Origin of the sequence: Fictibacillus halophilus (assembly GCF_016401385.1) — a bacterium.
GTDB lineage: Bacteria > Bacillota > Bacilli > Bacillales > Fictibacillaceae > Fictibacillus > Fictibacillus halophilus.
This window is the reverse complement of sequence record NZ_JAEACF010000001.1, coordinates 2,127,670-3,050,415: the sequence shown is the minus strand read 5'-3', so window position 1 is coordinate 3,050,415 and position 922,746 is coordinate 2,127,670. Positions and strand designations below refer to the sequence as shown.

The 922,746-nt window shown below is 39.4% G+C and carries 880 protein-coding genes, 3 tRNA genes, 1 other RNA gene, 10 pseudogenes, 12 riboswitches and 7 other annotated features (2 of these 913 cut by a window edge); of the genes and pseudogenes, 678 read left to right on the top strand and 216 right to left on the bottom strand.

Annotated features, from left to right (window positions below):
• The 4 genes from I5J82_RS15595 to I5J82_RS15580 form a co-directional block, all read left to right on the top strand.
• Nucleotides 1-848, top strand: partial view of a DMT family transporter gene (locus I5J82_RS15595; RefSeq protein WP_198768626.1) — the 3' portion only. 115 nt of this gene lie to the left of the window's left edge; 848 of the gene's 963 nt are visible here — the last part of the coding sequence; its start codon lies beyond the left edge, outside the window; it ends in the stop codon at nucleotides 846-848.
• A 194-nt stretch (nucleotides 849-1,042) separates the two neighbouring features.
• On the top strand, nucleotides 1,043-1,912 hold the full coding sequence (locus tag I5J82_RS15590) for an AraC family transcriptional regulator (protein WP_198768625.1): 870 nt from the start codon (nucleotides 1,043-1,045) through the stop codon (nucleotides 1,910-1,912).
• 134 nt (nucleotides 1,913-2,046) lie between these two features.
• A complete protein-coding gene (locus tag I5J82_RS15585; protein WP_198768624.1) occupies nucleotides 2,047-2,382 on the top strand; it encodes a PadR family transcriptional regulator in 336 nt (111 codons plus the stop codon).
• A 2-nt stretch (nucleotides 2,383-2,384) separates the two neighbouring features.
• Nucleotides 2,385-3,260: a permease prefix domain 1-containing protein gene (locus I5J82_RS15580; protein ID WP_198768623.1), complete on the top strand. Its 876-nt coding sequence runs from the start codon at nucleotides 2,385-2,387 to the stop codon at nucleotides 3,258-3,260.
• Nucleotides 3,261-3,309: 49 nt separating this feature from the next.
• On the opposite strand, the gene I5J82_RS15575 is transcribed toward I5J82_RS15580, so the two are convergent.
• The 5 genes from I5J82_RS15575 to I5J82_RS15555 are packed head-to-tail and all read right to left on the bottom strand — an operon-like array spanning nucleotide 3,310 to nucleotide 7,897.
• A complete protein-coding gene (locus I5J82_RS15575; protein WP_198768622.1) occupies nucleotides 3,310-4,443 on the bottom strand; it encodes a hypothetical protein in 1,134 nt (377 codons plus the stop codon).
• Nucleotides 4,444-4,458: 15 nt separating this feature from the next.
• Nucleotides 4,459-5,727 carry an ABC transporter permease subunit gene (locus I5J82_RS15570; protein WP_198768621.1) on the bottom strand — a complete coding sequence of 423 codons (1,269 nt, stop codon included), beginning with the start codon at nucleotides 5,725-5,727 and terminating at the stop codon, nucleotides 4,459-4,461.
• The gene (locus I5J82_RS15565) at nucleotides 5,711-6,595 is read right to left on the bottom strand and encodes an ABC transporter ATP-binding protein (RefSeq protein WP_198768620.1); all 885 of its coding nucleotides are present in this window, start codon (nucleotides 6,593-6,595) and stop codon (nucleotides 5,711-5,713) included. The genes I5J82_RS15570 and I5J82_RS15565 overlap by 17 nt, the downstream gene beginning before the upstream one ends.
• Entirely contained in the window at nucleotides 6,596-7,351 is a 756-nt protein-coding gene (locus I5J82_RS15560) for a hypothetical protein (protein WP_198768619.1), read from the bottom strand.
• Nucleotides 7,352-7,897 carry an RNA polymerase sigma factor gene (locus I5J82_RS15555; RefSeq protein WP_198768618.1) on the bottom strand — a complete coding sequence of 182 codons (546 nt, stop codon included), beginning with the start codon at nucleotides 7,895-7,897 and terminating at the stop codon, nucleotides 7,352-7,354.
• Between the two features lie 218 nt (nucleotides 7,898-8,115).
• On the opposite strand from I5J82_RS15555, the gene I5J82_RS15550 reads away from it, so the two are divergent.
• The gene (locus tag I5J82_RS15550; RefSeq protein WP_198768617.1) at nucleotides 8,116-8,598 is read left to right on the top strand and encodes a hypothetical protein; all 483 of its coding nucleotides are present in this window, start codon (nucleotides 8,116-8,118) and stop codon (nucleotides 8,596-8,598) included.
• Between the two features lie 54 nt (nucleotides 8,599-8,652).
• Here the strand turns inward: I5J82_RS15550 and I5J82_RS15545 are convergent, their stop codons facing one another.
• Together I5J82_RS15545 and I5J82_RS15540 are read right to left on the bottom strand one after the other, a co-directional pair.
• Nucleotides 8,653-9,348 carry an OmpA/MotB family protein gene (locus tag I5J82_RS15545; protein ID WP_198768616.1) on the bottom strand — a complete coding sequence of 232 codons (696 nt, stop codon included), beginning with the start codon at nucleotides 9,346-9,348 and terminating at the stop codon, nucleotides 8,653-8,655.
• 5 nt (nucleotides 9,349-9,353) lie between these two features.
• Complete coding sequence (locus I5J82_RS15540; RefSeq protein WP_198768615.1) at nucleotides 9,354-10,976, bottom strand: hypothetical protein; 1,623 nt, start codon at nucleotides 10,974-10,976, stop codon at nucleotides 9,354-9,356.
• A 254-nt stretch (nucleotides 10,977-11,230) separates the two neighbouring features.
• Between I5J82_RS15540 and I5J82_RS15535 the strand changes: the two genes are divergently transcribed.
• The gene (locus I5J82_RS15535; RefSeq protein ID WP_198768614.1) at nucleotides 11,231-11,521 is read left to right on the top strand and encodes a DUF4183 domain-containing protein; all 291 of its coding nucleotides are present in this window, start codon (nucleotides 11,231-11,233) and stop codon (nucleotides 11,519-11,521) included.
• A 77-nt stretch (nucleotides 11,522-11,598) separates the two neighbouring features.
• Nucleotides 11,599-12,105: a DUF4183 domain-containing protein gene (locus I5J82_RS15530; RefSeq protein WP_198768613.1), complete on the top strand. Its 507-nt coding sequence runs from the start codon at nucleotides 11,599-11,601 to the stop codon at nucleotides 12,103-12,105.
• 3 nt (nucleotides 12,106-12,108) lie between these two features.
• On the opposite strand, the gene I5J82_RS15525 is transcribed toward I5J82_RS15530, so the two are convergent.
• Together I5J82_RS15525 and I5J82_RS15520 are read right to left on the bottom strand one after the other, a co-directional pair.
• On the bottom strand, nucleotides 12,109-13,272 hold the full coding sequence (locus I5J82_RS15525; protein WP_198768612.1) for a hypothetical protein: 1,164 nt from the start codon (nucleotides 13,270-13,272) through the stop codon (nucleotides 12,109-12,111).
• A gap of 104 nt (nucleotides 13,273-13,376) precedes the next feature.
• Nucleotides 13,377-14,042: a DUF975 family protein gene (locus tag I5J82_RS15520; protein ID WP_198768611.1), complete on the bottom strand. Its 666-nt coding sequence runs from the start codon at nucleotides 14,040-14,042 to the stop codon at nucleotides 13,377-13,379.
• 127 nt (nucleotides 14,043-14,169) lie between these two features.
• Between I5J82_RS15520 and I5J82_RS15515 the strand changes: the two genes are divergently transcribed.
• Both I5J82_RS15515 and I5J82_RS15510 read left to right on the top strand, forming a co-directional pair.
• On the top strand, nucleotides 14,170-14,586 hold the full coding sequence (locus I5J82_RS15515) for a thiol-disulfide oxidoreductase DCC family protein (RefSeq protein ID WP_198768610.1): 417 nt from the start codon (nucleotides 14,170-14,172) through the stop codon (nucleotides 14,584-14,586).
• Between the two features lie 76 nt (nucleotides 14,587-14,662).
• The gene (locus I5J82_RS15510) at nucleotides 14,663-15,610 is read left to right on the top strand and encodes a nucleoside hydrolase (protein WP_198768609.1); all 948 of its coding nucleotides are present in this window, start codon (nucleotides 14,663-14,665) and stop codon (nucleotides 15,608-15,610) included.
• Between the two features lie 149 nt (nucleotides 15,611-15,759).
• On the opposite strand, the gene I5J82_RS15505 is transcribed toward I5J82_RS15510, so the two are convergent.
• Complete coding sequence (locus tag I5J82_RS15505; RefSeq protein WP_198768608.1) at nucleotides 15,760-15,930, bottom strand: aspartyl-phosphate phosphatase Spo0E family protein; 171 nt, start codon at nucleotides 15,928-15,930, stop codon at nucleotides 15,760-15,762.
• A gap of 255 nt (nucleotides 15,931-16,185) precedes the next feature.
• On the opposite strand from I5J82_RS15505, the gene I5J82_RS15500 reads away from it, so the two are divergent.
• On the top strand, nucleotides 16,186-18,159 hold the full coding sequence (locus I5J82_RS15500) for a methyl-accepting chemotaxis protein (protein WP_198768607.1): 1,974 nt from the start codon (nucleotides 16,186-16,188) through the stop codon (nucleotides 18,157-18,159).
• A 138-nt stretch (nucleotides 18,160-18,297) separates the two neighbouring features.
• Here the strand turns inward: I5J82_RS15500 and I5J82_RS15495 are convergent, their stop codons facing one another.
• A complete protein-coding gene (locus I5J82_RS15495) occupies nucleotides 18,298-18,804 on the bottom strand; it encodes a transposase (RefSeq protein ID WP_198768606.1) in 507 nt (168 codons plus the stop codon).
• Between the two features lie 396 nt (nucleotides 18,805-19,200).
• Here I5J82_RS15495 and I5J82_RS15490 point away from each other — a divergent pair, with 396 nt between their 5' ends.
• The 10 genes from I5J82_RS15490 (at nucleotide 19,201) to I5J82_RS15445 (ending at nucleotide 27,841) form a co-directional block, all read left to right on the top strand.
• Entirely contained in the window at nucleotides 19,201-19,839 is a 639-nt protein-coding gene (locus I5J82_RS15490; RefSeq protein ID WP_198769042.1) for a spore coat protein, read from the top strand.
• Nucleotides 19,840-20,020: 181 nt separating this feature from the next.
• Nucleotides 20,021-20,314 carry a YhdT family protein gene (locus tag I5J82_RS15485; RefSeq protein ID WP_144697201.1) on the top strand — a complete coding sequence of 98 codons (294 nt, stop codon included), beginning with the start codon at nucleotides 20,021-20,023 and terminating at the stop codon, nucleotides 20,312-20,314.
• Nucleotides 20,311-21,750, top strand: coding sequence for a sodium/pantothenate symporter (gene panF, locus I5J82_RS15480; RefSeq protein ID WP_198768605.1), 1,440 nt, complete (start codon nucleotides 20,311-20,313; stop codon nucleotides 21,748-21,750). Before I5J82_RS15485 ends, panF begins: the two co-directional genes overlap by 4 nt.
• Before the next feature lie 169 nt (nucleotides 21,751-21,919).
• A riboswitch (cyclic di-GMP riboswitch) is annotated at nucleotides 21,920-22,002 on the top strand.
• 34 nt (nucleotides 22,003-22,036) lie between these two features.
• Complete coding sequence (locus tag I5J82_RS15475) at nucleotides 22,037-22,528, top strand: hypothetical protein (RefSeq protein ID WP_198768604.1); 492 nt, start codon at nucleotides 22,037-22,039, stop codon at nucleotides 22,526-22,528.
• Nucleotides 22,529-22,619: 91 nt separating this feature from the next.
• Complete coding sequence (locus I5J82_RS15470) at nucleotides 22,620-23,354, top strand: YdcF family protein (protein ID WP_198768603.1); 735 nt, start codon at nucleotides 22,620-22,622, stop codon at nucleotides 23,352-23,354.
• A gap of 15 nt (nucleotides 23,355-23,369) precedes the next feature.
• Entirely contained in the window at nucleotides 23,370-23,546 is a 177-nt protein-coding gene (locus I5J82_RS15465) for a hypothetical protein (RefSeq protein WP_198768602.1), read from the top strand.
• 138 nt (nucleotides 23,547-23,684) lie between these two features.
• On the top strand, nucleotides 23,685-24,017 hold the full coding sequence (locus I5J82_RS15460) for a PadR family transcriptional regulator (protein WP_198768601.1): 333 nt from the start codon (nucleotides 23,685-23,687) through the stop codon (nucleotides 24,015-24,017).
• Entirely contained in the window at nucleotides 24,014-24,784 is a 771-nt protein-coding gene (locus tag I5J82_RS15455) for an HAAS domain-containing protein (RefSeq protein WP_197221596.1), read from the top strand. Before I5J82_RS15460 ends, I5J82_RS15455 begins: the two co-directional genes overlap by 4 nt.
• Nucleotides 24,785-24,959: 175 nt before the next feature.
• Nucleotides 24,960-25,844: an ATP-binding protein gene (locus I5J82_RS15450; RefSeq protein WP_198768600.1), complete on the top strand. Its 885-nt coding sequence runs from the start codon at nucleotides 24,960-24,962 to the stop codon at nucleotides 25,842-25,844.
• A gap of 65 nt (nucleotides 25,845-25,909) precedes the next feature.
• A complete protein-coding gene (locus tag I5J82_RS15445; RefSeq protein ID WP_198768599.1) occupies nucleotides 25,910-27,841 on the top strand; it encodes a vWA domain-containing protein in 1,932 nt (643 codons plus the stop codon).
• Nucleotides 27,842-27,894: 53 nt separating this feature from the next.
• On the opposite strand, the gene I5J82_RS15440 is transcribed toward I5J82_RS15445, so the two are convergent.
• The gene (locus I5J82_RS15440) at nucleotides 27,895-28,086 is read right to left on the bottom strand and encodes a hypothetical protein (RefSeq protein ID WP_198768598.1); all 192 of its coding nucleotides are present in this window, start codon (nucleotides 28,084-28,086) and stop codon (nucleotides 27,895-27,897) included.
• Between the two features lie 179 nt (nucleotides 28,087-28,265).
• Here I5J82_RS15440 and I5J82_RS15435 point away from each other — a divergent pair, with 179 nt between their 5' ends.
• Entirely contained in the window at nucleotides 28,266-28,556 is a 291-nt protein-coding gene (locus tag I5J82_RS15435) for a hypothetical protein (RefSeq protein WP_144697228.1), read from the top strand.
• 28 nt (nucleotides 28,557-28,584) lie between these two features.
• Here the strand turns inward: I5J82_RS15435 and I5J82_RS15430 are convergent, their stop codons facing one another.
• The 3 genes from I5J82_RS15430 to I5J82_RS15420 form a co-directional block, all read right to left on the bottom strand.
• Nucleotides 28,585-29,253, bottom strand: coding sequence for a sulfite oxidase-like oxidoreductase (locus tag I5J82_RS15430; RefSeq protein ID WP_233096503.1), 669 nt, complete (start codon nucleotides 29,251-29,253; stop codon nucleotides 28,585-28,587).
• Nucleotides 29,254-29,721: 468 nt separating this feature from the next.
• Nucleotides 29,722-29,829: riboswitch (SAM riboswitch) on the bottom strand.
• A 64-nt stretch (nucleotides 29,830-29,893) separates the two neighbouring features.
• Entirely contained in the window at nucleotides 29,894-30,109 is a 216-nt protein-coding gene (locus tag I5J82_RS15425) for a hypothetical protein (protein WP_144697231.1), read from the bottom strand.
• A 127-nt stretch (nucleotides 30,110-30,236) separates the two neighbouring features.
• Nucleotides 30,237-31,412, bottom strand: coding sequence for a S8 family peptidase (locus I5J82_RS15420; protein WP_198768597.1), 1,176 nt, complete (start codon nucleotides 31,410-31,412; stop codon nucleotides 30,237-30,239).
• Between the two features lie 324 nt (nucleotides 31,413-31,736).
• On the opposite strand from I5J82_RS15420, the gene I5J82_RS15415 reads away from it, so the two are divergent.
• Both I5J82_RS15415 and I5J82_RS15410 read left to right on the top strand, forming a co-directional pair.
• Complete coding sequence (locus I5J82_RS15415; RefSeq protein ID WP_144697237.1) at nucleotides 31,737-31,916, top strand: carboxymuconolactone decarboxylase family protein; 180 nt, start codon at nucleotides 31,737-31,739, stop codon at nucleotides 31,914-31,916.
• Between the two features lie 48 nt (nucleotides 31,917-31,964).
• Complete coding sequence (locus I5J82_RS15410) at nucleotides 31,965-32,180, top strand: carboxymuconolactone decarboxylase family protein (protein WP_198768596.1); 216 nt, start codon at nucleotides 31,965-31,967, stop codon at nucleotides 32,178-32,180.
• Between the two features lie 47 nt (nucleotides 32,181-32,227).
• Here I5J82_RS15410 and I5J82_RS15405 read toward each other — a convergent pair whose 3' ends face one another.
• Nucleotides 32,228-32,599, bottom strand: a complete 372-nt coding sequence (locus I5J82_RS15405) for a VOC family protein (RefSeq protein WP_198768595.1) — start codon at nucleotides 32,597-32,599, stop codon at nucleotides 32,228-32,230.
• A gap of 128 nt (nucleotides 32,600-32,727) precedes the next feature.
• Here I5J82_RS15405 and I5J82_RS15400 point away from each other — a divergent pair, with 128 nt between their 5' ends.
• Nucleotides 32,728-33,225, top strand: a complete 498-nt coding sequence (locus I5J82_RS15400; RefSeq protein ID WP_198768594.1) for a DUF1648 domain-containing protein — start codon at nucleotides 32,728-32,730, stop codon at nucleotides 33,223-33,225.
• Between the two features lie 161 nt (nucleotides 33,226-33,386).
• Here I5J82_RS15400 and I5J82_RS15395 read toward each other — a convergent pair whose 3' ends face one another.
• Nucleotides 33,387-33,527, bottom strand: a complete 141-nt coding sequence (locus I5J82_RS15395) for a YpzI family protein (RefSeq protein ID WP_144697249.1) — start codon at nucleotides 33,525-33,527, stop codon at nucleotides 33,387-33,389.
• A 161-nt stretch (nucleotides 33,528-33,688) separates the two neighbouring features.
• Here I5J82_RS15395 and I5J82_RS15390 point away from each other — a divergent pair, with 161 nt between their 5' ends.
• Entirely contained in the window at nucleotides 33,689-34,303 is a 615-nt protein-coding gene (locus tag I5J82_RS15390) for a hypothetical protein (RefSeq protein WP_198768593.1), read from the top strand.
• An 83-nt stretch (nucleotides 34,304-34,386) separates the two neighbouring features.
• Here the strand turns inward: I5J82_RS15390 and I5J82_RS15385 are convergent, their stop codons facing one another.
• The 3 genes from I5J82_RS15385 to I5J82_RS15375 all read right to left on the bottom strand — a co-directional run bounded on the left by I5J82_RS15385 (nucleotide 34,387) and on the right by I5J82_RS15375 (nucleotide 35,402).
• Nucleotides 34,387-34,566: a DUF2187 domain-containing protein gene (locus I5J82_RS15385; protein ID WP_066398675.1), complete on the bottom strand. Its 180-nt coding sequence runs from the start codon at nucleotides 34,564-34,566 to the stop codon at nucleotides 34,387-34,389.
• 358 nt (nucleotides 34,567-34,924) lie between these two features.
• Entirely contained in the window at nucleotides 34,925-35,140 is a 216-nt protein-coding gene (locus I5J82_RS15380; RefSeq protein WP_144697255.1) for a DUF2922 domain-containing protein, read from the bottom strand.
• A gap of 43 nt (nucleotides 35,141-35,183) precedes the next feature.
• On the bottom strand, nucleotides 35,184-35,402 hold the full coding sequence (locus I5J82_RS15375; RefSeq protein WP_198768592.1) for a DUF1659 domain-containing protein: 219 nt from the start codon (nucleotides 35,400-35,402) through the stop codon (nucleotides 35,184-35,186).
• A gap of 571 nt (nucleotides 35,403-35,973) precedes the next feature.
• Here I5J82_RS15375 and I5J82_RS15370 point away from each other — a divergent pair.
• The 6 genes from I5J82_RS15370 (at nucleotide 35,974) to I5J82_RS15345 (ending at nucleotide 42,661) form a co-directional block, all read left to right on the top strand.
• Nucleotides 35,974-36,474 (top strand): sigma-70 family RNA polymerase sigma factor, encoded by a 501-nt coding sequence (locus I5J82_RS15370; protein ID WP_198768591.1) that lies wholly within the window; start codon nucleotides 35,974-35,976, stop codon nucleotides 36,472-36,474.
• 195 nt (nucleotides 36,475-36,669) lie between these two features.
• Nucleotides 36,670-38,295, top strand: a complete 1,626-nt coding sequence (locus I5J82_RS15365) for a DUF6583 family protein (protein ID WP_198768590.1) — start codon at nucleotides 36,670-36,672, stop codon at nucleotides 38,293-38,295.
• Between the two features lie 298 nt (nucleotides 38,296-38,593).
• Complete coding sequence (locus I5J82_RS15360) at nucleotides 38,594-39,823, top strand: ABC transporter permease (protein ID WP_198768589.1); 1,230 nt, start codon at nucleotides 38,594-38,596, stop codon at nucleotides 39,821-39,823.
• Nucleotides 39,793-40,956: an ABC transporter permease gene (locus I5J82_RS15355; protein WP_198768588.1), complete on the top strand. Its 1,164-nt coding sequence runs from the start codon at nucleotides 39,793-39,795 to the stop codon at nucleotides 40,954-40,956. Before I5J82_RS15360 ends, I5J82_RS15355 begins: the two co-directional genes overlap by 31 nt.
• Nucleotides 40,953-41,666 carry an ABC transporter ATP-binding protein gene (locus I5J82_RS15350; RefSeq protein ID WP_198768587.1) on the top strand — a complete coding sequence of 238 codons (714 nt, stop codon included), beginning with the start codon at nucleotides 40,953-40,955 and terminating at the stop codon, nucleotides 41,664-41,666. Before I5J82_RS15355 ends, I5J82_RS15350 begins: the two co-directional genes overlap by 4 nt.
• 341 nt (nucleotides 41,667-42,007) lie before the next feature.
• Nucleotides 42,008-42,661 carry a C40 family peptidase gene (locus I5J82_RS15345; RefSeq protein ID WP_198768586.1) on the top strand — a complete coding sequence of 218 codons (654 nt, stop codon included), beginning with the start codon at nucleotides 42,008-42,010 and terminating at the stop codon, nucleotides 42,659-42,661.
• A 41-nt stretch (nucleotides 42,662-42,702) separates the two neighbouring features.
• Here I5J82_RS15345 and I5J82_RS15340 read toward each other — a convergent pair whose 3' ends face one another.
• From I5J82_RS15340 to I5J82_RS15325, 4 genes are all read right to left on the bottom strand, one after another.
• Nucleotides 42,703-42,957, bottom strand: a complete 255-nt coding sequence (locus tag I5J82_RS15340) for a hypothetical protein (RefSeq protein ID WP_198768585.1) — start codon at nucleotides 42,955-42,957, stop codon at nucleotides 42,703-42,705.
• Between the two features lie 235 nt (nucleotides 42,958-43,192).
• Complete coding sequence (locus I5J82_RS15335; RefSeq protein ID WP_198768584.1) at nucleotides 43,193-44,236, bottom strand: STAS domain-containing protein; 1,044 nt, start codon at nucleotides 44,234-44,236, stop codon at nucleotides 43,193-43,195.
• Between the two features lie 176 nt (nucleotides 44,237-44,412).
• Nucleotides 44,413-44,736: a helix-turn-helix domain-containing protein gene (locus I5J82_RS15330; RefSeq protein ID WP_198768583.1), complete on the bottom strand. Its 324-nt coding sequence runs from the start codon at nucleotides 44,734-44,736 to the stop codon at nucleotides 44,413-44,415.
• A 76-nt stretch (nucleotides 44,737-44,812) separates the two neighbouring features.
• Nucleotides 44,813-44,971, bottom strand: coding sequence for an anti-repressor SinI family protein (locus tag I5J82_RS15325; RefSeq protein ID WP_198768582.1), 159 nt, complete (start codon nucleotides 44,969-44,971; stop codon nucleotides 44,813-44,815).
• Between the two features lie 28 nt (nucleotides 44,972-44,999).
• A riboswitch (cyclic di-GMP riboswitch) is annotated at nucleotides 45,000-45,083 on the bottom strand.
• Between the two features lie 207 nt (nucleotides 45,084-45,290).
• Between I5J82_RS15325 and I5J82_RS15320 the strand changes: the two genes are divergently transcribed.
• The 16 genes from I5J82_RS15320 to I5J82_RS15245 all read left to right on the top strand — a co-directional run bounded on the left by I5J82_RS15320 (nucleotide 45,291) and on the right by I5J82_RS15245 (nucleotide 67,272).
• Nucleotides 45,291-46,265, top strand: coding sequence for an NAD(P)H-dependent flavin oxidoreductase (locus tag I5J82_RS15320; RefSeq protein WP_269819578.1), 975 nt, complete (start codon nucleotides 45,291-45,293; stop codon nucleotides 46,263-46,265).
• A 200-nt stretch (nucleotides 46,266-46,465) separates the two neighbouring features.
• A complete protein-coding gene (locus tag I5J82_RS15315; protein WP_198768581.1) occupies nucleotides 46,466-47,482 on the top strand; it encodes an NAD-dependent epimerase/dehydratase family protein in 1,017 nt (338 codons plus the stop codon).
• Nucleotides 47,483-48,547, top strand: a complete 1,065-nt coding sequence (locus I5J82_RS15310; RefSeq protein ID WP_198768580.1) for a dihydrodipicolinate synthase family protein — start codon at nucleotides 47,483-47,485, stop codon at nucleotides 48,545-48,547. It begins immediately after the preceding gene.
• Nucleotides 48,548-48,608: 61 nt separating this feature from the next.
• Nucleotides 48,609-49,832 (top strand): hypothetical protein, encoded by a 1,224-nt coding sequence (locus I5J82_RS15305; RefSeq protein WP_198768579.1) that lies wholly within the window; start codon nucleotides 48,609-48,611, stop codon nucleotides 49,830-49,832.
• Between the two features lie 137 nt (nucleotides 49,833-49,969).
• Entirely contained in the window at nucleotides 49,970-51,244 is a 1,275-nt protein-coding gene (locus I5J82_RS15300) for an ABC transporter substrate-binding protein (protein ID WP_198768578.1), read from the top strand.
• Nucleotides 51,245-51,389: 145 nt separating this feature from the next.
• Nucleotides 51,390-52,280, top strand: a complete 891-nt coding sequence (locus I5J82_RS15295; protein WP_198769039.1) for a carbohydrate ABC transporter permease — start codon at nucleotides 51,390-51,392, stop codon at nucleotides 52,278-52,280.
• A 10-nt stretch (nucleotides 52,281-52,290) separates the two neighbouring features.
• Nucleotides 52,291-53,094, top strand: coding sequence for a carbohydrate ABC transporter permease (locus I5J82_RS15290; RefSeq protein ID WP_233096502.1), 804 nt, complete (start codon nucleotides 52,291-52,293; stop codon nucleotides 53,092-53,094).
• Between the two features lie 21 nt (nucleotides 53,095-53,115).
• On the top strand, nucleotides 53,116-54,891 hold the full coding sequence (locus I5J82_RS15285; protein ID WP_198768577.1) for a hypothetical protein: 1,776 nt from the start codon (nucleotides 53,116-53,118) through the stop codon (nucleotides 54,889-54,891).
• Entirely contained in the window at nucleotides 54,879-55,895 is a 1,017-nt protein-coding gene (locus I5J82_RS15280) for an alpha/beta hydrolase family protein (protein WP_198768576.1), read from the top strand. Before I5J82_RS15285 ends, I5J82_RS15280 begins: the two co-directional genes overlap by 13 nt.
• 18 nt (nucleotides 55,896-55,913) lie before the next feature.
• The gene (locus I5J82_RS15275; protein WP_198768575.1) at nucleotides 55,914-57,311 is read left to right on the top strand and encodes an extracellular solute-binding protein; all 1,398 of its coding nucleotides are present in this window, start codon (nucleotides 55,914-55,916) and stop codon (nucleotides 57,309-57,311) included.
• Between the two features lie 81 nt (nucleotides 57,312-57,392).
• Nucleotides 57,393-60,002: a heparinase II/III domain-containing protein gene (locus tag I5J82_RS15270; protein WP_198768574.1), complete on the top strand. Its 2,610-nt coding sequence runs from the start codon at nucleotides 57,393-57,395 to the stop codon at nucleotides 60,000-60,002.
• 13 nt (nucleotides 60,003-60,015) lie between these two features.
• On the top strand, nucleotides 60,016-62,649 hold the full coding sequence (locus tag I5J82_RS15265) for an Ig-like domain-containing protein (RefSeq protein ID WP_198768573.1): 2,634 nt from the start codon (nucleotides 60,016-60,018) through the stop codon (nucleotides 62,647-62,649).
• A 13-nt stretch (nucleotides 62,650-62,662) separates the two neighbouring features.
• Nucleotides 62,663-64,348, top strand: a complete 1,686-nt coding sequence (locus tag I5J82_RS15260; RefSeq protein ID WP_198768572.1) for a polysaccharide deacetylase family protein — start codon at nucleotides 62,663-62,665, stop codon at nucleotides 64,346-64,348.
• Nucleotides 64,349-64,351: 3 nt separating this feature from the next.
• A complete protein-coding gene (locus tag I5J82_RS15255; RefSeq protein ID WP_332873664.1) occupies nucleotides 64,352-65,614 on the top strand; it encodes a DegT/DnrJ/EryC1/StrS family aminotransferase in 1,263 nt (420 codons plus the stop codon).
• A 195-nt stretch (nucleotides 65,615-65,809) separates the two neighbouring features.
• Complete coding sequence (locus I5J82_RS15250; protein ID WP_198768571.1) at nucleotides 65,810-66,667, top strand: sugar phosphate isomerase/epimerase family protein; 858 nt, start codon at nucleotides 65,810-65,812, stop codon at nucleotides 66,665-66,667.
• A 5-nt stretch (nucleotides 66,668-66,672) separates the two neighbouring features.
• Nucleotides 66,673-67,272, top strand: coding sequence for a DUF624 domain-containing protein (locus I5J82_RS15245; RefSeq protein ID WP_198768570.1), 600 nt, complete (start codon nucleotides 66,673-66,675; stop codon nucleotides 67,270-67,272).
• Between the two features lie 50 nt (nucleotides 67,273-67,322).
• On the opposite strand, the gene I5J82_RS15240 is transcribed toward I5J82_RS15245, so the two are convergent.
• The 5 genes from I5J82_RS15240 to I5J82_RS15220 form a co-directional block, all read right to left on the bottom strand.
• Nucleotides 67,323-67,847 (bottom strand): P-loop nucleotide/nucleoside kinase family protein, encoded by a 525-nt coding sequence (locus tag I5J82_RS15240; protein WP_198768569.1) that lies wholly within the window; start codon nucleotides 67,845-67,847, stop codon nucleotides 67,323-67,325.
• Nucleotides 67,848-68,028: 181 nt separating this feature from the next.
• Nucleotides 68,029-68,985, bottom strand: a complete 957-nt coding sequence (locus I5J82_RS15235) for a hypothetical protein (protein ID WP_198768568.1) — start codon at nucleotides 68,983-68,985, stop codon at nucleotides 68,029-68,031.
• Between the two features lie 32 nt (nucleotides 68,986-69,017).
• Entirely contained in the window at nucleotides 69,018-69,455 is a 438-nt protein-coding gene (locus tag I5J82_RS15230) for a hypothetical protein (protein WP_198768567.1), read from the bottom strand.
• A gap of 94 nt (nucleotides 69,456-69,549) precedes the next feature.
• A complete protein-coding gene (locus I5J82_RS15225) occupies nucleotides 69,550-70,854 on the bottom strand; it encodes a hypothetical protein (RefSeq protein WP_198768566.1) in 1,305 nt (434 codons plus the stop codon).
• A complete protein-coding gene (locus I5J82_RS15220) occupies nucleotides 70,854-71,411 on the bottom strand; it encodes a sigma-70 family RNA polymerase sigma factor (RefSeq protein ID WP_198768565.1) in 558 nt (185 codons plus the stop codon). Before I5J82_RS15220 ends, I5J82_RS15225 begins: the two co-directional genes overlap by 1 nt.
• 668 nt (nucleotides 71,412-72,079) lie before the next feature.
• Here I5J82_RS15220 and I5J82_RS15215 point away from each other — a divergent pair.
• Together I5J82_RS15215 and I5J82_RS15210 are read left to right on the top strand one after the other, a co-directional pair.
• Entirely contained in the window at nucleotides 72,080-72,910 is an 831-nt protein-coding gene (locus tag I5J82_RS15215) for a glycoside hydrolase family 16 protein (protein WP_198768564.1), read from the top strand.
• A 3-nt stretch (nucleotides 72,911-72,913) separates the two neighbouring features.
• Nucleotides 72,914-74,260, top strand: coding sequence for a glycosyltransferase family 2 protein (locus I5J82_RS15210; protein WP_198768563.1), 1,347 nt, complete (start codon nucleotides 72,914-72,916; stop codon nucleotides 74,258-74,260).
• Nucleotides 74,261-74,298: 38 nt separating this feature from the next.
• Here the strand turns inward: I5J82_RS15210 and I5J82_RS15205 are convergent, their stop codons facing one another.
• A complete protein-coding gene (locus tag I5J82_RS15205; RefSeq protein WP_198768562.1) occupies nucleotides 74,299-75,165 on the bottom strand; it encodes an SDR family oxidoreductase in 867 nt (288 codons plus the stop codon).
• 389 nt (nucleotides 75,166-75,554) lie between these two features.
• On the opposite strand from I5J82_RS15205, the gene galU reads away from it, so the two are divergent.
• From galU to I5J82_RS15185, 4 genes are all read left to right on the top strand, one after another.
• On the top strand, nucleotides 75,555-76,439 hold the full coding sequence (gene galU, locus I5J82_RS15200) for a UTP--glucose-1-phosphate uridylyltransferase GalU (RefSeq protein ID WP_198768561.1): 885 nt from the start codon (nucleotides 75,555-75,557) through the stop codon (nucleotides 76,437-76,439).
• A gap of 177 nt (nucleotides 76,440-76,616) precedes the next feature.
• Nucleotides 76,617-76,946, top strand: a complete 330-nt coding sequence (locus I5J82_RS15195) for a helix-turn-helix domain-containing protein (RefSeq protein WP_198768560.1) — start codon at nucleotides 76,617-76,619, stop codon at nucleotides 76,944-76,946.
• Between the two features lie 165 nt (nucleotides 76,947-77,111).
• On the top strand, nucleotides 77,112-77,345 hold the full coding sequence (locus I5J82_RS15190) for a hypothetical protein (protein WP_198768559.1): 234 nt from the start codon (nucleotides 77,112-77,114) through the stop codon (nucleotides 77,343-77,345).
• A gap of 100 nt (nucleotides 77,346-77,445) precedes the next feature.
• Entirely contained in the window at nucleotides 77,446-77,877 is a 432-nt protein-coding gene (locus tag I5J82_RS15185; protein WP_198768558.1) for a hypothetical protein, read from the top strand.
• Between the two features lie 553 nt (nucleotides 77,878-78,430).
• Here I5J82_RS15185 and I5J82_RS15180 read toward each other — a convergent pair.
• Nucleotides 78,431-79,078, bottom strand: coding sequence for a hypothetical protein (locus tag I5J82_RS15180; RefSeq protein WP_198768557.1), 648 nt, complete (start codon nucleotides 79,076-79,078; stop codon nucleotides 78,431-78,433).
• A gap of 299 nt (nucleotides 79,079-79,377) precedes the next feature.
• On the opposite strand from I5J82_RS15180, the gene I5J82_RS15175 reads away from it, so the two are divergent.
• Nucleotides 79,378-80,232, top strand: a complete 855-nt coding sequence (locus I5J82_RS15175; RefSeq protein ID WP_198768556.1) for a hypothetical protein — start codon at nucleotides 79,378-79,380, stop codon at nucleotides 80,230-80,232.
• 124 nt (nucleotides 80,233-80,356) lie between these two features.
• Here I5J82_RS15175 and I5J82_RS15170 read toward each other — a convergent pair whose 3' ends face one another.
• The 5 genes from I5J82_RS15170 to I5J82_RS15150 all read right to left on the bottom strand — a co-directional run bounded on the left by I5J82_RS15170 (nucleotide 80,357) and on the right by I5J82_RS15150 (nucleotide 85,122).
• Complete coding sequence (locus I5J82_RS15170) at nucleotides 80,357-80,530, bottom strand: hypothetical protein (protein ID WP_198768555.1); 174 nt, start codon at nucleotides 80,528-80,530, stop codon at nucleotides 80,357-80,359.
• Nucleotides 80,531-80,761: 231 nt separating this feature from the next.
• Nucleotides 80,762-81,661, bottom strand: a complete 900-nt coding sequence (locus I5J82_RS15165; protein WP_198768554.1) for an LCP family glycopolymer transferase — start codon at nucleotides 81,659-81,661, stop codon at nucleotides 80,762-80,764.
• Between the two features lie 944 nt (nucleotides 81,662-82,605).
• Nucleotides 82,606-83,877 (bottom strand): S1C family serine protease, encoded by a 1,272-nt coding sequence (locus I5J82_RS15160; RefSeq protein WP_198768553.1) that lies wholly within the window; start codon nucleotides 83,875-83,877, stop codon nucleotides 82,606-82,608.
• 147 nt (nucleotides 83,878-84,024) lie between these two features.
• The gene (locus I5J82_RS15155; protein WP_198768552.1) at nucleotides 84,025-84,282 is read right to left on the bottom strand and encodes a hypothetical protein; all 258 of its coding nucleotides are present in this window, start codon (nucleotides 84,280-84,282) and stop codon (nucleotides 84,025-84,027) included.
• Nucleotides 84,283-84,300: 18 nt separating this feature from the next.
• The gene (locus tag I5J82_RS15150; RefSeq protein ID WP_198768551.1) at nucleotides 84,301-85,122 is read right to left on the bottom strand and encodes a hypothetical protein; all 822 of its coding nucleotides are present in this window, start codon (nucleotides 85,120-85,122) and stop codon (nucleotides 84,301-84,303) included.
• A gap of 65 nt (nucleotides 85,123-85,187) precedes the next feature.
• A riboswitch (cyclic di-GMP riboswitch) is annotated at nucleotides 85,188-85,273 on the bottom strand.
• 153 nt (nucleotides 85,274-85,426) lie between these two features.
• Here I5J82_RS15150 and I5J82_RS15145 point away from each other — a divergent pair.
• The 11 genes and pseudogenes from I5J82_RS15145 to I5J82_RS15095 all read left to right on the top strand — a co-directional run bounded on the left by I5J82_RS15145 (nucleotide 85,427) and on the right by I5J82_RS15095 (nucleotide 94,128).
• Nucleotides 85,427-85,603, top strand: coding sequence for a hypothetical protein (locus tag I5J82_RS15145; protein WP_198768550.1), 177 nt, complete (start codon nucleotides 85,427-85,429; stop codon nucleotides 85,601-85,603).
• Nucleotides 85,604-85,629: 26 nt separating this feature from the next.
• Nucleotides 85,630-85,980 (top strand): FxLYD domain-containing protein, encoded by a 351-nt coding sequence (locus I5J82_RS15140; protein WP_198768549.1) that lies wholly within the window; start codon nucleotides 85,630-85,632, stop codon nucleotides 85,978-85,980.
• Nucleotides 85,981-86,142: 162 nt separating this feature from the next.
• The gene (locus tag I5J82_RS15135; RefSeq protein ID WP_198768548.1) at nucleotides 86,143-87,453 is read left to right on the top strand and encodes a PD-(D/E)XK nuclease family protein; all 1,311 of its coding nucleotides are present in this window, start codon (nucleotides 86,143-86,145) and stop codon (nucleotides 87,451-87,453) included.
• 292 nt (nucleotides 87,454-87,745) lie between these two features.
• Entirely contained in the window at nucleotides 87,746-89,194 is a 1,449-nt protein-coding gene (locus I5J82_RS15130; protein ID WP_198768547.1) for an S-layer homology domain-containing protein, read from the top strand.
• Nucleotides 89,195-89,822: 628 nt separating this feature from the next.
• Nucleotides 89,823-90,047, top strand: coding sequence for a hypothetical protein (locus I5J82_RS15125; RefSeq protein ID WP_198768546.1), 225 nt, complete (start codon nucleotides 89,823-89,825; stop codon nucleotides 90,045-90,047).
• Between the two features lie 152 nt (nucleotides 90,048-90,199).
• Nucleotides 90,200-90,622: a hypothetical protein gene (locus tag I5J82_RS15120; protein ID WP_198768545.1), complete on the top strand. Its 423-nt coding sequence runs from the start codon at nucleotides 90,200-90,202 to the stop codon at nucleotides 90,620-90,622.
• A 17-nt stretch (nucleotides 90,623-90,639) separates the two neighbouring features.
• A complete protein-coding gene (locus I5J82_RS15115) occupies nucleotides 90,640-90,801 on the top strand; it encodes a hypothetical protein (RefSeq protein WP_198768544.1) in 162 nt (53 codons plus the stop codon).
• Between the two features lie 175 nt (nucleotides 90,802-90,976).
• On the top strand, nucleotides 90,977-92,281 hold the full coding sequence (locus tag I5J82_RS15110; protein ID WP_198768543.1) for an alpha/beta hydrolase: 1,305 nt from the start codon (nucleotides 90,977-90,979) through the stop codon (nucleotides 92,279-92,281).
• A gap of 154 nt (nucleotides 92,282-92,435) precedes the next feature.
• Nucleotides 92,436-92,621: pseudogene (locus tag I5J82_RS15105) on the top strand (galactokinase); the annotation flags it as partial.
• Entirely contained in the window at nucleotides 92,622-93,641 is a 1,020-nt protein-coding gene (gene galE / locus I5J82_RS15100; protein WP_198768541.1) for a UDP-glucose 4-epimerase GalE, read from the top strand.
• A 148-nt stretch (nucleotides 93,642-93,789) separates the two neighbouring features.
• Nucleotides 93,790-94,128 (top strand): hypothetical protein, encoded by a 339-nt coding sequence (locus I5J82_RS15095; RefSeq protein WP_198768540.1) that lies wholly within the window; start codon nucleotides 93,790-93,792, stop codon nucleotides 94,126-94,128.
• A 57-nt stretch (nucleotides 94,129-94,185) separates the two neighbouring features.
• On the opposite strand, the gene I5J82_RS15090 is transcribed toward I5J82_RS15095, so the two are convergent.
• Nucleotides 94,186-95,877, bottom strand: a complete 1,692-nt coding sequence (locus tag I5J82_RS15090; protein WP_233096501.1) for a bifunctional metallophosphatase/5'-nucleotidase — start codon at nucleotides 95,875-95,877, stop codon at nucleotides 94,186-94,188.
• Between the two features lie 284 nt (nucleotides 95,878-96,161).
• Here I5J82_RS15090 and I5J82_RS15085 point away from each other — a divergent pair, with 284 nt between their 5' ends.
• The gene (locus tag I5J82_RS15085; RefSeq protein WP_198768539.1) at nucleotides 96,162-96,602 is read left to right on the top strand and encodes a hypothetical protein; all 441 of its coding nucleotides are present in this window, start codon (nucleotides 96,162-96,164) and stop codon (nucleotides 96,600-96,602) included.
• Between the two features lie 27 nt (nucleotides 96,603-96,629).
• Here the strand turns inward: I5J82_RS15085 and I5J82_RS15080 are convergent, their stop codons facing one another.
• Entirely contained in the window at nucleotides 96,630-97,481 is an 852-nt protein-coding gene (locus I5J82_RS15080) for a copper amine oxidase N-terminal domain-containing protein (RefSeq protein ID WP_198768538.1), read from the bottom strand.
• 252 nt (nucleotides 97,482-97,733) lie between these two features.
• On the opposite strand from I5J82_RS15080, the gene I5J82_RS15075 reads away from it, so the two are divergent.
• The 3 genes from I5J82_RS15075 to I5J82_RS15065 all read left to right on the top strand — a co-directional run bounded on the left by I5J82_RS15075 (nucleotide 97,734) and on the right by I5J82_RS15065 (nucleotide 100,804).
• The gene (locus I5J82_RS15075) at nucleotides 97,734-99,014 is read left to right on the top strand and encodes a DUF5068 domain-containing protein (protein WP_198768537.1); all 1,281 of its coding nucleotides are present in this window, start codon (nucleotides 97,734-97,736) and stop codon (nucleotides 99,012-99,014) included.
• Between the two features lie 350 nt (nucleotides 99,015-99,364).
• Nucleotides 99,365-99,829 carry a hypothetical protein gene (locus I5J82_RS15070; protein WP_198768536.1) on the top strand — a complete coding sequence of 155 codons (465 nt, stop codon included), beginning with the start codon at nucleotides 99,365-99,367 and terminating at the stop codon, nucleotides 99,827-99,829.
• 216 nt (nucleotides 99,830-100,045) lie between these two features.
• Complete coding sequence (locus tag I5J82_RS15065) at nucleotides 100,046-100,804, top strand: TrmB family transcriptional regulator (RefSeq protein WP_198768535.1); 759 nt, start codon at nucleotides 100,046-100,048, stop codon at nucleotides 100,802-100,804.
• Nucleotides 100,805-101,056: 252 nt separating this feature from the next.
• Here I5J82_RS15065 and I5J82_RS15060 read toward each other — a convergent pair whose 3' ends face one another.
• The 3 genes from I5J82_RS15060 to I5J82_RS15050 are packed head-to-tail and all read right to left on the bottom strand — an operon-like array spanning nucleotide 101,057 to nucleotide 105,003.
• Nucleotides 101,057-101,737, bottom strand: coding sequence for a DUF1266 domain-containing protein (locus tag I5J82_RS15060; protein ID WP_198768534.1), 681 nt, complete (start codon nucleotides 101,735-101,737; stop codon nucleotides 101,057-101,059).
• A 15-nt stretch (nucleotides 101,738-101,752) separates the two neighbouring features.
• A complete protein-coding gene (locus I5J82_RS15055; protein WP_198768533.1) occupies nucleotides 101,753-103,303 on the bottom strand; it encodes a J domain-containing protein in 1,551 nt (516 codons plus the stop codon).
• Nucleotides 103,300-105,003, bottom strand: coding sequence for a molecular chaperone HscC (locus I5J82_RS15050; protein ID WP_198768532.1), 1,704 nt, complete (start codon nucleotides 105,001-105,003; stop codon nucleotides 103,300-103,302). Before I5J82_RS15050 ends, I5J82_RS15055 begins: the two co-directional genes overlap by 4 nt.
• 202 nt (nucleotides 105,004-105,205) lie before the next feature.
• On the opposite strand from I5J82_RS15050, the gene I5J82_RS15045 reads away from it, so the two are divergent.
• Nucleotides 105,206-105,769, top strand: coding sequence for a sigma-70 family RNA polymerase sigma factor (locus I5J82_RS15045; protein WP_198768531.1), 564 nt, complete (start codon nucleotides 105,206-105,208; stop codon nucleotides 105,767-105,769).
• A complete protein-coding gene (locus I5J82_RS15040) occupies nucleotides 105,759-106,601 on the top strand; it encodes a helix-turn-helix domain-containing protein (protein WP_198768530.1) in 843 nt (280 codons plus the stop codon). The genes I5J82_RS15045 and I5J82_RS15040 overlap by 11 nt, the downstream gene beginning before the upstream one ends.
• A 46-nt stretch (nucleotides 106,602-106,647) precedes the next feature.
• Here I5J82_RS15040 and deoD read toward each other — a convergent pair whose 3' ends face one another.
• Nucleotides 106,648-107,358, bottom strand: coding sequence for a purine-nucleoside phosphorylase (gene deoD / locus I5J82_RS15035; protein WP_144697518.1), 711 nt, complete (start codon nucleotides 107,356-107,358; stop codon nucleotides 106,648-106,650).
• A gap of 103 nt (nucleotides 107,359-107,461) precedes the next feature.
• A complete protein-coding gene (locus I5J82_RS15030; RefSeq protein ID WP_198768529.1) occupies nucleotides 107,462-108,634 on the bottom strand; it encodes an MFS transporter in 1,173 nt (390 codons plus the stop codon).
• A 556-nt stretch (nucleotides 108,635-109,190) separates the two neighbouring features.
• On the opposite strand from I5J82_RS15030, the gene I5J82_RS15025 reads away from it, so the two are divergent.
• From I5J82_RS15025 to I5J82_RS15000, 6 genes are all read left to right on the top strand, one after another.
• Nucleotides 109,191-110,969, top strand: a complete 1,779-nt coding sequence (locus tag I5J82_RS15025) for a cache domain-containing sensor histidine kinase (RefSeq protein ID WP_198768528.1) — start codon at nucleotides 109,191-109,193, stop codon at nucleotides 110,967-110,969.
• A 21-nt stretch (nucleotides 110,970-110,990) separates the two neighbouring features.
• Nucleotides 110,991-112,133: a response regulator gene (locus I5J82_RS15020; protein WP_198768527.1), complete on the top strand. Its 1,143-nt coding sequence runs from the start codon at nucleotides 110,991-110,993 to the stop codon at nucleotides 112,131-112,133.
• 38 nt (nucleotides 112,134-112,171) lie between these two features.
• A complete protein-coding gene (locus I5J82_RS15015) occupies nucleotides 112,172-113,446 on the top strand; it encodes an ABC transporter substrate-binding protein (protein ID WP_198768526.1) in 1,275 nt (424 codons plus the stop codon).
• A gap of 310 nt (nucleotides 113,447-113,756) precedes the next feature.
• On the top strand, nucleotides 113,757-115,214 hold the full coding sequence (locus tag I5J82_RS15010; protein WP_198768525.1) for a glycoside hydrolase family 68 protein: 1,458 nt from the start codon (nucleotides 113,757-113,759) through the stop codon (nucleotides 115,212-115,214).
• A 107-nt stretch (nucleotides 115,215-115,321) separates the two neighbouring features.
• On the top strand, nucleotides 115,322-116,866 hold the full coding sequence (locus I5J82_RS15005) for a glycoside hydrolase family 32 protein (RefSeq protein WP_198768524.1): 1,545 nt from the start codon (nucleotides 115,322-115,324) through the stop codon (nucleotides 116,864-116,866).
• 338 nt (nucleotides 116,867-117,204) lie between these two features.
• Nucleotides 117,205-117,552: a hypothetical protein gene (locus I5J82_RS15000; protein ID WP_198768523.1), complete on the top strand. Its 348-nt coding sequence runs from the start codon at nucleotides 117,205-117,207 to the stop codon at nucleotides 117,550-117,552.
• 42 nt (nucleotides 117,553-117,594) lie between these two features.
• Here I5J82_RS15000 and I5J82_RS14995 read toward each other — a convergent pair whose 3' ends face one another.
• Nucleotides 117,595-117,795 carry a hypothetical protein gene (locus tag I5J82_RS14995; RefSeq protein WP_198768522.1) on the bottom strand — a complete coding sequence of 67 codons (201 nt, stop codon included), beginning with the start codon at nucleotides 117,793-117,795 and terminating at the stop codon, nucleotides 117,595-117,597.
• A gap of 80 nt (nucleotides 117,796-117,875) precedes the next feature.
• Between I5J82_RS14995 and I5J82_RS14990 the strand changes: the two genes are divergently transcribed.
• The 5 genes from I5J82_RS14990 to I5J82_RS14970 all read left to right on the top strand — a co-directional run bounded on the left by I5J82_RS14990 (nucleotide 117,876) and on the right by I5J82_RS14970 (nucleotide 122,607).
• Nucleotides 117,876-119,006, top strand: a complete 1,131-nt coding sequence (locus I5J82_RS14990; RefSeq protein WP_198768521.1) for a spore germination protein — start codon at nucleotides 117,876-117,878, stop codon at nucleotides 119,004-119,006.
• A 164-nt stretch (nucleotides 119,007-119,170) separates the two neighbouring features.
• Nucleotides 119,171-120,010 (top strand): electron transfer flavoprotein subunit beta/FixA family protein, encoded by an 840-nt coding sequence (locus I5J82_RS14985; RefSeq protein ID WP_198768520.1) that lies wholly within the window; start codon nucleotides 119,171-119,173, stop codon nucleotides 120,008-120,010.
• Nucleotides 120,000-121,025 (top strand): electron transfer flavoprotein subunit alpha/FixB family protein, encoded by a 1,026-nt coding sequence (locus tag I5J82_RS14980; protein ID WP_198768519.1) that lies wholly within the window; start codon nucleotides 120,000-120,002, stop codon nucleotides 121,023-121,025. Before I5J82_RS14985 ends, I5J82_RS14980 begins: the two co-directional genes overlap by 11 nt.
• Complete coding sequence (locus I5J82_RS14975; RefSeq protein ID WP_198768518.1) at nucleotides 121,018-122,313, top strand: FAD-dependent oxidoreductase; 1,296 nt, start codon at nucleotides 121,018-121,020, stop codon at nucleotides 122,311-122,313. Before I5J82_RS14980 ends, I5J82_RS14975 begins: the two co-directional genes overlap by 8 nt.
• Complete coding sequence (locus I5J82_RS14970) at nucleotides 122,314-122,607, top strand: ferredoxin family protein (RefSeq protein ID WP_066398362.1); 294 nt, start codon at nucleotides 122,314-122,316, stop codon at nucleotides 122,605-122,607.
• A gap of 42 nt (nucleotides 122,608-122,649) precedes the next feature.
• Here I5J82_RS14970 and I5J82_RS14965 read toward each other — a convergent pair whose 3' ends face one another.
• Both I5J82_RS14965 and I5J82_RS14960 read right to left on the bottom strand, forming a co-directional pair.
• Nucleotides 122,650-122,937: a YesK family protein gene (locus I5J82_RS14965; RefSeq protein ID WP_198768517.1), complete on the bottom strand. Its 288-nt coding sequence runs from the start codon at nucleotides 122,935-122,937 to the stop codon at nucleotides 122,650-122,652.
• 28 nt (nucleotides 122,938-122,965) lie between these two features.
• Nucleotides 122,966-123,229: a hypothetical protein gene (locus I5J82_RS14960; RefSeq protein WP_198768516.1), complete on the bottom strand. Its 264-nt coding sequence runs from the start codon at nucleotides 123,227-123,229 to the stop codon at nucleotides 122,966-122,968.
• 225 nt (nucleotides 123,230-123,454) lie between these two features.
• Here I5J82_RS14960 and I5J82_RS14955 point away from each other — a divergent pair, with 225 nt between their 5' ends.
• On the top strand, nucleotides 123,455-125,890 hold the full coding sequence (locus I5J82_RS14955; protein WP_198768515.1) for a bifunctional diguanylate cyclase/phosphodiesterase: 2,436 nt from the start codon (nucleotides 123,455-123,457) through the stop codon (nucleotides 125,888-125,890).
• Between the two features lie 95 nt (nucleotides 125,891-125,985).
• Here the strand turns inward: I5J82_RS14955 and I5J82_RS14950 are convergent, their stop codons facing one another.
• Nucleotides 125,986-127,263 (bottom strand): helix-turn-helix transcriptional regulator, encoded by a 1,278-nt coding sequence (locus I5J82_RS14950; RefSeq protein ID WP_198768514.1) that lies wholly within the window; start codon nucleotides 127,261-127,263, stop codon nucleotides 125,986-125,988.
• Nucleotides 127,264-127,486: 223 nt separating this feature from the next.
• On the opposite strand from I5J82_RS14950, the gene I5J82_RS14945 reads away from it, so the two are divergent.
• Both I5J82_RS14945 and I5J82_RS14940 read left to right on the top strand, forming a co-directional pair.
• Nucleotides 127,487-127,645, top strand: a complete 159-nt coding sequence (locus I5J82_RS14945; RefSeq protein WP_198768513.1) for a hypothetical protein — start codon at nucleotides 127,487-127,489, stop codon at nucleotides 127,643-127,645.
• Between the two features lie 256 nt (nucleotides 127,646-127,901).
• Complete coding sequence (locus tag I5J82_RS14940; RefSeq protein WP_198768512.1) at nucleotides 127,902-129,644, top strand: ABC transporter ATP-binding protein; 1,743 nt, start codon at nucleotides 127,902-127,904, stop codon at nucleotides 129,642-129,644.
• Between the two features lie 44 nt (nucleotides 129,645-129,688).
• Here the strand turns inward: I5J82_RS14940 and I5J82_RS14935 are convergent, their stop codons facing one another.
• From I5J82_RS14935 to pssA, 3 genes are all read right to left on the bottom strand, one after another.
• A complete protein-coding gene (locus I5J82_RS14935; protein ID WP_198768511.1) occupies nucleotides 129,689-130,459 on the bottom strand; it encodes a DUF2628 domain-containing protein in 771 nt (256 codons plus the stop codon).
• 215 nt (nucleotides 130,460-130,674) lie between these two features.
• Nucleotides 130,675-131,031, bottom strand: a complete 357-nt coding sequence (locus tag I5J82_RS14930; protein WP_198768510.1) for a hypothetical protein — start codon at nucleotides 131,029-131,031, stop codon at nucleotides 130,675-130,677.
• A 144-nt stretch (nucleotides 131,032-131,175) separates the two neighbouring features.
• Entirely contained in the window at nucleotides 131,176-131,901 is a 726-nt protein-coding gene (gene pssA, locus I5J82_RS14925) for a CDP-diacylglycerol--serine O-phosphatidyltransferase (protein ID WP_198768509.1), read from the bottom strand.
• A 415-nt stretch (nucleotides 131,902-132,316) separates the two neighbouring features.
• On the opposite strand from pssA, the gene I5J82_RS14920 reads away from it, so the two are divergent.
• Nucleotides 132,317-133,459 (top strand): glycerate kinase, encoded by a 1,143-nt coding sequence (locus I5J82_RS14920; RefSeq protein ID WP_198768508.1) that lies wholly within the window; start codon nucleotides 132,317-132,319, stop codon nucleotides 133,457-133,459.
• A 116-nt stretch (nucleotides 133,460-133,575) separates the two neighbouring features.
• Here the strand turns inward: I5J82_RS14920 and I5J82_RS14915 are convergent, their stop codons facing one another.
• Complete coding sequence (locus I5J82_RS14915) at nucleotides 133,576-133,890, bottom strand: hypothetical protein (RefSeq protein WP_198768507.1); 315 nt, start codon at nucleotides 133,888-133,890, stop codon at nucleotides 133,576-133,578.
• Between the two features lie 105 nt (nucleotides 133,891-133,995).
• Between I5J82_RS14915 and I5J82_RS14910 the strand changes: the two genes are divergently transcribed.
• The 8 genes from I5J82_RS14910 (at nucleotide 133,996) to I5J82_RS14875 (ending at nucleotide 143,548) form a co-directional block, all read left to right on the top strand.
• Nucleotides 133,996-134,763 carry a LamB/YcsF family protein gene (locus I5J82_RS14910; protein WP_198768506.1) on the top strand — a complete coding sequence of 256 codons (768 nt, stop codon included), beginning with the start codon at nucleotides 133,996-133,998 and terminating at the stop codon, nucleotides 134,761-134,763.
• A 386-nt stretch (nucleotides 134,764-135,149) separates the two neighbouring features.
• The gene (locus I5J82_RS14905; protein ID WP_198768505.1) at nucleotides 135,150-136,112 is read left to right on the top strand and encodes a helix-turn-helix transcriptional regulator; all 963 of its coding nucleotides are present in this window, start codon (nucleotides 135,150-135,152) and stop codon (nucleotides 136,110-136,112) included.
• Between the two features lie 76 nt (nucleotides 136,113-136,188).
• On the top strand, nucleotides 136,189-136,818 hold the full coding sequence (locus I5J82_RS14900) for a type 1 glutamine amidotransferase family protein (RefSeq protein WP_198768504.1): 630 nt from the start codon (nucleotides 136,189-136,191) through the stop codon (nucleotides 136,816-136,818).
• A gap of 428 nt (nucleotides 136,819-137,246) precedes the next feature.
• Nucleotides 137,247-137,771 carry an NUDIX hydrolase gene (locus I5J82_RS14895; RefSeq protein ID WP_233096500.1) on the top strand — a complete coding sequence of 175 codons (525 nt, stop codon included), beginning with the start codon at nucleotides 137,247-137,249 and terminating at the stop codon, nucleotides 137,769-137,771.
• A 148-nt stretch (nucleotides 137,772-137,919) separates the two neighbouring features.
• Nucleotides 137,920-138,912, top strand: a complete 993-nt coding sequence (locus tag I5J82_RS14890) for a Gfo/Idh/MocA family protein (RefSeq protein WP_198768503.1) — start codon at nucleotides 137,920-137,922, stop codon at nucleotides 138,910-138,912.
• Between the two features lie 319 nt (nucleotides 138,913-139,231).
• The gene (locus I5J82_RS14885) at nucleotides 139,232-139,519 is read left to right on the top strand and encodes a hypothetical protein (protein ID WP_198768502.1); all 288 of its coding nucleotides are present in this window, start codon (nucleotides 139,232-139,234) and stop codon (nucleotides 139,517-139,519) included.
• Between the two features lie 404 nt (nucleotides 139,520-139,923).
• Nucleotides 139,924-142,680, top strand: a complete 2,757-nt coding sequence (locus I5J82_RS14880; RefSeq protein ID WP_198768501.1) for a response regulator — start codon at nucleotides 139,924-139,926, stop codon at nucleotides 142,678-142,680.
• A gap of 13 nt (nucleotides 142,681-142,693) precedes the next feature.
• Nucleotides 142,694-143,548, top strand: a complete 855-nt coding sequence (locus tag I5J82_RS14875; protein WP_198768500.1) for a CheR family methyltransferase — start codon at nucleotides 142,694-142,696, stop codon at nucleotides 143,546-143,548.
• 43 nt (nucleotides 143,549-143,591) lie between these two features.
• Here I5J82_RS14875 and I5J82_RS14870 read toward each other — a convergent pair whose 3' ends face one another.
• Nucleotides 143,592-144,722 carry a fused response regulator/phosphatase gene (locus I5J82_RS14870; protein WP_198768499.1) on the bottom strand — a complete coding sequence of 377 codons (1,131 nt, stop codon included), beginning with the start codon at nucleotides 144,720-144,722 and terminating at the stop codon, nucleotides 143,592-143,594.
• Nucleotides 144,723-144,972: 250 nt separating this feature from the next.
• On the opposite strand from I5J82_RS14870, the gene I5J82_RS14865 reads away from it, so the two are divergent.
• The 5 genes from I5J82_RS14865 (at nucleotide 144,973) to I5J82_RS14845 (ending at nucleotide 151,320) form a co-directional block, all read left to right on the top strand.
• Nucleotides 144,973-145,743 carry a DeoR/GlpR family DNA-binding transcription regulator gene (locus I5J82_RS14865; protein ID WP_233096499.1) on the top strand — a complete coding sequence of 257 codons (771 nt, stop codon included), beginning with the start codon at nucleotides 144,973-144,975 and terminating at the stop codon, nucleotides 145,741-145,743.
• Nucleotides 145,740-147,047 carry a four-carbon acid sugar kinase family protein gene (locus I5J82_RS14860; RefSeq protein ID WP_198768498.1) on the top strand — a complete coding sequence of 436 codons (1,308 nt, stop codon included), beginning with the start codon at nucleotides 145,740-145,742 and terminating at the stop codon, nucleotides 147,045-147,047. The genes I5J82_RS14865 and I5J82_RS14860 overlap by 4 nt, the downstream gene beginning before the upstream one ends.
• Nucleotides 147,048-147,077: 30 nt before the next feature.
• The gene (gene pdxA / locus I5J82_RS14855) at nucleotides 147,078-148,112 is read left to right on the top strand and encodes a 4-hydroxythreonine-4-phosphate dehydrogenase PdxA (protein ID WP_198768497.1); all 1,035 of its coding nucleotides are present in this window, start codon (nucleotides 147,078-147,080) and stop codon (nucleotides 148,110-148,112) included.
• Between the two features lie 87 nt (nucleotides 148,113-148,199).
• The gene (locus I5J82_RS14850; protein ID WP_198768496.1) at nucleotides 148,200-149,573 is read left to right on the top strand and encodes a GntP family permease; all 1,374 of its coding nucleotides are present in this window, start codon (nucleotides 148,200-148,202) and stop codon (nucleotides 149,571-149,573) included.
• A gap of 226 nt (nucleotides 149,574-149,799) precedes the next feature.
• Nucleotides 149,800-151,320 carry a methyl-accepting chemotaxis protein gene (locus tag I5J82_RS14845; RefSeq protein ID WP_198768495.1) on the top strand — a complete coding sequence of 507 codons (1,521 nt, stop codon included), beginning with the start codon at nucleotides 149,800-149,802 and terminating at the stop codon, nucleotides 151,318-151,320.
• A gap of 172 nt (nucleotides 151,321-151,492) precedes the next feature.
• On the opposite strand, the gene I5J82_RS14840 is transcribed toward I5J82_RS14845, so the two are convergent.
• From I5J82_RS14840 to I5J82_RS14830, 3 genes are all read right to left on the bottom strand, one after another.
• Complete coding sequence (locus tag I5J82_RS14840) at nucleotides 151,493-153,034, bottom strand: ATP-binding protein (protein WP_198768494.1); 1,542 nt, start codon at nucleotides 153,032-153,034, stop codon at nucleotides 151,493-151,495.
• 327 nt (nucleotides 153,035-153,361) lie between these two features.
• Nucleotides 153,362-153,814 carry a hypothetical protein gene (locus tag I5J82_RS14835; RefSeq protein WP_198768493.1) on the bottom strand — a complete coding sequence of 151 codons (453 nt, stop codon included), beginning with the start codon at nucleotides 153,812-153,814 and terminating at the stop codon, nucleotides 153,362-153,364.
• Nucleotides 153,815-153,945: 131 nt separating this feature from the next.
• On the bottom strand, nucleotides 153,946-155,349 hold the full coding sequence (locus I5J82_RS14830) for a DHA2 family efflux MFS transporter permease subunit (protein WP_198768492.1): 1,404 nt from the start codon (nucleotides 155,347-155,349) through the stop codon (nucleotides 153,946-153,948).
• A 134-nt stretch (nucleotides 155,350-155,483) separates the two neighbouring features.
• Between I5J82_RS14830 and I5J82_RS14825 the strand changes: the two genes are divergently transcribed.
• From I5J82_RS14825 to I5J82_RS14795, 7 genes are all read left to right on the top strand, one after another.
• On the top strand, nucleotides 155,484-155,675 hold the full coding sequence (locus I5J82_RS14825) for a hypothetical protein (RefSeq protein WP_198768491.1): 192 nt from the start codon (nucleotides 155,484-155,486) through the stop codon (nucleotides 155,673-155,675).
• Nucleotides 155,676-155,801: 126 nt separating this feature from the next.
• Nucleotides 155,802-157,094, top strand: a complete 1,293-nt coding sequence (locus I5J82_RS14820) for a hypothetical protein (RefSeq protein WP_198768490.1) — start codon at nucleotides 155,802-155,804, stop codon at nucleotides 157,092-157,094.
• A 326-nt stretch (nucleotides 157,095-157,420) separates the two neighbouring features.
• Nucleotides 157,421-158,224 carry a YihY/virulence factor BrkB family protein gene (locus I5J82_RS14815; RefSeq protein WP_198768489.1) on the top strand — a complete coding sequence of 268 codons (804 nt, stop codon included), beginning with the start codon at nucleotides 157,421-157,423 and terminating at the stop codon, nucleotides 158,222-158,224.
• A gap of 113 nt (nucleotides 158,225-158,337) precedes the next feature.
• Entirely contained in the window at nucleotides 158,338-159,321 is a 984-nt protein-coding gene (locus I5J82_RS14810) for a LacI family DNA-binding transcriptional regulator (protein WP_198768488.1), read from the top strand.
• A 165-nt stretch (nucleotides 159,322-159,486) separates the two neighbouring features.
• On the top strand, nucleotides 159,487-160,923 hold the full coding sequence (locus I5J82_RS14805; protein WP_198768487.1) for a PTS transporter subunit EIIC: 1,437 nt from the start codon (nucleotides 159,487-159,489) through the stop codon (nucleotides 160,921-160,923).
• 61 nt (nucleotides 160,924-160,984) lie between these two features.
• Complete coding sequence (locus I5J82_RS14800) at nucleotides 160,985-162,475, top strand: glycoside hydrolase family 32 protein (protein WP_198768486.1); 1,491 nt, start codon at nucleotides 160,985-160,987, stop codon at nucleotides 162,473-162,475.
• Nucleotides 162,476-162,490: 15 nt separating this feature from the next.
• The gene (locus I5J82_RS14795) at nucleotides 162,491-163,462 is read left to right on the top strand and encodes a carbohydrate kinase family protein (RefSeq protein WP_198768485.1); all 972 of its coding nucleotides are present in this window, start codon (nucleotides 162,491-162,493) and stop codon (nucleotides 163,460-163,462) included.
• Between the two features lie 244 nt (nucleotides 163,463-163,706).
• Here the strand turns inward: I5J82_RS14795 and I5J82_RS14790 are convergent, their stop codons facing one another.
• The 6 genes from I5J82_RS14790 to I5J82_RS14765 form a co-directional block, all read right to left on the bottom strand.
• Nucleotides 163,707-164,498 (bottom strand): putative hydro-lyase, encoded by a 792-nt coding sequence (locus tag I5J82_RS14790; protein ID WP_198768484.1) that lies wholly within the window; start codon nucleotides 164,496-164,498, stop codon nucleotides 163,707-163,709.
• 25 nt (nucleotides 164,499-164,523) lie between these two features.
• Nucleotides 164,524-165,714 carry an NRAMP family divalent metal transporter gene (locus I5J82_RS14785; protein ID WP_198768483.1) on the bottom strand — a complete coding sequence of 397 codons (1,191 nt, stop codon included), beginning with the start codon at nucleotides 165,712-165,714 and terminating at the stop codon, nucleotides 164,524-164,526.
• Nucleotides 165,715-165,729: 15 nt separating this feature from the next.
• Nucleotides 165,730-166,743 carry a 5-oxoprolinase subunit C family protein gene (locus I5J82_RS14780; protein WP_198768482.1) on the bottom strand — a complete coding sequence of 338 codons (1,014 nt, stop codon included), beginning with the start codon at nucleotides 166,741-166,743 and terminating at the stop codon, nucleotides 165,730-165,732.
• The gene (pxpB, locus tag I5J82_RS14775; protein WP_269819576.1) at nucleotides 166,740-167,441 is read right to left on the bottom strand and encodes a 5-oxoprolinase subunit PxpB; all 702 of its coding nucleotides are present in this window, start codon (nucleotides 167,439-167,441) and stop codon (nucleotides 166,740-166,742) included. Before pxpB ends, I5J82_RS14780 begins: the two co-directional genes overlap by 4 nt.
• 450 nt (nucleotides 167,442-167,891) lie before the next feature.
• Nucleotides 167,892-168,095, bottom strand: a complete 204-nt coding sequence (locus I5J82_RS14770) for a hypothetical protein (RefSeq protein WP_198768481.1) — start codon at nucleotides 168,093-168,095, stop codon at nucleotides 167,892-167,894.
• A 35-nt stretch (nucleotides 168,096-168,130) separates the two neighbouring features.
• A complete protein-coding gene (locus I5J82_RS14765) occupies nucleotides 168,131-168,508 on the bottom strand; it encodes a hypothetical protein (RefSeq protein WP_198768480.1) in 378 nt (125 codons plus the stop codon).
• A gap of 423 nt (nucleotides 168,509-168,931) precedes the next feature.
• Between I5J82_RS14765 and I5J82_RS14760 the strand changes: the two genes are divergently transcribed.
• The 13 genes from I5J82_RS14760 (at nucleotide 168,932) to I5J82_RS14700 (ending at nucleotide 188,546) form a co-directional block, all read left to right on the top strand.
• Nucleotides 168,932-171,322: a beta-galactosidase gene (locus I5J82_RS14760; RefSeq protein WP_198768479.1), complete on the top strand. Its 2,391-nt coding sequence runs from the start codon at nucleotides 168,932-168,934 to the stop codon at nucleotides 171,320-171,322.
• 199 nt (nucleotides 171,323-171,521) lie between these two features.
• Nucleotides 171,522-172,886 (top strand): ABC transporter substrate-binding protein, encoded by a 1,365-nt coding sequence (locus I5J82_RS14755; protein ID WP_198768478.1) that lies wholly within the window; start codon nucleotides 171,522-171,524, stop codon nucleotides 172,884-172,886.
• Between the two features lie 31 nt (nucleotides 172,887-172,917).
• The gene (locus I5J82_RS14750; RefSeq protein WP_198768477.1) at nucleotides 172,918-175,878 is read left to right on the top strand and encodes an extracellular solute-binding protein; all 2,961 of its coding nucleotides are present in this window, start codon (nucleotides 172,918-172,920) and stop codon (nucleotides 175,876-175,878) included.
• Entirely contained in the window at nucleotides 175,859-176,755 is an 897-nt protein-coding gene (locus tag I5J82_RS14745; RefSeq protein ID WP_082861496.1) for a carbohydrate ABC transporter permease, read from the top strand. Before I5J82_RS14750 ends, I5J82_RS14745 begins: the two co-directional genes overlap by 20 nt.
• A 19-nt stretch (nucleotides 176,756-176,774) precedes the next feature.
• Nucleotides 176,775-177,653, top strand: coding sequence for a carbohydrate ABC transporter permease (locus tag I5J82_RS14740; protein ID WP_198768476.1), 879 nt, complete (start codon nucleotides 176,775-176,777; stop codon nucleotides 177,651-177,653).
• A 20-nt stretch (nucleotides 177,654-177,673) separates the two neighbouring features.
• Entirely contained in the window at nucleotides 177,674-179,689 is a 2,016-nt protein-coding gene (locus I5J82_RS14735) for a YIP1 family protein (protein ID WP_198768475.1), read from the top strand.
• The gene (locus tag I5J82_RS14730) at nucleotides 179,682-181,967 is read left to right on the top strand and encodes a DUF5696 domain-containing protein (protein ID WP_198768474.1); all 2,286 of its coding nucleotides are present in this window, start codon (nucleotides 179,682-179,684) and stop codon (nucleotides 181,965-181,967) included. The genes I5J82_RS14735 and I5J82_RS14730 overlap by 8 nt, the downstream gene beginning before the upstream one ends.
• Complete coding sequence (locus tag I5J82_RS14725; RefSeq protein ID WP_198768473.1) at nucleotides 181,948-182,808, top strand: carbohydrate ABC transporter permease; 861 nt, start codon at nucleotides 181,948-181,950, stop codon at nucleotides 182,806-182,808. The genes I5J82_RS14730 and I5J82_RS14725 overlap by 20 nt, the downstream gene beginning before the upstream one ends.
• A 15-nt stretch (nucleotides 182,809-182,823) precedes the next feature.
• Nucleotides 182,824-183,774, top strand: a complete 951-nt coding sequence (locus tag I5J82_RS14720) for a carbohydrate ABC transporter permease (protein ID WP_260858293.1) — start codon at nucleotides 182,824-182,826, stop codon at nucleotides 183,772-183,774.
• Between the two features lie 404 nt (nucleotides 183,775-184,178).
• Complete coding sequence (locus tag I5J82_RS14715) at nucleotides 184,179-185,399, top strand: glucoamylase family protein (RefSeq protein WP_198768472.1); 1,221 nt, start codon at nucleotides 184,179-184,181, stop codon at nucleotides 185,397-185,399.
• The gene (locus tag I5J82_RS14710; protein WP_198768471.1) at nucleotides 185,396-187,807 is read left to right on the top strand and encodes a beta-galactosidase; all 2,412 of its coding nucleotides are present in this window, start codon (nucleotides 185,396-185,398) and stop codon (nucleotides 187,805-187,807) included. Before I5J82_RS14715 ends, I5J82_RS14710 begins: the two co-directional genes overlap by 4 nt.
• A gap of 96 nt (nucleotides 187,808-187,903) precedes the next feature.
• Nucleotides 187,904-188,116 (top strand): hypothetical protein, encoded by a 213-nt coding sequence (locus tag I5J82_RS14705; RefSeq protein ID WP_198768470.1) that lies wholly within the window; start codon nucleotides 187,904-187,906, stop codon nucleotides 188,114-188,116.
• Nucleotides 188,117-188,129: 13 nt separating this feature from the next.
• A complete protein-coding gene (locus tag I5J82_RS14700; RefSeq protein ID WP_198768469.1) occupies nucleotides 188,130-188,546 on the top strand; it encodes a hypothetical protein in 417 nt (138 codons plus the stop codon).
• 79 nt (nucleotides 188,547-188,625) lie between these two features.
• Here I5J82_RS14700 and bglX read toward each other — a convergent pair whose 3' ends face one another.
• Complete coding sequence (bglX, locus tag I5J82_RS14695; RefSeq protein ID WP_198768468.1) at nucleotides 188,626-190,797, bottom strand: beta-glucosidase BglX; 2,172 nt, start codon at nucleotides 190,795-190,797, stop codon at nucleotides 188,626-188,628.
• A 316-nt stretch (nucleotides 190,798-191,113) separates the two neighbouring features.
• On the opposite strand from bglX, the gene I5J82_RS14690 reads away from it, so the two are divergent.
• Together I5J82_RS14690 and I5J82_RS14685 are read left to right on the top strand one after the other, a co-directional pair.
• Complete coding sequence (locus tag I5J82_RS14690; protein ID WP_198768467.1) at nucleotides 191,114-191,653, top strand: sigma-70 family RNA polymerase sigma factor; 540 nt, start codon at nucleotides 191,114-191,116, stop codon at nucleotides 191,651-191,653.
• 11 nt (nucleotides 191,654-191,664) lie between these two features.
• Nucleotides 191,665-192,651, top strand: coding sequence for a DUF4179 domain-containing protein (locus I5J82_RS14685; protein WP_198768466.1), 987 nt, complete (start codon nucleotides 191,665-191,667; stop codon nucleotides 192,649-192,651).
• A gap of 51 nt (nucleotides 192,652-192,702) precedes the next feature.
• Here the strand turns inward: I5J82_RS14685 and I5J82_RS14680 are convergent, their stop codons facing one another.
• The gene (locus I5J82_RS14680; RefSeq protein ID WP_144697689.1) at nucleotides 192,703-192,930 is read right to left on the bottom strand and encodes a group-specific protein; all 228 of its coding nucleotides are present in this window, start codon (nucleotides 192,928-192,930) and stop codon (nucleotides 192,703-192,705) included.
• 130 nt (nucleotides 192,931-193,060) lie between these two features.
• Between I5J82_RS14680 and I5J82_RS14675 the strand changes: the two genes are divergently transcribed.
• Nucleotides 193,061-193,585: a type 1 glutamine amidotransferase domain-containing protein gene (locus I5J82_RS14675; RefSeq protein WP_198768465.1), complete on the top strand. Its 525-nt coding sequence runs from the start codon at nucleotides 193,061-193,063 to the stop codon at nucleotides 193,583-193,585.
• A 50-nt stretch (nucleotides 193,586-193,635) separates the two neighbouring features.
• On the opposite strand, the gene I5J82_RS14670 is transcribed toward I5J82_RS14675, so the two are convergent.
• On the bottom strand, nucleotides 193,636-194,907 hold the full coding sequence (locus I5J82_RS14670; protein WP_198768464.1) for a helix-turn-helix domain-containing protein: 1,272 nt from the start codon (nucleotides 194,905-194,907) through the stop codon (nucleotides 193,636-193,638).
• Between the two features lie 209 nt (nucleotides 194,908-195,116).
• On the opposite strand from I5J82_RS14670, the gene I5J82_RS14665 reads away from it, so the two are divergent.
• The 17 genes from I5J82_RS14665 to wecB all read left to right on the top strand — a co-directional run bounded on the left by I5J82_RS14665 (nucleotide 195,117) and on the right by wecB (nucleotide 215,360).
• Nucleotides 195,117-196,055, top strand: a complete 939-nt coding sequence (locus tag I5J82_RS14665; RefSeq protein ID WP_198768463.1) for an ABC transporter permease subunit — start codon at nucleotides 195,117-195,119, stop codon at nucleotides 196,053-196,055.
• Nucleotides 196,052-197,089, top strand: coding sequence for an ABC transporter permease subunit (locus I5J82_RS14660; protein WP_198768462.1), 1,038 nt, complete (start codon nucleotides 196,052-196,054; stop codon nucleotides 197,087-197,089). Before I5J82_RS14665 ends, I5J82_RS14660 begins: the two co-directional genes overlap by 4 nt.
• Nucleotides 197,090-197,216: 127 nt before the next feature.
• Nucleotides 197,217-198,728 (top strand): argininosuccinate lyase, encoded by a 1,512-nt coding sequence (gene argH, locus I5J82_RS14655; RefSeq protein ID WP_198768461.1) that lies wholly within the window; start codon nucleotides 197,217-197,219, stop codon nucleotides 198,726-198,728.
• Between the two features lie 104 nt (nucleotides 198,729-198,832).
• Nucleotides 198,833-200,146, top strand: coding sequence for a C40 family peptidase (locus I5J82_RS14650; protein ID WP_198768460.1), 1,314 nt, complete (start codon nucleotides 198,833-198,835; stop codon nucleotides 200,144-200,146).
• Between the two features lie 138 nt (nucleotides 200,147-200,284).
• The gene (locus tag I5J82_RS14645) at nucleotides 200,285-202,297 is read left to right on the top strand and encodes a penicillin-binding transpeptidase domain-containing protein (RefSeq protein ID WP_198768459.1); all 2,013 of its coding nucleotides are present in this window, start codon (nucleotides 200,285-200,287) and stop codon (nucleotides 202,295-202,297) included.
• 396 nt (nucleotides 202,298-202,693) lie between these two features.
• Complete coding sequence (locus I5J82_RS14640; RefSeq protein WP_198768458.1) at nucleotides 202,694-203,962, top strand: sugar ABC transporter substrate-binding protein; 1,269 nt, start codon at nucleotides 202,694-202,696, stop codon at nucleotides 203,960-203,962.
• A gap of 108 nt (nucleotides 203,963-204,070) precedes the next feature.
• A complete protein-coding gene (locus I5J82_RS14635) occupies nucleotides 204,071-204,991 on the top strand; it encodes a carbohydrate ABC transporter permease (RefSeq protein WP_198769032.1) in 921 nt (306 codons plus the stop codon).
• 12 nt (nucleotides 204,992-205,003) lie between these two features.
• Entirely contained in the window at nucleotides 205,004-205,813 is an 810-nt protein-coding gene (locus tag I5J82_RS14630) for a carbohydrate ABC transporter permease (protein ID WP_198768457.1), read from the top strand.
• Between the two features lie 27 nt (nucleotides 205,814-205,840).
• Nucleotides 205,841-207,265, top strand: coding sequence for an extracellular solute-binding protein (locus I5J82_RS14625; RefSeq protein ID WP_198768456.1), 1,425 nt, complete (start codon nucleotides 205,841-205,843; stop codon nucleotides 207,263-207,265).
• Complete coding sequence (locus I5J82_RS14620; protein ID WP_198768455.1) at nucleotides 207,262-208,296, top strand: zinc-dependent alcohol dehydrogenase; 1,035 nt, start codon at nucleotides 207,262-207,264, stop codon at nucleotides 208,294-208,296. Before I5J82_RS14625 ends, I5J82_RS14620 begins: the two co-directional genes overlap by 4 nt.
• 39 nt (nucleotides 208,297-208,335) lie before the next feature.
• Nucleotides 208,336-209,388, top strand: coding sequence for a Gfo/Idh/MocA family protein (locus I5J82_RS14615; RefSeq protein WP_198768454.1), 1,053 nt, complete (start codon nucleotides 208,336-208,338; stop codon nucleotides 209,386-209,388).
• Between the two features lie 18 nt (nucleotides 209,389-209,406).
• Nucleotides 209,407-210,252, top strand: coding sequence for a sugar phosphate isomerase/epimerase family protein (locus tag I5J82_RS14610; protein ID WP_198768453.1), 846 nt, complete (start codon nucleotides 209,407-209,409; stop codon nucleotides 210,250-210,252).
• 4 nt (nucleotides 210,253-210,256) lie between these two features.
• Complete coding sequence (locus tag I5J82_RS14605; protein WP_198768452.1) at nucleotides 210,257-210,952, top strand: hypothetical protein; 696 nt, start codon at nucleotides 210,257-210,259, stop codon at nucleotides 210,950-210,952.
• 5 nt (nucleotides 210,953-210,957) lie between these two features.
• Entirely contained in the window at nucleotides 210,958-211,935 is a 978-nt protein-coding gene (locus tag I5J82_RS14600; RefSeq protein ID WP_198768451.1) for a Gfo/Idh/MocA family protein, read from the top strand.
• A gap of 147 nt (nucleotides 211,936-212,082) precedes the next feature.
• Nucleotides 212,083-213,024, top strand: a complete 942-nt coding sequence (locus tag I5J82_RS14595) for an acetylxylan esterase (RefSeq protein ID WP_198768450.1) — start codon at nucleotides 212,083-212,085, stop codon at nucleotides 213,022-213,024.
• Nucleotides 213,025-213,172: 148 nt separating this feature from the next.
• The gene (locus I5J82_RS20550) at nucleotides 213,173-213,961 is read left to right on the top strand and encodes an SGNH/GDSL hydrolase family protein (RefSeq protein ID WP_198768449.1); all 789 of its coding nucleotides are present in this window, start codon (nucleotides 213,173-213,175) and stop codon (nucleotides 213,959-213,961) included.
• Nucleotides 213,962-214,205: 244 nt separating this feature from the next.
• Complete coding sequence (gene wecB, locus I5J82_RS14585; protein WP_198768448.1) at nucleotides 214,206-215,360, top strand: non-hydrolyzing UDP-N-acetylglucosamine 2-epimerase; 1,155 nt, start codon at nucleotides 214,206-214,208, stop codon at nucleotides 215,358-215,360.
• Between the two features lie 138 nt (nucleotides 215,361-215,498).
• Here the strand turns inward: wecB and I5J82_RS14580 are convergent, their stop codons facing one another.
• Nucleotides 215,499-216,569, bottom strand: coding sequence for a stalk domain-containing protein (locus tag I5J82_RS14580; RefSeq protein ID WP_198768447.1), 1,071 nt, complete (start codon nucleotides 216,567-216,569; stop codon nucleotides 215,499-215,501).
• 155 nt (nucleotides 216,570-216,724) lie between these two features.
• Between I5J82_RS14580 and I5J82_RS14575 the strand changes: the two genes are divergently transcribed.
• Nucleotides 216,725-217,192 carry an NUDIX hydrolase gene (locus tag I5J82_RS14575; protein WP_198768446.1) on the top strand — a complete coding sequence of 156 codons (468 nt, stop codon included), beginning with the start codon at nucleotides 216,725-216,727 and terminating at the stop codon, nucleotides 217,190-217,192.
• A 35-nt stretch (nucleotides 217,193-217,227) separates the two neighbouring features.
• Here I5J82_RS14575 and I5J82_RS14570 read toward each other — a convergent pair whose 3' ends face one another.
• Both I5J82_RS14570 and I5J82_RS14565 read right to left on the bottom strand, forming a co-directional pair.
• On the bottom strand, nucleotides 217,228-218,502 hold the full coding sequence (locus I5J82_RS14570) for an alginate O-acetyltransferase AlgX-related protein (RefSeq protein WP_198768445.1): 1,275 nt from the start codon (nucleotides 218,500-218,502) through the stop codon (nucleotides 217,228-217,230).
• A 21-nt stretch (nucleotides 218,503-218,523) separates the two neighbouring features.
• Nucleotides 218,524-219,942 (bottom strand): MBOAT family O-acyltransferase, encoded by a 1,419-nt coding sequence (locus tag I5J82_RS14565; RefSeq protein ID WP_198768444.1) that lies wholly within the window; start codon nucleotides 219,940-219,942, stop codon nucleotides 218,524-218,526.
• 266 nt (nucleotides 219,943-220,208) lie between these two features.
• Here I5J82_RS14565 and I5J82_RS14560 point away from each other — a divergent pair, with 266 nt between their 5' ends.
• Nucleotides 220,209-222,365 carry a 5'-nucleotidase C-terminal domain-containing protein gene (locus I5J82_RS14560; protein WP_198768443.1) on the top strand — a complete coding sequence of 719 codons (2,157 nt, stop codon included), beginning with the start codon at nucleotides 220,209-220,211 and terminating at the stop codon, nucleotides 222,363-222,365.
• A gap of 221 nt (nucleotides 222,366-222,586) precedes the next feature.
• Complete coding sequence (locus I5J82_RS14555; protein ID WP_198768442.1) at nucleotides 222,587-222,958, top strand: hypothetical protein; 372 nt, start codon at nucleotides 222,587-222,589, stop codon at nucleotides 222,956-222,958.
• Between the two features lie 155 nt (nucleotides 222,959-223,113).
• On the opposite strand, the gene I5J82_RS14550 is transcribed toward I5J82_RS14555, so the two are convergent.
• Nucleotides 223,114-223,623 carry a DUF2628 domain-containing protein gene (locus I5J82_RS14550; RefSeq protein WP_198768441.1) on the bottom strand — a complete coding sequence of 170 codons (510 nt, stop codon included), beginning with the start codon at nucleotides 223,621-223,623 and terminating at the stop codon, nucleotides 223,114-223,116.
• 327 nt (nucleotides 223,624-223,950) lie between these two features.
• Here I5J82_RS14550 and I5J82_RS14545 point away from each other — a divergent pair, with 327 nt between their 5' ends.
• The 3 genes from I5J82_RS14545 to I5J82_RS14535 all read left to right on the top strand — a co-directional run bounded on the left by I5J82_RS14545 (nucleotide 223,951) and on the right by I5J82_RS14535 (nucleotide 225,366).
• Nucleotides 223,951-224,376, top strand: coding sequence for a hypothetical protein (locus I5J82_RS14545; protein WP_198768440.1), 426 nt, complete (start codon nucleotides 223,951-223,953; stop codon nucleotides 224,374-224,376).
• 117 nt (nucleotides 224,377-224,493) lie between these two features.
• The gene (locus tag I5J82_RS14540) at nucleotides 224,494-224,736 is read left to right on the top strand and encodes a DUF2584 family protein (RefSeq protein WP_198768439.1); all 243 of its coding nucleotides are present in this window, start codon (nucleotides 224,494-224,496) and stop codon (nucleotides 224,734-224,736) included.
• A gap of 123 nt (nucleotides 224,737-224,859) precedes the next feature.
• Nucleotides 224,860-225,366, top strand: coding sequence for a VanZ family protein (locus I5J82_RS14535; protein WP_198768438.1), 507 nt, complete (start codon nucleotides 224,860-224,862; stop codon nucleotides 225,364-225,366).
• Between the two features lie 36 nt (nucleotides 225,367-225,402).
• Here I5J82_RS14535 and I5J82_RS14530 read toward each other — a convergent pair whose 3' ends face one another.
• The 3 genes and pseudogenes from I5J82_RS14530 to I5J82_RS14520 all read right to left on the bottom strand — a co-directional run bounded on the left by I5J82_RS14530 (nucleotide 225,403) and on the right by I5J82_RS14520 (nucleotide 227,235).
• On the bottom strand, nucleotides 225,403-225,789 hold the full coding sequence (locus I5J82_RS14530) for a hypothetical protein (protein WP_233096675.1): 387 nt from the start codon (nucleotides 225,787-225,789) through the stop codon (nucleotides 225,403-225,405).
• 87 nt (nucleotides 225,790-225,876) lie between these two features.
• Nucleotides 225,877-226,170, bottom strand: a pseudogene (locus tag I5J82_RS20395) (copper amine oxidase N-terminal domain-containing protein); the annotation flags it as partial.
• 327 nt (nucleotides 226,171-226,497) lie between these two features.
• Complete coding sequence (locus I5J82_RS14520; protein ID WP_198768436.1) at nucleotides 226,498-227,235, bottom strand: C39 family peptidase; 738 nt, start codon at nucleotides 227,233-227,235, stop codon at nucleotides 226,498-226,500.
• Between the two features lie 228 nt (nucleotides 227,236-227,463).
• On the opposite strand from I5J82_RS14520, the gene I5J82_RS14515 reads away from it, so the two are divergent.
• The 4 genes from I5J82_RS14515 to I5J82_RS14500 all read left to right on the top strand — a co-directional run bounded on the left by I5J82_RS14515 (nucleotide 227,464) and on the right by I5J82_RS14500 (nucleotide 233,851).
• Nucleotides 227,464-229,434: an LTA synthase family protein gene (locus I5J82_RS14515; RefSeq protein WP_198768435.1), complete on the top strand. Its 1,971-nt coding sequence runs from the start codon at nucleotides 227,464-227,466 to the stop codon at nucleotides 229,432-229,434.
• 239 nt (nucleotides 229,435-229,673) lie between these two features.
• Nucleotides 229,674-229,967 (top strand): hypothetical protein, encoded by a 294-nt coding sequence (locus tag I5J82_RS14510; protein WP_198768434.1) that lies wholly within the window; start codon nucleotides 229,674-229,676, stop codon nucleotides 229,965-229,967.
• Nucleotides 229,968-230,216: 249 nt separating this feature from the next.
• Nucleotides 230,217-231,665 carry an N-acetylmuramoyl-L-alanine amidase gene (locus tag I5J82_RS14505; RefSeq protein ID WP_198768433.1) on the top strand — a complete coding sequence of 483 codons (1,449 nt, stop codon included), beginning with the start codon at nucleotides 230,217-230,219 and terminating at the stop codon, nucleotides 231,663-231,665.
• Nucleotides 231,666-231,886: 221 nt separating this feature from the next.
• The gene (locus I5J82_RS14500; RefSeq protein ID WP_198768432.1) at nucleotides 231,887-233,851 is read left to right on the top strand and encodes a S8 family serine peptidase; all 1,965 of its coding nucleotides are present in this window, start codon (nucleotides 231,887-231,889) and stop codon (nucleotides 233,849-233,851) included.
• 93 nt (nucleotides 233,852-233,944) lie between these two features.
• On the opposite strand, the gene I5J82_RS14495 is transcribed toward I5J82_RS14500, so the two are convergent.
• Entirely contained in the window at nucleotides 233,945-234,964 is a 1,020-nt protein-coding gene (locus I5J82_RS14495; RefSeq protein ID WP_198768431.1) for a C40 family peptidase, read from the bottom strand.
• Nucleotides 234,965-235,520: 556 nt separating this feature from the next.
• Here I5J82_RS14495 and I5J82_RS14490 point away from each other — a divergent pair.
• The 5 genes from I5J82_RS14490 to I5J82_RS14470 all read left to right on the top strand — a co-directional run bounded on the left by I5J82_RS14490 (nucleotide 235,521) and on the right by I5J82_RS14470 (nucleotide 242,170).
• The gene (locus I5J82_RS14490) at nucleotides 235,521-238,178 is read left to right on the top strand and encodes an S-layer homology domain-containing protein (protein ID WP_198768430.1); all 2,658 of its coding nucleotides are present in this window, start codon (nucleotides 235,521-235,523) and stop codon (nucleotides 238,176-238,178) included.
• Between the two features lie 506 nt (nucleotides 238,179-238,684).
• Entirely contained in the window at nucleotides 238,685-239,572 is an 888-nt protein-coding gene (gene xerA, locus I5J82_RS14485) for a site-specific tyrosine recombinase/integron integrase (protein ID WP_198768429.1), read from the top strand.
• Between the two features lie 4 nt (nucleotides 239,573-239,576).
• Nucleotides 239,577-240,410, top strand: coding sequence for a site-specific tyrosine recombinase/integron integrase (xerA, locus tag I5J82_RS14480; RefSeq protein ID WP_198768428.1), 834 nt, complete (start codon nucleotides 239,577-239,579; stop codon nucleotides 240,408-240,410).
• 17 nt (nucleotides 240,411-240,427) lie between these two features.
• Nucleotides 240,428-241,318 (top strand): tyrosine-type recombinase/integrase, encoded by an 891-nt coding sequence (locus tag I5J82_RS14475; protein WP_198768427.1) that lies wholly within the window; start codon nucleotides 240,428-240,430, stop codon nucleotides 241,316-241,318.
• 12 nt (nucleotides 241,319-241,330) lie between these two features.
• Nucleotides 241,331-242,170: a tyrosine-type recombinase/integrase gene (locus I5J82_RS14470; RefSeq protein WP_198768426.1), complete on the top strand. Its 840-nt coding sequence runs from the start codon at nucleotides 241,331-241,333 to the stop codon at nucleotides 242,168-242,170.
• Between the two features lie 434 nt (nucleotides 242,171-242,604).
• Here the strand turns inward: I5J82_RS14470 and I5J82_RS14465 are convergent, their stop codons facing one another.
• The gene (locus I5J82_RS14465) at nucleotides 242,605-243,243 is read right to left on the bottom strand and encodes a response regulator transcription factor (protein ID WP_198768425.1); all 639 of its coding nucleotides are present in this window, start codon (nucleotides 243,241-243,243) and stop codon (nucleotides 242,605-242,607) included.
• Nucleotides 243,244-243,431: 188 nt separating this feature from the next.
• Here I5J82_RS14465 and I5J82_RS14460 point away from each other — a divergent pair, with 188 nt between their 5' ends.
• The gene (locus I5J82_RS14460) at nucleotides 243,432-244,664 is read left to right on the top strand and encodes a stalk domain-containing protein (protein WP_198768424.1); all 1,233 of its coding nucleotides are present in this window, start codon (nucleotides 243,432-243,434) and stop codon (nucleotides 244,662-244,664) included.
• 131 nt (nucleotides 244,665-244,795) lie between these two features.
• Nucleotides 244,796-248,284: a S8 family serine peptidase gene (locus I5J82_RS14455; protein WP_198768423.1), complete on the top strand. Its 3,489-nt coding sequence runs from the start codon at nucleotides 244,796-244,798 to the stop codon at nucleotides 248,282-248,284.
• Between the two features lie 156 nt (nucleotides 248,285-248,440).
• Here I5J82_RS14455 and I5J82_RS14450 read toward each other — a convergent pair whose 3' ends face one another.
• Nucleotides 248,441-249,565 (bottom strand): acyltransferase family protein, encoded by a 1,125-nt coding sequence (locus I5J82_RS14450; RefSeq protein WP_198768422.1) that lies wholly within the window; start codon nucleotides 249,563-249,565, stop codon nucleotides 248,441-248,443.
• A 296-nt stretch (nucleotides 249,566-249,861) separates the two neighbouring features.
• Between I5J82_RS14450 and I5J82_RS14445 the strand changes: the two genes are divergently transcribed.
• From I5J82_RS14445 to I5J82_RS14410, 8 genes are all read left to right on the top strand, one after another.
• Complete coding sequence (locus tag I5J82_RS14445; protein WP_198768421.1) at nucleotides 249,862-252,837, top strand: heparinase II/III domain-containing protein; 2,976 nt, start codon at nucleotides 249,862-249,864, stop codon at nucleotides 252,835-252,837.
• A 317-nt stretch (nucleotides 252,838-253,154) separates the two neighbouring features.
• Complete coding sequence (locus I5J82_RS14440) at nucleotides 253,155-254,432, top strand: glycosyltransferase (protein ID WP_233096498.1); 1,278 nt, start codon at nucleotides 253,155-253,157, stop codon at nucleotides 254,430-254,432.
• Nucleotides 254,433-254,457: 25 nt separating this feature from the next.
• The gene (locus tag I5J82_RS14435; protein WP_198768420.1) at nucleotides 254,458-255,801 is read left to right on the top strand and encodes a nucleotide sugar dehydrogenase; all 1,344 of its coding nucleotides are present in this window, start codon (nucleotides 254,458-254,460) and stop codon (nucleotides 255,799-255,801) included.
• A gap of 334 nt (nucleotides 255,802-256,135) precedes the next feature.
• Nucleotides 256,136-257,485 carry a glycosyltransferase family 2 protein gene (locus I5J82_RS14430; RefSeq protein WP_198768419.1) on the top strand — a complete coding sequence of 450 codons (1,350 nt, stop codon included), beginning with the start codon at nucleotides 256,136-256,138 and terminating at the stop codon, nucleotides 257,483-257,485.
• 154 nt (nucleotides 257,486-257,639) lie between these two features.
• Nucleotides 257,640-259,316, top strand: coding sequence for a polysaccharide deacetylase family protein (locus I5J82_RS14425; protein ID WP_198768418.1), 1,677 nt, complete (start codon nucleotides 257,640-257,642; stop codon nucleotides 259,314-259,316).
• Between the two features lie 171 nt (nucleotides 259,317-259,487).
• Nucleotides 259,488-261,455 carry an LTA synthase family protein gene (locus tag I5J82_RS14420; protein WP_198768417.1) on the top strand — a complete coding sequence of 656 codons (1,968 nt, stop codon included), beginning with the start codon at nucleotides 259,488-259,490 and terminating at the stop codon, nucleotides 261,453-261,455.
• 261 nt (nucleotides 261,456-261,716) lie between these two features.
• Nucleotides 261,717-262,865, top strand: a complete 1,149-nt coding sequence (locus tag I5J82_RS14415) for an S-layer homology domain-containing protein (RefSeq protein ID WP_198768416.1) — start codon at nucleotides 261,717-261,719, stop codon at nucleotides 262,863-262,865.
• A gap of 84 nt (nucleotides 262,866-262,949) precedes the next feature.
• Nucleotides 262,950-264,443, top strand: coding sequence for a stalk domain-containing protein (locus I5J82_RS14410; RefSeq protein WP_198768415.1), 1,494 nt, complete (start codon nucleotides 262,950-262,952; stop codon nucleotides 264,441-264,443).
• A gap of 266 nt (nucleotides 264,444-264,709) precedes the next feature.
• Here the strand turns inward: I5J82_RS14410 and I5J82_RS14405 are convergent, their stop codons facing one another.
• Nucleotides 264,710-264,961 carry a hypothetical protein gene (locus tag I5J82_RS14405; RefSeq protein WP_198768414.1) on the bottom strand — a complete coding sequence of 84 codons (252 nt, stop codon included), beginning with the start codon at nucleotides 264,959-264,961 and terminating at the stop codon, nucleotides 264,710-264,712.
• 144 nt (nucleotides 264,962-265,105) lie between these two features.
• On the opposite strand from I5J82_RS14405, the gene I5J82_RS14400 reads away from it, so the two are divergent.
• Nucleotides 265,106-266,938 carry an FAD-dependent oxidoreductase gene (locus I5J82_RS14400; protein WP_198768413.1) on the top strand — a complete coding sequence of 611 codons (1,833 nt, stop codon included), beginning with the start codon at nucleotides 265,106-265,108 and terminating at the stop codon, nucleotides 266,936-266,938.
• Between the two features lie 45 nt (nucleotides 266,939-266,983).
• Here the strand turns inward: I5J82_RS14400 and I5J82_RS14395 are convergent, their stop codons facing one another.
• Nucleotides 266,984-267,541, bottom strand: a complete 558-nt coding sequence (locus I5J82_RS14395) for a hypothetical protein (protein ID WP_198768412.1) — start codon at nucleotides 267,539-267,541, stop codon at nucleotides 266,984-266,986.
• A 302-nt stretch (nucleotides 267,542-267,843) separates the two neighbouring features.
• Between I5J82_RS14395 and I5J82_RS14390 the strand changes: the two genes are divergently transcribed.
• Nucleotides 267,844-270,372 carry an S-layer homology domain-containing protein gene (locus I5J82_RS14390; RefSeq protein ID WP_198768411.1) on the top strand — a complete coding sequence of 843 codons (2,529 nt, stop codon included), beginning with the start codon at nucleotides 267,844-267,846 and terminating at the stop codon, nucleotides 270,370-270,372.
• A gap of 256 nt (nucleotides 270,373-270,628) precedes the next feature.
• Nucleotides 270,629-272,794: a stalk domain-containing protein gene (locus tag I5J82_RS14385; RefSeq protein ID WP_198768410.1), complete on the top strand. Its 2,166-nt coding sequence runs from the start codon at nucleotides 270,629-270,631 to the stop codon at nucleotides 272,792-272,794.
• A gap of 334 nt (nucleotides 272,795-273,128) precedes the next feature.
• On the opposite strand, the gene I5J82_RS14380 is transcribed toward I5J82_RS14385, so the two are convergent.
• On the bottom strand, nucleotides 273,129-274,031 hold the full coding sequence (locus I5J82_RS14380; RefSeq protein ID WP_198768409.1) for an accessory Sec system S-layer assembly protein: 903 nt from the start codon (nucleotides 274,029-274,031) through the stop codon (nucleotides 273,129-273,131).
• A gap of 11 nt (nucleotides 274,032-274,042) precedes the next feature.
• A complete protein-coding gene (gene secA2 / locus I5J82_RS14375; protein ID WP_198768408.1) occupies nucleotides 274,043-276,406 on the bottom strand; it encodes an accessory Sec system translocase SecA2 in 2,364 nt (787 codons plus the stop codon).
• Nucleotides 276,407-276,590: 184 nt separating this feature from the next.
• Here secA2 and I5J82_RS14370 point away from each other — a divergent pair, with 184 nt between their 5' ends.
• The 7 genes from I5J82_RS14370 (at nucleotide 276,591) to csaB (ending at nucleotide 286,864) form a co-directional block, all read left to right on the top strand.
• Nucleotides 276,591-277,595 carry an acyltransferase gene (locus I5J82_RS14370; RefSeq protein WP_198768407.1) on the top strand — a complete coding sequence of 335 codons (1,005 nt, stop codon included), beginning with the start codon at nucleotides 276,591-276,593 and terminating at the stop codon, nucleotides 277,593-277,595.
• Nucleotides 277,596-277,771: 176 nt separating this feature from the next.
• Nucleotides 277,772-279,703, top strand: coding sequence for an S-layer homology domain-containing protein (locus I5J82_RS14365; protein WP_198768406.1), 1,932 nt, complete (start codon nucleotides 277,772-277,774; stop codon nucleotides 279,701-279,703).
• Between the two features lie 444 nt (nucleotides 279,704-280,147).
• The gene (locus I5J82_RS14360; RefSeq protein ID WP_233096497.1) at nucleotides 280,148-280,885 is read left to right on the top strand and encodes a WecB/TagA/CpsF family glycosyltransferase; all 738 of its coding nucleotides are present in this window, start codon (nucleotides 280,148-280,150) and stop codon (nucleotides 280,883-280,885) included.
• Complete coding sequence (locus I5J82_RS14355; RefSeq protein ID WP_198768405.1) at nucleotides 280,878-282,458, top strand: putative polysaccharide biosynthesis protein; 1,581 nt, start codon at nucleotides 280,878-280,880, stop codon at nucleotides 282,456-282,458. The genes I5J82_RS14360 and I5J82_RS14355 overlap by 8 nt, the downstream gene beginning before the upstream one ends.
• 203 nt (nucleotides 282,459-282,661) lie before the next feature.
• Complete coding sequence (locus I5J82_RS14350; RefSeq protein WP_198768404.1) at nucleotides 282,662-283,735, top strand: glycosyltransferase family 4 protein; 1,074 nt, start codon at nucleotides 282,662-282,664, stop codon at nucleotides 283,733-283,735.
• A 127-nt stretch (nucleotides 283,736-283,862) separates the two neighbouring features.
• The gene (locus tag I5J82_RS14345; protein ID WP_198768403.1) at nucleotides 283,863-285,794 is read left to right on the top strand and encodes a DUF5693 family protein; all 1,932 of its coding nucleotides are present in this window, start codon (nucleotides 283,863-283,865) and stop codon (nucleotides 285,792-285,794) included.
• Nucleotides 285,791-286,864, top strand: a complete 1,074-nt coding sequence (gene csaB / locus I5J82_RS14340; RefSeq protein ID WP_198768402.1) for a polysaccharide pyruvyl transferase CsaB — start codon at nucleotides 285,791-285,793, stop codon at nucleotides 286,862-286,864. Before I5J82_RS14345 ends, csaB begins: the two co-directional genes overlap by 4 nt.
• Before the next feature lie 214 nt (nucleotides 286,865-287,078).
• On the opposite strand, the gene I5J82_RS14335 is transcribed toward csaB, so the two are convergent.
• Nucleotides 287,079-288,965 carry an LTA synthase family protein gene (locus I5J82_RS14335; RefSeq protein WP_198768401.1) on the bottom strand — a complete coding sequence of 629 codons (1,887 nt, stop codon included), beginning with the start codon at nucleotides 288,963-288,965 and terminating at the stop codon, nucleotides 287,079-287,081.
• A gap of 189 nt (nucleotides 288,966-289,154) precedes the next feature.
• Here I5J82_RS14335 and I5J82_RS14330 point away from each other — a divergent pair, with 189 nt between their 5' ends.
• Nucleotides 289,155-291,029 carry an FAD-dependent oxidoreductase gene (locus I5J82_RS14330; RefSeq protein ID WP_198768400.1) on the top strand — a complete coding sequence of 625 codons (1,875 nt, stop codon included), beginning with the start codon at nucleotides 289,155-289,157 and terminating at the stop codon, nucleotides 291,027-291,029.
• A gap of 331 nt (nucleotides 291,030-291,360) precedes the next feature.
• Here the strand turns inward: I5J82_RS14330 and I5J82_RS14325 are convergent, their stop codons facing one another.
• From I5J82_RS14325 to I5J82_RS14315, 3 genes are all read right to left on the bottom strand, one after another.
• Nucleotides 291,361-292,530 carry an acyltransferase gene (locus I5J82_RS14325; RefSeq protein ID WP_198768399.1) on the bottom strand — a complete coding sequence of 390 codons (1,170 nt, stop codon included), beginning with the start codon at nucleotides 292,528-292,530 and terminating at the stop codon, nucleotides 291,361-291,363.
• Nucleotides 292,531-292,749: 219 nt separating this feature from the next.
• Nucleotides 292,750-293,796, bottom strand: a complete 1,047-nt coding sequence (locus I5J82_RS14320; RefSeq protein WP_198768398.1) for an LCP family protein — start codon at nucleotides 293,794-293,796, stop codon at nucleotides 292,750-292,752.
• Nucleotides 293,797-293,994: 198 nt separating this feature from the next.
• Nucleotides 293,995-294,627, bottom strand: a complete 633-nt coding sequence (locus I5J82_RS14315) for a YigZ family protein (RefSeq protein WP_198768397.1) — start codon at nucleotides 294,625-294,627, stop codon at nucleotides 293,995-293,997.
• A gap of 313 nt (nucleotides 294,628-294,940) precedes the next feature.
• Between I5J82_RS14315 and I5J82_RS14310 the strand changes: the two genes are divergently transcribed.
• Together I5J82_RS14310 and I5J82_RS14305 are read left to right on the top strand one after the other, a co-directional pair.
• Nucleotides 294,941-296,089, top strand: a complete 1,149-nt coding sequence (locus I5J82_RS14310) for a sensor histidine kinase (RefSeq protein WP_198768396.1) — start codon at nucleotides 294,941-294,943, stop codon at nucleotides 296,087-296,089.
• Between the two features lie 12 nt (nucleotides 296,090-296,101).
• Nucleotides 296,102-296,833 carry a response regulator gene (locus I5J82_RS14305; protein ID WP_066245383.1) on the top strand — a complete coding sequence of 244 codons (732 nt, stop codon included), beginning with the start codon at nucleotides 296,102-296,104 and terminating at the stop codon, nucleotides 296,831-296,833.
• A gap of 344 nt (nucleotides 296,834-297,177) precedes the next feature.
• Here I5J82_RS14305 and I5J82_RS14300 read toward each other — a convergent pair whose 3' ends face one another.
• Nucleotides 297,178-298,971, bottom strand: a complete 1,794-nt coding sequence (locus I5J82_RS14300; RefSeq protein ID WP_198768395.1) for an ATP-binding protein — start codon at nucleotides 298,969-298,971, stop codon at nucleotides 297,178-297,180.
• A gap of 155 nt (nucleotides 298,972-299,126) precedes the next feature.
• On the opposite strand from I5J82_RS14300, the gene I5J82_RS14295 reads away from it, so the two are divergent.
• The 14 genes from I5J82_RS14295 to I5J82_RS14230 all read left to right on the top strand — a co-directional run bounded on the left by I5J82_RS14295 (nucleotide 299,127) and on the right by I5J82_RS14230 (nucleotide 312,543).
• Nucleotides 299,127-300,050, top strand: coding sequence for an ROK family protein (locus I5J82_RS14295; protein WP_198768394.1), 924 nt, complete (start codon nucleotides 299,127-299,129; stop codon nucleotides 300,048-300,050).
• Nucleotides 300,051-300,179: 129 nt separating this feature from the next.
• A complete protein-coding gene (locus I5J82_RS14290) occupies nucleotides 300,180-301,028 on the top strand; it encodes a DegV family protein (protein WP_198768393.1) in 849 nt (282 codons plus the stop codon).
• 49 nt (nucleotides 301,029-301,077) lie between these two features.
• The gene (locus tag I5J82_RS14285) at nucleotides 301,078-302,574 is read left to right on the top strand and encodes an ATP-dependent helicase ComFA (RefSeq protein ID WP_198768392.1); all 1,497 of its coding nucleotides are present in this window, start codon (nucleotides 301,078-301,080) and stop codon (nucleotides 302,572-302,574) included.
• Nucleotides 302,571-303,281, top strand: coding sequence for a ComF family protein (locus tag I5J82_RS14280; RefSeq protein WP_198768391.1), 711 nt, complete (start codon nucleotides 302,571-302,573; stop codon nucleotides 303,279-303,281). Before I5J82_RS14285 ends, I5J82_RS14280 begins: the two co-directional genes overlap by 4 nt.
• Nucleotides 303,282-303,359: 78 nt before the next feature.
• A complete protein-coding gene (locus tag I5J82_RS14275) occupies nucleotides 303,360-303,755 on the top strand; it encodes a TIGR03826 family flagellar region protein (protein WP_198768390.1) in 396 nt (131 codons plus the stop codon).
• Nucleotides 303,756-303,842: 87 nt separating this feature from the next.
• The gene (flgM, locus tag I5J82_RS14270; RefSeq protein WP_198768389.1) at nucleotides 303,843-304,109 is read left to right on the top strand and encodes a flagellar biosynthesis anti-sigma factor FlgM; all 267 of its coding nucleotides are present in this window, start codon (nucleotides 303,843-303,845) and stop codon (nucleotides 304,107-304,109) included.
• Between the two features lie 9 nt (nucleotides 304,110-304,118).
• Nucleotides 304,119-304,577: a flagellar protein FlgN gene (locus I5J82_RS14265; protein WP_198768388.1), complete on the top strand. Its 459-nt coding sequence runs from the start codon at nucleotides 304,119-304,121 to the stop codon at nucleotides 304,575-304,577.
• A gap of 21 nt (nucleotides 304,578-304,598) precedes the next feature.
• Complete coding sequence (flgK, locus tag I5J82_RS14260; RefSeq protein ID WP_198768387.1) at nucleotides 304,599-305,993, top strand: flagellar hook-associated protein FlgK; 1,395 nt, start codon at nucleotides 304,599-304,601, stop codon at nucleotides 305,991-305,993.
• A gap of 9 nt (nucleotides 305,994-306,002) precedes the next feature.
• Nucleotides 306,003-306,881 carry a flagellar hook-associated protein FlgL gene (flgL, locus tag I5J82_RS14255; protein ID WP_198768386.1) on the top strand — a complete coding sequence of 293 codons (879 nt, stop codon included), beginning with the start codon at nucleotides 306,003-306,005 and terminating at the stop codon, nucleotides 306,879-306,881.
• Between the two features lie 45 nt (nucleotides 306,882-306,926).
• Nucleotides 306,927-307,502, top strand: coding sequence for a DUF6470 family protein (locus I5J82_RS14250; protein ID WP_198768385.1), 576 nt, complete (start codon nucleotides 306,927-306,929; stop codon nucleotides 307,500-307,502).
• A gap of 11 nt (nucleotides 307,503-307,513) precedes the next feature.
• Nucleotides 307,514-307,954 carry a flagellar assembly protein FliW gene (gene fliW / locus I5J82_RS14245; RefSeq protein WP_198768384.1) on the top strand — a complete coding sequence of 147 codons (441 nt, stop codon included), beginning with the start codon at nucleotides 307,514-307,516 and terminating at the stop codon, nucleotides 307,952-307,954.
• Nucleotides 307,948-308,193 carry a carbon storage regulator CsrA gene (csrA, locus tag I5J82_RS14240; protein ID WP_198768383.1) on the top strand — a complete coding sequence of 82 codons (246 nt, stop codon included), beginning with the start codon at nucleotides 307,948-307,950 and terminating at the stop codon, nucleotides 308,191-308,193. The genes fliW and csrA overlap by 7 nt, the downstream gene beginning before the upstream one ends.
• Before the next feature lie 121 nt (nucleotides 308,194-308,314).
• Nucleotides 308,315-309,175 carry a flagellin Hag gene (gene hag / locus I5J82_RS14235; protein WP_198768382.1) on the top strand — a complete coding sequence of 287 codons (861 nt, stop codon included), beginning with the start codon at nucleotides 308,315-308,317 and terminating at the stop codon, nucleotides 309,173-309,175.
• A gap of 99 nt (nucleotides 309,176-309,274) precedes the next feature.
• Nucleotides 309,275-309,351: riboswitch (cyclic di-GMP riboswitch) on the top strand.
• 48 nt (nucleotides 309,352-309,399) lie between these two features.
• The gene (locus tag I5J82_RS14230) at nucleotides 309,400-312,543 is read left to right on the top strand and encodes an IPT/TIG domain-containing protein (protein WP_198768381.1); all 3,144 of its coding nucleotides are present in this window, start codon (nucleotides 309,400-309,402) and stop codon (nucleotides 312,541-312,543) included.
• Nucleotides 312,544-312,904: 361 nt separating this feature from the next.
• Here I5J82_RS14230 and I5J82_RS14225 read toward each other — a convergent pair whose 3' ends face one another.
• The gene (locus I5J82_RS14225; RefSeq protein WP_332873661.1) at nucleotides 312,905-314,857 is read right to left on the bottom strand and encodes an acyltransferase family protein; all 1,953 of its coding nucleotides are present in this window, start codon (nucleotides 314,855-314,857) and stop codon (nucleotides 312,905-312,907) included.
• Nucleotides 314,858-315,116: 259 nt separating this feature from the next.
• Between I5J82_RS14225 and flaG the strand changes: the two genes are divergently transcribed.
• From flaG to fliT, 4 genes are read left to right on the top strand one after another with little or no spacing between them, the layout of a single operon-like run.
• Nucleotides 315,117-315,455: a flagellar protein FlaG gene (flaG, locus tag I5J82_RS14220; RefSeq protein WP_332873660.1), complete on the top strand. Its 339-nt coding sequence runs from the start codon at nucleotides 315,117-315,119 to the stop codon at nucleotides 315,453-315,455.
• 21 nt (nucleotides 315,456-315,476) lie between these two features.
• Nucleotides 315,477-316,928: a flagellar hook-associated protein 2 gene (locus I5J82_RS14215; RefSeq protein WP_198769027.1), complete on the top strand. Its 1,452-nt coding sequence runs from the start codon at nucleotides 315,477-315,479 to the stop codon at nucleotides 316,926-316,928.
• A 30-nt stretch (nucleotides 316,929-316,958) separates the two neighbouring features.
• Entirely contained in the window at nucleotides 316,959-317,360 is a 402-nt protein-coding gene (gene fliS / locus I5J82_RS14210; protein ID WP_198768379.1) for a flagellar export chaperone FliS, read from the top strand.
• Nucleotides 317,360-317,710 (top strand): flagellar protein FliT, encoded by a 351-nt coding sequence (gene fliT, locus I5J82_RS14205; protein WP_198768378.1) that lies wholly within the window; start codon nucleotides 317,360-317,362, stop codon nucleotides 317,708-317,710. The genes fliS and fliT overlap by 1 nt, the downstream gene beginning before the upstream one ends.
• Before the next feature lie 216 nt (nucleotides 317,711-317,926).
• On the opposite strand, the gene fliB is transcribed toward fliT, so the two are convergent.
• Entirely contained in the window at nucleotides 317,927-319,138 is a 1,212-nt protein-coding gene (gene fliB, locus I5J82_RS14200) for a flagellin lysine-N-methylase (RefSeq protein ID WP_198768377.1), read from the bottom strand.
• A 278-nt stretch (nucleotides 319,139-319,416) separates the two neighbouring features.
• On the opposite strand from fliB, the gene I5J82_RS20390 reads away from it, so the two are divergent.
• Nucleotides 319,417-319,581, top strand: coding sequence for a hypothetical protein (locus I5J82_RS20390; protein ID WP_233096496.1), 165 nt, complete (start codon nucleotides 319,417-319,419; stop codon nucleotides 319,579-319,581).
• The gene (locus I5J82_RS14195; protein ID WP_233096495.1) at nucleotides 319,544-319,996 is read left to right on the top strand and encodes an alpha/beta hydrolase family protein; all 453 of its coding nucleotides are present in this window, start codon (nucleotides 319,544-319,546) and stop codon (nucleotides 319,994-319,996) included. The genes I5J82_RS20390 and I5J82_RS14195 overlap by 38 nt, the downstream gene beginning before the upstream one ends.
• A 488-nt stretch (nucleotides 319,997-320,484) precedes the next feature.
• Here the strand turns inward: I5J82_RS14195 and galE (I5J82_RS14190) are convergent, their stop codons facing one another.
• Nucleotides 320,485-321,513: a UDP-glucose 4-epimerase GalE gene (gene galE, locus I5J82_RS14190; RefSeq protein ID WP_198768375.1), complete on the bottom strand. Its 1,029-nt coding sequence runs from the start codon at nucleotides 321,511-321,513 to the stop codon at nucleotides 320,485-320,487.
• Between the two features lie 258 nt (nucleotides 321,514-321,771).
• Between galE (I5J82_RS14190) and I5J82_RS14185 the strand changes: the two genes are divergently transcribed.
• The 8 genes and pseudogenes from I5J82_RS14185 to tnpA all read left to right on the top strand — a co-directional run.
• Nucleotides 321,772-321,918, top strand: coding sequence for a hypothetical protein (locus I5J82_RS14185; RefSeq protein ID WP_198768374.1), 147 nt, complete (start codon nucleotides 321,772-321,774; stop codon nucleotides 321,916-321,918).
• A complete protein-coding gene (locus I5J82_RS14180) occupies nucleotides 321,906-323,123 on the top strand; it encodes a hypothetical protein (RefSeq protein ID WP_198768373.1) in 1,218 nt (405 codons plus the stop codon). Before I5J82_RS14185 ends, I5J82_RS14180 begins: the two co-directional genes overlap by 13 nt.
• 1 nt (nucleotide 323,124) lies before the next feature.
• Nucleotides 323,125-324,009, top strand: a complete 885-nt coding sequence (locus I5J82_RS14175; protein WP_198768372.1) for a tetratricopeptide repeat protein — start codon at nucleotides 323,125-323,127, stop codon at nucleotides 324,007-324,009.
• Nucleotides 324,010-324,015: 6 nt separating this feature from the next.
• Entirely contained in the window at nucleotides 324,016-325,854 is a 1,839-nt protein-coding gene (locus I5J82_RS14170) for a DUF2194 domain-containing protein (RefSeq protein WP_198768371.1), read from the top strand.
• 1 nt (nucleotide 325,855) lies between these two features.
• Nucleotides 325,856-327,283, top strand: a complete 1,428-nt coding sequence (pelF, locus tag I5J82_RS14165; protein ID WP_198768370.1) for a GT4 family glycosyltransferase PelF — start codon at nucleotides 325,856-325,858, stop codon at nucleotides 327,281-327,283.
• The gene (gene pelG, locus I5J82_RS14160; RefSeq protein WP_198768369.1) at nucleotides 327,271-328,722 is read left to right on the top strand and encodes an exopolysaccharide Pel transporter PelG; all 1,452 of its coding nucleotides are present in this window, start codon (nucleotides 327,271-327,273) and stop codon (nucleotides 328,720-328,722) included. Before pelF ends, pelG begins: the two co-directional genes overlap by 13 nt.
• A gap of 60 nt (nucleotides 328,723-328,782) precedes the next feature.
• Nucleotides 328,783-328,873: riboswitch (cyclic di-GMP riboswitch) on the top strand.
• Nucleotides 328,874-328,908: 35 nt separating this feature from the next.
• A complete protein-coding gene (locus tag I5J82_RS14155; protein WP_198768368.1) occupies nucleotides 328,909-329,748 on the top strand; it encodes a glycoside hydrolase family 191 protein in 840 nt (279 codons plus the stop codon).
• Nucleotides 329,749-330,001: 253 nt separating this feature from the next.
• Nucleotides 330,002-330,232 (top strand): annotated as a pseudogene (gene tnpA, locus I5J82_RS20685) (IS200/IS605 family transposase); the annotation flags it as partial.
• A 62-nt stretch (nucleotides 330,233-330,294) separates the two neighbouring features.
• On the opposite strand, the gene I5J82_RS20680 reads toward tnpA, so the two are convergent.
• On the bottom strand, nucleotides 330,295-330,630 hold the full coding sequence (locus tag I5J82_RS20680; protein WP_198768367.1) for a helix-turn-helix domain-containing protein: 336 nt from the start codon (nucleotides 330,628-330,630) through the stop codon (nucleotides 330,295-330,297).
• Nucleotides 330,631-330,946: 316 nt separating this feature from the next.
• Between I5J82_RS20680 and I5J82_RS14140 the strand changes: the two genes are divergently transcribed.
• Nucleotides 330,947-331,114 carry a hypothetical protein gene (locus tag I5J82_RS14140; protein ID WP_198768366.1) on the top strand — a complete coding sequence of 56 codons (168 nt, stop codon included), beginning with the start codon at nucleotides 330,947-330,949 and terminating at the stop codon, nucleotides 331,112-331,114.
• A 371-nt stretch (nucleotides 331,115-331,485) separates the two neighbouring features.
• Here I5J82_RS14140 and I5J82_RS14135 read toward each other — a convergent pair whose 3' ends face one another.
• Nucleotides 331,486-331,800 carry a putative glycolipid-binding domain-containing protein gene (locus I5J82_RS14135; protein WP_269819598.1) on the bottom strand — a complete coding sequence of 105 codons (315 nt, stop codon included), beginning with the start codon at nucleotides 331,798-331,800 and terminating at the stop codon, nucleotides 331,486-331,488.
• 1 nt (nucleotide 331,801) lies between these two features.
• Between I5J82_RS14135 and I5J82_RS20385 the strand changes: the two are divergent.
• Nucleotides 331,802-331,894, top strand: a pseudogene (locus tag I5J82_RS20385) (carboxymuconolactone decarboxylase family protein); the annotation flags it as partial.
• A gap of 60 nt (nucleotides 331,895-331,954) precedes the next feature.
• Here the strand turns inward: I5J82_RS20385 and I5J82_RS14130 are convergent.
• Nucleotides 331,955-333,640 carry a methyl-accepting chemotaxis protein gene (locus I5J82_RS14130; RefSeq protein WP_198768364.1) on the bottom strand — a complete coding sequence of 562 codons (1,686 nt, stop codon included), beginning with the start codon at nucleotides 333,638-333,640 and terminating at the stop codon, nucleotides 331,955-331,957.
• Nucleotides 333,641-334,036: 396 nt separating this feature from the next.
• Here I5J82_RS14130 and I5J82_RS20675 point away from each other — a divergent pair, with 396 nt between their 5' ends.
• The 4 genes and pseudogenes from I5J82_RS20675 to hepT all read left to right on the top strand — a co-directional run bounded on the left by I5J82_RS20675 (nucleotide 334,037) and on the right by hepT (nucleotide 337,522).
• The gene (locus I5J82_RS20675; protein ID WP_198768363.1) at nucleotides 334,037-334,201 is read left to right on the top strand and encodes a GyrI-like domain-containing protein; all 165 of its coding nucleotides are present in this window, start codon (nucleotides 334,037-334,039) and stop codon (nucleotides 334,199-334,201) included.
• Between the two features lie 207 nt (nucleotides 334,202-334,408).
• Entirely contained in the window at nucleotides 334,409-335,875 is a 1,467-nt protein-coding gene (locus I5J82_RS14120) for a methyl-accepting chemotaxis protein (protein WP_198768362.1), read from the top strand.
• 845 nt (nucleotides 335,876-336,720) lie between these two features.
• Nucleotides 336,721-337,125: a type VII toxin-antitoxin system MntA family adenylyltransferase antitoxin gene (gene mntA, locus I5J82_RS14115; protein WP_198768361.1), complete on the top strand. Its 405-nt coding sequence runs from the start codon at nucleotides 336,721-336,723 to the stop codon at nucleotides 337,123-337,125.
• Nucleotides 337,115-337,522: pseudogene (hepT, locus tag I5J82_RS14110) on the top strand (type VII toxin-antitoxin system HepT family RNase toxin). The gene mntA and the pseudogene hepT overlap by 11 nt, the downstream one beginning before the upstream one ends.
• Before the next feature lie 612 nt (nucleotides 337,523-338,134).
• Here the strand turns inward: hepT and I5J82_RS14105 are convergent.
• Nucleotides 338,135-339,118 (bottom strand): hypothetical protein, encoded by a 984-nt coding sequence (locus I5J82_RS14105; RefSeq protein WP_198768360.1) that lies wholly within the window; start codon nucleotides 339,116-339,118, stop codon nucleotides 338,135-338,137.
• 277 nt (nucleotides 339,119-339,395) lie between these two features.
• Between I5J82_RS14105 and I5J82_RS20380 the strand changes: the two genes are divergently transcribed.
• The 4 genes and pseudogenes from I5J82_RS20380 (at nucleotide 339,396) to I5J82_RS20370 (ending at nucleotide 340,631) form a co-directional block, all read left to right on the top strand.
• The gene (locus tag I5J82_RS20380; RefSeq protein WP_233096494.1) at nucleotides 339,396-339,764 is read left to right on the top strand and encodes a DJ-1/PfpI family protein; all 369 of its coding nucleotides are present in this window, start codon (nucleotides 339,396-339,398) and stop codon (nucleotides 339,762-339,764) included.
• Between the two features lie 23 nt (nucleotides 339,765-339,787).
• Entirely contained in the window at nucleotides 339,788-339,964 is a 177-nt protein-coding gene (locus I5J82_RS20375; protein WP_233096493.1) for a hypothetical protein, read from the top strand.
• Between the two features lie 345 nt (nucleotides 339,965-340,309).
• Nucleotides 340,310-340,432 (top strand): annotated as a pseudogene (locus tag I5J82_RS20670) (hypothetical protein); the annotation flags it as partial.
• Nucleotides 340,433-340,469: 37 nt separating this feature from the next.
• Nucleotides 340,470-340,631 carry a hypothetical protein gene (locus I5J82_RS20370; protein WP_233096492.1) on the top strand — a complete coding sequence of 54 codons (162 nt, stop codon included), beginning with the start codon at nucleotides 340,470-340,472 and terminating at the stop codon, nucleotides 340,629-340,631.
• 490 nt (nucleotides 340,632-341,121) lie between these two features.
• On the opposite strand, the gene I5J82_RS14090 is transcribed toward I5J82_RS20370, so the two are convergent.
• Entirely contained in the window at nucleotides 341,122-341,406 is a 285-nt protein-coding gene (locus I5J82_RS14090; RefSeq protein ID WP_198768359.1) for a hypothetical protein, read from the bottom strand.
• 426 nt (nucleotides 341,407-341,832) lie between these two features.
• Here I5J82_RS14090 and I5J82_RS14085 point away from each other — a divergent pair, with 426 nt between their 5' ends.
• Nucleotides 341,833-341,982 carry a hypothetical protein gene (locus I5J82_RS14085; protein ID WP_198768358.1) on the top strand — a complete coding sequence of 50 codons (150 nt, stop codon included), beginning with the start codon at nucleotides 341,833-341,835 and terminating at the stop codon, nucleotides 341,980-341,982.
• Between the two features lie 361 nt (nucleotides 341,983-342,343).
• Entirely contained in the window at nucleotides 342,344-342,496 is a 153-nt protein-coding gene (locus tag I5J82_RS14080) for a hypothetical protein (protein ID WP_198768357.1), read from the top strand.
• Here I5J82_RS14080 and I5J82_RS14075 read toward each other — a convergent pair.
• The gene (locus tag I5J82_RS14075; protein ID WP_198768356.1) at nucleotides 342,486-343,592 is read right to left on the bottom strand and encodes a citrate synthase/methylcitrate synthase; all 1,107 of its coding nucleotides are present in this window, start codon (nucleotides 343,590-343,592) and stop codon (nucleotides 342,486-342,488) included. The genes I5J82_RS14080 and I5J82_RS14075 overlap by 11 nt on opposite strands.
• Before the next feature lie 114 nt (nucleotides 343,593-343,706).
• Here I5J82_RS14075 and I5J82_RS14070 point away from each other — a divergent pair, with 114 nt between their 5' ends.
• Nucleotides 343,707-344,585, top strand: coding sequence for a LysR family transcriptional regulator (locus I5J82_RS14070; RefSeq protein WP_198768355.1), 879 nt, complete (start codon nucleotides 343,707-343,709; stop codon nucleotides 344,583-344,585).
• 136 nt (nucleotides 344,586-344,721) lie between these two features.
• Here the strand turns inward: I5J82_RS14070 and I5J82_RS14065 are convergent, their stop codons facing one another.
• A complete protein-coding gene (locus I5J82_RS14065) occupies nucleotides 344,722-344,985 on the bottom strand; it encodes a YqhV family protein (RefSeq protein WP_198769025.1) in 264 nt (87 codons plus the stop codon).
• Nucleotides 344,986-345,302: 317 nt separating this feature from the next.
• Here I5J82_RS14065 and I5J82_RS14060 point away from each other — a divergent pair, with 317 nt between their 5' ends.
• From I5J82_RS14060 to I5J82_RS14045, 4 genes are all read left to right on the top strand, one after another.
• Nucleotides 345,303-345,500 (top strand): cold shock domain-containing protein, encoded by a 198-nt coding sequence (locus tag I5J82_RS14060; protein ID WP_130296881.1) that lies wholly within the window; start codon nucleotides 345,303-345,305, stop codon nucleotides 345,498-345,500.
• A 240-nt stretch (nucleotides 345,501-345,740) separates the two neighbouring features.
• Complete coding sequence (gene cspC / locus I5J82_RS14055) at nucleotides 345,741-345,941, top strand: cold shock protein CspC (protein ID WP_077359956.1); 201 nt, start codon at nucleotides 345,741-345,743, stop codon at nucleotides 345,939-345,941.
• Between the two features lie 370 nt (nucleotides 345,942-346,311).
• A complete protein-coding gene (gene hpf / locus I5J82_RS14050; protein ID WP_198768354.1) occupies nucleotides 346,312-346,866 on the top strand; it encodes a ribosome hibernation-promoting factor, HPF/YfiA family in 555 nt (184 codons plus the stop codon).
• Nucleotides 346,867-347,068: 202 nt separating this feature from the next.
• Entirely contained in the window at nucleotides 347,069-347,551 is a 483-nt protein-coding gene (locus I5J82_RS14045; RefSeq protein ID WP_233096491.1) for a DinB family protein, read from the top strand.
• Nucleotides 347,552-347,572: 21 nt separating this feature from the next.
• Here the strand turns inward: I5J82_RS14045 and I5J82_RS14040 are convergent, their stop codons facing one another.
• Complete coding sequence (locus tag I5J82_RS14040; protein WP_198768352.1) at nucleotides 347,573-349,435, bottom strand: dihydroorotate dehydrogenase; 1,863 nt, start codon at nucleotides 349,433-349,435, stop codon at nucleotides 347,573-347,575.
• A gap of 229 nt (nucleotides 349,436-349,664) precedes the next feature.
• Between I5J82_RS14040 and I5J82_RS14035 the strand changes: the two genes are divergently transcribed.
• A complete protein-coding gene (locus I5J82_RS14035) occupies nucleotides 349,665-351,290 on the top strand; it encodes a long-chain fatty acid--CoA ligase (protein ID WP_198769024.1) in 1,626 nt (541 codons plus the stop codon).
• A 142-nt stretch (nucleotides 351,291-351,432) separates the two neighbouring features.
• Here the strand turns inward: I5J82_RS14035 and I5J82_RS14030 are convergent, their stop codons facing one another.
• Entirely contained in the window at nucleotides 351,433-352,056 is a 624-nt protein-coding gene (locus I5J82_RS14030) for a hypothetical protein (RefSeq protein ID WP_198768351.1), read from the bottom strand.
• A gap of 212 nt (nucleotides 352,057-352,268) precedes the next feature.
• Here I5J82_RS14030 and secA point away from each other — a divergent pair, with 212 nt between their 5' ends.
• Together secA and prfB are read left to right on the top strand one after the other, a co-directional pair.
• On the top strand, nucleotides 352,269-354,788 hold the full coding sequence (gene secA / locus I5J82_RS14025; RefSeq protein ID WP_198768350.1) for a preprotein translocase subunit SecA: 2,520 nt from the start codon (nucleotides 352,269-352,271) through the stop codon (nucleotides 354,786-354,788).
• A 132-nt stretch (nucleotides 354,789-354,920) separates the two neighbouring features.
• Nucleotides 354,921-356,019 (top strand): peptide chain release factor 2 gene (prfB, locus tag I5J82_RS14020; protein WP_233096490.1). Its coding sequence is split into 2 segments (ribosomal slippage): nucleotides 354,921-354,983 and nucleotides 354,985-356,019, totalling 1,098 coding nucleotides; the frame shifts between segments, so codons are not numbered across the junction.
• A gap of 318 nt (nucleotides 356,020-356,337) precedes the next feature.
• Here prfB and I5J82_RS14015 read toward each other — a convergent pair.
• Nucleotides 356,338-356,490 (bottom strand): hypothetical protein, encoded by a 153-nt coding sequence (locus I5J82_RS14015; RefSeq protein ID WP_153237401.1) that lies wholly within the window; start codon nucleotides 356,488-356,490, stop codon nucleotides 356,338-356,340.
• Between the two features lie 360 nt (nucleotides 356,491-356,850).
• Between I5J82_RS14015 and I5J82_RS14010 the strand changes: the two genes are divergently transcribed.
• The 3 genes from I5J82_RS14010 (at nucleotide 356,851) to tatC (ending at nucleotide 359,759) form a co-directional block, all read left to right on the top strand.
• Nucleotides 356,851-358,482, top strand: a complete 1,632-nt coding sequence (locus I5J82_RS14010) for a PhoX family protein (protein ID WP_198768348.1) — start codon at nucleotides 356,851-356,853, stop codon at nucleotides 358,480-358,482.
• A 55-nt stretch (nucleotides 358,483-358,537) separates the two neighbouring features.
• Nucleotides 358,538-358,723, top strand: coding sequence for a twin-arginine translocase TatA/TatE family subunit (gene tatA / locus I5J82_RS14005; RefSeq protein ID WP_197129014.1), 186 nt, complete (start codon nucleotides 358,538-358,540; stop codon nucleotides 358,721-358,723).
• A 271-nt stretch (nucleotides 358,724-358,994) separates the two neighbouring features.
• The gene (gene tatC, locus I5J82_RS14000; protein ID WP_198769023.1) at nucleotides 358,995-359,759 is read left to right on the top strand and encodes a twin-arginine translocase subunit TatC; all 765 of its coding nucleotides are present in this window, start codon (nucleotides 358,995-358,997) and stop codon (nucleotides 359,757-359,759) included.
• Between the two features lie 39 nt (nucleotides 359,760-359,798).
• On the opposite strand, the gene I5J82_RS13995 is transcribed toward tatC, so the two are convergent.
• The gene (locus I5J82_RS13995) at nucleotides 359,799-361,043 is read right to left on the bottom strand and encodes a helix-turn-helix domain-containing protein (protein ID WP_198768347.1); all 1,245 of its coding nucleotides are present in this window, start codon (nucleotides 361,041-361,043) and stop codon (nucleotides 359,799-359,801) included.
• A gap of 361 nt (nucleotides 361,044-361,404) precedes the next feature.
• Here I5J82_RS13995 and I5J82_RS13990 point away from each other — a divergent pair, with 361 nt between their 5' ends.
• From I5J82_RS13990 to I5J82_RS13880, 23 genes and pseudogenes are all read left to right on the top strand, one after another.
• Nucleotides 361,405-365,478, top strand: coding sequence for a S8 family serine peptidase (locus tag I5J82_RS13990; protein WP_198768346.1), 4,074 nt, complete (start codon nucleotides 361,405-361,407; stop codon nucleotides 365,476-365,478).
• 300 nt (nucleotides 365,479-365,778) lie between these two features.
• A complete protein-coding gene (locus tag I5J82_RS13985; protein WP_198768345.1) occupies nucleotides 365,779-367,287 on the top strand; it encodes a glycine betaine uptake BCCT transporter in 1,509 nt (502 codons plus the stop codon).
• Between the two features lie 176 nt (nucleotides 367,288-367,463).
• On the top strand, nucleotides 367,464-368,324 hold the full coding sequence (locus I5J82_RS13980; RefSeq protein WP_198768344.1) for a YitT family protein: 861 nt from the start codon (nucleotides 367,464-367,466) through the stop codon (nucleotides 368,322-368,324).
• 454 nt (nucleotides 368,325-368,778) lie between these two features.
• Nucleotides 368,779-369,465: a cell division ATP-binding protein FtsE gene (gene ftsE, locus I5J82_RS13975; RefSeq protein ID WP_198768343.1), complete on the top strand. Its 687-nt coding sequence runs from the start codon at nucleotides 368,779-368,781 to the stop codon at nucleotides 369,463-369,465.
• On the top strand, nucleotides 369,455-370,348 hold the full coding sequence (gene ftsX, locus I5J82_RS13970; RefSeq protein WP_198768342.1) for a permease-like cell division protein FtsX: 894 nt from the start codon (nucleotides 369,455-369,457) through the stop codon (nucleotides 370,346-370,348). Before ftsE ends, ftsX begins: the two co-directional genes overlap by 11 nt.
• Nucleotides 370,349-370,417: 69 nt before the next feature.
• On the top strand, nucleotides 370,418-371,635 hold the full coding sequence (locus tag I5J82_RS13965) for a murein hydrolase activator EnvC family protein (protein WP_198768341.1): 1,218 nt from the start codon (nucleotides 370,418-370,420) through the stop codon (nucleotides 371,633-371,635).
• Nucleotides 371,636-371,769: 134 nt separating this feature from the next.
• Nucleotides 371,770-373,230, top strand: a complete 1,461-nt coding sequence (locus I5J82_RS13960; RefSeq protein WP_198768340.1) for a S41 family peptidase — start codon at nucleotides 371,770-371,772, stop codon at nucleotides 373,228-373,230.
• 372 nt (nucleotides 373,231-373,602) lie between these two features.
• The gene (locus tag I5J82_RS13955; protein WP_198768339.1) at nucleotides 373,603-373,782 is read left to right on the top strand and encodes a hypothetical protein; all 180 of its coding nucleotides are present in this window, start codon (nucleotides 373,603-373,605) and stop codon (nucleotides 373,780-373,782) included.
• The gene (locus I5J82_RS13950) at nucleotides 373,779-374,978 is read left to right on the top strand and encodes a PDZ domain-containing protein (RefSeq protein WP_198768338.1); all 1,200 of its coding nucleotides are present in this window, start codon (nucleotides 373,779-373,781) and stop codon (nucleotides 374,976-374,978) included. The genes I5J82_RS13955 and I5J82_RS13950 overlap by 4 nt, the downstream gene beginning before the upstream one ends.
• Before the next feature lie 282 nt (nucleotides 374,979-375,260).
• Entirely contained in the window at nucleotides 375,261-375,566 is a 306-nt protein-coding gene (locus I5J82_RS20365) for a hypothetical protein (RefSeq protein ID WP_233096489.1), read from the top strand.
• 5 nt (nucleotides 375,567-375,571) lie between these two features.
• A complete protein-coding gene (locus tag I5J82_RS20360) occupies nucleotides 375,572-375,850 on the top strand; it encodes a hypothetical protein (RefSeq protein ID WP_233096488.1) in 279 nt (92 codons plus the stop codon).
• Nucleotides 375,851-376,106: 256 nt separating this feature from the next.
• Nucleotides 376,107-376,277 carry a hypothetical protein gene (locus I5J82_RS13940; RefSeq protein WP_198768337.1) on the top strand — a complete coding sequence of 57 codons (171 nt, stop codon included), beginning with the start codon at nucleotides 376,107-376,109 and terminating at the stop codon, nucleotides 376,275-376,277.
• A 353-nt stretch (nucleotides 376,278-376,630) separates the two neighbouring features.
• A pseudogene (locus tag I5J82_RS13930) lies at nucleotides 376,631-377,461 on the top strand (sugar nucleotide-binding protein).
• 164 nt (nucleotides 377,462-377,625) lie between these two features.
• On the top strand, nucleotides 377,626-378,240 hold the full coding sequence (locus I5J82_RS13925) for an undecaprenyl-diphosphatase (RefSeq protein WP_198768335.1): 615 nt from the start codon (nucleotides 377,626-377,628) through the stop codon (nucleotides 378,238-378,240).
• Between the two features lie 105 nt (nucleotides 378,241-378,345).
• Nucleotides 378,346-378,798, top strand: coding sequence for an NUDIX hydrolase (locus tag I5J82_RS13920; protein WP_198768334.1), 453 nt, complete (start codon nucleotides 378,346-378,348; stop codon nucleotides 378,796-378,798).
• 118 nt (nucleotides 378,799-378,916) lie between these two features.
• The gene (locus tag I5J82_RS13915) at nucleotides 378,917-379,591 is read left to right on the top strand and encodes a hypothetical protein (RefSeq protein WP_198768333.1); all 675 of its coding nucleotides are present in this window, start codon (nucleotides 378,917-378,919) and stop codon (nucleotides 379,589-379,591) included.
• 80 nt (nucleotides 379,592-379,671) lie between these two features.
• Nucleotides 379,672-380,007 (top strand): DUF7668 domain-containing protein, encoded by a 336-nt coding sequence (locus I5J82_RS13910; RefSeq protein WP_198768332.1) that lies wholly within the window; start codon nucleotides 379,672-379,674, stop codon nucleotides 380,005-380,007.
• A gap of 134 nt (nucleotides 380,008-380,141) precedes the next feature.
• Entirely contained in the window at nucleotides 380,142-380,381 is a 240-nt protein-coding gene (locus tag I5J82_RS13905) for a hypothetical protein (RefSeq protein WP_198768331.1), read from the top strand.
• A gap of 88 nt (nucleotides 380,382-380,469) precedes the next feature.
• Nucleotides 380,470-380,733, top strand: a complete 264-nt coding sequence (locus I5J82_RS13900; protein ID WP_198768330.1) for a hypothetical protein — start codon at nucleotides 380,470-380,472, stop codon at nucleotides 380,731-380,733.
• A 50-nt stretch (nucleotides 380,734-380,783) separates the two neighbouring features.
• Entirely contained in the window at nucleotides 380,784-381,305 is a 522-nt protein-coding gene (locus I5J82_RS13895) for a GNAT family N-acetyltransferase (RefSeq protein ID WP_198768329.1), read from the top strand.
• 74 nt (nucleotides 381,306-381,379) lie between these two features.
• Nucleotides 381,380-381,919 (top strand): DJ-1/PfpI family protein, encoded by a 540-nt coding sequence (locus tag I5J82_RS13890; protein ID WP_198768328.1) that lies wholly within the window; start codon nucleotides 381,380-381,382, stop codon nucleotides 381,917-381,919.
• A 94-nt stretch (nucleotides 381,920-382,013) separates the two neighbouring features.
• Nucleotides 382,014-382,190, top strand: a complete 177-nt coding sequence (locus tag I5J82_RS13885) for a hypothetical protein (RefSeq protein WP_198768327.1) — start codon at nucleotides 382,014-382,016, stop codon at nucleotides 382,188-382,190.
• 148 nt (nucleotides 382,191-382,338) lie between these two features.
• Complete coding sequence (locus I5J82_RS13880; protein WP_198768326.1) at nucleotides 382,339-382,740, top strand: NUDIX hydrolase; 402 nt, start codon at nucleotides 382,339-382,341, stop codon at nucleotides 382,738-382,740.
• Nucleotides 382,741-382,840: 100 nt separating this feature from the next.
• On the opposite strand, the gene I5J82_RS13875 is transcribed toward I5J82_RS13880, so the two are convergent.
• On the bottom strand, nucleotides 382,841-383,614 hold the full coding sequence (locus I5J82_RS13875; RefSeq protein WP_198768325.1) for a hypothetical protein: 774 nt from the start codon (nucleotides 383,612-383,614) through the stop codon (nucleotides 382,841-382,843).
• A gap of 238 nt (nucleotides 383,615-383,852) precedes the next feature.
• Between I5J82_RS13875 and I5J82_RS13870 the strand changes: the two genes are divergently transcribed.
• The 12 genes and pseudogenes from I5J82_RS13870 (at nucleotide 383,853) to I5J82_RS13810 (ending at nucleotide 391,931) form a co-directional block, all read left to right on the top strand.
• Nucleotides 383,853-384,416, top strand: a complete 564-nt coding sequence (locus tag I5J82_RS13870) for a DUF6843 domain-containing protein (protein WP_198768324.1) — start codon at nucleotides 383,853-383,855, stop codon at nucleotides 384,414-384,416.
• Between the two features lie 508 nt (nucleotides 384,417-384,924).
• Nucleotides 384,925-386,463 (top strand): annotated as a pseudogene (locus I5J82_RS20355) (serine hydrolase domain-containing protein).
• Nucleotides 386,464-387,165: 702 nt separating this feature from the next.
• On the top strand, nucleotides 387,166-387,378 hold the full coding sequence (locus tag I5J82_RS13855) for a hypothetical protein (protein ID WP_198768321.1): 213 nt from the start codon (nucleotides 387,166-387,168) through the stop codon (nucleotides 387,376-387,378).
• Between the two features lie 221 nt (nucleotides 387,379-387,599).
• On the top strand, nucleotides 387,600-388,187 hold the full coding sequence (locus tag I5J82_RS13850; protein WP_198768320.1) for a histidine phosphatase family protein: 588 nt from the start codon (nucleotides 387,600-387,602) through the stop codon (nucleotides 388,185-388,187).
• Between the two features lie 18 nt (nucleotides 388,188-388,205).
• Complete coding sequence (locus I5J82_RS13845; protein WP_198768319.1) at nucleotides 388,206-388,709, top strand: NUDIX domain-containing protein; 504 nt, start codon at nucleotides 388,206-388,208, stop codon at nucleotides 388,707-388,709.
• A 178-nt stretch (nucleotides 388,710-388,887) separates the two neighbouring features.
• A complete protein-coding gene (locus I5J82_RS13840) occupies nucleotides 388,888-389,253 on the top strand; it encodes a DUF2089 domain-containing protein (protein ID WP_198768318.1) in 366 nt (121 codons plus the stop codon).
• A 12-nt stretch (nucleotides 389,254-389,265) separates the two neighbouring features.
• Nucleotides 389,266-389,667 (top strand): SHOCT-like domain-containing protein, encoded by a 402-nt coding sequence (locus I5J82_RS13835; protein ID WP_198768317.1) that lies wholly within the window; start codon nucleotides 389,266-389,268, stop codon nucleotides 389,665-389,667.
• A gap of 11 nt (nucleotides 389,668-389,678) precedes the next feature.
• The gene (locus I5J82_RS13830) at nucleotides 389,679-389,960 is read left to right on the top strand and encodes a hypothetical protein (protein WP_198768316.1); all 282 of its coding nucleotides are present in this window, start codon (nucleotides 389,679-389,681) and stop codon (nucleotides 389,958-389,960) included.
• A gap of 274 nt (nucleotides 389,961-390,234) precedes the next feature.
• Entirely contained in the window at nucleotides 390,235-390,942 is a 708-nt protein-coding gene (locus I5J82_RS13825; RefSeq protein ID WP_198768315.1) for a DNA alkylation repair protein, read from the top strand.
• A 26-nt stretch (nucleotides 390,943-390,968) separates the two neighbouring features.
• A complete protein-coding gene (locus I5J82_RS13820; RefSeq protein WP_198768314.1) occupies nucleotides 390,969-391,139 on the top strand; it encodes a hypothetical protein in 171 nt (56 codons plus the stop codon).
• 190 nt (nucleotides 391,140-391,329) lie between these two features.
• Complete coding sequence (locus I5J82_RS13815) at nucleotides 391,330-391,572, top strand: hypothetical protein (protein ID WP_198768313.1); 243 nt, start codon at nucleotides 391,330-391,332, stop codon at nucleotides 391,570-391,572.
• 29 nt (nucleotides 391,573-391,601) lie between these two features.
• Complete coding sequence (locus I5J82_RS13810; protein ID WP_144697962.1) at nucleotides 391,602-391,931, top strand: HIT domain-containing protein; 330 nt, start codon at nucleotides 391,602-391,604, stop codon at nucleotides 391,929-391,931.
• A gap of 510 nt (nucleotides 391,932-392,441) precedes the next feature.
• On the opposite strand, the gene I5J82_RS13805 is transcribed toward I5J82_RS13810, so the two are convergent.
• The 4 genes from I5J82_RS13805 to I5J82_RS13790 all read right to left on the bottom strand — a co-directional run bounded on the left by I5J82_RS13805 (nucleotide 392,442) and on the right by I5J82_RS13790 (nucleotide 396,374).
• Nucleotides 392,442-393,116, bottom strand: a complete 675-nt coding sequence (locus I5J82_RS13805) for an ABC transporter ATP-binding protein (protein ID WP_198768312.1) — start codon at nucleotides 393,114-393,116, stop codon at nucleotides 392,442-392,444.
• A gap of 3 nt (nucleotides 393,117-393,119) precedes the next feature.
• Complete coding sequence (locus I5J82_RS13800) at nucleotides 393,120-394,154, bottom strand: ABC transporter permease (protein WP_198768311.1); 1,035 nt, start codon at nucleotides 394,152-394,154, stop codon at nucleotides 393,120-393,122.
• Between the two features lie 166 nt (nucleotides 394,155-394,320).
• The gene (locus I5J82_RS13795; RefSeq protein WP_198768310.1) at nucleotides 394,321-395,700 is read right to left on the bottom strand and encodes a sensor histidine kinase; all 1,380 of its coding nucleotides are present in this window, start codon (nucleotides 395,698-395,700) and stop codon (nucleotides 394,321-394,323) included.
• Nucleotides 395,697-396,374 carry a response regulator transcription factor gene (locus tag I5J82_RS13790; protein ID WP_198768309.1) on the bottom strand — a complete coding sequence of 226 codons (678 nt, stop codon included), beginning with the start codon at nucleotides 396,372-396,374 and terminating at the stop codon, nucleotides 395,697-395,699. Before I5J82_RS13790 ends, I5J82_RS13795 begins: the two co-directional genes overlap by 4 nt.
• A 517-nt stretch (nucleotides 396,375-396,891) precedes the next feature.
• On the opposite strand from I5J82_RS13790, the gene I5J82_RS13785 reads away from it, so the two are divergent.
• The 4 genes from I5J82_RS13785 to I5J82_RS13770 all read left to right on the top strand — a co-directional run bounded on the left by I5J82_RS13785 (nucleotide 396,892) and on the right by I5J82_RS13770 (nucleotide 399,230).
• Complete coding sequence (locus tag I5J82_RS13785) at nucleotides 396,892-397,083, top strand: alpha/beta-type small acid-soluble spore protein (protein ID WP_066397779.1); 192 nt, start codon at nucleotides 396,892-396,894, stop codon at nucleotides 397,081-397,083.
• A 123-nt stretch (nucleotides 397,084-397,206) separates the two neighbouring features.
• Nucleotides 397,207-397,347, top strand: coding sequence for a hypothetical protein (locus tag I5J82_RS13780; RefSeq protein WP_198768308.1), 141 nt, complete (start codon nucleotides 397,207-397,209; stop codon nucleotides 397,345-397,347).
• Between the two features lie 227 nt (nucleotides 397,348-397,574).
• Complete coding sequence (locus tag I5J82_RS13775; RefSeq protein WP_198768307.1) at nucleotides 397,575-398,210, top strand: FMN-dependent NADH-azoreductase; 636 nt, start codon at nucleotides 397,575-397,577, stop codon at nucleotides 398,208-398,210.
• Nucleotides 398,211-398,327: 117 nt separating this feature from the next.
• A complete protein-coding gene (locus I5J82_RS13770) occupies nucleotides 398,328-399,230 on the top strand; it encodes an AEC family transporter (protein ID WP_198769021.1) in 903 nt (300 codons plus the stop codon).
• Nucleotides 399,231-399,270: 40 nt separating this feature from the next.
• Here the strand turns inward: I5J82_RS13770 and I5J82_RS13765 are convergent, their stop codons facing one another.
• From I5J82_RS13765 to I5J82_RS13745, 5 genes are all read right to left on the bottom strand, one after another.
• Entirely contained in the window at nucleotides 399,271-399,996 is a 726-nt protein-coding gene (locus I5J82_RS13765) for an alpha/beta hydrolase (RefSeq protein WP_198768306.1), read from the bottom strand.
• A 1-nt stretch (nucleotide 399,997) separates the two neighbouring features.
• On the bottom strand, nucleotides 399,998-400,654 hold the full coding sequence (locus I5J82_RS13760; RefSeq protein WP_198768305.1) for a hypothetical protein: 657 nt from the start codon (nucleotides 400,652-400,654) through the stop codon (nucleotides 399,998-400,000).
• A gap of 288 nt (nucleotides 400,655-400,942) precedes the next feature.
• On the bottom strand, nucleotides 400,943-402,085 hold the full coding sequence (locus I5J82_RS13755; protein WP_198768304.1) for a Ger(x)C family spore germination protein: 1,143 nt from the start codon (nucleotides 402,083-402,085) through the stop codon (nucleotides 400,943-400,945).
• Complete coding sequence (locus tag I5J82_RS13750; protein WP_198768303.1) at nucleotides 402,082-403,182, bottom strand: GerAB/ArcD/ProY family transporter; 1,101 nt, start codon at nucleotides 403,180-403,182, stop codon at nucleotides 402,082-402,084. Before I5J82_RS13750 ends, I5J82_RS13755 begins: the two co-directional genes overlap by 4 nt.
• A gap of 3 nt (nucleotides 403,183-403,185) precedes the next feature.
• Entirely contained in the window at nucleotides 403,186-404,679 is a 1,494-nt protein-coding gene (locus I5J82_RS13745; RefSeq protein WP_198768302.1) for a spore germination protein, read from the bottom strand.
• Between the two features lie 455 nt (nucleotides 404,680-405,134).
• Between I5J82_RS13745 and I5J82_RS13740 the strand changes: the two genes are divergently transcribed.
• Complete coding sequence (locus I5J82_RS13740) at nucleotides 405,135-405,314, top strand: aspartyl-phosphate phosphatase Spo0E family protein (protein WP_198768301.1); 180 nt, start codon at nucleotides 405,135-405,137, stop codon at nucleotides 405,312-405,314.
• A gap of 9 nt (nucleotides 405,315-405,323) precedes the next feature.
• Here the strand turns inward: I5J82_RS13740 and I5J82_RS13735 are convergent, their stop codons facing one another.
• Nucleotides 405,324-406,223: a LysR family transcriptional regulator gene (locus I5J82_RS13735; protein ID WP_198768300.1), complete on the bottom strand. Its 900-nt coding sequence runs from the start codon at nucleotides 406,221-406,223 to the stop codon at nucleotides 405,324-405,326.
• Nucleotides 406,224-406,617: 394 nt separating this feature from the next.
• On the opposite strand from I5J82_RS13735, the gene bcaP reads away from it, so the two are divergent.
• Complete coding sequence (bcaP, locus tag I5J82_RS13730) at nucleotides 406,618-408,012, top strand: branched-chain amino acid transporter BcaP (protein WP_269819575.1); 1,395 nt, start codon at nucleotides 406,618-406,620, stop codon at nucleotides 408,010-408,012.
• A gap of 265 nt (nucleotides 408,013-408,277) precedes the next feature.
• Entirely contained in the window at nucleotides 408,278-408,901 is a 624-nt protein-coding gene (locus I5J82_RS13725; protein ID WP_198768298.1) for a methanogen output domain 1-containing protein, read from the top strand.
• Nucleotides 408,902-408,923: 22 nt separating this feature from the next.
• On the opposite strand, the gene I5J82_RS13720 is transcribed toward I5J82_RS13725, so the two are convergent.
• Both I5J82_RS13720 and I5J82_RS13715 read right to left on the bottom strand, forming a co-directional pair.
• Complete coding sequence (locus I5J82_RS13720; RefSeq protein ID WP_198768297.1) at nucleotides 408,924-409,820, bottom strand: STAS domain-containing protein; 897 nt, start codon at nucleotides 409,818-409,820, stop codon at nucleotides 408,924-408,926.
• A gap of 185 nt (nucleotides 409,821-410,005) precedes the next feature.
• Nucleotides 410,006-410,206, bottom strand: coding sequence for a cold-shock protein (locus tag I5J82_RS13715; protein ID WP_066397748.1), 201 nt, complete (start codon nucleotides 410,204-410,206; stop codon nucleotides 410,006-410,008).
• Between the two features lie 375 nt (nucleotides 410,207-410,581).
• On the opposite strand from I5J82_RS13715, the gene moaA reads away from it, so the two are divergent.
• The 13 genes from moaA to I5J82_RS13650 all read left to right on the top strand — a co-directional run bounded on the left by moaA (nucleotide 410,582) and on the right by I5J82_RS13650 (nucleotide 423,150).
• On the top strand, nucleotides 410,582-411,601 hold the full coding sequence (gene moaA / locus I5J82_RS13710) for a GTP 3',8-cyclase MoaA (protein ID WP_198768296.1): 1,020 nt from the start codon (nucleotides 410,582-410,584) through the stop codon (nucleotides 411,599-411,601).
• Between the two features lie 138 nt (nucleotides 411,602-411,739).
• Nucleotides 411,740-412,600, top strand: a complete 861-nt coding sequence (locus I5J82_RS13705) for a VOC family protein (protein ID WP_198768295.1) — start codon at nucleotides 411,740-411,742, stop codon at nucleotides 412,598-412,600.
• Nucleotides 412,601-412,662: 62 nt separating this feature from the next.
• A complete protein-coding gene (locus I5J82_RS13700; RefSeq protein WP_198768294.1) occupies nucleotides 412,663-413,337 on the top strand; it encodes a TVP38/TMEM64 family protein in 675 nt (224 codons plus the stop codon).
• 187 nt (nucleotides 413,338-413,524) lie between these two features.
• A complete protein-coding gene (locus I5J82_RS13695) occupies nucleotides 413,525-414,067 on the top strand; it encodes a peroxiredoxin (protein WP_198768293.1) in 543 nt (180 codons plus the stop codon).
• Between the two features lie 225 nt (nucleotides 414,068-414,292).
• Nucleotides 414,293-414,742: a TlpA family protein disulfide reductase gene (locus tag I5J82_RS13690; RefSeq protein ID WP_066397740.1), complete on the top strand. Its 450-nt coding sequence runs from the start codon at nucleotides 414,293-414,295 to the stop codon at nucleotides 414,740-414,742.
• Between the two features lie 12 nt (nucleotides 414,743-414,754).
• On the top strand, nucleotides 414,755-415,189 hold the full coding sequence (locus tag I5J82_RS13685; protein ID WP_198768292.1) for a Dps family protein: 435 nt from the start codon (nucleotides 414,755-414,757) through the stop codon (nucleotides 415,187-415,189).
• Between the two features lie 139 nt (nucleotides 415,190-415,328).
• Entirely contained in the window at nucleotides 415,329-416,318 is a 990-nt protein-coding gene (locus I5J82_RS13680) for a TAXI family TRAP transporter solute-binding subunit (protein WP_198768291.1), read from the top strand.
• Between the two features lie 49 nt (nucleotides 416,319-416,367).
• Entirely contained in the window at nucleotides 416,368-416,871 is a 504-nt protein-coding gene (locus I5J82_RS13675) for a DUF1850 domain-containing protein (RefSeq protein ID WP_233096486.1), read from the top strand.
• Nucleotides 416,872-416,923: 52 nt separating this feature from the next.
• Nucleotides 416,924-418,849, top strand: coding sequence for a TRAP transporter permease (locus tag I5J82_RS13670; protein WP_198769020.1), 1,926 nt, complete (start codon nucleotides 416,924-416,926; stop codon nucleotides 418,847-418,849).
• A gap of 211 nt (nucleotides 418,850-419,060) precedes the next feature.
• Nucleotides 419,061-420,680 carry an ABC-F family ATP-binding cassette domain-containing protein gene (locus tag I5J82_RS13665; protein ID WP_144698019.1) on the top strand — a complete coding sequence of 540 codons (1,620 nt, stop codon included), beginning with the start codon at nucleotides 419,061-419,063 and terminating at the stop codon, nucleotides 420,678-420,680.
• A gap of 88 nt (nucleotides 420,681-420,768) precedes the next feature.
• Nucleotides 420,769-421,092, top strand: a complete 324-nt coding sequence (locus tag I5J82_RS13660; RefSeq protein ID WP_198768289.1) for an MGMT family protein — start codon at nucleotides 420,769-420,771, stop codon at nucleotides 421,090-421,092.
• Nucleotides 421,093-421,247: 155 nt separating this feature from the next.
• On the top strand, nucleotides 421,248-421,622 hold the full coding sequence (locus I5J82_RS13655; RefSeq protein ID WP_233096485.1) for a GNAT family N-acetyltransferase: 375 nt from the start codon (nucleotides 421,248-421,250) through the stop codon (nucleotides 421,620-421,622).
• 151 nt (nucleotides 421,623-421,773) lie between these two features.
• Entirely contained in the window at nucleotides 421,774-423,150 is a 1,377-nt protein-coding gene (locus tag I5J82_RS13650; protein ID WP_233096484.1) for a DUF2254 domain-containing protein, read from the top strand.
• A 21-nt stretch (nucleotides 423,151-423,171) separates the two neighbouring features.
• Here the strand turns inward: I5J82_RS13650 and I5J82_RS13645 are convergent, their stop codons facing one another.
• Complete coding sequence (locus I5J82_RS13645) at nucleotides 423,172-423,984, bottom strand: serine/threonine protein kinase (protein ID WP_198768288.1); 813 nt, start codon at nucleotides 423,982-423,984, stop codon at nucleotides 423,172-423,174.
• A 22-nt stretch (nucleotides 423,985-424,006) separates the two neighbouring features.
• A complete protein-coding gene (locus I5J82_RS13640) occupies nucleotides 424,007-424,192 on the bottom strand; it encodes a hypothetical protein (protein WP_137791648.1) in 186 nt (61 codons plus the stop codon).
• A gap of 242 nt (nucleotides 424,193-424,434) precedes the next feature.
• Between I5J82_RS13640 and I5J82_RS13635 the strand changes: the two genes are divergently transcribed.
• Entirely contained in the window at nucleotides 424,435-424,665 is a 231-nt protein-coding gene (locus I5J82_RS13635; RefSeq protein ID WP_198768287.1) for a DUF2198 family protein, read from the top strand.
• A 15-nt stretch (nucleotides 424,666-424,680) separates the two neighbouring features.
• Here I5J82_RS13635 and I5J82_RS13630 read toward each other — a convergent pair whose 3' ends face one another.
• Complete coding sequence (locus tag I5J82_RS13630) at nucleotides 424,681-425,553, bottom strand: sulfite exporter TauE/SafE family protein (RefSeq protein WP_198768286.1); 873 nt, start codon at nucleotides 425,551-425,553, stop codon at nucleotides 424,681-424,683.
• A 241-nt stretch (nucleotides 425,554-425,794) separates the two neighbouring features.
• Between I5J82_RS13630 and uvrB the strand changes: the two genes are divergently transcribed.
• Nucleotides 425,795-427,786, top strand: coding sequence for an excinuclease ABC subunit UvrB (gene uvrB / locus I5J82_RS13625; RefSeq protein WP_198768285.1), 1,992 nt, complete (start codon nucleotides 425,795-425,797; stop codon nucleotides 427,784-427,786).
• Between the two features lie 6 nt (nucleotides 427,787-427,792).
• Nucleotides 427,793-430,663: an excinuclease ABC subunit UvrA gene (gene uvrA / locus I5J82_RS13620; RefSeq protein ID WP_198768284.1), complete on the top strand. Its 2,871-nt coding sequence runs from the start codon at nucleotides 427,793-427,795 to the stop codon at nucleotides 430,661-430,663.
• Between the two features lie 281 nt (nucleotides 430,664-430,944).
• Here uvrA and I5J82_RS13615 read toward each other — a convergent pair whose 3' ends face one another.
• Nucleotides 430,945-431,148 (bottom strand): hypothetical protein, encoded by a 204-nt coding sequence (locus I5J82_RS13615; protein WP_198768283.1) that lies wholly within the window; start codon nucleotides 431,146-431,148, stop codon nucleotides 430,945-430,947.
• Between the two features lie 103 nt (nucleotides 431,149-431,251).
• Nucleotides 431,252-431,452 carry a hypothetical protein gene (locus I5J82_RS13610; RefSeq protein ID WP_198768282.1) on the bottom strand — a complete coding sequence of 67 codons (201 nt, stop codon included), beginning with the start codon at nucleotides 431,450-431,452 and terminating at the stop codon, nucleotides 431,252-431,254.
• 169 nt (nucleotides 431,453-431,621) lie between these two features.
• Here I5J82_RS13610 and I5J82_RS13605 point away from each other — a divergent pair, with 169 nt between their 5' ends.
• The 17 genes from I5J82_RS13605 (at nucleotide 431,622) to I5J82_RS13525 (ending at nucleotide 444,086) form a co-directional block, all read left to right on the top strand.
• Nucleotides 431,622-431,924, top strand: a complete 303-nt coding sequence (locus I5J82_RS13605) for a DUF4870 domain-containing protein (RefSeq protein ID WP_198768281.1) — start codon at nucleotides 431,622-431,624, stop codon at nucleotides 431,922-431,924.
• A gap of 91 nt (nucleotides 431,925-432,015) precedes the next feature.
• Nucleotides 432,016-433,095: a DUF4097 family beta strand repeat-containing protein gene (locus I5J82_RS13600; RefSeq protein ID WP_198768280.1), complete on the top strand. Its 1,080-nt coding sequence runs from the start codon at nucleotides 432,016-432,018 to the stop codon at nucleotides 433,093-433,095.
• 14 nt (nucleotides 433,096-433,109) lie between these two features.
• Nucleotides 433,110-433,298: a PspC domain-containing protein gene (locus I5J82_RS13595; RefSeq protein ID WP_198768279.1), complete on the top strand. Its 189-nt coding sequence runs from the start codon at nucleotides 433,110-433,112 to the stop codon at nucleotides 433,296-433,298.
• Nucleotide 433,299: 1 nt separating this feature from the next.
• Nucleotides 433,300-433,671, top strand: a complete 372-nt coding sequence (locus I5J82_RS13590) for a phage holin family protein (protein WP_198768278.1) — start codon at nucleotides 433,300-433,302, stop codon at nucleotides 433,669-433,671.
• Between the two features lie 804 nt (nucleotides 433,672-434,475).
• A complete protein-coding gene (locus I5J82_RS13585; RefSeq protein WP_198768277.1) occupies nucleotides 434,476-434,976 on the top strand; it encodes a DUF1062 domain-containing protein in 501 nt (166 codons plus the stop codon).
• Nucleotides 434,977-435,051: 75 nt separating this feature from the next.
• Entirely contained in the window at nucleotides 435,052-435,558 is a 507-nt protein-coding gene (locus I5J82_RS13580; protein ID WP_198768276.1) for a GNAT family N-acetyltransferase, read from the top strand.
• Nucleotides 435,559-435,633: 75 nt separating this feature from the next.
• The gene (gene hprK / locus I5J82_RS13575) at nucleotides 435,634-436,569 is read left to right on the top strand and encodes an HPr(Ser) kinase/phosphatase (RefSeq protein ID WP_137791665.1); all 936 of its coding nucleotides are present in this window, start codon (nucleotides 435,634-435,636) and stop codon (nucleotides 436,567-436,569) included.
• Between the two features lie 22 nt (nucleotides 436,570-436,591).
• Nucleotides 436,592-437,407: a prolipoprotein diacylglyceryl transferase gene (lgt, locus tag I5J82_RS13570; RefSeq protein ID WP_198768275.1), complete on the top strand. Its 816-nt coding sequence runs from the start codon at nucleotides 436,592-436,594 to the stop codon at nucleotides 437,405-437,407.
• A gap of 16 nt (nucleotides 437,408-437,423) precedes the next feature.
• Nucleotides 437,424-438,392 (top strand): nucleoside recognition domain-containing protein, encoded by a 969-nt coding sequence (locus I5J82_RS13565; RefSeq protein WP_198768274.1) that lies wholly within the window; start codon nucleotides 437,424-437,426, stop codon nucleotides 438,390-438,392.
• Nucleotides 438,367-439,008 carry a pyrophosphatase PpaX gene (ppaX, locus tag I5J82_RS13560; RefSeq protein ID WP_198768273.1) on the top strand — a complete coding sequence of 214 codons (642 nt, stop codon included), beginning with the start codon at nucleotides 438,367-438,369 and terminating at the stop codon, nucleotides 439,006-439,008. The genes I5J82_RS13565 and ppaX overlap by 26 nt, the downstream gene beginning before the upstream one ends.
• A complete protein-coding gene (locus tag I5J82_RS13555) occupies nucleotides 439,009-439,521 on the top strand; it encodes an acyltransferase (protein WP_198768272.1) in 513 nt (170 codons plus the stop codon).
• 89 nt (nucleotides 439,522-439,610) lie between these two features.
• Complete coding sequence (locus I5J82_RS13550) at nucleotides 439,611-440,201, top strand: hypothetical protein (protein WP_198768271.1); 591 nt, start codon at nucleotides 439,611-439,613, stop codon at nucleotides 440,199-440,201.
• Between the two features lie 412 nt (nucleotides 440,202-440,613).
• Nucleotides 440,614-442,083, top strand: coding sequence for a sodium/proline symporter PutP (gene putP / locus I5J82_RS13545; protein ID WP_198768270.1), 1,470 nt, complete (start codon nucleotides 440,614-440,616; stop codon nucleotides 442,081-442,083).
• Between the two features lie 96 nt (nucleotides 442,084-442,179).
• Nucleotides 442,180-442,617, top strand: coding sequence for a GNAT family N-acetyltransferase (locus tag I5J82_RS13540; RefSeq protein WP_198768269.1), 438 nt, complete (start codon nucleotides 442,180-442,182; stop codon nucleotides 442,615-442,617).
• A 57-nt stretch (nucleotides 442,618-442,674) separates the two neighbouring features.
• Nucleotides 442,675-442,986 (top strand): hypothetical protein, encoded by a 312-nt coding sequence (locus I5J82_RS13535; protein ID WP_198768268.1) that lies wholly within the window; start codon nucleotides 442,675-442,677, stop codon nucleotides 442,984-442,986.
• Between the two features lie 75 nt (nucleotides 442,987-443,061).
• A complete protein-coding gene (locus I5J82_RS13530; RefSeq protein WP_198768267.1) occupies nucleotides 443,062-443,544 on the top strand; it encodes an SRPBCC family protein in 483 nt (160 codons plus the stop codon).
• Nucleotides 443,544-444,086, top strand: a complete 543-nt coding sequence (locus I5J82_RS13525; RefSeq protein WP_198768266.1) for a histidine phosphatase family protein — start codon at nucleotides 443,544-443,546, stop codon at nucleotides 444,084-444,086. Before I5J82_RS13530 ends, I5J82_RS13525 begins: the two co-directional genes overlap by 1 nt.
• A gap of 57 nt (nucleotides 444,087-444,143) precedes the next feature.
• Here I5J82_RS13525 and I5J82_RS13520 read toward each other — a convergent pair whose 3' ends face one another.
• Nucleotides 444,144-445,166: a redoxin domain-containing protein gene (locus I5J82_RS13520; protein WP_198768265.1), complete on the bottom strand. Its 1,023-nt coding sequence runs from the start codon at nucleotides 445,164-445,166 to the stop codon at nucleotides 444,144-444,146.
• Nucleotides 445,167-445,524: 358 nt separating this feature from the next.
• Nucleotides 445,525-446,580: a calcium/proton exchanger gene (gene cax, locus I5J82_RS13515; protein ID WP_198768264.1), complete on the bottom strand. Its 1,056-nt coding sequence runs from the start codon at nucleotides 446,578-446,580 to the stop codon at nucleotides 445,525-445,527.
• Nucleotides 446,581-446,864: 284 nt separating this feature from the next.
• Between cax and I5J82_RS13510 the strand changes: the two genes are divergently transcribed.
• From I5J82_RS13510 to I5J82_RS13425, 18 genes are all read left to right on the top strand, one after another.
• Nucleotides 446,865-448,049 carry an ATP phosphoribosyltransferase regulatory subunit gene (locus tag I5J82_RS13510; protein WP_198768263.1) on the top strand — a complete coding sequence of 395 codons (1,185 nt, stop codon included), beginning with the start codon at nucleotides 446,865-446,867 and terminating at the stop codon, nucleotides 448,047-448,049.
• Nucleotides 448,046-448,690 carry an ATP phosphoribosyltransferase gene (hisG, locus tag I5J82_RS13505; protein ID WP_198768262.1) on the top strand — a complete coding sequence of 215 codons (645 nt, stop codon included), beginning with the start codon at nucleotides 448,046-448,048 and terminating at the stop codon, nucleotides 448,688-448,690. The genes I5J82_RS13510 and hisG overlap by 4 nt, the downstream gene beginning before the upstream one ends.
• The gene (hisD, locus tag I5J82_RS13500; RefSeq protein ID WP_198768261.1) at nucleotides 448,687-449,958 is read left to right on the top strand and encodes a histidinol dehydrogenase; all 1,272 of its coding nucleotides are present in this window, start codon (nucleotides 448,687-448,689) and stop codon (nucleotides 449,956-449,958) included. The genes hisG and hisD overlap by 4 nt, the downstream gene beginning before the upstream one ends.
• The gene (gene hisB / locus I5J82_RS13495; protein ID WP_269819574.1) at nucleotides 449,959-450,555 is read left to right on the top strand and encodes an imidazoleglycerol-phosphate dehydratase HisB; all 597 of its coding nucleotides are present in this window, start codon (nucleotides 449,959-449,961) and stop codon (nucleotides 450,553-450,555) included. It begins immediately after the preceding gene.
• A 2-nt stretch (nucleotides 450,556-450,557) separates the two neighbouring features.
• Nucleotides 450,558-451,199: an imidazole glycerol phosphate synthase subunit HisH gene (gene hisH, locus I5J82_RS13490; RefSeq protein ID WP_198768260.1), complete on the top strand. Its 642-nt coding sequence runs from the start codon at nucleotides 450,558-450,560 to the stop codon at nucleotides 451,197-451,199.
• The gene (hisA, locus tag I5J82_RS13485) at nucleotides 451,196-451,927 is read left to right on the top strand and encodes a 1-(5-phosphoribosyl)-5-[(5-phosphoribosylamino)methylideneamino]imidazole-4-carboxamide isomerase (protein WP_198768259.1); all 732 of its coding nucleotides are present in this window, start codon (nucleotides 451,196-451,198) and stop codon (nucleotides 451,925-451,927) included. Before hisH ends, hisA begins: the two co-directional genes overlap by 4 nt.
• Entirely contained in the window at nucleotides 451,927-452,685 is a 759-nt protein-coding gene (gene hisF, locus I5J82_RS13480) for an imidazole glycerol phosphate synthase subunit HisF (RefSeq protein ID WP_197189760.1), read from the top strand. Before hisA ends, hisF begins: the two co-directional genes overlap by 1 nt.
• Nucleotides 452,682-453,326 (top strand): bifunctional phosphoribosyl-AMP cyclohydrolase/phosphoribosyl-ATP diphosphatase HisIE, encoded by a 645-nt coding sequence (hisIE, locus tag I5J82_RS13475; RefSeq protein WP_198768258.1) that lies wholly within the window; start codon nucleotides 452,682-452,684, stop codon nucleotides 453,324-453,326. Before hisF ends, hisIE begins: the two co-directional genes overlap by 4 nt.
• A 316-nt stretch (nucleotides 453,327-453,642) precedes the next feature.
• Complete coding sequence (locus tag I5J82_RS13470; RefSeq protein WP_198768257.1) at nucleotides 453,643-455,268, top strand: tetratricopeptide repeat protein; 1,626 nt, start codon at nucleotides 453,643-453,645, stop codon at nucleotides 455,266-455,268.
• A gap of 84 nt (nucleotides 455,269-455,352) precedes the next feature.
• The gene (gene trxB, locus I5J82_RS13465) at nucleotides 455,353-456,309 is read left to right on the top strand and encodes a thioredoxin-disulfide reductase (RefSeq protein WP_198768256.1); all 957 of its coding nucleotides are present in this window, start codon (nucleotides 455,353-455,355) and stop codon (nucleotides 456,307-456,309) included.
• 499 nt (nucleotides 456,310-456,808) lie between these two features.
• Entirely contained in the window at nucleotides 456,809-457,267 is a 459-nt protein-coding gene (locus I5J82_RS13460; RefSeq protein WP_066397616.1) for an NUDIX hydrolase, read from the top strand.
• A gap of 51 nt (nucleotides 457,268-457,318) precedes the next feature.
• Complete coding sequence (gene rapZ / locus I5J82_RS13455; protein WP_198768255.1) at nucleotides 457,319-458,194, top strand: RNase adapter RapZ; 876 nt, start codon at nucleotides 457,319-457,321, stop codon at nucleotides 458,192-458,194.
• Nucleotides 458,195-459,145 (top strand): gluconeogenesis factor YvcK family protein, encoded by a 951-nt coding sequence (locus I5J82_RS13450; protein WP_198768254.1) that lies wholly within the window; start codon nucleotides 458,195-458,197, stop codon nucleotides 459,143-459,145.
• A gap of 40 nt (nucleotides 459,146-459,185) precedes the next feature.
• Nucleotides 459,186-460,127: a DNA-binding protein WhiA gene (gene whiA / locus I5J82_RS13445; RefSeq protein ID WP_066397610.1), complete on the top strand. Its 942-nt coding sequence runs from the start codon at nucleotides 459,186-459,188 to the stop codon at nucleotides 460,125-460,127.
• A 41-nt stretch (nucleotides 460,128-460,168) separates the two neighbouring features.
• Complete coding sequence (locus I5J82_RS13440; protein ID WP_197193468.1) at nucleotides 460,169-460,426, top strand: HPr family phosphocarrier protein; 258 nt, start codon at nucleotides 460,169-460,171, stop codon at nucleotides 460,424-460,426.
• A gap of 142 nt (nucleotides 460,427-460,568) precedes the next feature.
• Entirely contained in the window at nucleotides 460,569-460,868 is a 300-nt protein-coding gene (locus I5J82_RS13435) for a hypothetical protein (protein ID WP_198768253.1), read from the top strand.
• Between the two features lie 300 nt (nucleotides 460,869-461,168).
• Nucleotides 461,169-462,701, top strand: a complete 1,533-nt coding sequence (gene trpE, locus I5J82_RS13430) for an anthranilate synthase component I (RefSeq protein WP_198768252.1) — start codon at nucleotides 461,169-461,171, stop codon at nucleotides 462,699-462,701.
• Nucleotides 462,702-462,841: 140 nt separating this feature from the next.
• The gene (locus tag I5J82_RS13425; protein ID WP_198768251.1) at nucleotides 462,842-463,819 is read left to right on the top strand and encodes a zinc-binding dehydrogenase; all 978 of its coding nucleotides are present in this window, start codon (nucleotides 462,842-462,844) and stop codon (nucleotides 463,817-463,819) included.
• Between the two features lie 52 nt (nucleotides 463,820-463,871).
• Here the strand turns inward: I5J82_RS13425 and clpP are convergent, their stop codons facing one another.
• Both clpP and yvfG read right to left on the bottom strand, forming a co-directional pair.
• Nucleotides 463,872-464,474: an ATP-dependent Clp endopeptidase proteolytic subunit ClpP gene (clpP, locus tag I5J82_RS13420; protein ID WP_137791692.1), complete on the bottom strand. Its 603-nt coding sequence runs from the start codon at nucleotides 464,472-464,474 to the stop codon at nucleotides 463,872-463,874.
• 219 nt (nucleotides 464,475-464,693) lie between these two features.
• Nucleotides 464,694-464,909, bottom strand: coding sequence for a protein YvfG (yvfG, locus tag I5J82_RS13415; RefSeq protein WP_066245683.1), 216 nt, complete (start codon nucleotides 464,907-464,909; stop codon nucleotides 464,694-464,696).
• Between the two features lie 335 nt (nucleotides 464,910-465,244).
• Between yvfG and cspD the strand changes: the two genes are divergently transcribed.
• The 9 genes from cspD (at nucleotide 465,245) to eno (ending at nucleotide 475,204) form a co-directional block, all read left to right on the top strand.
• On the top strand, nucleotides 465,245-465,445 hold the full coding sequence (cspD, locus tag I5J82_RS13410) for a cold-shock protein CspD (RefSeq protein WP_066245685.1): 201 nt from the start codon (nucleotides 465,245-465,247) through the stop codon (nucleotides 465,443-465,445).
• A 218-nt stretch (nucleotides 465,446-465,663) separates the two neighbouring features.
• A complete protein-coding gene (gene rpoN, locus I5J82_RS13405; RefSeq protein WP_198768250.1) occupies nucleotides 465,664-466,989 on the top strand; it encodes an RNA polymerase factor sigma-54 in 1,326 nt (441 codons plus the stop codon).
• Nucleotides 466,990-467,365: 376 nt separating this feature from the next.
• The gene (locus tag I5J82_RS13400) at nucleotides 467,366-467,611 is read left to right on the top strand and encodes a glutaredoxin family protein (protein ID WP_198768249.1); all 246 of its coding nucleotides are present in this window, start codon (nucleotides 467,366-467,368) and stop codon (nucleotides 467,609-467,611) included.
• Between the two features lie 281 nt (nucleotides 467,612-467,892).
• Entirely contained in the window at nucleotides 467,893-468,915 is a 1,023-nt protein-coding gene (locus I5J82_RS13395; RefSeq protein WP_198768248.1) for a sugar-binding transcriptional regulator, read from the top strand.
• Between the two features lie 81 nt (nucleotides 468,916-468,996).
• Nucleotides 468,997-470,004, top strand: coding sequence for a type I glyceraldehyde-3-phosphate dehydrogenase (gene gap, locus I5J82_RS13390; protein WP_066397583.1), 1,008 nt, complete (start codon nucleotides 468,997-468,999; stop codon nucleotides 470,002-470,004).
• Between the two features lie 128 nt (nucleotides 470,005-470,132).
• Nucleotides 470,133-471,317 (top strand): phosphoglycerate kinase, encoded by a 1,185-nt coding sequence (locus I5J82_RS13385; RefSeq protein WP_066397581.1) that lies wholly within the window; start codon nucleotides 470,133-470,135, stop codon nucleotides 471,315-471,317.
• Nucleotides 471,318-471,527: 210 nt separating this feature from the next.
• Complete coding sequence (tpiA, locus tag I5J82_RS13380) at nucleotides 471,528-472,286, top strand: triose-phosphate isomerase (protein ID WP_197221925.1); 759 nt, start codon at nucleotides 471,528-471,530, stop codon at nucleotides 472,284-472,286.
• Nucleotides 472,283-473,815: a 2,3-bisphosphoglycerate-independent phosphoglycerate mutase gene (gene gpmI, locus I5J82_RS13375; protein ID WP_198768247.1), complete on the top strand. Its 1,533-nt coding sequence runs from the start codon at nucleotides 472,283-472,285 to the stop codon at nucleotides 473,813-473,815. Before tpiA ends, gpmI begins: the two co-directional genes overlap by 4 nt.
• 96 nt (nucleotides 473,816-473,911) lie before the next feature.
• Nucleotides 473,912-475,204 carry a phosphopyruvate hydratase gene (gene eno, locus I5J82_RS13370; RefSeq protein WP_066245699.1) on the top strand — a complete coding sequence of 431 codons (1,293 nt, stop codon included), beginning with the start codon at nucleotides 473,912-473,914 and terminating at the stop codon, nucleotides 475,202-475,204.
• 133 nt (nucleotides 475,205-475,337) lie between these two features.
• Here the strand turns inward: eno and I5J82_RS20665 are convergent, their stop codons facing one another.
• A complete protein-coding gene (locus I5J82_RS20665; RefSeq protein ID WP_225218726.1) occupies nucleotides 475,338-475,424 on the bottom strand; it encodes a putative holin-like toxin in 87 nt (28 codons plus the stop codon).
• Between the two features lie 450 nt (nucleotides 475,425-475,874).
• On the opposite strand from I5J82_RS20665, the gene I5J82_RS13365 reads away from it, so the two are divergent.
• The 13 genes from I5J82_RS13365 to I5J82_RS13305 all read left to right on the top strand — a co-directional run bounded on the left by I5J82_RS13365 (nucleotide 475,875) and on the right by I5J82_RS13305 (nucleotide 488,052).
• Nucleotides 475,875-476,576, top strand: coding sequence for an FHA domain-containing protein (locus I5J82_RS13365; protein WP_198768246.1), 702 nt, complete (start codon nucleotides 475,875-475,877; stop codon nucleotides 476,574-476,576).
• Between the two features lie 215 nt (nucleotides 476,577-476,791).
• Nucleotides 476,792-477,046 carry a hypothetical protein gene (locus I5J82_RS13360; protein ID WP_198768245.1) on the top strand — a complete coding sequence of 85 codons (255 nt, stop codon included), beginning with the start codon at nucleotides 476,792-476,794 and terminating at the stop codon, nucleotides 477,044-477,046.
• Between the two features lie 51 nt (nucleotides 477,047-477,097).
• Nucleotides 477,098-477,430, top strand: coding sequence for a hypothetical protein (locus tag I5J82_RS13355; RefSeq protein WP_144698119.1), 333 nt, complete (start codon nucleotides 477,098-477,100; stop codon nucleotides 477,428-477,430).
• An 89-nt stretch (nucleotides 477,431-477,519) separates the two neighbouring features.
• Complete coding sequence (gene secG, locus I5J82_RS13350; protein WP_066397553.1) at nucleotides 477,520-477,759, top strand: preprotein translocase subunit SecG; 240 nt, start codon at nucleotides 477,520-477,522, stop codon at nucleotides 477,757-477,759.
• 144 nt (nucleotides 477,760-477,903) lie between these two features.
• Nucleotides 477,904-478,593 carry an alpha/beta hydrolase gene (locus tag I5J82_RS13345; protein WP_198768244.1) on the top strand — a complete coding sequence of 230 codons (690 nt, stop codon included), beginning with the start codon at nucleotides 477,904-477,906 and terminating at the stop codon, nucleotides 478,591-478,593.
• Nucleotides 478,594-478,605: 12 nt separating this feature from the next.
• On the top strand, nucleotides 478,606-479,352 hold the full coding sequence (locus tag I5J82_RS13340; protein WP_198768243.1) for an alpha/beta hydrolase: 747 nt from the start codon (nucleotides 478,606-478,608) through the stop codon (nucleotides 479,350-479,352).
• Between the two features lie 58 nt (nucleotides 479,353-479,410).
• A complete protein-coding gene (gene rnr / locus I5J82_RS13335; protein ID WP_198769017.1) occupies nucleotides 479,411-481,702 on the top strand; it encodes a ribonuclease R in 2,292 nt (763 codons plus the stop codon).
• 103 nt (nucleotides 481,703-481,805) lie between these two features.
• Nucleotides 481,806-482,273: an SsrA-binding protein SmpB gene (smpB, locus tag I5J82_RS13330; protein WP_066239234.1), complete on the top strand. Its 468-nt coding sequence runs from the start codon at nucleotides 481,806-481,808 to the stop codon at nucleotides 482,271-482,273.
• 147 nt (nucleotides 482,274-482,420) lie between these two features.
• Nucleotides 482,421-482,758, top strand: a transfer-messenger RNA (tmRNA) gene (gene ssrA, locus I5J82_RS13325).
• A gap of 537 nt (nucleotides 482,759-483,295) precedes the next feature.
• On the top strand, nucleotides 483,296-484,276 hold the full coding sequence (locus I5J82_RS13320) for a nuclease-related domain-containing protein (RefSeq protein ID WP_198768242.1): 981 nt from the start codon (nucleotides 483,296-483,298) through the stop codon (nucleotides 484,274-484,276).
• A 77-nt stretch (nucleotides 484,277-484,353) separates the two neighbouring features.
• A complete protein-coding gene (locus I5J82_RS13315) occupies nucleotides 484,354-485,415 on the top strand; it encodes a M42 family metallopeptidase (protein ID WP_198769016.1) in 1,062 nt (353 codons plus the stop codon).
• Between the two features lie 163 nt (nucleotides 485,416-485,578).
• Nucleotides 485,579-486,415, top strand: coding sequence for an undecaprenyl-diphosphate phosphatase (locus tag I5J82_RS13310; RefSeq protein ID WP_066397542.1), 837 nt, complete (start codon nucleotides 485,579-485,581; stop codon nucleotides 486,413-486,415).
• A 206-nt stretch (nucleotides 486,416-486,621) separates the two neighbouring features.
• The gene (locus I5J82_RS13305; protein WP_198768241.1) at nucleotides 486,622-488,052 is read left to right on the top strand and encodes an LVIVD repeat-containing protein; all 1,431 of its coding nucleotides are present in this window, start codon (nucleotides 486,622-486,624) and stop codon (nucleotides 488,050-488,052) included.
• A 52-nt stretch (nucleotides 488,053-488,104) separates the two neighbouring features.
• On the opposite strand, the gene I5J82_RS13300 is transcribed toward I5J82_RS13305, so the two are convergent.
• Nucleotides 488,105-488,311 carry a CsbD family protein gene (locus tag I5J82_RS13300; RefSeq protein WP_066397538.1) on the bottom strand — a complete coding sequence of 69 codons (207 nt, stop codon included), beginning with the start codon at nucleotides 488,309-488,311 and terminating at the stop codon, nucleotides 488,105-488,107.
• A 20-nt stretch (nucleotides 488,312-488,331) separates the two neighbouring features.
• Nucleotides 488,332-488,859 (bottom strand): general stress protein, encoded by a 528-nt coding sequence (locus tag I5J82_RS13295; RefSeq protein ID WP_066397531.1) that lies wholly within the window; start codon nucleotides 488,857-488,859, stop codon nucleotides 488,332-488,334.
• Between the two features lie 207 nt (nucleotides 488,860-489,066).
• On the opposite strand from I5J82_RS13295, the gene I5J82_RS13290 reads away from it, so the two are divergent.
• The 6 genes from I5J82_RS13290 to I5J82_RS13265 all read left to right on the top strand — a co-directional run bounded on the left by I5J82_RS13290 (nucleotide 489,067) and on the right by I5J82_RS13265 (nucleotide 497,217).
• The gene (locus tag I5J82_RS13290; RefSeq protein WP_066397529.1) at nucleotides 489,067-490,290 is read left to right on the top strand and encodes an EAL and HDOD domain-containing protein; all 1,224 of its coding nucleotides are present in this window, start codon (nucleotides 489,067-489,069) and stop codon (nucleotides 490,288-490,290) included.
• Between the two features lie 116 nt (nucleotides 490,291-490,406).
• Entirely contained in the window at nucleotides 490,407-491,405 is a 999-nt protein-coding gene (locus tag I5J82_RS13285; protein ID WP_198768240.1) for an LLM class flavin-dependent oxidoreductase, read from the top strand.
• A gap of 108 nt (nucleotides 491,406-491,513) precedes the next feature.
• The gene (locus tag I5J82_RS13280; RefSeq protein WP_198768239.1) at nucleotides 491,514-492,527 is read left to right on the top strand and encodes an LLM class flavin-dependent oxidoreductase; all 1,014 of its coding nucleotides are present in this window, start codon (nucleotides 491,514-491,516) and stop codon (nucleotides 492,525-492,527) included.
• Nucleotides 492,528-492,928: 401 nt separating this feature from the next.
• Nucleotides 492,929-493,450, top strand: coding sequence for a DinB family protein (locus tag I5J82_RS13275; protein WP_198768238.1), 522 nt, complete (start codon nucleotides 492,929-492,931; stop codon nucleotides 493,448-493,450).
• A gap of 176 nt (nucleotides 493,451-493,626) precedes the next feature.
• Complete coding sequence (locus I5J82_RS13270) at nucleotides 493,627-494,079, top strand: MarR family winged helix-turn-helix transcriptional regulator (RefSeq protein ID WP_066397521.1); 453 nt, start codon at nucleotides 493,627-493,629, stop codon at nucleotides 494,077-494,079.
• Between the two features lie 15 nt (nucleotides 494,080-494,094).
• On the top strand, nucleotides 494,095-497,217 hold the full coding sequence (locus I5J82_RS13265; protein ID WP_198768237.1) for an MMPL family transporter: 3,123 nt from the start codon (nucleotides 494,095-494,097) through the stop codon (nucleotides 497,215-497,217).
• A gap of 337 nt (nucleotides 497,218-497,554) precedes the next feature.
• Here the strand turns inward: I5J82_RS13265 and I5J82_RS13260 are convergent, their stop codons facing one another.
• On the bottom strand, nucleotides 497,555-497,935 hold the full coding sequence (locus tag I5J82_RS13260; RefSeq protein WP_198768236.1) for a hypothetical protein: 381 nt from the start codon (nucleotides 497,933-497,935) through the stop codon (nucleotides 497,555-497,557).
• Between the two features lie 81 nt (nucleotides 497,936-498,016).
• A complete protein-coding gene (locus tag I5J82_RS13255; RefSeq protein ID WP_198768235.1) occupies nucleotides 498,017-500,404 on the bottom strand; it encodes an immune inhibitor A domain-containing protein in 2,388 nt (795 codons plus the stop codon).
• A 489-nt stretch (nucleotides 500,405-500,893) separates the two neighbouring features.
• Between I5J82_RS13255 and I5J82_RS13250 the strand changes: the two genes are divergently transcribed.
• The 3 genes from I5J82_RS13250 to I5J82_RS13240 all read left to right on the top strand — a co-directional run bounded on the left by I5J82_RS13250 (nucleotide 500,894) and on the right by I5J82_RS13240 (nucleotide 504,700).
• Nucleotides 500,894-501,784, top strand: a complete 891-nt coding sequence (locus I5J82_RS13250; protein WP_233096482.1) for a GAF domain-containing protein — start codon at nucleotides 500,894-500,896, stop codon at nucleotides 501,782-501,784.
• A 161-nt stretch (nucleotides 501,785-501,945) separates the two neighbouring features.
• A complete protein-coding gene (locus tag I5J82_RS13245) occupies nucleotides 501,946-503,181 on the top strand; it encodes an aminopeptidase (RefSeq protein ID WP_198768233.1) in 1,236 nt (411 codons plus the stop codon).
• A 343-nt stretch (nucleotides 503,182-503,524) separates the two neighbouring features.
• Nucleotides 503,525-504,700, top strand: a complete 1,176-nt coding sequence (locus I5J82_RS13240; RefSeq protein WP_198768232.1) for a glycosyl hydrolase family 18 protein — start codon at nucleotides 503,525-503,527, stop codon at nucleotides 504,698-504,700.
• A 91-nt stretch (nucleotides 504,701-504,791) separates the two neighbouring features.
• Here the strand turns inward: I5J82_RS13240 and thrB are convergent, their stop codons facing one another.
• Genes thrB through I5J82_RS13225 form a run of 3 tightly spaced genes read right to left on the bottom strand, consistent with a single transcriptional unit; the run spans nucleotide 504,792 to nucleotide 508,059 of the window.
• Nucleotides 504,792-505,706, bottom strand: a complete 915-nt coding sequence (gene thrB / locus I5J82_RS13235) for a homoserine kinase (protein ID WP_198768231.1) — start codon at nucleotides 505,704-505,706, stop codon at nucleotides 504,792-504,794.
• The gene (thrC, locus tag I5J82_RS13230) at nucleotides 505,707-506,765 is read right to left on the bottom strand and encodes a threonine synthase (RefSeq protein ID WP_198768230.1); all 1,059 of its coding nucleotides are present in this window, start codon (nucleotides 506,763-506,765) and stop codon (nucleotides 505,707-505,709) included.
• A 1-nt stretch (nucleotide 506,766) separates the two neighbouring features.
• Complete coding sequence (locus I5J82_RS13225) at nucleotides 506,767-508,059, bottom strand: homoserine dehydrogenase (RefSeq protein WP_198768229.1); 1,293 nt, start codon at nucleotides 508,057-508,059, stop codon at nucleotides 506,767-506,769.
• A 206-nt stretch (nucleotides 508,060-508,265) separates the two neighbouring features.
• Between I5J82_RS13225 and I5J82_RS13220 the strand changes: the two genes are divergently transcribed.
• Nucleotides 508,266-509,021 carry an STAS domain-containing protein gene (locus tag I5J82_RS13220; protein WP_198768228.1) on the top strand — a complete coding sequence of 252 codons (756 nt, stop codon included), beginning with the start codon at nucleotides 508,266-508,268 and terminating at the stop codon, nucleotides 509,019-509,021.
• 457 nt (nucleotides 509,022-509,478) lie between these two features.
• Here the strand turns inward: I5J82_RS13220 and I5J82_RS13215 are convergent, their stop codons facing one another.
• Nucleotides 509,479-510,159, bottom strand: a complete 681-nt coding sequence (locus I5J82_RS13215; protein ID WP_198768227.1) for a DNA alkylation repair protein — start codon at nucleotides 510,157-510,159, stop codon at nucleotides 509,479-509,481.
• A 232-nt stretch (nucleotides 510,160-510,391) separates the two neighbouring features.
• Here I5J82_RS13215 and I5J82_RS13210 point away from each other — a divergent pair, with 232 nt between their 5' ends.
• Nucleotides 510,392-510,925 (top strand): NfeD family protein, encoded by a 534-nt coding sequence (locus tag I5J82_RS13210; protein ID WP_198768226.1) that lies wholly within the window; start codon nucleotides 510,392-510,394, stop codon nucleotides 510,923-510,925.
• A 15-nt stretch (nucleotides 510,926-510,940) separates the two neighbouring features.
• On the top strand, nucleotides 510,941-512,506 hold the full coding sequence (gene floT, locus I5J82_RS13205; RefSeq protein WP_144698175.1) for a flotillin lipid rafts scaffold protein FloT: 1,566 nt from the start codon (nucleotides 510,941-510,943) through the stop codon (nucleotides 512,504-512,506).
• Between the two features lie 171 nt (nucleotides 512,507-512,677).
• Here floT and I5J82_RS13200 read toward each other — a convergent pair whose 3' ends face one another.
• Nucleotides 512,678-512,989, bottom strand: coding sequence for an MTH1187 family thiamine-binding protein (locus I5J82_RS13200; RefSeq protein ID WP_198768225.1), 312 nt, complete (start codon nucleotides 512,987-512,989; stop codon nucleotides 512,678-512,680).
• 72 nt (nucleotides 512,990-513,061) lie between these two features.
• Between I5J82_RS13200 and I5J82_RS13195 the strand changes: the two genes are divergently transcribed.
• From I5J82_RS13195 to brnQ, 6 genes are all read left to right on the top strand, one after another.
• Nucleotides 513,062-513,481 (top strand): GNAT family N-acetyltransferase, encoded by a 420-nt coding sequence (locus tag I5J82_RS13195; protein ID WP_233096481.1) that lies wholly within the window; start codon nucleotides 513,062-513,064, stop codon nucleotides 513,479-513,481.
• 35 nt (nucleotides 513,482-513,516) lie between these two features.
• The gene (locus tag I5J82_RS13190) at nucleotides 513,517-514,431 is read left to right on the top strand and encodes a Nif3-like dinuclear metal center hexameric protein (RefSeq protein WP_198768223.1); all 915 of its coding nucleotides are present in this window, start codon (nucleotides 513,517-513,519) and stop codon (nucleotides 514,429-514,431) included.
• Between the two features lie 40 nt (nucleotides 514,432-514,471).
• Complete coding sequence (locus tag I5J82_RS13185) at nucleotides 514,472-515,005, top strand: GNAT family N-acetyltransferase (RefSeq protein ID WP_198768222.1); 534 nt, start codon at nucleotides 514,472-514,474, stop codon at nucleotides 515,003-515,005.
• Nucleotides 515,006-515,116: 111 nt separating this feature from the next.
• Nucleotides 515,117-515,731 carry a DedA family protein gene (locus I5J82_RS13180; protein WP_186320442.1) on the top strand — a complete coding sequence of 205 codons (615 nt, stop codon included), beginning with the start codon at nucleotides 515,117-515,119 and terminating at the stop codon, nucleotides 515,729-515,731.
• Nucleotides 515,732-515,858: 127 nt separating this feature from the next.
• Nucleotides 515,859-516,401, top strand: a complete 543-nt coding sequence (locus I5J82_RS13175) for a YhcN/YlaJ family sporulation lipoprotein (RefSeq protein ID WP_144698187.1) — start codon at nucleotides 515,859-515,861, stop codon at nucleotides 516,399-516,401.
• A gap of 188 nt (nucleotides 516,402-516,589) precedes the next feature.
• On the top strand, nucleotides 516,590-517,903 hold the full coding sequence (gene brnQ / locus I5J82_RS13170; RefSeq protein ID WP_198768221.1) for a branched-chain amino acid transport system II carrier protein: 1,314 nt from the start codon (nucleotides 516,590-516,592) through the stop codon (nucleotides 517,901-517,903).
• Between the two features lie 52 nt (nucleotides 517,904-517,955).
• On the opposite strand, the gene I5J82_RS13165 is transcribed toward brnQ, so the two are convergent.
• Together I5J82_RS13165 and I5J82_RS13160 are read right to left on the bottom strand one after the other, a co-directional pair.
• Nucleotides 517,956-519,413, bottom strand: coding sequence for an NAD(P)/FAD-dependent oxidoreductase (locus I5J82_RS13165; RefSeq protein ID WP_198768220.1), 1,458 nt, complete (start codon nucleotides 519,411-519,413; stop codon nucleotides 517,956-517,958).
• Nucleotides 519,414-519,919: 506 nt separating this feature from the next.
• Entirely contained in the window at nucleotides 519,920-520,747 is an 828-nt protein-coding gene (locus I5J82_RS13160) for a hypothetical protein (RefSeq protein WP_198768219.1), read from the bottom strand.
• A gap of 129 nt (nucleotides 520,748-520,876) precedes the next feature.
• On the opposite strand from I5J82_RS13160, the gene I5J82_RS13155 reads away from it, so the two are divergent.
• The 3 genes from I5J82_RS13155 to I5J82_RS13145 all read left to right on the top strand — a co-directional run bounded on the left by I5J82_RS13155 (nucleotide 520,877) and on the right by I5J82_RS13145 (nucleotide 523,594).
• Nucleotides 520,877-521,734, top strand: a complete 858-nt coding sequence (locus tag I5J82_RS13155) for an ABC transporter permease subunit (protein ID WP_198768218.1) — start codon at nucleotides 520,877-520,879, stop codon at nucleotides 521,732-521,734.
• On the top strand, nucleotides 521,731-522,753 hold the full coding sequence (locus I5J82_RS13150; RefSeq protein WP_198768217.1) for an ABC transporter permease: 1,023 nt from the start codon (nucleotides 521,731-521,733) through the stop codon (nucleotides 522,751-522,753). Before I5J82_RS13155 ends, I5J82_RS13150 begins: the two co-directional genes overlap by 4 nt.
• Before the next feature lie 64 nt (nucleotides 522,754-522,817).
• Complete coding sequence (locus I5J82_RS13145; protein WP_144698200.1) at nucleotides 522,818-523,594, top strand: protein-glutamine gamma-glutamyltransferase; 777 nt, start codon at nucleotides 522,818-522,820, stop codon at nucleotides 523,592-523,594.
• Between the two features lie 66 nt (nucleotides 523,595-523,660).
• On the opposite strand, the gene I5J82_RS13140 is transcribed toward I5J82_RS13145, so the two are convergent.
• Nucleotides 523,661-524,980 (bottom strand): murein hydrolase activator EnvC family protein, encoded by a 1,320-nt coding sequence (locus tag I5J82_RS13140; RefSeq protein WP_233096480.1) that lies wholly within the window; start codon nucleotides 524,978-524,980, stop codon nucleotides 523,661-523,663.
• Nucleotides 524,981-525,340: 360 nt separating this feature from the next.
• Between I5J82_RS13140 and I5J82_RS13135 the strand changes: the two genes are divergently transcribed.
• From I5J82_RS13135 to I5J82_RS13125, 3 genes are all read left to right on the top strand, one after another.
• Nucleotides 525,341-525,895 carry a sigma-70 family RNA polymerase sigma factor gene (locus I5J82_RS13135; RefSeq protein WP_233096479.1) on the top strand — a complete coding sequence of 185 codons (555 nt, stop codon included), beginning with the start codon at nucleotides 525,341-525,343 and terminating at the stop codon, nucleotides 525,893-525,895.
• 4 nt (nucleotides 525,896-525,899) lie between these two features.
• Nucleotides 525,900-526,556, top strand: a complete 657-nt coding sequence (locus I5J82_RS13130) for a hypothetical protein (RefSeq protein WP_198768216.1) — start codon at nucleotides 525,900-525,902, stop codon at nucleotides 526,554-526,556.
• 71 nt (nucleotides 526,557-526,627) lie between these two features.
• The gene (locus tag I5J82_RS13125; protein ID WP_198768215.1) at nucleotides 526,628-527,392 is read left to right on the top strand and encodes a DUF4931 domain-containing protein; all 765 of its coding nucleotides are present in this window, start codon (nucleotides 526,628-526,630) and stop codon (nucleotides 527,390-527,392) included.
• 16 nt (nucleotides 527,393-527,408) lie between these two features.
• Here the strand turns inward: I5J82_RS13125 and I5J82_RS13120 are convergent, their stop codons facing one another.
• Nucleotides 527,409-529,046: a M20/M25/M40 family metallo-hydrolase gene (locus tag I5J82_RS13120; protein WP_198768214.1), complete on the bottom strand. Its 1,638-nt coding sequence runs from the start codon at nucleotides 529,044-529,046 to the stop codon at nucleotides 527,409-527,411.
• A gap of 160 nt (nucleotides 529,047-529,206) precedes the next feature.
• On the opposite strand from I5J82_RS13120, the gene I5J82_RS13115 reads away from it, so the two are divergent.
• The 4 genes from I5J82_RS13115 (at nucleotide 529,207) to I5J82_RS13100 (ending at nucleotide 532,710) form a co-directional block, all read left to right on the top strand.
• Nucleotides 529,207-529,911: an ABC transporter ATP-binding protein gene (locus tag I5J82_RS13115; protein ID WP_198768213.1), complete on the top strand. Its 705-nt coding sequence runs from the start codon at nucleotides 529,207-529,209 to the stop codon at nucleotides 529,909-529,911.
• The gene (locus tag I5J82_RS13110) at nucleotides 529,895-531,208 is read left to right on the top strand and encodes an ABC transporter permease (protein ID WP_198768212.1); all 1,314 of its coding nucleotides are present in this window, start codon (nucleotides 529,895-529,897) and stop codon (nucleotides 531,206-531,208) included. Before I5J82_RS13115 ends, I5J82_RS13110 begins: the two co-directional genes overlap by 17 nt.
• Nucleotides 531,209-531,342: 134 nt before the next feature.
• Nucleotides 531,343-532,044 (top strand): Type 1 glutamine amidotransferase-like domain-containing protein, encoded by a 702-nt coding sequence (locus tag I5J82_RS13105; RefSeq protein ID WP_198768211.1) that lies wholly within the window; start codon nucleotides 531,343-531,345, stop codon nucleotides 532,042-532,044.
• Nucleotides 532,045-532,110: 66 nt separating this feature from the next.
• Complete coding sequence (locus I5J82_RS13100) at nucleotides 532,111-532,710, top strand: superoxide dismutase family protein (protein WP_233096478.1); 600 nt, start codon at nucleotides 532,111-532,113, stop codon at nucleotides 532,708-532,710.
• A 136-nt stretch (nucleotides 532,711-532,846) separates the two neighbouring features.
• On the opposite strand, the gene I5J82_RS13095 is transcribed toward I5J82_RS13100, so the two are convergent.
• The 3 genes from I5J82_RS13095 to I5J82_RS13085 all read right to left on the bottom strand — a co-directional run bounded on the left by I5J82_RS13095 (nucleotide 532,847) and on the right by I5J82_RS13085 (nucleotide 535,454).
• On the bottom strand, nucleotides 532,847-533,569 hold the full coding sequence (locus I5J82_RS13095) for an ABC transporter permease (protein WP_233096477.1): 723 nt from the start codon (nucleotides 533,567-533,569) through the stop codon (nucleotides 532,847-532,849).
• 84 nt (nucleotides 533,570-533,653) lie between these two features.
• Entirely contained in the window at nucleotides 533,654-534,442 is a 789-nt protein-coding gene (locus tag I5J82_RS13090; RefSeq protein WP_198768209.1) for an ABC transporter permease, read from the bottom strand.
• On the bottom strand, nucleotides 534,426-535,454 hold the full coding sequence (locus I5J82_RS13085; RefSeq protein WP_198768208.1) for an ABC transporter ATP-binding protein: 1,029 nt from the start codon (nucleotides 535,452-535,454) through the stop codon (nucleotides 534,426-534,428). Before I5J82_RS13085 ends, I5J82_RS13090 begins: the two co-directional genes overlap by 17 nt.
• Nucleotides 535,455-535,987: 533 nt before the next feature.
• Here I5J82_RS13085 and I5J82_RS13080 point away from each other — a divergent pair.
• Nucleotides 535,988-537,727, top strand: coding sequence for a mechanosensitive ion channel (locus tag I5J82_RS13080; protein ID WP_198768207.1), 1,740 nt, complete (start codon nucleotides 535,988-535,990; stop codon nucleotides 537,725-537,727).
• A gap of 105 nt (nucleotides 537,728-537,832) precedes the next feature.
• A complete protein-coding gene (locus I5J82_RS13075; RefSeq protein ID WP_198768206.1) occupies nucleotides 537,833-538,561 on the top strand; it encodes a ZIP family metal transporter in 729 nt (242 codons plus the stop codon).
• Nucleotides 538,562-538,628: 67 nt separating this feature from the next.
• Here I5J82_RS13075 and I5J82_RS13070 read toward each other — a convergent pair whose 3' ends face one another.
• On the bottom strand, nucleotides 538,629-539,408 hold the full coding sequence (locus I5J82_RS13070; RefSeq protein WP_198768205.1) for a hypothetical protein: 780 nt from the start codon (nucleotides 539,406-539,408) through the stop codon (nucleotides 538,629-538,631).
• A 374-nt stretch (nucleotides 539,409-539,782) separates the two neighbouring features.
• Between I5J82_RS13070 and pyrH the strand changes: the two genes are divergently transcribed.
• From pyrH to I5J82_RS13005, 13 genes are all read left to right on the top strand, one after another.
• Nucleotides 539,783-540,517, top strand: a complete 735-nt coding sequence (gene pyrH / locus I5J82_RS13065) for a UMP kinase (RefSeq protein ID WP_137791752.1) — start codon at nucleotides 539,783-539,785, stop codon at nucleotides 540,515-540,517.
• 261 nt (nucleotides 540,518-540,778) lie between these two features.
• Nucleotides 540,779-542,302 (top strand): spore germination protein, encoded by a 1,524-nt coding sequence (locus I5J82_RS13060; RefSeq protein WP_198768204.1) that lies wholly within the window; start codon nucleotides 540,779-540,781, stop codon nucleotides 542,300-542,302.
• Nucleotides 542,299-543,387: a Ger(x)C family spore germination protein gene (locus I5J82_RS13055; protein WP_198768203.1), complete on the top strand. Its 1,089-nt coding sequence runs from the start codon at nucleotides 542,299-542,301 to the stop codon at nucleotides 543,385-543,387. The genes I5J82_RS13060 and I5J82_RS13055 overlap by 4 nt, the downstream gene beginning before the upstream one ends.
• Nucleotides 543,388-543,525: 138 nt before the next feature.
• Nucleotides 543,526-544,413, top strand: a complete 888-nt coding sequence (locus tag I5J82_RS13050; protein WP_198768202.1) for a hypothetical protein — start codon at nucleotides 543,526-543,528, stop codon at nucleotides 544,411-544,413.
• A gap of 141 nt (nucleotides 544,414-544,554) precedes the next feature.
• Nucleotides 544,555-545,640: a copper resistance D family protein gene (locus I5J82_RS13045; RefSeq protein ID WP_198768201.1), complete on the top strand. Its 1,086-nt coding sequence runs from the start codon at nucleotides 544,555-544,557 to the stop codon at nucleotides 545,638-545,640.
• Between the two features lie 31 nt (nucleotides 545,641-545,671).
• On the top strand, nucleotides 545,672-545,920 hold the full coding sequence (locus I5J82_RS13040) for a DUF2573 family protein (protein ID WP_198768200.1): 249 nt from the start codon (nucleotides 545,672-545,674) through the stop codon (nucleotides 545,918-545,920).
• A 377-nt stretch (nucleotides 545,921-546,297) separates the two neighbouring features.
• Nucleotides 546,298-547,215: a proline dehydrogenase family protein gene (locus tag I5J82_RS13035; RefSeq protein WP_198768199.1), complete on the top strand. Its 918-nt coding sequence runs from the start codon at nucleotides 546,298-546,300 to the stop codon at nucleotides 547,213-547,215.
• Nucleotides 547,216-547,683: 468 nt separating this feature from the next.
• A complete protein-coding gene (locus I5J82_RS13030) occupies nucleotides 547,684-550,080 on the top strand; it encodes a 3-hydroxyacyl-CoA dehydrogenase/enoyl-CoA hydratase family protein (RefSeq protein ID WP_198768198.1) in 2,397 nt (798 codons plus the stop codon).
• Between the two features lie 15 nt (nucleotides 550,081-550,095).
• Nucleotides 550,096-551,277, top strand: a complete 1,182-nt coding sequence (locus I5J82_RS13025) for an acetyl-CoA C-acetyltransferase (RefSeq protein WP_198768197.1) — start codon at nucleotides 550,096-550,098, stop codon at nucleotides 551,275-551,277.
• A gap of 15 nt (nucleotides 551,278-551,292) precedes the next feature.
• Entirely contained in the window at nucleotides 551,293-553,077 is a 1,785-nt protein-coding gene (locus I5J82_RS13020; protein ID WP_198768196.1) for an acyl-CoA dehydrogenase family protein, read from the top strand.
• 631 nt (nucleotides 553,078-553,708) lie between these two features.
• On the top strand, nucleotides 553,709-554,068 hold the full coding sequence (locus I5J82_RS13015; protein WP_198768195.1) for an arsenate reductase family protein: 360 nt from the start codon (nucleotides 553,709-553,711) through the stop codon (nucleotides 554,066-554,068).
• Nucleotides 554,069-554,139: 71 nt separating this feature from the next.
• Nucleotides 554,140-554,526 carry a glycine cleavage system protein GcvH gene (gcvH, locus tag I5J82_RS13010; protein WP_066397386.1) on the top strand — a complete coding sequence of 129 codons (387 nt, stop codon included), beginning with the start codon at nucleotides 554,140-554,142 and terminating at the stop codon, nucleotides 554,524-554,526.
• 62 nt (nucleotides 554,527-554,588) lie between these two features.
• Entirely contained in the window at nucleotides 554,589-554,828 is a 240-nt protein-coding gene (locus I5J82_RS13005; RefSeq protein ID WP_066397384.1) for a YusG family protein, read from the top strand.
• A gap of 60 nt (nucleotides 554,829-554,888) precedes the next feature.
• Here the strand turns inward: I5J82_RS13005 and I5J82_RS13000 are convergent, their stop codons facing one another.
• On the bottom strand, nucleotides 554,889-555,209 hold the full coding sequence (locus I5J82_RS13000; RefSeq protein WP_198768194.1) for a general stress protein: 321 nt from the start codon (nucleotides 555,207-555,209) through the stop codon (nucleotides 554,889-554,891).
• A gap of 238 nt (nucleotides 555,210-555,447) precedes the next feature.
• Between I5J82_RS13000 and I5J82_RS12995 the strand changes: the two genes are divergently transcribed.
• The 16 genes from I5J82_RS12995 to sufB all read left to right on the top strand — a co-directional run bounded on the left by I5J82_RS12995 (nucleotide 555,448) and on the right by sufB (nucleotide 569,662).
• The gene (locus I5J82_RS12995) at nucleotides 555,448-555,795 is read left to right on the top strand and encodes a toprim domain-containing protein (RefSeq protein WP_066397377.1); all 348 of its coding nucleotides are present in this window, start codon (nucleotides 555,448-555,450) and stop codon (nucleotides 555,793-555,795) included.
• A gap of 3 nt (nucleotides 555,796-555,798) precedes the next feature.
• Nucleotides 555,799-556,851 (top strand): PQQ-dependent sugar dehydrogenase, encoded by a 1,053-nt coding sequence (locus I5J82_RS12990; RefSeq protein WP_198768193.1) that lies wholly within the window; start codon nucleotides 555,799-555,801, stop codon nucleotides 556,849-556,851.
• 4 nt (nucleotides 556,852-556,855) lie between these two features.
• Nucleotides 556,856-557,203 carry a thioredoxin family protein gene (locus tag I5J82_RS12985; protein WP_198768192.1) on the top strand — a complete coding sequence of 116 codons (348 nt, stop codon included), beginning with the start codon at nucleotides 556,856-556,858 and terminating at the stop codon, nucleotides 557,201-557,203.
• 460 nt (nucleotides 557,204-557,663) lie between these two features.
• On the top strand, nucleotides 557,664-558,434 hold the full coding sequence (gene sigI / locus I5J82_RS12980; RefSeq protein ID WP_137791766.1) for an RNA polymerase sigma-I factor: 771 nt from the start codon (nucleotides 557,664-557,666) through the stop codon (nucleotides 558,432-558,434).
• A 90-nt stretch (nucleotides 558,435-558,524) separates the two neighbouring features.
• Nucleotides 558,525-559,754, top strand: coding sequence for an anti-sigma-I factor RsgI family protein (locus tag I5J82_RS12975; RefSeq protein ID WP_198768191.1), 1,230 nt, complete (start codon nucleotides 558,525-558,527; stop codon nucleotides 559,752-559,754).
• 120 nt (nucleotides 559,755-559,874) lie between these two features.
• Nucleotides 559,875-560,219: a hypothetical protein gene (locus I5J82_RS12970; RefSeq protein WP_198768190.1), complete on the top strand. Its 345-nt coding sequence runs from the start codon at nucleotides 559,875-559,877 to the stop codon at nucleotides 560,217-560,219.
• A gap of 79 nt (nucleotides 560,220-560,298) precedes the next feature.
• Nucleotides 560,299-560,429, top strand: a riboswitch (SAM riboswitch).
• A gap of 313 nt (nucleotides 560,430-560,742) precedes the next feature.
• The gene (locus I5J82_RS12965) at nucleotides 560,743-561,768 is read left to right on the top strand and encodes a methionine ABC transporter ATP-binding protein (protein WP_198768189.1); all 1,026 of its coding nucleotides are present in this window, start codon (nucleotides 560,743-560,745) and stop codon (nucleotides 561,766-561,768) included.
• Complete coding sequence (locus tag I5J82_RS12960; protein WP_198768188.1) at nucleotides 561,761-562,429, top strand: methionine ABC transporter permease; 669 nt, start codon at nucleotides 561,761-561,763, stop codon at nucleotides 562,427-562,429. Before I5J82_RS12965 ends, I5J82_RS12960 begins: the two co-directional genes overlap by 8 nt.
• A gap of 29 nt (nucleotides 562,430-562,458) precedes the next feature.
• Nucleotides 562,459-563,277, top strand: a complete 819-nt coding sequence (locus tag I5J82_RS12955) for a MetQ/NlpA family ABC transporter substrate-binding protein (protein WP_198768187.1) — start codon at nucleotides 562,459-562,461, stop codon at nucleotides 563,275-563,277.
• Nucleotides 563,278-563,412: 135 nt separating this feature from the next.
• On the top strand, nucleotides 563,413-563,793 hold the full coding sequence (locus I5J82_RS12950) for a carboxymuconolactone decarboxylase family protein (protein ID WP_066397348.1): 381 nt from the start codon (nucleotides 563,413-563,415) through the stop codon (nucleotides 563,791-563,793).
• A gap of 274 nt (nucleotides 563,794-564,067) precedes the next feature.
• A complete protein-coding gene (locus tag I5J82_RS12945) occupies nucleotides 564,068-564,208 on the top strand; it encodes a YuzK family famiily protein (protein ID WP_198769061.1) in 141 nt (46 codons plus the stop codon).
• 242 nt (nucleotides 564,209-564,450) lie between these two features.
• Nucleotides 564,451-565,236 (top strand): Fe-S cluster assembly ATPase SufC, encoded by a 786-nt coding sequence (sufC, locus tag I5J82_RS12940; protein WP_066239016.1) that lies wholly within the window; start codon nucleotides 564,451-564,453, stop codon nucleotides 565,234-565,236.
• 19 nt (nucleotides 565,237-565,255) lie between these two features.
• Entirely contained in the window at nucleotides 565,256-566,554 is a 1,299-nt protein-coding gene (gene sufD, locus I5J82_RS12935) for a Fe-S cluster assembly protein SufD (RefSeq protein ID WP_198768186.1), read from the top strand.
• On the top strand, nucleotides 566,554-567,774 hold the full coding sequence (locus I5J82_RS12930; RefSeq protein WP_198768185.1) for a cysteine desulfurase: 1,221 nt from the start codon (nucleotides 566,554-566,556) through the stop codon (nucleotides 567,772-567,774). Before sufD ends, I5J82_RS12930 begins: the two co-directional genes overlap by 1 nt.
• On the top strand, nucleotides 567,764-568,210 hold the full coding sequence (sufU, locus tag I5J82_RS12925) for a Fe-S cluster assembly sulfur transfer protein SufU (protein WP_198768184.1): 447 nt from the start codon (nucleotides 567,764-567,766) through the stop codon (nucleotides 568,208-568,210). Before I5J82_RS12930 ends, sufU begins: the two co-directional genes overlap by 11 nt.
• Nucleotides 568,211-568,264: 54 nt before the next feature.
• Entirely contained in the window at nucleotides 568,265-569,662 is a 1,398-nt protein-coding gene (gene sufB / locus I5J82_RS12920; RefSeq protein ID WP_137791777.1) for a Fe-S cluster assembly protein SufB, read from the top strand.
• 68 nt (nucleotides 569,663-569,730) lie between these two features.
• Here the strand turns inward: sufB and modA are convergent, their stop codons facing one another.
• Nucleotides 569,731-570,534 carry a molybdate ABC transporter substrate-binding protein gene (gene modA / locus I5J82_RS12915; protein WP_198768183.1) on the bottom strand — a complete coding sequence of 268 codons (804 nt, stop codon included), beginning with the start codon at nucleotides 570,532-570,534 and terminating at the stop codon, nucleotides 569,731-569,733.
• Between the two features lie 288 nt (nucleotides 570,535-570,822).
• On the opposite strand from modA, the gene nfsA reads away from it, so the two are divergent.
• Nucleotides 570,823-571,569, top strand: coding sequence for an oxygen-insensitive NADPH nitroreductase (gene nfsA / locus I5J82_RS12910; RefSeq protein ID WP_198768182.1), 747 nt, complete (start codon nucleotides 570,823-570,825; stop codon nucleotides 571,567-571,569).
• Nucleotides 571,570-571,593: 24 nt separating this feature from the next.
• A complete protein-coding gene (locus tag I5J82_RS12905; RefSeq protein WP_198768181.1) occupies nucleotides 571,594-572,436 on the top strand; it encodes a DUF72 domain-containing protein in 843 nt (280 codons plus the stop codon).
• Nucleotides 572,437-572,905: 469 nt separating this feature from the next.
• Here I5J82_RS12905 and I5J82_RS12900 read toward each other — a convergent pair whose 3' ends face one another.
• The gene (locus tag I5J82_RS12900) at nucleotides 572,906-573,208 is read right to left on the bottom strand and encodes a YunC family protein (RefSeq protein ID WP_066397323.1); all 303 of its coding nucleotides are present in this window, start codon (nucleotides 573,206-573,208) and stop codon (nucleotides 572,906-572,908) included.
• A 122-nt stretch (nucleotides 573,209-573,330) separates the two neighbouring features.
• Here I5J82_RS12900 and I5J82_RS12895 point away from each other — a divergent pair, with 122 nt between their 5' ends.
• The 3 genes from I5J82_RS12895 to yunB all read left to right on the top strand — a co-directional run bounded on the left by I5J82_RS12895 (nucleotide 573,331) and on the right by yunB (nucleotide 575,507).
• Complete coding sequence (locus I5J82_RS12895; protein WP_198768180.1) at nucleotides 573,331-574,125, top strand: thymidylate synthase; 795 nt, start codon at nucleotides 573,331-573,333, stop codon at nucleotides 574,123-574,125.
• Nucleotides 574,122-574,598, top strand: a complete 477-nt coding sequence (locus tag I5J82_RS12890) for a dihydrofolate reductase (RefSeq protein ID WP_198768179.1) — start codon at nucleotides 574,122-574,124, stop codon at nucleotides 574,596-574,598. Before I5J82_RS12895 ends, I5J82_RS12890 begins: the two co-directional genes overlap by 4 nt.
• A gap of 72 nt (nucleotides 574,599-574,670) precedes the next feature.
• The gene (yunB, locus tag I5J82_RS12885) at nucleotides 574,671-575,507 is read left to right on the top strand and encodes a sporulation protein YunB (protein ID WP_198768178.1); all 837 of its coding nucleotides are present in this window, start codon (nucleotides 574,671-574,673) and stop codon (nucleotides 575,505-575,507) included.
• Nucleotides 575,508-575,728: 221 nt separating this feature from the next.
• On the opposite strand, the gene I5J82_RS12880 is transcribed toward yunB, so the two are convergent.
• A complete protein-coding gene (locus I5J82_RS12880; protein WP_198768177.1) occupies nucleotides 575,729-576,730 on the bottom strand; it encodes a M23 family metallopeptidase in 1,002 nt (333 codons plus the stop codon).
• Between the two features lie 204 nt (nucleotides 576,731-576,934).
• On the opposite strand from I5J82_RS12880, the gene lipA reads away from it, so the two are divergent.
• Nucleotides 576,935-577,819 carry a lipoyl synthase gene (gene lipA / locus I5J82_RS12875; protein WP_198768176.1) on the top strand — a complete coding sequence of 295 codons (885 nt, stop codon included), beginning with the start codon at nucleotides 576,935-576,937 and terminating at the stop codon, nucleotides 577,817-577,819.
• 37 nt (nucleotides 577,820-577,856) lie between these two features.
• Here lipA and I5J82_RS12870 read toward each other — a convergent pair whose 3' ends face one another.
• Nucleotides 577,857-578,468: a YhcN/YlaJ family sporulation lipoprotein gene (locus I5J82_RS12870; protein ID WP_198768175.1), complete on the bottom strand. Its 612-nt coding sequence runs from the start codon at nucleotides 578,466-578,468 to the stop codon at nucleotides 577,857-577,859.
• A 121-nt stretch (nucleotides 578,469-578,589) separates the two neighbouring features.
• Between I5J82_RS12870 and I5J82_RS12865 the strand changes: the two genes are divergently transcribed.
• Nucleotides 578,590-578,865 carry a YutD family protein gene (locus I5J82_RS12865; protein WP_066397303.1) on the top strand — a complete coding sequence of 92 codons (276 nt, stop codon included), beginning with the start codon at nucleotides 578,590-578,592 and terminating at the stop codon, nucleotides 578,863-578,865.
• 54 nt (nucleotides 578,866-578,919) lie between these two features.
• On the opposite strand, the gene I5J82_RS12860 is transcribed toward I5J82_RS12865, so the two are convergent.
• Together I5J82_RS12860 and I5J82_RS12855 are read right to left on the bottom strand one after the other, a co-directional pair.
• Complete coding sequence (locus tag I5J82_RS12860) at nucleotides 578,920-579,216, bottom strand: hypothetical protein (protein ID WP_225218678.1); 297 nt, start codon at nucleotides 579,214-579,216, stop codon at nucleotides 578,920-578,922.
• A gap of 93 nt (nucleotides 579,217-579,309) precedes the next feature.
• Nucleotides 579,310-579,579 (bottom strand): DUF3055 domain-containing protein, encoded by a 270-nt coding sequence (locus tag I5J82_RS12855; RefSeq protein WP_198768174.1) that lies wholly within the window; start codon nucleotides 579,577-579,579, stop codon nucleotides 579,310-579,312.
• Nucleotides 579,580-579,682: 103 nt separating this feature from the next.
• Here I5J82_RS12855 and I5J82_RS12850 point away from each other — a divergent pair, with 103 nt between their 5' ends.
• From I5J82_RS12850 to I5J82_RS12840, 3 genes are all read left to right on the top strand, one after another.
• Entirely contained in the window at nucleotides 579,683-580,123 is a 441-nt protein-coding gene (locus I5J82_RS12850; protein WP_198768173.1) for a DUF86 domain-containing protein, read from the top strand.
• An 81-nt stretch (nucleotides 580,124-580,204) separates the two neighbouring features.
• Nucleotides 580,205-580,861 (top strand): helix-turn-helix transcriptional regulator, encoded by a 657-nt coding sequence (locus I5J82_RS12845; protein ID WP_233096638.1) that lies wholly within the window; start codon nucleotides 580,205-580,207, stop codon nucleotides 580,859-580,861.
• Between the two features lie 66 nt (nucleotides 580,862-580,927).
• Entirely contained in the window at nucleotides 580,928-581,695 is a 768-nt protein-coding gene (locus I5J82_RS12840; protein ID WP_198768171.1) for a TIGR01457 family HAD-type hydrolase, read from the top strand.
• Nucleotides 581,696-582,092: 397 nt separating this feature from the next.
• On the opposite strand, the gene I5J82_RS12835 is transcribed toward I5J82_RS12840, so the two are convergent.
• On the bottom strand, nucleotides 582,093-582,590 hold the full coding sequence (locus tag I5J82_RS12835; RefSeq protein WP_066397286.1) for a phosphatidylglycerophosphatase A family protein: 498 nt from the start codon (nucleotides 582,588-582,590) through the stop codon (nucleotides 582,093-582,095).
• A 197-nt stretch (nucleotides 582,591-582,787) separates the two neighbouring features.
• Here I5J82_RS12835 and yutH point away from each other — a divergent pair, with 197 nt between their 5' ends.
• From yutH to argF, 10 genes are all read left to right on the top strand, one after another.
• On the top strand, nucleotides 582,788-583,810 hold the full coding sequence (yutH, locus tag I5J82_RS12830) for a spore coat putative kinase YutH (RefSeq protein WP_198768170.1): 1,023 nt from the start codon (nucleotides 582,788-582,790) through the stop codon (nucleotides 583,808-583,810).
• 606 nt (nucleotides 583,811-584,416) lie between these two features.
• The gene (locus I5J82_RS12825) at nucleotides 584,417-585,382 is read left to right on the top strand and encodes a 2-hydroxyacid dehydrogenase (RefSeq protein ID WP_198768169.1); all 966 of its coding nucleotides are present in this window, start codon (nucleotides 584,417-584,419) and stop codon (nucleotides 585,380-585,382) included.
• An 11-nt stretch (nucleotides 585,383-585,393) separates the two neighbouring features.
• Nucleotides 585,394-586,170, top strand: coding sequence for an SDR family oxidoreductase (locus I5J82_RS12820; RefSeq protein ID WP_198768168.1), 777 nt, complete (start codon nucleotides 585,394-585,396; stop codon nucleotides 586,168-586,170).
• Nucleotides 586,171-586,306: 136 nt separating this feature from the next.
• Nucleotides 586,307-587,341, top strand: coding sequence for an N-acetyl-gamma-glutamyl-phosphate reductase (argC, locus tag I5J82_RS12815; RefSeq protein ID WP_198768167.1), 1,035 nt, complete (start codon nucleotides 586,307-586,309; stop codon nucleotides 587,339-587,341).
• 18 nt (nucleotides 587,342-587,359) lie between these two features.
• Nucleotides 587,360-588,586 carry a bifunctional ornithine acetyltransferase/N-acetylglutamate synthase gene (gene argJ, locus I5J82_RS12810; RefSeq protein ID WP_198768166.1) on the top strand — a complete coding sequence of 409 codons (1,227 nt, stop codon included), beginning with the start codon at nucleotides 587,360-587,362 and terminating at the stop codon, nucleotides 588,584-588,586.
• Between the two features lie 15 nt (nucleotides 588,587-588,601).
• Entirely contained in the window at nucleotides 588,602-589,345 is a 744-nt protein-coding gene (argB, locus tag I5J82_RS12805; RefSeq protein WP_198768165.1) for an acetylglutamate kinase, read from the top strand.
• Nucleotides 589,342-590,496 (top strand): acetylornithine transaminase, encoded by a 1,155-nt coding sequence (gene argD / locus I5J82_RS12800; RefSeq protein ID WP_198768164.1) that lies wholly within the window; start codon nucleotides 589,342-589,344, stop codon nucleotides 590,494-590,496. Before argB ends, argD begins: the two co-directional genes overlap by 4 nt.
• Nucleotides 590,497-590,577: 81 nt before the next feature.
• Nucleotides 590,578-591,630, top strand: coding sequence for a carbamoyl phosphate synthase small subunit (locus I5J82_RS12795; RefSeq protein WP_198768163.1), 1,053 nt, complete (start codon nucleotides 590,578-590,580; stop codon nucleotides 591,628-591,630).
• Nucleotides 591,623-594,715: a carbamoyl-phosphate synthase (glutamine-hydrolyzing) large subunit gene (gene carB, locus I5J82_RS12790; RefSeq protein ID WP_198768162.1), complete on the top strand. Its 3,093-nt coding sequence runs from the start codon at nucleotides 591,623-591,625 to the stop codon at nucleotides 594,713-594,715. Before I5J82_RS12795 ends, carB begins: the two co-directional genes overlap by 8 nt.
• Entirely contained in the window at nucleotides 594,715-595,662 is a 948-nt protein-coding gene (gene argF / locus I5J82_RS12785; protein WP_198768161.1) for an ornithine carbamoyltransferase, read from the top strand. The genes carB and argF overlap by 1 nt, the downstream gene beginning before the upstream one ends.
• A 256-nt stretch (nucleotides 595,663-595,918) precedes the next feature.
• Here the strand turns inward: argF and I5J82_RS12780 are convergent, their stop codons facing one another.
• Entirely contained in the window at nucleotides 595,919-596,164 is a 246-nt protein-coding gene (locus I5J82_RS12780) for a NifU family protein (protein WP_066238880.1), read from the bottom strand.
• Nucleotides 596,165-596,322: 158 nt separating this feature from the next.
• Between I5J82_RS12780 and I5J82_RS12775 the strand changes: the two genes are divergently transcribed.
• Entirely contained in the window at nucleotides 596,323-596,646 is a 324-nt protein-coding gene (locus I5J82_RS12775; RefSeq protein ID WP_198768160.1) for a YuzD family protein, read from the top strand.
• Between the two features lie 88 nt (nucleotides 596,647-596,734).
• The gene (locus tag I5J82_RS12770; RefSeq protein ID WP_198768159.1) at nucleotides 596,735-597,043 is read left to right on the top strand and encodes an LSM domain-containing protein; all 309 of its coding nucleotides are present in this window, start codon (nucleotides 596,735-596,737) and stop codon (nucleotides 597,041-597,043) included.
• Between the two features lie 41 nt (nucleotides 597,044-597,084).
• On the opposite strand, the gene I5J82_RS12765 is transcribed toward I5J82_RS12770, so the two are convergent.
• Nucleotides 597,085-598,149 carry an NAD(P)/FAD-dependent oxidoreductase gene (locus I5J82_RS12765; protein WP_198768158.1) on the bottom strand — a complete coding sequence of 355 codons (1,065 nt, stop codon included), beginning with the start codon at nucleotides 598,147-598,149 and terminating at the stop codon, nucleotides 597,085-597,087.
• 238 nt (nucleotides 598,150-598,387) lie between these two features.
• Between I5J82_RS12765 and I5J82_RS12760 the strand changes: the two genes are divergently transcribed.
• Complete coding sequence (locus tag I5J82_RS12760) at nucleotides 598,388-598,624, top strand: YuzB family protein (RefSeq protein WP_198768157.1); 237 nt, start codon at nucleotides 598,388-598,390, stop codon at nucleotides 598,622-598,624.
• 194 nt (nucleotides 598,625-598,818) lie between these two features.
• Nucleotides 598,819-599,994 (top strand): NupC/NupG family nucleoside CNT transporter, encoded by a 1,176-nt coding sequence (locus I5J82_RS12755; protein ID WP_198768156.1) that lies wholly within the window; start codon nucleotides 598,819-598,821, stop codon nucleotides 599,992-599,994.
• Between the two features lie 377 nt (nucleotides 599,995-600,371).
• On the opposite strand, the gene I5J82_RS12750 is transcribed toward I5J82_RS12755, so the two are convergent.
• The gene (locus tag I5J82_RS12750) at nucleotides 600,372-600,950 is read right to left on the bottom strand and encodes an ECF transporter S component (protein ID WP_231618429.1); all 579 of its coding nucleotides are present in this window, start codon (nucleotides 600,948-600,950) and stop codon (nucleotides 600,372-600,374) included.
• A gap of 188 nt (nucleotides 600,951-601,138) precedes the next feature.
• Nucleotides 601,139-601,284, bottom strand: a riboswitch (FMN riboswitch).
• Between the two features lie 99 nt (nucleotides 601,285-601,383).
• On the opposite strand from I5J82_RS12750, the gene I5J82_RS12745 reads away from it, so the two are divergent.
• Nucleotides 601,384-601,626, top strand: a complete 243-nt coding sequence (locus tag I5J82_RS12745; RefSeq protein WP_144698338.1) for a hypothetical protein — start codon at nucleotides 601,384-601,386, stop codon at nucleotides 601,624-601,626.
• 17 nt (nucleotides 601,627-601,643) lie between these two features.
• Nucleotides 601,644-602,510 carry a diaminopimelate epimerase gene (gene dapF / locus I5J82_RS12740; protein WP_198768155.1) on the top strand — a complete coding sequence of 289 codons (867 nt, stop codon included), beginning with the start codon at nucleotides 601,644-601,646 and terminating at the stop codon, nucleotides 602,508-602,510.
• Between the two features lie 58 nt (nucleotides 602,511-602,568).
• Here dapF and I5J82_RS12735 read toward each other — a convergent pair whose 3' ends face one another.
• Nucleotides 602,569-602,949 carry a winged helix-turn-helix transcriptional regulator gene (locus tag I5J82_RS12735; protein ID WP_198768154.1) on the bottom strand — a complete coding sequence of 127 codons (381 nt, stop codon included), beginning with the start codon at nucleotides 602,947-602,949 and terminating at the stop codon, nucleotides 602,569-602,571.
• Between the two features lie 150 nt (nucleotides 602,950-603,099).
• Here I5J82_RS12735 and I5J82_RS12730 point away from each other — a divergent pair, with 150 nt between their 5' ends.
• Nucleotides 603,100-603,774, top strand: a complete 675-nt coding sequence (locus I5J82_RS12730; protein ID WP_198768153.1) for an NAD(P)H-dependent oxidoreductase — start codon at nucleotides 603,100-603,102, stop codon at nucleotides 603,772-603,774.
• Nucleotides 603,775-603,815: 41 nt separating this feature from the next.
• Here the strand turns inward: I5J82_RS12730 and mqnE are convergent, their stop codons facing one another.
• Nucleotides 603,816-604,913 (bottom strand): aminofutalosine synthase MqnE, encoded by a 1,098-nt coding sequence (gene mqnE, locus I5J82_RS12725; protein WP_198768152.1) that lies wholly within the window; start codon nucleotides 604,911-604,913, stop codon nucleotides 603,816-603,818.
• Nucleotides 604,914-605,224: 311 nt separating this feature from the next.
• Between mqnE and I5J82_RS12720 the strand changes: the two genes are divergently transcribed.
• Together I5J82_RS12720 and I5J82_RS12715 are read left to right on the top strand one after the other, a co-directional pair.
• Nucleotides 605,225-605,404: an aspartyl-phosphate phosphatase Spo0E family protein gene (locus tag I5J82_RS12720; RefSeq protein WP_198768151.1), complete on the top strand. Its 180-nt coding sequence runs from the start codon at nucleotides 605,225-605,227 to the stop codon at nucleotides 605,402-605,404.
• Nucleotides 605,405-605,483: 79 nt separating this feature from the next.
• Entirely contained in the window at nucleotides 605,484-605,840 is a 357-nt protein-coding gene (locus I5J82_RS12715) for a HesB/IscA family protein (protein WP_198768150.1), read from the top strand.
• A gap of 58 nt (nucleotides 605,841-605,898) precedes the next feature.
• Here I5J82_RS12715 and I5J82_RS12710 read toward each other — a convergent pair whose 3' ends face one another.
• The 3 genes from I5J82_RS12710 to I5J82_RS12700 form a co-directional block, all read right to left on the bottom strand.
• Nucleotides 605,899-606,060, bottom strand: coding sequence for a hypothetical protein (locus I5J82_RS12710; RefSeq protein WP_198768149.1), 162 nt, complete (start codon nucleotides 606,058-606,060; stop codon nucleotides 605,899-605,901).
• Nucleotides 606,061-606,199: 139 nt separating this feature from the next.
• A complete protein-coding gene (locus I5J82_RS12705) occupies nucleotides 606,200-606,373 on the bottom strand; it encodes a hypothetical protein (RefSeq protein WP_198768148.1) in 174 nt (57 codons plus the stop codon).
• 78 nt (nucleotides 606,374-606,451) lie between these two features.
• Nucleotides 606,452-607,429, bottom strand: coding sequence for an NAD(P)/FAD-dependent oxidoreductase (locus I5J82_RS12700; RefSeq protein WP_198768147.1), 978 nt, complete (start codon nucleotides 607,427-607,429; stop codon nucleotides 606,452-606,454).
• Between the two features lie 375 nt (nucleotides 607,430-607,804).
• Between I5J82_RS12700 and I5J82_RS12695 the strand changes: the two genes are divergently transcribed.
• The 5 genes from I5J82_RS12695 to I5J82_RS12675 all read left to right on the top strand — a co-directional run bounded on the left by I5J82_RS12695 (nucleotide 607,805) and on the right by I5J82_RS12675 (nucleotide 611,144).
• Entirely contained in the window at nucleotides 607,805-609,004 is a 1,200-nt protein-coding gene (locus tag I5J82_RS12695) for an NAD(P)/FAD-dependent oxidoreductase (protein ID WP_066397232.1), read from the top strand.
• Between the two features lie 77 nt (nucleotides 609,005-609,081).
• On the top strand, nucleotides 609,082-609,564 hold the full coding sequence (locus tag I5J82_RS12690; RefSeq protein ID WP_198768146.1) for an NUDIX domain-containing protein: 483 nt from the start codon (nucleotides 609,082-609,084) through the stop codon (nucleotides 609,562-609,564).
• Nucleotides 609,565-609,815: 251 nt separating this feature from the next.
• Nucleotides 609,816-609,947 carry a YuiA family protein gene (locus I5J82_RS12685; protein WP_198768145.1) on the top strand — a complete coding sequence of 44 codons (132 nt, stop codon included), beginning with the start codon at nucleotides 609,816-609,818 and terminating at the stop codon, nucleotides 609,945-609,947.
• 81 nt (nucleotides 609,948-610,028) lie between these two features.
• On the top strand, nucleotides 610,029-610,352 hold the full coding sequence (locus tag I5J82_RS12680; protein ID WP_198768144.1) for a YuiB family protein: 324 nt from the start codon (nucleotides 610,029-610,031) through the stop codon (nucleotides 610,350-610,352).
• A 111-nt stretch (nucleotides 610,353-610,463) separates the two neighbouring features.
• The gene (locus I5J82_RS12675; protein WP_233096476.1) at nucleotides 610,464-611,144 is read left to right on the top strand and encodes a 3D domain-containing protein; all 681 of its coding nucleotides are present in this window, start codon (nucleotides 610,464-610,466) and stop codon (nucleotides 611,142-611,144) included.
• Nucleotides 611,145-611,158: 14 nt separating this feature from the next.
• On the opposite strand, the gene I5J82_RS12670 is transcribed toward I5J82_RS12675, so the two are convergent.
• Complete coding sequence (locus I5J82_RS12670) at nucleotides 611,159-611,989, bottom strand: cobalamin-binding protein (RefSeq protein WP_198768143.1); 831 nt, start codon at nucleotides 611,987-611,989, stop codon at nucleotides 611,159-611,161.
• 13 nt (nucleotides 611,990-612,002) lie between these two features.
• Nucleotides 612,003-612,485, bottom strand: a complete 483-nt coding sequence (locus I5J82_RS12665; protein ID WP_198768142.1) for a divergent PAP2 family protein — start codon at nucleotides 612,483-612,485, stop codon at nucleotides 612,003-612,005.
• 116 nt (nucleotides 612,486-612,601) lie between these two features.
• Between I5J82_RS12665 and I5J82_RS12660 the strand changes: the two genes are divergently transcribed.
• The 4 genes from I5J82_RS12660 (at nucleotide 612,602) to I5J82_RS12645 (ending at nucleotide 616,253) form a co-directional block, all read left to right on the top strand.
• Nucleotides 612,602-612,979 (top strand): DUF309 domain-containing protein, encoded by a 378-nt coding sequence (locus I5J82_RS12660; protein WP_198768141.1) that lies wholly within the window; start codon nucleotides 612,602-612,604, stop codon nucleotides 612,977-612,979.
• Between the two features lie 81 nt (nucleotides 612,980-613,060).
• Nucleotides 613,061-614,548, top strand: coding sequence for a leucyl aminopeptidase (locus I5J82_RS12655; RefSeq protein ID WP_198768140.1), 1,488 nt, complete (start codon nucleotides 613,061-613,063; stop codon nucleotides 614,546-614,548).
• A gap of 150 nt (nucleotides 614,549-614,698) precedes the next feature.
• Nucleotides 614,699-616,015 (top strand): Na+/H+ antiporter family protein, encoded by a 1,317-nt coding sequence (locus tag I5J82_RS12650; RefSeq protein WP_198768139.1) that lies wholly within the window; start codon nucleotides 614,699-614,701, stop codon nucleotides 616,013-616,015.
• Between the two features lie 88 nt (nucleotides 616,016-616,103).
• The gene (locus I5J82_RS12645) at nucleotides 616,104-616,253 is read left to right on the top strand and encodes a hypothetical protein (protein WP_198768138.1); all 150 of its coding nucleotides are present in this window, start codon (nucleotides 616,104-616,106) and stop codon (nucleotides 616,251-616,253) included.
• A 47-nt stretch (nucleotides 616,254-616,300) separates the two neighbouring features.
• On the opposite strand, the gene I5J82_RS12640 is transcribed toward I5J82_RS12645, so the two are convergent.
• Nucleotides 616,301-617,425: a CapA family protein gene (locus tag I5J82_RS12640; RefSeq protein WP_332873657.1), complete on the bottom strand. Its 1,125-nt coding sequence runs from the start codon at nucleotides 617,423-617,425 to the stop codon at nucleotides 616,301-616,303.
• A gap of 148 nt (nucleotides 617,426-617,573) precedes the next feature.
• On the opposite strand from I5J82_RS12640, the gene kynU reads away from it, so the two are divergent.
• From kynU to I5J82_RS12620, 4 genes are all read left to right on the top strand, one after another.
• Entirely contained in the window at nucleotides 617,574-618,845 is a 1,272-nt protein-coding gene (kynU, locus tag I5J82_RS12635) for a kynureninase (protein ID WP_198768136.1), read from the top strand.
• Between the two features lie 12 nt (nucleotides 618,846-618,857).
• Nucleotides 618,858-619,484, top strand: a complete 627-nt coding sequence (kynB, locus tag I5J82_RS12630; RefSeq protein WP_198768135.1) for an arylformamidase — start codon at nucleotides 618,858-618,860, stop codon at nucleotides 619,482-619,484.
• A 153-nt stretch (nucleotides 619,485-619,637) separates the two neighbouring features.
• The gene (locus tag I5J82_RS12625) at nucleotides 619,638-619,931 is read left to right on the top strand and encodes a hypothetical protein (protein WP_198768134.1); all 294 of its coding nucleotides are present in this window, start codon (nucleotides 619,638-619,640) and stop codon (nucleotides 619,929-619,931) included.
• A gap of 12 nt (nucleotides 619,932-619,943) precedes the next feature.
• Entirely contained in the window at nucleotides 619,944-621,077 is a 1,134-nt protein-coding gene (locus tag I5J82_RS12620; RefSeq protein ID WP_198768133.1) for a conserved virulence factor C family protein, read from the top strand.
• A 66-nt stretch (nucleotides 621,078-621,143) separates the two neighbouring features.
• Here I5J82_RS12620 and I5J82_RS12615 read toward each other — a convergent pair whose 3' ends face one another.
• Nucleotides 621,144-622,028, bottom strand: coding sequence for an alpha/beta fold hydrolase (locus tag I5J82_RS12615; RefSeq protein WP_198768132.1), 885 nt, complete (start codon nucleotides 622,026-622,028; stop codon nucleotides 621,144-621,146).
• Nucleotides 622,029-622,411: 383 nt separating this feature from the next.
• Between I5J82_RS12615 and I5J82_RS12610 the strand changes: the two genes are divergently transcribed.
• From I5J82_RS12610 to yugI, 4 genes are all read left to right on the top strand, one after another.
• Nucleotides 622,412-622,567, top strand: coding sequence for a sporulation protein YjcZ (locus I5J82_RS12610; RefSeq protein ID WP_198768131.1), 156 nt, complete (start codon nucleotides 622,412-622,414; stop codon nucleotides 622,565-622,567).
• 473 nt (nucleotides 622,568-623,040) lie between these two features.
• Complete coding sequence (locus I5J82_RS12605) at nucleotides 623,041-624,423, top strand: class II fumarate hydratase (protein ID WP_198768130.1); 1,383 nt, start codon at nucleotides 623,041-623,043, stop codon at nucleotides 624,421-624,423.
• Between the two features lie 230 nt (nucleotides 624,424-624,653).
• Nucleotides 624,654-626,570, top strand: a complete 1,917-nt coding sequence (gene asnB, locus I5J82_RS12600) for an asparagine synthase (glutamine-hydrolyzing) (RefSeq protein ID WP_198768129.1) — start codon at nucleotides 624,654-624,656, stop codon at nucleotides 626,568-626,570.
• Between the two features lie 80 nt (nucleotides 626,571-626,650).
• Nucleotides 626,651-627,070 (top strand): S1 domain-containing post-transcriptional regulator GSP13, encoded by a 420-nt coding sequence (gene yugI / locus I5J82_RS12595; protein WP_198768128.1) that lies wholly within the window; start codon nucleotides 626,651-626,653, stop codon nucleotides 627,068-627,070.
• A gap of 40 nt (nucleotides 627,071-627,110) precedes the next feature.
• On the opposite strand, the gene I5J82_RS12590 is transcribed toward yugI, so the two are convergent.
• Complete coding sequence (locus tag I5J82_RS12590; protein ID WP_198768127.1) at nucleotides 627,111-627,347, bottom strand: DUF378 domain-containing protein; 237 nt, start codon at nucleotides 627,345-627,347, stop codon at nucleotides 627,111-627,113.
• Between the two features lie 196 nt (nucleotides 627,348-627,543).
• Between I5J82_RS12590 and I5J82_RS12585 the strand changes: the two genes are divergently transcribed.
• The 3 genes from I5J82_RS12585 (at nucleotide 627,544) to I5J82_RS12575 (ending at nucleotide 630,799) form a co-directional block, all read left to right on the top strand.
• The gene (locus I5J82_RS12585; protein WP_198768126.1) at nucleotides 627,544-628,707 is read left to right on the top strand and encodes an iron-containing alcohol dehydrogenase; all 1,164 of its coding nucleotides are present in this window, start codon (nucleotides 627,544-627,546) and stop codon (nucleotides 628,705-628,707) included.
• Nucleotides 628,708-628,917: 210 nt separating this feature from the next.
• Nucleotides 628,918-630,267, top strand: coding sequence for a glucose-6-phosphate isomerase (locus I5J82_RS12580; RefSeq protein ID WP_198768125.1), 1,350 nt, complete (start codon nucleotides 628,918-628,920; stop codon nucleotides 630,265-630,267).
• A gap of 127 nt (nucleotides 630,268-630,394) precedes the next feature.
• A complete protein-coding gene (locus I5J82_RS12575) occupies nucleotides 630,395-630,799 on the top strand; it encodes a YugN-like family protein (RefSeq protein ID WP_198768124.1) in 405 nt (134 codons plus the stop codon).
• 33 nt (nucleotides 630,800-630,832) lie between these two features.
• Here the strand turns inward: I5J82_RS12575 and I5J82_RS12570 are convergent, their stop codons facing one another.
• The 3 genes from I5J82_RS12570 to I5J82_RS12560 all read right to left on the bottom strand — a co-directional run bounded on the left by I5J82_RS12570 (nucleotide 630,833) and on the right by I5J82_RS12560 (nucleotide 633,781).
• Nucleotides 630,833-631,600, bottom strand: a complete 768-nt coding sequence (locus I5J82_RS12570) for a potassium channel family protein (RefSeq protein WP_198768123.1) — start codon at nucleotides 631,598-631,600, stop codon at nucleotides 630,833-630,835.
• Between the two features lie 103 nt (nucleotides 631,601-631,703).
• Nucleotides 631,704-633,350, bottom strand: coding sequence for an anti-sigma-I factor RsgI family protein (locus I5J82_RS12565; protein WP_198768122.1), 1,647 nt, complete (start codon nucleotides 633,348-633,350; stop codon nucleotides 631,704-631,706).
• Entirely contained in the window at nucleotides 633,350-633,781 is a 432-nt protein-coding gene (locus tag I5J82_RS12560; RefSeq protein ID WP_198768121.1) for a hypothetical protein, read from the bottom strand. The genes I5J82_RS12565 and I5J82_RS12560 overlap by 1 nt, the downstream gene beginning before the upstream one ends.
• 165 nt (nucleotides 633,782-633,946) lie before the next feature.
• Here I5J82_RS12560 and I5J82_RS12555 point away from each other — a divergent pair, with 165 nt between their 5' ends.
• Entirely contained in the window at nucleotides 633,947-634,225 is a 279-nt protein-coding gene (locus I5J82_RS12555; RefSeq protein ID WP_198769011.1) for a hypothetical protein, read from the top strand.
• 113 nt (nucleotides 634,226-634,338) lie between these two features.
• On the opposite strand, the gene I5J82_RS12550 is transcribed toward I5J82_RS12555, so the two are convergent.
• Entirely contained in the window at nucleotides 634,339-634,689 is a 351-nt protein-coding gene (locus I5J82_RS12550) for a hypothetical protein (protein WP_198768120.1), read from the bottom strand.
• Nucleotides 634,690-634,814: 125 nt separating this feature from the next.
• Between I5J82_RS12550 and I5J82_RS12545 the strand changes: the two genes are divergently transcribed.
• The 5 genes from I5J82_RS12545 to I5J82_RS12525 all read left to right on the top strand — a co-directional run bounded on the left by I5J82_RS12545 (nucleotide 634,815) and on the right by I5J82_RS12525 (nucleotide 639,943).
• Nucleotides 634,815-635,360, top strand: a complete 546-nt coding sequence (locus I5J82_RS12545; protein ID WP_198769010.1) for a flavodoxin family protein — start codon at nucleotides 634,815-634,817, stop codon at nucleotides 635,358-635,360.
• 241 nt (nucleotides 635,361-635,601) lie between these two features.
• Complete coding sequence (locus I5J82_RS12540; RefSeq protein WP_198768119.1) at nucleotides 635,602-637,425, top strand: PAS domain-containing sensor histidine kinase; 1,824 nt, start codon at nucleotides 635,602-635,604, stop codon at nucleotides 637,423-637,425.
• A gap of 223 nt (nucleotides 637,426-637,648) precedes the next feature.
• Nucleotides 637,649-638,434: a transporter substrate-binding domain-containing protein gene (locus I5J82_RS12535; protein ID WP_198768118.1), complete on the top strand. Its 786-nt coding sequence runs from the start codon at nucleotides 637,649-637,651 to the stop codon at nucleotides 638,432-638,434.
• A 102-nt stretch (nucleotides 638,435-638,536) separates the two neighbouring features.
• Nucleotides 638,537-639,196 (top strand): amino acid ABC transporter permease, encoded by a 660-nt coding sequence (locus I5J82_RS12530; protein WP_198768117.1) that lies wholly within the window; start codon nucleotides 638,537-638,539, stop codon nucleotides 639,194-639,196.
• Between the two features lie 24 nt (nucleotides 639,197-639,220).
• Nucleotides 639,221-639,943, top strand: a complete 723-nt coding sequence (locus I5J82_RS12525) for an amino acid ABC transporter ATP-binding protein (RefSeq protein ID WP_198769009.1) — start codon at nucleotides 639,221-639,223, stop codon at nucleotides 639,941-639,943.
• Between the two features lie 44 nt (nucleotides 639,944-639,987).
• Here the strand turns inward: I5J82_RS12525 and I5J82_RS12520 are convergent, their stop codons facing one another.
• Together I5J82_RS12520 and I5J82_RS12515 are read right to left on the bottom strand one after the other, a co-directional pair.
• On the bottom strand, nucleotides 639,988-640,896 hold the full coding sequence (locus I5J82_RS12520; protein WP_198768116.1) for a DMT family transporter: 909 nt from the start codon (nucleotides 640,894-640,896) through the stop codon (nucleotides 639,988-639,990).
• Nucleotides 640,897-640,993: 97 nt separating this feature from the next.
• Nucleotides 640,994-641,890 carry a formate/nitrite transporter family protein gene (locus I5J82_RS12515; protein ID WP_233096474.1) on the bottom strand — a complete coding sequence of 299 codons (897 nt, stop codon included), beginning with the start codon at nucleotides 641,888-641,890 and terminating at the stop codon, nucleotides 640,994-640,996.
• Between the two features lie 265 nt (nucleotides 641,891-642,155).
• Here I5J82_RS12515 and I5J82_RS12510 point away from each other — a divergent pair, with 265 nt between their 5' ends.
• Nucleotides 642,156-643,346, top strand: a complete 1,191-nt coding sequence (locus tag I5J82_RS12510) for a M14 family zinc carboxypeptidase (RefSeq protein WP_198768114.1) — start codon at nucleotides 642,156-642,158, stop codon at nucleotides 643,344-643,346.
• Nucleotides 643,347-643,395: 49 nt separating this feature from the next.
• On the opposite strand, the gene I5J82_RS12505 is transcribed toward I5J82_RS12510, so the two are convergent.
• Nucleotides 643,396-644,667, bottom strand: coding sequence for an MFS transporter (locus I5J82_RS12505; RefSeq protein ID WP_198768113.1), 1,272 nt, complete (start codon nucleotides 644,665-644,667; stop codon nucleotides 643,396-643,398).
• Nucleotides 644,668-644,703: 36 nt separating this feature from the next.
• Nucleotides 644,704-646,011, bottom strand: a complete 1,308-nt coding sequence (locus tag I5J82_RS12500) for an alkaline phosphatase family protein (protein WP_198768112.1) — start codon at nucleotides 646,009-646,011, stop codon at nucleotides 644,704-644,706.
• A gap of 135 nt (nucleotides 646,012-646,146) precedes the next feature.
• On the opposite strand from I5J82_RS12500, the gene I5J82_RS12495 reads away from it, so the two are divergent.
• Nucleotides 646,147-646,593, top strand: coding sequence for a hypothetical protein (locus tag I5J82_RS12495; protein ID WP_198768111.1), 447 nt, complete (start codon nucleotides 646,147-646,149; stop codon nucleotides 646,591-646,593).
• Between the two features lie 36 nt (nucleotides 646,594-646,629).
• Here the strand turns inward: I5J82_RS12495 and I5J82_RS12490 are convergent, their stop codons facing one another.
• Nucleotides 646,630-647,400, bottom strand: coding sequence for a hypothetical protein (locus I5J82_RS12490; RefSeq protein WP_198768110.1), 771 nt, complete (start codon nucleotides 647,398-647,400; stop codon nucleotides 646,630-646,632).
• A 354-nt stretch (nucleotides 647,401-647,754) separates the two neighbouring features.
• Between I5J82_RS12490 and I5J82_RS12485 the strand changes: the two genes are divergently transcribed.
• Nucleotides 647,755-648,213, top strand: a complete 459-nt coding sequence (locus I5J82_RS12485; protein WP_198768109.1) for a YndM family protein — start codon at nucleotides 647,755-647,757, stop codon at nucleotides 648,211-648,213.
• A gap of 89 nt (nucleotides 648,214-648,302) precedes the next feature.
• On the opposite strand, the gene I5J82_RS12480 is transcribed toward I5J82_RS12485, so the two are convergent.
• Nucleotides 648,303-648,378: transfer RNA gene (locus I5J82_RS12480), tRNA-Ala, on the bottom strand.
• Between the two features lie 407 nt (nucleotides 648,379-648,785).
• On the opposite strand from I5J82_RS12480, the gene nagZ reads away from it, so the two are divergent.
• The 9 genes from nagZ to nagE all read left to right on the top strand — a co-directional run bounded on the left by nagZ (nucleotide 648,786) and on the right by nagE (nucleotide 659,698).
• Complete coding sequence (nagZ, locus tag I5J82_RS12475; RefSeq protein WP_198769008.1) at nucleotides 648,786-650,807, top strand: beta-N-acetylhexosaminidase; 2,022 nt, start codon at nucleotides 648,786-648,788, stop codon at nucleotides 650,805-650,807.
• Between the two features lie 17 nt (nucleotides 650,808-650,824).
• The gene (locus I5J82_RS12470) at nucleotides 650,825-652,078 is read left to right on the top strand and encodes an exo-beta-N-acetylmuramidase NamZ family protein (RefSeq protein WP_198768108.1); all 1,254 of its coding nucleotides are present in this window, start codon (nucleotides 650,825-650,827) and stop codon (nucleotides 652,076-652,078) included.
• Between the two features lie 121 nt (nucleotides 652,079-652,199).
• Nucleotides 652,200-653,387 carry an N-acetylglucosamine-6-phosphate deacetylase gene (gene nagA, locus I5J82_RS12465; RefSeq protein ID WP_198768107.1) on the top strand — a complete coding sequence of 396 codons (1,188 nt, stop codon included), beginning with the start codon at nucleotides 652,200-652,202 and terminating at the stop codon, nucleotides 653,385-653,387.
• On the top strand, nucleotides 653,384-654,103 hold the full coding sequence (gene nagB / locus I5J82_RS12460) for a glucosamine-6-phosphate deaminase (protein WP_198768106.1): 720 nt from the start codon (nucleotides 653,384-653,386) through the stop codon (nucleotides 654,101-654,103). The genes nagA and nagB overlap by 4 nt, the downstream gene beginning before the upstream one ends.
• An 8-nt stretch (nucleotides 654,104-654,111) precedes the next feature.
• Nucleotides 654,112-654,831: a GntR family transcriptional regulator gene (locus I5J82_RS12455; protein ID WP_198768105.1), complete on the top strand. Its 720-nt coding sequence runs from the start codon at nucleotides 654,112-654,114 to the stop codon at nucleotides 654,829-654,831.
• Nucleotides 654,832-654,883: 52 nt separating this feature from the next.
• Entirely contained in the window at nucleotides 654,884-656,257 is a 1,374-nt protein-coding gene (locus I5J82_RS12450) for a PTS transporter subunit EIIC (RefSeq protein ID WP_198768104.1), read from the top strand.
• 19 nt (nucleotides 656,258-656,276) lie between these two features.
• On the top strand, nucleotides 656,277-657,335 hold the full coding sequence (locus I5J82_RS12445) for a DUF871 domain-containing protein (protein ID WP_198768103.1): 1,059 nt from the start codon (nucleotides 656,277-656,279) through the stop codon (nucleotides 657,333-657,335).
• Between the two features lie 36 nt (nucleotides 657,336-657,371).
• Nucleotides 657,372-658,277 carry an N-acetylmuramic acid 6-phosphate etherase gene (gene murQ / locus I5J82_RS12440; RefSeq protein ID WP_198768102.1) on the top strand — a complete coding sequence of 302 codons (906 nt, stop codon included), beginning with the start codon at nucleotides 657,372-657,374 and terminating at the stop codon, nucleotides 658,275-658,277.
• A gap of 14 nt (nucleotides 658,278-658,291) precedes the next feature.
• The gene (nagE, locus tag I5J82_RS12435) at nucleotides 658,292-659,698 is read left to right on the top strand and encodes an N-acetylglucosamine-specific PTS transporter subunit IIBC (protein WP_198768101.1); all 1,407 of its coding nucleotides are present in this window, start codon (nucleotides 658,292-658,294) and stop codon (nucleotides 659,696-659,698) included.
• Between the two features lie 52 nt (nucleotides 659,699-659,750).
• On the opposite strand, the gene I5J82_RS12430 is transcribed toward nagE, so the two are convergent.
• Complete coding sequence (locus I5J82_RS12430; protein WP_198768100.1) at nucleotides 659,751-659,921, bottom strand: YjcZ family sporulation protein; 171 nt, start codon at nucleotides 659,919-659,921, stop codon at nucleotides 659,751-659,753.
• A gap of 125 nt (nucleotides 659,922-660,046) precedes the next feature.
• Complete coding sequence (locus tag I5J82_RS12425; RefSeq protein ID WP_198768099.1) at nucleotides 660,047-660,715, bottom strand: hypothetical protein; 669 nt, start codon at nucleotides 660,713-660,715, stop codon at nucleotides 660,047-660,049.
• Between the two features lie 347 nt (nucleotides 660,716-661,062).
• Between I5J82_RS12425 and I5J82_RS12420 the strand changes: the two genes are divergently transcribed.
• Entirely contained in the window at nucleotides 661,063-661,713 is a 651-nt protein-coding gene (locus I5J82_RS12420; protein WP_198768098.1) for a 3'-5' exonuclease, read from the top strand.
• A 223-nt stretch (nucleotides 661,714-661,936) separates the two neighbouring features.
• Complete coding sequence (locus I5J82_RS12415) at nucleotides 661,937-662,164, top strand: hypothetical protein (RefSeq protein ID WP_198768097.1); 228 nt, start codon at nucleotides 661,937-661,939, stop codon at nucleotides 662,162-662,164.
• Between the two features lie 126 nt (nucleotides 662,165-662,290).
• Here the strand turns inward: I5J82_RS12415 and I5J82_RS12410 are convergent, their stop codons facing one another.
• Nucleotides 662,291-662,980, bottom strand: a complete 690-nt coding sequence (locus I5J82_RS12410; protein ID WP_198768096.1) for a TrkA C-terminal domain-containing protein — start codon at nucleotides 662,978-662,980, stop codon at nucleotides 662,291-662,293.
• Nucleotides 662,981-663,113: 133 nt separating this feature from the next.
• On the opposite strand from I5J82_RS12410, the gene I5J82_RS12405 reads away from it, so the two are divergent.
• From I5J82_RS12405 to I5J82_RS12385, 5 genes are all read left to right on the top strand, one after another.
• Nucleotides 663,114-663,272 carry a hypothetical protein gene (locus I5J82_RS12405; RefSeq protein WP_198768095.1) on the top strand — a complete coding sequence of 53 codons (159 nt, stop codon included), beginning with the start codon at nucleotides 663,114-663,116 and terminating at the stop codon, nucleotides 663,270-663,272.
• Nucleotides 663,273-663,346: 74 nt separating this feature from the next.
• Complete coding sequence (locus tag I5J82_RS12400) at nucleotides 663,347-664,087, top strand: GDSL-type esterase/lipase family protein (protein WP_198768094.1); 741 nt, start codon at nucleotides 663,347-663,349, stop codon at nucleotides 664,085-664,087.
• 434 nt (nucleotides 664,088-664,521) lie between these two features.
• Nucleotides 664,522-665,604, top strand: a complete 1,083-nt coding sequence (locus tag I5J82_RS12395) for a Fe(3+) ABC transporter substrate-binding protein (protein ID WP_198768093.1) — start codon at nucleotides 664,522-664,524, stop codon at nucleotides 665,602-665,604.
• A 114-nt stretch (nucleotides 665,605-665,718) separates the two neighbouring features.
• On the top strand, nucleotides 665,719-667,341 hold the full coding sequence (locus I5J82_RS12390) for an ABC transporter permease (RefSeq protein WP_198769007.1): 1,623 nt from the start codon (nucleotides 665,719-665,721) through the stop codon (nucleotides 667,339-667,341).
• A complete protein-coding gene (locus I5J82_RS12385; RefSeq protein WP_198768092.1) occupies nucleotides 667,341-668,054 on the top strand; it encodes an ABC transporter ATP-binding protein in 714 nt (237 codons plus the stop codon). The genes I5J82_RS12390 and I5J82_RS12385 overlap by 1 nt, the downstream gene beginning before the upstream one ends.
• A gap of 25 nt (nucleotides 668,055-668,079) precedes the next feature.
• On the opposite strand, the gene I5J82_RS12380 is transcribed toward I5J82_RS12385, so the two are convergent.
• On the bottom strand, nucleotides 668,080-668,274 hold the full coding sequence (locus I5J82_RS12380; RefSeq protein ID WP_144698448.1) for a hypothetical protein: 195 nt from the start codon (nucleotides 668,272-668,274) through the stop codon (nucleotides 668,080-668,082).
• Between the two features lie 177 nt (nucleotides 668,275-668,451).
• Nucleotides 668,452-668,617: riboswitch (cyclic di-AMP (ydaO/yuaA leader) on the top strand.
• Nucleotides 668,618-668,780: 163 nt separating this feature from the next.
• On the opposite strand from I5J82_RS12380, the gene I5J82_RS12375 reads away from it, so the two are divergent.
• A complete protein-coding gene (locus tag I5J82_RS12375) occupies nucleotides 668,781-670,016 on the top strand; it encodes a dicarboxylate/amino acid:cation symporter (protein WP_198768091.1) in 1,236 nt (411 codons plus the stop codon).
• A gap of 154 nt (nucleotides 670,017-670,170) precedes the next feature.
• On the top strand, nucleotides 670,171-670,860 hold the full coding sequence (locus I5J82_RS12370) for a hypothetical protein (RefSeq protein WP_198768090.1): 690 nt from the start codon (nucleotides 670,171-670,173) through the stop codon (nucleotides 670,858-670,860).
• Here I5J82_RS12370 and I5J82_RS12365 read toward each other — a convergent pair.
• Entirely contained in the window at nucleotides 670,857-671,438 is a 582-nt protein-coding gene (locus tag I5J82_RS12365) for a DNA-3-methyladenine glycosylase (protein ID WP_198768089.1), read from the bottom strand. The genes I5J82_RS12370 and I5J82_RS12365 overlap by 4 nt on opposite strands.
• A 161-nt stretch (nucleotides 671,439-671,599) precedes the next feature.
• Here I5J82_RS12365 and I5J82_RS12360 point away from each other — a divergent pair, with 161 nt between their 5' ends.
• The 4 genes from I5J82_RS12360 to abbA all read left to right on the top strand — a co-directional run bounded on the left by I5J82_RS12360 (nucleotide 671,600) and on the right by abbA (nucleotide 672,796).
• Complete coding sequence (locus I5J82_RS12360; RefSeq protein ID WP_153237601.1) at nucleotides 671,600-671,764, top strand: hypothetical protein; 165 nt, start codon at nucleotides 671,600-671,602, stop codon at nucleotides 671,762-671,764.
• 123 nt (nucleotides 671,765-671,887) lie between these two features.
• Nucleotides 671,888-672,076 (top strand): Fur-regulated basic protein FbpA, encoded by a 189-nt coding sequence (fbpA, locus tag I5J82_RS12355; RefSeq protein ID WP_198768088.1) that lies wholly within the window; start codon nucleotides 671,888-671,890, stop codon nucleotides 672,074-672,076.
• A gap of 126 nt (nucleotides 672,077-672,202) precedes the next feature.
• Nucleotides 672,203-672,285, top strand: a riboswitch (cyclic di-GMP riboswitch).
• A gap of 44 nt (nucleotides 672,286-672,329) precedes the next feature.
• Nucleotides 672,330-672,515, top strand: coding sequence for a hypothetical protein (locus I5J82_RS12350; RefSeq protein WP_198768087.1), 186 nt, complete (start codon nucleotides 672,330-672,332; stop codon nucleotides 672,513-672,515).
• A 92-nt stretch (nucleotides 672,516-672,607) separates the two neighbouring features.
• Nucleotides 672,608-672,796 (top strand): antirepressor AbbA, encoded by a 189-nt coding sequence (abbA, locus tag I5J82_RS12345; RefSeq protein ID WP_198768086.1) that lies wholly within the window; start codon nucleotides 672,608-672,610, stop codon nucleotides 672,794-672,796.
• Between the two features lie 53 nt (nucleotides 672,797-672,849).
• On the opposite strand, the gene I5J82_RS12340 is transcribed toward abbA, so the two are convergent.
• The gene (locus tag I5J82_RS12340; protein ID WP_137788569.1) at nucleotides 672,850-673,062 is read right to left on the bottom strand and encodes a hypothetical protein; all 213 of its coding nucleotides are present in this window, start codon (nucleotides 673,060-673,062) and stop codon (nucleotides 672,850-672,852) included.
• 213 nt (nucleotides 673,063-673,275) lie between these two features.
• On the opposite strand from I5J82_RS12340, the gene I5J82_RS12335 reads away from it, so the two are divergent.
• From I5J82_RS12335 to ytkD, 3 genes are all read left to right on the top strand, one after another.
• Complete coding sequence (locus I5J82_RS12335; RefSeq protein ID WP_198768085.1) at nucleotides 673,276-673,539, top strand: holin; 264 nt, start codon at nucleotides 673,276-673,278, stop codon at nucleotides 673,537-673,539.
• Between the two features lie 116 nt (nucleotides 673,540-673,655).
• The gene (locus I5J82_RS12330; RefSeq protein ID WP_198768084.1) at nucleotides 673,656-674,195 is read left to right on the top strand and encodes a hypothetical protein; all 540 of its coding nucleotides are present in this window, start codon (nucleotides 673,656-673,658) and stop codon (nucleotides 674,193-674,195) included.
• Between the two features lie 183 nt (nucleotides 674,196-674,378).
• Nucleotides 674,379-674,858, top strand: a complete 480-nt coding sequence (ytkD, locus tag I5J82_RS12325; RefSeq protein ID WP_233096473.1) for an RNA deprotection pyrophosphohydrolase — start codon at nucleotides 674,379-674,381, stop codon at nucleotides 674,856-674,858.
• A 9-nt stretch (nucleotides 674,859-674,867) separates the two neighbouring features.
• Here the strand turns inward: ytkD and I5J82_RS12320 are convergent, their stop codons facing one another.
• The 3 genes from I5J82_RS12320 to I5J82_RS12310 form a co-directional block, all read right to left on the bottom strand.
• Nucleotides 674,868-675,674 (bottom strand): ABC transporter permease, encoded by an 807-nt coding sequence (locus I5J82_RS12320; RefSeq protein ID WP_198768083.1) that lies wholly within the window; start codon nucleotides 675,672-675,674, stop codon nucleotides 674,868-674,870.
• Nucleotides 675,652-676,431, bottom strand: a complete 780-nt coding sequence (locus I5J82_RS12315) for an ABC transporter ATP-binding protein (RefSeq protein ID WP_198768082.1) — start codon at nucleotides 676,429-676,431, stop codon at nucleotides 675,652-675,654. The genes I5J82_RS12320 and I5J82_RS12315 overlap by 23 nt, the downstream gene beginning before the upstream one ends.
• Nucleotides 676,432-676,552: 121 nt before the next feature.
• Nucleotides 676,553-677,500: an ABC transporter substrate-binding protein gene (locus I5J82_RS12310; protein WP_233096633.1), complete on the bottom strand. Its 948-nt coding sequence runs from the start codon at nucleotides 677,498-677,500 to the stop codon at nucleotides 676,553-676,555.
• Between the two features lie 160 nt (nucleotides 677,501-677,660).
• Here I5J82_RS12310 and I5J82_RS12305 point away from each other — a divergent pair, with 160 nt between their 5' ends.
• Nucleotides 677,661-678,461 (top strand): alpha/beta hydrolase family protein, encoded by an 801-nt coding sequence (locus I5J82_RS12305; RefSeq protein ID WP_198768080.1) that lies wholly within the window; start codon nucleotides 677,661-677,663, stop codon nucleotides 678,459-678,461.
• A gap of 98 nt (nucleotides 678,462-678,559) precedes the next feature.
• Here the strand turns inward: I5J82_RS12305 and pckA are convergent, their stop codons facing one another.
• Nucleotides 678,560-680,143 (bottom strand): phosphoenolpyruvate carboxykinase (ATP), encoded by a 1,584-nt coding sequence (gene pckA / locus I5J82_RS12300; RefSeq protein ID WP_198768079.1) that lies wholly within the window; start codon nucleotides 680,141-680,143, stop codon nucleotides 678,560-678,562.
• Between the two features lie 261 nt (nucleotides 680,144-680,404).
• Nucleotides 680,405-680,535, top strand: a riboswitch (SAM riboswitch).
• Nucleotides 680,536-680,697: 162 nt separating this feature from the next.
• Here pckA and metK point away from each other — a divergent pair.
• A complete protein-coding gene (gene metK / locus I5J82_RS12295) occupies nucleotides 680,698-681,903 on the top strand; it encodes a methionine adenosyltransferase (RefSeq protein WP_198768078.1) in 1,206 nt (401 codons plus the stop codon).
• A gap of 271 nt (nucleotides 681,904-682,174) precedes the next feature.
• Here the strand turns inward: metK and I5J82_RS12290 are convergent.
• Both I5J82_RS12290 and I5J82_RS12285 read right to left on the bottom strand, forming a co-directional pair.
• Nucleotides 682,175-683,334, bottom strand: a pseudogene (locus tag I5J82_RS12290) (glycosyltransferase family 4 protein).
• Nucleotides 683,335-683,349: 15 nt separating this feature from the next.
• Nucleotides 683,350-683,901, bottom strand: a complete 552-nt coding sequence (locus I5J82_RS12285) for a phosphatase PAP2 family protein (protein ID WP_198768077.1) — start codon at nucleotides 683,899-683,901, stop codon at nucleotides 683,350-683,352.
• A 199-nt stretch (nucleotides 683,902-684,100) separates the two neighbouring features.
• Between I5J82_RS12285 and I5J82_RS12280 the strand changes: the two genes are divergently transcribed.
• Nucleotides 684,101-684,472 carry a VOC family protein gene (locus tag I5J82_RS12280; RefSeq protein ID WP_198768076.1) on the top strand — a complete coding sequence of 124 codons (372 nt, stop codon included), beginning with the start codon at nucleotides 684,101-684,103 and terminating at the stop codon, nucleotides 684,470-684,472.
• Here the strand turns inward: I5J82_RS12280 and I5J82_RS12275 are convergent.
• Nucleotides 684,462-684,980, bottom strand: a complete 519-nt coding sequence (locus I5J82_RS12275) for a gamma carbonic anhydrase (protein ID WP_198768075.1) — start codon at nucleotides 684,978-684,980, stop codon at nucleotides 684,462-684,464. The two genes, I5J82_RS12280 and I5J82_RS12275, sit on opposite strands and share 11 nt — an antisense overlap.
• 84 nt (nucleotides 684,981-685,064) lie before the next feature.
• Here I5J82_RS12275 and I5J82_RS12270 point away from each other — a divergent pair, with 84 nt between their 5' ends.
• Together I5J82_RS12270 and I5J82_RS12265 are read left to right on the top strand one after the other, a co-directional pair.
• On the top strand, nucleotides 685,065-685,853 hold the full coding sequence (locus I5J82_RS12270) for an alpha/beta hydrolase (protein ID WP_198768074.1): 789 nt from the start codon (nucleotides 685,065-685,067) through the stop codon (nucleotides 685,851-685,853).
• Between the two features lie 41 nt (nucleotides 685,854-685,894).
• On the top strand, nucleotides 685,895-686,965 hold the full coding sequence (locus I5J82_RS12265) for a tetraprenyl-beta-curcumene synthase family protein (protein WP_198768073.1): 1,071 nt from the start codon (nucleotides 685,895-685,897) through the stop codon (nucleotides 686,963-686,965).
• Between the two features lie 264 nt (nucleotides 686,966-687,229).
• Here I5J82_RS12265 and mnmM read toward each other — a convergent pair whose 3' ends face one another.
• Nucleotides 687,230-687,805, bottom strand: coding sequence for a tRNA 5-(aminomethyl)-2-thiouridylate-methyltransferase MnmM (mnmM, locus tag I5J82_RS12260; protein ID WP_198768072.1), 576 nt, complete (start codon nucleotides 687,803-687,805; stop codon nucleotides 687,230-687,232).
• A complete protein-coding gene (mnmL, locus tag I5J82_RS12255; RefSeq protein ID WP_233096472.1) occupies nucleotides 687,802-688,767 on the bottom strand; it encodes a tRNA modification radical SAM protein MnmL/YtqA in 966 nt (321 codons plus the stop codon). Before mnmL ends, mnmM begins: the two co-directional genes overlap by 4 nt.
• Nucleotides 688,768-688,932: 165 nt before the next feature.
• Between mnmL and I5J82_RS12250 the strand changes: the two genes are divergently transcribed.
• Complete coding sequence (locus I5J82_RS12250; RefSeq protein ID WP_198768071.1) at nucleotides 688,933-690,129, top strand: MDR family MFS transporter; 1,197 nt, start codon at nucleotides 688,933-688,935, stop codon at nucleotides 690,127-690,129.
• A gap of 72 nt (nucleotides 690,130-690,201) precedes the next feature.
• Here I5J82_RS12250 and I5J82_RS12245 read toward each other — a convergent pair whose 3' ends face one another.
• Nucleotides 690,202-690,771, bottom strand: coding sequence for a biotin transporter BioY (locus I5J82_RS12245; RefSeq protein ID WP_198768070.1), 570 nt, complete (start codon nucleotides 690,769-690,771; stop codon nucleotides 690,202-690,204).
• A gap of 203 nt (nucleotides 690,772-690,974) precedes the next feature.
• Nucleotides 690,975-691,205, top strand: a binding site (T-box leader).
• A 61-nt stretch (nucleotides 691,206-691,266) separates the two neighbouring features.
• On the opposite strand from I5J82_RS12245, the gene leuS reads away from it, so the two are divergent.
• The 5 genes from leuS to I5J82_RS12220 all read left to right on the top strand — a co-directional run bounded on the left by leuS (nucleotide 691,267) and on the right by I5J82_RS12220 (nucleotide 697,177).
• Complete coding sequence (gene leuS / locus I5J82_RS12240; RefSeq protein ID WP_198768069.1) at nucleotides 691,267-693,687, top strand: leucine--tRNA ligase; 2,421 nt, start codon at nucleotides 691,267-691,269, stop codon at nucleotides 693,685-693,687.
• A 15-nt stretch (nucleotides 693,688-693,702) separates the two neighbouring features.
• The gene (locus tag I5J82_RS12235) at nucleotides 693,703-694,002 is read left to right on the top strand and encodes a rhodanese-like domain-containing protein (RefSeq protein WP_198768068.1); all 300 of its coding nucleotides are present in this window, start codon (nucleotides 693,703-693,705) and stop codon (nucleotides 694,000-694,002) included.
• 131 nt (nucleotides 694,003-694,133) lie between these two features.
• Nucleotides 694,134-696,053, top strand: a complete 1,920-nt coding sequence (locus tag I5J82_RS12230; RefSeq protein WP_198768067.1) for a putative bifunctional diguanylate cyclase/phosphodiesterase — start codon at nucleotides 694,134-694,136, stop codon at nucleotides 696,051-696,053.
• 194 nt (nucleotides 696,054-696,247) lie between these two features.
• Entirely contained in the window at nucleotides 696,248-696,883 is a 636-nt protein-coding gene (locus I5J82_RS12225; RefSeq protein ID WP_198768066.1) for an SDR family oxidoreductase, read from the top strand.
• A gap of 90 nt (nucleotides 696,884-696,973) precedes the next feature.
• Entirely contained in the window at nucleotides 696,974-697,177 is a 204-nt protein-coding gene (locus tag I5J82_RS12220) for a sporulation protein Cse60 (RefSeq protein WP_198768065.1), read from the top strand.
• A 57-nt stretch (nucleotides 697,178-697,234) separates the two neighbouring features.
• On the opposite strand, the gene I5J82_RS12215 is transcribed toward I5J82_RS12220, so the two are convergent.
• Nucleotides 697,235-698,497, bottom strand: a complete 1,263-nt coding sequence (locus tag I5J82_RS12215; RefSeq protein ID WP_198768064.1) for a BaiN/RdsA family NAD(P)/FAD-dependent oxidoreductase — start codon at nucleotides 698,495-698,497, stop codon at nucleotides 697,235-697,237.
• 184 nt (nucleotides 698,498-698,681) lie between these two features.
• Between I5J82_RS12215 and I5J82_RS12210 the strand changes: the two genes are divergently transcribed.
• Nucleotides 698,682-700,286, top strand: a complete 1,605-nt coding sequence (locus I5J82_RS12210) for a putative polysaccharide biosynthesis protein (RefSeq protein ID WP_198768063.1) — start codon at nucleotides 698,682-698,684, stop codon at nucleotides 700,284-700,286.
• Nucleotides 700,287-700,339: 53 nt separating this feature from the next.
• Here the strand turns inward: I5J82_RS12210 and I5J82_RS12205 are convergent, their stop codons facing one another.
• Complete coding sequence (locus I5J82_RS12205; RefSeq protein WP_198768062.1) at nucleotides 700,340-700,774, bottom strand: DUF6884 domain-containing protein; 435 nt, start codon at nucleotides 700,772-700,774, stop codon at nucleotides 700,340-700,342.
• A 102-nt stretch (nucleotides 700,775-700,876) separates the two neighbouring features.
• Here I5J82_RS12205 and I5J82_RS12200 point away from each other — a divergent pair, with 102 nt between their 5' ends.
• Together I5J82_RS12200 and I5J82_RS12195 are read left to right on the top strand one after the other, a co-directional pair.
• Entirely contained in the window at nucleotides 700,877-701,605 is a 729-nt protein-coding gene (locus I5J82_RS12200) for a pseudouridine synthase (protein ID WP_198768061.1), read from the top strand.
• A gap of 41 nt (nucleotides 701,606-701,646) precedes the next feature.
• Complete coding sequence (locus tag I5J82_RS12195) at nucleotides 701,647-702,282, top strand: PRC-barrel domain-containing protein (protein ID WP_198768060.1); 636 nt, start codon at nucleotides 701,647-701,649, stop codon at nucleotides 702,280-702,282.
• A gap of 91 nt (nucleotides 702,283-702,373) precedes the next feature.
• Here I5J82_RS12195 and I5J82_RS12190 read toward each other — a convergent pair whose 3' ends face one another.
• On the bottom strand, nucleotides 702,374-702,592 hold the full coding sequence (locus I5J82_RS12190; RefSeq protein WP_066243921.1) for a DeoR family transcriptional regulator: 219 nt from the start codon (nucleotides 702,590-702,592) through the stop codon (nucleotides 702,374-702,376).
• Between the two features lie 428 nt (nucleotides 702,593-703,020).
• Here I5J82_RS12190 and I5J82_RS12185 point away from each other — a divergent pair, with 428 nt between their 5' ends.
• From I5J82_RS12185 to I5J82_RS12175, 3 genes are read left to right on the top strand one after another with little or no spacing between them, the layout of a single operon-like run.
• Nucleotides 703,021-704,028: an ion channel gene (locus I5J82_RS12185; RefSeq protein ID WP_198768059.1), complete on the top strand. Its 1,008-nt coding sequence runs from the start codon at nucleotides 703,021-703,023 to the stop codon at nucleotides 704,026-704,028.
• A gap of 53 nt (nucleotides 704,029-704,081) precedes the next feature.
• Nucleotides 704,082-705,488 carry a dipeptidase PepV gene (pepV, locus tag I5J82_RS12180; protein ID WP_198768058.1) on the top strand — a complete coding sequence of 469 codons (1,407 nt, stop codon included), beginning with the start codon at nucleotides 704,082-704,084 and terminating at the stop codon, nucleotides 705,486-705,488.
• A 20-nt stretch (nucleotides 705,489-705,508) separates the two neighbouring features.
• Nucleotides 705,509-706,690: an MFS transporter gene (locus I5J82_RS12175; protein ID WP_198768057.1), complete on the top strand. Its 1,182-nt coding sequence runs from the start codon at nucleotides 705,509-705,511 to the stop codon at nucleotides 706,688-706,690.
• Nucleotides 706,691-706,764: 74 nt separating this feature from the next.
• Here the strand turns inward: I5J82_RS12175 and cysK are convergent, their stop codons facing one another.
• On the bottom strand, nucleotides 706,765-707,697 hold the full coding sequence (gene cysK, locus I5J82_RS12170) for a cysteine synthase A (protein ID WP_198768056.1): 933 nt from the start codon (nucleotides 707,695-707,697) through the stop codon (nucleotides 706,765-706,767).
• 111 nt (nucleotides 707,698-707,808) lie between these two features.
• On the opposite strand from cysK, the gene thpR reads away from it, so the two are divergent.
• From thpR to I5J82_RS12140, 6 genes are all read left to right on the top strand, one after another.
• The gene (thpR, locus tag I5J82_RS12165) at nucleotides 707,809-708,366 is read left to right on the top strand and encodes an RNA 2',3'-cyclic phosphodiesterase (protein ID WP_198768055.1); all 558 of its coding nucleotides are present in this window, start codon (nucleotides 707,809-707,811) and stop codon (nucleotides 708,364-708,366) included.
• Nucleotides 708,367-708,389: 23 nt separating this feature from the next.
• On the top strand, nucleotides 708,390-709,172 hold the full coding sequence (locus I5J82_RS12160) for a hypothetical protein (RefSeq protein WP_198768054.1): 783 nt from the start codon (nucleotides 708,390-708,392) through the stop codon (nucleotides 709,170-709,172).
• Between the two features lie 48 nt (nucleotides 709,173-709,220).
• On the top strand, nucleotides 709,221-710,144 hold the full coding sequence (locus I5J82_RS12155; protein WP_198768053.1) for a diacylglycerol/lipid kinase family protein: 924 nt from the start codon (nucleotides 709,221-709,223) through the stop codon (nucleotides 710,142-710,144).
• 27 nt (nucleotides 710,145-710,171) lie between these two features.
• A complete protein-coding gene (locus I5J82_RS12150) occupies nucleotides 710,172-710,375 on the top strand; it encodes a hypothetical protein (protein ID WP_198768052.1) in 204 nt (67 codons plus the stop codon).
• Nucleotides 710,376-710,534: 159 nt separating this feature from the next.
• A complete protein-coding gene (pulA, locus tag I5J82_RS12145; protein ID WP_198768051.1) occupies nucleotides 710,535-712,673 on the top strand; it encodes a type I pullulanase in 2,139 nt (712 codons plus the stop codon).
• 154 nt (nucleotides 712,674-712,827) lie between these two features.
• Nucleotides 712,828-713,610: a phosphotransferase family protein gene (locus I5J82_RS12140; protein WP_198768050.1), complete on the top strand. Its 783-nt coding sequence runs from the start codon at nucleotides 712,828-712,830 to the stop codon at nucleotides 713,608-713,610.
• 50 nt (nucleotides 713,611-713,660) lie between these two features.
• On the opposite strand, the gene I5J82_RS12135 is transcribed toward I5J82_RS12140, so the two are convergent.
• Nucleotides 713,661-713,945, bottom strand: a complete 285-nt coding sequence (locus I5J82_RS12135; protein ID WP_186320458.1) for a YtzH-like family protein — start codon at nucleotides 713,943-713,945, stop codon at nucleotides 713,661-713,663.
• 97 nt (nucleotides 713,946-714,042) lie between these two features.
• On the opposite strand from I5J82_RS12135, the gene trmB reads away from it, so the two are divergent.
• From trmB to I5J82_RS12120, 3 genes are all read left to right on the top strand, one after another.
• Nucleotides 714,043-714,684, top strand: coding sequence for a tRNA (guanosine(46)-N7)-methyltransferase TrmB (trmB, locus tag I5J82_RS12130; RefSeq protein ID WP_198768049.1), 642 nt, complete (start codon nucleotides 714,043-714,045; stop codon nucleotides 714,682-714,684).
• A gap of 96 nt (nucleotides 714,685-714,780) precedes the next feature.
• Nucleotides 714,781-715,623 (top strand): YtnP family quorum-quenching lactonase, encoded by an 843-nt coding sequence (locus I5J82_RS12125; RefSeq protein WP_198768048.1) that lies wholly within the window; start codon nucleotides 714,781-714,783, stop codon nucleotides 715,621-715,623.
• A 128-nt stretch (nucleotides 715,624-715,751) separates the two neighbouring features.
• The gene (locus I5J82_RS12120) at nucleotides 715,752-716,288 is read left to right on the top strand and encodes a hypothetical protein (protein WP_198768047.1); all 537 of its coding nucleotides are present in this window, start codon (nucleotides 715,752-715,754) and stop codon (nucleotides 716,286-716,288) included.
• A gap of 43 nt (nucleotides 716,289-716,331) precedes the next feature.
• On the opposite strand, the gene I5J82_RS12115 is transcribed toward I5J82_RS12120, so the two are convergent.
• Nucleotides 716,332-716,640 (bottom strand): PepSY domain-containing protein, encoded by a 309-nt coding sequence (locus tag I5J82_RS12115; protein WP_198768046.1) that lies wholly within the window; start codon nucleotides 716,638-716,640, stop codon nucleotides 716,332-716,334.
• A gap of 243 nt (nucleotides 716,641-716,883) precedes the next feature.
• On the opposite strand from I5J82_RS12115, the gene queD reads away from it, so the two are divergent.
• The 6 genes from queD to mltG all read left to right on the top strand — a co-directional run bounded on the left by queD (nucleotide 716,884) and on the right by mltG (nucleotide 721,604).
• Complete coding sequence (gene queD, locus I5J82_RS12110) at nucleotides 716,884-717,363, top strand: 6-carboxytetrahydropterin synthase QueD (RefSeq protein ID WP_198768045.1); 480 nt, start codon at nucleotides 716,884-716,886, stop codon at nucleotides 717,361-717,363.
• Nucleotides 717,356-718,078, top strand: a complete 723-nt coding sequence (locus tag I5J82_RS12105) for a 7-carboxy-7-deazaguanine synthase QueE (RefSeq protein ID WP_198768044.1) — start codon at nucleotides 717,356-717,358, stop codon at nucleotides 718,076-718,078. Before queD ends, I5J82_RS12105 begins: the two co-directional genes overlap by 8 nt.
• A gap of 2 nt (nucleotides 718,079-718,080) precedes the next feature.
• Nucleotides 718,081-718,752 carry a 7-cyano-7-deazaguanine synthase QueC gene (gene queC / locus I5J82_RS12100; RefSeq protein ID WP_198768043.1) on the top strand — a complete coding sequence of 224 codons (672 nt, stop codon included), beginning with the start codon at nucleotides 718,081-718,083 and terminating at the stop codon, nucleotides 718,750-718,752.
• An 84-nt stretch (nucleotides 718,753-718,836) separates the two neighbouring features.
• On the top strand, nucleotides 718,837-719,907 hold the full coding sequence (locus I5J82_RS12095; RefSeq protein ID WP_198768042.1) for a M42 family metallopeptidase: 1,071 nt from the start codon (nucleotides 718,837-718,839) through the stop codon (nucleotides 719,905-719,907).
• Between the two features lie 13 nt (nucleotides 719,908-719,920).
• Nucleotides 719,921-720,433 (top strand): DUF84 family protein, encoded by a 513-nt coding sequence (locus tag I5J82_RS12090; RefSeq protein WP_198768041.1) that lies wholly within the window; start codon nucleotides 719,921-719,923, stop codon nucleotides 720,431-720,433.
• 145 nt (nucleotides 720,434-720,578) lie between these two features.
• Nucleotides 720,579-721,604 carry an endolytic transglycosylase MltG gene (gene mltG, locus I5J82_RS12085; RefSeq protein ID WP_198768040.1) on the top strand — a complete coding sequence of 342 codons (1,026 nt, stop codon included), beginning with the start codon at nucleotides 720,579-720,581 and terminating at the stop codon, nucleotides 721,602-721,604.
• Nucleotides 721,605-721,635: 31 nt separating this feature from the next.
• Here mltG and I5J82_RS12080 read toward each other — a convergent pair whose 3' ends face one another.
• Entirely contained in the window at nucleotides 721,636-723,819 is a 2,184-nt protein-coding gene (locus I5J82_RS12080) for a methyl-accepting chemotaxis protein (RefSeq protein ID WP_198768039.1), read from the bottom strand.
• A gap of 171 nt (nucleotides 723,820-723,990) precedes the next feature.
• Here I5J82_RS12080 and I5J82_RS12075 point away from each other — a divergent pair, with 171 nt between their 5' ends.
• From I5J82_RS12075 to murC, 7 genes are all read left to right on the top strand, one after another.
• Entirely contained in the window at nucleotides 723,991-724,998 is a 1,008-nt protein-coding gene (locus tag I5J82_RS12075; RefSeq protein WP_198768038.1) for a PTS sugar transporter subunit IIC, read from the top strand.
• A gap of 13 nt (nucleotides 724,999-725,011) precedes the next feature.
• On the top strand, nucleotides 725,012-725,338 hold the full coding sequence (locus tag I5J82_RS12070; protein WP_198768037.1) for a thioredoxin family protein: 327 nt from the start codon (nucleotides 725,012-725,014) through the stop codon (nucleotides 725,336-725,338).
• Between the two features lie 60 nt (nucleotides 725,339-725,398).
• Complete coding sequence (queF, locus tag I5J82_RS12065; RefSeq protein WP_198768036.1) at nucleotides 725,399-725,824, top strand: preQ(1) synthase; 426 nt, start codon at nucleotides 725,399-725,401, stop codon at nucleotides 725,822-725,824.
• Nucleotides 725,825-725,896: 72 nt separating this feature from the next.
• Nucleotides 725,897-726,712, top strand: a complete 816-nt coding sequence (locus I5J82_RS12060; RefSeq protein ID WP_198768035.1) for a DUF1444 family protein — start codon at nucleotides 725,897-725,899, stop codon at nucleotides 726,710-726,712.
• A gap of 143 nt (nucleotides 726,713-726,855) precedes the next feature.
• Nucleotides 726,856-729,561 carry a DNA translocase FtsK gene (locus I5J82_RS12055; RefSeq protein ID WP_198768034.1) on the top strand — a complete coding sequence of 902 codons (2,706 nt, stop codon included), beginning with the start codon at nucleotides 726,856-726,858 and terminating at the stop codon, nucleotides 729,559-729,561.
• 332 nt (nucleotides 729,562-729,893) lie between these two features.
• Nucleotides 729,894-730,991, top strand: a complete 1,098-nt coding sequence (locus I5J82_RS12050; RefSeq protein WP_198768033.1) for a nicotinate phosphoribosyltransferase — start codon at nucleotides 729,894-729,896, stop codon at nucleotides 730,989-730,991.
• A gap of 217 nt (nucleotides 730,992-731,208) precedes the next feature.
• Nucleotides 731,209-732,516 (top strand): UDP-N-acetylmuramate--L-alanine ligase, encoded by a 1,308-nt coding sequence (murC, locus tag I5J82_RS12045; protein WP_198768032.1) that lies wholly within the window; start codon nucleotides 731,209-731,211, stop codon nucleotides 732,514-732,516.
• 115 nt (nucleotides 732,517-732,631) lie between these two features.
• Here the strand turns inward: murC and I5J82_RS12040 are convergent, their stop codons facing one another.
• Nucleotides 732,632-733,744: an aminopeptidase gene (locus tag I5J82_RS12040; protein ID WP_137788625.1), complete on the bottom strand. Its 1,113-nt coding sequence runs from the start codon at nucleotides 733,742-733,744 to the stop codon at nucleotides 732,632-732,634.
• A gap of 177 nt (nucleotides 733,745-733,921) precedes the next feature.
• Here I5J82_RS12040 and I5J82_RS12035 point away from each other — a divergent pair, with 177 nt between their 5' ends.
• The 3 genes from I5J82_RS12035 (at nucleotide 733,922) to ytxJ (ending at nucleotide 735,215) form a co-directional block, all read left to right on the top strand.
• Complete coding sequence (locus tag I5J82_RS12035; RefSeq protein WP_066396872.1) at nucleotides 733,922-734,377, top strand: DUF948 domain-containing protein; 456 nt, start codon at nucleotides 733,922-733,924, stop codon at nucleotides 734,375-734,377.
• Nucleotides 734,378-734,794 carry a YtxH domain-containing protein gene (locus tag I5J82_RS12030; RefSeq protein WP_191751970.1) on the top strand — a complete coding sequence of 139 codons (417 nt, stop codon included), beginning with the start codon at nucleotides 734,378-734,380 and terminating at the stop codon, nucleotides 734,792-734,794.
• 82 nt (nucleotides 734,795-734,876) lie between these two features.
• Entirely contained in the window at nucleotides 734,877-735,215 is a 339-nt protein-coding gene (gene ytxJ / locus I5J82_RS12025; protein ID WP_198768031.1) for a bacillithiol system redox-active protein YtxJ, read from the top strand.
• Between the two features lie 33 nt (nucleotides 735,216-735,248).
• Here ytxJ and I5J82_RS12020 read toward each other — a convergent pair whose 3' ends face one another.
• Nucleotides 735,249-737,399 (bottom strand): cell division protein FtsA, encoded by a 2,151-nt coding sequence (locus I5J82_RS12020; protein ID WP_198768030.1) that lies wholly within the window; start codon nucleotides 737,397-737,399, stop codon nucleotides 735,249-735,251.
• Between the two features lie 122 nt (nucleotides 737,400-737,521).
• Here I5J82_RS12020 and I5J82_RS12015 point away from each other — a divergent pair, with 122 nt between their 5' ends.
• The 3 genes from I5J82_RS12015 to I5J82_RS12005 all read left to right on the top strand — a co-directional run bounded on the left by I5J82_RS12015 (nucleotide 737,522) and on the right by I5J82_RS12005 (nucleotide 740,596).
• Nucleotides 737,522-738,610, top strand: coding sequence for a bifunctional 3-deoxy-7-phosphoheptulonate synthase/chorismate mutase (locus tag I5J82_RS12015; protein ID WP_198768029.1), 1,089 nt, complete (start codon nucleotides 737,522-737,524; stop codon nucleotides 738,608-738,610).
• Between the two features lie 261 nt (nucleotides 738,611-738,871).
• Nucleotides 738,872-739,873 carry a catabolite control protein A gene (ccpA, locus tag I5J82_RS12010; RefSeq protein ID WP_144698580.1) on the top strand — a complete coding sequence of 334 codons (1,002 nt, stop codon included), beginning with the start codon at nucleotides 738,872-738,874 and terminating at the stop codon, nucleotides 739,871-739,873.
• 21 nt (nucleotides 739,874-739,894) lie between these two features.
• Complete coding sequence (locus I5J82_RS12005) at nucleotides 739,895-740,596, top strand: 5'-methylthioadenosine/adenosylhomocysteine nucleosidase (RefSeq protein ID WP_198768028.1); 702 nt, start codon at nucleotides 739,895-739,897, stop codon at nucleotides 740,594-740,596.
• A gap of 149 nt (nucleotides 740,597-740,745) precedes the next feature.
• Here the strand turns inward: I5J82_RS12005 and I5J82_RS12000 are convergent, their stop codons facing one another.
• The 3 genes from I5J82_RS12000 to I5J82_RS11990 are packed head-to-tail and all read right to left on the bottom strand — an operon-like array spanning nucleotide 740,746 to nucleotide 743,218.
• Nucleotides 740,746-741,900, bottom strand: coding sequence for an acetoin utilization protein AcuC (locus I5J82_RS12000; protein WP_198768027.1), 1,155 nt, complete (start codon nucleotides 741,898-741,900; stop codon nucleotides 740,746-740,748).
• Nucleotides 741,890-742,540, bottom strand: coding sequence for an acetoin utilization AcuB family protein (locus I5J82_RS11995; protein WP_198768026.1), 651 nt, complete (start codon nucleotides 742,538-742,540; stop codon nucleotides 741,890-741,892). Before I5J82_RS11995 ends, I5J82_RS12000 begins: the two co-directional genes overlap by 11 nt.
• 45 nt (nucleotides 742,541-742,585) lie before the next feature.
• Nucleotides 742,586-743,218 carry a GNAT family N-acetyltransferase gene (locus I5J82_RS11990; protein ID WP_198768025.1) on the bottom strand — a complete coding sequence of 211 codons (633 nt, stop codon included), beginning with the start codon at nucleotides 743,216-743,218 and terminating at the stop codon, nucleotides 742,586-742,588.
• A gap of 159 nt (nucleotides 743,219-743,377) precedes the next feature.
• Between I5J82_RS11990 and acsA the strand changes: the two genes are divergently transcribed.
• Nucleotides 743,378-745,093 (top strand): acetate--CoA ligase, encoded by a 1,716-nt coding sequence (gene acsA, locus I5J82_RS11985; protein ID WP_198768024.1) that lies wholly within the window; start codon nucleotides 743,378-743,380, stop codon nucleotides 745,091-745,093.
• Between the two features lie 28 nt (nucleotides 745,094-745,121).
• Here acsA and I5J82_RS11980 read toward each other — a convergent pair whose 3' ends face one another.
• Complete coding sequence (locus I5J82_RS11980; RefSeq protein ID WP_233096471.1) at nucleotides 745,122-747,989, bottom strand: transglycosylase domain-containing protein; 2,868 nt, start codon at nucleotides 747,987-747,989, stop codon at nucleotides 745,122-745,124.
• Nucleotides 747,990-748,113: 124 nt separating this feature from the next.
• Nucleotides 748,114-748,335 (top strand) — a binding site (T-box leader).
• A 63-nt stretch (nucleotides 748,336-748,398) separates the two neighbouring features.
• On the opposite strand from I5J82_RS11980, the gene tyrS reads away from it, so the two are divergent.
• From tyrS to I5J82_RS11965, 3 genes are all read left to right on the top strand, one after another.
• Complete coding sequence (gene tyrS, locus I5J82_RS11975) at nucleotides 748,399-749,658, top strand: tyrosine--tRNA ligase (protein ID WP_198768023.1); 1,260 nt, start codon at nucleotides 748,399-748,401, stop codon at nucleotides 749,656-749,658.
• 79 nt (nucleotides 749,659-749,737) lie between these two features.
• On the top strand, nucleotides 749,738-750,640 hold the full coding sequence (locus I5J82_RS11970; protein ID WP_198768022.1) for an aldo/keto reductase: 903 nt from the start codon (nucleotides 749,738-749,740) through the stop codon (nucleotides 750,638-750,640).
• 148 nt (nucleotides 750,641-750,788) lie between these two features.
• Nucleotides 750,789-751,718, top strand: a complete 930-nt coding sequence (locus I5J82_RS11965) for a methyl-accepting chemotaxis protein (protein ID WP_198768021.1) — start codon at nucleotides 750,789-750,791, stop codon at nucleotides 751,716-751,718.
• 56 nt (nucleotides 751,719-751,774) lie between these two features.
• Here I5J82_RS11965 and rpsD read toward each other — a convergent pair whose 3' ends face one another.
• A complete protein-coding gene (gene rpsD, locus I5J82_RS11960; protein WP_198768020.1) occupies nucleotides 751,775-752,377 on the bottom strand; it encodes a 30S ribosomal protein S4 in 603 nt (200 codons plus the stop codon).
• 345 nt (nucleotides 752,378-752,722) lie between these two features.
• Between rpsD and megL the strand changes: the two genes are divergently transcribed.
• The gene (megL, locus tag I5J82_RS11955; protein WP_198768019.1) at nucleotides 752,723-753,901 is read left to right on the top strand and encodes a methionine gamma-lyase; all 1,179 of its coding nucleotides are present in this window, start codon (nucleotides 752,723-752,725) and stop codon (nucleotides 753,899-753,901) included.
• Nucleotides 753,902-753,957: 56 nt separating this feature from the next.
• Here the strand turns inward: megL and I5J82_RS11950 are convergent, their stop codons facing one another.
• A complete protein-coding gene (locus I5J82_RS11950) occupies nucleotides 753,958-754,443 on the bottom strand; it encodes a GAF domain-containing protein (RefSeq protein ID WP_198768018.1) in 486 nt (161 codons plus the stop codon).
• 152 nt (nucleotides 754,444-754,595) lie between these two features.
• Between I5J82_RS11950 and refZ the strand changes: the two genes are divergently transcribed.
• The gene (refZ, locus tag I5J82_RS11945; protein WP_233096470.1) at nucleotides 754,596-755,282 is read left to right on the top strand and encodes a forespore capture DNA-binding protein RefZ; all 687 of its coding nucleotides are present in this window, start codon (nucleotides 754,596-754,598) and stop codon (nucleotides 755,280-755,282) included.
• Here refZ and hisJ read toward each other — a convergent pair.
• Nucleotides 755,247-756,080 (bottom strand): histidinol-phosphatase HisJ, encoded by an 834-nt coding sequence (hisJ, locus tag I5J82_RS11940; protein ID WP_198768017.1) that lies wholly within the window; start codon nucleotides 756,078-756,080, stop codon nucleotides 755,247-755,249. The genes refZ and hisJ overlap by 36 nt on opposite strands.
• A gap of 220 nt (nucleotides 756,081-756,300) precedes the next feature.
• Here hisJ and ezrA point away from each other — a divergent pair, with 220 nt between their 5' ends.
• The 6 genes from ezrA to I5J82_RS11910 all read left to right on the top strand — a co-directional run bounded on the left by ezrA (nucleotide 756,301) and on the right by I5J82_RS11910 (nucleotide 764,646).
• Nucleotides 756,301-757,992, top strand: coding sequence for a septation ring formation regulator EzrA (ezrA, locus tag I5J82_RS11935; RefSeq protein WP_198768016.1), 1,692 nt, complete (start codon nucleotides 756,301-756,303; stop codon nucleotides 757,990-757,992).
• A gap of 172 nt (nucleotides 757,993-758,164) precedes the next feature.
• Nucleotides 758,165-759,307 (top strand): cysteine desulfurase family protein, encoded by a 1,143-nt coding sequence (locus tag I5J82_RS11930; protein WP_198768015.1) that lies wholly within the window; start codon nucleotides 758,165-758,167, stop codon nucleotides 759,305-759,307.
• A 5-nt stretch (nucleotides 759,308-759,312) separates the two neighbouring features.
• On the top strand, nucleotides 759,313-760,524 hold the full coding sequence (gene thiI / locus I5J82_RS11925) for a tRNA uracil 4-sulfurtransferase ThiI (RefSeq protein ID WP_198769002.1): 1,212 nt from the start codon (nucleotides 759,313-759,315) through the stop codon (nucleotides 760,522-760,524).
• A gap of 532 nt (nucleotides 760,525-761,056) precedes the next feature.
• Nucleotides 761,057-761,242, top strand: coding sequence for an alpha/beta-type small acid-soluble spore protein (locus tag I5J82_RS11920; protein WP_066396835.1), 186 nt, complete (start codon nucleotides 761,057-761,059; stop codon nucleotides 761,240-761,242).
• A 129-nt stretch (nucleotides 761,243-761,371) separates the two neighbouring features.
• Entirely contained in the window at nucleotides 761,372-762,946 is a 1,575-nt protein-coding gene (mbcS, locus tag I5J82_RS11915) for an acyl-CoA synthetase MbcS (RefSeq protein ID WP_233096469.1), read from the top strand.
• Nucleotides 762,947-763,041: 95 nt separating this feature from the next.
• Nucleotides 763,042-764,646, top strand: a complete 1,605-nt coding sequence (locus I5J82_RS11910; protein ID WP_198768013.1) for an amidohydrolase — start codon at nucleotides 763,042-763,044, stop codon at nucleotides 764,644-764,646.
• 56 nt (nucleotides 764,647-764,702) lie between these two features.
• Here I5J82_RS11910 and I5J82_RS11905 read toward each other — a convergent pair whose 3' ends face one another.
• On the bottom strand, nucleotides 764,703-765,500 hold the full coding sequence (locus tag I5J82_RS11905) for an NAD kinase (protein ID WP_198768012.1): 798 nt from the start codon (nucleotides 765,498-765,500) through the stop codon (nucleotides 764,703-764,705).
• A 150-nt stretch (nucleotides 765,501-765,650) separates the two neighbouring features.
• On the opposite strand from I5J82_RS11905, the gene I5J82_RS11900 reads away from it, so the two are divergent.
• From I5J82_RS11900 to I5J82_RS11865, 8 genes are all read left to right on the top strand, one after another.
• A complete protein-coding gene (locus I5J82_RS11900; protein ID WP_198768011.1) occupies nucleotides 765,651-766,319 on the top strand; it encodes a DUF2953 domain-containing protein in 669 nt (222 codons plus the stop codon).
• Between the two features lie 3 nt (nucleotides 766,320-766,322).
• A complete protein-coding gene (gene ytfJ / locus I5J82_RS11895) occupies nucleotides 766,323-766,775 on the top strand; it encodes a GerW family sporulation protein (protein WP_198768010.1) in 453 nt (150 codons plus the stop codon).
• A gap of 88 nt (nucleotides 766,776-766,863) precedes the next feature.
• On the top strand, nucleotides 766,864-767,364 hold the full coding sequence (gene tpx, locus I5J82_RS11890; RefSeq protein WP_066400246.1) for a thiol peroxidase: 501 nt from the start codon (nucleotides 766,864-766,866) through the stop codon (nucleotides 767,362-767,364).
• A 159-nt stretch (nucleotides 767,365-767,523) separates the two neighbouring features.
• Entirely contained in the window at nucleotides 767,524-768,522 is a 999-nt protein-coding gene (locus I5J82_RS11885) for a class I SAM-dependent methyltransferase (RefSeq protein WP_198768009.1), read from the top strand.
• 203 nt (nucleotides 768,523-768,725) lie between these two features.
• A complete protein-coding gene (locus tag I5J82_RS11880; RefSeq protein WP_198768008.1) occupies nucleotides 768,726-769,913 on the top strand; it encodes an acetate kinase in 1,188 nt (395 codons plus the stop codon).
• A gap of 143 nt (nucleotides 769,914-770,056) precedes the next feature.
• The gene (locus I5J82_RS11875; protein ID WP_198768007.1) at nucleotides 770,057-770,719 is read left to right on the top strand and encodes a GNAT family N-acetyltransferase; all 663 of its coding nucleotides are present in this window, start codon (nucleotides 770,057-770,059) and stop codon (nucleotides 770,717-770,719) included.
• 75 nt (nucleotides 770,720-770,794) lie between these two features.
• Nucleotides 770,795-771,625, top strand: coding sequence for an EcsC family protein (locus I5J82_RS11870; RefSeq protein ID WP_198768006.1), 831 nt, complete (start codon nucleotides 770,795-770,797; stop codon nucleotides 771,623-771,625).
• Between the two features lie 18 nt (nucleotides 771,626-771,643).
• A complete protein-coding gene (locus I5J82_RS11865; RefSeq protein WP_198768005.1) occupies nucleotides 771,644-772,150 on the top strand; it encodes a MogA/MoaB family molybdenum cofactor biosynthesis protein in 507 nt (168 codons plus the stop codon).
• Between the two features lie 95 nt (nucleotides 772,151-772,245).
• Here I5J82_RS11865 and I5J82_RS11860 read toward each other — a convergent pair whose 3' ends face one another.
• Nucleotides 772,246-772,560, bottom strand: a complete 315-nt coding sequence (locus I5J82_RS11860) for a hypothetical protein (protein ID WP_198768004.1) — start codon at nucleotides 772,558-772,560, stop codon at nucleotides 772,246-772,248.
• A gap of 212 nt (nucleotides 772,561-772,772) precedes the next feature.
• On the opposite strand from I5J82_RS11860, the gene I5J82_RS11855 reads away from it, so the two are divergent.
• From I5J82_RS11855 to I5J82_RS11825, 7 genes and pseudogenes are all read left to right on the top strand, one after another.
• Nucleotides 772,773-773,975, top strand: a complete 1,203-nt coding sequence (locus I5J82_RS11855) for an argininosuccinate synthase (RefSeq protein ID WP_198768003.1) — start codon at nucleotides 772,773-772,775, stop codon at nucleotides 773,973-773,975.
• Nucleotides 773,972-775,357: an argininosuccinate lyase gene (gene argH / locus I5J82_RS11850; RefSeq protein WP_198768002.1), complete on the top strand. Its 1,386-nt coding sequence runs from the start codon at nucleotides 773,972-773,974 to the stop codon at nucleotides 775,355-775,357. Before I5J82_RS11855 ends, argH (I5J82_RS11850) begins: the two co-directional genes overlap by 4 nt.
• A 68-nt stretch (nucleotides 775,358-775,425) precedes the next feature.
• Nucleotides 775,426-775,587 carry a hypothetical protein gene (locus tag I5J82_RS11845; RefSeq protein ID WP_197264996.1) on the top strand — a complete coding sequence of 54 codons (162 nt, stop codon included), beginning with the start codon at nucleotides 775,426-775,428 and terminating at the stop codon, nucleotides 775,585-775,587.
• 253 nt (nucleotides 775,588-775,840) lie between these two features.
• Nucleotides 775,841-776,964: pseudogene (gene ald, locus I5J82_RS11840) on the top strand (alanine dehydrogenase).
• Nucleotides 776,965-777,086: 122 nt separating this feature from the next.
• Nucleotides 777,087-777,767, top strand: a complete 681-nt coding sequence (locus tag I5J82_RS11835; protein WP_198768001.1) for a metal-dependent hydrolase — start codon at nucleotides 777,087-777,089, stop codon at nucleotides 777,765-777,767.
• A 57-nt stretch (nucleotides 777,768-777,824) separates the two neighbouring features.
• Nucleotides 777,825-778,067, top strand: coding sequence for a hypothetical protein (locus I5J82_RS11830; RefSeq protein WP_198768000.1), 243 nt, complete (start codon nucleotides 777,825-777,827; stop codon nucleotides 778,065-778,067).
• An 82-nt stretch (nucleotides 778,068-778,149) separates the two neighbouring features.
• Nucleotides 778,150-779,466 carry a DRTGG domain-containing protein gene (locus I5J82_RS11825; RefSeq protein WP_198769001.1) on the top strand — a complete coding sequence of 439 codons (1,317 nt, stop codon included), beginning with the start codon at nucleotides 778,150-778,152 and terminating at the stop codon, nucleotides 779,464-779,466.
• A gap of 39 nt (nucleotides 779,467-779,505) precedes the next feature.
• On the opposite strand, the gene I5J82_RS11820 is transcribed toward I5J82_RS11825, so the two are convergent.
• Complete coding sequence (locus tag I5J82_RS11820) at nucleotides 779,506-779,802, bottom strand: YtpI family protein (RefSeq protein ID WP_197131588.1); 297 nt, start codon at nucleotides 779,800-779,802, stop codon at nucleotides 779,506-779,508.
• Between the two features lie 85 nt (nucleotides 779,803-779,887).
• Here I5J82_RS11820 and I5J82_RS11815 point away from each other — a divergent pair, with 85 nt between their 5' ends.
• Entirely contained in the window at nucleotides 779,888-780,835 is a 948-nt protein-coding gene (locus I5J82_RS11815) for a DHH family phosphoesterase (protein ID WP_198767999.1), read from the top strand.
• A gap of 47 nt (nucleotides 780,836-780,882) precedes the next feature.
• On the opposite strand, the gene I5J82_RS11810 is transcribed toward I5J82_RS11815, so the two are convergent.
• The 3 genes from I5J82_RS11810 to I5J82_RS11800 all read right to left on the bottom strand — a co-directional run bounded on the left by I5J82_RS11810 (nucleotide 780,883) and on the right by I5J82_RS11800 (nucleotide 782,042).
• Complete coding sequence (locus I5J82_RS11810) at nucleotides 780,883-781,068, bottom strand: YtzJ family protein (protein ID WP_066396796.1); 186 nt, start codon at nucleotides 781,066-781,068, stop codon at nucleotides 780,883-780,885.
• Nucleotides 781,069-781,197: 129 nt separating this feature from the next.
• The gene (gene ytrI, locus I5J82_RS11805; RefSeq protein WP_198767998.1) at nucleotides 781,198-781,710 is read right to left on the bottom strand and encodes a sporulation membrane protein YtrI; all 513 of its coding nucleotides are present in this window, start codon (nucleotides 781,708-781,710) and stop codon (nucleotides 781,198-781,200) included.
• On the bottom strand, nucleotides 781,710-782,042 hold the full coding sequence (locus I5J82_RS11800) for a YtrH family sporulation protein (protein ID WP_066396792.1): 333 nt from the start codon (nucleotides 782,040-782,042) through the stop codon (nucleotides 781,710-781,712). The genes ytrI and I5J82_RS11800 overlap by 1 nt, the downstream gene beginning before the upstream one ends.
• A gap of 362 nt (nucleotides 782,043-782,404) precedes the next feature.
• Between I5J82_RS11800 and dnaE the strand changes: the two genes are divergently transcribed.
• From dnaE to I5J82_RS11760, 8 genes are all read left to right on the top strand, one after another.
• Nucleotides 782,405-785,788 (top strand): DNA polymerase III subunit alpha, encoded by a 3,384-nt coding sequence (gene dnaE / locus I5J82_RS11795; RefSeq protein ID WP_198767997.1) that lies wholly within the window; start codon nucleotides 782,405-782,407, stop codon nucleotides 785,786-785,788.
• A gap of 114 nt (nucleotides 785,789-785,902) precedes the next feature.
• The gene (gene ystJ, locus I5J82_RS11790) at nucleotides 785,903-787,144 is read left to right on the top strand and encodes an NADP-dependent malic enzyme (RefSeq protein WP_198767996.1); all 1,242 of its coding nucleotides are present in this window, start codon (nucleotides 785,903-785,905) and stop codon (nucleotides 787,142-787,144) included.
• Nucleotides 787,145-787,164: 20 nt separating this feature from the next.
• Nucleotides 787,165-787,815, top strand: coding sequence for a FadR/GntR family transcriptional regulator (locus I5J82_RS11785; RefSeq protein ID WP_198767995.1), 651 nt, complete (start codon nucleotides 787,165-787,167; stop codon nucleotides 787,813-787,815).
• A gap of 16 nt (nucleotides 787,816-787,831) precedes the next feature.
• Nucleotides 787,832-788,686 (top strand): acetyl-CoA carboxylase, carboxyltransferase subunit beta, encoded by an 855-nt coding sequence (gene accD, locus I5J82_RS11780; protein WP_198767994.1) that lies wholly within the window; start codon nucleotides 787,832-787,834, stop codon nucleotides 788,684-788,686.
• 3 nt (nucleotides 788,687-788,689) lie between these two features.
• Nucleotides 788,690-789,667 carry an acetyl-CoA carboxylase carboxyl transferase subunit alpha gene (gene accA / locus I5J82_RS11775; protein WP_198767993.1) on the top strand — a complete coding sequence of 326 codons (978 nt, stop codon included), beginning with the start codon at nucleotides 788,690-788,692 and terminating at the stop codon, nucleotides 789,665-789,667.
• A 118-nt stretch (nucleotides 789,668-789,785) separates the two neighbouring features.
• Nucleotides 789,786-790,745 carry a 6-phosphofructokinase gene (pfkA, locus tag I5J82_RS11770; RefSeq protein WP_137788670.1) on the top strand — a complete coding sequence of 320 codons (960 nt, stop codon included), beginning with the start codon at nucleotides 789,786-789,788 and terminating at the stop codon, nucleotides 790,743-790,745.
• A 91-nt stretch (nucleotides 790,746-790,836) separates the two neighbouring features.
• Nucleotides 790,837-792,591, top strand: coding sequence for a pyruvate kinase (pyk, locus tag I5J82_RS11765; protein ID WP_198769000.1), 1,755 nt, complete (start codon nucleotides 790,837-790,839; stop codon nucleotides 792,589-792,591).
• A gap of 107 nt (nucleotides 792,592-792,698) precedes the next feature.
• A complete protein-coding gene (locus I5J82_RS11760) occupies nucleotides 792,699-793,094 on the top strand; it encodes an FxsA family protein (protein WP_198767992.1) in 396 nt (131 codons plus the stop codon).
• 261 nt (nucleotides 793,095-793,355) lie between these two features.
• On the opposite strand, the gene ytvI is transcribed toward I5J82_RS11760, so the two are convergent.
• Nucleotides 793,356-794,474: a sporulation integral membrane protein YtvI gene (ytvI, locus tag I5J82_RS11755; protein WP_233096468.1), complete on the bottom strand. Its 1,119-nt coding sequence runs from the start codon at nucleotides 794,472-794,474 to the stop codon at nucleotides 793,356-793,358.
• Nucleotides 794,475-794,527: 53 nt separating this feature from the next.
• Between ytvI and I5J82_RS11750 the strand changes: the two genes are divergently transcribed.
• The 30 genes from I5J82_RS11750 to I5J82_RS11605 all read left to right on the top strand — a co-directional run bounded on the left by I5J82_RS11750 (nucleotide 794,528) and on the right by I5J82_RS11605 (nucleotide 824,185).
• Nucleotides 794,528-794,989 (top strand): DUF441 domain-containing protein, encoded by a 462-nt coding sequence (locus tag I5J82_RS11750; RefSeq protein ID WP_198767991.1) that lies wholly within the window; start codon nucleotides 794,528-794,530, stop codon nucleotides 794,987-794,989.
• A 249-nt stretch (nucleotides 794,990-795,238) separates the two neighbouring features.
• On the top strand, nucleotides 795,239-796,354 hold the full coding sequence (gene citZ, locus I5J82_RS11745) for a citrate synthase (RefSeq protein WP_198767990.1): 1,116 nt from the start codon (nucleotides 795,239-795,241) through the stop codon (nucleotides 796,352-796,354).
• Between the two features lie 115 nt (nucleotides 796,355-796,469).
• Nucleotides 796,470-797,738, top strand: a complete 1,269-nt coding sequence (gene icd / locus I5J82_RS11740; protein ID WP_066396762.1) for an NADP-dependent isocitrate dehydrogenase — start codon at nucleotides 796,470-796,472, stop codon at nucleotides 797,736-797,738.
• Nucleotides 797,739-797,814: 76 nt separating this feature from the next.
• Nucleotides 797,815-798,753, top strand: a complete 939-nt coding sequence (mdh, locus tag I5J82_RS11735; RefSeq protein ID WP_066396759.1) for a malate dehydrogenase — start codon at nucleotides 797,815-797,817, stop codon at nucleotides 798,751-798,753.
• A gap of 81 nt (nucleotides 798,754-798,834) precedes the next feature.
• Nucleotides 798,835-799,311: a MaoC family dehydratase gene (locus tag I5J82_RS11730; protein WP_198767989.1), complete on the top strand. Its 477-nt coding sequence runs from the start codon at nucleotides 798,835-798,837 to the stop codon at nucleotides 799,309-799,311.
• 188 nt (nucleotides 799,312-799,499) lie between these two features.
• Entirely contained in the window at nucleotides 799,500-800,210 is a 711-nt protein-coding gene (locus I5J82_RS11725; RefSeq protein ID WP_144698665.1) for a response regulator transcription factor, read from the top strand.
• On the top strand, nucleotides 800,210-801,937 hold the full coding sequence (gene pnpS, locus I5J82_RS11720) for a two-component system histidine kinase PnpS (protein WP_198767988.1): 1,728 nt from the start codon (nucleotides 800,210-800,212) through the stop codon (nucleotides 801,935-801,937). The genes I5J82_RS11725 and pnpS overlap by 1 nt, the downstream gene beginning before the upstream one ends.
• A gap of 210 nt (nucleotides 801,938-802,147) precedes the next feature.
• Nucleotides 802,148-804,790 carry a DNA polymerase I gene (gene polA, locus I5J82_RS11715; protein WP_198767987.1) on the top strand — a complete coding sequence of 881 codons (2,643 nt, stop codon included), beginning with the start codon at nucleotides 802,148-802,150 and terminating at the stop codon, nucleotides 804,788-804,790.
• A 60-nt stretch (nucleotides 804,791-804,850) separates the two neighbouring features.
• Nucleotides 804,851-805,672: a DNA-formamidopyrimidine glycosylase gene (gene mutM / locus I5J82_RS11710; RefSeq protein WP_198768998.1), complete on the top strand. Its 822-nt coding sequence runs from the start codon at nucleotides 804,851-804,853 to the stop codon at nucleotides 805,670-805,672.
• A gap of 61 nt (nucleotides 805,673-805,733) precedes the next feature.
• On the top strand, nucleotides 805,734-806,375 hold the full coding sequence (gene ytaF, locus I5J82_RS11705; RefSeq protein ID WP_198767986.1) for a sporulation membrane protein YtaF: 642 nt from the start codon (nucleotides 805,734-805,736) through the stop codon (nucleotides 806,373-806,375).
• Nucleotides 806,376-806,391: 16 nt separating this feature from the next.
• A complete protein-coding gene (coaE, locus tag I5J82_RS11700; protein WP_198767985.1) occupies nucleotides 806,392-806,988 on the top strand; it encodes a dephospho-CoA kinase in 597 nt (198 codons plus the stop codon).
• A gap of 144 nt (nucleotides 806,989-807,132) precedes the next feature.
• Nucleotides 807,133-808,173, top strand: coding sequence for a glyceraldehyde-3-phosphate dehydrogenase (locus I5J82_RS11695; protein ID WP_198767984.1), 1,041 nt, complete (start codon nucleotides 807,133-807,135; stop codon nucleotides 808,171-808,173).
• A gap of 317 nt (nucleotides 808,174-808,490) precedes the next feature.
• A complete protein-coding gene (gene speD / locus I5J82_RS11690; protein WP_066396744.1) occupies nucleotides 808,491-808,874 on the top strand; it encodes an adenosylmethionine decarboxylase in 384 nt (127 codons plus the stop codon).
• A gap of 528 nt (nucleotides 808,875-809,402) precedes the next feature.
• On the top strand, nucleotides 809,403-809,798 hold the full coding sequence (locus tag I5J82_RS11685) for a cytosolic protein (RefSeq protein ID WP_198767983.1): 396 nt from the start codon (nucleotides 809,403-809,405) through the stop codon (nucleotides 809,796-809,798).
• Nucleotides 809,799-809,870: 72 nt separating this feature from the next.
• Nucleotides 809,871-810,332: a transcriptional regulator NrdR gene (gene nrdR, locus I5J82_RS11680; RefSeq protein WP_066396742.1), complete on the top strand. Its 462-nt coding sequence runs from the start codon at nucleotides 809,871-809,873 to the stop codon at nucleotides 810,330-810,332.
• 162 nt (nucleotides 810,333-810,494) lie between these two features.
• Complete coding sequence (locus I5J82_RS11675) at nucleotides 810,495-811,883, top strand: replication initiation and membrane attachment family protein (protein ID WP_198767982.1); 1,389 nt, start codon at nucleotides 810,495-810,497, stop codon at nucleotides 811,881-811,883.
• A gap of 14 nt (nucleotides 811,884-811,897) precedes the next feature.
• Nucleotides 811,898-812,842, top strand: a complete 945-nt coding sequence (dnaI, locus tag I5J82_RS11670; RefSeq protein WP_198767981.1) for a primosomal protein DnaI — start codon at nucleotides 811,898-811,900, stop codon at nucleotides 812,840-812,842.
• Nucleotides 812,843-812,966: 124 nt separating this feature from the next.
• Nucleotides 812,967-814,073: a cyclic dehypoxanthinyl futalosine synthase gene (gene mqnC / locus I5J82_RS11665; RefSeq protein ID WP_144698682.1), complete on the top strand. Its 1,107-nt coding sequence runs from the start codon at nucleotides 812,967-812,969 to the stop codon at nucleotides 814,071-814,073.
• Between the two features lie 155 nt (nucleotides 814,074-814,228).
• On the top strand, nucleotides 814,229-814,375 hold the full coding sequence (locus I5J82_RS11660; RefSeq protein WP_198767980.1) for a cytochrome c oxidase subunit 2A: 147 nt from the start codon (nucleotides 814,229-814,231) through the stop codon (nucleotides 814,373-814,375).
• Nucleotides 814,376-814,387: 12 nt separating this feature from the next.
• Entirely contained in the window at nucleotides 814,388-814,858 is a 471-nt protein-coding gene (locus I5J82_RS11655) for a cytochrome c oxidase subunit II (protein ID WP_198767979.1), read from the top strand.
• Nucleotides 814,855-816,486: a b(o/a)3-type cytochrome-c oxidase subunit 1 gene (locus I5J82_RS11650; RefSeq protein WP_198767978.1), complete on the top strand. Its 1,632-nt coding sequence runs from the start codon at nucleotides 814,855-814,857 to the stop codon at nucleotides 816,484-816,486. Before I5J82_RS11655 ends, I5J82_RS11650 begins: the two co-directional genes overlap by 4 nt.
• Nucleotides 816,487-816,577: 91 nt before the next feature.
• The gene (locus I5J82_RS11645; protein ID WP_332873656.1) at nucleotides 816,578-817,372 is read left to right on the top strand and encodes a Crp/Fnr family transcriptional regulator; all 795 of its coding nucleotides are present in this window, start codon (nucleotides 816,578-816,580) and stop codon (nucleotides 817,370-817,372) included.
• Nucleotides 817,373-817,531: 159 nt separating this feature from the next.
• The gene (locus tag I5J82_RS11640; RefSeq protein WP_198768997.1) at nucleotides 817,532-818,317 is read left to right on the top strand and encodes a basic amino acid ABC transporter substrate-binding protein; all 786 of its coding nucleotides are present in this window, start codon (nucleotides 817,532-817,534) and stop codon (nucleotides 818,315-818,317) included.
• A gap of 18 nt (nucleotides 818,318-818,335) precedes the next feature.
• On the top strand, nucleotides 818,336-818,989 hold the full coding sequence (locus I5J82_RS11635) for an amino acid ABC transporter permease (protein ID WP_198767976.1): 654 nt from the start codon (nucleotides 818,336-818,338) through the stop codon (nucleotides 818,987-818,989).
• 103 nt (nucleotides 818,990-819,092) lie between these two features.
• Nucleotides 819,093-819,962 carry a sporulation protein YtxC gene (ytxC, locus tag I5J82_RS11630; protein ID WP_198767975.1) on the top strand — a complete coding sequence of 290 codons (870 nt, stop codon included), beginning with the start codon at nucleotides 819,093-819,095 and terminating at the stop codon, nucleotides 819,960-819,962.
• A 64-nt stretch (nucleotides 819,963-820,026) separates the two neighbouring features.
• Nucleotides 820,027-820,256: a binding site (T-box leader), on the top strand.
• Nucleotides 820,257-820,319: 63 nt separating this feature from the next.
• Nucleotides 820,320-822,230 (top strand): threonine--tRNA ligase, encoded by a 1,911-nt coding sequence (gene thrS, locus I5J82_RS11625; protein WP_066396719.1) that lies wholly within the window; start codon nucleotides 820,320-820,322, stop codon nucleotides 822,228-822,230.
• 502 nt (nucleotides 822,231-822,732) lie between these two features.
• Nucleotides 822,733-823,236: a translation initiation factor IF-3 gene (infC, locus tag I5J82_RS11620; protein WP_066396718.1), complete on the top strand. Its 504-nt coding sequence runs from the start codon at nucleotides 822,733-822,735 to the stop codon at nucleotides 823,234-823,236.
• Nucleotides 823,237-823,260: 24 nt separating this feature from the next.
• Nucleotides 823,261-823,464 carry a 50S ribosomal protein L35 gene (gene rpmI, locus I5J82_RS11615; RefSeq protein WP_066243622.1) on the top strand — a complete coding sequence of 68 codons (204 nt, stop codon included), beginning with the start codon at nucleotides 823,261-823,263 and terminating at the stop codon, nucleotides 823,462-823,464.
• 38 nt (nucleotides 823,465-823,502) lie between these two features.
• Nucleotides 823,503-823,862 carry a 50S ribosomal protein L20 gene (gene rplT, locus I5J82_RS11610; protein WP_066291543.1) on the top strand — a complete coding sequence of 120 codons (360 nt, stop codon included), beginning with the start codon at nucleotides 823,503-823,505 and terminating at the stop codon, nucleotides 823,860-823,862.
• 71 nt (nucleotides 823,863-823,933) lie between these two features.
• Nucleotides 823,934-824,185: a DUF1294 domain-containing protein gene (locus I5J82_RS11605; protein WP_260858479.1), complete on the top strand. Its 252-nt coding sequence runs from the start codon at nucleotides 823,934-823,936 to the stop codon at nucleotides 824,183-824,185.
• A 3-nt stretch (nucleotides 824,186-824,188) separates the two neighbouring features.
• Here I5J82_RS11605 and I5J82_RS11600 read toward each other — a convergent pair whose 3' ends face one another.
• Both I5J82_RS11600 and I5J82_RS11595 read right to left on the bottom strand, forming a co-directional pair.
• Nucleotides 824,189-825,214, bottom strand: a complete 1,026-nt coding sequence (locus tag I5J82_RS11600) for a cytochrome d ubiquinol oxidase subunit II (protein ID WP_198767974.1) — start codon at nucleotides 825,212-825,214, stop codon at nucleotides 824,189-824,191.
• Nucleotides 825,215-825,230: 16 nt separating this feature from the next.
• A complete protein-coding gene (locus I5J82_RS11595) occupies nucleotides 825,231-826,571 on the bottom strand; it encodes a cytochrome ubiquinol oxidase subunit I (RefSeq protein ID WP_198767973.1) in 1,341 nt (446 codons plus the stop codon).
• Between the two features lie 149 nt (nucleotides 826,572-826,720).
• Between I5J82_RS11595 and I5J82_RS11590 the strand changes: the two genes are divergently transcribed.
• Both I5J82_RS11590 and I5J82_RS11585 read left to right on the top strand, forming a co-directional pair.
• Entirely contained in the window at nucleotides 826,721-827,323 is a 603-nt protein-coding gene (locus I5J82_RS11590; RefSeq protein WP_198767972.1) for a TVP38/TMEM64 family protein, read from the top strand.
• 322 nt (nucleotides 827,324-827,645) lie between these two features.
• Nucleotides 827,646-828,146 carry a dUTP diphosphatase gene (locus I5J82_RS11585; protein ID WP_198767971.1) on the top strand — a complete coding sequence of 167 codons (501 nt, stop codon included), beginning with the start codon at nucleotides 827,646-827,648 and terminating at the stop codon, nucleotides 828,144-828,146.
• Between the two features lie 48 nt (nucleotides 828,147-828,194).
• Here the strand turns inward: I5J82_RS11585 and sspI are convergent, their stop codons facing one another.
• Nucleotides 828,195-828,401 carry a small acid-soluble spore protein SspI gene (gene sspI / locus I5J82_RS11580; protein WP_066396708.1) on the bottom strand — a complete coding sequence of 69 codons (207 nt, stop codon included), beginning with the start codon at nucleotides 828,399-828,401 and terminating at the stop codon, nucleotides 828,195-828,197.
• A 105-nt stretch (nucleotides 828,402-828,506) separates the two neighbouring features.
• On the opposite strand from sspI, the gene I5J82_RS11575 reads away from it, so the two are divergent.
• The 3 genes from I5J82_RS11575 (at nucleotide 828,507) to pheT (ending at nucleotide 833,080) form a co-directional block, all read left to right on the top strand.
• Nucleotides 828,507-829,274 carry a TrmH family RNA methyltransferase gene (locus I5J82_RS11575; RefSeq protein WP_198767970.1) on the top strand — a complete coding sequence of 256 codons (768 nt, stop codon included), beginning with the start codon at nucleotides 828,507-828,509 and terminating at the stop codon, nucleotides 829,272-829,274.
• 66 nt (nucleotides 829,275-829,340) lie between these two features.
• Nucleotides 829,341-829,562: a binding site (T-box leader), on the top strand.
• 41 nt (nucleotides 829,563-829,603) lie between these two features.
• Nucleotides 829,604-830,638: a phenylalanine--tRNA ligase subunit alpha gene (pheS, locus tag I5J82_RS11570; RefSeq protein ID WP_198767969.1), complete on the top strand. Its 1,035-nt coding sequence runs from the start codon at nucleotides 829,604-829,606 to the stop codon at nucleotides 830,636-830,638.
• An 18-nt stretch (nucleotides 830,639-830,656) separates the two neighbouring features.
• Complete coding sequence (gene pheT, locus I5J82_RS11565; RefSeq protein ID WP_198767968.1) at nucleotides 830,657-833,080, top strand: phenylalanine--tRNA ligase subunit beta; 2,424 nt, start codon at nucleotides 830,657-830,659, stop codon at nucleotides 833,078-833,080.
• Nucleotides 833,081-833,137: 57 nt separating this feature from the next.
• On the opposite strand, the gene rnhC is transcribed toward pheT, so the two are convergent.
• Nucleotides 833,138-834,082, bottom strand: coding sequence for a ribonuclease HIII (gene rnhC, locus I5J82_RS11560; RefSeq protein WP_198767967.1), 945 nt, complete (start codon nucleotides 834,080-834,082; stop codon nucleotides 833,138-833,140).
• A gap of 156 nt (nucleotides 834,083-834,238) precedes the next feature.
• On the opposite strand from rnhC, the gene zapA reads away from it, so the two are divergent.
• From zapA to I5J82_RS11490, 14 genes are all read left to right on the top strand, one after another.
• Nucleotides 834,239-834,502, top strand: a complete 264-nt coding sequence (gene zapA, locus I5J82_RS11555; protein ID WP_144698705.1) for a cell division protein ZapA — start codon at nucleotides 834,239-834,241, stop codon at nucleotides 834,500-834,502.
• Between the two features lies 1 nt (nucleotide 834,503).
• A complete protein-coding gene (locus I5J82_RS11550; RefSeq protein ID WP_198767966.1) occupies nucleotides 834,504-835,040 on the top strand; it encodes a CvpA family protein in 537 nt (178 codons plus the stop codon).
• A 269-nt stretch (nucleotides 835,041-835,309) separates the two neighbouring features.
• Nucleotides 835,310-837,025: a DNA polymerase/3'-5' exonuclease PolX gene (polX, locus tag I5J82_RS11545; protein ID WP_233096467.1), complete on the top strand. Its 1,716-nt coding sequence runs from the start codon at nucleotides 835,310-835,312 to the stop codon at nucleotides 837,023-837,025.
• Nucleotides 837,026-837,055: 30 nt separating this feature from the next.
• A complete protein-coding gene (locus tag I5J82_RS11540) occupies nucleotides 837,056-839,413 on the top strand; it encodes an endonuclease MutS2 (protein ID WP_198767965.1) in 2,358 nt (785 codons plus the stop codon).
• 43 nt (nucleotides 839,414-839,456) lie between these two features.
• Nucleotides 839,457-839,861, top strand: a complete 405-nt coding sequence (locus I5J82_RS11535; protein ID WP_066396690.1) for a DUF350 domain-containing protein — start codon at nucleotides 839,457-839,459, stop codon at nucleotides 839,859-839,861.
• A gap of 555 nt (nucleotides 839,862-840,416) precedes the next feature.
• Complete coding sequence (locus I5J82_RS11530) at nucleotides 840,417-842,108, top strand: AMP-binding protein (protein WP_198767964.1); 1,692 nt, start codon at nucleotides 840,417-840,419, stop codon at nucleotides 842,106-842,108.
• 204 nt (nucleotides 842,109-842,312) lie between these two features.
• Nucleotides 842,313-842,915, top strand: a complete 603-nt coding sequence (fadR, locus tag I5J82_RS11525) for a fatty acid metabolism transcriptional regulator FadR (RefSeq protein ID WP_144698717.1) — start codon at nucleotides 842,313-842,315, stop codon at nucleotides 842,913-842,915.
• 26 nt (nucleotides 842,916-842,941) lie between these two features.
• The gene (locus tag I5J82_RS11520; protein WP_198767963.1) at nucleotides 842,942-843,715 is read left to right on the top strand and encodes an enoyl-CoA hydratase; all 774 of its coding nucleotides are present in this window, start codon (nucleotides 842,942-842,944) and stop codon (nucleotides 843,713-843,715) included.
• 15 nt (nucleotides 843,716-843,730) lie between these two features.
• Nucleotides 843,731-844,501: an electron transfer flavoprotein subunit beta/FixA family protein gene (locus I5J82_RS11515; protein ID WP_198767962.1), complete on the top strand. Its 771-nt coding sequence runs from the start codon at nucleotides 843,731-843,733 to the stop codon at nucleotides 844,499-844,501.
• Between the two features lie 12 nt (nucleotides 844,502-844,513).
• A complete protein-coding gene (locus tag I5J82_RS11510; protein WP_198767961.1) occupies nucleotides 844,514-845,485 on the top strand; it encodes an electron transfer flavoprotein subunit alpha/FixB family protein in 972 nt (323 codons plus the stop codon).
• Between the two features lie 73 nt (nucleotides 845,486-845,558).
• Nucleotides 845,559-846,167 carry a histidine phosphatase family protein gene (locus tag I5J82_RS11505; protein ID WP_198767960.1) on the top strand — a complete coding sequence of 203 codons (609 nt, stop codon included), beginning with the start codon at nucleotides 845,559-845,561 and terminating at the stop codon, nucleotides 846,165-846,167.
• 99 nt (nucleotides 846,168-846,266) lie between these two features.
• Nucleotides 846,267-846,578, top strand: a complete 312-nt coding sequence (gene trxA, locus I5J82_RS11500) for a thioredoxin (protein ID WP_066396676.1) — start codon at nucleotides 846,267-846,269, stop codon at nucleotides 846,576-846,578.
• A 216-nt stretch (nucleotides 846,579-846,794) separates the two neighbouring features.
• Nucleotides 846,795-848,546 carry an excinuclease ABC subunit UvrC gene (gene uvrC, locus I5J82_RS11495; RefSeq protein WP_233096624.1) on the top strand — a complete coding sequence of 584 codons (1,752 nt, stop codon included), beginning with the start codon at nucleotides 846,795-846,797 and terminating at the stop codon, nucleotides 848,544-848,546.
• Between the two features lie 65 nt (nucleotides 848,547-848,611).
• Nucleotides 848,612-848,800, top strand: a riboswitch (Lysine riboswitch).
• Between the two features lie 191 nt (nucleotides 848,801-848,991).
• Entirely contained in the window at nucleotides 848,992-850,230 is a 1,239-nt protein-coding gene (locus I5J82_RS11490; RefSeq protein ID WP_198767959.1) for an aspartate kinase, read from the top strand.
• Nucleotides 850,231-850,275: 45 nt separating this feature from the next.
• On the opposite strand, the gene I5J82_RS11485 is transcribed toward I5J82_RS11490, so the two are convergent.
• Entirely contained in the window at nucleotides 850,276-850,722 is a 447-nt protein-coding gene (locus tag I5J82_RS11485) for a YslB family protein (protein ID WP_198767958.1), read from the bottom strand.
• A gap of 304 nt (nucleotides 850,723-851,026) precedes the next feature.
• On the opposite strand from I5J82_RS11485, the gene I5J82_RS11480 reads away from it, so the two are divergent.
• The 31 genes from I5J82_RS11480 (at nucleotide 851,027) to yihA (ending at nucleotide 885,959) form a co-directional block, all read left to right on the top strand.
• Complete coding sequence (locus tag I5J82_RS11480) at nucleotides 851,027-851,635, top strand: succinate dehydrogenase cytochrome b558 subunit (RefSeq protein ID WP_066396658.1); 609 nt, start codon at nucleotides 851,027-851,029, stop codon at nucleotides 851,633-851,635.
• A 15-nt stretch (nucleotides 851,636-851,650) separates the two neighbouring features.
• Nucleotides 851,651-853,411: a succinate dehydrogenase flavoprotein subunit gene (sdhA, locus tag I5J82_RS11475; protein ID WP_198767957.1), complete on the top strand. Its 1,761-nt coding sequence runs from the start codon at nucleotides 851,651-851,653 to the stop codon at nucleotides 853,409-853,411.
• Between the two features lie 2 nt (nucleotides 853,412-853,413).
• Complete coding sequence (gene sdhB / locus I5J82_RS11470) at nucleotides 853,414-854,169, top strand: succinate dehydrogenase iron-sulfur subunit (protein ID WP_198767956.1); 756 nt, start codon at nucleotides 853,414-853,416, stop codon at nucleotides 854,167-854,169.
• Between the two features lie 107 nt (nucleotides 854,170-854,276).
• Nucleotides 854,277-854,744 (top strand): acyl-CoA thioesterase, encoded by a 468-nt coding sequence (locus I5J82_RS11465; protein ID WP_198767955.1) that lies wholly within the window; start codon nucleotides 854,277-854,279, stop codon nucleotides 854,742-854,744.
• Nucleotides 854,745-854,899: 155 nt separating this feature from the next.
• Nucleotides 854,900-855,124 (top strand): helix-turn-helix domain-containing protein, encoded by a 225-nt coding sequence (locus I5J82_RS11460; protein WP_066243534.1) that lies wholly within the window; start codon nucleotides 854,900-854,902, stop codon nucleotides 855,122-855,124.
• A 148-nt stretch (nucleotides 855,125-855,272) separates the two neighbouring features.
• Complete coding sequence (gene glcT / locus I5J82_RS11455; protein ID WP_198767954.1) at nucleotides 855,273-856,127, top strand: glucose PTS transporter transcription antiterminator GlcT; 855 nt, start codon at nucleotides 855,273-855,275, stop codon at nucleotides 856,125-856,127.
• A gap of 195 nt (nucleotides 856,128-856,322) precedes the next feature.
• Nucleotides 856,323-858,395, top strand: a complete 2,073-nt coding sequence (gene ptsG / locus I5J82_RS11450; protein ID WP_198767953.1) for a glucose-specific PTS transporter subunit IIBC — start codon at nucleotides 856,323-856,325, stop codon at nucleotides 858,393-858,395.
• Between the two features lie 13 nt (nucleotides 858,396-858,408).
• On the top strand, nucleotides 858,409-858,675 hold the full coding sequence (locus I5J82_RS11445) for a phosphocarrier protein HPr (protein WP_191751888.1): 267 nt from the start codon (nucleotides 858,409-858,411) through the stop codon (nucleotides 858,673-858,675).
• Nucleotides 858,675-860,387, top strand: coding sequence for a phosphoenolpyruvate--protein phosphotransferase (ptsP, locus tag I5J82_RS11440; protein WP_198767952.1), 1,713 nt, complete (start codon nucleotides 858,675-858,677; stop codon nucleotides 860,385-860,387). Before I5J82_RS11445 ends, ptsP begins: the two co-directional genes overlap by 1 nt.
• Nucleotides 860,388-860,651: 264 nt before the next feature.
• Nucleotides 860,652-861,446, top strand: coding sequence for a glutamate racemase (racE, locus tag I5J82_RS11435; RefSeq protein ID WP_269819571.1), 795 nt, complete (start codon nucleotides 860,652-860,654; stop codon nucleotides 861,444-861,446).
• A 173-nt stretch (nucleotides 861,447-861,619) separates the two neighbouring features.
• Complete coding sequence (locus tag I5J82_RS11430) at nucleotides 861,620-862,657, top strand: GerMN domain-containing protein (protein ID WP_137790655.1); 1,038 nt, start codon at nucleotides 861,620-861,622, stop codon at nucleotides 862,655-862,657.
• Nucleotides 862,658-862,781: 124 nt separating this feature from the next.
• Nucleotides 862,782-863,390 (top strand): XTP/dITP diphosphatase, encoded by a 609-nt coding sequence (locus tag I5J82_RS11425; protein ID WP_198767950.1) that lies wholly within the window; start codon nucleotides 862,782-862,784, stop codon nucleotides 863,388-863,390.
• Nucleotides 863,375-863,905: a metallophosphoesterase family protein gene (locus I5J82_RS11420; RefSeq protein WP_198767949.1), complete on the top strand. Its 531-nt coding sequence runs from the start codon at nucleotides 863,375-863,377 to the stop codon at nucleotides 863,903-863,905. Before I5J82_RS11425 ends, I5J82_RS11420 begins: the two co-directional genes overlap by 16 nt.
• A gap of 81 nt (nucleotides 863,906-863,986) precedes the next feature.
• Nucleotides 863,987-864,060 (top strand) — tRNA-Gly (locus I5J82_RS11415).
• A gap of 189 nt (nucleotides 864,061-864,249) precedes the next feature.
• A tRNA-Arg gene (locus I5J82_RS11410) sits at nucleotides 864,250-864,326 on the top strand.
• 304 nt (nucleotides 864,327-864,630) lie between these two features.
• Entirely contained in the window at nucleotides 864,631-865,533 is a 903-nt protein-coding gene (gene ilvE, locus I5J82_RS11405) for a branched-chain-amino-acid transaminase (protein WP_198767948.1), read from the top strand.
• 24 nt (nucleotides 865,534-865,557) lie between these two features.
• Nucleotides 865,558-867,225 carry a dihydroxy-acid dehydratase gene (gene ilvD, locus I5J82_RS11400; RefSeq protein WP_198767947.1) on the top strand — a complete coding sequence of 556 codons (1,668 nt, stop codon included), beginning with the start codon at nucleotides 865,558-865,560 and terminating at the stop codon, nucleotides 867,223-867,225.
• A gap of 3 nt (nucleotides 867,226-867,228) precedes the next feature.
• Nucleotides 867,229-867,494 (top strand) — a binding site (T-box leader).
• A gap of 97 nt (nucleotides 867,495-867,591) precedes the next feature.
• Nucleotides 867,592-869,310 carry an acetolactate synthase large subunit gene (gene ilvB, locus I5J82_RS11395; RefSeq protein WP_198767946.1) on the top strand — a complete coding sequence of 573 codons (1,719 nt, stop codon included), beginning with the start codon at nucleotides 867,592-867,594 and terminating at the stop codon, nucleotides 869,308-869,310.
• Nucleotides 869,307-869,825 (top strand): acetolactate synthase small subunit, encoded by a 519-nt coding sequence (ilvN, locus tag I5J82_RS11390; protein ID WP_066396617.1) that lies wholly within the window; start codon nucleotides 869,307-869,309, stop codon nucleotides 869,823-869,825. Before ilvB ends, ilvN begins: the two co-directional genes overlap by 4 nt.
• A gap of 15 nt (nucleotides 869,826-869,840) precedes the next feature.
• Nucleotides 869,841-870,866 carry a ketol-acid reductoisomerase gene (ilvC, locus tag I5J82_RS11385; protein ID WP_198767945.1) on the top strand — a complete coding sequence of 342 codons (1,026 nt, stop codon included), beginning with the start codon at nucleotides 869,841-869,843 and terminating at the stop codon, nucleotides 870,864-870,866.
• Nucleotides 870,853-872,394, top strand: a complete 1,542-nt coding sequence (locus tag I5J82_RS11380) for a 2-isopropylmalate synthase (protein ID WP_198767944.1) — start codon at nucleotides 870,853-870,855, stop codon at nucleotides 872,392-872,394. Before ilvC ends, I5J82_RS11380 begins: the two co-directional genes overlap by 14 nt.
• Before the next feature lie 18 nt (nucleotides 872,395-872,412).
• Nucleotides 872,413-873,507 (top strand): 3-isopropylmalate dehydrogenase, encoded by a 1,095-nt coding sequence (leuB, locus tag I5J82_RS11375; RefSeq protein ID WP_198767943.1) that lies wholly within the window; start codon nucleotides 872,413-872,415, stop codon nucleotides 873,505-873,507.
• A 14-nt stretch (nucleotides 873,508-873,521) separates the two neighbouring features.
• Nucleotides 873,522-874,958, top strand: a complete 1,437-nt coding sequence (gene leuC / locus I5J82_RS11370; protein WP_198767942.1) for a 3-isopropylmalate dehydratase large subunit — start codon at nucleotides 873,522-873,524, stop codon at nucleotides 874,956-874,958.
• Nucleotides 874,945-875,538: a 3-isopropylmalate dehydratase small subunit gene (leuD, locus tag I5J82_RS11365; protein WP_198767941.1), complete on the top strand. Its 594-nt coding sequence runs from the start codon at nucleotides 874,945-874,947 to the stop codon at nucleotides 875,536-875,538. The genes leuC and leuD overlap by 14 nt, the downstream gene beginning before the upstream one ends.
• 43 nt (nucleotides 875,539-875,581) lie before the next feature.
• On the top strand, nucleotides 875,582-876,535 hold the full coding sequence (gene ilvA, locus I5J82_RS11360; RefSeq protein ID WP_198767940.1) for a threonine ammonia-lyase: 954 nt from the start codon (nucleotides 875,582-875,584) through the stop codon (nucleotides 876,533-876,535).
• Nucleotides 876,536-876,770: 235 nt separating this feature from the next.
• Nucleotides 876,771-877,790, top strand: a complete 1,020-nt coding sequence (locus tag I5J82_RS11355; protein ID WP_198767939.1) for a tetratricopeptide repeat protein — start codon at nucleotides 876,771-876,773, stop codon at nucleotides 877,788-877,790.
• A 106-nt stretch (nucleotides 877,791-877,896) separates the two neighbouring features.
• A complete protein-coding gene (gene tig / locus I5J82_RS11350) occupies nucleotides 877,897-879,189 on the top strand; it encodes a trigger factor (RefSeq protein WP_198767938.1) in 1,293 nt (430 codons plus the stop codon).
• 330 nt (nucleotides 879,190-879,519) lie between these two features.
• Nucleotides 879,520-880,794 carry an ATP-dependent protease ATP-binding subunit ClpX gene (gene clpX / locus I5J82_RS11345; RefSeq protein ID WP_191751861.1) on the top strand — a complete coding sequence of 425 codons (1,275 nt, stop codon included), beginning with the start codon at nucleotides 879,520-879,522 and terminating at the stop codon, nucleotides 880,792-880,794.
• A gap of 400 nt (nucleotides 880,795-881,194) precedes the next feature.
• A complete protein-coding gene (lonB, locus tag I5J82_RS11340; protein WP_198767937.1) occupies nucleotides 881,195-882,862 on the top strand; it encodes an ATP-dependent protease LonB in 1,668 nt (555 codons plus the stop codon).
• A gap of 194 nt (nucleotides 882,863-883,056) precedes the next feature.
• Complete coding sequence (gene lon / locus I5J82_RS11335; protein ID WP_198767936.1) at nucleotides 883,057-885,375, top strand: endopeptidase La; 2,319 nt, start codon at nucleotides 883,057-883,059, stop codon at nucleotides 885,373-885,375.
• On the top strand, nucleotides 885,372-885,959 hold the full coding sequence (gene yihA / locus I5J82_RS11330) for a ribosome biogenesis GTP-binding protein YihA/YsxC (RefSeq protein WP_198767935.1): 588 nt from the start codon (nucleotides 885,372-885,374) through the stop codon (nucleotides 885,957-885,959). Before lon ends, yihA begins: the two co-directional genes overlap by 4 nt.
• A 292-nt stretch (nucleotides 885,960-886,251) precedes the next feature.
• Here yihA and I5J82_RS11325 read toward each other — a convergent pair whose 3' ends face one another.
• Nucleotides 886,252-886,728: a LiaI-LiaF-like domain-containing protein gene (locus I5J82_RS11325; protein WP_198767934.1), complete on the bottom strand. Its 477-nt coding sequence runs from the start codon at nucleotides 886,726-886,728 to the stop codon at nucleotides 886,252-886,254.
• A 234-nt stretch (nucleotides 886,729-886,962) separates the two neighbouring features.
• On the opposite strand from I5J82_RS11325, the gene hemA reads away from it, so the two are divergent.
• The 9 genes from hemA (at nucleotide 886,963) to ysxE (ending at nucleotide 896,927) form a co-directional block, all read left to right on the top strand.
• Nucleotides 886,963-888,330 (top strand): glutamyl-tRNA reductase, encoded by a 1,368-nt coding sequence (gene hemA, locus I5J82_RS11320; RefSeq protein WP_198767933.1) that lies wholly within the window; start codon nucleotides 886,963-886,965, stop codon nucleotides 888,328-888,330.
• 38 nt (nucleotides 888,331-888,368) lie between these two features.
• On the top strand, nucleotides 888,369-889,187 hold the full coding sequence (locus I5J82_RS11315; protein WP_144698775.1) for a cytochrome C assembly family protein: 819 nt from the start codon (nucleotides 888,369-888,371) through the stop codon (nucleotides 889,185-889,187).
• A 19-nt stretch (nucleotides 889,188-889,206) separates the two neighbouring features.
• Nucleotides 889,207-890,139 (top strand): hydroxymethylbilane synthase, encoded by a 933-nt coding sequence (gene hemC / locus I5J82_RS11310; RefSeq protein WP_198767932.1) that lies wholly within the window; start codon nucleotides 889,207-889,209, stop codon nucleotides 890,137-890,139.
• Nucleotides 890,139-890,891, top strand: a complete 753-nt coding sequence (locus I5J82_RS11305) for a uroporphyrinogen-III synthase (RefSeq protein WP_198767931.1) — start codon at nucleotides 890,139-890,141, stop codon at nucleotides 890,889-890,891. The genes hemC and I5J82_RS11305 overlap by 1 nt, the downstream gene beginning before the upstream one ends.
• Nucleotide 890,892: 1 nt before the next feature.
• A complete protein-coding gene (gene hemB, locus I5J82_RS11300) occupies nucleotides 890,893-891,864 on the top strand; it encodes a porphobilinogen synthase (RefSeq protein WP_198767930.1) in 972 nt (323 codons plus the stop codon).
• Between the two features lie 16 nt (nucleotides 891,865-891,880).
• Nucleotides 891,881-893,167, top strand: coding sequence for a glutamate-1-semialdehyde 2,1-aminomutase (gene hemL / locus I5J82_RS11295; RefSeq protein WP_198767929.1), 1,287 nt, complete (start codon nucleotides 891,881-891,883; stop codon nucleotides 893,165-893,167).
• Nucleotides 893,168-893,311: 144 nt separating this feature from the next.
• Complete coding sequence (locus I5J82_RS11290; RefSeq protein WP_198767928.1) at nucleotides 893,312-894,925, top strand: LysM peptidoglycan-binding domain-containing protein; 1,614 nt, start codon at nucleotides 893,312-893,314, stop codon at nucleotides 894,923-894,925.
• A 14-nt stretch (nucleotides 894,926-894,939) separates the two neighbouring features.
• Nucleotides 894,940-895,857 (top strand): hypothetical protein, encoded by a 918-nt coding sequence (locus I5J82_RS11285; protein WP_198767927.1) that lies wholly within the window; start codon nucleotides 894,940-894,942, stop codon nucleotides 895,855-895,857.
• Nucleotides 895,854-896,927 carry a spore coat protein YsxE gene (ysxE, locus tag I5J82_RS11280; RefSeq protein WP_198767926.1) on the top strand — a complete coding sequence of 358 codons (1,074 nt, stop codon included), beginning with the start codon at nucleotides 895,854-895,856 and terminating at the stop codon, nucleotides 896,925-896,927. Before I5J82_RS11285 ends, ysxE begins: the two co-directional genes overlap by 4 nt.
• A 261-nt stretch (nucleotides 896,928-897,188) precedes the next feature.
• Here the strand turns inward: ysxE and I5J82_RS11275 are convergent, their stop codons facing one another.
• Nucleotides 897,189-897,383, bottom strand: coding sequence for a hypothetical protein (locus I5J82_RS11275; protein ID WP_066396554.1), 195 nt, complete (start codon nucleotides 897,381-897,383; stop codon nucleotides 897,189-897,191).
• Nucleotides 897,384-897,551: 168 nt separating this feature from the next.
• Nucleotides 897,552-897,774 (top strand) — a binding site (T-box leader).
• 46 nt (nucleotides 897,775-897,820) lie between these two features.
• Between I5J82_RS11275 and I5J82_RS11270 the strand changes: the two genes are divergently transcribed.
• The 20 genes from I5J82_RS11270 (at nucleotide 897,821) to I5J82_RS11175 (ending at nucleotide 918,107) form a co-directional block, all read left to right on the top strand.
• On the top strand, nucleotides 897,821-900,469 hold the full coding sequence (locus I5J82_RS11270) for a valine--tRNA ligase (RefSeq protein ID WP_198767925.1): 2,649 nt from the start codon (nucleotides 897,821-897,823) through the stop codon (nucleotides 900,467-900,469).
• Nucleotides 900,470-900,545: 76 nt separating this feature from the next.
• A complete protein-coding gene (locus I5J82_RS11265) occupies nucleotides 900,546-901,844 on the top strand; it encodes a bifunctional folylpolyglutamate synthase/dihydrofolate synthase (protein ID WP_233096466.1) in 1,299 nt (432 codons plus the stop codon).
• Between the two features lie 120 nt (nucleotides 901,845-901,964).
• On the top strand, nucleotides 901,965-903,674 hold the full coding sequence (locus I5J82_RS11260) for a GGDEF domain-containing protein (RefSeq protein ID WP_198767924.1): 1,710 nt from the start codon (nucleotides 901,965-901,967) through the stop codon (nucleotides 903,672-903,674).
• 109 nt (nucleotides 903,675-903,783) lie between these two features.
• The gene (locus I5J82_RS11255; RefSeq protein WP_198767923.1) at nucleotides 903,784-904,779 is read left to right on the top strand and encodes an SPOR domain-containing protein; all 996 of its coding nucleotides are present in this window, start codon (nucleotides 903,784-903,786) and stop codon (nucleotides 904,777-904,779) included.
• Between the two features lie 578 nt (nucleotides 904,780-905,357).
• Complete coding sequence (locus I5J82_RS11250; protein ID WP_198767922.1) at nucleotides 905,358-905,948, top strand: Maf family protein; 591 nt, start codon at nucleotides 905,358-905,360, stop codon at nucleotides 905,946-905,948.
• Between the two features lie 32 nt (nucleotides 905,949-905,980).
• Complete coding sequence (radC, locus tag I5J82_RS11245) at nucleotides 905,981-906,652, top strand: RadC family protein (RefSeq protein WP_197132108.1); 672 nt, start codon at nucleotides 905,981-905,983, stop codon at nucleotides 906,650-906,652.
• A gap of 72 nt (nucleotides 906,653-906,724) precedes the next feature.
• A complete protein-coding gene (locus tag I5J82_RS11240) occupies nucleotides 906,725-907,762 on the top strand; it encodes a rod shape-determining protein (protein WP_137788747.1) in 1,038 nt (345 codons plus the stop codon).
• 14 nt (nucleotides 907,763-907,776) lie between these two features.
• Nucleotides 907,777-908,649 carry a rod shape-determining protein MreC gene (gene mreC, locus I5J82_RS11235; RefSeq protein WP_198767921.1) on the top strand — a complete coding sequence of 291 codons (873 nt, stop codon included), beginning with the start codon at nucleotides 907,777-907,779 and terminating at the stop codon, nucleotides 908,647-908,649.
• Nucleotides 908,649-909,167, top strand: coding sequence for a rod shape-determining protein MreD (gene mreD, locus I5J82_RS11230; protein ID WP_198767920.1), 519 nt, complete (start codon nucleotides 908,649-908,651; stop codon nucleotides 909,165-909,167). The genes mreC and mreD overlap by 1 nt, the downstream gene beginning before the upstream one ends.
• Before the next feature lie 63 nt (nucleotides 909,168-909,230).
• Nucleotides 909,231-909,908 carry a septum site-determining protein MinC gene (gene minC / locus I5J82_RS11225; RefSeq protein WP_198767919.1) on the top strand — a complete coding sequence of 226 codons (678 nt, stop codon included), beginning with the start codon at nucleotides 909,231-909,233 and terminating at the stop codon, nucleotides 909,906-909,908.
• A gap of 15 nt (nucleotides 909,909-909,923) precedes the next feature.
• Nucleotides 909,924-910,718: a septum site-determining protein MinD gene (gene minD / locus I5J82_RS11220; RefSeq protein WP_198767918.1), complete on the top strand. Its 795-nt coding sequence runs from the start codon at nucleotides 909,924-909,926 to the stop codon at nucleotides 910,716-910,718.
• A 684-nt stretch (nucleotides 910,719-911,402) separates the two neighbouring features.
• Nucleotides 911,403-912,131 (top strand): M23 family metallopeptidase, encoded by a 729-nt coding sequence (locus I5J82_RS11215; protein WP_198767917.1) that lies wholly within the window; start codon nucleotides 911,403-911,405, stop codon nucleotides 912,129-912,131.
• A complete protein-coding gene (locus I5J82_RS11210; protein WP_198767916.1) occupies nucleotides 912,124-912,975 on the top strand; it encodes a site-2 protease family protein in 852 nt (283 codons plus the stop codon). Before I5J82_RS11215 ends, I5J82_RS11210 begins: the two co-directional genes overlap by 8 nt.
• A 42-nt stretch (nucleotides 912,976-913,017) precedes the next feature.
• Nucleotides 913,018-914,493 (top strand): Rne/Rng family ribonuclease, encoded by a 1,476-nt coding sequence (locus I5J82_RS11205; protein WP_198767915.1) that lies wholly within the window; start codon nucleotides 913,018-913,020, stop codon nucleotides 914,491-914,493.
• A 46-nt stretch (nucleotides 914,494-914,539) separates the two neighbouring features.
• Nucleotides 914,540-914,612: a sequence feature (ribosomal protein L21 leader region), on the top strand.
• Nucleotides 914,613-914,626: 14 nt separating this feature from the next.
• Nucleotides 914,627-914,935 (top strand): 50S ribosomal protein L21, encoded by a 309-nt coding sequence (gene rplU / locus I5J82_RS11200; protein ID WP_066396525.1) that lies wholly within the window; start codon nucleotides 914,627-914,629, stop codon nucleotides 914,933-914,935.
• Between the two features lie 5 nt (nucleotides 914,936-914,940).
• Nucleotides 914,941-915,294, top strand: coding sequence for a ribosomal-processing cysteine protease Prp (locus I5J82_RS11195; protein WP_198767914.1), 354 nt, complete (start codon nucleotides 914,941-914,943; stop codon nucleotides 915,292-915,294).
• On the top strand, nucleotides 915,287-915,577 hold the full coding sequence (gene rpmA / locus I5J82_RS11190) for a 50S ribosomal protein L27 (RefSeq protein WP_066239506.1): 291 nt from the start codon (nucleotides 915,287-915,289) through the stop codon (nucleotides 915,575-915,577). The genes I5J82_RS11195 and rpmA overlap by 8 nt, the downstream gene beginning before the upstream one ends.
• A 128-nt stretch (nucleotides 915,578-915,705) precedes the next feature.
• Nucleotides 915,706-916,242, top strand: a complete 537-nt coding sequence (locus I5J82_RS11185; protein ID WP_198767913.1) for a Spo0B domain-containing protein — start codon at nucleotides 915,706-915,708, stop codon at nucleotides 916,240-916,242.
• Nucleotides 916,243-916,260: 18 nt separating this feature from the next.
• Nucleotides 916,261-917,547 (top strand): GTPase ObgE, encoded by a 1,287-nt coding sequence (obgE, locus tag I5J82_RS11180; protein ID WP_144698812.1) that lies wholly within the window; start codon nucleotides 916,261-916,263, stop codon nucleotides 917,545-917,547.
• A gap of 113 nt (nucleotides 917,548-917,660) precedes the next feature.
• On the top strand, nucleotides 917,661-918,107 hold the full coding sequence (locus I5J82_RS11175) for an ACT domain-containing protein (protein ID WP_198767912.1): 447 nt from the start codon (nucleotides 917,661-917,663) through the stop codon (nucleotides 918,105-918,107).
• Between the two features lie 40 nt (nucleotides 918,108-918,147).
• On the opposite strand, the gene I5J82_RS11170 is transcribed toward I5J82_RS11175, so the two are convergent.
• Nucleotides 918,148-918,675: a transcription repressor NadR gene (locus I5J82_RS11170; RefSeq protein WP_198767911.1), complete on the bottom strand. Its 528-nt coding sequence runs from the start codon at nucleotides 918,673-918,675 to the stop codon at nucleotides 918,148-918,150.
• Nucleotides 918,672-919,823: an IscS subfamily cysteine desulfurase gene (locus I5J82_RS11165; protein ID WP_198767910.1), complete on the bottom strand. Its 1,152-nt coding sequence runs from the start codon at nucleotides 919,821-919,823 to the stop codon at nucleotides 918,672-918,674. Before I5J82_RS11165 ends, I5J82_RS11170 begins: the two co-directional genes overlap by 4 nt.
• A gap of 97 nt (nucleotides 919,824-919,920) precedes the next feature.
• On the opposite strand from I5J82_RS11165, the gene nadB reads away from it, so the two are divergent.
• The 3 genes in view from nadB to nadA are tightly spaced (each overlapping or abutting the next) and all read left to right on the top strand, a layout consistent with a single transcriptional unit that may run on beyond the window.
• On the top strand, nucleotides 919,921-921,501 hold the full coding sequence (gene nadB, locus I5J82_RS11160) for an L-aspartate oxidase (protein ID WP_198767909.1): 1,581 nt from the start codon (nucleotides 919,921-919,923) through the stop codon (nucleotides 921,499-921,501).
• The gene (gene nadC / locus I5J82_RS11155) at nucleotides 921,455-922,315 is read left to right on the top strand and encodes a carboxylating nicotinate-nucleotide diphosphorylase (RefSeq protein ID WP_198768993.1); all 861 of its coding nucleotides are present in this window, start codon (nucleotides 921,455-921,457) and stop codon (nucleotides 922,313-922,315) included. Before nadB ends, nadC begins: the two co-directional genes overlap by 47 nt.
• Nucleotides 922,290-922,746, top strand: partial view of a quinolinate synthase NadA gene (nadA, locus tag I5J82_RS11150; RefSeq protein WP_198767908.1) — the start only. It continues 641 nt past the right edge of the window; only the first 457 of its 1,098 coding nucleotides appear in the window; the start codon lies at nucleotides 922,290-922,292; its stop codon lies beyond the right edge, outside the window. The genes nadC and nadA overlap by 26 nt, the downstream gene beginning before the upstream one ends.

Below are 922,746 nucleotides of genomic sequence, written 5' to 3'. Positions count from 1 at the left end.
TTTTTTACATGGTTCCGTTATTGTGGATCATCGTTTGGATGCGTGGCAACGTGCGTCCTGTTTTTCAGGAACTTAGAGCACGATTTGGTACATGGTTTTTATGGAGTTCGGTAGGATTTGTGCTCTTTTATGCACCGATTACATACGCAGCAGGTTTTGGAGAGGCGTGGTTAGTCGCCGCGACGTGGCAGATTACAATCGTTGCAGGCTCTCTTCTCGTGCCCTTTTTTTATGAAGGGGACAAAGGGCATGGAGCAATACGCCAAAAGATTCCCTTTAAAGGATTAGGTTTTTCGATGATCATACTAGGAGGTGTCGCACTCGTTCAAGTGCAGGAAGCGAGTGGTGTGAACGGCTCCGCTTGGTTGAACGTTGTGCTGCCAGTTCTGATTGCGGCAATCGCTTATCCACTTGGCAATCGAAAAATGATGGTTGTAACGAACAAACGTCTCGATGCTTTTCAGCGAGCATTCGGTATGACGATCGCTTCACTTCCGTGGTGGGTTGTCCTCGCAGGAATTGGATGGGTGGAGAGTGGACCTCCAACGAACGATCAGTTGTGGCAGACGTTTTTAGTGGCCATTTCATCAGGGGTTATCGCAACCGTACTCTTTTTCCAAGCGACGGATCTTTGTGCGAACAACCCTGTGAAACTTGCAGGTGTAGAAGCCACGCAATCGGCTGAAATCATTTTTGTATTAGCAGGCGAGATGTGGCTGTTATCGATTGCAAGTCCAACGTTCCTTTCTATGATGGGCGTTCTCATTATCATGCTGGGCATGTTTTTACACAGTTATTATGGAAAGACAGAAGTTGTGCAAAAAAAATCTATGAAACTTGCAAAATGATGAATAAAAATATGTGAGCTGGGAATAGTAGTACTACCCCCCCTTTTTAAATAGTAATTTGGAACAGCCGTTGCCCGTAGCAGCGGTTGTTTTTTTGTGCGATAAAAACTTCAAATCCGTTAAACTATATACAGAGATTGTCGGATGTCATCTTCTTCCCCTTGTTATTCTTATTTTGAAAGGAGGCGTTAGTAATGGATTCGCTAAAGAGTATGAACGACGCGTTGCAATATATGGAGGATCATCTACAATATGAGATCGACTTTGCGGAAGTAGCGAAACGAGCGTATTGTTCAGAGTATCATTTTAAACGAATGTTTTCCTTTTTGGCAGGAGTTCCACTTTCAGAATACGTTCGCCGCAGAAGGCTAACTCTTGCAGCATTTGAATTGCAGAACAGCGACATAAAAGTAATTGATGTGGCAGTGAAATACGGATACTCTTCACCAGATTCTTTTACAAAAGCTTTTCAGCAGATGCATGGTATTACACCTTCAGAAGCTCGTAAAAGTGGTCATTCACTCAAAGCCTTTCCGCGCATGTCCTTTCAATTATCGGTAAAAGGAGGAAGTGAGATGAACTATCGTATTGTTGAAAAAGAGGCCTTTTCTATTGTGGGTCTCAAGAAAAGAGTTCCGCTTATTTTTGAAGGGGTAAATCCTGAGATCGCCGGGATGTGGCAAAGCCTCACACCAGAGATGATCCAGCAGCTGAAGAGTTTATCAAATATAGAGCCAAGTGGCATAATCAGCGCTTCAACGAACTTTTCGGAGAGGGCAACTGAAAACAGTGAGCTTGATCATTATATTGGGGCAGCCACTATCAACGAATGTCCCGAGAATATGTCACAACTAAAGGTGGAAGCATCCACTTGGGCAGTATTTGAAGCGGTCGGCCCTTTTCCAGAAACTTTGCAAAACGTGTGGGGACGCATCTATTCAGAATGGTTTCCATCATCGTCGTATGAACAAACAGAAGGACCAGAGATTCTTTGGAACGCGGATAAAGATACGACGTCACCTACATTTAGAAGTGAGATTTGGGTGCCTGTTAAGAAAAAATAAAGAAGTAGTGTAGGAAGTATCGGCTAAGTGGCCGGTGCTTTTTTCATGGGGAAAAGAGTTCTAATATATTTGTTTTAATAATACCTTGCATTATTAGGTATTATATTTTATATTGAATTTGGAGGTGGTTATAAATGGAAGTTAACAAAGAGGTTCTTAAAGGCCACATTGACACGTTGATTTTATCGTTATTGGTTAAAAGAGATATGTACGGTTATGAGCTGGCAAAGCTTGTTCGAGAAAAAAGTGATGATCAGTTTGAGTTAAAAGAAGGAACGCTTTATTTATCACTAAAACGATTAGAAAAGAACGAATGGATTGAATCCTACTGGGGAGACGAGCACGGGCCAGGAGGAAGGCGAAAGTATTATAGATTGACGGAGCAAGGGAAGGATGGATTTGAGCAAAAGCGAAGAGAATGGCAGTTTGTAAAACGAATCATTGATCAATTCATTGAAGGGGGAGAATAGTTTTGAAACAGATCGATAAATACATACAATCCATCTACAAAGATGTTGTAGGATCTAGAAACGAAGTGGAAGAGTTAAAAAGAGAGATGCGTTCACACCTCATTGAAGCCGTTGAAGATTTAAAAGCAGAAGGAAAAACGGAAGAAGAAGCGATCCGTATTGCGATTAACAACTTTGGCGGTAGGAATCAAATGGTCAAAGGACTTTCTGAATTCTTTACGGTTCAGAAAAAGTTTACGAACTATATCCTAACGCTTTCAGTCATTTTTCTCGTTCTAAGCGCGATCTTCTTCATCACGTCTTATTCAAAAGCAAATTCTTATAAAGAAGAACTAGATCAGCTTCAAGTAGTGGAAGAGGAAAAGGAAATCATCATGAACGATGTGTTTGACGTATTAGATGCATCAAATGAAGTAGGAGACAAGGAAAAATACGATCTGCTAGATGTCTTTAACAAGTATGATGACAAGTTAAATCTGGTTGCTGTGTTCTCTGCTAAGGACGTTGAGAGCTGGTTGCAAGACAAAAATAACCAAGCTGTGAAGGAAGGACCTGATACTTATTTTCCAATCGACTATACGAATGCCACCATTGTCATTGGAAACGATAAAGTAATAGAGGATACTGACAAAATCGTGCCGAGTGACTATGATAAAGGAACGGTAATCATGGCGAATGACAATTGGGTCGTTCAGTACGAATACAAGACTTCCTATGAAAAAACGGTTGAAAAGCATCTTCAGTATACCAACTACGGACCAAGCATCTGGAGTTTCTATCAAATTCCGATTCTGTTTGCTGCATTATTTATCGCATTTGGTGGGGTATGGCTGTTTTTGAATAGGCAGAATAAGAGATTGAGAGCAGTAATGAATTAACTTCTATACAAAAGCAGCATCTGCTGAAATAAAAAGATGCTGCTTCTTTTTATAGGATATTATTAACTTTTTCTTTTCGATAACGCCAAATAAAAAGTACCGAGGTAAGAATGAGAATCGTAACAAATGAAATAGGTACGAGGTAAGGATTTAAATAGATACTTGTTAGGTTTTGTACGAGATACGTGGTTCCTGTACCAAATAGCAAGAATGCTAGAGGAACATGCAGACCTACACTCGTCATATAATTGGGAGCGATGCTCGATATCCAAGCTCCGACCAATACTAACGCTATTCCTAACAGATAGACACAAATAACAGTAAGAACGATATATTGAAAAAAGGTTAGGTCATACCATGAAACAAAGATGTTAAAGATAGAGTTTATGGATAACGGAAAGAACATACTAGTGTCATTACCTCTATACATGAAAAAGAAAAAAGCGAGCTGGGCGGTAATAATGATTAAGGATGCAGTTAAGCCAGAAAGGAGCTTATGTGAAAAAAGGCTGCGTCCTGTTTTTGATGTATACTGCAGAAGTTGTACGTGATTTCGCTTGTCCCGAATGTATAGTGGCATCAGGATAATCATGATATTTAGAAAGATAAGAATGGCTACATATTTCATTAAAACATTGTAGTTTTCAAATACCATAAACGTAAATATCGCCTTTGTTGATCCATTTTCAACCAATTCATCCATGCGTGCATTTTGTTTTGGAGTTAGTTCATGCTCATTAAAACGTTCAGGATGCTCATATCTGTCAATGATTCCATCACGTGCCTGAATCTCCCAAAAAATATCTACAGAGTCTTCAAAAAAGATTTTGCTGTGCAGGGCAGCTAGTTTTTCGTTTTCTTGATCCATGTTGCTAAATTCCTCATACGTATCAATGCCTGCAGCGACCATTTCTTTCTGTGACTTAAGATATTCTGTCGCTTCTGCTATTCGTTGTTCTTTAATCTCTTTAAAATCTTTAAACTCCTCACTATCCATAGATTCACCATAATCAACTAGCATTTTTTGCGTAGCGCGGAAATCATCTAGTAGTGGTCTGCCGTTAGGAAAATGCTTAAATTCAAACATAATAAACTGCTGGTACACAAAAAAGCTGACTAATAGTAACAGGCAGATTATTTTTACCGAAAACAGCTTTCTTATTTCATTAACTACTATTCTCATATGTTCGCGTCCTATCTATAAATTTTCTCGGGAAAAACGGTTAATAAAGAACCAGGCTGTGAGAAGTAAAGCAACGAGCCATCCAGAAACGGTAATGATTTCATAATACTTAAACGCTTTGAAAACACCACTTTCCATCCACCATTTTTTAACATTCATGGCTAAGGTGAAAGGTGTAAAGTGAGTGTAAAGAAGCATTGTGCTGTTTTTTGGTATGATGCTTGGTAAGAGTAACCCTGCTGAAAAAATCACTCCGAAAATAACAAATACGATATAACTATTCCTAATCCACATCGAAGTGCAAAATGTAAGCAAAACAAAAAGAATTTGGCACACAACTACTAGAACACAGGTCAAAAGTAAATATTCTAAAAATGTGAGATTCCACCAGCTAATAAACGGAATTTCATTCATTTCTATTAAAAACCCTGTACTGATGGGGACGGTCCAAAGACCAGAGTAGTCAAACACAATAAAATAACCAAGCAATGTTGAAGATAGAAGAACAACAGTCATAAGGATGGAAGTAAATAGCGAAACAAATAGCTTGTCCCACACCAATTTTCTACCACGCTTTGTTGAATAGGCGACTAAAAAAGTTTTTTGTTCGAACTCATAATTAACGATAAATGCCGTAAATAAAACGATTAGAATCATAGCTTGAAAAATGACGAATCCAAATAACGTTTTAAAAAGAAAAGAATGTGTTCCAAACATTTTTCCATGAAAGAATAGATGAAGGTGTTCTTTATTTTGGATAAGCTCCTCTACACGTGGTTTTAATACCGTGTATTGCTCACGAACTTTTTCAGCTGCAGCACCTTCCAAGCCGAAAAGGCGGATGCCTTCTTCTGCATTTTCCATGACGTTTAAAGTGCTGTACTTCGTTTCAATATCCTTGATAGAGTTTTGATACGTTTCTTTTATGGCTAGATTGTTGATGTCTTGCAATTCTTTTTCTGAATAAATGTTTGATTCAATCAAACTATAGTAGATTTCTGGTTTATAAAAGTCCGCTGCGTTTTGATAGGTGTCTCCAGTTTTGCTTTGTGAGAGCTGATTCCAAGAATTTAAATCTTCTTCATAAGAGGTTTGCAGCTTTTCACGTCCCTCTTTATCCATTAACGTTCCCGTTTCTTGTACAATTGGCTGAAGTGACCTCATATCATTTCGAATGGATGATTGCTGATAGATGAGAAAGCAGTTAAACAAAAGAAAGAGTACGAACAATCCTAGAATAATAGGTGACGAGATGATTTTTTTAAATTCAAGCTGTTTGATCATCAGATAGTACTCCATCTTGATAGATATACAAAAAGACATCTTCTAAGTTTGGATGAACCTGTTTCCATTCTGCTTTAGCTGTATCTTCTGTTAAAAAACGCATGTACATGCTTCCGTTTTCTTGTTTTTCAGACAAGGTAAGGTAAGTAGAACGAAACCGCTCCGTTTCATCATAAGCAACTTTAGTCTCATAAACGAGGCCTTGAATGTTACCGCAGATGTTAGAAACGGTATCTTTGTATAACACTTCTTGATTTTTAATCATGATGATCTCGTTTGCGATCGATTCTACATCTGACACGATATGTGTGGATAAAATGACAATGCGATCGCGAGCCAGGTTCGTAAGTAGATTACGAAAACGAACTCTTTCTTTTGGATCTAAACCAGCTGTAGGCTCATCTAGAATAAGAATTTTCGGGTCATTCAACATGGCCTGAGCGATTCCAACACGCTGAATCATCCCTCCGGAAAACTTCTTCATCTTTTTGTTGGCCACATGATCCAGTGCTACGGTTTTAAGCAGTTCTTCAACTCGAGCTATCGCCGTTTTTCGGTGTATTCCTTTTAACGCTGCAAGGTAAAGGAGGTAAGAGGTAGGCGAATAATTTTTGTAATAGCCAAACTCCTGAGGAAGGTAACCGATCATCTCGCGGTATCTTTCATCCATCTTAATAATATCTTCTCCGTCATAACGAATGCTTCCACTCGTTGGGAACAACAGTGTCGTGAGCATCTTAATCAGTGTTGTCTTGCCCGCTCCGTTCGGCGCCAATAATCCATACACACCGTTATGAAACTCAAGGTTTATATTTTTTAGTGCATTGAACTGCCCGAAATTTTTTGTAACGTCTTCAACGATTAACATTTATTGAACTCCTTCTGCACCTCGAAATGAGATTAGTTTTTTTAATGTTTTTACATAGAGCACGATGCTGATGATGAGTACGATTCCGTATACATATGTAGGTACATGACTTAAAAACATGCTGTACATGTTCTGATTTAAGGTGGCCGGCAGAACATTCACTAACAGCCAGCTTGCCATCATGAAATAAGTTGGGAACGGCCCTTTTGCATGGCGTAAGGCGTACAGGTAAAGGACTGAAAATAGGCTTAATGAGCTGCATGATAACAGCAGTGCATCCAGGATTTGAATCGATTGAAACAAGAACGATAGAACGATAATCAATGCGATATTTATGAGCATCGTTAGCAGACTGAAAATTAACATACGAAAAGCGGCTAGCTGAAACACATGGTACTTACAGGTCATCTCTACTGAAAAAGTGTCTTTCATTAAAGCACGTACTAAAAATAGAGAGGATAGAGCAAAGAAAAAAATAGGAGACAGCGTAAAGATGAAAGAATATAAATCTTGCATGTCTAAAGATGATTTCAGTGAAAATATGCCGTATAGCATTACAGCTAGCGCTAAACAGGTCGTAAACAGAATTTCAGTAGCATCTCGAAATAAATAGCGAAAGCCAAGCTGTTGATACATTTCAAGAAGATAAGATAGAAACGATTTGGGTTTTGTTAGACCGGCAGATACAATAGATGAAATCTGGTTTTTTCTTTCAAAATCCGTTGGATACTCGATGTGAAACTTTTCCTTCTCCATTTATTCAGCCTCCATTCGATGTTTTATTTTCTTTATTGCAGCATAATACTTTGTTTTAATAGATGACTCAGGCATATCTAGAGAACTGGCGATTTCGATAAACGTTTGCTCGCCGAACAATTTAAGCCGTAGAACCTGTTGATCAATAATAGAGAAGTTGTTTATGAGTTGTGCCGCCTTTTTAATGTCTTCTCTCCATTCCAACTCGAGCGTGAAATCTGAAGGTGTGGCAATTTCAACACCATCCATTGAGTCTGTGGAACGATCATATGTATAGTTTTTAGATCTGAAATAATCAACGAGCTTGTAGGTTGCGATTCGGTACAGCCACGTTTTAAAAGATGCTTTTTTCTCATCAAACTGTTGAATAGAGAGAAGCATGCTTATAAAAATGTCTTGTGTTAGATCGAGTGATAGTTCTTTGTTCAACGTTTGTTTATAAACATATGCATAAATAGATTGATAGTAATGAGAGATCAGCTCGTTCGCTGCATGTTGATCGCCTCTTTTTTGAATAAGGCTGATCCATCTTTTCTGCTTCATCATGATTTTGTCTTCACTTCCAGACTAAAAAGGTTGTCTTGCTCATATATTCGTAAAGGAAAGATAAATAGTTTTACTTTTTATAAAAATATTTCCATTTTTATTATAAGTTCTTATTAAGAATCAAAGGAGAATTATGTAGCAATAGCAAATAATAGAAGATTGAAAGAAAGATAGCTCTTTTAACATAGAAATTTATTAGTAGAAAGCTAGGTGAAGATATGTTTAATTTTGATCTAGATTACTTAGTGTACTTTGAAGTAATCGTATTATTGTTATTTGTCGGAGTGGCGATTGCAGCAGTGAAGTCAAAAACTGCTTATGATGAGAAGGGGGAAGAGAAGATGTTTAGGCATTTGTACATATATTTGGTGTTGTTTACGACGCTTTCGCTAACGATAGGAGGAAGTATTAGCATATTTATGAGCGTGGCCGATATTGTGAGCCCGGATACATATCAAGCTAGTTTTGCAGAATACAAACTGGGTTTAGCGGAGACTGTATATGATGAAAACGGAAAACCGTTGCCTAATAAGAAAACGGATGAAGAGATGCGGAAAGACTATGAGATGATGATTGAAAACGAGAAGTTGCAAGAGAGAAGGAATGAGATAAATAAGATTGTAAAAAGTTCTGGGTTTATACTCATTCCACTTCCGGTCTTTTTATATTTCAGGCGTCAGTTGCGTAAAAAAGAAGCTTAATAGCAGAAGAAAACGAGCGAAGTGTTCCGCTCGTTTTTTTTTGTGCTGATTTTGCTATTGCTCCACAATTTCCTTCAGCTTGCTCTGCCACTTGTCGTCGTCCAAAATGATCTGAAACGAGATGCGGCGGTTTTTTTGCAGCGCTTCAGTTGTGTTACCTTTTGCAATCGGCTTATATTCGCTGTACCCTGTTGCCGCCAGATATTGGGCGTACTCTTTTTTAGCAAGCTTCGGGTTCGCTTTTCCTAAATAGTCCACGACTGCGACCGCACGCTGAGTGGAGAGCGACCAGTTGTCGTACGGAACGGAATCCGTATGGCCTTCGATCAGAATGATGTACAGATACTGACTCATGTCTTTTTCCTCGATGATTGCGGCGAGAGCGTCAGCGAGCGGATTCAGTACTTGCTTTCCTTTTTCCGAAATATCGGCACTTCCGGTATCAAAAAGAATATTTCCTTCTACAGAGATCGTGTTGTTCGGTCCACGGATGATTTTATCTTTTCCAACGTTTTCTTCAAGTTGTTTTTGAATGAGGTCAGAAATATGCTTCTTCACCTCTGCCACCTGACCAAGTTCGCGTTTAATCTGAGCCTGATCATACGCGTTATAGATGCTCTGCACATAAGCGAGGATCGCGATAAAAATCATGACGAGCACCATCATACTCATCATATCGGTAAAACTTGGCCAGAAGATTTCTTGCGTTTCTTGGCTGTCGTCGTTGTAGTAAGATTTTCGCGCCTTCATACTGATCACCGTCTCCTAAAATTTTGCGGCGAGACTTCTGGCATGCGTTCATCTTCGACGTATTCGGGTGCGCGAGGACTGCGTGTTTCATAGATCACTTGATTGGATGATTGGTTCATCGCAGCTTGGTAGATGCGCTGCATGAGGTGATACATGTCAGAGAGTGTGCGATTGTTGTCGGTGATGCTTCGCGTTAAGCCGTGGTGCAGGTTTTCGAGCGTTCGAGCGAGCTCGCGCATATCATCATCGCGGCTGTTTTGATTTTGTGAGTTGTTTAAGGCAGAAGCGAGCTGTCTGCTCTGACTGTCCATGATGTTTCTAACTTGGTCGGTAAAATCACGCTTGATATGCTCCACCGCAGCGTAGAATCCTTTTTCGAGCTGACCGACGCTTGAAGCAAAGTCAGCTGCCGCACGGCCGTATTCGCCTTGTTTTTCGGCATAGCGGTAATGCCATTCGTCTTGCTTTTGTGCGAGGCGGTTCTCGAGTGCGTCATGCTGATTTTGGTAGTGTTGCAGCTGTTCCTGCATGCCGCGAAGCATGGATTGCGCATGCTCTTCAGACCGACGCTGAGCTTCTTGCAGCATTTTATCAGAGCGTTGGATGAGTTGTTCAAACTTTTGCTGACCTTGTGTGTGGCGGTCGTTGCTCGTTTTTAGCTGCTGCTCGAACGAGGAGATGTTCTTGGCGAGTGCGTTGATGCTTGTGTCGACTGTTTTTTGAATGGTTCCGAGTTCTTTTGTCGTCTCGTTAAACCGTTGTCCGAACTGATCGAGCTGTGTAGCAGATGCCCCGAACCGTTCAGCGTGTTCGCGCTGTGCTTCAAAAATGCCGTTCACGTCTTCCATCGCTTTTTGAAGACCTGCTGTAAAATTGACCATTTGCGACGCGAACTCGCCGAGCGTTTTGTCAAACGACGACTCGACCCTTGACGCTAGGCGATCGAGGAGGCGTTCAACCGAATCTTGTGGCTTGTCATTGATCAGGTCACTGTTGATATTGTGATCCAGGTACACTTCACAATCGGCTAAAAGTTTGTTCTGCATATAAGAAAGTGATGTTCCTTGCGAGAAGAAGCCTGACTGAATTGAATTGAGCAGAAGTGCGGCTCCAATTCCAGCAATACTCGTATAAAAAGCAACACTCATCCCTTCGAACGGTGCGGTGAGGGAGGAGATGATCGAATTCAGCGTAAGATTTGAATCAGCAGGCTGCGTGCCGAGCGTCATGAGCGTATCTTGCATAGATAAAAGAGAGAGCGTGAGTCCGACGAACGTTCCAAGCACGCCGAGAATGATCGTGAAAGACGGAAGCTGGTTGAGCAGCTTTTGAATATTGCCGACCGGTACCCTCAAGACGCCAAGAAGCGGAATGCGTTCATTGTATAGATGTTTTTCAATCAGTGCCTGCGTGTTGAGCTGCGGTACTCCTGCTAGATGAAACTGTTTATAATCGGCTGTAACCCGTTGCAGCCAATGCGAGTACGGCTGCTGTTCTTTATTTGTCTCGAGCTGCTGAAGCTCTTTGTTCCATTTGCGAAAGTGATAGGCGGTTTGTGTATGACCCACAATCCCCATAAATACGAGAAACCCAATGACCCCGACGACGATTAAAGTAAGTTGATCCATCATGCCACCCCTTAGATGTCTTGTCTGACTGCCCTATATTGATAGATATGTCCTAGTGTTGGGAAATATTTTGGGAAATGGGGTCTGACCCCAAACAAATACAAACTCCCCTGAAATGTCCATTTAAGATGGACATTTCAGGGGAGAACTTTTTGGGTCAATTCTAGGTACATTGGCATAGAATAGTGGTGTTGTTAGGCAGCACCAACTGTAGTTGGGAAGTCTAAAATCTGAATGAAATGGGGAATACATCTATGCCAATTATTAAACCGTATATCAATGTGAACGCGAGCAGATTTGCTTCGACCATCGCAAGTGGTACTGGAACGGGTGCGACATTTGAAATCGCAGCTACTGCTTTTACAGACGACACAGGTGCACCAGCTACAGCCTTCCCTACGACATATTCGTACTATAACCTATACATTAATGGCATGATTCAGACAGATGATACATCAACCGTAACGACAGCTGAGATCACCATTCCTAACGGTGATACACTTGCCGGTCAGACGCCTGTAATCATAGAGTTTGTGACTACTTAATTAAGAACATTCATAGTGGACCAGCAGCGGTGCTGGGTGCAAGGTACTAGAGCTAGCTGTGATAGGGGGAGTTTACGTTGTTCCAAAAACCAAATCATATGTGTGGTAAAAGAAAAACCTTGTTTGACCGCTGCTGTTCACAACATCAATCAAAAAGAACTCTTTTCCAAAACGAGTCTTGCCGTTCGTCATCGTCCTGTTGTACCTGCTGCGACTGTCGATCTTGTGAAGCTGACGACTATTATTATTTCTCGTGTCCGGCACCCATCTCGTTCCCGCCATTTCCACCCGTGCCACCATCACCAACGCTACTACGTGTAGAGACGTTTCAATATACGACTCTTTCAGATGGTATCAAAAGAATATATACAAATGACGATCGATATCCCGAGTATAGAAGCACAGATATTTTAAATCCAACGACCGTCTCGTATATTAATTTATTTGTAAACGGCATGCTGCAGCCGTCCTCTTTTTATGAAGTGAAAGAAGGCAGTCTCACGCTTCTTCAATCAGCGGGTCCTGTTCCCAATCGGGGCGTTCCGCTCATCCTTCAGTTCATAAGAATCATGACCATCTCCTAACAGCTAAACAATTTCAACTTGGACAACCGTATCTGCGATCGTACTAATAAGTGCAGTAGAAACCTTTAAAGACAAGGTGTCCCCAGCCTCATAGGTCAACGAAACGTCGTCATTGATAGCGGAATTTTGTAAACCGTTCATAGAAGCAGTCAGTCCCGTGTCCGCTCCATTCTTACGGACCGTCCAATTTACTGTGGTACCTATGCCAGGGCTGACGAGTGAGCGAATGTTTAACGTTTTTACGATACACCTTTGGCTGATCCGTATGATAACCTCTGTACCTGTGAGAGACGCTGTCCCCGGACGGTAAAAGCTAGTACCGAGACCGATTACACCCGGTTGAGCCCAAAAGAAGATAGAAGGCTGCCCAAAAGTTGAGAAACCAAGGCTGTTCGCTGTTGAATTGATCAATTGTGTACTTCCAATTGTTAAAGTTCCACCACTTTGAGAGATATCGGCCGTTCCTCCCTCAAGCGTACATCCGATCAGATTGAGTGAAGCTCCCGTTCGGCTTACTTCAGCAGCGATATAAGAACCTGCCACGCCACCATTAACACTTTGAATTACAGAATTTTGACAGTTAAACGTTTGTGGATTAGAGTCCACGAGTATGCCTCTTTTGTTTCCAAGCCCTGCAGATTGAACCGTTACACTCAAGTTATTAAGATTGCTTGTTCCAATAGTCGGATTTCCTGTTCCGAATGAATGAACCCCATACACGTTTGAAGTGCCGCCAGTACCAGCTGCCGCGTTATCGACTTGAACCGTTACACTCTTTGCACTAGCAGATTGTGCGGTCGTACCCGGAAAAGCGATTCCCGTTAAATCGAGATGAGCTGAAGAAGTTAATGTCAGGGTAACATCCTCTACAGTCGTATTGTTACCCATCGTAAGTAGCGTTGTGTTGGAAGATACGTCTTTTGAAATAAGGACAGTCGAAGCACTAATCCCTTTTAGCGAGTTTCCGTCTGGCAATGTAACGACCTCATCGTATGTACCTGGATATACCAAGATCGTGATTCCTTGTGCATTTGAAGCTAGAATGGCAGAGATTGCTCCGTTAATCGTTTGAAAAGGATTCCCGCCGATCGAGGCCGTACTGTCGTTTCCTGATTTTGTTACCGTCGCCGTGTTTGCTCGAGCTAAAAGTACCTCAATAATCCCCATACGGAATCCCCCTTTAAAGCCATTCATTATAAAGTATGTGGGGGAAGATTTTTTCATGAAAGAGTAAAAAACCTCGAAGCTCTATGGCTCCGAGGTTTAAAATATTAAAGATGATCTTGCTGTTCGTTCACGCGATCGTTGTAAAACGCAGCATACGAGGCGCTCATGTATGGAGCGAGCCAAAAGAAACCAATACCAAGTGATAAAATACAAAGAATGCCCCAGCCTAGAAAGCTTAGCTGTAAAACGAAAAATTTCCACTTGTAACCGTTCATCAGCTTGCGGCTTTTCTTGATCGCAGCGTTGATGCCGATACCAGGATAATCTCTTAGAACAAAGTACGTTTGCGAATACGCGAACGCTTTAATGATTCCGGGAATTAAAAGAAGTAGAGACCACAGAATCAAGTACACCATCATCACTAAGTAGGCGCCGAGTATTTTTACATACGTGCTGATCTCAGAAAATGCTTGAAACAGGCTTGAAACATTAATTTTTTCACCTTTTCGAATGACTGATAAAAAAGTCCACAAATATCCAATATATAATGGCAATAAAACGAGTGTAATGATGAACGTGCTGGCTGCCGGTCCGTCCATTTCGTCGCTAGGCTTGTTCAACCAAGCGCTCCAACCACCACTCAAATTCACTTCAATGATCAGTGGGATGAGGTAATAGATGCTCGAGAACAACAACGTGAATAACGCCGCAGTGCCCCATTGTCCTTTGAGCTGAAGACGAGCTTGCTGTTTGATTTCTTTATTTTTCATGATGTATCACCTTTCTGAAGTTGTCCTATGATTATACTACGGTTTAAAAGGCAGAAAGATGCGTTTTCATGAAAATTAATAGTAAACTAGAGGAAAGTATGTTTGTCCTGAAAAGGGAGGTTTGGATGTGGAGAATGTTGATGATGTAAAGGGTGCTGTACTTCTTTTTGATGGAGTTTGTAATCTTTGTAATGGAAGCGTGCAATTTATCCTAAAACACGAAAAAAATTCCGAGTTAAAGTTCTCAGCTATACAGTCACAAGCCGGGCAAGAATTGCTCGCGAAGTATAACATAGACCCCGCACAAACAAATTCCGTTATCTTAATTAAAGAAGATAAGATCTATAAAGAATCAGATGCGGTAGCGGCAACCTCTCTGTTTCTAAAATTTCCATACAGCCTCGGCCAATATCTAAAGGTCGTTCCACCGCAGATTCGCAATGCTTTTTATAAAGGGGTCGCCAATAATCGTTACCGTTGGTTTGGGCAAAAAGAGAGTTGTATGCTTCCGACACCTAACCTCCGAAATAGGTTTCTGCAATAGTTTCCACCACCAAACTTCATAAGTCTCTAGGTCAACTAATAGGATAGAAGAAATGCCTAAAAAGGGGAACTGTACGATGGGACAAAAAGTTCTGTTCTTTGGTGACGCTGGAATCGACGATACGATTGCCTTAGCTTATGCATTCCTAACCGACGAAATCGATATTGTGGCCGTTGTTGCAGATTACGGAAACGTAGCAAGGGAACAAACGGTAGAGAATGTAAAATATATTGCTAAAATATTTAACTTTCCGCCTGATGTAAAGGTAATCGGTGGAGCAGAAGTTCCGATGACGGGGGAACAGCCTACCTTTTATCCAGATGTGCACGGTGTTTACGGATTAGGTCCGATCGAGCCGGGTGTATCTGAAGGGTTCATCGAAAACTTCTTTGAGATCGTGAACGTGATCGAACAGTATCAAGATGATCTGATTATCGTTAATGCTGGCCGGCTAACGTCCCTTGCTACGATGTTTATCTTGTTTCAATCACTTATGAAAAAAGTTAAAGCGTACTATATTATGGGCGGAGCGTTCTGGGTGCCAGGTAATGTAACGGCAGTGTCTGAGGCGAACTTTTATGGAGATCCAATCGCGGTCAGAATCGTTCTAACGTACGCAGAAAACGTAACAATCATCCCGTTGAATGTGACGGATCGAGCTATTGTCACTCCCGAAATGGTGAACTATATCGACTACAAAGGCAAGGTTCCAATCTTAAAACCAATGCTAGATTTTTATTACGATTTTTACAAAAGTAGAAACCCAGAAATTCTAGGAAGTCCTGTTCACGATGCGATTACGTTGATGGCATGCATAAGAGAAGATATGTTCACGTATAAGACGCTTCCGATACATATTGTGCTTCAGGATGGCGATACGGCGAGAGGGCAGAGTATTGCTGATGTTCGGCCTTATGCACAGTTTACAAATGAAGAAAAAAAACACCGAATCGCGTTTGATTTTGATTATATTTATTTTTTCAGAGATTTTATGAGCATCATGACGGGTGAGACTTTTTCATAGTGTTTGTTTAAAAGTCTGGAAGGAAGTTAGAGGTGTCAGGTTTGTTCTGATAGAAGGACGAGAGGGTAGAATCGGCGGCAAAATAAAAAACCGGTGATTCTACGAAACGTATGAACCCCGGTCGAGCTTTAAAAGATAGTTTTATGTGTTTAAGCGCAATTTTTAATTTGATCTAGTTTGTTTAACTTTTCGTCTAGTATCTGGCTCAACTGAACAAGAAGCGGATCTGCAAGACTATTAACCTTTTTACTTACCTCATACATGGTCGTGCGAATGGCGTCTATCTCTGTAGTTAAGACAAGAGTATTGCTTCGGCTCATGGTCCATTCCCCCTCTAATATAATAACCACTTCTGCACCATTAATATCGGTAAATCTTGTAAATATTATATACCATATTTTGTGTCAAGTCTATTAATTTTTTACACATATAGGGGGACAGACCCCCTACAATTACACTTTTGCGTGTTTTGTACTACTCAGGTAGACAAGTTTTGCTCTAATTCTGTAAAACTTTGTAGCTTTCTGTCGATATACTTTTTGCTGCCTAGTAAAAAGTAACTGCAGGAGGAAGAAATGATAAAAAAAAGTCTACAGAGGCAAATTCTTGTGCCTTTTTTATTGCTCATTATTATGACAGGGGTCGTGGTGAGCGGAGTTAGTTATCTGTTCAGTAAGAAAACTACCGTTGAAAATTCATCAGAGAATACATCTGAGCGTATGCATGATCTAGATGAGACGCTTAACGGTTTTTTGAGAGATAACGCAAATTTTGTATCGGCATATGCAGATTCCGCTACGATTAAGCTTCATGCAAAAGGAGATAGCCCAGACTATATCATCTCTAAGTTTGAAGACTATCATCTAGCAAATGAAGCGATCATGAACAGCTATTTTATTTCAGATGATAAGGAAGTAGTCATGTATCCGATTCCTGCATCACTGGTTGAGGATTTGACGTTAACGCCGTGGTATCAACAGGCAACAAAGGATCCTACTAAAGTGTTCTGGACAGATCCTTTCATTGATGAAGCGACAGATCGTCCGGTTGTAAAAGCTGTAAAAGCCGTTGAGTACAGCGGGAAAATCGTGGGAGTAACAGCGATTGATATCGCAGTAAATGATATCTTAACGCTGATGCAAAACGTGAAAATCGGGGACACCGGTTATGCTCTTCTCATCGATAACTCGGGGAATTATATGGTTCATCCAGATGCAAAAAAACTGGGGAAAAGCGCTACAAAGGAATCTTTTTATAAAGATATTACTAAAAAAGAAGGTACGTTAACTACAAAAATCAATGGTGAAGATAGAGTGGTCAGCTATACGAAAAATGATACAACCGGTTGGAAACTAGCCGGAACTGTCGCGCTTAGTGAGTTTGAGGAAAAGGCTTATGTGATTCTTTTACCGATCGGAATCGCTTTAATCGTCACTCTTTTAGTGGCGGCGATTATTTCGGTTTTCGTTTCAAGAAGAATTACAGTACCGGTGAACCAACTGAAGAATGCTATGCATGAGATTAGAAATGGAAATCTACAGGCGAGCGTTTCTATACAAAGAAAAGATGAGATCGGTGAACTGGCTGCAAGCTTTGATGATATGTCTAACCAGATGCGAACATTGATCAGAGAGATGGCTCAGATTACCGATCATGTAACGGACGCGTCTCAAACGGTCGTTGCGAGTGCAGAGGAAAATTCAGCATCCGCTCAAGAAGTGTCAACGACGATGCAGCAGATCGCAGCGGGCTCTTCTCATCAAGCAGAGTTGATGGATGAGAATGCGAAAGCTGCTAACGTGCTGGCTGAGCGTATCGGTACCGTTCATGCGCATGGAGAAAGAATAGAAAAAGCGACACAGCAAATGAATGAAGAATCATTGACCGGTGTAAAAAAGGTGAGCTTGTTAAAAGAGAAGTCACTGATGACAACAGAAATGACGAAAGAGATGATTTCATCAATTAAAAAACTTGATGAAACATCTGGCAGTGTTCAACAGATCGTTCTAACGATAAGCGATATAGCCAACCAAACGAATTTACTAGCGTTAAACGCGGCAATCGAGGCGGCTAGAGCAGGAGAATCTGGAAGAGGCTTTGCCGTCGTTGCGGATGAAGTAAGAAAACTTGCAGAGCAGACTGAGCTTTCCTTAAAAGATATCAGCGCATTGATCACGGATATGCAGCAAGTAACGGAAAACACTGTCGGACAAGTTCAAGAAGCTGCAGCTCTCATTCTTTCACAAAGCGAAGCGGTTGAAGAGACAGAGCGGAGCTTTACCGCAATTTCTAGTGCCGTTAAAGGGAATGCTGAAGCATTAAAAGATGTGATTCAGTCGGTGGATGAGATGACGAAGCAAAAAGATGTATTGCTTGAAAATGCGTCACATATCTTAGCGATCACACAAGAAACAGCGGCTGGAACAGAAGAGGTTTCAGCATCAGCAGAACAGCAATCAGCGTCGATGGAGCAGTTGAACCATCTAGCCGATCAGCTCGAGCAGTACGCGGAACAGATGCGTACCCACGTCCAGCGGTTTACGTTCTAGGGGTCTGACCCCAAACAAATACATGAATGCCGTTTTTGTCTTTTTGTCTTTTCCAAAAAGACAAAAACGGCTTTTTCTTTGATACGACAGACTTTTTGAAAAAGGAAAGAGTGTAATTTTACATCTGATTAAAAGGGTCTAAAGCTCTACTACAGGGGTAATCTTGCTTTCAACATAATCTCGGTATTGAGATTTCGAATGGTTAAACTGTTCTAGAAGGGTTGAGGTGTGTACGAAAGGGCACACCGATGGGGTTACATAATAGCGGTAACTGCTCCATTGATATTCTAAGGGGTACATGACCAGGTCGGCAGAAACGGGATTCAAGTGAATGTAGCGGCTAGTGTCTAACAAATGTGAGCGATCTTCAATCAATTCTGCTCCATAGCGACCTTGAAACACATGACCAGTCAGCTCATATTTCTTATTAAAAAACATAGCATACGTTTCATTTAATTCTTTCATGAAATCTCCAGGTGGGGACTTGCTGCACAAAATTTGTAAGTGAGTGTGGTTTGTCATGAGGCAATACGAGAAGAGCTCGACATCGTGCTTCTTAACACAGTGACTTAGAATCTTTAAATAGCGGTGGAAATCCAAGTGGGAATAAAAAAGAGGTTCCCTGCGATTTCCGCGAGTAGTCACATGATAAACAGCATCAGGATACCAAATACGTGGGGATCTAGGAATGTTTTTCACCTCCTTTCAATCGTACCTTAATTATACTTCTTGCAAGTGAATCTGGGAAATGGGGACTGACCCCAAAAAATTTATTTCCCTCGTTGTTTTCAAGCAAAACCTCTATAGCCGTTTTGAAATGCAATCGGTTCGAAACTTTTCTTTTAAGAAAGTTAACTTTTTTAGCGAATAATACCGCACAAAAATGTCGAACTCCGTCTCTTCATCAAACTTCTTATCATATTTCCTCGGAAATTTTTAAAGGAAACGAGAATAGAGTATTACTTTCTACATAAAATAACCCCGTATTTTTTTATAAATCGGAGGTAAAAAATGATGAATCAAGATTCTAATCAACAAAACATGAATTCTCAATCGGGGAACAACAATCCAGAATTCAACCATGTAAACATGCAGACTGGACAGGTACCTGCTCAATTAAACCATGGTGGACATGAGATGTTTGATGTTCATGAAATGCTCAGCGGCATCGTTGGAACATTGAACTTATATACATTGTGTAAAGGACATGTTCAGGATCCAGAGCTCAAATCGATGCTCAACCGACACTATCAGCACATTACAAAGGAATACAATGCGTGTGTTCAAGCTTTTCAGACAGGGAAAGATCCAGCAATGCGTACAGAATCATACAAGATGGCGCAAGATAACGATTTTGTATATGGTCTGAAACCTGCTCAGCCGGTTAAACCTATTCAAAGCGTAACAGAATTAAACGACCAATCCGTTTCATCTCTAATACTAGGAACTTTAAAATCAAACGCATCTTTAAGAGGAATGGCGACACTCGAAGTTACAAATCCTGTGCTTAGACGCGTATTAGCAGATGGAATTCCAAACTGGATCGAGATGGCATATGAATTGTCGATCTGGCAGAATAAGAATCATTATTATCAAGTTCCTCAACTGAACCAACAAGATATGACGAGCATGCTCGGCGCATATGCTCCATCCACTCAAGCACAACCACCTCTTCAATAAAAAATGACTTTAACGAGTGCCTCTAAAGGTGCTCGTTTTTACTTTTAACCATACAAAAACAGGGATATCATGAGAAGAAATAGAAAATTTCATAAATGTCAAAAGGACTCGACAATAAGAAATGAATTTGCCATAGTAATGAGTGGACTTATACGGTATTGAAACTTCAGGGGGTTAAGAAATGAAAAAAGGAACAGACTGGCGGTACCGAGTATCGAATAGAGAAGCCATCATGGGTACAGTACTCGCCATTTTGAACTTTATCTGGTGGTATGCATTCGCTTACGGCCTTGGCGGACGCCCTATCAAAGAATACACATACATATTTGGATTTCCGGCTTGGTTTTTTTATAGCTGTATTATGGGATTTGTTGTTTTTACCATTTTAGTTTGGATCATGGTGAAGTTTTTCTTTAAAGAGGTCCCGTTTGAACTTGATGAGACGAGCGATAAAGAGGAGGGAGATGCTCAATGAACTGGGATGTCATTCTTCCTTTAGCAATCTTTTTAATTTTAGTTTTTTTAGTAGGCATCTATACATCACGGCACATTAAAAGTGGACCTTCCTTTTTACAAGATTACTTCTTAGCAGGCAGAGAACTTGGTGGATTTGTTCTTGCGATGACAATGGTCGCGACATACGGAAGTGCTTCGAGTTTTATCGGTGGACCTGGTGCAGCTTATCAATTAGGCCTTGGTTGGGTGTTACTTGCGATGGCACAGCTTGTGACAGGATACTTCACACTTGCTGTACTTGGTAAAAAATTTGCGATTGTTGCACGAAAGATTAACGCAGTCACACTGATAGATTTTCTAAAAGCGCGGTATGAAAGCAAGTGGGTCGTTATTTTGTCAGCATTAAGCATTGTCGTCTTCCTGTTTTCTGCGATGGCCGCTCAATGGGTAGGCGGTGGCCGGTTGATTGAATCGTTTACGGGTGTGTCATATACGACAGCGTTATTTATTTTTTCAGCTTCTGTCCTCGTCTATGTAATTGCTGGAGGATTTCGAGCAGTCGTCATCACAGATGCGATTCAAGGTGTTGTTATGGTGATCGGAACCGTCATCATATTGGCCGGTACGATTATCGCAGGTGGTGGCATAGAGAACATCATGAGCGAATTAAGAGCGGAGAACCCGAACCTTATCACGCCTTATGGTTCTGATCTATCACTAACACCTCTTTATGTATCATCGTTTTGGATATTGGTCGGTGTTGGGGTCGTAGGCTTGCCGCAAATATCGGTGAGAGCGATGAGCTATCGAAATGCAAAAGCGATGCATCGAGCGATGATCATCGGAACGTTCGTTGTAGGGTTCATCATGTTAGGCATGCATCTCGCTGGTGTGTTCGGCAGAGTGGTGCTACCGGGAATTGAAGTACCGGATAAAGTAATGCCCCTTTTAGCACTCGAAGTATTGCCAGGCTGGTTAGCGGGTATCGTTTTGGCAGCGCCTTTAGCTGCTGTCATGTCAACGGTTGACTCGGTGCTATTACTCGTGAGTTCTGCAATTATTAAGGACGTGTACATCAATTACATCAAACCAGATGCCGAAGAGCAATTTGTAAAAAAATTGAGTTTCGGGATAACAGCAGTAGTTGGACTGAGCGTATTCGCCATGGCGATCAACCCGCCTGACTTGTTGATCTGGCTGAATCTATTCGCGTTCGGAGGGCTAGAAGCTGCTTTCATATGGCCAATCGTATTAGGGCTATATTGGAAAAGAGGAAACGCGAATGGAGCGATTGCCTCTCTGATCGTTGGGGTAGGATCCTATATGTTCCTTCATCTGAACTATCCAAATCTTTGGGGCATGCACACGGTAGTGCTGCCGATCCTGCTATCCTTGATCGCCTACATTGTGGGGAGTTTCACAAAGGGGGTCAGACCCCATACAAATACATTCTAAAAGACAATGTCCACGCTCAGTGGACATTGTCTTTTTTCGTTCCACATCTTTTTCGACCAATCTTCTTTTCTAAAATAAAATACTAAAAAAACTATTTATAGTAATATCTTACTAAATACCCATTTACAGTGAATGGGGCCGGTGGTAATTTTATAGCAGAATATAATTAGATAAGTGTGGAGCTGTGAAGGTTATTCTGTATGTGGGCGCTTGGATTAACTGAAGCTAGTAGCGCAACCGACCGCTTTCTTTATTCGTTCTCTAAATAAAGGAAGGGGTATTTATTATGGAAATATCACGTAAAGAGAAATTTAGCACAAAGAAAAAGGCAGCTAAGAAATGGCCGAAGGTTGTTTTAGCGACTACAATCGTACTTGGTATAGGTACTACGTCTGCGTATGCGGCAAATCCAAATCTTGCAAACGACTTATACAATAAGATTATGGAATATACGTACCAATCTGAGATCGAGAGTGAGTTGAACAAAGAGAAGAATGACTTGCTCAAAAATGTGAATATAGCGGTAAAAGGGATCGTTGCTGATGCCAAGAAGGATCTGGATACTAACAAAGAAAAGATCATTCAAGATAAGAAAAAAGAACTTGAAACACACTATAAACAAGAACTAGCTGAAATCACGAAAAGAAAGAATGAAGCCGTTAATAAAAAAACCGAGAACATGAGCACTGATGCGACACGTTCTTCCGAGCAAAAGAAAGCAGACATCTCTTCAGCAATTCAAAAAGAAATTCAAGAGTCTGATATAAATAAAAAATAATAACTTTTTAAAAGAGCGGAATCTTCATTCTCCGCTCTTTTCCTTTTTCTGATATCCTAGAATATAGAAAATCTATGAACGGAGACTCTTTATGAAAAAACTATTTTTAGCGCTCGGTATCCTCTTTGCTGTATACGCAACGGCCATGCTACTTCAAACGACCAACATGGATATGGGACTTGCTGTTTTTTTCTTGTTAGGTGCTCTTTTTCTCGTTCTTTTCTTCCGCTACAACACAGCTATGAAACTATTTAACACGTACAAAAAAACGACACTGACCCTCTTAATCACAACCATCCTTTTTGCAGCAACGCTAGAAACTCTTATTCTTACATCTGCCAACACCGATCCAGAGAAGGTTTCTTCCAAGATAGATACAATCCTCGTGCTTGGTGGCGGAACGAAAAATAATCGACCAGGTGCCGTACTGAAAGGTAGACTAGATCAAGCACTTGCCTATGCAAAGGAACACCCAAACGTTACGTTCATCGTAAGCGGTGGTCTTGGCTTTGGTAAAACAACGAGTGAAGGGTCTATCATGAAAAATTATCTCGTTGAGAATGGCATCGAAGCGGACCGCATTCAGATTGAGGAAAAAGCAACGAGTACATACGAAAATCTTTTATATACAAAAAAAATGATTCAACCAGACGATCAGCTGCTCATTGTAACGAGTGATTTTCATCTTTTTCGAACAAAGATGATCGCAAAGCGTGTTGGCATTGACGCGGAGGGGCTTGGTTCGCCGTTGAGAATTTCTTCTGTTCCACAAGCGCATGTTAGAGAGTATATGGCGATCATAAAAAGTTACTTTACTGATAGATAGAGGAGGGCGGCTTCTATGAAGAAAAATAAGTATCATTGCTGTGCGACGTGTATCAATTTTAAGCCTGAAAAAACAAATCAAGGGATGCGCTATTACTGTGTGCGTCTTGGATATGATACGGAACCAGACTATCAGTTCAATTGTTGGGAGCCGAAACCGCATGTGGTAGAGCTCATGAATAAGGAAAAATAAATTTTGGAACAATTTAACACAAATACCTTGCATTACAAGTTAGTGGCGCATATACTAATGATATATCTTGTTATGCAAGGGATTCTTTTTTTACCCGTAACCCTTGTAATACAAGATAGTGAAATGAGGTGTATCCATATGTCGAACACTCAGATGTTAAAAGGAATTCTTGACGGCTGTCTATTAGCAATCATCAACGAAGGTGAAGTGTATGGCTATGAGCTAGCAGAAAAGCTAGAATCGTACGGCTTTCAACAAACGAGTGAAGGAACGATCTATCCATTGCTCATACGCATGCAAAAAGAGGAACTTGTTACCACCACGTTAAAAAAATCAACGGCGGGGCCAAGACGCAAATATTATTCGCTTACGCGTAAAGGCGAGGAAGAACTTCAAGCATTTATTGAAAGATGGAACCAACTAAGCCGTTCGGTCGATCACATTTTACAAAAGAGAGGAAGCGGAAAATGAGTGCGCTAAAACATACGTTAACAGCTGAAAGCCAAGATTTCTTAGATAACCTTAGACTCTATTTATTTTCGAGTGGAAAAAAGGACGAAGAGGTGAAAGAGATCGTAGAAGAGTTGGAGGATCATTTGATAGAAGCAGAAAAGCGAGGAAAATCAGTCTCTCACATCATCGGCCATTCGCCAAAAGCTTATATGGAGCAGCTTTCAAACGAAATGTCATTCGATTTTAAATGGATCTCTTATCTCCCAATCATTGTTCTCGGTGTTTTCGCCTATATTTTGCTAGGCGATTCGATGAGAGGGGGCGTGCAATTCACGTTGCTTCAAGTGGTTGGTTATCCAGCGGTTTGTATCATACTCGTGCTTTTTTATTTAAAGATGTTCAAATTTTTAGCAAGCACAAAGCTTTCAAAAACTAAGACGATTATCACCACTTTTATCTTAGGAAGTTTGCCGATTTTGTTTTTTTTAGCTCTTCTGTTTGCAAACGATGCGTATAAAACTCCGGTTGTCATAAAGCTTGGAGCAACAGGAAACATCATTGCGGCACTCGTTGCGATCGCCATCTTTTTAGGAATCTCTTTATGGAGCAAAACCTGGTTCACAATCGTAATACCAACCATGCTTTTCCTACCAGAATTTTTAATCAGTCTAACCTCATTTGAAAAAGAAACGAAAGCCATTTTAACAATAAGTGTGCTGTTTGTAACGCTCATTATCTACAACGTATATACATTTAAAAAAGCAAAAAAAGAGAGCCGAATTTAGATGATCGGCTCTTTTCTCTGAGTAAAATGTGTTTGCTAAACAACGTACTTGCACTGAAAAAGCTTACAATGTTACATTGTGTAAGGCTTTACACAGCAAATAAGTGGAAATACTGTTGATAGATGAAGTGATTTTTAACAAAAGTGAAATCACTCATAGAGAAAGGAAATTTGATATGAATCTCCAACTTCCAATTGAAATAAAAGAAAAACTGCAGCAAGATGCAGCCAAACGATTAGAAAATCTACCAAATGAATATAAAGAATTAATTGGAAAGCAGGGATATACAGCACCTGACGCAGCATTGATTGAGGATGCGGTGATCGCACTTGCTCTCGGAAAAAATGTATTGCTGAAAGGACCGACGGGGTCAGGTAAGACAAAGCTTGCCGAACTTCTTTCAAACGTGTTCGGACAACCTCTGCATCAAGTCAACGCCTCTGTCGATCTTGATGCAGAAGCGCTTCTTGGTCATAAGACGTTAAGTTATAGCGAGGGTAAACAGGAGATCCAGTTTATTCCTGGACCAGTTACAAGAGCTGCAGCGAACGGGCATTTTCTCTATATAGATGAGATCAACATAGCAAAACCTGAAACGCTACCGATTCTAAACGGAATGCTCGATTACCGTCGTACAATCGCCAACCCATTCACAGGTGAAGTGGTAAAAGCGCAGCCTGGTTTCAATGTCATCGCAGCGATCAACGAAGGATATATCGGAACGGTGCCTTTAAACGAGGCGTTGAAAAACCGTTTTGTCGTGATCGAAGTGCCTTACATCCAAGGTGATACGTTAAAAGAAATGCTGAAGAACCAATCTCAGCAAAAAGAAGAGGATGTATTATCGAAGTTTGTTCAGTTGTCGTCTGATTTGATCGGGCAGGCGAAAGCGGGCCATCTGTCTGAGGATGCAGCATCTATCCGTGCGTTGCTTGATGCGGCCGATCTCTCTGTTTACCTGCCGGCGAAGCGTGCCATTCAGCGCGCCATCGCAGACAAGCTTGAAGATGCGCGCGAACGCGTCCTCGTTGCTAACGTTGCCGCAACCCTGTTCGCGTAAGCTGGGAAATGGGGTCAGACCCCATACAATTTATTTCCCACGACGATTTTGGAGGTTTTCCCTAGATGAAATTCCTAGTATTTGCGGATACGAAGATTGATTCTTTTGTTCACATGCAACTGATCGATCTTTCCCGCTCACTCTCAAAAGTGGATAAAATGGATGTTTCGTTCTCGTATCACTCATACCTCGAACGAAACAGCGGCGTTACACACGTTAGCCAGTTCTGGAACCCGTACCCACGCGACATTCAGCTTGAAGGATGGAAATCGGATGTTTATTTGCGCAGCTATGGAACTCAGTTTCACACGGACGACCACGTGATCTGGGGCACTTTGAAGCAGCTGAAATCTCATCCTCACCGGGAATTTCTCAAGCAGGTCCTTCTCTTTGCAGAAGACTATCGATTAGAGCAGATCTGCGTGAAGAACCGACCCGGGATGAAGCATGCTTTTAAGCTTCGAAAAGAAACGTTCCAGGTTCACTACAACCGTGAGTACCGAAAACATATTCAGCAAAAGCGTACCCTTGATGCGCTTTTTTGTCATATCATCCTTTTAGCGAACAAACGATTTGTAGCCGTGCCACAAGAAACGCAAGATGTCTATCAAGAATTGCGATCATTTCTGTCAAAACTTACAACGGCAAAATCGACTGAAGATATTGCGGCGATCATCACCGAGATGGCTGCTATCACTCAAAAACATACAAACTTTAACGATATGAAAACCGCATACCGCAGTTTTAGTGATCAGTCGCAGCAAGCGGATAATACAGGTGAAAGCGATCAAAACTTTGACGACCTCACGCGCAATAACGAAACGAAAACGAAGAAAACGATCACCAAGGATGAAGACTCAGACAAGGACAAAGACGATAAAGAAAAAGAGTCTCATTCCTCTTGGCATGATGAAACATCTGATCCACAAGATTCGTTTTTACAAATGGACCTTGATCAAGGGACCAACACGGATCTGTTAGGAGAAGGTGCGAGGGAAGCGGAGAGTGGTGACGCGGTGTTCGGATCGGTTCAAACGAGCGCCAAAAGTACAGACAACAACGACTTCGACACCCAAAACGAGCATGAAGCCGAAACCGACAACAACCAAAATGGTTCCGACTCTGCAAACCACTTCCCATACGGAGAAGTGAACAAAAATGTCACCGAGCATTTTTTGCCAGCAAAACCGGCAACACTAGACGAAATTGCTCAATATGACGAATACAACCAAGAGATCGCGCCATTCGTTTCGCAGCTGAAGCAAAACTTTTTAAAAACGATGGAGCACAAACGAACAGCACCGAGAGAAGATCTGCACTTTGGAAGACTCGGAAAGAAGCTTACAAGACTCGTAACCGATAAGAACCCAAGACTTTTCCGAAAAAAGCAAGAATCTCAACAAGAACTCGATACGACGTTCACGCTCCTCGTTGACTGCTCTGCGTCCATGTTCAACAAGATGGAAGAGACGCAAAAAGGGATCGTGCTTTTTCATGAAACGTTAAAAGCTCTTCGGATACCGCATTCGGTAGTTGGCTTTTGGGAAGATGCAGCAGATGCTTCAACGAACGATCAGCCGAACTATTTTCATGAAGTGATCTCCTATCGCAACTCTCTGCATCAATCAGGAGCACCGATCATACAGCTCGAACCGCAAGAAGATAACCGTGACGGATATTCAATCAGACGTATGGGTGAAGAACTGGCTAAACGTCCAGAGCAACAGAAAGTCTTACTTGTTTTCTCAGACGGAGAACCAGCGGCTTTTGATTATGAATCGCATGGAGTACTTGATACACACGAAGCGGTCACCCGTACACGAAAGCTTGGGATCGAGACGATCGGGATGTTTATCGCGAACGGAGAGATCACAGAGGAAGAAGAGAAGTTGATGCAGAACATCTATGGGCCGCAAAACGTAGTTGTGCCAAGTGCTTCAGAGCTTGTCGACTATCTGATGCCCGTACTTCGTAAGCTGCTTTTTAAATCGCTATAAAACGCCAAAACGCCTGGGGGCAGCAAACCCCGAGGCGTTTTTTTATGTATGTATCAATACTCCAATAGCTTCAGCCAAGCAAAGATTACTCCAACAAACCCTGTGTAGCTAAAGATTTTGACAGACCATTCTGGTAAGGCTGTTCGAAGCAGGCTTGAGAAAATGCCGACCACAATGATTGCGGCAATTAAGATGTAAATGGAAATGATATCGAACGGAATACGAAAAGACAGCCATTGTTCCATCGCCAAACCTCCCTAGTAAGGATAATATCGGTCAAAATGCCTATACATGAAGAACAATTTACGAAAAAAAGTCGAATTTTTACGTTTCGAAAATCAGAATAGGAAAGGAGGAACATCGGGCACCGCAAACAGGGCAAACGCATATAGTATTACATATTCGTGTGTTAGGAGTGAATGATGTGAATCAACGTGTAGTAGACGTCATTTTAGCAGAAGCAGAAGAAGAATATTTAGCAAATAATAAAGATGGTACCACGTTTGCTGCAGAACTCGCCTTACTCGCCTCAACGCTTGTGACCGCGGGGGATTTCTTAGCAACGTTCAGTGCAGCGATCGCTCTCAGACAAGTGTATATCGATCAAGCACAGGACCTAAAAGACCAGCAAGAACAAGAAGCTCAGATGAAAGACATCCAAGATCAAATTACGGCGTTAAAAAATGAGATTAAAATGCTGAGGGGAAGAAAGTAAACAATTTTCCCCTCTATTTCTTATGAGATCAATCATACTCTTTCTTTTTCCACTCATCCTCAGGCATCTCAAACTCATCGCTCGAAAATCGTTCTTCTTTAAACGGATCGCCATACATATGAAAGCCGTTCTGCTCCCAAAAGCCTGGCTGATCCTCTTCCAAGAACTCGAACTTGCGAATCCACTTGGCACTTTTCCAAAAATAAAGATGAGGAACAATTAGGCGAAGCGGAAATCCATGCTTGTCCGTTAAGGGCTTGCCGTCAAACGAGTGCGCAAGAATAACATCATCGCGTAACAGATCTGCAAGCGGAACATTCGTCGTATAATCGTAATCAGCGTGGACCATTACATACTTTGCTTTTGGATCCACATCAAAATGCTTTAAAAAGTCCGTAAATTTAACACCTTCAAACGCATTGTCGAACCGTGACCATCTTGTCACACAGTGAATATCACGGACTACTGTCATTTGAGGCATCTTCATGATGTCTTCAAAACTAAATTCGACACGTTTTCCTACGAGTCCTTCTACAGATAACGACCATTTTTTCATATCGTAAACAGGAACTTCTCCTTCATGAAGGATGGGGAACTTTTTTGTTTCAACCTGCCCAGGAGGCAAGCGGTCATCCAGTTTTTCATCGGCTTCTGGGACACGCATCTTTTTAATGCGGTCCGCTTTGTTAAGGTCCATACATGAACATCCTTTCTTTACTTGTGAAAAAGTTATTGCTGAATCTCAAGATGCTTTTGGATGCGGTTGATTTCCGCTCCAGGTTGCTCGCTTTCCGCGGAGTGTGCGGTGAGCCTCTTAGCGCATTGCGCTGTTAAGAGTCTCACCTGTCTAGCTACAGTGGCTAACCCCTCGAGGTCAAAAGTCAAACGGTCATAAAGGCAAACAAACGCCTTCCTAGTCCGTTCGCCTTTTGCTTGTCGGGGCTGGACGAGCCACTTTCACTTTTGGGACTGTCCCACTGATCCCGCAGGACAAGGAAGGCTTCGGCAGCGACACATCGCACGAAGAAAATTTGAAGTTCAATTTTCGAGGAGTCTCACACCTTCCGCTCCAATCAACTATCTATGAAGTTAATGATAGAGCAGCATCCAACAAAAAAACGCCCTCTTTTTTTAAAAAAAGAGGACGAATGGTTCTGTTCACATCCTCTTATCTTTCAGTCTGTAAAACTGTTAGATGTAGCACCGTGCCTAACAAAATAGGTGGTTGCCGGGCTTCATAGGGCTAATTCCCTCCGCCTGCTCGAAATAAGAGACCGATAAATCGGCTTTAAACGATATTAAAAGTTACAACTATTATACAATCCGTACATGAAAAATCAACTTAGAAAAGAATCAGCAACAAAAGACATCTCACGAGAAATACCAAGATACAGTACGACAACGCCAAAAACCGCTGTACTGATTAAGAAAAAGTAAACGATTTTTTCTTCCGCTTCTTTTTCACTCTGCCTTTTTTCTGATTCCGTCGACTCACTCTTGCCAGAGCCTTGAGACGTTTTTTTCTTTTGCTTACCCTTACCAAGACCAAACATAGCTAAAATCCTCCGCTCTTTACAGCTGTTTCTGTTTACAGTTTTTCAATAATGAGCGGATTCTAAACAAAAAAACCTCTAGAAGTCTTAAAATATAAGACTTCTAGAGGTTTTGAAATTGTAATGACTATTGCTGAACGGCTTTTGCTGCATTCACACGACCGTTTTGGAACAGCGTGCCAGTGCCTGTTACAGGATCTGCCGTATCCTCAAGTGCTGCTCGAATTTGTGAAGCGTTCTTACCTTGAGCGGCCAGAAGTCCAGCTACACCCGCAACAACCGGTGATGCCATGGAAGTTCCTGAGAAACTCGCATACTGGTTGTTTGGTGTCGTTGAATAGATGTCAACACCAGGTGCCGCGATATCTACCCACGTACCAAAGTTAGAGAAAGACGCTTTTTTATCGTTTTGATCAGTAGCGGCAACCGCAATTGCGTTTGAATAATATGCCGGATAACTCGGAAGTAAAACGCCAGAGTTACCAGCAGCAGCAATTACAAGCGATCCTTTACTAGATGCATAGTTCACCGCATCTTCAAGAGTTTGCGTACCAACAGATCCGCCAAGACTTAAGTTGATAACTTGTGCACCTTGGTCAGCTGCGTAACGGATGCCTTGTGCAACATCATCCAGTGAACCACTGCCTTCTGCGTCTAATACGCGAACAGCTAGGATTGATGCTTTAGGAGCTAGCCCTGCGATACCAACACCGTTATTCGTGTTCGCAGCTGCAATTCCTGCAACGTGAGTACCATGTTCGTTCTCATCGATCGGGTCGTTGTCATCATCAACGAAGTCAGCACCTTTAATTACTTTTCCGGCTAGATCCGGGTGATTGTAGTCAACGCCTGTGTCAATTACGGCGATTTTTACAGATGATGAACTTTGCGTTGTGTCCCAAGCTTGCTCGGCACCAACTTTTTGAGGAGCGTATTGTTGCTTATATGCAGGGTCGTTCGGAACATAACTAGCATGGAACGTAGCGTTTGGCTCAGCGTATTCCACGGATTCTAAACTCTCATATTGTTTTACTGCGTCTGCCACATTGCCATCGACTTTTACAACGGTAAAGTCTTTCGTCACATCCACAACTTTACCGCCAAACTTTGAAACCTTATTTTCAACAGAGCTTGCAGCTGAAACAGAATCTTTAAAATGTACGATAATTTCCTGTGATGCAGCTTCCTGTTTAACTGAAGGTGTAAAAGAAGCTTCCTTCGCTGGCTCAGCAGCTGAAGCTGGAAGAGCCAAAGAGACGACTAGTGGTACAGATGCGGCAACTGTCACGAAACGCTTTAACATAAAAATCACTCCTCAGATGTATTTACCAAGCGGACTTAGGCTTAGTTGGTAAGGAATTCAACAGCATTCAACAAAACCCTTTATTGTTATCTAGAAATAATGATAACTTACTATAATGCTGTCGAAGGTGAGACTTTCTATCTATGGTTAAAGCGTAACATGTAAAACTATTTTATTATCTTGAGATATGATTAAGATAGTAAACATTACTTAACAAATCTGTAAAGGAAACATAAAGACGTGATCTGAAACAGAATAATGTAAACTTTTGGAGAAGTCATGTAAGCTAAAAAATGAATAATGAACTTTGAGGAGGAGTAAAAAATGGCACGTTTACCTGAAGTAGATGTTGAAGGAACGCCCTTTAAGAAAACACTTGCGAACGCACCAGGCATTCTAGATGCTTTTCAGCAGATGGACAAAGCACTGAACAACATCCTTGAGCCAGAACTCATGGAATTGCTCCGCTTGCGAGCGGCCTCAAACAACGGCTGCGACTACTGACAAAGCATGGACTATGGGACTCTGGATGAGTCCTCTCGAAAAACCGCGATGAACGAAGGAAACACAGAACTATCAGAACGCGGGAAGCTAGCTCTCGAACTCGCTGATCACATCATGGCGTATCACGGGCAACTGCCAGATGAATTATACAACCGGCTCACGAAACATTTTTCAAAAGAAGAGATCATTGCGCTATTCTTCCAAATCGGAAGCAAAAACGGAGCTAACTGGTTTATAATCGCGATGGGAATAGTAAACGAATAAAAATAAAACGTCCAGATCGACATATGATCTGGACGTTGTTGTATGTATTATCTATGCTGATCGATCAAAATCAGGTTTCCATCTGGATCTTCAAGTGTCAAACTAGCAGGACCCTCACTTGCCTCATCCGCTTCAGTCGATAACGAAATTCCTTTTTCTTTCAACTGCTTTTGGAGTTCTCGAATGTCAGTGAAATCTTCAAGGTTTTCTGCATTTTGGTTCCAACCAGGGTTGAAGGTCAGGATGTTTTTCTCAAACATACCCTGAAACAGACCGATAACAGTATCCTCATTCTTCATGATCAACCAGTTATGCTCGATGTTGCCACCTAACGTTTCAAATCCTAAGTTTTCATAAAATGCTTTCGAACGGTGGATGTCTTTCACACTTAAACTTACAGAAAACGCACCAAGTTTCATAAGATTCTCCTTAAAATATCTGATAATTTTACTATAGATATTTTTTACGTGGATTACAATTGAATTCATGACGAAACTTATTATTGAAAAAAAAACGTATAGGATAGAGGGAGGAGGTTGAAGAAAATATGTATGAAGTTCGACCAAAACTTAAAATACCAAGAACATGGTTCGAAAACTTTTTAGATATCGCGTCAATCACCTTACTTGTAATGGGAACCGTGAGCTTGATTTCCGAATGGGCCGCTATCCCAGACACCGTACCTACCCACTTTAATGCAGCCGGAGATCCTGATGGCTGGGGAAGTAAGAGCAACCTTTGGATTTTAATCGTGATGGGAGCGGTGACGTGGTTGCTGCTTACCGTGCTAGAAAAATACCCGCACATCTACAACTACTTAAATCTAACGGAAGAAAACGTCGAGAGACAATATAAAAATGCGCGCATGATGATAAACGTAATGAAAAACGAAATCTTAATCTTCTTCGTTTACATGACTTGGGCATGTTCGGAAGTGGCAAAAGGAGTCAGCGAAGGTTTAAGCGTGTGGGTACTTCCTATTTTTATCGTAGGAATTACCGGATCGATCGCATTTTTCATCGTAAGATCAATTAAATGGAAGTAAAGAAGAGGATGAGTTGCATTTTTGAGTGCCGTCCTCTTTTTTGTTTGTCTGTTGTATCCTAGAGGACATAACAACGGGTCGGGCAAAAGGATACTGATAAACGCTTCATAATTAAATAAACGAGCAGCCCACATTTTAAATGAGCTGCTTAAGCATTTCCATTACTGATCTTGATGGTTGCGTGCGCGTGCTTCGTCAGGACCTTCCATCTTTGTAGCACCAGAATATTTTAAGTCTTGGTCACGGTCAGACTCAACGCGTTTAGACTCACGTAACTTCTTCTCCTGTCTGTCTTTTCCCATAATGAAACCCTCCAATCACAGTAGATTTTCATTAGTATGAGAACTAAGAGAAACTTTTATGTAAAAGTTGAAGATTCAAGAAAAAGCCTACCCAAACGTTTAGCTTTTAGAGAAAAGGGAATCCCCTTACTACGAAAAAAATTAATGAAGGAGGACTTAAAATGGTACAAAGTGTAAACACTACAAACGGATATGAAAACGGCATGTATCCCCAAGATGCTTACGGTACAGCGCAAAGAGAGCGAGTGGCAGATCCGCAAAAAAGCAAGCTCCTAACAGGGATCGTCATTGGCGGTATCGTTGGTGGCGCACTTGCCTTGATTGATTATAATACTCGGTCAAAAGTGAAGAACACAGCGGTAGGTTTAAAGGATAGTTCTAGCAAAATGATTACAGAGGTCAAACAAAATCCAGGTGAAGTGAAAGATCAGATGATCAGCCAGTTCAAAACGGCCAGCACCACCTTAAAAGATGCGATCAATGACGCACAAGCACTGTACGAGCGTCTTAATAAAGACGTGTTTGGAAACATTAATACACTAAAAGAAATCTCAAATGATGTGCTGTCAACAGCAAAAGAAACAAAAGGCGAGCTCGGCAATATCGGTACAAAATTAAAAGAAGCAGGATCCGAAATTGTTGAGAATCCAATCGGAAAAGATAATCTACATGATTATTCATCCAACACGTCTCAAGAAACGACATACACAAGAGAAAACGATTCAAACGTCGTCTCGGTAGGTGTGACTTCACAAAACAATCGAAAAAATTTATAAAATACGAAAAAACAGCTCTCTGTGTTGATGCAGAGAGCTGTTTTTATTTGTCAGTTTAAATTTTAGTTTCTATATAATAAGTTCTAGCTATTTATGATCTGTCTAATATCATTCAAACGAACAACTTGCTTTGCGTCTTCAAAATGCTCCGAATAGTTTTCTGTTACGGAAAAGTCCACAACAGCGGTGTTGGTCAACAATGAAGTAATTTCTCCTTTTAAGCCGTCGAACGTTTCAATAATATCACCGATTTTAAATTCCATGCCTTTTCCTCCAACGTGATTAATGTTTGTACTATTTTACCATAATTGTGACTAATTTTCCTTTTATTTTTAAAAACTTCTATTTGTTAAGTATTATAGCGAAACCCTATGAGCATTTCCATAAAAGCGCTTTTATATAGCGCTTCCAATATTCACTAAATAACGTCACTTTTTAGACTGAATAAAGGTTATCCACAACTATAAGAGATAAAGCTCCCTATAAAGTAAAGCTATCCACTTATTTATCCACATTGTCCACAATATCCACAGAAAGAAAAATCCGTCCTCTGAATAACTACATCAGAAGACGGATTTTTCGGTCGCTTTTTTATAATGATTTCTAAAATGTTTCTACTATTTACAGATCGATCTCGCTCACTTCACGATCAACAATACGCGCACCTTTTTTGCTCGTATAGTTTCCGCCCGAAGAAGTGAAGATGTTTTGTGCGATTACCGTGTCCATCGCTGCATTAACAGCTGCAGGATCAACCGGTTCGATCGGAGCATCCAGGCGGATGGTTACCGTTTTGTTCTCTTGGTTAAGAAACTGCAATTCAAGCACTTTGGCCATTGAAATCCCTCCTTTCTTCTATATTTTCCTCGTTCCTACTCGATTAAGAGTGGATCGCGAAGGAATCGTTTCGCGTAATCATCACAAGCGGATACACTTGAAGTCCTGATAATGCGTTCGCTACCGCATAAAGCTGGTCAGGTGTCGAAGAAGTCTTAACATGAGCAAAGTTCTTATACTTCACCACCGGCTTGTTGTCTGCATCCAAACCACCATCAAGCTCCAAACGCATCGCTGAATCAATCAAAGCTGCTGTCGCCATGTGCCTCACCTCCTTTCACATCATAAGTTCCAGAATGAAGTCAAAAGGAGCCATGCGGCTAAAAACTTTTTGAAGAGGCTAGAGTATTGTCCAAAACCGACTTTGCGTGGATCAAAATCATCAAAAGGAAAGAGGGTGTGTTTTCTAACTAAAGATGTTGCCCTCAAGTTTTTTAACAACATTGATAAGTTGGTTGGAGTGCAAGGGGCTCACCGCCTGCCCCGCGGAAAGCGAGCAACCTGAAACGGAAATCAACCACCTTCAAAACGACGAAGCCTAAACAAAATTCTACCCACAACACTTATCCACAATTCCTCACAATTTACTCAAAACCAACACCCAAATTCTTCAAAATCCAGCATTTTAAACAAAAAACCTATCCATTTCCGTGATTCTGCACACACATTGTGGATAACTATTCAAAAGTTAACAGGCAACTTTTGTCGTTCTGCATCATTCACCATACAACTTTTCAAGAGTTGCACTTTGTTTTACAAAACTCCCCCAATCTATAGTGAAGTTACCGCGGAATTCCCCGAATGTGCGCACATTCCAAAAAGGAACGATTTCCATGAAAAACACACCGTTTGAAGAAGTTGCTGCAATGTTTGAACCACTCATCAAATCCCAGATCAAACGTTATCACCTCACGAACCATTTCGATCAATACTATCAAGCTGGTTTACTCGGACTCTGGAAAGCTTACGAAACATACAACCCGGAAAAAGGGCAGTTCTCGTCATTTGCCTTCATCCATGTTCGCGGACGTATTTTACAAGAGTTGCGAAAAGAGCTGAAGTGGCAGGAGGCGGAGGTCACGCATGATCCGCATGAATCGTTAACCTTTCAACATCTTTCCCATCAAGATCATATTCCATTTTTAGAAGACGAAGCATTGAACCTCTACTTGATGCATCTAACAGAAAATCAGCAACGGTGGGTCGTTCATCGCGTCTTTCATATGAACTCGGAAGCAGATATTGCAAAAACGTTTGACGTCACTCTTTATGCAGTAAAATCATGGAGAAAAGCGGCAATAAAAAAGCTTCGTACAGTTTTAAATACCCAATAAAATCAAACTTTCTTACTATGTGATTTGATGGATATAATTCTAGAATTAGGGTATAGTAGAAAACTGTGGGCGAAAAAATTCCTTTTTTACCCATAATGGCCAATAGAGAAAGAAGCTGCTATTTTTTTAGAATAACAGTGTAATAAGTTGGTAGATGAAAGCTTATATATTTATTAAGAGGGGGACAACCAAACGATGGAAACACAAGTTAATCAGAGTACTGGAAACAAGAAACGACCGTTGATCATTGGGCTTGCTATTATCGCAGTGCTTGCAATCGGGGCAACTGCTTATGCGATGTTCGTTGATCTATCTCCGCGTGAATTGTATTTAAAATCCGAGATGAACACATTTAAAGCACTGAACGAATCGTTTGAAGACAGCTTTGGAGATGCGCTAGCACTTTCTGAAAAGCAGATGGAAGAAGCGTATAAGTCTGAAGCGAGCGTTGGGGTAGATGTTGACCCAGCGATGTTTGGAGCAGGTGGAATGGAAGCTGCTTTGATCGGTTCCGTATTAGAAAACAGCGAATTTAAGGTAACAACACAGCAAGATCCTAAGAAAGAAGAAGGATCTGTTAAAATGGCTTTGAGAATGAACGATGCAGACTTAATGGATGCTGAGTTTTATCAAAACAACAAACAAACGGCTGTAAACGTACCTGCAGCTTACGATAAGAACGTTTACTTCGAAAACAGCCAGTTCGGTGACGTGATGCGTAAGTTCGATCCAGCGTACCAAGGTATGGAAAAGCTTGAAAACTTCTTTAAAGCAGTAGATGGCGACCTAAGTGAAGACGCTCGTGATGAAGCGTTTGAAGAGTTTGCAAAAGTTTACGCAGACAGTGTGAAAGATGAAAACGTAAAACTAAAAGACGATGTTGATTTTAAAGGTGAGAAGCTTCGCGAGCTAACGGTTTCTCTTTCTGAAAAAGAAACAAAAGCAATGCTTGTAAACTTTGTTGAAAAGATCGAAAAAGACGATGAGATCCTAGACGCAATCGCTGAACAGTCAGCATTGCAAGGTGGACTTCAAACAGGCATGGTAGCACCAACTACCAGCATGAGCAAGGCAGATGCGAAGAAAGAGATTAAGAAACTTCTTGCTGATGCGAAAAAAGCGATCAAAGATGACTTACAGATTCCAGGTGGAATGAAGCAAGTTTTAATCATCGATGGCGATGATAAAGTAGTAAGCCGTAACGTAACGATGAAGATTGGTGCGAACGGTGAAGAAGCGGTTCCGATGAACTACAAGTCTGAGAGCTGGACGAAGGGTGACGTAACGAACTCTTCTTGGGTTCTTAACGCAGGTCCTGAAGGCGAAACATTGCTTGTTGATGTGAAGATGGAAAGCGAACCAAAAGGAAAAGGCGGCAAGAAGCGTGACATTAAAGCAAAGTTTGAGATGACTGAAAACGGTACAACAGAAGGTATTGGGTTCCAAATTAATGGTGAAGGCACAGATAAGAAGTCAAAATGGACGGCTAATCTAGTTCCTGCAGGCGATGCGCCAATGGAGCTTCCAGACATGACGCTTGAAATTGAGCACACGGGTGACCAAAACCTTGATAAAGACTTTGCAAAACACGATTACAAAGTAACTCTAACTGGTAACGACGCTACAATGGGCGATATCAACGTTGGATTAAATATCAAAACAAAAACGACGTTCGGCGATAAACTGAAATTCCCTGAGCTTTCAGAAGGAAAAGCAGTAAACGTTGCTGAGATGAGTGACGCTGAAATGATGACGATGATGTCAGAAATTCAACGCAACATCGAGCAATTTATCGGTGAAAACGCTCAAATGTTCCAATAGAATGATAATAAGAAGGACAGAGATAACTTAAGACAAAGTTGATCTTTGTCCTTTTTTCTAACCATTAGGGTATCTATAGCATGTGGGGTATGTCCGTTTTGTCGAGGATTGTAGACTCGTGGATAAAGGGACAAAACTTTAGGATTGAGTGCTAAAACTTCTGGATAAACAGGCTAAACTCGTGGATAAATAGCCAAAACTTATGGATTCAACCAGTCCAATGCCCCTATGGGTATAGGTTTTGAGCTGTTCTCAGCCCCGAACCTTCTCGAAATCTTTAAACGAAAGGAACGACACTATGAGGCAAACGCTACTCATTGCCCATCTAACGGTAAAATGCTGGCTAAAGCAGCCTTTTCCCCTGATTGCCATGATGCTGTTCCCGATACTGTTACTTGGAATCACGTATCTTGGGCTAAAACCACTTCTTGAAGAAAAGCAGTGGGTAGAGCCTTTTGCCGTAGCGATCGTAGATGAAGATAACACGTTTGAAACCAAATTGCTCATGAAGCAGTATGAAAACTCAGAAGAACTAAAAAACGTATTAACCTTTGAAAAAACAGATGCAGAAACCGCAAGTGAAAAGCTGGCTAGCAACGAGATCGCGGGTATGGTAATCGTACCGGATGGTTTTACAAAAGGAATTCGGGGCGGCAAAAATATTCCTGTAACTGTCATCGGTAACCCTGAACGGCCTTTTCAAGCCAAACTCCTTCAGCAAGTGATGGTATCGAACGCCAACTTGATCTCATCTGCTCAAAGCGGAGCGAACGCAGCATTTCATTATTTGCGAAAGATGGACTTAAGTTCAGAAGAATTCCGAGCTTACCGCGACACGGTCATCACGGACTTTACCCTGCAAGCATTAAACCGAAATAAGATTTACGAAACCGAAACACTAAGTGCATTCGGCGGAATCACAACACTCGAGTATTACAGTTTATCAGGTGTGCTGATTCTGCTACTTGTCGGTGGCTTGTTCGGCATGAGTTTAACCGCAAGAAGTGAACAAACAGCACTGCGCGAACGACTAACTCTACAAGGAGTAAGGTCTGGCGTATTCTTTTTTAGCAATGTTATTTCTGTTTTCCTACTGCTCGTCATCCAAAGCGCTGTTTTGACAGCACTATTTTATGCTTTAACTAAAACGTGGAGCATCACAGCTACATTCATACTTTTAGCATACTGCTTAGGCATCGCATCTCTTTTCGCGCTTTGTCAGGAACTTTTTGCACGTAACGGAGCAAAGTGGGGAGCGGGAATCATCCTTGCTGTTGGGCTCGTTGCTACAAGCGGAAGTCTTCTGCCGCTTTCTTATCTTCCGGAAATGTGGCGTAGTGTAAGTATGTTTAACATCTTGCATCACGCACACAGCGGACTGGTAAATACGCTATTTGTGGGAAACGAAACTTGGATGTCTGTTTTCGTCTTGCTTAGTTTTTCAATTACCATTTGGGTAGTAAGCTTGCTACTTATCACGATAAAGAAGAGGTTGCCATGGTCTGGACAATTGCCATTACACGTATAAAATTATTACTTCAAAGTCCGTGGAGCTGGCTGGGACTCATCGTTCCGGTTCTCGTGCTGATTTTTTTAGACATGTCCGTGGAAAAAACAAGTGAAGCGACCAAGATTCCTGTTGTGATTGTAGACGAAGATGAAACCGAATACTCAAAAACGGTTATAGATAGAGTGAGTAAAAATCCAGCGGTCGCTGTAAGTGTTCGTAACGAGGATGAGGCGCGAAATCAGGTCGAGACGCAAAAAGCCGCCATCGGTTTCTTTTTACCTGCAGGGTTTATGGAAAGCATACAGAAAAATGATGAAGATGGGCTTGTTACGATGTGGCTTACTTCTGGTTCGATTTCTCATGGATTAGTCCGTGAGATTTTTGCAAGTGAAGTGAAGCGGTTATCGAGTAATTCGTACGGAGCGAACACGGTGTTAAAAACTTACGGAAAAAGTGAGAAACTCGATGCCAAGGAGCAAGCAACGGTCTGGAAAGATGCTTGGGCCTATAGCGACAAACATTGGGAGCCGAAACCTCTTATGACCATTGACTATAAAGTTGGGGTAACGAGAGAATCGTCAGTAGAAGATTCGGGTGGTGTCGCTTCGATCTATGTTCCAGGGATGCTCGTACTTCTCATGTTAGTTAGTTTTTTATATAACAGCTGGCCGATTAAAGACCGTGATTCGGGTATGCGGTCGAGAGTACCCTATGCAGCAGGTCGATTCTCAGCTTACTGGTTCGGAAATGCACTAGGCGTGTTACTTTTGCAGCTAACATTGCTTGTTTTGTTATTCAGTTATGGCTGGTGGAGAAATGAGTTAACGTTGAACGTGGCAACGATTTTTGGTTTGATCGGCTACGTCTTATTTCTAAACGCACTATCGCTTCTGTTTGCTTATTTCGTACACAGCAACCGCACATGGCAAGCGATCACACTCTTCGTCGTTTTATGCACATCGCTTTTGAGCGGAACTTTTTTTCCGAGCGATGAGCTTTCAAGCATTTTACAACGCGCTGCAGAATGGACGCCGCAATATTGGATCGTATCATCGTTTAACCAAGAAACACTTATGATCCCTTTTATATTTGTTGGTCTAAGCATCATTTTATTCGTACTTACAACCATAAAGGCAGGTGACAGCGCTTGATTGCAGCAGAAAATTTGAAAAAGAAGTTTGGTAGAAAAGAAGTACTTAAAGAAATGAACTTCTTTATTGAAAAAGGAGAAACCGTCGGCGTTGTTGGCCCGAACGGTGCAGGTAAATCAACGCTACTGAAGATCCTTGCGACACTTATGAAAGGATCTGGCGGGTCGGTTCAGATCGATGGGCTTGATGTGAGGAAAGAACAAAAGAAGATTCGACAGAAAATCGGTTATGTACCGCAAGAAATTGCTGTGTATCATGAACTGACAACGCGCGAAAACTTACGATTTTTTGCCAAGTTAGCGAAAGGGTCATCAGAAGAAAGATGGATGCAGCGCTGCGAGGAATGGCGACTTGCTGAGCACCTTGATAAAAAAGTAAAGCATCTGTCGGGTGGTAACCAGAGAAAGCTGAACATCTTGATCGCGATGCTTCATGACCCGGATCTTCTGATTTTGGATGAACCGACAGTAGGTATTGATATATCTGCAAAGCAAGAGATCGTGAACGATTTGCGGCAGCTGGGGAGAGAAGGAAAGACGATCCTGTATTCTAGTCATGACGCGCAAGAGTTAGAAACACTATGTACATCATTTTTAATTCTAAAAGAAGGAGAGCTATTATTTTACGGGTCAAAGCAAAAAGTGAGACAGTTCGGTTCGGTTGCACAATCTGAAAACTTTGCGGAAACGCTTGGAGAGATTGTTGGGTGAGGTCTGCTAAGAGGGCAGGCTTCTTTTTTTATTCTGAATATTCCATTGTTAGAATCAAAGTGGTAGAATTTATGTGAAAACATTCACAAGGAGGATGAATTGTGAATGAACACTTGTTGAGAAATATGATTTTACAGCGAGAAGGGGTTGGGGATTTTGGCTATTAAATGTCAAAATTGTTTATTTCAGATAATTATTTTATCACAATACTAAAATCGACACGATTTTACAAGAAGACCAAATTCCTATTTTCCGTAACGGAAGCGTAAAACACAAGTCCTATTATTTATTGTAGGATAATAATAGATTACTTGGAAAATCAAAGGAGTTTGGGATAAATAATGAAAAAATGGATAGTTACATCAGTTTTAGGTGCAAGTTTATTATTATCGCCACTACAGGCGTTTGCAAATATTGGAGATCAAACACTACGTCCAACAATGACACACTCAGATGTGAAAACACTTCAAACAATATTGCGAGATAAAGGTTATTTTACATATAGCGGTTCAACAACGACATACTTTGGATCATATACAAAGAGTGCGGTAATGAGCTTTCAGCGTGCAAAAGGTTTAACGGCAGACGGAATTGCTGGCCGCAGTACTTTTAACAAACTAGGAGTCTATAATGTTAATAACACGTATCTAGTAGACTATGCCAAACGTTTTCAAGGAACGCCGTACAAGTGGGGTGGAACAACTACCGCTGGGTTTGACTGTTCAGGGTACATCAACTATGTTTTTAAAAACTCTCACAATATCGTACTGCCACGCACCGTGAAAGAAATGTGGAACCAAACAGGATATCGAGTATCTGGTCAAGGTGTAGGGGACCTTGTGTTCTTTTCAACGACTGATTCTGGTGCCTCACACATGGGTATCTATATTGGAAACGGGAAGTTCATCCACGCCGGGTCTTCAACAGGAGTGACCATTTCAGACATGAACAACACCTATTGGAAACCGCGTTACTTAGGGACAAAGCGTCTATAATAAAGAAAAAGGAGTCCTAGTTGGACTCCTTTTTTCGTATCCTAGAACAAGATTCTTGCCCAAGGATCGCAACAGCGATGATGTTGCTTTTTCTTAGCTTTTTTGTACTTCTTGCACTTCAACACTTCGTAGCTAGAAGATGAAGATGATGAAGAAGAGGACGAAGAAGATGAAGAGGATGAAGAAGAAGATTCTTCACAAACCCATTCTACTTTCTTGTAACACTTCTCAACTTTTTCATGCTTCTCGTGCTTTTCATGTTTGCAGTGGTCGTAGTTTCCACACTTGTTACACATTAATTGTTTCACCTCACAAATTGATACCGACTTCCAATTGGCTTCGGTTTCTGTATATCATATGTTGAGGCAGACAAGTTGCTTAGACGAACGTTGAGATTTTAAGAAAATGGGGTCTGACCCCATACAAATACAAATCCCTTCAATTTGTTCTTCTCAGAAATACATGGGAGAACAACAAGATACCTCTGAGACAAAACAAAAAATCCACGCTGCAACCGCAGCGTGGATTTTTTTACTTCGTAGGTTCTTGTATGAGCATTCCTTCTTTTGCAAAAGCAAAGTGGATGGCGTGCTTTAGGTTTCTGAAATATGTACTTTCTCCGAGAGAATATTGGTGTTTTGTTATTTCCATACTTAATTCAGGTGAGATTCCGACCAACAACGTTTCCATCCCGAACAATCGTGCTGAAGAAACAAGCTTGTTCAGCATACCTACCATTTCAGTGTCGATAGACTTAATACCGGTTAGATCCAAGATAACAAATTTAGCACGGTGTTGAGGAAGTGAAGTAAGTGTATGCTCGAGCATATCGTTTGAACGGAGCTCATTGTATTTACCGATCAAAGGGATAACCACGATATGATCGGTAACCGGAATAATGGGAGAGGAAATCTCTCTGATTAGATCGGTTAACTCTCTTGTTCGATCTTCCACCATCGCTTCTAGCTTCATAATCTCATGCTGTTCTTCCCGTTGAACGAGATCGCGTATATTATCTTTTGGAGTTATTTGTGATTCTGTGATTTTTAATACTAACGTGTTAGGTTCAGACTCGTTCTCAAGCACCTCGAACCACATGTTGGTTTGAAAGAGTCCGGTGAAAACACCAGCCCAATGACCAGGTAAGAAGCGTCCCATGCGTTCGCTGTTCTGCGCTTTTTTGATTTTTGTTTCCCAGCTGTTTGTAATCGTAATGATTGCTTCTTTTTTCTCTACATCAAGCTCTATGTATGTTTTACCCCAACCAGCTGATGCATAAATGTTAGGCAATGATTCAGCGGATATCTCAATATCTTTGATCGTTCTTATGTAAAAATCACTAACGATTAACCCTGTCCGATACCCAGCTGTTTCAAAAACGAGGTCTGCTGTTCCTTCTCCTGTAATCTCTTCAATGGATTCAAGAAACACCTTAAATGCTGAATCAATCCAAAACAACATCACATCTTCGCCTTCAAATTGAAAAATACCTTTTGCTGTGTCCCAATGAAAAGAAGAACCATTCACATCTACACTTTTTTGAGAATCCATTAGTTCGTTTGGCGACTGCTTCATTTATAATCCTCCATAGCAAAAATAGTAGACACCCTTTTCCCGTACCCTAATTTAATACTCACTAAACATTCGTGTGGGGTCTGACCCCACACAAATACAAAAACTCCATTATGTACATCCGACGAAGACAACCCATAAAAACAACAACGTAAAAACCACCTGATTTCATCAGGTGGTTAGTTTTGTTTGTTTTTCCATTTGTTAAATTCGAGAAACTCTTTAAACTGCTCTTTGCTTACACCAGAACCCATGGCTTCTTTTACAAGATTGGCCCATTCTTGGTCAAGTTCTTCGTTATTTACTTCCTCTTTGATCAGATGATCGACAGAAATATCAAGGACCTCCGCGATCTTTTCGAGAAGTTGAATGGAAGGGTTTTGCTGAATATTTCGCTCTAATGCGCTTATGTAAGATTTAGCTACTCCAGCCTTTTCAGCTAAGGAAGTCATGGAGAAGCCTTTTTCTGTGCGGTACTTTTTTAAATTTTCCCCAATTACCATTTGCATTCCCCATTTTAGAAGTCATAATAATTTAATTATATCTTCAATATTTAGGGAAGTAAATAAGTACTAGTTCTTACTTGATGACAAGCTTTTCTGGTGAAAAAGATCCATCAATTGTCATGAATTGGGGATTTTTTAAAAAATCCATAATTTCTTCCTTTGTAATGCCGTTTTCCTTAGCTTCCTTCATTAAAAGAATCCACTCGCGATCTAACGTTGTCTTTTTCTCCATTAGATTTCCCTCCAGATAAGCGTGATGTTCAGGTAGCCCGGCGATCCTAGCAGTTGCCTTAGACCCGTGGCTTTGCGCCCATATCTTTCGAAAATGTTTGCCCTTGTCTGAAGGATGAGACAAATGACCTAACTCAAATTGATTATATACAAGCTGTTCAAAAAATGTTGTCAGAAAATGACAGTAACATAAATGTAATATTTATTTTTACCTAATGCTCATCAAAATGAGAAAAAAGGATTGTTTCAAGGCTTAGCGAACATGTTAAGGTGGTGATTTTTTAATTAGTACACTTAATTAGTTGAGAGGATGATCGTACTTGAACAGCAATTTGCCATTAAGTTTGTCGAATCAACTCAGTCTACCCGTCATAAATGCACCCATGTTTTTAGTATCAAGTCCTGATATGGTCTTGGAAAGCTGCAAGAACGGAATTATTGGAACGTTCCCATTACTGAATGCACGCACCTCCGATCTATTAGAGAATTGGATGAAACATATCTCTGAAGAGCTAAGTAAAGCTAGGGAAGAAGATCCTTCTTCAAAGATAGCTCCATGGGGTGTTAACTTAATTGTTCACCGTACGAATAAACGTTTTGAAGAAGATGTAGAGCTAATAAAAAAATATGAGCCGCCAGTGGTGATTACATCTCTAGGTAATCCAAGCGATGTGGCTAAAATCGTTCACGGGTACGGTGGTCTCGTATTCTCTGACGTTATCTCGCTTGATCACGCTCGTAAGGCTGCTAAGACAGGCATCGATGGATTAATACTCGTATGCAGTGGGGCAGGTGGCCATGGTGGTACGTTAAATCCATTTGCTTTCTTAAAAGCAGTAAAAGAATTCTGGGATGGAATGACGATTCTAGCTGGGGCGATTTCAACAGGTGAAGAAATACTGGCTGCCAAGATCCTTGGAGCAGATCTCGTATACATGGGAACGCGCTTTATTGCGACTCAAGAATCTTCGGCGAGCGAAGATTACCGGCAGATGTTGATTGAATCGACTCTTGAGGATCTTGTTTATACAGACGCGATTAGTGGAATAAAAGGAAACTACCTGCTTCCATCCCTACAAAAAGCGGGATTTGATGTAGAAAACTTGATGAAAAAAGATGCCGTTGATCTCTCGTTCTCTGAATCCAAAGCGAAAGCATGGAAAGATATCTGGTCAGCAGGACAAGGTGTTGGAAGTGTAAAGAAAATAGCTACGATTCAGGAAGTAGTAGATGACCTTAAAGCTGAATATAAAAAAGCAATGAATACAAAGGAAGCTATGAGCATTATTCCTTAAAAACATTAGTCCTTTAGAACCAAATCCCCCAAATCCGCTGTTTTTAAACGCGTATTTGGGGGATTTTTATATTGTGCTACTCAGGTGGACAAAAGTAAGGGATTTGTATTTGTGTGGGGTCAGACCCCAATTTTGGTCCTATTTTAGACACTGCGAGCCGGAGTAACCTAAACACAACTCATGAAAACAGGAGGGTTTATATGAAAAACATTCAGGAGCTTGAAGACCGACTTTCGAGTCCGTCCCAACAGCTAGTAGAAGAGATCACAAAGATGGATGGAGATATTTTGATACTTGGTGTCGGGGGGAAGATGGGACCGAGCTTGGCAAAGCTTGCTAAGCGTGCCATAAATCAAGCGGGTATCTCTAAGAAGGTAATAGGCGTTTCTCGTTTTTCAAACGGAAATCTGCAAAATGAGCTAGAAAACGATGGAATAGAAACCATTGCCGCTGACTTGTTAAACGAATCGGACCTTAACAAACTTCCTAAACTACAGAATGTGATTTATATGGCAGGCAATAAGTTTGGCACTTCTAATAATGAAAGTTTCACTTGGGCGATGAATGCATACCTTCCTGGGAAAGTAGCTGAAATGTTCAGCGACTCAAATATTGTTGCCTTCTCAACAGGTAACGTTTACCCACTTACATCAGTCAATAGAGGGGGGTCTACAGAAACATCCTTAACGAATCCTATCGGAGAGTATGCGCAGTCTTGTTTGGGAAGAGAACGAATCTTTGAACACTTCTCCAAAACCAATCACACACCAACCCTCATTTTTAGATTAAATTACGCGATTGACCTTAGATATGGTGTATTGATGGATATAGCTGAATCAGTAAATCAACAAAAACCAATAAATTTAAGTATGGGGAATGCCAACGTCATTTGGCAAGGAGATGCCAATGACTGGGCAATTCGCTCGCTAAACTATTGTACGTCACCTGCCAAAATACTAAACGTAACAGGACCAGAAACCCTTTCTGTCCGCTATGCTGCTGAAGAGTTTGGAAAGTACTTTAACAAGGTTCCCGTTTTTATGAATGAAGAATCAGATCGATCCTTACTTAGCAATGCCGCTCAAGCATTTAAAATGTATGGTTATCCATCGGTAACGCTAGCCGAAATGATTGAATGGACGGCAGACTGGGTTAAGCAAGGAGGAGTGACACATAACAAACCATCTAAATTTCAAGAAAGAGAGGGAGCGTTTTAAATGACCATCTCATTACCTTTAATGATAAAAGAACGCTTAAATCAAGGTGTTGTCATTCCTGCTCATCCACTAGCTCTAAAGGAGAACCGTTCACTAGATGAAGAAAATCAGCGTCTCCTCACCCGATATTACTTAGCGAGTGGTGCTGGTGGTGTAGCGGTAGGAGTGCACACTACACAATTTGAAATCCGTATGCCTCAATATAATTTATACGAAAAAGTACTGTCATTAGCTGCTGAAGAAATCGATAACAACCAGCAACTTGACAGTTTTATAAAAATTGCAGGAATATGCGGTGAAACAAGTCAGGCGATAAAAGAAGCTCATATCGCCTTGAAACACGGCTACCACCTTGGACTCCTCAGTATGGGAGGGTTACAAAACTACACAGAAGAACAGCTTTTGGAACGGACAAAAGAAATTTCATCAATCATTCCAGTGTTCGGGTTTTATTTGCAGCCGTCAGTAGGTGGAAGGATATTAAGTTATGAGTTTTGGAAGTCGTTTTGCGAAATACCAAACGTAATGGCGATTAAGCTAGCACCGTTCAATCGTTATCAAACATTAGATGTTGTTCGTGCGGTCTGTGAGTCATCTCGGTATGATGAGATTGCTCTTTATACCGGTAATGACGACAATATCGTAGGTGACCTTCTCACATCATATCGCTTCAAAATAGGGAATGAATTTCGTGAAAAAGAGATTGTTGGTGGACTTTTAGGACACTGGGCAGTATGGACGCATCGAGCTGTTGAGCTTCTTCACCAGATTAAAGAAAGGAAGATCAGTACATCAGAACTGCTTACAAAAGGAATAGAAATAACCGATTGCAACGCAGCGTTCTTTGATGCGAATAATGGATTTAAAGGCTGTATAGCGGGTATTCATGAAGTGCTAAGAAGGCAAGGGTTGTTAAACGGAATTTGGTGTTTGAATCCCGATGAAAACTTATCCTCAGGCCAAAAAGAGGAGATTGATCGTATCTATAACATGTATCCACACCTGAACGATGATGTATTTGTTTCACAAAACATTAAATCTTGGAAGTCGCATGTAAATCATTAAAGGGTTTCTTGGAAAAGGAACGAACTCTACCAATATCATGTATGAAATTGGAGAGTTTGCTATGAATAACAATACAAAGATACCAATTGGACTGTTTGGCGATTCATACATGCTTGAGCAGATAAAATACATGCTTAAGCAATTCCCCTCTTTTCATCCTTATTATTTTAAATGTCATTCAGGCAATATTAAGAAAATCTGGGTAGCTGCAAGAGACGAGTTAGAAGCAGGATTGTTTTTCGACTATGATTCATTTTTAGAAATAAACTCTCTACCTAAACATATACCGCTTCATTTCTTACATCCATCCGTTTCAAGTCTTTATCGAACTCTATATATGAACAAAAGGATTTTACGTACAGTTGATTTAGTTTCTATAGATTCATTAAGTGAGCTGTCCGTAAAAAGACTTTTTAAAGAAATAGGGTTTTCAGGAGCTGTGAAAATTGTTTCTGTCTCTTTAAATCACAATGAGGTACTAAAGCAACACTACTCAAATATTAAAGAAGCTGAAGAGCCACTCGTGCTTACAGCAAGGAATAACGTCTACCATAGTATTGAATGTTTACAAAAAGATCTTATTTATCCAACCGATCAAGATATGATTGTTGCTCTTGAGCGTAGTCTACTTTCGACAGAATCACGTCGAAAAAAAGAACATCAGGCAGTTGTCGGCTATATTAAGATAACAAAAGGGAACCCGAAGTTAATAGAAGCTTTCTCTTCATTAGTAGAAGGTCATTTGATAGAGGTTACCTCGAGCGATTATATTCTCACGTCTAAAAGAGGAATATTTGAACGAGTGACACAAGGTTATAAATTTTTACCTTTAATCTCAGGTAATGAGGACGCTGCTATTCACATGGGGATTGGCTTTCATGCTTCAAACAAACAAGCTGGAATATATTCGAAGATAGCGTTGGAGCATGCATTAGCATTCAAGGAGAGTGCATGTTATGTGGTTAGAGAGGATCAGTCGGTTTTTGGGCCGATCGCCTTTGGTGCACCAGCGACATATCACACCATCGTCACCAATTCAGAAGCAATTAAAGAAGCGAAAGAAGTTGGGATGACAGCTGTTCATATGGATCGGCTAAAAGCGTTTCTTTCTAGAAAGGAAGCAAAGCATTTCACGGCACATGATTTTGCGAGCGTTTCTGAAATAACGTTAAGAAGTGCTCACCGCATTCTCTTAAAGTGGCAGGATGCTAATTTAGTAGTTATCGCAGGTCAGGAAAAAACAAGTTTTAAAGGAAGACCCAAAGTGATCTACAGCTTTAAATAATAGCTGAATAAATTTTCAGAATATATTGACTAAAGGAGTAGTATTTATTATTATGTATACAGGTCATATACATGTATTTAATAATCACTTCTCCATCTTGCTCAGTCAAAAACCATTAAAATTTAGGGGGAAAAGCGATGAAACGAAAGGTTATGCTTAGTTTGTTTTCAGTGCTATTATTGCTATCTGTATTTTTGGCTGGTTGCTCCGATAAAGAGTCAGCAGGTGGATCCTCAGATGAAAAGGTAACGATTAAAATTTGGACGCATCCCTTTATGGGAGGAGATGACATTGGTGGAGAAGAAAAGAAGTTTTGGGACAATGCCATTTCAGGCTTTGAAAAAGAAAATCCAAACATAAAAGTAGATCTGCAAGTATTGCCGTGGGCGAATCGTGAAGAAAAAATACTTACAGCTCTTGCCTCTAAGAATGGTCCAGATGCATTCTACTCTATACCAGATCAGCTTGCACAATATGTATCTATGAATATTATAGCTCCGATCAACGATCATGTAGACAAAAAGACATTAGAAGATTATAACGAGGCAGCACTAGATGTTGTAACGTATGATGGAAAAACATATGGGTTGCCAATGCTGAACAGTGTTATGACGTATTACTATAATCTAGATCTCATTAAAGCAGCTGGTGGAGATCCTAACAATCTGCCAGAGACGTGGGATGAGCTTGAAGCGTTAGGTCCTAAAGTGAAAGAGCAAGGTAAATTCCTGATCAATTTCTCAGGAGGAGGCACACCAAATATGAGCATCTATCCGTTTATCTGGCAGGCGGGTGGAGACGTTATTAACAAAAAAGGCGATATTATGGTAAACAGTCCAGAATCTGTGGAAGCCTATGAATATATCAACAACTTATTTAAAAAAGGATACTTGTCTAAAGATACAGCTACTGAAACAGACGGTGGTATGGCAAACTTTATGGCTGGTAAACTAGCCGTATTAATGTATCCGAATAACTTTGTACCTGCTAACCGTGATAAGGATCTAGGCTTTGAGTGGGGAGTAGGACCAATCTTAAAGAATAAGGAACAAGTAACGTATGGAACAACAGGAAGCTATGTGGTTCCAACATCAAGCAAGCATCAAAAAGAAGCTGCTAAGTTCGTTGAATACCTAACAAACACGGAGAATATGAGCGCGTTCTGTAAGATGGCGGGATATATTCCACCAAAAAAATCAGCAGCTAATATTTACGAAGGTGACGAGATGATGTCAAAGCTCGTTGAACAGGCAAAAGTAGCAAATCCAGGAGTGCTTCACCCTGTTGGAAGAAAAATTGGTCCGGATGTTCAATCTAGCTTCCAAAAAGTACTCTTAGGAGAATCTTCACCAAAAGAGTCTATTAAAGCGCTTGAAGAAAAGATTCAAACGACGATGGATCAAGAAGGATAAAGAGTCATTACATGGGTTGGCTTGGGACAGATAAACAGACGTTTTATCTGTCCCGTTTGCTAAACCTCTAGGAGGGAAAGCGTTGGCACAACCAGCAACTGATCTTAATAAACCCAATCGAAACCACCTGCAGAACAAGCCATCTATGTCCGCTCAATTTAAGAAATCATGGAAGAAGAACAAACTTGTATATATCGTTTTAATTCCCGTCTTTATCCATTTTGCAATCTTTCAAGGTCTGCCACTCATAGGAAGCCTTTTTTTAAGCTTTATGAACTGGCCGATCATAGGGGAACCAAAATTTATTGGTCTGGCGAATTGGAAAGCGGTTCTGCACGATGAGATGGCGTGGAAATCGCTATATAACACAACACTATTCACTCTGTATTATGTCGTGCCAACAATGGCGCTCGGACTCATATTAGCATCATTTCTTCATATGGGATTATGGGGCAATAAGATATTTAAAGGCATCTTCTTTTTGCCTGTTGTTACCTCGTTTGTCGTCATTGCAGGAATTTGGGCATGGCTGTTTAACGGTAACGATTATGGAGTGGTCAATTATGTACTCTCGTGGTTTGGATTTGAATCTGTAAGTTTCTTCTCAAGTAAAAAGATGGCCCTAATAACGTTAGCTTTTCTAAGCGTGTTTAAAGTGGCAGGAAGTACGATGATCTATTATCTAGCTGGATTGAATTCGATACCTCGTCATCTTTATGAATCGGCTTCGATCGATGGTGCAACAGGATGGAAGTCATTTTGGTTGATTACCTTTCCGTTGTTAAAACCAACACATTTTTATGTCGCTATCTTTACGACGATCGGTTCGTTTCAAGTCTTTGACTCTGCCTACCTACTAACAGGTGGTGGTCCTGATTACTCTACCACAACCATTGTTTACTACATGTACACGGTCGCATTTACATCACTTCGATTAGGTTACGCTAGCGTTCTTGCATACATTTTATTCATGATTATACTCGTGATCTCCTTGATACAAAGAAAGTACTTTGGTAAAGAAGTCAGCTATTACTAGGAGTGAGGTTTTGAAAAAAACAATTATCTATATTCTTGTATCTATAATAGCCATCTGTTTTTTTGCCCCTTTCGTAATCATGATTTCGGGCTCATTTAACGATCTTGACCTTTTTGTAGCAGATCCATTATTTTGGCTGCCAACAACGCCAACGATAGAAAATTACGCAAAGATCTTAATTAACGAATCCTTTCCAAGATGGTTTATGAACTCGGTCATCATTACGATCATTCCTGTAATAACGCAAGTGTTCTTTTGTACGCTGATCGGTTATATCTTTGCAAAAAAGGAGTTTAAAGGGAAAGAGTTAATCTTTTGGTCACTTCTCGCGATGGTGATGGTGCCACGTCAGCTGTTAATTATTCCAAACTATATTCTCTTTAATTATTTAAGCTGGATCGATACGTATCTCGTGTTCATCGTTCCTGAACTATGGACGATCATGGGTGTGTTTCTAATCAGACAATATCTACAATCTATTCCAAAAGAATTAGAAGAAGCGGCATGGATGGACGGAGCGACCGACCTACAGATCTTTTTCAAAGTTATCATGCCACTATCAAAGCCCGCTATGGCAACGATCGGAACCTTCGCTTTTATTGGAAACTGGAACGATCTTTTCTCTCCGTTGATCTTTACGACGTCTGAAGAGATGTATCCGTTGACAGTCGGGTTAGCCACGTTGCTTGATAAAACAGGAAACTTCGGACTTCAGATGGCAGGTGCTACTCTGTCCTTTATACCCACGTTTTTAGTATTTATCTTTTTCCAAAAGTACTTTACAGAAGGAATCTCATTGTCCGGATTAAAATAGACACTGAGGTAAGGTGATGGTATGACAGTCGTTAACACCGTTTCACTTGGTACGCCTGTAAATAGTTTAGAAAATCGAACAGCATCAATATGCATACGGAATGCTGTGCCATATTTAGTGATTGCTGCAAAAGGTCTACTCCTATCAGTAAATCTAAAAACGTATGGAGTATGTCAGTTAGATTATCCAATAGAGACAAACGGAGAATATCCATACGACTCTTGCAGCGATATGTCTGGGCTCTTTTACACATCAGCCGGAAAGCTGATCTTAGTCTATGATCCGGAAAAGAACTCCTGGTACGATGTACAGAAACACGCGATTAATAGTGAGGAGATAGCAGGGATCTGTATGACCGCATCAAACCGTGATAACAAAGTGTATTTCAGCTCATACCCCGGAACATATCTTTCTGAATATAATTCAGATACAAAGATGCTGTCTTTATTAGAGCAGCTCGACGAGAACGAGATGTACACGGGAACAATGGCGGTATGTAATAAAGGCTGGATCTATGCGGGAATTGGAACACATCGGAAAGACATCATAGCCTTTCATCGCGAAAAGAGTGAGAAGGTTTCTTTCCTTAAAGATGAGGAAAGAACATCTGGATATGGTTATGTATGCGAGACTGTAACTGGTGAAGTCTTTGGAAAAAAAGATAGGGATGATGAAGAAAATTGGTACTCTCTTATCGATGGAAGATGTAAATCTATTGATCAGCCTGTCGAATTAATACAGAGTGTACAAGGAGCAGGGTTTCATCGTATAAATCATTCAAATCGGTTTCAAGGTGAAATAACGTACAGCTTACCTGATCAAACGTGTACAATTAACGGTTCTGATATTCCGCTAAACTATCAGTCAAAAGGTGCTGATCTTTCACCGATAGCACAATGGAACGGCGCAATCATTGGCACATCCAATCATCCGCTCAGACTCTATACGTATCAAACTGATTATCGCGTTTATCCAAAAGAAATCGTTCAGTATGGTGGTGGAGGTAATATTTGCGCCTATACCGAATGGGGAGATTCTTTATATGGAGCAGCTTACGCTGGAGGTCATATTCATAAGATTTCCCAGCATGAAGAAGGACTAAAAGTGGATTATCTATCTTCCGTCCCAGAAATCTACCGCCCTCGAGCTGCTGTGACGATGAACGACAACTCTAAGCTCATATTCGGTGGATTCGGTGCTTATGGTGTCTTGGGTGGAGGTCTTGCTGTACTAGATCCAACAACCGAAGAGATGGATGTTTGGAATAACGAAGAGTTGGTAGTAGGTGAAAGCGTTGTTTCTCTAGCTTCCTATACGGAAGACCTAGTGGCTGCGGGAACGAGTATTGAGACCCCTGGTGGGGCAAAGCCGATATCACAAAATGCTCATCTCCTGGTTCTGGATATAAAGAAGAAAAAGAAGGTGGAAGTTCACTCATTTGAACGAGTACGAGAGATTAAGCAGCTAGCGATCGATAAAAAAGGGATGCTGCATCTTGTCACGGGATGTTCGCTCTATATCGTCTGGGACTTAAATAAAAAAGAAGAGATCTCTCGTACAGATTTAAAATCCTATGGTGTAATTGTAAGAGAAGGAATGGTCCAACAAGGTGATATCTTATACTTCATTTTTTCAAAAGCGCTTTTAAAGGTTAAGAATGAACAGATTGGAGTTCTGCAGCATCTGCAGCTTGAAGCCACAATGGGCGGAGCCATAATAAAGAATCAGCTTTATTATACAAGCAGAGCGGAACTTCATGCATTGCTTTTAGAAGAGGAAGTTCCATGTATAGATTGAGTGATCTAAATCAGAGTCCGCTTCCTAAGTTGATAGAGCATCATTTCACAAAGAAAGACTGGGAAGAGAAAAGGTCAAAGATCAAACAAATCTGGACTTCTTATTTAGGTAGATTGACTATTCCTAGTGGCAAAATAGGTTATGAAACAATAAAGATCTCGGAAAAACAAGGTTATATCGAACAATTACTGAGGTATCACACGATAGACGGTGATGCTGTTACAGCTCTCTTGTTGTTACCTCAAAATGGTGTTCAAACGGCACCGGCAGTTCTCGCGCTACACTCTACAGACGAAAAAGGAAAAAATGATATCGCCACAGAATATGGTAGAGAAAATCGTCAGTATGCACTTGAACTAGTAAAGCGAGGGTTTATCGTCCTTGCACCAGACACGATCACCGCAGGAGAGCGGCTGGAAAAAGGAGCAAGGCCGTACCACACAAAATCTTTTTACGAGAAGAACCCCGACCGAACCGCGGTTGGTAAAATGGTGTCTGATCATATGCATGGTATCAGCTTACTTCAACAGTTGAGTCGGAATCAGTCAAAAAGAGTAGGCGTAATTGGGCACTCGTTAGGTGGTTATAACGCTTGTTTTCTTGCAGGGTTGGATGACCGAATAAGCTGTGTGGTTTCCAGCTGTGGGTTTGCAACCTTTAAAGCAGACTTAGAAATTCACCGCTGGGGTCAAAGGGAATGGTTTTCTCACATCCCAAGACTTAGTGAGGATATAAATAAAGGGTTTGTACCGTTTGAGTTTCATGAGATTGCTTCATTAGTAGCACCGATTCCATTTTTTAATTGGATGTCGTTTAACGATCCTATCTTTCCGCATTATGAACCTGCGATGGAAGGGATGAAGCAGATTAACGATCTTTACGAATGGTTAGGTGCAAGTGATCAATTTATTCATCTATGCGGGAATGGTGGGCACGATTTTCCTGCTTCTATAAGAAGGCTGGCGTATGAATTTTTGGAAAAACATCTTAACGCCAATAATTAATGTCTGGAGAGAATCATATTGCTAAGAAAAAAAGATGATTTCCAAGAAAAATTTCAACACTTTTTAAGAAAGCTACGTAATGAAATTTTAAGTGGAAAGATTAAGCGTGGGGAGTTTATTCTGCCAGAGAACACGTTGTCTCAACAGTTTGAACTGAGCAGAGTGTCCATTCGCAAAGGATTGGCTGAGCTTGTTGAGGAAGGATTGATCGAGAAGATTCCGGGTAAGGGGAATCGTGTTGTTTTTCAAGAGAATCAGAACAAACAAAGCATTAAGTTAGCTTGGTTCTCCACATCCTATGAGATCGACGTTGTAAAAAAGATCATTAAGATGTTTGAACAAAAAAATCCTTTTGTGAAGGTAGAATTAGAGATCTATCCAAACGATAGTTACGCTAAAACCATTCTTTCAGCTATAAAAACAGGGAACGGACCGGATGTTTTTATTCTATCAGATCACCACTTTCGTGACGTTACAGAACTGAATGGTACACGTTACCTTGAAGAACACACACCTAAAAACTTTAAGACATACTCGGCAGTCTCGAGAATGTTTACACATCAAAATAAACAAAAAGCTGTACCTTTTGTGTTTTCTCCTGTTGTGATCTGTTATAACAAAGACCTTATAAAAAAATCTGAATCGAACATCAAGTCTTGGAATCAGCTGCTGCAAGTATCTAAAGACAGCACGGTTGTTAATAACGACAGCATTGTAGAAACATTTGGATTTTGTTTTTCTTCTGCCCCTAACAGATGGCCGGTATTCTTGTTGCAGAACGGAGGCGGATTTAGAAAAGATGGAGAATCCATCATGAACCAAAAAGCCAATAAAGAAGCTCTTCAATATTGTGTGGACCTCATGTATAAGCATAAAGTTTCTCCTGTTTTCACGCACGGAAGCAATCAGCTGGCGGAAGATCTTTTCATGAAAAAACGTGCGGCAATGATTCTAACGACGTATTACTTTATGAATGAGTTTAAGGATTGTGGATTTGACTGGGATGTCATGCAGCTTCCTAAGCAAAAGGAGCCCGCAACACTGCTGTTGGGCGGAGGATTAGGCATTAACTCAGATAGTGCCTATAAAGAAGTAGCAAGATCATTGGTTGATTTTATGGTAAGTGATGAAGCGCAGATGGTGATTAAGCAGAATATGTGCACCATTCCTGCTTCGTGTAGAATTGCTGCCAATGAGGATATCATGAACAAAGACAATCACCCCGAAAATTATCATGTGTTCTTGAAGTCGATGGAACATGCGGTACCCGTTAAAGATTTTGGACTTACTCAGGATGAGATCATCAGCATTCAATACGAACTCCATCTGCTATGGGCAAATATGGAAAGAGTAGATGATGTTTGCGAAAGAGTGCAAGATCTTTTAGAGAATAAGTCCGTGATGAACGTGAAATAAGGCAATGTTACCCCCTTCATTGCCTTTTTCTATACCTTTTCGTATACAAGTAAAATACACGTCTACAAGGAGGTGTGTAACATGATCAATCAACTTACAAGTCCGCGTTTATTCTTTACTGAAGCTGACCTGAACATGATTCGTGATCGTGTAGATAACACCAAACCTCATGCAGCCAACAGCCATTATAAGCAGATTGGAGATCATTTGATCCAAAGAGCGAATCTCTATAAAAACGAACAAAAAATAACGATTACATACCCGAATGCGCCTTCAATCATCACGATGAATCACCCACTGCAGATCAAGGACATCTTAAACCTGATGAATCCTCCTGGATACAAGGAGTATCCGTTTTGGACCCAAGTCTCACTTCAAATTAAATCTAGATTAGAAACATTAACAAAAGCATTCTGTCTTACCAATAGAAAATCCTACAAAGACAAAGCAAAAGAATTACTTATAGCACTTTGTAAGTTCACAAGGTGGTATGAGTTTCCTGATAAAGGTGCTCTGTGGAGTTTGAGTCTTCCTATATTCACGATGGCGGTGTCCTATTCTTATGATCTTCTTTATTCAGAGCTAACTCCAGATGAGGTGGAAATTGTAGAAGAGGCACTGATCGAAAAGGGATTACAACCATTAAAACAGCTTTTTGGGGCTGTAGATCAACACAATATTTTTGTTGCAGGAATGTCTGCTATGATGATCGCTTCCTTGACGCTTCATGGCCGTCGAGAAGAGACCGAAGTATTCCAAAAAGAATCCAGTCGTTACTTAGCCTATTACTTAGAGAGCAAGCTTGATCGCAAAGAATCAGAAGGGCTGCACTATGATACGGTTGCTCTTCAACACATCGTTTCTGCATTATACGCAAATTATCGAATAACTGGGGCTTCACTCATACAGCATCCCTATTTGACTCAAGAAATTTTAAATCAGATTATCTATTTTCAAGGGTGTGGAAACCGTGCTACTTTTGCCAATTTTTCTGATTCCTATCACAACCTAGATCTAACAAGTCTGCTGATTTTTTTATCTGAGACGTGTGATGATCCGATACTGCACGACTATGTACAGAGTTACGGCTCTTGGTCGGAAGATTTGCTTTTTCATTATAAAAAACAAGATTCATTAACGGTGTCACCAGATGAAGTGCTCGATTTTCCAACCTCAAAAGTCTTTCAATCCATTGGTTGGGCTTCTATTCGTTCGGGATGGAAAGAAAATACGCATATGCTCGGGTTCACATCGAGTCCGTCTGAACGTGACCACAACCACTTCGATCAAAATAACTTGAGTATAAATGTATCAGGTGAATGGTTGATAACTAACCCAGGTTATCAAGATTACGTACCAGGACCCAGACGTGACTTTACATTAGGGACTGTTGGACATAATGCGATGCTTGTTAATGGAAAAGGCCAGATTAAGCGAGGTCAGAGTTCAATTACGGAAGCTTTCATTTCGCCCTTCTACCAATATGTAAAAGGTACAGCCATAGACGTATATGAAAAGCATCTCGTATGGAACCGGAAAATCTTTCACATCGATCAAAGTCAATACATTGTGATTGATGACGTTGATAGTGGCGAGATTCTTGATCTAAGCTTTCTTTTTCATTCGCTAGGACATTGGACGGACCAAAAGAAGAATTCTTACAGAGTCTATGGTGATCACCATGGTCTGGATCTGCAGATATTACATCCTCAATCAGCTTCTGCTGAGTTAAAAACGTATCCAGGCGCAGAGGCGTACGGAAAATACACAGACATAACAGTGAAGAGTAATGAAGGACCAACTATCACTTGGATAAGACCGTTATATGGAACGGTAGAGGAACCGACTCACTCCTTTATTCATCTACCTGTTAGCTGTCAAACAGCGCGGCTGTTAGAAAGAAAAACAGCAGATTTCCCATACGCTTATTTTCATTCTGAAAAAATAAACGAGAGGATTGAATTTACTTTTTCTTGTGAAGAAGAAGGAGCCTATTTCGTTTATTACAGACCTTATATGAGTGCAAAGCAAGGAAAGTATGAAGTCATCGTGAACGGAAGAACAGCTGCGACCATTGACGGTTATCATGAGTTTGACGTACAAGGATCTATTCATGACCTCGGTCGCCTTTATTTGAAAAAAGGAAACAACAGCATCCTGTTTATAGTGATCGAAAAAAATGAGGCATCCAGTAATTATCACATGGCTGTTTCAGAACTTTTTATTAAAAAAGAACCCATCCATGTTGTGGATTCATTTCAAAACCATTCCCCTCAACCAAAAGTAGTTAGAACAGACGAATACGTGAGTTTGAAGTGGCAAGAAATACTACAGTCTCATTTCTTTTTTGCAAATCTATCAAATTGCTTATTAACAAGCAGCAGCGGAAGCGTAACAGATGCTCAATATCTATATGAAGATCCTATACGTTGGAGCTGTACGAACGGTAGCTATCTAATTCATAGAGAGTTTTGGCTGTTGTCCCAAGAGCAATGTTGCTTTTCGGTAGAGAAGAAGAATAGCAGTGTTACGGTTTGGATAACTTCTACTGCACAACAAGAACTTCATATCGTTGTTCACGGTGTCGTTCAATCAGTGACGGTTAATGAGAGTTTAATAGAGCATACCATGTCCTCAGAACTTAGCCTTGTGATTGATAAAGGAGAACACAAAATTCAGGTAAATCTATAGGAGGATGAAAACGATGTATTGGAAAAACCGACCTATGATCACTTTGATTGCTTTTGTACTGTTTCTATCAACACTTGCGACAACTATGCCTTTATCTGTATGGGGAGAAGAAACCACTGCAAAACATAAGAATAACTCAAAATATGAGATGAATGTTGAGTTTCCTGAAGTGGTAGATGTAGGGAGCTATCTCCAAGGGACATTAAGCCTAAAAACAACAAAGAAAAGTAAAAGCTATAAAAATGCAAAGCTAGTATTTGAAAAAGTATCAGGTCCAGGAGATATTTTGTTTCGTTATGAACGCCAAGAAGGTAAACCAGAATCCGTTCTAAATTCTGGAACAGTAGAACACTTAAACCTTCCGAAACAATTTGAGTACCAAAAGACAGGAACATTAAAGTTCTCCCAATCTGGTCAATATGTCCTTCGCTTTCAACTGGTTAGTGAAAAAGGGAAGTTGATTGCGGAAACGACCAAGAGTGTAAAAGCAGAGTCAAAAATAGAAGACCTTGGCACACAGATTTCCAACCTGACAGTCATGGAAGGATCGTTTGTTACAACACAGAATGGCGAGCATCTGATCTATACCGTAGTGGTTGGAGAGCCCGCAAAACTGCAGGTGTTAAATGCAGAGACAAAAGAATCATTAGAAGTGTATGACCTTCCAGGTGCTGCTGGTGCATGGGCAGTCACCGTGGCAGATAACGGAAAAGTATACGTTGGATCTTATTCGCAAGGCCATTTATATGAATATGATCCGGTGAAGAAAACCGTAGTAGATCTTGGTCAACCCGTTCCAGGTGAGACCGTGATCTGGGATCTGAAGCCTGGTAAGGATGGAAAGATCTATGGCGGGACGTATCCTCGCGCAAAAGCCTTTCAATATGACCCAGCGACAGGCTTTACCGATTACGGAACGATGGCAGCGGGTGAAGAATATGTAAGAAGCGTTGAATACAACGCGGATACAAACACACTGTATGCAGGTGTTGGTTCACATGCACATTTAATAAAATACAACCTGACAACAGGTGAGAAAGTAGATATTCTACCCGCAGAGTATGCTTCTTCAAAATCAGTGTATGACATGGATATTGAAGGTGGAAAGCTCTTTGCGCGTGTGGAGAACGGAACATATCCTATGCTTGTCATAGACCTTGAAACAGAAGAAGTAGAAAGCTCGTTTAGTGCCCACTCTAGAGGAGTTTCACCGCTTGCTCCAGATGGTGAGACCATCTATTACACGTACGGCGGGAAGTTATTGACCTACAATATTCAAAGTAAAGAAACGGCAGATACAGGCATCAACCTAGGTGAGAACATCGTTGGATTTGGAATCATGGCTTATGACGATCCAGAGTTTCCAGGTTACACGCTCTCTGCTCTTGCTGGAAACTACAACGGCACGTATATCAAATACAATCTTGAAACAAAAAAACTGCAGGTCACAACACTGCCTTTGCTGCGTCAACCGACCGAAATCAAGTCTATTTTTACGGGGCCAGAAGGAAGCATCTATAGCTCTGGTTTCTTATCGGGCGGAATTGCTATCTTTGATCCGCTATCAAACACAAAAGCACAGTTTTCGGGAGTTGGTCAGTCAGAAGGAATAACATCGATCGGAAACAAAATCTATTACGGTGTTTACCCTGGTGCGAAAATTTATGAACATGATACTACAAAACCTTGGAAAAAGAACGTGAATCCGTTATTGCTATTTGATCTGAAAGCAACTGAGCAAGATCGTCCATACGCGATGCTTGGTGTGGAACAAGAAGGCAAATTGTTTATCGGGACAATTCCTGACTATGGAAAACTTGGAGGAGCACTTACCGTTTATGACACCACTACAAAATCAGTAGAAACGTTTAGAAACATTGTACAGAATCAATCTGTGATCTCATTAGCGTACAGGGACGGTGTCGTTTACGGTGGAACGACGATTCGTGGCGGCTTAGGCCAAGAGCCATCTGAGAAGGAAGCAAAATTATTTTTATATGATGTCGCATCAAAACAAAAAACATTAGAATTTGTTCCTGTTTCTGGAGCACAGTCTATTACGGCGTTAAAAGAAGGACCTGACGGAAACATTTGGGGCTTTGCAGATGGGAACCTGTTTATTTTGGATACAGAAACAAATGAAGTCATTTATTCAGAAGAAAAGTTTGAGATAAACGGAGCTAGATGGGGGGATGCCCAGATGGTCTGGTCTGAAAAAGATCAGAAGATGTACGCAACGATTGACGGACATTTCTTCTTTATCGATTCTGACACAAAAGAGATTACAGAACTTCATTCAGGAGAGATCGGCGGACTTGCACAAGATCATCTTGGTAATTTTTATATGAAGGAAAAGAGTCACCTGATTCGTTACACCGTTAATGATCCAACGGTTTCAGTAACACATGTCAAGCTTTCAGAAGAAGAGGTTACCTTAAAGGTAGCAGAGTCCATTAAACTGAGCGCGCTCGTTTATCCGGAAATAGCAACGAATAAAAAAGTGTCGTGGACCTCAGACAACAGCAACGTTGCATCAGTTGATGCTGCAGGTAACGTTTTAGCTCTAAACCCAGGTACAGCCAACATCACAGTGACAACAGAAGATGGACAGTTTACAAGCATTTGTAAAATTACAGTTACAGAATAGAGGAGAAATGGACATGAGGATAGCAAGAGTAGGTGTTTTGCTAGAGACTGAAGCTGCACAGATGCTTTGGGATCGTGGAGAAAATGTGTTTCAAAGATATGTCGGAGAAATTTTAGACCATATTGGTGCACCTTTTGAATGGGTTTATACAGCTGATGAAAATCAATTATTAAAATACGATTGCGTTATTGTTGCTGCTTGTGATGAGGCAGGCGATAAGATTAAAGGTTTAAAGGCATTCATGAAGAACGGAGGTACGCTTGTGTCTTTTAGCGGGCTTAACTTTCTTGCTCATGAATTTGGCATGACTACAGATGCTCTCATTGAAAAAGGCTACGCACACGTTGAAGGTGAGGGGACAACTGAGGTTCCCCTCCGGTTCTTCAACAGCGTCCCTTGGATTGGGGAACGAGCTGTAGTGACGAGCGGTAAGGTTACAGCAGGTAATGAAAGCTCTCCACTCTATCAGTCGTTTTCTTATGAAAAAGGAAAACTGTGCAGATGGGCAGTTGATATTCCGTATACGATCGTCACCCTTCAGCAAGGAGGAAACCCCGTAACGAAGGATGGTGTTCCAGCACTAGACGGTACGGCCAACTTAGACGAAGGGATATTAAAAGCGGATGATGAATTTGCGTTAGATTGGGAACTAGATCGTGTTAAATCGCCAACGGGAATATCCTATTTTCCCCACCCTTATGCAGATCTATGGAAAGAGGTATTCTTTTCACAACTTGTTAAAGAACTTTTGCATGAAGGCTCCACTCTACCCTTTAAAGGGTATTGGCCAGAGCATATTGACCAGGTGGCGATGATCTCATTTGACAGTGACACGAATAATGATCAATCGGCATATACGACACTGGATCTTGTGAAACAGACAGATGTGCGTGCAACGTGGTGCATCATTGAACCTGGTTACTCACCGGAAATATATCCAGAGCTGATGGATGCTGGTCAAGAGATTGCTCTTCATTACAATGCCCTTGAAAAAGAGAATGGAGTTTGGTCAGAAGAAGAATTTAAGCGTCAGGCAGACTGGCTAAAAAAAGCGACTGGAAAAACAACCGTGATATCCAATAAAAATCACTATACTCGGTTTGAAGGCTGGGGAGAATTTTTTAAATGGTGTGAGGAGAATGGTATTCAAAGTGATGAAAGCCGTGGACCTAGCAAAAAAGGAAACATCGGTATGCTGTTCGGTACATGTCATCCTTATTTTCCGATTTCCTGGCATGATGAAGAAAATCGGAACTATGATGTGCTGGAGATCGGATTTTTAACGCAAGACCTTAATCATCATAGCTTAGCGGATACGTCGGTGATCAAACCCTTCTTAGCTGCAGTGAAACAGGTGAACGGTGTGGGACATTTCCTTTTTCATCAGATTCATCTCTACACACAACCAGCTGTACGAGAAGCGTTTGTCGAGTTAATCGAGACGGCCCGAAGTGAAGGTTTTACATTTTGGACGGGATGCGAGATTAACGGTTGGGAGCGGGAAAGACGTACTGTTAAAATCACAGGTCTATCAAACACACTGACACCTATTATAGAAGGTCCCAAACCGTCACAAGATCTTGTGTACTATATTCCCGTTCAAGATGGTTCAGCGATTAACGGCACGTATAAGTTTGGTCTTCAATGCGTCAAAACAACGAACGTGGTTCCAAGAAATGAAGCTTTGATGGAGGGGTGAAGGATGATGCCTGAACTCGCTATAAACGGTGGAAGGAAGACGAAGACAACACCATTTGGAACGGGCAAACGATTTGGAATAGACGAAGCCCTTCAAGTGATGGAAGCTCTCGAACAAAATACGCTGTTTTATCACTTTGGAAACAAAGTGAAGACGTTTCTTCATACCTTTAATGAAATATATGGCGTTTCGTATAGTGTAGCGACATCCTCAGGCACAGCTGCGATCCATGTGGCTCTTGGTGCAGCAGGGGTGACAGAAGGAGACGAAGTAATTACAAGTCCAATTACAGATCAAGGGACGATAATCGGGGTGCTGTATCAAAACGCAGTACCCGTATTTGCTGATGTGTGTCCAACCAGTTATAACATGACAGCACAGACGATCGAGAAGAAGATTTCGGCTCGAACAAAAGCGATCATTGTTGTTCACTTGGCTGGGAATCCGTGCGAGATGGATGAAATTATGGAGCTTGCCAAAAAACATAACCTCAAAGTGATCGAGGACTGTGCTCAAAGCTACCTCGCTACTTATAATGGAAGACTAACAGGCACACTAGGTGATTATGGCTGTTTTAGCACCAACGATTTCAAGCACATCTCAACAGGCGATGGTGGCATCGTTACAGTGAATTCTGGTGATGAAGACGACTACAAAAAAACACATGCGTTTGCAGATAAAAACTATCAGAGACTTGGAACAGATGTAGATAAAGATATCTCATTTCTAGCGCCAAACTATCGAATGACAGAGCTTCAAGGAGCGGTTGGAATTGCTCAACTGAAGAAACTGCATTGGATCTGCGAACAGAGAAACGTGTATGGCATGAAACTTCAAGCAAGATTAGAAGGCATAAAAGGTATTCTTCCAGCGCGTATTCCGAATGACAGCTACAGCACGTTTTGGTTCTACATGTTCAGAGTGGATGAAGAAGCGCTAGGCTGTACACGGGATGAGTTTTCAGAAGCTCTAGAGGCAGAAGGAATACCGAATGGCGCAGGTTATATTCCGAAAGTGATCTATCAGCTTACGATGTTTCAAGAAAAACAAGCCTATCCAGGCACACACACACCGTTTCAATATACGAGTGAGAACTATGAAGAAGGAGATTGTCCGAACGCAGAACTCGTGTTGAAAACAGCGGTTCGCTTAAATGTGAATGAATTTTATACGGAAAAGGATTTAGAAGAGACGTGCCTCGCCATCGAAAAAGTAGCGGCTTATTTTATGAACAGAAAAAGAAGTGTGAACATAGGAAGAAGTTAGTCGTGTACGGTACGTGTTTTTTATTTTGTTACACGTACGCACATGTATTAGCTTTTTACGCACACTTTTTCGTTTTACGCGCACATTTCGACTTGCGCTCCACTCTTTTCGACATGACTTACGCACACATCTCTTCATTTTACACACAAAATGGTATCTCACCATGAAAAACAAAGAAAAAAAGAGGGTGATCGTATGAAGTTTGCAGCGTCTAGTAAAATATTTTGGGATTATTCGTTAGAAAAGACGTTACAGATGGTCAAACAAATAGGTCTGGACGGCTTAGAGATCAACTGCCGACCGCCTCACTTTCAGATGGAGTGGACGGAAAAAGAGTATTGTAAGATAGCGAGCATCGCCCAGGAGTTAGAGCTTGAAATTCCTTTGCTATCAGGATATATGGGTGCAAAAAGAGGAAATGATAGTGAACAGAAAGAATTTGATCATATACTAGAAGCTGCCGTCCACTTGAATTCAACTTATATCAGGGTGCAAGTAGGTGGGCCGAATGCTTTCTTAGCGAGCGATGAAGATTATCATGAGACAGCCCGGTGGGTGAATCAGTGTGCGTATAAAGCGAAGTTAGTGAATAAGAAAATCGTGATCGAGATGAGTAACGGAACATTGGTAGAGAGTGCTGATGATGCACTTAAGTTATTAAGCTATCTCTCTATGGATAACGTAGGTTTTGTTCATGATGCAGGCAACATGTTCATCTCCTGGGTAGATTACGGAGCAGAATCTATAAAAAAACTTGGTGACCGCCTATACTATGTTCACGCAAAAGGTGAGAAGCGAACAGATAAACTAGGAGAGCCAGGCAGTTTTGCAAGCGAAACGATTAGAGGCACAGAGTATTTTGTTCAGTCTATGTTAGAGAGCGGCGAAGTGGATCATAACCTGGTCTTTCAAGCTTTGGTTGATCAGAAATATAAGGGTTGGATAACATTAGAGTGTCATGCACCATTTCCACCGTTTAAAAGAGTTCAGCAAGATTATGATTACGTAAAGAATCTATTAAGTAAGTTGGATAAAGTTTCAGCAGAGGAGTAAATGACGTGCTCTCAAGATTAATGTCATACGTATACGTTTTTGCCGATTGGTTTGTGAGATTGTTAGTACTCAATCTATTGTGGGTGGTTTTAACGGTAATTGGATTAGGGATATTTGGATGGCTACCCGCAACGTTAACAGTCATCTATATTTTGAAAAACTGGCTTTATCAAAAAACGCAAGTTCGGTCCATAAAATCTTATGGAAAGGTTTATATGGTGCATCTTAAAAAGTCTCAAGGATTGAACGCAGCGTTTCTGATCTTCGGGCTCGTGGCTTACATGGATTTTTTTTTCTTTGTGGATCAAAGTCCTATGATTGCAAGTATAGGATTAGGTTTTCTGATGAGTGTTTGCTTAGCACTACTCGTTTTATTGTTATACGTACTTCCCATTTATAGTGAACCAGACGTTGGTTTAAGGTTTGCTCTGAAGTTAGGATTGAGTATCGGAATGCAACAGTGGGGAAGAACGTTATTAACATGTTTAGGGTTGATGCTCCTTATTGGCATCTATTATGTTCGAATAGATATACTGCTCTGTTTTGGGATGAGTCTGACGCTTTTATGGGTGTTAAAGACAACAAAGATGGTGCAAAATACATGAGAAAAAAGGACATACGATGTAGTCCTTTTTTTGTTATGAATATGTAAATATTATTCACCAATATAATTGAGCACGTTCGGAACATAACTCTCTAAATGCTCTGAAGTATCCACGACTAAACATTTGAGACCCATAGGCTTTTTACTGTTTTTTATCGTATATTGAAAAGCTTCTTCAGAGGTGATCTCTTTAATTTGGCTGATCATTCGGTCACGATTCTTTAGTCTATTATTTATTTCGTTACGATTATTGAGGTAGCATTCCACATACTTATATGTAACGTGATGCTTCTTCGCTAGATGAGTTCCTTTTTCAATCATCTCGTCATATAAACAGGGACTGTCAAAAATAACAGATCTTCCTTGTGATAACAAGAAATCAATGAGAGACCAATCGATATGGTAGCCGATCGCACCAGTAGACTTTGCATCAATTGGCGTTCCCTCTACAGATTGCAATAAAGCCGATTTCACAATGTCGTGGTCAATAATGATAGCTCCTGTTTCTTTTGCGATCTCGCGCGCCAGTGTAGATTTACCTGAGCCTGGAAAACCAGACATTTGGACAAAAAACATGTTATGTATCATCCTTTTTTTTCTTGATTAGATGCAAGGATAGTATTCGACATTTTTCAGTTTTCCCCTTCTGGAAAGAAAAAAGCTGCTTAAAAAAGCAGCAAGGTTGATACTATTTTTTAAATAACCCTTTAATTAAAGCATCTGTCGTTTTATATTTGTGGCGATCTGCTTGTGTAAATCAAATAGGGTTTGGATTATCAGGTTCAAGTAGGATATATTCTACGTTAGGTTTTGGTTTCATGATATGGTCGAAAAAGAAAAAGATTGCATCTAAATCTTCTTTAAGATATAAATTACGTTGATTTAGTCCGTCTTTTTGATACGTAATAGGAACGATAATAGAAGTACATTCTCCTCTGTCATTAGTCGTTTGGCAGTTGTACCAATAGTCATCATATTTGCTTCCAAATGAAAAGCGCTCATTTTCAATCTTCTTTGCTTCTTTCTCCCATTTTTTATTGCTATAGAAACTCGCTAACTCCCAATTCATCGTTTTAAGCTGTGTAAGAAACGCTTCTCTAGATGAGATTCCTTTTAATTGATCCATTTTCATCAGAAACCTTTTACTCTCATACTTGTCACCGCCGTCATCGACTGTTACCTGCTGAATAGAAGCACCGCTGTCTTGAATGATTTGTATGAGCTTTATAAAACGATCTAGCTCTTTTTCTTCAAAAAAAGCAACATCTAAACGAGAATCCATCTGCAAAGGCAATTTTATATAGTTCTGCCATTTTCCATTCACTTGTTTACTTTCGAAACGAAGTGGATCTGGCTTAAAATCACCATTGAATCCTAGTTTCTTTATGTCAGGGATTACTGTTTTAAGTTTTTGATACTCTTGATAGGTTTGAACAGCTTGATTATAGGTATCTATTATTTCAGTCGGATCAGAATCAGGATTTACTGTCACGCTAAATCGTAAATCACTCTGATCTACCGGTGAAGCTATGTATACGATTTCTGAACTTACCATGGGAGTTTCTTCAATTTTTTCATTAATTTGAATTGTCACGCCATGTTTCTTCTTCATGTAGTCCTTAACAACATCATCGTTGCTTTCAACTTTTAAATTAAAATATAGCAACAATACACTTATTACTGCACAAGTAACAAAAATAATTGTTTTCTTCATCATGCTACATCCTCTGTTATCGTTTACTTATCTTAAAACCATTTTAACAAGTTATCAAAGAAAGCTAAAAGATGCTTAGTGAAACTTGAATCATAATACTCGTTAGCGGAACTTCCTTCAGTATCCCTCACCAAATACTCACTTTCTCTATCGGCTATTTGATACCTATCTTTTCCTACTTTAATCGCAATAGATTCATTTGTATCTATTTCTTTAATTGAATAATAGGGTGTGCCTTTTTGAAAAACGTTAGAAAAGTTACCTGGAAGTTGGTTCATATCGGAGTATGCCGTCACTTCTCCAATCTTTTCTCTTACATCGGTAATGATCTCATCTTCTAAAGTGTAAACATACCCTTCCCATACCACGAATTGATGTACCCATTTTGTAGCTAAGAGGCTATTGGAAGGGATGAAAAGTGTTAATAAAAGAACGATGATAACACTTATGGGTAAATGTCTTCTTATCATAAAAAACGCCTCCTTACTACGTAGACGTGGGGAGAAAAGGGTTAGTTACAAAAAACAAGCCAGTACCCCATATGAGAACTGGCTTGTGTGAACTTTATTCTACAGCATTTTTATATTCTTCTGGATGATCGGTCTTCCATAACCTAACATCGTAGTGTTTGAATCCCTCGTAGACCGCATCAAGACATAACATCTGTTTCGTATCTTCAAAATAGTAAAAGGTTTCTCCATACTCGGTACGATGATAAGGTTCACCTAATGTTTTTTCCCATTCCTCAACAAACGAATTATGAAGGGTAAAGAAACTGATATAGTCGACCTTTTGATTAACAGAATATGTGATTGAAAACTCAGAGGCGTTTTCAATTGAATTTTTATCGGCGGTTACCATATTCCATACTGCCCATGATTCTGTAAGTTCTTCTTCACTTTTGTATTGATCGTATGGTCCTAATATATTTAACGTTTCTTCTTTCGTCATTCCGAGTGTTATTCCATTTAAAAAGAATTGACTTGCTTGATTACGGCTTTCCACAGGTACATTTCTAAAAGGTGTCTTCTTTTTTCCGTACTTTTGTTCTAACTCTGCGAGCGTTGGTTCTTTCGGTTTGTCGTCTGTAACTGCAGTTTGTTCTTGTTTTTGATCCGCATCTACTTTAGGATTTGTAGCCGTTACAGGTTCTTTTGTTTGTTCTTCAGTAGGTTTACCGTTTGGTTTTCGTTCCTCCACAATTGTTTCTGCAGAACCTTCGTTTGGAGTATTTATGAACTCAATTTTATTTATTACAAAAGATGTTAACGTCTTATCCTTCGTATACAACTCAACCTCAAACGCATCTTTGAACGTATTTTCATCCACAATATCCATATCTAGCGTGATAACTTTACTGAAAGAGTACGATTCATCTGGGCGAAGGATATGGTTCGTTGATTCATCCTCAAGTGCTAAGGTCTTGGATTCAAGAGAATCAGCCACATCTTCTTTTAAAATCTTTACGCGTGCTTTAAACGGTTCACTGGTGTAAGGTGTAGCATTTTTAACGGTTCCTTCTAGCGTTAGCTTTTGAGTGGCAGCTTCATATGTCAGTTTACTAGATGCTTGCGTCAATTCCTGAGCATACTTAACCTCCGGCTTTTTTATCTCTGTAGCCGTATCAGGTGTTAGGTAGCTATCAATCATCGTGTAAGAGGCGAAGATGATTCCAGCAAATAGGGCAGCGGTTAGCAGGCGAGGAACAATACTGCTCTTTTTGCGTTTAAGTTGAACTACCTTATCTGGTGTTGCCTGTTTAATAGTTGCTAAAATATTGTCTTCATCTTGTTTCGTAAAGACAGGTGTTCGCGATATTTCCTTGTCCATTGTCCGGTGGAGATTTTTTGTTCGGTTCTCTAGTCCCATTATCGCTCACCCCCTAGTTCTACATATTTTTGCTGCAGCAATTTTCGCGCGCGGCTTAAGCGTGTTTTGACAGTTGATTCATTCATAGACAGAAGATCACAAATCTCACGAATGGAAAATTCTTTATAGTAGTGTAACAAGATCACTTCACGATATTTAATTTGAAGTGAAAGGACAGCTTCATAAAGCAATTTATCTTCACTCATGTTGATAAACCCATCTTCTGCAGAATAAGCAGTGTCTTTTTGATCGTTTGAAAACTTATCTGTAAAGGCGAGCTTACGGTAGCTCCAACTTTTTAGAAAGTCTTTAGAACGGTTTATTGCGATAGAATAGATCCAGCTTCTGATAGCCGAATCTCCACGAAATGTATCCAGTTTTGTATATAGCGTTACAAAAACGTCTTGTGTAATATCTTCAGCTTGCTGCCAGTTCTTTACGAATGTATAAACAAGACGCTTTATTTCTTCTCCATATCTTCTCATTAAGTAGATGATAGCATCGTCATTGCTCATACCATCAATACTTATAAATTCCCCTAACTCCTCATTCTTCACGAAAGCTAGCCCTCCTTATGATGCGCATCCGAAAGTAAGACGAAGCAATCGTAACACAGGTTTCATTATATTAGAATCCCAGTATAATTTTACCACCATAAGGGGTCAGACCCGGGTCTGACCCCTTAAAAATACACCACCCCTATTTATCCACTTCAGATGGACAATATCACCAATATTTTAATAAGGTATAAACTTTCTCCTTGAAGAACTACAAAATCTAAAGCATTATTTTCAATTTCTAAGGGCCATTCCTCACATACTTTTTTAAAAAACCTTGTTTGACAATTTACTTCAATAAATATTAAAACGTTCTATAAGATGAACGAATTGTTTAGTATAAAATACAAAATTGGGTGAAAATTAAAGAAAAAGACAGATTATTGGCTTTTTGTTCTTTAAAAAGAACGCAAATCAACTTGTATCGCATTTTTTAAAACGGACATTTAGTTCTATAATAATAACAAATATGTTCTCAGTAAAGAACAACAAATGAAATAAGACAATGTCTTGATAAGGAGGAGTTCAAAATTAAAATCAGATATTAATTTTATAAAAGACTAATATTTACACATTATTATCTATCAGACTATACACTTTCTAATTATTTCATTAAAAAACTGTCCTAGTTGTTTAAAAGTGTGAATGTATAAGAAGAGAGGTAGGGTATGAAAAGATTTTCATTTGTAACTCTAATAATCTTAATCACCACAATCCTCTATATCAAAAATTTTAATACAACGAAAGAGAGTATTCCTTCACCAGCCGTAAATAAACAGCAAACATTAATTAAAAATACAAATCAGGAATTGCTTAAGACAACTACCGGAGAATGGGAATTGATCTACATGGATGAATTCCAATCATTAAAACCCAAAATATGGAATGTTGTTGATAGAGGAAACAATTACAATAATGAACTTCAATATTATAGAAAGGAAAATGTTGAAGTTTCATCTGATTATTTACGTCTAGTAGCAAAAGAAGAGCATTACAAAAAACATAAATATACATCGGGGCAAATTAATACAAAAGACAAATTGAATATTCATTATGGAAGAATTGAAATCAGGCTGAAGTACACAGAAGGGGCAGGGTTGTTTCCTGCTATTTGGTTATTGCCATCGAATAACAAAAAAAATTTACCTGAAATAGATATTTTTGAATCGATCGGTCAGGATCCATCAAAAGTCTATATGGTTAATCATTACGGGAATCGAAATAATTATTCGAGTGATTATGAGGAGTTTATATTAAAAGATTATAAAAAATACCATACATACACCTTGGAGTGGGAAAAAAACGAGCTCAGATGGTATATCGATAATGAACTTCGATTTTCCAATAGAAACGGAGTTCCACAAGAGCCAATGTACCTTATTTTGAACTTAGCAGTTGGAGGGAATTGGCCTGGAAATCCTGATCAAAATACCCTGTTTCCTGCTAGCATGGACGTTGATTATGTAAAGATTTACAAATCTACTAATCAGGGAGATTAAATTATGATATTCTATCTTACTTTAATCGTTATTGCCTTATGTACGCTCCTACCTTTACTTCACATGTGTAATTCACTTCCATTTTTAAACAAAAGAAAAATGAATATAAATAAATTTAACTATAAGGAAAAAGGGATAAGTATTCTAATTCCTTGTTTTAACGAAGAAAGAATACTGGATTTAACGATTAGAGGGATGAACCGGATTGAATACCAAAATAAAGAAGTTATATATATCAATGACGGTTCTACAGACCTGACAATGGAAAAGCTTCATAGCCTTCTTAATTTACAGCCCATTGACATGACAGGTTCTGAAAGATTAAAGCATATGCCTATTCGATCTACTTATCAATCTTTGCTTTTTCCTAATGTTTACGTCATTGATAAATTAAACGGTGGTAAAGCAGATTCTTTAAATGCAGGTATAGAATACGCTTCAAAAGAATTGATTATTACTTTAGATGCTGACAGTATACTTGCGAATGATTCGTTAGATCTTATAAATCAAGCATTTCAAGATCAAAATGTTGTAGCAGCTGGGGGAATGGTACATATTCTTCAAGGCAGAAAAGAAAATTTTCGACTATCTTTCAGACAAAAGCATATCATCCGCTTTCAAATTTTTGAATATTTTAAGGGCTTTTACATCTATAAGTCTTCATTGGCAAAACTAAATGCGTTAGCTATTATTTCAGGTGCATTTGGTGTATTTGACAAGGAGACATTGTTTACAATCGGTGGGTATAGAAAAACCTTAGGAGAGGATATTGATATAACATTACGTCTACAATATTTTATCCAAAAAAACAGATCTAAAAAAGTATTGTTTTTGCCTGAAGCAGTTTGTTATACAGAATGTCCAGAAAACTGGTCTGACTTGTTTAAACAACGAATTCGTTGGCAAAAAGCCTTTATTGATTGTGTGTTTAAATTCGCGGGATCGCTTATAAAAAGTGTTTTCACAAAACGCCTATCTTTTTTCTTTTTAATTGAAGCATTTGTAGTAGGCACTTTAGCCACTTATTTCACAATCGTTTCGTTAGCGATGCTATGTTTCGTTAATGAAGAAAATACTATTTATTCTTTATGGAGTTACATCATAATTTCCACCATGTTAAATGGTATTTACAGTCTTACAGCTGTATATATAGCAAATCATCATGGCCAAAAATTTAGCCATTATGACAAGTTCCGGTTAGTTAATACAATAATACTAGACTTAGCGATTTTTCGATTCATTACATTCTTATTTATTATGATAGGCACAATATTATACTTTTTTAATAGACATGATTGGAATAAGGTCACTAGAACAGGAAGAGTCTATCAGATTGAGAAAGCTAGTTAAATTATAAGCCGACGCTATTACTTAGCGCCGACTTAATTTTATCCATTAACTACTTTTCCACCATTAATATGAATCATCTGACCTGAAACATACGAAGAATCGTCACTTGCTAAATAAACATATGCTGGTGCAAGTTCTTCTGGCTGACCTGGTCTGCCCATCGGAGTATCTTTACCGAATTGTTCTACTTTATCGGCAGTGAAAGTAGAAGGGATGAGTGGAGTCCAGATCGGTCCAGGTGCAATACCGTTCACACGGATTCCTTTCTTAACTAAGTTATTCGACAACGAACGAGTGAACGACACGATTGCACCTTTCGTTGACGCGTAATCAATCAACTCAGGATGACCTTGATAGGCTGTAATCGAAGCTGTATTAATGATCGAACTTCCTTGTTTCAAATGTGGAAGAGCGGCTTTCGTCAAATGGAACATGCTAAATATATTTGTACGGAATGTTTTCTCAAGCTGTTCCGCTGTAATGTCCTCAAAATTCTGTTGTGGATGTTGTTCAGCAGCGTTGTTTACGAGAACGTCTAGTCCACCGAACGAACCGACAATGTCACGAACGGCTTGTTCACAAAAAGATTCATCACCAATATCACCACGAATCAACAGGCATTTTACGCCTTCTTGCTCAATCTGACTTTTTGTTTCCTCAGCGTCGCTCGATTCTTCCAGATAGACGATGGCAACATTTGCTCCTTCTTTTGCGAAAGCGATGGCTGCAGCTTTACCGATTCCGCTGTCTCCACCAGTAATCAGTGTGGATTTTCCTTTTAGTTTTCCACTGCCTTTATAGGTAGGACTTTCCGATTGCGGCTTAGGTGTCATTTCAAATTCTACACCGGGCTGTTGGTTTTGATGCTGTGCTGGTTGACCGGTTGGATGGTTTTGATCAGACATGAATGCTTCACTCCTTATGTGAATTTATGTTCTAAAACTACCTTTCCCATCTCACCATCGAATAAACATTGAAGCTGTAAAAATAATTTTTTATTTGGAACATTCCTTTCTTATAAAAAAAATCGTTCACTATTAGGAACTAAAACGGTGATTCCTTCTTATCGGTAACAATGAAGGTGCTCGGTCATGCTGTGGGTTAGGTGGATACCAACCTTAGACGCTCGTCGTCGCTAGTGTGATGTGAGGGAGGGTTAGATGCCCAATATGACTTTAATCAGCATATTAATTGTTAATATGAAGTAAATATTTAAAAACAGGGAAGGAGTAAAGAAAAGTTTATGAAATAGAATAGAGGATAGGATTCATTACTCAAAGGAGTTTATCATCACATGAGAATAAAAAAGGCAATTATTCCGGCAGCTGGTTTAGGCACTCGTTTCTTACCTGCAACCAAGGCAATGCCTAAAGAGATGCTCCCAATTGTAGATAAGCCCACAATTCAATATATTGTGGAAGAAGCAGTGAGATCAGGAATTGAGGATATAATTATCGTAACGGGTAAGGGCAAACGAGCGATTGAAGATCATTTTGATTTTTCACATGAGCTCGAACAAAATCTATTTGAAAAAGGAAAATTCGATCTGCTCGAAGAAGTCCAAAAAGCTTCGAAACTTGTGGATATACATTATATTCGCCAAAAAGAACCACAAGGGCTAGGTCATGCGATATGGTGTGCTAGGAAGTTTATTGGCAACGAACCTTTTGCTGTCTTGCTTGGAGATGACATTGTTACTTCTGATACTCCTTGCTTAATGCAGCTCATGAATCAATTTAAGGAACGTCAATCATCCATAATCGGTGTTCAGCAAGTTCCCTTTAATGAGGTTTCAAGATACGGAATTATTGATGGTAATCAAATAAGCAATCGTCTTTATTCTGTTCTTAATCTTGTGGAAAAGCCTAAACAAGATGTATCCCCTTCAAATGTAGCCATTATGGGACGCTATATTTTAACACCTCAAATTTTTGAAATTCTTGAAAATCAAACACCAGGAGCTGGAGGTGAGGTTCAACTAACAGATGCAATTGCAGAATTGAATCAATTACAAGATGTATTTGCATATGAATTTGAAGGTACTCGGTACGATGTAGGAGAAAAGTTAGGATTTATTAAGACAACCATAGACTTTGCTCTTCAACGCGAAGACTTAAAAGGTGATTTAATTAAGTATTTAACAGAAATCGTGAATAAAGTGGATGCTCCACTAAAATGAAAACCACCGTTTTACACCTGTATGAAGGGAGTAAAGCGGTTTTTTTATGTAAAGATTCGAAAAGGGAAAAGGTAGTGCTTATACTAAGCAAGAAAAAAATACGCTAATATACGATAAATGACTGAACCAGTGCAGATCATTTAGAATGCACGACAATAAGTAAAAAGAGGTAAAAATATGATTGGAAAAAACATAGCAGAGCGTCGGAAAGCACAACGCATGACTCTTTCTGAGTTAGCAAAACGTTCAAATGTATCAAAATCATATTTAAGTAATATTGAACGTAATGTTAATCAAAATCCTTCAATTGCTGTGCTTGAAAGGATTTCAAAAGTGTTAAATGTGGAAGTTAATTTCCTCATTGGTGATAAAGAAGAAGAGAATCAAAAAAAGTGCAGCGAATGGACCGAATTTGTATTAGAACTTAAGAAAGCAGGTGTGAAGAAAGATCAAATTCATAACTATAAAGAATTGATTGAGTTCATTAAATGGAAACAGAAGAAGTAAGGATGATTTTTTTTCTGCAAGAGTTCTTTATTAAGAACTCATGTATCTCATATATTAAACAATTTCTCTTCATATAGTGTGAAGGTAGGAATCCTAGCTACAGAGATTTAAAAGATAATTACCTAATAGAACCTTTAATCGAGCGATCAGAAAGGAGGTTGTTGAGTGATCCGACTAGGCAACGGAATCTATTTGTGCAACTTAAACGGTCATCATTTAAAGATTGTATATATGGGAAACAATATCTGTACACTTTACCTTGAGAATGAATATAAAGGATCGGCACCATTTGATTATATAAAAAAGAAACTTACAGAATTTGAAAAGACGTGGAATACGTCACAAATTAAAAAATACGAATTTAAAGAATTTCTATCAACATTCGATAAAATGATTTAAAGCGGCTCTTTTTAGGGTCGTTTTTTTTTCTGTAGAATGGCTCTTTTTCTCTTCCTCCATACATTTATATGATGAATCAATGAATGGGAGGAAGAGAAAAATGAGAGCAGGAAACATCTATCAATTTAAAAAGATGAGCAAATTTCAAACCGTAGACGAATTCAACCAACATAAAGACATGTTCCTTCAGCAGCACCCGGATCTATTCACGAGATCGGAATACATAGCGTTTGAAGTATTAAGTCAGTACAGTGTTGTCGTGCCAGGTGTGGCTAACGCCAAGATTGCTACACTCGTCGCGGCGTGCTCCAAAAAGCAAGGGGGAGTGTCACGAGCAACTTTTACAAGAATGCTTAAAAAGGCAAAATCAACAGGTGGCCTAAAAGTCCACAACACATACAGAGCAAGCGGTGGACTTGCTCACAATATATTTGTTTTTCACCCAATTGACACACCATCAGAAACACAAATGATCCTAAAAGTCCTTCCCAGAGTAAGGAAGAAGTCAATATCAAGAATCCGGAATCTATAAAATTTTTCATCAAATCTAAAAAACAAAAATCAAAACATATGTCAGGAAAAGAACGTTACCACTATTACTCAACCTACATTCGATAATCCTCAACTTCATGAACTCGACCACACCTTCGTTCCAAGTAACGTTCCAACAGACTTTATCCAATCAGTGAAACCCTACTTTGACCGAGCAGACGAGATCTACACCTTTTGGCACAAAGCGATCATCGCCTACAAGAAATTTAACTTCAGAACACCAATTGAGCAGCTGACATCAACCATCATTGAAGCGTTCAAAACAACCGTCTTCCTTTTCAAAAAACGAAAGATCCAAACGAGCTTCACCCAATACTTTTATGGCACCCTCAGCGGTATGTTCAGTGCCGAAAAGAGGAGGGAGCATGCTGACTATAACCCAAGACCACACTACAACTGGCTAAATCATGAATAGACGGATTACCCCTGAAATTAGAAAGGGACTTAATACTGAATCTATTAATAAACAAAGAGCAACACTTGCTGCGTGTGACAACAAAAAAAGAACCAACAACAATTGTTGCCTCTTTTCTTTACAAACTCACCTTTCGTCCTTTCTTCATCTGCTTTTTTAACTTTTTAGGTAAAGGCACATACGTGATATTGGTTTTCATAAAGAGATATTTGTGAAAAAATTTTACTGACAAATATGCATTGAATAGTGTGAGGTACGAATACATCGTTAAAGGGATACCGATTGATAGTACGGGATTTCTTCTGGCAAAGTACCCGAAAATCATATAGCCAATACCAAAAAGAATAATTATAATAAAATCCCTTTTAGGGTGGAGTTTTTCTTCACCAAAATCATTGTAAACAGACGAGAACTTTTTAATTTGATAGCGTATTTGTTGCGCAATAAATAAAATAAAAACGATTAAAGACACAATGAAGAAAAGAGGAGATGTAAACTTACAAACAAGATAGAAGAATTTTTGAACGATGACAAAATCACATAGCGAACTTACGGCTCCTAAACAGGCTGTGAAGAGTATTGGTTCAAATAGTAGGTTTTCCGTTTTTCTAAGTAGAATCGTAATCGCCCAAACATTGATCACAGCAATAAGTGGAACGGTAATCCAAAGAGTAGGTGGGTGATAAGGCACAATTAGAAATAGCATGGACATGAAATCCAACATAATAAATGTAAAACCGAAAACACCGTATTTAATATTATTCATAAAGTTAAGATGATCCTTAAATCGCCTAGGTAAGTTTCTATATTTGATAGAACTGTCTATTTTCAATGTTATTCCTTCTTTCCTCCAGTTAAACACTTCTACAATAAACTACATTATTTCATTTATTCTTTTAAAATTCAATAATTTACCATTTTAGAAACAGCATCAAATCTCGTTTATTAGCAAATAACTCTTCTTTAACAGTTCACTAGAAATAAAAAATATGTAATTTGTAGAATGCAGTGGTAAAATTAACCTGTTAAATATTGTATGAATCTAAATTGTGAGGGAAGAGTACAATGGCTGGTAACATATCATGTAATACAAACTTTCTATTCAAAAAAAATTCAGTTGGTGTTCAATTAACAGTATTGATAAAGGATGTAAGTAAGAGGAGACAAAAATTAGTATCGGGTATGAGTCTGCATAAAAAGAGTAGGGATAATATTAGATATGCTCTATCCATTAAGCTATCTAAACAACTATTAGAACTATTGGATAGAAAGAATAAATTAACTCTTCCTAACATTAGTGTTAAAAATAGAAATAACACTTTAGAAATTCGATTTGATTACAGCAGCCCAATGAATCAACTATTGAAGCATGAAGAAGATTTATTGTTTATTTATCAAAGTGATAAATCTGGGCTTAAGTTTAAGTTCATAGGAGAATTGTATCCAGCATTGTTTAATATTTATAAAAGCCCCAAAGTGCAAACAAAAACTAAAAAACAAACATTACCTAAAGCATCTAAAGCTACCACACAACAAAATTCTTCTTCATCCTCTGTTATCCAAGAGAAAAGCAAGTATTCTAATATAAGTTCCAAAGTTAAAACATATTTTGACCCTAGTGTAATAGAAAAGAAACAGATCCAACCTAAAAAGAAAGTTCATGCTCTTCAAGAGAAAGAAAGTCAAGCCAAGTTAGATCAATCCAATATAGAAACACAACGGAAAAGGATCGAACAGGGCATAAGAGATAAAAAAGGAATCTACTTATCGAGAAGCAGGTGGAGAAATTGCGAGAACTGCCTTAGCTTACAAAAATACAACAAATGCAGTGTTTTTAAAATAGAGGTCGAAAATCATAATTGTTGTAACCGTTTTTATCCGATAACCGTTACGTTAGGCGGTGGTTTTTCTCCAAGATAGTAGTTTTACTTAAATAAGGAACAGCTTTATCTATTTAATCTTATACATAAACCAACGAACCGCAACGATTATCTGGGTTTTGTATAGAAAAAAAGAACCAGTTAATATCCACTGGTTCTCCTACTTACTTCCACTTCTTCATCTTCTCTTTCAACACATCACGTACTTCTTCAGCTTTCATGCGATCGATGCCTTCGAACTGGCCGTTTACAATTTCCTCAAATGTTTTTAGATCATTTTTAGACACGATGGATGGGCGTTGAGAGGGCTCAACCATTAATACAGAAATTGTAGACAAAGACGTTTCCCCCTCGGTATATCCTACTATATTAATGGTATCATATTCCTGTAAAATTGGTGATGGGTGTGAATTTGGATGTTTTGTCGAAATGTTCCGAAAAATATTGTTTTACTAGGAAAATATCTATTTATCACACAAACCATTTAATAATATACAATTTTCATCATAATATTACATTAAAAAAGTATAGCAAAAAACCAGGCCTTTACAAGACCTGGTTCAATTTTCCTATTGTTCCAAATATTCTTTTAAAAGGTTCTGTACACGTTCTTTTTCAGTAGAATCTACAATACCGTAATACGTGCCACCAATCATCTCACCTGAGCTCTTAATTTCAGTAGATTGGATGTTATGACGTGCACCTTTATAGTTCTTCTGAATGTCTTTCATTTCTTGGAACGTCATGTTCGTCTTTACATTCTCTCCTAAAATATCGAGGATGTTATCATATTTTGTGATAGAAGAAACACGTGCACCTTTATCAATGATAGAAGTAATGACTTGACGCTGACGGTCGTTACGGCCAAGATCTCCCTTAGGATCTTCGTATCTCATGCGTGAGTATGCTAAGGCTTTCTTTCCATCTAGTTCTTGTGTGCCAGCTGGGAATGAATACCCATCATATTCAAACGCAAGAGAATTATTAACTTCAACCCCACCGACCGCATCCACGATATCTTGAAACGATTCCATGTTCACTTTTAAATAATAGTCAATGGATGTGTCTAGGAAGTTCTCTACGGTATCCATAGCCATCTGTGTACCACCAAACGCATATGCGTGGTTAATCTTATCTTCTCTATCTTTACCTACAATCTTGGTGCGCGTGTCACGAGGAATGCTAAACATTAACATCTTCTGATTTTTGGGGTCGACGCAAATGACGATCATCGTGTCAGAACGTCCGCTATCTCCTTCGCGTTCGTCTACACCTAATAATAAGATAGAAATTGGTTTCAGTGCTCCCTGATCACCTGTAACGATAGGCTTTGGTTTTTCTGTTTCTACTTTTTCATGCATCTGGTTAACTGCGTCTTTGGCAGAATCATATAAGTAGTAAGCATATCCTCCAATGCTGACAGCTAAGCCGACGAGAAGAATAGCTAGAATCTTTAGGGATTTCTTCATTAATAGAATCTCTTCTTTCCATATAAAATGAATTTTACTACATGGAGTATACCATGAGCCTCCCCATGTTTAAATATCTTAAATTATTTAGTAATTTAAAAAAATTAGTACTTGATTCTCACTTTACTTTGAATTATAACCCATTAAGTAATTTAATAAATTGCACTCTATTGCCATACATATTGTTGAGATGAAGTATATTGTGCTTAGTTTATTTTGAATAATCCCTACTTTATAGAAAAAATTTTTCCACTTCTTTTACATACAAGATGCACCTATAATACAGTTATCTTAATCAATTATGGGAGATAAGAGATTGTCAAATAAACAATTTGAGGATTTTTCAGAGTTAGATAATTTGCTATAAAAGCAACTGGTCGAGGAATTAAATTCTTAGTTAAAAAAAGAGATTCAAAGACAATCTCAAATTATTATTGTGGCAAATCCCTTTCTGATAAAAAGGATCTTATAATACTTTCTAGAATTTTAGGAAAATCTTATGATGAGATTGTGGTATTCAAAGGGGATATAGAAGGTTACCAAAGATTAGATAAACAGGTCAAGAACAGAAAGCAAGTTATTTAATCCTTTTTCAAAGGGATATGCTAATATACGTAATTTAGAAGAAGCAGGATTTTGTTTACTATACTTATCTTCAAGATCTGAGCAGGATATTCGCAATAGAATGATGGATGAGTTGCTTTCTGGTAAGGGGATTCATAGTCCCTATATGCAACATATTTATGAATTTTACATTTGGAGTAAGTTATCAGATGAGCAGAAGCTGAATGTAAAGCACAATTTTCATATTGGCGAGGTGAAGGAGAATAGAGAATTTCAATAAGTTCATGGATGAACTTAATAAATAATGAGTAGAAGTAATCAATAGAAAGTGTCACTTAAAAAACCACACTCTATAAAAAATAGAGTGTGGCTTTTCCTTTTTAACGTGACTCTCCACTTAACAACTTAAGCACGTCATCTTCCATCCCTACAACATAACTAAGCTCATATTGTGTGGTTTGTTCAACATCATCCACGTATTCTTGAGCTTCCAATGTTAAATCTACTTGGAATGTCCCATCTCCTTTATCGTAAACATAAGGATTAATAATCGTTGTGCTTGAAGTTTGGGCATAGCCTGCTGCAAACTCCTCTAATGATGGAGAAGATAATTTCCAGTTTCCCCCGATCATGTCGTAAGCTAATTCATATTGACCTGCGTTCACATAGTCATAATATTGATAGACAACAGTCAGTGCATCATCAGGAATGTATTCGTAGTATTCTGTCTCACCTTCATAAGGTTCGGTATAAGATTTATACTCATCATATGTTTCTTCTTCTTCTTCATACTCTTTGTAATCCTCATAATCCTCATAATCCTCAGCTAAATCTCCATCATACTCTGGTACCTCATACTCATACTCTTCTTCGTAGTCTGAGAGATTCATAGGATGGTTAGACCAACTTTTTAAAGTAGATAGCACGGTATAAATCGGTATGCTGAAGCCAATATGTTCCGTTGTATGTTTTACAGAGTTAATACCTATCACAGATCCATCTGCACCACTAACGATTGGACCGCCGCTATTTCCTGGTGATATCGGTGCTGTGATCTGGTACAAGTTATCATATTGAAAAGCATCTACTTCAAAGGAGCGGTCCAAACCGCTAATAATTCCAACCGTAACGGTATTTTGCAGACCAAGTGGACTTCCCATCGCAACAACGTCATCACCAAGCTCTGCTTTTTCTTGTTTTATTTTTAGCGGAGTGCTATTTGCCAATTCAGGTACACGAACAAGAGCAATATCCGTCTCATCACTTCTGCCAATCACTTTCCCTTGATAAGTTTGCTGATCACTTGTCCTGATTGTCACATCAACTTCGTAATCCACCACATGAGCGTTTGTCACAATATCGCCTCTTTTGTTATATAGGAAACCTGAACCTAGTGATCCAGAGGAAGTCTCAATCTGAACGACTTTATTTTGTGTACTTTTAATAATCTTTTTCAAGCTGCTTTTTTCAGGAATCGTTGCAGGAACTTTAACAGGCACTTTTACTTCTTTTGTTACAATTTCTGTTTTTACTTCAGGAGTTGATCCTTTATCTTGCTTTGATTGTTCAAGTGTATACATAAAGTAGGCAAGCGACATACCTAATATAAGGACAATAGTTACGAGCAAAGAGGGGATAAGAGCTTTTTTCATAGTTTGAATGTTCACCTCGATTTATACTTTTCGTTGTTATATCGGTTTAAATTATTCGTTTATTAATGTTGTGACGACTTCAATTGCTAGATGAAGTGCCTTAAAAAAAAAACCCCAATTCATGCAAGATGAATTGAGGAGTTCAAATCAATAAGGAGAAACCATTAAGGCTGCAAATAGGGTTAGTATACCTATAAGAACAAAGACATAGAAAATAGAGGAAATAATAACTAAAAGCCACCCTAAACCTTTACGCCCCGTTTTGATAAGGAAAATCCCCAATGTAATTAAGCCAAAGAAGAATCCTAGAATCGCCCAAAGCCAGGGATTCTTGTTGTATTTCGGTGCATTAATCGCTAAATAGATCGTAATGATAATTGAAATTAAAAATCCTAAAAATTCCATGGTTATATGTTGCCCCTTTTATTTGTCTAAGTTGTTTGAAAGAATGCCATCAGGGTTTGATCTGAAGTATCCTCCGCCTTGTTCTTCAGTAAGGTTAGTAGAAGTATCGCCGTCCCCATCAACCCAGATTTGTTCGCCGTTCTCTAATATTCTCCAATGCGGTTCAACGTGATGTACATTAGAAGTGGAAGCAACAGATTCATCATGATTTGGTAGTGTAGTTTCAGAACCTGAACGGAAATAGCCTCCGCCTTCGTCTGCTGAAAGGTTATTTGTCGTATCTCCATCACCATCAACCCAAATCTGTCTGCCATCTTCTAACGTTCTCCAGTGTGGATCAACATGCTGAACATCACTATCATTAGTTGGAGTTTCTGGCAATTCACTTGCTGCCACTGCATCTGAACCATCTACCATATCAACGACACCAACGGCAAGTGTAACAACAGCAGCTGTCTTTACAAGCCCTTTAGCACCATCTTTTAATAAGGTGGTATCATTCTCTAAAATTCCTTTTACAAGAGTCCCACCATTTTCAGCAACGGTTACGATTGTTCTTCCCACACCCTTAGCTGTAGTCCCGACTGCTTTTCCAATATCGGAAAAACCATCATCGATCTTAGAATTGTCTTGTTGTATAATCCCAGAAGCTACATCTACTAGACCACTGGCAGCTTGTCCTGCTAATTCACCAGCTTGTACAGACGCATGATAAACGCCATCACCAATCTCTTGGATGAATTTATTATTTGTGGCTTCCCCGATAATTTTTACAGTGCCACCAACTACTCCGCCGGCCACTTGTCCAGCCACTTTTCCCAATCCCTTTAAGAATCCCATCTTTCTCCCCCTACATAATAAAAAACCTACTAAAAAAGCCGTAGGTTCTTAAAAAATATTTCACCTTTGGCAACCCGGTTATCATAGTACTTAAGACCTTAGACCCGTGGCTTTTCGTCCTTATTTTTTAATAAGTTTACCTTTATCTGGATTTTAATCATACTTTTATACTACCATATTTGGTAAAATATACAATATAGAAATGAAGAGCGTTTATGAAGAGGGAATAAAGATTTGGAATCTACTAATTTTAAACAAGAGGAAAGATAGTCTTAATGCAGTTGTAAATCAATGGATGGGCATCATGCTGTTACTTTCCATACCCGTAGTTAATGTTGTTTTATTATTTGTTTGTGCATTCGGCGGTGGTGAATATCCTAATCGCATTTTAAAGAACTTTTCTCGTGTTATTTTAAAATTAAGTGCGATTCTAATTGGACTTACACTTGCTATTCTTATGGAATCACCTCTGCAATTATGAGTCCAAGCACAGTCGGTACTAACTTAATGGATATTCCTTCACCTACTAATACTAATGCGGAATCAAAGATTTCATTTGATAAAATTGTTTACCAAAACGATTATGGACTGACAACCGTTTCTGGAGAAACTACAAATCATGATAATAAATCACATTCGTATTCATTTATCGTTACCTTTTATAATCAAAATCGAAATATCGTCGGGACAGCAAATGGGGTAGTTAATAATATTGAGCCAGGCCAGACCAAAACATTTGAAGCTATTAGTCAAGATAATATGGAAAACGTGACTAACTATAGAGTGAATAGCAATGGGACCGCTTTAATAAGGGATTGTCTATTTGTTGAAGTGGCTAATTGGGTTAACCATTGGTGAAATAGCGATAGTAGCGGGTGTAGAAAGTTATCTGTTATTCCATTAAAAGTCTTGTGGGATTGAAGGGCGCTCAAAACGCTAGTAAATCTGTGTTTAAATCCACATATTGTTTGCTTATTATTAAACTTTCAAACGTCTATAGAGCAAAGGAGGAGATTTTTTATGAATACAAAATTAAGTTGTCCAAAATGTAGTGCAGAGTTAATAGAGGATGCTTGGGAAAACCTGCAAGAAACAGGAGATGGCGGTCTTGTGATTGATGCTTATTCTGCCTATGTTTGTCAAAACAAATGTGGTTTTGTGAAGAGAACAGAAGACTTTCCTAGAGTGATTGCCCAACAAAGCGATAATCGGCTCCTTTTGTTATATCCTAATGATCAAGCACGCATATTAGATGTTCGAAATTTAATTCTTTGGCCACAAATGCATGTAGAATCTTTACTCAGGCGAGGATATTGGGAGGATTATAAAGGGAATCATGACATCCAGATGTTACTTGAAGATGCACGTGACAGCCAAGCGGCTCTTGTTGAGACGCCTAATCTATTTCAGTTCGCGACAAGCGAGTTATCTCAAGATGCATTTTTGTGTTGGTTGTTAGCTTGGAGCAAACAGATCTATCGTTCAGTAGATAAAGCGCTTCACGAGGCAGCGGTTCATTTTGTTTCTGAGATCTTTAATCTACAACATTATGCAGTACCTATAATTCATAAAATTGAGATTAAACGTCAGTTTAAATCTCTTGATATCTTAGTAATCATTAACGATACATATGCTATTTTAATTGAAGATAAAACATTTACAAAAGATCATTCTAATCAGCTGCTGCGCTATCGTGAAGTGGTCCAAAAAGAAATGGGGGAACTTATCCAACTCCCCGTGTACTACAAAATAGCCGACCAAAGTCATTATCGTTCAATAGAGAAAGCGGGTTATATGCCTTTCAAGCGAATTAAGATGCTTGAGGTGTTGAAAAGAGGTAAAGACAAGGGCGTACAAAATGCTATTTTCCTTGATTACTATAAACATTTACAAAAAATTGATGATTGTATTCAGGCCTTTCAGACAGAGCTTGTGTGTGAGTGGGATAGCTTTGCATGGCAAGGATTCTTTCAAGAGCTTCAAAAAGGTATCAACGGAGACTGGGGTTACGTATCAAACCCTACAGGAGGCTTTTGGGGATTTTGGTGGAAGCCAGCAAACGACAGTAACTATTATATCCAGTTGGAAGAGGAACGGCTTTGTGTAAAAATATCGGTTGCAGATGATATTGAGAATGTAAGGGATTACCGCCACAAAATTATGAACGACGTTTTGTTGGAATCTGAAAAACATAATCTTTTATTGAAAAAGCCATCTAGATTACGACTTGGAAGAACTATGACGATTGCTGAGCGGCAGCATTATATCCAAACAAAGTCTGATGGGACTGTAGATGTAAAGAGGACCATACTAGAACTACAAAAGTACTAGAAAATGCAAGACTTTCAGAAAAGAAAGTTGGATAAAATGGTCTCTTCTTCAAAATGTTAAAAACACCTATGTCAATTGACTTAGGTGTTTTGTTATTTAATATAGCAAAGATATTTTTTCAGTATGTTTGTTGAGTGGAAGTGTCCCAACGTGTTTTGTACTATGAAGTTAAATTATAAGCATGGTTACAATCATAAATAATTTGTCGAATGAAACATATTTCAAATATGTAACAATTTTAGTATAATTTTGATGTTATTAAACTATTAGTCAATGAAAAGGGGTTAAAGTATTGAAATCTTTAATTAAGATAGTGGCATTGTTTTCTGTTTTATCAGCGCTATTCTTCAATCCGTCTACAACTAACGCTCACAACGGTGCACGTGATGAGTTGGGTGGACACTTTAGAACAGCAGATTGTGTATACATGCTTCATGAACCAACTGCATTAGCTAAATCAGCTGAGAACATGGATGAATTAAAGGCGTTAATCACAACATACAACAGCAACGCGACATGCGTTAAAGAATTAAACGGAGGCATGAACTTTGAAGTAGATCTAGAAGGTTATGTGCTTCCATCAGAGAAGTTACCTTTTAATGACATCAAAGGTCACTGGGCGCAAGATGACATTTTACTGCTAAACGAACTGGGATTAGTTAGCGGTTTTCAAGATGGATCTTACGGAGTAAACAAGAAAATCAGCCGCGCTGAAGTAGCTGCAATCATGGCACGTCACATGGAACTTCCAAATGCTACACCAAATTTTAAAGATGTATCGAAAAACTTCTGGGCAGCGAATCAGATTGGTGCCGTTGCAGAAGCAAACGTGATGAATGGTTTTGTTGATAACACATTTAAGCCTACTAAGATTATTACTAGAGCGGAGATTGCTTCTCTTTTAGTAAGAGCATACGAGCTAGAAGGAACGGCAACTGAAAACTTTAAAGATGTGCCTAAGAACCACTGGGCTTATGAACCAATTAGTACTCTCGTAGAATATGGATTAGTAAGTGGGTTTAGTGACCATACGTTCAGACCAGAAAATCAATTAACACGCGCAGAATTTGCAGCATTTTTGGCTAGAGTGATAAGAGCAGGTGACATGGACCCTGAGCCAGAATTAAGTTCAATCGTAGGATTGGTCGTTGACGAAGACGGAAATCCAATTGAAGATGCTAACGTCGTTCTTGCGACTGAAGACGTCTATACTACTGAAAGTACAAGTGTAGACGGAACTTTTAATTTCACAGCACAAGCAGACAGATACACACTTACAGTTGTTAAGGAAGGCTATGAAACGTTTGCGGATAACGAACTTGTTGTAGATGAAGATACTGTTGTTGAACTGGAAATCATGTTAGCCCCAACTGATGGAGTTGGATACGATTTTCTAGAAGTGAATAAGCCATACGTATCTTCAGACAATGGATTGACCGTTCAAGTTACGAGCCTAGCTAAGGTGAGTAAAACGAATTACATGGAATATCAACTGAACTACACAGAAACAAACAATACAAAAGAGACGGTTGACCAAGGCGCGTTCAAGCTATTCTTTACAGATGGTACTGCAGATCCACAGTACGGCATCTTTACAGAGATCGCCCCAGGTGAAACTTATACAGGCAGCCACGTCTTTCAAGCACCACTCACTAAGTCACCACTTGCATTAGAGTATGGAGCAGATGTGTTGAATAACGGAAAGCCTTCAGATGATACGTTGAAGTGGGATTTTAAATAAGAAAAAAGATAGAATTAAAAATGCATTGAAAGCATCTCTATTTATGGGATGCCTTTTTTGTTACAACCAACATCGTAATATAGTAGTATATATAGGGAATTCCTCGTTAAAACTGACTAATAATATTTTTATTAAAAGTCAGGAGAAGATAAGATGGAAGAGAGTAATTTCTTTAAGGGTTTGATTTGGGGCGTGTTGTTCAGCATTCCGTTGTGGATGGCTTTCTTTGGATGGATTCATTTAATTCAACGAATGAATTGATATAGAAATTGGGAGATCTTTTACAGGCGATCCCGAAACTTTTCACCTCAATCACCGTATAAACATATATAGAAGCTTTACACCTAAAACAATGAGGTTGGTTATTATGACACGTAAAAAGAAAGTAGCAAAGGTCTTCTTTTGGGGAATCCTGTTATCCCTTCCCTTATGGCTGCTTTTCGTATTAATACTTGTTACTGTACGAATTATATATTAAATAATGATTTGGATTTAGAGCGTCATATGTGCATTTACCTATTCAAGGAAATGCACTTTTTTTATTGAAAACACACTTTATGTTTAAACAAATGTTTAAATAGGAGAGTAGAGGGATATTCAATAATTACGACTAGAGAGGAGAATATCTATGTTCTTTAAGCACAACGATAAGATTCAGCAGAGTAATGTTAACATCGCGTGCTGGTACACTTTCACCGTATGGGCAGTGCTGCTACTAATCAATTCGTTCTATGAGTTCTTCATGGATAAAGAGTTTATTGAAAGCTCTTTTACTATATTAGTTGTTGGCCTTGTCGTGTTTTTTGTGGTTGAAGCGTTTTTAACGCTCTATCAGAAGTCACGAAAGCACTGATATTATTTACATACCGGCATAGTGTCTGTTTTTAATACATTGATAAAATCTTTATATTAAACGCTCTCTGAAACTATTAAATCCATAAAAAACAATCAAAATTATGGTAAAATAGGAAGGAGTACTATAAAAATGGAAAGGGAGCGATAGACATGAGAAGCAGATTTATAAAAGGATCCATGGCCCTAGTATTGGGTTTTACTGTACTTGGCGGAGCTGGAACTATAGCACCGAAAAAGGCTGAGGCTACTTGTTACCCGGCTATTGAATGCTACGCCCCAATGCCAAAATATTATACTAAAATTTATGAGAATAAAGACCGCAGAGCTGGTGCATATACTGGCGGAATTGTAGTTGGTGGATTAGGCTTTTTTGGAGGAACAGCTGGCAGCGTATTGTCGTTTGTAGCAGGCGCCGGTATTGGTCTTAAAGAAACATGGTATGGATATAACTCATATAGGGTATATGTAAAGAAAAGTGATAAAAAAGAATACAGTAAAAAGATTTTAACTATATACTATAAAGACGTTAACTTTAAAGGGAAAACGAAGGAACGGGTTAAATACGTAAAATAACGAAAGGAGATAAATTCATGTTAAACATACTAATCTTCTTAGCGTTCATTGCCGCTCTAGGTTATAGCATCTATGCCAAAACAACTGCGGCACTCGTAATCTTGTTTGTCATCGCAGCTATTGGGATTGTATACAGAATCTACAGCGGAAGAAATAATAAAGCAAACATAAATAATTAGTGAAATCCCCGGAAACGGGGATTTTTTCTTTAAGCTAAAGTTTATAGAGTTTAAGGTACTTATACCTAAGAAAATTCAATCTAGATAAAGCCCTTCGCCTTATTGAAAGTGGTGATTTTGGTCTGTAATCTTATATTCAAATAAGGAAATATAAGGTAGAGAAGGAGGCTATACCATGTTTCGGATTGTACTTAAGAGTTTGCTTACACTTCTGTTGATCATTCCCCTTTATCCAAGTGGACAGGCTCATGCACAAGTGGAGCTGATTTCCGACACGCCGTTAAGTGAGAGACTTTACGACATTACGCTCGATAGTCCGTCCTTAGGAAAACAGACATCACTGCGAGTCATTTTGCCAAAAGGTTATGAGGAGTCAGAGCAAACATACCCTGTTCTTTACTTGTTACATGGCTGCTGTGGTGACTACAAAGCATGGACGGCTCGAACGGATATTGAAAAGATAACAGAGGATCAGCCGTTGATTGTTGTAATGCCTGATGCAGGGAGAGGTGCGAGTTATTCGGATTGGTATAACGGAGGTGCCTATGGACCGCCGCAGTGGGAGAAGTACCATATAGAAGAACTCATTCCGTGGATAGAGCAACATTATCGTGCAAAAGGAACAAGAGAAGGACGAGCGGTAGCTGGACTGTCCATGGGTGGCTTTGGTGCGATGTCTTATGCGGCAAGACATCCTGATCTTTTTGTAGCAACGGCTTCGTTTTCAGGTGTACTTGATACGAACTTAGACCCCGAGTTTTTAGAGAAGACGATATTTCAGAATCAAGAAAAAGTGCCACCAGGAACGGTTTGGGGTGATAGAGAAGCGAACGAGATTATTTGGAGAAGTCATAATCCTTGGGATTTAGCAGAAAACTTGGAAGGTGTCGATCTCGCCATACACACAGGAACAGGTGAGGCAGGTGGACCGTTGGATGGAGGTTTGGAATCTCCGGTTGAAGAGACTTGCTTTATAATGTCAACCAGTCTGCATAATCGGTTAGAAGAACTGAACATTGCACATGTGTGGGAAAGTTACGGACCAGGCTCTCATACGTGGGGATATTGGCAGCGCGATCTCCACCAAACGTTGCCACGATTCATGGACATCTTTAATGATCCTCCTAAAGCACCGATACCTTTTCAATATAAGTCGGCCGAATCATCCTTTTCTGTTTACGGCTGGGATATTGAATTTGATCGAGAGGAAATGGAGTTTGCTAGATTATCTGACGTGACGAAGAAAGGATTTAAACTTCAGGGTTCAGGAAAAGCAGAAGTTCAGACAGCACCTTGGTTCAAGCCGAACGAAAAATATCAGGTGAAGATTAAAGGTGATCGAGGTGCTAAAGTTGTGAAGACACGTGCAGATGAAGAGGGAAAATTGCGTGTTAAGTTAGATTTTAGTTCGAATCATGTAAGGGACGAGTTGTCTGTTAGTATTAAACAAATGAAACATAAAAATAGTAATAGTAAATGAGTATTCTTAAGTAATCTAATCGTAGCTAAGTACTTATTTACACGTTCTTAAGAGAAGGCTGTGTCCTTCTCTTTTTGTTTTGAAATTAGATCTTCTAAGATTGGTGCAATGATTATTATTACCTCTAAAGACTCATATGTATAACATTAAGCAATTAGGTGCACGTATGACCGGTGCTGGATTCGGTGGTTGTGCAATAGCCATTATTGAATGCGAGAGAATAGATGAATTTGTTGCAAGAGTCGAACAAGAATATCAAGAGAAAATCGGCTATGATGCAGACTTTTATGTAGCGAGTATTGGTGATGGTGCTAAGGAGATTACGAGGGAGGTCGTCTAGATGAGTATTCTTGTTCTTGGTGGTGCGGGTTACATTGGTTCCCATGCCGTATATGCGTTAATTCAACAGAAGTATAAAGTGGTTGTTGTAGATAATCTCCAAACGGGTCATAAACAGTCTTTGCATCCTGAAGCTGTTTTTTATGAAGGCGATATTCGGGATGGAGATTTTCTAAGATCTGTTTTTTCAAAAGAGGAAATTACAGGGGTTCTTCATTTTGCTGCTTATTCACTTGTTGGAGAATCCATGGAAAATCCTTTAGCCTATTTTGATAACAACGTATATGGAACTCAAAAGTTACTAGAAGTTATGGTTGAATTTGATGTGAAACACATTGTTTTTTCTTCTTCTGCCGCAACTTATGGAGATCAAGATGTTATGCCGATTACAGAAGTTATGGAAACAAATCCTTCAAGTACGTATGGCGATACCAAGTTGATCATGGAAAAGTTAATGAAATGGTGTGACACAGCTTACGGTATGAAATATGTTTCTCTTCGCTACTTTAATGTAGCGGGAGCACGTTCCACGGGTGAAATTGGAGAAGATCACAGTCCGGAAACACATTTAATCCCACTCGTTCTTCAGGTCGCTCTTGGAAAAAGAGAATCCATCTCTATTTTCGGAGATGATTATCCCACAGAGGATGGGACTTGTATCCGAGATTATATTCATGTAGAAGATTTGATTGACGCTCACATCTTAGCTCTTCAGTATCTTCAAAATGGTGGCGAAAGTAATATTTTTAACCTTGGAAGCAATAAGGGGTATTCCGTTCAACAAATTATTGAGTCTGCAAGAAAAGTAACGGGACATCCTATTCCGGAAATAGTGACACCAAGAAGAGCAGGTGACCCAGCAAGTTTAATTGCTTCTTCAGACAAAGCCGTGGAAATTTTAGGCTGGGAGCCTAAGCGCACCGACATTAATAAAATTATTGAAGATGCATGGAAATGGCAACATTCACATCCTGAAGGTTATACCTATAACCCTATAACCAGTAAGTCGTTCATTCAATGAATCGCTACGTTATAAAATGAGGTATTCAATTAACAGTAAAGTAAACGGTTAGAACAGTATTACTTTTAAAGACTTCAAACAGTTTTACCACATTACTATTAACAGCTTATAATAGTAGAAAAGCTTATAAAGTTAGGATTATTAAAACATGAAAAAAATAGTTAACTGGTTTATCGAACCATACATCATCATAACCTCTGAGTGGAAACTTCTCTCTGCACGCAATAATGAACCTATAACAGCTTCTGAAAAAAGACGAATTAAAGAACTGCAATTCTTTAACATCATGCTAGCTGCTGTGTATACCTTTTTTTTCTATATGTTTGTAGGTGACTTGTTCATGCTGATACGCGGAAACTGGGTTTCGCTGCTGGGGGTGGTATTTGGCTTCTTGATGATGGTGCTTCTAAAGAGGATACAAATCTTCCGGTATCTCAAGCGGCGTGATGCTTATATTAAAAATGACGAGACACGTATTGAAAAATAGGGCTCGCCACCACAAAAAAACAAGCTGACTCTGCTATAGAGTCAGCTTGTTTTCTGTCTACTTTTTCGCTACATCCACAATACGACCTTCCACTTTCGGATCGACCGTCTTCAATTTAGCTACATAATCACGTAAGTTCTCCCAGTCAGATAGTCCAAGATCTGTTACGCGGCCTTGCTCATAAGCGGTTTTGAATACTGTGAATCCATCTCCACCTTTTGCAGTGAACGCATTCGTTGCGATCACATATTCTTTCGCTGTGTCTATTGTTGTGTAAGAGCCATCTGGGTTCTTAACTTCCATCGAGACAACGCGGCTGCCAACAGCTTTAGTGCTGTCATAAGTAAACTTCATACCAGACACGTGTAAGAACCCGCCGCTTTCTTTTGGCGATTGACTCACGCTGTGCTCAAGAGCTGTCTTTATCTCAGCACCTGTTAATTTCATAGTTGCTAGTGTGTTACCAAACGGAAGCGTTGTTAAAACATCACCGTATGTGATCGGACCAGCATCGATTGGAGCACGGATTCCGCCACCATTTTGAAGGGCAATCTCCACATTTGGATTAAGCTCTTTTGCTTTATCTAGCATGCCATCTGTGATGAGGTTTCCGAGTTCTGTTTCGTTACTTCTCACGCTCGGTCCGTCTGTACTTGAACGCGGGTTTTCGAGCGCATTTACAGCTTCGCCGCCAGTCGGTGTATTTTTTAGCTCTTCAATTTTACTAGAATATTTTTTCAATAATTCAGTAGCTTCCGGATCATCTGTTTTTGTTTTAACTTCGATTAATTTTCCAGTTTGTCCGATGACTTGCCCTTTTTTATTGAATTGTACATCCAATGTACCTAGAAAATCACCATATTGATAGGCTTGGACAATAACCGTAGAAGCATCTTTCTGTTTGTCATTTTCATCTTTATCTACTATAACAGGCTCAGCTAATGTTGTGTGGCTGTGCCCCCCAACGATAACATCGATTCCATCAACGTGCTTGGCTAGTTCTAGATCGTTGTCATACTGAGGATTGTCATCATATCCAAGGTGAGTGATCGCTACGATCTTGTTCACGCCACGACGTTCTAATGACTTAACTGCTTTTTGTGCAGATTCAATATAGTTATTAAACTTTACGTTTTCAGGACTTGCGATGTCTGCTGTTTCCTCAGTTGTAAGACCGATGAACCCAACTCGTTCATGGTTCACGCGTTTGATCACAGCAGGATAGATGTTACTGTCCTTTGCTTTAATCGGAATTCTTTTATTTGTCAGTTCCTTCATGTTTGCGTCTTCTGAAAAGTCTACATTAGAGCTAACGAAAGGAAAATCTGCCTTTTTTACAAAGTTAGCAAGTGCTTGGTGACCTTCAGGACTCGATCCCAGGTCAAACTCATGGTTACCAAATGTCATAAGGTCATAGCCTGCTAGGTTCATAAATTCAAGATCGGCTTGTCCTTTAAACTCATTAAAATAGAGGGTGCCAGAGAATACGTCGCCAGCATCCAGCAGCAGTGCATCTGGTTTTTCGGCGCGAACTTCTTTAATAGCGGTAATACGTTTTGCCACATTGTCTAAATGTGCATGCGTGTCGTTCGTGTGCATCAAAGAGAGGTTGAACGTTCTTGGATGGTGTTTCTTTTTATGTGTTTCTTGCTGAGGTGCAGCATAGGAAGCGGTTGCAATTTGTGAAGAAAGAAGGCCAACCGCAAGTGAGGAAGCTAGTAATCTTTTAAACGATTGTTTAACGGACATAACATCACGATCCTTTCTAATTTGTCATACTATTCTAATATAGCATGATTACTAGAGAAGGGAAGTTGAAGTTTAAAATGGGGTGCTGGAAAAAATGCTTTCGAGAAGCAGGATAAGAGTTTGATTGAGTCATCCGACCAAAAAGGACTGGAGCATCAAAAGATTATCCATGAGTATCATGAAGGTATGGAAACATTTACGAAGAAATATAACTATTGATTACATCCAACACAGATGAACGAACATCTTACCAAAGGTTTGCTATCAATGTATGGAGGAACGAGATGAATCCTAAAGAACTAATAGAGATCATAACTGTTGGTGGTGCCCTTGTAACGATTGTCATTCTTTCCTCTTTTTTGAAAGGGAAATACCGTAAGATCAGCTTGAGCTTTGCCATCATACTATGGTTAGTATTCTCTGTATTTTTTGTAGTTCGCCCAATATGGATCGACGCACAAATTACTAAAAAGGTAGAATTATTAAAACCTTATTTAGAGAAGCAGTATCCTAATGAGCGTTGGACAATAACTACCGTCCCACATCGTAAAGAAGGTTTCAAACATTTAAATCCGTATGTGATCTCTGTTGTATTTGAGAATGAACCGGCTGTTACTTATTACTTTTGGGTAAAAAACAAAAACAATATCTCTCAAAAGGGCTTATCTACAAGTAAGAATAAACATTATTTGAAGCATGGAGACGTTAAAAGCACTGCGGAGTAATCTTCCGCAGTGCTTTTTTGTGCATCATTATTTCACACTAATATATTCCAGATGGTTCGAATCGATAAAGTGGAACCCCATAGAGTGCTTTGTATCATTCCAAACATAAACAGTGGTTCCTGTCTTTTGGTCGGTATACATTTTATGTGGCTTTCCTAACGTATCTCTTACTTTGTTTAATGAAAGTGCTTCAAATGCTTGAGGATACACACGAAGTTCTTTGATATATGTATTTCCATGTCTGAACATCTCATAGTATAGTCGGTAATCGCCATACGTGTAATAACGTTCCTTGTTATTTACAGCTTGTGGTGCACCTAGCATTTCAAAGTACTGATCGTCGTACTGACTAATGATACCGATAGGGAAGTTTCCTAGTTTGCCCTCTTTAAACTGAGAGAGAAGATCCTTGTTAAGCTCTTCTTTTGTAAAAGTAAGGTCAGAATATAGATTATCACCTGTAATGATGATGCTACTGATTTCTTTGACCCAGTCGACCTTCAAACCCATATGCTCACTAAGAAAGCGAAGCGGGATCATCGTTCTGCTGTTCTTCGCATAAGACGGAGCAGGCATCTTTTTTTCTACCCCATTGATATAGGCACTATCAGAACCTACTTTTGTCTTTAAAATATAATCTTTCTTTTCTCCTGTGATCTCCATCGTACTAGGTGTGTAAGTGAGTTTCACTCCTAGCAATTCAAAAACTTTTCGTAATTCAATAAATGTGACACCGTTTTGCGTTTTTACTTGATTCGTAAAACTCAGCTTTTGCCCCTTCATATAAACAAAGGGAGCGTTCATTGCTGATGCTGATCGTGGAGAGAACATACCAAACATGATCAAGAGAGCAAGTAGTAGAACACTGATTTTCTTCACTTTTCATCCGCCTTTACTATTCTTTTTCCTACAAATTCCATTATATAGTTAATTAGAAATAAATGGATAAAAATTCAGGTATTTGGTTCTTTAGACTTAAGAGTAAATATGGAATTAAGTGTATGATCAGAGAGTTGTGTTTTTTAACATAAATACATATTTTTACATATTAATAGGTTTCATATCTGTCGAATAATGGTAAATAAGACAATGTGAAGAAATTGGAAGATATATATAGAAGGAGTGGTCAGTTTGTTGAAAGCTAAGTCTAAATCTAAGTTCGTTGTTGTGGCAGGACTATCTGCTGTCCTCATGCTAAGTGGATGTGGAGATAGCGAAAAGGCATCAGGAGATAAGGAAGAGAAAGAAGTAAAAGTTGAAGAGAAAGCAAAAGCTGCTGACGAGCCGAAAAAAGAAGAGAAAAATGAAGAGAAAAAAGAGGAGCCAGCAAGCGGTGATTCGGGCGAAGTGTTGAATCCTTACATAGAAGAAGATACAGGTGGAAAAGTTGAAGTCCTGTATACGAATAGCAATCCTGGGTTCGTAAATGAAGGTAGTGGCTTTAAAGTTACAATTGATGAGTACCAACTCGTAAAAGTGACGGGTATGAACGAGTCAACAGCTGCACGTTTTGATGATTCACCAAACGGTTATATCCTCACGGCACGTATGTCTGTTGATAACCAATCTGGGAAAGACGTTTATTTTAACGGAACAACGAATATTCGTCTAACTGATAACCTAACGTACATTCCATCCAACACAAGAAATTTTATTGAAGAAGGAAAAGGACTGCGTCCGAAAACATATACAGAGGGCATCGACGGCAATACCAACATGTATAAAGCTGGTGAGAAGACGTCGGGTCTGATCACGTTCATGATCACAGAAGCGGATTACCAAACGATGACGAGTGTAAAACCAAAGTTCGTTATTGAAGCAAGCGCTGCACCAAACAAAGATTTCAGTGGTATGCAAGATTTTATGCAAGAAAAGATCTTTGATTTTGCATATAGCGGAGAACAAGCAAAGGCATCCGCAAGTGAGCAAAAGTTCTATCCAGACTTAATGTCAGCTAACAATCTAGCAGATAAGAAAATGATTTTTGAGAAAACAGGCATCGGACAAAAACAAACAGTCGGTGACATGGAAGTGACGTTAGAAGGCGTTCAGTACACAGAAGTCATCCCAACAGCAGGTAACGAGTCGCGCTTTGAAGATGCAGAGTTAGTCGCGTTAACGGTTAAAACGATGATCAAAAACAACGGTAAGAAAGAGATCGACATCTACAACGTACCTGGAAAAGTAACCATCGATAAAGACCGCGGATCAGCATTAAGCAATGCGTTCGCAGAGCCACGCGATCCGAAAAGTGTGAAGCCAGGCGAAGAGAAAGAAAAGTATACCGTATTCTTATTCCGTAAAGACGAATTCCAATTGTTCAAGTCGTTTGATTTAGAGGTTGGCCCGTTCTTTGGAGACGGAAAGTACCTGTTTGGCGAGAAAAAAGCGAAGTTTACGTTACCGAGGTAACATTTATATGGAACGGAAAGCACTCCTGATTATTGAGGAGTGCTTTTTGTATATTCAATTTTCAAAACCCTATGAGATAGCTAGACAGTGTGGATAGGGTCACAATCAGCCAAAAAACCTTTCTCCGTTTTGGGTCTGGCATTTTCACTTCTAGCAGTTTTTCCATTACCTCAAATATAATCCATACGGAAATGATGTTCCCGATGAATGTTAATAATAGATTTATTGTAGTTTCCATTTGTATTCCTCTTTTATTCTTTTCTAAATATATCGGGTGATTTCAGATGAAGTTAAAATATTCCATATCTTAAGAAGGAAGTGTATGCTCTTAACAGAATAGAGAGTTGTATTTGATTATTCGTGGAAAGTGGAAAGAAGGTAATGTTCTGAAGAATTTATTGTGTTTTTTACTTCTGTTGGTTATTAATGGTTGTACTTATGAAAGTGAAAATCCAAAGGTTCAAGGAGCAAGACAGATTGCTCTGATAGAAGAAGAAGGGAGAGCGAAAGTATTACAGGAAGGCAGACAACTTCTAAAAAAAGATGCCGACTTTATAATTGATTCCCTTTCAGCTAGGATCTGTGTTTTTGACAGAATGGAGTCTGGAATAGATAAAAGTAAAAAGATGCCGATAAAAATAGAACAAAAATTTAAGGGTTCTTTAAATAACAAAATAACTTACTATGCGTCTCAATTGCCGGTTGGAACCGAAGTGCAATTTATGTTAGAAAATGGTACGGAATGGCTGTATACAAAAGAAATGAATAAACCATCTAGCGTATATCGCTGTGACTATGTGAATGATGAGAGGTAATCTCACGAAAAACGCCAGAATTTCACGAATTTCATAATGATTCTTAAAAAAATCTCATTTAATTTCACGAAAATAAGAATATACTCGCGAGTCGACAATGTTCGACAGACCTAAAGTGATACATACTGCTAGAACGATGTGAGAAAAAATATTAAACATGCTATTATAAAGCAGATTACATTTGTTATGCATACATAACCGTTTTTAGGAGGAACCATGCTACAAAAATTCGGTTTTTCACAATACGAAAGTCAGGTGTTCGAGGTTCTTGCGTCAAGCGAGGAACCAATGGACGCGACAAATATCGTTAAATACTCGGGTGTTCCGAAATCCAAGATTTATGAAGTATTATCGCGCATGATCGAAAAAGGCATGGTGCTGGATTCGGTTTCAGAGAAGAAGAAACTGTATACCGCGCTACCGCTGTCGATCGTGATCGAGAAGCTGACGACAGAATTTCAGGAAAACGTGGAGCAGCTCAAAAATAATACGTCAAAGCGAAAATTTTACGATGAACACGTTTGGAGTCTGAAGGTGGATTCGTCGATCCGCGCGCAAACGAAGCAGCTTTTGCAAACAGCTGAAGAATCCATTCGCGTTTCTGGCTGGCAAGATGATATTCAAGAAATCCTACCAATTCTGCAGGAAAAGGAAAAGCAGGGCGTGGATGTGGAAGTGCTTGTTGTCGGTGAGTTGGAGTCTACGCTGTCCCATGTGCACACCTTGATTCCTGCACAGGAGCATCACTCGCTAGAGCGATTTCGCCTCGTTGTTGTCGATGAGACAGAAGTCATCTTTGCAGGGATGGAGAGTCAGAGTTGGCAAGCATTGAAGACCAAATCCCGGCCATTTATCAAAGTTTTCATTGAGTTCTTTTATCATGATGTGGCGCTGGCTAAAATTACGGAGAAACATTCCGAACTGATGATGAATGATGAAGAGATTAAGAGCGTATTGATGAAGTTGAGATATTAAAAGATAGGGCTGACCACATAAGAGCACTTCAAGTGATCTTTGAATGGTCAGCCCTATTCATTTTATAGTCTGATTGAGTGGTAGCCGATATCCTATGAGTCAAAGTGTTCTCTATGGGTCGTAACTAGTCACCTATGGGTCAAACGAAGACTTCTATGGGTCAAAAAGGGAAGTCTATGAGTCAAACCTCAATCTATGGGTCAAACAAGCAACACCAACCGCCTCTATCAAGCTTGTTGCACCACACAACCACTACACATTCAAATTAGTATTCCAATCTGCATTTTGTAATGGGCTGTATTTAGATGTTAGAAGCTTGGTAAAGGTGGGCTCCATGGTTTTCATGAATGCTTCTGAATCAGCAGTAGAATTTTGACGAAATTGTACCCCTACAATAAATGATGTCACATATTCATTCCAGTTTGAAAAGAGTAATTGTGCCTGCTCAGCAGCACGTTGTGAGCGCTCGTCCCGGTCTTTTCTAATCAATGACATGTGTTTGAGATTACTCCATAATAGTGTAGCTGATTTTGCAAATATTTGGTTGTTATAGATGCAATGGGATATGTCGTACGCCGCAATTCCATGTTCGTTTAAGCGGTTCATATAACGGCGAACGACGCGGTACTTATGAGCGGTCTCTGCATCTAGTGAATCAATAAGTGAGTCCTGTTCATTTTCTGTTAATTGTAATAGCTCTTTCTTAATTGAAGAAAACCTCTTTTGAAAGCCTTCCGTGAGAAGCCAATCCAATTTAGTAGGTACAATCTCTTTATCTATTTTTCCAGTTAAATAAAGAGCACCAACCCTACTGACACCGTATTTAGGATGATTCACAGCCCAATAGTACGATCCCATGCCTTTAAAGCAAAGTACAGCGAGCGAATCGATGAAAAGAGACTTTTTTTGTCGACGTTTTCGTTTTTTAAACACGTGTATTCTCCTCTCTTATCGAAGTCCTCGAAAGATTTTTTTCCACTCTCGCCAAATGAAAAAAACGGAGACGAGGAATACAATCGACCAGATGGCTGGCCAAAAAATAAAGTCGTAAAAGTCCTGATCTGATGAGATGAACAAGTTAAGGATAAACATGAACATGAGCCAGAATGGGTTTGTTTTTTCATCGATTTCACTAACCTTCTTATAGCTGATATAGGCGAGTACGAGTGGGAGTAGCAGCCTCCATCTTAACTGGCTAATCAAGAAAATAAGCATTTTTTTCTTGAGAGAATAATAGTTCATCTCTTTCTTTAATTGGCTCTTCGGTATTCGACGCTTTAGCTTTTTGCGTATTTTCCGAGTATGTAATATGCGATTGATTTCGGCTAACATGGTGATCGCTTCTCCATCGTATGGTTCTATTTCTCGAATCCGTGTGAACTGTTTCCTCGCTTCAAGCCATTTTTCTTGTTTGAAAAACGCATGACCCAGCAGACTGATTACGTCCGTGTCATCTGGCCACGATGAGACCATAGCGGAGAGTAGGGTCTCTGCTTTTTCATATTGTTCACTCTTAACGTAGACAGTCGCGAGAAGAAACTTCGCTTCTTTGGTGTCTTGATGATGGAGCAACAGATGAGCTGCCTGGTCAAAGTCTTTTCTTAAAAGGAAAATCTGCGCCAAATGAGTAATAGTTTGCTGATGAACGGGTCGCAGGGAATAAGCTTTTGAAAGAAAAATTTCCGCCTCGTCGTAGGCTTGCTGATGTGCAGCTAGCAGTCCTTGGATGAGCAACAGATCAGGATCACCTGAGAAAATTTCTTTAGCTGCTGCCGCTTCATTTTCTGCTGAATTCATGTCTCCTTCAAAAAACGCGTCGAACGCTCTTTCTCTTGCTCGGAAGAATTCGTCATGATGGATGTCTTGCGCGTTTGCTGCAAATTCATATGATAAATCGAAAGAGGGTCCTATCCGTTTTTTGTAATAAGGAAAGAATCGTTCTTTTGTTTCTGTATCAAGAATATCGAGATCCTCTTTCATCAGCTCGTACCATTGGAACTGGTTCTCGAGAAGAAGCCAAATTTTCCTTGGTAAGAGATGATGTTCGGATATAAAGTAGAGAAGTTCCTCGCTTACTTCCTGCTTGTGCTCGATGCTCCATAGCAGTTCATCGTCTAATAATTCCAACCATGCCTCTTCCGAAATTCTTGATGTGATATCGCTATAAAGACTTTCAACATTTTCTATAAATGTTTCGATGGATTTTAGCGATTCAACATCAGGCAAGATAACAGGAGTTACTCTTTTTTGTTCTTGATTGTAATGAGAAAGAGAAGGTTCGGGCCAAGACGTTTCTACAACGGCAGCTTCAGCATGTGCCGGAACTCGCTCTCTTCTTTTTAAATCTTGTTTGGCACGATCAAAAGCTTCCCGAAGTCTTTGATAGCCTTCGGGATCATCTTCTGGATGGTGAACCTTCAGTTGTTTGGAATAGGCTTTTTTGATGACTGAAAGATCGTCTGTTGGTTCGATGCCTAGAATGGCCCAGTATCCGTTCATACGGTCAGCCAGCTTTCTGCTTGGTCGAGATCTTCTTTACATTTTGCAGCTGCTCGCTTGATAATATGTTCTTGCTGTGTCGAGAGCGCGAGTTCAAACTCCTCTAAAATTCTGGCTGCTAGCATTCGTTTTTCACCGATTGATTCTTCGTATAATCGTTCCCCGCGAGCGAGGATCAGTCGGTTTTCTGTACGTTCACGTGGATGAATCTTGATGTCTTTCAGCTTTTCCATCCTTGCTTGTATTTCTTCGGGAGTCATACTCCCGTCCTTTTGCTCGATTACCATCTTTTTCACTTGTCCTGTGCTAAGGGTGGTGACCTCCACTTCGAGCAATCCGTTCACATCGTATGTAAACCGGACATCTATGGGCTCTTTGCCCGCAGGTGCAGAAGGAATCTTAACAGAAAGTTCTCCAAGTTTCAGGTTGTTTTCAACAAGTCGGCTTTCTCCTTGGTAAATATCAATCGTGAGCTTTTTTTGATAATCGTCGATCGTGGCATAACGTTCAACCCTACTGACTGGAATGGGGGTGTTTCGCTCGATGATCGGACTGTAGTGACCGATAGAATATTGGTTTTCGCCTAATTTTTTTGTCGTGTTAATGCCAAGTGAATAAGGACACACATCGGTTAAAATCATTTCGTTTACCGCTTCGTTTCGTTCTTTGAGAGCTACTTGAACAGCTGTACCCAGACCCACGGCTTCATCAGGGTGGATGGAGGTAAAGGGCAGGCGGCCGAACAGTTTGCCGATCGTTTGTTTGATCATCGGCATTCTTGTCGCTCCACCAATTAAGATCACAGTATCAACGTCATCTGGACGCATATCGGCATCACGAAGTGCACGTTCCACCGGATTTCGCAAGCGGAGGATGAGTGGCTGTATGAGCCGGTCAAATTGAGCTCGGGTCACTTCTAGGCTATGAGTCGTATCATTCACGTTCAAGGTCATTACCGAACTCTGTATGTTTCTGCCGAGATCGCGTTTACACTGCTCAGCTTGCTTGAAAAGAGCAGAATGAGCATAAGCATCCAGATCATCGGAAGAGAGATTCTTTTCGTTCATAAAAAAGTTCATTAAGGAGTCAGTAAAATCTTCGCCGCCTAAAAAGTTGTCACCAGCAATGGATTTCACCTCCATCACTCCTTCAAAAAGCTCTAGGATGGAGACGTCAAACGTTCCGCCACCAAGGTCGAAAACAAGGAATTTTGTATCATCCTCTTTTTGGTGTAAGCCGTAGGCGATCGCAGCGGCTGTTGGTTCGCTGATCAGCCGGTCAACCGTAAGTCCGGCAAGTTCAGCTGCATATTTGGTCGCTTTTCGCTGTTGATCGTTAAAGTAAGCAGGTACACTGATCACTGCGTTTGTGATAGGCGTGTTTAAATGAGCTTCTGCATCGCGCTTTAATGACTGAAGCACAAAGGAAGATAATTCTTCTGGTGTGAACTCTAAACGTCCGAGTTGGTATATTTTTTTCGTTCCCATGTGGCGTTTGAATGCTGAAGCTGTAGTATGAGGGTGGGTGATCAGCCGTTCCTTGGCGATATCACCGACTAAAAGCACTCCGTTGTCATCAACGCTGACAATGGATGGAGTTAGGTTATGGCCGAGTACATTCGGGATGATAACGGGTCCGTCCTCTCCCCAATAAGCAACAAGGCTGTTAGATGTTCCAAGATCAATTCCAATCGTGGTCATTCGATCTTCCCCTTCAATCATGGCATTTTTTGCTAACAGTATTATATAGCTCATTTTCTGGAAATTCAAACCAAATGGTAGGTGGGAAGTGGAAATAATCAGCGTTGAATCTATTCTATTTTAATAGATTAAAAATGAAGTTATAAAAAAATGGACCTATACTTAATTCGCCATCGTCTATTATAGGAAGAGGGGGAATGAGATGGAAAGCGCTGAAAGTGAATTTAATTCAAAAGGGAATATACATAGCAAGGATGAACTGATTGTTTGGCTGATGAAAGAGTATGGAAAAAGTTTAGTGAGAGTTGCTTATACGTATGTAAAACAGGAGCAACTAGCAGAAGATATTGTACAAGAGGTTTTCGTGAAGTGTTATAAAAAGCTTCATCTATTTAGGGAAGAGTCTTCCTATAAAACGTGGCTCTATAAGATTACGATAAATCAATGTAAGGATGTTAGGAAAAGTTGGAATTTCAAGAATCTTATCTTTAACAACTTTTCAAGTTTTCAATCTAAGCCGAGCAATGATAGATCCCCAGAGGAACAGATGATGGTTTATGAAGAATCAAAACACATTTCGAGGATGGTTATCTCTTTACCGATTAAATTAAGAGAAGTCATTATCTTTTATTATTATGAAGAAATGAAAATTGAACAGATCTCTGAGTTGTTAGGTATCAACCGAAATACAGTCAAATCTAGGTTGTTAAGAGGCAAGCAGCAGTTGAAAAAGAAAATAGAGAGAGGTGATCAAGTTGGAAGATAAACTCAAAAACCTCAAAGAAAAGATGAACAGTACGCTATTAAAAGATTTAAATTTTAATGATAGACGTCAGAAAAATGTTTTACGCGAAATTAAAAGTGAGAAACCACTACTTATTAAGAAATCTTCTCTGTTTAGAACAAAAACTTGGCGTTTTGCTCTTAGCACTGTTTTTACAACTTCTTTATTGCTCATATTATCTCTGTTTGTGGCGGATCAATTGGAGCAGGCAGATAAAAGTGATAGAAATACCGCAAAAACTGTAGTGAATAATAAGAGTAATGTTATTGAGAGTATAAAGGATGAGTCTAAGGTATGGAGGGATCTTTCATCCGCTGGTGATTTGAAAAATCCGGACTTTGCAACGAATGTGAGAGAATGGGTACCACAAACTCTAGAGAGATTAGAACAACCAGTTCCTAGCAGGTACCCAGGAGCTGGTATGGATGAGGGATATGATATTTATTTAAAAGCAGAGATGCTTCGAGATATGTTAGGACCGCATATTCGAGTTGAGGGTGAGGATCTAAATAAAGACTTTCAAAACATACAAACACTTATTTCATATATTGGGCACCATCAATATGTTCGAACTGCGCATATTGATTCATATGGAAATGCTAAAGAAAAAACAGAATATATGGATGAATGGAAGCCAGCAGATGATACGTTATTTCAAGCGTTTGAGAACATAAAACATTTATTACATGATATTGATGTTGCCATAAATAAGGATGGCAGAGGAAAAACGTATGGAGTTTCTCATCAATTGGATGGTGAGAAAGTGAAAGAGTTTGAAAGGTTTATGTATGGAAGCAATAAAGTAGAACAGTAGTGAAAAAGTAGGAAAAGAGACCCGAAATCGGGCCTCTTTTTGTTTATTATTCTTGAGTACTCACAACTTCCAAAGCCATTTCAATCATATCGTTGAACGTTGTTTGACGCTCTTCAGATGTTGTTTCTTCACCTGTGAAGATGTGGTCACTTACTGTTAGGATCGATAGTGCGTTCACACCGTATTTCGCTGCGATCGTGTAAAGGGCTGTTGTTTCCATTTCAACTGCTAACACACCGTTATCCGCAAGCTTTTTCACGATATCCATGCTGTCACGGTAGAACAAGTCAGCTGTTAATACGTTACCTGCTTTAATCTTCAAGCCTTTTGCCGTTCCAGCTTCATACGCTTTTCTTAAAAGATCGAAGTTCGCGCAAGGAGCGAAGTCGATGTTCGGGAATGCCAAGTGGTTCATGCGAGAATCAGTTGATGCTGTCATCGCTAGGATTACGTCACGTACTTTTACGTCTTGTTGGATCGCACCACATGTACCAACACGGATCAAGTTTTTCACGCCATATTCACGGATTAACTCGTTTGTGTAGATCCCAATCGATGGAATCCCCATGCCTGTCCCTTGAACAGATACACGTTTTCCTTTGTATGTTCCTGTGAATCCAAGCATTCCGCGAACTTCGTTGTAGCATGTTACGTCTTCTAAAAATGTTTCTGCAATATATTTTGCACGAAGCGGATCCCCTGGTAATAGGATGCTTTCTGCGATTTCACCTTGTTTTGCGCCGATATGAATACTCATTTGTTCACCATTACATCGTTACGATTGTAATGGTTTCACCTCCTCAGGAATGGATAACTTACCAAAAATTTCTCTACCTTCATCATGCCATAGTTTTCGCAACCTAGCTAATAGTATGTGCAGATTCTTCAGTGCGACGTGCTTTTTTTGTCATAGATAGCACAGCTGTTCCGAGTGCTAAGATGATCAGCAGTCCGCCGACCGTAGCGTTGTTCTCGACAGATGCGTTCTCAATCACGATTCCGCCGATCATGGACCCGAATGCGATACCGAAATGAAGAGCTGAGTTGTTCAGACTCTGTTGAATGTCGGATGTTTCAGGTGATGACTCGATCAAATAGCTCTGCATCGCCGGCGTGATCGCCCAGCTAAGCATGCTCCAGATCACCATAACCACTAAAAATAGTGGAAAAGCAAAAGTTGTATAAGGAATCACAAAGATTGAGACCGCAAAAACAATAATAACGCCTAAAATCGTAGGTTTTGTTCCGAACTTGTCAGCAAGCATACCACCAATTCCGCCGCCAAAGACCGCAGCAACACCGAATATTAAGTATACGATGCTCACCCATGTTCCGTTAAGCCCTAACGTCATTTTTAAAAACGGAGTCAGGTATCCGTATAGCGTTAGGTGACCAGCTAAGAACAGGAATGATGTGATCTGAGCAAACAAGATTCGTCTATTTTTTAATGTGCGCAGCTGTTCTCTGATCGGAATTGCCGGTTTTGGAGCTAACGTATTCATGAAGAAATGCACACCGAGAATGGAAAGAACGGTTAGTGCTGTGATTAGGATAAATGGTGCGCGCCAACCGAATGCATTTCCAAGCATTAAGCCAACCGGAATGCCGAGTACGAGCGAAGCGCTGATCCCCATGAACACCACGCCGATCGCGCGAGCTCGATATTTTTCTTCCACGATGTTAGATGCCATCGTCACACAGAGTACGACGAGCAACGAACCACTGACCGCGGATAAAATTCGAGCTATGAGCAGCATAGAATACGTCTGACTTACGATAACAAGTGCGTTTCCTATTAGGAACACAAATAAAGAGATAATCGTTAGTCGTTTTCTCTCAATGTGAGCAGTTATCGTAAGCAGGATAGGTGCCGCGATGGCGAACACAAGCGAGAAGATCGTGATGAGGAGACCGGCTTTTCCGAGACTAACGCCGAGGTCCTCTGCAATCAGGTCAAGGATGCCGCCGATGATCAACTCGACCATCCCAACCACAAACGAAACAATCGTTAACAAATAAACACGTTTGTTCATATTTATCTACCTTCTTCTAAGTTGAATAATAAAAGTTACCCCTGTAATGGTAACTTATTTTGAGTGTAGTGGCAATACCGATAATGATGTTAAAAATAGGGTTTGAGGGAGAGGTGAGTTAGGAGTGGACAGTAAAAGATGTGAAGTGGTCAGTAAAAGTGTAAAAGTGGACAGTATTTCATTGAAAGTGGACAGTAAAATTCGAAAAGTGGACAGTATTTTCATGAAAGTTTACAGTAAGTGCTTGTAGAGGTACGGGTGCACCCCGAAATTACGTCTACATCCGAGCTGATCATATGGTTGGCGACTGTAATCTGTCGGATTCGAAGGTTAATCTGTCCAATTAGCCCCACAATCTGTCCATTCTCCAACATAATCTGTCCATTTCAGCTATTAATCTGTCCAATTTAAAATACCTTGCTGAAAACCTCTCACTGCCCATCCCCACAACAAACAAATCCTCACAAAACCACCCACCACCACGAACAACTAAAACATCCAAACCTCGTTTTGATTGCACAATAATAGGAAAAACTTCATGTAAAGGAGGTCGCGCGTGAAAAGTATACATAGTCGTTTGTTGCTTATGCTGCTCGGTTTTATTATCGTGCCGTATTTTTTAACGATTTTTCTCATTTATGCTTATACGAAGAACAGTGTTGAGGAATATGAACTGAATAACAGCCAGATGCAGCTGGAGAAAAATGCGGAAGACCTCCAACAATATTTTGATGACATGGTGAACCTCCCGTATATCTTGTATCGAAATCCAGATCTGTTCCGAATTTTTACGGAGGGGTTTGAAGACTCGATCTATTTTGATCAGGATTCTGTCGAGAAGAGTATTGAGACGTTTTACTTAACGAGAAACGAGATTCGCCAGCTCCGGTTTTATTTAAATGAAGGAAAAGAGTCGTTTACCGTTTATAACGCGACTGTTAGTACACGTAAACCGCAGCCGAATCTACTGGATCAAGAACACATTAAACAATTGTTTAAAACCAATAAAAATTATGTGATCGAGCGGCCACATGTGATAAAAAACTACAACAATGCGGCGATTATTCCAGAGTCAGACCGGACGAAGGTGTTAAGCATTCATCATAAAATAAAGGAAGTGCCGTCTGACAAGTTTCTTGGAATCATGACGATGGACATTAGTTTAGGTGAGTATTCAAAAATCGTGAGTAACTTAGCGGGGGAAAACGGGTCATCTGCCTATCTGATTAATGATCAAAACGAAATCATGTATGCGACGGATGCTTCATTAATAGGTAAGCGGGTTCCATCCGAGCTAAAAAGTCGGATCCAAAAAGGAACGACAGATAAAGAAATATCGTTAACAAAGACATTAGATGGACCAGTTGAAGACTGGAAATTAGTGAAAAAGACGCCGAGTGACGTACTGTTCCGCGATGTCCGGAAGACGGCAACCATCAATATAATCGTAGGACTTGGTGTTGGCCTTTTAGGTCTTCTCATGATTAGTTTCATCTCATATAAAATTTCTCGACCGATTCGAGAACTGAGTGAGAAGGTGCGCGGGATCGAAGGGGGACATATCGAGATTCCTTTTGAGAACGATCGACAAGATGAGATTGGGCACTTGGAACGACATATTAAAGACATGACGGATCGAATCAATCTTCATATTAATCGTGAATATAAGTTGGAAATTGAGAATCGAAGAAATCAATTTCGCGCGTTGAAGTCACAAGTGAATCCACACTTTTTGTTCAATGCTCTGCAATCGATCGGAGCGGTGGCTCTTCGTTCCAAGTCTCCGCAAGTGTATGGCCTGATAACCTCTCTATCTAAAATGATGCGTTATTCCATGCAAGCGAATCAGTGGGTGAGCGTGCAGAATGAAGTGGATTATATTAAGGCCTACCTCACTCTGCAACAGGCACGATTCGGAAAAGAGCTTCAATATTCGATGGAGTTTAGTGACGAGGTGCTCGAGAGTAAGATTCCAAGTATGATTTTACAACCGCTCGTTGAAAATTTTTTCAAGCATGTGTATGAAGAGGGCTTTTACGAAGCGCAACTGACGGTTTCGGGAGAGGTGAAAGGAGATTCTCTCTACCTAGTTGTTAAAAATAATAAAGGACCTGAAATTACATCAAGCGATTTAGAGCGTTTACGAGATAACATTTACGATTCAACAGCGGAAGGTACCCCTGTAAACGAACATATCGGACTGAAGAATATATATCAGCGACTGATTCTAAACTATGGCAAGCGAGCTGATTTCCTAGTGGATCAGCTGAATGGACAAGGTTTTTCGGTGACGATTGTCATTCCAAAAGATTCTAGCGATGAGCCCAGAGTTTAGTGACAGAAAGTAGGGAAACAAATGAAAGTGTTGATAGCTGACGATGAGTTCAATGTCCGCGATGTTATTCGGTATATCGGGAAATGGGATGAACACGGGATAACGGAGCTCTTGGAAGCAGCAAACGGAAACGAAGCGAAGAAAATCATCGAGAAAGAGCAGCCGGAAATTATTTTTACCGATATTAAGATGCCTGGCATGAGTGGCTTGGATCTGATTGAATGGCTGGATTCTATCTCGTATGAAGGCAAAGTAGTACTAATAACGGGTTACGATGATTATCAGTTTATGAGAAAAGCTATTCAGCATAACAGCTTCGATTATCTATTAAAACCGGTCGAGGATGAGGCGTTTAACAACGTACTGAAAAAAGCTGTTGCCGCTTATGATGAGGAAAGAAAGTCTCGTCTGTACCAAGAGGATGCGGTCAAGATTCGATGGAGTCAGACGATGTTAGCCGCTTGTCTCGGTGAGCCGGCTGACCTTGATTTCATCGCATCAAACCTGCCACCATCTGAAAAATATGATTTTACATTATTAACGTTCTATCAGATGCATCAGCCGACACCTTATATTGAAAAACTAGCTGATGAGTTGGTAGATCAGGAAATCGGGAACGCTGTAATGCTGCCGGGTGATAGTAACCAAAGTGTGCTCATCACCTTGCCGGAAGAGTGGTTTTTGGTAGAAGAGAGTTTGAGCCGTGAGCTTGATATACCGGTGCGCCTCGTAAAGTGCGAGCTGCAGTCACTTCAGGAGATTCACGAAAAATATAACGATCTCCAAAGTGAGCTTGAAAACCAAAACTACCGATCGATCCAGCGATTGGACGAACTTGAAGCGAAACAGCGCATGAACGATATTATTTCGTATGTTGAAACATACTACATGGAAGATATGAGTTTAGAGAGACTAGCGAACCGGTTCTTTTTCAGCCGGGAGCATATCTCTCGTAAATTTAAGCAAGAAACGGGCATGACGTTGTCCAAATATATAACAAAATTGAGGATTGACCAGGCGAAACGTTGGTTGAAGGAAAGTGATGAAAGCATCTTTTCGATATCAACGATGCTCGGGTATCAAGATGAAAAATACTTTTCTAAGCTTTTTAAAAAAGAAGTGGGTATAACCCCGTTTGAATATCGAAATGGTGAAAAAGCATAAGCTGAAAATTTTTATAGAAAGGGGTGATTCCAGAAGACATGAAAAAGCAGTATGTAAGTATCGGTATGATAATGATCCTTCTCGCGGGCTGTCAGACAGAGAGTGATACGAGGCCTAAAAAAGAAGCAAAGATAGAGAAAAAGGTCGTTCTCGATATTCGTAATCCGAAAGTAGAGATCGCTTCTGAATTTGAAGAGCTCGCGAAAGTATATGAAAAAGAAAATCCTGAGATTGATATACGGATTCGTACGGTCGGAGGAGCAGCTGATGATTATTCTGACTTGAAAGCGGAGCTCGCTTCAGGAAAGGGGCCGGATATTTTTACAAACACAGGGTATGAGAATGCTGAGACGTGGCTGCCGTACCTAGAAAATTTGTCAGATGAGCGATGGGTCAAGGAAGTCTATCCAGGTACGCTTGACGCGATCAAAATGGACGGAAACGTGTACGGAATGCCTATGAATTTAGAAGGCTACGGCTTTATTTATAATAAGGAGCTGTTTCAACGTGCGGGTGTCGAGCGAGCACCAGAGACACTTTCAGAGTTGAAAAAGGCAGCGGCGATGCTAGAGAAAAAAGGAATCACCCCGTTCGCAACCGGCTATTATGAGGACTGGAAGCTCGGTGTCCACTTATTAAACGTGGCTTTTGCGAGACAGAAAGATCCTGATGCTTTTATAAAAAAGTTGAATGCAGGTGAAGTTCAAATTCCGGATAACCCCTTGTTTCATGATGTGATCGATCTGTTGGATGTTACGCTGGAATACGGAAACGCCGATCCGTTAACGACGGATTACAACATGGAAGTGAACCTCTTTGGGAAAGGGAAAGCCGCGATGATTCTTCAAGGAAACTGGATTCAGCCGATGATCGATGAACGTGCTTCTAACCTGGATGTTGGATTTATGCCGATACCGATTAACGCCGATCCGACAGATCAGCTTGTGGTGAGCGTGCCGAACTATTGGGTCGTGAACAAGCAGGCAGATTCATCAGATAAGAAAGAAGCGAAGCGCTTTTTAAACTGGATGGTGAGTTCTGAAAAAGGGCAAACATTCATCACCGAGCGCTTTAAGTTCATCCCGGTTTTTAAAAACATTAAAACGGATGACTTAGGACCGCTTGCAAAAGAGACGATAGCCGCATACAAAAAAGGCAACACACTGGATGCTAACTGGAACGGTTTTCCCGCAGGGGTGAAAGAAGAGTTTGGATCTGCCATGCAGATGTATGTAGGTAAACAACTGACACGACAGCAGCTGTTGCGCGAATTTCAGCTTTCTTGGGACAGAGCACGTGAAACACAAGAGTGATGAGACTCCTTGATAAGGGGTCTTTTTTGTTGTGAAAGTGGTGGATCTCCCTTGCAGGGAACATGCAGTGAGCCACCTCGGTGTTTAGTAATTAATATTCTTACCTGTCTTGCATCTTACACAGTAACAACTTATCAATACAATGATGCTTTTCACCAAAACCATTTACAAGATATCAATTTAAGACGAAATCCTCATCAATCTATGCCATATCTACTTGCCAAAACCTCCCCTATACTTGTACTTGCAAGTCACAACAGATTGGAACTGCTAGATCAGTCCCAACGAAAATCACATAGGAGGAATACGTATGAACTATCGTAATATGGCGAAAAAAGTAGCTGTCGTATCACTCAGTACTGCGATTTTATTAGGAGGGGGCGCAACAACATTCGCGTCAGGTCAAACCCCTTCAGATTTTAAAGAAACGTACGGAACTTCACAGATCACGCGCTACGACATGAAGCAGATGATCAATCAACATAACGATCCAAAATATACGGTGCCAAAATTTGATGCATCAACGATCAAGAACGTAGAGTCAGCTAAGAAGGTTGACGAAAACGGCAAACAGATCGACATGGATGTGTGGGATACGTGGCCACTTCAAAACGCGGACGGAACGGTTGCTGAATATAAAGGCTATCACATCGTTTTCGGTCTAGCGGGTGACCCGAAGAACCCGAACGACACGTTCATCTACATGTTCTATAAAAAAGCAGATGACCAATCCATCGATGCCTGGAAAAATGCTGGACGTGTTTTCGAGGACGATGACAAATTCAAAGCAAACGATAAATACTTAGAGCGTCAATCTGAAGAGTGGTCTGGTTCTGCAACGTTCACCTCTGAAGGCGAAGTTCGTTTGTTCTATACAAACCGTGAAGCATTCAAGCCTGATCAAGACCGTTTCGGTAAACAAACGTTAACAACCGCACAAGTAAACCTTTCTCAACCAGATAGCAAAACGCTTGAGATCGACGGTGTAGAAGATTACAAGTCTATCTTTGAAGGCGGAGACAGCAAGATGTACCAAACGGTTGAAAAAGCATTCGGTGGTGGAGACTACAACGATAACCATACGTTCAGAGATCCTCACTATATCGAAGAAGACGGCCGCAAATATTTAGTATTTGAAGCCAACACAGGTACTGAAACAGGTTACCAAGGAGAAGAATCTCTTTATAACCAAGCGTACTACGGAAAGAGCAACGCTTTCTTCCAAGATGAAAAGAAGAAGCTTTTAGCAAGCGACAAGAAAGAAACAGCTGAAAAAGCAAACGGTGCGATCGGAATCATCGAAATCAACGACGATTATTCTGTGAAAAAAGTGATGAAGCCACTGATCGTATCTAACACCGTAACAGATGAGATCGAGCGACCGAACATCTTCAAAAAAGATGGCAAATGGTACCTCTTCACAAGCAGTCGTGGTTCTAAAATGACAATTGACGGCATTGATGACAAAGACATCTACATGCTTGGATATTCTGCGAACTCTCTAGACGGTCCGTTCAAGCCGTTGAATAAAACGGGTATCGTGCTGCACCAAGACCAAGATCCGAAAGACATCACTTGGACGTATGCACACTACGCGATTCCACAAGAAAATAGCGACAATGTCGTTGTAACAAGCTACATGACAAACAGAGGCTTTTTCGAAGATCGTAAATCAACATTTGCACCAAGCTTCGAGATGAACATCAAAGGCCCACACACATCTGTTGTGAAAAACAGCATCCTTGAACAAGGACAACTAACGAAGTAATAAAGATTTTTCTATCATTCAATTTTCGACCTACCCTACAAATCAACCAAAAGGAAATGCCAGAGATGGCATTTCTTTTTATTTAGGGATCACTAGGAGGTTAACCAATGTATAAGAATGACAAATGGCCATTATTATTTATTCTAAGTTTACTGTTTGCAGGCATGTTACTAGTGAATCATTTAGTGGAGGAATCGAGTAAGCCGGTTCCGAAAAAGGAGAACGATCCATCGTACCGGGCGGATTATCATTTTACAACGCCTGATAAGTGGAAGAACGATCCGCAGAAGCCGGTCTATTATAAAGGGAAATATCACTACTACTATTTGTATAACAAAGATTTCCCAGACGAAAACGGAACAGAGTGGCGTCATGCAACGTCAGAAGACCTTGTGAACTGGAAAGATGAAGGCGTGGCGATACCGAAATTTACAAATGGCAACGGAGATGTTTGGTCAGGTTCTGTAGTAATCGATAAAGAAAATACCGCTGGGTTCGGGAAGAATGCATTTATCGCAATTCTGACACAGCCTTCAAAAGACGGCGGAAAACAAAAGCAGTTTCTCTGGTACAGTACGGATGAAGGAAAGACGTTTAAACCTCATGGCGAGGATCCGGTCTTAGATAATCCGGGAACGAAAGATTTTAGAGACCCTAAAGTCGTCAGGGATAATGAGCGAAAAAAATGGATCATGCTGATGGCAGAAGGGACGAAAATCGGATTTTATGAGTCGGAAGATGTGAAAAACTGGAGGTTTACGAGCGATTTTCAAACAAAAGATATTGGGCTAGTTGAATGTCCTGATCTCTTTTTGATGCGAGCGGACGATGGAACGTTGCAATGGGTGCTCGGTGTGAGCGCGAACGGCCTCTCGTCTGGAAAGCCTAACACGTACGCGTATTGGACAGGAGATTTTAACGGAGAGTCGTTTGCCGTTGATCATGAGGAACCAGAATGGCTGGATCACGGCTTTGATTGGTATGGCGGCGTGACGTTCGATGAAAGAGAGAAGAGTGATCCTGATGCGAAAAGATATGCGCTCGCTTGGATGAACAACTGGAGTTATCCGCACGAAACGCCGACGATGAAAGAAGATTTTAACGGTATGGATTCAGTGGTGCGTGAACTTCAGTTGAAACGAGATGCTGATGCTGATCGGTATTATTTAGCGTCACAACCCGTTGCGGCATTAGATCACTTAACGAGTTATAGGGATTCATTCCAGCAGGTTAAAGTGGATGGAGAAAAAACGCTCGATGTATCTGGAGATTCGTACGTGTTAGAAACAGATATCAGCTGGGAAGACAGCCAGAATATAGGTTTAAGACTTCGAGAGTCCGAAGATAAGAACCGCCATATTGATGTGGGGATTCATACAGAAGGGCAGTTTTCCTACGTGAACCGATCGGCTGCTAACCAACCCGATAAAAGCGGTCAACATGTAGAGAGCAAAGCGCCATTTTCTTCTGAAAAACGAAATGTTCACTTAAAAATCCTCGTGGATAAGACAAGTGTGGAAGTGTTTGTAGATGATGGAAGAGTCGCGCACTCAAGTCTTGTGTATCCGGAGCATCATGATCAGGGAATAACGCTATTTTCTGAAGGTGGAGAAGCTATTTTTGAGAATTTACAGGTTAAGCATATAGATTGAGTGTGATTTTTGTGTGTAAGAGGGTTTTGTTAAACGTGTTTATACCTGCTATCGGTGGTTATGTGTGGTTTACAGGTGGTCGTGGGGTGTCTACCAGTGGTCACAGCATCGTTTCAGGTGGTTAGCAGCCATCTACAGGTGGTCACGCACCATTTACCGGTGAACGTGTAACAAATATAAAAACACGTACCGTAAAACCACCCACAACACAAAAGTAAAGCAACTTCCTAAGCGAAGTTGCTTTTTTTATATAACAAAAAGTCTACCAACACACCTTTTCGGAAGTAAATGTAAGATTTATAATAAAATCACAGACAGAAAAAAGGGGACATGAGGGTATGACGAATATTTTATGGACACTTTATCTTGGAATTCTAGGTACTCTTGCCATCGGCTATTTCATTAAAGGCGGATACAAGACTCACTCTGCGAAACTAGATTTCGTTATTTCAATCATTACGTGGATCGGATTGTTCGGGTATGTAACGAGCAATGAGCTCTTCACACCACTTCTATGGAAAGTTGTTTTCATCGGTGGATTGGTGTGGGATCTAGCGTATGGACTTAAGAAGTTTAATGAAGACGCAAACGAGATTCCAAGAGCCGCTCGCCCAGCGGTATTCGGTATTACGGCACTAATTATGATCGGTCCTCTCTATTATGGGCTGTTTCAATACGCGTTTTAAAAAGGAGAGGAGTGATCATCGCGATCACTCCTCCTTTCCATTTTATTTACCTTTCCCAGGTCCGACCTTGTGAACCACGGTCGAGATTTTACTGTTATCTGCTTCAGAGGTAGTCGTAAAAGTTAACTCTGTTGGCTTTGGACGGTTCTTCCCATCCGGAATCTTCACATAAACAGGAATGTATATGGACTGATTCAGCAGATGATTTTGTGGTTTGTACGGGCAGAAACCCTTTGTATTCAAACCTCCTCATGTTTTCTGTATTTAGGTTTTTTAGCTTTATTCATGGGAATACTACCCTTTGAAATGAGGTGTGGTATTCATTGAGTAAAAACATAGAGAGATTGTTGGAAAAATTAATTGAACAAAATGAACAACAGAATTCGAAATTACCCGAACGTGCTTTAGAGGAAGCAACGAGCGAACGGACTGTATTCGGTCAAGAGATTGGCATGACTGAATCATTGGAAACTAACACGAAAATCCTTAAACATATGGTAAACGGGGCGCCTTTAAAAATTGTAAATTATATCATTGGCAGAGATGCAAAGACCAATGTAAAAGTGTTTTATATTGAGGGAAAAGTAGATACAACCACGTTGAAGCGTGTCATGAAAAAAATCTCTTTACTAGAAATAGACTATATGTTTAATGCAGAAGTGATAGCAGATGAATTAAAGGTTAAAGGTTCGGGATTGTTTCCTACGACGAAGTTTACAGAACGGTTTGAAACAATCGCTTCTGATCTCATGCAAGGTAAAGTAGTGATTATAGCGGACCACACCCCTTATGCATTAGTTGCACCATTACTATTTTGGGAATTGTTTCAAACGGAAAACGAGTATACGACTAGTTACGGTTCCTTTGCAAATCGTTTGATGAGAATGTTTGGGTTTTTGGTAACTGTATTTTTACCTAGTATCTATGTAGCCGTGGAAAGGTTTCATTCGGGGAGTATTGAATCCGAAGTCATTAATGGGTGGTTTCACGGTAAAGAGGTACTGGGTGCGTTTTGGGAAATGGCATTTATCTTATTTATTCTAAGGATAACGTTCGATGTTTCTTTGCATATCTATAAAAGTTTAACGATTATGATCACCGTATTAGCCACGTTGGTAGTCGGTGAACATGCATTAACCATCCATTTGATCAGCCCTGCTGGATTAGTAGTTGCGGGATTAAATCAGTTGTGTGTGTTCTTAGTCCTTGTAAAAGGCATCGTTCCGCTATCAACGACTCTTCGGTGGTTGATGTTAATCGTTGCTTACTTCCTTGGTTTTAGTGGATTAATCGTAGCTTTTACACTATTTTTTTTATGGGCAACCTATTTAAAACCTTATGGAATTCCCTATTTAACACCCATTTTACCTTTCCGTCCAAGGGAATTAAAAGACGTTTTATGGCGTGGGAATCTAAAAACAATTATTAATAGCAAGCATTCTTTTAGGGAATAAAAATTATTCAACCAAACGGGAGCATTTCTTCAGAAGGAGAAGTGCTCTTTTTAATTATGTATAGAAATCCGTCATGTATTAAACAAGCCCTCCATATAGTAGTAATAATCATCATACAAGTGGCTTCTTATGTGAGATATGCCTGTGATTAGAGGAGGGGTCGAATGCTTCATATTGTGGCTTGCATCAAGCAGGTACCGGATACGAAGATCATCAAGATGAACCCGAAGACGAATACGATGGACCGCGCAAGTGCGCCTGCGATACTCAATCCATATGACGCCCATGCGGTCGAAGAAGCGGTGCGTCTAAAAAAGAGATACGGAGGAACGGTTTCGGTGCTGACGATGGGTCCTCCACCAGCCGTAAAAGCAATCAAAAAATGCATCGAGATCGGGGCAGATGAAGGTTACATGATCTCGGACCGAGCGTTTGCCGGTGCGGATACGCTTGCGACGAGCTACGCACTCACGAAAGCAATAGAGAAAATCTCGCAAATTAAGCCGGTCGACCTGATCATCTGCGGAAAGATGACGATTGACGGAGATACGGGACAAGTTGGACCAGGAATCGCACGCCGGTTAGACATGCCTCCGCTCACTTCTGTCAACAAGGTAAAGGAGATCAACGTCGAGGAAGGGTATGCGATCGTTCACCGAAAGCTGGAGGACGGCTATGAGGTCATCCAATCGACGATGCCTTGTTTGATGTCAGTTGAAAAAGAGATCAATGAAGTTCCGTATTCGTCGATGACGAACATGCTGAAAGCGGCTCGTTATCAGCCTGTTATCTGGGCAGTTGCGGATCTAGAGGATGTGGAGAGAACGCAGCTCGGACTCAAAGGCTCGCCGACGATCGTTTCGAAAGTTTGGGCACCCACAAAACCAAGTGGCGGTGAGATGCTAGAAGGGGATGCAGCTCAGCAGACGGAACAGCTGCTGGATCTTTTATTGAAGAAGAAAGAGCTTTTTGCGGTGAAGGGAGGGTCTGGCGTTGAGCTTTGAGGATTATTCAGGCATTTGGGTTTTTATTGAGGTAAAAGACGGTGAGGTCGTTCCGGTTTCGCTTGAGTTGTTAGGCGCGGGTAAGGAACTCGCAGACAAACGTGGCACCGAGCTTGCTGGCGTATTGATCGGAGAGAACGTCACACATCTCGCCGATACGCTTTATGAATACGGAGCGGACACGGTCTATGTGTATGATGACACCATTTTTAAAAACTATCGAACCGAGTCTTATATGAAAGCACTATTGGAATGCTGTCAAAAGTATAAGCCTGAAGTCATTTTATATGGTGCGACATCGACCGGTAAAGACTTAGCGAGCGCTGTTGCGACGGACCTTCCAACAGGACTCACCGCAGACTCTACGATTTTAGATATAGAAGAAGACACAGGATTGCTGCTTGCGAGCCGACCAGCGTTTGGCGGTAACATCATGGCAACAATTCTTTGTAAGAAGTATAGACCTCAGATGGCGACGGTCCGTCCAAAAGTGATGAAAGCACTCTCGCCTGAACCTGGCCGAACAGGACAATTAATAGAAGAAACAGCTTCTATAAAAGAAGAAGACATTCGAACGAAGGTGCTCGAGATTGTTCAGTTCACGACGCAGAAGGTTCGTATTGATGAAGCGGATATTGTTGTTGCTGGTGGAAAAGGGCTAGGCAGTGAGAAGGGATTCCAGGTTGTTCATGATCTCGCTGAAACCCTAGGAGGAGCGGTTGGTGCGAGCCGTGATGTTGTTGAAGCGGGCTGGGTTGAGCACCATCACCAAGTCGGACAGACAGGATTAACGGTTACGCCAAAAATCTATTTTGCGATCGGCATTTCTGGTGCTATTCAACACATTGTAGGGATGCAGAACTCTGGACTGATCATCGCAATCAACAAGGATCCGGAAGCTCCGATCTTCCAATCGAGTCATTATGGCATTGTTGGCGATGCCTTTGAGATCGTGCCGCTTCTGATCCAACAGTTTAAACAAGCGTTTAACCAGGAGGTGGTGGATCATGTCTGAAAAGTTTGATGTAATCGTTGTTGGTGCGGGTCCTGCCGGCATTTCCTGTGCGTATGAACTGGCGAAAGCTGGCGTGAACGTATTACTCATCGAACGCGGAGAGTATCCGGGCTCAAAGAACGTTATGGGCGGTGTACTTTATCGCAAAATGATGGAGGACGTGATCCCAGAGTTCTGGAAAGAAGCGCCGCTCGAGCGACCGATCGTTGAGCAGCGATTCATGATGATGGACAAAGAATCTGCGGTAACCGTCGGATACAAGGGGATGGAATGGGGACAGGAGCCGTACAACAACTTTACGGTACTGCGGGCAAAGTTCGATCAATGGTTTGCGGGGAAAGCCGTTGAGCAGGGAGCTCTTTTGGTGAACGAAACCGTTGTTCTAGAGTGTATCGTGGAAAACGGTAAAGTAGTTGGAGTACGAACAGATCGACCTGATGGTGATCTGTATGCGGACGTTGTCGTGCTGGCAGATGGCGTGAATTCGTTGTTAGCCAAGTCACTCGGCTTCCACAAAGAGTTCAGGCCAGATGAAGTAGCGCTCGCCACAATGGAAATCATCAAGCTCGACAAAAAGACGATCGAGGACCGATTCAATCTAGAAGAGAACCAAGGAACGACGATCGAGCTGTTTGGTGATGCAACAAAAGGAATTCTCGGCACAGGATTTCTCTATACGAACAAAGACACACTGAGCTTAGGCGTCGGTTCACTTCTATCTGGCTTAATTAAGCATAAAATAAAACCATATGAGCTCTTGGAATATGTGAAGAATCATCCGATGATCCGCCCTTATATTGCGGGCGGCGAACCTGTCGAGTATTTGGCGCACATGATTCCAGAAGGTGGCTACAAATCGATGCCAAAAGTAGCCGGGAACGGGGTGCTCGTTGTTGGTGATGCCGCCCAGCTCGTGAATGCCATCCACCGGGAAGGATCAAACCTTGCCATGAAGTCCGGTCAGTTCGCAGCTGAAGCGGTTCTCCTCGCAAAAGAACGCGACGACTATTCGGAAGCTACACTCAATCATTATAAAACGCGTTTGATGAGCAGTTTTGTCGGTCAGGATATGAAAAAGTATAAAGATTCGACGCATCACTTTGATAAGTTTCCTCAGTATTTTGATAAGTACATTCCGATGGTGAACAAGGCGGCGAGCCAGATGTTTACGGTCGATGGCTCATCAAAATGGGAGAAACAGAAGAAAATTTGGCGTGATGTAGGAACGGCTGGAGAGAAATTCAAACTAGCTCGTGACGCGTACCGGGCGTGGAAGGTGATGAAGTAAATGAGCGAAAGAAAGTGTCAGAGCATCGAAGAAAAACAGTATCTCGTTCGTTTTAACGCAGACACAAAGTCACATCTCACCGTTATGGATGCCGATGTGTGTTTGAACCACTGTCCTGATAAAATCTGCACGATTTTCTGTCCGGCAGAAGTGTATAAGTGGGAAGAGATTCGGATGCACGTAGGATACGAGGGCTGTCACGAGTGCGGAAGCTGCCGAATCGGGTGTCCGCATCAAAACATCAAGTGGGAATATCCAAAAGGCGGGCATGGGATTGTGTTTCGTTTGGGGTAAAACGGCTGGAAAAGGTGAGGATGACCTGGGGTTTGAGCCAGGTTATCCTTTTTTTGTGTTTGGAATGACGGTGATTCTTTTTGTAGCAAGGAAATAAGCGGCAACTCCATAACAAAGTAAGAAAAACGCCAGGACTCCATAACCTGCTCCTTCAAAACCACGAATGAACTCTAAACTTACATAAAGAATGGCAAAGGAGCTAATCACCGTTCCTATACTAGGTAAAAGCTTGATGAACAAAGAGACGTTCTTTTTTCTTAGCCACCATGTAAGAAAGAGGACGATTACGCCTGGAACCATGCTAATAAGAAAAGGCATTCCAAAAAACATGATGAATTCCTCCTGTTACTCTACTTGTTTAAGGTTTTGACCAGAAGATATGCATGCCTAGATAAAAGAGAGCGGCAAAGCTTATGAATCCAAAAACGAGAGTTGTAGCTATCCGTTTTGATAATCCTTTTTTCGCGTAAAAAGCCAATAACAAAGATAAGACGATAAAAGTGAAAAAAATAGGAAACATATAGTCCGCAATGAATTGACTATATGCAGCCAGAATGATTGGAGATCCTGCGATTAATAAAAAAAGAATTGAAAGTATACCAGCATTTCTTTTTAACACCATAAAACCACTCCTTATAATCAAGTTTAACTTTTATTTCCAGTATCCTTTTATTATACATAATTTTCCTTTTAAAGTATGCAATAACAATCTAGAGCTACAGGGTAATCTATAGAGTTAAACAACTGTTTAAAAATATTATGATTACCTCTCTTAATACGGTAAATATTTTACCGATATAGAATAAGTAAAGTATTTTTGATTCATATACAAGGAGAGTTTCTATAAATGGACGCCGTTACTAGTACATATCATATTCCGCTTGTCTCTCTATCTATCATTATTGCAGTAATTGCTTCTTATGCTGCGCTGGATTTAGGGATACAGGTACAAAAAACAAAATCATACGCACGGTACATTTGGATGATCTCGGGAGCTTTTGCGATGGGGATGGGCATTTGGGCCATGCATTTCGTGGCGATGCTTGCTTTTCACTTATCCATCAACGTCACCTACCATGTGACGCTCGTAATCGTTTCGATCATTCCAGCAATAATTTCATCAGGAATTGCTCTCTTTATCATCAGCCGCCCTGTTATGGGGAGGAAGCAGGTATTGTTAGGAGCTCTTTTTATGGCGACGGGTATTGTTTCCATGCACTACACTGGCATGGAAGCGATGAAGATGAACGCTGAAATAGAGTACAATCCGTTTTTGTGGACGCTCTCGGCGATCATTGCGTTTGTCGCATCCGTCGTAGCACTGTACTTACTATCCTTTGTCAGCCAAAACTATAAAACAAGTAAAATATGGCTCGTGAAGTTAGGAAGTGCGGTGCTCATGGGTATCGCCATTTCCGGAATGCATTATACGGGGATGTCGGCAGCCACTTATAAAGCACATCAACATCACGCTGATCTAACAGCAACGCCATTTAACAGTACCCTTTTAGCTTATGCGATTGGAATTGTAATCCTCATATTGTTAGGGATGGTGTTCATCAGCACATTCATCGATCGAAGGTTTGAGTATCAGTCGATCCTATCAGAAAGAAAGTTTCGCTCTGTTATTGAGTCTGCCAACGATTCTATTATTCTGTCAGATCGAACAGGAACCATCATTTCGTGGAATAAAGGAGCAGAGCTGATTTTTGGTTTTACCGAAAAGGAAGCTTTAGGAAAAAATCTTGAGATCATTATACCGGACAAATTTAGAAAAGCGCATAAACAAGGAATGGAACGTTATCTTTTATCTGGAGAACCAAAAGTGATTGGCAACACGGTTGAGTTAGAAGGACTTCGAAAGGATGGAAGTGAGTTTCCGATCGAACTGTCGCTCGCAGCATGGCAGGAAGATGAAAATGTTTATTTTAGCAGCATCATCCGTGACATTACGGAGCGAAAAAGAAACGAGAAAAAAATTAATCAAATGGTCTACCGTGATCCTTTGACAGGTCTGCCGAATCGACTTCTGTTGAACGACCGTCTTTCTCAAGCGCTTGAACTGGCGGATGAAAATAAGCAGACGATCGGCATCATGTTCATCGACCTCGATCGATTCAAGTATATTAACGATACGCTTGGACATGCAGTCGGCGACCAGCTTTTGATTGAAATAGCCAAGCGCATTCAATCATGTGTAGGAAAGAACGACACCGTCTGCCGTCAGGGCGGGGACGAATTTATTGTACTCATACCAAATACAACGGCAGATGAAGTCTCAAAAATAGCACAGCAAATTGTAGATCTTTTTAGCAGTTCCGTTATGGTTAATGAGCAAGAGCTCTTTGTGACGCCGTCGATTGGAATTGCAATGTACCCAGGTGATGGACGCGATATTGAAACGTTGATTAAGAATGCGGACACAGCAATGTACCGTGTAAAGGAACAAGGGAAGAACAACTTTCAATTTTATACACCTGAGATGAATGAGGCTGTTACTAAAAAAATGAAGCTTGAGATCGGTCTCCGAAAGGCATTGGAGCGTGATGAGTTCCAAATTGTGTATCAGCCTCAAATCGATGTGGAAACAGGCGGAATCATTGGAGTTGAAGCTCTTTTACGCTGGCATCATCCGGAATGGGGTACCATCTCACCGGCTGAGTTTATTCCGATCGCCGAAGAAACAGGACTGATTCTACAGATCGGAGAATGGGTGCTTCACGGCGCTTGTCTACAAAATAAAGAATGGCAAAACGCAGGATATGCACCGTTACGGATGGCAGTCAACATTTCCTCACGTCAGTTTCAGCAGAGTGACCTGGTTGAGCGGGTGAGTAGAATCCTGAGAGAAACAGGGCTTGATGCTCAATATCTAGAGCTTGAGCTGACGGAAAGTATTATACAAGATTCGAAGTATGCTGTGGCGAAAATGCAGTTGCTGAAAGAGATGGGGATTCACTTATCAATTGATGATTTTGGAACAGGCTATTCGTCATTAAGCTATCTGAAGACATTCCCGATTCATACGTTGAAAATTGATCAAAGCTTTACACGTAATATCTATGCGGATCCGAAAGACGCATCGCTTGTAGAAACGATAATCGCGATGGCTCATAACTTGGATTTGAAGGTAATAGCTGAAGGGGTAGAGACAGAAGAACAGCTTCAGTTTCTGCAGCAAAAGCAATGTAATGAGGCGCAAGGATACTTCTTCAGCCGACCGATTTCAGCGGAGGAGTTAGTAGTTATTCTTCAGGAGCGATCGGTGAGTGAAGTGTGCTGATTAACCGGAAAAACAAACAAAAAACCCCATCTCACACAAATTGAGATGGGGTTTTTTGTTTTTTATTATTTATCGTGCATAGATACAAACACTTACTAAATGTAAGTGACACCTAAATCATACATATTTCTCATGGCTTCCATCGCAAAATTATAATACATGCTCGCCTGTTTATATTTCTGTTGATTCTCAAAGTATTTTCCAAGTAGCGGATAATATTCTGCTAAAAAGATCCATTCGTTCCTCTTTTTTAAATAAGGAATCATTTCTTTTATCATGAATTGAACGGTCGATTCTTTAAGCTCACCGTGGGTAAATAGTTCTTTGTAATAAAGAAAATGAAGTTCATAACCTTTATAAATAGGGTTATCTTTTACCTCTTTCATCCAAGTGTTTAGTAACTGTAAGCCTTTTTCTGGTTGATTCGTTTTTTCGTAACTTTTAATCAGAGCATGGATCGTCATAATTTTTGAAACAAGTGGTTCATTTTCTTTCGCTTTTAAACTTCGAGCATACTGTTCAATCGCTTTTTCCTTTTCCCCTTTATGATTAGCAATACTGCCTAAATTGTGATAAATAATTCCTTTGAGGGGTTCATCCCCAAACGAGTTAGCAATGGTTTCAGCTAGAAGTAGTTGCTTTATGGATTCGTCAAAGTTTTTAATCCTCGTATGTACGATTGAAAGTATAATCCTACAATCTGCACACCTTTTAAAGAAATACGTTTTTTCAAATATGGTAAGAGCCAATTGGGTGTATTCTAAAGCAATGATGTTTTTAAACAACTGATTTGCTGTAAGGCCAACCATATAAAGCAAATAGCCTCTTTCCCATTCCTGAAAACGGTGTTCTTCTAACAGTTTTTCAGCTTTTAACACATAATTATGAGAGTCTTCGAATTCTTCTATATAAAAACTGAGTTGTGATCGAGCTAAAAAATAGTAAAACGCCTTTTCTCCTTTAATCACATCATCAATGTAAGCAACTTCATCTAACATCTCAGGAACTCCATGTATTTCCTGGGTTGTCATCATAATGTACATGCTCTTAAATATTTTATTCAGAATATCTTCTTCAACGGATTGTGATGGTAAATCAATTAGATTATCATATTTTTGCTTTGCTGTTGGATAATCTCTCATATATAAAGAATAGAAAAGATCTACATAGTTTTGCATGATACTTTTTTCGTTTTTTGCATGTAACTTAATGCCTAACCGTTCTGCTAAATGTTGCTGTATTTCCTCTGAAGGTTCAGTGACTCCATTTTCAATCTTACTTAAATAAGGTACAGAACATATCCCGGCAGCGAGTTCTTGCTGGGATAAGTTTTTGACTCTTCGGAAATATCGAATCTTCTCCCCTAAGTTCATATTTGTTACCCCGCCTTTGTTCACGTAATAGATTTACATTTATTAGGTATAATCTCACGCTATAAATTTTCCCTTCTATAAATATACCTGAACTTTAACTGTAAGAGGAAACTAGTCTTAAATTATTGCGATCTATCGACTAAATCCCTTCATGTTTCCCAATTTTTTTACCGAAATAGTTAGGTATAATTAACTATAGAAACTAACGACTAGGGTGAAAGCTATGACTATTGAAAGAGGCGATCTTGTAACCTATCACGATGAATTGCACAAAGTACTCCACGTGTATTCTTCGGACTTCCTTGAGATCAGAAAAGTGAATGAACCTTACGTACCTCGTGTGATTTTGGTTCATAAATCAGAAGTAACTGTTCAACTATAATTTACGTTTACCTACAGATAATAAAGTCTCAGGAGTAGTACGTTGACTACCTTATGAGTCTTTTTTTGTTGATTAAATAAAGTGTCAGAATTTTTAAAAATAATTTATAATAATAGTACTAATCTTGAAGGAGGAAGGTAACATGAGAAAAATGACTACTCAAACTGTCCAAACATATAAGGGTGGAACACGTTCTTAACTTATAGACGGTGTGTCCCCTTATGTGTGCCTTGTAAAAAACACAAAGGGGTAAATCATGCATTTTCCAATCAAACGTTTTTTCTCCTATTACAGACCGTATTTGCCGTTGTTTGTAACGGTATTAATTACTGCGTTTATTGTTTCGGGTATAACGCTCGTTCTTCCGCTGCTTGTTCGGTATATAACCAAGGATGTTTTGGAAGGGGACTTGTCTGTTGCCCTTCATAAAGTTTACTGGATCGGCGGAATCATGCTCGCTTTAGTTGTTATTCAGAATCTCGGAACCTACTTTGTCGATTATAAAGGCCATGAAGTTGGTGCTCGAATGGAAAGTGATATTCGCAGTGAGTTGTTTCAGCATCTGCAAAAACTTTCTTTTAGCTTTTACGATAAAGAAAAGACGGGCCAACTCATGTCTCGGGTAACGAACGACTTATTCTTACTAGCTGAACTGTACCACCACGGTCCAGAAGATTACGTTAAATATTTCGTAAGGTTTGTAGGAGCATTTGTTATCTTGTTTTTTATTAATGTTCCTCTAACGCTTGCGGTGTTTTTGTTTCTGCCAGTCATTGGTTTTCTCTCGCTCTATTTTAACAAGAAAGAAAATGAAGCACTGCGGCGAAATAAGGAGCGAATCGCAGATATCAATGCTCAGCTTGAAGATACACTTTCAGGCATTCGTGTCGTAAAAACATTTGCGAACGAACAGGTGGAAATTCATAAGTTTAACAGAGAAAATCTCCGTTTTTTAGAAAGTCGTAGGAACACGTATAAGGTAGAAGCAACCTTTTATAACAGCATACAAATCTTAATCCAGCTTATTACGATTACCGTTGTTGTGTTCGGAAGTGCCAGTATCGTCAACCAAACGTTGGATTTAGCTGATCTGATCACATTTTTATTATATGTCGGCTATATGGTGGAGCCCATACAGCGTTTGACTCATATGAGCACACAGTTTCAAGAAGGCATTACAGGCTTTCAGCGTTTTATGGAGATCATGAACCTGAAGCCAGACGTCGAAAGTCAAAAAGATGCCGTGAAACTTTCAGAGGTCGAAGGAGAAATTTTGATTAACAAAGTTAGCTTTCGATACGAATCGCATTTGGCTCCTGTGTTTTCGAATCTTTCTCTGCATATAAAGCCAGGAGAGTACGTTGCGCTAGTGGGGCCATCTGGTGCGGGAAAGACAACACTTTGCTCGCTCATCCCTCGCTTTTATGATGTGACAGAGGGGAAAGTGCAGCTTGATGGTGTGGACATACGGAAGCTTGATTTAAACGATTTGAGAAATGAAATTGGTGTTGTTCAACAGGATGTTTATTTGTTCGCGGGAACAGTGATGGAGAATGTCCGCTACGGAAATAGTGAAGCGACAGATGAAGAAGTGGTGGCAGCTGCAAAACAGGCAAATGCTCACGATTTCATTATGGATTTACCTAATGGGTATCACTCTGACATCGGTCAACGAGGAGTCAAGCTTTCTGGTGGTCAGAAGCAACGGCTAAGTATTGCGCGCGTATTCTTGAAGAATCCGTCTATCCTGATTCTGGATGAAGCGACGAGTGCGCTGGATAATGAATCTGAGGGAGTTATAAAGGAATCACTAGAGTCTTTAGCAAAAGGAAGGACAACGATTGTAATTGCTCACCGCCTTTCAACGATTCGCAACGCTGAACGAATTATTGTCCTAACGAACGAAGGAATTGTGGAGGAAGGAACGCACGATGCATTGCTTAGCCGCAATGGAGCGTATGCGCAGCTTTACAATAAGCAGTTTGAGTTACAATATTAGATGCAACTAACAAAAGTCTCCCGATTGATAGGGAGACTTTTCGTTTACCATGAATTTTCTTCAATATATAGCTCATAATCCATTGAATCTTCTTCGTTCAGTTTTTTACCGTTAATAAAGATTTGATTCCATTCATACATATACTTGTCGAAGTAAACATAAAAGACGATTCTCACATCTTCTTTCTCGGTGTAATCGTAGCCAGTAAACTCCACAACATGGTGACGACCATCTTGTTTAATATAGTTCCACTGAGGATTGTCCGTGTAAGCTTCTAATGTATCTGCCTCTCCGTTTATTCGTACTACATTTTTTATATTCGTTTCTGTTGGTATGAAAGATAGACCGAAATCCAATGCAAAAAATAATGCAAACAAAAGGGCATGTAAACCGAGCATAATGCCAACATGCGTTCCGCCCTTAGTTTGGATATAAGATTCTTGAACGGAGTCAGGTAAAGCACTAGCTTGTTTCAATACGGTGTTCGTATGATTAAAATACCAGCGATTTCCGAAAAAACCAACGATTATGGATATAATTCCGTAAAAGAATAGGTCAAGCCATGCAGTAAGGTCTATAAAATAAAAGGGTACCGCCCAGAGCAATTGAAGACCTGCAATAATAAAGAAAGGTTTATACATCTTTCGATAAGCGAGCCAAAACGTTGAAAAGAGAAAGGCAAGCCAGTTCCAAGTGCTTTTAGTTGACGGGTTCTCAACAGATCTCCATTTTAAGTCGTAATACGCAATGTTTTTCTGAACAACTTGATGTTGTTCCTGAAATGAGGTAGTGTCCTCTTGGTGTGCTTCGTTCATCGTGATTCTCCTCTTTATATCGTCCTTGTTTCATTTCCTTATTTTTCTACTATACCTTTATTATGTAAGTCCGTCTGCACTTATTTTTGAAAAAAGACATAATAAAAATGAACTGGTTTTTGATCCACTTCATTGGTTCGTTTCTTATGTAGTTTGATTTTCTATGTACACTGTTTCACAATCTGTAGCAAAAAGAAAAGCTAGGGTGAATCGAGTCATGCTTCTCTTTGTAGGGCAGGCTTTTCAATCGTACTTAGCAGATCTTCGCGTGCTTTTTGGCTTAGCTCGTTAGAGTATTCGATCGCTTCATAGATGGATGTAAAGTGTTGCGACGCGTAATAAGGCGACTTATAACAATGTATCACCTTTGTTTGTGAAGGATAGATGAGCACCTTCCAGTGGTAAACATTTCGTTGCTTTTCACTGCCTTCCATCGCGATGAGCCAATGTGTGGAGCTTTCAAGTGCAGCGTCGTCTTCTTGAGCTTTATTCTTTAGAGCGGCCCGATCATTCTCACCGATTAAAATAGGCACCTTTTCATAAAACTCCCTAAGGTTTGGGTAGTTGTTCATACCATCTCTCCTCTCAAACATGATTTGTCCATTTCACAAAGTACATGTTTCGCTTATTGTGACATTATATGAAGGGAGAGGGGAAAAGATGATTCAAAAATAAAACCAGACGCTATGTTTTTTAGCATCTGGTAGGTAGGTTCTTTAGAAGCGTCTTCTTTTGTTCCGACGAGGTCGGCGAGGTCGTCGAATTTTGATTTCTTTTACTTTTATAAAACGAACCCCAATAAATAAGAAGTACGTGGCAAGCGCGACATAAAAGAAGATCGGTACGCTTTCGAATTTGTTCTTTGCCAGTAAGTAAAACATATAGAACAAAAATAGCGAGATAATTGTACCGTATCGCGGCATCGGTATATCCTTGAAACTCGGAATCTTAATCGTGCTCACCATTAATAAGCCGAGTCCGTAAAAAAGAAGAACAAATATCCATAGTGGAATCCATTTTACAAAAAAGACTAAGAATACAACAATTCCACCTGCTAATGGAATCGGGATCCCTTTAAAATATTTCATCGATTCTTCGGCAGCCGTAATGTTAAAACGCGCTAGGCGGTATGCGCCGAATAACGGAAACAACCCTGCAAACAGAAAGCCCCACATTCCTAGATGAGCAAAATAGGTATTCGCTACAAAATAAGCGGGTGCTACACCAAAGGAGACAACATCCGCAAGGGAATCGAGTTCCTTGCCAAGGTTTCCTGAGACCCCTAAAATCCGAGCTGCTCTTCCGTCGACCGCATCCAGCATCATCGCAATAAAAATGAGGATGGCTGCGTTTCGAATATCTCCGTTTGAAACGTAACCGATGGAAAGAAACCCACAGAATAAATTTCCTAAAGTTAATAAGTTTGGAATATGCTTTTTCATTGTTCACGTCCTTAAAAAATACTCTTCTCTATATAATAGATGATTTTATTGGAAAAAGTTATGTTTTTTTGGTTAAGTGAGTAGTTTAACATATTTTTCGGTAGTTATACGAGGTATGTATTTTTGAGAAGTCCTATCTTATCTTTTTGACAGAGTGTTTTTTAAGTATGGTTAGAAATAAAGGCCAGGTATGCGTAATTCGTGATGATGTGTGTGTATAAGACGCATACTTGTGCGGAATCTGAGTCGAATTGTGTGAGTCAAATGTCGAATTGATTGAAAACGCCCTCAATATGTGTGAACGTGTAATAAATATAAAAACACGTACCGTAAATCAAAGGAAGATGAAGGTTTAGGAATCCTCATATTGAAATGAACAGAGGTAGAAAGTTTAAATGAGAAGTAGGTGGACGCAATGAAAATTGTCATCGCTCCTGATTCATTCAAAGAGAGTATGACAGCGACTGAGGTCTGTAGAGCAGTGGAAGCTGGTTTTAAAAAGACATTTCCCCACGCAGAATATGTGAACGTGCCTGTAGGGGACGGTGGAGAAGGAACGGTTACATCGGTTGTTGATGCGACAGGGGGCGTTATGGTTGAGCTCCAGGCGACAGGTCCGCTCGGTGAAAAAGTGGATGCGTTTTACGGAGTGACAGGTGACGGGAAGACCGCAGTAATTGAGATGGCTGCCGCCTCCGGTCTGCATCTTGTGCCGAGTGAGCTGCGAAATCCATGTGTGACGACATCACGCGGGACAGGTGAACTGATTTTAGATGCGTTGGATCGCGGAATAGAACGAATCGTGCTCGGACTTGGTGGATCTGCAACAAACGACGGCGGTGCTGGAATGGCTTCTGCACTCGGTGTAAAATTTTTGAATGTGAACGGCGATGAGTTGCCTGCAGGCGGGGAAGCGCTCAGCGAGCTGTTAAGCATCGATGTATCTGGATTAGATGCTAGGCTGCAGTCGGTGAAAGTGGATGTGGCATGCGATGTGACCAATCCGCTAACAGGACCACTCGGTGCATCCGCTGTTTTTGGACCGCAAAAAGGTGCAACGCCAGAGATGGTAGGTATTTTAGATGATAGTTTAAAAAGATACGCTGAAGTGGTGGAGCGGAATCTTGGTGTAGCAGTGGATGAATTGCCTGGAGCTGGTGCTGCTGGTGGCCTTGGTGCTGGAGTCGTGGCATTTTTAGATGGAAAGCTGCAAAGCGGAATCGATCTCGTACTGGACGTAATTGGTTTTGAAGATGCGGTTCGCGGCGCGCATCTTGTGATTGTTGGAGAAGGGAGGATCGATTCTCAGACGATACATGGAAAAGCGCCTGTCGGTGTAGCGAAACGATCGAAGACTGTTGTGGAACATGTACCGGTTGTTGCTATTGCTGGAAGCATTGGTCCTGATTATGAAGCAGTGTATGATTACGGAATTGATGCTGTGTTTAGTGTTATGAATAGTGTTGTGACGTTGGAGGAAGCTTTGTTGCATGGAGCTCAAAATGTGGAAAAAACAGCGGAGAACATTGCACGATTGATATATTTGAAAATAAATTAGCCCCTTGCTCTCAAGAGGCTTTCCATTTTTTTAGGATTTGAGAATTTTGAAATTGATTTAGAAATGCACAATCGAGGACTTTTTGTGAAGTAATCTACACGACATGATATGAGGGGTTAATGCTTTTGTTTTTGCATGACTTTTAATAACCCAATTACATCATCATTTTGGCTAACGATCCGATCGACAGTTGCTTTTACATCTTTTACATCTGTTTCAAATGTATCCAGTCTAGTTACAATCTGTTGTTGGCCAGTTTCTAGATTTGTTACCTTATTATCTAAATTGTTTACCTTCTTATCTAAATTAGAAACTTTGTTATCCAAATCAGACACTTTATTATCTAAATTAAAAACTTTGTTATCTAAATCAGACACTTTGTTATCAATGCTGAGTAATTTTACTAAGATTTCATTCAGTACTTTTTCCAAATGTCTCACCTCCTTCATTAGTCTTCCTAAACATTTTACAATATATAAAACTTGTCGTACAGTTGGGTAAATTAAACACATGTTTAAAAAGTGGGAGGTCTTTTCATGAGTATTATTGATATTAACTGCGATATGGGCGAGAGTTTTGGAGCTTACCAACTTGGAACTGACGAAGAGATTTTAAAATACATAACATCAGCAAACATCGCATGCGGTTTTCATGCGGGAGATCCTGCAACGATGAGGAAAACGGTGAAACTAGCACTAGAGCATGAAGTTGGAATCGGTGTTCATCCGGGTTTGCCTGATCTGGCAGGTTTCGGCCGTAGAAACATGGACATCTCTCCTCAAGAAGCATATGAGATGGTGGTTTATCAAATCGGCTCGTTATGGGGATTCGTACAGGCTGAAGGCGGAAAAATTCAGCACGTGAAACCACATGGCGCACTTTATAACATGGCAGCGGTGAATCGTGAATTGTCTGAAGCGATTGCCGAAGCGGTTTACAAAGTGAATCCTGAGCTTATTTTATTCGGACTTGCGGGAAGCGAACTCGTTAAAGCGGGTGAAAAGGCTGGCTTGCGCACAGCATCGGAAGTTTTCGCTGACCGCACATACCAGCAAGATCGCACGCTTACTTCACGCAAGTTGCCACATGCGGTGATTACGGATGACGATCGAGCTGTTGCACAAGTGATACGCATGGCAAAAGAGGGAAAAGTGATGACGCAGCAAGATATTGATGTAGATATTCAGGCAGATACAGTCTGCATTCACGGTGACGGAGCTCATGCGCTAAGTTTTGCGAAGAAAATCAGACAAACGTTAGAGGATTCAGGGATCTCTGTTCGTAAAATCGGAGAAAGTATATAAATTAGAGTGAAGTTAGCTCAAAGGGATGTCCCTTTGGGCTTTTTTTGTGAGTGGTGGAAGTAGATTTCTTTTTTTATGAATCTACAAATTCAGAAGGAATCTATTTAGAACCTTCAGCGCTTGCTGGTTTTTATAAGCTAAAATCTTTTGTCGAATTGCGAAACAAAACGCTCATCACCTTCTCTGGGCGACTTGTGGAAGCATGGTACCTATTGAGGTTAGGAATAACAAACATCCTATCTGATAATTTGCTAGAGGAATTATATGCTTTTAAAAATGAATCATCGTAAGATTGTGTAAAAACCTCAATTAAATTACAATTTCACCCTTTTTTATGAGCTATACTAGAGTTTGGATGTATTTATACTAAGATGTGGAGTTTTTTTATGCCTAAAATAGACAATATGCTAGCCGTTTTATGGATGCTTCGGTCAGGTGAAAAAGTCACTGCTCAACAAATATCAGAGAAGTTAGAGCTTAATATTAGGACGGTGTATCGGTATATTGATACCCTTTCAACAAGTGGTGTACCTATCATTTCAGATTCTGGACATAACGGTGGATACTCTTTATTGAACCATTTTATAGAGGCTCCTCTTCTCTTTGATATTGAGGAGCAAACGTCACTGTTTCACGCAGCTGTTTTTGCAAGTGAAGCGGGCTATTATGGAGGTGAAGCACTAAATAGGGCGGTATCCAAACTAGGTAGATACTCAAATCCAGAGCAGGAAACAAAGAGAAACCAACATTTATCTAGCCTTGAAGTAATCAGTCAACTACGATCATCCTCTGTAGAATCTACGTTAAAAGAGTTGGAGACTTCAGTAGCGGAGGGGAACTCCGTAAAGATTACTTACCAAAATAATAAAGAGAACCAATCGAGTGATAGATTGATCGATCCGTACAGAATCATCTATTGGAATAGGAAATGGTATGTGATTGGCTTTTGTCATCTAAGGAAGGAAGTACGTAGTTTTAGAGTAGACCGAATTGAGAGGTTCCTCTTAACCGAAGACAGGTTTATACGGCCAAAAGATTTTTCAGCTTCTGACTTTTTTATGAAGAACCTGCTGCCAACTCATCAAGATAAAGATGAGATCACAACTTTAGTTATAAATGGAAATACAAAGACCATAAGAGACATATGTCAACATTGGTTTTTAGGACATTATTTACAGAGTCAGTCATCCAATCAAGCAACCTTTCTTTTGGAAAAGGATATCTTACATACATATGTTCCTCATTTACTTTTACCGTACGGTAGATCTATTCAAGTGATTGAGCCAGTTAGTCTAAAGAAAAGGCTGATTGAAGTACTTTCAGATCTAATAAACTTTCATCAAGTTTGATAACTTCCCTGACGTTAGCTGTCAGGGAAGTTATTTTATAATGAGCTATATTACATGTGATGAGGAGAGTTATTAGATGGAAACAAGAAGCGTTTATCTCTATGTTTTTAACACAATGTCTGACTGGGAGTATGGTTACTTGATTGCGGAACTACGTACAGGGAGGTACTTTAAAAAAGATATATCACCTTTAAACGTAGTAACTGTAGGGGCTGATAAAGAGATGATCACTACGATGGGTGGGCTGCGTATACAACCAGATATCTCAATAGATGAATGTACCATCCTGACTAATGATCTTTTACTTTTACCTGGGGGGAATACGTGGGGAGAAGTTATTCATCAACCTATCATGGAAAAAACGAGGGACGCTTTAAAGCAGGGTACGATTGTTGCTGCAATTTGTGGTGCGACAGTGGCACTTGCGAATAAGGGATACCTAGATACGAGAAAGCATACGAGTAATGACTTAGGCTACTTAAAAATGGTTTGTCCGAATTATGAAGGAGAAAATTTATATGAGGTGGGACCTGCAGTAACTGATGAGAATTTGGTTACGGCATCAGGAGTAGCTCCTCTCGAATTTGCGAGGGAAGTGATTAAAAGATTAGATGTATTTGCACCAGATACTTTACATTCATGGTACAAGCTCAATAAGACTCAAGAGCCTGAAAACTTTTTTCAGCTAATGAACTCTATGGAATAGATAAGTTTGAGAGATTACAAGGAAAGCTCAAGATTCCTCATGCCATCGCAGTTGATAACAAGGGGACTGTTTATGTGGGTTGAGCTTTTAAAAAAACGTCTGCCATTTTTAAACTAGCGGTAAGTTCAAATACTACATGCCTATAAACAGTAGAAGTCTTTATCAAATTATAAAAAAGAGCCAACTTCGTTTTGAAGTTTGCTCTTTTTTAGTGGTCTATCTTTATATACTAAAATTTTTCTGAGGTATTTTATTCATTTTGAACAGTTTGCCTTCACTACGTTAATTAGAATGTGGTTAAGTTTGCTATTGAATGCGTCAATAGATAAGCAAAAAGAATAGGTGAATTATGTTAACATATATATAGAAAAAATGGTTCACATGCTGATAGGTAGTAGCTTATTGTATTAAGATTAAGAGGTGGAAATTTGTATTTTAAGAAGACATTAGAAGATCTAAACAGTGGAAGCTTCAAGAGCAGCGTCCATAGAGAAGCAGTCAGAGCTATTATTATGAAAAACAACCATATTTTACTCGTTCAATCAAATAGAGGGGACTATAAATTTCCTGGAGGCGGAGTAGAAGAGAATGAAACCCAATCTGATGGACTGATACGTGAAGTGAGAGAAGAAACGGGTTACTCCAACTGTATAGTTAAAGATAAGGTCGGCATAGTAATTGAACGGAATATTAATGAATTTGACAGTGATGTACTTTTCCAAATGACTTCGCACTATTATCTTTGTGATTTATTAAATGAAGAAAAAGTCACTCAACAATTAGATGAGTACGAGTTCGAACTAGATTTTACTCCAAAATGGGTCTCCTTAGATGATGCAATTAATCAAAATGAAAATCTTATTAAAGAATTTGAGAAAAATAGCTGGTTGAGACGTGAAGCATTCGTTTTAAAAGAACTGAAGAATAGGTACTATCCCACAAACAGAAGATAAGATGGAATAATCATCATCTAAAGGACAAACTCAGAGAGGTATATACTCTGAGCTTTTTTAAATCGAAAGAACCGTGCAATTTGGTATACTCATAAATTGAATATGTATCCATTTAATTTAAATATGTATATAAAGAGGAGTAAGAAAAGTGAAGAAAGCAAACCTTTGTTTTATTGGCGCAGGGTTCCATGCATCGACAAATATTTATCCATCTGCTATTGAAGCCGGAGCGGAGATTCAAGCCATTTCTACAAGAGATCTTAATCGTTCGAAAGATGCACTTCGACGCTTCGGAAGCAATGGAACACCTTATGATGATTATAAAGCCATGCTCAATTCCGAAGAGTGTGATGGAGTTGTAGTAGTCGCTCAACCTGAAGATCATAGCTCATTAGTAATGGACTGTATTAGAGCTGGAAAAAATGTTTATGTAGATAAACCTCTTGGAATGAATGCTCATGAAGCGGAGGAAATCGCGAAGGCTGCTGAGGAAGCAGGGGTAATCTTAATGGTAGGATTTATGAAACGCTATGCACCCTGTTATCAGAAATTAAAAGAATTAATCATAAGTGGTAACCTTGGACAAGCTCGTTCATTTCAAGCAAGATTTGCTGTAGATAGCACCCCTTTTTGTAAAGACGATGAGCAGTTTATGAAGCTCGCTGCTATACATATTGTTGATTTAGTTCGTTTTTTGTTTGGTGAAGTTGTTCAAATATCAGGTTTTAAAAACAGTAATAGTGAACGTATCTCTCAGAGTATTTCATTAAAATTTGAAAATGGAGTCGTGGGTAGCCTTTATTTTACAGGAATGACAGCTTGGTCACGGGAAAGCGAAAATGTGGCAGTAACGTTTGATAACGGATTTGCTATTGCAGATGAAGTTCATACACTTACTGTCCATAGATCTCAGACCTTTGACCAACTACCTTGGAAATCACTAGCAGAGAATGATACAGTATTTACACCTTCTGCATCACCCATGTCTGGAGGTTACAGGGATCTTTATTTGCGTGGTTTTGTTGGAGAAATGGCTCATTTTATAGACAGTTGTAAAAATGATAGAGAAGCATGTTCGAGTGGACGTGATAATGTTCGTACTATGCTACTCTGTGATAATATATTAGCTGAATTGGGTTAGGTTGAAAGACAATGAATAAAATTCAAAGTATAGCTCTAACGGCTCATATTTACGATGACCAACAGTAAGATCAATTAAAACGAAAAAAATTATAGGATTTTTGTTAGAAAAGAAAGCCTTGCATTGAAAACGTCGTAGAGTAGAACTTGTAAAGAAGTAGGGTAAAGGTTAGAGACACTTTTTATTTAGGAGTGATATATCCACTTGAATAGGTCATTTAGTCTTTATTTTTCCTTCTATGACCTTTGATTATGATGACCCATACCCTGTTAAAGGAAATTAATGTATGATTGTTTTTAAGTATCACGGGGGTGTCATCTTGGTAATATACACAAAAAAGACCTACGAGAATAAGAAAGGGTACCTTTACATACCTGTTATCTGGAGAGAAGAGTTTAACATTCATAGTGGCTTAGAGATAGGCATTGATTGTTACCAGAATTCTATCCTTGTCATTGATAAGTCACTTACAAGAGAATATAAACAAGTGATCTCTAATAAAGGATTTCTTACTATCCCTCATGAGTTGAGGGAAAGATTGACCTGTAATACCTTTCAGATCATTATTGAACAAAAAGACGAAAGAATTATATTGGCTCCTAAATGAAACTTTAACAAACTAATAGGAAATAGGAGCTAGCGATATGACCAGAATTTTGTATTATGGAACATCAAATGGCAAAGTTGAGTTCCATCACATCAGTAAACTCATATATTCTTGCTAGTACCGCTACCGTTAGAGCTTTACCAAAAAACCTAGATACTAAATCGATATTCGTATCACGGGCCACCTAAGCCAACACCAAGGTGGACTAAAACTACTATCTGCATTTCACTATAAAAATAAACTGCAACATTCAAACTAAACGCCTAAAACTAGATCTCAGTACAAAAGATCTAGTTTTTTCTTTTTCCAGCACATTCCACGGCCTGAACAACTACCTTTATCTCACAAATAACAGTATAATTAGGCATAAAAACATTTTTTGTAAAAAGGCAGGAATATAGGGGATGAATAATTTTAGATTCGGGATTCGCCAGAAAATTATTACTGGCTATATTGTGATCATTATCTGTTTAATTGCTGCTATTCTTGCGGTGACGAATCAGTTGGACACAATGAAGGGTGAGAGGAATTTTATTATCCAGCATGATTTTGCAGTTCGAGATCTTACGAGTCAGATTGAAAAGGATCTCTTAAAGATGGAAACGAATAAGCGTGCGTTTATCATTACGGGTGATGAAAGCTACCTTCAGCTCTATAATGAAGCGAGCTCTCAATGGTCAAAAGACTATAACACGCTGAAACAACTTTTATCGGATAATCCGAGTCAGCAAAAGAGAATTGCTGAAATCAATGAAAACATTAAAGACTGGGTTGCTGTTGCGGGTGATCCGCCGATTCAAATGAAACAGCAGAATGATACTGCGGGTATTGCTGAATTTTTCAAACAAGATCCGGGAAAATCGCAGACAGAAAAAGTTCTACAGCAGTTCGATTCTTTTCGGGATACAGAGAAGAGTCTTACACAAAAACGAGCAGAAAACTTGAACGTCCAGAATCGATACTTAGAGATCGGTCTTTTTAGTTTGCTTGCGTTCGTTATTCTCGTTTCAATGGCTCTTGCGTGGGTCATTTCAGGATCGATCATTAAGACGATAAAAGAAGTCGTTGGAACGATTCGCGCCATGACTACGGGCGGGAACTTGAGTAGCCGCATTCATGTGAAATCGAATGATGAGATCCGTGACTTAGGAGAAGCGACGAACGAACTGTTGAACTCTTTTGAAGAGCGTGACTGGCTGCAACGAAGTGTAACGGATGTTGTAAGTAAGAACCAAGGCGTATCATCGCTTGAAACGCTTGCGGAAATCTTCCTTTCTGCGACTGCCCAGATCACTGAATCATCGTACGGTGCTTTTTATATCAAAGAAGGCAAAGACGGAAACGTTCGGTTTGTTAAAAAAGGAGCGTTCGCGGATTCTGCAGCAGACGTTGGACGAGCTAGCTTTAAGCTAGGTCAAGGTCTTATCGGGCAATGTGCACTAGAAAAACGAGTTCAAGTCATCGACAGAATCGATGGAGAATATATGCTCATTTCTTCTGGACTCGGAGAAACAAAACCGAACAGCATCTTGATCGCGCCGATCGTGCATGAAGATGAGATTGTAGCTGTGATTGAGCTCGCGAGCTTGACTTCATACAGCAACCAGCACATTGCATTTATTGAAAAAGTACTAGAAACGTTCGGACTAACGATCAACCGAGTAATCGATCGAATGGAGATTGCAAGACTTCTATCTGAATCACAAGCGATGACAGAAGAATTGCAGGCACAATCGGAAGAGCTGCAAACGCAATCTGAAGAATTGCAGATGCAATCCGAAGAGCTTCAAATGATCAACGAGCAACTCGAATCACGTTCACAAGACGCCGAGGAGAAATCAAAGGCACTTGAAATCGCGAAAAAAGAGCTTGAAGAAAAAGCGAAGCAGCTTGAGACAGGCTCTAAATACAAATCAGAGTTTTTAGCGAACATGTCTCATGAATTGAGAACGCCGCTTAACAGCATTTTGATTCTATCTGAGATGCTTGCTGAAAATGGCAACCAATCACTTTCAGACGAAGAGTTAGAGTTCGCCCGAGTGATTCATTCATCCGGACAGGATCTGCTGAATCTGATCAACGATATTTTAGATTTATCAAAGGTAGAAGCAGGGAAACTCGAGATCATGCTTAGTGAGGTGAACCTAAGTGAGTTCCCGAGTAACCTAGAGAGAAACTTTACGCATATCGCGGATCAAAAGAACCTGAACTTTACGATCAATATGGCTCCTGACGTACCAACACTCCTACAAACAGACGAAAAACGTTTTCAGCAGATCATCAAAAACCTGCTGTCCAACGCATTTAAGTTTACGGAAAAAGGTTCAGTATCTGTTAGCGTGAAAAAAGTACAAACCGATGTGATCTACAATGGTGTTGATTATTGGTTAGAAGTTGCGATTAAAGATACTGGAATCGGCATACCGAAAGAGAAACACGAACTCATTTTCCAAGCTTTCCAGCAAGGTGATGGTGCCACGATTCGTAAGTTTGGTGGAACAGGTCTTGGATTATCCATCAGCAGCGAGTTTGCGAAGCTGTTAGGCGGAAGACTGCAGCTACAAAGTGAAGAAGGTAAAGGAAGTACGTTTAAACTTCTGATTCCAAGTATCTCTGACGAAAGTGTATCTGCTCATACGTTCCTTGGCGCATCAGCTGAGGTGGCGACTGCACTTGAACAATCCAGCAATATGGTAGCTATTGCAGAAGCACCGATAACGGCTAAAATCGTACCTGCGGAACCTGAAGTAGAACAACCATCGATCTCTGTTGATGAAGAGAACGTATTCTACGGTAAAACGGTATTGATCACAGATGATGATAACCGAAATATTTTTGCGTTAAAAACAGCTCTTGAACAAAAAGGAATGAATATTCTGATCGCCAATAACGGCATGGAGTGTCTGGACGTTCTTGATGCGAACAAGAATATAGACCTGATTTTGATGGATATTATGATGCCTGAGATGGATGGCTATGAAACGATGCAGCGCATTCGCGGAACAGGTGAGCATAAGAACCTGCCAATCATTGCGCTAACGGCTAAAGCGATGAAGAACGACCGTGAAAAGTGTCTTGAAGCAGGAGCGTCTGATTATATCAGCAAACCGCTGAAGCTCGAGCAGCTCTTTTCTGTGATGCATGTTTGGATGACAAAGTGAGGATCGACCACTGATGAAGGATTTCTTATGGAACAACGACGACAACCAGGAAAATAACATAACGGAAACGCTTGAGATGGATCTGTTGTTAGAAGGGTTGTACCGCATATCTGGATTTGATTTTCGCCAGTATATGCGGTCCTCCATCCATAGACGTGTCCACAATCGAATGCAGCTTGAACACATTCCAACGATTACGGGTGTGCTGGAAAAAGTACTGCACGAACCTGCTTTTATGACAACGCTGCTCAATGACTTTTCGATCAACGTAACCGAGATGTTTCGGAACCCGGAGTTCTTTTCTGCGTTTCGCCAAAAGGTGATACCTGAATTGAGAGATCTACCAGAGATTCGCATTTGGCACGCGGGATGCGCGACGGGTGAAGAAGTGTATTCGATGGCGATTTTGATGGAAGAGGAAGGCTTAAGTCATAAGACGAAATTTTATGCGACAGACATGAACGAACCGGTGCTGAACAAAGCGCGTTCGGGTATTTTACCGCTGACCAAGATGAAAACGTACACGAAGAACTATATGGCGGCTGGAGGAACTCAAGCCTTTTCTGAGTACTATACGACAGACGGCCACTTTGCGTATTTGAAGCCTTCGTTGATAAAACGAATCAGCTTTCTACAGCATAACCTTGTGACGGATCATTCGTTCAATGAATTTCACGTTATTCTTTGCCGAAATGTACTGATTTACTTTACCGCTGCACTGCAAAATCAAGTGCATGAGTTGTTTTATGATAGTCTCAGCCCGAATGGTTTTCTCGGTCTAGGTGATAAAGAATCTATTCAATTTGCAGACTGCGCAGATAAGTATGCGGACTTTGCAGAACAGGTAAAAATCTATCAAAAAAAATAAAGCAGGAAGAAGGGGTGTGATGACCTCTTCTATCCTGCTTTTTTTATTTGGCTTGAATCATCATGATACACATGTCATCGCTCTGACCTTTTTGCTGTTCTTCTGGAATGACAAGATGAATCGGCGAGCGGATGTTGCTCCATTTTTCCGAAGCCACGTACTTCAGCTTCTCTAGCATCAATTCTTCGTCATCGCCAGCTTCTAGCACTCCGTCTGTAAAAAGAAGCATCTGAATGTTGTCTTCGTAATGGATAACAGACTTCTTCACTTCGATCTGTTCAAAGAAACCGACCGCATAACAGCTCCGTTCGATAGATTGAAGCGAATTATCAACGAGTGCATAGCCTTCTGGATGCCCGGCATTCACGTATTCAACTGTCTTTTTCTCTGTATCGATCAAAAGATAGATGCCTGTGAAATAGTAGTTGTAGTCATTTTTGGGGTTATGCAGAAGCGCCATATAACGGTTTAATTCTTTAATAACGAGTTCCGGATCTCTAAGTTCTTTAATGCTATCTCTCATAACAGAAGAGATGAACATGCAGACAAGTGAAGAAGAGATGCCGTGTCCCATCATATCGAGCAAGATGATGCCATATCGATGGTCATCGAACTTGTGCCAATAATACATATCGCCCGCGAGCTTAAAGGAAGGCAGGTGAGACACGTTTATCGTGATGTTGTCTTCTTTAATCGGCGGATTCAACAAGCCTTTTTGAACTTGCATCGCAAGATCAAGCTCGTTCTGAATCTTTTGTTCTTGTTCCGCGTGCCAATCTTTTTCGTACTTCAATCGCAATGCAACTCGAATTCTAGCAAGTAATTCTACTTTATTGATCGGCTTCGTCACATAGTCCATCCCGCCACAGTCCAACGCTTCTGCTAACTTCGTAGAATCTTCAAGCGCCGTGATGAAGATGATCGGAATGTCTTTGAAACGCTCGTCTTTTTGAACGCGTTGACAAGCCTCGATCCCGTCTATCTCTGGCATCATGATATCAAGGAGAATCAAGTCGATCGACTTTTTGTTCAGCTCTTTTTCGTTTTCTTCGAGGTGATCAAAAAGCTGTTGAGCAGAAGAAAGAGAGGTGCAGTCATCGTATCCTGCATTCTTCAATATTTTTTCTATTACAAATAAATTAACTGTATTGTCATCAACGATCAGAATGGACATTCAAACTTCTTCCCCTTATATGTACCATTTATTGTGTGTTTTTCTAAGATCATTCATTTCTATAACTCTAGTATACAAGTAAATGCGATATGGGACTATTTTTTAGATTATTTAGAGTGGGAAAGTGATTAGGGGAGAGTGGAGTAGAGATATTTATTGTTCGTTTTAAACAAAAATATTGACAAATGTGTTCGTTTGTAACATTATAATACATATAAAGTGTTCGAAAATAACAAAGGTGATGAAAATAATGCCTAAAGAGCGCAGAGAGCATATTCTTCAACAATTAAATACGAACGGAAAAATCGAGATTGAGGATCTGGTAAACGAATTAAATGTTTCGGCGATGACCATTCGCCGTGATCTAGCTTATCTCGAAGAAACCGACCAGATTATTCGAACGCATGGCGGAGCGATACTTAACAAGCCTTTAGTCGTGGAATCTTCTTTTCGAACTAAAGAAGGGAAGTTCAACGACCGGAAGAGAGCGATCGCCGAGAAAGCCGTGCAATTCATACAGGATCACTCGACCATTCTTTTAGATTCAGGAACAACAACATTAGAAATCGCAAAATTATTAAAAGAAAAAACAACAATCACGGTAGTTACGAATGATATCAAAATAGCAGCAGAGCTTCTCGATACAGATGTAAAAGTAATCGTTACGGGTGGAGAACTGCAAAATACGATTGGAACATTGTTCGGTCCTCTAACTGAGCAGATGTTAAGAGGGATTCACGTAGACCTCTTTTTCTTAGGAGCTCATGCAATCCACAGCAGAGCAGGTGTTACAGCGCCGACTTTTGAGAAGGCTGCAATCAAAAAACTGATGATTGCAGCGTCGGAAAAAACGTGGCTTGTGGCTGACTCTAGCAAGTTTGATCAAAAATCATTAACTAAGGTTTGTGACCTAAACCACATACACGGTTTGATTACCGATGAGCACATTTCAGATGAAACGGAAAAAATGCTGAATGAATATTTAGAAGTGATAACCGTTGAAGGTGGTGAAAAGGGATGAAAATTGGCGTTATCGCAGATGATCTAACAGGTGCCAATGCAACAGGGGTGAAACTGATCAAGCAAGGTTTTGAAGCGGCAACGATGGTATATTACGATCAGGAGCCAGCATCCGGCAGCTATAACGCAGTATGTATTGATACGGATAGCAGGTATGCAAGAAGAGATGTGTCCGAGATGCGGATTAAAAAATCCCTTAGCAACCTTCAGCGATGGGGTGCAGATGTTATTTGTAAACGAATCGACAGTACGGTAAGAGGTAACATCGGAACGGAGATCGACATGGTCTTGAACGAGCTCGGCGAACGATCAATTGCTGTTGTGGTTGCATCGTTTCCAGATTCAAGCCGTATCACATCTGGCGGTTATTTGCTCGTTGATGGTGTGCCTGTTCAGGCGACAGATGTTGCCAAAGATCCGGTCATGCCTCTGACAGAATCGTACGTTCCTTCTATTATAGGTAAACAGAGTGAGCATCTTGTATCACACATCGGACTCGAAACCGTTTTACAAGGAAAGAAAGCAATTCATCATAAGTTAAAGCGAAAAATAGACGCAGGCAATCGCATTCTTGTGATGGATGCGGTAACGGATGAAGAGATTGAAGATATCGCACATGCGATGTCATTGATCGAGGACTATCAACTCGTACCGGTAGATCCTGGACCACTAACGGCTTATTATGCAAAGGCTTACACCGCCTCACACACACAGAGTAAAAAGATACTCGTCACAGTCGGAAGCGTAACTTCTTTAAGTGGTGAGCAGCTGATGTACTTAATCGATAAAACGGATGCGAAACCGGTCTATGTTGATGCTGAAAAATTAGCAAGTCTATCAGAGAGCTGGGAAACAGAAGTTCAAAGAGCTGTCACAGCTGCTTTAGATGCTATCCATCACCAAGACATCCTGATCATTACGACCAATTCACCAGAGGCTAAACGATTAGAACTAAAAAGATTGGCTGAAGAGCAAGGTGTGAGTCAGGATCAACTCGCGAAAAGAATCGCAGATGGATTAGGAAAAATCACGCGTATTGTGATTCAGTCAACGAATTATGAGATTGGCGGCTGCTTCTCCAGTGGAGGAGATGTTACAGCTTCACTCTGTTCCGTTGGAAGAGCCGAAGGAATTAAGTTAAAAAATGAGGTGCTTCCTCTAGTCGCATACGGTGAATTTATCGGAGGTTACTTTGATGGTATACCGCTCGCTACAAAAGGGGGCATGGTCGGTGACAAAAAAGCGATTCACACGATTGTAAAGCACCTTTTAGCAAACCAAACGTCTACAAAGCAAGTTCAATAAATTTATAAAACAACTTAAGGAGGAAGTAACATGACAACGACAACGAAAACGACAACAACAGAAAAAGCGATCATCGCGATCCCGATGGGAGATCCAGCAGGTATTGGACCTGAAATTACGATGAAGTCTCTTGCGAAAAAAGAGATCTATGATGTTTGTAAGCCACTCGTGATTGGAGATGCTGCGGTACTAGAAAAAGCGATCGAGATCGTTGGTGCAGACCTTAGCATTAATGAAATAACATCACCAGCAGAAGGAAAGTACGAACTAGGAACAGTTGATGTGATCAACTTAAACAATATTGATCTGAACAAGCTTCAGTATGGTGAAGTATCTGCTCAAGGCGGACAGGGAGCGTTTGAATACATCAAAAAAGCGGTAGAGCATGCTACAGCTGGTGAGGTTAAAGCCCTTGCAACAACGCCGATCAACAAAGAATCGTTAAAAGCCGCAAATGTTCCTTATATCGGACATACGGAGATGCTTGAAGCACTCGCAGGTTCAGATGATCCTCTAACGATGTTTGAAGTAAAAGGAATGAGAATTTTCTTCTTAACACGTCACCTTTCATTAAAAGATGCGATTGCTGCTATGACGAAAGAACGCGTGCATGATTACTTAGTACGATGTGATCGAGCGCTCGCTCGTCTAGGCGTTGAAAACAGACGCTGGGCCGTTGCTGGTCTGAACCCGCATAGCGGTGAAGGCGGATTGTTTGGCTGGGAAGAAGTGGAGCAGATCAAACCGGGTATTGAGCTAGCAGTTGCAGATGGAATCAACGCGGTAGGGCCGGTTCCAGCAGACTCTGTATTTTTCCAAGCATTAAACGGAAAATATGATGCAGTGTTGTCGCTTTATCATGATCAAGGACATATCGCAGCAAAGATGACAGATTTTCATCGAACGATTTCTATCACGAACGGTCTTCCGTTCTTAAGAACTTCAGTAGATCACGGAACGGCGTTCGATATTGCAGGTAAGAACATTGCAGAGAGCACAAGTATGGAAGAGTGTATCAAACTTGCAGCTCAATATGCTCCAAAGTTTACAGCGAACAGTCTTTAGAACAGTCAGTTGAAGGTGGAGGGTACTCATACCCTTCACTATTATTTCAATAAAATAAAAGCGCTTACATTAAAGGGGGTTAATGAAATGGAAGTTTCAGGAGCACAAATGGTAGCTGGTTTAGTTCTTGGGGTTATTGCATTAATTTTTCTCGTTTTAAAAACAAAGATTCATGCGTTTCTAGCTCTTATTATCGCGGCTTCTATCGCTGGTCTTGTCGGTGGTATGGAACCAGGTAAAGTCGCTGATACCATCTCGGCTGGTTTCGGGAGCACGCTTGCTTCTATTGGGATCGTTATCGGACTCGGTGTAATGATCGGACGGATTCTCGAAGTATCAGGAGCGGCTGAAACATTAGCCTATTCACTCATTAAAGCAGTCGGTAGGAAAAAGGAAGAGTGGGCGATGGCAATTGCAGGGTATGTGGTCTCCATTCCAATCTTTGTTGACTCAGCGTTTGTTATTTTAAATCCACTCGTAAAAGCTTTGTCTAAGAAAACGGGCAAGTCAGTCGTTTCATTAGGTGTTGCTTTAGCCGTAGGTCTTGTGATCACGCACTCTTTAGTACCACCAACTCCTGGCCCGTTAGGTGTAGCAGGAATCTTTGGAGTTGATATCGGACTTATGATCGGTCTTGGTCTTTTATTTGGGATACCGATCATGATTGCAGGCGTTCTCTACGCCAAGTGGATCGGTAAACGAATCTATCAAGTGCCAGATGATTCAGAACTAGGATTCACGCGTCCTACAAAACAAGCAGCTTATCAAGAGTTTATTGAGTTAGCTAGTGCGCGAGAGGATGATCTGCCTTCCTTAGGCCGCTCACTATTGCCAATTGTCCTGCCGATTCTATTAATCTTTTTAAACACAACATTAACCGCAATGGAACTTACATCTGGATTTTATGGAATCTTGATTTTCTTAGGTAAACCGATTATCGCCGTAAGTATCGGACTAATTGTAGCCGTTTATGCTTTGGCAGGTAACTTAAGTCGATCTGAATCCCTTGATCGAATGGAAGAAGGAATTCAGACAGCAGGTATCATCCTGTTAGTTACAGGTGCAGGTGGAGCACTTGGAAACGTACTTCGTGAGAGTGGGGCGGGGAACTTTATCGCTGAAAAGATTGCAGACTTGCCACTTCCAGCAGTTTTGATTCCGTTTTTTGTCGCGACGATCGTTCGCCTTGTTCAGGGAAGTGGTACGGTAGCGATGATAACTGCAGCATCTATTTCAGCACCGATCCTTTCTCAGCTGGATGTGAACATGGCACTCGCCGCTCAAGCTGCAGCGATGGGTTCGATGATCTTCTCGTACTTTAACGACAGTTTGTTCTGGGTTGTTAACCGGATGCTAGGCATTAGAGAGGTGAAAGAACAGATCATGGTATGGTCTGTACCAACGACGATCTGCTGGTTCGTAGGTTTGGTGTCACTTTTAGTTGCGAATATGATATTTTAAACACTTGTTTAATAAGAGATTCACCACTACACATGGTGAATCTCTTTTTTGTGTCTTATTAACTATTTTTCTATCCATTCAGCTTAAATCATTAACAAAAAAATTAACGGAATTTAATAGGTATTTGTAACTATTTTTTATTAAGTCACATTGAAATGTTAAGATTTTGAAAAATTAGACGAAATAATTCAAGTACTTTAGTCTACTAATGGAAAAGAGGATTTTGATGAATCACCAGAAAAATAAATTAATGCTTATTTTATCTACAATTGGCCTTCTGTTAACTGTCGCTATTCAATGGGTAACCAGAACGTGGTCCATAAACTGGAGCGAGGAACAACTTAACGAATACTCTATGATTCTCTATATGGCGGTTCTTGTACCAACTGTAATAGTAGTGATGGCGTGGCTCATTTATGTTAAAAATAATCAACATCGTATACTGCCGCTCCTCATTACATTGGGTCTTACCTTTATTAGTAATGCCATGATCGTCAGTGGAGAAGGCGATGTGGTGTTTCACTTTTCCATCTTTTTAGTTGTAGCACTTTTAAGTTTTTATGAAGACATTAAATTAATCTTTGTTATGACGCTTATCTTTGCAATCACTCATCTATTTGCCATGTTTGTTTATACAAGTTTATATTTTGGAGATCACCATTACCATTGGTACATGTTTGTTCTTCATGCTCTTTACCTGGTGTTTACTTCTAGTGGGATATCATGGCAGATTTATACCAAGTTGAAGTATACAAAAATACTGCAACTTGAAAACGAAGAACGATCCGATGCGTTGCAGGCTGCAATTCTGCATATCCAAAACACTTCAAAGCAGCTTGTTGAAAATGTGAATCGTTTAACAAATAATACGGAAGAATCCAGCCATGCTATACATGATGTTGTAAAATCTATCAACCAGATAGCAGCAGGTTCCAGTGAACAATTCGCACGGTCTAAAGAAAGTGAAGTGCAGGTTGGTGGTTTAAATAATGGTGTCAGTATGGTCATAGCCCGAACAGAAAGAGCCACAAAATCTTCTTCATCAGCAAATGACCTGGTTGGAAAAGGAACCAACTCGATGATAAAAACGAAACAACAGATAGAGAATATCCATACAACCATTCAACATGTTTCCAAGACTGTTCATCACCTGGAGAAGCAATCTAGTGAAATTGGCGATATTCTAACCGTAATATCCGAGATTGCAGACCAAACGAACTTATTGGCATTAAACGCTGCTATTGAAGCGGCGAGAGCAGGAGATTCTGGAAGAGGGTTTGCGGTCGTAGCAGATGAGGTGAGAAAACTTGCGGCTGGTTCAAACGAGTCTGCTGGTCATATTTCCCAACGTATTCGTTCCATTCAAATGGAGATTTCAGATGTAAATAAAGTGATGAAGGATGGTCTAGAAGAAGCTCAGAAAGGGATGCGTTTGGTTAACGAAACAGAATTGATCTTCGAACAGATATACGACGCTACAAACAAAGTTACGTTAGAAGTAAAAGACATCTCGCAAATCTGTAATGAGTTAGAGAAAAATGCATCACATCTGACTGATTCTATTCAACTTATGGCGGAAACATCAAGGGAACATAACCTTACGAGCGAGGGGATGATGGTTAACTCCCAGCAACAGATGAGCGCGGTAAGTGAACTAAGTAATGTTACCGAGCAATTAGAAGGAATCTCAACAAATCTAAACAGTCTTGTGATGTCTTTAAATGCTACAAATAAACAGAACAAGTAAATGCGTAAAAGAGATGAGTCAAATGTGTACTTATCTCTTTTATTGTGTGTACTTTAGCAAAGCGGTGCTTAATCTAAGTTCAATTTTGCACAAACAGCCGTTTCGACATCCTAAATCAGCAGGTACAACAATGAAAAGAATCTACAACAAGTAGATTCTTCTCTATCAAGTATTATTTATGTACAGGATCAACAGGTGAGGATGCATGTACAGGCAATGTAATCTGAAATGAGGTGCCTTTGTTCAGTGTGCTGTCTACCAGAATTGTACCTCCATGGTTTTGAATGATTTTAAAGCAGATCATGAGTCCGAGCCCCGTTCCGTTATATTTAGTCGTGTAGAACGGCTCGCCGATTCTTTTTTGTTGCTCATCCGTCATGCCGACTCCGTTATCTTTTACCGTCAGAACGACTTGGCCGTCAAAAGGTGCAGCAAAGAGCGAAATCTCACCCCCGTCGGGCAGAGCTTCCATCGCGTTTTTAATCATGTTGATGATCACTTGTGTTAGCTGATTTCTCTCACCGTAAACAAGCGGCATATTCTCTTCCTTATCAAATGAAATGATCACATTGCGCAAATTCGCTTCAGGCTGCATAAGATCAATGACGTTCTGGATGCTTTCAACGATGTTGAACCAGCTGAAATAGACGGCGTGCGGTTTAGCAAGAACCATCAGTTCACTTACGATAAAATTGATGCGATTGATCTCAGTCAGAATGATGTCTTTAAAGAATGAGTTCTTTTCACGATCTGATTCGTTGATGAGCTGAACAAGGCCGGCGATCGATGTGAGCGGATTGCGAATCTCATGAGCGATTCCCGCGGCTAAGTCGCCAATCAATGAAACCTTTTCAGACTTCAACAGAATCTCTTCTGTTTTCTTTTTCTCGGTTACATCGTATTGGATTGAGATGTGCTGATACGCTACACCTTCTGGATCTAGAAAAGGAACAATCGTCGTATCCACCCAATAGAGAGAGCCGTCTTTTGCTTTGTTGCAAATCTCACCGTTCCAGACACGACCAGCTTTGATCTCTTGTTTAATATGATTTATGAAGCTATCTGTATGAACACCTGAATAGAAAATCTTGCCGTGATCTTGTCCGATCAACTCTTCACGAGTATATTGCGTTAACTCGCAAAAGTGATCGTTCACTTGAATGATGAGGTCGTCTTTGTCTGTGACGGAGAAGATTGTTCCTTCAAAGAGCGCTGTTCGAATGTTATTTAGCTCTAGGATGGAGATATCTAGATCTCGATTTGTATGTTGAAGCGCTTTTTTCGTATTATGCATGAACGTTGTATAGTGTGTAACGATTGAACGGGCTGCTGTATCGATTAAAAGGTTTAAGCGATTGGATGCAGTAATAGCACGATCAGCGTTAGTACTTGATGATTCAAACTCTTCTTCTAGAAGCTGTGAAACGATAACGCGGGATTCAAAGATAAAATGAAGGGCGTGATCGAGAGGGATCTCCATCTCAGACGATCGCTGGCCGAATGCGTTAGCCCATTTTTTTATCTTCTCTTCACCGATTTGAACATTTTCTGATAGTCCTTCACCTAAATAATGAAATAGGATTTCCATCCAGTGGGACACTTTGGTTTTGTAGATTAAAAAATCAGCTTCTAAGTTCTCGATCGGCGTGAGTTTGTCTACAAGTTGTTTGCTGTGTTCTATTATCTTCGTTCCTAGTTTCCTACAACTTTCCATGGGGGTTGCCTCCTCGAAGAATTTCCGAATGCATCTGTTGAAATCTTCGACATTTCGACAAACATCCCTTCTATTGGAAGACAAGGAGTGATAAAACTTTTTTACGTTACGCTATGTATGCCATTGATAGTTGTTGATTTCCGTTTGTGCCCATAGGTGTCTCACCTGTCCCTCTGATTCCCCAGGAGTCTCACACCTTACACTCCAATCCATTTTCAATGATGTCAAAAAGCAACAACCTTTGGTAGAAGAAACTAAGAATTTATGATAAATAGTGGGAGTACATAAAAAAAGACACTCTATCTATATGATCAAGTGCCGTCATCTTTAAATGGCTTCTAAGATACTCTCCATGTAGGTTTGGGTAAACACCTGAAAGCATAGATCGAGCATCTGATTTATCTCTTGAATGATAAATATTACTTCTTTTACACTCGTTTCTTCTAGTTCGGCAAGACGTTCGATCACACTTATGATCTCTTTTCGAATAAAAAGAGAGGATTGCATGGCGATATCCAGTGACTGTCCGTATTCAAGCGCATAGCGAGCAGTTTGAATGGCCCATACTTTTAGTCCATCCTCTCTTGCAGACTCCGAAAGTACGAGTGAGCTGCCTAAGAGCTGCACTAATTTCATAATATAATCGGTTGACGATTGAAGATCAAAGAGTTGTTTATCTTTTATTGGATATTTCTTAAACCGTAGTGTGAGTATGTGCTCAGCCAATGCAGGTGCCTCATCAATCAGTGCTTTGGCTAAGGTGTGCTGGATCTGATTCAAGATGGTAACCTCCTATTTTAAAAGATATGTTAAAAAAAAATGAAGTTTTATCTTTAGTATTACTTAATCAGATAAGCTTGTCACGAACAATCGAGCTAAACCATACCAAATTTACAAAGAGACAGCTGAAATCAGCTGCCTTCTGTTTCTGGTTGTTTTTCTTTTATAAAGAACGAAATCACAAGACCAATCAATGACAACACGGATACGACGATAAAGGCCATGTTCGCGCCATACATATCGGGATGTGAGATTTCAGGACGATTTGTAGCTGTTTCAGCAGTTGTTGTCATCACCGTGACTAAAATGGCTGTACCAACAGAGGCTGCGATCATTTTCATCGTATTGTCCATTGCCGCTCCGTGCGGAATTAATCGTTTCGGAAGGCGATTGAGTCCAGCAGTTGCCACAGGCATCATGACCATCGCAAGGCCAAACATTCGCACGCCATACATCACGGTTAAGAAGGTAAAAGATGTAGCTGGACTTAAAGTGGCGAACGCAAAGGATGATCCGGTAATAATCGTCAACCCGATGATCGCGAGCCAGCGCGCACCAAATTTATCAAACAGTCTGCCTGTGATTGGTGATAAAAGGCCCGTGATCAGCGCACCTGGTAAGAGTGCAAGCCCTGCTTCAAACGCGGTAAAGTCTCTCATGTTCTGCATGAATAGCGGTATGATTGTCTCCGCTCCAATCAGTCCTAAAAACGTAATCATACCGATGATGATCGTAAGCGGGAAGATGGAGTTCGCGAACACTCTGAACTCGAGCATCGGGTGTGACAAACGCAGTTGTCGTGTGATGAATAAGACGAGAGTCACGACCCCGATTGCGAGCCAGAGCAGCGTGCTTGGCGCGGTCCATCCTAAATTACCAGCGCACGTAAATCCGTAAAGCAATCCACCAAAACCGAACGATGACAAAATGATAGAGGTTACATCCACCTTTGTCTTAGATGTTTCCGTAACATTTTTTAATGCAAAAAAGGCCACGATAATATCAATGATCGCGATCGGCAAGATGATAAAAAAGAGCACGCGCCAAGAGTAGTGTGATGTTACCCAGCCTGAAAGAGCAGGACCGATGGCAGGTGCGAATGAGATCACGAGCCCGACCAATCCCATCGCCGATCCGCGTTTGTTTACTGGAAAAATCATCAGAAACACGGTCTGCATAAGAGGCAGCATCACCCCAGCTCCACTCGATTGAATGACCCTGCCGAGAAGAAGCGTCTCAAAGTTAGGTGCCAGTCCTGCAACGAGCGTTCCAACAGCAAACACACTCATCGCGGAAATGAAAAGCTGACGGGTCGTGAACCGTTCGAGCAAAAAGGCGCTGACCGGAATCATAATCCCATTTACGAGCATAAAAACGGTCGTCAGCCATTGAGCGCTGTTTGCCGTTATGTTCATTTCTTTCATGATCGGCGGGATCGCAGTGATCATGAGTGTTTGGTTTAAGATCGCGATAAACGTACCAGCGAGCAGCAAGGCTACGATCGTCGATTGTTTATAATTTTGTGAAGTTTCCATAGTCAGTCATTCCCATCTAACATTTCATGATGTGTACAGCTTACAGGATTTTTGACATAAATGACATTAAGTTGCTTTTAAGAAATAGCAACTCCTCACTCCTAACATAGACTAATCTAAAAGCGGGTGAGTGAATGGAAAAGGAACGGTTAGCACAACTGGATGAAGTCCTTCTGCTCGTTGATATCATTACGCTCCTTTTAGTAGAAGATCGTCCTGTATTAGGAATCGTTTTTATTGGACTTCTAAAGGTAATCGCAAAAGACCGCATGATCAGAATCGCATTTATTTTGTTGATCATCGTACTGAATGTGAACAGTCGATAAAAAACACTCATTTATACCTGGGTAGTAGGGTGGCCATTTTTTGTGAGATGATACAGGATTAAACAATTCATACTATTCAAATGATTTCGTCGTTATTCTACAATAAGGAACAAAAGGAGGGTTTTCGTGAGGAAATCATTTGGTAGAAGTATAGGAATGACGTGCGCTTTGTTGCTTGGAGTCGTTATTTTTGAAAGTGGTGAGACAGCAGAAGCGAAAAATGAGACAAGCTGTTTTGATAACAATGTAGCATTAACAGCAGAAGAACAAAGAATTGAAGATGGCCGGCCGATTCCACAGCAGCTATTAAAGGAAAGTGAATTCACCTCATACGTGGATCATTTTAAAAAAGATCTATGTTCTGCAAGAAGTCCAGAAAAAGCTGAAAAAGTGATTCAGAAGCATGGAACGGCATTATGGAAAACCGCTGTTGACCGTGCTCAAGGAAAAAGACCTGATCTAGGTGAGCTAGATTCATACGATGACCGACCGCTATACTGGGCAAGATTACATATGACGAGCGCTCTCAGACAATGGGATCCTACGTTTAACGTGACGAAAGAACAACGTGCGAAGCTGATGAAATCATTAGAATACACATCAAGAGGCATAACGACAATCGATTATCCGAAGAGCAAGAAAGTGAAGCGGATCCTTGTGAGTGGATTCGATCCGTATCGCCTTGAACAAGAATTCAGACGAACCAATCCATCAGGTGCAAGCGGCTTGCAGCTCGACGGACGATGGGTGTGGACCGGTGATGGACTAGCCTTGATACAAGCTGCAAATTTTCCTGTACGATGGGATGACTTTGAAGAAGGAATCGTTGAAAACACGTTCGGTCCATTTTTGAAACAAGGCTCGAACCAAGTGGACTTAATTATGACCATCAGTCAAGGAGGACCGCGTAAGATGGCGATTGAAGGCTATGCCGGACGATACCATACGGGCGCTGACAATAAGCTTGAAGAAAGAGCAGAAGTTACGCCACCTGTATCTCATTGGCCGATGCCAAAGCCGCTTCCAGAGTTTATCGAGACAACCCTTCCTTATGAAGAGATGATTGCGGCTGAAACGGGACCGTGGCCTGTTTTCAGAAATGATAAAGTATGTGAATGGCTGCCGCCGAACTTTGAGGACCCAGCGGTTTGTAATGAGGAAGGGCCAACACCGGGCCCTAAAGCGAAAGAAGGTGGAGGCGGAAGCTATCTGTCCAACGAAAGCATGTACCGGTCAAATCGCGTCCGTTTAGGTCTTGATGCGACAGACATTCCAGGCGGACATCTGCATATAGCAGCACAAGAATTTTACCCAGAAGACAAATCCGTATATATCACGGAGGAGTTTAAGGAATTTCGCCAAAATACAGTGAACCAAACAGTGAATCTCGTTGAAGCAGCAGCAAGAGCTATAGAATAGATTGGGGTAGAAAATGTCTCTCATGATTGAGAGGCATTTTTTTGTGTTTTGAGGACTCATTGAAACGAGAGAAAGACTCATAGAAAGTTTATAAAGACTCATAAGAAGTATGAGCAGACTCATTGAGTGTACGAGGACTCATCAGGTTGTGATGGACCCATATAACCGATTTTAGAGGTGAAGATCGCTTTAAGCCAACTTACACCTGAAAAATTTTTCAACATACGAAAATTTTTTTCAAAAAAGTGATCTGATTTGACTACTTTTAACGTATATATTATATTACTGTATTTATGGACTGGCTATAACTAAAGAGGTGTTGCAACATGAATATCGTTAAAGTGTTAAACCAACTAGGTGACCGATTTCTCAAATTGAGGGTGTACGATTTATCGGCACAGATGGCCTATTATTTTTTAATGTCGGTCTTTCCATTTTTGCTCGTTATCTATTCATTGCTGACATATTTACCACTGAGAGAAGAAAATATACTTGAGCTAGTCCAGCCGTATGCGCCAGAGAGCACATACAATCTAATTGATAAGACATTGTCGTATACCGTAATGAGACAAGAAGGAAACCTATTGTCGTTCAGTTTGATCGTCACATTGTGGCTTTCATCAATGGGTTTTCAAAGCATGAAGCGTATCATGAACGATGCGTACCAAGTACGAAATGACGAGAACATGCTAAAACAGATTCTAGAAAGTCTGTTGTTGACCGTCGGATTCATGATCGCTGTGCTGTTCTCCGTGTTTGTACCGTTATTTGAAAAAATCCTGCGGGTGTATCTCGAGGGCATCTTTTCGAATCTTGCTTTTCAAAAGTTATGGATCATTATCCAGTGGGGAATAGGAACCGTGTTTCTGCTGTTATTTTTTATCATGCTATATTCCTTTGCACCGAGCATCAAGCTTGGGTTTAAAAAAGTACTTCCGGGTGCGTTCTTTGCGACGATCGGCTGGCAGCTCGTTTCCATGGGCTTTGCCACGTACGTGAGTGGAAGTAACTATTCTGCTCTATACGGGCAAGTAGCAGGTCTTGTCGTATTGATGCTGTGGTTCTACCTTTCAGCGATGATCATTATCCTTGGTGGGTTGCTGAATACCGTGGTGCATCCAAGTAAATAAATAATGAAGGCTGACCTTTTGGAGGGTCAGTCTTTTTTCTTCTCCTTTAAACAACTCTATCCGTATACTATAATGGTAACCATCTAGCAGTTTTAATGAAGTAGGTGAATGACATGAATAAAACGATCAAGGATATAGCGAAGCTCGCTGGCGTTGCGAAAAGTACCGTTTCTCGGTATCTGAACGGTGGTAATGTTAGTGAAACAACGAAAGCAAAAATTCGAAAAGTGATCGAAGAAACCAACTATGAACCGAACTCTTTTGCACAAAGCCTGAAAGCGAAGAAAACAAATTTTATTGGTGTGATCGCTCCTACGTTGGATTCGTATGTAACATCTACTGTCTTGATGGCGATTGATGAAGAACTAAGAAAGCGTGAATATACGACGCTAATCATCAGCACGAGCAAGCATGTAGATCGAGAAATTGAAAGCTTGATCAATCTTTCGCGTCAAAAAGTGGACGGCATCATCCTTATTTCTACGGGTATTACAGATAAGCATTACCAAACTATTCAATCGATTTCTATTCCGGTACTCGTTGTAGCGCAGGAAGTGGATGCTTTTAATTGCATTATAAACGACGATTATCAAGCTGGTTTTGAAATGGGACAATACATCGCAAAAAAAGGCCATCAATCGATTGCCTATTTAGGCGTAACGGAAAGTGATGTTGCAGTTGGACAGAAGCGTAAGCAAGGCGTTTTGGATGGACTCACTCAAGCAGGAATTACAGATGTTCAATCATATGTCTCACAGTTCGATTTACATAACGCTTCTGAAGTCACAAAAGCCGTACTTGAAACTTCAACACCCACAGCTATCATATGTGCCACAGATACGATCGCATTTGGAGCGATGAAGACCATCTCGAAGCTCGGAAAAAAAGTTCCAGACGATTATTCGCTGGCTGGTTTTGGAGGATATAACATTTCCGAAGTCATTCATCCAACACTAACAACGATTCGTTTTAAAAATGAACAGACGGGTATTCAAGCTGCAAAAACGATCATTAACATGACAGAAGGCGAAGAAGTTGAGAAACTGCAGGTTTCCGGATTTCACTTCATAGAAGGAGAAAGTGTGAAGAAAATATAAGCTGATAACGTTTTCAGAAAAGGGTTGCAAAATGTTATCAGCTATTTTATTATAGGTTTGTGGAACCGGTTCCCATTAGTTTCTACACAATAATGGGAACAACGGAATTTTTTTATCACAAACTGGAACCGGTTCCGGACATGTGTTTAGGGGAGGAACAAAATGATGGCTGATTCTACTATAAAATCAAAATACCTGCCTACCGTTAAAGAAATGATCAGATTGATAGGCGGAAAAGAAAATATTCAAGGTGCAGCTCATTGTGCGACAAGACTGCGACTTGTACTTAAAGATAACTCGCTGGCTGATACGAAAGCTATCGGTGAACTTGATCATGTAAAAGGATCGTTTGTAGCTGGTGATCAGCTGCAGATCATCATTGGAGCAGGAACGGTCAATGACGTGTATGCCGTATTTACCGAGGAAGCTGGCATTTCTGGAATGTCACTTGGCGATGTAAAAGAACAATCTGCTCAGAAACAAAATGCGTTCCAAAGAGGAATTAAAGCACTGTCTGATGTGTTCGTCGAAATTATTCCTGGCTTGCTTGCGGCTGCACTCTTAATGGGTGTTACGGGACTGTTAAGCCAAAAAGGAATCTTTGGTTCGAAATCAGTTGTAGAGATGTATCCGGCCATTGAAGGGTTTAACCGTTTCATCTCAATCATGTCTACTGGTATTTTCACGATCTTACCGCTACTCGTTGTTTATTCAGCAACAAAACGGTTCGGTGGAAATCCCGTACTTGGTCTTGTGCTTGGAGCGATCATGCTTCATCCGGACCTTGCCAATGCCTATGCAGTTGGGAACGGGACGGTCAAACCAGAAGTAATCAGCTTATTTGGTTTAAAGGTGTCTCTTGTTGCTTTTCAAGGCGGTATTATCATCGCCCTGATGATGGGATTTGTTATTGCGAAGCTGGATAAATTCTTCAGCCGAAAAGTGCCTGATATGATTAAACTTTTCTTGGCACCGTTCTTAACGATTGTAGTATCAGGATTTCTACTGTTTTCAGCGGTGGGTCCATTAGGCCGCTTGCTGTCAGATGGGATTACAAACGGGCTGATGTGGTCTGTTGATCATCTTGGTATTGTCGGATTCATGTTGTTTGCAGGTGTTCAGCAGATCATCGTAATTACAGGTCTTCATCACGTCATTGGAGCTGTTGAAGCTCAATTGATCGCGGATACAGGCTCGAATTTCATTATGCCATTAATGTCTGTTGCCTTGATGGGGCAGGGTGGAGCTGTCCTCGGTTACACGCTAGCCATGTGGAAAAGTGATAAAGCGAGACAGATTGGTGTTTCGGCATTCGGTTCAACGCTGTTTGGGATTTCAGAGCCAGCTCTGTTCGGAGTAAACGTTAAATACAAGTTTCCTCTGATCATGGGAAGTATCGGTGGTGCTATTGGCGGTGCATACGTCTACTTATCAGGAATTAAAGCTCTTGGTTTTGGCGCTACCGCTATACCTGGATTTGCGATCATCGCTGCAAAAGATAGTGGACATCTTCACTATGTAGCGGCAAACCTTTTAGCACTCGCAGTCGGAGCGATTCTAACGATCATTTATTTAAAAGTAAGAAAACCAAACATGGACTAATCTCAAGGGTGAGAGGGAGAAATTCCTCTCATCGCTATTTTTAAGCAGGAGAGGACTCATTATGGCAAAATATACGGAACCAAAATATAGAACGATCTTGGAAGCAAAAGAAAATGAATTGGAAAGTTTAAAAGGGATGTCGGCTAATTCCCTATGGAAGCCGGCTTATCATATACACCCTCAGTTCGGATTGATTAACGACCCGAACGGTCTTGCGTATTTTAACGGCGAGTTTCATGTGTTTTACCAGTGGTATCCGTTTGATGCTATGCACGGCATGAAGCACTGGGCGTATGTGAAATCAAGCGATCTCGTAAACTGGGAGAGACAGCCCGTCGCACTTGTTCCAGTAGAGGACTACGAATCACATGGTGCGTATTCAGGAGCGTCCCTTGAAGTGAATGGAAAGCTGTACATGTATTACACAGGCAATATCAAGTATAGTGCAGAAGAGAGATCGGCTAACCAGTGCTTGGCGATCATGGAAAAAGACGGCACGATTACGAAATATGCTAACAACCCTGTGATCGAAGGAGTTCCAGAAGGGTATACGGGGCACGTTCGGGATCCGAAGGTCTTTGAAAAAGACGGAAGCTATTACATGTTATTAGGTGCACAACGCGCTGACCTTACAGGTGCAATCATTGTCTATGAATCTGAAAATGCAGTGGATTGGCATTTTAAAGGTGAACTGAAGCTAGCGTTAGATCTGCCAAATTCCGTGTATATGCTAGAGTGCCCTGATTACTTCGAGGTTAGCGGGAAAGATGTACTCATTGTCTCTCCGCAAGGCTTGAATGCTTATGGGCACAACTATCATAATCTATATAATGTAATCTCTGTTATCGGAAAGTTAGATCTTGAGAGACTTACATTCGAGGTAGAAACATATCACGAACTGGATAAAGGTTTTGACTTTTACGCACCACAATCGTTCACAGGAAAAAATAATGAACGTCTTTTATTCGCTTGGGCTGGAATGGGAGAGGTCGAGTACCCAACAGACAAAGAAAAATGGGCGCATTGCCTTTCGATTCCACGCGAGCTCGAGGTTGTAGGTGGAAAGCTTCGTCAAAAACCAGCTGATGCGTTAAAACAGTTAAGGGTACGATCGGAATCCTCTGAGATAGAGATTGTGGCGGGAGCTGTTGAGCTACAGAATTCGTCAGATCAATACGAGTTGGAGCTTGAACTTAGCGATATAGAAGCGAACCAGTTTGGCGTAGAATTGTTTACATCTGAAACGGAAGGTCTAGTCCTAACGTTTGACCGAGAAAAACAAACCGTCTCTGTGAACCGTGAAAAATTTGATGCAGCATTTGGCGGCGATTTCGGATATGTGCGAAGTTCAGAGCTTGCGATTGCTGATTCAGTTAAGATTCACGTGTTTGTTGATCACAGCATAGCAGAAATTTTTATTAATGATGGCGAAGTTGTGTTTACGACAAGAGTGTTTCCTAAAAAAGAATCAAAAGGAATCAAAGTGTTTAGTGATGATAAGTTGAGGGGTAGCTATACGAAGCACGAGCTATCTCAAGGAATCACGGTTTAAGGTAAGGGTGAGATTATGTCAAAACTATTTTCAATCGGTGAAGTATTAATCGATTTTATTCCAGAACAAAAAGGTGTTGCCTTAAAAGATGTAATTTCGTTTGAACGTGCTCCTGGTGGGGCTCCGGCCAATGTTGCTGCTGCAGTTGCGAAATTTGGACATGATGCTTCGATGATTACAAAACTTGGTCACGATGCGTTTGGTGATTTTCTTATCGAACAGCTGACAAAAGCAGGGGTAGAGACGGATAAGATCTCTCGAACAAAAGAAGCGAATACAGGGCTTGCGTTTGTTTCGTTAAAAGATAACGGTGAGCGCGATTTCTCCTTTTACCGAAAACCTTCTGCTGATCTGCTTCTGAGTAAAGAAGAGATCGATGAGAAGTGGTTTAGTGAAGGAGACATCCTTCATTTCTGTTCCGTGGACCTTGTGGAAAGTCCAATGAAAGAGACACATCGGACAGCGGTTCAGTATGTAAAGAAAAACGGCGGAATCGTGAGTTTTGACCCTAACGTGAGATTGCCTTTATGGGAGAGCGCGACAGATTGCCGGAATGCGATTCATGAGTTTTTGCCGCACGCACATATTGTGAAAGTGTCCGATGAGGAGCTGGAATTCATCACAGGAATCCATGATGTTGATGAAGCCATTCAATCAATGTTTGTAGGTGATGTGCAAGCAGTTGTGTATACGAAGGGTGCAGCAGGAGCTGACCTCTACGTCAGAGATACAAAGTGGGAATCATCAGGGTACAAGATTGAAGTTCAGGATACAACGGGTGCAGGTGATGCGTTTATCGGTGGATTTTTGTATAAACTGCTAGAGGCAGAAGCTACACTTGAGAATTTAGTAAACGTACTCCAAGAGCACCATAAAGAAATTTTGCAGTTTGCGAATGCAAGCGGTGCATTAACGGCAAGTGGAAAAGGTGCGATCTCAGCATTGCCGAATCAGGAACAAGTCTTGGAACTAACAGATAAGAGTTGATCAGGATGAAAGGCGGTCTTGAAAGTAGTGATACTTTTGGGACCGCCTTTTTTAGTGTGAAGAGTGGTTGATTTCACGGTACGCGTTTTTATATTTGTTACACGTTCGCACACTTTTTCACTTTTCACGCACAATTATTAACTCGTTGCACACATTTCGACACATGCATAGCACTTTTTACAACTTCTTAAACACAAAAAAAGAACCTACAAAAGTAGATTCTCTTCTCATTTAACAATTTTGCCTACAAAACCCCATACTTTTCATCACGAACATCGGTAATGAACATGTGTCCTGGCGCGTGTGTGATCATGATCTCAGGCTTCACATGCATCGCAACAGCTTGAGGCGTTACCCCACATGCCCAAAACACAGGAACCTCACCATCATGAATCTGAACAGGGTCACCAAAATCGGGCTGATACAGATCCTGAATCCCGATGGCTTCGGGATTTCCGATATGAACAGGTGCACCATGAACAGAAGGGAAGCGGCTCGTCACTTGCACAGCTCGAACCACATCTTTTTCAGGAACGGGACGCATACTCACCACCATGGGACCTTCAAATCGTCCAGCTTTCACACAATCCATGTTTGTTTTAAACATCGGAACATTGCATTCACGCTCGATGTGACGAACAGGGATGCCGTTATTCATCAAGGCGTGCTCAAACGTAAAGCTGCACCCGAGAAGGAAGCCGACCATATCTTCGTTCCAAAGCTTTTTGATATCCGTACACTCTTCAACGAGTTCGCCGTGACGATAGACGTTATACTTCGGAATGTCCACTCTTAAGTCAGCGTTCGGCGCAACTAACGCGGGAACGGCGGAACCAGGCTCCGTAACATCAAGCACCGGACAAGGCTTTGGGTTTCGCTGACAGAACAACAGAAACTCAAATGCCAGATCTTTCGGCAACACGACAAGATTTCCTTGTGTATAACCATTTGCGAGTCCGCTTGTTGGCTTTCTCCACTCACCGCGCCGTATCAAATCACGGGCTTCAGCGGGGCTAATACGATCCAGTGCGTTCAAAACAAGCTCCCCTTTTTAAAAAGTATTAAGCGAACAGCTTCGGAATTTCTGTATACATCGTATACACACTCATAGCAGCCATAACAAGGACGATTACAACACCGAACAACGTCATCCACATCGGGTGTTTGTAATCTCCGACGATTTTTGGCTTGTAAGCTGCGATTAGAATAACACCTAAAGAAATCGGTAAGATTAGACCGTTCAATGCACCAACTAAAATCAATATGGCAACAGGCTTTCCTACTAACGCAAAGACAATCGTAGATACGGAGATGAATCCGATCGTGAGCCATTTGCTGTATTTTTCAAACAAAGGATTCAACGTGCGGATAAATGAAACCGATGTATAAGCCGCACCAACTACAGATGTGATGGCCGCTGCCCACAAAACAATACCAAACATTTTATATCCAACGTTTCCTGCAGCTAATTTAAAAACAGAAGCTGGCGGGTTTGCTGGGTCAATCGCCAATCCTTGTGCGACGATCCCAAGAGAAGCCAAGAATAAGAAGATACGCATGATAGATGCAATACCAATCGCGGAAACTGAGCTGCGTGTTACTTCGCCTAAGCTTTCTTTTCCTTTAATTCCAGCATCGAGTAAACGGTGAGCACCAGCAAACGTGATGTATCCGCCGACTGTTCCACCGACTAGCGTAACAATGGCAAGGATATCAATCTTGTCAGGTACAAATGTTTTTACAACGGCTTCTCCAACTGGAGGCTGAGCAGTGAACATCACGTAAAGAGTTAGTGCGATCATAACGAAACCTGCCACTTGAGTGAAACGGTCCATTGCTTTTCCTGCTTCACGAACAACGAATATTAAAATAGCGATAACACCACTTAAAATAGCTCCTGTCTGATCGGAAATACCGAACAAAACATTTAAACCAAGACCAGCTCCCGCAACGTTTCCGATATTAAACGCAAGACCTCCGATTACGATTAAGATAGCTAGGAAAACACCTAGGCCCGGAAAAACAGCGTTTGCGATATCTTGCGCACGCTTTTCAGAAACGGCAATAATGCGCCATACGTTCATCTGTGCTCCAATATCAATAATAATAGATGTTAAAATGACAAAACCAAAACTTGCCGCAAGAATGGATGTGAAATGTGTCGTTTGAATTAAAAAACCTGGTCCGATGGCGGATGTTGCCATCAAAAACGCGGCTCCTAGCAGAATACTTGCTTTTGACTCTTTTTTCATAACATGCCTCCTGAATTACTTCGACTCTTGTCGTATTTTAAGTGCGATTCCTTGTTTCAACTGATGTATTTTCTTTTCGCGATCTAAATAGAGTTGTTGTGCCACTTCGTGTGAGACTTCCACAAACTGCACTTTGTCACCAGGCTTAAGCTGCGCCATGATTGAAAGATCAACCGTTGCGATCTGCCCAATCTTCGGATATCCGCCAGTAGTTTGCCGGTCGGCGAGCAGTACGATCGGATTTCCTTCTGAAGGAACTTGAATCGTCCCAAAGCTTACAGCTTCAGAGAGCATCTCTTGCTTTTCCTGTAGTATAAGTTCTGGCCCTTTTAAACGGTAACCCATACGGTCAGACTGTGATGTGACTTCAAAGTGTTCGGTAAACAACTTCATCTGGCTTTCTGTTGTGAACCAGTCGTACTGTCTGCCTTTCATAACTCGGACTTGCGGTTTAGAAGCAGAAGACGCGATAAAATCAGAAGAGATCGTCCACTGCATCTCAGCGAACTTGTTTTCATGAAGCTCTGCAGCTAAAATCTTGTAAATGCTGCGGGAAAGTTCACTCGGTTCACCCATTGATAGCTCATCGTCATTCTGCAGGGCTTTTCCGTTATGTCCGCCGATTCCAGCTCGTAAGTATGTAGATTTACTGTTCATTACTTCTGGGACACCAAAACCGCCCGCTACAGCGAGATAAGCGCGGCATCCCGTTTTACAGCCGCCGAATTTCAGCTTGCTGCCAGCAGACACCAACACCGATCGCCACAACTTCACAGGTTTCCCGTCGATAGAAGGAGACAAGTTGCCTCCGCAGATCGAGATCAGTGTGTCTTCTTGAAACTCCATATCAGGTCCAAGTAGCGTAAGTTCTAATGTCGCTTCATTCTCATCATTTCCAACTAAAGAATTTGCTATCCGATGTGCGGTTGTGTCCATGACACCACTCGTGATCACACCATATTTTTGAAATCCGTAACGGCCCAGATCTTGAACACTCGTCAGGAGGCCAGGCTTTGTAATCTTAATCATTTCGTGTCCTCCTTTATCTTTTGAAACTCTTCTTCTGAAATCGGAACAAACTTGATCTGGTCACCAGCTTGCAGTAGGGAAGGTGTATCACCTTCTGGAGTGAAAAGCTTTTCCGGTGTTTTGCCGATCAGCTGCCACCCACCTGGCGTTTCGATGGGATACACGCCTGTTTGTTTGCCAGCAATCCCTACTGAACCAGCTGGAATCTTAAGTCTCGGATTACTTCTTCTCGGTGCTGCGATTTTTTCACTCATGCCACCAATATACGGAAACCCAGGTGCGAACCCGATCATATAAACGGTGTATTCACCATTCGAATGGATATCGATCACTTCGTCAACCGTGAGTCCGTTGTGATTCGCTACTTCCTCTAGGTCTGGACCAAATTCACCGCCATAACAGACGGGAATCTCTACCACACGAGGTTCAGCGTCATCGTCAACTTCTAACTCATCTAAAAGCGGTTCCAAAAATTTGCATACTTCTTCATATGGAAGAGTCGTTGTATCGATCTTCAAAGGATCATAAAAAACAGCAACAGTCGTAAAACCAGGTACGGTCTCAATCACCCAGTCAAACCTATGCTCTTCAAAGAAAGAGGAGACTTTTTTGACTTTTTGCTGGATCTCATGGCTCATATCTTGTCCGAGTTCAATGATCATGCTGTTATCGCCTAATGGCTCAATGGTAAATTTCATCGTCAGATCTCCTGTCTTTTTATGTAAAATTAATCAGAATATTTGTATATTTATAAAGGTCTAGTATATCGGAATATGTAACAAAATCAAACCTACATTCTTAGATTCCCGATAGTAATAATTTCTAGTCTGATTTTTATAGTATCAGGTGGTTTATCTTTAAACAAACGTTTAGAATGAGAAGGATTTTCCTAAGCGGATTGTGATCAGCGGTGGTGTGATAAAACAAGAACACTTATTTCCGATTATACGAAACGCCGTGCTCCAACTGTTAAACCGCTACATTTAATACGAAAATGTACTAGACCCAATTGAAAAGTATATTGTTCCGCCTGATTTGGGAGACAATGCAGGGTTGTGTGGGCATTAGCACTAGCTAGGCAAGCGGATGCTATTAAAAAGACAAGCTAACTCTGGGAAAACAGTCAGCTTGTCTTTTGCTATACCTATTTACTTTTTTTGGGGTAAACAGCTGGCTAACGATAATAAGAGAATCATTGCTTCTGATAACGTAATGAACAGAGTGAAGTATTTTTGAGCATCGTCAGCCCAGCTCTCTTTGTTGATTAGTAATATTCCAATCATCGCTAGCAAGATTATGTTGGCTAACCAGAAAAATATAAATCCTCGTTTAAATGAAAATGTTCTTTTCATTGGCAATTCTCCTTGGGACTTCTTGTACCTTAATTTTATTCATTATACATAATTAGTAGGATCCACCAGTTAATAAGCAGCACAAAAAAGAAAAGGAGAGCCAGAAATTTGTTGATGATCCATGGTATTAGGCTAAGTACGGATTGAACAGCGTGGTTCAGACCGTAAAAAGCAAGTGTAGTGTATTTGTATATTAATGAGAGAACATCATTTTTGTTTGTAACAAAACTATTGTTATAGCGTTCAATAATGGCACGTTGTACAAAAATAGAAAAGAACGCAGTGATGGCGTTGGTTAGTAAAAGAAGCATGATTATAGTTGTTGGAAATGGGATGTCAATTCCTACAAAAATTAGTGATAAAAGAGAAATGAATAAAATGGTTAGAAGTATACTGATTAATTTGTCAGTCATAAAGAACCTAAACCTTCCTTGATGATGGAATATATAGATAATTCTAGAATAGCACAAGGTATGTAGACTACATAAAGATTAGGAAAACAAACCTTCAATTAATAAATGTAAAATTCGCCAGCGCAAAACTCTGAAGTTACTGATTAATTAGAGAACATCACAACCCCCACGTCACAATTTTTAGAAAATTATATTGTAACCGTTTTCAAGTTGATTTATAATATTGAAAAGTGAAACGTTTCTATTGGTAAAATGAGGATTTTAGGTATAAGACAATAATTCAAACGTTTATATTTACCGGAAATCCTATTTTTTTGCATAATATCGAAACGTTTCGAAACGTTATACCCAAACGCTCCACTCACATGATTTTGTCTATTTTTACTCCAGTACCCCGGTTTTCTCCGGATGAAGAGGTGATTTATGAAGAACATTGCAATAAAAGATGAGAAAGTGATCGTGGATGGTCAGGAGGTCTTCTTGTTTGGAGGAGAGCTTCACTACTTTCGAATCCCGAAGCAAGACTGGCGCGAGCGCATACAGCAAGTGAAAGAAGCGGGAGCGAACATGATCAGCACGTACGTACCATGGATTTTTCACGAGTATGAGGAAGGTGTTACGGATCTTACCGGAACATCTCGTCCAGAACGTGATCTACATACGTTTCTGCAGCTCGTAAAAGAAGAAGGGATGTACTGTCTAGTCCGTCCGGGGCCATATGTAATGGCAGAGATCGTGGATCATGGGGTTCCAACGTGGTTCATTGATAACTACCCGGAGGCGGTAGCGAAAACGAATGTTGGCGAGATTCATCCAACACGAGTCGTGAGTTACAGTCACCCAACCTTTTTAGAAAAAACAGAGCTTTGGTATGAAAAGGTTTGTGCCGTTATTAAGCCGTTTCTCGTCACAAATGGTGGTCCAGTTATCCTTTTTCAGCTTGATAACGAAGTGGGAATGTTCCACTGGGTGACGAACCAGCCGGATTTCAACACTTCCACACTGCAAGAGTTTGAACAACATCTGAGAACCAACTATACGGAGCAATCGTTTCAAGAAACATTCCGCATTCCGTTTGGTGAGATCAAGTCATTCGCGGAAAACATGACAAAAAAGCCTGAAGCGATCTACGCTCATGCGCTAAGAAACGAATTTGGACTCTTTTTACGTCAACATTACAAGCGTTTCATCGAGCATCTTAAACAGTCAGCAGAGGAAAAAGGCATCGACGTTCCGTTCGTGGTGAACATTCATGGCTTTCATGGAATCGATATCTTAAAGCGCGGTACGATGTATCCAATCGGCATTTCGCAGCTGCTCGAGACCGCCAAGATCGAGAACACACTCATGGCTGGTGATTATTATATCGGCAACATCGAGTATGACAGCTACGTTGATATCGTTTTAGCGAACGCCTTTACAAAAGCGATCCAATGGAGGGAGCAGCCGCTTTTCTCAGCTGAGTTTCAAGGTGGAAGCATTCATGACAAACCGAAGCTCCAACCGACAACGTTTGATCTGACGACGCGGTTATGTATCGCGGACGGGATGAACGGTGTGAACTATTACATGTTTGGTGCGGGCGAGAACTATGAAAACATTGGCTTGTTCGGCAGACGTCACGATTGGCAAGCGCCGCTCACAAAGTCTGGACAGAAAAATCCACACTATCCTGTGATTCAGCATATCGGAAAGATGCTTCAGACATTTGAGAGCTCCCTTCTGCAAACGAAGCCAGTCGTTGATACGCATCTCGGTTTTTATCCGGATTATTATATGACGGAGTTTCATGACGAGCATACAAAAAACATGGTCGACCAAATTCAGCGTGACCGTGAGACCTTTATGGCGAACGGAATCGCGAAGGCACTTCGCGTGAACAACATCATCTATGATGCGATCAACGTGCAGGATGATGACGATATTAATCCGAGCGTTATCCCTTCTCTTTGGATGTTTACCACAGAGTGGATGGATGAAAACATTCAGCAAAAACTCGTCACGTATCTAGAGAACGGCGGAAAGCTGATCCTGTTTCCGACGATTCCGACAAAAACGATGAAAAACGTACCGTGCACGATTTTGAAAGATTACATCAACGTAACGGTAAAAGAAACAAAGCACCGCGTGTTTGGTCAGATTGATCAGGCGGACAACGTGTTGATCGACCGGGCTGAGATTTATGAAACAACAGATGGCGCATTCGCGCATATTGAGGGCAAGCCGGATCAAGTGATCGCGTTTGAAAAACAGCTTGGAAAAGGTCAACTCTATATGTTTGGTATTGGAATGGATCACGGTTTTCATTATCAAAACGACATCATCGTGAAGCTTGCCAAACGAGCAGGGATCGAGAGTCGTTTCACATTAGAAGAAGAGCTTGATATTACCGTTAGATCTTCACCAGAAAAAGGAGACTTCTTCTTTCTTCAAAATTTTGATGAATTTAAGAAGACGACGATAATCACGTACGACGGAACAACCCTTTTCGGTGGAAAAGAAATCTCGATTCCAATGCGAAGCGGGCTCATGCTACCAGTCAACGTACCGTTACATGAAGACTTGTTCATCGAATACGGAACGGGTGAAATCTACGAAACCTTACAGCAACAAGACGAGATTTCACTCACTATAAAAATGATTCAAAAAGAAGAAGAATTCGTCTTCCGTTCCTCTTCATGGAAACCTGTAGACACCAAAGAGGTTTCAATAGAGGAAGTCCAAGAGCATACATTCAAAGTGCTCATACAAACAACAGAAGACACAGCATCCATCCGGTTTCAACCAGCGTTCGCAAACGCTATTCAACCATAAGTAAGGCTATTTCTACCTGTTGCGACTGAAGCATTTTTGACTTTTACCATCCCTGAATAAGTTGATTGAAGTGGAGGGTGCGAGACTCCTGGGGGCTCACCGCCTGCCCCGCGGAAAGCGAAGCACCCGAAACGGAAATCAACACTTACAGGAGCAACGTAGCATTAGCCCCCAAAAATTAATTAGGAGTTGATAGGTAATGAAGAAAGTATTATCACTTTTCATGATCATCGCATTGCTATTTTCAGTAGCAGCTTGTAGCTCAGATGACAAAGCAAGCTCTGACGACAAAAAAGAAAACGTAACCATTTCGTATGCTAGCTGGTCACTTGGTACTGAAAAAGAACAAAACCTCGAGCGCCTCATGATCAAAGCGTTCGAGAAAAAGTATCCGAACATCAAAGTTAAAATCGACGAGTCGATTACATCAACAGACTGGAACGGAACACTCGCTGCTGCAGCAAGTGCGGGTAAAATGCCAGACGTTTTTGCTCTTCCACAGATTCCATCGTCACTATCAAACGATTGGTTGATGGACATCACGAAAATGACGGAAAAAGATAAAGATTTTGCTAACATTCCTGAAGCGGTACGTGAATCAGCAACATACAACGATAAAGTGTATGCGGTTCCATTCGCACAGCATTTCTTAGGCTACTTAGTAAACAAAGATCTTTTTAATGAAGCGAACCTGGATTATCCTGAGTTTGGTTTTTCAATTGAAGAGTACACAAAATCCATTAAAGAAGTAACGAACATCAACAAAGGTGTAGCTGGAACGAACCACGCGTTCTCAGTAGCAGACTGGTATCCGGCTGCGGCAAATCCAGACATGGGCTGGTATACGGTTAAAGACGGACAATATTCACTTGACTCAAAAGAATTCATCGCAGGAGCTAACCTTGCAAAAGAAATTACAACAAACAACTACGCGTACGAGTCACTTCCAGATGACTTGAAAGCTAACTTTAAAGGCGAGAACCCAGAAGAAGTATGGATGAATGGACAAGTTGCTGTGAAATGGGACGGCACTTGGGGAGTACCTGCACTTGTTGAAAAAGAAACGTTTGACTTTGACTTCATCGGTCTTCCGGGTGGAAGAACGGGTGTAACGAACGACTTTGTTGGAATCTCTAAAACAAGTAAACACGCTGAAGAAGCATTCCTTTTCTCTAAGTGGATGTCTTTCGGTAAAGAAGGTTTCATGAAGCGTATGGAAATCGCTGAAAAAGAAGGAAAAGCACTAAACACACTACCAGTTAACGCAGATCCTGAAATTTTAGAAGAGTACTTTGCGATCAACGAAGTGCCTGGAATCAAGACAGCTTATGACAATTTAGACAACGCAATCGTTGAGCCGGTTAAAACCGTACCTGGCTATGTTGATGCACGTTGGGAAGCACCAACAGGCGTGAAGGTTGGAGAAGAAGCGAACGCGAAAGTAACAGTACTTTTAGATAACGTGATTAAAGGAAACCTGAAGATCGAAGACTACGCAAAACAGCTTGATCAATTAGCAGACCAAAAGAGCAAAGAAGCAAGTGAGGCTTTAAAAGATAAATAGAAAGCCTGAAGTTTAAGGGGAGGTTGATAGTATGAAGTTTAAAAGATTTCTTTGGTTAGGTTTAGCGCTGTGTCTCATTATTCCACAACCATATGCATCTGCTGAAGGCAACAGTAAGGATACTAAGCCTGCCGAACAAGTCGTGGAGGAAAACTATCATACCGTCCTTAACAGTTGGGAGAAGAAAGGGACAGATGACGCTTCAGATTTTGAAGCGTCTGTCTCTCCTTCTGATTTTAAGATCAAAGACAAAAAGAACCTTTTGTCAGAATCAGAGAGTAAGGGCTATAACGATCGTGTTTTCTATTGGCATAACCGAGAGTCCGTTTCTTATGAAGTGAATGTGGAGGAAGCAGGACTATATGAGCTAGCGTTTGATTATTATCCATTGAGCAACGAGGTTGTTCCAATAGAGGGCGCCATTCAGGTGAACGGCAACTATCCTTTTTATGAAAGCCGAAGAATCGTGTTTCCGGCCGACTGGAAAAACGAGAAAAATACCTTCGAGAAAGATCGGTTCGACAACGACATGATTCCGAAGCAGAAGCGGATCGAGCGTTGGAACACGTTAACAGCAGAAGATGCGAGTCAGCTTCAATCTGAGCCACTTCGTTACGAACTGAAAAAAGGAAGGAATACGATCCAGCTTACGAACCTATCAGGCGAGATGCTGTTAGGAAAAGCGTACGTCAAATCACCTAGCAAACTACCAAGTTATAAAGATTACGTAAAAAAGCATGAAGGCGCAAAATTGGCCGACACGCTGATCACACGTGAAGCGGAGAAGGACTACGAGAAGAACAGCTCGTACATACGTCCTTTTGCAGCAGATGATTCATCAGCGGTACCGAGCTCTCCAAAGAACCTCCTCTTAAACACGCTAGGTTCTGAATCGTGGAAAGACTCCGGACAGACGGTGAATTGGAACGTCAATGTGAAGAAAGATGGCTTTTACAAGCTAACGTTTAAAGTACTGCAGAACAAAGAGACGGGTGGTCCGGTTTTCCGAAAACTGTTGATCGACGGAAAAGTTCCGTTTCAAGAAGCTTCACCCGTTACATTCCCGTTCAATAAAAACTGGGATAACGTCACGTTGAAAGACAAAGATGGAAAAGCATATCTGTTTTATCTATCAAAAGGAAAGCATCAGATTGGTCTAGAAGCTGATGCCGCTCCTGTTGAGCCCGTTCTTCATACGACAAATAAAGTGATGCGCGAAATGGAAGAGCTCACGCTTAAGATTCGAAAGCTTACGGGAAATCAGACAGATACGTCTCGTGGCTGGAAGATCAGCGAGTATATTCCCGGAATCGATAAAAAGCTTGCTGGCTGGGCGGATGAGCTAGAGCAAGAACTGAAGTACCTCAGAAAACTCGATAACTCAAAAGAAGATTCAAAAGATATGGTTTCCCTTGAGATGGCCGTACAAAAGCTAAGAGCACTCAGCAAAAAGCCGGACCAGATTCCAAGCCGACTAACTGAGCTGTCAGAAGGATCGTCTTCAGCTGCGCAATTGCTCGGAAACATGCTCGTAACGTTGCCAGAACAGCCGTTAACGGTCGATCGCTTCTACGTGCATGGTGATGAAAAAGATGTCCCAGATGCAGAAGCTGGTTTTTGGGAAAAACTAATCGACTCGATTCAACGCTTCTTCTTATCGTTCTTCTCTGAAAATTATTCAGCGAGTGAAGCGGAAGAAGATACGTTAGAGGTTTGGGTGAACCGACCTCGTCAATATGTTGAGCTTCTACAAAATCTATCTGATCAAAACTTTACGCCAGAAACAGGAATCAAAGTAAAATTCTCGATCATGCCAGAAGAGCAAAAGCTGATTCTCGCGAGTGCGTCGAACAAACAGCCAGACATTGCACTTGGTATCTCTTCATGGTTGCCTTACGAGTTATCCATTCGTGGTGCAGCCGTTGATCTGCACCAGTTCGATGACTTTGAAAAGTTCAGCAAGCAGTTCTCACCAGGAGCCTTTCTACCGCTTATGATCGGTGATTCGGTTTATGCGATGCCAGAGACGCAAGATTTCTTTGTGCAGTTTTACCGAAAAGATATTATGCAAGCACTCGGTCTTCCGGTCCCGGATACATGGGATGACGTGAAGAGCATCTTGCCAGAGCTTCAGCGTTTTGGGATGAACTATTATACACACATTGCGGGTGCAACAGGCTTTAAGCCGTTCCAAGCAACTGCTCCGTTCGTGTATCAGTTTGATGGAGATCTATACGGAAAAGATGGCATGAAGACGGCGATTGGAACAGAAGAATCGTTAAAAGGCATACAGTTCATGGCAGAGCTGAACACGATCTACAGCATGCCGTTACAAGTGCCAAACTTTTATAACCATTTCCGATATTCAACACTTCCGATCGGGACTGCTAACTTTACGACATACACACAGCTAACAGCAGCCGCTCCAGAGATCGCAGGATGGTGGGATATTGCGCCACATCCAGGTGTGAAAAAAGAAGACGGAACGGTGGAACGCTGGGCTACAGGTTCAGGTCAGTCTGCGATGATCTTTAAAGGAACAAAGAGCAAGGAAGATTCGTGGGAGCTTTTAAAATGGTGGCTGTCAGAAGATACGCAGACCGAGTTCGCGACCAATCTTCAGATGCTGTACGGACCAGAGTACATGTGGAACACGTCCAACCTAGAAGCGTTCAAGAACCTTCCGTGGCCAGAGCAGCATAAGAAAACGATTTTGAAGCAGTGGGAGTATCTATACGAAGTACCGAAAAATCCAGGTTCGTACATGATCGAACGTGAGCTTTCGAACATCTGGAACCGCATCGTGTTTGATGGTGTGAACCCGAGATCAGCAGTTGACGACTCAGTCGTTGCGATTGACCGGGAGATCAAGAGAAAGATGGAAGAGTTTGGATATGTGAAGGACGGCAAGATGGTCAAGCCGTATCCGATTCCTACGATAGAACAAGTGAAAAGTTGGGCAGGCGATGAGAATGAAAAAGAAACCAAATAAACGAGATTATTCACCGTGGATGTTCCTTGCTCCGTATATCATCTTTTTTACAACGTTTATCATCATACCTGTTGCAGCGGCAATCCTATTGTCATTCACGTATTTTAACGCGATCGAAACACCGACGTTCATCGGTTTGAGCAACTATGTCGGTCTGATCACACAGGATGAAGTGTTCATGCAGAAAATCCTGCCGAACACGTTAACGTTCGCACTAATCGTGGGCCCTGGCGGGTATATCTTATCGTTCATACTCGCTTGGGCGCTCGCTCAAGTACCAAAGCGCATGCGAACGGTACTTGCGTTGATCATCTACTCGCCATCCATGACAGCAGGTGTTGCGATGGCCGTTGTTTGGACAATCATCTTCTCTGGAGATGAAACAGGTTACCTAAACAGCTTGCTTCTAACGATGGGTGTGCTGTTAGAGCCGATCCAATGGCTGCAATCGCCTGAATACCTCATGAAGATCATGATCTTTGTAACGCTTTGGGGCTCTATGGGTGTTGGATTCCTCGCGATGTTATCAGGTGTTCTGAACATTAACACCGAGATTTATGAAGCAGGATACATTGACGGCATCAACAACCGTTTTCAAGAGATTATCTATATTACGATTCCGTCCATGAAGCCGCAGATGTTGTTCGGCGCGGTCATGGCAGTTGTTGGAACGTTTCAAGCTGGTGCGATCGGGGTGGCGCTTTCTGGTGCTAACCCGACACCGCAATATGCGGGTCAGCTTATGGTCAACCACTTAGAAGATTATGGTTTTATCCGTTATGAGATGGGTTATGCGGCAGCGATTTCGGTCGTGCTGCTCATCGTTGTATATCTGTTCTCGAAAGTAGCCTGGAGGCTGTTTGGAGAGAAAGACTAGCGAAAAAGGAGTGATCAACATGTCAGCCTTTCAAGGGACAAGAATGAACCCGTCAAAGTTTCATAGAAGTCAGTTGAAGTTTCTCGCGTTTTTAATCCCACTGGCTATCTTTATGGCTTTGCCGATCGTCTATATATTCTTTCATGCGTTCAAACCGATCGACGAACTGTTCGCGTATCCACCGCGCTTTTTTGTAGATAACCCGACACTGCAGAACTTTGTAGACCTTTTTACAAAGACGAACGATACCGGTGTTCCGATGTCACGCTTTCTGTTCAACTCTGTTGTCGTTACGCTGATCGTTGTTGTTCTAACTGTCATCATCAGCACGATGGCAGGCTACGCGCTATCTAAGAAAAATTTTAAGATGAAAAAAGCGATCTTTGAGATCAACACGTTAGCGCTCATGTTCGTACCGGCAGCCGTTATGATCCCACGGTATCTGTTGATCGACGAACTCGGATTGATCAACACGTTTCTGGTTCATATTCTTCCGTTACTCGCGATGCCGATCGGTCTGTTTCTCGTCAAACAGTTTATCGACCAGATACCGGATGAACTGCTAGAAGCAGCGAGGCTTGATGGAGCATCTGATTTTCAGATTTTCGTACGGATCATCATTCCGCTCGTCAAACCTGCGATCGCTACGATCGCGATTTTATCGTTTCAGCTCGTTTGGAACAGCGTTGAGAGTTCGTCGCTCTATGTAAACGACGAAGGACTGAAGACGTTCTCGTTCTACATGTCGACGTTAACTTCAACGGTTGAAGGAAACAACGTAGCAGGACAAGGACTCGCAGCAGCAGCTTCCTTGATCATGTTCGTACCAAATCTAATCATCTTTATAATTCTGCAGAGCCAGGTGATGAACACGATGGCCCACTCAGGAATCAAGTAAGAAAGTAGGAGGGGGGAGAAATGAAGCGCATTGCCCAATTTGTAGCATTATTGGTATTCCTGCTTGTTCCGATCTCGTCTATCGCTTCTGCTTCTGTCCCTTATCAGACAGAAACGTTATCAGCAGACGGTCAGACGATCGAAACACAGACGGCCTACACACCGGTCGGAACATTGTTGCCAGACGTTGAGATCATGAACCCGGAAGATATTTTCTCTCATACAAAAGGAAACCTTTATATCGCGGATTCTGGTGCCAAAAAGATTCTCGTCGCCGACAAAAACGGTAAGTTTGTACGTGAAATCGGAAAAGGTGTTCTTAAATCACCAACTGGCGTCTATGTGGACGAAAACGAAAAAATCTTTGTAGCGGATTATGAAGAAGAGAAGGTATTCCGCTTTTCACAAGACGGCAAGGTCGAAGAGCAATATGGAAAGCCGGATTCACCGCTTTTTGGTAAAAGCTCTTCTTTTAAACCGCAAAAAGTAGCCGTTGACCGTCGCGGAAGCATCTATGTAATCAGTGAAGGGTCAACGAACGGAATCATTCAGCTTAGTAAGGATGGCGGGTTTCTCGGCTATTACGGAGTAAACAGTACAGAAGGATCGTTTGGCACGTTTTTGCAGAAGCTTCTCACATCAGAGAGCAAAAAAGCAAATATGTTCATGAAGACACCTCCCGCGCCAGACAACATCGCGCTTGATGATCAAGGTCTCGTCTATTCTGTGACAGAAGGAACGACGAACGAAGTGATCAAAAAGCTGAACGTTGCCGGAAAGAACATGCTGTTTGGTGATATCTCTGATGAGAAGTCACTGCAAGATATCGCGGTCGATCAAGACGGAAACATGTTCGTCGTATCAAGCACCGGTGAGATCTATGAATATGACAGCTTTGGAAATTTGCTATTCATCTTCGGCGGTAAAGACGACGGAACGAACCGTCTAGGATTGTTCAAACAGCCGACAGGCATCACGATTGATTCTGACGGCAAACTGTACGTTACAGACAAAGAACGCGGCATGATCCAAGTCTTTGAATCTACTGCTTTTTCGAAACAAGTACATGAAGGAATCGCGCTTTTTAAAGAAGGACGTTATGTAGAGAGTCAGAAATACTGGGAAGAAGTGCTGGAGATGAACTCTTTGTTCGGTCTCGCGCATTCTGCCATGGGCTCTGCTTACTACAAACAACAAGACTATGATAAGGCGCTAGAAGAGTACGAGTTTGCAAACGACGTGTACGGTTATTCAGACTCGTTCTGGGAAGTGCGACATGCGTGGATGCAAGAGAACCTGGAAACGGTGTTGTTCGCGTTCATCTTCTTCGGAATTTTGTACTATATCGTAAAAGTGATCGACAAAAAGAAAGGCATTCTGAATCAGCCGCGCAGAAGTCTCGGCGCGATTAAAAAACAGAAATTGATAGGAGAACTGCTCTTTTTGTTCAAGTTCTTCCGTCATCCGATCGACAGTTTTTATTATTTGAAAAGAAAACAATACGCATCGATCCTATCAGCGACGATTCTATATGTAATCTTAATCGTCGAGTATATTTACAGCCGCTTCTATACCGGATTTATCTTTAAAACGGTGAGCAGCGATGCTAACTTAGTCGGCGAGCTTCTCTTACTGCTCGTAACGCTCGCACTGTTCATTGTGGTGAACTATCTCGTTAGTACGATCAACGATGGTGAAGGAAGGTTCAAGGACATCTATATCGGAACGATCTATTCACTCGCTCCGTTCCTCGTGTTCAGTCCGATCCTGACCCTATTGTCGAACGTGCTGACTTATAATGAATCATTTGTTTATGTGTTCTCAATCCGCATCATCTACGCATGGTGTCTGATCATCCTTTTCATCATGCTAAAAGAGATCCATAACTACACGTTCTCAGACACGATCCGAAACATCTTCGTCACGCTGTTCGGAATGGTGATCATGCTTCTTGTTGTGTTCATCGTGTTCGTGTTAATCGATCAAGTATACGATTTTGTTTATTCCATCATAAAGGAGGCTGTTCTTCGTGTATAAAAAGATAAGTATCGCGCTTCTTACCTTGCTCGTACCGATCTCTGTATTCGCCGCGCAAGATGATAAGAAAAGTACGGAGCAGCCTCCCGTACCAACAGAGAAGAGTCAAAACGTGATGAAGTATACGTCTTCATCGTTTACGAAGCCTGAGAAAGCAGATGGTGCTACGATCAAGCAGAAAAATTCATTCCAAGGCTTTGAAAAAGCAGCTGAGAACGAAAATCTTGCTCTTTATGTGAACGAAGAAACGCTCGCGATCAAGATAGAAAACAAGAAAACGAAATACGTTTGGAACTCAGGGCTCGATAATCCTGATCAGTACCGACTGAACAAAACGTGGGAACAGATGGCTCAATCAGCGATCACCGTTGATTATATGGACCGTCGTGGAAAAGTGAAAACCGAGAGCATCACGACGAACGATTCAAGACCTCGTGTGAAGATGAACGATAAAGGGTTCACGGCCTCTCTTTACATGAACCAGTCGAAGTTAGAATTTGAACTGAACGTGGAGCTTCAAGAAAACGATCTTGTTGTTTCAATTCCTGAGAATGAGATCAAAGAAAACAAATACACGAAGCTCATTTCTATGCGTGTTTATCCGTTTTTAGGTGCGGTTAACAAGAGTGACATCAACGGGTACATGTTCATTCCGGACGGCTCAGGTGCATTGATTCGTTATGAAAAGAACGGAACAAAAGCCGATGCACCATTTACAGGATCTATTTATGATGATGATGAAGCCTTTTTGAAAACGAAAGTGAAGAAGGAAGAAGATGAAAAAGTAACACCGGTCGAGCAAATCAAGATGCCCGTATTCGGAACCGTTCATGGTGTGAAACAGAACGGATTTCTTGCCGTCATCGAAGAAGGCTATACGCATGGAGACATTTTAGCGTATCCGTCAGGTGTTTCGACCGACTTTAACTGGATCTCTTCTGAATTTCATTTTAGAAAAGAATATTACCAGCCGACGAGTAAGAACATGAAAGGTCTGAACGTGTATCAAAAAACGAAAAATCCTTTCGGTGTTAAGCTGAGATACATGTTTCTGCAAGAAGATGACGCTGATTATGTAGGGATGGCCAAAGCGTATCAAAATCATCTTTCTGAAACCAAACAGCTAGAAAAGAAAGACGACCAAACCGGTGTAAGACTTGAATTTCTAGGTGGCGAAGTAAAGGAAGGTCTGTTGTGGGACTCTGTTCTGCCGATGACGAAGGTCACAGACATTCCGAGCATGACTTCCGAGCTCAAAAAAGACATCGATGATCTGTTTGTCGTCTATAAAGGCTGGTCGAAAGGCGGTCTAACCGGCACATTGCCTCAGAAGTTTCCGTTTGAAAGTGAGCTCGGAAGCAGTGATGACGTGAAGAACACGATCGACAGTCTTAAAAAGGATAACATACCGCTTTATTTTTATAGCGATTACACAAAAGCATACGACGGAGCATCCGGCTATTCCGGCAGCAAAGATGTAGCTAAGAAAATCAGCTCTGAGACAATTTCACACAGTGAAGATAAGAAGACAATGTATTATCTATCACCAGAAAAATCTCTTGCTATCGCAAAAGAGGATGCAAAGGAATTTAAGGAACAAGGCATTTCAAACGTAGCGATCGATACGAGCGGTTACACGCTGTTCTCTGACTTTAGCGGGAAAAAATCGAGTGAGCGAAACCAGACGATCAAAACGTATCAAAAGCTGTTCGGGACATTAAATAAAGAAGTGGGGAACGTTGCTCTTTATGAGCCGAACACCTATCTTTGGAATCAAACCGATCGGTATCTTGACATTCCGATGAACGCGTCGAACTACGTGTATGAAACGGACACGGTGCCGTTTCTGCAGATCGTGCTAAAAGGCTACATGCCATACTACGCACCGTTCTCGAACTTTCAGTCAGATTCAGAAGATCAGATGCTGCGCATGATCGAGTACGGAGCATATCCATCGTATCTTTTAACGAAGGAAGCGTCACACCTTCTTGCTAAAACGGCATCGAGTGACGTTTACACATCGGAATATTCGATCTGGAAAGACAAGATTTTGTATCAATACGAAAAGATTAAGAAAAGTCTTGGTGAAGTAGAAGGCGAAGAGATCGTCAGCCGTACTGTGCCTCAAACAGGTGTTGTGGAAGTAGAATACTCCAACGGAAAAGTGATTGTCGTCAACTATACGAACGCGACTTATAAAAGTAATGGCATTGAAGTGAAACCTAAGGATTTTGCGGTAACAGAAGGGGGAGAAAGCGATGAAACGACTAGGCAATAACAGAAATCTTACAGGATTGCTGTTTGTTTCACCATGGATCATCGGCTTTCTCGTCTTTACGGCATTTCCGCTTCTATACTCGCTCTTTTTAAGCTTTCAGGAAGTGAAGATCACGACCGATGGCATTAAAACGAACTTTGTAAGCTTTGGAAACTATGAATATGCGTTTTCAGTTGACGGAACGTTCGTTGACCGCGTTCTAAAATATTTAGAAGAGATGGTTATCTCGGTTCCAATCATCATCGTCTTTTCATTGATCATCGCTCTATTGTTAAACCAAAAGATCAAGTTCCGCGGATTGTTCCGTACGATTTTCTTCCTGCCCGTTATCATCGCGAGCGGACCGGTTATCAAAGAGCTGATCGATCAAGGAATCACGACCATTCCTTCTATTGAACAGTACGCGATCTATCAAGCGTTAAATGATAATCCGGATGGTTTCTTTAACGGGATCTTACTGTATTTAATAAAAAACCTGATTGTAATCCTTTGGTATTCAGGCGTACAGATCTTAATTTTCTTAGCTGCTCTTCAAAAGATGGACAAGCAGATCTTTGAAGCGGCGAAAATCGACGGTGCGAGCAACTGGGAGTTCTTTTGGAAGATCACCCTGCCAAGTCTAAAGCCGATGATCATCGTTAACTTGATCTACACGATCGTAACGTATTCGGTATTCTCGCTGAATCCAATCATCGAACATATTCAGAAAAACATGTTTAAAGTAGACACAGGTTATGGCTATGCTTCAGCACTATCTTGGATCTACTTCCTGATCATCGCTGCAGCGCTTGCGATTGCGGTTGGTGTGATGACGGTAAAAAGAATGAAAAAATACACCTAAGAGGATGTGATCAATGTGCAAACCAAAACACAGCAAGTGAACAAGTATTACTTAAAAACGAAACGCATGTTTTTGGGCATGCAGGGGACAGATGGTCTTCTTTACAAGCTCTTGATCTACGGACTCTTGGTGGGAATTGGATTTGTGTATCTCTATCCGCTTCTCTACATGGGTGTGTACAGCTTTAAAAGTTTGGATGATCTGTTGAACCCGCTCGTAAACTGGATTCCAACGCAGTTTTATACCGGAAACTATGAGCAGGCGAACAAAGTTCTGAACTTTTTCTCAACACTGATGGAAACGTTGTACGTGACGGTTCTTCCGGCATTGGCGCAAACTGCTGTTGCAGCAGTAGTGGGATACGGACTCGCTCGATTTGAGTTTCGCGGTAAAAAGATCATGTTCGTTCTAGTGCTCGCAACGTTCATCATCCCGCCGCAGGTGACGCTCATCCCAAGATACATCTTCTTTAATGAGCTAAACATTCTTGGCAGTTTGAGTGCGTTTTTGCTTCCGGCAACGTTCGGACAAGGATTGAACAGCGCGATCTTCATCCTGATCTTTTATCAGTTTTTTAGAGCCGTGCCAAAAGCATTGGAAGAAGCAGCTCAGCTTGACGGGGCAGGACATTTTCGAATCTTCTTCACGATCGCATTACCGATGGCATTGCCTGCGATCATCATCTCATTTTTGTTCTCGTTCGTTTGGTATTGGAACGAAACGTATTTGGCGGCGATCTATTTTGGAGATGCGTTAACAACATTGCCGCTGCAGCTGCAAAAGTTCGTCGCGACGTATCAGCAGATGTTCCCAGCTGAGATGGGAGTGTCGGGGGGCAACCAGTTGAACGAAGGAATCAAGATGGCAGGGACCGTCCTGTCGATTCTGCCGCTATTGATCGTGTACTTTATCACGCAGCGCTGGTTTGTTGAAGGTGTGGACCGTTCGGGGATTACTGGGGAGTAAAAAAGCAGCATTTTCGGATGTTTTGTGGTGTATGAGGTAGGAGATTGTGCGAGGATGTCTGTTTTGTAGCGTCTGAGCGGTTGTAATATGTGAAGTGAGGGCGGTTCAGGTGGTTGTGAGAAGGTAAATCATGTGCGTAAGAGCTAGTTGTAGGCGGTTCAGGTGGTGGGAGTGACTTTTCAGGTGAAACGTGATGTTTTTCAGGTGGTCACAGACTTCTTTCAGGTGAAAACTACCTATTTAGCGGTGAAACCGACCCGTTTACCGGTGAACGCGTAACGAATATAAAAACACGTACCGTAAAACCGTACTCTCTTCACTATAAAACCAAAACTAACGGGGCAGCACACGGTAACTAGCTGTCTCGCTTTTCTAATTAAGGTAAAACGAGAGGAGATCTAACGATGGATACACAGAAACTATTGGACCTTGAAGCAAAAGGATGCTTTGATTTCTTTTGGAAAGAAGCAAACACGGATAAAAACAGCCCAGGATACGGGTTGATTCTGGATCAGTCAGCGAATAAAAAAGTAGCAAGTATCGCATCAAACGGTTTCGGATTAACGGCGATCATCATCGGGATCGAGCGCGGCTGGATCACGAAAGAAGAAGGCTACGAGCGTACGAAAGGGACGCTAGAAACATTCTTGAACAACGTGGAGCACGCGAGCGGTTTCTTTTATCATTTCTTAAACGTGCAGACAGCAAAGAAAAACGAAGAGTGGTACGACTGTGCGTCCATCATCGATACGGGAATCTTCCTATGTGGTGCCGTAACTTCTGCTGAATACTTTGGCGGAGAGATCGCGGAGCTTTTCGAGAAAATTTACGCGCGTATTGACTGGAACGTGTATTATGATGAGCCGGTGAACCAGTTCTACATGGGCTACAACCCGGAAACGGGCGGTTTCCACCATTGGGATATGTACGCGGAGCAGATGATGACGTATGTGCTTGGTGTGGCATCTCCAACACATCCAGTTCCTGCAAGAATTTATGACGGCTTCGAGCGTAGAAAAGGGACATACAAAGATTACGAGTACATTCACGCGCCAGGAAACGCGATGTTTGTTCACCAATATTCGCATGCGTTCATCGATTTTAGAGATATCGTCGACGGAGACGGAATCAACTGGTACGAGAACTCAGTAAAAGCATCTCTTGCGAACCGTGCGTTTTGTAAAGAAAAATCAAGTGAGTTCAAGACGTATCACGAGAATGCTTGGGGCTTAACGGCTTGTGCGAGTCCGACCGGCTACCGTGTTCCAGGAGCTCCTCCTTATTATGAAGGTTGTGAACCTGAACTAGAAGGTACGATCGCACCGACGGGAGCAGCGGGATCAATCGTGTTCACACCAGAAGAGTCCATCGCAGCGATGAAGTATTTTTACGAAGAGCATCCTCAGCTTTGGGGTGAGTATGGTTTCCAAGATTCTTATAACCTGGACGTAACGCCAGCTTGGTATTCAGACCATGTGATCGGAATTGACAAGGGAATCACGCTTCTTATGATCGAAAACTATCAATCAGGTCTCGTGTGGGATCTGTTCATGAAAAACAAGTTTGTGAAACAAGGTGCTGACTTGTTAGGGTGGAAAAAGACAGAAGGAAGTCCTGTTAAATGATTGAGATTAAAAACAAACAGATCATCATCGACAGTAAGCCCGTTCTGATCACGTGCGGTGAGATTCATTATTACCGTCTTGATAAAAGCGATTGGCAAGACCGTTTAGATAAACTAAAAGAAACAGGTTGTAACGCCGTGGCCACTTATGTGCCATGGCTTTGGCATGAGCCGGTGGAAGGGCAGTTTGATTTTACGGGTAAAACGCGTCCTGAAACAGACCTTGCCGGTTTCATCGACCTTTGTACAGAAAACGGCTTTTATTTCTTCGTTCGTCCTGGACCATTTATTATGGCCGAGATGAAAAACGAAGGACTGCCTTATTGGGTGTATGAAAAGCATCCTGAGATTATTCCTGTCGGCTGGGACGAGAGCGAACCAACGACACCGACTGTCGATTATCTCGCACCAGGATTTTTACAAGAAGTTCGCAAGTATTATGAAAAAGTGATGGAGATTGTTACGCCGCGCATCTATCCGAACGGCGGAAAAATCATCGCGTTTCAGCTTGATAATGAGATCGGCATGCTGTCATGGGTGAGCAACACACCAGATCTGACGGACAACGTGCTGAACGATTTATCAAATTGGTTGAGTGAACGATACGGAGATAACGTTTCTGACCGCTATCCGTTTCCGTTGGAAGAAAGTGCTGAACGAAACACTGCATTCCGCTCTCCGAAAGAAGAGTATGCCGCTCAACTGTTAAAAGATCTTGGCTATTACATGCGTTATCGATTCGCCAAATATATCGCGATTTTAAGAGAATACGCAGAAGAGTTCGGCGTGAAAGATATTCCGTTCGTCGTAAACATCCACGGAACAGGTGGAGGACGTGGGTTCACGTATCCGATCGGAATCAGTCAGCTGTATGAAACGTATAACCAAGGACCTGGATATATCTCGGGTTCTGATATTTATTTTGGCGATCTTGACATGAAAACTTTCCAGGACCTCTACATCATCAACGGTCTGATGGAAGCTGTTCATAATGAAGATCAGCCGTTAACGTCTGTCGAGTTCAACTGTGGTGACGGGAACTTTGGTGAGACACTAGGTGAGCGGTATGATCCATCAGCTGCGGATTTTAAGTTTAGAATGTGTCTTGCTCAAGGAAACCGACTCATCAACTATTATCTGTTTGCTGGCGGAAAAAATGCTAGACTCGATACGCTTGTTGACGATGGAAACGACCGAATCGCTTCAACTGGTGAACGCCATGGTTTCGCAGCACCGATCGGTCCAGAAGGGGACTACAATTACACGTTTCCGCGCATGTCTCGCGTGAACCAAAGTGTGATGACGGTAAGCGATAAGCTCGCGCGAATGAACGAAGAACGAGATGAAGTATCGTTCGCGTTCATCCCGGATTATTACATGACCGAATACCGGTATCCGAAGAGCGAAGTAATGCGTGAGATCCTCTCAAACATTGAGGCGAACCGCGGTGCTGGCGCTTGGGAGATTATGGGCCGTGCGATGTTGCTTAACGGTTATCGTTTTACAGCGGTTGATGTGCAGAACAAACCGCTGGATGTGACGAAAACGCCTGTACTCGCGTTACCGTCCGCACGCTATATGGACAGTGCGATTCAGGAGAAGCTCGTAAACTATTTGAACACGGGCGGAAAGATTCTTCTGTACGGTGAGGTTCCTCTTTTTGATATGGAAGGGAAGAATTGTACGCTGTTAGCGGAAGCGCTTGGTGTGTCGTATAAAGGAATTAGCCGTGATGGTCACGGAAACTACCTTTCTATCTATGGAGACAGCTGGGCTTCAGCTCAGCCCGAGATTCGTTCAGGCTTCGTTCAGCGCTTTGAAGTTGGACCAGATGTGACTCCGATTTTTAGAGTGTATGGATCTGATGATGTGTGTGGCTTTGAGTCTGAAGTGGGGGATGGACGGGCGATCGTGATTGCAAGCTTCTATCGCTGCGATCTGCCTTTCTTTAAAACAGCGCTTGAACGATTAGGAAGTCGTGCGAAACTAACGCATGATTGTTCGCATCACGGCATCTTCATGACATCGACAGTTGACGCAGAAGGTGAGCGTTTCCTTCATCTGTTGAATCTAGACGGATTCGATAAAGAATTCACGGTTTATGAAGATGGCGTAGCGTTGTTAGGTGGAAGGAAGCTGTTGCTGCAGAGTAAAGACGGTGTGATGCTGCCAATGAATCTAGCTGTAGGCAGTGTGAAGATTGCCTATGCGACAGCAGAAATTACAGGTGTGAGTGCAGACTATATTGATTTCCGCTTAACACAGGTTGAAGATGTGATCGCGTTTGAACGTGGAACGAAGATTTTACCGAGTGCTGATTATGTGATTGAAGAAAATAAAGAGTTAACTGTCGTTCGCAGCAAAAAACACGCGAAAGTGGATGATCAGCTGCGGGTTTTGGTGGGGTAGTTAGCGTTTATAGTAGTAAAAAGACTTTGGGAGCTGTGTTTGGAAGCTCTCAAGGGCTTTTTTTGTTAAGCGGAGCTGTTTAGTTGGTGTTTCAGCTTGTTTGGAGTGTTTACCGGTGATGAAAGTGCATTTAGCGGTGATGAGGTCCTAGTTTCAGGTGGTCACGAAGGATTTACCGGTGGAAAAACGTACTTTACAGGTGGTCACACCCCAATTACCGGTGAACGCGTAATAAATATAAAAACACGTACCGTAAAACGAAGAAAAACATTTACTCTAGTCTCTTCTGTTGGTATAAATCACCTATAGAGAGGTGGAAAGAATGAAAGTACTTAAGCATAACAGCAAGTTAAGACGGAATAGTCTTGCTATTATTGGTTTAGTTATAATCCTTACTAGTTATTTTCAAGTGGATACATGGTGGACTTATGTATTAGGCTGTTTACTATTGCTGTGTATTCTTCAATATGAATCGAGCTTGGAACAGAGACGCTTTCTAAAATCCATCTGGTTTGTATATCTTGCGTGGTTCTTTCTTCTACTCGCAGGTGGGGCAGACCGGGACATGACAATAGAAGCGTTGGGCAACGTTGCTCTAATGGCAGGATTCTTTTTCCCGATATTTCTTCCCGTTATTTCTGTCATCCCTTATTTTCAAGTAAAATGGCTCCTGCCTTATGAAGTGAGGACATTCAGTCGAACAGCCAGTTACGTCTTTTTTGGATGGATGTTTTTTTGAATTGTTATTATTGGGTTCTTTTAGCTATAAATCGCATGAAAAAAAGAGGATCACCTCAAAAGGCGTCCTCTTAACCAATTTATTTTACCAACCTAAACGGAACACTCGCCACATCATGGCTGTTTTTCCCGATAAACATTGTAAACTTACCTGCATCACTCTTGAACTCAAGGTTCTCGTGGTGATAGCGAAGCATTTCTTCTGTGATCTCGAATGTAACTTCCTCGGACGCACCTGGTTCAAGAACAATCTTTCTATAACCTTTTAACTCTTTCACCGGACGAACAACATCACCCGCAATATCGCGGATATAGAGCTGAACTAGCTCTTCACCAGTAACATCGCCTGTATTCGTAACGGTTACAGAAGCTGTAATCGCCTCATCCTCTGTCAACACATCACTAGACAACTTCACATCGTCATACTTAAACTCTGTATAGCTCAACCCGAAACCGAACGGGAATAGAGGCTCGTTCGGAATGTCCAGATAATGAGACAGATAGCGCTCTTTATTTTCTGGAGTCGGTTGTGGACGACCTGTGTTAAAGTGGTTGTAATAAACCGGAACCTGACCTACTGAATACGGAAATGACATCGATAAACGACCAGACGGATTCACATCTCCGAATAAAAGATCAGCGATCGCAGCACCGGCTTCAGTACCTGGATACCAAGCTTCTAATACTGCATCCACTTGATCTACCACACCATGCAGGTCGAGCGGACGACCGTTAAAGAGTACCGTTACAATCGGCTTACCTAACTTTTTCATCTCTTGAATCAGTTGAAGCTGAGGCTCGGGCAGACGAATGTCAGCACGGCATCCCGCTTCACCACTCATGAATGAAGCTTCTCCAAGTGCGAGCACGATCACATCCGCATCACTCGCAACACGAACCGCTTTTTCCAGCTGCTCAGTTGTTACAGACTCAACCTCACAACCATCCGCAACGGTTAATAGAGATGGATCAGCTAACTTGTTTAACAATCCTGTATCTACTTTTACCACGTCATCAAACACACCTTGCCACGACCAAGGTCCCATCAGATCACCATTTGTAGCGAATGGACCGATCAGCGCTATCTTTTGCGTTGGTTTAAGGGGAAGAACGCCACCTTCATTTTTTAAAAGTACACACGATTTCGCAGCAAGTTCACGTGCTACATCACGGTGCTCCTCACACAGAATCACTTCTTCCGCACGCTTCTCATCTGCACCACGGTACGGATCTTCAAAAAGTCCAAGCTTCTGCTTCAACGTTAAAATACGTTCTACCGATTCATCAACGAGAGATTCCGATAACTTGCCGCTTTCCACAAGCTCTTTCACATGGTCCACGTAGCACGTGGTCATCATCTCGATGTCAACACCAGCTGTCAGTGCTTTGTATGCTGCTTCAGCTTCATCTTCAGCCACACCGTGCGGAAGCTGCTCTTTTACCGCACCCCAGTCTGAGATGATCACACCGTCAAAGCCCCACTCGTCACGAAGAAGGTCGCGCATCAGCTTCTTGTTTGCTGTTGCTGGAATACCGTCAACTGTATTGAACGCCGTCATCACCATCTCACAGCCTTCATCAAGCGCGGCTTTATAAGCCGGCAGGTAAGACTCGCGAAGCTGACGCTCAGACATGTTCACCGTATTGTAATCGCGTCCGCCTTCTGGAGCACCATATGCTGCAAAGTGCTTCACGCAAGCCGCAACACGGTCTTTGTCGTTCGTTAGATCTGTTCCTTGGAAACCACGAACGAACGCACGAGCGAACTCACTGTTCAAGAAACCATCTTCACCCGTTGATTCCATCACACGCCCCCAGCGTGGGTCACGAACAAGGTCGACCATTGGCGCGAACGTTACGTGAACACCTGAAACAGATGCTTCTTTTGCTGCGATCTCTGCACTTTTTTCAGCAAGTTCCATATCCCATGAACAGCCGATCGCAAGAGGTACCGGAAAGATAGTCTTAAAGCCATGTACGATATCAGCCATCATCAATAAAGGAATGCCATGACGGTTTTCTTTTAAATGTGCGTCTTGGATGTTGCGCGTTTCACGAGCTCCTGATCCACCGAGAACAGATCCCGTATTGCGAATCACGTCATCCGTAATCCCCATTTCCTGCATAGGACCTGTGATGAAGCCTTGATCAGATGAACCTTTAAAGAAAGGAGTAGCAAGCTGAACCAACTGGCTGATCTTTTCTTCTAATGTCATGTCTTGAATTAAGTGTTGCACGTTTTGCTTAAGCATAAAGAAAACCTCCTGGATATCGTTTAATGTGTATGGTCTGACGTAATCGAAACGTTTCGATAAACCTGATAACAAAAATTATAAGCGCTTTCATTTTGAGAGTCAATGGAAAATCGAAACGATTCACTATATTTGAGTAATCGTATTTCTTTTGAACATATATAGACAATTAATAAGGAAATAAAGGTATGCTTTATAGCGTAGTGATTCTTCCAAATGCTTACTTCCTTAACAAATTTTTTGATAAGTGATAGATTTCCCCCATTCATTTCGTAATACATAGTAGGTACCAATAATCAGCAGGAGGGGTGTACGATTGAAAGTTACAGAAGAAAATGTTGTACAACAATTAATAGATAAAAATGAAAATGCGATCTCTTTCATGATCCAGCAGTACGGTGGTCTTCTCACAGCAATCATCAAGCGTCATGTGAATTACCAGCAACAAGATTATGAAGAGTGCCTTGACGATGTTTTACTTTCCGTTTGGAACAATGTTCATTCCTTTGACCCAACGAAAAATACGTTCAAACAATGGATCGCAGCTGTAGCGAAATATAAAGCAATCGATTATGGGAGAAGACAGATCTCTCTACAAAAACAACAATTTTCAGTGCCGGACTTTACCGAATCCAACTTGCTGTCACAAAAGTCACGAGAAGAAATTCTCGTTGATGAGTTGCTTCAGCAGTTACCTCCCGGTGAACGACGGATTTTTGAAAAGTACTATTTAGAAGGAAACACGTCAAGTGAGATCGCTCATGAATATAACGAGAGAGAATCCTGGGTGTACAACAAGTTATCCCGGGGACGTAAAAAACTAAAAGGGTTTTTGTTTCAAAATAATGAAGCATGAGGAGTGAAGATATGACAATCTATCGCGAATTAAACGAAATGGATATAGATTTGAAACAATATGAAGAGCAAGACCTTTCTCATTTTGAAAAAAAGCAATGGGAAAAGCGAGTACTAAAGAAAGTAAAAAAACAAAAGCCATCGCAGGTAAAGAAGTATATGGGTGTAGCAGCGGCCATGCTCGTAGCGACGGGATTATCACTAAGTACAGGCATCGTATCTATAGCTAATATGCCATTTGTAGGTGAAACAATTGAAAAATATTTGAATCAAAACGAGAATCTTGATTTTTCTTCCTATAAAACAGCGATCGGGCAAACTGCTGAAAACGAGAAGGGGAAATTGACGTTGAACGAAGTGATGATCGATGGCGGACGATTACTCATAAGTTCGACCTATGAACCAGCAGACGGGATCGACTTTCATCATAAGATGCACCCTATGCCTAAAGTGAAGATGAACGGTAAAGACTTAACGTCCAGTACAGGCGGGCAATCGATAGAATTGAACAATTCCATGTTTACGGTTTACAACGAAGTTCAGTTAAAAGAGATCCCAATCGGGGAGAAGGTCCGATTTCATATCGAGTACGATCGCTTAGATTTAGAGATGAAAATGAATCAGCCGTGGGTGTTTGATATTGAAGTTCCCACCGAAAAGTTAGCAGCGGCGAGTAAAACGATCACGCTTGATCAAAAGATAAAACTTGAGAACGGACGCTTTATAAAACTAGAAAAAATGATCGTCACACCCATTTCCACCGTGCTGTATTATGACTGGCCAGGTGAAGAGAACCACATCGCGTTTAAAATTGTAAGTGGATCTGGAACTGAGATCTTGCCGGACACGGTTTCTGTTACACCGGAAGAATCTTATAACCGATTTAGTGCAATCGATATGGATTCGGAAAAATATTATGTAGTCCCATTTGAGCATTCAGCAAATCCGAGTGCAGATAAGCCGGGCAAATTACCAGAACAATCGATTCCTATTAATTAAATGATAAAAACACTTGGAGACGATTCCAAGTGTTTTTTGCTGCCATCACTCTTATTTTACTAATTCACTCAATTTGCCGTTTCGTTTCTCTCTTTCACTTTCATCCGCAAGGTCGTACTTTTTCAAAAGATGAAACACTTCATTTAAGTAGGTCTGATCACTATCATCAGATAATGAGTCGCCAACCTCCATTACGAGTTCACGCGGCATAAAAGCGGATTGTTCGGCAAGCTTTTGCTTCACATCTTCTAACGTGTGGTCGATCGTGCATTTGCCCATCTATAATCAGTCTCCCTCTATTTTCTATTAAAAAATCGTAACATACATTTCTGTTGAAGTGGAAGAATAGTGTCTCAGCTAGGATTCATGTTACGCTATTAGGGATATAAAAATAGTGGAGGTGTTAAACATGCGTTTAAAAGGTAAAAAAGTGCTCAGTCTTGTGCATCATGATTTTGAGGATTTGGAATTGTGGTATCCGATCTTGCGATTGCGTGAAGAAGGGGCGATCGTGGAACTTGTAGGAGAGAAAGCAGGAGAGACGTACATCGGAAAATACGGTGTTCCGGCTGATGCTGATTATGCGTTTGGTGATGTGAATGCTGGAGATTACGATGCAATCTTAGTACCGGGTGGTTGGGCACCGGACAAGCTGCGCCGTTTTCCAGAGGTGATCGAGATGGTTCAGCATATGGAGAATAACAAAAAGCCGATCGGCCAGATCTGTCATGCCGGCTGGGTTCTTGTTTCAGCAAAAGTTTTGCAAGGAAAGAAAGTAACAAGTACACCAGGAATTAAGGATGACATGGAAAACGCGGGCGCAACATGGATCGATGAACCTGTCGTAGTTGACGGTCACCTCGTTTCCAGCCGCCGTCCACCGGATCTACCGGATTATATGCGTGAGTTTGTTGCGGTTTTATCTCAAAACTAAAATCAAAGGCCAAGAAGAAGGATACTCCTTCCTTTCTTGGCCCATTTATTTTATAGGTCGGATAATATTTCTTTAGCTTCTTCAAACAATTCATCTTTTATAAAGTGTTTATTAACGTGCTTTTGTAGATCAAGCCTGCGATCGACATCTTCTGTTGAGTTTAACGCTTCTTTAAAAAAGGCAACACTTTGTAGCAATTCATTACGATTTTTGTAATTCTTATAGTTTTGCAAATGAAAGATTCCTTTTAACAACAAGCGGTCATAGCTATTGGTGATTGCTGTTTCTATGTTTTTCCACAATTCGTATGCTTTTACAAAGTCATCTTCTAATAGGCAATTTTTTATGATCTGAACATCACATTTAGTTCCTAGTTCGCTATTTAATAGGGAAAGATAAATTTGCTTAGCATTCATAAAATAATCAGTCGCTTTTGCAATACTCTCCTTTTCTCTATAAAGAAGACCAAGATTAAAGTAGACAGCAGCCAACTGTTCATTTTCATGATTAATGTTAAATATCTCTTCTGCATGTAAGTAGGAGTGAATCGCAAGGTCATAACTACTAAGATTTTTATATGTTATACCTAAAGTCATTTGAATTTCTCCTAATTTAAAGAGAGAGGAATGACTTTCTGCAGCTTCTAATGCTTTTTTTAAATAAAAGGCAGCCGATTGATACTCTTTTAAGTGGGTATGATATACACCCATATTTAAATTGGTTTCTACCTTAAGATTGTAATCTGAAGGAAATTGGTGAGTGTAGTATAAAGCAGATGAAAAGGATTTAAACGATTCCTCTATTTTTTTTAACCGAAACGAAATAATCCCCAAAAAATTGTACAGTTTCCCCAACTGATTAGAATATTGGTCCTCTAAGAGATCAATGGCTTTCCGAGTAATTATTTCAGCCTCATGATAGTCACCTTCAAACCATTTTAATCGAGCTTTTACCCAAAGGTATTTGCCTTTTTCATAGGTGTTCATTCTTTCAAGCCATTCTCCAGAAAGACTCTCAAATGCTTTTTTACCCTTATCTATCAGACTTTCATTTAAATAAGATTCGATGTTATCTAATAAGCTACTAATATTTAATTGTTCAAGAGCACTGTTCCGTTCACTTTGGCCGATGAGATAAGAAATAGAACAGTCTAATCGATGAGCTAATTTTTCTAATGTTTCAATGGAAGGACTAACCATACCTTTTTCAAGCTGACTGATAAAACTTCGATTAACAATTCCTTTAGAAAGCTCTTCTTGTGTCATTTTTTGAAGAGTTCTCATTTCTTTAATCTTAAGTCCAATTTGTGTGCTAATGTTCATGTTTTGCCTCCATTGATAAACGATCTACGTAACTTAGTATAATTTAAAAGTTATAATATTCCAAAAAAGTTTGAGAATTGTAAAAAAATGCAATAAAATAGAAAGTGATTGTAAGTAACTGTAACTGTTAGTTGGAATAACAATCCTGTATTTGAAAGGTAGATAATAACTAGAACGTTAAGTAGGCGAGGAAAAGGTGGGGGAGGAACATGAAAGTCGTCAAGCTTAGTGTAAATTTTCTGTTGCTGTGTATCAGTATTCTTATGGTAGGTTCTTTACCGTTTCTAATCTATGACATTGATAGGCAGCTTAAAGTACTTAAGATGATTGAGAATAACGAAATAGAAAACACCCTTTTTCTCTATGATTCTGTTCAATTTAATGTAGGGAGCTACTTTAATCATGTTAAAGAGATGTTGGGAAACATTTTCTCTATCCAAGACTTTCAATATTATAAATTCAAAGAGTATCACCCCGTTTTCCCAGAACTGAATCAGCTATATTTGATGTCGGTAAAATATTTAATAGCAGCCCTTTGTATAGGATTGATTCTGGCTGTAATTACTAGTTTCCTCACCATGCTATTACCAACACATCAAAGAGATAAAGTTAAGAAAGTGTTATTTGTGGTTGAATCACTTCCAGATATTTTTATTATTTTCCTCTTACAGTTTTTGATTATCTGGATTTATAAAAAAACAGATATTTTGTTGTTTCAGATCGTGAACGTTTTTGGTAAACCCGCATTTTTTCTGCCAGTACTTTGTTTGAGTATTCTTCCTTCTATATATATTACAAAGTATTTATTGATCTCATTAGAAGAAGAGGAAAAGCAATCCTATGTAGAGATGGCTAAAGGAAAAGGCTTATCTATGTATTACATCATATTTGTGCATATACTACGGAATGCCATATTCACTCTTCTCTTTCACTTTAAAACTATATTCTGGTTTTCACTATCAAACCTTTTTGTGCTAGAAATTATATTTAATATTCATGGAATTATGACACATATCAAAACTTACGGAAGTATGAATCCTGACCTTGTGACGGTAAGCATATTATTAATCTTTATCCCGTATTATTGTTTGTTTCATTTGGCTTCTGCCGTTATTTCCAAAAAGATAAAAGGAGATATGAGTCTATGAACAGACTATTGAAGGAGAAGTCATTTGTTTTTGGCTTTTTATTTTTATCAACGCTATTCGTCATGAGTTATGTTTACACCTATGGAATAAAAGATCCAAATGATAAACCTCAAGCTGTTCTTTATAATGAGGAGCAAGAGGTAGTGGCTCGAGCACCGTTTCCTCCTTCAGAAGATTTCCTTTTAGGCTCTGATAAAGAAGGGAAAAGTGTTCTAACAAACTTAATCGAAGGAGCGAAGTATACAGTCGGTTTAGCTATTCTATTAAGTTTAATACGAATCGTCCTCTCATTTATCCTAGGGTATATCTTCTATACGTTACCAAAGCTATTAAAAGACAAAATAGAGGTTCTATGTGATGCGTATCATTATGCACCTACTGCCATATTTGCCTACTTGTTACTCTCGCCGGCAATAATTGCATTTTCATGGTCTTATGATGAAAAAGTGAAATTATTACTCACAATAGGAGTCATTGTAGCATTGGCAATACCGATTCTATCTGTTTTAATCATGAGAGAAATTGAGCATGTATTTAGTAAGGAGTTTATTTCAAGCTGCAGACTGATCGGTGGAAGTTCAATGCACATTTTTCTAAAACACGTAACACCCTTTTTGATACCTAAAATTATCATATTGTTTGTTCAGCAAGTGGGACAAGTGTTAACCTTGTTTGCCCATCTAGCACTGCTGGATATTTTTATTGGTGGTGGAAAACAAGTTATCATGGAAATGGATTTAGAGGGTAACTTACTTATGGAGTCTTTCTCTCTATCATCTGAATGGGGTGGCTTGATTGGAAAGAGCTGGAACAGCTTTATGTCTTATCCTTGGATGCTGTTCGGCCCTATATTAGCCTTTACTTTAACGATTTTAGCTGTGAATTTTATGGCATCAGGTTTAATAAGATGGAACCAGAGAGAATATAATGTCCCTTCTAATAAAAAGAGTAAAAGCTCACCTTCTGTAATGAAGGCACCAAATGAACACGTAATTAGTTTTGATAAAGTGAAGTTAACAGAAAAAAGCGGATAACAGATTGAAGCGCCTTGAGGTATATCATAATACTGAAGGCGCTTTTTGTATATCTGCACATCTTCACCAATATCGTTCTCTAAAAATAAACTATAAGAAATGCCATAAATCTGGAGGGGTGGAATAAATGCCATCCAAAGACAATTTTATCAAACAAGAAGGCACGGAGTTCCCCGGCAAAACATACGTGGAACACTTACTGCGCCCGGTATTCAACGACCAAAGAGACTATCTTTTTAAACATATGTTTAACATCCACCGCGCACATGTTGTGATGCTATCTGAACAACGAATCTTAGATAAAAGTGATGCCGCGAAAATACTCAGAGGTGTAGAAGCTATAGCGAAGATCGACCCACAAACACTAACCTATGATCCACAATTCGAAGATCTATTCTTCATGATCGAGCACAAAATTAGTGAAGAAATCGGACCCGATCTTGCGGGCAGTATGCATATGGCGCGAAGCCGAAACGATATGGGAATCGCCATGTACCGTCTCGTGCTCCGAGAACACATCCTCACACTCACAGAAAGCGCACTTTTACTCGCAACAGCCCTTCTAGAAAAGATCGACGAACACGCGGAAACTGTCATGACCGCCTATACCCATACCCAGCCTGCACAACCAACAACTCTCGGACACTACTTAACCGCTGTGCTAGACATCCTTTTACGAGATATCGAACGTCTTCAATCTGCGTACGAAACAGTGAACTGTTCACCAATGGGAGCGGCAGCACTCTCCACAACGAGTTTTCCAATCGACCGCCATCGAGTTTGTGAACTGCTCGGTTTCTCCAAACTAATCGAGAACTCATACGACGCTGTTGCTGGTGCGGATTATCTGATAGAAACCGCGACGGCGGTGTTAACGTTGATGACGAACAGCGGACGTTGGATTGTAGACTTCCTTCAGCTCGTTACCCGTGAACATGGCATTATAAAAGTGGCAGATCCATACGTGCAGATTAGCTCAATCATGCCACAAAAACGAAATCCGGTTTCCATTGAGCATTCGCGGGCACTTGCCAGTTCATCAGCAGGAGAAGCACTCTCGGCAATCCACATGATCCACAACACACCGTTTGGCGATATCGTGGATACAGAAGACGATCTTCAACCACATTTATATAGAAGTTACGAAAAAGCGAACCGAGTGATGCACCTCATGCATGCGGTCATTCGAACGGTCGAAGTGAACAAAGAGATAGCACTTGCTCGTGCGAAAACATCTTGTATCACGGTTACAGAGCTTGCGGACTATTTAGCGAAAGAAAAGGGCGTGCCGTTTCGAGCGGCACACAAGATAGCAAGTACGATAGCTAAAAAGTGTTCATCAGAGAAAATAGAGCTTAACGAATTATCACTTCAAACAGTTCAACATATCTTGTCATCTCATCATCAACATCTATCTCTCACTAAAAAAGAATGGGAAGAAATCATTTGTCCCATCCAATTCGTGAAAAGGCGCAGCATTCAGGGTGGACCTAATCCGAATGAGGTGAGAAGGATGGCTAAAGAACGGCGTACTATGATAAATGATCTAGTAAAGGGTGTTGAGCAAAGGAAATCGACCCAAACTGTAGCAGAAAATAAGCTTCAATGTGCAATTCGTAGTCTAATAGAAGGAAATTAAAAAAAGCCAGCAGGCTTTTTTTCGTTTTATGTCGAAAGAACACTTAAATAAATATCCATAATTGCCGATATATGTAATAAACGGTATTTTTGAAGGAGGAGAACATGGAGAACACGGTTGTAAAACGGTTAGTGATGACTTCTGCGTTTGCTGGTGCATTTTTTGCTGTTCCTCTCGTTGGTGAAGCTGCCTTAGGTGATAACACACTGAAACCGGGGACAACGCATGCTGATGTTCAGCAACTGCAATCCATTTTAAAGCAAAAAGGATACTTTAAAGATTCACAAACAACAACGTACTTTGGACCGGTTACAAAAAAGGCAGTTATGGATTTTCAGAGAGCGAACGGACTCGTTGTAGATGGGATCGTGGGGAAAAATACGTATAGCAAGCTGTTGCAGAATTCGTTTCAAGAAACGGCCCCGAAACCAGCACCAAAGCCGATAACAGCAAAGCCGGTTCCATCAAAGCCAGCTGCATCAAACCCAGCGGCTAACACTTCTTCAAATGAGATGAAGCTGAACTCTACAGGACAAGCTGTCATGAAGCTTCAGCAAGACCTAAAGTTCCTTGGTTATTTTACATATTATAAAACGACCGATTATTATGGAACGATTACAACAGAAGCGGTGCGTAAATTTCAGATCAGTCAAAAGTTAAAAGCAACAGGTGTGGCTGATGCGAAAACGCAAGAATTGATTCTGAAATCTGTTGCGGCTAAAAAAGCACCTGCAGCTCCACCTGCACCAAAACCAACGCCGACTCCATCAAAACCGGCGACACCACCAGCTCCCAAACCCCAGCCAATCACTTCTAAAGAGTTGAAGTTTGGCACAACAGGGCCGGAAGTCAAACAGTTGCAAACACGCCTGAAAAATCTAGGCTTCTTTACATACCCGATGATCACGGACTATTTTGGGACAGTAACAGAAGATAGTGTTGAAGCGTTTCAAAAGGCACACGGCTTACCCGTAACAGGAATCGTAACCAAAACCGTTTTGGACAAGATGACTGAAGTGGAGAACAAAAAGCCAGAGCCCGTTAAAACGCCGAATGAAATTACGATAAACGTAATCGCGAACGCGGCAGAACTTATGGGAACGCCATACGTTTGGGCAGGATCGACTCCGAGCGGCTTTGACTGCAGTGGTTTTATTCAATATGTGTTTGCAAAAGAAGACGTTGCACTTCCAAGGACGGTTGCTCAGATGTGGAACGCCACAACGGCTGTTTCTAAGCCAGCCGTTGGCGATCTTGTATTCTTTGAGACATATGCCACTGGTCCATCACACCTTGGCATCTATTTAGGAAATGATCAGTTCGTTCATAGCGGATCGAGCACGGGCGTGACGATCAGCAATCTTACTTATAAGTATTGGCAAGACCGATATCTCGGTGCTAAGCGTATCAACTACTAATAATCTATCACCTTGTGCGTATCCTTATCTATACGCGCAAGGTGATTTTTTTATCATGTAGTTATCACACATTTATTACCAGATATTTTGCTATAATGATTAAACAACTGTTTAATGGTAGGGAAAGGAGTTCTGTTTTTGAAGAATGTTTATAAAATCCTCGTATTAGCAGCACTTTGTTTTGTATTTTTGACGGCGTGTTCTGAACCGCCAAAGCCTAAATCGACGGTGGAGAAGTATATGGCCGCGTGGCAGAAAAAAGATTTTGAGAGTATGTATGACATGCTAGATTCAAAGTCTAAGAAAGAAATCTCGAAAAAAGAATTCGTAGATCGTTATAAGACTATTTATGGTGGCATTGAAGCTGCAGATCTTAAGGTGAAAGCTTCTGGGAAAGTGAAACAAAATGAAAAAGAGGAAAAGAAAGCTCAATCCTCGTATTCTGTAAAAATGAACACACTTGCGGGTCCAGTGGACTACACGCATAACATAAAACTAAATCTAGAAGAAAAAGAAGATACAGAGAATTGGAGAGTCGAGTGGAATCCGTCACACATCTTCCCACAGATGAAGGAAGGAGATAGAATCTCAGCTTCATCCATCGCACCAAAGCGCGGAGCAATTCTAGATCGTGAAGGAAATCCGCTAGCTTTTAACGGAACAGCTTATGAGGTATCCATTGTTCCGCAAGAATTGCCGGAAGACCAAAGCAAGACAATCGTCCCACTCGCAAAAATTTTAGGCATGACACCAGAGGAAGTTCAGAAAAAACTGGACCAGCCTTGGGTTAAACCTGAATATAGCGTGCCGATTAAAAAGATGCAGACGGATAACCCAGATATTCAAAAAGCCGTCGCACTAGAAGGTGTGCAGTCACCGAAAGCTGAAACGAGACTATATCCGCTAGGAGAAGCGGCAGCCCATCTAACAGGTTACATCGCACAAGTGAACGCAGATGACCTGAAGAAGTTAGAAGGAAAAGGATATACCGCGCAAGATTTTGTCGGTAAAGCAGGGCTTGAGAAGTTATACGAAGAACAGCTTCGCGGTCAAGCGGGCGGTGTTATCAAAGTACTTACGAGTGAAAAAGAAGAAAAAGCGGTTGTCGCAGAGAATGAGGTCGTAAACGGTAAAGACGTGAAAACGACGATTGATAGCGGTGTGCAGAAGTCTATCTATGCTCAACTCAAAGGAGATGTTGGAACATCATCTGCCATCCACCCAACAACGGGGGAAATACTCGCACTCGTAAACAGCCCAGCTTATAACCCAAATGAGTACACGCTCGGAATGACAGAAGCAGTAAGTAAAAAATGGCGGGATAACCCGAAAAACCCTTCACTAAACCGTTTCGTATACACGTATGCACCTGGTTCAGTATTGAAACCAATCACGGCTGCAATCGGGATGGAGAACGGAACACTTAATCCGAGCGATGTAATGAACGTGAGCGGCAAGTCATGGCAAAAAGATAAATCATGGGGCAAGTATACGGTTACTCGTGTTAGTGCCGTGCCAAGTGTAAACCTTGAAAAGGCACTGATTTACTCAGACAATATTTACTTTGCGCAAGTCGCGCTGAAGATGGGGGAAGAACCGTTTGTGAACGGCTTGAAAAAATTTGGATTTGGTGAGGATTTGCCACTTGCGAATCCGTCCACGATCGGCGAAGAGGGAATGACCGAAGTCCAGCTCGCAGATAGCGGGTATGGGCAAGGTAAGGTTGAAATGAGTACGCTTCATCTCGGAATCTCGTATACGCCATTTTTGAATAACGGAAATCTTTTGAAACCGCAGATTCTTCAAGATGAAGCGGCAGGTCAACCGACTGTTTTGAAGGAAAATGTTATTTCTGAAGAAACAGCAGCAATCCTTCGCGATGATATGTCGAAAGTGGTCTCAAACCCAGCTGGAACGGCGCATGACGCATATATGGCGAAGCTGCCGCTTGCCGGGAAGACCGGGACAGCTGAACTCAAAGCCAGTAAAGAAGACAAAAACGGTATGGAGTTAGGCTGGTTTGTAGCTTACAATACCGAGAATCCGTCCCTCCTCGTTACGATGATGATTGAAGATGTGAAGGGAAGAGGCGGCAGTCACTATTTGGTGCCTAAGGTGAAGAAGGTTTTTGAAGAAAATGTTTCTCAATAACAATAATCTATAAGAAAATGATCAACTGCACAAATTATGCAGTTGGTCATTTTTAGTTGTTAGAACTTAATGAAAAACCGTTTAGGTTTAAAAACTAAGATTATTTGAAATATAGAAAAATGAGATAAGTTAATTAAGAACCAGATATAACCCAGAATAGCTTATTAAAATTTAAAGCTGAAAGATTATTAATTTGGCAAATGAATGATGAAAGCTTCTATTAAATATTGCTGAGGGTATAGTACATATGAGCTTTTGCTGACCAACACAAAAGTTTTCAGAAAATAAAAATAATATTGACAATAATTGGAGTTGTTGTTTATGATTAAATTATATACCAGATATGAACCAAGGAGTGAGTTGAGAATTCAATAACTTTAAAGGGGGAATTGGTAAATGGGATTTAAGAAAATTGGATTATTGTTCATGGTTTTGATCCTTACTTTCACTATGGCTGCTTGTTCGGAAGACAGTGAATCAACGGGTGGAAAGGTGGATAAGAATTCATCTGCTACATTAACTGTTTGGGTTCATCCTTTTGTTGGAGAAGACCTGAAAGATAAACAAAAAGAAGTTTTTGACAACATGGCTGCTTCCTTTAAGAAAGAGTATCCTAATGTAAAAGTGAAATTTGAAGAGATTCCATGGGCAAATCGTGAGCAAAAACTACTTACTGCATTAGCCGCAGATCAGGGTCCTGATGTGTTCTATCTCATTCCTGACATCATGGCACAGTTTGCTGACCAAGGCGTCCTAACACCCATTACTGACCTTTTAGGAGATGACTGGGATAAAAGTGATTTTGAAGAGAGCTCGATTGAATCAGTCACATACAAGAATGAGATGTATGGATTACCAATTTTGAGAGAAGTTCAAACGTATATATATAACACGAAGATTTTAAAAGAGATTGGTGGAGATCCCAACAACCTGCCTGAAACATGGGAAGAATTTGATGAATTAGCACAAAAGGCAAAAGATAAAGGATATTTTGGACGCTCCTTTGAGGGCGGAGCAACGGCAAATGCTACTTTATATCCACTCGTTTGGCAATCTGGAGGAGACGTGATTTCTAAGGATGGAAAAGTTCTAATTAATAATAAAGATGGTCTTGAAGCATTTGAGAGAATTCAAAAATGGTACAAAGAAGATATGATTCCAAAAGATTCAATTAATACAATCGACCATTTTACACCTTTTGTTGAAGGGAAAATTATGGCTGTATGGGGAGCTGGTTTAACCGTAAGCAGTTTAAAAGAAAAAGGTTTTAAAGATTATGTGATCGGTCCACCACTTAAACAAGAAAAAATGGCGACTTTTGGTACAACAGGAATGTTTGTTGTTCCATCTAACTCTAAACATAAAGAACTTGCAGCGCAGCTTGTAGCAGAAATGACGAGCAAAGAGAGTTCTGAAGCGTTCAACAGTCTGACGAAGTTTATTCCGGCTAGAAAATCAGCGACTGCGATCTACGATGGGGACAAAGACATGGCAAAGATGACAGAGTATGTTCAATATGCTAGTCCAGGTGTCATCCATCCAGTTGCTCGAGTTGTCATGCCTACGATCCAAGCCGAATTGCAGGCGATGATGGAAGGTTCAAAGAGTCCTAAAGAAGCTGCCGATGCTGTTGCTAAGGCAATAAAAGATGAGATGGGGAAATAAAACTAAGGGGAGGAGTTATTCCTCCTTTTATCTTTTATTACGGTAAAACTCAGGTAAGGAGTTGTTTGAGTGAAAGAGTCAAAGTTAGCTTACAATACTGATGTTGGAATGCCCCCTCAGAATCACTCAAAAACCAGCTTTTCAAAAAGATTGATTCTGAATTTTAAGAAGCACGCAATTGTATATGTCTTTTTAATACCGATCCTTATCCACTTTGCTATTTTTTATCTATATCCAATAGGTTTTAGTTTATACATTACATTCATGAAATGGTCGATTATAGGAGAAGCGGAGTTCGTTGGTCTTCAAAACTGGATTAATATTTTTTCGGATGAATTAGCGTGGAAAGCCATCAGGAATACTGTACTTTTTTCTCTCTATTTTATTGTTCCAACAATGGCTTTAGGGCTTGCATTAGCGTTACTGATTAATCAAGGCAATAAAGGAAGTGCCGTTTTTAAAGGTGTTTTCTTTTTACCAGTTGTTACGTCATTTGTTGTTATTTCAGCTATATGGGCGTGGTTGTTTAGAGGGACAGAAGATGGGTTAGTAAACGTACTATTGCAGAGTGTAGGAATTGAAACGCAATTGTTTCTATCCAGCTCTGCTCAAGCGTTAATCGTATTAGCCGGACTGAGTATCTTTAAAGTCTGCGGAAGTACGATGATCTATTATTATGCGGGATTGCAGTCTATTCCTGAAGAATATTATGAAGCTGCTAGAATTGACGGTGCAAACCGCTGGAAGATATTTTGGAAGATTACGTTTCCGCTCCTACTGCCAATTCATTTTTATGTGGCAATTATTACTTCAATCGGCTCGTTTCAAATCTTTGATTCAGCGTTCCTGCTGACGAGCGGTGGTCCGAATTATTCAACGACAACGATTGTTTATTATTTGTATCACCAAGGATTTACATCTCTTCGTCTCGGTTATGCGAGTGTTCTAGCCTATGTATTGTTCTTCATCATCTTTGGTCTCTCGTTGATTCAAAAACGGTATTTTGGAAGAGAAGTAGATTACAAGTAAAGGAGGGAGAGTATGCAGAAAAGTGCTCGCTGGACGTATATTCCGTTGGTTGGAATCGCTCTTTGTTTTATCATTCCCTTTCTCATAATGGTGTTTGGATCGCTGTTAAAAATGAAAATCCCAACTGGCAATCCGTTGTTGTGGTTTTCTGAGGAAGTGACGCTAGATAACTTTGCTTACATTTTAAAGAATGCTGACTTTATTAAATGGATCTTTAATTCTACGGTTATCACCGTTATACCCGTGTTTGCACAGATGTTCTTTGCTGCTGTATTAGGCTACATCTTTGCAAAAAAAGAGTTTCCTTTCAAAAATTTAATCTTTTGGGCGATGATGGCTGTGATTATGCTTCCGAGTCAGTTGCTGATCATTCCACGCTATATCATGTTTAGTGAATTTGGCTGGATCAACACATACCTTCCGTTAATTGTTCCTGAAATTTGGGGGATTTTAGGCGTGTTCTTTGTAAAACAATATATGCAGACTCTTCCAAAGGATTTGGAAGAAGCAGCTAGAATTGATGGGGCAGGAGACTTTACGATCTTTTTTAAGATCATGCTGCCATTGTCAAAGCCTGTTATTGCAACGGTTGGGACTTTTGCTTTTATCTCGAACTGGAATGATCTATTAACACCGTTAATCTTTACAACGAGTCAAGACATGTATCCTGTTACTGTCGGGTTAGCGTCATTGCTCACAAAAGAAGGAAACTTCGGGGTTGAGATGGCTGGATCGCTTCTGTCGTTCATTCCAACTTTCTTAATATTTTTGTTTTTTCAACGATACTTTGTTAAAGGAATAGCTCTTAGTGGGCTTAAATAGATTTGCATGATAAGGATGGTTTAAAACATGAGTGAAAAAAAGAGCCGCGAAGAATTTAACCAAAAATTAGATACTTTTATTGAAGCGACGAAAAAACAAATCATGGATGGAGAGTTTCAAGTCGGTGACTATCTACCTTCTGAACTTGCTTTAGCAGAACGATTTGATCTGAGTAAAAATTCTGTGCGAAAAGGTTTGGAAGAACTGGTGAAGCAAGGATTGATCGTTAAAAAATCCCGTATAGGAAATCTTGTCGTTTCAAACAAACCGTACGACCAAGTAATCCTTCGCCTAGGATACTATCCTTCTATTAAACAAGAAGGCGCACTGTCTAAAGTGATTCAGTTATTCGAGGAAAAGTACCCATTAATCAAAGTGCAGACAATTGCTATTCCATACGACCACTTCCAGCAGACAGTATATGATTTTTTTGTAAACGATATCATTGATGTTGTTACGATCAATTACAATCATTTTTGTGGTTTTGGAAACGTCAGTGAAGAACTATTTGAACCTTTAGCAAGGGATAATAAAATATATCCGTTTCTTGAAAAAGCGTTTCAGCGAAAAGAGCAATATGTGAAGCCGTTCATCTATTCGCCTATCGTACTGTGTTATAACCAGAAGCATTTTGAGGACGCTAACCTCGCTGTTCCGGATAGTGGCTGGCAGTGGGATGATGTAATTAAAACAGCCAACAAGCTTTCAGAATGGAAGAAATCTGAAAAGCATTGCGGCTTTTATTTTCACTCTTTATCTGTAAACCGCTGGCCGATCTTTCTTTTTCAGAACGGAGTAACTTTTACTCGAGATTTTAGCGGTGCTGTTATTTTTGATAAAGAGAAATTTATGGAATGTATAAACCTTTGCAGAGAACTTTTTAAAAAGCAGGAGATGGTACAAAACCTGCTTTCTGACAGTGATCAAGATGCTGAGAATTTATTTCTTGAAGGAAAAGTATCGATGATCATGTCATCGTACTTCAGCTTAAACTTAATGAAAAAAGGCAATATACGATATGATATTGCACCTCTTCCATATTTAAAAGATGCCAGGACGCTCATGCTCATGATTGGAATGGCCATCAATAAGCAATCCACAAGACTGGAAGCGGCTAGAACATGGATGGACTTTATAACTTCTGATGAATGTCAGGAAAAGATCCGTACGGAAACATTAAGTATACCAGCTGTAAAACACATCGCTGAAACAACAGGTGGAGAACAAGTATATCAGCCGTCTCGCTTTAAATTGTTTCGTGAGACGATACCTACTTTTCGCTTGTATGACCAGCTCGGATTAAGTTTTGATGAATTAATAGAGATTACGAATGAGTTACGCCTTTATTGGTCAGGATTCATCAGTGGAGAACTGTTATGTAAGAGAATTGAAATAAAGCTCAATCAACCTTCAAAAGAAATGAATGATGTTCGTGAGGGAGGGTTTATATGAAAAGTGTTGTAGCGTTGGATGGGAAAGTGCAAATCATAAACGAAACAATTCCTGAAATTAAAGATGGATATCTGCTGATTAAAACTCATTTTTCAGTCATCAGTCCTGGTACAGAACTTGGTATGCTCGCTTTAAGCATTGATTCAAAGAGGCCACTTGGATATAGCGCGGTAGGCACTGTCATTAATTGTGGTAATGGAACGTCACCATTCTCGGAAAATGAAGTGGTTGCCTGCTATGGGGCTCCTTACGTCAAACATGCTGAATATTTGCTCGTGCCCAAAACACTTTGCAGTTCCATACCATCTTCTGTAGATCTAAAAGAGGGGGCACTTGCAGGGTTAGGAGCTATTGCCATTCATTCTCTGCGTGTAACAAATCTTCAGTTTGGTGAATCTGTAGTCGTGGTTGGTCTTGGCATACTAGGGCAGTTAATCGGACAAATAGCTTTAGCAGCAGGTTATCAAGTATTTCCTTATGATATTTCAGTTAAGCGAGCAAAGCTTTTTCAAACAATAACAGGAATTACGTCATACACAACAATGGATGATCTGAAGGAAGCCATACGTGTTAACACAAAAGGATATGGTGCTGATGCTGCCCTGCTTTGTGCGGGTGGCAAAGATTCTATGCTTACTAGCGAGAGTTTAAAATGGATTCGTGACAAAGGAAAAGTTGTTATTGTAGGAGATATTGAACCGAATTTTCCCCGTGATCTCATGTTTGGTAAAGAAGCTCAAATCTTGATTGCACGAGCGGGGGGGCCGGGAAGATATGATTCGGTTTATGAAAAAAGTGCCATTGACTATCCATATGGTTTTGTTCGTTGGACTGAAGGAAGGAACGTTGAAGAATTTATCCGTTTGCTTAGTGAAGGACGGATTAAGGTCACGCCATATATGAACGATGTTGTTCCATTAACTCATGCACCAGCTGCTTATCAGCAACTAAAAGAAAAGCAGACGCCGATCTTAACAAAAGTGATTGAGTTTGGAAATGAAACACTAATTGAACGTAATGAAACGGGATAATAAAAGGTAGAATCGCAAATAGAAAAGGAGGATTCACTCATGCTTAACGTAGGTGTGATCGGCCTGGGTTCCATTTCGGATTTTCATGTCAAACCTTACGCAGCAAATTCAGAAGCTAAGCTTTTCGCGTTTTGTGATATGAATAAGGACCGTTTGGATACAGCGGGAAAGCTTTATGATGTTCAGAGTTTGTACACCTCGTATGAAGATCTACTTGCTGACCAGAACGTAGATGCTGTTAGTATTTGTACGTGGAACGCGACACATGCGGAAATAGCCATTGCGGCATTAAAAGCGGGTAAGCATGTGCTCGTTGAAAAGCCGTTATGTACGACAGTGGAGGATGCAAAGCGGGTTGAAGATGCTGTCAAAGCAAGTGGAAAAATTCTTCAAGTCGGTTTTGTAAGAAGGTATGCCAAAAATACAAAACTCGTAAAATCTTTTTTAGATAATGGAGATTTTGGTGAGCTGTACTATGCGAAAGCCTCGTGCATCAGACGACTCGGAAACCCGGGTGGCTGGTTTTCCGATAAAGATCGATCAGGCGGTGGTCCCCTCATGGACCTTGGCGTTCATATGATCGATATCTGCTGGTATCTCATGGGCAAGCCAAAGCCCGTCTCCGTTAGCGGTCATACGTATTCAAAGCTAGGCAACCGCTCAAACATTCAAAATCTATCATTTTATAAAGCCTCAGATTTTGATGCTTCTCTTAATTCAGTTGAAGATCTTGCAACCGCGCTTATTCGATTTGAGAATGGCGCTTCTTTATATGTGGATGTTAGCTTTACATTGCATGCCGTAAAAGATGATGTGTCGGTGAAACTATACGGAGACAAAGGCGGTTTGGAGCTGGAGCCTCAGCTTATGATGACTACTGAAAGGCATGACACAATCATTAACATTACCCCTCAGATTGACCATCTTAATTTTCAGTTTGAAGAAGCGTTTCAAAGCGAGATCGATTACTTTGTTGCGAGCTGTTTAGGGAAAGCGACCACGTTAAGTCCTGTAGAAGACGGGGTAGAAGTGATAAAGATGCTTTGTGGCGCCTACGAATCTGCGAGTCTTGGAAAAGAAATACTTCTATAAAAAAGGAGCTGTTTTTTTATGAAGGTCAGCGTGAGTATGTACAGCTTGCATTCTGTCATCCAAAAAGAGAATTGGAACGTGATTGATTTCTGCCGTTTTGCAGAAACACTAAATTTAGATGGTGTGGAATTGCTCGATTTTTATTGGAAGAACAAAGAGGAAGAACTTCAAGAAGTAATTGGTTTTTTAGGTGAATCATCTTTAAAAGTATCCTGCTATGATGTGTCCAATGATTTTGTAAAAGAAACGCTAGAAGAACGAAAAAGTGAGATTCAAAAAGTGAAGGATGCTATTGATACGGCAAAACAATTGAATACGAACTGCGTAAGAGTATTTTGCGGGGATCTTAAACCGAACATGGACTATTCGATCAGCAAGGAGTGGATCATCTCATCATTAAAAGAATGTGCCAAGTATGCTGAAGCTCAAGGTGCTATTTTAGCGATTGAAAACCACGGACTCCTGGCCGGGAAAAGTGAACAAATGAAAGAGATTTTGAATGAAGTGGGAAGTCCGAATGTGAAATCTACATTTGATACGGGAAACTTTTTATTAGTAGAAGATAATCCGCTTGCTGCGTATCACAACTTAAAGAACGAGATCGCGCATGTTCACTTTAAAGATTTCCGGGTACGCACTTCAGAGGATACGAATGTGGGCTTCAAAGGACTTGGCGAAAAGTACTGGATCGGAGTCATTCCTGGTGACGGAGAAGTGGAGCTGTCAGAGATTATTTCCAATTTGAAAGGAGACGGCGTGGACGCTTGGCTATCACTAGAGTATGAAGGGTTTGACGATGCTAAGATTGCGGTGCGCGATTCAGTTAAACGAATAAGAAAGCTGCTTGCTAGTCAGGAGGTGTGACGTTTTGAGTCTAATAGCTTTATATGAAAATGAAATCGTGAGCAGTGATGGGGGAGCAGCATTTGATTCAATACAAGAAGCGATCTTAGCGAACTCCCCGCTTTATGTTAGTGCTCCTTACTATGTTGAATTGCTTGGTAAAAAGAGTGCCCTTTTGGCTCAGCTTGAGACTCGCCGTGCATCAATTCTTTTTCCTTTAAAACAGAATTCTTCCTTTATAACTTTTACAAAACTATTAAAGGAACGAAACTGGACAAACAACGGAGTGCTTCGTATGAAACGAAGTAAAACGGACGCATCCCAGAGTGAGAAAAGTCATCTTGTCTCCGATCTTTATATGATTCAGCATTCCATCTCACCTATCTCCAGAATTTCAGGTGTTAGCATCTCACATGAAACTTCAAACACATCACACAGTATTTTTACCATTCGCTTTTCAACCAATGCGATTGGGCATTATGAACACCTTTCTTCTCCTCATGTTTCAGAAGGACTTGACCTTGAATGGAGCGGAAAAGAAGGGATTCTTGAATATGAGTCAGAACACGCTCAAACTTTTAAAGAAAATAGAAATAAAAGATATATGAAAAAACGTTATCTTATCGATCGTGCCGTTGAAATTACACCATTACTAAAAGAAGAACTTCAAAAACTAACCACCTGGGTTGATCTTAACATTAAACACGAAGTTCGGAGGTGAAAGAAGTGAAAATCGGAATCATGAGTTTTGCACATATGCACGCTTATAGTTACGCTAACGGTCTTAAACAAATCCCTGATTCAGGCCTAACCGCCATATATGATACAGAAGAGGAAAGAGGCAGGGAGGCGGCAACTCGATACGGTTGCGATTTTTTTAATGAGATTGAAGAGTTTCTAGTACAAGATATGGATGCTGTCATCATTTGCAGTGAGAATGCAAAGCATTACGAGATGGTGTGTGCAGCCGCTAAAGCAGGTAAACACATTCTATGTGAAAAACCAATTGCTCTTTCGGTAGAACAAGCAGAGGAAATGATTTCGATCTGCAAAAGTTACAACGTGATTTTGCAGACCGCTTTTCCCGTCAGATTTGCAGAACCGATTCAGCGATTGAAGAGCTATGTAGACTCAGGCGGAATTGGAGAAATTCTTTCTTTCCGAACGACGAACCGTGGTCAAAACCCAGGGGGTTGGTTTGTAGAGCCGGCTCTTTCCGGCGGCGGAGCGGTTTTCGACCACACCGTTCATATGGTCGATATTATGAGGTGGCTCTCTGGTCAAGAAGTAAAAGAAGTTATAGCTGAAGTGGATACTTTCTTCCATGATGGAGAAATTGATGATGCGGGTTTGCTCACGTTAACTTTTGATGGTGGTATCATCGCTTCTCATGATGCCAGCTGGTCGCGGACGCCGAACTATCCCATTTGGGGTGACGTAACAATCGAAGTGATTGGAACAGAAGGCACCGTTTCAGTGGACGTCTTTAAAGAATATGTTCGAGTTTATAACAGAGACGGTGACAGACCTGTTGAGAATGCGTTCTTCGGAAACGATATTGATTTAGGGCTTGTTGAGGATTTTGTTGAGTCGGTAAGAGAAAAAAAAGAGCCATCTATTACAGGTTATGATGGGTTAAAAGCATTGGAAGTAGGACTCGCTGCTTACAAGGCTGCAAAACTTGGAATGAGAGTGGAAATCTAGTCGTTGGCATACGTACTCCTTCTTTATATACAGAAACGTTTCAAAGGAAAGTGCAGCAAGTCAGGATTGAAGTCAATTATAGCGGCAGCACTGGAGGTTGTACAGCTAAATTGCCTGTTATCCATGCTGTGTAAGGAGCTGAACATTATGTTTGATGAACTGTGGAAAGATTATATACCTGAAAGCACGCGTGAATTAGATTTTGATACGTTTTGGGAGGAGACGATTTCTGAATCTAAAAACCAGCCACTTGAAGTCCGGCTCTCGGAGATTTCGTATCCCATTTCACACATCACTGCACAAAAGCTCATGCTTAAAGGTTTTAACGGCACAGACCTCACAGCTTTTTATTTAAAGCCTGATTTTGTAAAAGATAATATTCCTTGTCTGCTCGTTTTACACGGCTATGGCGGCAATAAAGGATCGATTGCAAACTACGCAAAATACCTCATGATGGGGTTTGCTGTTGTTGCACTCGACATAAGAGGACACGGAGAATCCGCGAACGGGGGATATCCTGCTGGAGGAACGGGTTCCTGGGTCACACAAGGTATTCTAGATCCTCGAACGTATTATTACCGTCACGTTTATATGGATGTAATTCGTCTAATGGATGTAATAGAAACATTTCCTGAACTAGATCCTAAAAAAATAGTGGTCTATGGTGCAAGTATGGGAGGGGGTATTGCCCTTGCGGTTGCTGCTTTGGACGACCGAGCATCTATTGTGTTTGCAGACGTTCCCAATATGTGTGATCTTCCGCTCGCAATCCAGCTGAAGATGGAGGGTTCACTTGTTTCAGTAGAGCAATACCTTCGCCAATATCCAAATCACCTTAAACAAGTGTTTAGTACGTTATCTTATTTCGATAATAAAAACCTCGCAGAAAATATTAAATGTCCGGTACGACTTTCAGCAGGAGGGAAAGACCCAATCTGTCCACCGCAGACCATCTATGGTGTTTACAACCTGCTACAGACAGATAAAGACATGGTCTATTATCCTTTCTCTGGCCACGATCTCCCCGGAAGCACCAGCCATACAGATTATCTCGTTAACAGGCTTTCAGGTTATTTGAAGGAAAGATAATAAAGAAATAGTGTCCTTGTCTTATCAGCCTAGTTAATCGCCTTCCGGAACTCACTTCATCTATCCTTTTACATTTTTCAACAATTTTCTTGTAATAGAAAATTTTTCCCATTATTATAGTAATAGACTATATAAGGGGTTGGGACGGGTGAAGAAGCGTCGGTTTTTAACGGTGTTTGTTATGATTGCTTGCGTTTTTAGTGTGATTGGCGGACATTTTTATTACAACAATAAATTAGAAGAAACGGCATATGCGGCAAAACTAGAACTAGCGAAAGCTCCGAATGTGAAGACAGAAACGGAGAAAACAGCGGCTAGCGAAAAGAAAGTAGAGCATTTTGAGAATGCTCCTTCTGGGATTGCTGAACTATATAACAAGAAAAAAATTGCCGGTGAAAGCTTGAATCTTACGCTTGTCGGATCATCTTTAACGACTTCGGAAGCAGGCAATTGGGCTACACTTTTTACTGCAAAAATGAACGAGGCGTACGGTAAAGATGTGACCGTTGAAACGACGAGCTTTGGGAAATTCAATAGCTTAGAGTTAACTAGTCAAGATAGCTATGCGGAGCTAGTTAAAAAGAAAACAGATGTCGTACTTATTGAGCCTGTTTTGATGAATGATAATGAGGGCGTTACGATTGATGATACTCTCTATGTATTAGGAAAAATGATCAATGATATCAGCTATACGAATCCTGATGCAATCATCGTCATACAGCCATCCAATCCAATCTATAAACCGGTGAAGTATGCGACTCAAGTAAGTGCATTAGAGGCATATGCAAAAGAGAAAGGCATTTCGTATCTCAATCACTGGGAAGCTTGGCCAGACGTTGATTCAGAGGATCTCAAAAAATATGTGACAGATGAATTGGTTCCAAATGAAGAAGGCTATAAATTATGGTCAGAATATGTTTATAATGTGTTCAAATAATGAATGAACAAAATCTGCCTTTAAGTGAGGCAGATTTTTTATATTTGAAGGCATTTGAAAGGGAAATCTTTCAAAATCTATAGCGACCGATAGGAATAACTGCCTTATTAACGAATTATATGTAAGGCTCTTGTTTGTGAAAAGGATAACTATTGACGGGATACGTATGAAGAAGTAGCATGAAATGAGGGTAAATCGCCCATAATGGTATACATATGTCCTGATTAAAGGAGAGAATTTTTAAATGGCTGAAAAAGTTAAAGTAATGACGATCTTCGGTACAAGACCAGAAGCGATTAAGATGGCTCCACTTGTGTTGGAGTTAGAAAAATATAACGAACAGATCGAATCCATTGTTACGGTTACGGCACAACACCGTGAAATGCTTGATCAAGTTCTAGAGATCTTTGGGGTAACACCTGACCATGATCTAAACATCATGAAGGATCGTCAAACGTTAATAGACGTAACGACTCGTGCACTTCAAGGTCTAGATGAGATCATGAAAGAAGTGAAGCCTGACGTCGTTCTTGTTCATGGTGATACGACGACAACGTTTGTTGCGAGTCTTGCAGCGTTTTATAATAAAATCGCAGTCGGACACGTGGAAGCAGGCCTTCGTACGTGGAACAAATACTCTCCGTACCCAGAAGAGATGAACCGTCAATTAACGGGTGTTATTTCAGATTTAAACTTTGCTCCAACAGATACTGCAGCTAGAAACCTATTAAACGAAAACAAGTCTGGCGACAGCATCTATGTAACAGGTAATACAGCGATTGATGCATTGAAGACGACCGTAAAAGAAGATTATACACATGAAGTTCTCGATAAATTAGGAAACGATCGATTGATCTTGCTAACGGCTCACCGTCGTGAAAACTTAGGTGACCCTATGCGTAACATGTTCCGTGCGATTAAGCGTTTAGTGAACGAGCATGACGATGTACAAGTGGTATATCCGGTACATTTAAATCCAGCTGTTCGTGAAGTAGCGGATGAGATCCTTAAGGATGACAACCGTATTCACTTAATCGAACCGCTTGGAGTGGTAGATTTCCATAACTTCGCATCACGTGCGCATATCATTCTAACGGACAGTGGTGGTGTACAAGAGGAAGCACCTTCACTAGGCGTTCCTGTTCTTGTGCTTCGTGATACTACAGAACGTCCAGAAGGAATCGATGCAGGTACACTGAAGCTTGCAGGAACAGACGAAGAGACAATCTATGGACTAGCGAAGGAATTGCTAACCGATGATGCTGCTTATGAAGCAATGTCAAAAGCTTCGAACCCTTATGGCGATGGGGAAGCAAGTCGTAGAATCGCAGAAGCGATCCTGCACTACTTTGGCAAATCAACGGAGCGTCCAGACACGTTCAGAACTTTAGGGGTCTGACCCCACACAAATACAAAACGTAAAAACCCTCCACGTCAGGCGGACACATCCCCTGACATGGAGGGTTTTTACTTCCTGATTCACACTCTTGCACTCCCGTAAACTACCATATTGGTCTTCACATAAATTCACACAATATCAATCGTTAATTACAACTAAGTTCCTTGACGCATCCCACTTCACATCAGCTCCAAATGCTTCAGCGAAGAATCGCACGGGTACGACCATTCGGTTATTGATACTGATCAAAGCTGTATCTAACTGAACGCTTTCGCCATTGATCTTTCCAACATTCGAAAGGTACTTTAACTCAACCGTAGTACCATTTCGTACTGCTTTTACGGTTTCGGTTTCTGCATTCCATTCTACCTTCGCACCTAATGCTTCTCCTATGCCTCGAAACGGTGCAAGTGTACGGTTATCAACGGATACAGCAGGTTGATCAAAGGTCTGCTTCACACCGTTAATCATTACGTCCACTTCAGGTAGTTTCTCATTCCGCGCATACAAATATCCATCGACTTCAGAAGTTGGCCCCATCACCATGAGTGGTTTTTTCTTTGGATCCATCCAGCTTAACAAGGTTTTCATGTTTGTCTCTGATACGGCTACACATCCTGCTGTTGCTGAGGAAGAGCTCTTCCACATATGAAGAAAGATAGCACTTCCTTTACCTGCTACAATTGGATTTTCATTATATTTAATGACTGCTCCATACTTATATAGAGGGTGATTCATCCTTTCAAATGACTTCCATCGTTTCGTAGGATCACCACTATAATTGATCCACTTGTTGTAATCAAGAGACGTAACATCATCTACCCAATAATCGTAAGAAGTGGTGACACGATAAGGGTAATTGCTGTTAGCAGGTTTTGCTACAGAACCAAATCCTAATCCCATGCTATAGATTCCGCTCGGAGAAGCGCCGCCGCCTTCTTTCATCACTCGGGCAAAGCCGTTATAACCGATCATTGCAGGCATATCGTTGAACACTTTCGTCCAAACACCGTTTACTTTTTCGTATGTAGAAAGCTTCGCGTATTTTGTATCCCAGCCATTTGATTCTACAATCATCATCTGAGATTCGTTAAAAAACTTACTCGAGATCAGCTTCTGACGCGGAAAATCAGCTGCTATTGCTGGTTTTGCGAGTATACTCATCAACACCACCGTAACCACACCACATAATAACCATCGTTTCTTCATTCATTCACCCTCAACTTTTATGTCTATATTATTATTTCCATCGTAATATATCCCTATAAAACTTCACAGTCCGAAAAGTCACAAAACAGAAGAGGGATGATGCTTTTTTTAGAGAAGTCTAAAAAGTCTATGATGAAAAAAGGAGTGATTTATCTATGGGCTACATTCATGAACTCAGAAAAGTAGTGGGAACACGGCCGCTCATCATGGTGGGAGCTTGTGTGCTACTACTAAACGATAAGAACGAGTTGCTTTTACAATTAAGAACGGACAATCACATGTGGGGCTTAGCGGGTGGCTCAATAGAACCTGGAGAAGGGTTAGAAGAAACAGCGAAAAGAGAACTGTTTGAAGAGACCGGATTGACTGCAAATGAAATTTCTCTATTTAACATCTTTTCGGGTCCAGAATTTTATTATCAATATCCGCATGGAGATGAGGTTTATAATGTTGTATCAGCCTACGTATGTAGAAATTACGAAGGCGTTCTAATGCCTGATGAAAAGGAAACATCCGCTCTCCAATTTTTCCCCCTTCACAAACTGCCACCTAACATGAATCCGGTAGATATACCGATTGTTAATGAGTTACTGGCAACGCAAGACATCACCTCACCACTATAAATAAAGCCCTGCCAATCGGCAGGGCTTTTACGCATTTAATAGACTTGATCTTCTTTCTTTTTATTTTGCTCTTTTTCTTTTTTCTCACGCTCTGCTTTTTCAGAAAGATCGAAGTCATACATGAGAGAAAACATGTTTGCGTTGTTGTATAAAAAGATGACCGTGTCAAATTCATTTTTTTCTATGAAGTCATACACGGTACGGTCCATGTTATAACGCATATCATAAAACGTTGTTTGGTAATAATGCTGACTCACTAATTGGGTCAACGGATTAGCATAGGAATCTTTGATCACTAATGCACGCTTACCCTCTTCTTTTTTGGCAGGGTTGATAATGTTTAATTCACGCCAGTCTCCTGTAAACACTCCAGAATAATCTACCAGCTCTTCTTCTTCATTTAACGCTTTTCCATAAACTTTTTTCCAGTCTGTCTTTGTTTCTTTAGCAACAGGACCGGTGTATACTTCAAAGCTAGAAATATCGTATTCTTTTGATACCATATGACAGATTTTATCGCGGTTTAAATCGATCATTCCGTATAACTGCTTGTTGTAACCGCCCATAAACTTCTTCTCGTCGAAACACTTCATATCATATTGTTCCTCATCCACTTTGCCATCCGTAAAGTTAGACGATTCTTTGGCTAGATAGTTACGCACAAAACTATAACCTTCAAATGCACCAACTGTGTTCCAATGGTGATCGGTTACATAGAACAGCTTCTTTAATTCATTTTGATCATATTTTTCCTTGAATGATTCTGATACATCAACAACATGCATAGGTTCTATAGGCAAGTTAGATAGTACATAGTTTTTGTTCGTCTCTGCCAGGTTTGGTCCTGTATATGACGGATAAGGGATGTCCAGAATATTTTTTCGATCTGGCAGCGAAAAGTAGAACAGTTCAATATTTCGCTCAGCCGTAAATTTATTGAGATCTTTCATCGATTGAATCGTTTTATCGTAGCTTGGTTTGGCAAACTTTGAAACAGGTTCAGGGAAAACCCAGCGGTCATCTGTAATTAAGTATTTATAAATATACGTTTGATTCGTCATCTTCTGCCAGTTTAAGTACATCTTGATCCATTCATCACGATTGATAAACTGGTCGCTAAAGTAACTTTCATATTCTTTGGCAAACGTGCCATCGGCTAAATTTTGAATCTTCACTTCCGGTTCATTTGCAAGCACGCGGTTCTCATAATAAGATTCAGCGCGATCTTCTGTATACTCCATCTTGAGTGCCATACCAAACACGAATGCTAAAAAACAAACGGAAAGTACGACGTTGCTGATTGTTTTCATATTTTTTCCCTCCTCACGTCTTTAGAATCGGAAGTAGATAAATGGATTATAAGTTGAGTTCACTAGGAACATGGTTACAAATACAAGTAAAGCCATATAAACAACTGGACTCACGATCGGAACGGCCCATCTACCGATAAAACTATTTTCACGGTATAACATTTTTCTCAGCCAATCCATAACTGGCATACTGAAAAGGATACCTAAAATAAACACATAACCATAATCATTCAAATAAAGGAATGTTGAGTTATCAAGAGCTTGTGTTCCGTTCATTCCAAACAATGTTTGAATGAAGTTGAATGAGTAATCAAAGCTATCAGCACGGAAGAATACCCAACCGATCATGACGATTAAGAGTACATAAACGTGTTGAATCGGACTCCACAATTTTTCTAAAAACTTACTCAGACCGAGTCGTTCAAGACTGATAATGATTCCGTAGTAAAAGCCCCACGCCATGAAAGTCCAGCTGGCACCGTGCCAAAAGCCCGTAATCGTCCATACGATAAGCAGGTTTCGGTATGTTTTCCAAGGTCCTTTTCGGTTTCCGCCTAATGGAATATATACATAATCACGGAACCAGGAACTTAATGAAATGTGCCATCTTCTCCAGAACTCTGAAACGCTTCGTGAAATGTAAGGATAGTTAAAGTTTTCTAAGAAGTTAAAACCAAACATCTTACCGAGACCAATTGCCATGTCGCTATATCCAGAGAAATCAAAATAGATTTGGAGCGTGTAGGCGATGATTCCTAGCCAAGCCGTTCCAGAACTCATGTCTCCGGGGTTCATGGCAAAAAGGGTGTCTGCAAGTTCACCCATCGGATTTGCAATAAGTACTTTTTTAGAGAGACCGATAATAAAGCGTCGAACCCCTTCAGAAAACAGTTCAATGCTATGCACGCGTTTCTTAATTTCCTCAGCGACCGTATTGTATCGAACGATTGGACCTGCCACGAGCTGTGGAAAGAGGGCGATATAGAGAGCCAGGTCAAATACGTTAGTTTGGACAGCAGCGTCACGACGGTAAACATCAATCACATAACTCATCGCCTGGAACGTGAAAAAAGAAATTCCGATCGGCAATGGCAACGGTTCGTTGGAGATGTTTAAACCAAACACATTGTTCAAATTCTCAATGAAGAAGTTGCTGTATTTGTAGTAGCCGAGTAGACCAATATTAGCAATAACAGATAGTGCGATAACCATTTTCTTGTGTTTTAACTGGTTGCGATACTTGTGGACCATCAAACCGAACAGATAGTTCATAAGTATAGAAAAAAGCATTAGTATTACATATTTTGGCTCGCCCCACGCGTAAAAAATAAGACTAGCAAGCAACAATACAAAGTTTTTAAACATTTTTGGCAGCAGAAAATAGGCTGCTAGAACAATAGGCAAAAACATGAATAAAAAAACGAGATTACTAAAGACCATTTATTCCCCTCATTTTATAAAAGTTGGTATTTGAGCATAATTTCGACAAATATTTACTGCAAATTCGATTTTACCATAATGAGGTAGATTTAAAAGTGAAATTTAAAATATCTACTAGATGAATATAATAAAAAATCTTCCAATAATCTTATTAACTAAAATTAGTATATTAACAAATAAATTACAAAAAAAGACTTCCATTATTGTTTTGTAAATATATAATAAACTTTGGAAGTACAAAATATTGTGTCAAATGGGGGATAAGCATGGCGAAAAAATCAATTTCGAAAGTAAGCCGTACGATGTTAGCAACCACTATGGCTCTTTCAGTACTAGCAACACCTATCACTTGGAAAGACGTAGTAAGTGCAAAGGAAACGATCAAGTTTTCTGATGTTTCTGAGAAGCATTGGGCATATACAGTTATCCATGAACTAGCTAATGAAGGCCTAGTATCAGGTGTTGGCGGCAACAAGTTTGCTCCAGAACAGAAACTTACTCGTGCACAGTTTATTTCTATTATTGCGCGTGCGTTAGATCTACCTGAAGCAACGAAAAAGACACCGTTTACAGATGTACCTGCTTGGGCAGCAAACGACATTGCAGCAGCTTATGAAGCTGGTCTAGTAAAAGGAACGACTCCTACTAAACTAGAACCTACTAAAACGTTAACTCGTGAAGAAATGATCGCCATGCTTGTAAGAGCTTATGAATATGGGATGGACGTTAAATTAGAAGCAGGTGAGACTCCTGACTTTGCTGATATGGACAAAGTAAGTTCATGGGCGAAGGAAGTAGTTGCAGTCGGTGTACAAAACGGACTGATCAACGGTAAAGCTGGAAATCTATTAGCGCCACAAGACATAACAAATCGTGCTGAAGGTGCGGCGGTTATCTACAACTTACTTGATAGCTCGCTCATTTCTGCTCAATTATTAGGATTGAATGACTTCCACGGTCAGATTAACACATATAAAAAAGTTGGAGATAAAATGGCAGGTGGCGCTGAATATTTAGCTGCTTACCTAAAGAAACATGAAGCAGAGAATCCAGAGAACACATTGTTAGTTCATGCTGGTGACGCGGTTGGAGCAAGTTCTCCTGCATCTGCTCTGCTACAGGACGAGCCTACGATTGAGATCTTTAACAAACTAGGCTTTGATGTTGGAACACTAGGAAACCATGAGTTTGACGAAGGCGTAGAAGAGATGAAACGCTTAATCTTTGGTGGTAAGCATGAGGCAACAGGAGATTTTGCTGGTGCAAAATTTGATTATGTAGCGGCAAACGTAGTTGACGAGTTTACTAAAAAACCAATCTTAGATCCGTACGTAGTTAAAGAAGTTGAAGGCGTACCTGTTGGGTTCATCGGTGTAGTTACAACTGAAACGCCAAGTATTGTTATTCCAAGTGGAGTAAAAGGTGTTAAGTTTACAGATGAAACTGAAGCGATCAATAAATATGCAGCAGAGCTTAAAGAACTAGGTGTTGAAGCGATTGTTGTTCTTGCACACAAACCTGCGATCTCAAATACAGATGGAACAGGTGCATCTGGTGAGCTGATCGATATGATCGAGAAGATGGATGACGAAGTAGATATCGTTTATGCTGGACATAACCATAAGTACACGAACGCGGTAGTAGATCGTAAACTAGTTGTCCAATCGTATTCTTCAGGAACAGCATTCTCTGATGTCGACCTTCTTATCAATTGGAAAACAGGTGACATCGTTAAGAAATCTGCTGAAATTGTAAATACAGTTCATGAAGGTATCACACCAGATGCTGAGATTAAAGCGATGGTTGATGCAGCTTACAATAAAGTAAAAGATAGACTTGATGCTGTTATTGGAAAAACAACAGCTGGAATCAGCAAAGAGATGAATGAGCACGGAGAAAGCGCAATGGGTAACTTGATCGCTGACTCGATGACTGCTCAAACAGGAACACAGTTAGCATTCATGAACTCAGGTGGCGTACGTGACAGCGTAGACGCTGGTGACATCACATGGGGTGAACTATTTAACGTTCAACCATTCGGTAACGACCTTGTAACGATGGAGCTAACAGGACAACAAGTGTATGACTTATTGAATCAACAATGGTCTACAGGTGCTGCAAAGATTCTTCAAGTATCAGGTCTAACGGTTAAGTACTCTTCTAAAACAGGTACTGACGGTAAAGTGACTGGACAAGTAAAAGAAGTTAAACTTGCTGACGGTAAAGAACTTGATAAAGGAGCTACTTACACTGTAACAGTTAACAACTTTATGGCAACAGGTGGAGATGGATTCACTGTGCTAAAAGCTGGTAAAAAACCTACAGTTAATATCACAGACTTGGATGCGTTAATCAATTACGTGAAGAAAACGGGTACAGTGGATGCGAAGATCGAAGGACGCGTAACCAAAGTAGCAGAATAAAAGGGGTCTGACCCCAAACAAATACAAAACAACAATTTTGTCCACCAGGAAAGAACACGGCATCAGCCGTGTTCTTTCCATGGTGGTTTTTTGTTTTATTTAAGGAAAAAGAGGAGAATGTATCAGCAGAGAGAAATAATAAGTATTATCTTTATGGATTGAAGTCAGGTAAACTAAATGAAACATCAATAGAGTAGAACATTTTTAACGGAGGTGTAACCATGAATTTATTCTCATCGATTACCGAAGAAAGTTTTGACTATTTAATACGTGATTATGGATTTTCTGAACCGGTTGATACAGATGGGAGTTGGAAGACAACCTTCTTATACACGAATGACCAACTAGCCATTGAAATTGAACTGAACTATCGCGATATGGATACTTTTATTTACTTGAGAAGTTTAAATCAAGATACAGAAGAACAATTGCACCGTATACAACTTGAAGAAATTCTTGATATTGAACCGGTTAAAAGTAACGGAGATCAAACAACAATTGAGCAATTTGAAAAAGGAATTCTAAATAAAGCAGCATTATTAGAGACGAATCTTAATCAAATCATACACAAAAAAGAAAAGATTTTTTCGTGAATTGAATATTTTTTAATCTAACAAAAGTGTCGCAACGAATATTCGTTGCGACACTTTTGTTTATTCCTATTTTCGATATTTAACCATCAAAAACTGTAATACTGACTAAACAAAAAAGATAACTCTATATTTCAGTTATCTTTTATGTAGATAATTTATGCTAAAGTAAGTGTCAATACTAGGGTAATAGCTAAATAACCAATAAACATTAAAACAGCTAAGAAAGCACCTTTCCTACTTGTGCCGCCACGTTTGCGAAGTTCGTGCATCTTCTCCTCTTCGCTGATAGAAAGCTGATTGACTTCTTGTACTTGTTTTTCAGCGTGCTTTCTATAAAACATATTACCTGTTATCCCTAGAGCACCGGCAAGTCCATATCCTAATCCTCTACTGATCGCTGCCCCATCAATACCAAGAAATAAAATGATAATGTCAATTACTAAAAAACCAAGAAGGATGTAAATAACAGGCTTGAGCATTTTTCGATATCCTAACCAAAAAAGGGGTAAAAAGAAGGCTGCCCAGTTCCAACTATTGTCTTTCTGCCACTTACTAAAGTAAAAGTCTCTCTTTTTTTCTCCTACAAATTCACCGAGTTTAGCTTGTTCACCACTATCAAGCATCCTATCGCTAGAATAACTTGTGCCTCCCTGAGTATGATCCATTAAACTTTACTCCTTTCATCATTAAATAGTGTTTTCGAATGCGCATTTAAAAGGGCAACGTAAAACCTAACCATTATATTCCATTTATTACAAAAGAGTAAACCTAAAAATACACGCAATAAGTTATTATGTAGAATGTCTTTCTGGAATAAACAAAATTAGCAAAAGTGTAATTGTGAGGGGTCAGACCCCTAGTCTGACCCCTCACAATTATGTAAATTTTTTCAAAAGTGCACAAAAGGGTTTAAATTTTCTAAAAAATATTGTAAAATAATTTGAAAATCATGTTTCGTTTTATCGGAATTGGGGAAGGAGAGTATATTTGGGGTGAAACATATTACATCGGGTTTTGGATTTGCATTTACATTTCTGTCGGCGCTTTTTGCTTTAGGACTCTATCAAACAGTGATGGTATGGGGGAATATTAATTTGTTCTTTGAACGAATTATGGGACTGACTTCAACTTCATTTATTTCTTCCATACTTCTATTCTGGTCGATTACTAGTGCCTTTTGGATTTTAAGTTTAAAAGTTTTAGACATTGCACACAAAACAGAGCTTTATAATACGAAGAATGCAGTCTTCGGTATGTTATTCTTGTTCTTCGCTGTTCCATTCGGAATTTGTGTACAAGTTTATCATGCACTCAACATCAATTCTGGTGTGACTACCATTACAACTGCCATGTTCATCATGACGATTGTTTCCTTTATCATCGGATTTGTATTCAAATTTAGAAAAACAGCACGATAAATAGCTACCAAGCTTGGAGAGAACGAATTACTTCTCTTCAAGCTTTTTTATTTCATTAGACGAACTTCTGAACTTCTTTTAAAATAGAGGTAAGAATAAGAGGGAGAGTGTTTCAAAATGAACATGCCTTTTAACATGCATACGAGCATCTTAACGAACGGGACGGAAAAACGTTTAGAAGGAAATACGTTTAAACTAGAGCTCGAGGGATACCACTTATACGTTTTGAACAACATTCAAAACGTACAAAAAACAGAGAAGTCACAACCCTCAGGTAAAGGAAAAGTGATTGAAATCAACTGGAAAGAGAACAAAACACAGCTTACATATGAACTTGTTGATTTACACAATGTAAATTAATTACTTCTCTAAAGTGTCAGTTTAATAAACTGATGCTTTTTTTTGTGAGTTTATGGGTCTTCTTCATAAAGATCTGGTTATGCTGTATAATGAACAATTACGAAGGATAAAGGAGTTTTTGCATTGAAATTAAAATTATATCAGTGGATTCCTGTTCTATTGATTGTTATAGGTGTTTTCTATTCATCGTCTCAGCCATATCAAAAGCAAGATGTTCGACCTGAGATTGGTAAATATGTAGATTTAGAAAAAGTCGAAAAAAACTTCAGTGACGTAAAAATCCATTATGCGGGTTCTGAAGTTAGTGTTGAAGCGCGAGGAGCAGCAAGTTTTATAGAGTTTTTTATTCGTAAAGGAGCTCACTTTACCGTTTTCTTTGCACTCGGGTTTTTCTCTTTCCGTGCTTTACGCATAAGTGGAAACAGAACGTGGAAGTCAGCCGCCATCGCTTTCGTACTTGTAGCAAGCTATGCAGCGTTTGATGAAACTCATCAAAACTTCACAGAAAATCGCACGCCACATGTTGAAGATGTAGTCATTGATATTACCGGTGGGACTACAGCCATACTTCTTGCCAGTCTCATCTACCGGAATAGACCTATTAAAAAAACCAGCTATCGGAATGTATAAACATTCATGGCTGTTTTTTTTTAAATGCTTTCCTTATTAAAAGGAAGTCCATCGTTTCAAAGTAATGGATATAACTTTTTCTTTATTGTACATAAATTCATACATATTCAATCCTTCATAGTAGGCATAGATCATATTTCCTGAAACATCATGTTCGTATACGTTTTCGGCAGGACCAAGCGCGTTAATAACATCATCTATAGTAATTGTTGCACGTGTAGGCTCGACCTTAATCGCGTTAACGTTGCCATTTTTAAATACTAACCAATAATCTCCATACATCCACTCTTCAAGTTTCTCTGTCTCATGAATACCTGGTCTGAAAATCTTAGGTGCCCCAGCTTCATCTAAAAGTACACCCACCCCATCGTTTAATCCAACTGGGAAATCTGGAAATTTTCCTTCTTTAAGTGTTTCAAGCATGTTTTCCTTTAATTGTTCTTTTGTAAAAGCGCGATCCTCAACAAATTCAAGATTTTCGTGAATATGGATCAGATTAAATGTCTTATGCCAGTCAACCTTATATCCCGTCGCTTCACCTATGAAACGTAATGGGACGAATGTGTAGTTGTTTTTTGCAAAAGGTGCTGCATCTAACTGAACGGCTTTTCCGTTAATATAGGCTGTTTTATTTCAAATTTGGAGTTTAATCGTTGTTACTTCTTTTTTCCCTGTAACCGTTTGAGTGTTTTGATCCCAGTACAGCTTGATACCTGCAGTTTCAAAAATCGGTCTCATTTCTACAAAAGTACGGTTGTTTTTAATAATCGGTGATGTTTGAAAATGAAGTTTGCCTCCATCCATGTACACTTTGATGGATTTTGAAGTAGCTGCATTCGTTTTTGTTGGATGAATCATCGTAGCAATAAGTACAAATGCAAATATCATAGCTAAACATTTTTTTAACCGTATCATTCTCCTCCTCTATGTTTACTTGAAGGTAAGACGAAGGAGAGAACATAACAGTTTCAAAAAATTGTAAAAACATTTAAATGGTAAAATGGGGATAGATCATAAAAAAACCGAAGTGGCTTTTTGGCTACTTAGGTTTTTTTATTTGAACTAAATTAATTGTCCACCTCACAAATACAAATCAGCTATTTATATTTGTAGGGGGTCTGACCCCGATCGTTATTTTATCGTTATCGCCTGCGCACCCATCTGCACCCAGGCTTCCTCGAAACCACTACGAGCTGCTTTTGTTTCTACACCAAGCGGATCATTAAAGTAAATAAATTCATCATCATACCCAGTGACGACCACAGAGTGTTCATTCCAAGTAATTTCCACTTCTCCTGTCGGCGTGTTCCATTTACGGAACTCTGACTCCGGAAGTTTTTGATATTTTGCGTTTATGATGACCCACACCGGTTTTTCATCGGATAAAGGCTGTAGCACTGCTTCCTCAAAAGATTGTCCACTTAAATCACTGACCTTACCGGGCAAATACTTTTCTGCTAAATCAGCCACAGGACCATGATAGACGCCATAACCCATCTTATCAAAAGTGTAGATATCACCAACAAAACCTTCGTTCGGATTGCCGTAATAATAAGTACCGTTGTCATTTTTATAAGGTGTGTTGTCTTTTTTTATTTCTTTGGCTAGTTCCATCTTTCCAACGTCCACGCCAGCATATTGAAGCAGCATCGCTAGTGAAGTGACTTCACAGCCTCTATCTAACTCGGGTTTTTGCATAATCAACGGAACATCTGAAATGCTTACTTCATCTTTTGCTTTCGCTACTTTCATATTAATAGTGGGGAAATCGTTCTGTACATTTTGTTTTTCAGCAACTGTTTGTTCATATACTGCGTAACTAACACCAATTAAAAATGCTGCAACTAATAGTAGAGTGATTCTTTTCATTAGTTAATGATCTCCTTGTGAGTCTTTCTTGTATTAGCGTACAACAACACGTTGAATAAATGAAATCATGTCATCATTATCCCCACAAAAAGGTACAAACGTTAGAACAATTTAAGATATAGATTTGGAAAAATAGGGAATAGGATGGATAACATTGAAAAATGTGTTCAAAAATAGTAGCATTTACATAATGGTTCTATATTAAAAGTAATTGTAAAGGTGGCTAAGATGAAAAAGCAAATAAAGTCGTTAAGCATATCTCTTCTCATTTATAGTATGTTTGTTATCCTCATCGGCTGGAAATTAACATGGTTTTCTAATCAGTCTGATACCCTTTTCTCGCAATACGGAATCATTGAAATGTTTAAACGATTGTTTAACTTCTTTGTGAATGATGCTTCTTTCTCACCACTAAGAGAAGGGATTCTGCTCGTTTCATTCGGAGCGATCATATTAGCTTCATTCTGGACAATTTTTCTGAAACTCAGAAAGCAATTGATTGCCCTCATCATCGTAGATTTTATACTTTCATTCATTATCCTAGCAGATGCGATTTATTTCAGATATTTCGAGGACTTGATCTCGAGCGCCGTATTATTACAAATAAAACAGATGAGCTCACTCGGCAGTTCGGTTGGTGATCTTTTTACTTGGAAAGATTTCTTATTGTTCGGTGATGTTCTGATTTTCACAGTACTCTTAGTAGTACTTTATAAAAAAATTCCACATAACAAAAACGCAAACCCTGCTCTTCGTCTTGCAACAGGTTTAGTTGCTGGTGCTGCTGGAGCGTGGCTGTTCTTCTATCCACTTCACGATTTCGTTGAAAAGGGAGGAGCTTACCTTTTTGATAAGACGTTATCGAGCATGCGGGTATACGAAGTAACAGGATTGTTCGGTTTTCATGGATTTGATACGTATAAGTACTTAGATGAGTATGTATTAAATAAGAAGGAAGTCAGTGCGAAAGATCGCAAAGACGCTCAAGCTTGGTTCCGGGATAAAAATAAGGAACCTGCTGTTCAAACAGTTTACGAAAAAAAAGCAGCAGGGAAGAACCTAATTATGGTTCAACTGGAGGCTTACCAAAGCTATGTTATCGATAAAAAAGTAAACGGACAAGAGATTACGCCAAACTTGAATAAGTTAAAAAAAGAATCACTCTATTTTAGTGATATCCATCATCAAACAGCGAGTGGACGTACATCGGATGCGGAGTTTGCAGCGAATACATCCTTCTATCCGCTTGCAACAGGTTCAGCATATGTAAGGTTTCCCCGTAACGAGTATGATTCGCTGCCGCTCATTATGAAAGAGAACGGATATGACACAGCAGCCTATCATGCATACAAACCTGGGTTTTGGAATCGTTACATCGTCTATCCAAACCTCGGATTCAATGAGTTTCATAGTATTGAAGATTTTAAAAAGGGTGAGCAGATCGGCTGGTCTTTAGGAGATGAATCTTTCTTCACGCAATCCGTTGATATTATGAAGGAAGGCGAAGATCCATTTTATTCATTTTTAATTGCCTTGACTTCACATTATCCTTACACGATGCCAGCTCAGTATCAAAACTTGGACATTGATGATGTAGGCGATGTAAACCTTCGAAACTATCTTCAGTCTGTTCATTATGTTGATCAGGCAGTTGGAACTTTTATAGAGAAATTGAAAAAAGAAGGCTTATGGGAAAACTCAGTCGTTGTCTTTTATGGTGATCATGATAGCGGATATATGCAGGCGAATACGGGCTCAACCCTATTTGCTAACACAAAAGCAGATAAACTTGGTGAGCTTGAAGTAAAGGATGGCATACCATTGTTCATGCATGTACCAGGTGTTGATGGAAAAGAAATAAACAAAGCAGGCGGACAAGTAGATATTATGCCAACGTTGCTGCATCTTTTTGGAATGAATAAAGACAACTACCATCACATGGGCCAAAACTTGTTAGATGATCAAGAAAGCTCTGTTGTATTTCGTTATGGTTCAGTTAAAACGGATAAATACTATTACAAAGCCGCCTATGATCTAAAGTTAGAAAACGGAACATGCTATGATATTGAGTCGAGACAGTCTGTTTCTGTAGAAACGTGTAAACCACTCTATGATAAAAGTATTGAGCATCTCGGGATATCAGATGATGTGATATTCGGGAATCTCGTTGAACTTTGGCGCAATCAATCAGTTAAATAATAGAAAGCTTTGGACCTTTGGTTCAGAGCTTTTTTTGTAGGAATTTTTTATAAGGTTGCTTGAAAACTAGCGCAGATTTCTATCATGTTCACAATTGTTTTAAAAAAATGTAGTGAACGTTTAAAAGGATAGGACGATATAAGACGTATGAATAATTAACTCAAAAATCAATTATTGTGAGATAATTCTAATAATGTAATTAATATTATAATTTATTCGTAACAGGGGTGGTAGCTTACATGGACAAAATCGGAATCAAGTTTACTTATTATCGTATGGGAACATCTATCTCAAGAATGACAGCTTATGAGAACATGGAAGACGTTGTAAATCGCGAATTAGAAAATGCGGCTGATGAGAGTATTAAAGAAGTGGTAGAGGCCCTAGGACTTGATCTTAACCAACTATCATACCCGTATCCAGCTTCAAGATTTTGCTTTTTTACCGAGCTAAGTTTTGACTCTGAGTCGGAAGTAACTACCGAAAGTAAACGAATTACCGTCGTAAACGATACAGTGGCAGTTATCGTTTAATAATAACAAATATGCTGATTTAAAAAGGGCAGATTTCTGTCCTTTTATTTTTTTAGCTAAAATTAGACAAATTGTGACCGATATTAATTTTGATATAGGAAATAGTCCTCCTCCAAAATATTACATCCTTACTAATGGTTCTACTTATTTCTACAAAGAAAATGATCTATTTTAGTACAAACTAAGTATATACCCTTTTGGAAGGAACTGTTAAACTATAAATAAATTACAATATTAGGAGGAATTTGGATGATAAGCAAGAAAGGTGTCGTCGCATGGCTAATCATGCTGATGACTGTACTTTGCTTCTCATCACCTGCGTCAGTTTCTGCTGCGTCTTTTCCTGATGTGTCAAAAAGTCATCGAGCTTACGATGAAGTTATGTATTTGGCCAACAAGAAAATTCTTAGCGGTTACACGGATGGTACGTTCAAGCCTGGTAGTTACGTAACACGTTCAGAAGCGGCTTCTATGATCGGACGTGCTCTTCATTTAAAGGGAGGGTACAGACAAACGGAATATCGTGATGTTCCAAAAGGTCACTATGCTTCAGGTTACATTCAGGATATGAGCAATGATAACATTCTGTCGGGTTATGGGAATGGTTACTTTGGTGTAAGTGATAAACTTACACGCGAGCAGATGGCTTCGATTTTATCGAGAGCTTGGACTTTCAAGGAAACAAGCAACCTATCATTTACTGATGTACCAAAAAGTTCGCCTACATATGTTCCAATCAACAAACTAGCAACAGCTGGTATTGTTGGAGGATATCCGAACGGAAAATTTGGTCCAAAAGATTATATCATGCGTGCAGATTTTGCGCTTATGCTAGCTCGGGTATTAAATCCAGAGTTTAGAAGTAAGCCAGCAGAGCCTAAGCCTGAACCGCCACCACCGCCAACTACCAATCCGATCGCTCAAGCTCAAGTGACCGCAGATTTCTTGAATGTAAGAACAGGTCCTGATGCTAGCAATTCTGCAGTAGGAATGCTGCGATACGGCACAATGGTGGATGTTTATACGAAACTATCAAATGGATGGGCATATGTTAAAGGTTCGTCACTGACAGGTTACGTACATGGTGGGTATCTTAGTTATGGAACGACAACTCCTGTAGACCCTTCTAATCCTTTAAAAGGTAGGATTGTCGTCATTGATCCTGGCCATGGTGGAACAGATCCAGGTGCACTAGGTTATGGATTGAAAGAGAAGGACATTACGTTGATTACGTCAAAGTTACTTCGTGATTATCTTGAAGAAGCTGGCGCGAAAGTTGTTATGACGCGTGATACGGATATATTCCATGCGTTAGAAAAGCGTGTAACGATTGCAAATGATGCAAACGGAGAAGTTTTCCTTTCGGTTCATGCCAACGCCTTTAATGGATCGGCTAACGGAACAGAGACGTATTACAACGAAGATAACAAAAAAAGCGCAGATAATAAGAAGCTAGCTACATTTATTCAAACGCGACTACTGATTCCTGAACTGGAAATGAATAATCGTGGTGTAAAAGAAGCAAACTTCTATGTCATCAAAAATCAAAACAAGATGGCGAGTTCTTTAGTAGAACTGGGTTTCATCGATCATAAATCGGATGCTCTTAAACTGGCATCTGATACATGGAGAAAGAAAGCCGCCTACCAGATCCACCTCGGCATCAAAGATTATTTCACGTATCTACAAAACAAGTAGGGCTCTGACCCCAAACAAATACAAATCTTCATTTTGTCCACATGGAAAGGACGCGCAGCGTCCTTTCCATGTGGACTTCTTTTATTTCAATTTGACAGCTTCGACAAAACTTCTTATTTCCTGCTATTGATTTACTAGTCAAAAAAACCGATAGTTAAGAAAGGGGTCTGACCCCAAACAATTTCTACTTTGTCACCATTTACTTCTATAGGGGGATTCATATGCTCAATATCAAATGGAAAATAGGGGCTGTTTTCATATCTGCTTCCCTGATCGCACCAATTGTTTCATTACCGTGGCAAACCCATGCAGCTACCCATACCGATAAAGAAACAGCTGCATCGGTAACACAATCTGCAAAACACGCTTACATAGTAGTCTTTCAAAACGGCATTGATGAAGAGTTACTCCAATCTTACGGTGCTCCTATCAAAGGAAAACTAGAGAGCATTTCTGCAGTTTCCACAATCCTTACTGAAGAAGCTGCGTACAAGCTTTCACAATTTCCGAGCGTTCGCTTCGTTGAACAGGACAAAACTGTACAGACTGAAGAACAATACATAAATCCATATCTAGCAAAACTCAACTTTCCACCTATAACCGATCAAAACACTTCTTACTATAGTGGTAAGGGAGTAAAAGTAGGGGTTCTTGATACGGGAATTGACACCAAACATGAAGATCTAAAGATAGCGGGTGGTGCATCTTTCATACCTGGAGCATCAACTTATAATGATGATAACGGTCATGGCACACACGTAGCAGGCATAATTGCCGCACAAGACAACGATTTTGGCATTAAAGGTCTTTCACCACAAGTAGAACTCTACGCAATTAAAGTTTTAGATAAAAATGGAGTCGGTCTTCATTCACAGATCATCAACGGAATTGAATGGGCTGTACAAAATAAACTAAACATTATTAACCTAAGTCTATCTAGCGAGGAAGGATCAAAAGCTTTAAGACTTGCGGTGGATGAAGCTCATAAGAAAGGTCTGCATATTGTTGCAGCATCGGGTAACCACACGGACACGACATTTAGCGAAGATCAGGCGGTAATGTTTCCAGCAAAATATGAAAGTGTAGTAGCGGTTGGAGCGATCGATCAATATGACAAGCATCCGAATTTTTCAGGCTCAGGTCCTGAACTTGAGATCGTAGCACCAGGTGTAAACATTTACAGTACGTTCATTCAGAACAATTATGAATTCCAAACCGGAACTTCAATGGCAACGCCATACGTGACTGCCATTTACTCGCTATATAAAGAAGCGTATCCGAACCTAACTGCTCAAGAATTACGCACGAAAATCAACACACAAGCTAAAGACCTTGGAGCACCGGGGCGGGATGTGAATTATGGATATGGCTTAATTCAAGCACCAAAACGCATACAACAGCCAAAAGCACCAAAGAACTTAACCTATAAAATTCTATCAAACGGAAAAGTTCAGTTAAATTGGTCAGCAATCGCTACAAACGAAGAAATCAGGGGTTATAACATCTATAGAGACGGCGTAAAAATCTCATCCACAGTTTCTCAGCCTTCATTTAGCGAGTCTATTAAACCAGGATTCTATAAATATGAAGTGACTGCGGTTAATGATGGTGGATTAGAATCTAGTAAGTCAGCAATTGAAACAAAAGTTTACGGTGTGTTTCCTGATTTCAAATCTTCTGATTGGTACAGCAAATATGTGTATGAACTAAATGCAAATCACATTCTCTCTGGGTATCCGGACGGCAAGTTTTATCCACTAAAACCGATAACCCGTGGAGAAGCTGTATCTATGATCGGGCGTGCATTAAAATTAGATGGAACACCACGAGCGACGCGTTATCCTGATGTGAAAAGTAGCTACTTTGCTTCTGGTTATGTAGCAACGATGTCTGAAAAAGGGCTAGCAACTGGTTTCTCAGACGGCACATTCAAACCAATGCAAACCATCTCACGCGGTGAAGTCATCGCTCTACTCGATCGAGCTTACAAATTAAAAGAAACAACAGGTTCAGCAAAATCTTTCAAAGACATCAAATCAGACTTTTATGCATATAACGCTGTACAACGATTTTCTGCCGCATCTATTGCAAATGGCTATAACGATGGCACGTTCAAACCGAACCATCCTGTAACACGATCCGAAATGGCAGTGTTTCTTGCAAGAACAATTGAAGAAAGCAACTAAAAAAAGCTGTTCTCCAACTAAAGGAGAGCAGCTTTTCAAATATTATGTAAAAAAATAGAAGCCACCTGAAACTTTTTTCCAGGTGGCTTCGTCTTATTTAACGGGTACAGTAGTAATTGCTCTGTAAAGGAATGCGGAGAACTCAGCGCGTGATGTTTTGTTCAGCGGTTTGAATGTGTTGTCTGTATAACCTGACACTAAGTTGTTTGCATTCAATTGTTGAATCGCATTGTATGCCCAGTAACCTTCTTTTACATCCGCAAATGATGTGGTTGCTTCTTTATCTTTTAAAGCAAATGTCTTTGTAATTAAAGCTGCGATCTCTTCACGAGTCATTTCTTTGTTCGGTTTGAATGAACCATCTGGATAACCAGAGATAATTCCAGCTTCTTTTACTGCGTTGATCGATCCAACTGCCCAGTGAGAAGTCTTTACATCACGGAAGTGGCTCATTTTTGTTGAAGCGTCGATCTTAAGTGCGTTTGCAACCATCGCAGCTGCTTCTGCACGAGTTACCGATTGAGTTGGCTTAAATTGGCTGTATTGATAGCCGCTCATAACATTCTTTTTGCTTAAATTCGTGATAGGCGTGTAAGCCCAGTATGTATTCGGTACATCATGGTATTGTCCTTTTGGAAGAACAGCAAGTGATGCAACTTTATCTTCTTCTAAGTAACGACGTGCTCCTAGATAACGAGAACCCCAGTAATAAGGATCACTTACAGAAGAAATCATAACTCCTTTTGATGAAGAAGCATGAATGAAATTCCCATCTCCTACATATATACCTGAGTGGGATGCGCCAGAGCTTGTTGTGGCAAAGAAAACCAAGTCACCTTGCTCTAGATCCGCTTTCTTAACGGAAGTTCCACCTTTATATTGCTCAGCTGCTGTTCGAGCAAGTTTAACGTCGTATTGCTTAAATACATATGAGTTAAAACCAGAACAATCAAATCCGGTTGATGGGGAAGTTCCACCCCAAGTGTACTTTATACCTATGTATTTTTTTGCTGTGGCGATTAAGTTCTCTTTCTCGCTTGCTTTTGCTTGTCCAGGTAAAAGAGTAAGTACTAATAGAAGAGATACGATCCATGCGCCTAACTTCTTAACCATAAAACACTACCTTTCCCCAATATGTGAGCTTATAAACTAGTAATTAGTGAATTTTCTATTATTTTCTACAAAAGTTAGCTTATCACATAATAGGACTTTAGTAGTTTACAGTTATGTAACAATTGTAACAGCTCTGTTTTATATTTTTCTGGAATAACAAGAAAATATTTCAATATATTTATTTTCATTTTTTACTAAACATTACTAAAAATGTGTCGATATAGAATACTGTAAGGGCAATCACCACTAAGTTTCGACCATTAAATACAATTATTGCTATTTTATAGAATTTATTTGAAACAAAAATCTTGCAAAAAATGAAATATATTGTAAAATAGTCGTAACAAGGTAAAACTTGCCACTTGTGAGTAAAGATGGCAATACAATAATATTTTGTATCTACTGGATATTTTTGTTGACAGACTATATACTCACAAATATACTATTTATTGTTAGACTTTGTATAATTTGGTATTTACTGATCTGTGGGCCCTGGGACTCATAGCTTAGTTAAATCATATATTAATAGTTACATATTAAGGGAGGAAATAACGCTATGGCGTCTAAGAACTATCGCAAATTCATGGCAACTGGTCTTACAGCAGCAGTCGTTGCTTCAGCAGTTGCTCCAGTAGCTAGTGCAGCTACATTTACAGATGTACCAGCAGGAGCTTGGTACAAGCAAGCAGTTGATTATGTTTCAGGAAAAGGGTACATGACAGGAACATCTGCAACTACTTTTGCTCCAACAAAAGATATCACTCGTGCAGAAGCAGCTACACTTTTTGCTAACAAGCTAGACCTTTACAAAACTGGTCAAGTTGCAGGTTATGCTGATGTAAAATCAGGAGCTTGGTACCACAACGCAGTTGCAGCAGTTAAAGAAGGAAACATCATGGGAAGCACTGGAGACAACATGTTCTCTCCAGAACGTTTAATCACTCGTGGTGAAGTAGCAGCTCTTATCGTTCGTGCATACGGACTAAAAGGAACTGGTGCATCTCATCCTTTCACAGATGTTGACAACAGCATCTTCAAAAACGATATCTCTACTCTAGTTGAGTGGAAAATCGCTGACGGAAAATCAGCTACTAAATTTGCTCCGACAGATCTAGTAACTCGTGCTGAAATGGCTGCTTTCATTCAAAAAGCTGATGAAGCTACTGCTAAAGCAGAAGTTACAGCTGTAAGTGCGATTAACGCATCTGATCTTAAAGTTAATTTAAGAGGTAATGTATCTGGACTTGAAATCACTAAGGATGATTTTGCAGTTAAAGTAAATGGGGAAGCAGTTACATTTACAGCAACAAAAGTATCCGATACTGAGTACAAATTAAGCTTAGTTAAACCTTTAAAAGAAGATGATAAAGTTGAAGTAACAGGTTCTGCTGACCTTTCTGGTACTGCTGCTGTAACTTATAAAACTTTAGTAGTATCAAAACTTGAAGGTGTTAGCACAACTGTATACACAAACGATGAGGGGCAAGTTTTAAAGTTAAAGGCAAACGGTTCTGAAACTTCTGCTTCTGATTTAGCTAAGGATGGATATTCAGTTACTTTCCGTGCAACTGAAGATGTTTTTGCTAATGATGCTTCATCTACAATGACTAGCTCTACTGGATTACTTGATAAAACAAAATTAGCTACACTTGTAGCTACTAAGAATTCTTTCTCATACAATGTTTCAATCACGAAGAACAATCAAGTAGTTGCTTCAGAGTATGTTACTGTAGCAGTTTATGATAAAACTAAAACTGGTGCTGCATCGATTGAAGAAGTTAACCTTTCTACAGCTGATATTGCTAGCGTTTCAAGTAATACACTTCTAGTAGGTGAAACTGGAACAATTGACAGTGTTGTTGCCGATTTACTTGATGGACGTCAAGATGTTGAACTTACTGATGCTACACTTAGCGGTTTACTATCATTCAGCTCTTCTGATGTAACAATTGCTGATGTATCATCTGCAGGTGTTATTACTACTAAGCGTGCTGGAACTGTTGATATTACAGTAAAATCTGGTGATGCTAAAAAAGTAATTACACTTAAAGTAGCTCCAAGTTCACAAGCTCGTGAATTATCTTCAATTAGCTATACTGGTGGTACTGTTAAATTAGTAAGTGGTACTAAGTCTCAAACAGTAAACATCGTAGCAAAAGACCAATTTGGAGATACATTTAAAACTGCTGGTGCTTCTGCTATTACAGTTCAACCAGCTGTATCAGGTACTGCAGAAATCGCTACAGCTACTGTAGCAGGCGCAACTGATACTTTTGGAAGAACAACTGTAACGGTAACTTCTAATGCAACTAACACTGGATCAGGGAACATTAAACTTGTTTCTGGTTCTAAATTACTAGCTAGTATTCCTGTATCTGTAGCATCTGCTACTGCAGCTGATACTAAAGAAGTTACTTTAAATGCTGATACAATTGACTTGAACCCAGCTGTAGATACTAAAAAGTCAATTTCAGTAACTTTAAAGCAGTATTATAACGGTCACTATAATGCAGACCTCGACTTGAATACACATAAAGTAGTAGTTAAAGATGCTGATGGTACTGTTGTTTATGAAGAAACTTTAGCTAACCCTACAGCAAATGTTAGTTTCTCAAGAGCAGATTTAATCTTAGATACTAAGCAAACAGCTATTGCAAATATCAATAAACTTGACACAGCTGTAACAACTGCAGCTGCAGCTCAATTACAAAACTTTGAAACTGGTAAAGGTGTAGTTGAAGTATACAGCGGTTCTACTTTAGTTGCAGCTAAAAACTTCAATATTATTGACAGCTCTGCTACAGTTTCTTCTGCGGCATTTGCTAGCGGAATTGATTTTACTGCAATCAATCAAACAAACTTAAAGTTATCTGAACTTGTTTCTACTATTACTACATCAGCATCTGCTTATGATGGAGTATTACGTTATGAAGTAAGCGATGCAAATAACGATGAATTAATCGTTTACTACAGCAAGTCTGCTGCGCCAGCTGCTTATGATTATGATAATGGTGACGTATTAGTAGGTAAAGTTATTGCAACTCCTATTGCACCAGCAGTAACAGGTGACATTGATTTCGTTGATGGTACAGCTTCTACAATTTCAGGAGTTACTTTAACTTCAACTAATCTAGTTGCTGGAGAAAAAGTACAGTTCAACGTTTACAAACGTGGAGATGTATCTGTAGCTAAAACAATTGTAACTAAGAAGTAATTAGGTTTTCAGCTCTGTAGAGAGAAATCTCTGCAGAGCTTTTTAATTAGAAGTCTTATAACATGGGATGCCAATTGCATTCCTCCCATTTCGAGAGATACTTCATAAGTATCTCTCTTTACTTTTATTAATTAGATTGTATTAATAAAGCTATAGTTAATAGGGATACATAAAAGGTTTATATAGAATGTTTACGTAAATGTATACGTATATGTTTACAAAACTATATTTCTGTCAACAATGTCAACATAGTTAACAAAACGGTACTATGTCAACAAAATAAACAAAGAATAGAGAATGAAAATTTAATAGTTTACCCAGATTTTGATCTTTTTATAGGCTAAAAGCTCATGTTTTTTTAACATGGGCTTTTTATTTATTTCTAGGTATAAACAACAAAATATTTGAAAATCATGTGTGTAAGAAGGAGGGAGAAAAGTTGGAGTTACTTAACGGTTCATCCATTGGTGAATAGCAGTAGCTTCATTAAAAAAGGAGTTTAGTAGATGGATAATTCGCTAGATTTGGAAGGCTTTAAAAATATCAATAAAGAAACGAGGGGTATCTTAAATGATTATTTGTTAAGTTTAAACACAGCTAACAAATCAGAGGCGACAATAACCAAGTATCAGTGGATATTAGAAAAGTTTTTGAGTCAATGTGCTATTCCCATTGAAAAAATCTCTTCTAAGGATGTACTTGATTGGTTAAACGACTATTCAGAAGGTAAATCACCCAAGACGATGGATCTCGTGCTTGCTTGTCTATCTTCCTTCTTCACTTTTTGCCTAGAGGAAGAGTATATGGAGAAACAAGTGCTTAAAAAGCGATGGAGACCTAAGATACCACAGACTTTACCTCGCCATCTAACTGAAAAGGAATATGCACGAGTAAGGCTAGCAGCCGAAAGTCTATCGCTTCGTGATCGAGCGCTAATTCTATTTCTTTTCTCTTCAGGCTGTCGGCGTCAAGAAGTTTCTGACTTAAACATAGAAGATATTAATCTAGTTCAGCGGAAAGCCAAAGTGAGAGGAAAAGGAAAGAGAATACGGACGGTCCATTTCTCAGAAGAATGTGCGTTGATTTTAAAAGAATATTTAAATGAACGATCTCAAGATGAAAAAGCCCCTTTATTTCTGAATCGGAAAGGTAGTCGTCTTATGCCAACAGGAATCTATGAAGTCACTAAAAAGTTAGGTAAAAAAGCAGGTCTCAATCATTTACTACATCCCCACATCTGTCGACATACATTTGCTACAAATATGTTGGCAAGAGGAGCAGATATTCAATTCATTGCGGATGAAATGGGACATGTCAATCTGAATACGACCCGAATATATGCTCGAATTCCTACAGAAGATATGATGCTAGCTTATCAAAATAAAATGGGGTGAAACGATGGATCTTGAAATGGTGAAACAGTTTCTGAATGATAATAAAGCACGGTTTAGCCGAGAAACCACTCGTAGTTACCGAATAGCGCTTCAACAATTTTTTTCAAGTTGTGAAAAAAACTTTGTTGATGTTAATGCGATGGATGTTCGTGAATGGATGGCTGACATGCAAGAAAAAGGACTAAAGCCTCGTACCATTCACTTAAAACTCAGTGCGCTAAAATCCTTCTACCAGTATTGTATGGAAGAAAACAAGATTAAGAAGAATCCTTTGCAGAGAGTTCAGACACCAAAGAAGGATGATTCTCTTCCTTATTATCTGAGTAAACGGCAAGTCGTACTTCTTCAAGAGTTGACGAAGGATAATCCAAGGGATAGAGCCATTGTAGAGACCTTATACACGACAGGTGTGAGGGTGAGTGAACTCTTGCATATAAAACTAGAAGATATTAGATGGGAAGAACATAGAATTTGGATTCGGAATGGAAAAGGAAACAAAGAACGTTTTGTGTTTTTTACACACGAATGTGCAGAACGATTGAAAACATACATCAAACAACGCAAGCATGACAGCGTGTATTTATTTTCAAACAATAGAGGAGGACATTTAAGCCGTGTTTTTGTAGAAAAAAGGTTTCAAGCGTTCTCAGCAACTCTAGGATTTAGGATCGTCCCTCACACCATGATGCATACCTTTGCCGCACACCTTGCAGAAAAGAATATGCAACAAAGTTATATTCAAGATTTGCTAGGTCATGTCAATATCAATAGTACAAGAATCTATACCCGTTTGATGGAAACCGCTCGAAAAAAACAATACGATCGCTATCAAATCTAAACATTTGGAGGTCTAGTATGGAACGGTATTGGGAATTGACAAAAACGTTGCCCAACCAAGAGAATCAAAAAGTTGTACAGTATTTTTTGAGAAGTTTAAAAACATCCAATCGCACAGAAATAACCATTGTAGGGTACAGACGTTTTTTAGAATGGTTTTTTGGGGATATGGAAGAATCCTTTTCAACCCTTTCATCGGACCGAATTTTGGATTGGCTTCAGAAAAACAGAGGACAGATTAAAGATTCTTCTTACAGACGCCGTTTGGATATACTCTCTTCATTTTATAAATTTTGTTTACTGGACTCTCTTATTGAGCGATCACCAATAAAAAGGCGCTGGTTTCCTCGTCTCCCGAAACCTGTTCCCAAATATCTCGATAAAGGAGATATTGCCAAAGTACGGAACGAAAGCGAGAAGACAGCTCTTAGAAACCAAGCAATCGTTGAATTCATGCTCACATCAGGATGTCGGGTTGGTGAAGTGCATCAATTAAACGTTGAAGATGTTGACTTGGAAAACCGCACAGCTCGAGTGATAGGTAAAGGCAAGAAAATACGAAATGTTCATTTCTCTGAAAAGTGTGCGGTCTTACTTGAACGCTACTTAGAATATCGTCAAAAAAGTGAATCTGCTCCTCTTTTCCTCACTCTTAGAGGAGAAAAAACACGACTCAGTATACGAGGAATAAGCGAAATTATTCGTAAGCTTGGCAAGGAGGCAGGGTTATCAACTAGCTTACATCCACACCGCTTTCGTCATACGTTTGCTACCGAATTACTGGCTAAAGGAGCTGAACTTTCCTTTATCAGTGATGAGTTGGGTCATGCTGATTTAGAGACAACACTGATCTATGCCAGGCTACCCAATCATCAAATCATCTCTCAATACCGTAAATTTATGGGATAAGGAGGGGAAGTCATGCTTACCTCTGAAGCATGCATCAAACAATTTTGGAACGATCAACATTTCAGACTGGAAAAAACAACATTGGAAGGTTACGAAACGGCGATCCGACAAATGCTATCCTATTGCGAAAAACCGTATAATGAAATCACGACACTAGATCTACGGGATTGGTTGATTCATTTAGAAGAGAAGGGGTACAAAAAAGGTTCGATCAAAAAGAAAATGTTTGCTCTGCGCTTGTTCTATCACTATTGTGTGGAAGAAGACATCATGAATCATAATCCTGTAAAATCCATATCCCTTCCGAAAGATGAAGACAGACTTCCTCAATATTTAACGCCCGAACAGGTGACGCACCTCAGACATCTCTGTTACAGCAACTTAAAAAAACGAGCAGTCATTGAGATGTTCATCGCCACGGGTATACGATTAAGAGAATTGACTAGAATGAAGATAGAAGATATCAACTGGAACGAACGAATCATTACAATCCCTAAAGGGAAGGGTAAGAAAGAGCGGATCGTGCCTTTCACCCATCAATGTGAGGAACATGTTAAAGCTTATTTAGAAAGCCGAAACGATGACTTTCCTTTTGTCTTTCTAGATCGTTATGGAAAGGGAGCCATCGATCCACGTTCTATCCAACATTGGTTTGAAGCGTTTCGAAACGAAATCGGTGTCTTTATCAGCCCCCATACGCTGCGTCATACCTTTGCAACGAAACTAGCCATGAAAGGTATGCCCCTTTCGCATCTTCAAGTGCTGCTCGGACATGTGAAAACTCGTGACACCCATCTTTATGCTCGCCTTCACAGCCACGCTCAAAAACAAATGTATGATGAGTGGATGTAAGGGACGAGCAGTAAAAAAATTCGGGTAGTGCGGATAAGACACATTACCCATACTTTTATAGTAGACAAAAATCGTCGTAATCCCTTAGAGATAAAGGGTTTGAGGCGATTTTCTTTTATTTGTACTAACTGATGAAAGTGCGATTAACGCTACATCTATAAAATTTGAAGATTCTGGTCTGAAGCTCTTAAAGCTGAAGATCATACAGTTGCAGGAAACAAAGTAACTGGTTTAACTAGTACTTATGGAATAACAGCAACAGTTACATAAGAGCCACAATTTAGTTATTGTGAAATAGCACAATTTGATTACCTATTAGTAGGCGCTGAGCCTTGCAGAAACAGGTTCAAGAAATTTTATATGCATCTTTAAGTGTGTTCTTCATTCTTAAAGTAAAACTCCATTTGTATGACTAAATGAAAATTAAGTTTTTCTTAGAGTTGGAGCATAATCCACTTATTTTTTAACGCTTTAATTACAGCTGATGTTCGGTCAGGAACGTCTAATTTACGTAGAATAGAACTTACGTGATTTTTTACAGTGCTTTCAGATAAGAACAATGTTTCTGCTACTTTCTCATTATTAAAGCCCGTGGCAATTAGTTTCAAAACTTCCAATTCTCGCTTAGATAACGATGGGTTTGGTTTAATTTCACATTCTTCCTCGTAATTTATATATTCATTAAGTAGAACTGAAGCTAAGTTAGGTTGAAGGTAGGGGATATCATTCGTAATATTTTGTAAAGAGTTACTTATAACAGTATAATTTATTTCATTTAGAAAATATCCTATAAATCTTCCTTTTAAATAATATCTAATGGTAAGTTCATGATTTGATTGTAACCATGCTATAACTCTGACACCTCTATATTGAAGCATTTTCATATCAGACAAAAGTTTAAAATTTTTCTCTTCGATATTCATAATGAGAATATCTTTTTTATTAAAAACATCTATATTGCAATTTGAAAAAGAGTTGTAGCAACTAATATTTGAGAATGGTAATTTTTGAGTAATATATAAACGTAATTCATTTTGAATTATTGGTAATTGATGAATGATCACTATGTTCATAAAAAAACCTCCAAATTGATTAACATAATCAAAGTTACAGCAAATTCAAAAAAATGTCATCAGTTTTCTCTTTAACTTTTATTATTGTAAAAATATACATTTAAGTAAAAACATAGTGAAAAACATAGGTAAAATATGTATATTAGTAATATGGAGTAATTTTGTTTGTTTTTTAGGGGGATTTTTAATTGAAGTTTCATAGAGATAAAAAATTATTAGCAAAAACTATCCAAACTCTCATTGTTCTTATTATGATGATCGGTCTGTGGCTATACCCACCAGGATCTGCTACAGCAGATGATATTCAGGTATATGTGGATCAAAACAAGATTACATATGATGTTCCACCTCAAGTGAAAGATTCGCGAACACTCGTGCCAATTCGAAAAACATTTGAAAACTTAGATGCTACAGTTAAATGGAACGGAAAAGATAACAGCATAACTATCATAAAAGAACACATAACATTTAAACTGACATTAAATAAGAAAACAGTTTGGAAGAACGGTAAATCTACTACTATAGATGTTCCTGTCATCGCAAATGATAACCGCACGTTCGTACCTATTCGTTTTATTGCAGACTCACTCGGATATAACGTGAAATGGAACAACTCGACTCGCTCGGTTCTCATTAACTCAGTTGAATCTATTGATCTACCACAAGAACAGATTCCGGTCACAGTATTGATGTACCATCATTTCCAAGAAGGTCTTTCTACTAATGCAACGGTGGAACCTCATCTTTTCAAAGAGCAACTAATCGCATTAAAAGAACAGGGATATACAACAATCAACGATCATGACTTGCTCTCGTTTATGGAAGGGAAGAAAGAACTTCCTCAAAAGCCACTTTTAATTACGATGGATGATGGATATGAAAGCAACTACAATATCGCCTATCCTATTTTAAAAGAGTTAGATATGAAAGCGACCGTATATATAATAGGAAGTCGGATAGAAGATGGGCAAATTCACGAGTTTCCTAGAATGACTTGGGCACAAGCGAAGGAAATGTACGAGTCTGGTGTTTTTGAGATACAGTCTCATACGTATGACATGCATCATAAAGGAAAAACGGCCACTTATGACCGAGGCGCCATTACCACACCAATCAAGATAGATGGTAAACTTGAAACTCAACAAGCTTACGAAAAGAGAGTATTAGCCGACTTACTTCTCAACAAAAAAATTATTGAGGAAAAAGTCGGCAATAATGTTATCTCGTTCGCCTATCCGTTTGGTGACAATAGTGACAGTGCCGAGAAGTTATTGAAACAAGCTGGGATCAAGATGACTTTCACGATTAAGCCAGGCATGAACTACAAACAAAAAGGTCCTTTTAAGTTAAATCGAATTAATGTTCCGGGTGGCATGACTGGAAAAACATTAATAAAAGAACTAGAAAAATATCAAAAATAAGACTGGTTTTCGAGACGTGGATGATAATCTCCATATCTCGATTTTTTTATTCAAAAATTTGTAAGATAGTTTCGTTGGCTGATATAATAGAAATAGATATACCAAATATTTCTATAAAAGGGGTTAAGTGTATGGTTAATTGGCACAAGAAACTAGCTTCACTCACTCTGACAGCTAGTTTAGTTGGAACGGGCTTAACGACAGTCTCAGCAAAATCAGACGAGGTTAAGGTAAGTTCAATTCCAGTCTCTACTTTATTTGAACCAGGTAATACCGTAAAAGAAAACTTATTTGGTCCTACTAAACAAAAGCAAAAACAGATGAGTGATTCTGTGCTAATTGTGAAGTATGTCAAACCATTAACCGCTTCTGATCATAAGAAGGCAGGAGCATCCCTACAACGAAGAATTACTTCATTAGGCTATGACGTAGTAAAAATTGATAAAGGGAAAAAGCTTGATGCTGTAATGCAGAACTATAGCAAACTAAATTCTGTTACTTACGTTTCACCAAGTGCGCTTTTTACAAGACAAGGAACATCTGATCCAAAGACAGCCGAACAATATCATCTGTCTCTATTAAATGTAGGAAAAGCTCAAACGATGAGCGGTAAGAACAAAGTACGAGTAGCTGTAATTGATACAGGTATTGATAAAAATCATCCTGAATTAAAAAATAAATTGCTTCCATCTTATAATGCTGTAAATCCGATGAATCAAGGTTCTCCTGATTCACATGGAACGCATGTTGCAGGGATCATTGCTGGTGAAAAAGGAAACGGTATTGGCGGGTATGGAATTAACCCGAATGTGGAGATCTTACCAATCGATGTGTTTGATCGAGGTATGGGTGCTTCAGATTATGTCATTGCTGAAGCTATTCTTTATGCGGTTGAGAAGAAGGCGAAAGTGATTAACATGAGTTTAGGTGGCTACTCTAATTCTCCTCTTATTGCAGAAGCTGTGAAAAAAGCGTTAGCTGCAAACGTAACAGTAGTCGCATCTGCAGGAAATGAAGCAATCGATATGCCTTCTTATCCAGCTGCATTAGAAGGGGTTATCTCTGTTGGTTCAACAAATAAGATGAACGAACTCTCTTATTACTCGAACTACGGTCCTTCAGTGGATGTTGTTGCACCTGGTGAAGATGTCTATGCACCGCTTTATCATTATGAGAAGAAGTCAACGTTTATGAAGATGAGTGGAACATCGATGTCATCTCCAGTAGTCGCTGGGGTTGTGTCACTTTTATTATCGAAGAACCCTAATCTTACACCCAAACAGATTGAGTACATTTTAGAACATACTACGAAAGATCTGGGAGTAAAAGGATACGACACGAAGTTTGCTAACGGGCTTGTTGATCCGGTAAAAGCAATTTCGTTTAATACTTCTAAGATTCCACCTTCTGTTAATGTAAAACGTGATAAAGCGAGCTTACTAAAAGCAGCCAAGAAAATAGATCTTACGAAGAAGTTAGTAGAAAAAGGAGCGATTAAGCTTCCGTATGAAGAGAAGTTTGTTCAAGTTCCTGTAAAAGCAGGTCAGTACATTCAAACCACTCTTGTAGGATCTTCCGATTATGACTATAAGATGACTTACTATTTAATAGATAAGGATACAAAACCAAAAGAGCTTCCTGTTAACGCAGTAGCTGAAGGAAAAGCAGAAGGACACCTTTATAAAGTGGCTGAAGATGGCACACTTGTAATCGGTGTTTCAGATGCAAACGGAAACTACAACGCAGCTGGCAAGTCCTCTTATCAGTTGACTATAGAAAAATTTGATAAACTTATGGAAGATTCGAACACAAAAGAAAAGCCAGTACAAGTTAAAGATTTCCCTTACAACAATGAAAAAGAAACCGATCGTACATTTACGGCAGAAGAAAATGGAGATTCTGATTACTACACATTCAAACTATCAGGTGAAGAGCCACAACTTGTTAATGTCGACTTAAAGGGCGTAACAGGAATTGATAGTGCCATTGGCGTGTATATGGTTGAAGAATTTCCTGAAGAGGAAATGGAAGATCTGCCAGAAGAAGAGATGCCTCCAATGGAGCATCTAATGGAAGTCATCAATTACAAGCCAACAAGCGAAAGTGAAAAGTATACATTTGAAGCCATGCCTGGCGTGGAATATATTATCGAAGTGAACAACCATACACCTAGCTACTCGTTCATGATGGGCGAAGTGGGTAATGGGATGAAGGAATGGCCTTCTTCACACCTTCCTTATTCTCTTAAAGTGGATACAAAAGCGATGTCTGAAGATGAAGACGGCCTACCTTTGTACGGCCATTATGAGGAAGAGTATATGGAAGGCGGTGTTTCCATTGAAAGCTTCCTTAATAAACGTGCACAATACAAACGAAGCTTCCATGAATCTGAGAATGAAGATTGGATGGCTGAGCAAGAGGAAATGATGAACCAACTGCGCGAATCCGCATTGGAATATGATGTAGAAACAGGTGCGATGGGTCATCTTCAGTTCAGCGGTGATGAAGATTACTTCAAATTACAGCTAGATGAGAGCGGAATCTTACAGTTTGACTTTAGCTATTCAGACTCTGTACCGGTTGTTGAAATTCTAAAAATCCACGAATTCCAAGATGGTTACATGGATTTAATTCCAGTAGCATCAAACATTGAGTATGGATTTAGCGATGTTAAAACAAAGTATCAGTTATCTGCAGGGCTGCGAAAAGGGGAAGAGTATTTTATCCGCGTGATGGACTTAAACTATCAACCTAGCTTTGATCGTTATGTGATCACATCTAAGATGAAGTTTAAGAATACTGAAGATAAGCACGAGCCAAATAACGATTTTGAGAATACACCAGTAAAAGATATGGCTGGTGAGAAAATCCGTGCGAACTTTGGTTCAAATGGAGATGTTGATGCTTATTATGTAAAAGCAAAATCGAACAGCATCTATGGCGCGCACTTCCAGCCATTAGCAACATCAAAAGAGTTGAAAGCGAAATATCCAAAAGAATTGCTACAGCCTGTTGATGGCATTCTTGTAATACTAGAAGACACGAACGGCAACCGAAAGCTAGATGAAGAGGAATTCGGAAGTGCACGCGTGACGGATCGAGGATTTGCGAACGAACCTGAGCAAGGTTCATTTAAAGCAAAATCAGGGAAAGGCTACTTCATCATTATCGACCAATGGAGCTGGGAATACCCGCCTGCTAACTTGAACGAATACGAGTTAACGGTTAAACCTGTTAACACTAAAGATGAAGATGCAGGATCTGTTGTGAAAAACAATGTACCATCTAAACCAATCACACTAAAATGGAAATCAACAAATACGTGGGAAAGCACAGGCTATCTCAATGCGGGCGTTTCAAACGGCGATGCAGATTGGTACAAGTTTAACGTGAAGAGTGCAAAAACAGGTAACCTCACATTTGCAAACGCACAGATCGACGGTGTGATCAGTCTGTATGACAACAAAGGAAAGCTTGTTGCATCCTCTGATACGTATGGTTTAGGAGACGCAGAGTTCTTGAACTTCTCTGTTAAAAAAGGAACGTATCACGTGAAAGTCACAGACATTTTCGGTAACGCCTCATTAACACCGTATACGTTAAAGTTAAAACTGATTTAATGTAGGTTCAAGACAGCTCTTTTACAAGGGCTGTCTTTAACTGTAGGTAATTTATGATAGAGACTCGTTGATAATTGAATTATTACTACCTTTGGAGTATGAGACTAAGTGTTGTATCAGTTAAATGGAAATACTTTCTAAATTACGTGTTTAGTTCTATACTGTTGCATGTAAATCAATGTTTTTTTTCTTTGCCTGCTTTTTATATACTAGGATTGGCCCATATAAAATGTAAAATAAAAGAATGGGACCAACAATTGCTAATGTGAACACAACAGGAAAATACCAGGCTTCACTCCAAAACGGATTTGTTATTCCGTTCGTGTGATTATAGGATTGCAGAGCCTTATTTGATAATCGTAAGAATCCTAAATGGAACAGGTAAATAAATAAGCTGTACTTAGAAAAGTGGTGAATAAATTTGCTGTTCTTTCCGATTGAACCCTTACTTCTTGCATAGATGATGAAAAACATAGTTGAGGCTGTAAGGAAAATAAAAGGTGGTGGTCCAAATTTAAAATATTGTGCAAATGGGAAAATAAGTAACGTGCCTATAGCAATTAGTAGATAAGAAGGATTGTACTTGATTGTTAAAGCCCGAACAAACATACCGATTGTCATATAGAACATCCCCATGAACAAGCCTTCATCAGCAATTAGTTGATCGACATATTGAAGATTTGCTAATGGTTGAATATGCCCTACATAATATAATGGTCCAGCAATTAAAATCATAGCAGCTGGGTGAACACCAAAACGGAACAAGATAGCGAATAGAATAAAACTCAGAACAGCTCCCATTAAGAACCATAGGTGTACACCGCCAATTGTACCGTTAATGAAACGGTCAAGAGTAAAACGACTCATGAAAATTTCCATAGAATTATAGTTTAAATATGCCTTATCTATTTGTACGACAAAATACTCAATACCAACATAAACAGCACTAGCAAGAATATAATACTTAAAATAACGAGCAGAACGTTTCAGTGATATTGTGCTTAATTTTTTCTTAGATTCTGTTCCAAACTCTTTTGTGAAGATGAAATATCCCATTGCTGCAAAGAAAATGGGTACGGAAATATCAAAAAGTAAACGATATAAGAAAAAATTCCAAAAACCATCAAAACCATTTTCGTAATAAATTGACATTTGGTGTATGAGTACAACCATAAATGTTGCAGCAACCCTCAACGTATCTAATGTGTAATTATACTGCGTTAAAGGCTTAGTACTGTCTAAATCTTTAATCGTGTCATCTGGAATAGATTGATTACCCAAGATTTATCCTCTCCTAATATAATATTTTTTAACTTAACAAGAATATATTAACTTAAACCCCAAGTCCACCCTTTTCATTATCCAAATATAATTATTAGAATTTTTTAATAATATACATGTGCTAAAAATCCAACATTTAATGCTAATAATCATGTTTATAAATCATATATTAAGATTTTGTTAATCAAAAAAAAGTTAATATAACTGATCCTCATCTTGTTACTTTACGTCATAACAGAAATGTTTAAATTTCCCTAGATTAGACGATAAAAGGTAAAACGTATGGGGGTTTAGTTATGAGAAAAAAAATTCAAGTCAACTTAATCATTGTTTTTACATTAGTCACGTTGTTTATAACTACGACTGTTTTCTCATCAAAGGAAATTAAACTCATGGTGAATGGAAGTACAGTTCAATTGAGTAATGAGCCTGTTTGGAAAGGAAGTACTCTTTGGATGCCCATTGATGATTCCTTTCGGTCTCTAGGCTTCAGAGTAGCATGGGATACATCGAATCAGTATGCAACTATTAGCCATCGAAATGACACGTTTGTTTTAAAATTAAACTCAGACAGTGCAGTAGTAAATGGAAAAGCTATTACATTGAGTGAAAAGATTCAAAAAATAGGAAAAACCCCAATGATCTCTAAAGAAATCTTTGAAGATCTTACTCATTTGCGAATAGAATCAGATATGGAAAAGAATAAAATTACATTTCAGAGCAATGAAGTTAATTATAATTTGACTAGTACAAAACGAGTGGCTGTAGGTGACTATCTAGAATTTTTTATTCACGTAAAAAATCAAGGGACCAAAAAAAACACATATAAATTAGAAATACCTAGTGAATTTAAAGATATTCTTAAAACGGATGTACAAACCATAATCCTATTACCTGATAGTGAAGGGACATTTATTGTTTCTTCTATGCAGAAAGTAACAATGGGTCAGAATAATAAACTTTATGTTAGAGTCGCAGATTCGTCATCTAATCAATCAGATGTTTCTTTAAATTATGAAGCAGTGGATTATTCTCTTGCTAAACATAAACATCCAAACTCTTTTATCGGAAGCTCTCAACTGGAAAGAGCAAAACAGCGAATTAAAAAAGAACAGTGGGCCAACAATTACTGGAAGTATATTGAAAAAGAAGCGAATAGATGGCTGAATGCAAAAATTACGGTGCCAATGGGTTATGCAGGACATCCATCATGGTATGTTTGCAAAGATGGTTCATCCCTCACTTTTGATAAAGGGAAGCATGTTTGTAAATCTGAGAACAGTACTTATTACGGGGGAAAATTTGATGCGGGATTGAATTATTATAAACACAATGAAGCCACCCAAGCATTAAAGAATCTTTCAGTAGCGTATGCCTTGAGTGGTAATAGCAACTATGGAAGCGAAGCGATTAGGATTCTAAATGATTATGCCGATGCTTATCCTATGTATCCACTTCAAAGTCGAGGTGGAAGAATGTTTTGGCAATCGCTAGATGAGTCAGTAGCAATGGTAGATATTATTCAGTCTTATGACTTGCTCTACAATCACAGTGAATTTTCAGATGAGGCAAAAAGAAACGTAGAATTAAACCTTATTCGACCTTCAATTGAATCAATTACAAGCTACTCAGTCGGGCGATCAAACTGGCAAGCGTGGCACAATGCTGCAATTGGTATGGCAGGTGCTGTGTTAGGAGACCGTCAGCTGCTACAACAGGCGGTATATGGTAAAGAAGGTTTTGAATACTTGATGGAAAACGGAGTGGAATCGGATGGTTTTTGGTGGGAAGGCTCAATAGCCTATCATGCATATACACTTGCACCACTAAACATACTAGCCGAAACTGCAGCTAAATGGGACTATAATCTATTCTTAAATGAAAATTTCAAAAAGATGTTTGATACGCCATTGCTCTATGCTTACCCTAATCTGACCTTGCCTTCAAATAATGATGGTGGAAGCTATGGAGCCTCATTAATTAACTCCTTTTCTTCTAAGGGTTATTACGACTATGAATCAGCATATACCAATTATAAGGATTCAAAATATGCTTGGTTAATGAATGAAAAATATAAAACCTTATATAGGAGAGGGGATTTTGCTCTATTTTTTGGTGAAGATTCAATTTTACCATCCACATATAGTGGGATCAGAAGCAGTAATTTTAAGGATGTCGGACATGGGATTCTTAGGTCGGATACACCCAATAGCGTGGACCAGCTTTATACATTAATGGATTATGGACCTCATGGGGGTTCACACGGGCATCTTGATAAACTTGGCATTGATTTGTTTGGAGTAGGTAAGAATTTAGCGCCTGACTTTGGTACACCAGCATACTCCCATCCTCTTTACAGAACATGGTATAAACAAACGATTGGCCATAATACAGTCGTAGTTGACGGAAAGCCTCAGCAAGAAACTACTGGTAATATGGTTTCATTTATTGATACCAAGACATTTAAGTATATGTATGCAGAAGCTAATGAGGCTTATGATATAAAATACTCTCGAGCCATATGGATGAATAATGATTATGTTGTCGATTGGTTTCAAGTGTCAGATCCTAAGAAGAAACACTCATATGATTGGTTTTTACATGGGTTGGGTAAGCTAGCTACTGATGTTAAGACGTGGAGCGCCAATTCTAAATCGTTGTTTGGCTATAGCAGCAACGGCTACGAACATTTGAAAGATGTGAGTACTGTAAAATCTAATTCTACTTGGAATGCAACCTTCAATGATGGAGGTTCTGGACTGAGAGTTATATCAATACCCACATCAAACAATGGAAAATTGATTAGAGCTACTGGCCCAGGACCTTCAACTCAACCTAATCAATTGAGCCCAATATTAATAGAGAGACAAAACGGAAATGAAGCGAATTTCCTTAAAATTTATCAGCCATATAAAAATAACAGTTCAGCAAGTATTAAAGGCTACAAAGAAACAAGTAATAGTGTAAGAGTGGACTTGAAGAACCAGTCCCACTTCTATTATTTAAATTATCTCGACATGAAGCGTGGTCAGCTCCTCTCTGCAAGAGGTGTAATAGATCCAAAGGTTAAAGTAAACATAGAGGAAGAAATGAAATCGAAAATAAATAAAGATTCACTTCACCTGGAATTTAAAGGTATTGATAGATTCAAAACTATTGATTTACTCTTTTATGCACCTGACATTAAATCTGTTTATGTAAATGGTCAAAACACGGATTATACAAAAGAAGAAAATAATCAGGTTCTTATTACTTATTTGACAACCCAATAGAATATTTTCAATTCCTAATCATGCTGATTAGGAATTTTTTTATATAGAATTGAAAACGGTTACTATATTAATCAAACAAAAAATATTAATTTTCATTAAATTATTATTAATATTGTAAGCGTATTTATAACGAAAAATTATTCCAATAAAGCTTGTCAAATTTATGTGGGTCCTTTAATATTAAAAAATGAATCAGGAATATTGTGTAAGAGTAGGAATGGTATTCTATTATTAGTTATTTTAGTATAAAGAGGTTTGAAGAAAGATTTTAAATCTCTAGTTATATAGAAATATAGAATAATTAAGGAGGCGTTAAGTTGGAAACAAAGAAACAAAAATGGCTCATCATTACTTTGTTCACCTTTTTTGTTTTAACACTAGCATACGTTAGTTACAAAGCAAAAGGCGGGCTACATATGTCATTGGGGATATATGGATCAATTATGGTAACTTATTTAATTGGAAAAATGCTCTTATCGTTTCAATATAAGCCTGAAACAAAAGAAACTTTAGATTATAAAGTATCGGTTATCATTCCCTCATATAATGAAAAACCAGATGCGGTTATTAAGACAGTTGAAAGTATATTGGAACAGGATTATCCAATTCATGAGGTGTTCTTAATTGATGACGGAAGTAAGGATGTATCGGGATATGAAGCGGTGCTTAAGTATAAAACCGAAATGGAAAGCCGTATAAATCAAACCAATTCTTCAGGTATTCCTTTACCAAAACTGATTGTACATCGTTTAGAAAAAAATCAAGGGAAGCGACATGCTCAAATTTGGGCGTTTAAAGAGGCGACTGGAGATATCATCTTTACAGTAGATAGTGATGGCTATGTATACCCAGATGCAGTTCGAGAATTGCTGCGTCCATTCCATGATGAAGAAGTTATGGCAGTGACAGGTCACATTAATGCTAGAAACAAAGACGAAAACATTTTCACTAAGCTATTGGATATGCGTTATGATAACGCATTTCGTGTTGAGAGAGCAGCACAGTCTGTTACAGGGAATGTACTTGTTTGTTCAGGACCCATCAGCTGTTACAGAAGAGAAGTCATCTTTGATAATCTAGAAGACTATGGAAATCAAATGTTTTTAGGAGAAGCCGTTCAATACGGTGATGATCGTTGCTTGACTAATTATGCAATATTAAAAGGAAAAACGTTGTATCAGTCAACTGCTCGTTGTGATACGGATGTTCCAAGTACATTAAGGCAGTTTTTGAAACAGCAAATTCGGTGGAATAAGTCTTTCTTTAGAGAGAGCATCATCGCTCTTAAAATAGGATTAGAGAAACCTAAAACATTAATTTGGGTTATTCTAGAGCTTTCATTATGGCTAATGTTTGGATTCATTATCATAATTGCTCTAGTGTTTAAGATAAAAACCTTCGGGTACATTCTATTATTATATTACCTCGGATATTTAACATTCTCAGCTTATGCAAGAAATGTATTTTATATATTAAAGAGCCCCATTGTATTCTTAATGGCACCGTTATATGGATTAATTCATCTAGGACTGCTTTTCCCATTAAGGTTTTACGCGTTACTAACTTTAAAATCCACTGGTTGGGGAACAAGATAAAAAACGAATAATAAGGAGGGAAATCATGAGCGGCTTAGCTAGTGATTTGATTTTTACTGATAAAAAGAATTATGCTTGTGACCTTGAACAAAAATTAAAATCAAAAGAAGCAACCATTGGGGTTGTCGGTTTAGGGTATGTTGGTCTGCCTACAGCTGTAAAGAAGGCAAGAGACGGCTATAAAGTTATGGGATTTGATGTTGATAATAGAAAAATTGATTCCATAAATAAAGGAATTAATTATATTTCAGATGTAGATGATGAAGAATTGAGCAAGCTAGTATCTGGAGGACGGTTACAAGCAACTTCTCTATTTGAATTAGTTAAACATATGGATATTTTGACGATCTGTGTACCTACACCAGTAGATCAATACAAGCAGCCGAATATGTCCTATGTGACTTCTGCCATAAGCAATATTTCAAAATTTGCTCAAAAGGGCCAGCTGATTATTTTGGAAAGCACCACTTATCCTGGAACTACACAAGAGATTATCATTACTCAGCTAGAAAAATCTGGATTTACACCTGGTGAAGATATCTTTGTTGCCTATACGCCAGAACGAATAGATCCAGGTAACCGATCATTTTCTTTGAGTAATACACCTAAAGTAGTGGGTGGAATGAATGAAGAAAGTACGAATTTAGCTGCACTTTTTGTAGGAAATAATGTTCACCGCGTATCTTCTACTGAAGTAGCTGAGATGGCAAAAGTTTTTGAAAATGCATTCCGTTTTGTAAATATCGGATTTGTAAATGAAATGACAATGATCTGCGAACGTTTAGGAATTAATATGTGGGAAGTCATTGAAGCTTCAAATACAAAGCCATACGGTTTCATGCCTTTCTATCCAGGTGTAGGAATCGGTGGACATTGTATCCCTGTAGATCCTTACTACCTAACATGGAAGGCGAAAGAAAAGCATATAACCTCACGATACATCGAGCTATCAGGTCAGATTAATGATACAATGCCATCCTATATTGAGTATCGTGTTCAAAAGATGTTGAACAGCAAACGAAAAGCAATCAGTGATTCAAACATTGTTCTTTTAGGAGTATCCTACAAAAAAGATATTAATGATATGAGAGAAAGCCCTGTATTACCAGTAATTGAAAACTTGGAGAATCTAGGAGCAAACCTTACAATCTGTGATCCGCATGTAGGTACTTTTGCTGTTAACAACAAAATCTACAATACAATACCATGTACTGAAGATGTGATCAAAAATAGTGACCTAGTTATTCTAACAACAAACCATAGTGACTTTAATTATGAGATGATTGCGAAACAAGCCTCTTTACTTTTCGATACAAAGAATGCATTTCAGCATATTTCTGAATTTAAAGGGTATTATGAAATACTATAAATATAAGATCAAAAGCCTGCAGCAAACGCTGCAGGCTTTTTTTGTTTTCTTTTATCTATTCTAGGTAGACAATTTAAAAATTTATTATTGAATATACGATTATGATATTTAGATTCATTTGGCTAAATAAAATCGGTATTTCATAGTTAGCTGATGTACCAGTAAGGTGAAAAGATACGAATTCTAAAGAAATACAATGAAATATAAAGCGTTTGTTCTTTTTTGAGAACAATACGGTGCGAAACACGATTTTATTGTAAATAATCATCCCCCTATAATAGAATTAATTGTTCTTTAAATAGAACAAAATATTCATTATAAAGGCGGGACTGTTATGACCAATAGACTAAAGTATTTTTTTTGGGAAAAAAATAAGGCACTTCTATTTGTATTTTCATTATTATTACTAACGGTCTCACTTTTTATGGAGCTTCGAGAAGAGTTTTTGATATACAGCTTTACCGCTTTGCAATTAAGTGTCTTGTCTTTCTGGGGCTACTGGGTTGTAATTAGTCTATTTGGCTTTGGGAGACCCCGCCAGCAGAAACAACATGGACCAGAGAAGCGTTTTTTAATATTAATTCCAGCACACAATGAAGAAAGAGTAATTGGGAGTTTGATTCAAAATCTTAAAAAGCAGGAATACCCTGAACACCTTTATACTGTTACTGTAATTGCAGACAATTGTTCAGACTCTACAGCAAGTATTAGTCGTTCGCTTGGAGTTACTGTAATTGAACATACTTACTTACCCGGTGAAAAACGAGGTAAACCTTATGCCATTAAATATGCATTGGATTATTTCGGAAGAGATTTAACGCGCGAATTTGATGGTGTTGCTTTTTTTGATGCTGATAATCTTGTTAGTACGAACTACTTAAAGGAAATGAACGATCACTTGTGTAATGGGGATAGATTGATTCAATGTTATTTAGACACAAAAAATCCAAATGATACTTGGGTTACTCTTTCTTTTGCTACAAGCTACTATTATATGAACCGTTCGTGGCAATTGGCAAAATCAAGGTTAGGATTAGGCAACACGGTTGGTGGTACGGGTTTCTGTGTTGAAACTTATCTTATTCGTCAAATAGGTTGGACAGCTACTTCGTTAACAGAAGATTTAGAGTTTACTATGCAATGCTTATTACGAGGCGTACTTACAAAGTGGAATCACCATTCTAGAGTTTATGATGAAAAGCCAGAAGGATTTATCACTTCTTGTGTTCAGCGGTTAAGATGGGCAAGAGGACATTGGGATGTATGTTTTAAATATGCGTTGCCACTGTTATGGAAAAGTATCCGTGATTTAGATATCCGTGCCTTTGATGGATTTTTGTACTTGATTAATCCTGGAAAAATAATATTGGCTACTTTAATTGGCTTGGTAGTGTCGATAAAATGGTTGATTCCTTTATATTGGGCACAATCTTTTATCCCCATATGGATTTGGCTTATATTGGTTTCATTTAACGTGTTTTACATGATATATTCAGTAAAAATAGATGCTATGCGCAAAATTACTATGTTTAAAGCAATCCCAAGTTTTTTCTTAATCTCTTATTCTTTTATTCCATTATTTATCTGGGCAGCATTTACAACTGAAAATAAAAAGTGGGTTAGAACTGAACATACTCGTAACATTGCTATGGAAGAAGTAGCATTAGCTCTTGAAGAGAAGTAAACTGAATTTTTTTGATGTATAGCAATGATATAAGATTTAGAAGTTGACTATTGTGTTGAAATCATTTTTTACTGATATTCGGTTGATATTAAGCAATCTTAATAGATATAAACTAGTGCAGTATACAAACTATTATGTTAGAAAGGTAACCGAAATGAATAAAATTCTTTTATGTATAATTGTTTGTTGCTTTATTTTGTTTAACTTAGGGTCAGTTCAAGCTGATGAAGTAGACAGAAAAGTTTTAATTATCTATTCAAGTCATTCAAACGATCTAAATCAAATAAAAATTTTAGAAACTTTAATTGGGCATTTTTCAACAAAGGTAACTGTTTTATCTCAAAATGAAATTAATAGTTTTTCTAATTTACAGGATTACTCCTATTTAATTTATTTTGGATTATCTAAACAGAAAATATCAAGTGAACTTACAATGTTTGTTGAAGAGTTTAAAGGAAATGTTATGGCAATAGGGGAGAATATTAACTATTTCCCTCGATTTTCCTTTGTACATGTTAAAGATGAAGTAATTATTAAATCCATATCAGTTAAAGTTAAAAAAATATCAAAAGAATTACCAGAGGAACGAATTATTAATCTTATTACTGCGAATAATCCTTCAATAAAAGTGCTTTTAGAAGGAACAACTAACAATAACGAAAAAGTTCCATTGCTTGTTTCAAGCTACAGAACATATTATTTTGCTTCTAAATCACTATATAACCCCATTGGTCTCTTTCTAGGAGAATCTCTATTCAACTTTTTTCAGGAAACTGCAATTCCACTAAATTTAAAGTATATCCGCTTAGAGGATATTCATCCAAAAACAGATCCTGAAAATTTAAAAAAATTCGCTGAGTATCTTTATAGTAAAAATATACCATATATGGTCGCTGTCATTCCTGTATATACAGAAGGAAGTGAGATAATACAGCTTTCTGAAAAACCTCGCTTGGTAAAAGTATTAAAATATATGCAGGATCATGGTGGTTCGATCATCCTACATGGATATAAACATCAATATAGAGATAGCGAAACAGGCGAAGGATTTGAATTTTGGGACGTAGAGAATGATCGCCCTATACTACAGAAGAAAAATGAAAAGCCAATGTTTGAAAAAGATTTTAATTCGTTACTGGAATTCAACAACTATATTCAGGAAAAGAAAGCTTTTGAAAAGAAATATATCGAGAAAGCGGTTGAACAAGGAGTACAAGAATTAGTCGCTCACAAATTATACCCTTTAGCCTTTGAAGCTCCGCATTATGCAATGTCGAAGGAAGGATATAAAATAATTGCAAATCATTTTTCAACTTATATAGGCCAGGTGCAAATTTCAAATACAACATGGAGAACAATCTATGCTCCACTTTATAAATCACAGCCAAAATTTTTAAAAGGGATGGTATTGTTACCTGAGACAATTGGGTTTGCTAAGGAAGAAGATCCAAATGCGATTATTAAAATGGAGGAAAAGGCAGAGTTTTATAGTTTATTTTCAAATGCCTATATTTCCGGATTCTATCATCCTTACTTAGGATTAAAGGATTTTAAAAAATTAATAACTTTCCTTGAAGATATTCCTAATACTAAGTGGTTAGATTTAAAGAGTATCAGTAATTCCGTTTCCGTAAAAGGAATTACTATAATGACTGAAAATAATAAAATTATAGTTGAAAAAGATTTGATTTCTAGCGATTATGAAAAAAATCTGCTTTTAATTCAGGTAATGAAATGGATAGCAATATTTATTATAGCAGTTGTTATTTGCTCAAGTATTATTAATGACCGAAAAAAAAGAGTAAAAATTACAGTAAGTACAACTAAATAAATTAGAATAGTATTTTCATGTTTTTCCTCATTCTATTCAATTTCCAGAGTTTACATTATTCTTCTTATTTAATAGAGTTCTTTACTAAAGGGCAATCATCAATCAGGGATGATTGCCCTTTTTTATATATAAATGTAAAATGATAGAGGTACTGAAAGGGGATACACGTGAATGATTTCTAAAGGTTTTAAGCGCTGGGGATGGGACTTCTTTTTTTATGGTGCCTTTCTGATCGCTGTCTTTCTTAAACTCTACTTATTTGCTGCTTTTTCTGATACCGTTTTTGCTCAAACGGGTCTTGTGGGCTATGTAAAAGAGAGCCTTAGTAAACTTTTAAATGAAGGAACAATCATTGGATTTTACGCGGGATTAACGTTAATTAGTGCGGGCGCGCTACTTGTTGTCTCGTTCTGGACGCTTTTCTTAAAACAAAGCAAACGCTGGATCAGCTTACTTATCCTGAATGGAATTCTCACTTTTTTAATAGTGGGAGACCTGATCTACTACAGATATTTCAATGACTTGTTATCGATGACGGTGTTGTCGCAAGCTAATCAAGTTGGGGCGATTTCTGGTAGTATCCTAGATTTATTTCAAGGAAAAGATCTTATTTTTATTGCAGACCTACTCGTGTTAATTCCACTGACGATCATTCTGATCAAGCGAGGAAACGGGCAGTTGAAAGCGCGTGCCGTAACACGTGGCGCTTTGGGATTGGCAGCACTCATCATCGGATACCTCTTTATCATGAGTCCGATCAATGAATATACGAAAAAGTACGGATCGGCTCTTTTTGCGAGCAACTGGTACAACATGGCGCTTTATAGCCAAACGGGTCTATTAGGATTCCATGGTTTTGATGTTTATCGTTTTGTGAACGAAACGGTCTTTCAACAAAAGAAGATTTCGGCGAAAGAGTCAGAAGAGATCGAAGACTGGTTCGCGAATCATCAAAAAGAAATGAGTAAGGAAACGCCGTTTTATGGTGTGGCAAAAGATAAGAACGTGATCATGATTCAACTGGAAGCATTCCAAAATTTTGTGATCAATCAAAAGATTAACGGTGAGGAAATTACGCCGAATATTAATAAACTGATCAATGACAGCATGTACTTCCCGAACTTCTCTCTTCAAACGGGGCAAGGGCGTACGTCGGATGCTGAGTTTCTAGCGAACGCATCGCTTCATCCGTTATATTCGGGATCTGTTTATGTGCGATATCCGAGTAACACGTTCGATGCGCTGCCTGGTATCTTAAAACAAAAAGGATACGAAACCGCGGCGTTTCATGCTTATAAGAAGAGCTTCTGGAACCGTTATGTGGTGTATGATAATTATGGATTTGACCACTTCTTTGGTGAAGGTGATTTTAAAGACGGGGAGATTGCAGGGTGGACACTCGGTGACAAACCGTTCATGCAGCAGTCTGTTGATGAGCTTCTAAAAATGAAGCAGCCGTTTTATGGATTTATGGTAGCCCTAACAAGTCACCATCCTTATAATATCCAGTCGAGTTACCGCAAACTGGACGTTGGAGAATATGAAGGGGACATTGTTGGAGACTATCTTCATTCTGTTCATTATGTAGATGAAGCGGTTGGTATGCTAGTTGAACGTCTTAAAAAGGAAAATCTGTGGGACGAGACCGTACTACTGCTTTATGGAGATCACGACTATGGCGTTGATAACAACGAAGCGATGATGAAAATTGCCGGAGAAGAGTATACGCCATACAACATTGAAAAGACGTTCCACGAAGTTCCGCTTGTGATGCACTTGCCGAACGACGAAGGAAAAGGTGTGTATGAAAGAACGGGTGGACAGCTTGATCTTTCGCCAACAATTCTTCATGCGTTAGGGATTCCGTTTAATGATCGTTTTATGATGGGTGGAAACTTATTTGATGAGCAGAACCAGTTGGTCGTTCAGCGAGACCTATCATTTACGAATGGGGACTACACCTACAAGTCATCGGTGGATGGTTTCTTTGATAAAGGTACATGCTTTGACGGTAAGACAGGAAAGATAACGGATATTAATTTGTGTAAACCTGCTTATGATCAAGCAAAGAAAGAAATATCCATATCAGACAAAGTTATTTTTAGTGATGTATTAGAAAATATAATGAAAAAGAATTAATGAGGAGGCTCATCCATTGTGATGAGTCTTTTTGTTTTTATAAAATAACTTAACATTGTGAAGTATTGGTTTTTGCTGCAAACAATGGAGATGCTGATAGCGAATATTGTCGAACGGTGTAATAATCTATAAAACCTGTTACCACAAGCGTTTTAACTAAAATTACTTTTGAAAAATAGTACAAATGACATAGGACAAAACGTTGTAAAAATTATAAAATTTTTCCGTAATGTATAATATTTTGAAACGAGGGGAACTTTTTTGAAAAAGTTTATTGGGGGATTAGTAAGTGCGGCGATCCTAGCTGGAACAATCGCTTCACCGGTTAAAGCAGAGTATAAAGATCCGTGGGATAACTATTATCCAGATGATACGTGGGATACATGGGCAGAGACAGAAATGCTTGATTTGTTACAAGCTGATATTTTACGTGGTCAAAAAGAATATAACCGCAAGCAAGGAATTGTTTACCTTTATTTAAAACCGAACAACACGATTTCACGTGCTGAATTTGTTGCGATGATCGTTCGTGCATTGGAGTTAGAAACAACAAAAACCGGAACAGCATTTACTGATACAAAAGGTCACTGGGCTCAAAACGATATCAACACGGCGAGTGCATTAGGAGTGGTTTCTGGAAAAACAGCAACAACTTTTGATCCGAACGGCAAGATCACTCGTGCTGAAATCTCATCGATCCTTGTTAGAGCATTCGATCCAACTGTGGACTTTACGAAAGGTACGGCAAAAACGTTTGCTGACTTAAAGAGCAACCACTGGGCGTATAATCATATTCGTCAAGCCAACCAAGTTGAAATTGTAGGTGGAACGTCTCCTACGCAAGTTTCTCCTGACACAAACGCAACACGTGCAGAAGCTGCAGTTATGATTCGCAGAGCGCTTTGGAAAGAAGAAGTAGGTCTTCCTCAAGCAGGAGCACTAACGACTCTAGTTCTACAGAACGAAAAAGATGGCATGGCAGCTTTTAATGAACAAGATCTCGATAAACTGACAATGCTAAACGACAAGAATCACTATGGCCTTGTTCATGCGATGATGGGTCAATTCCTTGGATTAGGATATGAAGAAGAGATTCCAGAAGATGAAGAGCCTGTAGAAGGAGAAGAAGAATTCTTCTATGAAGAAAAACAAGAGTTGATTAGTGAACCGAAGTTAACGCTTGTCTCTTCTTCAACTCGCTTTGCAAAAGTAAATGTAGAAAACTTTATCGTGAAGTATACGATCACTTATTATGATGAAGAGTTAAAGAAAAATGTGACAGATACTTATGAAGAGGATCTTTCTAGCATGTATCATCTGATCAAGCGTGATGATTCATGGAAAGTGTATTCTACAGACTACTTAACAGGTGTCCTTTATGACACTTATTTTGAAGAGGAACAAGAGTAAAATGATTCACAGCCTTGAGGTAAGCTCAAGGCTTTTTTCTAGTTCGGCAAAGGTTTATTAAAGATGATAGAAGGAGAATTTATAATGAGACTTAGAAATCAACTTATAAGTTTAGGTATCGGACTTTCACTTACGTTATCACCTTTAACATTTTCTGAAAAAGCGGATGCGAGTAGTTCCATTTCGTTATATATGAACGGAGCAAAGCAACAATACGACCAGCAGCCTATCATTAAAGAGAACCGTGCCCTTGTTCCAATCCGAGCAGTTTCAGAGGGCCTTGGAGCTACTGTTACGTATCAATCTTCTGACCAAACTGTACGAATTAAGAAGGATAGTATCAATATTTACTTGAAGATAGGCTCGAAAACGGCCTATATCAACGGAGTGAAAAGAATACTTGATGTGCCAGCTCAAGCGGTAAACAACCGGGTTGTAGTACCACTACGTTTTGTGGGAGAGACTTTGCACGCAAAGGTCGCTTACGATTCCAGAAATAAAAGCGTACATATAACAGGAGCTGATTTTACGAAGTTTGTAGAAACAAACCAAGAAAAGGTAGTAACAATCACAAAATTGAAGCATGGTTTGCCTTATATTAATAAAGGGGCTGGTGTTGTCGTTAGTCCAAGTCTCGTTTTGACAACACAAACTGCTGTAAACCAAGCTGAAGGAGCATACATTGAGACAGTGAAAGGAGAGAAGGTTCAGGTTGAAGGTATTGTAGATATGGACCTTATCGAAAATATAGCTCTTATAAAGTTAGCATCGCCATTAACGATCAAGCCTGTAAACGTTCATTTTTCTGGTGTTTCGAAAGGGCAAAAAGCTGTTGCGATTGATGCTTCTAAAGGAACTGAAGTAAAAGTAGATGGTTTTGAGAATCGATTGAGTGAGCAGCTTTATACGAAGACTCCATATGTAAACTCATTTATCGGTACACCACTTTTTAATTATGAAGGTGACGTGATCGGGTTATCCAGCGAGCTTGATTTAGACAATACGATCGAGTACTATGAATCAACTTCAAAAGTCGAGAAATGGAAGCAATACTTCTCAATGAATCACTCTGATATCAAGACGAGTGGATTTTTCCACAAGCTACCTTTGAATAAAATGAAGACGATTACGGATGTTTTGTTAGGAATGGATGATGTTGAAGTGCAATCACTTCAAAAAGGTGACATTTATGTGGATTCAAAGTTTCCGTACCTCAGCTACAAAAATGATGACACGATTGCACCTGGAGGATATGCAAGTTTTGAATTTTTCCGTAAAGAAAGGATGCTGAATCGAATTTCATATCAATACAGCTCTGAAAAAATGACACAAAAAGAAGCAACAACGTTGTTTAATGAGATGAAAGCACGCTTGGAGAAACTGCACGGTACACCTTATAAAATTGATCAGGACTGGAACGTCAATGAGGAGAATCAATACAGGGATCTTTATGTTCATTGGCTCCCTAAATTTAATGAGGAAAAGCCAGTTGTATGGTTATCTGTGGAAGAAGATACTCTCAATGAGGCTTATAGGTTTGAGCTGTATTATTACTATGGCGGTACGTATAGAAAGTAAGCTGGTGTTGTGAGGAAGCTAAACCACTTAAGGTGGTTTAGCTTTTTTTATTGACTAGGAGGTTGCTGGTTGGTGTCGAGGGGTGTCGACTCGCGAGTATATGACTACTTTTCGTGAGATTATGGAGTTTTTTCGTGAGAATATCAATATTTTCGTGAGATTATCTTCTGTTTCTGTGAAATTACCATCACAGAAACTACTCCACTGTTCATCTGCCCCTCTAACTACAGCGGACCACCCCCACAAAACCCCATACAAACACCTCATCACTTCAAATCATACTTGTTCCAGAAGTTATATGGCTCAATAGATGATGTAATTGGTACAAATCCATATCCTTTTGAAGTTAATTTCATTGAAAATGACTTTGAAAAATCAATAGTGTCTGTACAATCATCAACAAGATAACCGGTGCGTTGCTGGATAGAAATTCCATGATCCGCTTTAACAGGTTTAACAGATACAAATAGAAATAAAGCAAAGAAAAGAGTGGAAATAGTAAGAAATCTACTCTTCATGGTAACTTTCCTTTCCATATTGCTATGATTTGTTCATATTTTGTCTAAACTTGTAAATAGAGTTTTGCTAGAATAAGAGATGTACTTCTATACATATGAATGAGGCAGTCGTTAAGACTTGTCCGGAAAAAAGTAGGGATCATGTTGAAAAAATGGATAGCTGTAATATTGGTAATGGTACTAGCAGGAGGAGCAGCTACAGGCTATTATCTGTATAAGAATGATGATGTAGTTCGAATCGACGAGAACCTTCCACTCGATACGTATGATGTAATTGTGGTTGGAGGTGAACCTGAAAGTGTAGCAGCTGCTGTTGCGTCTGCAAGAGCAGGAGCGAAGACACTCATGTTAGTAGAACGTGATGGACTAGGTGGATTGTTTACATACGGGGAGTTGAACTTCTTAGATCTTGGGATAGATAAGGACAAAAAACCAGCCAACGCAGGAATATTTAAAGAATGGCATGAGATGGTAGATAAAGAAATTTCGTTTGATCTGGATAAAGCGGAGAAAGCTTTTGATGAACTGGTAAAGAACGAAGAGAATATTACGTTGAAGCTCGAGACAAAAGTGGAAAAAGTGGAACTTACTGAAGACGAGAATGCGATCAAGCAGATTCAGACAAAAGGCTCTGACGGTGTGATGCGTTATAAAGCGAAACGATACATTGATACGACGGCACATGCTGATTTTGCGGCACTTGCAAAAGTTCCATATTTTATAGGTCAAGAGGACATCGGGAAGAAAGAAACGAGTATGTCGGTCACGCTCATGATGCATTTTAAGAACGTGGACTGGAGCAAGGTATATAAAGTTGCGAAGGATGAGACGTTTGGGGAAGCAGTCGTTCAACCACGTACGGCATATGGCTTCTGGGGTGTTGTAGAAGCGTATAAGCCTGAAAGTGAACGGACTCGATTGCGCGGACTCAACATTGCTCGCGTAACGGACGGTGACATCTATATTAACGCTCTACAGATTTTTGGTGTAGATGGATTAGACGAGAAATCTAAAAAAGAAGCGATTGAGATTGGGAAAAAAGAAACAAAGCATGTATTGAAATTTTTACGAGAGAATTTCCCTGGTTTTGAAAATGCAGAGATTGCTGATTTTCCGGATGAACTGTATGTACGTGAAACGCGACACATTAAGGCAGAGTATCAGCTTCCTATCTCTGATGTTTGGGAATACAAAGATCATTGGGACTCGATTGCGTTTGGATCTTATCCCGTAGATGTGCAAGCGACAGAACCAGACGGAGAGGATTACATTATTCTAAACCCTAAGCAGTACGCGATTCCGTTTCGTTCTCTAGTTCCAAAAAAAATTGACAACTTACTAGTAGCGAGTAAAGCATCCGGCTTTTCGTCCTTAGCAGCGGGCAGTGCTCGAATCGTTCCTACAGGAATGTCAACTGCAGAGGCAGCAGGCATCGCTTCTGTTCTTTCTTATGAAAAAGAAGTGAATTTCCGTGAGATGTCAAAGGACAAGAAGCTCATTAAAAATCTTCAAAAAGAGTTAATCGCAAAGGATGCTCACTTATATCCTTTTAAACTGAACTATTTATATGAAGGAAAGTGGTATTATCCAGCGGTAAAAGATTTGTATACAAGAGGTCTTCTATTCGCAGGTTATGAAAATGACCTGAAGCCACAGGAACCATTTACAGAGGAGCAGTTTGTGTGGATGGTGAAGAATGGTGTTGAACGAACCGACCGAGAGCTATACAAAAAGATAGACTGGCCAGAAATCTCAGGTGATCAATCATTAACTCGTGACAAAGCAGCACGTTATATCTTCGAGTGGTTTATCAAGAGTGATAAGCAACACAATAATCCATGGGCAGCCGCTGCGAAAAAAGGCTACTTGAATGGTGAGGTATTTAAGCGTGTTGATGAGAACAGACCACTTCTTAAAGAAGAAGGATATTCACTTGTTTCTAGTATCCTCAAACAAGTAGAAAAGAAAAATAAATAAACAAAAGCTCCGCAGGACTTCGTCTTGCGGAGCTTTTTATGATGTTTAGGATTGCTCGATCAAGTGCCCCTTTCTACCTCTAAAGCGGTGAGTAACCCATTTTATGAAACGGATGTTTAAATATATTAAGAAAGCCGCCGATAAAAAGGTGAGGATTAATAGCAGGTTGGATAAGAATAAGTTCGTTTCTTCATATTTAAATGCTGGAGATAGTGATTCATAGAATACAAAGAAACTTGAATCTTTACGAATTAACGTTGAAATAATCAAAGTGACCGAAAGAAATATGCTAAGAAATGAAAGTACATTTAACAGAAACACCATGTTGTCCTTCAACCGGGTGCTGAACGATATGCTCCACTTCAGAACGGTTTTTATAAAGTAAAAGTTCATGTAAACAAACGCTAGTTCAAATGCTAACAACAATAGGGATACAATTGGAAATCCTGTTTGACCTGTTTCGGGATTAAAAGAAGCAAACATGAACCACATTGGAAAAACGGCGATTCCAACGAGCGATGTTTTTCCGATGCTATAAAATAAGATACCTAAAGAAACAAGTACACATACAATTGAGATTCCAAACAATACAATTCTTCTCATAACTAAACCTCTAATTCTACTAGTGATTTTTATCTTAGAATGAATGTCACGGCGATATAGTTCGGTCCGTGCTCCATTTATATCGGTAATTCTTCGTTCCGTATTTAGGTGTCCTCACTACTAAACTCATCAAAAACTACTATATGTAACTTCATATCCGAATTCTACATTAATTTTCCTAATAAAACAATTTTAGTTCTTTTTCACTATATTTTTACATAATCTTGCAATCTATTACATTTATTATAAAATAGTAAAGGTGTTGGAAAAAATTACATTAAAAGGTATGGGGGAAGAAGAGAATGCGGGGAAGATTTTTAAAGAGGAAAACGGGGGCTGTATTAGCGCTCTTATTAGCAGGACAGACTGCTTTCGGTGCTAGTTATACATACGCTTCAGAGTTTGTTAACTCAAAAACAGTGAAAGAGATCAAACTATCAAAAAGTGCAACTTTTAAAGAGATTACATATAAAAGTGCTTCTGCGAATCAAGATATTTTTATGCTTGAAACAAAATGGGGGCAGCCTCATACAACCGTAAAGGTAGGGGTGCCGAATCCGATCAGTTCGTTAATGACGGTTTCCAAAAGAGCAAAATTAGATAATCGTCCAGGCCATTATGTCGTTGGTGCTGTAAATGCTTCATTCTTTCGCTCAAACGATAAGTATGGATATGCACCCACTGGCGTTCTTTCACAAAACAATGAAATCGTAAACTATGGAGTTGTAACAGGAGATTCAACGTCACCAATGAATGTAGCAGTCGGATTCGGAATCGGTGCTGATGGAGAGCCGATCATTGACTATACACGTCCAAGTCTATCATTTTCATTTGGTGGAAAAACGTTGCCGTTATACAGCATGAACTCTGTGCGTGAATCAGAAGCAGGCATTCTTTATACAAAGGATAACAAGCTAGCGTCTTCGGGTACGAACGAATGGGGCACAGAAGTAATTATTACAAATACGTCAAAAGATCCTGCTGAGATTGGTTTCGGTGATACGATCACAGGAACGGTTTCAGAGATTACGAGATTAAGTCAAAAAGCTGACCGTTCCATTCCTAAAGGAGGAATGATCGTTTCGTTTGCAGGTGGCGATTTTTCTAAGCAATTAGCGGGCTTAAAACCAGGAGACAAGGTGTCCGTTTCAGCGAACATCGAGCAAAAATGGAAAGATGCCGAGTTTATTTTAGGCAGCGGGCCAATGCTTGTTCGTAACGGAAAAGTCGAAATCTCAATGTCTAGTAATGACTATCTTGTAAAAGACAGAGCTCCACGTACGGTTGTAGCGTACGATAAAGATAATAAAAAGCTTTTCTTTATCGTTAATGATGGGCGTTCTTCAGCTAGTAAAGGCTCCAGTCTTCCAGCCATGGCAAACTATTTGATCTCGCTTGGTGCAGATTATGCGATGAACCTAGATGGAGGTGGATCATCAGCGATGGTTGCACGTCCGTACGGAGCTTATGAACCGGTATTAATGAATACACCATCAGATGGAGTGGAGCGAGCAGTTTCTTCTATTCTGGAAGTTGTTAATACAGCACCAGCAGGGAATACAGCAATGCTTGTTTTAGGCGAAGCGCCAGCACTTGAAGTAGGAATGAGTGGCGCTGTTCCGTTAAAATACGCGCTAGACGAGAACTATAACCGTCTCAACCTAACATCATCACAGTTAAACTGGACGGTTGAAGGTGGAGTAGGAATCATGCAAGGAAACGTCTTTTATGCGAAAAAAGAAGGAAAAGGTGCACTTGTCGCTACTCATGGTGGAGCTGTAGCAAGGATTCCCGTTACAGTTACAAATTCAGTTCCATCCCATACAAAAGTGTTGCCACTCGATTCATTTAACTCGCTAGCTAATTGGAGCACGATTGGAGCACGTTCGAAAGTAACACTATCTGGAGATTCCTATTTAGCAAGAGAAGGATCTGCAGCGAAAGTTAGCTATGATTTTACAAATAGCGGTGGAGAAACAGCAGCTGCGTATCTAGATGCTAAACAAGCGATACCTGTAAAAGGCAATCCTCATTCACTTGGAGTATGGGTGCATAATGATGGATCTGGTCACTGGCTTCGCGGTCAGATTGTCGATGCTGCAGGAAAAGCTCAAACGATTGATTTTACAGAGCAAGGTGGAATGACGTGGAAGGGTTGGAAATATGCTGACGTTAAGCTCAGTTCCGATCTTGCGTATCCGATAAAAGTGAAACAGCTATATTTTGCTGAGACAAATGCAGCTAAGCATAACAAAGGAACGATCTATTTTGATAAGCTGCAAGCGGTTTATGATGCCGGTTATGCTGAGCCACTCTTTACTGATCTCGAAAAAGCGTCTTGGGCAAAGGAGTCGATCTTAAAATTAACGGGCCAGAACATTATCAGCGGTTATCCGAATGGAAAATTTGGTCCTAATGACAAGATTACTCGTCTTCAAGCAGCAACAATGATTTCAAAACAGATGGGGCTTGAAACTAAAAATGTCGTTAACCCAGGCTTTAAAGATGTTTCACCAAGTACTTATGGATATGGAACCATTGCAGCTGTAGCAAAGGTTGGCGCGATGTCAGGATTCCCTGATGGCCGTTTTGGACCAGACGAGACCTTAAGTCGTGGTGAAATGGCGTCCATTATCCAACGAGCTTATGAGTTAAAAGGACAAACATCAAAATCGTTTACAGATGTTAAACAAAGCTTCTGGGCATACGGTTCAATTCAGACTGTATTAGCTAATGGAATAACGAGTGGGTATGAAGATGGTACGTTCCGTCCGCTTAATCCGATTACTCGTGCTGAATTTTCATCCATGTTAGATCGTTATATCAATTAATTTTTATAATCTTTTAAAAACATGCTAAACATTATCTAAATATAGCCGATAAAAGAAGTACTAAGTTACACATCCTACAAGAACCTGTCTATTTTAGGCAGGTTTTTGTCGTTATTTGAAGAATTTTATAAAGTAGCCAAAATATAGATGCTTTGTAACAATAGTTTAACAAAAGATAAGTCTATTTCACTTTGACTGCATTTCATAATACTTATAATCTACTAAAGTAGTTTATTTTTGGAAGGGGAGAATATTTTTGGGGAAGCGACAACTTCATAGTTTTATGGCTCTTTGTCTGATCGTCTCTTTGTTTTCGACGTTTAGTTTTACGGGAAACCAAACGGTGGAAGCAGCACACGATCTTGTAAATCCAAATCAATTTTATACATATGATGAGATGATTACAGACATGAAAGAACTGGCGGCGCACTATCCAGGCTTAGTCAGCTATAAAGAGATTGGACGCAGTGAATATAATCGTCCGATCTATGCGATCAAACTAGGAAAAGGCAATGCGAATGTTCTTATTAATGGTTCACATCATGCCCGTGAATGGATCTCTACGAATCTATCCATGGATATGATTGACGAATATGCTAGTGCATATACGAACGGTGATTCTTTAGGAAAGTATAACGTTCGTGATGTGTTAAACAAAACAACGATGTGGTTTGTGCCGATGGTAAATCCGGACGGTGTTACGCTGCAACAGTACGGATTGACGAAATTTCCGTCTGCAGATCAGTTTAAACTCATCAACATGAACGAAGGCAGCACAGATTTTAAACGTTGGAAAGCAAACGCTCGTGGTGTAGATCTTAACCGACAATATGCTGCAGATTGGGCGAACATCAAGAACAATAAACCAGGTCCATCCTGGAGCAATTACAAAGGTACTGCGCCTGTTAACCAAGCAGAATCAAGAGTGATGGTGAATTTCACCGCACAGGTTAATCCTGAGATGGCCATCGCCTATCATACGAGTGGCGAGATCCTGTATTGGAACTTTCATCAAACAGGAAGCTGGTATAACCGAGACCACGCCTACGCAAAAGCGATCGGAAATATGACAGGATACAGCCTGATCTATCCTGGAACAAATCCTTCGGGTGGAGGATACACAGACTGGTTCATTATTAAATACAAGCGTCCAGGATTCACACCTGAACTTGGAAACTATGCTGGCAATACGCATGTTCCCGTTTCAGAGTATCCAGCGATCTGGTCGCAGAATAAATATGTTGGGCTTTATGTAGCGCAAGAGGGCTATAAACTGTATGTGAACAGTCCACGTTACGAGCCTGAACAGAAAATTACCGTAAAAGTGAATGGCGAGCTTTTCAGCTATGATGAAGATGCATTTGCAAAAGACGGCCGCACGTATGTACCACTTCGTGGAATCTTTGAAAAGTTAGAAGCAACAGTTAATTACGATGTCTCAACTGGTGTGATAAAAGCAAGCAGATGGGACAGAACGGTAACCTTTAAGCTTGGCTCAAAAACGGCGACCGTCGTTTCGGCTAGTGGCACATCGACTGTAACGTTTGATGCTGCACCTCAAGTGATCGACAACCGAACGATGGTACCGCTTCGCTTTATTGCGAACGCCCTTGGAGCTGAAACAAAGTGGGATAACGCAACCTATACAGCTTCAATCACAGATCGTTACGTAATGGATGCGAACGTAAAAAATCCGAAACCAGTTGCCGTGACAATTGATGGGGTAAAGCAAAACTTTGATCCTGCAGCACATATTTATGGATATGACACAGTATACTTACCGCTTCGTGATCTTTTAACAGCAATGGGTGCAACGGTTACATTTGCTAACAATATTGTTACCGCAGAAAAAGACGGAATGAAAATGGTCATCAACTTAAAAGAACGCACTATTTCTGTAAATGGTAAATACATTTTCATGAGCGAGCCAGTAGTCGTTGATCAAAATACAACGATGCTGCCGATCCGTATTATTTCTGAAGCATTTGGCTTCAATGTCGTATGGTCTCAGAGTGAATGGACGGTCCATGTTTCAAATGCGGCCGCTGCGGTTGAACAGCCAGCAGAGGAAGCTCCAGCTGTAGAAACGGAAGCTGTAAATGTGGAAGAGCAGCAGCCTGAAGCAGAAGGAACAGCTCCTGCTGATCCGGATGTGGATGGAGAAACAGCACCGGGTGAGGAGACTGCTCCGGTTGAGGAAACAACGCCAGATGAAGGCACTTTACCAGGTGGAGAGCCGACTCATGAAGAAGAGGGAGCAACCGGTGAGGAAACTCCAGCAGTTGAGCAGGGTTCATCTACGGAAGAGACTACTGAAGATCACGCTGTAGAAGAAAGTTCAGTAAAAGAATCGGAAAATGGTCAGATTGAATCTCAATCTGTTCAGAATTTAGAAGAAACACCCGTGAATGAAGAAAAATAAGTGGAGAAAAACCATACCTATTGATTTAGGTATGGTTTTGTTCGTTAAAAGGAGGGCGCGGAGTTCAGTTTGTAACTTTAAGTTGAAACAATTTCGCGAAAATGGGCGATAATCTCGCGAAAATGGTTGATAATCTCACGAATTTTATCTGTAATTTCACGAATTTGCACAATATACTCGCGAGTCGACATCCCACGACAAATTTCGCAAACCCTCATCCCACCACGAACCCCTCACCACCCACTCAAATCAACCCACACCAACAAAAAAACCAACCCCACAAGAACTTATTATAAAATAAGTCCTCATGAAGTTGGCTTCATATGCTATTCTTTTAAGAATGTTGTTGCGGTGGATAAGCTTTCCACACAGATAGGTCTACATTTTCCTTCAACACGAGGTCGCTAGGGAAGATAAATGTCCATGGCTTGCTCGTGTTTGCCTTCACTTCTAAATCATCCAGCGTAAATCCGCCTTTTGCGATGACTTCTTCAGAGGCATCTGTTACTTCTAAAGGCAGCTGCTGCAACTGAATATTTTTATCCGAGCCATTTCGAATGAGCATCGTCACATGCAAATTGCCTTCGGAAGTTTGCTTCGCCTGAAGTCCCATAAAGTTCACTTCACCAGGTTTCGGTGCTTGAATTTCAGCGACCAGCTGGTGCAAGCGAGCTTTGTCCTCTTCAGGAAGGCTGTTCGCCCAGCTCTCCTCTAAATCTAGTTCATGTCTTCGTGCCGTCTTTAATTCAAAAGCAAGTTTCCAGCCGGTTTTAGGGAACTCCTCAACAGTAGCCAATTCATCTCCACTGAACGTGAAAACCCATGGCGTACTGCTTTTCGCTGGTATCTCGCCAACCTCAGCAAAGTTGAACACTTTACGACCCAACATCTCATCCTCTACACCTAAAAGTAGTAGAGGAATCTCTTGTAGTTGAATCGCCTTATCCAAACTGTTGCGAATGAAGGCTGTAACCGTCACATCTCCACCATCCTGTTTTAAATCGATCCCAGAAAGTGATACCTGGTTAGGTTTAAGTGGAGTCAGATCAAGATTTAAGAATTGATATACATATTTTAATTCCTGTGTTGGCATATAGGCAGGAGAGTAGTGAAGTGATGTTTCCACTTCTTCCTCAGCAGAAAGATTAGCACTCGTTTCATTTAATAATTCTTCAGAGGACACCGTTGTGTCTTCTCCAGTCTTGTTTAAGTTTTTCTTTTTAAAAAGAGAAAGCATGATGAACCTCCTTATGAGTTTTGCTTTTGTAATTCGAGTGTTTGCATGAACTGAGTCAGTTGATTAATGGTTGTTTTATGAATTTTATGGCGCGTTCCGATAAAAATTTGAAGGCCTTCTTTTTCATAGATTCGCATCGGATCTTCTTGACCGTAGCTGCGTAATCCAATTCCTTCTTTTAAATGACTCATCGCTTCTAAATGGTTCACCCATTCAAAATCAAGAGCCATCAAAGTACGGCCTTTTAACCACTCAGTCATCTCATCATTTAATTTTAAGAATGCTTCTAGTTCATTTAAATAGATAGAAAACTGTTCCTTTAAATGGTGTTGAAGATCAATTTCTTCTGAATAGCGATCGTTTAAAGAAATAAAGTTTCCATATAACATTCTCAAATCTGATTGAAGAGCGACTAGATCCCATTCTTCAGGTAACAGTTCTTCTGTAATATGGTCGTTGTATACTTTTTCAACGGCATCTTCGGCCATTTCTTTGACAAACGGGAACATATCTTGCTGCTCTAGCAACTGATCTCTCATTTTATAGATGATGTTACGCTGCTGATTGACTACATCATCTAACTTTAATGTGTATTCACGGCTAGAATAGTTGAAACCTTCACAAATACGCTGAACACGATCCATGAAAGCTAACGGACTTTGGTTTAAAATCAGACCAGTCGCATCCGTCTTCATTCCTTTTTCAAACTTTTCAAGCTCTACTCGTGCAAAACGCTTAACGATATCATCTTGGATGCTGACAAAAAATTGAGATTTACCTGGATCACCTTGGCGTCCAGAACGGCCTTTAAGCTGATTATCAATGCGTCGGCTCTCATGACGTTCTGTTCCAATCACATAGAGACCACCAAGTTCTTTCACACCTTCACCAAGCAAGATGTCAGTCCCACGGCCAGCCATATTTGTTGCGATCGTAATCTGCCCCTTCTGACCTGCTAAAGAAATCAGCTGTGCTTCTTGTTCTTCACTTTTTGCGTTCAGAAGTTGATAAGATAAACCTTTTTTATCAAGATAGGATGCGACTTCCTCTGATTGAGCAATTGAAGTTGTACCGATTAAGACAGGTTGCGAGGTACTATGTATACGTGCAACTTCTTCGGCCACCGCTTCATATTTATGCTCATGAGTAGCATACACACGATCTGAAAGATCTTCACGAACCTTTGGTCTGTTCGTTGGAATGGGAACAACTTGTACACCGTACACATCACGAAACTCTTTTTCTTCCGTTTTCGCTGTTCCTGTCATACCCGAAATCATCGGGTACATTCTGTAATAGTTCTGAATGGTAACAGAGGCTTGTGTTTTGTTTTCTTCTGTTACTTGAAGGCCTTCTTTCGCTTCAATCGCTTGGTGAAGACCATCACTGTATGTTCTTCCTTCTAAAATACGGCCCGTGAATTGATCGACAAGCTCAATCTTTCCATCACGAACAATATAATCAACGTCACGCTTCAACATGATGGCAGCACGTAGACCTTGAATCACATAGTGATACAGCATCTGATGATCGAGGTCATAGAGATTCTCGATACCAAAACCAGATTCGATGCGGTCGATTCCCGAGTCCGTCAGACTGACTGCTTTTGTTTCAGGGTCATACAAATAATGCTCATCTTCATTGAAACGCTTTACAAGCTGCGCACAAACGTAATGAAGCTCTTGGCTTACTTGCGTTTTACCGGCAATGATGAGCGGTGTACGAGCTTCATCAACAAGTACGCTATCAGCTTCATCTAAAATGGCAAAGTGGTAAGGGCGCTGAACTTTTTGTGAGGGATGAGATACCATGTTGTCGCGCAAATAATCAAACCCGAACTCATTACCAACACCATACGTAATATCTGCTTGATAAGCAGCTGATTTTTCCTCTGGCTTCATTAAAGGTACGTTCAATCCAACCGTCAGACCAAGGAACGTATGAATCTGCCCGATGATCTCGCAGTCACGGCGTGCGAGGTAGTCGTTTACTGTGATCACGTGAACGCCTTTGCCTTCTAACGCTCGAACATAGGATGGAAGGGAAGCGACAAGCGTCTTACCTTCACCTGTAGCCATCTCGGCAATATTTCCTTCTAATAAAACAAGTCCACCAATCAGCTGAACGTCAAAATGACGCATGCCCAGCACACGTTTAGATGCTTCACGAACAACAGCAAACGCTTCAAACTTGATGTCGTCAATTGTCTTTCCTTCTGCAAGCTGTTCTTTGAAATATGTAGTTCTAGCACGTAAGTCCTCGTCCGTATATTTTTCAACAATAGTTTCTAGTTCGTTAATATGGTCCACCATTTTGGTATATTTTTTTAACGTTCTATGCTGTTCATCTATGATGTTTTTCAAGTAGGTCAACATCTTACTCTCTCCTTATTAAATACTGAAACTAGTATATCACAGGAATTTATAAAAATATCCAAAAATAGAATGATTTTAACAAAAATGGTTAAATAACCTTTTAAAATAAAAAGAAGATATTGTCATATATAGTAGGGATTTGTATGATTAAAGAAAAATAGACAAGTGAAAGAAGGATAATCTCTTGATTCAATATGCAAATGCACTAAGAGCTTTAGCGATCATGGCCGTTGTTATGATACATGTAATCGCTAGTTTGATGGCAGTCGATATTTCAAAAACGTGGTGGCTCGCAAATATTATTGATAGTTTTGCTCGCTGGAGTGTACCGGTGTTTGTAATGGTCAGTGGTGCATTGCTGTTAGGGAAAGACGAACCCCTTTCTGTCTTCTTTAAAAAGAGAGCTTCAAAGATTATTATTCCATTTCTCTTTTGGACCATCTTCTATGAGCTTTTTACGTACCGATCGCAGTTTGATCTGTTTTCGGTAAAAGCAGCAATTGTAAACATATACAGCGGCCAAGCTTATTATCATCTCTGGTTTTTGTATATGATCGTAGGAATCTATTTTGTTACACCACTATTTCGAGCCATCGCAAAGAATACGAGCATTCTTGTTTACTTTGTGGTGATTTGGTTCTTTATGACGCTAGAAAATGTAGTTTTTTATTTTACGTCTACCCATTTAGGATTCAAGCTAGGCGTTTTCTGGGGCTTTGCAGGTTATTTCGTCCTCGGTTATCTGCTTGCCAAACATGAATTAAGTAAAAGGATGACTGGACTGGTTTACATAGGTGGGGTCATTGGAATGTTCATTACTATCTTTGGTACTTATTATATGACTTCTACAAAAGGAAAATTGGACATCTTTTGGCTAGACTACCTAGCGCCAAACACCGTGTTCGTGTCTATGGCGGTTTTCGTTCTATTTAAAAAATCTTTCAAAGCCAACATCAAATGGATTAACTCTTTTGCAGCAGCTAGCTTTGGAATCTTCCTGATCCATCCGTTCTTTTTAACCCTTTATAAGTCTAGTTTATTTCAAGATCTATTCGGCTTTGCTCTTCACAGCAGGACGTATCACGTATTATTCGGTATCCCGGTTACGTTTATTGTCGTAACCCTGTCAAGCTATATCGCTGTTGTGATCCTACAAAGGATTCCTATTGTAAAAAATATTGTTCCATAGAAAAATAACGAGCACACCTAGGACCGCAATACAAATAGTGGTCCTTTTTCTTTTAACTACTATTATTGTTAAATAAAAGATAGTCAGAAAGATACTAGAAAATAATGTAGAATATTGGTAGATTAATAGAGGTTGTGTAAAACTTAGTAAATTTTTCTAATCAGGGGGAGTAAGAGTTGAAAAAATGGTTGGCTTTGTTTTTGTTGCCATTCGTTCTGTTGTTCAGCTCGCCGGTAAACGCGGCTGACGACATTACAGATCACTATTTTGAGGAAGACATGAGAAAGCTTATTGATCTGGGATACTTAAAAGGCACGGTAAAAGATGGACAAACATTCTATGAACCAGATCGTGCAGTAACGCGAGCAGAATTTGCTGCGTTCTTAGTTCGTGTGTTAGAAGCACAGAACTTAGAAGTGATTAACCCTAAGAGCTTTTCCGATGTGAAAGAAGGGGCTTGGTATTATAACGTTGTACAACAAGCAGCTGAAATGAACATCGTTAACGGAACGCCTGATGGGAAATTTTTACCTAATGCAACAATTTCAAGAGAAGCCATGGCTTCTATGATGAATGGAGCTTTTGAATATAAGGGTATTAAACTACCAGAATCCGAGCTTACATTTAAAGATGCTTCAAAAATTCAAAGCTGGGCGTTGCTTTCTGTAAAACGAATGGTTTCTGCAAAAATTATTGCTGGATATGGAGATAATACGTTCCGTCCACAAGATGAGGCGACAAGAGGAACGACAAGTGCATTCTTAGTTCGTATGATGGGTGAACTGAAGAGCCCACCACCTCCACCTCCTGTACCAAACTTTTACCTTGCTACAGTAACAGCAGATGCTACAACAAAAGTTAAAGAGTATGAAACATATGAAGAAGCGAAGGCAGCAGCTACTCAAAGCAACCATGTTGTTTTAAAAGACAATAAGGTCGTTTATATGAAGAGTGGTATTGTTTCACCAGCTCAGATTTACCCTCATGCATCTACTCTCTATACGAGCTCAGCGTTAAGTGCAAACCATTTTAGCTTAGTTGCTGGAACGGAAACTGAATTTATCGATGCTAGCGAAACATGGGTAAAGGTAAAATATAATAATACGACGGGTTACTTTAAGATGAATCAAGCTACACTTCACCCTACAGTTACGGTGAAGGGCTATTCTTATTACAAAGCTGATAATGGGAAACTTACTCATTATACGTACAATGTGAATACGAATACTTACGGTTCCTATGAATATGGAAGCAGCGTAGGTTTGCCAAATGGTAACTACAAAAGCGCGGACGGTCATACGTTCAAGTCGGTTACTGATGGAAAAGTATATGACCAGTATCAATACTTTAATGTGATGCCTTTATACACAAAAACGAGCTATACTGCAGAACAGCTTAACGATTTTGTTATGAATAACAAACCTTCTACGGTCGGAAGCACACCTCTTGAAACATTAGGTGAAGATTTTAAGAAGGCAGAAGCAAAATATAATGTAAATGCGATGTACCTACTAGCTCATGCTATTCATGAAACTGGATGGGGAAATAGTGACCTTGCACGTAATAAAAAGAACTTGTTCGGATTAAAAGCATACGATGGTAATGCTTATGAAAATGGTGCTGAATTTCCAACGTATGAAGCAAGTATTGAAGAGTTAGTAACAGAATTTCTTTTAAAGCCAAATGAAGGGTATTTCATGGATAGCTGGAAATCTAATGGAGAAGTACTTGGCAATAAAGAACTTGGTATGAACGTACGTTACGCGTCAGATCCATACTGGGGGCAAAAGATTGCCGGCTACATGTACCGCATGGATACGTATTTCGGTAAAAAAGAACGAAATCAATTTAAGATCGCAGCAACATTAACGGACGGTGTTCGTGTACGAAGTGAAGCTACGGCATTAAAATCGAACGAACTTTACAAGGTAGCAAAAACGGGGACGCCAGTCCTTGTTCTAAATGAAGTATCTACATTAACAGGTGAAGGCACTTGGTATGATATTGCTCCTAAGAACTTAAACGGTGTAAGCAATCCGAAAGCATTTGTATACAGCCACGGTGGTTCTTATGGAACGAACATGAAGCTGTTGCCGTTAGCTAAATAATTTATAGTAGATGAGACTATTGGATTCTTTCAATAGTCTTTTTTTGTTGGTTATGGGTGCGTCAGTTTGTCGAAGTGTGTCGGCTCGCGAGTATAATGGTCGTTTTCGTGAGATTAATAAAAAATTCGTGAGATTAACAAACAAATTCGTGAAATTATCAGTGATTCTCGTGAGATTATGTATTTATAATAATCACCCATGCTCCTCAAACAACCAGTTTTGTACCAAAACTGTCCCTTATTTTCAATATTACTGGATAATCTAACCACCTCCCTCAAAAACTACAATGAGAGACGACCTATTATATGTAGGAGCTTATCGTTTAATGACTTTTTATGATATATTTATTAGTGTTTTATCTAAAAACCGGTAAACATTGCTAATTGGCCAGTCCAACTGAGCTGTAATCACATAAGATAAATAAGGAAAAAGTGGTGACATTCATTGAAAAATACAGTGCGAATTTTGGGAGTAGATTTTGTTAACTCCACACAGAGCGGCTTCTTAAATACATTAAGCGGACATCTGGAAAGAGAAGAAAAGACCTTTGTTGTAACGGCAAACCCAGAGATCGTGATGAAGGTTAGGGAAGATGCTCAATATCGAGCAGTTGTTCAAAAAGCGAACTATGTAACGGCTGATGGAATTGGTGTCGTTAAAGCAGCTGGCTTACTTGGAAAGCCTCTGCCAGAACGTGTAACAGGCTTTGAGACGTTCATCGGACTTCTGCAGATTGCTAACGAAAAAGGATATAGTGTGTACCTGTTAGGTGCAAAAGATGAAGTACTTCAACGAACAGTTGCTGAAATCATGACACAGTATCCGAACGTGAAAATTGCTGGAGCTCATCACGGTTTCTTCGATTGGAAAGATGATCATATTCCAAACGAGATCAAACGTACTAAGCCTGATCTTATCTTCACTGCACTAGGTGTACCGAGACAGGAGCTTTGGATCGGAGAAAACATGGACAAGTTTGAAAAAGGCGTGTTCATGGGAATTGGTGGTTCATTTGATGTTCTTGCTGGAGCGGTTCAGCGTGCACCTGAAATTTGGCAGAAGATGAACTTAGAATGGGCTTACAGATTAATGAAGCAGCCTTCTCGCTGGAAACGCCAGTTGAGCCTTCCGCATTTTGCGTTAAAAGTCATTCAGCAAAAGGTGACAGGCAAGCATGAGTAAGAACACATTCATACGGGGAGCCTTAATCCTAACAATCGCGACATTTTTCTCTAAATTCCTTGGTTCTGTTTTTCGAATTCCCCTACAGAACATTGCGGGTGACGACGTTCTCGGTATATTCAGTCTCGTTTACCCTGTTTATATGACCGCACTTATCTTATCTGTAGCGGGGATTCCGATTGCGATCTCGAAACTCATTTCTGAGGCACGAGCGAAGGGTGAAGATACTGAGATTCGAAACATATTTAACACGGCAGGAATCTTGGCTGTTATTTTCGGAGTACTCTCGTTCAGCTTTTTGTACGGTTTTTCGTATCAGATCGCAGACATTCTTGGAGGGCAGGAAACGAGAAGTTCACTGATCGTCGTTTCCATTACACTTTTAGTCGCACCGTACATGGCGGTTTATCGAGGATTTTTCCAAGGCTATGAAGACATGAAGCCAACTGCTTATTCTCAAGTGATCGAGCAGTTTATTCGTGTGGCTCTCGTCATCGTTGCGGCTTATTATTTTGTTTCGATTGCTGCTGATAACGAGACGATCGCAGCGGGTACGATGGCAGGTTCAGCGATTGCTGCACTTATATCATTAATTTACTTAAGAATTATTTTTCAAAAGTCGAAACTTAAACCGGGCTCGGATCGTCCATATACTATGAAGGCATTTAAATCGTCGAGTAAGAGGATATTAAAGCTATCATTGCCGATTTGTGTCGGTGCGCTTACTATGGCATTACTTAACGTGGTGGACTCGCTTACGATTCCCTCAGCGCTACAAATGGCAGGAAAGACAGCGAAAGAAACCTTCTACTTAAATGGGATTTACGCGCGTGGTACATCACTCGTGCAGATCGCAACGGTTTTCTCAACGTCGATCGTTCTGCCTTTAATCCCATTGATTACGGGTAAAATAGCCAAAAACGAGATGGATGATGCGAATAGAGTTATTAATCGCTCATTTAACTTAACTCATTTATTTTCTTGGCCGGCAGCTGTTGGTATTGCCGCTTTGACACTTCCTCTAAACATCGCTCTTTTTACGAACGATGAAGGAAGCCTGGTTGTCGCGATCGTAAGTTTTAGTTCCGTATTCACGTCACTTGCCGTTCTTGGAACAGGAATTCTACAAGGAATCAACCGTCCAACAGCCGCTGCGATTATAATCGTTGCTGCTGCAATAGGTAAAGCACTGCTAAACTTTATGCTGATCTCACAATACGGACTGCTAGGAGCAGCACTTGCAACACTGATCATTTATATCGTGATAACAGGGGCTAACGCGATAGTCATTAAACAAACGTTTAAATTACCACTCATCAATCGTTCGATTCTTACGTTTATTGTAGCCAGCTTGATCATGGGCGTTGCTATCGGTTATCCGACATTGGTGATGGACTTGACTAGCCGTCTTGCAAGCTTATTGTATGCAGGTGTTGCGATAATAATCGGTGGTGCGCTTTTTGCGGTTTTCATTTTGCTGACAAAGGGTATGTCAGTAGAAGAATTACAATCTTTACCTGTTATCGGGAAGAAATTGGCTCGATTTGGCAGGGTTTCAAAAAATAATGGTTAAATGTTTTGCGAAAGCTATAAATGAAGAAAAATCGCTTTCAAGAAATTCATAATTTGTTAATGATTTTTTAACACAAAACGAATTCATCTATGCTATAATTTTCTCTGTGTATAAAAGAAAAAGTTGATTTATGTCGAAATAAATCCAACCATATCATACATGAATATAAGCAATAAATTTCACGCCAATTGGGGAGTGTAACTATGACTTACTGGGCATTGTTAATATGTTTTATTGCGTCAGTACTCTTGACGCCTGTTGTAAAAAGGTTCGCCTTTTTCGTTGGTGCAACGGATAAGCCCAATCAGAGAAAAGTTCATCAAAAAATCATGCCGCGTTTAGGCGGTTTAGCCATCTTTCTCAGTTTCTTGATTGGAGTTCTGATCGTACAGCCGGCCAGCCAATACACGGTACCGATTGTACTCGGAGCAATCGTCATCATTATCACAGGTGTTTTTGATGACATTTTTGAACTTTCACCAAAAGTGAAACTGTTAGGGCAGATTATTGCCGCAGGTATCGTAATCTACGGTGGAGTAGAAGTTCATTTTATCAACTTACCGTTTGATTATCGTTTAAGCCTTGGAATTCTTGGAGTTCCACTAACACTTTTATGGATCATCGGAATCACGAATGCGATCAACTTAATCGATGGATTAGATGGTTTAGCAGCCGGTGTTTCTTCTACGGTATTGATTACCATCTCAGGTATGGCGGTCTATAACGGCAACGTTCTTGTTGCAGCACTTGGAATTATCTTATTAGGTAGTACGTTAGGATTCTTGGTTTACAACTGGCATCCAGCGAAGATTTTTATGGGAGACACTGGGGCGCTTTTCTTAGGATATATGATCGCTGTTCTATCTCTATTAGGATTTAAGAACATCACATTATTCTCACTCGTTGTACCAATCATCATTCTCGGTGTGCCGATCTCAGATACATTATTTGCGATCATCCGCAGATTCTTGAACAAGAAGCCATTATCTGCACCAGATAAGTCGCATTTGCATCACTGCTTATTAAATAGCGGAATGTCTCATCGTCAGACCGTGTTAGTGATCTACGCGATGAGCGCTTTATTTGGACTAGCAGCTATTCTTTTCAACTTAACAACATTATGGGGATCGTTACTAATCCTTTCTGTGTTACTGTTGATCACGCAATTTATTGCTGAACGTATCGGGCTGGTTGGTAAAGACCACGCACCGGTAAATAAGTTTTTACGAAAGATTTTCTATACACTCAAGGCAGCTAATCCGAGAGTCGGAAAATAAAAATGAAGAAGGACATCAGTCAGGCTGGTGTCCTTTATTTTATGGCCAAGACAGATGCTCTTTATAATAAAGGGGATATTAAGGTAAAATAAAAGCAATATGCGACTTCAGAAAGGAATGTTACTTGTTGAAAAAAGTTTTATTCGGTCTATTGATAGTATGTTTGCTGCTTACTTCTCCTATGATTTATGAACGTATCAAGACGGAGTCAGCAAACAATACATATGAAGTAATGGTCCCCTATACAGATATTGAAATATTAAAGAGTGAAGATGTATCAGCAAAAAAGATCTATAAAGGTCTGAAAGAAGCGAAGGTCCACTCTATTACACTGGAGCCGGAAAACTTGTCGTCTCTAGAAACACAAGGTATCGTGGCTGTTTTAAGCAAGAGCGACATCCAAAATTATTTCGCGTTAACGAACAATCCTAATATCAATAGTCTTCCTACGACTGATGGGATTTTTATTAGTTATTTAAAAGAAGGTCACAGATCTGAACCTTATTTACAGCGTGCATTTAAAGATAAGATTACTGAGATTACAGCTAATAATCAAAAGTTTTATTTTATTGAAGGAAAAGATACTGAAGATTTAAAGATGGAAGACAAATCGTTAGGATACTTTAGTGCAGATGCGTACGAAGAAATTACATCTAACGGTTTTCAAGTAGTCCCTCGAATCAAGAATGCTTTTTCTTCTGCAGAAGAGGAGGCTCATTCTAGTAACGATCAAATGGTGAACCAGTTGTTAAAGTTCCCTAAAAACGAAGTAGACAAAGTTTTGTTTATAGGGAAAGAAGTGGTTGGTTATGATGGATCATCGAAAGATAAGTTGGTCGAGTATGCTAAAAAACTCAAAGCAAATGATTATGATGTGGTAACGATCGAAGGAACTGAGCAAAAGGGAATGCAAACTTTTGCTAAAGAAATGAATTATGATGTGGAAAGACTTTACTCAGAGAACAGAACCAGTGAAAATGCTGCTTCTGAGCGATTATCTCGAGCTATTAAAGAACGTAACATTAGAACCGTGTTAGTCAAAGTTCAAAAATTAGATGATAAGTCAGCTGATGCAGAATTTAAACAAGTGATTAACGAAATCAATGATTTCCATAGGGAAGCTCCAGGATATTTTAAAACTGGCGAAGCTCAACCTTTTAAAGATCTAAAGGATTATTCTTTATTACACCTGTTCGCATTTTTAGGAAGTTCGGTATACTTAGCGCTAGCCGCAGCTTCGGTTCACAAAAAGCTTACTTGGTTAGGCTTAATTGGCGGTTTGGTCATCTCTACAGGATACCTTCTATTAGGCGCAGGAATTTTATTAAAAGGGTTGGCCTTATTAGTAGCTGTGTCCGGTCCGATATGGGCAGTACTACGAATTAAAGAATTAAAGGATATGAAGCTTGCTAAACTTATTCTTCACTATCTGATCTCAGCTGTAATTGTCTTTGCTGGTGCATGGTTGGTTGTAACGCTTATGTATGGCAATCCATATTTGTACAAGCTTGAAGAATTCAGAGGCATTAAAGTATTGCTAGCACTACCGATCTTAGTAACCGCTGTTGTTCTCGGGTTGAAGATTAATCATGCGTCTTCTATAAGAAAACTTATCAGCTACTTTAACAGCCCAGTTCGTTATTGGCATGTATTGTTGTTCGGTATGGTTGCAGTAGTTGGAGCTTATTATTTAAGCCGTTCCGGAAACGCTGGAACAGCTAGTGCCCTTGAATTGACGTTCAGAAGCAAATTAGAAGAAATCATGTTCGTTCGTCCACGTACAAAAGAATTCTTAATCGGATTCCCGTTCTTTGTATTCGGACTGTATCTATTCCGCAAGCATGCTGGAATTGCAAGTGCATTCTTAGTGGTCGGTGCTATTGGTTTCGCATCAATGATGAATACATTCACGCATTTGCACATTCCGCTTCTGTTGTCAGTGTTGCGTTCGGTTTACGCACTAGCGATCGGATTAGTAATCGGACTTATTATCATAGCGGTTTACAAAGCGTTAAGAGATAAATTGTACCCGTACGTACGTGAAAGGTGGATACAATGAAAGTAGTTTTATCAGGGTATTACGGATTTAATAACATTGGAGATGAGGCGATTCTATTATCGATCATCTCTGCACTAAGAGAACAAAAACCAGACATTGAGATCGTGGTCTTATCCAACGATCCGGAGTTTACGAAAAGAACGTATGGCGTAGATGCGATCAACCGCTGGCAGATGAAAGAAGTTTTAGCTGTGCTGAAAACGTCTGACGGCTTGATCTCAGGTGGAGGAAGTCTGCTGCAAGATAAGACGGGGATGAAGAGCATCCCTTATTACACAGGAATCATGATGCTCGCTCGCATGGCGGGAAAACCATTCTTTATTTACGCACAAGGAATGGGACCGATCGATAAGACGGTGAGTCAGATTCTAACGAAAATGATGCTTAAAAAAGCCGGAAAGATTACACTACGTGATACAGGCTCGATCCAACTTTTAAAAGAAATCGGATTACACAACGAAATGCAGTTAGTTCCAGATCCGGTCTTAGGCTTTCATTTAGAGGAAGCGAAGTCAGAGTGGTTCGTTCAGCAAGGATTCACGCAGCCTGTCCTAACGGTTTCTGTTCGTGAATGGCCGACCACTAATGATTTTAAATCAAAAGTGGCAGAAGCTTTGGATGATTTTGTTCGGAGTCGCAATGAGGTCGTGTTCATCCCGATGCATGATAAGCATGATGATGATACTTCTCGTGAGATCCTAGGAATGATGAAGGAAAAAGCATGGGTAGCACCATATGATGCTTCAATCGAAGAGAAAGTCTCCATTATCGGATTGTCTGATATGCTGCTTGCTATGAGACTGCACGCATTGATCTTTGCCGGAATCATGAACACGCCGTTTTTAGCGCTATCGTATGACCCTAAGATCGATGCCTTTTCAGAACAGGCGAATCAACCAGTTTTTGCTCATGTTGATGGTGAGTGGACCGGCGAGGAGCTCGCTTTGGCTTTAGCTAAACATTTAAAAGCGCTGCCTCAGGAAAAAGAAAAGCTGGCAGCTGCAGTTGCACCATTGACTGCAAAAGCGAAAGATACAGCGAAGCAAGCGATTGAGTTGTTTGCGAAATAGAGTTAGAGAATGTGGCCCTGGTGAGATGGTTTAATTGGCTTGCCAGGGCCTTTAGTTTGTCGAAGTGTGTCGACTCGCGAGTATATTGTACATTTTCGTGAGATTATCGATAAAACTCGTGAGATTATTAAAATTTTCGTGAGAATACAAAACAAATTCGTGAAATTACACAAAAAAGCCTCTGCCATTAATCGTGGCAGAGGTTTTCTTATGGTTATTTATCTGGAAGTGACTTCAAATATTGGTCAGATAATCCTAATAACTTTAATATTCGATCATAATCTTCTTTATATGGAGCATGTGGTACCTTTTTTGCTGTCTCAAGCATCAAAGCTTCACCATCATCAAACGATTTTTCTGGCTGGAACACCACTTCTCCATTAAAGAAAGATCCAGCGGGCATGTAATAGCGCATTCCGATCAAGTTTTCCTTATGATTTAACAAATCTTGTCCAAAATGAACATAATTGTTTAAGGAAACTCCCATCAAGTTAGCGAGTGTTGGCATCATATCTAGCTGACCTGCGAGTTGATCAGAAGTCATGCCGTTATCCGTGATACCAGGAGCTGTAATCACAAAAGGTACGTTAAATCGATCGATTTTCGTATATTCATGACCAAGAAGCTCTTTTAAAATTTCAGGGTCGTTCTCTTTAAACATCGTATGGTGCATGCCCATATGATCTCCGTAAAACGCCAATACCGAGTTTTCCCATAATCCTTCTGCTTTTAACTGATTGATGAATTTCCCTAAAACCATATCATTATAGCTAATTGCTTGAATGTACTTTCCGACAATGGACTTTTTGTACGCTTCCGGTAACTCAAAAACGTCTTTCTCAGCTGGAATTTCATAAGGATGATGACTCGTCATAGAGATGAAATGTGCATAAAAAGGTTTGTTCTTGTCTCTTAACTCAGTTAAAAGTGGCATGCCTTTCTTAAACATCACTTCATCAGATGGACCTAATCCGATCAAATCTTCTTTACCAAAAAAATCTAACTCATAATATTTATCAAATCCTAACGAAGGATAAAGTTCAACTCGGTTCCAAAATTCAACTTTATCTGCATGCAGCGTAAACGTCTCGTAGCCTTCTTTTTGTAAAAGCCTCGGCATACTTGGAAAAGCCTTACTCTCAAAAAAAGTAGAAGTAGCGACCATTCCAGCAGGGTAAAGCGAAGTGTTTGCGATGAATTCTGCATCAGATGTGTTACCTGCTCCTGTCTGCTGATAAAGATTGTTGAAATAAAAACTATTGTTTAACAACTTGTTCATGTTAGGTGTTACTTCTTTGCCATCGATTTTCAAACCGATCGGAAAATCTTGCATGGATTCAAATTGAATCAGAATGAGGTTACGACCTTTGGCGGCACCAAAGTAATTACGCTCAGATTCTGGGATTTCAGTTATCCCTTTTACTTCGTTTATCTTATCCTGTATGGTTCTTTCATTTTGGAGCTCAGCTTCTGAAAAAGCAGCAGCTTGAGGTAAGCCACCATTTGGACCGTAATACACTTGGAGTGCTTCAAAATTAAAAATCCCTTTACTTTCAGCAGCAACAGCGGAATCCGTTATGATCTCATCTTTATGAAGAAAGAAGTTAGCTAAACAAACAGCAAACGAAATGCCTAAAATGGGTGCGATCAGTTTTTTTCTTGAAAGTTTAAATTTAGATTGTAAGGGAATTTTTCTAGTTAATAGAAGAATAGCCATCACGATAAAGTCTATATAAAAAAGAAAGTATTCTGGTTGAATGAGCTGATTTACACTGTCTTTAACAGCTCCTACTTGTCCAGCTTGCATTAGGGCATAATAAGTTGGAATATTGCCGAAGTAAGAGTGGTAAACAGTGATTCCAAAGAATAAGGTTGAAAGCAGCAAGTTTAAAGAAAGATACACACTAAATTTAACCTTATTGTTAGCTATGAACTCAATCAAACAAGCAAAAAGAAGGACATAACTTAGTTCTAAAGAAATAGTATCTATAAAATTAATATCTTCAAATAATAAAAAACGAACAAAAATAGCTTTTAAAAGCATTGAAACTGTAAATGTGAAGAAAAGAGTACCAAAGAATGAAGCCTTTTTATATGGCAAATCAGCACCTCCGAAATTAAACGCACCTTTAACAAATTATAACTATTGAGCTTTTCTTTTGTAAAGAAAATATCAATATTCTGTAAATGAGAATCTCCAAAAAACGACAAAAATTGCTGTATACTGGGTAATTTTTGTCTGATATACTAATTTTATGTTAAATTTTAGTTACGAAGGATGTTGAGGGGAATGAAAAACAAAGGTTGGTTGAGATGGGCTGTATCGGGAGGATTGCTTATCGTTCTGGTAGTGGCGTTCATTTTTATAAAAAAGATATATCCATATCCTACTTCTGTTGCAAAAATGGATGTGGTTCCATATGAAGCACCAGAAATACAAGAAGAATACGATGTAATCGTCGTTGGAGGAGAGCCAGAAGGTGTGGCAGCCGCTGTTTCTGCTGCAAGAAATGGTTCTAAAACGTTGCTGATTGAACATAGAGACGGGCTAGGCGGTCTATTTACATATGGCGCACTGAATTTCCTTGATGTGAGCTATGATAAGAACGGCAAATGGGCAAATCAAGGTGTTTTCTTAGAATGGTTTAAACTCACTGGCAGCAGAATTGGATTTGACCTAGAAGATGCTGAAACTGCATTCATGCAGCTTGTACAAAAAGAAGAAAATCTGACGTTATCTTTAAATACGAAGATGGATGACGTTGTAATGAAAGACAAAGCACTCACAGGGATAGTACTTACTGATGAGAGTGGAGATCAAAAAACGGTTTCTGCAAAGCGCTTTATCGATGCAACGCAAGACGCAGATCTAGCGACGGCTGCTAATGCGCCATTCTTTAAAGGTGGAGCAGACATTGGTCTGGAAGATCGTAAAATGGCCGTTACACTCATGATTCATTTTAGCAATATCGATTGGGACAAGGTTCAGAAAGCTGCAAAAGACGGTGTTTTTGGTGGTGGGGAAGTAACGAGCAATGTGGCTTGGGGGTTCTCAGACCTTCACTATGATTATAAGCCCGTTAATCCTCAGACTCGTCTACGTGGATTGAACGTTGTACGTCAAGATGATGGATCCGTCTATATCAATGCCTTACAGGTGTTTGGGATCAATGGTTTAGATGAAGCTGATAAGAAAAAAGCAATCGAGATTGGAAAAGAAGAAACAAAACATATTTTAAAGTATCTTCAAAAAGAGTTTCCTGGCTTTGAGAAAGCAGAAATTAAAAGCTTCCCTCCAGAGTTATATGTTCGTGAGACAAGACATGTTAAAACCGAGTACCAACTGCCTATGACAGACATTTGGGAAAACAAAGATCATTGGGATTCAATCGGATTCGGAGCTTATCCTGTAGACGTACAAGCGACATCACCTGGTGATTACGGTTATGTTATTTCAAAACCTGAGCAATATGCGGTTCCGTTCCGCTCATTAATTCCGCTAGAGGTTGATAACTTACTGGTTGCAAGTAAAGCGGCGGGCTACAGCTCCATCGCAGCAGGAAGTGCACGTGTAGTTCCAACTGGAATGACATTGGGAGAAGCAGCTGGTGCTGCATCAGCAATCTCGATTAAGAATGAAACATCTTTCCGTAAGATGTCTAAGGATAAAGAATTGATCAAAACTCTTCAAGAAACATTGAAGGATAAAGGTGCTAACCTTTATGCGTATGAAGCTGATTATCCTTACAAGGGAGAATGGTTCTACGAGAACACGAAGCCACTGATTAACTACGGACTTGTTGTAGGTGGATATACGAACGAATTTCCTGTAAATAAGCCGATCAGTGAACTTTCATTCAGCAATTTGCTAACAAACGGGATCAACCGAATGGTTCCTGAACAAGCTGATCAATATAAAATGAAAAACTTGAAAAGAATCGTTGATGAAAAAGGGAAAGAAATTCTCACAGGTCAGCAAGCTGCTCACATGCTACTAACTCTTCATGGCGTTTCAGTTTCAGAAAGTGAAGCATGGGAGGTAGCAGTTGAAAAAGGCTATATCGATGATGTTTTGCAAAAGCGCGTGAAACCTGAAACACAGCTAAAAGGCAGTGAAGGTTATTATCTTGCTGGACATGTGTTGAATAAAATTAAAGAGATGTAAGTGAATGAAGCTAATGCAGGCGTTGATGTCTGTGTTGGCTTTTTTTTTGTGGGTTGGTAGCTGTGATTTGTCGAGGTGTGTCGACTCGCGAGTATATGTATGATTTTCGTGAGATTATATAAATTTTCGTGAAATTATCTGTATTTCTCGTGAGATTATTATACCTTTTCGTGAAATTCATCTCGCCCGAGAGGCCGAATTCATCACCTCATCCATTTTTTCGTGAAATTCATCACCCGAAAGGCTACATTCACCCCATTCATCCACCTTAAAACGCCGTAAACATCAAAAAAGAACTGACTCGAGTCGAGTCAGTTCCATATTCTTACCATTATGAAGCTTGAGCAGCTTCTTTTTTAGATGGTACATAAGGATTTTTCGGTTTTGGTCCGAACAATACCCAAGATTGCTTGATTCTCATAATATTTCCTACAATAATCCATGAACCAATCAACGCGAATAAGAACATCGCTGCAACGGATACATGGTAGAGAATAGGATCTCCTGTTACAAGAACTTTACGTGCGATCAATAAGAGAATCGGATGGATCAAGTAAACACCGAACGACACAACACCTAAATGAATCATAACGTTCAATACTTTTTCATGAAGATGTCTGTATAACCAATATGAAATCTGCATTAAGACAATTGCCGACGTAAATGTGTGTACGTTCCATAACAATTCATAGATCTTAGAATCAATCATCGCACCATTCGCACGAGTGACATACCATACTCCCACGTGGCCTGCAGATGCTGCGACCCAGATCACCCAAAGTGGGATCCAGACTAATGCTTTCTTAGAGAATAATTTCTCTTTTGTAACAACAAGGTAATCGTGAATCTGTTGATAATGAATACCGATAAACGCTCCAAGGAAGTAATAAGACATATAAGAGAACGAAATACTACCTTTAAGCGAATACTGCCAATAATAGTGATTTAGCAGTACGAATGTCCATTGAAGCACAAATCCAATCCAGATCGTATGTTTCGTCACTTTAGGGAACTTTTTAAGGAACATTAAGATAAACGGAAACAGTACATAAAGCTGGATAGAAATAAATACAAAGTATAAATGCGTGTACGCTTTACCTGTTAAGAAATCCATCAAGAACGCCTTTGCCATCTCACCTGTACTTGCATAACCTTGTACGCTCGCTGTCATGGCGAAATACAAGAATGAAAAAATCAAGTACGGGATGATAATGAACAATAAACGCTTCTTATAGAAGCCAGTTATACGTTCTTTCGTCAATGGTTTGTAATAGTAGTTAAAGAATAAAACAAAACTACTTAAGAAAATAAAAGTCGGTGTTCCAAACTTAAAGAAGATGTTAAGAAAGTTGTAGACACCGTAAAGCGATGAATCAGTATTGAATGATGCGACAACTCCGGAAGTGGAGTGAACCATAATTACACCGATGATCGCCAATGCGCGGACCAGGTAAATTTCACGAATTTGTTTTGGTCTCTCTTGCAATGTGTTGTTATTCATGACTTTCACCTCGATTAATAATTGCATGGTATATCTTTTTCAGAGATTAAATTTCATAACTACAACGTTCGTAAGTGTAACATGATTTATTGGGATAGTTAAACACACACTTATTTCCATATCGTTTCCAATTTAAGTTACCTCTTTAAAAAGCATACAAAAAAAGCTTCCCTGTAGATAGGGAAGCTAAACTAAGATTTTGTGAAGATATTGTAAACATTATTCTGTAGCTGTATCTTGTTCTGAATCTTCGCTTGTGTTTTCAGAGCTATTCGGATCATAGTTGTAGCCTGGTAGCTCCAAGTGAGACTTAAGCTGTTCAGAAATCTCATCAACAGAAGATTCATCAAGCTGATAGTAGTAAGCACCAGTACTTGTGTCATCTGTTCCTTCAAGTTTCAAGTTCTCAATTGTATCGATTGATTTTGCGTACTTGAACAGTGCCAAGATATTTCCGAACGTAAAGTTTGTCGCCATGTTGTCACCAACTGTGTCGATCACTGTTCCATACTTCGGAATAGATTCCATAGATGCTGACTTTTTAATGATGGCTTCTACTAATTGTTTCTGACGATCGCCACGATATATGTCAGAATCGAGCTTACGCGTTCGTGCATAAGCAAGTGCTTCCTCTGGAGATAATTCCTGTACACCAGGTTCAAGGTGGATAGCTCCTGCTTCGTCCTTACTGTTTTGTTCCGTGATTTCTTTTTCAACATTTATTTCTACGCCACCTAGAGCATCAATGATCTCAAGGAAAGCATCAAAGTTTAATTTCACATAATAATCGACTGGTACATCAAACAAGTCTTCAACAGTTTCTACAGTTAAGTCCATACCTCCATAGGAGTGAGCATGTGCGATTCGGTCTGTATTTCTGTGACCAGGAATCTCAACTTTTGAGTCACGCGGCAAACTTACCATTTTGACTGATTTATCTTCGCGGTTAAATGTTGCTAATATAAGTGCATCTGAACGAACACCTTTATAGCCCCCATTTGCACTAAACCCACGTTTTGAACTATCATCGACTCCCGCCAACAATACCGAGAAATGATCTTCGGACGGATCAACGGCTTGTTCACGTTTGTCTGATTTTTCGCCACGCCCTAATTCCTCACTTGCATTAGACGTTGCGTTCGCTAATTTATACGTAAGATACGATCCATATCCTACTGAAGCTAGAATAACTACGAGTATAGGAACAAGGATGAAGAGAATTCGACGGCGTCTTTTTCTCCTACTGCGCATTGCTTTTCTATTCATATGGAAAAAACTCCTTTAAGTTCAAGAAATGAGGGTCTATACCCATAGTATAAATCTTTCGTACCAATTATATATAATGTTGGCGTCAAAATAACCGTAATTTTTTGGCAATAGTTTAATGTTAAGAGAGGAACAGGAAAATAGCAATAAAATTTTTGTTACATTTTGTTGAAAATAGGCAAAAATGTCTAGGAATTTTCAAATGTTCTTTTCTAAATATTCTTGCTCACCAAAAACAATCTCACTTTGTGCGTTTGAAAGGTCGATAATCCATTCTTTAAATGTTTCTTTTTCTTTTATCGGAACATACATTTGAATCTCCACTTTTTCCATGTAATTCAACTCTTTGATGGGGTAGACAGAGTTGCGCAGTTCGTTCTCCATTTTTCCGAGAAGCGTATAATCGACGGTGATGTGAACGATCTGTTGAAGTTGACGTTCTACAACGCCAATGTGGTTGAGGCCTTCTGAAACAGATTTGCCGTATGCACGGATAAGTCCTCCAGCTCCTAATTTGATTCCGCCGAAGTAACGTGTGACAACAGCAACTGTGTCTTTCAATTCCCGTTTTTTGAGTACTTCTAACATCGGAACACCTGCTGTACCACTCGGTTCACCGTCATCGTTCGCTTTTTGAATATTGTCTGTTTCTCCTATCAAGTATGCTGAACAATTATGTGTAGCGCTGTTATGTTCTTTTTTGATTTTTTGGATAAACTCTTGAGCTTCTTCTTCAGTTATAGCTCGTGCGATATGAGCAATAAAACGGGATTTTTCAATCACGATCTCGTGTTGCCCTTCGTTTTTCACGGTAAGATAATTGGCAAGCATAATGGGTAAAACTCCTTTAAGTAGTGAATATTAAGAATTTGATGTCAAATTTGTCGAATAATCTTCATTCTTCCAGTGTATCGTGTTATCCTTCATTATAAGGTGATTATAAAAAGCATTCAAATTCTTAAAAAATTTTTAGCAAGAAAAGTCATAAAATTCCACATCTTGGCGAATGTAGTATATTAGAAGGATTAATGTCTTCGCAATATGATTCGTCTAGTTGGGTAGTAAGGCCTATATATAAATTAGGCAAGATGGTTCTAGAACTTCCGGGTACACTTCTTTATCGTTTTAATTGGGGGAAATTTACATGACTGCAGCTAAGTTAACGATAGATCCACATTTGTTGGACGGAATACTAAATCAGACCATCGATACAGTTACAGCAAGCCAATCGCAAATCTTCGAGATCAGTGAACATTCTCGCCAAGAGTTTCAGCAGCTGCGGCGCGAGCTTGAGTTAGTGAAGCAGCAGGTCATTGAAGTCATTCATAAATCTGACCGCACTGAGGAATACGCAAAGCTAGCACGAACTCGACTGGCAGAGGTTAGCAAGCATTTTCAAAGGTATAGTGAATCTGATATTCGAGATGCGTATGAGAATGCCAATAAGTATCAGATTGAACTATCCATCATCCGGCAAACAGAGAAGCAGCTTCGGGAGAAAAGAGATGAGCTCGAGCGGAGAATTGGCGCATTGAACGAAACGGTTCAAAAAGCTGAGTCTCTGGCAGGTCAGATTTCTGTTGTTTTAAATTATCTTAACGGTGATTTAAGAAAAATTAACGAACTCGTTCAAAACGCTCAGCAAAAACAAGAGTTTGGACTTCAAATCATAGAAGCCCAAGAAGAAGAGCGTAAACGGGTCTCACGTGAAATCCATGACGGTCCAGCTCAATTGATGGCGAATGTCCTTATTCGTTCAGAACTGTTAGAGAAAATATTTGTAGAAAAAGGAACTGAGGCAGCTCGTGTTGAAATAAAAGATTTACGGGTTATGGTCCGAAATTCCTTGAAAGAGGTACGTAGAATTATTTACGATCTGCGACCGATGGCTCTAGATGATCTTGGTATCGTTCCGACATTAGACAAATATTTACGAAATGTTAAAGAAAGTACAGGCATAGAGGTTGAGCTTCATGCGCTTGGTCAGACTCGACGGTTTCCGAATAAGATGGAGATTGCGATTTTCCGTTTGATTCAAGAGTCGGTAAGCAATGCCGTTAAACACTCTGAAGCAAATCTGATTGAGGTTAAACTTGAGTTTACTCAAAAGTTTATTTCTTTATATATCCGAGATGATGGCAAAGGATTCGATATGACACAGCCTACAAAATCAAATTCCTTTGGCATGATGGGGATGAGAGAGCGGGTCGAACTGCTCGAAGGAACTTTAAAAGTGAAATCCCGCATAAACTTCGGTACAAGTGTTTACATTCAAATTCCCATTCAAGACTAGGAGGGTTCACACATGAATAATGTTAATGTGTACGAAAATAACGCCTCAGCACCTGAGAAAACAAGAATAGCTATTATCGATGACCATCGTTTGTTCCGTGAAGGAGTTAAACGTATTCTAGATATGGAAGATCAATTCTCTGTTGTTGCTGAAGGTGACGATGGCTCTGAAGCGGAAAATATTGTCCGCGACCATAATCCGGATGTGGTGTTGATGGACATCAATATGCCAAACATTAACGGTGTTGAAGCAACCCGTCGTTTGGTTGAAAAGTCTCCTGATACGAAGGTTATTATCCTTTCAATCCACGATGATGAGACGTATGTGTCACATGCTGTTCAAACGGGTGCATCTGGTTACCTCCTAAAAGAGATGGATGCTGATTCATTGATTGAAGCCGTTCGTGTCGTTGCGGATGGTGGAGCTTATCTCCACCCGAAGATTACGTATAACCTGTTGAACGAATTTCGTCGTTTATCAACGACGAATAAAACACAGCAAAACAAAGCTGGTTTTGTTGAGGTAGAGTACCGTAAACCACTTCATATTTTAACGCGTCGTGAGTGTGAGGTTCTTCAGTTGTTGGCGGATGGACGTAGCAACCGTACGATTGGGGAAGAGCTTTATATTAGTGAGAAGACGGTTAAGAACCATGTGAGTAATATTCTTCAGAAGATGAATGTGAATGATCGTACGCAGGCTGTTGTTGAGGCGATCAAGAATGGTTGGGTAAAGGTACGTTGATTTGATTTTAGTCTTAGGAGAAAAGACCTTCGATTGTGAAGGTCTTTTTTGTTTTTTGTCTTTTTGAAGCGTGTGGGGTGGTGCGGGGATATATGTTTGAAAATCTTTGTGGGTGGTTTTAAGGTTTTCAAGGATGCTTTGAAAGTGGTTGATTTCCGCTCCAGGTTGCTCGCTTTCCGCGGGGCAGACGGTGAGCCACATTCGTACGTTTCACGTATAAGTGTCTCACCTGCCCACCTGTCCCGCAGGAGTCTCGCACCTTGCGCTCCAATCAACTTTCAGAGAGGCGTTTAAGGAACAAATCCTTCTCTTGATTATTTACAATAAGTAAAAGAAAAGGCGAATCAACTCAAGCTCATTTCGAGAACTTTTTCTTCTGTCGGAACGGTTATTGGGAATTCTAGTGAGACTTTTGTTCCGTAGCCTTCTTTTGATTCGATTCTCATCTTTCCTCCGTGGTTCTGGACGATTTGGTAGCAGATTAAGAGGCCTAGTCCAGGGTTGCCTTCTTTTGTTGTATAGAACGGCTGTCCGAGCTTTGATAGGAGGTGCTCGGGGATGCCAGGTCCATCATCTTGGATGGCGATGGTGATGCTTTCTTTCGTTTGTTTAAGCTGAAGCGAGATGTTTCCCCATGAAGGTGTCGCTTCTAACGCGTTTTTTACGATATTTAAAATGAGTTGTGCCATCAGATTTTCTTCGCATTTTAAAGTAACTGGTTGCTCTGGCAGGTCGAGGTGTAGAGAAATGGTTTCTATGTCTGTTTCTTCTTCTATAAACTTGAGTGATCGTTTTATTACTTCGTTTAAGTCATGATTACTTTTTAAGATCATATGTGGGCGAGCAAGTATCATTAGTTGGCTGATGATAAAGTTGATTCGATCTGTTTCCCGCAGCATGATACCTAAAAAGTGATGTGTTTCTTCTGTTGTGTTTTGTGATTGAAACAATTGCGCGAACCCTTTTATAGAGGTTAGAGGGTTACGGATCTCATGAGCAAGACCAGCTGCTAGTTCTCCGACATAAGTGAGTGTATTTGCTCTTTGTTTAAAGTTTTGAGCTTCATTGATGGCGGTCATATCTTTTGCGATTCCGATCACAGCGGTCATATCACTTCTTATCGAATAAGGGATGCTCGTAATATCGAGTTCTATTTCGTGTCCTTCTTTATGAATGATGGTCAGTGGATGTTTGATTGTTTCGCCTGCAATCACTCTATTTAAGTAATCTAGTGAGTTTGAGATTTCATTCTCTTTTAAAAGGTTGGTATAAGGCATAGCGTGCAGTTCTTCTAATGAATAGCCTGTAATTTGTACAAGAGAAGAATTTACTTTAATAAAGTTCAAATCTGGTCCTATAACAAAAACGCCTTCAGGATTTAATTCAAATAATGAGTTATAGCGATGCTCGGATTCAAGCAGTTGAAATTGATGCTCTACGAGTCTCTTTTGGTTTCTCTGTTCTAGAATGTATAAAATCAATACGACGGTTGTCGCACCGAATACAAGTAAAGTAGCGGTCATGTTGATATTGTTTATTGGGAAACTGCTATGCCAATCAAAAGTAGGGGTTCCAGCCATTAATCCCATCTCACCGATATAGTGCATAAAACTAACTCCTAGTGTGAATGAAAGGCTAGCGAAAACTTTTCTCGCTGAAAAACTTCTTTTGGTAAGTAAATAAAAGCCGAGCCATGAAAATAGATACGCGGAAGAAATGGAAAGAAAGATAAACATGAGATTCGGTTCCATCGGCATATGCAAGTGCATAGACAACAATCCGATCACATGAACAGACACTAAGCCGATGGTAAATAAACTAACGGGTACAAAAAGTTTATTCAGCGGCCTTTGAGAGGTAAAATGTAAGAACGATATATATGAGAAGAAAATACCTGCAGCAAGTGCTGCGGTAACGATTAAAAAATTATAGTCTACACGAACAGGACTTTGGATGGATAACATTCCCATATAGTGAGTTGCCCATACTGCAATGCCCATTGTAACAGAACCTATCAGCAAGAATTGTAGCTGCGATTTTTGCTCTTCTGTACGCCGAATGGCCCAATCGAGTGAGATTAAGGCAAACAGAAAGCAAACGAATAGAGAGAGAATTACGATATATAGATTATGATCCAATGGTCCTAGCCCTCCTTTAAAACATGTCTCACATTCTAATTTCTTCCATATCCGACAAATTCCTTCTTCGTTCGAAAAAAACTTTTTAAAAGATTAATTATTCGTGTGCTTAATAATGAACACCGGTGTTGAAAACGATTTGGAGGTGAATTAAATTGGTAAAAAAGTACGTATTAGCGGTTGATGTAGGAGGTACATCCATAGAATGTGGACTGTATGACTGGAGCGGAAATCTTCTATCGACAAGTGCGTTACAAACAGTGGAAGTGCTGCAAGGTGATGTAGCTGAACAACTTGCAGAAGAGTTAAGAAGAAAAATGGATGAGAAGAGGATTTTGTTAGAAGAAGTCTACGGATTAGGACTTGGAGTGCCAGGAATTGTTGATGTAAAAAATGGTGTTGTGATGAAAGCACCGAGCTTAAAGTGGCATCACTATCCCTTAAAAGAGAAGCTTGAGAGGTTATTAAATATACCGGTATATATAGGTAATGACGTGAACACCGGCTTGTTAGGTGAAGTTGAAGCAGGCGGTCTGCAAAATGTACAGCATGCTATTTATATGATGATCGGGACGAGTATTGGTGTGGGCCTCCTCATAAATGGTGAAGTATATGAGGGTCATCAATTCTCAGCAGGAGAAGCGGGTTACATGATAACGAATCAATCTGTCCTACATAATGGGTTCCAACCAGCTCGTGCAGGATATGGTTTTCTTAGTTCAAAAGCTGGCGGATTTGGAATGGCTCATGAATATGAGAAGAAAACAGGGAAACGCGTTTCAGCCCAGGAATTATTTTCTTTAGTGAAAAAAGGGGATGACGTGGCGAAAAAGGTAGTGGATGAAGCTATAGACCACCTTACTTCTGCACTAATTAATATGACAGTTATTCTAAATCCTGAAGTAATTCTACTGGGTGGTGGAGTGGGAAGAGAGCTATGTCCATATGATTTGAAAATGGATGAAAATCTCGAAAAATATGTCCCTCACAAACCAGAATTAAGAATTTCATCTAGGCAAAATCGCTCTGTATTGTACGGTGCTTTCTCGTTATGCAGAAAACAGGTGAAAAGGACATAAAGGATAGTTTGAGAAAAAAGAGAATACTTAGTATAAGTAAATTTGAATTTAGTGAATTACTTTTCCTGATGGTGTACACTGTTAGAGGAGAAAAAAACAAGATTTTTGGCATAAGAGAGGACTAAAATTATGAGCAAGGTAGCCGTCATTACAGACAGTACTTCCTACATACCCGAACATATCCGCAATGAAAAAAATATTGTAATGATTTCGCTCAACGTGGTTTTTGATAAAGAAACATACAAAGAAGAAGCTGAAATAAAAGCAGACGATTTTTACGACATGGTTGGTAAAGAAGGAGCCCTTCCGAAAACGTCCCAGCCCGCAATCGGTGAGCTTGTAGAACTATTAGAAGAACTTTCTCAAACCTATGATGAAGCGGTAATGATCACACTATCGAGCGGAATCAGTGGAACCTATCAAAGTGCAGTGGCAGCGGGCGAGATGGTCGAAGGAATCAAGCTTCATGTGTTTGATTCAGAGATCAGCTGTTCACCTCAAGCATTTTATGTGTTGAAAGCTGCTGAGCTAGCCAGTGAAGGTTCGAACGGTTATGACATTATGAATCACCTGTTGCAGATGAAGAACAACGGAATCCCAGCTTACTTTATGGTTGATGATTTGAACCATCTGCATCGTGGTGGTCGTTTGAACACCGCACAGCTTTTCGTAGGAAATTTACTTCAAATCAAACCAATTCTTCACTTTGAAGACAAAAAGATCGTTCCGTTTGAAAAAGTACGTACGAAGAAAAAAGCGTTAAAACGTATTTTCGATATTATGGATGAAAACGTAAAGCCGGATGACAAAGTGAAAATTAGTGTAATTCATGCTAAGCGAGAAGATGAAGCAGTAGAAATCGCAGATGAGCTACGTGAAAAGTTTGCGAACGCAGACGTATGGATTAGCTATTTCGGCCCTGTAATCGGCACGCACTTAGGTGAAGGATCACTCGGCATTACGTGGATAAAAGAATAATCATTGGAGAGATGAAAATGAAATCTCTAAAACAGGGGGAGACAACACGATGAGGTTTGTCTCCCTTCTTTTAAACAACCGTTTAACAATTACCCCTGAAACCCTTGTAAACGATCCCTCTTTGAAAGCTGTCTCTTTTAGTGAACTTTCTGTAGTAGAACAACCTCCTTTAAACCCAACATTTCAGTATGATGAGAAACTTCAACAAATCCTCTATGGTAAGAAACTTCTATTTGATGAATTATCTTTTACAGTAGATCAAATTCAAAAGCATTATGAGAATGGTTATGTGAAATATTCCACTGGTATTAGTAAAACTTCTTACGGTTATGTATGTAGCCGATGCGGAAATGAGAAGAGACGCTTGTTTGCGACATTTTCTTGTTTTTGCTGTAAGAGTGATAACTGTGCGTACTGTCGGAACTGCATCATGATGGGAAGAGTGAGCCAGTGTACTCCTTTGATTTCTTGGTATGGACCTGAAGTGAAGTGGTCACATGAAAATAATCTATTTTGGAAGGGGGAGTTGTCGAGTGGCCAGCGAGTAGCATCTCAGAAATTTGTGGAGCGAATCGGATTTGAGGGTGAACTATTGATTTGGGCTGTGTGTGGGGCGGGAAAGACTGAAGTTCTGTTTAAAGGGGTTGAAAAAGCATTGAACCTTGGCCTTCGAGTTTGCATAGCGACGCCTAGAACAGATGTTGTACTAGAGTTAGCTCCTCGTTTAAAAGCAGTTTTTCCAAAAACGATGGTAGCGAGTTATTATGGCGGCTCAGAAGAACGTGAAACACCAGCACAGCTCGTCATCTCAACCACACATCAGCTGTACCGATTTAAACAAGCGTTTAACATTATGATCGTCGATGAAGTCGATGCCTTTCCGTATTCCTACGACCAAACCCTTCAGCATGCGGTATCTATTGCCGTTACACCAAGGCACTTTCTTCTCTATTTATCTGCGACTCCTTCTAAAACAATGAAAAAAGCAGCAATGAATGAGAGACTACCCTTTGTAAAAATCCCAAAGCGGTTTCATGGATTTCCTTTACCTGTTCCAAAAATGGTTTGGGCTGGTGAGTGGAAGAAGAGCTTGGAAAGAGGGAAGCTACCTGCTCCTTTTCTTAAGTGGTTGAAAGCTCAAGCGGAAAGTGGACGCCGAGCCATGATTTTTGTTTCTTCCTTATCGGTTTTAGATAAGTTAACGAAACTTATAAGAAAGGAAGTCAATGTACCAGTTGATAGTGTTCATGCAAAAGATCCACTTCGTAAAGAAAAAGTAAGTCAGTTTAGGAATGAAGATATTCAGTTATTAATTACAACAACCATCTTAGAACGCGGAGTTACCGTTCCATTTTTAGATGTAGCAGTGTTTGGTGCTGATCACGATGTCTTCACAGAAAGTGCTCTCGTTCAAATAGCAGGAAGAGCGGGGAGAAGTAAGGATGATCATAACGGTGAGGTACTTCTTTTTCATTACGGTAAATCGCTCAGTATGATACAAGCGATTAATCATATAAAGAACATGAACAAGGAGGCTGGACTTTGAGTTATTGCCTATATTGCCATAAATCTTATTCTGAAGCTTGGTCATGGGAAGCTATGATTGGCTTTAAGCAATCACCACTATTGTGCCAGGACTGTGAAGGAAGGTTAGTGAGGATAATGGGTGAGATTTGTAGAATGTGTGGTCGTGACTTTTCAATATTTCCCGAGCAATATCGACAGGGTGATTGTTGCTTTGACTGCATTCGATGGGAGGGGAATGACGCATGGACCGGCGTTCTACAGCAAAATCGGTCACTTTATGTCTATAACGACTTTATGAAAGAAATGATAGCCAAGCTGAAATATCGAGGGGACGCTGAAGTTGTTAAAGCCTTTTATCCAGTCTTGAGTTCGGAGTTTAAAAAGATTTCCCGTGATGCAATTCTTGTTCCAATTCCATTAAGTGAGGAGCGACATTATGAAAGAGGATTTAATCAAGCTGAACTTTTGGCAAGAGGATTGAAGAAGCATACAAGCAACTTACTAAAAAGAAAAAATAATGAAGAAAAACAAAGTAAGAAGTCTCGTAATGACCGATTACAGAAAAAAGAAAATCCATTTGAGTTTGTTGATGAAATAAAAGTAATGGGTAAAAAGTTTGTATTAGTAGATGATGTTTATACTACTGGAAGCACAATCCGATATGCTGCTAAGGTTTTATTAGAGGCTGGAGCAACGGAGGTCTCTTCAATCACACTAGCAAGATAAAAAAAGAATTCCCTGTTAAAAACTCTTTAGCATTTTCCGATATAAAGGACAGATAAATGTGTTGAGGAGCGGAACGTAATGAATAATATATTGAACTGTCCGCATTGCGGAAAACTATTTGTGAAGCGAATTCGCAAATGTTGTGATACGTGTTTTTATGAGGAAGAACAACAGTATGATAAAGTTTATCGATATATTAGAAAAAGCGAGAATCGGAATGCTACGATTGTAGATGTAAGTGAAGCAACAATGGTTTCAGAGAATAAAATTATCTATTTCATTCACCAAGGAAGAATTCGTGTAAAAGGATATCCGAATTTTACTTATCCCTGTGATGGTTGTCAAAATCCAATTAAGGATGGAAGACTTTGTGCACCTTGCAAAAATAAATTAAAGTCAGAACTATCCATTGAGGACTTCATTAGTAGAAAACAAGAAGAAACATTACCTTATTACCATACAGATGACAATTAACCTATTTTATTTTCATACTTTAAAGATTTTTTTATAATTGTCGATATACTTTATATGAATAACAGTCTCCTAAAGAGGTGAGTAAATATGCGTATAAATCATTATAATTCAATTCAAAGCTATCCTTATAAAAAGCAGACAAGTGATTTGCAGCAAGAAAAGTCACAGCTGTTGTATAAGAAAGATGAAATACAAATATCTGATGAGGCTAAGAAGCTATTGTCCTCATCTAAGTTTGAACAAGACCGTGCTGAGAAAGTAAGCGAATTAAAAAGTCGAATTAAGAATGGAACCTATCAAATAGACTCATCTAAAACCGCTCAAACCATTCTTAATTTCTGGCGTGAATTTTAGGTGGTTGATATGGATTTTTCTAAATTAGTATCGCTGTTAGAACGATTACTAAGATGTCATGAAGAACTTTTGACACTGGGTGAACGAAAAACGGGTGTCTTGAAATTGGGAGATATGCAAAAACTTAATAATCTTTTAAAAGAAGAAGATTTTCAGATAAAAAAGTTGCAAACTATTGAAATGGAGAGATTAACAAAATTTGCGGATGTAAAGTTAGGAGTTGTAGTTTCAAAAGCAATTGGTGAAGAAAAGTTAGTACTAGAGAATATTCAATCCAAACTTATCAAAGCTTATGAAGCTCTTAAGAGCCGCAATTCCTTGAACCAAGAGCTGCTTATACATTCACTTCAATATGTGAATATGTCGTTAAGTTTGATTCAGCCGGTAAATGAACCAGCAACATATTCAAATTCTAGAGCAAATCCGTATAATACAAATTCAGCTACATTATTTGATTCTAAAGCTTAAAGCCGTTAGGAGGGAATTAATATGCGCTCAACTTTTCATGGGCTTGAAACAGCAAGACGTGGATTAGCCACCCAACAGACTGCTCTTCAAACAACAGGACATAATATTGCAAACGCCAATACAGTAGGTTACTCTCGGCAAAGAGTTAATTTTACTCAAACTGAACCATATCCAGCTCCTTCAATGAACCGACCACAAATTCCTGGTCAGCTTGGAACAGGTGTTGAAGCTTCATCTATTCAGAGGGTAAGAGAGGGCTATTTAGATCTTCAATACAGAGGAGAAAATTCAAAACTGGGAGATTGGGAGTCTAGAAATCAGGGATTAGGAAGATTAGAGGATTTACTAAATGAGCCTTCAGAATATGGACTTTCTAAAACACTTGATCGTTTTTGGCAGTCCCTGCAAGATCTAGCGAATAGTCCTGAAAACAATGGTGCGCGTTCCTCTGTTAGACAGAGAGGATTAGAAGTATCTAACACCTTTAATTATCTGACAGATTCAATTAAAAAGTTCCATACAGACACGGAAGCTGAAGAAAAAGCTGCAATAGATACTATAAATTATCTTGCTAGTCAAATCAATAAACTTAATGAAGAAATCGGAAATGTTGAACCTCATGGTTATCTTCCTAATGATTTATATGATCAAAGAGATGTACTAATTGATCAGTTATCTAAATTGACAGAGGTTCAGATAACAGTGGAAAAAAGCCAAGGTAATTCACTGGCTATGGCTGAAGGGAAATATACAATTGAGCTTGCTGGAGTAAATGGCTCAAAACATAAACTTGTAGACGGCGTTGATAAAACATTTAATAATCCGATTGATAATACTTTCCAAAGCAACAGTGGAAAACTTAGAGGGCTTTCAGAAGCGAAAGTTACTTATACTGACATGCTTACTGATATTCAAAAAATTTCATCTGACTTTGTTACATCGTTTAATGCATTGCATACGCAAGGTAAAGGTTTAAAAGATAGTAGCAACACTGTTCCTTCAGGAATTGAATTCTTTAAGATTGATGCAAATGGAAGAATGGACGTTACCGATAGTATCAAAGATTCAATTGATGGTTTAAATAACATCGCTGCTTCAAACGACGGATTCCCTGGGGATGGCACTTGGGCAATGTCTCTTTCAACTTCTTTAAGCAAGCCTAAGAGCGAATATGAGAAGATAATAGCATCTTTAGGTGTACGTGCACAAGAAGCAAATCGAATGGTCTATAATACAGATGTGCTTCTACAATCTGTAGAGAAAAATCGTCAATCGATTAGTGGTGTGTCTTTGGATGAAGAAATGACAAACATGATTCAATTCCAACATGCTTATAATGCTTCTGCGCGAACAATTACGGCTGTCGATGAAATGCTAGATCGTATTATAAATAACATGGGTATCGTAGGGAGGTAGGTTAGCTGTATGAGAGTGACACAAAGTATTCTAAGTGGAAACATGTTAAAGAATATCCACCAAAACTATCAAAGGTTAGGTAAAGTTCAAGAACAGCTTTCAACAGGAAAAAAAATCACCAGACCTTCGGATGATCCTGTTATCGCTGTTAAAGGGATGAACTACAGAACAAACCTCACTGAAGTTGAACAATACGAGAGAAATTTAGGAGAAGTTTACAATTGGCTCGAAAATTCTGAAGATGCTTTAGAAAAATCAAGCGATGTCCTTCAAAGAGTCCGTGAACTCGTAGTACAAGCGAGCAATGATACATACGACGAAAAGCAACGCAATTCAATAGCACAAGAAGTATCCCAGTTAAAAGAACAACTATTAAGTATTGCTAATACAAAAGTGGGTGGCAAGTATATTTTTAATGGTACAAACACACAGGAAGAAAGGATTACAAACGGTGTAATCGATTCCTCTAAAACCGGAAAAGCTGTTATGCTTGAAATTTCAAAAGGTATAAACATACAAGCGAATGTTGATCCAGACAAAGTGTTTAATGATGATTTAATTAATACATTAACTTTATTAGTTACTGATTTGCAAGATCCAAATTCAAATAATCAATCTTTTCAAGACGATTTAACTAAGTTAGATCAAACCCTAGATACATTTAATGATGAACGTTCTGAATTAGGTGCTAAATACAATCGTATCGAACTAGTAGAGTATAGATTATCAGAACAAGTTGTCAACACTAAGAAAATGATTTCCGATAATGAAGATATTGATTATGAGAAGGCTATATTGGATTTGAAAATTCAAGAAAGCATTCACCGTGCTGCTCTAGATACGGGAGCTAGAATTATACAGCCAAGTTTAGTGGACTTTCTACGTTAAATAAAAGCTATCTTAATAGATAGCTTTTTTGTTAGGGGGAAAATGATGGACTTCCCATCTTTAAAATTGGAATCAAGATTTGCAAAATTAGGATTAAATAATCTTAAGGGAGAGCAATCCATTGAGCAGCCTCCGGCGGAAATCACGATTGAACAGCCGCATGCGGAATTGTTGATGGAAACCATTAAAGGTAAACTTTCAATAGACCAATCTAAAGCTTGGGAGGATATGGACCTTAAATCAATATTCAAGAGAATTGAAGAGTTTGCTCAGAACGGCTTTCAAGATAATATGGAAGGGATTGCAAGAACGGCCCAACAAGGTGATCAATTAATGAAGATCGAAAATAAAAATAATATGATTGCTATCCAAGCTGAAAGTAACAGCCGTTCAAAAGAATTTGAATTTAACATTGGGTGGGTTCCGTCACATTTCAGTGTTAATATTGCCTACGAAGCAGCTAAGCTTAATATAGATTGGAAGCAAAACACACCTGTAATTAATGTTAAAGTCAATAGACCTAACATTGAATACTATCCTGGAAAAGTTGAAGGGGAAATGCTTCAATATCCAGAATTAAGAATTGAAGTTGTCGGCTTATATGTTAATGCTCAAAAATAGAGGTGGAAATAGTGAAGATAACAACAAAATATATCGGTGAGTTTGAAATTAATAAAGAACAGATTATTTATTTTAATAATGGTTTACCTGGGTTCACAGAAGAAAAAAAGTTTGTTCTTCTACCGTTAAGTGATGATGGAGTATTTTTGTTTTTACAATCTATAACGAACCACTCATTGGCTTTTATAACTACTAATCCGTTTCTATTGGATAAGGAATATGAATTTGAACTTAACGTTGACGATCAAGAAATGTTAAATATTAAAGATAGTAAAGATGTTTTTGTTCAAGTAATCGTTACGCTGAAAGAAACTTTAGAAGAATCTACTGCAAATCTAAAGGCTCCATTAATTATTAATGGAAAATTAGGTAAGCAAGTTATTCTTCATGGAAACTATGATCAGAAACATAAATTCTTTCATTCAGAATTTAGGAGTGAGGAATCATGCTAGTACTTACGAGAAGAAATGATGAATCTATTATAATAGGTAATGATATAGAAATAACAGTTATTGGTATTGAGGGAGATCGAGTCAGAATAGGTATTAAAGCACCATCCAATATTGATATTCATCGAAAGGAAGTCTACCTTTCTATACAAAATGAAAATCAAGAAGCGAACAATTCCATCAATCTACTAAACGAAAAAGAATTAACAAAAAAATTATCAAAAATGATTAAACAAAATTGAAAACAAGTCGATAAATTTTATGAAGGATATGAAGTATAAGGGCGATCGACTTTATACCTCATCTCCAAATTCTTAACCTAATGCAAGGATGCAGAAGGTAACATTCAAGGAGGAACTTATAATGAGAATCAACCACAATATCGCAGCTTTAAACACGCACCGCCAATTATCTTTTAACAACACGAATACTCAAAAATCTTTGGAGAAATTATCTTCAGGTCTACGTATTAACCGCGCTGGTGACGATGCAGCTGGACTTGCTATCTCTGAAAAAATGCGTGGGCAAATTCGTGGTCTTGATCAAGCTCAACGCAACGCTCAAGACGGGATTTCTTTAATTCAAACAGCTGAAGGAGCTCTTAATGAAACACATTCTATCCTTCAACGTATGCGTGAACTTTCTGTTCAAGCAGCTAACGATACAAACGACAATACTGTAGACCGTAAAGCAATTCAATCAGAGTTGGATTCATTAATTGATGAAGTACAACGTATTTCTGATGATACTCAATTTAACGGAAAAAACTTGTTAGATGGAAGTGCAGCTACATTAAAATTCCATGTTGGAGCTAATGCGACACAAAGTATCTCATTTGATATGACTGCAATTGCTTCGGATACTGGATCTTTAAAAATTGATACACTAAAAACAGGCCTAGCAGATGCCTTGGATCCAACTGCAACCGATGCTGTTAACCAAGCTAAAGCGGATGCTAACATCACATTGATTCAAACTGCAATCGATGATGTTTCTACTTTCCGCTCAGGATTAGGAGCTGTTCAAAATCGCTTAGAGCATACAATTAATAACCTAGGAACTGCTTCAGAGAACTTAACTGCTTCTGAATCTCGTATCCGTGATGTTGACATGGCTAAAGAAATGATGGAATTCACGAAGAACAACATCCTTTCTCAAGCTGCACAATCTATGCTAGCTCAAGCTAACCAACAACCACAAGGTGTTCTTCAACTTCTTCGTTAATAACAACATAGACTGACTGTTTAACTAAAAAGTGATCATCAAATTAGGTGATCACTTTTTTTGGGATTTAAATAGTTCTTTTGTAATAGGCTATACAACCTAATAAATTGGCAAACCTTTAGTGATAAAGGGACGCAAAGCCATGGGTCTATTTTAAAGATCGCCAGGTTGCATTTCAAAACAATAGTAGCCAATTGCTATTGTTTTATTTTGGAGGAAAGTATATGGAAAAATTTTTAAAATATTTACTTGCGATCTTATTAGTTCTTACTTCTGTATTACCTGTATTTGATTCTGTGAAAGCAAGTACCAATTATGTAACAGCAAACAGAACATTGGAGAAATCAATTTTAACCACGAATGAAGAGATGGAAGTAACGTTAAATATCCAAGGGACGCCTCCTTTAAATGTCGTAAAACCAAATGATGTTGTACTTGTTATTGATAAATCTGGAAGTATGACAGCAGATAATAGAATTAGTGCTGCTAAAGATGCGGCTAGAGGGTTTATTGATTTAATGGACTTAAAACAACATAAAGTAGGTATAGTGGATTTTAGTGATTCTGCTCAAAAGTACAATCTTAACACTGATGCTGCTTCAACAAAATCCTATATAAATACTATACAAGCTGGTGGAAGTACAAATACTGGGGGAGCTATTACAGAAGCAATTAACATGCTCTCCAGTCATCGTCAAGAAGCTCAACCAGTAATAGTTTTATTAACTGATGGAGCCGCAAATAGCTACGAATATGCAAAACAGCAAGCGCAAGCTGCTAAGGATGCAGGTATAGTGTTCTACACGATTGCATTGTTAGGAGCAAATGATAATCCAGACCAAAGTGGTCCTAACTCTTTACTAAAAGAGATGGCAACAACTTCTCATCATCATCATTTTGTTCTAGGTTCAGCTGGCCTAGCTGATATATATGCTAACATAGTTAAGGAAATTGGAATGGCCAGTGCTTATGATGTAGAAGTAAAAGAAACTGTTTCACCCAATTTTGAAATCGTTCCTGGATCTTATGATAATAATATTCCAAAGCCAACAGTAGTAGGTAATGTACTTACGTGGAATTTTTTAGAATTAAAAAATGACCCATTAACATTTAAATATAAAATCAGACCTAAAAAAGACGCAAAAATAGGTACCATTCCAGTTACAGAACCATTGTCCATAAAATACAAGGATTATACTGGGGCAAACAGAACATACAGTGTATTGGGGAGCTCGGTAACACTTAAACATCCTGCACCTCTTATTACTTCCGTAACAGAAAGTAAAGGGAGTATTGACGGGGGGAATAAAGTCTCAATTAAAGGAGATTTCTTCCGTACTGGTTTAACGGTAAAGTTTAATACTAATCTTGCAAGTGATGTACAGGTTATCAGCCAAAATGAAATAACTGCAACAGCTCCAAGTGGGCTTCAGGGAGCTGCTACTATTTATGTGAGAAATGATGATGGGCAAACCGCTACAAGTCCTTATCATTATTTTGCAAAACCGGTAATATCAAGTATTTCACCTGCAAGCGGACCCTTTCTTGGAGGAAATACTATTATCATAAAAGGTAACTACTTTTTAAACGGGATTAAAATTAAGATTGGTGAACAGTTTGCAACGGTTGACTATAGAAATCCTACAGAAATAAGAGCAGTAGTCCCAGCTGGAATACAAGAAGGGTCAGTAGATGTTTATTTGGAAAACCCAGATGCAACAAATGTAATTGCAGTTAATGGTTATAAGTATGATCCACCCATTAAAGACGAACTCAATATAATTAACGTATCACCAAACCAAGGACTTACAAAAGGTGGAGAATTAGTTTATATAGACGGAAAGAAATTCAAACAAGGTTTAGAAGTCTTTTTTGGAGATAAGAAAGCAAATATTTCAACATATTATTCTGATACAAGAATAAGAGTAGTTGCCCCTGAAAATATTGAGGGTATAGTTCCTATTACAATTAAGAATCCTGATGGAGAATCAGCGGTAATAGCAGATGCTTATACATACAATAAGCCACCATTGTTACCTTCTCCACAGCTTACATCTGTAACGCCTAATTCCGGTTTAGTTACTGGGGGGGATTTAATCATACTAGAAGGAAATAACTTCACTAAAGATATGAAAATTTCCTTTGGATCTTCTGAGACCGAGGTTGATTACTTCTATTCAATTAACAAAGTAAGAGTAAAAGTTCCTGCCACTGTCATACCTGGAACTGTAGATGTTTCTGTTACCTTGCCTGACAATCAAACTGTTACTTTATCAGGTGCCTATACGTATAAAGAACTACCCCCTCCACCCGCACCAGAGGTTACAAATATCAGTCCTAATTCTGGGAAATTATCAGGAGGGGAATTAGTCTATATTGACGGAAAAAACTTTGTCGATGGAGTAAAAGTTTATTTTGGTGAAAATGAAGCAAAAATGAGTGTCTTCTATGGTAGCCAAAGAATAAGGGTTATTGCGCCAGCTAACATAAACAGTGGGAATGTAGAGATTAGAATTGTTAATCCAGATAATCAAGAAGCTAGATTAGCAAATGCTTATACTTATTTAGCACCACCACCACCACCGGCTCCTGAGCTAAAGGCAGTTTCACCAAATAGTGGATTAACCAGCGGTGGAGAATTGGTCTATATTGATGGAGTAAATATAGACAGCAAAGCAACTTTTATGTTTGGCTCTAAAATTGTACCTATTCAAACTTATTATAGTACGAGCAGAGTGAGGGTAACAGCACCTAAATCTGATGGATTCATTGGTTCTGTAGATATAACAGTTACTAACTCAGATGGCCAAACATTTACTTTGCCTCAAAGTTATACGTATAAAGCTGTAGTTCCTAAGATAACAAATGTAACCCCGAATAACGGACAGCTTACAGGCGGAGAATTAGTATATATTGATGGAGAAAATTTCGATTCAAGTCTTACTGTAACAGTAGGAGGAAAAGTCATTACGGATATTACTTATTATTCAAATGCTAGGCTTAGAATAAAAATCCCTGCTGGCGACACTCCAGGGCAAGTTCCAATTATTGTAACGAATCCTGATGGTCAAATAGCAACTTCTACCTATACGTATAATGCTCCACCAGCGAAATCCGCTCCAATCATGACGAAGCTTAGTGCTACTTCAGGGTCAATAAGCGGAGGAAACTTGGTGTATATAGATGGCTCTGGTTTTGAGTTAGGTTTGAAAATTGATGTAGGTGGAATTATAATAGATCCAAATGTATTCTATAATTCCACTAGAATTAGAATTAAGATGCCAGCTTCTTCTGTAGGAATAAAAAATGTTCAAATCATAAATCCTGATGGGCAGGTATCTAATATACTAAATTACGAATACAAATAACTAAAACTTCTAAAAATGACAATGACCTCAGATTTATTCAGGGGTCATTTTTTACTTAAGGATTACTTGTTGGTATATAAGCATTATTTGAGGCTCTTTGAGTGAATGATTAAACATCCAAATGGATGGAATTTATTCCGGAAATGATATGCTCAATCGCATGGTCTTACTCTGTAAAAACACTTTGTAAAGTCCTTCTGATGGATTTTAGAACAATTTTGGATTTAAACCGCGATTTATCAAGTGATATTTCACAAAGTAAATTCACAGCCCCAAACGGAAAAAAATCCAGTTACGGGTGGAGAAGAAAAAGAAGAATAAACAAGAGCCAACTACCTTTCATGGTCGTTGGCTCTTGTTGTTATTCTATATGTTTAATTAAGAAATTTGCATACTCTCTCGCACCAGTGAGCGTTAAATGCACACCATCGCTACCAATATACTCTGGGTGAGATTCACTCTTCGTAAACCAATCCACTACTTCAACATTCTTGTACTCTTGAGCAACATCAGTAATCGTCTCATTCACTTCCCGCTGCCAAGGCTTTGGAACACGTGCAGTAATCATATAAATATCTCGATCACCAATTAACTCAATCAAGTTATGCATTCTCTTTTCAGATAGAGGCCCGTTCGCTCCAAGCTCGATCACAACAATCTCACCTAAACTGCCAGAGCTTTTCTTCTGCTGAACGAGATCTTCTGCTTCTCTAAACTGACGTCCGATTTTTGCATCCACATCAGCATTAGGAAATACTTCCTCTATATGAGGTGTTACATCAATCATAACAGAGTCGCCGATGACAGAGAGTGAGCGTGTATCTTGAACAGGTTGTTTCTCTTCATCTTCTTTATCATTAGATGTTGGTTCTTCAGATGGTTTTTCTTTAGGCTCTTCGGCCGGTTTTTCGTCCTTATCAGCACCATCAGACTTCGGTTCTGGTCTCACCGTATTCTCTGGCGGTGGCTCTTCATTTCCAACTTTGTCTTGTATAGCAGAGATAACTTTACCTTTACTTAACGCTACTGAAGTTGTGGTGAAGCCGATTGCAGATACGCACATGAAAAGACCTAAAATACAAGCTGTTAACACAAACTTACCGATAAACGACCGCTCACGTTTCCATTCTCCACGTTTCACCACTCGACAGAATCTCGATAACGCACCTTTACGGATCGGGTTCTCGATGTATTTCCAAGACAGGTTAGCTAGAACTAAGATCAGTACAATTTGAAATGTTGTTCTAAATAAGCTTGGCGCATCTGCTCCCCATTGAGGGCTCGTCAGAACAATCACAGGGAAATGCCACAGATAGATACCATACGAACGAACTCCGACCCAGCGTAACGGTTTAAAGCTCAACCACGTATTGAGTCGGCTGGATGGGTGAACCATTACGGCTACTACTAGCAAAGCGGCAACGGATATCGCGACCATTCCACCTTGGTAGAGGAAGTCTTGATATTGGTCTGTGCTCCCGAACATGTAAAAGATAAAAGCGAGTGCGAATAGTCCGACAAAGTCTAGTTTCCAACGAATTTCAGGTGGTAGAGTACTAGACAGTTTACGGCTCGGCCATATGACAGCAAGACTGGCTCCTAGTAAAAGGGAGAACACGCGCGTATCTGTCCCGTAATAGATGCGGCTCGGATCTGCACCTGGTTCGTACAAAAGTGTCATCGCTGCTGCTGAAATAAGAGCACCTGCTAGCATCATAGAAAACAGGGAACCTTCACGAACCTTCATCTTTAATAGAACGATAATGACCAATGGCCATAGGATATAAAATTGTTCTTCCACCGCTAAACTCCAAAAGTGAGTGAGTAGGGAAGGGGGTCCGAAGCTTTCGAAATACGAAAGATCTTGGAATATATACCACCAGTTGCTCACATAAAAAATCGCTGCAACGGTATCTTCTTCAAGTTTTTCAAGCATGGATGGCTCGAACAAGGTTACGTATGTGACGACGACGAGAAGCATCGTAAACATGGCTGGCAATAACCTTCGGGCTCGGCGGATCCAGAAGTTTTTAAAGTTAATAGTGTTTGTAGTTACATATTCCGTGATTAATAGATCGGTTATTAGATATCCTGATAAAACAAAAAAGACAGTAACCCCTAGTAATCCGCCTGCTGCCCATTCAAAGTTCAAATGATAGGCGATAACTGCGAGTACGGCGATGGCTCTGAGTCCATCGAGGCCGGTTATGTATCTGTTCTTATGTAGAGGTTGTTCCATGGCTTTCGTTTGCTTAACGGTTGAGTTAGGCTGTTGGCTGCGTTTTCGTTGTTGCTTCGATTGTCGGTGTTTCATTACTGCCAGAATCCTCTCGTTTTCAATTTTTCATTTTTTAGAGTATGTATTGCTATATGTAAATGCCGCAGACATTATTGGTCATTTTTCTACATTTTTTATGTTCCTAAGCAACTATTTTACAATAAATAATTAGAAGATTGAGTAGTTTCATAGAATTGTAATAAAATTTTTTTCTGAACTTCTTTCTTTACTCTTCCTCAACAATTTTTTGAAGAATCCGATATAAATTTTAGAGAAAATAAAAGGGGCGATGAAGGTGGAACTGCAATCAATTAGTTCTCCTGTATTTCAAAAGTCTGAGCCTGTGCTTAAAAGCCAAAACCAACCAGAACAAACGACTCAAGCCGAAGCTTCAGTACAGAGTAAACCAACGAAAGAATCAATAGAAAAAGTGATTGATGCGATGAACGATATGTTAAAACCGGCACACACTTCTTCAAAATTTGTACTTCACGAAAAGTTAAACGATTATTACGTTCAGGTCGTGGATGAAGTAACACAAGAGGTGCTCAAGGAGATTCCAAACAAAAAGTTCCTTGATATGTATGCGGATATGATTGATTTTATGGGTATTTTTGTAGATAAAAAAATTTAGGGACGGTGATGAACCGTGAGTATGAGAATTGGCGGATTAGCCAGCGGTATGGATATCGATACACTAGTCAAAGATTTGATGAAAGCAGAAAGAATACCTTTAGATAAACTTTCACAAAAAAAGACAACCTTAGAGTGGCAACGAGATGATTATCGTTCAATGAATAAACTATTAAGTGATCTGGATAATCTAATCTTTGAAACCATTGGAAGACCAAGTAATTTCTCTAAAAAGAGTGTAACTAGCTCTAATCCTAATGCAGTTTCTGCTAGTGCTAACGGAACAGCTATAAATACAACTATTAATATGGAAGTTATGGAAACGGCTAAGCCTGCAACATGGGTGGATACTTCTAAAAGCGTATCGAGTACTTATATTTCGAGCCAAGATAGAACTCTTTCATTTGAAATTATGAATGGAAGTGGAGTGAGTGAAGGTATTAAAACAATAAACATAAAAGCTGGTGATAATCTTACTTCTATCTCAGCTGCATTTAATAATTCAGGTCTTGGAGTTTCAGCATTTTATGACTCACAAAAACAACAATTTGTATTAACAAAAAAGGATTCTGGTTCACAATCTTCAATTAAGGTGCAAGATTCTATCACTGCTGAATTCATGGGAGAATTAGGTTTTCAAAATTCAATTGGTGAATTATCAGGTAAAACTGCAGGTTTAGATGCAAAGTTTACAATTAACGGATATGAGACTACTCGATCGACCAATACATTTTCAATAAATGGAATTAATTATAACTTACTACAAAAGGGTACTTCAAACCTTACTGTGGGAGACGATACTAATGCGACAGTAGAATCTATTAGAACCTTTGTTAATAAGTATAATGAAACTATTGATGCCATTAATAAGAAAATTGGTGAAGCAAAATACAGAGACTATACTCCACTAACTAGCGAACAAAGAAAAGACCTTTCTGAAAAAGAAGCTGAAATGTGGGACGAAAAAGCTAAGAGCGGTTTACTCAGAAATGACTCTTCACTGTCAAATGGATTAAACTCAATGCGACAAATTTTATATAATAACATTAATACAGGTGATTCAAAGTATGATCTACTTTCTGAAATTGGGATTGGTACCTCAAAAAATTATTTAAACAAGGGCAAACTTGAAATTGATGAAAATAAACTGCGAAATGCACTTTCGGAGAAACCTGAAGCAGTAATGAAGCTCTTTAATGGAAATGGTACAGAAGTGGGTATAGTCCAGAAGCTACGTGAATCGATAAAATCTACTATCGTGAAAATTGAATCTAAAGCGGGTAATGAATTTCGAAACAACAGTTCCCTGGCGCGTGAGTTAGAAGCAGTCAACAAACGAATTTTTACTTTTGAAGACCGGTTAGTTCAAGTAGAGAATCGCTATTGGCGTCAATTTCAAGCCATGGAGGCTGCGGTGCAACGTTCCAATCAGCAGGGAGCTTATTTAATGCAGCAGTTTGGCGGCGGACAGTAATTTTAAACCAAAAAGGAGTGTTACCTTTACATGTCCATACTTAACGCAAACAAGGCGTATCAAAATAACTCAGTTCAAACGGCGTCTCCCGGCGAGTTGACGCTCATGCTCTATAACGGATGTTTAAAGTTTATCGGTCTCGCGCGAACGGGGATCGAGCTTAAGAATACAGAACAAAAGAATACGAACCTATTAAAAGCGCAAAAGATCATTCAAGAGTTGATGGTCACGCTGAACATGGAGCTTGAAGTATCAAAGTCATTGATGACGATGTACGATTATATCCACCGTCGTCTGATTGAGGCAAACATTCAAAATGACGTGAAAATCTTGGATGAAGTGGAAGACTATGTGCTGGATTTCCGCAATACGTGGAAAGAAGTGATTCAGATCAACCGCCGCATGCAGCATGGCGAAACAGGGCGCGTGTAATGCCTGCGGTAAAAATTCTGCTTGAGATCACGAAGAATTTATACGATCATGTGAGCTCAGGTTTGCCTAAGGAAGAGCGCGAATCGTATATCGAGCGGTTAAATGAATTGCTCGATCAACGTCAGGCGACAATAAAGAACCTACCTGGAACGTATTCGGAAGACGAAAAGCGTATGGGGCGTTTAATCGTAAAGATTAATGAGACGATCGATCCACTGTTAGCACGACAGTTCGAAGAGATTAAGCACAATCTCTCAACAATGAAAAAAAAGAAAGAAAAAAACACCCACTATGCGAACCCGTATCAGGCAGTTTCAGTGGATGGGATGTATTTTGATAAGAAGAATTAAAGTAGTTTTGTAATTTCTGATAGTAGAAAAAAAGGTATTTAGAAGAGTCAAGAGTTAATAGCTTGCAGACATATCCGTCAGCAAGCTATTTTTTTGTACATATTCAATTAAAAAATGAAATAAACAAAATTTTTTAAGTAATAGAGTTCTTAAACACTAAATAAATATAAGTATAAAGGTATCAATAAATTTTATTTTTCACGTGAATATATACAGTTAGTTTTTAACTAGAATTGTCATATAGGGTAAATTTACATAATTATTGTTTTTAAGCATTTTAAGTATTTGTTGAAGGTATATATTATTATGTTCAACAGTTTTAGAAAATGTCTGAATAACAGCAACAATGATTTCATAATTCAATGATTTATAATATCCAGAAATACCAATCAAATGAGTTTTAATCAATGAAAAATGAACAACTAGCATAACGTACTCTTCAAAAACATTTGTATAATTACCGAATGGAAATAGATTCTTAAAAACATAATTTACTAAATAATTTTCTAGTATATATTCATTATTAGCCATAAAAGGCAAATAGTAATTATTATATATATCTTTATAATTATTTGATAACTCTTCTACACTGATACTTTCTGAGTAACCTAAACCTAACAACATCTCTCTAAAACACTTTAAATATCTCTCGCTTGATACTCCAGATGTTATCCGTTTATTTATAATTTCATAAAGAATATCTAATTGAACTGTTAAATCTGATGAAATTTCAGTAAGATTTAGTTGCTTATTTGACATTAATTCTTTAAATAGTTGTATGGTGTTTGGTATATTACTTAATTCTTTATTATCTATTATCTCATTCAATTTTTTATAAAATAGCCCAAGTATTATAAGTCTATTGGAGATGTCAAGATCTCTGTTTTGTAAGATTTCAATTGTAAATATCCTTAGATCCCAAAAATATTTTTTTGGATTTGTAACATCACTTTTTGAATCAATTTTATTATTATAACTAAGTACTTTTTCAGAATTATGTATTTCATCAAATTCTATTCCTTTTGGATTTAATAATACAAGTCTTGCAATTTCAGGACAAGAAACGGTCGCAGATTTTTCAAAAGAATCATCAACTTTATTAACAGTTCTTGGGTAGGAGGAACAAGTATGAGAAAGGAAATCCTCACCATACTTCACCTGGATTCCGCATAGCCCATCATCAGTTAAAAGTTTACATTCATTTTTCTCACCCAACTGTAACTCTGCATAAGCATGCTCAGTAATATTCTTGCGCACTCTTTTAACATTTTTTTTAATAGCCTGGTCACCTTTTATATTTTGATATTTTTTGTAAGTTTTTCGGTCTATGGTAACTCGCCAACCTGCACAACAAGTATCTTCACAGCTTCCACCAATGCATGTAAACTGACTAAAATATTGTGGCGAAAGAACTTTGTTAGAATTCACAATTATTTTCTCCTTTGAAAACTTCGTTTTTTCTAATATCGGTCGTTAATGATATTTTTATATAAGTAATTCCTACTGATATCTCTAAATTCATATAAATTGTTACTACAAATGTATTTGGAGATTTAAGGGTTTTTTTATTATTTTGTAAATTAGAAAAAATACTCTTTAAGGTAGGTGAAGAGAAAATATCTTTTTAAAATCTTCCACTAAACAGATCTTTTTTAAAATATTCATCTTCTATATAGTAAGAATTCGTCTAAGGAGGGGCAGCCAAAATGATAGCAGGCATACAACTAGTTTATAATCTTTTCAAAATCCAAAATAAATTTGAAGACTTACCGAACAACATTCAGCAAGTTGGAACAGAAGAAAAAAGGAGCAAGGGGGTCATCATCGCTGTTCTTGATACGGGTTGCTCAATTCACCATCATGATCAATAAAAAGGATATCGTCCTGGTAGGTAGCTCTATGGGAGGATTTATTGCAAACGGCATTTTTGCTCGCCAATCAAAGATATTAGGGTTAGCTAATATTAATGGCTCTGGTTCATTTGTTCTATCCGAGCGCCTTTTTAGAAAAAAGGATGATCTAGGAGATCTTCCTTTAGCATATTTGGAGGTGTTACGTGAATATGACCCCGTTGATAGAACGAATTTTAAGTCTCCTGTACTTATGCTTCACGGAGATAGTGATACAGTTATAGCCATTGAGGGTCAACAAGATTATTACCGACATCTAAAAGAGGTTGAGAAAAGAAGTAATGTAGAACTCAAGATTTATAAGAATGTAAACCATCAGTTCACTCCGGAAATGGTAAGTGACTTAAAAGCTTGGTTAGGTTTACTGCCGTATTGAATTTTCTATATCTAGCATTGTTTGCTTTCCTTATGTAAGAAAGAATAAACACATTAATCAAGAAGAAGAGCAAACTTCAGTCAGAAGATTGCTCTCTTTATAAGGTTTAATTTTTAAAATAGAAAGTTGTAAAAATTAAACTTTTTTATTAATTGGGTTTATTCATTTTGGTTTGTTGCTTTCTTGAGATTCTCCACGTATGCATCTTCTATCAAATCATCTTCGTAATAAAATACATAAAATTCTACTTTTAGGTCTTTGGAGACTACCTTTAAGTTTGTAATGCCACTCTCACCTCTTACATCGTAGGAAAGTATGTTAAATTCATATTCATATTTTTGTTCTAGATAACTTTTAACGACAGCTTTTACCCTTTTTTTCTTCTCCTTTTCCTCCATTTGTAAATAAGATCAGAACAAAAGCAATAAAAAATAACAAGATAGTAATGCCTACAGCTTTAACAAACCCATTCACCTCTCAGAGATTACCTATTTTATATAACTAGGAGAGCGAGAAATGTCCACGCGCTTCTGCTGCCAGTTCCATACATCTCGTAGCATTTCTTCTAGTCCTTTTTCGGCAAACCATCCGAGCTCTTGTCTTGCTTTTGTTGTATCTGCATAACTGACTGCAACATCTCCAGGACGACGATCGATTACTTCATACGGAATGTATACACCTGTTACTTTTTCAAATGTTCGTATGACGTCCATTACGCTAAATCCTTTGCCCGTTCCCAAGTTATAAGTATGCACACCATTATTCGTCAGCACTTTATCTAGTGCTTTTAGATGGCCGCTTGCCAAGTCTTCCACATGAATATAATCTCTTACACCTGTACCGTCACTTGTATCATAGTCGTTACCGAAAATGCGAAGTTTACTAAGTTTTCTTGCCGCAACCTGTGTGAGGTAAGGCACTAAATTGTTTGGGTGATCACTTGGTTTCTCACCGATCAACCCGCTTGGATGAGCACCGACGGGATTAAAATAACGAAGAAGAGCTACACTCCACTCATGATCAGATTCGTGTAGATCTTTTAAAACTTGTTCTAGCATTAATTTCGTCCGGCCATAAGGATTTGTTGCACCTAGTGGCGTATCTTCCATCAATGGTTTATTTTGGCCTGTTCCGTAGACCGTAGCGGATGAACTAAATACGATTTTCTTTACACCATGAAACTTCATCACTTCACATAAAATTAAGGTGCTCGTAATATTGTTATGATAATACTGAAGAGGTTTTAAAATCGATTCCCCTACCGCCTTAAGTCCTGCAAAATGAATAACGGCATCGATGTTGTTCTCACAAAAGACATTCTGAACCTTTTCTTTATCTAACAAATCTATGTTATAAAACTTGATGGATACCCCGGTAATGCTATGTAAAGAGTTCAATACTTCTGGGTCACTGTTTATAAAATTATCAATGATGATTACATCAAGGCCTGACTGAATTAATTGAACAACTGTATGACTGCCAATAAAACCCGCACCACCTGTGACTAAAATAGCCATTTCGTTCCTCCTCATGTATCTTTAAAATCTGTTTTCGTATCCCAATGTTCTAGCATTCGAAATATCAATTATTTATCTATTTTAGCATATATAGGGAATATTTAGGGCGGTTCATCATCCCTTTTTCCTAATATAATAACAACTACGACCATTTTTATTGGTACTAAATCCCATAAACGTGTTATCCTACTTAAGGAAAACTATTAACTTTGACTATATACATACGATATAAAAGTAAAAGATAAATGAGGAGTAGTAATGAAACGTGACATACGATTATTCGTGCAAGTAAGTAACATCCTATCTATATGGATTGTATTAGAAAAAATGATGAAGATGGCGATTCCTAAAAAGAGAGAGAACCGTCCCTTTGCCTTTAGGAGTAGCAGAATATGTATAAAATAAATAAAAAATGGATAAAGTGGTCGGAACTATTCGTTATATCCATCATCCTTTTCATCATAGAATTTTATGTTTTTTCGTTTGCTGAGTTATCTGGAAGTCCCTATGTGATTATCGTGCTCTTAATTGGTATAAGGTATGGGATTCTTTACGGGTTGGTCATAACAGGGGTTATATTAACTTTACATATCATGAATGTTTGGAGCAGTAACGAAGATGTTTACTCTTTTATCTTCTTTGGGAATTTCTCTATCTCTGCCATCATCTATCTATTAACCGCTTATATTAGTGGCATTTACTCTACTAGATACAGAGAGAGGTATGAGGATAAGGAGTCGGAGAGAGAAGAGCTTCAAGTGCAGCTTGAACAAGCTGTTACGACCTTATACACAGTGAACGAAACAAACGATGTTTTAGAGAAAAAAATTCTTGCTTCAGAAATGACAATGATTAACGTTTATAAGATGCTGCAAGCACTAGATCAAGATCATATTGAGATGTTCATTAATGAGGTGGCTAAAACGCTTGAGACTTATTACGGTGCAAAGACGCTCGGAATCTACCATGTCGATCAGAGTTTAAGAGCTTTGCGTATAAAGGTGAGAAAGGGATCGGGGAAACTTTTACCTCAAACGATATTTATTGATTCAGCACCAATGTTCTATGAACGATTGATTCAAGACGAAAGCATTACGGTTCGGCGTATAACAGATGAAGAGAATGCACCCTTGTTAGCAGCTCCAATAAAAATCAATAATCAAATTAGACAGATTATTGTTATACAGGAGCTAGACCTTGCTCGGTTAAGCAATGAAGGTCTTTCTATGTTACATATGTTGATAGAAATCATATCGGAACAATTAACAAAGACTTGGCATAAGTCTGAAAAACAAGAACAACAGCAATACTATCAACATACGAAAGTGTTTAAACCTTCCTCTTTTAAAGAACGAATTAAAATTGAGAAAGCGAGATTAGTGGAATTTCATGTTCCCTATTGTTATGTCTACTTTAAAACTGATCCATTAAACCTTCCTGTTCTGCAGCGTTTAGAAACAATACTAAGAAAGTATTTAAGAGAAGTTGACTTAATCTCCTATAATCCCAGATCAAGCCATTTAATTATTCTATTGCCCGGAACGTCTAAAGAAAATGTAAAGGTCATTGAGGACAGATTAAAAGAAGTGGTGTTGGGGGTTCTGAACTGATATGATGAACTATTTTTTTATCCTTTATGTGATAAACAGTCTTCTTGTTTTAATCATAAATAAGTTGCTTCAAAAAAGGAGTGACCACACAGAAAGGAACATAGAGTATTTTTGGCTGTTGGCTATTAGTTTCGTCATTCCTATACTAGGAGCATTAGGAGTTTGGTTGGTCATAAAGCTCTCAGATCGAAAGGGGAAAGAAAAACGGTATATTCATCATGAACGTTTTTATGTAAACAATTTTAACGAAATCGGGCTACTCTCGTTAAAAAGAAGAGAATCTATTCCCTTTTTTGCTGGAGTGCAAACGGTTGATGATATCGGAAAAGACTTAGTCGTCCGGTTAATGGAGAACAAAATACCTGAACAAGGACGCTATTTAAAAGCAGCGGTCGTGCAACAAAATAGAGAAACTGCTCATTATGCAGCTACTGCACTAAATCTGTTAAATAAACGATATGAAACAATCATTCATAAGATGCTCAGTGAGACTAGCAGTTTACAAGGTTACAAAAATATTTTGTATGTGTATAAAGAATACCTTACGAGTGATATTGTTTCTGATACGTTGCTGAAAGAAAAAAAGGACGTCTATGAAAACCTCTTAAGAGAGGCTATTAAGCATTATCCAAGAGAGACTTTGTTTTATGAACAATTAGCACTGTACTACTGGGAAAACAGTAAAAAAAATCAGGCTGTTTCCTTGTCTGAAAAGGTTATCTCTGACTTTCCAAATTCGACTGAATGCTACTTCATTCTGCTCAACAATTATTATGTCACTCATGAAAAGATTAAATTGAATACCGTTTTAACAAAAATCGAGAACCACTACTCAGCAAAAATTCCAGTGAGGCTACAGTCAGTAGTAGATCTAATAAAGGGATGAAAAAAGATGAAAGATACCAATAAAGTTGTTTGGTCAGTTATGCTGATCACCGTACTATGTATAATCGTTGTACAAGTTTCCAGAATCGGAGAGGTTCACTGGCTTTTTTCGCAACAAGAGATAAAGACGAAGAAACAAGAATTTCTTCCTACTGCATCGGCGGCTGGTAAAGGCGATCATCTTAACATTCTCGTGTTAGGTAACGACGAATCATTTAAGAACAATCCCTCCAAACTCCACCTCGAAAAATCACTCGAACTTGCTAAATTGTCTTACACCTACATTGATTCTTTAGAACAAGTCACGGTTTCTCCCTATACGATCGTTGTTATTCTAGACGAAAAAATAGCAATAGCAGAAGAAAATAATATTCGGAATTTTGTTAATGATGGGGGAAGGCTATTCGTAGGACTACGTTTTTTTCATCCTGGCTTAAATGATGTAATGGGGATTGAACAGGTTAACGGGTATCATAAAGATGATTTGAACGGGATTACGTTTACTAAGTCATTTGCTCCTATATATCCTAATATTGAAGATAAAGAAGGTAAGATCCCGAATAATTCTCTTGATCTTACCCTACAGAAAGACAGTGAAGTTTATGTGGAAAGCCAAGGAACACCTATACTTTGGTACCATTCCTACGGAAAAGGTAAAGTAGCGTATTGGAATGGTACAATGCTTCAAGGAAAGGGATCGAGAGGTTTGTTGTTACAATCATTGTCACTACTGCCTCCAAGGTTTGTTTCTGGCAGACTTGAAATGAGTGTCTTTTTTATTGACGATTTCCCTTCTCCATTTCCTGACGGTGATCATGAAAATATTTCTCCTATCTTTGATCGGAGTGTGAGTTCTTTTTATAAGAACATCTGGTGGCCGGATATGAAGGATTTACAGAGAAAATACGATTTAAAATATACACATGCTTTCATCGGGACGTATCGAGCTGATCAGACGATGAACACCGAACAGTTAATTAAACAAAACCAAGCAAAATTCTTATTTTACGGCCGAGATGCAATACAAAATGGAGATGAGTTAAGTCTGCATGGATATAATCATCAATCTCTCGTGACTGAGAGCGAACCAATTGATGAAGAGTTTGAATACATCCCTTGGAAAGATCAGGAACAGATGGAGAACGCAACATCACAAGTCACGAAGATGCATGAGCACTTATTTCCTAATTATACGCTTAGAACCTATGTACCTCCTTCAAATGTTATTAATACAACTGGACTTAAAGCATTGAAGAGAAGTGCACCTTCTATTGATACAATCTCTTCTTTATATCTAGGCGGTACTGAACAAGGTTCCTACATTCAAGAATTTGGTTACGATGAGAACAACTCAGGTTATTTTCATCTACCTCGTGTATCCAGTGGATATGTTCCTGATAGGTATGAGCAATTTTCATATGCAGACGCGCTAGCTAATGCTGGAATCCTATCACACTTTATTCACCCAGACGATTTGTTGGATTCCTATCGAAATAAAGGGTACAAATGGCCATACTTAAATGTTGAACTGGATCGTCATCTGAAGAAGATTTATGAAACCTATCCTTTTTTAAAAGGGGTAACAGCACAAGAAGCAAAGCAGTTATACACGGGTTATAGCCAATCTAAAATGAAGGTGAACTACCGAGAGAACCATATTCTTCTTTATGGTGAAAATTTAGTGTCACCGAGTGTTTTTCTAATCCGACTCAATGACAATGAAACATTGGAAACCGGTGCTTTTGATGGGTACAACGTTGCAAACATAAAGGGGATTAGAGGACTATATACGATTGAAACTTATAAAGGTAAAACGGTAGTCCCTATTAAAAGAGGTGAGGTATAAGGTGAAAATAGCAATCGTTGCCGAGGGTAGTTACCCCTTTGTTAGTGGAGGGGTTTCTTCGTGGATACATACTCTTATTACTAAAATGCCTGAGTTTGATTTCACCATTATCTCTATTATGCCAAGTGGATCCCGAACGACGAAAGAAGACTGGAGATACGAACTTCCTGTTAACGCAAAGTCAGTTAAAGTCTATAAGTTGGAAGTAGAAGAACAACGACCGATATGTCCCCGTTTAACGGATGAAAACAGAGAAGATCTACTTTCCTTCTTTATGTCCAAAGATACTTCCGGAAAAGCTATGCGTTTCATAGGTGATACAAGTATCATGGGCAATCCATCTGGATTTTTTAGAAGTCATGAATTCTGGGAAATTGTTCAGACCTGTTATAAAGAAGAAAAACTACAAAGTTCTTTTATTGATTATTTCTGGATGATTCGCAATAAATATGAGCCAATTCTTCATCTTCTTCAAAGCGAATTTGAGGAATATGACCTTTTGCATACAGCATCTACTGGGTATGCGGGAGTTTTGGGAGCTTATCTTTCAGCAAAACAAGAAATTCCTCTACTTGTTACTGAACATGGGATCTACTCTCGAGAACGAGAAGAGGAAATTTTAAAGTCAGATTGGATACCTATGATTTATAAAAGCAGATGGATTCAATTTTTTTATTTTCTAAGTCAACTCGCGTACCATCGTGCCGAACAGTTAATTACGCTTTTCCATAAGAATGCAAAGATTCAAGAGCGTTTGGGAGCACCGAAATCTAAGCAGCTCGTTATTGCAAACGGGGTGACTCTATCTGATTACTCATTAAAAAGGAAGCATTTTTCGGATGAAAATCCGATGCAGTTAGGGGCCATTGTAAGAGTAGTCCCGATAAAAGATATCATAACCATGATTTACGCCGCCGATATGTTACGAAAACGGAATATTCCTTTTCACTTACATATATTTGGCCCCTTAGATGAGGATAAAGAATATGTTAGCGAATGCGAAAACTTATTAAACGAACTAGGTTTAAAGCAATGTATTACATTTACAGGTAAAGTCAATGTGCAATCGAAGTTAATGGAAATGGATGTATTATTGTTAACAAGCATTTCAGAAGGGCAGCCTTTAGCCATTTTAGAAGGTTTAGCGGCTGGTATTCCATTTGTTAGTACAAATGTTGGAGATTGTGAAGAACTGATAACAGGTGGTGCCATCGATTTATTCGGACCAGCAGGTTTCATTGTTCCTCCGGTAAATCCTAGAAAAGTGGCAGAAAGTATAGAAAAGTATGTAGAAGAACCATCACTAATCGAACTTCATGGCAGAAACGGTTTCAATCGAGTCAAGCATCGATATCAGCTCAGTGAAGTCATTGAGAGATATCGTTCTCTTTATAAGGAAGTAGGTCACGAAAAACAATGGCAGGAATAGGCTTTCAACTTCATAAGATGTTTCAAGAAGATTACTTTTCAAGTAGAGCAAAGGCATATGGATTTACTATCCTATTAACTTCAGGACCTTGGTTGATCACCATTGTGATCCTCACTCTTTTGCAATGGGGGATGCAGCATTACGATATAGATCGTCGTACAAGAGAATTGTTTGTCGTGTCCATCTCCTACACGTTTATTTTTTCACAAGTGATCTATTTTTCCCTTCAACTCTTAGTTACGAGGTATATAGCAGATCTGTTCTATTCGGGAAAAATTGAAGATGTGGCTTCAACAAGTATAGGGTTGGCAAAAGTGACATGTGGTTTAGCACTATTGTTATGGCTACCCTTTGCTATGCTAAGCCCTATACCATTTTGGTACGACTGGATTGTCTTAATATTGTTTCTGATCATGAACCTCATTTGGGTACTGTTTTTATACAGCACGGCAACAAAAGAATATATGAATATTGTGTATGCCTTTTTCTTCGGAGGATCCTTAACAATCGTTGGCTTTTGGGTGTTACCCATCGGAGAGTTTGTCCGTTCTCTTCCCGTTATTAAAGGAGCGGCTGTTATGCTATTTGTTTTTACATTGGGGATGCTCGTAACACTTCTTTGGCTTCTTTATCATCTACTAACCAGCTTTCCAGACCGACCTATAGGTAACCAATGGGGATTTATCAAATATACCTACAAATACCCTGACTTACTTTTCACAGGTATCTTTTATAGTTTGGGACTTTGGGTAAGTAACTGGATAATTTGGTTTGGTGAAGGATCTGTGATTGTTCAAGAGACTTTCCGTTATCACCCTGATTATGACACAGCTCTTTTTTGGTCGTTTTTAACCATCATCCCTACGATGATGACATTTGTAATCTCGATTGAAACAAGGTTCTATAAAAAATATTGGACGTTTTATGGATTTATAAATGAAGGCGGCAATTTAGCTCAAATACAAGAGAGTAAGAAAATAATGATCAGAGTACTAAAAGAAGAAGTGATTCGCCTTATCAGAACGCAAGGGTTATTTACACTGCTTGTCCTTCTATTACTGCCGAGGTTTGTTACGTGGTTCGAATGGAAAGCGGACTTCTTTGATTTAATGCCGATTACATTAGTAGCGGTCTTTTCAATCAGTCTTGTATTAACACTTTCCCTTCTGCATCTATATTTTGATGACCGAAGAGGAGCGTATGTAACAACTTTCATATTCTTTATCGTAACCTCTATACTTACTCTTATGTTGCTGCCGCTCGGGTTTGATTGGTACGGAGTAGGAGTAGCTGTGGGAGCTGCGTGTTCTTTTACATACGGAGGACTTCGACTAATATCATATGTAGCAGAAGCTGATTTTTATATCTTTACAAAAAGAGATCCAAAACACTATCAGAATTCTTTAGAAAAAATTATTTCTAATTTTTCTAAAAATTAGACGGATAGCTATTGTTTTCTGAATTCAAAACCTATAAGATGGAAATAATTAATTTAATACTGTGGTGATGGGCAAACTTGGTGAAAGCCAAGGACGCAAAGATATGGGTCTTCGATTCTAAAAATAGGATAAAGATTGCCAGTCCGCGAAACCAACCCATCCCTCGTATAAATCGGGGGAATTTTTATGAAAAAGTGGTTATTAATCATGGCAATTTTTACTTTGGGATTTTTATCATTATCTCCTAAACACAGTTTTGCTCAAGAGGGACAAAGTACTTTGCAACAGGTTAAAAATTACAAAATTTATTACTCGGCACCAACAGATCGTATACTAAAGAAGTTAAAAGAATATGATTTAGTTGTGATTGAACCACAGTTATACAGTAAAGAGCAAGTTCAATATCTGCAAGAAAACGGTACGATCGTTCTTGGTTATATTAGCGTTATGGAAACACCAACGTGGAACGAACTAAGGTCTGAGCTTCTAGCTGAGCATGACTATTTTAAAAGAAATGGTGCTAAAGTTCATTATGAGCAATGGGATTCTTATCTGATGGATATTGCAAGTAATCACTATCACCAAGTTCTCATAGATGAAATGGAAAGACAAGTTTCTTCTAAAGGAATGGACGGCGTTTTTTTTGATACCGTTGGAAACATTGACAACGAACATTTGGAACAAAACGCAGTCATATATAAAAACCAACTAGATGGACTTCTTGCTTTCTTAGATAAAAGCCATCAAAATTTCCCGAATCTCTTAATGGTACAAAACTGGGGGATGGAGACCATTCAGCATACGCATAAATACATGGATGGTTTCATGTGGGAAGGTTTTGATTATAGTGAAGTTTCAAAAGATGAGTGGGCTCAAGTTCAGATTGAGAAGCTTAAAAAAATTCAACAATTGGGTAAAACTCAAGTCTTGACGGTTTCTACGAAAACAGAACATAAAAGTAAAAATTATGCGAAGAAATTTAACTTTTTGCATTACCATGATAAGAAGTCTTATGATGTATTTTAATTGAACAGGAAGCAAGGGGACGGTTCCCCTTGCTTCCTGTTCTTGTTATAAAATCGAAAACCCTAGGCTAGGCCTAGGGTTCCAAAAAGCTTACAGCGTGGCATTTAAAAAACTCTTCCGGGCGCTAAAATAAATTTGGTTCGCCAACCAATATTCCAGCATCGGAGGAGTTTTCATTGTCTAAAGACATCAATAGTTTAGCATACAAGAATGTAAGTATCATATCGTATTCGCACCAAAGTATAGAAGACAGGTGATATACAAGACATAGGAGAAATTTTACGGACACTGTGTGAAAGAAAAGGTGTAGAAATCATTGAAGCTACAGCATGTCGAGATCATGTACATATGTTAGTGAGCATACCCCAAACTAAGTGTATCTGCGTTTGTAGGCTACTTAAAAGGAAAAAGTAGTTTAATGATATTTGATCGGCACGCTAACCTGAAGTATCGATACGGGAACCGAAAATTTTGGTGTACCGGTTTTTATGTAGATACAGTGGGAAGAAACAAAAAAGTGATAGAAGAATACATTCGTAATCAAATTCAAGATGATGTAGTCGCAGAACAAATAAGTATGATGGAATACATTGATCCATTAATAGATAAAGAGGTAAAGAAAAACAGAGGAGGTAACCAGGAGGTCTTTGAGATCGGGCCGGTAGAAGTAGTGCCGGGCGAACCCTTCCGAAGCAACAGCGTACAGCCTACCACAGTTACAAAGTTTCGGTGAAACTGACTCAGGTTGTTGAATCCCACTTCATAACTGATGTCCCAAAGAGAGCGGTTGGTGTTGGTAAGTAGTTCTTTACTTCGCGCAATCCTCGTTCGTATCACATATTGATGAGGAGAAAGATTGGTATAGCACTTAAAGCTTCTCATAAAGTTATTTTAATGCTATGCATAGAAGTGCATTTAGATTTATAACATAAATTAATCGTAAGGATGAAATGGATTTTTTGTAAATATGTAGGTAATTGTTAAAAAATGTTTAAATTTAACATATAATTGAAATATACTTGTGAAGTATTTTTGAAAGTTACACTTTTAAATAGAAGAGGAGGTATTTTAATGAAAAATTTATTTTTTGAGGAAGTTAAGTTAGAGAACTAAATTCTAATGGGGCTAGTTTCTGGGCAGGTGTAACGATAGGAGAAGGCAAAATTGCTGCAGGTGCTGGTGTAGGAGCTGAATTAACATGAGTCTAAAAAACTTATTGCACCTTATTATTATTTTATCTTTTGTTACTTTAGGTACAAATGTTGCTATAAGAGTACAGAGTTTAATAATTATCGTACCAGTGGCAATATTATTAGTGTTAATGGCTGGCTATTTAGTTAGTATAGCTTTAAAAAGAACTCAATAAAAAACTTAAATATGAAAGGAGTAAATATTAATGAAAAATTAGAGGTTAAAGAAGTTAAAATTAAATCTTTAAATGGCTTCTTGATTCCTACTACAATTGGAGTAGCAGGATGGTTATTAACCTAGGATAACAAGAAAGGTTACCTGAACATACCGGTTATCTGGAGAGAAGTGTTTAACATTCATAGAGGTCTAGAGCTAGGAATCGATTGTTACCATGATTCTATCCTTGTCATCTATAAGACACTCATAAGAGAATTTAAACAGATCACATCTCTAATAAAGGATATCTTACCATCCCTTACGAGTTAAGGCAGAAGAAATTCACCTATAAAATCTTTCAGATCAAAATCGAACAAAAAGATGAAAGAATCATATTGGCTCCTGAATAAACAGTAACTCGCTTTCTACAGGAACAAAATTCAAGAATAGAGTAAATGAACAGAGCTTGTTGTGAAGTACAACAAACTCTTTTTTTCTATCTAAAATCTCCTTACGAATAGTTTCAGGGTATTCCAGAACAAATCCATTCTTATCGACAATAACGGGTAACTCAAATGTGGCACTTCTATAATGGAAGGTTCTTTTATTTTCTTGATGATGTTTCAGTGTATACATCTGTTTTACCTTCTTTTGCCGAAAGGTCTTTAGCGGAGATGTAAACCATGTCGAACAGTTTAGGTTCATCTTCACAGATGAAGAGATCAGTGAACTTTGTGCGTATATCACTTTTGCAACCGCTTCTCAATATTTTGGTGCGCTCATGAAACTACAGGCATAGTGAACATGAAAAAAAGAACTCGAGTGGTGTCTCGAGTTCTTCAACTTTTCTCTATCGATTCTAGATTTTAAACTTACCGATCAATTGTTGAAGTTCATTTGCTACAACAGTCAGAGACACAGCGGCACCCTTTACTTCTTCCATCGAGGCAAGTTGTTCTTGTGATGCGGCTGCAATCTCAGTCGTGTTATTTGAAGTGATACTCGCAGCGTGTTCAATTCCGCTCACGGCGTCGTGAACATTCTCAAACCCTGAACTTAACTCTTCGGTGGTAGCGGCGATCTCTTGAATCTGAGATGACACTTGGTCGATATATCGTGTGATCTCTGAAATTTCGGTTGCTGCCGTCTGAGACATTTCGATACCAGATGTGACATCTGTTTTCACATGACTTATCGTTTCTACCGTGTGTGAAGTATCTGTAAAAATCTTCTCAACAACCTTTCGGATCTGATTCGCAGACTGATTGGACCTTTCTGCTAGAATTCTTACCTCATCTGCTACAACCGCAAACCCTCTACCGTGTTCTCCTGCTCGAGCAGCTTCGATTGCTGCGTTTAAGGCAAGTAGGTTTGTCTGTTCAGCGATCTCGTTGATCAGTGTGGTGATGGTGTTGATCTGTCCAATTTCTTTTTGGAGACTATCAAATCCCACTCTTGTTATCTCCACAGACTCTTGGATCGTAGTCATCTGATCCATAACATGGTTTACACATCTTTCTCCACTTTCAGCTTTATCTTTCATTGATACGGCGATATCAGCCACTTTTGAAGAGTTTTCTGTAATTGTTTGTATGGCTGTTAAAGACTCACTCACTGACTGAAGGCTGGTCGTTGACATAGACGATTGATCAGCCGCACTGGTCGCGATCGATTGCATGGAACTTGAGATGAGTTCGGAAGTGACTTTTGTCTCTTCAGCACTCGCAGAGAACTGTTCTGATGAGCTCGCTACCTGAAGAGAGGACTCCCTAACCTGACTAAAAAGTGTACGAAGTGTCGACATGAAACGATTAAACGATACACCGAGTTCACCAAACTCGTCTTTGTTCTTGATATTGATGATCTTCGTCAGATCTCCTTCACCCTCAGCTATTTCTTTCATCTGTTGATTGATGAGTTTCAACGGTCTTAATATAGAAAATAAAAGCATAACAGAAAGAATGATACCTATTATAGACGCTACAGCTGTTATGCTCAAAATCATGATTTCATTCACTTTAGCACTCTGTTGAATATCTTTCTTTAATAGTTCTATATCTTTATTTAATGAATCCACCATTTTGTTGACTGCAGGATCAAGAACTTCTTTTCTTATTCTACGCTCTTCACCAAAATGAAGATCTTTCGCTAGTTGTGGATTCTTTTGTAGAGTGGTTACCACTTTTCTGTTCGTTTCTTTATACAACAATAGAGCTTTAGAGATTCGATTTATCTTTTCTGATTCCTCTTTTGCCGGGTTGAGTGTATTTAAGTATTGAAAGTTTTTTTCAATTTCTTCAGCTTTTTTACTCATGCCTTCAGCAAATTCCGTATCGTTTGTAATCAACAATCCTCTTTCATCGTTTGAAATCCCAGCAAGACGGTACTGCACGTTCTTGATGGTTTTCTGTATCTCCATCATGTTTTTTAACTTGTTACTCTTGTCAGTAAAAGAATTTAAGACTACCGCTGAATAGATACCCACGGTACAGATAAAAAATACGAGCAAACTGATAATGATGGGAAGTTTCCATTTGATTTTCATGATTCAACATCCTTCTGTTTAAATTGATTCTGCATAGAATATATCGGCAGAGACGATTTAACTTTCACTGTGATTCAGTAGTGAGCAAGAAAGGTTAAGAATTCAAGAATCCATCCCGCTATGATGAAGTTTACATACAAAAAGGAGGGATCAAGGATGAGATTTCAAGAAGATGTAAAAAAAGCATTTGTAATAGTCGGGTACAGTTCGGTAGGAAAATGAGATGGTGAGTTGGTCTATCCAATACCAAGTTTATGGAAGCAGGCTCAATCATTTATTGGTCAAGAGGGGTTAGAGAATATAGTAGGGGTTTGCTTATCAACTAGAAGTAACCAATACTTCTACACCTGTGGGATCGAAATCGATAATGTGGACTTTCGTAAAGTGAAGTAAGTTATGATCCTCCATACGTTTCCAGAGAATAAGTATGTGGTGTTTACTTACAGAGGACAGGCTAAGAATATCCCCACTACCTACGGAGAGATCTGGAGGGTATTCGATAGGAACGGATATAGAATTAAAGCAGTCAACTTCTTCATAACATTTTTCCTTTATATGTAGGGTTGATAGAGGATTCTACCATTACTTGCTAGATAAAAATAACATAAACGTTTATGAGAATCTTCTCTCTTTCTGTGAGTGGTATATATATTGTTCGATAAGCGTAAAGTTGAAAATATTTTAAAGTGGCTTTTATTTTCTATAAATTTTCCTTCATCTCCGTCGATATAAAATCGCATGCACATTATAGTGGAAGAGGGAAAGATTATGAGTTCAGTAGAGCAACTCAAGTTAAGTGATATCAAGAAAAAGAACATCTTGTTATTTGTTACGTTTACGATCTCCATCCTTGCGGCGGCGGGGAAAACAATCGTTTACGAAGATTACAGTCGTACTGTCTTTTATGGGTCAGAGATTCTTGCGTTCGCGGCGCTATTTGTTTCAATCACCTTTATTTTTAAACGCTATCATCTGTTTCCTCTGTCGAGCATTCTGTTGATCTATGGGTTCAGCATGTCTTCGATCTTTATATTAGGAGCTACGGTAGAGATCATCCCAGTATTATTCGTCTTATTACTGGTCTCTGCTATGCATTTTAAACTCATCGTTTTCTTGATCGGGTTTTCACTAGGATTGACTTCACTCTTCATTACGAGAGCACTGACAGATCTAACAAAAGAAGATCAGCAGTTGATGGCTACTTCTATGATCGCGTTTGTATTGATGAGCATCATCCTATTTGTCATCATTCGTTTGGTTCACAGACAGTATGAGCAATTAGAAGGTTTTATGTTGGCTGCAGAAGAAGATGCGAAGAAACAACAGGTACAAAAAGATTTCTTGGAAATGAGCGTGAAAACTATCATCGGTAACTTAGGGAGAGTGAACGAACAGGTTCAGAGTAGCCTCGCTTCACAAGAAGAGATGACGGTGGCGATCAATGAGGTATCGGCGGGTAGCCTTTCACAATCCGAACAGATCGGTGATATATCCGGAAACGCTCAGCATACCCTTCAAGCGATGGAACAGTTGTACACGGTCTCTTCAGGATTAAAAGAAGAATCAATGAACGCTTCGGTTGTAGTGGATGAAGGACAAGACAAGATGAACCACATGAACCAAGAGTTACAGAGTCTAAACGATATCATCATTCAGTTGAACGAGACGTTCAAAGAACTCACACACACGATTCAAGAGACGAACAGTTTAACGGGTACGATCAAAGAGATCACAGATCAAACGAACCTGCTAGCTCTTAATGCTTCAATTGAAGCAGCACGGGCAGGAGAGGCCGGAAGAGGTTTTGCGGTCGTTGCAGATGAAATCCGTAAACTCGCAGAGATGAGCAGTAAGACAACCGATAAGATCAACCATAACTTAGACCGATTGAATCAGAACAACACGAAGGCGCTTGAAGGAATGGATATGAGTGTAACGTTCCTTAAACAAGGACAACGTTCTTCCTTAGAAGTTACGGAAGCTTTCACAGATACAAGAGATGTATTTGAAAAGATGAACCATCATGTTCATACTCTTCTGACCGTAGCAGAAGGTGTAAGAAATCAAACAATTGGGGTTGAAGGGTCGACGAGTGAGCTTGCAGCGGTAATCGAGCAGTCAACCGCGACTCTAGAAGAGATGGCTGCAACGGTAGAAACACTAACCATGGATAACCGGTCGATTGCACAATTAATGGAAGAAACGACAAGACAATCGGAAGACATCATTAAGTAATGTTAGAAGCTTGTAGATTATACGGGTCCACAAGCTTTTATTTCGTTCTCCCCTTCTTTTTCTCCGATGAGTAAAGGGATGCTTTCCACTAACCACTTTCAAGCAAACTTTGTAAACTTTTATATAGCCAAAACTTACACAAACTTCATGTCCCTTGACTCCTCTCCTCTTTTCGTGATGACTCTGTCCTTCTAATCAAAGAAGGGAGAGCTCGAAATGAAATGGAGAATCTATGAAGTAAAGGTAAAAGATTATCAACACCTAAGTGACGAAGTGTTACTTCAACGAAGCTAGCGCAAGGTAGAACTCCCCAGATAACGAATATCGTTATTGAAGATAGATACCGCAAGGATTTTTCGGAGTCCTTCTTTTTTAATTAAATCAGGAGGGAAAACTATGACAATTTTTATACGAGAAATATTTAATTATCGAACGATATTCCGATATATAGTTTAGAAAAATTGTAATGAGGTGGTTATATTGAAACGTAAAGACATGGTTCGGAAAGTGGATAGACGAATATATGAAACTCTCTCTAATGGATTTGACTCAAACAGAAAAAGAGAAACAAGACTTCTCAGAAGTGAAAAGACAGTAGGAAGAAGTCATTATGGAAAGGTTTACGTTTAACAGCAACGAAGTAAAATTTATCAATGATCCTGATTTTATCCAAAGTTTATTTAGCGGAAAGTTAGTTAATAAATAAACCTGACATACAGAAAATTCAGGTTAGGAAAGTAAGTTGTTATGACTTATTCATGATATACTTTTTATAGAAATGAAAGAGGATAGTGAGTATAGAAGCTGTCATACACTATAACGATAGAAATTCTGGAGGTGCTGATGTGGACCGTAAAATAGAGGAACAAGTTATTACTCTTTTAACTGAAAAGTTATCTCCTTATCTGATTGTTGTTTTCGGTTCCACGGCCAAAGGAACGGACAGAGTAGACAGTGATCTAGATATCGCGTATTTGAGTGATCAAAAAATAGAGAAGTACGACCGTTTTATGATGGGTCAAGAGCTCGCTACAATGATTAATAAGGATGTTGATCTCGTTGATTTGAATCATGCCTCTACTGTATTTGCAGCTCAAATTATCCAATCTGGTAAAACGATATTCTGTAAAGATGATAAACGCAGGATGGAATTTGAGATGAAGACACTTAAAATGTATGCGAAGCTAAACGAAGAACGAGAAATCGTGATGAAAAGAATAGAAGAGAGTGGATCGGTCTATGAAAAATGATGTGATACTTAACAAGATTAGCATCATAGAAAGATGCTTAAAGCGGATTAATGAAGAGTATGATAATACTCCATTGAATTTAGAAAACTTTACGAAACAAGATTCGATCATCTTGAATATCCAACGTGCATGTGAAGCGGCGATTGATCTAGGTATGCATGTAGTAGCAGAGAAAAAGTTGGGTATCCCTCAAACCAGTCGAGAGACGTTTGATCTTCTACAGCAGAATAACATCATAACAATAGACTTATCTAAGGGACTAAAGGCAATGGTGGGCTTTAGAAATATTGCTGTTCACGATTATTAAGAAGTAAATCTTGAGATTGTACAGAAAATTATTGAAAGACATCTAATAGACTTTAAAACATACACAGAACAAATTTTGGCTTATAAATAGAATTTTAAAAAACCGTACTGTTAATTAACAATGCGTTTTTTTTAGAATGGGTTTATTTATACTCCACAATCGGGCGCTATTGTTTAATAAGTGTCGCTGTTCTTATTAAACTACCATGAAATTTTCAAGAAAAAAAAAAGACAATACTTAAGAAGACCCCTACCTAATCGTTTAAAAAAGAGGAGAGCATAAATAAGTCTATGGATTATGGTAGACTGGATTAAGGTCAGTATCAGTATTGATACTTCCTAAACATTTTCATTCTCTGTGGTGCAGCACTGATTTTGTGCTGCATGGATGGCTAACGGGTGCTTTCGTATTATAAGGTAAATCAGTTTTTACTGGTTTTTTATAGGATTTAATATTATCAGTAGCAGTAGGACGTACGGGTGCGTTGGACAATTTTCCGTGAACTAAACTGTCCACCCCCTACTTGTAGAAACATGTTTGAGGCTGCAACAACAGACAGCACGCCACTGGAACAAATCAAAATGAGTTACAAGTAGCTTAGGGTACCTGTCATCGGTTCACATATGGTGATTATTGTATTTAGAAATGCTCATTTAGACTTATTAAGTAGAATTCAATAACAACCTCTCGTTTTTTCATCAATTAGAATCCTATATACGGACTAGGCCTACTTCCAGGTTCTATTACATACTTTTCTAATAATTTTTTCATCATTTCTTGAATGCTTAAATTATCCAGTTTGATATTTTGTCGTATCGCAACACTTTTAAGCATGGTATCAAGGAAACCATTCATAGTATTTTCTGAATAACCACGTTCAACACTCCAATCAGCTAATCCCGAAAGTGCTCTAAGCATCTCTCCATAATCATGTTTTAAATATGCATTAGATGTAAGAGCAATCATTTTAATATCACTAGCTGAAAATTTCTCAACACTATCACCCTCTATTTGAGAAATATAACTATCAAATTTATTCTTTTCATCTTCAGTTTTCGGCATGGTGTTGCCCTCAAGCATATATTGCTTTGCCATTTCTCCCATGTTGATAATGCTACTCTTTAAAGTCATTGAAAATGACCGGTATGCTTGTATTTCTTCTGACCATCTTTCATCAAAACTGAAGTGTACATGACTAGAGGTCGCTCTTGATAGGGCGATAGCTTCATTATGCGATATTTTTGACATGCTTTTTTGGAAAGCATCCCCAACTTCCCATTCGATAGAATCAGCAATACTTTCAATCGCTTTATTGTAATTTTTGTCTAAAGCATTTATTAACCCTTTCAAAACATCTCCACTGTAGCCGTATATTTTTTCCCAAGCCCCTTTTACTTCAACATATTTTGCAGCTAAAGATGAAAATATATCCGAGTCATAACCACCTACTTCTTGCATTGAATGTTGAAATTTAACAGTCATACTTACAAAAACATCGCTAATTGCATTTAATTGTCTTTCTGAAAAAACCTCATTTCCAATGTCCAATATAATACCGTTTGTTGCTCTTTTTTGTGTAATGCTTTCGGTTGCTAAGTTTGATTGTGTTGGTGATGCATTTTTTGTTGTAGAGACCAAATTGTTGATTGTTTGAAGATTAAGGTTATTGATTGTTCCAATTTGCATGTCATTCCCTCCTCAAAAGTAATATTTTTGAAATGTTAGAACATATAGTTATATCGTCTTATATTGAAAAAAGTAAAATACAAACTAACATTCGTAGTTTAATTTTCGCCTTATCTCTATGGTATAACTATCTCAATTACTGGACGCTTTGTATTATAAGGATAGGTTGGGTGTTTAGATGAGGTAGACATTAAAATATTTGACTATATAAAATAAATTTTGTCGTGATCCTTATTGAACTAACGGGTGCGTTTTTATAACAACCAGTTTTTTTATTTTGCATAATTTTGAAACGAGGTATTTAATATTCAAGAAAACGGTAGTATTACTATATCCTCAATTTAGTGAGTATGAATTAATTGTAGCTATATCGATATTAATGCAATCAAATAAACCTATCATCACAGTAGGAGTTAATGATCGACCGATTAGAGGAGAATCCGGATTAACTTGTGTGCCTGATACTACTATTGATGATCTTAACGATAATGAAATAGATAGTCTCTTATTACCGGGATGCATGGATATATTTTCGCTAGATGATGAAAATAAGTTAATAGAGTTTATACAACAAATTCACAATAAAGTAACTGTGATTGCGAGTATTTCAAGTTCTTCTTATCTTCTAGCAAAAGCAGGGGTTTAAAAGGGAAAAAGTATACTATTGGTATGACTGAAGAAAACCGATTGATGACTGGTGTTTTTGAAAAAGAAAATTATTGTGATTCTCTAGTAGTACAAGATAGGAATATAATTACTCCAAAAGGAAGAGCGTTCATTAGATTTGGAACATTGTTCGGCAATACACTGAATCTTATATTTGATGAAAGCTGGTATAAAGAATAATATCTTCTGCAATCGGGTGCGTTGATCCAAGAAGGATTAACGCACTTTTTAATGAATCTATTAAACAAACTAGCAGGTAGGAAGAAGATAATGAACAAAAGCGGATACAGGAGATCTATTAGAGGTGTGTTAGGGGAAATTACAAGTGTACTATTATTTGAATTGTTATGGAACATCTTAACTTTTATTCCTAGAATGATGTTCCGATTAAAAAAAACAACGTAGAAGGGCTGTGGAATTAATTGCAGAAACAAATTCTACCCACCATTCCGAAAGTTACACACAAAAAGGTAGTGACCTATGGTTTGACTTGTATTATTAGAAGTCCTTTTATGAGAATGAAACATCGGTTGGAACATTTCTCTAAGTTCAGAAGCATACCCTTATTATAAAGAAACATCAGGAAACCGTGACGACCTAGAGGCTTTCAAACAAGCTTTAAATGATGCAAGAGAAAGTGAAATAAAAGCCTATGGATTATTAGGCGCGAGTCTAACTGGCGCAAATGTTGCTGTTCTTACTTCTCCTTTATCTAGTAAGGACTACTTTAATCGGCGCTCTTATGGGGATAGGTGGAGGATTAAATGCAGCAACAGAAGCAACTAGCGCTTATATTTCTAACAAAGACGCAGAAGACATCTATTATCGTCTGAAACAGTCGAACTAAGAGGAGGACCATGAGGTGAAGAACTTATTAATTTTATCTTTTTAGTAGTTACAATTGCATTAGTCACTTTCCCTCTTATCGTAACACGAAAGATACCTAGACTACGAAAATTCGGCTACGGGATGTTCGGACTTGGTTTAGTAGTCTTCTGTATTATCTTTTATTTAATAATCACAAATTAAGAACTGATCTGAGTAATATTCCTATCTAAGGTATACTGGAAGTTTTCCAAATGTATTTTAAGGACAAAATACCTTTATGTATACAGTAACGTTTTCTCTTTAGAGAAATAAATAACAAATAAGCTAGGCGTACTTTAAATACCTTTAATCGCAACGTTATTCATGAATTTCAACCTAAATCTTTCGCTAAGCGCTTTAAGGAAGGTTCAACAATTTATGTAAATGTTATAAATTTCATGTACCGTATTTATTAATGTATTACATACAAAAAACACACATAATTAGATAGATGTGTTTTTTAAAAAGGTTTAGGCTGGTATTAATATAATTTGTTCCGTATCTTGCTTAACTAACATTTGATACGTTTGATCTTTAAGTACTTCTCTTATCTCTACAGGTATCGTAATCCTACCCCTCACACCTATCAACTGTGTATATCTTCGATTAGTATGTTTATCAATTACAATTTTATCATCCTCAATACCTAGACTAACTTTTCCTCCCACTTCAAACTGAAATTCCTCGCTCCACACCACAGGGATGTAAAAATAGCCTTTCTTGTTGTCATAGCATTTCTTTAATAACACCGACATCATATCACCCCAATATGAAATTTTTCCAGTTTATGTATTTAAATAAAGAATTACTGATTTTCATAAATTCTACCATTTAATTATCTGACTATTCAATAATTAAATATTTTCCGGAACGTTAGTTCGTAATTTATACTTATTAATAACAATAAAGATAAGGATGTATTATCCTTATTGTTTTAAGAAATTAACTGATAATATGTATATAGTAATCTGTCAGGTACGTCATCCTATTTAAATGGATTAAATACTTAATACCTAAAACTAAATGAAAATAAGTTGATTCTATTTTCACAATGTGAGGAGAGCCACAAGAATAAACTGGAAACCGTAAAGAGTTGATATATAATTTGGAAAAATAAGAACTTTTTAGATGAAGATCGAAATTTCAACTTGAGAGAAGCGAGCGAACGGGATTTTATCGAGATGTTCTTTTTTGCGCGCGTTTTTGTAAAAGGTAAAGAGTTCTCCGAACATACAAAGCGAGCGTACCGAGCCAATGCAAAGACGCTGCTTGATTATTTAGCTGAAAACAAACTCTCTTTTTCAGACATCGGATACCCAGAAGTAAATTGACGGTAATGCTATTAGAATTTTGGCAATCACTGAGGAGCATGTCAAAAAAGTATTTACCACCATCAAAACGTCAACAAGATTTCTGTAAAAGCTACTAAAGACTTCGGTTATGGAAACTTAATTGGTTATCATAACAATTTGAAGACTTTAGATATCTTACAAAAGTTAGAAAGATAATCATTTTTTAACAGGAGCTAATTCATGATTAGTTTTATTCATGCGTCACTTTTTTTGTCTAATTACTAACTAGTTAAGTCCCTGGCGTCTTGCAGTCAATGTTTGCTAATTCTTGTAACGCCGATTCTTTCATTTCTGATGGTGACAGGTTTTTGAAAGTGAAGAGACTCTAAGGATTGAAAAAGTGGAAGTTGAAATGGATATCCTTCTTGTTTCTTATCTTTTCTGTATAGAATTGATTTCAGAATCACTAAAAAGCACCTCTTTCTCGAGCGGTTCTTACTTTATTTTACCATTGAGATTAGAGATGCTTCTATATGGAATGGCTATTCGTTAATTGTAACTTTATCGTGAAACTTCCCTGTATATACAGACTGTGGACGGTAAATCGTGTTGTCTTCTGATTGCTCCAAAATGTGAGCGGTCCATCCCACCATTCGACTTGCTGTAAAGGTAGGGGTGAATAAAGCAGAATCTAGGTCGATCGCTTTCATAATCGCTGCGGCGTAAAATTCAACGTTCGTATACAACGCTCTGCCCGGTTTGTATTCCTCGAGCAACGCGATCGCCATTGTTTCTACTTCAAGCGCGAGATCTAACCACTCATCTTCACCGACTAACTCTAAAAGTTTTGCCTTTAGTGCAACAGCTCGTGGATCGTGAGTTTTATAAACACGGTGACCGAATCCCATGAGCTTTTCTCCATTCTCTAATTTACCTCGTATCACTTGTTCAGCACTTCCAACTTTTCGAACTTCGTCTAGTAAATCAATGACTCCTGAAGGTGCTCCGCCATGAAGAGGTCCTTTCATCGTTCCGATTGCAGATGTTGCAGCTGAAACCATATCCGATTCGGTCGATGCTGTAACCCGAGCCGAAAAAGTGGAGGCGTTCATTCCGTGCTCGAGCGTTAGAATCATATACGTTTCAAGTGCTAGTGTATGAGCTTTGGTTGGTATATCTCCTGTCAGCATATATAGATAGTTTTCAACATGACTTAACTCGGTAGATGCCTCAACAAAAGGCTTACCATTTAAAAGACGTGTCCAATAGCAAATGATGGTCGGAACAAGACTCGTTAACCGAATGGCTTGTGATACGCTTGGCTTCCATCCATAACTTGCCACATCTTCAGACGAAATGGCGGTTCGGATTACACTCATCAAATCCATATCTTTAGGCAGATGGTCTAAAATGTGTTTTATATGAAGAGGGAGCTCTCGATTTTTTATCAGCTCAACTTTAAGCTTTTGTAATTGATTTTTATCAGGGAGTTCACCGAACCAAAGAAGGTGCGCCACTTCTTCAAACGAGAAACGTGAAGTAAGGTCACCAATCGCGTAACCTCTATAAATGAGCTTACCCTCTGTACCATCAATATGACTAATCGCTGTTTCCGCTGCAACGATTCCTTTAAGTCCTTTTTGCATCATGGTTTTCACTCCTTCCATTATTTAGTATCATTGTATAAGAAGAAGTTGATATATGATATTAATTGTTTTTGATTGATTTGATAAAAAATAATAATCAGGGAGGGGATCAAAAGTATGGAGTTTACCTGGCTACAAACTTTTATCACTGCTGCAGAATGCGAGAATTTCAGAAGAACATCTGAAATTTTACACGTTTCACAACCCTCTGTTTCTATACATATAAAAATGCTGGAGTCTGAATTAGGGATGGCTCTATTTTTACGTGATGGAAGAAGAGTGAAGCTGACGGCGGAAGGGAGAAGGTACCTGCAGCATGCGAGAAAACTGATGGAAGTGTATGAAAGTGGACTACAGGATCTTAATGCGTTTCAGCAAGGCTATGATACGAAGCTTTGTATCGGAATCTCACCTCTTATTGCAGATACGATTCTGCCCTCTGTTTTGAAACGATATGTAAAAGCCAATCCCGATGTGGAGATATCGATAAAGATCATTGATTCAGAAGATATTGAAGAAGCGGTTTTAAACGAGGATGTGGACCTTGGGCTTTCTTGTTTAGGAAGTACGCACTCTGAAATTACGAGTCAGATGCTTTATCAAGACAAAATCGTTTTAGTGGCACCGCACGATGGGCTGGATTTTGAAGCAGCTCCTCCGCTGGATGAAAAAGAAGTGCTGCTCTCAAACTATCTTCTAACCCATAACCATCCAGGATATTGGGATGATCTCTGCAAACGTGTTAAATCCCGTTATCCCGGCGTGCGGATGATGAAGGTGTCTCAGATTCACATTACAAAGCGCTTTATTGCGGAAGGGTTAGGAATTTCGTTCTTACCGTTATCAACAGTAAGAAGAGAGCTGTTAGAAGGACGATTGCTAGAGGTGGACTGCTATTCAGTCGATATTCCGGATGCTCATACCTATGCGTTAACGAAGTACAATCATGGTAAACAAAAAGAGTTTCTAACGTATTTGTCTGGATATCGGTTTTAAGGTTGTTGTCAGTTTGTCGACTCGCGTTTATATTGGCCTTTTCGTGAGATTATAAAAATTCTCGTGAGATTAACAGTGATTTTCGTGAGAATACTTGCAGTTACTGCGAGATTATTTGAAATGAGGTTACTTACAACTATCTCTTTATCCCATAAACAATACAAACGACGCCAAGCATGATCCAGATCAAGCTTCCGAATGACAATTTCGTTGATAATCCATAGATTCCGAGCGTCATCGTGGAGAAAAAGATGATCGGGCCGATGATGGAAAGCATGGAATTGATAACGAGAGCTCGTTCTACCGTATTGTAATGCAGCATGAATAGCGCTGCGGTAATCTCTAAAGTACCTGATAAAATACGAATGGCCGCCATAGCTAGTACGACTTTTTCAATCATTTGCAGCAACGTCCATTGCCTCCTTTTAAACAACTGTTTAATGTTCCTTCGCTGTATAGTGCATTATATGTGGCCAAGCTTGGATTAGAAGTAACAAATAGAATCTGAAAAATGAGCGGCGGCGAAGGTGAGTGAATGATGCATATAAGAGCTATTTAATGTATTTTTATTCAATAATTATCATAAAGTTTTTTCGACAAAACTTCTTATTTTTCGCTAATCTTAAGCCTTTGACAACTTTTTTGGGTATATGTCATACTATAAAGTGTATAGAAGATCTATACAAAGATTCGCATGATGAAGGGATTGTGAAAGGCATGTTAGGAAAAGTAAAATGGTTTAACGCAGAAAAAGGTTTTGGATTTATCGAGCGCGAAGACGGAGACGATGTGTTCGTACACTTCTCTGCAATCAACACTGAAGGATTCAAAAGCCTTGATGAAGGTCAGCAAGTCGAGTTTGATATTGTAGATGGAGCTCGTGGGCCTCAAGCGGCAAACGTAACTAAACTATAATTCCAGGCAATATGACCATACTTTTACTCCCGTCTGTTCACGCAGGCGGGTTTTTATTTTTAGAAAATATTTCTTATTATGAATGATTCGTTTGCAACATAACGCAATCACTGTTATGATGGGTATAGATTATTTTTGTTCGGCGTAAAAGAGTGTATGAGTTTCGACTTTTCTTCTTTAGCAATACTTTGGGCAAGAGTAGCAATATATCGTGTGGTAACGCACTAGGAGGCAACAAACATGGAACAAGGTACAGTAAAATGGTTTAACGCAGAAAAAGGTTTCGGATTCATCGAGCGCGAAAACGGAGACGATGTATTCGTACATTTCTCAGCTATCCAAACTGATGGTTTCAAATCTTTAGACGAAGGTCAAAAAGTAACTTTCGAAGTTGAGCAAGGTGCTCGTGGCGCTCAAGCTGCTAACGTTCAAAAAGCATAAGCTTCGTTATATGAAAACAGGTTCTCTTTAGAGCCTGTTTTTTTGTTTTGTCTAAAAATATTACATGAAAAAACCCCACTCAACAGTTCGAGTAGGGTGATGGAACAGGTTTTGTAAAATGTCTTAAAGCTTCAAAGGTTAATTCCTAGTATACCACATAGTTTTGAACTAGCAGAATGTAAGTGAAATTTATTTTTCGTTCTCATTTAGCTAGCTGATCAGATTTTAACCCGATAACATAAGGTTTTTCACCATTGTAAAGATTTTGTCGATAGTGTAAAAATATTGTCAAAATATTTTAAATGTTACGGAGGAATTCTTTTGGGGTATATCGAAATATATATACATCACCGAAAGGAGGAGTTAAGTTATGCATTTTAACATTCGTGGAGAAAACATCGAGGTGACAGAAGCCATTAGGGCTTACGTTGAGAAAAAGGTGACGAAACTCACAAAGTACTTTAACGAAACTCCGAACTCTGAAGTACATGTCAATCTGAAGGTGTACAACAATGAACAATCCATTGAGGTAACGATACCGATGAAGGGCCTGCTGCTTCGTGCAGAGGAACGTCATTTGGATTTATACGCTGCGATTGATTTGGTGGTAGAAAAATTAGAGCGTCAAATTCGAAAACACAAAACAAAAGTAAACCGTAAATTTAGAAATGCTGAAGGCACAAAGCACATGTTTGCTAACGGTACAGAAGGCGTATCAACGGCTCTGTTAGAGGAAGATGAAGATTTTGAGATTGTTCGTGAAAAACGATTCGATCTGAAACCAATGGACACAGAGGAAGCCATTCTCCAAATGGATTTACTTGGCCACAGTTTCTTCGTCTATAACAATGCCGAAACTGGTGAGATGAACGTCGTGTACAGACGTAAAGACGGCAAATATGGACTGATTGCGGGAACGAACTAACATATACAAAAATAGACTACACACCCCATGACACTTTGGGGTGTGTTTTAAGTTTGAGATAGGAAACTTGCCGATATAATCAAAATTTTGTCGATATAATTTGAAACTCGCCGATAAAAATGGATTCTTGCCGATATATTCTGAAACTCGCCGATAAAAACTAATTCTCGCCGATATATTTTAAATGAAGGAGCCACTAACCATGAAAAACGATATCCTGTTAAAACAACTCGTAGCTTTTCGCCACAACACACTGAGTGCTGTGGAAGGACTCACTGAGGAGGAAGCGGATTTTGTTCCTGAGGGTTTCAACAACAACATCCGTTGGAATTTGGGGCATATTTTTTTGGATCAGTACGATTGGCTGTATCATAAAACACGTGAAGATAACCCGGCACCCATTTATTATCGCGAGTTATTCGGGTTTGGAACGAAGCCAGAGGATTGGCAGCAGACACCTCCAACGCTTCAAGAGCTTCGCCACCGGTTGATGGAGCAGGTTCAAGTGATTCAGGAGCAGTTTGGTCATCGTCTAGATCAAGAATTAGATGAACCAACTGAGCTCGGAATGAACACCTATGCGGAAGTGCTGCCACGAACGTTTTATCATGAAGGTCTTCATTTAGGCACGATCCTTGCTATACGTAAAGCACTTCACCTTCAAAGACAATCACAAGCAAAATGAAAAAAAGTGCAGACTCCATGTCTACACTTTTTCTGCTTTCAATACAGATACAGCATTCATTTTATTCTCTCCACTGCGACTTAAATAAGGGTAAGAGTAAACCAATCCAACCAAATAAAAAACAAACAATAGATAAGCGGGTGAAAGGTGAAAGTGATTGTCGTACCCAATCATAAAATGTGTCCCAACACCCGTTAAAAATCCTGGCAAACCGCCGAGTGTCAGTGTCCACCACACCCATTTTGCACCTTCACGATATCCCCATAACGCTATGGTTAACAATAAAAATCCTTCTGAGATCAAAGCACCGCCAAATCCAGCGCGATCGTGTGCGATTAATGGAATTAACTTATCGTTAAACGCAGTGATTTGTTCAGGTGTTAGTGCGAAGAACATTAAGTCTTCTTTCACAAAAACACCGTTCATTCCGATGATGGAAATCACGATTCCTGCAGAGAGCAAGCACATACCTGATATGACAAATAAGCTCTGACCAAGCTGACTTCTTTTCCAAGAAAGCGTGTTATACAGATTCAACCCTTTTGATCCCGTTGTGAGGTTTCGTGCTTGATAAAGTCCATAAAGAAAAAAGGGAAGGATGATTAAGTAATAAATAAAGTGAAGCTTGTCAAAATAGCCGAATCCCATAAAGTAAAAGATGTTTAAGAAACCGAGTGATGCAGCAATCACATACACTTTTTTTGCCCAATGTTCACCATTCCGAATCCCATGATACGAAAGCTGCATGAACATAAAACCTGCCGATATCATAACACCTGCTAAACAAATTCGATCATGAGACATGAAATGGAACAAATGATGACTGAATGCCTGAATCTCTTCTTTTTGTATACCTAAATATTGTTCATCATACGGCAGAAGAACTTCTGTTAGTCCAATAATCAAAGCGATGATCCCTGCGATGAAAACGCCAAGTCCCATCAGGAAAAAGGAGATCCATCCTGTTTGTTCAACTGGTTTAGAGATAGGATGTTTTTCGTACAAAATCCGTTCGTTTATGCGCTTCGGAAGACCTGGTCCTGAATAAACAAATCCGCTATGAAGCTGAATGAGAGAGGCGCCTGCCCTAAAAAGTTCCATTGCATCACTAGGTTCATGTACGCCACCAGAAGCTATAATCGGCTTGTTATAAGGTAATAGCTGTTGAATACTTTCTTTTAGATGATGCATCTCCATCTGTCCGAGTTCGACGCCATCATCCCTTTCAATTCCTTCACGAATGATATATCCATCCACAGGAATATCTTCTGTAAAGTTCATCACCTTTTTATGAGTAAGTTCCAATACAAGAGGTTTAGGTGTAAGCTCCCGAATATGGTCTAAATAAGAAGCGCCTTGCGCATCGATAACAAAGAATGCAGCATGTTCATCTAGCTTTTGAACTAGCTTTTCATATTCCTGAAGTGCTTCTCCCTTAATCATTATCCCCAGTGGAATTGTTGTTCTCTTCAAAGATTGAAGTTTTACTAAAGCGGCATCAAGACCCAAATTTTCATGAAAATTTCCATACACCAATGTTTCTTTTTCTATATCACGTAAAATAGATCTCTCTGAAATTTGTGGCAGAACGGTAATCGGCCCTACTTCAATAAAACCGAAGCCAAGGTTAGTGAACGCTTTTGTCCCATTCAGATGAGGATCTAATGCACCACTAACGCCAACAGGTGAAGGAAAGGTGATCTCAGCATGCTTTTGTTCCAATTCTTTGCTTGGCTGCATATGGCCAAAAAACTGTATGATTTTATCACCAAATGGCAGTTTGGCGAGGGTGTTCATCGTATGTAAAGTGAGATCGCGGCTTGTCTCTGATTTCATGCGAAACAGAAGCGGTTTAAAAAAGGTATGATACGACCAATCAGGCATAAGAAAACACTCCTTTTTATGCCGTTTTTTTATAAGTGTATCGCAAATTCTGGATGAAATTTCAAAATTTTTTCAGCTGGAAAATTTTTTTCGTGTTTTTATGTGTTTTGTTCCCTACTAATCTGTTTTCACAGCAGGATTTTGAAGTAGGTAAGGGGAACTAGTGAGTAACAAGAAAACGCTTACACTAATGACTATGTTTACTATTTAAGGAGGAGAAGTAGTTATGATGATGAATGTGCCTTTTCGAGTTACAAGTATGCTAGAGCATGCGGAGTGGTATTTTGCGAAAAAGGAAGTAACGAGCCGCACGATGTCCGGGATCAGGAAGTTCAGCTACCGGGAGATTGGTGAGCGAACACGCAGGCTTTCGAGCGCGCTAAAACGCCTTGGTGTTCAAAAAGGTGAGCGGGTTGGAACACTTGCATGGAATCACCATCGTCATCTAGAAGCTTATTTCGCAATACCAGGTGTTGAAGCTGTACTTCACACGATCAATATCCGACTTTCCCCTCAGCATATCGCATACATTATCAATCATGCCGATGACCAGATTTTATTCGTAGATCAGGACATCCTACCTCTTGTTGAAGCTCTTAAAGACCATATTCCTAATGTAAAAGCGTTTATATTGATGACCGATGAGGACGAGCTTCCGCAATCGCCGCTTCAGCCTCTTTACCATTATGAAAAACTTCTAGAAACAGGTGACCCGGCTTATGAGTTCCCGCAAAATGTAGATGAAAACGACCCTGTTGGGATGTGCTATACGTCTGCGACAACAGGAAATCCAAAGGGTGTAACGTACACACATCGCTCGACAGTGCTGCACTCCATGTCACTAGGACTTGCTGATGGCGGTTCTGTATCAGAAAGTGATGTTCTTATGCCAGTTGTGCCGATGTTCCACGTAAATGCTTGGGGACTTCCGTATGCGGCAACCTGGTTCGGTTCGAAGCAAGTGATGCCTGGACCGCGATTCACGCCACAGCTTTTAGCGGAACTGATTGAGATGGAAAAAGTAACCTTTGCTGCAGGTGTACCAACGATTTGGATGGGGCTTCTTCAAGAACTCGAACAGAATAGTTATGATACTTCTAGTATTCGAGCGGTTATTTGCGGAGGATCTGCTGCACCAAAAGGGATGATAAAAACCTTCGAGGAAAAACATAATATTCCGTTCATGCATGCTTATGGTATGACGGAAACGAGTCCACTCGTCATTGCAACGCGTCTAAAAACCTATCAATCTGATCTGGATGATGAAGCAAAGCTCGATTATAAAGCGAAGCAAGGTTATGTCGTGCAAGGTGTTGAGATGAAAGTAATCGGTGCGAACGGGGAAGTGAAATGGGACGGTCACGAGATGGGTGAGCTGTTGCTGCGTTCGAACTGGATCGCAGACGAATATTACAACGATGATCGGACAGAAGGCACGTTCAACGATGGCTGGCTTCATACCGGGGATGTCGTTACGGTGGACGAAGAAGGATTCGTGAAGATTGTCGACCGGACGAAGGATCTCATTAAGAGCGGCGGTGAGTGGATATCGTCCGTTGATCTGGAGAATGCAATCATGGCGTTTCCGGATGTTTTTGAAGCTTCTGTTATCGCTGTTCCTCATCCCGAATGGCAGGAGCGACCACTCGCATGTGTCGTGTTGAAGCCTGAGGCAAAAGGAAAAGTGCCAAAAGAAGATATTGTTGAGTTTTTGAGGCCGCAGTTTGCGAAGTGGTGGATTCCAGACGATATCGTGTTCATGGATGAGATTCCGAAAACGTCGGTTGGTAAGTTTTTAAAGCGGACATTGCGTGATCAGTTGAAAGATCATTATATGACGACGGCAAAATCGTAATGAAAGGGGCTGGCTTCAGTGATGAAGTCAGCTTTTTTATGTGCTTTTATTTGAACCATATACTTTAAACACATGCAAAATCTCAGCAACAAAACTAAAAAACACCACCCTCAGTCAACCACGAGAGCAGTGCCCAATCCACCTATTCTTTTACTTCTTCCTTAATCCACTTACCTGTTTCCGTCACGTCCCAATAATCGCTAGCTTTATAATTGTTCAACGAGATATCGAGATCGTGAAAGATGCGGTGAACACCTTTTAAAGGCTCTACACTCTCAGAATTTATGCTTTTCTCAATCTTGCTAAGAGCGGTCTCGATGTCTGCCTTTAGTGGACCCGCAACGTAAGGCAGAATTTTATTTCGTATATCGATTTCAATATCTTTTAATACCGGTGTATGTGTGTCTATGTTATATTTCGACCATTTATCATAGCCGAGCTCACCGTTCCAAAATTCATGAATCACGTTGATTCGTCTTTGAATCTCGGTTTTTGGAACTTCCATGGTTGGCTTGAAGAGAGCAGTGCCGCTGGATTTTTCGGCCTCCGTCAATTCCTCATCAGTAGGTGCATTCACACTCGCTACAGAATTAGGTCCGAACAGTGAATAATATCCCCATGTACCAAGGCCACCGATGATAAAGAAGCTTAGAACGAGGGTAAGAATGATCGTCTTGCTTTTTTCACTTCGCTGTTTCTTTTGTTGCAGCTGCGCTTCCTGTCCTTGCCCTGTGCTGTTTGTCCTGTCTAGATCAGTGTTTTCCATTCAGAACCTCCCCCATCCATCTTTATATTATTTTACCAAAATTTAGTGCGTCAGTCTCTATGAAAGTATCAAATTTTTCACATATATAGGAAGTTTCTTTACGATGAATGCTACAATTCCGATGAAAAGATTTGGGATTTCTTGTGGCTCGTTTCACAAACTGTTAGAATAGAAGTGGTATATAATTTTCGAGAACAGGGAGCGTTATTCGGATGATTAGCATTTTGAAAAAGATTTTTCCAAGTTCCAATGACCGAACGTTGAATAGATACGAGAGAATTGCGGAAAAAGTGGAAACGTTAGCTGAAGAGTTTAAGGCTTTAAATGATGAAGCTTTGGCGAACAAAACGGCTGAGTTCAAGAGCCGTATCGAAAAAGGAGAATCTCTGGATGACCTTCTCCCTGAAGCGTTTGCGACGGTGCGTGAAGCATCAGCTCGTGTATTAAACATGCGTCATTATCCTGTACAGATTATGGGTGCGGTTGCGCTTCATGAAGGTAACATTGCAGAGATGAAAACCGGTGAAGGTAAAACGTTAGTAGCGACAATGCCGGTTTATTTAAACGCACTAGATGGAAAAGGAACTCATGTTGTTACAGTCAACGAATACTTGGCTCGTCGTGACTCTGAGATCATGGCGCCGCTTTACAATTTCTTAGGTTTAAGTGTTGGACTGAACGTCTCTGATCTATCAAAAGAAGAAAAGCGTGAGGCGTACGCAGCAGATATCACATATGGTACGAACAATGAGTTCGGCTTCGATTATCTGCGTGACAACATGGTGGTTTATAAAGAACAGATGGTTCAGCGCCGTAACTATGCGATCGTCGATGAGGTTGACTCCATTTTAATTGACGAAGCGCGTACACCGTTGATCATTTCAGGTTCTGCTCAAAAATCAACGCAGCTTTATCAGATGGCGAACATGTTTGTGCGTCAACTGAAAAAAGAAACCGATTATACAGTGGATGAAAAGACAAAGAACGTTCAGCTTTCAGAAGAAGGTATCAACCGAGCGGAGCAGATGTTCTCGATCGATAACTTATATGATTATCAGCACGTAACACTGAATCACCATATCAATCAGGCGTTAAAAGCGAACATCATCATGCAGCGAGATGTGGATTATGTCGTTCAAGACGGCGAGATCGTAATCGTTGACCCATTCACAGGACGTCTGATGGCTGGTCGTCGTTACAGCGATGGTCTTCACCAAGCGATTGAAGCGAAGGAAGGTTTGGAGATTCAGCGTGAGAGTATGACGCTTGCGACGATCACGTTCCAGAACTACTTCCGTATGTACAACAAGCTTGCGGGTATGACGGGTACGGCGAAAACGGAAGAAGAGGAATTCCGCAACATCTACAACATGGATGTTATCTGTATTCCGACGAACCGTCCGATCGCGCGTGATGACAGATCAGATCTTATTTATAAAACGATGCAGGGCAAGTTCAAAGCGATCGCGGCTGAAATTGAAGAGCGTCATAAAACAGGACAGCCGATCCTTGTTGGTACGGTTGCCGTTGAAACCTCTGAACTACTTTCACAGCTTTTAACAAAGCGTAAGATCAAGCATAACGTACTAAACGCGAAAAACCATGAGCGTGAAGCAGAGATCATCGAAAATGCAGGTCAGCTTGGCATGGTTACGATCGCAACGAACATGGCCGGTCGTGGTACGGATATCAAGCTTGGAGAAGGAGTTCGTGAAGTAGGCGGACTGCACATCCTTGGTACTGAGCGTCACGAATCACGCCGTATCGATAACCAGTTGCGTGGTCGTGCGGGTCGTCAAGGAGATCCAGGTTCGTCCCGTTTCTACATCTCCATGGAAGATGAACTGATGCGTCGATTCGGTTCTGACAACTTGATGACAATGATGGAGCGTCTTGGCATGGATGAAGAGACGCCGATCGAGTCTAAAATGGTTACAAAAGCTGTTGAATCTGCACAAAAACGTGTAGAGGGATCGAACTTTGATGCTCGTAAGCAGCTTCTACAATATGACGATGTTATGCGTCAACAACGTGAGATCATCTATGCACAGCGTCAAGAAGTTCTGGATGCTGAGAACTTGAGTGATATCGTTCTTCGCATGATCGATTCTACACTTGAGCGAATCGTTACGGTTCACACACCAGAAGCGGAAGTTCAAGAAGAGTGGAACACGAAAGAAATCGCAGACTATGTGAATGCTGTGATGTTCACAGAGCCGACGTTTACGGAAAAAGATCTATTCGGTCTTGATCGTGAAGAGATCATCGAGAAGATTCAAGCGAAAGTACACGCGGCGTTTGCTGAAAAAGAAACACAGCTTCCAGCTGAACAGATCGCTGAGTTTGAAAAAGCGGTAATCCTTCGTTCGGTTGATAGCAAATGGATGGATCACATCGATCAGATGGAACAGCTTCGTCAAGGTATCCACCTGCGTGCTTACGGTCAGAACGATCCGTTGCGTGAATACCAGTTTGAAGGCTTTGAGATGTTTGAAGCGATGGTTGCAGCGATCGAAGAGGAAGTTACAACTTATATTTTAAAATCGCAGATCGAGCAAAACATGCAACGTGAACAAGTGGCTGAAGGGAAAGCCGTTGTTCCGAGCGATAAACAAGATACAGCCAAAAAGAAGAAACCGGTTCGTAAAGCACAAGAAATCAAGCGTAATGATCCTTGTCCATGCGGAAGCGGAAAGAAATACAAGCAATGTCACGGAGCTGAACAAGAATAGGAAGTTGCGTGAGGGAAGAGAGTCTTTTTATAGGCTCTCTTTACGCTTGTAATCAGACGTGAAAAAGGGTTAATTTGAACAGCGTTCGCATATTTTAAAGATGGAACAACTATAAGATGAGGTGCAAAGACTATGGATTTAGTAGAAGTTAAACAGGAATTAAACGTTATTGAAAAACGTATCAACGACTTTAGGGGGTCTCTTTGACCTTGATACTAAGAAAGCGCGTATCGCAGAACTAGATGAAGAGATGAGTGCACCTACGTTTTGGGATGATCAAAACGCAGCACAAGTCGTTATTAATGAAGCGAACGGGCTAAAAGAACAAGTGAACGAGTTTGAAGAGCTTGCTTCTGCTTATGAAGATCTAGAGATCGCACACGAGCTTGTAAAAGAAGAAGCGGATGATGATCTTCAGAAAGAACTTGTAAAAGATCTGAAATCCTTGATCACGAAGCTGAATGATTTTGAGCTTCAGCTTTTATTGAACGAACCGTATGATAAAAACAACGCGATTTTAGAACTTCACCCAGGTGCGGGTGGTACAGAATCTCAAGACTGGGCGTCCATGCTGCTTCGTATGTACACTCGTTATGCAGAGCGCCAAGGGTACAAAGTAGAAACGCTCGATTACTTGCCAGGTGATGAAGCAGGGGTGAAATCTGTAACACTTAGCATTAAAGGGCATAATGCGTATGGCTATTTAAAGGCTGAAAAAGGGGTTCACCGCCTCGTACGTATTTCACCGTTCGATTCATCCGGCCGTCGTCACACGTCCTTCGTTTCGTGTGAAGTGATGCCAGAGATCACAGATGATACGGAGATCGAGATTCGTACAGAAGATCTTAAGATTGATACGTATCGTGCGTCTGGAGCAGGTGGTCAGCACGTTAACACGACCGACTCTGCTGTTCGTATGACACATATTCCAACGAACACAGTAGTTTCGTGTCAAACGGAGCGTTCGCAGATCAAGAACCGTGAGCGTGCGATGAAGATGATGATGGCAAAATTGGTGCAGCGTCGTTTGGAAGAGCAGCAGGCACAGTTGAATGAAATTCGTGGTGAGCAGAAGGAGATCGGATGGGGGAGTCAGATTCGCTCTTATGTTTTCCATCCTTATAGTCTTGTGAAGGACCACCGGACGAATACTGAGGTTGGTAATGTGCAGTCTGTGATGGATGGCGAGATCACGCCGTTTATTGATTCTTATTTGCGGTCTAAGTTGTAAAAAATCCTTTTTGTTGGGTTAGGCTTCGAGGTTTTTGAGAGAGGTTGATCTGCGCTCCAGGTGCTTCGCTTTCCGCGGGGCAGGCGGTGAGCCACATTCGTACGTTTCACGTATAAGTGTCTCACCTGCCGGCCTGTCCCGCAGGAGTCTCGCACCTTCCGCTCTAATCAACTTGGCGAGGGTATTAAAAACAAAAATTCTTTTTAGTGATTTGAGAATATAATTAAGCTTCAATTAATAAACCATCCAACACAAACAACAAAAAATGAAATAAAAACAAAAACAAAACTTCCGGGCTATTTGCTTCCGGAAGTTTTTTTATCGTATGTGTGTGAGATCTCCCTCTTGTACAAGCTCGATCTTTCTATGTTGTCCGTCTGTTACAATCTCCACGTTTCCGTTGTCATAAATCCAAACGACTTGATATTCTTTGCCGTTATACATGACGAAACTCCCCACTTCTATTTGCATGGCTTCACTCCTAATAAAGCTCTCTAGTTAATTATACCTATCTCAATCGGAATGTATATTGGGAAAAAACATGGACATGTGTCTTCTTTAGTATAAAGGAAATTCCCCTATTTTCCCAACTTATATTTTCTATAACAGAAATCTTCATCTCATAAAAGGTTTGATGGGATAATAATCAAATCCTTTTTGTATCGTATTCCTACCGTTAGGGTTAATCGTTTTATGTCGGCGAACGTTGCAACTTTATAAAAAAACAAAAAATTCTTAAACATTTGTTTAAATCCTCTACATAGTGTCTTAACATTTCGACAGTATTCTTATAGATGCAACATTAATTATTTGGTCTAGGGGGAAATGGACATGGAAAAGAAGCCATTGGATAGAAGAACCTTTTTAACGTATTTGGGTACGGGTGCAACGGCACTTGCTGCAGCTACGACGGGGTTAGGTGCTTTATCAGAAACAGCTAACGCACAATCGGACAGCTTGATGCGCATGAAGCCTCGCAAAAAAGGATTTAAGTTTCACCCAATCGCACCAACGGATAAAGACGATCTTGTTCTGCCAAAAGGATATAAATATGAAGTGATTGCATCTTATGGTGATGTAATTAATAAAAAAGGTGACACGTTTGGATTTAATAATGACTTTACGATGTACTTTCCGATCGACAAATCTAGTGAACATGGCTTGCTTTGGGTAAACCACGAATATACAAATCCTTTATATGTTGAAGGAGAAAAAGTTAACGGTAAATATACACCGGCACAAATTGAAAAGATGCTCTACAATCAAGGCGGTTCTATTATTGAAGTGAAAGTGAAGAACGGCAAATGGATGATGGAAACAAATTCAGAGTATGCTCGACGTGTAACAGGTTTAACGCCATTCGCCCTAACTGGTCCAGCTAAAGGAACGGCAGCTGTAAATGGTGCAACTTCTGCACAAGGAACATTTGCAAACTGTTCTGGCGGACGAACACCATGGAACACGGTGTTATCTTGCGAAGAAAACTTTGAGGATACGTCAAAAGCGGCAAATCTCGATCAAACGCATTATGGCTGGGTGATTGAAGTTGATCCTTTTGACCCGAACTTTAAAGTAAGAAAGCATACGGCTCTTGGTCGATTCAATCACGAAAATGCAAGCGTTGGAATCTCGAACGACGGACGAGTAGTTGTCTACATGGGAGATGACAAAAAGGATGCTTGTGTGTACAAGTTTGTGAGTAAAGGCAAATATGCTGCAGCTAAAGGGAAAGAAAACAGCAAGCTTTTAGAAGAAGGAACGCTTTATGCAGCAGATCTTGCAAACGGCAAATGGCTTCCGTTAACGATCGATGCGGTTCGTGAAAAAGCAGCAGGGAAAGCTGACCTTTTAGAAAAGTTTAAAACACAAGGTGATGTAGTGGTAAACGCACATGATGCGGCAATCCTTCTAGGTGCGACACCGACAGACCGCCCGGAAGATGTGGAGATTTCACCACTTGACGGTACGGTGTTCATCGCACACACAAACAACGATAAACACGGCAACATTCATGGCCACATCACACGCTTTTTTGAAAAAGACGAAGATCATGGTGCAGAGAGCTTTGAATTTGAGATTTTTGCAGCAGGAGGTCGTCAAAGCGGATTCAGTGCGCCTGACAATCTAACGTTCGATTCAAACGCAAACCTATGGACAGTGACGGACATTTCATCAAGCAAGCTGAATTCTGGTGCGTGGACAAGCTTTGGTAACAACGGCATGTTCATGATTCCTACAATCGGCCGTGACAAAGGAGAGGCGTTCCAGTTTGCATCTGCTCCAAAAGAAGCGGAGTTAACAGGACCATCTTTTACACCGAATGAAAAAACGTTGTTCCTAAGTGTTCAGCACCCAGGTGAGGAAACGGAAGATAAAGCAAATCCAACAAGCACGTGGCCGCAAGTACGCGGAGGTAACACGCCGCGTCCATCTGTTGTAGCGATTACTGGTTTCAAGTTCTAATTTTAGTCAGACGGAATGTAACAAATGATCACCAAAATTTGAGGAGGCGATCTACATGGGTTTCACAAACATCGGAGTACCAGGATTGATCTTGATCTTAATCATTGCGCTTATCATTTTCGGACCATCTAAGCTGCCAGAGATCGGACGAGCATTCGGAAGCACGCTTCGCGAATTCAAGCATTCAGCGAAAGACCTCATGTCTTCTGATGAAAAAGAAGAAAAGCCGCAGTCTAAATAAAGAAAAGTGGAAGATGCGGGCACGGTAAAAGTCCGCATCTTTTTCATTATGATGGTCTCGATTCAAAACTCGTAGATTGAGAGTCAAAACTTATGGATTGAGTGTCCAAACTCGTGGATTGAAAGCTGAAATTTGTGGATTGAACGTCCAAACTCGTGGATTGGGAGCCAAAACTTCTGGATTGACGTTCCTAAACATGAATCAAAAAGCCAAACACGGCAAAACAAACTCCATAATGAACCGCTAATTATAGAAAGGAGGCTGTATGATGATGAAAGCTGAAGAGATGTACTTTGTTGAACACCTAGGTGAACTTAGAAAACGCATCATTATCACGCTCGCTGTTTTCATAACGGTTCTTTCTGTTTCTTTTTTCTACGTTCAGCCGATTTATGACTGGCTGATTCGTGATCTTGATCAACAGCTTGCCGTTCTTGGGCCAAGCGAGATTTTATGGGTGTATTTTATGATATCCGGTGTCATCGCGATCGCGTTCACAATACCCGTTGCGGCTCACCAAACGTGGATGTTCATCAAACCGGCACTGAGTAAGAGAGAGCAGAAAGTGACGCTGTCCTACATTCCGGCACTATTTTTCTTATTTTTGTTAGGATTATCATTCGGATATTTCATCGTGTATCCGATGGTTTTAAATTTCTTATTAGGTCTATCAGAAGGGCACTTTCAAACATTCTTCACCTCAGAAAAATACTTTAAGTTCATGATGAATCTAACGCTTCCGTTCGGCTTTTTGTTCGAGATTCCGTTAGTGGTGATGTTCCTAACTTCGCTTGGCATCTTAAATCCACACGTGCTTACAAAAGCTAGGAAAGTTTCGTATTTCGGACTTGTGGTCGTTGCCGTCTTGATCACACCGCCAGATTTAGTATCAGATTTCCTAGTCGTCATCCCGCTTCTCGTCCTTTATGAGATCAGCATCATGCTGTCACGCGTGGTCTATAAAAAGAAGCTCGTAAAAGAACAGCTCGCAATGGAAGAAGAAAATAAGGTCGTGCAAATGAGACGTCCTTCATGAAGTTTAAAAAGGAAGCCAATTTTCGGCTTCCTTTCTTTATTAAACAAACTGATTCGTACGGCGGTTCTTGTCCGCTATGATTTTGGCGTACAAATTTGCCCTTTCAACATCTTCCTTTTTATTATAAAAATCAAACAGAACAATCTCATAGTGTTCAGCGGGTAATACATACCCCAGCTGTTTTAGATGTGGATATAGTTCTGTTTCAAGATAGTGAAAATAAAGATCGTCTTGCTTTTTCAAACGATAGATATGCATATGAAAGAAGTGAACAAATGTTGTGCTTCCGTTCTCTTGTGCCGTTTTTAACCCTTTTTCGGCGAGTTGAAGAATGTTTTTCACAGGTTCTTTTCCTAAAAGAGTAGCGGCGTTCACATAGCCTTCAAGAGAACCTAAGTAGTTGGAAGTGCTAGGATCTTTTAGTTGCATCGATTCCTTGTAGTATAGACACGCATCTTCAAAATGGCCATGAAGGATCGAGTGATAGCCAAAGTTGTGAAGAAGAAGGGCTTTTTGTTTCTCTAAGCCAAAATTCTCGCACATTTCGATGAGTTCTTGATATTTTTCGTTTTGAGGTCCGCTTGTTCGCTCTTGTTCGATTTGAATTAACATGAGCATTTCGGTTTCAATCACTCGGGCATAGCAATGTGATTTCTCAAAAAAGCTCAGCGCTTTGCTAGCGTAATAGTACGAGAGTACACGTGAGTTGGTAGAGTGATAAGCAACAGCCATATGATAATAGTATTCTTCATTTTTGTAGTATGTAGGGTCTACCTGTTTTAAGAGATCGATGGCTTCGTAATAATCATGTTTCATCTGAAGCCCATAGATACCTCTAATATGCAGAAGCATGCTCTTTTCACGATGTGAGAGCTCTGTCCATTTTTCCATCTCTTGAAGAAGGGTATCTGCCTTATTTCTCTGTTCGGTGAGTATGTAATAGCGTGCTAATAATAGAGTGTGGGTGCGCTGGAAATCTGGAATCTGCAACAGAGCAATCTGTTCGAGTTGTTTTTTTATGTTTTCTGTTTTGACATCCAGCTTCATGATGATCGCTTCTTCCCATTTTTTTAAGAGAAGTTCTACGCTTTTGTACAAATTCATCTCATTCTGAATATCGATCTGTAATCGATTCGCTAAAAATTGAATTGTTTCTTTGGAAACCTCAGTCAGTCCTCGTTCAATTTTACTCACATGTGTACCTGAACAAATTCCGTCCCCGAGCTCTTTTTGTGTCATATTTCTAAGCTCGCGGTAGAATTTTATGATTTTTCCTTCAAGCATGAGATGCCCCCCTATCTCTGATAAACATTTCTCTAATATTTCTATTCTACTAAAGAAAACCCCAAATCAGTTGAACGTTTTTTAAGTCTATATCCCTATTTCTCACCTAATTTTTGTAGAGATTCCAATTAAGTTCCCGGTTGATATAGGCAGTGAGTCATGTGTGAAACCCCGATAGCGGCAAGGCGTTGTTGAGATTACAATTACATTTAAATATACGAAAAATTCAAAAAATGAATAGGAGGTGCTTCAGGAACTTTGTTTTACTAGAAAAATTTAACATCTAAGAGATTCATATATAGAAAGCCCAAATAGGTGATTGCAAATTCATTTTAGAAACCACAAAGAAAGCAGGGAAACGATGAAAAAGATATCTTTTATTAAAAAATCTACTGCCCTTACATTGGCTGCAGGACTGCTGCTCTCTCCAAACTCGTCGATGTTCACACAGCAAACAAGTGCTGCTCCTTTTAAAGCCGAGGACATTTTATCATCACTTACCGCTAAACAAAGAGAAGCTTTAAAACAGCTCGAGCTAACAGATGTTGAAGGTCTTCAAGGCTTTAAGAAAGAAGAACTGCTGAGCGAAAAAGAAATCTCCGTTATCGTTCAATTTCAATCAAAGCCTGGACAAGCTGCAGTGTTAGATGCTCAGTTAAAAGGGAAAAAGATCTCACGACAGCAAGCAGACAGCAAAGTAGATCAAGAGCATGCTCAATTTAAGAAGGATGTTGAGAACCTGATTCCTTCTATCACTCCAATGACTAAAAAATCAACGCACAAAATCACCTCCACATACAAAACCGTATATAACGGTGTGGCGATGAAACTTCCTGCCAATCAGGTAGAAACGCTTTTGCAATCAGAAGCCGTTAAGGCCGTTTATAATGATGTAACGTTTCAAGTCGATCCGATCGCGATGGGAGAAGAAAAAGCCCTGAACAGCAACAGTGCGGGAACATCTGTAGAGAGCATTCCTTACTTGAAAATTGATCAGCTACATAATGAGGGAATCACTGGTGAAGGTGTTAAAGTGGGAATCTTAGACACTGGAATCGACTATAATCACCCTGACTTAAAAGATGTGTATAAGGGCGGTTATGATTTTGTCGATAATGACAGCGATCCGATGGAAACGACGTATAAGAACTGGCAAGACTCTAAAAAACCAGAGTTCAATGGCAACGCGTATTACACGTCGCATGGTACACATGTTGCGGGAACGATTGCGGGTCAAGGTACAAATCCAAATGTCTCAGTTCAAGGTGTGGCGCCAGATGCTGATATCTATGCGTATCGTGTGTTAGGGCCTTACGGGACGGGCTCTTCTGAAGGCATAATATCAGGAATCGAAAAAGCTGTTAAAGACGGAATGGACGTAATCAATCTTTCGTTAGGTGCAGGTATCAATGATCCGTACTATCCGACGAGTACAGCGATCAACTATGCGGTTCTTAATGATGTGACAGCTGTCGTTTCTGCTGGTAATTCAGGACCGAACGCATATACACTTGGTTCACCGGGTGCTGCTGCATTAGCCCTTACGATTGGAGCAAGCGACGTCCCGATGACGGTTGCTTCTTTTACAGGAACAGTGGGTAGTGAGAGTGGACTCCAGCTAACAGGTTTAGCACGCCATTATGCTGATCGATTGAACGACCTACAAGGTAAGTCTTACGATCTTGTTGATGTGGGTCTTGGAAAGGCGACGAATTACACGGGTAAAGATGTAAAAGGGAAGATCGCTCTCATCGCTCGCGGTGAAACGACTTTGAACGAAAAAGTGACACTCGCTAAACAAAACGGTGCGGTTGCAGTACTCCTATACAACAACGTGGATGGAGTAATCGAAGCGAACCTTGGTGAGTCGACAACATTTATTCCATCATTCTCATTAACAAAAGCAGCTGGTGAAAAAATCAAGACTCAGATTTCTGCAGGTAAATCCAACTTTACGTTTGGAAAGTATGGTGAGATTCAAACAGAAGGAGATCGCTTAGCCGCTTTCAGTTCAAGAGGACCTGCAAGACAGTCGTACGATATGAAGCCAGAAGTAACAGCGCCTGGAGTTGCCGTTCTTTCTACGGTTCCATCTTATATGGTGAATCCAACGAATCAAGGAAACTATGATTACGCTTATTCTAGATATTCCGGTACATCGATGGCCGCTCCACACACAGCAGGTATTGCAGCTCTAATGCTTGATGCGAATCCTGATCTAGAGCCTGAAGACGTAAAAACAATTCTTATGAATACAGCAGATCCGCTTAACGGTGATTACTCGGTATTTGAAGTAGGAGCAGGTCGTGTAGATCCCTATCAAGCCGTGTACAGTGGAACGAGCTTTCAAGTAAACGATGAGACTTTAATTCCTAGTTCTACAAATCTTGTGAAGATTAAAGAACGTACAGGTGGCATTGCGTACGGTAGTCACTATGCTGGTAAGAATCTGTCTCTGAAAAAGTCCGTTACGATTGAAAATCATGACAAAGTAAAAAAGTCGTTCAAAGTTAAAGTGAAAGAAACAAAAGGATCACCAAGCCTGAAGGAGAATGGCATCGAAATCAACATGCCAGAGGAAATCAAAATCGCTGGTGAAGACTTTAAAAAGGTGTCAGCGGGCATCGACATTCCGAAAAACGCAAAAGAGGGAATTTACGAAGGATACATCACACTGACAAACAACGATAAGTCAGATGAGCAATACCGAATTCCATTCAGTGTTCGTATTACAGAAGATGGTTATAACAAGTTAGAGCTTGCATCATCTGCTATTGCTCCAAACTACCTGAATCAAGGTGGATTTTTCGGGTATCGCACCATCTACACGGGCATGGAATTTAACTTTAAAGCCCCAATGGAAAAAATGGAAGTGGTTCTCCAAGACGGAAAGACAGGCAAAGATTTAGGATATATCGGAACACTGAATTTAAGTGGACGTAACGAAAACCAATCCTATTACGTGTTAAACGCATTTAACGGTATGTACTACAAATTCACTGGTGATCAAACAGAACCGATTGATTCTAATTTCTCATACGCGCCTGCAGGTCACTATAAACTAAAGTTGATCTCTACCACAGCCACCGGCAAAGAAATTGTTGAATATCGCCACGTGTTTATCGATATTGATGCACCAACATTCGAAAGCTCGCTTGATGGAGAATCACCGTTTTTAGAATACAAACCAGGTCAAGCAACATATCCATTCGATATAAAAATTAATGATCCACTTGTAGACAAGATGAAAGAAGTTGGCCTAAACGTAGATCAATCTTCAAACTCAATGATCTACTATTGGAACTCTGCTTTTCCGTCAACTGCAATCAAAATGGACAAAGAAGGAAAGTTCGTTGAAGAGATTGCGATGAATGAAAAAGTTCAGTCACTCAATTTTCGTATGACCGGATTTGATATGGCCGGAAATCAAGCGCTGCAGAAAAATTATTACTTTGTTAAAGAAGGTACAGCCGTTTCCTACTCAAAGAGTACAGATGCAGATGCTGTATTGAAAACAGGAGAAACGGTGAAGGCAACCCTCTCTTTAGACAACTTAACGAATCTAACGAAAGCAGAATGGAATTTAAACAATAGCAGTTATGGAGCCGTTTCACTAGTCGATGCTAAACTAAATGACTCCTATAAAAATAAAGGCTCTATTGATGTAAAAGATGGTATGATCACGGTTCAATTCAATGAAGGAAGCGGTGTTTTAGATCATGCTGACCTTGTTGACGTAACGCTAAAAGTAAGTGATGCGACTTACACAACGCAAGCAGGCCTACTGCCCGTTGTAAAAGTAACGGATGCCAATTCCATTACAACTACCGTTCTTCAAGCTCCTTTCGTTTGGAAAGTGAAGCCACAATTCTCTATTGCGAATGGCTACATTACACCACAAGGATTCAAAAACGATGAAGAAACTGTTACAGAAAGACGAGATTGGACAAAAGTAGGTGGCTCTGTTCAAATCATCGATGCAGACGGGAACGCACATGATCCATCTGAACGCATAGCGGATAATGGTCAGTATAAGTACGACAAGCTGCCTCTGCAAAAAGAAGCATTCACGGTTGAAATGAAAGTCCCAGGCCACTTTTTGACGAAAGGGAAAGTCTATATCGGATTTGAACATAATGGTGAGTTACACGGTCAAACCCGTTTTATTACCGCACTTGATGTGAAGGCGGGAGACGTGAACCAAGACAACGTCATTGATATCCATGACGCCATCGAGATTCAAAATGCATGGGGAACAGGAAAACGTGCTGCAGACATTAACTTTGACGGAAAGGTAGATGCTAAAGATATGAAATATGTACAGAAAAACTATCTCTTGCAAAACCAACATGTTGACGATACTCCATCCCCTAGAAAGAAATACAAAGGAAAAACATTAGAAACAATCTTAGTAGAATTAGGTATCCAATCATAGCATTCATGTAAAAGTAGCCATTTAAGAAGAACATGACTTAGATGGCTGCTTTTTTTGCATGTTTCAATCTTTACAGAATGAGTTGACTCATATGTTATACTTGTACCTTGTTGTTTTAATCAGGGTCTTTATTAATAGGAGGGATGTAGGACTGGACCTTATTCACTTGTTTAAAAAAGGAACAAACGGAATATGGATACAATCGAAAAATTACTTTTACTTAAAATCTGACATAAAATTTGTAAAACAGGTGAATATAAAGACAGTGTATCCATTTTCGAAAGTGTAAAGGGGAATCATATGAGTACTCAAGATCGTAAAGGGAAAAGTGTTCTTTATATATCATTGTTTTTAACAGTGATGTTTATAGGTTGGGGAATATTTTTTAAGAAGAGTTTAGCGGCAGTAACAAATGGTATCTATAGCTATACCATCGATTATCTAGGGTGGATCTATCTTGCTTCTGCTTTGTTTTTTGTTTTATTCTCTGTCTATCTACTGCTTTCCAAATACGGACGTATCCGTTTAGGAAAAGAATCTGACCGACCAGAATTTAAAACATCTTCTTGGTTAGCGATGCTCTTTGGAGCAGGTATGGGAATTGGGATCGTGTACTGGAGTGTTGCAGAGCCTGTAACACACTATGTTACGCCTCCATATGGAGAAGGATTCACCGATGCTTCAGCAAAGGTAGCAATGAAATATACGTTTTTCCACTGGGGATTGCATCCATGGGCAGTTTATGCCGTCATTGGTTTAGCGTTAGCTTTCTTTCAATATAATAAAAAGCTTCCAGCATCCATCAGCTCTGCTTTTTATCCATTGTTAGGAGATAAAATTTATGGTCCGATCGGTAAGACGATCGATATCCTTGCTGTTTTTGCTACAGTATTTGGTATTGCAACATCACTAGGCTTTGGAGCTCTTCAAATATCAGGCGGCTTCCATTTCTTATTTGATGTTCCAGATACACTATCTGTACAAATTCTCATTATTGCAGTTGCCACAATTCTATTCTTGATTTCTATTTCAACAGGGTTAGAAAAAGGTATTCAATATTTATCAAACACCGCCATGATCTTGTCTTTCTTGATCATGTTCTTAGTCTTAATTCTTGGTCCGACGTTTGTGATCTTCAACTTGTTCTTTAACTCACTAGGTAACTATTTAAATGATTTCCTACAGATGAGTTTAAGATCTGCGCCATTTAGTAAAGGGGAGTGGATCGGAAACTGGACGCTCTTCTATTGGGCATGGTGGATCGCTTGGGCACCATTCGTTGGAATGTTTATCGCGCGTGTGTCAAAAGGAAGAACGATTAAAGAATTCATTCTAGGTGTATTAGTAGCACCAACATTAGGCACGTGCTTTTGGATCGCCATCTTTGGTGGAACGGGCCTTCATTATGTTCAAAATCTAGGCAATCACGAACTAGCGAAAAAAATTGCAGACAATGTGTCACTGTCGATTTTCTATCTATTTGAGGCAATGCCGTTCAGCACCATTCTTAGCTTAATCGGACTAGCTGTTGTAATCACCTATTATATTACGGTTGCAGATACGGCTACATTCGTACTAGGAATGCTTAGTGAATCAGGTAACTTAAATCCATCAAACAGAATTAAGATTACGTGGGGTGTGGTGCAATCTCTGGTTGCTGTAGTGTTATTAACAGCTGGTGGATTGACCATTCTACAAACGGTATCGATCGCAACAGCACTTCCATTCGCAATTATCATGGTATTTATGTGCTGGTCCTTAATGAAAGGTTTAAATAGCGAAATAAAGAAACCTAAAGAAAAAGAGTAATATGAACAGAAGAGAGTCATGAAAGCATGGCTCTCTTTTTCTGTTTCTCACTTCACTCCATCACCGCGGCACTTAGGTCTCATTTACAAGGGCATACTGTGATTGGTATACTTTTTCTCGGTTTAAAGAAATTCCTTATGAAAGTTTGAGGGTTAAAGACAGCAATGATGATGGCTATGCGAAAACGACGCGGGATTCTACACCCGACCGTTGAACTCATTTTAGAATATGTATATGTTGTGATTGGATCAGGACTTGTGGCACTCGCATTCTCGGTATTTCTTCTACCGAACCAGATCGCCTCTGGCGGTGTGAGCGGGATATCAACGATTCTGTACGGACTCTTTCAATGGAAACCTTCTATCGTACAGTGGAGTTTAAACATTCCGCTCTTCTTTGCGGGATTATTTTTCCTCGGCAGACGATTCGGTGCAAAAACACTCGTCGGAACAGTCGTGCTTCCGTTTTTCGTCTTTATTTTTGAAGGATGGGGAGCGGCAACAGAAGATCCTTTGCTTGGAGCGATTTTCGGTGGACTCGGAATCGGGGCTGGTCTTGGAATCGTGTTTCGTGGAAAAGCGTCTACAGGTGGCGTTGATCTGCTCGCACAGATTGTTCATAAATATACGGGTGCTTCACTCGGATCAATCATCCTCCTCATAGATGGCACGATCGTTACGTCGTCTGCATTATTCTTTGGAATCGAACAAGCTCTGTATGCTCTCATTGCGATGTTCATCACGGCAAAAACGATTGACGTGGTACAGATTGGGCTAGGTACGACAAAGATGGCGTTAATCATTTCAGATAAAGAAGATGAACTTCGTCAAGGCATCCTGACACACATTTATCGTGGTGTAACAAAAATCAATGCGTTTGGTGGTTACACGCAAGATGAACGACCGATGTTGATGGTCGTTGTCGCCCAATATGAAGTAACAAAATTGAAACAATACGTGAAAGGTGTAGATCCAGATGCATTCGTAATCGTAGTTAATGCGAACGAAGTGTTAGGAGAAGGCTTTAAACGCGGATAAACGTTTAGAAAATCAGCCAGTTGGGACTCGTCTCGACTGGTTTTCTTTTGATCACTAGTACTAATCACACATCGGTGCCCATTTTACTAGAATTCACGAACAATCGTATGAAAAATACCCGCAATACCAGGTCAAAAGACCCGAAATCTCGTAGCGATGGTCGGTTTTATAGTGCTCGTGTCGAAAAGTCTCCGTGCAGGTTTTGAATGATATATGAAGGATTACAGCGAATTGTGTCGTATTTTAAGTACTACGGAATCTCGAAAACATGACCATGGTCCCTTGTTTGAGGGAAGATGAAACACAACTGTAATAAAATTGTCAGTCCAAGATGTTATAATAGTTATTGCGGAAAAAAACTGACATATATCGCGTTTTTGTCGAAAGACCTTTATATAGAACTTGTTGATTGATCAGGGAAATATTTTTTGGGGTAGTAAGGAAGTGATTTTGTTTGATAGAAATGGTTGATGTATGGAAAACATACCCGAACGGTGTTATGGCACTTAACGGGATTGACGTCTACATAGAAAAAGGTGAATTTGTTTATGTAGTCGGACCGAGTGGAGCAGGTAAATCCACGTTTATAAAATGTATGTATCGTGAAGAGAAACCTACACAAGGTTCAATTATCATTAATGGGACAAACCTTGCAAAAATGAAAGAAAGACAGATTCCTAAAGTACGAAGAAAGATTGGGGTTATCTTTCAAGACTTTAAACTGTTGCCACGTTTAACGGTATATGAAAACGTAGCCTTTGCACTTGAAGTTATTGAGGAATCGCCAAAAGTGATCAGAGAACGTGTTATGGAAGTTCTTGATCTTGTAAAACTAAAAAACAAAGCGCGCATGTTCCCGGACGAGCTATCTGGTGGAGAGCAGCAGCGTGTATCAATCGCACGTTCGATCGTAAACCATCCTCCCGTTGTTATCGCGGATGAGCCGACAGGTAACCTTGATCCAGAAACAGCGTGGGAGATCATGGACATCTTCAAAGAGATCAACGCTCGTGGGACGACAGTTGTTATGGCAACTCACAATAAAGAGATTGTAAATACGATCACAAAGCGCGTAATCGCCATCGAAGGCGGCCGAATTGTACGTGATGAGGCGAAGGGGGATTACGGCTATGAAGATTAGAACATTAAAGCGTCATTTTGTAGAAGCATTTAAGAGCATGGGAAGAAACGGCTGGATGTCCTTTGCTTCTATCTCTGCAGTAACGGTAACCTTGCTATTAGTAAGTGTGTTCTTGGCAATCCTTTTGAACATTAACTATATTGCAAGTCAGATTGAAGACGATGTTCAGATCAGAGCCTACATCGAACGAACGGAAAAGCCTGAAAGATACGATGCTTATAAACAAGAGCTTGAAAAGCTTGGTAAGGTAAAAACAGTAGAGTATCAATCTAAAGAAGAAGGCCTTGATGAACTGATTGAAAGTCTAGGAGATGAAGGCGAAGCTTTCTCATCCCTTAAAAATGAAAATCCATTGCGAGATGCGTTCATCATCTATACAGAAAAGCCACAAGATACGGCTGCTGTAGCAAAAGAAGTTGAGAAATTTAAATTTGTAAACAAAGTTGAGTACGGAAAAGGGACCGTCGAGAAACTCTTTAAAGTGACAGATGTTGCCCGCAACGTTGGAATTGTCCTCGTATTAGGACTTGTTTTCACAGCGATGTTCCTCATCTCAAATACTATAAAATTAACAATCGTAACACGAAGACGCGAGATTGAAATTATGAAACTCGTTGGTGCGACGAATGGATTTATCCGCTGGCCGTTCTTCATTGAAGGTTTTGCATTAGGTGTCGCGGGTGCTATACTTCCGATTGTTGTCATCACGGTAGGCTATCAAGCCATTTTCGATATCGTTAATCAAAAATTAGGAACAGTATTCATTGAGCTATTGCCAGTTACACCACTTATCCCGCAGCTAGCGCTGTTGATGATTCTGATCGGTGGAGTGATCGGCGTTTGGGGAAGCTTAACGTCTGTTCGTAAGTTCTTGAAGATTTAAGTAAAGATAGCAGAAATAAAGAGATCCAAGAAAAACGAAACAATTAATAGGGGTTAGGGAGGAAAACGAATGAAAAGGAAAGTGGTTGGTACAGTGCTTTCATTAAGTTTGGCACTGGGCGCCTTTACTATGTATCACTCTGAATCCGTCGTTCACGCGGAATCTTTATCAAGCATCCAGAAAAAACAACAAGAAAATGCAAAAAAAGCGAAAGAATCACAAGCTAAGCTGGACAAGAACAAAAGCAGCCAGGAAGCGATTGAAGCGGAAGTAGCAAGAATTGATAAGCTTTCTTCTGAAACAGATCTGAAAGTTCAAGCAAAACAAACGGATATTAAAGAAACTAAAGAAGAGATCGACGTTTTAAAAGGCGAGATCGCTGTTGTTCAGAAGCGAATTGATAAACGCGATGCTCTATTAAAAGAACGAGTTAACTCTATGTATGAATCTGGCGGAGCTGTTTCTTACTTAGAAGTTGTTCTTGGTTCGAAAGATTTTGGTGATTTTCTTGACCGTGTTCTAGCATTGAACATGATTGCAGAACAAGATCGTCAGCTCCTAGAAGAACAAAAGAAAGATAAAGAGCTTCTAGAGAAAAAGATGGCAGATGTTGAGAAAAAACTAGTTAACCTACAAAACGCAATGAAAGAATTACAAGTGCTGCAACAGCAATTGAAAGCTCAAATGGATGAGAAAACACGTTTGATGGCTTCTCTTAAAAAAGAAGAAGATTCGTTGCATGCTGAAGCACATAAAATTGAAAACGAAGGTGCACTTCTAAAATCTCAAGAAGAGGCGTTCCGTGCTGAACAAGCTCGTGCAGCTGCACGTGAAAAAGCAGCTCGTGAATCTTCTTCATCAGGTGGTTCAGCTCCTTCGATGGGGCCTGTATCAGGTAATGGCATGATCATTAAACCTGCTGCTGGAAGAATTACTTCTGGTTTTGGTAACAGAAGCAGCGGTATGCATGAAGGAATTGACATCGCACAAGGTGGAACGGTTCCGATCTATGCAGCAGCTGACGGAACAGTTATTAAATCAGAGTATTCTTCTTCATACGGAAACGTTGTATACATCTCTCACTCAATCGGTGGGCAGCAATGGACAACGGTTTACGCTCACATGAGCAGCCGTGCTGTATCAGGCGGTTCTGTTTCAAAAGGGCAGTTCCTAGGCAACATGGGGAACACTGGACATTCATTTGGTCAGCATTTACACTTTGAACTTCACAAAGGACCTTGGAATGCAGGAAAAACAAATGCTGTAAATCCTGCGGCTTACTGGTAAAATAAACACATAAAGTAAACAAGCTATTCATATAGTGAAGTAGGAGACAGGCTGTTGCCTAAAGACTCTTACAATGGAAGGCATCGCACTTTGCAGGGTGTGATGCCTTTTCCTGCAAAAACGAGGTGAGCAGAATGAACGTAAATAAAAAAATGTTGGCCCTGCTGATTGTTCTTTCCTTGCTTGTTGGTGCCGGTGGCATGTATGGTTCGATGGCACTGTTTGGAAACGATTCAAAGTATGTTCAGAACGGTGAAGTAAACGATCTGCCGAAGACCGCAACGAAAGTCGACAACGACGAAGAGTTTGCGAAACTTCAGAAGACGTATGAGATCATCTCTTCTCGTTATGTAGAAGATGTTGATCGTGACAAACTCCTTGAAGGTGCCATTCAAGGAATGGTCAAAACGTTAAAAGATCCATATTCCGTTTATATGGATGAAGAAACGGCAAGTCAGTTTTCACAATCACTCGATTCTTCATTTGAAGGAATCGGTGCAGAAGTAAGTATGGTAGACGGTAAAGTAACGATCGTCGCACCGTTCAAAGATTCACCTGCTGAAAAAGCAGGACTAAAGCCGAACGATCAGATCATCACGATCGACGGTAAAAGCGTTGAAGGACTAGATCTGTATAAAGCCGTTTTAAAAATCCGCGGTGAAAAAGGATCTATCGTAACACTTGGTGTAAAACGAACAGGTGTCAATGATGTCATGCCGGTAAAAGTAACACGTGACGAGATTCCGATCGAGACCGTTTACTCTGATATTGAAGAAGTAAAAGGGAAAAAAATCGGTGTACTTGAAATCACATCTTTCTCAGAAAAAACGGGATCTGATTTTAAGAAACAGTTGACTGAGTTAGAAAAAGAAAAGATTGATGGTCTAGTTATTGACGTTCGTGGTAATCCAGGAGGCTATCTAGAAGCGGTTGATAGCATTCTTCGTCAGATTATCCCTGAGGAAAAGCCATTCGTTCAGATTGAAGACCGCAAAGGGAACAAAGAACGTTATGTTTCTACGTTAAAAGAAAAGAAAGATTATCCGATCATCGGTTTGATCGACAAAGGTAGTGCGTCAGCGTCTGAAATTTTAGCTGCAGCTTTAAAAGAGGCAGGAAATTATGACCTTGTTGGTGAGAAGTCATTCGGTAAAGGGACGGTCCAGCAATCGATCGACCTCGGTGATGGATCGAACATCAAGCTGACACTGTTTAAGTGGCTGACACCTGATGGAAATTGGATTCATAAAAAAGGGGTAAAGCCTACTTTTGAAGTAAAGCAGCCAGACTACTTCTACACAAACCCGATCACGGTTGAGAAAAAAGCGTTAGAGTTTGATATGAACAACGAGCAAGTGAAGAACGCTCAAGTGATGTTGAACGGTTTAGGGTTCCAGACGGGTAGAGAAGATGGATATTTTGATGAGAAAACGCAAGCTGCGGTAACTGCGTTCCAGCGTGCGAACAACTTGCCAGCAACAGGAAAAGTAGATACGAAGACAGCTGGTAAGATGGAGTCAAAAGTGATCGATTCAATCCGTGATGATAAGAACGATGTTCAGCGTAAAACGGCGATTGAATTGCTTGCAAAATAAGGGATTATGGCAGGAAAAAACAACTGAAACACGAATACTATCCGTAGAGGAAATTATTCTCTACGGATTTTTTTTAGGTGAAGCTTCGATGTTTTAAGAGCCTCTTGTGTGAGGTTGATTTCCGCTCCAGGTTGCTCGCTTTCCGCGGGGCAGGCGGTGAGCCACATTCGTACGTTTCACGTATAAGTGTCTCACCTGCCGGCCTGTCCCGCAGGAGTCTCGCACCTTGCGCTCCAATCAACTATTCATAGAAGTTCTTAACGAAAAACAAGTAAAATCCTTGAATAATTTCTATGGTGGGTATTAAATGAAACAGAAAATTAAACGATCTGAGAGATAAAATCCTTTGTCATGTTAAAAGGGGTAGACGAAATGCAGTCATTGAATGTTGGAGATGTTATTTATCAGCTGGTTTTGTTTCTCGTGCTGATCGCCATTATCGTTGGGGTTGGTTTATTAGTGAAGCGAGCTGTGAGTACGGATAGAAGATTGAAACGTATTGAAGAAAAAGTGGATGAATTGAAAGATGAGAAAGGAAGAGACCGCACATGACAGACACCTTTGTGAAAGAATTACTTCAGGGCATGCTGCTGCTTTTTTTACACCCGCTTTTTTACGGTTTTATTCTTGTTGCTTTCTTAATTGGATTAAAACGTGTGAAACGAGAGAGAAAAGAATTTAAAGTGCGCGTGCACCCTGTTATTGATAATTTAATATTTTCATTGCTGCCAGGCATTCTGATTGGACTCATCGGTTCTGTAATCTTTGTGGCAGCTGGTATTACATTGCCGCTTGGGATGATTGCCTTAATTGGGGTCGTTTATCTTGCTTTAGGCTTAACGTTTAAAACAAGGTTTATGAACCCTGCATACGCTGTAAGTTTATCGGCAGTCGTCGGTCTGTTGCTTCCGAAATTTCAACTTGGCATTTCTTTTGTAGATCAATGGATTGTGGATGTTCAGAAAACGCCGCTTGATTCATTGGCGGTCATTATTGGTGTTCTTTTAATTCAAGAAGGAATACTGGTCATATGGAAAGGTGCAGATCGCACTTCGCCTCGACTGTTCAAAGGTAAACGGGGTCATTATATTGGAGCACATGAAGCTACGAGATTTTGGATTGTTCCACAGTTTTTAGTTCTTCCTGTAGGCTCTATTCCTGTATTAGATTGGTGGCCATTGTTTCCGATGGGCGCAATAGGATTCTCATTCTTCCTTGTACCGTTTGCCATTGGATATCGCCAGTTAGTCACACATACACTGCCAGAAGAAGCGATTAAACATCTAGGCAGACAAGTTTTGATTTTAGGATTTATCGTAACTGGTATTGCAGCAGTGGGTCATTTTTATAATTTACCGCTATTAATTGCTATAGCAATCGCAGCCGGTCTTGCAGGACGAGAGCTCATTACACTCGTAACGAGCCAACGTGATGACACGAGACCATCGCACTTTGTACCAAGAGATCAGGGAGTTATGATTCTTTCAGTAGTGCCAGGAACACCTGCTGCAAAGATGGGATTAAAGATTGGCGAAGTCATTGTGAAAGTAAATGGAGTCACACTTTCACAAGAATCAAGTTTATACCGAGCCCTCCAAATCAACGCTGCATATTGCAAACTTGAAGTTCTTAATCTGAATGGTGAGATTCGATTCGTTCAAGGATCACTCTACCAAAACGAACACCACCAGCTTGGTGTACTGCTCGTCCATGATGTAGTGGATCGGAATGCTGCTGTTGGGGATTGATGTAATTTTTCATAATTAATCGGAATCTGTTCAAAATTCGCTGGAATCATTTTTCATAATTTATCGGAATCGCAATAATTTTTATTTAAGGGCTCATTTAATGTGAGTCTTTTTTTATTCCTGTTATTCAACAAACGGGCCAGATTGTTGAGTAATTGAAATTAGATATAGTTTTACTAAGTCTTAAATTCAAAATTATGGTAATCTTAATAATAGGAATTGGTAGTTTTTATTCTCTTAACTTCAAGTAAGTTGGAATATAGAATATTGGAGGAAATGAATATGAAACGAATGCCATTTGAACCACCAACAGATTTTTATAACGAACGAATAGAAGCCACCAATCAACAAATCTGTGAACTAATTAAACAACGGAAAGTACTATCAAATAATAATCCAGGTTTCCCAACAAAGCAGCATATTTTAGCTTGGTGTGAAGAAAATGATCTTTATGAAGATTTCTTAAATAGTATATTTGCACATTTTTTAAGTGAAGACATGTATAAACCTCTTATAGAGCCAAAGGGATTTATTAAGAATATACCAATATTAAATCATTTGAAAAAGACAATGTGTTTTATGCGGTAACTTTTGTGCGTCAGTTTGAAAATGCTAGTGTCGTTCATTTTAACATTGATAGGGAAATTGATGAGAATGCTTTTCCCAAACATAACTTTTTTACTCTTTCAATTAAAGATGGCGAAACAGATTATGAATGCCAAACTGATGGTGGGGGAGGATCTAGAGGTCATAAATCTTATACATATACTGTATCCCCAGCATTACCTGATGACTTGTCTAAGTTAAAAATGGTTTTTAAAGAATGTAAGGTGCCTTACCAAAAACCAACAGGTTTTGAAATTGAAATATGAAGTTGCGATTAACTTATAATCACTAAACTACAAGACTGTTTTACTAGAAAGAGAAGTAATCTTATTGAACAAACGAGCAGGATTGTTGAATAAAGAAATTAATGATATATGGTGAATTAGGAAGAGATTGTGAAGAAATGTACTTAAACTAACGATGCAGGTCACTTTAAGAAGGATTAAATGCGATTTGGATAATTATGTTATTATAATAATAAATATTGGTTTAATCTAAAAAAAGAATAGGAGAGTGAATGAAATGGCTAGAGAATGTTATGAGTGCGGAAACACAAACGAGGAAGAGATTGGGTATAAGACGGTAACTACTGACGAAGGTGACGGGAACGAAAAAAAGATACAACTTTGGTTATGCATAGATAACGATGATTGTGAAATGAGAGTGTATAACAAGTACTACGCTAATAAGTAATGATGAACAATTCGAGCAAGGCCACAGTGGAAGAAGTGAAATTTTGATTTGTGAGTCGTTCTCTTTCAGAAACCTGACGGCAGATGGTCGGATTATTTTCGCATCTGGACAATTACACATATACCATCAAATGTGCTGCTAAACGAGTCGGGGAAATGGGCTTTCTTGGTCTATATAGACAATAAACTTTTTGATATCTTAGTTGTGGACATAAAACAGGAATGAAACTATTCTCTAAGATTATTAAAAACTACACAAACTGATAATCAGTTATTTAACAATCGGGTGCGTTGAAGTAATAGGAGTTTGAGGAAGAAAAACATAAAAAACACTTAATAAAGGAAGTTTAGTTGATGAGAATACTTGTATTAGGAGCGACAGGTTTTTTGGGCTCGAATTTTATCCAATTGGCTTCAGAGAACAAAAATCTAACAGTGTTTGGTACCTCACGTTTTCAACAAGAGAAATCTAATATTGTGCAAGTCGATGTTATAAACAAACAATCAATAAGAGGTGCACTTAGGAAAATAAATCCTGAAGTAATAATCTGGTCTCTTATGAATTTTGAAGAAGAAACCCAATTAAATAATTTAGGGCTCGCAAATTTATTATCATAGATAGAGAGTGACACTAAACTTATTTTCATATCGACGGATGCTGTTTTTGTTGAAGGGATTCGAGGTTATAAAGAATCCGATTCTATTGGAACGTTACCTAACGAAGCAGCCTTAGCTAGTTATGTAAATGGAAAATATGCTGGTGAAAACTTAATTCTTAGTAGACATCCAAATCACGTGATACTTCGAACTGGACCTTTATATGCTGATAATGAGAATCATATTATTGAAAAACGAACTATACAGTTAATCGAGAAAATAAAAGAAAATAAGCCAATCGAGGCATGGGCAAATGTGTATAGAACTTTTGTAAACGTAAATGATTTATCAAGTGCAATTCTTGAGTTGTCTAAAATTGAATTTAATGGTATTTTGCATGCTGGACCCATACATAAAGAAAGCTACTATTCGTTCTTTAAAAAGCGATTGAAACAGCTTGGATGGGATAATAGTCTTCTCTTTCCAATTAAAATTTCAAAAGAAAAGTTCCCTTATCTATCTCTTGATACATCCCTAAATACTCAAAAAGCTCAACAATTCCTTAGATCTAAGTTTCATACAGTTTAAGGAATTGTTTTAAATTCGTTATATACAACAAACGGGTACAATTGGAGATAATGACATTCTTACAATATTGTCACAACGAACCAAAAATTGTAAGCTGAATCGATGGATGCTATCTAGGTTCTTTTCTATGATGAAAAGAAAAAGAACTTGGATGGTGAATGGGTTTGAATTTCTCAGAAGTTAATATAGGCTTATTTAGATTAGTAAATGATTTAGGAAAAGAGCACGAACAATTAAATATAATCTTCACCTTTCTTGCAGAATATATGGTGTTTTTACTTGCAATCAGTGTTATCTGTATTTGGTTTACACGGAATAAGGAAAGCAGAATAATGATATTCTGTGCAACAATTACTTTTACTTGTGCTTTTATATTAGGGAAGGTTTCAGGGGTATTTCATTCGAATTATCAGCCTTTTGTAGAATTATCAGATGTAAACAAGTTAATCGTGAAAGAAAAAGATAATTCCTTTCCAAGTGATCACACTATCCTGTTTTTCTCCTATTGTTTTTCTTTTTGGCTGTTCAAAAGAGGATGGTGGATATTTTGGATACTGTTAGCATTGCTTGTAGGCATTTCCCGTATTTGGGTAGGCGTACACTATCCTTTTGATGTTATAGCTGGGATGATCTTAAGCTTTGCAGTTGCAATTAACGTCTATATAATAGTGCCTAGACTCAATGGGACAAAAAAGATATTAAATGTTTATGAAAAGTACGAAGGGAAACTGTTTCAGCCATTTAGAAAGACAAAAGGTAGCAAGACAAGAAATTATTAAAATCAACAATCGGGTGCGTTGATCCAGGAAGGAATAGCGCACTTTTTAATTGAATTAATTAGACAAACGAGCAGGATTGTGGAATAAACACTATTGGAGGATCTAATGGGATACATTATGGATTTAAGAAAAGTAGTGGGTAGTCGCCCTCTAATTATGGCTGGTGCGTGTGTAATACTTGTAAATAGCAAAAATGAATTATTATTACAACTTCGTAAAGACAATAATTGTTGGGGATTAGCTGGTGGTTCTTTGGAGATTGGAGAAACATTAGAACAAGTAGCTAAAAGGGAATTATATGAAGAGACGGGACTGAACGCAAATAATTTAATTTTATTCAATGTCTTTTCAGGACAAGATTTTTACTATAAATATCCTCACGGAGATGAAGTATATAATGTTGTGTCTGCCTTTGTGTGTAGGGATTATGAAGGTGTATTGAGAAGAGAAGAAAGTGAAGTTCAGGATTTAAAATTTTTTAAGTTTAATGAACTTCCCCCAAACATTAGTCCACCTGATTTACCAATATTAGATGAATATATTAGAAGTGCTTATTAAGCTAACGGGTGCGTTAATCCAAGAAGGATTAACGCATTTTTTAAGGAACTTATTAAACATATGAGCAGGATTGGAACCTTGTATAAAATTAAGCTAACTTTAATAAGTGAGGATATTTATGAAACAGAAACCTTTTGGAGAACACTGGAGAGACATAAAAGGATATAGAGTAATTGAAGGAATCGATGGGTATAAACATCATTTTGGTGGTCAAGATTGCGAGGTACCTGTTTGTAAACTGTGCGGAAAGAAAATGCACCTAATATTTTGTTTTGATTTGAAAGATCCAAGGCTTTCAGTATTAAAAGCGGATGGAATTAGTATGTTACCATTAGTTTCTTGCCTAAACTGTGCGATGGTGTGGGAGCCTCAATATTTTCAATTAAGTAATGAGGGGAGAACAACACAAGTATTGAGTCAAGAGAATACTGAAGATTGGACTCAAGATGAGGAAGATCAACTACCTGTACCACTTCCAGAAACCAGTGTGAAATTAATTGAAATGAAAGATGAAGATGTTCCAATAAATGAAGACAATTATGATGCTGCATTTGATTTATTTGGTTCTGAATATGTATGTAGATTGTTAGGTGCCCCCTTGTATGAGGAAGTTCCTAATGATTTAGAGTGTCCCAGATGCAAATGTGAAATGATGTACATTGCTTCAATAACACAAGATCTTGGTGATACTGAACTTATTTCAGTTGTGGTTTTTCAAATCGGTGAGATGAACATTTACTATTATTTATGTAAAAAATGTCTGGTTATTAAGACCGAAATACAGAGTACATAACTTTAACAAACGGATGCGTTTCTGTTAAAAAAGAGAAGTGTTAATGTATCTACAATGCAGTTAATAGAAAGAGGAATATGATGGATAACAAGCAAATAATAATTCGTTTATTAAGAGAGTTAGTTAAAGATATTGTTGAAAAAAATTATCTAGAAATTCAAGAAACTAAAAGAATAGGAAGATTAGATATTAAAATGTTAGAGGAAGCGATTAATGATTATGGGATACTTTTAGTTTACCCACCCAATCATATATATCAAGAGGTAGAAGTTTATGAGATTGAGGATAATCTGAAATATTCTTTGGACTTTGATTTGTGGGATGAAGAAGAAGTTAATGATTTAACACTTCAATGTGAGGTGACTTTCTACGGTGAAAATGCACAGATTACAATAGATGACATTCAGGTATTATAGAATCGAATCTTATCTTAAATAACTTTGTTTCATTATTCAACAATCGGGTGCGTTAATCCAAGAAGGATTAACGCACTTTTTAATGAATTTATTAAACAAATGAACAAGATAGTTTACAAAGGGGCTTGAGAGTATTGGAAATGAAAGATTTTATACTACATAAGGAAATATTATCAGTTGAAGTCAAAATTGATGGAAAGGATTATAGGTTTGGTGTGAGATGGAAAGCACCAGATAGACCTTACGGTGAAACTTGGATTCTACAATCTTATGCTAATAAGGTGACTGGGGCAAAGGATTTGTCAAAGGAACAAATCAAGGGGTTTCTAGAAACTATCAATGCGAAATGGAACTGGAATATGGACGATTTTTAAAATAAGTATGATTAATTATTCTACAATCGCGTGCATTTCTTTAACAAGAAAAGTGCTATTCTATCTTCAAATCAACCAGGAGAGAAATATGAATAAATACGGGATTGCATCAGTTGTTATGTTCTTGTTCTCTATGACTGTTTTTGTTTATGACTTTGATAGCTTAGGTTTAATTGGAATGTCTTTTCCAATAGTGATTTTAGGTGGATGGGTTCTTCCAATAGTGGGACTGGTTGCGGCTTATAAAAGCAACAGTGGAACACTGAAGGTGGTTGGTTATATAGGAAATTCAATTAATATTTTTTATTCAGTGGGTTTACCATTTGCAGCGTGGCTATTTTGGAATCAGTAAAAGATGAGTCTTCAACAATCGGGTGCATTTCTTTAAGAAGGGGTTCAATGATGATATCTAAAGATAATCTTTTAATAAGACTTATGTCAGTTAATGATTACAAAATTATGGCTAAATGGTTATCGGATGAGAAAGTTTTGAAATACTATGAAGAACCTTCTTCTGATTTAGAGATGGTGATTAAAAAGTATGAGCCAAGAATAAATGGAAACCATTATGTTACTCCGTGCATAGTTGAATATAAAGGTAATTCAATTGGTTACATACAATTCTATAAGGTGAGTAAAGAAAAACTTGAAGAGTACGGATATAAAGCGAATCAATTAGCCTTTGGAATTGATCAATTCATTGGGGAAACCCACTTATGGGGAAAAGGTATAGGTAGATTAATAATAGGACTCATTCTAGAATATATAAATAAAATTGAATCCTCAGCTAGCATTATTTTAGACGTGAAGAAAACAAATGAAAGAGCGATAGCTTGTTATATAAAATGTGGATTTAATAGAATCAAGGATCTAGATAATGAATTTATGCTAATGGCATATACCCCAAAGATTAAGTTAGAATAGTTATTCCGCAATCGGGTGCGTTTTTATAACAACCAGTTTTTATTTTGCATAATTTTGAAACGAGGTATTTAATATTGAAGAAAACCGTAGTATTACTATATCCTCAATTTAGTGAGTATGAATTAAGTGTAGCTATATCGATTTTAATGCAATCAGATAAACCTATCATCACAGTAGGAGTTAATGATCAGCCGATTAGAGGGGAATCCGGATTAACTTGTGTGCCTGATGCGACTATTGATGATCTTAACGATAATGAAATTGATAGTCTCTTGTTACCGGGATGCATGGATATATTTTCGATAGATGATGAAAATAAGTTAATAGAGTTTATACAACAAATCCAAGATAAAGTAACTGTGATTGCGAGTATTTCAAGTTCTCCATATCTTCTAGCAAAAGCAGGGGTTTTAAAAGGGAAAAAGTATACGATTGGTATGACTGAAGAAAATCGTGAGATGACTGGTGTTTTTGAAAAAGAAAATTATTGTGATTCTCTAGTAGTACAAGATGGGAATCTAATTACTGCAAGAGGAAGAGCGTTCGTTAGATTTGGAACATTGTTCGGCAATACACTGAATCTTACATTTGATGAAAACTGGTATAAAGAATAATATCTTCTGCAATCGGGTGCATTTCTTCAAGGAGGAGAAGTGCATTTTTTGTTGAATCATTAACTGTTATGAAATTGGAAAAAGGAGTAAATGAATGAAAAACGAAGATAAACCATTAGAGGTGTTGAAAATTCTTTCCCTGATAGTAATAGCCATTAGTACTGCTTTTATAGCATTATGGTTGAGCCAGATTCTACAAATTCTATCCGTAATAAGTGATATTTTAGATGGGATTTCAACTAGTCTATTTGATTTATCGAACAAAGAATAAGGTTTTAACCCTAACTTATTGTGAAACTAACAATAAGCATAAACATACATAAAGTATCTTTATTCTATAAACAGGTGCATTTTTTTAATAAGGAGAAATGCATCACTTTTTTTTGATTATATTAATCTTTAAATTGGAGGTTAAAAGCATGCCAAAGGTTGGCGTATTTGCAGCAATCTTTGATGAAAATGAAAGAATATTGTTAACTAAAATAAAATACGGATCAGGGAATTGGACATTACCAGGTGGACATCTTGAAAAGAATGAATCACCAATAGAAGGAGTAAAAAGAGAAGTTTATGAGGAGACAGGCTATATCGTTGAAATAAACAATTTAATAGCTATTTATTCCTCTCCTTCAAAGGATGATTTAGTTCTTTTATTCAAAGTAGTTATAGTTGGTAAAGACAGTTGGGAACCGAATAGCGAAATTGAAAGGATAGGTTTTTTTGAAAGAACAGAATTACCATCACAAATTCACCCATGGAATATCAAAAGAATTAAAGATGCCTTTAATAATGTAACAAGTAACATACATATATTTAACTAGGATTTATTCCGCAATCGGGTGCATTTCTTAAAGAGTGAAATAAGTAATATATCAGTTAAATAATTCATTAAATTAAAACAGGACTGCTAACATAGCAGTCCTACTTCATTAAATAGTATTCAATGCCTTCCTTTGTAAACAAAGGTCTAACCTCATCCTGGCCTTTCTCTAACCAGCTTGCCCCTCTCTCCACACGATACGTAATTTCCCAAACAGCTTTTTCGGTTCCTCTTGTTCCTGTTTCTTTTAGTGTGATGAGATATGTACCGTCCTCGTTTTTCTTTACAATGTTTTCTCTCACGACATGAAAACCATGGATTGTTAACTCTATCTTCCCTGCTGTATTGGGGAAATCATCATATTCGGGCAAAGTCACGACATAGTCCTGTGCTTCTTCTTCTGTAAATGGATCTACCATATCAGCAAAAAAACCTAAGACCAATGAAGGGATGAAAAATGCGATCACAAGGAAGGTTAGCGGCTTTAAAGATCGACCATGGTTTTGACGAGTTTTTATCCAATGGTCTATGATACCGTAAAGAAGAGCTGCGACAAATCCCATTATTGTAATACTGAGATTGAAACCGATAAGACCAATCAGTGAGCCGAAGACCCCGTGTAGGAGGATACTGCAAAGTGAAGTGATTTTTGAAGGTTGGAAAAAGCGGTTAAACAACCATTCTAGTAGATGAGAAACAATGTTTCCGTAAATAAAAATAATAGCTCCAGAATATACGAAAAAGATGACAGAGAATAAAAGATAATTCACTCCAGGATTCCCCATAGTCGATGAGCCAATCGCCATAAAACCAGAAAAAAGTAAACTTGATAGTATTGCTGCCAAGAACTTTCTTTTTATTCGCTCGTTATTCATTCTAGCCATCTCCTAAACTAACAAAAGTTCAACAGACCCGTTTAGAAACGTTAACCTTTTGTATTGCAGCATTGTAAGTCGATTAAATTATAATAGAAGAATCTTCTAATTTGAAGCCTTTTCGGACTACAATGAGTTCAATTATTTAACAGAAGATGAATTTTATTGCAGAAAATTAACTCCCCTTTTATAGAAGAGTGAAGTAATATTAAATGGACTATACTACTAGGAGTAAGAAATGAAGAAGATAGCATATATAATTATTTTTATTTTTATTATAGGTTCAATGACTGGCTGTGTATTTCAGGAAGAGGAAAAATCTAACAATATCTTTTTGATACCTGAAGGATTTGATGGAGCTATTTTTGTATTTCACGATGTTCCAGATAAACCTAAATTTAAAAAAGAAGGCAATTTCTCTATAATTCCCGTTGAAATTCGTGTCTCTGAAACCTTAGCTGGATCAGGCATGGCTACTTACGGTGTGGCGTTTACGTCAGAACCTGTTGATGATTCAGTTTTCATTGATGATAAGTTTTACTACGTAGATGATGATGGTAATAGACAAAAATTAAATGATTATTGTACTTCTTCTGATGGGAGTGGAGGACTCTCAGGAGATACCAAAGGTGGAATAGGTGTCAGTTACAGTGTGACATTTGTTACGAATAATAGCTGTGATGAATCATTTTACTTATATGGTAGAGAAAAGCATCGTATCCAAAGACATGAGATTCTTAAAGAATGGGGCGAAATCTTTGGGAATATAAACGTGGATGGATATGATGATCCATTAATGTAATGAATCAATTCTATTTGCATAATTGTGTGGCCACTATTCAAAAATCAGGTGCGTTGATTCCAAGAAGGATTAACGCCTTTTCTAATGAACTTATTAAACAAACGTTGCAGGTTAATTGAAGAAGGAATTCAAATAATCTGTATTGAATTATAGTATAAATTTCATGAGCAGATAACAAAAGATGAAGTTTAATACCGTTCACATTGATAGGTTATTTATATGATGTACGAAAGGCTGGAATAAATCATGTAATTGTATTTCCAAAAGAGCTTCTCTTTTTAACATATAAATAACAAATAAACTTTCTAAGTTTTATTTAGTAGCACTGTTAATCGAAATTATATTAACAGTGTTTTTTATTTTGGGATTTTATAAGGTATAAAACTAGAAAACTAATTTTTGGATAAGTTGAATTGTAATTGTATTAAATAAATGGGTTTAATTGTAAGATATAAGTTGGTTCACATTTCTATTATTCTAGAGAAAATGCCGTCAAGGAGAAAACTTTATGAAACAATTAGTAAGAATAATTAACTTTTTAGTTACATTGATTCTAGGATTGACTTGTCTCACTGCTCCTTTAGTTAACGCTGAAGCAAATGAAAAAACGGAGAAAATCGAAAAGCTGGTTGAACAACAAAGACATATTAGTAAAATTCTTGGTATTTCACTGGTAATTGTGGAAAAGGGTGAAACAGTTTATCAAAGGAATTTCGGCTACAAAAACGTTAAAGAGAAAACACCTGTTACGTCCAATACATTATTTGAGATTGGATCAACTACTAAGGCATTTACCGGTTTGGCCATTCTTCGTTTGGAAAAGGAAGGAAAGTTAAAACGTTCTGATAGTGTTCACAAGTATATTCCATGGTTTAAGCTTAAATATCAGGGAGAACCTCAAACCATTACGCTGAATCAGTTACTATATCATTCAAGCGGAATCGCCTCAAAATCAATAGCGCAAATTCCTGAGAGTACTGCTTCAAACGCACTAGAGTTGAACGTAAAGACATTATTAAATCAGGAACTGAACCGAAAGCCAGGAAGCACGTTTGAATATGCAACAATTAATTACGATGTTCTAGGACTCGTAATCGAGAATGTAACGAAATAACCCTATGATCTATACATAAAAAATCAGGTACTAAAGCCTATTGGGATGAAAGATTCTTTCGTTGGTCTCCACCAAGTTCAGTCATCTATGGTAGCACAAGGCTACAAGATAGGATTTTTGAAAGAGCAGAAATACACACCACCTATTTATCGTGGGAACATACCCGCAGGATATATCATAAGCAACACTACTGACATTGCGAAATGGATGAATTTACAGTTAGGATATGATTCGATTAAAGAGTTTAATAAGCAACTCATTAAAGAATCTCACCATCCTGATCGATCGGTGGCTGCTTTTGATAAGAATTCTTACTATGCCAGCGGATGGGAAGTTGTAAAAAAGAAAGCAAAACAATATATTCAGCATGAGGGGCAGAACCCAACATATTCATCGTTTATCATTATGCAGCCAAATAAAGAATTAGGTGTAGCTATCCTTTCTAATATGAATTCAAGTTTTACGACATCTATAGGCCAAAGTGTTATGGACATATGGGAAGGTAAAAGTGTTTCAACCAACCAAACTGACAGTTATCAAAAGCTGGATAAAATAGCGACCTTTCTCCTTAGTGTACTTTTTGTACTTGGTGTTATTTTTATCCTATTATCAATACGAACAATAAGAATGATTGTTAGAAAACAAAGAGAAAGAAGAGCATTAAAAGGTAAGAGGATCTTGATGTTATCCATACATACGTTGATAGTCGCTGCATTTTTGATTTTAGTGATTTTAATTCCAAAAATTTTATTAGGATATACGTGGACATTCATACAGATATGGGGACCAGTTTCTATAACAGTATTATTTTATGGTTTTATAACAACAAGCATTATTTTCTATGTATATGGGGTTTTGCTTATTCTCACCAAAAAACATACAGCATTAATAAGGGAAAGCTTTGGTAAGTATAGTCTCAGTTCTAATGGTTAGTACTTTAATGTAGCATTTGTTACGCTTTTCCCGATTATTTAACAAACATAGCAGGATTGCGGATGATACTATTTAATGATAAGAGTGTAATGAATGGGTATGGAATGGTTAACATCTTTTATTTAGTATTTTTTGAAATGAAATAAAGGAAGAAGTTGGAGAGAAGATTCCAAGAACCAGAGGATAAATATGAAATATGATATTGAAAAAGTTGTAATTCTTCACTTTACAATCGGGTAAGTTGTTTTAAGAAGAATCAACGCTTTTTTTGGAAGTATTGAATAAATTCGGCAGGATTGCTTCGCAAAATATTAATCATTAAGGGAGCTATTATCGTTAAACCAGAAGTGAAATTATTAAAAATAAATGATATTAAAGAAATAAAAGATGAGACATATAGAGAGTACTTATATTCCTTAGAAGAGAAGTATTATTTATTATCTGTACATATTGGTGAACACATTGTGGGAGTATGTAACATTAAAAAGTAGATAAAAGAAGTTATGAAATAGTTGATTATATTGGTTCTGAAAGTTGTATTAAACTAATTGAAGAAAAATTAGTGAATTTTAATAATTAGTCATTCAACAAATGGGTTGCGTTAATCTAAGAAGAATTAAGACCTATTTTATGAACTTATTGAACAAATGAGCAAATCAATAAAGATATAATGTAAGGCATAAATAAGTTTGAGGTGATTTCATGAAAAAATTTGGATACGGTCTATTGGTAATGGTTTTTGGATTTGTTATTATGATGTTCACCGCTTCTATATACGATAATGGTTCGGAAGGTCCAATTACTGCTGGTACTTTATACAATGGATTAATGATGTTAATAGTCACCATTTTGTTCTTTTGCGGAACAATGGCCGTGTGTACACTTTTAATATTAGATGCATTAAAGAAGAAGTAAAGATTACTTCTATTTCAACACGTTTGCATCTTTAAATTACAAAATATTAAAGGGGACCTACCTGAGATGGAATAGAATTTTTTATAGCTTTTGGTGTTATTTTTTTGCCGGTTTTATCTTACTTTCTCGATCATAAGAAAATACCAAAATAGTTAATCTAATATCTTTTTGCTTATGATTATATTTTTCTATTGTTTTTTTAGTATTATAGGAGGAATCCCATGAGTACAACAGTGTATATGGTAAGGCATGGTGACTCACCAAAAGAGGGCAATGAACGGACGAGAGGATTAACGGAAAAAGGTTATCAAGATGCTCAGCGATTGGCTGAACTATTAAGAGATAAGGAGATTGATGTTGTTGTCTCAAGCCCTTACCTTCGTTCTATTTTAACGGTAGAACAGGTAGCTCTACATACAGGGAAAGAAGTAATGGTTATGGAGGATCTGAGAGAAAGAGTATTTTCTTCTAGTGGTAATAGAGTAGATGATAAAGACCTTGGTCCTCTATTAAAAAAATCATTTTTAAACTTCAGCTTCTCTCTTGAGGGTGCTGAATCAAATGCTGCTTGTCAAAAGAGGGCGGTACTAGTTTTGAAGGAACTCTTACGTACGTATCAAGAAAAAAATATGGTGATCGGAACTCATGGTGCCGTTATGACTTTAATGATGAATTATTTCAATCCTTCATTTGACTTAAAATTTCTTTACAGCACAACAAAACCTGATATATATAGACTGGAATTCAATAACGAGGATCTAGTAAGTGTTGAAAGAGTATGGGACAAAGCTTTAACGAATTTTACTTGATAGCGGGGGATTAAAGATATGACCTATCATATACGAGTAAGAGTGGGTGCGCTCATTATTCAAAATAATGAAATTTTATTAACTGAGTTTGATGATCCATATCGGGGAGTTTTTTATGATCTCCCAGCTGGTGGAGCGGAACCTCATGAATCTTTGATTGAAGCTGTAAAGCGGGAGGCGAGAGAAGAAGCTAGTATTGATGTGAAAGTTGGTCCATTAGCTTTTGTTTATGAGTATGCTCCTCATCTTAACGAAAATAAATATGGTCAAACACACACGTTAGTCATGCTCTTTGACTGTACATTGAAAAATGACTCCACACCTAAATTACCGGAAAAGCCTGATCCGAATCAAACGGCTGTTAAGTGGGTTCCTGTTTCAGAGCTCGAAAATCTAGAGCTTTATGCGAACATCGGAAAGCAAATTAAAGAATATGCGATTAAGAAGCGAAATATTGATTTACTTGAAGAATACAAGCTTCCAGATCAGACATTTACACGTAAATTCACGGAGACTTTCTAATTAGGGAGGTCTTTTTTATATGAGCTTTAATAATATTGATTTTTAAATTGAACATTTAACAAAAATAGTCAATAAAATTAATTTATATAATAATAAATATTAATATTTTAACTAAAAACATTCACATATTTAATTCAGGGGTGTATAATCTAATTAAATGATAAGAAAGGAGAATGAGATGGCTCACCCATTACTTACAAATTGTCCGGTTTGTTCACAAACATTAAAGGTTACTAAACTTCACTGCTCACATTGTCATACGACAATTGAGAACGAATTTGAACTATCTAAATTTGCTTCACTATCAAAAGAACAGCTTCATTTTGTGGAAGTCTTTCTTGTATGCAGAGGCAATATTAAAGAGGTTGAAAAAGAGCTTGGGATCTCGTATCCAACGGTTCGAGGCAAGCTGAACGACATTGCATCTTCATTAGGGTACGAATCTAAAAAGAAGAATGAAGTAGACGAGAAAAAAATTGTTACGATGCTTGAACGTGGAGAAATTTCTCCAGATGAAGCAATTAAAATGCTAAAGGAAGAATAGGGGGATTAGGAAATGAAAAGTGAGATCGAGAAAGTTTTAACGATGGTTCAAGAAGGTAAAATCGATACGGATAAAGGTTCAGAATTAATTCAGGTCTTACAAGAAAAAGAACTTCGTGCTGCTGTTAAGCCATTAAGCTATACACCTCATACATCTTCTAACTACAGCGACAAAACCTTAAGAATACGCGTTGTATCTGAAAGTGACAACGTGAATGTAAACCTTCCGATCAAGTTAGTAAAGGTTGTACTAGCAGCAGGTCACAACATTGCTCTAAAGATTCCCCAATCTGAACAATATGTAAAGGATATTGATATTAATCTGATACTTGAAGCCATTGAAAACGAACTGGATGGACAGATTGTTGATGTGAAATCAGCAAACGGGGATACCGTTTCAATTACGATTGAGTAGAGGTTGCTAACATGTTACATGTAAAAGTGAAAACAAATGAGACAAAGTTCTCAATCCCTGTCCCTTATGTCCTGTTAAATATAGGGATATCCATTATTACTTCTAAAGTGTTAATTCGTCAAGCAAACAAATGGTCGAAACCTCATCTAGAAAAGAAAAACATGAATTTTTCTTTCCCTTCCATAGACCAATCAGAACTGAAACCTATTATTAAAGAGTTAAAAAAGCACAAAGGATTAGAGCTTGTTAATGTGAAAGCACAGGATGGAACTGAAGTGATTGTGAGATTATAAAAATAAGTAATAATACAGTTAAAAGGTTTCTGATTCCGTAAAAAGCATTCATAACAAAAACAAAATAAAGAAATAGTTAAACAAATGAGTGCTTTTCTGTAGTGGGAAAAGCGCTCTTTTTTATGCTTAAGTTGATTGTCAATGAAAGAGGAATATGAATAAGCAGTCGAGAAGAAGAGAATGGGATAGTTAACGACAAAGTTTTTAGCTCAGTCAAAACTAGCCGTGCCCTTTTCCTACTCAATACGTAAAAACTAAGAAGGATGTCCAATAGATGAATGCAAAAGATGTGATGCAGGAACTTGAAGCTCTTAGTAAGGAACGGACAAAGAAAATCTATATATCAAACGGCGCCAAAGAACCGGTGTTTGGCGTAGCTACTGGTGCTATGAAGCCAATAGCTAAAAAGATCAAAAAAAATCAACCATTAGCTGAAGATCTTTATGCGACAGGAAATTACGATGCGATGTATTTTGCAGGAATTATAGCAGATCCAGCCATCATGACTGAAAATGATTTTGAGCGTTGGATCGATGGAGCTTATTTTTATATGTTGTCCGATTATGTAGTAGCCGTCACTCTTTCTGAAACTGAAATAGCACAAGAGGTTGCTGATAAATGGATTGCAAGTGGTGAAGAGCTTAGAATGTCAGCAGGTTGGAGTTGTTACTGCTGGTTATTAGGAAATCGACCAGACAGCGAATTCTCCACAACGAAGATAGAAACTATGCTTGAGATCGTAAAAAATACCATTCATGATGCTCCCGAACGTACAAAATCCTCAATGAATAATTTTGTTAATACAGTAGGGATATCCTATGTGCCATTACATGAAAAAGCAGTTGATACAGCAAAAGCTATAGGACCAGTTGAAATGAGTCAGGACAAGAAAAAAACGAAGTATCTACTTGCTTCTGAAAATATTCAAAAGGCGATAGACCGAGGTCAGGTTGGTTTTAAGCGAAAATATGTAAGGTGTTAGGATTTTTACTACTAAAGGAGGTAACAATGAACCGTGACAGGATGATCACAGTATTTAGTATACTTATTATTGCTTTCATTCTTTATTGGAGCAGATTCCAACAAGGAAGAACATACACTGAAATAGTTATCGTGTTTACACCAGTGATCGTAATTCCCTTGATTATCTCTCTTATAAAAAGAATTAGAAAGAAATAGAAGTTACTAAAAATTTTTAAAAAATGCTGGTACTATTTTTAGAAGGTTGAGGAGAGCTGCTATTGTTAAGAATAGACGGCAGTTTATTTTTATTTTAACGTTGTTGTTCCTTACAGGTATTATGTTTTTTAAGTTTTTGTATGACCCATTTCCCGTTAAGCAAGTTAATCATGTCCAAGTAGTGAATATGGTGGATCAAGCGGGTGGGGGTATGATAAGAGTTCCTTCACATTATCAAGGTTACCAATGGTATATGTCTAAGAATATAAATGCTGATGAAAATATTGAACGGCTTATGAAAGAAAAAGGATGGATACTAACTGAAAAGGAAGACCATCTTTACTTTTTTGAAGGTGAGCAAGGAGATATTAATGTTAAGAGTAATATCTGGAGAAAGAATTACACGATCTTTCGATTTTCAAAAGATATTTAGTAGAAAGATTTCTAAGAAGGGGGTTCTCAATGACACAGGATTTTTATTGTGATGAAGTATTGAGTGGCAAAACTCAAGTGGAAAAAGTAAAAGAAACAGAAAAGGTGCTAGCTTACTATCATACTAGACCTTTTTACCCCATTCACATTGTGGCCATACCTAAAAAACATATCTCGTCTTTGATCACATTAGATGAACGTGATAACGAGTTATTGCTAGAACTAATGAGTGTCGTAAAAGAGATAGCCGGCAAAGTTACAGATGAGCATGGAGCTTGTCGAGTAATTACGAATTTGGGTGATTATCAGGATTCCAAACATTTGCATTGGCACATTGTTTCAGGAAAACCAAAAGGTTAGGTAAGTAAGGAATAGATTAGAAAGAAAGATATGAATGAACGATAGCTAAATTTTTTAAAGAAAAAAATAATTCTAAAATAAAAAGGATCAAAAACAAGATATAGAACAGGCTAAGATAGATTATGTTTTTGTCGAAACCTTTATTTAATACAATCATCAAAATGTAAAAGAAAATAGATAATAGTAAGGGGTTTTTCCAATATCCAGCGCCTGATGAGTATTTATATAGAAAGTACAATACTGTCATGAGCCACAACGTAAAAGTAATAGAATATGAATACTTTTTTGTAATCACCAATCAATTCCTCTCTACTAAAAGAATCTACAATGGATTAAGAATCTCTAGACATATCTTACAATAGGTTCCATTTGTGTGCTAGCGATATTTCACTCCTTCTGAACATCACCATAAAATCATCATTCATTAGTTACTGAATTCTCTGCTGCAAATGGAAGTGATCATTAATAAAAAAAAAGCTATGAACAAATCCATAGCTCTTTACGTTTAATCTACACAACCAAACCATCGCTCATTTTAACTACATGATCAACATAAGAAAGCATTTCCTCGTCATGGGTGACCATAAGAGTCGTAAGGTTTAAGGTTTTCGTTAGATCCTGGATGAGTGACATAATCTCTTTAGATTTCTTTGAATCCAGACTTGCAGTCGGTTCATCTGCAAAGAGAACTCTCGGTTTATGGATAACCGCTCGAGCGATAGCGACGCGTTGTTTCTCTCCACCAGATAAAGAAGAGGGATAAGCATGTTTTCGTTGGGATAAACCAACACGTTCTAAAATGTAATCAATTTCTTGTTCGCGTTTTTCATTTTTCATTTTCACTTCAGATACATCTAACATGAAGCTTAATTGCTCCCGAACAGTTAAAAAGGGGACAAGGTGCGCAAATTGAAACACAAAACCGAATTTCTTCGCTCGTATATCTCGAACTTGCTCTGCTGTCATTGATGTGATGTTGTTGTCATTAAATAAAATCTTTCCATCTGATGCGGGTTGCAGCCCTGCAGCAATGGTTAGCAGGGTACTCTTACCAGATCCAGATGGACCGACTAACGCTGTAATCTCGCCTTCTTTAAGAGTAAGGCTTATTCCTTTTAATATCTCTTCTTTCATTTCGCCATTCGTAAACGTTTTTCGTAATTCATCAATCGTAAAGATATCCATCTCTTAAACCTCTCCTTGTTGTATGGCTTGTAAAGGTTCAACTCGTTTAATTTGTAAACCAGATAGCGTAGCTCCAATAAATCCAATCACCAGGAAGACGATAGACAGTTGTAGGGTGGTTTCATTCGTTAAATGATAAGGCATATCTTCAGGTGCGACTTTGTTGAATAGTTGGCTAGAACCAACAGAAAGCGTAAGGGATAGGATCGTGATAAACAACATCTGTGTCCACATCATTTTAAAAAGATCACTTGTTTTTACTCCGATTGCTTTTAAAATGCCATAGAGCCCAATCTTTTGAACGTTCATCATATAGAAAAAGATACCGAACAACATACCGCTAATTGCGATCAGAAACCATACAATCATATTTAAAGACATTTGTTCTGCACTGTAGCTTGGAATGGTGTTAAGAAACTCTTTATTTGAAAAAGATTGTAGACCTTTTATATTTTGAGTTGAATCTTCACCAGGAGTAAAGAGGAGCTGCATTTCTTCAGCACGGTAAATTTCGTTGTAAATCTCTTTATTTATATAAGCAACAGGAGCATGACTAAACTTTTTTTGGTCTACAAACTTCTTTACAACGAACGAGCTCTTGTTTTGTTTATGTGTTAAGGTATCTCCGACTTTAATACCTTCTTTCTCTAATGAACGGTCCAGAATGATTTCTCCGGGAGCTACTTGCTCGAACCATTTTGAATCGGTGGAAGTAACAAAAGCAACGCTTCGTTGTTTATCACTCTCATCATTTAAAAAGCCCATCTGTATAGAAAATGCAACAGCATCCTTTTGAACATGTACAATTTGTTCTTGAATACGATCATCAATCCTCGATAGGTTATAATTTTCTTCTGCATCTTCATTCATATAAAATTGCCCGCTCGGCAAATCTTTAATTAAGGCTGCATTATCTTGTGATAATCCATTGGCCAAACCAGAAATAATAAACGTTAATAAACTAACGAGAAAGATGATGGAACCTAATATGAAAAACCTCACTTTATTTTTTTTGATTTCTTTCCATGCGATGCTCATAACGTCTCCTCCAATCTTTTTTACATCCTTAGTTTAAAATTCTTATATGAACAGAGAATGAATAACAGGTTACAAAGCAAGGTGGTGAGTAGAGGGGGAGCGGACAAAAAAATCAGACATCACTAATGGTATTTCCATTGTGAATGCCTGACATATTTGAAAGTGATTAATCTACAGGTAATTCAACGACAATCGAAGTTCCTTCATTCTCTTTACTTTTCACAACGATTTGTCCATCATGCATTTTTACAATAGTAGCTACGATAGATAGACCTAGTCCAGTCCCCTCAACGGTTTTTGATCGAGCAACATCAGCTCGATAAAAGCGGTCAAAAATCCTTTCCACTTCTTTCTCGTTCATGCCTATCCCAGTATCTTTAAAAGTGATAAAAATTAATTTTTCTCTCGTTTCAACGGATATCTCAATACTTCCATCCGGATTATTATATTTAATGGCATTGGTTAAAAGGTTATCCCATACGGTATTCAATAATGAAGGATCGCCGAAATATTCGGTATCTGGTAAGGAATAGGTAAGCATCATTCCTTTTTCGTTTATTAACCATTGATAATTTCGAACGAGTTCTTTAATCTGCAGTGAGAGATTGAACGTTTTTTTCTGTAGGATATCTTCGTTCCGATCCAGTGAGGCAAGAAGTAGCAATTGCTTTGTTAAGTTTGAGAGTCTACTGATCTCCCCATTTATAACAGAGATGTATTGCATTCGATCGTTTGAACTTAGATCTTCTTTTTCTAACAGGTTGGTATACCCTTTTATATTGGATAGTGGAGACTGTATGTCATGAGAAATATTTGAAATGAATTCTTTTCGCATCTCATCTGATTGTTCTAGCTTTCGTGCCATCTGTTTGAAGCTGTGAGAAAGCATACCTAATTCATCGCTGCGTTTCGTATCGAGCTCAACAGCATAACTTCCTTGTGAGAGTGATTTAGTGGCAATGGTTAATTTTGATATGGGTTTTACTAAATATTTTGCACTTATGACTACCATCAAAATACTGAGGACAATCATCAAGCCAAACAGCCAGCCGAATAGAACATGCATCTCATTAAAAAGGAGTTTGATATCAGGTCGAATAAACAGAGCATATTTTTCTTCCTGATGTGTTAGAGGAACACCAATCGAATTACTTAGTTCGTTTGCAAAAAAACCAGTTACAAATGTTTGCTTTGGAAAATGAAGAATCCCATGATAGATCTCACCATTCAGTACACTCTCTCTCGTTGAGTGTGGAAGTGAGGTGTTACGAAATTTTGCACCAAAGTATGTATCTTTTCCTGTTCTTTCTACAAGGTAGATTTGATAACCTATAGCGGAAAGGTTCTTCAAGTATTCGTTCAGGTTGATGGTAGGGTGTTCTTCGATAAAGGAAACCATCTCAAGCGCAATCGTTGTATTTTTTTGATCATTAGCCGGTTTTAATTTTTGTTGATAGTAAGTATTTGAGGCGATAAAAGCTAATACGCCGCTTAAAAGCATAATCCCAATCGTTATAACAACAAATTTGGTATACAGCGACTTCATTTTTTTACCTCCAATAAATAACCAACTCCACGAACCGTTTTGATCTGAAAATCATCTGTTAGTTTGGAAAAGCGTTCTCTTAATCTTTTGACATGAACATCTACAGTGCGTTCATCGCCTTCATAATCTATTCCCCAAATGTGTTGAATGAGTTGATCGCGTGTAAAAGTCTGCTTAGGATTTGATATAAAAAAATACAGCAGTTCGAATTCTTTCAAAGGTAATAGAATCGTTAGGTCGTTTATATGAACTTCATAGCTTTTTTTGTTTACCGTTGTATGTCCTAAGCTAATGATGGATTCATCTTGTTGTTTATCATAGCGTCTTAAAAGTGCCTTAATTCGAAAGAGTAATTCTCTCGCTTCAAACGGTTTTACAAGATAATCATCTGTTCCAGATAGGTAGCCCTGTTCTTTATCCTCGATCTGGTTTTTAGACGTTAATAAGATGATAGGGATATCGTAATTTTGACGTATCTCTCTTGTTAAGACAAAACCGTCCATATAGGGCATCATCACATCAACTACCGCAAGATCACACCTCTTTAGTCGTAAGATGTCTAAAGCTTCTATGCCATCTCGGGCTTGAAACACTTGATATCCTGCTTCAGTTAAATGTAAATGTACTAACTCTAAAATATTCTTATCATCATCAACAATTAAAATTTTCGTCACGATGTCATCCTCCTAAAGAAGAATCAAGTTATGTATACTTTAGGCTAATCAACACTAAAAGTATGGCGTATTATAAGCAACATTAGTCTATACGAAAAGAATGCTATTCACAAATTTTGACCCTAAAAGTAGGTTCAACGACAAAGCGAAATCAAAAAAGCTAACCATAAGGCTAGCTTTTTTTTGGCTTTAAAGAATTGGGTTAGCCGATTCTCTTCTTGTTTTTCTTACTTTTTGCACGTTTTTTAGAAGATAAAATCCCGTTTAAGATACTAATGAAACTCACAATGAATTCCCCCCATATAGAACTTCCGAAAAGAGAATATTCGGTGTATCCTCTCTTCTCCATATCTTATGCAGACTTGTCTAAAGTGTTTGGACAAACTGTATCAAATCACAATTAGATACTAAATTACACATGCACCTAATGAAACATTGAAAAAAATTTTCGAAGGTTATGAATAAGATTATAAGTTAGTGGGATTCTAAGAATAGAAAAGAAAGGGAGGTGAATAGAATGGCTAAAAACAACAGCAACCAATTATCAGTACCTGGAGCTCAAGGAGCTCTTGATCAAATGAAGTATGAGATCGCTTCTGAGTTCGGTGTAAACCTTGGACCAGACACTACTTCACGTGCAAACGGATCTGTAGGTGGAGAAATCACTAAGCGTCTTGTAGCACAAGCTTTAGGCGGACAACGTTACTAATTTTTAAAATCTTTTGCTATGGCTATCTGTTTTATGCAGATAGCTTTTTTATTTTCGGTAATATTTTATGAATCAAACTTTAAACAACCGTTTAAACTATCTCTGTTGGAGGTGAATGTTTAGATGAATGAAGATAAACCGGTCCATTATGATGGGAGTCTTTTAAACCATGAAGTTTTCAACAATGATCTTTCACAAGAGGTGTTTCTTTTAACAGATGAAATGAGAGAGAACATTGCTGGAAATCCTTTTAATCATTCGTGAAGAACTAAAAAAAGGCTGTTTTCGTAAGCAGTTGTTTTCCGTTCCAGGTTGCTCGCTTTCCGCGGGGCAGGCGGTGAGCCACATTCGTACGTTTCACTCTTAAGTGTCTCACCTGCCCACCTGTCCCGCAGGAGTCTCGCACCTTCCACTTCAAACAACTTTCAAAGAAGACAATACTTTAAATCATAAAGAAAAAATCAACCAATAGAAAGGCAGTGTAGGTTTACATGACAAAGGTATTATATATTACGGCGCATCCTCATGATGATAAAGGTTCATACAGCATGGCTGTTGGTAAAGCATTTATTGATGAATACAAAAAGGTTAATGCGGATCATGAATTGATCCATGTTGATTTATATAAAGAAAACATTCCTCACATCGACCTTGATGTATTTAGTGGATGGGGGAAACTACAATCTGGTAAAGGGCTTGAGGAGCTGTCTTCTGAAGAAAAGGCGAAAGTAGGAAGACTTTCAGAGCTTTGTGAGCAATTTGTATCTGCTGATAAATATATCTTTGTAACGCCAATGTGGAATTTCTCATTTCCACCTGTTATGAAAGCGTACATCGATTCAGTGGCTGTGGCAGGAAAAGCGTTCAAATATACAGAGCAAGGACCAGTGGGTCTTCTAACGAATAAGAAAGCTTTACATATACAAGCTAGCGGCGGGATCTATTCAGAAGGGCCTGCTGCAGCAATGGAGATGGGGCATCGTTATCTAAGTGTGATCATGCAATTTTTTGGCGTACCATCGTTCCAGGGATTGTTTGTTGAGGGACATGCGGCCATGCCAGATAAAGCTAATGAAATTAAAGAGAATGCGATTGCTCGTGCTAAAGATTCCGCACATACGTTTTAAGAAGTAAATCAAGAAAAAGGAAGAATGTTTCCCCTTGTGCTATCATATTTAGAAAAGTGCTGATCTCTCAGATCGGCTTTTTTCGTTGTATTTAACAGAAAGAAGGGGTAAGACATGATTGAGCTGCTGAGCATCATTCTTCCGGTATTTGCGATTTTTGGCATCGGATTTATCGGTCAAAAGACGATAGGTTTCGAAACACAAACACTTTCCAAGATGGCACTTTATCTGATGTCCCCTTTTCTAGTTTTTCGGACGTTTTATGAAACTACTTTTACGAAAACGTATGGATATATGCTCATTTATACGCTCATTCTGTGTTTCACTTTGATCGGTCTCGTGTACGTGATCAGTTATTTTAAAAGATACAATATGCGGGAAACATGCGGTGTCATTTTAGCTTCTGCTTTTATGAATAATGGGAACTATGGAACTCCAGTCGCGCTGTTCGCGTTTGGTGCAGCGGGGTTAGATTATGCGGTTGTTCTTATGGTTATTCAGCAGTTAGTCATGTGTACAGTTGGTGTCTATTATGCAGCAAAAGGCAGTCCGGAAAACGACGGGATCTCTTCAGCGTTAAGAGCAGTGCGACGTATGCCTATCGTATATGGAGCGATAGCGGGAGTAGTCTTTCAACAGTTACACATACCTATAGAAGGCTCTGTATCCGAAGCTCTTGATCTTGTAGCGAACTCTGCGATACCGACGATCATGATCATACTCGGCATGCAACTCGCGAAGATATCATTGCGCCACGTACAAGTGGAGAAGTTAACGTATTCGCTGCTACTAAAATTAGCAGTGTCACCACTGATCGCATTTTTTATCACCTTGATTCTTCCTGTTGATGATATGCTCGCAGCGATTATGATCCTTATGGCGGCGATGCCATCAGCTGCAAACACGACGATGTATGCGTTACAGTTTGGAACAGAGCCTGATTTCGTATCAAGTGCAACGTTAGTGAGTACACTTTTTTCACTAATCACTCTGCCAATATTGCTCGCGATTTTAATGTAAAAAAACTCACAAGATAGTGAGTTTTTTTTGCTTATATCGGTTAATGCTTTTCTAACCACTTAATCATCTCAACAGCGATGATATCTTGCTGTGCTTGAGCAGAAATGTCTGCTGGATGATCGCCTTTTTGTTCTCCGTACATGCCAAATTGAGCATGATTTCCACCTTTGATCTCAAATAAAACAGTTTCACGCGACAACAATCTTTTCGTTTTCTCGATCTTTTCCTTAGTTGTCAGCCCATCTTTTTCAGCATAAATTGATAGAATCGGTGTGTCTTTTTTTGAGAAGTCATCACCATTAGCAGGATAGGAGGCGAGCAGGATAACCCCTGTTATTACATCTGGGTTTTCATCTGCAAACGTAGCAGCGCTTACTCCTCCAAGGGAGTGGCCGCCAATAAACCACTTCTTAATAGATGGATTTTGCTTGATCCATTCTTCTGCTTTATTTGCCTCAATCATGGCAAGGTTTAGGTTGAATTTCGGGATTCCGACGGTGTATCCAGCTTCTGATAATGACTTTCCGAGATAACCATAAGCTTCTGGTTCAACTTTTGCGCCCGGATAGAGGACAATGCCTACCTCCTTATTAGTCCCGCTAGGCTTGAAGGTCACCCAATCGTCTTCACGCTCAATGTCTCCAACACTACTCAACAGTTCTTTAGTAGGTTCATAGGTCTGTTGAGTCCACACAAAAAATCCAATCAAGGCGCATACAAATAGTACTGCTATTACAAGAAAAGCTTTCTTGATTATTCTTTTCATCTTAAGCACCTTTCATTTTACTTTCTTGGTGGATCTTCGTTGCAACAAGTGTAATCATCAGAAATAACTCAAATCCGTTCGTGACAGCAGCACTTTCCACTGAAATAGGGACTGCGCTTCCGACTGTCATTACAACGGAACCAATAAACATCCACTTCCAGCCCGTTTTTTTCCAAAGGATCGCACCTGCAGTAATTAAAGCGATAGATACGAACAGGACCATGAGAGGAGGACCTGATGAGGGTTCTGCTGAAACATAGCGAAGTAATCCATGTTCTCTCTCAGGAACAATCTTTATCCCATATGTTTCGGTTACAATTTCCATTATGACAAGAGCAATCGTGTAGAGAAGAGCTCCTATGTATACAGCTTTTCGCTCGGCGAACTTAATCCCAGCTCTGTTTAAAACACTCCATGAAAATAGAACGAGCGTAGGGGTGAAGAACGCATGAAACCAAAATCGTAAATAGCTCAAGTTTTCTAATAGAGATCCTTCTCCTAAAAATCTTCCTACGGCGATCAGTCCGTTATCAAATACAAGTCCGAACACGACCAAACAGAGTAGGGAAGAAGTATCCCATCTGTTGCCGAAGTTTATGCACATAATAAGTAAAACGAGGTAAGCTGCTGTATAGATGAAATACAATACCGTATCCATGAAATTCCCCCTTTCATTTATACTCTAAGAATTACCTTATGCGTACATGGTAAAACGTTATGAGTAGAGGATAGACTGAAATGAGGAACATCATAGCGACACCTTTACCTATTGTTTATTTATTTTTGTAGTGGTGCGAGTCTCCTTTTTCCATAGTGGCATCCCTCTTTTTTGCAACAACTTATACAGTGTGATGTAAGTGAACGGAAATAAGAAGGAAAGCACGGTGAAAAGGATAAATCGCCAACTAAGAATGCGAGGTAATAATTCATTCATCTCGAACATTGCTTATCTTAGACCTCCTGCTGAGCTAATCGTCGTATGGATGTGTGTGTTTATTTTCACTTGGCTAAAGTGATTATCACCAGTTTCCCAATCCTTTTTAAGCTTTAGCCATTCTTTATGGTGATGCTTTTCCATGTAGACACCGAGGCCAAGAACATCGGTTTTATATTGTGTCTGCAATTTCTTAATAAATTTTCCGGTTTTCTTAGCAATCTGTTTCTCTACCTCTTTTTTCACACGATCTGCTGAAACAGTACGTGTATCCATCTTCTTATTGACTTCTTGTATTTCTCCTTCAACGCTGACAGTTATTCTGAAAGTAAGTTGTCCATTTGCTGTTGAAACGAGTTTGATCTTGCTTTTCGAGTTATCTATTTTATAGATGTATAGATCATCCTCTAACTGGAAATAAAGCATACCCTTTTGAAATTCACCCTTCAAAATGTTCATAGCTTCTGTATCTTTTTCATTTAGGAAATGTGTTAATCTGCTTGATTCTCCTTTTATGATGGCGGCACCGCCAATCTTGATCTCTTCTGTACTTTTATAATTCAACACCGGCAGGACAAATGAACGATGAGCTAGGAGATCTTCCTGAAGATCTCCTAACCTCTTAATACTCGCAGTACGTGAATGATTCTGTACATTAGCGGACAGCGTATCGATATAGAGGGAAGGCAGTCTTTCGTTATTCGCAACGTTTAGATAGCGCTTTGTATCTCCCTTTGTAATGAAGACACGAACACTTCGTCTAATATCTTCATGTCTGATAAAAAAATCAAGCAGACGCTCCATTCTTTGTGGCTGTTTGGCTACCTTATCCGAAACCAAGATAATTTGATTGTGAGCAAAATATAATTCTTTGTTAGAGTATTGAGCGATTCTTGAAATCTGTTCAGATAGATCGTGACCTTTGTCTTCAAAGTTTTGATACGCTTTTTCGTTCGTTAACTCGGGCTTTAGTGACCTTGGAACAGCAACTTGAAAAGTACCATTCATCACGGGCTGGCTCGTATCGTCATCTGATTTTGCCTGATCGATTCCCACACCGATCACAAAGGCCTTTTTTTCGATCTCCCTTGCTCCGCACCCTTGCAACAAGCTATTAATTAGGAGGAATGATAAGATATAACAACGTTTTTTCATTTTTTCACTCCTCTTATCTTAGCAATAATATAAAGAGGTACTGGAACAACAGCCATCAATGTTAAGCTGAGTCGTCCAATAAATGTTCCCATTGCTTCCATTCCTTCCATGCCTATCGGAACCATGGATACAAAGAAAATGATAGGAGACAGGATAACGATGAGCGTTTCTTTCTTCGCTTTTTTAAATAGAGATTCTAAGACGATGAGTGAAGAATCGATAGACATCGATGTTGTATTAAAGATCGTCATGATCCATATCGTAAAATAGACGGATTCGAATCTTTCAAAAAAACCGCCAGGAAGCTCTATTTCTTTACCTAGCTCGATCGTAGGGTTCTCTAAAAAATCAGTACCTAGATTAGAGAAGACAGCAACACATGAAACAAAGACCATCGTGTAGATGATTATTGAGATAAATACACCTTTTACTGCGGCAGACGAAGCTTTTTCTGGTTCATTAACGAGGTAAGAATAGCTTAAGATAATAGAAATGCCGGTAAAAGAAAAGAAAATACTGATCATGCCTGATCCATACCCTTGCAAGTCTGTGGTGAGCAGTGGATAAAAGTTATCCAGGTGCATGATCCGAATATTTAAAACGACTAATAATAATGACACGATCAATACGACAGGTAAGAACATGGAATTTATACGAATGAGTGCTGTACGAGAACCAAAAAGCGCATATACGTTAACAAGCAGAAAGAGCAGGCTTAAACTATCAGAGCTAGTGTTTGGCAGTAGATATTTTTTTGTGATTTCTGCGATTGCTCGTATTTCATAGGCTGCAAGTAAAGCGAAAAATGCACCGTAAATAATAATTAAAAGGAAGGCGAGCGGCTTTGGTATAATGGCTAACAAAATTTCATAGATGCCTTTTCCAGGATACATTCGAATGAACTGACCCATGATCCATACGAAAAAAAGCACGATTCCTCCCATTAATAAAATGCTGATCACACCATCAATACCGTTCGTTACAGTCGTGATATAGCGAGGTAAATTAAAGATACCAACACCAATTACCATGGAAGCAACTGCGTACATTAATTCCTTAGCACTGATGGAACGGTCGGTGTATTTGACTTTGCTCACAGTTTATTCCTCTTTCTCTGAACGGACTTCATCTACAGGATCTAAGAAAACAGGTCTTTTTTTAATAAATGAGATGGGCAAGCGTACGAATAGCTCTTTCCAGTCGTTGATAAAGATAGGTGCAAGAGGTGCAGCGTAAGGAATACCTAGACTGGTCAGATTGACTATATGGATGACAAGTACGATAAAAGCGAGTGAGATTCCATAGAGTCCCATCATGCCAGCAGCAAAAATGAAGCTGAACAAGAGAATTCTATAAGTTACACCCATGCTATAGACCGGCAATGTAAAAGAAGCGATCGCTGTGATAGCAATTACGATGACCATGACTGTGCTAACAATTCCAGCTTGAACAGCAGCTTCTCCAATTACGATTCCTCCTACGATACCGATCGTTTGTCCGATGGGTTTCGGAAGGCGCAGTCCTGCTTCCCGTAGAAGTTCCATCGTGATGGCCATCATCAGAGCTTCAACAAATGCTGGAAAAGGAACCCCTTCACGCGAAGCGGCTATTGAAAAAGCAAGACGTGACGGAATTAAGCCTTGATGAAAAGAAACAAGGGCTATATAAAAGGATGGAAGAAATAATGAGATAAAAACGGCGAATGCACGAAGCATGCGTAGCAGTGACCCGATGTGCCATCTTTCATAATAATCTTCAGGTGACTGAACCGTATCCAGGATTGAAATGGGTGCGATCAGTGCGTTTGCGGTCTGGTCAGGAATGATCGCTAATCTTCCTTGCAAAAGAGAGAGTGCAACTTTATCAGGACGCTCCGTACTAATAAATTGCGGAAAGGGAGACATAAAGTTGTCTTCTATCGATTGTTCGATAATTCCAGAATCGATAGGTGCATCAATACTTATATGTTGTAGACGATGTCTTGCTTCTTCTACAATTGCAGGATTGATTACATCTCCAATATATAACAAAGCTACTTTTTTCTTTCCTCGTTCACCAATCACAAAGCTTTCTACCTTCAAGCTTTTATCTGTGATTTGTCTACGAATCATTGCAATATTGACACCGATCTCTTCTGTAAAACTTACTTTAGGTCCACGAATAAGAGATTCAGTTTGTGGTTCCTCGATAGCTCGAACTTTACCGCCATACGTATCCACACTAAAGCCTTCGCTTACGGAATCCATTAAGATAATGGTTTTGCCGTTTAATAGGTGGTTGATCACATCATTCATTTTTGATAATTTAGCGGTTTGAGCGATGAGATAGATATCTGAATACATTTGCTCAAATAGTGGCAAATCGACAGGTGGTGCGTATCTTATATATTTGATTGATTTTAGTATGTTCTGCAGCTTATCTGAATCAACTAGGTCAGCCATATACAAAATGATTAAGTGTTCACTTCTGATTTCATAGCGTAAAACTTTTAAATCAGGTGTTGGACCGAGCGTGGTTTGGATCTGTTCCAGATTACTAGAAAGACTATTACTTAATAGGGAGTAGTCTGTATGTGGACTTTCCTCTTTTTTCAAAGCAAAGGACCTCCCTCGTTTTTTTACTAGGTATGTCCATTGAAAGAGGTGTTTATTCCTTTAAGAGGTTAGAAGAGAAAATATACAGAGACGTGCAAAAGAAAAAAGAAGCCCTTAAGCATGAATGGAGCTTCTCTTTTTAAGTTTTTTGTTATCTTAAAAGACATCATTGAAAAGTTGATTGGAGTGTAGGGTGGGAGACTCCTGGGGGATTAGTGTGCCAGGTGAGACACCTTATGGCGCAAAGCGCCAAGGTGGCTCACCGCACGCCCCCCGGAAAGCGAGCACCCGAAATGGAAATCAACCACTTCCAAGAACAACATTGACTAAGATACATTAAGAATAGTTTAGTGGTCTTTAACTATTTCTAAATTTACATAGAAACAAACAACAACTATCATAAATGCATATCCAATTATTTGGAAGTATTGTTTAGATAGAAAGGAAAATCAATCATGGATGTGGATCTGAGTATATTATTGCAAGAAATTAAAATCTGTCGTCAAGAAATGTATGATCTTAAACCAAGCTCCAATGATTTTTCAGATGCTGATCTCGTTAAACAGAGTCAGAAGCTGGACAAACTGATCTATCTTTATCAAAAAAAAATAATGGAGGATCCAACTGTTAAATAGAAATTATAATTACTGATCTAAAAGATGCTTAACTTTTTCTTTAAATTCTTTCGCTTCTATGGATAGTCCTTTTGTTAAAGGATACAGTGTCCAGAAATCTTGGTAGATCAAGTCAGGTTGCTTGAATGGGATAATGGCTAAATTGCCGTTTTTTACATCCGCATTGTTTTTGAACGTAAAATTAAAAACAAAGGAAAAAGCATGCCCATCCAAAATGGCCGAACGCATGACTTCAATATTATTCGATGAGAACAAGATTTGTTCGTTCTTTACGTACTTATCATTAAATGTGATACCGCCTTTAGAATTATAGATCACTAGTTTTTCATCACTTAACTCATCTGGCGTAAGAAAATCTTTGTAGTACAAGGAAGATTTCTTGCCTGCACAAACACAAACGTGTCCTGTATACAAAAGTTCATAGCCTACTCCTTTTTCATGCTGAAGGTTGGATACCTCATAATCCGTAAACGGGCTTAAACCAATGTCAATATGTCCGTTCTTCATTTCCTCTAATATATGATCTTGATCGATCTCACGAATCATTACGTTCGTTTCAGGGAATTGCTCATGAAACAATAAGAAGGCATCATACACGATGTACATGAGTGCCGGTGCACATCCCACCCTTAATACATGTTTTTTAGCATGTTGTTTATCCGCTAATTCTTCATGAAGCTCTTGCATCTTCTTAAGAATCTCATAAGCTTTTGATACGATAAATTTACCATCTGTAGTAGGAATCGTACCTTGTCTAGATCGAGTGAAAATGGTAACGCCAAACTCTTTTTCGAGCTGGGTAATCGATTGTGATATTGCTGAAGGAGATAGGTGTAGTTTGTCTGCCGCCTTCGTAATGGAGCTTTCTTTGGCCACTTCTACAATATATTTCATTTGTTCTAAGTTCATCGTTATCTCCTTTATTTAAGCTGTGTTTAACTAAGAGAATTTAAATTCATTTTATCTTAAATAAAGTATTATTTGTGAGATTTAAAGAAATTTAGACAAGGAAATTTATTAAGAGTTTTCAGTTTCAACAAATAAATTATAAGAATTAAAAGAATTGGATTAGGAGTTTACTCACAGGTATAAATGTTGAAGTAACCTCCATTTTATGGAGTCTAATGAGGGTTAGAAGGAGATAAATGCTATATAAAAATATATAGGTTCTTTCGCGTTTAATAAGGATACAATGCGAAACAGTGAAAACGAATAGATGCGTAATAAAAAAATGTCGAAAAATTAAGAATTATGGAATATAATTAAATTTATAGATAATTCACAACTTTTGGAGGGGGCTTTTATGAGTATCTTTAGAAAGAAAAGCATTGCAGATTTAGTAGCAGCTTCAAAAACAGGTACGACACTAAACAAAGAGCTGGGCACTTGGGATCTTACGATGTTAGGAATAGGTGCCATTATTGGAACAGGTATCTTTGTTCTAACAGGAACTGGAGCACTCACAGCAGGGCCAGCACTTATTGTTTCATTTATTATCGCAGGATTAGCATGTTTATTTGCAGCACTTTCGTATGCAGAGTTCGCATCTACAGTACCTGTATCAGGATCTGTATATACCTACACATATGCGACAATGGGTGAATTTCTCGCATGGATTATTGGATGGGATCTAATTTTAGAATACTTGCTAGCTGTTAGTGCGGTATCAGTAGGCTGGTCAGGGTATTTTCAGTCACTATTGAAAGGCTTTGGCATCAACATACCAACTTCTTTAACTGCTGCACCAGGTGCGGTTGAGAACGTAACAACGTATTTTAATCTTCCTGCATTTTTAATTGTTATGTTAATTACTTTCTTACTTTCCGTAGGTGTAAAACAATCTAAACGTGTAAACAACATCATGGTTGTTATTAAAGTTGCTGTTGTTATTCTATTCATCGTTGTAGGAGTTGGATATGTTAAACCAGACAACTGGACACCGTTCACACCATTCGGCTTTGATGGAATCTTTGCAGCAGCAGCACTAGTATTCTTTGCTTTTATCGGATTTGATGCCATTGCATCAGCTGCTGAAGAAACGAAGAATCCTAATCGTGATCTGCCTAAAGGTATCATGTATTCTTTATTAATCTGTACGATTCTTTATGTGATTGTAACGGGAATTATGACCGGCGTTGTTCCTTTTGCAGATTTTAAAGGAAACGAGGATCATCCGATTTCACTCGTCCTTCAAGTTGCTGGCCAAAACTGGGTAGCAGGTATTATCGATGTTGGGGCTATTTTGGGGATGACAACAGTTATGCTCGTTATGCTATACGGCCAAACACGTGTATCTTATGCAATGAGCCGTGATGGACTGTTACCAAAGTTCTTTAGAACGGTTCATACTAAATATCGCACACCATACGGTTCAACTTGGTTCTTTGGGATAGTTGCAGGTTTAATGGGTGCCCTGATTCCGTTAGATGAACTTGCTAAACTAGTAAACATCGGGACACTTTCAGCATTTATATTAGTATCAGTAGCTGTTCTTGTACTTCGAAAAACGCAGCCGGACTTACCACGTGCGTTCCGTTGTCCAGGAGTACCGTTTATTCCAATTCTGGCAATTCTGTTCTGTGGCTTTTTGATGATTCAGCTTGATCAGGACACTTGGATTCGATTTATCATCTGGTTAGGTATAGGAGCAGCTCTTTATTTCTTATATTCTAAAAAACATTCACATTTAAATAAATAAGTATCATAGCAAATAAAAACCAAGAGCTGAGCTTTAAGCAGCTTTTGGTTTTTTAGTTATTCGAGATAGAACACTAGTAAAAACTAGAAATTATCTTAATAAAAAAAGTAGATAGTAGAATCTAATAGCAAAAGTCATAATTTATTTACTTTGATAAGTAAAATAATGTTTTAAACCATCTCATTCGGGTATCCAAAGAGTGTTGTCCATATCTTGCCAAAATAAGTGAAACAGCATGTAATACAATAGAAAGGGTAGATGCAGTATGAACCTTTCAAAAGGTGAATTGAATGGACACACTTTTTTAGCAAAACTCATTACTCAATATGCCCACATTCATAAAAAATCAATTGGTCCCGCTGCCGAAAGATATATCGAGCAGCTCGGTCTGCGTACTGGTGAATGGATTGAGAGGTTTTATGATAATCCATTGGACTGGACGGTTGATCATTACGTTCACGTCATAGTGGATTTGAAAAATTCCATCGGCGGGCATTTTGAGATTGTCAGTGTAAAGCCTGACCATGTAATAGTTCGTGCAAAAGAGTGTCCTTTCGGGGAATTTGTTAAGGATGCACCGCACTTATGCAAAATGACATCCAGTGTATTTGGAGGAATAGCAGCACGAAAATTTGGTTATGGAAAAGTTTCATTGCGTCAAAGGATAGCATTAGGTAGTCCTAACTGTGAAGTAGCGATTTATTTTCAGCCAGATGACCGAGAACCAGGGGATGTTTATCAAGACATTCCAGTCACACCTGAAAACGGTGATCCCTTTTCTTGGGAAGAAGAAACCATTAGCATGCTCAATAATGAGCTGAAAAAATGTGATGATATGGTGGAGTCACTTTTAAAAGAACTAGATGAGTTGAAACGTTCAAACTCCTAAAATAATTAAAACAGACCCTGAATTAGAGTCTGTTCTTTTTATGGGATTTACTTGTATTATCCAATTTACCGTACCCGAAGTCAGCAAGTGCTTGAAGCAGGTTCCCTTTTAACGTAATCTCATCAAAATCTAAATTTAAGCTTACAGATGTTTGTGCAATCTCCGGGCTTAATCCTGTTAAAGTAGTTTTGACGCCTAATAGTTTTAATGTAGAAACAAGCTGGAAGAGACGGTGAGCAACCATCGTATCGATGTAACTGACACCCGATAAATCGATGACTAGGGAAGTAATTTCATGATCCAGGCACTGCTGCAGTGTCGATTCAATTAAGAGCTTAGCGCGGTTCGTATCGATATCACCGACTACAGGCAGAACGGCTACTCCTGGAAAAAGAGGCACAACAGGAACGGATAGTTCTTGAAGGGAGAGATGGAATTGTTTCGTCATTTCTCTGTAATTATTCACATATGACTTACTGAATGCTTGTACTGCGAAATCAATCATCGGATTGATCGTCGTTGAAATATGCAATACTGACTCCAAAGACATCGATTGCAGCGAACCTTCTTCTTTTATAAAATCCCATATAACTTCGCGATAAAAAGATGTACTCTCAAGTGTCGTATCGAGCGGCTGGCCAGAATGAACGGCAAGCATGCCGATGTTTTCTCCCCACTCGAAAATCGTTTTTCTAGAATCTGAAACCTTTCCAGAAACAGCATCACCAATTAAACGAATGAATAATATAGATTGTTGAAGTTCCTCGTACGCATTCATAGGAGCATTTTGTTGAAGAGAAACATATGCATTGCTATTTTGTATGTTAATCATGATCTTCTCTGCAATTTGAGGTGCATTTTCAGAAATTCGTGTACCGATTTCAATCTGATCTTGTATCTGCTTCGTTTGAAGATCCATTTTGAACTCCTAATTGTTTAAGACGTTAAATGTATTTTAACAAAAATAATTAGTATATGTTTGAATTTACTGAAAAAAAATTTAAAAGCATAAAACATCTAAATAGGAGTGAGATTTGGCGATGGATGTGCAAAAAAAAAAAAAACAGGCCTCTTTTTCAAGAGTCCTGTTTATATATTGGGTTATTATGCTTTACGTACGTTAGTAGCTTGAGGTCCGCGTTGTCCTTGTTCAACTTCGAACGTTACGTCTTGACCTTCGTCTAAAGATTTGAAACCGTCAGCTTGGATAGCTGAGAAGTGTACGAATACATCGTCTCCACCTTCGCGCTCGATGAATCCGAAACCTTTTTCTGCGTTAAACCATTTAACCTTACCTTGTTCCATTTTTGTTGCCTCCTGTCGTGCCAATCCGCACAATAATACTATCTCTGCTCAAAAATATCAAGATAATAGGTTACCTGTACAATCGAACAAAAATAATTCTTTTTTATCGTAACATTTTACTAACCAATAAACAAGTGCAACAAGAAAAAGGAAATGATTAAATATTCGGTATGATCATAAAAGGCCGTGGGAACAAGGAATCAAGAAGTACAATAAGAAAAAATTGGTAATAATGATCTATTTAAAAGCTCAAATAGTGATTATGAACTAATCTCTTCCTTTTAAAAGAAACAGAATATTGTAGGTTGTTCTGGTTTTAACTTCCTTTTATTCGTGGTACATTGATAAAAATACTAAAACAAATGATGTGATGAGATGAATAAAAGTAATGGAATCACTGATCGTTTGCATCGACCGCTTCAGGATTTGCGGATCTCGGTAACCGATCAATGTAATTTTCGGTGTACCTATTGTATGCCTAAAGAAATTTTCGGACCAGATTACCCATTCTTAACTCCGACTGAGCTATTATCGTTCGATGAGATTGTTCGTATTGCCTCACAGTTTGCAAGAGCAGGCGTGGAGAAGATTCGGATTACTGGCGGGGAACCCCTACTTCGAAAAAATCTGCCTGACCTGTTGAAACGTCTTCGAGCCATTGAAGGAATTCGAGATATTGCATTAACGACTAACGGCGTGCTTCTTCCAAAGATGGCTGTTTTTTTAAAGCAGGCAGGAATGGACAGAGTAACGGTGAGTTTGGATACGCTTGACGACGATTTGTTTGGCTATATAAACGGGCGTGGTGTAGGTGTATCACCTGTATTAAAAGGAATGGAAGCCGCACATGAAGCCGGTCTTGCGGTCAAAATAAATATGATGGTGAAAAAGGAGATTAACGATAAAGCGATTCTCCCGATGGCTCGTTATTTTAAAAATACCCCATTTGTATTGCGTTTTATCGAGTATATGGATGTAGGCACCTCAAACGGTTGGAATTGGGATGAAGTCGTATCAAAGAATGAAATCCTAAACATGATTGATTCAGAGATGCCGTTAAAACCAGTTGATCGAAAGTATTATGGAGAAGTTGCAAAACGATACCAATATGCTGATGGTCAAGGTGAGATTGGGATTATTTCTTCGATCAGTGATACGTTTTGTTCGACTTGTACAAGAGCAAGATTGTCTGCAGACGGAAAAGTATACACGTGCCTTTTTACAGGGAAAGGGACTGATCTAAAAGAATTTGTTCGAGAAGGCGCTTCTGACGAGGATCTTTACAATCGAATTGTTCAAATATGGCGAAATCGTTCTGACCGTTATTCAGATGAAAGAAAAGAACAGGGAATGAGTGAAAGAAAAAAAATAGAAATGTCCTATATTGGAGGCTGATACGATCAGCCTCCTTTTCTATTCTCTATTTGCTAGTTGAAGTTTGTTAATAACTATTCTATAATAACTTACATAAAGTAATTAAATAACGTATAACGTTTATGATAACCACTATTAAATAGGAAAGAAGGGTAATAGATGAGCCCCATTCATGAAGAAACTCATATTGGAAGTGTGTCTTTAAAAGTAAAAAATTTGGAGAAACTTGTTCACTTCTATACTGAAACAATTGGTCTACAGATTTTAACAAAACGAAAAACTAGCGTGGAATTAACTGCAGATGGCATAACGCCACTTATCATATTAGAAAGTAATCCTGAGCTTCATCAACGACCAATGAAAAGTGCAGGTCTATATCACTTAGCGTTGCTTGTCCCAACTAGAAAAGATCTTGCAAATGTTCTTTACCATTTTATTGAAACAAATACACAACTGTTAGGAGCATCTAATCATAAGTTTAGTGAAGCGATCTATTTACAAGATCCCGAAAACAATGGAATTGAAATTTATAGAGATGTTGACCGTGAAGATTGGGTACGAGATGAAAGAGGAAAATTACCAGCCGTCAGCGAACCTTTAGATGTACAAAGTCTTTTAGCAGAGAGAGATTCAAAGTCTTGGAGTCGTCTGCCAGAAAACACGGTCATGGGACATGTGCATCTGAATGTAATCCATATAGGTGAAGCTGAAAATTTCTACATGAACGTATTAGGTTTCGAAGAACAGACGAGGATGGGGAACCACGCCTTATTTATCTCCGCAGGAGGATATCATCATCATATCGCGGTCAATATTTGGAACGGCCGCGATGCAGTATCCAACCAAGAGGATGTTACAGGTCTTCTTCATTATGAAATTATCGTTCCATCGAGGTTGGAGGTCGAAAAAGTTTTAAGTGCTCTAGAACGTGAGAAAGTTCCATATCATATAGAATCGGAAAATATTTTGTTAAAAGACCCTTCAGGTAACGGAATCGTGATTAAAGCCCGCAAGCCCTAACGTTTACAAACGATCAGATTCAGGAATATTAAAAGTAAAATAACGGCAAAGAGGGGGGTTATATGAAAAAAAGCACATTGGTGAAGATCACAGTAATCTTATTGATTGTCATGTTTCTGTTTGCTCTAAACCATTTTGTTTTTAAAATTACCCCTATATCTTTGCGTGATTGGGTACTATCCTTTGGAATGGTCGCACCTATCGTTTATATCATTGTAAATGTAATCCGTCCCTTTACATTATTTCCGATCTCTGTTCTTTCACTGGCAGGCGGTTTGGCTTTTGGCGTAGTATGGGGTACTGTATATACGGTGTTTTCAGCGACAATTGGTGCCATTTTATCCTTTTACATCGCTAAACATCTTGGTGCGAGATGGATTAAACAAAAAACAGATTCACCTTCAAGAATTGAGAAATGGCAGAATCAACTGAAGGAAAAAGGATTCGTTTATATTTTTTTATTAAGAATCATTCCGGTATTGAATTTTGATGTGGTTAGCTATGTTGCTGGAATCTCTAAGCTAAAACTCCGATCATACATTCTAGCAACAATGCTTGGCGTCTTACCTGGAACACTCGCTTACAACTTGTTAGGCGACAGTTTTATCAAAGGTAATGGAACAATCATTGCGGTCGCAATCGGTTTAGTACTATTTGTAGCTTGTATACCGCTGCTCATGAAAAATAAACAAATGATTACCAGTCAAATTCACCAACATAAAGAAGATAATGCGTAACCTTACTCAACAGATTTGAGTAAGGTTTTTTTATGTTTTTTGGGAGTTGTGAGCACAATACTTGTTCCTTATTAATAATTATTATAAATTAGTATTGACTTCAAAATAGAAGTGAGTATAATAAAGAATGTGAAGAACATATGATAATGATTTTCATTATCATTTATATAAAAGGAGTGTATGAAGAATGGCAGAACGTATGGTAGGAAAACAAGCACCTCGCTTTGAGATGGAAGCGATCATGCCGAACAAAGAAACGAAAAAAGTAAGTTTAGAAAAGAACATGGAAGAAGGAAAATGGACGGTTCTTTTCTTCTATCCAATGGATTTCACTTTCGTATGTCCGACTGAAATCACAGCATTATCAGATAGATATAGTGAATTTGAAGACTTAGATGCCGAGGTAATCGGGGTTTCAACAGACACCGTTCACACGCATTTAGCGTGGATCAACACGAGTCGTGATGATAATGGACTCGGAGAATTAAATTACCCTCTCGCTGCTGACACAAATCACCGTGTATCGCGTGATTATGGTGTTCTGATCGAAGAAGAAGGTGTTGCACTTCGAGGAATGTTTATCATCAATCCTGAAGGTGAGATGATGTACCAAGTTGTCTTCCACAACAATATCGGCCGTGATGCTGATGAAACATTGCGTGTGCTTCAAGCGTTACAAACAGGCGGACTTTGCCCAGCAAACTGGAAGCCAGGGCAAAAGACACTATAAGCCTGTTGTTCTTGAAAGAAGTTGATTTCCGTTTCAGGATGCTCGCTTTCCGCGGGCGACCGGTGAGCCCCTTGCTGCTTCGCGCCTTTAAGGGTCTCACCTGACCGCTCGTCCCGCAGGAGTCTCGCACCTTGCACTCCAATCAACTTGTCAATGAAGAGGTCACAACCTTTTTAGAATATGACTTAATAAAATGATCGTACAACTTTTTGGAGGGAATATTAGATGAAATTACGTGAACAAATGCCTGAACTTGATGGTGCTACAACTTGGTTGAATGAAGAAGTAACAAAAGAAGAATTGGTTGGAGAAAAAGCAACCTTAATCCACTTCTGGTCCGTAAGCTGTGGCTTGTGTAAAGAAGCGATGCCTGATGTTAACGAGCTTCGCGATGAGTATGAAGATGACCTAAACGTGGTTGCCGTACACATGCCTCGCTCAGAAAATGATCTAGACATGAGTGTTATCGAACAGATGGCGATTGGGCATGATATTACACAGCCGATCTATGTAGACAGCGAGCATAAATTAACCGATGCTTTTGAAAACAAATATGTACCTGCGTACTATGTGTTTGATAAAGAAGGAAAGCTTCGTCACTTCCAAGCTGGTGGAAGCGGAATGGACATGCTTCGCAAACGATTGAATCGTGTATTAAACGAAGAAACAAAATAAGGAGATGATACGATGAACACCATTCAAGAGGTATTAAACCGCCAAGTTGCCAACTGGAATGTATTGTTTGTAAAACTACACAACTATCATTGGTATGTAAAAGGACCTCACTTTTTCACACTTCATGAAAAGTTTGAAGAGCTTTACAACGAAGCGGCAACGAACATTGACGAATTAGCTGAGCGACTGCTCGTTCTAAAAGGTACACCGGTTGCGACGATGAAAGAGTATTTAGAGTTGGCTACCGTTGAAGAAGCTAAGAGTAACGAAACAGCAGAAGCGATGGTTCAAAGCATCATTAACGACTTTGAACATCTGATCGCTGAGATTAAAGAAGGAATGGAAGTAACCGAGCGTGAAGGTGATGAAGTAACGCACGACATGTTATTATCTGTTCGTGAAAGCTTAGCTAAACATAATTGGATGCTACGTGCATTCGTAAGCTGATGATACAAAGAGTGACTTCGGTCGCTCTTTTTTTATGCCAAGATATTATGTCTAAAAATTATAATTATTCTGCAATTTTAATGAAGCTTATGCTAAACTTTAAGAATGGACCAAATTATTCCATACAAGGAGGAAGAACATGAAAAAGGGAATTGCATTATTTTTCGTACTGATTCTTGCATTTTCACTAGCAGCATGTGGTCAAAAAATTGAGACTCCATCTGAAAAGAAAGAATCTGGTGACAAAAGCGCTTCATTAAATCTTGATCAAATCAGTATTGTAACAGGTGGGACAGGCGGTACATATTATCCACTAGGTGGAGAGATGGCAAAGATTGTGAAAGATGAGCTTGATGTTGAAGCAAACTCTCAAGCTTCAGGTGCATCTGTTGAGAACATGCAGTTACTTCAAGATGGTGATGCTGATGTAGCGTTCACTCAAACAGATATCGCTAGCTATGCAGTAGAAGGCAAGGAAATGTTTGAAGGAAAAGTTGATCAAGTTACAGGAATCGGGACATTATATCCTGAAACCATCCAGATCGTTACATTAAAAGATAGCGGGATTAAGAGTGTTGAAGACCTAAAAGGCAAAAAGGTGTCAGTAGGAGCACCAGGTAGTGGAACATTTGCGAATGCTGAACAAATTCTAAAGATTCACGGTATGACGATGAAAGACATTGATGCACAGCATCTATCCTTTGATGAGTCTGCTGAAAGCATACAAGATAAAAATATCCAAGCGGCATTTATAACAGCAGGAACACCAACAGGTGCAGTAGAAGCATTATCTGCAACAAACCCTGTGACAATTGTACCGATTGCTGACGAAAAGATTAAAGAACTGATTGAAGCTCACCCGTATTACATTGAGGATACCGTTAAAAGTGGTACGTATAAGCTCGAGGCTGACGTGAAAACGGTGGCAGTTCTATCCATGCTTACAGTTCGTAAAGACATGGAAGACGATGCAGTTTACGCGATCACAAAGGCAATCTTTGAGAACACAGATAAGATCAGTCACGCAAAAGGAGAACTTATCTCACCTGAAAAGGCGGTAGAAGGTATGGGAATCGACTTCCATCCTGGAGCTAAAAAGTACTTTGAAGAAAAAGGAATTTTAAAATAAGAGGTGTGGAGCATGGACTAAAAGAATATTCTTTAGTCCATGTATTCTTATGAAGCGAATGATTATCAGCATACTGATCTTAGTGGCTTTAGCATTGGTATCAATGGTGCCATTTTTTAACGCAGTAGTCATTGAAGAAGGTAAAACAGGTAAAACGTTAGCCTTCTTTAAAGCGAAGCATGGTAGTGAATTCAGTATTGAATACATACACTCTATTCATAAAACACCAGTTCGCGAAATCTATCAAGTTCATAATGAAGAGATCATGCAAACTGAAATGAGGTTTCAAGAATTTGGGGTGGGTATGCCATCTGGTGCAGCAGATGGTGAAGTGTTTACACACAAAGGTAAGAACTATATTTTATCCAACATGAAAAGAACGTTTCCGTCATTAGATATTCGAATCGGACAAATTATAGCGAATCATACACTTCTTCTTAAAGATAATGAATATCCCTTTTCTGCTTTTAGTGAGAAAGGATCTTGGGTTTCATTAAAAACAGAAAAGTTGAATTTCTGGCAATGGGTGATAGGAGGGAAAAAACTTGGATAAAAAGACTCAAATTGAGCGTGAACAAATATCAGATCAAGCTGTACAAGAACTGATGGAAAAGTACGATCCAGAAGCAGGTTTTCGTAAATTAAAAGGTGCACTATATTGGATAACATTGATTGGCCTTGTTGCTTTTTCGTTATTTCAGCTTTACACAGCGATTTTCGGTGTTCTACCTGCACAGCTGCAAAGGACCATTCATTTAGGTTTTGCACTTACTTTAATCTTTTTGTTGTTTCCTGCTTCAAAAAAGAAGACAGAAAAAAAGCCGCTTTTTCAAGTTGCTTGGTATGACATGATTCTTGCTGTTTTATCTATAGCGGTAGGATCTTATTGGTACATATTTATGGATGACCTAGTCATGAGAGTAGGAAGATTAACGACTCAAGATTTCATCATTGGTGCACTTGCCATTTTGCTTGTTCTAGAGGCAACAAGACGTGTCGTTGGTCTCCCAATAACGATTATAGCGGGTCTATTCCTTGTCTACGCGTATATGGGACCTTATATGCCGGGATTTTTAGAGCACAAAGGTTTGACGATCGAACGTATCGTAAGAACGATGTTTTTCACAACAGAAGGTATTTTAGGAACACCGCTAGCGGTTTCGTCCACATATATTTTTCTGTTCCTATTATTTGGAGCTTTTCTCGTTAAAACAGGGGTAGGGGAATATTTCAATGATTTATCCATCGTCATTGCAGGAAGACGTGTCGGCGGTCCTGCTAAGGTAGCCATTTTCTCAAGTGCTCTTCAAGGGACGATCAGTGGAAGTTCGGTTGCTAACGTTGTAACTTCAGGGGCTTTTACGATTCCGATGATGAAACGTTTAGGTTATGATAAAAACTTTGCAGGAGCGGTAGAGGCAGCTTCTTCAACAGGTGGACAGATCATGCCGCCAGTCATGGGTGCAGCAGCGTTTCTAATGGTTGAATTTATCGGCGGTGGTATCACGTATTGGGATATCGCTAAAGCTGCAGCCATCCCTGCCATTTTATATTTTGCAGGAATTTGGATCATGACGCATTTTGAAGCAAAACGCATCGGGCTTAGAGGGTTATCACGTGAAGAGATGCCTGAAACGAAAAGAGTCATCAAGCAAGTCTATCTGTTGATTCCAATCGTTGTGGTTATTGTTCTTTTAATGAATGGCGTTAGTGTTACAAAATCAGCACTATGGTCCATCGTGAGTGCGATCGCCGTGGGCATGTTCAATAAGCAAACTCGTATGGGGCCAAAGCTCTTTATTGAAGCATTAGCCGATGGGGCAAGAACGGCGCTTGGTGTTGCAGCGGCTACAGCAGCGGCAGGTATGATCGTCGGGGTTGTTACCGTAACGGGTGTAGGTCTTAAGATGGCGAATGGTTTGCTAGAGTTGTCAGGTGGTTATCTCATTCCAACCTTGATCTTAACGATGATTGCATCACTTGTACTTGGTATGGGATCACCAACAACGGCGAACTATGTGATTACGTCAACGATCGCGGCACCAGCCATTTTGTTATTCGGTGTTCCTGATCTGTCGGCTCACATGTTTGTGTTCTATTTTGGAATCATTGCGGATATTACACCTCCTGTAGCACTTGCAGCATTTGCAGCGGCTGGGGTTTCGGGTGGTGAACCGATACGAACCGGAATCATATCATCAAAGCTAGCCATTGCGGCGTTTATTATTCCGTATATTTTCGTTATCTCACCACAGCTCATGTTGATTGATACAACTTGGACAGAAGCGATCTGGGTGATCTCGACTGCATTTGTCGGTATGATTGCAATTGGGGCAGGAATGATCGGATATTGGATGCGTGCTCTTTCTTGGTTAGAAAGGATAGCAGCGGTTGTGATTGGATTCTTGCTGATCTATCCAGAAGGCATCTACAGCGCGATCGGTCTTGCAGCGTTCGCTTTAATGCTTGGAAGTCAGTATTGGCTTTTGAAAAAAGACAATACACAAGCACCATCTTCACCAGCGGTTTAAAGATGAGTAGCTCAGAGGCATGTGCTTCTGAGCTTTTTTATGTCTATAAAGTTTAAAAATTTCAATGTGGGTAAAAGATTGTAAGGTTATATATCTTGTATTTATGATACAATCAGTAAGTATGCATTTTTATAGGATACGGATTGAATATATGTATGTAAGCTGATAGTGGGTTGAATGTCAGTTATATATAAAAAGGAGAGATATCCAGATGATTACAGTAACTAACGTTGGTCTTCGCTATGGCGACCGCAAGCTGTTTGAAGACGTTAATATAAAGTTTACACCAGGAAACTGCTACGGTTTAATTGGTGCGAACGGTGCGGGTAAATCTACATTCTTAAAAATTCTTTCAGGTGAGATCGAAGCACAAACAGGTGACGTTCACATGACGCCAGGCGAGCGTCTAGCCGTATTGAAGCAGAACCACTTTGAGTATGAAGATCAAGAGGTTATGCAAACAGTTATTATGGGTCACGCACGTCTTTATGAAGTGATGCAAGAGAAAGACGCAATCTATATGAAAGCTGACTTCTCAGACGAAGACGGAATCCGTGCAGCTGAACTAGAAGGAGAGTTTGCAGAACTTAACGGTTGGGAAGCAGAATCTGAAGCAGCGATCCTTCTGAAAGGTCTTGGAATTAAAGAAGATCTTCACACGAAGAAACTAGCTGAACTAACAGGATCTGAAAAAGTAAAAGTATTGCTTGCTCAAGCTCTTTTCGGTAAGCCAGACGTTCTTCTTTTGGATGAGCCGACGAACAACTTAGATCTTCAAGCGATCCAGTGGCTAGAAGATTTCTTGATCAATTTTGAGAACACCGTCATCGTTGTATCCCATGACCGTCACTTCTTAAACAAAGTATGTACGCACATGGCTGACCTTGATTTTGGTAAGATTCAGATCTATGTAGGGAACTACGATTTCTGGTATGAGTCTTCTCAATTAGCGCTTCGTATGGCACAAGATCAAAACAAGAAAAAAGAAGAAAAGATTAAAGAACTTCAAGCTTTCGTTGCGCGATTTAGTGCGAATGCATCTAAATCAAAACAAGCTACTTCACGTAAGAAGTTATTAGATAAAATCTCTCTAGATGATATCCGACCTTCTTCTCGTAAATATCCGTATGTGAATTTTGGCATCAACCGTGAGATCGGTAATGACCTTCTTCGTGTTGACGGTCTAACAAAAACGATCGATGGCGTAAAAGTACTTGATAACGTGAGCTTTATCATGAACAAAGACGACAAGATTGCTTTTGTAGGTAAAGAAGAGATCGCCATCACAACTTTATTCAAAATCTTAATGGGTGAGATGGAAGCGGATAGTGGAACATACAAATGGGGTGTAACAACGTCTCAAGCGTACTTCCCACGCGATAACTCGAAGTACTTTGACGGAAGTGAGCAGACTCTTGTTGATTGGCTTCGTCAATATTCTCCTGAAGATCAAACAGAGAGCTTCCTTCGCGGATTCTTAGGACGTATGCTCTTCTCAGGTGAAGAAGTAATGAAGAAGCCGTCTGTATTATCTGGAGGAGAGAAAGTTCGTTGTATGCTTTCTAAGATGATGCTCAGCGGATCAAACGTATTGATCATGGATGACCCTACGAATCACTTGGATCTAGAGTCCATTACAGCGTTGAACAACGGATTGATCAGCTACAAAGGTTCATTGATGTTCACATCACATGACCATCAGTTCGTTGAAACGATTGCGAACCGTATCATCGAGATCACGCCTAAAGGAATTCTTGATAAGCAAATGTCTTATGATGAGTACTTGGCAAATGACGAGTTGAAGAAGCAACGTCAATTAATGTATCAATAAAACAACAAAGGAGTGTTAAGTCTGATCGTAGATTTAACACTCTTTTTTTGTTAGGCTCTTTTTTATTCTGTTAAAGTGAGGCGAAATCATGGAACCATTTACTGAGAATGTCATTAAAGTCATTAAAAGCATACCGAGCGGCCACGTCATGTCTTACGGACAGATTGCCCGTGTGGCTGGCAATCCCAGGAGTGCTCGACAAGTCGTACGTATCCTTCACTCTATGAGTAAAAAACATGATCTGCCTTGGCATCGGGTTATAAATGCAAAAGGTGAGATCGGCTTTCAAGATGAAGAATTGTTTTTTACACAAAAGTCACGATTGGAAAGGGAAGGCGTCCAATTTAAAGGGAAAAATAGAGTGGACATCGAAGCTTACAGATATTCGCCAGTTTGCGAGGATAGTATGTAATCACCAATTACAGGGAGAAATGCTAGATGTTGATGAAACAGATTCCAGTGATAAAGGTAGCAGAGTTAAGGGATAAAGAAACAATCCAGAATCTTATGCAGTTTTATTTTTATGATTTCTCAGAGTTTATTGACCTTTAAGTGAGCGATAATGGAATGTTTGGTCAGTATGCTTATTTAGATAACTATTGGCAAGAAAGTCGGCGTTTTCCTTATCTGATCGAAAGAGAAGGCAAACTAGCAGGGTTTGTATTAGTAAGTGAAATACATGAGGCAAACGATCAATATTGGTCGATCTCTGAATTTTTTATCATGAAAAAGTTCAGGCTTGGAGGTTTAGGGAAACTTGCTGCTCATCAAATCTTCGAAAAACATATAGGGAATTGGCAAGTATCTCAAATAAAACCGAACAAACCTGCACAGACGTTTTGGATAAAAGTGATAGGTGAATACAGTGGGGAGCATTACAAAGAGCGGAACGAAGATGAACGAGTCATCCAATCGTTTTGCAATAAAATAATGAAGAAATGACGTGCGATTCTATTATTAGGAATCGCTTTTTTTTATTGCGATAAAACGATAGAAAGTTTGACTTTTTTTTAATAGGGCAAAATAGGATAGGAGCCACTTGTATTTTGTGTTCCAAAATAACTGTTGTTTTTACTTCTAAGGGGATGTACACATGTTTAGATTGAACCTGTTAGACAATTATTTAAAGAAATACACAAGAATGTCCGAGAGGGAATTATCACATACTGTGCAATCGAATATGTGGTTTACTCCCGTGCTTTACGTTATTTTTTCTATACTATTAGTAGTTGTTACTTTAACAACTGACTTAAAATATGATTTAGGAAATCAAATGCGTCTTTTTTTTGCAGTTGATTATGAACTTACACGAAATTTAGTAGGAACTCTTACCGCTGCCACTCTAACTCTTACCACCTTTACCTTTAACTTGATTCTTGTTGTGTTTACAACCTTTTCTGGACAGTTTTCTCCTCGTATGCTGAAGAACTTTATAGCTAGTAAATCAACTCAGCGTGTTCTAGGGATATTTACATCAAGTTTCATCTATATGTTGTTGAGTTTTTTATTTTTGAATAAAAGAATGGCTGAATACTATTTCGCTGTTCCTTTTGTGGCAGCGATCATTGCAGCTTTTGCGATGGGAACGTTTATCTTTTTTATCAATCATGCTGTGGCGTGGCTTCAAGTGAACCAGATGACTTATGATATGAAGAATGAAGCGTTATCGATTGTGAAGAACACGCTGGAGGATGAAGTTGATCCTTATAAAGTGAACGACTTAACGACGGTGAACAGTGATATTTGTGATAAGAGCGGTTATACGATTACGGCTAAAAAGTCCGGATTTATTCAACTCGTTGATTTCATCTCGATCATGAAAGAAGCTAAGCGTGATGATATTGTCATACGATTAGAGTACACGATTGGTAGCTATGTTTACGCCACAACACCATTCCTATCTTATTGGAAAAAAGGAGACAATCAAATAGATGAACAAAAATATCTGTCACTCATCAAGATTGGGAGAAGGCAAACTGAAGTACAAGATATTGAATTTAGTATCAATAAACTAGTAGAAGTTGCAATCCGTTCACTTGGAAATAACGATCCGAAAACGGCAACGAACTCGATCTATCAACTTGGAGAGGTTCTCACATCTATTTCACGATGCTCCGTATTTTCAAAGTATTTAGTAGACAATGAAAACAATCTGCGGGTTGTTTTACAAGAAAGAGATTTTAGCCACTACTTATATAATGGATTTGGGTACATCCGACACTATGCCAAAGACAACGTGTTAGTTTGTACAGAAATACTGAAAGTCTTAGATTTGATGGCAAAATCTTTAAATAAGCGTGATTATAATGCAGTTTGGGAATTTGGCGTACTAACTGCAAGTGGGTTAGAGAATCATTTCTTATTTGCTTTAGACTATCAGCAATTTCACCGAGCTTTGCAAAATCTTTCCGTAACAACAAAACATGAAAAAGAATATGAAGAGTTCTTGCTGAAAAGTAAACATCCTTAAACCATGAAAAGCCCGGTATAATTACCGAGCTTTTTTTATAGAGCGTAATGCTTTTTGAACGTCAGTAGTGGAATGAAAGGGCTCGTCAAGTTGGAGCATTTTCCGAAGAACGTATTTGAAGGAACGTGAGATGTCTAATTCTTCTTCCCAGCTTAACTCTTTTTTTAATTGAGGCTTGTAAGAAGAGTAAAGAAGAAAGAGTGCAAAATGACCGAGAGCAAACAGATCGCTTTCCACTTTGACAGCACGCATCCGAAGTTTCTCAGGATGATCATGGGGATCTTCAATCTCTCGGTTTTTGTCTGATAAATAACAAGCAAGTCCAAAGTCAATCACGATTAGTTCTTTATCACGTTGTATGATATTTGGAATGCGAAGATCTCGATGTATGATCCCTTTCTCATGAAAGCGTCCAGTAATGTTTAAAAGCTCTAGCAAAATTGCGATTGTTTCTTTTTCGTTATAGGTTTGATTGTCACGAAAAATCAGATCTTCAAATGTTTCTCCCTTGATCCACTCCATAGCGATAAAGTGGCCTTGTTCATCTTGAAAGGTGTTCAAAAGCTTCGGAACAGGGTGTTTTTGAAGCGCCCCTAAAATCTGAGACTCTCTTTGAAAAGAGAGAAGACCTGATGTGGTCTTTGCTTTTGTGTTCCGAAGCTGCTTTAGTACGATCATCTCATCTGTATGCCTATCAAATGCTAAATACGTAATACCGTAACTACCCATTCCTAGAACTTCTTGAATTTGATATCGCTCATGAATGTGGTGGCCAGCATTAAAAGGTCTGTCCCATAACGCTCTTTGCAGACCTTTCCAAAGTTCAGTTATCATATTGTTAATATCTTAAAATAGATCACGAGCTAAAGAAGCTGCTTCTTTTTTTCTTTTTGTAATGCTTATGTCCATATCCACCATAATGCTTTTTGCCAAAATCACTGCTGCTGTATTTCTTGTAGCTTTTCTTATATTTGTAGCCTGAGCTGCTGTACCTTTTATGGCTGCTGTGTCCTAATAGTGATTTTAATAGTTTCTTTAACATGCAAAATCATCTCCTTTGAAGATACTTGTTAATCATATTCGTCCTTTTTAAGCATTATCCTACTGTACGTACTTTTAAACAGAAAGTTTCAAAGAGAAGGGGTCTGACCCTAAACAATTTATTTCCCGCAACAATTTCCTTGTTTTTGTCTAGGGAGTTTTGTTAAATTTAGAGAGGTATATTAGAACGTTTACAAAAGTGATGTTTTTTTGAGGTGTTCAAGGAGAGGGGTTCTTCGTTTCATGTTGGAGTATAGTGTCGCAGCTTTATTGCCTTTATGTTTACAGCTGCTTTTTAATAGAGTGTTGTTTACTAAATACTTACCTCTAGGGATTACTGTTGTTATTATGATTTTTGGTTTTGATGGGTTGAATCAACCTTTGCCTCTCCAAATCGTGGCCGTAATTTCTACGATCGTCGGCTTTTTACTGGGACTTAAAATTTATAACAAACAAAAACGAAAAGTAAGATAAAAAAAGACGTCACCTTCACGAGGTAGACGTCTTTCTTTTTGTATGAGTGATCGTTTCTTTCAAAAAAAGTACGAGCATGGATAACACATATAGCGTAATGATGCCAAGCCCAGCTTTATCGAGATGAACGAGCTTAAGGACAACTGAGCTTAAAATCGTGATGTACAGGGCACCTAGGTATTTTTGAATCTGTTCACTGGAATAGATGGTTGTAAGTTTGGCTCCTAGCTGCGTGCCGACGAGCGCCCCTAATATCAGTAGGAGGCCTAGTTTATAGTCAATCTGTACACTTGATGCGTACGTTAAGAATCCAGCACTTACAATGAAAAACACACTGACCAAGCTCGTCCCAACCGCTTTTCTAGAAGGAAACTTCATCAATGAGATGAGCATTGGAACCATCACGAATCCCCCACCAACTCCTAATGTCGTAGAAATGAATCCTCCTGTGAATCCAATAAAGATGGCTTTTGGCCAAGAAAATTGGATCTCGGTTGTGATTTCAGTTTTATTCTTGCGTTTTGTTTGCTTATAAAGCAGGGAAAGAGCAAAGTAGGCAAGAAGAACAATATAAAATATAGGAATGATTGTATCGTCATAACCCATCTTTTCTGACCAAACTACAAGTGGATGAGCGACCTGTGTTGCACCAATCCCAACAACTCCTAGAACAGCAGCGGGTTTCCATAGAATGTTCTTAAATCTCAGATGTGCAGCAACTCCTGAAACACTCGTCCCGATTGAGTACATGAGACTTGTTCCAATCGCAGATAGAGGCGGGATGCCGAATAAAATAAGAACGGGTGTCAGAATAAAGCCACCACCAATTCCGAAAATGCCTGAAAAGATGCCGATGCATAAACCTAGCAGTATATAAAAAAACTCCATTTTTAAAACTCCTTTAAGGGGACACACCTTCTACAATTTTTCCGAAAACCTTGGTAATGCTAGCGGGAAATGGGGTCAGACCCCATACAATTTATTTCCCAACGAGCGCCTACCTTTAAGTATAACACTTTACTTTCTTTCCAGAAACTTCTGCGAATATTTGTTCGTAATTATTAGGTTTTTGGATGAGGGCTGTGCTATAATTTGAGTAACCAGAATTTAGGAACGGAGGTTCGGTTTTGTGAGTCAAAGTCAATTGTTCGAAATCAAATCAAACTATCAGCCACAAGGGGATCAGCCCGCAGCGATCAAGCATCTTGTGAACAATATAAACGCAGGAAAGAAGAGTATGACCCTGCTTGGTGCGACCGGAACAGGGAAGACGTTTACGGTATCCAACGTTATTCAGGAAGTAAACAAACCGACTCTTGTTATTGCTCATAACAAAACATTAGCCGGACAGCTTTACAGTGAGTTAAAAGAATTTTTCCCGAACAACGCAGTTGAATATTTTGTATCGTATTACGATTATTATCAGCCAGAAGCTTACATTGCTCACTCTGATACTTACATTGAAAAAGACGCAAGTATAAATGATGAGATCGATAAACTTCGCCACTCGGCTACTTCATCCCTTTTTGAACGAAAAGACGTTATTATTGTGGCCAGTGTATCTTGTATTTATGGTCTAGGTTCACCTGAAGAATATAAAGACATGGTGATTTCCTTACGAGAAGGCATGGAGAAAGACCGTGATCAGCTTTTACGTGATCTTGTAGATGTTCAATACAACCGAAACGATATCAACTTTACTCGTGGTACGTTCCGAGTTAGAGGAGATGTTGTGGAAATCTTTCCAGCCTCACGCGATGAACATTGTCTTCGTGTGGAGTTTTTTGGTGATGAGATCGACCGAATTACTGAAGTGGACGCACTAACAGGCGAAATTCTTGGTGAACGTAACCACGTTGCCATTTTCCCAGCTTCCCACTTCGTAACACGTGAAGAGAAAATGAAAGTAGCGATCAAGCGCATTGAAGCTGAACTTGAAGATCGCCTGAAAGAATTGAATGAAGCTGGAAAACTATTAGAAGCACAGCGTCTCGAACAGCGTACAAGATACGACCTAGAGATGATGGCGGAGATGGGCTTTTGCTCAGGGATTGAGAACTACTCTGTTCACCTGACTCTAAGACCATTAGGTTCAACACCTTATACACTTCTTGATTATTTTCCAGATGATTCACTGATTGTTATCGATGAGTCCCATGTTACTCTTCCACAGATTCGTGGAATGTTTAATGGAGACCAAGCGAGAAAAGGAGTTCTTGTAGATCACGGATTCCGATTACCTTCTGCAAAGGATAACCGCCCGCTAACGTTTGAAGAATTTGAGCGTTACACAAAGTTTCAGCATATTTACGTATCAGCAACACCAGGTCCGTATGAGCTCGAACACGCACCTGATCCGGTTGAGCAAATTATTCGTCCAACAGGGCTCCTTGATCCTACACTAGAAGTTCGTCCGATCAAAGGTCAAATCGATGACTTACTCGGTGAGATTAACGAAAGAATCGCGAAAAACGAACGAGTTCTTGTTACAACATTAACGAAAAAGATGTCTGAGGATCTTACGGATTATTTTGTAGAGCTCGGCATAAAAGTTCGTTACCTGCATTCAGAAATTAAGACTTTAGAACGGATCCAGATCATACGTGATCTTCGTCTTGGTGTTTTTGATGTACTCGTCGGAATTAACTTGTTGCGAGAAGGATTAGATATTCCTGAAGTCTCTCTCGTTGCCATTTTAGATGCAGATAAAGAAGGCTTCTTACGTTCAGAACGCTCGCTTATCCAGACGATTGGCCGTGCTGCTCGTAACTCAAACGGCCACGTTATTATGTATGGAGATAAGATTACGAAATCCATGCAGATCGCGATCGATGAGACGCAGCGCAGACGTCAGAAACAGATAGAGCACAATGAAAAGCATGGAATCACGCCTACTACGATTAAAAAAGAAGTGCGTGATGTGATTCGAGCGACACAAGCTGCCGAAGATACAGAAACGTATACAAGTTCAAAAGCTCCTAAGCAAAAGATGAGCAAGAAAGATCGCGAAGCGTTTATCGAGCGTATGGAAAAAGAGATGAAGGATGCTGCAAAGAACCTTCAGTTCGAACGTGCAGCAGAGCTTCGTGACCTCATACTTGAGTTAAAAGCGGAAGGATGATAGCAGTTGGCTACCAATCAAAACATAATTGTAAAGGGTGCTAGAGCCCATAATTTAAAGAATATAGATATTACGATCCCGCGTGATAAGCTGGTTGTTTTAACCGGCTTATCTGGTTCGGGTAAATCTTCACTTGCTTTTGATACGATCTATGCAGAAGGGCAGCGTCGTTACGTTGAATCTCTTTCTGCTTATGCTCGTCAGTTCCTAGGACAGATGGATAAGCCAGATGTGGACTCGATTGAGGGTCTGTCACCTGCTATTTCGATCGATCAGAAAACCACAAGCCGTAACCCTCGTTCAACGGTAGGTACGGTTACGGAAATCTATGACTATCTTCGACTTTTATTCGCGCGTATCGGCCGACCGGTATGTCCTGTTCATAACGTGGAGATCACTTCGCAAACGATTGAACAAATGGTAGACCGAATTTTAGAATATCCTGAGCGTACGAAGCTTCAAATTTTAGCACCTGTTGTTTCCGGTCGAAAAGGGGAACATGTTAAGGCTCTTGAAGATATTAAGAAGCAGGGGTATGTTCGTGTTCGTATAGACGGAGAGATGCGTGAGATCTCTGAGGAAATTAAGCTTGAGAAAAATAAAAAACATACGATTGAAATCGTAATCGACCGTATCGTTGTAAAAGAAGGAGTCGCTACTCGTCTAGCTGATTCTCTTGAGGCGGCACTCAACCTTGGTGGAGGAAGTGTTGTCGTTGATGTTATGGAAGAAGAGGAACTTCTATTCTCACAAAACCATGCCTGTCCACATTGTGGTTTTTCAATTGGCGAACTAGAGCCACGTCTGTTTTCCTTTAATAGTCCGTTCGGGGCGTGCTCTTCATGTGATGGTTTAGGAGTAAAACTCGAAGTGGATCCAGAGCTAGTTATTCCTGACTGGAGCCGTTCTTTACGTGATAACGCCATTGCGCCATGGGAACCGATCAGTTCGCAATATTATCCGCAGCTTTTAGAGAGCATCTGTAACCACTTTGGTATTGATATGGATGTACCGGTTGAATCTCTTCCGAAAGATCAAATGGATAAAATTCTAAATGGAAGTAAGGAGTACCTTACGTTCACTTACAAAAATGATTTTGGTCAAGTTCGTAAAAACGAGATTCAATTTGAAGGCGTACTAGGCAACATTCAGCGCAGATATCGCGAAACGAGTTCAGATTATATTCGTGAACAGATGGAAGGATACATGGCGCAAAAGCCATGTCCGACATGTAAAGGGCATCGTCTGAAAAAAGAAGCTCTTTCTGTTTTGATCAACGGAAAACATATCGGTGAAACGACTGCTCTTTCAATTACAGAAGCAAAAGAATTCTTCGATAACCTTGATCTCACGAATAAAGAGCGTGCGATCGCGAAGCTCATTCTACGCGAAATCGTGGATCGCTCAGGTTTCTTGATCAATGTGGGACTAGATTATCTAACGCTAAGCCGAGCAGCTGGTACTCTATCTGGTGGTGAAGCACAGCGAATTCGCCTTGCGACTCAAGTTGGGTCACGTTTGATGGGTGTTCTTTATATTCTAGATGAGCCATCCATCGGCCTTCATCAGAGAGACAATGATCGATTGATTCGAACACTAGAAGAAATGCGTTCTCTAGGGAATACGTTGATCGTCGTTGAGCATGATGAAGACACGATGCTTGCAGCAGACTATGTGATTGATATCGGTCCTGGAGCAGGTGCTCACGGTGGCGTGATCACATCACAAGGTACTCCACAAGAGATCATGGAAGATCCGGCATCTCTGACAGGACAATACTTGTCTGGTAAAAAGTTTATCCCTCTTCCGAAAGAAAGACGTAAGCCAGATGGAAGATATATTGAAGTTAAGGGTGCAACAGAAAATAACTTAAAAAACGTATCTGCTAAAATCCCATTAGGTCTATTTACTGGAGTTACAGGTGTTTCGGGATCCGGGAAGAGTACGCTTGTGAATGAGATCCTGCATAAAGCTCTTGCACAAAAGCTGCATCGTGCAAAGGACAAGCCAGGTGCTCATAAGACTATTAAGGGTCTAGAACATATTGATAAAGTTATAGATATCGACCAATCTCCAATCGGCCGAACACCACGATCAAATCCTGCGACATATACCGGTGTATTTGATGATATTCGTGATGTTTTTGCATCAACGAATGAAGCGAAGGTACGTGGATATAAAAAAGGACGTTTCTCTTTCAACGTTAAAGGTGGCCGTTGTGAAGCTTGCCGTGGAGACGGAATCATTAAAATAGAAATGCATTTCTTGCCTGATGTATACGTACCATGTGAAGTTTGTCATGGTAAACGTTATAACAGAGAAACATTAGAAGTGAAGTATAAAGGGAAAAACATCGCAGATATCTTAGACATGACAGTAGAAGACTCTGTTGAGTTTTTTGCCAATATCCCTAAAATCAATCGTAAGCTAAAGACCATCCTTGATGTAGGTCTTGGCTATATTAAGCTCGGCCAATCTGCTACAACTCTTTCTGGAGGAGAAGCACAGCGTGTGAAGCTCGCGTCACAGCTTCATAAGCGTTCAACGGGTAAAACGATCTACATTCTAGACGAGCCAACTACGGGTCTTCATGTAGATGATATCTCTCGCTTGCTTGTTGTTCTCCAAAGGCTTGTAGATAACGGAGACTCTGTGCTTGTGATCGAGCATAACCTCGACGTGATCAAGCAATGTGATCATTTAGTCGACCTTGGACCTGAAGGTGGGGACAAGGGAGGTATGATTGTGGGTGCTGGTACACCAGAGGAACTAGCTGAGATTGATGCTTCTCACACCGGCCGTTATCTAGCACCAATTTTAAAACGGGATAAGAAGCGAATGACTGGGAAGATCAAAGAGAAAGAAACCATTAAATAAAACTCTAAGAAGAAGTTAGTAAAAAAGGACGGTGAATGTTTCACTGTCCTTTTTCTATTTAAAATATATGGGTCGAGAGGAGAGGGGCGATACTTTTGATCCAACCGTTTTGGTATGCTTTTATTACAGCTGATGTTCGGTCTTTAACGCTTAATTCTTTTATACTAAAATTTAAATATCGTCTAATTAAAACAGGACTTTTAGCTATATATGGTTGAAGGATGACAGCAAAAAAAATACACCTTCTCGATTTAAGAGTAAGTGCATTAGAATTGTTTATTTTATTTATATTTTTCCTCTGAAGACGAAGATTTTTTTGTAGCTTTCTTGTCCTTTTCTTCACGCTTTTCTTGTTTAAGATCTTCCATCGGAATAGAGTCCACATTTTGTTCACTCTCGAATTTATCAAATAAACTTTGTTGATCTGTCTTGTATTGTTCAGGATTGTCCATTTTGCCTTGTTGCTTCTTTTTCTCTTCAGCCATAATAAATCACTCCTGTCTTATTTGTTTACCCATTCCTTTTTCATGGTTTTCTTAAACAAAATCTCCTCAAAACGACAATTTTCGTATAAAATAGATAGGTGTTTTATTTCCATATCTTAGAAAGAATTTTATAAAGTACATAGTTGATCACCATTACGATGAACGAGCCGAACAGGCCAGCGAGAATTCGGTCACTTACGGTAAGTTCCATAGCATCTTCAGTCATAACGCCGAATATAATGCTAGTGATCATCAGTATTGCTAATACTATAAAAAGAATTTTTAATGTTCGAATCTGTTTCAATGATGGTTGCTCCCTTGGGTGTTTTTGTCATTATGATACGGAATTTTAGAAGTTATGTCGAATGGCTATAGAGATAAAGGAAGATTGTTAAAAGGGGTCGAAGTAAAAAAGCACATGCCTTTTGCTTGCAGTCCCGTTATTGTTTTATTAAAGCAGGAGGTCTTGTTTGATGAAGGAAGGCTCGAAAAAAATCATTTCTGCACTATGCTATTTTAGTTTGTTTTTTGCACCGTTTCTATTTCCGATCGCTGTGTATCTTATCGCAGATGAGCCTGAAGTGATGGAGCACGCAAAGAAATCATTTTTATCCCATCTACTGCCCATTATCGCTGTTCCATTAGGTATTATTATTGTTTTTGAAACGCAATATCATCTTATCGCTATTGTTATAAGTGCGCTCATTTTCGGAACGCTGACATTAATTGTGATGATCTGGAATATTGTTAAAGGAATAAAGGTAATTGTCTCATAAACCATTTTTGTACAAGTAATACCGGAAAGTCTCAGACATCTTAGAATCAGCCGACGCCGGTGACGGAACCCCAAAAAGGAGGCGTCAATGTATGGAAGAACGCAAAATGATTTTAAACATGCTGAACGAAGGTAAGATCTCTGTTGAAGAAGCGGAGAAACTTTTGTATGCCCTTAACGATAAGAAGAAGCTGCAGCTGAGCTCTATCAGTCCTCTCAGTCTCAAAAATAAAGCCGTTAACGGTGCGACTGCTGTCAAACTTCCCACTTCCGGATATAAAGTGGCAAAGTTTTTTGATCGTGTTGTAAAGCGTATAAAAACGGTCGATTTTGATTTGAATTTTGGACCTTCTGAACCTGTTCACTATGTCTTTCAAGATAGCCATGTCATGTTTCAGGCGATGGACATCGAAGTATACAACGGTTCAGTAACGGTCGTACCTTGGGATCGAAAAGACGTGCAAGTCGAGTGCGATGCACATGTGTATAAAGTGCCAGAAGGATCTTCGGCCAAAACGAAATTTAGAAATGAAACGTTCTATGATTGTGATGCGACCAAGATGCGATTCTATTCAAGAAACAAGCATCAAAAGGTGAACGCCGTAATCTCCATTCCAAGAGAAGCGTATGATGAGATTAAGATCACAACGTTTAACGGTCCTGTAAAAATAAGTGATTCGCATGCAAAAACGCTGACAGTTAAAACGACTGTAGGAGCGATTGCGATGAACCACTGTACGGGGGAGAACGTGAAAGCTTCGGCTGCAAATGGTTCATTAACACTGAACGATTGTCAGTTTAAAGATGTAGAAGCAGAAACAATGAACGGACCTGTACGCCTTTCTGTAGATGCTTCACAGGTTCGGTCAGAAACCATAAATGGATCCATCTATTGCCGTTTTGCATCTGCAGTAGAAGGGTATGCATCTTTTAAGACGGTGACGGGAAAAATAGAAACAGAATTTCCAGAAACACTAGAGCTTGATGCCGTTCTTAAAACAATCGTTGGCGGATTTGTTTGTGATTTTGAGTCCGTTGAGGTGCGTGAAGAAAAGAAAGAAGTGACTCGTAAGTTTCTTTCGTTTATCGCGAATGGAGGTAAGAGCTGGCCATCTTTTAAATTGGAGGCGGAAGCAAAAACAGGCTCTGTTGTGGTGCTAAAAGCGAAATAGAGGTGACATACATCATGAAAAAACTGAAAAGGTCGAACGATGCTAAAATATCAGGAGTTTGTGGTGGAATTGCAGAGTATATGAATGTGGATCCGACGGTTGTACGGTTAGGAACAGTAGCACTTGCACTGTTTACAGCAGTTATCCCAGTTGGTCTAGCTTACATCATCGCGCTAGCTGTTATGCCAGAGGATGGCATATAAAATGATGAGCTGGTTTGCTTCTTTACTGATCAACACCGTTGCGCTGATGGTTGTAGCAGGGTACTTTGATGCTTTTCATATCGAAAACATCAGTGCTGCATTATTAGCCAGCGTTTTATTATCACTGTTTAACGTTTTTCTGAAGCCGATTCTTATCCTGTTGACTTTGCCTGTAACGATTTTTTCTTTAGGTTTATTTTTAATCGTCATTAACGCAGCACTTTTATCGTTAACGGCGGAATTGATGGGTAGCTCATTTAACATAGATGGATTCGGAATGGCTTTACTCGCTGCAGTCATTATTTCACTTCTCAATATGTTCCTGACCAATTTTGTTTTGGAACCATTAAGAAAGAAGCGGAAAAGAAACTAAAGTAGCAGTTCGATCAAATCTAATTATGAAAAAAGCATCTTTCATAAAAAGCTTGAAAAACCGGTGGAAATTCACCGGTTTTTCTTTTTTACCTGGCTGAGGTGATAATTACGTTCCATCTTCGTGCAGAGTGAGTTTTGTACGAAATAAAGTGGCAACACCTTGGTACCTCTATGTGCGTCTTCGATTTGAATTTTACTTGTTCATCACAATCAAATCCAAAATGCCCCCCTCTAGTTGTTTTTTTGTCATCTGTTATAACTAATGATTACTTAAGTTCTTTTTATTCTTAAAAGCAACCTTTTCAGGGATTGGAGCGGAAGGGTACTGACTCCTGCGGGACGAGTGGGACAGGTGAGACCACTAAAGGCGCGAAGCGGCAGGGGGCTCACCGCCCGCCCCGCGGAAAGCATGTACCCTGGAGCGGAGATCCCCCCACACAGATTTGCTCTTTCAGTATCCTCACAATAGATGTGTTTTTTAGTTTCCATATTTTATACTTTATAGTAATATTAAGGTATTCTGTTTGAAAGAAAGGACCTCAAGTGACCTGTATGCCAACATTTAACCTGTAATGGAAAACAATTTAGATCGCTTCTCAACCGTTAAGAAACGCCATGTTTCTGACCGCGGGAGAAGTCTGTCTACAACCCATTACAGAGGAAATACAGCGAACTGCAGTCCGTTATTTTCGGTAACATTGCGTTCAAAGCTCTCCTTGTATGAGGGGAGCTTTTTTTACGTTCTGCAAGAAATCAAATAGAAGTTGTATTTCTTCACTACTCATTCCAGAGGTGAAGAAAAATGCAGATTCAACAATATGCTTTAGCGTTACATCAACAAATAAAGGCTGACACGGTAAAAAAACAGTGTAAAATGTGTGGAAAAGTTACCACATTTACCGATACGACCATTCAGAGGCACAATGCAAACGGAAAGAACATCTATCAGTTTGCGATATACAAATGTCCGAAAAACCATTCATGGAACAAAAAGCTCAACATTTATAAATCGTTCACTGAGCATGTGAATCCACTGTCAATCGTACCAACATCTTTTATAGAAATAGAGCCAGGTGAAAAGATTACCTCTATGCAAAAAGGGGATTTTGCATGCGAAATAAAGATAACATCGGTCAACGGGATCTTTCGTATCGATCGCACACTTGCGGATCATCTAGAAGGATGGAGCAGAACAGAAATCGCTCATAACATAAAAACAGGTAAGATTCTTTTAAACAATGGTTTAACAAAACCAAGTCAAAAGCTCTCAGTTCATGATAAGATTTTCATAGATGGAAAATAAGGATAAATAGTCATTTCAGCCGTTTGCTTCGAATTCGATCAAACGGCATTTCTCTTTTAAAAGGTGTTGGTGATATTGCAAACAGAAAGGCTGAAATTTCGACCATATACGAGTGAGGATTTTTCATTTTTTGCCTCGTTATGGGCAGATCCTGATGTTGTTCAATTTATAGGAAAAGGGGTAACTCGTTCAGAAGAAGAAGCTCGAAAAAGCTTTGATGAATGGCTTCTACCGGGGTATCGCGATGGGAGAGGATTATTTCTTATGGAGCATAGAGAAAGTCTACACCCGGTCGGTCACGCAGGTATTGTGCAGCAAACGATTGATGGAAAAAAAGAGTTTGAAATCGGCTATTGGCTGGCGAAGGAATATTGGGGTAACGGCTACGCTACAGAGGCCGCGATCTATTTCAAAAACTACGCCGTTCAGGAACTAGGGATTACTCGTCTCATCTGTTTGATTCAGCCTAACCATAAAAAGTCTATCACTGTCGCATCTCGAATAGGGATGATCCTTCAAAAAGAATCAACGTTTAATACGATACCTGTAGACGTTTACAGTTGGGGTGAAAGTCAGAAATAACTCTGTAGTACTCTTTGGTTAATCCATGGTTGAAGTGATACAATAGAGTCATTGAAAAATGTCGAGGAGGACCCAATGGCTAAGGTACATATTCATGAACTCATAAAAAAATTTCATCTAGAGCTTGTTAGTGGTGAAGAAGGCATTCACCGAACGATCCGAACGAGCGACATCTCACGGCCAGGTCTTGAGATGGCTGGTTATTTTACCTTTTATCCGGGTGAGCGACTACAGCTTCTTGGGAAAACAGAGCTTTCGTTTATTTCAGAACTTGATCCTGAAACACGAATGGAGCGTTTAACCGCGCTTTGTACGGATGAGACACCGGGAATCATCGTTTCTAGAGACATTGAAGTTCCTAAAGAGCTGCTTAAAGCTTCTCATAAAAGTGGAGTGCCGATCATGCGTTCACCGGTTACGACAACGCGTCTATCCAGTCGTATCACCAATTATTTAGAGAGTCGTTTGGCGCCAACGACTGCTAAACATGGTGTTTTAGTAGATATATATGGAATCGGTGTTCTGATCACGGGTAATTCGGGTGTTGGAAAAAGTGAAACGGCTCTCGAACTCGTAAAACGAGGGCACCGGTTAGTAGCTGATGATTCGGTTGAGATCAGACAGGAAGATGAAGATACACTTATCGGCAGTGCACCTGAACTCATACAGCATCTGCTTGAGATTCGTGGTCTTGGCATCATCAACGTGATGACGTTGTTCGGTGCTGGAGCGATTCGCAACTATAAAAAAATCTCGATCGTTATGAATCTGGAAGCTTGGGATTCAAAAAAAGTGTATGACCGACTAGGTTTGGAAGAAGAGACAACAAAGATCATTGATACGGAGATTCCAATCTTAACGATTCCTGTTCGTCCTGGGCGAAACTTAGCGGTCATTATCGAAGTAGCAGCGATGAACTTCCGATTGAAAAGAATGGGAATGAATGCTGCGCAGCAATTCTCAGACCGTTTAACAGATGTAATTGAAGCTGGAGATGAAGAAGACCTATAAGAATGAGAAGGAAGTGTAGACTGTGGAAGAAACGATTCAACCTCTAAATCGTGTAGCACTCGAATTAGGGCCGCTCACGATCTATTGGTACGGACTTATTATTGGCTTTGGTGCGATGCTTGGTCTTTGGCTCGCAGTAAGAGAATCAGAGAGACGCGGGCTTGCTAAGGATACGTTCGTTGATGTAGTGATGATTGCAGTGCCTGTAGCCATTTTATGTGCAAGACTTTATTATGTAGCGTTTGAATGGGATTTTTATAAAGATAATCCTAGCAAGATTCTCGCTGTTTGGGAAGGCGGCATCGCGATTCATGGTGCTTTAATCGGTTCCTTCTTAACAGCACTCGTTTTTTCAAAAGTAAAGAAAATTTCATTCTGGAAGCTTGTTGATATCGCAGCTCCTAGCATATTGCTTGGTCAGGCGATCGGACGCTGGGGCAACTTCATGAACCAGGAAGCTCATGGCGGGGAAGTGACGCGAAACTTTTTAGAATCACTCATGCTGCCAGACTTTATCATCAATCAGATGTATATTGATGGTACCTATTATCACCCAACCTTTCTATATGAATCACTTTGGAGCTTCATAGGTGTTATCGTCTTGCTTTATCTACGTCGTGTTAATCTTCACCGAGGTGAATTGTTCTTAACGTATATCATCTGGTATTCGATCGGACGTTTCTTTATAGAAGGACTTCGTACAGATAGCTTGATCGTTTGGGGAACTTCACTTCGAATCGCACAAGTGGTGAGCTTGGTGTGGATCGCAGCGGCTGTAATCATCTGGATCTATAGAAGAAAAGCAGGATTAGCGAAACAACGATATCTAGAAAGTTAAGGGAGGCGAATGAAGAGTGGAAACGTTAAAAAAAGGCACACTTGCAGGCTTGAAAACCACTTGGACGCTCGGGAAGATTATTTTTCCTGTCACTTTACTCATCACACTGTTGAGTCACACACCGGTGTTAGATTGGTTGATCTCTGTTTTAGCACCGGCTATGAAATGGATCGGACTTCCGGGTGAAGCGGCGATCCCGCTCGTTCTCGGTAATTTTCTAAATCTATATGCAGGAATCGGGGGTATTCTGACCCTCGATTCTTTAACCGTGCAAGATGTATTCATTCTCGCTGTTATGCTTTCGTTTTCTCACAACTTGTTTATAGAGTCTGGTGTGGCAGCAAGTGTAGGGATCAAGTTGTGGGTGATTCTGCTCGTGCGAATTGGCTTGGCCCTCTTTTCTGCTTTTATGATTAATCTTTTATGGGATGGCGGAACAGAAAAAGCACAGTATGGTTTTATCTCAAAGCCCGAAGCAGCTCCGAACGGCTGGGGAGAGATCACGCTCACCGCTCTTGAAAAAGCTTCACTCGGTATTCTGCAACTCGCACTTATCGTCATACCGCTCATGATTATCATGCAATATATGAAGGACAAAGGATGGTTGAATAAGTTTTCGAACTGGATGGCTCCAGCTATGAAACTTCTTGGAATGAAAGAGAATACGTCCATGACGATGGCAGCTGGTCTTACGATCGGTCTTGCATATGGAGCAGGTGTGATGATGCAGGCTGCAAAAGAGGATGGCGTCTCAAAGAAAGATCTGTATCTAGCTTTTATCTTTCTCGTAAGCTGCCATGCTGTTGTTGAGGATACACTTGTTTTTGTACCATTAGGCATTCCGGTTCTGCCGCTGTTGATCATTCGAGTAGTGACAGCAATCGTTCTTACCGTATTAGTAGCATACGTATGGAACAAGCTTGAACGGAAAAATCGTTTAACAAGAAAGGAACGACAACATGAAACGCAACACCATACTATTTGATCTTGACGGAACATTAATCAATACGAACGAACTGATCATCGCTTCTTTTCTATACACATTGGATAAGCATTTTCCAGAGCAATACAATCGTGAGAGTATCTTGCCGTTTATGGGGATGCCGCTCGTTGAGACGATGGAGCAGTTCGATAAAGAAAAAGTATCTGACTTAGTCCAAACATACCGTGAACATAACATCTCACATCATGATGAATTGGTTACAGAGTTTGAAGGAGTTTTTGAAACGGTAGAAGAATTGTATAAAAAGGGCTATAAACTGGGTATCGTAACTACAAAAATGAGAAATACAGTCGAGATGGGCTTACGCCTTGTTGGTCTTGATCAATTTTTTCAAACGGTTGTTACGCTGGATGACGTGAAAAACGCGAAGCCAGATCCAGAGCCTGTTCAAAAAGCACTAACCTTACTAGGTTCAACACCAGAACAAGCGATCATGGTAGGCGACAGCAAGTACGATATTCTTGCAGGACAGAACGCTGGCACACAAACGGCTGGTGTAGCCTGGACCATTCGCGGCAACGATTATTTGCAGCAGTTTAATCCAGACTTCATGCTGAATGAAATGACGGATTTGCTGGATGTTTTAGGAGAGAGATAATTGCGAAATACTGAGCGTTATCCGGTTAAAGGAAGAAACTCGTTGTACCAAGTGTATGACACCGTTCCGTTCTGGAAAGTGGTTAAGAATTTCATAGCGATACAAGTGGCTCGATACACGCCATTCTTACCGATGAAAAATTGGATATACCGTACTTTTCTAAAGATGAAGGTCGGAGAAGGAACGGCATTCGCGTTGATGGTCATGCCGGACATCATGTATCCAGAACGCATATCAGTAGGGAAGAACTGTGTGATCGGCTATAATACAACGATATTAGCTCATGAATATTTAATAAAAGAATACCGTTTGGGTGACGTAATCGTGGGCGACGAAGTGATGATCGGTGCGAACTCTACGATCCTCCCAGGCGTTACGATCGGTCACGGTGCGATCGTATCAGCTGGAACGCTCGTCCACAAAAATGTCCCAGAAGGATCTTTCGTTGGTGGTAATCCGATGCAGGTCATCTACACGAAAGAAGAACGATCGAAGAGGGAAATGGAAAGCTAGAAATTTGTCGTAAGTTCCCCTCTTGGGTTTTCTTGTTTTTCGTCGTATACTTAAAACAGGCAAAAAAGCGAAAGCTGGAGGCGCATACTATGAGAAGGAAATCATTCTCGATCGTATTTATGAAAAACACGTTTAAAATTGGACACCTCGTTGAAGACAACTGTCAGTCTCAGCATGCACCGAAAGCATCTCATCCTCAAAATAAGTCCGAACAACTGGCTGCTCGCGATACCTACCGTTTCCGGACAGCTGTGTCAAAAATGAAAGGTCATGGCCTTGTTAAGCATTACGAACTACAAAGCAAACGTGCAAAGCTGGTTTTTTATGGCGACTATTCTACCTACAAACGAAACGTACCTCATATTGCGTTTACACGCGAACATTTTCAACACTACTTTGGAACAGAAGATTTAATCTGTGAATTTCTCCTTGATACTTCTATTTATTTATTTAAAGAACTCCATTTTTTAGAAGAGATCCAACTGGATATTCCGAGTCATGGTAAGATGTATACGGTCGAACTGACACGACAGGAACTGGATCATTATATGAAGTGTGATCTGGCCGAAATGAAAGATGGTCATCACCATAGGTTCTTCTACATCTACCGAGACGAAGAGCTGGATCAATTTACGAATCAATTTGTAAAGGTCAAACGTTTAAGACGAAAAAAATTATAAAGTGATTAAAAACTGGCGCCCAATCGTCTTATGAATGGGTACCAGTTTTTTTGATGTATAAGGGGAGTGGGGGATGGCGAGTAAGAGGTTTAGGGGCTAGCGACATACTGCGAAATTTGTCGAGGGTTGCAGAATCGTGGATAAATAGCCAAAACTCGTGGATTCAGCACCAAAACTTCTGGATTGAATGCAGAAACTTTTGGATTCAACACCAAAACTTCTGGATTGATACGTCCTTATGTGCCATGCCACCTTGTTTTGACAGCTAACAAGCTCCATTACTAGATTCCTTTCCAAAAAAAATCTATTTCTTTTGTCGAAAAATGTATTTATAATAAAAATGTTCCTTTTTTAAATTTTAAAAATATTGAAAGCGTTTTTACAACAAGAAAAGGCAGGAGGAAAACTGAATATGGATTATGGAGTCATTTTTTCAATTAGTGTGTACATGATTGGGATGGTGCTGATCGGGCTTTATGCGTACCGAAAGACCGACAACCTTACGGATTACATGCTTGGCGGAAGAAATCTTGGACCAGCTGTTACCGCACTTAGTGCAGGTGCATCAGATATGAGCGGTTGGTTGTTGATGGGTCTTCCAGGTGCCATGTACGTATCTGGTTTGAGTGCTGGATGGATCGTTGTAGGATTGTGTGCAGGAGCTTATCTAAACTGGCTATTTGTAGCACCTCGTCTACGAACGTATACAGAGGTAGCGAACAACTCAATCACGATTCCGGATTATTTCGAGAACCGATTTAAAGATACATCTCGCATTCTGCGAATTACATCTGCTGTGATCATCGTAATCTTCTTTACTTTTTATACGTCCTCTGGAATGGTTGCTGGCGGACAATTGTTTGAGACAGCATTTGGTCTGAACTACATGTGGGGAATCTTGCTTACAGCTGGAGTAGTTATTATTTATACATTATTCGGCGGTTTCTTAGCGGTAAGCTACACCGATTTCGTACAAGGAGCGATTATGTTTGTAGCATTAATCTTAGTTCCCGTCGTTACCATCTTGAAAGTTGGTGGATGGGATGCGTCGTTTAATGAGATTGAAAGCATCAGTCCAACATTGCTCGATGCGTTTACTGGGACAAGCTTGATCGGTATCATCTCCTTGTTAGCATGGGGATTAGGATACTTCGGACAGCCGCACATTATCGTTCGTTTTATGGCGATCTCGTCTGTAAAAGAGATGAAGAGCGCGAGACGCATCGGAATGGGCTGGATGATTTTCTCTATCGTTGGAGCGATGTTTACAGGTTTAGTCGGAATTGCTTACTTCAATCAAACCGGTGCTCCTTTAGGGAAAGAGAAAGCGGAAACGGTATTTATCTTATTATCTGAAGTATTGTTCCATCCGATCATTACGGGCTTTTTGTTAGCTGCTATCTTAGCAGCAGTTATGAGTACGATTTCTTCTCAACTGCTCGTAACATCGAGTGCTTTGACAGAGGATTTTTATAAAGCGTTCGTCAAACGTTCAGCATCTGATAAAGAGCTTGTTTTCATAGGGCGTCTAGCGGTTTTGGCTGTAGCTGTAATTGCTTTTGTGATGGCCGTTAACCCAAGTGAAACGATTTTAAATCTAGTTGGTTATGCATGGGCTGGATTTGGTGCAGCATTCGGACCAGTCGTCTTGCTGAGTCTATATTGGAAGAGAATGACGAAATGGTCGGCTTTTGCTGGTATCGTTGTAGGGGCTGTTACCGTTATCGTATGGGAACTTATTCCGGCTATGGCCGAAGTGTATGAGATCATTCCTGGTTTTATCGCATGTACAATAACGATCGTGGTCGTTAGCTTGTTGACTAAAGCACCAAGTGCAAGCATTCAAGAAGAGTTTGAAGAAACGAAAAGATTAGTAAGTTAATAGTGAGGATATGGACTGACCAAAATAGCAGATTTATTTGCAGATTTTGGTCAGTTTTTTTGTTAGAGTGTGAGCACGGGTAGAGGAGGAAATAAAATGGAATACATCCTTTTCGAAGGAGTACCAGAAGAGGAAACATTGAAGAGAATACTACAGCTACATGAAGTAATCTTTGGTTCATCAAACGCCGATCTTCTTGTTAATATGAAATTGAAGCATCGGCTAACGATCTTTACAGCCATACACCATAAGAAGGTAGTTGGTTATAAAATGGGCTATGAAATCGATCGTAGCACCTATTATAGTTGGCTAGGTGGGGTCGATCCCGCTTATAGAGTACAAGGAATAGCTTCAAAGCTATTAAATAAGCAACATGAGTATCTAAAGGCGAAAGGGTATTCTGTTGTTCGAACGAAAACGATGAATAAGTGGCGCGGGATGCTACTATTAAATATAAAAAATGGGTTTGATGTGATGGAAACGTATACCAATAAAGAGGGACTTCATAAAATCGTATTGGAAAAAAACCTTTAAATGCTTTCACTCATCATAACAGCATCCGCATATGATGGTATAAGCGGGGTGACGGATATGGGGATAAAAGAGAGAGTGAAGCTTTGGTTTTTAGGATCGCTTTATCCAGAGAAATCATTATTACGACCGATTCACAGCAAGGAGCAGTTTAAGAGCGACTTACACAAGGGCTACCCGATCATCTTTACGTTCAGAGATGTTTACGGGCTAATCCTATTTGATAAGAAAGAACAACTCGGAACGCTTTATACAAAAGATGTGTTTGGTATGACGGAAGATTATAGAAGTTATCATTCAATGCCTGATCTGCTCACGTTTTATAGTGAACATGCCAGTGAAGGAATTTCATTCTATACAGAGAATAGTTAAAGAATCATATCCTGTAGAGCACCTCATCTTATGAGGTGTTGTTTTTTACATCATAAGAAAGAGAGTCATTATTATATGCCTACAATTATACATCGAGAATTTGTACAAGCTTCTGCTGAAGTCTGCTTTGATCTTTCGCGAAACGTAGATATACATACTGAAACAACTTCGCATACAGGAGAAAGAGCGGTGGGAGGAGTAACGTCAGGTTATATGGAAAAAGGAGATCATGTAACGTGGGAAGCCGTTCATCTTGGAGTGAGACAAAGATTGACTGCAAAGATTATTGAGATGGAAAGACCTCATATGTTCGTAGATGTGATGGTAAAGGGTGCTTTCCATTCATTCGTGCATACCCATACTTTCGAACAGAAGAAGAACGGAACCGTCATGGTTGATCATTTTCAATATAAGTCTCCGTTTGGCGTGATTGGAAGATTAGCAGATTGGTTGTTCTTAGAAAGGTATATGACGAATTTTCTAGTGGGACGAGCGAGAGCACTAAAAGAAATCGCAGAAAATACGCACCATACACAAAGAGAAAGCGGTGATCAGTGATGAAGGTAGGAATGGTACGTCATTTCAAAGTAAAACGAGGCTACCCGACTGAAAAATGGATAACACCATCTGAATTTGATCAGTGGTTGAAAGAATACGAAGCGTCTGATGTGGAAGAAACTAACGTTGACCTAGGGGGGATCAACTGGAATACATGCTATTCAAGTACAGTTCGTCGTGCGGAATATACAGCAGGGAAAATTTATAGAGGTGACCTGATAAGGACAGATGATCTTCGTGAGATCCCCGTCTATCCGTTTTTTAAAAGAAATATTAAAATTCCAATGATTCTTTATCCTCTTTGCATTCGAACAGCATGGTTCTTTAACCATAAATCACAGCTAGAGCGCAGGACCGATGTTGAAATGCGTGTTTCCAAGATCGTCGACCGTATATTAGAAGAGAACCAAGAAAATGCACTAATCGTAAGTCATGGTGGACTCATGTTATTTATGAGAAAAGAACTGATTAAGAGAGGATTTAAAGGTCCGAGGTTAGGCAGACCAGAAAACGCGAAGCTTTATTTGTTCGAAAAGAAATAAAAAAAGGGTCATTAGCATCTTCTAATAGCTAATGATCCTTCATTTTATGTGAAATTGTTACTTCGCAGATCGATAAAATTCTTCCATCATCTCGTAGCTCATCGGGCCGATATGTTTTTGCTCGATGATTCCCTTTTTATTAATTATAAAAGTAGTTGGAATCGTGACCGTTTTGTACGTATTTCCAACTTTACCGTCTGGATCTAATAAAACGGGGAAGTTCAGCTTGTACGCTTGCGCAAACTTTTTTACTTCCTTCTCGGAGTCACTGTCTGTTAAGTTTACAGCTAAGATTTCAACTTTCTTAGAAGAGTGGTCTCTATAGAAACGTACCATTTCAGGCATTTCCGCACGACAAGGTGGACACCATGTTGCCCAAAGATTTACGAACACGACCTTACCTTTAAGATCCGACAGTCTTACGGTTTCGCCTTCAATCGTTTTTAATTCAAAATCTGGTGCTCGGTCACCTGTTTTGATTCCATAGGATGCCGCCTCTACTGTTTCATTATTCGTTTTTTGTCCACCGAGCGGGGAATTCGTTAGAACGGAAAAGAAGAGTGCTGTGACTAACATAGACAAAACAGTTTTTCTTATTTCAAACGAACCCTTCGTATATAAGTAGCTCGACAAGATCAAAAAGAACAATGAGATCAACCCGTCAGCAAAAAGGGTGGTTGAAGCAAAATGTGCGCCATAATACGCGGCGAAAAATAGAGTTAACCCTAATATTCCGATAAAAAATACTCTGCTTCTATCAAGCTCACGTTTTCCTGCAGCCCATAGAACATAAAGAATTGAAAAGATGATACCGAGAACAATACCTGTTTCTCCTCCATTGAAGTACAAGATACTTAACGGATGTTTAAGAATTAATAGCGGATGGAGAAAAGCATAACTAAACTTCCAAACCAGTAGAAAAATCCCGACCCCATTACTCAATACGTCTAACAGCTGCTTTTTGTCAGGTTCTTCTCTTACTTTTACATACAAGATGCCATATGCGATCAACGCTGATCCTAAGATTGCTAGCCAAACCATCTTTACTGGAAAAGATCCGATCGTTAAATAATCCGCCATCATCACACCCACCTTAAACTTGTCCTCTATTGTAAACTTTATCAAAGTTTTCCTATATTTATTCCTATTTTGCTTGTTTCACATAAAAAAACCAGTGAGGATGATATCCTGCACTGGTGTTCTACAACATATATTACCGTCTTTTTTCAACGCTTTTTTTGTGGTGTTTAAATTTTTTTACTTCTTTGACTGTTGATTGGAAAGTAAGGTGTGAGACTCTCGGCTAGGACAGGCGGGCAGGTGAGACACTTAAAAGTGAAACGTACGAATGTGGCTCACCGCCTGCCCCGCGGAAAGCGAGCAACCTGGAATGGAAATCAACTATTTTCATAAACAACAATGAATACGAAAGCCGCCTTTATAAAAGGTAAAAACCAACTCCCATGATCAAATAGGCTGCAAGAAGGGTAAGCCCTTCAAACCAGTTCGTATCGCCATCACTTGTTAATGATATCGTTAAGAATACAGCTAGGACCATCGCTACAAGTTCAGGAAGCGTAAAGACGAGTGCCATTGATTTTTCAAAAAACAAAGATACCAATACGAGCAAGGGAGCGACAAACATCGCGATCTGAAGCGTTGAGCCGATTGCGATCTCTACAGCAACATTCATCTTATTCTTATAAGCCATGATGATCGCTGAAGCATGTTCAGCCGCGTTACCAACAATCGCAACGATGATGATTCCGATAAACACTTCACTCCAACCGAGTGTTCTTCCTACTTCTTCAAACGTATGGACGAGCTTTTCAGAAACATAAGCAACAGCGAGAGTAGCAAGAGCAAGGACGATAAGAGCTTTCCACTTGCTCCATTCTGCCGTTTCATCCCCATGAGCCACGTCGTGTTCTGATTGATAGACACCTCGGTGAGTAACAAGCTTGAACAAAAGTGCGGCAACATAAAGAATAATCATGATCACAGAAACCCAAACACTTAAGGTGAGTGAATCGGCGTCGTTCAGTTTATAAGAAAAGACCTCAGGGAAAACAAAAGCGACTACTACAGCAAAAATCAATAGACCCGCGTTATGGCGTGCATCATAAACGTTGAACTTTTGCTGTTTATACTTTAAACCGCCAATAAAAAATGACAAACCTCCAACTAGTAAAAGATTTCCGAGTACAGAACCTGTTAAAGACGCTAATACTACACTTATCAATCCTGCTTTTAAAGCAAAGATTGAAATAATGAGTTCTACCGCATTACCAAAAGTGGCATTAAGCAACCCGCCAATTCTCGGTCCTGCTATGATAGCTAAACTTTCAGTAGCGCGTCCCATATAACCGGCAAGTGCGATTATCGTTGCACAATAGATCACAAAGAGTAAGACAGCAGGCCAATGCAGGATGCTGCCGATAACGGATAGCGGTACGCCAATTATGATGGCAATAAAAAAGATGCGATTAAACAAGACGCATTCCATCCCTTCTATGTATTTATTTTTACATACTATTCCCTGAAATCTTTTTTCTTAACTCTTAATAAGAAAACTAGATTTTGTTTGAATTGGTTGACAGTTTCGACAAGGACGTGTAGACTAACAACTAAATCTTTATCATGGTAGTATATTAGCGAACTAAAGTGTTTGTGTGGAATTTGATGCTTCACATTTATCATATTCATGCGGACATCCGCTCTTATTTTAGTAAAAACAATGCTTAATCTATTCATTTCATAAATAAAGGATGAAGGATCATGTCAAAACCGTTTGTATTTGAAAAACCCGCAGGTATGCGCGATACACTTCCTGCCTTTTATCAAAAAAATGAAGATATAAAAAATAGAATCAAACAAGAGATGGAGTCTTGGGGTTATCAATTCATCCAGACTCCTACTTTGGAATATCACGATACTGTGGGTGAAGCTTCGGCCATTTTAGATCAACAATTGTTTAAGCTGCTTGATATGGAAGGAAAAACTTTGGTTTTGCGTCCAGATATGACAGCCCCGATCGCGAGGGTTGTATCATCAAGTATGAAGCATGTTGCTTACCCGCTTCGCCTCGCATACAGTTCTCCTGTTTTCAGAGCTCAACAGCGAGAAGGGGGAAGGCCGGCTGAATTTGAACAAGTAGGTATCGAATTGATCGGTGAAGGAACAGCTAGTGCTGAAGCAGAAGCTCTCGCTCTTATGTCAGAAGTGTTTAAAAAGGCCGGCATTGCTGCATTTACTGTAGCCGTTGGGCATATAGGGTTCGTGCAGGAACTTCTTGCCGATATTTTAGGAAATGATGACCGAGCAGCTGATTTGTTGCGTTATTTAAATGAGAAAAATTATGTAGGCTACACTTCGCATGTGAAGAAGCTTCCTCTTTCTTCTATCGATACACAGCGTTTATTAAAATTGCTGGACTTAAGAGGCGGGATCGAAGTACTTGATGAAGCATCTTCATTAAACCCAAACAGAAGAGGACAGCAGACCTTACAAGAATTAAAGGACTTGTACAATCTCTTAGAAGATTACGATGCGGTACAAAATATTGTCTTCGATTTTACGTTGTTCAGTCACATGAGTTATTACACCGGAATCGTGTTTGAAGGGTACGCTGCTGGGATCGGAGCACCGATTGCGAGTGGAGGACGTTATGATGATCTGCTCAGCCGTTTTGACCGAAAAGCACCCGCTATTGGTTTTGCGATTCGAATGGACTATTTTGTAGAAGCGCTCGGAAACAAAAGTGATGATACAAAGAGACATTGCATTCTTTACACGGATGAGCGCAGAAAAGAAGCACTGAAGTTGGCAAAAGATAAGCGTAATGAAGGTAAGCATGTTGTGATGCAGAATCTTTCCGGAGTCAAAAATGTAGATGAATTCAGCAAGTGTTTTGATGATGTGCACTATTTAATCGGAACACAGCAAGGAGAGGACTTTTCATGAGTACGGTGTTAACGATGGCAATGCCAAAAGGGCGAATATTTGAAGAAGCAGTCGATCTTCTCAGACAAGCCGGATATCCGCTTCCTCCCGAGTTTGATGAATCTAGAAAGTTAATTATCGATGCACCGGAAGCAGGTCTTCGTTTTATTCTGGCTAAACCGATGGATGTTCCGACTTATGTGGAGCATGGTGTAGCTGATATCGGAATCGCGGGAAAAGATGTTATGCTTGAAGAAGAGCGTGATGTTTATGAGGTGCTCGACCTGAAAATCTCAGAATGCTATCTGGCGGTTGCTGGACTTCCGAATGGACATGACCAAAAGGTAGCACCGAAAATCGCTTCAAAGTATCCGAATGTGGCTTCTCATTATTTTAGAGAGCAGGGTCAGCAAGTTGAAGTGATCAAATTAAACGGATCGATTGAGCTCGCACCACTTATAGGGTTAGCAGATCGTATCGTGGATATTGTTTCAACAGGACGAACGTTAAAAGAAAACGGTCTTGTCGAACTTGAGAAAATAGCTGAGATTACATCGAGGTTAATCGTGAATCCCGCTAGCTATAGACTACATGCTGCCCGCATCAACGATCTTGTTGAGCGACTTCGAACACTTGTTGAGAGCAAGGAGGAAGTTCAATGAAAATACAACCCGTAACTGAACTGAAAAACTTAGAGAGAAGTGTTGAACAAAACACGGAGAAACAGAGAAAAGCAGTTCTCGATATTTTACAAAATGTTAAAACAAAGGGTGATAAAGCCCTTTTTCAATATACGGAAACTTTTGATGGTGTATCTCTCTCATCTCTAGAAGTAACAAAAAACGAAATAGATGAAGCGATCTCCTCTCTTGATTCAAAAATGGTAGAAATTATTTCAGAAGCAGCAGATAACATTCGTGAATATCACGAAAAGCAACGCCGGCAATCATGGTTCTTCACACGTGAAGATGGAACACTTTTAGGTCAAAAAGTAACGCCGCTTGATTCAGTCGGTGTTTACGTTCCAGGGGGAACAGCTGCATACCCGTCATCTGTGTTGATGGGTGTCATACCCGCTGTTGTTGCGGGCGTTGAGGAGATCCTACTTGTTTCACCACCAGGAAAAGACGGTAAACTTCCGTCTGCTGTGTTGGCTGCAGCTTCTATTGCGGGAGTTAAACGGATGTTTAAAATCGGTGGCGCACAAGCGATCGGAGCTTTAGCATATGGAACGGAATCGGTCCCTAAAACGGATAAAATCGTTGGGCCGGGTAACATTTTTGTTGCGCTAGCAAAACGCGAGGTTTTTGGCGTGTGTGACATTGATATGATCGCAGGTCCGAGCGAAATTGCAGTCATTGCGGATGAAACCGCAAACGCTCGTTACATTGCGGCAGACCTTTTATCACAAGCAGAACACGATCCACGATCTGCAGCGGTATTGGTAACAACGTCAAAAGTTTTAGCCGAAGAAGTTGCAACGGAAGTAGAGTTACAACTTGCTGAACTTCCAAGAAAAGATATCGCGATAGAAGCGATCCGGGATCATGGGAGCATCTATATCGTGAATTCGCTTGAAGAGGGTGCAGAAGTGATCAACCAGATCGCTCCTGAACACCTTGAGATCATGACGAAAGATCCGATGAGTCTTCTCGGAAAAATAAAACACGCAGGTGCCATTTTTCTTGGAGAATATAGCTCAGAACCTGTTGGAGATTATTTTGCAGGAAGCAATCATGTTCTTCCGACAAGTGGAACAGCGCGTTTTTCAAGTCCGCTTAACGTAGACGATTTCACAAAAAAATCAAGCGTGATTCGATACAGTGAACAAGCACTAAAAGAAAATGGAGAGAAAATATCAGCTTTTGCTCGCCTAGAGGGGCTCGAAGCACATGCGAGAGCGATTGATGTTCGACTGGAGGACAAGTAGATGGAAAATCAACTGCGACAACATACGATCGAAAGAAATACGAAAGAGACACAGATCAGCTTATCTCTAAATATTGACGGAGAAGGACAAGCAGATATTCAAACACCTGTCCCATTTCTAAACCACATGCTAGACGCGATCGCACGTCACGGACATTTTGATCTTACGGTAAACGCTGCGGGAGATGTGGAGATCGATGACCATCATACAACAGAAGACGTTGGCATCTGCCTTGGCCAAGCGATTCAGGGAGCTCTAGGTGACAAGCGAGGAATCAAGCGGTACGGCAATGCTTTTGTCCCGATGGACGAAACACTCGCTCAAGTGGTGATCGATCTATCCAATCGCCCGCACCTAGAATTTCGTGCAGAATTTCCAAGTCAAAAAGTAGGAACGTTTGATACAGAACTCGTTCATGAATTCTTCTGGAAGCTGGCGTTGGAAGCGAGAATGAACCTTCATGTGATCGTTCATTATGGCGCGAACACACACCATATTATCGAAGCCATTTTTAAAGCTTTTACAAAAGCGCTTGATGAAGCTACACAGATCGACCCTCGTGTAAAAGGAGTGCCTTCTACGAAAGGAATGTTATAAAAATGATCGGAATCATTGACTATGGAATGGGCAATCTTCACTCTGTCTGTTCTGCTTTAAAAAGAATCAATCAGCCCTACATTCTTTCAGGGAATATAGAAGAACTTCAAAAAACGGATGGGCTTTTACTACCGGGAGTTGGTTCTTTTAAAGATGCGATGACAGAGCTCGAGAAGACGGGGCTAGCTGATTTTATAAAAAATGAGGCGGTGGCCGGGAAGCCTTTGATGGGAATCTGTCTTGGCATGCAGCTGCTTTTTGAAGAGAGCAGTGAGAATGGATTAACGAAAGGACTTGGTTTACTTCCAGGGAAAGTGGAGCGTTTCACAGGGGAAACGAGTGAAGGGCGCTCCTATAAAGTGCCGCACATGGGCTGGAACGATTTAAACTTTTTGCAGAGTGATCAGCCGTTAGTAAAAGGTATAGGTGAAGGGTATGTTTATTTCGTCCATTCCTTTGTTGTACAGACTGAAAACAGAGAGGTACTGGCTGCGGTCGCACAATACGAAGACGTGGAAGTTCCAGCTGTGGTCGGAAGTGGCAGGATTATGGGTACGCAGTTTCACCCTGAAAAAAGTTCGGAGACTGGCATGAGCATGCTGAAAAACTTTTGCCGTTTCGTTGAGGAGGGAAAACAAAGATGAATACATTTGTATTGTACCCTGCGATCGACATGCGTAATGGGAAATGCGTAAGGTTGATGCAAGGGGATTATGAACAAGAAACAATCTATGGAGATTCTCCTTTTGATATGGCAAAACAGTTTGCAGATCAAGGTGCAGAATGGATTCATATGGTAGATCTAGACGGGGCGAAAGACGGAAAGAAAATCAATCACGAGCATGTTTTGCGTGTTGCCAAAGAACTGTCTGTAAAAGTTCAGATCGGTGGAGGAATTCGTTCGATGGATGACGTTTCGTATTACCTAGACGGTGGAGTTGACCGGGTAATCTTAGGTAGTGCTGCGGTTTCGAATCCAGAGTTTGTTCGAGAAGCGTTACAGCGATATGGTGGATCAAGAGTGGCGATCGGTCTCGATGCTCGTGATGGATTTGTAGCAACAGAAGGATGGCTCGAAACGTCTCATATCAAGGCTGTTGATCTAGCGAAAAGATTAGTAGAAGAAGGTGCGGAAACGTTTATTTTCACTGACATCTCAAAAGACGGTATGCTGCAGGGACCGAACGTTGAAGCAATCGGAGAATTAGCAAGCATCACTGGAAAAGAAGTGATCGCCTCAGGTGGTGTAAGCTCACTTGATGATCTCGTTTCTTTGAAAGCAGATGAACGTAAAATTGCTGGTGCCATTATTGGAAAAGCTCTTTATACAGATCGATTCACTTTGCCTGAAGCGTTAGGAAGTGTGAAATAATGCTAACGAAAAGAATCATTCCATGTCTAGACGTAAAGGAAGGAAGAGTGGTTAAAGGCATTCAGTTTCTTAACCTAGTCGATGCTGGTGACCCTGTTGAACTAGCACGATTTTATGATGAAGAAGGAGCGGACGAGCTCGTATTTCTTGATATCTCTGCTAGTCATGAAGGACGGGACACGATGGTTGAAGTTGTCGAACGAGTTGCAGCAGAACTCGCGATACCATTTACTGTCGGCGGCGGTATCAATAAGCTCCAAGACATGAAACGTGTATTACGTGCCGGAGCTGACAAAGTTTCTGTAAATACAGCAGCGGTATTGCGACCAGAACTGATCACAGAAGGATCCGATTATTTTGGTGCTCAATGTATTGTTGTGGCGATCGATGCTAAGTATGACGAAGAGTTAAAATCATGGCGTGTGTATACACATGGAGGACGCAAACCCACTCAATGGGAAGTCACTGAATGGGCGCGGGAGGCCGTAAACCGGGGTGCTGGAGAAATTCTGTTGACGAGCATGGATAAAGATGGGGAAAAGTCTGGTTTCAATTTAGAGCTGACGAAAGCAGTGAGTGAGGCGGTAACCGTTCCAGTTATTGCGTCAGGCGGAGCAGGATCTTCGGAGCATTTTAGTGATGCGTTTACGATTGGAAAAGCAGATGCTGGACTTGCAGCTAGTATCTTTCATTATAAAGAAACATCGATCACAGAGGTAAAAGCAGATTTGCGAAAGTTAGGGGTGTCTGTTCGATGAATTTAGAGAAATTGAAATTTGATGAAAAAGGACTGATTCCTGCCGTAGTCCAGGATATTCAATCAAAAGAGGTACTAACGGTCGCTTATATGAACCGCGAATCGCTACAAAAAACAATCGAAATTGGCGAAACGGTATTCTTTTCAAGATCACGCCAGGAATTATGGCATAAAGGAGAAACTTCCGGAAACACACAAAAAGTAAGAAGCATTCGCTATGATTGTGATCAAGATGCTTTGGTCGTCCTCGTAGAGCCCAAAGGTCCTGCTTGTCACACAGGTGCATATAGTTGTTTTTCAGAAACGCTATATGAGAAGGATGCACGAGTGGATGCGCCAAACCCTGATCGATATCGAATTTTAACAGAACTTCAAGAGATTATCGCTAAACGAGAGCATGAGATGCCTGAAGGTGCTTACACAACCTATCTCTTTGAACACGGAGTCGATAAGATTCTGAAGAAAGTTGGAGAAGAAGCAGGAGAAGTAATCATTGCTGCAAAAAATCGTGATGCGGAAGAACTGAAATGGGAAGTTTCTGATCTTCTCTATCATGTTTTGGTTCTGCTGCAGGAGCAGAAGGTGCCTTTAGACGAGATCTTGGCCACATTAAAGGAAAGACATACGAAAAAGGACAACTGAGATGAATATCTCGGTTGTTTTTTTTCATTAGAAGAATTTATGAGCGATTCCTGGGATTTATGAGCGATTCCAGATCGACTCCTGAAATTTCAAATCGACTGCTAAATTCACTTTCTATAGAGAACCCACTCACTTTCCGCACACCTAAAGCCTCTACGGCTGAAATTCATTTTTTGTCGAAAGTTTCCTGCACATTATTTACAGTCTAAGGGGTGTTAGTCTTTTTAGCGTGTGTTATAATTTTTTGGTTGAAAACTTTGTAAACGGAACGATATAGAAGTATATATGTTTACATAAGTAGATGGAGGAACCAAATATGCATAAACAAAAACGGGCCAGTGCAGCTAGCGGCCGTGTTCTTCCCTTTATCCAGGATGGGGATTACTTTTTTGAAAAAGGAATAAAAGCCTATAACAGGCGTGATCTATATACAGCAAAAAAAATGTTTGAACGGGCCGTTACCTTCCAGCCGGAAGAGCCCTCTTTTTTATGTCAGCTTGCTTCAACGCTCGCTGAGATCGGGGAATATGAAGAATCAAATAAATACTTGTTGAACGCATTAGAGCAGTCTGGTTCTGATCTTTCAGAATGTCATTTCTTTCTTGCAAATAACTTTGCGCATCTAGGCATGTATAGTGACGCTGAAGAACATGCTCGCTTGTATATGGTGATTGATCCAGACGGTGAATTTGTGGATGATACACAAGAACTGTTAGATCTTATCTCACTCGAAACAGGAAGCAAGTCTTCTAGCTTGCCTCTTTCGACGGAAGAAGAGCTGATCAAGCTTCATGATGAAGCAAGACAATCGATCGAACGAGGAGATCTACCACTTGCGCAACAACAATTAAGAGAGATCATTTCAAATCATCCTAAGTTTTGGGCGGCGTATAACAACTTAGCACTCACTCACTTTTATAAGAGTGAGTTTGATGAGGCGATGGATGTTCTTCAAGATGTGCTCGATAAGAATCCGGGTAACTTAAACGCACTATGCAATCTTGCTATTTTTCTGTTCCATTTAGGGATGGATGAACCTGGTGGCAAGCTTGTTGAGCGATTAAAAACGGTGCATCCGATGCATCCTGAACATCGTTATAAATTGGGGAATACGTTCGGGTTGTTAGAAGAGCACTTGTATGCGAATAAGTGGCTGCAATCTCTTAGAAAGTCGTCTTTTGTTTATGATCCTGTAACCACACACATGCTTGCAGTGTCGTACTATGCACTTGGACAAAAAGACCTTTCCATAAAAACATGGAAAAAGGTAATCGAGCTTGATCCCGAAGGCCATGTTGCTCCATTTTATATGGAAAAAGCGCAAAATGGTGAGTTGACGGTGGCAGGCGGGGACTATCAATATCGCATTCCTACTAATAATCAGAACAAACCGAAAAAAGATCGTCAAGTAAAAGCGATGGAGCATATTCAGCAGGTTCGTAAAGGATTGGAAAAAAACAAAATTACGCATTTAATTCTTTTAAGAGGGAATAAAAATGAAGAGGCTTATGAGACGCTTCGTGATTTTTGTCTTAGAAAAGAAGAGTCATTACTTGTAAAAGAAATTGCGGCAAACATCATGCTAGAACATCAGCCAGAAAGAGTTGTAGAGCTTGCCCATGAAGATACTTCTGTAGAAGTGGGAACGGCATCTGAGATCATTAGTATGGCTCTGGATGTTCTTCTTTCAATAAAAGAAATGGGTTCAACGCTTGATGAGCATGTGTTGTTTTATTGGGCGGAAGCGATTAAGTTTGCGGAAATGACCGGTGAGCGAATCTTTGATAATAAAAAAGCTATTGCTGCGGCAATCGATCACTTAGCTCGTAAGCAAAAAGGGCGTTCTACTCAAAAAGGAATTGCTGATCAGTACGAGATCACAGTTTCTGTATTATCACTCCGTATAAAAAAGCTAATCGGATGGGTGAATCGCAACGTTTGAGCAGAATGATGGACTTTACTCCTATGTGCGAATAGGATATAGATATAGTAAATAAGAATTTCCTTATATAAGGAGTGGGCATTAATGACTGAAGACAGAATTTATGATGTAGCTATTCTTGGTGCAGGACCAGCTGGTATGACTGCAGCGGTTTATACATCACGCGCGAATTTGGATACGATCATGATCGAACGAGGTATCCCGGGCGGACAGATGGCTAATACGGAAGATGTAGAAAACTATCCTGGTTTTGATCACATTCTTGGACCAGAACTTTCAAACAAAATGTTTGAGCACGCAAAAAAATTCGGTGCTGAATACGCTTATGGCGATGTAAAAGAAATCATCGATGGCGAAGAGTACAAGACGATTCATGCAGGAAGCAAAACGTACAAAGCGCGTGCGATCATCATCTCAACTGGTGCTGAATATAAAAAACTAGGCATTCCAGGAGAAAAAGAATTCTCTGGACGCGGTGTTTCCTACTGTGCTGTGTGTGATGGTGCATTCTTTAAAAACCGTGAATTAGTCGTTGTTGGAGGCGGTGATTCTGCCGTTGAAGAAGGTGTTTACCTGACTCGTTTCGCTTCTAAAGTAACAATCGTTCATAGACGTGACAAACTACGTGCACAAAAGATTCTTCAACAACGTGCATTTGATAACGATAAGATCGATTTTATCTGGAATCATTCTGTAAAAGAGATTCAAGGTGAAAACAACAAAGTGAACAAAGTAACTTTAGTTCATTCTGAAACTGGAGAAGAACAAGACTTCTCAGCAGATGGCGTGTTCATCTATATCGGGATGCTGCCACTTAACGCCGCGTTTAAAGATCTTGGCATCACGAACGAGAATGGCTATGTAGAAACGAACGAACAGATGGAAACAAGAATTCCTGGTATCTTTGCAGCAGGAGATATTCGTGAAAAAACACTTCGTCAAATCGTTACGGCTACAGGGGATGGAAGTATTGCGGCACAAGCTGCTCAGCACTATGTGGAGACTTTAACGGAGAAGCTTAAAAACGTAACTTCCAATTAATGTGATTGTAACAGTGATGAAATAATTGTGGGGTATATTAAAAATAAGAAATTGACCCCCTTTTTATAAAGGCAAGACTTTGACACGAAGCCACGCTTCGTGTCCTTTTTTTGTTTTTTTATAGAGCATGGAAAAGGCTCACACTCGGAAGGGTTTTTTCCCTTATTTGTGTTCTCATCATAGACAAACTGTTTGAAGTGTAGGGTGCGAGACTCCTGCGGGACAGGCGGGCAGGTGAGACACTTATACGTGAAACGTACGAATGTGGCTCATCGCCTGCCCCGCGGAAAGCGAGTACCTGGAACGGAAAATAGCTACTTTCAAAAACATCACTGAGATTTCAAACTCATTTAATAGGTTCTTTTTTCACATAATAAGAAAAGTAAAATACCATAAATTAGAATGCTAAAATACGTCAAACCCTTGAGGCATCTGTATTGTGAGGGGTTACATAATTTAGTATACTAACAAGTAGGACATAGCCCTGAGGTGAAAACAAGTGCAAAGAGTAACAAACTGTGTGTTAATAAGAGATAATCAAGTGCTTTTACTTCAAAAGCCTAGACGGGGCTGGTGGGTAGCACCGGGCGGAAAGATGGAGTCTACCGAATCTATCCGTGATTCTGTTATACGAGAGTACCGTGAAGAAACGGGAATCTATCTGAAGAATCCGCAGCTTAAAGGTGTCTTTAATTTTATTATCAAAGAAGGCGATAAAATCGTCTCTGAGTGGATGATGTTTACCTTTTTTGCAACAGATTCAGAAGGTGTTGCACTAGATGAATGTGAAGAAGGGATTCTTTCATGGAAGCCAGTTGAAGAAGTACGCGAACTTCCGATGGCGCCTGGAGATCACCATATTCTTGACTATATGACGAGTGGCAGCAACATGATATTTGGCACATTTACGTATACACCTGATTTTGAACTGCTTTCTTATCGTTTAGACCCAGCATAAGTTAAGACGGGTCGCATAATAATGGAACATAGCTAACTGGGGGGAAATGGCATGGAAAGACATGATGTACAAATGGTGATTATTACAGGAATGTCAGGGGCCGGGAAGACGGTAGCCATGCAGAGCTTTGAAGATCTAGGCTTTTTCTGTGTTGATAATCTACCACCTGCACTACTCCCTAAATTTGTAGAATTAATGCAAGAATCTGCTGGCAAACTGAACAAGGTGGCACTTGTGATGGACCTTCGTGGTCGCGAGTTTTTTGATCAGTTGTTTTCAACGCTTGATCAACTTGCCATCTCATCTGACGTTCAGCCGCAGATTTTATATTTAGATTGTAAGGATGCAACTCTTGTACGCAGATACAAAGAAACGCGACGTTCTCATCCTTTAGCGAAGAGCGGGAATCCTCTTCAAGGCATCACGCAAGAGCGTGAGATGCTTGAAGAACTAAAAGGAAGAGCACAGCAAGTATTAGATACATCTGACTTAAAGCCTCTTCAGTTACGTGAACGTATCATTCAGCGCTTTTCCGCAAATGCGGCTCATCCGTTCACGATCAACGTGATGTCATTTGGATTTAAGTATGGGATGCCGATCGACGCTGACTTAGTGTTCGACGTTCGCTTCTTACCAAATCCGCATTATATTGAACATATGAGACCACGAACGGGGCTTGAAGCAGATATTTCGGAGTATGTTTTAAAATGGCCGGAGACGAACATGTTTTTAGAAAAATTGCTCGATCTGCTTCAGTTCATGATTCCTCAATATAAAAGAGAAGGCAAGAGCCAGCTGATCATCGGAGTCGGGTGTACAGGCGGAAAACATCGTTCTGTAGCTCTAGCTGAATACATCGGAAATGCACTTTCCAAAGAATATGTGACATTCAGCTCTCACAGAGATATGGGAAAGGATAAAGTTTAAATGAATAAGCAGCCGAAAGTGGTAGTGCTTGGCGGAGGGACAGGACTTTCTGTTCTTCTCCGCGGTTTAAAGCGCTATCCAGTTGATATCACTGCTATCGTTACGGTTGCAGATGACGGCGGCAGCTCTGGAAGGTTGAGGAGGGATTATGATATGCCTCCTCCTGGTGATGTGAGAAACGTGATCGCCGCGCTTTCTGAAGTGGAACCGCTTGTGGAAAAAATGTTTCAACATAGGTTTAAAGTGGGCGACGGAATTACAGGCCATTCTCTTGGAAACTTGCTTCTTGCGGCCATGCATGATATTACTGGAGATTTTTTAACAGGAATTCGGGAACTTAGTCGCGTTTTAAACGTAAGAGGACAGGTACTGCCTGCAGCGAAAAACAGTATAATTTTATGTGCCGAGTTAGAAGATGGGACGATTGTTCAGGGGGAATCTAAGATCCCGCTGTCGAATAAGAAAATCAAACGCGTCTTTTTATCTGATGAAAAGATCGAGCCTCTTCGTGAAAGTGTGAAAGCGATTCAAGAAGCGGATCTGATCGTGATCGGACCAGGTAGTCTGTACACGAGCATCTTGCCGAATCTTCTAGTAAACGGAATCTCTACGAGCATCCGCGAGGCAACGGCTCCTAGAGTTTATGTATGTAATGTGATGACACAACCTGGTGAGACAACAGGATACACGGCTGGTGATCACATTCAGGCTTTGATCGATCACGTAGGTCACAATTTTATCGATGTTGTTATCGCAAACAATGAAAAGATTCCTTCAGAATACCTGGATCTATACTTGGAAGAAGGCGCATCACAAGTTCAATATGATGAGGAACGGTTAAAGTCGTTCGGCATCGGTTTGTTATGTGACAACATCATCCAGTACGGAACGCTTGTCAGACATGATGCACAGCGTGTTTCTGACTTATTGTTAGGACTTATTGAAAAATAGAATACGGATTGAAATGGATGGAAGAGAGGTGGTGATGCAGGTGTCTTTTGCTGCAGATACAAAAAAGGAATTAACGCAGCTCGAACTGAAAGATTGCTGTAAAAAAGCAGAGTTAGCTGCCTTAATTCGAATGAATGGTTCCATCTCTTTCAGCAACAGAAAATTGATTCTCGATATCCCGACTGAAAATGCTGCTATTGCAAGAAGAATTTATACGTTGATCAAACGTGTATATCCTTACCACGTAGAGCTGTTAGTACGAAAAAAGATGCGCTTGAAAAAGAATAATGTCTATATTGTACGTGTTTCAGAAGAATCAAGAGCATTGTTGGAAGATTTGAAGATTATTGACGGAGCTTTTACGTTTACCCGCAACATTGCAGAGGAATTTAATAAGAAAAGCTGCTGCCGCCGTGCATACATGAGAGGGGCTTTCTTAGCAGGTGGTTCAGTAAACCACCCAGAGACAAGCTATCATCTAGAAATTTTCTCTATGTATGAAGAGCATACGGTTGCATTAGCTGAACTGATGAACACATTTGAACTAAAAGCAAAAGTTCTAGAACGAAAAAAAGGTTATATTATTTATTTAAAAGATGGCGAAAAGATATCAGAGTTCCTGACTTTAATCGGTGCTCATCATGCTGTATTGTTCTTTGAGGACATCAGAATTTTAAAAGATATGCGTAACTCAGTAAACCGACTCGTAAACTGCGAGACAGCGAACCTTAACAAAACAGTAGGTGCTGCCATGAGACAAGTCGAGAACATCAAATTCATCGACGAACAGGTAGGACTTGAAACACTTCCAGATAAGCTGCGCGAGATTGCGCAACTGAGAGTCACACATCAAGAAATTACTCTCAAAGAGCTTGGCGAGATGGTATCATCCGGCCCTGTAAGTAAATCAGGTGTTAACCACCGATTACGCAAGATTGATGAAATCGCAACGAAAATTAGAAACGGTCAACCCATCCATTGATGTTTTCCATAGAGAGATAAGGTTAGAGGAGGTAAGGTAGAATGGTTGAAAAGAAAGTAACCGTGCAGTTGAAAAGCGGACTGCAAGCACGCCCAGCGGCCCTGTTCGTCCAAGAAGCAAACCGTTACACATCTGATGTATTTGTTGAGAAGGAAGGCAAGAAAGTGAACGCGAAGAGCATCATGGGGATCATGAGCTTAGCTGTAGGCTCTGGCAGTGAACTTGTACTCGCTGTTGATGGCCCTGATGAGAACGAGGCGATCGAAGCCCTAACTGCTTTTGTTTCTAAAGCAGAATAATGGGGGTCTGACCCCATACAATTACAAAACCCTCTAATTTGTCCTTTCCATACGGACAAATTAGAGGGTTTTTCAATTTTACAGGGTTGGCCAACATCATTCTCTCTATATACTGTTAAAGAGGAAAAGGGAGGCGATTATTTTGCATCACACAAGTTTTATGCATGACTGGTCGTTTGCCGCAGGATTAACGATGGTAAATATCCTTCTGACACTATACCTGATCAAACCTCGGAGAAGTACTGTTCGTTTGATCTTTTGGGTTCTAATGTTGATTTTTATTTTTCTTTATCCACTAGCATTGGCAGGATTCTCGCTGCAATATCCAGCAAGCTCAGGACTGTTTTTAGGCCTCGCCTTTATGATTACGATCATATTCAGTCTCATCTTATTTTTTAGCGTTTGCTGGGTGTGGGTAATTAGGCATTCCTTTTATCGATAAATAACCTTGACGAATAGCTTTCTCTATTATGCGATTCTCTACATTGAAAACATATCATTTCAAAAAGAGATATCTCCTTATTTGTTAGTTGACAGGAAGTGGGTAACCCTATATATTAATCACTAATCAGGAGAATAGTAAGAGTTGAGATGAGTGGAGAACAGAGAGCATAGTTTGAGCTGAGTTGAGAGTATTTTAATCCTCCGATTAAACCTCTTTCTTAGTTTATTTATGATGCAAACGTCAGCCTCCGCTGTAAAAAGCGAGAGGTTTTTATTTTTTGAAAGAGGTGAAATGAACATGTTTATACCAAATATAGAGGAAGTCGTTTCTCTATCAAAAGACAACTTTAATGTGATTCCGATCGGTTTTACTTATTTATCTGACCATGAAACGTGCATTTCTCAGTTTGAGAGAGTGCGTCATGAAGAACACGCTTTTCTGCTTGAAAGTGTTGAAGGCGGAGAGCGTTGGGCGAGATATTCTTATATTGGCAGAAAGCCTTTCTTGGTAGTTTCGTCTTCAGGAAAGACTGTAGATATCACGTTCATAAATGAAAAGCAAAGCATACAAAAGCAAGGTTCTCCTTTAGATATTGTGAAAGACTATGTATCACGATACAAATCTCCTAAACACTCTTCTCTGCCTCCGTTTACTGGGGGAGCTGTTGGCTTTTTCGGCTATGATCTTATTCATACGTTTGAAAATGTACCAAAACCAAAATCTCCATCTGAACAAGAAAATGAAATGGAATTTTTATTCACAGATGAGGTCATCGTATTCGACCATCTTAAACAAAAAACCACGATTGTGTGCAATCTGCACGTTTCTCCTGATGATAGTGAAAAAACCTTACAACAAAAATATGAGCAAGTGTGCAACAGAATTCGTAGAACGTATGAAGAGCTGCAGCAGCCAACAAAAATGAAGGCTTTTCAGACAGAGCTTCCTTTAACAGAAATGAGAAAAAATAAGGTCCGTTCTTCACATACAAAAGAAGAGTTTTGTTACATGGTGAAGCAAGCGAAGGAATATATCAAAACGGGCGATGTTTTTCAGGTCGTGTTATCACAGCGATTCGAACAAGAAACGGAAGCAGATCCGTTCGATGTGTATCGACTCCTACGCTCGATGAACCCTTCGCCATATATGTATTATTACAAATCGAAGGACGCGTATATCGTGGGTGCGTCTCCAGAGCTTCTTGTGAAAGTGGATGATGGATGTGTGGAGAACAGACCGATCGCGGGAACACGACCTAGAGGAAAAACGCTTCATGAGGATTTAGCTTTTGAGCAAGATTTGCTTGCTGATGAAAAAGAACGAGCAGAGCATGTCATGCTTGTTGATCTAGGAAGAAATGATGTAGGAAGAGTCAGTGAATATGGAACTGTAGAACTAGATTCATATATGGAGATTGAGCGTTATTCACATGTTATGCATATGGTTTCACACGTGAAAGGAAAGTTGCAGGAAGATAAAGACTTCTTCGATGCGCTCCGCTCCTGTATGCCAGCTGGAACTGTTTCAGGTGCGCCAAAAGTCAGAGCCATGCAGATCATATCTGAACTCGAACAACAATCACGTGGGGTGTATGGTGGTGCCATCGGATACTTAGGATTTAACGGCCAGATGGATTCTTGCATCGCGATTCGAACGATCGTATTTCAGGATGGCAAAGCTTATGTCCAAGCAGGTGCAGGCGTCGTTGCGGATTCTGTTCCTGAACGAGAGTACGAAGAGACGGTCAACAAAGCGAAAGCCATGCTGAAAGCAATCGAGGGGGGGACAGACCCCAGACAAATACAAACTCCGGTTTTGTCTATTCGGTGAAGACACTCACGTCCCGAATAAGCAACAAAGTGTGCCTGGAAGCGAACCTCCTTTGAGCAGATTGCTATTATCAATTGTTGAAAATGGATATACTGTCCTTTATATTCTTTTAAATGACCAACTTAAAGGGGCGAGTATAGATGAAAGCTTTAATGCTTGAAGATAAAAATTTGTGGCGTGAGATGAAGGTTCAAGAGACTGAAAAACCTTCACCAGGACCCGGGGAAGTATTAATTCGTATCAAGGCCGCCGGACTAAATCCTGTAGACTACAAGACTGCTATTAACGGAAACCCGGCCTGGAATTATCCTCACATCCTTGGTGTTGACGCAGCGGGGATTGTTGAAGAAGCAGGTGAAGACGCTGGTGAATTCAAGCAGGGCGACCGTGTGTTCTTTCATGGGAATTTCATGAAAAATGGCGGTTTTGCAGAGTATGCCGTGACCACTGCTCATTCATTGGCTAGAATTCCTGATGAACTGTCATTCGAAGAAGCGGCTGCTCTTCCTTGTGCAGGGATGACTGCATATCAAGCACTCTTTAGAAAGATGAACCTTCAAAAAGGGGAGACGATCTTGATTCACGGTGGAGCTGGTGGTGTTGGCGGATTTGCTATCCAGTTGGCTAAACAGATCGGAGCTACCATCTTCACAACATGTTCTCCTGAAAATGAGGAGTACGTAAAAAGCCTTGGGGCCGATCACGTGATTTTTTATAAAACAGAAGACGTTCATGCACGTGTTATGGAACTGACAGACGAAGTTGGAGTCGATGCTGTCCTTGACACGGTTAGCCGCGAAAACGCAACTGAATCATTAAAAAGTATCGGATTTAATGGGCGAATAGCATTTATTGCAGGAAACCCTGATTATTCTGCTGTAAAACCTTTTAGTCAGGCACTCTCTTTCCATGAGATCGCACTAGGTGCTGCTCATTTCTCGAATTCAGTAAAAGCTTTAAAAGATTTAGCAACTATGAATGAAGAATTAGCTCACCTTGTCGTTGAAGGAAAGATTTCAGCTATGATTTCTGAAAAGATCTCACTTGAAGAAGTGCCAGCAGGACTCATCAAACTCTCTGAAAGACACGTTAAAGGGAAGATTGTTGCTGTTATATAGCACCTAAAAAAACTGGACTGCATTTACCGCAGTCCAGTTTTTTAATTACCTATTATTTTTTAATGTCTGTGCTGTCTACAGAAGTGATCAGTTTATCAACCAATCCGTATTTAACCGCATCTTCTGCAAGTAAGAAGTTATCACGGTCTGTGTCGCGCTCGATAACTTCAAGCGGCTGACCTGTTTTTTCAGAAAGGATCTTGTTCAACTGCTCACGCATCTGAATAATACGACGAGCGTGAATTTCGATATCACTCGCTTGACCACGTGTTCCTCCTAGAGGTTGGTGAATCATAACTTCTGAGTTAGGAAGCACATAACGCTTTCCTTTTTCCCCTGCAGCAAGCAAGAATGCACCCATGGATGCAGCCATACCGATACAGATTGTGGAAACGTGCGGCTTGATGAAGTTCATCGTGTCATAGATCGCCATACCAGCTGTGATCGAACCACCTGGGCTGTTTATGTATAACGAGATGTCTTTATCAGGATCTTCAGCAGCTAAGAATAGAAGTTGTGCTACGATTGAGTTTGAAACGTTATCATCGATCGCACTGCCAAGCATAATAATACGGTCTTTTAATAGACGGGAGTAGATATCGTATGCGCGCTCCCCACGGTTCGTTTGTTCAATTACTGTTGGAATTAAGTTCATGGAAATCCTCCTTCTCCTTTTTCAAGTTAAACTGTACTGTCATCATACAAAAAAGGTCAAACAAGGTCAAACAATATGCTGTATGTAACTCATTTCGCCAGCAATGCTCAATATCCTTCTTAACACCTTATGTATGGGCTATCATCATAATGCCCGCTAGAAGCAGGATTTTAAACCTCTGCATTAGAAAACAATACCCTTAATCGAGAAAAATAAGCTCTAGTTTTCGTTTTTAATCTCGATATAAGCAGTTTCCAGGTTGCGAATGCGACGTACGATCTCACTGTTTTTGTTAAGGTTATCATTAATAAGTGTGCCGACGATAGAACGGTAGTAGGCATTCATCGCATGTGTCTTTGTAAAAACATCTTTGTTGCGTTCTATGTATTGCTGAAAGTTCTCTTTAAAATAAGGGACTGAAAATGCTTCACTCACTCGTTGTTCCTCCTTCATTCATAAAACCAATCATGAAAGGTTCATGTTCTATATCTATCATAGCCTATCTTAATGTCGATGCAAAAGTATTATAAAATTTCTATCCCTTGTTTTGACAATTGGATTTTAGCATGTTATAGTTAATTCAACCATTTACGTTGTGAATATCTTTTGGATTTAAAGCGGTCGTACTTTTTGAATAAGAAGTGGAACACTTAAAATCCACTTCAGAATTATTCAGATGAGTGCGCATTTTTTTATGCATTTTTATTTACATAGTAAGTCGGTTAAAAGAGTTAAAACGCTTACAAAGCGTTTGTAAGGAGGAAACACCCATGCAAAATGGTAAAGTAAAATGGTTCAACGCTGAGAAAGGTTTCGGCTTCATCGAAGTTGAAGGCGGAAACGACGTATTCGTTCACTTTTCTGCGATTCAATCAGAAGGCTTCAAGTCTCTTGAAGAAGGACAAGAAGTATCTTTCGAAATCGTTGATGGCGAGCGTGGACCACAAGCTGCTAACGTAACAAAACTTTAATAGTAAAGTTTAAAATGCCAGACTGCCTTAGGGCGGTGCTGGCATTTTTTTGTTGGCTTCGAAAAGCGACTGTCACCTGATTGAGATTGGTGCGCAACCTGTCTTCCTCACAAATACAAATTAAAGGAATTTGTATTTGTATGGGGTCAGACCCCAAATTTTGTAGGATGTATAGCGCTTACATCTGTAGTATGATGAAGAAATAGGGGGGATCTAGAATGGAAATGGGTTTGTTTCAACAACAGAGCATGAACCTTGTCATGACAACTGAATTGCGTCAGGCCATCGCCATTTTACAAGTTCCCAGTTATGAACTGACGTCATATCTTCAAGAGCAGGCATTAGAAAACCCGCTCATTGAGATTGCAGAACCAAAGGGCATGTTCACGACTTTAAAGAAAAGCGTAAGAAAAAATGGGGTCAATGGCCGATCAGTTGATCATCAGCCACTCGAGCATCTAATCATAGAAAAAGAAACTCTTTTTGATTATCTTTATAAACAATCGATCCTTCTGCCGATTCAAGAACAGGATCAAAAACTTTTTCAATACTTACTGTTAAGTGTAGACGAGAACGGGTATCTTACCGTCTCTGCTGAAGACACTGCACATCGGTTTCAAACAACAATTGAAAAATGTGAGGAACTAATCGCTCTTCTTCAAACGTTAGAACCAGTTGGAATCGGAGCGCGAGATCTAAGAGAATGTCTTTTGCTTCAGCTTGAAGAACAGCATCTCCAACATACATTAAGCTACATAATCGTAGATCAGTACTTAGACCAGCTTGCAGAGCGTAAGATGAAATGGCTCGCAAATCATCTAAATGTAACACCTCAAGAAGTAGAAGCAGCTGCCGATCTTCTTCAAACACTTGATCCTAGACCAGGCTCAGCCTATGCTCCTGCCAGCGATCAAGCGTATTTATACCCAGATGTATCTGTAACTGAGGAGAATGGGAAATTTCATATTGCTGTTAACGAGCAATACTCACCGATGCTAAAACTGAACGAAAGCTATGGCACACTCTTAAACGGAAAGAACGCAACATCGAAATTTTTAGATGATTCGTTTCAAAAGTTCAATTGGTTAAAAAGGGCGCTAGATCAAAGAAAAGAAACGTTGCTTAACATAACGAGAGAAATCGTTAGAGTACAAGAGAAGTATTTTTTGACATTCGATCGATCTGATTTGATACCACTCACCTTAAAAGAAGTGGCAGATGAAATCGGTGTACATGAATCAACGGTAAGTCGTGCCGTAAAAAACAAAGTACTTCAAACATCTAAAGGTGCAGTTGAACTTAAATCCTTTTTTACAGCTAAAATCTTTACACAAGATGGTGGGAGCGCTTCAGCAACTTCTGCGAAATCTGAGATTAAGAAACTAGTAGAAAACGAAGATAAAACCAAACCTTTATCAGACCAGATACTCGCCACACTCTTAGAAAAGAACAGTGGTCTCACGATATCCCGAAGGACGGTTGCGAAATACCGGGAAGAATTAAACATACCATCATCTTCAAAACGGAAACGGTATACCACTTAAACTAAGGTCTTTTCCATTTGGAGAAGTCCTTTTTATTTGACGCCATGGTCGCTATTTTCTAAAAGATTGTTACTTTTAAATCTATTTATTTACTTCTTTGACTGTTGATTGGAGCGAAAGGTTGCCTGCCTGCTACAAGAGAAGCTTCTCGCAAGGCATGTGACGAGGAAGTTTACTTCATTAGCATAAACTTGTAGACGCAGGAGCAGAGATACAACCTTGAAGCGGACAGGTGGAGACTCCTAATGGCGCAAAGCGGCAGGAGGCTCACCGTTCGCCCCGTGGAAAGCGAGCAATCTTGAGCGGAAATCAACAACTTTCAAAAGCAACAATGAATACAAAAACAACTTAAAAAAAACGAAGGAGCATTAAAAAAATGGGTGAAAAAAAAGTCATACTTTATACGAAAATACATTGTCCACTTTGTGATGAGGCACATAAACTATTACAGAAGCTGCAGCAGGAGATCTCGTTTTCCATTGAGTCGATTGACATCTACCAAGATGATCTCCTTCTTGAAAAATACGGTCTGATGATTCCCGTTGTTGAAATTGAAGGAAAAGAAATCGATTACGGAATGATTTCGGAAGGTAAAGTAAAGAAAGCGCTTACTAATTTTTAATAAGTAAAAGTTGTTGAAATGTAGTGAGACTATTTGATAATATAAACTTGCCAGAGAGAAATCTGACACTTTTATGACAAAAAGTGAAGACTGGCACGTTTTAAAAGATCACTTTCAGGGTAATCTACAATAGGTAATATTGGGACTTGGGTTAAACCAAGTTATTTTCTTAAGCTAATGGGACAAAAAATGACTAACCGGGACATAAAAAGTCCAACGAGGTTATCTTCAAATTTCCCAAAAGCTTAATCGTTCATCTCATTGAATCAGGAGAATGTGCAATGAAAAAACTTATAGAGATACAGAAGAAGTTGATGCCAGATCTTCTAGAAACGATGCGAAAGCGATACAACGTATTAAATGTTGTGAGAATCCACGAACCTATTGGAAGAAGAAGTTTAGCATCCACCTTGAACCTGACAGAACGCGTACTGCGCTCAGAAGTTTCGTTCCTGAAAGATCAAGGACTTCTAAACATCCAAACTGCTGGCATGTCATTAACAACAGAGGGGCATGATATTTTACTAGAGCTTTCTGAGATGATGAAAGAATTGTCAGGTTTGTATGTTTTAGAATCCAAACTTAAGGAAATGTTAAATCTGTCAGAAGTCATCGTAGTACCAGGTGACAGTGATCAAGATGTTTGGGTGAAAAATGATATGGGTAAGGCGGCGGCAGATCGATTAAAACGTCAGCTGTCAGCTAAGAACATCATTGCTGTAACGGGTGGAACAACACTCGCTTCAGTAGCAGAGATGATGACACCTATACAAAAAGGACAACAGTTATTGTTCGTTCCTGCCCGAGGCGGACTTGGTGAGAAAGTTGAGAACCAAGCGAACACCATTTGTTCCACGATGGCTCAAAAAGCGAACGGGGAATACAGGCTGCTTCATCTACCGGATCAGTTAAGCAAAGAAACGTATCTCTCTTTGATGGCTGAGCCTGGTGTTAAAGAAGTCATGGAGCTCATACACTCCGCTGGTATAGTGCTTCACGGGATTGGCGATGCTAAAACAATGGCAGTTCGTCGAAACTCTGACCCATCTCTTCTTCAAAAGCTGGAGAAAGAAAAAGCTGTTGCAGAAGCGTTCGGTTATTACTTTGATCAGCAGGGTGAAGTCGTTCATCGCGTACGCACGATTGGCTTGCAGCTAGATGAGCTGCAGAATAGTGATTTCATTATGGCGGTAGCAGGCGGATCTTCTAAATCCGATGCGATCGCAGCATTCATGAAACACGGTCCGAAAAAGGTTTTAATCACGGACGAAGGAGCTGCCCGACAATTATTAGGACGCTCGTAAGTTCATTTCCATTTCGTTATTAAGGGGATTTCCCTTTATATAAAAAATAAATTCTCTCTTAAATCAAGGAGGTCATTTTACATGGCAACAAAAATTGGTATTAATGGTTTCGGTCGTATTGGCCGTAATGTATTCCGCGCAGCATTCAACAACCCTGAGGTAGAAGTTGTAGCTGTAAACGACTTAACAGATGCTGACACTCTTGCTTTCCTATTAAAGCATGACACAGTACACGGCAAGTTCGCTGGTTCTGTTGAAGTTAAGGAAAATGCACTTATTGTAGATGGCAAAGAAATTAAAGTTTTAGCTGAGCGCGATCCAGCACAACTTGGCTGGGGAGATCTTGGTGTAGAAGTAGTTGTTGAATCAACTGGACGCTTCACAAAGCGTGCAGACGCTGCTAAACACTTAGAAGCTGGCGCTAAAAAAGTAATCATTTCTGCTCCTGCTTCTGATGAGGATATCACTGTAGTTCTTGGTGTTAACGAAGACAAGTACGATGCAGCTAGCCACGATGTTATCTCTAACGCATCTTGTACAACTAACTGTCTTGCACCATTCGCAAAAGTTCTTCATGAGAAATTCGGCGTGAAGCGCGGTATGATGACAACTGTTCACTCATACACAAACGACCAGCAAATTCTAGATCTTCCACATAAAGATCTTCGTCGTGCTCGTGCGGCTGCTGAGAACATCATTCCAACTTCAACTGGTGCTGCTAAAGCAGTTTCTCTAGTGCTTCCTGAACTTAAAGGTAAGCTTAACGGTATGGCAATGCGTGTTCCAACTCCAAACGTATCTCTAGTTGACTTAGTTGTTGAACTTGACAAAGAAGTTACTGTTGACGAAGTAAACGCAGCACTTAAAGCTGAAGCTGAAGGCAACCTTAAAGGAATCCTTGGCTACTCTGAAGAGCCGCTTGTATCTACTGACTACAATGGCGACACTCACTCTTCTACAATCGATGCTCTTTCTACGATGGTTATGGAAGGAAACATGGTTAAAGTTGTATCTTGGTACGATAACGAAACTGGATACTCTAGCCGCGTTGTAGATTTAATTGACTATATCGCTAAAAAAGGACTTTAATAGATAGAGAAGAACAATAAGGAGGGGGAGAAGTCGTTTCAAACAGGCTTCTACTCCTCTTTCCCATGTAAAACCTGGGGATTGCTATTTCTTTAATCTTTTTACTAGTCAGGAGGCTGCATGTACTTATGAACAAAAAAAGTGTTCGTGACATCGATCTAAAAGGCAAAGTTGTATTTTGCCGTGTTGATTTTAACGTACCGATGAAAGATGGAAACATTACGGATGAAACGCGTATTAACGCTGCTCTTCCTACCATCAAATACTTAACAGAGCAAGGCGCTAAAGTTCTTTTAGCAAGTCACTTAGGGCGTCCAAAAGGACAAGTGGTTGAAGAGCTTCGTCTAACTCCTGTAGCAGAACGTTTAAGCGAGCTTCTTGGAAAAGAAGTTGTAAAAACGGATGAAGCTTATGGAGAAGAAGTTGAAAAAGCAGTCGCTAACCTAGAAGAAGGCGGCGTGATCTTACTTGAGAACGTTCGCTTTTACCCTGGTGAAGAAAAGAACGATCCTGAATTAGCACAAAAGTTTGCTGCACTTGCTGATGTGTACGTAAACGATGCTTTCGGAGCAGCTCACAGAGCACACGCTTCAACTGAAGGGATCGCGAAACATCTTCCGGCTGTTTCAGGTCTGTTGATGGAAAAAGAACTTGAAGTGCTTGGAAAAGCTCTATCTAATCCTGACCGTCCTTTCACTGCCATCATCGGTGGTGCAAAAGTAAAGGATAAGATTGACGTTATCGACAATCTATTAGACAAAGTAGACAACCTGATCATCGGCGGTGGTTTAGGTTATACATTCATTAAGGCGCTTGGCCATGATGTAGGGAAGTCTCTTTTAGAAGAAGATAAGATTGAAACTGCTCGCGGTTTCATGGAAAAAGCTAAAGAAAAAGGCGTGAACTTCCTAATTGCTGAGGATGTTTTAGTAGCCGACGACTTCTCGAACGACGCTAACACGAAAGTAGTAGCGATCGATTCTATCCCATCTGACTGGGAAGGGCTTGATATCGGAACAAAAACGATCGAAAAGTACGTAAAGGTTATTAAAGAATCGAAGCTTGTAATATGGAACGGACCGATGGGTGTATTTGAGATCGACGCATTCGCAAACGGTACTCGTTCAGTAGCAAACGCACTAGCAGAAGCAACTGACACGTACAGTGTTATCGGTGGTGGAGACTCAGCTGCGGCTGTTGAGAAATTTGGTCTTGCTGATAAAATGAGCCATATCTCAACAGGCGGCGGTGCTTCCCTTGAGTTCATGGAAGGTAAAGAGCTTCCAGGCGTAGTAGCTTTAAACGACAAGTAAGCTTTCGTGAGCGGTTGATTTCCGCTCCAGGTGCTTCGCTTTCCGCGGGGCAGGCGGTGAGCCACATTCGTACGTTTCACGTATAAGTGTCTCACCTGCCCGCCTGTCCCGCAGGAGTCTCACACCTTGCGCTTCAATCAACATGTCAATGATGTTTGAGAATGACTTTTAGCACTACCCTAAAAGAAACACTTTTAAGAGGTGAAAAGAATGCGTAAACCTATTATTGCAGGTAACTGGAAAATGAATAAAACATTAACAGAAGCACGCAGTTTTGTAGAAGAAGTGAAAGGTCTTGTTCCTTCAGCTGAAACTGTTGACTCTGTAATCTGTGCTCCTGCTCTGTTCCTTGATAGCTTAGCAGACGAGTCAGAAGGCACACCACTTGCGATTGGTGCACAAAACATGCACTTTGAAGAAAGTGGTGCGTTCACAGGTGAAATCAGCCCTGTTATGCTAAAAGATCTTAACGTTCAATATGTTATTCTTGGACATTCTGAGCGTCGTGAACTTTTTGGTGAAACAGATGAATTGGTTAACCAAAAGACACATGCTGCATTTAAACATGGTCTGACTCCGATCGTTTGTGTGGGTGAAACGCTTGAACAGCGTGAAGCAGACAAAACGAAGGATGTTGTTAAAGAGCAGACTGAAAAAGGTTTATCTGGTTTAACAGATGAGCAGATGAAACAAACCGTTATTGCATACGAGCCAGTTTGGGCGATCGGAACAGGCAAAACAGCTTCTTCTGAAGATGCGAACGAAGTATGTGCTTACATCCGTAGTGTTGTAGCAGATCAATTCTCTCAAGATGTTGCAGATGCTGTTCGTATTCAATACGGTGGCAGCGTTAAGCCTGACAACATTAAAGAATTAATGGGTATGTCTGATATTGATGGCGCTTTGGTTGGCGGAGCTAGCCTTGAGCCGAAATCTTACCTTCAGCTTCTGGAGGGCGTTAGCCGATGAGTAAAAAACCAGTAGCTTTAATCATCTTAGACGGTTTTGCTTGCCGTAATGAAGACAAAGGTAATGCTGTTGCACAAGCGAAAAAGCCCAACTTTGACCGCTACTGGGAAACGTATCCACACGCTCAACTAACAGCTAGTGGGGAAGCCGTTGGACTTCCTGAAGGTCAGATGGGTAACTCAGAAGTAGGTCACTTAAACATTGGTGCAGGACGTATCGTCTACCAAAGTTTGACTCGCGTGAATCTATCGATCAAAGAAGGAGATTTTTACGAAAATCAAACGTTTATTGATGCGATGGACCATGTAAAAAAGACCGGCAAAGCACTTCATATCTTTGGATTGCTTTCTGATGGTGGGATTCACAGCCACATCGAACACATTCTCTCACTATTAGAACTAGCTAAAAAGCAGAACGTGGAAAAGGTATATCTGCACGGATTCTTGGACGGTCGTGATGTACCACCGCAATCTGCTAAAGGTTATATTCAACGAACAGTGGACAAGATGAATGAACTCGGTGTTGGTGAGATCGCAACACTTTCTGGCCGCTATTATTCCATGGACCGCGATAAGCGTTGGGACCGAGTTGAAAAATCATACCGCGCTATGGTTTATGGTGAAGGACCAGATTACAAAGATCCATTTGAAGTCGTTGAAGATTCATACAGCAATGGCGTTCATGATGAATTCGTTCTTCCTTCAGTTTTGAAAAAAGAGAACGGTGAACCTGTTGCAACCGTTCAAGATGGAGATGCAGTGATCTTCTGTAACTTCCGTCCTGACCGTGCGATCCAAATCTCACAAGTGTTTACGAACGAAGATTTCCGTGGATTCGACCGCGGAGAAGCGTTCCCGAAAAACCTTCACTTCGTTTGTTTAACACACTTTAGTGAAACGGTTGACGGGGATGTAGCGTTTAAACCTACAAACCTAGACAACACATTGGGAGAAGTTTTATCACAACAAAACTTTAAACAGCTTCGTATTGCCGAAACTGAAAAGTATCCGCACGTAACGTTCTTCTTCAGTGGAGGACGTGAAGCAGAGTTTCCTGGTGAAACGCGTATCTTAATCGACTCGCCTAAAGTAGCAACGTACGACTTAAAGCCTGAGATGAGTGCTTATGAAGTAACCGAGGCGCTTGTTGGAGAGATTGAAGCAGATAAGCACGATGCGATCATCTTAAACTTTGCCAACCCTGATATGGTAGGTCACTCAGGAATGCTTGAGCCTACGATTAAAGCGGTTGAAACAGTGGATGAGTGCTTAGGAAAAGTGGTCGATGCGATCCTTGCAAAAGGTGGCGCTGCGATCATTACAGCTGACCATGGTAATGCTGATGAAGTGATTACGATGGAAGGCAATCCGATGACGGCTCACACAACAAATCCTGTACCGGTAATTGTGACACAAGAAGGATTAGAACTGCGTCAAGACGGAATCTTGGCCGATCTTGCACCAACAGTTTTAAACCTTTTAGGTGGAGAACAACCGAAAGAAATGACAGGTAAAACGTTAATTAAATAAGTTTATTTTACGGAATAAGTACAGAGCCTCTTGTGCATAGTGCCTTGAAATACCTTATTCTCAAAATACATTTTCTTTTAAAAAGGAGAGACAATTATGTCAGCTATTATTGAAATTTATGCTCGCGAAGTTCTAGACTCTCGCGGTAACCCAACAGTTGAAGTAGAAGTTTACACAGAATCAGGTGCATTCGGACGCGCGATCGTTCCATCTGGTGCTTCTACAGGTGAATACGAAGCAGTTGAGCTTCGTGATGGTGACAAAGAGCGTTACCTTGGAAAAGGTGTTATGAACGCTGTAAACAACGTAAACGAAAACATCGCTCCAGAACTTATCGGTTTCGACGTTCTTGACCAAGTTGGAATCGACCAAACGTTGATCGAGCTTGATGGTACTGAAAACAAAGGTAAGCTAGGCGCTAACGCAATTCTTGGTGTTTCCATGGCTGTTGCACACGCTGCTGCTGATTTCTTGAACGTACCTCTTTACATGTACCTTGGAGGATTCAACTCTAAAACTCTTCCAGTTCCAATGATGAACATCTTAAACGGTGGAGAGCATGCTGATAACAACGTGGACATTCAAGAATTCATGGTAATGCCTGTTGGTGCTGAAAGCTTCCCTGAAGCACTTCGCATGGGTACTGAAATCTTCCACAGCCTAAAAGCAGTTCTTAAAGAAAAAGGCTTGAACACAGCTGTAGGTGACGAAGGTGGATTCGCTCCAAACCTTGGTTCAAACGAAGAAGCTCTTCAAACAATCATGGAAGCGATCGAAAAAGCAGGTTACAAGCCAGGTGAAGAAGTTCGCCTTGCGATGGACGTTGCTGCTTCTGAATTGTTCAACAAAGAAGACGGTAAATACCACCTTTCTGGTGAAGGTGTTGTTAAGACTTCTGAAGAGATGGTTGCATTCTACGAAGATCTTGCTAGCAAATATCCGATCGTTTCAATCGAAGACGGTCTTGACGAGAACGACTGGGATGGCTTCAAGCTATTAACAGAGCGTATCGGTGACCGCGTACAGCTTGTTGGTGACGACTTGTTCGTTACAAACACTACTAAGCTTTCTGAAGGTATCGAAAAAGGAATCGGTAACTCAATCCTTATCAAAGTTAACCAAATCGGTACGTTGACTGAAACATTTGACGCGATCGAAATGGCTAAACGTGCTGGTTACACAGCAGTAATCTCTCACCGTTCTGGTGAATCTGAAGACAGCACAATCGCTGACATCGCTGTTGCGACAAATGCTGGACAAATCAAAACAGGTGCTCCTTCTCGTACGGACCGTGTTGCGAAGTACAACCAACTTCTTCGCATCGAAGACGAGCTAGGCAACCTTGCTGTATACCCAGGAATGAACGCATTCTACAACCTTAAAAAATAATTGGGGTCTGACCCCACACAAAGACAAACTCGCCATTTTGTCTTTGTGAAAAAGACAAGCCCCCGGATTAAGCACAAGAAGCGCTGATCCGGGGGCTGTCTTCATTTAAAAGGGGTTTAGCCAACTCTGCTGCTTATCGAGAGCGATTGTTAGAATGAAGGATAGTAACAATGAGCATTGAGAAACTGATCATGAGCGACATCGTTTCAAAAACAGTCATTTTTGATCCCTCCAATCGTGTTACCCTTAAGATTCGTAAAAGCAGGGTTGTCCTATACCTAAAAAGAGAAAGATAGGTAATAAGGCTTGTCTTTTTAGCTTAAAGGATTTCAGGATAAATTATATAAGTTGATTTTATGGGGGTGTGAGCGATTCCAGGATTTTGTGAGCGATTCAAAAGTTTTATGAGCGATTCCAGGATTTTGTGAGCGCTTCGAAAGTTTTATGAGCAATTCCAAGACTTTATGAGCGATTCGAGAACTTCAAAGACCTTCGCAAAATCTCAATGTCATTACAATCCTTTACGAGCGTCCCAAGTTTCTTAAATCACCAAATATCTACCATAGCTCTTATCGAATTTCTCACAAAACCTCTTAATCCTTCTATTTTTAACGAAAATCATTTAAAATGCTTATAACAAGTACTTGCTTGATGTACGGGGGAATTTTTGATGAATGATAGTTTATACATACGCATAGAAGCTGGGGATCCTTATGACACGGGGAGCCTCATGCCACTGAAACCTGAAGGAGAAGCACTTGTCTTCGGACGCTCTTCTCAAACGAACGAAACAGACGTGTCTTTTATCAGCCCATATGTATCTCGTAAGCATGCAGAGATTTATATGCAAGACGGTGTATCTTTTATCCGGGATCTAGATTCAAAGCACGGAACGGCGCTCAATAATCAGCTGCTCGAACCACATATTCCGAAACAACTGCAATCTGGAGATGTGATCAGCTTGGCAAAAGGAGTTATTCTGTTAACCTTCTTGAACACGCAAGCGGATCAATCGGATCTTACGATGGAGTTTACATCACCCATACAACCGGCAGAATCACAGATCACGAGTGGGTTGCACATCATTCCTGAACGCCGCCAGATCTCGATTGATGGCGAGCCTCTATTTCTATCAGGAAAGCACACCGATCTTCTTGTGTTTTTGTATCGCAAAAAGAATCAGGCGGTTAGCAGTGACGAAATAAAGATTCAAATATGGCCTGAGCGAATGGTTGCCGGTTCGAACGAGATCCCTGACGTTGGAAACGATGAGATAAATGCACTCGTTTACCGTCTAAGGAAAAAGCTAGGACCGTACGGAGATTCTATCGTTACCGTTCCACGCTATGGTTATATGCTGCAGATCAATTAAATACCATTACGTCCTAAAGTCTATTAGAACATCATCGTTCTAATAGGCTTTTTTAGTATAAACTTTACGCATTTAATTATCAGAAACTTATCATTTTCGTATAAGGAAAGAGTCATGATAAATCCATTTTAGACTAGACAAAAAGAGAGTAAATTAAATAAAAGGAAAAAACTCCTTTTTATATGTTTCTGATAAATAGGTGTGGTGAAGAAAAAATGAGGGTAGAGGAAACTAGACGGGATCGAAGAGGAAGATCATATCGGTTTCGATTAATCCGAGCATTTATCGTTCTACTATTTACGATTTTGTATATACGAACCTATGACCTTCAGATTACGAATGGAGAAAAGGCTCGTTTGAAATCAGAGACTTATGAAGATGTTGTAATCAAAAAATCCATTTTCAATGATAACTACTACTCGTCAAAAAAAGACACACCACTAGAAACAGACATAAAACATAACAAGTAACAGTAAAATGAAAATGGGGGATGTCCCCATTAATACGAAGAGGGGATGTTTATGATGCAACCACTTAAACAAGAATCTTCGGATGGTGCAGAAAACAAACTGGAGAAATTGAATCCCATCAGCTTTATTGGAAAAGTGAAAGAAACCAATGGCCAAGTATTTACCATCTCTCATAAGAAAACGTTGATGAAAGTAAAACTGGATGCTAAGACAGAGCTGCTCGATGGGGATAAGACGCTAGATATTGCGCCAGACGAAGCCGTGCAGCCAGGAGCTACCGTTCAAGTAGTAGGGATGTTGAACAAACGACTGAATGTAATAAGAGCGGTTCGCCTCTATATTTTTCATAAAGAATTTGATATCAACTATTCAGGAACAAATTAATGAAGGTTCTGAAAAAAGCTTTGCCTCGTCCCTTCAAGTTATGGTACATTTAGGGTAATGTAACGTGGAACGGTGGAGGTGTAACATACATGCTAACAGCAGCAAAAATCCTTCTTATTTTAGTATCAGTCGCATTAATCGTTGTCGTTGTTCTTCAATCAGGTCGTTCGGCAGGATTATCAGGTGCGATTACAGGTGGAGCTGAACAGCTTTTTGGTAAACAAAAAGCACGTGGAATCGACGCATTGCTAAGTAAGTTAACGATCATTCTTGCAGTGTTGTTCTTCATTCTAACAATTTCAGTAGCATACTTTATTCCGATGAACTAAGGAACAGTCAAAAACAACAAGCGGCTTTTACCGCTTGTTGTTTTTTTTAGTCTGTAGAAACACCGCATAACCTTTATGAGAGTGGTTGTGATATGATTTGATACGAGGATAAAAGGGTAACCTATAGACAAAAAAGGTGGTAGCATGATCGGGTGTCTTTGTTTGCATGGGTTCACAGGTGGACCTTATGAAATCGAGCCAATTACAGAATATCTAGAGAAGCATACAGACTGGTTGTTATCTGTGCCCACTTATCCTGGCCACGGAACTGAGCTCTCATTAAGAGGTAGAACACATACAGAATGGCTTCAAGAAGCTGAAAATGCTTATTTGGAGCTCCGCGAAAAGGTTGAACAGATCTATATAGTCGGCTTCTCTATGGGCGGCATGATCGCGGGTTATCTGGCTTCCAAATACGGGTGCGACAAATTAATTCTATTGAACGCAAGTGCGTACTATCTTAACCCTGCACAAATGATTAAAGATATTGCTAATATGATGGTCTCTGGTCTGAACGGTCAACTAAGAGATCATGAATTATATAAAAGGTATCGAAAAAAGTTTCTTGATACACCTTTCAGTGCAACGAGAGAGTTTCAGAAGCTTGTAAGGATGATCAAACCTGAATTCTCACAAGTCTCAGCACCCACTCTAATCGTTCAAGGCGAATGTGATGGCCTTGTTCCGAGAAGAAGCGCTGAATATCTGTATAAAGCGATCACAGCATCTAATAAGCGTCTTTGTTATTTTAAAGAATCAAAGCACATGATCTGTCATGATGTAGAGAAAGAAGAACTAATTCAAGAAGTTTATGAATTTTTAACGAATGAATAGGAGAGGTACAACATGAAAATCGCAGCACCAAAACCGTTTTTCTTTGAAGGAGGAAAGCGGGCAGTCTTAATGTTACATGGGTTCACAGGCAGTTCAGCCGATGTACGAATGATGGGGAGATACCTGCAGAAGAAGGGCTATACATGTCACGCTCCTCAGTATAAAGGGCATGCCGTTCCTCCTGAAGAATTAGTACACACAGGACCCGAAGACTGGTGGGAAGATGTGATTGGCGGCTACAATCATCTAAAAGAAAAAGGCTACGACGAGATTGCCGTGTGTGGTCTTTCATTAGGTGGGGTCTTCTCATTGAAACTGGCCACAGAACATCCTGTAAAAGCTGTTATTCCGATGTGCGCACCCATGTCCATCAAGAGTGAAGAAGTGATGTATAAAGGGGTTTGTGCGTACGCTGAAGAATATAAAAAGCGAGAACAGAAAACAGCAGAACAGATTCAAGAAGAGATGGAAGAATTCAAAAAAACACCGATGAACACGTTAAAAGCTCTTCAAGATCTTATTCAAAGTGTAAGAAATTCGGTAGATCTCGTATACGCACCTACGTTTGTTGTGCAGGCTAGAAATGATGAAATGATTAACACAGACTCTGCAAATATTATCTATGAAGAAGTAGAAAGTGATAAGAAAGACCTTAAATGGTATGAAAACTCATCACACGTTATTACATTAGACAAGGAAAAAGAACAGCTGCATGAAGATGTTTATGCTTTCTTAGAAGACCTTGATTGGTCAGAATAGAACCTTTTTTCCTTAAAAAGGAGGTCAGTTTTTGGATAAACTGCAAATACTCCAGCTCATGAAAGAATCGGAAAAACCGATGACAGTGACAGAGATTGAAGAAGCTCTTCAACTTCCTGACGCTGAAGCTTTCAAGAAACTGGTTTTAACACTTAACGAGCTAGAAGATGAAGGTTCAGTCGTTCGAACACGTACGAACCGTTATGGATTGCCAGAAAAGATGAGCCTGATTAAAGGCCGCGTTCAAGGGCATGCGAAAGGCTTTGCGTTCCTTATCCCGGAAGAGTCTGAACAAAAAGATGTGTACATCTCACAATCTGATATGAATGGTGCGATGAGCGGAGACACGGTTCTTGTGCGCCTCAACCAAACATCGTCAGGATCACGTCCAGAAGGTACGATCATTCGTATTTTAGAACGAGGCGTTACAGAGGTCGTCGGAACGTTCCAGGAAAGCCGTAAATTCGGTTTTGTTGTGGCTGATGATAAACGGATCCCGAATGATATCTTTATTCCTGCAGACGGCGTTAACGGCGCTGTAGAAGGACATAAGGTACTAGTGAAGATCACAAAATATCCTGAGGGTAGAAACAGTGCTGAAGGAGAGATCATTCACATCATCGGGCATAAGAACGATCCAGGTGTAGATATTATCTCTGTTATCTTCAAACATGGACTGCCAAGAGAGTTTCCTGTTGAAGCACTTGAGCAAGCTCATAATACGCCAGATGAGATCGACCCGAAAGATATTGAAGGACGTCGTGATCTTCGTAACGAAACCATTGTAACGATTGATGGAGCGGACGCGAAAGACTTGGATGATGCGGTTCATGTTATCAAGCTGCCGAATGGCCATTATAAGCTTGGCGTACATATCGCAGATGTGACGCACTATGTAACTGAAGATTCTCCAATCGATAAAGAAGCGCAAGAGCGTGGTACGAGTGTGTACTTAGTCGATCGTGTAATCCCAATGATTCCACATCGTCTATCAAACGGGATCTGTTCCTTAAATCCGAAAGTAGACCGCTTGACGATCTCTTGTGAGATGGAGATCAACCATGATGGAGAAGTCATTAAACATGAAATCTTCCCGAGTGTAATCAAAACAACAGAGCGCATGACGTATACAGATGTTCGTAAAATCTTACAGGATGAAGACGAAGCGGTTAACAAGAAATACGAGTCACTCATCCCTTTCTTTAAGTTAATGGGAGAGCTTGCCGAAATTCTTCGCAAAAAACGTTTTGCACGCGGGGCGATTGACTTCGATTTCTCTGAAGCAAAAGTACTCGTAGACGAAAACAGCGACCCACAAGATGTTGTTCTACGTGAACGTTCTGTTGCAGAAAAATTGATCGAAGAATTTATGCTATGTGCCAACGAAACCGTTGCACAGCATTTCCATGAACTCGAACTTCCTTTCATGTACCGAATTCATGAAGACCCTGATGAGGGCAAATTAGAACGTTTCTTAGAGTTCATCGGTATGTTTGGTTATGCGTTAAAAGGGACTGCAAGCGATATTCACCCGCGCAGCCTGCAACAGCTTTTGGAGACCGTAAAAGGTGAGCCAGAGGAAATGGTGATCAGTAAAATCATGCTTCGTTCGATGAAACAAGCGAAGTACGATCATATGTCACTGGGTCACTACGGACTAGCGACGGAATTCTATACTCATTTCACGTCACCGATTCGTCGTTATCCAGACTTAATCGTACATCGCCTCATCCGTACGTATCTGTTTAAAAAAGACACAGGACCAAAAACAGTCAGTCATTGGAAAGCAGAACTTCCTGGGATCGCTAAGCATTCATCAGCAATGGAACGCCGTGCTGTTGATGCGGAACGTGAAACAGATGAGCTTAAAAAATCACAGTTCATGCTTGATAAGATAGGCGAAGAGTTTGACGGCGTGATCAGCTCTGTAACGAACTTTGGATTGTTCGTTGAACTTCCAAACACGATTGAAGGACTCGTACACGTTAGCTACCTAACAGACGACTACTACCGATTCAATGAGAAGTTTATGGCGATGATCGGTGAGCGAACAGGTAACGTTTTCCGAATCGGTGATGAGATTTCCATTCGAGTTGCGAACGTAAATGTAGATGAGCGCGCGATCGATTTTGAAATCGTCGGAATGAAAGGAACACCTCGTAAACGCTTTAAAGATCGCCAAAAAGTCATCGATATTGGAGATACACCAAAACGCGGACGAGGAAGAAGAAGCAAGAACCGCACAAGTGAATCAGAGCGTTCCAGCGGACCTCAAGATTCAAAGAAAGGGAAGAAGAAGCCTTTCTATAAACCAGTAGCTAAGAAAAAAGGCAAGAAAAAGAAGAAATAATGAGCAAGTTAGTCAAGGTTCATCCTCGGTGGTGAACCTTGACGTTATTTGACCATATTGCTATAATTAAACTTCACTTGCTGTGGGGAGGATTGAGTTTTACATGCCAAAAGGAGAAGGGAAAGTAGTCGCACAGAATAAGAAAGCGCGGCACGATTACCACGTCGAAGAAACATTTGAAGCAGGAATTGTCCTTCAGGGCACGGAGATCAAATCCATTCGCGCAGGCAGGGCAAATTTAAAAGATTCCTTTGCACGTGTGCAAAATGGCGAGTTGTTTCTACACAACATGCACATCAGCACATACGAGCAAGGAAACCGGTACAACCATGATCCACTTCGTACGCGCAAGCTGCTTTTACACCGCAAAGAGATCAACAAGCTATTAGGTGCAACCAAAGAACAAGGTTACTCTATCGTTCCTTTGAAAATGTATTTAAAGAATGGTTTTGCGAAGCTTTTGATTGGACTTGCAAAAGGGAAAAAGCATTACGACAAGCGTGACGATCTGAAGAAAAAGGATGCAAAGCGAGAGATCGAGCGTGCATTCCGAGATCGCCAAAAAGCTTAATTGGTTTCTTTTACAGGATGTTACAATTGAGAAGATGAAGCAAAAATGTTATACTGAGTACACAAGTGAATAGAAGCGATTGAGCTTTTATCTCTTTCCGAGGTTCCGCAGAATTAAGTTTTTGCTTACCATTTTATATGGGGACGTTACGGATTCGACAGGGGTAGTTTGAGCTTAAGTTGCGAGTCGAGGGGGTCGGCCTCGTTAAAACGCCACAGCCAATAACTGGCAAACAAAACAACAACTTAGCTTTAGCTGCGTAATAGCACTTTAGCTGTTCCTCCCTCCATCGCCCATGTGGTAGGGTAAGGGACTCACTCTTAGTGGGCTACGCCGGTTGTCCTCCGCCTGAGGACGAAGGAAGAGAATAATCAGGCTAGCGGTCCAGGCGCCTGTCGGCTGGCAGACGGATCCGCGAAACGCGAATAAACCGACTACACTCGTAGAAGCTTAAGTGCCAATATCTTTGGACGTGGGTTCGATTAATAATTAGTCGCCTTATGTGGTAACACATAAGTGATAATTCGGCTTTATCGGTGAAACCTAACCAACTGTTCTTCGTTGCAAGGCAATGCCGAGCGGTATGTGGAGCAATCCAACAGCCGTGTATCGACTTATAGGCTGCCATTCTTGGTAGTACTAGGATACGAAATTCTGCTTGGACACAAGTAAATTTATGTTTCGTATAATACGCCGAAGAACCTGATTCTTCAGGTTCAAGATATAGTCAGTGCCATGACGAAAGCATGGAATAACATGTCCCACCGTCTCCACCATACATAGGTGGATAACAGGACTCGCCCCAAGGTGAGTCCTTTTTTGTATGCTGAATTTGTGCAAATGTCGATATATTTTGATTTTCGCCGATATATTTAAATTCTTGCCGATATAATTCGAAAGTTGCCGATAAAATACTCATTTTCGCCGATATAACAAAAAAGTTGCTGATATCTGTTTTCCTAACAGGATTTGCACCCATACAAAAGAATTATTAACAATATAATCATGAAAGGAGTTAGACTTTGATCATCAAAAAACGAACAAAGCCAATTAAATTATACAAGTTTGAGGCACTATTTAGACGACTTGATCTTGAACATCCAAAAAGACAAATTGCTTCTGAAACATATGCAAAAAGTTTGGCTGGATATCGTGGTGAGCGTTCATTAGATTTTCCACTAAGTTTTTTACCCGAACAAAAATACCATATCCTTCATGACCTTCGTCTTTATGATGGTTCACATTACTTCCAGATTGATTGCCTTCTGTTATCCTCAAATCTCATAATTATCATCGAAGTGAAAAACATAACTGGAACACTTATTTTTGACTCTATTTTCAATCAGTTAATAAGGATCAATGACAATAAGGATGAAACAGCATTCAGCAGCCCAGTTGTCCAAGTAAATAGACAAGTGGAGCAACTTCAAAAGTGGCTTAAGCTTCAAAAGTTCCCCTCGATTCCTATTGAGCCGCTTGTAATCATCGGAAATGATAAATCTGTAATCAAGTCTACTGAAAAAGAAAAATCTCAAAACCTCTCGCAGTTCGTATTACCCTACTATGTTTTGCCTGAAAAAATAAAAGAACTTGAGGAAAGACACACAACTCATCTCCTTACTGATGAATGTCATTGTACCCTCTCTAACCAACTTCTGTTAAAGGACACTCCACTCGAATTCAATATCCTTCAACGTTTTTACATCCCGGAAAGTGATTTAATAAAAGGATTACAGTGTACAAACTGTAAATTGTTTAGTATGCACAGAACATATGGTACATGGGTATGTAATAGATGTATGGCAACTTCTAAAAATGCTCATCTACAAGGCTTACGTGATTATTATCTTTTGATTAATAACACGATCAGTAATCGGCAAATGAATGATTTCCTCCATATCAACTCACCACATATCACGAAACACCTTTTAAACTCACTACGTTTTAAAACGATTGGAACCAATAAAGGTAGAAAATACGTCTTGAACTTCGATTTTGAATAATTTTATTCTCCTTCTGAAAAAGAACGTATTCAAACCGTATATTTTCCCCATCCTATAAAATAGGAAGGTGAAAAATGATGGACTTATTAAAAGAGTTAACAGAAACAAATGGTGCTCCTGGTTTTGAAAAAGCAATTCGAGAGATCATGAAGCGTGAGATCAGTAAAACGGGTGCTACGCTCATGAACGACCATATCGGGAGTGTATTCGGTGAAAAACACGGATCTACAAATGACGGTCCTAAAATACTTCTTGCAGGTCACATGGACGAAGTCGGTTTCATGGTCAGTGAGATTACAGAACAAGGTTATTTGCGCTTCGTTCCATTAGGAGGCTGGTGGTCACAAGTTCTACTCGCGCAACGTGTCCATGTTCAGACGAAAAGTAAAACGTTCACAGGCGTCGTTGGATCAAAAGCACCTCATATCTTAACAGCCGATGAACGAAACCGTGTTTATCCGATGAAAGAGATGTTTATAGATATTGGTGCAAAAGATAAAGACCAAGTGAAGGAGTGGGGGATTAGAGTAGGAGATCCGATTCTACCGATATGCCCATTTGAACTGATGCCTGACGGTGATACGATTCTTGCCAAGGCACTCGACAATCGAGCAGGCTGTTACACGGCATTACAAGTACTGCAACAGTTACAAAATATCAATCATCCAAACACCGTCTATTGTGGTGCGACCGTTCAAGAAGAAGTAGGGCTTAGGGGAGCGATTACGGCACCTGCGATTATGGAGCCAGACGTGGCGATTGCACTCGATGTAGGAGTTGCAGAAGATGGTCCTGGTGGGAACCCAAACAAAGCGAAGCTCGGAAAAGGGCCGCTCATCACGTTCCTCGATTCGTCCATGATTCCACATACAGGTTTTCGCGACTTAATCATCGAGGTTGCAGAGAAACATAACATACCGTACCAAGTAGACGTTATGCTTGGCGGAGGAACGGATGCTGGTAAGTTCCATCTCTTCAAAAAAGGAATCCCAAGTCTGGTAGTGGGAGTTGCAGCCCGATACATTCATAGTCATACTTCCATGGTCAGTAAGAGCGACTTAGAAAATAGCGCAAAGCTTCTAGTAGAGCTGGTGAAGGTTCTAGATAAAGAAAAACTTCATTCGCTTTTAAAGTATTAAACTTTAAAAAACCTCGTTGGATTTCATTCCGACGGGGTTTCTCACTTTTTCGCAATATGTTACAGTGTTATAAAAAGTTTTACATCATTCTTTGCTAATCATCGAAAAACGTCTATTATATAGAGATGAGAGTATAAGTTGTTAAAGGAGATCAGTTATTTTTATGGACATCCTATTGTTATTAAAAGCCCTAATTTTAGGGTTAGTAGAAGGTTTGACGGAGTTTGCTCCTGTATCATCAACGGGACATATGATTCTTGTAGATGACATGTGGTTAAGATCACAAGACTTTTTAGGTAAGTATCCAGCCAATACATTTAAAGTTGTCATACAGCTTGGTTCAATTTTAGCTGTAGTCGTTGTTTTCAGACAGCGATTTATCGACATGCTTGGATTTAGCAGAAACAAAGCAACAAATGAAATCACGGGGAGCCGTTTAAAATTAACACAAGTCATCGTAGGGCTCTTGCCGGCAGGTGTTCTTGGATTGTTGTTCGAAGATTATATCGACGAGTACCTTTTCACGACGAATACAGTGCTTATTGGACTCGCGATTGGTGCGTTTCTCATGATTTTTGCCGATCGATTTGCTGCTAAAAATCAAAACCCTGTCATTGATACAGTAGATAAGATTACGTACAAGCAAGCATTCTCGATCGGATTGATTCAGTGTTTATCCCTGTGGCCAGGATTTTCACGTTCTGGTGCTACGATTTCAGGTGGTGTCCTTCTAGGGCTTAGTCACCGTGCTGCAGCTGACTTTACATTCATTATGGCTGTTCCGATCATGGCAGGTGCGAGTGGAATCTCCCTGTTAAAGAACTTAGAATATTTTAGTATGGACGCTATGCCATTCTTTGTGGTTGGATTCATCAGTGCATTTGTATTCGCCATGTTATCCATCCGTTTCTTCTTAAACGTTATTGAAAAAGTTAAGCTAACGCCATTTGCGATTTATCGTTTAGTGCTAGTAGCTGTTATCTTTTTTGTTATCATGTAAATTTGACCCTGAACCTTGGACGATATAAGTTCCAATGAGTTCAGGGTTTTCTTTATGTTTAACAGGATGATAGTCCCGTTGTTAAACGACAAAAGTACGCAAATTCTCACACGTTATATGTGGAATATTTAGTCTATTTTCCACTTCTTTCTTGTGATTAACTCCTTTATTGTAGGAACTATTAAGATGGAGGTGGCTAAGGGGATATGAACAAATTTGCATCAAAAATTTTATTAAGTACACTTGCACTTTCTTTAGCAGGTGGAGGAATTGCTTTAGCTTGCGAAAACGGACAAAAAAGCTACATTGAAGCTGGAGAATCTACGTTTGGTGGAATTCCAAAAGTAGAAGGATCTAAAAACTTTGAACATCTTAAAGAAGTGGCTGCTGTACCCCTAAAAGACATAAAAGGAAAACCTGCTACAACCGCAGATGTATATGCGTACAAAGGGTATGCATATCTTGGTACACACCGTGGTCAGATGACAAATGAGGGAGTAAGGATTTTTGATATGAAAGATCCTGCCAATCCTAAAGAAGTTGCTGTTCTTGCGAATGATATACCTGGAACATGGCAGGAAAAGGTAATCGTTCAATCAGTAAGTACTCCGTCATTTAAAGGAGACTTAGCGGCTGTGAGTGTTCAGCGCGTTGATAAAGAGCGATATGGCTATGAAGGAGAAACATCTGAAAATGGTGGTGTGGTGTTATACGATGTTACCAACCCTAAAGAGCCAAAAAAGCTAGGGTTTTGGAAAACACCTTCTAATCTTCCTACCGGGACGCATGAACATTGGCTGACAGAACAGAACAACAAAGTCTTACTTTTAGCTACTAATTATCAAGCTCATCGCTATAAGGACAAAGGGGTCGATGTTCATGACTTTTCAATCGTAGATGTAACAAACCCTAGAAAACCGGAGGAACTCTCAAACTGGGATCCAACTGAAGTTGGCGGTAGTTTTAATGGTGATTATCAATATGAAGACGAGACAGGCGCACAGCGCACGGCATTTTTACATAGTGTCATCACGGATGAAACAGGTAAATATGCATACCTCTCCTATTGGGATCTTGGAACAATCATTTTAAATATTGAAGATCCTGCAAATCCAAAGTTTGTTGGAAGGACAAAATTTGAACGTGATGTTCAAGGAGCAGCGCATTCGGCGGCGTTAGCTCATGGTGGAAACATTTTGATTGAAACGCGAGAAATTTTTAATCCTGATCCTCATGACCCAGGATTTGAAAGAGGCTGGGGATATGTTCGTGTATACGACATAAAAGATAAAAGTAATCCTGTTTTATTAAGTACGTTTAGAACGTTAAACTCGATGGTGCAGATTAAAGCAGGAGAGCGCAAGCCAGGAACATATACGGTGCATGATCCAAAAGTAAGAGGAAATACGCTCTACCTTTCTCATTATTCTGATGGCATCCGTATGGTTGACCTTACGGATCCAGCAAATCCGGTGGAAGTAGGATCATATGTATCTGACAAAGCAAACGTATGGGGTGTTTTCGTAGATCGAAACTATATATTAGCTTCTGATATGGGGCAAGGATTAAAAGTTTTACAGAAAAAAGCGGATCCAAATGTGAACAAGATGAACTTACAATCCTTTCTTATTAAATAACGCTACAAAACAAACCCCACTAAGTCGTGACTTAGTGGGGTTTCTACTATTTTTAATATTGCTCCATTCTGCTATACCAATCGTCGTATTCACGCTCAGCTTCTTCTCGTTTTCTTCCGTGTCTTTCCTGAATCTTTCCGATCATTTTCTCACGGTCACCCTGTGCTTGATCGTAATCATCATCTGTGAGGTTGCCCCATTGTTTCTTCGCTTCACCTTTTAACTGTTTCCATTTGCCTTCCATTGTATCGTTTTTCATATTGAATCCTCCTCCTTTTACTATTTGTTGGAATATGAATCTTCATAACGATGTGCGTTTGTGGAACGGTACGTACGGAATGTATCATTAGCTTGTCTATGTCGGCTTACTTCGTTCGCATCAACAAGAACGAGAATGTCCCCAGCTTCAACAGATTGTTCGTATTCTTTCGCTTCATTTTCAGGTATGCCTAATCCTACAAGAGCACCAACAATTCCTCCTGCACCCGCACCAACTGCTGCACCGCCCAGGGCTGCTGCAATAGGACCTGCTGCTACGATCGGGCCGATTCCTGGAATAGCGAGTGCGCCCGCACCTAGTAATAGACCACCAAGTCCACCAAGAATGCCACCTGTGGCCATTCCCGTGGCAGCCCCTTCAGGAGCTTTTGAGCCAGTTTCTTCATGAATGTGTTTTACTTCTTTTTTGTCTTTTGCGATCACTGAAATTTCGTTGTCACTATAACCTTGATCTCTCAGCTCTTTAATTGCATCAATCGCATCATCTTCTGTACGGAAAACGCCAACCACTTTACCATGAGTATCCATCGATTTCCTCCCTTTGTAGAAGATTAGTACGTAGTTTGTGTTCCCACTGACTATTGAGTTGAAACATGAACTTACAGGTTCGACAAAAGTATACACAAAAAGTATTTGGAAGCATTTAACACCAAAACACGTATTGTACTTGTTTACAATTTATGGTTTGATGTCTATATAAAGGAAAAAGATGAATGAGTGTGAATGGGGATAGAGATGGATATTTTTATTGGCAGACAACCGATCTTAGACAAAGATGAGAACGTTGTCGCTTATGAACTTTTATATAGAAACAGTGAGAACAATAGATATGATGGATTGGACCATGATAGTGCTACAATCGATGTTATGGTGAACAGCTTTGCTGGAATCGGGATCAAAGAAGTTGGAGAACGCAAGAAATGTTTTATAAACTTTACGGAAAATCTGTTATTAAATCGGATTCCTACGTATATTTCTCCTCAATATATCGTCGTTGAAATCTTAGAGGATGTTCGTTTAACGGACGAAGTGCTTGAGGTCTGTAAAGAGTTAAAGAATAAAGGTTATATTATTGCGCTTGATGATGTTTCGGTAAACCGCAACTTAGATAGAGTACTGCCTTATATCGATATCATTAAAGTGGACTACTTATTAATGGACGTCCAAGAGATGAAGATCATGATTGAAACGTACCGCGAGCAGATTACATTTCTAGCAGAAAAGATAGAAACACGTGAGCAGTTTGAACAAGCAAAAGAGCTAGGATTTGAATACTTTCAAGGCTACTTCTTCAGCAGACCAGTCGTATTGCAGGGAAAAGATATCGCTCCTATTCCGACAAACTATCTTCTGCTATTAGAAAAACTGAATGGTTCAGAGCCAGACATTCATGAGATCAGCAGCTTAATTCAACGAGATCTCTCGCTTTCTTATAAGCTTTTGAAAGTGATGAATTCTGGTACCTACTTCTTTAAAAGTAAGATTACAACGATAAAACAAGCTGTCGTCCTAGTAGGACTGTATGAAATCAAAAAGCTCGTCATGATTTTGATGATGTCGAGTTTGAACAGAGTTGATACTCAACTGGAAATTGTAAAGATGAGTCTTACTCGTGCCTTTTTCTTTGAACGCATCGCGAAATCAGTAGGTGTGTCAAAAAATCATCTCTACATGTTTGGCATGTTCTCTCTTATCGACACGCTGCTGAGTAAAAACATGAGAGACGTGATTGCTGACCTTCCGATAACGAATGAGCTGGCTGAAGCTCTTTTAGGAAACATAGATTCCTATAATCTCGCATTAAAAATCATACAAGGTTTGGAGAGAGGTTCATGGCTGGAAATCCAGTCGATATGCCGCTCGCTCAATTTGTCAGAAGCGGAACTCTATACGCATTACCGAGCAAGTACTTTATCTGCTGATCAGTTTGTAAAGGCGGATACAGAAATAAAAGTCTAGCTCATTCAGATGAAAGGAACCTCAAGCGGGGTTCTTTTTTTATATGATAATCCTCAAAAAAGTAAAGAGAGTAAGACTTGGAGTAAAATACAAGAATATAAGGGAGGAGGCACGAGATGAAATTAAGCATACTCGATCAATCCCCAATCTCATCCGGTAAGAGTGCGCAAGAAGCTCTTCAAGCTTCAATGGAACTTGCACGAGAGGGAGAAAAGCTAGGCTATAAACGCTATTGGATCGCGGAACACCATAACTTTAGCGGCTTATCTTGCTCAGCACCAGAAGTGATGCTGAGCTATATTGGGGCAAACACAAAAAAGATTCGACTCGGCGCAGGAGCTGTGCTTTTACCGCATTATAAACCTTACAGAGTTGCGGAAACCTATAACATGCTCGCTACACTTTTTCCTGGAAGGATCGATCTTGGTATCGGTCGTGCTCCTGGAGGGTCGGCAGAGGCGTCGATCGCTCTTTCGGAAAATTTTTTGGAGAATGTTCGAAAAGTTCCCCAATCGATCAAACAACTGCTGCACTTTCTGCGTAACGACTTTCCAAAAGACGATATGTTTTCTAAGATTCAGGCCGCTCCAGTCCCCGAGATTTCGCCCGTTCCATGGATTCTTGGAACAAGCCAAAAAAGTGCTGATTTAGCTGCAGAATTTGGAATAGCTTATGCGTTCGGTCATTTTATGAGTGATAAACCAGGATCCGAAATTGTAAGATCGTATCAAAAAGTCTTTCAACCGAACTCATCATTAAAAACAGCAAAAACGATTGTTGCTGTGTCTGTGATCTGTGCAGAAACAACAGAACGTGCTGAGGAACTTGCATTACCAGGAATTTTATGGAGAAAACAGAATGCTTCTGGCGAAGGACGTGGCGTTCCAACTATTGAAGAAGCTCACCAGTGTTTTTCAATCGAAGAACGGGAACAATTCATACATGAAGCAAAAAGAAAAATGATTATCGGCAACCCACAAGAGGTAAAGAGAGAACTATATAGGCTTCAAGAAATGTATCAAGCAGATGAAATGATGATTGTGACGATTACTCACTCTTATGATGACCGATTGAAGTCATACGAGTTAGTAGGTGAACACGTACGTTCTATATGAGGGATAAGCAGTATTTTTTATTTAAGAAAGCAAACTTGTTATACTAGTAGCGAATTATTAAAATATAGTAGCTAATTTTTTGTTGCTTTAAATAAGGAGGACGTTACGATGTCCAGTAAAAAAAGTTTAAGTGATGTGAAATGGTCAGTTCTTGACCTTGCACCGGTCGTTGAAGGTGGAACTGTATCTGAATCGTTTAAGAATACGCTAGATCTTGCTCAGCATGCTGAAAAATGGGGATACAACCGTTATTGGCTGGCTGAACATCATAATATGCCTGGAATCGCGAGCTCTGCTACTTCAGTCGTGATCGGTCATGTGGCGGGTGGTACGTCTAAAATTCGTGTCGGCTCTGGCGGAATCATGCTTCCTAACCACGCGCCACTCGTGATTGCTGAACAATTCGGCACACTTGATTCCCTGTATCCAGGTAGAATTGACCTCGGACTCGGACGAGCTCCTGGAACAGACCAGATAACAGCACAAGCGCTTCGACGTGATCTAGGCAACATGGGTGATGATTTTCCGTACCAGCTAGAGGAATTGCGAACGTATCTAGATCCAGAACGAGCAGAATCGCCTATGAAAGTAAGAGCGGTTCCTGGAGAAGGTCAAGATATTCCGATCTGGCTTTTAGGTTCAAGCGGCTTTAGTGCACGATTGGCAGGTAGAGAAGGACTTCCGTTTGCATTCGCGAGTCATTTTTCGCCAGACAACACGATTCCTGCACTAGAGTTATACCGTAATACGTTTACGCCATCTGAAGTACTTGAGAAACCGTATGCGATGGTGGGAGCAAACGTGGTTGTAGCAGATACAGATGAGGAAGCAGGGCGTATCGCTACATCTCTTCAACAGCAGTTCGTCAACTTAGTGCGTGGAAACCCAACCAAGTTGAAGCCACCTGTTGATAGCATGGATGGCATCTGGAGTCCCTATGAAAAAGCGGCACTCGATCAGCAGTTACGCACATCCTTTATCGGCAGTCCAGAAACGGTCAAAGCTAAGCTGCAAGCGTTCTTAGACGAAACACAGGCAGATGAGATCATCGTAAATGGCCAAATCTACGACCATGCTGCACGATTGCGTTCATTCCAGTTGTTATCGGAGATCGTAAAATAAAATGTGTGGTGATTAGCGTACTCCTGAGTGGAGTGCGCTTTTTTGATGTGGGGTATTTGAGTTACTGGGTTTGTCGAAGTTTGTCGACTCGCAGATAACTTTTGGAATGAGAAGTAAAACTCGTGGATAAAACCCAAAAATTTTTTGATTAAGAGAGTAAACTTCTGGATTGATACTTTTGAATACCTCTCTGGGTATGCGTTTCTTCGTTGTAAAAGCTCTAGCATACGTTGTGCTCACAGTTTGAACCGCGGAAAGCGAGCAGCGTGAAACAGAAATTAACTATTTCTCATACAGCATACGTTACTTTCGAAAAAGAACAGTTGTTTGCATTTTTTAAAGGATTTATTCAATCCGTCATCGAATTAAGTACCATGAAAAACAATCTGGAGGTATGAAGGATGAATAAATCGCTACAACTTCAACAATTTAACTTTTGGGCTAATGAGAGAGTATTTGAGAAACTAAAAGAACTCCCAACCGAAATGTATAGGAAAGAGGTAGAAAGTGTTTTTCCTTCGATCGCTAATGTTCTTGTTCACATGTATCAAGTCGATTATGTATGGCTACAAGTACTAAAAGGGAAAACATTCGAAGATATTTTTAACTCCGTTAAACAGCTACACGAAGAATTAAATGCTGCAGATCTACAAAATATGCAAATGAAATTTGAAGCAATGTCTGAAGACTACGAGAACTTCATCATAGGACTTGAAGATTTATCCGCTGATATCACTGTTCATCATCCACATTTCGGAACACTACATTCAACCTATGGTGATCTTGTTCAGCACATCGTGAATCATGGTACGTATCATCGAGGACATTTATCTGCAATCGTCAATCAACTCGGCTATAAAGGAGCATCGATCGATTATATTTTTTATCTCTATTCACTACAAGAAAGTAAGCAAACTTCATAAGAATGAGGAAGAAGGCATATCTAAAGAGATATGTCTTTTTTGTTACGTTTAAATAGATCACTGTAAAAGTTATAGAAGAGTGATTGACAAGCTACTTGTCCACCATGTAATCTAAATCTGGAAATAGATAGTTCAATAATTGAACAGTTAAAAAAATGAACCAACAGGAGGTTAGTATGTCACAACTATCCATTAAAGAACTTGTTGATCGTTATATCGATCTCACATTTGCTGTTCACAAAAAAGGGGAGTCCCTTGTAAAAGAACAGCTACAGAGTGAACTTTCAAATGATCAATTTTATACATTGAAGTATATCTACAAGACTGAGAACTGCACATCAACCGAACTAGCAAAAGTATTTGATGTGAAGAAAAGTGCCATTACAGCTGTGATCACAAAATTGTGGGATCAAGACTTGATTGAGAGAACGAGAGATCAAAACGATCGCCGCGTCGTTTATCTCACATTAACGGAAACAGGGCTTGAGCTTTACAAAAAAACAGAAGAAAGAATTTATAACTTGGTAGAATCCATCATTACTCAGTTTGAGGAGCAGGAGATCAAACAGTTTATTGACACGTACGAAAAGATCAACAACATCTTAACGACACTTCAGGAAAAACAGTAGGCAGGGGGAGAAATCGTGCGGTTTATTTTAAAACAAAAATGGCTGGTGCTTATTGCATGGATTGCTATAGTTGCCGTCCTTATGATCTCGGCACCTAATATGGCTGAGCTTGTTCGAGAAAAAGGACAAGTCGATGTACCAGATGGCTATTCGTCGTCATTAGCCTCAGACATTATGAGCGAAGTCCAGAAACAAGAAGGCGGTGGAGATGAGTCTTCTGTAGCATTGGTCTTTACCGATGAGAAAGGACTTAGCGCTGCAGATAAAAAAGAGGTTGAGCATGCAATCCGTCAACTTGAAAAAAATAAAGAAGAACTTGGAATCACGGAGATTCTGACTCACTTTAATGAAAAAAGTCTTGAGAAGCAGTTAGTCTCAAAAGATGGAAACTCCATCTTAACGTCTATAAAAGTAGCTTGGAATGACCGAGAGCCAAGTGAAGTGAATGAGGCTCTATATAAAACGATTGAAGACAATAAAGTAGAACATTATTACACAAGCAATTGGATGATCAACGAAGATCTTGTAAAGAGTTCTGAAGAAGGTCTTAAGAAAACAGAAGGAATTACAGTTGTTTTCATTCTTGGCGTGTTGCTTTTAGTATTCAGATCTGTAGTTGCGCCACTTATTCCATTGCTAACCGTTGGTGTGACATATCTCGCTTCTCAATCGATCGTAGCCATGTTAGTAGATTCATTTGACTTTCCGATCTCTAACTATACACAGATCTTTTTAGTCGCTGTATTGTTTGGAATCGGAACAGATTATTGTATCCTTTTGCTAAGTCGATATAAAGAGGAATTATCGCTCACAGAAAGTAAAACAGAAGCGATCATCGCGACGTATCGCCAGGCTGGACGTACCGTTTTCTTTAGTGGTTTGGCGGTCATGATCGGTTTTGCTGCAATCGGTTTTTCTCAGTTTATTCTATATCAATCAGCAGCAGCGGTCGCGGTTGGTGTAGGTATACTTTTAGTAGCGCTATTCACGATTGTTCCTTTCTTCATGATGGTCTTAGGTCAGAAGATTTTTTGGCCATCTAAGAAAAAAGCAGAGCATGGCGAAAGCAAGCTCTGGGCAGTTGCAGGGAACTTTTCTTTAAAGCGTCCATTGTTATCGCTCATACTCGTTGCGGTCATATGCGTACCGTTTCTTGTGACGTATGATGGGAAACTATCGTTTAACTCTTTAGAAGAAATCTCAGGGGATGTTTCTTCGATCCAAGCGTTTAATGTGATTGAAAAAAGCTTTGGAGCGGGAGAGTCGATGCCAACCAACATCGTTATAAAAAATGATGAAAAGATGGACTCGACTCCATACATGGAGCTTGCTGAAAAGATTAGTCAGGAACTAGAAAAGGTTAATCATGTTGATGCGGTAAGGTCTGTTTCTAGGCCTACAGGCGAACCGGTCGAAGATTTCTTTGTCTACAAGCAGGCAGAAAGCTTAGAAGATGGCCTCGGTGATGGAAAAGAAGGGATCAATAAAATCAGCAGTGGGCTTATGGAAGCGAGCGGAGAGTTATCAAAATCTGAGCCGCAGCTGACTGGTGCGACTGACGGCATTCAGCAGCTTATCGACGGCACAAGTGCTACTCAATCTGGTTTAACTGAGATTCAAAGGAATCTGTTGAAGATTGAAGATGGCATTCGAAAAGGAACGCTGGGAGCAGCTGACGCAGAAAAGGGATTACAACAGATAAAAGCTAAACAACAAGAGCTGCTGTCTGGTTATCAAAAGATTCAGCAGGGTTATGAACAAGCAGGATCAAATCTATCAACGATCCAATCAAACTACGTAAAACTAGGGCAAGGATTAGGAAGCTTGAAAACTGCATTGGCATCAATTACGGATCAAGACTTTCAAGAGTTGGAAGATCGTTATGGGATTGCAGATGACGATGCCGAGTATCAGAAGATAAAGAACACAGTGAAAGTAACTCAAAATCAACTGCCTGTTCTTCAAAATAACTTGGACCAATTAAATGGTGGATTGAATCAAATTTCATCAGGTGTTCAACAAGCTAATGGTAAATTTAAAGAGATAAACGGCTATCAACAAGGCATTATCGGTGGACTTCAGCAAGTGATCGATGGTACGAATCAACTTCAGTCAGGTCTGGGGCAACTTGCTGATGGTCAGGGTCAGATCGTTGATAATGTGCCTAAGTTAACAAACGGCTTAAACGGTATCAATAGCGGCCAACAGGAACTTTTAAAAGGATTTGAAGACCTTGGTGGTCAGTTTAGTCAGTTAACGACTGGTTTAGATCAGAGTGCTGACGGATTGAATCAAGTTTCAGATGGTCTTGGTTCTGCGCAGGATTATTTGAATAACCTAGCCGAAACAAAGGATAAGAGTGCTTTTTATATGCCAGAAGAGGTCCTTCAAAGCAAGGATTTTGAACAGGCACTGGATGCTTATCTATCAGAAGATCGCAAAACGATGACGATGGATGTCGTGTTTGGAATCAACCCTTATTCTAACGAGTCAATTGATGAAGTAGGCGAGATGAAAGAAGCGATCAATAGAGTGACAAAAGGAACGGAGCTAGAAAACGCAAAAGTGGCAGTGGGGGGAATCACGAGTTCAAACGCTGACTTACAGACTGTTTCTAGCAATGATTTTTCAAGAACCGTTCTGCTCATGCTAGTAGGAATCTCGATCATTCTTGTATTCTTGTTCCGTTCATTGATTATGCCTGTCTACCTGATCGGTTCTCTCATTTTAACGTACTACACGTCAATGGGAATCAATGAATTTATCTATGTGAACCTACTTGGATACACAGGAATCAGCTGGGCTGTTCCGTTCTTTGGATTCGTAATCCTAGTCGCACTGGGTGTGGATTATAGCATCTTCTTAATGGATCGCTTTAACGAATATAAAAATCTTACGGTTGCCGATGCGATGCTTCTCGCTATGAAAAAGATGGGAACGGTTATTATTTCAGCCGTGATCATATTAGGTGGAACGTTTGCTGCGATGATGCCTTCGGGAATGCTTTCACTATTGCAGATCGCGTCCATCATCCTAGTAGGATTGCTTCTATACGCATTTGTCGTTCTGCCATTGCTCATTCCGGTTCTAGTTAAGAACTTTGGAGAAGCAAACTGGTGGCCTTATAAACGAAGCTAAGTAATAAAAAAGATGGTTTTAAAGTGTTGTAAGTTTAGACACTTTAAACCATCTTTTTTTGTCTTTTTATTAGAATGTTGCTGATTTAAATCTTTTATATTGAATGCGTTCTAAAAGATTGTTGCTTTTAAGTCTTTTTCTATTCCTTCTTTGACTTTTTGATTGTAGTGGAAGTTGCGAGACTCTCGGCTAGGACAGGCGGGCAGGTGAGACACTTATACGGTAACGTACGAATGTGGCTCACCGTCTGCCCCGCGGAAAGCGAGCATCTGAAACGAAAATCAACTACTTTCAAAAGCAACACTGAATACGAAAACAGCCTCTTAAATGCTGTGGGTTATTCAGCTGTCTTACTTTCTTTTTGAATCTTTTGCTTCAATTCCTCGATGTACTTCTTTTTTGCTTTTTCATCCTCTAAATTTCCAGGCTTCTTTTGTTGCAGATATTTTTGAAGAGCATTGTTGATTTCTTCTGTTGTGGCATCCTCAGGAATTTCGCCTTTGTTTTTAAGCATCTGTATTATTTTTTCATCGTTTGCAATCATGGCAGTCACCTCGTTTTGTTCTGCAGATTTAGAATCAGAGGAATCTTTCGGATCAGATTCTGCCTTTTCTTCTGATTCCTTTTTCCCAGGAAGATTATCGTTTTCTTGTGTGCTGCAGCTCATAAGAAAAATTAGTGTAAAAACCGTTAAAAGTACGCGTATAAACTTTTGCATCTCATACCCTCCTTATATAACAGTTTACCCTAGGAAAATAAAACCCAACTGCATGAACACAGTTGGGTTTATGAATGAATTTTATTTCTTGCGAGAGATCTTGATCTTCGCTACAGAATTATCTTTACTCTTTCCTTCTACTGAGAACTTTAGGCCGTATTGTGGAACGTTACGTCCAGCGTCTAGAAGTCCAGGGTTAGAGTAGTCATCTTTATCATTGAATACGGAGTTTGGATGGATCGCGTTATCTGTAAGCGATGTTCCATTGATTGATTTGTAATCTAGGAACATTGGCTTTCCTTTATCCGTATTGAATGCAGCGTCATGGATCAGGTAGCGTGTTGAAGCAACTTTTCCATCGCTCCATTTCAGCGTTTCTTGGTTCGCATCGACTACTCCTAAGAAGCCATCTCCAGGGTGGATGCCTGTCCAGTTTTCTGAATAGCTGTTATCCACGTACCACACGATAAGTCCGCCATCATAAGACATTAAGCTTTTACCACGTGCGATGTGAGCAAGACCTTTATCAACACCTTGGTGATTTCTCCATTCTAATAAGTAGTAATGATCAGAATAGAATTTACCTTGGTTCTTTGTGAAGCCTTCTTGCTTAAATGTAGATGTTCCTTCAGCATTATCAAACAATACTTCAGTTCCATCAACGTTTACAGAGATGTCATCTACAAAGAATCCAGGCATTGTTGCAGCGACATCCGTCCAATAGTTGAACTTCAGGTCGATCTTTTTACCAGCATAAGCAGATAGGTTGAATGCCCCGTTTACCCATTCACCATTCGTGCTTCCTGTAATACCATGGCCAGGGTTCTGATTATTCGGGTTCGCATCCGTAGTCAGGTTTCCTTTAACAGTTACCCACTCCGTAGCTCCTTCTTCTTTCACTTTGATAGAAGCATAGTCCCAATCTGTTTCAATGTCATACCATGTTTTAAAGTTTAGTGTAGCAGTTGAAGCTTTTGAGAGATCAAGAGTAGTAACCAAGGAGTTATCTAAGTCATCTCCGCTACCACTGAAATATTGATATTCACCGCTATAAGGCTTGTTAACTACTGTTTCTTTTTGTGGAAGATCTACGCGAACGGCATCATTGTTCGTGCCTTTCGTGTTAGCTTGATCTAAAAGAACATCAATTCCTTTACGATCGATCTCTTCGTAAACGAACGTTTCTCCACTTAACCAGTTACCACCGATGTATGATTGTAAGAACTCTTTAGACCAAGCACTGAATCCAGTTGGCTCAGTACCAGGAACTTTACCAGCCCAGCTTCCGCTAGACATGATCGACCAGTATGCAACTGGCTCACCTTGGCCAGAGTACTGTGTGTCGTACTCATCTGGAAGCTCAAGATCATGACCATATTCATGAGAAAATACGCCAGCTGCTCCATCAGCAGGTTGAACCGTATAATCGTAAGCGCCCATCATGCCGTTCCAATAATCAACTTCAGACTCTGAGCCTGCGATTGGGAAAGGTGCGCCAAGGTTCCAACGGTGACTCCAGATTGCGTCACCAGCAAGTGCACCTCCGCCAGCTTCCTCACCAACGCTTGAGTGAACGATCATAAGGTGATCAACTAAACCATCAGCTTCACGTGTATTGCCATCTCCATCTAGGTCGTAGCGATCTTCTTGGTCATAGTCTCCTAGGTTAATGTTAGGATCTTTTGCAGCCGCTTCTAGCGCTTCTTTTACTAGAGAACGAGCGTCCTTGTCATTACCGTCTGGAGTAGGTACGTTACCTCCATAATAAGCAGCTGGATGTTTAGCTTTATACCATCCTCCAACACTACCTTTTACAGAATAACTCCCGCCGGATTGCTGTTCATAATATTGCTTCATGGAGATCAAATTTTCTCCATTCGGTCCTGTGTATCCTTTATTTCCAAAGACTAAGTCTTCATAGTGTTTCTTTGGATATTCTTCATAAAACATATCTGTTTCGTCTGCTTTAATGTTCGTAGCAGGGTAGTCTGGGAACTCAACCATAAGAACAAGAACGTTATCTACGCGTTTTTGTCCTTTCCACTTTTCTTCTTTTACGTTTTTAATCTTATCTTCTTTTCTACCGTCTTTTTTGAGTCCTTCTTTTTTGTGCTTACTTCTAATTTCTTTACGCTTTTCACTATGTTCGTCTTCTAAGGCACCTTCAGAGAATTTAGATGCATTCTCTTGTTTTTTGTGTAAGTATTGCTGTAATTTTTTCTGTGCATCTGCTTCAGATGCGTTTTTACTGATTTCACCTTGTTTCTTCAGCATTTCGATCAATTTTTCATCGTTGGCGATGCCTAAATCAAAAGGACCGCCCCCGTGCTTATGTCCTTTGTGATCATCGTGTTGTTGTGGTGCTTGTAGATCGGATAAAACATTTGTTGGTGCAGCACTAACGCTTGAAAAAGCAGAGCAGCTCAACATTGTAGCGAGTGCAGCAGATACCCATTTCCCTTTTTTCACCAAGATTCCCCCTAAATCATAGTAGTTACCGAAAACCGACATATATTGTCGGATAATTCCGTGTATTCAAAATGTTACCACGATATGCCAACTACTAGAATAGGAGATAACTCCCGTGTTTTTGATTTAGAATAGGGAGTATTTACTATTTAAAGAACTATTTTCAAACACTTTTAACTTGAAAAAATGGTGAAGAATGTTTTAATTTGGGAGTTTTCATATAGTTCTTTAGACACGGGAAAAACAGTCCTCAAAGAAGTGCTGTTTTTGTTATTTTTTATTTGAGTTTAAATTGATATTTTAGTCAACGCTTGATTCTTTTTTTCCATATCATTAAGTTTGTTTGAATCAAAAATTAAGGACGTTTAAAGCGTTCGATAAATGGTTTACTTACATGTTTATTTCATTTTACTTAGGGTAAATAAAGGGGTGGACCATCAAAGAATAACGTAAGAACGATTTTTAGAAATGAAAGGTTGGTCATTCACTTTGTCTATTCATCTAAATTCAGCACTTAAAAATAAATCGGTTAAAAACTTTGAAGAAGCAACTGAGAACATTCTTCATTTTATGAGTAAACTTATCAACATTAATACGTTGTTTATCGCCAAGAACGACAAACAAGTAAATGAAATAAAAAAAGCAGTTAATAAAGACAAGGTATTGATTTCTGAAGGTACAACAATGCCTTTTCAAGAAACGTTCTGTAAAGTGAGTGTGGATCAAGGCAAAGAAATTCTTCTGATTGAAGATATTACGCAAAATGAACGGACGAAGCATCTGAATGTGACAGCAGATTTGGGTGGGGGAAGTTTTATTGCGATACCTATCTATTATGAAGATGGTGAAAACTACGGGACCATCTGTGGTCTAGATACGAAAACCTTTGAATTTACAGATCAGCACATCGAGCTTTTTCAAACGATGTCCTCATTGTTGACTTACGTATTAGAGCTCGATAAGGCGAATAAAGAGATAAAAGAAATCTCGGTGCCAATCGTTCCTTTAACAAAAGGCGTTGCGATCCTTCCGATCATTGGCCATATTAATGAATATCGAGCAGAGATCATCATTCAAAGCACACTTGAAAGCAGCATGAATTTAGAACTTGAATACATGATAATCGATCTTTCTGGAGTGAGCAGAATCAATAACTCTGTTAGTGAATATCTGTTAAACATCGTGAAGCTGTTAATGTTAATAGGTGTTACTCCGATTCTAACAGGATTTAGACCTGATCTTGCGCTAACCACTCTACATGTTGATGTGGATTTTAAAGGAATCATGATCACGAACAATTTAGAGAGCGCACTAACTCAAATCGGATTTAGTCTAAATAAAAACGAAAATAATCATTCAAGATCACAGTCTGTTATGTGATCTTTTCTTTTTAAGATCTTGCTTATGCATGTATTGTTGTCCTTGAAAGTCATTGATGTCTTAAAAGAAAACAGTAGTCATAATATTCATTTTTTTATATAATTGTAAATAATATAAACTTATCAGTCGTTTTTATGTATTTAACAATCGGAGGGGAAAGTATGAAGTCGTTTGAAGAGAAGTTGGATCAATACGCTGAATTAGTAATAAAGGTTGGATTAGGTTTAAAAGAGGGACAAAGGTTGCTCATCAGTTCGCCGATTGAAACGGCAGAATTCACACGTAAGGTAACCAAACATGCGTATGAGAACGGATGTAAACGAGTGATGGTGGATTGGACCGATACACAAACAAGCCGTATTCACCTAACACTTGCGGCAGAAGAGGTTCTTCAAAATGATTTGCCTTCTTGGGAGATTGATAAATACAACAGTCTTGTGGAAAATCATGATTGTTTTTTGATGATTACAGGTAATGATCCAAATGCTTATAAAGGGGTTCCTTCAGAGCGAATGATGTTCGTTCAAAAAAATCGCGGTGAGAAACTTCAAGCTTTCTCTGCAGGACAATTAAGAGGAGATATGCACTGGGCGATCGCAGGTGCACCTACAGTTGGTTGGGCTAAGAGCGTATTTCCAGATAAAAATGATGAAGAAGCAGTAGAAGCACTATGGGAAGCAATCTTTAAAACAGTACGAGTCGATCAGAATGATCCTGTAGCAGCATGGGACGAACATGTAAAAACGTTGACAGAGAAAGTGAACTACCTAAACGAACAGCAGTTCAAAACGCTTCATTATAAATCAGAAGGTACAGATTTAAGCATCGATCTTCATCCAGATCACACTTGGATCGGTGGAGGTCACCATTCAACGTTCGGAACTTACTATATCCCGAACTTGCCAACGGAAGAAGTTTTCACAACACCAAGAAAATATGGTGTGAACGGTAAAGTTTCAAGTTCAAAACCACTTTCAGCGATGGGGAACATCATTGATAACTTCAGCTTAACGTTTAAAGATGGAAAAGTGATTGATTTCACAGCTGAGGAAGGGTATGACACGTTGAAGCAATTGCTTAGTATAGATGATGGAATGGGATATTTAGGTGAAGTTGCATTAGTTCCTCACGATTCACCGATCTCAAACTCAGGGATCACATTTAATAACACGTTGTACGATGAGAATGCTTCATGCCATCTAGCGATTGGAACTTCAATAACGATGTCAGTGAAGGATGCAGGAAACCTTTCACCTGAACAGATGGAAGAAAAAGAAATCAACTTCAGCCGCGGTCATACTGATTTTATGATTGGTTCTGCAGATCTTGATATTGAGGCTGAATATGAAGATGGAAGACGTATTCCATTATTTACAAACGGTAACTGGGCGATATAAAAGGTTGAAGACTCCACATTGTTGGGGTCTTTTTCTTTTGGGCTGACTATGCATTCATAGTTGCTTATGAAAGTAGTTGATCTTCGTTTCAGGTGCTTCGCTTTCCGGGGGATGTGCGGTGAGCCACCTCGGCGCTTTGCACCCTTAGGTGTCTCACCTGTCACACTGATCCCCCAGAAGTCTCACACCTTACACTACAATCAACTTGTCAATGATGCTTTTTAAATGATAAATCACAAGCAGCAATTAGATAGGGATGAATAGTTAGGAGGTATCATTTTAAAAAAAGAGAATAGGACATACCTCTTCATGGAAAAATAACGAAAATGAAGGAGGTTTGTTTATGAAACAGATAGTCGCGCTTTTAGCGGCGTTTACGATTGTACTTAGTGGCTGTGGTAACTCGAACAACATGAAAGAAAGCGAAGCTGCTCCAAAGAACATGGGTAACGAAACGCGAAATAGCCCTAGGTTAGAACAGATTAATTCGCCACAGAAAAAACAGGTGGATATCTCAAAAGCCGAAACGAATCATGGTAAAACAAGGATTGAAACGCTAGGGTTTTTAGAGCCGATCGAAGCGAAACAATCAATAAAAGATGTACAAGAATCAGTTAACGATCTAACATACGTAGCATTTTTTAGTTATCAAGTAAATAAAGATGGATCACTTAAGCCGATTAAAGATTATGCGGCGCTTCAAGAAGTGAAAAAATCTAAAGCAATGCCGATGATGGTGTTAACCAACTTTATAGATGGAAACTTTTCACCTGAGATCGCACATAACATTTTTACAGATAAAACAGCTTCAAAAACACTGATCGGAAGTGTTATTAGCACGATGAAGCAAAAAGGATATAAAGCACTGAATATTGATTTTGAACATATTAAAGAAAAAGATCGAGAGCTTTATAACGGTTTTCTAGAAACGATTATCCCTCAAGTTCAAAAAGAAGGATTTAAAGTTTCAACGGCATTAGCACCAAAGACAAGTGATGAACAAAAAGGACCGTGGCATGGAGCGCATGACTATAAACGTCATGGAGAACTGGCGGACTTTGTAGTTCTGATGACGTATGAGTGGGGCTGGTCTGGTGGACCTCCAATGGCTGTTGCACCTGTACCTCAAGTTGAGAAAGTAGTTAAGTATGCAACATCGGTCATTCCTCCAGAAAAAATTGTGATGGGTGCACCGTTATACGGTTACGATTGGACACTTCCTTATAAAAAAGGAAATAAATTTGCTAAACGCGTCGCGCCAGCTGAAGCACATGACTTGGCACTAAAAGAAGATGCTACAGTGAAATATGATAACGAGTCTCAAGCGCCGTTTTTTAATTACAAAGATGATAACGGCAAAGAGCACGTTGTATGGTTTGAGAATGAACAAAGTGCTGAAGCAAAGAATCAACTCGTGAAGAAATATAAGTTAAGAGGTCTTGCTTATTGGGTGCTTGGAGAACCGTTCCCTGAGAACTGGACGCTACTAAGAGACCAATTTAAGATTGTGCATAAATAAGAAGAAAAGGATTGAGCATTTTCGGTGCTTAATCCTTTTGTCTGTTTATCGGCCGTTTTTAATTATTTCCTTTAGCTATACGAAACAATGATCATAAAGCGGCAGACAAACATTTTTCAACAACAACACCTCTGCGATCAGGAAAAACCGTCTCAAAGTGATACTGAGGGAATAATGCAGACAGTTGTTCAGTAATCGCTGCTGCTTTTTGGTGAGGAGTGAAGCAGACGATGGACGGTCCAGAACCGCTTATCGCAGCACCATAAGCACCGAGCTCGATTGCTTTTTCCTTGAGTTCAGTATATAGAGGTACCCATTTTGAACGAAACGGCTCGTGAAACAGATCCCGATTCATCATATCCGCTGCTTTCTTCCAATCATTCTTCATTAAAGCGGCTACAAGAACATTGCTGATCGCACTGCCTTCAACCGCTTTGTTGAACGGAAGAAGATTTGGCAGAGAACCTCTTGATTGTTTCGTATGAAGAACTCCATCTGGAATGGCGACGATCATCTCAACTGCCACATCAGGAACATGGACCGTTTCGACCACTTGTCCATTGTAAAAACTGATTGTGAGTCCTCCAAAGATGGCAGGAATCACATTATCAGGATGTTCTTCTAGTGAACTTGCAAGAAGTGATTTGGATTCTCTAGAAAGTTCAAGGTCTAAAAGGATGTTTGCGAGTTCAATACCTGCAACGATCGCTGATGCAGAACTTCCCATTCCTTTTGATGTTGGAAAGGTACTAACCACATCTAGCTGACACGGAGGCAGTTTTTTTCGAAATGAATCTGCGGTAAAATAAGCAGCCTGCATGATTAAGTTGTTTTCATCTTTATTGAATGCCTGAAGTTCTTCTCCGTGAAAGGTTGTTTTTCGTGGAGCGAACGGCTGAACGTGAACGGTTAAGTATCTGTTTAGAGCAAGCCCTACTGAATCAAAGCCTGGACCGAGATTGGCTGTACTTGCTGGAACATGAATAGAAAAAGGTTCTGCTTTCATTTATACAACACATCCTTTTAGCTGTTGACGTAGTAAATCAAAATCATTTGGAATCACGATTGGCTCTTGTTTCACTGTTTTTAGCGCGATATCAGGATCTTTGAGACCATTGCCTGTTAGAATGGCCACAACGGTAGCGCCGTTTGGAAGTACTCCTTGTCTGTGTTGTTTATACAATCCAGCAATTGTACTACATGAAGCAGGTTCGGCGAAAACACCTTCTTTTGAAGCGAGCATCTGATACGATTCTAAGATTTCTTCATCAGTAACTGAATCAATCACTCCTCCTGATTCTTCTAATGCAGATGAAGCTAACTTCCAGCTGGCAGGATTCCCGATTCGAATGGCCGTTGCAATCGTTTCAGGATTCTTTACAACAGATCCATTTACGATTGGAGCTGCACCGGCAGCTTGAAATCCATGAATGCGAGGGAGGCCGGAGGATTTAACTGCATCATATTCTTTGAACCCTTTCCAATAAGCACTGATGTTACCAGCGTTTCCAACGGGTATAGCTAGAATGTCAGGTGCTCCGTCAAGCGCATCAACTAATTCGAAAGCCGCTGTTTTTTGTCCTTCCAGACGATATGGATTTACAGAGTTAACGAGGGTGAAGTCTTCTTCTTCACTCATTTTCTGTACCATCTGGAGAGCTTCGTCAAAATTTCCTTCTATCGCAAAAATTTCGGCTCCATACATTTTTGCTTGAGCCAGTTTTCCTTGAGCGATTTTACCATCAGGAATGACGACGATACATCGGAGGCCAGCTCTTGCGCCATATGCGGCAGCTGCGGCAGAAGTATTTCCTGTAGAAGCACAGATGATCGCTCTGCTGCCTTCTTCTTTCGCTTTAGCCACAGCCATGACCATCCCTCTGTCTTTAAAAGAGCCTGTAGGATTTGCTCCTTCGTACTTCGCATAGAGGTTGATGCCCCATTCCTTCGAAAGATGTGTAAGTGGAATAAGTGGAGTATGCCCTTCGTTTAACGATAGAAGGGGAGTAGACTCATTGACCGGCAAATATTCTTTATATCGATGTAAAAGTCCTTTCCAATGCATATTAAGCTCCCTCCACACGATAGTGACTTTTGATTTCTTGTACGACTTCAGAGTCCCGAAGCAGGTTGTAGACGTGGCTGTCTTGCTGTTTGTTCGTTCCGTGTGTCACGATTACAACTTCTGCAACTCCTTTATGATCGACAGGGCTTTGAATTAATTTTTCAAGTGAGATGTCATGCAATGCAAACAGTGAGGTGATCGAAGAAAAAGCACCTGCTTCATCTTTCACGTACAACCGGTAAAAGAATTTTCCATCGATTTCGTTCGGCTGTTTTAACTGTTTATCGAACTGTGGAGAAACAACACTTTTTCCGTTCACTCCAAGTCTCATGTTTTTTACAACGGCAACTAAGTCTGAAACAACGGAAGTAGCGGTTGGGAGCTGTCCGGCACCTGGTCCGAAGAACATCGTTTCTCCTACAGACTCACCGTACACATAGACGGCATTGTATTCATTGTGAACACTTGCTAACGGATGTGAGTCAGGCAGGAGAGTAGGCTCAACACTAATCTCCACTTTTCCGTTGTCCTTTTTTGCGTTTCCGATTAATTTCAGCGTATAACCGAACTGACGTGCATATTCAAGATCCTCTTGTGTAACTTTTGAAATACCCGACACCGTTACATCGTCTAGGTGGATGTGCATGGAGAATCCGAGTGTTGAGAGAATCGCCATTTTTCTCGCTGCATCGATGCCTTCTACATCTGATGTGGGATCCGCTTCTGCGTACCCAAGGTCTTGAGCTTCTTTTAATACTTCTTCATAGTTGCGCTGTTGTTTATCCATTTTCGTAAGAATGTAGTTGGTTGTTCCGTTTACGATTCCCATCATCTTCGTGATTTTGTCTGATGCTAACCCATCGACGAGTGAACGAATAATGGGGATGCCTCCTGCAACACTTGCTTCATAAAAGAGATCACATTCATTCTCATGAGCTACTTGTAAAAGCTCTGCACCGTATAGGGCCATGAGATCTTTGTTTGCCGTAATCACATGCTTTTTATTTTGAAGAGCAAGTGTGATATATTCTCTCGCTAATTCAATACCGCCCATCACTTCAATAACAACCTGTATATTTGGATTTTGAATAACATCCTCTGGATGCTGTGTTAACCATTCATGGTTAATAGAGACAAGGCGTTCTTTGTCTACATCTTGAACTAATATTTTTTCAATAAAAACAGGGCATCCAACTCGGTGCTGTAATTCTTCGCGATTTCCTTCAATCATTCTAACAACACCACTGCCGACAGTTCCTAAACCTAAGAGTCCTACTGAAACGTGAGTAACCATTTTATCCGCCCCTTTGTTTTTATGGAAAATACACATGTATGTTTGATATGGACATTTTACATGGAGTTGGAACATCATACAACAGCATTCTTTGTAAAGATTTAGATAGCGCTTACATTGTTGGGACATCTCTAGTCATTTTTATAGAGTAATAGGATGATCTCGGATATGATAGGAACAGGACTTTAAAAAGGGGAGCGCTTCTCATGGCTTATGAGTTAGAAGAAACGGTTAAGGACACTTTGAATTGTTTAGATGAAAATATTTTTTATATAGATCAAGATCTTCACATTTCCTGGATGAATACTAGCAGTAAGAATTTAATACAAATGCTAAAGCCTTATCTGAAGCTAGATTCAGCAGAAGATATTATTGGTGTACATATCGGTAGGTTTCACAAAACATCTTTTCAAGAAGAGATGTTGAAAAAAGGTGAGTTTCCGATCGATATGCAGATCGTTCTTTTTGATAAATTTGTTGCACGATTGATCGTAAAGGAACTTCTTGTGAAGAATCAGAAACGGGGCTATCTGTTAACGTGGAAAGATATAACGGAGCGCGTACAAGAAACGGAAAGAACAAGAGAACTTCTTAATGAACTAGCAACACCTATTCTTCAAACAGTCGCAGACCATACGCTGTTAGTGCCGCTGATTGGTGAACTTACACTTGAGAGACTCGAAACATTGACTACGAAACTATTAAAAGAATGTTTAAACAATGAAGCAGATTATGTAATCTTAGATTTTTCAGGTGTAACAACCATTACAGATCCTGAGCTGGGGCATGAGATTCAAAAGCTTACAGATACGATTAAGTTGATGGGAGCAGATGTATTGTACTGCGGTTTTCCGAAGGAGATGGTCAAAAATATGGTATCTCTTGGTGTACATACGAATCAACTTTCATTTGTTTCTTTTCGAAATGCTATTCGTTATGTTGTTTCAGAACTTCAAGAATAAAGAAGCAGCCGTTTAGTGGAGGGCTCTGAAAAAGTCCCTAATTAGAAGATTTGGGGCGGTGATCTCCGCTCCAGGGTACATGCTTTCCGCGGGGCGGGCGGTGAGCCCCCTGCCGCTTTGCGCCTTTAGTGGTCTCACCTGTCCCACTCGTCCTAGCCGTAGTCAGTACCCTTCCTCTTCAATCACTACATGTTTGCAAATTAAATTCAAAGTCCTTGTATGGCACTTTATGATTTGATTGTGCCTCGCAATGAATGAACTAGTAGACTTTTCGTTTATCTATGATGAAAAACTGGACAAATGTTGTCATGACAACGGCAGGAATGCCATTTAGTCACGGGTATGATGTGGCATCATCATAGGGTCTAGAGAATCACGAAGTTAATTAAATAAAAAAGTTAAGGCAAGGTAAAAAGGAAACACCGGTGAAAATCTACCGATGTTTCTGTAGCTTCGTTTAGTGCGGCTGCTTTGTCTTTTTAATATTCTTAATCGCCTCTTTATAGGAAAGTGGACTTAACTCTTCTGTATGAACGAACTCCCATACCCAATCGGCATCTGTGTACGCATACTCTCTTAAAGCCCATCCAATTCCTTTTCGGATAAAGAAATCTTCATCGTACTTTGTATCTCTAATGATTTGTGCTAGAAGCTCTTTATCGGTCTTGTCTTTATATCCGAGTTGAAATAAAATTGCCGAACGCATAAGCCAGATATTTTTGGATTCAATCCAACGTTTCGTAACGTGTTGAATCTCTTCTGGAAACTTCATCAAATAATAACCCGCGATATGTTTAGCGATATGATCAACCGTATCCCACCAGCTTTTATTCACGATGGTATACTCGATCCATTCTATATCCTCTTTTGTCATCTGCTTCTTTAATTTATCAACTATTGTAAACGTAGCATACTGCATCTCTCGTTCCGGTCTAGACCAAGCTTCTTTTATCAATGACGGTAATTCCTCTTTTGAAGGCAATCCATTTACTTTTAAGAATTCCTTCATGCTTTGTTTCAAAATGGGAGAACGAATACCGAAGAATTCGAACTGATCGCGCATATACTTTTTCATTGGCTCTGCATCATCTTGATTAGCTTGTCTGTTTAAAAACTGCCACAACTTCTCTTCATACATGGGATTCCACTCCTTTTAACAAAATTATACAAAAAATTGTTAACTAACTGAAACTTTTTTCTGAAACATCCGTAAATATCTATATAAAACCAATATTGGAAATTAATTATTGTCGACAGAATTTTACAATCTTTTTTGTTTCACTTTGTTAAGGTTATATCAAATTCGACAAAAGGGTGTGGTGATTTATCGTTTTGTAATAAAAAAGTATATGAAGACAGGAGAGAAGACTATGGAACTATTCGGATATCCGTTGTCTACGATCTATTTAGGAAGCTTTATTGTTTTTGGGTGCATCACTTTTGTATACATCCTATTTGGTGACATGCTTGATGCTGCTATGGACTTTTTGCATCCATCGCTCATCTTATCCTTTTTAACAATTGGGACGGCTTCGGGGTATTTGTTAGAAATCATGACGGAAATTAACAGCTGGTTCATCATGGTTTTCAGTAGTTTACTTTCGTTGTTGCTCGTGACTTTATTAAACGTTTTCGTCTTGATGCCGATCCGGTCTTCAGAAGAATCTTTAGCTTATCGAGATGAAGATCTAAAAGGAAGAGTGGGGACCGTACTTACTTCTGTTCCGACGGATGGATTCGGCGAAATCTTAATCGAAGGCATCAGCGGAAGGATATCGAAATCAGCTATAAGCATGGATAACAAACCAATCTCTCAAGGAGAAAAGGTGTTGATCATCGACATCCAAAAAGGTGTTGTATCCGTGATGCGTTATGAGCAAGTGGAACAAACATATATTCATTAAACTGGAGGGGTTATTATGAGTTTTTCACCGTTGTTTATCGTTATCGGGGTTGCCGTATTCTTAGTCGTTGCTCTTATTAGTGTTTTTATTACAAAGTATAGAACGGCGAGTCCAGATGAAGCATTGATCGTAACGGGAAGCTTCTTAGGAAGCAAGAACGTAAATATCGATGAAGCAGGTAATCGTATCAAAATCGTTCGTGGAGGCGGTACGTTCGTACTTCCTGTTTTTCAACAGGCAAAGCCGCTTAGTTTATTAACGAGTAAGTTAGATGTACAAACACCAGAAGTATATACAGAGCAAGGTGTTCCCGTTATGGCTGATGGAACAGCGATCATTAAAGTAGGAAGCTCTATCGGTGAGATCGCGACTGCGGCCGAGCAGTTCCTAGGAAAGTTGAAGGAAGATCGTGAGAATGAAGCACGTGAAGTTCTTGAAGGTCATTTACGATCTATTTTAGGATCGATGACAGTTGAAGAAATCTACAAGAATCGTGAAAAATTCTCACAGGAAGTTCAACGTGTAGCTTCTCAAGATCTAGCTAAAATGGGATTGATCATCGTATCGTTTACGATCAAAGATCTGCGTGATAAGAATGGATACCTAGATTCTCTTGGTAAGCCGCGTATCGCACAGATTAAGCGTGACGCTGACATGGCGATGGCAGAAGCTGAAAAAGAAACGCGTATCAAACGTGCTGAAGCAGATAAAGAAGCAAAGCAGTCTGAGTTAGGCCGCGCTACAGAAGTAGCAGAAGCTGAAAAGATGAATCAGTTGAAAGTTGCTGAGTTCCGCCGTGAACAAGATGTTGCCAAAGCTCGTGCTGACCAGGCATACCATCTAGAAGAAGCAATCGCAAAACAGCAAGTTACTGAACAACAGATGCAGATTAAGATCATCGAGCGTCAAAAGCAGATCGAGCTTGAAGAAAAAGAGATTCTGCGTCGTGAAAAGCAATACGACTCAGAAGTTAAGAAGAAAGCGGATGCAGATCGTTATGCGGTTGAACAGTCAGCGGAAGCCGATAAGCGTAAGCAAGTGGCTGAAGCAGATGCTCATAAGTATCGTGTAGAAGCCATGGCAAAAGCCGAAGCTGAGAAGGTACGCCTAGACGGACTTTCAAGAGCTGAAGCGGAACGTGCAAAAGGGGAATCCGAAGCAGATGTTATCCGCTTGAAAGGTCTTGCTGAAGCGGAAGCGAAACAAAAGATCGCAGAAGCGTTCGAGTTATATGGTCAGGCTGCGATGATGGATATGATGATTAAGATGCTTCCGGAATACGCGAAGCAAGTGGCAGCACCACTTTCCAACATTGATAAAATTACAGTCGTAGATACAGGCGGCGGTGAGAATGGTGGAGCAAACCGCATCACAGGTTATGCGACAAACTTGATGTCCACACTTCAAGAATCTTTGAAAGCTTCATCCGGCATTGATGTAAAAGAACTGTTGGAAAATTTCTCTGGAAAAGGGAATGTTCGCAATAGCATCGACGACCTTCGCATCGAATTTGCTAAAAAAGAACCAAATGCAGTAGCAACAAAGGAAAAAGCAGAAGTAAAAGCTTCAAAGGGAGAATAAATAAAAAAAGCTTACTCTCGGCGGGATGGTTAGCCCTGTTAGAGTAAGCTTTTTTGTAAATTTGGTTGCATTGCTTGATTGAAAGCTCGTTCAGCAGCATGAAATGCATGCTGAACGAGCGCCATACGAAAAATACGAGCGCCTACCCAAAATATTAACTCAGGTCAGGGCTTAATCCTTATTCATCCGAGCTTCGACAGCCTCTAGCTTTCCGGCCATCGTGGATTTTTTATCACGGCGGTCATCAATGCGAATGTTTGTGGCAACTCGCTGAATGCCTTTTGAAAATGGAACCTCGTGAAGCTGTTGGATTACATGAAAGAGATCAGGAAGTTCTCCTTCAATTAGTGTGCTCATCGGAGTAAGCTGGTAATTTACCTTATCTTCGTTTTGCTGAAGAACTTTTTGAATTTCAGCTACATATTCACTAACACTTGGAGTCTCAGTACCGATTGGAATGACCGTAATATCTACAATAGCCATGTATAGAACACCTCAACTTTTTTCTTTATTGTAGCAAACACCACCATAATGACAAACAAAAGGATGATACATATGGAAATACAGAATGCGAGAGAGACTGATTTTTATAAAATTATAGAATTAGATAAAAAAATGATAGGGAGTGATCATCGAAAAGAAGAAATCGTTCAGGCGATAAAAGAGGAAAGATGTTTGATCATGTATCAGGAAGATAAGATCGCTGCATTTCTTATCTATCACACTCATTTCTTTGATTGCTGTTTTATATCACTCATCATGGTTGATCCCGCTCATCAAAGAAAAGGACTGGCCAGTAGTTTGTTAGCGCACATGAGTAAGATTTCACCCACGAACAAACTATTCTCATCAACAAATGAATCCAATGAGTCTATGAAAAAGACCTTTATCAAGAACCAATTTAAGAAGAGTGGTTTTGTCGATAACTTAGATGAAGGAGATCCGGAGATTATTTATTTTAAAGAATGTTACTAATTATGTAACAACATGCCAGAAAGGAAGAAAACAAGATGGTGAAACTAAAGAGAATAGATCATGCGATCGATGAACTTTTTACATATAGAAAAATTGGAACAGATCCAGCGTTCAGTCGGTATATTCCAATGGTTTACGACCCAATCCATTTTGATTGGCGCGATGAGTTTGAACCCGAATTTACAAAACTGTTCAATGGACTCATGCTTAGAGGAGATGAAGAGGTCAATCGTGTATTTTCGGCTGTGTTTCCTACAGAAGAAGTATTAGAAAGATTCATATCTGAAAGTAGTCCGGGAGATCTTTTATTTATGCATCACCCAATTGTTATGGAATGCGGAGATCCCAAAGGGAAATGGGGAAGAGGCTTTATGCCGATACCTCCACATTTTATCGAACAGATGAAGACAAAGCGTTTATCAGTGTTTACGCTTCATGTACCCCTCGATTATTCGCGCGAAATCAGCACGAGTGATGCATGGAGAGAAGCTCTAAACGCAAAAGTGATTGGAGAGCTGTTGAAGGATGATAACGGAGCTTGTGGCATTCTTTGTGAAATAGCTCCAACTTCCACAGAAAACTTGATTCATCGTTCTACTGAAATGTTCGGAATCCCTTATGCAGATGTGCATGGTCCTTTCCATAACCACATAACGAAAATTGCGATTGTAGCCGGGTGCGGTGATAAAGTAGAAGCGATGATCGAAGCGGAAAGGATGGGAGCAGAAGCTTATTTAACAGGAGAGGTACACTGTCACATTGATAATGATTACGGTAAAAAGAAGTATGAACAGATGAAAAGCTATATCGCTCAAACAACAATGAGCTTAATCGGAGTATCGCATTCTGCTTCCGAATATTTAGTGCACAGCACACAGTTAAAATCTTGGTTTGAAGAGAAGTTTCAATTGCCTGTAACACTTTTGCCACAGAGTAAATGGTGGGTATGAATCAAACAAAACAATAGAGAGATGATCGTGAGGAGAAAACATGAACATACGACGAGCTCAAATAACAGATGCAGCAGAAATAGCCAAAGTCCACGTAAAAAGCTGGCAGCAATCTTATAGAGGTCTAGTAGATGACGACTATCTATTAGAGATGTCGGTCACAGAAAGAGAAGAAAGATGGCGTGAATGGCTGATGCAGAAATCACACATCGTACTTGTTTTAGAAGATGAAAATAAAGAGCTTTGTGGATTTATTTCTGGAGGTTCCATCAGATCACAACATCCATATGAGAGTGAAGTATATGCTTTTTATTTATTAAAAGAAGTGCAACTAAAAGGACACGGTACAAAAATGCTTAAAAGATTCTCAGAAGAACTTCTTTCTTTAGGTAAGAAGAGTATGATCGTATGGGTATTAAAAGATAATCCATCAAAACAAGCATATATTTCTTTGGGCGGGAAAAAGATAGATGAAGAACAGATTACGATTGGGAAGCAGCAAATATTAGAAGAATGCTTTGCTTGGGATGACATAGCTGTAATTCTTACTACTAGTAAGGATCACATGGGTTAAATACATAGTAACAATCTACCTACATTATATTTAAATGTAATTTTCTCTTTCCAAATCATCCAATTTATCGTTACAATGGTAGAAGGTGTAAAAAAAGAAGTTGGTGACGTCATGGAATTTGATTTAATAAATATCATTCATCAATATAGCTACTTTGGTATTTTTTTATTATTGGCACTAGGTATTATCGGCTTACCTATTCCAGATGAGATCCTTTTAGCCACTGTAGGATACTTCATTTTTGCAGGAGATCTTCCAGCTCTGCCTGCTGTATTGAGTGCTTTTTTAGGAGCAATCACAGGTATAACGGGTAGCTATTATTTTGGAAACATCTGTGGTAAACCTCTATTAAAAAGGGTAGGACCAAAATTTGGAGTTTCTGAAGAAAAGATAGATAAAACACAGAATTTCTTTTTAAAGTATGGCAAATCGGCTTTGTTTTTTGGTTACTTTATGCCAGGAATAAGACACCTGACTGCTTACTTTGCAGGAATGTATTCTTTAAATGGGAGACAATTTGCACTTTACGCTTATAGTGGCGCTATGTTCTGGTGTTCGTTCTTTATCGTTATTGGCTATCAGCTTGCAGGTCGATGGGCTTTAGTTATGGAAGTGATCCATAAGGTTGGTCTGTTCGCATTTACAATCGTAATCCTTAGTATTGTTGCGTGGATCATCTTCAAGCCTAAAAATAAAGGCTCCTATTCGAATGGATGGTTTAAATAATAATGTCTTCCAATGCTGGAAGGCTTTTTTTTATGTCTAGAGATAAAATCATGGTTATGTATATTTTCTCTTCAAGAAACAAATTTTATTAGATGACAGTCAAAAATTTTTAAAGGAGTGTCATTTAATGAAAAAGACTATTCTCGTTACTTCAATGGCCGTGATGCTTTCATCGTTTCTAGGTGCTTGTGGGATGAACAACAACGACAAGGACATGGGAAAAGAAGCGCGTAACAACATGACTGAAGTGAACTACGACAATCGTGCTGATCGCAATATGGATAACATGAACAACAACATGGATATGGGTATGGATAATCAATACGACGAAAACACGCGTATGGATGTAGCAGATAAAGCAGCTAATAACGTTACAGATCTTAAAGAAGTAGACGATGCAACTGTTATCGTTACAGAGAACAATGCTTATGTAGCTGCAAAGCTTAAAGGCGGCGAGAGCATGAAGCTTTCGAGAGAAACAGAAAAGAAGATCGGTGATACGGTTCGAAAAACAGATCCTGATATCAATGATGTATTTGTTTCAACGAATCCTGATTTCATCGATCGTATGAACGGATATGCAGATGAAATCAACAAAGGAAATCCTGTTTCTGGTTTCGTAAAAGAGTTTAACGATACGATCAAGCGTGTGTTCCCAACCAACCGTTAAGTGATTAAAGGGCTGAGTATGTCTCAGTCCTTTACTTACGAAAACATTTATTAGAAAATTCATTATATCTGAATATTGACTCCAATCTCATATCATGTTACAAATACATATGGATAAAAAAATATTTCGACAAAATTCGATAAATACAAAATAATATCTTATTGATGACCACGGAGGAGGAATATTACATGCAGATGCGAACGCTCTCGGTGGGCTTAATGTTATTTGCTTTGTTTTTTGGAGCTGGAAACCTGATCTTTCCACCAGCATTGGGTCAGTCAGCAGGCGAAATGGTCTGGCAATCCATGATTGGTTTTTTTATAACAGGAGTTGGTTTGCCTTTACTTGGCGTTATTGCACTGGCTCGCACAGGTGGTGGTTTACAAACGTTAACTGAAAGAGTAAATCCATTATTCGGTTCAGTTTTCGCAATCATCCTTTATTTAGCTATCGGACCATTCTTCGGAATTCCAAGAACAGGTACTGTTTCATATGAAATGGCATTCGTTCCGTTTTTACCAGAAAGTATGAACAACGGCTTAACGCTTTTTTTGTTTACAGTCGTATTTTTTGCTGTAACGTATTGGCTCTCTTTAAATCCATCTAAACTTGTAGATCGGATTGGAAATATTCTAACACCCTTGTTATTGTTAATTATTTTTTCTTTATTAGTAAAAGCAATCATAACACCAGTAGGAAAATTAGGAACTGCATCTCCTGATTATGCTAGTAATCCTTTAGTTAAAGGATTTATGGATGGATACTTGACGATGGATACACTAGGAGCACTTGCGTTTGGTATCGTAGTTATCACAGCCGTAAAGCGACCAGATATGAAAAAAGAACAAGTGACCAAAATGGTTATCAAGGCAGGTTTGATCGCAGCTACTTGTTTAGCAGCTGTTTATGGCATCTTAGCGTATTTAGGAGCAACCAGTCAGGCACTAGGTCAAACAGATAACGGTGGGCAAATTCTTACGAATGTTGTAGCAGAACTATTTGGACCGTTCGGAAACGTACTACTTGGACTAGCTGTAGCACTTGCTTGTTTGACAACTTCAGTAGGTCTTGTAACTGCATGTGGTGAATTTGCAAAAAAACTGTTCCCAACTGTTTCTTATAAATCAGTTGTACTCATCATGAGCGTTTTCAGTGCAGGTGTTGCAAACTTAGGATTAACTCAATTAATCTCAGTTTCTGTACCTGTTTTAACAGCAATCTATCCGATAGCAATCGTTTTGATTTTGCTTTCTTTCCTACATGAATGGTTCTCTGGAAGGAAGGAAGTATACATCGGTGGAATCGTTGCAACTGCACTGGTTTCAATAGCAGATGGATTAAAAGCTTTTGGACTTAAACTCAGTGCAATCGAACAGATTTATTCGTATATCCCTCTTTATGCAGATGGAATTGGGTGGCTGATCCCAGCAATCATTGGATCAGTTGTAGGTTTTATCATTGCTGTAATAAGAGGTAGAATCGTTATTTTCTCTACAAATTAATCCAAAATGAATGCCTTAGGATCAGAATCCTAAGGCATTTTTTTGATTTTATTTAAACCAACGCTGGTGTCTTTTCCTTTATCTTAGCTGCAACGTTTTGAGCGATCCATACGCCACATGCACTTGCTTGGGCGAGACCACGCGTAATTCCAGCACCATCTCCACCAACGTATAGTCCGTTGATCTCTGACTCAAACTTATCATCAAGTTTCGGACGTGCAGAATAGAACTTAGCTTCTACACCATAGAACAAGGTGTGTTCTGATGCGATACCTGGTGTAACTTTATCTAAGGCTTCAGTCATTTCAATCAAACTTTTCATCGTGTTATAAGGAAGCACAAGCCCGAGGTCACCAGGTACAGCTTCTTTTAATGTTGGACGAAGGAAGCCTTCTTTAATCCGCTTATCCGTAGAGCGGCGCCCTTTTAAGATATCTCCATATTTCTGAACGACAAGTCCACCCATAGAAAGCTGATTGGCAAGTCTTGAAACCTCATGAGCGTATTCAGTGGGTTGATCAAACGGTTCAGCGAATTGATGTGATACGAGTAACGCAAAGTTTGTGTTCTCACTGCCTAGCTTAGGGTCTTTATAAGCGTGTCCGTTCGCAAGCATAATACCGGAATGGTTTTCTACGACTACATGTCCGGAAGGGTTGGAACAGAACGTTCTTACTTTCGTGCCAACAGATGTATTAAAAACAAACTTTCCTTCATAAAGGTGCTTGTTGATCTCTTCCATTACCAAGTTGGAAGTCTCCACACGAACGCCAATATCTACTTGGTTAGCTGTCATTCTAATACGTCGTTTCTTTAAAATCTTAGTAAGCCAAGTTGAACCATCACGGCCAGGAACAATTACAACCTTCTCGGATGTAAGAGAGGTTCCGTCTTTTAAAAGGATCCCTTTTGCTACATATCCTTCAGTCGTTCTTTCTGTAATGAGATCTTCAACCTCAGCTTTATATTTCATCTCAATGCGCGTTTTTAAGTACTCATAGATGCTTTTCAGTATTTCAAGGTTTTGTTCTGTACCAAGATGACGCACTTGAGCTCTTAACAGCTTCAAACCAGCTGCATAGCCGCGCTTTTCAATATCTTTTACTTCTGCTGTCAGCGGGTCAGTAATAGAATCTGTGGCACCGTGTTCCAAGTTAATCTCATCTACATATTTAATAAGTTCAACAACTTGTTCTTCAGAAAGATAATCAGTCATCCATCCTCCAAATTCGCTTGTAATATTGAACTTTCCATCCGAATAAGCTCCTGCTCCGCCAAAACCGTTTGTTATGGAACAAGCTGGTAAACAACCGGCGAATTCTTTTCTACCTGCTGCAGGCGGACATTTTTGAATCTTTTTCTCTAGTATCGGACAAGAACGTGCATAGATATCATGTCCTTTATCTATTAACAAAATCTTTGCATCTGGAAGCTGTCTTGTTAGTTCATAGCTTGTAAAGATACCTGCAGGACCTGCGCCAACAACAATTACATCATAATGGGTATTCATAATAATCCCCCTTGAAATACTTGGTAGTTTTTCTTGAATTGTTTTTTCCCTTGGTAAATATAACAATTATTAAAATGAATTTCAACTAAAATACGAACAATTTAATAAAAAAATATAATTTTATTCGTGTTTTGGTATTAGATGGGGATTGATATGAGAATTGACCGTAAATCAGTAATAAGATCACAATGTAAAACAAGTAGTGAATAACCGGTTTTCATTGTGATATCTTCCTATACACTGCTTATAGTGCTAAATGAGCTGAAGATTAATGTTTATAGAGATTTTTTTTATACGGTGCTGGGTAATATTGATCTGTTACCACACATAATTTCTGAAATTTTAGAGTTAATTCCGCGAGTTCTTGCTGTATATCCGCGAGTCAACATGTATCAACAAATCCTACACGCGCTATACCCCCTTAATCCTTACTACATTTACACTCAAACAAACAAGCCAGCTACTCTCTCAAAACAAAAAAACCTAAAGAAAAGCTTCTTCAGGTTCTAGAATCTAATTTTCATAATTTTCCAGCCGTCTGTCATTGATTTTCTTTCCATTAGAAAAGTAAAGGTATCTGTTTGTAATCCATTATCATCGTATTTTTTTACTCTTGCTCTTATTTCAGTTCGTACAACAGGTGGATACCGGGTGCTTGGTGACCTGATCTCATACTGCATGCTTGTGATCCCTTTGAACAGTTCTTTAATAGTAGGATCTGCTAGCAGGGTCTTGTTGAGGACAGGCGTGGCTATTTTTATGTCTCGCTGTTTCATTCCGACTAAAAACATAGAAACTGCTTGTTTCGCGCTTGCTCCAGCTGCGTATTTAGATAGTTGTCCTCCAGCTTTTAAAATCATAAATTGATGAGAAGGGTCAATATTGCGAGAACGATGTGTTGAACTTCCTAAGAAATGTATGCAAAAGTGGCCTGGAAATCCGTTTTCTAACGCACCTGCTCCATGAGGCATTCCATGCATGCTACCAGCGAGCATCTTGCCTTTTACGGGAATTAGGATAGCCCGTCGATTCCAACTCCATTTATCGTTGTATAAATGCTTCAAAACAGCTGTATCATCTCGAGTCAAAGGCTGTACGTCAGCATGTTTATTCCCAGCCCTTCTTTGTACTTGAAAATAAAAGCCAGTCTCCAAATCCACGACTTTAAATGTGGCACCTTTAGGAAGGAGCTTGTTTACTTTCTCCCACTCTACGACCTCCCCCTTTTTTACAATTGGGAAATAAGTAAGGGGTTCTTTTGCTTCAGAGGTGTGGGGAAAGAAGAAGCTTAAACAAGCTGTTAATAGAACTCCAGTCATGATCTTATTCCACATAGTCAGTCCTCAATTCCGTATGTTTTTCTCTTCCTTAATATGGATTGTTTTGTCCTTTTTATCCTTCAAAAATAAGGAAGTGAATAAAAAGCAATGGATGCTTCGTCTAAAAAGAAAAGGGGGAGCTTTATGAGGATTATAAAAAAATTGTTCATGCAGCTGTTTTTAACGATTATTTCGATCATATTGATCAGCGGACTACCAGAGTTAATCATGAACAAGAACGTAACCATGTATTTTCAAAAAATCAAAGTTGTTCTATTTGATGTGATTCATTTAAATGAGATGACTTATATGAATCAAGGTAAGCAGAGATTGTTTTTAGATGATATCTGGTCGCCATATCTGTATTCATTAACCATTCTTTTTGGTGCATTAGCCATTGCCTTTTGTATGGCACAGCTCCTTACTTGGTGCACGTTAATTATGCCGATGTTCATAAGAAGAGCAGTGAAAAACATTCTTACGTTTTTAGAATCATTACCCGATCTTCTTGTTTTTGCCCTCGTACAGATGGCAATCGTTCTTATTTTTAAAAAAACAGGAATTCTCGTCTCAAATGTGGCTTCATTAGGGGCTGAGGACAGAATTTATATAGTGCCGATCGTGTGTTTAATGATTTTGCCTTTTGTTTATTTTTATAAAATGATGATTCTTCTTTCAGAAGAGGAGCTTGGAAAGTCATATGTCGAAATGAGTTTAGCGAAGGGCATGCGAAGAATATATGTACTTATCGTCCACGTGACGAGGAATACAAGTGAAGGAATCTTTCACTTTTCAAAGTCTGTTCTTTGGTTTATGATCTCAAACCTTCTCCTTGTTGAGGTGATCTTCAATATCCATGGAATCACTCATTATATGTACAGTGATTTTAGACCAGAGATGTTAGCAGCTTGCTTAATTTTGCTCGTTATTCCTTTTTTCCTTTTATATGCTCTTTTCGAATGGACTATCATCCGGTTTTCGAGAAGAGGTGAGCTGATTTGATTCGAAGCATTAAGTTTTGGGTCGGGCTAACCATCTTGAGCGTATTCATCTTTTCTAGCTTTGGGTTCGCTTTATTTTATGATAGTGATGTTCGCCAAGTTCAGATGCTTTATGATGATGACAAAAACTTGATAGGAGGCGCACCTTTTGAGCCATCTCTCATGTTTCCACTAGGTACAGACCCCTTAGGTTATGATATCAGCCAAAAAGTATTGCAAGGAGCAAAATTCACTCTACTCGCAGTTATTGCGATCGGTGTGTTTCGTGTCCTGTTCAGTTTTATCGTGGCGATACCATTTGCTTTCTATTTGCCAGAGAAGATTCGTAGAGGGTTAGATCAGCTACTAAGTTCTTTTTATTTTATTCCGCTTACGATCATCGCTGTGTTCATTTTGAGCCCCATATTAAGTGAGCAGTTGAGTGCAGAAGGAGAAGAGTTCTTTCTTTATACGTTCACCGAACGAATTGGTCTTGAAGTCATTATTCTGACGCTCCTCGTAGTGCCATTACTCGGTTCCATGATCGGGAATATGATGGCATCCCTATTAAAAGAAGAGTTTATTGAAGGAGCACGGCTATTAGGGGCTAGCAGGTGGAGGATTTTTACTAAACATGTTATTCCTCATATGTTGCCCAAGCTTGTTATTGTATGGTGTCAGCAATGCGTTCAAGTACTGATTATTTTTACTCACCTTGGTTACTTTAAGTTGTTCTTTGGAGGAACAGATATGGATTTTAATCCGATGATGGCCGATCCACCGAAATCATTGTCAAACGAGTGGTCAGGTCTTGTTGGCGATTATTATATTCAGATTCATGCCAATCCTTATATCGCACTCGGTCCAATCATCATGTTCGGTATCGCCATATATGCTTTTCAGCTTATAGGAGAAGGTTTTCAGCATCACCTGCAAACCAGACATTATAAGAAAGAGAAACGTGATCGCATGTCACGAAAACAAAATCTCGTGGATGAACCGAAATTATCTTTTGATTTCATGCATAAGAGAGGTGCTTAAAAAAACACCACTTTTCTCTTCTCGCCATACTATGTAATATCCTGTGCAGACAGGGGGGAGAGAAATGATTTTTGTTAATGGATATCCGGTAGAAACGGCTCAAATCTCTGGTTTCAAATCGCTTACACCTACACAGAAACAAGTAGGCGAAAAGCTTCAAAAATCCAGAGAATCGTTTTATTACACAAGTCCACATCAGTTTTTATTTGAAGTGGTCATGCGTACAAATATTGTAGCGGCTGCAAACGGTATGCGTGATAGCGGAGCAGGATTTGCAACGTTCGTGAATTCACGCTGCAATCCGCAATATTGGAGAAGAACAGCTTATGGCGGTTTTTTGCTTCGATCAGATGTCCGTCCTTCTGACGCCATCTCAGATATTTTTATCAATGGAAAAAGGTACGGGTTTGAATGTACAACAGCTATAATGATCATGATGTACAAAGCGATTCTTGAAACAATTGGAGCGGGTATGTTTGATCAATTGTTTAACGGGTTGCTTCTCTACAGTACGGAACATGATGAAGATCTACAGATTATTGCTGTACCATCTGGGGATTCGTTGCCAGGAGATGTGAGATATGTTAAAAATCCAGAACATCATCCTAATACGCCTCAATGGCAAGGTGAAAACTTAATCGATCTTGGAAACGGACAATTTTTTGGTCATGGCATCGGAACAGGAACAATTGGTGAGGTTATCGATGTGCTTAATCAAAAAAGAATGCCTGGCGCAACGGTTTCCGCCTTTTTAACAGCGGAGATCATAAGACCGAACTATCGACTAATGTCGGAATACACACGTCATCCAATTCGAAGACTGCTTGGTGGAGTTATATAAAAATGTCCATACAAAAAGACGCAGAGAACTGAAATCTCTGCGTCTATTGTTATTTTATTTTATGAGTTATTGAAGGTATGGTCTTGGATCGACCGCATTTGATTTTGAGCCGTTCCATGGTCCTTTGTGCAATTCAAAGTGCAAATGCTGTCCTCTGGATGCACCAGTGTTACCTTGGTAGCCTAAGAACGTACCTTGAGAAACAGATTGACCTTGACTAACAGCAGGCGTTGATCTCATGTGTGCATATAGAGTTGTATACAGTTGCCCGTTAATAAAGTGCGTAATGTACACAACGTTTCCATAACTGCTCGAATAGTAAGCTCTCGTTACTGTTCCAGATGCTGCTGCAACGATTGGAACTGTACTTCCGCCTTGAGCGATATCCATTCCGTAGTGCATGCCTGCGCTTCTGTTACCAAAACCAGAAGTGATGAATCCTTGTGAAGGCATGATAAAGTCACGACTTACTGGCGCTGGAGCAGGTGTTGGTGCCGGCGGTGGTGTTGGTGAAGGTGTAGAACTAGAGCCGCCTCCAGAGTTGGATTTGTTTCTTTCTCTAGCTGCTGCTTCTGCACGAGCTTTTTCTGCAGCCGCAGCCGCAGCTGCTCTTGCTTCAGCTTCTCTCTTCTTACGCTCTTCTTCTTCACGTTTCGCACGTTCCATTTCAGCTTTAATGGCTGCTTCTTGTGCTGAAAGAAGTTCGTTCGTTTCATCCAACTGCATAATATGATCATGTAGATGGTCTTCTTCCGTCTCTAGTTGAGCGAGAAGCGCATCCTTTTGTTTTTTCTGGTCCGTTAGCTTTTGGTTCAATCCTTCAAGTTCGGTTAAATCTGTATTTAAAGACAAGAGTTCACTTTCAACTTGTCCTTTTTTCTTTTCAACAGACTCTTTATCCTGTTTGTGCTCTTCTAAGATGGCTTTATCTTGTTCAGCAATCACGTTTAATGCAAACACGCGATCAAGGAAGTCACCGAAATCTTTAGAACCCAATACCACATCTAAATAATTTACCGCACCGCCGCTTTCGTACATGGAAGTTACGCGTTCCTTTAGAAGTGCATCACGTTCTTTGATTCTCTTTTTAAGAACATCAATTTCTTTTTTTAGTTTTTCAATAGAAGCTTTCGTTTCTTGGATCGATTCTTTTTTGTTTCCAATATCTTCAAGAGTCTTGTCGATCGAACTCTCTAATTTTTGAATTTGATCCAATGTATGATCTTGCTGATTTTGATTCTTCTTTAATTCACCCTGCTTTTCCGTTTGCTCAGAGCGATTCTTTTCTTTTTTCTCTTTTATCGAAGACAGAGTTTCTGCCGATACCGTATATGTACTGAATACTAGACTGAGAGACAGTGTAGCCATAACTAGCTTACGTTTCAAGATGGGTACTCCTCCTTGTAAGTGCAAATGTTGCCAATTTCTTTTCTGAAGTGATTATACCATTGATTAATCATCAGTTATTGCGAAATAATATTACATTTATATTTCAAAATATTACACATTGAAACATAATTCGACGGTAACCGTGTAGGAAATTGTCTGTATTAGGAAATTAAAAGGTAAAATCAGCGGGGTAATCGAATAAAAGAGTAGGTATATAGAATTGAATTGCATTACAAAATAGGTTTAATAGACTTGAGATTTAATGGCTTAATTTTTACCATAAAAGTTAATAAGTTGAATAAAAATATTGTGGTTAGTCGTCAAAAGGTTAGGGTGTTGTTAAAGGAGGGGAAGTATTTGAAGATCAATCGGGAATTTCATAATGAAGGCATTGATTCACACTCCCTTAGTCAGGAAGAATGGATCGTACAGATAATGGATGTTTACCAAGACAAAGTGATAAGGCTAGCCTATACATATGTTAAGGATCGAAAATTGGCAGAAGACTTAGCACAAGAAGTATTTGTGAAATGTTACATACATAAAGACAACTTTAGAAATGATTCATCTGTTAAAACGTGGGTATATGCCATCACGGTTAACTTATGTAAAGATTACTTAAGAAGCGGATGGAAGAAATACATTCAAGTAATGGACCGGTTCGGTAAGTCGAGACCATCCTCTGTTCTAACACCAGAACTTTCAATCGTCCAAAAAAGTGAACATGAAGCGTTAGCCGAACAAGTCTTAAAGCTTCCACTTAAATATCGAGAAGTTATCCTTCTTTTCTATTATAAAGAACTAACCGTATGCGAGATTTGCCAAATCTTAAATAAAAAAGAAACGACGATCAGAACATTACTTCAGCGCGGAAGAGAAATGTTGCGTCGAAAACTGGAGAAGGGTAGGTGAGATCATGGAAGATCCTTTCAAACAGCTGCCTGAAATTTTGAACAACGGCCGTATGAAAACCATAACGTTTAAAGAGGAACATAGACAGAAAGTCCTTCAGAGAACAAGGGATCTCCACAAGCCTCCTGCTCCAAAAAGCATGTGGTATCACTGGTTTCATCAAAGTTTAAGTCTAGCTCTTGGTGTAGCGTTCATCTTTATTTTTATTCAATTTGCCGAGAGCGCACCTTTTCCGCTTCATGAGAAAAAAGAAGCTCAATCTATAGCGAAAATTCCATATGTCAATCAAGCGATCTTAACGAAAGCTAGGCATGATATGCGAAACCATCACAAGATCTCAGATGTGGTGGCTAATCAAAAGAAAGATACGCTTACCGTTTATATTACGTTTCCGAAAAATCTATCACAAGAGAAACAAATTTTTCTTACCGAATCGTATTTAAAAGAGGTATCACATCTCACATTAAATGAACCTTACGAAGGGCAAAAGAATTTGGGAGAGTTATGGAACTATGTTAATGTAAAGATCTATACAACAACAGAATCTGAAAACGACATGTTAAGACAACTGATGCACGTTGATCAAAACTTTGATTGGAAGGGTTCTATTAATAAGCATGACGGAATATTGAAATGGGAACGTATATCTGGATATAATTAAACAACCTGTTAAAAGGTTTTCATTAAAACAGCTAGAAAATAGATAGGAAACAAGCAAAAGCGGTGAATAGAATGAAAAAAACACACATTAACTTTTTTACAGAAGTAGGAGCTCAAAAGCCTAATAGTATAAGAAATAAAGAAACTCCTTGTCCCTTTTGTCGGATTGATGAGCTAGAGGAAGTCTTGGATAAGCAAGATTCGATTATTCTTGTTAAAAATAAATATACCGTCCTCGATGGAGCTTTCCAGACTGTACTGATTGAAACAGATGAATGTGAAGGTGAGCTCTCCAACTATTCCAAAGATCATCTATACAAAGTCCTTCGTTTTGGGCTTAAACATTGGGATAACATGTTAAACAGCGGCAAATACACGTCGGTGATGTTCTTTAAGAACCATGGTCCTTTATCTGGGGGAACGATTCGCCATCCTCATATGCAGATCATTGGATTAAACGAAGTAGATTGTCTTCATGATTTTTCCGAAAATCAGTTTAAGGGACTACCCATCCTAGAAAAAGAAGGGGTAAAGTTTACCGTATCAACTGAACCAAGAGTTGGATTCTATGAACTGAACGTCATATGGGAAAAAGGCGCAGAACTTTCTTTATTCGCGGATTGTATTCAAGCGGGTACTCATTACTTGCTGAATCATTTTCATAGAAGTTGTACAAGTTACAACCTTTTCTTTTATAAACATAACGAGAAGACATATTGTAAGATCATGCCCCGTTTTGTGACGTCACCCCTTTATATGGGGTATGGTGTACAACAAGTAGCGAACAATATAGACGAAATTGCCCAAAGCATTAAAGATATTTACTTTAAAGCATAAGAAAACCAGATCATTCTCAGATCTGGTTTTTTGCTTGATTAAATAATGTTTCCATCGCAAAAATGATTAATGGGTGCGTTTCATCCATTACTTTGTTGATCTCAAGCCGCTCTGTCCATTGATGTGCATCCTTCCCGAGAGGACCAATGTTAATAACCGGAATATCGAGTTCTCTCATATCATCGAACGGAATATGATAGCGAGATCCTAGTAATGGGAAGTTACTTGTGAAGGATGAAAGGTCACGAGAATCTCCATGAAACCCAATATAACTTAAGTCCGATAAGCCACTAAAGTAGTGGACATTAACGAGCTCGCTGTTGAATGTATTTTTCGCATGATTGACTACCTCGTCCGATGTAGCTTTAATTAGCGGGTGGTCGCTTGAGCACACTGCTGGATAAAACGGAGGCGTGTAGAACAAGACGATCATCGGGGAGATATCTCTGCAAAGACTCGCTAGTTCAAATACATATTGAATCGTTAGCTCTCTTTCATCCGCGTTCGGGTTGTTCGTCTGAAGCATATTTTCTCTGCGATCAAGTTCTTCTTGTCCATATTTAGTTACGGCGTGTTCATATAGTTCATTAAAAGTAAGTACTTTGATACTTTCTTTTTTTGGAGTGAACGGTACGATCTCGGCGACGTTTTTGCTTCTTTCAAAGAGACGATCTTCTAATCTAAGCGCTGCGCTCTTTGCGCTATTTTTTAACATTTCCGTAATATCCGATAACGATCGATTAAAAAGCATAAGATTAAACAGTGTTACAGCTGCGTGAGGTATTTGCACAGAGTAATGATCTTTTAAGTCTTTTTGAATCAAATTCGTTGGTACAGGAGTAGCCTCCTCACGAAACTTCTCTACATAATCGACGTTCCATTCTAGTTCTCTCGTAATCTCAGCAGCCATCACATTTCCGTTCATACCTGCTAGTGGCTCACCTACGTGAGTCTCTTTGCCATAACAAAGAAAACCAGGTAGAATCTTCCCTGTTGACCCAGTATACATATAAGAAGATGTATCTCCGGGGTATTTTGTAAAACTAGGCTCTCCGTTTAAACATGTGATGTACTTTATATCATATTCCTCTTGAAGCTGCCGTAAGACACTGACACCTGTAAGCATCCCTTCAGAGTGTACTTCTTCATCTGGAACAGAAATCATGAGTACGTTTCCTTTAAAATGACCGGTTGTCGCTTTTTCGATCATGGACATATGAAGGGCAACCCCAGCTTTCATATCCATGATGCCCCGACCGAATAGCCATTCTCCGCTATTCAGATCATCCTGAACAAAAGTATGCAGCAGATCTTTATTTTTAATGATCTTTGCAGTCAGTTCTTCTGGCCGAAAAGCGAGATGTTTCCATTCACCAAAATCTTCAACTGAAACAACATCAAAATGGCTGAGCAGAATAATAGTTTCTTTAATCGAAGGATCATTCTGTACAAATGCAGTTATTAGTTTTCTTCCATCTGGAAGAGGATGATGGCGTACGTGATCAGGATGCTTCGTGAAATAGTCTAATGTTGAAAGCGTATGATGAAGGTGTTCCGCCATAAACAATTCTCCATCATGATGGGTAATGCTAGGAATCGAAACTAGGTCTTTTAATAATTTCTTGTATCCCTCTTTTGTTTGCCACTTTAACATATGTGTACCTCCTAGATGTATGCCTTTGTTACCTATACTCTTCTTTCCCTGTAAATCCTTCTTTAAAAAGTTTCTTGGAATGTATTGACAGATATTTATAGAAAATGGTATATGTGTATTATAACAAATAGTACACTTAGTACGTATAAGAGGTGTTAGCATGATTACAGTAAGGGATTTATCGTATGCGTTTAAGATCGGTAAGAAAGAAAAAGAGAATGTCGTACCGGTTCTCCATCATGTCGATCTACATGTAGCAGAAGGTGAAATAGTAGCAATTGTAGGAAGAAGCGGTTCAGGAAAGTCGACTCTATTAAACTTAATTTCTGGTTTTATCAGGTCTCAAACTGGAGTAATCACGATTGATGGGAAACAAGTTAGCGAACTCTCAGAATCGAAATGGGCTGAATTTCGATTAGAGAATCTAGGTTTTATTTTTCAAAGCTTTCAGCTGATTCCTAGTATGACAGCTTATGAAAATGTAGAGCTACCATTGGTACTAAAGGGAGTTAGCGAAAAAGATAGAAAAGACCAAACGATGAAAATGTTAAAGAGGGTGGGGCTAGACCAGTACCAAAGCCATTATCCAGGAGAGCTTTCAGGAGGTCAGCAGCAACGCGTCAGTATAGCTCGAGCACTAATCCTGAACCCACCCCTTATCTTGGCAGATGAACCAACAGGGAGTCTTGATTCTGAGAATGAAAAAGAGCTTTTAAACTTTATTAAAGAATTGAATGAAAAAGATGGTATTACGTTTTTAATCATTACACACGACCATGAAGTAGCTTCTATCGCTCATCGAAAAGTGGAGATCAGAGACGGTTACTTAAGAGAAGGGAGCAAGCTTCATGAAGTTCAAAGATAAACATCGATTTGTAAGAAGCAATATGAAAAGAAACAAGACCCGTGTATGGATGACAATCCTTGCATCTACCATGGGGTGTGCCTTTTTGATCATGCTCGCCTCTGTAGGTTTTGCGATTCATAAGACAGCCATCGATGATGTGATGAGTTATCGATTGATGAACGAGATTGAAATACAGAAAGAAAACGGTCCTCTAGTTGAGGAAGACGTGAAAAAGCTTGAAAACATTAAGAATGTTAAAGCAGTTAGTCGAAAAAAATATGTACCTGCAAATGAACTGTCTCTAGGAGAATACACAGCGTATGCTGAAGTAAAAAGTGCTCATATGCCCTCTGAGAGAAAAGCAGGGTTTCAACTAGAAAAAGGAAGGATGCCTAAGAGTAAAAATGAGGTCGTCATCGGATACCATTTTGCTCAAGAATTAAGAAAAGAGATGCCTGAAAACTTTACAGAAGGAATGAGTGAAGATGAAGTACAAACGAAGATGAAGGAATTTGCTTATGATGGTGATTTGTTAAACAAAACATTGACGTATCGTATGAAGGTAGATAATCCTGATATCAAAGCAGAAGCACAGACTAAAACGGTAGAAGTGAAAATTGTAGGAATTGGAAAGAAACCGAATAAAGAATGGATGATAGACAGTTCGGTGATGATTACAGATGACCTTCATAGTGAAGTTATGCCTCTATTGAGTGAAATTGATCCTGAACTTAAGAACAGTGATGATTCTTATAGTTCTGTCAAAGTATATACTTCTTCAGCTGAAGATGTTAAAGCTGTATCTGATAAGATTAAAGATAAAGGGTACCTCACTTATTCTGTTGTAAGCGAACTAAAAGAACTGAATATCTATTTCACATTGTTTAAAGCAGGCCTAATTTTTATCGGTGGTATTGCTGTGCTCATTGCTTCTATCGGAATATTCAATACGATGACGATGGCTGTTACGGAACGTTCTCAAGATATCGGTATCATGAAAGCGATCGGCGCTACGCCAAAAACGATCAAGCGCATCTTCCTTTTAGAGAGTGGATACATCGGATTATGGGGAGTGGGTTTAGGAACAATAGTAGCGTATCTCATCAGCTATGGAGTCAATTTTGCGCTTCCTATGATCATTGAACAATTTATGAACGAGAAGCCGCCAGAAGATTTTATCTTATCTTATATTCCGTGGAGTTTGACTGTAATCGCCGTTACGATCTGTATGAGCGTAACTTTACTGTCTGGATGGCGGCCTGCAGCAAAAGCTACCACAGTTGATGTATTAAAAGCGTTAAGAAGAGATGTATAAAAGAAGCATCAGTCGATATGAAAAGATCGACTGGTGTTTTCTTTTTGTTTAAGCCGTTAAATATGAAACAGCTGCATTAAAGGATAAATTCTGTTCAAAATCGAAAGAGTTATAACAGAGGAGTGAATGAGCATATGAAACGTAACATCAGGAAACAAATTATTGCGATGGGTGGTGGAGGCTTTTCCATGGAGCCAGAAAACAAAAGATTAGATCGCTATATTCTGAAGCAAAGTATGGTTGATCAACCACGTGTTTGTTTTATCCCAACTGCAAGCGGAGATGCGGATGGATATATCCAACGATTTTATAAAGCTTTTCAATCGGAAAACTGTGAACCTACACATCTTTCTTTATTTTCACCACCCGAACATTTGGAGAGTTTTGTAGAACAGCAAGATGTTTTTTACGTAGGAGGAGGCAATACAAAAAATCTCCTAGCGCTATGGAAAGAATGGGGACTAGATGTTCTTTTAAAGAAAGCATATGAAGATGGAAAAATCTTAGCAGGACTCAGCGCGGGATCACTATGCTGGTTTGAAGAAGGCGTAACCGATTCGTTCGGCCCATTAGCTAAACTAGATTGTTTAGGCCTCATTTCAGGCAGTCATTGTCCGCACTATGATGGAGAAACAGAGCGAAGACCTGCTTATCATAAACTCATAGCGAATGGACTGAAAGCGGGATATGCTGCAGACGATGGTGCAGGACTGCACTTTGTAAATGGCGAACTACATAGCGTTGTAAGTTCAAGAGAAAATGCGAAAGCCTATTTTGTAGAATTTGATGGACATAACGTGAACGAACAGGAGCTTGAAACAGTTTTTTTAAAATAAAGGTTTAAAGTCCTGATGATTGGGCGGAGAATATACTATTCGTTAATCATCAGGAGGTAAATCGCTTTGAAAAAATTAGGAACGGTTTTGTTATACATGATGCTTTTACTCTTACTCGCATCATGTGGAAACAAAGATAAAGAAAACGAACATAAAAATCATGATATGGAAGAGTCCAAAGCGCAATCTCAAGCTGCATCTAGTAAGGTGAAGGGCGGATCTTATATCGTAAACCTTGTTAATGTAAAAGGAGACAAAGCTGGGGAAGCAACGTTAACTCAAACTGGAGATGGCGTTAAAGTCGAAGTGAACGCAACTGGGGTAAAGCCAGGTGAACACGGCATCCATTTTCATGAAACAGCAAAGTGTACACCACCGGATTTCAAGTCAGCAGGAGCACACTTTAATCCTACCGAAAAGAAGCATGGATTTTTGAATCCGAAAGGACCACACGTAGGAGATATTCAAAATGTGAAGGCTGATAAAAGCGGAGTCGTAAAAGACGAAGTACTATCCAACCTCGTGACACTTTCAGAAGGCAGTGACAACTCGCTTTTTGCCAATGGTGGAACATCGCTTGTTATCCATGACAAGGCTGATGATTATAAGACCGATCCTGCAGGTAATTCAGGAGACCGTGTGTTGTGTGGGGTTATTAAAAAGTAAGGGTATTCTCAAAAGCGTATGGTTTCTGCTAGGACCTGAAACGGAGATCAATGCTTTAAAGTCTAATACAAATCTATATCTAGAAACAAAGCTGGCACTTCATCGTCTACTAATGATGAGGTGCCAGCTTTTTAATTTAACTCCCTGTACTCGTAAATGCCCTGAGCCCTCTATTCCAAAACCAGTACGCAATGATGCAAGAGACGATTGCGACAACGGGTGTTAGAAGAGCGAGTTTCTCAAAACCTGAACCTTCAATAAAATATGCTGCAGGATAAAATGCAGTAAAGCCATAAGGAACAATCCATGTTAAAAAGTGACGAATTCCTTTATGATAGATCGTTAAAGGATAACGAGCAAAGTCACTTAAATTAAAGATCGTCCAAACGATCGGCAGACTGTCGACCATCCAAAACGATAATGTCGCAAAAAAGAGGTTGATCGCGACGAAAATGAAACCTGATGCGATAATCATGACAACAAGTATAAAGAATTCCAGGACGCCCCATGAGATGCCTAAGTGTGGCATCGCAGTACTAATGACGATAATCCCAATGAACAGCTGACCAAAACCATCTTGCTGCAATCGGTCTGCAATAAAATGAAATAAAGGATTGATCGGCCTGATCAAGAGGCGGTCGAACTTGCCAGGTCGTATATACTGCCACCCTAGTGTCCATAGATTATCAAAGAAAATATGATGTATGGAGCGGCCAGTAGCTGCAATTCCGTAGATGAATAATATTTCATAAAAAGTCCAACCGTTTAAAGCATGGATATGATCAAAAACAATCTTAACGAAGAAGATTCCTGCAAACTGCTGAAGCATGACAGAAAGGACGCCGAGCAAAAAATCCATCCTGTACTCCAACATGACTTTTAAGTTTTGTTTGCAAAATAAATAATATAATTTTATGTACCGTGAAAGCATGCGCGTCACCTCCTAACCTCCAAAAATAGTTACTTTTTTTATTGCGATCGACCATAAGACTCTTAAAAGGACAAAGAGTGAAACCACCCAAAAAATTTGTGATCCTAGCGCAAGCCAAGCTTCTGTTCCTGTCAAGATATCAGTGTAGATCGCAACTGGTACATAGACCATCGCTTGGAATGGCAGAAAAAGACTTATCGTTTGAAACCACTCAGGAAAGAGGATAAGCGGAACGAGTGCGCCAGAAAAAAAGGAGATAACTGCTTCTTTCATGACTTGAAGACCCCAAAGGTTTATGGTCCAAAATGCTAGAATAGCAATCAATAAATCAAAGAAAGTACCAATCCAAATACCCATGAATGCACTGAGTAAGAATAAGAGACCGTTTTGCCAAGTACTTGGAAATGTAATATCCATAAAAATAAAAGCAAGGATGCTAAGGGGCAGAGCACCACGTACAAAATGAATAACTTTATCACCTATATCCATAGCGACCAAGCGAGTAATTAAGTTGTAAGGTCTCATCAGTTCAATCGCGACATTTCCGTCCTTGATCGTATGCGCAAGTTCCTGACCTACGCCTGAAACAAACATCTGTAAAAACATTGCAATGATGATATACGTAATCATTCCATCAAAAGGCAGTCCTTCAATTTCCGTTCGGCTGCTGTAAACGGCTTTCCAAAAGAAATAGATAACAAGCATCCGTAACAGAATGGAGAAAGTATTAGCCCAGAACCACGCTGAATAGGCAGCATGTACTTGCATCTGCACTCTAGCAAACTCAAAGTATTTCCTCATGCTGAACCTCCTTTTTCATACCTCTTCCATATATTTCTTCAACGATGGTTTCTATCTTTGCATCCGCAATGGTTAGATCAGCAACAGAATAATGATTCATCATCGTATGGATGACTTCTGCACCAGAGATATTTTTATTGCTGAATGAGAGGGATACAAGATAAGGATCTTCATCGCTTCTTGGAAGAACCTCTGTTATTGCACTAATGGCTTCCGGTAAAACAAAAGATTCAGCAGCATCTTCTAGTTCGAAATGAATAACACGCTTATCACCGAACTGAGACTTGATGTCTTGGATAGAGCCATCATAGATCACACTACCATCATCAATAATGATAATTCGCTGACAAATCTCTTCGATGTCTTGCATGTCATGAGTAGTAAGAAGCACGGTTGTGCCGTATCTAGCGTTCATTTGTTTAATGAAAGCGCGAATTCGAACCTTTACGGCCACATCCAAGCCGATTGTAGGTTCATCCAAATAAACGACTTTCGGACGGTGCAAAAAAGCGGCAGCAAGTTCACAGCGCATCTTTTGCCCTAACGATAGCTGCCTAACAGGGATACCGAGCAGCGGCTCTAAATGAAGTACATCAATAAACTCTTTTAAAGTCTCTTCATACTGCGCTTGAGGAATCTCGTAAATGTGTTTAAGAAGTTCATAGCTTTCTCTAACAGGAATATCCCAAAATAGTTGTGTACGCTGACCAAAAACAGCGCCAATGTGACTTGCATTTTGTTGTCTGTTCTCATAAGGGATGATTCCATTTACCTTGACCTCTCCTGAAGTTGGAGTGAGAATGCCTGTTAACATCTTAATCGTTGTAGATTTCCCAGCACCGTTCGCCCCAATATATCCAACCATCTCTCCTGCTTTAATATGCATGTTAATCTTCTTAACCGCTTTTTTTGTTTCAAATTTTCTGTGAAACAATGATTTTATGGCTCCTCTTAATCCAGGATCTCGCTTTGCGATCTTATAATGTTTTTCTAAATTTTTTACAACAATCATGTTCGTTCTCCTTAAAAATGGACACAAAAAAACCACAGAAAAATACCTGCGGATGTGTGTGCATATGTAATTTTTTGCTCACCAAAAAACGCGTCAGGTTATGAAGGGATATGAAGTTAGTTTGATTGTATGATAGAAATCCACATGTTATCCTTCTCCTTTTTTGAAAACGGTTGCACTAATTATACCGAAAACTATGACAAATGTAAAATATATCCTTGTTTTCGGATAGAAAGCTCTAGTTTAACGAAATCAAGCTTTGGGAAAGTAGAGCTAATGTAGACGTTTTTATGAAAGGCTCTTTTTTAAACTATTGTTGCTTTTGATTTTCATTGACAAGTTGATTGTAGTGTAAGGTGGGAGACTCCTGGGGGATTAGTGTGACAGGTGAGACACCTTCAGGCGCAAAGCGGCAAGGTGGCTCACCGCACGCCCCCCCGGAAAGCGAGCACCTGGAACCGAAATCAACCACTATCGAAGAGCAACAGTGAATAGAAAAACAGCCTTATTAAATGAGAAAAAGGAGGACAAACATGTACGATTACAATGGAGTTACAGATTCTTGGATGGCTTATTTAGGTAGATTGCCAGATTTGCTTCTTGCTATTTTAGTTTTATTAATTGGTTGGCTGATCGCCTCATTGGTTGCAAAAGCAGTAAAAAAAGCATTACACAAAACGGATTTTGACAACAAAGTCGCGAGGTGGATGAAACCTGATATCCATGAAGATCAAGTGGAACAAACGCGCACAAGAAAGTATTCTTCTGAAGAAGTGATTAGTAAGGTTGTATTTTGGATTCTGATGGCAGTAGCCATTGTCATGTTTTTGAACATGCTTAGTCTTCCGTATGTCGCACAACCAATCTCAAATGCATTAGGTGTGATTGCGGCAGCGATTCCTAACCTACTAAAAGCAGCCCTTATCGCAGCGGTTGCATGGTTGATCGCATCAGGCTTATCCATTCTAGTGAAAAAACTTGGTCAGAATACAGGATTTGAAAGATTATTACATCGTTGGAAACTGACCCGTGATCCTCGTCAATCTGACAAGGCAGTTTTCTCTGCATCAAAAGCAGTATTTTATCTCACCTTGTTATTGTTCCTGCCAGCTGTATTATCTGCTTTAGGCATTGATGCCATTTCTGAACCATTGGAAGGTATGCTGACAGGCCTCTTCGCATTCTTACCAAAATTGCTCGGCGCAGCAATCATTCTTTTTGTAGGATGGCTCGTTGCTAAAATCGTTAAAGAGATTATCGCTAATTTCTTAGAGAGCATTGGTACAGACCGTTTAGCTTCAAAACTTGGTGCCGAACGTGCACTAGAAAAAACATCTCTTTCTCAAATCATTGGAACAATCGTGTATGTATTTATCTTAATTCCAGTTGTTATTTCAGCTTTAGAAACGCTTGATATTAATGGTATTTCTGGACCAGCAATCGGTATGTTAGGTCAGATCATGGACATGATTCCAAACATCATTGTTGCTATCCTTTTAGTAGCTGTTGGATTATGGCTTGGAAAATGGGTGAAACAAGCTGTTACCTCTTTATTAGAACGAGTTGGATTCAATGGCATCTTTCATAAGATGGGGCTTGGATCACTTCATAAAACAAATCAAACGTTCACAATCTCTGAGATAATTGGATATGCAGCTCAAGTGGTTGTTGTGCTGTTGTTTACGATTGAGGCGCTTCAGCTCGTTAAGCTAGAGAGCTTAGTCAATATTTTATCAGTTGTACTAGCGTATATCCCGATGGTGTTAACGGCTGTGTTAATACTAGGAATCGGTTTCTATGCAGGAGACCTTGTGAAACGCGTTGTTCAGAGTATGATCAAACAGCAAACAGAAGGGAAGCTGCTTGGCAACATCGCGAAGTATACGATTATCACACTTGCTTTCTTTATGGCTCTTGATCAGCTTGGAGTAGCGAAAACAATCGTAAACGCTGCATTCATTCTCATTTTAGGTGGATTTACGATTGCGTTTGGTCTAGCCTTTGGACTTGGTGGTCGTGAAGCGGCTGGACGTACTCTTAATAAGTGGAGCCGAAAGATGGAAGAGACAACGATTCAAAGTCCAGACCCATCACAATGGAAAGACAAGACGAGTTTAAAAGATTTCCGTACAGACTCCTCTAAGCCGGAAAGCAATCTTATAGATGTAGATATAAATAAACCCCATACAATCGCGAAAGATCGTCAGTTTGATCACTTAAACACACCTAGTGAAGAATTTGGCATCAACAATAATCCAAAACGAAATGATTAATTAAACCAATAGAATGAAAACGGCTCATAGAGGTGAAACTATCCCTTTATGAGTCGTTTTTAATAGTGCGATGCAGATAATAAATGAGGAAAGGAGTTAAAGAGAATGCTACTTGCCGCCTTTTGGGGAGGAATAGCAGGTTCAGCTGTACTTTTAGGATGCTTTACAGCCCTGGCTTTTCGAATTCCTAAAAAATGGACAGCATGGATTATGGCTTTTGGAACAGGGATATTAATAGGTGCCGTTTCTTTTGAACTCTTAATTGAGGCAGTAGAGCAGAGTGATTTATTGGTGACATCTGCAGGCTTTATTTTCGGGGCAGCTCTCTTTACTGGCATAAATAGTTTTCTTGCTAAAAAGGGGGGCCATGAAAGAAAGAAATCAGGCGATAAGAAAACAAAAGGTGTAGGCATGGCGATTTTCCTTGGAACATTATTAGATGCCATTCCGGAATCTGTTTTGATTGGTGCGAGCTTGATCGATCATAGCAAAGTAAGCTGGCTCCTTGTCGTCGCCATTTTCTTAAGTAACTTTCCTGAAGGCCTATCAAGTTCGATTGGGTTGTTAAGAGAAGGTTTTTCGCGTCGGAAAATTCTTGGCATGTGGTTTTCTGTTTTCGGTATTTCTGCACTCGCTGCTTTTCTTGGGTTTCTCTTGTTGGAGAATGCCTCAGTAGCTTCACTTTCGTTGATCGGTGCATTTGCAGGAGGTGCAATCATGGCGATGGTAGCGTCTACCATGCTACCTGAAGCTCATGAAGACGCTGGAGTAGCAGTTGGTTTTATAACTTCCTTAGGCCTTTTATGTTCGTTGCTTCTGACTCATTTATCATAAAAATCTTGAGAAACAAAAAAAAGCTGCCAAAAGTAAGTATCCTTACTTTTGAACAGCTTCGTAAAAATTAAAGCTTGAACCAGCCTCTAGATTCTAAATCTTCAGAGTTTCTCTTCTTGTGCTTCTTTTTCTTCCAATGATCGTGTGTTGAGGAAGACTCTTTGCACCAGCTAGAAGATGAAGAAGATGAAGATGAAGATGAAGATTCTTTTTTGCACCACAGTACAGAAGAACTGGAAGATGAAGATGATGAAGACGATGAAGATTCAGGTTTACACCATACTACAGATGAACTAGAGCTAGAACTTGAGCTTGAACTTGAAGAAGATTCTGGCTTACATTCTTCTTTCTTTTTGCAGCAAGGCTTTTCTTTTTTACAGCATAAGATTCTGCAGTTGCTGCTTTCGTCGTCACCGATTTCGCCTGCTTGCGTAATAAAGTTGATGGAGCCGATTGCGATGATTACGAGTTCGTCGTCTTCTACTACTTGAATGGATGTGCGGTTAACACGAGTTAGAACGCCTTCAACTTCGCCATCATCGTCACTACCGTCATTCACTCTTACTTTACAGTTGATTAGTTTTCGTAAGATGCTTTGGAACGTATCGTTACAAACTTTCTTACGGTCCGTGTTGCAACAGTTTCTGTCGGTTGCTACTGAAACGGATCTTACATTATTTAAAGGAAAGTAAAGAACCTCTCTGTCATCTGTCTTGATTGCTATAAAGTCTCTTCCAACACAGACTAGTTTGCCAGACTCCTCTACATCTTCCCCTGCTCTGACTGTAACGTGCTTACATAATAAATTAGCAAGCTCTCTAGGTGAGAGTTTGTTTTTACAATTCAAAATATTGCCTCCTGGTAATGGTATTGACTATTTCTTGTCCATGCATTATATGTAACAAGGTTTTAAAATGCATATGACACTTGTCTATATATAGAAGTTTTAAGAGTATTTTTTTCATTTTCCTTATGTGTTTATTGATTTAGGGTGAAATATCAAAAAAAAAACCAGTTATATTTCACCCAAATCCAATTTTTTGTATATAATGATTGGAAAGAAGAAAAGAGGAGGGATTGTAATGAAGGGAACACGATACAAAAGTACTCAACTCCTTACAATCCATCTTATGAATTGAAAGAACAGATGACATATCTATTGTCATTTGTTCTTTTTTTGTACCCATTCTCTTTATGTGTATGAAGAAGGAGGAAAAGCAGATGCGTTATAAACGAGTACTGATTAAGTTAAGTGGTGGGGCGCTTGCTGGCCAACAAGGATCAGGTTTTGATCATCTTTCTTTAAACCATATTGCTAAAGAAGTGTTATCTGTTCTTGAAAAAGGGATTGAAGTAGCTATCGTTGTTGGTGGAGGGAACATTTTTAGAGGGAATTTAGCTGAGTATTGGGGAATTGAAAGAGTAGAAGCTGATCAGATCGGAACACTTGGAACAGTCATTAACAGCCTGATGCTTAGAGGGGTCCTAAAAAGTAAAATAGACCAAGAAGTAAGAGTGATGAGTTCTGTTCCGATTAGTGCCGTAGCGGAACCATATATTCGCTTAAGAGCAGTACATCATCTGAACAAAGGATATGTCGTCATTTTTGCTGGAGGTAACGGTCAACCATACGTAACTACCGATTATCCGGCAGTTCAAAGAGCACTAGAGATGAACTGTGATGCCATACTCTGTGCAAAGCAAGGAGTTGATGGCGTATATGACAGTGATCCAAATCGTTTTAAACAAGCAAGAAAATACGCAACTTTGCACTATGACGAAGCAATAAGGAACAATTTAAAAGTGATGGATCAATCTGCACTTATTCTCGCTCGTGATCATGGATTGCCGATCCACCTCTTTGATTTCAACCAAGAAGGATCGTTTCTGAAGATATGTAACGGTGAGGATGTAGGCACATTCATCAGTCACAACATAGAAACAGCTCTTGTGTAAATTATTTTTAAAAAGCTGATTTCGTATTATCCTTTGTTGCTTTTGAGAGTAGTTGATTTCCGTTACAATCAACTTGTCAATGAAGTAAAAAGCAAAAGAAACAATATGTTTTGGTTTTGTATAAAGCCTCTAATGTTGGTTATATTAGAGGCTTTTATAATGATTATCAAAAAGTATTCCGGTCAAGGATTGGAATGCTTTTTTGTATATTTCCACTCTCCACATCTCATATTAAGAAGTAGAAAAGAGGTGTGAGACGTTATGATGAAATGGTTAAAAAAGAAGCCGAAAGAGCAGAGTCACACGATTGATCTTTCTGATAATACATATAGCGATATTAGAGAACTAGTGGATAATGCCAAGGAGTCTGCTGATTTTATCCATTATCCTCAAAAGACGGTTCATCACAATATTTATATTTCTTATTATAAAGCGATGATAGATGGAGAACTGCTTCATCGCGATCTACTTCCTTATTTAATACACAGCAAAGATTTTAAGAACATTAAAGACTTAAAAGATATTTTGCCGATCGAGAGCGTTACGATCACGAATGATATAAAAGAGATTCAAAATAAGCTTTTACGTGGTTTTATCGTCGTTCAACTGGGTGAATACGACGAAGAATGTGCCGTTATTCGTGCTGAGAATTTTGCCACTAACAGGCCAGTATCTGTTTCTGAAATCGAGTTCTCTGTAATAGGACCGAAAGAAGCTTTTATCGAGAACTTAGACAGCAATCTGTATTTGATCCGAAGAAGATTGCCTGTTCCCGAACTTCGTTTTAAAGAAGTTGTGCTCGGAAAGTTCTCTAAGACACGTGTAATTATCGCATATTTAGAAGGTGTTGCTGAAAAAGAAAACCTGAACACCGTCATGCAGCGAATAAAGGACATTGAACTAGAAGTCATTCCGGATAGTTCGTACTTAGAACAGATCATATCGGATAATACGAAGTCGGTGTTTCCTCAGCTTATAACAACGGAAAGACCAGACAGGGTCGTGTCCATGTTGAACTATGGTCAAATTGCGATTCTCTCAGAAGGTTCACCTCAAGCTCTCTTAGGACCTACAGGCATCTCGGAATATTTTGCATCGCCAGAAGATTATTATTTATCGTGGCTTTTAGGATCATTGTTCCGTTTCATACGCTTTATTTCTGTTATTTTCTCAACCTTTGCAACACCGCTGTATGTAGCCGTTCTCACTTACCACTATCAGATGATTCCTAAAGATCTACTAGCGCCTTTAATTTCGTCACGAGTTAACATTCCATTTCCACCAATATTAGAGGTACTGTTTTTAGAATTGACGATTGAACTATTAAGGGAAGCAGGGGCTCGTCTTCCTACGAAAGTTGGTCAAACACTCGGTATTGTTGGAGGTATCGTAATCGGTCAGGCATCGGTAGAAGCAGGGTTAACGAGTAATATCCTTTTGATTATCGTTTCACTATCTGCATTAGCCTCGTTTACGACGCCTATCTATAAAATGGCGAATACCATTCGAATTCTCCGTTTTCCTTTTATCTTTTTTGCGGCTCTTTGGGGCGGGGTGGGGATTGTACTGGCTATGTCGTTTATTTTAGTCCATCTTTTGCGACTAGAATCCTTAGGCAGACCCTATTTGCAGCCAATCTATCCGCCTCGTTTATTAGATATGACTGACACGATCTTTCGACTGCCATATAACAGACTTTTGAAGCGTCCAATCTCGTTAGGAACTACCCTGCCATCTAAAGATAAAGTGAAAGAAATGAGAAAGAAAAAGGATATCGACGAATGAAAAAAAATTATAGGCTTTGTATTCTTTTTCTAACCTTTATTTTGGCAGGATGTGTGCCGAAAGAGATCATAGATGAAGTCCAGCTCATCCATGCTATAGGTTTTGACAAAAAAACGGATGAAAGTATTCAAGGTACCATTACGTATCCCGTATTTAATATGGATGGAAATGTTCGAGTCGAAACCTTATCAGCAGTATCTCACACGAGTCGATTTATTCGGTCTAAACTTAATACACAATCGCCTAAGACACTGACGACAGGTCAGCTGCGTGTGGTGTTGTTCAATGATCGATTCGCTGAAAAAGGAATTCTAGAGATCGTTAATTCCCTTTACAGAGACCCTAACGTAGGGAATCGTCTTTTTCTAACTGTTGTAGATGGCAGTACGAATGAACTCTTAACAAAAAAGTATACCGCTTCTGCTCTTCCATCCATGTATTTAGCTGATTTACTCGATCAAAATATCAAAAGTGAGAATCTACCAAAAACAAATCTTCATGTATTCCTTTATAGCTATTATGGAGAAGGTATGGACCCTTTCTTACCGATCGTAAAAGCACATAAAAAATCGATTCAGCTTGAAGGGATCGCTCTATTTAAAAAAGATAAATATGTTGGTAAGCTAGATCACCGACAATCTTTTGCTTTTAAAGTTCTTCTGGACGGCTCTAAATCAGGTAACTATGAAGTGGAGATCAAGAAAGAAAAAAGGAAGGGCCATGCCGTTATTCGTAACATTAAAGGCACGACTACCTACGATATAAAAAAAGTGAATGGAGTCCCTCAATTTAATGTGAAGATGAAGATTCTTGGTGAGATTCATGAGTATCCACATTGGTTGAACCTAGAGCAAGCAGAAAACATCGCTCTTATCAAAAAAACATTGAAGGGACAATTACAGGATGAAGCACAAGGAATCGTGAAAAAGTTTCAACAATTACAAGTAGATCCTCTAGGATTTGGGGATCAAGTAAGAAGACGAGAAAGAGGTTGGGACTACAAAGTATTTCTAAAACAATATCCTTCTATGAAGATTAATGTAACAACTGAAGTAGATATAGTAGAAACAGGGGTAATTGAATAGAGGAGTTAACAGCTTTCCGTGTTCTTTAGGAAGCTGTTTTTTTGTATTCTCATATCTGCGGACAAAAAAAGAAAAGCATTGCGAATGTTTATATGGTTATTCCTTTATAGGACTAACGATTTAAAGGGGGCAATTAATTTGAATACAACAGATGAGAAAATTAAAATTCGTAATCATTGGTTCAAAATTATTTTGATCAGTCTATTATCGCTGGTTTTCATGTACAAATTAGTGATTACTGAATTTACGTTTCATTTTTCAGACTTGCTTGCATTTCTTGTAGCTGTTTTTGCAATAGGAATCTGCAGTATGTTTTATGTAAAAGTAAACGAAGCACTCATGGCTTTTGTATCTGCCGGAAAGTCGGTTATTCCGATGGCAAACAAAAATAAGCTTGAGACAGAAACGCAAGAAGAGAAAGTAGAAGAAATATACATACAAGATGATGAGGTCACTTTAACGGAATCTGAAGAAGAAGAACTTGTACGCGAATTATTATCTCAAGAAGAGCAAATTAAACGTATGAAACAAGTTCAGAATGAAGTCAAAAACCGCTTAGTTACAGAAGATCTTCATGAAGAGGATAAGAAAGATTACATAGACTATTTGCTGCAAAAAGAAAAAGAGATCATGTTAGCAAAACAAGAGATTATCCGAATCACAACTTTATTAGAACCTCTAGAAGAGCAAGAAGTTGAAGAAAAGGAATTCGAACAAGAGTATGTTGAAGAAGAATTCATAGATGAAGAAGCTGCTCAGAGTGGAAACGCGAAAGATATCGTCCAGTTACTAGGTAAAGAGTTTGTATTAAATGCAAGTTTAGAGCAATTCAATCACAAAATGAGAGAAATTCAACACTCCATCACGATCGAAACGGCCAATCAATTAAAAGAACAAGGATTGATTGATCCATATTTCAACGTCACGCGTAAAGGGTTGAAAGAGTTCAGACGTGCTGCAAGAAAATTCAGCTATGGTGATGGAGTTAAATTCTTATCCAAAGTTGTGCAACGAGGAAACCGATAATTATAAGAGAAAGCTAATAGAGGCGTAAAGACGCTGTACTGTTAGCTTTTTTAAGAATTCATTTTATTGTCATTCTTAATTTTTGTTACTTTCTAAATCCCTGATACAATAAGCTTATATAGTTATGAAGGAGCTTATTTCATGTTTATTGTCGCTAAAGCCATGTTATATGTGTGTTTTGCTTTGTTAATGGGTGCGTTTATCTTATATTCAGTGCCACGAGAAAGTCGCCCGAAAATTTTCATATCAAAAAAGCTCATTTTGCTTTTAATAGCTTTCACACCATTGTTTGGGATTGGGGAGCTTATTAGACTTACGATGCATCTTGGAGAAGATTTCGGATATTGGATGACATTCCAAAACATTGTTTTTAGTTTTGAAGTAGGAAAGGGTTGGCTTTTCTTAACTGGAATTTCTGTTCTATTGTTCTTCATGGTTTTATTTAATGATATAAAAGAAGATCGATTCTTTGCCGGATTAGCGGTCTTTTTGACATCGGGCATGGGAATCTCCGTTGGTTATGCAAGTCATGCAGCAAGCCTAGAATCGTTAGGATTCTTAGCTCACTCGTTGCATTTTATAGCTGTGATCACGTGGTCGGGGGTACTTCTCGTAAGCGGATATTTCAGCAAAGGGGAAGGGCCAAGTCTGTCGTTCTATAAATGGTTCACACCTTTGGCTGTGGGCTGCTTAGTCACTGTGATCGGTGCTGGTTTGTGGTTAATGAACTATATCGTTCCTCAATATGTGAACAGTTATTTATTAGACTATGGACAAGCACTGTTGATCAAACACATTCTTTTGTTTATTATCGTGATTTATAGCGTGATTAACGGAATATGGTTGAAAAAGAAGTTAAAAGCGGGTACGACTGGATTAGCGCTTAACAAATGGATAAAAGCAGAAGGGATCTTCTTGTTTCTTGCTTTTGTAACAACAGCGTTGATGACTCAGCAAACACCACCTCATGATGTAGCGGATACATTAAAGATGGAAGAGCCTTCTAGGCTGTTTACTATTTTCTCTGGTATCATTCCTGGCGATAATCCGATGTTGTCCTTTAACTTCTCAGTGATGAGTCTTGTTTGGCTAGCCGGTGCTATCGTACTTGTCTTATCTGTTTTTGCCACGATCAAGCAAAACAAAAGTATGATACTTGCAATAGTCGCTTCTATCCTAGCAGCGGGCGCTATTTATTTAGCCGTCATGTCTTCCATATCACTTTAAAATGTTCTAAGAATCTAGGGGGTAGTTAACCGTGGATAATCAATTACAACTACAGATGGAAGGTTTACTGGAGAAATATGCTGAACTTCTAGTAGGAAGTGCAGAACCAAAGCATATAGAGTTAGTAAAAACGTATGCTCTTTATTCATTCATCGCTAAGAGTATGCCGCCATTAGTAAAGCATTGGAACGAAGAGTATCCAGATGCTAAGGAAGCAATGAAAAACCTTGTTCACGAGATAAAAGAAATGAATGAAAAGCACAGAAACGAACAGAAATAAATAAGATATAACATGAGGCAGTCATATAGACTGTCTTTTTTCTTGCAAGCTTTTCCTTTTCTGCTGCTCTCGGTGATAGAAAGGTGATTACAGGTGGTGAGAAGACGGTTTCAGGTGAAATGTGACGTGTTAGCGGTGTAACTAGCTCTTTTATCGGTGAAACTCAATCATTTATCGGCGAACGTGTAAGTATTATTAGAACGCATACCGTAAACTTCAATACATCCATATTTACTATTAATACGAAAAAAAATATTTTTAATATTGCAAAATCGACAATATTCGCAAAAAAAATGATATATTTAAAGCGGTTACAACATAGAAAGAAATTAACCAATCTTTATTTTATATTTTAAGGGTACTAGGGGGTAATTGGATTGGAACAACTTATGCGCAATTTTTTCTTATTTCTTGCTAAAAATAAATCGTTAACCAACCTTGCTAAAAGATACGGTCTACGTTTTGGAGCAGGTCGTTTTGTAGCAGGTGCAACACTTGATAGCTCTATTACTGCTATCAAACGTTTGAACGAAAAGGGAATGCCTGTAACAATCGATCATCTTGGTGAGTTTGTTGATAACGAACGCGAAGCTGCCGAAATGACTCAGCATTGTATAGATGCAATAAAAGCCATCAGTAAAGAAAAGCTGGATTCACAGCTTTCTCTAAAAATGACATCCATGGGACTAGACATTAGTGACGAACTTGTCTTAAGCAACATGAGAAAGATTATGGATGCAGCAACAAAACACAACGTTTTCATTACGATTGATATGGAAGACTATTCTCGTTGTGAAAAAACGCTTGAGATCTTCAAGATGCTAAAAAGTGAATATGATAATATCTCAACGGTTATCCAAGCTTATTTGTATCGCTCACTAGAAGATGTTCAAACGTTAGATGAATATCATCCGAACCTGCGATTAGTTAAAGGTGCTTACAAAGAACCGCAAACTGTCGCATATCCGGAAAAGAGCGATGTAGATAATAACTTTAAAAAGCTGATCGAAACTCATCTATTGAACGGAAACTATACCGCTATTGCAACACACGATGATGAGATCATCCAATATACAAAAGATCTGGTTGAAAAACACAACATTCCATATGACCAATTCGAGTTTCAAATGTTGTACGGAATCCGTGTAGAACGACAAGATCAATTGATGCAAGAAGGATACAAGATGCGAATCTATGTGCCATACGGAAACGACTGGTATGGTTACTTTATGAGACGTCTTGCTGAACGTCCCGCTAACGTTGTGTTCGTATTAAAAGGTGTGTTCGGAAAATAAATAGTAGTAATCAAGAGGAGTCTGTCTTAAATACAGACTCCTCTTTTTTATAGGTTGTTTTCTAAAAATTGTTGCTTTTAAGTGATACTTATTTGACTGCTGATTGTAGTGGAAGATGCGAGACTCTTGGGTAGGACGAGTGAGCAGGTGAGACAGCTACCCGCGCGAAGCGCGAAGTGGCTCACCGCTCGCTCCGTGGAAAGCGAGCATATGTAACGGAAATCAACTACTTACAAAAGCAACAATGAATACGAAAGCAGCCTTTTGAAACGGAGAACTTTGGCGATGATTCTTTAGATAAACCATAGGCACACAACCTGCATAAGATAAGAAATAAAAGTTTACAAAAGAAAAAAACCTCCACTATTGCTAAAATTCAGAATATATTTTATATTGGATATAGGGTAACAAATTTTTTTATGGATAAAAAATGAATGAGTATTCATTCAATAAAGGAGGAAGACCATCTTGTCTCGTGAAATCCGAAAAGCTGCCGTACTGGGTTCTGGTGTAATGGGATCAGGCATAGCCGCTCATCTTGCAAACGTCGGAATACCAACATTACTATTGGATATTGTACCGCCTTCTTTAAGTGAAGAGGAAAAAGCAAAGGGGATCACTGAAGATCATCCTGCATTCCGCAACAAATTCACTCTATCTGCTACACAAAAACTATTAAAACAAAAGCCTGCTCCACTTGCCGTAAAAGAAAATCTCGAATTAATCTCAATCGGTAACCTTACTGATGATCTTGAAAAATTAAAAGATGTAGACTGGATCATTGAGGTAGTTGTTGAACGACTAGATGTGAAACAAAAGCTTTTTGAGAAAGTTGATCAATATAGAAAACCAGGAAGCATCATAACTTCAAACACATCTGGGATCTCGATTCGTGCGATGGCTGAAGGACGTTCAGAAGATTTTAAAGCAAACTTCTTAGGAACGCACTTTTTCAATCCACCAAGATACTTAAAGCTTCTTGAAATCATTCCTACTGAGGACACAAAGCCAGAAGTTGTTCAATTCATGCGCAGCTTTGGTGAGAACGTACTTGGTAAAGGTGTAGTTGAAGCGAAGGATACGCCTAACTTTATCGCGAACCGCATCGGAACATATGGATTGATGGTTACAATGCAAGAGATGATGAAACAAGGCTATAGTGTCGGTGAAGTTGACTCTGTTACAGGTCCGTTAATCGGCCGTCCGAAATCTGCAACGTTTAGAACACTCGATGTTGTTGGATTAGATACGTTCCTTCATGTTGCGAGAAATGTTTACGAGCAAGTAGATGGAAAAGAAAAAGAAGTGTTTGAGATTCCTGATTTCTTGAACGAAATGGTCGACAAAGGCTGGACTGGAAGCAAGACAGGTCAAGGCTTCTATCTTAAACAAAAAAGTAAAGCAGGCAGTGAAATCTTAGAGCTTGATCCTGCCACATTGGAATATAAACCACGCTCGAAGATGAAGACAGCTACACTCGAAGCAGCTAAACAGATGAAAACAACAAACCAAAAAGTGAAAGCGCTTTTATATAGTGATGACCGTGCAGGAAAACTGTTATGGGACATTATTAAACCAGTTCTACTTTACTCAGCAGAAAAATGTTATGAAATCGCTGATGACCTTGTCGCGATCGATCAAGCGATGAAATGGGGATTCGGATGGGAGCATGGTCCGTTTGAAATTTGGGATGCGATCGGCGTTCCTGAATCGGTAGAACGAATGAAATCTGAAGGAGAGACAATACCTGGTTGGGTAGAAGAGCTTCTTCAATCAGAAAAGAATTCTTTCTACACAAAAACAGAAGGTGATCGCTCTTACTATCACCACGGTAGATACCTTCCTGTGGAAGAGAACAAAAAAGTGGTTCATTTAAGCCGTTTAAAAGAAAAAGGTAATGTGATTACAAAGAATGGTGGAGCAACACTAATCGATCTTGGTGATGATGTTGCGGGTCTTGAGTTCAATTCTCCGAATAATGCGATAGGACCTGAAATTATCATGATGCTTCATCAGGCGATCGACGAAGTAGAAAAGAACTACAAAGGGTTAGTCATCGGTAATCAAGGTAAGAACTTCTGTGTTGGTGCAAACTTGATGCTTATTCTTATGGAAGCACAAGATGACAATTTCTTTGAACTGGATATGATGGTCCGTCAATTCCAACAAGCGATGGCAAGAGTTCGCTATAGTGCAAAACCTGTAGTGGCAGCTAACTTCGGTATGACGCTCGGAGGGGGAGTTGAAGTATCACTTCCTGCAGCAAGACTTCAGATGTCATCTGAAACGTATATGGGACTTGTTGAAACTGGAGTAGGCTTAATTCCAGGTGGAGGCGGAAACAAAGAGCTTTATCTTCGTTTGTTAGAGCAGCTGCCAGAAGGAGCGAAGGGAGATCTTCAAAAAGTAGCGAACCAAGCTTTTGAAACGATTGCGATGGCTAAAGTTTCAACTTCCGCTCAAGAAGCACGTAAACTTGGATTCTTACGAAAAGAAGATAGCATCTCTGTAAACGGCGACCATCTCTTGCATGATGCAAAGACACAAGTGCTTGCATTAGAAAGCATTGGCTATACACCGCCTGTTAGAAAGAAGATTCCTGTAGTAGGTGAAGCAGGATACGCAACACTTGCTTTAGGAGCGCAGACGATGCACTTCAGCCAATATATTTCAGAGCACGATTTGAAGATCGCGAAAAAACTAGCCTTTGTTTTAGCTGGAGGAAGAGTGCCAGAAGGAACATTGGTAGACGAACAATACTTGCTAGATTTAGAGAGAGAAGCATTCTTAAGTCTAGCTGGAGAACCAAAAAGCCAGGCAAGAATGCAGCACATGCTTGTTAAAGGCAAGCCGCTAAGAAACTAAGGGGGGAAGAACTCAATGTTAAAAGAGGCAGTAATAGTAGCAGGTGCTAGAACAGCGGTCGGTAAAGCGAAAAAAGGTTCTTTTGCACATATGAGACCAGACGAACTAGCAGCGGTAACCATCAAAGAAACGTTGAAGCGTGCAGGTGATTATAACGGAGAGATCGATGATTTGATCATCGGATGTGCCGTTCCTGAAGCAGAACAAGGGATGAACATGGCTCGTCTGATCGGTGCTAGAGCAGGATTGCCTGAGACTGTGCCTGCAATTACGATTAACCGTTTTTGTTCATCGGGTCTGCAAAGTATTGCGTACGGAGCAGAAAAAATCATGCTAGGTGCGGCTGAAGCCATTCTTGCAGGTGGAGCTGAATCCATGAGCCTTGTTCCTGTAGTAGGTCATGTTGTAAAGCCTAACCCTTACTTAGTTGAGACAGTGCCGCAATATTACATGGGCATGGGTCATACAGCAGAAGAAGTAGCGAGACGCTTTGGTATCTCAAGACAAGATCAAGATGAATTTGCCGTAAGAAGCCATCAAAAAGCAGCGGCGGCGATTAAAGAAGGCAAGTTTAACGACGAGATCGTACCTGTGCATGTGATGAAACGCTGGTTAGATGAGCAATCAAAGCTAGTTGAAAAAGAGATCGCTGTGTCAGTTGATGAAGGTGTTCGTGCTGGAACAACCGTTGATGTACTTGGTAAACTTCGACCGGCATTCACACCGACTGGTTCTGTAACAGCTGGGAACTCTTCACAAACAAGTGATGGCGCTGCAACGGTTCTTGTTATGAACAGAGAAAAAGCAGAAGCAGAAGGTTTAACGCCATTATTGAAATTCCGTTCTTTTGCAGTGGCTGGGGTAGCTCCAGACATTATGGGAGTAGGTCCTGTAGCAGCTATTCCGAAAGCATTGAAAATGGCGGGGCTAGAGCTTTCGGACATCGGCTTGTTCGAGTTGAATGAAGCATTTGCTTCTCAGAGCGTTCAAGTCATTCGTGAATTGAATCTTCCAGAAGACAAAGTAAACGTGAATGGTGGTGCGATCGCACTTGGCCATCCACTAGGTTGTTCAGGAACAAAACTAACACTAACTCTCTTACACGAGATGAAGCGTCGTAACGAACAGTTCGGAGTTGTAACGATGTGTATCGGCGGTGGAATGGGAGCAGCAGGCGTATTTGAACTAGTAGGATAACGAGGAGGAGAAAACATGTCGAATACAGCAGAAAAACAAATCATTGGTGGAAGCTTTTTAATCGAAGATATTTCAGCAGCAGATATTTACACACCGGAGGATTTTTCAGAAGAACACTTGATGATTGCGAAAACAACGGAAGATTTTGTTGTGAAAGAAGTTGTACCTCAACTTGAAAAGATGGAAGATCACGATTTTACAGTTTCTCGTAAGTTATTAACAAAAGCTGGGGAGCTAGGTCTTCTAGGAGCAGATGTTCCTGAAGAGTATGGTGGCTTAGGATTAGATAAGATTTCTTCTTCACTCATCACTGAAAAGTTCGCACGCGGACGCGGCTTCTCAATCAGCTATGGAGCACACGTAGGAATCGGCTCACTTCCTATCGTTCTTTTTGGAAACGAGGAACAAAAGAAAAAATACCTACCTGAACTCGCAACAGGTGAGAAAATTGCAGCTTACGCATTAACTGAGCCAGGTTCTGGATCGGATGCACTTGGCGCAAGAACGACGGCAAAGCTAAATGCTGAAGGTACTCACTATGTATTGAACGGTGAGAAGCAGTGGATCACAAACTCTGCATTCGCTGACGTTTTTGTAGTATACGCAAAAATCGATGGTGAGCAGTTCACTGCATTCATCGTTGAAAGAGATTATAAAGGTGTTTCTACAGGACCAGAAGAAAAGAAGATGGGAATCAAGAGTTCTTCAACCCGTACTCTTATCTTAGAAGATGTAGAAGTACCAAAGGAAAATCTGTTATGGGAAGCAGGTAAAGGGCATCTGATTGCCTTTAATATCCTAAACATCGGTCGCTACAAGTTAGCATTAGGATGTGTAGGAGCAGCCAAACGAGCTTTTGAAGTATCTGTAAAGTACGCGAACGAGCGTCAACAATTCAAGCGTAAAATCAGTTCGTTTAGCCTTATTCAAGAAAAGCTTGCAAACATGGCTGTTCAAACGTATGCAGCTGAAAGTTCTGTGTACCGAACTGTTGGTCTTTTTGAAAACCGTCTAGGCGCGTTATCCGAAGAAAAACAAAAAGATGGACGTGAATTAGCTAAAGCAATCGCAGAGTATGCGATTGAATGTTCACTGAACAAAGTATCAGCTTCAGAAGTGTTAGACTATGTAGTAGATGAAGGCGTTCAGATCCATGGAGGTTACGGCTTTATGTCTGAATATGAGATCGAAGGTGCATACCGCGACTCTCGTATCAACCGAATCTTCGAAGGAACGAACGAGATCAACCGTTTGTTAGTACCAGGAACGCTTGTAAAAAAAGCGATGAAAAACGAGCTGCCACTTATTCAAAAAGCTACTCAGCTTCAACAAGAGCTTATGATGCTAATGCCTGTTGAAGTAGGTACGGAAAGCTTGGATCAGGAAAAATATCTTGTGTCTATGGCAAAGAAAATTTTCTTGATGACAGCTGGATTAGCGGTTCAAAAGTTTGGACCAAAGTTAGAGCAAGAACAAGAAGTATTATCGAACTTAGCAGATATCATTAGTGAAGTGTACAACATGGAATCTGTTCTCTTGCGTACTGAAAAAGCAATCAAAAGATCTGGAGCTGAAAAGGCAAAACAAAAGCTGTTATACACAGAAGTGTATTGCCAAGAAGCATTCAACCGCATTGAAGCTCACGCAAAAGAATCCATCATTGCTGTTGAAGAAGGCGACATGCTCCGCATGATGCTGTCCGCGTTAAAGAAACTGACGCGTCACACACCAATTAATGTAATTAAGAAGAAGCGCGAACTAGCAGTTCAGCTTCTTGAAGAAGAACGCTATATCGTTTAATTGATCTGAATTTACGCTAACCTTCAAAATATCTTATCTTTCCCTCCTGCATTTGTAGGAGGGCTTTTTTTGTCAATTATAGGCTTGTGTTGTAGTTGATTTACGTTTGAGGTGCTCGCTTTCAATTGGATCAGGCGCTAAGCTATCACCCGCGAGCCTGTCCTGCTGGAGTCTCGTACCTCGAGCTCATTCAGCTGTTACATAAGAATAAAAATGAGTTTTGAAGTAACAATCGTTAAGAAAGGAGCCTAACAAAGCAAGTCTTGATCTTAAACAACGAAAAATGTCCAAATAAGGTTCAGTTTCAGGTGCAAAACGGATTTATGATGATACCTAATGGGGTATGTAGCGGTATTCTGAAAATTGAATCCATAAATAAACGCCTTCAATTCAAAAATTTATGAAGTTTATCCACGAATTTTAGCTTCCAATCCAAAAGTTTTGGTATTTTATCCGCGAGTCTACAATCTTCGACAATAGCCAACTCTGATTATAACCTCTGTCCATAAAAAGGGAGCAGTCTAAAACGGGATCTCGTTTTCAACATCTGTTAAAACAAATTATTCAACGTGCAGAATTTCTTGTTTTATTGGTAACACTAGTTTGTGGTACTATGAGAAGGGGTGATATAATGCTACTGAAAGTGTATGAATATCCAAAATGCTCAACTTGCCAAAAAGCAAAAAAATGGCTAAAAGAAAATGATGTAGCCTTTGAGCCTATACATATTGTGGAGAACCCGCCTTCTGCTGATGAATTGAAGAAACTAATCGATCTGAGTGGCTTAGAGATCAAAAAGTTCTTTAATACGAGCGGATTGAAGTATCGTGAGTTGGGTATGAAAGAAAAGATGAAAACCGCTACAGAAGAAGAACTGCTTGAAATCTTGGCCAGTGATGGCATGCTGATTAAAAGGCCGATTGCAACAGATGGTAAGCAAGTCACAGTAGGGTTTAAAGAAGAGCAGTACGAAAACACGTGGAAAAAATAAACTTGTTACTGACTATGATAAACCAATTATTGTAGTTATTATAAAACCAAGAAAAGCTGGAGGGATTACACATGGAATTTCCAAAAGAATTACGCTATTCAGAAGAGCACGAGTGGACTAAAACAGAAGAAGGCAATAAAGTTCGTATCGGTATTACGGCTTTTGCACAAGACGAACTAGGAGATATCGTATTCGTTGAACTTCCTGAAGTTGGAGATGAACTTACTGCGGACGAGCCTTTCGGGAGCGTAGAATCTGTTAAGACTGTTTCTGAATTATATGCGCCTGTCTCTGGAAAAGTTGTAGAAGTAAATGCAGACCTTGATGATAGCCCTGAACTTGTTAACGAGTCTCCATATGAAAAAGCTTGGATGGTTGTTGTAGAACTTTCAGATGCTTCTGAGGTTGAAAAATTAATGACTGCTGAACAATACGAAGAATTAATCAAAGAAGATTAATGAAATCAATCTCTTCAGGAAAGAATAGATATACTGCTATTCTTTTTTGGAGGGATTTTTTTATGAACCAAGATAGACGAGATGTTACATCAAGAGTTTTTGGTAAAATGAAAGGCGGATCTATGTCGCTTTATTTAGATAAGGATGAGATTGGTCAGATTCGCTTTACGAATCAAGGAAACATGTATGAGATGGCTGAGGGTTTTGAATTTGATGCTGACAAGATATATAAACGTGAAAAACCTGTAGAATTACCAAACCCCTCAAAGTATGTGGACGAGTGTGATAAAGGCTGGTGCTGATTACAGCACTAAGAGGATGATGTCAATGTTGTATGTTGGCAGTCATCCTCTTTTTTGATTTTAGCTAAATTTGTTTCGTTCGGCACTTCCGCCTTTTGATCCGATCTTTTGATAAAAACTTTTATCTTGGCTTTGGGATGTGGCTGTACCGCCTTTTTTACCGATTTCCTGATAAAACGTTTTATTATGTGAGTTAGAAGTAGAACTGCCACCTTTTTTCCCGATCTCTTGAAAGAAAGTTGTGCTATGTTTTTTTGATGTGGCTGTACCGCCCTTTTTTCCGATCTGTTGATAGAATTCTTTTCCGCGTGATTTGGATGTTTTCTCTCCGCCTAATCTGCCAGCATCAGCGCGGCTCATTTTAGGTTCTGTTTTTTCCATGAGATGACTCCTCCAATTCGTTTTATTACTCCTGAATTCCCTTATCTAACAGGATGTCAAACACGTTTGGGGAGAATTAGTACAAAACGCATACACCGAATACAAATAGGTAGGAAAATAGGAAAAAGGGGTATAGTAATAAAGAACATCTCTTGCAGGATTTTAATAAAATAAAGCAAATATATAATCTAAGCGATGCATTCATTTTATAGTCTTCAAAGTATAGGAGAGATGAGTAATGAATGAAATCAAAAACAAAGTAATCATTGTCGAAGGTAAATCAGATAAGGATAAGTTAGCTGCAATCCTGGATGAACCGGTTGAAATTATTTGTACGAATGGAACTTTAGGTTTGGATAAATTAGAAGAGCTTGCATTAGCCATTGAAGATCGAGATGTTTATATCTTGGTCGATGCTGATGATGCTGGCCATAAGCTAAGAAAACAACTGCAACGTGAATTGCCGAATGCAGAGCATTTATATATTAATAAGATGTACAGAGAAGTTGCTAAGACACCTCTAATGTACCTCGCCAAGGTATTGGTAGGTGCACACTTTAATATTCAAAAGAATTGTTTAGGATAAGCCATGAAAAGAAATTGGTACAGTCTTCTTACTGCCTTTTGCCTGATAAGTGGTTGTAGTCCTTCAAATAAAGATGAAGTAAGTCCGTCATCAAAAGAAATCATGAGTAAACATTTAAATATTCCATGGCAAATAAATGGCACCCCAAAACAGATGTGGATCAGTGAACGTACCGGGGGGCTTGTTTTACTAGGACCAAAACAAAAAAAGACCTCTTATTCCCCAAAATTTTCAGAAGCTTTAGCTGATGGCGGGGAGGGAGGTTTTCTTGGCTTTCTTTTAGACCAAAATTACGACAGCAATAAAATAGCTTATGGATACTATACGTATAAAAAATCAAACCGTTTAATAAATCGGGTTGTTGAGATGCGTTTTGAAAATGAAGAATGGAAAGAAAGCAGAATCCTTCTTGATCATATTCCTGGTGGATACACACACAATGGAGGAAGAATGGAGTGGGGACCCGATCAGAAACTGTATATTACAACGGGAGATAGCGGGGAAGAAGAGCTCTCTCAGAGTTTAGACAGCCTAGCTGGGAAAATTTTAAGGGTTAACAAGGATGGTTCCGTTCCAGAGGACAATCCATTTTATCCTTCTCCCATCTATACATATGGTCATCGAAACCCACAAGGAATGACATGGGATGAAAAAGGTACGATGTTTGCGGCTGAACATGGTTCATCAAACTATGATGAAATAAATAGAATTGAAGGTGGAAAAAATTACGGATGGCCAATCATTCGTGGTGACGAAAAAAAGGAAGGGCTAGAATCACCTTGGATACACTCTGGCAGTGACACGTGGGCACCTTCTGGAATCGACTATAAAAACGGACATTTGTTTGTCGCAGCATTGCGAGGCGAAAGTGTTATGAAGGTCAGCACTTCCTCTAAAAAGATAACCTCAATTGTTTCCAATGAAGGACGTATTCGTGATATCCTTATTGATGGTAACAAAATGTTTGTTGTAACGAACAACAAAGATGGAAGAGGGCAGCCATCAAGCGATGACGATGTGCTGCTAAGTGTATCACTAGAAAAAGTAATGGAGTAATACCATGAAAGAAATCACTCGAAAAAATTGGGAAAACGTTATTGAACAATCGCTGCATCACCCGTACTTTTTATACTTAGAGACTCCGCTTTGTGGAACTTGTAAGATGGGGAAGAAGATGTTTGAGGTCGCTGTCGAAACGATACGCGTTCAAAAAGACGAAAATATAGCTGTAGGTGTTAGCAATATTAATGAGATGCCAGAGCTTGCCGCCAAATATGGGGTAACCAGCGTACCATGTTTACTCATTCTTTCTAGAGGAATTGCTATCGATCGTATTTATGCACTTCAATCTGCCGGAAATATCTATCAATCCATGTTGAAACTAGTGGAAAAGGAATATAAAGGATGAAAAAAATGTGGGATACACCCCACATTTTTTAATTCATCGCCTAATTCTACAAAAAAATATGTTTTTCGGGGGTTAAATCCTAAGAAAAATATGGGAATTTAATGTCGAGCCCACGCCCTTTTGTAACAATAGAGGGTGTATTTTTTTATTTTGAAATAACGCTTATGGCTATGATAGAGGGGTTTATAAGGGTTATGGAGTAATTGTCAGTTTGTTTTGTTAATTCAGTACTTTAACGATAACGTCACAAATGTTACGGGCGCTGTAATATTGTTATAGAACTGTATCCTACAAATGTCAAAAGTCATGGTATAAATGAATAGGAGAGCTTGTTTGCATGTTTGCTCCCTAGCTTATTGTGGTAAATAAGAATGATTTTATTTTTAAAATAAAAATATACGATTCACTAATAAACGAAACAAAATGAAAAGCAATTCTTTAACTGAGGTGATTGATAATCATGGCATCTTTAAATTTAAATGCAGTATTTCCGATTGCAAAGAATAAATTATCGAGCAATAAATTAACGAGCATAGAAGATAAAGTTCTAACGATCCAAGAAAGAGACGATGAGAAGCTTAGAAATGAACTTATTGGTGATTACCAACCATTCATTAAAAAAGTCACATCGAAAGTATGCAGTCAATATATAGATCGTACAATGGACGAGTTTAGTGTAGGTCTTTTTGCCTTCAACGAAGCGATTGATCAGTATCAGGAAGGTCAAGGTAGCCGTTTCTTATCTTTCGCTGATATGGTTATTAGACGCAGAGTCATTGATTATATTCGTAAAGAAGTCCGTCAGAACAGACTCATCTTCTTACAGCCTGATGAAGAAGATGAAGAAGGTCGCTTGGAAGAAAGTTATGCAGAGCAAAAAGCTGCGATGGATCATTTCGAAGACCAGATTCAAGTAGAGAATCGCGTCTATGAGATTGAAGAATACCAAAAGTTATTAAAAACATTCGGCTTGAACTTTAAAGTATTAAGCAAGCATTGTCCAAAACATGTGGATGCACGTGAGAATGCGAAAGAAATTGCTCGTCTGTTAGCTGAGAATGAAGAACTTGCCGCATTTTTAAAAGAAAAAAAGCAATTACCAATAAAAGATTTATTAAATATGGTATCCTGTAGTCGTAAAACCATAGAGAGAAATCGAAAGTATATAATAGCAGTTTCACTTATATATTTAGGCGATTTTCAAGCGCTGAAATCATACATTCAGCCATAAGGTGAGGTAAATAGGGTTACTAGGCAAGGGAATGTCATTTTCTCTTGCCTGTAATTTATACTGATCCTGCTACATGCGGGAGGGATATCATTGAAGAACGGCAGCGGCATCGTTATTGAAGTTCAGAATAAAAAAGCAACTCTTCTTATGAAGGATGGGACTTTTGTTACAGTAAGAGTACCAGCAGGGAAAAGACCTCTTGTAGGTAATGAGTATCAGGCTTCTTATTTTTTTAGCAAAAAAAGAAGTCTTTTTGTGCTGCCATCTATTTCGTTTTCAGTCGCAGCTTTAATTGCCTTTCTCGTAATTTCAAGCCTAATGCCTAATAGCAGTCATTCTGCTGCGGCTGCTTATGTGAGCTTTGATATCAACCCAAGCCTTGAGGTTGGCGTTGACGATGAAATGAGAGTCGTTGAAATGGATGCTTTTAACGATGAAGCAAAGAAAATCATAAAAAAATATAATTTTTCTACAGATGATCGAATGCCGTTTGAAGTATTTGCAGATCAACTGATTAAAGCTTATCAGACAGAAGGATATATGGAAGAGAATCAATCTATGCTGATTACAACAGTATCCGATAAATCGAGTGATAAGAAAACGAAGCAGGAATTAGATCAGGCGCTGAATTCTATTGTGAAAAAAGCAGTCGTCCAATATCCTGTTGCAATTACTGTTTCTGAAACGAACGAAGAAGTTCGAAATAAAGCCAAACAATTAGGTGTATCTTCAGGTAAATACTCAGCATTCCAGGAAGCAACCAAGAACGATAAACACCTTAAAGAAGAAAAAATTAAAGAAGTGAAGTTTCAAGAACTTAAAGTGAATGCCACTTCTTCTAAAGATATTAAATCCGTTCCACACCCTCGTAAAATAAAGGCTGCACCACATGAAGTCAAAGTAAAGCCTGTTAATAATGGTGAGAAAAAAGAAATTAACCAGCGTTCGGTTAAAAAGCCACAAGAAAACCTTGTAAAGCCTAAAAAAAATACGAATGAAAAACGGGATAGGAAAGAGCGCGAAATAAGAAGTAAGTCTAATAACAAAAAAGAGCCTAAGCAACAAAAAGAAAAAAGTATAGAACCTAAAATGACGAAAGAACCTGTCAGATCTTCAAAACAGGATAAGGATGATTATCAACCAAAAGAGCTTAGAATAGAAAATAAACAGCAGGATAAAAATCACAACAAGCGAAATAACGGAAGCGATCGTAAGAAAGACGATAAGAGACAGCAATGGGATGATGACAGACATCATAGAGATGATCAAAGATATTCTAAAAGTGAACATGAGAAGCAAGAAAAGAAACATAAACACTAATTATGAAATAACGTGTCGTAATACCAATTACGATTCCTTGCTGCTGTCGAAGGGTTTATAAAGGTATATGAATATTCCTCTAGAATCGGTGAAGTAACAACCAATTCGGGGGGATTTTTAATGTTGGATATCCGTTACTTTGAAAGCCAAATAGCAAAAAGTCCGTATCTTTCTCTTTATAATATTCCGGTAAAGCCTAGTTTTAAATGTAAGGATGAGACTACACTTAAGATTGATTACAGAGAGGGAGAGCGGAACCGAACCGTCACATTTACAGGGAATCCGAAATATCTATCTATGTTGCTTGAGGGTAAAATGAAGCTGAGTACATTATTGAGACAAGAGATGATTGAGTTTCAAGGTACGCTCAGACAACGCTTAAAATGGGAAGCGATCTTTTACTTGAGTTCACATTGGGAAGAGATCTCTGCTGGTGTATTAGTTCGAACTGCTAAAAATATTTGACACGAATCGACAAGGATGATAATATTCTTCACAGTGATTCAAATATGTATCGCTTTAATTTAATAAAGTAACACTTTTTTACTTATCACGAGAGGTGGAGGGACTGGCCCTATGAAACCCGGCAACCGCTAGATCATTGCATTCTTATGAATGATGAACTAGAAAGGTGCCAATTCCTGCAAGACTTTAAGTAGTCTTGGGAGATGAGGAGAACGTGCATAGAATATAATATGCCTTTCTGCTCATATTGAAGCAGAGAGGCATTTTTTTGTTTGGCTGTTTTCGTTTTACGTTGAAGCTCTTGGGAGTAGTTGATTTTCCGTTACAGGATGCTCGCTTTCCACGGGGCGTGCGGTGAGCCTCTTAGCGCTATGCGCTGTTAAGAGTCTCACCTGTCCCGCTTATCCCGTAGGAGTCTCGCACCTTCCACTACAACCAACTTATCAATGAGGGGAACACCTAAGCAAACAAATGCACCGTTTCTACATGAGTCAATATTTAGATAAGAAATGAGGTAAGAATCTTGATTAATTTACAGTCAGTCCGTAAAGTCTTTCAAACCAAAGATGGCGAAGTAAAGGCTGTTGATACGGTAGATTTAAACATAAAGCAAGGAGAGATATACGGAATCATCGGCTATAGTGGTGCAGGTAAAAGTACACTGATCCGAATCCTTAACATGCTAGAGCGTCCGACTAGCGGTACGGTTACGATTGGTGGCAAAAACATGTCCGAGCTGTCATCGAAGAAGTTAAGAGAAGCAAGACAAGAAATCTCCATGATCTTTCAGCACTTTAACTTATTATGGTCCCGTACAGTACGAGAAAACATTGCTTTTCCTCTTGAAATTGCCGGTTATCCAAAAGCTAAGATCAAGCAGCGTGTTGATGAGCTGATCGACCTAGTTGGTTTGGAAGGTCGTGGCGGGTCCTACCCATCACAACTAAGTGGTGGACAAAAGCAGCGTGTAGGTATCGCGCGTGCTCTTGCTAATGAGCCAAAAGTACTTTTATGTGATGAAGCAACTTCAGCACTAGATCCTAAAACAACCGACAGCATTCTTGATCTGCTTGTGGAAATCAATCAAAAGTTAAATCTGACAATCGTTCTTATTACACATGAGATGCATGTGATCAGAAAGATTTGTCACCGTGTAGCTGTAATGGAACAGGGGAGAGTAGTAGAAGAAGGCGATGTTTTAAATGTCTTTAAAAACCCGACAGAACCAATCACGAAGGATTTTGTGAAACAAGTAACAGAACCTGAAGAAACGGTAGATACGATTAAACAGTTCATTTCCGAGTTCCCTGAAGGTCGAATCGTTCAACTTACTTTTATCGGTGGACGAGCTGGGCAGCCATTAATTACGGAACTGATTCGTAAGTATGAAGTGGACGTTAATATTCTACAAGGAAAGATTACACAAACTCAGAATGGACCTTATGGGACGTTGTTTATTCAGATTAAAGGTACAGAATCTGCACTAGCTCGTGCTATGGAGTTTTTAAACAGTGTGCAGGTTGAAGTAGAGGTGATTCATAATGCTTAGTACATGGTTCCCGAATGTTCAATGGGATGTTCTATTAGAAGCGACAAATGAAACATTATATATGTCTGCTATCTCAGTGGTCATTACATTTTTTCTAGGGCTTGCCCTTGGATTAGCGTTATTTTTAACTTCTCCTGGAAACTTGTGGGGAAATAAGTTTTTAAATAGTGTAATTGCCATAATCGTTAACGTATTTCGATCGATTCCTTTTATTATCTTAATCATTTTATTGATTCCATTTACACGCTTAATCGTAGGAACGATGCTTGGAGCTGAAGCAGCACTACCTGCTCTAATCGTAGGTGCGGCACCATTTTATGCACGTATGGTTGAGATTGCTTTGAGAGAGATTAATAAAGGGGTAATCGAAGCGGCAAAATCGATGGGTGCTACAAATGCTCAGATTATATTTAAAGTTCTTATCCCAGAAAGCACACCTGCTCTTGTGTCAGGAATCACTGTGACCGCAATCGCGCTCGTAAGTTATACAGCGATGGCTGGAGTAGTTGGTGCAGGAGGCTTAGGGAACTTAGCTTACATGGAAGGTTACCAAAGAGATAACGCGGATGTGACATTGGTTTCAACTGCACTCATCTTAGTCATCGTCTTCGTCATCCAGTGGATTGGTGATCGAATTACAACTGCGTTAGATAAGAGATAACTTTTTTAGACAACAAGGAGGAAGTTCATATGAAAAAAGTTTTATCCGTAATTATATTAACTGTTCTTGTTGCAGCTCTTGCTGCTTGTGGGAACAAAACAGAAGGCGGAATCAGCGACGAGAAGATTATTGTTGGTGCATCAAACGTACCACATGCTGAAATCCTGGAAGAAGCAAAACCTCTATTGAAAGAAAAAGGTATTGAACTTGAAATCAAAACGTTCCAAGATTATGTACTGCCAAACAAATCTTTAGATGAAAAAGAAATCGGTGCGAACTATTTTCAGCACGTTCCATATCTAGAGTCTCAAATGAAAGATCACGGATACAAATTCGAGAACGCGGGTGGCATTCACCTTGAGCCGATCGGAATCTATTCTAAAAAATACAAATCTTTAAATGAACTACCTGAAGGCGCAACTATCATCATGTCTAACTCTGTAGCAGATCATGGCCGTATGCTTGGCTTACTTGAAAAAGAAGGCTTGATCAAAGTTAAAGAAGGTGCTGGAGCAGAAGCGCAAATTAAAGATGTTGTAGAAAACCCTAAGAAGCTTAAATTTAAAGCTGACGTTGATGCAGGAATGCTGCCAAAAGCATACAAGAACGGTGAAGGTGATGCCGTTCTAATCAACACAAACTACGCGATCGATGCTGGACTGAACCCTCAAAAAGATGCGATTGCATTAGAAGGATCTGACTCTCCATTCGTAAACATCATCACGGTGCGTGAAGGAGATAAAGATAAGAAATCTGTTAAAGCTTTAGTCGAAGTACTACGTTCTAAAGAGATTCAAGATTTCATTAAGAAAAAATATGAAGGCGCAGTAGTGCCAGTAACAGAATAACGTTTGAGAGAGAACTGACTTATTTTTTGAGTCAGTTCTTTTTTTTTGACGAAAAACTTACGAATGTTTATTACATAACCGGCGTGCGATTAACCCATACTAAACCTGTTTACTATTTTGACAGGAGTGAATGAAATGAAACAAGAAGAGCAGCCGCTACCGGGATCGAATTCAACACAATATCACCTAATCCGCTATAAAGAAGGATTAGGAAAATACAATGAGAACATGCCTGAACTTACACATGCTTATAATGAATTTACCCGCCATTGCTTTAAGGAAGGCGAGATATCTGAGAAGTATAAGCAGTTGATTGCTTTAGGGATCAGTATCTATTCGCAAGATGAGTATTGTATCATCTACCACACAAAAGGATGTTTAGATCAAGGGTGTTCAGAAAACGAAATCCTTGAAGCTGTGGGAGTTTCTGCTGCATTTGGTGGGGGAGCCGCTATGAGCCAAGGTGTGACCCTCGTTCAAGAGTGCATCAAAGAATTAAATAAACCGCGTCATTAAAAGAAAGTCTAAATTCCACACTTTACATGTTTTGAAATCATCCTAAAAGGTAATGGAAGTAATGTAGCGCATTTAGCAGGATAACACAGAAAGTCACATCTGTTTTCAATAGGAATCATTATGCACGTGTATGTAGGGTGATTTCACTTTGATAACGGTTTGAGTGAAATGAGTGTTGCTGATACGCTAACATTATTAAATAACTTAACTTTGAAAGGATTGATTCATTATCCACCCCATTAAAGTAAAACATACGTCCGAGATGGAAAAAGCAATGCACCAGTCACATGGCTGTGGTTTTGCAGAGTATGAGAGGGATTTGGAAAAACGGTTAGACGTTGAGAAGGTCCGAGATAAGGAATACAAAAAAGGATTAGAAATAGCGGCAGATGCTAGTAGAAACCATACGCCGTAACATATGAACGTTAAAATTACAAAAGGCTGATTCATCAGGTGGTTTACCGCCTCATGAGTCAGCCTTTTTTCAAATATGGCGATTGATGTGCAGATAATATGACAACAATGGAAAAGTAAACAGCTCGTTCCCTTGAACATACATTTCATTTGTTATAAGATTAGAATGAGAATAAATTGAGAATGGCTATTTTGTGCCTTTTATCAAAATCTTGAGAATGATTTCTTAATGGAGGTTGTATTATGTCAGCACCTAATTTAAAGATTGAAGATCTTCGTGTTTCTATTGAAGATAAAGAGATTATTAAAGGTTTAGATCTCGAAATAAATGGTGGAGAAATCCACGCAATCATGGGACCTAACGGAACAGGAAAGTCTACTCTTTCTGCAGCGTTAATGGGACACCCTAAATATGAAGTAACTTCTGGTAAAGTTACATTCAACGGAGAAGATCTTTTAGATATGGAAGTTGATGAGCGTGCACAAGCTGGACTTTTCTTAGCTATGCAATACCCATCTGAAGTAAGCGGTATTACGAACGCTGATTTCTTACGTTCTGCTATCAATGCAAAGCGTGAAGAAGGCGACGAAATTTCTCTAATGAAATTTATCCGTGAGTTAGATAAAAAGATGGATCATCTTGAAATGGACAATGCGTTTGCTCATCGTTACTTAAACGAAGGATTTTCTGGTGGAGAAAAGAAGCGTAACGAGATTCTTCAAATGATGATGCTTGAGCCAAAATTAGCAATCCTAGATGAAATCGATTCAGGACTCGATATTGATGCTCTTAAAGTAGTAGCTAAAGGTGTTAACGAAATGCGCAGCCCTGATTTCGGTTGCTTAATCATCACTCACTACCAACGTCTATTGAACTACATCACTCCAGATAAAGTACACGTGATGATGCAAGGGCGTATTGTTAAATCTGGTGGACCGGAATTAGCTCAACGTCTAGAAGCTGAAGGATACGACTGGATTAAAGAAGAGTTAGGAATTAAAGACGAAACTGTTGGTCAAGAAGCGTAAGCATTAAGGGGGACTATACATGTCAGTTGATACGAGCCTAAGATTTGATAAGGACTACGTAACCGGTTTTTCAAGCAGCAGACAGGAACCCGCTTGGCTGCAGGAACTTCGTTTGCAAGCATTGGAATTGGCTCAAGAGCTTCCAATGCCTAAACCGGACAAAACTAAGATCGATAAATGGAACTTTACAGAATTCAAACATGAAGCAACTGGCACTCCTGTTGCGTTCAATGAACTTCCTGAAGATGTTAAGGCATTGATCGGTTCTGAAGAAGAAGCGAAAAATGTTCTTGTTATCCATAATGGAACACCTGTTTATTTTGCACTTGAAGAATCCGTAAAGGATCAAGGTGTTATTTATACAGATCTTCTAACAGCTGCAAAAGAGCATGAAGATCTAGTGAAAAAGTACTTTATGAAAGCTGTAGCGGTTGATGAGAACCGTTTACCAGCACTTCATGCAGCACTATTCGTTAATGGAGCATTTCTTTATGTTCCAAAAAACGTTGAACTTTCTGCTCCAATCCAAGCTGTTTATTATCAAGATGATGAAGCAGCAATCTTTAACCATGTTATCGTTGCTGCAGAAGATAACAGCTCCGTAACGTATGTAGAAAACTATTTATCAACAAATGAATCTTCAGAGTCTGTTGCAAACATCGTGTCTGAAGTATATGCAGGCAGCGGTGCAAAAGTAGTTTACGGTGCTGTAGATAACCTTGCAAAAGGTATGACAACATACGTGAACCGCAGAGGACGTGCTGAGAAAGATGCTCGCATTGAGTGGGCGCTTGGTCAGTTTAACGACGGAAATACGGTTTCTGATAACACAACTCACTTGATCGGTGATGGATCTTTTACTGATACGAAGACTGTTACAATCGGTCGCGGTGATCAAAAGCAAAACTTCGTAGCGCAAATCTTTAACCACGGAAAACATTCTGAAGGTTATATCCTTACTCATGGGGTAATGAAAGATAACGCGAGCTCGATTTTTAACGGTATTACAAAAATTGAGCACGGTGCTACAAAGTCTCATGGTGAGCAAACAGAACGTGTACTCATGTTAAGTGAAAAAGCACGTGGTGATGCGAACCCTATCCTTTTGATCGACGAAGATGATGTAACAGCAGGTCATGCTGCATCAGTAGGAAGAATCGATCCTCTTCAAATGTTCTATTTGATGAGCCGCGGTATTCCGAAATCTGAAGCTGAACGCTTGATCATTCATGGATTCTTAGCACCAGTCGTTAGTCAGATGCCTTTAGAATCTGTTAAAAATCGTTTAGTCGAGGTTATTGAAAGGAAAGTGCGCTAATGAGTGCAAACGAATGGAGAAAGCTGTTTCCTATCCTAGATCAGGAAGTTAACGGCAAACCTCTCGTTTACCTTGACAGTGCAGCCACTTCACAAAAACCGATACAAGTTATTGAAGCTTTAGATAAGTATTACAAAGAGTACAACTCGAATGTTCACCGTGGTGTTCATACACTTGGAACTCGTGCTACAGATGGTTATGAAGGAGCACGTGAAAAGGTACGCCGTTTTATCGGTGCTAAATCCACTCAGGAGATTATCTTTACACGTGGTACAACAACAGCGATCAATACGGTAGCAAGAAGCTATGGTATGGCTAACCTTTCAGAAGGTGATGAGATTGTGATCACTCCTATGGAACATCACAGCAACATTATTCCATGGCAGCAAGTGGCGAAAACCACTGGTGCAACGCTTAAGTACATTCCTTTACAGCCTGATGGCACGATCGATCTTGCGGATGTTGAAAATACAGTTACAGAGCATACTAAGATCGTCTCAGTTATGCAGGTATCGAACGTACTAGGAACGATCAACCCGATCAAAGAGATCGCAGCGATCGCACATAAGAACGGAGCTGTAATGGTAGTGGATGGCGCTCAGAGTGCTCCTCACATGAAAGTAGACGTTCAAGATCTCGATTGTGATTTCTTTGCCTTTTCTGCACATAAAATGTGTGGTCCAACAGGTATTGGCGTGCTTTATGGAAAAAAAGCGCTTCTTAACAAAATGGATCCTGTTGAATTCGGCGGAGAGATGATCGATTTTGTAGGCTTACAGGAATCCACATGGAAAGAGCTGCCTTGGAAGTTTGAAGGTGGTACACCGATCATCGCTGGTGCGATTGGTTTAGGTGCAGCAATTGATTTCCTAGAGGACATTGGTTTAGATAACGTTTTGAAACATGAACATGATCTTGCAGAATATGCGATGGAACGTCTTTCAGAACTTGAAGGTGTAACAATCTTCGGACCGAAAAAACGTGCAGGACTCGTAACGTTTAACTTAGATGATGTTCATCCACATGATGTGGCAACCGTTCTAGATTCTGAGGGTATAGCTGTTCGTGCAGGCCATCACTGTGCACAGCCTCTCATGAAGTGGTTAAATGTTACAGCAACAGCACGTGCTAGCTTCTACCTGTATAATACTGAAGATGACATCGATGCTTTTCTTAAAGGCTTAACAACAGCAAAGGAGTATTTCGGTCATGTCTTCTAATTTAGATCAGCTATATCGACAAGTTATCATGGATCATTACAAAAACCCACGCAATAAAGGGGTTATTGATGATAATGCTCTGACGATTAATATGAACAACCCAACATGCGGCGATCGCATTCAGCTTACTTTAAAAGTAGAAGATGGAAAGATCGAATCGGCAAAGTTCGACGGTGAAGGGTGTTCGATCAGTTTAGCGTCAGCTTCTATGATGACACAGGCTGTTAAAGGTCTTCCTGTCGAAGATGCTGTAAAGCTTGCAAAGATTTTTTATGATATGATGTTAGGGAACGACTACGACGATGAATCCTATGATCTAGGTGACATCGAAGCACTTTCCGGCGTTTCCAAGTTCCCAGCTCGCATTAAATGTGCCACACTTGCGTGGAAGGCGATGGAGCAAGGGGTAGGAAAGCCTGAGGAAGAGGAAGAATAAGTTCCTTGTGATAATGATTTAAAGAGTGCCAATCCAGTAAGGAGGGATTCTGTAATGGCTAAGAAAATGCCGGATATCGGCGAATATAAATATGGTTTTAGAGATAAAGACGTTTCCATTTTCAGATCGAAGCGTGGGTTAACAAAAGAGATCGTAGAAGAGATCTCCCGCATGAAGAACGAGCCTGAATGGATGCTTGAATTCCGTTTGAAGTCATTAGAGCAGTTCTATAAAATGCCAATGCCACAATGGGGCGGAGACATGAAGGACTTAAACTTTGATGATATTACGTATTATGTTAAGCCATCTGAGAAATCTGAGAAGTCTTGGGATGAAGTGCCTGCTGAAATTAAAGCGACTTTTGACAAGCTTGGAATTCCAGAAGCTGAACAGAAATACCTTGCAGGTGTATCTGCACAGTATGAATCAGAGGTTGTATACCACAACATGAAAGAAGACCTTTCTGACTTAGGTATTCTTTTCACGGATACGGATACGGCTTTAAAAGAGCACGAAGAGATCTTCCGTGAGCATTTTGGAACGATCATTCCGCCAACTGATAATAAGTTCTCAGCACTAAACTCTGCAGTATGGTCTGGTGGATCTTTCATTTACGTACCAAAAGGCGTTAAATGTGATACTCCACTTCAAGCATACTTCCGAATCAACTCTGAAAACATGGGTCAGTTCGAACGTACGCTGATCATTGCAGATGAAGATAGCTCTGTACACTACGTAGAAGGATGTACAGCACCAGTTTATTCTACAAACTCACTTCATAGTGCGGTTGTAGAAATCATCGTTAAGAAGAACGCTTACTGCCGTTATACAACGATTCAAAACTGGGCAAACAACATCTATAACTTGGTTACAAAGCGTGCAGTAGCTGAAGAGAACGCAACGATGGAATGGGTAGATGGAAACATCGGATCTCGTCTAACGATGAAATATCCGGCTGTTATCATGAAAGGCCGCGGAGCGAAAGGTACGATTCTTTCTATCGCGATCGCTGGTAAAGGACAGCACCAAGATGCAGGAGCAAAAGTATTGCACTTAGCACCAGACTGTTCTTCTACAATTGTATCGAAGTCGATCTCTAAGCATGGCGGTAAAGTAACATACCGTGGTATCGCTCACTTCGGACGTAAATCTGACGGATCTAAATCCAACATCAAGTGTGATACACTGATCATGGATAACCAATCCACGTCAGATACTATTCCGTACAATGAGATTCTTAACAACAACATCACATTAGAGCATGAAGCGACTGTATCGAAGGTTTCTGAAGATCAGTTGTTCTACCTTATGAGCCGTGGTGTTTCTGAACAAGAAGCAACGGAAATGATCGTAATGGGCTTCATCGAGCCATTTACGAAAGAACTTCCAATGGAATATGCAGTAGAGATGAACCGTCTGATCAAGTTTGAGATGGAAGGTTCAATCGGTTAATTAAGAAAAGCCTTGGTGTTAATACACCGAGGCTTTTTTGTATGATGAACAATTTAATCTTATGAATGCTAATTTTCGATTCTTTGGAATCCAAACTTCTCAAATGTTTTTATAGTTTCTTCTTTTTGCACATATTTATAGAATTGTTCTGCTTCTTTTTTATGAGAAGTATCTTTTATTATCCCGACTGGATAAATAATGGGTGCATGTGTATCTTTTCTAGCTGCAGCTGCAACTTTTACTTTAGATGAAATCATCGCATCCGTTTTATAAACAATTCCAGCATCAACATTACCCGTTTCTACATATGTAAGCACTTGACGAACGTCTTTGGCATAAATGATTTTCTTTTCAACTTCTTTTAATAACTCCAAATTCTCTAGCGTTTCTGTGGCATATTTACCTGCAGGAACGGTTTCTGGAGTACCAATTGCTATTTTTTTTACCTTTATCAAATCTTCAAAACGCTTGATGTGTTGTGAATCTTTCCCAACGACTAAGACAAGTTCGTTTCCTACAAGATCTGTTACTTGTTCCTTTTTGATCAGTCCTTCTTCTACTAGCTGGCCAAATTTATCTTCTGCTGCTGAGAAGAAAAGATCCACAGGTGCACCGTTAGAGATTTGCTGTTGAAGAGCACCAGAGCCTCCGAAATTGTATGTGATTTTAACATTCGGATGTTCTTTTTCATAATTACTCGCAATTTTATGTAATACATCTTGTAAACTGGCTGCAGCAGAAATCATTAATTCTACGTTCTTTTTATTGTTGAAGTCGTTTTCAGCTGACTCTGAAGATTCATTTTTTGAGCAAGCTGAAAAAAAAGCTGCAAACAAGCATATTAGAAGTAAAGTTGTATAACTTTTTTTCATCTTTGTTCTCCTCACTTTTTCTTCCGCTAAGTTAGAATATATAGAAAAAAGACGCCCGATTGGACGTCTTTTTTGCGTATATTGCGGCGAGAGACAGCACTCCACATAGTGCATTGCCAAAAAGGCGCGTCAATCTCGTCTTATGCAATTAGCTCATCGCAAGATTAGTATACCATCTCTTTGCGTTAAAGTTAAGTAGAGATTATAGAGACTTCAAATGGTTCGCTTTTTTATATATGAAAAAGATATAATGCAATCAACCATAACTTTAAAGAAGGAGCCTATATGATGAACGAGATTATAGAAACGATATTAGCACATCGATCGATTCGAAAATTTAAGAACACCCCACTAGATGAAAAAATCGTTGAAACACTTGTACAATGTGCTCAGGCTGCATCTACCTCAAGCTATCAACAAGTTTGTACGATTATTGGGGTAGAGGACCGGGAAAAGAAAGAAAAACTAGCTGAGCTTGCGGGTAATCAATCTTATGTTGCAGATAACGGCTATTTCTTTGTATTTTGTATGGATTATAACCGTCATAAAATCGCTGCAGACATGAAGACAATAAATATCGACGAAACCATCCAATCGACTGAAGCGTTTATCGTAGGAACAGTGGATGCCGCTCTTGCTGCACAAAACTTATCTGTGGCAGCTGAGTCTCTCGGACTTGGTATTGTTTATATAGGTGGAATTCGAAATCGCCTACAGGAAGTTTCAGAGCTGCTGGGTTGCCCAGACCATGTACTTCCGCTGTTTGGAGTAGCGGTTGGATATCCTGACGCAGAACCTGGGAAAAAGCCGCGCTTGCCGATACAAGCAGTTTTCCATAAAAATCAATACCAAAGTTCTAAAGAAACAGAAGCTCTGCTTGATCAGTATGAAAAAGAAACTGCCGAATATTACACAGAAAGAACAGGCGGAAAACGTACAGAAGGATGGGTCACTCAGATCACATCGTCGATGGCGACTCCTAAACGAACGTATATGAAAGACTTTGTCCAATCAAAAGGTTTAAATAAATTGTAACTGGCAGGCAGGTGACTTCAAAGCATGATAAAAATCGGTGTAACAGGCTGGGGAGATCACGATTCTCTTTATCCAGATGGAACTCCTGCAAGAGATAAGCTCGCTGTATATAGCGGCCACTTTCCTGTTGTAGAAGTCGATTCTTCCTTTTATGCGGTTCAGCCTGTTAAAAACTACGAAAAGTGGGTAGCCGCTACTCCAAAGGAATTTTCGTTTGTTGTAAAGGCTTATCAAGGCATGACGGGACATTCAAGAGGCAAGCTGCCTTTTGACTCTGTTAAAGAAATGTATGAGGCGTTTATAGAGTCCATTCAGCCTGTCATCTCGTCTGGCAAGCTTGAAATGGTTTTGTTTCAGTATCCTCCTTGGTTTGATTGTAAGAAAGAGAATGTTCAGATGCTTCGCTTTGCAAAAGAAATGATGGGTGACATTCCTGTAGCACTGGAGTTTCGTAACCAAACGTGGTTCAGTGATGAAATGAGGGAGAAGACGCTTCAATTTATTCATGAAGAGAATTGGATTCATACGGTCTGTGATGAACCTCAAGCAGGACAAGGATCGATTCCGATCGTCATGCACACAACACCAGAAAAGACACTTGTGAGAATGCATGGCCGAAACGTGTATGGCTGGAATAACCAAGGTCAGCCAAACTGGCGAGAAGTTCGTTATCTTTATCGTTATAATGAGACGGAGCTTCAAGAATGGCGGGAGCGCATACAACAGCTTTCTTCAGAAACGAAGGATCTAACCATTCTTTTTAACAATAATTCAGGTGGAGATGCTGCTGATAATGCGAAGCAGATGATTGAACTTTTGGATATCCAATATGACTTCTTAGCTCCAAGGCAATTGGATTTGTTTTAAATTTTCCTTATATTACAAATCCATTTCAAAAAGAAGGAAACGATTCATTTTTCATTGTAGACTGATATACTAATAGGGTGAATGAAATACCGTGAACTGGATAATGAAAGTGGGGATCACTTTGAATTTCAAAAAATTGATTCAGATGATGTACTGCTTACAGATTGCCTTTATCGTCAGTGGCGTTTACCTACTATGTGTCTACATATATATCAATGATTCGAAGCGCATACAGTTCTTATCCTTGGTCTTATGCATTAATTTAATTTCAATTAAAATAACAAGAGATCGTTTTAAAGCATAAAGTGAACACCCTCTGCTATATTGGCAGAGGGTGTTGTCATATGATTGGAAATGTCGATATATTTCATTTTTCGCCGATAAATTTGAAAAGTTGCCGATATAATTGATTTTTTGCCGATATATTAATCTTCTTGCCGATAAATTTCAAATCTCGCCGATAAATGCTCTAGATCATTTTCAAAAGTGCTTTTCGCCCTTGCATACCAACTTCAATACCTTTTTCTTTTGCTTCAAGAGTAATAGATTCTAAAGGTGCATCCAGCAGCTGTTCGATCGTTCTTACTCCAACAGCGCGTCCTGCAATAATTTTACGGTCTGCTAACTTTTCGTTTAAAAGAGCTACGTCTAGTGCTCCACACATGATATATCCATTGTCGTTGAATACAGCCATAAAATTCGTTTTTGGCAAACGAAGGGTGACAGCGGTAAACGGATGTCCTTCAATTAAGATCGGGTTCATCTCTAACATGCTTCCACTCCTTTCTTCACTATTATTTTTATGTGTACAGAAGGGAAAAAGTGTTAGGTGTTGAAGCTATTTTTATGACTTTTCGTATGATACGATTAAAAGAAAATAGGAGGCGATGAGGGATGAAACAATATCTGGATTTTCTTCAAGATATTCTACATAACGGTACAAAAAAAGAGGATCGTACAGGCACGGGGACTGTTTCTGTGTTCGGTCGTCAGATGCGGTTCGACCTACAGGAAGGCTTTCCGCTTGTTACGACAAAAAAGCTGCATTTAAAATCCATTATTCACGAATTACTCTGGTTCTTAAAAGGTGACACGAATATCGCTTATTTAAAAGAGAACGGTGTACGCATTTGGGATGAGTGGGCAGATGAAGATGGAAACCTAGGTCCTGTATACGGACATCAGTGGCGCTCATGGTCGACTCCGAACGGTGAGACGATCGACCAGATCTCGAACGTAATCGAAGACATCAAGAAGAACCCTGATTCAAGACGATTAATCGTCACTGCATGGAATCCTTCTGATATTCCGAATATGGCGCTGCCGCCGTGTCATTTATTGTTTCAATTCTATGTAGCAGATGGAAAGCTCTCCTGTCAGCTTTATCAGCGCTCAGCAGATAGTTTCTTAGGGGTGCCTTTTAATATTGCGTCATACGCTTTGTTAACGATGATGGTGGCTCAAGTAACAGGACTTAAACCAGGTGAGTTCGTTCACACGGTAGGTGACGCGCACATCTACACCAATCACCTTGAACAAGTAGAGCTGCAGCTCACTCGTGAGCCAAAGCCGCTACCAAAGATGAAGATTAATCCAAACGTGACGAGTATCTTTGACTTCACTTACGATGATTTCGAGCTTGTAGGCTATGAGGCGCATCCACACATTAAAGGCGTGGTGAGCGTATGATCTCTTTTGTTGTAGCGATGGATGAAAATCGCGCGATCGGTAAGGACAATGATCTTCCATGGTATTTACCTAACGATCTCAAACACTTTAAGAACGTAACGATGGGGAAACCAATCGTGATGGGTCGGAAAACGTATGAATCTATCGGAAAGCCTCTACCTGGACGAGAAAATATCGTGGTAACAAGAGATGAGCAGTATCAAGCAGAAGGAACAACGGTCGTTCATTCTGTTGACGAAGTGATTCAGAAAGAAACGGAAGAATTATGTGTGATTGGTGGAACAGAGATCTTTAAGCTGTTCCTGCCGGTTGCAGATCGCCTGTATGTCACAGAGATTCACCATACCTTTGAGGCAGATACGTATTTTCCAGAAATCAATCGTGAAGAGTGGATGGAAGTCTCCCGCAAACCAGGTATCGTTGATGAAAAGAACAAATATCTACATGACTTTGTCGTGTACGAAAAAAAATAAAACCATAAAGTTTGAATGAGCCCCCCTCTTGTCTGCATACATATGTATATGTAGATAAAGGGGGGTTACCTTTTGCTTAAGCGCAGAAAAATGAAACTTCGAAAAGGGCCACTTCCATTCCGATTTGTACTGTTGATCTCATTTATTCTGTTCACTTTTATAACGATTCAAGGGTTATGGCTTGTAAACAAAGGAATTGAACCAACTCTCATGTTGATCGCGCAAAAGAAAACGGAGGAGATCGCTGCCCTTGCAATAAGTGAAGCGATCGACAATGAAATATTAGGACCTTCAGAAATGAATGATATCATTGAATATAAGACAGATACTGAGGGGAATGTCGTCTTTGCTGGAATCAATCAGAGTGTAGTCAACCAGGTTGCGAACCAGTCACAAAAAGTCGTTCAAAAATACCTAAAGGAAATTGAAGAAGGTAAAGCACATGAAGTGATAGCTGATGATGAGTTAGGGATAACAGCTTATAAGAATGAACCGGGTGTAATTATGGAAATACCACTAGGGCAAGCCACGAGAAATTCACTCTTAGCGAACTTAGGTCCGAAGATTCCGATTAAATTTATGTTGATTGGTGAAGCGAACACAGATATCGAGGAGAGAATAGAGAATTCAGGAATCAACAATACGTGGATCAATATTGATATCGTAGTTACAGTTAAAACAAGAATCGTTATACCTTTCGCAACAGAAACGACAATCGTTAAAAGGCCAATTAAGATAACAGCTCAGTTTATTAAAGGGGAAGTTCCGGTCTATTACAATCAATCTGGAGATCCGATTCAGCCTACTGTCCCGATTACCCCAGACTTAAAAGAAAAGGAATCTCATGATGAATTGGAACCTGCTGAAGAAAACTCATCAGAAGACACGGGTGAGGAAGCAGCAGAATAATTATATTTTCTTCTTAATCGCAGTATCGCAAATGTGGTTCGCGTTTCCAGAAAGAAATAAAGTGTGAAGCTGGTTCTTCTGTTGAAGAATCAGCTTTTTTATGATGGCGCTCGTAAATCAGAGCAAGGCTCGAGATTTACGAGCGCCATATGAAAAATACGAGCGCCCAGTAAAAAAAGAAGCCCTCAAGCTTCTTTTTCCAACTTAGCTAACATTCATCTTTATCTTCGCCTGTTGTTAATACGCTCCTGACGTTCCCATGCTTTTAAATAAGGGTAAGGATCGAATGCCCATTCCGTATATCCGTTGTCACGGTACATGCCAAAGTGTAGGTGAGGAGGGAATTTCCCTGATGTTCCGGGAGGACCGTACCCAGAGCTGCCTACATAGCCAAGCACCGTTCCGGGTTCAACGATAGACCCTTTCTCGATTGCTTTATTGAAGCTGCCTAAATGGGCGTAATAATGATACACATTATTGATATCACGGACACCGATTCTCCATCCGCCAAAACGGTTCCACCCCTTGATCTCAACGATTCCGTACGAAACGGCTTTTACAGGAACCCCGTAATCCGCAAAAATATCTGTACCTTCATGAATTCGTAAGCCACCAAATCCACGACGGTCACCCCATGTGCTTCGATAGCTATAGTTTGATCTTAATGGAACGATAAAGCTGTGTTTGTCTAGAGAAACAGTTCCATAGGTCTCATAGATCTTCGCGTTTTCCATAATAATATCTACGGCTTTATCACGCTGGTAATAGCTCCAAAGGCCGATTCTAAAATTTTCTATATCATGCCCATGCTTTTGAATGATCTCACTAAATGTATATAAAATGTCTTCATCGTTGTTTCGATCAGCAATTCCGTCGTTGTTCCCGTCTTTTCCGATGCCTCCAAACATGGAGATTCGTTCAGGGTTCGTATCGTCCATCGTTGGGTTTATAGGTCCAGACCATTGTAAGGGAGAAAAATAAATGCCGACTAATCCTTTTCTGGCAGGTAGATCTCTTCTCGCTTTTCTTACGCTTCTTTCGTATTGGTCTACACCTGCAAAGTAATGCCATGGAATGAGAGTGACGGACTCCATTTTTTTATAGAGGCTAAGCCTTTCCACATCTTCTTTCGTAAATCGCTCTGCTGCCGTGCTCCTGCTTTCCGGAAGAAAGGTTATTAGAAGGGCTGTCAGAGTGAGGAACAGGACAGTAAATTTCCTCATACGTCCCAATCCACTCCTTTCTTTCATTTATCTATAGTTTGTTGAAGTTAAGAAAAAACATGAAGGAAAAATGTTGGAAAAAACTCTTGTTTGGAATTTTGCCCTGTCGTATGGTAGAGTATTGATGGGACAATAATGTTTAAGTAGCAACTAAAATACGAACGTTCATTATACGAAAGACCAAGAAAATTTGGGGTGATGATGATGGCAAAGAAAGAAGAATATGTACGTAAACCCGAGTGGTTAAAAATAAAGCTAAACACGAACGAAAATTATAAAGAACTCAAAAAGATGATGCGTGAGAAAAAGCTACATACGGTATGTGAAGAAGCTAAATGTCCTAACATCCATGAATGTTGGGCTGTTCGAAAAACAGCTACTTTTATGATTCTTGGAGACATCTGTACACGTGCTTGTCGTTTTTGTGCAGTAAAAACAGGATTACCAACAGAACTCGATCTACAGGAGCCAGAACGTGTAGCAGAATCTGTTGAACAAATGGGTCTGAAACACGTTGTAATCACGGCTGTTGCACGTGATGATCTTAAAGATGGCGGTGCTCATGTTTTTGCTGAAACCGTTCGTGCTGTTCGTGCTCGTAATCCATTCTGTTCCATTGAAGTATTGCCATCTGACATGTTAGGTGATTTTGATGCGCTCAAAACATTGATGGATGCCAAACCAGATATCATGAACCACAATATTGAAACGGTGAGACGTCTTTCTCCAAGAGTTCGTGCACGTGCAACGTATGATAGAACGATGGAGTTCTTGCGTCGTGCAAAGGAAATGAATGGTAACATTCCGACAAAATCAAGTCTTATGATCGGATTAGGCGAGACGTGGGAAGAAATTGTTGAAACGATGGATGACCTACGTGCAAATAATGTAGATATTATGACGATCGGACAATATCTACAACCAACTAAAAAACATTTAAAAGTACAAAAATACTATACACCAGATGAATTTAAAGAACTTCGTGATATCGCGTTCTCTAAAGGATTCAAGCATTGTGAGTCCGGGCCGCTAGTACGTTCTTCTTACCATGCGGATGAGCAAGTAAACGCAGCTGCACAAAACAGCTAAATAAAAAAGCCAGAAGCAACGATCTGCTTCTGGTTTTTTATTTGCCTTCCATTTCTCCACGCATATTGTTCGTTTCCCCGTTCATTTCCCCGTTTTCATTTTCCCCATAGTTCCACTTCTTACCTTGAGGCGCTTTTTTCATTTGTAGAATCAGCTGGTCCATGATGCCTTCGATCTGTTCCGTATCATTGTTTAAGGATTGATATTGTTCAATCTTATCGATCATTCCTTTTTCATCAGATACGTAAACGTGATAATACCTTGGTACGACAGAAAAACCAGTCATCTTTACTTGATCAGCAGCTGCGTTTCGGTCCTTATTCGTTGTTTTGTAGCCGATTAGAACCTCTTCATCTGTAACCAAAGTACCGACATCTTTAATATTTGGTAATTGAAGGACCATGTCAGAGATCATGTCGGCAAGTTTTTGACGATTTAAGTATGGAACCGCATTTCCTGTTTTTACTTTGTCCCCCGACATATGACGCATATATCCAAAGTCCCCATAATTCATGTTGTTGCCAATTCGATTCTCATCTTTTACATTCGTTTTAGAAAATTTATATTCTTGCCCCATCTTTTTTTGATCAGCGCCGCCACATCCAGCAAGCATTAAGCCGATCAATAAGAACATTCCTAGTTTTTTCACAGGTGTTTCACCTCCTTATTCTATAGAGTGCCTTAAAGTAAAAGATCTTTACGAAGAAATTGTTGGCTGTAAAGAGCACAAGCATGGTAAAATAAGTATCAGGAAACGAGGTGAAGCATTTTTGATTACAGTTGGTAATTATTCCTATGAAGTGATTGAAGATGTAAAAGAAGCCTTTAACGAGGAACAATTTAAAGCGCGCTATAGTGAAATCTTACATAAATACGATTATATTGTTGGTGATCTCGGCTACGAACAGCTTCGACTTCGTGGGTTCTTTGAAGACAATCATGAGAAGGCTACGTTTGATACGAAGATCAGCACATTGCCGGAATACATTTATGAATATTGTAATTTCGGTTGTCCGTATTTTGTAGTCAAAAAAGTAAACCCCTGAGAAATTCAGGGGTTTTTCTTTGTCTTAGCGATGATCTTCGACTAGCAACAAGCGTTATGAGCCTCGAGAATCTTCATAAGGCTTTTCTGTATGGTATTCTGGATCATCGTGTGTGGGATGAGCACCAGGATCTTGTCTTTCCAGACCTTCATGAAGGGTTTTGTTTTCATAGTTAAAGGCACTATAATAACGTTGTTCTTCTCTCCAAGGAGTCGATTTCCCTAATGCTCTCTTGATTGGAGAGCCATATGGACCTTCAGGTAAATCCTCAGGAAGCACGTAATTACGACCAGTCTCTACATTCGAAAAATCGGTATATTGTTCTTTTTCTTTTTCGAACAAAAAAACCATCCTCTCTTCGGTCATTTTAGGATAAGAAAAGTCTCCTTATCTAAAGTGTCTCCAAGAAAGCATGATTCTTTTTTGGTACATTTTGATTATATGTTAAACAACATCAGCTAAAAAATCACGAAGCTCCATCGCGTCCTCTTCAGTTAGATTAAACGCGTGTTCTAAATATCCTTCTTCTTCTAAATCATCTTGACCGATGATGGCATATGTACTGCCTAACATGTTCAGAACTAAAGATTTTCCATAATGTCTTGTAGTTTTAGTGATGGCAAGGTCGAAGCGAGTGTTTCGTCCCATAAAGCTTACAAAGCGTGTTTCAGTTGTTTCTTTATCATCATATAAGAAAAAAGTTTCTTCGTTCATTTTGTTCCTCCTTCAGCACAAAGCAAAATTTAAATTTGAGTTCATATGATTGCTCTTACTTTATGTTACACTTTACTTGAGAAACTTACAAAAGGTGATGACTATGTATTTTGTTGATCGAAAGAAAATCAATGAACATTTAGTGTATATGAATGAATTAATCAATACGTTTAAGGAGCTATCCACTCCCGCAAATAAGCTTGAAACACTCGTGGTGGAAAGAATAGGACATATGTTGATCGAATCGATGATGGACGTTGGAAATATGATCATTGATGGATTTATCATGCGCGACCCTGGAAGCTTTGAAGATATCCTTGATATTCTGATTGATGAAAAAGTAATCCCAAATGATGAAGCGGTATCCTTAAAGGAAGTGGTGAATCTTCGCAAATCCCTCGTTCAAGACTACACTACCTCTGATAGTAAGGTTATATATGATACCATCGCTTCAAAAGAAAGAGAACTCTCGGCATTCCCATTACGCATAAAAAGGTATCTAGAAGAAGAGTTGGGGCCAGTTTCTGCATTTTTACCTGAATAAGGATAAAAGAGTTTTTATACATTTATATTTAAAAATGTACGTTTACCCTTATTTACGATAAAATGGTGACAAAGGATGGTGATGACCATGAAGAATCACACCTCAACCCGTGAAGAAATCATCTATCTTTTAAAAAGAAATAAGAGGATGACTGTTACGGAAATGGCGAAATCCCTTGGAATAACTGAAATGGCTGTTCGTCGTCATCTCAACACATTAGAACGTGACCATGTGATTGAAACGACTCTTGTGCGACAGGCTATGGGAAGACCAATCCATTTTTATCATCTTACAGCAAGCGGTGACGAACAATTTCCACGAAATTATTCAGGACTTACCGTCGATTTTTTAAAAGATATAGAAGAAGTAAGTGGCACAGAAACAATCGATGAATTGTTTAAACGACGTGAAAACCGTCTGCAAGATAAATATAAAGATCGCATGAATACCCTCACAGAGTTTGAACATAAAGTAAATGAACTCGCTAACATTCAAAATGAAGCGGGGTACATGGTGGACTGGCAAAGAGGAGATGACCCCGGAACCTATGTATTAACGGAGTACAATTGTCCGATCGCTAAGGTAGCGAATGAATATCAGCAAGCGTGCTCTTGTGAACTTTCACTGTTTAAGCGCATGCTTCAAACGGATGCTGTTGACCGAAAGACGTGCATGGCTAAAGGCGGAGATTATTGCTGTTATGTGATAAAAGAAGAAAAGCAAACATCTGAAGTTTAAAACGCTTCAGGTGTGTTTTTTTTTGAAATGGGTAAAATGAATAGGTACATAAAAGGAGAGAGCATAATGAAGGCATATAAAGGATTCTTGATTGATTTAGACGGAACGATGTATCGAGGGACAGAACGAATTATTGAGGCTGTTGATTTTGTCAAAAAATTAAACGAAAATAACATTCCCTATTTATTTGTGACAAACAATTCTTCTAAGACAAAAAAACAAGTGGCAGATGTGCTTGCAGGATTCGATATTCCAGCATCATCAGAGCATGTGTATACGACGAGTATGGCAACAGCCAATTATATAGCTGAACAAAAGCAAAATGCGACCGTCTATTGTATTGGTGAAGATGGGATTAAAGAAGCGCTACAAGAACAAGGACTGCAACTTGTAGAAGAGAACCCTGATTTTGTTGTAATCGGAATCGATCGCTCGATCACGTACGAGAAATTAGCAAAAGCATGCCTCGCAGTTCGTAACGGAGCGACGTTTATCTCTACAAATGGTGATATCGCACTTCCGACAGAAAGAGGACTGCTGCCTGGAAACGGCTCGTTAACTTCTGTTATTACCGTTTCTACCCAAACAGAACCAACGTTTATTGGTAAGCCTGAGTCGATCATCATGGAGATGGCATTAGAAACACTTGGTACGAAGAAAGAAGAAACACTAATGGTCGGAGACAACTACCAAACAGACATCTTAGCTGGAATTCGTGCCGGGATAGATACGCTGCTTGTTCACACAGGAGTAACTACAAAGAAACACCTTGAAGAGATTGAGGTGCATCCAACGTATACTGTAAACGGATTGGATGAGTGGGAGATCAAGTAAGCAGGTACCTTAATTGCAAATTATTTTTGGGTTATTTTGTTCACTTCTTCATTGACAAGTTGATTGAAGTGCAAGGTGTGAGACTCTCGGCTAGGACAAGCGGTCAGTCCGAAGAGTGAAAGTGGCTCGTTCAGCCCCGCCAAGCAAAAGGTGAATGGGTTGGAAGGCGCACTTTGCCTTCTAACCCATTTAACTTTTGACCTCGAGGGGCTAGCCACTGTAACTAGACAGGTGAGACCCTTAAGGGTGCATAGCGGCAAGGGGCTCACCGCCTGCCCCGCGGAAAGCGAGCATCCTGGAACGGAAATCAACTCCTTACAAGAACTGCAAAGCTTAGAACAGACAACATAAAAAAGGCTTAAGTCAAAGAGATTCCTCTTGTTCTTAAGCCTTATTTTTATTCTTCATTTGCTGCACGATGGGCCAATCTGCTCGATGCTGCAGCTGCAATCGCACCGACAATGTCATCTAAGAAGGTATGAACCATCCCTGTAGACTTATCATTAAGTTTTTCTAGAATCCCTGGTTTTTGTTTATCAATGAATCCGTAGTTGGTAAAGCCGATCGAGCCATATATATTCACGATTGAGAGTGCGATCACTTCATCGATTCCATAAAGACTTTCATCGCGAGCCAATATTTCCTGAAGCGGCTGTTCCAGTTTTTTCTGTTCCGCTAATACATCTAGGGCAATACCTGTAAGAATAGCATTCTGAACTTCACGTTTTGCAATGACTCTTTCAACGTTTTCTCTACATACATCCATTTTTAGGTCAGGATGATAGGGGACTTGGAGAAAATAAACAAGTTCAGCAATATCGTTTACCGTAACGCCCCGTTCGTTCAGCTGTTTGCGTGCAGTTTCTTCGACTTTTTCCACTTTTTTGTTTGGCATCCTTGTACTCCTTTTCTCTGTTAGTCTCCTTAGCTTTGTATAGTATATGTTTTCATAGTAAAGTTATGAATTTATAAAAAGTACTAACCACTTCGCCTATATGGGCATACAATGGTGTATCCAATCTTGCGGGGATGTGTTCAGTTTAATCTGAAAAGATCGACCGCTGGAAAGCTGAAGGGGTGGGGGGATCGGCTTTGTTTGAAAGAGATGTATTTCATCATTATCAACTAGTTTGTGAAGACAGAAGATCTGAATCAGGTTATCGGACCTTCTATTGCAAAGGAAACCAATACATCGTGATACCACAGCAGCAGATGTCTTATGAGAAACTGCAAGAGATGATGTATATCAGTGATTATCTACAGCAACGCGGAGAGGAGAATATACCTGTTCTGCAGCCTACGATCACCAATATGCCTAGTGCTTATGTAGATGGAGAATCTGTTATTATTTTTAAAGTAGAACCCAAAAAAGGGGAACATCGTAATATTGAAATAGGCTCTGAACTCGCAGAATTTCATAAGCGAGGAAAAGGGCTTGAACAGTATTATCCAGTTGAACAAATCGCATACGGACAATGGCCGCTATTATGGATCAATCGTGTGGATGAAATGCACAACCGTTATGCAGAAATATCAGCCAGAAGACAAAAGAACGATTTTGATCAATTGTTTTTGACTACATTTCCTTATTATGAGGGAATGGCTGAAAATGCGATTCAATATATTACGGATTACCAACTAGAGAGAGGGCCTAAAGGAATAGGTTCTGCTGCAATTTGTTATGATCGATTCAGCGAGCGTTCATGGATTCGGACGTCTAACAGTTTTGTTAAACTGCCTGTTGGCTGGGTAATCGATAGTCCGATGCGAGACCTTGCAGAATGCATCAGAGAAAAAATCTATCAGCCAGAGTTCAGAAGCCACGAAGTATTGCAGTTGATCGACGACTATGAAAAAGTAAAGCCATTATCTAAGGGAGCTTGGAGACTTCTATACGGCAGACTCCTCTTTCCTTCACAGTACTTTGATACAGTTGATGAACATTATAATAATGAGAGAGATATCGGAAAAGAACTATATGTTCGCCGCTTTACTGACTTAATCTCATATGAAAAGCAAAATGAATACTTTTTAAAAAGCTTTTACAGATCGATCGGTCTTCCGGTTCAAGAGTTAAATATCCCAATGGTCGATTGGCTCGTACCCATGATCTAAAGAAAGAGGTGGCTCAAAAGTAAGATTTTTGAGTTATACCTCTTTTTTTTGATTGTTTTGATCTACATTGTTGTCTTCGAAAGTAGTTGATTTCCGCTCCAAGTTGCTCGCTTTCCATGGGCGAACGGTGAGCCTCCTGTCTAGTTGCAGTGACTAGCCCCTCGAGGTCAAAAGTTAAACGGTCAAGAAGGCAAAGTGCGCCTTCCAAGCCCATTTCCCTTTTGCTTGTCGGGTCTGAACGAGTCACTTCCACTTTTCGGACTGCCGCTTTGCGCCATTAAGTGTCTCCACCTGTCTAGTTGCAGTGACTAGCCCCTCGAGGTCACAAGTTGAATGGTCAAGAAGGCAAAGTGCGCCTTCCTAGCCCATTCAACTTTTGCTTGTCGGGGCTAAACGAGTCACTTCCACTTTTCGGACTGACCGCTCGTCCCATAGGAGTCGGCAACCTTCCGCTACAATCAACTTCACAGGAAGTAAAAATAGAAAATCTCTAAAAGCAACCATTATTTAGATTACACTTTGCACTAACAAAATTAAATGCATAAGTACCATTGCTTTATTTTCTCACTTTCACATGAGAAAATAACAAGCAAGGAGTGAAAGCGTATGCAAAAACCTTATGTTTTTATTACACGAAAATTACCTAATGAAACCGTTACACAATTGGAGCAGATCGCACAGATCAACATGTGGCCGCATGAAGAAAAGGCAGTACCACGTGAAGTGCTTCTAACCGAGATCAAAAAGGCAGATGGACTGCTCACGATGCTTTCAGACAAAATCGATAGCGAAGTACTGAATGAAGCATCTTCACTAAAAGTAATAGCAAATCTAGCAGTTGGCTATGACAACATCGATGTCGCAGCTGCCAAACAAAAAGGTATAACGGTCTGTAACACACCAGATGTATTAACCGATTCTACGGCGGACTTAGCCTTTTCTCTAATCCTTGCAACAGCGCGCAGGATTGTTGAATCAGCTAATTATGTAAAAGAAGGAAAGTGGAACAGCTGGGGACCTTTATTACTTGCGGGAACTGATGTTCATCATAAAACGATCGGGATTGTTGGAATGGGCAGGATCGGTGAAGCCGTAGCGAGACGAGCAAAGGGCTTTGATATGAAAATTTTGTACCACAATCGAAACCGTAAGCCTGATAGAGAGGTCTCACTCGAAGCGGAATATAAGGAATTTCATGAGCTTTTAAAGCAATCAGATTTTGTGGTTTCTCTTGCGCCATTAACACCTGAAACGAAAGGCATGTTTAACCGAGAAGCTTTTCAGAGCATGAAGAATAGCGCGATCTTCATTAATGCAGGCAGGGGTGCAACGGTTGATGAATCTGCACTGATTGAGGCATTGCATAACAAAACAATCGCTGGAGCTGGTCTTGATGTATTCCAACAAGAGCCGATTGATGTCAATCACCCTCTACTCTCGATGAGACAAGTGGTAGCCCTTCCTCACATCGGTAGTGCAAGTGTTGAAACAAGGATGAAAATGGCTGAACTTGCATGTAGAAACATACAAAGTATATTAGATGGAAAAGGCGCAGAAACGCCTGTTACATAAGGAGGAACAAGATGTATCGTTCTTTAGAAGGAAGAACAGCCATCGTTACGGGAGCTAGCCGTATAAACGGAATTGGCGCAGCTGTTTGTGTTGAGCTTGCAAACAGGGGAGCTAACATCTTTTTTACATCATGGGGTAATTATGACACGACGATGCATACAGGTGATCATACAAATGATCCAGAGCAGCTTGTAGAGAAATTAAAAAATCTCGGAGTTCAATCCATGTATGAAGAAATTGATCTTAGTGTTTCAGCACATATTCCAAAACTTCTAGAAAAAGTTGAAAGGGAATTAGGTACACCGACTATACTTGTAAACAATGCCTGTATGTCACAGAATCACAGCTGGGAAGATACAACAAGTGAGATTTTAGATGCTCATTATGCAATCAACATTCGGGCAACGACTCTTTTGAGTATAGAATTTGCCAAACGTTTCACAGGGGACAGAGGAAGCATCGTTCATCTAACTTCTGGCCAGTCGAAAGGTCCGATGCTCGGTGAATTAGCCTACGCTGCTACTAAAGGAGCTGTTGATGCGTTAACCCTATCGTTAGCTACTGAAATCGGACACAAAGGAATTACTGTTAATGCAGTGAACCCTGGCCCTACTGATACAGGTTGGATCAATCCAGAATTAGAAAAAATTCTGCTGCCGAAGTTTCCTGGTGGAAGGATTGGAAAGCCAGAAGATGCGGCAAGGTTAATCGCATTTTTAACAACACCAGAAGCAGAGTGGATAACTGGACAGATCATCCATTCAGAAGGTGGATTTTTAAGACAATAAAAAATTGTTAAGACTGACTTTTCGTATACCCGAAGAGTCAGTTTTTTTATTAAAATTAAATTATTTATAAATATACTATTGAATTAATTTTTATACAGTCCTATAATGAACCATAACTTATTTAAGGAGTGATGTAATGAGAGCAGGAATTATTGGTGTGACCGGATATGGCGGTATGGAACTCTTCCGGCTGCTATCTGCACATACAGAGATAACCGAAGTTGTTCTCTATTCATCCTCTAGAGCAGGTATTGAGCTTTCAGAAGAAATTCAGCATCTGTATCACGTTCATGATCAGAAGCTAAAACCACTGAAACAACTACCCAGTGATGGATTAGATATCGTGTTTTCCTCCGCACCAAGTGGCGTTTCATCAGAGTTTCTTCCTTCGCTCGTCGATGAGAACTTAAAGATTATTGATCTAGCAGGAGACTTTCGAATAAAAGATGCTGATACCTATCGAGCGTGGTATAAAAAAGAGCCTCCTCCACAATCACTCGTGAATCAGGCGGTATACGGATTAACAGAATGGAAGAGAGAAGAGGTACAGAAAGGAAAATTGATCGCGAACCCAGGATGTTATCCGACTGCAGCTCTTATTGGTATTCTCCCATTATTAAAAGAAAAAGCGATCCATCCATTTTCACTCGTTATTGATGCAAAGAGCGGGATTTCTGGAGCGGGTGCCTCACCCGGCAAAGGAACGCATTTTTCACAAGTGAATGACAGCCTCGGTATATACAAGATCAATCAACATCAGCACATCCCAGAGATCGAGCAAAGTATTCAGTTTTGTGCAGATGTTGATACGAAAATTACATTTAATACTCATCTTGTCCCGATGACTAGGGGCATCATGACGACGATGTATGCAGAGCTCACAGATTCAGTTACCTCTCGCTCTGTAAAAGAAATCTTTGAATCTTATTACGACAGTGAATACTTCGTCAGAGTTCATAGGGAAAAAGCTAACCTATTTACAAAGCAAGTATACGGATCCAATTTTTGTGATGTTACGTTTGCCGTTGATGAGCGAACAAACCGAATCACGGTGATCTCTTGTATTGACAATCTATTAAAAGGAGCGGCAGGTCAAGCGGTTCAAAATATGAATGTGATGTTCGGAATGGATGAAACGAAGGGATTGAAAGCTTCACCAATGTTCCCTTAACTAAAGGAGGCAGGATAGATGCAGGCAACAAAAGCGGTTATTCAAAAGATAACAGGGATCAATATCGCGACACCAAAAGGGTTTTACGCAAGTGGGCTTCATTGTGGTGTAAAACATAAAAAACTCGACTTAGGATTGTTGTATAGTATTACACCGGCGAACGCGGCAGGTGTTTATACAACGAACCAAGTACAGGCAGCTCCGCTAAAAGTTACGCAGAATAGCATCTCTCAAGAGGGGAAGCTTCAAGCGATTATCGTGAACTCTGGTAATGCAAATGCTTGTACAGGAAAAAAAGGCTTGAGAGATGCTCGGCACATGCAGATCCAGACCGCCGAAAAGCTGGATATTCCCCCGCACTATGTCGGAGTTGCCTCAACAGGGGTGATCGGTGAACATCTGCCGATGGATAAAATTTCAGCTGGTATTGAAAACTTAGTGCTAGATTCTGAGCTGAAAGGATCAATAGATTTTTCTCAATCGATTTTAACGACAGATACCGTTTCCAAGAATACAGCCTACTCTCTGAAAATTAATAATAAGAGTATTACGATAGCAGGTACGGCAAAAGGATCAGGGATGATACACCCTAATATGGCTACGATGCTAGGCTTTATCACGACTGATGCAGCTGTGCAGCAAGATGATCTGCGCGATGCTTTGTCTTATGCCGTAGAACGAACCTTCAATTGTATTACTGTTGACGGAGATACATCGACGAACGACATGGTACTCATGCTCGCAAACGGCATGGGTGAGAATGAAGAGTTAGACAAGAACCATTCAGAATGGGAACTATTCTTAGAAGCACTCGTACTCGTTTGTGAAGATTTAGGCAAACTTATCGCAAAGGATGGCGAAGGTGCGAGCAAGCTGATTGAGGTTAGTGTAAATGGTGCAGCCTCGGATAAAGAGGCGAGAATCATTGCTAAAACCATAGTAGGTTCTCCGTTAGTGAAGACGGCTGTATTTGGTTGCGATGCGAACTGGGGCAGAATTCTTGCTGCAGCTGGATATAGTGGCGTTTCATTTAATCCCGACGCTGTAAAAATAAAAATTGGTGAACATGAAGTTGTAGCAGATGGAGAGCCGGTTCTATTTTCAGAGGAAAAAATCCGTACTTACTTAAAAAGTCATGAGATTCATATCTCGGTTGAACTATCAGAAGGTCTTGGAAGTGGAAGAGCGTGGGGATGCGATCTTACGTATGACTATGTTCAAATTAATGCAAGTTATCGTACCTAAAAGGAGGAGAGGGTTGTGTGTCATGTTGTGAAAATCGGAGGAAGTACGCTTTCTAACCTACAGTCTCCTTTTTTTGATGCTCTTAAAAACAGGATTGAACAAGGCGAAAAGATCGTTATCGTTCACGGAGGAGGGCCCGAAATCAATAAGAAGCTGACGGAATCCGGGTTGCCGTTAGAAATGAAGAATGGCGTACGAGTCACTTCGCTAGAATCGCTTTTCTGTGTAAAAACAGCTTTAAATGACATTACCAATACAAATCTTGTGGAGAGATTGAATAACGACGGAATTTCAGCTCAAGGACTTTGTGGAGCAGAGAATTCCCTGCTCACTTGTGATTTTTTAGATAAAGAGAATTATGGTTGGGTTGGAAGTGTAGAGAGAGTAAATACAGAGATCATCCAAAACGTGTTAGAAGCTGGCAAGGTTCCAGTCATTGCTTCTCTTGGTGTAACAGAGAACGGTGAAACGGTGAATATTAATGCAGATACAGCGGCAGGAGAAACAGCAGCTGCACTATCTGCCGAATCGATATGTTTTGTTACAGATACACCGGGTGTTTCAGTGCTTGGAGAGTGGATGAAATGCTTAACGATCTCAGACATTCATAAAAATATCGTTGAAGGACACATAAGCGGGGGAATGGTTCCAAAGGTTGAAGCGGCTATAAAATGTCTGGATCTAAACATCAAGCAAGTACGAATTACCGACCAAACTCTGTCAGGTACGGAATTGTTTAAGGAGGTACTGATCACGTGAGTGCACTTTTTCCAACTTACAAAAGAAAACAAATACGACTTCAAAAAGGTAACGGAACTTATGTGTATGACCAAAACGATAAGAAATACTTAGATTTCACGAGTGGAATAGCTGTAACGAGTCTAGGTCATTGTCATCCCGATGTGGTTGCAGCTCTACAAAAGCAAAGCGAATGCATCTGGCATACTTCCAATCTTTTTGAAATCCATCAGCAAGAGTTGCTCGCAGATACGCTTGTGAAGCACACACATTTGGATCTAGCCTTCTTTTGCAATAGTGGAGCTGAAGCGAACGAAGCTGCGATCAAGCTTGCTAAGAAATTCACAAAGAAAAATAAGATCATCACGTTTAACGATTCATTTCACGGGAGAACGTTCGGTTCCATGTCGGCGACGGGTCAACAAAAGATAAAAGAAGGATATGGACCGCTTCTGTCAACATTCATACATCTGCCATGGAACGATATTGAGCAATTGAAGAAACAGGCAGACAACGACACAGCTGCGATCATGATGGAAGTCATACAGGGAGAAGGCGGGATTAAAATTGCTGACCCAGATTTTTATAAAGCAGTGCAAGAGATTTGTGAGAAGAACGATATTTTATTAATTATTGATGAAGTCCAAACCGGTATCGGCAGAACGGGAAAAAGATATGCCTATGAACACTTCGAATTAGATCCTGATATCGTTACTCTTGCCAAAGGGCTAGGAAACGGCTTTCCGATAGGAGCTATGCTTGGAAAGAGTAAACTAGCTGATATGTTTGGTCCAGGTAGCCATGGAACAACATTTGGAGGAAATCCTCTCGCATGTGCAGTCAGCCAAAGTGTTTTGGATATCATTTTTCATGACGAATTCTTAAGTGAGGTTGAGAGAAAAGGAAAGAACTTCAAAGCGCAATTAGAAAATCACTTGATAAATTTCCCTTGCGTAAAGGAAATACGAGGAAAAGGACTATTGATAGGAATAGAATGTGAGCGGGCTGGCGAATTAATAGTAAATTTAGAAGACCAAGGTCTATTAACCGTTCCTGCAGGCGAGCCTGTTATTCGATTACTACCCCCTTTAAATGTTACGGATGAAGAACTAACATCAGCGTTAAACACGATTCTAGCTCTTTTTAATAACAAATATGAAAAAGTGACGTAAAAAGAAATTAGATATTTTTTTACTTATAATTGAATAAAAATACATTAAACTATATGTTTTATACAAGGAGTGGGACTTAACATGAAAGGCTGTATAACGCTATCTAACGGTCATGCATTTGATGGTGACTGGATTAGTGACAATCAATATGGTTCAGGTGAAGTTGTATTTTATACAGGAATGACTGGATACGAACAAGTATTGACCGACCCTTCCTATCAAGGACAGATCGTCGTGTTTTCTTATCCTTTTATAGGAAACTACGGATTTGATCCTAAGAGTATGGAATCCGCCAAAATTCAAGTGGCAGGAGTAGTTATGGCAGAGTGCTTTGGATTCGTTGCAAAAGATAACCGCCAATCTATCGTTGACTTGCTAAACGCTTATCAAATCCCTGCTCTAACCAATGTAGATACAAGATCTCTTATTCAACAAATTCGAATAAAAGGATCTCTACCAGCCGTTTTGCATGTACCAAGCATCACTCCTGATTCTTTTCAGCTAGAAGAATATTGGCCGACTACATCAATGAAAAAGACAGGTTCAGGAGACACGCATATCGTACTGATCGATTTTGGATATAAGAAATCAATCGTTGATGCTCTTGTTAACGAGGGATGCAGAGTAACAATTGTTCCTTTTGATCAAGATATAGCCGATATCGAAAAATTAAATCCAGATGGTTTTGTTTTTTCAAACGGTTCTGGTGATCCTATGAGGTTCTCCGCCTATTTTCATCGTTATAAAAATCTAGCGATGCGCTACCCTACGTTAGGCATCTGTCTCGGTCATCAGATACTTGCTTTAGCATTCGGCGGTGAGACGCGAAAGCTGAAATTTGGTCATCGTGGTGCGAATCAGCCAGTTATGAACTTGAAGACAGGAAAAGTATCGATGAGTTCACAAAATCATAGTTATGTTGTTCAAAAAGAAAGTTTAGCAGAAACAGGGTTCAATATTTGGTTTGAAAACGTGAACGATCAAAGTGTCGAGGGATTATGGCATCGTTCATTCAATGTTGCAAGTGTACAATTCCACCCTGAAGCAGCACCTGGTCCGAACGAACATAAGGAAATCTTCCAAAATTTTATTAACAGTGTACAACATACAGAGAAGGTGAGAAGTTATGCCTAAACAACAAGACATCAAGAAGGTGCTCGTGATCGGATCAGGACCGATCGTAATCGGGCAGGCAGCAGAATTTGATTATTCCGGAACACAGGCATGTAAAGCGTTAAAAGAAGAAGGGATAGAAGTAGTCTTGATCAACAACAATCCGGCTACGATCATGACGGATAAGACGTTTGCAGACGTTATATACTTTGAACCCTTAACAGTAGAATATGCTGAACAGATTATTCAAAAAGAAAAACCTGATGGACTCTTAGCCACGGTTGGAGGTCAAACAGGACTTAACTTGGCGATGGAACTTCATGAGAAAGGAATTTTAAAGAAATATGAAGTGAAACTTTTAGGTACAGATATTCATTCTATACAAAAAGCAGAAGACCGTGATCTGTTTCGATCATTGATGAAGCATCTCGGAGAACCTGTACCAGAAAGTGAGATTGTTACTTCAATAGACGAAGCGATCCATTTTGCTGAAGTGACTGGTTATCCGGTAATTGTTAGACCAGCATATACTCTCGGGGGGTTTGGTGGCGGAATTGCTTCCTCTAAAGAGATGCTGACCTCTCTAGTTAAACAAGGTCTATCAGCGAGTCCGATCAACCAATGTCTGATTGAAAAAAGTATTGCAGGCTATAAAGAGGTTGAATATGAAGTGATGCGTGACAAGAACGGAACATGCATCACGGTTTGTAACATGGAAAACGTTGACCCTGTCGGTGTTCATACAGGTGATTCTGTAGTAGTAGCTCCTAGCCAGACATTAACAGATGATGAGTATCAGTCACTTAGAAAAGCGTCATTAACCATCATCTCTGCGCTTGAAATCGTAGGAGGATGTAATATTCAGTTTGCACTTCATCCTGATAACTCACAGTATTATTTGATCGAAGTGAATCCGCGTGTGAGCAGGTCATCTGCACTAGCATCAAAAGCAACTGGATATCCGATTGCAAAGATCGCTGCCAAACTTGCCCTAGGGTATAACCTGCATGAATTGAAGAATCCAGTAACAGGAACGACCTTTGCGAGTTTTGAACCGGCATTAGATTATGTAGCTGTAAAAATGCCAAGGTGGCCGTTCGATAAGTTTCCTCATGCTGACCGAAAACTCGGAACCCAGATGAAAGCGACAGGCGAAGTGATGGCGTTAGAGAGAAACATGGCTTCAGCGTTTCAAAAGGCGATCCGATCACTAGAGCTTAAAACGAACGGAATGTATTTGAAAGAACTATCTGCATTAGATGAGGATACACTTCTTGATCTTGTCATATCAGCAGATGATCGTCGTTTTTTCGTGGTGATGGAACTGTTGAAAAGAGGAATAACTGCAGACAGAATTCATGAATTAACACAAATCACACCTTACTTTTTATCCATCTTTCATGAGATGGTTTCTATGGACAATATGCTGCAACAAACAACTTTAGAAAAAATAGAAAAACAACAGCTGCAACTGGCAAAAAAGTATGGTTTTTCAGATCGATACTTATCAGAAATCTGGTCTGCTTCAGAGTTAGAGGTACGCAACAAGAGAGTAGAGTGGGATATCACGCCGACGTATAAGATGGTGGATACGTGTGCAGCAGAGTTCGAAGCAAAAACGACATATTTTTATTCCAGCTGGAGCGGGAAGAGCGATAGAATCCCAAGCACGAAGAAAAAAGTGGCAGTCATCGGATCCGGTCCCATACGAATCGGGCAAGGTGTTGAATTTGATTATTGTTGCGTGCATAGTGCTATAGCACTCAAATCTTTTGGATATGAAGCCATCTTGATTAACAATAATCCAGAAACAGTAAGTACGGACTATGAAGTATCTGACTCCCTATATTTTGAGCCTCTAACCTTTGAAGACATCAATCATGTTTTGGAGTTTGAAGGAATATCAGATGTCATTCTGCAATTTGGTGGCCAAACATCTATCAATTTGGCTAAGAAGTTAGAAGAGGCGGGATATTATGTTCTTGGAAGTCCGGCAGACACCGTAGACCAAATGGAAGACAGAGAGCGCTTTTATCAATTTTTGGACACATTGAATATTCCTAAAGTTCCAGGATTTTCGGCGGTAAGCGAAAAAGAAGTGAAGCTTTATGCAAACAAACTAGGGTTTCCAATTCTTCTACGTCCATCATACGTGATTGGTGGAAGCGGAATGAAGGTGCTGTATTCTGAAAGCGAACTTACAGATTATCTAAAACATGAACAAGTGAATTATCCTGTTTTGATCGATACGTTTTTAGAAGGTACAGAAGCCGAGGTAGATGTTTTAAGCGATGGTGCAGATCTATTCATTCCTGGTATTTTTGAACATTTAGAAGGAACCGGGGTTCATTCTGGAGATAGTCTGACTGTCACACCACCGCAATCTTTATCAAATCATGTGATAGATCAAATAAAATCTTTCTCTAAAAAAATAGCACTTAACTTATCGTATAAAGGATTGTTTAATATTCAATTCGCTATAAAGAATGAGAGTGTATATGTTATTGAAGTGAACCCAAGAGCATCTCGAACAGCTCCCATCATGAGTAAGATTACGAATGTAAACCTCGTGCAGAAAGCAACACAATTGCTTCTTGGTCATTCATTAAAGTCATTAAACCTTGACCAAGAGCATAACGGACAACCGGAAGTTACAGTAAAAGCGCCTGTGTTCTCAACCATAAAACTGCCTGGTGTTTCTCCGGTGTTAAGTCCGATGATGCTATCTACTGGAGAAGTGATAGGAACAGATGCCGATTTTAATGGAGCTCTAATGAAAGCTTTGAAAGGATCGAGTCTTCAATTGGCTGATCTATGGAATGATCAAGGAAGTATTTTTGCGGAAGGAACCCTCGCTGAAGCTGCTTCAAAAGCCTGGGAGGAATGTGGATATTCCGTACTTACTGCAAAAAATCTAACATTTGATGAATGGTTAAAAACAGACAATAAAGCCATATATATAAATTTTTCGAATGATTGCGAAAGTCAAAATGCTAAGCGTGCCGTTCTTGATAGAGTCCATGTACTAACAAGGAAAGAAACATCTTACGCTTATTTAGATGCGATACGCACCTCGAATAAAATGAGAAAGGAAGTGCTGATCTAATGTCAATCGTACACCCACTTCGCCAAACGCAAACTCAGAAAGATTTCCTAACGCTGATGGATTATTCTACATCTGAGATCATCGACTTATTGAACCTTGCGAAAGACTTGAAAAAACAAGGTCCATCTGCACCACCTTTACTAAAAGGAAAGATCTTAGGAATGATTTTCGAGAAATCATCGACACGTACTCGCGTTTCGTTCGAGGCTGCAATGCTGCAGCTCGGCGGTCATGCGATCCATCTATCGACTCGTGATATTCAGATGGGTAGAGGAGAATCGATCTCAGATACAGCGAAAGTATTGTCCGGCTATCTAGATGCGCTAATGATTCGTACGTTTCATCAATCCACAGTTGAAGAGCTTGCACAGAGCGGATCTATTCCTGTAATCAACGGACTTACGGACGATTTTCATCCGTGTCAGATACTAGCTGATCTTCTTACAATTTTAGAATATAAAGGGTCGTTCAAAGGGAAAAAGCTGGCGTATATTGGTGACGGAAACAATGTCGCACACTCTTTAATGATTGGAGCCGCAAAAGTGGGCATGGATTGTACTATTATTTGCCCTGAAAACTACGAACCGAAGGAAGAGATTGTTTCTTATGCAAAAGAAGTTGCGAAACAAAACGGTTCTGTTATCGAAGTAACTCATGATCCGATTGAAGGTATTAAAAATAGTGATGTGATTTATACAGATGTTTGGGCGAGCATGGGGCAAGAAGCTGAAGCAGAGGTACGCCTAAAACATTTTAAAGATTATCAAGTGAATCGAGAGCTGGTCTCATATGCAAAGAGTGACTATATCTTTATGCATTGTTTGCCTGCACATCGAGAGGAAGAGGTAACGGCGGAGATTATTGATGGTCCTCATTCTGTTGTTTTTCATGAGGCTGAAAACCGTCTTCACGCACAAAAAGCATTGCTTGTTCGTTTGATGAGTTAACAGGTTAACATAAAATACATGCATAGCTTCTTGTTTTTATTTTTTTGTCTCCTTTGAATAGTTGGTTGTAGTGGAAGGTGGGAGACTCCTGCGGGACAGGCGGGCAGGTGAGACACTTAAAAGTAAAACGTACGAATGTGGCTCACCGCCTGCCCCGCGGAAAGCGAGCACCTGAAACGGAAGCCAACAGCTTTTAAGCTTACAATAAACATCAAAAAAAGAAGCCGCTCTAGATTGAGCGGCTTCTTCGTTATCATTAAAATACTTGTTCTAATTCAACAACACCAGGAACTTCTTCAAGAAGTGCACGTTCGATACCAGCTTTTAGTGTAATTGTTGAACTTGGGCAGCTACCACATGCTCCCATAAGGCGTACTTTTACTACACCTTCTTCAATATCCACTAATTCCACGTCTCCTCCATCACGAAGAAGGAACGGGCGTAATTTATCAAGAACTTCTTCAACTTGTTCACGCATCTCTAAGTTTTGAGTTTCAGCCATAATAATCAAGGCTCCTTTCTTAAAAAGAACTTACTCTTAGTATACGGGATATGGAATAAAAAATCCATGAGCAAGCATCATGATATTTGTTCCTTTTTCTTTTATGAAAAATAAGGTATGATGAAAGCAAATAAGCGCATACATTGAGGTGATTCTTCATGAGTAACTCATTTAGTATTAAAGTATATGGAGCGGAACAAAAATGTGCCAGCTGTGTTCATCTTCCTTCAGCAAAAGAAACAGCTGAATGGCTAGAGGCAGCAATCTCAAGAAAGTTTCCGAACTTATTGTTTAATGTTCTTTATATAGACATGGAAAGAACGGAAAATGAGATCGATCAGGCATTTTCAGAAAGAATTGTAGAAGAAGACCTTTTTTATCCTGTCGTCGTAATTGATGGAGAGGTAGTAGCAGAAGGTAATCCGAACTTAAAAACGATCTATGCAATTATAGAACAGAATGGTTATGGCGCTGTAAGTTAAGCGCCTATTTTTTTTATTTTGGGTTTGTACACACGCCTTGTACTTCTCTTAAGAATAAGATGTAGGGAGAAAAAGGAGGCAAATTGTATTGTTGAACCCTTTAAAAGGTAAAAGTCATAAAGATGAGTCGTCCTCATTTGCTGGACATCATCACCATCATTACCATGATCTTTGTCTCGAGTACATGGGACAGAAGGTTACGATTGAACTGAATGATGGAAATGTATATCACGGTCAATTGCATAGCTATGATCAAGATAATATGTATATGATCATGCCAGGTGAGCAAGCTGATCGTAATAGCCGTATCATTTTTGTCGGGCCGTTTTTTCCTGGCTTCGGAGTTTTTGGTTTTCCGTTTTACCGAATTCGTCGTTTCCGTCCTTATTATTGGTAAAATGCAGAAAAAGACCCATGCAGCTTTGCATGGGTCTTTACTTATACTTGATATTTATACAACCAAAGAATTCCTGATTTTAATAAACGTGGTACTCTACCTATAAGCGCAGTACTTCCCATCGTACCAAATCCGCTCTTCTTACCGAGAGAACCCATAACACCTTTTAGTTTGATCTCATTCATTTCTGGAAGGGGCTGATCGTTCCAACGAGCCAAAAGGACTTGGGAGATCTGTTCTGCTTGCTCCTCTGCTAATTGTGCACTTGGTGCATAAGGGAGGCTCGCGCAATCTCCGACAACATATACATGCTCTTCAGCTGGAAGGTGATGATGTTCAGTAAGAACAACACGTCCTTGACTGTCTTTTTCCACATCTAAATCACGAACGATTCGGCTTGGCTGTATGCCTGCTGTCCAAACGATAGCATCACACTCAACCTTTTCGTCATGATTATAAAGAGCGCCTTCTTCAACCTTTGTTACATTTGAATTGTTGATTACTTCAACACCGTGTTCAACAAACCAGTTTTGTACATAGTTGCTCAATCTCTTTTTATAAGCGGAGAGAATCATATCACCACGGTCAAAGAGTTTGATGGTGAGGTCTGGACGGCTCTCACGAAGTTCAGATGCTAACTCTACACCTGAAAGACCCGCACCTACTACTGCAACAACTGCATTTGCATGCAAGTTGTTTAAAATTTGATACGTTTGACGCGACTTATCAATGGTCTGAATGCTAAGCGTAAATTGGTCAGCACCAGGAACATTATGATATTTGTCTTCACAACCTAGGCCGATAACCAAATCATCATATGAAACCGCATCTTGGTCTTTTAATAGAACTTTCTTTTCTTTTACATCAATTGCTGTAACTTCACCATATTTAATATTCAGGCGTGGGTGGTCCGGAAAAGTTACACGAACATGATGATCAGATATGGTTCCTGCAGCAAGTGCATAATATTCGGTCTTTAGACAATGGTAAGGTACACGATCAATAAGCGTAAGCTGAATGTTTTCAGGGAGGTCTGAGGAATTAAGAAGTCTCTTTAGCACACGCATATTTCCATATCCTCCGCCAAGTAAAACGAGGTGTTTCATTTGTCATTTCCCCTTTTCTTTCAAGACAATTCTTATCTGTTTTTGAAATGCTTTATATAAGTAAATAACCTTAACTCGAAATAAGTAAACGATTACACGTTTTTGACATGTTTAAGTATAGCACTTTGCACCAATTTCACAACTCTTTTATAGAAAAAACACAGGAATAATGAGTGTTTACATTGACTACAACTATAGAAACCGTTAGGATGGATTCATCAAGAGGTGAAGAATATAAATGAGACCGATTATAGAGTTTTGTGTAAGTAATCTAGCGAGTGGTGCACAAAAAGCGCTTGAAGAACTTGAGAAGGACTATGATCTTGACGTTATTGAGTATGGGTGTCTGGGTTATTGTGGACACTGTGCTAAATCGCTGTTTGCTTTAGTGAATGGAGATATTGTTCACGGAGAAACATCGGACGAACTTGTTAAAAATATTTACAATCATATAGAAGAAAACGGGATGTTTTAAAAAGCAGCTATTCAAAAAATGGATAGCTGCTTTTTTCATGGATAAGTACAGTCCGATTGGGAAAAATATCTAGCATATTATTTTTAGAAAAACGATTGCATTTTTGTCGAAATTTGTTACATTAGAAAAGGGTCAGTCATTTGATGTCTGACAACCATGCAAGATTATCGAGTTAAGTAATAGGGGGAACTTTCATGTCAATTTTAATTGGAATTTTGGGTATTATTGCATTAATTGCAATCGCTTTCATCATGTCTAATGATAAGAAGAACATTAACTATAAAGCGGTTGGAATAATGTTAGTAGTACAGTTATTCATAGCGTGGTTCATGCTTAATACAACAGTAGGTAAAACGGTATTAAACAAAATTGTAAACGTTTTTAATAAGGTCCTTTCATTTGGTAATGATGGTATTGCGTTCGTATTTGGTGATTTAAGTGGTAAAGAATACTTCTTTATTAACGTACTTATGATGATTGTGTTTGTTTCCGCTTTACTTTCAATCTTGACATACACTCGTATTTTACCTTTAGCTATAAAATACATCGGCGGAACTGTTGCTAAGATAACAGGTCTTCCTAAAATAGAATCTTTCGTTGCTGTAAACTCAATGGTCTTTGGTGATACAACTGCCATTATCTCTGTTAAATCTCAATTGCATAAACTTTCAGCAAACCGACTTTTCGTTGTTGTAACATCTTCATTAGTAGCTGTTAGTTGTTCGATCCTTGGTGCTTACATGCAAATGATTCCTGCTGAATACGTACTTGTGGCTTTACCAATCAACGTATTCTCTGGATTGATTTTATCTTCCATCGTATGTCCTGTAACTGCCGAAGAAGATGAAGAAATTGATGTAAAAGAAATGGTTAAAGAAAAGTCACTGTTTGAAGCAATTGGTAACGGTGCATTAGATGGAGGTAAGGTTGCTCTAATCGTAGGTGCGATGCTAATTACCTACATCGGATTACTTTCAATGGTCAACTTTGCTTTTGATGCCGTAACAGGTCTAACGTTCCAACAAATTTTAGGTTATGTTTTTGCTCCGATTGCTTTTATCATGGGTATACCTGCTAATGAAATCGTACAAGCTGGTTCTGTTATGGGAACAAAAGTTGCTGCAAACGAATTCGTTGCGATGCTAGACTTTATGAAAATGATCCCGAACATGGATCCAAAAACAGTTGGTATCGTTTCTGCATTCTTAATTTCATTTGCTAACTTCTCTTCAATCGGAATTATTTTAGGAACTGTTCAAGCGATTAATGGAGAAAAAGCTTCAATGCTTGCTAAAGTAGGTTTAAAAGTATTACTTGTAGCTACTATGGGTTCTGTATTAACAGGAACAATTGTAGGGTTATTCTTATAAGATATTTATGAAAATGCTCGAAGCTCAAGCTTCGAGCATTTTTTAATAGATAAGAACAAAATGATATATGAAGTGGCTTTTACGGTACGTGTTCCTATACTTTTTACGCGTTCGCACACTTTTCCGCACGTTTCGACCCGCACGCATCCCTTCATTTTACAAACAACGGTTTAACACCAGGCACAAACAAAGAAAAAAAACCTACAAAACCTGTATGCTACCTTTTTGGAACAATTTTTTAGAAAAAATATAAGAATGTATCAGAGAATCAGGTTGTTTCTCGTATACAGCTATCGGTTAACTAAGGATGCTTTACATCATTACATTAACAAATAAACCGCTGTGGAAACTTCTCCACAACGGTTTTATAATTATATTTAAGCCTGCTGAGCAATCTGTTTCATCACCCATGGCTGCATTCGGTTGTATAATGCTACGAATAACAGTGTAATTATCGTACCTTTTATCAAGTTAAACGGTGTTATCCCTTTTAGTATAAGATCAAGCATCATCTGGCTAGACATCGGATCAGCACCAAGGAACCACGTATATGCAGGTAAGATGATCAGGTAGTTGAGCAGCCCCATCATAAATGTCATCAAAACCGTTCCTAAGATCAAGCCCGCTGAAAGACGTTTAACAGAATTCTTTTTGCGGAATAAGTAGGATACTGGAAGAATGAAGAGAATACCGGCAACAAAGTTTGCTAATTGACCAACTGGTACTCCTGTAAAGCTTCCTACTATACCATAGTGTAGAACATTTTTTATGGCTTCTACCATAACTCCTGCTGCAGGTCCAAAAATGATTGCAGCTAAAAGTGCAGGCACCTCACTAAAGTCAATCTTTAAGAATGGAGGTAACCCTGGGAACGGGAAGTCGAGCATCATTAGTACATAAGCAATCGTACTGAGCATCGATACCGCTACCATTTGTTTGATCTTTCCCTTTTGCATTGAAATCTCTCCTCTTTTGTGTTGCGCCATCTCATGATTTCGAATGCAGCACAGCCTGTTTCACACAAAAAATCCTTAGTCAGTTAACGAGACTAAGGGAGTTTGTAAGTATGATAAACAGCATGTAAAAGATGCACAAAATGGCATGCTTAAACAAAGGGTTCTAATTTTAAGTTGAACCGCTGTACCTACATCTTCTCCCATCCAGACTATACTGTCGGCTCTGGAATTACACCAGATCAGCAAAAAAGAAAACTATTTCGCTCACGGGCTGATGAAGAGGGAATCTTCAAATACCGCCGGTCGGGAATTTCACCCTGCCCCGAAGATGGATCGCTATTGTATTTTGTTACATCACCTATTATACTTTAAAAAATGTAAGTTGTGAACGAATATGCAATAACCATACCTTCCAAATAGAGGATGAACCGATATGAAGTTAACATTTGAATATACATGGCCATATGAAAGAATGATGAAGGATATTTATATTTCAGAGTGTCCGTTCTGCCAACAAGACAATGTTTTGACTTCCTTTAAAGAGGAACAGTTGAGTCTTGCTCAAGAGGGGATCAAACAGATTCTTATTATGCCTTGCTGTCATGGCAAGTTAACCATACTGAACGCAGACGACGACTATTTTTATACGGATGAAAAATTGAGAGGTCAATCATAAGGAGCACGGTTTAAGCGATGGATACGTTGAAATTCACAAAAATGCATGGATTAGGCAATAATTACATCTATATAAACATGTTTGAAGAGACAATTGATGAAGCTGATCTTCCAAAGCTAGCAATGGCTGTTTCGAACCCTTACACAGGCATTGGATCAGATGGAATGATTCTAATTTGTCCAAGTAAATTGGCTCCAGTGAAAATGCGAATCTTCAATAATGACGGTTCTGAAGCTAAAAACTGTGGTAACGGACTTCGTTGTGTGGCCAAATTTGCGTACGAGAACGACTTAGTAAAAGAAACAGAATTTCAAATTGAAACACTTGGTGGGTTCGTAACTGCAAAAGTAACAACAGATAACAATAATAAAGTATCACTTGTTACGGTTAATATGGGTAATCCCATCCTTCAACCTCAACAAATTCCTGTTACTGGATTTAACCACCTCCAACAAGTGGTGAATGAGGAAGTGTCATTTGACGATACACCATTAAAACTAACTGCTGTATCAATGGGTAATCCGCATGCGGTGTTCTTTGTGGATAACATTGAGGATGCACCCCTGCATTCGTTAGGTCCTATAATAGAAAAAGATTCAATGTTTCCTGATTGGGTAAACGCAGAGTTTGTTGAAGTTGTGTCTAAAAATGAAATGCACTTTAGAGTTTGGGAAAGAGGATCAGGTATTACACAAGCGTGTGGTACGGGAGCTTGTGCGGCCGCTGTAGCTGCTGTTCTAAACGAAAAAGCAGAAAGAAATACAGACATTACCGTTCATTTAGCAGGCGGTGATCTTATCATTAATTGGAAAGATAATGGAGATGTATGGATGACCGGTCCAGCGGAAATAATCTGTACAGGAGAATATCATAATAAAAGGTAGAACATGCACACGTTTAGCCTGTACTCACTAAAAAAGAAAGCAGAGATGCTTTCTTTTTTTAGTCCTTTATTTCAGCCTGCTCACGATGGCGAACGATTTTCTCCGTATGTTCGATCCCCCATTGAAGCATGGACTTAATAATAGGGATTAGTGTTTCACCAAACGAAGTTAGAGAATATTCCACTTTGGGAGGGACTTGTTTATAAACTTCTCGGTGTATGATTCCGTCACGCTCTAATTCTCTTAACTGTAGGGTAAGCATTCGCTGTGTAATTCCAGGTACGAGACGCTTTAGTTCATTAAAACGTATCTCTCCGTCGATCAAGTGATACAAAATAACGCTTTTCCACTTACCGCCGATAATATCAAGAGTCGCTTCGACTGGACATGAATAGCCGTGGGATTGCCAATTGGAAAGGTCGAATTGCTGATTATTCATTGAATTGCTCCTTTAGTATAAAAAATGATACTATGACACAAAAATGTGCGTACTTTTAATTTTTGTTATTACTTTTATAATATATCGTGTAAGGTAACAAAACAACTTAATTACATTTGCATTTAAATATTGAAGGAGAGATAAATCATCATGAATAAAGAAGCTAAAAAACAAGAAATCTTAGAGGCATTTCAGTTCAGACATGCAACAAAGGAATTTGATCCAGAGAAAAAGATTTCAGATGAAGACTTTGAATTTATTTTAGAAACTGGACGTCTTTCACCAAGTTCATTTGGCTTTGAGCCTTGGCGTTTTGTTGTCATCCAAGACCAAGCGTTGCGCGAACAGTTGAAACCTGTTTCTTGGGGTGCACAAAAGCAATTACCGACAGCTAGTCACTATGTCGTAATGCTTGCACGTACTGCAGAAGATATGGTTTATGATTCAGAATACATTGAGCATATGATGACAGAAGTGAAGAAGCTTCCGAAAGAAGCGTATGAAGCGATCAGCAGCTTCTATAAGACGTTTTTAGAGTCGGACTTTAAGCTTCTTGGAAATGATCGTGCTATGTTCGATTGGGCGGCTAAACAAGTCTATATTGCTCTAGGAAATATGATGACAGCAGCTGCGCAGATCGGAATTGACTCTTGCCCGATCGAAGGATTTGATCAAGAGAAAGTTCAAGCTATTTTAGAAAAAGAAGGAGTACTTGAAGGCGGAAACTTTGAGGTAGCCGTTATGGTAGGATTCGGCTATCGCGTAAATGAACCCCGTCCAAAAGTTCGTCAAGATATGAACGATGTTGTCAAATGGATCAAGTAAATAGGCATAAAAAAGTGGAGGCACAATCGCCTCCACTTTTTTTAGTATTTTTGAATGATGTTATAGAATGTATCACGTTCTACAGGAACTTTGTTAGCTGTTTTGATCAAGTGAACAAGTTCTTTACGTGTTATTCCTGATGACGTTAGTGCTCCTACAGCGTGAGAGATACGTTCTTCGATCAACGTTCCGTGAATGTCACTAGAACCGAACGTTAATGCCATCTGAGTTAACTGAACACCAATGTTGATCCAATAGGCTTTAACGTGATCAAAGTTATCTAACATAAGTCGGCTGATCGCGATGGTTCTCATATCATCAAAAGCTGATGTTCTTCTCATCAATCCCATGGATTGTGTCCGAGGCTGCATAGCTAGCGGAATAAATACCATGAATCCGTTCGTTGAATCTTGAAGTTGACGTAAACGATCCATATGGATGAGACGTTCTTCTTTTGTCTCAATAGATCCGTACAACATTGTAGCATGTGTTTTTAATCCTAGACCATGAGCGATTTCATGTGCTTCTAACCATTGATCAGTCGAAGCTTTGTCTGGGCTCATTTTTAAACGGTAGCGTTCTGTAAGAATCTCAGCACCACCACCAGGCATCGTATCAAGACCCGCTTTAATTAGTTCTTCTAATACTTCTTTCATTGAAAGTCCAGCAATTCTAGAGAAGAATTCGATCTCAGCACCTGTATATGCTTTAACCGTAACTTGCGGATAATGTTTCTTTAAAGTACGAATCGTATCAAGATAATAATCAAATGGTACTTCGTGATTATGACCACCTACGATATGAAACTCTCGAATGTTATCGTTCCAGCGTTTTTCAACATAACTCAGAAGCTGCTCATCGTTCATCGTATAAGCGCCTTCTTCACCAGGCTTGCGTTTAAATCCACAGAAGCTGCAAGTAGCTTCACAAACGTTAGTCGGGTTGATATATAAGTTCTCAATGAAATAAACGTGGTCGCCGTTCTTTCGGGTGTTCACCTCGTTTGCTAATGAAGCAACGCTTAACAGATCATTGGTTTCATATAGGTATAATCCGTCTTCAATAGAAAGACGCTCACCATGATTAACTTTTTCAGCGATTGCCTCCATGCGCGTGTCTAGCGTTAGTATATTTGCCATTTCTAATCCCCCTAATTTTTCAAATGAAATGTTCGGATGATGTACACATTTTTTTAAGAGAAAGGCATGAAGCGACACTCTCTCTTTACCAAATTTATACGAATACATATGTATTACGGAAAATCAATACATGTCTTAATTGCATAATCATTATAATCCTATTCAAACTTTACGACAAGGGAAGCTACTTTTCACAAATATTTTGTACATAAAAAGTTTGTTTTTTTACTAGCGATTCATTGTCTAATAAATAGAAAAAATGTAAAATAAAAGGAACGAGCATGTTGAAAACGAAGAGTGGAGTGACGAAAATGAAAGCCACAATACCAGCCGCTAGACTTGAAAAGATCGAACAATTAGAGGCATTGCGTAATAAAATGATACAGGCGGCTAACGCGTTAGGTCTGCAGCATCCAATGGTGTTAAATTATAGTAGAAAAATTGATGAGACACATAATAAGATTATGGAGATGCAGCAGAAAGACAATTAATTAAAAAGCCAATTCCTTGAGGGCTTATTTAAGAGTCGTTATACTATAGATATAGATCCTTATTAGAGGAGTGATCACGATGATCGTTGAAATAACAGAAAGTGCAGCGAGTAGAATTAAAGAAATGCTTGCTGATGAAGAAGATCAAAATCAATTTCTCCGTGTAGCGGTTAAAGGCGGCGGATGTACAGGTCTTTCTTATGGTATGGGTTTTGATAGTGATAAAAGTGACTCAGACCGAGAAGAGATGATTGAAGGAATCCGAGTGGTTGTGGATGAAGAAAGTGCAAAAGTACTAAAAGGAACGGTGGTCGACTTTAAACAGAACATGATGGGTGGAGGGTTTACGATTACAAACCCGAACGCAATCGCATCATGCGGCTGTGGATCTTCTTTCCGAACAGCAACAAACGCTGGAACACCAGAAGAGTGTTAAATGAAATAACGTTAAAAGCTCCTGCTTCTAGAAAATAAGAGGCAGGAGCTTTTTTTAGCTATAGAATATTAAAGATAAAAAGTACACCAAGTATATCTGATAAAACAGCAGCACCGATAAGTAAAAATTTCCTTTGTTTTCGATGCTCTCTTAAACCAAACGGCATTAGAAATGTACCAAGGATAAAGAAAACAATTCCAAGTATTAAGTTAGTTTCCATTATGTAATTCTCCTTATCTAAAAAGGATAAAAGAAAACCCGGTGCGCCAACACCGGGTAAAAAATCAATATCAGTCAGCGGCACTTGTCCGCCTCAAATACAATAATAACAGATAGGACGTTTGCTATCCATAAGCAATTTATTCCACCGTGTATTTTTCTAGGTCTTGCAATAACTTCGTTAAACGTGGAAGTTCTCTTTTCGTATCTTCAAGAAAGGATTCGTCAGTGATGTGTAGCTGATTGATGATCCTTTGCATTTCTTGAAGGCAGTCAGCAACATGCATTTCTTCTTCAGTAAATTGTCTGTTCATTTCTACTATCTCCTTTTAAACCATAGATGCTTAATTGAAATTAAAAAGGCGCAGGAGCTTCCCCGCGCCTACTAAAGTTTAGAATAAGCTAGTACTGTGTAAAGGTTGAGTCTTTGCGTTTGGATCGATATATGATTTTGCATTGTTAATTGCCGTAGGTGCTTCACCAAAACCTGAAGCGATCAATTTTACTTTGCCATCATACGTACATACATCACCAGCAGCATATATGCCTTTTATATTTGTTTCCATTTTTGAATTAACGACGATTGAATTCTTTTGAATATCTAAGCCCCATGTTTTAATTGGACCGAGGGATGAGATGAAACCATAGTTTACGATAACAGCATCCACTTCAACTGTCTCTTTAACATCTCCATTTTCTAGAACTACAGCTGAGATATTCTCTCCATCACCTATCAACTCCGTTATTTGATAAGGCGTTTTAACCGCAACTTTAGAATTCATTAACTGCTCGACACTATGTTCATGAGCACGAAACTTATCGCGTCTGTGTGTTAAGGTGATTTCTGGACAAATAGGCTCAAGCATTAATGACCAGTCTAGAGCAGAATCTCCTCCACCACAAACTAAAACGCGCTTTCCAGCAAAAGCGTTCAGATCACTTACGAAATAATGCAAGTTTTTTCCTTCGTATTGTTGAGCAGTGGCCAGTTCTAAACGACGTGGCTGAAATGCACCTACGCCAGCCGTAATTAATACTGCTTTGCTGTAATGAACATTTTTATCTGTTGTTAGCTCGAAGATTTCTTCATTCTTTTCTACGTTTTGAACCGACTCTTCTAAGACCACTGTTGGGTTAAACTGCATCGCTTGCTCTTTAAGGTTATTAACGAGATCTTGAGCAAGTACTTTAGGAAATCCAGCAACATCATATATGTACTTTTCAGGATAAAGAGCAGATAACTGACCGCCAAGTTGAGGCATGCTCTCAATAATTTTCACCTTCATCTGACGCATGCCACCATAGAATGCAGCAAACAAGCCTGAAGGTCCTCCACCAATAATCGTGATATCGTATATTTCTTTTGTCATAACTTTCACCTCTTCTAGATTTATGACTGATGAACATGAAATATGTTCTGACCAGAACGTGCTATCTCTCATTTTACATTCTTGAAGGAAGTCTAAAGTCCTCTTTTTGTTTTGTAGATTTTGACAATGTAAACAAGGAAAAAGAGGGCACTTCACAATAGAAATTGAAACATCATCATAACGAAAAAGGGGTTGAAAAAACAAGAGAAAAGGAATAAGATGAGAGTGTATGGTTAAAAAATGTCGAAATTTCGAACGTTTTTTGCATTTATTTATATCTTATTACGTGAAATATATCACAATCTATTCCTTTCCATCATATTTAATGATTGAAAAGGTCAAACTAAAAAAAATGAGAACTGGAAGTGAATTTAAATGAGTAAGCCAAAAATTCTAATATTAGGCGGCGGCTACGGCGGAATCATGTCAGCTGTACGTTTACAAAAAGAGCTAGGTTCAGACGAAGCTGAGATCACGTTAGTAAACAAGCACAACTATCATTACCAAACAACGTGGCTTCATGAGAACGCAGCGGGTACATTACATCATGACAAAACACGTATCATGATCGATAACATCATCGACATGAACAAAGTGAACTTTGTTCAAGATACGGTTAAAGAAATCAAAAAAGATGAGAAGCTTGTTATCTTAGATAATCAAGAATTAACATACGACTACTTAATAATTGCTCTCGGTTCTGACCCTGAAACTTTCGGTATTCAAGGTCTTAAAGAGAATGCATTCAGCATTCGCAGCATCAACTCTGTTCGTAAAATTCGCGAGCATATCGACTATTCATTCGCTCGTTACAACAACGAAGGACAACCTGATGAACTTATTACAATCGTAGTAGGTGGAGCAGGATTTACAGGAATCGAATTCGTTGGAGAACTGGCTGATCGTGTTCCTGAATTATGCCGCGAATATGATATTCCTCGTGAAAAAGTTCGTATCGTAAATATTGAAGCTGCTCCAACAGTACTTCCTGGATTTGATGAAGAACTTGTTGAGTATGCAATCAATAACTTAGAACGCCGTGGCGTTGAATTCCTTGTAAGCACGCCGATCAAAGAGTGTAATGAAGATGGTGTAATTCTTGCAAATGGTGAAGAGATTAAAGCAGCTACAATCGTTTGGACTGGTGGAGTTCGCGGTAACCACCTAGTTGAAGAAGCTGGATTCGAAACGATGCGCGGACGTGTGAAAGTTGACAAAGACCTTCGCATGCCTGGATTTGATTATATTTTTGTTGCAGGAGACTGTGCACTTATTATTGATGAAGAGGCAAACCGTCCATATCCTCCAACAGCTCAAATCGCGATTCAACAAGCTTACACAATCGGCCGTAACATTAAAGCATTGATGAACGGTGGCAAGCTAGAAGAATTTAAGCCTGATATTAAAGGTACAGTTGCGTCCCTTGGTAAAGGTGAAGCGATTGGTAAAGTAGGAAACAAGAAATTATTCGGTGCAACTGCATCTGCAATGAAAAAAGTAATCGATAACCGTTACCTGTTCTTACTAGGTGGGGTTCCGATGGTTATTAAAAAAGGAAAATTAAAACTGTTTTAATGGATAGTGGTAAACTAAGAACAGGAGCGTAAAGCTTCTGTTCTTTTTTATTACATAGAGAAAGGGCGAGCGCGCGGATGACAAAAAAAGACAGGGGAAACGTTTGGCTTGCGGCTGCTGGCCTACTGATCGACGAGAATGGAAGATGGCTTGTCGTGAAAAAGAATTACGGCGGGCTTAAGGGCAAATGGTCTATTCCAGCTGGCTTTGTAGATGCTGGAGAGACGGTTGACGAGGCAGCTGTTCGAGAAGTTTATGAAGAGACAGGCATCGTTGGAGAAGTCACTACAATACTTGGTATCCGCTCAGGTGTTATCAAAGAGACGATTAGTGATAATATGGTTGTTTTTTTATTGAGAAAAAAGCATGGAGATCTTTCACAACATTCAAGTGAAATTGAAACAGCTGCTCTTATGACGCCTGAAGAACTACGAGCCGATCCTGATACTTCATTAATGATTCATTACTTTATGGATAGGAAAGTGAAGTTTTTAGAAGATAAAATCAATCCTGGAGACGTATTCGGTTATACGACTTATAAGGTGATGGATTGTAGATAAATAATTGATACATATAAAAAGATTTTTGATCAGAGCGTTTTAAAAAAAGCTCTGATCGTCTTTGTACAGCTCTTTAGAATCGATATTAAACAAGTGATAACAAAAATGTACGAAATATTCTGATAATTAAAGAATGTTCATGATGTTTACGCTTACATTGGAGTATTTCGCTTTAAAATCGGTTTTTCATTCTCTCATTTCCTTGTTATTATTATCTGAAAATTTAAACAAAAAAGAGGGAGTGTTACAACATGAGAAAACATGCGATTCAGAAAAAACATGATCATTGTCCATACTGTGAGGGAAAGGGTTACTTTCAGCTCTTGCTTGGAGGATCTGAAACGTGTGTGGAATGCTCTGGAAGCGGTAAAAAAAGAGCTTAAAATCGTAACGCTCTCAAACACGATTGACGTATATGCCCCCGTTTAGTAAACTAACCTCAGATATATGGGGGTGTCTACATCATGGATTTGCTATTGCCGCAATTCATTATTTCAATGTTGCTTTTTATGGTTCTATTCTTTGGAATCGGTTTCTTGTTTAACATGCTTTTACGTGCTACTTGGTTTATGGTTATTTTATATCCAGTAGTCGTCATTATGATTGTAGATGACATTCGGTTTTTCGAGTATTTTACAAAGCCAGGTACGAGCTTTCAGCTACTTGGAAGTGATCTTCTGAATTTGTCAGCATCAGATATTACAATACTTGCTTGTGGATTGATTGGTGCAATTCTATCGGGAGTTGCCATTAAGATGCTACGAGTGCGCGGTTATCAGATGTTTTAAAAGCCCCTAATTTAGGGGTTTTTTTATTTGCACTTTTTTTCCTTTTATTTCAAACGGGTATACATAACAACTAGCCGGGGAAGGAATAGATAGGAGAGGAGTGAACAATTTTTGTTGATTTTAAGAAAAATTGTAAAAAGAACAACCATCGTTATCCTATTTATTTGTGCAATATTTACAACATTTCGTTCCATTTCTGGTGTGGAGGCAGATGATCTAGCAACTTGGCTAAATGACAAACAGTCAGATAATAAGATTGTTGAAGCTACACTTAGTGTTTTAACAGAGTCGTTGAAGACTTTGCCTACAATCTATAGCCCTAACTTGATGCTTTCATCTGCTGAAGTGAAGAAACGATCCATTGAAGATGAGATAGACTTTTCTAAATATCCATCAGTTAATGTTACAGCAACAGGCTATACGGCAGGTCATGAGAGTACAGGGAAAACGAAAAGTCATCCTGCATACGGAATCACAAAATCAGGGTTAAAGGTAAGAAGAGACCTCTATTCTACCATTGCAGCAGATCCTTCAATCTTTCCAATTGGTACCGTTCTATGGATTCCAGGGTATGGATATGGAGTAGTTGCTGATACAGGATCAGCCATTAAAGGGAACAGGTTAGATCTGTTTTACAATACGGTAGACGAAGTATATCAAGAATGGGGCAAGAAGAATATAGACGTGTATATTGTCGAGCGTGGTAACGGTAAGATTACAGAAAATGAACTAAATAATCTTAACGAAGAAAAGTCCATGCAAGTGTTTAGGCAGCAATACTTATATAAATGATAAAAGCTTCAGGTTTAAGTGACCTGAAGCTTCTTTATATAGCTTTCTTCTTCCTCTGGTAAGAAAGCAGGGTAATCATTAGGATGAATAAGTGCAGCTAACCGTTTCATGCCAATTAATAATCGTGGTGAGGGGCGACAAAAGAGGGACTCTTCAAGTTTGAAAATCTTTGTACGAATATTAGCCTCTAAATGGTCCCAGCCCTCTCTCTTTTTTATATGGGAAATCTGCATCTTTTCTGTTTTGACACCGACCCAAACCATTCCTATGATATCTGGCTTACGGCTGACCACATCTTCCCACGATGTTTGTACACTTGCCAGTTCCACGTCTTGAAACAGGTTTTCTCCGCCAGCAAGATAAGCGACCTCTGAGAGCCAGTTCACTTTACCAGGTGTAAAGATGGGCTTCGGCCACCATTCAAAATACACTTTTTTTCTATTTTTTATGGAGTTACTTATTTTCTCGTAGTGAGCGATCTCATTCTTCATCCATTCCGTTACTTTTTTAGCTTCTGCTAACTTATCTGTTCTCTTACCCAAATCGAAGAGATCATTCTGGATATCAGTAAGACTTTGTGGATTATAAATGACATGTGGAATATTGCGCCGTTCTAATTCCTCTATGTTTTTCTCCATACCGGGTACACTCAAACTAGCTAATACAAGATCGGGTGCTAGAGATTGAAGATTATCCATGTCAATCGATAGATCTGGACCTAAACGCGGTAGCTTTTGAATTTCGTCTGGCCAATCCGAAAAATCATCGACACCGACTAACTCTGAAGTTAATCCTAAATAATGCAACAGTTCTGTGTTACTTGGGCAAATTGAAATAATTCTCAAAAAGAAGAACCTCCTATGATATAAACAACCATGATAAGAGTAGTGTTTGAAGAATTCCAAGAAGTCCGCCAAAGAATACCTCACTAGGACGATGTCCGAGAAGTTCTTTCAATTCTTTCCTTTGTTCTTCCACCTTTTTTTCTTGAAATCTTTCTGATTCCCTCACGTGGTTTCTGAATTCTTCTACTAAGTCATTCAATACGGCTGCTTGTTCTCCTGCATGCCAACGAATACCTTTTGCATCGTACATGACGATGATCGCAAACATGGCAGCGATGGCGAAGAGAGTTGAACCAGTGCCGTGTAAGGCTCCAACGGCTGTTGCTAATGAAGTGACAGAAGCCGAATGTGAACTAGGCATTCCTCCTGTACTAATAAATAACTCCCATCTGATTTTTCTAGTATGATAAAAATGTATAGGAATTTTTAAGAATTGTGCAGAAAATACACCAAGTAAAGCTGCAATTAATGGGAAATTCAATAGAATATCTGGCATGAGGATTATCCTTTCAATATGGTGGTTTATAGTATGGCTGTTTTAGATAGTTGTTACCCGATTTAGGACCAGTTCAATCTTTGCAAGACATTGAACGAAAGAGGGAGGTTTCAAGAATGGAGTATTTTCCCGAGGAGTATTACGAATTTTTTATTGTATTTAACGATGGAGATTATTACACAGGCCACGATCTATTAGAAGCAGTGTGGCTCACAGACCGCAGTAACTTGTTTATCAAGGGGTTACTGCAGATGACGGTATCTCTCTATCATTATGAATATGGAAATCTTAAAGGAGCCAGACAAATGATGAGGGTGGCCAAAGAGTATCTAACACCGTATAAACCAACCTATTGGCAGTTAAATGTGGAGAGAGTACTAATGTTTATTGATCATTGTCTTAGAGTTATCCCTAGCCATCCAGATAGGGTAAAATTTGAAGAAGTCGTACAGCTGCCAGTGCTTCCAAAACTTTATTTGAATTTAGAAGAATAAAGCATCGTGAATTCGAAATATTCTAAAAGAAAGAGTATAATGAAAGGCAGAGCTTTATAACGAAGAAGGGGGAACTTTAACATGTTTATGATTAAACAACATTGGAATACTAGCGAACAAGAAGAAGTCCTACTGGTCGGTTTATTTCAAGAACCAAAACTTACTGGTGTAATGGCAGAAATGGATCATGAATTAAAAGGAACAATTACTGATCTTATAAAAGAAGGCGATTTATCAAATCGCTTCAAAAGCATTAAAAAGCTTAATACGTTAGGTCAGCTTGGAACGAAAAGAATCTATTTTGCAGGTTTAGGTAAGCGCGAAGATTTTACGTATGACAAGGCTAGAAGCTCATTCGGAAGAGCAGTGCAAGAAATCACAAAAGAAAAGAGAACGCATTTTTCTGTATTGCTGGATACGTTCCATACGGATCAACTTCCTATGGAAAAGCTTGCCCATGCTTTTAGTGAAGCAGCTGGTACCGCTGTTTATAAATTTGAAGACTACAAAAAGAAAACAAATGAACCGCAAAAACGGTTAGAATCTATAACTGTTTATACGGAAAAGAGTGAGACTGAAGCAGGATTAACGAGCGGTTTTGCTTATGCGAAAGGAATCAACTTCGCTCGAGATCTTGTAAACACACCAGCGAATCTTCTTACACCTACAGATCTTGCTGCTGAGGCAATTGATGTGGCGCTCGAATATGGCATGGAATATGAGATCCTTGAAAAAGAAGACATGGAAAAGCTGGGAATGGGAGCGATACTGGCTGTTAGTAAAGGATCAGATCAGCTTCCAAAGTTAATCACGGTAAAATATCAAGGCGGCAAAAAGGAAGATTCGTATGTTGCTTTAGTAGGAAAAGGATTAACCTTTGATGCCGGCGGTTATTCGATCAAACCAGCTTTAAACATGCATGAGATGAAGAGCGATATGGGTGGAAGTGCGGCTGTATTAGGGGCGATGGAGGCGATCGGCCGTCTAAAGCCCGAGATCAATATCATGTTTGTAATTCCTTCCTCAGAAAACTTGATCAATGGAGAGGCTATGAAGCCAGGAGATGTGATCACTTCGCTGAGTGGAAAGACAATTGAAGTTCGCAATACGGATGCAGAAGGACGTCTCATACTAGCCGATGCGATTACGTATGCAAAGGAACAAGGAGCAAAATATATTGTTGACGTTGCCACTTTAACTGGCGGAGTTGTTGTTGCGCTAGGAGATTGTACTACAGGGGCCCTAACAAACGATGAAGAGTTCTATGAACATATTAAGAATTCTGCAGCTGATGAAGCAGAATTATTGTGGCTTCTTCCAAGTTTTCAGCCATTTAAAGATATGCTAAAAACAAGTGATGTTGCTGACCTTAACAACTCAACAGGCAGACTTGGTCATGCCATTACAGGTGGATTGTTTGTAGGAGAGTTTGCTGAGAATACGCCTTGGGTCCACTTGGATATCGCAGGTACCGCCTATTCTGGAAAATCCACAGAGTTAGGTCCAAAAGGAGCAACTGGTGTTATGGTCCGAACACTAGTTAACTTCGTAAGAAACTTTAAAGCGTAATAGTTAGGATAAAAACTGGTTCTCTCTGTTGAGAGCCAGTTTTTGTTTTGTGTTTGACAAAATCCCTTTATCCATGTTAATTTGTTAAAGGTTTAGTATATTAGTGATTTAGCGAAATAAAGCAATAAAGTTATTTGAGGAGGAAATAAAATGAATGCTGTGGTATTAGCGGTAGCTGTTATGCTAGTACTTAGCCTTTTACGTATACATGTTGTTGTAGCCTTGCTAATTGGTGCTCTAACTGGCGGGCTTTTTGCAGGAATGAGTTTAACAGACACGATAACAGTATTTACAGAAGGATTAAGTTCGAATGCGGTCATAGCTTTAAGTTATGCGTTATTAGGAAGTTTTGCAGTGGCATTATCTCGAACGGGACTTCCAGAGTTGATGGTAAAAAGTGCTATTCGACTTGTAAGTAAAGAAGGAGAAACCAAAAGGAAATCTTTATCTAAAGTTCTCATATTGTTTATTATTTTAATGATTTCTTCTTTTTCTCAAAACTTGATACCTGTTCACATTGCGATCATACCAATCTTTATTCCACCACTTTTACACGTCTTAAATGAATTAGAGATAGATAGAAGACTTGTAGCAACTGTGATTACTTTTGGTCTTATCACACCTTACATGTGGTTTCCGGTTGGGTTTGGAGGAATATTCCATGAAATCCTTCAAACAAATATGAAAGACAGCGGATTAACGATTCAACTAGACCAAATTCCATCTGCAATGACCATTCCATCTCTCGGGATGATTGTAGGTCTTGGAATTGCGTTTTTCAGCTATCGTAAACCGCGAAAATATGAGAACAGAAAAGTTGGAACAGCGACTGATGAAGATGTAATCTATACCAAACGTTCTATTATCGTAGCAATCTTATCAGTACTGGCTACATTAACTGTTCAACTGCAGACAGATTCTATGATTTTCGGTGCACTATCAGGAATAATTGTTCTTTATTTTAGCGGACAATTAAAGCTGAATTCTTCAGATGCTCTTTTAACTGAAGGAATGAAAATGATGTCTTACATCGGATTTGTTATGATTGCTGCTGCCGGTTTTGCTGCTGTAATGCGAGAAACTGGTGAAGTAGAAACTTTAGTAAAGGAAAGTGCAGCATTAATCGGGAACTCCACTGCGCTTGGTGTCCTGCTAATGCTTGTCATCGGTTTGCTCGTTACGATGGGGATCGGTTCGTCATTTTCAACTATACCAATCATCACGACGATTTTTGTTCCACTTTCTGCAGAAATAGGTTTGAGTGTGATGGCAACAATTTCTGTTATCGGAACAGCTGCAGCGTTAGGGGATGCGGGTTCTCCTGCGTCAGACAGTACACTTGGACCTACATCAGGTTTAAATGTGGACAATCAGCATAATCACATCTGGGATACATGTGTCCCAACTTTTCTTCATTATAACCTGCCAGTAATTGCATTTGGCTTTATTGCTGCGATGGTATTATAACGATTTGTAGAGACAGATTCTAAATTAGGATCTGTCTTTTATTATTTTTGAGAAAAATACACATGCTAAAAAATAAGGAGGGAACGACATGACAAAACGTAAACACTCTTGGGACGCAGCAGCGAAAAACAACTCAACACCAACAGAAAGCATGACAGACGTAGAGTTTTCTGATGAAAAATTTAGTGATGAACTACCAAAAAGAGATACACAAAGCCCAAGATCAAAAGGAAAGTAAAAGAAGCTGACTCCTATAAAAATAGGAGTCAGCTTCTTTTTTGAAGATTATTCAAAGAAAGTAAGTTCCGGAACCCATTGCTTCATGTGTGTTTTTATTTCTTCATAAGACTTTCTCATTGCAGGTAAGTCTTTCATTGGACGAATCACAAATGGTTGATCTACATAGGTTGGCAGAAATTTCGGTTGGGATAATTCGATGGTTTTTTTCGTTCCTTTTTGTCGCTTGGTTACCTTCAGTTGAACGATTCCACCGATGTCTTTATATTCACGTCTTTGACCGGATAAGAAATTCCCGAGAGAATAAGCGACGAACGTTTTTGAGCCGTCACTTGCCGTCTCCCATTTTACAGGTTGCAAAACGTGTGGGTGGTGACCGATGATGATGTCTCCACCGGCTTCGGTTACTACTTTCACGATATTCTTTTGAAACTCATTCGGCATTCTTTCATACTCGTTTCCGAAATGAAGAGAAACAACATTAACATCCGATAACTTTTTAGCCTCATTAATGTCTCGCTTGATTCGTTCTACTTCGATTAGATTGACAAGATGATTCTTTCCGGCAGGTACTGGTATTCCGTTCGTTCCATATGTATAGCTTAAAAAGGATACTGTAATTTCATTCCTTTTAATCAGTCGGATATTTTGCCGATCCTTATCCGTTAAATACGCACCCGTATACATCACATCAATTTGATTCCAATAATTTAAAGCACTGATGATCGCTTTTTCTCCCCGGTCAAGTGTATGGTTATTCGCTAACGTTACAAGATCTACCCCATTTGCTTTTAACGCATCTCCGACTTCATGCGGTGAATTGAAAGAGGGGTAGGATGATAGACCGAGCTTTGTACCACCAATCATTGTTTCTTGGTTCGCTATCGTAATATCAGGCTGGGTCAAATATGATTTTACTGAGGTGAAGTTACGATTAAAATCATATCCTTTTGCTGTTTTAGCTTTATTATAGACCGTATCATGAATTAAGATGTCACCAACCGCCGCAAGTGTAAGACTTGATGATTGTGCCTCAGGTTGAGGAGGAATCGGCTCTGTCTTTATTTCTTTTGGCGCTGCTGTATTTTGTTGCTTCGGTATCTTTTTTTCTTCTACCGTTTGTAAATCTGCGTTATTATACATATATATAAAAGCGATTGTCGAAAAGAACACGATTACAATTCCTGTGAACCACCAAAGTCGTTTCAGTGGTAGCACCCCCTTTTTGTCTATCATAATGGAAGAAGTGGGGATATGTATATGTCAAATTACTCTGTATTGAAAACGGTTCCAATTCTTGCATTCGGGAGGAAAGTACAAAATGAGACAAATCACAGCGCAAACAGTAGAACAAATGGATCAAAATGATGAACTAGCTATCTTTAAAAAAGAGTTCTATACAAAAGATGATTCGATCTATCTAGATGGAAACTCGCTAGGTCTTCTTTCTAAACGTGCAGAACAATCTTTGTTTGATGTATTAAATGACTGGAAAGAGCATGGGATAGATGGCTGGATGGGTGGTAGATACCCTTGGTTTACTCTAAGTGAAAAACTAGCAGAAAAGCTATCTTTACTCGTTGGGGCTGAAGAGAAAGAAGTAATCGTTACAGGGTCAACTACAGTAAACCTTCATCAATTGGTCGCTACCTTTTTTGAACCGAAAGAGGGAAGAACGAAGATATTAGCAGATGAACTCACTTTTCCTTCTGACATATACGGATTGCAGAGTCAATTAAAATTAAAAGGTCTAGATTCTGAGACTGATTTGATTCAAGTAGGAAGCAAGAATGGATTAACGCTTGATGAACAAGATATCGTTGATAAGATGACGGAGGATGTCGCACTTATTTTACTTCCTTCTGTTCTTTATAGAAGCGGACAATTATTAGATATAGAACGTTTAACGCGTGAAGCGCACAAAAGAAATATACCGATTGGTTTCGATCTTTGTCACTCAATCGGAGCTCTTCCTCACGAACTAAGTAAATGGGGAGTTGATTTTGCTTTTTGGTGCAATTACAAATATGTAAACGCTGGACCAGGCGGAGTCGGTGGATTGTATGTGAATAAGAAGCATTTTTCGAAAACGCCTGGGCTTTCTGGCTGGTTTGGCAGTAAAAAAGAAACGCAGTTTGATATGGATCACCACTTTGATGCGGAGAATTCTGCTGGTGGTTTTCAAATTGGAACACCGCATATGCTGAGCACAGCGCCATTGATCGGATCGTTATCTATTTTTGAAGAAGCCAAGATCGACCGAATTCGTACGAAATCTTTAAGATTAACGACTCTGCTCATGGACTTGTTGAATCAAGAGATCGAAAATGAGTTTGCGATCGTAAATCCCCTTGACGATAAAAGAAGAGGTGGACATGTGGCTCTTATGCACAATGATGCTGCGAGAATTTGCAAGGCATTAAAAGAAAATGGCATCGTTCCAGATTTTAGAGCACCTAACATTATTCGTTTAGCCCCTGTGGCACTGTATAACTCTTATCGTGATGTATTTGAAGCCGTCCAGATCTTAAGTAAGATTATGAAGAATCGTGAATATGAGAAGTATGAAAATAAAAGAGAAGTAATTGCGTAAGGAGTGGTAGTTATGAAATTATATGATATTTCTATGCCGCTTTACAACGGGGTACCGGGATGGCCAGGGGATACACCGTATCACTTCGATCTTGCTTGGACGAAAGAGGACTCTGGTTCAGTTAACGTTGGGAAGTTGAAGATGAGTACGCACACGGGTACACATATTGATGCGCCTTACCACTTTAAAAGTAGTGGTGAAAGAGTCGGTGGGTTGCACCTTGACTTATATGTAGGCCGAGCAGTTGTCATTGATGTGACGAATACGGAAGTGATAACCGTTGAGATTTTGAAAAACAAACTACAAGTTGGTACGAAACGAGTCTTGTTTAAAACAAGATGCTGGAAAGATCGTTCCGTGTTTCCGAAAGAAATTGTGCCTCTGTCACCAGAAGTTGTACCATTTCTTAGCGAATGCGGAGTAGGATTGGTCGGTGTAGATATGCCATCCGTCGATCCTTTAGATAGCAAGGAGCTCGGAGCGCATCATGCTCTGTATGAGCACAACATTCATATTTTGGAAGGTCTTGTATTAGATGAGGTTCCTGAAGGAGAATATGAACTCGTTGCACTTCCACTTGCACTTGAAGAGGCAGACGGAAGTCCTGTGAGAGCTATACTTAGAGAACTAACCAAATAACAAACATAGAAATGCAAACACGAAACACTGTGTTTGTTTTTCTTTTGTAAAAATAGGGTATTTTTTACCTTCTTCATTATAGAACCTGCATGTTTTGAGATTTTATCTATTGTTCCTTATAATAGATAAGAGATATTTACTTGGAGGACAGCTATGTACAAATATGGATTCACAAATTATTTTGAAGGAAGCTTACATTTTACAGGACATGATGTCGTTCAGGTTGGACATTGGACAAATGTATATATTTCTTTTGAAATCAAGAATGTTGAAATTTTACCTGACGGACTCCATGAGCCGAGTGCTTTAGCTGTCTATGATGGAAATGGTGAGCTACAAGAAATCATTGCTCACGATGAGGGTGTCGATTGTGAATATAAGTTTACGGATGAAGAAAAGAAACAGATCAACGACTATCTGCTACAAATAGATTTAAAACATGAATAGGAGTGAGTGAAGATGAAAATTACAGGAATTGAACCAACTCCAAGTCCAAATTCAATGAAGATTAATCTGTCCGAAACACTACCAGGAACCGAGCGTTACAACTATACAAAAGATGATGCAGAGGATGCTCCCGCATTCATTCAGGAGATCCTCAAAGTGGATGGAGTAAAAAGCATCTATCATGTTGCAGATTTTATAGCGTTAGAACGAAACTCGCGTGCGAAATGGGAAGATGTATTGTCAGGAGTTAGAGCTGTTTTTGGTCAGGAAGAAGAATTAAATGAAACCTCTGATCAACAAGCTAAACAAGAGGATGAGATAAAAGAAATTACGGTTCTTGTTCAGATGTTTAGAGGTCTTCCTATGCAGATTAAACTTAAAACCGAGCAAGAAGAAAGAAGAGTCGGTCTTGCAGAACGATTTGCTAAAGCCGCACTAGAGGCACAAGATTCTTCCGATAACCTTGTGATGGAACGACAATGGGAAGAACAAGGAGTTCGTTATGGTACGTTTGAACAAGTAGGCAGTGAAGTGGCTGAAGAGCTATCTGCAGTCTATCCGCAAGAACGTTTAGATCAATTAGTGAAACAAGCTTATAGCTCAAACCCCGATCAAGAGGTTGAGGTCGAAACACTTTCTACTTCAGAAGTGGCGCAACAACTTCGTAATGCTGATTGGCAGACGCGTTATGCCGCATTAGAAAGAATAAATCCATCTATTGATGATGTTATGGTACTGAAACAGGCTTTAAAAGATGAAAAGCCTTCTATCAGACGTTTGGCTGTCGTTTACTTAGGAATGATTGAAGATGAAGCTGTGTTACCTCTTCTCTACCTAGCTCTTCAAGATAAGAATGTATCGGTAAGACGAACAGCTGGTGATGCTTTATCTGATCTAGGAAATGCAAAAGCAATACCTGTTATGTGTGATGCATTATCCGATAAAAACAAACTTGTAAGATGGAGAGCTGCTCGCTTCTTATTTGAAGTAGGCGACGAGACAGCACTACCTGCTTTAAAAGCAGCTCAAGATGATCCTGAGTTTGAAGTATCTCTACAAGTCAAAATTGCGATAGAACGTATCCAAAGCGGGGAAGAAGCAGCTGGTACAGTGTGGCAACAGATGACAAAGAGTCGTGAACAGTAAAAAAGAGGCTGAGCCTGTGAATACATGGCTTTAGCCTCTTTTGTTTATGAAATAAATTGAACAGGATTAAGAAGTTTCTTGTTGAAACGCAGTACCTTGCGTAACACCTTCTTCGATAAAACGATTGATCTCACTGCATATTTCTTGCGGTTTTTCTTCCATCAGCAGATGACCGCACTTTTCATAGACGATAAGTTCAGCGTTTGGTAAATCGTGTTTTAAACGATACCCCGTTTTAACGGGCATCACTTTGTCCTCTTTGCCCCATAGCATCAAAACGGGCTGTTCAATCTGATTTAGATCCTGAGAGCACATATCGCCTTCTCGTTGACGTAACAACCTGATCAAAGAATGGGTGAAAGCTACTTCGCTAATCGGTTTCTTATAGCTTTCAATCATTTCTTCCGTAACGAGCTTTGAGTCATGTAAGACAGAAAGTAAGTTTTCTTTTACATCTTTCCTTTGAATCCAGTTGCGCATACCCCAAGTAAATAACGGTAGATAAGAGCATGCGATTAAAGACCGGCTAGCTCTTTTTACGTATGAACAACAGCCGAGAAGAATTAGTTTTTCAATTCGTTTCGGAGACTTCTTAGCAGCATGCATAGAGATCTGGCCACCCATAGAATGTCCGATCAAAATCGCGTTTTGAATGTTTAATTTATCTAATAAATCGATAATCAGTTGTCCATAATTAGAAAGTTTATAGATAAAACTCGTCGATTTTTCACTCTGCCCAAACCCTGGGAGATCAAGAGAAATGACTTTATATGTTTTCGTTAAATAAGGAAGCAATTTTCTAAAGCTAATTGTAGAAGATAAAAATCCATGAACGAGAACTACCACTTTCGCATCCGGATCTTCATGATCGAAGTATTCATAATAAATTTGAACACCATTAACACTTATTCGATATCCTGGAGAAAAAATATGATTTTCATTAACAGCCATGAATGCCTTACCTCCGTCCGCAGAATTCTATGAGTAGTTTCACCAAACAACCCTTAAGATACAATGAGAAATTATTTCCTCTTTGAAAGAAGTTGATTTCCACTCCAGGTTGCTCGCTTTCCATGGGGCGAACGGTGAGCCCCTTGCCGCTTTGCTCCGTTAAGGGTCTCACCTGACCGCTCGTCCCATAGGAGTCGGCAACCCTACGCTCCAATCAACTTGCATAGAAGAGAATGGAAAAACAATCGATAACTTGCCTAAAAAAACTTATAAAAGGAATGAAAAGCTAAAATTTGTGCGTTTGCCTCTATTCCTCTTTACCCACTTCGTACATATTTTAATAAGGAGTAAGAACGCATAAAGAAATAAGAGGAGGTAGCAGGATGGCATTTCCATATTATCCTTACTATACCCCGTATGCTTACGGAGCGTACGGTTATGGCGGCTATGGTTACGGTTGGGTCTGGGCTGTAGTAATTATAGTGTTTATTCTCATCTTGATATTTGGTGGCTGGTGGTGGTGGAACACTAGAGATTAACAGATTAAGGCTTGGAGGTAGGGTCTTCAGGCCTTTTTTTGCTTAAGTATGGATGAACGGTTATGCGGGGATAATGAAAGAAAAAATGGAGAGATGTTATGCATAGTCGACAAACAGTCCGCTACATCTGCGAAGAATACGTAAGCGGAAACTGTTATTATTACAAAAGTGAAATCATTACACATGATAACTGGAAAAATCTTGACTCCCTTTCCTGGTCAAGGCCCCGTCCAATATCTAAAAAGACCTTTCTCAAGCAGAAGAAAGCAGGATATACAATTGAGCACAAGTTCATAAAAAAAGAACCTGCTGTGGTCGTTTCGCTGCACAAAACAAAAACCGTCTAAATTGGCGGTTTTTTTGTTATGTAAAGTTGTGGTCGAGTAAGTAAAGGTAAGCGATTACTGGAAAAGGGTTACATCTTTTTTAAGAAGGGGATACAGAAGGTAAGGATACTTGAGGAGGTAGGGATTTTGGATAACTTTCGAATTGCCAAAGATACATTGGGAGAAGTGAAGGTCCCAAAAGACGCATATTATGGAGCTCAAACACAACGAGCGGTTGAGAATTTTCCAATCAGCGGTATTCGGTTACCGTTCTCTTTCATAAAAGCACAAGCCATTATCAAAGCTAGTGCAGCATTCGCCAATAAAGAATGTAAGGCATTGAATGATGAAAAAGCGAATGCCATAATTTCAGCAGCTGATGAAGTAATAAACGGAGAGTGGAGAGATCAATTTGTTGTAGATGCCTATCAAGCGGGAGCTGGAACTTCTCAAAATATGAACATGAATGAGGTTCTAGCTTCACGTGCTTCTGAAATATTAGGCGGGAAAAAAGGCGATTATTCACTTGTTCATCCAAATGATGATGTTAATATGTCACAATCTACCAATGATACCATTCCGACAGCTATACAGATTTCTGTAGCATCTGAACTTCAAACAAGGCTTTATCCTGCCCTTAACCGACTGAATAAAGTCTTAAGAGAAAAGGAAATGGAGTTTCATGAGATTATAAAAGCAGGCAGAACACATTTACAGGATGCTGTTCCTATTCGATTAGGAAGTGAATTCAAAGGTTATAGAGGAACTCTAGAGTCGGTACAGCATGCTCTAGAACACTCGGAGAACTCTTTATATGCCTTGGGGTTGGGTGGAAATGCAGTAGGAACAGGTATCAATGCTCACCCTGATTATGCACAACTTGCCATCAAACAGATCGCTCAAAAAACGAATCTGCCGTTTACACAAAGTGACAATACATATGCGTTTATGCAGAATACGAATGCAGCGATTCGAGTAAGCGGCCATTTAAAAGAACTAGCTGTTCACCTTATAAAAATATCAAGTGATCTTAGATTGTTAAGCAGTGGTCCTCGAACAGGATTGGCAGAGATCACGCTGCCCGCTGTTCAGCCAGGATCATCAATCATGCCAGGCAAGATCAACCCAGTCATATTAGAAAATATGTATATGATCTGTTCACAAGTGATAGGCAATGATGCATGTGTATCTACAGCAGCAATCGGAAGTCAGCTAGAGATCAATGCAATGATGCCTGTAATTGGTTTTAATGTGCTTCAATCCATCACGATCTTAAGTAACGGAATCTCAATATTTACAGAAAGATGTTTAAAAGGTATTAAAGCTAATGAAGAGAATATTCAAAATTGGCTCGAGCAGAGTCTTTCACTTGTAACCGCACTGAATCCTCACATTGGATATGAAAAAGCAGCTGCTGTAGCAAAAGAAAGTTTTGAAACCGGTCAGACATTAAAAGCAGTTCTTGTATCAAAAAAAATCTTATCTAAAGAAGAAGCTGACCGAATCTTAGACCCGAATTCAATGATTTAGAAAGGTTATTGTAACTTTTAAATCGCTTTTCTCGACAAATATAGTACAGATTTCTTGTTTTTCATTTTATTAACAAAAAAGTAGTGAAGTATGGAATTGCCGGAGTTATAATAGAGAAGTTCATTCACATATAAAGGGAATTAATTAATATTCTGGAAAACCAATTAGTTAACTTGGTTTAATAAATGAAAAGTGGACATTTGAACTGTTTTTTGGGGAGGAACTGGAAAATGTGCGGTTTTATTGGATATATGTTAAACGCGCCTGAGACGGTAGAACAAAAAGAAACTGAACAACTAATCAATATGACAAATATCATTACTCATAGAGGTCCAGATGATAGTGGTCATTTTGTAGATCAATATGTTCGTTTTGGATTTCGCCGCCTGAGCATCATTGATATCGAAAGTGGTAAACAACCCCTTTCATACGAGGATGACCGCTATTGGATTATCTTTAACGGTGAAATATATAATTATGTTGAAATAAGAAAAGACTTAGAAGAAAAAGGTTATCGTTTTAAAACACACTCAGATACTGAAGTTATTCTTGCTTTATTTAGCGATAGAAGAGAAAAAGCTTTTACTGAACTTCGAGGAATGTTTGGTTTTTTAATCTGGGATAAAGAAAAGAAAGAGCTTTATGGGGCACGAGACCGTTTTGGGATCAAACCTTTCTTCTATCTAGAGGATGAGGAAGGTTTGTACTGTGCTTCCGAAAAGAAAAGTATTACGGTTGTTAAGGAAAAACAAGTAGTCGATGCTGAAGCACTTCACCATTATCTAACATATCAATTCGTGCCGGAGCCTATGACCTTAACAAAGGGAATTAAAAAGCTTGAACCTGGCCATTATTTTGTAAAAAAAGCTGGCAGACCCATTTCGATTCATTCGTATTGGAAGCCTAGTTTTAAACCTAGTAACATGACGCTTGAAGAAGCGAAAGAGGAAATTCGTTCTGTTATGCGTGATTCAGTAAAAGTTCATATGCGTTCTGACGTTCCAGTAGGGGCTTTCCTGTCTGGAGGAATAGACTCCAGTGCAATCGTCGCTTTAGCAAGTGAACTGCATCCATCGCTAAAAACGTTTACGGTTGGATTCGAAAGAGAAGGGTTTAGTGAGATCGATGTGGCTGTTCAAACTGCGGCTGCATTAAATGTTGAGAATATCCACTATCTCGTTAAACCCCAGGAATTTATAAAAGAACTTCCAAAAATTATTTGGCATATGGATGATCCAGTAGCTGATCCAGCAGCAGTTCCTCTGTATTTTGTCGCACGCGAAGCAGCAAAACACGTGACGGTTGTACTTTCAGGTGAAGGCGCTGATGAGTTGTTTGGAGGATATAACATCTATCATGAGCCTCACTCATTAAGACATCTTTCTACATTGCCCAAAGGTGTTGCAAAAGGACTAGCAGCCATTGCGAGCATTTTGCCTGAAGGTGTTAAAGGGAAGAGCTTCGTGCAGCGTGGAAGTATGACAATTGAAGAGCGATACATTGGTAATGCGAAAATGTTCTCAGAGAATGAAAAAAGTAAGCTCTTAAAAGAATATCGACCTGCTTACAACTACAAAAATGTAACAAAGCCATTGTATGATCAAGCGAGAGCTTTTCACGATGTTCATAAAATGCAATATATTGATCTGCATACTTGGATGAGAGGCGATATCCTCGTTAAAGCTGACAAGATGACAATGGCTCATTCGTTAGAGCTAAGGGTACCCTTCCTGGATAAAGAAGTATTCGATGTTGCTTCAAGATTGCACCCTAGTCTTACAGTTACGAATGGAACAACAAAATACGCCTTAAGAGAAGCGATGAACGGAATCGTTCCTGATTCTGTGCTGCATCGCCGTAAATTAGGATTCCCTGTTCCAATTCGACATTGGTTAAAAAATGAGATGTACGATTGGGCTAAACACCTCATCCATACGAGCCATACCGAACAATATCTTAATAAAGATGTGGTATTGGATCTATTGGAAGGGCACCGTAGTGGCAGAGGGGATTATAGCAGAAAAATATGGACAGTACTCATGTTCATGCTATGGCATCAAATAAATATTGAGAAAACCTATCGCTTTGGTGAAGACCTGACACCGAAGCATGATCAAATTCTTGAAATGACGGTCTCAAGTCAATAAAACACTCTCTTTATTAGTTTTGCTTGTACGATTTAGTTATGTTATACTTAACAGGTTAAAAAATAGTTAGGAGTGTTTTCATGAATTTTGAAGTAGGTAGCATTGTTGAAGGTAAAGTTACAGGCATTAAGCCTTTTGGTGCGTTCGTTGCATTAAATGATAATGTACAAGGTCTTGTACACATCTCTGAAGTTTCACATGGTTTCGTTAAAGATATTAACGATGCATTGAGTGTTGGTGACGTTGTGTCAGTAAAGGTTCTTTCTGTTGACGAAGACAGCAAGAAAATTTCACTGTCCATCCGACAAACACAGGAAGCTCCAGCTCCTGCACCTAAAAAAGAACGCCGTCCTGGTGGATTCAACAACAATAACAAAAAGAGCAACACAAGCAATCAAGACGCTAACAAAGGTTTCAACACTCTTGAAGCAAAACTTAAAGACTGGTTGAAAGAGTCTACAGATCGTCAGGCTCAACTAAACAAGCGCCTTAAAAAGTAATAAAAAACCTCTCGATTGAGAGGTTTTTTTTTATATAAAATTATACACGATTATGTTCTGTATGGCCTTCACGACTAAGTTCTTCAGAAGGTTTAAACAATAATGTTAAACAATATAGACCTGAAAGACCTACTAAGCCATAAACGATTCGGGCAAGAGCGGTGTCTTGACCTCCAAAAATAGCGGCCACTAAATCGAATTGAAAGAATCCAATCAGACCCCAATTTATAGCTCCAATGATAACCAAAGCAAGTGCGAATCGCTGTAATCCACTCATGTCATTTCCTCCTCTTTATATGAATAGACAAGCTTCTTTAGGGTGTCTTTTATTGCCTTTATTTATTCATTCCCCAATTATGTAGCATGAAACAAAGAAATAAAACACATGCTAGTATTCGGTAAGCTAATTACTTTACATTACATTTCATGTCCCACATAATACGGATTAAACGAAGTAAGAAGGAGAGATTTTGATGAACGAATATATATATTACAATCCAACTCGATTAGTATTTGGTAAAAATCAAATTCAAACGCTAAAGGACGAATTAGGGAAATTCGGAAAAAAAGTCCTCGTAGTTTACGGTGGAGGAAGCATAAAACGAAACGGTTTGTATGATGAAGTCATGAATGAGCTAAATAAGATGGATGCAGAGGTTAGTGAGCTTTCAGGTGTGGAACCGAACCCTAGAGTGTCTACAGTTCGCAAGGGTGTAGAAATCTGTAAAGAAAAAGGCATCGATGTATTATTAGCCGTTGGTGGCGGAAGTGTAATTGACTGCACAAAGGCAATTGCAGCTGGGGCGAAATATGACGGGGATGTTTGGGATATCATTACTTTAAAAGCTCAAGTAGAAGATGCACTTCCTTTTGGAACAGTTCTTACGCTTGCTGCAACTGGATCTGAAATGAATTCAGGTTCAGTTATTACGAACTGGGAAACGCAAGAGAAGTATGGTTGGGGTAGTCCAATTGTGTTCCCTAAATTTTCAATTTTAGATCCGACTTATACGTTCTCAGTACCTAAAGATCAAACGATTTATGGAATTGTTGATATGATGTCGCACGTATTCGAACAATATTTCCATAACGCGACAAACACACCACTACAAGATCGCTTTGCAGAATCTATTCTACTAACAGTAATGGAAACCGCACCTAAGCTTCTAAATGATCTTGAGAACTATGAGTTGCGTGAAACAATTCTTTACAACGGAACGATGGCATTAAACGGTACACTTCAAATGGGTGTTCGAGGTGATTGGGGAAGTCATAATATTGAACATGCGGTTTCAGCAGTCTATGATATTCCGCATGCTGGCGGCTTAGCTATCCTATTCCCTAACTGGATGAGACATAATGTGGATACGAATGTTGCTCGCTTTAAGCAGCTTGCTGTTCGAGTGTTTAACGTTGATACAGAAGGTAAATCGGATAAAGAAGTAGCTCTTGAAGGAATTGATCGTCTTTCTGCGTTCTGGACGTCTCTTGGAGCTCCTAATGCTCTTAAGGACTATGATATTGATGATTCCAAACTGGACCTTATTGCAGATAAAGCAATGGCAAGAGGTGAGTTTGGGAACTTTAAGAAGCAAAATAAAGAAGACGTATTAAACATTTTAAGAATGTCTTTGTAAAAATTTGTTCTTGAAAATTGATTTTCATTTGATGTAAATGTATGAAATGGTTAGCCATATAAAAAGAGGGGAGTCGCCCTTCTATTTATATGGCTGCTTTTTGAATATTTCGTCTTTTGCAAAGAAACCGATTACATTTGTCTGGTTTCTTGATTTGGTCCTTGTACTTGTATAAAGTGAAAGAATAATGATGTTCTAGGAGGCTTACATATGACAAAAAAGCTTAGTTTTGATTATAGCAAGGCCCTTTCTTTTATTGGTCAGCATGAAGTAGATTATCTGACAGGTGCGGTAAAAACGGCTCATGAAGCAATTCATGAAAAAACAGGTGCAGGGAATGACTTTCTTGGCTGGGTTGACCTTCCTGAAAACTACGACCGTGAAGAATTTAGCCGTATCGTAAAAAGTGCGGAAAAAATTAAAAGTGATTCTGATGTATTGATCGTTGTTGGAATCGGTGGTTCTTACTTAGGAGCACGTGCAGCGATTGAAATGTTAAATCATTCCTTTTATAACCTTTTAGCAAAAGAAGACCGCAAGACTCCTCAAGTATTCTTTGCTGGACAGAACATTTCTTCAACATATGTCAAAGAACTTTTTGATGTATTAAAAGATAAAGATGTATCTGTAAACGTAATTTCTAAATCTGGGACAACGACTGAACCAGCGATCGCGTTCCGTATCTTTAGAAAGTTCTTAGAAGAAAAATACGGAAAAGATGAGGCGCGTAAACGTATTTATGCAACGACTGACAAAGCTCAGGGTGCATTAAAAACACTTGCGAACGAAGAGGGTTATGAATCCTTTATTATTCCTGATGATGTTGGTGGACGCTATTCAGTGCTAACTGCTGTTGGTCTATTACCGATCGCAGTAAGTGGAGTGGATATTGAAGAGATGATGAACGGTGCGAAAGAAGCTGCAGCTGACTTCAACAATCCAAACCTTGCAGAGAACCAAGCTTATCAATATGCTGCTGTTCGTAACGCTCTTTATAATAAAGGCAAAACCATCGAATTAATGGTAAACTACGAGCCAGGTCTTCACTATGTGTCTGAATGGTGGAAACAGCTTTACGGTGAAAGTGAAGGGAAAGACTACAAAGGGATCTATCCAGCATCAGTGGACTTTACTACAGATCTTCACTCAATGGGACAATACGTTCAAGAAGGTCGTCGTGATTTATTTGAAACCGTGTTATACGTAGATCAAGCACGTGAAGAAATCACGATTGAAGAAGATGATCAGAATTTGGATAAACTTAATTTCTTAGCAGGTCAGACGATGGACTTTGTTAACAAAAAAGCTTTCCAAGGAACGATGCTTGCTCATACCGATGGTGGAGTTCCTAACTTAGTTGTAAGTATTCCTGAAATGACACCTTATCATTTTGGTTATATGGTCTACTTCTTTGAAAAAGCATGTGCGGTGAGTGGATACTTGTTAGGTGTAAACCCATTCGATCAACCAGGAGTAGAAGCATACAAGAAGAACATGTTTGCTTTACTAGGTAAACCTGGATTTGAAAAAGAAAAAGAAGAATTAGAAAAACGTCTATAATCATTTTTAAAAGCCTGACTTCAGCAATCGTTGAGTCAGGTTTTTTTATATTTTTCTAAAATAAAGCTCAAATAATCTTATCTTGATTTGGAAACGCTAAGAAATAGATTAGGAAGGGGTGACGATCATGAAACCGATAAAAAGCAGTCTTGAAAATGAGTGTTGTGCACTGAATGAAGCTGAAGATGTATTGAAAGGTTTGGGCTTCTCTTACGGAGGAAACTGGGATTATGATCATGGATATTTTGATTATAAGCTTGATGATGAAGTGGGATACACGTTCTTAAGAATTCCTTTTAAAGCTATCGATGGACAGTTAGATAAAAAAGATACGACTATACAATTTGGTGAACCCTTTTTGTTGGCTCACAAATATCAGGTAGGGCTTGATGATAATGCTGAAACAGGGAACATCTCAGGAAGTTTTAATCAATTTTCAGAACCACAAGATCCCGATGCAACGGTTGATCAAAAGTGGATTGGCATCGCCAAAGATTTAGTGAAAAAGGTAGAAACAGCTGTTTTAAATTAAAAAACAGATAGACCTAGTGGCTATCTGTTTTTCTTATAAGATCTCTTTCACAAGGTTAGATACCATCGCTTTTGAAGCAAGATTAGACGTGTGTATAATATGATCTGCACCAGCGCGTTTGGCGTTTGTAGTTTGCTCTGTTGTTAATACTTCTGCATGAATAGATACTGTGGAATTTAAGCCTCTAGCTGTTAGAATGGAGAGAATGGTGTTTATATCAGCTTCATACTCCTTTAAGTTTGCATCAGCCGTAATAAGGATGGTATGTGCCTGTTGAACATGAGCCATCTTCCACGTTTGATCTTCACTAGGCTTTGCATGAATAAAATGGATGCCTTCTACATATAATGGGTTTTCTTTTAAAGACTCATCGATTAGAACGATATGATTCGATTTGAGTTTATCTTTGAGAGCTTGTATGGTATGTCTAGCTCTTTCATTCCATCCGACTATAATAAAGTGATCTTTGTTTTTATACATACTTTTCCCCTCGAAAAAACGATTTTCTCTTTTAACAACAGAACTTGCCAAGTGGACCGTTAAAAAGGCAAAAAAGGACGCGCCGATGAATACAAGGAAAATAGCAAGTATCCTTACTTGAGTTGATTCCGGAGTGAAGTCGCCATATCCAACTGTGCCTGCCGTAATCACTGCCCAATAGAATCCTTCAAATATAGTTGGGAATGTTTCTTTCTCTAAGAGGTGAGCTAAAACAGCGCTTGAAACTAGAATGCTAAAAAGAATAATGGCAAGGCGAACCAGCATCGGCATTCTTAGATAAGCATAGTAAATAGACCGCATACAAACACTCTCCTCCTATTATCACTATAGCCATAAACGTTAGGTGTCTATACGGAATATAAACAAAAACCCCAAGACTAGTCTTAGTCCTGGGGTCACTTCATTATGAAGCTTGTTCTAAAAGTGGTTCCTCAATGGCTGGGTCAGAACCAACTTCATTCTCTTTAGTTTGTTGTAGCTCTTCAGAAGTAGCAGATTGCTCAACTTCTTGAGTGAATGCTGAAGTTGGTGTAAGGCATGAATGTTCTTGTGAAGCATTTTGATGATAAGTGGCTAATGCTTGTTGTTTTAATTCAGCATCAGTAACATCTGATGTTACTTTAATGCGGACTTCTATTATGATCCCATCAATAATAATTTCAATATAAATCCAATGTTCTTTAGGAGTCTCTTCTTTAGGAGTCTCCTCTTTAGGAGTCTCCTCTTTAGGAGTCTCTTCTTTAGGAGCCTCTTCTTTAGGAGTTTCCTCTTTAGGAGTCTCTTCTTTAGGAGTCTCTTCTTTAGGAGTTTCCTCTTTAGGTTTTTCTTTAGGCGTTTCTACCTTAGGAGTCTCTTCCTTCGGTGCTTCTTTAGGGATGTTTTCTTTTGGTACTTCTGATTTAGGCTTATCCTCTTTAGGTAGTTCCTGTTTGTGTTTCTCTTCCTTTGGTGCAGTGACCACAGGTGTACTCTTAGTAGGTGCTTTGTGTGTATTCTTGTCCTGCTCTCCACCAGAAGTAGCAGGGTTATTCACATGTTTTTCTTGCTCGCTCTTAACTGGTCTTTCAGCTGGCTTCTCTTCCTTTTTTGGAGTTGCTGGAATTTCAGCATGACTGACAGGTAATTCAAACGTTTTCTTTTTCTCAGGTTCTTGTATTTTTTCTTGGACAGGAATTACTTCCGGCTCAATTTTCACCTCGTTACTCGAATCTTTTAAATCTAAGATAGGAAGAGGTGGCTCGTATACAAGGTCTTTTTTGTTGTTTTCAGAGGCATCCACTGTTTCAATATCCTCTTTTAAAAGCTCTTTAATTGGACCCACTTTTTCAGAGATTTCTTCAATAGTAAGACTTGAAATCTCATTCTTTGTGATTTTCATACCAGACTTCTTAGCTGCTTTATAAATCGCATAATGACCAGGTGACATTTTCATCTTCTTCGATTGCTCGCGTTCTTTGGAACTCATCACGATCGTGGTCATCTCTATTGATTTCTTTTTAGCTTTCTCTGTCATTACTTTATTTACTTGTTGTTTGATTTCTTTTTCTTTATCAGCAGGTATTTCTTCTGATAAGGTTGTGGTAATTAATACTTCTTCCTTCGCCTTTAAATAACCTAGGTCTTCACACGTCTCAAAAATAAGATCAGTTACAATATCAATCTTTTCATTTTCCCAATCGTCTAATCGATCAAGAACCATATGTCCTTGCTGATTATAAGCATAGATATCCAGAACTTTCATATCTTCATCAATTTTTAATTCTAGACTAGGATCCATGTTTATGCCCACATATGCATATGCCCCAGGTCCTGATATCGGTGCAAGTACTTGGAAGAACAAGAGAAAGATGGCCAGAGCTACAGCAGTACCGGTTTTCCAGTTTATGAAGATAGAGAAAGTAGATTTTTTCTTCTCTTGTCTTAGTGGAAGACGGATTTCTTGACCGACCATATAAGCTGCATTGGTATTTTTAATTTTTTTAAATTCTCCGCCCTCAGCAAGAACGATGACGTGACGTTTGTTAACTTCTACAATAATCGCTTTGTTCATTAGTGTTTTCCTCCCGTGCCAGGAACATATTGCAGCAACACTTGATAATTTTCAATAAAGATAAGGGTAAGAGCGGTTATGTATTCTCGCTGTTTTTTCATGGTGTGCTTTTGATGCTGTGTACTTTCGTTATGAAGAAGGGGCAACCGTTTCCACGTTAGAAAGTAATTCCGCATCTCAGGATCTTTTGAGATTTCTTCAGCAACTTTTATGGCTTCCTGTCTGTTTTCAATATCCTTAGGAGTGCTGGAGACTAAGTGACTAAACTCTATTCCATACTCTTTTAGCCGCATTTTAAAATGCGATATTTCTTTTACAGGATCTGGTTCATCCGTGGCATTCGTGCATAGACTCAACGATGAATTGGAAGACGTTGTTTCGAATGCAGGCTGCAATGATTTATTTTTTTTCGTAAACCAACGGCGGATCAATTGTTCCCCCTCCTTCCGACTAATATGTAAAATAATATATTTCAAGATAATAATAACCAAATTATTATAGTATACTTTCATACGAAAAAATAGGGAAGAAAGTCACGATAGTAAATGATTATGGAGTTTGATAGCACTCATAGATGGAAAAGCTAAGACTAGGTGATGAAGTTGAAATATAATAAGGAAGATCGAGAGAAATATAGTGAAGCGATAGACCGGATGCAAGAGGGTTTAGACAGCATGATCGATTTGTACAACGAAGCAGAAGATGATGAAGAGTTGATTCAATATGATGAAGAAGTCATAACGGCAATCAGGCAAGCAAAAGAAAGCTTCGGAGATGAATTTATCAACCAAAAGATAAACACGATTGTTAAGGAAGTGCTTTCGCTTATGCAAGGGGGTCTGACCCCGGGTCAGACCCCAGACAAAGACAAATAGTGCTTCTTTGTCCTTCTGAAGAGGACATCTCTAGCCAAAATCAACCGTCTTCAGCTTACCTGAAGACGGTTGATTTTGTAATCCTATATAGAGTTCTATAAATTTCTATAAATTTATAGAACATACATAAAGATTGGAAACATGTTCCAGCATAACCAGAGCGTGAAGTTAAATAGAATGGAAATAGGATTTGTGACTATGTACTGAATCCATCTTGTCGTATCTGAACTAAGCTGCCATACTTTACGAACAACAAGAATGAACACAGGTATGGTTAAGACGAGAAAGAACAATCTAACCCAATATACATAAGTCACGGTATCAGGTGTTAAGGAGAACAAGGAGATGAAGCAGACGATACCTATTATTCCATATAAAGGCCAGATTACTTGTTTCATCTTCTTAGAATCATATATTGTTAGAAGATAGAAAGCAACCAAGCAGATAATGGTGTATACAATCATTATAGACCTCCTAACTTGTTATCTTTTACTCTATTCTCTGTTTTTAATTTTTATGAGATTACTATAAAATCAAGAGAAATTCTAGTAAAAAGAAGACATTTAACAGAAAGGTGATAAGAATGAAAATCGCAGTAATCAACGGAAGCTCTAGAGAAAACGGAAATACGGATGCTCTGACTCAAAAGGCATTAGACGGGATTCCGTTTACTTCTTTTTACCTCAAAAACTACAAAATAAATCCTATAGATGATCAACGCCACGATGAAGGAGGATTTGTTAAGGTAGACGACGATTATGAAGTATTGATCAGACAGATCTTACAGCATGACGTACTCATTTTTGCTACACCTGTTTACTGGTATGGAATGAGTGGTGTTATGAAAAACTTTGTAGATCGTTTCTCACAGAGCTTAAGAGATGAAACATTAAACTTTAAGAAAGCAATGAGCGAAAAAAAAGCTTATGTTATTACAGTGGGCGGAGACTATCCTCGAATAAAGGGACTACCATTAATTCAGCAATTTCAATATATATTCGACTTTTTGGGTACTGAATTTGTTGGCTATTTAATAGGTGAAGCAAATGCACCTCATGAGATATTATCCGACTCTAAAAGCCTAGGAGATGCTCTATCGTTTAATACAGCTTTATTGAAGCACACTGATAAATAGTCAGTGTGTTTTTCTATATTACTAACTGTAAATAAAAAAGAATTTCACCAATGTTCTACAAGAGTTGTTTTTCATTGGAAGTATCAACATGTACGATACCATCCTGAGTGTTTAAGGATAAACATTAATGCGAATCCAAAAAGAGGAAAATAACACTTGTGTTTTTTTGTATTTAATAGAAAAATAGAGAAAAGGCATTTCTTGTAAATACTTTAAAAATAATTCAACAAGGATGTAGAACATGCGAGAGACTTCGTTTGAATTACAAAATAAAAAACAAATGATGCACACGTTCTATGAAGCGGTTAATAGCGGGATCATCGTTTTAGAACCATGTGGCACGATTCTTTATGCCAATACAAAAGCGTGTGGCATGTTAAGATTGACGGATTCTGAAGTTGAAGGCGCATTTCTATATGAGCTTCCGTTCTTTATTACAGATTCAAACAGTGACAAGTGGTCACTTAAAGAAGCTTACCTTCAACATGTAAAAAACAAAACACGAGAATATCAGGTCGAAATAGATTTAATTTGTAACAACACAGGCTTTTCGTCTTCTTTGTCTGTTTCAATCGTTCCTCTTAAGAATAATTTGAGCGATCTATCCATTGTCACTCTAACGGATAATCAGCAGTTAAAACGTACGGAAAAAAAGTTGAATCGCAGTCAGCAACGCTTTTACTCGCTAGTAAATTCAATGGAAGACACCGTCTTTACGTTAGACACTAATTTTGTACATACAGGCATCTATGGACGATGGATGGAGAAACATGGTGTGAAGCCATCCTACTTTTTAGGGAAGACCGTTCGCGAAGTTTTTGGCGCGGAGATTGCTGAAGGTCAAGAAAAAGCATGTCGTCTTGTTTTGCAGGGTAAATCTCAGTTTTATGAATGGAGTAATGTGCGTGGTGGTGAACGTCTCTATTACCAAGCTATCTTGTCTCCTATAAAAAATGATCAAGGTCAAGTAGAAGGAATAGTCGGCGTTTCAAGAGATATCACTCAAAGCAAGAGAATGGAACTAGGACTTCGAGAGAGTGAGGAAAGGTTCCGTCAATTTGCTGAAAATGCAAAAGACATCTTTTGGATGCAAGATTATAAAACGCATCAGCTTCTTTACATATCAAAGGCTTTTAAGCAAATTTGGGATGCTGAAGAGAGAGAACTCATTGAGTCTGTTTTTACAGACGTTCACTCGGAGGATCAAGAAGCAGTCTCAGCGTTCATCAAATTAATCGCAAAAGGTGAATCACAGATTGAATATCGGATACATGGGAAAAATAACAGAGTCCGCTGGATCCGAACAAGAGCATTTCCAATCACTAATGACGAGGAAGAGATCTATCGAATCGCAGGAATCTCAGAAGATATTACAGATTTAAAAGAAAAAGAAGAATTGCTCAGAAAATCTGATAAACTCACAGTCGTTGGTGAGCTTGCAGCAGGTATTGCTCACGAGATTCGTAATCCACTCACTAGTATTAAAGGATTTGTCCAACTTATGAAAGCAGATATGGAAGATCTTCATAGTGAGATCATCTTATCAGAGATGGACCGGATCGAATCAATCATTACTGAATTTTTAGTATTGGCCAAGCCGCATCAAGAAACTTTCTTTCAACAGAGAAACGTGAATGATTTTATTAAACAGACCATCACGTTGTTAGATTCAGAAGCGAACCTTAATAACGTTCAATTCGAGACGCATTTAATGAACGTGCCTCAGATACTTTGTGAAGGAAATCAAATTAAACAAGTAATCATAAACGTAATCAAGAATGCTATTGAATCCATGAACAATGGAGGCACTATCTTTGTAGAAACAGGAGCACATGATGAAGGCTATGTCTTTATTAAAGTGACCGACCAAGGAGTGGGGATTGGAGAGGAGCGGCTTGCAAGACTGGGCGAACCCTTCTATTCCAATAAAGAAAAAGGCATAGGATTAGGACTGATGGTATCACTGAAAATCATTGAAAATCATCATGGAAACATTACATTTGAAAGTATGTTAGATATCGGGACTACGGTCACAATATTGTTGCCTACAAAGCTATTACCATAAATAGATTATAAAAAGCGCAATTCAGTTTATCTGAAATGCGCTTTTTTGCTTGCTAAATAAGTGTTTACGAGTTTTTTGTAAAGGGTAACCATATAAAAGATGCATGAAAAATCTGATCTTTTTGACAGATAAGAATTGGCGTAAAATTGAGAACATTTCTAATTCATGCTACCCTTGTCTGGTAGGGGGGATCTACAAAAAGGGAAACTCAAGGAGGATAAGAATGAAAGATTTCAAAAAGAAGATTGGAATTTTAGCTGTTGTTTTTTCAATGTTTGTACTAGCTGCATGTGGCAGCAGTGAATCAAGTGACGGGGGTCCAGAATTAAAGAACGAAGGAGAATTTAACTTCATTGTATCAGGAGAGTTTCCACCATTTAGTTCAGTTGATAAGGGTGGGGAACTAACAGGATTTGATGTTGCAGTTGGTAAGGCGATTGCAAAAGAGCTTGGCTTAAAGCCTGTTCCAGAAAAGTTTAAATTCCACGGTGCTGTATCCGCTATTAAGGCAGATCGTTTTGACGCAGCAGTGGCAAGCCATACAATCACTGAAGACCGAAAGAAAGCAGTGAATTTCAGCGAGCCCTATTATTACTCAGGTCCTGTAATCTTTACACGACCAGACAGTGATATTAAAACAAAAGAAGATTTAAAAGGAAAAGAAGTTGCTGTTTCAAAAGGTTCTACCTATGAAAAATCTGCACAAGATTTTACGGATCAAATTAAAAACTATGACAGTGATGCCACAGCATTGCGTGCGTTGAGTGAAGGAAAACACGATGCCGTTATTACTGACGCCATCACGGGTAAACAAGCGATTGAAAAAGGGTTTAAGATTGTTGAACAAGAGCAGCTTGGTACGAGTGAACAAGCGATCGCCATTAAAAAAGAAGATAAAGAATTGTTAAAAGCGGTTAATGAAGCATTAAAGAAAATGAAGGATAACGGTGAGCTCGCGAAGCTTAGTGAAGAATACGTCGGTGCTGATATCACGAAGAAGCCTGAATAATGGTGGAGCCGCCCTCATGAAGTTACGTGCAGGGTGGCTTTCTTTTATCCAAACATATCTAAACACCATTCACAAAGAGAATGAAAAGGGGAGGACAATGGCATGTTTGATCTCGCACACATTTTAGACGTATTAGTAGAAAGTTATCCACTCTTCATGAAGGGGCTTTGGATCACGCTTCAACTTACCTTTGTATCCATCTTAATAGGTACGGGGATTGGACTTGTATTTGCATTATTTAAAATCTCTGGAATCAAAGTCCTAAATTGGATCGCGAATATTTATATTGCACTCATCCGTGGTACACCGCTGATCGTACAGATTTTTATCTTTTACTTCGGTCTGGCGGAATTAGGGATTTCCGCCTTCTGGTCAGCAGCATTTGGACTTGCCATGCATAATGGTGCTTATATTGCAGAGATCTTCAGAGGCTCAATTCAGTCGGTAGACAAAGGTCAGATGGAAGCAGGACGCTCTTTAGGTATGACGTATGGGTTGGCGATGAGAAGGATCATCCTGCCTCAAGCCTTTAAACGAGCACTACCTCCTTTAGGCAACCAATTTATTATCGGTCTGAAGGATTCATCACTTGCATCGTTTATTGCCCTTAACGAGCTGTTCAGTATAGCAACAACACAAGGATCCCGAACATTTGATGAGATGACGTACCTGATAATCGTTGGACTATACTATCTAATACTCGTTCTTCTTTTCACATTACTTGTTAATCTATTAGAAAAGAAACTATCAGCTGGGGAATAGGAGGTGTCTGATTTGAAAAAAGAGATGATACGCATTGAAAACTTAAAGAAGAGTTTTGGAAATCTAGAAGTATTAAAAGAAGTGAATTTAAACGTACAAGAGAGCGAAGTAGTCGTCTTAATTGGTGCTAGTGGATCTGGAAAAAGCACGCTGCTTCGATGCATCAATTTCCTAGAGATCAAAAATGGTGGTAAGATCGTCATCGAAGGAGAAGAAATCGATCCTAAAACACATAACTTAAACGAAGTACGTCAAAGAGTTGGGATGGTTTTTCAGCATTTTAACTTATTTCCTCACAAAACGGTATTGGAAAATGTGATGGAAGCTCCTCTTCATGTGAAAAATCAAAATAAATCAGAAGCTGAACAGGAAGCAAAAGCTTTACTTGGGAAAGTGGGTCTTTCTGATAAAGCACATGTTTATCCAGCCAAATTATCAGGTGGACAGAAGCAGCGTGTTGCTATTGCAAGAGCGCTTGCGATGAAACCAGATATCATGCTGTTTGATGAACCTACATCAGCACTCGATCCAGAACTTGTAGGAGAAGTGCTAGCCACGATGAAAGAGCTTGCGCAAGAAGGCATGACGATGGTCGTCGTAACCCATGAGATGGGGTTTGCAAAAGAAGTAGCAGATGAGGTCGTTTACATGCACGATGGACAGATTTGGGAAAGAGGTAAGCCAGAAGAGCTTTTTGAAGCGCCAAAAGAAGAACGCACGAAAGATTTCTTAAGCTCTATTCTATAAAGATACAAAAAAGTGCAGCGACAATGCTGCACTTTTTTATGTTGCTATTTTTGAACGGCGGAGATTTGAATGTTTTTTCTTGTTCGTTCTTGTAACATAAGAACGGCACCCAATACGAATAGAATACCGATACTTTGAACAAATGAAATGGATTCTTTGTATAACACTATACCCATCAAGGTAGCTACAACAGGTTCAATAGTAGATACAATAGATGCTTTGCTTGCGTCCATCTGCTGTAAACCTTGTGTGTAGAACCAGTAGGCAAATACGGTTGGAAAAAGACCAAGACCGATTACATTCATTACAACGAAGGGGCTAAAAACCTGGATATCAGTAGAGATTATATCACTGATAGGATATAGAGCAAGCAAGGCAAAGAAAAAAGTGTAGATGCTGATGGTTAATGTTTCATATTTTTGACTAGCTAACTTTCCAAAAATACTGTAAAGGGAATAGCCAAAACCTGCTCCTAAACCTATTAAAAGACTCGTCAGTGAAAGTTCTAATTGAGCAGAGAACAAACCTGAGACGAGTGTACAGCCCAAGAAAGTAGCGGCGAGGGCAAACAGCTTCTGACGGGTTAACTGTTCTTTAAATACAATTGCTGAAATCACAAGCACAAAAGCTGGAGCTGTATATAAAAGAATAGCTGCAATAGCGAGTGATGACGTTTGAATAGTCGTAAAATAACACCAATTAAAAAAGGATACACTTAATATCCCCGTACCTAAGAAATACCAAGTATCTTTTAACTGAATCCTTAGTAGAGCAGGGTTCTTAAAAACAATCCATGCAAGGAATAATAGAAATGCGCTAGCAGCTCTTAAAAAGACGATTTGTAACGATGTAAAACCTGCCAAGGAGAGCTCTTTAACGAAGAAACCGATAATTCCCCAAAGAGATGCGCCGATCGCTACATATGTAAAAGCAAGTTTCGTTTGATAAGGCATTGGTTCATCTCCTATAAAAAATCATATTCTTACTGAAACTCTAACAAAAAACACCTTTACTGTATATCACAATAAAGGTGTTTAGAAGTTTCTTTTACTATTCCATCTTATGTTTTAATTTCTCAACTTCCTCTTCTTCTTCTTTTACGATATCATCATCAATGTCGTCTTTAAAAGCAAAGGAGAGTAATAATGACACCAATATACCTCCACCAATTAAGTTACCGATCGTAGCAGGAATTAAATTAAGAAGGATAAATTCATACCAACTGTATTCAAAGCCTTCGAGCACGGTGATGCTAAAATACCCCATATTCGCCACGGCGTGTTGGAAATTTCCTGCTTCAAATATGATAACCGGTAAAAGGATACCAAATATTTTACCCATTACATCGCGTGCTGCGGTAGCCAGAACAGCTGCAATTCCGATGAGCCAGTTTGCAAGAATACCAGAGAACAGTACTTGAAACCAACCCCATGTTCCTCGTTCAGTAAACTCCATCTTTTTTTCCATGAATTTCAAAAGTGTCTCATAAAATTCTTTGTCTAATGAGCCTGACATATTTAGGAGAAACCCAACAAATAGTGCGCCTAAAAAGTTACCAATATAACAGATTCCCCAAAACCGCAGTACCTTTTTACTGATCCAGTACTTACTTTGTAAAATATAACTTGGCAGTAAGACATTGATCTCTGTAAAAAGAATCGAGCCTGATAGAAAAATCATCGTATAGCCGATCGCGAAACCAACACCAGATAAGAGGTTATAGGTACCTGTTGTGTCTACGCCCATGGATAACAAAACAGAACCTAGTGCGCCAAAGGCGATAAAAGCTCCTGCCATAAAAGATAAAATGAATTGTGCTAAGTTAGTAACCTGTAAAGAAGCTTTGCCTTCTTCAATAAAATATTCAATAATCTGTACTGGAAAAAAGTATTGCCGATCTGGAACAGCTGCTTTTTTTTTAGAAGTACTGGTCTGATTCTCATTCATTTTCTGCATTCCCTCTTCATTATGTCATCCTCGTCCTAATACTCTTCCCATAATTTGAAGCAAGCAAAACCGAATATGAATAAATTTATACAATAAAGCTTTTTATTTACTTTTATATACCAAATTTATGTGAAATTTGACTTAATTGCAGTAATCAAATTGAAATATTAAAGGCGACTATCCTCATGCGAAGCTATACATTTCCTTATCTATACTATTAATATATCCAAATAATAATAGAGTGCTTTTGGAAGGAGAGAAGAATTTGAAAAAAGGTTTAGCGGTGTTAATGGGGATATTGCTTGGAAGCTTATCGCTTTGGAGTTATAAGGGAGAAGCAGCAAGCTATGTAAATCCAAATCAAACGTATACATATGAAACGATGACGAGTAACATTAAAACCCTTGCTCAAAAATATCCTGGATTAGTCCAATACCGGTCTCTTGGAAAAACTCCGTATGGCAGGGACATCTGGGCGGTGAAGCTGGGGAGAGGTGATGCAACAGTTCTTTACAATGCATCCCATCATGCCAGAGAGTGGATGACGACAAATATCGTAATGGAAATGATCGATCAATATAGTGAACGCTATGTATCGAACAGTACGATGGACGGTTACAATGTGGCAAACGTATTGAATAATACGTCGATCTGGTTTGTACCAATGACTAACCCAGATGGTGTCACACTTCAGCAAAAAGGCTTATCTGCTTTTCCTGCAACAGCTCATGCTAACCTCATCAAGATGAATGGTGGAAGCAAGGATTTTAAAAGATGGAAGTCGAACGCACAAGGGATTGATCTGAACAGACAATATCCTGCGCGTTGGGAACAGATTTCAAATAATGCAAAAGCGCCTTCTTACAAAGACTACAAGGGGAGTGCTCCACTTGTAACAAAAGAAGCAAAAGCGGTGTCTGCTCTTACATATTTAGTAGATCCTGAAATCACCAATTCTTATCATACAGCTGGAAGAATACTATACTACCATTTTAATTATGGAACAAACACCTTTGAAGGGGACAAAACGCTTGGTACGGCCCTGGCAAACATGACAGGCTATCGACTCATTCCTCCTGATACACAGTTATCAAGTGGTGGTGGATACAAAGACTGGTTTATTCAAACCTTTAAACGTCCTGGCTTCACGTTTGAACTTGCTCCATATGCAGGTGAGACGAATCCACCGATCACAATCATTAACGAAGAGTGGACAAGAAACAAAAAGGCTGGACTTTATATGGCAGTAGAAGGGGATAAGCGTTGGGAGAAACGTATTACACCTTTAACGAAAACCATTACGCTTACTCAAAGAGTTCCTTTGCATGATCGTCCTCATGTAAATCATAAGATGGCAGCAGCGAGCCTGTATCCAGGGACGTATAAAGCGAATGCAGCATATGGTAATTTTTATCGCATTCAAACCATCCTTGGACCAAAGTGGATTGTAAAATAGTTCAAAAAAAAACTGCTCGCTAGGTTTTGTCCTAGAGAGCAGTTTTTTTCTATGCACTGATCGTATGAGATGAATCTACTTTCGGTTCTGGAACAAACATAAGAATCGTAATACCAATGATGAACAGAACCACAAGGCTGAACACAGCACTAGCAGAGTTTCCAGTCACTTGAGCGGTTACGGCGATTAACAACGGTCCCATAATGGATGCGAACTTTCCGAAAATATTATAAAAGCCAAAGAATTCGTTCGAGTTTTCTTTCGGAACTAATTTAGCAAAATAGGCACGGCTTAACGCTTGAATTCCACCTTGAGACGTAGCCACTAGCATGGCTAGAATCCAGAAATCCATTGTTGTTTTTAAGAAATAAGCATAAATACAAACGATAATGTAGACCACTATTCCAACGTAAAGCATCTTCTTACCTGTAAATCTTTCTGCTAACCTTCCGTATAGAATGGCAAAAGGGGCAGCGACGACTTGTGTGACAAAAAGAATGATTAAAAGGTTAGTAGAACTAATGCCAAGATCGGAACCGTAAGCTGTGGACATCGTAATAATCGTTCCGACTCCATCGATATAAAAGAAATAAGCGAGTAGAAATAAAAACAGAGCCCGATACTTTCTAATTTCTTTCATTGTTTTACCTAAACGCTTAAAGCTGTTGATCAAAGGCTTTGGTTCGCGTTCGATACCGTATTTTTGATAAACGTTCTTCAACATAGGAATCGTAAAAATTCCCCACCAAATCGCAGTGATCAAAAAGGCGATTTTACTTGCTATTGTAGTTGAGATCGGCAGAACTTCATTTTGTGCCAACACAATGATTGCGATACTGATTAAAAAAGGAATCGTACTCCCGATATATCCTAATCCGAATCCTCTAGAAGAAACTCTGTTCATTCTTTCTTCCGTTGTTACATCGGTAATAAAAGCATCATAAAAGACATTGGATCCGCTAGAACCGATCGCAGTTAGCGTATAAAAAATTAATAATAAGAGCCATTGATCACTTGGGATAAAAGCTAATGATGCGGTAGAAATAAGACCAAGTGCAAAAAAGAATGTGAAGAATCGTTTCTTTAATCCTTTATAATCTGCAATTGTTCCTAGTACAGGGCTCAGCATCGCTAATATAAATGTAGCGATCGCGATTGTATACCCCAAATAAGCTGTGGAATCCGATGAACTGACTCCTGCATTTGTCGCAGCTGCTTTAAAGAACAAAGGAAATACAGCTGTTGAGATAATGATTGAATACGCTGAGTTTGCCCAATCATAGTACATCCAGCTATTCTCTTCTTTCGTAAACCGTTTCATAGGTTTTGTCCTCTCTATACTAGAATTCAGTAAAAACTAGTTGGTTAAAAAATCTTGTACGACTTTACCATCCGTTTTTCCTAAATCTAGACCTAATAGTTTAGCAAACGTTGGTCCTTCATCGATTAAGTGCATGGAAGGAACAACAACATTTCTTTTTATCCCTTTACCTGCTAATAACAGAATAGTATTGTAATCTTCTTTTTCAGGAGAATATCCATGACAAGCATGCGTGTACCGTTTTACCCTCACATCTTGATCTGTAATTTCGTTTAGAAAAGAGCCGTCATGCTCCTCGTTAAAATAAAAACCTCGTCTAGCTTCTACCATGAACGCACACCGATCATCAGCACCTGTTATAGCCGCTTGTTCTTGATTGTAAATCTTTTCAATACCATTACTTTCATCAGACAATAAGTGATTTAGAAGTTTTTTCACTACCTCCTTTGTTTGTAGATCAGATGAATCCTTAAGGTAAATATATGCTGATCCATCACAACTTTTGCAATAGGCTTTCCAATTTTGTATAGCCCCTTTCGAGTCAGTCTCTATTAATTTCTGTTTCTTAAATAATACATTCAGTTTTATCGCCTTGTTCTCATCGAGTGCGCTATGATCTCCTAATACGGCGATCGTCGTCTCTTCATAAATTCCGGCTTCCTGTAAGGATTCAAAAATTCTGCCGAGTCTGTTGTCATGTCTTTTTATCGCATCCATTGCTTCATCAGAAGAAAAGCCATGATAGTGCCTCTGTGAATCGAGATCCACAAAATGGACTAGCAGTAATTGTGGTTTTTTCGTTTTAATCGTATGTATTGTGGATTCCAGAACAAAATCATCAAGCTCAGGCTGATTCAACCCATTACGCAGATGTCCAAATCTGCGGTTCAGATCAAGTTGATATCTTTTACTTCCGTTTAAGAGAGAAACAGGAATCTGGTGATGCCATTTCCGGTTCGCAAAAATTTCAGGCATGTTGTAATCGATGTTCGCTCTTGCGGTGACTGGCCATAATAGAGCACCTGTAGTCATTCCTGCTTTTTTAGCCTCATCGTATAAAGTAGTTCCTTTAATATGCTTTCTGTGCCAATACCAATCGGGCGAAGCTTTACCCGGCTGTGTTAACGTATTATTTACGATGCCGTGATTTTTAGGAAAACGCCCTGTAACGATTGAAGTATGACAAGGATACGTTACAGAAGGGTAGATCGTCTCTACGTTTTTGCAATATGAGCCTTGATTCAAAATTTTTTTAAAATGCGGAAGTTGCTCGAACAAAGGGAAATCAAGAGAAGAAAGACAGTCAAATGAGATGACCACTAAATGATTGGTTAGACGTGACATAACACTCCTCCAAAAGTTGCTAAGATTAACCATTCTAAATTAAATGATAGCATACGGAAATCTAACGCGTGTAAAGTGTATGTGTGAATTATAAAAAATCATACCATTTCCTTTCCAAACATTGTAAGTTATGTTATGAATGAATTATCTCATTGTATAGCGGGTGATGAAGTGATCAAATGGTGGTTAGGTGTTGTAGTGATGTTTTTTATCACAACAGGTGTCATTATGTACGTCTTTACGATGGATTACGCTTCTGAAAAAGCGATGACAGAAATCACGAAAGAATTAAAGTCGAACGAAGATGAAATCTCGAAACTTCTAGACGACCCAGAGATTAGAAAGTACATAGAAACAGGTGCACCGCCAAAACAGAAATTACCGTTCACAACCAAAAACGATGCTGTTGAGTTTATTTCTGAAAGATACACCATTCAAGAATTAGCTGCCATTCGAGAGAAGGTAAGTAAAGGATTAAACGAAGAGGAAAAAGTAGCGGTATATGAAAAATTGCTCGAAAAAGTAACCGATGATGAGCTGATGGCGCTGAAAGTAGTTGCTTTAAAAGAGATAAAGAAATAAGAAAAAAGCCCCAAAATAGGGCTTTTTTCTATGTTTTTAAAACGATACTCTAATCTTCCCATCAACTTTTGAAATGTGGTAGCCATTAAATTCATCCTGTTTAACTTGAATGGCTTCCCCCGTTTTGATGACTTCTTGAATCTGTTCTTTAATCGTAGGGTGCATATCGTATAGAACATCTACGTTTTCGATAGAAGTCATATTGATACCCGTGCTAAAACTCGAAATTATTTGATCGGTAGAATTATCATACATCACAAAACAATCACTATCTTCAATCGCATAAAGAGAAGCATTATGTTTCTTTGCGATGGCTACTAAATGTTTTAAGTTCTCATGTGTGTCATCCATTAAACTAACATATGTGTAACCGTCGATGATTTTAGTTTCAGGCTTATTCGACTGTGCTTGCTCTTCTTGTTTAGGTGTTGCCTCCTCATTTTTTGTTTGTGGCTGAACTGCAGGCTTTGGTTCAGGTTTTGTTGTTTGGGTTTTATTTTCTTTAGGCTCTTCGGAAATCTGTGGCTGTTCTACTTTTTCTTTTTCAACTGATTTTTGAACTGCTTCTTCATTTTGAGGTTGAACAGGAACGTTCACTTTCAATGCTGCTAGCAATTTTGCATCTTCTTCAATATCCTTTTGTTTTATTGCAGCTTCATTGTATTGTTTAGGAGCGATTGCCTCATTTTTAATAGGAACTTTTGTTTCTGTCGCTTTTACCTTGCTCTCAAAATCATTATTATTTAATACTCCAATTGTTAGTAATGCAGTTGCTGTAAAAATCACCGTACGTTTTTTGAATTTCAATGTTATATCCTCCTCAATGTCTTGTTATTTATTAGACGAGAGAAGTGCTAATATGGTTTCACTAATATTACAGAAATATTTCATAAATGTTACAAGAACGATTTTTTCTTAAAAATACGAACTCTATAGTGGATTGTTTGTTTAAAAGAAGTCATTTATTAAGCATGTATGTCGAGGAGGGTTAAACTTGTTCTTGTTCGATAGAAAGATAAGTCCAATGCTAAACAAGGTAAATGAGACGATTCTCCAGCCTATCTAAATAAATCAGACGTTGTAGAAAATCCATTTAAATGAAGAAGTATGAACCTCCGTTATTTGTTGCAAACTAGGAACAGATAAAGGAGGATTTCTTTTATGGAACAAGTAAAAGTCATTATTATGAAATTAATGGTGTGTTTAATCGCATTTTGGATTGGACTTGATCTTTTCTTCGACGCATCAATTAGTGACATCGTTTCCTTTGCGGTTACGACAACTGCAATCACTTACATCGTAGCTGACCGTATTCTCCTGCCAAGAATAGGTAAGACGAATACGTTAATGGCAGAGTTTATTTTAGCTTATGTAGTGGTTTGGATCTTTGGATCAATCCTGTTAAATGGTTATTTGCAGATTGCGTGGGGAAGTGTAATCGCAGCAGGTATTATTACTGCTACGGAAGTTTTTGTTCATCAATACTTATTAAAGCACATGCCTTCAAAAAATAAAGATAGAACGCAGAGACAACAAAGAAGATTCAGACCAGGTTTTCGCTATGCAACTGAATTTGCTGAAGAACAGGACCCAAGGAATAAAAATAGAGAAGAAGAATAGTTCCATGAAGTATCATGATGTACACGCATGATACTTTTTTGTTTTAAAAAACCCCTTGAGCTATCTCAAGGGAATGGTCACTTATATGATGGTGGAGACTAGCGGGATCGAACCGCTGACCTTTTGGCTGCCAGCCAAACGCTCTCCCAGCTGAGCTAAGCCCCCAGTTATTACTGACATAGAAAAGTATATAATTATTCAGAAAACGGAGCAAGTCCTTTTTTGGATAATTTTACATAACACCCGTTTTTAATTCAAATAATGATAAACAAACATTGCCAAATATTCACCTTAAATCTTGCACTTAAAGATTTAACTCTATGGATAAACGTTTAAAAATAATATAAGTCTTTCTTACCTTAAAAGTATAGTTCGACAAATTGGTATAGACAACTAGTCCTAGTGGTTTCAAGGACTTAAGTTCTGTTTTGTCTTCTTACGACAGGAACCGCTTTTTTTCTACCGAAAAGTGACAAAGAAAGAAAGCGCTACCAAATTCTAAGGAGGTTAGTATTGTGAAATCATCAATAAGCATTCGGTATGTTCTTTTAATTTCCCTTTTGATCGTTCCTATGTTTGCAGGGGTTGGGAAGGCAGAAGGTGTTTCAACCCAACATAAAGGCAATGAAGGTTTAATCATCGCTCAAAATATGCCGCAACTTAGTAAAGACATTAATGGTGAAACCGTAGATCTAGCCGCATTGTTAACAAGTAAAGATGGAACATATGTCGAAGTGACAGATCAACTAATATGGAAATCACTGAATAAAAAGGTTGCCTCAGTGAACAATGATGGCTTTGTAAGCTTAAACGGTAAGAATGGGACTACAATGATCGTAGTTACAGATGGGAAGTCGTTCGATAAGATTGGAATACGTGTTAAACATGGAAAGGCTGAATTCCTAAAACAAAATAACCCTAAAAATGACGTGATCACAAAAGCGATTAAGTCTATGACAGTAAAAGAAAAGGTAGGCCAGATGTTAATGCCAGATTTCCGTAATTGGAAAGGGAAACCTGTAACGGAAATGAACGATGAGATTAGAGAGATTGTAAAAAAATACCACCTAGGTGGAGTTATTCTATTTAGGGAAAATGTAGTAACAACAGAGCAGACAGTTAGATTAGTCGATGAATATAAAAAGGCAAATGAAGATTATGGTTTATTGGTATCAATCGACCAAGAAGGTGGAATTGTGACACGTTTGCAGAGCGGTACCGATTTCCCAGGAAATATGGCGCTTGGTGCCACAAGATCAACGGAGATGGCGGAATCTGTCGGACATGCCATTGGATCAGAACTCCATTCATTAGGAATCAACATGAACCTAGCTCCAGCATTGGATGTAAATAATAATCCAGACAACCCTGTCATTGGTGTTCGTTCATTCGGTGAAGATCCACAACTAGTCGCTGATTTAGGAACTGCTTATATTAAGGGATTACAAAATTCTGGTATGGCTGCAACGGCTAAGCACTTCCCAGGTCATGGAGACACAGCAGTAGATTCTCATTTAGGTCTGCCTTCTGTTCCTCATGAAAAGGAGAGACTCCTAGAAGTTGAACTATATCCTTTCCAGCAAGCGATCAATAACTATATTGATGCTATATTAACAGCTCATGTAACATTCCCTAAAATTGATCCGACCACTGTTATTTCTAAAAAAGATGGAACAGAAATCAATCTTCCAGCCACATTGTCCTATGAAGTATTAACGAATTTGGTGCGAAAAGAAATGGGCTTTAAAGGCGTTATTTCTACAGATGCACTAAATATGAAAGCCATAGTAGATCACTTTGGTCCAGTTGATACTGCTATTCGTGCAGTAAATGCTGGAACAGACATCGTACTAATGCCAGTGGGATTAGAAGAAGTCGCAAATGGACTGTATCAGGCAGTGGATAATGGTGAAATTACAGAAAAAAGATTGAATCAATCGGTTGAGCGTCTATTGACGTTAAAAGCGAATCGAGGAATTTACAAACAAGTAAGCGAGACGCCAGTCGAAGAAAAAATTGAACACGCAGAAGAAGTCGTTGGAAACCAAGATCATAAGGCTTTAGAGAATGAAGTAGCAAGAAAGTCAATCACACTTGTGAAGAACGATAATCTTTTACCGGTTAATAAGAACGAGGTCGATTCGGTAGTGGTCATTGGCAACACCTATATCGAGAACCTTCAACAAGCGTTAGCTGCTCACCACTCATCGGTAGAGTTGATCAAAGCGGATAAACCTTTAAATGCAGAACAACTACAAAAAGTAAAAGATGCCGATCTTGTTGTGCTAGGAACTCATACGTCTACCGTTTCTGGGCGACTACCGTCGTCTCCACAGATGCAGATGGTTAACCAAATTATTGCTGCATCACCGGGTAAAACAGCAGCTGTAGGTATAAGAAATCCATATGATATTATGGCGTTTCCTGAAGTTTCAGCTTATCTTGCACAATACAGCTTCAGAGATGCTAGCTTTAGAGCGGCAGCAGAAACGATATTTGGAATAAACAACCCTTCAGGTAAGCTGCCTGTTACGATCTATGAAGATGGTTTAGAAAAAATTCTTTATCCGTTCGGTCATGGCGAAAGCTACTAATAGGAGGGAAATAGTCGATGAGAAAATGGGGAGTTTTTTTAACGATATTGATGTTATTCTCTGTCATACTGCCTGGTGCACAAGCTACGAATCAAAACGGTTTTGATCACAAGAAAAGATTTAAGACAAGCTTAGAACAACTGCTGAACCATGACATGAAGGTATTAAAGGGTAAGAAAGTCGGATTAATCACAAACCCGACTGGAGTAGATCGCAACTTGAACAGTATCGTTGATGTTTTATATAAACATCCGGATATTGAGCTAAAAGCATTATATGGACCTGAACATGGGGTGCGTGGGAGTGCACAAGCAGGAGAATATGTAGAATTCTACAATGATCCGAAAACGGGCCTTCCTGTTTATAGTTTGTATGGAGCAACGAAAAAGCCAACTCCTGAGATGCTTGAAGGTATTGATGTTTTGGTTTTCGATATACAAGATGTAGGTACGCGTTTCTATACGTATATTTACACGATGGCTTATGCGATGGAGGCAGCAAAAGAGAACGGTATACCATTTGTCGTATTGGATCGTCCGAATCCACTTGGAGGTAATGAAGTAGAAGGGCCAGTATTAGATCCAGCGTATTCTTCCTTTGTCGGTCTTTATCCAATTCCGTTGAGGCATGGAATGACTGTAGGAGAGTTGGCGAAATTATTTAACAATGAGTTTGATATTGGTGCGGATTTAAAAGTGATAGAGATGAAAGGATGGAAGAGATCCTGGAGTTATGAAGATAGTGGACTTGAGTGGGTATTGCCTTCTCCTAACATGCCTACAAAAGATACGGCACTTGTGTATCCTGGAAGTGCGCTGATCGAAGGGACGAATGTTTCAGAAGGTCGTGGAACGACTAAGCCGTTTGAACTGATAGGTGCTCCATTTATTAACGGAGATCAGTTAGCTGAGAATTTAAATAAAGAAGCTTTGCCTGGTGTTTCTTTTAGAGCAGCCTCGTTTACACCGGCTTCATCTAAGCATGCAGGGAAGCTATCTCACGGAGTGGAGATTCATGTAAAGGATGAAAAGTTATTTCAACCCGTGCTTACTGGAATCACACTTGTAAAAGCCATTCATGATCTGTACCCAAATGATTTTGCATTTAGAGCAGAAGATAGTAGAGGAATTTCTTTCTTTGATCTGTTATCAGGAAACGGATGGGTTCGAGAATATATAGAAACAGGGCGAACAGTAGATGACATCGTTTCTCGATATGATCAAGAACTTGATGATTTTAAAGATGTAAGAAAAAGATATTTATTGTATTAAGTTTGAGAAAAAGCTAAGGCGGTTTCTTTAGTCTTAGCTTTTTATTTGAATTTTCTGACTGGTATAGACAACTAGTCATAAGAATGTTAGTCTAGGCATAAAGTGATAAAGGGGAGTGGACATGAAGCCTAATATTTTACTAATTGGGAACTTGATTAACGAAGAAGGCCAGCTCGTTAATAACGGATATGTGTGGATGAAGAACGATAAGATTCACTATGTTGGTACTACAAACCCCTTTTCAACAGATGAAGATGTTATTAGGTTTAACATGCCTCAAGACTCTGTTATCATTCCTGGCATGATTGACATTCATATTCATGGAGCTGCTGGAGCAGATTGTATGGACGGAACGCAAGAAGCGCTAGAGATTATCTCCAAACATCTACCATCAGAGGGAACGACCTCTTTTTTAGCAACAACGATGACTGAAGAAACATCTGTTATTCATAACGCACTGAATACTGCTGCAAACTTCATGAAACAATCTCGAAGTTCAGCTGCTGAAATGCTCGGTATTCACCTTGAAGGGCCTTTTATTTCTCCAAAACGAGCGGGGGCACAGCCTACGCCTTTCATTCAGCGGCCAGACGCACACCTATTTAAAGAGTTGCAAAAAAGTGCTGATGATCAAATAAAACTCGTTACGTTGGCGCCTGAAATGGATGGTGGATTAGAGCTTACAAAGTACTTATCTTCACAAAATGTGATCGCGTCGATCGGTCATAGTGACAGTTCGTTTTTAGAAGTGAAAAATGGGATTGAAGCTGGTATTTCTCACGTCACTCATTTATTTAACGGTATGCGTGGAATGCATCATCGAGATCCAGGAGTTGCTGGTGCAGCACTCTTACAGCAAGAATTGAAGGTTGAGATGATCGTGGATGGTGTTCATGCTAGCCCTGAGATGATTCGACTAGCCTATCATTCTACTGGTCCAGAACGAACGATTCTGATTACGGATTCGATGAGAGCAAAAGGTTTAGGTGAAGGAACTTATACGCTCGGTGGACAGAAAGTAACCGTAACAGGTAATGAAGCTAGATTAATTGATGGAACACTAGCAGGAAGTATCTTACCGATGAACATGGCTGTTAAAAATATGTTGGATTATACGCATTGCTCTTGGTCGGATATTGTGAGAATGACGAGTGAGAATGCAGCAAAAGAGCTGCGGGTCTTCGACCGAAAAGGAAGTCTTTCAGTAGGTAAAGACGCGGATATTACGGTGTTGACCACGGAATGCGATGTGCTTATGACTTTTTGTCGAGGCGAGCTTGTCTATCATCGAAAGGGGGAACGAGTTTGAGATTGATCAAGGTTTCCGATGAAGAAGAGCTTAGTAGAATGGCAGCTGAATATGTGTTTTCAAAAATAAAGAGTTCAGAAAGAATTGTGCTTGGTCTTGCTACGGGGAGGACACCTTTAGGCATGTACCGACACCTTTCAAAATATAGTAAAGAGTATAAGCAGTCCTATTCACATGTGCACACTGTAAACCTTGACGAATATGTAGGTTCCAGAGCTTACCATGATTACATGCAAAAAAACTTATTCGACCATATCGGAATACCTAAGAATCAAACTCATCTCCCAGATGGTGAAGCTTACGACCTTGAAAAAGAATGCAGGCGGTATGAAGAAGTAATTAAAGAGCTAGGCGGTATTGATTTACAGGTGCTCGGTATTGGAGAGAACGGTCACATCGGATTTAATGAACCTGGTACAGATTTTAGTTCGCGAACGCATGTAGTCGAATTAACAGAATCCACATTAAGCGCGAACGCGAAGTATTTTACGCATGAGAAACAGCCGAGAGAAGCGATTACGATGGGGATCAGTACGATCCTTGAAAGTAAAGAAATTCTGCTTCTTGCCTCTGGTGAAAAAAAAGCTAGAGCACTAAGAGAATTATTTCAAGGTACCCTGAATTCCGATGTACCTGCGACAGTACTTAATCAACATCCTAACGTTACTGTGTTAGCTGACGATGGTGCGAGGAGTCTTTTAGAAGAGGAGAGTTAAGTATTTTTATGATAGATAAAACATCACCAATGCCACTTTATTTTCAGATTGAAGAGGCGATCAAACAAAAGATTGATAAAGGCGAATGGGAGTCTGAAACCATGATACCTTCTGAAAGAGAGTTTGCTGAGAACTATGAAGTAAGCCGCATGACAGTCCGGCAGGCTATCAATAATCTTGTGAATGATGGCTACTTAACCCGCCAAAAAGGAAAAGGTACTTTTGTTTCTGCCAATAAAATAGAACAGAAGCTTTTAGGTCTTACGAGTTTTACTGAAGACATGAAATCTCGAGGCTATAAACCAGCATCAAGACTCATATCTTTCCAAAAAATAGCTGCTGAAAGAAGAGTAGCAACAGCACTTGAAATTGAAGAGAATCAAGAAATATATGAGATTAAACGTGTTCGCCTCGCAAATGAAATTCCAATGGCGTTCGAGACGACTTATGTTCCGGTTGATCTCCTTGAATTAAACGAATCACACGTAAAACAAGGGTCTTTGTATTCTGAAGTTGAGAATGCAGGCTTTGTTATAGATTATGCGACACAAAGTTTAGAAGCGTCCATTTCGCGTGAAGTGGAAAGCGAGATACTCGAAATTACAAAAGGCGCAGCAGTTCTTCTGATTAAGAGACAAACTTATTTAACATCAGGAAGGCCTCTAGAACTTGTTCAGTCGGTGTATCGAGGCGATCGCTACAAATTTATGATTGATATGAAACGCTAACAAATGGCGTTTTATATAAAAATGAAAGCGTTTACTAAAAGGGGGAAGAAGCATGGGGAAAGAGCAGCAAATGGCTCATAGCATCATTGAGAAGCTTGGAGGTTCTTCAAACATCCAATCGTTGATGCACTGTATGACAAGAATTCGGGTTAATTTACACGATCCGTCTAAAGCAGATCTAAAAGGTCTTAAAGAAGTAGATGGTGTGTTGGGTGTCGTTGAAGATGATACGTTGCAGATCATTGTTGGCCCTGGGATTGTTAATCGTGTCACGCTTGCGATGAGCGAAGAAACAGGTATGAACATTCAATCGCTTGATGAGACAGATCCCATGGACCTTGAACAGATGGCTCGGATGAATAAGGATGCCATCAATAAAAAGAATGCAACACCTTTCAAACAGTTTCTACGCAAGATCGCGAGCATCTTTATTCCGCTGATTCCAGCAATCGTAGCGTCTGGTTTAATAGCTGGATTTTCAAACGTAGCTGTAAGAAGTGGTGCTGACCCAGAATCTTCAATCATGCAGATGCTTAGCTTAATTGGATGGGGAGTTTTTAGTTATCTAGCTGTGTTTGTTGGTATCAATACGGCTAAAGAATTTGGTGGAACTCCAGCATTAGGTGGAGCAGCAGGTATTCTGCTTATCAACCCAGGTCTTGCGAATATTACCCTTTTTGGAGATCCGTTAGTAGTAGGACGTGGTGGATTAATTGGTGTAATGCTTGCCGCGGTTTTAATCGCCTTTTTGGAAAAACGTATTAGAAAGTTTGTACACCCTTCAATTGACATTATTGTTACGCCAACATTGGCGTTATTAATTACAGGTTTTGCTACGCTATTCGTACTTCAGCCAGTAGGCGGATTCTTGTCAGATTTAATTACAAAAGGTTTGTTGAACTTAATTGATATTGGCGGTATTTTCTCTGGACTTATCTTAGCAGGTACATTCCTTCCATTAGTTGTAACAGGATTGCATCAAGGTTTAACGCCAGTACACATGGAGCTAATTAACACGATCGGTGATGATCCGCTTTTACCGATTTTAGCGATGGGTGGAGCAGGGCAAGTTGGTGCTGCATTCGCGATCTACTTTAAGACAAAGAACCAGCGTCTTCGTAAAGTTATTAAAGGTGGATTACCTGTAGGTATGCTTGGAATCGGAGAGCCGTTAATCTTTGGTGTTACTCTTCCGCTCGGACGACCGTTTTTAACAGCATGTTTAGGGGCAGCAGTCGGGGGAGCGTTCCAAGCGTTTTATGAAGTCGCAACAATTGCCATCGGTGTATCAGGCATTCCACTCGTGTTTCTTGTTAATGCGAATGAAATGGTTCTCTATTTAGTAGGATTAGTAATTGCTTATTTCTTCGGATTCTTATTCACATGGACGTTTGGATTTAAAGAGAGCATGGCAAAAGACATCTAACGAATCAGGAGTGAACGTTTTGTGTTATGGGATTTCAATCTATCTGAGTGAATCAGACACTTTTAATAAAAACTGGATGGAGAAAGCCGCTGTGAGCGGATTTCAATACATCTTTACCTCTCTTCATATACCTGAAGAGAGGGATGTGGATTACGTTAAGCAAGTTAAATGGTTAGGAAAAACCGCTCAAGAGTTTCATATGGAAGTAATGGCAGATGTTTCACCAGCTTCTCTTGAGCGGTTGGGTTTATCATTTAATGAACTGCCTTCCATAACAGAGTGGGGCATTTCGGGCATCAGGATGGATTATGGGTTTACAGCCAAGCAGATCGCTTGGCTGTCTCACCATCTTAAAATTGGTTTGAATGCTAGTACCATTGATGAAGAACAGCTTAAGAAGTTAATGGATGAGGGACTTCAACCACATCAAACAGAAGCTTGGCACAACTTTTATCCAAAGCCGTTTACCGGCATATCAAAGCAATATCTTTATGAGAGAAATGCTCTGTTTCATCGGTATGGAATCCAAACGATGGCATTCATTCAAGGTGATGAACAATTACGCGGACCACTACATGTAGGGCTACCTACGATTGAGAATCACAGACATGTTTCACCAACACTTGCTGCATTAGAACTTCAAGAAATGAATACGGACAAAATCTGTGTAGGAGATTTAAACCTTACGAACAAAACTCTGCAAGAATTAAAGTTTGTAATGGAAGGTACAGTCCCTCTTTATGCCGATTTTAATAAAGGATACGAGATATTCGACAACATGGTTCACACGAATAGGATGGATGCTGCAGAATATGTGATTCGGTCCGTTGAGTCACGACAACTGCCTTCTAAATTTCAACCAGAAGCTCATGAGTTAGATGTATTTAATGAAGGAACGATAACGGTTGAAAACGAGTTATATGGTAGATATGCGGGTGAACTTCAGATTTGTTTAGGAGATATTCCTGCTGATACTAAAACGAATGTAGCAGGACGTATCAAACAAGAGAGCTTGTCACTGATGAAGAAAGTTGGAAGTGGCAAGAGATTTGTGCTGCTGCATTCCAAAGTGAAATAAAATCTATTAAATCATAACCATTTAAAGGAGATCAAGATGGACTTAACCAAATTGGCTACAGAAAAAAGAAATCCTGACACGGTAACAATTGATGAACTTACAACTTTAGAAGTGATCCAAAAAATACACGAAGCCGATCTGGGAGTAGCCAGTTGTATTACTCCTGTTTTAAAAGAAATAAGTTTTGTCGTTGAAAAAGTGGTCACAGCTTTTGAAAATGAAGGTCGATTGATCTATATAGGTGCTGGAACAAGTGGACGATTAGGTGTGTTGGATGCATCAGAGTGTCCTCCCACATACGGTACAGATCCAAAGTTAGTAGTAGGTGTGATAGCGGGCGGTGAGTATGCCCTTCAGCATGCGATCGAAGGAGCCGAAGATGATGCAGAGTTAGGTGAATCCGATCTTAAAGCTCTAAATCTAACAGAAAAGGATGTTGTTGTAGCTATTGCGGCTTCTGGCAGAACCCCTTATTGCTTAGGAGCGATGAAGTATGCCAAAACAAAAGAAGCATTTACAGCAGCTCTTGTGTGTTCTTCAGATTCACCGATGGAGAAGCTTGCGGATATTGGCATTCCTGTTATAACGGGGCCAGAAGTGGTCACAGGCTCTACCCGAATGAAAGCAGGTACCGCTCAAAAGCTTGTGTTGAACATGATCAGTACAGCCAGCATGGTGAGATGGGGTAAGGTGTACAGCAATCTTATGGTAGATGTTCAACCCACAAATGAGAAATTAGTTCAGCGTGCTAAAAATATTATTGTTGAAGCTTCTGGCGCAACAGAAGAAGAAGCAGAAATGGCTTTGCAAGACCAAGGGGGCAACACAAAGGCTGCCATTTTTCAGCTTGTTACAGGGGTCGCTCCACATGAAGCCAAATTGCAACTAGATCAGCATAAAGGAAAGTTAAAAGAAGCGATACGTAATTTCACTCAAAAGTGAGAGGGGTAGGTACTATGTTAGGTTTCTTACAGCGGATCGGTCGGGCGCTCATGCTTCCGATTGCAGTTCTTCCTGCAGCTGGACTTTTGCTACGTTTTGGTCAAGACGATTTATTAGATGTACCATTCTTAGTTGCGTCAGGTAATGCGATATTCGGTCATCTAGCACTATTATTTGCGATAGGAGTTGCAGTAGGTCTATCCAGAGATGGAAGTGGAGCTGCTGGACTTGCAGGAGCAATCGGTTACTTTGTATTAACAGAAGGAGCAAAAACATTTGCCGAAGTAAACCTGAATTATGACGGAAAATTTGATATGTCTGTTTTAGGAGGTATTCTCGCAGGGGTTATAGCCGGACTTTTATATAATAAATTTTATAATACGAAGCTTCCAGAATGGCTTTCATTCTTTGGAGGTAAACGATTTGTTCCGATCGTAACGGCTGGAACGATGGTACTTTTAGCGCTTGTTTTCGGATTTATCTGGCCATATCTTCAGATGATGTTAGAGAACGTTGGTACTTGGATTACAAGTGCAGGTGCAATCGGGGCAGGAATATTCGGTTTCTTTAACCGCTTGTTGATTCCACTCGGACTTCACCATGTACTCAACAGCTTTTTATGGTTTGTATTTGGTGAATTCACAGGGGAAAATGGGAAAGTATTTACAGGTGACCTATCGAGATTCTTTGCTGGCGACCCAAAAGCAGGCTTTTATATGGCTGGATTCTTTCCAGTAATGATGTTCGGATTGCCGGCTGCTTGTTTAGCCATGATTCATACAGCAAAAAAACATCGGAAGAAAGCAGTTGCGGGAATGTTAGGTAGTTTAGCACTCACTTCCTTTGTAACTGGAATCACAGAACCAATCGAATTTGCTTTCATGTTCTTATCACCTTTATTGTATGTAATTCACGCTGTTTTAACAGCTGTTTCTATGTCCGTTGCAGTACTATTAGATATTCATCATGGTTTCACGTTTTCTGCAGGAGCGATTGATTATTTCTTAAATATTGGGATCTCACAGAATGGTTGGTTGCTACTTCCGATGGGTGCGGTTTATTTTGTCCTTTACTACGCTATATTCCGTTACTTGATCGTAAAATTAAATTTAAAAACACCAGGCAGAGAAGATGAAGAAGCGATTGTATCAGAAGCTGCAGCTACTTCTACCGCGAGTGAAAAGTACGAAACGGCAGCGTCAGCTTATTTGAGTGCACTCGGTGGAAAAGACAATATCGTGCTGCTTGAAAACTGTATTACTAGATTACGAGTTCAGATTAAAGATTTTTCAGAGGTTGATGAAGAAGCTCTAAAAAAAGCAGGATCAAAAGGTCTGATTAAGCTTAATAACCAAAATATTCAGGTGGTTGTAGGGTCAGAGGTAGAACCGATCGCAGATTGTATGAGAGATAAGCTATAAAGCTATAAAAAAGACCACCATCTTCTTAAAGAAAATGGTGGTCACTTCTTTATTACACGTTCCAATAACCGCTTACTGGTACGTTTGCTGCGTATCCATAGGAACAAGGGTAAGAATAAACACAGCAGTTTCCGTTAAACGAGACGGCTCCGACAATAATGAGCAGCACGAATAGTACCACATAAAGCGTAAAGCTATCAGAACAGTACTTTCTTGACGACATATTTTCACTCCTCTTCTTGCGTGTGAGAAGCCGATTTCTCTCCTCAACTCATTTTATGCAAGTAGGATGAGCATAGAAACGGTGATAAACGCCTCATTTTAAGAGAGTTGTCGTCAAAAAGTAGTCTATTTGTATGCTTCATCTAAGATAATGTATAAGTAATCTACGAATTCACCTTTTGAGAACATCGTAACTTCATATACATTACCCAGGTCGTTGTACACATAAGCTGTGTCTGTGTCCGTTGTTTCTTCAACATCTACAGGTAGACCCGCAAGTTCAAGAGCTCTCGTCATTTCTTCATCATTAAACATGATTTCTTCATCGATTACAGAATAAACAAGACGAGCAGCTTTTCCTTCTACAAACGTTACCGCATATTTATCATTCTGGTAATAGTTGACGATAGCTGGAACAAATTCTGTAGTGCCAGGGTAGCGGAACTGAATCTTTTCTGATCGGGTAGGTTTACCCCATCTATCACTTATTTGTTTTTCGGTAGAATTTGTTAGTTCACTAGCAACAAATTGATGTTCGCTAGTTAGATAGTCTTTTTGTTCGCTATCAGCACTTTCTGTTTCACCTTCAGCTGTGCTGTTTTCTTCTTCAGTAGTTGTTGTCTCTGTTGCTTCTGAATCTTCTTTTTCTGGCTCAGAAATGGAACTGTCAGTAGAATCTTCCTTGTTGTCGGCTTTTGTTTCTGAAGCTCCTTGTTCATTTTGTTTCGTATCCTTAGAACAAGCTGTTACAAAAAGTAACCCAATTATAAGAAATAATGTTGTAAGTTTTTTCATGATACTCCCTCATTATGTAGTTCATATTGTTAAACAGACACTTTCAATGGTAACAAAAGAGTACATAAATTGAAAATGAAAAGTTTGGCAGATGAAGAAACTTTTATCCTTTTCAGAATAGAATGACATTTAAGTCCCTCATTTTCATAAAATAAGAATATACTTGGAAGATGGGTAAAGATCGCACGTGAGGTTTACTTTTACAATGCATGCAAGAAGTGGGGTTCCAGTAATTTATAGGAATGATTATCCTTTAAATACCTATAGTAATATTTCATTTTATTAACAAATCAACTACAATATATGGTAGACATCCATTTAAGGCATGAATGCAGAAGGGCAGGTGTATGAGGATGCAGTATATTGTGTATGATTTAGAGATGACAAACCGGCTCTCAGAGATTATTGAGATTGGTGCCATTCGGATGATTGAAGTTGATGGTGAACTTAAAATATTGGATACGTTTCAATCATTCGTTCAACCAAAAATGGATAAGTTGAATACACGAATTACAAATTTAACTGGAATCACCAAAAAAGATTTGATTTCTGCTCCTGTTTATACAGAGGCAATTGAAAACTTTAGATCTTGGATCGGCCAAGAAGAGTATTACCTTTGTTCTTGGGGACCAGAAGATAAGTGGGCGCTCATTACAGATTCAACTTTTCATAAAGCAGACACGGATTGGATTATTAATCATAATGATCTGCAATTTCATTTTAGTATCCTTCACGATAGTGAAAAAGGATTTCGGTACGGCTTGTCACGCGCTCTTCAGGCGATGGAGCTGGTTTATGAAGGATCCAAACATAGAGCACTTGATGATGCCATTAACACAGCCAGAATCCTTGCTAAAATTCATAGGAACATCAAATTTGTAAAAAATCCGACTTCTTTCTTAGAATCAAAGCTTTTTGAACCGGAAAAGTTGGTTTATAAAACAAAGTCTGAAGGAAATGAATCTCCATTTGCTTCTCTATCAAAGTTATTTAACTAAAGTAATTTTAGTTTTAAATGTAAACTTTTTAATGGAAATAGTTAACTGTTAAGGCTAGGATGGGACTTATTTCCTGTTTCTTCGACTTCATTCGACATAAATGTGTAGGTATTATAGGGTAAAATCCATAAAAAGTAAGATATGTCGTCATTTGACGAATTGTTTTTGTAGGAAAATGACCTTAGTTTCGATAATAATAGTTAGTAGTAGGGGGTGTTTGTTGGTGGATACTACATATTACATAACCAATAAAAACAATCAGTTGTTGGAATTATTGAACACGATCGACCATTGCTTGAGTGATGCAAGACTTGATGAAGTAGATTCAATTATCAAGCTAAAAGAAGAACTTTTGGCAAACGATGGTATACATATAACGCCTGAGCAAATTAATAATATTATTTCTTTATTGTTATCATTCGTACCAGATAAAGTTAGAGAAGTTGGTTAATTAAGGATCTCTTCAAAAAGAGGTTCTTTTTTACTATCTAAAGTTATTTTCGCTTATATTTTCTGTTTTTAGGGGGTTGGATCAGAAAAATAAAGAGAAGTGAAAAATCACTTCTCATTTTGAATCCTACGCATCTTTTTTAGATTTTAATTCATCCATCTCTTCATTAAATCGTTCTTGAAGAGAGCTTTGGTGACCGTATAAGACCAACATGTCTCCTTCTTGAATTTCTGTTGTGTAACTATCTTTTCTTACCGTTACATCTCCTCGTTTAATGAATAGAACAATTAAATCGTCATCCACTTGAATAACATCTTTTAATTTTTTCCCCATAATCTTAGAATCCTTGTGAATGGGAAGTTCTACAACAATATCATCTTCTTCAAAATACATAACATCTCTTAAGGGAAGATCTGCTAGGTTATAACTTTTTTCCATATGACTCTCAAAAGAATGTTTCATGTATTTTTTTAGTTTAGGGATGCTTAAGATTAAGTATAAACTGATGAGTACTAAAATAATGATTCCGAGCTCGATCGAACGAAATTCATCTGATAATATGTTGCTTATCGATGAGATGATAACCGCTAATGAAAAAACTCCGAACAGTATAAGAAACGTACTTAGACGTCTGCGAACGGGATGCTCCAGAATCAATTCAGATTCTCCGGTCGTGAAACCAGTAGCAGTAAACATTGAGATGACTTGAAAGCGAGCAATTTCTTTTTTTAAGCCAGTTAGCGTGAATAGCAGAACGTTGATTTCAATAACAATTGCTATGATTGCAAAATAAAGCAAAGTAAATAATAAACCCACAAAAGGCACCTCCATTATAATTCTTCTTTACCTGTATACCCTTAATCACTATTTATATAGAGGAAATAAAATATTTTATTCGTTTCATAAACATATATTGCCCCTCATATAGTTTGGTACAGGAGGGATGTAGATGACTGGTTTTCTAATCACCTTAGTACCTGCAAGCCTATTGTGTGGAGGAGTTGCTATGTTGATTCATACATTCGTAAAAAAAGATTCTTACCAATATGATCAAGAAAATCTTTGGGAAGATACATCGCTTACATCTGAAGATTATCGATTGAAATAACACATTCATTACTTGATATTTTCCCTCGTTATGGTAAAAAGTAAGATAACAATAACTAGAATCGAGGACTTGATGTGCGGAAAGTATCAAAGAAATGGTTAATTGGTGGTGCAGGATTAGCCCTCATACTATTCCTGATCTTTCAATTTTATGGAGAAACTGAAGGGGCAAGTGATACACAAACTCTGAAGGTTGTGGCACTAGGAGACTCTTTGACATACGGAGTTGGTGACCCATCCAAAACAGGTTATATTGGTATCGTTAAGAGAAATATTCAGCAGCAAACAGGCAGAAATGTAATCATTAATAATTTTGGCATCAGTGGACAACGTTCTGACCAATTATTAAGACAATTGGATAATGGAGTAGTGATCAAGTCATTAAGACAAGCGGATCATATATTTGTTTTTATAGGTACCAATGATTTTCGCCAGGCTGCAGGCTGGAACTTTCGCCAGTTGCCTCAGCAGAAATTAGTACTTGGAAAAGAAAAGCTAAGAAACAATTTAAGTAAAACTCTGACAGTTGTGAGGGAAAATAATTCGTTTGCGCCAGTCTATGTATTGGGTCTTTATAATCCTTATTTCGGAAAAGAGTACGACCCAACAGCTGCAGATAGTATTAGGTCTTGGAACGAGGCAATCGTAGAAGCAAGCAAAGAAAGCACGCTTACAAAGTACATTTCCACTTTTGAACTTTATGAAAATGTTGAGAAAGAACTATACTTTTCCGATTCTATTCACCCAAATAGAAGGGGATATAACAGGTTAGGAAACTGGGTTTACAACCAGTGGAAGCCTTTAAACCAGGAATGATCTCTTAGAAGTTGAAACTTCTAAGAGATTTTTTTGATTTCATTTTTAAAAGCGGTTTTCGTATACTTTATTGCTCTTTGGAAGTAGTGGATTTCCGTTCCAGATGTTCGCTTTCCGCGGTGGAGGCGGTGAGCCACATTCGTAGCAGTGACTAGATCAAAAGTTAAATGACTCGTGATGAACAAAATGCGCCTTCGAATCCATTCACCTTTTGCTGAACGAGCCACTTCACTCTTCGAACTGCCCGCCTGTCCCATAGGAGTCTCGGACCTTCCACTTCAATCAACTGTCAAAGGAGATAAAGATATGAAAAGCAACAATCTATTAGAAAAAATATTAAAAAAACAATTGACTTGAGAATGATTATCATTATAATTAGAAGTGAAGTTGATAATCGTTTTCAATTACTTATACATAGAAGGAGTAACTGACTTATGTTAAAAAAGAACATTTTTACTGCTTTTGTTATGGTTGTACTAGCTGCTCTAGTTTTGGCTGGCTGTGGTAAATCAAACGAGGGTGCAAGTTCAAGTAACAACGATGCAAAAAAAGAAGATAAGAAAAGCGGAGAAGTAAATTTATATACAAGTCGTCACTATGACGTTGATGATAAAATATTTGCGGATTTCACGAAAGAGACTGGAATCAAAGTCAACCTTATTAAAGGTGAAGAAGATGAATTAATCGAGCGTCTTTCAAGAGAAGGGAAAGCAACAAAAGGAGATCTTTTCTTCACATCTGATGCTGGTCGTTTACACTGGGCAAAAGATAAAGACTTATTGCAAAGTGTTGAAAGTGATACATTGAATAAGAATATTCCTGAGAATTTAAGAGATAAAGATAATGAATGGTTTGGTCTAACAAAGCGTGCACGTGTTATCGTATACGATAAGAAAAAAGTCGACCAGTCTGAACTATCTACTTATGAAGCATTAACTGAAGACAAATGGAAAGGTAAAGTACTGATCCGTTCGTCTGAAAACATCTATAATCAATCATTAGTATCTTCATTTATTGCATTAAATGGAAAAGATGAAGCGAAGAAGTGGGCAGAAGGAATCGTGAACAACATGGCTCGTGATCCACAAGGTGGTGACCGTGACCAAGCTAAAGGTATCGTTGCAGGTGAAGGTGATGTTGCCATCATGAACTCTTACTATTTTGGTCAGATGCTTAACTCAGAAGATCCTGAAGAAGTGAAAGTTGCTAAACAATTAAGTGTATTTTTCCCTAACCAAGAAACAACAGGTACGCACATCAATATTAGTGGTATAGGTGTAACGAAACACGCTAAGAACAAAGAGAATGCTATTGAGTTGGTGGAATATCTATCTAGTCCTAAAGTTCAAAAAGTATTTGCTGAAGCAAACTACGAGTATCCTGTTAATAAAGAAGTTGAACCTTCAGAGCTTTTAAAATCTTGGGGTAACTTTAAAGAACAAGATCTTAACCTTTCTAAGCTAGGTGAAAACAATGCAGACGCTGTTAAAATTATGAATGAAGTTAGCTGGAAATAAATGTTAATACTTTGCCGTATCACGATTTGTGATACGGCTAATTCCATGTAAAACAAACAACGAGATCAATGCTGATGAGTAAAGAAGGTGAAAATTTTGTATCTAATTCGAAAAATGAGATCACAGTTTAATAGTTGGGCTTTGCTTAGTGTGATTTTTTCTATTCTAATCCTTTTACCAGCTTTGCTCATCATGGTTCAGTTATTCGCTGAGAGTAATGAGAATTGGGAACATATAAAAGAATTTATGTTGAAAAATTATATCGTGAATTCTGTGACGCTAGTTAGTTTCACTGGCCTTTTCACAGTGTTGATCGGGGTGAGTGCAGCATGGCTAGTTTCTGCATATAAAGTTCCCATGCACCGATTCTTTAAATGGGGTCTCATACTTCCTCTTGCAATACCACCTTATATTGGAGCTTATACGTACCATGGCATTCTAAACTATACAGGAGTCATTCAGACGACATTAAGAAACCAGTTTGGTATAAAAGTAGACCAAAAGTTTTTTGACATCATGAACATACCAGGTGCTGTTTTCATTTTTACGATGTTTCTTTATCCCTATGTTTATATCATTACAAGAAGCTTCTTAGAAAATCAGTCATCATCACTGATCGAGAATGCGCGTTTGTTAGGAAAAGGTTCGTTCATGACATTTATACAAGTCGTGCTGCCTGTGTCTCGTGCAGCGATCGTTGGTGGCGTTAGTCTAGTTATTCTTGAAGTCTTTAATGATTACGGTGTAGTTAAATATTTTGGTATCCAAACGTTTAGTACTGCCATATTTCAAGCTTGGTTCGGAATGGGAGATATCTATTCAGCTATCAAGTTAGCGGGTACTTTAATGTTGATTGTAATTTTGATCTTAATCCTTGAAAAAGTAATAAGGGGTAGGAAGCAGTATAGCTATTCCACTTCAAAAGTACGGCCCTTAGAACCAAAAGAACTTAAAGGTTGGAAAAAATACGCTGTACTAAGCTTTTTTATTTCTTTATTTGCTCTAGCTTTCGGAATTCCTTTTATACAGCTTTTACATTGGGTGTATATGACATATGACGTCATTTTAAGTGCTACATTTGCAGACTTGATTTGGAACTCAGTTTTTGTTGCGGGTATAGGTTCAGTTCTAATCATTATCGTGGCCTTAATCATCGCTAACTTTAGTCGTCTGTCAAAAGGTTGGGGAGGGAAGGTATTTTCCAAAATAACGGTTTTAGGCTATTCGATTCCTGGAGCTGTAATCGCAATCGGCGTACTGACTTTATTTCTATCACTGGACGAAAAGGTAATTACGTTATACGAATGGCTTGGATTAGAGCCTACTCTTGTACTGAGCCTCAGTATTAGTATGCTGATCTTTGCCTATGTTGTTCGCTTTCTTGCGGTCGGTTTTAACTCGATTGAGTCAGGTTTTGATAAAGTAGGAACAGTTTTCACAGAAGCTTCAAGAACGTTAGGGATGTCAGTAACGAAGACATTTTTTAAAGTAGATATCAAGATGATCAAAGGAGCGATTGCTGGGGGGTTCATTCTTGTTTTTGTAGATATTTTAAAAGAGCTGCCTCTTACTCTTATCCTACAGCCTTTTAATTTTTACACGTTGGCTACAAAAACATTTCAATATGCAAGTGACGAACGTATTCACGAAGCCTCTGTTTCATCAATGGTGATTATTTGTATAAGTGCACTTTCGATTTTCTTTTTACACAGAGTATTAGAAAAGGAGCCAAAATAATGTTTGTTCAAATCAAAGACCTAACATTTCATTACAAGAATTCGCGTGAACCTTTGTTCGAAAATCTATCTCTAAGCTTTAAGCAGGGAGAAGTTTCGGTAATCTTAGGGGAAAGCGGAAGTGGGAAAAGTACGTTACTTCGTCTGATAGCAGGACTAGAAGTGCCATCAAAAGGGTCGATCCTAATCGATCAGGCAGTTATGAACGATACATTCCGTTTTGTTCAGCCAGAAAAACGTGGTGTTGGTTTGGTTTTTCAAGATTATGCTTTGTTCCCTCATATGACTGTTGAAAAGAATATCAAATTTGGCCTAACGAAAATGAATCGTAAACAGAAGCAATCGCGAATGGAAGAATTATTAGCTATTGTGGGTATGGAAGATTATGCTTCTCGTTATCCTTATGAATTGAGTGGTGGGCAGCAGCAGCGTGTTGCACTAGCAAGAGCTATGGCTCCAAACCCATCTTTGATCATGTTCGATGAGCCTTTTAGCAATCTCGATTCTAAGCTTCAATTACAGATTAGGGATGAACTACAGGAAATTCTTAAACGTACTGGAATCACTTCTATCTTTGTTACTCATGATGAAGAGGATGCTCGTGCTATAGGAGACCGAATCATACTAGTAAACGATGGGAAGATTCAAGATGAAGGACGTCCTGAAATGGTTTTGAAAAGGAATAAAGAAAAGTTATCGCTAGCATACGTTTAAACAAAAAACCGGGATATCCCGGTTTTTATTTTTTGAATTGAGTATCTAGTTTTCCGTTCATGTCGATTAAGAATCCGATTTCTCGTCCTAACAATTCACCCAGTTCTTTTGCTTTTTTTTCGCTTTCGTTCTTTATTTGTTCAATCGTAAGTTCACCTTTTAACTTGGATGCTCCAACGATAATACTTAATTCACCTTTTTCATAAAATACAATTTTCATTTACAATACCTCCCTGAAAAATAGAACCTTATACATCATTCGTTTTTTCTCACATGCTTATGGGGTAGAAGTGAGAATCTGGAAAAACATTCATCATGAAACAATTAATTGGAAGAAATAAGTATAGCAAGTTTCCTTGACATCATTTTATGTATGTTGATAACATTACAGTATATGATATATGATTCGCTGAATCCTGATGTTCTATTCGATTGAATATTCAGGAGCGGGGGAACCACATTATGGCTTCTAAGCCTTGGGATGAATTTGCGCGTAAGCAAAAGGGACAACTCTCAATTTCCTAATCCGACAGCTAACCTCGTAAGCGTTTTTGGAGAGAGAACTCTACACATGGGATAAGTCTATGTGTAGCTGTGTATTCCCACGGAAAATCCTCTCTATTTTCGGTGGGTTTTTATATGCAACAAATAGGGCATATATTAGTAATATTTCTCTTCAGTCACGAGTTAAATATTTTGAAAATTTAATAAAGGGGGTATTTTTTGATGAAATTATCTACAAAAATCTTGGTCGCTCTGGCACTTGGGGTAGTTGCAGGTCTTATTCTAAATTTAGCCTTTCCAGATGCATTTTCTGTGCTTGATAAATACGTATTCAAGCCAGTCGGAACGTTATTTTTAAATCTGATTAAAATGTTAGTCGTTCCGATTGTATTCTTTTCAATCGTACTTGGAACAGCAGGATTAGGTGATCCGAAGAAACTTGGAAGAGTAGGTGCCAAAACAGTCGGTTACTTTTTAGCAACAACTACAATCGCAATTATTATTGCTATGGCTTTAGCACTCATCTTTAAACCAGGTGTTGGGGACTTTGAAACAGAAGGTGCAAAGTTTGAGCAACAAGAAGCACCAGCAGTAACAGATACATTACTCAATATCATTCCTACTAATCCTATTCAAGCTATGGCTGAAGGTGATATGCTTCAAATTATCGCATTTTCAGTTTTTGTAGGATTCGCTCTAACGATGCTGGGTAGTAAAACAAAAGGGATTATGGATCTAATTGAACAAGGTAACGATATTATGATGTACCTTGTAAACGTGGTTATGAAGTTTGCTCCATATGGCGCATTTGCATTAATTGCTTCTGCTGTCGGAAGCCAAGGAATGGATGCCATTAAAGCAATGGGCTTATATATGAGTGTAGTTATTTTAGCTCTTTTCATTCACTCTGTTGTAGCCTATGGAGGTTCAATTGCTCTCTTAGCAAAGAAGAGCCCGATTTGGTTCTTTAAAGGCTTTGCACCAGCAATGTCAGTAGCATTCAGTACGTCAAGTTCGAATGCAACACTCCCAATCTCAATGAAAACAGCTCAAGAAAATCTGGGTGTTCGAAAATCAATCAGTGGTTTTGTTCAACCGCTTGGTGCAACAATTAACATGGATGGAACAGCCATCATGCAAGGTGTTGCAACGATTTTTATTGCGCAAGTATACGATGTTAATTTAGGTATTACAGAGATGCTTACTGTTATTTTAACTGCAGTGCTTGCTAGTATCGGTACAGCTGGTGTTCCTGGAGTTGGACTGATCATGTTAGCGATGGTATTGAACTCTGTAGGATTACCTGTTGAGGGTATTGCTTTAATCCTAGGTGTTGATAGACTTCTTGATATGCTAAGAACAGCTGTTAACATTACAGGTGATGCTGCATGTGCAGTAATCGTTGATAAAGGTGAAGACAAACATCTTGGAACTCGTGATCAAGAAGTTAGTGCGTAAATAAACACAATAAACGGCCGCAGGGGTTAAACCTCTGCGGCTTTTTTATATGCCGATTTCCCTAGTTTTTTAATGTTGAGTAAATAAATGTAAGCACTGGTGAAAAATCATGGTAAAATAAGAAGATACATAATGAGATTTCGGAGTGATCTTCTTGGAAAAATGGCTAGAGATATTAACACTTGCTGCAAAGATCATATGGGTACAGATTCAAACCGTTATTCATCCTATCATCGAGTTAACAGAGAGCGCGATGAACTCTTTTTGGTTTGTCTTTTCACTTACGATCATCGCAGGATACGTATTACTTAGGCTTGTACAGAACGCACTTACCTTCTATCAAGCTCATAATTTTATTCACAGAAAAATGATTAACGAACCCGCTAGTGATATTGAATTCACCTTATTTATGAAATCACTTTGGAAGAAAGATCGATCTAAAGGATTATTGGCCAATGCCAAATCGGCTAAGAGTAGATACCTTCAGTTCAATACTCAAGAACGTTTGTCACTACAGAACTACTTGCAGCATCGACTGAGATTTTTACGTACCAACCAGCCATTGTTCATCTTAGGCGCTGTTGTAATAGGATTGATTTCTAGTATTTCAGTGAATGTACTACCGATTGAGGTAGCTGCACTTACTGCGGAAAATGTATTAAAAACAGCACTTTTCATTCTTTCCTGGCTGTTGATTATGCAAGCTAAATACGTTTCTATGAAAAAACAAACGTATCATCACCTAGCATGGATGCAAGATACCAACCGAACAACCACGGTTGATTACATGCAGGAAGAAGATGTTACGGTTTCAACGAACAAAGAAAACAACCCTGCGTATTAACGTGATACGTAAGGGTTGTTTTTTATCCAGAACCGATAAGGATAATGAACGGCTTCTTCGGCATATTGTATTCCGATACGAGGACCTGAGATAATTTCATTCTGTACTACTATCATTCCTTCTTCTACTCGTATATTTCCCTCATTGATCTTCTTACCATTATCACTTAATGTGAATCCCATTGCTTTACTCAGTTTACCTGGTCCATTTGTAAGCATAATCTCATTCTTTACTCTTGCTCGTCTTTCCCTCATTCTTTCTATTCCCTCATTAGGTTGAATAGCTCTAATGAGTATAGCTTCAGGTTTATTAACAGGGCCGGAAACGATATTAAAGCAAACATGCATTCCATAAATAAAATAAGTGTAAATCGTACCTGCTTCACCGTACATCACTTCTGTTCTAGCTGTTCTTCGGTTGTTAAAGGAATGAGCAGCTCGATCTTCAGGTCCTAGATAGGCTTCTGTTTCCACAATATATCCAGAAATTATTGCGTCATCATCAATATGTATCAACTTCATACCTAGAAGTTCTTTTGCTAGATCTAGAGTTGGTAATTCCCACAATTTCATTTTCATCTCCCTCGTTATGTATGACATCTATTGTTTATTAGTACAATAACAACAGGCTCATGTAAAATTATGTTTCCTTTTGTCGAAGTTTTACAAACCCTAAAAAAGAGGAAATGACAGAGGAAAAAAGAATTTTTTATAAAGCAGATGAATAGGAGGCGTTTGATATGGACGGTTGGGTAAATGAAACAGGAATTTATGAAAATCTCTCCAAACGACGCTGGGAGTACTGGGAAGTAAGTCAACATGGAATTAAAACCATGGTTTCCTGGCTATGCTGGAATGCCCCTAATTCGGTTTATGAACAATGGAGTAAGTCTGTCTTACACTAGAACGAATCTCGTTGAAAGTTCCTTTTCTTATAAGGGAACTTTTTTGTTTGCATATAAGCTTGAATCTTCTTTTATGTGGTTAGAATAGATAACAATAACGTTCACAAAAGGAGAAGATTTTATATGGATTCCCATAAAGGACAACTGCGAAGAGCGGTGGAAGGACGTAAACAACGACTTATTCAACACCTTATTCATAGAGGTTTATATGGGTATGAAGATCATAGATATCTAACTGATTTTACCTTAAGCGAACTAGAGTTAGAGTGGAAGAATGCTCAATTTATTGATCAAGAAAATCATATAAGTTAAATCTTTTAAATAGTAAAAAAATAATAAGTCCTCTTAACTATTTTCTGATATAATATACCTAAAAAATAGGAAGAATGTCTCGTGTGATTATTTTTATGTAATCGTTAAGACAAACTGCCATAAATCGTTTGATAAAGGCAAACTCATTGAAAAATGAGGACGCAAAGCTATAGGGGTTTCATTTTACAATATGCCAGCCAGCTACCTTACGAAATTATCCTTCGGTTTATGAATTCATTTAGGGGGGATATTATTGAATCAGCACTTATTATTTTTTTCTTGGTCAGCGATTGGATTCTATTTTGCAACCATTTTTTTTATTGCTCTCTTGTTATTTTTTACTGGAAACAAGCTTAAAAAAGATAACAGAATCATAGATGTTTTTACTAATATTCTAATCATTATAGGTGCGATCGCCTGGGTGTTTATTACAAGTTAAAAGTTGAATTTCAAAATTTCCAAATTTTTAGTAAGGATAAGGACAGAACCCCCACGTTATAATGGATGCATATACGAGAGGGGGATTAACAATTGGGTACGAAAGTGAAAGTAAACCTTACAGATGAAGATAAAGAATTGTTAATTGAAGCACTGTTGAGTCAAGGGTATGCTTATGAGGTTGTTGATTCTGAGCTAAAGGATTTAGAATACGAGCTCAAGCCAGGTTATGAATCAAAAGTGAGAAGGTTGAACGGACTTTTAAGAAAGTTACATAATTAAAAAAATAAAGCAAAAGGCCCTTTCACAGGGTCTTTTGCTTTTTACGTTAAGTATCATGTATCTAATAACCCTTTTCTTCTAGCTTCCATACGCCATTCCGCTTCTTTTACTAACCTTCTTGGTAACTTACCTCGATTTTTTAAGAATGACCAATACGTTAGATATTGTTTTGGTCTGGAAACTGGTGAAACATTTCTAGCATACTCCCACCAGGAAATTTCGTTTGCTTCTAAGCGTATTAAAAAAAGATCGTCGCCTTTTACCATAAAACTCACTCCTGTCTTGCCTTTCATTACCAATAGTATTGACTCATTTCAATAAAATAACCGAAAAAAATCATGGCACTTTATTTTATGCAAACTGTTATATGACGCTTAGGACAAAAAGTAATTTTTTATTTTGGCAGGAAATAAGTTATGAAGCTTGAATCTTTAAGTTACTAAAGGAAGGTCGTGCTTATGAAAAGGGGGGTGGTCCTGTTGGAGCAAGTTCTCATGTTTTCATCACTATTAGCTCCTTTGGTGACAGCTATGATGGAGCTCTTAAAACGTACTTTCCCGATTCCGAAAAAATATATACCCATTATTAGTTTTTTTATGGGATTGATTATCGGATTGTTAGCTGCTCCTGTTACAGAGATGAATGTAGAATTACGGTTGTGGTCTGGAGGAATAGCAGGCTTAGCCGCAACAGGATTGTATGAGATCGGTAAGAAAAGTAAAAAGTATAAAAGAGCAAGTTAATGAGATTGGTGTAGTCATTTATGGTAGCACTTTCAACGATTATTTTAAAAGGGTTTAGAATTTTGAAATCAGTGAATAGATTATAGTAAGAAAACAATGTCAGGCGGTGAAATGTCATGAAAGCTTTTCTAGCACTATGTTTGGCTGTTATGCTATCATTCATCATTGTCCCTAACATTCCTGTAAACGTTCAAGAAAAATCCGGTGCCTCAGACAAAATTATCACTCAGCCAGTAACGGCTGAAGAAACGAAAGAAAAACAAACTGTACCTGTATTTACGGAGGATATTGCGAAGAAACAGGCGAATCTCTTTATTGAAGCACTAAAGCAAGATACCGATGAAAACTATAGGGTTTTAAATTATTCTAATAAAGAAGAATATATGACTTACTTAACGAATTTTGTGTCTAAAGATCTAGCTGCTTATTATACGGATGGTTTGTTTGAGGAACGAGAAAGTTCCCTATACATCATTCCAACTGAGCTTCCACCATGGCTGGAAGATAGTGAACCTGTCATTATTAAACAGCTTTCAGATCATTCATATAGAGTTCACCAAAAAAACGAGTCTGATCTTTATGGATCATATGAAATTACTTTAGGTTATGAGTATCTTAATGGGAAATGGATCATTACATTTGCATCTGTAGATTAAACATGGGTGTCACAACCCATGTTTTTTTACGATTAGATTGAATAGACTCGGATTGTTACATAATAGGAAGAGGTAAGTTTCTAGCTCTTAGCAGTGCAAGTTTAGAGAGTAGCAAACAAAACAAATGGACTTTAAATGTTGTGAACTTTACAATAAAGGAAACAGTCGAGATGGAGTAGTGTGATGGATATAATTACGTTTAAAGATTTTTATAACAACACTGTACAATTGTCGTTTTCAGACCACCCCTTTTCGGATACGCCTAAACACGTGTGGTGTTTGTGTAAATTTAAAGATCAATGGTTGCTGACTGAGCATCCGAGACGTGGAATTGAATTTCCGGGTGGAAAGGTGGAACCAGGAGAAACCGCAGACGAAGCGGCCGTTCGGGAAGTTTTTGAAGAAACAGGTGGAAGAGTATCAGATCTTAAATATATTGGTCAGTACTTTGTCGATGGAAAAGGCGGAAAGATCATTAAGAATATTTATGTGGCCACTGTGGATAAGATTCTTTTAAAGCATCGTTACTTTGAAACGAATGGGCCGGTCTTGATGAGTGAGTTACCTGAAGATATATCTATGGATAAGGCGTTCAGTTTTATGATGAAAGACCAGGTGCTAAAAGAGAGTATGAAATACGCCCTTCAGCATTCCCTGGCCTAGTATTACAGATCATACGCGATGTTTAATAAGTTTTCGTTCAAGCCATTCGACGCCTTGATACATGACGGTTGCCATAACGGCAATGATCAAGAGGCTCATTAGCACGAGTGTGAAGTTAAATACTTGGAATCCGTAGATAATCATATACCCTAGACCTTGTTTGGATACTAGGAACTCTCCTACGATGACACCTACCCATGACAACCCCACATTTACTTTTAAAGAAGATATGATATTTGGAAAACAGGCTGGAAGGATAACCTCCTTAAAGCCCTGTTTTTTATTTCCTCCAAAAGATCGAACCACTTTAATATAGTTGGCATCCACATTTTGAAAAGCCGTATAAACGACGAGGGTCGTAATGATGATCGAGATTAAGATCCCCATCGCAATAATCGAACCAAAGTTCGGTCCAATCGCAACGATCAATATGGGTCCTAACGCTACTTTGGGCATGGCGTTTAGAACAACAAGATATGGATCAAGAACTTTAGATAGAAATGGTGACCACCATAGAAGGGCTGCAAGTAACGTCCCTAACAATGTACCTAATATGAATCCTAGTACAGTCTCACCTAGAGTGAAAATAACGTGAATATAAAGTGATCCATCACCAATTTTTTCAATAAAAAGAGATCCAATCTTCGTTGGTGAACTAAACAGTAAAGGGTTGATCCATCCCCAGAGAGATGAAATTTCCCATATCAAGAAAAAGCTGATAAAAATAAAAAGTTGAACAAGGCGGATATTTCGATTCTCTTTTTTTAACGATTCCAGATACTCTTGGTGTATCTTACTCTTTATCGTTTTGTTCAATGTGCTCCAACTCCTCCCATATTTGCTGAAAGGTTGCAGAAAAGTCTGGATGCTGACGAGCTTCAAATGGAGGGAGAGCCCTTAATGTTTCTGGCATTTTAAATGTCCTGAAAATTCGTCCAGGATTTGTTGATAATAAGATAACGTTATCGCTCATCGCGATAGCCTCACCAATATCATGTGTAACTAAGATGGCCGTTTTTCTATGTTCTCTTAAGGTAGAGGATACGAGATCTTCAAGCTTTAACTTCGTTTGGTAGTCTAGTGCTGAGAAAGGTTCATCGAGTAAGAGAATCTTAGGCTGTGTGGCGAGTGTTCGAACAAGCGCCACTCTCTGTCTCATTCCTCCAGAAAGCTCTGAAGGATATTTTGTTAACGTATGATCTAATCCGATCTCTTTGAGAAGTTTTATTGCCGCTTGAACGTTCTCCAATGAATGCTGATTTCTCAGTTTCAAACCAAGCGTTATGTTATCTTGAATCGTTTTCCATGGAAAAAGATAATCTTGCTGAAGCATGTAACCGATCTTTGGATGCGGAGAAGTAACCTGTTGATTATTCACCGTTACTGATCCGACCGTTGGAGTGAGTAGACCAGCGATCATAGATAGAAGTGTAGATTTACCACACCCGCTTGGTCCTAATAAGGATATAAACTCTCCTTCTTGTACAGAAAGCGAAATATCTTCTAAGGCCGTTGTGGCAGACGTTTTTGAAAAGTAAGTTTGCCCGACAGATTTTAGTTGTAATAAAGCCACGACGATCCCTCCTGATTTTGTATTTGAAATTCCAACAAACCAGCTGTGAAGCTTCTCGTGTGAAAAATGCTACAAGAAGCTCACTTTGGTCATTTCTGTATACAGAGGCGGATGTTACCCTTTATTTGATAGCCTTTTTTGCTAATGAAGTATCAACAAGAATCTTATAATCCACTTTCTTCGGAAGTTCTCCCGCTTCATCCATAATAGTTTGTAAGTTGTTCCACTCTTCTTCATCTAAAACCGGATTCAGAGCAAAACTGTGCTGACTCTTGTATCGATCTACTACGGTTTCAATTAGTTCCACCGGGGTATCTTCAAAATAAGGTGCGATTACTTTTGCGATCTCTTTTGCCGAATGGTTCTCGACCCATAACTGCGCTTTATATAAACCTTTTGTGAATTTCTCCAATGTTTCTTTATTTTCTTTTAAATAGCTTTGTTTTGCCATGAATGTTGTATAAGGAATTTTTCCAGACTCGGCGCCGAACGAAGCAACGATATGCCCGATTCCTTCTTGCTCAAAAAGACTTGCTTGAGGCTCAAATAGTTGAACATAATCTCCAGTTCCAGATGCAAAGGCATTTGCAATGTTGGCAAAATCAATATTTTGAATCATAGTTAGATCTTTCTTAGGGTCGATTCCGTGTTTCTTTATACCAAACTCACCTGCCATCTGTGGCATACCGCCTTTACGCTGTCCTAGGAAAGTACTGCCTTTAAGCTGATCCCACGAAAAGAATTCAGGCTTTTTCCTTGCAACTAAAAATGTACCGTCTGTCTGAGTAAGCTGTGCAAAGTTAATAACAGGATCTGTAGATTCTTGTGCATGTACATAGATCGTTGTTTCAGAACCAACGAGTGCTACGTCTGCTCCATCTGATAGAAGAGCCGTCATCGTTTTGTCGCCGCCCCAGGTGGTAGTCAGCTCAACGTCCAAACCTTCTTCTTTAAAAAAGCCTTTTTCTATGGCAACATATTGTGGAGCATAAAAAATAGAGCGTGTCACTTCCGCAATTCTGACTTTTTCTTTTTTAGGGCTTGAGGTATTGCACCCTGCCAGCAGCATGGAGAAAGCTAGTAAACAGGTAAAAAAAATCGTTAGTTTTCTTTTGAAATATTTCATATGGTATCCTCCTGCACATAGGGATGAAGTCATGACTTTTATGTAATAATGTATGTGATTGGTGCAAATGTGTGTTTGCCCACAAAAATAAAGGAGTGTAGGAATGAAAAAAGCAAAAATGATTGAGTGGCAGCGATTTCCTTCTCCACATCCTACCATTCGCTTGTATGTCGTCACTTATCTAAATGATGGGTTAAAAATAAAAGGCTTAGCAGCTTTACCAGAAGGAAAAGGACCTTTTCCGGGTTTCCTTTATCTAAGAGGCGGAATCAAGTCTGTTGGAATGGTTAGAATTGCTAGGATCATACAGTTTGCTTCACAAGGCTTTGTTGTGATGGCTCCCTATTATCGAGGAAATCAAGGGGGAGAAGGTAACGAAGATTTTGCTGGGGAGGATCGAACAGATGCTTTTGCGGCTTATGAGATATTAAAGCAGTTTCCAAAAGTAGATCCAGAGGACATTCATGTGTTCGGATTTTCTCGAGGAGGTCCTATGGCGTTATTTACAGCAATGAAATATCCTGAGATTCGTTCTGTTGTAACATGGGGCGGTGTGACTGATATGGCCATCACGTATGAAGAGAGAGAAGATCTGCGCAGGATGATGAAGAGAGTTATTGGAGGAACACCAGAGAAATATCCAGAAGAATTTGAGTGGCGCTCGCCTCTTAACTATTGTGAGAAATTAGATACACCCTTACTTTGCATTCACGGCATGAAAGATAAAAATGTAAGTGTAGAACATACACTTAAGATTGAAAAAAAGCTAAAAGAACTCAAAAAGCCATGTGAAACATGGATCTATCCCGAGTACACACATTATTTTCCGCCAAAAGAGAACCGAAAGATTACATATGCTTTATGTGCATGGATGAAAGGACATGGAAAAGGAGCTGAAATGTGACTTTAGCTCCTTTTTTTGTTTATTGGCTTTAACGCCAAGATAATGTACAAAATCAAAAAACCTTCCATTGCTAGAATGGAAGGTTCTTATACAGTGTATTAAACGAGCGGTCCAGCTTGAGAGATCTCAAGTGAAACTGATTTGAATTTTTCGAAGTTGGCATTAAATTGGCTTGCTAGCTCTTTGGCTTTAACATCATAAGCATCTTGATCTTTCCACGTTTTCTTCGGTTGAAGAACTTGATCTGGTACACCAGGGCAATGTGTAGGAATATGAAGTCCAAATATAGGATCTACGACTGTTTCGACAGAAGCAAGTTCACCTTCTAAAGCAGCCTGCACCATAGCACGTGTATGACCTAGATTCATACGACTTCCAATGCCGTATTCTCCACCTGACCAACCTGTGTTAACAAGATATACTTGAACGTTGTGCTGATCGATTTTCTTGCCAAGCATCTCAGCATAAACGGTAGCAGGGAGTGGCAGGAATGGTGCGCCGAAACATGTTGAGAACGTAGCTTGTGGTGATGTTACGCCTCTTTCTGTTCCTGCTAGTTTGCTTGTGTATCCTGATAAGAAGTGATACATTGCTTGTTCTTTAGTAAGTTTGCTGATTGGAGGCAGTACACCGAATGCGTCAGCTGTTAAGAAGATGATTGTGTTCGGGTGTCCTGCGACACTTGGTTGAATAATATTTGGAATAGCATCAACAGGATACGCTGCGCGTGTGTTTTCTGTTAGTGAAGAATCTTTATAATCAGCTTCTCTCGTAACTGGGTCGATCATCACATTCTCTAAAACACTTCCAAAACGAATCGCGTTCCAAATTTGTGGTTCTTTTTCTTTAGAGAGGTCGATTGTTTTAGCATAACATCCACCTTCGATATTGAAGACACCAGTGTTAGCCCAACCATGCTCATCATCTCCGATCAAACGACGATTCGGGTCAGCAGATAAAGTAGTTTTTCCAGTTCCGGATAGTCCGAAAAATAAAGCCACATCTCCTTCATTCCCAACGTTTGCAGAACAGTGCATAGATAGAATGCCTTTTTCAGGTAGAATGTAGTTCATGACAGAGAATACAGATTTTTTAATTTCACCTGCGTACTCAGTACCACCGATCAAAACAATTTTCTTCTCGAAAGAAACGATAATAAATGTCTCGGAGTTTGTTCCATCTTCAGCCGGGTTAGCTTGAAATCCTGGCGCTGAAACAACTGTGAATTGAGATTCATGAGTATCTAGCTCATCGTGGTTCGGGCGCACAAACATTTGATGAGCAAAAAGGTTATGCCATGCATACTCATTGATTACTTGGATAGGAAGGCGATACTCGCGGTCTGCACCAGCAAACCCTTTAAATACGAATAATTCTTCTTTATTCCCTAAGTATTGGAGGACTTTTTTGTATAATTTATCAAAGTTTTCTGGTGAAAATGGCTTATTTACCTTTCCCCAATCGATTGAATCTTTAATGGAAGCATCTTCAACGATAAATTTATCCTCAGGGGAACGGCCTGTATATTTCCCCGTTGTAGCTTGAAGTGCTCCTGTGGATGTAAGGATGCCCTCGTTACGCTGAAGAGATTTTTCTACTAAAACCGGAACAGGTAAGTTCTGGTGAGTTGTTTCACGGGTCACAAGATCGTTTAAGGTTGTCGTAAATTCCAAAGTATTCATATGAGACAGTACCATCCTTTATCCTAGAGTGATATATTCGAAAATTAGTATAACACATTGAATTAAATAATGTATACTATTTTATGAAAGTGCATCAAAAAAGTTCTTGCTTCCTAAAAAAAGATTAAAATCATGTGAATTATCCATCTTATTTAAAACGCTTTCATTCTATAGAATATAATACTCTAAACTAATTGCTATTCATAGGGTTTTCTATTGACAGAGAGTGCTCATTACGCTATCATATTTCGAGAACGGCTACTCTTATTCTGAGTAGGTGGAGGGACAGGCCCTATGAAACCCAGCAACCGACATGAAAGTGGTAACAATAACGCCACTGGAAATGAAAAGGTGCTAACCTGCAAGGTGAAAATAACCTTGGACAATAAGAGGTTGAAGGCATTATGGTTTTAAAACCTTTTCCCTCGTGAATGTATGTGAAACAGGGAAGGGCTTTTTTTATGCCTTTTTCAGGTTAAGAACATAAACTGTGTAAAATAGATAAGAATAAAGTACCGTATCATACTGAAAGCAGTTAAAGGGAGGATATTAACTTGTCCAAAAAAGTTAGTCGTCGTTTATTTACATCAGAATCCGTTACAGAAGGCCATCCAGATAAGATCTGTGATCAGATCTCAGATGCGATTCTAGATGAAATTTTAGCTAATGATGCAAATGCTCGTGTAGCATGTGAAACATCTGTAACTACAGGTCTTGTACTTGTTGCAGGTGAAATCACAACTTCTACTTATGTAGATATCCCAAAAGTTGTACGTGAGACAATTAAAGAAATCGGTTATGATCGTGCAAAATATGGTTTCGATTCTGAAACGTGTGCAGTATTAACTTCTATCGATGAGCAATCTGCTGATATCGCGATGGGTGTTGACCAAGCTCTTGAAGCAAGAGAAGGTTCTATGACAGATGCTGAAATCGAAGCAATCGGTGCAGGTGACCAAGGTCTAATGTTCGGATTTGCGTGTAACGAAACAGAAGAGCTTATGCCTCTTCCAATCTCGCTAGCTCATAAATTATCTCGTCGTCTTACAGAAGTTCGTAAGACTGAAGAGATTCCATACTTACGTCCAGATGGAAAAACTCAAGTAACTGTTGAGTATGATGAGAACGATAAGCCAGTACGTATCGACACAATCGTCATTTCTACTCAGCATCACCCTGAGAACACACTTGAAGAAATTCAAAGAGACATCAAAGAAAAAGTAATCACACCTGTTGTTCCTGCTGAGTTGATCGACGAGAACACAAAATACTTCATCAACCCAACTGGCCGTTTCGTAATCGGTGGACCACAAGGTGATGCTGGTCTTACTGGCCGTAAGATCATCGTTGATACTTACGGTGGATATGCTCGTCACGGTGGCGGTGCATTCTCAGGTAAGGACGCAACTAAAGTTGACCGTTCAGCTGCTTATGCTGCTCGTTATGTAGCTAAGAACATCGTAGCATCAGGTCTAGCTGACAAAGTAGAAGTTCAGCTTGCTTATGCAATCGGTGTAGCTCAACCCGTTTCAATCGCTGTAAACACTTTTGAAACAGGAAAAGTTTCTGAAGAAGTTCTTGTAGAACTAGTTCGCAACAACTTCGATCTTCGTCCGGCTGGAATCATTAAGATGCTTGATCTTCGCCGTCCGATCTACAAGCAAACTGCTGCATACGGCCACTTCGGACGTACTGACATCAATCTTCCTTGGGAAAACACAGATAAAGCTGCAGAGCTTAAGAAACAAGCGAATATTTAATGATATGTTAAAGCAGACTTCCTAATGGAAGTCTGCTTTTTTTGTAGTGATCCGTCAGTTAAGGAGGATCTGTTGAAAATCGAAAAAATTTTTAAATAAGGAATTAATCAGAAGTTTTACTGAAAAAAATGTACCTTATTGACGGATATAATTGTGATTACCTCGTGTAAAATTCTTGGTGTCCCCCTGATAAACATTTGAACCGCTAATGTTTATCAGGGGGATATAAAAATTAAAATATAGGGATATCTTAATATTCATCTTGCGCCTGCTACGCAATGATTGTTTTATTTTTATTCTTCTTCGTAAAAATAACTTCCTCATACTGCATCAAAAGATTCCCAAAAATAAATGACCAAGATTTAGTCATCGCATAATTTCTTGCTTTTATTTTCATAGAACGCAAGAGCGTTGGATCTTCCATAATAGAAATAATATTTTGAATGAATGAGTCAGGTTCTCTAGCTTTACAGATGCACCCCGTAACACCATCTTGGACAATTTCAGTTACTCCGCCTGAATCCGCAACCATGGCAGGCAATCCAGATGAGCCGCTTCAAGAACAACATTGCCAAACGTTTCTGTAGAAGAGGGGAAGACGAAAAGATCGGAAGAAGCATAAACACGTGCAAGCTCTTCTCCGGATAGATAACCTGTACAGGTTACATTTGAATGCTTTTTCTCCCACTGATCAACCACGTTTCGATCAGGACCATCACCGACAATTAACCAATGGACACACTCTTTTAAAGAAGAGGGTAACTTGTTTATGATTTCTTGTAATACATCTAGACCTTTCTCCGGTGCGAGTCTGCCGACATACAAAAAGATATACTTTTTAGAGATGTTATATTTTTCTCTGACAGAGTAATCACGATTTTGAGGGGTGAACATGTTACAGTCAACTCCTCTTGACCATATTTCAACATTTATAAAACTTTTCGAGTACAAAACATTTTTCGTTTCTTCACTCGGAACAAAGATTTTTTCAAAAGGTCTATGAAACCATTGTAAATAACGCCAAAGTAAGGGAAGTAATAGATCACGGTGGTAGTGTACAAGATAGCGGTCAAAATGTGTGTGATAAGAGGCGACCATGGGAATCTTTTCTTTCTTTCCATATCTCATTCCAAATAGTCCGATGTTAAAAGGTGTAGCTACGTGAAGGAGGTCTGGCTTGAATTTGTGCAGTTCGCCGTTCAATGCTCGCAATTGGGGAATGGCAAGCCTGCACTCGGGGTATAAAAAGAGTGGCAGGCTTTTCATTGCATAATATTGATCTTGTGCTGTTTTGGGGCTCACTTCAAACGAGGGCATGATTACTTTATATTCAACTTCATTTGTCTCTAAATAATTTGTAAGTCTTTTTAATGTACGAGCAACACCATTAACTTGCGGGTGAAACGTATCCGAAAACAGAGCAAGCTTCATTTCTTCATCTCCTTTTTATAGGAAGTAAGGTAAGATAAAGCTATTTACTAAAAACAATGAAAAGAAGCTGGAACTGATGCCTAAAATCATTCCTGCAAGCACATCAGAAGGATAGTGAAGACCTAAATACATACGGGAAATGGCAACTAAAAGAGCAGCAACCAATAAAAATATTCCGATAAAAGGATTTAGTAGAATTAATGGTGTAACAATTGAAAAAATAGCTGTTGTATGACCGGATGGAAACGAATGATCTTTTAACGGGTTATCACCGATGTTTGTATCTGGAAGACTTAAATAAGGTCTCTTTCTTGGATACATCTTCTTAGAAATCGCAACAGGAATGTGGCTGATCAATAATGACAGCAAACAAACGATCCCCCAAGACTTCAAATGCATAGGGAGAAATAACAGAAGCAGAATACTTGTTGAGATGGTAGCTGTTGCACCACCAAGATGTGTCCACAAGTGAAAGAAATGATCCATTGAATTTCTGTGCAATCTTCCATTAATAAGTCGGAAAAATGTACACTCTTTTTCATAAAGCCAATCGATTACTTTTGTCATGAATATCCCCCTTACTTTTTTGTCCGATACTATAATAATAAAACGCTATTGTAAGGGGAACATGAAGACAGTATGAATTTATTATAAATATCCTAATCTCTGAATAATGAACGTTGTCAATCTCAGAAACCACGTATTGCGTTCAATTGTGCTAAAATGGAACGCAAAACATTATGAAAGATAAAGAGGTGGAACAAATATGTATTCAGGTATTCATCATGTATCGTTACTTGTCACAGATATTGAACGATCGATTGATTTTTATGAAGAAATTTTAGGATTTGGAAAAAACAAAAAACGCCCGCAATTTGATTTTCCAGGCGTTTGGTATGATATTGGTGACACGCAGCTTCATTTGATCGTTCATCCTAAAGGTAAGGCTAGGAGAAATACGACTGAGATCGATAGCAGAGACGGTCATTTTGCGATAAGAGTTACAGATATGGACAAGCTATTAAAAACATTAGATTTTCATAACATTCCTTATGTAAATAAACCAACAAACAAAACAGAGTGGCACCAGGTTTTTGTGAGTGATCCTGATGGTAACCTAATCGAGTTTAACGTTTAGGCTGCAAGGATTTATAATACTGCCCTTTCTCGTAATACTCACGACGAATTCGATTCATGTCCGTAATATCTTCTTCTGTTAACTCTCTGATCACCTTAGCTGGCCGACCAAAAGCTAAGGTATTAGGTGGTATCTTTTTTCCGGGAGGAACAAGACTTCCTGCACCTATAAAAGCTCCTTCTCCGATGTGAGCTCCATCAAGTATGAGTGAACCCATGCCGATCAATGCGTTCTCTTCAATGATACAACTATGTAATATGACGCTATGACCAACGGTAACACCGTCTTTTAAATGAAGAGGGCGGTTCGGGCTTTGATGAAGAACAGAATTATCTTGAACGTTTACATAATTTCCGATAATCGTCGGGGAAACATCTCCTCTTATGGATGTATTAAACCAAATAGAAGAATTTTCGCCAATCTGAACATCGCCCGTAATGGTAACATAGTCTGCAATAAAGGCAGTTTCTGAAATCTTAGGTTGTTTATCTCCGAATGGGTAGATCATAGTTACACACTCCTAATATTATGATTTATCTAATTATAGTTTAGCAAATCACCAAGTCTTATGAATAGAGAAGAGGGTGGAGAAATGTGGACGTGGAAAACAAAAAGAGACGCCATCGGAACGATCGTTGTCGTACATGGAGCAAATGAACATCACGGCAGGTATGAGTGGGTGATTAAACAATTGAACGAAGCGGGCTTTCATTGTGTTTCAGGTGATCTTCCAGGTCAAGGTACGACGACAAGAAGAAGAGGGCATATTGATGCATTCGACGATTATATTCACACGATTGAACAATGGTATCTAGAAGCAGAGACACTAGGCCTCCCTATATATATTTTAGGACATAGCATGGGTGGATTAGCTGTGATAAGAACCTTGATGGTAAAACGACTAAGTGTAAAAGCAGTTATCTTATCCTCTCCTTGTTTAGGTTTAGTTCATTACCCATCAAAAGGGAAAGAAGCGGTTTCCGTTCTTTTAAACAAACTCGCTCCGAGTGTCCGGTTAGCTACTAATTTACCTGAAGGAAGTGCAACAAGGAACGAAGAGATACGTATTCGTGATAAAGAGGATAAATTGATCGTGAAAAAAGTTTCTGTCAGGTGGTACCGCGAGTTGATCGGATCGATTAAACATGCTTTTGATCATTATAAAGACTTTCCAAATGTACCTTTAATGCTTTTGCAAGCGGGTGATGACCGAATCGTGGACAAAATGAAAGTACAGCAATGGTTTAACGCCGTAGGACTAGAAGAAAAATGGTATAAAGAATTTCCGTCACTGTATCATGAAGTATTAAACGAACCAGAAAGAGATCAAGTGTTTAATTATGTGAAAAAATTTCTTTTTCTGCATAGTGAGATCGATTAAGGAAAAAGGTAAGGAAGACATAAACAAAAGGAGCCCTCTTTATGAACAAAGTTCCGGTTCACCCTTGGGGATTGATGTATTCCGTTTACACACATATTTTTCCTGCCGTTAGTCATCTGCTGAAGACCTGGCATGATAGAGCTGAAAAGATTCCAAACCCTGAACTAAGAAAACAGGCGGTTAGCAGCATTTCGGATAAGATGTTTCACTGTGAAGGGGGAGCTATCCTTACACTGCTAGCAGGTAACCAGCGCAAAAAAGCCATCGAGTTTGTGGTAGCGTACCAAACGATCAGCGACTATTTAGATAACCTTTGTGACAGAAGCACTTCACTGAATGAAAAAGATTTCCGAGCCCTTCATGAAAGTATGTTTCATGCTTTATCTCCTGGCGCTGTTCCAACCAATTATTATCGTTACAGAGAAGAGCAGGACGACGGCGGTTATTTAAACGAGCTTGTCTACACGTGTCAAAATGTTTTATCAGAGATGAAAGCTTATCCGAATATTGCAAGTGAACTCATCGGACTTGCTTCGATCTATTGTGACCTGCAAGTACATAAACATGTGATCGTCCAAGAGAGAGAACCACGACTAATCAGTTGGTTTGGAGAGTATCAATCCGTTCTACCAGATATAACTTGGTACGAATTTTCAGCTTGTGCAGGTTCAACGCTTGGCATTTTCTGTTTAGTAAGCTATGCCTTTCAAGGGAATTTTACGAAAGAATCTGCTGCAACGATAAAGAAGGGCTACTTTCCATGGCTACAAGGTCTTCATATTCTTTTGGATTATTTTATTGATCAGAATGAGGACAAGTTAGAGGGCGATCTGAATTTTTGTACGTATTATAAGAATGATCAGCATATGCTAGAGCGTATGGTTTATTTTGCCGAAAAAGCAGAGAAAAGCTGTGCAAACCTGCCTAACTCAAGGTTTCACCGTTTGATCCAAAGAGGTCTCTTAGGAATCTATCTTGCAGATCGAAAGGTATCTGAGAGCCCTGGAATCAAAAAGATGGCGGCAAAGCTCGTTAAAGTGGGAGGCGCCACGAGTTACTTCTTTTATGTAAATCGAAAACTATATCAAAGATTAAAACCTTCCCTCTCATAAAAGTAATGTCGAGCCATGTGCTTCGCATGTAGCAGGGGTATGTGAGGATAGTAACTATTGCTTAATTTGTCGAGGAACGTAAACTCGTGGATAAAAGACAAAAACTTTTGGATTGAGAGGCAAATCTCGTGGATAACCAGCCGGAATTTTTGGATTGCGTGCTTAAATTTCTGGATTGATGACGCATAATACCCCATGTGGTGTATATATGACGACCAGTTTCTGAATCCTGAAAAAAGGCTGAATCAACTTGATTAGTTGAATTCAGCCTCTTTTTTCAATTGCGACTACAAATGGGGGGTCGTTTTTTTGATTAATAAATTCGTATTGTAAAACATGAGCCTGTTTTTGATCCAACTGTTTTACATAATTCATGACTAGTTCTTTTTCTCTTTTTCCCTCTTCATGTCCATGGTAGATTACGAGTATGATTACGCCTTCAGGTTTTAATAGCTGGAGGAGCTGTTCAATTGCACCGATGGTAGATGATCCTGTTGTTGTAATCGACTTGTCGCTTCCAGGTAAGTAGCCGAGGTTAAAAATAGCGGCAGTTACTTTTGTATGAAGGTCACTAGGTAACTGAGTTGTTAACTCATCATGAGAGGCATGATAAAAGGTAACATTATGATTTGCATGATGATCAACAAGCCGTTGTTTTGAGTTCTCGATTGCATGCTCTTGAATATCAAAAGCAAACACATGGCCACTCTCGCCAACGAGTTTAGATAAAAATAAAGTGTCGTTTCCGTTTCCACATGTTGCATCAATTACGATATCACCTTCTTCACAGAACGATCGAAGAAGTGTTCTCGCAAACGGCAAAACTCCTTCTAATTTCATGGTGTGTTCACCTCAGACGTATTATAAAATTTACCTTGAAAACTATTTCTGTTTTTTAGCTCACTTTCAATTGCATTTAACACTTTCCATTTGTTCAGACTCCACATAGGTCCAACCAATAGATCAGATGGTCCGTCTCCAGTTAGTCGATGAATCATCATTTGTGGGGGAAGGATCTCTAGCTGGTCACAAACTAATTTCACATATGTGTCAAAATCCAGAAATTCTAACATGCCTTGTTCGTATTGTTTGACCATAGGTGTCTTTTTTAAAAGATGCAACAGATGAATCTTGATTCCTTGAACATCTAGCTTTGCAACTTCTCGTGCTGTTTCCATCATCATTTCGGGGGTTTCTAACGGCAATCCGTTAATGATGTGTGAACACACTCTGATATTATGTTTTCGAAGTTTTTCTACTCCTTCTACATAGGTTGCATAGTCATGAGCTCTGTTGATGAGCATTGCTGTTCGCTCATGCACAGTCTGAAGTCCTAACTCGACCCAAAGATACGTTCGTTTATTTAAGTCAGCTAAATATTCAATCACATCATCTGGTAAACAATCAGGCCTCGTAGCAATGGAAAGTCCAACAACACCTTCTTGTTCGAGTACCGTTTCATAAAGCTCTTTTAGTTGCTCAACAGGAGCGTAGGTGTTCGTAAAAGCTTGAAAATAGCCTATATATTTACCTTTTTTCCATTTTGAATGCATTCTTTCTTTAACGGTGTGAAATTGTGTGATGATATCATCACGACGGTTCCCCGCAAAATCTCCTGAGCCACTTTGAGAGCAGAAGGTACATCCTCCATATGCTGCATTGCCATCACGATTCGGGCAATCAAATCCTCCATCAAGTGGCACTTTAATAATTTTATCTCCAAAATGGGACTTTAAATGCTGATTCCATGTGTAATATCTTTTCTCTCCAAAATAATCTGGTTTTTCCATAAGGTGTGTCATCTTTCTCACTCCTTCATACGGTGATGAGCACCATATGACATTGTAGCATGTTCGCAGTGTGAGCGGCAAAGTGAGTTGTCAGTACTTTCAAATTGTAAAGTGCAGGAAAAAGGAATAAAATACAGAGTGGTTTAAGACATCTTAGTTAGCAAGCGGGGGATTTATATGCCAGCGAAAGTATGGCTGCTCATTATTGGAATGGCGCTTAATGTGACGGGCTCAAGTTTCTTGTGGCCGATCAATACGATTTTTATACATGAACACCTTGGTAAATCACTTACCGTAGCAGGAATTGTTCTTCTGTTGAATTCCGGTGCCGGAATCATCGGCAACTTAACGGGAGGATTATTGTTTGATAAATTAGGAGGCTACAAAACGATTATGCTTGGAGTCTCCATTTCATTTACAACTTCCTTCTTATTAATCTGGTTTCATGATTTTTGGATGTACAGTGTCCTTCTTGTTTTTATGGGCTTTGGAATGGGAATCGTCTTTCCCTCTATGTATGCATTAGCAGGAACGATGTGGAGAGAGGGTGGAAGAAAGGCTTTTAATAGAATCTATATTGCTCAGAATGTAGGGGTAGCACTCGGGGCTGCCCTTGGTGGTTTTGCAGCTTCTTATTCTTTTACACTCTCTTTCATCAGTTGTTCCACTCTTTCTTTTGTATTTTTTATTATTGTGTTGTTCGGTTTTAAAGGAATCGATAAAACTGATGAAGCTTCTGTACAGACAGTCTTCTCTCAACGTAAAAGAATTCATAACAAAGAAGCGTTTATAGCACTATTGATTTTATGCGGAGGATATCTGTTGGCTTGGATCGGTTATGTTCAGTGGCAGTCCACGATCGCCGCTTATACTCAATCACTAGGGGTAAGTCTGAAAATGTATAGTTTACTCTGGACCGTTAATGGTGTGTTTATCGTTCTCGGTCAGCCATTAGTAAATCTTTTCCTGAAAAAATGGCTGCATTCAACAACATCGCAAATTTTGGTCGGATATTGTATATTCGTCATTTCTTTTGTGATGGTGGGAAATGCGAAAGACTTTAGTGGCTTTATGTTGGCGATGATTGTACTCACTGTTGGTGAGATGCTCGTTTGGCCGGGCGTTCCTTCCATCGCAGCAGAGCTCGCTCCTGAAGGCAGAGCCGGATTCTATCAAGGAATCGTAAACTCAACAGCCACAGGGGGAAGGATGCTCGGACCGTTGTTTGGGGGAATGATTGCAGATATTTTCAACATATCCGTATTGTTTCAAACGATTATTGGTCTGATGGTACTTGCTTTCATTTTAACGATCATATACAGCAAGAGTCGACATGCCATTATGCAAACTGAAGTTCCTCAACAAGCTTCTTGAGAATTATAGATAATGAAAAACCAAGAGACCGTGATAGGATAATCACGGTCTCTTGGTTTATATTTTGATGAATTAAGCGGCTCTTGTCTCTTCTTTTGGAAGCAGTTTAGCTGACATTAATCTTCTTCTGATCGTAACGCCAAGAACAGCTGCTAAAATGGCTTTGATTACTCCGACGAGCAAAAAAGGAATAACACCGCCACTCATCGCTTGTTCCCAGCTAAGGCTTGCAATAAACTTTAATTGAACGGCACCAAAAACAAGTGTGATCACCATACCCACAACGTTTGCAACAATAGCAGGCATTAGAGTAAAACTTGTCTTCTCTAAAATGAGGCCAGTGAAATAAGCAGCTATGATAAAGCCGACGATATAACCACCTGTTGGACCGATCAGGACCATGAATCCACCTTTAGCTTCAGAGAAAACGGGGAGACCGATCGCACCCATTGTGACATAGATCATAACAGCTAGTGTACCGTATTTCCGACCTAAAATGGTTGCGCAAAGCCCAATCGCTAAAGTCTGTCCCGTAATTGGAACTACCGGGAGAGGGATAGTCAGTTGCGCGAGGATCGCTGTAATTCCTGCCATAAGTGCTGCGTATAGTGACATCTTCAGTTTTTGATTACTTTCATGCATGTTTGTTGCACCCCTTTTTAAAATGTTAACATAAAAATAATTGCAGTTAACATTACATTAAACAGCTCCTTAACGTTTGTCAAGATACCGCTTACAGCGATATAGCCTCTGTTTGAAAGTGGTAAAAATAGGTTATTATACTTATGAACAACCTTGACAATTTAGGGAGTTATTCATAAAATACAAATTAACATCTAAATTTTTTAATAACGATGATAGGGAATAGTAAAAAAAGAATGGAAATGATAGAGAGTTGACGGCTGGTGCAAGTCAACCCGGACTTTTTTGAACTCGCCCTTTAGTTGCAAGTGTGAATGAAGTAATGCTTGCCGTTCGCCGCGTTAAGGTATGTTTCCGAGTGAATGCGATTTTTTGCATTAATCAGGGTGGTACCGCGGCAGGTTTAAATTGTTAACTAACCTTTCGTCCCTAATGTTTATTAGGGGCGGAAGGTTTTTTGTTTTTAAAAGTACAGTTTTTTAAGGAGGATCGGTTATGTATTATAACCACAAAACAATCGAGAAAAAGTGGCAGCAGTTCTGGGATGAGAACAAAACGTTCCAAACAAAAGAAGAATATGATAAAAAGAAATTTTACGCGCTAGATATGTTTCCTTATCCATCTGGAGCAGGCCTTCACGTAGGTCACCCGGAAGGTTACACGGCGACAGATATACTATCTAGAATGAAGCGTATGCAAGGATACAATGTGCTTCATCCGATGGGATGGGATGCTTTTGGACTTCCTGCAGAACAGTATGCGCTTGATACAGGAAACGACCCAGCAGAATTTACAGAAACAAACATCAACACGTTCCGCAGACAGATTAAAGAGCTTGGTTTCTCTTATGACTGGGATCGTGAAGTAAACACAACTGATCCTTCTTATTACAAGTGGACACAATGGATTTTTATCCAGCTTTATAAAAAAGGACTTGCGTATGTAGATGAAGTACCTGTGAACTGGTGTGAAGCGCTTGGAACAGTACTTGCAAACGAAGAAGTCATTGATGGGAAAAGTGAACGCGGAGGTCATCCTGTCGTTCGTAAACCTATGAGACAATGGATGCTTAAAATTACAGCATACGCTGACAGACTGTTAGAAGATCTAGATGAACTAGATTGGCCTGAGAGCTTGAAAGACATGCAGCGAAACTGGATCGGCCGATCAGAGGGAGCAGAAGTCCACTTTGACGTTGATGGACATTCTTCTAAGATCACTGTTTTCACAACACGACCAGATACACTTTTTGGTGCAACATACTTAGTGCTAGCTCCTGAAAATAAACTAGTAAACGATATTGTAACTGAAGACCAAAAAGAGTCAGTAACGGCTTATCAAAGACAAGTAGAAACAAAGTCTGATCTTGAACGTACAGAACTTGCAAAAGAAAAGTCTGGTGTATTTACCGGTGCATATGCTATTCATCCTGTAACAGGTGCAAAACTTCCGATCTGGATTGCAGACTATGTTCTAGCAAGCTATGGAACGGGTGCAATCATGGCGGTTCCTGCGCATGATGAACGTGACCACGAGTTCGCGGTTAAGTTTGAACTTCCGATCGCAGAAGTGGTTGCTGGCGGAAATGTATTAGATGAAGCGTACACAGGTGATGGTGAACACGTAAATTCTGATTTCTTGAATGGCATGCAAAAAGAAGAAGCGATTACAACGATGAACGAATGGCTTTCTGAGAACAAAAAAGGTGAGAAGAAGATCACGTATCGTCTTCGTGACTGGTTATTCTCTCGTCAGCGTTATTGGGGCGAGCCAATCCCGGTCATCCACTGGGAAGATGGCACGATGTCGACGGTTTCAGAAGATCAGCTTCCTCTTCTTCTACCGGTTGTTAAAGAGATCAAACCTTCAGGAACAGGAGAATCCCCACTTGCTAACGTAGAAGAGTGGGTAAACGTTGTAGATCCTGAAACAGGAAAGAAAGGACGTCGTGAAACGAATACGATGCCGCAATGGGCAGGAAGCTGTTGGTATTATCTTCGTTATATCGATCCGAAAAATGAGGAGCAATTAGCATCTCCTGAAAAGTTGAAGCATTGGCTACCAGTTGATATTTATATTGGTGGAGCGGAGCACGCGGTGCTGCATCTTCTTTATGCTCGTTTCTGGCACAAGGTTATGTATGATCTTGGTATCGTTCCGACAAAAGAGCCTTTCCAAAAACTTTTCAACCAAGGAATGATTCTTGGGGAGAATAATGAAAAGATGAGTAAATCTAAAGGAAACGTTGTGAATCCTGATGAGATTGTATCAAGCCATGGTGCAGATACACTACGTTTGTATGAGATGTTCATGGGTCCACTTGATGCTTCCATCGCATGGAGCACAACTGGTTTAGATGGAGCTCGCAGATTCCTTGATCGTGTTTGGAGATTACTTCTTGCTGAAGATGGAGAGAAGATAAATCCTTCTATTCAAGATACAAATGGAACTGAAGCCTTCAATCGTCTTTATCATATGACGGTTAAGAAAGTAACTGAAGATTATGAAGGGCTTCGCTTTAATACAGCCATTTCACAATTGATGGTATTTGTTAATGAAGCGAACAAGCAGGAAGTTCTTCCAAAAGATTTCATGCAAGGTTTTGTTAAGATGCTTTCCCCGATCGCTCCGCATATTTGCGAAGAGCTTTGGGAAATGCTAGGTGGAGAAGGCAGTATCGCTTATGCTTCTTGGCCAGTTTGGGATGAAGCGCAACTAGTAGAAAATGAAGTTGAAATTGTTGTGCAAGTGAACGGCAAACTTAAAGCGAAGATGACGATTGCCGCAAACATCAGTGGTTCTGATATGGAAGAGGCTGCTTTAAAAGATGAATCCGTTCAACAAAGCATTGAAGGAAAGACGATTCGCAAAGTCATTACAGTTCCAGGTAAGCTTGTGAATATCGTAGCGAATTAAAGGAGGCACATGCTCATGGAAGAATTAAAAGAAATTTCACCGTCAGAAGTTAAGCAATTGCTCCAAGAGGGTAAAAAGATTTCTCTAATTGATGTTCGTGAAGATGAAGAAGTAGCTGAAGGGAAGATCCCAGAGGCAACTCATATTAAAATGGGTGAGATACCCGTTCGATTAGATGAAATAAACAAAGACGAAGAACACATCATCGTCTGCCGTTCCGGACGACGCAGTGAGAATGTAGCTTATTTCCTGCAAGATCATGGATTTAAGGTGAAGAATATGACTGGCGGTATGTTGGAATATAATAAAGACTAAAATAAAACTCTCTGCTCAAAGACTTGAGCAGAGAGTTTTTTGATGTGTATGTTTACTTTATTAAAGAATGTTTAAATTTCCAAGAAATAGCCGATAGAAAGGGTATACTTATTAGCCTTGGAGGCTTACAAATGCCATTAAAACACGCAAAAACAAAAAAATGGACCTATATCATAGCAGTTTTGTTTACCTTACATACTGTAAGCACAATTGGATTAATGTACAATCAGAGCTACTTGATGTATGGGATTGATCTAGGAATTGTTGTTCTTTTTGCAATTTTGATTTATAAAATGCTGATCGTAAAAGATAGTTATGCAATAAATTTAGAGCAGGAAATCTTAAATCATCAAGAAACGTTTGCTGAATTAGAAGCAAGCCGAATGAAGCTTCAAAATATATTTGACAGTATCGATGTTGCGATATGGTCACACAACCTAAAGACGAATAAACTTCTGATTACATCTGGTATTGAAAAATTATATGGTTATCCCCTGCAAGCTTTTTATGATGACTCAGAATTATGGAAAAAGGTCATTCATCCTGACGATGATGAGATCATTATTAACCGAGGTGTAGCTATTCAGAACGGATTGATCACAACAAGTGAGTATCGAATTATGAAGCCGAACGGTGAAATACGTTGGATACAAGATCGAGGAATTCCTTTTTTGAACGACAACAAAGAGCTAGTTGACTTCAACTCCATTCTTATTGATATTACAGAAAGAAAAAGAGCGGAGATCACGATTGAGCATATGGCTTATTATGATGAATTAACAGGACTGCCTAATCGTAATGGTTTTTTGCAGACGATAGAAAAACAAATAAAGGAAGCTGATCTTCAAAATCGAAATCTAGCTCTGTTGTATGTAGACCTAGATCGGTTTAACGTTCTGAACGATACACTTGGACATAGCTTTGGTGATCTGTTGCTACAGAAGGTAGCGGAACTTCTAAAGGTTACGGTAGGGTTTTACGGAACTGTGTTTAGGAGAAGTGGTGATGAATTTCTGATTTTGTTAAACTTTAAAGAAATCAGTGAGATCAAACAAAAAGCAGAGCAGATCATTCAAGCTTTTACAAAACCTTTTAAACTGAGTGGGCAAGAAGTATTTACAACACCAAGCATTGGAATCAGTACATATCCAGGAAATGGGTCAGACAGCGAAACGCTTTTAAAACGTGCTGACTCCGCTCTGTACCAGGCAAAGGAAAAAGGACGAAACAACTATCAGTTTTTTACAGAACAACGTGATAGCAAGATGGAAAGAAGGTTAACTCTCGAGCATGGTTTAAGAAAAGCTTTAACGAACAACGAGTTCTTCCTTGTTTATCAGCCTTTAGTTCATATCGGAAATAATAAGATTTTAGGTGTGGAAGCATTATTGCGCTGGAATAAAGAAGATGAGGGAATGATTTCTCCTGCTGAGTTTATTCCGATCGCTGAAGAAACGGGGCTGATCTTACCTATCGGAGAATGGGTGTTAAGAGAAGCGTGTTTGCAAGGTTTGAGATGGCATAAAAACGGCTTTAGTGATCTCTTGATCTCGGTAAATATATCGGTTAGGCAGCTGTTAGAAGACTCTTTTATCGAAAAAGTAGAATGTGTTCTTTCTGAAACAGAATTTCCACCTACTTCACTAGAGTTGGAGATCACAGAAAGTACAACGATGCAAAACATGGAGGAAGCTCTTCCGATTTTGAATTCTTTAAGGGAAAAAGGAATTCGCATATCAGTCGATGACTTTGGTACAGGTTACTCCTCATTAACATATCTGAGACAGTTGCCTGTTGATACATTAAAGATAGATAAAATGTTCATCGATGATATTTTGACAGATTCAAAAGCAGGAGCGATTGTAAAAACAATAATTGATATGGGACATAATCTTGATTTTTACGTAATTGCAGAAGGAATTGAAACCCGTGAGCAGATCGATTTTTTAGTAGAGCAGGGGTGTGTATACGGACAAGGCTATCACTTGTACAAACCGCTTCATGCTGATGAACTTCAAATACACTTACATAAGAATGTTGTTATGAATTAGCAGAAAAGCTTAAAACGTCGTGAATGAAACGGTGTTTTAAGCTTTTTTATTGGATTTAAGATCAAGTTCTCTCAATATGTGGATTGGGAACCTCTTGGCCTATAAACTATACCTCAATAACACAACAAAATGTTTTAATACTTTCATTTCGTGAAACACTACATAAGTAGACAAATAGAAGGAGTGGATATGTAGTGAATGTATTAGTAATCGGAGCAAACGGTAATATTGGAAAAATGACATGTAATATACTTGCTGATCAAGAACACGCTGTAAAAGCGATGGTCAGAAAGAAAGAGCAGCAAGATCATTTTCAGCATGAGAACATTACTGCCGTTTTAGGTGATTTAGAACAGGACTTTGAACATGTTTATGAAGGAATTGAAGCTGTTATCTTCTCAGCTGGTTCTGGTGGTCATACAGGACCAGAGAAAACAGACGCTGTAGATTATGAAGGAGCGGTAAAGTCTATAAAATTAGCGCAAAAACATAAGGTGAAACAATTCATTCTAGTAAGTTCGATAGGTGCAGATACACCTGAAAAAGGACCAGAAGGACTTCAGCATTATCTTGAGGCAAAAGGAAAAGCAGATCAAGAACTGATAAACAGCACATTAAATTATACGATCTTGCGTCCAGGTGCGCTGACGGATGATGATGGTATGGGCATGATTCAAGCCAAAGAAAAATTAAACGAGCGTGGATCTATCCCTAGAGCGGATGTAGCAAGAACACTTGCTGCATGCCTCGGAAATGAAAAGGTTAACCACAAAGTCTTCGAGTTGATTGAGGGAGAAGTACCTATTCAAACTGCTCTTGAAAATCTCTAAGACAAAACTAGTCAAAACCTAACAAAGGATAAGCATCTCCAAAGGCCGAAAGAATACCTAAACTTTTGGCTGAAAGGGGATGCTTTTTGAATGATACAAGTAAAAATCTTTGATGAAGATCATGAAGAGGATTTAGAGATCGCTTTAAATGAGTTTCTGAGCATCGTTCCTACTGAAAAAATTGTGGATATTAAATATCAAATAGCCGTATGTGATAATGTGCACTCAGAGGACGATACGATGTTTTCTTTTTCAGCGATGATTATCTATAAAAAAATCGAATCACCTAAATAAAGAAGAGTGGCAACCACTAAGTTGGTTGTCACTCTTCTTGTTTTATAGGACTCGTGCTTAGCTCATTGCATGGTAAGCTGCGTTAGTTCCCGCAATATTCCCTGTTACAAAGGCAACGGTAATATTATAACCACCTGTGTATCCGTGCAGATCTAAGATTTCTCCACAGAAGAATAACCCTTCTTGTTTCTTAGATGCCATCGTTTGAGGTGCGATTTCTTTAACTGAAACGCCGCCACCTGTAACGAAAGCTTTTTCGATAGATAAGGTACCGTTCACAGAAAAAGAGAAACTCTTCATTTGTGTAACAAGCTGACGAAGGGCTTGTTTGGAAACTTGATCAGCAATGAAGTCACCATCAATCTCTGCACGTTCGATTAAGAAATGAAGAAACTTTTCAGGAAGTAATCCTTTCAGTACATTTTTAAATGCTTTCTTAGGTTCAGAATCTATTCTTTTCTGTAAAGAAGTAAGTAAGGCTTCTTCATTTTCATCAGGAAACGAATCAATCCTCATCTCAATTGATGGTACATCGAATTTTTTTAGTGCTTTGACTACATATTGACTACACCTTAACGCAGCTGGCCCAGAAACTCCAAAATGAGTAAAGATCATATCCATCTGATGAGCTTTAATCATTTTTCCTTTTGGATTCCATACCGACAGTGCAACATTTCGTAAAGAGATGCCTTGCAAGGTCTTTTGGTTGATGAATGGTTCATTTGAAGTGATGGGAACCTCAGTTGGATAGAGTTCTGTGATCGTGTGCCCCGCCTTTTTTGCCCATGCATAACCATCTCCTGTGGAACCCGTATGCGGAACAGATTTACCGCCTACAGCGATTACGATCGATTTTGTTTGGATCACTTCTCCACTATGCAGAACGATCTCGTGAATATCATTTCCATAATGAATCGTTTTTACAGGAGTGTTCGTTCGAATGGTAACACCAAGCTGTTTTATTTTTTGCAGAAGAGCAGCAACAACATCAGTCGCCTTATTTGTAACAGGGAACATGCGCCCATGGTCTTCTTCCTTTAATTGAATTCCTAACCCCTCGAAGAATTGAATGATATCTTCGTTGTTGAAAACGGAAAAGGCACTGTATAAAAAACGGCCGTTCCCCGGAATATGTTTGATAATTTCTTCAACAGGCAGACGGTTTGTGACGTTACAACGTCCGCCTCCAGAAATAGCAAGTTTACGACCCAGTTTTTCTCCTTTATCGATTAATAGAACCCGTGCACCATTCGTAGCAGCACCTACACTCGCCATCAGGCCAGAAGGTCCACCGCCGATCACTATACAATCATAAATCATACAATCCCAACTTTCTTATACGTTCAATAAAAATCATTTCATACAATAGCATAGCTTAATCAAAAAGACTATATGTTTCATAATCCTTACTTTTTTGCAAAAAGTTAAAGTAGGTTACTTCCGCTTTGAATGTGATACAATATCAATAATGTTTTTTAGGATGATTAGTAGGAGCTGAAAATAGTTGTCTCGATTACTTCGTGGAACATTGATTTTATCCGCTGCGACGTTTTTCTCGAAATTTATCGGATTGATCTTTGTAATTCCATTTACCAATCTAGTAGAAGAACAAGGTATGGCTTTATACGGCTATGCTTATATTCCATATACCATATTACTTAGTATTTCCACAATGGGCGTTCCGCTTGCTGTTTCTAAATTTGTTTCGAAATATAATGCATTAGGAGATTATGCTGCAGGAAGGAAACTGTTGAAATCTGGTCTTCTAGTCATGACGCTGACAGGAACTCTAGCTTTTGTCATTCTGTATATGTTAGCGCCTATACTTGCTCATCAGATTATTGATGAAAAAGGTGGACAAGGCAACAGCATTGAAGATATTACATTAGTTATTCGAATGGTAAGTACCGCTTTGATTGTAGTACCTTCTATGAGTTTGATTCGAGGATATTTCCAAGGCTTTCAATCTATGGGGCCAACAGCGGTGTCACAAGTCGTTGAACAGATCGTTCGAATTGTGTTCATCCTTGTTGGAAGTTTCGTTGTAATCAATCTAATGAAGGGTGAGATTACGACAGCTGTAGCACTTTCTACATTTGCAGCTACTCTAGGTGCAATCGCAGGCTTGGGGGTTCTCATCTGGTATTGGATAAAAAGAAAACCGCATCTGGACAAGATGTATAGAGAAAGTAAACCTGTTGCTGATATATCGTTAAGAGATATTTATAAAGAAACGATCAAGTATGCGATTCCGTTTGTAGCTGTCGGTCTAGCTATTCCGCTCTATCAGATGGTGGATCAGTTTACGATCGTAAAAACGCTTAAAGATATTGATTACACTTTAGATGAAGCAGAATCTGTATTTGCCATCATCACACAGATCGCGCATAAGCTTGTTATGATTCCAGTATCATTAGCAACTGCTCTTGCACTAACCTTGATACCTGTTATAACGAAGTCGTTCACCCAAAACGATGATGAGATTCTTCATAAGCAGATCACGCAAACGTTTCAGATGGTGTTATTTCTAACTGCACCAGCAGCGATCGGGCTAACGGTTCTTGCATACCCTGCATATGGTGCACTCTTTGGGTTGTCATCTATGGAGACCGGCGGTTATTATCTTCAATGGTACGCGCCGACTGCATTATGGTTTGCGATGTTTACCGTTACGGCAGCGATCTTACAGGGACTTAATCAGCAACGTTATGCGTTTATCAGTTTATCAGCTGGTTTTTTAGCAAAGTTACTTTTGAACAAGCCTTTATTATTGCTGTTCGGTGGGACCGGCTCTGTTATTGCAACAGACATCGGATACACACTCTCGATTTTGTTTAATCTGTATATCATTAAAAAATACAGCGGCTTCTCCTTTAAATGGGTGTATCGAAGAACGGTTCTGATCACGTTATTTTGCTCAGCGATGGCAGTAACCGTCATGATTGTATCGGCGCTTTTAGGTGAGACAGAGACAAGACTTGATACGATCATTAAATTAACGATCGGTATTCTCACTGGGGGAGCGGTGTATGTGTTCTTAAGTCACCGATCAGGCTTATTAAACATTATATTAGGTGATCGCATTCCTTTCTTGAAACGCAGAAAATAAGCATAAGAAAAAAGAAGGCTGGTAAAAAAAGCCTTCTTTTTCTGCGGTAGTCTTCATTTTTTGGATTGATTCTGTTCATCGTACCATTTAAGTTGATTACCGATGCTGTATCCTTCGAGCGGAACTTCAAATTGAAATCCTGCTCTTTCAAGGGCGGGCTGTAAGAATTCACGGTATACCCAACCGCCATGAATATAAATCTTACATTGAGAAGGCTTGATGTTTTGTTCTAGGTCTTGTATCACTTGATGAGCCCATTCCCGTTTTTCAGATGTCGAAAAATTTTTGATAGAAACATTATACGGTTCAATGTATTGGTCTTTCGTTACGAGTCCTTCTTTTGCACTAAAAAAGTAAAAATCATCATAATGGTTTTGTGCGTATTGAACAGACTTAACGAATAAGGGACTTATGTATAAATCTATAGCTGCAGAAGGGGTAGAAGCTTTTTTTCGTGCAGTTGCTAGAAGACCTATTTTCCTTTTCATTCCAATTCCTCCTATAGTACTAAATTACCCTGTTTCTTCAAAAATCAATCAATTTTTTACAATAATATAGGAAAAAAAGATCATTATTGCAGGAGGTATTTCATGAGAATTGATAAATGGTTATCAAACACAGGCTTTGGAAGTAGAAAAGAAGTAAAGCAATTACTAAAATCAGGTGCAGTTACGTTGAACGGTGAGGTTGTAAAGGATGCAAAAACTCAAGCAAACCCGGATATTGATAACGTTTTGGTTCATGGTGAAGAAGCTGTTTATAAGGAGTTCATCTATTTAATGATGAACAAGCCTCAAGGGGTCATCTCGGCGACTGAAGACTCTAGGCATGAAACGGTAATAGATCTTCTTTATATGGAAGATCAGAATTTTGAACCATTTCCTGTTGGGAGATTAGATATTGATACTGAGGGATTATTGATATTAACGAATGATGGTCAGTTATCACACTCTTTGTTATCACCTAAAAAACATGTTCCTAAGACCTATTACGCAAAAATAAATGGATCAATCCCAGACGATGCTCTTGAAAACTTTAAAGAGGGTGTCATCTTAGATGATGGGTATAAGACAAAGCCTGCTTTTTTAAAAATATTGACCAATGATAACGATGAATCAGAAATTGAACTAACCATAACTGAAGGAAAGTTTCATCAAGTGAAAAGAATGTTCGAGGCAATCGGCAGAAAGGTCATTTTCTTGAAAAGAATTCAGATGGGACAACTAAAGCTTGATGAAACCCTTGAGTTAGGAATGTATCGAGAGCTTAGAGAAGAAGAACTATCCTTACTTTCTTTAAAAGAGGATGTTTTTGAATAATTTATAAGGGGTATCTTCCAATAAAAAGGAGATGTATACCAATGAAATTATCTGCAGAAAAGTTAATGGGTGCTAAAGCTCAAAATCATACGATTTCTACTGAAGAAACACAGCATAAAATTAACGACATTCTATTTAATATGTACGACCATCGCTTATGTTATTTTACGTACACTGTTGACAACGGAATCTATCAGCGTGAAGAGATTCCCTCAGATAAGCATATGGAAACAGTTGTTGCTGCCACGTCAGGTATCGGTACACAACACACTCCGTTTACAGGAAGTTCTAACCTTGCTGCTAATCAGAACTATACGAAAGAAACCTTTTTTATCCCTTGGCATCAAGTGAAAGAATTTGATGAAGACAAACTCGTGTTCTCAGGAAATGAACTTCAAAGAGATGAACCAAAAGAGTGTTATTCTTATATGGGCATAAAAGATTGGAATGTAATAGATCAAGATGGTGAAAAAATTGGAAAGATAAAAGATCTGATCATTGATACAGACCGTCAGCAGGTTATTGGATTTTCTTTAGCGGAAGGTTTTTGGAAAAACTTATTCGGTCATGATGATAAGTATATGCCTGTCTCAGGCACTCCAAATTGGGAAAGCCGTGAATGGAATATTGAAAGAACCCCTGATCTGCTCTTAAGAGATAACAAGGACGAACTTTAAAATTTATTATCAATATCAAAAAAAGTCCCCGCTAATTAATTAGCGGGGATTATTTAATGAAATAGCTTATCCGAAAATTTATTATATCTTTTTAAGATACTTTAACTTTTTTGCCTGTCGTTTCCCACATACCGCGGGCAGGACTTGTTACTAAATTGTTATAAGAGAGGACGTTAAGATCTCTCTGAATGGTGCGCTGCGTAGTTCCAAATTCTTCAACTAGTTCTCGTGTTGTTACAGTACCTTTCTTGCGAATAAACAAATACAGGGCTTTCACACGATTCAACATTCTGTCAGTTGAAGGACTCAAAAAACCACTCCTTGTTATTTAGATAGTTGTTAACACACTATATGATACCAGTCTAAAGTTAATGAAATATGAATGTTGTATTACATTCTATTTAATTCATAAGACCCATCCTTTTTTATAAAAAAAAGCGAAGAATCCGTATTGGTTCTCCGCTGCATCAGCCATTAGATGTAATAGTAACGTTCAAAAAGATGTCTGTGCGGCCAGGCAGCAAAACCTCATAACGAACATATGATCCTAAATATATAGATATAGAGGAAAATTGTCAGTTAACCCAACACTACACCTCCTATTTGGCACCATTATACACTAAAATCTATATTTGTCAATATTCCATAATTCCTGAGAAAGCGAAACCATCTAACCATTTACATGGGAATAAGGTACAATAATAGGGTTATTAAAAAAATTACGTTAGGAGCGATGAGGTGTATATATTACAAAAACTGATGAATAGACTTATCGTCTTAAATAAGTTTGGGATTTTTTCTTTCGCCTTTTTTATTGTCATTTTTTCGTCAGTCGTTATGCATCTGTTAGAGCCAAAAACATTCCCTAACTGGTTTGATGCCTTATGGTATGTTATGACCACTGTTACAACGGTAGGTTATGGCGATTACTATCCAGTGTCTACAGCAGGAAGAATCTATGCGATCTTCATCTTTTTGATCGGTATTGGTATTGCTGGTCTGGCTATTGGGAAACTGGTAGAAGCATTAGGAGCTCATCGTAAACGAAAGGAGGAAGGAAGGTTGACTTTTAAAGGTAAAAATCATTTCGTTATTATAGGGTGGTCTGAAAAAGCAAAATATGCTGTTAGTGAGATTATAGAAACTCATCCCTACCTAGAAGTAGTTCTTATTGATAACCTGCCTGTTACACCCATTACACACCAAAATGTTCATTACGTTCAAGGTGATCCATCAATAGAAGGGACTCTCGTACAAGCAAATTTAAAAGAAGCCAAATCAGTACTTGTATTCTCAGATGATTCCATTCATGATTCAGCACTTGCTGATGGGAAAACACTGTTGATCGTAACATCCGTAGAACGTTTAACTCCTCACATACATAGTACGGTTGAGATCAAAAAAGAGGAACATATTAAAAACTTTAGGCATGCTAAAGTAGATGAGTTTGTCTTAAGTCACGAAACGGTTTCACGTATGGCTGTGCGATCCGCTTTTTCTAAGGGGATTACAGAGATCTACACACAGCTTCTTTCACATAAAGAAGGAGAAAATCTATTTGAAGTACGCAAACGAGCGGAATGGGTAACATACAAAGATGCTTTTGACAGTTTGTTGAAGCAAGGTGCTACACTAATTGCGGACGGCAACGATCTATCGATAAATAAGAAGTTAGATCAAACAATTCGTGATGATGCACGCCTCTATATCATATGCAGCAAAGATGTATACGAATCGATTATCTGACCTTTTGAAAAGACAAACGCAAGGAGCAAATTTATTTAGAAAGGGTGTAAGTGATGAATCACATCAATTGGAAAGAAGAAGTTGAATTGAGAAAGAAACAGCTTATGGAGGATATAAAAGGGCTATTGCGCATTCCTAGTCTGCTCGATGAAGAAAATGCTAAAGAAGGAGCTCCTTTTGGTCCCGAGATAGAAAAAGCTTTAACGTATATGTTAGACCTTGGAAAAGACAGTGGAATGATCGTTAAAAATGTAGACGGATATGCAGGACACATCGAGATTGGAAACGGTGACGACATCGTAGGTGTTCTTTGCCATGTTGATGTCGTACCTCCTGGTGATGGATGGTCTTTAGAGCCTTTTGGAGCAGAAGTTAAGGATGGGAAAATCTTTGCACGAGGGGCGATTGATGATAAAGGACCTACGATGGCAGCCTTTTATGGAATGAAAATTATCCAGGAATTAAAGCTTCCATTATCGAAAAAGGTTCGTATGATCATTGGTTGTGATGAAGAAAGTAACTGGCGATGTGTGAGACATTACTTTACGAAAGAAGAGATGCCAGCGATCGGATTTGCACCTGATGCGGATTTTCCGATCATATCTGCGGAAAAAGGAATCTTTGATGTGGAGTTTCGTCTAGACAACGATCAAAAGGAAGAAAGAAATAGCCTTCAATTACTTTCCTTTACATCGGGCCAACGTTTAAATATGGTTCCAGATTACGCAGAAGCTAAAATTCAAGGAAGCGATCTAGAGGAAATTCAACATTCATTTGAAGCATATGGTCAAAAATCTGCAATAGAGTACCAAGTTCAAATGGAAGGGGATGCTTTAATTCTAAAAGTTAAAGGCAAATCGGCCCATGGAAGTACACCAGACATGGGGACGAACGCTGGACTTATGCTTGGTGAATTTTTGAACACTCTTTCTTTCACTGGAACAGCCAAGTCGTTTCTCCACTTGTTGGACGAGCTAACGGGCGAATATACAGGACATAAGCTAGATATTGCTGCAGAAGATGAAGCAAGCGGTAAACTAACGGTCAATGCTGGAATTCTGTCGTATGACCTTACAGAAGGAGGGAAAGTAGGGTTAAACATACGCTATCCGGTTACACACGATAGTAAGAAAATCGAAAATACATTATCAACAAGAGCGAAAACCGATGATTGGTCGATGAGAATCATTGAAAACAACCCACCTAACTATGTAGAAGAAAATCATCCATTGATTAAGACACTTCAAAAGGTTTACGAAGATCAAACGGGGAAAAAAGGTGAATTGATGGCTATTGGCGGTGGTACTTATGCACGATCGTTGGAAACAGGAGTTGCTTTTGGTGCACTGTTCCCAGGAAGAGAAGATGTGGCTCACCAAAAGGATGAACACATGTTTGTAGAAGACTTACTTCTAGCTTCTGCCATATATGCACAAGCCATTTACGAACTAGCTAAATAGCATGTAAGAGAGGGTACATCATGAATAAATCGTTCGATCAAACCTCTCTCAGTCTAAAAGGCTTTTACCTATTAAGTTTTTTTGGTCTAGGGAGTTTATTTCCGTTATTAGGTGTTTATTTTAAAGATTCAGTAGGTCTCAGTGGGACAGAAATTGGTACATTAATGTCCATCAGTCCAGTCGTAATGATCTTTGCTCAGCCTCTATGGGGTGTAGTTACAGATTATTCAAGGCGTCCAAGGTCCGTTTTAGTTCTTTCTTTGCTTCTAACAGCTGGGCTAGGCTATAGCATTTATCTTTTTGAGTCCTACTTGTGGTTAATCGGTATCCTTATCGCGTTTTCATTTATGCAGAGTGCGTTAGTCCCTGTTTCAGACAGCATTCTTTTAAATTACGTACAAAAAGAGAACAAGCAATACGGAAATTACAGACTTTTCGGGGCAATTGGCTTTGCTATAGCCGTATTTATTGCAGGAAGGCTTTCTGATTCCATAGGGGTTCAAGTAATTTTCTATATGTTTACTTCGGTTCTTCTTCTTTGTATCTTATTTGTAATCAAGATGCCGAAAGATAACCAATCGCTCCGTACAGATCTTAGAAAAGGTATTGGACAACTGGTAAGGATGCCTTCGTATCTAGTCTTTCTTTCTGCTACTTTCTTAGTATTTGGTCCTATTTTTGCTAATAATTTTTACTTTGGGTTTTATATTCAAGAAACAGGAGGAACTTTAGCAGGGGTTGGACTAGCTTTCTTAATCGCAGCAGGAAGTGAAGCGCCATTTATGAAGTTTGCAGGACTCACCATAAAAAGGTGGGGTATGATGCATATTATGGTCTTTGCAGCCACTGTATCTGCTGTTCGTTGGACCTTTTATTTTTTTGAGCCATCCTATCAAATCGTACTAATGACAACTGTCGTACAAGGATTTTCAGTTGGTCTGTTCATCCCAGCTGCTATGGAATATGTGCGAACGTATACACCGGTAGAAGTTCGAGCAACAGCTGTTTCCTTATACACAGCAGTAGGAAATGGTTTAGGCTCTTGGTTTTGTACGTTTGTCGGCGGTGTGATCTTTGATAAATACACTATCTTTTATACGTATTTATTTTTTGGTGCTTTATCATTTTTAGGATTGTTCATGGTCTTAATTCTTACAAAGATGGAAGTGCAAGGTCGAATACTCATTCAAAGATCTCTTTAAATGGTTAACAACCACTATCATGAGCAACAATGTAAAAAAAAGCATCCCAATTCTGTTTGGGATGCTTTTGTCTATTATTCAAATTGAAACAGATCACTCGATAAATAACGTTCTCCGGAGTCACACGTCATACAGATTACGACTTCACCTTTTTTGCGTTTCTCCGCTATTTTTAAAGCGGCATAAACAGCTGCTCCTGATGATGGACCTACCAGAATGCCTTCTTCTGATGCTAGACGTCTCGTGATCGTATACGCGTCCTCATCGTTAACTTGAACAATCTCATCATAGACTTTTTGATTTAAGATCGGTGGGATGAAACCAGGACTTGTACCTACAAGCTTATGTTTCCCAGGCTTTCCTCCCGAAAGAACAGGGGACCCTTTAGGTTCTACGACATGAACCGTTAAATCCGGAAAAAACGTTTTAAGCTGTTCACCCGTTCCAGTAATAGTTCCTCCTGTACCAGCAGGTGCGATAAAGGCAGTAAAGGGTTTGTTTAATTCTTCAATGGCTTCTTTAATCTCAATCGCTGTACTTCCTCTGTGCGCATCAGGATTTGAAGGGTTCTCAAATTGCATGGGCATATAACTGTTTGGAATTTCCTCTGCAAGCTCTCTTGCCTTTTTAATCGCTCCAGGCATCTTTTCATCTCCAGGAGTTAGTACCACTTTTGCTCCATATGCTTTTAAAAGATTAATTCTTTCTTCAGTCATCGTATCAGGCATCACAATAATGGAAGAATAACCTCTAGCGGCCGCATTCATAGCGAGTCCAATCCCTGTATTTCCAGAAGTAGGTTCAATTATAGTAGAGCCTTCTTTCAATAGACCTTTCTGTTCTGCATCAATAATCATATTATAAGCAGCGCGGTCTTTTAGGCTTCGACTAGGGTTGTAATACTCTAGTTTCACATATACATCGGCTCCCTCTTGATGAGGAAGACGGTTTAACTTTACGATAGGTGTATCACCGATTAAATCCGCGATATTTGTAACAACTCTCATAAACGGCACTCCTTTTCCTTGCTGATTCAATTATAACAAATAAGTCACGCGGGAAAAAAGCAGATGATTCCATGTATTCTTTGATAAAATAAATAAAGGTGTGTGAGAAGTATGCAAAGGCATTATTTTTTAGCAGTCAAGCTTCCTGATGAGACCAAAACGAAGCTAGAGAGAATCTGTAGCCACATAAGAAATGAACATCATTTTAAAACTTGGGTACATCCTGATGACTTTCATATCACTTTAGCTTTTCTAGGTGCTGCTTCATCAGAGAAGATTCAAGTTCTTCATGAATTACTTAACGAAAAAATAAGTGTAAGAGAGAATGATTTTTCTCTTGAAATAAACCAATTTGGTTTCTTTGGAAACGAACAACACCCTAGGATCTTTTGGGCAGGTGTTGAAGATGAACATTGTTTATATACTCTGCAAAAACAAGTGGCTTATGTATGTGAGAAGGTAGGTTTTCAACTTGATAAAAGACCTTATGCGCCACATATTACGCTTGCACGTAAACATATAGAATCGGACCATAATTTAGTGGATTCACAACAATGGTGGAGACGATATGGCGAAAACATTCAATTCACTGCAGATGAAGTTGTTCTCTATGAAACACATGTAGAGAAACAGCCTAAATACCACGTTATACACTCTTATTCCTTATAGAGTGAAAAAGAGAGGGGGATCTTATGGCGCAGCTTGTAAAATTAAATGATTATGTATCAAGATACGAAAACAATTTGTATCATTATCAATCTTTATTTATGCGAATTAAAGAAAACCGCTGGAAAGCATTTCAACAACAAAACAAAACAGAAAATCGAAAGCGATCCCTTCAAGAATTTCGCGAAAAATTATTTCATCATCAGATGAACTGGGCGACTTCGACTGTAAAAGAGATCTCAAACTGGGATGAAAAATATCTTCATGATGAAACGCTAAGATTACTCATCCAAGGAATTCCTGATAACTATTTTTTATTTTATGAACCTGTCTTTCGTGTGAAGAATACAGGAGTGGAACTAAATATTATATTAGTTGGGCCAACGGAGGTCTGGCTGATCGTCTGGATGAATGGAGAAGGAATTTGGCAAGAAGCTGATGATAAACGTTTTTGGAAAAATGTTCGACATGATCAGAAGGAAATCGTATTGAATCCTTTTATTCGACTCGAACGTATGCAATCTTTAGTACGAGAAGCTTGGGAGCATTATCAAAAACAGTTATCCTTAAAATCATGTATTGTTGCACCTGAAGCATTTATTGATTTTACGAGTGATTGGAGAAGAGTCAGCTATATAGATAAACGTAATTTTAATGAATGGCATGCCCTTCTGCAACAAAATCCAGCACCCATTAAAGGTCAGCAATTAAAATTTGTGTCTGAACTTCTTAAACGAGGTGTAACGAACTCCCTATACAGAAAAGATCCGTTATCGAGTGAGTCTGAGTTTCGTTTTGAAGGTATTTGAGAGATTTTGTCGAATAACTTCTAAAAACATAATACGAGGACGCACTGAATGAAAAAATATTTCTTTATAATTAATACAAATAACGCAAAAGCGATTCATACATTCGATCAATTAAAAAAGGCAATGGACGAGGAAGAGATAAGCTATAGAACGTTTTATACGGAGTATAGCGGTCATGCTACAGATATTGCTAAAAAGATCACATACATAAACAAAGATGATATTAAAGCTGTTATTGCTGTAGGTGGAGACGGTACGATTCACGAGGTTGTAAACGGTATGAAAGAAAATCTTAGCATTCCTTTAGGGTTTATATCTGGAGGATCTGGCAATGATATCGTTCGAGTTCTAACGAAAGATGTTAAAGGGTTAAAAAAACAACTTCTATATCTGAAACGCAATCGAATGATGAAGATTGATTCCGGAAACATTCAACTGTTAGGGAGGAGCAATAAAGTCCAGTCTTTTATCAGTGCTGTTGGGATTGGTTTAGATGGAGAAGTAGCAAAGTTTACAAATGAAGCGACATACAAAAAGTATTTACATAAACTAAAATTAGGTTCACTTGCGTATGTTTTCACGTTGTTTAAAGTTCTAAAGTTCTATGTGCCTGATTCTATGGAAGTTAGAATCGATGGACAAGAACATCTGTTTAACAAGGTATGGCTTGTAGCTGTTGGTAACATGCCCTATTATGGAGGGGGTATGAAAATTTGTCCATCAGCCAAGTCTAATGATGGAATTTTAGAAGTTTGTGTTGTACATGATCTATCTCTCTTCAAACTTTTATTGCTTTTTATTTCAGTATTTTGGGGTGGTCATGTTAACGTTCAAGGAGTTTCCCAGTTTAAAGGAAAAGAGATTGAAGTTATAACGCGTAGATCAGTAGCGATTCATGCCGATGGGGAGTATAAAGGGACCACTCCGGTTCGTATTGACGTTCAACCGGGTTCGGTTTCAGTAAAATTATAAATTCTTAATATGAGTGGGGAATAAGAAATGAAATGGACAGATTTTTTTAATATTGCACTTTTTGCATTCCTTTGGGTAATGTTGATCGAAAAGAAGTCTGGTTTGAAGAATTGGATCTTAGATGTAACCAATGAACAACTAATACTTGGAATTATCGTACCTATCGTCGTTTATGCGGCAATCGTAATTGCAGGGAGAATTATGAAGAATAAGTATTTAAACGCGGAGTGAAGGTATCATAAACTCATTTTAGTAACCTTCCCCAAATGAGTGAGGCTGCCAAAAGTAATCCTATCTTACTTTTGGGATGGGCCTCTTTTTTATATAAAAGAATAACAAATCCATTTTAAGTTCAATATGATGTAATAGCGATAAAAAGGGGTGAAGTCAATGAAAGGTGATCACATTTCAATGTCGGCATATATCGATGATTTTTCTATGATAACCATTGTAGTCAATAAGCCCTTTTCGATCATCCCGTCACTTTCATTGGTAGATGAAAAGAAGGTATTACAGCCATTAACCATCGATAAACAAGAACACTATCATGATCAGGTGATCTACAAATGCAGAACGAGAATGCCGATTGATCTAAAAAATCGATATTGGGTCACATTTAACGAAACAAGAATTCCCTTAATGATCGGTAGCATTGTACGTACGGAAAAGTTTGATAGCCTCTATTTTGATGATAGCAGTCTTGGAGCGAATTACACACCAGAGAGTACGACGTTCAAAGTTTGGTCACCTGTTGCCTTTGCAATGATACTTAAGTATAAACCTCAACATTCGAGTACTTTTATTGAACAAAAAATGTCGCGGACTGAAAGAGGAGTTTGGCAGGTTACGTTAGATGGAGATCATCATCTTACAGAATATATGTTTGTCGTAAACGTAAACCATGAATGGATAGAAACAACAGACCCTTATTCTAAGTCTGTTACCGCAAACGGCGTGCATTCGGTTGTCATCCATCTACCTGAAACAGATCCTGAAGGATGGAATCGATCTGAAAAAAAGATAAACCTTCGTTCAAAAACTGACAGTTTTATCTATGAAGTTCATGTTCGGGATCTAACCATTCATTCTGATAGTGGTGTCTTAAATAAAGGAAAGTATTTAGGATTAACAGAACAGGGGACAAAAACAACCAATGGGTTCCATACGGGATTGGAATACTTGAAGAATCTCGGGATCACTCACGTTCAATTGTTGCCCGTAGCAGACTTTGGAAGTGTTGATGAGACAAAGCCTGATTCAGCGTATAACTGGGGATATGATCCGGTTCATTTCTTATCCCCAGAAGGATCGTATGCAACAAATCCTCATGATCCGAGCTGCAGAATAAAAGAATTAAAAACATTGATATACACTCTTCAACATAATGGGCTTTCTGTTATTTTAGATGTGGTTTACAACCATGTTTATAAAAGAGAAGAATCACCATTCGAAAAGCTCGTTCCTGGCTATTATTTTCGTTATGATGATGGCGGAAACCCGGTTAACGGAACGGGAGTAGGAAATGATACAGCATCTGAAAGGAAAATGATGCGTAAGTTCATTTTAGACGCGCTAACGTATTGGATGAGTGAATATAAAGTAGATGGGTTTCGATTCGATCTGATGGGTATTCATGATGTTGAAACGATGAACCAAGCAGCTGAAAAACTAAAATCTTTGAATCCTGGCGTATTTTTACTTGGAGAAGGCTGGGATTTAAATACGAATTTAGCACCAGAAAAGAAAGCTACTCTATCATCTGCTAAGAAGATGCCTTCCTATTCTTTTTTCAATGATGCGTTTCGGGATAATGTTAAAGGCAGTATTTTTCCTGCGGGTCAGAGCGGGTTTATTAACGGAAATAATGATGAACGAATTAAGCATCATATGAAGCAAGTGATGAGGGGTTATGCAGGTCAGCATGATACGTTTATAAAAGCTGAACAAAGCATAAATTATTCTGAATGCCACGACAATCATACATTGTACGACCTTTTGTCTATTCGACATGCTTTTGAAGATGAACTCATGCGAAGGAAAAGGCAACAGCTTGCCTTAGCGTTTACGATCTTTGCACAAGGGGTTCCTTTTATCCATGCTGGGCAAGAATGTTTTCGAACGAAGAAAGGTGAAGAGAACAGCTATAACCTCCCAGATACCATCAATGCGTTTGACTGGAACCGATGTGAGTCTTTTCATAAAGAAGTTGATTATTTCAAACAGCTGATAAAAATAAGAAAAACACAGCCTCTTTTTCATGAGAGCTCTTCTGAGCTTATGGAATGGATGGTACCAGATGGCGCTCTAGGATTTAAGTTGCACCTTCCCACCACCGATATAAAAGATGGTGCTTCTTATTGGAGGAAAGCCTTATTGCTTTTTAACCAAACGACTAAACCGTTAGATATTCCTCTTGAAGAAAATAGTTGGACGATAGCGATTGAGGATGAAAGTTTCTGTAATCGAGTATTAAAAGAAGAACTGTATAGATTAGAACCGCTATCTTTTTCTTTGTTATATTCTGTTTAGGATTGTAAAGAATCAAGAATCAAGTGCTTTTCTTGATTTTTTGTGTTAAAATAATGACTTCGCAGTAATTTAATTCGATACGGAAAAGCTATAATTTTTTGAACGAACAACTAATCAAAAACGGATTTCTTAACTAGACAAGAAGGTGAACATTTTGGAACAGATTTTGGGAGAAGATTGGCAGGTTTCCCCTGCTGGCGGAGCAACGGGAGAAGCATATATAGCTGAATATGGGAACCAAAAACTGTTTTTAAAGCGTAATTCCTCTCCGTTTTTAGCTGTTCTTTCTGCAGAAGGAATTGTTCCTAAGCTTTTATGGACAAAAAGATTAGGTAATGGAGATGTAATAACAGCTCAACAGTGGCTAAACGGCCGTGAATTGAAAGCAGCAGATATGAAAAGTGAGAATGTAGCCGAACTTCTAGCGAAAATTCACCGATCTCAAGAACTGCTTGGCATGATGAACCGCTTAGAGAAAAAAAGGTTAACGCCAGTTGACCTTTTAAACGATATACAATTGCAGATGCGTAAAGAGAAAGATTATCTAGAAATCATCAATGATTCCTTCGCTTACTTAATGGAGACTGCCTCTGAGGTTGAAGTCGATAATTTGGTGGTATGCCACTGTGATGTTAATCATAACAATTGGCTGCTAAGTGATTCTGAGGAATTATATTTGATCGATTGGGATGGAGCGATGATTGCTGATCCTGCACTAGATCTTGGAATGCTTCTTTATAGCTATATCCCTTATGAAAAATGGGAAGAATGGCTCGAGGTTTATGGGGAAACCCTTAATGATGATTTAGAAAGAAGAATGCATTGGTATGTATTGGCACAAACCATAAGCTCTTTTTTCTGGTATAAAGAAAAAGGACAGTCTAAAGAGACTGCCCATTTTGCAGAAAGTATTAAAAAACTTGCTGGTTCGATCTAACGCTGACAACATATAAGATCATCTGACACTATTTCCTAGGGAATAGTGTCTTAATATGGATGATGTGTTTGAATCGTGTTGATCCATGATTCTAAGTGAGGTCGATGATTTGTAATATGCTCTTCTAAATGCTGGTGTGAAAAGCCGGTATGACTATATTCGTTAATGTTGGACAAGATGTTTCGTACTTCTTCATGAACTGCGCCGTTCTCCAATAAATGTGCAGCAAGACGTTCTAATTGAGCACATTCGGATGGTGAACCAGCACAATCGGTATAATGATCTTGAAGAAGATCTCTGATGATATGCAATTGATCGTTGTGATTTAATGGCATTTTTCCTGCACATCCTTTCATTGCATAGCTTATGGATTATTCTAAAAAATATCCTTCGTTCAAAACTATATAAAAGTGTGAAAAGTGGGGAGAAAATATGCGTCAAAGATTTAAGCCTTGGGCTAAAGAAAAATTAATCGAACATCCTGAATACGTTTCAGTAGAGCCTGAAAAGATGAAAGGTAAATGGCATTCTTTTTTTGGGAATGACAATCCGATTCATATTGAAGTTGGAACAGGTAAGGGACAGTTTGTTAATGGTATGGCTAAACAAAACCCTTCTATAAATTATTTAGGGATGGAGCTTTATGACAGCATCATCATTACTGCACTGGACCGTATTTTAGAAGACGAAAAACCAAACGTTAAACTTATTAGAGCAGATGCATCACACTTGTTGGATTACTTTGAGCCGGGTGAAATTGAGCGTGTCTACCTCAACTTTTCGGATCCTTGGCCAAAATCCAAGCATGCAAAAAGAAGATTAACGCATGAAAGTTTTCTTAAAAGATATGAGACTGTATTAAAAAAGCCTGGTGAAATTCATTTCAAGACTGATAATCAGGGGTTGTTCGAATATTCACTTCATAGTATGTCAACCTATGGTATGTTTTTTAACCAAGTAAGTCTTGATCTTCATAAAAGTGATATGGAAGATAACGTTATGACAGAATATGAAGAGAAATTCTCTGAAAAAGGATATCGAATTTACCGTATGGAAGCACAATTCCGTTCTTAAAGATCCAAGCATATGCTTGGGTCTTTTCTTTTCATCCGATCTTTGTTTCTTATGATACACTTGTACAGAGATCTAAATAGAAAGGAGACTAAAAATATGGATCAGTGGAAAATTGGTACGAAGACATTAACATGGTTGGATGGCGGGGTCACACATATGGACGGCGGTGCTATGTTTGGAGTCGTTCCTAAACCTCTATGGGAAAGGAAATATCCTGTTAACGATAAGAATCAAATTGAGCTTAGAACTGAACCCATCCTTGTTCAAGGTTTTAAAGGAAAGAACATACTGATTGAGTCTGGGATCGGTTATGGGAAATTGACAGAAAAACAAAAAAGAAACTATGGCGTTACAGAAGAGTCGCTTATTGAAAAAAATTTAAAAAAAGAAGGATTAACTACTTCTGATATTGATATTATTCTTATGACACATATGCACTTTGATCATGCCTCAGGGTTATCAAGATGGGAAGATGATCAGTTAGTACCTGTTTTTGAAAACGCTATTATTTATACCTCTGAAACAGAATGGAATGAGCTTAAGAATCCAAATATCCGGTCTCAGAATACATATTGGAAAGAAAATTGGGAACCTATTCAGCATCAAGTAAGAACATTTAAGGAAGAGATAGAAGTAATAGAAGGTATTCGAATGGTTCATACAGGAGGTCATAGTGATGGCCATTCACTGATTGAACTTACATTAGAGAATGGAGAAAAGCTCTATCACATCGGAGATATCATGCCAACTCATGCACATCATAACCCATTATGGGTGCTTGCTTATGATGATTATCCCATGACTTCAATCTTTCAAAAACAAAAATGGATAAAGCCTGATACATGGTATTTCTTTTATCATGATTGTATTTATCGTGCTGTTAAGTGGGATGAAAAGGGTGAGATGACAGAAAGAATACCACGTTCCCCAAAAATGTAAAAAAACCGTCACATATTTTCCATTTTCAAGTGAATGTCGAAATCGACAGGATATGTTAAAATATGAGAGGCATGTATTGATGAACTTTATTTATATCTTAAAGGGTAAAAAATGAGAGGGGATTTAAAATGAAAAAACAGTTAGTTGCCATTTTTACCGTTTTAGCACTGTTTTTATCCATGGGTACTTTCGTATCTGCTGAACAAGCTACAGATGAAATGAAGAAGACGATTGAAAAGGGAATTGAAAGTAAGCACAAAGATTTAAAAAAGGGTTCTTTAACTTTAACAGACATTGAAACGTATCCAAATCAAGACTCAGAATTAGATGCATCAGAAGTAACAGTTGCCATTGCTAACTATGATACGGTTAGAGATAATATTTTTTACTTTGATCACACAGAAGTTGTGTTTTATGATGCTGACAAAAATGAACTTTTAGCTGAAGCAGCAGTAGCTAAAGCAAATTCTCAAATTAAAGATTATAAAAAAGCACACGAATCAGATCTTGGAACTCATATGGATTGGATCGTTGTAACAGGACTATTATTTCTTTTAATCATCGTTCCTTTATTCATTTTAAGTGTTTGGGAAAAGCGTCAATATCTTACTACAAAATTCAAGATCGATAACAACCTTTACGACCAAACAAAATTATATCGTTAATCTCCATAAGAAAGCCCTTAGGAAAATGTCCTATGGGTTTTTTTTACTTTTGTACGAGCTCTAACAGACTTCCAGTTGAAGCATCAATTAAGAATTCGAAATGCGAGGCTTCCGTTCCAGGTGAAGAGTTTGAAAAGCCACCCTTATACACAGAGTATGGAAGGCCATGAACGTTCTTATCTTCTGCTTTAACCATGATCCAAGCTCCTGAGATTCTGTAATGTTCTTTTGCCTTTTCTTTTAATAGCTTTAGCGCTTTTTCGGGTGTGATGGTCTCTGTCTGCTTTTTTGTAACAACATAACCGATTGCAGCGCCTGTAAGGCCTGCTAGAATCAGGTTTCTCCAATTCATTCGTATTCCCACCTTATGTAAGTTCATTTTCAAATATATAGGTTCTTCTTAACCAGTATAACAAAGAAAAGCCTTCTTTTTCTTGGGCTTTTTTGATAAGATACATTTGATAAAGATGGAGGGTTCGAAATTCCCACCCCTCTTAAAACAAAACTAGGGAGCGTGAAGAATGAACATTTACACTCTCTGCGTTTTTAGCAGAGTTTTTTTGTTTTCGTGCTCCACTCGAAAGGATGAACAGGAATGACTTATAAAATTCCAACAGATGTTCAAATACTCGGTCGCGACATTAAGAGCGAACAATTAAAGTACCATAATAAGCGGGTTGCAGTATGCAAAGAGTTTACCTTTGATGCGGCTCATCACCTGCATTGCTATGATGGGAAATGCAAAAATCTCCACGGTCACACATACAAACTAGTGATCACAATGAGCGGTTTTGTGAATGCAATTGGCATTGCCGTTGACTTTGGAGAGATAAAAGAAATTTTCAAATCAGCAATTGACAGCAAATTAGATCATCAATATTTAAACGAAGTTCTCCCTCCAATGAATACGACTGCTGAAAATATGGTGGTTTGGATTTGGGAGCAAATTGATCTTGAACTTAACGAACGTGGTCTAAGTGAACAAGGGCACAGGTTAGAAGAGCTTAAACTGTATGAGACACCTACTAGCTATGCTGTAATGAAAAGAGAATGGATGGTGGAAAACGATGTTTGATCTGCCGTCTAAAGATGTTTGGAAACACTGGAAAGTTCCTATGGTCGAGATCTTTGAAACGGTTGAAGGTGAAGGACTTCAAGCTGGGTATCCAACGGTTTTTGTACGTGTTTTTCATTGCAATCTTCGCTGCACGTGGTGTGATACGACATACAGTTATGCACCTGCTAAACCCGAGTTTGAAGCAACGATAGAAGAGATCGTGAATACGATTAAGTCGTTTCGATCACAACGAATTTGTTTTACAGGTGGAGAGCCTTTAATTCATAGAGAAAAATCAGCTGCCTTACTGCTAGCGATGGCTGACTTGGATCATATTGTAGATATCCACATTGAAACGAACGGGGCTATCGATATCCAGCCATTTGAGCAATTACGCAACTCTCACCATGATTTACAAAAAAAGATGAGATTCGTAATGGACTACAAGCTCCCAGCCTCTGGAGAGATGGACAGAATGCACATGGATAATTTCAAAGAGCTTCAGCACCAAGATGAGATTAAATTCGTTGTTGGATCAGAGAACGATTTTGAGATAACGAAACAAGTAGTCTCTGAGCATTACAGAAATGGTCAGATCTCGGTAAGCCCCGTTTGGGAAAGCATGCCTCCGAGACGTCTTGTTGAACTTTTATTGGAGAATCCACTACCAAATGCAAAGCTCAGTCTTCAACTTCATAAAGTAATCTGGCATCCAGAAGAGAGAGGGGTTTAACCATGAATAAAAAAGCGGTTATTGTTTTAAGCGGAGGACTTGATAGTACAACTTGCATGGGGATCGCAAAAGCGGAGGGATATGACCTGTACCCGATCACTTTTCACTATGGGCAACGTCATAATCGAGAAGTTGAGCAAGCGATTGAAGTCGGTAAGTATTATGGTGTAGCAGATCATAGAATTGTCGATCTTACCTTCTTGAAAGATATTGGTGGAAGTGCACTAACCGATGAAAAGGTAGAAGTTCCAACTGAGGCAGAAGAAGGGATCCCTGTAACCTATGTACCTGCTAGAAACATGATTTTCTTATCACTCGCAAGCGCTTATGCTGAAGTAATCGGAGCTACCGCTGTTTATACAGGTGTTTCAGCGGTCGACTATAGCGGCTATCCAGATTGCCGTCCAGAATTCATTCAGAGTATGGAAGAAACGATCAACCTAGCAACAAAAGCAGGTGTTACAGGAAAAAACATTTCAGTTGAAACACCATTGATCTCTTTATCTAAAAAGGAAACGATTGAAAAAGGTCTTTCTCTTGAAGTGCCATATGATCTAACAACTTCTTGCTACAATGGAAAAGAAGCAGCATGCGGACAATGTGACAGCTGTGTTTTACGTTTGAAAGGTTTTAAAGAAGCTGGAGCAATCGATCCGATCACTTACGAAATCTAGAACATTCATAAGTATAGAAAACCCCTTCTTATTAGGTGTACAATAAAAATGTACATGTGACTAATTAGAAGGGGTTGTTTTTATATGAATAAAGAAACACTCGACTTGTTTAAAACATTGACTGAATTGCCGGGCGCGCCAGGCTTTGAAAGAGATGTTCGTAAGTTTGTCCGAAAAGAGATCGAACCTGTATCGGATGAAATTATTCAAGATGGTCTTGGCAGCATCTTTGGTGTCAAAAAAGGGAATGGTCCAAAGATTATGGTAGCGGGGCACATGGATGAAGTTGGTTTCATGGTTACGAAGGTTACGAAAAACGGTATGCTAAAATTTCAAGAGTTGGGTGGCTGGTGGAGCCAAGTTCTATTAGCTCAACGTGTAAATATTTACACAGATAAAGGTGATGTTATTACTGGTATAATCGGCTCAACTCCACCTCATCTTCTTTCTGAAGATCAGCGTAACAGACCGATGGGTATTAAGAATATGTACATAGATATTGGTGCAGATAACGATCAAGAAGTTCATAACCTGGGTGTAAGACCTGGGCAGCAAATCGTTCCGATCTGTCCGTTTACACCGATGGCCAATCCGAAGAAAATCATGGCGAAAGCATGGGATAATCGTTATGGTGTGGGATTAGCGATTGAACTATTAAAAGAATTAAAGGATGAAACGTTGCCTAACGAATTGTATAGCGGTGCTACGGTTCAAGAAGAAGTAGGGCTTAGAGGGTCCAAAACAGCAGCGAACTTAATTCAACCTGATCTATTCTTCGCATTAGATGCAAGTCCAGCGAATGACATGATGGGGGATAAGAGTGAGTTCGGTCAACTTGGAAAAGGTGCGTTGTTAAGAATTTTAGATAGAACGATGGTAACTCATCGTGGTATGAGAGAATATATCCTAGACACTGCTGAAACGCATAAGATTCCCTACCAATATTTCATCTCACAAGGTGGAACAGATGCTGGCAGTGTACACATCTCTGGAAACGGTGTGCCTTCTGCGGTGATCGGAATCTGTTCACGTTATATTCACACACATGCTTCTATGATACATGTTGATGATTATGCTGCTGCAAAAGAATTGCTTATCAAACTTGTTAAAACAGCAGATGAAACTACATTAAGAACAATCTTAGAAAATAGCTGAGGATGAACGTGTAATGAAAATTGGAATTGGATCATCAAACCCCGCAAAAATTAAAGCCGCTCAGCCTTTTATAGCGTATTTTAAGGATTCTGAACTCGTATCTTACTCTTCTGATTCATTAGTCTCAGCACAGCCTTTTTCTGATGAGGAAACCAAAATCGGAGCTATCAACCGGGCAAAAGATTGTGTGAAGCAAGGAGCTGAAATCGGCATTGGTTTTGAAGGCGGAGTAATGGAGATGGAAGATGGCATGTATTTGTGCAACTGGGGAGCGGTGGCGGATCACGATGGCAACGTCTATTCAGCTGCAGGAGCTCGTATTCTGCTTCCGTCGTTGATCGTAACAGGTCTGAAGCAGGGTAAGGAACTCGGAACATTGATGGGTGAGTTCACAAAGGACCCTGAGATCAGAAAAAAGGATGGAGCGATAGGTGTCTTCACCAGTGGCATGCTATCTCGGAGTGAGATGTTTTTGCATATTTCAACGATCCTATTAGGGCAATATATATATAGCTTAAACAAATAAATATTTGAAGCACGATGTTATTGCGTGTGTATCTATGAATCGAAGGTTGTTAGTAAGGTATGTATACCTTTCCTAACAGCCTTTTTGAATGAATAAAAATAATCAGGGAAAATTAGAAACAAAAAAAGTAAGGCGGATTCTAACTTTGAACTCAAATGCAAAAAGAGTTTTGATTATTTTCAGTATCCTCATCGCTTTTTGTGTAGGGTGGATCATATATGAAGTTTCACCCCCTGAGGAAACGGCAGAGAAGGCTTTTGTTATAAAAGAAAACAGTGATTTTAAAACAATATCAAAGAATTTGAATAATAATGAATTTATTAAAAGTCCAATTTTATTTAACTTTTATGCAACTCTTACAGGAAAGAAAAGTAAAGTTGTAGCAGGAGAACACACGATTAAACAAGGAAGTGGTTATAAAGAGATCTTGCAAGATCTATCTACTCTGAAAAATGAAACAGAAGCGATCGAAGTGATCATTCCAGAAGGGCTGACTGTTATAGAGATTGCAGATCGATTAAACAAAGCGGGAATTGTAGATCGAAACCAATTTATAAAAACAGCAAGATTATGGGAAACACTAACTGATAAACAACAAGAACAATTAGGTATTAATAATAAAGTAAAGAAATCAAATACAAAGTTTGCTATGGAAGGACTTCTTTTTCCAGACACTTATTATTTTGAAAAGAATATGAAAGCTGACGTAGTCATTCATCAAATGACGGAAAGACTTATCAAAGAAACGACAGAAATAACAATTAAAACCGATCAAACACCTTATGAAATGATAACATTAGCGTCGATTATCGAGAAGGAAGCACTTTTGAATGAAGAGAAGCGTAAAATCGCTGGTGTTTTTGTGAATAGATTAGAAGAAGGTAAGAAGCTGCAATCATGCTCTACCGTTCAATATTTGCTTGAAAAACCAAAAGCAACATTAAGAAGAAAAGACATCAAAATTAAAAGTCCTTACAATACGTATATCAATAAAGGATTGCCGCCAGGCCCGATTTCTAGTCCAGATCTCTCCTCATTAAAAGCTGCAGCGAATCCCGAAGAGCATGACTATTATTACTTTGTTGCAAAACAGGATGGCACATGGAGTCATTTCTTTTCAAAAACGTATAAAGAACATAGAAAATATACTCAATTGAGTGGAAATTATTAAAACCCGGTGAGTGATCACCGGGTTTTAAAACTTAATCTTCTTTCTTAGTTTCACGATCTAAAGAGTGAACAGACTCCGTATCGTTCTCCAGTTCCTCTTCGTCAACATGGTGATCAGGAGTTACTTCTCTTTCTGTTTCAATTTCTTCTCTGCACTCATCGTCTTGAACTTCAATCTCTTCTACATCACTATCGTCAACTGTAGCTGCAGCTTCATGATAAGTATCCATAAATCGTATCTCTTCATCAGCGATTAGCGATGCTCTCTCACCTAAAGAAAATTGGTCTACCTCTTCCTGTAAAGTTAGTGCAATTTCTTGCAGTTCTGTCGCAGCAAGGTTTACTTGGTGGATGGCTTCTTTTTGGTGGATACTAGAAGCACTAACTTGTTCACTTGTAGCAACAGATTCTTCAGATATTGCACTTACTTCAAAGAGCTTTTCAGATAAGTTTTCATTAGCGGATTCAACTCGACCAATCGCACTTTTTACTTGAGAGATTCTTCCGTTAATCTGAGAAACATTTTGAATGATCTTAGAGAACGCTTTTTCTGTCTGTTGAACAGATTCAACTTGGTCAACGCGATATTGTTCAAAGCGCACCGTTTCTTTTGATAACAATTCCATTTGATTTGTCATGGATTTTACTAGCTGCTGAATTCTTAGTGCTTCATTCTTAGAACGCTCAGCAAGCTTTCGAACTTCACTGGCAACAACTGAAAAGCCTCTTCCTGCTTCACCGGCTCTTGCGGATTCAATAGCTGCGTTTAGTGCCAGAAGATCTGTGCTTCCAGCTATTTCTTGAATCGTTTCAACAATGGAATTAATCTGTTTGGATTGTTTACTCGCGTCTTGAATTTCTGAAATAAGACTTTGAGCTAATTCTAAAAAGTTCTCAGAATGTGTATTCAGTTGATGGACGATATTGGATCCTGCTTTTCCTTCGTTTTCAGCTTGCATGGCATCTGAAGCAATCTCATCACTGATCGAAGCCGTTTCTTTAATATATTCAGTCACATCAGAAAGCAAAAGTGTACATTCCTGTAGGTGATCAGCCTGACTTTGAGCTCCTGTCGCTACTTGTGAGATCGCTTCTGTGACTTCATCACTTTGGGCGGTAGTTTCTTCTGATACAGCTGCTAAGTTTTGAGATGAACTCGTCAGTTTCTCTGCTGCATCTTTTACTTCGTTCATTGATTTTTGCATTTTTTCAGCCATACGATTGAAGGTTTGAGCTAATTCACCCATTTCATCCTTAGAATTCGTCTCTACACGGTAAGAAAGATCCCCATCACCAATAATAGAAGCACCTTCTTTTAAAACTGAGATAGACGATTGAATGGAGCGTAATAGCCAAACACCGATCACACTTAATATCGATAAGATTACGACACTTAATCCAATTAAACTGATCGTCAGCCAAAACTTAACTGATTTTTGGTTTTTCGTTAGTTCTACATTTTCCTTCTGCAATTTACTTTCTGCATCTTTCGTTGATTGATCTACAACATTAGCGATCTTTTCAAAAGTCGAAATATCATCTCCGATTTTTTTTGTGATCGATTGGATCGTATCTGCTGAAGTTGTATATTTTAATAAATTTGATTTAAAAGTAGACAACTGATCCGCTGGCAGATTCTTTTCATCTAACATTCGATCAAACGTCTGAGCACTTTCCTTAAAGCTCTCAACCGTCGTGCTGTCATACTTAATATGAACATCTTTTTCATACGTTTGCATCTGCAATAGTGTGATCAATAAAGCTTGGTCGTTCATGGCTTTTACTGATTCATAAAAGTTGTTAGATGTTTCGGTCATCATCTGCTTTAATGAGTTAAGTTGAGTGGTTAGACTTGTGGCAGAATTAAATGACGTTTGATATGCAGACAAGTCTTTTTCTATTCCCTTAATTGAAGAACTGTTCGTTTCTTTAGCTACTTTACTTGTTTCCTTTTGTAAGTCACTTAATGAAGATAGCACCTTTTCTTTAGATTCTGTGCTAGGGTCTCTCAAATACTCTTGTTCAAGTTTACGCACTTCATTAAATGTTTTTTGAATATCATTACTAGAACGTAATGTTAATTGTACTTGATCTCTTTCATCTTCCATTTGGGTGTTCTGCCATAAAAATAATCCAATAAATGCAAGTAATAGTACCATTCCGGCTAAACTGATGAAAAGCATCAGTCGCACTCTTCTTCGTATCGACAAGTTCATATGAATTCCCCCCTGCCATTTTATCGGTCTTTTTTGAATTATTTTAAGTTTCAAAGTAAAAAGAATTGTATGTAAAACCAACTAACTTTACACCTGTCTTTACATGGGTTTAAAACAAGTTATAATATTTGAGGGACATGTTTAACAGAACAGCTAAAGGAGTCATTTCATATGAGGGATTTTTTAAATAAAAAAGGGGTAAGTCTATCACCCAAAACGTATTTTATTACGGGGTTTCAATATTTTGCACTAGGATTGATGGCATCGCTTATCGTGGGGCTGATTCTAAAGACAATTGGTGAGCAACTCTCGCTTCCATTTTTTACGGAGATGGGACAATTAGCGATGACTTTGATGGGTCCAGTGATTGGTACTGCTGTGGCGTATGGTTTAAAAGCACCTCCCCTTGTTATTTTTTCAGCAGGTATAGCAGGAGCAGCAGGAGCGGATCTTGGCAGTGTTGCAGGGTGTTATGTAGCAGCATTAATCGCGGTAGAAGCAGGAAAGCTAGTATCTGAAGAAACGAAGTTTGATATTTTAATTACACCTGCAGTTACGATTTTTACAGGTTTTACGATTGCAACATTTATTGGACCAGGAATTGATCAATTCATGAAGGCATTTGGTCAGCTTGTTATGTGGTCAACCGATCAGAGACCTTTGATTATGGGGATTTTAGTAGCTATATTGCTCGGTTTTGCACTAACAGGTCCCATTTCTTCTGCCGCAATTGCGATGATGCTTGGTTTAGAAGGGCTAGCTGCTGGTGCCGCAACAATCGGTTGTGCAGCTCAAATGATTGGGTTTGCCACAAGTTCATACCGGGAAAATGGATTTGGAGGCTTTTTGACACAAGGGATCGGAACATCGAAACTACAATTTCCGAATGTAGTGAGAAATCCATATATCTTAATTCCGCCAACGGTTGCTGGCATCCTATTAGCACCCATTGGAACACTCTATTTTCAGATGGAGAATATTCCAGCCGGAGCAGGCATGGGTACGAGTGGTCTCGTAGGGCAAATTATGACGCTCAGGACGATGGGCTTTACCTTTGAAACGTTTCTTGCTATATTTATTTTGCATTTTATAGGACCAATTATCATTAGTCTGATACTTTCAGAATGGTTAAGAAAAAAAGGATATATTAAATTTGGCGACATGAAGCTGAATCAATAAGGAGACGATCATAATGGAAAACATAAAATCGATCGAGCAATTTAAAGAAACAATCAAAAAGGATGTTACGATAGCTGTTTTTTCTGCAGACTGGTGCCCAGATTGTGTGGTAATCAAGCCGATCCTGCCTGAAATAGAAGAAGAATATTCAAACTATCAATTTGTCTATGTGGATCGTGACGAACTGATCGAACTTTGCCAAGAGCTTGATATTTTTGGTATTCCAAGCTTCCTAGCATTCAAAGACGGCGAAGAAATCGGACGATATGTAAATAAAGAGAGAAAAACAAAAGAGCAGATTGTTGCCTTTTTAGAAGAGCTTAACATTCCTTCAAAATAGGTCAAAAGAGTATGTTATAATAACAAAAATGATTTTTTTAAGTGAAGGGAAGTTTTTTTGATGGCTAAAGTTGAAGTAAATCACAGTAAATATGAAGGAATTCGTTTTGACATCCAAGATGAGAACGTAATCCTTGTTAATATATTAGAAACAATTCCTTATGAGTATGTAGGAAAAGATACAATGGTAACCATTCCTACAACTGAATTTACATCTGTGTGTCCTTGGTCAGGTCTTCCGGACTTTGCTGATATCATCATCAGCTACATTCCAAATGAAGATCTAGTAGAAATGAAGTCTTTGAAGTATTATCTTACTTCATATCGTAACGTTGGAATCTACCAAGAGCATGCAACAAATCGTATTTTGGAAGATCTCGTGAAGCTGCTTAAACCTAAGTACATTAAAGTAGTTGGAAACTGGAACGCACGTGGCGGACTAGGAACAGAAGTAGTAGTAGAATATAAAGAAGAGAACAGTAAGTAAAGAAACAAAAACCTCCATTAGGAGGTTTTTCACGTTACGTGTAACCGTTGTTTAGGAAAGGAGGATTCATATATGAGCAGTTCCATTAAACTAAAGAAAACCTTACAAGAGAGATTGATGAGTCCAACCCGAGAATTTTCATACGATAGAGAAGAGGAAACGCTGCGAATTACGAATAAGTTAACGGGTAAAGGTGTTTCTTTATCTCTCGGCGGTCTCAGTGCACGCTGGTCGAAAGAAAAAGATGAGCTTATCGATAAACTTGTTTATTACGTAGAAGAAGGATTGAACGCCGGGTCTCATGAAGATGAGGATTCGAATAGTTTATCACGCATCTTTCCGGTCATTCGTTCTGCATCCTTTCCTGTAGAAACGCCAGAAGGAGAAGAACTATTCTATCAAGAACACACAGCAGAGACTAGAATATATTATGCTTTAGACCTAGGCAAAACCTACAAACTTCTAACGAATAATAAGATGAGGGAGTTAAAGGTTGAAAAGTCTCAAATACTTGATGCAGCAAAGTTCAATGTAAAACGTTTATCAACAGATTATAAAGAGGACCAAGTTGCGGGAAATACGTTCTTCTTTTTAAACCATAATGATGGGTACGATGCGAGCAGAATCCTGAATGTTCAGTTCTTAGAAGAAATGAAGAAGAACATCACCGGAGAAATGGCAGTAGCCATACCACATCAGGATGTGCTGATCGTCGCAGATATCAAGAATAAGCAAGGATACGATATCTTGGCTCAGATGGCGATGCAATTTTTTATGAACGGAAGAGTACCGATTACGGCTTTACCGTTTATGTATGAAAACAAAGAGTTAGAACCGGTCTTTATTTTAGCCAAGAATAAACCAATAGAAGAAGAAACAACAGATTGATTTATAATAAAAGCCGCTAGATCATCTAGTGGTTTTTATTTCTTATCTTTTTACACGTATGTGCTATAGATGAATATTTAGACTATTGTTTCTCTTCTATTTTCGCTACAATAAAGAAACAACCAACAGAAATAGGTGAGAATATGAGTTGGATAAAAAAATTAATGAACACGTTTTTTGACGATGAAAATGAAGATGATTCCTACTATGAGGATGAGAGAAAGAGAGACCAAGAGCCAGTAAAAAAACAGCAAGCCAATGAAAAAATGGAAAATACTCAAAAGACGAAGCCAGCTCCTTTTGCAAGCAATGGAAGAAAAACGTCTCAGTCAAATATACAGCATCCTGCTAAAATGCTGCATAAGTATCCAGAGAATGCCCCGTTTCGTTTTCCTGTGATACCGGATGAAAAAACGGCAAAACCAACTGCACAACGACATACATATCAGCAGAAAGAGTCACACCAGTATAAAGATTCTGTCAGAGAAGAAAAATCATTCCGAGAAGAACGCCCTATGCGTGAACAGCGATCTCTTCAAAATGACAACAGAAGATCCAAGAGCAAATCCTCTGGTTTTAACCAAGAACCAAAACGACAAGCATTCAAAGCATCAAATGTTCCTTCACCTGTTTACGGATATGAAAGAAGAAATAAAAATGATGCACAGATTAAGCCTGAACAAAAGGAGACCACTCCTGAGGTTAAATCTAGGTTTACGCCAACAGATGTTCCATCTCCTGTATACGGATATGGAAAGAGAAAGCCCGAAGGTATATTGTTCATCGGTAGAGATATACCAGAGAAGGATTCTGTAACAGAAGAACTCTTAAAGACGGTTGAAGAAGTTCTTCCTGCTGCAACAACAGAAAAATCGATGGTTCCACAAGAGATTGCGAGTGAGGCTCCTTATTTGCAGGAAGCAAATAAAAGTATGGTTGATCAAGTGAAAATTCCGGTCGAAGATAAAGAGTTAAATCTCGATCAGGGTATTGAACCAAAAGAAGAACAACATGTTGAGTCCCTTGAAATGATTGTTGAATCCCAAGATGTGTATGTGTCAGAGGAGAATCACAAGGTTGACTCGCTAAATGTGGAGAAACAGGAACAAATGATTGAGCCTGTCTATGGATCTGAAGTTGTAGATGAACGTACGGATAAACCTGAAACGCAGCATGTTCAAGAGATCACTCCGAGAATGGTAGAAGAAGAGCAAGTAAAAGATAATATAGTCATTGAACAAGCTCCGCCGAAGAAGGAAGCTCCAAAAAGTGGCGGGCAATTCGTTCCTTTCAATGTACTGATGCTAAAAAAAGACAGGAAGTCATTAGCACGTCCTGTTTCAAATTTAGAAATGCGTCAGTCAGAAACCAGACAAACAACAAGAACAGAACTAAACATTCATCAAAGCGCTGAAACTGTAAAAAATCAGTTGTTTGTTCCTCTGTCGTTATTGAATAAAGCGAAAATTTCACTCGAAGATGATGATTTATGGTTAAACGAACAAAAGCATACACTGCAGTCAACGCTTGATAATTTTAATGTGAATGCAAAAGTGGTTCATATGACAAAAGGTCCTGCCGTAACACGATTTGAAGTTCAACCTGCTCCAGGTGTTAAGGTAAACAAGATTACAAACCTTACAGATGACATAAAACTTAGCCTGGCTGCTCGTGACATAAGAATTGAAGCGCCGATTCCTGGAAAGAATGCGATTGGTATCGAGGTGCCAAACCAGCATAGCAGAGCTGTTTACTTACGTGAAATCATTGAAGATGATGTGTTTAAGGATTCCGCATCTTCCTTAACAGTGGCTCTTGGATTAGACATCTCAGGAGCACCTGTGGTGACTGATCTGCAAAAGATGCCGCATGGACTTATAGCAGGAGCTACTGGATCAGGAAAGAGCGTTTGTATCAACTCAATACTTGTGAGCTTGCTGTATAAAGCAAAGCCGGAAGATGTAAGACTGTTGCTTGTCGATCCTAAAATGGTCGAACTTGCACCATACAATCATATTCCGCATCTAGTAACCCCGGTTATTACAGATGCAAAAGAAGCAACCGCTGCATTAAAATGGGCGGTCGAAGAAATGGAACGCCGCTATGAAGAGTTTGCAAAAACAGGTGTTCGTGAGATCAAGCGTTACAATCAAAAGATGGAAGAAGAACAGCACTATAAAAACAAAATGCCATACATTGTTGTGGTAATCGACGAGTTAGCTGATCTTATGATGGTATCACCACAAGAAGTTGAAGAAGCGATCTGCCGGATTGCTCAGAAGGCAAGAGCATGTGGAATCCATCTTCTACTCGCAACACAGCGGCCATCTGTAGATGTTATCACCGGGCTGATCAAAGCCAACGTACCAACTCGTACGGCATTTGCAGTTTCGTCCGCGATTGATTCACGAACCATTCTAGATATGAGTGGTGCTGAGCGATTATTAGGGCGAGGCGATATGCTCTTTATGGAGAACGGCTCGAACAAAGCCGTCCGCATTCAAGGTACCTTCGTTTCTGATGAAGAAATTGAAGAAGTGACACGTTACGTAAAAGAAGAATATCAAACAGAATATCTTTTTACTCGTGAAGAACTGATTCAGCATCAGCAGACAACAGAAGTAGAAGACGAGCTTTTTGAGGAAGCTTGTTATTACGTAATCGAAGTAGGTGCTGCATCATCTTCTAGCTTGCAGCGCAGATTTAGAATTGGTTATAACCGAGCAGCAAGGTTAGTAGATATGATGGAAAGTTTCGGTCTTGTCTCTGAAACGATGGGAAGTAAACCGAGACATGTTCTTCTTACACAAGAAGAACTAGAGAATCGTTTATATAGCGGTGTAGAGTAATGTAAAGAAGAGCTTGTTGTGGGGGACGCCCTGCACTAGCTCTTTTTTTGCATTTTATGGAGACTCTTTTATTAGTAGGATGTAAAGATATCGGCAAAAATACAGTTATATCTGCAAGAAACCGATTATATCGGCGAAAAAAACTTTTTATCGGCAAATTTTCCATTATATCGGCAAATTTGACAGATTATTAATTTTTCACACTTTCTCGATGAGCCTCTACAGTTATCTGTTAAATGATTTTCTTGAGTTATTGTGCCTTGTTCGCTATTATAGTGTGGGGAATAGTTCCCTTCTTTTATACCTTGGAAAAAGTCATGAGGAGTAAATTAATGAAAGAAATAGAATTAAAGCTGCAAGGAAAAATTAAGCGGCTCACGAATAAAACATTTAAATTTGATGAACGGATCAGGGAAGGCTGGTTCTCTGCTGTTTATTTTCTTAAAACATGTGAAATTGTAGAATCATTTAAACCAGATAATATCGTAACCATGCAGTTCTTTCAAAAGAGTGATGCTGTCTTGTGTGGTTCAGATGAGGCGATTGCTCTTATTAAAACGTTTGCTAAGGATGCAGATTCTCTAGAGATTCATTCTTTAAAAGATGGAGATAAAATTTCTCCGTTTGAAACGGTGTTAACGATTAAGGGACCGTATCAAAACTTTGGATTCTTAGAAGGAATGATCGATGGAATTCTAGCCAGAAGAACGTCGGTTGCTACGAATGTTTATAATGTTGTAAAAGCTGCTAGCAAATCTGGCGTACAAAAACCAGTCATCTTTATGGGTGACCGAGACGATCATTTTGCACAGCAAGCTGGAGATGGTTATGCATCTTATATTGGTGGTTCTACCGCACAGGCTACGCATGCGATGAATGAATGGTGGGGCAAAAAAGGCATGGGTACGATGCCACACGCTCTCATTCAAATCTTTAATGGTGACATTGTGGAAGCTACGAAAGCTTATCACGCGAAATACCCTGAAGATGACCTTATCTCACTTGTTGACTATAACAATGATGTGATAACAGATGCTTTAAAAGTAGCGAGAGAGTTTGGAGAGACTTTAAAAGGGGTAAGGGTTGATACTTCACGAACGATGGTCGATCAATATTTCTTTAGAAACCCTGATGTACTAGGTTCGTTTGATCCGAGGGGAGTAAATCCAGAACTAATCTTTGCACTTCGAAAAGCGCTGGATGAAGAAGGTTTCCAACATGTCAAAATCGTTGTTAGCGGTGGATTTAAGAAAGAAAGAATCGAGCAGTTTGAAGAGCAAAAAGTACCCGTAGACATTTACGGGGTAGGAAGTAATCTATTAAAAATCAATATTGGATTTACCGGTGATAACGTTATGATGAACGATCAGCATCAAGCAAAAGCTGGAAGAATCTATCGCCATAATCCAAGACTAGAGTTAGTGGAATAGAGATATCATTATTTTGGAGAAGTTGGGTAAAAATAGATAATAGGGTCTATTAGACTTTTATCATTTGTCTATCATGGTGATAGCACAACAACTTTGCTATAATGATTCAAGTATTCCGAATCAAGCCTGACTGTGCATAAATAACCGTTTCAAACAGCAGGCATATAATAATACAAATAGGCCTTTTAGAAGGTGTTCTTTTTGTGGAGGGCTATACATGACAAAATACCATTTTATTGGAATTAAAGGGACAGGAATGAGCCCGTTGGCACAAATCCATCATGACAATGGTCATGATGTTCAAGGTTCTGATATTGAACAATTTATCTTTACTCAGACAGCACTTGAAGAAAAAAACATCCCGGTGTTACCGTTTGACAAGAACAACGTTGAAGAAGGTCAAACCATTATCGCAGGTAATGCTTTTGGCGAACAGCATGAAGAGATTCAAGCTGCAAATGAAAAAAATATACCTATTCATAGATATCACCATTTTCTTGGAGAGTATCTTTCTAACTTTACATCGATTGCAGTTACAGGATCTCACGGAAAAACGTCAACAACAGGATTATTAGCACATGTTGTCGGTGCAGCAAAACCTACCTCTTATCTAATTGGTGATGGAACGGGTAAAGGCAGCAAAGGCAGCGAATACTTTGTGTTTGAAGCATGTGAATATCGCAGACATTTCTTATCGTATAATCCGGACTACGCAATCATCACAAACATTGATTTTGATCATCCAGATTATTTTTCTGATCTAAAAGATGTAATCAGTGCATTCCAAGCGATGGCGATGCAGGTGAAGAAGGCGATCATCGCATGTGGTGATGATGCAAATCTTCAAGAGATTCATGCACAAGTTCCAGTTGTATTCTATGGATTTGGAGATCATAATGATTTCCAAGCTAAGAATATCAATCGTGGTGATGAAGGTACGACATTTGATGTATTCGTACGCAACACATTCTATGGAACTTTCCAGATTCCAGGGTACGGCACTCATAACGTATTGAACGCACTGGCAGTCATTGCGATCTGTCATTATGAAACATTACCTATGGATATCATTAAAGAGCAATTGAAGAGCTTTACGGGCGTTAAAAGACGTTTCTCTGAAAAATCAGTTGGCGATCAGATTTTGATCGATGACTACGCTCATCATCCGACTGAGATCAAAGTAACCATTGAAGCTACGAAGTATAAGTATAAAAATCGTGAAGTGGTAGCAATATTCCAACCACATACATTCACACGAACAAAGACGTTCTTAGATGAATTTGCAGCAAGCCTAAGTGAAGCAGACCATGTATACCTGTGTGATATTTTTGGTTCTGCAAGAGAGAATGCTGGGAATCTTTCGATCGATAATTTGATCGAAAAAATTCCTAACGCACAACTAATCACGGAAGATAAAGTTGAAGTATTAAAAAATTACAAAGACGGTGTTTTATTGTTCATGGGTGCTGGAGATATTCAGAAGTTCCAAAGAGCATATGAAGAAACACTGACTGCAAAACCATAAGAAAAAGACTTGCCGGCCGGCAAGTCTTTTTTCTTATAGTTAAAATTTGTGCTTCATGGATCAGTTGATTATTGTGTAGGAAAAGCAACTACTTACATGAACTCTGCAACGACTATTACTTTAGATTCTCAGGGTTTAATTGCTCTAATTCAGGCAGAACGAAAACGCCATCTTTACGGATCAACACATCGTCAAAGAAGATTTCTCCACCACCGTAATCAGGACGTTGGATCATGACCATATCCCAATGGATGTTTGATTCATTACCGTTATATGCTTCTTCATAAGCTTGTCCAGGTGTAAAGTGGAAGCTGCCGTCGATCTTCTCATCAAAAAGAATATCTTTCATCGGATGCTTGATGAACGGGTTAACACCGATCGCAAACTCACCTACATAACGCGAACCTTCATCCGTATCAAAAATCTTGTTGATACGTTCAGAATCGTTAGCTGTCGCTTTTACAATTTTTCCGTTCTCAAACGTTAACTGCACATTTTCAAACGTAAAGCCGTTATATGGAGATGGCGTATTATAAGAGATCGTTCCGTTAACAGAATCTTTAACTGGAGCTGTAAACACTTCGCCATCTGGAATGTTGTTTTGTCCTGAACATTTAATGGATGGAATATCTTTAATCGAGAATGATAGATCTGTTCCAGGTCCTGTGATGCGAACTTTATCCGTCTTATCCATCAGATCTTTTAGTGCAGTCATCGCGTCATCCATTTTTCCATAATCAAGGTTACATACTTCAAAATAGAAGTCTTCAAATGCTTCTGTACTCATGCTTGCAGATTGAGCCATAGATGCGTTTGGATAACGAAGCACACACCATTTCGTCTTTTTGATACGAATCTTACGGTGCATCGCAAAGATTGTTTTTTCATAAAGTGCCATCTTTTCAGATGGAACATCTGACATCTCGTTGATGTTGTCACCTGAACGAAGACCGATATAAGCATCCATCTGGTTCATTAAATCACCTTCGTGTTTCGCGATCATCTCCATCTGTTCTTCAGTTGCTTGTGTGTATTGAGCGCGCATTACAGAATGGTCTTTTAGTAAAACGAATGGAAAACCGCCAGCAGCATATGCTTCTTGAACAAGTGCGTTTACAAGTTCTTTTTGCAGTCCGAAATTTTCAATTAATACTTTTTCACCTTTTTGCAGGTTTACCGAATATGTAATTAAGTTTTTTGCTAGTTGTTGAATTCTTGGATCTCTCATGTTGAAGAAGCCCCCTATATATTTGATATCTTCTTTATTTTAACTTAATTTAAACAATTTGTAATGTTCTAGAAAAGGATTTTAATGAAGTGGTAAAGAATACTATTAAAAAACACGTTTCCTTTGATAAAAACTCGGGAAAAAGCAATAATATACTTTCAGGAGGTGTCTCGAATAATGGATATCATTATCTCAATCAGTGTAGCATTAGTCGCAGTTGCATTTGTCGTACTCGTTTATTTTTTATCAGGGGCTTTGAAATCTTTACAAATTACCCTCAATCATGTCGCAGTAACGCTAGAAAGTCTAGAGAAGCAATTAGATGGCGTAACGCGCGAGACAACCGATTTGTTACATAAAACAAACCAGTTAGCCGAGGATGTTCAAAAGAAATCAGATTCTCTTAATAACGTGTTTTCTGCCGTTCAAGATTTCGGTCAATCCGTTCAAAAGGTGAACCAATCTGTCCGCAAAGTAACAGACCAGATTACGGTTGAAACAGAGCGACAGTCTAAACAAATATCACAAGCGGTTCAATGGGGAAATGCAGCATTGAATTTATGGGAAAAATACAAACTCAAAAAATCCAATGTTGAAACCACACAAAGACAATATTCTAGAGGAGGAGTGTAAATGAGCAACAACAACAATCAAAACATTGATAGCAAAGATTTTATCATCGGTGCTCTTGTTGGTGGTATGTTAGGGGCTGCAGCAGCGTTATTATTAGCGCCAAAAGCAGGGAAGGAATTGCGAAGCGATCTGAACGAACAAGCCGTTTATTTAAAGGATAAGAGTAACGAGATCTCTCATTTAGCTCGTGAAAAATCCTCTAACATTGTTAAGACAGTGTCTGAGCAATCGAATCAAGTTGCAACAAAGGTAAAAGATCTTACTTCAAACCTTCGTAAAGATATCGATAAGTGGCGTGCGAAAGAAGAAGAAAATGCGTCTGAACTGTATGGTGAAATTACAGACGATATCCAGGATGAAGGTAAGTTGGATTATGATCCTGCAAATGAGCAAGAATTAGTAGAGCAAAAATATTGATAAGTTTGGTGTGAATATGAAAAGATAAGAAAAAGAACTTGTTTCTTTTTCTTTTCTTTTTATTATGGAGGTAGAAATCGATATGTCACTTATTCAATTACAAAACGAACAAGATTGGAATCTAGTAAAAGAGCAAAGAAACCGCATTATTCTGATGAAAAACAGTACAACATGTCCTGTAAGTCATGAAGCTTTTAAAGAATTCCAAAAGTTTGCAGCTGATAATGAGAATGAAACGGTGTATTATTTAAACGTTCAAGATTCAAGACCGCTAAGTAATGCGATAGCTGAGCAAACAGGAGTGAAGCACGAATCTCCTCAAGTTTTAATTTTCGAAGGAGATAAAGTAGTTTGGCATGATTCACATTGGAACATTACAAATAAGAAGCTTGCACAAGCGAACGAAAATACAAAAGCGTAGCAGAAATGGCTACGCTTTTTTCTTCGTATATTTTTAAACGAGTACTTCAAATTTTAATAGTAACTGATCACCTGTTTGGATCTCAGTTTGAAAGCCAGCTTTTTCCCCGTTCTTTAACAGAATCAAGCTCTCACCAGGTTTTGGTTGGAGTGTAAGTTCTACTTCTGCAAAAACATCTTGAAAAATAAACGATTGTTGATCAGTTTTCTTCATCAAAAGCCTTTCCTGAGCATGAAGAACTGAATCAGTACGTAGTTTTTCCCCTTCACGGTAAAACGTATAAAGTGGTCGTACAAGAGTCAGTTCTTCGTCGTTAAAAGTAACCGTACATGACTGTTGAAGGTTTAGGTCAAGAGCATCTGTTATATGTTTCAAAGTTATTTGTTCTTCAGTACGTTGATAATCTAATTTGTCTCCATCTTTCCATATGGTTTGCAGGTTAACACTTTGATCGTTTAGATAAACAGTATTGCTGATTGTTGCAGGAAGAGAGAGCGGCTTACCATCTATAAAAATAGTAAAATGCGAATGCTTTGTTTCACTACGCCACTTTTTTAGATCAAATATATCTGAAAGGGTTGAAGGGAAGCGATAATAACAATCATCTCTATCAGATATTAACGTATTGGCGCTTACAGGCTTTTCATTTATATAATAATGCGTGTCAAACGTCTCAGATGCACCGTTCACCCATAACGTTTTTACAGAGTGATTGTTAAAAGCCTCTTGTATCATGACCTCTGCATCCTCGCCGTGACTACCTGGCTCATAATTGATCGTTGCATTCTCTAACACTTCATCTGACAGCGTACAAGGAACACCATTCATCTGAATTGTTGGAGCTGAACCTATCCTTCCTTTAAACATCTTCACTTCACCATTCAATCGAACCATCAATCCCATACCTGGCTTACCGTAAAGTTTTGAAAGATCCGCTCCTCCGGCAATCAAAGCATCACCAATCGTAAGTTTTTTCACTTGAAACAAGCGTATTGTTTTTCCGTTCACAGAAACGGTTACATATTTAACGGGATTTTCTTTAGCTGCAATACCGATTCCTACAGGTGTTACGAGTTCAGGGCCTTCTTCTTTTAATGAAGGGATTAGGGATTGGATTGCGTTAAGGCCGCGAATTGCTACTCGCTCGATTGGCAGATTTAGCTTTTCAGCTACTTTATCACGTAAGAGAGGAGTAAGACTGCCTCCTCCTACTAGCATGATCGCCTGTGGTGCTTTGGCGTTCAACCGAAGAATTTCATTTGTAATCCCTTCTGCCAAATTTTCTATTGAATACGCAATTGTCGATATAATTTCAGCTGTGTCTTTTTGTGAGGGAAACCCTAAGATGTCTGTATAGGTTACAACTGTTTTCTCTGTTAAAGAACGTTTAAGCTGTTCAGCTACCGGAAAGTCCAGCAAAAACGCAGAACTGACGGCTTCTGTAATTTCATCACCTGCGACCGGGACCATTCCATATGCAATAACTGTTCCTTGAGCGGTAATCGCGATATCAGAAGTACCAGCTCCAATGTCAACAAGAGCTACATTTAACTTTCTCATAGAAGGAGGAATCAGCACATTGATGGCTGCGATCGGTTCTAACGTTAGAGCTTCCATCTCAAGTCCAGCTTCGTCTAGAGCTTTCATCAAGGAATCTACCACGACTCTCGGTAAAAATGTAGCGATAACTTCTACACTAGCTCTGTTTCCTTGCTGACCGATAAAGCTCCCAATCTCCTGCTCATCAAGGTAATAGTGAAGTACAGAATATCCGACGCAATCGTAGAGTAAATTGGAGTTTTCATCTAATAGACTGGCTAACTGATATTGAGCTTGCTGGACAGCTGCAAGTTCCATATGAATCACTTCATCATTCGATGAGATATCACCTTGTGAAAGATCTTTTTCAGAACGGCCTTTCACGGTCTTAAGAGCTCGTCCGGCTGCAGCAACACAAACTTTAGTTAGCGAACCTACTTCAAGTTCGAGCTGATTTTTTATCCTCCTGATTACTTTGGCGACAGCAGGTATATGGTGGATCTGGCCATCAAGCATAGAACGCTCTTCATGTTCGATCATTTTTTTATGTAAAATCTCATACTTTCCGTTTTCATGCTGTTTTAAAATCATACCGACCACAGAACGTGTACCGATATCTAATGCGAATAAAAGATTTTTGTCCACGAAGGCACCTCTTTTTGTTACGATAGATGTATAGGTAGTCTTTTTATAAATGATAGAAAACGTCCTAATTATTAGAAATGTATCATATTTCTTACATTATATAAATACTGAGGTGCTAAGATATGAATCATCTAGAATTAAACACGTTACGAGCAGAACTTGATGATGTGAATAAAGAGTTATTAGCGATAATCAATAAACGTGGTGAGCTTGTTCAGCGAATCGGTAAGATCAAATCGGATCAAGGTATGAAGAAGTACGATCCTGTAAGAGAAAGACATATGTTAGATCTTGTCTCAGCAGAAAATGAAGGGCCATTTGAAACGAGTACACTTCAGCATCTTTTTAAAGAAATATTTAAAGCAGGTCTAGAATTACAGGAAGTTGATCATAAAAAGGAGCTTCTTGTTTCAAGAAAGCGAAGACCTGAAGATACGGTTATTTCTGTTAAAGGCATGGAGATCGGTAACGGAAATCCTATTTTAATTGCTGGTCCATGTGCTGTAGAGAGTTATGAGCAAACAGCTTCTGTAGCAGATGCTGTTACGAAAAATGGAGTAAGACTTTTACGAGGCGGAGCATTCAAACCAAGAACATCACCTTACGATTTCCAAGGGTTAGGAGTGGAAGGACTTCAGATTCTAAAAAAAGTGGCAGATGAATACAATTGTGCTGTGATTAGTGAGATCGTCCATCCACAAGATCTAGATATGGCATGTGAGTATTTAGACATCATCCAAATCGGTGCTAGAAACATGCAAAACTATGAGCTGTTAAAAGCAGCAGGGAGACTCAATAAGCCTGTTCTATTAAAAAGAGGACTAGCAGCTACACTTGATGAGTTTATCAACTCTGCTGAATATATCATGTCGCAAGGAAACGGCCAGATCATCCTTTGTGAGAGAGGCATTCGAACGTATGAACGAGCAACACGAAACACATTGGATATTACGGCTGTACCGATTTTAAAACAAGAAACACATCTGCCGGTATTTGTTGACGTAACGCATTCAACAGGAAGAAAAGATTTACTGCTTCCAGCTGCAAAGGCAGCCTTTGCCATCGGAGCGGATGGAGTGATGGCAGAAGTACATCCAGATCCAGCTGTGGCTTTATCGGATGCTGCACAGCAGATGAACATAGAAGAATTTCAAAGATTTGTTGAAGAACTTGTTTCCTCCCGTTTTCTTAAAATAAATCAAATGGCTTAATACATTTTTAATCAAGAACCGGTCAGCTTTTGTGGTTATTGCTGCCGGTTTTTTTGTATATGAATAACGACTCTGAAAAAGTGTATGAATCTGCCTATTTTCGCCAAAAATAAGTAAAATAGGTGCTTTTTATTTTATTCTATTTTTAATGTATGAATAAATGGTGAAACATGTCTCTATTCGTTGCCTACTTTACTACTTTATCGTATGATAATAGCATTACATAGCTGTCGGATATGCAGTATATAAGGAGGATTTTTTTTGAATACAACAATTTATGATGTAGCTCGTGAGGCAGGTGTCTCAATGGCAACGGTTTCTCGTGTTGTTAACGGAAACCCAAACGTCAAGCCATCTACTAGAAAGAAAGTACTTGAAGCGATTGAAAGGTTAGGGTACCGCCCGAATGCAGTAGCTCGAGGGCTAGCAAGCAAAAAAACGACAACGGTCGGCGTAATCATTCCTGATATCTCTAGCATCTTTTTTGCGGAATTAGCTCGTGGGATTGAAGACATTGCTACCATGTATAAATACAACATCATTCTTTGTAACTCTGATCAGAACAAGGAAAAAGAGATCCATCTGTTAAACACATTACTAGGTAAGCAAGTGGACGGAATTGTATTCATGGGCGGGAAGATCACAGAAGAGCATGTTGAGGAATTCAAACGCGCGGCTGTTCCAATCGTTATGGCTGCTACAGTTGATATGAACGAAGAAGTTCCATCTGTAAACATCGACTATCAAAATGCTGTTTATGAAGCAGTTTCTCACTTGCTTGAAAAGGGTCATTCTTCTGTTGCGATGGTAACAGGACCATTAGAAGACCCAATTAACGGCTATTATAAATTTAATGGTTACCGTAAAGCTTTAGAAGAGCATGGTAAGAAGGTTGATGAAAGTCAAGTATTCGTTGGTGAATACACATATGATTCTGGAATTGAAGCGATTGAAAGCTTCTTAGACAGTGGAAACAAACCTTCAGCTGTTTTTGTAGGTACGGATGAAATGGCACTAGGTGTGATCCATGGTGCACAAGACCGAGGTCTGAGCGTACCGGAAGATCTTGAAGTAATCGGATTTGACAACACAAGACTTGCTACGATGGTGCGTCCGACATTATCAACGGTCGTTCAGCCGATGTATGATATCGGAGCGGTAGCGATGCGCTTGTTAACAAAACTGATGAACAAAGAAACAGTTGAAGAACATACGGTAGTATTGCCTCATCGTATTCAATTCAGAGATTCTACAAAACAATAACGAAGTGTTGAGGTGGGCGAAGTGAGGATTGGCATCATCGGTGCGATGGACGAGGAAATCGTTTATATGAAAGAGGCACTGGATATTTATGGGGAAAGTGTTTTTGCTCAAAATAAATTTTATGAAGGTACGCATCATAACAAAGAGATCGTTTTATGTAAGTCTGGGGTTGGGAAAGTAAATGCAGCAATTACCACACAGATTCTTATTGACCGCTTCCAAGTCACTCATGTTCTTTTCACAGGAGTAGCAGGTGCGCTTGACCCAGAACTAGAAGTAGGAGATATTGTTATCTCGTCGAGTGCGATGCAGCATGATATGGATGCTTCTGCATTGAGCCCTGATTTTCCAAAAGGCACCATTCCGATGTTTGCGTTTGATTCAGAATTTAGAGCAGATGCACAGTTAGTAAAACTTGCAGAAAATGCGGCAGAAAGATTACAAGGCCCTAAAGTGAAGATTGGAAAGGTACTGAGCGGTGATCAGTTTATCGCTGACCGTGAACTGGTTGAAACATATTCTGCTCTATTCAATGGGACTTGCATCGAAATGGAAGGATCAGCAGTAGCTCAGGCTTCATTCTTAAATGAAGTACCGTTCGTGATCATCCGTTCGATCTCTGATAAAGCAAATGGTGAAGCACCAGCAAGCTTTGCTGAATTCACAGCATTAGCTGCACGACGTTCGTCAGACATGGTTGAAAGCATTATAGAATCATTATAGAATATGACTTTGGAGAACTGACCCGTTAAATGGATGGGTCAGTCTTTTGTTGTATTGCTTCTTACTTTTAAAATAAACATAATGACGCTTAGTCAAACAACTACTTCTTTGCACATAAAAAGAGGACTAAACGATATAGTCCTCTTCTTTTATGAACTCTTTTTAATGGAATACAAGCTTTTCTCCAAAGTTGCTCTGTTTTTTGATGTAATCTCGTCTTTTCTTGGAATCGGTTTATAGATTCCGGATTCATCTTCCCATGTATGAGGAAGAGGATGCTTCGCCTCGTTCGTCCAACGTTTTAGCCAGTTCTCTGCGATCTGCCCTGAAGGTGCTTGATCGTTCATGACACACCATAGGTAGGACCAAGCCCTCGGAACGACACGCCAAATATCATAACCGCCACCGCCTGTTGCAATCCAACGGCCATCACAATATTTTTCGGCGACTTTCTTTGCGATCCTTGGAATTTCAGTATAGGTTTTCATCGTTACAGACAAATGAGTCAAAGGGTCATAGTAATGAGCGTCAACACCATTTTGCGTAATGATGACATCCGGTTTAAAGAACTCTGCAACTTCCCACAAGCTCTTTTCATAACACTCTAAGAAGGAGTCATCTTCTGTAAAGGCATCAACAGGAACATTGAAGGAAAAGCCATACCCTTTGCCAGCTCCTTTTTCATGGATCGATCCTGTTCCAGGAAATAAGTAGCGCCCTGTTTCGTGGATGGAAAGTGTGCAAACATCTGGGTCATCATAAAAAGCCCACTGTACACCATCACCGTGATGAGCATCGGTATCGACATATAAAACACGCGCTTTATACTTTCGTTTCATATATTCAATCGCGATTGAGCTGTCATTATAGATACAGAATCCAGAAGCTTTTCCTCTAAAACCGTGATGCAGTCCTCCGCTAAGGCTAAGAGCATGCTTGGACTTTCCTTCCATGACATGATCAACAGCAGTCAGCGTGGCACCAACGATCCAGCTGCTAGCTTCATGCATGTTAGGGAAAATAGGTGTATCTTCTGTACCTAGTCCATAGTTTAGAGCGATCTCATGATTAAGTTCTCCTTTTCCAGCCTGCTTCACAGCTTCCACATACCCTTGATCATGAATTAACAGAATCTCCTCATCTGTTGCTTGTCTTGGCTTGATGATCTGATCGTCATCCAAACACCCTGAATCTCTTAACAACTCATAAGCAAGCTGTACTCTAAGCTGATTAAAAGGATGTGTCTCACTGAACTTATATCCTAAAAGATCTGGTGAATAAACAAAAACGGAATCATTTTTCATCGCGTTCACCTGGTACAGGCGGCCACTTCACTTCATAGCCGTTATCAATCAAGTGTTCGATGACTGGAAGTGGGTTCATCGTTCCAACGCGAAATACGATAATCTTTTCTCGTTCATTATGAGAAGGATAGACGAGAACTGAGCTGATGTTCAAGTGAAAATCTTTCAAGACACTTGCTACCTTAGCGAGTTCTCCAGCTTCGTTCGGTACGGCAACCTCTAGATGAGATCCAGGTTGATGAGTACCTGTTAACAGGATGAAAGCATGCAGCATCTCTCGTTCGGTTACAAGACCGACTAACTTCGTCTCTTGGAGTACAGGAATACAGCTAACATTATGTTCATAAAAAATCGTGGAAAGTTCTTCTGCGATATCAAAAGGATGAGCGGAAAAGATGGCTTGTTTCATTATGCTTGAAACAGGCTTCTCAAAATCTTCTGGATGTTCGTTCTGGTGAAAAATAGATGGACTGGCATCCTTCACTTCGCGATCTGTAACAAGTCCTAGAAAATCTCCGTTGTTATCAATGACAGGTAAGTTTCGAACATCTTTCTCAAGCATTAACTGAATGGCTGTACCGATCGTTTCGTTTTCATGAATCGTTACAACATTCTTTTGCATCATATTTTGAACGATCATATCGTAACACTCCCATTTAATATTCTCTCTAGTCTACTGATTGAATTAGTACATAAAACGATTCTTAAAACGTAGCCGGTCGAACTGTTGGATCGTGTCTAAGTCGATTCTTTTTCCGATACGGACCATCAAACAATTAGCCGGGTGCGAACTGATCTCAGGATCATCTGTTGCCATATACTCCAGGTCACCTGCGTTCATCATCTTTTCCATGACTTTTCGGTAATCCCAAACCGATAGTTTTGTCCCTTTTAAGTCCCAGTGCCAATAGTATTCTGTCGTGATAATAATATAATCTTCCATAGCATCATCCATCATGGATACTTTTAATAGTGTTTTACCTACTTTAAAGTTGCGATAATCAGGTATGACCTCAATCGCACCTAGTTCTAGTAGATTTTCCATGTTTCCTTCAGACCATCGTTCTAGTGGATCTGGATAGACATATGTAACATAACCGATAACGGTATCCTTATTTCTGGCGATAATGATTCTTCCTTCGGCTAGTCTAGCGATTTCAGTAACAGCTTTCTTTTGTTCATGCGCCGGTCTAAAAGCTTTTAAATCTTCATGAAAATAAAGGCCTTCTAACGTTTCAGCTGATACAGGTCCTTCTACCGTAATGGTTCCATGACTCGTCTTTAGTGCTACACAGTTGTATGTTTTGATATGTTTCATTTTTACACCACCTAGGTTGGTTTCCAACTTCTATTATACATCATAAAATCATGTTGTAAGGGTTTACATACTGTTTTTAGAGATAGTTCTAATAAGTTAAAAAATTTAGATAATATGATATAATTAAAGGGATATTCAAAAGGGAAGGGAGATTTAGCAATGAAACTGGAAGCGCTTCCGATAATAAAAGGTGATTTTAATCTACAAGATTATGAGGCTACATACGGAGCATTTGATTGGAAAGACATTGAAAAAGAATTCTCCTGGCACAAAACAGGGCGAGTCAATATGGCCTTTGAAGCTATAGACCGTCATGCAGCATCCCATCGTAAAAACAAAGTAGCGCTCTATTTCTCAGATCAAAAAAGAGATGAGAAGTATACGTTTAAAGACATGAAAGAGATGTCTAACAAAGCGGGTAATATGTTACGTCAAATAGGTGTTGAGAAAGGAGATCGCGTCTTTATCTTTATGCCGCGTTCACCTGAACTTTATTTTACTTTCCTAGGTGCGATCAAACTTGGAGCAATCGTTGGTCCATTGTTTGAAGCATTTATGGAAGGGGCAGTAAGAGACAGACTTGAAGATAGTGAGGCAAAAGTACTCGTTACCACGCCATCACTTTTGGAGCGTGTCCCAGTTGATCAACTGCCGAAATTGAAGAATGTTATTTTGGTTGGAGAAGATGTTAAAGAAGAGGGACCATATGTAAATTATTTCGATCGTATGAAAAAAGCATCAAAAGATCTAGATATTGAATGGGTAGATCGTGAAGACGGTTTAATCCTTCACTACACATCTGGATCCACCGGTAAACCAAAAGGTGTACTTCATGTTCATAATGCGATGCTTCAGCATTTCCAAACTTCAAAATGGGTACTTGATCTTAAAGAAGACGATGTCTATTGGTGTACCGCGGATCCGGGCTGGGTGACAGGAACTTCTTATGGAATATTCGGCCCATGGTTGAACGGCACATCAAGTGTGATTCGTGGTGGACGTTTCTCACCTGAAGATTGGTATGGAACGATTGAAAACTATGGTGTAACGGTTTGGTACAGTGCTCCAACTGCTTTTCGTATGTTAATGGGGGCTGGAGACGAAGTGGTAAAGAAATTTGATATGTCCTCACTTCGACATATTTTAAGTGTAGGTGAACCTCTTAACCCTGAGGTTGTTAGATGGGGGATGAAAGTGTTTAACTTACGCATACATGACAACTGGTGGATGACGGAAACAGGTGGCCAGCTGATCAGTAACTACCCAGCGATGGAAATTAAACCTGGTTCTATGGGTAAACCGTTCCCAGGAGTAGAAGCAGCGATCATTGACGACCAAGACAACATCTTACCTCCGTATCGAATGGGCAACCTTGCTATCAAAAAAGGATGGCCTTCCATGATGCGTGCAATCTGGAACAATCCTGAAAAATATGACTCTTATTTTACCCCAGGTGGCTGGTATGTTTCTGGAGATTCTGCTTATATGGACGAAGATGGGTACTTCTGGTTCCAAGGTAGAATTGATGATGTTATCATGACATCCGGGGAACGAGTAGGACCGTTTGAAGTGGAAAGTAAGCTCGTCGAACACCCAGCTGTTGCAGAAGCAGGTGTTATCGGTAAGCCAGATCCTGTTCGAGGCGAGATTATTAAAGCATTCATCGCCCTTCGTTCTGGATATAAAGCAAGTGATGAACTGATCGAGGAAATACGTAGTTTTGTAAAAGCAGGACTTGCTGCACATGCAGCACCGCGTGAAATAGAATTCCGTGATAAGCTTCCAAAGACAAGAAGTGGTAAGATTATGCGTCGTGTTCTTAAAGCTTGGGAACTTGACCTGCCAACAGGTGACCTTTCTACGATGGAAGACTAAATGAATAACGATGAAAAACCCTCGAATCTCAATTCGAGGGTTTTTTCTTATTATTGTTTTGTGTTGTCGCTGGAGGCGGGTCGCCTGTACCAGGATCTGCTGGTTCAGTTGGTGGCGGTGGTGGATCTTGTGGCTCACCAGGCTTATCTCCGTCTCCCTCTGTTGGAGGAGTTGGTGGTTCAGCCGGTGGTTTCTTTTCACCGACCTGAACTTTTGTTTGTGCAGGAGATTCCTTACCAGCGATATCCACTGCAGTAACATAAACGACGCCAGCAGGTACTTTGGCTGAAGTCTTATCCGCGGTTACAGAACCGATCTTCTTAAATGATGTGCCATCTGAAGAGTGATAGATGCGGTAACCAATAACATCATTCTCTCCATGAGACGCCCATGAAAGTATGCCATCTGACATTTTTGCGCCTGCAACAGGAGAAGGAACTTTGCCGTTCTCTTTTAACTCTTTTTCTGGAACAATGTTGTTCAATAGATTCGTTGTGTTCGTTAATTTGTTGAGTGCTTCTAATCCAAGTTCACGCAGGAACTCTTCCTTAATCAGAACACCATCTCTCGTGAACTCTTGTGGTGTTGAAGGAAGTGCTTTATACTTCGCATCGCCTACAAGCACATAACGACCTTTTGTGAGTGTGTCATCCACTTCGTTAGGTGTGAAATTAGCATTAAATAAATCAGTCGTAACGAGTCCAGCACTTCGGCATAAGTCAGAAGGCAGCTTACCTGAAATTCCACAGATCTCACGACGCACGATTCCTGAAGGCATTGCGAATTGCTTTTCAGGATCCACGAGCTGTGGTGAATTTTTGTATGCAGCATTTATAAGTTGTGCCCAAATCGTTTGATTTCTTTGTCCAGTGTTACCTGCTAGGTCAGCTGGGGTATCATAACCAATCCAAACACCAAATGTAACGTTAGGATTTGATGCTACAAACCAAGAGTCTTTATCACCATTTGTTGTACCTGTCTTACCAGCCCAATCCGATTGGAAAGCTAGTTTACGTGGAACACCTGAAGCCGTTCCAGAAGACAAAACATCTCTCATCATATCAATTAATAGATATGACGTTTGAGGACTGTAGACGGGTTTCGCTTCACTCTTATGTTGGTAGATGACTTCACCATCATTAGACTCAATGCGTTCAATCATATAGGCATCAACAAAGTTTCCTCCGTTTGCGAAGGTAGAGAAAGCATTGACGTTTTCTTCAACAGTAATTCCGACTCCCAATGCTCCTAGAGCCATAGATGGTTGTGTACGATCACCTTTCGTAAGGCTCGTTACACCCATTTGCATCAATTTCTCGGTAGCCTTCATATGATCGACACGCTGATAAGATTTAATAGCTGGTATGTTTCTAGATTTTTTCAAAGAATGTCGAACTGAAACAAGACCATCAAAATCCATATCATAGTTATTTGGCTTCCATGTTCCTAATGCGATCGGTGTATCAGGAACGATTGAGCCTGGTTGAACTTTACCTGTTTCCAATGCGTAGGAATAAGCAAGTAAGGGTTTCATTGTTGATCCGTTTTGACGAGGCGCTCTCATCGCATGGTTGGTTTGTTCGCGGTTAAAATCACGTCCACCAACAAAACTGATAATCTTTCCTGTCTTATTTTCTATCAGCGTTGCACCGACTTCTTCAGGTTCAGGCTTATCGAGTTTGATTCTTTGTCCTCTACTGTTATACACGTATTGATTGGCAGGACCGAATAAATTATCATTTTTTACTACCTGTTGCATATCATCGTATATTTTTTGATCGATGGTTGTGAAAATTTTGATTCCTTTTTGTCTAACTTGAGTACGTGCATTATCCTCATACTCTTTTAGTTCCTCAGCACTTAAGTCACTTAGTTTCTTTCCATCTTTTTCAGCGTTCAGCTTTGTAAGTAACTCTACTGTTCGTCTTTGAATTTCAACTGTTAAGTATGGATATCTTTCAAATGAAGATTGCTTTTTAGTAGTTAAATTCTTCTTAATATCATATTTCATAGCTTCATCGTATTCAGCTTGTGTAATGGACCCGGCAGATAACATGCGGCTGAGAACAGTTTGCATACGTTTTATTCCTGCCGTCATGTCTTCCTTTTGCTCGCCACCTTTGTTAAAAGGGGTATAAACGAAAGGATTCTTTGGAAGGCCAGATAGGTAAGCGGATTGAGCTAGATTTAGCTTGGATGCAGGAACTCCAAAAACACCTTCTGCAGCAGCTTGTATTCCGGCTACATTTCTACCTGATGAATTTCTTCCATAAGGAACAATATTTAAATAAGCTTCTAAGATTTCATCTTTTTTGAGTACTTTTTCAAGTCTCATCGCCAGTAAAATTTCTTTCGCTTTTCTATCAAAAGATACTTCATTCGTTAGAATTTGATTTTTAATAAGCTGTTGAGTTAGCGTACTACCACCTGTAACAACAGATGCACCAGAAAACTCTTGGAACATGGCGCGAAATATCGCTTTCGGCACTACACCTTCATGTTCATAAAAATATTGATCCTCTGTTGATATAACGGCTTTTAACACATAAGGAGAAACTTCTTTTAAACTGATCTCTTGTCTATCTAGATCAGATTGTAGCTTTCCTAGATACGTTTTGTTTGCGAAATAAGCGGTACTCGTTTCTTCATAATTATAAATATCTTCTTTCATAGAAGTGTGTGCTCGTACAGGTTCGTCTTTTACGAGTGAAGCAAAGAAACCAGCTCCTACACCTGCTGCGAAAACTCCTCCGAGGATAAGTAGTACAGTTACGATCAAGAACATGTTCCATGTAACGTTATATGTAATTCGTGCTGTTCGAATAATTCCTTTTTCTTTCAAAAAGTGGACAAACTTCTCCCATTTTTGCTTCAGTTCATCAAAATGAGACATCATTTGGTAATCCCTCCCCCTCGTGTATTATAACATAAGGTCGATTTATGATAGAACACCGTTTTTGAAGATGAAGATTGACATGAAATTCATACATGTGGTAAAAATAAATGAAGATTAATATATGTTGAAAGCGAAGATAGGAATGAGTAGCAGGTGTCTCCCTGTTTCAGAAAGCTGGTGGTTGATGCGAACCAGTGCAAAGGCATTTTGTGAATTACCTCCTGGAGCTGTCTCTGTGAACGGTTAGTAGCAGAGAACGGATTAAACCGTTACGAAATGAAGTGAAAAGCCTTTTCTTTGGCTTTTAATTAGGGTGGTACCGCGAGATTGTCATCACGTCCCTTTCCAACTGGAGAGGGACTTTTTTATTGCCATTAAACATCATCAAACAACGAAAGGAAAGATAGGAATGAATATTCTGCAAGATTTAGAATTTAGAGGCCTTCTTAATCAAGTTACTGATCAAGAGGGATTGCAAAAAGAACTTGAAAAAGGAATCGTAAAGCTTTATTGCGGGTTTGATCCAACGGCAGACAGTCTGCACATTGGAAATCTGTTGCCGATTCTTACACTCAAACGTTTTCAAGAAGCTGGACATCAGCCGTTTGCGCTAGTTGGCGGTGGAACAGGATTGATCGGGGATCCAAGTGGTAGACAGACAGAACGAACATTGAATGAAGCTGAGATTGTTGTTCAATGGACAGACAAGATTAAAAATCAGCTTTCAAGACTACTTGATTTTGATAGAGAAACTAATCCTGCTAAAACAGTGAACAACTATGAGTGGTTGAGTCAACTTACGATGATTGAGTTTCTACGTGACGTTGGAAAGAATTTCTCGGTTAACTACATGCTTGCCAAAGATTCTGTTGACTCACGATTAGAAGCGGGGATCTCTTTTACCGAGTTCTCATACATGATCTTACAATCGTACGATTTCCTTAATCTCTTCCAAAAAGAAAACGTAAAACTTCAAATAGGCGGGAGTGACCAGTGGGGGAATATTACGGCTGGTATGGAATTGATTCGCCGTTCTGGTGAGGAAGAAAAAGCATTTGGACTAACGATTCCGCTCATCACAAAAGCGGATGGAACGAAGTTTGGTAAAACAGCATCCGGAACGATCTGGTTAGATGCAGAGAAAACGACTCCATATGAGTTCTACCAGTTCTGGGTAAACGCAGCGGATGCGGATGTAATCAACTGGCTCAAATATTTCACGTTCTTATCAAAAGAAGAAATTGAAATTCTTGAAAAATCATTAGCTGAAGCACCAGAAAAGCGTGAAGCGCAAAAAGCGTTAGGGCGAGAAGTAACAACTCTAGTTCACGGTGAAGCAGCATACAAACAAGCAGTAAAGATCACTGAAGCACTTTTCAGTGGAAATCTTTCTGACTTAACGGCTGCTGAGATCGAACAAGGATTCAAGGATGTCCCTTCATTTATGGCATCAAATATGGAAGACGTAAACATTGTAGACCTTCTTGTTGATGCGAAAATTTCTCCATCTAAACGACAAGCAAGAGAAGATGTAACAAATGGAGCCGTATCAATCAACGGCGAGAGGGTACAAGATACAGGTTATATGATTGGTGAGAACGATCGTATCGAAAACAAGTTTGTCATTATCCGACGCGGAAAGAAAAAGTACACGTTGATCAGATATTAAAAGCTAGATACGAAAAAAAGAGTAGGAACCCAGTAGTAACAGGGTTCCTATCAAACTTTATCAAAAGGATGTGTTTGTTATGAAGAAAATTCAATTAGCAGAAGACCTTCAATTTTCACAGATCGTTCACGGTCACTGGCGTTTAGCAGAATGGGATCTCTCTCCTGAAGAGCTTCTTTCACTTATGGAAAGATGCATTGAAGCAGGAATTACTACGTTTGATCATGCCGATATTTACGGTAACTACATGTGTGAAGAACTCTTTGGACAGGCACTAGCTCTAAAACCATCTTTACGAGAAGACATTCAAATCGTGACTAAATGTGGTATTAAACTCATCTCAGAGAATCGTCCACATCATACGATTAAATCCTATGATACGAGCAAAGAACATATCATCGCATCTGCAGAAAATTCATTGAAAAAAATGAACACAGAATATGTAGATGTATTATTGATTCACCGACCAGATCCGTTTATGGACCCAGCTGAAACAGCAGAAGCGTTTCACATCTTAAGAAAAGAGGGGAAAGTTAGACATTTTGGTGTTTCTAACTTCACACCTAAACAAATGGAAATGCTTCAAAATGAGTACAATGGTCCACTTGTTACGAATCAGATCGAGTTGTCCGTTCTTCATGAACAGCCATTCTTTGATGGTACGATCAATCACCTCCAAAAAGAGAAGGTTAGACCGATGGCTTGGTCTCCGCTTGCTGGGGGAAGATTATTTAAAGGAAACGATGAAAAATCGGTACGAGTAAAAAAGGCTTTAGAAAAAGTTGCTCGTGAAACAGAAGCCTCTTCCATTGATGAAGTAGCTTATGCTTGGCTGTTGAAGCATCCATCACAGATCATGCCGATTGTCGGCAGCGGAAAGATGAATCGTATAGAAGCCGCTGTAAATGCAGCAAACTTACCACTAACTCGTGAGCAATGGTTCTACATTTTACAAGAAAGTATGGGGAAAGAAGTAGACTGATCCATACTTGTTAAACATTCATAAATAAACCAAAATCCATGCAGCTTGCTGTGTGGATTTTTTGTTATATCTATAGAACATTTAGTTAGTAATTAGTTCCTTAGTAGTATAATATTAGAAATAAATACTATAAGATGGGGATGCAACAATGATAACATTAAGCATTAACAGCTCTACAAAGAGCTCGCAAGTCTTAAATGAAAGTGCAGTACTTGCTGCAATCGATCGATCAGTAGCCATGATTGAATTTGACCCTCATGGAAAAGTACTATGGGCAAATGAAAATTTTGCGAAAACGATGGAATACCATGTTGATGAGATGCCATTATTGGTACATAAGCAATTTTGTACAGAAGAGTTCTTGCGAAGCGGTGAGTATGATCGGTTTTGGAAAAGCCTAAGAGATGGAAAAACATTTCAAGAAAAGATACAACGTGTAACGAAATCAAAACGTCTCATCTGGCTAGAAGCTACGTATACACCTGTTCTGGACGAAAATCATAGAGTCACAGCTGTGGTTAAGATCGCAACAGATATTACGAATAGAGAAAATAATACGATCACGGTTGCTTCTGATCTTCAACAAATGTCCCTAGAGTTGCTTACACGCGCGGAAGAAGGATTAAAAAAAAGCAATGAGATCTCTTTATCGACCGAAAAGTTAGTATCGGAATCCCAACAAAATTTATTGCTTTTAGAATCTCTAAAAAAACAAGCTAGTTCTATTGAGGATATCGTTAAGACGATTCGTGAGATTGCAGCACAAACCAATCTGTTAGCTTTAAACGCAGCGATAGAAGCTGCACGAGCTGGTGATCACGGAAGAGGATTTAATGTTGTAGCGGTTGAAGTTAGAAAACTCGCTAATCGCGTGCAAGACTCTATTCAAGAAGTGAATGCACATATTTCAGGAATCACAGGTGAGATAAACAAGATCAATGATGTGACTCACCGATCACAAGAAGGAATAACGAATAACAAGCAATTGATCGAACAAGCAATGCAAGAGTTCTTAGGTATTGAGACGTCTGCACGGCAATTAGAGTCACAGGCAAGTAAGTTTAAGGAACTTTTATAGAATAAGAAAAACCCCTAATGCCTTTAGAAAAGGTGTTAGGGGTTTCTTTACTCTTATTAACGAGAGTAGAATTCAACGATAAGTTGTTCTGTGATCTCAGCTGGAAGCTCAGAACGCTCTGGTAAGCGAGTGAAAGTACCTTCCAATTTGTTTTCATCAAATGTTAAGAAATCAGGTACGAAGTTGTTAACTTCGATTGCTTCTTTAATAGCAGATGAGTTGCGAGATTTTTCACGAACAGCGATTACATCGCCAGCAGATAGACGGTAAGAAGCGATATCAACACGCTTTCCGTTTACTGTGATGTGACCGTGGTTTACTAATTGACGAGCTGCACGACGCGTACGAGCAAGACCAAGACGGTAAACTACGTTGTCTAAACGAGATTCTAAAAGAATCATGAAGTTTTCACCGTGGATACCAGTCATTTTACCAGCATCATCAAAAATGCGGCGGAATTGACGCTCGTTTACACCGTACATGTAGCGAAGCTTTTGCTTCTCTTGTAATTGTAAACCGTATTCAGAGATTTTTTTACGTTGAGTTGGACCATGTTGTCCTGGTGCGTATGGACGCTTAGAAAGTTCTTTCCCAGTTCCGCTTAGAGAAATTCCAAGACGACGAGAAACTTTCCATGTTGAACCTGTATATCGAGCCATTATAGACTCCTCCTTCACATGTTTGTTTGTGTTAAAACAACAACAGTGACTATGGCCTTTTCAAGAGCATATTTTGTATGAAAAACATCCTCACTTCAGCAGCCTATGAAGCTACGCGATGTTCCCGGATTATTGAAAACCTGGGTACAAAATAAAAACAAATGATGGACACAGTGCCGCTTATTTTACACAAAGAATAGTATAAGCTTTTTTCTTATACTGTGTCAACTATATCACAAATACATAAAACATTTTTAGGGACAAATTGTAAAAAGACAAAAAGTCCTATATGATAGAAATAAGAAAGCGCTTACATTTTATATTGCCCTAAAAGGAGAAGTAAAAATGGATACAAAACGCTTTGAAACAGAAGTGATTCACAAGGGATATCATGCCGAACAACATAACGGAAGTCTTGCTCCTCCTATCTTTCAGACTTCAACATTTGTCTTTGACAGCGCCGAAACGGGTGCAGCACGATTTGCAGGAGAACAGGAAGGATATATATATTCTAGACTCAGCAATCCTACCGTTGCGATGTTAGAAGAGCGAATTGCAGCGATGGAAAAAGGGGAAAAAGGTTTAGCGTTTGGTTCTGGCATGGCCGCAGTGTCTGCTATTCTGCTCGGGTTAACGAAAACTGGAGATCATATTCTCTGTTCAGAAGGAGTGTATGGGTGTACCTATGGTCTGCTTCAGCTTATGGAAGAAAAGTATCACATAACACATAATTTTCATCCGATGAACGATGAGGAATCGATACGCTCAGCGATTAACGATCATACTACGGTCATCTATATAGAGTCTCCGATAAATCCTACCATGAAACTTGTTGATCTAAGTATGGTAGCAAGAATCGCAAAAGAATTTAATATTCCAGTTGTAGTCGATAATACATTTTCATCACCTTATCTTCAGCGTCCACTTGAACTAGGCTGTGATATTGTTCTGCACAGCGCCACGAAGTATTTATGTGGTCATGGGGATGTAATCGGAGGTTTAGCGGTAGGCAAACAAGAAATGATGAGTCACCTTGCTATGACCACTCAAAAGGATATTGGTGGAGTCATGTCTCCTTTCGATGCTTGGCTACTTTTGAGAGGAATCAAGACACTCCCTGTTCGTATGGACCGTCATTGTGAGAATGCAAAAAAGCTTGCAGACTTGTTAAAGAAACATCCTAGCGTAAATCGAGTTCTGTATCCGGGTGATCCTGATTTCCCGCAATTTGAGCTTGCGAATAAACAGATGTTGAACGCAGGGGGCCTCATAAGCTTTGAAATTAAAGGAGATAAAGCCGTCGCTCAAAAGTTTATGAACCATTTAAAACTCATTAAAATCGCCGTTAGTCTTGGTGATGCTGAAACACTCATCCAACATCCTGCTACAATGACACATGCTGTCGTACCTGAGGAGAATCGAATTCAGATGGGTATCAGTAATCAGCTTCTACGCTTATCGGTCGGTTTAGAAGCATGGGAAGATATTTGGGAGGACATCAAACAAAGTTTAAATTCACTGTAAAATATAAAAGCCCTGCGCTGATGACAGCGCAGGGCTTCTTTAATAGGTATGAGAAACTAGAGATATCGAAGTAAAACCTCACAGAATTTTTCTAAGTTCTCTTGATCGATCTCATCAAATCTTGCTTTTTCAGGACTATCAATATCTAGAACTCCTAGCAGCTTTCCGTCTTTCACTAACGGAAGAACGATCTCCGATTGAGAAGCGGCATCACAGGCGATATGCCCAGGGAACTCATGAACATCTTTTACAACTAACGTTTCTAAGGTTTGAGCGGAAGTTCCGCATACTCCTCTTCCAAGAGGTATTCTTACACAAGCTGGAAGCCCTTGAAAGGGTCCAAGAACTAATTGATTGGACTCTTCTTCAAGTGTATAAAACCCAACCCAGTTAACTCTGTCTAAAAATTGATTCAATAAAGCAGAAGCGTTTGCAAGGTTTGCAGTCGCATTAGTTTCACCTTCTAATAATGCAGAAAGTTGTTTTATTAGAAGAGAATACGCTTCATTTCTATCTGTGCTATATTGCTGAACGGAAAACATCAAGATTCCTCCAAACCTGATAAATTGTTTACTCTATCCTATCAAATAATGTTGAACTATACACCCAAAAGCCCTTATTTGTCGAGCGATTATTAAAGGTTTATGTCTCTCACCCAAGAATTTTATACAAGAGGGAAGGACGGTGGAAGAAAATGAAGACAGATCCAATGGAAACGAAACTGAAAATAGCAGAGGCAGCGATTTCTCTTTTTACAAGCCAAGGATTTAAAGCAACGACCGTTAGACAGATAGCAAAAAAAGCTGGTGTGAACATCGCTTTAATCTCGTACCATTTTGGAGGAAAGAAAGGACTTCTAGAAGAGTTGATCACTTCATTTTTTGAAGGTTATATTAGAAGGATTGAAATCATCTATCATACATCGAGCTCTCCAACGGTTAAAGGGAGTTTCATTGAAGTAGTAGAAGCTTTATTGATCTATCAACAGCGAAACCTTCCTCTCGCTCGCTTTGTCTATCGTGAGATGACGCTTGATTCAACATTGGTCCGTGAACTCATGTCTACTTACTTGGTTAAGGAAAAGTACTTTTTGCAAACTCTGTTTGAAAAAGGGATGAAGAAAAAAGAGTTCAGAAGGCAGCCTGTAGACTTTTTAACCATTCAGTTCAAGGATATGATGATGCTTCCATTTTTGCATCCTCTTTATTTAGCTGAAGTATATCAGATAAGCGCGGAAACAGAGACGTTCATCCAACCTTATAAAAAGTGGATGATGAACTGGTTTGATAAATGTGTTTGTCTTCCTGAAAGAAAAAATCCCCTCCTGTCTGCCGTTCAAAAGCCATTATTTGGCTCTATTCAGGAGAAGTGGGGAAGTTAATGCTGCTGTTGATACTAATTGATCTAATCCTTGACCGAGTCCCTTAGCGCTGTGGGCATCAGACCCATAGACAAGAGGGATTTTTCTTTTTTGTGCTTCTTTTATGATCCAGTTAGGGGGATAAGGTTCCAAACAATAAGGTTTAACAGCACCTGCTCCGTTATAATCCAGATACATGTTACGTTCAGACATGATTGTTAAAATTTCATCTACTTCCTTTTCATAACTAAAATCTGGAGGGAAAAGCGTCTGAAATTTCTTTGCTAATGTGATATGACCAACCCTTCTTGGCTGATGCTCTCCAAATGAATGACTGATTGATTTTTTTACGGTTTGAAAATATAGGGAGTAGACAGCAGAGAGACTACCAGATTGTTCGATCAAATCTCTAAATACGTTCTCGTCATAATCCATGCAATAGTACGTATTTTTAACCTTTAGAAAATGAACAGAGAGAATGGCATCATCGAGCTCTGGCCAAACTTCTTTAAGAAACGTATTCGTCTCCGCTTCATAGCTATCAATAAAATCGATTTCTAAACCTGTAAAGATCTCAATATTACTTCTATAAAACTTCTTTACTTCCCTCAAAGTGTCAAAGTATTTTCCTAATTGTTCGTAAGTCATGCTGCTGTCTTTCGTAGGAGCAGGATCGATAAATGTATGAGGAAGCGGGGCATGTTCTGTAAAGGTAATCCCTTTCATGCCTAAAGAGATAGCTCTTTCGATATACATTTCAAACGTGTCTGTCGACCCATGGGGACAATAAGGTGTATGGACATGTCCATCATAGTACATCTTTCTTACTCTCCTTTCGACAAAATCTTCATTAAATTGGAAAAAATTTATCAGATTATGCAATTTTTTTGCGTCAAATGTTTGTTTACATGTTATCATAAAAGCATTAAACTGCAATTTTATAGAATAAAAACTAAATAAGATCGCTAAAGCGATATAAACATACGAATACATAATATATGCAATATAGAAATTTGAACAGATAGAAAGGGTGCCTCTGATGATATACATAGTCATTGCCATCGTTACATTCCTAGCATTGATCCTGTACGGTGCCATGTCACGCCGAAGAGTGTATAAAGAAATTGACCGACTTGAAGCATGGAAGATGCAAATTATGAATCGCCCATTAACAGAAGAAATTTCAAAAGTTAAGGGTATGGCGATGATTGGTGAAACGGAAGAAAAATTTGAAATGTGGCGTCAAGAATGGGATGAGATGGTAACGACTCAACTTCCTAATTTAGAAGAAGACTTATTTGATGCTGAGGAATATACAGATAAGTACCGTTTTAAAAAAGCTAAATCTATTTTAGCAGGTGTTAGTCAGTCATTAGAAAAAATCGATATGAGGATTAAAGAGATTACTTCTGAGATCAATGAGTTAGTTACGAGTGAGGAACTGAATCGGGAAGAAATTGTTGAAGCGAAAGACAAGCTTCAGGAAACAAAGAAGTACTACTTAACACATATCCGTGCATTAGGCCAGACAGCACCAATATTTGATAAAGAACTCGACGAGATAAAAGCTTTGTTTGAAACATTTGAATCACTAACTGTACAAGGAAGCCATCTAGAAGCTAGACAAAGACTTGTAGAGAGTTTAAACCGAATTTCTGATTGTAAAACGAAGATGCAGGGTGTTCCTGAACTTCTTGTGATCCTACAATCTGATATACCAAATTCTCTAAAAGAATTAAGTGCAGGATTTACAGAGATGGAACAGCAAGGTTATGTTCTTCATCATATTGGTATAGAAAAAGAAATCAGTTCTTTAAAACATCTTAATGAACAAGCGCTGAACAAAGTGCTTGAACTAGAGCTTGAAAGTGCTCAAAAAGATATGGATGAAACGGTTCAGAAGATGGATCAACTTTATGAAATGCTCGAGAACGAAGTGCATTCTAAGCAGTTTGTAATTAGTGAAAGAGAAGTCTTTTTCTCAACGATTCAAGATTTACATGATAGAATTGAGAATTTAAAGCAAGAGACCCAAATCGTTTCTTCTACTTACTTGATCGAACAGAATGAAGCAGAGATGCAAAAGAAGATTGAAAAACTGTTTCATAAGTTACAAAGTCGTTTCTTGATTATCGAAGATTCAATAGACGAAAAAAGAGAATCTTATTCTGTTATTCGCGAGATGATGGAAGAGATGCAAAAGCAGATGGAAGAACTGCAACGTTCTCAGAAAGTATACGAAGAAATGCTTCATAACTTAAGAAAAGATGAGCTTGAAACGAAACAAAGCTTAAGAGAATTAAGAAAGAAACTTCTTGAAGCGAGAAGGATGGTACAAAAGAGCAACCTTCCTGGATTGCCTGAACACTACTTGATCACCATCGGAAAGGCAGAGGAATATATCATCGAAGTTTCTAAAAAGCTGGATGAGAAACCTCTCGAAATGTCAGATGTATCTTATGTACTAAACAAAGCACATGAAGCGGTAAACGAAGGCTACGAAGAAACGTCTAAGATGATTGAGAATGCTTTCTTAGCTGAGAAGCTCATACAGTACGGAAATAGGTTCAGAAGTTCTTATCAATCTGTATCCGTTCGACTGATTGAAGCAGAGATCGCTTTTCGAAATTATCAGTATGAAGATGCTCTTGAGATTGCAGCTTCTGCGATAGAAAGTGTTAGACCTGGTATCCTTAAAGAGATGGAAATCAATTTAAAATCACATGTTTAAAAACTGTCAGGATTCAATTCCTACAGTTTTTTTGCTGTTTAAAAGAAATGTCTTTTAAGTAGTTAACAAAAACTAGGGTATAAGTGGAGATGTGCACGATAGCTAAATTATGGTATGATAATGAAATGTGTGTTTTAGAACGCTTTGGATTGTATAATTGGAGGATTCAACAATGATTTATTTGGATAATAGTGCAACAACAAAGCCATATAAGGAAGTGCTTGATACATTCGTTACGGTGTCAGAAAAGTATTTTGCCAATCCTTCCTCTCTTCATTCGAAAGGAGGCGAAGCTGAGAAATTGCTTGGTCAGGCTAGAAAGTCAATTGCTCAGTTACTGGAGGTTGCGCCAACAGAAGTCGTTTTCACTTCTGGGGGTACAGAAGGCAACAATATTGCGATCAAAGGGATTGCTTTTCAACATCAAAATCGAGGTAAGCACCTTATAACATCTTCTGTTGAGCATGCATCGAGTCATGAATCTTTTCAATATCTTGAATCACAAGGTTTCGAAGTAACGTATCTCCCTGTGAATCACGACGGGTTGATTTCATTAGAAGATCTTGAGCGTTCGATACGACCGGATACGATTCTTGTTTCCCTACTTCATGTCAATAATGAAACGGGAACGATTCAACCTATTCAAGAGATAGGTAAGGTCTTGAAAGAGCATCCGAAGATTTTTTTCCATGTCGACAATGTTCAAGGCGTCGGTAAGGTTGACCTGCCACTAAAGGAGTGGGGGATCGATCTATGCACCATATCTGCACATAAAATTCACGGTCTAAAAGGAAATGGAATTCTATTCGTGAAGAACGGTGTGAGTATCTCTTCTTTATTCACTGGTGGAGAACAAGAATTAAAGAAAAGAGCTGGGACTGAAAATGTTGCAGGTATTGTAGCTATGGCAAAAGCGTTGAGGTTAATTCTTCAAGAGATGAAGGAAAAGAAAGAAAATTTGTCTGAGATTAAGCAGTTCATATTAGAAGAGTTACGTACCATAGATGGAATAGACATAAATACATCTGTTGAGTATTCAGCTCCTCACATCATTAATTTTTCAGTGAAGGGTATTAAACCAGAAGTACTTATCCATTCCCTTGATAAGAGAGATGTGTATGTATCTACTCGATCTGCTTGTTCATCAAAACAAGGTGGAGCAAGCCGTATCCTACTAGAGATGGGTTTAGGAGAAAATCGTGCTTCAACAGCTATTCGTTTGAGTACCTCCTATGGAAACACATTAAAAGAAGCAGAACTATCTTTAAAGATATTAAAAGAAGAACTAATAAATATTAAGAAGGTAATGAGGTAATGAAGATGATTTATGATCATTTAGTCGTGCGTTATGGTGAACTATCTTTAAAAGGAAAAAACAGAAGGCATTTCGAAACACAGCTTTTTGAAACAGTAAAAAGAAAAATGCGTCCGTTTCAGGATTTGAATATGGCAAAACATTTTGACCGCATTGTTATTGAATTAAATGGACAACCTTATGAGCCTATCGTTAAATCACTTCAGGATATTTTCGGAATCCACTCGATCAGTTTAGCTGTAAGATCTGAAAATGACTTAGAAGCGATTCAGAAAGCAGCATTAATCGCTCTTAATGAAGCAATGGAAGGAAAGAAGACGTTTAAAGTTACAGGTAAACGCTCTTTAAAATCTTTCCCTGTTAATTCCATGCAACTTAACCAAGAAGTTGGAGGATACCTTTTAAGAAACACGGAAGGTTTCACCGTTGATGTTCATAATCCAGATGTAAATGTAAAAGTTGAAGTAAAAGATACAGGAACTTACATCAGCTCAAAGTCGTTTGAGGGAGCTGGCGGTCTGCCGATTGGTGTTGGCGGTAAAGCGATGCTTATGCTTTCAGGTGGTATCGACAGTCCAGTAGCGGGATACTTAACGATGAAGCGTGGAGTTCGTATTGAAGGTGTTCATTTCCATAGTCCGCCTTTCACAAGTGAACGAGCAAAGCAAAAAGTGGTTGATCTGACACAAGAACTAACTCGCTATAGCGGAGGCAAGATCAAGCTTCATGTTGTTCCTTTTACAAAAATCCAACAAACGATCAAAGATAAGATTCCGTCAAGCTATAGCATGACGATCATGAGAAGAGTCATGCTAAGAATCACTGAACGATTAGCGGAAAATAATAACGCGATGGCTATCGCAAACGGAGAGAACCTCGGTCAAGTTGCAAGTCAAACGATGCATAGCATGTATGCGATCAATGAAGTAACAAACATGCCGATTCTTCGTCCGGTTATTACGATGGATAAGCTTGAAATCATGAATATATCGCATAGAATCGGAACATATGATATTTCGATCCGACCTTATGAAGATTGCTGTACGATTTTCTTGCCATCTGCACCAAAGACTAAGCCGAAGCGTGAGAAAGCGATTCGTTTTGAGAAAAATATTGAAAATCTTGAAGAGTTGATTGAAGAAGCGGTTAATGACGTTGAAACGCTGATACTTGAAGAAGGGAAATCAACGGACGAAACGTTTGATGATTTGCTTTAAGGTATCTTGAAAGTAGTTGATCTCTGTTATAGGTGCTCCCTTTCCGCGGGGCAGGCGGTGAGCCACATTCGGACGTTTCACTTTTAAGTGTCTCACCTGCCCACCTGTCCCGCAGGAGTCTCGCACCTTCCACTCCAATCAACTAGTCAATGAAGAGAAAAGAAATGACCAGAAAGTAACCCGGTGATAAAAAATTCATTTAGCCTACAATGTTTAACTAGCGGCGGTGATTCAGGCACGCTTCAGTTCAAAAAATTAACAAGGTAAGACCCAGGTGAAAAAGTCTGCACATTGTGTAGGCTTTTTTTCGTTTTTCTTTTCTAGGAGCTGTAGCTTTTGCATTTGAATTGTCTCTCCTTTACAAGTTGATTGGAGCGCAAGGTTGTCGAAGCGAGCGATCGGGAACCGAAATCGACTGCTTTTAATAGCCTTTTTCTTAACTAATATCCAAAATGGCAACACACACAACAATTTCCAAGAATTGAATCAGCCATTTAGACGCATCTTATTAGTACAAAGGAGGTGAAACAACATGGCAAACCAAAACCAATTAGTAGTACCAGGTGCACAACAAGCTGTAGACCAAATGAAGTATGAAATCGCTTCTGAATTCGGTGTAAACCTTGGACCAGATTCAACTGCTCGCGCAAACGGATCTGTAGGTGGAGAAATCACTAAGCGTCTAGTAGCTCAAGCTCTAGGTGGATACTCTAAATAAATAGTAAATGGCTAACGGAGCGGGTTGTCCCCGCTCCTTTTATTTTTGTTGTTTTATGACTAAATTTTAAAAATTTTCAAAAATATATTATAATGATTATGATCAACACGAATTGAAAGGGTGAAGAATATGAATTTGATTGCTCCAAACATCTATAATTTAACAGAAGAAATGGAAAAGTACGCTTTAAATCCAGATAAAAAAGCTTTAATCTGGATGGATGAACAAGGCGTTACTGAGGAGATTACATATAAGATGCTCCTAGACAGAGCGAATCAAATTGCTAATTCGTTAGAAGAACTAGGACTTGCTAAAGGTGATCGAGTTCTTATCATCATGCCACGACTGATCGAAACGTATGCTGTGTATATCGCTTGTTTGAAAGCAGGAATTTCTGTTATTCCTTGTTCTGAAATGCTGCGAGCAAAGGACCTGAGCTACCGTGTCCAGCATAGTGAAGCTAAAGCAATCATTGCTGATTACCGTTTTACAGAACAAGTTAATGAGATCAAAGATCACCTACCCACTCTTACATATAAAATTAGTGCGAACGGGGAAACAGAAAACTGGCTAAGCTTACAAGCGATCACGAATAATGTAAGCGTTTCCTATAAAGCACCTGAAACGGCAAAGGATGATATGGCTTTTTTATCCTACACATCTGGTACAACAGGTCAGCCTAAAGGTGTCGTTCATACGCACGGATGGGCATATGCTCATATTCGTACCGCTGCTAAAAGCTGGCTAAACATTTCAGAGGATGACAAAGTTTGGGCAACTGCGGGGCCAGGTTGGCAAAAGTGGATATGGAGTCCTTTCCTATCTACATTAGGTACTGGTTCTACCGGTTTTGTCTATCAGGGTAAGTTCGATCCGAAAAAATATTTAACACTTCTGCAAGACCAACAGATCTCGGTCTTATGTTGTACACCAACAGAGTATCGTTTAATGGCAAAAGTAGACAATTTAGATCAATACAAGTTACCACATTTAAGGAGTGCGGTATCGGCAGGTGAACCATTGAACCGAGAAGTGATCGATACGTTTGAAAAATACTTCCACATAAAAGTCCGTGATGGATATGGCCAAACAGAGAATACGCTATTAGTCGGGACGATGGAGGGTATGGAGATCAAGCCAGGTTCAATGGGTAAGCCAACTCCTGGAAATGATGTTGACGTTATTGATGAGAATGGACAACCAGTTTCTGCTGGAGAGGTTGGGGATATAGCCGTTCATAAAAATTGCCCTGCTTTATTTAAAGAATATTACAAAGATCGAGATCGAACGATGATGGCCTTCCGTGGTGACTATTATGTGACAGGTGATAAAGCAAAGAAAGATGATGAAGGTTATTTTTGGTTTGAAGGGAGAGGTGACGATATCATCATCTCCTCAGGCTATACGATAGGTCCTTTTGAAGTAGAAGATGCACTTGTAAAGCACCCTGCAGTAAAAGAATGTGCGGTAGTGGCAAGTCCAGATGAAATACGCGGTCATATTGTTAAAGCATTTGTTGTTTTACGAGTTCAAACAGCAAGTAACGAGGCTCTAACAAAAGAGCTGCAAGAACACGTAAAAGAACTTACAGCTCCATATAAATACCCAAGATCTATTGAATATGTTGAAGATCTTCCAAAGACAACTTCAGGGAAGATTAGACGTATCGAGCTGCGACAGTTAGAAGCATCTAAAACAAGATGATTTTTAGGGGAAAAGCAGATACCTTATCTGCTTTTTTGCTTGGTTTGTAAGTTATACTACTTTTAAAAGATGATTGGTAAAGGTGGTTAAATATATTGGGGACGCTCTTTTTTAACGGGAAAATCTATACGATGGTTAATGAAGGTGAGCATATTGAAGCTGTTTACGTAGAAAACGGAAAAATTATTAAAACCGGCACGGAAAACGACTTATCAGAAACGTTTAGCAAGCATATTACAAAAAAAGTCGATCTAAAAGGATATGTTATGTATCCAGGTTTTGTAGACAGCCATCTGCATTTGATCGGTCACGGTGAAAAATTAATAAAACTCGATCTTTCAGAAATGAATTCTGCTGAAGAGATGGAGTATGCTTTGCGAGAGAAAGCAAGTACTCTTACATCCGATGAATGGTTGCTCGGAGAAGGCTGGAACGAGAACAATTTCATCGACCGCAAGATCTTCCATAGGAAAGAATTAGATGATATTTCAGGAGGGCGTCCTGTTCTTTTATCCAGAGTTTGTCGTCATGCATTCTTAGCCAACACGAAAGCTCTAGAAATGGCAGGGATAACAAAGGACACGAACGATCCTCCAGGTGGGATTATTGTAAGAGATAGCGATGGAGAAGCAACAGGGTTGTTACATGATAGTGCTGCAGAACTTGTAAAAAAAGTGGTTCCAGAAGGTTCGCAGAAATATTTGAATACAGCCTTAAAGACCTCGATCAAGCATTTGCTTTCTTTAGGATTAACAGGAGGACATTCGGAAGATTTAAGCTATTATGGTTATGTAGAAAGACCCTTGAGTGCTTACAAATCTGTCATCGATGGAGAAGAGATTAAGTTTCGTGCCCACCTTTTAGTACATCACGAAGCATTTGAGGACTTCAAAAATGTAAAAAGAGAATATGAGTTACCTTTTGTAGAGTATGGCGCATTAAAAATATTTGCAGATGGAGCTTTTGGAGGGCGAACCGCTTGGCTATCTCAGCCCTATAACGATGCTCCTGAAACTTCAGGTGTATCTATCCATGCTGATCATGATCTCGGGAAACTTGTTCAAAAAGCGAGGGATCATCATATGAATGTAGCTGTACATACGATTGGTGATAAGGCATTGAAGCAAACGATTGAAGCGATAAAAAATAACCCAGCAAAAGAAGGCAGAGATCGACTTATCCATGTTGGACTTGTAGATGACAATTTAATTGCTGACATGAAACAGCTACCGGTCATATTAGATATACAACCGGGATTTGTAGCATCAGACTTTCCGTGGTTGATCGAACGACTCGGTACCGACCGAATTCCAAATGCTTTTCCTTTCAGAAGATTACTTGATGAAGAATTAATTTGTGCTGGAGGCTCTGATGCTCCTATTGAGCCGGTGAATCCGCTTCTTGGTATATTTGTTGCTGTAACCCGAAGAAAACCAGAAGAGAGTCATGAGGGTTATGTTCCAGAACAGAAATTAACGATGTTTGAGGCAATATCTTTATATACAATCGGAAGTGCTTCTGCCATCATGCAAGAGGATGTTAGAGGATTCATTAAAGAAGGATACTTCGCAGACTTTACTGTCCTAGACCGTGATTTATTTCAAGTTTCAGAAGATGAGATTTTAAAATCTAAGGTTGTGTTTACCATTGTGGACGGTGATATCGTCTATGATAACATAGACGAGAACGACGAATCATGAATAGAAAGAACAGCTTGCAGAAAGAATGCAAGCTGTTTTTTTGTTATGTTTATATTCTACAAAAAGCTTCTTTTTACTTTATGCCAAAAAGAATTGTCTTTTAATTTTACTGTCTTTATTCTTTTATTCGTGAGTTCAAAATTTAAGGTTTCACAATGTTTGATACTCATTGCTTCATTATCCATACCGATGATCGGATAATGGCTGTTGTCATGCTTGATCCTTAATGTCATCTTGCGGTTATCACTTAGAATAAATGATGAACCTAAAGTACGATAATGGTTATTATTTAATGAAGCGAGTTCACTGATTTGATAGCAAGCAAGCATGGGATCAACGACTGCACCGTTTACCGACTTATTATAGGCTGTACTACCTGTAGGTGTCGAAATGATCATTCCATCTCCTCTGAAGGTTTCAAAATATAAATCATCAATGAAGACATCAATTTCAAGAGTTCGGATAATGGAAGAACGAAGAGAGCATTCGTTTAAGCAGAAAAATGATCCTTGTCCATCTATGGTTACAGATAGAGCAGGATATTTACGTACTTCAACTTGTTCGTTTTTCATTGCTTCGATCATACCGGCTTGATCATCAATATGAAAATCGCAATAAAATTCATTCTCGAGTGTACTGACTCCTACATAAAGACAATCATCTCTGAAACCAGTCTTACGGACTGCTTGTAAGAAGGTGCCGTCACCACCGATGCTAGCTATGATGTTTGCTTCTTTCTCATCTTCAACTACTTCAAACCCCTCTGTTATGGCCAATGAAAGTAATGAGTCGATCTTCTCTAGAGTACGTTCTTCCTTTTTGTAAAAAAAGAAAATTTTATTACGAGCAGTCATAAAGCCTTCCTCCTTTAAATTTATCTTCTTCACTATTTTGTTCTTTAGTCATTCAATCAAATTTCTAATACTATTGTAACAGACTGTCATCAGGTTTAGATTGAATGACCTCTGCCCATAATGAAAAGATAACAAAAGGGGAGAGCATGTATGGTTTGGGTTACAAGCATAATTGGCATCTTACTATTATTATTAATCGTGATAAGTTTTTCAACGATCCACATCTCCATTTATTTCGTTCATCGAAATGATAATAGCAACATTCAAGTGAATTTTAAGATGTACCGTTTCTTAAAATATAAACTGAATGTGCCACTAATCATGGTAGATGCTCAAGATCACTCTGTTAAGATCAGAGAAGAAAAAAAATCAACGCTCGGACAAAAGAAAGAAAAGAAGAAGATCACGTTCTCACAAATAAAAAAGAAATATCGATCATTTAATCAGATGCTAAAGCATATTAACCATTTTTATAAGATACTCGCTGCTTTTTTGAAGAAGATGAGAGTAAAAAAAGTAGAATGGCATAGCGCTGTTGGGCTCGGTGAAGCTTCTTTATCAGCTATTGCGGCAGGAACGGTTTGGAGTTTCAAAGGAATAGCGATACAAGTGCTGAATACGTTTTTTAAACTTGAAGGATCACCTAATGTTTCCGTTGTGCCTGTTTTTCAAGGCATGCACAGTGAAACGCGCTTTTCTTGTATGATTTCACTTAAAATCGGGCATGCTATTGTCGTTATGTTAAAAATCTTAAAGTCCTGGCGAATGGTAAGTCGTTCGACTAAGGAGAATTCTGAATATATGACTGGAGGCATGTAAAAAATGAGTGAACATCCGATCCAGGGTTTAATGAAAACCGCGATGGAAAACTTAAAAGAAATGATTGATGTAAATACGATTATTGGTGATCCCGTAGAGACGCCAGATGGCAGTGTTATCCTTACTGTATCAAAAGTAGGATTTGGGTTTGCAGCAGGTGGGAGTGAATTCGGTGGACAGGAAGAATCCCGTAATTCATCTACACAGCATGGTTCATCTAGTCAATCAAAAGAGATGCCTTTTGGTGGAGGAAGTGGAGGAGGAGTTTCCATTACTCCGATTGCATTCCTAGTAGTAAGCAATACAGGCATCAAGACAATCCACTTAGATAACAGTACGCACTTATACGAAAGAATCTTAGACCTAGCACCTGGTGTAATAGATAAGCTACAGCATCTCATGAACAAGAACAAACACAATCAAGGGCCTTCAAGCACACAAACACATGAGTTTTAAAAAAGCTAACATCTCGTTAGCTTTTTTTTCTGGGTTGCTTTAAGATGAAAGGGAAAGTACATAATTTATACCTTAAAGGAGGAGTATGATCATGGCTGTAACATTTAAAGAAAAACCAGTCACATTACTAGGAAATGAAGTAAAAGTAGGGGACCAAGCTCCAGATTTCAAAGTGTTGGCAAACGACATGTCTGAAGTTAGTCTTGCGGATTCAAAAGGAAGTGTACGTTTGATCGCTGCTGTTCCTTCAGTTGATACAGGCGTATGTGATGCTGAAGTGCGTCGTTTTAATGAAGAGGCATCTAAGCTTGATAACGTTAAAGTCTTAACCGTTTCAGTGGACTTGCCTTTTGCACAAAAAAGATGGTGTGCAGCAGCAGGTATTGAAAACGTTCAAACTCTATCTGATCACCGTGATCTTTCGTTCGGTAAAGCATATGGTGTTGCGATCGAGGAACTTCGTCTCCTTGCACGCTCTGTATTTGTAATTGATAGCTCTGATAAAGTTACGTATGTAGAATATGTAGATGAAGTTACGAGCCACCCGAATTATGAAGCAGCGATCGAAGCAGCTAAAGCAGCGAAGTAAGCAATCAGACATCTCCGGTAAAGCTTTATTCTACCGGAGATTTTTTTGTTCTAAATACGATGGACTTTTTCATTTTACTAGCAAAAGAAGTTAATGATTGTATATGCTGTACGTAATTTGCTAAAATGTTTCCTGTGAAAACTTAGGAGGAAGCTAAATATGAGTTCTTTTAAAGATGTAGAAAAGCTGTTTGTTGTTCTTGACAACACAGCGACGGCAATTAAGGATAAACTTGAACTGCCTTATTTAGACGCTCTTGTAGAATCAGGAGAAAACCTGTTCTTTCAAGAGATACCAAAAGAATACCCGAAAGAATTAACAGCTGTATTAACAGATGAATACAAAAAAGTGAACGTTACAGAATTTGGTACAGAAGAAACCCGCAAAGCTTTTCAGTTGGCTGTACTAAAAGGCATGAAAGAAGCTGTTCAACCACACCATGCGATGACGCCGGATGCGGTTGCACTATTTGCTGGATACCTCGTTCAAAAATTCATGAAAAAATCCGAAAATCTTACGTTGTTAGACCCTGTGGTCGGTTCAGGAAACTTGCTAACAGCAGTAATGAACCAGTTGAAAGATAAAGAGTGTGTTTCGTTTGGAGTAGAAGTGGATGAAACTCTTTTACGACTAGCATGGGTCAATGCCAATATCCAAAAACATAAAGTAGAGCTTTTTCACCAAGATGTGATCAAACCACTTTATGCAGATCCAGTTGATGTAGTTGTAGCCGATTTGCCAGTAGGTTATTATCCAGATGATGAAACCGCTAAAGCCTTTAAAGTTTATGAAAAAGAAGGACATACTTATGCTCATCATTTAATCATCGAGCAAGGAGTCAATCATTTGAAAGAATCAGGCATCGGGATCTTTATCGTACCGAACAACCTATTTGAAAGTGAACAAGCGGATTTGTTTAAAAGCTGGATGAAGGAAACAGTAACCGTTCTAGGTCTTCTTCAGTTACCTGAATCATTATTCAAATCCTCCGTTCATGCAAAGAGCATCCTGATTCTTCAAAAGAATGGTGAAGGTGCAATAAAGCCTAAACAAGCGATGCTGGCTCAGCTTCCATCTTTCTCAAATAAAAATGGATTAGGAAATGTAATGGAACAGATCAATGAATGGTTTAAAACAGAGTGGGAACGTGAAAAATAACAGCGTGGGTCTATCCTATGCTGTTTTTTTATGGAATTGCAAACGGATTCAAGTCTGAATTGCATGAATATAAGGTGTAAGCGTTTTACAACCTTGATATTAATAAGGCTCAATGTTTAAATAAGGAAGGATTAAGTTTCAAGTGAGATGGAAGTGGGAGTTCATATCCTATTTATTTCATGAATATGAAGGAGATGGCTATTTTGGCTAAAATTATTGCAATTAACGCCGGAAGCTCGTCCTTAAAATTTCAGTTGCTTCAAATGCCTGAAGAAGTAGTACTGACTAAAGGACTTGTAGAACGTATCGGATTAAATGATTCAGTTTTCACGATCGAAGTTGATGGTGAAAAAGTTAAAGAAATTAAAGATATTCAAGATCATTCAGAAGCAGTATCTATGCTTTTAGATAAATTAGTAAAACACAACATCATTTCTTCTCTAGAAGAGATCGAGGGAATCGGTCATCGTGTTGTGCATGGTGGAGAAAAGTTTAACGACTCTGTTTTGATTACAGATGAGATTCTACAAGAAATTGAAGAAATTTCTTATCTTGCTCCATTACACAACCCAGCAAATGTTGTTGGAATCAAAGCCTTCAAAAATGTACTGCCTAACGTACCAGCAGTTGCTGTTTTTGATACTGCTTTCCACCAATCCATGCCTGAAAAATCATTCTTATACAGCCTTCCATATGAGTATTATGAAGACTACGGTATTCGTAAATACGGATTCCATGGAACAAGTCATAAGTATGTTTCAGAGAGAGCTGCTGAGCTTCTTGGACGTCCGGTTGAACAACTTCGTCTTTTATCATGCCACTTAGGTAACGGTGCAAGCATTGCAGCGATCGAAGGCGGAAAATCAATAGATACTTCTATGGGCTTCACACCTTTAGCAGGTGTTACAATGGGAACGCGTTCTGGTAACATTGACCCGTCTCTAATTCCTTACATCATGCAAAAGACAGGTCAAAGTGCTGAAGAAGTAATCAATGTATTGAACAATAAGAGTGGAATGCTTGGTGTTTCTGGATTCTCTTCTGACCTTCGCGATATTGAGAGTGAAGCAGAAAAAGGGAATGAACGTGCTGAACTTGCTTTAGAAGTTTTTGCTAGCCGTATCCATAAATACATTGGATCTTATGCAGCAAGAATGGCTGGCATCGACGCGATCATCTTTACTGCAGGTATCGGTGAAAACAGTACGGCTGTTCGTGAGCGCGTACTTCGTGGGCTAGAGTTCATGGGCGTGTATTGGGACCCAGCTCTTAACCAAGTTCGTGGTAAAGAAGCATTCATCAGCTATCCTCACTCTCCTGTAAAAGTTATCGTAATCCCTACAAATGAAGAAGTGATGATCGCGCGTGATACAATGCGCTATGCTATGTAGTTAGAGAGACAGTCTTTTCCCCCGGAAAAGGCTGTTTTTTTATGCTTAGATATGCAAGTTAAAGGAGGAATATGGAGTTGTTTAGCGTAAACCATTTAATGAGCAAAAAAGCGATCACCTTTTAAAAAGAGGGAGATTAAAATATGTACATAAAAGAACAATATCTTTACATGAACAATCAAAATGTAAGAGCTGTCGTTCGGAATTATGAACAAAAAGATTTTGCTGAACTCCTGACCATTCAAAAAGAAAGCTTCCCTTCTCCGTTTCCCCCAGAATTATTATGGAATGAAAAACAGTTACATAATCATATCTCCCTCTTTTCAGATGGAGCTCTATGTGTAGAGATTGATGGAGTTGTTGCTGGCTCCATAACAAGCTTGCTCGTTCATTATGATTTGAAACATCCGCAGCATACGTGGGAAGATATAACGAGTAATGGCAATATTACTAATCATGATCAAAATGGGAATACACTTTATGTTGTAGATATTTGTATACGGCCAACCTATCGAAAATTAAATTTAGGCAAGCTTCTTATGCAGGGTTTGTATGAAACGGTCGTTCACCTTAAATTGCAGCGATTGTTAGGTGGAGGAAGAATGCCGGGATTTTCTAAGTATTCAGGTGTTCTATCTCCTCAACAGTATGTTGATAAAGTGATAAGTGGAGAGTTATATGATCCGGTCATTTCGTTTCTATTGCGCTGTGGTAGAACTCCGCTGATGCTTATCCCGAATTATATAGAAGATGAAGAATCGTCTAACCATGCTTTACTGATGGAATGGAGGAATCCTTTTCTGTAAGTTTGGTCATTCCAGATTTTTTACTTTAAGAGTAATTTATACTACACTATTTAAAAGGTTTTAAGGAGGATATGTATGGCATTAACAGAGCGTGAAGAACAGATCTGGCAGGAAATTAATGCATGGGAAGAAGATTTTTTTACATATGAACCTACAGATTTTGGACGTACTTATGAAAAATGGGCAACAAGACAGATGGACCTTCTTCCAGAAGAGGTACAACAGACGATCGGAGAATATGTGGATTCTGCACTGTTTCATATTCATGCTCTTATTCAGAATTCACAATTCCAACTGGATACGAAGCAACGGCTGTTGTCTGAAGCAAGAGTATTTAGAGACGATATCTTTGAAATTGAAGATTTGAAAAAGTGTTCGATCGATCAATTATCTTATATGGCAGACCAGCAGATCGCAAGAAATAGACTCTTGTCATTTTCGCAAGGAGGACTCGCCGGAACAGGAGGACTGCTCTTTTTAGGAACGGACCTGCCTGCAATGGTTGCTATAGGAATCCGTTCTGTGCAATCTATTGCGATGCACTATGGATATGATATACAAAGACCTGCAGAAATGATGCGTTCGTTAAAAGTTTATCATGCAGCAACGATGCCAAAGCGTTTTCAGCAGGAAAAGTGGGACGAACTGATGGTTGAGATCAGAGAGGAAGAAGATCCGATTTTTTATGCAGGAAAAGATGTGATCGCAGATGTGTCCTGGATGTCTCATCCGATACAGCAAGCTGTGAAGATGATGGCGATTCTTCTTCTCAGAAAGAAACTAACTCAAGGATTGCCAATCTTCGGGATGGCACTGGGTGCTATCATGAACTATCAACAGTCGAGAAAGATTACAGAAATTGCACACAAGTTTTATCAAAAAAGATATCTTTACGAAAAATATTAAGAAACAGGAGTTACTTCCATGAGTGTTCAAGAACATAAGGCTCAAGCTCCACGATTTGTTAGATGCATGATCGTAACCGTTAGTGATACACGTAATGAAGAATCAGATAAAAGCGGTAAATTGATACAAACTTTTTTAGAAAACAATCATCATAAGATCTCTGAATACAGAATTGTAAAAGATGATATGAAATCAATACGAGATGCTGCAGAATTCGGCATACAGAACGACGATATTGATGTTGTCCTTTTTAACGGTGGGACAGGGATCGCTTCTAGGGATGTAACAATTGAAGCATTGACGCCTTTATTTGATAAAGAGATCTCTGGTTTTGGTGAGCTTTTTCGCATGTTAAGCTATACAGACGATATTGGTTCTGGTGCGATGCTAAGTAGAGCAGTAGCAGGAGTTAAGGATAGGACAGCGATATTTGCACTCCCTGGTTCGTCAGGAGCTGTAAAACTAGGCATGGAAAAATTAATCATACCCGAGCTGTCACATGTTGTTCAACAGCTGAATAAATAAAGCCGTTTGCTAAGAAACAGCCCCAAATAAAGAGGATGCAAATGCATCCTCTTTATTTTATGTGAAGGATTCCTAATATTTAAGATGAACCTAGTTTAATCATGTATTTTTGATGTAATACTCTGATTTAATCTGTACCATAACCAAAGATCATTAATGACAGAAGCGAGGCTCGCGATCTTGTTGTTCAATTCGCATGAGACCTCAAAACGTTCTTCAATAGATAGTTGGTCTTGCAACTTGTTAATTTTCTCTTCGATCTCTCCGATTCGATCTGGAATTCTTCCTCTAATCTTTTCCCAATGCAACATTATTGCTTCTTGAGTGGACGTATCGTACTTTTCCCACGCTTTATTTAAATGCGGAACAAAGATTCCAAGTCTTTCATCCCAAACAAAGTCATTCTGCAATTGAAATCACCTCTGTTCTTATTGTACAAAAGGGTGGAGTAGGATGGTAGATAAAAGTCCGATGTTATTTTTATTCATTTTAAAGAATAACCTTGCATTATCGGCAATGTTTTTGTTATAGTATGAACTATCATAAATGGTATTTTTATAAACAAAAATGTATAAAAATAAGTAAATATTCATTTTTGGCTATAACAAAGGAGAGATTTCATATGGGGAAAAAGGTAGTTTTAGCTTATTCTGGAGGATTAGATACGTCTGTTGCGATTCCGTGGCTAGCTGATAAAGGATACGAAGTTATTGCATTATGCTTGGATGTTGGTGAAGGGAAAGACCTTCCTTTTATACAATCAAAGGCGTTATCAATCGGAGCATCTGAATCGATCGTACTTGATGTTCAAAAGGAATACGCTGATGAATATGCATTAATCGCTTTACAATCACATGCATTGTATGAAGGGAAATATCCACTCATCTCTGCATTAAGCAGACCGTTAATCGCGAAAAAATTAGTTGAAACAGCGAAAAAATATGGAGCTACAGCAGTTGCTCATGGTTGCACAGGAAAAGGGAACGACCAAGTTCGTTTTGAAGTTTCTGTTGCTGCACTTGCTCCAGAGCTTGAGGTTCTTGCACCAGTTCGTGAGTGGAGCTGGTCGCGTGAAGAAGAGATTCAATATGCAAAAGATCATGATATTCCTGTGCCGATTAAAAAGGAAAATCCGTTCTCTATTGATCAAAATTTATGGGGAAGAAGCAATGAATGTGGTATCTTGGAAGATCCTTGGGCTGCACCACCAGAAGAAGCATATGAAATGACTGTTGCTCTTGAGGATACGCCTGATGAACCACAGATCGTAGAGATCGGGTTTGAACAAGGTGTTCCTGTATCACTAAACGGTCAGCATGTTTCTCTAGACATTCTGATTAATCAGTTGAACGAATGGGGAGGCGCGCATGGTGTCGGACGTATCGACCATGTTGAAAATAGATTAGTAGGAATTAAATCACGTGAAGTTTACGAGTGTCCAGCGGCAACAACGCTTATTAAAGCACACAAGGAACTTGAAGATCTAACATTGGTTAAAGAAGTCGCTCATTTTAAACCGATCATTGAAAAGAAGATGACTGAACTAATCTATGAAGGCTTATGGTTCTCACCGCTAAACGCGTCATTAAAAGCCTTTTTAGATGAAACGCAAAAACATGTAACAGGCACTGTACGTGTTAAATTCTTTAAAGGTCATGCGATCGTCGAAGGAAGAAAATCACCTTACTCCCTTTATGACGAAAAATTAGCAACATATACATCAGACGATGCTTTTGACCATACAGCTGCGAAAGGATTTATCTCTTTATGGGGACTTCCTACAAAAGTAAGCAGCATGGTTCAAAAAAATGAGGTGAAAGTGTGAAGAAGTTGTGGGGAGGACGTTTCTCAAAACAGCCTGAAGAATGGGTAGATGAGTTTGGAGCATCAATCTCCTTTGATCAGCAATTGGCCAGTCAAGATATTAAAGGAAGTCTGGCTCATGCTAAGATGCTTTTCCAATGTAAGATCATTGACGAGAGTGCTTATGAAAAGATTAAGAATGGTCTGCTTTCTCTTCAGTTTGAAGCGGAAGAAGGGGAACTTACGTATTCAGTTAAATACGAAGACATACATTTGAATCTTGAAAAATTATTAACAGACAAAATTGGGCCGGATGGCGGCAAATTACACACAGCTAGAAGCCGAAATGATCAAGTGGCTACTGATTTTCATCTTTATGTTAAAGAAGAAACGTTATTGATTATTGATCATATAGAAGAATTGCAAAAATCTCTGTTGAATCTTGCAGAAGAGCATGTAGAGACAATTATCCCTGGATATACACATCTTCAGCGTGCTCAGCCTGTCTCATTTGCTCATCATCTGTTAGCGTATTTTTGGATGCTTGATCGTGACAAAGGCAGACTTCAAGATAGTCTAAAGCGCAGTGATATAATGCCTCTTGGTGCTGGAGCTTTAGCGGGAACGACGTTTGATATCGACCGCAACATCACGATGAACGAACTAGGATTCAGAAATAAGTATCTCAATAGCCTAGATGCTGTAAGTGATCGAGATTTTGCAATTGAATGCTGCAGCAATGCATCTATGATTATGATGCATCTTTCTCGATTTTGTGAAGAACTGATACTTTGGTCTTCAGAAGAGTTCGGGTTCATAGAGATCAGTGATAGCTTCACTACAGGGAGCTCCATGATGCCGCAAAAAAAGAACCCTGATATGGCTGAATTGATTCGAGGAAAGAGTGGGAGAGTATATGGTTCTTTGATCTCCCTACTTACCTTAATGAAGGGATTGCCACTTGCATACAACAAAGATATGCAGGAAGACAAAGAACCTGTTTTTGATACGGTAAAAACAGTTAAAGGATGCTTAAGCATCATGACAGGCATGATGAATGAAGTAAAGATTCATGTGGATAAGATGAACAAAGCCGTTCATCAAGACTTTTCGAATGCTACAGAACTTGCAGATTACCTAGCAAAAAAAGGAATTCCATTTCGAGAAGCACATGAATTAGTAGGTCAGATGGTCCTTCACTGCATACAAAAAGGCTGCTACCTTCTTGATGTGACGCTGGATGAATATCAGGAATGGTGTCCGCTTGTTGAAAATGACCTGTACGAAGCACTATCTCCAAAAACAGCAGTAGAAAGACGGAATTCTGAGGGTGGAACTGGCTTTGAGGCCGTTCGTCAGCAGATTGATGCAGCACAATCAAAAATGGCCGTTTCCAATAATTAGCTCATATGAACTTTCCTTCGAAGACGAAAACTATGGTTAAAGTCTTGCATGTGAAGGAGGAAAGAATGATGGAGAATGAAAAACGTCCCAATCAACAGCTTGAATATGATGCTGAAGGTGAAATGACCGTTCATCAACAGATAACAGAAGCTTATCAAAGCGGAATCGTCGATAAAGTAGATCAAGGACAGCAAAGAACAAAACTTGATGAAGAAGAAAGTCTTTCATAAAACAAGATTAGGGTAGCTCTTCTAAACGAGCTATCCTTTTTTTGTTCTAAAAAGGCTCTTGCAATCACGAGCAATCGCATTATTTTTCTTCAAACCCAAAACAAGAATGTTCCTTTTCCTTTTAGGGCACCTTAAAGCTGTCTTGACTATATTCATATTCTAATGAAATTCAACTTTTTATTTTGAATTTTTGGTGGTATGTTAACTATAGAATAATGAAAAAATTTCCATGTAAAACAAGGGAGGGTACAACATGAAAATAGGAGTACCGACTGAGATAAAAAATAATGAAAATCGTGTAGCGATGACACCAGCAGGCGTATTGAATCTTGTAGCATCGGGTCATGAGGTTTTTATTCAAAAAGGCGCTGGAATCGGATCTGGTTTTACAGATGAAGAATACGAAAGTGCTGGTGGTGTAATCGTAGAAACACCTACTCAAGCATGGTCGATGGACATGGTCATGAAAGTAAAAGAACCGCTTCCTGAGGAGTACTGTTTTTTCCGAGAAGGTCTAATTCTCTTCACTTATTTACATCTTGCACCTGAGCCAGAACTTACAAAAGCATTAACAGATAATAAAGTAGTTGGCATTGCGTACGAGACGGTTCAATTGCCAAACGGTACACTACCTCTGCTTACACCGATGAGTGAAGTAGCAGGAAGGATGGCTGCTCAAATAGGTGCACAATTTTTAGAAAAGTCAAAAGGCGGTCTTGGCATTCTCTTAAGTGGTATTCTGGAGTAAGAAGGGGTAAAGTAACGGTTATCGGAGGCGGTGTGGTCGGAACGAATGCTGCTAAGATTGCGATGGGCCTTGGAGCAGATGTTACGATCATTGATTTAAACCCAGAACGTCTTCGTCAGCTTGATGATATCTTCGGTGTTGAGATCAATACGCTCATATCCAATCCACTTAATATCGCTCTTGCCGTTCAAGAATCAGCATTAGTTATTGGAGCTGTTTTAATTCCAGGGGCAAGAGCACCTAAACTCGTGACCGAAGAAATGATTAAAGGCATGCAGCCCGGTTCTGTAATTGTGGATGTTGCTATTGATCAAGGTGGAATCTTTGAAACGGTTGACCGCATTACGACTCATGATAATCCGACATATGAAAAGCATGGCGTTCTTCATTATGCAGTAGCTAACATGCCAGGCGCAGTTCCGAGAACTTCAACGATCGGTCTGACAAACGTAACGGTACCTTACGCTCTTCAGATCGCAAACAAAGGATATGTTAAAGCGTGTTTAGATAATGAAGCTTTACTAAAAGGTATCAATACATTGGATGGATTTGTAACATATAAGGCAGTTGCTGAATCACACCAACTAGACTATAAAGATGCTGTATCCATCTTAAAATCAAACGAATAGATAAGAATAAAAAAGTCTGATATTCCTTTTCTCTGGAATCGGACTTTTTTTCTGTTCTATAATAGGGTATGTAACACTAGTAAGGTATTTCAGCGTTTAATCTGAGGAGGGAACATGCAATTATGAAAGTGACATACCACGGACATTCTGTACTTGAAATTCAAACAGAGCAACATTCCATTTGGATTGACCCTTTTATTAACGGAAATGGACAAGCTAAGATCGATGTAAAGGACGTTAAAGCTGATGTAATTCTATTAACACACGGTCATAATGATCACGTAGGAGACACGGTTGAGATTGCAAAAGCAAATAACAGCTTGGTCGTAGCGCCATTTGAACTTGCAGAGTACTTACAAACACTCGGGGTAGAGGCACATCCTATGCATATAGGAGGGAGCCGCACATTTGATTTTGGAAAAGTAAAATTCACTCAAGCCTTTCATGGATCAAGTTATTCGCAAGAAGATGGTACTGTCGTATATACCGGAATGCCTGCAGGAATCTTATTCTCACAAGGTGGGAAAACACTATACCATGCAGGAGATACAGCTCTATTCTCAGATATGAAATTAATTGGAGAGTTTGCGAAACCAGATATTGCTTTCTTGCCTATTGGTGACAATTTTACAATGGGACCTGAGGATGCATTAATCGCAGCAGAGTGGATTGGTGCTGAGGTAACCGTTCCAATCCATTACAATACGTTTCCTGTGATTGAACAGGACCCAGAAACCTCGTTCACATCTAAACTAGGAAACAAAGGAAAAGTGCTTAATAGCGGCGAAAGTATAAGCGTATAATGATTCTAACCTCCCTTTCTATGCATATTGATGATAGTAAGGGAGGTTGTGTTTTTTATGAGACAAGAAAGAATGGCAAAAGTATTAATGTTGATGGTGCTTTTCTATGTAGCCATACCTGTACTATCGTTTGAAGGTCCTTTGCTGCAACAACTTTTTTCGGCAGCGTGGATGGGTTTTGCAGGTATGCTTTTAGTGAGCCTTTTGTTTAAGAAAGATACGGCAGAGAAAAGGGCTGTCAAAAAGCAGATTGTGACACCAGATTCAAAAATGAAAAAAAGGATACACATGGAAAGTTGAGTTTCTGTTCTAATGCCTGTATAATCTGTATTAGTCAAAGTTATAAAACAGATAGATACAGGTAGAAGGAACGGTGAATGTAATGCTAACCAAGCATGAACAAATACTACAGCATATTTTGGACCTTGATGTCGGATCAAAAATCTCCGTTCGGCAAATAGCAAAAGATCTGACCGTTAGTGAAGGAACAGCTTATCGAGCAATAAAAGAAGCTGAAAATCAAGGAATCGTAAGTACGATCGAACGTGTAGGTACGATACGTATTGAAAGACAAGCAAAGAGTAATATCGAAAAGTTAACGTTTGCTGAAGTCGTGAATATTGTTGAAGGACAAGTACTTGGCGGGCGCGCTGGTCTTCATAAAACATTGCACAAATTTGTCATCGGAGCCATGAAGCTTGAAGCAATGATGCGTTATGTTGATGCTGGAAGTTTATTGATCGTTGGTAACCGTGTGAACGCCCACGAACTTGGACTAAAAGCAGGGAGTGCAATTTTAGTCACAGGTGGCTTTGATACAGAGGAAGAAGTGAAGCGACTCGCTGACGAACTTGAACTTCCTGTTATCTCTACGAGCTATGATACCTTTACTGTTGCTACAATGATTAATAAAGCGATTCATGACCGTCTGATAAAGAAAGATATCGTTTTAGCATCCGATATTTTAATACCGATCGACGAGACACATTATCTATATCAACATGATAAAGTGCAGCGTTGGCACGAATTGAATCAACAAACCATGCATAGTCGTTATCCGGTAGTAGATCAAGGTAATCGCGTCACTGGTGTAGTCACTTCTAAAGATATTATAGGGGTTCCTGTTTCCATGCAGGTTGAAAAAGTAATGACTCGTTCACCTTTAACCGTTACAGAAAAAACATCAGTTGCAGCATGTGCTCATATGATGATCTGGGAAGGAATCGAACTACTTCCTGTTATCGGAACTTCTCATAAACTGATCGGAATTTTAACAAGACAAGATGTGTTAAAAGCGATGCAGATGATGCAAAAGCAGCCCCAAGTAGGTGCTACTTTTGATGATCTTATAACGACAGAGTTAAAAGAGCAAAAGGTAGACAATGAAACGACGTACTTTTGTAAGATTACGCCACAGATGACAAATCATCTTGGAACCGTTTCATACGGTGTCTTAATGACTCTCGTAACCGAAACCGCTCGAAAAGCACTGAGAAAAATCAAAAAAGGCGACCTCGTTGTTGAGAATGTAACGTTTTATTACATTAAGCCTGTACAGATCGATAGTGATATCGAACTGATTCCAAGAGTGCTAGAAGTGAGCCGGAAATTTGGAAAAGTAGATGTGGAGATCCATCATGACGGAAAGATTGTTGGAAAAGCAATGATGATGGCACAGCTTCTTGACCATCGATCATAAAAAAAGTCCCTGCTTCAGGGACTTTTTATCCATATTCATTTAATTTTTCTGTGCTTCTTCACGTGCAAGTGTCAAGAAGTGCTTGTACATTTTATAATTCATGATTAAAAGAACAATTCCGTAAATTAAAAAGACTAGTGCCACCCAAAGCTGTACACGTCCCTCAACAGCTGTGAGTTCGTTCAGACCGAAAGAAGCTAAGAATGAACCGAGTGCCATTTTTGCTTTTGTGCCTGTCCAGCGCTTTAAGAATGGTTCTTTTGCACGTACTTCAGAGACTTTATAGAACACATATAGAGCAAAAGAAAGTATAATTAGGATAATAAAAATAGGCATTGAAAATTCCCCCACGTATTTACTCCACTATATTGTAAACGTTTAAAACTATAATTGCCACAACGACATCTAAAAGGAGTCTGCTATGAAAGAACAAATCTTACAAGTAATTGAACAGTATGAAAAAATAATCATTCATCGACATGTCAGACCAGACCCGGATGCGCTTGGATCACAAGGTGGACTTTCTGCCATCATCAAGGCGAGCTATCCACAAAAAGAAGTGTATGTTGTAGGAGAAGAAGAAGCAGGTCTTACATTTTTAAATACAATGGATGTTATAGAAGATGAAGTTTACAAAGGGGCTTTAGTTATAATTTGCGATACCGCAAACTCACCTCGCATCAGTGATCATCGTTATTCACTAGGAGATTACATTATTAAAATTGATCATCATCCGAATGAAGATCCCTATGGTGATTTAATCTGGGTGGATACAGAAGCGAGTTCTACATCAGAGATGATAATGGATCTATATCATTTCGGATCATCGTCTGGATTGAAACTTGATGAACACGCAGCAAGACTTATCTATGCTGGTATTATCGGTGACACTGGTCGCTTTTTATTTTCCAACACGACTCAAAAAACACACCATTATACAGCAGCGTTATTAGAGACGGGATTCTCACCATCAGAAATTCACGAGAATTTATATAAGATATCTGAAAAACTTGCTCGGTTGAATGGTTATGTTCTTCAAAATTTTTCAATTGCAGATAATTGTGTAGGTTATATTCATTTAACGAAAGATACATTAGAAGAGTTCGGCACTTCTGCAGGTGAAGCATCACTGTTAGTAAATTCTTTTTCGCATGTTGAAGGCTTGTTAGCGTGGGTGTTTTTTGTAGATGAACCAGATCAGATCAGAGTTAGATTGCGATCGAAGGGCCCGGTTGTAAATAAAATTGCAGCCAAATTTAATGGAGGGGGACATCCGAGGGCATCAGGAGCAACGGTATATACAAAAGATGAAACGCTCTCTGTACTAGCTGAACTTCGAAACCTTTGTAAAGAATATCAAGCCAAATAAAAAAGGCCTCATCGGGGGGCCTTTTTATGCTTGAGCATGAATTATATTTAGTTAGCTTTTTCAGGGATAAACCAAGAGCCAACATCTGTTACATCTTCATGCACTTTTAAGTTTAATTTTGCAAGCTCTCTCTTGATTAGGTCTGCTACTTCTTTCGTTTCTGCAAAAGCAGAAAAGCCATTCTGTAATTCCTTTACCTTTTCACGGGCAAGTTCTTTTCGATTGATAATCATGTAGTTTCCCCCCAATAATCACTCTTAAATTATTCTTTACACATATTTTATACAAATGAAGGAGGGATTGCCATTTCTTTGCCCAAAGATTCATAAAAACGTAATATTTCGACCATTATTTATGCATAATCATTCACTGATTTTGGCTGAGATATAGATTCGAAGAACGCCAGTGTATAAATACAAATGATCGATCTTTACTTCATAAGCTTGCTCATCGTCATCAAGTCGGTACGTTTTATTTTCAATAGCTTGTACGAGTAAGGAATGACTTTTAGCAAGTGTTTCTGTATCTTCTCCAATAAGATGCTCTAAGTCGTCTTCAACTGCTTTCGCTAAGTGCAGCCGTGTTAGATTCGATAATTTTGAAGAGTCCTTGTTTGAAAACCTTGCATTAACTTCATGAAGTTTAAACTTTTTGGCAAGTTCTTTGTTTGCTTTTTCATCATCTGAGGTTAGGATTTCGTTTTTCTTTCTCAAATCTTGGATAATATCTTTTTGGTCATCCAACATTCGAACAAGTCTTTCGTGAGCCAAGCCGCCTTGTATTAAAAAAAATGCCCAGCCGATAATAAATCCGATCGCTATCCCAGCAAAAAAACGCTGGTAGCCTTTTCGTTGATATAGCGGGGGAATCCTCATCAGTTGATGTTCTCCTGGCTGAGCCATTGTATCAATTGCATGGCAGAATTAGCACCAGCAATCGCAACGAAAATATAGGTTAATTGCTTAAAAATCTCTATAGTAGCGCCGTTTTCAAAACTTCGCTCAAAGTTCGTGATCGTATCAAACGTTCCGCCGATAGCAGCGACAATTGCCCATATTTTAAGTCTTTTTGCAAGTTCCATCATCTCTAAGATAGGTGCTTTACCTACAAGAAAAGCTGCAAGACCGCCGATTAATGCACCGCCCAGCAATACGCCGAAAGCTATAGCAAAATCTAATATGATGTTCGCAAAAAATTCACGTACCATGAGACAACCTCCCCTCTTACTCAATGTATGGAAAATAGGTGGAGTGTATGCTCGTTTCATTTTTAAAATAAGCTCTTTAGGTTGTTTTCTAAAGAATTGTTGCTTTTGGATGTTTTATTATTTTTCTTCATTGACAAGTTGATTGGAGTGTAAGGTGCGAGACTCCTAATGGCGCAAAGCGGCAGGAGGCTCACCGTACGCCCCGTGGAAAGCGAGCAACCTGGAGCGGAAATCAACTGCTTCCAAGTATTTTAGAAACATCCTAGAAATAAGAAACTAGACCATTGAAAACTGTTTCATTAACACATACGAACTTCTGTACTATAATGGAATGCAAACAGGTGCGTAAAGGAAGTGATGGTATGGGATTTGTCCCACTGCATATACATAGTGAATACTCGCTTCTTGAAAGCTCTTGTCGGATCGAAGAGCTTGTTCAATATGCAAAAGAGCTTGGGTATACGTCGTTAGCTTTAACAGATAAATCAAACATGTATGGTGCCTTAAAGTTCTATTCAGCATGTGTAAAAGCTGGAATCAAACCTATCATTGGATTAGAAGCAGAGGTTGGAAGAGATCACGCAGATCATAAGGAGAAGATACGCTCAGCTAATAAACTACTTTTATATGCGATGAACGTAGAGGGCTATGAAAACCTATTAAAACTCACAACGCTTATGCAGACAAAGCTGGGTGGAGAAGTGTCATCCCTTTCTTATGATGAAATCTCAAATCATGCTGAAGGTCTTATTGCTGTTTCTTCAGGCATGGAAGGTGAGATTCAGCAATATCTTGCTCGTGAGAATGTTGACGATCAAACATTAAATCGAATTCTTCAATTTTATAAAACGTGCTTTAAAGACCGCTTTTACCTTGGACTAGAAGATCATGATACAGGTATAGAAAAAACAATAAATCTTCAACTGCAAAACCTTTCAAGGAAATTTCTCATTCCACTCGTTTGTATGCATGAAACGTATTATATGAAAAGTGAGGATGCAAACGCACATGATATCCTGCTTTGCATCAAACAAGGTGAAAAGAAAAGCAATCGTGATCGTTTTAAACTTCAGACAGATGAGTTTTATTTTAAATCCCCATTAGAGATGGAACGTCTATTTTCCCATGCAGAGGATGCATTAGATGAAACGGTTAGACTGGCAGAAAGATGTTCACTCCAGCTTGATCTTGGTAACATCGCTTTGCCAAAATACCCTGTTCCTGATAATAAGAACAGCTATGAATATTTGACTGAGCTTTGTAATGAAGGACTTTTGAAGCGTTATGAAACGATAACACCTGAAATAAACGAACGATTATCATATGAACTTAACATCATAAAGAATATGAACTTTGAAGATTATTTCTTAATCGTTTGGGATTTTATGAAATTCGCACACGATGAAAAGATGATTACAGGACCAGGAAGGGGTTCGGCAGCAGGTTCACTAGTCGCCTACGTTCTTCAGATTACGAATGTTGATCCCATTCATCATCAATTGATCTTCGAGCGCTTCTTAAACCCTGAACGAATCACGATGCCGGATATTGATATCGACTTTCCTGATAACCGGCGGGACGAAGTACTAAGCTATGTAGCACGTAAGTATGGTACAGATTATGTCGCACAGATCATTACATTTGGGACATTAGCAGCAAGAGCGGCGATAAGGGATGCGGGAAGAGTGATGGATTTCGCTCCAGCACTTATTGATCTTACCGCAAAAAATATTCCATCTAGACCTGGAATCACGTTAGAAAATGCGCTAAAAGAATCGGCTGGCCTGCAACAGGCATACAAAACAGAACCTGATGTAAGAAAGCTAGTTGAGATCGCGATGACACTTGAGGGTTTACCGAGGCACGCATCAACTCATGCTGCTGGTGTAGTCTTGTCGGGAGCTCCACTTGTTCAAAAAGTACCCTTACAAACCGGTCATGACGGTATACCTCTTACACAATATAGTATGGAATGGCTCGAAGCTGCAGGTCTCTTGAAGATGGATTTTTTAGGTTTGCGGAACTTATCGCTCATTGAAAACATTTTATGGGCGATCGAAGAGAAAGAAAATGTGAAGATCAGCCTGGATGATATTCCATTTAACGACGTTAAAACATTTGAGCTTCTTGCAAAAGGAGATACTACAGGTGTGTTTCAGCTAGAGTCTGATGGAATGAGAAAAGTTCTTCAACAGCTTAAACCGACGGAGTTTGAAGATATCGTAGCCGTGAATGCTCTTTACCGACCAGGCCCGATGCAGAATATTCCTGACTATATCGCGGGCAAACATCGTCAGAAGACCGTACACTACATGCATCCTGATCTTGAACCTATCTTAAAATCAACGTACGGTGTGATTGTGTATCAAGAACAGATTATGCAGATTGCAACAAAAGCGGCTGGTTTCACACTAGGAGAAGCAGATTTGCTGAGGAGAGCAGTAGGTAAGAAGAAGCGAGATATTCTTCTTCGTGAGCGACAACATTTTGTTGCCGGGTGTTTAAAGCAAGGCTATGATGAAAAATCTGCAGATGCGTTATACGACTTAATCGTACGCTTTGCTGATTACGGATTTCCGAGAAGCCATGCTGTTGCATACAGTGTCATAGCTTATCAACTTGCATTCCTAAAAGCGAACTATCCTGCCTACTTTATGGCGGCACTGCTTTCAAGTGTTATCGGCAATCATGATAAAGTCAATCAATATATAAAAGAATCCGAGCAAAGAGGAATTCCGGTTCTTCCACCATCCATTAAAAAAGGCAGCGCAATTTTTATTTCGAACGGATCTCATATCACATTCGGTTTGTTGGCGATAAAAAACGTCGGATACAACGCGATAAAAATGCTGATGGCAGAGAATGATAAAGAACCGTTTCATGATCTTTTTGATATCTGTTCACGCTGTCCTCAAAAAGTGGTAAATAAACGCACACTCGAATCATTAATTTTTGCAGGAGCCTTGGATGAATTGGGACAAGATAGAGCGGTGTTGCTAGCTTCATTAGAAACGGCGATCGAATATGGAGAAGAGTTTTTGGAGATCTCTCGAAAGAATCAGATGTATCTTTTTGATGACGATATTAATCTACCTAAACCTTCTTACGTTTCCGTTCAACCTTTTCAAGAAAGTGAAAAGCTTAAGTTCGAAAAAGAAGCTCTTGGCTTTTTCTTTTCCTCACATCCGCTGCAACGCTATCGAACAACGCTAAGCAGCTGGAAAGCTGTCCACATAAATGAATTAAAAGAAAAAAGACCTACCGTTCGTCTAGGTGTACTAGTGGACAAAGTACGAGCGATCAAAACAAAAAAAGGAGAACTCATGGCCTTTCTGACGATAAGTGATGAAAGTGGCGAGATAGAAGCGGTAGCTTTTCCAAAAGTTTATGAAGCCAACCACTCTCTTCTTCAGAAAGGACAACAACTGTTTATAGAAGGAAGTGTGGAACATCGTAACGAATCACTACAGATTCTTGTTAATAAGTGCAGACTTCTTCAAGATCTAAAGTCGAATGAACAGCCAACACTATTTATTAAGATAGATAAAGATCATCAATCACCTCAGCATCTAAATGTTTTGAAGACCATTTTGGATGAATCAAAAGGAACTACATCTGTTGTTCTTATCTATGAAGAAAATAGACAAAAGGTCCAGATTTCTCAAAAAATAAATGTTTCTGAAAACTTGTTATTAGAATTGCAATCTGTTGTTGGTGAAGGTAATGTCGTATTTAGGAGAAATTAAAAACCTTTACAGCTTGTTAACTTTTGTTATAATGGATGAGTCAATAATAGTGGTCTGACCACCTCCTAATTGGCTCATCAACCTTAAATTTAAAAATCATTAGGAGATGAAAAAATGTCTACATTAAGAGAAGAAGCACTACACATGCACCGCACACATCAAGGAAAATTAGAATCAAAATCAAAGGTACCTGTACGTAATGCAAAAGATTTAAGCTTAGCGTATTCTCCTGGTGTGGCAGAGCCATGTAAAGATATTTATGATGACAAAACGAAAGTCTATGACTATACGATGAAAGGTAACACAGTAGCTGTCGTTTCTGATGGGACAGCTGTTTTAGGTCTGGGGAATATTGGACCAGAAGCTGCACTTCCTGTAATGGAAGGAAAGGCAGTTCTGTTTAAGAGTTTTGCTGGAGTTGATGCGTTCCCAATCTGCTTGAATACGACAGATGTGGACAAGATCGTTGAAACGGTAAAATTACTTGAACCAACATTTGGTGGTGTGAATTTAGAAGATATTGCTGCACCGAATTGTTTCGTAGTAGAAGAGCGTTTAAAGAAAGAAACGAATATTCCAATTTTTCACGATGATCAGCATGGTACAGCCATTGTTACGCTAGCTGGTCTCGTTAATGCGCTTAAGTTAACAGGACGTGAAATGTCTAAGATTAGGGTCGTTGTTAATGGAGCTGGAGCAGCTGGAATCGCGATTATCAAATTGCTAGATCGTTTTGGTGTGAAAGATATTATCATGTGTGACACTAAAGGAGCGATCTATGAAGGTCGTCCGTTTGGAATGAACAGTGTAAAAACAGAAGTTGCAAAATTTACGAACCGTACAAAACAAGAAGGCACACTTGCTGATGTAATCAGCGGTTCAGATGTTTTTGTAGGTGTTTCAGTTGAAGGTGCATTAACAAAATCAATGGTTGAGTCCATGAATCCAGAACCGATCATATTTGCTATGGCTAACCCAAATCCTGAGATTATGCCTCATGAAGCGCGTGAAGCAGGTGCAATGGTCATTGGAACAGGACGTTCCGATTTTCCTAACCAAGTAAATAATGTGTTAGCGTTTCCTGGTATTTTCCGAGGTGCTCTTGATGTTCGCGCAACACATATCAATGAGGAAATGAAGATTGCAGCCGTACACGCGATTGCAAATCTAGTGAACCCAGTAGAATTGACAGCAGATTATGTAATTCCTGCACCATTCGATCCGCGTGTTGCACCTGCAGTTGCTGCAGCTGTAGCGACAGCAGCTATGGAAACAGGTGTTGCAAGACTACGTGTGAATCCTGAAGACATCGCTGAAAAGACTAAGAAACTAGCTATTATCGGAAAAGATGAATGAAACCGGTAGAGGAGAGAGGAATGTCTGTCCAGCCTACCGAAAAAGTATATATTGAAATTCTTAAACAAATTAAAGCTATTATTGTTGAGGACGGCCTTCAAGCGGGTGACAAGCTCCCTTCTGAAAGGGAGCTGAGTGACCGGCTGAAGGTTGGAAGATCATCTGTCCGCGAAGCTCTCCGATCTCTAGAGCTTCTAGGTCTGATTGAGACAAGAAGAGGCGAAGGGACCTTTATACGTGAAGCAACCGGACATCGGCTCGTTGAAGTACTAGCTTCGTTCATTTTAAATGATACTAAAGCTAGACACGATCTTCAGGAAACAAGACATATCGTTATTAAAGACTGTGTAGAGCTTGCTGTACGCAGAGCTGGATCTTCCACCATCTCAAAACTTACACATCTTATCAAGCAGATGGACACGAACGAACAAGAGCAAGTGAATGAAGCTTGCAAGCAATTTGAAAAAATTGTGATCCAAGCATGCGGCAATCATCTTCTTTATCGTTTATATGTAGAACTAACGGGTTATGGGTCTTCATTGCAACGAGCAAATTCGTATTGGCCACAAGCATTATGCGAGGAAGTTTTGACACTCCTTCAACAAAAAGATGCTGTAAAGCTAACGAATTTGTTATCAAAACAAAACGATGCTCTAAACGCAATCGAATAGGTGGTGTTATTCATTTATGATTAAAGGATTGTTTGTAAAAAAGAAAAAATATGCCACAATACCAACTGGTAAAGTTAAACAAGACGTTCCAGAAGGAATTATGAGTAAATGTCCTGAATGCAAACACATCATGGTTACAAAAGAGCTAAGAAAAAACTTGCTTGTATGTCAAGGCTGTCAGTACCATTATCCAATGTCATCTCAGGAACGAATAGCTGCTCTGATTGATGAAGGAACATTTACAGAATATGATGCAGACATGATTTCAGGAAATCCTTTAGAGTTTCCTGATTATGTAGAGAAACTTGAAGGCGACCGAAAGAAAACAAAAATCAATGAAGCGGTTGTTACCGGTGCAGGTCAGATAGATGGCCTTGATGTAACATTAGCGGTTATGGATTCTCGATTTAGAATGGGCAGCATGGGTTCTGTTGTAGGTGAGAAGATCACACGTGCGATCGAGCACGCGATCGATAAAGAAACACCGTTTATTATCTTTACAGCATCAGGCGGAGCTAGAATGCAAGAAGGCGTATTAAGCTTAATGCAGATGGCTAAGACGAGTGTTGCTCTTAAACGTTTAAGTGACAGAGGGTTGTTATTTATCTCTATCATGACACACCCAACTACTGGGGGAGTATCTGCAAGTTTTGCATCTGTTGGTGATTACAATTTTGCTGAACCTAAAGCGTTGATAGGGTTTGCTGGCAGAAGAATCATCGAACAAACGATTCGCCAAGAATTACCCGATGATTTTCAGACGGCAGAGTTTTTATTAAAACATGGGCAATTAGATAAAGTCATTCATAGAAGTGAAATGAAGAAAACGTTGAGTACGCTATTAAAGATTCATTCAGAAGGGAGGGTGTAAGGCATGGCGGCGGAACTAGAATTTGAAAGACCGATACACGAACTAGAAAAAAAGATAGCAGAGCTTAAGTCATTTATGAATGAGAAAGATATTGATTTAACAGACGAGATCAAAAGGCTAGAAGAAAAATTGGCTAACCTTGAAAACAGTACGTATTCAGAGATGAAGCCTTGGGATCGTGTTCAAATTGCCAGACATGCTGAACGCCCAACTACCCTTGATTATATTAACTATCTTTTTACGGATTTCATTGAATTACATGGAGACCGCCTCTTTGGTGACGATGAAGCGATCGTTGGAGGAGTAGCTTTTTATAAGGGTCTTCCTATTACGATCATCGGACACCAAAGAGGGAAGGATACGAAAGAAAACCTTCGTCGTAACTTCGGTATGCCGCACCCAGAAGGCTATCGTAAGGCACTTCGCTTAATGAAACAAGCGGAGAAATTTAATAGACCTATTATCTGTTTTATTGATACAAAAGGAGCATATCCTGGAAAAGCAGCTGAGGAAAGAGGACAGAGTGAGGCGATTGCACGTAACCTAGTTGAGATGGCTGGGTTAACTGTTCCTGTTATTTGTGTTGTGATTGGAGAAGGTGGAAGTGGTGGAGCTTTAGCTTTAGGTGTAGGAAATTATGTACACATGTTAGAGAACTCCACATATTCTGTTATCTCTCCAGAAGGTGCTGCAGCCATTCTTTGGAAAGATGCTTCCATGGCCAAAAAAGCAGCGGAGTCTATGAGAATAACTGCTCCAGACTTAAAAGAATTAGGAATTATAGATGAGATTATTGAAGAAGTTAAGGGCGGAGCACATAAAGATGCTAAGCAACAAGCAGAATTGATCGACCAGGTTTTGGAAACCTCTTTAGATTCTCTTCTATCCATGTCTGAAGAAGAGCTCATAAATCAACGCTATGAAAAATATAAAAAAATCGGACAATTTGGGTTTGTAAACGATTCCATTGTTGTTAAATAAGGAATGTGCCTTTCTGCTTGTAGAAAGGCGCATTTTTTTGCCTATTGTTGTCTATTGTGTTCAACATTTGAACATGATATTTTAATAAGACGAGAGAACTAGAGAGGTGAAATGTTTCATGAAGCGCATAGGAGTTCTAACAAGTGGTGGCGATTCACCAGGCATGAACGCTGCGATTCGGGCGGTTGTTCGAAAAGGGATCTACCATGACTTAGAAGTTTATGGGATATACAATGGTTATGCAGGACTAATTTCAGGGAATATTAAGAAACTAGAATTAGGATCTGTTGGAGATATTATACATCGTGGGGGCACAATGCTCCATTCAGCACGTTGTTTAGAGTTCAAAACACCAGAAGGACAACAAAAAGGTATCGAGCAGTTAAAAAAATTCGGTATTGAAGGATTAGTCGTTATTGGTGGAGACGGCTCTTTCCAAGGTGCTAAGAAATTGTCTGAACAAGGTTATCCAACGATTGGTGTACCTGGTACGATTGACAACGACATTCCTGGTACAGATTTTACAATTGGTTTTGATACAGCATTAAACACGATTATCGATGCGATCGATAAGATTCGTGACACGGCAACTTCACATGAGCGTACATATATCATTGAAGTTATGGGACGTGACGCTGGTGACTTGGCTCTATGGGCAGGCCTTGCAGATGGTGCTGAGACGATCCTTATTCCTGAAGAAGATCACAAGATGGATCAGGTTGTACAAAAGCTACAAAGAGGACACGAGCGCGGTAAGAAACACAGTATCATTATTGTGGCTGAAGGTTGTGGAAGCGGCGTTGATGTGGCTAAAGAGATCGAAAGGCTTACAGACTTCGAAACAAGGGTTACTGTTTTGGGTCACATTCAACGTGGTGGTTCCCCTACAGCTTTTGATCGTGTACTAGCAAGCCGTCTAGGTGCGCAAGCGGTTGAACTCTTATTAGAAGGCAAAGCTGGGCGTACAGTAGGTATTGAAAATAACAAACTTGTTGATTATGACATTACAGAAGTATTATCTAGAAAACATTCGATAGATAGACAAATGTATAAATTATCACAAGAATTATCTATATAATCAGCTTAATGCATCGTACGGCTGCAGTTTGACTGCAGAAGCCTTACGATGCCTTTCTGCGAAAAAAGAAAATCAGGAGGCCATTTACATGATGCGCAAAACTAAAATCGTTTGTACGATAGGTCCGGCAAGCGAAAGTATTGATAAGTTAAAAGAATTGATGAATGCTGGGATGAACGTTTCCCGCCTAAATTTCTCACACGGTGACTTTGATGAGCATGGTCAACGAATCATCAACATTCGTGAGGCATCTAAAGAGCTTGGAAAAACAGTTGCGATCCTTTTAGATACAAAAGGACCAGAAATCCGCACACAAACGCTTGAAGGTGGAGTTGCTGAACTAGTAGCCGGAAATGAATTGATCGTTTCTATGGAAGAAGTAGTTGGTAACGACAAAAAGATCTCTGTTACGTATCCAGGCCTTGTTGAAGACGTACATGTAGGATCAAGAATCCTTCTTGATGACGGACTGATCGAACTTGAAGTAACAGCGGTCGGCGAGAAAGAATTAACTACAAAAATCTTAAACTCTGGTACATTAAAGAACAAAAAAGGTGTAAACGTACCTAACGTAAGCGTGAAACTTCCTGGTATCACAGACAAAGATGCAAAAGATATCGAGTTTGGAATTGAGCAAGGTGTAGATTTTATTGCCGCATCTTTCGTACGTCGTGCAACAGATGTTCTGGAAATTCGTGAGATCTTAGATCGACACAATGCAAACCATATTCAAATCATCCCGAAGATCGAGAACCAAGAAGGTGTAGACAACATTGATGAGATTCTTGCTGTTTCTGATGGTCTTATGGTAGCGCGTGGTGACCTTGGTGTTGAAATCCCAGCGGAAGAAGTACCTCTTGTACAGAAGATGCTAATCAAGAAGTGTAACGAGCTTGGGAAGCCAGTTATTACGGCAACTCAAATGTTAGATTCTATGCAACGTAACCCGCGTCCTACACGTGCTGAAGCGAGTGACGTAGCAAACGCGATCTTTGACGGAACAGATGCGATCATGCTATCAGGTGAAACAGCTGCTGGTAACTACCCAGTTGAAGCGGTTCTTACCATGCATAAGATTGCTAGCCGTGCTGAAAGTTCTTTGAACTATAAAACATTATTATCTTCGAGAAGCAAAGAGAGCAAAACGACAATCACTGATGCAATTTCTCAATCTGTATCCTTTACGGCTCTTAACCTTGATGCAGATGCTGTTATTACCGCTACTGAAAAAGGACAAACAGCTCGTATGATTTCGAAGTATCGTCCAAAAGCTCCAATTATAGCTGTAACAAGTAACGAAGATGTTTGCCGTAAGCTTGCACTTGTTTGGGGAGTAACACCAGTAAAAGGTGAAAAAGCTGGAACAACAGATGAAATGTTCCAGATTGCAATTGATTCAGCGCTTAAAGCAGAAGCTGTTCAACACGGAAACCTTGTTGTGATCACAGCGGGTGTACCGGTAGGTGAATCAGGATCTACAAACTTAATGAAGGTCCACATTATTGGTGATGTACTTGCTAAAGCTCAAGGTATCGGACAATCATCAGCTTCAGGAAAAGTAGTAGTAGCAAAAACAGCTCAAGAAGCGATGGAAAAGATGACGGAAGGTGCAATTCTTGTAACAGTAGGAACGGACCGTGATATGATTGGTGCATTTGAAAAAGCATCTGCTGTTATTACAGAAGAAGGCGGACTAACAAGCCATGCTGCTGTATGTGGAGTATCACTAAGTATTCCGGTTATCGTTGGTTTACAAAATGCAACTGAAATCTTTAAAGATGGACAAGAGATTACGATCGATGCTTCTGTTGGTTATATCTATGACGGAAGAAAGAACGTTATCTAATTGTACGTGTACAAAAAGAGAAGGATGAAACCTTCTCTTTTTTGATTCGTAAAAAATGGAATAGGCTTAATCTCCCTATTACTTGTTTAACGAAAGCGGTGGTTTAAGTGTTCCGTAAGCTATTACCCATTTTTATTATTATTCCTGCCATCGAGGTAGCTCTGTTTATCTTGGCTGGACAATATATAGGAATTCCGGCAACGATTGCTGGATTATTTTTCACAGGTATATTAGGTGCTTATCTAGCAAAAAAAGAGGGATTACAGACACTCCAACGCGTGAAGATGCAGCTCGAGAGCGGACAGATGCCAGGAGAGGCAGTCCTTGATGGGGCATGTATTCTAGTCGGTGGTGCATTACTCTTAGCACCTGGATTTTTAACTGACTTTCTAGGTTTAGTCTTACTTATCCCTCCACTAAGAAAACCAGTGAAGATGTGGATGAAGGCAAAGATTTTTCAAAAGATGCAATCAGGACAGTTTTACTTCATAAAAAGAAGGTAGAGTCACTTACTAGTTACTAAGATTTTTGCTTTTAAGTCTGTTTATTTACTCTTCTTTGAACGTTGATTGGAGTGAAAGGTGCGAGACTCCTGCGGGACAAGCGGTCAGGTGAGACACTTAAGGGCGCAAAGCGGCAAGGGGCTCACCGCCTGCCCCGCGGAAAGCGAGCAACCTGTAATGGAAATCAACTACTTTCAGAAGCACTAATGAATACGAAAACATAACAAAAAGAACGATGCTCAGTTTCAGCATTCGTTCTTTTTATTTGTGTACAGGCTTCATAACAAATTGATAGATCTCATGAAAGAACCTTGCTTCATAAAGCGCACGAATTACAACTAGGATAACAGGTCCTACGATAAGACCAATAAACCCTAGAAGCTGGAATCCAGCAAATAGAGAAACTAAAGTCGCGAGTGGGTCAAGTCCGATCGTTTTTGACAGAAGCTTTGGTTCCATGATCTGTCGTTGAATAACAACAACACCGTACAAAATGGATAGTCCGATCGTGAGCGTATAATTTCCCGTTAAGAAGCAATAAGCGATCCACGGAAGAAAAACAGCGCCTGTTCCAAGGTATGGGAGCAGGTCGATCGCTCCGATCAATACAGATATGGTAACTGCATAGTCAATTCGCATCAACAAGAGACCAACTAAGACGATGCATGCTGTTATGGAAATTAAGGTTAACTGTGCTTTTAAAAAACCGAATAAAGCTTTTCTCAGCTCTACATACACGGTTGTGACGGTATGGATTAACTTTTCAGGAAAGATTGCGTTAAGAAACCCTGTTAAACGGTACCAATCTTTACTTATAAAAAAGGCAGCGAGGAGAGAAAAAATAAATACCGTTAAAAATGTTGGAAGACTTACAATCATTAGTGAGACACTATTAATCACGGTCTGTGTCATACTCGATGCATTTGTGGTTATCTCGGTTCCAATCTTCTCGATATTATCCATTACGGTTTCTTGTTGATCCGTGCCCAACTTGCTATAGATAGAGAGCAAATCTTGATATAAAGGAAGAACATTGGTTTTAAATGATCGTTCAAAATAAAAGACCAGTTCTTGAATGTATGACGGCAACTCATGAGCAATATAGGCAAAACCAGTCATCATCTCTTGAATAAGCAAGGTTAGTAACAAGACAATTACGCCTAAAAGGCCAAATATAGAAAGAATGACGGCAAGAGCTCTATTTACTTTGAATCGATTGACGATAAAGCCTACAAAAGGGTTGATTATCAGTGCTATAATCGCGCCTGCTATGAATGGATAAAGAATAGCAGAAACATAATAGCCAGAGAAAATAAGGACGATTGCAAGGAATACAATAAATCCTATGCGCAACAAACGATGTGTCAGTTCAGCATACAAATTTTTCACCACCCTTTACGTACCTATCATTTAGTGAGAAAGGAATGAGATCTATGGGACCATTACTATTTTTAGTCGGGTTATTGATCATAGGCTTACTTGCAAAAAATCAATCATTAATCGTCGCGGTAGCAATTTTATTGTTGTTAAAATTTACCGGCATGGGTGACAAATGGTTTCCTGCCATTCAACAAAAAGGAATCAATTGGGGTGTGACAATCATAACAATTGCCGTATTAGTTCCGATAGCATCTGGTGAGATCGGGTTTAAGCAGTTGTCTGAATCCTTGCGTTCTTATTATGCGTGGGTTGCTCTATTATCTGGAATTTTCGTAGCGGTGATCGCAAGTAAAGGACTTCACCTGCTTCAGAATGATCCTCATATTACGGCAGCATTAGTCTTTGGAACGATCCTTGCTGTAGCTCTTTTTCAAGGAGTGGCTGTAGGACCGTTAATCGGGGCAGGAATCGCTTATATGGCTATGAAAGTAGTTGGAATGTTTTCGGGTTCATGACGCTTTCCGCACGAAATAAGTGATATCCGTTCACAAATATCAGATTATTGTTTATAATTGATGTGTATGTCCCATTTCCTTTAAATAGTCTTTCATTTTTCAAGTCTCAGTTTTGAGATTAAAAAAGTTGGGAATGTAACCTTGAATCCAACTTTTTTAATAAAAGGGAAATGTAAGCTCTTTCTATTTTTTAAAAAGTGAAACAATTAAAGGAGAAGAGAGAATAACAGAAAAAAAGGAGAGATAGCCATGACAGCTACAAGAGGATTAGAAGGAATTGTTGCAACGACATCTTCTGTCAGCTCTATCATTGACGATGTATTAACCTATAGAGGATATAGCATTGATGACTTAGCTGAACATGCAACTTTTGAGGAAGTTGTATACTTGCTATGGAATGGTAAACTACCTTCCCAATCTGAATTAGAATCATTTAAATCAGAACTTGCTGAGGCTAGTGAGCTGCCTGCAGAATTGTTGGAACAAATGAAATCGCTTCCTTTGAAGAATACACATCCTATGACTGTATTGCGTACAATCGTGTCAACATTAGCGATGTATGATCCAGAAGCAGAGGATATGTCTACAGATGGAAACTACAAAAAAGCCATCCGTCTTCAAGCACAGATGTCATCACTTGTAACGGCATTTGCACGTATTAGGGAAGGAAAAGATCCTATTGCTCCTAAAAAAGAACTTAGCTATGCAGCTAACTTCCTATATATGCTTACAGGCAAAGAGCCTGATGAAATTTCTGAAACTGCTTTTAACAAAGCATTAGTATTACATGCTGACCATGAGCTAAATGCATCCACGTTCACTGCACGTGTATGTGTTGCAACACTTTCTGATATCTATTCAGGAATCACAGCAGCGATCGGTGCTTTAAAAGGACCACTTCATGGTGGAGCAAACGAACAAGTAATGAAGATGCTTTCTGAGATTGGCGAGGAAGCAAACGTAGAATCTTATTTAGATAACGCGATTGAGAACAAACAAAAGATTATGGGCTTCGGTCACCGTGTATACAAGAACGGCGATCCACGTGCAAAACACTTGCGTGAAATGTCTAAACAGCTAACATCTATCACAGGTGAAGAGAAATGGTACACGATGAGCGTTAAGATTGATGAGACGCTTAAGCAGAAAAAGGGCTTGTTGCCGAACGTAGACTTCTATTCTGCTAGTGTTTACCACAGCTTAGGTATCGACCATGATCTATTCACGCCAATCTTCGCGATCAGCCGTGTTTCGGGTTGGATTGCACATATCTTAGAACAATACGAAAACAACCGTTTAATTCGCCCTCGTGCTGAATATATCGGACCTGACATGCAGCAATATGTTGCTTTAGAACAAAGATAATATAAAAACGATAGGTTATATCTTAAAAAGAGAAGGGATTCTTCTTCTCTTTTCCCTATGTTTTTTAGTAGACTAGTATAGTACATGCAATACAAGAATTAGGAGGAATTTAGAAATGTCTAACGGAGAACGTATTACAGTCGACAATGGTGTATTAAACGTACCAAATCAACCGGTGATCCCTTTCATTGAGGGTGACGGTACTGGTCCTGATATTTGGGCTGCCGCTTCACGTGTTTTAGAAGCTGCTGTTGAAAAAGCATATAACGGTGAGAAAAAGATCGTATGGAAAGAAGTTTTAGCAGGAGAAAAAGCGTTTAACCAAACAGGTGAGTGGCTTCCTGCAGAAACACTTGATGTGATTCGCGATTACATAATTGCGATTAAAGGACCATTAACAACGCCAGTAGGCGGAGGAATCCGTTCTTTAAACGTTGCACTAAGACAAGAGTTAGATCTATTTACTTGTCTTCGTCCAGTTCAATACTTCAAAGGTGTGCCTTCACCAGTAAAACGCCCTGAAGATACAAACATGGTTATTTTCCGTGAGAATACAGAAGATATTTATGCTGGTATCGAGTATGCAAGTGGATCTGATGAAGTTAAAAAATTGATTCAGTTCCTACAAGATGAGATGGGTGCTAACAAAATCCGTTTCCCTGAAACTTCAGGTATCGGTATTAAGCCTGTTTCTTCAGAAGGTACTCAACGTCTAGTTCGTGCAGCTATTCAGTATGCGATCAACGAAGGACGTAAGAGTGTAACGCTTGTTCATAAAGGAAACATCATGAAGTATACAGAGGGTGCTTTCAAGAACTGGGGTTATGAGTTAGCTGAAGCTGAGTTTGGTGATAAAGTATTCACATGGGCTCAGTATGACCGCATTGTTGAAGAAAGCGGAAAAGATGCTGCAAACAAAGCTCAAGCAGATGCTGAAGCAGCAGGTAAGATCATTGTTAAGGACTCTATCGCTGATATCTTCTTACAACAAATCTTAACTCGTCCAGCTGAGTTTGATGTAGTAGCAACGATGAACTTAAATGGAGATTACATCTCTGATGCTCTTGCTGCACAAGTTGGTGGTATCGGTATCGCACCAGGTGCAAACATCAACTACGAAACAGGACATGCAATCTTTGAAGCAACTCATGGTACTGCTCCAAAATACGCTGGTCTTGATAAAGTAAACCCATCATCTGTTATTCTTTCAGGTGTGTTGATGCTTGAACATCTAGGGTGGGGAGAAGCTGCTAAATTAGTACTTTCTTCTATGGAAAACACAATCGCAAGTAAAGTTGTAACTTACGACTTTGCACGTTTGATGGACGGCGCTACAGAAGTTAAATGTTCTGAGTTTGCTGACGAACTAATCAAAAACATGTAATCTAACTGACCCCTTTTAATAAGGGGTCTTCTCAACATATTTTATGTTTTTTTAAACTGTTCCTGGAGGGAAAGACATGGCTAACAAACGAAAAAAGATTTCGGTTATTGGTGGAGGATTTACAGGAGCGACAACGGCTTTTATCTTAGGACAAAAAGAAGTTGGGGATGTAGTATTAGTTGATATTCCTCAAATGGAAAACCCTACTAAAGGTAAGGCGCTTGACATGATGGAAGCAAGTCCTGTTCAAGGTTTTGATGCATCGATTACTGGGACGAGCGATTATGCAGACACGGCAGAATCTGATGTAGTTGTTATAACCGCGGGAATTGCTCGTAAGCCAGGTATGAGTCGTGATGATCTTGTAAACACAAACGCTGGAATTATGAAGAGCGTAACGAAGGAGATCGTTAAACATTCTCCAGATTGCACGATTATCGTTTTAACAAATCCAGTCGATGCCATGACTTACACGGTATTAAAAGAATCAGGTTTTCCGAAAAGCCGTGTAATCGGACAATCCGGAATACTCGATACAGCACGTTTCCGTACGTTTGTTGCTATGGAGCTTAACGTATCTGTAAAAGATGTTACTGGTTTTGTTCTTGGTGGTCACGGAGACGACATGGTGCCACTTGTGCGTTACTCTTACGCAGGTGGGATTCCTTTAGAAAAATTAATCTCTAAAGAGCGTTTAGATGCTATTGTTGAGCGCACACGTAAAGGTGGAGGGGAAATCGTTAATCTTTTAGGTAACGGATCTGCTTATTATGCACCAGCCGCTTCTTTAGTTGAGATGGTAGAAGCAATCGTTAAAGACCAACGTAGAGTGCTTCCTTCAATCGCCTTTTTAGAGGGTGAATATGGTTACGATGGTATTTGTCTCGGCGTTCCAACGATACTTGGCGGTGGCGGTCTAGAAGAAATCATTGAACTTGAGCTAACAGCAGAAGAGAAAGCTGCGCTTGATCAATCAGCTGAATCTGTTAAATCAGTTATGAAAGTATTAGCATAAACGTGTGAGAGATTCGGGCAAATCCCCGAATCTTTTCTCCTATTATTTATGAAAGCGTTATCATCAAGAGGGGGTCATTAAATGCTGATCGGAAAAAAACGAAAACTTGGAAGAAAAATAGATGAGATTCAAGCTGGGGAAAAACTAGAGATGCAAGAAACGATAGAAGATAAAGATCTTCTTTTGTATTTAGGTTTAACAAACGACAATAACCCACTATTCATCCAACACGATTACGCAACATTGACACCTTATAAAAAGCCAGTCGTTCCTCAGATTATGTTGATGGGAATGGTGACATCGGCTGTATCCAAATATTTACCAGGTCCAGGAAGCTCTATCGTAGAGTCTAGTTTCACATTTATTAAACCCGTTTATCATTATTCCAAATTAACTTTTTTATTTGAAATTACTGAAGTGAATAGAGATAAGCATATTGTTCATATGATCGTTAGAGCGGAAAATGAGGAGGGCATTGAAGTTTTGAAGAGCACTTTGCAAGTTTGTCCTCCATATGCTCCAAAATCCATCACATCTAATACAATGGAAAATTTCTAAACCTTTCATATGAAAGGTTTATTTTTTATAAAACGCCTTATTCAAACAAAAAATACAAAAAATCCCTTCAAATGTAAAAGAAATATTAAGGATATGTAAAGCCACTATGAAAATTTTGCGATTTTTGTACACACTATAAAAAAAATAGTATGATGAATTTGTACAAGTCGTAAAAAGGTGGGAATATGATGAGCCAAAAGTTACTCGTAGTAGAAGATGAAATTTCGATCTCAACATTGTTGCAATTTAACTTAGAACAAGCAGGATTTCAAGTAGTTACGGCAATGGATGGCAAGAGTGGATTAGAAAAAGCGGAAAGTGAAGAACCTAATCTAATCATATTAGACCTTATGCTGCCGGAAATGGATGGAATAGAAGTATGTAAAGAACTCCGTCTAAGAAAATTAAATATTCCTATTCTCATGTTAACGGCTAAGGATGATGAGTTTGATAAAGTGTTAGGCCTTGAGTTGGGCGCGGATGATTATATGACGAAACCGTTCAGTCCAAGAGAGGTGGTTGCAAGGGTGAAGGCAATCCTCCGCAGGTCAACATCAGTTAATACAGAATCAGAAAAGAAAAAAGAAGAAGTAGAACACCTTAAGATTGGTGAAGTAGATATTTATCCAGAAAACTATGAAGCATATTTCAAGGAAAAAGCACTAGAACTTACACCAAAAGAATTTGAACTACTCGTTTATCTTGCTAGACATAAGAGTCGTGTTCTATCAAGGGAACAGCTGCTTTCTGCAGTTTGGAACTATGATTTTGTAGGTGACACACGAATTGTTGATGTTCATATCAGTCATCTAAGAGAGAAAATCGAGAATAATACACGTAAGCCAATTTATATTAAAACCATAAGGGGATTAGGTTATAAGCTAGAGGAGCCTCAATAATGCATGATTTTAAGAACCGAGTACTAACTTTTTTCCTGCTCGGTATTTTATTGGTTTTTATTTTATTAGCTCTAATTATGGGGAACATTGTTCATCATAGTGTGAAAGATAAACGGGAAGCTTTCTATAAAGGTGAATTAAGCTTGATCGAACAAGTCCTCAAGACAGAGAAATCACAGCTAGTAATCAGAAGTTTATTAAGAACGGCTTCTAAAGATCTTGATGGTGAAATCTATGTTCTAGATTCAGATTGGAACGTGAAATATACATCTGACCCGAATAGTCCAAGAAATATGTCTCTATTTAAAAAAGAGAGTGTACCGAAAAGTGATAAACTAGCTCAAAAGAATAAAAATGGAAAATTGTACTATACGTTAAAAAAGAGAGACGAGTCGGGGTATATTCAGGTCGTAATTCCAGAAGGTGCAGCGGAATCGGAAGAGAGATCGATTTGGATCATGATGTCGATCGGTTTCCTTATCTGTTTTATCATTATTCTTTACGTATCTCTTAAAGTGATTCATAAGATTGTTAGACCTGTAGATGAGGCTACTCAGACTGCAAAAGAGCTTGCTAAAGGAAACTTTAAAGCCAGAACATATGAATACTTTGGGGAAGATATTGGAGAGCTAAACTATTCCTTAAACGTGTTAGCACGAAACTTAGAGAAGATGACAAAGTCACAAGAAGCACAGCACGACCGATTGATAACATTGATTGAAAACATGGGAAGCGGACTTATTCTTATTGATAAAAATGGCTATATCAACTTAGTAAACAAAACGTTCAAAGAACTGTTTAAAGAACATGCAGATTATTGGACGGGTCATCTCTTTTATGAAGTGTTTCCTTACACATCCATCAAGGATATTGTGAAAGAAACGTATTTAACTGAAAAAAAAGTAAGAAGAAACACGGTTATTCCTATTCACATTGATACAAAACATTTCGATGTCTATAGTGCGCCTGTCATGAACGCAAGAGGTAAGCTTAAAGGCATCGTGCTTGTTTTTCACGATATTACTGAGCTTAAGAAACTTGAGCAAGTAAGAAAAGATTTTGTGGCAAATGTATCACATGAACTTAAAACGCCGATTACTTCTTTAAAAGGGTTTGCTGAGACTTTATTAGACGGTGCAGGTGAAAATGAAGAGTTTAGGAATAAATTTCTAACGATCATGTTAAACGAAAGTGATCGACTACAGGCGCTTATCCAAGACTTATTAGATCTTTCTAAAAGTGAACAAGGTTTTCACCTAGAAACGCAATCTATTGATCTTGGGACTTTAGTAAACGAGACCTTTGAGATTCTTCTGCCAAAAGCTGAAAAGAAAGGGATTGTTCTATCCATTGATGTTACAGGCGAAACGGTCATGGATGGAGATTCACCTCGCCTGAAACAAATCATCATCAACCTTGTATCGAACAGCTTAACGTACACGCCTGCTGGTGGTCGTGTAGATGTAATGGTGGAAGAACTGAAAGACCATGTGAAGTTGCTGATCAAAGATACAGGAATCGGCATCAAGGAAAGTGAGATTCCTCGAATATTCGAACGGTTTTACCGTGTAGATAAAGCCAGAAGCAGAAATTCAGGAGGAACTGGATTAGGGCTCGCAATCGTAAAGCATCTTGTAGAAGCTCATCACGGAACAATTGAAGTTCAGAGTAAGCCAGGTGAAGGCTCTCAATTTACGATTCTGTTTCCGAAGAAGTTTGAGTTGTAAGATTTACAATTCTTTTACACCTTTGTTTTCTTTAGTTAACAGTTTTATCTTATGATTAAAGTATCCTTTTTCAGTACCCCCTTAGCGAGAGTCCATCATGGATTCTCGCCTTTTTTATGGCCAAGAGCTCCTCTGTTCCTACTTTTTTGTTTCTGGTTGTCATCGTGATACAATAGATGATAGAAGAAATGTCATCAGGAGGTTACGGACTTGGCAAAAACAAATAAATTAGTACTTATTGATGGAAACAGTATTGCATACAGAGCTTTTTTTGCTCTACCTCTTTTAAACAACGATAAAGGTGTTTATACAAACGCTGTGTACGGTTTCACACAAATGCTATTAAAGATTTTAGAAGACGAGAAGCCTACACATATCCTCGTTGCTTTTGATGCCGGGAAAACAACATTCCGCCATAAGACTTTTGGTGAATATAAAGGTGGACGTCAGAAAACCCCGCCGGAATTATCAGAGCAGTTTCCGTTTATCAGACAGTTGTTAGATGCATTTAAAATCAAGCGTTATGAGCTTGAAAATTATGAAGCAGATGACATTATTGGAACACTTGCTTCTTATGCTGCAGATGGAAACTGGGATGTGAAAGTATTTACGGGTGATAAAGACTTACTTCAACTCGTTACGCCTGATGTCGAAGTGGTGTTGACTAGAAAAGGAATCACTGAGGTTGAGGCATATACCGTAGAACAAGTGAACGAGCGGTATGGAATTACACCCCATCAAATCATTGATATGAAGGGGCTTATGGGAGACCCTTCCGACAATATTCCAGGAGTACCTGGTGTTGGAGAAAAGACTGCGATTAAATTGATCAAACAATATGGCACGATTGAAAAAGTTCTAGATTCAATTGATGAGATCTCAGGTGCTAAGCTAAAAGAACGGTTAACGGAGAATAAAGAGCAAGCCATCATGAGTAAAGAGCTTGCTACGATAACGAAAGAAGCTCCTATTGATATCAGTCTAGAAGAGACGAATTACGATGGTTATGAAACGTCTTCTGTATTTCCTCTTTTCAAAGAATTAGGATTCAATTCATTGCTCGAACGATTGGGTGGCGATGAAGAAATTCTTCAGGACGAAGAAAAAGAAGAGCTCACTTTCAAAACGGTAAATAAGATTGAAGCTGATATGTTAAAAAGCCCTTCATCTCTTATTGTAGAAACGCTTACTGAGGATTATCATAAAGCGAAAATTCATGGTTTTGCTGTAAGTAATGATGCTGGAACATTTTATATTCCTTCAAGTCTTGCTGATCAATCAGAAGAATTTCAGGAATGGCTGCAAGATGAGAATCAAAAGAAGAGAATGTTTGATGCCAAGAGAGCACACGTTGCCTTACATGGGCAAGGAATCGTGTTGAATGGTATTGAATTTGATATTCAGCTCGCTTCGTATCTGCTTAATCCTTCTGAAAACTTAGATGAAGTAGCAGATGTTGCGAAGCAGTATGGAAAGTCTAATGTAGACGTAAATGAAGCTGTATATGGAAAAGGTGCTAAGAAAAAGCTGCCAGAAGATGAAGCTGTTCTTGCTGAACATCTTTGTAGAAAAGCTCATACTGTTTTTCAATTGAGTGAATTACTAGATGAGAAGTTAAAAGAAAATGAACAAAGTGATCTGTTCTATCAGTTAGAGATGCCACTAGCTTTAGTATTAGCCAAGATGGAAGAGTTTGGCGTAAAGGTAAAATCAGATACTCTGCAAAAAATGGGGGCTGACTTAGATATACAGTTAACTTCACTTGAAAAAGATATTCACGAACTTGCTGGAGTATCGTTTAATATTAACTCACCTAAACAATTGGGTGAAATATTATTTGAGAAGTTGAACCTGCCTCCTGTTAAGAAAACCAAGACGGGTTACTCAACTTCTGTTGATGTATTAGAGAAGTTAGAAGGCAAGCATGAGATCATTAACAAGATCCTTATCTATCGTCAGCTCGGTAAGTTAAGATCTACTTATATTGAAGGTCTTTTAAAAGTAGTAAAAGAAGATACGGGTAAGATTCATACGCGCTTCAACCAGGTTCTTGCCCAAACAGGAAGGCTGAGCTCTATCGATCCAAACCTTCAAAACATCCCGATTCGTTTAGAAGCTGGAAGAAAGATCAGACATGCATTTGTTGCATCACAGCCTGGCTGGAAAATTCTTGCGGCGGATTATTCACAGATCGAACTGCGCGTATTGGCTCATATCTCTCAAGATGAAAACTTGATGGAAGCATTTAAGACGGAAATGGATGTTCATACAAAAACCGCCATGGACGTTTTTCATGTAGAAGAAAGCGAAGTTACATCTGAAATGAGAAGACACGCTAAAGCTGTTAACTTTGGTATCGTATACGGAATCAGTGACTATGGCTTATCGCAAAGCCTCGGTATCACGAGGAAAGAAGCCGGGGAATTTATAGCGTCCTATTTGGATAGTTTCCCTGGTGTTCAGCAGTACATGAAGGACAGTGTTTCTGAAGCAAAACATAATGGTTTTGTTTCAACTCTGCTTCATAGACGACGTTATCTGCCTGAAATAAATAGCAGAAACTTTAACCTGCGTAGTTTCGCGGAGAGAACAGCTATGAATACGCCGATTCAAGGAACTGCCGCAGATATCATTAAAAAAGCGATGGTTGATATGGATCAGCGTTTAACAGATGAGAAACTAGAAGCAAAAATGCTGCTCACTGTACATGATGAACTTATTTTTGAAGTACCAGAACATGAGTTGCAAAAACTTGAAGAGATTGTTTGCGAAGTGATGGAATCAGCAGTAGAACTTGATGTACCATTAAAAGTAGATGTGAATTGGGGAAATTCCTGGTTCGAAGCAAAATAATAAAGAAACAGCATCCGATAGATCCAGGGTGCTGTTTTTCTAATAAGGGTTGGTGAAGTGATGCCTGAGTTACCTGAAGTCGAAAATGTTAAAAACACACTGAATCGATTTCTTCCAGGAAAAATGATTACAGACGTAAAAATATACTGGGAAAATATTATTAAGCATCCAGGTAAGGAAGAATTCATTTTGAAGCTAAAAGGTCAAACCTTTCAAAATGTGTATCGAAGAGGTAAATTTTTAATTTTTCATCTTGATGAAGATGTATTAGTGTCTCACCTTAGGATGGAAGGGAAATATGGATTATCTCAAACCGATGAGCCTGCTGATAAGCATACACATGTCATTTTTCAATTCTCTGATGGAACTGAACTAAGATATCGAGATGTGAGAAAGTTTGGAACGATGCATCTGTATCCAAAAGGAACAGAAGAAAGTCATGCTCCATTAAAAACTCTAGGTATAGAGCCACTATCAGATTCCTTGACAGCGCCTCTCTTGAAGAAGCTGTTTGCAAATCGAAAACGCAACATTAAATCCGTATTGCTTGATCAGACCCTTCTTGCTGGATTAGGCAACATCTATGTTGATGAAGTTCTGTTTCAGGCTGGAATCCATCCAGAGACACCAGCAAATGGTCTAACGTTACCCCGATTAAAAAAGTTGAAAACCGCGATCACGGAAATTCTTTCTGAGTCTGTGAAGCACGGTGGAAGCTCGATACGTTCCTACACGAACGCGGTTGGTGAAACAGGGGGTTTTCAGCTAAAATTATTTGTTTATGGCAGAAAGAATGAGGCATGTCGCGTGTGTGGTACTGAGATCGAACGATTAGTTGTAGCAGGTAGAGGAACTCATATTTGTAAGACTTGTCAAAAATAAACCATTTCTGTGCTCCTTTCATATACTACGTTTACCGTTAACTGAAAGGAGTACAGGAGCAATGGTGGCTTACTCATTTGTATTACTGGCACTAGCCGTCAGCCTGGACAGTTTTGGAGCCGGATTAACGTATGGAATGAAATCCATTAAAATTCCTTTTCGCTCCATTATAATCATCGCAATTTGTTCAGCTGTTACCTTTTTACTTTCAATGTTGCTTGGATTTACGTTAGAACAATTTATCTCACACAAGACAGGTGAGATATTGGGAGGCTTGATTCTTTTAGGAATCGGAATCTACTCTCTATGGCAGGTTTTCTTACCAGAGAAAGAGAACGTTGAGTGCTTGGAAAAAGAACCTAAGAACATTGTGCTTTTTGAAATTAAATCGTTGGGAATTGTCATACACATTCTGAAGAAACCAGTTATGGCTGATATCGATAAGTCTGGTTCGATTACAGGCTTAGAAGCTGTACTGCTTGGAATAGCATTATCGCTTGATGCTTTTGGGGCGGGAATTGGAGCAGCACTCATAGACCTGTCACCTTCATTAACAACCATTACAATTGCGATGATGAGTGCTTTATTCTTATGGGGTGGTATGATACTAGGATTATATCTTTATAACAAAACAAACTGGATGAAGGGATTATCAATCCTGCCAGGAGTTTTGCTGATTGTAATGGGATTACTAAAAATGTAACACTGGAGGATAACTTGTGATTATTGGATTAACAGGAGGCATCGCAACAGGAAAATCAACCGTCAGCAACATCATTAAGAGTCAAGGGATTCCTGTAGTTGATGCTGATATCATTTCAAGAGAAGTGGTTATGCCAGAGAAAGAAGCGTATGAGAAGATCGTTGCCTGTTTTGGTGAACAAATATTAAATGATGACAAGACGATAAACAGAGCAGGATTAGGAGAAATCATTTTTAATGATTCAGAAAAAAGAACGATGCTGAACGACATTGTTCATCCTGCTGTTAGAAAAGAAATGAGAAGGCAAGCAGATGCTTATCTACGTTCAGGTGAGTCTCTAGTGGTCATGGATATACCTCTTTTGTTTGAGAGTAAGCTTACACATATGGTTGATCGTACATGGTTAGTATATGCAACGCCCGAAATACAACTTCAAAGATTAATGAAACGTGATCATTTTTCAGAAAAGCAAGCGATGTCTAGAATCCATTCACAGATGCCGATTAATGAAAAAAAGGAATTAGCAGATGTAGTCATCATGAATAATGGATCTCTTTCAGAGCTAGAAAATAATGTGCTTTCATTGTTAAAACAAACGGAAAAACAGACCTGATAACCATTTAAGGTCTGTTTTTCTATTTATACGCCCTTTTTTAGCCTAATTCAAATAAAAGTATGTTCTTTTCAATCCTTAATATGATATACTAATTACAGATAGATACAAGTTAGAGTATAACACATTGGAAGGAGCAGCTTCATGAAAGCAAAAATTGCAATTAATGGCTTGGGGAGAATCGGAAGAATGGTCTTCCGCAAAATGATGGAGAACGATGAATTTGAGGTTGTAGCTGTTAATGCCAGCTATCCAGCTGAAACTCTTGCTCATATGGTTAAGTACGATTCTATACATGGGACGTATCCTGGAGAAGTTGTTGCTGGAGAAGATGCCCTTTTTGTTGATGGAAAAAAAGTTCAATTAGTTAACTCTCGCGATCCTCGTGAACTACCTTGGGGAACGTTAGGTGTTGATATTGTTATAGAAGCAACGGGGAAATTTGTTTCACAAGAATCTGCTGGTCTTCATATTGAAGCAGGTGCAAAGAAAGTAATTATTACTGCACCAGGGAAAGATGAAGACATTACAATTGTTATGGGAGTAAATGATAGCGATTACATTTCTTCTAAACACCATATTATTTCTAATGCATCATGCACAACGAACTGTTTAGCACCTGTGATTAAAGTGCTGGATGATCAGTTCGGGGTACAATCTGGCATGATGACGACTGTGCATGCATATACGAATGACCAGAAAAATATTGATAATCCACATAAAGACTTAAGACGTGCACGTGCATGTGGAACTTCGATTATTCCAACTTCTACAGGTGCTGCAAAAGCAATATCAAAAGTATTGCCACATTTAGAAGGTAAATTGAATGGAATGGCACTACGCGTTCCAACACCTAACGTTTCATTGGTTGACGTTGTTGTGGAGTTGAAGACTCCTGTATCGAAAGACCAAGTCAATCACGCTTTTCAATCCGCTTCTGAAGGTTCAATGCGTGGGATCTTAGGTTACAGCGATCTGCCGTTAGTATCAATCGATTATAATGGAAATGAGAACTCTTCAATCGTAGACGGCTTATCAACAATGGTGATGGACGGAAATAAAGTAAAGGTCCTTGCTTGGTACGACAATGAATGGGGTTATTCATGCCGAGTAGTAGATCTAGCTAAACATGTAAGTGTTGCTTTAAATATGCCGGTCCAAGAAAAAAATGTATCTGTATCATAAAAAACGATTATGATAATTTAATGGTGAGAGCTGGATTACACATCAGCTCTTTTCTGCGTTTTAACGAATTAGGTTGTTTCGATGGATTCTTATCCTTAAAAAACAATATAAAATTGATGTAAAAAAATTTGCCCATAGTTATTGCAAATAAATTTTAAAAGAAGTATACTATGATTCGTGAACTTCAAATAAAGCAAACAAAGGCATTGAATGCTACTTAAAGGGTTAGGACCTCTTTGGACTAACTTGCCCCCGTGGTAGATGTTCGATACCGCATGCTTGAAGGCATGATTATTTTTAAAAGGGGGACTATGCTAATGGATACAATGGGAAGACACGTAATTGCTGAGTTATGGGGTTGTGATTCTGAAAAACTAAATGACATGAAATTTATTGAAGAGACATTCGTTGACGCTGCATTGAAAGCAGGTGCAGAAATTCGTGAGGTTGCTTTTCATAAATTTGCTCCACATGGAGTAAGTGGAGTTGTTATTATTTCTGAATCTCATCTAACTATTCACAGTTTTCCTGAGCATGGTTATGCAAGTATTGATGTATATACGTGTGGAGATCGAATCGATCCTAACGTAGCTGCTGATTACATTTCTGAGGCACTTGGCGCTAAGAAGCGCGAAAACTTGGAAGTTCCTCGTGGAATGGGTCCAATTTCTGTTGCCAAATCAAAAGTTACTGCTCAATAATTAAAAACAGAATGTACGCGAGGTGTGAGAAATCACACCTCTTTTTTATTCGCTCTTTTCTAAAAGATTGTTGCTTTTAACTCCTTGTCACTTTTGACAGTTGATTGGAGTGGAAGGTGCGTGCCTACCACATGAGATACTTCTTGCAAGGCATGCGACGAGGAAGCTTACTACGGAGTATCAACCTGTAGACGCAGGAGCAAAGAACCTCTATAGCTAGGCAGTCCTTAAAAGTGGAAGAGGTTCGTTCAGCCCCGACCAGCAAAAGGTGAATGGGCTATCAAGGCGCACTTTGCCTTGTGGGCCATTTAACTTCTGACCTCGAGGGGCTAGCCTCTGAAACTAGACAGGTGAGACACTTAAAAGTGAAACGTACGGATGTGGCTCACCGCCTGCCCCGTGGAAAGCGAGCAACCTGGGACGGAAATCAACACTTACAAGAGCATCAATGTTTAGGAAAACAGCCTTTTTATTTCACCTATTATAGGGGAAAATAGGGTACAAATTATATTACTTTGGAGGACTACTATGTTTAGAAAACTTCAAAATCTAATGGAAAATCATGCGGAAACGAGTGAACAGCATGTGGACGAAAGACTTAGAACCCATTATTTTAAAGCTAATAAACCAGAAGTAATGAAAGTAATCAAACAGATCCTTGAGGAAAACACAAATTTTGATGAGTTAGGTTTTTCTGAAGAAAGGGGAGAAGTTACGTTTGAAGTTAGACAGCCTAAGAGTGCGTTTGTTGTTATTAGCGTAGTAACAGTTAGAGCAAATCGAACTGCTGTAGATCTGAACGTTTCAACTGAATCCGCGCTTCCTTTTAATTTTGGCAACAATCAAAGACTAATCGTAAATATTTATGAGATCTTAAAAGAAAAACTAACGTTTGTAGGGACATCAATGGCTGAAAAATTGTAGGAATAGCTTGTCACATTCCTCCCTTTTCTTTAAGATAGATAGAGAATAGAAAATTTTTTGGGGATGATTACAATGAGGTGTCCTACTTGCCAGCACAATGGAACGAAAGTGCTTGATTCAAGACCTGTACATAGCGGAAGATCCATTCGCCGCAGAAGGGAATGTGAATCTTGCAGCTATAGATTTACTACATTTGAAACGGTAGAACAAACACCGCTTATCATTGTTAAAAAGGGCGGGGAACGAGAAGAGTTCAGCCGTGAAAAGATCCTTAGAGGGCTTATTAAAGCTTGTGAAAAAAGGCCAGTCCCCTTGGAAACGCTTGAAAATATAGTGGATAGCATTGAAAAAGAATTGAGGAATTCAGGTGCATCTGAAGTTTCAAGTACAGCCGTTGGTGAACAGGTGATGGAACATCTGTCTAAAACGGATGAGGTTGCTTATGTAAGATTTGCCTCTGTTTATCGTCAATTCAAAGATATCAATGTTTTTATACAGGAATTGAAAGAACTAATTAACAAGGAGGAGCGTTAAAGCGTATCTTAGACTGCTGTAACGCTCTTTTTATTCCAATCTTAATCCGTATTCTACTTTGTTAGAAAACGGCCAAATAAAAAGAACAAATTACTCTGGCTGACGATACTAACATCCGTCGGCCACATTACTTTTAAGACTTTTTAACAAAGGGTGAAAACGATGACGGTACATTTTCAGGAAGTTGTGCCCGTTGATACGTATTCCGTCCAGTGCAAGGGTATGTTGCATGAAATAGATCATAAAGTTCTTACCATGCTATATCAGCCGTTGGTTGGCGCATTTGCACATAGTTTATACATGACATTATGGTGCGAAGGAAATATGGATCGGCAGACACAAAAACATCAGCACCTCATGAACGTGACTCAGTTCTCGTTAAAAGATATTTTGTCGGGAAGAAAGAAGCTAGAAGCGATCGGTCTCTTGAAGACGTTTAAAAAAGACGGTGATAGTTCCAGGGAGTACATTTATGAGCTTCAACTCCCGCTCTCGCCAAACGCGTTTTTTACAGATGGCTTTTTAAGTATATATCTCTTTAATCGATTGGGAAAAGCGAAGTTTAGTGAAGTTAGAGAATCCTTTTATATCTCCCAAACGGATGTGTCGGATTATAAAGAAGTGACCGCTTCGTTCAGTGATGTGTTTACTTCTTTGCATCCATCTGAAATGTCATCAAAGAGTTATGCAGAGATTAACGAAAACGTTCTTCCAAAAGATGTCTCTTTACATGAAAAAGGCATTCATGGGAAAGTTGTACTAAGTGAATCTACCTTTGATTTTGAAGCGATGGTGAATCAGATTTCATCATTTATCGTACCTAAAGAGGTGATCACTCCAAAATTAAAGGAAGCCATCTATAAGCTGGCATACATCTATCAGTTACAACCGATGGATATGAGTAAGCAGATTCAGAACGTATATTATTCCACAGGAGAAATTTCTGCAGAGAGCTTAAGGAAAGAAATTCAGAAATGGTATCGCTTTGAACATGAAGAAGGTCTACCGGTTCTAGCGTTAAAAACGCAACCAGTACCATTAAAGGCTCTTCATGGGATGCAACCTCAATCAAAAGAAGAAGAACTTATTAAATACTTTGAAGAAGTGTCACCGTATCGATTATTAGAAGATTATTCAGGTACTACTCCTTCAGAAGTGGATTTAAAACTCGTTGCTTATTGTATGATTGATCAGAATCTAACACCAGGCGTTACGAATGTTCTTTTGGATTACGTTCTATCTGAGAATGATATGAAGCTTGCAAAAGGGTTGATCGAACGGATTGCTTCACATTGGGCTAGAAAAAAAGCTCAAACGGTCATAGAGGCAATGACATTAGCACGTGATGAAAAACGGAAATATAAAGAATGGCAAGACAAAAAGGTGAATTCGGGTTCTTATAATAAAGGAAATAAAAAGAGTAACGTAACGGTTCCTGATTGGCTGAAACAGGATAAAGTGTCTGCTGATCCGACCGGTGATGCGAACACAGATGCTACAGAGGATGAGAACCGTAGATGGCTTGAGAGTTTGTTAAATAGTTCGAAATAAAGGGGGGAAATAATATGGAATCCATAAAGGAATCTGTTAAAAATATGCCGGGGTTTGATAAGTTTCAGGAAAGATTTGAGCGAATGAAACAAGAAGTACTTACAGACCCAGGAGTCATGCGTTTTCTAAGAGAGAACCCTGACATATCAGATGTCCATGCGGAAAAATTATTGTCCAGTTTTTACACCTTTAAGAACGAACAGCATGCTTGCCGCAATTGTCCTGGTTTAGATAACTGTCCGAATCTCATGCAAGGGTATCGATCTGAACTAACGAAAGTTAGACAAACGGTAGAACTAAGATACAAACCTTGTGAACTAAAGATTATCGACGAACAAAAGAAATCCATGACTTCATTGATTAAGAGCTACTTTATACCGAAAGAGATTCTCGAAGCGAGATTTGATCGTTTGTATAAGCATAGTATTGATGAAACAAGACGTAATGCGATCTCGAAGGCTTATGAATTTGTCCAGATGGCAGGTTCGGGCCATCAGGCAAAAGGAATTTACTTCTATGGAAAGTTTGGCGTTGGTAAAACGTATCTTTTAGGTGCTATCGCGAATGGTTTAGCTGAAAAGGGTGTTCATTCTTTGATCATTCATACACCAGAGTTTCTTCGTGAAATGAAATCTTCCTTATCTGACGGAACATTTGATTCGAAGATGGAATTGTTAAAGACTGTTCCAGTGCTAATGCTTGATGATCTTGGTGCGGAGAATATGACGAATTGGGTCAGGGATGAGATCATTGGAGTCATCCTTCAATATCGAATGATGGAAAAACTGCCTACTCTATACACATCAAATTGTGATTATGATATGCTGCAGCAGCATCTATCGTATTCTCAGAAAGGTGGACTTGATGAATTGAAGGCTCTTAGAATCATGGAGCGTATCAAACACTTGAGTACTCCGATTTTTATGGGTGGAAATAAAAACTTTAGAGAAGATTATTAATATAGTTTCTGCTCTTTTAAAGGGCAGAAGCTTTTTTCTTGAAAACACAAAGCTGTCTCTTCTACTAAAATATGATAGGATAAGAACAGACAAGATCTTAAGACATTGTATTCGGAGGTTACCGATGAGTATAGAATCTATTTTACAAAAAGCTTTAGATGGCGAACGTTTATCGGTAGAAGATGCCGTTAAACTTTATGAAAGTGATGAAGTAGAACGCATGGGAGAAGTTGCGGATATTATTATGAAAAGGTGGCATCCTGAACCGATTACCACATTTGTAATTGGCCGCAACGTAAACTATACAAATTTTTGTGATACATATTGCAGGTTCTGCGCGTTCTATAGAGCACCAGGAAGCAGCGAAGGTTATGTGTTGGATGATGAAGTGATCTTCCAAAAGATACAAGAGACAGTTGATGTAGGTGGTACAGAAATTCTCATGCAAGGTGGAACAAATCCTAACTTGCCATTCAGCTACTATACGGACTTATTAAGAGAGATCAAAAAGCGCTTTGATATCACGATGCATTCATTTTCTCCAGCAGAAGTATGGAAGATGGTTGAAGTATCTGGCCTGTCTCTAGAGGAAGTGCTTCGGGAACTAAAAGAAGCGGGACTTGATTCCCTTCCAGGCGGAGGCGCAGAAATTTTAGATGACCGCACCCGTAAGAAGATTAGCAGACTTAAAGGCTCGTGGACAGAGTGGATCGATTGTATGAAAACAGCTAAAAAAGTTGGACTTCATTCTACAGCTACGATGGTCATTGGATTTGGAGAAACATTCGAAGAACGTGCACTTCATTTACAACGTGTTCGTGATGCACAAGATGAGACGGATTGTTTCTTAGCTTTTATCTCTTGGACATTCCAGCCGGATAACACGAATATGAAGGCGGAAAAAACAACTCCTAGAGAATATTTGAAGAATGTTGCGATCTCTCGAATCTTCCTAGATAACATTCCTAACTTCCAATCATCATGGGTTACGATGGGTCCTGAGGTTGGTAAAAAATCTCTTCACTATGGCTGTAATGACTTTGGCAGTACGATGATGGAAGAGAACGTTGTGTCAGCAGCTGGAACGACTCACAAAGTAAACACTAACTTAACATTAAGACTAATTCGTGAAGCAGGTAAGATTCCGGCACAACGAAATACAAAATACGAAACACTACGTGTGTTTGAAGATGAAGAAAAAGCTGAAAAAGATTTTGTGATGCAAAACTAACAGCAAAGCACTTGGCATTTTTATGTCAGGTGCTTTTTATATTTTTAAACTGGTTTTCTTAGTGTAACTTTAATCATCTCTGTTATGACATTTGTCACAGCGGGATTTTTTTTATGAGATTATTCTGTAGATGTAATACGTGAGGGGGGATGAGGATGCCTGAGATTCAAAGGAACATAAAGAATGAAATCCCAGTAAAAAAAGAAAAGGATTTGCTTGGTACTCTTTTGTCAGTCATGGGTGTAGGGTTATTTATCGTATTATCATGGGGTGCAATTTATTTGCTTTATCTATCACGTTAGGGAGGTTAAGCCATGCATATTCATAAGTACGAGAAAATCTGGTTATGGGCTGGTGCAGCGTGTCTAACCCTCTTTTTATTAATCGTAGGAGTATCAGCATTTGCTATGGGTGATCAGCCTCCTAGTCATATGGAAACGATCGACCCGGAAAAAGTTGTCGTTACAGCTCCTTTTGATAAGCCAGGTCTAACGAGGGTAGGAGAAAAGCAATATGAGGCGGTTATGCTTGCACAAGCATTTACTTACACACCTTCAAAAATGTCGGTACCAAAAGGTTCGACTGTTCACTTTAAAGTCACGAGTACAGATGTAGTTCATGGTTTTGAGATTCCAGCAACAAACGTAAATATGATGGTTACTCCAGGATACGTGAGCAAAATCTCGTACACTTTTAAAAAACCAGGTAAATATCTTATTCTATGCAATGAATATTGTGGAGCAGGACATCAGGTCATGGCAGTTACGTTGGAGGTGACGGCATGATAGATCGAAGAGACGCTAGTCTTAGTTTATCATTTCTGACAGTCAGTTTTGTTTCTCTTTTGATTGGAGCAATAGCGGGGTTGCTTCAGACATTTGTAAGGAGTGGAGCGTTTGAACTTCCTTTTTCTATAGGCTATTATCAATTATTAACCGCTCATGGTGTTTTGTTGGCACTCATTTTTACGACTTTTTTTATATTGGGTTTCTTGTATGCAGGAATAAGTAAAACGATGGGTACCTTGTACGATGTTCCAAGAAGAACGGGCTGGCTTGGATTTGTCATGATGACTTTTGGGACAATTTTAGCGACAGTCTTCATCCTGTTAAACAAAGCCACAGTCCTATACACGTTCTATGCGCCATTACAGGCATCCCCATGGTTTTATGTTGCTCTTGTTCATGTGGTAGTTGGCAGTTGGTTATGTGCATTCTCAATGTGGAACCAATATTATATTTGGAAAAGCAGAACGAAGAATAAGCTTTCTCCTCTATTCAGTTATATGGCAGTTATGACTATGACATTATGGTTTGTTGCAACTCTTGGTCTAGCTGCAACGGTACTTCTTCAATTTATTCCGTGGTCAATTGGTTGGGTAGAAAAGATTGATATTTTAATAAGCAGAACGCTTTTTTGGTATTTTGGACATCCGCTTGTTTATTTCTGGTTGCTTCCTGCTTATATGTGTTGGTATGTTGTCATACCCAAAATTATTGGTGGGAAAATATTTAGTGATGCTTTAGCTAGACTTTCGTTTGTTTTGTTTTTATTATTTAGTATTCCGGTAGGGTTTCACCATCAATTGCTTGAACCAGGTATTGCACACACGTGGAAGTTTTTCCAAGTCGTTTTAACATTCATGGTGATTGTGCCGTCATTAATGACAGCTTTCTCTATGTTTGCTGTCTTTGAGACGGCCGGTAGAAAAAAGGGAACTAAGGGATTGTTTACTTGGATCAAAGTATTGCCATGGGGTGATGTGCGTTTTTTTGCGCCGATGATGGGGATGCTGATTTTTATTCCGGCTGGTGCTGGTGGTATCATAAATGCTAGTCATCAGCTCAATCAAGTCATTCATAATACACTGTGGGTTACGGGGCATTTTCATTTAACTGTAGCCTCTACAGTTGCTCTTACTTTCTTTGGAATCGGTTATTGGTTGATTCCGCATTTAACTGGTCGTACGTTAACTTCAAGAATGAATAAATTAGGAATCGTTCAGACCATTCTCTGGACAGTAGGTATGACCATAATGTCAGGAGCTATGCATGCTGTAGGTCTTTTCGGTGCTCCAAGAAGAACTTCTTATACTACGTATACGGGTCATCCGCAAGCCATTGATTGGATTCCTTATCAGATCGCTATGGCTATTGGTGGTACTATCTTATTTTTAGCGATTATTCTATTAATGTATATCGTTTGGTTTTTAGCCTTCAAGGCTCCTATAGGAATCACAGAATTTCCGATTGGAGAAGTTGAGGAGGGTGCCTTATCAACTCCCGCTGTATTAGAGAACTGGAAACTTTGGGTTGGAATCAGTGGAGCGTTAATCCTTATCGCATATACCATTCCTTTCTGGCATATGATTCAACACGCGCCTCCGGGATCACCTGGATATAAATTTTGGTAAGTATCAGCTTGTAGACAGCAACGTCTGCAAGCTTCTTTTATAGAACTATACGAACTTTAAATTCGAAGTTTATCAATCATTCACAGGAGGTGTGATAAAACTCACACTCGTTATACGTGTTGTGGATTATAATGGAAGTGAGAATAGCGGGGAGGGTTTAATGATGGGAGCCTGCATGCAACAATCAAATTTTTGTTCGTATCAGAATACTGATATCTTCTCAAAACAAACATTTCAATACTTAGAAAGCATCATGCATTCAAAAAAAGTAGAGAAAGATCATTATTTGTTTGTAGATAACGATCCTGCTGATCGGTTGTATTATTTAAGGAAAGGTCAAATTAAAATTACGAAGATGAATGAAGAGGGAAAAGAGCTCGTATTGTATATTTTTCAAGAAGGAGATCTAATTGGTGAGTTAGGAAATTCATTGAACTCGCTTTACAATTATAGTGCTAGAGCCACTAGAGGGTGCGATGTTGGAGTTATTCAGCAAAAAGACCTTGAAAGAATGATCTCTCAACATGGTGAAGTCGCTGTTGAATTTATGAGATGGATGAGTAATATGCATGCCATCACACGGTCGAAGTTCAGAGATCTAATGTTATACGGGAAAAAAGGAGCCCTGTGTTCAACCTTAATAAGGCTTGCAAATTCATATGGCATTATGAAGCAAGAAGGAATTGTTCTTTCTGAACGATTTACAAATACAGATCTAGCAGAACTCATAGGAACATCAAGGGAAACGGTAAACCGTATGTTAAATCAGTTAAAGAAAGACGGTGCTATTACGTTTAAAGACGGGACGTTTACTATTATTTCATTAGAATACTTGAAAACAGCTTGCAGCTGTGAAGACTGTCCCATTGAGATATGCAGAATATAGATATCATGAAAGACTCCTAGAAGGGGTCTTTTGTTTTACGCCGAAAATTTTAATAAGTGAACTTCTTAATAAAAATAATTATTGTAATTTTCCTTATATTTAAAATTTTGTGTATAATATAAGAATATTTAGAATAAAGGGGGAAATATAAGAATGGAAATGAAACGAAAATTTAAAATGGGACTAATAGGTTTATCTGCTGCGTTCCTAGTTGCTTGCGGAAGCACTGATTCAGGATCAGGATCTGGTGAAAAACTGACGGTGGGAACCGATGCAGCATATGCCCCCTTTGAATCCTTAGACGGTGAAAAGATTGTAGGGTTCGACGTGGATCTGCTTGATGCCGTGATGAAGGAAGCAGGACTAGATTATGAATTAAAAAATAAAGGCTGGGACCCGTTATTTATAGCTCTTCAGAATGAAGAAGTAGATGCAGGAATCTCTGCCATTACGATTAATGACGAACGTAAGAAAAGTTATGACTTTTCCTCACCATACTTTGAATCGATTAACATGATTTTAGCGAAAGAAGGAACATCGATTAAAAGTGCAAAGGACTTAGAGGGAATGAAGGTTAGTGTGCAGAACGGAACTACCGGTCAAGAGGCACTTGAAAAAATGTTTGGTAAGAGTGAAAACATAAAGAAATACGAAAACAATGTATTAGCGATACAAGCACTATTAAACGGTGAAGTAGAAGCAGTTGTTGCAGATAATGCCGTAGTGCAAGAATATGAAAAGAATAATCCAGATAAAAAGCTAGTGACAATCAGCGATAAAGAAAATTTTGAGAGTGAATTTTACGGAATCATCTTCCCTAAAGATGGTGAACATCAAGATGAGATAAACAAAGCGATGAAGAAAATCATCGATGATGGGAAATATGCTGAGATCTATAAAAAATGGTTTGGTGAAGAACCAAATGTAGATGTGCTGAAACAATAACATTCTCAGGAGGTCTACATGGAATACTCTTTACAGATTATCAGTGATTACATGCCTTTGTTCTTAAAAGGAACATGGGTAACTGTACAATTATCATTTTTAGCGATTCTATTTGGTACGATTTTAGGATTATTCATCGGACTCGGCAAAATGGTGAAGAACCCGTTCATTCATCTTCCTTGCATGTGGTATATTAGTTTTTTCCGAGGTACTCCGTTACTCGTTCAGATCCTATTGATCCATTCAGCACTCATGCCGCTCTTTATGAAGCCACCAAACGTGTTCATTTCGAGCGTCCTAGCTCTTTCTCTTAATGCCGCTGCTTATATTGCAGAGATATTTAGAGCAGGAATTCAGTCGATCGATAGAGGGCAGATGGAGGCGGCGCGCTCACTCGGTATGAATCATGTACAAGCTATGAAACATGTTATCCTGCCACAGGCATCTAGAAGAATGATTCCTCCTCTTGGCAACGAGTTTATTGTACTGATCAAAGATTCATCACTCGTTTCAATTATTGCTACCCCTGAATTGATGTATTATGCGAGAGCGATGATGGGTCAATATTATCGACCTTGGGAGCCATACATGACAGCCGCTTTAATGTACTTAATCTTGACCCTAGGCATGGCGTTTATCTTATCAAGAATCGAGCGTAAATTTGTTTATTGAAACAACCCTACTTCCAGGGTTGTTTTTTCTTTTGTAAGTAACATGTTTTAGGACCTCGTCCCATATAGTGTATTATTGAGGATTTTATATGGGGGGGACTTATTTGGTCGCGATTGCTTTTTCACACCCATCAGATGGTATAGCTGTTTTGAAAAAAATGATCAGAATGGCAGCTGAGCATAAAATAAACCCTTCCTTTGCCAAATTATCTGAAGCTTCTTCAAAAATTCTTGAACTGCACATACATGAGAGAAAAACGTTCATATTGGATGTGTTAACAGAATTTACTCGAAACAAAGTAGAGGATATTTGTTTGAAGGAAATGATTGAACAAGCATTTTGTTACAGCGATTCAGCAGAGCAAAAAGAGATCTTATCTATCACAAAAAGTATCATACTTGGTGAGATCGAAGGGATACCTGATGTCAAACATCTCCCAAGCTTAAATGAGTTGATCCGAAGACAATGGGAATCAATTCTGGATTCTAAAACAGACTTCTTAGAATTTGAATCATTCATTAAATTTAGGTTGAAGGATTACTTAGCAACCTTACTGAAGATCGTAGAGTGTGCCATTGATGAGTACAAGCTAGAACTAGAGTACCAAATGTTCGTGGAGCAGTTAAGGACATGCTTAACGAAACAAAGAACATTTACTTCAGCTGATATCGTCATTATTTTTGAACAAGAGCAAGTACTCCTTTTTGATGAACATCGAAATCAGTTAACTCATACTGAACTGATGATGTTTCATGAAAAAGCCCTTAGACTAACGAATGTAACGAATCTGGATGAAAGACTTCTAGGCCCTTTAGTCGGAATCTCACCAAATTCCGCCAGGATCTATGCATATGATATGGACCATCCATTGCTTCAAACGGTGAAGAATATCTTTCAAGAAAAAGTAACAATCAAACCGATTGAGGGGATGTCGTACAAAGAACATCGATCCTATCGTAAAAAAAAGTCATAAACTTACAGAGTCCTCTTGCTTTTTGAAAAACGACTGCATATAATAGGTGTATAATTTTATCATTCAATCTGTATTGATAAGGACACGAAGCATATTTTTACGGTTCATAGAGAGGGAAGTCATGGCTGAAAGCTTCCTAACACGGAAAATTGCTTTACCACCTTGGAACTTCAGCGGTGAACATTTTTAGTAATCGCTGACGGTCGCAGTCCGTTACACTGTCCGAGTGCCGATTGGCTTGTTTAAAGTTGTCGGAACAAGGGTGGAACCACGAGATCATCACTCGTCCCTTCTATAGGGACGGGTGTTTTTTGTTTTCAATCAGATAGACCCCAAATTAAAAAGGAGATGTTTTACATGTCGTCAATTTCAATCAAGTTCCCTGACGGTTCAGTCAAGGAATTTCCTAAAGGCGTTACTTCTGAACAAGTTGCAGAGAGTATCAGCCCTAGTTTAAAGAAAAAAGCAGTTGCAGGGAAAGTAAACGGACAATTATATGATTTCTCACGTCCTATCGAAGAAGATGCATCGATTGAGATCGTGATGCAGGATTCTAAAGAGGGTCTTGAAATGACAAGACATTCGAATGCCCATTTGCTTGCTCAAGCGCTTAAGCGTCTTTATCCAGACGTGAAACTTGGAATTGGACCAGTTATTGATAACGGGTTCTACTATGATGTAGATATGTCTCATAACTTAACACCAGAAGATCTGCCTGCGATAGAAAAAGAAATGAAGAAGATCGTAAACGAAAACCTTCCAATCGTCCGCAAAGAAGTTAGTCGTGAAGAAGCGCTTGAGATTTACGAAAAATTAAACGATCACTTAAAGCTTGAGCTGATCCGTGACCTTCCTGAAGGTGAAAAGATCACGATTTATGAGCAAGGTGAATTCTTTGACCTTTGCCGTGGGCCGCACGTTCCTTCAACTGGGAAAATCAAAGCGTATAAATTAATGAGCATCTCTGGTGCATACTGGCGTGGAGACAGTGACAACCAAATGCTTCAACGTATTTATGGTTCTGCGTTCTTAAGCCAAAAAGATCTTGATGAGTATCTTCACTTTATTGAAGAAGCTCAAAAACGTGATCACCGTAAACTAGGTAAAGAACTAGAGTTATTCATGTTCTCAGAAGAAGCACCAGGAATGCCTTTCTATCTTCCTAACGGTCAGACAATTCGTACTGAGCTTGAGAATTTCTCTCGCGAACTTCAACGCCAAGTGGATTACGATGAAGTGCGTACTCCGTTTATGATGAATCAGCGTCTTTGGGAACAATCAGGTCACTGGGACCATTATCATGAAAACATGTATTTCTCTGAAGTAGACGATACAAAATTTGCGATGAAGCCGATGAACTGCCCGGGTCACATGCTGATCTTTAAGAACAAACTACATTCATACAGAGATCTTCCAGTACGTATGGCTGAGTTCGGTCAAGTACACCGTCACGAATATAGTGGCGCACTAAACGGTATGATCCGTGTTCGTACGTTCTGCCAAGATGACGCGCATATCTTTGTAACGCCACAGCAGATCGAAAGTGAGATTAAAAACGTATTTAAGTTAGTTGATAAAATCTACAGCACGTTTGGCTTCGAATATTCTGTTGAACTTTCAACTCGTCCTGAAGATTCTATGGGGGATGACCGCTTATGGGAACAGGCTGAGGGCGCATTGAAGAATGTTCTAGAAGATCTAGGCATGAACTATCACCTGAACGAGGGAGATGGAGCGTTCTACGGTCCGAAGATTGACTTCCATATTAAAGATGCTCTTAAGAGAAGTCATCAGTGTGCAACTATTCAGTTGGACTTCCAGATGCCTGAAAAGTTCGATCTAACGTACGTAGATGAAAACAACCAAAAGGTTCGTCCAGTTGTTATTCACCGTGCGATCTATGGTTCGATCGACCGTTTCTTAGGAATCTTGGTTGAGCACTTTGCTGGAGCGTTCCCTACATGGCTCGCACCAGTACAAGTGAAACTGATTCCTGTATCAGATGTTCATAATGAGTATGCGTATAAGCTTCAAGAAGATTTGAAGAAGCATGCTGTACGTGTTGAGATCGATACTAGAAATGAAAAGATGGGCTACAAGATCCGTGAAGCTCAGATGAAGAAGATTCCTTACATGCTTGTTCTAGGTGATAAGGAGATCGAAGACAATGCAGTTAACGTTCGTAAATATGGTGAGCAAAAGTCAGAGACTGTTTCTTACGAAGATTTCCGAGATAAGATTTTAGCTCAAATTAACGAAAAGAGATAAGGTAATTAAGATGGCGGCCAATGCTGAGTTGGCCGTCTTTTTTTATAGGAAAGTGAAAAGTGGACAGTAATTTGTTGAAAGTGGACAGTAAATCGGGAAGAGTGGACAGTAAAACTGAAAAAGCGGACAGTAAAACAACAAAACCGAAGGGGTGAATAAAAAAACTCTTGCATTCCTTTCGTAAACGAAGTAAAATTAATTTCGTTGCTGTTATTACATTCGTTGTTTGACACTTATGTCTCCAATGTGTTATAGTATGTAAGGTTAATAAAATAAGCAAAAGCATCAAACAAGCAGAAGCACCCGCTTCTCACCTGACTCGACGCCAAGAAAGGCTGTTGATGGGTAGATGGATATTCAGGCATGTCAAAGTGTACATAGCCGGTTTACTATGTGTGGGTGATCGTTGCGCCGACGCTTTTTTTATTTGCAGAAATAACAAGTCGAGTGATTTAAAACACTCACTGAAAAAATTTGGAGGTGACTTACTATTAGTAAGGACATGTCTGTCAATGAAGGTATTCGTGCTCGTGAGGTTCGCTTAATCGGTCCTGATGGAAGCCAGCTTGGCATTAAATCTAGACAAGAAGCTTTAGATCTTGCTACAAACGCAAATCTTGACCTTGTACTCGTTGCTGCAACTGCTAAACCGCCAGTATGTCGTATCATGGACTACGGTAAGTTTAAATACGAGCAACAACGTAAAGATCGTGAAGCACGAAAAAATCAAAAGGTCATTACGACTAAAGAGATTCGTCTAAGTCCAACGATTGAGGAAAACGACTTTAATACAAAGCTTAGAAATGCCCGTAAGTTCCTTGAAAAAGGTGACAAAGTAAAGGCAAGTATTCGTTTCCGTGGACGTGCAATCACTCATTCTCAAATCGGAAAAACGGTATTGGAGAAGTTAGCGAAAGAATGTGAAGATCTTTCTACGGTTGAAACGAAACCGAAGATGGAAGGTCGTAGCATGTTCCTTATCCTTGCGCCTAAAGCCGAAAAATAATTTTTACCAGGGAGGATAACCATTATGCCTAAAATGAAAACTCATAAAGGTGCTGCGAAGCGCTTTAGAAAAACTGGATCAGGTAAATTAAAGCGTGCTCGCGCTTATACTAGTCACTTGTTTGCTAACAAGTCAACTAAAGCTAAGCGTAAGCTTCGTAAAGCGAAACTTGTTCACAGCGGTGACTACAAGCGTATCCGCACATTGTTAACTTACAAAAAACGTTAATCGTTCATCAATCGATTTAAAAATAGGAGGTTTTTAATATGCCAAGAGTAAAAGGTGGCTATGTAACACGTCGTCGTCGTAAAAAAGTTCTTAAACTAGCTAAAGGCTATTTCGGTTCCAAACATAAATTATTTAAAGTAGCACAACAACAAGTATTCAAATCACTTATGTACGCTTACCGTGACCGTCGTCAAAAGAAGCGTGACTTCCGTAAGCTTTGGATCACTCGTATTAACGCTGCTGCTCGTACAAACGGTCTTTCTTACAGCCGTTTAATGCACGGTCTTAAACTTGCGGGTATCGACATCAACCGTAAGATGCTTTCTGAGATCGCTATTACAGACGAAAAAGCTTTCGCTGAATTAGCTTCAAAAGCAAAAGACAGCCTAAAAGCTTAAGTAAAAAAAGAAAAGATCATTTCCTCAATTGATGGAGATGATCTTTTTTCATTCTGAAGGGAAACAACAAGGTGTTAATCATATATTTAATCATTTTAAACGTAGCCGCCTATTATGTTATGAAAAGAGATAAGTTATCTGCCAAAAAGGGCGAATGGCGCACACCTGAAGCGAGGCTATGGCTGATCGCAGTTATTGGTGGAGCACCCGGTATGTGGCTAGCTATGAAAAAGTTGCGTCATAAGACTAAACATCCTTCATTTCGTTACGGGCTGCCTCTTTTAAGTATGTTTATAACAGTTTTAGCAGGCTGGTTTATATAGAAGCTATTCCTGTTGAAGGTATCGTTTGTCTTTTAAGAACAACCTCCAGAATATATAGAATCCTGGGGCCAAGATGGCAAGACCAACGATATACATAATCATTAAGGAGTAAAACGTTTCTGGTGCAGTAAACGCCTCATAGATCGTTAAATCAGGATATACGATGTAAGGCAGATGAGCTAAACCATAACCAACGCTTGCAAGACCATATTGTAAAACAGTTGCTAATAGTGTAAGACGCGGCCGTCCAATTCCTGGACGGTTTTGTTTTGGCCACCAAAGAGAAGCGTATGCAATAAAGAATGCAACCAAAGAGAGAATAAACCAGATTTTTTGATCCATTAGATTATCGATGAGCCATCTAGATTCAGGTGTTATGAATAACAAAGTGAAAAGCGCAGCGAGTAGGGTCAATGGTCCTAACATAATCGCATTGCTACGATACAACCTGTATGCATCCTCTTTTTTTGAAACTCTTGCATAATCAGCTAAAAATAACGAAGAAAGATACAACTCAGATGTTAGGCCGAAAAGGACATACAAATAGAGTGTTGGACTTGTGAGAAGTTTTGTTAGCAATAGGGTCTGTGTATCGCCGTCAACAGCTATAAATCCACCTTGTGAGATAGGAAGCACGGCAATCAACAAAGATGGAATAAGCAAGCCAGAGATGCCTGAGATAATAAACATCGTTCTGCGATATCCTTGAACAGAATACGAGAACACCATAAAAGCACTTCGAATAGCAAGTAAAAAGAGAATCAAAGAAACTGGAACGAGCATGACCGTTCCGAGAGTGTATGCTCCTTTAGGAAAGAAGCCAACAAATGCAACCACTAAAAGCACTAAGAACGTGTTTGTGATTTCCCAAGTGGGGGACAAGAAACGATTTGCGATTCTTCCTGCCATCGTTTTATGGTTGTTGTAGATCATCGCCCAGAATCCAGCTCCAAAATCGATCGAACCGAAAATGCTATAGATAAAAATAAACGTCCACATCATCAGAATCGCTAAAATTTCTTCGCTCATCCTTCATTCCTCCTTTCTAACTCTGAAGTTTTTCCATATCTTTTGAAACAGGGTTTCGCTTGAAATAAGCAGTTAAAATCAGAACCGTTAAAACACTGAGCAACGCATATAGACCTAAGAACAATAGGAAGAGCACTCCGAGATCTTCATTCTTTGTTGCAGCTTCGGCCGTCGTCTGAACGCGATAGATCGTCCATGGCTGTCTTCCGCTACAGCTGAATACCCACCCGAACTCAATGCCAAGCATAGAGAGTGGGCCTGATAAAACAAGCGACCATAAAAGCCACTTTGGAAATGGTTTTCCTCTCTTTTTTACGAAGAACCACCAGTAGGCTAAAGCTACTGCAGCAAGTCCTAATAAAAGTGTTCCAATCCCGACCATTAAGTTAAAAAGCGTGTGTACATAAAAAGGTGGCCATGTTTCTCGAGGAAACTCGTACAACCCTTTTACTTCTGTATCGAACTTTCCAGCAGCAAGCCAGCTGAGCGCCCAAGGTATTTCGATTCCGTACTTCACTTCCTCTGTCTTAGGGTCTGTATAGCCCCCTATTGCAAGTGGTGCATATCTTTGAGTCTCAAATAGCCCTTCAGCAGCTGCTAGTTTTTCAGGTGAGTGCTGGTGCAAGATCTGCGCTGAATGATGCCCGGAAACAGCAGAGACAAAGCTCATCAAGAGAGCAACAGTAAGAGACATGAACAATCCTTTTAAATGGTAAGCGCGTTCACGGTCAGGTCGCTTCTTTAACAGTTTAAATGCGGCTACCGAAGCCACAGCAAACGCACCTGTCATATAAGCCGTAATGGCGACGTGAAAAGAAGAGGATAAAAAGCTAGGATTGAAGAAAGCATCCCACGGAGAGACATCATAGATCGTCCCATCCGGTTTGATTTTAAATCCATCTGGTGTATTCATCCACGTATTAACCGCAGAAATTAAGATGGCGGAAGCGACAGCTCCCAGTGCTACAAAAAATACAGATATCAAACGGAAATATCTTGGCAATCTGTCTGCAGCATATACGTAGATCGACATGAATAACGCTTCTAAAAAGAAAGCGAAGATCTCGATCTGAAAAGGAAGTGAGATAACCTTTCCTACGATTTCCATAAATCCTGGCCAGAGCAAAGATAATTGCACACCGACAATTGTTCCTGATGGAATGGCAACACCTAATAAAACGGCAAACGCCTTTGTCCAACGTTTCGCCATAATGGCATAATCGTTGTCACCTTTTACTTGATGTATGATTTCGGCGATGACGATCATCAAAGGAAGACCCACACCAAGTGTTGCGAAAATAATATGAAAACCTAGTGATGTACCAAAGAACGCTCTCGCGAGTACAACTGTATCCATGATTCGGACTCCTCCTAAAAAACTAAGAACTATGTAAGCAAACAATCTATCTTTAAGGTGTCAAAAAGAAGTGGTGTTTATGCATGCGAACATTCTGTCATACAGAGCTCGTCTTCTGTCATATGCTGACTTAAAGGGGGGATGAGTGCGTGTTAGACAACAGTAGTGTGTTCATCGAGTTGCTCAAGTTCAGTGGAATCTTTGCCCCTTTATTGTTCATTCTTCTTCAAGCGTTTCGACAGTTCTTTTTTCTACCGGTAGGGCTGATCTGTCTTACAGGAGGAATTTTGTTTGGAGCAGTCGCTGGTGCATTGTATTCAGTCATTGGAATCACGCTTTCTAGTGTACTCTTTTACTGGGGAATGAAAAGTATGCCGAAGCTGATGAAAAAAGTAAAAAAACTGCAAAAAAAGTGGATTGGAAAACGAATGCCGTTTTCCGTAGGTCAGATTGCTATTTTAAAAATGATACCCTTTATGCATTTTCATCTTTTGAGTCTATGCTTGATCGAGATCTCGTCCAATTTCAAAGAATATACAAAAGCTAGTATCATATCAAACGTTCCAATCGCTATATTTTATTCTTCGTTTGGCTCGGTTCTGCTTTCTCTCTCGCTTGTTACTTCTGCAGCTATCATTGTCGTGTTATCGATATTGTTTTATTTATTGAGAAGAAAAGAATGGGTCATTAAATGGAGTGAGTTCTTTGAGGAAAAGAAAGAAGAACAGCAAAAACAACGCATGCCTGCATAGTGGAAACTGAAGTAAAATAAAAAAAGGAAGGTAAAAAACATGGGTTTCGTATGTAATTTCATGCGAAGCCCATGTTTTTTTGTTAATAAAGAAAATCTGTGAAATTCAACCGGTTTGCATATCGCCTTCATAAGTTAAGTAGATGATGTTAATTCTTTAAATTTGATGGATAATCCGGCGAGATTTCAAAAAAATCCGGCGAGTTTATGCGATAATCCGGCGAGTTTAAAATTTCCGACATGAATTTTACTTTTGCATTAGAAATTCATCCTCGAATGTAGGACTAGTTAACGTTATAATAGCTTAGGAATGAAAGGCAGGGATGAACGTGAAAATTGTACAACTCTTTTCCATGCAGAACAAATTAAATATGCGCATAGTAAAAGAACATAATCTTGATAACTCATCGTTATTTGAACAGAGAAGATTAGCGTTTCTTGTTGAGCTTGGTGAACTAGCGAACGAAACAAGATGCTTTAAATATTGGAGTAAACGTCCTGCTTCTGAAAAAGAAGTAATTTTAGAAGAATATGTAGACGGACTACATTTTGTCTTATCGATAGGATTAGATTTGGGCTTTAAAGAGGTTGAAATGACCAATGAGGTTGATCTTGGCGAGAAGATGGACAAGATAGATATCAATACTTTATTTTTAACTCTATATCAATCGGGGTCTAAATCTTTATCACACGAAGAATTCCAATCGTTTTTTGACACATTTTTAGGGCTCGGTGTGAAACTCGGCTTTTCAATTAAAGAGATTGAAGAAGCTTACTTTGCAAAGAATAGAGTAAATCATGAACGTCAAGATACTGGCTATTAATAAAATAATTAACTTTAAACAAAAATAAAAAACCCGGTGAACCGGGTTTTACTTCAAGCCGTCTGAAAGTGTGTTTAAAATTTCTTCCTTCTTTTGCTGATCAGAATTTTTCCAGATCACTTCAAAAAGAACACCAAGACCAGGAAGCATTTTCTCTTCTCCACTCTCGATGGCATCTACGATCGTATCTTGTAACTGCTCTTTATTGTTGCCAGTAACGTTATGCAAAACAGCTTTTCTTAGGTCTAGATTCATGGATATGCACCTCTATTAATTTTTTCTTTTTTTATTGTGTACGTTCTAGGCATGTTTTATGAGAAAAAAGTAAAATATTTATGATTTAAAGGAGAACACTTGAAAATGAAGCACATTGAATCAGAATCCAATGCTTCCTTAAAGCAATGGAAAAAACTTCATACCAAAAAAGAACGTGAAAAATCCGGGACATTTTTACTTGAAGGTCCTCATCTTATAGAAGAAGCAATCGCGTCTGGTGCAAAACTTCAACATGTGATCGTTGAAGAAAATTTTGAAATTAATGAAGCTTGGTTAAAGGAAAAATTCACACTTTGGTCTGTTCCGGCTAAATTGATGAAACAACTTTCTGAAACTGAAAAACCCCAAGGCATCATTGCGGTTTGTGAAATGATGGATCAGTCTGAAGAACTTATTAAAAAAGGCGGACGTTACCTTTTAATCGATGGGGTTCAAGACCCAGGAAACCTTGGTACGATCATTCGTACAGCCGATAGTGCGGGCCTTGATGGTGTGTTTTTAGGTGAGGGTACAGCGGATCTTTATAATGGTAAAACCGTTCGATCAACGCAAGGATCTTTATTTCATCTGCCGATCGTTAAAGCGAACCTTCTAGAAGTGATAGAGCAGTGTAAGGAACATGATCTACCGGTATTGTCTACTTCCCTTCAAAATTCTGTAGATATGCGAGAAACGCCAGAAGTGGATGGGTTTGCCTTAATCATGGGTAATGAAGGGGCAGGTGTGCAGGAGATTCTTCAAGAGGAGTCAACGCTAAATGTGAAGATTCCGATCTTCGGCAGTGCGGAGTCCCTGAACGTATCTGTTGCAACGGGTATTCTTTTGTATGAATTACAGCGAAATCGAACGTAATTTGTGACATAGCGTTGCAATTATAGAATTTTTTCATATATAATGAAAAAGATGAATGGAATAGTATTAAAAACGAAGATGGAGAAAAGTAGATAATGATTCCGCCAACAAGGGAGGAAATGTCCTGGACTGTGAGCATTTCTTTGGTAGGTGTTATTGAATTCACTCCTGAGTTGTCACCTGAAACGTTTAGTAGGGATGACCGGTGAAGAGCCGTTATTAAAATGAAGTGAACAGTGTATTTTTCATTGTTAAATTGGGTGGTACCGCGAACTCCTCGTCCCTTATTGGATGAGGAGTTTTTTATATTTTTAAGGAGGGGTTGCACGGTGAAAGACCGTTTAGAAGCTCTAAAAGTAGAAGCGATCGGCCAGATCAAAGAAGCCCAAGATTTAAAAGATCTGCAAGCTGTTAAGGTAGCTTATTTAGGAAAGAAAGGACCTATTACTGAAGTATTAAAAGGGATGGGGAAATTGTCTGCTGAAGAAAGACCTGTTATTGGTGCTTATGCCAACGAAGTTCGTGACAGTATCCAACAGGAATTAGATAAAAAACAAAGCGCGCTTGAAAATGCAGCGATTGCTGAAAAACTTTCAAAAGAAACCATCGATGTTTCATTACCAGGAAGACCTGTTAAGAAAGGAAATCCACATCCACTAACAGCTGTTGTTACGGAGATTGAAGATCTGTTCTTAAGCATGGGCTTTACAATCGCTGAAGGTCCAGAAGTAGAAACAGATTATTACAATTTTGAAGCTCTAAACTTGCCAAAGGGGCACCCTGCTCGAGATATGCAGGACTCATTCTTTATTACAGAGGATATTCTTCTTCGTACACAAACGTCACCTGTTCAAGCACGTACGATGGAAAAGCATGAGGGAGAAGGACCAGTGAAAATCATTTCTCCAGGTAAGGTTTACCGAAGAGATAACGATGATGCTACACACTCTCATCAGTTCATGCAGATCGAAGGCCTTGTTGTTGACCAAAATGTTCGTTTAAGTGACTTAAAAGGTGTTCTTGAAACCTTCGCTAAGAAAATGTTCGGTGAAGATCGTAAAATTCGTCTTCGTCCAAGTTTCTTCCCTTTTACAGAACCATCTGTTGAAATGGATATCTCTTGCTTTAAGTGTAGCGGAAAGGGCTGTTCAATCTGTAAGCAAACAGGTTGGATCGAGATCTTAGGAGCAGGTATGGTTCATCCGAACGTACTTGAGATGGCAGGGTTCGATTCAAAGAAATACACAGGTTTTGCATTTGGTATGGGACCTGAGCGTATCGCGATGCTCAAATATGGAATTGATGATATTCGTCATTTCTATGCGAACGATATCCGGTTTTTAAAACAATTCAAAAATGCATAACTTGAGGAGGGGAATTATATGCTAATCTCTTATAACTGGCTAAAAGAATATGTAAATGTAGAAATCTCACCGTCTGAGCTCGCAGATAAGATTACAAAAAGCGGTATTGAAGTCGAGATGGTCGAGTCATTAAATAAAGGAATCAGTGGAGTAGTTGTTGGATATGTTGAAGAATGCATCCAACATCCTAACGCTGACAAGCTTAGAGTTTGTAAAGTGGATGTTGGTCAAGGTGAAGTCTCACAGATCGTGTGCGGTGCACCAAACGTAGCTCAAGGCCAAAAAGTGGCTGTGGCTGTACCTGGTGCTGTGCTTCCAGGTAACTTTAAAATAAAAAAAGCAAAGCTACGTGGTGAAGAATCTCACGGTATGATTTGTTCGCTTACGGAACTAGGTGTTGATACAAAATTAGTACCAAAAGAATATGCAACAGGAATCTTTGTGATGCCATCTGACGCAGAGCCTGGAAGTGATGCTCTAGAATACTTGAATCTGAATGATCATGTATTGGAACTTGGTCTTACTCCGAACCGAGCTGATTGTCTGAACGTGATCGGTGTTGCAAATGAAGTAGCAGCTATTTTAGAACAAGAAGTGAAACTTCCAAACACATCGATCAAAACAACAGAAGAAAAGGCAGAAGATTTTATTTCTGTTCAAATTGAATCTCTTGAAGATAATCCATATTACGGAGCGATGATCATTCGTGATGTTAAGATTGGTCCTTCTCCACTTTGGATGCAGAATCGTCTGATGGCATCTGGCATTCGTCCGATCAATAACATTGTTGATATCACAAACTATGTACTTCTTGAGTATGGTCAGCCATTACATGCCTTTGACTACAACCGATTAGGTTCAAAAGAGATTGTCATCCGACGGGCTACAGAAGGTGAACACATTCAAACGCTTGATGATCAGGATCGTAAACTTAAGGATACTCACTTAGTAATCACAAACGGAAAAGATCCGATTGCAGTAGCAGGTGTTATGGGCGGAGCAACGAGCGAAGTTCAATCTGACACAACAAACGTTCTTTTAGAAGCAGCGTATTTTACTTCAGGTCGAGTAAGAGCAGCTTCTAAAGATCTTGGTTTACGCAGTGAAGCAAGTTCAAGGTATGAAAAAGGCATCGATCGTAACCGTGTATTTGCAGCTGCAATGAGAGCAGCTAGCCTTATGGCTGAACTTGCTGGAGGCAAAGTTGCTGAAGGGATCGTTGAAGCAGGTAAGCGCGAAGTTAACTCATACAGCGTTAAGATGGACGTTTCTAGAATGAATAATCTTCTAGGAACAGAGATCACATCAGAACAGACCGCATCGATCTTTAACCGTTTAGGTTTTGCATATAAAGAGTCAGACGGACAGTTCGAAGTAAACGTTCCTTCACGTAGACCAGACATAACGATTGAAGCGGATTTAATCGAGGAAGTAGGACGTATCTATGGATATGATCGCATCCCAACTACGTACCTTTTATCGGAGGCTCGTCCTGGTGGGCTAACGAAGAATCAAGCGCAACGCCGTAATATTCGAACGTATCTAGAAGGTGCAGGGCTATATCAAGCCGTAACTTATGCATTGACTACTCCTGCAAAGTCTACTCATTTTTCATTTAGCAATGAGAAAGTATATCCGATCTCAGTTGCACATCCAATGAGTGAAGAACGCAGTACGTTAAGAATGAGCTTATTGCCACAACTTCTTGAAGTGCTTCAATACAACAGAAATCGTTCGATGGAAGATCTGGCTATTTATGAGATGGGATCTGTCTTCATCAATCGCCAAGAAGTATTAACGGATCTTCCTGAGGAATATGTGTTCGTTTCAGGCGCTGTTACAGGTGTATTTAACGAGCATCTATGGCAAGGGGAAAGAAAGACTGTTGATTTTTATGTATTAAAAGGTATTCTAGAAGGTCTGATGGGTGAATTGAATCTTTCTGAACGTATCACCTATGAAGCTGGAGAAATTGAAAACATGCATCCAGGAAGAACGGCGATCGTGAAGCTCGATGGAATTTCTGTAGGGTTTGTTGGTCAGCTTCACCCAGCTCTTCAAAAAGACTTGGATGTAAAAGATACGTATGTGTTCGAGTTGAACGCAACTAGTCTTTTAGAGAAAGAAACAGATCAGATGATCTATCAAACATTGCCGCGTTATCCTTCCATTACACGTGATATCGCTCTTGTTGTTGATCAAGAACTTCCAGCAGGAGACCTGACAACTGTGATTCAAGCTGCAGGTGGAGAATTGTTAAAAGAAGTAAATCTTTTTGATCTGTATGAAGGTGATAAGATGGAAGCAGGTAAGAAATCACTTGCCTTCTCACTGAAATATTTTGATCCGGAACGAACATTAACCGATGAAGAAGTAGTAACGGCGCATAACCGCGTATTAAAGAGCTTAGAAGAACGCTTTGGCGCTCAGCTAAGAAAATAAACCACAAAAAACCGGCTCATCTATTGATGAACCGGTTTTTTTAATAGCTACTCCTAGCTAACTTCGTTTTTTGCTTAATAGTTTCAAGGCTTTTTGTGTATTTGCAAAATGTTTCTTTGTTGCGGTATCAAAAACAGTCTCTCCATATTTTTCAACGAGCTCAGCCGCCTTTACATCCACGTGTGGACCTGCCCCTTTTGGAATAACGGTATTAAAACGGTGCCCTAGCTTATCCATTTCTTTTAAAAAGCTATATCTGGCTAAGATTGAAGCAGCAGCAACGGCTAGGTGGATCGATTCACCTTTTGTAGCAAAATAAAGCCCTTCTTTTAAAAGGTTCTTCTCTCTTGTTAAGTAGTTAAAGTAAACACCAGGTTCACAGAACTGATCGACTAATATACCTTCGATCTCTTCACCTTCAATTTTTGCCTTTACATTTTGCAGAGCTCGGTTATGAAGGATCGCCTTAATCTTTCCTTGCGTCATACCTTTTTGCTGAAGTTCGTTATACTTCTCATTATTCAGCACGAGAAGTGAGTATGGAACGGTATGGATCAGTTCCTTTGCGATCTGAATAATCTGTTTGTCATTTAAGTGCTTGGAATCTTTCACACCCAGTTCTTTTACGAGTTCAAGATTAGCTCTAGAAACGTATGCGGCGGCAACCGTCATAGGTCCAAAATAATCTCCCGTTCCAACTTCGTCACTTCCGATCATCGATAATTCTGCTGCGTTCTGTGGTGGGGCATACTGATGAGGCGGTTTCACCGTTTTACTTTTCTCTTTAGGGACGGAAACTTCACCCGAATATTTTTGAGAAGCAGCCTCTGCACCCTTTCCTTGAAACAGGACTTTGCCTGACTGGTATGCTGTAACCGTGCAATCTGAGAGTTTTGCTGTAAAAACAGCTCCAGGTGGCGTTTTAGCTGATAAAACGGATGTGAGTTCTTTTTTCATTTTAAGTATTTCTGTATTTGTCATTTTTTTAACAACGTGAGACATGATATTGATCCTCCTAAAAATGAAGAGATTTCCAAATATATCAAAAAAACGCTACAATAGAACAGAAATATTTTCAACTATGAACGATATTTGATAAGATAAAGATTAGAGTATTCATTAAATGAATGATCCTTTGTATGTTAAGGAGGTTATTTTGTGGCGGAAGAGAAAAAGAAAAACCGTACGACGGTCGAAATCTATGGACAACGATATGTAATTGCAGGGACCGAATCCTCCAGCCACATTCATTTAGTAGCTGATAAAGTAGACTTGAAAATGAGAGAGATTCAATCTCATAACCGGTTTCTCGACACGAAACAACTAGCTGTACTTACAGCAGTAAATACAATGAACGAATATTTAAAGATTAAAGAAGAGCTGAAAAAATTGCAACAGCGAATTGGAAAAGAGGAAAGTTAGAATGTTGGATTTAATATTGATTATCATATTAGCAGGTGGATTTTTAATCGGTTTAAAAAGAGGCTTCATCATGCAGCTCGTCCATTTGGTCGGATTTATAGCAGCATATATCGTTGCTTATCTGTATTACGATGAACTTGCGCCAAAGTTAGAGTTGTGGATTCCATACCCTTCTTCAAATGATAGTTCTGTATCTTTTTTAATGAACAGCATATCACTTGAACAAGCTTATTATAATGCGATTGCCTTTGCTATCCTGTTCTTCGCCACTAAGATCATCTTACAGATTCTTGGATCTATGCTTGATTTTCTTGCAAACTTACCGATTCTTCATACGTTCAACAGGTGGCTAGGTGGTTTATTAGGATTTGTAGAAGTCTATTTAATCGTGTTTATTTTATTATATATCGCAACATTAGTTCCGATTGAAGCCTTTCAAGCTCATTATGAAAATTCATCGATCGCACAGGGAATGGTCAAAAACACCCCCGTATTTTCTGAGTCCGTAAAGGAAATGTGGATGAAACATATGGCATAACTTCTCCCAACGCGGAGAAGTTTTTTTCTTTGCAGTTTATACTCAGGTGTTCTTGATTCAGGTTGCATGCTTTCCGCGGGGCAGGCGGTGAACCACATTCGTACGTTTCTCGTATAAGTGTCTCACCTGCCCCGCAGGAGTCAGCAACCTTACGCTACAATCAACTCTGGTCGATGAAGCAAGAGTGTAAAGTGCTTTAGGGATAATATCACAAATTATAAAAGCCATTATCATACTAGCATGACAATGAAAATAGAGGTGAGCTCATTATGGTAAATAAAAAAGAGGTAGTACGCGCACTTGAACAGATTGCTCTGTATCTTGAAATCTTAGGTGAGAATTCGTTTAAAGTTTCCGCTTATCGTAAAGCAGCGAACGCTCTTGAGAGTGATGAGCGAACGATGGATGAGATCAGTGATGTGTCAAAACTGAAAGGAATCGGCAAAGGAACAGCTTCCGTAATTATTGAAATGATAGAAAAGGGGAAGTCGGATCTTTTAGTTGAACTTCAGGAAAAAGTACCGTCTGAATTGATTACACTGCTGCAGGTTCCAAATCTCGGAGGTAAGAAAATCGCTAAACTTTATTCCGAGTTAGGTGTAACGAATATTGAATCTCTAAAAGAAGCATGTGAAAATGGTAAAGTGAGAGAATTGGCAGGGTTTGGCGCTAAAACCGAAGAGAAGATCTTAGCATCGTTAAAAGATCTTGGGAAAAGACCAGAGAGGCTTCCTATTGCATACATGCTTCCTATTGCAGAAAAAATAGAATCTCAGTTAGAAAGAATGAAAAATATTGAGAAATACTCTAGAGCAGGAAGTCTCAGGCGTTACCGGGAAACGATCAAAGACTTGGATTTTATTATTTCAAGTAATCATCCAAGTGAAGTGAAGCAACAACTATTGGAACTTCATGGAGTCATTGATGTGATTGCAAGCGGAGATACAAAGGTTTCTCTCGTACTTGATGAAAAGCTCTCTGTATCCGTTGACTTTCGTATTGTTCAACCCCATCAGTTTGCTACCACACTTCATCATTTTACGGGGTCGATGGAGCATAACGTTAAAATGCGTCAGCTCGCAAAGGCGAGAGGCGAAAAGATCAGCGAATATGGTGTAGAAAATATAGAAACAGGTGAAATTCTTACGTTTGAAACGGAAGAGGATTTCTATGCTCATTTCTCCTTAAGTTGGATTCCGCCTGAAGCGAGAGAGACGGGTGAAGAAATAGAGCTATTTAAGGATGGTCATGAACTGATTCAGTTATCCGATATAAAAGGAGATCTTCATCTGCATTCTACTTGGAGCGATGGGGCGTTCTCGATCGAAGAAATGGCTGAGGAAGCGCGAAGCAAAGGCTATGAATATATGGCGATTACAGATCATTCTCAATACTTACGAGTAGCGAACGGCCTAACTCCCGAGAGAGTACGTATGCAGCGGCAAGAGATTAATAAATTAAATAAAAAGTATACTGATTTTAAGATACTTGCGGGAATTGAGATGGATATTCTCCCAGATGGTACACTTGATTATGATGATGAATTATTAGAAGAGATGGATTTTGTTATTGCAAGCATCCATTCATCGTTCTCTCAAAATCAAAACAAGATTATGAACCGTTTGAAGACGGCGTTAACACATAAGAAAGTTGATCTTATCGCTCATCCAACGGGACGTCTGATTGGACGCAGAGAAGGTTATGACGTGGATGTTGAAATGCTGCTGCAACTTGCTTTTGAAACAGGTACGGCTGTTGAGTTGAATGCAAACCCTAACAGACTTGACCTTGCTCCCCAATGGCTGAAGAAAGCTCAAGAACTTGGGGTTAAGGTCGCGATCAATACAGATGCACATTATAAAGACACGATGAAACATATGGAGATTGGAGCAGCGGTTGCCCGTAAAGGTTACATTAGAAAAGGCAATGTGTTAAACACAATGACTTTAAAAGAACTTGAAACCTATTTGAACCGTAAAAAATAGCTCTAGGTCCTGGGATCAGGAGGAAAGAATATGCAAGATAAAATGCTGCGTGTTTTAGAACTAAGAAAAGTGATCGATCGTCTAAAAAAGCATGCAAGCTGCTCACTTGGACTAAATAAGATTAATTCTTTAATGCCGTTTACAACACTTGAAGAAGTAAACGAGGCTCAAGATGCCACAGATGAAGGAGTAAAGGTTCTTCGATTAAAAGGACAAGTTCCATTCGGCGGAATCTTTGATGTTTCTTCAAATGTTAAACGATCAAAGATTGGTAGTCTGCTAAATGAAGAAGATTTGATGGATATCGCTTCTACTCTTTATGGTGGTAGACGTTTCAAGAGATTTATCGAGGGCTTGGTTGAGGATGGTATTGAACTGCGTATCCTTAAGAATGCAGCAGAAAACATCATTCCTCTTCATGAGCTAGAACAAGAAATCAAAAGCTGTATTGATGACAATGGACATATGATGGATAGTGCTAGTCCAGAACTTCGTGCGATTCGCCAGCAGTTGCGTACATTTGAAACGCGTGTAAGAGAAAAGCTGGAATCAATCGTCAGATCATCTAGTTATCAAAAAATGTTATCTGACTCGATCATAACAATTCGTAACGATCGATTCGTTATTCCCGTTAAACAAGAGTACAGAGGTAATTTTGGCGGAATGGTTCATGATCAATCAGCGAGTGGAGCGACTTTGTTTATTGAACCTCAATCTGTTATGACGGTTAACAATCAAGTAAAAGAAACTAAAGCGAAAGAAGCACGTGAAGTAGAGAAGATTTTAAGAGAACTCACTGTTGGAGTCGCAGAACATGCTGATGATATTTTGTTGAACGTCGATATTTTAGCAGAGATGGATTTTATACTAGCAAAAGCTAGATTTGCCAATGAGCTAAAATGTACGCGTCCGATTATGAATGACAAAGGATTTATATCCCTGAATAGTGGCCGACATCCTCTGCTCGATCAAGAAACAGTTGTTCCAACGAGTGTGATGTTAGGAGGCGAGTATCAATCACTCGTCATAACAGGTCCCAATACAGGTGGTAAAACGGTTACTCTAAAAACCATCGGACTTCTTACTCTTATGGCACAATGTGGCCTGCAGATACCTGCTGGAGAAGAATCGGAAATGGCTGTCTTTAAGAATATCTATGCTGACATAGGTGATGAACAATCTATTGAACAATCATTGAGTACGTTTTCTTCACATATGGTCAACATCGTAGACATCTTAAATAAGATCGACTTTGAATCACTCGTGCTTTTTGATGAACTAGGAGCCGGGACCGATCCTCAAGAAGGAGCAGCCCTCGCTATTTCGATTCTAGACTTCGTGTTTGCCAGAGGAGCACGTGTTGTAGCCACAACGCATTATAGTGAGCTAAAAGCATATGCTTACAACCGTCCGGGTGTTATGAATGCTTCTGTAGAATTTGATGTGCAGACGTTAAGACCTACTTATCGTTTATTAGTGGGTGTGCCAGGACGAAGTAACGCCTTTGAGATCTCTAAAAGACTCGGACTAAGACAGGATATCATTGATTCAGCTCGCTCTCAGATTAGTGAAGACGAGAACAAGATTGATAATATGATAAAGTCTTTAGAAGATAATCGTAAAAAAGCAGAAAAAGAGATGGAAGAAGCAGAGAACAGAAGAAAAGAAGCAGAGTCTATCAAGGGTGATCTAGAAAGAGAACTCGAACTGTTTCAGAATGAAAAAGATCGTCTTTATGAAAAAGCAAAGCAGGAGGCGGAAAAGGCGATCGAAAAAGCACGTGAAACGGCAGAAGAGATCATTCATGAAATTCGTGAACTTCAAAAATCAGGTGGACAGATCAAAGAACATAAACTGATTGAAGCGAAAAAGAGATTAGAAGAAGCTGTTCCAAAATCAAAAGCCAAGAACAAAAAGGTAAAAGCTGTATCTACAAAGCAAGAATATGTTCCTGGTGACGAAGTGCGGGTACTTACTGTAGGTCAAAAAGGACATATCGTTGAAAAAGTAAGCAACAACGAATACCAAGTTCAGATAGGAATTCTAAAGATGAATGTATCTGAAAAAGATTTAGAGTGGGTTAAACAAAGTAAACCGAAACCTGAACCGCGTTCATTCGTAAAAGTATCAGGAAACTCCGATTCTTCTCGCCCAGAACTTGACTTAAGAGGTAAACGGTATGAAGATGCCATGTTAGAGGTGGATCGATATCTGGATGAAGCGCTTCTAGCTGGTTTCAACCAAGTATATATCATTCATGGTAAAGGGACAGGTGCACTAAGAAAAGGTGTTCAAGAGCTATTGAAAACGCATCGAAATGTTAAATCCACTCGTATGGGTGCAGCTGGTGAAGGCGGAGGCGGAGTAACAGTCGCTGTATTGAAGTAGTAAAGGGAATTAAACCAAGCCGTTTACAAAGGGGTATTGTTGAATGGATTTTATGAGTAACGCTTTTATTAAAACAGCAGCAAACTATAGCGTTGTCGTGCTATGTCTAGTCGTCTTTTTGGCTGTGTTTGAACTGGTTACGCGTTATAAAAATTGGGTCGAGATCAAGAAAGGAAACTTATCCGTTGCTATGGCTACGGGAGGGAAGATTTTCGGAATCGCGAACATCTTCCGTTACTCAATCGCTCAAAATGATTCCATACTTATGATGATAACGTGGAGTGCTTATGGGTTTATCCTGCTCTTGATCGGTTATTTTATCTTTGAATTCTTAACCCCAAAGTTTCAGATCGATAAAGAGATCGAGAATGATAACCGAGCAGTTGGTTTCATATCAATGATCATCTCAATTGGTTTATCTTTTGTAATCGGTGAAGGAATCGAATAGCTGAAGGGAAAAGATATGGAAACGTTATTTAAAGTGTTGTTCGTATTAAGCGGTGTATTTATCGCTGCAGGACTTATCTACTTATTCTTTTTTGCTTAAAATTTCAAAACCAGTTCTCGATTCGGAGAGCTGGTTTTTTCTTGCCCGATATTCTTTAAAAGAAAGATCGCTACTGTTGGTTTGCTTGTTACTTATCAATACTTTATAGGAATGTTGATCTTATGAATTTATCTTCATGCAAGTTGATTGGAGCGCAAGGTTGCCGACTCCTGCGGGACAGGCGGGCAGGTGAGACACTTAAAAGTGAAACGTACGAATGTGGCTCACCGCCTGCCCCGCGGAAAGCGAGCAACCTGGAGCGGAAATCAACTACTTTCAAACCCTACGATGAAATCGCAACAAAAATATTTTTGCTTGTGCTCAAAAAACAGATTTAGAACCGTATTATTGAATTATTTATAATTTTTAAAAAAGTATATAAAATTGTATACGTTTTCAATATAATAGGAATAAAGATATAGAAATTTTGAAGGAAGGCGTGAATTAAAGGAGGAGATGCAAGTGGAAAGACGGTGGCTCAACAGTTACCCTAGTGAGATTCCGGGACATCTTGATTACGACAGCAAACCTTTATTCGCGTATTTAGAATCAGCAGCAGAAGAAAAAACAGATAAAACTGCTGTGCATTTTTTAGGTAAGACTCTAACATTCGGTGAGCTCCATGAATGCAGTTTACGCTTTGCACATGCTCTAACAACGCTCGGTGTAAAAAAAGGTGATCGTGTTGCCATCATGCTGCCTAACTGCCCGCAGGCAGTCATCGCCTATTACGGTACGCTTTTTGTAGGCGGAATTGTTGTGCAGACGAATCCTCTTTACACGGAGAGAGAGTTACGCCATCAGTTATCAGACAGCGGGGCTAAAGTCATTGTGGGATTAGATCTTTTGTTTGGAAGAATTTCAGCCGTTCGCGGAGATACAAACATTGAACACATCATCATGACGTCTGTGAAGGATTATCTGCCCTTTCCTAAGAATTTAATCTATCCTTTTATCCAAAAGAGGCAGAATCCAACTGTAGTAGTTGATATTACGTACAATCATGAAGTTCATTCTTTTCGAGATCTGCAGAAACGTTCTCAACCAGTGAAGCCTCAAGTAGAGGTTAATCCTGATGAGGATCTTGCGTTGTTACAGTACACTGGAGGTACAACGGGTCCAGCAAAAGGTGTGATGCTTACTCACAAAAATTTAGTGACGAATGCGTTGCAGTGCAATACATGGATGTATAAAAACAGAGAGGGAAAAGAAAAGATTCTCGGGGCTCTGCCTTTCTTCCATGTATATGGTATGACGTGTGTAATGAACCTTGGTATCATAACGAAAGCAGAGATGATCATCCTGCCAAGGTTTGATCCAGCGCAAGTTTTGAAGACGATTCATAAGGAACGACCAACCCTATTTCCGGGCGCTCCGACTATGTATATCGCACTTCTGAACCATCCAGATCTAAAAAAATACGATCTTTCATCCATTCAAGCATGTATAAGCGGCTCGGCTGCTCTACCGCTGGAAGTACAACAAAAATTCCAAGCTGTCATTTCAGGGTCATTGGTAGAGGGGTATGGACTTACAGAGGCTTCACCTGTTACACATGCGAATCTTATTTATGGCGATCAGGTAAGAGGCAGTATTGGATTGCCTTGGCCGAACACCGAAGCAGCCATCATCTCAGCTGAGACCGGCGAATGGGCGGAGCCAGGAGAGATCGGAGAGTTAGCTGTAAGAGGCCCTCAAGTGATGAAAGGCTATTGGAACCAACCAGAAGAAACCGCATCTGTATTCAGAGGAGATTGGTTGATTACTGGTGACATGGGTTATATGGATGAAAAAGGTTACTTTTACATCGTGGATCGTAAAAAAGATTTGATCATCGCTGGAGGATTTAATATTTATCCTCGGGAGGTAGAAGAAGTTTTATATGAACACGAAAAAGTAAAAGAAGCTGTAGTAGTCGGTGTGCCTGATGCATACAGAGGAGAAACGGTTAAAGCTTTTGTTGTGTTAAAGGAAGGAGCAGAATGTTCGGAAGAAGAGCTGAATAAATTCTGCCGAGAACATCTTGCGTCCTTTAAAGTACCTAGGCTTTATGAGTTCAGACAAGAGCTTCCAAAGACGATGGTAGGCAAGATCTTAAGAAGAGTTCTTTTGGAAGAAGAACGTGAGAAAGCAAAACAAAGCTCGTGAAAGCTGCCACCTGGCGGCTTTTTCTATGTGAAAATATCATTAAAAGAAAAATGAAAAACGTTAACTTTAAGTTAAACTTGTAAAATGTATAGAAAAAATGACATAATGAAATTGACAGAAAAGAAAGATTTGTTTTACAATTATGAATGAACAATCATTCATTTTTGAAAAGGTGATTGTGTTATACAAAAAGAGGCGATAGAAATGAAACGTAAAGGTCCAAAATACGAAAAAATAATCGATGCAGCCGTAAATGTGATTGCAGAACATGGCTACCATCAATCCCAGGTTTCAAAGATAGCGAAAGAAGCAGGTGTCGCTGACGGCACCATCTATCTATATTTTAAAAATAAAGAGGATCTGCTTGTTTCTGTTTTTAATGAGAAAATGGGGACCTTTATCGAAAAAACAGAAAACGAGCTAAAAAGTAACGATTCAGCGATTGAGAAGCTTAGAATTCTTGTTGAGATGCACTTTAAGCAACTGACTGCTGATTTTGAACTATCAATCGTAACACAGCTAGAACTCAGGCAGACAAACAGACAACTTCGTGCAAAAATCGGTGAAGTATTAAAGAGGTACTTAGATTTAATCGACTCTATCTTGAAAGATGGAATGCATGAAGGTGTTTTTGTTAAGAACATGGATTACAGATTGGCTCGTCAGATGATCTTTGGAACAATTGACGAAACAGCAACAAACTGGGTAATGAACGATCATCGTTATGATCTACCTGCTCTTGCTGGTCCCGTACATCAGATGCTTGTAAACGGTCTGTCCGTTCGGTCTGTAAATCCGGATGATTGATTTTCAAAAAAGGAGGGAATACGAAGTTGGAATTCTTACAAATCGAAAAACAAAATAAAGTGGCAACGATCAAACTTAATCGTGCGCCAGCCAATGCATTATCAACTGGAGTGATCGAAGAGATCGATAAAGCTTTAGATCAGATCGAAAATGATAACTCTGTTAAAGCAATTGTTATTTTAGGAGAAGGACGCTTCTTTTCTGCTGGAGCAGACATCAAAGAGTTTACAGAAGTTACTGATGAAAAAGGTTTTGCAGAGCTTGGGAAAAAAGGGCAAGATGTTTTCAGCCGAATTGAACAGTTTTCAAAACCAGTAATTGCAGCGATTCATGGAGCTGCGCTTGGTGGTGGACTAGAACTTGCGATGAGCTGCCACGTAAGGCTAGTGGCTGAAGATGCGAAACTTGGTCTTCCTGAGCTCACACTAGGACTAGTTCCAGGATTTGCAGGAACGCAAAGACTGCCACAGCTTGTAGGTGTACCTAAAGCTTGTGAGATGCTCCTTTCCAGTAAGCCGATCTCAGGAAAAGATGCTGTCACCTTTGGTTTAGCAAACAGCTCTTATCCAACAGAAGAACTTTTTGAAAAGGCTTACAAAATGGCTGAAGAGTTTTCTATGAAGAGTGCTGTCTCTATTAAGTACACTTTAGAGTTGTTGCATTATGCGAGACATGGACTCTATGAAAAAGGTGCAGAGAAAGAACAAGAACTGTTTGGAAAAGCTTTTAAAAGTTTTGATGGACAAGAAGGAATCTCGGCATTTATTGAAAAAAGAAAGCCTGAATTTCAGGACCGATAAACTAGGAGGGTAACCATGAACATTTTTGTAATTTTAAAACGTACTTTTGATACAGAGGAAAAAATTTCTGTTTCAAACAATAAGATTTCTGAAGACAGTGCAGAATTCATTATTAATCCATATGACGAATATGCGATTGAAGAAGCGATCACGTTAAAAGATGCTCATGGTGGTACTGTTACGGTTGTAACGGTTGGAGACGAAGATTCTGAAAAAGAGCTTCGTACAGCATTAGCTATGGGAGCAGACCAAGCGGTTCTAATTTCAAACGAAGATCTGGACAGCCAAGATCAATTCACAACTTCGTCAGTTTTAGCAGCTTACTTTAAAGATAAAGAATATGACATTATTCTAGGCGGAAACGTTGCGATTGATAACGGTACTGGTCAGGTTGGGCCGCGTTTAGCAGAATTACTAGATATTCCGCATGTAACAACCATCACGAAGATTGAAGTAAACGGTACAACTGTAAACATCGAGCGCGATGTTGAAGGAGATCTTGAGAAGATTGAAACATCGCTTCCATTATTGGTGACAGCACAACAAGGATTGAATGAGCCTCGTTATCCTTCGTTACCAGGAATCATGAAGGCAAAGAAAAAGCCTCTTGAAACGTTGGAGTTAGACGATCTTGATATTGATGAGGATGACGTTGAAGCGAAAACAAAAACAGTGGAAGTATATCTTCCACCGAAAAAGGAAGCTGGAAAAATCCTATCAGGTGAAACGCCAGACCAAGTAAGAGAACTTGTATCTCTGTTAAGAAACGAAGCGAAGGTAATATAAGGAGGAGTCATCATGGCAAAAAAAGTTTTAGTACTTGCAGAATCCCGTGACGGTGCGTTACGTAATGTTTCATTCGAAGCAATTGCAGCAGCAAAAGAAATCTCTGGCGGCGGAGAAGTATTCGCAGTATTATGTGGTGACTCCGTTCAGTCTTTAGCAACTGAATTAATTCACTATGGAGCTGACCGTGTACTTACAGCGGAAAACGAAAAACTAGCGAACTATACACCAGATGGCTATTTCCAAACATTAAAGCAGATTATCGATGAAGAAAGCCCTGAAGCTATCGTATTTGGACACACATCTTTAGGAAAAGATCTTTCTCCACGACTTGCAGCTCGTCTAGAATCTGGACTGATCTCAGATGTTACAGGACTTGAGCAAGCGGGTGAGAACACGGTGTTTACTCGCCCTGTCTATTCAGGAAAAGCTTTTGAAAAGAAACTAATCTCGGATGGTTTAGTGTTCGTTACGATTCGTCCGAACAACATCGCACCATTAGAGAAGGATGAATCTCGTTCCGGTGATGTAACATCAGTTTCTGTTGATATTAAAGACTTAAGAACGATTGTTAAAGAAGTAGTTCGCAAAGCCTCTACAGGCGTAGATTTAGCAGAAGCAAAGATCATTGTTGCCGGTGGTCGAGGTGTGAAATCTGAAGATGGCTTCAAACCTCTTCAAGAACTTGCAGATGTACTTGGAGCAGCAGTAGGGGCATCTCGAGGTGCATGTGACGCCGATTATTGTGATTATTCATTGCAGATCGGTCAAACGGGTAAAGTTGTAACGCCTGATCTGTATATCGCTTGTGGGATCTCTGGAGCCATTCAGCATCTAGCTGGAATGTCCAACTCTAAAGTAATCGTTGCGATCAACAAAGATCCAGAAGCTAGCATCTTCTCGGTAGCAGACTATGGAATCGTTGGTGACCTGTTTGAAGTCGTTCCATTATTAACAGAAGAGTTTAAAAAAGTGTTAGTATAATAGAACGTAAATGCATGAAAACGTCCGTTTTTCTGGACGTTTTTTTCAATTTTGGAAACAAGGAAGGTGTATGATGACTACAATTGCATTCATTCGTCACGGTGAAACGGATTGGAATACTGAAAAAAGAGCGCAAGGCTGTAAAGATATCCCGCTTAACGACAATGGAAAGTATCAAGCAGAACGTTTAGCAAAAAGGTTTGCAGATGAGAAATGGGATGCTATATATGCGAGTCCACTTCTTAGAGCCTATAAAACAGCTGAGGCTATTAGTGGAATAACAGGTATAAACGTGATAGCTGATGAAAGGCTTCGCGAGATCTCTTTCGGAGAAACAGAAGGCACCACTGAGATTGAACGAGTCGAACGCTGGGGAGAAAATTGGATGGAGCTTGAGTTAGGCAGGGAAACTAATGAGGATGCTGATCTTCGTTGGAAAGCGGCGTTACAAGACATTATTCAAAAGCATAAGAATGAAAAGGTATTGATTATTAGCCATGGCGCTTTACTCGTAAGGATCTTTAAAGAGCTACTACAAGACGATACGGATCGCTGGTATGGTCTTAATAATACGTCGTATTCGGTTTTTAATCTTAGTGCAGAAAACGATTGGACATGTGAATTGTTTAACTGTCAGAAACATCTTGAAACGAGTGCTACGATATCACGTTTGTCCAATTAAAAACTTGGGTACCATAAAGTTGAGCAAACTATTAGCAACTGTAACATTTGTGGGATATACTTTGTTTACACTTTGTTATTTAAAAGGAGGGCCAAATAAATGGCTATTGTTAATGCGTCAGATCAAACATTTAATACAGAAACGAACGAAGGTTTAGTACTTGCTGACTTTTGGGCACCATGGTGCGGACCTTGTAAAATGATCGCTCCTGTTCTTGAAGAAGTAGATCAAGAAATGGAAGAAGTAAAAGTAGTTAAGCTTGATGTAGATGAAAACCAAGAAACAGCTGGTAAATACGGTGTTATGAGTATTCCAACTCTACTTGTATTCAAAGACGGTCAAGTGGTTGATCAAGTTGTCGGTTTCCAACCGAAAGAAGCTTTAGTTGAACTTTTAAACAAACATAAATAAGCTTTGCCAGAAAAAAGCCCGTTGTTCGGGCTTTTTTTTATGATTTTTTTCGAACTGATCAATATTTTCTAGGAAATATTGTCGATAAATGAAAATATGTGGTATTAAAATCACGATAGTATTATGAACACGTTGATACATGATATGATAGTAGAAAAGACTGCTAAGAGTGAAGGGGGGAAGAAATTGACCTCTATTTCTGTAAAACAAAAATTAATGTTGCTTCCAGACCAACCGGGCTGCTATCTCATGAAGAATGAGTTCGGGAAAGTTATCTATGTTGGTAAGGCGAAGGTGTTAAAGAATCGTGTGAAGTCTTATTTTTCTGGGACACATGATGGCAAAACTCAAAGACTGGTAAGTGAGATCAGAGATTTTGAATACATTGTAACTTCTACTGAGATGGAAGCATTAGTCCTCGAGATGAATTTAATAAAAAAGCATGACCCTCGTTATAACGTTATGCTTAAAGATGATAAGAGCTATCCATACTTAAAGATCACTGCTGAAAAGCAGCCAAGACTTCTATATATACGGAAGATTAAAAAAGACGGTGGAAAATATTTTGGTCCTTTCGTGAACGCTTATGCTGCCCAAGAAACGAAAAAACTGTTAGATCGCATCTTTCCACTTCGAAAGTGTGACACGATGCCTAAACGTGTGTGTCTGTATTATCATATCGGACAATGTTTAGGACCTTGCGTATATGATGTAACCGAACAAGAAAATAAAAAGATGGTTGACGGCATCGTAAAATTTCTAAACGGCGGTTATCAGGACGTTAAAAATGAGCTATCGGAAAAGATGCTAGAAGCGTCTGAAGCATTGAACTTTGAACGCGCAAAAGAGCTTCGAGATCAGATTCAGCACATCGAAGCTGTTATGGAAAAGCAAAAGATGATGACAGCAGATTTAGTAGATCGAGACGTGTTTGGCTACCATTTTGATAAAGGCTGGATGTGTGTACAGGTCTTCTTCATCAGACAAGGTAAGGTAATCGCTAGAGATATTTCTGTCTTTCCGTTTTATGGCGAGGCGAATGAAGACCTGCTAACCTTTATCGGTCAGTTCTATCTGCAAAAAAATCATCTTCTGCCTAAAGAGATCCTACTTCCACAAGAAGTGGATGCACATCTTGTGTCGGAACTTCTTCAAGTGAAAGTATTGCAACCAAAAAAAGGACAAAAGAAAGAGCTAGTGGAGTTAGCAACCAAAAACGCGTCTTTAGCTCTTCACGAAAAATTTGCTCTGATCGAGCAAGATGAAGCGAGAACGATTAAAGCTGTTGAGAACCTTGGTGAGAGAATTGGAATTGCTGCACCTTATCGTATTGAAGCGTTCGATAACTCGAATATTCATGGAACAGATCCTGTTTCTGCTATGGTTGTTTTTGTTGATGGTAAACCTTATAAAAAGGATTATCGAAAATACAAGATCAAATCTGTAGAAGGACCAGATGATTATGCTTCTATGAAAGAAGTTGTTCGCCGAAGATATACGAGGGTGTTAAGAGAGGAAGGAGAGCTTCCTAATTTAATTCTGATCGATGGCGGAAAAGGGCAGATATCAGCAGCTCAAGATGTGTTAGAAAACGAGCTAAACTTATTTATCCCTGTAGCAGGTCTATCAAAAGATGAAAAACATAGAACCTCACAGCTATGGATTGGCGATCCTCCAGAGATGATACACTTGGCCAGAAACAGTCAGGAATTCTATCTTTTGCAACGAATTCAAGATGAAGTTCATAGGTTTGCGATTTCTTTCCATCGAAAAGTCCGATCTAAAAGTATGTTTGAATCAACATTAGACAGCATTGCTGGCATTGGCGACAAACGTAAAAAGATGCTTCTTCGCCACTTTGGATCGTTAAAGAAGTTAAAAGAAGCTACTGTTGATGAGATTCAAGCAGCAGGTGTGCCTAAACCAGTAGCCGAGCTTATTGAAAAAGCATTTTTATCAAATGAGTAGTTGCAGCCAGTGATTAACTTTGTTAAAATGAATCCAACTTTATAAATATGCCATGCTTCGTATGAAGTGATGGTAGAGGAGCAGGAACCAATAGTAACCCATCTGAAGAGAAGAAGCTCTAGTGATGATGGTGGAAAGGGGATTCTTGCCGAAGTGTAAAAGGACTTCTAGCCTTTTATGCTGGACCTGTATTGAATAAATACAGAGCTGTCACACAAGTCCCCCCAGGGTTTGTGTGGAGGACTATCTCACGAGGGGGAACAAACTTGGCTTGCTACGGATTATAGCAACAATAGGGTTTTTCCTTATTGTTGCTTTTTTGTATTTACTTTCAAAAAAGAAACCTGAAAGTATACGTGCAAACTAAGTAGACGTGGTCTTTTAGCGTCAACAAAGTCTTCAAATAAAAGAGATAGAATCTTACAACAAGAAGGGATTGGAGAATATGGGGAGAATCGTTCAAAAATTTGGCGGAACTAGTGTTGGCTCAGTTGAGCGAATACAAAATGTTGCAAAACGAATCATCCACGAAGTAGATGCAGGAAATGAAGTCGTGGTTGTGGTTTCAGCGATGGGTAAAACAACAGATGAACTTGTAAAGCTCGCGACAAGTATCAGTCATAACCCTTCTAAACGGGAGATGGATATGCTTCTTACGACAGGAGAGCAGATTACGATCGCCCTATTGACGATGGCTCTGCATCAGGAAGGATATAAAGCGCAATCTTTAACAGGATGGCAAGCGGGCATTCAAACAGAAGATGCCTTTTCAAATGCAAGAATACTAGACATCGATTCAAAGCGAATCTCTGACTTATTAAAAGATGGCCATATCGTGGTTGTTGCAGGGTTTCAAGGACTTATACCAGAAACCAAGGATATCGCAACGCTTGGCAGAGGTGGATCAGATACAACAGCCGTTGCGCTAGCGGCAGCTTTAAACGCGGATCGCTGTGACATCTATACCGATGTGACTGGTGTTTATACGACAGATCCCCGTGTAGTGAATTCAGCTAGAAAACTACCTTCGATCTCTTATGATGAGATGTTAGAGATGGCGAACCTCGGTGCGGGTGTTTTACATCCGAGAGCGGTTGAGTTTGCTAAAAACTATAGTATTACCTTAGAAGTAAGGTCAAGCATGAGTGAAGAACGTGGAACATTAGTAGAGGAGGAAGTGTCTATGGAACAAAATTTAATGGTTAGAGGTCTTGCGTTTGAAGGAAACATAACAAAAATTACGGTCTCTTCAGTACCTAATGAAATACACGCTTTAGCTGAACTGTTTACGATTTTGGCTTCTAACGGTATCAATGTAGACATCATCATTCAAAATGTACTTAATGAAGAGAAAACAAATATTTCGTTCTCGATCGAATCAAACTCACTGTCTGCTACACAAGAAGTGCTTGCGGCACATCAAGCAAAATTAGGTTTCGAATCGATCAGTTATGAACAGGGTTTGGCAAAGGTGTCAATCGTTGGTTCAGGTATGATCTCAAATCCTGGCGTAGCCGCTAAAATGTTTAAAGCTCTGTCAGACCAAGAGATTATGATTAAGATGGTCAGCACCTCTGAGATTAAGGTATCAACCGTTGTGAAGCAAGAAGATATGATTAAGTCAATTGAAACGCTGCATGATGTGTTTGAGTTAGATGCTCGTGTTCCCGTTCAGAACACGTAAATCTAATCTTAAACATTGAAAAGCCGGCAATCCGCCGGCTTTTTGTTATTCGATCGTATCTTTTTTATCCCATTGAACAGTAATAAAAACTTTGTTTCGTTTGATAGATTCTAAAGCTTCTGTTGTGCATTTTTTTTGCAGCTGAACCTGTTCAGCGAGGAAGCCTGCTTCTAGGCTGAACGTTTGATGATTAAAGTTTTCCATTCGTTGCACAATCAATTGAGAGTTCAAAGAGAAATTCATCTCTGTTTTTGAAGCTTCGATCATTTCAAGAGTACCCCAGCCAGCTTCAACAAAAAAAGCGTGAACTTCTTCCATCGTATGTAAAGGATATTTTCTAGCCAAGTGTCTTCCTGCCCAATAGAGAATATTTCGTTCTTGTTTGCCAAGAAGTTCAGGCAATAAGTCGCTTCGAAGGATCTCATACCCAAAAGCTGAAACAGAAAGCTGTTCTACAGGGGTGTTTTCATCCTTTGTCTTTTGTTTAAACATTCTGCATCCCTTCTTTCTAATTTTTATTATAACGGGAAAGCGGTTTAAACTCTATAGCAACTATCAGTATTTGTCGAAAATCTTAAACCTCCAAAAGCGTTGGTGTATCAAGAAAATTTACGTATTTAGTTGTTAGCGTTTTCTTGACGGTGTCAAACGATGGGAGTAAAATGGACATGTTGCTAGTTAATTAAGCTAATTGTTTAACACTCATCCTCTAAAAGAGGAAACTTAAAACGCTTACATGTGGAGAGGAACAAAGATTAGCAGCCAGAGAGAGGCTAAATTTGAAGGGGGCAAGAGAATGGCTGGCAGTAGAGATTTTATTAACAGAAGGATTCATTCATTATTAGGAGTAATTCCGATTGGGATTTTTCTCGTACAGCATTTAGTTGTGAACCATTTTGCAACGAGAGATGCTGAAGCATTTAACAAAGCGGCACATTTTATGGAAAGTTTACCGTTTCGTATTTTCCTAGAAACGTTTGTCATCTACTTACCTATTTTGTTTCATGCCGTGTATGGACTTTACATTACGTTTCAAGCTAAAAATAACGTTACCCGCTATGGCTATTTCCGCAACATGATGTTCCTCGTTCAGCGTGTAACAGGCGTTATCACATTAATTTTTATCGCATGGCATGTATGGGAAACACGTGTACAAGCTGCGTTCGGACAAGAAGTGAACTTTGATATGATGGCAGATATTTTAAGCTCTCCATTTATGGTTGCCTTCTACCTTGTAGGTGTTTTATCAGCAGTATTCCATTTTGCTAACGGATTATGGTCGTTCTTTGTCAGCTGGGGCCTTACAGTTTCGCCTCGTTCACAGAAAATATCAACATACGTAACGATGGGTGTATTCGTTGCACTTGCTATTGTTAGCGTAAGAACAATCTTTGCATTCATTTAAAAGGGGTGAGACAAATTGAGTAATCAGAAAATAATTGTTGTTGGCGGAGGTCTCGCCGGTTTAATGGCTACAATCAAAGCAGCTGAAGCTGGTGTTAATGTTGACCTCTTTTCAGTTGTTCCAGTAAAACGTTCGCATTCTGTTTGTGCTCAAGGTGGTATAAACGGTGCTGTAAATACAAAAGGTGAAGGAGATTCCCCGTGGGAGCATTTTGATGACTCAGTATACGGTGGAGACTTCTTGGCAAATCAACCTCCTGTAAAAGCAATGTGTGACGCGGCGCCAGGTATTATTCATCTAATGGACCGTATGGGTGTAATGTTTAACAGAACACCTGAAGGATTACTTGACTTCCGTCGTTTCGGAGGAACACAGCACCATCGTACAGCATTCGCTGGTGCTACAACGGGTCAGCAGTTATTGTATGCACTAGATGAGCAAGTTCGCCGCCACGAGGTAGCAGGTCTTGTTACGAAATATGAAGGATGGGAATTCTTATCTGCTGTAATTGATGACGAAGGTCAATGTCGAGGAATTACCGCTCAAAACTTGAAAACGATGGAGATCGTAAGTTTCCCTGCAGATGCCGTTATTATGGCGACTGGCGGACCTGGTATCATTTTCGGTAAGTCGACGAACTCTGTTATTAACACAGGTGGAGCAGCATCAGCTCTTTATCAGCAAGGTGTTTATTATGCGAACGGTGAGTTCATTCAAATTCACCCGACTGCCATCCCTGGTGATGACAAGCTTCGTTTAATGAGTGAATCAGCACGTGGTGAAGGTGGACGTGTTTGGACATATAAAGACGGAAAGCCTTGGTACTTCCTAGAAGAGAAATATCCAGCATACGGTAACCTTGTTCCTCGTGATATCGCTACACGTGAAATCTTCCATGTGTGTGTTGATCTGAAGCTAGGAATCAATGGCGAGAACATGGTATACCTTGATCTTTCACACAAAGATCCTAAAGAGCTTGATATCAAGCTTGGTGGAATCATTGAGATCTATGAAAAGTTCATGGGTGATGATCCTCGTAAAGTTCCAATGAAGATCTTCCCGGCTGTTCACTATTCTATGGGTGGAATGTGGGTTGATTATGATCAGATGACGAACATTCCTGGTCTCTTCGCAGCTGGTGAGTGTGAATATCAATATCATGGTGCTAATAGATTAGGAGCAAACTCGTTGCTTTCAGCTATTTTTGGTGGTATGGAAGCAGGCCCGTCAGCTGTTAGATACATTAGAGGATTAGAAAAAACAGTTGAGGATGTACCTTCTACTGTATTTGATAACCAAGTGAAAAAAGATCAAGAAGTATACAACAATATTCTATCTATGGATGGAACTGAGAATGCTTATGTAATCCATAAAGAACTTGGAGAATGGATGACAGACAACGTAACGGTTGTACGATACAACGATAAGTTAAAACAAACGGATGAAAAGATCCAAGAATTGATGCAACGTTACAAAAACATCAATATTAACGATACATCCAAGTGGAGCAATCAAGGTGCATCATTTACTCGTCAGCTATGGCACATGCTTCAGCTTGCTCGTGTTATTACGCTCGGGGCCCTTAACCGTGATGAAAGCCGTGGAGCACATTACAAACCAGACTTCCCTGAACGTAATGATGAGCAATGGTTAAAAACAACAAAAGCGAAATTCAATCCAACAACGAACGGACCAGAATTCGAATATGAAGAAGTAGATGTTTCGCTTATCCAGCCACGTAAACGTGACTATTCTAAGAAGAAGGCAGGGGTGTAAGAATGAGCACAAAAATGGTGAAATTCGTCATCTCAAGACAGGATAACCCGGAAACTGCCCCATATTTAGAAGAGTTTGAGATTCCTCATCGTCCAAACATGAACGTAATATCTGCTCTTATGGAAATTCGTAGAAACCCGGTTAACGCGAAAGGGGAAGCTACGACTCCCGTTACTTGGGAGATGGGTTGTTTAGAAGAAGTTTGTGGAGCATGTTCGATGGTAATCAACGGAAAGCCTAGACAATCTTGTACGGCTCTTGTTGATCAGCTAGAACAGCCGATTCGTCTTGAACCAATGAAAACATTTCCGGTTGTCCGTGATTTGGCGATCGATAGAAGTAGAATGTTTGATGCACTTAAACGAGTTAAAGCTTGGATTCCGATCGATGGCACGTACGATCTTGGACCAGGTCCTCGTATGCCTGAAACAAAGCGTCAGTGGGCATATGAACTTTCAAAATGTATGACTTGTGGTGTTTGTTTAGAAGCATGTCCGAACGTAAATTCAAATTCTGATTTTATTGGACCAGCACCTTTATCGCAAGTTCGTCTATTTAACGCTCACCCAACTGGTGAAATGAATAAAGAGGAACGTTTGAACGCAATCATGGATGACGGAGGTCTTGCAGAATGTGGGAACTCTCAAAACTGTGTGCAATCATGTCCTAAAGGTATTCCTTTAACGACATCAATCGCTGCACTTAACCGTGATACAAGCTTCCAAGCATTTAAGAACTTCTTTGGCAGTGATCGTTAAAACGTATAAAACAGAGCTTCTCTCATCAGGGAGAAGCTTTTTTTTAAAAGCGATATTGAAAAAGAGCGATTCACGAAAATTTCTATATAGGAGAGGCGGTAAAAGATTTGGCTAGGCAAGATTACATTTCAGATATGGATGAGTGGCAGAATGGCTTTTCTTTTTATCACGAATTGCAAGTGCGTTTTGGTGAGATCGACGGATTTGGCCACGTGAACAATACGAATATCTTTACTTATATGGAAGAATCACGAATCGCGATGTTTAAGGAATTGGGTTTGATGACTGACTGGGGTGCTCCAGATTCTGAGGAGATTCCAGTTGTTGCAGACCTTCAATGTGATTATTTAGCTCAGATCATGTACGATGAAAAATTAAGAGTATATGTAAAGATAAATGAAGTAGGTTCATCTTCAATTGACATCCATTACTTAGGGATAAACGAGAAGCAGCTTCCTGTATTTACAGGTAGAGGTGCCATCGTACAGATTTCTAGAAAAAATGGACGACCCGTAAAATGGAGTGAAGAGCTAAAGAAACAATTAAAAAGTTTTTCTAAAGAAGCCCATGTATGAAAATGGGCTTTTTTTTATTGTTTATCCGTCATATTCTTCATACTTTTTAAATGAACCAAGTCACTCCCATCTGACTCTTTACATACTATATGTTGACTAAATACTTCCAATATTCGTTGGCGGTTCCTAAACCCTAGCAAGGAGGGGTGAATTCATTGAAAGATAAACACTACCGACCGAAGCCTCTACTTACAAAAAGAGAGAGAGAAGTTTTCGAACTACTAGTTCAAGATAAGACCACAAAAGAAATTGCGGAACAATTATTCATTAGTGAGAAAACAGTTCGTAACCATATTTCAAATACCATGCAAAAGCTTGGGGTTAAAGGACGCTCTCAAGCCGTTGTAGAGTTATTGAGGCTTGGAGAACTCGAGATTTAGTCGGAAAGCGGCTTTCATTGTGAAAGCCGTTTTCAGTTTGGATATGTAGCAGGCAAAAAGTGTAATTGATTTTTCTAACTGTTTTCCGCTATGATGAAAGCTATGATGTTAGTGGTTTATGGCCCTAAATGAAAAAGGTGAAAAATTCATGAATAAAAGCCTGCAAGTAAAAAAAGTTTTGAATAATAATGTAGTTATTGCGATTAATTCTTCTGGTGAGGAAAGAATTGTTATAGGGAAAGGAATCGGCTTTGGCAAGAAACAAGGTGAAGAGATTCTTCCTAAGCAAGTAGACAAGTTATTTGTGTTGAGAGATGAAAACGAACAAGAACAATACAAAACGTTATTAAACTCTATAGATGAAGAGATTGTAGAAGTGATCAATGATGTGATTGTTCACATACGAACTCGATTTGAGTATGAGCTAAACGAACATATTCATGTGGCGTTAACCGATCATATTACATTTGCGATCAAGCGATTAGAACAGAGTATGGATATTAAAAATCCCTTTTTAACAGAAACACAAACACTATACCCTAAAGAATACACGGTGGCTGAAGAGGCCATTGAAATAATCAATAAATCGTTAGGTATTCATCTTCCTGAAGGGGAAATCGGTTTTGTTGCACTACATATTCACAGCGCTATTACGAATAAAAGTGTAACAGATATAAAAAAGCACTCAGAGCTCATTAACACTTTAATGCAGATGATCCAACATTCACTAGACCTTAAAATCGATACGAAAAGCATCAATTATTTGCGTCTTGTCCGTCATTTGAGGCATGCGATAGAACGGGTCTCTATGGGTGATATCATGGAAGAACAAGAAAAGTTAGCAAAAGTGTTGAAAGAAGAATATCCTTTATGCTACAATTTGGCGTGGAAGTTGATTAAGGTTATGCAAAAAACCTTACAAAAACCCGTGCCGCATGCAGAAGCAGTATACTTAACAATGCATTTGCAAAGGCTTTCGCGTTATGACAACGAAGACAAATGATAAAAGAATATAGAACAACTCGTTTTTACGTGTTACTGATTCGATCAGGCATAAGTAAGAAACAAAAGTGTAGCAGATGCTTAATTAGGATATATTAATTCTGATTAGGGATTTACTCATGTTTCTTATTTATGTCTTTTTTTGTTTGATGCGAAAGTAAATGGAAGGGTTATCATAATAAAAGGAGGACTTCCTATGTGGAAAAAACTTTTTGGTGTTCTTCAACGCGTAGGTAAAGCACTTATGCTTCCGGTTGCTATTTTGCCGGCTGCAGGTCTTTTGCTTGCCTTTGGTAATGCGTTTAAAAATCCAGCGTTGATTGAAAGAATACCTGCACTAGACGCAGCATGGTTCCAGCTTGTTGCAGACGTAATGGAGAAATCGGGAGATATTGTTTTTGCCAATTTATCGTTACTGTTTGCCGTTGGTGTTGCCGTAGGTCTTGCAGGCGGTGAAGGTGTAGCAGGATTAGCTGCTATTATCGGTTACTTGATTATGAACGTAACCATGAGCGTTATTGAAGGGGTAACACCTGATATGATCGGAAAAGATCCTTCTTTTGCGAACGTACTAGGTATTCCAACACTTCAGACGGGAGTGTTTGGAGGTATCATCGTCGGTATCTTAGCCTCCTATCTATATAAGAGGTTCTATAACATTGAACTACCTCAATACTTAGGATTCTTTGCTGGTAAGCGCTTTGTACCAATCGTAACAGCAGTTTCTGCTTTAGCACTAGGTATTGTTATGACGTTCATCTGGCCACCTGTTCAGCATGGACTAAATACGTTCTCTGAAAGCATGATTAATTCGAACTTGACGGTTGCAGCGTTTATCTTTGGAGTGATCGAACGTTCATTGATTCCTTTTGGACTTCATCACATCTTCTACTCACCGTTCTGGTTTGAGTTCGGCTCATATAAATCTGCAGCAGAAGGACTTGTTCGTGGTGACCAAGCGATCTTCTTTGCACAATTAAAAGATAACGTTGAACTAACAGCTGGTACTTTTATGACTGGTAAGTTCCCGTTCATGATGTTCGGACTTCCAGCTGCAGCATTGGCGATGTATCACGAGGCACGACCTGAACAAAAGAAAATCGTTGCGGGTATCATGGGTTCTGCTGCGTTGACTTCTTTCTTAACAGGAATCACAGAACCACTTGAGTTCACATTCTTATTTGTTGCTCCAGTATTATTTGGAATTCATGCGATTTTCGCAGGTCTTTCTTTTATGGTTATGCACTTGTTAAATGTTAAAATAGGTATGACTTTCTCTGGTGGTGTAATTGACTACTTATTGTTCGGAGTACTTCCTAACCGTACGGATTGGTGGCTGGTTATTCCTGTAGGTCTTGCCTTTGCAGTAATTTATTACTTTGGTTTCCGTTTTGCGATTCGTAAATGGAACCTTAAGACACCAGGACGAGAAATCGTGGATGATGAAGTTGAAACGAATGTTGGACCGTCCAATAAAGATTCATTAGCAGCGAATATTTTAGAGGGATTAGGCGGAGAGTCCAATATCTCTAACCTTGACGCTTGTATCACTCGACTAAGAGTTTCTGTAAATGATCCAAAGGAAGTAGACAAGGATCGATTGAAAAAACTCGGAGCTTCCGGAGTTCTTGAGATGGGTAATAACATTCAAGCGATCTTTGGAACTCGATCAGATACGATCAAGAGTGAAATTCAAGATATTATCAATGGTAAGACTGTAGCAAAACCAAAGAACGCTGAGAAAACTCCTGAACAAGGAAAAGTTGTAGAAACAAACAATGAAAGTGCTACACCAACTTCATCGATTTCTACAGATGATGATCGTTTTGTTTCTCCGATTAAAGGGAAAATACTTCCGATCACAGAAGTTCCTGACCAAGTTTTCTCAGGAAAAATGATGGGTGATGGATTTGCGATCGAACCAGCAGAAGGCTTGGTGGTTTCACCTGTTAATGGTAAGATAATGAATATCTTCCCGACAAAACATGCTATCGGTATTGAGTCAGATTCAGGCAAAGAAATTCTCATCCACTTTGGTATCGATACAGTGAAACTTAAAGGTGAAGGTTTTGAGAGCTTTGTTTCTGAAGGCGACAGAGTAAAAATCGGCCAAAAGATTTTAAAGGTTGACCTGAACTTTGTTAAAGAAAATGCACCATCCGTAATCACACCGATTGTTTTCACGAATCTTTCGGATGAAACAGTTTCAGTCGAAAAAACAGGAACTGTGGCTATAGAGGAAGAAAATATTATTACATTCAAAAAATAAAGGGGTAATTATCATGGCAGAAAAAACATTCAAAGTAACTAGCGAATCAGGAATTCACGCTCGTCCAGCAACAACTTTAGTTAACCAAGCAGGTCAGTTCAGCTCAGATATTACACTTGACTACAACGGAAAAAGCGTTAACTTAAAATCAATCATGGGCGTAATGAGCCTTGGAATCCAACAAGGATCTTCAATCGTTATCAAAGCTGAAGGTTCAGATGCAGAAGAAGCAATCGCTGCATTAGAAAATGTAATGAAAAAGGAAGGGCTTGGTGAGTAATGTCTGAAAAAATTTCAGGTATTGCAGCATCAGCCGGCATCGCAATCGCAAAAGCGTTTGTTCTTCAAAACCCTGAATTAACAATCGAAAGAAAATCGATTTCAGATTCAGCAAGCGAGATCGAGCGTTTTGAAGCAGCGCTTAAAGTTTCTAAAGAAGAACTTTCTGTTATAAAAGAAAAAGCGAACAAAGAGTTAGGCGAAGATAAGGCAGCGATTTTTGCTGCCCATCTTCTTGTTTTGAGCGATCCAGAACTAGTTGATGCTGTAAAACTAAAGATTGAAAACGAGAAGGTTAATGCCGAAGCAGCAATGGACGATGTTTCATCCATGTTCATCAATATGTTTGAATCCATGGATAACGAATATATGAAAGAGCGTGCTGCAGATATACGCGACGTTTCAAAACGAGTTTTAGCACACTTGTTAAATGTGACGTTTACAACACCTGTAAGCATCACAGAAGAAGTTGTCATCTTAGCAGAAGATTTAACTCCTTCGGACACGGCTCAATTAAACCGTAATTATGTTAAAGGATTTGCAACTGACATTGGTGGGAGAACTTCTCACTCAGCAATCATGTCTCGTTCAATGGAAATTCCTGCAGTAGTAGGAACGAAAACAATTACGGAAAACGTTGAGAACGGCGTAATGGTGATCATCGACGGTCTGGATGGGCACGTAATCGTGAATCCGACTGAAGATGAAATCGCAACATATGAAGAGAAACAAAAACAATATGAAAAGCAAAAAGCGGAATGGGCAAAGCTAGTGAATGAAAAAACATTCTCAAGCGATTCTGTTCAAGTTGAGCTTGCAGCTAATATTGGAACACCAGCTGACGTAAAAGGTGTTCTTGAAAACGGTGCAGAAGGCGTTGGTTTATACCGTACAGAGTTCCTTTACATGGGCCGTGACCAACTTCCTACTGAAGAAGAGCAGTTCAAGGCATATAGTGAAGTTCTCGAAAAGATGGAAGGTAAACCAGTAGTCATCCGTACACTTGATATCGGTGGAGATAAAGAGCTTCCTTATTTAAATCTTCCGAAAGAGTTAAATCCTTTCTTAGGATTCCGTGCGATAAGACTTTGTTTAGAAGAGCAGGAAATATTCCGTACACAGCTTAGAGCACTTCTTCGTGCTAGCCAATATGGGAACTTGAAGATCATGTTCCCGATGATTGCAACACTTGGAGAATTCCGTGCTGCTAAAGAGATCTTATTAGAGGAAAAAGAAAAGCTTGTTGCTGAGGGAATTGAAGTCTCTGAATCCATTGAAGTAGGTATCATGGTAGAGATTCCATCAACAGCCGTAATGGCAGATACTTTTGCTAAAGAAGTTGACTTCTTCAGCATCGGTACAAACGATTTGATTCAATATACGATGGCTGCTGATCGTATGAACGAACAAGTTTCTTACTTGTATCAGCCGTACAATCCAGCGATCTTAAGATTAGTAAAAATGGTTATTGATGCAGCTCACAAAGAAGGTAAGTGGGCTGGTATGTGTGGAGAGATGGCAGGGGATCCGATCGCAATTCCAATTCTTCTTGGCCTTGGCCTTGATGAATTCTCGATGAGTGCTACATCTGTACTTCCTGCTCGTAGTCAGATCCTAGGTCTGTCTAAAGAAAAGATTAGTGCACACATGGATGAAATTTTACAAATGGAAACGATGGAAGACGTTGTGAAGTTTGCAGAAGAAAATTTCTAAAGTAGAAAAAAGACTATGGGGAATTTCCATAGTCTTTTTCTATAGATGTTTGAGTTAATATGGTTGAACACGAGAGTGGTTGATTTTCGCTCCAGGTTGCTAGCTTTGCCATGGGGCGTGCGGTGAGCCTCCTGTCGCTACAGAAGACCGCACAAACTTTAAAACACTACATTAACGAATAGTATTGCAATTTCATAAAAATATTAGCAGAATAGAAAACAGTGATTTAACGCCAGTATGTATATAGAGATGAGGCGATGTTTTTTGAATAGACCCATTGGAGTCATCGATTCAGGAGTGGGAGGTTTAACGGTAGCAAGAGAGATCATGAAGCAGCTACCGAAAGAAGAGATTATTTACTTAGGAGACACGAAAAGGTGTCCGTACGGTCCGAGACCATTTGAAGAGGTTAGGACTTATACGTGGGAAATGATTGATTTTCTTTTAGAACAGGAAATCAAGATGCTCGTTATCGCCTGTAATACGGCTACTGCAGCAGTATTAGAAGAAGCGAAGAGAAAGTTAGACATTCCGGTCTTAGGGGTTATCCATCCTGGTGCCCGTTCCGCTTTAAAAGCTACGAAAAATAATCACGTCGGTGTAATAGGGACAGTCGGGACGATCAATAGTGGTGCTTATAAACAGGCCCTAACGCAGATTCGTAACGATGTAATCGTAGAAAGTTTAGCGTGCCCGTTGTTCGTTCCCCTAGTTGAACAAGGAAAGTTAACAGGTGAAGAGACATTAAGTGCGGTATCAGAAACATTATATCCGCTTAAGGATGTTTCCATCGATACGTTAATCCTGGGATGCACTCATTACCCGCTGTTGAGACCGATTATTCAGCAAGTGATGGGTGAACACATCACGTTAATCTGTTCTGGCGCAGAAACTGCGCGTGAAGTTTCTGTCATCCTCGACCATAGCGGCCTCTTGAATACAGCAGATGCTAAACCGGTGCATCGTTTTTTAGCAACAGCAGAGAGCGGTCATTTTCTACAGATTGCTAACCACTGGTTAGACCGTAAGATTGAAAAAGTAGAATGTATTAAGTTGTAGTTTTAAAAGAGCAAGAGATTAAGGTAACCTCATAATGAGAATATTGAAGTGAAAAGAGTAGAACCCATTTTGGGATTCTGCTCTTTTTATTTTTTGTACAAGTGGTCTAACGGGAGAGGATGGCTCGTATACATAATAGTACAAACCACTTGAGGAGGGAAAGTATGCGCAAAATGATGAAGTCAGGTGCACCGCTTATCATATTATCAGCTTCATTGCTGGTATCAGGTTGCGGACTATGGGGAGAGAAAGCAGGAAATGAGCTTGATCCCCCTAAAGTGAATTACGTGAAAGAAGGTCAGTCACTCGATAAGAAGGATAAAGCAGCGAGTGCAGAGCAAACAAATAAGCGGCAACTGTTTTTATTCGACAGCAACGGGATGGTTGTCCCACAGGTACTGGCTCTTCCAAAGAACGATGAAACTGCTAAACAGGTCCTTCAGTATCTTGTAAAAGATGGCCCTGTGAGCAATCTGCTTCCTAACGGTTTTCAAGCTGTTCTGCCAGCAGATACAGAAGTGTTATCGGTAAATATTAAAAAGGGAACAGCTACAGCAAATTTTTCAAAGGAATTTACAGAGTATAACGCAGCGGATGAAATGAAGATCTTACAAGCTATTACATTTACACTTACTCAGTTTGACAACATAAAGAAAGTTAAAATTCAAATCGCAGGAAAGAACCAAAATTCAATGCCTGTAAATAATACACCAGTGGGTGACGGTGTGAGCCGCGTTGACGGGATAAATCTCGAAAATGGCAGTGTGGCAGATATCACAAATAGTGAACTCGTAACGCTCTATTTCTTGGCACAAACACAGGATCAAACGTATTATGTACCCGTAACACGCAGAGTTGCAAAAGAAGGGACAGATAAAGTAACAGCAACGATCGAACACCTAATTGATGGCCCATCTGCTGAGAGCAGCCTTCTAACAGATTTTAGAACAGATGTAAAATTGTTAAGTACGCCAGTCGTCAAAGATGGTGTAGTTACGCTTAACTTTAATGGAGCATTGCTTGATAACAAAGAAGAGAGCATGATTGCAGATGAAGTGTTAAACTCAATTGTCCTTTCCCTTACAGAGCTTTCTGAAGTGAAAAAAGTAGCGATTAAAGTGGATGGAAAGTCTAAAATATTTAATGAAAAAGGGAAGGAACTCACAGCTCCAGTTTCAAGACCTAAAGAAGTAAATACAGGTGAATTTTAAAATCAAATAGGTTGTGATACAGTAAAGAGGCGAGATATTCGTCTCTTTTTACTTTGTTATAAAATAAATTTCACTATATATTGAGTTACAACGTTAAGATTCTTTAAACGGAGGAATAAACCAAATGAAAATTTTAGTCGCAACAAAAAATAAAGGTAAGGCAAAAGAGTTCCAATCGATGTTTGAAAGCCTTGGAGTTGAGATCCTCTCTTTAAACGACATTGAAGGAAGTCCTGACGTTGAAGAAACAGGAGTCACTTTTGAAGAGAACGCTATATTAAAGGCTGAAACCATCTCTAAACAGATGAACATTCCTGTCATTGCCGATGACTCTGGATTAGAAATCCATGCCTTAGAAGGAAGACCTGGCGTTTATTCAGCTAGATATGCAGGAATACATAAAAGTGACGAAGAGAACATGAACAAAGTCTTAGAAGAACTTCAGGATGTTGAAGATAGTAATAGAAATGCTCAGTTTGTATGTGCTTTGGCTTTTGCCAGACCTCAAAAAGAAACGCTGGTTGTAAAGGGAGAATGTAAAGGTCAAATTTTAAGAGAAAAGCGGGGATCTGAAGGTTTTGGGTATGATCCGATTTTCTTTCTTCCTCACTTAAATCGTTCGATGGCAGAGTTAGCGAAAGAAGAAAAAAATAAAATTAGTCATAGAGCTGTAGCTTTAGAAAAACTTAAAAAACTGATCAATGAGGAGGATCTCTTATGGGAAAAGCCTTAATTGTTAGCGATAGTCATGGTTTAACAGATGAGCTAGAAATATTGAAGCGACGCTATCAAGACGATGTAGATCTTATGATTCATTGCGGTGATTCAGAGCTTTCGACATCATCTAAAGAAATGTCTGGATTTGTAACGGTTAAAGGAAATATGGATTATTTAGGCGATGATTTTCCTAATGAAGCTATTGAGCTGTTGGGAGATACATGTATATATATAACACATGGCCATTTATACGATGTAAAAATGTCTTATCTTTCTCTAGCATACAGGGCAGAGGAAACAGGTGCATCAGTTGCTTGTTTTGGGCATTCCCACATAGCTGAGGCCTTTGAGCGTGAGGGAATGATCTTTATCAATCCAGGTAGTATCAGGCTGCCTAGAGGTTCGTTTGAAAAGTCGTATGCGTTATTAGAAATTGAAGATCATAGTATTTCAGTAAGTTTTTATTCACTCGATGGTATACGAATCGATCAGTTAAGTAGAACGTTTGAAAAAAAAACGGTTAGAAAATAAAAAAGTTGAGAAAATGGGTTGACTATAATTTAGATATCATGTATATTTAGTTATGTCGTCGCGACAAGGTCTAAATTGTCTGCGGGTGTAGTTTAGTGGTAAAACAAGAGCCTTCCAAGCTCTGGTCGTGAGTTCGATTCTCATCACCCGCTCCATTTGTTTTTCTCACGTTCAAATGGTCCATGAAAAGTTACATCTGAAGTTAACAGATCTTACAATTAAAATGCATGATAAAAAATATATTTGTATCCACAGTCGACGGGTGGAACAAATCACTGTGTGCCCGCAGCGCATGGTAATTGCGGAAAGCGCCATTGCTATGCGAAAGGGGCTCCAATACATATGTCCCAGTAGCTCAGCCGGATAGAGCATACGCCTTCTAAGCGTACGGTCGGGAGTTCGAATCTCTCCTGGGACGCCATAATACTTACATATAAAAACTTTTCGACACGCTTGATGTCCTCCATTAAAGGATATCAAGCGTGTTTTTTTATTTTATTGTGTAAGCGCTTTAAAAATGTTTACAATGTAATGCGTTAAAGCTTCAAAACCTTATGAGCATGGGAATGAAAGCGTGTACAAAATAACTGAAAAGTCAGAATTCAGTAAAAAATCCAAAATTCGTGGTTGATTCTTTAATAAGATGGGCGTAATATTGTCAACAATTATTAAATTATTTTTAAAAAATTCAAATAATTCAAATTGACACGCAAAGGAGGATCACGATGCAGGAGCAATGGGTTTATGTTAATGGTGAGCACGTATTAAAGGAAGACGCCAAAGTCTCGGTTTACGATCATGGATTTTTATATGGAGATGGGGTGTTTGAAGGTATTCGCGTCTACAACGGAAATGTTTACCGTTTAGACGAACATCTTCAGCGTTTATACGAATCAGCTCAATCCATTATGCTGACAATTCCACACACTAAAGAAGAACTAACGGACATCATCGTTCAAACGCTCCAGAAAAACAAATATCGTGATGCTTATATTCGATTAGTTATTTCACGAGGAAAAGGAAATTTAGGATTGGACCCTTTTACATGTGGCCAACCAGGAGTCATTGTCATTGCAGAACAGCTTGCACTATTTCCTAAAAAACTATATGAAACAGGTTTAGAAATCATAACGGTGGCAAGCAGAAGAAACCGTCCGGATGTGTTAAGTCCGAAAGTTAAATCTCTAAACTATTTGAACAATATTTTAGTTAAGATTGAGGCTAGCCTTGCTGGAGTAAGTGAAGCATTGATGCTGAACGATCAAGGGTACGTAGCGGAAGGTTCTGCTGATAATGTGTTCATTATCAAAGGGAATACGATCAAAACGCCGCCAGGGTACTTAGGAGCTTTAGAAGGTATTACTCGAAACGCGATTGTTGAGATCGCACGAGAACAAGGATACAACATGGTTGAAGAACCATTCACAAGACATGATGTTTATGTGGCAGATGAAGTATTCCTAACTGGAACTGCAGCTGAAGTTATTGCTGTAGTAAAAGTTGATGGAAGAGTAATCGGAAACGGAGCACCAGGTGAACATACGAACAAACTTTTGAAATCCTTCAGAGAAAAAGTAGTTGAAGAAGGAGTTAAAGTGTATCAGAACCAAGCCGTTCAAGCTGGATAAAAGAAGTATAGGAGTGTTACAGATATGCGCAGTAATATGATCAAGCAAGGAATCGATAGAGCCCCGCACAGAAGTCTTCTCCATGCAGCGGGAGTTGCACCAGAGGATATGGATAAACCATTTATTGGTGTTTGTAATTCCTATGTTGATATTATTCCGGGGCATATGCATCTAAACAAAGTAGGTGAATGGGTAAAAGAAGCCATTAGAGAAGCTGGTGGAATTCCGTTTGAGTTTAATACGATCGGCGTAGACGATGGAATTGCGATGGGCCATATTGGTATGAGGTATTCGCTTCCGAGTCGAGAGGTCATCGCAGACGCGGCAGAAACGGTTATCAACGCCCATTGGTTCGACGGTGTGTTCTACATACCTAACTGTGATAAGATCACGCCTGGTATGTTAATGGCAGCTGTAAGGACGAATGTTCCTGCAGTATTTGTTTCAGGTGGTCCAATGGAAGCCGGAAAGTCTATGGCAGGAAAATCCCTATCCCTTGCCTCGGTATTTGAAGGGGTAGGTTCTCACTTAGCCGGAAAGATGACGAGAGAAGAACTATTAGAACTTGAAACGAGTGCTTGCCCGACTTGTGGATCATGCTCAGGTATGTTTACTGCCAACAGCATGAATTCCATTATGGAGATGCTAGGAATTACGCTGCCGGGTAACGGTACGATCGTAGCTACCTCAGACGAAAGAAGAGAACTGATCAAAGAGGCAGCGACGTCACTTATGGATCTTGTAAAAAACAATATAAAACCTAGAGATATTATTACGAAAGAAGCGATTGATGACGCTTTTGCATTAGACATGGCGATGGGCGGCTCGACCAATACTGTTCTTCATATGCTTGCTATCGCAAATGAAGCTGAGATTGAGTATGATTTATCATCAATCAACGAGATCGCAGAGCGTATTCCATATCTATCAAAGATCAGTCCGGCATCAGATTATTCTATGCAAGATGTTCACAGAGCAGGCGGTGTCAGCGCGATTATCAATGAACTCTGTAGAATGGAGGGGGCCATCCATAATGATCGGTTAACGATAAGTGGAGAGACGTTAGAGCACCGTGTCCGGCATGCGGAAATTTTAGATGATGATGTTATTCGTAGGAAAGATAATGCTTACTCACCAGTAGGTGGTTTATCTATTCTCTATGGAAACATTGCACCAGATGGCTGTGTTATTAAAGTGGGAGCTGTTGATCCTTCAATAAAAACATTTCAAGGTGAGGCGATCGTCTATGAGTCCCAAGAAGAAGCGATTGAAGGTATCAATAATGGTGAAGTAAGAGAAGGGCATGTTGTTGTCATTCGATATGAAGGTCCGAAGGGTGGACCAGGAATGCCGGAGATGCTCTCTCCCACTTCAGCTATTGCTGGAAGAGGATTGAGTACGAAAGTAGCCCTAATCACGGATGGCAGATTTTCCGGGGCCTCTCGAGGGATCTCAATCGGTCATATCTCGCCAGAAGCGGCACAAGGCGGACCTATCGCGTTCGTGAATAATGGTGATCCAATCTTAATTGATCTAGTAAATAGAACGATTCACGTTCTATTAACTGAAGAAGACTTAAAAGAACGAAAAGAAGGTTGGGTGAAACCAGAGCCGAAGATCAAAAAAGGCTACCTCGCACGCTATGCGGCGCTTGTAACATCAGCGAATACTGGAGGAATATTGAAAATTTAAAAATATAAAACGATGACGGAGAACAATGGTAGATGTGGGATACACAGAGAGCCGGTGGTTGCTGTGAACCGGTTATTCCTAATACCAGGACATCCCTCCTGAGTGTCCTTTTGAAAGTTTTTCAGTAGGAAGGGCCAAGCGATAAGACCATTATTTATCGCTTGTTATCAAATGACGATTATTTCGTCTTGAGGCAGATCTTGTGTAAATGAGCAAGAACTGTGAATAAGGGTGGTACCGTGGAAAAAATGAACTTTTTCACCCCTTTGGATAGGATTAACCTGTCCATTTGGGTGGAGAAGTTTTTTTATTGTTTTTTTTAGACGTTGTTACAAATAAAGGTTCGAAGTTAAAGGAGGAATGAAAATGAAGGCCAGTTGGGTGACTGAGGAAAAATCAGTCGAAACTTCATTAGTCTCTGGTGCTGAACTATTTATTCAAGGATTGCAGGATGAGAAAGTAGAAGTTCTGTTTGGTTATCCAGGAGGTGCTGTACTTCCAATCTATGATGCCCTCTACAAATCAGAGATGAAACATGTTCTAACAAGGCATGAACAAGGAGCCATTCATGCCGCACAAGGTTATGCAAGAGTAACAGGGAAACCAGGCGTTGTGTTAGCAACATCAGGCCCAGGTGCTACTAACCTTGTTACAGGTATCGCAGATGCAATGATCGATTCCATTCCTCTTGTTATCTTCACGGGTCAGGTAGCGACGACAGTGATCGGAACGGATGCTTTTCAAGAAGCGGACATCGTTGGGATCACAATGCCTATCACGAAACATAACTATCAAGTCCAGCGGGCGGAAGACCTGCCGAGAATTATGAAGGAAGCTTTCCATATAGCGAATACCGGAAGAAAGGGCCCGGTTTTAATCGATATACCGAAAGATGTTGCCGTTAAAACAGCTGAAGTTAAAGAGGTTAAGGATATTCATCTTCCCGGTTACCAACCAACATTAAAACCCAATATTCTTCAAGTGAAAAGATTGAACGAAGCTTTGTTGCAAGCGAAAAGACCTGTCCTCTTAACAGGGGCGGGTGTTCTAGCTGCAAGTGCTGAAAAAGAGTTAGTCGCATTCGCAGAGTATCACGAGATACCTGTTGCTCAAACTCTATTAGGTCTAGGGGGATTTCCGGCTGAACACCCGCTTTGTTTGGGGATGGCAGGAATGCATGGAACATACGCAAGCAACATGGCTCTTTATGACTGTGATCTTTTGATAGGCGTTGGAGCTAGGTTTGATGACAGGTTAACAGGTAATCTCGATCACTTTGCTAAGAAAGCAGTGGTTGCACATATTGATATTGATCCGGCTGAAATTGGGAAAAATGTTTCAACTGAGATTCCCATTGTGGGATGTGCAAAAGAAACCCTTTCAGCACTTAATCAGTTAAGAGGTGATAAAGGGGACTATAGTGATTGGGTCATTCAACTGACACAGTTTAAGAGTGAGTTTCCACTTGTGTATAAGACAGATGAATCAGAATTGAAACCTCAAAAATTAATGCAGATTCTACATGATGTTACGAAAGGAGAAGCAATCGTTGCAACTGATGTGGGACAGCATCAAATGTGGGCAGCTCAATATTATACGTTTTTAGAATCGAACAGATGGATAACGTCTGGAGGACTTGGAACGATGGGATTCGGATTTCCTGCAGCGATCGGAGCGAAAGTTGGAAAGCCGGAGCTCCCGGTAATAGCAGTTGTAGGAGATGGTGGTTTTCAGATGACGCTTCAAGAACTCGGAGTTCTCCAAGATTGGGAGCTTCCTGTCATCGTAGTCATTGTGAACAATAAATCTCTCGGGATGGTAAGACAGTGGCAAGAGATTTTTTATGAAAAACGATTCTCTCACTCTTTGCTTGATATTCAACCTGACTTTATCAAGCTAGCATCTGCTTACGGAATTGATGGCAAACGTGCTGAAACAGAAAGTGATGTAAGAGAAGCTCTGACACTAGCTCTTGCGTCGAAAAAACCATTTGTCCTCGATTGTGTTGTTACTGCAGATGAGAATGTCTATCCGATGATTGCTCCAGGAAAAGGACTACATGAAATGATTGGAGTGAGAGGATGAGACGTATCATTTCAGCAACGGTTTTAAACGAAAGTGGCGTATTGAATCGTTTGACCGGATTGCTGACAAAACGGCAGTTCAACATAGAGAACATTACGGTTGGACATACAGAAGATCCAGCCGTTTCAAAAGTAACTTTAACGGTTTGGGTAGAAGATGATCGTAAGGCTGAACAACTTGTTAAACAGCTTCATAAGCAGATTAATATTCTAAAAGTTCGCGATCTGACAAACATGGCCCTTGTTTCAAGAGAACTTGCGCTGATCAAAGTTCTAACAACACCTGATACGCGAAGTGAGATCAAAATGCTGATCGAGCCGTTTCGAGCAACCGTTCTAGACGTATCACTCGAAAACGTAACGCTTGAAGTTACGGGAGATGGAGAAAAGATAGATGCGTTGATCGAACTGCTACGTCCATATGGAATCAAAGAGATTTCAAGGACCGGTGTTACAGCTATACCTCGTGGAACACAAAAGAAAGTACTTGAGCTTCACCCCTATTCTATTATGTAAAGGAGAATGATGATAATGGCAAAAGTATATTACGAAAACGATCTTTCTAACGATGTATTAAAGAATAAGAAGGTAGCGGTAGTAGGTTATGGTTCTCAAGGGCATGCTCATGCATTGAATCTAAAGGATAGCGGCTATGATGTTGTAGTTGGTGTTCGTGAGGGTCGTTCTTTTGACGAAGCAGTTAAAGATGGATTTGAGGTATATCCTGTTCGGGAAGCGGCTAGGCTTGCGGAGGTCGTAATGGTTCTATTACCAGATGAAAGGCAACCTGAAGTTTACAGAAATGAAATTTTACCTGAACTCTCTCCGGGCAATGCACTCGTTTTCGCTCACGGGTTCAACGTTCACTATCACCAAGTGGTACCACCTCAAGATGTGGATGTGTTCTTAGTTGCTCCTAAAGGTCCTGGTCATCTTGTTCGTCGCACATTTGAATCAGGTGAAGGAGTACCAGCACTTTTTGCGGTATACCAAGATGCTTCAGGCACTGCCAGAGAAACTGCACTTAGCTATGCTAAAGGAATTGGTTCTGCTAGAGCTGGAGTGCTTGAAACGACCTTCCAAGAAGAAACGGAAACAGACCTTTTTGGTGAACAGGCCGTGTTGTGTGGAGGCTTATCTTCACTTGTGAAAGCTGGATTTGAAACGCTAACAGAAGCTGGCTATCAGCCAGAAGTTGCCTATTTTGAATGTTTACACGAATTAAAGTTAATCGTTGACCTCATGTACGAAGGTGGTCTAGAGGGAATGCGGTATTCAATCTCAGATACTGCTCAGTGGGGAGATTTTCAATCAGGGCCACGTGTAATTGATGAAAGAGTGAAAGAATCAATGAAATCAGTTCTGAAAGATGTTCAATCCGGAGAGTTTGCTAAAGGTTGGATCTTAGAGAATCAAGCAAATCGACCTGTTTTCCATGTGGTGAATAATCAAGAGAAGAACCATCCTATTGAAAAAGTAGGGAGGGAACTTCGAGCAATGATGCCATTCGTAAAATCAAAACAAAAAAAGGAGGCCGTTGCTAGTGCGAAAAATTGAGATCTTTGACACCACTTTGCGTGATGGAGAACAAACAGCAGGGGTCAATCTAAACACCGCTGAAAAAATGGAGATCGCCAAAAGACTAGAATTGCTAGGTGTGGATGTCATGGAAGCAGGCTTTCCCGCTGCATCCAAGGGTGATCTCGAGGCTGTAAAAAAAGTAGCTTCTATCGTAAAGAATTCAACGGTTACAGCCTTGGCAAGATCGAACACTTCAGATATCGATTATGCATGGGAAGCTCTGAAAGATTCAGCTGAACCACGGTTGCACGTCTTTCTGGCAACATCGCCCATTCATATGACATACAAGTTAAAGAAAACACCTGACCAAGTCGTTGAGACGGCGGTTGGTGCAGTCAAATATGCACGACAAAAGTTCCCTGTCGTGCAATGGTCTGCAGAAGACGCATGTCGGTCAGATCTTGTATTTTTATCACGCATTGTTGAGAAGGTAATCGATGCTGGTGCAACGGTCATTAACATACCAGATACAGTTGGTTTTACGAATCCCGAGGAATACGGAAAGATCTTTCGTTATCTATTAAACAATGTACCTAACATAGAGAAAGCTATTTTATCCGCTCACTGCCACGATGATTTAGGGATGGCGGTTGCCAATTCTTTATCGGCGATCGAGTACGGTGCGAATCAGGTGGAGTGTACGATCAATGGGATCGGTGAGAGAGCAGGAAATGCTTCGTTAGAAGAGATAGCGGTAGCTTTAGCAATCCGTGAAGATTTTTATCAAGCAAAAACTAGTTTAAAGCTAAATGAGATCAGCCGTACGAGTCAGCTTGTTAGCAGGTTAACAGGAATTGCTGTCCCGCCGAATAAGGCAGTTGTCGGAAAAAATGCTTTTGCTCATGAGTCAGGTATACATCAAGATGGTGTGTTAAAAGAAAAATCCACATATGAGATCATCACACCTGAGCTTGTTGGAGTTCCTTCTAATCAGCTCGTGCTCGGAAAACATTCTGGGCGTCACGCATTTAAAGACTATTTGCATAAGTTAGGTTTTCATCCAGATGAGAACAAGGTTAAGGTTCTTTTTGAAGATTTTAAACAACTAGCTGATAAGAAAAAAGAGATGACAGAAGAAGATATCTTCGCTTTACTCATCGATCATAAAATACAACCAGAAGTGCCGTTATATCAATTGAAAGATATTCAAGTGAACTATGGTACGAATCAGATTCCTACTGCAACGTTAAGACTGTTGACTCCAGATGGGAAACTGATTCAAGATGCTGCGACTGGTTCGGGTAGTGTCGAAGCGATCTACAATACGCTTGGAAAGATGCTTCCTTCTTCAATTAAACTGAATGATTATAGAATTCAATCAGTTGGAGCAGGGCGTGATGCTCTTGCTCAAGTGTTTGTTCAGATCGTTAGTGATGGGCAAGAAATTAACGGAAGCGGAACAGCGCAAGATGTTTTGGAAGCGTCAGCTAAAGCTTATGTTCACGCCTTTAATAAGCTTCAGCTACATGATGAAAAGAAAAGTTATAAAGCAATGAGTATCTAAATTTAGGAGGGATGTTAGATGAAAAAGAGAATAGCAGTTTTGCCAGGAGATGGGATCGGTCCGGAAGTGATCAAGGGAGCTTTGCAAGTGTTAGACGGTGTAGCAACGCGGTTTGGTCATGAATTTGAGACGATTGAACAAGTATTTGGAGGTGCTGCTATTGACCAGGAAGGTACTCCTATCCCAGAGGCCACGCTAAAAACTTGCAATGACAGCGATGCTGTTCTGCTCGGAGCGGTTGGTGGACCAAAATGGGATAAAGGAGATGTTCGGCCTGAACAAGGATTACTAGCTTTGAGAAAAGCGATGAATGTGTATGCAAACGTAAGGCCTGTTCACGTTTATCCTGGTCTTGAACATCTATCACCTCTTAAATCGAACAAGGTAAAAGGTGCTGACTTTGTATTTGTTCGCGAACTGACCGGTGGGATTTATTTTTCAGAGCCGAAAGAACGGAATGAAAAACGCGCGGTTGATACGTTGTCATATACAAGAGAAGAGATAACAAGAATCGTTGAAAAGGCGTATGATTTAGCTTCTTCTCGAAGAAGAAAAGTAACTTCTGTTGATAAGGCAAACGTTCTTGAAACGAGCAAATTGTGGAGAGAAGTCGTAGAGGATGTAGCTAAAAAATATCCAAACGTTGAAACAGAGCACTTGCTAGTAGATTATGCTGCCATGAGAACGATCAGTAACCCTACGAGTTTTGATGTGGTCGTTACTGAAAATATGTTTGGAGATATTCTATCTGATGAAGCTTCTGTTCTTACGGGTTCGTTAGGGATGATGCCTTCTGCTTCACTTAGTGAAAACGGTCCTGGTCTATATGAGCCTATACATGGATCAGCTCCTGATATTGCTGGAAGTGGTAAAGCGAATCCGATCGGGATGATCCTCAGTGTCGCGATGATGCTTCGTCATTCCTTCAAACTTGAAAAAGAAGCCGAGGCCGTTGAACTTGCCGTTTTCGAAACGTTGCAGGCAGGTTATCGAACGCAAGATATCTTTGGAGAAAGCGGAACGCTAGTAACTACAAAAGAAATGGTCAATCAAATACATTTTAGAATGTTGGAAGATTCAACAAGTGCAACTCTTCTAGAGGTTTATGTGTAGGGAGGTAGATTTCTGTGAGTAAAACAATAATAGATAAACTTTGGGATAGTCATATTGTCGTAAAAGAGGAGAACAAACCAGACCTGCTCTACATTGATCTGCACCTCATTCATGAAGTGACATCGCCTCAAGCGTTTGCCGGTTTAAGAGAAAAAAGTAGAACCGTCAGAAGGCCGGATCTTTGTTTTGCCACGATGGATCATAATATTCCGACGGTCGATCGATTCAATATAAAAGACGAAACATCACGTTTACAAGTGCAAACTCTTGAAAAAAACTGCGCGGAATTTGGTATTCAACTCGAGGGGTTGAACTCTGAACAACAAGGAATCGTTCACGTTATAGGACCTGAGCTGGGTTTGACGCTGCCGGGGAAAACGATTGTATGTGGAGATAGTCACACCTCCACACACGGTGCTTTCGGGGCTCTCTCTTTTGGAATCGGTACGAGCGAAGTTGAACATGTTCTTGCTACACAAACGCTGTGGCAGAACAAACCAAAACAGATGAACGTTAAGATTGAAGGAGAGTTAGGTTTTGGTGTTACAGCAAAAGACGTCATCTTATGGTTTATCGCAAAATATGGAACGAATGTCGGTACAGGTCATATTATTGAATTTTCTGGTAGCACGGTTAGAAGATTTTCGATGGAAGAACGAATGACGCTTTGTAACATGTCTATAGAGGCTGGAGCAAAAGCATCGGTCGTTTCTCCTGATGATGTTACCTTTTCCTATATATCAGGTAAGCGCTATGCTCCAAAGAATCATGAATTTCTGGAAAGTTGTAAGAGATGGAGAGAGCTTGCTAGTGATGAGAATGCTACATTTGATCAAACGATCGAGATTGATGCTTCCGAAATCGAACCGATGGTCACGTGGGGAACGACCCCATCCATGTGTTTGCCGATCAGTGGAGTGATTCCTGCAGAGGAAAGTTCTCCCTCTTTCGAAGAGAAGCAATCGTTAAAAAATGCACTTCAATACATGGGTTTTCATGGAAATGAGAAAATAGAAGATATCCCTGTTCAGCACGTGTTTATTGGATCTTGCACAAATTCAAGACTAAGTGACCTACTCCAAGCTTCTAAAGTTGTTGAAGGCAAAAAGGTACATCCGAATGTCCGGGCGATCGTAGTTCCAGGATCACAAGCTGTAAAAAAAGAAGCTGAGAACCTAGGGTTGCATCAGATGTTTATAGATGCTGGATTCGAGTGGCGTGAGTCGGGATGTTCGATGTGTTTAGGGATGAATGATGACATTGTTCCAGAAGGCGAAAGATGTGCATCTACCTCAAACCGTAATTTTGCTGGCAGGCAAGGGAAAGGTGCGAGGACACACCTAGTTAGTCCGATCATGGCTGCAGCTGCAGCTTTAGAGGGTAAATTCACTGATGTTCGTTCCTTACTTCCTAAAAAAGAACAGGAGGTAGATCATTATGCCGGGGTTTAAAACACATTCAGGCAGTGCTGCAGTCTTAGACAGAGACCATGTAGATACAGATCAGATCATTCCAAAGCAATTTCTGAAAAAGATTGATAAAGCAGGTTACGGTGAGTTTTTGTTCTTTGATTGGAGATATCATTCTAATGGAGAGGAAAACGAAAATTTTGAACTTAATTCGCCAGAAACAAAAGAAGCTTCAATATTAGTTACAGGGAATAATTTTGGTTGTGGATCCTCAAGAGAGCATGCGCCTTGGGCCTTAAAAGATTACGGGTTTCAAGTGATCATCGCTGAAAGCTTTGCGGATATCTTCTTTAACAATTGTGTAAAAAATGGCATCTTACCGATCCGTCTCTCGAAGGATGAGATTAAAAACCTACAAAAAGAGAAGTCTGGAAACCTCATACGAACGTTGAGAGTTGACCTTAAGCAACAACAGGTAGAAAACGAAAAGGGAGAGGTATTTCATTTTGAATTTGATCCGTACTGGAAAAAGATGCTTCTTAACGGATGGGACGAAATATCAGTAACTCTTCAACAGGAAGATTTCATAAAAAAATATGAAGATGAAAGGATTGTGAACTGACAATGGGGATTTAACAATCACAGCGGAACGTTTATTTCACGCTTTGGAGGAAGTATCAAAAATCGCACACCGTACCCCGCTTAAACAATCAACAACTCTTAACAAGTGGACCGGTGGAAACGTATATATGAAGCTTGAAAATCTTCAGAAAACCGGTTCGTTTAAATTGCGAGGAGCTTATTACAAAGTTTCCACCTTAAACGAACTAGACTGCGCGAGAGGTGTGATCGCAGCATCAGCTGGCAACCATGCACAAGGATTGGCACTTTCCTGTTCATTGCGTGGAATAAATTCTAAAATCTTCATGCCAGAAAATGCACCGCTTTCCAAAATCGACGCCGTAAGATCGTATGGAGCAAATATTGTTTTAGAAGGTGATAATTATCAGGCAGCCTATGAAGCAGCAAAAAGGGAAGAAGAGAAAAGTGGAGGAGTCTTTGTCCATCCGTTTGATGATTACGATGTGATCGCAGGACAAAGCACGGTCGCTCTTGAGATGCTGCAACAAAAACCTGAACTAAAAACAATTATTGTACCAGTAGGAGGCGGAGGACTGTTAGCTGGAATCGCTTTAGCTGTTAAGTCGATCAGACCCGATGTGCGAGTGGTTGGCGTCCAATCAGTGAATGCCAGTGCGGTCTATCAAGCCTTCACTGGTACCACTAGAAAAACGTTAACGCGCTGTACATCGATCGCGGATGGAATAGCGGTTGTCAAGCCTGGAGAGATTACTGTTCCTGTGATTTCAAAATATGTGGATGAAATGGTCACTGTGACGGAAGAGCAAATCGCATACGCAATGATGTTTATGCTCGAGCGTGAAAAGGTTGTCGTAGAGGGTGCAGGCGCTGCCAGTTTAGCGGCAGTGATGTTTCATAGCCATCTTGCGCTCGATCAAAAAGTAGGTCTTATCATCAGTGGCGGTAATGTAGATCCCGTTAAATGGTCATTGTATAAAGGAATGGCCGATAAGGTGAACTTAAAAAGAATTAGTTAATAAAGGGGCTTGCTCAGAAGGGATTATTCTGAGTAAGTCCTTTTGGTTTGGTTATGATTAACAAACTACTTACAAAAGCAACAAAGGGTACGAAAATAGCTTTTAATGAAGGAATTTAGCATTTACATATAGCGTGTTAAAGTTGAAATTAGGTTTGTAACTTCTTAGTTATCTTGAGTTCATCTAGCGAAACTGCTATTCTTTAGTCAAACATTAATGGAAGCGGAGAGTTGTGATGACTAACGAAAAGAATAACAAAAACAATATCGTTCGGTTTCCTAACTTAAATGGACGTCTTTTAGAAAAAGGAATGGATTCTCTAAAAAGTAAGAAATACGATGAATCCTTATCGTGTTTTGAACAACTGCTTCATGCAGACCCAATGCATGCACAAGGCAATCTTGGGCTTGTTTTAAGTTTGGTTGAATTAGGCAGATTACATGAAGCCAAACAGAGATGCGACCGAATGCTTAAAGAAGGAATTGGAGAATATTACGATGTACTTCAAATCTACTTAAGTATATTAGTTCAGTTATCAGAATACATAACCGTTGTTTCCGTGATCGAAGCTGTTCTTGAAGAGCAGAAGATTCCTGCTGACAAAGCCGAAACGTTTTACCAGCTTCTCCAGTTCAGCCGTAAAGTAATTGAGCAGGAAGGTGTTCCTGAAGTGAAGAAAGATCCAGAACTTCCAACAACACCTCCAGCAAGTCCTGATTTTCAAGCGTTAAAAGAGATGCTTGCTAGCGATCAGGCAGACTCGCAGTGGATGGCTGTACAGCAGTTGAAGCGCCTCGGCCCTGACATGATCATCCCGATGTTTGAGTCTTTTTTAATAGATGAAAAAAAACATCCCGCTGTTAAAAGCTTGATTCTGCAATATCTTAAAGAAAATCAAGTAGATAAAATCGTAAAGGTCGAGAAATACGGACAACTCACTGAAGTGGACATCGCAAACCTAACGGATTTAAATGAGAATCACTTTTATAATGAAGTAAAAACCTTGATCAAAGATGAACTTGAGCAAGAGAACCCATCACTACTCGAGATTGCACTCGCCGTGTGGAAGGATTATTCACTCGCACTATATCCTTTCTCTCCGACTCCAGAAAATAAGATTCTATGGTTCGAGGCCACTGTTATGGCAGCGAATATTCTATGTGGAATGGAAGAAGAGATGGATCCAGAAGATGAAGAATTACAAAGAGCGGTAAAGGTTCTCGTCGAATTGGAAAGATTTTATATGCAGACTTAATGAGAAAGTGATGTAACTTGTTGAAATACAGAACGTCTATGCTATAATGGAATGGTTGTAATCTATATGATAGTTATGGAAATACCGATGTTGGAGGGAACATTTAATGACTGCTAAATGGGAAAAGTTAGAAGGTAATCAAGGTGTCTTAACGGTAGAAGTTGAGGCAACTGAAGTAGATACAGCGCTTGACCAAGCGTTCAAAAAAGTTGTAAAGCAAGTAAACGTACCAGGATTCCGTAAAGGGAAAATGCCGCGTAGACTTTTTGAACAACGTTTTGGAGTAGAGTCTCTTTACCAAGATGCTCTAGATATCCTATTGCCAAAAGCATATGGAGACGCTGTACAAGAAGCTGGTATCGAGCCAGTCGATCGTCCAGAAGTTGACATCGAAAAAATGGAACAAGGAAGCAACCTTGTTTTCACAGCTAAAGTAATCGTTAAACCAGAAGTTAAACTTGGTGACTACAAAGGTCTTGAAGTTGAAAAGACTGAAACTGAAGTTACAGATGAGGATGTTCAAAGCGAACTTACTTCTTTACAAGAGCAACAAGCTGAACTTGTTGTTAAAGAAGAGGGTACAGTTGAGAATGGCGATACTGTAAACATCGATTTCGAAGGATTCGTTGATGGCGAAGCTTTCGAAGGTGGAAAAGCTGAGAACTATTCTCTTGAAATCGGATCTGGATCTTTCATCCCAGGTTTTGAAGAGCAATTAGTTGGTGAAAAAGCTGGTGCCGAAAAAGAAGTTAACGTTAACTTCCCTGAAGAGTACCATGCTGAAGAACTAGCTGGTAAACCTGCTGTCTTCAAAGTGAAAATTCACGACATTAAAGCTAAACAACTTCCAGAACTTAATGACGAGTTCGCTAAAGAAGCTGAAGGCGATGCTGAAACTTTAGAAGATCTTAAAAAAGAACTTCGCACAAAGCTTGAAGAGAGCAAAAAGCAAGAAGCTGAAAACAAAACTCGTGAAACAGTTATCGAAAAAGCTTCTGAAAATGCAGAAATCGATATTCCTGAAGCAATGGTAAACACAGAGCTTGACCGTATGGTTCAAGAATTTGGCCAACGTCTTCAAATGCAAGGTATGAATCTTGACCTTTACTACCAGTTCTCTGGTACAAGCGAAGAAGCACTTCGTGAACAAATGAAAGAAGATGCTGGAAAGCGCGTTCGTACTAACCTAGTACTTGAAGCGATCGTTGAAGCTGAAAACATCGAAGTTTCTGAAGAAGAAATCGATGCTGAACTTAGCAAAATGGCTGAAATGTACCAAATGGAAGTAGAACAAATCAAGCAAATGCTTGCTATGCAAGGTGGAAATGATGCGGTAGCAGCTGACTTGAAAGTACGTAAAGCAATCGATTTTCTTGTGGAAAACAGCAAAACTGCTTAATCCCTAATTAAATAAGTTAATAAATTTAAGCAAGGCGCGATCCTTATGTATCGTGCCTTGTTTTGCCATACATATTAAATTTCTATTAAAATACGCATCCTATTTGAAAAACAGGTTTTAAATCTTGCGGTATTGTTCATACTTATATAGAGCGTTACCATACATATTTATTAAGCGTTATTATTTCCGTTTTAATATGGAAGTGTGATACAATCCATTATAATCAACGGAATGCTTACGTAGTAGAAAAGATAATCAGACTTTCCTTCAGAATATATCTGAATTTTAGTCAAGCGTTTCATCCATATTCTCGTTTTAGGGGTGATATCATTGTTTAAGTTTAATGATGAAAAAGGGCAATTAAAATGTTCTTTCTGTGGTAAAACACAAGATCAAGTAAGAAAACTGGTTGCTGGACCAGGTGTATATATTTGTGACGAATGTATCGAACTCTGTACTGAAATTGTAGAAGAAGAATTAGGTACAGAAGAGGATGTAGAACTAAAAGAAGTACCAAAACCAGTAGAAATTCGTAAAATTCTTGACGAGTACGTAATCGGTCAAGGTCAGGCTAAGAAATCTCTTTCTGTAGCCGTTTACAATCATTACAAACGTATAAATTCAACACAAAAATCAGATGAAGTAGAATTGGCGAAAAGTAATATCGCAATGATCGGACCAACAGGAAGTGGTAAGACATTACTTGCTCAAACGTTGGCACGTATCTTAAACGTACCTTTTGCTATTGCTGATGCTACATCTTTAACAGAAGCTGGATATGTTGGTGAGGATGTAGAAAATATCCTTCTCAAATTAATTCAGTCTGCGGACTACGATGTAGAAAAAGCGGAAAAGGGAATCATCTACATTGATGAGATCGATAAGATTGCACGTAAATCTGAAAATCCTTCTATCACAAGAGATGTTTCTGGTGAAGGCGTTCAGCAGGCGCTTCTTAAAATCCTTGAAGGTACAGTAGCTAGTGTACCGCCACAAGGAGGAAGAAAGCATCCTCACCAAGAGTTCATCCAAATTGACACTACAAACATTCTCTTCATTTGTGGTGGAGCCTTTGATGGTATCGAACAAATCATCAAACGCCGTCTTGGTAAGAAAGTGATCGGATTCAGTTCAGAAACGAAACAAGCTGACTTAAAAGCGGGAGAATACTTGTCTAAAGTTCTTCCTGAAGATTTACTTCGCTTTGGTTTGATTCCTGAATTTATCGGTCGTTTACCGGTTATTTCAAACTTAAACCCTCTTGATGAGGAAGCGTTGATCGAAATCTTAACAAAACCTAAGAATGCACTTGTAAAGCAATATCAAAAGTTATTGGATATTGACGGTGTCGAGCTAGAATTTACCGATGAAGCTCTTCGAGAAATTTCTGCTCAAGCCATTGAACGTAAAACAGGAGCGCGTGGACTTCGTTCGATCATTGAAGGAGTTATGCTTGACGTAATGTTTGAGCTGCCTTCTCGTGAAGATGTTGTAAAATGTATCGTAACGAAAGAAACAATCTCAGATAAAGTACCACCAACTCTTGAGTTAGAAGACGGTACGGTTATCGAACAATCAAAAGAAACGCCAAAAGAGAGTGCTTAAAATTGAGACCAGCTTATGCTGGTCTTTTTTGTTTGGGCTAAACCAAGTCAGGAAAAGTTTGTGTTAAAGGCTTTTACTCCTTCAATTTTAAAGTTCTTTCACTTAAGACTGTTTTCTATAAGATTATTGCTTTTGGATGGTTTTGCATTCTTATAAGTTGATTGGAGCGCAAGGTGCGAGACTCCTATCGGACGAGCGGTCAGGTGGAGACTCCTAACAGCACAAAGTGGCAGGAGGCTCACCGCACGCCCCATGGAAAGCGAGCAACCTGGAGCGGAAATCAACTACTTTCAAAATTATCAGTGTATGTGAAATTGTCTTTTTAAAGGTTTGCCGTTTAGTTCACCACCTCCTCGGAGATACTATGATTATCACTACATAGGTACCGGGAGGAAAAACAATGAACTGGACTGGCATAGCATTACTTATTCAATTATTCTTTGGGATTATTATCGGGCTATATTTTTGGAACTTACTACGTAACCAACGTTCTCAAAAAGTAAGTGTGGATAAAGAATCGAGAAAAGAGATGGAGCAGCTAAGAAGAATGCGCGCGATTTCTCTATCAGAACCACTTTCAGAACGTGTTCGACCTGGAAAATTTGAAGATATCATCGGACAAGAAGATGGAATAAAAGCATTGAAAGCTGCTTTGTGTGGACCGAATCCTCAGCATGTTATCGTCTATGGTCCTCCAGGGGTTGGGAAAACAGCTGCAGCACGATTAGTATTAGAAGAAGCGAAGCGAAATCAGTCCTCACCTTTTCGTTCGACAGCTGTCTTTGTAGAGCTAGATGCTACGACTGCCCGTTTTGATGAACGAGGCATCGCGGATCCTCTAATTGGCTCTGTTCATGATCCAATCTACCAAGGTGCTGGAGCTATGGGGCAAGCTGGAATTCCTCAGCCGAAGCAAGGGGCTGTTACGAATGCGCATGGTGGTGTTCTTTTCATTGATGAGATCGGTGAACTCCATCCAATCCAGATGAACAAGTTACTCAAGGTTTTAGAGGATCGTAAGGTTTTTTTAGAAAGTGCTTATTATTCGGAAGAGAACGCGAACATACCACATCATATTCATGATATCTTCCAGAATGGTCTTCCTGCAGATTTCCGAATGATTGGTGCGACTACTCGTATGCCAGAAGAAATACCTCCTGCTATTCGTTCTAGATGTTTGGAAGTGTTCTTTAGAGAATTGCAGCCGGCTGAAATTGAACAGATCGCTAAAAGAGCGGCTGATAAGATTCAGTTAGGAATTGATGATGAATCTTTATCATATATGGCCCAATATGCTAGAAATGGCCGTGAAGCGGTAAATATGATTCAGATCGCAGCTGGTCTTGCCATCACAGAACAACGAAAAAACATTACAAAGAGCGATGTGGAGTGGGTAACACACTCTAGTAGAATGGCTCCAAGACCAGAGAGGAAAATTGGAGTCAAACCAAAGATTGGATTAGTGAATGGTCTTGCCGTATACGGTCCAACAAGCGGGGCGTTGCTTGAGATTGAAACAACCGTACTGCCTGCAAAGAAACAAGGTTCCATTACAATTACAGGAATAGCAGAAGAAGAGAGTATCGGGAATCAATCTAAGTCTATTCGAAGAAAAAGTATGGCAAAAGGTTCAGTGGAAAACGTTATAACTGTACTTCGATACATGGGAGTTGATGCATCGATGTATGATATCCACGTGAACTTTCCAGGTGGTGGCCCAGTAGATGGTCCATCAGCGGGTATAGCGATTGCCTCTTCTATCTACTCAGCTATTCACAACATTAAAATAGACCATGAAATTGCAATGACTGGGGAGATCAGCATCCACGGTAAAGTGAAACCAGTCGGTGGTGTGATGGCTAAAATCTTGGCTGCAAAAGATGCAGGTGCAAAACGTGTTCTTATTCCGTTTGAGAATAACCAAAAGATTTTTGATACGATTAAAGACGTAGAGATCATTCCAGTAAAAAAACTTTCAGAAGTGTTTCAACACGCATTCTTAGATGATGGTGAAGAGCAATCCATCCCTGCGTCTGCTGCCTTAAACTCCCCTCCTTCTTCTGTATAAGGAGAAGTAGGGAGTTTCTTTTTGTTCAGAAAATAGGACGCTGAAAATTTTCTAACAACTAAGGAGAGCGTTTTATTAGGTGTTTTCTTACAATCCGAAGCTTACATTAGACAAAGTTAAGCATTATCGGTAGAATTGTACAAAGACTAAGCATATAATTAATGATTACATAGCAGTTTTCGGAGGTGTTTTTAATGGGGGAAAAACGAGTTCTTCCGCTCCTCCCTCTTCGCGGATTGTTGGTTTATCCAACAATGGTACTTCATTTAGATGTAGGAAGAGAAAAATCTATTCAAGCGCTTGAAAAAGTCATGCTTGATGATCAAATGATCTTTCTATCAACTCAAAAAGAAGTTTCTATTGAAGATCCAGCACAAGAGGAAATTTATCATGTAGGAACGTTGTCAAAAGTAAATCAGATGCTCAAACTGCCTAATGGCACAATCAGAGTACTTGTTGAAGGTATTAAACGCGGAGAAATTACTTCGTTCACGGACGAGAAGACCCATGTAGAAGTAGAAGTTGAACTAACGGATGATATTGAAGTGAAAGAAGCCGAAACGGAAGCTCTCATGAGAGCAGTTCTGGCTCAATTCGAACAATACATAAACCTATCAAAAAAAGTAACGCCTGAAACACTTGCCTCAGTTCAAGATATTACTGAACCTGGACGTTTGGCAGATGTTATTTCTTCGCATCTTTCTCTAAAGATTAAAGAAAAACAAAAAATCCTTGAGATTTTTGATGTGAAAGAAAGACTTGAGCACTTGCTGGACCTTTTAAACAATGAAAAAGAAGTACTAGGTCTAGAAAAGAAAATCGGTCAACGCGTTAAAAAGGCGATGGAAAAAACGCAAAAAGAATATTATCTGCGTGAACAGATGAAAGCAATCCAAAAAGAGCTTGGTGATAAAGAAGGTAAAGTTGGGGAAGTAAGTTCACTCAAAGAACGTATTGAGTCCTCTGATATGCCTGAGACGGTCATGGAGCTTGCAAAAAAAGAACTAGACCGTTATGAAAAGATGCCAAACTCTTCAGCTGAGAGCTCTGTTATCAGAACATACATTGAGTGGCTTGTTAATCTGCCTTGGAAACAAGAGACGATAGATAATCTGGATATTCCACATGCAGAAACGGTTCTTAACGAAGATCATTATGGTCTTGAAAAAGTAAAGGACAGAGTCTTAGAATATCTTGCTGTTCAGAAACTGACAAATTCACTAAAAGGTCCGATTCTTTGTTTAGTTGGACCACCAGGTGTAGGTAAAACATCATTAGCCAGATCGATTGCACGTGCCATCGGCAGAAATTTTGTACGAATTTCTCTTGGTGGTGTGAGAGACGAAGCAGAGATCAGAGGGCACCGAAGAACATATGTGGGAGCGATGCCAGGCCGTTTGATTCAAGGTATGAAAAAAGCCGGGACGATTAATCCCGTATTCTTACTTGATGAGATTGATAAGATGTCGAGTGATTTTAGAGGAGATCCTTCCTCTGCGATGCTTGAAGTGTTAGATCCGGAACAGAACAGCACCTTCAGCGATCACTATATCGAAGAGCCATATGATCTATCAAAAGTCATGTTCGTTACAACAGCCAATTCTCTCTCTACAATTCCAGGGCCGTTATTAGATAGAATGGAAGTTATTTCGATCGCTGGTTATACAGAGGTTGAAAAGCTGCATATCTCTAAGAATCATTTGATTCCAAAACAGCTTAAGGAACATGGACTAAAGAAAAGCCAGATTCAGTTTAAGGATGATTCTATTCTAAAGCTGGTCCGCAATTATACACGCGAAGCGGGTGTGCGTAATCTTGAGCGTCAAATTGCAGGATTATGCAGAAAAGCAGCAAAACAGATTGTTTCAGCTGAAAAGAAAAAGGTTGTACTTTCTGCTAAAAACCTTGAAGATTATCTAGGTAAGCCTCGTTTCCGTTATGGTCAAGCAGAACTTGAAGACCAAATTGGTGCAGCGACAGGATTAGCTTATACGACAGCTGGTGGGGATACTCTCTCAATTGAAGTAGCACTATCACCGGGTAAGGGCAAACTGATCTTAACGGGTAAGTTAGGTGATGTTATGAAAGAATCTGCTCAAGCCGCATTAAGCTACGTTCGCACGAAGGTGGAAGAGCTTGGAATCGATCATGATTTCTATGAAAAAACAGATATCCATATACATGTTCCTGAAGGAGCAACACCAAAAGATGGTCCTTCAGCTGGAATAACGATTGCCACAGCATTAGTATCAGCACTAACGAAAAGACCAGTTAGAAAAGATGTAGGAATGACAGGGGAGATCACGCTTAGAGGACGTGTGTTGCCAATTGGTGGTTTAAAAGAAAAATCATTAAGTGCACATCGAGCAGGAATCAAAACCATTATACTTCCGAAAGAAAACGAAAAAGACATTGAAGATATTCCACAATCAGTTAAAGAGGGATTATCTTTTATAACCGTATCTCATTTAGATGAGGTATTAAAAGTTGCATTAGCAGGTGATAGAAAGTGAAAGTAAATACAGCGGAAATCGTAATTTCAGCAGTTGGACCAAAACAATATCCGGAAGGCAATCTTCCGGAAATTGCTTTGGCAGGACGCTCGAATGTAGGAAAATCGTCTTTTATTAATAAGATGATTCACAGAAAAAACTTAGCCCGTACATCTTCAAAACCAGGGAAAACGCAAACGTTAAACTTCTATATTCTAAACGAAAGTTTTTATTTTGTGGATGTACCTGGTTATGGCTTTGCTAAAGTGTCAAAAACAGAACGCGAAGCTTGGGGTAAGATGATCGAGCAGTATCTCGTTGAACGTGATCAGTTAAAAGCAGTTGTTCAGCTCGTAGACCTTAGACATGCACCATCTAAAGATGATGTGTTAATGTACGATTGGCTTAAATATCACGAGCTTCCGGTTATCGTGGTGGCAACAAAAAGTGATAAGATCCCAAAAGGAAAATGGGACAAGCATAAAAAAGTAGTCAAGGAAACATTAAACATGGACAAGAACGATAAGATCGTTCTATTCTCATCTGAAACAGGACACGGAAAAGATGAAGCATGGGGCGTACTAAATTCTTATCTTTCTAAATAATGACTATTAAAAATCTGTTAGCATGACGCCTCATTGCTAAAAGATTATGGCTTTTAAATCTTTTTTTTACTTCTTTGATTGTTGATTGGAGTGGAAGGTTCGAGACTCCTGCGGGACAGGCCGGCAGGTGAGACACTTATACGTGTAGCGTACGAATGTGGCTCACCGCCTGCCCCGCGGAAAGCGAGCAACCTGAAATGGAAATCAACTACTTTAAAAGCAACTATGAATGTGAAAACAGCCTTAACATAAAAACCCTCTATGTTTTTTTTACATAGAGGGTTTTGTGTTTCTATTTCTTTTTAAAGAACATAAGGTAAGCACCGATGACCATTAAGATAATAGGCCAAAAATCTTCAGCTTTAACAAATATATTTTCTACAGAAGGGGTATTACTCTTAAAGAAGAGTAGCCAAAGGGCTAAAAGCGATAACAATACCCCAGGGATGAGTCCCTCTTTTGTTTTTCGATATTGAATCAGAAATGATATGCCTGCTAGTAAAACGATAACTTGAAGCGGTTCTGGCCATGTGGCAACTTTTGCTGCAGCGTGAAAATGTACGCCTAATCCTGTTAAGAATACACCTGAGAAAATACTTGAAGATTCTTTTCCCGAACCAGATTGGAATAGAAGAGCTATACCAATGATGATTAATATACTTGGCCAAGTCAGATACGGTTGAAGCAGTTCAATGTTCATTCTATTCGCAAAATAGAATAATCCAATTCCGAGTAAAATGATGCCGCTGAATGTGTTTCTTTGTTTCATAATGCCTCCATCTTAAACGTAAACCTTTGCTAAATTGGTCGATTTTTGTTATTTTTAATAATGGTGCTAAGTTTTAGTAATTATGGTTATCCTAAAACTGCTGATGACACACCAAAAAGATAATAAATACATCATAGCATAAACGTTTAAATTCTGTTCACATTATTGGATATTCCGTATTTTGGGACATGTTATAATTAGTAATGAACATACATAATTAAGGGAGGTGAGCGCATGCATATTCTAGTGGTTGGACTTAATTACAAAACGGCACCCGTAGAAATTCGGGAAAAAGTTTCTTTTCAGCCCTCTGAATTAACGGATGCGATCTCTACACTCCGAAAACAAAAAAGTATACTTGAATGTGTAATCGTTTCAACGTGCAACCGTACTGAGATCTATGCTGTTGCCGATCAGCTTCATACCGGAAGATACTACATCAAATCTTTTTTGGCGGACTGGTTTTCAATTGATAAAGAAGAACTTTCACCATTCTTGAGCATTAGAGACGGAGAAGCAGCTGTAGAACATCTATTCCGTGTAGCTGCAGGCTTGGACTCTATGGTTATCGGTGAAACTCAAATCCTTGGTCAAGTAAGAGATGGATTCTTAGAATCACAGAAACTTGATGCGACAGGAACAATATTTAATAAACTAATGAAACAAGCGATCACATTTGCTAAGAGATGTCATTCAGAAACAGACATCGGTGAAAATGCGGTATCGGTTAGCTATGCGGCTGTTGAACTCGCAAAAAAAATCTTTGGTGGCCTCCAAGATAAAACCATCTTAATCGTTGGTGCGGGCAAGATGGGTGAGCTTACAGCGAAACATCTGCATGCGAGTGGAGGAAACGAAGTACTTGTTATTAACCGAACTTTTGAAAAGGCGCAAGAGGTAGCTGAAAAGTTTCATGGTACAGCACATCCTTTTGAAGAACTAGAAAGTTTGCTCATAAAAGCAGATATCGTGATATCTTCTACAGGTGCCAGTGAATTTGTCATTACAAAGAAAATGGCTGCACCAGCTATTAAGAAACGTAAAGGTCTTCCATTGTTCATGGTAGATATTGCAGTACCTCGTGACCTCGATCCTGAGCTTCATGATTTAGACAGCGTCTTTCTATATGATATTGATGACTTAGAAGGTATCGTAGAGTCGAATCTTGCTGAACGAATGAAAGAAGCAGAAAAGATCGAGATTATGATCGAGGCTGAAATTGTAGCTTTTCAATCTTGGATTTCGATGCTTGGTGTAGTGCCGTTAATTTCTGCATTACGAGAAAAGGCATTAAACATTCAAGCAGAAACCATGCAAAGCATCGAGCGTAAGCTGCCGGATCTAACGGATCGAGAAAGAAAAATTTTAAGCAAACATACGAAGAGTATCGTGAATCAATTGCTTCGTGATCCTGTGACTAGAGCCAAAGAGATGGCTGGTGAACCAGGAGCTGAAGAACAGTTGCAATTATTTACCGAAATTTTCGGACTACAAGATTATTTGGATAAACAGAAGCAGTTGGAAACAGCATTTGCTGCAAACGTCGAAGAGAAGTCTTCACTAACAGATGAAGTGGTTCCTTCGGCTGTAGTAAGAACTTAAGCTCTCGTTTCCCTCGAGCTCATGGAGTGTGAGCAAAAATGAATTGGATATATGATCTTACTATCGTTCTATATGCACTTAGCATCATAGGCTATTTTATAGATTTTCTTCAAAACAACCGGAAAGCAAACCGATTTGCTTTCTGGTTGCTTTCTATTGTCTGGGTACTTCAAACGGTCTTTTTTGTGTTAAGGATGCTGAAAGATCAACGGTTTCCAATATTAACACCCTCAGAAGGCCTGTTTTTTTATGCGTGGATCCTCGTGACGTTCTCAGTTGTCATGAGCAGGTTTTTCCGTGTTGATTTTCTTGTGTTTTTTACGAATATTCTTGGTTTCTTGCTCGTTTCGATCCACTTGTTTGCTCCAACAGGACAAGCGAGTGCAGTGCTTGAGAAACAGCTGATCTCTGAATTATTAATCATCCATATAACGATGGCTTTTATCTCATACGGTGCATTCTCGCTCTCTTTTATATTCTCGTTCATGTACCTGCTACAGCATGGCATGTTGAAACGAAAGAAATGGAGCAAAAGACTGCAGCGTTTTGGGAGTCTATCATATTTAGAGAAGCTCTCTTTTCGCTTGAATACGATCGGAGTGCCGTTGCTCTTGCTTAGTCTAATATTGGGAGTTGTATGGGCATTCTGGAAAATAAGTGACTTTACACTTCTTGATGCCAAAGTCATCTCGTCATTTATTGTCCTTTTGGTTTACAGTACTTACCTCTATCAAAAGGTTGGAAGAGGTGTGCAAGGTAAAACGTTAGCGCTTTGGAACGCTGCAGCCTTCCTAGTCGTTTTGATCAACTACTTTTTAGCGTCGACGTTCACTGAGTTTCACCTTTGGTATAAGTAAAGAATAGGAGATTCATATCATGAGAAAAATTATAGTAGGTTCAAGAAGAAGTAAGTTAGCGATCACACAGACAAACTGGGTGATCGAGCAATTAAAAAAATCAGGAATGCCTTTTGAATTTGAAGTAAAAGAGATCGTAACAAAAGGAGATATTATTCTTGATGTTACACTCTCAAAAGTCGGCGGAAAAGGTTTATTCGTTAAAGAGATTGAACAAGCGATGTTAGATAAAGAGATTGATATTGCCGTTCATAGCATGAAGGATATGCCATCTGAACTGCCGGAGGGACTCGAGATCGGCTGTACACCTAAACGCGTTGATCCGAGAGATGCTCTAATATCTGAAAAGTATTCTTCGTTAAGAGAGCTTCCTGCTGGTGCTATTGTAGGGACGAGCTCACTAAGAAGAGCGGCACAGCTTCTAAACAGACGTCCAGATCTAACGATTAAATCTATTCGAGGTAATATTGATACGCGTCTTAACAAGCTAAAGTCTGGTGAGTTTGATGCGATCATCTTAGCAGCTGCAGGACTTGAACGAATGGGCTGGTCTACAGATGTTGTTACGGAATACTTAGACATCGACCTGTGTCTCCCTGCTGTAGGACAAGGTTCATTAGCTATTGAGTGCAGAAGTGAAGATCTTGAAGTAAAAGAATTATTAGCTACACTAAACGATGCATATACGTTTGACACAGTTACAGCAGAACGCTCTTTTCTAAACACGTTAGAAGGCGGCTGCCAAGTTCCGATCGCGGCATTTGCTACGATGGATGAGAACCAAGAAGTTTCTTTAACGGGCCTTGTTGCAGATCCTGAAGGGAAAACGGTATTAAAAGAAATGAGATCAGGCAAAGACCCGCACCGTGTGGGTGTAGAGTTAGCTGAAGATTTAAAGATATTAGGTGCGAAAACCATACTAGATGCAGTAAAAAAGGATTTAAATTCGTAATGAATACTTCTATAGGACCATTAGCAGGTAAGAGAATACTTGTTACACGGCCGAAAGAGCAAGCAGAGCCATTGATCTCACACATACAAGAGAACGGTGGTATCCCTCTTTCCTTTCCTATTGTCTCTATAAAAGGTGTTAAGAACGATAATTCGCAGTCTTTGCTAAAAAATTTATCGTCTTATCAATGGATTGTTTTTACGAGCAAAAATGGAGTAGATTACTTTTTTCAATTGCTTTCTGATTGTAATCTCACACTGAGTAATGTTAAGTTTGCCACAGTTGGTGAAAAAACAGCTGAATCATTAAGAAACAGAGGGATCGCATCTATTCTTGTGCCCGAACATTATCATGCTGAAAGCCTAGTGAAGACGTTAAAAAAACACGTCTTATCACATGAAAGAATTCTATTTCCAAAAGGGAATCTAGCTCCATCTTTTATTAAAGAGGAGTTAAAGGAAACAGCACAGGTAGAAGAACTAGTGGTCTACAAAACTGAATCGGAAGATGATTTAGATTGGTCGCTCGTATATCAAGCTGATTGCCTGTTTTTTATGAGCCCTTCTGCTGTGACCTTCATGAGTAGTGGGATAAAAACAGAGGAAGTTTATGAAAAGCCTGTGATCTGTGTTGGACCAACAACGAAAAGTGCTGCAGAAGAATGCGGATTTCAACATGTTTTAATGCCTACACAATTTACCGCAGAAGATATGGTGAACTGCGCCATTTCTTATTTTCAAGGAGGAAGTTAATATGAATTTTCAGCGTCATCGCCGTTTAAGAAAATCAGCATCCATGCGTTCATTAGTGCGTGAAACGCATCTTCATGTCTCTGATTTTATCTATCCATTGTTCTTTGTTGAAGGAGAGAACGTAAAAAAAGAAGTCCCTTCCATGCCAGGTGTGTATCATCTGTCATTAGACCTTCTTCAAGAAGAGGTAAAAGAAATTGAAAGTCTTGGCATTCAGTCTATTATCGTTTTTGGGGTACCTGCTGAGAAAGACGAATGCGGAAGTTCAGCTTATGATCATAATGGAATTGTACAAAAAGCGATCTCGCAAATTAAAGAAGTTGCGCCATCACTAACTGTAATAGCAGACACTTGTTTATGCCAATTTACAGACCATGGACACTGTGGTGTGATTGAAAATGGTGAAGTGTTGAATGATGAAACCTTAACGCTTCTAGCAAAAACAGCTGTATCACAAGCTAAAGCTGGAGCAGACATCATCGCACCTTCAAATATGATGGACGGCTTTGTTGCAGCAATCAGACAAGGGCTTGATGAAGCTGGTTTCTATGATGTTCCGATTATGTCTTATGCCGTTAAATATGCATCATCTTTTTATGGTCCGTTTCGTGATGCAGCGCATAGTACACCACAGTTTGGTGATAGAAAAACGTATCAGATGGATCCGGCGAACCGACTTGAAGCCCTCAGAGAGGCAGAATCAGACGTCGCTGAAGGCGCTGACTTCTTAATGGTAAAACCAGCCCTATCTTACCTTGATATTCTAAGAGAATTAAAAGACCGATATCCTCTACCATTAGTAGCTTACAACGTGAGTGGAGAGTATTCCATGATTAAAGCAGCTGCTATCAACGGATGGGTAGATGAGAAGAGCATCGTATTAGAGAAACTGATCTCTATGAAACGAGCAGGAGCAGATCTGATCATTACGTATTTTGCTAAAGATGCTGCAAGATGGCTGAATGAAAAATAAGGAAAGAGGTGTTGGTATGAGAAGCTTTGAAAAATCGGTAGCTGCTTTTCAAGAAGCGAAAGAAGTTATGCCTGGAGGAGTTAACAGCCCTGTACGTGCATTTAAATCTGTAAAAATGGATCCTGTTTTTATGGAACGCGGAAAAGGGTCAAAGATCTATGATATCGATGGTAACGAATATATCGATTATGTATTGTCATGGGGACCCTTAATTCTAGGACATGCTGATGATCAAGTAGTGGAGGCGCTTAAGCAAACTGCTGAACTGGGAACAAGTTTTGGTGCTCCGAATGAAATGGAGACGAAGCTAGCAAAACTTGTGATCGATCGTGTTCCATCGATCGAAGTTGTTCGTATGGTTAACTCAGGTACAGAAGCTACGATGAGTGCACTTCGTTTAGCACGGGGATACACAGGAAGAAGTAAGATCGTTAAATTTGAAGGCTGTTACCACGGACACGGTGACTCCTTATTGATCAAAGCAGGCTCAGGTGTAGCAACACTTGGTCTTCCGGATTCTCCAGGGGTTCCAGAAGGTATCGCCCAAAACACGATAACGGTTCCATACAATGATCTTGAAAGCTTGCAAGTAGCTTTTGATCAATTTGGAGAAGATATTGCTTGTGTGATTGTAGAACCAGTCGCAGGTAACATGGGTGTCGTTCCTCCACAAAAAGGGTTTTTAGAAGGCGTTCGTAAAATAACTGAACAACACGGATCTTTATTAATCTTTGACGAAGTAATGACAGGCTTCCGAGTGGATTATGAATGTGCACAAGGCTATTTTGGAGTAACGCCTGACCTAACTTGTTTAGGAAAAGTAATTGGTGGCGGCCTACCTGTTGGTGCTTATGGTGGTAAACGAGAAATTATGGAACAAATCGCACCAAGCGGACCGATCTATCAAGCAGGAACGTTATCAGGAAACCCGCTTGCGATGGCTGCAGGTTATGCGACCCTTTCTCAACTTACAAAAGAGAGTTACACCTATTTCCAAAAACTCGGAGATCAACTAGCTTCAGGAATCTCTGAAGCTGCTGAGCATTATGGTGTGGCACATACGATCAACCGTGCAGGAAGTATGATCGGCTTCTTTTTCACGAATCAAGATGTGATCAACTACGAAACGGCTAAGCAATCTAATTTAGATCACTTTAATGCATGCTTCAAAACGATGCTTCAAGAAGGCATCTCGCTGCCTCCTTCACAATTTGAAGGATTATTCTTATCAACTGCTCATACAGAAGAAGATATTAATAAAACAATTGCAGCGTTTAGAAAGGCCTTCTCACAATTAAAATAGTCATATATTGTAGCGTCCGCTTTTTTCAGCGGACGCTATTTTTGTTTTTTTAGAACCTCTTACCTAATAAAAATCATATTTCGTCCTGTTCACTCATACACCTATATTGTATAACTATATGCAACCTGAAAGGAGGAGAAGGGCATGAGTCAATCGAAGCTGCGTTTCTCCATTGAGGAGTCTGTTTGGCTAAAGAAGGGACAGGAAGTAGCTGAAGTTTTGTCGATGTCACTAGATCCTGAGATTCATATCACAGAGGAAGCCGGGCAGGTTTATATCAAGGGAGCCCTTATTTTAAATGGCAGATACCGCTGTGAAAAGCAAGAACAGAATGAAGGTATAACAGATCAAAATATGCTCTCTGAGAGTATGTCTTACCGCTCTCTTACTCAACTGAATGTGGCAGAAGATGGGATGACAGATCTTGTGCATCGTTTTCCAGTGGATATAACCATTCCGTCGTATCGTGTAGAGGATGCAAATGAGGTAAAAGTGGAAGTCGAATCGTTTGAATATGAGCTGCCAAACTCAACTTGCTTTGAGCTTTCAGCATCGATCTGTATTTACGGTATAAAAGATGAAAAACAGCGCCAGGAAAGTCCTGTATACGAACTTCCGAAAGAAGGGGTACGAACTACTGCCGTGGAAGAAAGGTCTATGCAGAAAGAAGAGAAACAAGATATTTTTACACCTTTTCAGTTTGAAGCACGTCAGAGTGGGGGTGTACCATCACAATCTTCACACCTTAATGAATTTGCAGCAAGGTTTGATGAGAAGGAAGCTGACGTTCGTGCTGAGAATAAAACACTATATGAGTTTAAACCGCACTTTGAGGCACAAGATGATCGGACGATGGAAGCTACCTTTGATTCATTAAAAGCTATTGCGTTCTCAATGGACCACACAAGAAACAATAATTCTGCATCATTAGATGAGATTGCGGATTCGGATGAAGAGAATTCACAGCTTTATGGTGAAGTAGAAGAAATGGAAGAAAATAATGAAACAGAAGCTTATGATCACGTAGAAGGTGATTATGAGAGCTATGATGCTTCTTATCAAGAAGAAGCAGATGATTCACAATCTAACTATCCTCAGTATGAAGAAACCTATCAAGATACGAATAGACCATACACTTACAATCCATATCAGCAGCACGAAGCTTACCAGCAGCAGGCTTCGTATCAGAATCAAGGCGGGTATCAGCAGGATGATGAATACCAGCAGCACGAAGCATATCAACAGCAAGATGCTTATCAGCAACAAGAAGCATATCAGCAACAAGAAGCATATCAACAGCAAGATGCTTATCAGCAGCAATCCAATCAGTACGAAAATTATCAATATCAGCAAAATGCTGCACAACGTCCTTCGTACCAGTATGGTGAGCAATCGTATGAAGCTGAGCAGGAATACGAGAATATAAGTTACAACGAAGCAGAAGAAGACCAAGAGACCACTTATGAATCCTACGATACGAGTTATGAAGAATATGAGACTGAAGCAGAACCGATGGAAATGAATAAAGAGCGTGAAGAACCAAGAGACGAAAATGCGCTTTATTTAACAAAGATGCTTTCTGCTAAAGAAGATCGTTTTTCTAAAATGAAAATGTATATTCTTCAACGTGGAGATTCTTTAGAACACATCTGTGAAAGATATGATATCTCATTGAATACACTCATGCGTATGAACCAACTGCAGCAAGGTGAGGTATCCGAAGGGCAGATCATATATATCCCAGTAAGTTCACGTTAAGTTGAGGTGCTATTATGGAGCTGATCAACACCTTAGAAAAAGAATATGAACTTTATGGGATACGGTGGAAAGAAAGACCACATCTGATCATGACTGATTATGGAGAAAAACGTATCCGTTATTGGAGTGAAAAAGAAAATTTACATTGGCACATAAGATGGCGCGATGAGTCTTCGAAAGGCTCTAGCGCCGTGCCAGATCGTATGATTCGTACTAAAAGCGGTGAACCTGCCATAAAATATGGAAACAGATGGCTTACTGTTCATGATCATACAGAAGAATTGTTTGGTTGTGAAGACGTAGAACGTTGGGGACAATTCATTGGAACATTACTAAATACGGCAATGTCTTCGGATAAACAAGATGTTTTCTGTAAACAAACCAGACAGCCTGTTTTTGATCTAAAATCTTGTATTACGCTTACTCAAAAGTATTTAGAAGCAAACTTTCAATGTATGGTTACAAGTATAAAAGAGAGTAAGCAACGATTAGAATTTTCCCGTGCAATTAAAAATAAAGTAAAAAATCATGCATTACCTGTTCTTGATCAGGAGCTCAGCGTAAAGAATGGCAGAAAAATTTTTCATTTTTTATTTTATCAAGGTAGTGAAGCTTTACCCATCAAAGGATATCTACCACTTCGTAAGTTTTTGGTTGAGTGGCTGGAACAAACTTCTCCTTCATCATTAAAACTTCTGTTAACGGAGGTGAATAAGCATTTTTCTTTAGAACGCGAGCAAGGGTTGTTACTTTTAGCTGAAGTCGTTACGCCTTGGGAACTGTATGATTGTTTAGATCAATTGGATAACAGCTCCTTAGAAAGAATGGTAGACGGCTTGAAGAAGTATGAAGATTGCTGGGAAAGTAATCGAATATTGGTCAAAACGGTAACCGAATGGTTTGATGAAAAAAGAAGGAAGGTGGCCCTATGACAACGGAAAAAGAAACATTAAATTACGGGCCCGTCCTTTTTCATTATGATCTATTTCCTGAAAAGTTAGAGCAGCATGGGAAAGTAAAGAAGGTCATAACGAAAAGGGGTACATTTGCACTGAAAGAAGCAGAGATGACAGAGGACGAAAGAAGTTGGTTTACGCATGTGATTCAGCGTCTCTCTGAGATTGGTTTTCATCAGGTCGTTCCTCTGTATCCAACAAAGTTTGGCGATTATACGGTTCAGTTAGGATCTAGAACGTATTATTTAATGCCGTGGTTTGCGTCTGATGAAAGAAATGAGAGAGCGAAAGACGAAGTTCTTATTGATCACTTAGGAAAGATCCATGCGTTAACACTGAAGGAGCAAGACTTTTCGAATGAAGTGGTCGAACATTCGTATCAATATCTCATGAACAGATGGGAAAACAGGCAATATGAGATGGAGAGATTTACGGAAGAAGCAGAACAGAAAACGTATATGTCTCCCTTTGAACTAACGTATCTCAGTCACTTTCATCAAATTATGAGAATGACAGAAGAAGCGAAAAGAAGATTGAAAGAGTGGTATGAAACGTGTCAAAGAGAGAAACGTTACCGGAGCGTACTTTGTCACGGAAAGGTTTCAAGAAATCACCTGATCTTTAATCCAACTGGAGAAGGTCATCTACTCAATTTTGAAAAAGCCGTTCTGGATACGCCAATTAGAGACTTAGCGGTTTATTTTAGAAGAGCGGCACATCAAAAAGAATGGACTCCCGAAGAAGGAAAATCGTTATTAGATCTGTATGAAAAACATGTTCCATTGCTAAATGAAGAAAGAGGATTATTAATTAGTTATTTATCTTATCCTGAACCTGTTTTTAATGCAGTAGATCTTTATTGTATGAAACGAAACGATTATTCTCAAATTGAAATGGTGCATAGGCTTGAGAGCAGAATAAGAGCAATGAAAAAAATCCGGGATTTCTGTGATGCGATTATGATGGCTCCCCCACCTGCACCTTTAGAACAAACAGATTCTATGCCAACAAAAATTCACATAAATGATGAAGGAGATCACATATAACGACTATATGTGATCTTTTTTTTATAAGGCTGTTTTCGTAAACTTTGTTGCTTTTGAAAGTGTTGATTTCCGTTCCAGGCTGCTCGCTTTCCACGGGGCAGGCGGTGAGCCACATTCGTACGTTTCACTCTTAAGTGTCTCACCTGCCCACCTGCCCCGTAGGAGTCTCGCACCTTCCACTACAATCAATTGTCAAAGGTGACAAGGAGTTTAAAAGCAACAATCTTTTAGAAAAGAGCGTTAAATAACAAACGATACAGGTTAAAGAACATCATAAGCGAAACATACATGGAGGATCACTAAAGTTAAAAGGATGATAAAATCAACAGCAGATGGAAACAGTATCGTCCTTAAAAGCTGAAAGACAATAAGTGGCGCAGTCAATTGTCCGATTGTTTGTTTAAGGGTAACAAACCACCCTGGAAATCGCGTTTTTCGAAAATACTTTCTAGACAAGACAAGCCCTCCATTCGCCCATTTTTTATAATTTATGCAACAGAATGATTAATGTGAAAGACAGGTTATCACCAAAGGAGGTTCAAAGGCATAGAATAACTTTTACAAGTTACGGCAATACTATTGACTAAAAACAGATAAGTTGTATAAAATATATTCAGATTCTATATTGTCGCGTAGACAGGGAATAGTACAACACAACACCTTTTAGAGAGAGGATTCATCTGCTGAAAGAATCCTTAAGGAGAGTTAGTTGGAAGTCGCCCTTGAGCATCTTCTCTGAAAATCGAAGTAGGAGAAGACGGTCCATCCGTTATTCATGAGTGTACAGCAAGTTTATTTAGACTTGCTGTAAATAAAGGTGGTACCGCGGAGTCCTTTCGTCCTTTTTGACGAAAGGGCTTTTTTGTTTTTTAGAAATAAAGGAGGAGAATAGAATGACGAACGAACAGAAAGAACTGACGATGCCAACGAAATACGATCCGAAGGCTACTGAAGAAAATCGTTATGATTTTTGGTTAAAAGGCAAATTTTTTGAAGCAAAGAGTGAGGAAGGAAAACAGCCGTATACGATTGTAATCCCACCTCCTAACGTTACAGGAAAACTGCACCTCGGGCACGCATGGGACACTACGCTTCAAGATATCTTAACGCGAACAAAACGTATGCAAGGATACGATGTTCTGTGGCTCCCTGGGATGGACCACGCCGGTATTGCGACCCAAGCAAAAGTAGAAGGGAAGCTTCGTGAAGAAGGGATATCTCGATACGACTTAGGCCGTGAAAAGTTCTTAGAGAAGTCTTGGGAATGGAAAGAAGAGTATGCTGAGTTCATTCGTCAGCAATGGGCAAAACTAGGGCTTGGTCTAGATTATTCTCGTGAGCGCTTTACATTAGATGAGGGATTATCTGATGCAGTTAAAGAGGTTTTCGTTACCCTATATGAAAAAGGATTAATCTACCGCGGTGAGTACATCATCAACTGGGACCCACAAACGAAAACAGCTCTTTCTGATATTGAAGTTATCCACCAAGATGTTCAAGGTGCGTTCTATCATATGAAATATCCACTAGCAGATGGGTCTGGACATATCGAAGTAGCTACAACTCGTCCTGAGACGATGCTGGGTGATACAGCGATCGCTGTACATCCGAAAGATGAGCGTTATCAGCATCTAATAGGTAAGAAAGCGATTCTGCCAATCGTTGGACGTGAGATCGAAATTGTTGGAGATGATTATGTTGATATGGAATTTGGTTCAGGCGCTGTAAAAATCACACCTGCGCATGATCCGAATGACTTTGAGATCGGTAACAGACACAACCTTGAGCGTATCCTTGTAATGGATGAAGGCGGTCAGATGAACGACAATGCTGGTGCTTACCAAGGACTAGACCGGTTTGAGTGCCGAAAGCAGATCGTTAAAGATCTTCAGGAGCAAGGTGTATTGTTCAAGATCGAAGAGCATATTCATTCTGTTGGTCACTCTGAGCGTAGTGGAGCAGTTGTTGAACCATATCTTTCAACACAATGGTTTGTTAAGATGCAGCCGTTAGCTGACGAAGCGATCAAGCTTCAAAAAGGTGAAGATAAGATAAACTTTGTTCCTGACCGCTTCGAGAACACGTATATGCGTTGGATAGAAAACATTCGTGATTGGTGTATCTCTCGTCAGCTTTGGTGGGGTCACCGAATCCCTGCATGGTTCCATAAAGAAACGGGAGAGATTTACGTTGGTAAGACAGAACCAAAAGACCCGGAAAATTGGGAGCAGGATACAGATGTTCTAGACACGTGGTTCTCATCTGCTCTATGGCCGTTCTCAACGATGGGTTGGCCAGACGAGGAAGCTGCTGATTACAAGCGCTACTTCCCAGGAAACGTACTCGTAACAGGTTACGATATCATTACGTTCTGGGTTTCAAGAATGGTCTTCCAATCGATCGAGTTTACGGAACAAAAGCCATTTAATGATGTGTTGATTCACGGTCTCGTTCGTGACTCCGAAGGGAGAAAGATGAGTAAATCACTCGGCAATGGTGTTGACCCGATGGATGTTATCGAGAAGTATGGCGCTGATGCATTGCGTTTCTTCTTATCTACAGGAAGTTCACCAGGAAACGACCTCCGTTTTTATTGGGAAAAAGTAGAGTCTACTTGGAACTTTGCTAATAAGATCTGGAACGCATCTCGTTTCGCTTTGATGAACATGGATGGCATGCAATACGATGAGATTGATCTAAGCGGAAAGAAATCATTAGCAGATCAATGGATTCTCACTCGATTGAATGAAACAGCAGAAGATATCACACGTTTGATCGATGCTTACGAATTCGGTGAAGTGGGACGCCTGCTCTATAACTTTATCTGGGATGACCTGTGTGACTGGTACATCGAAATGGCGAAACTTCCACTCTATGGGGAAGACGAAGAAGCGAAGAAAACAACTCGTTCTGTTCTAGCTCATGTGTTAGACCATACGTTAAGATTGCTTCATCCTTTCATGCCGTTTATAACAGAAGAGATCTGGCAGCACTTGCCTCATAAGGGTGAATCGATCACCATTGCTGCTTGGCCAGAAAAGCGCGAAGACCTTCATTTTCCTGAAGCAGCAAAAGAATTTGCGCTCATTACAGAGGTGATCCGTTCAGTTCGTAACATTCGTTCTGAAATGAACGTTGCACCTAGTAAGCCGATCGAACTGCAGATCAAACCAAAGAATAAAGAAATTCTTACAGCTCTTGAATCAAATCGACACTATTTAGTTCGTTTCTGTAACCCTGGTGAACTCATCATCTCAGACGAGATCTCGGCACCTGAGAAGAGCATGAGCACGATTTTAACAGGTTTAGAAATGTACCTTCCACTTGAAGGGTTATTAAATATTGATGAAGAAATTAAAAGACTTGAAAAAGAAGCAGAAAAATACGCGAAGGAAGTAGAGCGCGTACAGAAAAAATTAAGCAATGAAGGATTTATGAAGAAGGCACCTGAAAAGGTAATAGAAGAAGAGCGTGCAAAAGAAGCGGATTATCAAGAGAAATATGATAACGTATTGGCACGTATTAAAGAACTTCAAAGCTAACCATTATCAATATGAGGCGAATCCTTATTTTAGCAAAGGGATTCGCCTTCTTTATGATTAGAAGGGCGGAATTAACTTGAATTCTTACAAGGAAGCACTAGAGTGGATTCATAGCTTATTAAAATTTGGAATAAAACCAGGCCTGAAACGAGTGGAATGGCTCCTAAAACGAACAGGCAATCCCGAAAGGAAGATAACGTGTATACATATTGCAGGCACGAACGGTAAGGGTTCAACTGTAGAATATATAAGAAGTATCATGAATGAAGCGGGTTATTCGGTAGGTACATTTACGTCACCTTATCTCATTTCCTTCAATGAGAGGGTAGCATTGAACAGTGTACCTATTGCAGATGAAGAACTGCTTCATTATGCAAGATTATTAAAGCCACTAGTAGAAGAAGTTTCTTTAACGGAACTAGGAAGTCCTACCGAGTTTGAAGTGATTACCGTCATTTCACTTCAATACTTCGCTGACAAACAACCTGATATTGTTATATACGAAACAGGACTAGGGGGTCTTTACGATTCTACGAACGTTATAACGCCGATCTTAAGCCTCATTACAAACATAGGCTATGATCATATGGGCATACTCGGCGAAACGCTAAAAGAGATTGCTTTTCAAAAGGCCGGAATCATTAAGCATAAGGTACCTGTCATTACTACAGCAGATCAGACCGAGGCACGTGAAGTCATCGATCGTAAAGCAAAGGAAATGAATGCAGAAAACTATTTCCTTGATCGTGATTTTTCTGTTGTGCACCTTGAAAGTACACATAATGGTGAAAGGTTTATCTATACAGATTCCGAAGATCATATAGGTGTAGAATTTGAGATTTCTATGATGGGAACGCACCAGATTAAGAATGCAGGGCTAGCGGTGGCGGCTATTAAGTATTTAACAAGGTCTCATAAGTTTGATATTCCGCTTTCTACGGTAACGGATGGACTTCGCAAAGCAAATTGGGCTGGAAGATTTGAAAAAGTATCACATTCACCCGATATAATCATTGACGGAGCTCATAACGAGCAAGGTGTTGCAGCACTTAAACAAACACTGATCAATCATTATGGCTCTAAGCGAATCTTCCTTTTGTTTGCGGCATTAGAAGATAAGGCGTATGCAACGATGATGCAAGACTTAGTAAGTGTCGTGTACGAAGCGTGCTTTACGACCTTTGATTTTCCAAGAGCCGCAACTGCAGAACAATTATTGAGAGAAAGCCCTTTGGAAAATTCATATAGCATTCCTTCTTGGAGAGAGGCGTTGCAACATTTAAAAGAGCAATTACAGGAAGATGATATTCTCATCATTACAGGTTCGCTCTACTTTATTTCAGAAATTAGAAAAACATTTCAAAATTTGGAATAACATTTATTGTAATTTTTTGAACTTTTGATAAAATAAAAGATAATGAATTTGTCCTAGTAAAAAAGATGTGTATTTTAAACATTTCTTATTTGAAAGGGGGACAAGGTGGTGGCGTCTCGTATGGCAAGTAGAAAAAAACGTATGATTCTTACAGTGGCATGGATTTTCTTATTTCCACTCGCTATTTGGACAGCTGTTCAGATGACGAGTAATCAGCCTGATATCAATGTAATAGATCTTGGTATTATCAGCTTTTTAGCGATCGTTGTATCTTGTTTCCCGATCAAAGTGATGAATACGAACATCTCTTTCATGTCAGGTATTAACTTAGCCGTATTTCTATACTATGGGCTGACTGTTGCTTTATATATGACTTTGTTGTCTGTTTTAGCCATGTTTATCTCATTAAAGGCTCATGTTATAAAAGAATATTACAGATATATGGCGAACACCCTCATGTTTACATGGATAATTATCTGCGAAAGTACAGTATTTCATCTCTTAGGAGGTGAAGTGGGACCGTTTGCAGTGGACGAATCTATTAATCTGATTCCTGTAATAGCTTATGTATTAACAGGACTAGTTTTAAACCACGTTGGACTTTACTTTATCGTAAAAGTACTTTACGAAGAGGATGTTGCTTTTTTTGAACGTGATGCGGTATGGGACTTCGTATCTGAAGTTCTAGCCATTCCTGTTGGTCTCATGCTATATGTTCTATATTCTCAGCTCGGGCGTCCTGGAATCTTTTATGTCGGCCTACCATTTCTTTCATTATCTATCATTATAAATCTCTATCATGTCAGTCAGCAGATTAATGATTCTCTTCAAAAAGCGAGTGAGATCGGACAGCAGCTTTCTGAACATCTAAAGGTAAATCACATATTGGATGTTTTTATAGAAAGACTGATTGGTTTTATGCATGTCGATTTTGCGTTTATTTATGATGCTGATGCGGGTGAACATCTAAAAATCATCCGTCAATATGAAAGTGAAGAAGGCATTCTCACCACAGTTCCTATTAAAAAACATGAAGCGATCAGTGGAAGAGTGTGGTCCACAGGAAAAAGTATACGTTATAGCAAACTAAAGCCATGGCGAAAGATATCGGACGTTTTCTTTCAAGGAAAAGCACAATCTGTACTCTCGGTGCCTATGATCAGAAATCAAAAGATCGTCGGTATTATCACCTTTGCATCTAAAGAAAAACACGCCTTTCAAAAGCATCACCTTATCATCCTTGAGATTTTAGCAAACTATTTGGCTGTAGCGATCGATAATGCAAGAAACTACGAATCCACAAAGTTAAAAAGTGAACAATGTCCTCTAACTGGTTTATATAATTACCGATATTTTGAGAGCATTCTAACGGAAATGTACCAAAATTATGAGTATTTTAGAAAGCAGTTCTCAATCATCTTATTGGATATTGATCACTTTAAAAAGGTAAATGATACATACGGTCATCAAAGTGGAAATGAAGTATTGATCCTCTTAGCTAGAAGGTTAGAAGAATTTATTGGAGACCGAGGAACAGTTGCAAGATATGGTGGAGAAGAGTTTATTATCTTGCTGCCTGAATCAGGAGACAAAGAAGGTATCCAATTAGCTGAACAGCTTCGTTCTGTTATTTCTAATCAAGGATTTGATATTCATAATGACCTCACCGATCAATGCAGACATACGATCTACATAACTGCAAGTATCGGGGTTGCTACCGCTCCTCATCAAGGAGAAGATGCTCTTACGTTAGTACGAAACGCAGATCGTGCCATGTATACAGGTGCAAAACAACAAGGAAGAAATAAAGTTGCCGCTTATATCGGATAAAAAATCTAGGGAGTAATTCGCCTAGATTTTTTTATGTTTCTACCTTTTTATGTTCTATTAAAACGAAAAAAGCATATGTTTTAGTAGATGATAGAGAGGAGCGGATGATATGAAACAAGAGATATCCATCTTAATCAATGGTAAAGAAAAGAACTATAACGAAGATCAAACACCAGTTAAAGAGCAGCACGTTCAGAATGAGGTTGCTGCTGCCATCGAGGAAGTGAACAGAGGCGGATATACGATTCTGGCAACTTCTCTTAAGAAACGTGAAAACTTTTTTAAAAGAAAGAACGGATATGTGTTAAACAAGAGGACAAGCTTCCTTGTACCGAATAATGGGAAAGGCTTTCCTAAGCAAATTGTTGCAGCAATTATAGGGGCTATCGTTACGGGGACCATTTTAGGAGTATTAGTCTTAACAGTATTCTCTTCCGATATAACGGAGGCTGGAGATAAAGTGACCGAAGCTGCAACAGTTCACACAGAAAAAGTAGCTGACACTGGTAAATCTGTAACTATCAGGCCGATCAAATTAGAATTCTCAGCACTTCAAGCCGGTGTCTTCTCATCAAAAGATCGAGCTGAAGGAGTTGTTAAGTCCATAGAAGAGAAAGGATTTTCAGCCGTTGTTTTTAAAGCTGAAGAAGAGAAGTATTCTGTTATCGTGGGCATTGGAAATGAGAAGCATCAATTAGATAAATTTAATGAGGCCTATCAAAAAGAAATGGATAAGCCACTTTTTAAATCGCTCTCTTTTTCTTTCGATCAATTGAGAACACCAACAAAGCTAGACGAAACCTATTTTACGAATGGGCAGATTCTACTTCAAAATACGCTCACCCTTTCTCAGATGCCAGAAGCAAGTGGGTCAGGTCTTGATCGGACGCTTAGCGATTTTAACAAGTGGAAAGAATATGGAAAAGGGCAAAAAGGGAAGTGGAGTGAAAGTACAACAAAAGCGGCATCAGATTTTGAAAAACAGCTCGAAGGAGCTTTTCTAGCTTTAAAGGATTCGAAAAAGGGAGAGCTGAACTGGGCGTTTCAGCAAAAAGTAATGGATAGCCTGCAGTCTTATACGAAGCTGCTTGCTACATTAAAATAAATAACTGTTTGCTTTATGCAATGTTGCGTTTAAGAGAGTAGTTAATTTCCAGGTTGCTCGCTTTTTGCGGGGCAGACGGTGAGCCACATTCGTACGTTTCACGTATGAGTTTCTCACCTGCCCGCCTTATGCTCCTTGCTCCTGCGTCTACAAGTCAATGCTACCGCAGTATGCTTCCTCGTCGCATGCCTTGCGAGATGTATTTCAGGTGGCAGGCACGCATCTTCAACTCCAATCAACTATCAAAGGAGACAAGGATGTGAAAGCAACAATTCTTGTAGAAATGAAGAAACTATAGAAACTTAGGGTATGGCTCGATTCTTGAGTCATACTTTTTTAGTTTTCAACAAGACTGGGTGAAAGAAATGAGTGTAAGACAAAATGTGTTATTTGATAGGTTTTAAGAATTTTGTCGGAATTCGTCAATGAAATTAATTATTTGCCCTCATAAAATACTGTAAAGAACCGAAAAACTAATAGAAGTATGTTTTTCGGCGTAATTTGTCTAATTTTAACAAGTTTGCTATTGTAAATCTGTACGTAACTATACATCAATGAATTAGATGAAAGGTGATTACATGAAACGCCTCATATTAGCCTCTGCTTCACCTCGAAGATATGAACTTCTGTCATTAACGCTTCTTCCATTTGAAACGTATCCAAGTACACTTGAAGAAAAAATGGATCATTCCCTTACTCCAAGTCGACTGGTAGAATCACTTGCTGAGCAGAAAGCAGCAGACATTTTTACTCAAAAACCAGATTGTGTGATCTTAGGTGCAGATACAATCGTATCTTATCAGAATAATCGTCTTGGTAAACCGAAGGATCGGATGGAAGCTGCCGAAATGTTAAGGATGCTCTCAGGTCAAACACATGAAGTTTACACGGGGGTCTGCTTAATAGACGAAACAAAAAAAGTGATTTTCTCTGTAAAGACAAATGTTACTTTTCACACTTTAGATGAAAATACAATTGAATGGTACTTAAACACAGGTGAACCATTTGATAAAGCTGGAGGCTATGGAATCCAAGGATCCGGGTCACTATTAGTTGATAAAATCGAAGGTGATTATTTCAATGTTGTAGGGTTACCGATTTCTAAAGTGGTCCGATCACTAAAAGAATTCGGGTTTTCATTCACCGAGTCAGTCACGAAGACTGAATAATAGGGGGGACGTAAGTGGTAACGAAGCCGCTTATGATAAAAGATTACCCATTACAGGAGAGGCCTCGAGAAAGACTGCTAAACGATGGTCCTGAAGCACTCTCCAACTATGAATTGTTAGCTATTCTTTTAAGAACGGGTACGAAACAAATGTCTGCTATCCAGCTTGCTCATCATATCATTCAGCAATTTGAAGGATTGAGACATCTAAAAGAAGCAACAATTGGTGAATTGAAAGAGATCAACGGTATAGGATCCGCGAAAGCAGTGGAACTAATGGCTGCCATTGAGATTGGAAAGCGTATCAGTCGTCTTCAGTTTGAAGAAAGGTACACGATACGTTCCCCTGAAGATGGAGCTAGGTACCTAATGGATGAACTGCGTTTTTTACAGCAAGAACACTTCGTTTGTTTATATTTAAACACTAAAAATCAAGTGCTTTATAAAAAAACTGTATTTATAGGAAGTCTGAATACTTCAATTGTACATCCGAGAGAAGTATTTAAAGAGGGCTTCAAACGCTCTAGTGCTTCAATTATTTGTTTTCACAATCATCCTAGTGGTGATCCTGCCCCAAGCAGGGAAGATATTGAAGTGACAAAAAGATTAGTAGAGTGCGGAAAGATGTTAGGAATTGAAGTGTTGGATCACATCATAATAGGTGATCAAAGATACGTAAGTTTAAAAGAAAAAGGATATGTTTAACATTGTCTTTTGTTTCTTTTTTAGCGTATAATCAAACTTATGAGTTTTGCTTGATGAAAGGAGTCTACATAAATGTTTGGTGGATTTTCAAGAGATTTAGGAATTGATTTAGGAACTGCAAACACACTTGTTTACGTGAAGGGCAAGGGTGTTGTTGTGCGTGAACCTTCCGTTGTTGCTTTGCGTACTGACACAGGTTCAATTGAAGCGGTAGGTAATGCTGCTAAGAATATGATTGGACGTACTCCTGGTAATATCGTTGCCGTACGACCAATGAAAGATGGAGTTATTGCTGATTTTGAAACAACAGCTACAATGATGAAATACTTTATTCAGCAAGCCCAAAAAAACCGTTCTGTTTTTGCGCGTAAACCTTATGTAATGGTATGTGTGCCATCAGGAATTACTGCAGTTGAAAAACGTGCGGTCGAAGATGCGACTAAACAAGCGGGAGCTCGTGAAGCTTACACGATCGAAGAACCTTTTGCTGCTGCAATTGGTGCAGATCTTCCTGTATGGGAGCCAACAGGAAGTATGGTCGTTGATATCGGTGGAGGAACGACTGAGGTTGCTATCATTTCTCTAGGTGGAATCGTTACAAGCCAGTCAATCCGTATTGCTGGGGATGAAATGGATGATGCAATCATCGCTTATATTAAGAAGACTTATAATCTTATGATCGGTGAAAGAACGGCTGAAACTCTTAAGCTAGAAGTAGGTTCTGCTGGTGCGCCGGACGGTATTGAGGATATGGACATCCGTGGTAGAGATTTGTTGACAGGTCTTCCAAAAACGATTACGATTACGGCGGAAGAAGTTTCCAGTGCGTTGCGTGATACTGTAAACAGCATTATGGATGCTGTTAAAGTAACTCTTGAGAAAACACCACCAGAACTTGCTGCTGATATTATGGATCGGGGTATTGTTCTAACTGGTGGAGGTGCTTTATTAAGAAACTTGGATAAAGTAATCAGTGAAGAGACGAAGATGCCTGTTATCGTGGCTGAGAACGCGTTGGATTGTGTAGCAGTTGGAACTGGCCGTGCCCTTGAAAACCTGCACCTTTTTAAATCCAAGGCTGGTATAACTTCTAGATCTAAATCCAAGTAAGAAGGTGTATTTTCATGCCACATTTTTTTTCGAATAAGCGCCTTATCATTCTGCTAGTTAGTATTATTATTCTAGTAGCACTGATTGGTTTTTCGATGAAAAAAAGGGAAAGCCTAACCTTACCTGAACAGTTTTTAAAAGATTCTGCAGGACTAACACAAACGATTTTCTATAAACCCGCTAATACACTAGCGGGTTTCTTTGAGAATTTAGCTGAAATGAAGCAGCTCTACAAAGAGAATCAAATGTTAAAAGCTAGGTTAGATGAGTACGCGAAACTTTATGTACAGTATGAGGAAGTTAAAAAAACAAACGAAACACTTAAAGCACAATTAGACAAAGAAGAAGATCTCACAGATTTTAAAGTGAGAGAGGCGACTGTGATCGGCCGCTCCCCTGACCAGTGGAATCAATTTATCTACATCAATAAAGGGGAAAAAGACGGTATTAAACCAAAGATGGCAGTCATTTCACCACAAGGATTTATTGGGAAAGTAACTAATGTCTCCTTGTTCCAGTCAACGGTTCAGTTGATTAGTGACAATGATCGGACGAATCGTTTCTCTGCTATCGTTCAAGGAGAGAAAAATATCTTTGGAACAATCGAAGGTTATGATGCCAAAAAACAAGCGTTAGTGTTTAAAAAGATTCCGGTAGATGCAAAGATCAAAAAAGGCCAAAAGGTTATTACCTCAGGTCTTGGAGATGTTTTTCCACCTAACCTGCTCATCGGAGAAGTTATTGATATCGAACCAGATGAAGTGGGCTTGACACAAACGGCTTATCTAAAGCCTTCAGCAGATCTTTATGATTTAGATCATGTGATGGTGTTAGAACGCGAAATGCCTGCAGTGGATGAAAGTTTAAGAGAAAAGGAGGAAGAATGATGAAAAAAGTCTTTCTTCCTTTTCTTATCTATCTAGCTTTTATTAGTGAAAGTTCTTTAGTACAAGCTTTCTTGCCTCAGGATAATAGTATGGAGTGGCAACTGGTTCCCCGTTTTTCAATGGTACTAATCTTGTTTGTTGCCATGTATGTAAACACCACATACGGACTTTTGTATGGGCTTGCTTTTGGTTTGCTCACTGATCTTCTGTATACAGACATCATTGGTGTTTATTTGTTTTCTATGGCAGCTACTGCCTACATTACATCAATCTTTTCTAGGTATTTATTTGGGAACTTGATCGTGACGTTGCTTCTGTCCGTAGTAGGAGTTTCCATATTAGAGTTTTTTGTATACGGTTTGAACAGTCTTATAGGGATCAGTACTCAGATGTTAGATGTATTCCTGTATAAAAGATTGTTGCCTACCCTCATCTTAAACGGTTTCTTTGCGATACTCATTTATTATCCGTTTGTAAAGCAGTTGAACCAAATTAAGGATACTCTAAAAGAAAACTAACTTCTGCAAAGAGGAATTTAGACCTAGCTGTCGAATGTTAGTACGTTGAGGTGAACAATGGCAATGGTACAAAAACTCCAGCACAACGTAACAATTAAAGGAACAAAAGACGGCCTCGTTTTATTGTTGGATGATAAGTGTTCCTTCGATCTATTAGTCGAGGAGCTTAATGATAAATTAACCGCCGGAAGCAGCCAAATGTTAAACGGACCTGTTATATCCGTTAAAGTAAAAGCAGGGAATCGTTATTTGACAGCTGAACAAAAAGAGAGATTAATTGAAGTTCTTAAACAAAAAGAAAATCTTAACTTAGATCATATTGAGTCAGAGGTTATCACAAAAGCTGAAGCCGAAGAGATGAGAAAAGATGCTCAAGTTGTAACGGTATCAAAAGTCGTCAGATCAGGTCAGGTGCTTGATATTCAAGGAGACCTGCTTCTGATTGGCGATGTTAATCCTGGAGCAACTGTTATGGCGACAGGGAATATTTACATTCTTGGTTCGCTAAAAGGAATCGCTCACTGCGGCACGAAAGGCAACGAAGAAGCGATCATTGCAGCATCCGTAATGAAACCTTCTCAACTTAGGATTGCTCACCATATTAATCGAGCACCAGACTCTTATCCGGAACTAGGAAATGAGATGGAATTTGCTTACATATCCAATGAAGAAAAACAGATTCGTATTGATCGGATCAGTGCTGTTCATCGATTAAGACCGAAACTGAACAGTTTGCTATAGAAAGGGGAATGAAGCATGGGAGAAGCGATAGTCATAACGTCTGGGAAAGGTGGAGTCGGTAAAACGACGACTTCTGCCAATTTAGGGACTGCTCTAGCTCTTTCTGGGAAAAAAGTATGTCTTGTAGATACTGATATCGGGTTGAGAAACTTGGATGTATTGATGGGACTTGAAAATCGCATCATCTATGATCTTGTTGATGTTGCAGAAGAACGCTGCAAGCTTAAACAAGCATTAATAAAAGATAAGCGCTTTGAGTGTTTGTACCTGCTCCCAGCAGCTCAAACAAAAGATAAATCTTCCATTACCCCTGAACAAGTGAAAAAGATCGTTCAGGAATTAAAGCAAGATTATGATTATGTCATTATTGACTGTCCTGCAGGTATTGAGCAAGGCTTTAAAAATGCCATTGCAGGTGCGGATAAATCAATCGTTGTAACAAACCCTGAGACTGCTTCTATGCGTGATGCTGACCGCATCATCGGGCTTTTAGAACAAGAGGATATGGAACCGCCTAAACTTATTGTAAATCGTCTGCGCAATCATCTTGCAAAGAACGGTGATATGTTAGATGTTGATGAGATCGTTTCCGTGCTTTCTATCGAGCTTCTCGGAGTCGTAATTGACGATGAGAGCGTAATAAAAGCTGCGAACAAAGGTGAACCCGTTGCGTTACAGCCTGACTCGAAAGCTTCAATTGCTTACCGGAATATTGCTAGAAGAATATTAGGTGAGTCTGTTCCGCTTCTATCTTTAGAAGAAGACAAGGGTTTCTTTGGGAAGATCAAAACATTATTAGGCATGAAATAAAGCATCGGCTTAGCGCTGATGCTTTTTTTATTGGGCTTATTTCTCTGTAAAATTTGAAAGTAGTTGATTTCCGTTCCAGGATGCTCGCTTTCCGCGGGGCGACCGGTGAGCCCCTTGCCGCTTTGCGCCCTTAAGGGTCTCACCTGACCGCTCGTCCCGCAGGAGTCTCGCACCCTACACTCCAATCAACTAGTCAATGATGTTTTTTAAAAACTTTTTAACACATGCTTTGTTGTTTCTAAATGCTGATTTACTTTTCAGGATGCTTGTTTTTAAACCTTGAGCCATCTCGGATTTAGGTGTGGAAAAGCATCTGTGCTCCCAAACCCACAAGAGAGAGCTTTCTTTTCGCATACCCTATGAGAAGCTAGAAAAGTGGTGTTGCACTATATATCGTCCATTCAAGTTGACTCAAGAAGTTTTGTTTTTTTTGCTACATTTGCAAGTTGATTGGAGCGGAAGGTTGCCGACTCCTATGGGACGAGCGCTCAGGTGGAGACTCCTAACGGCGCGAAGCGGCAGGAGGCTCACCGGTCGCCCCATGGAAAGCGCGCAACCTGGAGCGGAAATCAACTTACTCTCAATAACGATTTATCTGAAGCAGTAATCTTCTAGACCATTTACTCATATCTCCAACGGACAAGTCATAGGATGTACATATATGAGAAAAATGGAGGAACGGTTATGAAAAATAGAGCAGATGAAATCCGAAAGAAGTACGGTAATATTTCTAAGAACGGCAGTTCAAAAGAAAGTAGTACGGTTATCTCATCTAGGGACGAACCGGAAAAATCTCATCCTCTATTCAACCGTCATGCTATGTTAATGCAGATCATGTTTTCAATTATCTTATTCTTAATAGTAGGAATTGCATTTAAGAATAATAATGATCATACCGTACAAGCACAAAAGTTTATCAAACACGTCTATCAAGATGAATTTCAGTTTGCGGCTGCAAAAGATTGGTATGAAGATAAATTTGGAAAACCATTAGCTTTATTTCCAAAAGATAAGTTACAGAAAGAAAAGAAAACGGAAGAAGTCAGTGAAGTATTTGCTGTTCCCGCAGATGGAAAGGTATATGAGACATTCAGTACGAACGGCAAAGGAATCGTGATTGAAACGGGCAAAGAGGAAGATGTCGAAACATCGAAAAGTGGTTACATCGTATATGCTGGAAAAAAAGAAGACTTGGGTTATACCGTAATCATTCAACACTCGGACGAACAAGAATCGTGGTATGGAGAACTTAAGGAAATTGATAAGTCCATAAAGTTATATAATTATGTAGAAAGCGGTACACGATTAGGTAAAGTATCCGGAAGTAAGGATGGGAAGTCGGGTAAATTTTACTTTGCGATTAAAAAAGACAAAAGTTTCATTGATCCTAGCAAGGTGATTGATATTGATTAAAATAATAATGGAATTCATACGAAAAATAAAGATTAATCCTGCCTTTTGGGTTGTCATTTTCGGTGCAGTCTATACGGGGCATTTTAGGGAGATTATCGTCTGGTTTTTCGTCGTTCTTATTCATGAGATGGGTCATTTTGCTGGTGCCCGTCTTTTTAATTGGAGAGTTTCGAGAATAGATCTACTTCCTTTCGGAGGCGCCGCCGTAGTTGAAGAACATGGAACACGTCCGATTCACGAAGAGGTTTGGGTAGCTGTTCTTGGTCCGTTACAACACATTTGGCTTACGGGAGTCGCCTATATCTTAAGTCAAGCTAACCTCATCTCTGCTGATGATTTTTATTGGTTTTTTCTTTTAAACCTAACCCTATTTTTATTTAACCTTCTTCCAATATGGCCACTCGATGGTGGAAAAGTAATATTTGCTCTTGTATCAAAATGGATTCCATACAGGGATGCACAACAGAAATTTTTAATAGCGTCTGGTGCTTTGTTGGTAATAGGCAGCGCATGGCAGCTTTCTTTACAACCATCACATTTGAACCTTTGGGTAATCTGTCTTTTCTTAGGCTTAGCTCATGTTTTGGAATGGCGTAGCAGACATTATGTATTTATGCGGTTCTTGTTGAACAGAATGCAGCAATCAAACATAAAAGGGACCCGTACGATTATCGTACCTCCAACATGGACGCTTTCAAAAGTTACTCATCACTTGGTAAAAGGAGTTTCGCATTCTATCGTCATTAAAAATTTTAATCTTACAACGATCAATGAAAAACAACTTTTAGAAGCGTATTTTCATAATCATTCTCCTGAATGTGCAATCGGAAAAGTTTTTCGTTAGAATAGGATACAGAGCGAAAAACAGGGAGATGTGAATGGAACGATGCAGCGTGTAGTAATTAATGCAATAGGAATGGAAAAACGAACAGCTTTGGTAGAGAATGAAAAACTTATAGAATGTGCTGTTCATAGACCAACGAAAAGTCCATTAACAGGAAACATCTATAAGGGTAAAGTACAAAAGGTATTGCCTGGCATGCAAGCTGTATTTGTAGATATTGGAACTAGAAAGAACGGCTTTCTTCATAAAGATGATCTGCCTGCTTATCAACAGCTTTCAAGTGAGGAACAAAAGAAAGTATCCATCTCGAGCCTTATAAAAGAGGGAGAATCGATCCTAGTCCAAGTCGTTAAAGAAGAGACGGGAGATAAAGGCGCAAAATTAACAGCCCTCATCTCGTTTACAGGTCATCTTCTCGTTTATTTTCCGTTCACTCCTCACGTTGGAATATCAAAAAAGATAAAAGAATCTCATCGCCCGATGCTGCAAGAATGGGGAGATTCTGTCATAAGTAGTAACGAAGGATTGATCATTCGAACGGGTTGTGAAAAATTTCCTGAAGTAGAAATGAATCAAGAGCTTGAAAGCCTGAGAAGACAGTTGAATGAAGTTCAAAAAAGCTTTGATGCGAAAAAGGCACCAGCTCTTATCGTACAACCACATTTTTTCTATCCACTTTTAGAGAGATGGCTGAACCATGACGTGGAAGAGATCTTAGTGGATGACTATGATACGTATCATCATGTCAAAGAGTATGCTGCTTCTTTTCAAAATCCATTTTCCGTGAAGCTGTATAACGAAAAAGAACCTCTTTTTCGTAAATTAGGAATTGAAACAGACATCGAAAAAACACTTTCACCACTTGTATGGTTAAAGAATGGTTCATCTCTTTATTTTAATGTGACAGAAGCATTGACCGTAATCGATGTGAATACCGGTAAATTTACTGGAAAAAAAGATCGATCGAAGACTATAGTTGAAACCAATAAGATCGCTGCTAAAGAAATCATGAAACAGCTTCGATTACGTAACATTGCCGGCATGATCGTCATTGACTTTATTACGATGCAATCAAATGAAGACAAGGAACAAATTAATAAAGTTATGCGAGAAGCATTAAAGAACGATTCTGCGACGATAATTTTGCACGGCTTTACGAAAATGGGTTTGTTTGAGATGACTAGAAAAAAAGAGCGACCTTCATTACTTGAGACGCTTGCCACAAGGTTCGACCGCCATATGATGGATGGTTATATCATTCGTCCAGAAACCTTTTATTATGAGATGGATCGTGTAATGAAAGAATACACATACGAAGATGATGAGGCATTGTGGATTGAGGTGCCACGCCACTATTCTGAATGGTTGAAAAAAAATCCGGACAAGCTTAAACTTTTAGAGAATCAACATGGTATAACAGTGATTGTTTCTATCGGTTCGTCAAACCGGGAAATGACAGTCAGACAATCAGGAAAAATAGTTGAAATAAGAAGCAGGATGTTAAAAGATTCACATTGACATAAGGGTGCCAAACATGGTATCCTTTTTTCGTTAGTGTTTGGAGCACCCGCTCCAACCGCACAGACCAGGTTTTAAGTATTTTATATACACCTGGGATGGCGAGTCTGAGTATAAGAGGAGGTGCACGTTGATGTACGCAATTATTCAAACTGGTGGTAAGCAAGTTCGAGTTGAAGAAGGTCAAGCGATCTATGTTGAAAAACTAGATGTTGAAGCTGGAGCGTCAGTAACATTCGAGGATGTATTGATGGTAGGTGGAGATAGCTTGAAAGTAGGAGCTCCTTTAGTTGAAGGTGCTACAGTTACGGCAACAGTTGAAAAACATGGCCGTGGCGAAAAAGTGGTTGTCTACAAGTTTAAGGCGAAGAAGAACTACCGTCGTAAGCAAGGACACCGTCAACCATACACAAAAGTTGTGATTGAAAAAATTAACGGGTAATTCTCATGATTCTAGTTTCTATATACAGGAACAAAGATCAAGACATACTTTCGTTTACGATGGAAGGACATGCTGACTTCGCTCCACATGGCCAAGATTTGGTTTGTGCAGCAGCTACAGCGGTGTCGTTCGGAACGATCAATGCGATAGAGAAGCTTTGCGGCTATGAGCCAGAAGTGACTACTCATGAAGATGGTGGTTTTCTAACGTTAAGCGTGCCGAATAATCTTGATGATTCTATACATCAAAAAACACAGTGGCTTTTGGAAGGCATGATTGTATCTCTTGCTTCAATTGAAGAAGGATACAGCGAGTATATAAAATTGACTGAACATGAAGGAGGTGCAACGAATGCTTAAATTAAACCTTCAATACTTTGCCTCTAAAAAAGGGGTAGGTAGCACAAAGAATGGTCGTGACTCACAGTCTAAGCGTCTAGGCGCTAAGCGTGCTGATGGACAATTCGTTTCTGGTGGTTCAATTCTTTACCGTCAACGTGGTACTAAGATCTATCCTGGTACAAACGTAGGTAAAGGCGGAGATGACACACTATTTGCTAAGGTAGACGGAGTTGTACGTTTCGAACGTTATGGCCGTGACCGCAAAAAGGTAAGTGTTTACCCAATCGCGCAAGAAGCGTAAGAGGGAGATGAAAACTCTAACCAGATTGGTTAGAGTTTTTTCTTTGCTTTGTGAGAGTATTAAGTACTGCGCTAAATTTGTTGGTGTAAGGTATAGCCCTATTAAAAGGAAAGGCTAGGAGTGCGATGATGTCAAACAAATGGACAACTGTCGATCTTTTGCGCCACGCCAGGCATGACTGGCTAAACCAGCTACAGCTTATTAAAGCAAACCTATCACTTGGCCGCACAGAGCGGGCAAAAGAGATTATGAATGAAGTTATTGAACTATCACGGGAAGAATCAAGAATCTCTAACCTGAAAACCCCGAATTTATCGGAGTACTTATTAACATATAATTGGTTGAAGCATCCGGTGAAATTGTATGGAAAAGTAAATGGTGAAAGCGGGGATTTCAGCTTATTTGAAGAGGAATTGTTACATACGACGAAAGAAGTATGCGATGTGTTGAATAATTCCATTTCGGGTTATGATGAATACTCACTTACTGTTACATTTGATCCTGCAGCTCTTCGAGTCTGTTATACCTTTCAAGGGGCGCTAACAGATGAGAAGGATACGTATGAAGTATTGAGAAATATTTTTTCAACACATAAAAGCATGTTACTCATCGAAAGCTATAATCAGGAAAATAAGTGTTATTTTGATATTCAGTTAACTTCCTAATGGAAGGAGGAGAATGAAATGTTTGTCGATCAGGTCAAGATTTATTTAAAAGCAGGTGACGGCGGAAACGGAATGGTAGCATTTCGCCGTGAAAAATACGTTCCAGACGGTGGTCCTGCAGGTGGTGACGGAGGAAAAGGAGCAAACGTAATCTTTGAAGTAGAAGAAGGCTTACGAACGCTTATGGACTTTCGTTACAACCGTCATTTTAAAGCCCCTCGAGGGGAACATGGTATGTCTAAGGGCATGCATGGAAAAAAAGCGAACGATATGATTGTTAAAGTTCCTCCTGGTACTGTCGTGACAGATGCTAATACGGGAGAGACGATTGCTGACCTCGTACATCATCAGCAGCAAGCGATCATCGCTAAAGGCGGTCGAGGGGGCCGTGGAAACACTCGTTTTGCTACTCCTGCAAATCCGGCTCCAGAAATTGCTGAGAACGGTGAACCAGGTGAAGAACGAGAAGTAACATTAGAGTTGAAAGTCTTAGCTGACGTAGGTTTAGTAGGATTTCCGAGTGTAGGGAAATCAACCTTCTTATCGATCGTATCAGCAGCTAAGCCCAAAATCGCTGAGTACCATTTTACAACGATCACTCCTAACTTAGGGGTTGTTGCTGTCGAAGATGGAAGAAGCTTTGTAATGGCTGATCTTCCAGGTTTAATTGAGGGTGCTCATGAAGGTATAGGACTTGGACATCAATTCTTAAGACATATTGAACGAACGCGTGTTATTCTACATGTTATCGACATGTCCGGAATGGAAGGACGAGATCCTTATGATGATTTCGTAAAGATCAACGATGAGCTTAATCAATACAACATGCGATTAATGGAACGTCCTCAAATTGTTCTTGCTAACAAAATGGACATTCCAGGTGCTGAAGAAAACCTGGAAATTTTCAAAGAAAAAGTGGGAGAAGACGTAAAGGTATTCCCAATTTCTGCGATTTCTCGTCAAGGTATTAGAGAGGTTCTTTTCACAACAGCAGATACGCTTGAAGTTACACCTGAGTTCCCACTTATTCATGATGATGGTGGCGAACAGCAGAGGGTTCTATACAAGCATGAAAAAGAAGATGCTGGCTTCTATATCACTCGTGATCCTGCAGGTATTTTTGTTATCAATGGTCCGAAGATTGAAAAGCTGTTTAAGATGACAGACTTTTCCCGAGAAGAAGCAACAAAGCGTTTTGCAAGACAAATGCGTACACTTGGTGTTGATCAAGCGTTACGTGATCGCGGAGCAGAGCATGGTGATGTTGTTCGAATCTTAAAATACGAGTTCGAATTTATCGATTAAAAAAAGACAGCCTATTCTGTAGGCTGTCTTTTTTATACAGATGTCCACGTGGAATAGACATGAAAGAACAATCCTATTATAATAGAGGTAAGAAAGTCACCGGAGGAAAGCAAATGAAAAATGATCATCAATACTATATGGTAAGAGAAGACGTTTTGTCCGAATCTATGCAAAAAGCGTTGGAAGCAAAGTCTCTCTTAGATCGAGGAAAAGTTAAGACAGTGGCAGAAGCTGCTGAAAAAGTGGGCTTGAGTAGAAGTGCATTTTACAAATACCGTGATGGAATTTTTCCGTTTCATACGATGGTAAAAGAGAAAATTATTACACTTTCGCTTCACCTTGAAGACAGATCCGGTGCCCTGTCAAGCCTGCTAACGGTTGTTGCTTCCCAAGGTTGCAACGTATTAACGATTAATCAGACGATTCCCTTGCAGGGACGTGCACATATTACATTGACGATTGAAACGAACATGCTTCAAGGAGATATGAAGGACTTGTTGACCACATTAAACCGCATGGAAACAGTAGAACGAGTTGAAGTAGTAGGAACTGGCGCATAAAGAAATCCTTGGCTGATACAGCCAGGGATTTCTTTTTTGCTTATAATAAAAACCCTTTTTCCCTTAAAGCACCACAAGCTTTATCTAGTTTCTCTTCTGAGTCTGATGAGAGAGTGTGCATATGAATACCTTCTGTTAATTCACTTAAAAGGCTGGCATTCGTTTCTCTAAGACGTTTGATCAAATCTTCAACATCCTTTCGAGTAGAGAGCTTGAGTGAAGCTTTAATGTCACCATAAACAGGGTGTTCAACGGTAACATCTTCGACTGTAACGCCATAATCCACAATCGTTGTTAGTTCACTCGCTGTTTCTTCTGGTGAATGATTTGCGGCAATCACGCGAGAGAATTGTTTTTTTGAGTCGTTCTTTAAATAAATATAGCCTTGAGCTGTTGCCATAATCGGCTCGCCGCTTGCTTTTAAAAGTGACATGTCTTGTACGATAACCTGTCTGCTAACATTCGTTTTAGTGGCAAGAATCGAACCACTAAGTGGTTTGTCGGATTTCATCAGCCAGGCTATGAGCTGCGAACGTCTTTCATCACCTTTTAATTTCTCGTTACTCATCTTGTTATTACCTCACTAACAGATCTGAATGTATTTGTTATTTCAATAAGTGCTTTTTGAAGTAAAGCTATTTCTTCAGAGGTCGTCTGATGACTGGTTGAAATTCGAACCAGTTCATGTGCTTCACTCTCAGTTCTTCCAAGTGCAAGTAAAGTTTTAGAAGGTGCTTGTTGCCCGTTCTTGCACGCAGATCCTGTAGAAACAGCGATTTTTAATCGGTCCAGTTCTTGCATCACGATCTGGCCCTCCATCCCTTTAGCACGTATTGGAATGATAAAAGGAGAACTGTCATCGTTACCTTCAAAGATAATGTTCTTATCTGTAAGTATAGACGATTTTAGTTGTTTACGCATGTCAACTGCATGCTGATAGCGATCATGCTGTAAATGGAATGCCTCTTCTGCTGCTGTAACAAAAGCAGCTATCGATGGCAGATCAACAGTGCCTGCTCGGAATCCACGTTCATGTGTGACTTCAGCAAGAAGAGGAGCAATGTGAACAGATGGGGAGAGGTATACGGCACCAGTTCCCTTAGGTCCGTTTATCTTGTGAGCAGACATTGTAAAAGCATCTATTCTCATAGAATGAAAATAGCTTTTATCCCATTTTCCGAAGGATTGAACACAATCACTATGAAACAAAACACCACGATTTCTTAAATACTCACCGATCTCTTTGATATCCTGAACGATTCCAGTTTCACTGTTCACATGCTGAATGGTGACGAGAATGGTGTCTGGACGAATAGAGGACAGCAACGTGTTGATCGAAATCTTCCCATTTTTTTGTACGGGTACTCTTGTTATCTCGTACCCATTCTTCTCTAAAAATTTCAGAACATAATCAACAGATGGGTGTTCTACATTTGAAGAGATAATATGCTTACCTTTATAGTTTGCTCCATGTGCTAATGAAGTAATAGCTAGAAAATTTCCGTCAGAGCCCCCGCCTGTAAAATAGATTCCTTCACTTTCTTTATTTAACAACTCTGCTAAAGAACATCGTGCATGTTCCAACAAATCACGAGCTGCTAGACCTCCCTCGTGAAGACTCTCTGTATTATGAAAATACGTTTTGGATGTTTGAATAAACGCTTTAAGCGCTGATTCTGACAGGGGTGTAGTTGCTGCATAATCAAGATATATCAAGGTTTCCACCTCAGTTTTAATAAAATAGTTGTATCTAGTTTAAATCTATGTAAATATAGGTGTCAAGACACGTGTAAAGTTGAGGTGTTTTATATTCATGAAACATTACGAAGCAGATGTTTTAATTATCGGCGGAGGAATCGCTGGTTTAATGGCTGCTGAATATTTAAGCTCGCATAAGAATGTGATAGTTATCACAAAGTTTTCTGCAGAACAATCAAATTCTTTTTTAGCTCAAGGCGGAATTTCTGCAGCAATAGATAAAGAGGACTCTTGGGCGGAGCATTTTCTAGATACGCTAAAAGCGGGGCACCATCATAATGATCAAGAGGCGGTCAAACAGCTTGTGAAAGAAGGCGAAAGTGTCGTTCGTACACTTACTGAGTGGGGAGTGAACTTTGACCGGCATGAGAACGGTTCTTATATGTTAGGTAAAGAAGGGGGACATAACCGGAATCGCATCGTTCATGCTGGAGGAGATCAAACGGGTAAGAAAGTGATTGATGCCTTAATTCGACGAGTAAGAAACAACGTTAAGATTGTTAGCCACCAATATGCAGTTGATTTAATCATTCAAGATCATAAGTGTATGGGTGTGTATTGTAAGGATAATGAAAATCAGACCACTATTTATCAAGCGAAAAATACGATATTGGCAGGTGGTGGTTATGCGGGGATCTATGAAACGACTTCTAATGCATTTGGATCGGATGGGAGCGTTTTATGCATGGCATACCGAGCAGGCGTTGAACTTTCGGATTTGGAGTTTGTTCAGTTCCACCCAACCCTTTTATCAGGGAGAGTGCCTGCAGGATTGATCACCGAAGCTGTTCGAGGACAAGGTGGAATATTGGTCAATTCAAGTGGAGTTCCTTTTATGAGGGATGTTCATCCGTTAAAAGACCTTGCACCGAGAGATATCGTATCTAAGAGGCTTTTTCAAGAGATTCATGTACACGGTGAGAAGGTGTTCTTAGACATTTCTTCGATTATAGACTTTAAAAGTAAATTTCCTGGAGTGACCAAGATCTGTGAGACTGCTGGTATCGAAGTGAACAATGGGCTGATCCCAGTCTCTCCCGGTGCTCATTTTACGATGGGTGGAATTGTTACAGATCAAACCGGTAAGACCTCGTTGAGAGGGCTATATGCGATTGGAGAATGTGCGAATACCGGAGTACATGGTGCCAATCGATTAGCCAGTAATTCTCTCCTTGAAGGAGCAGTTTTTGCAAAAGCGGCGGCAAACAGTATCCTTTCATCGGAAACAACGGATATGAAGCCTCCAACTTTTAAAAGAAGGAAGACGCTCGAACAAAAATCAATTCAGCATGGCGATCTCTTGCATGAAAATGAGATTCAACTTCTTATGGATAAATATGCGGGAATCGTTAGAAGTAAAAGTGAATTGATGAGTGCCGCAAAAACCCTAGACCTACGTTCGTGGACACCTGCTCTGATCAAAGAACCACTACCTGTTATCAAGAGGGTCAATATGCAAACAATCGCATGGTTGACTGTAACAAGTTGTCTTAAGCGAGAAGAAAGCAGAGGCAGTCATTATCGAAAAGATTTTCCATCTCAGAAGAAAGAATGGGACTCAAAAAAAATAATAAGGAGTTTGTGGCATGATGAATCCATTATTGCTGAAAAAACAGCTGCAGGAATTTTTAATTGAAGATATTGGATCAGGAGATTTGTCAGCGTCTCTTTTTGAAGATCATACAGAAGTGACAGCAACCATTATTGCTAAAGAAAATGGGGTATTTGCTGGTGGTCAAATTTTGTCTATTGGATATGAATTGATTGATAGAACCGTGCAAACGAATATATTTGTCAGCGAGGGAGAACAATTCGAGGCAGGAACGGTATTAGCTGAAATCACGGGTAGAAGACAAAGTGTTCTATCAGGTGAAAGAGTCATACTGAACCTTTTGCAACGTCTATCAGGTATAGCGACGATCACTGCCGAAGCTGTTGCTTGTTGCGAAGGTGAAACTCGTATTTGTGATACTAGAAAGACAACACCTGGATTAAGGATGTTAGAAAAGTATGCGGTGCGCTGCGGAGGAGGGTACAACCACAGGTTCGGACTCTACGACACGGTGATGCTGAAGGACAATCACTTAGCAGGATTTCCCTCTATTCAGGAAGCTGTTGAGACGGCTCGTAAAAAGTGTGGACACACCGTTAAGATAGAAGTGGAAACAGAGACAGAAAAACAAGTGATTGAAGCAGTCTTAGCTGGAGCGGATATCATTATGTTTGATAACTGTAGCCCTGAAGAGATTAAACAAAGACTTACACATGTACCTTCGAATATTATTACCGAAGCATCTGGCGGAATTACTATTGATGAGATCAAGGAATATAGTCGAGCAGGTGTTGATTATATTTCTCTTGGTTACTTAACTCACTCTTATAAAGCACTAGATATTAGCATGAATGTTAAAGGAGTTGTAAAACATGACTTTACTAAAAACTTTTTCTAAAACAAACACACTACCAGATCGATTTAGCACCATGTCAGTTGAAGAGATGGAAGCCAGGGTTCACGAGATTAAAAATAGTTTAGGAACGCGTTTATTCCTTCCAGCTCATCATTATCAAAAAGATGAAATCGTTCAATTTGCAGATGTTACAGGTGATTCTCTTCAGCTTGCCAAAATCTCAGCAGAGAATAAAGATGCTGATTTTATCGTATTCTGTGGTGTCCATTTTATGGCCGAAACAGCTGACATGCTGAGCACTGACAATCAGACTGTGATTCTTCCAGATTTGAAAGCGGGCTGTTCTATGGCGGATATGGCAAATATTCATCAAACAGAGAGAGCTTGGGTTGAACTTCAAAAGCTCTTTGGTGATACGATTCTGCCTTTGACTTATGTGAACTCAACAGCGGAGATAAAAGCGTTTTGTGGAA

Coding starts and splice junctions, on each gene's coding strand:
- I5J82_RS15590 (WP_198768625.1), top strand. CDS start 1,043: ATGGATTCGCTAAAGAGTATGAACGACGCGTTGCAATATATGGAGGAT.
- I5J82_RS15585 (WP_198768624.1), top strand. CDS start 2,047: ATGGAAGTTAACAAAGAGGTTCTTAAAGGCCACATTGACACGTTGATT.
- I5J82_RS15575 (WP_198768622.1), bottom strand. CDS start 4,443: ATGAGAATAGTAGTTAATGAAATAAGAAAGCTGTTTTCGGTAAAAATA.
- I5J82_RS15570 (WP_198768621.1), bottom strand. CDS start 5,727: ATGATCAAACAGCTTGAATTTAAAAAAATCATCTCGTCACCTATTATT.
- I5J82_RS15565 (WP_198768620.1), bottom strand. CDS start 6,595: ATGTTAATCGTTGAAGACGTTACAAAAAATTTCGGGCAGTTCAATGCA.
- I5J82_RS15560 (WP_198768619.1), bottom strand. CDS start 7,351: ATGGAGAAGGAAAAGTTTCACATCGAGTATCCAACGGATTTTGAAAGA.
- I5J82_RS15555 (WP_198768618.1), bottom strand. CDS start 7,897: ATGATGAAGCAGAAAAGATGGATCAGCCTTATTCAAAAAAGAGGCGAT.
- I5J82_RS15550 (WP_198768617.1), top strand. CDS start 8,116: ATGTTTAATTTTGATCTAGATTACTTAGTGTACTTTGAAGTAATCGTA.
- I5J82_RS15545 (WP_198768616.1), bottom strand. CDS start 9,348: ATGAAGGCGCGAAAATCTTACTACAACGACGACAGCCAAGAAACGCAA.
- I5J82_RS15540 (WP_198768615.1), bottom strand. CDS start 10,976: ATGGATCAACTTACTTTAATCGTCGTCGGGGTCATTGGGTTTCTCGTA.
- I5J82_RS15535 (WP_198768614.1), top strand. CDS start 11,231: ATGCCAATTATTAAACCGTATATCAATGTGAACGCGAGCAGATTTGCT.
- I5J82_RS15525 (WP_198768612.1), bottom strand. CDS start 13,272: ATGGGGATTATTGAGGTACTTTTAGCTCGAGCAAACACGGCGACGGTA.
- I5J82_RS15520 (WP_198768611.1), bottom strand. CDS start 14,042: ATGAAAAATAAAGAAATCAAACAGCAAGCTCGTCTTCAGCTCAAAGGA.
- I5J82_RS15510 (WP_198768609.1), top strand. CDS start 14,663: ATGGGACAAAAAGTTCTGTTCTTTGGTGACGCTGGAATCGACGATACG.
- I5J82_RS15505 (WP_198768608.1), bottom strand. CDS start 15,930: ATGAGCCGAAGCAATACTCTTGTCTTAACTACAGAGATAGACGCCATT.
- I5J82_RS15500 (WP_198768607.1), top strand. CDS start 16,186: ATGATAAAAAAAAGTCTACAGAGGCAAATTCTTGTGCCTTTTTTATTG.
- I5J82_RS15490 (WP_198769042.1), top strand. CDS start 19,201: ATGAATTCTCAATCGGGGAACAACAATCCAGAATTCAACCATGTAAAC.
- I5J82_RS15485 (WP_144697201.1), top strand. CDS start 20,021: ATGAAAAAAGGAACAGACTGGCGGTACCGAGTATCGAATAGAGAAGCC.
- panF (WP_198768605.1), top strand. CDS start 20,311: ATGAACTGGGATGTCATTCTTCCTTTAGCAATCTTTTTAATTTTAGTT.
- I5J82_RS15475 (WP_198768604.1), top strand. CDS start 22,037: ATGGAAATATCACGTAAAGAGAAATTTAGCACAAAGAAAAAGGCAGCT.
- I5J82_RS15470 (WP_198768603.1), top strand. CDS start 22,620: ATGAAAAAACTATTTTTAGCGCTCGGTATCCTCTTTGCTGTATACGCA.
- I5J82_RS15465 (WP_198768602.1), top strand. CDS start 23,370: ATGAAGAAAAATAAGTATCATTGCTGTGCGACGTGTATCAATTTTAAG.
- I5J82_RS15460 (WP_198768601.1), top strand. CDS start 23,685: ATGTCGAACACTCAGATGTTAAAAGGAATTCTTGACGGCTGTCTATTA.
- I5J82_RS15455 (WP_197221596.1), top strand. CDS start 24,014: ATGAGTGCGCTAAAACATACGTTAACAGCTGAAAGCCAAGATTTCTTA.
- I5J82_RS15450 (WP_198768600.1), top strand. CDS start 24,960: ATGAATCTCCAACTTCCAATTGAAATAAAAGAAAAACTGCAGCAAGAT.
- I5J82_RS15445 (WP_198768599.1), top strand. CDS start 25,910: ATGAAATTCCTAGTATTTGCGGATACGAAGATTGATTCTTTTGTTCAC.
- I5J82_RS15440 (WP_198768598.1), bottom strand. CDS start 28,086: ATGGAACAATGGCTGTCTTTTCGTATTCCGTTCGATATCATTTCCATT.
- I5J82_RS15430 (WP_233096503.1), bottom strand. CDS start 29,253: ATGGACCTTAACAAAGCGGACCGCATTAAAAAGATGCGTGTCCCAGAA.
- I5J82_RS15425 (WP_144697231.1), bottom strand. CDS start 30,109: ATGTTTGGTCTTGGTAAGGGTAAGCAAAAGAAAAAAACGTCTCAAGGC.
- I5J82_RS15420 (WP_198768597.1), bottom strand. CDS start 31,412: ATGTTAAAGCGTTTCGTGACAGTTGCCGCATCTGTACCACTAGTCGTC.
- I5J82_RS15415 (WP_144697237.1), top strand. CDS start 31,737: ATGGCACGTTTACCTGAAGTAGATGTTGAAGGAACGCCCTTTAAGAAA.
- I5J82_RS15410 (WP_198768596.1), top strand. CDS start 31,965: ATGAACGAAGGAAACACAGAACTATCAGAACGCGGGAAGCTAGCTCTC.
- I5J82_RS15405 (WP_198768595.1), bottom strand. CDS start 32,599: ATGAAACTTGGTGCGTTTTCTGTAAGTTTAAGTGTGAAAGACATCCAC.
- I5J82_RS15400 (WP_198768594.1), top strand. CDS start 32,728: ATGTATGAAGTTCGACCAAAACTTAAAATACCAAGAACATGGTTCGAA.
- I5J82_RS15395 (WP_144697249.1), bottom strand. CDS start 33,527: ATGGGAAAAGACAGACAGGAGAAGAAGTTACGTGAGTCTAAACGCGTT.
- I5J82_RS15390 (WP_198768593.1), top strand. CDS start 33,689: ATGGTACAAAGTGTAAACACTACAAACGGATATGAAAACGGCATGTAT.
- I5J82_RS15385 (WP_066398675.1), bottom strand. CDS start 34,566: ATGGAATTTAAAATCGGTGATATTATTGAAACGTTCGACGGCTTAAAA.
- I5J82_RS15380 (WP_144697255.1), bottom strand. CDS start 35,140: ATGGCCAAAGTGCTTGAATTGCAGTTTCTTAACCAAGAGAACAAAACG.
- I5J82_RS15375 (WP_198768592.1), bottom strand. CDS start 35,402: ATGGCGACAGCAGCTTTGATTGATTCAGCGATGCGTTTGGAGCTTGAT.
- I5J82_RS15370 (WP_198768591.1), top strand. CDS start 35,974: ATGAAAAACACACCGTTTGAAGAAGTTGCTGCAATGTTTGAACCACTC.
- I5J82_RS15365 (WP_198768590.1), top strand. CDS start 36,670: ATGGAAACACAAGTTAATCAGAGTACTGGAAACAAGAAACGACCGTTG.
- I5J82_RS15360 (WP_198768589.1), top strand. CDS start 38,594: ATGAGGCAAACGCTACTCATTGCCCATCTAACGGTAAAATGCTGGCTA.
- I5J82_RS15355 (WP_198768588.1), top strand. CDS start 39,793: ATGGTCTGGACAATTGCCATTACACGTATAAAATTATTACTTCAAAGT.
- I5J82_RS15345 (WP_198768586.1), top strand. CDS start 42,008: ATGAAAAAATGGATAGTTACATCAGTTTTAGGTGCAAGTTTATTATTA.
- I5J82_RS15340 (WP_198768585.1), bottom strand. CDS start 42,957: ATGTGTAACAAGTGTGGAAACTACGACCACTGCAAACATGAAAAGCAC.
- I5J82_RS15335 (WP_198768584.1), bottom strand. CDS start 44,236: ATGAAGCAGTCGCCAAACGAACTAATGGATTCTCAAAAAAGTGTAGAT.
- I5J82_RS15330 (WP_198768583.1), bottom strand. CDS start 44,736: ATGGTAATTGGGGAAAATTTAAAAAAGTACCGCACAGAAAAAGGCTTC.
- I5J82_RS15325 (WP_198768582.1), bottom strand. CDS start 44,971: ATGGAGAAAAAGACAACGTTAGATCGCGAGTGGATTCTTTTAATGAAG.
- I5J82_RS15315 (WP_198768581.1), top strand. CDS start 46,466: ATGAAAAACATTCAGGAGCTTGAAGACCGACTTTCGAGTCCGTCCCAA.
- I5J82_RS15310 (WP_198768580.1), top strand. CDS start 47,483: ATGACCATCTCATTACCTTTAATGATAAAAGAACGCTTAAATCAAGGT.
- I5J82_RS15305 (WP_198768579.1), top strand. CDS start 48,609: ATGAATAACAATACAAAGATACCAATTGGACTGTTTGGCGATTCATAC.
- I5J82_RS15300 (WP_198768578.1), top strand. CDS start 49,970: ATGAAACGAAAGGTTATGCTTAGTTTGTTTTCAGTGCTATTATTGCTA.
- I5J82_RS15295 (WP_198769039.1), top strand. CDS start 51,390: ATGTCCGCTCAATTTAAGAAATCATGGAAGAAGAACAAACTTGTATAT.
- I5J82_RS15285 (WP_198768577.1), top strand. CDS start 53,116: ATGACAGTCGTTAACACCGTTTCACTTGGTACGCCTGTAAATAGTTTA.
- I5J82_RS15280 (WP_198768576.1), top strand. CDS start 54,879: ATGTATAGATTGAGTGATCTAAATCAGAGTCCGCTTCCTAAGTTGATA.
- I5J82_RS15270 (WP_198768574.1), top strand. CDS start 57,393: ATGATCAATCAACTTACAAGTCCGCGTTTATTCTTTACTGAAGCTGAC.
- I5J82_RS15265 (WP_198768573.1), top strand. CDS start 60,016: ATGTATTGGAAAAACCGACCTATGATCACTTTGATTGCTTTTGTACTG.
- I5J82_RS15260 (WP_198768572.1), top strand. CDS start 62,663: ATGAGGATAGCAAGAGTAGGTGTTTTGCTAGAGACTGAAGCTGCACAG.
- I5J82_RS15255 (WP_332873664.1), top strand. CDS start 64,352: ATGATGCCTGAACTCGCTATAAACGGTGGAAGGAAGACGAAGACAACA.
- I5J82_RS15250 (WP_198768571.1), top strand. CDS start 65,810: ATGAAGTTTGCAGCGTCTAGTAAAATATTTTGGGATTATTCGTTAGAA.
- I5J82_RS15240 (WP_198768569.1), bottom strand. CDS start 67,847: ATGTTTTTTGTCCAAATGTCTGGTTTTCCAGGCTCAGGTAAATCTACA.
- I5J82_RS15235 (WP_198768568.1), bottom strand. CDS start 68,985: ATGAAGAAAACAATTATTTTTGTTACTTGTGCAGTAATAAGTGTATTG.
- I5J82_RS15230 (WP_198768567.1), bottom strand. CDS start 69,455: ATGATAAGAAGACATTTACCCATAAGTGTTATCATCGTTCTTTTATTA.
- I5J82_RS15225 (WP_198768566.1), bottom strand. CDS start 70,854: ATGGGACTAGAGAACCGAACAAAAAATCTCCACCGGACAATGGACAAG.
- I5J82_RS15215 (WP_198768564.1), top strand. CDS start 72,080: ATGAAAAGATTTTCATTTGTAACTCTAATAATCTTAATCACCACAATC.
- I5J82_RS15210 (WP_198768563.1), top strand. CDS start 72,914: ATGATATTCTATCTTACTTTAATCGTTATTGCCTTATGTACGCTCCTA.
- I5J82_RS15205 (WP_198768562.1), bottom strand. CDS start 75,165: ATGTCTGATCAAAACCATCCAACCGGTCAACCAGCACAGCATCAAAAC.
- galU (WP_198768561.1), top strand. CDS start 75,555: ATGAGAATAAAAAAGGCAATTATTCCGGCAGCTGGTTTAGGCACTCGT.
- I5J82_RS15195 (WP_198768560.1), top strand. CDS start 76,617: ATGATTGGAAAAAACATAGCAGAGCGTCGGAAAGCACAACGCATGACT.
- I5J82_RS15185 (WP_198768558.1), top strand. CDS start 77,446: ATGAGAGCAGGAAACATCTATCAATTTAAAAAGATGAGCAAATTTCAA.
- I5J82_RS15180 (WP_198768557.1), bottom strand. CDS start 79,078: ATGAATAATATTAAATACGGTGTTTTCGGTTTTACATTTATTATGTTG.
- I5J82_RS15175 (WP_198768556.1), top strand. CDS start 79,378: ATGGCTGGTAACATATCATGTAATACAAACTTTCTATTCAAAAAAAAT.
- I5J82_RS15165 (WP_198768554.1), bottom strand. CDS start 81,661: ATGAAGAAATCCCTAAAGATTCTAGCTATTCTTCTCGTCGGCTTAGCT.
- I5J82_RS15160 (WP_198768553.1), bottom strand. CDS start 83,877: ATGAAAAAAGCTCTTATCCCCTCTTTGCTCGTAACTATTGTCCTTATA.
- I5J82_RS15155 (WP_198768552.1), bottom strand. CDS start 84,282: ATGGAATTTTTAGGATTTTTAATTTCAATTATCATTACGATCTATTTA.
- I5J82_RS15150 (WP_198768551.1), bottom strand. CDS start 85,122: ATGGGATTCTTAAAGGGATTGGGAAAAGTGGCTGGACAAGTGGCCGGC.
- I5J82_RS15145 (WP_198768550.1), top strand. CDS start 85,427: ATGCTGTTACTTTCCATACCCGTAGTTAATGTTGTTTTATTATTTGTT.
- I5J82_RS15140 (WP_198768549.1), top strand. CDS start 85,630: ATGGATATTCCTTCACCTACTAATACTAATGCGGAATCAAAGATTTCA.
- I5J82_RS15135 (WP_198768548.1), top strand. CDS start 86,143: ATGAATACAAAATTAAGTTGTCCAAAATGTAGTGCAGAGTTAATAGAG.
- I5J82_RS15125 (WP_198768546.1), top strand. CDS start 89,823: ATGTTCTTTAAGCACAACGATAAGATTCAGCAGAGTAATGTTAACATC.
- I5J82_RS15120 (WP_198768545.1), top strand. CDS start 90,200: ATGAGAAGCAGATTTATAAAAGGATCCATGGCCCTAGTATTGGGTTTT.
- I5J82_RS15115 (WP_198768544.1), top strand. CDS start 90,640: ATGTTAAACATACTAATCTTCTTAGCGTTCATTGCCGCTCTAGGTTAT.
- I5J82_RS15110 (WP_198768543.1), top strand. CDS start 90,977: ATGTTTCGGATTGTACTTAAGAGTTTGCTTACACTTCTGTTGATCATT.
- galE (WP_198768541.1), top strand. CDS start 92,622: ATGAGTATTCTTGTTCTTGGTGGTGCGGGTTACATTGGTTCCCATGCC.
- I5J82_RS15095 (WP_198768540.1), top strand. CDS start 93,790: ATGAAAAAAATAGTTAACTGGTTTATCGAACCATACATCATCATAACC.
- I5J82_RS15090 (WP_233096501.1), bottom strand. CDS start 95,877: ATGTCCGTTAAACAATCGTTTAAAAGATTACTAGCTTCCTCACTTGCG.
- I5J82_RS15085 (WP_198768539.1), top strand. CDS start 96,162: ATGAATCCTAAAGAACTAATAGAGATCATAACTGTTGGTGGTGCCCTT.
- I5J82_RS15065 (WP_198768535.1), top strand. CDS start 100,046: ATGCTACAAAAATTCGGTTTTTCACAATACGAAAGTCAGGTGTTCGAG.
- I5J82_RS15055 (WP_198768533.1), bottom strand. CDS start 103,303: ATGAACGGATACTGGGCCATTCTAGGCATCGAACCAACAGACGATCTT.
- I5J82_RS15050 (WP_198768532.1), bottom strand. CDS start 105,003: ATGACCACGATTGGAATTGATCTTGGAACATCTAACAGCCTTGTTGCT.
- I5J82_RS15045 (WP_198768531.1), top strand. CDS start 105,206: ATGGAAAGCGCTGAAAGTGAATTTAATTCAAAAGGGAATATACATAGC.
- deoD (WP_144697518.1), bottom strand. CDS start 107,358: ATGAGTATTCATATCGGCGCAAAACAAGGTGAAATCGCAGAAAGCATC.
- I5J82_RS15030 (WP_198768529.1), bottom strand. CDS start 108,634: ATGAACAAACGTGTTTATTTGTTAACGATTGTTTCGTTTGTGGTTGGG.
- I5J82_RS15020 (WP_198768527.1), top strand. CDS start 110,991: ATGAAAGTGTTGATAGCTGACGATGAGTTCAATGTCCGCGATGTTATT.
- I5J82_RS15015 (WP_198768526.1), top strand. CDS start 112,172: ATGAAAAAGCAGTATGTAAGTATCGGTATGATAATGATCCTTCTCGCG.
- I5J82_RS15010 (WP_198768525.1), top strand. CDS start 113,757: ATGAACTATCGTAATATGGCGAAAAAAGTAGCTGTCGTATCACTCAGT.
- I5J82_RS15005 (WP_198768524.1), top strand. CDS start 115,322: ATGTATAAGAATGACAAATGGCCATTATTATTTATTCTAAGTTTACTG.
- I5J82_RS15000 (WP_198768523.1), top strand. CDS start 117,205: ATGACGAATATTTTATGGACACTTTATCTTGGAATTCTAGGTACTCTT.
- I5J82_RS14985 (WP_198768520.1), top strand. CDS start 119,171: ATGCTTCATATTGTGGCTTGCATCAAGCAGGTACCGGATACGAAGATC.
- I5J82_RS14975 (WP_198768518.1), top strand. CDS start 121,018: ATGTCTGAAAAGTTTGATGTAATCGTTGTTGGTGCGGGTCCTGCCGGC.
- I5J82_RS14970 (WP_066398362.1), top strand. CDS start 122,314: ATGAGCGAAAGAAAGTGTCAGAGCATCGAAGAAAAACAGTATCTCGTT.
- I5J82_RS14965 (WP_198768517.1), bottom strand. CDS start 122,937: ATGTTTTTTGGAATGCCTTTTCTTATTAGCATGGTTCCAGGCGTAATC.
- I5J82_RS14960 (WP_198768516.1), bottom strand. CDS start 123,229: ATGGTGTTAAAAAGAAATGCTGGTATACTTTCAATTCTTTTTTTATTA.
- I5J82_RS14955 (WP_198768515.1), top strand. CDS start 123,455: ATGGACGCCGTTACTAGTACATATCATATTCCGCTTGTCTCTCTATCT.
- I5J82_RS14950 (WP_198768514.1), bottom strand. CDS start 127,263: ATGAACTTAGGGGAGAAGATTCGATATTTCCGAAGAGTCAAAAACTTA.
- I5J82_RS14945 (WP_198768513.1), top strand. CDS start 127,487: ATGACTATTGAAAGAGGCGATCTTGTAACCTATCACGATGAATTGCAC.
- I5J82_RS14940 (WP_198768512.1), top strand. CDS start 127,902: ATGCATTTTCCAATCAAACGTTTTTTCTCCTATTACAGACCGTATTTG.
- I5J82_RS14935 (WP_198768511.1), bottom strand. CDS start 130,459: ATGAACGAAGCACACCAAGAGGACACTACCTCATTTCAGGAACAACAT.
- I5J82_RS14930 (WP_198768510.1), bottom strand. CDS start 131,031: ATGAACAACTACCCAAACCTTAGGGAGTTTTATGAAAAGGTGCCTATT.
- pssA (WP_198768509.1), bottom strand. CDS start 131,901: ATGAAAAAGCATATTCCAAACTTATTAACTTTAGGAAATTTATTCTGT.
- I5J82_RS14920 (WP_198768508.1), top strand. CDS start 132,317: ATGAAAATTGTCATCGCTCCTGATTCATTCAAAGAGAGTATGACAGCG.
- I5J82_RS14910 (WP_198768506.1), top strand. CDS start 133,996: ATGAGTATTATTGATATTAACTGCGATATGGGCGAGAGTTTTGGAGCT.
- I5J82_RS14905 (WP_198768505.1), top strand. CDS start 135,150: ATGCCTAAAATAGACAATATGCTAGCCGTTTTATGGATGCTTCGGTCA.
- I5J82_RS14900 (WP_198768504.1), top strand. CDS start 136,189: ATGGAAACAAGAAGCGTTTATCTCTATGTTTTTAACACAATGTCTGAC.
- I5J82_RS14880 (WP_198768501.1), top strand. CDS start 139,924: ATGAATAATTTTAGATTCGGGATTCGCCAGAAAATTATTACTGGCTAT.
- I5J82_RS14875 (WP_198768500.1), top strand. CDS start 142,694: ATGAAGGATTTCTTATGGAACAACGACGACAACCAGGAAAATAACATA.
- I5J82_RS14870 (WP_198768499.1), bottom strand. CDS start 144,722: ATGTCCATTCTGATCGTTGATGACAATACAGTTAATTTATTTGTAATA.
- I5J82_RS14865 (WP_233096499.1), top strand. CDS start 144,973: ATGCCTAAAGAGCGCAGAGAGCATATTCTTCAACAATTAAATACGAAC.
- I5J82_RS14860 (WP_198768498.1), top strand. CDS start 145,740: ATGAAAATTGGCGTTATCGCAGATGATCTAACAGGTGCCAATGCAACA.
- pdxA (WP_198768497.1), top strand. CDS start 147,078: ATGACAACGACAACGAAAACGACAACAACAGAAAAAGCGATCATCGCG.
- I5J82_RS14850 (WP_198768496.1), top strand. CDS start 148,200: ATGGAAGTTTCAGGAGCACAAATGGTAGCTGGTTTAGTTCTTGGGGTT.
- I5J82_RS14845 (WP_198768495.1), top strand. CDS start 149,800: ATGAATCACCAGAAAAATAAATTAATGCTTATTTTATCTACAATTGGC.
- I5J82_RS14840 (WP_198768494.1), bottom strand. CDS start 153,034: ATGGAAAGTTGTAGGAAACTAGGAACGAAGATAATAGAACACAGCAAA.
- I5J82_RS14830 (WP_198768492.1), bottom strand. CDS start 155,349: ATGGAAACTTCACAAAATTATAAACAATCGACGATCGTAGCCTTGCTG.
- I5J82_RS14825 (WP_198768491.1), top strand. CDS start 155,484: ATGGAAAAGGAACGGTTAGCACAACTGGATGAAGTCCTTCTGCTCGTT.
- I5J82_RS14815 (WP_198768489.1), top strand. CDS start 157,421: ATGAATATCGTTAAAGTGTTAAACCAACTAGGTGACCGATTTCTCAAA.
- I5J82_RS14810 (WP_198768488.1), top strand. CDS start 158,338: ATGAATAAAACGATCAAGGATATAGCGAAGCTCGCTGGCGTTGCGAAA.
- I5J82_RS14805 (WP_198768487.1), top strand. CDS start 159,487: ATGGCTGATTCTACTATAAAATCAAAATACCTGCCTACCGTTAAAGAA.
- I5J82_RS14800 (WP_198768486.1), top strand. CDS start 160,985: ATGGCAAAATATACGGAACCAAAATATAGAACGATCTTGGAAGCAAAA.
- I5J82_RS14795 (WP_198768485.1), top strand. CDS start 162,491: ATGTCAAAACTATTTTCAATCGGTGAAGTATTAATCGATTTTATTCCA.
- I5J82_RS14785 (WP_198768483.1), bottom strand. CDS start 165,714: ATGAAAAAAGAGTCAAAAGCAAGTATTCTGCTAGGAGCCGCGTTTTTG.
- I5J82_RS14780 (WP_198768482.1), bottom strand. CDS start 166,743: ATGATTAAGATTACAAAGCCTGGCCTCCTGACGAGTGTTCAAGATCTG.
- pxpB (WP_269819576.1), bottom strand. CDS start 167,441: ATGAAATTTACCATTGAGCCATTAGGCGATAACAGCATGATCATTGAA.
- I5J82_RS14770 (WP_198768481.1), bottom strand. CDS start 168,095: ATGAAAAGAACATTTTCATTTAAACGAGGATTTATATTTTTCTGGTTA.
- I5J82_RS14765 (WP_198768480.1), bottom strand. CDS start 168,508: ATGACTGACAAATTAATCAGTATACTTCTAACCATTTTATTCATTTCT.
- I5J82_RS14760 (WP_198768479.1), top strand. CDS start 168,932: ATGAAGAACATTGCAATAAAAGATGAGAAAGTGATCGTGGATGGTCAG.
- I5J82_RS14755 (WP_198768478.1), top strand. CDS start 171,522: ATGAAGAAAGTATTATCACTTTTCATGATCATCGCATTGCTATTTTCA.
- I5J82_RS14750 (WP_198768477.1), top strand. CDS start 172,918: ATGAAGTTTAAAAGATTTCTTTGGTTAGGTTTAGCGCTGTGTCTCATT.
- I5J82_RS14745 (WP_082861496.1), top strand. CDS start 175,859: ATGAAAAAGAAACCAAATAAACGAGATTATTCACCGTGGATGTTCCTT.
- I5J82_RS14740 (WP_198768476.1), top strand. CDS start 176,775: ATGTCAGCCTTTCAAGGGACAAGAATGAACCCGTCAAAGTTTCATAGA.
- I5J82_RS14735 (WP_198768475.1), top strand. CDS start 177,674: ATGAAGCGCATTGCCCAATTTGTAGCATTATTGGTATTCCTGCTTGTT.
- I5J82_RS14725 (WP_198768473.1), top strand. CDS start 181,948: ATGAAACGACTAGGCAATAACAGAAATCTTACAGGATTGCTGTTTGTT.
- I5J82_RS14715 (WP_198768472.1), top strand. CDS start 184,179: ATGGATACACAGAAACTATTGGACCTTGAAGCAAAAGGATGCTTTGAT.
- I5J82_RS14710 (WP_198768471.1), top strand. CDS start 185,396: ATGATTGAGATTAAAAACAAACAGATCATCATCGACAGTAAGCCCGTT.
- I5J82_RS14700 (WP_198768469.1), top strand. CDS start 188,130: ATGAAAGTACTTAAGCATAACAGCAAGTTAAGACGGAATAGTCTTGCT.
- bglX (WP_198768468.1), bottom strand. CDS start 190,797: ATGCTTAAGCAAAACGTGCAACACTTAATTCAAGACATGACATTAGAA.
- I5J82_RS14685 (WP_198768466.1), top strand. CDS start 191,665: ATGACAATCTATCGCGAATTAAACGAAATGGATATAGATTTGAAACAA.
- I5J82_RS14680 (WP_144697689.1), bottom strand. CDS start 192,930: ATGGGCAAATGCACGATCGACCACACGTTAGAAGATGTGAAGCAAAAG.
- I5J82_RS14675 (WP_198768465.1), top strand. CDS start 193,061: ATGCGTTTAAAAGGTAAAAAAGTGCTCAGTCTTGTGCATCATGATTTT.
- I5J82_RS14670 (WP_198768464.1), bottom strand. CDS start 194,907: ATGAACATTAGCACACAAATTGGACTTAAGATTAAAGAAATGAGAACT.
- I5J82_RS14665 (WP_198768463.1), top strand. CDS start 195,117: ATGAAAGTCGTCAAGCTTAGTGTAAATTTTCTGTTGCTGTGTATCAGT.
- I5J82_RS14660 (WP_198768462.1), top strand. CDS start 196,052: ATGAACAGACTATTGAAGGAGAAGTCATTTGTTTTTGGCTTTTTATTT.
- argH (WP_198768461.1), top strand. CDS start 197,217: ATGCCATCCAAAGACAATTTTATCAAACAAGAAGGCACGGAGTTCCCC.
- I5J82_RS14650 (WP_198768460.1), top strand. CDS start 198,833: ATGGAGAACACGGTTGTAAAACGGTTAGTGATGACTTCTGCGTTTGCT.
- I5J82_RS14640 (WP_198768458.1), top strand. CDS start 202,694: ATGGGATTTAAGAAAATTGGATTATTGTTCATGGTTTTGATCCTTACT.
- I5J82_RS14635 (WP_198769032.1), top strand. CDS start 204,071: ATGCCCCCTCAGAATCACTCAAAAACCAGCTTTTCAAAAAGATTGATT.
- I5J82_RS14630 (WP_198768457.1), top strand. CDS start 205,004: ATGCAGAAAAGTGCTCGCTGGACGTATATTCCGTTGGTTGGAATCGCT.
- I5J82_RS14625 (WP_198768456.1), top strand. CDS start 205,841: ATGAGTGAAAAAAAGAGCCGCGAAGAATTTAACCAAAAATTAGATACT.
- I5J82_RS14620 (WP_198768455.1), top strand. CDS start 207,262: ATGAAAAGTGTTGTAGCGTTGGATGGGAAAGTGCAAATCATAAACGAA.
- I5J82_RS14615 (WP_198768454.1), top strand. CDS start 208,336: ATGCTTAACGTAGGTGTGATCGGCCTGGGTTCCATTTCGGATTTTCAT.
- I5J82_RS14610 (WP_198768453.1), top strand. CDS start 209,407: ATGAAGGTCAGCGTGAGTATGTACAGCTTGCATTCTGTCATCCAAAAA.
- I5J82_RS14595 (WP_198768450.1), top strand. CDS start 212,083: ATGTTTGATGAACTGTGGAAAGATTATATACCTGAAAGCACGCGTGAA.
- wecB (WP_198768448.1), top strand. CDS start 214,206: ATGGCTGAAAAAGTTAAAGTAATGACGATCTTCGGTACAAGACCAGAA.
- I5J82_RS14580 (WP_198768447.1), bottom strand. CDS start 216,569: ATGAAGAAACGATGGTTATTATGTGGTGTGGTTACGGTGGTGTTGATG.
- I5J82_RS14575 (WP_198768446.1), top strand. CDS start 216,725: ATGGGCTACATTCATGAACTCAGAAAAGTAGTGGGAACACGGCCGCTC.
- I5J82_RS14570 (WP_198768445.1), bottom strand. CDS start 218,502: ATGAAAACAATCAGCAACGTCGTACTTTCCGTTTGTTTTTTAGCATTC.
- I5J82_RS14565 (WP_198768444.1), bottom strand. CDS start 219,942: ATGGTCTTTAGTAATCTCGTTTTTTTATTCATGTTTTTGCCTATTGTT.
- I5J82_RS14560 (WP_198768443.1), top strand. CDS start 220,209: ATGGCGAAAAAATCAATTTCGAAAGTAAGCCGTACGATGTTAGCAACC.
- I5J82_RS14555 (WP_198768442.1), top strand. CDS start 222,587: ATGAATTTATTCTCATCGATTACCGAAGAAAGTTTTGACTATTTAATA.
- I5J82_RS14550 (WP_198768441.1), bottom strand. CDS start 223,623: ATGGATCATACTCAGGGAGGCACAAGTTATTCTAGCGATAGGATGCTT.
- I5J82_RS14540 (WP_198768439.1), top strand. CDS start 224,494: ATGAACATGCCTTTTAACATGCATACGAGCATCTTAACGAACGGGACG.
- I5J82_RS14530 (WP_233096675.1), bottom strand. CDS start 225,789: ATGCTTGAAACACTTAAAGAAGGAAAATTTCCAGATTTCCCAGTTGGA.
- I5J82_RS14520 (WP_198768436.1), bottom strand. CDS start 227,235: ATGAAAAGAATCACTCTACTATTAGTTGCAGCATTTTTAATTGGTGTT.
- I5J82_RS14515 (WP_198768435.1), top strand. CDS start 227,464: ATGAAAAAGCAAATAAAGTCGTTAAGCATATCTCTTCTCATTTATAGT.
- I5J82_RS14510 (WP_198768434.1), top strand. CDS start 229,674: ATGGACAAAATCGGAATCAAGTTTACTTATTATCGTATGGGAACATCT.
- I5J82_RS14505 (WP_198768433.1), top strand. CDS start 230,217: ATGATAAGCAAGAAAGGTGTCGTCGCATGGCTAATCATGCTGATGACT.
- I5J82_RS14500 (WP_198768432.1), top strand. CDS start 231,887: ATGCTCAATATCAAATGGAAAATAGGGGCTGTTTTCATATCTGCTTCC.
- I5J82_RS14495 (WP_198768431.1), bottom strand. CDS start 234,964: ATGGTTAAGAAGTTAGGCGCATGGATCGTATCTCTTCTATTAGTACTT.
- I5J82_RS14490 (WP_198768430.1), top strand. CDS start 235,521: ATGGCGTCTAAGAACTATCGCAAATTCATGGCAACTGGTCTTACAGCA.
- xerA (WP_198768429.1), top strand. CDS start 238,685: ATGGATAATTCGCTAGATTTGGAAGGCTTTAAAAATATCAATAAAGAA.
- xerA (WP_198768428.1), top strand. CDS start 239,577: ATGGATCTTGAAATGGTGAAACAGTTTCTGAATGATAATAAAGCACGG.
- I5J82_RS14475 (WP_198768427.1), top strand. CDS start 240,428: ATGGAACGGTATTGGGAATTGACAAAAACGTTGCCCAACCAAGAGAAT.
- I5J82_RS14470 (WP_198768426.1), top strand. CDS start 241,331: ATGCTTACCTCTGAAGCATGCATCAAACAATTTTGGAACGATCAACAT.
- I5J82_RS14465 (WP_198768425.1), bottom strand. CDS start 243,243: ATGAACATAGTGATCATTCATCAATTACCAATAATTCAAAATGAATTA.
- I5J82_RS14455 (WP_198768423.1), top strand. CDS start 244,796: ATGGTTAATTGGCACAAGAAACTAGCTTCACTCACTCTGACAGCTAGT.
- I5J82_RS14445 (WP_198768421.1), top strand. CDS start 249,862: ATGAGAAAAAAAATTCAAGTCAACTTAATCATTGTTTTTACATTAGTC.
- I5J82_RS14435 (WP_198768420.1), top strand. CDS start 254,458: ATGAGCGGCTTAGCTAGTGATTTGATTTTTACTGATAAAAAGAATTAT.
- I5J82_RS14430 (WP_198768419.1), top strand. CDS start 256,136: ATGACCAATAGACTAAAGTATTTTTTTTGGGAAAAAAATAAGGCACTT.
- I5J82_RS14425 (WP_198768418.1), top strand. CDS start 257,640: ATGAATAAAATTCTTTTATGTATAATTGTTTGTTGCTTTATTTTGTTT.
- I5J82_RS14420 (WP_198768417.1), top strand. CDS start 259,488: ATGATTTCTAAAGGTTTTAAGCGCTGGGGATGGGACTTCTTTTTTTAT.
- I5J82_RS14410 (WP_198768415.1), top strand. CDS start 262,950: ATGAGACTTAGAAATCAACTTATAAGTTTAGGTATCGGACTTTCACTT.
- I5J82_RS14405 (WP_198768414.1), bottom strand. CDS start 264,961: ATGAAGAGTAGATTTCTTACTATTTCCACTCTTTTCTTTGCTTTATTT.
- I5J82_RS14395 (WP_198768412.1), bottom strand. CDS start 267,541: ATGAGAAGAATTGTATTGTTTGGAATCTCAATTGTATGTGTACTTGTT.
- I5J82_RS14390 (WP_198768411.1), top strand. CDS start 267,844: ATGCGGGGAAGATTTTTAAAGAGGAAAACGGGGGCTGTATTAGCGCTC.
- I5J82_RS14380 (WP_198768409.1), bottom strand. CDS start 274,031: ATGCTTTCTCTTTTTAAAAAGAAAAACTTAAACAAGACTGGAGAAGAC.
- secA2 (WP_198768408.1), bottom strand. CDS start 276,406: ATGTTGACCTACTTGAAAAACATCATAGATGAACAGCATAGAACGTTA.
- I5J82_RS14355 (WP_198768405.1), top strand. CDS start 280,878: ATGAGTAAGAACACATTCATACGGGGAGCCTTAATCCTAACAATCGCG.
- I5J82_RS14350 (WP_198768404.1), top strand. CDS start 282,662: ATGACTTACTGGGCATTGTTAATATGTTTTATTGCGTCAGTACTCTTG.
- csaB (WP_198768402.1), top strand. CDS start 285,791: ATGAAAGTAGTTTTATCAGGGTATTACGGATTTAATAACATTGGAGAT.
- I5J82_RS14330 (WP_198768400.1), top strand. CDS start 289,155: ATGAAAAACAAAGGTTGGTTGAGATGGGCTGTATCGGGAGGATTGCTT.
- I5J82_RS14325 (WP_198768399.1), bottom strand. CDS start 292,530: ATGAATAACAACACATTGCAAGAGAGACCAAAACAAATTCGTGAAATT.
- I5J82_RS14320 (WP_198768398.1), bottom strand. CDS start 293,796: ATGAATAGAAAAGCAATGCGCAGTAGGAGAAAAAGACGCCGTCGAATT.
- I5J82_RS14315 (WP_198768397.1), bottom strand. CDS start 294,627: ATGCTTGCCAATTATCTTACCGTGAAAAACGAAGGGCAACACGAGATC.
- I5J82_RS14310 (WP_198768396.1), top strand. CDS start 294,941: ATGACTGCAGCTAAGTTAACGATAGATCCACATTTGTTGGACGGAATA.
- I5J82_RS14305 (WP_066245383.1), top strand. CDS start 296,102: ATGAATAATGTTAATGTGTACGAAAATAACGCCTCAGCACCTGAGAAA.
- I5J82_RS14290 (WP_198768393.1), top strand. CDS start 300,180: ATGAGCAAGGTAGCCGTCATTACAGACAGTACTTCCTACATACCCGAA.
- I5J82_RS14285 (WP_198768392.1), top strand. CDS start 301,078: ATGAGGTTTGTCTCCCTTCTTTTAAACAACCGTTTAACAATTACCCCT.
- I5J82_RS14275 (WP_198768390.1), top strand. CDS start 303,360: ATGAATAATATATTGAACTGTCCGCATTGCGGAAAACTATTTGTGAAG.
- flgM (WP_198768389.1), top strand. CDS start 303,843: ATGCGTATAAATCATTATAATTCAATTCAAAGCTATCCTTATAAAAAG.
- I5J82_RS14265 (WP_198768388.1), top strand. CDS start 304,119: ATGGATTTTTCTAAATTAGTATCGCTGTTAGAACGATTACTAAGATGT.
- flgK (WP_198768387.1), top strand. CDS start 304,599: ATGCGCTCAACTTTTCATGGGCTTGAAACAGCAAGACGTGGATTAGCC.
- flgL (WP_198768386.1), top strand. CDS start 306,003: ATGAGAGTGACACAAAGTATTCTAAGTGGAAACATGTTAAAGAATATC.
- I5J82_RS14250 (WP_198768385.1), top strand. CDS start 306,927: ATGGACTTCCCATCTTTAAAATTGGAATCAAGATTTGCAAAATTAGGA.
- csrA (WP_198768383.1), top strand. CDS start 307,948: ATGCTAGTACTTACGAGAAGAAATGATGAATCTATTATAATAGGTAAT.
- hag (WP_198768382.1), top strand. CDS start 308,315: ATGAGAATCAACCACAATATCGCAGCTTTAAACACGCACCGCCAATTA.
- I5J82_RS14230 (WP_198768381.1), top strand. CDS start 309,400: ATGGAAAAATTTTTAAAATATTTACTTGCGATCTTATTAGTTCTTACT.
- I5J82_RS14225 (WP_332873661.1), bottom strand. CDS start 314,857: ATGAAACACCGACAATCGAAGCAACAACGAAAACGCAGCCAACAGCCT.
- I5J82_RS14215 (WP_198769027.1), top strand. CDS start 315,477: ATGAGAATTGGCGGATTAGCCAGCGGTATGGATATCGATACACTAGTC.
- fliS (WP_198768379.1), top strand. CDS start 316,959: ATGTCCATACTTAACGCAAACAAGGCGTATCAAAATAACTCAGTTCAA.
- fliT (WP_198768378.1), top strand. CDS start 317,360: ATGCCTGCGGTAAAAATTCTGCTTGAGATCACGAAGAATTTATACGAT.
- I5J82_RS20390 (WP_233096496.1), top strand. CDS start 319,417: ATGATAGCAGGCATACAACTAGTTTATAATCTTTTCAAAATCCAAAAT.
- galE (WP_198768375.1), bottom strand. CDS start 321,513: ATGGCTATTTTAGTCACAGGTGGTGCGGGTTTTATTGGCAGTCATACA.
- I5J82_RS14185 (WP_198768374.1), top strand. CDS start 321,772: ATGAAACGTGACATACGATTATTCGTGCAAGTAAGTAACATCCTATCT.
- I5J82_RS14180 (WP_198768373.1), top strand. CDS start 321,906: ATGTATAAAATAAATAAAAAATGGATAAAGTGGTCGGAACTATTCGTT.
- I5J82_RS14175 (WP_198768372.1), top strand. CDS start 323,125: ATGATGAACTATTTTTTTATCCTTTATGTGATAAACAGTCTTCTTGTT.
- I5J82_RS14170 (WP_198768371.1), top strand. CDS start 324,016: ATGAAAGATACCAATAAAGTTGTTTGGTCAGTTATGCTGATCACCGTA.
- pelG (WP_198768369.1), top strand. CDS start 327,271: ATGGCAGGAATAGGCTTTCAACTTCATAAGATGTTTCAAGAAGATTAC.
- I5J82_RS14155 (WP_198768368.1), top strand. CDS start 328,909: ATGAAAAAGTGGTTATTAATCATGGCAATTTTTACTTTGGGATTTTTA.
- I5J82_RS20680 (WP_198768367.1), bottom strand. CDS start 330,630: ATGAGAAGCTTTAAGTGCTATACCAATCTTTCTCCTCATCAATATGTG.
- I5J82_RS14140 (WP_198768366.1), top strand. CDS start 330,947: ATGAGTCTAAAAAACTTATTGCACCTTATTATTATTTTATCTTTTGTT.
- I5J82_RS14135 (WP_269819598.1), bottom strand. CDS start 331,800: ATGAACCTAAACTGTTCGACATGGTTTACATCTCCGCTAAAGACCTTT.
- I5J82_RS14130 (WP_198768364.1), bottom strand. CDS start 333,640: ATGAAAATCAAATGGAAACTTCCCATCATTATCAGTTTGCTCGTATTT.
- I5J82_RS20675 (WP_198768363.1), top strand. CDS start 334,037: ATGATCCTCCATACGTTTCCAGAGAATAAGTATGTGGTGTTTACTTAC.
- I5J82_RS14120 (WP_198768362.1), top strand. CDS start 334,409: ATGAGTTCAGTAGAGCAACTCAAGTTAAGTGATATCAAGAAAAAGAAC.
- I5J82_RS14105 (WP_198768360.1), bottom strand. CDS start 339,118: ATGCAAATTGGAACAATCAATAACCTTAATCTTCAAACAATCAACAAT.
- I5J82_RS20375 (WP_233096493.1), top strand. CDS start 339,788: ATGACTGAAGAAAACCGATTGATGACTGGTGTTTTTGAAAAAGAAAAT.
- I5J82_RS20370 (WP_233096492.1), top strand. CDS start 340,470: ATGTTGCTGTTCTTACTTCTCCTTTATCTAGTAAGGACTACTTTAATC.
- I5J82_RS14090 (WP_198768359.1), bottom strand. CDS start 341,406: ATGTCGGTGTTATTAAAGAAATGCTATGACAACAAGAAAGGCTATTTT.
- I5J82_RS14085 (WP_198768358.1), top strand. CDS start 341,833: ATGTTCTTTTTTGCGCGCGTTTTTGTAAAAGGTAAAGAGTTCTCCGAA.
- I5J82_RS14075 (WP_198768356.1), bottom strand. CDS start 343,592: ATGATGCAAAAAGGACTTAAAGGAATCGTTGCAGCGGAAACAGCGATT.
- I5J82_RS14070 (WP_198768355.1), top strand. CDS start 343,707: ATGGAGTTTACCTGGCTACAAACTTTTATCACTGCTGCAGAATGCGAG.
- I5J82_RS14065 (WP_198769025.1), bottom strand. CDS start 344,985: ATGATTGAAAAAGTCGTACTAGCTATGGCGGCCATTCGTATTTTATCA.
- I5J82_RS14060 (WP_130296881.1), top strand. CDS start 345,303: ATGTTAGGAAAAGTAAAATGGTTTAACGCAGAAAAAGGTTTTGGATTT.
- cspC (WP_077359956.1), top strand. CDS start 345,741: ATGGAACAAGGTACAGTAAAATGGTTTAACGCAGAAAAAGGTTTCGGA.
- hpf (WP_198768354.1), top strand. CDS start 346,312: ATGCATTTTAACATTCGTGGAGAAAACATCGAGGTGACAGAAGCCATT.
- I5J82_RS14045 (WP_233096491.1), top strand. CDS start 347,069: ATGAAAAACGATATCCTGTTAAAACAACTCGTAGCTTTTCGCCACAAC.
- I5J82_RS14040 (WP_198768352.1), bottom strand. CDS start 349,435: ATGCCTGATTGGTCGTATCATACCTTTTTTAAACCGCTTCTGTTTCGC.
- I5J82_RS14035 (WP_198769024.1), top strand. CDS start 349,665: ATGATGAATGTGCCTTTTCGAGTTACAAGTATGCTAGAGCATGCGGAG.
- I5J82_RS14030 (WP_198768351.1), bottom strand. CDS start 352,056: ATGGAAAACACTGATCTAGACAGGACAAACAGCACAGGGCAAGGACAG.
- secA (WP_198768350.1), top strand. CDS start 352,269: ATGATTAGCATTTTGAAAAAGATTTTTCCAAGTTCCAATGACCGAACG.
- I5J82_RS14015 (WP_153237401.1), bottom strand. CDS start 356,490: ATGCAAATAGAAGTGGGGAGTTTCGTCATGTATAACGGCAAAGAATAT.
- I5J82_RS14010 (WP_198768348.1), top strand. CDS start 356,851: ATGGAAAAGAAGCCATTGGATAGAAGAACCTTTTTAACGTATTTGGGT.
- tatA (WP_197129014.1), top strand. CDS start 358,538: ATGGGTTTCACAAACATCGGAGTACCAGGATTGATCTTGATCTTAATC.
- tatC (WP_198769023.1), top strand. CDS start 358,995: ATGAAAGCTGAAGAGATGTACTTTGTTGAACACCTAGGTGAACTTAGA.
- I5J82_RS13995 (WP_198768347.1), bottom strand. CDS start 361,043: ATGCTTGAAGGAAAAATCATAAAATTCTACCGCGAGCTTAGAAATATG.
- I5J82_RS13990 (WP_198768346.1), top strand. CDS start 361,405: ATGAAAAAGATATCTTTTATTAAAAAATCTACTGCCCTTACATTGGCT.
- I5J82_RS13985 (WP_198768345.1), top strand. CDS start 365,779: ATGAGTACTCAAGATCGTAAAGGGAAAAGTGTTCTTTATATATCATTG.
- I5J82_RS13980 (WP_198768344.1), top strand. CDS start 367,464: ATGCGAAAACGACGCGGGATTCTACACCCGACCGTTGAACTCATTTTA.
- ftsX (WP_198768342.1), top strand. CDS start 369,455: ATGAAGATTAGAACATTAAAGCGTCATTTTGTAGAAGCATTTAAGAGC.
- I5J82_RS13965 (WP_198768341.1), top strand. CDS start 370,418: ATGAAAAGGAAAGTGGTTGGTACAGTGCTTTCATTAAGTTTGGCACTG.
- I5J82_RS13960 (WP_198768340.1), top strand. CDS start 371,770: ATGAACGTAAATAAAAAAATGTTGGCCCTGCTGATTGTTCTTTCCTTG.
- I5J82_RS13955 (WP_198768339.1), top strand. CDS start 373,603: ATGCAGTCATTGAATGTTGGAGATGTTATTTATCAGCTGGTTTTGTTT.
- I5J82_RS13950 (WP_198768338.1), top strand. CDS start 373,779: ATGACAGACACCTTTGTGAAAGAATTACTTCAGGGCATGCTGCTGCTT.
- I5J82_RS20365 (WP_233096489.1), top strand. CDS start 375,261: ATGAAACGAATGCCATTTGAACCACCAACAGATTTTTATAACGAACGA.
- I5J82_RS13940 (WP_198768337.1), top strand. CDS start 376,107: ATGGCTAGAGAATGTTATGAGTGCGGAAACACAAACGAGGAAGAGATT.
- I5J82_RS13920 (WP_198768334.1), top strand. CDS start 378,346: ATGGGATACATTATGGATTTAAGAAAAGTAGTGGGTAGTCGCCCTCTA.
- I5J82_RS13915 (WP_198768333.1), top strand. CDS start 378,917: ATGAAACAGAAACCTTTTGGAGAACACTGGAGAGACATAAAAGGATAT.
- I5J82_RS13910 (WP_198768332.1), top strand. CDS start 379,672: ATGGATAACAAGCAAATAATAATTCGTTTATTAAGAGAGTTAGTTAAA.
- I5J82_RS13900 (WP_198768330.1), top strand. CDS start 380,470: ATGAATAAATACGGGATTGCATCAGTTGTTATGTTCTTGTTCTCTATG.
- I5J82_RS13895 (WP_198768329.1), top strand. CDS start 380,784: ATGATATCTAAAGATAATCTTTTAATAAGACTTATGTCAGTTAATGAT.
- I5J82_RS13885 (WP_198768327.1), top strand. CDS start 382,014: ATGAAAAACGAAGATAAACCATTAGAGGTGTTGAAAATTCTTTCCCTG.
- I5J82_RS13880 (WP_198768326.1), top strand. CDS start 382,339: ATGCCAAAGGTTGGCGTATTTGCAGCAATCTTTGATGAAAATGAAAGA.
- I5J82_RS13875 (WP_198768325.1), bottom strand. CDS start 383,614: ATGAATAACGAGCGAATAAAAAGAAAGTTCTTGGCAGCAATACTATCA.
- I5J82_RS13870 (WP_198768324.1), top strand. CDS start 383,853: ATGAAGAAGATAGCATATATAATTATTTTTATTTTTATTATAGGTTCA.
- I5J82_RS13855 (WP_198768321.1), top strand. CDS start 387,166: ATGAAAAAATTTGGATACGGTCTATTGGTAATGGTTTTTGGATTTGTT.
- I5J82_RS13850 (WP_198768320.1), top strand. CDS start 387,600: ATGAGTACAACAGTGTATATGGTAAGGCATGGTGACTCACCAAAAGAG.
- I5J82_RS13845 (WP_198768319.1), top strand. CDS start 388,206: ATGACCTATCATATACGAGTAAGAGTGGGTGCGCTCATTATTCAAAAT.
- I5J82_RS13840 (WP_198768318.1), top strand. CDS start 388,888: ATGGCTCACCCATTACTTACAAATTGTCCGGTTTGTTCACAAACATTA.
- I5J82_RS13835 (WP_198768317.1), top strand. CDS start 389,266: ATGAAAAGTGAGATCGAGAAAGTTTTAACGATGGTTCAAGAAGGTAAA.
- I5J82_RS13830 (WP_198768316.1), top strand. CDS start 389,679: ATGTTACATGTAAAAGTGAAAACAAATGAGACAAAGTTCTCAATCCCT.
- I5J82_RS13825 (WP_198768315.1), top strand. CDS start 390,235: ATGAATGCAAAAGATGTGATGCAGGAACTTGAAGCTCTTAGTAAGGAA.
- I5J82_RS13820 (WP_198768314.1), top strand. CDS start 390,969: ATGAACCGTGACAGGATGATCACAGTATTTAGTATACTTATTATTGCT.
- I5J82_RS13810 (WP_144697962.1), top strand. CDS start 391,602: ATGACACAGGATTTTTATTGTGATGAAGTATTGAGTGGCAAAACTCAA.
- I5J82_RS13805 (WP_198768312.1), bottom strand. CDS start 393,116: ATGGATATCTTTACGATTGATGAATTACGAAAAACGTTTACGAATGGC.
- I5J82_RS13800 (WP_198768311.1), bottom strand. CDS start 394,154: ATGAGCATCGCATGGAAAGAAATCAAAAAAAATAAAGTGAGGTTTTTC.
- I5J82_RS13795 (WP_198768310.1), bottom strand. CDS start 395,700: ATGAAGTCGCTGTATACCAAATTTGTTGTTATAACGATTGGGATTATG.
- I5J82_RS13785 (WP_066397779.1), top strand. CDS start 396,892: ATGGCTAAAAACAACAGCAACCAATTATCAGTACCTGGAGCTCAAGGA.
- I5J82_RS13780 (WP_198768308.1), top strand. CDS start 397,207: ATGAATGAAGATAAACCGGTCCATTATGATGGGAGTCTTTTAAACCAT.
- I5J82_RS13775 (WP_198768307.1), top strand. CDS start 397,575: ATGACAAAGGTATTATATATTACGGCGCATCCTCATGATGATAAAGGT.
- I5J82_RS13765 (WP_198768306.1), bottom strand. CDS start 399,996: ATGAAAAGAATAATCAAGAAAGCTTTTCTTGTAATAGCAGTACTATTT.
- I5J82_RS13760 (WP_198768305.1), bottom strand. CDS start 400,654: ATGGATACGGTATTGTATTTCATCTATACAGCAGCTTACCTCGTTTTA.
- I5J82_RS13755 (WP_198768304.1), bottom strand. CDS start 402,085: ATGAAAAAACGTTGTTATATCTTATCATTCCTCCTAATTAATAGCTTG.
- I5J82_RS13740 (WP_198768301.1), top strand. CDS start 405,135: ATGGATGTGGATCTGAGTATATTATTGCAAGAAATTAAAATCTGTCGT.
- I5J82_RS13735 (WP_198768300.1), bottom strand. CDS start 406,223: ATGAACTTAGAACAAATGAAATATATTGTAGAAGTGGCCAAAGAAAGC.
- bcaP (WP_269819575.1), top strand. CDS start 406,618: ATGAGTATCTTTAGAAAGAAAAGCATTGCAGATTTAGTAGCAGCTTCA.
- I5J82_RS13725 (WP_198768298.1), top strand. CDS start 408,278: ATGAACCTTTCAAAAGGTGAATTGAATGGACACACTTTTTTAGCAAAA.
- I5J82_RS13720 (WP_198768297.1), bottom strand. CDS start 409,820: ATGGATCTTCAAACGAAGCAGATACAAGATCAGATTGAAATCGGTACA.
- I5J82_RS13715 (WP_066397748.1), bottom strand. CDS start 410,206: ATGGAACAAGGTAAGGTTAAATGGTTTAACGCAGAAAAAGGTTTCGGA.
- moaA (WP_198768296.1), top strand. CDS start 410,582: ATGAATAAAAGTAATGGAATCACTGATCGTTTGCATCGACCGCTTCAG.
- I5J82_RS13705 (WP_198768295.1), top strand. CDS start 411,740: ATGAGCCCCATTCATGAAGAAACTCATATTGGAAGTGTGTCTTTAAAA.
- I5J82_RS13700 (WP_198768294.1), top strand. CDS start 412,663: ATGAAAAAAAGCACATTGGTGAAGATCACAGTAATCTTATTGATTGTC.
- I5J82_RS13695 (WP_198768293.1), top strand. CDS start 413,525: ATGGCAGAACGTATGGTAGGAAAACAAGCACCTCGCTTTGAGATGGAA.
- I5J82_RS13690 (WP_066397740.1), top strand. CDS start 414,293: ATGAAATTACGTGAACAAATGCCTGAACTTGATGGTGCTACAACTTGG.
- I5J82_RS13685 (WP_198768292.1), top strand. CDS start 414,755: ATGAACACCATTCAAGAGGTATTAAACCGCCAAGTTGCCAACTGGAAT.
- I5J82_RS13680 (WP_198768291.1), top strand. CDS start 415,329: ATGAAAAAGGGAATTGCATTATTTTTCGTACTGATTCTTGCATTTTCA.
- I5J82_RS13675 (WP_233096486.1), top strand. CDS start 416,368: ATGAAGCGAATGATTATCAGCATACTGATCTTAGTGGCTTTAGCATTG.
- I5J82_RS13670 (WP_198769020.1), top strand. CDS start 416,924: ATGGAAAAGTACGATCCAGAAGCAGGTTTTCGTAAATTAAAAGGTGCA.
- I5J82_RS13665 (WP_144698019.1), top strand. CDS start 419,061: ATGATTACAGTAACTAACGTTGGTCTTCGCTATGGCGACCGCAAGCTG.
- I5J82_RS13660 (WP_198768289.1), top strand. CDS start 420,769: ATGGAACCATTTACTGAGAATGTCATTAAAGTCATTAAAAGCATACCG.
- I5J82_RS13655 (WP_233096485.1), top strand. CDS start 421,248: ATGTTTGGTCAGTATGCTTATTTAGATAACTATTGGCAAGAAAGTCGG.
- I5J82_RS13650 (WP_233096484.1), top strand. CDS start 421,774: ATGTTTAGATTGAACCTGTTAGACAATTATTTAAAGAAATACACAAGA.
- I5J82_RS13645 (WP_198768288.1), bottom strand. CDS start 423,984: ATGATAACTGAACTTTGGAAAGGTCTGCAAAGAGCGTTATGGGACAGA.
- I5J82_RS13640 (WP_137791648.1), bottom strand. CDS start 424,192: ATGTTAAAGAAACTATTAAAATCACTATTAGGACACAGCAGCCATAAA.
- I5J82_RS13635 (WP_198768287.1), top strand. CDS start 424,435: ATGTTGGAGTATAGTGTCGCAGCTTTATTGCCTTTATGTTTACAGCTG.
- I5J82_RS13630 (WP_198768286.1), bottom strand. CDS start 425,553: ATGGAGTTTTTTTATATACTGCTAGGTTTATGCATCGGCATCTTTTCA.
- I5J82_RS13615 (WP_198768283.1), bottom strand. CDS start 431,148: ATGGCTGAAGAGAAAAAGAAGCAACAAGGCAAAATGGACAATCCTGAA.
- I5J82_RS13605 (WP_198768281.1), top strand. CDS start 431,622: ATGAAGGAAGGCTCGAAAAAAATCATTTCTGCACTATGCTATTTTAGT.
- I5J82_RS13600 (WP_198768280.1), top strand. CDS start 432,016: ATGGAAGAACGCAAAATGATTTTAAACATGCTGAACGAAGGTAAGATC.
- I5J82_RS13595 (WP_198768279.1), top strand. CDS start 433,110: ATGAAAAAACTGAAAAGGTCGAACGATGCTAAAATATCAGGAGTTTGT.
- I5J82_RS13590 (WP_198768278.1), top strand. CDS start 433,300: ATGATGAGCTGGTTTGCTTCTTTACTGATCAACACCGTTGCGCTGATG.
- I5J82_RS13585 (WP_198768277.1), top strand. CDS start 434,476: ATGCAGATTCAACAATATGCTTTAGCGTTACATCAACAAATAAAGGCT.
- hprK (WP_137791665.1), top strand. CDS start 435,634: ATGGCTAAGGTACATATTCATGAACTCATAAAAAAATTTCATCTAGAG.
- ppaX (WP_198768273.1), top strand. CDS start 438,367: ATGAAACGCAACACCATACTATTTGATCTTGACGGAACATTAATCAAT.
- I5J82_RS13550 (WP_198768271.1), top strand. CDS start 439,611: ATGAGAAGGAAATCATTCTCGATCGTATTTATGAAAAACACGTTTAAA.
- putP (WP_198768270.1), top strand. CDS start 440,614: ATGGATTATGGAGTCATTTTTTCAATTAGTGTGTACATGATTGGGATG.
- I5J82_RS13540 (WP_198768269.1), top strand. CDS start 442,180: ATGGAATACATCCTTTTCGAAGGAGTACCAGAAGAGGAAACATTGAAG.
- I5J82_RS13535 (WP_198768268.1), top strand. CDS start 442,675: ATGGGGATAAAAGAGAGAGTGAAGCTTTGGTTTTTAGGATCGCTTTAT.
- I5J82_RS13530 (WP_198768267.1), top strand. CDS start 443,062: ATGCCTACAATTATACATCGAGAATTTGTACAAGCTTCTGCTGAAGTC.
- I5J82_RS13525 (WP_198768266.1), top strand. CDS start 443,544: ATGAAGGTAGGAATGGTACGTCATTTCAAAGTAAAACGAGGCTACCCG.
- I5J82_RS13520 (WP_198768265.1), bottom strand. CDS start 445,166: ATGGCGGATTATTTAACGATCGGATCTTTTCCAGTAAAGATGGTTTGG.
- I5J82_RS13510 (WP_198768263.1), top strand. CDS start 446,865: ATGTCAAAACCGTTTGTATTTGAAAAACCCGCAGGTATGCGCGATACA.
- hisG (WP_198768262.1), top strand. CDS start 448,046: ATGAGTACGGTGTTAACGATGGCAATGCCAAAAGGGCGAATATTTGAA.
- hisD (WP_198768261.1), top strand. CDS start 448,687: ATGAAAATACAACCCGTAACTGAACTGAAAAACTTAGAGAGAAGTGTT.
- hisB (WP_269819574.1), top strand. CDS start 449,959: ATGGAAAATCAACTGCGACAACATACGATCGAAAGAAATACGAAAGAG.
- hisH (WP_198768260.1), top strand. CDS start 450,558: ATGATCGGAATCATTGACTATGGAATGGGCAATCTTCACTCTGTCTGT.
- hisA (WP_198768259.1), top strand. CDS start 451,196: ATGAATACATTTGTATTGTACCCTGCGATCGACATGCGTAATGGGAAA.
- hisF (WP_197189760.1), top strand. CDS start 451,927: ATGCTAACGAAAAGAATCATTCCATGTCTAGACGTAAAGGAAGGAAGA.
- hisIE (WP_198768258.1), top strand. CDS start 452,682: ATGAATTTAGAGAAATTGAAATTTGATGAAAAAGGACTGATTCCTGCC.
- I5J82_RS13470 (WP_198768257.1), top strand. CDS start 453,643: ATGCATAAACAAAAACGGGCCAGTGCAGCTAGCGGCCGTGTTCTTCCC.
- trxB (WP_198768256.1), top strand. CDS start 455,353: ATGACTGAAGACAGAATTTATGATGTAGCTATTCTTGGTGCAGGACCA.
- rapZ (WP_198768255.1), top strand. CDS start 457,319: ATGGAAAGACATGATGTACAAATGGTGATTATTACAGGAATGTCAGGG.
- I5J82_RS13450 (WP_198768254.1), top strand. CDS start 458,195: ATGAATAAGCAGCCGAAAGTGGTAGTGCTTGGCGGAGGGACAGGACTT.
- I5J82_RS13440 (WP_197193468.1), top strand. CDS start 460,169: ATGGTTGAAAAGAAAGTAACCGTGCAGTTGAAAAGCGGACTGCAAGCA.
- trpE (WP_198768252.1), top strand. CDS start 461,169: ATGTTTATACCAAATATAGAGGAAGTCGTTTCTCTATCAAAAGACAAC.
- I5J82_RS13425 (WP_198768251.1), top strand. CDS start 462,842: ATGAAAGCTTTAATGCTTGAAGATAAAAATTTGTGGCGTGAGATGAAG.
- clpP (WP_137791692.1), bottom strand. CDS start 464,474: ATGAACTTAATTCCAACAGTAATTGAACAAACGAACCGTGGGGAGCGC.
- cspD (WP_066245685.1), top strand. CDS start 465,245: ATGCAAAATGGTAAAGTAAAATGGTTCAACGCTGAGAAAGGTTTCGGC.
- rpoN (WP_198768250.1), top strand. CDS start 465,664: ATGGAAATGGGTTTGTTTCAACAACAGAGCATGAACCTTGTCATGACA.
- I5J82_RS13400 (WP_198768249.1), top strand. CDS start 467,366: ATGGGTGAAAAAAAAGTCATACTTTATACGAAAATACATTGTCCACTT.
- I5J82_RS13395 (WP_198768248.1), top strand. CDS start 467,893: ATGAAAAAACTTATAGAGATACAGAAGAAGTTGATGCCAGATCTTCTA.
- gap (WP_066397583.1), top strand. CDS start 468,997: ATGGCAACAAAAATTGGTATTAATGGTTTCGGTCGTATTGGCCGTAAT.
- I5J82_RS13385 (WP_066397581.1), top strand. CDS start 470,133: ATGAACAAAAAAAGTGTTCGTGACATCGATCTAAAAGGCAAAGTTGTA.
- tpiA (WP_197221925.1), top strand. CDS start 471,528: ATGCGTAAACCTATTATTGCAGGTAACTGGAAAATGAATAAAACATTA.
- gpmI (WP_198768247.1), top strand. CDS start 472,283: ATGAGTAAAAAACCAGTAGCTTTAATCATCTTAGACGGTTTTGCTTGC.
- eno (WP_066245699.1), top strand. CDS start 473,912: ATGTCAGCTATTATTGAAATTTATGCTCGCGAAGTTCTAGACTCTCGC.
- I5J82_RS20665 (WP_225218726.1), bottom strand. CDS start 475,424: ATGACTGTTTTTGAAACGATGTCGCTCATGATCAGTTTCTCAATGCTC.
- I5J82_RS13365 (WP_198768246.1), top strand. CDS start 475,875: ATGAATGATAGTTTATACATACGCATAGAAGCTGGGGATCCTTATGAC.
- I5J82_RS13360 (WP_198768245.1), top strand. CDS start 476,792: ATGAGGGTAGAGGAAACTAGACGGGATCGAAGAGGAAGATCATATCGG.
- I5J82_RS13355 (WP_144698119.1), top strand. CDS start 477,098: ATGATGCAACCACTTAAACAAGAATCTTCGGATGGTGCAGAAAACAAA.
- secG (WP_066397553.1), top strand. CDS start 477,520: ATGCTAACAGCAGCAAAAATCCTTCTTATTTTAGTATCAGTCGCATTA.
- I5J82_RS13345 (WP_198768244.1), top strand. CDS start 477,904: ATGATCGGGTGTCTTTGTTTGCATGGGTTCACAGGTGGACCTTATGAA.
- I5J82_RS13340 (WP_198768243.1), top strand. CDS start 478,606: ATGAAAATCGCAGCACCAAAACCGTTTTTCTTTGAAGGAGGAAAGCGG.
- rnr (WP_198769017.1), top strand. CDS start 479,411: ATGAAAGAATCGGAAAAACCGATGACAGTGACAGAGATTGAAGAAGCT.
- smpB (WP_066239234.1), top strand. CDS start 481,806: ATGCCAAAAGGAGAAGGGAAAGTAGTCGCACAGAATAAGAAAGCGCGG.
- I5J82_RS13315 (WP_198769016.1), top strand. CDS start 484,354: ATGGACTTATTAAAAGAGTTAACAGAAACAAATGGTGCTCCTGGTTTT.
- I5J82_RS13310 (WP_066397542.1), top strand. CDS start 485,579: ATGGACATCCTATTGTTATTAAAAGCCCTAATTTTAGGGTTAGTAGAA.
- I5J82_RS13305 (WP_198768241.1), top strand. CDS start 486,622: ATGAACAAATTTGCATCAAAAATTTTATTAAGTACACTTGCACTTTCT.
- I5J82_RS13300 (WP_066397538.1), bottom strand. CDS start 488,311: ATGAAAAACGATACAATGGAAGGCAAATGGAAACAGTTAAAAGGTGAA.
- I5J82_RS13295 (WP_066397531.1), bottom strand. CDS start 488,859: ATGGATACTCATGGTAAAGTGGTTGGCGTTTTCCGTACAGAAGATGAT.
- I5J82_RS13290 (WP_066397529.1), top strand. CDS start 489,067: ATGGATATTTTTATTGGCAGACAACCGATCTTAGACAAAGATGAGAAC.
- I5J82_RS13285 (WP_198768240.1), top strand. CDS start 490,407: ATGAAATTAAGCATACTCGATCAATCCCCAATCTCATCCGGTAAGAGT.
- I5J82_RS13280 (WP_198768239.1), top strand. CDS start 491,514: ATGTCCAGTAAAAAAAGTTTAAGTGATGTGAAATGGTCAGTTCTTGAC.
- I5J82_RS13275 (WP_198768238.1), top strand. CDS start 492,929: ATGAATAAATCGCTACAACTTCAACAATTTAACTTTTGGGCTAATGAG.
- I5J82_RS13270 (WP_066397521.1), top strand. CDS start 493,627: ATGTCACAACTATCCATTAAAGAACTTGTTGATCGTTATATCGATCTC.
- I5J82_RS13260 (WP_198768236.1), bottom strand. CDS start 497,935: ATGCAAAAGTTTATACGCGTACTTTTAACGGTTTTTACACTAATTTTT.
- I5J82_RS13245 (WP_198768233.1), top strand. CDS start 501,946: ATGAAGTCGTTTGAAGAGAAGTTGGATCAATACGCTGAATTAGTAATA.
- I5J82_RS13240 (WP_198768232.1), top strand. CDS start 503,525: ATGAAACAGATAGTCGCGCTTTTAGCGGCGTTTACGATTGTACTTAGT.
- thrB (WP_198768231.1), bottom strand. CDS start 505,706: ATGAAAGCAGAACCTTTTTCTATTCATGTTCCAGCAAGTACAGCCAAT.
- thrC (WP_198768230.1), bottom strand. CDS start 506,765: ATGCATTGGAAAGGACTTTTACATCGATATAAAGAATATTTGCCGGTC.
- I5J82_RS13225 (WP_198768229.1), bottom strand. CDS start 508,059: ATGGTTACTCACGTTTCAGTAGGACTCTTAGGTTTAGGAACTGTCGGC.
- I5J82_RS13220 (WP_198768228.1), top strand. CDS start 508,266: ATGGCTTATGAGTTAGAAGAAACGGTTAAGGACACTTTGAATTGTTTA.
- I5J82_RS13215 (WP_198768227.1), bottom strand. CDS start 510,159: ATGTATGAAGAGAAGTTGTGGCAGTTTTTAAACAGACAAGCTAATCAA.
- I5J82_RS13210 (WP_198768226.1), top strand. CDS start 510,392: ATGGAACTATTCGGATATCCGTTGTCTACGATCTATTTAGGAAGCTTT.
- floT (WP_144698175.1), top strand. CDS start 510,941: ATGAGTTTTTCACCGTTGTTTATCGTTATCGGGGTTGCCGTATTCTTA.
- I5J82_RS13200 (WP_198768225.1), bottom strand. CDS start 512,989: ATGGCTATTGTAGATATTACGGTCATTCCAATCGGTACTGAGACTCCA.
- I5J82_RS13195 (WP_233096481.1), top strand. CDS start 513,062: ATGGAAATACAGAATGCGAGAGAGACTGATTTTTATAAAATTATAGAA.
- I5J82_RS13190 (WP_198768223.1), top strand. CDS start 513,517: ATGGTGAAACTAAAGAGAATAGATCATGCGATCGATGAACTTTTTACA.
- I5J82_RS13185 (WP_198768222.1), top strand. CDS start 514,472: ATGAACATACGACGAGCTCAAATAACAGATGCAGCAGAAATAGCCAAA.
- I5J82_RS13180 (WP_186320442.1), top strand. CDS start 515,117: ATGGAATTTGATTTAATAAATATCATTCATCAATATAGCTACTTTGGT.
- I5J82_RS13175 (WP_144698187.1), top strand. CDS start 515,859: ATGAAAAAGACTATTCTCGTTACTTCAATGGCCGTGATGCTTTCATCG.
- brnQ (WP_198768221.1), top strand. CDS start 516,590: ATGCAGATGCGAACGCTCTCGGTGGGCTTAATGTTATTTGCTTTGTTT.
- I5J82_RS13165 (WP_198768220.1), bottom strand. CDS start 519,413: ATGAATACCCATTATGATGTAATTGTTGTTGGCGCAGGTCCTGCAGGT.
- I5J82_RS13160 (WP_198768219.1), bottom strand. CDS start 520,747: ATGTGGAATAAGATCATGACTGGAGTTCTATTAACAGCTTGTTTAAGC.
- I5J82_RS13155 (WP_198768218.1), top strand. CDS start 520,877: ATGAGGATTATAAAAAAATTGTTCATGCAGCTGTTTTTAACGATTATT.
- I5J82_RS13145 (WP_144698200.1), top strand. CDS start 522,818: ATGATTTTTGTTAATGGATATCCGGTAGAAACGGCTCAAATCTCTGGT.
- I5J82_RS13130 (WP_198768216.1), top strand. CDS start 525,900: ATGGAAGATCCTTTCAAACAGCTGCCTGAAATTTTGAACAACGGCCGT.
- I5J82_RS13125 (WP_198768215.1), top strand. CDS start 526,628: ATGAAAAAAACACACATTAACTTTTTTACAGAAGTAGGAGCTCAAAAG.
- I5J82_RS13120 (WP_198768214.1), bottom strand. CDS start 529,046: ATGTTAAAGTGGCAAACAAAAGAGGGATACAAGAAATTATTAAAAGAC.
- I5J82_RS13115 (WP_198768213.1), top strand. CDS start 529,207: ATGATTACAGTAAGGGATTTATCGTATGCGTTTAAGATCGGTAAGAAA.
- I5J82_RS13110 (WP_198768212.1), top strand. CDS start 529,895: ATGAAGTTCAAAGATAAACATCGATTTGTAAGAAGCAATATGAAAAGA.
- I5J82_RS13105 (WP_198768211.1), top strand. CDS start 531,343: ATGAAACGTAACATCAGGAAACAAATTATTGCGATGGGTGGTGGAGGC.
- I5J82_RS13095 (WP_233096477.1), bottom strand. CDS start 533,569: ATGGATTTTTTGCTCGGCGTCCTTTCTGTCATGCTTCAGCAGTTTGCA.
- I5J82_RS13090 (WP_198768209.1), bottom strand. CDS start 534,442: ATGAGGAAATACTTTGAGTTTGCTAGAGTGCAGATGCAAGTACATGCT.
- I5J82_RS13085 (WP_198768208.1), bottom strand. CDS start 535,454: ATGATTGTTGTAAAAAATTTAGAAAAACATTATAAGATCGCAAAGCGA.
- I5J82_RS13080 (WP_198768207.1), top strand. CDS start 535,988: ATGTACGATTACAATGGAGTTACAGATTCTTGGATGGCTTATTTAGGT.
- I5J82_RS13075 (WP_198768206.1), top strand. CDS start 537,833: ATGCTACTTGCCGCCTTTTGGGGAGGAATAGCAGGTTCAGCTGTACTT.
- pyrH (WP_137791752.1), top strand. CDS start 539,783: ATGCGTTATAAACGAGTACTGATTAAGTTAAGTGGTGGGGCGCTTGCT.
- I5J82_RS13060 (WP_198768204.1), top strand. CDS start 540,779: ATGATGAAATGGTTAAAAAAGAAGCCGAAAGAGCAGAGTCACACGATT.
- I5J82_RS13055 (WP_198768203.1), top strand. CDS start 542,299: ATGAAAAAAAATTATAGGCTTTGTATTCTTTTTCTAACCTTTATTTTG.
- I5J82_RS13045 (WP_198768201.1), top strand. CDS start 544,555: ATGTTTATTGTCGCTAAAGCCATGTTATATGTGTGTTTTGCTTTGTTA.
- I5J82_RS13025 (WP_198768197.1), top strand. CDS start 550,096: ATGTTAAAAGAGGCAGTAATAGTAGCAGGTGCTAGAACAGCGGTCGGT.
- I5J82_RS13020 (WP_198768196.1), top strand. CDS start 551,293: ATGTCGAATACAGCAGAAAAACAAATCATTGGTGGAAGCTTTTTAATC.
- I5J82_RS13015 (WP_198768195.1), top strand. CDS start 553,709: ATGCTACTGAAAGTGTATGAATATCCAAAATGCTCAACTTGCCAAAAA.
- gcvH (WP_066397386.1), top strand. CDS start 554,140: ATGGAATTTCCAAAAGAATTACGCTATTCAGAAGAGCACGAGTGGACT.
- I5J82_RS13005 (WP_066397384.1), top strand. CDS start 554,589: ATGAACCAAGATAGACGAGATGTTACATCAAGAGTTTTTGGTAAAATG.
- I5J82_RS13000 (WP_198768194.1), bottom strand. CDS start 555,209: ATGGAAAAAACAGAACCTAAAATGAGCCGCGCTGATGCTGGCAGATTA.
- I5J82_RS12995 (WP_066397377.1), top strand. CDS start 555,448: ATGAATGAAATCAAAAACAAAGTAATCATTGTCGAAGGTAAATCAGAT.
- I5J82_RS12990 (WP_198768193.1), top strand. CDS start 555,799: ATGAAAAGAAATTGGTACAGTCTTCTTACTGCCTTTTGCCTGATAAGT.
- I5J82_RS12985 (WP_198768192.1), top strand. CDS start 556,856: ATGAAAGAAATCACTCGAAAAAATTGGGAAAACGTTATTGAACAATCG.
- sigI (WP_137791766.1), top strand. CDS start 557,664: ATGGCATCTTTAAATTTAAATGCAGTATTTCCGATTGCAAAGAATAAA.
- I5J82_RS12970 (WP_198768190.1), top strand. CDS start 559,875: ATGTTGGATATCCGTTACTTTGAAAGCCAAATAGCAAAAAGTCCGTAT.
- I5J82_RS12960 (WP_198768188.1), top strand. CDS start 561,761: ATGCTTAGTACATGGTTCCCGAATGTTCAATGGGATGTTCTATTAGAA.
- I5J82_RS12955 (WP_198768187.1), top strand. CDS start 562,459: ATGAAAAAAGTTTTATCCGTAATTATATTAACTGTTCTTGTTGCAGCT.
- I5J82_RS12950 (WP_066397348.1), top strand. CDS start 563,413: ATGAAACAAGAAGAGCAGCCGCTACCGGGATCGAATTCAACACAATAT.
- I5J82_RS12945 (WP_198769061.1), top strand. CDS start 564,068: ATGCACCAGTCACATGGCTGTGGTTTTGCAGAGTATGAGAGGGATTTG.
- sufC (WP_066239016.1), top strand. CDS start 564,451: ATGTCAGCACCTAATTTAAAGATTGAAGATCTTCGTGTTTCTATTGAA.
- sufD (WP_198768186.1), top strand. CDS start 565,256: ATGTCAGTTGATACGAGCCTAAGATTTGATAAGGACTACGTAACCGGT.
- I5J82_RS12930 (WP_198768185.1), top strand. CDS start 566,554: ATGAGTGCAAACGAATGGAGAAAGCTGTTTCCTATCCTAGATCAGGAA.
- sufU (WP_198768184.1), top strand. CDS start 567,764: ATGTCTTCTAATTTAGATCAGCTATATCGACAAGTTATCATGGATCAT.
- sufB (WP_137791777.1), top strand. CDS start 568,265: ATGGCTAAGAAAATGCCGGATATCGGCGAATATAAATATGGTTTTAGA.
- modA (WP_198768183.1), bottom strand. CDS start 570,534: ATGAAAAAAAGTTATACAACTTTACTTCTAATATGCTTGTTTGCAGCT.
- nfsA (WP_198768182.1), top strand. CDS start 570,823: ATGAACGAGATTATAGAAACGATATTAGCACATCGATCGATTCGAAAA.
- I5J82_RS12905 (WP_198768181.1), top strand. CDS start 571,594: ATGATAAAAATCGGTGTAACAGGCTGGGGAGATCACGATTCTCTTTAT.
- I5J82_RS12900 (WP_066397323.1), bottom strand. CDS start 573,208: ATGTTAGAGATGAACCCGATCTTAATTGAAGGACATCCGTTTACCGCT.
- I5J82_RS12895 (WP_198768180.1), top strand. CDS start 573,331: ATGAAACAATATCTGGATTTTCTTCAAGATATTCTACATAACGGTACA.
- I5J82_RS12890 (WP_198768179.1), top strand. CDS start 574,122: ATGATCTCTTTTGTTGTAGCGATGGATGAAAATCGCGCGATCGGTAAG.
- I5J82_RS12880 (WP_198768177.1), bottom strand. CDS start 576,730: ATGAGGAAATTTACTGTCCTGTTCCTCACTCTGACAGCCCTTCTAATA.
- lipA (WP_198768176.1), top strand. CDS start 576,935: ATGGCAAAGAAAGAAGAATATGTACGTAAACCCGAGTGGTTAAAAATA.
- I5J82_RS12860 (WP_225218678.1), bottom strand. CDS start 579,216: ATGGTTTTTTTGTTCGAAAAAGAAAAAGAACAATATACCGATTTTTCG.
- I5J82_RS12855 (WP_198768174.1), bottom strand. CDS start 579,579: ATGAACGAAGAAACTTTTTTCTTATATGATGATAAAGAAACAACTGAA.
- I5J82_RS12850 (WP_198768173.1), top strand. CDS start 579,683: ATGTATTTTGTTGATCGAAAGAAAATCAATGAACATTTAGTGTATATG.
- I5J82_RS12845 (WP_233096638.1), top strand. CDS start 580,205: ATGACCATGAAGAATCACACCTCAACCCGTGAAGAAATCATCTATCTT.
- I5J82_RS12840 (WP_198768171.1), top strand. CDS start 580,928: ATGAAGGCATATAAAGGATTCTTGATTGATTTAGACGGAACGATGTAT.
- I5J82_RS12835 (WP_066397286.1), bottom strand. CDS start 582,590: ATGCCAAACAAAAAAGTGGAAAAAGTCGAAGAAACTGCACGCAAACAG.
- I5J82_RS12825 (WP_198768169.1), top strand. CDS start 584,417: ATGCAAAAACCTTATGTTTTTATTACACGAAAATTACCTAATGAAACC.
- I5J82_RS12820 (WP_198768168.1), top strand. CDS start 585,394: ATGTATCGTTCTTTAGAAGGAAGAACAGCCATCGTTACGGGAGCTAGC.
- argC (WP_198768167.1), top strand. CDS start 586,307: ATGAGAGCAGGAATTATTGGTGTGACCGGATATGGCGGTATGGAACTC.
- argJ (WP_198768166.1), top strand. CDS start 587,360: ATGCAGGCAACAAAAGCGGTTATTCAAAAGATAACAGGGATCAATATC.
- I5J82_RS12795 (WP_198768163.1), top strand. CDS start 590,578: ATGAAAGGCTGTATAACGCTATCTAACGGTCATGCATTTGATGGTGAC.
- carB (WP_198768162.1), top strand. CDS start 591,623: ATGCCTAAACAACAAGACATCAAGAAGGTGCTCGTGATCGGATCAGGA.
- argF (WP_198768161.1), top strand. CDS start 594,715: ATGTCAATCGTACACCCACTTCGCCAAACGCAAACTCAGAAAGATTTC.
- I5J82_RS12780 (WP_066238880.1), bottom strand. CDS start 596,164: ATGGCTGAAACTCAAAACTTAGAGATGCGTGAACAAGTTGAAGAAGTT.
- I5J82_RS12775 (WP_198768160.1), top strand. CDS start 596,323: ATGAGTAACTCATTTAGTATTAAAGTATATGGAGCGGAACAAAAATGT.
- I5J82_RS12765 (WP_198768158.1), bottom strand. CDS start 598,149: ATGAAACACCTCGTTTTACTTGGCGGAGGATATGGAAATATGCGTGTG.
- I5J82_RS12760 (WP_198768157.1), top strand. CDS start 598,388: ATGAGACCGATTATAGAGTTTTGTGTAAGTAATCTAGCGAGTGGTGCA.
- I5J82_RS12755 (WP_198768156.1), top strand. CDS start 598,819: ATGTCAATTTTAATTGGAATTTTGGGTATTATTGCATTAATTGCAATC.
- I5J82_RS12750 (WP_231618429.1), bottom strand. CDS start 600,950: ATGCAAAAGGGAAAGATCAAACAAATGGTAGCGGTATCGATGCTCAGT.
- I5J82_RS12745 (WP_144698338.1), top strand. CDS start 601,384: ATGAAGTTAACATTTGAATATACATGGCCATATGAAAGAATGATGAAG.
- dapF (WP_198768155.1), top strand. CDS start 601,644: ATGGATACGTTGAAATTCACAAAAATGCATGGATTAGGCAATAATTAC.
- I5J82_RS12735 (WP_198768154.1), bottom strand. CDS start 602,949: ATGAATAATCAGCAATTCGACCTTTCCAATTGGCAATCCCACGGCTAT.
- I5J82_RS12730 (WP_198768153.1), top strand. CDS start 603,100: ATGAATAAAGAAGCTAAAAAACAAGAAATCTTAGAGGCATTTCAGTTC.
- mqnE (WP_198768152.1), bottom strand. CDS start 604,913: ATGGCAAATATACTAACGCTAGACACGCGCATGGAGGCAATCGCTGAA.
- I5J82_RS12720 (WP_198768151.1), top strand. CDS start 605,225: ATGAAAGCCACAATACCAGCCGCTAGACTTGAAAAGATCGAACAATTA.
- I5J82_RS12715 (WP_198768150.1), top strand. CDS start 605,484: ATGATCGTTGAAATAACAGAAAGTGCAGCGAGTAGAATTAAAGAAATG.
- I5J82_RS12710 (WP_198768149.1), bottom strand. CDS start 606,060: ATGGAAACTAACTTAATACTTGGAATTGTTTTCTTTATCCTTGGTACA.
- I5J82_RS12705 (WP_198768148.1), bottom strand. CDS start 606,373: ATGAACAGACAATTTACTGAAGAAGAAATGCATGTTGCTGACTGCCTT.
- I5J82_RS12700 (WP_198768147.1), bottom strand. CDS start 607,429: ATGACAAAAGAAATATACGATATCACGATTATTGGTGGAGGACCTTCA.
- I5J82_RS12695 (WP_066397232.1), top strand. CDS start 607,805: ATGAGTAAGCCAAAAATTCTAATATTAGGCGGCGGCTACGGCGGAATC.
- I5J82_RS12690 (WP_198768146.1), top strand. CDS start 609,082: ATGACAAAAAAAGACAGGGGAAACGTTTGGCTTGCGGCTGCTGGCCTA.
- I5J82_RS12685 (WP_198768145.1), top strand. CDS start 609,816: ATGAGAAAACATGCGATTCAGAAAAAACATGATCATTGTCCATACTGT.
- I5J82_RS12680 (WP_198768144.1), top strand. CDS start 610,029: ATGGATTTGCTATTGCCGCAATTCATTATTTCAATGTTGCTTTTTATG.
- I5J82_RS12665 (WP_198768142.1), bottom strand. CDS start 612,485: ATGCCAGATATTCTATTGAATTTCCCATTAATTGCAGCTTTACTTGGT.
- I5J82_RS12660 (WP_198768141.1), top strand. CDS start 612,602: ATGGAGTATTTTCCCGAGGAGTATTACGAATTTTTTATTGTATTTAAC.
- I5J82_RS12655 (WP_198768140.1), top strand. CDS start 613,061: ATGTTTATGATTAAACAACATTGGAATACTAGCGAACAAGAAGAAGTC.
- I5J82_RS12650 (WP_198768139.1), top strand. CDS start 614,699: ATGAATGCTGTGGTATTAGCGGTAGCTGTTATGCTAGTACTTAGCCTT.
- I5J82_RS12645 (WP_198768138.1), top strand. CDS start 616,104: ATGACAAAACGTAAACACTCTTGGGACGCAGCAGCGAAAAACAACTCA.
- kynU (WP_198768136.1), top strand. CDS start 617,574: ATGAGACAAATCACAGCGCAAACAGTAGAACAAATGGATCAAAATGAT.
- kynB (WP_198768135.1), top strand. CDS start 618,858: ATGAAATTATATGATATTTCTATGCCGCTTTACAACGGGGTACCGGGA.
- I5J82_RS12625 (WP_198768134.1), top strand. CDS start 619,638: ATGTACAAATATGGATTCACAAATTATTTTGAAGGAAGCTTACATTTT.
- I5J82_RS12620 (WP_198768133.1), top strand. CDS start 619,944: ATGAAAATTACAGGAATTGAACCAACTCCAAGTCCAAATTCAATGAAG.
- I5J82_RS12615 (WP_198768132.1), bottom strand. CDS start 622,028: ATGGCTGTTAATGAAAATCATATTTTTTCTCCAGGATATCGAATAAGT.
- I5J82_RS12610 (WP_198768131.1), top strand. CDS start 622,412: ATGGCATTTCCATATTATCCTTACTATACCCCGTATGCTTACGGAGCG.
- asnB (WP_198768129.1), top strand. CDS start 624,654: ATGTGCGGTTTTATTGGATATATGTTAAACGCGCCTGAGACGGTAGAA.
- yugI (WP_198768128.1), top strand. CDS start 626,651: ATGAATTTTGAAGTAGGTAGCATTGTTGAAGGTAAAGTTACAGGCATT.
- I5J82_RS12590 (WP_198768127.1), bottom strand. CDS start 627,347: ATGAGTGGATTACAGCGATTCGCACTTGCTTTGGTTATCATTGGAGCT.
- I5J82_RS12585 (WP_198768126.1), top strand. CDS start 627,544: ATGAACGAATATATATATTACAATCCAACTCGATTAGTATTTGGTAAA.
- I5J82_RS12580 (WP_198768125.1), top strand. CDS start 628,918: ATGACAAAAAAGCTTAGTTTTGATTATAGCAAGGCCCTTTCTTTTATT.
- I5J82_RS12575 (WP_198768124.1), top strand. CDS start 630,395: ATGAAACCGATAAAAAGCAGTCTTGAAAATGAGTGTTGTGCACTGAAT.
- I5J82_RS12570 (WP_198768123.1), bottom strand. CDS start 631,600: ATGCGGTCTATTTACTATGCTTATCTAAGAATGCCGATGCTGGTTCGC.
- I5J82_RS12565 (WP_198768122.1), bottom strand. CDS start 633,350: ATGAACAAAGCGATTATTGTAGAAGTTAACAAACGTCACGTCATCGTT.
- I5J82_RS12555 (WP_198769011.1), top strand. CDS start 633,947: ATGAAGTTGAAATATAATAAGGAAGATCGAGAGAAATATAGTGAAGCG.
- I5J82_RS12550 (WP_198768120.1), bottom strand. CDS start 634,689: ATGATTGTATACACCATTATCTGCTTGGTTGCTTTCTATCTTCTAACA.
- I5J82_RS12540 (WP_198768119.1), top strand. CDS start 635,602: ATGCGAGAGACTTCGTTTGAATTACAAAATAAAAAACAAATGATGCAC.
- I5J82_RS12535 (WP_198768118.1), top strand. CDS start 637,649: ATGAAAGATTTCAAAAAGAAGATTGGAATTTTAGCTGTTGTTTTTTCA.
- I5J82_RS12530 (WP_198768117.1), top strand. CDS start 638,537: ATGTTTGATCTCGCACACATTTTAGACGTATTAGTAGAAAGTTATCCA.
- I5J82_RS12525 (WP_198769009.1), top strand. CDS start 639,221: ATGATACGCATTGAAAACTTAAAGAAGAGTTTTGGAAATCTAGAAGTA.
- I5J82_RS12520 (WP_198768116.1), bottom strand. CDS start 640,896: ATGCCTTATCAAACGAAACTTGCTTTTACATATGTAGCGATCGGCGCA.
- I5J82_RS12515 (WP_233096474.1), bottom strand. CDS start 641,890: ATGAATGAGAATCAGACCAGTACTTCTAAAAAAAAAGCAGCTGTTCCA.
- I5J82_RS12505 (WP_198768113.1), bottom strand. CDS start 644,667: ATGAAACGGTTTACGAAAGAAGAGAATAGCTGGATGTACTATGATTGG.
- I5J82_RS12500 (WP_198768112.1), bottom strand. CDS start 646,011: ATGTCACGTCTAACCAATCATTTAGTGGTCATCTCATTTGACTGTCTT.
- I5J82_RS12495 (WP_198768111.1), top strand. CDS start 646,147: ATGAATGAATTATCTCATTGTATAGCGGGTGATGAAGTGATCAAATGG.
- I5J82_RS12485 (WP_198768109.1), top strand. CDS start 647,755: ATGGAACAAGTAAAAGTCATTATTATGAAATTAATGGTGTGTTTAATC.
- nagZ (WP_198769008.1), top strand. CDS start 648,786: ATGTTTGCAGGGGTTGGGAAGGCAGAAGGTGTTTCAACCCAACATAAA.
- I5J82_RS12470 (WP_198768108.1), top strand. CDS start 650,825: ATGAGAAAATGGGGAGTTTTTTTAACGATATTGATGTTATTCTCTGTC.
- nagA (WP_198768107.1), top strand. CDS start 652,200: ATGAAGCCTAATATTTTACTAATTGGGAACTTGATTAACGAAGAAGGC.
- I5J82_RS12455 (WP_198768105.1), top strand. CDS start 654,112: ATGATAGATAAAACATCACCAATGCCACTTTATTTTCAGATTGAAGAG.
- I5J82_RS12450 (WP_198768104.1), top strand. CDS start 654,884: ATGGGGAAAGAGCAGCAAATGGCTCATAGCATCATTGAGAAGCTTGGA.
- murQ (WP_198768102.1), top strand. CDS start 657,372: ATGGACTTAACCAAATTGGCTACAGAAAAAAGAAATCCTGACACGGTA.
- nagE (WP_198768101.1), top strand. CDS start 658,292: ATGTTAGGTTTCTTACAGCGGATCGGTCGGGCGCTCATGCTTCCGATT.
- I5J82_RS12430 (WP_198768100.1), bottom strand. CDS start 659,921: ATGTCGTCAAGAAAGTACTGTTCTGATAGCTTTACGCTTTATGTGGTA.
- I5J82_RS12425 (WP_198768099.1), bottom strand. CDS start 660,715: ATGAAAAAACTTACAACATTATTTCTTATAATTGGGTTACTTTTTGTA.
- I5J82_RS12420 (WP_198768098.1), top strand. CDS start 661,063: ATGAGGATGCAGTATATTGTGTATGATTTAGAGATGACAAACCGGCTC.
- I5J82_RS12405 (WP_198768095.1), top strand. CDS start 663,114: ATGACTGGTTTTCTAATCACCTTAGTACCTGCAAGCCTATTGTGTGGA.
- I5J82_RS12395 (WP_198768093.1), top strand. CDS start 664,522: ATGTTAAAAAAGAACATTTTTACTGCTTTTGTTATGGTTGTACTAGCT.
- I5J82_RS12390 (WP_198769007.1), top strand. CDS start 665,719: ATGAGATCACAGTTTAATAGTTGGGCTTTGCTTAGTGTGATTTTTTCT.
- I5J82_RS12385 (WP_198768092.1), top strand. CDS start 667,341: ATGTTTGTTCAAATCAAAGACCTAACATTTCATTACAAGAATTCGCGT.
- I5J82_RS12380 (WP_144698448.1), bottom strand. CDS start 668,274: ATGAAAATTGTATTTTATGAAAAAGGTGAATTAAGTATTATCGTTGGA.
- I5J82_RS12375 (WP_198768091.1), top strand. CDS start 668,781: ATGAAATTATCTACAAAAATCTTGGTCGCTCTGGCACTTGGGGTAGTT.
- I5J82_RS12365 (WP_198768089.1), bottom strand. CDS start 671,438: ATGAAAATGAAATTGTGGGAATTACCAACTCTAGATCTAGCAAAAGAA.
- I5J82_RS12360 (WP_153237601.1), top strand. CDS start 671,600: ATGGACGGTTGGGTAAATGAAACAGGAATTTATGAAAATCTCTCCAAA.
- fbpA (WP_198768088.1), top strand. CDS start 671,888: ATGGATTCCCATAAAGGACAACTGCGAAGAGCGGTGGAAGGACGTAAA.
- I5J82_RS12340 (WP_137788569.1), bottom strand. CDS start 673,062: ATGGTAAAAGGCGACGATCTTTTTTTAATACGCTTAGAAGCAAACGAA.
- I5J82_RS12330 (WP_198768084.1), top strand. CDS start 673,656: ATGAAAGCTTTTCTAGCACTATGTTTGGCTGTTATGCTATCATTCATC.
- ytkD (WP_233096473.1), top strand. CDS start 674,379: ATGGATATAATTACGTTTAAAGATTTTTATAACAACACTGTACAATTG.
- I5J82_RS12310 (WP_233096633.1), bottom strand. CDS start 677,500: ATGCTGCTGGCAGGGTGCAATACCTCAAGCCCTAAAAAAGAAAAAGTC.
- I5J82_RS12305 (WP_198768080.1), top strand. CDS start 677,661: ATGAAAAAAGCAAAAATGATTGAGTGGCAGCGATTTCCTTCTCCACAT.
- pckA (WP_198768079.1), bottom strand. CDS start 680,143: ATGAATACTTTGGAATTTACGACAACCTTAAACGATCTTGTGACCCGT.
- I5J82_RS12285 (WP_198768077.1), bottom strand. CDS start 683,901: ATGACAAAAGTAATCGATTGGCTTTATGAAAAAGAGTGTACATTTTTC.
- I5J82_RS12280 (WP_198768076.1), top strand. CDS start 684,101: ATGTATTCAGGTATTCATCATGTATCGTTACTTGTCACAGATATTGAA.
- I5J82_RS12275 (WP_198768075.1), bottom strand. CDS start 684,980: ATGATCTACCCATTCGGAGATAAACAACCTAAGATTTCAGAAACTGCC.
- I5J82_RS12270 (WP_198768074.1), top strand. CDS start 685,065: ATGTGGACGTGGAAAACAAAAAGAGACGCCATCGGAACGATCGTTGTC.
- I5J82_RS12265 (WP_198768073.1), top strand. CDS start 685,895: ATGAACAAAGTTCCGGTTCACCCTTGGGGATTGATGTATTCCGTTTAC.
- mnmM (WP_198768072.1), bottom strand. CDS start 687,805: ATGAAATTAGAAGGAGTTTTGCCGTTTGCGAGAACACTTCTTCGATCG.
- mnmL (WP_233096472.1), bottom strand. CDS start 688,767: ATGACACACCTTATGGAAAAACCAGATTATTTTGGAGAGAAAAGATAT.
- I5J82_RS12250 (WP_198768071.1), top strand. CDS start 688,933: ATGCCAGCGAAAGTATGGCTGCTCATTATTGGAATGGCGCTTAATGTG.
- I5J82_RS12245 (WP_198768070.1), bottom strand. CDS start 690,771: ATGCATGAAAGTAATCAAAAACTGAAGATGTCACTATACGCAGCACTT.
- leuS (WP_198768069.1), top strand. CDS start 691,267: ATGTATTATAACCACAAAACAATCGAGAAAAAGTGGCAGCAGTTCTGG.
- I5J82_RS12235 (WP_198768068.1), top strand. CDS start 693,703: ATGGAAGAATTAAAAGAAATTTCACCGTCAGAAGTTAAGCAATTGCTC.
- I5J82_RS12230 (WP_198768067.1), top strand. CDS start 694,134: ATGCCATTAAAACACGCAAAAACAAAAAAATGGACCTATATCATAGCA.
- I5J82_RS12220 (WP_198768065.1), top strand. CDS start 696,974: ATGATACAAGTAAAAATCTTTGATGAAGATCATGAAGAGGATTTAGAG.
- I5J82_RS12215 (WP_198768064.1), bottom strand. CDS start 698,497: ATGATTTATGATTGTATAGTGATCGGCGGTGGACCTTCTGGCCTGATG.
- I5J82_RS12205 (WP_198768062.1), bottom strand. CDS start 700,774: ATGAAAAGGAAAATAGGTCTTCTAGCAACTGCACGAAAAAAAGCTTCT.
- I5J82_RS12200 (WP_198768061.1), top strand. CDS start 700,877: ATGAGAATTGATAAATGGTTATCAAACACAGGCTTTGGAAGTAGAAAA.
- I5J82_RS12195 (WP_198768060.1), top strand. CDS start 701,647: ATGAAATTATCTGCAGAAAAGTTAATGGGTGCTAAAGCTCAAAATCAT.
- pepV (WP_198768058.1), top strand. CDS start 704,082: ATGAATCACATCAATTGGAAAGAAGAAGTTGAATTGAGAAAGAAACAG.
- I5J82_RS12175 (WP_198768057.1), top strand. CDS start 705,509: ATGAATAAATCGTTCGATCAAACCTCTCTCAGTCTAAAAGGCTTTTAC.
- cysK (WP_198768056.1), bottom strand. CDS start 707,697: ATGAGAGTTGTTACAAATATCGCGGATTTAATCGGTGATACACCTATC.
- thpR (WP_198768055.1), top strand. CDS start 707,809: ATGCAAAGGCATTATTTTTTAGCAGTCAAGCTTCCTGATGAGACCAAA.
- I5J82_RS12160 (WP_198768054.1), top strand. CDS start 708,390: ATGGCGCAGCTTGTAAAATTAAATGATTATGTATCAAGATACGAAAAC.
- I5J82_RS12155 (WP_198768053.1), top strand. CDS start 709,221: ATGAAAAAATATTTCTTTATAATTAATACAAATAACGCAAAAGCGATT.
- I5J82_RS12150 (WP_198768052.1), top strand. CDS start 710,172: ATGAAATGGACAGATTTTTTTAATATTGCACTTTTTGCATTCCTTTGG.
- pulA (WP_198768051.1), top strand. CDS start 710,535: ATGAAAGGTGATCACATTTCAATGTCGGCATATATCGATGATTTTTCT.
- I5J82_RS12135 (WP_186320458.1), bottom strand. CDS start 713,945: ATGCCATTAAATCACAACGATCAATTGCATATCATCAGAGATCTTCTT.
- trmB (WP_198768049.1), top strand. CDS start 714,043: ATGCGTCAAAGATTTAAGCCTTGGGCTAAAGAAAAATTAATCGAACAT.
- I5J82_RS12125 (WP_198768048.1), top strand. CDS start 714,781: ATGGATCAGTGGAAAATTGGTACGAAGACATTAACATGGTTGGATGGC.
- I5J82_RS12120 (WP_198768047.1), top strand. CDS start 715,752: ATGAAAAAACAGTTAGTTGCCATTTTTACCGTTTTAGCACTGTTTTTA.
- I5J82_RS12115 (WP_198768046.1), bottom strand. CDS start 716,640: ATGAATTGGAGAAACCTGATTCTAGCAGGCCTTACAGGCGCTGCAATC.
- queD (WP_198768045.1), top strand. CDS start 716,884: ATGACTTATAAAATTCCAACAGATGTTCAAATACTCGGTCGCGACATT.
- I5J82_RS12105 (WP_198768044.1), top strand. CDS start 717,356: ATGTTTGATCTGCCGTCTAAAGATGTTTGGAAACACTGGAAAGTTCCT.
- queC (WP_198768043.1), top strand. CDS start 718,081: ATGAATAAAAAAGCGGTTATTGTTTTAAGCGGAGGACTTGATAGTACA.
- I5J82_RS12095 (WP_198768042.1), top strand. CDS start 718,837: ATGAATAAAGAAACACTCGACTTGTTTAAAACATTGACTGAATTGCCG.
- I5J82_RS12090 (WP_198768041.1), top strand. CDS start 719,921: ATGAAAATTGGAATTGGATCATCAAACCCCGCAAAAATTAAAGCCGCT.
- I5J82_RS12080 (WP_198768039.1), bottom strand. CDS start 723,819: ATGAACTTGTCGATACGAAGAAGAGTGCGACTGATGCTTTTCATCAGT.
- I5J82_RS12075 (WP_198768038.1), top strand. CDS start 723,991: ATGAGGGATTTTTTAAATAAAAAAGGGGTAAGTCTATCACCCAAAACG.
- I5J82_RS12070 (WP_198768037.1), top strand. CDS start 725,012: ATGGAAAACATAAAATCGATCGAGCAATTTAAAGAAACAATCAAAAAG.
- queF (WP_198768036.1), top strand. CDS start 725,399: ATGGCTAAAGTTGAAGTAAATCACAGTAAATATGAAGGAATTCGTTTT.
- I5J82_RS12060 (WP_198768035.1), top strand. CDS start 725,897: ATGAGCAGTTCCATTAAACTAAAGAAAACCTTACAAGAGAGATTGATG.
- I5J82_RS12055 (WP_198768034.1), top strand. CDS start 726,856: ATGAGTTGGATAAAAAAATTAATGAACACGTTTTTTGACGATGAAAAT.
- I5J82_RS12050 (WP_198768033.1), top strand. CDS start 729,894: ATGAAAGAAATAGAATTAAAGCTGCAAGGAAAAATTAAGCGGCTCACG.
- murC (WP_198768032.1), top strand. CDS start 731,209: ATGACAAAATACCATTTTATTGGAATTAAAGGGACAGGAATGAGCCCG.
- I5J82_RS12040 (WP_137788625.1), bottom strand. CDS start 733,744: ATGAGAGATCCAAGAATTCAACAACTAGCAAAAAACTTAATTACATAT.
- I5J82_RS12035 (WP_066396872.1), top strand. CDS start 733,922: ATGGATATCATTATCTCAATCAGTGTAGCATTAGTCGCAGTTGCATTT.
- I5J82_RS12030 (WP_191751970.1), top strand. CDS start 734,378: ATGAGCAACAACAACAATCAAAACATTGATAGCAAAGATTTTATCATC.
- ytxJ (WP_198768031.1), top strand. CDS start 734,877: ATGTCACTTATTCAATTACAAAACGAACAAGATTGGAATCTAGTAAAA.
- I5J82_RS12015 (WP_198768029.1), top strand. CDS start 737,522: ATGAATCATCTAGAATTAAACACGTTACGAGCAGAACTTGATGATGTG.
- I5J82_RS12000 (WP_198768027.1), bottom strand. CDS start 741,900: ATGAAAAATGATTCCGTTTTTGTTTATTCACCAGATCTTTTAGGATAT.
- I5J82_RS11995 (WP_198768026.1), bottom strand. CDS start 742,540: ATGATCGTTCAAAATATGATGCAAAAGAATGTTGTAACGATTCATGAA.
- I5J82_RS11990 (WP_198768025.1), bottom strand. CDS start 743,218: ATGAAACATATCAAAACATACAACTGTGTAGCACTAAAGACGAGTCAT.
- acsA (WP_198768024.1), top strand. CDS start 743,378: ATGAAACTGGAAGCGCTTCCGATAATAAAAGGTGATTTTAATCTACAA.
- I5J82_RS11980 (WP_233096471.1), bottom strand. CDS start 747,989: ATGATGTCTCATTTTGATGAACTGAAGCAAAAATGGGAGAAGTTTGTC.
- tyrS (WP_198768023.1), top strand. CDS start 748,399: ATGAATATTCTGCAAGATTTAGAATTTAGAGGCCTTCTTAATCAAGTT.
- I5J82_RS11970 (WP_198768022.1), top strand. CDS start 749,738: ATGAAGAAAATTCAATTAGCAGAAGACCTTCAATTTTCACAGATCGTT.
- I5J82_RS11965 (WP_198768021.1), top strand. CDS start 750,789: ATGATAACATTAAGCATTAACAGCTCTACAAAGAGCTCGCAAGTCTTA.
- rpsD (WP_198768020.1), bottom strand. CDS start 752,377: ATGGCTCGATATACAGGTTCAACATGGAAAGTTTCTCGTCGTCTTGGA.
- megL (WP_198768019.1), top strand. CDS start 752,723: ATGGATACAAAACGCTTTGAAACAGAAGTGATTCACAAGGGATATCAT.
- I5J82_RS11950 (WP_198768018.1), bottom strand. CDS start 754,443: ATGTTTTCCGTTCAGCAATATAGCACAGATAGAAATGAAGCGTATTCT.
- refZ (WP_233096470.1), top strand. CDS start 754,596: ATGAAGACAGATCCAATGGAAACGAAACTGAAAATAGCAGAGGCAGCG.
- hisJ (WP_198768017.1), bottom strand. CDS start 756,080: ATGTACTATGATGGACATGTCCATACACCTTATTGTCCCCATGGGTCG.
- ezrA (WP_198768016.1), top strand. CDS start 756,301: ATGATATACATAGTCATTGCCATCGTTACATTCCTAGCATTGATCCTG.
- I5J82_RS11930 (WP_198768015.1), top strand. CDS start 758,165: ATGATTTATTTGGATAATAGTGCAACAACAAAGCCATATAAGGAAGTG.
- thiI (WP_198769002.1), top strand. CDS start 759,313: ATGATTTATGATCATTTAGTCGTGCGTTATGGTGAACTATCTTTAAAA.
- I5J82_RS11920 (WP_066396835.1), top strand. CDS start 761,057: ATGGCAAACCAAAACCAATTAGTAGTACCAGGTGCACAACAAGCTGTA.
- mbcS (WP_233096469.1), top strand. CDS start 761,372: ATGAATTTGATTGCTCCAAACATCTATAATTTAACAGAAGAAATGGAA.
- I5J82_RS11905 (WP_198768012.1), bottom strand. CDS start 765,500: ATGACTGCTCGTAATAAAATTTTCTTTTTTTACAAAAAGGAAGAACGT.
- I5J82_RS11900 (WP_198768011.1), top strand. CDS start 765,651: ATGGTTTGGGTTACAAGCATAATTGGCATCTTACTATTATTATTAATC.
- ytfJ (WP_198768010.1), top strand. CDS start 766,323: ATGAGTGAACATCCGATCCAGGGTTTAATGAAAACCGCGATGGAAAAC.
- I5J82_RS11885 (WP_198768009.1), top strand. CDS start 767,524: ATGAGTTCTTTTAAAGATGTAGAAAAGCTGTTTGTTGTTCTTGACAAC.
- I5J82_RS11875 (WP_198768007.1), top strand. CDS start 770,057: ATGTACATAAAAGAACAATATCTTTACATGAACAATCAAAATGTAAGA.
- I5J82_RS11870 (WP_198768006.1), top strand. CDS start 770,795: ATGGCATTAACAGAGCGTGAAGAACAGATCTGGCAGGAAATTAATGCA.
- I5J82_RS11865 (WP_198768005.1), top strand. CDS start 771,644: ATGAGTGTTCAAGAACATAAGGCTCAAGCTCCACGATTTGTTAGATGC.
- I5J82_RS11855 (WP_198768003.1), top strand. CDS start 772,773: ATGGGGAAAAAGGTAGTTTTAGCTTATTCTGGAGGATTAGATACGTCT.
- I5J82_RS11845 (WP_197264996.1), top strand. CDS start 775,426: ATGGAGAATGAAAAACGTCCCAATCAACAGCTTGAATATGATGCTGAA.
- I5J82_RS11835 (WP_198768001.1), top strand. CDS start 777,087: ATGAAAGTGACATACCACGGACATTCTGTACTTGAAATTCAAACAGAG.
- I5J82_RS11830 (WP_198768000.1), top strand. CDS start 777,825: ATGAGACAAGAAAGAATGGCAAAAGTATTAATGTTGATGGTGCTTTTC.
- I5J82_RS11825 (WP_198769001.1), top strand. CDS start 778,150: ATGCTAACCAAGCATGAACAAATACTACAGCATATTTTGGACCTTGAT.
- I5J82_RS11820 (WP_197131588.1), bottom strand. CDS start 779,802: ATGCCTATTTTTATTATCCTAATTATACTTTCTTTTGCTCTATATGTG.
- I5J82_RS11815 (WP_198767999.1), top strand. CDS start 779,888: ATGAAAGAACAAATCTTACAAGTAATTGAACAGTATGAAAAAATAATC.
- I5J82_RS11810 (WP_066396796.1), bottom strand. CDS start 781,068: ATGATTATCAATCGAAAAGAACTTGCCCGTGAAAAGGTAAAGGAATTA.
- ytrI (WP_198767998.1), bottom strand. CDS start 781,710: ATGAGGATTCCCCCGCTATATCAACGAAAAGGCTACCAGCGTTTTTTT.
- I5J82_RS11800 (WP_066396792.1), bottom strand. CDS start 782,042: ATGGTACGTGAATTTTTTGCGAACATCATATTAGATTTTGCTATAGCT.
- dnaE (WP_198767997.1), top strand. CDS start 782,405: ATGGGATTTGTCCCACTGCATATACATAGTGAATACTCGCTTCTTGAA.
- ystJ (WP_198767996.1), top strand. CDS start 785,903: ATGTCTACATTAAGAGAAGAAGCACTACACATGCACCGCACACATCAA.
- I5J82_RS11785 (WP_198767995.1), top strand. CDS start 787,165: ATGTCTGTCCAGCCTACCGAAAAAGTATATATTGAAATTCTTAAACAA.
- accD (WP_198767994.1), top strand. CDS start 787,832: ATGATTAAAGGATTGTTTGTAAAAAAGAAAAAATATGCCACAATACCA.
- accA (WP_198767993.1), top strand. CDS start 788,690: ATGGCGGCGGAACTAGAATTTGAAAGACCGATACACGAACTAGAAAAA.
- pfkA (WP_137788670.1), top strand. CDS start 789,786: ATGAAGCGCATAGGAGTTCTAACAAGTGGTGGCGATTCACCAGGCATG.
- pyk (WP_198769000.1), top strand. CDS start 790,837: ATGCGCAAAACTAAAATCGTTTGTACGATAGGTCCGGCAAGCGAAAGT.
- I5J82_RS11750 (WP_198767991.1), top strand. CDS start 794,528: ATGGGACCATTACTATTTTTAGTCGGGTTATTGATCATAGGCTTACTT.
- citZ (WP_198767990.1), top strand. CDS start 795,239: ATGACAGCTACAAGAGGATTAGAAGGAATTGTTGCAACGACATCTTCT.
- icd (WP_066396762.1), top strand. CDS start 796,470: ATGTCTAACGGAGAACGTATTACAGTCGACAATGGTGTATTAAACGTA.
- mdh (WP_066396759.1), top strand. CDS start 797,815: ATGGCTAACAAACGAAAAAAGATTTCGGTTATTGGTGGAGGATTTACA.
- I5J82_RS11730 (WP_198767989.1), top strand. CDS start 798,835: ATGCTGATCGGAAAAAAACGAAAACTTGGAAGAAAAATAGATGAGATT.
- I5J82_RS11725 (WP_144698665.1), top strand. CDS start 799,500: ATGAGCCAAAAGTTACTCGTAGTAGAAGATGAAATTTCGATCTCAACA.
- pnpS (WP_198767988.1), top strand. CDS start 800,210: ATGCATGATTTTAAGAACCGAGTACTAACTTTTTTCCTGCTCGGTATT.
- mutM (WP_198768998.1), top strand. CDS start 804,851: ATGCCTGAGTTACCTGAAGTCGAAAATGTTAAAAACACACTGAATCGA.
- ytaF (WP_198767986.1), top strand. CDS start 805,734: ATGGTGGCTTACTCATTTGTATTACTGGCACTAGCCGTCAGCCTGGAC.
- I5J82_RS11695 (WP_198767984.1), top strand. CDS start 807,133: ATGAAAGCAAAAATTGCAATTAATGGCTTGGGGAGAATCGGAAGAATG.
- speD (WP_066396744.1), top strand. CDS start 808,491: ATGGATACAATGGGAAGACACGTAATTGCTGAGTTATGGGGTTGTGAT.
- I5J82_RS11685 (WP_198767983.1), top strand. CDS start 809,403: ATGTTTAGAAAACTTCAAAATCTAATGGAAAATCATGCGGAAACGAGT.
- nrdR (WP_066396742.1), top strand. CDS start 809,871: ATGAGGTGTCCTACTTGCCAGCACAATGGAACGAAAGTGCTTGATTCA.
- I5J82_RS11675 (WP_198767982.1), top strand. CDS start 810,495: ATGACGGTACATTTTCAGGAAGTTGTGCCCGTTGATACGTATTCCGTC.
- dnaI (WP_198767981.1), top strand. CDS start 811,898: ATGGAATCCATAAAGGAATCTGTTAAAAATATGCCGGGGTTTGATAAG.
- mqnC (WP_144698682.1), top strand. CDS start 812,967: ATGAGTATAGAATCTATTTTACAAAAAGCTTTAGATGGCGAACGTTTA.
- I5J82_RS11660 (WP_198767980.1), top strand. CDS start 814,229: ATGCCTGAGATTCAAAGGAACATAAAGAATGAAATCCCAGTAAAAAAA.
- I5J82_RS11655 (WP_198767979.1), top strand. CDS start 814,388: ATGCATATTCATAAGTACGAGAAAATCTGGTTATGGGCTGGTGCAGCG.
- I5J82_RS11650 (WP_198767978.1), top strand. CDS start 814,855: ATGATAGATCGAAGAGACGCTAGTCTTAGTTTATCATTTCTGACAGTC.
- I5J82_RS11640 (WP_198768997.1), top strand. CDS start 817,532: ATGAAACGAAAATTTAAAATGGGACTAATAGGTTTATCTGCTGCGTTC.
- I5J82_RS11635 (WP_198767976.1), top strand. CDS start 818,336: ATGGAATACTCTTTACAGATTATCAGTGATTACATGCCTTTGTTCTTA.
- thrS (WP_066396719.1), top strand. CDS start 820,320: ATGTCGTCAATTTCAATCAAGTTCCCTGACGGTTCAGTCAAGGAATTT.
- infC (WP_066396718.1), top strand. CDS start 822,733: ATGTCTGTCAATGAAGGTATTCGTGCTCGTGAGGTTCGCTTAATCGGT.
- rpmI (WP_066243622.1), top strand. CDS start 823,261: ATGCCTAAAATGAAAACTCATAAAGGTGCTGCGAAGCGCTTTAGAAAA.
- rplT (WP_066291543.1), top strand. CDS start 823,503: ATGCCAAGAGTAAAAGGTGGCTATGTAACACGTCGTCGTCGTAAAAAA.
- I5J82_RS11600 (WP_198767974.1), bottom strand. CDS start 825,214: ATGAGCGAAGAAATTTTAGCGATTCTGATGATGTGGACGTTTATTTTT.
- I5J82_RS11595 (WP_198767973.1), bottom strand. CDS start 826,571: ATGGATACAGTTGTACTCGCGAGAGCGTTCTTTGGTACATCACTAGGT.
- I5J82_RS11585 (WP_198767971.1), top strand. CDS start 827,646: ATGAACGTGAAAATTGTACAACTCTTTTCCATGCAGAACAAATTAAAT.
- sspI (WP_066396708.1), bottom strand. CDS start 828,401: ATGAATCTAGACCTAAGAAAAGCTGTTTTGCATAACGTTACTGGCAAC.
- I5J82_RS11575 (WP_198767970.1), top strand. CDS start 828,507: ATGAAGCACATTGAATCAGAATCCAATGCTTCCTTAAAGCAATGGAAA.
- pheT (WP_198767968.1), top strand. CDS start 830,657: ATGCTAATCTCTTATAACTGGCTAAAAGAATATGTAAATGTAGAAATC.
- rnhC (WP_198767967.1), bottom strand. CDS start 834,082: ATGTCTCACGTTGTTAAAAAAATGACAAATACAGAAATACTTAAAATG.
- I5J82_RS11550 (WP_198767966.1), top strand. CDS start 834,504: ATGTTGGATTTAATATTGATTATCATATTAGCAGGTGGATTTTTAATC.
- polX (WP_233096467.1), top strand. CDS start 835,310: ATGGTAAATAAAAAAGAGGTAGTACGCGCACTTGAACAGATTGCTCTG.
- I5J82_RS11540 (WP_198767965.1), top strand. CDS start 837,056: ATGCAAGATAAAATGCTGCGTGTTTTAGAACTAAGAAAAGTGATCGAT.
- I5J82_RS11535 (WP_066396690.1), top strand. CDS start 839,457: ATGGATTTTATGAGTAACGCTTTTATTAAAACAGCAGCAAACTATAGC.
- I5J82_RS11530 (WP_198767964.1), top strand. CDS start 840,417: ATGCAAGTGGAAAGACGGTGGCTCAACAGTTACCCTAGTGAGATTCCG.
- fadR (WP_144698717.1), top strand. CDS start 842,313: ATGAAACGTAAAGGTCCAAAATACGAAAAAATAATCGATGCAGCCGTA.
- I5J82_RS11515 (WP_198767962.1), top strand. CDS start 843,731: ATGAACATTTTTGTAATTTTAAAACGTACTTTTGATACAGAGGAAAAA.
- I5J82_RS11510 (WP_198767961.1), top strand. CDS start 844,514: ATGGCAAAAAAAGTTTTAGTACTTGCAGAATCCCGTGACGGTGCGTTA.
- I5J82_RS11505 (WP_198767960.1), top strand. CDS start 845,559: ATGACTACAATTGCATTCATTCGTCACGGTGAAACGGATTGGAATACT.
- trxA (WP_066396676.1), top strand. CDS start 846,267: ATGGCTATTGTTAATGCGTCAGATCAAACATTTAATACAGAAACGAAC.
- uvrC (WP_233096624.1), top strand. CDS start 846,795: ATGTTGCTTCCAGACCAACCGGGCTGCTATCTCATGAAGAATGAGTTC.
- I5J82_RS11490 (WP_198767959.1), top strand. CDS start 848,992: ATGGGGAGAATCGTTCAAAAATTTGGCGGAACTAGTGTTGGCTCAGTT.
- I5J82_RS11485 (WP_198767958.1), bottom strand. CDS start 850,722: ATGTTTAAACAAAAGACAAAGGATGAAAACACCCCTGTAGAACAGCTT.
- I5J82_RS11480 (WP_066396658.1), top strand. CDS start 851,027: ATGGCTGGCAGTAGAGATTTTATTAACAGAAGGATTCATTCATTATTA.
- sdhB (WP_198767956.1), top strand. CDS start 853,414: ATGAGCACAAAAATGGTGAAATTCGTCATCTCAAGACAGGATAACCCG.
- glcT (WP_198767954.1), top strand. CDS start 855,273: ATGAATAAAAGCCTGCAAGTAAAAAAAGTTTTGAATAATAATGTAGTT.
- ptsG (WP_198767953.1), top strand. CDS start 856,323: ATGTGGAAAAAACTTTTTGGTGTTCTTCAACGCGTAGGTAAAGCACTT.
- I5J82_RS11445 (WP_191751888.1), top strand. CDS start 858,409: ATGGCAGAAAAAACATTCAAAGTAACTAGCGAATCAGGAATTCACGCT.
- ptsP (WP_198767952.1), top strand. CDS start 858,675: ATGTCTGAAAAAATTTCAGGTATTGCAGCATCAGCCGGCATCGCAATC.
- I5J82_RS11430 (WP_137790655.1), top strand. CDS start 861,620: ATGATGAAGTCAGGTGCACCGCTTATCATATTATCAGCTTCATTGCTG.
- I5J82_RS11425 (WP_198767950.1), top strand. CDS start 862,782: ATGAAAATTTTAGTCGCAACAAAAAATAAAGGTAAGGCAAAAGAGTTC.
- I5J82_RS11420 (WP_198767949.1), top strand. CDS start 863,375: ATGGGAAAAGCCTTAATTGTTAGCGATAGTCATGGTTTAACAGATGAG.
- ilvE (WP_198767948.1), top strand. CDS start 864,631: ATGCAGGAGCAATGGGTTTATGTTAATGGTGAGCACGTATTAAAGGAA.
- ilvD (WP_198767947.1), top strand. CDS start 865,558: ATGCGCAGTAATATGATCAAGCAAGGAATCGATAGAGCCCCGCACAGA.
- ilvB (WP_198767946.1), top strand. CDS start 867,592: ATGAAGGCCAGTTGGGTGACTGAGGAAAAATCAGTCGAAACTTCATTA.
- ilvN (WP_066396617.1), top strand. CDS start 869,307: ATGAGACGTATCATTTCAGCAACGGTTTTAAACGAAAGTGGCGTATTG.
- ilvC (WP_198767945.1), top strand. CDS start 869,841: ATGGCAAAAGTATATTACGAAAACGATCTTTCTAACGATGTATTAAAG.
- leuB (WP_198767943.1), top strand. CDS start 872,413: ATGAAAAAGAGAATAGCAGTTTTGCCAGGAGATGGGATCGGTCCGGAA.
- leuD (WP_198767941.1), top strand. CDS start 874,945: ATGCCGGGGTTTAAAACACATTCAGGCAGTGCTGCAGTCTTAGACAGA.
- I5J82_RS11355 (WP_198767939.1), top strand. CDS start 876,771: ATGACTAACGAAAAGAATAACAAAAACAATATCGTTCGGTTTCCTAAC.
- tig (WP_198767938.1), top strand. CDS start 877,897: ATGACTGCTAAATGGGAAAAGTTAGAAGGTAATCAAGGTGTCTTAACG.
- lonB (WP_198767937.1), top strand. CDS start 881,195: ATGAACTGGACTGGCATAGCATTACTTATTCAATTATTCTTTGGGATT.
- lon (WP_198767936.1), top strand. CDS start 883,057: ATGGGGGAAAAACGAGTTCTTCCGCTCCTCCCTCTTCGCGGATTGTTG.
- I5J82_RS11325 (WP_198767934.1), bottom strand. CDS start 886,728: ATGAAACAAAGAAACACATTCAGCGGCATCATTTTACTCGGAATTGGA.
- hemA (WP_198767933.1), top strand. CDS start 886,963: ATGCATATTCTAGTGGTTGGACTTAATTACAAAACGGCACCCGTAGAA.
- I5J82_RS11315 (WP_144698775.1), top strand. CDS start 888,369: ATGAATTGGATATATGATCTTACTATCGTTCTATATGCACTTAGCATC.
- hemC (WP_198767932.1), top strand. CDS start 889,207: ATGAGAAAAATTATAGTAGGTTCAAGAAGAAGTAAGTTAGCGATCACA.
- I5J82_RS11305 (WP_198767931.1), top strand. CDS start 890,139: ATGAATACTTCTATAGGACCATTAGCAGGTAAGAGAATACTTGTTACA.
- hemB (WP_198767930.1), top strand. CDS start 890,893: ATGAATTTTCAGCGTCATCGCCGTTTAAGAAAATCAGCATCCATGCGT.
- hemL (WP_198767929.1), top strand. CDS start 891,881: ATGAGAAGCTTTGAAAAATCGGTAGCTGCTTTTCAAGAAGCGAAAGAA.
- I5J82_RS11290 (WP_198767928.1), top strand. CDS start 893,312: ATGAGTCAATCGAAGCTGCGTTTCTCCATTGAGGAGTCTGTTTGGCTA.
- I5J82_RS11285 (WP_198767927.1), top strand. CDS start 894,940: ATGGAGCTGATCAACACCTTAGAAAAAGAATATGAACTTTATGGGATA.
- ysxE (WP_198767926.1), top strand. CDS start 895,854: ATGACAACGGAAAAAGAAACATTAAATTACGGGCCCGTCCTTTTTCAT.
- I5J82_RS11270 (WP_198767925.1), top strand. CDS start 897,821: ATGACGAACGAACAGAAAGAACTGACGATGCCAACGAAATACGATCCG.
- I5J82_RS11260 (WP_198767924.1), top strand. CDS start 901,965: ATGGCAAGTAGAAAAAAACGTATGATTCTTACAGTGGCATGGATTTTC.
- I5J82_RS11255 (WP_198767923.1), top strand. CDS start 903,784: ATGAAACAAGAGATATCCATCTTAATCAATGGTAAAGAAAAGAACTAT.
- I5J82_RS11250 (WP_198767922.1), top strand. CDS start 905,358: ATGAAACGCCTCATATTAGCCTCTGCTTCACCTCGAAGATATGAACTT.
- radC (WP_197132108.1), top strand. CDS start 905,981: ATGATAAAAGATTACCCATTACAGGAGAGGCCTCGAGAAAGACTGCTA.
- I5J82_RS11240 (WP_137788747.1), top strand. CDS start 906,725: ATGTTTGGTGGATTTTCAAGAGATTTAGGAATTGATTTAGGAACTGCA.
- mreC (WP_198767921.1), top strand. CDS start 907,777: ATGCCACATTTTTTTTCGAATAAGCGCCTTATCATTCTGCTAGTTAGT.
- mreD (WP_198767920.1), top strand. CDS start 908,649: ATGAAAAAAGTCTTTCTTCCTTTTCTTATCTATCTAGCTTTTATTAGT.
- minC (WP_198767919.1), top strand. CDS start 909,231: ATGGTACAAAAACTCCAGCACAACGTAACAATTAAAGGAACAAAAGAC.
- minD (WP_198767918.1), top strand. CDS start 909,924: ATGGGAGAAGCGATAGTCATAACGTCTGGGAAAGGTGGAGTCGGTAAA.
- I5J82_RS11215 (WP_198767917.1), top strand. CDS start 911,403: ATGAAAAATAGAGCAGATGAAATCCGAAAGAAGTACGGTAATATTTCT.
- I5J82_RS11205 (WP_198767915.1), top strand. CDS start 913,018: ATGCAGCGTGTAGTAATTAATGCAATAGGAATGGAAAAACGAACAGCT.
- rplU (WP_066396525.1), top strand. CDS start 914,627: ATGTACGCAATTATTCAAACTGGTGGTAAGCAAGTTCGAGTTGAAGAA.
- I5J82_RS11195 (WP_198767914.1), top strand. CDS start 914,941: ATGATTCTAGTTTCTATATACAGGAACAAAGATCAAGACATACTTTCG.
- rpmA (WP_066239506.1), top strand. CDS start 915,287: ATGCTTAAATTAAACCTTCAATACTTTGCCTCTAAAAAAGGGGTAGGT.
- I5J82_RS11185 (WP_198767913.1), top strand. CDS start 915,706: ATGTCAAACAAATGGACAACTGTCGATCTTTTGCGCCACGCCAGGCAT.
- obgE (WP_144698812.1), top strand. CDS start 916,261: ATGTTTGTCGATCAGGTCAAGATTTATTTAAAAGCAGGTGACGGCGGA.
- I5J82_RS11175 (WP_198767912.1), top strand. CDS start 917,661: ATGAAAAATGATCATCAATACTATATGGTAAGAGAAGACGTTTTGTCC.
- I5J82_RS11170 (WP_198767911.1), bottom strand. CDS start 918,675: ATGAGTAACGAGAAATTAAAAGGTGATGAAAGACGTTCGCAGCTCATA.
- nadB (WP_198767909.1), top strand. CDS start 919,921: ATGAAACATTACGAAGCAGATGTTTTAATTATCGGCGGAGGAATCGCT.
- nadC (WP_198768993.1), top strand. CDS start 921,455: ATGAATCCATTATTGCTGAAAAAACAGCTGCAGGAATTTTTAATTGAA.